Source organism: Bradyrhizobium sp. A5, assembly GCF_042076515.1.
GTDB lineage: Bacteria > Pseudomonadota > Alphaproteobacteria > Rhizobiales > Xanthobacteraceae > Bradyrhizobium > Bradyrhizobium cosmicum.
The window spans coordinates 1,532,950-2,436,572 of sequence record NZ_CP148990.1 but is presented as its reverse complement, the minus strand read 5'-3'; the positions used below and the strand labels follow the sequence as shown (position 1 = coordinate 2,436,572).

Genomic DNA, 903,623 nt, shown 5'->3' with positions numbered 1-903,623 from the left:
ATGTTTAAAAGTGCACATAGGCATCGGCCGCAGAAAATTCTAGAAAGCCGGGAACCAATCGTTCCGAGGCGCGTTGGCGTTCGGGCATATTGGGGGTCTCAGCACGTCAAGCTGAGCAATCATGTTGCTTGGGGCAACGAAAACTACCGACAAATCAGCAGGATGCAGGCAGGCGCATTTGCCACCGGAGTGTCGCCACTCTGAACGAGCGGCTGCGACGATGCGTAATCAAGGAGAACAATAATGGCAGCGCAGGCAGGCAGTGACGTCGCGTCACTCGTGTCACGAAACGAGAAGGCCATCCTTCCGGAATGGGTCGAACTGCAGAAGAAGGGAGGCATCCTTCATACTGGGCGCATTTCGGAAGCCGAACTGCTGTCGCAGTCCAAGAATTTTCTCCATTTGCTACACGAGGCTTTGACGCAGGGAGGGACCGACACGTCCGCCGACGCTTATGAGCCGGCCAAATCCATGCTGGCCGACCTCTCGCGAACGCGCGCAATGCAGGGTTTCTCCCCTAGCGAGACCGCGACATTCGTCTTTTCGCTCAAGCAGCCGTTGTTCAACGCGCTCAATCGCGACGGAGCGCTGTCCGCGGAGCGGATCGCGTCGACGGTCTGGACGTTGACCATGCTGCTCGACGAACTCGGGTTGTTCACGCTGGAGATCTTCCAGCGAAGCCGCGAAGAGGTCATCGTTCGCCAGCAGCGCGAAATTGCCGAACTGTCGACCCCTGTGGTCAAGCTGTGGGAAGGCATTCTCGCCCTGCCCCTGATCGGTACGTTGGACAGCCAGCGTACACAGGTGGTGATGGAGAACCTGCTGCAAACGATCGTCGACGACGAGGCCGAGATCGCCATCATCGACATCACCGGCGTGCCGACGGTCGATACACTCACGGCTCAGCATCTCCTGAAGACGGTCGCGGCAGCGCGCCTGATGGGTGCCGATTGCCTGATCAGCGGCATCAGGCCCCAGATCGCCCAGACCATGGTGCATCTCGGCGTCGAGCTGAACGTCATTTCGAAGGCCTCGCTGGCCGACGCGTTCGCGGTCGCACTGCGGCAGACCGGGCGGACCATCGTCAAGGCGAAGCGCGTCGAAGGATACACGTTTGCGGACAAGAAGAGCGGCGGGCAGGACGCCTGACGATGGACCGCATCCCAATCCTTAAATTCGGCCACGCGCTTCTCGTCACCATTCAGGTCGACATGCACGACCGGCTTGCGACGGCGCTGGAGGAAGATCTGACCGCCAGGATCGTCACGCACAATGCCCGAGGTGTGCTGATCGACATTTCGGCGCTCGAAGTCGTCGACAGTTTCATCGGCCGCATGCTGGACAATATCGCCGCGGTTTCGCGCATCCTCGACGCCGACACGGTCGTCGTTGGAATGCGGCCCGCGGTGGCGATCACCCTGGTCGAGCTCGGCCTTTCATTGACTGGCGTGAAGACCGCGCTGAACGTCGAGCGCGGCATGGCCATGATCCACGACCGCCTCGCGGGGGCGGAGGCTGACGATGCCGACGACGAAGACTGAGCGAGTCGGGATCAAGGTCTCGGACGACGTGGTACGGGTGAGGCAACTGACCCGGGCGCTCGCGGTTGAAGTCGGCCTCAGCCTGGTCGACCAGACCAAGATCGTCACGGCGTCCAGCGAGCTTGCGCGCAATACGCTCGACTATGGCGGGGGTGGCGAAGTGACCGCGGAAATCGTCGAGCAAGGCGGCCGCCGCGGCGTTCGCCTGACATTCGACGACAAGGGCCCGGGCATCGCCGATATTGAACAGGCCCTCAAGGACGGCTTCACGTCCGGCAAGGGCATGGGCCTCGGTCTCGGCGGCTCAAAGCGGTTGTGCAACGAATTTTCCATCGTCTCGGCGCCGGGCACAGGCACCAAAGTCACAATCGCACGTTGGAAATGATGATGAAATCCGTCGGCGTCAACGATCCAAGCGGCGTCGCGGAGGCAAGGCGGGCAGCTACCGATCTCGCACAGCGCCTGGGCTTCAACGAGACCGATAAGGGCAAGCTCGCCCTGGTCGCGACCGAACTTTCAACCAACCTCGTCAAGCACGGGTCGGGCGGGGAAATTCTGGTCGGAGCCTATGAGGACAGCGAAAGCCAGGGCATTGAGATCCTCGCGCTCGACAAGGGCGCGGGCATGAGCAATGTCGCCGCATGCCTGGAGGACGGGTATTCCAGTGCAGGCACCGCAGGCCGTGGCCTCGGTGCGGTGATACGGCAATCGCACTTCGTCGACATCGGCTCGTGGCCCGGCGTGGGGACGGCCGTGCTGGCGCGCGTCGCACCCGGCGCTGCTCCATCCATCAAACCGCCGACCGTCCCGACCTGGGGCGGTGTGTCCGTTGCCAAGGCCGGCGAAGAAGTCTGCGGCGATGCCTTGAGCGTCTCCGATGCCGGAGACGTCCGCACCCTGCTTGTGGTTGACGGCTTGGGGCATGGGCCGGAAGCGGCCGAAGCCGCGGTCGAGGCTGTCCGGCTATTCCATCGCTACAATGGAAACACGATCGCTAACCTGCTCGACTACATCCATGGCGGCTTGCGCTCGACGCGCGGGGCAGCGGTCTCGGTTGCGCGCTTCGATCCCGCCACAAAAAACATCAGCTTCTCCGGAATCGGCAATGTCGCCGGCGTCATCATCACCGCCGGCGAGACCAAGCGGATGGTGTCGATGGCCGGAACGGCGGGTTTCAATACGCGCAAGGTCCGGACTTTCGACTACCCCTTCTCGCACGGTCTGATCGTCCTGCATTCCGACGGTCTGGCCTCGAGCTGGACGGTGGACCGCTATCCCAATCTTGCGGCCCTGCACCCGTCGCTGATCGCCGCGATCCTTTATCGCGATTTCACCCGGGTTCGCGACGACGCGACCGTGCTCGTGGGCAAATGGTGAAGCACATGCCGGCATCTGCTAAATTGTGGCCTATCGTCACCGTGCCGATCGAGAACGAGAGCGATGTCGTCGCAGTCCGCCAACGCGCTCATCGCGTCGCCGACATGCTGGGATTTGAACGGCAGGACCAGACCCGCATCGCCACCGCGGTCTCCGAGCTCGCACGCAACGCCTATGGCTATGCCGGTGGCGGGCGCGCCGAATTTGCGTTGGACGCCGGAACGGTTCCGCAGCGTTTCGCCGTCCGCATCTGCGACAACGGGCCGGGCATCGACAATCTCCAGCTCATCCTCGACGGGCAATACCGTTCGTCGAGCGGGATGGGCCTTGGTCTGATCGGCGCGCGCCGGCTGATGGACACGTTCAATATCGAGTCGACGCCGGGCCAGGGGACGATCGTCGAGGTCGGGCACAAGCTGCCGCCCCACATTGCGCCGTGGCCGCGCGCCAAGCTCACCGACGTGGTCAGCAGCCTGAAGAAGGAGACCTCGTCCGATCCGCTCGCAGCCCTGCGCGAGCAGAACCGCGAGCTGATGCAGAACCTGGAGGAGCTGCGGCGCCGCGAGGAGGAAAGCCAGCAGCTCAACCAGGAGCTCGGCGACACCAACCGCGGCGTGGTGGCGCTCTACGCCGAGCTCGACGGCCGCGCCGAACAATTGCGGCAGGCCAGCGAACTCAAGACCCGCTTCCTGTCGAACATGAGCCACGAATTCAGAACACCGCTGAATTCGGTGCTGGCGCTGTCGCGCCTGCTGCTCGACCGCATCGACGGCGATTTGACGCCGGAACAGGAGCGACAGGTCGGCTACATCAGGCGATCGGCGGAGAGCCTGCTCGATCTCGTCAACGACATGCTGGATCTCGCCAAGGTCGAGGCCGGCAAGGCCGAGATCAAGCCGGTGCGGTTCGCGGTCACGAGCCTGTTCGGGGCGCTGCGCGGCGCGCTGAAGCCGCTCTTGACCAGCACGGCCGTCGAGTTGCTGTTCGAATCCCCGAAGGAGCTGCAATCACTCTACACCGATGAGGCAAAGGTGGCGCAGATCCTGCGCAACCTGATCTCGAACGCGTTGAAATTCACCGAAGAAGGCGAAGTGCGGGTGACTGCCCGCACCGGCGAAAACGGCGCGAGCATCATCTTTTCCGTCCGCGACACCGGCATCGGAATCGCGCCGGAGCATCACGAACGGATCTTCGAGGAATTCTCGCAAGTCGATACCAAGCTGCAGAGGAAGGCGAAAGGCACCGGCCTTGGGCTGCCCCTGTCACGCTCGCTGGCGCGCCTGCTCGGCGGCGACCTCATCGTCGAGAGCAACCCGGGCCAGGGCTCGATCTTCTCGCTGAAGATTCCGGCCTCGCTCGGCGAGCCGGACCTTGAGACGATGGCTCGCTCGGCCGACGACAGCAAGAGCGTGCTGCTGATCGACGACGACGAGACCTTCCGTTACGTCATGCGCCAGATCGTCGGCAACGAGACCCGCTATGAGTTCATGGAGGCCGACGGCGGCGAAGAAGGCCTGCGGCTTGCCCGCGAAAAAAAGCCGGACGTCATCGTTCTCGACCTGCAAATGCCGGCGGTGGACGGCTTCACCGTGCTGCAGCAGCTCGCCGCCGACGACCGCACCAACGGCATCCCCGTCGTCGTCTCGACGTCGATGACGATCGACGGCCCGCTCCGGGCGCGGCTGCCCGAGCATGTGCGGCTGATCTCCAAGAACGCGATCTCCCGGGAGAGCGTAACCTCGTTCCTGCGCGACGCCGTCCAGGGTGTCTCATGAGCAACAGCGAAAAGACCGTCATCCTCAACGTGGACGACCTCGAATCGCAGCGCTACGTGAAGACACGCGATCTGCAGGCCGCCGGATTTGCCGTGATCGAGGCCCAGACCGGCGCGGAGGCGCTGCGACTGATCGAGCAGCACATGCCGCCTCTCGTTCTCCTTGACGTTCAATTGCCAGACATCAACGGCTTCGAAGTCTGCGCCTTCATCAAGCAGAAATGGCCGCAAGTGATGGTGCTGCAAACGTCGGCCACTTTCACGGCGAGCGAACACCGCGTCATTGGACTGAACGCCGGCGCCGATTCCTATCTCGTGCAGCCAGCCGAACCACTCGAGCTCGCCGCCGCGATCAATGCGCTGCTACGTGTCCGCCGCTCCGAGGACGCATTGCGATCGCTGAATGCGACGCTCGACAAGCAGGTTCAGGAGCGAACCGAAGAGCTGGAAAAGGCCAACCGAAAACTGCGGCAGGAAATTGCGCAACGCAAGAAGGCGGAGTCCGAGCTGTTGCAGGCCCAGAAAATGGAGGCCGTCGGCCAGTTGACCGGAGGGCTCGCGCACGATTTCAACAATCTCCTGACCGCAGTGGTGGGCAATCTTGATCTGATACGTGCCCGTACGACAGAACCACGCATCACGAGACTGGCGGAGAACGCGTTCAAGGCGGCCGAGCGCGGCTCGAAGCTGACTGCGCAATTGCTGGCTTTCTCGCGGACCCAGAAGCTTGCGACGGAGTCCGTCGACCTCAACCGCCTGATCCTGGACGCCTCCGAATTGCTCAGCCAGTCACTCGGGGCCAATATCGCGATCAAGACCGATCTCGATGCGGGCGCACCTTTCGTGGTCGCGGACTACAACCAGCTCGAAGTCAGCCTGCTCAATCTGGCGATCAATGCCAGAGATGCGATGCCGAACGGTGGAACATTGACGATCACCACGGCTCCCAACGAGACCGACGATCGCAGGATCACGCTGTCCGTGACGGACACCGGGACGGGAATGCCGCCGGACGTGATCGCGCGCGCGTTCGATCCCTTCTTCACCACCAAGCCACCCGGCAAGGGAACGGGCCTTGGATTGTCGCAGGTCTACGGGCTGGTGCGGCAGATGGGCGGCGACGTCGACATCAAGAGCGAGGTCGGCAAGGGTACGTCGATCCAACTGGCGCTGCGCCGCTCGTTTGCCGGTACGGAGACGGCCGCCGCAGCGCAGCGCGCGGCCGAAAGCGGACACGCGGAACGGATCCTGGTCGTCGACGACGATCACGACGTCCGCGGGCTGATGACGAGTTTCCTGGCCGAGATCGGATACGTGGTACACGAAGCGGACCATGGCAACGCGGCGCTTGCCATGCAGAAGACGGTAAACCCGCAACTGATGATCATCGACTTTTCGATGCCGGGCACCAACGGCGCCGAGGTCGTCAAGGCGGCGCGGGTCGTGCAACCCACCCTCCCCGTGCTGTTCGTCAGCGGCTATGCCGATTCCGCGGCCCTGGAAGCCGCCATGGGCTCCGCACCGTTTCTCCGCAAGCCGTTCCGGCCTGCCGAGCTCGCCTCCGCGGTCCGGATGGCGCTGGATGCAGGCAGCTCCAGCAAGCCGTGACCGGCGGAAGCTACGCCTTCGCCCGGCCGACCTTGCCGCCGAAATGCTTGCCGTTCAGCTTCTTCTTTTTCGCCGCGGCGCCCTTCGCACCGGCCTTCAGCGCCTTACGCTCCGCGCGGGCCTTCACCTTGGCGCGTTCGGCGCGCGCCTCTGCGCGCAGCTTCTTGCGCTTCTTCTCGCACGAGTCGCACTTGCAGCCGATCGGCTTCAGATAGGCTTTGAAATAATCGGTGCCGTAATCGTAGTTGATCTCGTCGCCCGGCTCGATGTTCCTGATGGCGCGGATGAAGACCTTGCGCTCGCGCGGCCGGACGTCGGATTCGGCGTTGGGCCGGCAGGAATGGTTGATGTAGCGGGCGAGGTTCTTGCGCACCGAACCGTCGATGGTCCAGCGGTTGTTGAGCTCGAACAGATACTTGTTCTCGATCTCGTCATGCGCGGGGATCCTGGAGTCCAGGATCGGTCCGAAATAACGGATGATCCGGGTCCCCTTCTTGATCGGCATGGTGGCGAAGAGGCCAAGTCCGGTCCTGGAACGGCCGACACGATAGGATTTGCTGGAAGCGATGGCTGGCATGATCGAGAAAAATGAGGACGCAAACGAGGCCCGATGCCTCAAGCGAAGCCGCTCTTCTAGAACGATTCCTCGGCCCTGTCAGGTATATCCCGCCTCTGTTTGAACCTTGCCCACAATGAAGACGTCTGATGGTACGGAGTTCCCGCTGCATCAGGGCGTCATCATGAGGCGTATTGCGTTGATTTGCCTGGCCGTGCTGCTTGCCTGCTCGAACGTAGGTAATGCTGACGCCCAATCGCTGGGCAGCGCCTACACCTCGACTGCGCCAAAGGATTGCCGCCAGATCGGCAAGCCCAGCGAGCTCGACGGCAGCACCACGCGGGTCTGCCCGGGCAAGGCCGGGCTGGTGGTGCTGATCTCAGAGGACGATCTGCGCGAAATCGTCTCGGTCGGCCGCAATCGCAAGGCCGCCGGTGAGGAACCGGCGGCAAAGGTCTGGTTCGGCCCGTTCAATTCGTCGGAGATCACCGTCGAGTGGCGCGGGGCGGGTGGAAAGCCGTTCGCGATCATCCAGCGCTGGCACATCGCCGACGGCACCGACCTCGACAAGCAGGGACGGCCGAACACCAAGGCCATGCTGGTCGTGACGCGGCTGCCACCTGGCCCGGTCTGCCACGTCGCCTATGTCGACGCGACAGCCAATCCGAACGCCAATGAGCTTGCCCGAAACGCGGCTGACGAGGTCGCCCGCGGCTTCAACTGCGACGTGGACGAGGTGAAGGTCATCGGCACCAGCGGCCGCGCGGTCGAGTTCGCGACGCGGCGCTAGGCCTGCGCCCGGCCCAGGACGCTATGCCGGCAGCTTCCCGCTCATGGGCGCCACCAGCATCGCCTCGAACAGGCGTTCGGGCGTCGTGCCCTCGGGCAGGCGCCCCAGGATATCCTCGAGCCGTCCGTCGAGCAGCAGCATGGTGAACCCGTGCACCATCGACCAGGCGCGCGCGATCGCAGCGCCCTGGTTCAGCGTCAGCGAGTCCTCGCTGATCTGCTCCTGCCGCATCATGCCGATGGCGTTGGCAAGCCCGGCGAAGGAGGCCTCAGCCGCCTCGCGCAGCGACGGCCGGGAATAATCGAGGCGTTCGGTGCGGAACATGATGCCGTACATGCCTGGATGGGCCTGCGCATAGGCGACATAGGCTTTTGGCCGCGCCAGCGCGCGCGCGAGCGGCGTGGCGGCTGTATCGCACGCCGACGCCATCGCCGCGTTGAACTGGCGAAAGCCGACGGCGGCGAGTTCGCTGAGCAGGCCGGTGAGGTCGCCGAAATGATGGGTGGGTGCGGCGTGCGACACGCCCGCCTCGCGCGCCACCGCGCGCAAGGTCAGGCCGGAAAGCCCGTCGCGCTCCAGCACCCGCTCGGCCGCCTGCAGCAACGCCTCGCGCAGAGCGCCGTGATGATAAGGCGTCTCGGTCTTCGCGCTCGCGGTGCGGGGCGGCGCCGACGATACCGAGGACGTTTTCTTCGAAGTGCGCGGGCGGCGCGCCGTTTCTGACTTGGCCATGAACCCAGCTATATGACGCAATATTGACAGTGTAAAGATTTCGCTTGACCCGCGCCGCGATCGGTTCTATTTGATCTTTACGATGTAAAGATAAACGGAGGGGATACGCCGTGCAGCCGGACGCCATCATCGAGCGCCGCAACAATCTCGGGCCGATTCCATTCGAGGCCGACGCGCCCTTCCTCAGGATCGTCGGCGAATTGCCACGCGAGCTGAACGGCACGCTCTATCGCAACGGCCCTAATCCGCAGTTCGACGCGCCCGGCGCGCACTGGTTCGTCGGCGACGGCATGCTGCACGCCTTCCACCTCGAGAACGGCCGCGCCAGCTATCGCAACCGCTGGGTCCGCACGCCGAAATGGCTGGCCGAGCACGATGCCGGCCGCGCGCTGTTCGGCGGTTTCGGCCGCAAGCTGCCGGATGCGCCGCAAAACCTCACCGACGGCGGCGTCGCCAACACCAACATCATCTTCCATGCCGGCAAGCTGCTCGCGCTGGAAGAAGCGCATCTGCCGACCGAGATCGAGCCGGGCACGCTGGCAACGCGCGGCTATCACAATTATCACGGCCGCGTCGCCGGCAGTTTTACCGCGCATCCAAAGACGGATCCCGTGACCGGCGAGCTCGTGTTCTTCGGCTACAACGCAGCGGGGCCGCTGACGCCTGCCCTCTCCTGGGGATCGATCGATGTAACAGGCAAGGCGACGCGGTTCGAACGCTTCGAGGCGCCCTATGCCAGCATGGTGCACGACTTCATCGTCACCGAGAACCATGTACTGTTTCCGATCCTCCCCATCACCGGCAGCATGGAGCGCGCGATGAGCGGACGGCCGCCTTATGCCTGGGAGCCGGACAAGGGCGCCTATGTCGGCGTGATGAAGCGCAACGGCGCAGCCAAGGACATCGTCTGGTTTCGTGCCGAGGCTTGCTACGTCTTCCACGTCATGAATGCGTGGGAGGACGATGGCCGCATCGTCGCCGACGTCATGCAGTTCGAGGAAGCGCCGCTGTTTCCACATCCCGACGGCCGGCCGACCGATCCGGAGAAATCGCGCGCCCGCCACTGCCGCTGGACGTTCGATCTCTCCGGCAATACCGACCGCTTCCAGCAGACTTATCTCGACGATCTCACCGGCGAATTCCCCCGCATCGACGATCGTCGCGCCGGGCTGAAGAACCATCACGGCTGGTACGCCTGCGCCAATCCGAAACTGCCGATGTTCGGCGCGCTGTCAGGCGTCGTGCATGTCGACGGCAACGGCAAGCGGCTCGGCCAATATCTGCTGCCGGCCGGCGACACCATCTCCGAGCCGGTGTTCGTCGAGCGCGCGAGGGATACGGCCGAAGGCGACGGCTGGCTGCTCGCGGTTGTCTGGCGCGCGCGGGAAAACCGCAGCGACCTTGCCGTATTCAACGCCACCGATGTCGAGGCGGGCCCCGTCGCGCTGGTGCAGCTCGGCCATCGCGTGCCCGACGGCTTTCACGGCAATTGGGTGGGGACGGCGTAGCTCTCCCCTCGTCATTCCGGGGCGCGCGTTAGCGCGAACCCGGAATCCATTTTGCCGCACGTCCGACGCCCGATGGATTCTCCGATGCGCAATTGCGCATCGGAGCTCGACGCTTCGCGTCGCCCCGGAATGACAGAAGAGGAGCCTCCCATGCACCTGCCCTCAATCACCGACTGCCTCGCCGCGCTCGCGTTCCCGACGATCCGGCTCCAGCGGGGCAGCCGGACCATTTTCAACGGCGGCATCCTGCTCGCCATCGGCCTCCTTATCGCGACCGGACTGCCGGTCCTGTCACGCCTGCCCTGGGCGGAATTCGCCCAAGAGGCGTCCGACCAAGCCATTGCGGCATTTCATCTTTTGGAGGTCACTTACGTAATTTTGACGCTGTAAAGATTTCGCTTGCCCCGCCGGACCGGCTCGACTATCTATCTTGACACTGTAAAGATTAGCCAGACTGAGGCCGTCCATGGCGATTTTCCTGATCCTCGCGCCCTACGGCGTCTACTCTTTCCTGATGCTGGTGACGTCGGCGACTTCAAGCGTGTTCGCGGCCTCCGCGATCTGCCTCGCCACCATCGCGATCGACGTTGCGCGCGGCCGCTCCGTGAAGATCCTGGCCGCGGGCTCGGCGATCATCTTCGCCGCCATCGGCCTCACCCTCGCGCTGGTCGATCCCGCGCTCGGCACGCTCGGCGTCAAGCTGTCGGTCGATATCGGCATCTTCGTAATCTCGCTCGGCTCGATGCTGGTTCGCCGTCCCTTCACGCTGCAATATGCGGTTGAAGCGGTCCCCGCCGAGACCGCGGCGATCCCCGGCTTCCTCACTGCCAACTACATCATCACCGGCGCCTGGACCGCGGCCGCGCTGTTGATGATGGCAGCGAACATCGTGCTGCTCTACTTTCCCGGCCTGCCGGTCTGGTCGGGCCTTGCGGTCGCCTTCGCCGCCCGCAACAGTGCGATCTATTTCACGAAGTGGTATCCCGAATATTGCCAGATCAAATATGCTGCGCCCGCCACCGCGCTGCCCCACGCCCATTGAAGACAGGACAGACGATGAAAGACGTATTCCGCCGGCTCGTCTCTGATTTCCTCTCCACCATCGTCTTCCTGGTGATTTATCTGACGACCGACAACGTCATCCTCGCAACGACGGTCGCTATCCTCGGCGCCATCGGCCAGGTGGTCTGGGCGCGGATCAAGGGCCAGACGCTCGGCTACATGACCTGGGCAAGCCTCGGTCTCGTCATCGTGCTCGGTGGCGCGACCCTGCTCACCAACGACCCGCGCTTCGTGCTGGCAAAGCCGGCGATCGGGCATATCGCGATCGGCATCATCATGCTCAAGCGCGGCTGGATGCTGCGCTACCTGCCGGCGATCGTGACCGAGACCATTCCGGAATACGTCACCGTCGCGGGCTACGCCTGGGCCGCGCTGATGTTCGTGCTCGCCGCAGGCACCGTCGCGGTTGCCATGACGGGCGACATGAAGCTGTGGGTCTTCTATATTTCGGTGGTGTTGATCGGCGCGAAGCTTGTGGCGTTCGCGATCCAGTACGTCGCTTTCCGTCTCCTTGTCGGAAGCCGCATCCGCGCGGCCCGCGCCTGAGGCCGCGTCAAAGAGAGCGTTAGGCAGGCCCCGCGAGTTGGGTTATAGGCGTTTCTGGCCAGCCTTGCGAATTGTCGCGGGCCGCCGGAAAAAGTCGGGAGACGCGAATGGCCGTGGACGGCAACTGGAATCTGACCATGACGACGCCGATGGGCGAGCGCCAGGCGACGCTGACCCTGTCGAGCTCCGGCGGCACGCTGACGGGCACTCAGGGCGCCGACGGCAACTCCGCCGAGATCTTCGACGGCACCATCAGCGGCGACGCCGTCAACTGGAAAGTCTCGATCGACAAGCCGATGCCGTTGACGCTCGAGTTCATCGGAAAGGTCTCCGGCGACAGCATGAGCGGCGAAATGGGCATCGGCCCGATGGGCAGCTTCCCGTTCACCGGTACGAAGGCGTAAAGCCGCGCATCAGGCAACCATGCGCATTCTCCGTCTCATCGCGGCAACGATCCTCTGCGTCGCGACACAAGCGGCGCGTGCGGATGACACCGAACCGGCGTGGCGCGCAAGCGCGCTCGCCATGGTACCCGCCGGCTATGTCGCAGGCTCCGCCTACCGGACCGATGGCGCGACCGGCTACCTCGCCGTTGATCCCGCCACGTCGAACGATCCAAAGACCCCGGCAAGCGTGTTCGCTGCGCGCCAGATGCTCGTCGTCACGCTCACACCGGATGCGACGCGCGCGATCTCGGCCGAGCTGAAGCCCCGCACCGGGCCGGATCCTGACAACGACGACACCGATTTCGCCAAGCTGCACGCCGATCTCGCCGGCAAGCGCGCAAGCTTGCCTTCAGGCACCGAGCCCTGCGACCTCGGCGCTTGGTCCATCGACAAGGATCCTGATGGCCTCAACGTGCGCGCCGAGCCATCAACCAAGGCGCGCGTGCTCGGCACGCTGCCGCCGCCCTACCGGCTCAAGCTCGGGGGTGCCGAGAACACACCCGACGGCGGCTGGCTGACCGAATTCCGCATCATCGGCTTCAGGGATGGCTGGTTTCTGATCGAAGGCGCCAAGCCGCCGGGCAAGGACTACGAGGACGACAAACGATATCCGCGCAATGCGCCAAAGCCCTATGCCGGGCGCGGTTGGGTCGCCTCCAACAAGGTTGGCGCCGCCTATGCCAACGGCGCGACCCGCATGGGCGGACTGTTTCAGGCGCCCTTCGTCGATGCCAAATGGATGCCCGCCCAGCGCGAGCTCGGCGGTGCGATCGACACCGACGGCGGCCCGAAGCGCATCTTCGCCTGCAGCGGCCTCTGGGGCCTGGTCGAGAGCCAGGACGGCGTCCGCGGCTGGTGGCGCGGTCTGTGCTCCAACCAGGTCACGAATTGCAGTTAGCGATCCGATCTCCCCGCCCTGCGGGCCGTAGGGCAATCGCACATGCTTTCTGGCTACCACTGAGCAAGCGCCTCGTCCTTCGAGACGACCGCTTCGCGGTCTCCTCAGGATGAGGCTGAACTACGTCGGCGTCCCAGAAACTGCAGCCGCATACTCCGCCCTCATCCTGAGGGCCCGCCAACGGCGGGCGTCTCGAAGGATGCGCCGCGGGGGGACAGCTTCAACAGCGATCGCCGCCGCAAGCGGGGCCAGGTGATGCGCTAGCCCAAATTCAACTCCTTGAAGAAGTCGTTCCCCTTGTCGTCGATGATGATGAAGGCCGGGAAGTCGACGACTTCGATGCGCCAGATCGCTTCCATGCCGAGCTCGGGATATTCGAGCACCTCGACCTTCTTGATGCAGTGCTCGGCGAGGTTTGCCGCGGCGCCGCCGATCGAGCCGAGATAGAAGCCGCCATACTTCTTGCAGGCCTCGCGCACGGCCGGCGCGCGGTTGCCCTTGGCCACCATCACCATCGAGCCGCCGGCGGCCTGGAATTGGTCGACGAAGGAATCCATGCGGCCCGCGGTGGTCGGACCGAACGCGCCGGAGGCGTAACCCTCGGGAGTCTTGGCGGGGCCCGCGTAGTAGACCGGGTGGTTCTTGAAATAATCCGGCAGCGGCTCGCCCTTGTCGAGACGCTCGCGCAGCTTGGCATGCGCGGAATCGCGCGCGACGATCATGGTGCCGGTCATCGAGACCCGCGTCTTGATCGGATACTTCGAGAACGTCGCCAGGATGTCCTTCATCGGCTGGTTGAGGTCGATCTTGACGACCTCGCCGCCGAGCGACTGCTCGACCTGCGGCAGATACTGCGCAGGGTTGTGCTCGAGCTCCTCGAGATAGACACCATCCTTCGTGATCTTGCCGAGCACCTGGCGATCGGCCGAGCAGGACACCCCAAGGCCGATCGGCAGCGAGGCGCCATGACGCGGCATGCGGATCACGCGCACGTCGTGACAGAAATATTTGCCGCCGAACTGCGCGCCGACGCCGAGCGACTGCGTCATCCTGTGAATTTCCTGCTCCATCTCGACGTCGCGGAAGGCGTTGCCGTCGGGCGAGCCGTGGGTCGGTAGCGCATCGAGATAGCGGGCGGAGGCGAGCTTCACCGTCTTCATGCAGAGCTCGGCCGAAGTGCCGCCGATCACGATGGCGAGGTGATAGGGCGGGCACGCCGCGGTGCCGAGGGTGAGGATCTTTTCCTTCAGAAAGGCGAGCAGCCGATCCTTGGTCAGCACCGAGGGCGTGGCCTGGAACAGGAAGCTCTTGTTCGCGGAGCCGCCGCCCTTGGCCATGAACATGAACTTGTAGGCGTCATCCCCCTCGGCGTAGATCTCGCACTGCGCCGGCATGTTGTTGGCGGTGTTCTTCTCCTCGTACATCGAGAGCGGCGCGACCTGCGAGTAGCGCAGATTGCGGCGCAGGTAGGCATCACGCGCGCCTTCCGACAGCGCGGCCTCGTCGTCACCGTCGGTGATGACATTGCAGCCCTTCTTGCCCATGATGATCGCGGTGCCGGTGTCCTGGCACATCGGCAGCACGCCGCCGGCCGCGATGTTGGCGTTCTTCAGGAAGTCCAGCGCGACGAACTTGTCGTTCGGGCTGGCCTCGCCGTCCTCCAGGATCGCGCGGAGCTGCTTCAGATGGCCGGGGCGCAGATAATGGTTGATGTCGCCGAAAGCTGCCTCCGACAGCGCCCGCAGCGCCTCGCGCGACACCACCAGCATGTCCCTGCCCAGGACCTTCTCGACCCGCACGCCCTCGGCCGTGATCTTCTTGTAGGGCGTCTCGTCCTTGCCCAGCGGGAACAGCGGGGTGTGCTTGTAGGGCGGAACGGGCTTGGATTGGTCGGGGAAAGCGGTGGGAGCGTTCATGGGGGCGGATCTCGGGGTTTTGGAGCCCTCGCGGGCCTCTCAGCATGGAAGCGTTCTAAGCTTTTTTGCCACAAAGGGAAGGCGCTACGGCGCGGCCAGGGCATCCCGATTCGGCGGCTGTCGGCGGCAACCCGGGGCCACCATGATGCGTGGGAAGTCCGAGGTGCCCCCCTTGCACTCCGCGTGCGACGACGGTTGAATACGCGCCCTAAGGGGCTTTTCAAATGATTTTCAAACCGCACTTCCGCGGCGCGATCCTGGTCGCCGCCGCCATCACCGGACTTGTGACCCTCGCCTCACCCGCGCGCGCCGACCGTTGCGACGACAGCGCCAAGGAGCTGGCGAACCAGGTCGATCGCCTCAAGGTGAATTTCCGGGCAGCAAACGTCGTCTACCTGACGCACCCGCTCGCCAAGGAGCTGTCGGTGGCTTGCCGCGGCGATAAATATTCCATCGAGCTCTATGCCAAGGGCGATCGCAAGCCCAAGCCGGAGTTCTATGCACTGGTGGGGTCGATGGCGGCGATCGTCTTCACCGTGACCAAGGACGACACCACGACGGGCGCAACACGCTGCCTGAAGCGGATGGGACTACTCCGCGGTGACAAGGTCGCCATGCGCTACCGGCGGCTCAACATGGAATGCACCCGCACCAAGACCGATGCGTCCATCGTGATCACGCGCGGCAAGGACGAATAGAAGCGCGCCTTCCACCACATCAGATCCCTCGCATTTTAACGATTGGCTTGAAGGAAACTTCGTCCCTCGCGGCGCACGGTCAATTGTTTCTATATGTGAGGATTTGTGGATGAGCGTTTCTACCGTTACGCCGCCGCCGATCGCGATCGTGGTCCCGAGCTACGACACGACCAAGCAGCAGGACGACCAGGCCAAGACCAAGGACAACGACCCGACCTACAAGCCGCCGCCGCCGGCGCCGCTGCCGCCGGGTCAGGGCACGCGGATCGATCAGCTCGCCTGATCGAGCCTGCCGATGACGAAGCGCCCGATCCGGTCGATCGGGCCTTTCGCGCATCCGGCCAGATCTTTGCCGGATAAGCGAGCCGATATCGCGCGCGGTCGATCCAGAGCGCCGCGCATCATCGCATGCCTGCCGCTGCAGAACGCGATCACAGCCGGCGCGATCGACGCGCTTCTGTTCGCGTGCGCCATGAGCACGCATCACGCCTCTCTGCGATAAGCCGAGACCTCCCGGAAAAACGCGCGCGCTCCTCCAATCGGGCGACGCCACCGCGTCCGGCCCCCGCTAGACAGCGTCCGCACCCACGCAACGGGAGTCGCGACGATGTTCTGCAAGCCCCCCTGCCCAGACGAGCACGACCTCTCCCCCGTCCCCGACGATTTAAATGAGCGATCTGGTCCGGAGCGTTCACAGACGCTCGGGGGCCATGACGCGTTCGGGCGATTGATCGCGCCCGAAACGGCCGGTCCGGAACGGGGGCTGCCGCCAGCCTCTCTCCGGACCGGCTAGACTCTCTTGTTTTGACGCGTTTCGCGCGAACCGGCATCCACTTCGCTCGAAATCGCTCTAGCCATCGAGCTCCCTGTAGCGGCGGAAGATACCCTGCTCGTTGAAGGGAATGCGGCGCTCGCTCGCAAGATAGGCCTTGATGTTCGGCCTCGCGGCGATCCGGTCGTGCAGGCCGACGAGGCCGGGGATGTCTGCCTCGAACGCCTTCATGCGCCTGGGGAAGGCGTAGCGCAGCCCGGCGACGATCTGGAATAGCGAGAGATCGACATAGGTGAGCCTGCGTCCGGTGACATAGGCGCCGCCATTGTCGGTAAGGAGCTGCTCGAAATAGCCGAGATATTTCGGCACGCGCTCGCTCCAGAACTCGGCCGTGCGCTTCCTGGCCGCCGGCTTCTGGTCTTCGTAGTAGAGCGACGGTCCGAGCGGATGATGGGTGTCGTGGATCTCCAGCACGAGATCGGTGATGGTGAGCTCAAGCTGGTGCACCCAGAGCTTTCCCGCTTCCGTCTTCGGCGCGAGCCCGTGACGACCGCCGAGATAAAGCAGAATGTTGGCGGTCTGACCGATGACCAGCTTGCCGGCTTTCAGGAACGGCGGCGCAAAGGGCGGCGTGCCCTTCGCGTCCATCATCTTCATCATCGCGCCGGTGCCGCGCGGACCGCGCGCGACGTCCACGTAAGCCGCACCCGCCTCCTCCAGCGCCAGCCGCACATATTCGCCGCGGCCCTGGATCTCGGGCCAATAGTAGAGCTCGTATTTCATGGGAGGGGTCCGTGCATGTGGGGGGCGACCGGACCAATCTAACACGCGGCTCCCGGTTCCGTCAGGGTGGGGCTCAGTGACGGAGGAGAGAGCTCAAGCCGCACAAACGAAAAGGGCGCCGTGCCGAAGCACGACGCCCTTGTCTTCAATTCGAAGGCGATCAGTTGGTCTGCTGGATCGCCGACAATTCCCAAGCGCCGTTCGGACGGCGGGCGAAGGTCCAGACCTCGGTGGCCTCGCCCGGCTGCTCGCTGCCGTCGACGATCGCGCCGGTGTTGCGGTCGAGCGTCTTGTCGGTGAGTGCGAAGCGCAGCGCCACCGTGGCGTAGTCGGTCTCGCCTTCGCGCCAGGATTCCGCGAGATCGCCCTGCAACAGTTTCACATTCGTGACCTTGTTGACGACGTTGCGCGCCCGGTTCTTGCCGAGGTCCTGCTCGAAATAGGAGACCATCTCCGGCGTCGCGAGCGTGTGCAGCTTGGCCACGTCCTCGTTCGACCAGGCGGCCTGGACATCACCGAGCAGGCGCTCGAACGCCTCGTAGTCATCAGGCTTGATCTCGAGCGGGGCGTTGTTGGCGCCACCGAAGCCGAAGCCGCCAAGACCGCTGCCAAGACCGCCGCCAAGGCCACCACCAGGAGCGCCGCCGCCAAGGCCGCTGCGATAGTTCGGCTGCGGACCCTGACCGGCGCTCGCATCGGCGTTGGCATAGGCCGCCTGCGGCGTGTGGCGGCGCTGCCACCAGGACATCGCCAGCCGCACCACGACAACCACCAGCACGATCTGGATGATCAGGCCGAGGATCGACGACAGGCCGCCGAGGCCGCCAAACAGGCCGCCGCCGAACAGCATGCCGAGCAGGCCTGCACCGAGGAAGCCGGCCGCGAGGCCGCCCATGAAGCCGCCGGCACGGCCGAACAGGCCGCCGCGCGCGGGCGCGGCTGCGGCCGAATTCATGCCTGCGCCCGGTTGGGTGTAGGTGCGGTTGAACTGCGAGGCCGAGCCCGGCGCGGTCGTGGTCGAGGGCGGCGCCGAATAGGTCCGCGAGCCGCGCGAACCCGACGACATGCCGCCACCGACCCGCGCGTCGGCGGACGAGATCGCCAGTGCAGTCGGCAGCGCAAGCGCCAGCACGACGGCGATCGTCTTGAAGAGACTGCGGGAGCGTTGCGAGAAATTCATGTTCGTTTCCCAAATCCCCGGCATGGGGACGTGCATCCTAAGATGGGCAGACTTCCCGAAAAAGGAAGCCGGTTTCGGAACCCATGGCTGCGGCCCTCAGTCGCGGGGATGTGGCAAAAGCCCATATTTGACGAGGGTTTGGCCAGACCTGCGGCGGAACTATGGTCGCGGGGTACCGGCGGGTCTTGGACGGGGTTTCCGCTTTCTCCCTCGTCCTGGCGAGCGAAGCTCCATCAAAGCCGTCACCGCCTCTCAGCCTCAGCCCTGCTTCACCATCGTCTCCTTCACCGCCGCCACGAGCTGGCTGAGCGTGAACGGTTTTGGCAGGAAGTCGAATTGCTGGCCTTCGGGCAGGCTCTTCTCGAAGGCGTCCTCGGCATAGCCGGAGACGAAGATGAACTTGATGTCGGGATTGGTTTCTCGCATCGCCTTGAGCAGCGTCGGGCCGTCCATCTCCGGCATCACGACGTCGGAGACGACGAGATCGATCGCGCCGCTCTGCTCCTCCAGCATCTCCATGGCCTCGACGCCGTTCTCGGCCTCGACCACGGTGTAGCCGCGCGAGCGCAGGCCGCGTGCGTTGAGCGCGCGCAGGCCCTCCTCATCCTCGACCAGCAGGATGGTGCCCTGTCCGGTGAGATCTGCGCGCGGCTTCGCCTCCGCTGCGGGCGCAGCGTCCTTGGCGGCGCCATTGGTCGCGCTGGCCACGGCCGCGGGCTGCTCGACCTGCGCTTCGAGCTCGGCATGATGGCGCGGCAGGAAGATCTGGAACGAGGTGCCCTGCCCCGGCTCGGAATCGACGTAGATGAAACCGCCGGTCTGCTTGACGATGCCGTAGACCGTGGAGAGTCCGAGGCCGGTGCCCTTGCCGACTTCCTTGGTCGAGAAGAAGGGCTCGAAGATCTTGTCGCGGATGTCGGCGGGAATGCCGGTGCCGGTATCGGCGACCTCGATCCGCACATAGTCCGCGGCCGGCATGCCCTTGTAGGCGAGCTTGGCCGCTTCTTCCGCGGTGACGTTGGCGGTGCGGATGATCAGCTTGCCGCCGTCGGGCATGGCATCGCGCGCGTTGACCGCGAGATTGACGATCACCTGCTCGAACTGGGAGACGTCGACCTTCACCGGCCAGAGGTCGCGGCCGTGGATAGTCTCCTGCTTGACCTTCTCGCCGATCAGCCGGCGCAGCAGCATCGCGAGGTCGGAAAGCGCATCGCCGAGATCGAGCACCTGCGGCCGCAGCGTCTGCCGCCGCGAGAACGCCAGCAGCTGCCGCACCAGCGTGGCGGCACGCGTCGCGTTCTGCTTGATCTGCATGATGTCCTGGAACGACGGATCGGTCGGCTTGTGCGCGTTCAGCAGGAAGTCGTTCGCCATCATGATGGCGGAGAGCACGTTGTTGAAGTCGTGGGCAATGCCGCCGGCGAGCTGGCCGACGGTCTCCATCTTCTGCGACTGGTTGATCTGGTTCTCCAGCGCGCGCCGCTCGGTGGTCTCGAGCATGTGCACGATGGCGGCTTCGGCGTCGTTCTCGGCCGAGTCGACCGGCGTGACGAAGAACTGGCCCCAGCGCTCCTTGGTCCCTTCGAGGGCGACCTCGACCGGCGCGATGTCGGCCTGGCCTTCTGCGGCCTGGTTGATGGCCGCGATCAGCAGATGACGGTCGCGCGAACTGACCGCACGGAAGATCGACTTGCTGGCGCTGTCGAGCCCGAGCGCCTGCCCGAGCTTGGCATAGCGCGCATTGGCGCGCACGACGTTGCCGCCGCGGTCGACGGTCGCGATCGCCATCGGCGTGTGGTCGAAGAAGCGCATGAAGCGCACTTCGGCGGCGCGGTCCGGATCGCTGCGCTCGTCGCGGGCGCGGCTGATGACCAGTGTGCGCGACGGCCCCGGCGCCCCGTCGGCGCCGAAGGCGAGCTTGTGATACAGCCGCACCGGCATGGTCTTGCCGGTGCGCATGCGCAGGTCGATGTCGAAAACTTCCGTCTTCACCTCGCCCGGCACCGCCACGATCGACGTCAGCAGCGAGGCGCCATCGCCCGAGACGATGTCGGTGAGCTTCAGCCCGCCCGAGCCGATCTCGGCCAGATCGTAGTCGAGCCAGTTCGCCAGCGTCGCGTTGACATAGGCGAGCTCCCCGGCCGGATTGACCGAGAAGAAGCCGCACGGCGCGTGGTCGAGATATTCGATCGCATGCTGGAGCTCCTGGAACACGTCCTCCTGGCGCTCGCGATCACGGGTGATGTCGGCAATCGACCACACCGCATAGCGCGTCTCGCGCTTTCCCGTGCCGAGCGGACGCACCCGCATGCGCAGCCAGCGGCCCTGGCTGCCGTCCTGGCCGGAGATGCGCACCTCCTCCTGCTGCCGCTTGCCTTCGCGGGCCGCCTTCAGCAGGCGGAACACGGCTTCGGAGACGTCGGGGTTGCCGATGAAGACGCGCTCCACGGGACGCACGTCCTGTGGACCGGCGGCGCCGGTCAGCGTCAGATAGGCCGCATTGGAATAGATCACATGGCCGCGCGGGTCGGTCACCGCCAGCCCGTCGAAGGCGTGGTCGGCGATACGGCCCATCACGGGATCGTCGAGATTGCGGTCGACGAAGCGGATGATGCCGGCGGCGAAGGCGAACAGGTTGAACAGGCCGACCATCGCCAGCACGGCGAGGATGCCGAGAATGTAGGGCTGCGCCTGCACGCGCCCGAGCGTCATCAGCCCGACGGCGACCGCGACGAGGCCGGCCGCCACCAGCAGCACGAGCGCAATGCTGCCCGAGCGCGGCGACGGCTCGTGCGCCGCAACGGGCTCGCGTGGGAGGTCGTGGTCGGTCTCGGCAGTCATCTCAAGCTGGCACAGCCTGTCGGCAGAGAATCAACGCGCTACGCCGCGCGCAGGGTCCTCCCTGCCTGAATCGGACCCGCAGGCGCAAGGGCAGCAAGGGCGAAAGGTACGCTGATTCCCAGATTACGGCCATTTCCGGTACTTTTCGGGGGTTTTATCCGCGGCCGGCGCTGAATCCGCGCTTCAGCCGCATCACGTAGCCGATGACCTCGGCGACCGCATGGTAGTGCTCGGTCGGGATTTCCTGGTCGATTTCGACGGTGGCGTAAAGCGCGCGGGCCAGCGGCACGTTCTCGACGATCGGAATGTCGTGCTCCCGCGCGATCTCCCGGATCTTGAAAGCGAGGTTGTCGACGCCCTTGGCGACGCAGATCGGCGCCGACATGCCGCGCTCGTAGGACAGCGCCACCGAATAGTGGGTCGGGTTGGTGATGATCACGGCAGCCTTGGGAACCGCCGCCATCATGCGCTTCTTGGAGCGCTGCTGTCGCAACTGCCTGAGCTTGCCCTTGATGTGAGGGTCGCCTTCGGACTGCTTGAACTCTTCCTTGATCTCCTGGAGCGACATCTTCTGCCGCTGGAACCAGCTGCGATACTGGAAGAAATAGTCGCCGATGGCGACGATCGCGAGCGCGGCGACCACGGCACCGAGCAGATGGATGGTCATGCTGGTGGTGGCGCCCAGCAGGGCGGCCGGGTCGAGCTTGACCATCGCCTCCATGCGGTGCCGTTCCGGCCACAGGACGATGGTCATCACCACGCTGAGCGCGATCAGCTTGCCGATGCCTTTCAGAAAGTTTGCCGCGGCCTGCTTGCCGAAGATGCGGGCGAAGCCCGCGGCGGGCGAGATCTTGCTGAATTTGGGCTTGAGGGATTCCGCCGACCACACCAGCCGGTGCTGGAGCATGTTGCCGGCGATCGCCGCCAGCGCCAGCATCAGCAGCGGCACGCCGACCGCCGCGAGCACCGCGAATTCGATCTGCTGCATCAACGCTAGCAGGGCCTTGCCGTCGGTCTTGATCATCCAGGAATTGGCGAGCAGGCCACGCATCGGCGTCAGCAGCCCGCTGCCGACCGATCCCGAGAAGGTCGAGACCACGAGCGTGCCGCCCGCGATCATGAACCAGGTGTTGATCTCCTGGCTCTTGGCGACGTCACCGCGTTCGAGCGCCTCCTCGAGGCGTTTTTGCGTCGGGTCTTCTGTTTGACTCTCTGGATCCTTGTCATCCGCCATCGATCACCTGTTCAGCGGCATCATCTGGTGCATGACACCGATGAAATAGTCGAGAAACGTGCCCATCATCGCGGTAAGCACCACGGCTAGCACCAGAAAGCCCGCGAAGATCGACAGCGGCACGCCGACGAAATAGACCTGCATCTGCGGCATCAGCCGCGCCAGCACGCCGAGCCCGATATTGAAGACGAGGCCGAACACCAGGAACGGCCCGGAAAGCTGCAGGCCGAGCAGAAACGCGGCCGCAAAGGCGCGCGTCGCCAGCGAAGCGACATCGCCGCTCGACACGGTCTCGCCCGGCGAGAAGATCGCGTAGCTGTCGTTCAGCGCCGCGATCACCAGGTGATGGCTGTCGGTGGCAAACAGCAGCGTGATGCCGAGCATGGTCAGGAAGTTGCCGACCAGCACGCCCTGCTGTCCCTGGGTCGGGTCGACCGAGGTGACGAAGCCGAGCCCCATCTGCTGCGCAATGACGGAACCTGCGACCTGAAGCGCCGACAGCGTCACGCGGGCCGTCGCGCCCAGCACGATGCCGATCACGATTTCATGCAGCATCAGGACCAGAAGCGGCGCCAGCGAGCCCATGTCGACCTGGTAGGCGCTCCGATGCAGCGGCAGGATGATCAGCGTGAGCAGCAGCGCGATCGACAGCTTGATCCGCGTCGGAATATTGGTCTCGCCCAGCCCCGGCAGCAGCATCACCATCGCGCCGACCCGGGCGAAGACGAGCATGAAGGCCGCGGCGAGCGCCGGCAGCAGCGAGACGTCGATGCGCATGACGGGCGCATTGTGCCTCAGCCGCCGATGATTCGCGACGAGATCCGCAGCATGTGGGAATGAAGTGCGTCGGCCATGAACGGCAGCGCCAACAGCATCGTGGCGAAGATGGCCAGGATCTTCGGCACGTAGATCAGCGTCTGCTCCTGGATCTGCGTCAGCGCCTGGAACAGCGACACGATGACGCCGACCACGAGGCCGACCACCATCAGCGGTGACGACACGATCACGATGGTCCAGATCGCATCACGCGCGACGTCGAGGGTTTCGGGTCCGGTCATTTTCTTTTTCTCACTGTGAATTGTTGGTCGTCATTCCGGGGCTCGCAAAGCGAGAGCCCGGAATCCATCGAGCCGCGGCGTTGGTCGCACCATGGATTCCGGGTTCGCGCCGCGCGCGCCCCGGAATGACAGCGCCCCCAAATCAGATCGGCATCTTCATGATGTCTTCATAGGCCGCGATCACGCGGTCGCGGACCGAGACCAGCGTGGACACGGCGACGTCGGTGTCGGCGACCGCCGTCACCACGTCCATCACGTTGGCCTTGCCGGCCGCCATCGCCACCGTCTGCGCGTCGGACTTTTTGCCGGACTCCATGACGCTGCCGACGGCGTCTTTCAGCAGCGACGCAAAGGATTGCCCGCTCGCCTCGCTGCCCTTGCCGGCACCGGCGCCGCTGTTTTCCAGCACGCGGGCGAGGTTGGCATAAGCATTGGCGGCGACTGTCGGTGATGCCATGGCTCAATTGTCCTGTTCAGCTCTTGAGGATGTCGAGAGTGCGCTGGATCATCCGGCGCGTCGCACTGATGATGTTGAGGTTGGCCTCGTAGGACCGCTGCGCATCGCGCATGTCGGTCATCTCGACCACCGAGTTCACGTTGGGATATTTGACGTTGCCGGAGGCGTCCGCCGCCGGATTGTTCGGCTCGTATTTGACGCGGAAATTGGACTGGTCAGGCTTGATCTTGCCCAGCGTCACCACCTGCGCATCGAGGGTGCGGTCGAGCGCGGAGGAGAAGGTCGGCACCTTGCGCCGGTAGGGATTGCCGCCTGCGGTCTGCGAGGTCGAATCCGCATTCGCGATGTTTTCCGAGATCACCCGCATGCGCCCGGCCTGCGCGCGCAGCCCGGAGGTCGCGATCGCCATCGAGCGGGCAAAGTCGCTGCTGTCATTCGCCATGGTCTACCTCTCCGGCCCTAGCCTTTACCGATCGCGGTCTTGAGCAGATGCAGGCTCTTCGAATAGAGCGAGGTCGCCGCCGCATAATCCATCTGGTTGCTGGCGGACTTCAGCATCTCCTCTTCGAGATTGACGGCGTTGCCCGCGGGGCGTGTCTGAAAGCCCGCATTCCTGTTCTGGTCGAAGCCCGAGGCCGCGCCTGACGGGCTGATGTGGGAGCCGCTGGTGCGGGTGAGCGCCAGAGGGCCCATCGCGCCCGTGACCGCGCCTGCCTTGTCGAGCTTCGGCTCGACCAGGTCGCGCGGCCGGAATTGGGGCGTGTCGGAATTGGAGACGTTCTCGGACAGGACGCGCTGGCGCTCCTGGTGCCACTGCATCTTGGTGCGAAGCGCCGACAGCACCGGAAGGTCGTTGATGGACATCGTTGCGGCTCCTTCCGCCTCTTGCGGATCTGAGGTCCGAAGCTAGGCAGAATTTGCCGCGTGTATGGTTAACGGGTGGTTAAGGATGCGATCGACGCTTGCCATCGCGCGGAACACGCGTTTGCGCCCCCCGTGATTCTACGCCCCGAAAAGCGGCGTTAACCCAACCGCTTGGCCGGCCATGCACAGGCCAAGAAGTCGTTTTGGATCGAGCGATTCATGGGTTATTAAGAGTTGGGGACGGCAAAACTTGCCGTGGGACGTTAAGAAATCGCAGTTTGGGGCATCGCACGCCTGTGGTCGGCGCATCTGACCTTGGGCACGAGAAAAGCGCCATTTGTCGGGGACAAGTATGCAAGGCAGCCCTATCACCTTCATCGTCGCGTTCATCGTCGTTCTGGCGTTGATCGGCGTCGCTGCATGGCTGGTTCGCCGATTCGCCTCCAGCCGGCTCGGCGCCAACACCCAGCGCGGCAGGATGCCCCGGCTCGCCGTGATCGATGCCGCCGCGGTCGACGGTCGGCGCCGCCTGGTGCTGGTCCGGCGTGACAATGTCGAACATCTCTTGATGATCGGCGGCCCCACCGACATCGTCGTCGAGCCGAATATCGTGCGCGGCACCCCCGGCCGCGACCAGCTTCCGCAGCGTCCCAACGCCGCCGAGCCGCCGCGTCTCGCGCCGATGCCCGACACCGGCGGCTGGGCCGACGAAGCGCCGCGGCCCGAGCTGCTCGATCATCCCGAGCCGCAGATGCCCGAGCCGCCGCCGCGGCCCGCACGTCCCTCCTTCGCCGACGAGGTGCGCCGGCCGGCGCCCGCTTTGGCCGAGCGCCGCAGCGAGCCGCCACTGGGCGGCTTTACGCCCGAGCCGATCGCGCCGCGCCTTGAGCGCGAGCTGCGTCCCGAACCCGTACCGCCCCGCGTCGCCCGCAACGAACCGCCTCTGATGCCGCGTCCGCCGCGCCAGAGCGAGCCTTTGAAGGTGCCGCCGGTCCGCGCCGAGCGCGCGCCCGCGCCGCCGCCGCCCCCTCCTCCGCCCGTGCCGCAGGCTCCGCCCGTTCCGGCGCCGCCGGCTCTCGCCCCTGCGGCGCCATCGAGCGCCGAGCAGAATCTCGCCGAGATGGCGCAGCGGCTCGAAGCCGCGCTGCGCCGTCCCGCCGGTGAGACGGTCGCGCCGCCGGTTGCACCCGAGCCACCCGCCCCGCCGCCGCGCGTGGCGCGCAGTGAGCCGCCGACGCCACCGGCCCCGCCCGCAAAGCCGGTCGTGGAAAAGACCAGCTTTGAAAATCTCGAAGACGAGATGGCCTCGCTACTCGGCCGTCCGAAGCCGTCTTCGTGAGGCTGCCGGCCCTCCCGCGTAGAGTTTTTCTTCTTTCTGTCCTGATCGGCGCGGCTTCGCTCGCGAGCCCTGCGCATGCGCAGGACATCAGCATCAATCTGGGCGGTCAGGGTGGCGGCGGCGTCACCGAGCGCGCGATCCAGCTCATCGCCCTGCTCACGGTGCTGTCGATCGCGCCGTCGATCCTGATCATGATGACGTCGTTCACGCGCATCGTGGTCGTGCTGTCGCTGCTGCGCACCGCGATGGGCACGGCGACCGCACCGCCCAACTCGGTGATCATCGCGCTCGCGATGTTCCTCACCTTCTTCGTGATGGGACCCGTCCTGCAGAAATCCTACGACGAGGGCATCCGTCCGCTCGTCGCCAACCAGATCAGCGTCGAGGACGCGCTGCAGCGCGCCTCCGTCCCCTTGCGCGGCTTCATGCAGAAGAACGTGCGCGAGAAGGACCTCAAGCTGTTCCTGGACCTGTCCCGCGAGCCGCCGCCGGTCACCCCCGACGACCTCGCGCTGCGCATCCTCGTCCCCGCCTTCATGATCTCGGAGCTGAAGCGCGCCTTCGAGATCGGCTTCCTGCTGTTCCTGCCCTTCCTGATCATCGACCTCGTCGTGGCCTCCGTGCTGATGTCGATGGGCATGATGATGCTGCCGCCGGCGACGATCTCGCTGCCGTTCAAGCTGATCTTCTTCGTGCTGGTCGACGGCTGGTCGCTGGTGGCTGGGAGCCTGGTGCAGAGTTACGGGGGATAGTAACCGCAACTTCCGCTGTCGTGCCCCGGCTTGACCGGGGCATCTGGGTCGCCCGGTCAAGCCGGGCGACGACACCGAATGTGTGACACGAATCGCGTCACGTAGGGCAGACCTGCCCCTTACCCCTTCACGTCATACTGCTTGCTAAGGTGATCGCCGATCTGCACCAGCATGGCGACACTTTCGGGAAAGCCCGGCTTGTCCCGCGTCGCCTCGTCCGCATCGGCACGGAATTCCCAGCTGTCACCGTCGCGGACGATCGAGATGGCGAGACCATCAGGGCCATCGGCATGGACCTTCAATTCGGCCCGCGCCATGGCGACGAGTTCGGCTTCGGTCTTGGCAGGCTTGCTCATAGCGACGCTCTCCCGGCATGAAGGGGCACAGGTTGCCGCCTCGCGCGGCACCTGTCGAGAGGCCTAGAGGTAGCAGGGTTCCTACCGCGTCATCTTGATCTGCCGCACGACGGGGATCGTGGGCAACGAGCCGGTGTGGTCGGCCTCTTCCTTGGCCTGCGGCGAGCCCGGTGCGCGGGCGGTAGCGTCGGGGAAGCGCTGCTTCATCTCGCGCAGGAAGCCGTCGAGCGTGTCGACGCTGGCGGCGAGCTTGGCGATCTCGGCGAATTCGGCGCTCGAGGAAGCGGCCGGCTTGCTGGCGATGTCGAAGGCGAGACGGTCGGCGCTCTCGCTCATCAGCGGCGCGTACTTCTCGCGGAAGCGCGACAGGCCGATCGAATCGTCCGCGAGCGCATAGCCGACGGCGGCGCGGATGATGTCGCTTTTCTCCACCGCATTGAGCGGCTTGAAGTCGCGGAATCGCTCGCCGTAATAGAGCTCGATCTGCTCGGCGGACTCGCGCCAGCGCCGCGCCGCCCAGAAGATGTCGGAGCGCAGGCGAAGCACCTCGCGCCCGGAGACGTTGGAGACGATGTCCAGCGCGAGGTCGTGACGGCCGACGTCGCTCTGCGCCCGAGCCTCCAGCAGCAGGCGCTGCTGGCGCAGCTCGCCGGAGAGATCGCTGATGCGGCTCGCGCGCAGCGCCGCGATCGCCTTGTCCGGCCTGCGGTTGGCGAGATAGATCATGGACAGGCGTGCGGCGACCTGGGCGCGGGCGGCGCCTTCGAGACGGTGGTCGACCTGGTATTGCAGAAGCTCGGCCGCCTGGTCCAGCAGGTCGATCGAGGCGAGACGGTCGGAGAGACGGCGGATCAGCTCGTCGCCGCGACGGCCGATCGGCGTCAACTCGCGAAACTCGTAGAACATCCCGAGCGCCTCGACCTCCGGCAGATCGTCGCCCTTGGGGCCCAGGAAGATCTGCGTGAACAGGTCGGAGGCAAGGTCCTGCGCCTGGCGCGAGGCCTCGGCGTTCGGCTGGAGCCTCGTCGCGGTGCGCGCCGCCGTGAGCGCGTCGCGATAGCGCCCGTTCTCCGCGTACATCTGGGACAGCAACTGGAGCGTCTTGACCTCGATCGAGTCGCCGCGCCAGGTCATCGACAGCGTCTCGAGCTCGCGCAGCGCGTCTTCCTTGCTGATCTCGTCGCGCTTCTGCCGCAGCGCCACCTCGAGCTGCTTGGCCTCCGCCGCCGCCGGCCGGTCGTTCGAGGCGACCGCGAACTTGTAGTCGTCTAGCGCGTCCTTGTCGTGACCAAGCGCCTCGGCGAGCCGGCCGCGCAGCACCGCGAAGCCGGGCGCAGCCTCGGGCGGGACGCCGACCACCTCGATCTCGCCGCGGCGCTTGGAGGCGCCGGCATAGTCCTTGACCTCGAGCGAAGCGCGCATCGCGTCCATCGTCACGATGCGCTGGATGTCGAGCGGCAGCGAGGCGATGGCGAATTCGACGTTCTTGAACTTCTCGCGCGCATCGGCCCATTTGCCCTGGCGCGCATAGGCGAGCGCCTTCCAGAGCTGGGAATCATGGCTGTTGCCGATCACGGGATTGGCGAGGTCCTTCAGACCCTGCGCCGGCCGGCCGATCAGGATGCTCGCGATCGCATGCATGATCAGCGCGCTGCTCTCCTCCTTGTTGAGAGGATCGCTCAGCATCAGGTCGGTCACGGCCTTGGCTTCGTGATACATGGCGCGCGACATGTAGAACTGCGCGAGGTCGAGCCGCGGCAGCGAGCGCTGCGCCGGCTCGGCGGCGGCGGCCGCCATGATCAGCTCGCCCTGCCGCGCCACGAAGTTTTCGGACTGGCCCTTGCGCCAGCCTTCCGGGCTGAAGATCGGCCGCACCGCGGTCGGCGCGCGGTCGGCGGAAATATCGACCGGCGACAGCGTCAGTCCGCCCTTCTTGCCGAGAATGACCTTGTCGGAACCGACCTCCACACCGACCTCGTCGGAGTTCGGCCGGATCGCAATGCCGTGCGCGGATTCCAGCAGCGAGAGATCGACGAGGTCCTGCCGCTTGATGAAGCCGCGGACCGGTCGCTGCGCGGTGACGACATAGAGCATGTCGCCGGCGTCGGGATCGGTCAGTTTATGCAACACGCCCGGATTGGCGAAGGGAATCGCGATGGTGGCGAGCGCGGGATCGGTGATGTTGCGCGACATCATCAGCGGCAACGGCGTCGCCTGGATCTTGTCGGCGAGCGTCAGCAGCCAGTTGGTCTCCTTGCCGACCTCCTCGCTGGTCAGCGAGTAGACCAGCGGCCGGGTGAGACGGATGCGCACCGCCTGCCCCTTGTCGAGCGGCATGCGGCTGACTTCGCCGATCATCGCACCGCCCCTGGTGCGGATCGCCTCGACGTCGATCGGCTTCGGCGTGTCGAACACCAGCCACACCGTGTCGCCGCGGCGGAACGCCGCCGCGGGCGTTGCGACCTGAAGCGGGAACGTGACGCGCAAGCCGTCGCTGTCACGGCGCGCATCGACGCTGGCAATGGACGGCGACGGCGCGGCCGGCGCCTCGGCAGCCGCAGGCTTGACGGGCGCGACCGCGGCTTCCGTTGCCGGCGCAACCGGCTTCGGGGCTTCCTTGACGGCTTCCTTAGCGGCTTCCTTGACGGTTTCCTTGACTGTTTCCTTGGGCGCTTCCGCAGCGGGCGGCGCTTCGACCTTGGGAGCCGGCGCCGGCTTGGGTGCTTCCTTGAGTACTTCCTTGGGTGCTTCGCCGGGCGGCACCGCGGCGGGTGCTTCCATCTTCGCCTCGGGCTTCACCTCGATCCTGGCTTCGCGGACGATCGTCTCCGAGGTCGGCGGCGCGATCTCGCGCTGGGCGTCCTTCGGCTTCTCCGCCGCCGGCTTTTCCGGCGCCGGTGCGGGTGCATGACCTTGGGCAGCAGGCTTCGCCTGCGCGAGCACGGATTCGGCGGTTGTGGCCGTCTTGCCCTTGTCCGGCTGGAAGGCGATGTCGACGACATAGTTCTTCTCGTCGCGGAAGGAGTGCACGTCGGAATCGCCGATCAGGGCGATCTCGACGCTGGTCTGGTCGACGTCGCCCTTCTGCTTGATCGAGGCGACGTTCGGGGGGGCGGCGACGACGGCGTCCGCCAGATCGAAATTGAGGTTGGCGTTGAAGGCCAGCGTGAGCTTCTGCTCGTTGAGCACGGAGGACACACCGACGCCGTCGGGCATCTCGAACACGAAACGCACGAAGGTCGGCTGCACCGAGGCGCGGACGCGAATCGGCGGACGCTTCTTGCTTTCGGCGGCGGCGCGCTGAGCGCGCAAGGCGCGTTCGGCCACGCGCGCGCGCTCGGCGAGTTCCTTGACCACGTCCATGGGCAGGCTCGGCGGCGGCCCCTTCCAGCCGTCCGGCAACAGGTCGATGAAGGTGCGCTCGCCGGCATTCATGGTGTTGACGGTGACCCGCCGCGCCAGCGACAGCCGGATGGCAGCGCCATCGGGATCGCGCCGGGCGGAATTGACGTAGTCGGGCGCGCCTTCCGGCACGCGGTCGACGGGAACGTCGACCGGCCGGTCGAAGCGGATGATAAGAATGGAACCCGCCGTCGTGACCTCGGAGGGAACGTCCTCGCCGAGCTTGATGACCAGCCGGGCGAAGCCGCCGGCGGCCGAGAAACTCGCCTCGCCCCGGATCGGATCGGCCGCCCTGGCGGGCGCACTGAAGCCGATCAGCAGGCAGGCCGCCAGCATGGCGGCCTTGCGGACATGGCGCGACGGCACCCGCGCCAAAGCGCGGGCTCGCGACACAAATCCAGCGGCAGCCTTCTGCGCCATTGGCGGCATTTCTTCCGGTTCGACGGTCCATACCGGCACTGGCGCCGGCCCGTGCCGTCGATTGTAGGTTTTGCCAATTAAGGGCTTCTTAAGTATGAACCCTCAATTCGGCTTTTGCGTCGGCTTGCCGTCGATCTTGGGCAGATCGCCGGCCGAGGCAGATTGATCGCCACCGCCATTGGCACGGCGGGCCATCTCGACCGTCAGCCGCTCGGCGGCTTCCGGCGACATCAGGCCCATGATGTCCGACATCTTTCGCGGCGCGATGGCCGAGGCGATCTCGATCAGAACGCCCATCTCGAGCCGGTCGAACACCCGCGCGGCGTCCTTGGGCTTCATGCCCTCATACATGGTCACGAGGCCCTTCATGCGCTGGGCTTCGGCGGCCTTCTGCTCGGCCTGGCCTGCGGAAATGCGGGATTCCACCGCCTTCATCTCATCGACCTTGTTTTCGATGCGCTTTTCGGCCGACTTGAGCAGGCTCTCGCGAATGTCGATCTCGCGCTGGCGGGCCTCGATCTCCTGCCGGCGCGCCTGCAGCCGTTCCAGGATCGCGCGCTCCGAGGCCGAGATCTGCGGCTGGGTCTCGTCGATCTTGACCACGGTGCCCCCCTCCATCTTGGTCTCGGGAGCAGCGGGCTTCGGTGCCTCCTTCGGCGCGCCATGGGTCGAGCCGGTGATGTCGGGGTCTTCCCGTCCCGGAAAATTCAGATTCTCCTGCGCCCAGGATTTTTTGAGCTTGTTCGGCTGGTAGTCGAAGACATAGCCGCCATTGATCACGAGGCCCGCGACCTTCAGCGTGGCGAGGCCTGCGACGGCGACCAGGACGATCGGAATGACGCGGATGTTACGAAAGGACTTCATACCCTGACTTTATGCGGCAAGGCCGCCGTTGGATCGTCGGCGCTCGGAGAAGGCTTCGGCCGCGGCCGCCACCGCCTTCGCTGAGGATGGCTTGGCCACGGGCGCGGCAACCGTTTCCGCACCGGTCATGGGGCGCGCGGCGATCGCGATCTTGGACAGGCGCCGCACCACGTTGTCGGCTTCGCCGAGCTGCCTGTAGAGCTGGTCCGACATCTGGGTTGCCGCCGCGAGCTGGCTGCCGAGGTTCTCGTTGACGTCGCGCACCGCGAGCTTCAGCCCGCCGATCGCGCGCTCGGCGATCTCGGTCGCCGTGATCAGTTCGCCGATGACCGCCTTCAGCGAATGCTCGTCCGCCTTCAGCCGCGTCAGCCGTTTGTTGAGCATGACGCAGTAGAAGATCGTCAGCATCAGCAGGATAGCCACCAGCGTCTCGATCGCCATTCCCAGGGAGTGGTTCATGGGGCCTCCATCATCTTGTTCTGCTCGTCGACCTTCTCGAACATGGCAAGTGTCGTACTTGGCTTGCGCAAGGGTTTCGTCACCCGAATCGCGACGCGATCGCCGACCCGGCCCATCCGCCCCTCGGTCAGGGTGACGTCGCCGCAGCGCACGGTCACGTTGGCATCCGCGCGCATGTCGAGCGGCAGGGTGTCGCCGACCTTGAGCCGCATCAGCTGCTTGAGCGGGATATCGGCCTCGTAGAGCACGGCGTCGACCGAGATCTCGGCCTGGTTGATCTCGGTGGCGAAATGGCCCTCCCAGACCGTATCCCGGCCGAATTTCTCGCCCATGAACATCTGGAGCAGGACGCCCCGGATTGGCTCGATGGTCGCATAAGGCAGCAGCAGCTCGATATTGCCGCCGCGATCTTCCATGTCGATGCGCAGGCGCACCAGGATCGCGGCGTTGGCGGGGCGGCTGATCGCGGCGAAACGCGGATTGGTCTCGAGCCGGTCGATCGTGAAGGTCACCGGCGACAGCGGCCGGAACGCCTGCTCGGCATCGGTCAGCACCACCTCGACCAGCCGCTTCACCAGTTCGGTCTCGATCGTGGTGTAGGGCCGGCCCTCGATGCGGAGCTGGCTCGAGCCGCGGCGGCCGCCGAGCAGCACGTCGATCATCGAATAGATCAGGCTGGAATCGACCACCGCCATGCCGAAGTTTTCCCACTCCTCGGCCTTGAACACCGTGAGCACGGCGGGCAGCGGGATCGAGTTCATGTAGTCGCCGAAGCGCACCGACGTGATGCGGTCGAGCGAGACTTCGACGTTGTCCGAGGTGAAATTGCGCAAGCTTGTCGTCAGCAACCGCACCAGGCGGTCGAAGACGATTTCGAGCATCGGCAGACGCTCGTAGGAGACCATCGCCGAATCGATGATCGCGCGAATGCCGGAATGGTCGTCGAGCGTGACGTCGCCGACCGTGAAGCCGAGGAGGTTGTCGATCTCCTCCTGCGACAGCACCCGCTCGCCGGAGTTCTTGCCGGTGCCCAGATCGCGGCTGCCGTCCTCGACCATGGCCGCCCATTGCAGGGCCATGGTCTCGGATAGTTCGTTTTCGGCAGCAGCCTTCGCGGCCTCGGCGGGATCCTCGGAATCGAGCGAGGCCTCCCATTGGGCGGCAATTGCATCCTGGTCTGGTTGGTCGGTGCCCGCCATGATCCCTAGCCCACCATGCTCACTGGATCACGACTTCCTTGAACAGCACCGCGCTGACCTGGACCGGCGCGACCGCCGCGTTGACGCGCTTGGTCAGCTCTTCCTTGAGGCGGAAGATGCCGGCGGAGCCGTTGAGGTCGGACGAGCGCAATTCGCGCACATAGGTCTGGAAGATGTCGGTGATGCGCGGCATCGTCGGCTTTATCACCTCGATCTGCTTCTCTTCCTTCAGCTCCAGCACGACCTTCAGCTTCAGGTATTGCACGCGCTCACCCGGCGCGCCGGCGAGGTTGACCATGATGTCGGGCACCTCGACGAAGGCCGGCGGCTTCGGCGGGGGCGCCGCCTCGGCGTGATGCTCGTCCTCGCCATGGCGGAAGAACAGGAACCAGGTCGCAGCGCCGCCCCCGAGCAGGACGAGCGCGCCGACGACGATCAGGATCAGCTTGAACTTGCTCTTGGGGGCAGCGGCTTCCGCGCCTTCGGCGGCTGCGCCGCCTTCCGCTTCATTCTCTGCCATGGTCGATCAGGCTCGCTCATCTAAACGGATCGAAAGAGCGAAGCCTCCTGGCAGACAATGACGCGATACAAATGCCCCAGCGCAATGCGCTCCTCTTGCTCGCAAACGCTACGGTAATAATGGTTAACGGAACCTTTCGATCGGGCCTCCACTAGGAAAAATCTGCCGGGCAAACATGGCTAACAGAACCTTTCTGCCGCCTTCCCGCGCCCTCGAAAAATCAACAAGTCATTGAAATTTCGTAACTTCCCACGTTGGCACGGCTTTCGCTGAGAGAGGGATGAGACCGGAGGGTTTGGGAGAACCTGACAGTCTCGTTCACGGGGTCGGCCAAGGCGCTTGGGAGAGCGAGGTGGCGGGCTCGCTCAGGGGAGATTTCCGATGCAGAACGCGCTTCTGATCGGCTTGTCACGGCAGATGACGTTGGAACGGCAGATGGATGTCATCGCCAACAACGTTGCCAATGCCAACACCAACGGCTTCAAGGCCGACCATTCGCTGTTCGAGGAATTCCTCAATTCGAACGCGCGTGAGGACAATTTCATCGCCTCCGACCGCCGGGTCTCCTATGTGCAGGACCGCGGCACCTTCCGCGACGTCGGCCAGGGGCCGATGGAGCCGACCAACAATCCGCTCGACATGGCGATCGACGGCAACGCGTTCTTCGCGGTGCAGGCCGGCGGCGGCGAGCGCTACACCCGCGACGGCAAATTCTCGCTCAACAACACCGGCCAGCTCGTCACCTCCGACGGCAACCTCGTGCTCGGCACCGGCGGCCCGATCACCTTCCAGCCGACCGACCACGACATCAACGTCGCCCCCGACGGCACGGTCACCGTGCTCGAGGGCACGGCCAGGACCGACTCGATCCGCGGCAAGATCCGCATGGCCTCGTTCGACGATCCGGCCAAGCTGACCAAGCTCGGCGCCAACCTCTATGACGCCGGCTCCGCCGTCATCCAGGCCGACGCCAAGTCCGTGGTCCGCCAGAGCTACATCGAGAAATCGAACGTCAACTCGGTCGGCGAGATGAGCCGCATGGTCGAAGTCATGCGCAGCTACACCGCCATTGCCAATCTGCTCCAGCAGCAGAGCGACCTCCACAAATCGGCGATCGAGAAACTCGCCGACGTTCCGGCCTGATGTAAGGGATTACTGACATGCAAGCGCTCCACACCGCTGCGACCGGAATGGCGGCCCAGGAACTCAACGTCCAGGTCATCTCCAACAACATCGCCAACTTGCGCACCACCGGCTTCAAGAAGCAGACGGCGGCATTCCAGGACCTGATCTACGAACACGTGCGCCGCGTCGGCGCACAGGCCTCGGACCAGGGCACCATCCTGCCCGTCGGCGTCGACGTCGGCGGCGGCGTCAAGACCGTCGGCACGCCGCGCAGCATGACACAGGGCACGCTGTCGCAGACCGGCAACGACCTCGATCTCGCGATCTCGGGCGAAGGCTTCTTCAAGATCCTGATGCCCGACGGCACCTACCAGTACACCCGCGACGGCACCTTCCAGATGGACAATCAGGGCCGCATCGTCACGGCGCAGGGCAACCCGGTGCAGCCGACCATCACCATCCCGAACAACGCATCGGGCATCGCGGTGAGCGAGCAGGGCCAGGTCTCGGTGACGCTGCCGGGCTCGTCGACCTCCTCGATCATCGGCCAGATCGGCGTGACCCGTTTCATCAACAAGGCCGGCCTGCAGCCGGTCGGCAGCAACCTGTTCACCGAAACGCCGGCCTCCGGCGCGCCGCAGGACGGCACCGCGAACTCCGAAGGCTACGGCAAGGTCACCCAGGGCAGCCTCGAGCAGGCCAATGTCGACGTCGTTTCAGAGATGAGCGATCTGATCGCCGCGCAGCGCGCCTATGAGATGAACGCCAAGGTCATCAGCGCCGCCGACCAGATGATGCAATCGACCACGGCGCTGTTCCGCTGAGGTCATGACGATGATCCGCACCACCCTTGCCACGATCTCCGTCCTCTGTGCACTGGCGCTGCCGGCGCGGGCCGCCGACGATTTCATCGCGGCACCGACGCTGCGCGCCAGCGTCACCGTCACCTCCGACGTGGTGCGGGTCGGCGATCTCATCGACAATGCGGGCTCGGCCGCGCTGATCCCGGTCTACCGCTCGCCCGATCTCGGCACCACCGGCGCACTGCCGGTCGCGCAGGTGCTGTCGGTGCTGCGCGGAAAACAGGTGATCGGCGTCATGACCGGCGACATCAAGGAAGTCCAGGTCACCCGCCTCGCCCGCACGCTCCTCAACAAGGACCTCGAAAACGCGGTCGCCTCGGCGCTGGAGCGTCGGTTCGGCCTGGGGGATGCCGCCAACATCACCGTCACCTTCGACCGCGGCATCTCCGACATGCGGCTGGACGCTTCCAACAGCGGCGCGCTGCAGCCGGTCGCGACCCGCTACGACGCCCGCAGCGGCCGCTTCGACGTCGCCTTCGAGATCGTCAACGACAGCAATCCGACGCCGACCAAGCTGCGCTTCACCGGCAATGCGATCGAGACGGTGGAAGTGGCCGTGCTGGCGCGCGACATCGACCGCGCCGACATCCTGAAATCCTCCGACGTCGCGCTGGAGCGTCGGCCTAAGGCCGAGGTCGCCGGCGAGGCCGCCTCGCGCGACCGCGTCATCGGCATGCAGCTGCGCCGGCCGATGCGGGCGGGCACGCCGATCCGCGTCGCCGATATCGTCAAGCCCGACTTCGTGTCGCGCGACCAGAGCGTCACCGTGATCTACCAGGTTCCAGGGATCTACCTCACCACCCGCGGCAAGGCGCTCGAGAGCGGCGCCGAGGGCGACACCGTGAGCGTTCTCAATCTGCAGACCAAGCGCACGCTGACGGGGACCGTCACCGCCCGCGGCCAGATCACCGTCCAGGGCGCCAGCCAGTCCGCGCCGATGCCGGCTGCGGTCGAGCAGACTTCCTCGCTCAAGCGCGACGAAGCGCCCGCCCCCGTCGACACTGCTGCCCTGCTCCGGAACCTGGTCCAGGCCCCCGCGTCCCCGGCCCAGATCGCACAGGCCCAGATCCCGCAAGTTCGCGTCACGCAAGCTCCAGCCAAGTCAGAGTAAGTCATGTCCAGTTTCAGTTCGGCTTTCCGTCTTCGTCGCATCGCGATCTCTGCCCTGCTGCTGGCCACCTGCGCGCTGGCGAGCGGCTGCTCCTCGATCGACCGCCTGTCGCAGATCGGCGAGCAACCGAAATTGTCGGCGATCGACAATCCGACGACGCAGCCCGGCTACAAGCCGGTGCAGATGCCGATGCCGAAGCCGGAAGTCGCCTCCTACAATCCGAACTCGCTGTGGCGCAACGGCAGCCGCGCCTTCTTCAAGGACCAGCGCGCCCACCAGATCGGCGACCTCCTGACCGTGACCGTGAACATCACAGACAAGGCCAACCTCTCCAACGAGACCCAGCGCAGCCGAACCGCCAAGGAAGATTCGGGAATTACCGACTTTATCGGCAGCCAGACCGTCACGCAGCCGCTCAAGGTCTTGCCCGGTCGCCTTCTCACCACCGACTCGACATCCTCCGCCGACGGCAAGGGCTCGGTCAATCGCACGGAAGCGTTGCAGACCAACGTCGCCGCGGTCGTCACCCAGGTGCTGCCGAACGGTAACCTCGTGGTCGAGGGCAAGCAGGAGATCCGCGTCAACTACGAGATCCGCGAGCTCGTGGTCGCCGGCATCGTCCGGCCCGAAGACATCCAGAGCGACAACACCATCGATTCCAGCAAGATCGCGCAAGCCCGCATCGCCTACGGCGGCCGCGGCCAGATCACGGACGTGCAGCAACCGCGCTACGGCCAGCAAGTCATGGACGTGCTGCTGCCCTTCTAAGTCTCTCCCGAGCTCCCACATCGTGTTCGCGAACCTAGGCGCGAACGACGATGTACGACGCGGCCCTCGCTAGCTCCCCTGGCGAGGGCCGCATCCATTTTGACGAAGGCGCTGCCCCAAGCTCCGTCATTGCTGTGCAAGCCGCAATGCGCAAGCGCTGCGTCCGGGGCAGAAGATCGCGGACAGCGGAAAGAGTCTACGTAAACTCCGCCTCCACCACACCCAGCCCGTCCAGCTCCATCCGCACCTTGTCGCCGGCCTTCAGCCACAGCGTCTTGACCAGGCTCCCGGTGAGCACGAGCTGTCCCGCGTGCAGGCCCTTGCCCTCTGCGGCGAGGTGGTTGGCAAGCCAGGCGAGTGCGTTGTGGGGATGGCCGAGCACGTCGGCGCCGGTGCCGTGGCTGACCTCCTCGCCGTTGACGATGGCGCGGCCCTTGACCGATTTCAGGTCCGGCACCGACGAGCGCGGAACGGACGGCCCCAGCACGCAGCCGGCGGCGAAGAAATCGTCGGCGATCAGCGTCGGCGCGCCCATCGTCTCCCACTTCACGTAGCGGTCGTCGACGATCTCGATCGCGGGATGATAGGCCTCGACGGCTTCGCCGACCCACTCGGCCGTGAACGGCGCCTCGCCGGCGGCAAGGTTTCGCTTCAGCCGCACCGCAATCTCGCACTCGACGCCGACGCGGACATAATCGGCGGCCGCGAGCCTGACGCCGCTGTCGTGCACGCCCTTCTGGAACACGCCGCCGCCGCAGGGGTGCGGAATGCCGATATATTCCTGCATCACCGGACTGGTGCAGCCGATCTTGTAGCCGACCAGCGGCCCGGCATGCGGCAGCAGCAGATCGTGCAGCGCGCGCTGGACTTCGTAGCCTTCGTCCTCGTCGGCGGGAGGAACCTCAAGCGCGGCGAGCGGCGCATGGTTGCGCCGCGCCAGCGCGATCGCCTTTGCGGCTTTGAGAATTTTGTCCATCGGCGCCGCCTCCTACGCAACCCAATTGAGGACGGCACTTCAGCACCCCCGCCGGGGCGTGACAAGGACGGGGCGGCCTCACGCCTTGACGAGACCAAGACGGATCAGGCTCTCGGCAGTCGCCAGGATCGCCTCGTCATTGGACCGGGCCTGCCAGCCGAGCAGCGACCTCGCCTTGGCGCTGGTGGAATGCCTGACCTTGCCGAGCATCGGCACCACCGCACGCAGCAATGGAATCCGGTTGGCGGCCAGCCGCACCAGCCAGTCCGGGGCCTGGAGCCGCGGAACCCGCCGCGCGCCCGGTCCGAGTTCCCGCCGCAGCACCCTGGCGATGTCGAGGATCGACATCGCCTCGCCGGACACCGCGATGAAGCGCTCGCCTTTCGCCTCGGGCGCAATCATCGCCCGCAGATGCAGATCGGCGACGTCGCGCACGTCGACCAAACCGAAATAGACCCGTGGCACCGCCGGCATGGCACCGTCGAGCAGCGATTTGACGATCTCGATCGAGCCGGAGAAGTCTGGCCCCAGCACCGGACCGAAAATGCCGGCGGGATTGACGACCGACAGTTCCAGCCCGCCGCCCTCACGCGCGACGAAATTCCAGGCCGCCCGCTCGGCCAGCGTCTTGGACTTGATGTAGGGCTGCACGTCGGCGCCTTCGAGATTGGTCCAGTCGGTCTCGTCGAACGGTTTTTCACGCGGCGGATGGCCGTAGCCGATCGCGCCCAATGAGGAGGTGATGACGACCCGCCTGACGCCGGCATCCCGCGCGGCGCGCAACACCCGCAGCGTGCCGTCACGCGCCGGGATGATCATCTCGTTCTCGTCCCTGGGAACACTGGTCGACAGGGGCGAAGCGACATGGAGCACGTAGTCGCAACCGGCAACCGCCTCGCGCCAGCCCTCGTCTGCCGTGAGGTCGGCGGTCAGGAAGGACAGGCTCGCCGGCGAAGTTGCCCCGCTCTCGCGCAGCATCGCCAGCACGTCGTCCCTCCGGTCCGGCCGGCGCACCGTCGTCCGCACCGCGTGACCGGCGGCCAGAAGTTGCAGGACGACATGGCTGCCGACGAAGCCGGACCCGCCGGTGACCAGAACGGTGCTCATTGCCAAATTCCCCTTCGGTGCGCGGCCAGGCGAATTGGTTCCGCCGGCCCTGCTCAAGGCCGCATCTGGTCACTATCTCCCGGGGGACAAGTAGAATGGATTTCGAGACCGGTATGGAAAACCTGACCAGCGTTTGCGACGACGACTGCGATTGCAGCCCCGACCCCGCCCTGCTCACCGACTTTAGGCGCGCGATCCACGCGCTCGGCGGCAAGTGGAAACTGGAGATCCTGTTCTCGCTGATGAACGGCGCGGTTCGCTTCGGCGCCTTGCGGCGATCGATTGGCGGCATCACCCAGCACATGCTGACCTCGCAACTGCGCGAGCTCGAGCGGGACGGGCTGGTGGCGCGGACCGTCCTCGCTTCGAGGCCGTTGCAGGTCGAGTACGAGCTGACGGATGCGGCCTACGGCCTGTTGCCGGCGTTTAAGGAAATATTGAGCTGGTCCAGGCTTTATGGGGATGCGCGCCTCGTGGCGTCGCGGCAGGCCTGATTGCAGCGATGTGTGATGCTGCTGGATCGGTGTCTCAGCATCCGGGTCGATCCCGTTGATGCGACTCGCAAAACCTCCCGCACCTGAACTGAAGGCTTTCTCTCATCCGAACTCACGTGAGCACGGAGGAATTGAGTCTAGCCCGTTGATCGCGATTCACTTTTCGCGATTGCGGCCGCGCGACGAGGCGCGCGGCGGCAAGCGACAGGCAACGTGCTGATAAGGGCGCGAAGCGGCACCTTGGATCCAAAAACAAAGAGCCGCATCGCTGCGGCTCGGACTCTATTCGTCGCGATAGACCTTCTCGCGTTTCTCGTGGCGCTCCTGCGCTTCCACCGAGAGCGTCGCGATGGGCCGGGCTTCGAGCCGCTTCAAAGAGATCGGCTCGCCGGTGTCCTCGCAATAGCCGTAGGTGTTGTCCTCGATGCGCTGAAGCGCGGCGTCGATCTTGGCGATCAACTTGCGCTGGCGGTCGCGGGCGCGGAGTTCGATGGCGCGGTCGGTTTCGGACGATGCCCGATCGGCGAGATCGGGGTGGTTGACGTTCTCCTCCTGCAGCGCTTGCAGGGTGAGCTTGGACTCTTTGAGGATCTCATCCTTCCAGGCGAGGAGCTTCAAACGGAAGTACTCCTTCTGCCGGTCGTTCATGAAAGGCTCTTTTTCGGTCGGTCGGTAGTTTTTCAACTTTTCCAAGGGCGGCCTATCTTCTTAAGCAACGACTCGTGAACGGAACGAAGTCCGTTGAGCCGGGGCTTATATAGCGACCTCCTGTGACAGACAATATTTCCTTAATCGCTCGGTTACCGCCCCCAAACCCTTGCACAGGAAGGTTTATCCTGGAGGGTCCGGAGGCGGCCAAAAGCCTAGTAACCGACCGTGAAACGCTGCCGTGCATGAGCCGGCCGCTCGATCTCGTCGGCGAGCGCGATGGCGTAGTCGGCGAAGCTGATCCAGCTCTTCCCGCTCGCATCTGCGAGAAGCTGGTCGGTCCCGAGCCGGAACTTGCCGGTCCGCTCCCCCTCGATGAACAGGGCCGGAGGCGAGATGAAGGTCCAGTTCAGGTCCTTCTCCTGCCGCAGCAGGTCGAGGAATGCCCCGCCTTTTTCCGCTTCCGCCTTGTATTCGGCCGGAAAACCGGGGGTTGTGACCAGTTTCACGCCGGGAGCGACTTCCAGGCTGCCGGCTCCGCCGACGACGAGGTAGCGGCCGACCTTGGACTCCTTTGCCGCGCCGATCAGCCTGAGCGGGTCGCTGGCCAGGAAGTGCACGGAACTCACGGCCGCGTCGTGCCCGGCCCACAGCTTGGCAAGGCCCGCCTGGTCGAGCACGTCGCCCTTGGTGGACGTGACATTCGACAGGGCCGCAATCTTCTCGGGGTTCCGGGCGACGGCCGTAACCGTGTGGCCGCGACGGGCCAGCTCCTTGGTGATTTCCGATCCGGCCCGGCCGGAGGCGCCGGCGACTGCGATCTTCATGGAAGGCTTCCTTTGCTTCTTGGTAACTAATAGTGACTAGATATCACAAAGGATGCTGGTGTTAAGAGAGCACTTTGTGCTTACCTGATTACACAGGAGTAACCGGCAAGCGGCCAACATGGATCGTGAGGACCCGACGATGAAGCCAGACGTCTATGCAGCGAACTGCCCCACACGCCAGATCCTCGATCGCGTCGGCGACAAATGGGCGGTGCTGATCCTGCTGCTGCTGCGCGAGGAGCCGATGCGCTTCAACCAGTTGCGCCGCACGATTGAAGGCATTTCGCAGAAGATGCTGAGCCAGGTTCTCAAGTCACTCGAACGCGACGGATTGATCAAGCGTCACGCCATCGCAACCGTGCCGGTGACGGTGGAATATTCGATCACGCAGCTCGGCGTGACGCTCGCCGCCGCAGTCGATCCCCTGCGCGACTGGGCCGAGCAGAACCTGAAAGACGTGCTCGCCGCCCAGCGCCGTTACGATGCTCAGTTGAAGGACGTAGCGGCGTGAATGGCAAGGTCTGGAGCGAGCCGTTCGCGCGCCGCCCCAAACTCCGCTGTCATGCCCCGGCTTGACCGGGGCATCCAGCACGCTGAGGCTTCTCGATTCAAGACGACGACAACCTGCCCGACTAGTCTAAGCCTGCCCGGCCTTGGCGAGTTCGACCTCGACGCGCAGCTCGATCTCGGACAGCACGGAATCGAGACCGGGATCACCGGAGGACGATTTCAAATTCGTCGCGGCATCCCGCAGCCGCATCACCGTCGACGCGTCGAGATTGCCGGACAGCAGACCCATCTTGAGATCGTCGAGCACGTCGAGCGCGGTCCTGCCGCGAGCGACCGAACGCTTGCGGCGCTCGACCGGATCCTCCTCGATGCCCTGCAGTGCGAGCAGCGCATCGATGTTGGCGGCGGCCTTCGGTGCGGCAGCGCTCCGCGTCCCCTGCGCCGACGCGGCGTCGGGCAGGACGAAGGTGCCGGAGCCCGTCCGCTTGGCCTGGCTGGCCGGCGTTCCAAGCGTTGTGCCGTTCGGTCCGTAGATGCGCATCGCAGCAATCCGGGTGATCGATGCGTCACATTCGCCGTCTTATGGTTAACGGCGCGTAAACAGCCCGGCAAAATCTGCCGAGAGGCGGCAGTTTCGCTCCTCAGGGAGAACGCCGGCTGACACCGGTCGAAACAGGTTTATTCAACCTATTCAATCGCCTACCCCCATTATCCCGTGTTGGCACAGCGCTCGCAAGGACAGCGTCGGACCAGCTCGTCATGGGAGTGTCGAGATTGGTCCGAGATTTGAGGAGCCTCGGGGAGCAGAGGATGCCAGGCGTTCGTTGGGTAAGGATTCTTGGGGTGGCCTGCGCCGCGCTGTCAGCGCTGGCGCTCTCGGTCGCGCCCGCAAGCGCGACGTCGCGCATCAAGGATCTCGCCAATATCGAGGGCGTGCGGCAGAACCAGCTCATCGGCTACGGCCTCGTCGTCGGCCTCAACGGCACCGGCGACACGCTCAACAACATCCCCTTCACGAAGCAGTCGCTGCAGGCGATGCTCGAGCGCATGGGCGTCAACATCCGCGGCGCCACCATCCGCACCGGCAACGTCGCCGCCGTGATGGTAACGGGCAATCTGCCGGCTTTCGCCACCCAGGGCACGCGCATGGATGTCACCGTCTCCGCGCTCGGCGACGCCAAGGATCTGCGCGGCGGCACGCTGCTGGTCACCCCGCTGCTCGGCGCCGACGGCAACGTCTACGCAGTTGGACAGGGCTCGCTCGCGATCTCCGGCTTCCAGGCCGAGGGTGAAGCGGCCAAGATCGTGCGCGGCGTTCCGACCGTGGGCCGCATCGTCAACGGCGCCATCATCGAGCGCGAGATCGAGTTCGCGCTCAATCGGCTGCCGAACGTCCGGCTGGCGCTGCGCAACGCCGACTTCACCACGGCCAAGCGGATCGCGGCCGCGATCAACGACTATCTCGGCCTCAAGACCGCCGAGCCGATCGACCCCTCGACGGTGCAGTTGTCGATCCCCCCGGACTTCAAGGGCAACGTCGTCGCCTTCCTCACCGAGATCGAGCAGCTCCAGGTCGATCCCGACCTCGCCGCCAAGATCATCATCGACGAGCGCAGCGGCATCATCGTGATGGGCCGCGATGTCCGCGTCGCCACCGTCGCGGTGGCCCAGGGCAACCTCACCGTCACCATTTCCGAGAGCCCGCAGGTCAGCCAGCCCAACCCGCTGTCACGCGGCCGTACCGTAGTCACGCCGCGCACCGGCGTCAGCGTCACCGAGGACGGCAAGAAGTTCGCCGTCGTCAAGGACGGCGTCTCGCTGCAACAGCTCGTCGACGGCCTCAACGGCCTCGGCATCGGCCCCCGCGACCTCATCAGCATCCTGCAGGCGATCAAGGCCGCCGGCGCGATCGAAGCCGACATCGAGGTGATGTGATGCAGACGAGCATGATCAACACCGCGCACGTCGCGACCTCCCCGGCGTTCTCCGTCGAGAGCCGTAACGGCCGGCCCGATTTCGAGCTCGCCGCCGCGTTGCAAAAGGTCTCGCCGAAGCAGCAGGCAAAGGCGCAGAAGACCGCCACCGATTTCGAGGCGATGTTCCTCAACAGCATGTTCTCGCAGATGACCTCGGGCCTGAAGGGCGAAGGTCCGTTCGGCGACACGACGGGCACCGGCGTGTGGCGCTCGATGCTGACCGAGCAATATTCCAAAAACTTCGCCAAGGCCGGCGGCGTCGGCGTCGCAACCGAGGTCTACCGCACCCTCATCATGCAGCAGGCGAAAACCATCCGCACGGCATAAGGTCCAACGAGATGAACCACTTCAACGCCTCACGACAGCCGGTGCAAGCGCAGCGTCCGAACACTGCTCCCGGCAATGCCGAAGCGCGCAAGGTCGCCGAGCAGTTGATGGACGCGATGAGCGCCCTGCTCGGACTGATCGAGCGCGAGACCGAGCTCGTTCGCGCCGGCCAGGTCCGCGAGGCGATGACTCTCGAGAGCAAGAAGCAGGAGTTGTCGCGAAACTATGTCAGTGCCGTCAGCGCATTGAAGTCGAACCAGCCCCAGCTCGCCAAATCCGCGCCCGAGCTGCTCTCGACGCTGCATCGGCACCACGATGCGTTCCGCGCGATGCTCCAGGTCAATCTCACCGTGCTCGCGACCGCACATGCGGTCTCAGAGAGCGTCGTGCGCGGCGTCAATGCCGAGATCCAGAAGCGCAACGTGCCGAACACCTATACGGCCGCGGGTCGCCGCGCCACGCCGGGCCCGCGCCACATCACCCCGCTCGCGGTCAGCCGCTCGCTCTGAGCGCGCGCAAAACCAACGACAATTTTACGAAAAACCGCGCGGCGATCTCGTCGCGCGGTTAGGCACGTTTCCTTACCAGGTCTTCAAACCTGGTGTTCCATGGTTGCGTATTGAGAGGGGTTGGGATTTGACTCACGCGAGGCAACCAGGAGGCTGCCATGAGTACAGATTTCAGCATCAGGCCGGTGGGGATACCGGTCCCTGTGCAGACCGTAACGACGTCGAATTCGGCGGCGAACGAGGCCGTGCAAACTGATTTGCCGGTGAGCCAGACGGTCGCCGCAAGCGATACCAGTGCGGCCGTGCGCAGTGATCTGCCGAAGAACGAGAACGTCTCGCGTCAGGTCGTGTTCGACCAGGCCGCCGCGTCTTTCGTCTTTCAGGTGGTCAACGACAAGACCGACGCGGTGGTCAATCAGTTCCCCGACGAAGCGATGCTGCGCCGGCGGGCCTATTTCCATGCAGAGGATTTGAAGTCCGAGCCCTCGCGTCCGCTCACGACAGACGTCAGCGCCTGACGATCAGGTATCGAGCGTGGCCTGCGCGGTATCGAGATAGGTCGAGCCGGTTGCAGGATCCGTCACGACGTTCTTGATCTGCGCCTTGCCGGTATCGGTCAGCGTGAACTTGGTATTCCCGAAGCGGAACGAGCCGTCCTTGATCAGCACCTGCTGGTACTGCGACGTGCCTTCGCTCTGGTAGTGGATCTGCGCGCGAAATCCGTTGATCTGCGAAACGTTCAGCGAAAACGTCTTGCCGTCCGGATACTTCCCGGTCCAGCTGCCCTGGTAGAGCGAGGAATCGACCGCCACATATTTCGATGAGCCCGATGTGCTCGAAAGCACGTTCGACTTATACGCGGTCGACAGGATGCTCATGATGTCGGCCATGACGAGATTCCATCAGGGACGGCCGGACAGTCCGGCGGCGATGTTGCGGTTGATCTCGATCAGCGGACGGAAGTGATCGAACTGCGGGCTCATCTGGAGCGCCGCGGTCTGGCTCAACACGAACACGCTGATGTTGGCGATCTTCTGCCGGACGTCCAGCGGCTGCGGATTGTTGTCGCGCATCGCCTCGCTCAGGAAGATCGTCCAGAGCTTGCGGTTGAACATCAGGGCGTGTGTGGTCTGCTCGCTGAACGGGTCGGCGCTGTTGATCGCGTCCTGCAGCTTGTTGGCGGCCTTGAGCAGTGTCTGCGCCTCGACGTCGCGAGGAGATGCGGTGGTCGTTGCAACACGCGCGTAAGCCGAGGCAGCGGAATTCGACATCAATCACACCTTGGAGGTTACCTAGCCCGTTGAACGCGCTTAAGGATTTCTTTCCCGACCCTAGGCAGCACCGCTTAAGATTTGCTTACGTGTGTGCTTGGAAGGCACTCCGGATTATTACGGGGCTCGGAGCTCTTCTCAGCGCAACGCTAGATGCACACACGCGCGCTGTAAACTTGCTTCGCATGATGCGTGTCGATCTCAGCTAATCCTGCCTTAGCGATCTCCCTCAAAACAACGGCGGAGCATTAGCCCCGCCGCGACGTCTTAGCGATCTTGCGTTGCGAAATTAGCGCAGCAGCTGCAGCACGCTCTGCTGCGACTGGTTGGCGAGCGACAGCGCGGACACCGCGATCGACTGGCGGGTCGATAGCGCCTGGCTGTTGGCCGCTTCCTCGTTGGTGTCGGCGAGCGTCAGGTTGGACGAGCCGGTCTGCAGCACGTTGATCAGGTTCTTGGAAAAGTCCTGACGCACCTGCACGATCGAGAGGTTCGAACCGAGCGCCGAGCCTTCCGAGCGCAGCGTGCTCGAGGCAGCATTCAGGCTCTGCAGCACCTTGTTGGTGGCGCCGTTGTCGATGAAGTCCGTGCCCGGGACGAGATTGCTGAGACCGAGACCCGCCGCGTTGAAGACCACGCCGTTGATGCCGAGCGTCGAGCTGCCGGTCTCGTTGAACACCAGCTTCAGCGTGTCGCCATTGAGCAGGTTGACGCCGTTGAAGGACGAGTCCTGAGACGTCGTGTCGATCTGCGCCAGGATGTTGTTGAACTGGCTGACCAGGCCGGAGCGTGCCGTCTGCGCGACCGGATCCTGAATCGGCGGCTGCGCGGTCGTGAAGGCCAGCACACCCGTGAGCGTGCCGCCAACCGCGCCGCCCGCTGCAGTCGAACCGAGGGTCGAAGAGGCGTACTCGTTGACCGTGGTCACCGTGAGCACGCCGTTGGCGTCGATCGTTGCCGTCAGGTGGTTGGCCTGAAGCTGCACATTGAGCTGATCCAGCGTCTTGACGGTCCCGTTGGTACCGTCGCCGAAGGTGACATTCACCGGCGTTCCGCCGTTGAACGAGCTGAAGGTGAGCGTCTTGCCGCTGACGCCGCCGACGCCCGAGGTGCGCGCCGCGCTGAATGCCGTCGCCGTTCCTGTGTTGCCGCTGAGACCGAACGCGGACAGCGCGTTGCCGGTGCCGGTAATCGAGAGATCGGCGTTGATGCCGGTCGAAAGCGCCAGCTGACCGCTGGAATTCACCGACGACGGGATCTGGCCCGCGGTGGTCGAAAGAGTCGCGGCGCCAAGGAAGATGCTGGCGGTCTTCACGCCGGTGGCAAGGTCGATCGAGTTGAGCAGATCGGTCAACGTCGCGCTCTGGAGATAGACGGTCGAGTTGCCGTTGCCGTCGGTGACGATGTTGCCGTTGACGCCACCGGAGGTCACGCTCGTCGCCGATTGCGGCGTCTCGGCGTTCTTGAAGGTGATGGTGTGGCCGTCGATGTTCAGCGTCGAGCCGTCCTTGACCAGGCTGCCGAGCGAACCCGCGGTGGTCTGCCGGTTGGCGCTGATGCTGGCATTGCCTGCGCCGGTCGCCGAGGTCAGGCCGAGCGCCTTCAGGAAGTCGGCCTTGCCCGTCACGTTCAGATCGGAACCGGTTGAACTCTTCAGCGTAACGGCGCCCGCGGTAATCGACGATGGCGTCTGGACCGTACCAACAGTCGCGCCGCTCGTCGCGATCGTCGCTGCGCCTGCACTGATCGTCGCCGTCTTGACCCCGCTGGCAAGATCGACCGCGCTGAGGAGGTCGTCGACGGTGGCCGTGGGAGCAGCGGTCGTGCCCATGTAGACAATGGAATTGCCGTTTCCGTCCGTGGCGATGTGGCCGCTGGCGTCGAGACCCCAGCCGGTCGGTTGCGCGCCAGGCGCCGCACCGGTCCGGAAGGTCACGGTTTTGCCATTGACGGTGATCGAGTCGCCGTCTGCCGGCGACGCTCCGAACGTGGTCGCGGCGGTCGCGCCGATCAGCGTGTTGGTGCCGGCGAGGTTAGTGGTGGTGTCGGCGGCTTTGGCAACCGAGCCGGTCAGCGTGCCGGCAGTCGAACCGAGCGACGCGCCGAGCGACGCGCCCGATGTTACCGGGGTCACGCCGCCGGCGGCGCCGGTGTAGAGAACGTTGCTGTTGGCGGTCGCGCTCGCATAGGAGGTCGTGCCGCGCAGGTCCGCCGGGCTCGCACCCGGAATCGTGGTCGAGACGTTGGACTTGGTGGAGTAGCCGACCGTGGTCTGAAGCGCCTGGTTGGCGATCGATTTCGCGCTGTCGATCAGCTTCTGCAGCGAGGTGATGCCGGTGTTGGCGGCCTGGAGCACCTGGACACCGTTGTTGATGCCATCGAGCAGGTTGCTGATGTCGCTCGCCCGGTTGTCCAACCCCTGTGCGGTGAAGAAGTTGGTGGGATTGTCGAGCGCCGTGTTGACCTTCTTGCCGGTCGACAGCCGCTCCTGCGTCGTGGCCAGCAAATCGGCCGTCGACTGCAGCGACAACAGGTTCTGGCGAACTGACGCCGAGAGAACGATGTTGGACATTGGCGAGACTTCCTCTTGAACCGGATACGAATCGGCCGCGCGGTTTGGAAAGCGGGCTTTTGTCCAGTCTTAGAGGCTGTCCTTTAAAGTATGGTTAACGGCGGTTTAAGGGATAGGGTTAATGGGGGGTTAGCACCCCCTTCCCCGGTTTCACACGGACTCCACGCCAACAAAAAAGCGGCGGGGCCGAAGCCCCGCCGCCTTGTTTTCTATTGTAATTTCAGATGCTTATTAGCGTAGCAGCTGGAGCACGCTCTGCTGCGAGGTGTTGGCCAGAGACAGCGCCGAGACCGCGATCGACTGGCGGGTCGACAGCGCCTGGCTGTTGGCCGCTTCGACGTTGGTGTCGGCCAGAGTCAGGTTCGATGAGCCGGTCTGCAGCACGTTGATCAGGTTCTTGTTGAAGTCCTGACGGATCTGCACGACCGAGAGGTTCGAACCGAGAGCCGAGGCTTCCGACCGCAGCGTGCTCGACGCCGAGTTCAAATTGGTCAGAACCCTGTTGGTGGCGGCGTTGTCGATGAAGTCGAGACCGACCGTCAGCGACGCCAGGCCCAGCCCCTTGGAGTTGTAGGTCACGCCAGTGATGTTGAGGCTGGACTTGCCGGTTTCGTCGAACACCAGCTTGAGCTGGTCGCCGTTCAGCAGGTTGACGCCGTTGAACGAGGAGTCCACCGAGGTAGTGTCGATCTGGTTCAGGATGTTGTTGTACTGCGACACCAGATTCGCACGGGACGACTGAGCCACCACGTCCTGGACCGGCGTGGAGGCGGTCGTGAACGTGAGCGCGCTGGTGATGGTGCCGCCGATCGCGCCGCCGGCCGTCGTCGAACCGATCGTCGAAGACGCGTAGTCGTTGGAGGCCGTGATGGTGAGCTGGCCGTTGGCGTCGATTGTCGCGGACAGGTTGTTGGCCTGGAGCTGCGAATTGAGCTGATCGAGCGTCTTGACCGTGCCGTTGCTGCCGTCGCCGAAGGTGACGTTGACCGCCGTACCGCTGTTGAAGGCAGTGAAGGTCAGGGTCTTGCCGGCAATGCCGCCGATGCCGGAGGTACGGGCCGCGGTGAAGGCCGAGGCCGTCCCGGTGTTACCGGCGAGACCGAACACCGACAGCGCATTGCCGGTGCCGGTGATCGACAGATCGGCGTTGACGCCGGTCGAGATCTTGAGCTGGCCGGAGGTGTTGATCGACGAGGCGGTCTGACCCGAAGCGGTCGCGAGCGTGCCGCTGCCGCTGCCGTTGAGCGTGAAGGTCTGAACGCCCGTGGCGAAGTCGATCGCCTTCAGCACATCGGCAATCGTTCCGGACTGCAGATACACCGTCGAGTTGCCGTTGCCGTCGGTGACGACGTTGCCGGACACGCCCTGAGTGGCGGCCAGCGAAGCAGCGGACGGTGTCGGGGCGTCCTTGAAGGTGATGACATGGCCATCGACGTTCAGCGTCGAACCCGACGAGACGAGCGACGACACCGTCGTCGCGCTCGTGGTGCGGGCTGCCGTTGTCGTGACGCTGCCGGCACCGGTGGCAGAGGTCAGGCCAAGAGCCTTGAGGATGTCGGCCTTTCCGGTCAGGGTCAGGTCGGAGCCAGTCGTGCTCTTCAACACGAGCGCGCCGCTGCCGTTGACCGACGAGGGAGTCTGGCCCGCATTGCCGGTGAGGGTACCGGCAACATTGCTCTGCACCCCGCTCGCCAGATCGACCGCCGTCAGCACGTCGCCGATCGAGGCCTTCGTCACGGAGCCGAGATAGATCGACACGTTGCCGCTGGCGTCCGTGTAGACGTTACCGGTCGTGACGCCGGCAGATGCGGCAACCTGGGTGAGACCTGTAGGAACCGTCGTCGGCTGGTCGCCCGCAACGAACGTGATGGTCTTGCCGTTGACGGTGAGCGTATCACCCGCCGCAACGCCGGCGTTGGCATCGCCCGCGGCCACGCCATTCAAGAACTTGGCAGCAGTCGTTGCAGCGTTGATGACAGTTCCTGTATCGGTCCCTGCAATGCCGCCCAGCGTCGCGCCGGACGTCGCGGCGGTCACGCCGCCTGCAGCACCGCTGTAGAGCACGTTGCTGTTCGCAACCGCGCTGGCGAAGCTCGTGGTGCCGCGCAGGTCGGCAGCCGTCGCACCGGCGATCGTGGTCGAGACGCTGGACTTGGAGGAATAGCCGACCGTGGTCTGCAACGCCTGGTTGGCAATCGACTTCGCGCTGTCGATCAGCTTCTGCAGCGAGGTCAGGCCGGTGTTGGCGGCCTGCAGCACCTGCACGCCGTTGGCGATGCCGTCGAGCAGGTTGTTGATGTCGCTGGCGCGGTTGTCGAGCGACTGTGCCGTGAAGAAGTTGGTGGGATTGTCCAGGGCCGAATTGACGCTCTTGCCGGTCGACAGACGGTTCTGTGTGGTGGCGAGGAGGTCGGCGGTGGACTGGAGAGACAGCAGGTTCTGGCGAACCGACGCAGAGAGAACAATACCGGACATAACTCTTACCCTTCTGGTTTACGCGTCTTCGTTCGATCGCTTCGGATCGAGTGACGGGGACAGCGTGCCGCGACATGGCTAACAAAGGGTGAAATGAGATGAGCCGGCATAAGCGCCGGTACACCATAAGCCGGCGGGAGAAACGGGCACCCTCCGAAATCCGGCTGAATTTACTGGCGATTTTCCGTGCTTACGCTCCATTAACCATAACCGCGGGTTACTTTTCGGAAGCGTGATCGGGACCGGACGCAAACATGGACGCAAAAAGAAAGCGGCGGGGCCGAAGCCCCGCCGCGATGTCTTGCTTGACGATGTCTTGCTGGCGATGCCGTCCGCGACTTAGCGGAGCAGCTGCAGCACGCTCTGCTGCGACTGGTTGGCGAGCGACAGCGCGGAGACCGCGATCGACTGGCGGGTCGACAGCGCCTGGCTGTTGGCCGCTTCGACGTTGGTGTCGGCCAGCGTCAGGTTGGACGAACCGGTCTGCAGCACGTTGATCAGGTTCTTGTTGAAGTCCTGACGGACCTGCACGATCGTGAGGTTCGAACCGAGTGCCGAGGCTTCCGAACGCAGCGTGCTGGACGCCGAGTTCAGGTTGGTCAACACCTTGTTGGTCGCGGCGTTGTCGATGAAATCCGCTCCCTGAGTCAGCGCGGCGAGGCCCAGACCCTTGGAGTTGTAGGTCACGCCGGTGATGTTGAGGCTGGACTTGCCGGTTTCGTCGAACACCAGCTTGAGCTGGTCGCCGTTCAGCAGGTTGACGCCGTTGAACGAGGAGTCCTGAGAGGTCGAGTCGATCTGCAGGAGGATATTGTTGTACTGATTGACGAGGTTCGAGCGAGACGTCTGGGCAACGCTGTCAGCGACGGGGCTGGAGGCCGTCGAGAAGGTCAGCGAGGTCGTCAGCGTGCCGCCGATCGCACCACCTGCAACCGACGAACCAAGCGTCGAGGACGCGTAGTCGTTGGTGGTCGAGATCGTCAGCAGGCCGTTGGCGTCGATCGTCGCAGACAGGTTGTTGGCCTGCAGCTGCGTGTTGAGCTGATCGAGCGTCTTGACCGTGCCGTTGGTGCCGTCGCCGAAGGTGACGTTGACCGCCGAACCGCCATTGAAGGAGGTGAAGGTCAAGGTCTTGCCGTTGATGCCGCCGGTGCCGGAGGTACGAGCCGCGGTGAACGCCGAGGACGTGCCCGTGTTGCCGGCGAGACCGAGGGTCTGCAGCGCGTTGCCGGTGCCGGTGATCGACAGATCGGCATTGACGCCGGTCGAGATCTTGAGCTGGCCGGAGGCGTTGATTGACGAGGCAGTCTGGCCTGAGGCGGTTGCGAGCGTGCCGCCGCCGCTGCCGTTGAGCGCGAACGTCTGAACGCCCGTGGCGAAGTCGACCGCCTTCAGAACGTCGGCGATCGTCGAGCTCTGCAGGTACACCGTCGAATTGCCGTTACCGTCGGTGACGACGTTACCGGACACGCCCTGGGTCGAACCCAGCGACGAAGCACCGGGCGTCGGACCGTCCTTGAAGGTGATGACATGGCCATCGACGTTCAGCGTCGAACCAGACGAGATGAACGACGACAACGTCGCCGCGCTCGTGGTGCGGGTCGCGGAGACGGTGACGTTGCCGGCGCCGGTCGCGGTGGTCAGCTTGAGGGCCTTCAGGATGTCGGCCTTGCCGGTGACGCTCAGGTCGGCACCGGTCGAACTCTGCAGCACGAGCGCGCCGCCGCCGCTGACCGTCGAGGCGGTCTGGCCGGCGTTCGCCGTGAGAGTGCCCGCGACGTTGCTCTGCACGCCGCTGGCGAGGTCGACGGCGGTCAGCAGGTCACCCACCGAAGCCTTGGTGGTCGAGCCGAGGTAGACGGTGACGTTGCCGGTGGTGTCGGTATAGACGTTGCCAGTGGTCACGCCCGCAGAGGCCGCAACCTGGGTCAGGCCGGTCGGCGCCGTGGCCGGCTGGTCGCCCGCAGCAAACGTGACGGTCTTGCCGTTGACGGTGAGCGTGTCACCAGCCGCGATGCCGGCGTTGGCGTCACCCGCCGTGGCTGTGCCGTTGAGCAGGCTCGTCGCGGTCGTCGCCGCGTTGATCACCGTACCCGTGAAGGCGCCGGCAACGCCGCCCAGCGTGGTGCCGGAAGCAGCAGCGGTGGTGCCGCCCGCGGTGCCCTTGTACAGCACGTTGCTCAGCGCATCCGCGCTGGTGTAGGTGGTCGTGCCGCGCAGGTCCGAAGCCGTCGCACCAGAGATCGTGGTGGAGACGTTGGACTTCGAGGAATAACCGACCGTGGTCTGCAACGCCTGGTTGGCGATCGACTTGGCGCTGTCGATCAGCTTCTGCAGCGAGGTGATGCCGGTGTTGGCGGCCTGCAGCACCTGCACGCCGTTGGCGATGCCATCGAGCAGGTTGTTGATGTCGCTGGCGCGGTTGTCGAGCGACTGTGCGGTGAAGAAGTTGGTGGGATTGTCCAGGGCCGAGTTGACGCTCTTGCCCGTCGACAAGCGGCTCTGCGTGGTGGCGAGAAGATCAGCGGTGGACTGGAGCGAGAGCAGGTTCTGACGAACCGAGGACGAGAGAACAATACCGGACATAGACTGTTACCCTTCTGGTACGCAACGCAACAAACTTCGATTAGGATTAATCGATGCCGGGACGGTGAACTTAGGTGGCTAACAAAGCATGAAGTGCGTCGCGCCAGTCCTTGCGCGGATTCACCATAGCAGAGCACCAAGCCAGATCGCGCCCTTGTGTATCGCCATGATCGAATGATGCTTTTCCTTGCAGCCGCGGTGTGTTTGCTACTTGTCAACCATAACTCAGAGTCGGCAAACGGCTGCGTTTGGATGCATCGTCTTCATCGCCGCGCGACATCCTCCGATACCGACGCAAAAAGAAAGCGGCGGGGCCGAAGCCCCGCCGCGATGTCTTGCTTGACGATGTCTTGCTGGCGATGCCGTCCGCGACTTAGCGGAGCAGCTGCAGCACGCTCTGCTGCGACTGGTTGGCGAGCGACAGCGCGGAGACCGCGATCGACTGGCGGGTCGACAGCGCCTGGCTGTTGGCCGCTTCGACGTTGGTGTCGGCCAGCGTCAGGTTGGACGAACCGGTCTGCAGCACGTTGATCAGGTTCTTGTTGAAGTCCTGACGGACCTGCACCACCGAGAGGTTCGAACCAAGGCTGGAGGCTTCCGAACGCAGCGTGCTGGACGCCGAGTTCAGGTTGGCCAGCACCTTGTTGGTCGCGGCGTTGTCGATAAAGTCCGAGCCGCTCACCAACGAGGCCAGACCCAGACCCTTGGAGTTGTAGGTCACGCCGGTGATGTTGAGGCTGGACTTGCCGGTTTCGTCGAACACCAGCTTGAGCTGGTCGCCGTTCAGCAGGTTGACGCCGTTGAACGAGGAGTCCTGAGAGGTCGAGTCGATCTGGCTCAAGATGTTGTTGTACTGCGAAACCAGATTGGCACGCGTCGTCTGGGCAACGCTGTCAGCGACGGGGCTGGAGGCCGTCGAGAAGGTCAGCGAGGTCGTCAGCGTGCCGCCGATCGCACCACCTGCAGCCGACGAACCAAGCGTCGAGGACGCGTAGTCGTTGGTGGTCGAGATCGTCAGCAGGCCGTTGGCGTCGATCGTCGCAGACAGGTTGTTGGCCTGCAGCTGCGTGTTGAGCTGATCGAGCGTCTTGACCGTGCCGTTGGTGCCGTCGCCGAAGGTGACGTTGACCGCCGAACCGCCATTGAAGGAGGTGAAGGTCAAGGTCTTGCCGTTGATGCCGCCGGTGCCGGAGGTACGAGCCGCGGTGAACGCCGAGGACGTGCCCGTGTTGCCGGCGAGACCGAGGGTCTGCAGCGCGTTGCCGGTGCCGGTGATCGACAGATCGGCATTGACGCCGGTCGAGATCTTGAGCTGGCCGGAGGCGTTGATTGACGAGGCAGTCTGGCCTGAGGCGGTTGCGAGCGTGCCGCCGCCGCTGCCGTTGAGCGCGAACGTCTGAACGCCCGTGGCGAAGTCGACCGCCTTCAGAACGTCGGCGATCGTCGAGCTCTGCAGGTACACCGTCGAATTGCCGTTACCGTCGGTGACGACGTTACCGGACACGCCCTGGGTCGAACCCAGCGACGAAGCACCGGGCGTCGGACCGTCCTTGAAGGTGATGACATGGCCATCGACGTTCAGCGTCGAACCAGACGAGATGAACGACGACAACGTCGCCGCGCTCGTGGTGCGGGTCGCGGAGACGGTGACGTTGCCGGCGCCGGTCGCGGTGGTCAGCTTGAGGGCCTTCAGGATGTCGGCCTTGCCGGTGACGCTCAGGTCGGCACCGGTCGAACTCTGCAGCACGAGCGCGCCGCCGCCGCTGACCGTCGAGGCGGTCTGGCCGGCGTTCGCCGTGAGAGTGCCCGCGACGTTGCTCTGCACGCCGCTGGCGAGGTCGACGGCGGTCAGCAGGTCACCCACCGAAGCCTTGGTGGTCGAGCCGAGGTAGACGGTGACGTTGCCGGTGGTGTCGGTATAGACGTTGCCAGTGGTCACGCCCGCAGAGGCCGCAACCTGGGTCAGGCCGGTCGGCGCCGTGGCCGGCTGGTCGCCCGCAGCAAACGTGACGGTCTTGCCGTTGACGGTGAGCGTGTCACCAGCCGCGATGCCGGCGTTGGCGTCACCCGCCGTGGCTGTGCCGTTGAGCAGGCTCGTCGCGGTCGTCGCCGCGTTGATCACCGTACCCGTGAAGGCGCCGGCAACGCCGCCCAGCGTGGTGCCGGAAGCAGCAGCGGTGGTGCCGCCCGCGGTGCCCTTGTACAGCACGTTGCTCAGCGCATCCGCGCTGGTATAGGTGGTCGTGCCGCGCAGGTCCGAAGCCGTCGCACCAGAGATCGTGGTGGAGACGTTGGACTTGGTGGAATAACCGACCGTGGTCTGCAGTGCCTGGTTGGCGATCGACTTGGCGCTGTCGACGAGCTTCTGCAGCGAGGTGATGCCGGTGTTGGCGGCCTGCAGCACCTGCACGCCGTTACCGATATTGTCGAGCAGGTTGTTGATGTCGCTGGCGCGGTTGTCGAGCGACTGTGCGGTGAAGAAGTTGGTGGGATTGTCCAGGGCCGAGTTGACGCTCTTGCCCGTCGACAGACGGTTCTGCGTGGTGGCGAGAAGATCAGCGGTGGACTGGAGGGAGAGCAGGTTCTGACGAACCGATGCGGAGAGAACGATACCGGACATTGGGTGTTACCTTTCTGGTAAACGACGCTTACTGTTACGCGTCTGCATGGATCGAGAGTGATCCAGCGACCGGCGGACCGTGGCGCCGAGAATCTAACGAAGCATGAAATGAAACCGCCGCTTTTGCCGAGCCGCGGGATGATTCGGCAGGGCGAGCGCCGTCCGCCACCGCGCCGCGGCTCGATTCAGCCATTGAAATGATTGGTATTTTTCTCCAGAAAACCGGAGATTCACAACTCGTTAACTAGTCTTGAGAGAGTATTGCGCCCTGATCCGCCGCAACACACGCTCGGTTACGAAAGCGTTGATGGAGAACTGGCATGGCCCTCAAGGTCGAGCTGAGACCGCACGAACGCATCATCGTCGGTAACTGCGTAATAACCAACACCGACCAGCGCGCCCGCCTTCTGATCGACGGCGAGAACGTACCGATCCTGCGCGAGCGCGACATCCTCACGCCGGAGACCGCCGATACCGCGGCCAAGCTCGTCTATCTGGCGGTGCAGCTCATGTACATCTCGCCCGATCCGCAGAGCCAGCACGGCACCTACTTCAACCTGGTGCGCGACATCGTCACCGCCGTGCCGAGCGCCTGGCCGATCATCGAAAGCATCAACAACAACATCATGAGCGGCGATCTCTATCGAGCCTTGAAGGACGCCCGCAAGCTGATCTCCTATGAAGACAAGCTGCGTGAGCAATTCGAGGCGACGCATCCCAAGGACGGCGTCGCGGCCGACGTCAGCTCGGCCGCCTGACCGCTTCGCACATCCGAACGAGAACGCCCCGGACCAGGTCCGGGGCGTTCTCGTTTCAACGCGTCAACACAGGTCCTGATGTCACTGCGCCGCGAGCGGCGGCGCCTCGACCTCGATCACTCCGCCACTCCGCCGTGCGCCGAACTCCAGCACCGCAGCCAGGAGCGCGTCGATGTCCCTCTCGTCGGTGCGGTGATTGACGATGGCCGCGCGGATCGCGAACTTGCCGTCCAGCACCGTGCTCGACGGCGCCGCGATGCCGGACTCCTGGACATCGGCGAGGATCTCGCGATTGACCGCATCGTCGGCACGGTAACGGAAGCAGACGATATTGAGATTGACCGGCGCGAGCAGCGCCAGCCGCGGCTCGGCGAGAACGCGCGCCTCCAGATATTTAGCCAGCGCGCAGCTTCGCGCGATCACCGCGCCCAGCCGTTCGGTCCCGAACGTCTTCAGCGTGAACCAGGTCTTCAGTGCGCGGAAGCCGCGTGACAGATCGGGACCGAGATCGCAGGGCCAGACCGCGCCGGCTGCAAGCCCCCTCGCCTCGCGGCTCAGATACGCCGCCGGCTGCGCGAAGGCCTGTCGATGCCGCTCGCCGTCGCGCACCAGCAGGAAGCCGGCGTCGTAAGGCACCTGCCCCCATTTGTGGAAGTCGAGCGCAACGGAATCGGCGAGTTCGATGCCGCCGAGCAGGGGCGCAAGCTCCGGCGAGAGGATCGCGAGCGCACCGAAGGCGCCGTCCACGTGAAACCAGATCCCTTGCTCGCGGCACAGCTCCGCGATCGTCTTGAGATCGTCGATTGCGCCGATATCGACAGTGCCGGCGGAGGCGACCACCAGGAACGGCGTGAAGCCGACCGCGCGATCCGCCTCGATCTGCGCGCGCAGTGCGGCAACGTCGATGCGATGATCGGAATCGACATCGATCTTGCGCAGCGCGTCGGTGCCGAGCCCGGCAATGTCCATCGCCCGGGAGACACAGCCATGCGCGACCCGCGAGGTGTAAGCCGTGAGCAGCGCGCCATCGTTGCCGATACCGTGCTGCCGCGCCAGCGCGCCGAGCGCACTCGTGCGCGCCACCAGCACGGCCATCAGATTGGCTATCGACGTGCCCGTGACGAAGATGCCGCTAGCGCTCTCCGGGAACGCGAACAGATCGCGCATCCAGGCGACGATCTGGCGCTCGACCTCGATCGGCATGTGGTCGCGCCCGCCGAGATTGGCGTTGAGGCCGGCTGCGAGCATTTCCGCGAGCATGCCGACCGCGGTACCGCCGCCATGCACCCAGCCCATGAAACCGGGATGAACGTTGCCGGTCGCATAGGGCGCGACCTGCTCGGAAAATTCGCGATAGACGTCGGCGAGATCGCTCGCCTCGCGCGGCACGCCGGCGTTCATTGCCGCGCGGACATCGTCGGGGATCGGCTGCCACACCGGACGCGCACGAACATTGGCGATGCCGTCGATCGCCTCGTCCAGCATGCGATGGGCGAGCACGCGAAATCCGCTCCAGTCCTGCGGATCGAGCGAGGTGTGCGCCACGGCGCTTTGCGCGTTGCGGATAATCTCGTTCATGCGGCCCTCCCCTCGCCGTTCCTGGCGTGCCGCGACAGCATCGCCGTGAACGCGGCGAAGATCTTGCGCATCTGCGGCGGCTTGTACGGAAACACGGCGGGTGGATCCATGTTGTGCACGACGGCGGTGTTGTCCGCCTCGAACACCAGCAGTTCGCCGTCGCGGTTCTCGGCGCAATCGACGATGAAATAGTCGAGGCCGACGCGCTTGCTCATCTCGTCGAGCGCGTTCCGATGACGCGCAGCGAAGGCATGATCGAAGTCCTGCATCCAGACGGCTTCTTCAGCACGCTTCTCTTCGCTGAACGCCATGTAGGCGTTGAGATACCAGATGTCCCAGCGGTCGGCGATCGCCATGTGACAGGCGTAAGGCTTGCCGTCGACCATGGTGAGACGGTATTTGCGGTAAAGCCCGTCCGGGCTCGCATAGTCGACGAAGCGCGCGGCGAAGAAGTCCTGCTCCTGCCGCTCAGCGAGATAGGCTTTGAGCGCAGCAGCGTTGTCGATTTTCGCGAGTCCGACGCCGGCATGCGTACCGCGCGGCCGGACTATCATCGGAAAGCGCAATTCGCCCGTGATGTCCGCGCAGGCGATCTTGCCTTGCGAAAGTTCCGACAATTGCCCGCGCGTCGCATGGGCGGTCACGGGAATGTCGAGACCGGAGATGCCGGCCAGCAACCGGTACAGTTTGTCGCGATCGAGATTGCCGATGAACTCAGGGCGATTGAGCAGCGGCCGCGGCCAGCGTGGCGCAGCCTTTGCGATGACGGCAAGTGTCTCGCGGCACTCCTCGGAATCGGAGGCGACCACGATGGCGACGTCGTGATCGGGCAATGTCTCGGGAAGGCCGACGCCCTTGACTATATAGAGCGTCAACAGCTCGATATCGGAGCCTTCGAGCAGGAATTCGATCGGGGTGTTGCCGCCCATGTCGATGTCGGCCGCGAGCGCGAGCACGCGCAGACGGGGTTTCGGAACTGCGCATGGGGTCCGAAACAATTGATGGAAGGAGAGCACCTCGCTCTGGATCACGAGCCCCGCTTCTTTCTCACCAAGAAGCTGCGCTATGAGCGATAGATCCAGGCCTTCGCCCGCCTCCGCCGTTCCCTCCGCGATCCGCGCCAGAAGATGCTCGCGCAACGGATGCAGGTCGCCGCCCTCGAAAGCCCGGCGCGTCAATTGCGCAAAGCCGATGCGGTCGGAATAGCTCGGCGTGGTCACGCTATCAGGCGCGGAAACAGGATGCAGCATCTTAAGCCTCGAGCACAAATTTCCCCGGCGCAGCCGTGGCACGATCAAGCAGCAGTTCGATCTTCGTCACGACATGGGCGATGCGATCGAGAATGTGCTGCAAATTGCGTTGCGCCTGCGCGGCGTCCGCCGACCAGGCTTCGGTGACCAGCCGCGCGCCGACACAGAGGCGCAATACGGCCTGCGGCGCCGCGTCCGGTTGCTCCAGCCGGACCGGCTGGCCGATCAGGCAGCGCTGCGCTGCGACCTGCCGGTCCGCCGCGCTGCCGCTGATCACCTCGTTCATGTCCCGCGCCAGCGCCCGGTGAACGGCGACTGTCTCGGCGATCGAGACCGGCTTGCCATCGCGCTGCAGCGTGAAGGGAAAGATCGTGGCGTGCGCAAATTCCTCGTCGTCCGGACCGGTTGTCCGGGTCCCGGTCGAAACGCGGCGAAGCGATGGCGACAACGCAATCATGCTGTCGATGCCGGCGGCAAGCTCGGCCAGCACTCTCGCTCGGAAAGCCCCTGATACTGCGTAGTAGCTGCCGATCTCCGCGAGCGCCGCCTCCCAGCGCAGCCATTGACCGAAATTCGGCCGGCGCTCGAAGCGCGAGCGCAATGCCGTCCAGCCCATCGGCCAGTCGCAGCGGCCGGCGTAGTCGAACAAGCCCGGCGCGATCTCACCCAGCCGATCGACGACGCGAGACAATCCCTTCGGAACCAGCAGCGCGCCACTGAAGGCGGGTCCGCCGAAGAACTTCGACCCTGTCATCAGCACCAAGTAGCCGCGATCGAGATAGAAGCGCAGGCGCCGCCGCCCGAGCCGCATCTGGCAGGCATCAACCACAATCTGCACCTGGCCGTTCCAGCGCTTGGCGATCTCGTCGAGGCAGGCCTCGCTTGGGGCGCGCCAGCCGAGTTTTGACGAATCCATGATGTGCAACAAAACGCGCCGGCCTTGCGCGAGGCTGTCCTGGATAGCACGCATTACAGCAGCGTCCAGATCCCGGCGCATCGCCATGTCGGAGGCGTCATCGAGCAAAGGCACCGCGATGGTGTCGCCGGCAAGACCCGCGACCGGGCCGTTCTTGTGCACGGCAAAGCCGCTGGCCGTCAGGGAGCTGAAATGGTGGCCGCGCGCGGTGTGGACCGTGCCGCTGCCGGTCTGGTCGGCGCCGACCACGATCGTCACTGGAGCTGCGCCGAGCACCGCGCGTGCCAGGAACAGCGCGTGGAGCTGGGAGTCCGTACCCGAAGGCGAGAACACGATGTCGACGCGCGACGGGAGCTGGAAATGGCCGCGCAACTCCTCGCGCATGTCCTCGCAGCGCGCATCGAAAGCGACCTCGACCTCGTCGAACAGGCACTTGTGCATCAGCTCCTCGCGCGCCAGCGCGGCGCGGTCATAAGCCAATTGCGAGATCGTCGACGCGGTCGACGAGGCGAAATTCCAGAGCTCCGGCTCCGGCGAGGCCGCACAGCCATAGGCGTTGAGGCGGTCGTTCGGATCGAGCGCCAGCCGCGGATCTCCGCCGGAGACGAGCAGCGTGTCCAGTGGCGTGAAGAGATCGCGCAGACGGTAGCGCGAGCCGCCGTCGGGCGTGCGCTCGGGGGCCGACAGACGGGATGCGCCGGCGCTCATCCCGGGAGGCTCACGCCGCATCGGCCGCCGCCGCGGGCGCCGCTGCGAATTGCGAAGCGATGTCGCCGTGGAACACCGACGGCCCGACGTGATCGAGCGAGCTCTGGATGTCGGCCCATATCTCGCCGCCCATGTCGGTCCAGCGTTTGCAGAAGGCGAAGTCCTCGGACAGATACGTGCCTGTCGCCGGGTCGATCATGCACTCGAACAGCGCGAAGCGGTTCTGGCTCGCCGCCAGCGTATCGTGCGAATGCTCACGGAAGAATTGCAGGTTGGCGTAACCGGGGTGGCGACACATCGCTTCCAGCACGTGGCGGCGGATCATCAGGAAGCCGGTGCCGGCGTAGCGCACGCGGGTGAATCCGTTGACCACCACGATGCGGTCGGGGTCCTCGATCTCGAGCACGTAGTCGAGCGAGGCGGCCGGCACGTCGGCACGGCCGGACTGGATCGCCCGCTTCGCCTTGTCCCAGTTGACCCGCTTGATCGGATAGCAACCGGCGACGACATCCGCGCCGCTCTCGATCAGCCGGAACACCTGCTCGGGCTTGAACCCGATGTCGGCGTCGATGAACAGGAAGTGCGTCGCCTTGGGATCGTCCAGGAACATCGCGGCCAGATTGGCCCGCGCCCGCGTGATCAGCGCGTCACCGTCGCGCAACAGCACCTTGAGCTCGAGATTGGACATGCCGTGCACGGCACGCTGGAGCGCGAAGATCGAGCTCGCATAAATGCTCGACACCTGCCCGCCGAAGCACGGCGTGGCCACCACCAGCTGCATCTTGTCCGACATTGACGGCTCCGCCCCCCGCTCTAATCCTCACCAAGAGGTAAAGAGGCATGGTTAACGGCGCCTTAATGCCGCCTTACAGGAACTTGACGAGAGAGAGCTGCGAGAGGTTCGAGGTAACCTGGTAGGACGCCTGAAGCGCGTTCTGCAACGCCAGGATCTCGCTGGCGACTTGGTCCGGCGAAGCCGACTCCGCCTGGTCGATGATGGACTGGAGCTGCGCCTTGGCCTGGGTCTGGCGCGTGGAGGCGTCCTTCATCGTGCTCTGGGCCATCGCGATGTCGGTCTGGATGTCCTCGATACGCTGCTCGCCGGGCTGCTTCGTCAGCGCCTGGGTCGTGCGCAGGCTCAGCGCCGCGACCTGGCCGCCGGCATATTGTCCGGTCGGCGAGGTCGAGAACGTCCCGAACACGGCGACCGCCTGCATCTGCTTGCGGATCGCGTCCTCGTCGGCCTGCGCGCCATATTGCACCGTGATGGAATCGTCGACCCGCGCCACCGCGGTCGAGCGCGGCGAGCCGGGGCCGTCATTGCCGGTGTACCATTTCACGGTATTGGCCGAGCCGTTGACCAGCGTCGTCGCCGAGCTTGCCGGCGACGAGCCGACACGTAGCGGCGGCTGTGTGGCGGTGACCGGCATCGAGCCGAAACCGAGCGAACCCAGCGCACCGGTATTCGAGGTCGTGATGCTCAGGCTTGCCGCATCGTCCGTGTTGATCGTGATCGAGCCGCCATGGATCGTCGAAGGCTTCGAGGTGCCGGTGATCGCGTCGATCTTGCTCATCAGGGTCTGGATGCTGTCCCCGACATTGAGCTGGTTGCCGGTCGCACCGGAATTGACGAAGGACAGCGTGGTCCCGTTGACGGTGATGGTGTCGCCGGCGACGAAGCCGGGCGAGATCGAATCCGACGGGCTCGCTCCGGACAGTGCCGTCGCGGCCGTGATCGGCGCAGGCGTCGCCGCCTGGTTGTTGACGGACGCGCCGATCGCCGAGCTCGCGGTGTTGAAGAAATTGTCGCCCGCGGTGACGGCGGATGCCGCCACCAGCGAGGTGTTGGCGAGCTTCGTGATCGCGGTGTTCAGCGCCGTGTTGAGGTTCGCCGCGGTGTTGTTCGGGTTGACCGGGACGCTCGCGTCGATCGCAAAGCTGCCGAGCGGCGTCGGCGTCTTCGTCGATGCCGTCAGGTCGATCTGCTCGGTCGAGCCGTCCGGCAGCGTGAACTGGACGCTGAGCTTGTCGCCGTTGTTCGGGTTGACGCCGTTGAGGTCGACCGAAAACGACACCGGCGAGCCGCTCGGGCCGGTCACGGTCGCCCCCGTCAGGGTCGAGGACACCGCCGCGATCTTGAGCCCGAACGGCGATCCGGCCACATCTTCGGACACCTGCACCGAGCTCGGCGTCGGCTGCGTCTGCACCAGCCGGCCCATGCCGTTGGCGCCGAGGTCGGCGGCCTGACGCTCCGCCATCACGGTCTTCAGGCCCGCCTGCGTCGTGGTGCCGTTGATGATGTCGCCGGCATTGGCGACCGACTGCGTGTTGAACGCCGTCCCGGAGAACAGATAGCGGTTGCCCGACTGCGTGTTGAGGACGCCGACCATCGAGCCGAACTGCGCCGCGGCGGTGTTCTGCGCGACGGTCTGTCCGTTGACGTTGAGATCCTGCGCGGAGGTGGCCGACCCGGTCTGCACCGTGTTGCGGATCGTCGTCAGAGACTGCAGCGCCGTGTTGGCGAGGTTGATGTTGACGTTGACGTTGGTGATCGTGTCGGTATAGGCGGCGATGTTGGCGAGCTGCGAGCGCCCGGCGATCGCGAAGCCCTCGTTGGAGCCCATGCCGGAATAGTTCTGCGACAGCTTGCCGGTCGAGAGCTGCGTCGAAAGGTCGGTGAGCTGCTGGTTGATGTTGCGGATCTGCGAGCCGAGAATCGACGAAGAGTAATTGATGCTGCTGATCGACATGGTTCAGGGCCCTGTACTGGTTACACTTGCGCCTGGAGCAACGTATTCATCATGCTCTGCACCACCGACATGACGTGGGCGTTGGCGGCATAGGCATTCTGGAGCTGGATCAGGTTCGACATCTCCGAGTCGAGGTTGACGCTGGAGGTCGAGTTGAACTTCGCCTGAAGCGTCGAGACCACAACGCTCTGACCCTGCTGGAGCTGGGTCGCCTGCGTCGCGGCATTGCCCTGAACGCTCAGGAACTGCTGGAGGTAGTTCGAGACGCTGCCGGTGAAGGGCTGGTTCGCCGAGCCGAGCCCGGTCTGCGGCGAATAGGAGAACACCGCATTGGTCAGCTGCGAATAGAGATAGTCCGAGCGCGTGGTGTCGCCCGTGGGCGTCACCGGCGAGGTGCTGTAGACCGACAGCCTGGTTGGATCGGTGACCAGCTGCGTGTTCACGGCGATGCGCCCGGCAAGGCCCGTCATCTGCGAGCCCGACGCCGTGATCGCGCCGGTGTAGAGCGCCTGCCCGCCATCGGTGAACAGCGGCAGTTGCGGATTGCCCGAGGTCAGCGACGAGATCGTCTTGGTCACCGAGGATGAATTGACCTTGGCAAGGCCGGTGCTGTCGTCGGTGATACGCAGCGTCGTGGCCGTCGCCGGCGACGGGGCGGCGGAGAATGTCAGATGCGCGCCTGACAGCGCGGTGTTGAGCGCGGAGGCGATCGCGCCCATGCCGCCGTTGAAGTTCACGCCAATCTGCATCGGGTTGGCGTTGGTGGCGTTCTGGAGCGGCAGGGCGGCCGGGTCGGTCACGTTGACGAGCGTGATCTGGCGCTGGGTGTTGGTGGTCGTGTCGGTATAGCTGATGTTGACGGTGTTGCCCGGCTGCGCGCCGGCAAGATCGATGTCGAAACCGGCGGGCGGGCCGGAGACGGTGCTGCCGGCCGTGGTCTTGTCCGACAGCGCGCTCGACATCGTGCCGGCGAGCTGGTCGATCTGGTTCTGCGCCTGCACCAGCGTCTGGTCGCGCAGCTTCAAATCGGCCGCGATCTGTCCGGAGGACACCACGTTGTTGGCGACGACGTCGACCATCGAGCCGTTCGGAAGCTTGATGTTGAACGCGCCGACGCCGGACTTGGCCGGATCGATGTTGTATTGCGAGGTCGCCGTCAGGGCGCCGGCCGACGAGAACGAGAACTCCGAGGCGAGCCCCGCGCCGACGAGCTGGATGCCGGTGGTGGTGTAGATGTTGGCCTGGTTCGAACCGTCGGTGGTGACCCGGACGTCGACATATTTCGACAGCGTGTTGATGGCCTGGTCGCGCTGGTCCATCAGCGTCGCGGCGGACGGATCGTTTGACGAGAGGCCCTGGAGCTTGGTGTTGATGTCGGCGATCTGCTTCATCGCCAGATTGGCCTGCTGCGCCGAGTTGCCGAGGTCCTGCTCGACGTTGGAGCGCAGCGACTGGATGCCCTTGGTGGTGACGTTGAGCTGCTGCGCCAGCGTCTGCGCCGCGCCGACGGCAACCGTCTGTGCCGACGACGAGCCCGCGCTCGTCGACAGCGCCTGCAGCGCGGTGGTGAAATTGTTCAGCGCGGTTTCGAGCGTGCCGCTGTTGCCCGGCGTGCCATAGACATTCTGAAGCTGCTTCAGGATGCTGGCCATCTGGTCGGCATAGCCGCTGCCGCCGGTCTCGGTGCGCAGCTGGTTCAGCACATAAGTGTCGAGCTCCCGGCTGACGCCGGTCGTCATCACCGTCGAGCCGAAATCGCCGGTGGTGACCTCGATCTGGTTCGGCGTCTGGACGACGTAACCCGGCGTCTGCGAGTTGGCGACGTTCGACGAGACGATCGAGAGCGCGGCCTGGTTGGCACGCAGTCCGCTCATCGCACTGGCAAGGGCTGAACTCAAACCCATGTGTACTTACCCGCCTTTGGTTACGTCACGCGCCGGTCAGCGCAATACGTTGAGGAGGTCCTGCACCATCGAATTCGCCGTCGTGATCACCTTGGTGTTGGCCGAATAGGCCTGCTGGGTCACGATCAGCTTGGTGAACTCGTCGGCGATGTCGGTGTTCGAGCCTTCCAGCGAGGAGCCGCTGATGCTGCCCGAGGCGCCGTCGATGGCGGTTCCCGACTGTTCGGTCGCGGCGTAGGCGCCGCCGTCCATCGCCTTCAAATAGTTGGTGCCGTTGAAGTGCGACAGCGTCACCTGGGCGAGGTTGAGGTTCTGGCCGTTGGAGAACGTGCCGACCACGAGGCCGCTGTTGTTGACGGCGACCGAACGGAGCTGACCGGCGGCGTAGCCGTTCTGCGTGATGGTGTTGATGGTCACCGCGCCGCTGGTGCTGGCATATTGCGTCAGCCCGCCCGTGGAGATGTTGAAGGCGACCGAGCCGAGCGATTGACCGCTGACGGAGACGTTGTTGATGGTGATGCCCGAGCCGGTCGGCGAGGTCAGCGAGCCGTCGCTGCCAAAGGTGAAAGCCTGTCCGGTGTTGACCCAGCCGACCGTCGTGCCGGTCGCATTCGGATCGGTCTGGTAGAACATGTTCCAGGTGTCGGCATGCCCCGCGCCCAGCGAGGCACTGTCGGTCTTGGCCCAGCGCAGTTGCAGATTCACGGGCGTGCCGGCGGCGTTGTAGGCCGTGACTGCACCGCCGCTGATCGATTCCTTGGTGAAGGTCGAGATGTCGTTGCCGATCACGCCGCCGGTGCCGGCGGTGCCGCCGCCATTGCGGTTCTTGGTGATGGTCGAGGTGAAGCCGAGCGCGGCGAAGGCGGCGCTGTTGGAGCTGGACACCGACAGATTGGCAGCCGTGCCGGTGTTCAGCGTGATCACGCCGCCACTGCTGACCGACGATCCCGAGGCGCCGGCGAGAGCATCGATCTTGCCGAGCAGTGTCGTGATGTTGTCGGTGATGTTGATCTGGTTCGGGCCGGACGCGCCCGAGGCCATGAAGGTCAGCGTCTGGCCGTCGACCGTGATGGTGTCGCCGGCACCGAAGCCGGACGAAAGCACCTGGGCGCCGCCGGCCGTCGCGGAGCCGCTCAGCACCGTGGCGCCCGAGATCGCCGGCGAGGACAGGACGTTGCCGCCGCGCGTCACGCTGGTGATGCCAAGGGCCGTGGCTGCCGTGCCGCTGTTGACCGCCACGTCGGTGCCGGTGCCGCTCGAGATCACGATGTTGCCGCTGGCGCTCAGCGACGCCGTGACGCCAGCGCCGCCGGCGGTCTGAATCGCGCCCAGGATGTCGGCAACCGTTGCCGTCGTGCCCGCGCCGAGACCGATCGTGGTGTTGCTGCCGGCCGTCGTGACCGTGGTGCCGGCGTTGAAGGTGATCGTGTTGCCGTTGATCGTCAGCGTCTGGCCGCTCAGCGCGGTGAGGATGCTGGAGGCGAGATGCGTGCCCACGGAGTTGTCGAGGGACGTGGTGGTCGAGGCCACGGCCGAGGAGTTGTTCTGGAGTGCAGTCGTGCCCGTCGCGGTCGTCGACGAATAGGCCGAGCGGATATTGCCGGTGGCGGCCGCTCCGGACGCCGTTGCGTTGGTGTAGGGCGCGGGCGGCGTGCCCACCGGCAGCGGGTTGGCCGCGAAGTCAGATGGGTTCAGGCCACCTTCCGCCAGCAGCGTGCCGCTTGCCGCCGTCGTGCTCGCCGAGGTGTTCGGCTGGGTCGGCAGGTTCGCCGCGTACTGGATCGAGGTGGTCGCCTGCGCCGGGATGAAGTTGTTCTGGAATTTCAGCACCGTCGACACGCTGCCGGTCGGGTTGCCGGTCTTGGAGTCGACCGCAACGCCCATCAGATAGTAGCCGGCGCCGTTGACCAGATTGCCGTTGGCATTGAGCTGGAAGTCGCCGCGACGGGTGTAGTAGGTGACGCCGCTGAACACCGGCACGTTGTCGACGGTGCCGGTCGCCTTCTGGATCGAGAAGAAGCCGTCGCCGGTGATCGCCATGTTGGTGGCGACGCTGGAGCCCGAGATGGTGCCCTGCGTGGTGATGGTGGCCTTCGCATTGGCCGTCACGCCACCTGCGACCTGCTTGCTCGGCGTGGAGGAGTCGGGGATCAGATCGACGAAGCTGGTGCCGATGCCCTTGTAACCGGTGGTGGATGAGTTCGCGATGTTGCCGGAAATGTTCTGCAGCGCGTAGGACTGCGCCTGCAGGCCACCCACCGAGGTGTTCATTGCATCGAAGATACCCATAACTTTGTCTCCAAATCCGATCTCGGCAGCCGGTCGACGGGGCCGCAGTCGGAGGAGACATTCGCAAGGGCTATGCCAATGCAGGTCTTCTCATGAAATCAATGACTTAAATAGATGGACCCCGGTCAGATGACCGGGGCACAATTGCCGGGCCGGCAACAATTGCCGGGATCAAACCTCACCCAACGCTCACGTGGCGGATGCCGCAGCCGGGTGGAACACCAGCCCGAAACCGTCGATGCAATAGCGCAATCCGGTCGGCTTCGGACCGTCGTCGAAGACATGGCCGAGATGGCCGCCGCAGCGACGGCAATGCACCTCGGTGCGAAGCATGCCGTAGGTGCGGTCCTCGGTCTTGCCGACATTGCCCTCGATCGGCTGGTAGAAGCTCGGCCAGCCGGTGCCGCTCTCGAACTTGGTGTCGGACGCAAACAGCGCCAGGTCGCAGCCGGCGCAGGCGAAGACGCCCTTGCGGTGTTCCTTCAGCAGCGGGCTGGAGCCCGGCCGTTCGGTGCCCTCCTTACGGAGAATTTCATATTGCTGCGGCGTGAGCTGGGCGCGCCACTCGGCGTCCGTCTTCTCGATCTCGAATTTCTGCGCGGCCTTCTCGCCGGCCTCGGCAGGGGTTCCTCTCAGCCAGCGGAAGGCCGAAAGGCCGAATAGGCCGGCGACGGTCGTTAGCAGGATGCGGCGGTCAAACATCTCATTCTCCGTGCGCGGGGAGTCCCACGTCCTGAGATACGGGCTCTAACGGCCGACGTTACACTTCCGGGCGGAATTTTTCTCGGGTCTATTGCGAGACGCCGCCGTCGTGCGAGGCCGGTTCCACCTCCGCGGCCGCAGGTTTCGGCGGCGGGGCCAGTCGCGGCCGGACGCCGGGAGGCGGACGGCGCGGACCGGTTCCGGCAGCCCTGTTGGCTTCGGCCAGCCGCGCCTCGCGCTCGCGGTCCTTGATCCTGGCACGCTCGCGGTAGCGGGCGAGCGAGCCCGCGGCGGCGGAGCTCGCCCGGCCCCAGACCCCGACCAGCTGGCCCGCGACCCGCCCGGTCGCGCCCCCGGCCCAGACCAGCTCAAACGGCGAAAACAACTTCCAGCGCTCGTCGCCCAACAGGATGCTGCGCGCGATCAGCTGTCCGGCCATGGCCGAGGTGTTCATGCCCTGGCGGCCGAACCCGCTCGCCACCCACAGGCCTTTGCGCAACTGGCCGATCTGCGGCATGCCGTGCACGGTCTGGCCGGTGGCGCCGCCGAACATGTCGGTGATCTCGGCATGACCGAGCTCAGGGAAGATCGATCGGATCCGCCGCCTGACGCTGCCTGCAAAGCGCTGCGGCCGCGCCGCCCAGGTGGTCTCCGGGCTTTCCCACATCAGCCGGTCGCCGTCGACGATGCGGAAATGGTCGACGCCGTCGGAATCCATCACCGATCCCTTGAAGGCGATGATCTCGTGCAGACGCTCGCCGAGAGGCGCTGTGATGCCGGCATAGCGCCAGACCGGCAGCAGCGTCTCCGACAGACGCCTCAAGGGCGCGCCGAGGTGGATGTTGCCGGCCAGCACGATGTGCGTGGCGCGCAGCCGCGCCGAGGGCGTGACGATGCGCTTGCGGATGCCGGAATGATCGATGCTGACGACCGGCGTATCCTCGAAGATGCGGGCGCCTGCCCGCCGCGCCAGCGCCGCAAGGCCGTGCACGTATTTGCGGCCGTCGACCTGGAACGCCCGAGGATAGTAGACGCCGTGGAAGTAATGGTCGGTCTTGAGTGCCTCGCGGACGCGATCGACCTGCCAGCCCTCGACCTCGGTGTCGAAATCCTCGTGAAGCATCTGCAGCCGGCTGATCAGCCGGTCGCCGGCATCGACATTGGAGACCTCAAGCACCCCGTCGCTAGGCCCGATCCCCGGCATGTTCGCCTCGGTGGCGTTGGCCCGGACGAACTCGGCGCCCTCCTTCGACATCGCCCACAATTCGCGCGCGTCCTCAAAGCCGATGCGCTCGATCAGGTCGGTCAGCGGCAGCGCGAAGCCCGGCATCACGGTGCCGAGCTGGTTGCCGGAGGCGTTCCAGCCGATATGGCGGCCCTCCAGCACCGCGACGCTGGCCCCGAGCCGCGCCGCCTCCAGCGCGATCGAGAGCCCGGCGAGCCCGGCCCCGATCACGCAGATGTCGGCATCGAGATCGAACGACAGCCGCGTGCGGTCGCGAAAGCCGGCTTCTTCCTGGGCCACGCTTGTGAAAGTCTCGCTCATGTCGTTTTCTTAGAGCATGATCCGGAAAAGTGTGCAGCGGTTTTCCGAAAAGATCATGCTCCAAACGAAAAATTTAAGCGCGAAGAGGATTTGTCCTAATCTCGTCGCGCTTGAGAGGACCGTGCGGGCCGTTGTCACCTTGCCCTCGGCCGGCGCCTGTAGATGATCCATTTGGATATCCTGGACGTATAACGATTCGAGAATGCCATGCGCCGTTTGATGCTGCTGCGTCACGCCAAGACCGAGACCGACGCGCCGAGCGGCCGTGACCAGGATCGCCGCCTCGACGACCGCGGCCACAAGGACGCGGCCCGGATCGGCGACTGGATCGCCGCCCACCCCCCCTTCCCCGATGCGGTGCTGGTGTCGCACGCCGTCCGTGCAAGGCAGACCTGGGACGCGGCCTGGGAAACGATGAAGGACCGCGTCGCGGCGCCGCAGGTCGAGGTCCTGCCGGAACTCTACGGCGCCGATCCCGCACAGATCCTTGAATCCATTCGCACTGCAACCGCCCCGGCCAACCCGAAGCAATTGCTGCTGATCGCCCACAATCCCGGCATGCACGAGGCCGCCTTGATGCTGATGGGCAGCGGCGATCCGGCCGGCGCCAAGGCGCTGGCCGACAACCTGCCCACCGCGGGGCTTGCGATCTTCGACTTTGACGTCAAGGATTGGAGCGACGTGGCCTACCGCCGCGGCAAGCTGGTGCTGTTCGTGAGCCCAAAGCTACTTCGGTAACGCGAGGCCGCTTCGATCGGGTTGATCGCGCGACGTGCCGGCAGGACGTCCTGACCGGAAGATTTGGAGGCGCAGATGTTCAAGTCCATTCTCGTGCCCATCGACCTCGCCGACACCGACCTCGCCAAGCCTGCGATCGCGACCGCGGCAACGCTGTCGCAGACCTGGGGCGGCACGGTACGCCTGCTCAACGTGCTGCCGATGACGCCGGTGATGCTGGCGGAATACGTGCCGGCCGATTTCGACGAACAGCAGCGCCAGACCTCGGAGGAAGCGCTCGCCATCGTCGCGCGCGAATCCGGCATCGATGCCTCCCGCATCTCCAGCGTGGTGCGCCAGGGCGGCATCTATCACGAGATCCTCGAGGAAGCCGTGCACATGAAGGCCGATTTGATCGTGATGACCTCGCATCGGCCGGCGATGCGCACCTACTTCCTCGGGTCGAATGCGGGGCATGTGGTACGCTACGCTACGTGTTCGGTGCTGGTGGTGAGGCACTGAGCGTTACACCGGGCTCTGTTCGTAGCCCGGAAGCAGCGCAGCGAAATGCGGGCTACAAGCACTTGAGTGCCCGTCGGGCAAAACACCCAAGCTGCCGGTCAATGGCCGCCGTCGAAAATATTCCACTTTATCGAAATTCGGAAACAGCGTATTTGTCGCTCACTCCGGCCCAAGGAAGAGGGGCGTATCGCGATCGTCACGAACGCGGGCCGGACGGCGGTGGACGTGAGTTACATCGGCGCGAAAGGCATCGCAGGGCGGGCAACCGTGAGCGAAAGCGGCGCGCACACGACCGGTGTGATCTGCGTACGGCAAAATCGTGTGGTCCTGGCGCCCGCAGGCTGGCGTCAAGCGTTGCGGTGATGTGGCGGCCCGACCGGGCGCGTGCATCAGCCATCCGCAAGGCGACGGGGGCAATAGTGCATCGCTCCCCGGGGAGAGTACGACATAAGCCGTAAAACCACTGCGCAGGGAAGGCCGGGCTGTCCTGGCTACACCTGTATGCCGCTGTGCAGATTTCTCACTGCAACTTCGCACAGTGGACCGCGGGTGCCAGCCGGCGCCCGGTCTTCCCTGCGCCCTCTTTCACGAGGGTGAGGCGGCGAAGCAAAAGCTCGGGCAAAATGCGCCGCGAGGCCGCGAAGCTGTGTCTGCAATGACGATGCGGGGACGGTACACGTCACCACGCCCGGCCCCGCCGGGCGTCGCGACAGTCGCTTACAGATACCGCGTCAGCTCGGCCTTGAACTGGCCGTACACCGCGTCCTCGATCTGGCTGCGGTTGATCCCGATGTCGCGCAGGGCGCGGTCATCGAGCTCGTTCAGCGTCTTGACCGCCGTGCGGTGCTCCAGACGATCGAACAGGGCATAGGCGGCGTTGACGAGCGTGCTGAAAAATCCGCTCGACGAGGCTGGGCGCAGACTCCGCCCGGCAGTTTGGGAAATCGTGGTCATGTCATGTTTCTTCTCCGGCCTGTGGTCTACGCGGCGAAGCGGATGCCGTTGGCGCAGACGCCTGAGCGTTTGCACCTCATTTGCCATCGGATTGCTCTCGCTCTCCTCGGCACAATCGCGGACCTTGATGGAACTTAAATGCTCCAGTACATTGCTCGGAGCAAGAAAAACATTGCTCTCGGTGCAATAATGTCCAAGTTCGAGTACGTGAAGCTTGCCGATGCTATTGCCTCGGATATTTCTAACGGCACGTTAAGGCCGGGCGACCGGCTGCCGCCGCAGCGCAATTTTGCCTATGACCGTGGCATTGCAGTCTCGACCGCGAGCCGTGTTTATACGGAGTTGCTCCGCCGCGGCCTCGTCGTCGGCGAGGTCGGCCGCGGCACCTTCATCTCCGGCGACATCAGACGCGAGGTCGAGGCTCTGAGCGAGCCGCGCGACGCGCGGATCGACTTCGAGGTCAATTACCCGCTGCTGCCGCAACAATGGGCGATGATCGCCAAGAGCCTTGCCGGGCTTGAGCGCGTCGACGCGCTCGAATCCGCGCTGCGCGTCTCGACCAGCACCGGCACCAAGAGCGCGCGCAATGCGGCCGCCGCCTATCTCGCGCGCAAGGATTTTGCGCCGCAGGCCGAGCAGATCGTATTCACCGCCAACGGCAAGCAATCGCTCGCGGCCGCGCTCGCGGCACTCGTCCCCACCGGCGGCCGCTGCGGCGTCGAGGCGCTGACCTACCCCTACGTCAAGAGCATCGCGGCGCGGCTGGGCGTGACGCTCGTTCCGATTCCGATGGACGAATTCGGCGCGCGCCCCGATGCGATCCAGAAGGCGCATCGCGAAGCGCATCTGTCGGCGCTGTATCTGCAGCCGATCATCCAGAACCCGCTCGGCGTCACCATGAATGCGACGCGGCGCGCCGACATCATGCGCGTCGCCGAGAAGCTCAATCTCACCATCATCGAGGACGCCGTCTACGGCTTCCTCGCCGACGACACGCCGCTGGCGGCGCTCGGGCCCGACCGCTGCATCGTGATCGACAGCCTGTCCAAGAAGGTCGCGCCCGGACTTGCGCTCGGCATCATGGTCGCACCGCCACATCTGCGTGAGAGCGTGATGGGCGCGGTCCGCACCGGCGGCTGGATCGCCTCGGGCCACGCGCTTGCGTCCGGGCAGCGGCTGATGGCTGACGGCACCGTCGCCGAGCTGACGCGGCTGAAGCGGATCGACGCCACGCGCCGCCAGCACACCGCGGCACGGCTGCTCGCCGGCTACCAGCTCGCGGCCGATCCGCGCTCCTATCATCTGTGGCTGACGCTGCCGCCGCACTGGCGCTCGCAGACCTTCGTCGCCGCGGCCGCCCGGCGCGGCATTGCACTGACGCCGTCCTCGACCTTCGCCATCGCGCATGGACACGCGCCGAACGCAGTGCGGCTCGCGCTCGCCCCGCCCTCGCCCGAGCAACTCGATTCCGGCCTGCGCACGCTCGTCTCGCTGCTTGGCACCAAGGAAGAGGATTTCGACTCGACGGAGTAGCGCTAAGGCAGCAAGGCCTTCGGCACGCGATCGAAGCTGTAGCTTTGCGGCTGGTTGCGCCGGACGAAGCCGCCGACCTGCCAGATGAACAGCGCGGCAAAGCCGAGGATGAACAGCGCGCCGGCGAACTCGCCGATCATGAGCGCGCGGATCAGCAGCCCCGTCATCGCCACCGCCAGCACGGCCAGGAACGCCAGCACCGCGGCGTAGGTGTTGCGGCCGAGGCCTGCCGTGAGTGTCGCACGGCTGCCGGCCTTCGCCATCCGCGCGTGCAGGGCGACGATGAAATCGCGAAATCCATTGTCCTGCGGCGCCACCAGGGCCGGGGTCTGCCAGCTCGTCGACAGGATCCTGATGCGGCCGCCACCGGCATGGCTGACATCTGCGCGAAAGCGGTGCTGCTGCATCGACACCGGGCGGAACGACAACCGGATCGCGCTGATCTCGTCATAGCGCCACAGACCGGAGCGGCCGGAGATGTGCCAGGACAGCCCCTCGTCCGTCAGCTCGAAGCGATGCGCCGAGCCGATCAGCGACGCCTTGTAGGCGTAGCTCTCACCCGAAGGCACCTCAGCTTCCGACACCTGCATCTCGACGATCAATCCCCTGCGCGCAATCCCGTACCGCAATCCCGTCCGCGATCCGCTTGCACGATCGCCCTCGCCCATCCTACAAGCGGGACATGGCTGAGACGACCTTTTTTCCGAGACGCCTGATTCTCGGCGCCGCCGTGATCTCCGGCGTGCTGCTCGCGCTCGCGGTGCACATGCTGGGCGCGCGCTACGGCCTCGACCTCGGCGGCCTCTGGCATTCCGATACGCATGAGTTCATTCCCGCGGGCGCGGCGATCGCCTGGTGGCTGATCGCCACGGTCGGTTTTTCCGGCGGCTATTTCACCGCGACGTTGATGCAGAGCGCCGCCGACGGCCAGATCCCGCAGCGCATGCGGCAGTTTCTGATCGCGGTCGGCGTGCTCCTGCTCGCGGGTGCGGGCCAGGTGGCTTCGGCGCCAAGCCCGATCCCGACCGTCTCGGGCGTGCTCGCCGGGCTGGCCGCGCTCTGCCTTGGCGCGGTGATGGCGTTCTGCGGCGCGCATTTCGCGCTACGCCGCGGCTGAACGCGAAAACGCCGCGCGAAGAACCGCGCGGCGTTTCAGGCAGCAGCTTCGCGTTAGCTGGCGGCGCGCAGATTCACCTTGCTCTCGGCAAGCGTGGTGAGTTTTTTGTCAGTCGCCTTCTCCTCCTCGAGCGTCTTGGCGAGCACGGCCGCGCAATCGGTGCGGCCAAGCTGCTTGGCCCAGGCGATCAGACTCCCGTAACGGACGATCTCGTAATGCTCCGCTGCCTGCGCCGCGTTGATCAGCGCCGCGTCGAGCACCGCCTTGTCGGCGACTTCGCCGGCGGTCTCCTCGGCTTCCTCGATAATGCCGTCGATCGCCGGGCAGTCCACCGCCTTCACTTGCGTCCCGTGCATCTTGAACACTTCCTCGAGGCGCTTGACGTGCTGCTTGGTTTCCTCGAGGTGCGTCAAAAAGCCCTGCTTCAGCTGCGGATCGGTGGCCTTGTCCGCCATTTTCGGCAACGCCTTGGTGAGCTGCTGTTCGGCGTAGTAGATGTCCTGCAACTGGTGCACGAACAAATCGTCCATAGTCTTGATGTCCTTGGTGAACAGTCCCATCGTTCCGATCCTCTCGGGTTTCGGGAACATGACGGCACCGGCTCACAAGAAAAGCCGCCTATTCCGCCATGTTCGATTGCTGATGAGGCGCTAACCAGCGCACGGCACCGACGTTCCTAAAAGTCCGCAAGCTCTTGCGCTGGAACAATGTCGGTGATGGTCGGATTTGCGATCATGGTAACTTACGGACGCACGGTCGGCCCGCGGCCGCGCGACTCATATGCTTAACGCGCCGGATGTGAACCACATATGACAAAAGCGGTCGCCGAACGCAGAACCTATCCTTGTCAAGGGCTGCACAAGTCGCTGTTTTTGCCTTAAATGAGCTACATCATGCCTAGCGATCGACGCCCAGTTCGGGCACTGATCGTACCCGACCGGCCAATGTCTGGCCCGGTCGGTCTTGCCCCCTGCCGGGAGGATGAATGCACGGACTGCTGCCCGCGCTGAAACGCGGCTTCAAGAGATGGATCGGCTGGCGACGGCTCGGCATTGCCGCAAGCGTCTTCATCATCGCCTTCGCGGTCACCACGCTGGTGCGCACCCTCAAGGGGATCGATACCGGCGTCATCCTGACCGCGCTGACCGAAATTCCCCGCGCCAATATCGGGCTGGCGGCGATCTGCGTCGTCTTCGCGTTCTGTACGCTGACCTTCTACGACTTTTTTGCGCTGCGAACGATCGGCAAGAAGCACGTGCCCTATCGCATCGCAGCACTTTCCAGCTTCACATCCTATTCGATCGGCCACAACATCGGAGCCACCGTGTTTACCGGCGGCGCGATCCGCTTCCGGATCTATTCGGATTACGGGCTGAACGCGATCGACGTTGCCAAGATCTGCTTCCTGTCCGGCCTGACCTTCTGGCTCGGTAACATCTTCGTGCTCTCGATCGGCATGGCCATCCATCCGGATGCCGCCACCTACATGGATCAGCTGCCGTCGTCGATCAACCGGCTGATCGCGTTTGGCGGTCTTGCCTCGATCGCCGCCTATCTGGTCTGGCTGTGCATGGGGGAGAAGCGCCGTGAGCTCGGCCAGAAGGGCTGGAAGGTGGTGCTGCCGTCGGCGCCGCTGACGCTGGTGCAGATCCTGATCGGCGTGGTCGATCTCGGCTTCTGCGCGCTGGCGATGTACCTGCTTGTGCCGGCCAATCCGCACATCGATTTCCTGTCGCTCTCCGTCGTGTTCATCCTGGCGACGCTGCTCGGCTTTGCCAGCCACGCCCCGGGCTCGCTCGGCGTGTTCGACGCCGCCATGCTGGTGGCGCTGCCCGAATTCGGCCGCGAGCAGCTGCTGGCGACCTTGCTGGTCTTCCGCATCCTCTATTTCGTGATCCCGTTCGGTCTCGCCATCTCCATCATGGGCGCGCGCGAGCTCTGGATGAACGTGGTCGAGCCCTGGCAGGAGCGACGGCGGCTGGCGGAGGCCTGCGCTCAGGCCAACCTGCCCAAGCAGGTGGCAGCGATGGAGCGCGAGCGGTCGCTGCGGCAGGCCAGCAAGCGTTAAGAGGCTGGACGGTCCAAACAAGGGTTGCAGGCGGCGGAGCAATCCTCTCTTATTTCCGCCTCAACTTTGCCGTTGAACACGCGGGCCATGATCCCTTATTCCCTTCGTACCCTCTCCGTAGGCGCTCAGCTGCTTGTCGGAATCCTGACGTCTTTGCCGCTCCAGCACGCCGCCGCGCAGGACGCCGGCGCCATGCAGATCAATTGGGAGGTGCGCAACCGCTTTCGCCTCTTTCGCGAAGAGCGCGACTTCCTGCTCCACGTCGAGAACGCGCGTAACCGCAGCATTCTCGCCGCCGAGCAGTCGCTGGAGCTGCAGAGCGAGGGCCGCGGCTGGGCCCGCAACATGGTCAACCGGCTCTGCATCGACCTGCAGGGCCGCGTCAACCAGCCCTGCACCCGCGACAACGTCAAAGAGAACTACATCACCCCGATCGACCATCCCGTCACGGTGCGCCTGACCGGCGCGGTACCGGTCGGTGCCACCTGCGCCTGGTCGTTCGACGATGGCGAAGGGCCACAACAATCGACCTTCGACTGCGCCGAGCCGATCAATCTGCGGGTCCGCTACGGCAAGCAGACGGTCGCGAGCGTGGACGTCTCCTCCGGCTCCGACCCGACACAGCGCGTCCAGACCGAGATCCAGGTTCGCGACATCTTCGTTGCCGGGCTCGGGGACAGCATCGCCTCGGGCGAAGGCAATCCGGACCGGCCGCTGGCGCTGTCGGACGAAGGCTTCTGCTTCCGCTCCTATCTCGGCACCGCCGGTGCGCAGTACTACCGGCCGAGCCGCGCCGGCTACAAGGGCGGCCGCGCCTGCGAGGCACCCGATACGCTCGCCAACTGGCAGCGCTATGGCGCGCTTTGGTTCAACTCGCCCTGCCACCGTTCGCTCTACAGCTACCAGGCCCGCACGGCGCTCGCGCTCGCGGTCCGCTACACCCACATCGCGGTGACCTTCCTGCCGCTCGCCTGCACCGGCGCCAGCATCAGTGATGGTCTGCTCGGTTCGCAGCGTGCCCGCGAATGCCCGCCCGGCAAAACCGGCGTCTGCAACACCAGTGTGAACGCGCAGGTCGCCGAGCTGCGCGAAGCGCTCACCGCCGCGAAGAAGCGCCAGCCCGACCGCAACCTCGACCTCGTGCTGCTTTCGGTCGGCGCCAACGATGTCTATTTCTCCGGCCTCGTCGCCGACGTCATCGTCGAGACCGCGACCGAACGCGCTATTTTCCGCCGCTCCGGCGTGATGGCGAGCGTCGACGATTCCCGCGATGCGCTCGCGCGCGAACTGCCGCAGAATTTCGTCAAGCTGCGCGAGGCGCTGAAACCGCTGGTCGGCGGCGAACTCTCGCACGTGGTCTATGTCTCCTACGCCAATCCCGCGCTCGCCGACGGCGGCGTGCCCTGCCGCGGCGGCCGCGCCGGCTTCGACATCCATCCGTCCTTCAACGCCGACCCCCAGCGTATCGCCCGCGTCTCGACTTTCGTCGACACCGAGTTCCTGCCGCAGTTGAAGGGCCTCGCCACCTGCACGCGCGGCGCGCTGTGCCGCGATCCCGAAGCCGACCGCATGACCTTCGTGGATTCGCATCAGGCCGCGTTCGCCGATCACGGCTTCTGCGCCCATGCCGGCAACGATCCCGAATTCGACCGCACTTGCTTTGCCGAGAACGGCCAGAGCTTCAATCCGGATATCGTCAGCGCGGCGAGCCAGCCGATGCTGTGCGGTCGCGGCGCCTCCGAATATCGCGCCTACCTGCCCCGCGCCCGCTGGATCCGCGACGCCAATGACAGTTACTTTGCCGCGATGACCTATCCGCAAGGGCTGCCGGCGGCGAGCCAGCCGACCGACATTCACGACGCCACCTGGGGCGTGCTGTCAGCAGTCTATGGCGGCGCCGTGCATCCGAGCGCCGAGGGCCACGCCGCAATGGCGGATGCCACGCTGCCGGCCGCGAGCGCGATACTTGGGTTAGACGCCGTGCCGCCGGGCGTAACACGCAGCCTGCTCGCGCCGCTGCTGCCGGGCGCGCAGCAGTAACGGCAGGCAACGTTGCTTCGACGTTAAAGCTGGGGGTTCAGCCGGAAATGAAATCGTGGTCGACGCCCCGGCTGCGCCAGTAACGCATCTGCAACCGCGGCGCGATTTCCCAAGCGATCGCGACCGAGGCAATTGCGCTCAGCACGATCATGACCGGAATGTAAAACGAGGCATTATCACGGAGGGGACTGAGCAGAATCCCCAGCATGCCTGCACCGAACAGCACAGCCTGCGCCATCATGAACACCATGGCCGAGATTTGAAGACGAGCGGGCATTTCAATCTCCGTAGCTGTTTCGACTTGAGGTAAATCCGCCGGGCGCAGAGATGTTCCCAAGCGCGGCAAAGCTGACCTCCGTCACCGTCCAGCGACCGCCGCGACGCGACGAAATGCGGCACAGACAGCGGTGGCACCGCCGCACCACAACGCACCTAGCGCTCTGCCCCATCGATCCAAAAACGGCATCAATCGATACTCCCTTCAACTTTGACACTTTGCCGCGTGCGCCTCTAGGAGTCGCGGTGAGGCAACAGTTCGAGTTCTAGGGAGGCGCCTGATGAGCGCAGTTGTGTCCGTAGCGGACGTGGCGAGCGGCTCCTTCAACGGCGCGCTCGTCTTCGTCGGCGCCAACGCGCTGGCGGCCGCATTCGCCTATCTCGTGGTGGTCGGCAAGATCGAGCGGGTGGTGCTCAAACGTTCCTCCTGAGCGTTCCGAGCGATCGGAGCAGGACAGGCAACTCAACGGCGGCCGAAAAAGCCGCCGTCTTTGTTTTGGGGATGATTGATGCTAGAAGCGCCGAGGAAACGCCTTATCCATTTAAGGCATGTATCGATGTTCGACCTCAACCAGCTTCGCTGTTTCGTCACTGTGGCCGAAGAACTGCATTTCGGCCGCGCCGCCGCGCGGCTGAACATGACGCAGCCGCCGCTGTCGCGGCAGATCCAGGTGCTCGAGCACATCATCGATGCGCCGCTGCTGGAGCGGACCAGCCGCTCGGTGCGGCTGACGCCGGCCGGGCGCAGCTTCCTGCCGGAAGCACGCCGGATCCTGAAGCTTGCGGAGAGCGCTTCGCAGGTCGCCCGCCGCATCGCGCTCGGCAAGACCGGCTCGTTGAAGATCGGCTTTACGGCGGCCGCCGCCTACGGCTTCCTCCCGGAGTTGGTCGCGGCTTGCCGCGCCAAGCTGCCGGAGGTGGATTTTTCGCTGAAGGAGATGGTCTCGGGCGACCAGTTCGAGGCGCTCAGTTCCGGTCAAATCGACGCGGGCCTGCTCCGCCCGCCGATCGCGCGCCCCGAAGTGGCCAGCCGCCGCGTCGTCGCCGAACCCCTGCTCGCCGCGATCCCGAAGAAGCATCCCCTTGCGACCGCCGAAAGCATCACCATGAAGGATTTCGACGACCAGCCCTTCGTGATGTATTCGCCTTACGAGAGCCGCTACTTCCACGATCTGCTGGTGGCGCTGTTCACCCGCGCCGACGTGTTGCCGCGCTACGTTCAGCATCTCAGCCAGATCCACTCGATCCTCGCCATGGTCCGCGCCGGCCTCGGCCTTGCCATCGTGCCGGCCGCGGCTGCCGGGCTGAAGATCTCCGACGTCCGCCTGCGTCCCCTGAAGCTGCGCACGCGCCTTCCGGTGGAGCTGTTCATGGTCTGGCGCCGCGACGACGAGAATCCGCTGCTGTCGGCACTGGTCAAAATCGCCGGTGAATTGTCCTCCGCGGACCCGATGGAAGATTGATGCTGATTTCGCATTGGTCGATATAGGCTTTGGCTTGGACGCGCATCGAACGGTCTCCTAAACCACGGCGCATGGACGCGCAGGCTTGCGTCCTCCACAACACCGGACAAGGGAGCCGCGCCCATGAGCAAGATGACCCCGCAGGAAATGGCCCAGAAGATCGGATCGGGCCTCCTGTCCTTCCCCGTCACACCATTCAAAGCGGACTATTCCTTCGACGAGGCGACCTACCGCGCCAACATGGACTGGCTGTGCGGCTATGATGTTGCAGGTCTGTTCGCCGCCGGCGGCACCGGTGAGTTCTTCTCGCTGACGGCGACCGAAGTGCCGGAGATCGTCAAGATCGCCGTGGACGAGACCAAAGGCCGCGTGCCCGTGCTCGCCGGCACCGGCTACGGCACCGCAACCGCCAGCGAGATCGCTGTTGGCGCAGAGAAGGCCGGCGCCGACGGCCTGCTGCTGCTGCCGCCCTATCTCACCCATTCGGAGCAGGACGGCCTTGCCGCCCATGTCGAGGCTGTCTGCGCCTCCGTGAAGATCGGCGTCATCGTCTACAACCGCGACAACGCCATCCTCCAGCCCGACACGCTCGCTCGCCTCGCCGAGCGCTGCCCGAACCTCGTCGGCTACAAGGACGGCATCGGCGACATCGAGCTGATGACCCGCGTCTACACCAAGCTCGGCGACCGCCTGACCTATATCGGCGGCCTGCCGACCGCGGAGACCTTCGCGCTACCATATCTCGACATGGGCGTGACGACCTACTCCTCGGCCGTGTTCAACTTCGTTCCGGAATTCGCCACCAACTTCTACGCCGCGGTGCGCAGGCGCGACCATACGACCATCCACGCCGGGCTGAAGGACTTCATCCTGCCGCTGATCGCGATCCGCAACCGCAAGAAGGGTTATGCGGTTTCGATCATCAAGGCCGGTATGAAGGTGATCGGCCGCGATTCCGGCCCGGTCCGCCCGCCGCTGACCGATCTCACCGAGCAGGAGATCGCCGAGCTGGCCGCGCTGGTGAAGAATCTGCCCGCCATTCGATCGTCACAACAAGCTGCAGAATAACAGACGACAACAGCGAGGAGCGTGCGATGGCCGAAACCGACATTTCTGGTGCACCGGTCGTTACGTCGATGCAGGTGATCCCGGTCGCCGGCCGTGACAGCATGCTCCTCAACCTCAGCGGCGCGCATGCGCCGTTCTTCACCCGCAACATCGTCATCCTCACCGACAATGCCGGCCACACCGGCGTCGGCGAGGTGCCGGGGGGCGAGAAGATCCGGCAGACGCTCCAGGACGCCCGAGATCTCGTGATCGGCAAGACCGTCGGCGCGATGAACAACATCCTCGCCGACGTACGCACCGCCTTCGCCGACCGTGATGCCGGCGGCCGCGGCAAGCAGACGTTCGACCTGCGCGTGACGATCCACGCGGTCACGGCGATCGAATCCGCGCTGCTCGACCTGCTCGGCCAGCATCTCAATCTGCCCGTTGCCGCCCTGCTCGGCGAAGGCCAGCAGCGCAACAGCGTCGAGACGCTCGGCTATCTCTTCTTCGTCGGCGACCGCCGGAAGAGCAAGCTCGACTACGTCAAGGGCGAGACCGGCAAGGCGGAATGGTTCAACCTCCGCCATCAGGAGGCGATGACGCCGGAGACCGTGGTGCGGCTCGCGGAAGCCACCCATGACCACTACGGCTTCGCCGATTTCAAGCTCAAGGGCGGCGTCTTGCGCGGCGAGCAGGAGATCGAGGCCGTCACCGCGATCGCCAAGCGCTTTCCGAACGCGCGCGTCACGCTGGACCCGAACGGTGCCTGGTCGCTGGATGAGGCGATCCGGCTCTGCAAGGACATGCACGGCATCCTCGCCTATGCCGAGGACCCCTGCGGCGCCGAGGCCGGCTTCTCCGGCCGCGAGATCATGGCCGAGTTTCGCCGCGCAACTAGCCTGCCGACCGCCACCAACATGATCGCGACCGACTGGCGCCAGCTCTCCCATGCGCTGCGCTTGGGTGCGGTAGACATTCCGCTCGCCGATCCCCACTTCTGGACCATGCAGGGCTCGGTGCGCGTCGCCCAGACCTGCCGTGACAACGGCCTGACCTGGGGCTCGCACTCCAACAACCATTTTGACATTTCACTCGCGATGTTCACCCATGTCGGTGCCGCCGCCCCCGGCAAGGTCACGGCGATCGACACCCACTGGATCTGGCAGGACGGCCAGGCGCTGACGAAAGAGCCGCTTCGGATCAGGGGCGGCAAGATCGCGGTGCCGGAACGTCCGGGCCTCGGCATCGAGATCGACCGCGCGGCCGTCGAGGCCGCCCATGAGCTCTACAAACAGCATGGACTTGGCGCCCGTGATGACGCTATTGCCATGCAGGACTTGATCCCCGGCTGGACGTTTGACGACAAACGTCCCTGCCTCGTGCGCTAAGAAACTCTGGAGGAAGCTATGACTGCGATCCTGAAAAACTTCATCGGCGGCGAATGGGTCGACGGCTCCGGCGTCACCAGGAACATCAACCCCTCCAACACCAACGATCTGGTCGGCGAATACGCCAAGGCCGACAAGGCGCAGACCGAGAAAGCGATCGCGGCCGCCAAGGCCGCCTTTCCTGCCTGGGCGCAATCGACGCCCCAGCAGCGCTATGACGCGCTGAACAAGATCTCTCTCGAAATTCTCGCCCGCAAGGACGAACTCGGCCGCCTGCTGGCGCGCGAGGAAGGCAAGACGCTGCCGGAAGGCGTCGGCGAGGTCGCGCGTGCCGGCCAGATCTTCGCGTTCTTTGCCGGCGAGGCCCTGCGGCTGATCGGCGAAAAGGGCGCCTCCGTGCGTCCCGGTCTCGACGTCGAGCTCACGCGCGAGCCGGTCGGCGTCATCGGCATGATCACGCCCTGGAATTTCCCGATCGCGATCCCGGCCTGGAAGATCGCGCCGGCGCTCTGCTACGGCAATACGGTGGTTTTCAAGCCGGCTGAGCTGGTGCCAGGCTCCGCGCATGCGCTGTCCGAGATCATCACCCGCTCCGGCATTCCCGCCGGTGTGTTCAATCTCGTGATCGGCTCCGGCTCCGTCGTCGGCCAGACCCTGCTCGAACATCCGGACGTCGCCGCGATCTCCTTCACCGGCTCGGTGCAGACCGGACGCAAGATCGCGCAGGCTTGCGTGCTGTCGAACCCGATGAAGAAGTTCCAGCTCGAAATGGGCGGCAAGAATCCGCTGGTCGTGCTCGACGACGCCGACCTGAAGACCGCCGTCGAGGTCGCCGTCAACGGTTCCTATTTCTCCACGGGACAGCGCTGCACCGCCTCCTCGCGCCTGATCGTGACCGAAGGCATCCACGACCGCTTCGTCGCGGCGATGGCCGAACGGTTGAAGGGCCTCTCGGTCGACGATGCGCTCAAGGCCGGCGTGCATATCGGCCCCGTCGTCGACCAGAGCCAGCTCGACCAGGACCTGCGCTACATCAAGATCGGCCAGGACGAGGGCGCCAAGCTCACCTTCGGCGGCGAGTTGCTCAAGCGCGAGACGCCCGGCCACTACCTGCAGCCGGCGCTGTTCACAGAAGCCAACAACAACATGCGCATCGCGCGCGAGGAAATCTTCGGCCCCGTCGCCGCGGTCATCCGCGCCAGGAATTACGACGAGGCGCTGGCGATCTCCAACGACACCGAGTTCGGCCTCGCTTCCGGCATCTGCACGTCTAGCCTGAAATATGCCTCGCACTACAAGCGCAACAGCGAGTCCGGCATGGTGATGGTCAATGTGCCGACCGCCGGCGTCGACTATCACGTCCCGTTCGGCGGCCGGAAGGGCTCGAGCTACGGCGCCCGCGAGCAGGGCTCCTATGCGCGCGAATTCTACACCACGGTGAAGACCGCCTATACCTATCCGGGCTAACCACAGGGTGGATATCGTAGGGTGGGCAAAGCGAAGCGTGCCCACCGCTTACGTTCGGTGTGAAGCATGGTGGGCACGGCGCGTTGCGCCTTTGCCCACCCTACGATCTTCTGAGGCAAAGCAAATGGACCAGGACGTCGCCGCGAAAGAGCAGCCCCGCTACATCAAGCTCAACGAGCGCGACAATGTCGCGATCGTGGTCAATGATTTCGGGCTTCCCGTCGGCTCGCGCTTCGCCAGCGGCCTGACACTGCGCGCCTTCGTGCCGCAAGGTCACAAGACTGCGCTGGTCGACATCGCGGAAGGCGCGCCGATCGTCCGCTATGGCGAGGTCATCGGCCACGCGCTGTCGCCGATCCTGGCCGGCGAATGGGTGGATGAGGCGCGCATCCGCATGCCGGAGGCCCCTGCCCTCGACAAGCTCGAAATCTCCACGGCCGTCCCCGCGCCGCTGCCGCCGCTCGAAGGTTTCACCTTCGAGGGCTTTCGCAACACCGACGGTTCGGTCGGCACCAAGAACATCCTCGGCATCTCCTCCTCCGTGCAATGCGTCAAGGGCACGATGGAATATGCGGTCAAGCGCATCCGCGCCGAGCTGCTGCCGAAGTACCCGAACGTCGACGACGTCGTGCCGCTGACGCACGCCTATGGCTGCGGCGTCGCCATCAATGCTCCCGATGCAGTGGTGCCGATCCGCACGCTGCAGAACATCGCGCTCAACCCGAATTTCGGCGGCGAGATTCTGGTCATCAGCCTGGGATGCGAAAAGCTCGCGCCGGAGCGGCTGGTGCCGGAAGGCGTCAGTGACGCCATCGTGCGCATGCAGGACGAGGCTTTTGACGGCTTCGGCGCCATCGTCGACGCGATCATGACACAGGCGGAAGCTCGCCTGAAAATCCTCGACAAGCGCACCCGCGAGACCTGTCCGGCCGCCGATCTCGTCATCGGCCTGCAATGCGGCGGCAGCGACGCGTTCTCCGGGGTCACCGCCAACCCCGCCGTCGGCTTTGCCGCCGACCTGCTGGTGCGCGCCGGCGCCACCGTGATGTTCTCCGAAGTCACCGAAGTGCGCGACGCCATTCAATTGCTCACCCGCCGAGCCATCAACGAGGACGTCGGCCGCGCGCTGGTCCGCGAGATGGCCTGGTACGATTCTTATCTGGCCCGCGGCGGCGCCGATCGCAGCGCCAACACCACGCCCGGCAACAAGAAGGGCGGCCTCGCCAACATCGTCGAGAAATCGTTGGGCTCGATCGTCAAGTCCGGCTCGAGCGCCATCACCGGCGTGCTCTCGCCCGGCGAGAAGGCGACGCAAAAGGGCATGCTGTTCGCGGCGACGCCCGCGTCAGACTTCATCTGCGGCACGCTCCAGCTCGCCTCCGGCATGACGCTGCAGGTGTTCACCACCGGCCGCGGCACGCCCTACGGCCTTGCGGCCGCGCCTGTCATCAAGGTGGCGACCCGCACCGAGCTTGCCCGCCGCTGGAAGGACCTGATCGACTTCGACGCGGGCGGCATCGCCACCGGCGAGAAGACCATCGAGGAAACCGGCTGGGACCTGTTCCGCCTGATCCTCGACGTCGCCAGCGGTCGGACCAAGCCGTGGTCGGACCGCTGGGGCATCCACAACGATCTGACGTTGTTCAATCCGGCGCCGGTGACGTGACGCTCACGTCATGCTGCCCGGCATGAAGCAGCGGACGCGCGGATGCCCGTCGATATAGTGCTTCCACACCATGGTGCGGCCGATCTTGTTCGGCTCGGTGATCACGGCTCCGTCGGGCACGACGACCCATTCGTCGTCGAGATGCACGCGGTAGCGGCCCTTGTCGGACTCCCAGTCGACATCGGCGACCACGTAGCCGTCGGCATCCGAGCAACATTGCCCGAATTCGCTGTGCAGGCTCTCGAACCAGGGCTTCAAGGGCGAGTTGGCATAACGTCCGTCGTCGCGCGCAAGTGCCGATGTCGCCAGCAGCGTCATCAGCCCCAGCAGCGTCGCCGCACACACTCTTCCAGGTCTCATGTCGTCTTTCCGCGGATCGAGATTGTCATCGCGGGGGCGCACATAGCCGCTCGCGCTCCGCGCGGTCGGACATGCGCGGCGCCGGCGACTCGTTCCCCCAGCTGCTTTGCGACAGCTATGCAAATCGGGCGCCAACGCGCATTCCGGGGAACTACTGGCGCCAAGCCTCTCCCTCGCCGGGGCACGCAGGCCGCATGTGTGACGGGCCGGCGATTTGCCGGGATGTTTCGGAGGCTTTCCTTGTTGCGTCAGGACGTGTACGAAGCTGCCGCGGGCGCGGATCGCATCGTTTAACCGACTGTTTCGAATAAAGGAATTGGGTGTTGGCGTGACTGGCATCGGACCGTCGGCACTATGAGTGGTTCGAAAGACCTGCTTCCCAGCCAGCAGGACCCGACCGATTTGCCCGCAAACCAGGTGCAGTTTGCGCTGGTGATCTCGCGCATGCTCGAGACGGTGAAAGACGACGCGGAAGCCAGGCGGCAGATGGTCTACGATCTTGCCCGCTACAAGCTCCAGGAGCAGTTCACCTACGCCGACGCAAAGAACATCGACCAGATGAAGCGGGCCCTCGAGGTCGCGATCGAGGAGGTCGAGAAGTTCTCGCGTGACGAGGCGCCGCTGGAGCGCCTGCCGTCGCAGCAACTCACATCGTCAAAGGAGACAGGCGGTCTTCTGGTATCCGGCGAGGCGACCGTTTTGCGGTCCGGGATCGGGATGTCCGGCAGCAAGCTGCCCGCGAATGCGGGCCCGCTTCTGCCGGTGATCAAGCGAACAGCGGCTATCCTGCTTGCGGTTGGCGCAGTCATCCTGATCGTCTCGCAGCGAGACAATATCGCCGCGCTGCGCCGGCTGATCTCGTCCCAGCCCCCGGAGATCGCACTGGTCGCACCCAAACCGGAGACGACGGTCACGGTCGCCAAGCCGGAAATGATGCCCGCCGTCCCGCCGCCTCCAGCGCGCGTGCTGCCAACCGACTACGGCATCTACGCCCTGATCGACGACAAGTCGCTGGCGGAGTTGAATGCGACCGGCGTGATGGCGCCCGACATGCGGATCGCGATTTCACCGGAGTTCAAGAAGCCCGACCGGCCGCATCTGCCGAACGGCCGCGTCAAATTCATCGTGTTTCGCCGGGACGCTGCAAGCGTGATTCCCGAGCGCGTCGAGGTTCGGGTCGTCGCCAGGATCGCGCGGGAGTTTTCGACCGATGCCGCGGGCAAGGCGCTGGGCGGCGGAGACGACATCGGGGTCATCCGCAACTTCGCCTATCCGTTCCGGGTATCGCCGATTCCGGGGAAACCCGAAATGTACGAGCTTCACACTGGCGATTCAGGGCTCGAGCTTGCACCGGGACATTATGTCCTGAGCCTGGGATCGCAGGCCTATTATTTCCAGGTCGACGGCGAAATCACCGATCCCCGACAGTGCCTGGAGAAGGTCGTCGCCGGCAACGGCACGTTCTATGTGCCTTGCAAGAAGGCGCGGACTTACTGACTTTCCCAAAACGGAAGCAGCCTACTGCTTCGGCGCCGGCGCCATCATCGCGCCGCCCTTCTTGGTCGCGGGTGCGGGCGCGGTCGCAGGCTTCGTCGTCGCGGCGGTCGCCTGCGCGGGAAGATATTTCGCGACGATGGCGGGATCGACCTGGGCGATGTTGGCGTCAGGCAGGCGCGTCCAGGTCTCGTCCTTGCCGAACAGGGAAATGCCGAGGAAGCCGCGCATGGTCAGCGTCTGGCCATCGGGGCTCACCGTCATCTTGGCCTTCCAGATGTTGCCGTCGCGCGGATTGACCACGTTGCCGCCGTCATACTTCAAGCCGTCACGCTTCATGTCGCGGATGAAGGAGAGGCCGAGCACCGGCGCGTTCTTGCGATCGTCGGTGCATTTGGCGCAGATCTCGTTCGGATCATCGCCCGGGCGCGGGAAGGTCTTTGCGATCACGCCTTCGAAGATGCCGTTGTGGTCGATGAAGAGAAACCAGCCCACCGTCTTGCCGTCTTCGACCTTCTGCCACAGCCCCGCAGCCGTCGGCTGCTGTGCCTGCGCGGCAGCAGGCCACACCGCACCGAGCGACGGCGCGAGCGCGAGGAGCGAGAGCAGCCGAAAGCTGAAAAAGAGATTCCGCATTATGATCACCTTGCTGAGCCGCCACTGCAATGGCCGCAGACTACGGCGATTTCGCGAACGGTTCCAGCACCAGAAACATGGGGCATCGCATGTCGTTCCCGGTGCCGTCAGTTGACACCGAGCTTTTTTTGCAAGCTGGAGGACGAGGTCGTGTATTGGAACACGAGCCGCTTCTCCGGATAGACGTAGCGATGGGCTTTTTGCGACATCAGCGCGCCCTCGTGGAAGCCGCACAGTATCAGCTTGATCTTGCCCGGATAGGTGTTGATGTCGCCGATGGCGAAGATGCCCGGCACGTTGGTCTCGAACGCGGACGTCTCGACCGGCACGAGATTGTTCTCCAGCGCAATGCCCCAGTTCGCGACCGGACCAAGCTTCATGGTCAGCCCGAAGAACGGCAGCATGGTATCGCAGGAAATCTCGGTCACGCTGTTGTCGTTGCCCTTGACGGTGGCGCCGGTCAGCTTGCCCTCGGCGCCTGAGAGCGCGGTGACCTGGCCGAGCCGCAGGTCCATCTTGCCGCCCGCGACCAGCGCGCGCATCTGTTCGACGCTGTGGGGCGCGGCACGAAAATCGTCGCGACGATGCAGCAGCGTGATGCGCTTGGCGATCGGATGCAGATTGAGCGTCCAGTCGAGCGCGGAATCGCCGCCACCGACGACCAGCACGTTCTTGTCGCGGAAATTTTCCATCTTGCGAACGGCGTAGTGCACCGAGGTGCCTTCATAGGCCTCGATCCCCGGCACCGGCGGACGCTTCGGCTGGAACGAGCCGCCGCCAGCCGCGATCACCAGCACCTTGCATTCGAACACCTTGCCGGCGTCGGTGGTGCAGCGGAATCCGGGATCGCCGATCTTCTCCACCGTCTCGATCATCTCGCCGAGGTGGAAGGTCGGATGGAACGGCTTGATCTGTTCCATCAGCGCATCGGTGAGGCCCTGGCCCGAAACCTGGGGAATGCCGGGAATGTCGTAGATCGGCTTTTCCGGATACAGCTCGGCGCACTGGCCGCCGACCTTGTCGAGGATGTCGACGAAATGTGCCTTCATGTCGAGAAGGCCAAGCTCGAAGGCGGCGAACAGACCGCAGGGGCCGGCGCCAATAATCAGCACATCGGTTTTGATCACATCGCTCATGTCGTCTCTTTATCGGTTGGACGGCGCCCGGCGGGCAGAGGTGACCCTGCCTGTCTAGCCAACGGGGATGGATCAGGGAAGGCATAAAAGCGGTAGCGCCCCGCAGCCGCACCCACTTGCCGGGTCAGGATAACTGGGCTGTAACGGGATGCGATATGACGGAGATCAATCGGTGAACGCACCAAGCCGCCTCGATACGACGCCGCGCCTCGAGGACTTCCCTTTTCGCCTCGGTGACAATGTCCGCTTCGGCGACCTCGATCCGAACCAGCACGTCAACAACGCGGTCTACGCCACCTATTTCGAGACCGGCCGTGTCACGCTGATGAAGCTTCCCGAATACGGGCTGACCCCGCCTGGCCTTGCCTGGATCATGGTGCGGCTCGACATGCATTTCCGCGCCGAGCTGCATTGGCCCAACACGATCGAGCTTGGCCTCGGTGTGGTGAAGCTGGGACGGACGTCGGTGACCTTCGAACAAGTCGTGTTCTCGAACGGGAAGTGCATCGCGTCAGCGACGTCGGTCGGCGTCCTGCTCGACGAGGCCACGCGCCGGCCCGCGGCGCTGACTGCGGAAGTGCTCGAGAAGCTCAGACCCTGGCACAAGCGCGGCATCGAGGTCGCGCCGCCGGGCACGTAACGAGCAAGAAGCTCAGGCCTGGCGTTCCGGCGTCGCGACGACGAGCCCGTCGAGCTCGTCGGAGACCTTGATCTGGCAGGACAGGCGCGAGTTCGGACGCACGTCGAAACCGAAGTCGAGCATGTCCTCTTCCATCGGCGTCGGGCTGCCGACCTTCTCGCGCCAGGCTTCGTCGACATAGACATGGCAGGTGGCGCAGGCACAGGCGCCGCCGCATTCGGCCTCGATGCCGGGGATGCTGTTGCGGATGGCGGCTTCCATCACGGTTGCGCCGTTCTCGACTTCCACCGTACGGGTTTCGCCCTTGTGGTCGACAAAGTGAATTTTGGCCATGTGTGCTCGTGCTGCCGCGATCTGGGAGAAAAGGAGGGTCCGGGCTGTCCTATAACGGGTCGATCAGGGCGGCGCCATAGCGTTTTCGAGCGAAGTGAATACCGTTTTGCGTGAAGAAAACGCGTCAAAACAAAAGACTAAAGCCACCCGCATGTGTGGGGTTGCCCGCCTAGTGCTTCAGGATCGCCTCGATGGCAGCGCGAACCTCGGCCACCGCCTCTTTCAGCGCGGCGAATGCATCGGGCCGGTTGTGGCCGGTCCGGATCGCCGTCTCCAGGCTCGCGGCGGCATCCGCCACCGTAAAGGCGCCGATTCCGCGCGCGGATCCCTTGAGCTTGTGCGCGAGTGCGCCGGCCTCGGCCGGCAATGCCGCCATGGCCGCGATCAGGCGGACCGCCTGCTCGGCGAACATCGCGAGCACTTCCTGCTCCAGCTCGGCATCGCCGAGCGTCATGCGGGAGAGGTGGTCGAGGTCGAGCGGGCTGTCGATGGGTGCAAGCGGGGGCGAAGGCATCCAGTCCATCCGTTGCAGTTCAGGCGTCATGGCGCAGGCCCCGGCATCACGCGATGATCCGCCGGTCCGGCGGTCAGGTTCCCTCCACCCAAGCACGAAAATGGTTAACGAACTGTTTGGGCCGCTTTGCCTAATTCCGCCGGCTTATTGACGAAAAGTTGCCGCAATCCCACGAGTCCGGTGGAGAATTTCATTTATTGCTAAGGTGTTACCGCGCGATCCTGTTAACGATGATTAAGATTGTCTTAATCGCGGGCATTTCATTCGCGACGCTCTGCCAATAGGATGTTGCGGAAATTGGCGGACAAGCCGTCCGGGTGGGGACGGCTCGGAAATCCGCAAAAGCGGCATGATCCGGTCTGTGGGCTTGCGTAGCGCGGGGCTCGCGGGGGACGCGTACAAGTAACGAGGGCTCGGACTGAACATGGCAAACACTCCGAAAAAGGCCAAGGACCCCACAGAAGTTGCGCTTTCTGCGATCCAGGAAGCCCTGAACATCAGCGACACGGCGGCCGATACCAGCCGCAGCGCATCGATCCGCAACGAAACGGCGCCGTCCATGGCGCCCCCGTCTCCCCCGATGTTCGACGAGCCGACCTTCGAACCGCGCCCCGCCGCCAACGAGCGTGCCGTGTTCGATCCGATCGAAGAACCGCGTTCGTCGCGCCGCGCCGCCAACGACGATCGCGCGACCATCGGCCAGCTCCTGCAGACGCTGCAGACGGGACGCCCGTCCCGCAACATTTACACGGGCGCGACGATCTTCACCGTCATCTGGCTCGCGGCGTGCGCCGCGCTGACAGTCGGCTTCCTGCCCTCGATCCAGGCTGCGATGGGCCAGAGCGGTGGCGTCCTGGCCATTGCCGGCCTCGTCACGATGTTCTTCGCGCCGATCATGCTGTTCTTCTTCCTGGCGAGCCTGGTCTGGCGCGGCCAGCAAATGAGTGCCGTCGCGCAGGCGATGGCGCAGGTCGCGATCCGCTTCTCCGAGCCGGAAGGCTCGGCCTCCGATTCCATGGTCACCGTCGGTCAGGCCATCCGCCGCGAGGTCGCGGCGATGGGTGACGGCATCGAGCGCGCCATTGCGCGCGCCGGCGAGCTCGAGACGCTGGTCGCCAACGAGGTCGCGGCGCTGGAGCGCGCCTATTCCGACAACGAAGTCCGCATCCGCGCCCTGCTCCAGGACATCGCGCACCAGCGCGACAACCTGGTCGGCCAGGCCGAGCAGGTCCGCAGTGCCATCTCCGGCGTGCAGATCGATCTGCGCCACGACATCGCGCTGATCTCGGATGCGATCGCCTCGCGCGTCGACGAGGTCGCCAAGTCCATCACCGGCGCGCTGGAAGAGCGCGGCGCCCACATCACCGGCGCTTTGAGCAACGCCGGCGACAACATGATCCTGGCGCTCGGCGAGCGCGGCGGCGACCTGCTCGACCGCCTCGAGGAAGCCAGCAACGAGACCACGCGCGCCGTGCTCGACGCCAGCGAGCGGCTGACCACCAGCCTCAACTTCAAGACCGGCCACGTCCACGACGAGTTCGTCGACCTCGCCGACCGCGTCCACGAGATGCTGAACGAGCGCATCGACCGCATTACCGGCGAGTTCGAGCAGCGCTCCGCCGCAATCGTCGACGGCATCTCCGAGCGCACCGAGCAGGTGCACGACAGCCTGAAGAACTCGTCGGACTCGCTGCTGCTCGAGCTCGAGCTGCGCTCCAACGACCTCTCCGCCAAGATCGACGACGCCGGCAACCGCCTCGCCGGCCACATCATGACCTCCGGCGACAAGGCGAGCGAGGCGCTCGACGCCACCGTCAACACCCTCGTCGCCAAGGTCGTCAGCCAGACCGAGACCGCGCACGACTCGCTGTCGCTGCAGATGAGCGCGTTCGACGAGCTTGTGAGGAACCAGGGCACCGAGCTGGTCGAGAAGTTCGCCCGCGACAGCGGCACCCTGGGCGCCCTGATCACGCGCCACATCTCCGAGTTCGACCGCACCGTGAAGACGTTCGGCGGCGAGATCGTCGATCGGATGGGCCAGCGCACGCAGGACATCCATGAGTCGCTGAAGAGCTATGTCGACAATTTCGACACCCGCTTCACCGCGAACGGCGGCGCGATCACCGCCGTGCTCGACCAGCGCCTGGTGCAGTTCGAGACCACGATCGGCGAACGCGTCACCAACCTCGACTCCTCGCTGAACGGCAAGATCGCCAGCCTCGACGGTACGATCGAAGGCCACATCAAGACCTTCGACGAGCAGCTCGGCGGCCGCGTCACTGCGCTCGAGGAATCGTTCGACACCCGCGCCCGGTCCGTCACCGAGACCATCGACGGGCGTCTCAACACGCTCGCGACGTCGCTGACCGACGGCGCCACGCAGGCGATCCAGTCGATCGACTCGCGCCTCACCCACCTCACGACGACGCTCACGGGTGGCGCTTCGCAGGCGCTTGAGTCCATCGACTCCCGTCTCACCAACCTGACGACGACATTGACCGATGGCGCCTCGCAGACGATCCAGACGATCGATACGCGGCTGACCCATCTCACGACTACGCTCACCGGCAGTGCGTCACAGGCGCTCGAGTCCATCGACTCTCGCCTGACCTATCTGACGACCGCGGTGACGAATGGCGCCTCTCAGGCGGTGCAGTCGATCGACACGCGCCTCACGCTGCTGACCTCGACGCTCACGGACGGCACCGCGCAGGCGATCGAGGCGGTCGATCGCCGCATCACCGGCGTCACCGAGATCATCGACGGCCGCAGCATGCACCTGACCGACACGGTCACGGCGCGTTTCCAGGACATCCACCAGGCCATCGAGACCAAGGTCGGCTCGGTCGCCAACGACATCGACGTGCGCGTGGCGCAGTTCGAGGACCTGCTCGGCTCGCGCGTCGAGGCCGTCGCCGGCCGCATCGAAAGCAGCGGCCGCCAGGCCAGCGAGGACATGATGTCCCGCGCCGAGATGATCTCGACCGCGATCCGCTCGCATGTCGAGGACGCCGAGCGCTCGCTCACCAACCTCGTCGTCAATACCAGCGAGACGATCCAGACCGGTGCGCGCACGGCCCAGCAGTCGCTGATGACGGTCTCCTCCGACGTCAACGCCCAGCTCAAGATGACCTCCTCCGAGGTCGAGCGCGCGCTGACCGCGGTCGGCACCGGTGCCGCGAACTCGATCCTGACCAGCGCCCGCGAAGCGCAGTCGACGCTGGTCGCAGTCTCGGGCGATGCCTCGAACCAGATCAAGTCTTTGTCGGCCGACGTCGAACGCACGTTGTCAGCGGCTGGTTCTGCGACCGCAGCCTCGATCCTGGCAGGCGCCCGCGAGGTGCAGACCACGCTCATCACCGCCTCCTCGGACGCGGCCAACCACGTCAAGACACTCACCGCCGACGTGCAGCGCTCGCTGTCGCTGGCCGGCACCACCACGGCGGAATCGATCACCGCCGGCGCCCGCGATGCGCAGAGCGCGCTGATCGCGGCCTCGAGCGAGACCGCCAACCAGATCAAGGCGCTGTCCTCCGACGTGCAGCGTTCGCTCTCGATGGCGGGCACCGCGACGGCCGAGACCATCACGACCGGCGCCCGCGAAGCGCAGAACACGCTGGTCACGGCGTCCTCGGATGCGGCGAGCCAGGTCAAGTCGCTCGCGGCCGAAGTGCATCGTTCGCTCTCGCAGGTCGGCCAGTCGACCGCCGAGACGATCACCACCAGCGCCCGCGACGCGCAGAGCACCCTTCTTGCCGTCTCGGCCGAACAGACCGGCCAGGTCCGTTCGCTGGCGGCCGAGATGCAGCGCGCGCTGGCGACGGCCGGCGGCGCCACCATCGAGGCCCTCACCAGCGGCGTGCGCGAGGCCCAGGGCACCCTGATCTCCGCCTCGACGGACGCTGCGAGCCAGATCAAGTCGCTGACGACGGATATCGAGCGGACGCTGACCGCGGTCGGCGCCGACACCGCTTCGACGATCCTCAACAGCGCGCGTGAGGCGCAGACCTCGCTGACTTCGACGTCGGCGGATGCCGCGAGCCAGATCCGCACGATCTCGACCGAGATCGAGCGCGCGCTCAGCACGGCGACGACGAATGCGACCAACGACATCCAGACCAGCGCGCTGAACGCCCAGAATGCGCTGATCAACGCCTCCAACGAGGCGAGCTCGCGCGTCAAGTCGAGCTCGGCCGACGTCGAGCGCTCGGTGCTCGCCGCCAGCAGCAGCTTCGGCCAGGCCATGACCGGCAAGACCGACGAGATCGTCACCTATGTGCAGCAGCAGGCCGACCGTCTGTCGAACATGATCGACGCCAAGCGCGGCTCGCTCGTGGACGCGATCGGCTCGAAGACCAGCCAGCTCACGCTCGACATCGACCGCGTCACCTCCGACGCGCTGAAGTCGATCGAGACCCGCGGCCACGCGTTCTCGCAGACCATGATGGGCAACGGCTCGGAAGTCGCCCGCACCATCAACACGGCGAGCGAGATGGCCACCGGCGCGGTCAGCAAGTCGCTCAAGGACCTCGAGCAGGCATCGCGCTCGGCGATCGACCAGTCGCGCCAGGTCTCGATCGCGGCGGTCACCGAGATGCAGGAGACCAGCAAGATCCTGCGCACCGACACCGTCGCCCTGTTCGAGCGTCTGCGCGAAGGCAACATCCTCCTCCAGGAGGTGCTGACCGGTGCGCATGACAACCTCAACTCGCTCGAGCGGGCGCTGGTGACGCGTGTCGCCGACTTCGTCTCGGCGATGAACGACGTCACCTCCCGCAACGGGGCCGCGACGCAGAACCTGGAAGACCAGCTCAACGTCTTCAACACGAAGACCACGCGGGCGCTCCAGGACCTCGGCGAGCTCTCGACCCAGTTCGACGCGCACGGCAAGGCGCTCGTCGAAGCCGCCCAGGTCGTGGAGCAGAGCAACAAGAACACCACCGCCTCGCTCGCCGAACGCAAGGCGGCGCTGGAATCGCTCGTCACCACGATCGATCTGCGCACGACCGACCTCGACCAGCGGCTGTCGCGCTTCACCGGCCTGCTCGATGAATCGCTGGCGGCCGCCGAAGAGCGCGCTCGCGACATCGCCCGCGTCGTCGCTGAGACCGCCGGCGCAGGTTCGGCCGCGATCACCCGCCAGTTCGAGGCGGTGCGCGCGGCGTCCGAGGAAGAGCACCGCCAGACCATCGAGTCCATGCACGACATCTACCGCCAGACCACCGACGAGGCGGATGCGATGTTCAAGCAGTCGGCCGAGAAGTTCGGCAACCTCGTCTCCAGCATGAAGTTGATGGCGCACGAGATGCACAATGAGCTCGAAGCCACCCGCAACGAGCTGCGCCGCGGCGTGCTCGAGATGCCGCAGGAGGCCGCCGAGAGCACCGCGCAGATGCGCAAGGTGATCGTCGACCAGATCGAGGCCCTCGCCGAGCTCAACCGCATCGTGGCCCAGCATGGCCGCGGCCTCGACGTCTCCACGGCGGGCCGTGCGTCCGTCGCCGTCCAGCGCCAGGAAGAGCCGATGATGGCAACTGCGGGCGGTCGTGGTGCCGAGACGCGCGTGCGCGACACCGGCAGCGCCTCGACGCTGCCGCCGCCGGACCTCGGCATGCCGGCCTCATCGCGCCGCACCGAAGCTCCGCCGGTCGCGCCCGCCGGCAACGACCAGGGCCGCGACGGCTGGCTGTCGGACCTGTTGAACCGCACCGACGCCAACCAGGGTGCGCCCACGGGGCGTGAAGCTCCGCGCGGCCGCCAGGCTGCACCGGCGCCGCAACCGCAGGCGCCGCAAGGTGGTGGCAATCCGCTGGAATCGCTGTCGCTCGACATCGGCCGGCTGATGGACCGCAACCTCGCGGCCGAGATGTGGGACCGCTACCAGCGCGGCGAGAACAAGGCCTTCACCAAGCGCCTGTACACGCCGGCCGGCCAGAAGGCCTTCGACGAGGTCGCCCGCAAGTACCGCGCCGACCGCAACTTCAAGGGCACGGTCGACCGCTACGTCGCCGAGTTCGAGCGCCTGCTCGACGAAGTCGCCCGCGACGGCCGCGGCCCGCAGGAGCTGCGCAACCACCTGACCTCGGAAACGGGTCTGGTCTACACGCTGCTCGCGCATGCGGCGGGCCGGCTGGGGTAAGGCGCGGATAGCGATAGCAAATAAGGAAACGGAGGCCACACGGCCTCCGTTTTGCTTTCGGGCGTCGCCGCTCGGGCGGCTCGCTGCGCACTGAGAATTGCGGCGCCTTTCCAAAACACCGCAATGACGGGTGGAGAAAGTGGACGCCCCACGCTCGTGCCCTGCGCAGCGTTGCACGCTGCAGCGCGTCCGGGACACGAGACCTGGCGTGACGATCAGCGCCCGCCTACTGCCGCCTGCGCTCTGGCGCCGCCGGCCTCGGCGGCTCGGGCGGTGGCGGCGGAGCGGCGGCTGGCGCGCTGTTGCTGGCGCCGAACAGGACGCGGGTCGGGTTGCGGTCGAAATTGTTCACGGCACGGCTGATGTCACCGAGGGTGCGGCGGCCGTCGGTCATCAAGGCACCGGAGCGCTTGTCGAAATCATCGGCGAGCTCGCGGATCGACTTCACCGCCTGGAACAGCTCGCCGCCGTCCTTGCCGCCGGCCAGCGTGTTCAGGCCGAGCATGAGGCTGTCGGCCTTGAGCACAACGCCGTCGACCTTGGCCATCACGCCGTCGATCTTCTCGGAGTTGCGGGCAAGAGAGTTGGTGAAGGTCTCGAGGTTCTTCAGCGAGTTCTTCACCGATTCCTGGTTGTCGGCGACGATCTTGTTGATGTTCTGCAGCGTGCCGCGGATCGCCTCGGTGACGTCCTGGAGCTTGTTGGGATCAGCCGTCAGCGTCGGGATGCCGTCCTCGTCGAGCGGCGGCGGGGGAGCCGCCTCCTCGCCGCCCTTGAGCGAGATTGCGGCGACGCCCGTGAGGCCCTGGAATTCGAGGCCGACCAAGGTGTCCTTGCGGATCGGGGCGTTGTTCTCGACCATGGCGAGTGCGACAACCCGCCGCGGGTTGTCCAACTTCACCGAGACCACCTCACCCACCCGGATACCGTTGAAGTTGACGCTGCCGCCGTTCCGCAGGCCCGCTGCCGGGCCTTCGAACACGACCCGCAAGGGGCTGCGCTGCTTGGTGGTGTGCAGCGACTGGAACCACAGCACGAAGCCGATCGCCGCGGCGATCACCGCCAGCGTGAACGATCCAATCAGTACGTAATTCGCCCGCGTTTCCATCAGCTACTCCGGCACCCTCAGCCCATCACCGCGCGAGCGCGCTTGCCATGGAAATATTGCCTCAGCCAGGGATGCTGCGAGGCCTGCATGTCGGCCATCGACCCTGCCGCAATGATCTTACCGTTCCCTAAAACGGCGATGCGGTCACATGCTGTGTAAAGGCTGTCGAGATCGTGCGTTACCATGAAAACCGTCAGCCCCAAAGTGCGCTGGAGCGTTCGGACCAGCTCGTCGAAATCGCCGGCGCCGATCGGATCGAGCCCCGAGGTCGGCTCGTCGAGGAACACGAGGTCCGGATCGAGCGACAACGCGCGAGCGAGTGCGACGCGCTTGATCATGCCGCCGGACAGTTCCGACGGAAAACGGTCGGCGACCTCGGGCTTGAGGCCGACCATGGTCAGCTTGGCCATGGTGATCTCGTCCATCAGCCGCTGCGAGACGCGTAAGTATTCGCGCATCGGAAACTGGATGTTCTGCCGCACGGTCAGCGAAGAGAACAGCGCGCCTTGCTGGAACAGCACGCCCCAGCGACGCTCGACGTTGCGGCGCTGCGACGTATTGGAGGAATCGAGGTCGACGCCGAACACCTCGATGCTGCCGGCAATCTTCGGCACGAGGCCGATGATGGTGCGCGTCAGCACCGACTTGCCCGCACCGGAAGGGCCGACGAAGCCGAGGATCTCGCCGCGCTTGACGTCGAGGTTGAGGCCGTCGAGCACGCGCGTCGCGCCGAACTGCACGGTGATGTCGCGGACGCGGATGATGGGGTTCTCGGGAGGCATCGCTACATCCCGATCGCGGCGAAGAAGATGGCGAACACGCCGTCCATGACGATGACGAAGAAGATGCCTTTCACGACGGACGACGTCGTGTGCTGCCCGAGCGATTCCGCGCTGCCCTGCACGGCCAGCCCCTCGACGCAGGCAACGATGCCGATCACGGCGGCCATGACCGGCGCCTTGACGATGCCGACGATGAAATGATCGATCGAGATGGCGTCGCGGAGCCGCAGCAGGAACGCCTCGGGCTGAACGCCTCCGTAGAGCCAGGCGACGAGACCGCCGCCATAGAGCGCGGCCATCGCGCCGAGGAATGCCAGGATCGGCAGCGCCAGCACCAGGGCCAGCATGCGCGGCAGCACCAGCACCTCGATCGGGTCGAAACCCATGGTGCGCAGCGCGTCGATCTCCTCGCGCATCTTCATCGAGCCGAGCTCGGCCGTGTAGGCGCTGCCCGAGCGGCCCGCGACCATGATGGCCACCAGCAGCACGCCAATCTCGCGCAGCACCAGCACGCCGAGCATGTCGACGACGAAGAGATCGGCGCCGAAGCGGCGGAAATGGAAGATGCCTTGTTGCGCGATGATGCAACCGATCAGGAAAGTGATCAGCACCACGATCGGCACGGCCCGCCAGCAGACCTGCTCGAGGTGATGCACCGTCGAGGTCAGGCGGAACGAACGAGGGTGGATCAGGGTGCGCGCGCCGGCGGCCAGCACCGCGCCGAGCATGTCGATCAGGCCCGCCACGGTCCCGCCGACGCCGGCCACGGCGCGGCCGATCTGCTCGAGCATGCCGGTGATGGTGATGTTGCTGCGGTCGATGACGGGCGTCGCCCGGACCCGGCGCACCTCGTCGACCAGGCTGGAATAATTGGCGGAGAGACCCGCGATCTGCGCCTCGACAGCGCCCTGGGTCAGGCTGCGGCGCAGCCGCTCGATCAGCCAGGCGCCGAACGTGTCGAGCTTGCCGACCTCGGAGACGTCGATGAAGATATTCTGCGAACCGCCGGCAAGCTTCTCCGCGTCGGCCACCATCCGCTCCAGGACCGGCGCGAAACTCGCGGTCCAGGTTCCGGTGGCGCAGAGGGCCAGCGCATTGCCTTTCGCAATCCGTTCCAGCTTCGGATCGCCAGTCAAGATGTCCGCTCCCGTGCCGGCGCGGAGGAAATCAGATGGTTGCACACACGCCCTTACCCAGAGAAGCTATCCCCAACTGGTTAATGTTAGTTGCTACAGGTAACTAGCAGGTTCAGATTTCGCCAGAGTTCAAAATGACTTCCAGCAAAGTTCCGGCCCTTCGGGCGCGAATCGAGCGCTTTCCCATCGCCGGCAGTTTCACCATCAGCCGGGGCGCCAAGACCGAAGCCGTCACGGTCGTGGCCGAAGTCAGCCGGAACGGCCTCGTCGGCCGCGGCGAATGCGTGCCCTATCCCCGCTATGGCGAGACGCCGGAGGCCACCCTCGCGGCCATCGAGGCCATGCAGGCGGCTGTGGCCGGCGGTATCACCCGGCAGGCCCTGCAAGCCGCCATGCCGCCAGGCGCGGCCCGCAACGCGCTGGACTGCGCCCTGATCGACCTCGAGGCCAAGGCGGCCGGCCTGCGGGCCTGGAACCTGCTCGACCGCCCGATCCCGGGCGAGCGCACCACCGCCTATACGATCTCGCTGGGCACGCCCGAGGCCATGGCGGCAGCGACCGCCAGGGCGGCGCACCGGCCGCTGCTCAAGATCAAGCTCGGCGGCGAAGGCGATCCGGAGCGGATCGCGGCGGTCCGCAAGGCCGCCCCCGAATCCGAGCTGATCGTGGATGCCAACGAGGCCTGGACCGAGGCCAATCTGGAGCACAATCTCGCCGCCTGCGACGCTGTCGGCGTCACCCTGGTGGAGCAGCCGCTGCCGGCTGGCAAGGACGACGCGCTGGCGCGGATCAGGCGGCCGCTGGTGGTCTGCGCCGACGAGAGCGTGCACGACCGCCACTCGCTTGCACCCTTGCGCGAACGCTACGACGCCGTGAACATCAAGCTCGACAAGACCGGCGGCCTCACCGAAGCGCTGGCGATGGCCGATGCGGCGCAGGCGCTCGGTTTCGAGATCATGATCGGCTGCATGGTCGCGACATCGTTGTCGATGGCCCCCGCCATGCTGGTGACGCCGCAGGCGCGCTTCGTCGATCTCGACGGCCCGCTCCTGCTGGCGCGCGACCGCGATCACGCCCTGCGCTATGACGACAGCCTGGTCTATCCGCCCGATGCTTCGCTGTGGGGATGAGCGTTCAGCCTGTGCCGCGCCGACCAGATCACAAGCGCGCCGGCCGCGGCCATCGCAGCCATGACGTAATAGAGGCCATCGCCGATGCGGGCGTAGATTGCACCTGACGCGATCGACGTCGTTGCGCCCAGCAGCCCGTTGCACGCGGCGTAATAGCCCTGCCCCCGCGCGATCTGATGCGACGGCACGCGCTGTACCAGCAGACTCATGGTGCCGACAATGGTCATGCCGAAGGTGAGGCCATGGCCGAGCTGGACGACCGCGAGCAGCGCGAGCGGCGGCGCGTTCGCGGTGACGATCCAGCGCAGCACGGCGCTTGACCCGCCGATCGCGATCAGCGTGGACGGATGCAGCGAAAAGCGCGGCGACAGTGCGAACACGACGATCTCGGCGATCACGCCCAGCGTCCACAGCCCCGCGATGGTCAGCCCGCCGAGACCCTGGAGCTGCCAGTTGATGGCCGAGAACGTGTAATAGGCGACGTGGCTGCCCTGGATCAGCGCGGCCGAGGCGATCACCGCCCAGAACCCGCCATCGCGCAGCAGCGTCTTGCCGGCCGGCATCTCCGTCGTCCTGCGCCTGGTATCGTCGAGCGGCTGAAGCAGCAGGCTGGCCGCGACCGCGACGACGGCCCATGCCACGATGACCCAGATCAGATCGCGCGCCGCGATGTGGTCGACGAGATAGCCGCAGGCGAGCGAGCCGGCGGCGAACGCCGCCGAGCCCCACAGCCGCAAGGGTCCGTAGTCGAGCCCGTAGCGGGCGACACCGCGCAACGCATAGGCATCGGTCAGCGGCATCGCGGGCGTCCACATCATGCAGGTCAGCGCATAGATCAGGAACAGCGCCAATGGCTGCTGCTGCAACCCGACGGCCGTAAACCCGATCGCCGTCGCCAGCACCGACAGCATCATGGCGCTGCGAATCGCTTGTCGCTTCTCGGCAAAGGCGGTGACCTGCGGCAGCGTGGTGAAGCGCGTGATCGCGGGCAGCGCGTTGATGAGGCCGATCCAGGAGGCGTCGATGCCGATCGCCTTCAGCCAGACCGGGAAGAACGGCAGATGCGTGCCCGACACCGCGAACACAGCCGAGTAGAACAGGGCGAGGCTCACGGCGAATCGCCGCTTCACGGAAGCAGCGATGGGGATTTGTGATTCGGGCGGCATCAAACCAATTGCGATTCGGTCGATATCGTGGTGATCGTTACAGTAACGCGCAGTGATTTGCGCGACGAGATTGACATGGCCAACGAAGCATTCGCCCTCTCGCCTATGTCTGCCCGCGCGGCCGAGCCGAACGAGCAGGATTACGACGCGATCCGCGAAGCCTTCCTGGAGACGGCGCGGGGCCGCTGGTTCCTCGGCGAATACGCCAAGCGCAACCGCAATGCGGACACCCGCATGGTGCTCGATGCGGTCGCGAAAATCGAAGAAACCCTTGCGGCACAGCGACAACCGGTCGTCGAGGACCGCCTGCCTGAGGCACTGGTCGAGATCCGCCGCGCGGTCCACGAGGCCGAGACGAGCGCGATCGCGGCGCTGGATCCCGCGGCGATCGAGGCCAGCCTCGCCGCGATCCCGCGCGGCGTGCGCATCATCAAGGAGATCTCCTGGCGCTGGCGCGAGATCGGCGCTGACGGGCGGATCTGCGATCTCATCGATTCGCAGCTCGCCTCGATCGAGGCCGCCTGCGCGCAGATTTCGACGATCGACCCCCGCGTCGAGCTCAAGGCCGCATTCGATCTGCTCAGGGATCGGGTCGGGCAGCTTGATGCGGACGGTGACACAGCGCCGCAAGCAGCCGCAGCACGTCCCGCCCCGGTGCAAGAAGCGCCTATGACTCCGGCTGCGCCTGTCGAGGCTGCGCCTGCCCCGATGACGAGCGAAGCGGCCATGGTTTCTACGGAGACGCCCCAGCATATCGACGAGGCTCCGGAGCCGGAAGCAGCGGGCGCCACTCAATCGTTCGCGATGGCCGAACAGGCCTTGGAGGACGCCCCCTTGGACGCCGCCGTGGCGCCGGCGATCGTCGCCGAAAGCGAGCCTGCATTCGACAACGCCGCGCTCGAGGAGCCCGCCGCCTTCGCGCAAGCAACCGACGCGTTCGCACTCGATGCCGCTGCGGAGGCCGAGGACGAGGCCGTGCTCGAGGCCATCGCGCTGGAGATGGCCGCACCCGATTCGGAGTTCGACGAGATCATCGAACCAGTCGAGATCGAGATCATCGAACCAGTCGAGATGGCGGTGGCCGCTCCTGAGCCAATGGTTGCGGAGGTCGCTGCGCCGATCGCGCCGGAGCCCGTCGCCGCACCGATCGTGGAGCAGCCCGTAGAGGAAGCGCCGATCGCGATGGAATCGCTGGCGCGCCTCACCAACGCCATCGCGGAGGCCGCGGCCGAAGTGATGGAGCAGCCGGCCATGCCGATGGCAGCCTCGGCAACATTCGGAGCATCGCTTGGCGCGACGCTGCCGATGCCCTCGCCCTTGTCCGCTTCCTTGCCCGAGCCCTCGCTCGGCGCCAGCATCCTCGCCAGCGGCATGTTGCAGAAGCCCCGCGCCGCCAACGATCCGCTCGCCCCGATCCGTCGCATGACCCAAGCCGAGAAGATCGCGTTCTTCTCGTAAGGGGCAACTATGTTCCCCGAAGAAACCCTCACCCTCTGGCGTCCCGTCGGCCCGAAAGAGCTGGAGCTGATCCAGCAAACGGGCATGCGCGCGTTTCCGCCGCGCCTGCCGGACCAGCCGATCTTCTATCCGGTGCTGACCGAAGACTACGCCATCAAGATCGCCCGCGACTGGAATGTCCCCGCAAGCGGATCTGGCTTCGTGACGCGCTTTGCGGTCAAGCGAGACTTCATCGCGAAGTACGACGTGCAGGAGGCCGGCGGTCGCTCGCATCTGGAGTACTGGATTCCGGCGGAAGACCTCGATGCCTTCAACGCCGCGATCGTCGGCTTGATTGAGGTCGTCCGCAGTTTCCCTTAGCCGCGCCGGATCACCCGCAGTTCCACACCGCGCCGATCGGCGTCCTCGTCCAGCACGGACCAAAACTGCCGCCATTGTAGCGGCCGCCGCCGAAGCCGGGCCGGCCGAAATAGCGCCATTCACCATCCCAGCCGTAATATTGGGGAACCGGATCGATGTACCAATGGCGCCGGTCGCTGCGCGACATGCGGCGCATGGCTTCCTTCTGCTTGTAGAGCGGAATGCTGTTGCTCAGCGGCTGGCGATAGCCCGGCAGGAAGCCGTAGCCATGCCAGGCCTGCTTGGGGCGTTTCTGGATTGACGCAGCCGGCGCGACGGCCGGCAGCAGCGACAGGACGATGGCAACGAATAGACACATAAGGCGCGACATGGATCGACCATAAACAGTCAGATGCAGACAGGCGACTCAAATTCAGGTGCAAAATTCATCGCCACCGGGAATTTCGGGCGACATCGACGACGAAGAATTGGCATTAGCCGAGACAACCCCTGCGCGACAACAATCTCCCATAGCGCGATGTAACAAAGCCCATCGCGAAACCGAAGAGATCGGGGAGCGGAAATTCCATCATCGAAAGCAGGAAAACATGATCGGCGAAGTCATTGTCATTGGCGATCTGCAACTACGGGACGGCGCCTCCCTCGAAGAACACGACCGATTGGGAGAGCGCATGTACAATATCGTCAGTCGCCTCCCGGGCTTCCTGTCGATCAAATCGTTCAAGGCCGACGACGGCGAGGAAGTCACGGTCTTCCGGTTTGCTTCTGAGCAAGCGCTCGAAGCCTGGCGCACGCACCCAGAACACGTCGAGACGATGAAGCGAGGGCACGCCGAGTTCTACGCCAGCGGATTTTTGCAGATATGCAGGGTCATCCGTGAGGTCGGGCCTTTCAAGCACGACTGACATCGCCCCGCATCGCCGAACCGTCCACGACATCCTTCAGCTGATGACGCCCTTGCGGATCAGGAAACAGCCATAGCCCCTGCTGTCCCCGACTTGCACCACGCCAAACCCCGCCGCCGCCGCGCGATAGAAATCCGAGCGCGAGAGCTTGCCTGGAGGGACGGGGCGGCCAACAGCGCGTTCGATTTCCGCCAGCACCGCGCGCTGCACGTCGGGCACGCGGTCGGGATCGTCGACCGGCATCATCACCCGCACCGGATCGGGATCGAAATCGTCGAGCGGGTAGACCGACATGATGGCGCGGATGGCGGTCTCCATGCTGATGCCCGGCAGCTGGATCAGGCGCTGCGATGTCGTGCCCTGCGCGATGCGGGCAGCCGGGTGATTGGCATCGGCGAAAACAAGGTCATCGCCGTGGCCCATGGAGGCGAGCAGCCAGAGCAGGTCGGGCGTGAGGATCGGATCGATCGATTTCAGCATGAGCAGGCATTTCCTCGAGGGCGTGTCGTTGGCCGGCGACACCGGCCATTCACCATAGCAGGTTCCAAACGTGATTCAGATCACGCCGTCAGTCATGGTGATGGCGATCACGGACCCCGGGCTCGAACGCGGCCAAGCTTCCTCGCAACCAATCTCGCATCGAGATCAGTGCCAGAGGAGCACGCCATGTTCCGCCTAAAACCTTTCCTGATGACGGCTAGCCTGCTGGGAAGCCTGTTCGGCTTCGCCTGCGGCCCGGTTTCCGCGCAAGTCGCCCCGGTCGAGCCGGCCCCCACCGCGCTGCAGGGTCCGGAGCAGCGCGTCGCGCTGGTGATCGGCAATTCGAACTACCAGAACGCGCCGCAGCTCGCCAACCCCGACAATGACGCGCAGTCGATGGCGCAGTTCCTGAACTCCGCCGGCTTCGAAGTGGTCGCCGCGACCGATCTCGGCCAGAACGACATGCTTCGCGTGGTACAGGATTTTTCGGCCAAGGTGTCCGCACGCGGTCCGAACACCGTGGCGATGGTCTACTACGCCGGTCACGGCGTGCAGCTTGCCGGCGAGAATTACCTGGTTCCCGTTGATGCCAAGGTCTCGAACCCGACCGAGCTCGTCAGCAACTCGGTGCGCCTGGTCGACGTGATGTCGACGCTGGAGACGATCCCGAGCCGGATGCGCATCGTCATCCTCGATGCCTGCCGCAACAATCCGTTTCCGAACGTGAACGACGCCGGCCGCGGCCTGGCCATCGTCGATGCGCCGAACGGCTCCATCGTCGGCTATTCGACCGCGCCGGGCGCCGAGGCGCAGGACGGCACCGGCGGCCACAGCCCCTACACGCAGGCCTTCCTGAACGTCGCGCGCGAGCCCAACGTGCCGATCGAGCAGCTGTTCAAGCGCGTGCGCCTTCAGGTGAACCAGACCACGCTCGGCGCGCAGATCCCGTGGGAAAGCTCGTCGCTGACGTCCGACTTCACTTTCTTCGGCGACACCGCGGTTGCCGCCACCCGCGCGCCGGTGAATGCGCCGGTGGTGCAGATGGCCTCCAACCTGCCGAGCCGCTCGACGCGCCAGGCCTATGACTACGTCGTGTCCGAGGGTCGCCCCGAATACTATCAGGAGTTCATCCAGATGTATCCGCACGACCCGCTGTGCGACCACGTCCGCTGGCTGCTCAACAACCTCCAGCTCACGCAGGCCTGGCACAAGGCGGTGCTCGCGAACTCGCCGCTCGGCTACAAGAGCTTCTACGAAAGCTACGGCAACACACCCTATGCGCAAGTCGCGTTGAAGCTCGAGGCCCAGCCGAAGCAGATCCCGTTGATGCAGGCGACCAGGTTCCTGGCGCCGCAGAGCATCAACCCAACTTTCAAGTTCGGCAATCTCGGCCAGCCGAAGTACCTGCCGCAGCAGGGTAATGGTGGCAGCCAGATCAACGGCAACCTGCCGGTGGTGCAGAAACCCGGCGACAACAACGGCATCGGCAAGCTCGGCAATGGCGGCCAGATCGTCAACCTGCCCTCCGGCAACAACCAGCACAACGGCACGCCATCGCAGACCCCGGGCAAGATCGTCACCCTGCCCGCGCCGACCAACACGACCAACACCAATGGCGGCATCGGCAAGATCGTGACGCTGCCTGCGACCAACAACACGCAGAATGGCGGCAGCAACAATGCCGGCACCAGCAACGGCAATTCCGGCAAGATCGTGAGCATGCCGGTGAATGTCGGCAAGGGTAACCAGAACGGCGACGCGAAGCCGGTCGTTCAGACGCAGAACAACCCGATCCGCATCAACAACGGCGCGAGGATCAACAACAACCCGGTGAGCAAGGTGCAGGTTCAGAACAACCAGCAGAACACCCGCCCGCAGCTCAACGCGACCAATCGGATCGTCAACAACGGCGGCAACAACTTCCGCCAGTCGATGAACCAGTCGCAGGGCAATGGCGGCGGCAACAACCACCGCGGCGGCTTCATGCGCTGATCGTCATGGGCGAAAAACGACAAAGGGGCAGAGCGAAGACGCTCTGCCCCTTTACCATTTTCAGCTCTTAGAAGTTGTCATTCCGGGATGCGCCGAAGGCGCAGGCCCGGAATCCATACTCCCGATCGTATGGATTCTCAGATGCGCAATTGCGCATCATAGCTCACGCTTCGCGTGCCCCGGAATGACAGCTAAGCCACCAGCTCGGAAAACAAATCCGCATCGACATTGCCGCCGGAGAGCACGATGACGACGTTCTTGCCGGCGACGTCGAGACGTCCCGCAAGCAGCGCGGCAAGGCCCACCGCGCCGCCGGGCTCGACCACGAGCTTCAGCTCGCGATAGGCGAACGCAACGGCCGCGCCGACTTCCTTGTCCGAGGCGGTCACACCGCGCGCAAGCAGCTTGCTGTTGATCGCAAACGTCATCTCGCCGGGGATCAGGGCCATCAGCGCATCGCAGATGGTGCGGCCCGCGGGCGCATGCGGCTCGCGATGGCCTGCGGTCAGCGACAGTCCGTGATCGTCGAACGCCTCGGGTTCGGCCACCACGATTTCGGCGAGCGGATAGCGCGCCTTCACCGCGGTTGCGACGCCTGCGATCAGGCCGCCGCCGGAGGCCGGCGCCACCACGATGTCGGGGCTGAGGCCGAGCGCCGCCATGTCCTCCGCGATCTCGCGGCCGGCGGTGCCCTGCCCCGCGATCACGAAGGGATCGTCATAGGGCCTGACCAGCGTCGCGCCGCGCTTCTCGGCGATGCCGCGCGAGATCGCCTCGCGGTCATCGTTGTAGCGGTCGTACAGCACGACCTCGGCGCCGTAGGACTTGGTGCGTTCCCGCTTGGACAGCGGCGCGTCCGCGGGCATCACGATGGTGGCCTGCATGTCGAGGATCTTCGCCGCCGCCGCCACGCCCTGGGCGTGGTTGCCGGAGGAGAACGCGACGACACCGCCGGCGCGCTTGTCCTGCGGGATCGAGGCGACCTTGTTGAAGGCGCCGCGGAACTTGAAGGAGCCGGTGCGCTGGAGCATCTCCGGCTTCAGGAAGACCTTGGCGCCGACGCGCTCGTTGAGCACGGGAAAGGACAGCAGCGGGGTGCGGATGGCAAAAGGCGCAATCACGCGCGCTGCGGCATCGATGTCAGCAGAGCTGACCGGAAGGGGCTGTTCTGTCATCAGCAATTTGTATCTCGGCCAATGACGGCTGGGAAGACACCTCCGCGAGAGGAATTTGCCCCTCAGGCGACGAAGCGTGGCTGTTCCGCGCCGTTTCGGCCGGGCAGCACCGCGCCGACCGCCTTGATGCTGTCGACAAAGGCCCTCGCCGAGGCCTCCCAGGTGTAGTCGGCGGCGAACTCCACGCAGTCCTGCCGGGAGATGTCGAGCGCGGCGAAGCAGGCGTTGCGCAGATCGTGATCCAGCGCCCCGACCGGCGCATCGCCGATCACGTCGCGGGGGCCCTTCACCGGGAAGGCAGCCACCGGCAGGCCACTCGCGAGCGCTTCCAGCAGAACCAGGCCGAAGGTGTCGGTCTTGCTCGGGAACACGAAGACGTCGGCCGCGGCATAGATGTCCGCCAGCTCCTCGCCGTGCTTTTGCCCGAGGAAGATCGCATCCGGATAGGCTTCCTCCAGCGCGACGCGCGCCGGGCCGTCGCCGACGACCACCTTGGTGCCGGGCAGGTCGAGATCGAGGAACGCCTCGAGATTCTTCTCCACCGCAACGCGGCCGACCGAGAGGAACACCGGTGCCGGGAAGCAGAGATCGATGGCGCGAGGATGGAACAAATGAGTGTCGACGCCGCGCGGCCACAGCACGACGTTCGCAAAGCCGCGCTCGCCAAGCTCGCGGGCGAGCGCCGGCGTTGCCGCCATCACCGCGCGGCTGGGCGCATGGAATCGGCGCAGCGCGCGCCAGATCAGGGATTCCGGAACCGGCACCCGGGCGCGGATATATTCGGGGAAACGCGTATGGAAGCTGGTCGTGAACGGCAGCTTGCGCTGGCGGCAATAGCGACGGACCATCAGGCCGATCGGCCCTTCGGTCGCGATATGGATGCTGTCGGGGCGCGCTTCCTCGATCAGCTCTACGATCCTGGCCGGCCGCGGCATCGCGAGCCGCACGTCGCGATAGCTCGGCATCGCGAAGGTGCGGAACGATTGCGGCGTCAGAAAAGTGAATTCGACGCCGAGCCCCTCGGACGCATCAGCAAGCTTGGTCAGCGTCCGAACCACACCGTTGACTTGCGGGTGCCAGGCGTCGGTCGCGACCAGGATGCGCATCAGGCGGCCTCTGTCATGCAGCTCTGGCTGCCACCTGCGGAACGGCCGCAGGCTTTTGCGCGTGATCCGCCCAGGTGATGATCTCGAAATGGCCGTCGTCATGCTCGACCAGCGCGGTGCAGCTCTCGACCCAGTCGCCGCAATTCATGTAGCGGATGCCGGCCTCGTCGCGGATGACGGCGTAGTGGATGTGGCCGCAGATCACCCCGTCGGCGTCGTGCCGGCGCGCTTCGGCCGCGAGCGCCTGCTCGAACGCGCCAATATAGTTGACGGCGTTCTTGACCTTCTGCTTGGCCCATTGCGACAGCGACCAATAGGGCACCTTGAACATGCGCCGGAAGAAATTGACGAAGCGATTCATCTGGATCGCGAAATCGTAGGCCTTGTCGCCGAGATGGGCGAGCCAGCGCGCGTTCTGCACCACGAGGTCGAAGATGTCGCCGTGGATGACGAGGTAGCGCTTGCCGTCCGGGCCGGTGTGGACGGTGTTCTCGACCACGTCGATGCCGCCGAAATGCGTGCCGTAATAATTGCGCAGGAATTCGTCGTGATTGCCGGGGATGTAGATGACCTTTGCGCCCTTGCGCGCCTTGCGCAGCAGCTTCTGGACGAGGTCGTTATGCGATTGCGGCCAGTGCCAGCTCGATTTCAGCGCCCAGCCATCGACGATGTCGCCGACAAGATAGATCGTATCGGCGTCGTGGTAGCGCAGGAAGTCCAGCAGAAGGTCGGCCTGAGAACCGCGGGCTCCGAGATGAACATCGGAGATGAACAAGGTGCGAAAGCGCCTTTCAGGGCTCTCGTCACTCATATCGTAACTTCCCATGCGACATGCCTGTAACAATATCCCGTGACAGGGGGATGACCATTGAACCTTTGAGGCACCCTCAGATACGAATCAAACCTCGCCTCGCCCGTCCTGCGAATATCAGTCGCATGCGACAATCAGGCGACATGAAGCGGCAATGATTGTCCGCAAGAGCTCGGGAGCCACGGCCTTGTTGGTTAACGGCAGTAGCCGCCGCACCGCGCGAAGCCGGGGTCAGTAAAACTTGTGGAAATGATGGATCGGCCCGTGGCCGTGACCGACGCTGAAGCGATCGGCGGCCGCAATCGCCGCGCTGATCCAGGCTTTGGCGTTGCGCACGGCGCGCTCGAGATCCTCGCCTCTGGCAAGCCCCGCCGCGACGGCCGAGGACAGTGAGCATCCCGTGCCATGGGTGTTTCGGGTCGCGACGCGCGGCGCGGCGAGCGCGATCGTCGCCTCCGCATCGACGAGATAGTCGATGCTCTCGGCGCCCTCGCCGTGCCCGCCCTTGATCAGCACCGCACGGCAGCCGAGCGCGAGCAGGCGGCGCCCCTGGCTCTCGATCCCGGCCTCGCTTGTCGCAATCGGCTCGTCGAGCAGAGCCGCGGCTTCCGGCAGGTTGGGCGTGATCACCGAGGCCAGCGGCATCAGCTTCTTGCGCAGCGCCTCGACGGCCTCCGACGCCAGCAGGCGGTCGCCGGACGTTGCGACCATCACGGGATCGAGCACGATGTGGCGGGGAGTCCAGCGCGACAGCGCGGCCGCGATCGCGTCGATGCTGGCGGCCTGCGCCACCATGCCGATCTTCACCGCGCCGACCTCGAGATCGGAGAACACCGCGTCGATCTGCGCGGTGACGAACTCCGCCGGCACGGCGTGAATGCCGGTCACGCCCCGCGTATTCTGCGCCGTCAGCGCCGTGATGGCGGAGGCGCCATAGACGCCGAGCGCGGCAAAGGTCTTCAGGTCGGCCTGGATGCCGGCGCCGCCACTCGAATCGGAGCCGGCGATGGTAAGCGCCACAGGCGTCGTCATGAGGCGATTTTCCGCTGTTTCCGGGCCATGCTTCCTCCTAGCGCGCAGACCCGGGGGCGACAAGGCGGGCAGCAAGTTCGCTTGCTAAATCCGGCCGGTTTTGGCCTAGTAGCGGCCAGATTTGCCTTCGGAGTGACTGCAATGGTTCCTTTCTTCGTCCAGATCAAATGCAAGCTCGGCCAGTCCTATACGGTGGCCAATGCGCTCGCCGAAGCCGAGATCGCCTCCGAAATCTACTCCACGGCCGGCCATTACGACCTGCTGGTGAAGTTCTACGTCGACAAGGACACCGACATCGGCCACTTCATCAACGAGAAGGTGCAGGTGCTGCCTGGCATCCAGGACACGCTCACCATCATCACCTTCAAGGCTTTTGGCGCCAGCTGACGGCCCGGAATTGGCGCGAGCCGCCGGTTGCGCCGCCGCTCGCCTGTGCTAGCGTCCAGCCGTTGCAAATGACCCGAGTACCGAGCAAGTCATGGCTCTCACCACGTCGGTGCCGCTGCTGATCAGCCAGCAATTTGATGGTGAAGTGGTGCTCGCCAACTATCAGAATGGCGTCTACTACAACCTCGACGGCAGCGCCGCGCAAATCTGGCTGGGCCTGAAGGTCAACCGAACGGTTGAGGAAATTGCCGGCGCCCTCGCCGTCGCGACCGGCGGCGATGTGCCCTCCATCACACAACAGGTGCAGGCCTTCGTCGACAGCATGCTGGCGGAAGGCCTGATCGCCGAGGGCACCTCCGAGGCGCGCAGCGAGACCTCCATGGAGACTTGGTCGCCGGTGCTGGCGGGCGCATTCGTCGCCCCGGAATTCCAGCGATTCGACAATCTGCGGGAGCTGTTGCTGATGGATCCCGTGCACGACGCCGGCGAGCAAGGCTGGCCGCTGCGCGAGACCAATGAAAGCTAGCGGCTTCATCCGGCATGAGATCGCGAAGATCTTCGCCAGGACATCGGAGCCGATCGAGGCGCACGCGCGCTGCGGCCCGTTCGGCTTGCGCCTCGGATTTGCATCACAGGAATTGGCCGGCATGTTCCTGCCGGCCTATATCCAGAGCACGCCGGGCAGTAGCGATCTCGACCTGCGCTTCATCACCGCTGATCATCACGATCTCTCCGCGCTGGTGCCAGACGCGGCCGAGAAGCCGCGCCTCTTGATCGAGGACGGCGTCTATTCGGTGTGGCAGCCCGCCGTCATTCCCGTGCTGTACGCGGTCGACCTTGCAGCAAGGCGCGGCATCGCCTGGCTGCCGAAGGGCGAGGCGCCGCCCTGGATCCGCAGCCGTCCCGCGATCTCGCTGATCCATGCCATGATGCACGAGACGCCCTGGTGCGCGGTCCATGCCGCGGCCGTGGGCGGCGACGCAGGCTTCACGCTGCTCGCCGGCGAAGGCCACAGCGGCAAGACCACCGCGGCGCTGGCCTGCGCCAAGGCCGGCTGGCTTTACGCGGGCGACGACTTCGTCGCGGTCAACAGCACGACCGGCGAGATCGAGCCGCTGTTCTGCTCGGCGCGGCTGCGCCCTGCCCTGATCGATACGTTTCAAGACTTCATCGGCAAGACCACGGCGGTCTCCGACTTCAACGGCGAGCCGCGCCATGAGCTCAGCCTCGCCGATCTCGGCGACCGCATCGGCGGCGGCAGATTGCGCGCGACCTTCATCCCCCGCCGGCGCGGCGCAGCGACGCCCGAATTCACCCCGGCCAAGCCATCGGATGCGTTTCGTGCGCTGCTGCCGACCACGGCCTATGAACTGCCGGGATGGCCGAACGAGATCGCCGACAAGGTCGCGAAGATCGCTGGCCTTGCGCCGGTGTTCTTCGCCGACACCGGCACCGCGCCGATGGAGATTCCCCCGGCGTTCGCCCGCCAGCTCGACCAGCTCTGAGGCCGCATGCGCGTCTCCGTCGTCATCGCCGCCTACAACGCGCAAGGCTACATCGCCGAGGCGATCGAGAGCGTGCTCGGCCAGACGGTCCCGCCCGACGAGGTCATCGTCATCGACGATGGATCCACCGACGGCACGCGCGGCGTTCTCGAGCGCTTCGGCGGCCGCATCGTCGCACTCGCGCAAGGAAACAGCGGCCAGGCCGTCGCCGTCAACAAGGGACTCGCGCTGACGCGCGGCGAGCTGATCGGCTTCTGCGATGCGGACGATCTCTGGACGGCGCGCAAGCAGGAGCTCCAATTGGCACGGCTCGAACGCGACGGCGAGCTCGACGCCGTCTTCGGCAAGGTGCAGCAATTCGTCAGCCCCGACGTGCCGGAGCAGCAGCGCGCGCGTCTCACACCGGCCGTCGAGATCATGCCGGGCGAGTTGAAGCAATGCATGCTGATCCGGCGCGCCGCCTTGATGCGGATGGCCGCGTTCGACGAGACGCTGCCCGCGACCTTCTTCATCGCCTGGCTCGGCCGCGCCAAGCAGAGCGGACTCAAGACCGCGCATGTCGACGACATCGTCGTCCGCCGCCGGCTACATCCCGGCAATGGCGGCCGCCTCCATACGGACGCTCAAAATCTCCAGACGCTGATGGCGCTGCGCAAGGCCATCAAGGCGCAGCGCCCGCCGGAGTGAACACCGGCACGCCGTTGACCGACACCGATTTCACGAACAATCCGAGCAGGCGGTGGTCGATCGAATGGCCGATGTCCATCGGGCGACGCCTGTCCAGCATCCGCAGCGCGACGATGATTTTCCGTTTGTCCTTGCCGATGATCCTTGCCTTCAGCGCGACCCTGAACGGCATGGGATCCTTGCGCCCGGCGGTGATCTGCAGCACCTCGCCGGTGCCGGCACAGGCGGTGAAGCGAAAGCGCTCCGTGCCCGGCGGCAGGAACGGGATCACCGCGAGCTCGACGTCGGCGAGCGCCTGCGACTGTCCGTCGACCGGCACGTCGATCACCGCGAATTGCTGATCGGTCCAGCGTCCCTCGTCCTCCGGAATCGAGAATCCCTGCCCGAACCAGACGTCCTTGCCCTGCAGCGGATGTGACACGCGCGCCGCCCGCTGCCAGACCCGCTTCAGGATCGCGTCCCGAAACAGAGGAAAATGCACGGCACTGGCATCGAACGCGGCGGCGGCAGCGCCCGGCAGCCTCAGCCAGTCCCCGCCCTGAAATGGGCCCTTGAACTGCGCGCGCAGGGCCGCAAGGAAGGCGACCCAGAAGTGCTGCCATTGCGAGCGCTGCGCCCACGGTACCGCGCGAATGGCGATCTCGACGGACTTCCCGGGCGGGCTGTAGCGCCACAACTCATCGACCAGACCATCCGGCACGAGCTCCGGCATCTCGCGCGCGACGACGTCGAGCAATTGCGCCGCGAACAGGCTGCCATTGTAGCGCGTCACGATCGAACGGAAACGATCCCAGTCGACCTTGCCTCCGGCGCTCTCCAGAACATGCACGACCTCGAGCGCTCTGGAGACCATCTCGCTCTGATCGGCCGGCTCCGGGCGCATCGCCGCGATCGCCAGATGCTCGGCGAGCCCGGGGATCAGCACCTCGTGCGTCAGCAGCGTCGCCGTCTCGGCGGTGCTGAACAGCTCTTCGGTCAGGCTCTCGTCCTCGAGCCAGAACAGCGCGCGCCAATGCAGGTCGATGGACCGGCTGAAACCGGCCCGCGACATCGCAACCGCGTGGATGTCGCGGTCGAAATCGGACTCCGAGAACAGCTCGACCTTCATGCCGTGGCTGCGGAACGAGGCCTGCCGCAGCACGTCGATGGCACGTTTCGCCTGGGTGCGCCGGACCAGGAGATCGTAATCTCCGGTCATGCGCTTGGCCATGCAGCTCTCGTCGCGCGCGAACAAGGCGCCGCCCTTGATCAGCAACGAGGCGATGCCGGCTTGCTTCAGCGCCGCGCCGGCCGCAACGACGTCGCGGACCCGCGTCGCGTTCGACAGCCAGACATGCTTGACGACGCCGCGCATCCGCCTGGTGTCGGCGTCCGTAATTCCGGCCTTGTCGGCGGTGGCAACCAGCAGCGGCATGGTCCGGTAGACGAGCTCGTCGGCCGCATCGAGCGGTTCTGACGCGCGCCAGGCCTGATAGGCGTCGATTGCGGTCTGGCCCTGTCCGAGCGAAGCCCGGAACAGCATCAGAAAGCGCGGCCTCAGCGCAGGAGGCAGCTTCGAAGGCATCTCAACCGAACGGTTGAGAGGCAGGGCTCGCTTCGTCCGGCCCGGTAAAATCAGGAGCCAAAACGATCAGCCGCAACCGCGCGAAAGCCCGACGCCCCATCATACGTACTTCCAATTCCCAAGCCGGAAGCCCGACGATGAGGACGCCCCCGCCGCGTGTCAATTGGAAAGGGCATGCCTCAGCCGCCACCCGCTTTGCGTTTGGGCGGCGTCGGACCGTCGACCGGCGGCAGCGACTTGAGATAGCTGGCCATCGCGGCGCGGTCCTCGCGCGTGAGCTGCGCCAGGTTCTTGATGACCGGGCGCATCGCGCCTGATGCGCTGTCACCCTCGGGCATGTCGCCGGTCTCGAGGAAGTCGGCAATATCTTTCTCGCTCCACGCGCCGATGCCCTTCTGGGTGATGTTCGGCACCCAGCCCTCGCCGTCCGGATTGGGACCGCCGGCGAAGCGCTGCGAGGTGATGATGCCGCTGAGGAAATTGCGAGGGCTGTGGCATTCGGCGCAATGGCCGAAACCGTTCACGAGATAGGCGCCGCGATTCCATTGCGGCGAGCGCGATGCATCCGGCGCGAACGGTTTGCCGTCCATGAACAGCAATTTCCAGATGCCGACATTGCGGCGGATGTTGAACGGAAACGGCACGTCGTGATCGCGCACCTTGCCCTGCACGGCCGGCAGCGTCTTCAGATAGGCGAACAGATCGCGAAAATCGTCGACATCAGCCAGATGATAGGACGTGTAGGGGAATGCCGGGAAGTAATGCGTGCCCTCCGGTGAGACGCCCCGCATCGCGGCGTTGATGAAATCGGCTTCGCTCCAGCGGCCGATGCCGTCGGTCGGATCGGGCGAGATATTCGGCGCGTAGAACGTCCCGAACGGCGAGCCGAGCGGCAGGCCGCCGCCGAGCCGCAGACGATCCGGCTGGTTGGGCACCGCATGGCAGGATGCGCAGCCGCCGGCGTTGAACAGCTCCTGCCCGTTGACAAGATTTGGCGCGCGCGCTGCGACAGGCAACGCCAGCGCGGCCGGCGCCGTCAGCCACCAATAGACGCCGAAGGCTGCGCCGGCGGCGATCAGCAAGGCAGGAATTGTTCGTCGCAGCATTGAAATGTTCCATCAGGACGGGTCGAAGTTACGGATCACCCCGCGCCCGCTCCAGCCACGAATAATTTAGATGGTTTGACCGGAATGCGGGAATAAACTCGCAAGCGCACTGTTTGCAGGTTGACCGCAATCAGATGTCAACAGGGAGAGATCGATGAACAAAGCCATTTATGCCACGCTGGCGCTCGGAGCCGCCGTCGCATTCGCAAGCCCCGCCAGCGCGGAGAAGCTGAAGGCGGCGCTGGACGGCAAGTCCGAGGTGCCCGCGACCACCAGCAGCGGCACCGGAACCGCCGATCTGGACTATGACGCCGCCAGCAAGAAACTCTCCTGGAAGCTGAGCTATTCGGGCCTCTCCGGCCCCGCCACCGCCGCGCATTTCCACGGCCCCGCCGAAGCCGGCAAGAACGCCGGCGTCGCGATCCCGATCCCCGGCGCAGCCACCAGCCCGGTCGAGGGCTCGGCGACGCTGACCGACGCGCAGGCCGCCGATCTGCTGGGCGGCAAGCTCTACGTCAACATCCACACCGCAGCCAACCCGGGCGGCGAGATCCGCGGTCAGGTGACCAAGTAAGCCTATAACGACTTCGTCGACGAAGGCCGGGCGCTGGAGGGGGCGTCCGGCCTTTTCGATTCAAAGCGAGGTGAAAATCTCAGGCGCGGCGCTTCCGCACGGCGACCTGATGGCTCCTGAGGATCACTTCGGCATCGCCGTGCCAGGCCAGGAAGACGTCGACGGCGGGCGCGACGCGTTCTGCGTCGGGATTGTCTGGCTTCCAGGTGTAGTCGTCCATCAGCATCACGCCGCCCTCGCGCAGCAGGCGCCAGGCGCCGAGGCAGTCGATCATCACGTCGTCGCGCTGATGGCTGCCGTCGACATAGATGAAATCGAACACCGCGTTCTCTTCGCGCAGGATGCCGAGCGCCTTGATCGAGGTGCCCGTGATCTTGCGCAGGCGCGTGCCATAGGCGGCAAGGTTGCGGTCAAACCGCTCGGAATCCTCGTCGTGGAAGAGATCGACGCAAGTGAGGTGGGCACCGGCGAAGAACTCCAGCCAGAAGATGGCGGATCGCCCCTCCTTGGAGCCGATCTCGAGCACCCGGCCGGTGGTGTCGCGCAGCTCCTTGAACAGCATGCTCCAGGCGAGCGTGCGCGCGGCGACATAGTCGCGCCGAAACTCCTTGCCCGCATAGATGTGGGCGTAGGGGTCGCTCGCCCGCGCCAGTTCGAGGACTCGCGCGCGAAGTTGCGCCTGTCGGGCGGATGAGTCGGTCATCAGAGCCCGGACCTCACATGAGAGTGCAGCACCGGAGCCCGTAGCCCATCCGGGCTACGAATAGCGTCCCGCTACTTCAGCTTCACCCGGTACGTCTCGTGGCAGTCGTTGCAGCGGTCGTTGATCGCGGTGTAGGCGGTCTTGAGGCTCGCCACGTCGGTGATCTTGCCCTTGACCTCCGCGATCGCCTTCTGCACCGGCGGGATCTTGGAGTCGAAATCGGCCTTGCTCTGCCAGACCTTCGGCGACGAGCCGTAGGTGGCGTTCACGACGTCCTGCTTGGGATTGACCTCGAACGTCTTTGCGATCTTGCCGACGTCGGCCTCGAGACTGGCCAGAGCCGCGTCGACGGCCTTCTGGTCATAGGGAATGTCGCCCTTCGTCATCTTGAGGATGACCCCGTACATGCTCTTGGCCTGCGACCGCATCAGATTGTCCTGCTGGACGGCAATCTCCTGCTGCGCCATCACGGCGCCCGCACCCAGCAGCAGGGTGCCCGCGACAATCATCGTCCGCTTCATTGGATTATTTCTCCGGCTCGCCGAGCTTCGAGGGATTAGGCCGTCTATGGATAGAACCCCGCGGCGGGCAATTATTCCCGCCGCCGACACCGGGGCTCACAGGCTGTGACGGCGATGGTGCTCGTTGATCGCAATCCAGACACGTTCCGGAGTTGCCGGCATGTCGATGTGGTCGATCTTGTATTCGCGCCAGAGGCCGTCGACGATGGCATTGACGATGGCCGGACAGGAGCCGATCGCGCCGGCTTCGCCCGCCCCCTTCACGCCCATCGGATTGGTCGTGCAGGGGATGTTGTTGGTCTCGAACACGAAGTCCGGACCATCCGCCGCGCGCGGCAGCGCGTAGTCCATGTAGGTCGCGGTGACGAGCTGGCCGTCGCCCGGGCCATAGACCACCTGCTCCATCAAGGCCTGGCCGATGCCCTGCATGGCGCCGCCATGCACCTGCCCCGCCAGCAGCAGCGGATTGAGCGTCTTGCCGAAATCGTCGACGATCACGTAGTTGACGATCTTGATGATGCCGGTGGCCGGATCGATCTCGACCTCCGCGACATGCGTGCCGTTGGGATAGGTGCCGTCGGCGCTGGCGAACGTCGCGCTCGCGTTCAGCTTCGACGGATCGGCGCCCGGCCGCTTGGCAAGATCCGCGAACGAAATCGAACGGTCGGTGCCGGCGATGCGCACCACGCCATCGATGATCTCGAGGTCGCCGGCGCTGGCTTCCAGCGCCTGCGCCGCGATCTCTTTCAGCTTCTGGCCGAGCTCGCGCGTCGCGCGCTCGACACTGACTCCGCCAGAGGGAATCGAGGCCGAGCCGCCGGTGCCGAGGCCCGTGGCGATCATGGCGGTGTCGCCCTGATGGACGTGCACGCGTTCGGGCGCAACACCGAACTGCTCCGCGACGATCTGCGCATAAGCGGTCTGGTGGCCCTGCCCGCTGGACTGCGTGCCGATCAGGACGGTGATATCGCCGTTCGGATCCATCCGAACATTGGCGGTCTCCTCGCCCATGGTGCCGCAGACCTCGACATAGCTCGCAAGACCGATGCCGCGGATCAGGCCGTGCTTCTTGGCCGCCTTGGCGCGCTTGGGAAACTCCTTCCACTCGGCGATCTCCATCGCGCGCTTGAGGTGCGCGGCGAAGTCGCCGGAATCGTAGACCTTGCCGGTCGCGGTCTTGTACGGCAGCGCCTTCGGCTGGATGAAGTTCTTGCGGCGGATGGCGTCCGGCGTCATGTCGAGTTTTCGCGCGCAGGCGTCCACGAGCCGCTCGATCACATAGGCGGCCTCGGGCCGGCCCGCACCGCGATAGGCATCGACCGGCACACTGTTGGTGAAGACGGTCCGCACCCGGCAGTGGAAGGCCTGGATGTCGTACAGGCCCGGCAGCATGCCGGCGCCGCCATGCGGGATGTAGGGTCCGAAGGTCGAGAGGTAAGCGCCCATGTCACCCATCAGGTCGCAATCCATCGCGAGGAACTTGCCGTCCTCCGCCAGCGCCATCTTGGCGGTGGTGACGTTGTCGCGGCCCTGCGCGTCGCCCATGAAATGCTCGGTGCGGTCCGCCGCCCATTTCACCGTTTTCTTCAGTTGCTTTGCCGCGACCGCGAGCAGAGCGTATTCGCGATAGGGAAACAGCTTCGTGCCGAAACCGCCGCCGACGTCGGGGCAGATCACCCGCATCTTGTCGGTGGGGATCTTGAGCACGTTCTGGCAGAGGATATCGCGCAGCCGGTGGCTGCCCTGGCTGCCGATCGTCAGGGTCAGGTGATCATTCTTGGCGTCATATTCGGCGACGGCCGCGCGCGCTTCCATGAAGCTCGCGACGACGCGCGGATTGACGATGGCGATTTCGGCCACCGCATGCGCCTTGGCGAAGGCGGCTTCGGTCGCCTTCTTGTCGCCGATCGAAACATCGAACAGCACATTGCCCGGCTTGTCCGGCCAGACCTGCGGCGCGCCTTTCTTCACGGCGTTGACGAGGCCGGTCACCGCCGGCAGCGGGCTCCATTTGACCTCGATCGCCTCGATCGCGTCGCGGGCCTGGTCGATGGTCTCGGCGACGACGAAAGCGATGGAGTCGCCGACATGACGCACCTCGTCCTTGGCGAGAATGGGGTAAGGCGGGCCTTTGAACGGCTCGGTCTCGAGATTGAACAGGCAGGGCAGATCGCCGAGATCCTTGACGTCATCGGCGGTCAGGATCAGCGCGACGCCGGGTAGCGTCCGGGCGCGGCTCGCATCGATCGTAAATTTGGCATGCGCGTGCGGCGAGCGCAGCATCAGGCAGCGGAGCGCGGCCTGCGGCGCATAATCGTCGGTATAACGGCCCTTGCCGCGGATGAGCGCGTCATCCTCCTTGCGCAGCACGCTTTGGCCAACGCCGAACTTGATGGGAGCCGCCATTTTATTGTCCCGTCCTATGGTTGTTTTGCCGGCATATTGCCGTGGAAAAAGTGGCAAGGCAAACGGCTTTAGCTGGGCACATGGGTCGCAGGCCGGGAAACGCGCCGCGCCCCTTCCCTTGTGGATACAGAATCGCGCCGCAAACAAGATCTCATCCCGAGGAGCCCGCCAAAGGCGGGCGTCTCGAAGGATCGACCGCGAAGCCCCCCGCCAAGCTCACTTACATCCCACCACGGCTCCAAAGACCCGTGGCGCGATCTCTCAGCGCGTCGATCGCGCGTTCAGGCGTGATGTAGTCGATCTCGCCACGCGTCAGGCCAATATCCATCAACTCCCTATCATTCAGGTCCTGCAAGTTGACGCGTGAGCGCTGCCGCCGCTCCTGAAACGCACGCCAATATCGCCTGAGCGGGCTCAAGACGACGGACAGGTCGAGGCGTAGCCTCGCGGCATCGCGCTCGATCCCGGATGAGATATTCGACTGTTGAGGTGGCATCGCACGCTCCTGCTGTTGCGCCGGCAGGGAAGCGTGGCCAAACAAAAGGCCCCGTCCGATGCCGGCGGGGCCTGGTGGAAAAGATGTCGTCGTCGAATTGCTAGCGCACGACTCCTCCCACGGCCCAGCCGAAGCGGGTCATGTGGTTGAAGTTCACTTTGCGCGACGATTTAATCATGAGGGCCCAATAGCACGGCAATCGCGCAAAATCAAGGGATGCGCGGAGGCCGGCCACATCCTGAAGGCGAGCAGGTCCTTTTAGCGCCTAGACGCGGTTTGACGGTGTCGCCCACTCCTCCAGCACCTTCGAAGGACCATCGCTTGGGAACAGTCATGATCTGAAATGATGGAATGATTGACGAGATCATAAGGCGTTGCCGGTGTACCTCTCTCGCCCAAAATAGCTTGGTGCCGCGTACACTCCCATGTGGACGGTGCCGGCCCGAATTGCTCGTAACGATGAGCTGGGCAGCGCCAGATTTGCCGCTGCGGAGCCACGACAAAATCCGGTCCAATTGAAAAGGGTTAGGACCGAAACTCCGGAATGAGAAGGCAACATGTTATCTGCGAGTCTTCAGTCTCGCGGCGGTTGAAGTCTGAGGCTGTTGGCCGCGTGATCGATCGCCATGTCGAGCGCGAGCTCCAGGGGGCGCGTGGAACGCATGGTCTGCGCGAGCAGCAAGCCTCCCTGCAGGCTGACGAGCATCGCTTCTGAGAGCTCTTTCAAATTCCCGCCCGGCCTTCTTCCCGCCCGCGTCTGCATCCTCGCGAACGCCGTCTCGAAGTAGGACGCCCATTGTGCAAAGCTTTCCGCCAGCGCCGCGCGCGTGCGCGGCTCCTCCGCAAGCTCGGCGGCCAGCGAGCCAAGTGGGCAACCCCCTGCACAATTGGTCTGACGCGCCAGCTCGACAACGGCATCGCGCCAGCGGCGAAGTCCTGCGAATGAATTCAGCTTGCACAACAGTTCTTCATGCGTTCCGAGCACGCATTCGGCCTGCCGCTGGATCACGGCCAGTACGAGATCGTCCTTGTCGGCGAAGTAGTGATAGACCTGTGACTTGCTGACCTTGCTGGCTTCGATCACCGCATCGATCGTCGTATTCGCGACGCCGTGCGCGCGCACGAGCTCCGTTGCCGCATCGACGATGCGCGCCCGCGTCGCCGCGCCCCGCGCCGTCTTGGGTAATTCAGTCACATTCAATTTACTCATCGATTGATCGTACTTGACCGCGGAATGGCTTGCAAGTAATTGGACTATCTAGTCCAATTTTCAAGGAGCCTGAAAATGTCCCGCCTCAACAATGGTGACGCCTTCCCGATCCTGACGCTTGATACCGTCGGCCACGGCACCGTTTCGGTCACGCACCATCTGGCCGGCCGCTACGGCGTGGTCCTGATCTATCGCGGCTTGTGGTGCCCGTACTGCAATGCACAGCTCTCGGCTTTTGCCCGCGCGAAAGAGAAGTTCAACGAACTCGAAATTGGGGTTGTCGCGTTGTCCGTCGACACCAAGGTCGATGCCGCGGCGCTGGTCGAAAAGCATCGATTGAATTTCCCTGTCGGCTATGGCGTCGATGCCGACAAGATCGCCGCCGCGACGGGCGCCTACGTCAACGACAACCCGCGATACCTGCAAACCACCGGCTTCGTGCTTGATCCAACCGGAAAGGTTATCACCGCGGTCTATTCGAGCGGCGCGATCGGGAGGCTTGTCGCGGACGACGTGGTTGGATTCGTCGGCTACGTGAAATCCAAGGCGTGATGCAACTGAAGCTTGGGAGGTGCAGACGTGAGCTCAAGTGAGGTTGCCATGATCGTTGGCGCAGGCCCCGGATTGGGCAACGCGCTAGTCACGCGCCTTGCGGATGCCGGCATGCGCGTCGCCGCGGTGTCGCGTCGAGGCGGTGCAGGCGAACCGGATCGCGACGGGGTTCGCTTCTACTCCTGCGATGCGACGATCGGGGAGCAGGTCAAGCGTGTGTTTGAACGTGTGAGGAGCGAGCTCGCGCCCCCGTCGCTCGTCGTGTTCAACGTTGGCATATGGGACCGGGGCGGCATCCTCGATATTTCGGAGGAATTGTTCGAGCAGGCCTGGCGCACCGGCTGTTTCGCCGGCTTCTTGGTCGGCCGGGCCGCAGCGACTTCCATGTTGGGAAGCGGGGGCGGAACGATCATCTTCTCCGGCGCGACCGGATCGATCCGTGGAGGCGCCGGCTTCGCCGCCTTCGCGTCCCCGAAATTCGCCCTGCGCGCGCTGGCCCAGTCGATGGCGCGCGAGCTGGGTTCGAAGGACATCCATGTGGCGCACGTCATCCTCGACGGAATGATCGCACAGGAAGACGATCCCTCGGAGGACTTGCTCCAACCCGCCGCAATCGCGGAGACCTACCACCGGCTGCACCAGCAGAGCCGCAGCGCGTGGACCCATGAACTTGACCTGCGGCCGTCCAGTGAAAAATTCTGACTCGCCGGCCGCCGCTTCCGGCCAGGCGGCCAGGCCGAAGCGACGCGACTGGCTGTTGCTTCTGTCTCTGGTGTTGATCTGGGCCATCAGTTGGCCAGTTATCAAGATTGGCGTCGGTCAGATACCACCAGTCTGGTACGGCTGTCTGCGTTATGCGATTGCGGCACTTATCCTGTTTGGACTGGTGGGTGCGAGAGGCGAGCTTGCGCTGCCGCCGCGATCGGATCTCTCCTTTGTCGTCATTTCGGGCGCTCTTCAGATGGCGGCATATTCCGCGCTCACGGGGCTCGCTTTAACGATCCTACCGCCGGGACGTGCATCGGTGCTGGCTTTTTCCACGCCAGTCGTGGTCGCGCCGCTCGCGGCGTGGCGGCTTGGCGAAGATCTGGGACCGAAGGCCGCTCTGGGCGTGGTGATCGGATGCGCTGGGATCGCCATCATTGCTTCGCCGTCCTTTTCGGTCGGGGGCAAGCAGGCGCTGGCCTACGTCATGCTATTGGGCGCGGCGGCGGCATGGGCGATTACCATCGTCACGGTGCGAGGTCATCGCTTCACGTCGTCGGCTCTAAACTTGGCTCCCTGGCAGATGTTGATCGCGGCAAGCCTCCTCTTTCCCGTCGCGGTGTCCGCCGAGGGGGTGCCGCGGCTGATCTCACTTACCGGCGCGGCAACGCTCGCCTACGTGGCGCCGGTTGCAACCGCATTCGCGTATTGGGCCGTAGTTGAAGCCGGACGTCGCTTTGCCGCAAGCACTATCTCGATGGCCCTGCTGGCGACACCCAGCGTCGGAATTCTGATTTCCACCTGGGCGTTAAATGAGCACATCAATGCTTCACTCCTGGCAGGCGTAGCTCTGACCGCGATCGGAATCCGTCTGACGATCGCGACAACGCGGAGTGCATGATGCAGACCGTGCGAATCGAGTTCGAGCCGTTCCTCGGCGAAAGGACGCAGCAGCATCACAGTCAACTTAGATAGCTCATAATATTGCCGGTGTTTGCAAGGATGCCGCCGCCGGCTCGACGACGTCCGGTCGGCAATTTGAAAGAATTGGCGGAAGCGGGTCTGCAGACCACGCGTTCAACGCTAAAGCGGCCTCCACCTTCGCGCGCAAGAGGACCGTGCCGCCGCGCGTGGAATTTGATGCGCGAGAGCGGATCACAATAGCCGGACTTGCGAGATGGAAAGCGACCTAATCTCCTTAGAACGGCGAGCCAATTTCAGGGATGGATGCCTTTAGCCGTGGCCCGGCGAAGTCGAGAAATGCACGGAGCTTCAGTGGCATCAGCGTCTGAGCGGCATAGACAATGTGCACCGGCAGAAGCTCCGGCTCGTATGGGCGCAGGATGAGGCGAAGCGCGCCGCAGACGACGGCCTCGGCGACTTGATACGACAAGACATGGGTAATACCGGCCGATGCTAACGCCGCCTCAATGGCGGCGTCCGCCGTATTCACGGCAAAGCGTGGACGAACCGGCAGAACCGCCGCCTTCATCCCGCGTCCGAAACTCCAGAGATTGTTTGAATAGATGCCCTCAAACACGATGCAGTCGTGCTGCTCCAGCTCTGCAGGCGTTTCTGGCGTGCCCCTCGCCTCCACAGATATTGCGGGCTCGCGCATGTCACCCAGCCAATTTGTCCTATGCGCGTCGCAATCATGCTGCTGTCCGGGAGCCGTCCAATTCGAATCGCAACATCGACTTGATCGTCGACCAGATTTACGACGTGATCAGCCAGGACCAATCGTGCATTGATGTCGGGATATGCCTTCAGAAAGTCGAGCACGATCGGCTCAACGTGCATTCGGCCGAACACGACCGGTGCCGTGATGACGAGATGGCCCCACGGCGCACGATACTCGCCCGAGGCAGCGCGTTCGGCGTCCTCGATCTCATCGAGAATGCGTCGGCTCGCCGCGACATAGGCTAGGCCAGCCTCGGTGAGAACGAGCTTTCGGCTAGCCACGCACCAGCGAGACCAGCCAGTTGCGGCCGAACAGGGTGAGGATCGCGAGCGCGTAGACGATTGTGCCCCCGAGAGCCAGCAGCAACAATGTCGCTTCGTCACGGAAGTGCATCGCGCCCAACAAGGCACCGCTGAAATGCGCAATCAGCCAGAAACTCGCGGCCAGGATCACTCCAATCAGCAGGAATTTCGCGAGCGACATCAGCCAGGCGCGATCCAGCACGAGAAACCCGCGCCGCACGGCGAAGAACAGCACCAGCAGCAGATTGGTCCAGACACCGGCGGCGGTTGCCAGCGCGAGGCCGATCTGGGCGAGCGATCCCATCAAAGCGACTTTCAGCGCGACGTTGACCGCGATGCCGGTCAGCGACGCCCGAACCGGCGTCGCCGTATCCTTGCGCGCATAGAAGGTCGCGACCGCGCTGCGGATCAGCACGAAGGGGATCAGGCCGATGGCGTAGGCCGCCAGTGTGCCGCCGGCGGCCACCGCATCGGCCTTCGAGAACGCGCCGCGGGCGAACAGCGCGCGCATGATCTCGTCGGGCACGGTCAGGAAGGCCGCGACGAAAGGGATCGAGAACAGCAGCGTGAAATCGAACGCGCGGCGCTGCGCCTTCATCGCGCCGTCATGGTCGTTGGCTGTGATCCGCCGCGACATCTCCGGCAGCAGCACCGTGCCGATGGCGATGCCGATGACACCGATCGGCAGTTGATTGAGGCGGTCGGCGTAATAGAGCGCCGACAGCGCGCCCGCGGGCAGGAAGGTCGCGATGATGGTGTCGGCGAACAGCGCGACCTGCGTGCCCATCGAGCCCAGCGTCGCCGGTCCCAGCGCCTTGAAGAAGCCGCGGATGTCTTCGTCGAGCCTGAGCGGCGCAAAGCGCGGCAGGCCGCCATGGCGGGCAAGATCACCCGCCAGCAGGAAATATTGCAGGAAGCCCGAGATCAGGACGCCCCAGGCCGCGGCGTGACCCGCGGTCGGAAACCAGGCGGCCAGCGCCAGCGTCATCATCATCGCGACGTTGAGGAAGATCGAGGCGGCGGCTGCGCTGGCAAAGCGCTGCATCACGTTGAGCATGCCGCCGTACAGCGTCACCAGCGTGATCAGCAGCAGATAGGGAAAGGTGATCCGGGTCAGCTCGATCGCGAGCTTGCGCTGCTCGGCATCCTCGGAAAAGCCCGGCGCCAGAATGCTCATCGCCTGCGGCATGAACAGCCAGGCGACGATCAGCAGCACGATTTGCGAGGCCAGCAGCAGCGTGAAGATGCGGTCGGCGAACAGTTTTGCCGCCCCCTCGCCCTTCTCGCCATGGACATGCGCATAGGCCGGCACCCAGGCCGCGTTGAAGGCGCCTTCGGCAAAGATCGCGCGGAAATGGTTGGGCAGCCGCAGCGCCACGAAAAAGGCGTCGGCCACGGGACCGGCGCCGAGAATCGCCGCGAGCATGATGTCGCGGGCAAATCCCGTCAGCCGCGAGAGCAGCGTGTAACCACCAACCGTGAAGATGCGTCCGAGCATGCGTCTTGTTTTAGAGACTTATCCGTCGACCGATAAGGCTCTGAAGTACGATGGGATCAAAAAAGTGGCCGCGGACCACCTCTCCCGAAGGGAGAGGTGAAGCAACCGCGCGGCAATACGACGAAATCAGCCCGCGATCGCGCCGCGCACCGCGGCGATGATTCGCTCCTGATCGGCTTCGGTCAGGTAGGCGTGCATCGGCAGGCTGATGACGTCCTGCGACAGGCTTTCGCAAGCAGGCAGGCCGCCGTCGGCGACCGGATATTGCTTGTAGGCGGTCTGCTGGTGCATCGACTTGCCGTAATAGATCGCGGTCGGCACGCCCTGGGCCTTCAGCGCGGCGGCGAAGCCGTCGCGGTCGGCCCCCTCAGGCAGGCGGATGGTGTATTGCGCCCAGACCGAGGTATTGCCCGGCGCCAGACGCGGCACGGTGACCACGTTCGACAGCCCCCGCGCATAGCGCTCCGCGACCTTGTTGCGGGCGGCGATCTCGTCATCAAAAATCGTCAGCTTCTCGAGCAGGATCGCGGCCTGCATGGTGTCGAGCCGGCCGGTCAGGCCGAGGCGGACGTTGTCGTATTTGTCGACGCCCTGCCCGTGCACGCGGATGCTGCGCAGCGTCGCGGCGAGCTCGTCGTCGTCGGTGAAGATCGCGCCGCCGTCGCCGAAGCAGCCGAGCGGCTTTGCGGGGAAGAAGCTGGTCGTGGTGGCGAGCCCGACGGTGCCGAGCTTGCGGCCCTTGTAGCTGGCGCCAAAACCCTGCGCGGCGTCGTCGAGCACGAACAGGCCCTCGGCCTTGGCAATCTCGGCGATGGCATCGTGATCGGCCGGCTGTCCGAACAGGTCCACGGGAATCACCGCGGCAGGCCGCAGGCCGGCCTTCCGGGCGGTCGCGATACCGCGCTTCAACGACTCCGGGCTCATGTTGAAGGTGGCTTCGTCGACGTCGACGTAAACGGGCGTCGCTCCGGTCCGGGCCGCCGGCGAGGCGGTCGCGATGAAGGTGAAGGACGGACACAGCACGGCATCGCCGGGGCCGACATTCTTGGCCATCAGCACCATCAGAAGCGCATCGGTGCCGCTGGCGCAGGCGATGACGTGCTTGGCGCCGCAATAGGCCGCGAGCTGCTTCTCGAGCTCGGTGACTTCAGGGCCGTTGACGAACTGGCAATGGTCGAGCACGCGCTTGACGGCGGCATCGAGCGAGGCGCCGAGCCGGCGGCGCTGCGAGCTGACATCGATGAAGGGAATGGGATCGGAACGCAGATGCTGGTTCATGGTCTGGTTCTTGGCGCCTTCTCGCGTGGTCGACATGGAATGGGATCAGCCGGCAACGCGGCGCGGGCCCTTGAGGGTGGACGAATTGGCTGCGGGACGCGAGGGCGTTTCCAGGCACTGCGTGGCGATCTCGAGGCTGGCAACGCCCTCGTCGCCGGTCACCGCCGGAATCTCGCCATGGCGCACGGCCCTGAGGAACGCGATCAACTCGGCACGCAGCGGCTCGTCATGGCCGACCGGCAGATGCCGCATCGAATAGCTGCCGTCGGGCTTGAAGCCGAAGCACTCGGTGACCTGGCGCGTCAGCAGATCGCCCATCACGTATTTGCCGCGGGTCGCGACCGTGACGCTGCGCGCCTTGAACGGCGTCAGCCAATTGGTGTTGATGTGGGCGAGAACGCCGTTAGCAGTGCGGAACTGCAGCAGCGCAATGTCCTCGCGCTCGGCGATCGCACTCGACAATTGCGGCTGCACCTCGACGATGTCGGATTCGGTGAACCAGCGGATCAAATCGATGTCATGCACGGCGAGGTCGATGACGACGCCGACATTGGACATGCGCGGCGGGAACGGGCCAACGCGCGTGATCGCGATCGACAGGATGTCCTCGCCCGCGATCGCCTGCTTGACTGCGGCGACGGCCGGATTGAAGCGCTCGACGTGGCCGACCATCAGCGTCACGCCGGCCTTTTGCGCAGCAGTGACGATCTCGCGCCCTTCCGCGACCGTGGAGGCGATCGGCTTCTCGACCAGCACGTGGATGTTCCTGGCGATGCAGGCGAGCGCGACCTCGTGATGCAGATGGGTCGGCGCGGCAATGGTGACGGCATCGACGCCGGCGACGAGGAGCTGGTCGAGCGTCTCGAAGCCTTGGCAGTTGGCAAGCTCGGTGGTGCGCGTCAGGTGCGCCGGCGAGGGATCGACCACGCCAACGAGGTTGACGCCCGGAAGCCCCGCAAGCACGCGCGCGTGGTTGCTGCCCATCACGCCCGCGCCAATGACGCCGACGCGCAAGCCGGTCTTTGCCGGTGCAGAAACTTTGGAACTCATCTGAGCAAACCCCGATTCAGCGCAAATCCCCGGGCCGCTTCTAGCACGGGCGCCACATTTGTGGCGAATGCCGGCCTGACTGCCCGGACACGATTTGATTCAAAAAGTTACACGTTCCCCAGGCCATAAGTGGCTGAAAGATACCGCTGTTTCGGCCCAGGTCGCGTGATTCGGAGTGCGCTGGTTACGACCTTTGATAGTCGTCTTCAATCCGGATGATGTCGTCCTCCCCGAGATAGCTTCCGGTCTGGACCTCGATGAGTTCCAGCATGATCTTGCCGGGGTTCTCCATCCGGTGGACCGCGCCCATCGGGATGTAGATCGACTCGTTCTCATGCACCGTCTTGACGGTCTCGTTGACCGTGACCCGGGCCGCGCCGCGGACCACGATCCAGTGCTCGGCACGATGATGGTGCTTCTGCAGCGACAGCCGCCCGCCGGGCTTGACCACGATGCGCTTGACCTGGTGGCGTTCGCCATTGTCGACGGACTGGTAGCTGCCCCAGGGCCGGTGCACCTTGAGATGCTCCTCGGTGACCTTCGGCGCAACCGTCTTGAGCTGCGTCACGAGACGCTTGAGGCCGTTGGCATCCTTCTGCCGCGACACGAGGACTGCATCCGCAGTGGCCACCACGATGAGATCGTCGACGCCTTCAAGCGCTACCAGCGCGGAATCGGTCGTGACGTTGCAGTTGCGGGAATCCTCGAACACCGCGGTGCCGCGCGCGGCATTGCCTTGCGCGTCCTTGTCCGAGAGCTCCCACACCGCGTGCCAGGAGCCGACGTCGGACCAGCCGCAGGCCACCGGCACGACGGCTGCCCGCGAGGTCTTCTCCATCACCGCGTAGTCGATCGAGATCGCCTTCGCCGCGCCGAAAGCCTGCGGCTCCAGCGTCACGAAGCCGAGATCGCGGCCGGCATTGGCGACCGCATTTGAGACCGCCTCCACGCTCGCCGCATCGACCTTGCGGTATTCGTCGAGCAGGAGCGTGGCCGGGAACATGAAGTTGCCGCTGTTCCACAGATAGCCCGAATTGACGTAGTCGGCGGCCTTCACCGCGTCCGGCTTCTCGACGAAGCGCGCGACCGCGTGCACCTCGCCCGAGATCACCTCGCCCGGGCTGATATAGCCGTATTCGGTCGCCGGCCGCTCGGGCTTAACGCCGAAGGTGACGATGCGCCCGGCGCTTGCGGCGGTGAGACCCTCGCGGCACGCCGCGACGAAGGCGGCATTGTCCTGCACCACGTGGTCGGCGGCGAGCGCCAGCACGATGGCGTCACTGGAGCGGTTCTGCGCGAACACCGCACCCGCTGCGATCGCGGGGCCGGAATCGCGCCGCATCGGTTCGAGGATCACGTCGGCCTCGATGCCGATCTCGCCGAGCTGCTCCAGCACCATGAAGCGGTAGGACGCATTGGTGATGACGATCGGACGATCGAACAGCGAGGCATCCGAGACGCGCAGCAGCGTGTCCTGGAAGGTCGAGCGCGCGCCGAACAGCGGCAGGAATTGCTTGGGGCGCACCTCGCGCGAAGCCGGCCACAGCCGCGTGCCGGCACCGCCGCACATGATCAGGGGGATAATGCGTTTGTCCATCGTCATTTCAAACCTTGAAGTAGTCCCGATACCAGGTGACAAAATTACGAACCCCGTGCGCGATCGGCGTTGACGGCGCAAAGCCGGTGTCGCGCATCAGATCCTCGACATCCGCGAACGTTTCCAAGACGTCTCCCGGCTGCATCGGCAGCAATTCTTTGATCGCCGTCCGACCCAGCTCCTGCTCCAGAAGTCCGACGACATGCATCAGCTCTTCCGGGTGGTGATTGCCGACATTGTAGACCTTAGACGGCGCATTTGCGGCAGCCGGGTCATCCGCGGGCACCCGATCGACCAGCTTGGATACTACACGGGTGACGTCGTCAATATAGGTGAAGTCGCGACGCATCCGGCCATGGTTAAAGAGCCGGATCGGCTTGCCCGCCATGATGGCATTCGCGAACAGAAACAGGGCCATATCGGGCCGTCCCCACGGGCCGTAAATGGTGAAGAAGCGCAAGGCAGTGACCGGCAGCCGGTAGAGATGGCTGTAGGACTGCGCCATCACCTCGTTCGCCTTCTTGGTCGCGGCATAGAAGCTCACGGGATGGTCGGTCCGGTCCTGCACGGCAAATGGCAGTTTAGTGTTGGCGCCATAAACGGAGGATGACGAGGCGTAGACGAGATGACGACAGCCATTGTGGCGGCAGCCCTCCAGCACGTTGAGAAAGCCCTGGAGATTGGAATCGGCGTAAGCCTGCGGCTGCTCGATCGAGTAGCGCACGCCGGCCTGGGCCGCGAGATGCACGACTTTGGCAAATCCGTGCCGTGCGAACAGCGCGGCGATCGCCTCGCGGTCGGCGAGATCGGCCTTGACGAACGAAAAGCGGGAATCGTCGCGCAACAGTTCCAGCCGGGCCCGTTTCAGCGCGGGATCGTAATAGCTGTTGAGATTGTCGAGCCCGACGACGGTCCGGCCTCCGGCGAGCAGCTGCCGGGCGACGTGAAAGCCGATGAAGCCGGCCGCACCCGTGACCAAAATCGCCTGATCCGTCATCCTGTTCCCGAGGGCCCCCAAATCCGATCCTGCGCCCGCGGCGCCTGTTTAGCCGCCGCATCGAGGGGGGCACAATAGCCCCGCCGCCCGTCATATTGGCGGTTCATAACCGCTCCTCGTCACCGCTATTGCAAGATCGACGCCAAAACCATACCAAAGCGGCCTAATTCGGCGCCTCGCGTCGGGTTGCCTCAAATCTTCGCAAACCCTGTTCATGCGGGCGAGATGCGCCGAATCCTGCTGTCGACGGCCAAAATCCTGATTTCCGGCGCGCTGCTCTATCTGGCGCTGCGCAAGGTCGATCTGTCCGAGCTGTTCTCGCGCTTCACAGCGACCAGCCTGTTCTGGATCGCCATGGCGATCGCGGTCACCTTCCTGCAAATCTTCGTCGGCGTGCTGCGCTGGCGCGAGATCAGCGCCGCATGCGGCGCGCCGCTCGAGCTTGCCCGCGCCATGCGCTACAACGTGATCGGTGCGTTCTTCAACCAGACCCTGCCGTCCGCGATCGGCGGCGATGCGGTCCGGCTCTGGCTGGTCGCGCGCGCCGGCGCCGGATGGCGCGCGGCCACCTACTCCATCTTCGTCGATCGCGCGATCGGCCTCGTCGCACTCGCGATTCTCATCGTCGCGAGCCTGCCCTGGAGCTACGAGCTGATCACCGATCCGCGCGGACGCTCGGCGCTGCTGCTGGTCGACTTCGCCGCGCTCGCGGGCGGCCTCGGCTTCCTGGTCTTCGGCGCGCTGAAATGGCCGTGGCTGAAGACCTGGTGGGCCACCCATCACATCCACGCCTGCGCCGTGATCGCCAACCGCGTGATCTTCGACGCAAGGCGCGGCCCCGTCATCGCGATCCTGTCGTTCCTCGTTCACGTGCTCGCCGTCGTCATCGGCTGGTGCGTGGTGCAGTCGATCGCGGCGCCGGTCAGCTTTGGCCAGATCTTCCAGCTGCTTCCGCCGGTCATGCTGATCACCCTGATGCCGATCTCGATCGCCGGCTGGGGCGTGCGCGAGGCGACCATGGGCCTGGCCTTCGGCTTCGCCGGGCTCGCATCCAACGAAGGCGTCAACATCTCGCTGCTGTTCGGCGCGGTCTCCTTCATCGTCGGCGCGGTCGGCGGCCTGGTCTGGATCCTCAGCGCGGAGAAAGCCGCGCAGGGCTCGGCGCCGCTCGGGGTGCCGGAGTGAACCCGGCCAGCGACACGGTCGCCATCGTGCCGTCGCTGCTTGCCGTTGCGATCGCCGCGCTGATCTCGGCCGTCGTCACCTGGACCAGCCGTCCCCTGCTCCAGCGTTACGCGCTGGCGCGGCCCAACGCGCGATCCTCGCATCGCATCCCGACCCCGCAGGGCGCCGGCATCGCGGTGATATCAGCGACGCTGCTGGTCGCATCCGTCTGGGGGGCCTGGGCCAACGCCGCGATCCCTCCGGCGCTGGTCATCGCGACGATCGTGATCGCGCTGGTCGGATTCGCCGACGACATCGTGTCGCTGCCGGTGCTGGTGCGACTCCTGCTGCAAGCAGCCTGCGTCGGCGCGGTCGTGTTCGCCGCGCCCGAGACTGCGCGCATCGTGCCGGCGCTGCCGCTGGTGCTGGAGCGCGGCCTCATCCTGCTCGCCGGAATCTGGTTCGTGAACCTCGTCAACTTCATGGACGGGCTCGACCTGATGTCGGTGGCGGAAGTGGTGCCGGTCACCGCGGCGCTGCTGCTGCTCGGGTGGCTCGGAGACTTGTCATGGCCGGCGGTGCTGATCGCCACGGCGCTGTGCGGCGCCATGCTTGGCTTTGCGCCGTTCAACAAGCCGCTCGCCAGAGTGTTCCTTGGCGATGTCGGCAGCCTGCCGATCGGCCTTCTGCTCGGCTGGTGCCTGCTGGAGCTGGCCTGGCACGGACAGCCCGCCGCGGCGCTGCTGCTGCCGGCCTATTACCTCGCGGATTCCACCATCACGCTGTTTCGCCGCATCGCCCGCCGCGAGCAGTTCTGGTCGGCGCATCGCTCGCATTTCTATCAGCGCGCCACCGACAACGGCTTCACGGTTCCGCGCGTGATCGGCGAGGTGTTCGCGCTCAATCTATGGCTGGCGATGCTTGCCATCGTCACCGTTCGCGCGGGCTCGACGGCGATCACGATCGTCGCGGTGCTCGCCGGCGCGTCCGCGATCGGCTTCGTGCTGCGACGGTTCTCGCGCCCTCAGGCCTCCTGAACCGACAGCGCGAGCCGCAGGCCTTCGTCGAGAGAGACCTGCGGCTGCCACCCCGTCGCAATCGCCTTGGAGACGTCGAGCTCCAGCGAGCCGATCAGGCTGTCATGGGTGTCCTGCCGGCCCATAACGTTCAGCAACGTGCTGAGCAGGTTCGGTGGCATGCCGAATAGCCGCGAGTTCTTGCCGGCCGCCTTCGCCAGCCGATCGATGAACTCAGGCGTCGAGACCTGCTCCCTGTCGGCCACCAGAAAGATCTCGAAATTGCTCGCCGTGTCGGGATGGGCGAGCCGGCGTGCGATGAACGAGGAGAGGTTCTGCACGGCGAGGAAGGCCCGCTGATTGCGGATCGCGCCAAAGGGCAGCGGCAGCCCCAGGCTCACCGCGCGCGTCAGCAGCGCGAAATTGCCCTTGGCGCCTGCGCCGTAGACCAGCGGCGGCCGGATCACTGAGATATTCATGTCGCTGTCGCGCGCCAGCGTCTTCAGTCCCGCCTCGGCCGCCGCCTTGGACATGCCGTAGAGGCCGCGCGGCGTCAGGATGTCGTTCTCGCTGAACGGCGCGCGGCCTTCATTGCTGCGGCCATGCACCAGAACGGTGCTGACGAAGATGAACTGGCGCACGCCGGCCGTCGCCGCGGAGCGCGCCAGATGCAGCGTGCCGGCGATGTTGACGTTGCGGTAAAGCTGGACCGCGTGCTCCTCGTGCTTGTGATGCACGCGCGCGGCGAGATGGACGACGGCGTCGACGCCCTGGAGCGCGGCGCTCCAATCCGTCTCCGGGCCGATCGATTCGATCACGACCTCGTCGTCGAGGCCTTCAGGACTGCGAACCGCACGGCGCACCGACCATCCCGCGAGCGCCAGCGCAGGCGCGACGTGACGGCCGACGAAGCCGCTCGCTCCCGTCACCAGCACGACCGGTTTGCGCTCGCTCATCACCGCTCCGAAAGGTTCGGGTTGCGCAACAATTCGTCGATCAGGCCGGCATACGCGTCCATCGCCACGGTCCGGTCGTATCGCGCGGCCGCCTTCACCGCGCGCGCCGCAATCGCACCGTCGTCGGAACGGGCCGCCGCACGGATCGCGTCTGCGAGCTGATCGGCGCGGCCCGGCGTCACGACCCAACCGAGCCCGTTCTCCACCACGGTCAAGGCCGCCTCTGCCTCCGGCTCGGAGACCAGCAGCACGGGACGGCCGACCGCCAGCAGATTGTAGAACCGGCTCGGCACCGACACCCCCGCCACGTCCTTCCGGTACGGAATGATCCAGAGATTGGCCGCCGCCAGGAACGCCTCGAGTTCGGCATCCGCGACGCGCGCCACGAAGGAGACATTGGCGAGGTTTGCTGCGGCCTGCAACTGCTTCAGCCGCTCGAAGCCGATGCCCCAGCCGGACAGCAGGAAGTGGATGTCCGGCTCGTCCTCGAGAAGACGCGCCGCCTCGAACACGATCTCCGGATCATGGGTGAAGCCGAGATTGCCCGACAGGCCGACGACGAAACGCGCAGGGATGGCCTTGCGGAACGGATTGTCCGCTGAAAGCGGACGCGGACCCGGCACGATCGTCGCCCAGTTTGGAATGAAGCGGATCTTGCTGCGCGTCATGCCCGAATAGCTTAGCAGCGGCCCCTCGGCATCGCGGCCGATGGTGATGACGGCGTCGAGCGCGCGGAACATCAGGCTGTTGGCGGCACGCATCGTCCTCGTCACGATCGAACCCGGCTTCAGGAGGCCCGCCATCACCAGCACGTCGGGAAAGAGGTCGTGCAGGATCAGCGCCGAACGCGCGCCCTTGAGCCTTGTCGCCGCGGCAACGGCATAAGGCAGCATGAACGGCGCGGTAACGGTGAGCACGACGTCCCCCGCCTTGAGCTCCCGGACCAGCGCGACGAACGTGCGCGCCGCGAACAGCAGCTCGGAGGCGCCGCGCCGCACCAGCGCCGCCTTTCCCGCCATCCGGTTCCTGATCGCAACGACGCGCGGCTTGCCCGGACCGGTGTGCGAGGCCGGCAGTGCACCGGGCCAGCCCGACAGCACGACGACCTCGTGCCGCTCGGCAAGACGACAGGCGATCTCGGCCATGATCGCGGCTGTCGTGCTCGTATCCGGCGGATAGTGCTGGCTCGCGACGACGATCTTGCCCAGGGACTGCATGGTCAGGCCGCAGTCGACCCGAATTCCGGAACCGCGTCCTTCAGGATAGTCCTGATCGTGGCCCGATCGTCGCGCGCGATCGCCTGCTCCAGCGCGACGATCCACTTGCGCAGAGTCTGCATCGGCGGCTCGTTCGGCTGCGCGGCCATGATCCCGGCGACGCCGATCTCGCGGGTCGGCTCCTCGGAGGCGAACAGGATCTCGTGCAGGCGCTCGCCCGGCCGCATGCCCGTGAACACGATCTCGATATCGTAGCCGGGCTGCAGGCCCGAGAGGCGGATCATGCGCTCGGCAAGGTCGACGATCTTCACGGGCTGGCCCATGTTGAGCACGTAGACCGAGACGTCCGGACGCTGCGTACCGAGCGCGTGCGTCGCCGCCGTGATGACGAGGTCGCAGGCCTCGCGGATCGTCATGAAGTAGCGGACCATGTCGGGATGCGTCACCGTCACGGGGCCGCCGGCCTCGATCTGGGCCTTGAACTTCGGCACCACCGAGCCGTTCGACGCCAGCACATTGCCGAATCGCACCGAGATCAGCCGCATCGCCGGCCTGGCGCCGCCGCTCCCTGCCGCGATGTCATGATCGAGCGCCTGGCAGTACATCTCGGCGAAGCGCTTGGTGAGGCCGAGCATCGACACCGGCTCGATCGCCTTGTCGGTCGAGATCATCACCATGGCTTCGGCGCCGGCGCTGTGCGCCGCATCGGCCACGTTGATCGAGCCGAAGATGTTGGTCTTGACACCCTCGCTCCAGTCGCGCTCGAGGATCGGCACATGCTTGAGCGCGGCAGCATGGAACACGATGTCCGGCTTGAACTCGGCCATCAGGCGCATGATGCGCTCGCGGTCGCGGATGTCGGCGATCCGCCCTTCGATCGCGGCTGCGGCGCCGTGCGCGGCGAGCGCTTCCGTGACGGCGTAGAGGGCCGGCTCGGAATTTTCCACGATCAGCAGGCGCGCGGCGCCAAACGCGACGACGCGCTCGCAGATCTCGGAGCCGATCGAGCCGCCGCCGCCGGTGACGATCACCGCCTTGCCCCTGATCAGGGCTTCGAGGCGCGCATAGTCGATCTTTTCGCTCGGCCGCAGCAGGAGGTCCTCGACCGCGACGGTTGTGAGGCGCGGCGTGTCACCGCTCTCGAGCGAGGGCATGCGGTTGACGATCACCCCCAGCTTGCGCGCCCGCATCAGGATCGATTCCGGACGCGCGTCCGGCTCGAACGCCGACGGCGTCATGACGAGGCGCGCGATCGGCTTATTGCGCTTGGCGAAGTCGGCGATGACGTCTTCGATATCATCGATGTCGCCCACCACCGGCACGTTGCGGATGAGCTGGCCGCGATCCGAGCTCGACGGCGACAGCATGCCGACCGGCCAGATGCGCTTGATCGCACCGCTCTCGATGCCGCGGAGCAGCACCTCGGCGTCCGCGGCGCGGCCGATCAGCAGCGTCGGCGCTGCATCCTCGGTCCGCGCATGACGCCGCACCCGCGTATAGCGGAAGTAGCGGTAGGTCATGCGCAGCGCGCTGAGCAGGGTGATCTCGAGGAACCAGTAGAGGACGATGGTCACCTTGCCGAGGAAGAAGGCGCCGCGAACGTTAGGGGCGACGAAGACGTAATCGAGCACGAGCAGCGCGACCGTCAGCACGCTCGCGACGCGGATGATGTTCAGCGCGTCCGGCAGCGAGATGAAGCGCCATTTCGTCGTTGTCAGGTTGAAGACGAAGAACACGACCACGCTGAACGCGAGGAAGTAGGGCAGGATCTGGAACAGCAGCGGCAGGCGGTCGTAGAAGCCCTCGCCGCCCTCGAAGCGGATGTAGAAGGCGGCAAACAGCGCCGCCGTGGTCGCCAGGAGGTCGTGGAGCGCAATCAAGAAATTACGCAAGGTGAGATGCGAGAGACGCGTCATCCGCCGACCGATGAAAATCCAGTTAGGTGCAACCTGACCGCGCTGATAGCCCATCTCGGCAAGAACTGCCAGCACAAGACTTGCCAGTACAGACTGGCCGGTACAAGACTTGCCAGCACAAGACGCCAGCCTGAGACCTGCCGGCGCAGGACTTTCCGGCACCGGACTCTCAACCCGGACTTGCCGGCCGCTCAGGAACCCGATTCGGGTGTCGCCGACGCCCGCTGCGTCCGGATCACCATGCCCCCGGCGACGCCGACGCCGATGACGTACATCCAGCCCTCGTGGAAATCGAACAGGTGGGAGTTGAACAGCGAGGTGAAGACGTTCTGGACCACGACCAGCAGGCCGATCCACTTGGCAAAGCCGTCGCCGCGAAACAGCAGGAAATGACTGATCCAGATCGCGTAGAGAACGACGACGCCGATGACGCCCCACTGCACCGCGACGTGCAGCGTCTGGTTATGCGGATTCGGAAACACCCTGACGCCTTGAACCCATGAGGGGTCTTTGGAGGCCCGCTCGAATAGTCCCTGCGAGGAGCCGGTCCCGTGGCCCATAAGCGGAGCCTGCACGAAGAACTTGATCGAGTGCCGCCAATATTCGAGACGTTCTCCCATGGACGTCGGGACGTTCTCCTGCATGTAAAGCCGATAGTCCCGCGAAAACGTGTCGGCAGTCTTGCGCAATTGCGGCGAGGTCTGCCAGGCGATGGCGGCGCCGGCGATCAAAACCGCGGAGATGATCGCGATGCTGCGCCACCTCAAATGAAGCAGCGCGAACACGGCAAGCATGATGGGCACGGTGACGAGCGCGGTGCGCGAGACCACCACGAAGGCCATGTTGACCAGGAAGCTCAGCGCCAGCGCCACGAGCAAGCCTGCGAGCCAGTAGCGCTTCTCGCGCAGCAGCAGCAGCACGGGATACGCGAGCGCGACCGCGCACAAGGCGAATTCCTGGCTCTGGTCGATGTAGTTCTTGACGAAGATGCCGCGTTCGAGCGGGTCATAGGGTCTCAGCGACAGGCCGGGATAGAAGGCGACCAGCCACGACATCACCGACAGCAGTGCGCAGGACACCAGGAAGGCGATGAAGATCCAGTGTCCCCGCGTCGAACGTTCGAAGTGATAGAGCAGGACGGGCAGCACGAGCAGCTTGACGGTCGGACCGACGGCATAGAGGCGCGCGCCCCAGGCCGCGTCCGACCACAGCGTCCCCAGCAATGCCAGCAGGAACAGCGCGATCGGCGCCGCGCAGATCGGGCGCTTCAGCGATTGCAGGAATGCCCTGACGTCGAGAAACGGCACCATGCAGACCAGGAACGCAGCGTTGAAGATCGCCACGAGCGAGGTCGACCAGGGCAGCGAAGCCACGGTGAGGATCGCGAACAGATCGACCGTCTCGCTCCAGGCCGCCGGACTGCGCAGGCGCCGCCGCAGCATCTGGGCGGTGGTCTCGCTGGCAAGCGTCGTCACTTGGTCCGTCACTTGCCGCCGCCCCGCGCGCGACGGACCAGCGCGGTGGTGCTGAAGCCCTGGAGGATGTCGACCAGAACCACCGTTCCGCCCGCGGCCTCGACGACCTCGTGGCCGACCACCTGCTCGCGGGTGTAGTCGCCGCCCTTCACCAGCGCGCTCGGCTTGATCCGGGTGATCAGCTCGATCGGCGTGTCCTCCTCGAAGATGACGACGAGATCGACGGCTTCGAGCGCCGCCAGCACTTCCGCGCGCGCGCGCTCGTCCTGGACCGGACGCTCCTCGCCCTTCAGCCGCCGCACCGAGGCGTCGCTGTTGAGGCCGACGATCAGGCGATCGCAGGCGCCGCGCGCCGCGGTCAGCACCTTGACGTGGCCGGGATGCAGGATGTCGAAACAGCCATTGGTGAAGCCGACGCGCAGGCCCTGCCGCTTCCATTCCGCGAGTTGTGCGTCGAGCGTATCAGGCTCCAGCACGATCTTCTCCTCGGCCGCCAGATAGGCATGCGGCAGGATCTTTCGCCGCAACTCGGCCGCGCTCACGCTGGCGGTGCCCTGCTTGCCGACCGCGACGGCGGCCGCGGCACTCGCCATGCGCAGGGCCGTATCCCAGTCCGCGCCCGCGGCAAGCGAGACCGCGAGCGCGGCTGCGACGGTGTCGCCGGCACCGGAGACGTCGCGCACCTTGACGGGAAAGGCCGGAACATGAACGGCATCGCCGCTGCGCGGCACCAGCGTCATGCCCTGCTCGCCTTGCGTGACCAGGATCGCCTCGCAATCGGCGAGCCGCATCACGTCCTCGCTGGCATCGACGATGCTCTGCACGGTGTCGGCGCGGCTGCGCGTGGCCTCCGAAAATTCCTTGCGGTTGGGCGTGAGCAGCGTGGCGCCCCGATAGATCGCCCAGTTCAGGCTCTTGGGATCGACGATCACGGACTTGCCGGATTTTCGCGCGGCATCGATCGTGTGCCGGATCACCCGCGCGGTCAGCACGCCCTTGGCGTAGTCGGAGAGCAGCACGATGTCGGCACGCGCGATCTGCGGCAGGATCGCCTCGATCAGCTTCGTCTCGACGTCGTCGGAGGCAGGCACAGCCTGCTCCCAATCCGCGCGCAGCATGTGCGTGGAGAAATGCTCGGACACGAAACGGACCTTGCGCGTGGTCGGCCGCGACGGATCGCACACCAGCACGCTTTCGATGCCGTCCTGCTCACCCAGCGCGTCCCTGAGCTGCCTGCCGGCATCGTCCTCGCCGACGAGGCCCACGAAGATGCATCGCGCGCCGAGAGCGGCGATATTGCGCGCGACATTGCCGGCGCCGCCGATATGGATCTCGCTGCGCTGGGCCACGATGACAGGCGTCGGCGCTTCCGGCGAAATCCGCGACACCTCGCCATAGACGAATTCGTCCAGCATGATGTCGCCGATGCAGAGCACCGTGCGACCGGAGATGGCCTGCGCGAGGGCATCGAAATCGAGAATGGGCGTCGGCATGATCCTTGAGCCTTAGATCCTGGAGCCTCAGCGGAAGCGGTCGGGCCGGTCGAGATAATCCCCGACATAGGCTTTCACCGCATCCTCGAGCGTCGTGAAGCCGCCATTATAGCCGGCGTGGTGGAGGCGATCGACCTTGCTCTGGGTGAAGTATTGATAGCTGCCGCGGATGCTCTCGGGCATGTCGACATATTCGATGTTCGGCCTGGTGCCCAGCGCCGCATAGGCAGCCAGCATCAGGTCTTTGAAGCTGCGCGCCTTTCCGGTGCCGACATTGAAGAGCCCGGACACCGACGGGCTCGCCAGCAGCCACATCATCACGCGCACGACGTCGTCGACATAGATGAAATCGCGGCGCTGATCGCCGTCGGCGATGCCGTCGCGATGCGACTTGAACAGCTGCACGACGCGGCCCGCCCTGACGTCGTCGAAGCGGCGCGCGAGCACGCTCATCATCGTACCCTTGTGGTACTCGTTGGGGCCGAACACGTTGAAGAACTTCAGGCCTGCCCATTGCGGCGGGAGCGGATCGCCGTTCGCTGCGCGCCCGGCGACCGCGAGATCGAACAGATGCTTGCTCCAGCCGTAGAGATTCATCGGCCGCAGCTGCTTCAGGGCAGGCAGCGAGGCGTCGTCGTCAAAGCCGGCCTCGCCGTCGCCATAGGTCGCCGCCGACGAGGCGTAAATCAACGGCACCGCATTCGCCGTGCACCAGTCCAGCAGGCGCATCGAGAGGCGGAAATTGGTCTCGATCACGAGATCGCCGTCGGTCGCGGTGGTCTCGGAAATCGCTCCGAGATGGATCACGGCGTCGAGCTTGCGGCCCTTCAGCCAGTCGAACAGCTCGGCCGGCGGGACGATATCCACAAGCTGGCGCTTGGCGAGGTTTCGCCATTTGCCGTCGCTGCCAAGCAGGTCGCAGACCACGACGTCGCCGCGGCCGGCCCCGTTCAGCGCAGCGACGACATTCGATCCGATAAAACCGGCCCCGCCGGTCACCAGCAACATTCCAACATCCCTGCCCGATTTTTGCGACCCGTTTCTGCCCTAGCGCATGATCCGGCAAAGTGTAAGCGGTTTTGGGATTGGGCTGCGGCCGGCTTTACCTGCCGGCCCGGAGCGGCTAACCGAACCGGTACAGCCCAGCATACCCCGGCCCCATCAATCAATGAACAGTGATTCGCAATTTAGTGGAGCAGCAGATCCGGGCGACACCCGACCGATCCTGATCGTCCCCTATATGTGGATCGGCGATTTCGTCCGGAATCACACCGTTGTGCGGGTCCTGAAGGAGCGCTGGCCCAACCGGCCGGTTGATCTGCTGACCACCTCCCTGTGCGCCCCGCTGGTCGATTACATGCCCGGCGTGCGCCAGGGGATCGTCTGGGACCTGCCGCGCGGCCGCCTCGCCGTCGGCCGCCAGCTCGGCCTGGCCAAGCTCCTGCGCGAACGGAACTACGGCACTGCCCTGGTGCTGCCGCGGACCTGGAAGGCCGCCATCGCGCCGGCACTGGCAGGCATCCCTGAACGAGTCGGCTTCGTCGGCGAGTTCCGGTTCGGCCTGCTCAACCGCTGGCGCTGGGGCGAGAAGAAGCTGCCACGCTTCATCGACAAGAACGCCGCCCTGGCCCAGCCCGACGGCGCTCCCCTGCCCCCGGAATGGCCGGTGCCGCAATTGCAGGTCCTGCCTGAGGACATCACCCGCTGGCGGCAGGCCAACGGCCTCAGCGCCGGCGCCGCCGTGGCGCTCGCCCCCGGCTCGGTCGGCGTGTCAAAGCGCTGGACCTATTACCCGGAGGCCGCCCGCCTGCTGGTCGAGCGCGGGCTCGAGGTCTGGGTGGTCGGCGGCCCCGCCGAGAAGGGCCTCGCTCAGGAGATCCTCGCAGCAGGCGGACCGGGGGTCCGGGACCTCACCGGCAACGATCTGCGCAACGGCGTCCTCGCCATGGCCGCAGCCGGCGTCGCGATCTCCAACGACTCAGGCCTGATGCACATCGCCGCTGCGCTCGGCACGCCCACCATGGGCATCTTCGGCCCGACCAGCCCCTATCTCTGGGCCCCCCTCAACGGCCTCGCCGCCACCGTGGTCCAGGACAAGAGCGTGCTCTCCTGCCAGCCCTGCCAGAGCACGATCTGCAGGATGAACGACCACAGGTGCATGCGCGATATCGCCGCCGTGGAGGTGGTGGGGATTGCGGAGCGAGTGCTGAGGGAGGCGGGGGCAAAGGCTGGGACGTAAGTGTTGAGGTCCTGCCCATCGTGACATCATGCAGGTGTTTTGCCCGACGAGTCAAATCTATTTCGTAAAATCCGGAGAATACGACACCCGACTGCCAAGCCATTGATTCTGCTTTCGCCGGCTACTGTGCATGGGGTTGTTTTCGCAGTTTTGGTATCAGCTTTCGAAAGTGACGCGTCAGAGCAGCGGCCGATAGACCTCGCCGATCCGCACCGCCTCAGCATCGAGGCTGAACTTCGCCAGCACCCGCGCCCGCCCGCGCTCGCCCATCGCCGTTGCAGCTTGCACGTCGCGCATCAGCGGCTCCAGCGCCGCAGCGAGCGCATCGGCATCACCCGTCGGAATCAGCACGCCGGTGACCCCATCCTCGACCACGAGTTCGGCCGCGCCGGCACGCGCGGCGACCAGCGCAGCACCCGCCGCCATCGCCTCGATCAGCGTCAGGCCAAAACCCTCGTTGCGGGAGGTGAAGGCGTAGATCGTGAGCCGCTGATACCAGCGCTGCACCGCTTCGATCGGCAACTCGCCGGTGATGACGATACGCGCTTGCAGGTTGGCTTCCTCGATGCGCCTCTTCAGGTCGTTCGCAAAAGCAGTTTGCTCCGGCGTGACCTGACCGACGATGACGGCGGTGAAATCCGGATAGCGCGGCAGCAACCGGCACATCGCATCGACGAACACATCGGTGCCCTTCTGCGCACGCACGCGGCCGAAGCAGCCGATCGCGTAGCGGCCGGGCAGCGCGGCTTCCGCGAACGCCGCGGCGCGGTCGGCCGGCGGCGCGTAGATGTCGGTGTCGACCCCATGCGGGATCACCGTCGCCTTCACTTTCAGGAACGATGCCGAGATGTCAGAGGTCGCGATGATCGCGTCCATCTGCCGGATCAGCCAGCGCGTGATCCAGCTGTGATGCCGCTGAGCCGCCGAGGTGAACACGAGCTTGAGCGGCCAGCCGAGCGCGCGCAGCACGACGCCGGCAATCATCTCGTTGTTGCGCCGCGCATGCCAGATCAGCGGCCCTTCGCGGCGCCACAGCGTCAGGAGATCTGCAACGTTCAACCGTGCAATCCCCTCCGGCGCGTCGGAACCGAACCACGCGGCGCGATACAGCTTTGCCAGCTGCGGCGCCACCATCCGGTTGGTCGCGGTGACCCCGGAATAGCGCCTGTGCAGATTTGGCACGATCACCTGCAGATCGCCGAGGGAATTCGCCACGTCATGCTCCGTTTCGAAAAGTCCCTATACGCAACATTAAGCATAGTGACCAGTTCAGCCGCGCCGAAACCCCCTCTTCACCGCGCAAACGTTAACGTGGCGCGTTGATCGAAGACGGGTGAGACCATGACTGTGCTAGTCACCGGCGGCGCCGGCTATATCGGAAGTCACACGGTTCTCGCGCTGGCGGAAGCCGGCGAGGACGTGGTCGTGATCGACGATCTGTCCACCGGCTTTTCCGCTTATCTCCCCGAAGGCGTGCCGCTGTTCATCGGCGACGCCGGCGACGAGAACCTGCTCGAAGGCGTGATCGCCCAGCATAACATCGAGAGCATCATCCATTTCGCCGGCTCGGTGGTCGTGCCGGAGTCGATGCGCGATCCGCTCGGCTATTACCGCAACAACTTCATGACCGCGCGCAATTTGCTCAACGTCGCGGTCAAGCGCGGCATCAACCGCTTTATCTTCTCCTCGACCGCCGCCGTCTACGGCAATCCGGACCAGGTCCCGGTGCCCGAGCACGCGCCGGCACGGCCGCTGTCGCCCTACGGCTCGTCGAAGCTGATGACCGAGATCATGCTGCACGACGTCGCCGCCGCCTACGGCATGCAATATGTGACCTTGCGATATTTCAACGTCGCCGGCGCCGATCCGCAGGCACGCATTGGCCTCGCCACCGTCGGCGCCACGCATCTGCTGAAGATCGCGGTGGAAGCCGCGACCGGCCAGCGCGCCAAGATCGACGTGTTCGGCACCGACTATCCGACCCCGGACGGCAGTTGCATCCGCGACTTCATCCACGTCACGGACCTGTCGCAGGCGCATCGCTCGGCGCTGGCCTATTTGCGCAATGGCGGCGCCTCGACGACACTGAATTGCGGCTATGGCCGCGGCTATTCGGTGCTGGAGACCATCGACGCGGTGCGCCGGGTTTCAGGCCGCAGCTTCGCCGTGCAATACGCCCCGCGCCGGCCCGGCGACATCATGACCATGGTTGCCGACACCAGCCGCATCCGCGGCCTGCTCGACTGGAGGCCGCAATACGACGACCTCGAGACCATCGCCGCCCACGCCCTGGCGTGGGAGGAGAAGCTGTTCCGCGAGCGCCATGGCGAGCTCCGCCATGCTGCATCGGCCTAGATTCCATCCAGACGCAAGCCCTTAATTGGGCTTGAAAAACCCCGCTTGAGCGGGCACAGAGGCCACTCGATCCCTGACGCGCGGGCAGCTTTGCCGCTGCGCCGTCAATGGAAAGCGGATGGCCCAGTTTCCAAAGAAAATCACCGACGATCCCTATGCGGCGATGGTTCTCGTTCGCCGCCTGGTCACGGAACAGGGGGTCGTCTACTGGCGGCGCTATCTCGTCGCCTTCGCGCTGATGGCGCTTGCCGCCGGATCGACCGCGGGCGCGACCTACGTACTCGGCCAGGTCATCAACCAGGCCTATGTCGACAAGAACATCCCGGGCATCGCGATGTTCTCGGGCATCACGGTGATCCTGCTCTTCATCAAGGGCGTGGCGACCTACGGCCACATGGTGATCCTGACCAAGATTTCCAACGCCATCCTCGCCACCAACCAGCGGCAACTCTTCGCCAAGCTGATGCGCGAGAGCGTCGGCTTCTTCTCCGAGCGGCATTCGTCCGAATTCCTGGCGCGGCTGACTGCCGGCGCAAAGTCGATCACCGACGTCCTCAACATGCTGGTCAACGCGGTCGGACGCGACCTCATGATGCTGCTCGCCATGATCGGCGTGATGGTCTGGCAGGACCCGGTGATGTCGTTCATCGGCCTCGTTGTGGTGCCGCCGGCAATGCTGGTGCTGCGCAAGCTGGTCAAGCGCATCAAGGGTCTCGCCTTCAACCAGTTCACCGGCACCGCCGACATCATGGAGACGATGCAGGAATCGTTGCAGGGCATCCGCACCGTCAAGGCGTTCACGCTCGAAGAGACCATGCAAAAGCGCATCGACGAGAACATCGCGATCGTCGAGCGCAACGCCAACAAGATGGCCCGCGTCGCCAACCGCTCCAACCCGCTGATGGAAATGCTCGGCGGCTTCGCGGTCGCCGGCTGCCTGCTCTATGGCGGCTACAGCGTGGTCGCGCTCAACGCCACGCCCGGCGCGTTCTTCTCCTTCATGACGGCGTTCCTGATGGCGACCGAGCCGGCCAAGCGGCTGGCGCGACTCAACATCGATCTGAACAGCCAGCTCGTCGGCGCGCGCATGCTGCTCGAAGTCGTCGACAGCCCGGCCAGCGAGCATTCCGACGACGACAAGCCGGCGCTGAAACTGTCCGACGCGAAGATCGAGCTGCGCGACGTCAGCTTCTCGTATCGCGCCAATGAGACCGTGCTCAACCGCATGAGCTTCGTGGCGGAGCCCGGCAAGGTCACCGCGCTGGTCGGCCCATCCGGCGGCGGCAAGTCGACGGTGCTGGCACTGCTGCTGCGCTTCTACGAGGTGACGCAAGGCGACATCGTGATCGACGGCCAGTCGATCGGCGCCGTCTCGCGCAAGTCGCTGCGGGCGCAGACCGCCTATGTCGGCCAGGACGTCTACCTGTTCCGCGACACCATCCGCAACAACATCGCCTTCGGCAAGCCCGGCGCGACCGAGAACGAGATCATCGACGCCGCCAAGGCGGCCTGCGCGCATGATTTCATCATGGGCTTCCCGCTCGGCTATGACACGCCGGTCGGCGAGCACGGCACCCAGGTGTCAGGCGGCCAGCGCCAGCGCATCGCGGTGGCGCGCGCGCTGCTCAAGAACGCGCCGATCATCCTGCTGGACGAGGCCACCGCCGCACTCGATTCGGAGTCCGAGCGGCAGGTGCAGGAAGCGATCGAGCATCTCTGCCAGAACCGCACCACCATCGTGATCGCGCACCGCCTGCACACCATCATGCACGCAGATAGCATCCTGGTGGTCGAGGGCGGCGAGATCGTCGAGCAGGGCCGCCACGACGACCTGCTCCGCCGCGGCGGCCGCTACGCCTCGTTCTTCCGCCTGCAACATCGGGACACGGAGACCGCGCCCGTGCTGGCCTACTCAGCCAGTACTTGAACAATCAGGACGGCGCCAACCCTGCGCGGATCACGCGCAGGACATTGCCGCCCATCACCTTGCGGATATCCTCTTCGGAGAAGCCTGAATCGAGCAGGGCTTGCGTGATCACAGCAACCTGACTTGCGTCAAAACCCGTCGTGGTCGCGCCGTCGAAATCCGAGCCGAGCCCGACGTGATCGATGCCCACAAGGTCACGCACATAGGCAATCGCGCGGGCCACCGCCTCCGGCTTGATCGAGCAGACCGCCCCTTCCCAATAACCTATTCCGATCACGCCGCCGGTCTTCGCGATGCCCCTGATCTCGTCGTCGGAGAGGTTGCGGTTTGCCTTGCAAGTCGCACGTACACCGCCGTGGCTTGAGACGACGGGCCGCTTCGCCATCGCCAACACCTCGGCAACTGCCGCGTGGCTGGAATGGGCGAGATCGACGATCATCCCAAGTGCTTCCATGCGCCGCACCACCTGCTGGCCGAGTGGCGTCAGCCCTTCCTTACGCATTCCATGCATGGAGCCGGCCACGTCATTGTCGAAGAAATGCGCGAGCCCCGCCATCCGAAAGCCCGCGGCGTAGAGCACGTCGAGATTCTCGATTTTGCCTTCGAGATCCTGCAATCCCTCGATCGACAACATCGCACCGACGACCACGCCGCCGCTCCTTCGATCCGCGAGCAGACGATCTATACCTGATGCCGTGGTAACCAGACGCAACCTTCCCTGCGATCTCGCTGCGAAGTCGTGAAGCTTCTCCGCGTGCCAGAGGGAGCGCTGCAACAGTGAACGCCAAGTCCTGATCGGCTGCAGATCGATCATAGCCAACGAGGTGACGGTGTCGGTGTCGGCTCCATTGGCGTTGTAGTTCTGTCCCTTCGGGGATTGTGTCACGGATGAAAATACCTGGAGGGCATAGCGCCCATCGATCAGCCGCGGAAGATCGAGATGTCCGCGATCGGATCGTTCCAGCAGGTCGCGTTTCCAAAGGAGGCTGTCTGCATGCATGTCCGCGACGTCGAGCGTGGCGTGCAGACCTTGCCCCGCAGCCTTAACGTTCAAAGCAACCGGTGCGATCCTGTTTTGCCCGCGGTCAATCCGCCCCGGCATGACAACGAAAAAGCGAACGGCGAAGCCGAGCAAGACGGTCACGGCAACCGCCACGCCAGTCAATATCCACTTCTTCATCCGCATGGCTCTCCGCGGCACGTCCGACATTGCCTTGCCGAACGGCTCTCCGGCTATTGGCACTACCTTTTATTGTCCTGCGCCACTAGCCTCGATCCTTGCAACCGCGTAAATACGGCTGCGCCATCTCCATGTAACCTCGCCGAGACCACCTCATGAACGCCGCCTCCTACGTCATCCCGCTTCCGCCCCAGGCTTCGCTCCCCGTCGTGGGGGAAAGCGGCCGTTTTCCGGTGCGCCGCATCTGGTGCGTTGGCCGCAACTATCTCGAGCATATCCGCGAGATGGGCAATGACGAGCGCGCGCCGCCGTTCTTCTTCGCCAAGCACGCCGACATGCTGGTGCCCGATGGCGCCACCATTCCCTATCCGCCGCTGACCAAGGATCTGCATCACGAGGTCGAGTTGATCGTCGCGCTGAAGAGCGGTGGCCTCAACATCCCCGCCGACAAGGCGCTCGACCATGTCTACGGCTACGCCGTCGGCATCGACCTCACCCGCCGCGACCTCCAGATCGCCTCGCGCAAGAAGGAGCGTCCCTGGGAGATCGGCAAGTCGTTCGACGGCTCCGCACCCGCCTCCGCACTGCAGCCCGCCTCGAAGATCGGCCATCCCTCCAAGGGCAAGATCTGGCTGACGGTCAACGGCAAGGAAGCGCAGACCGGCGACCTCGAGCAGATGATCTGGAACGTGCCGGAGACGATCTGGCAGCTCTCGCAGCAGGTGAAGCTCGCGGCCGGCGACATCATCATGACGGGCACGCCCGCCGGCGTGTCGCAGCTCCAGCCCGGCGACAAGCTCGAATGCGGCGTCGATGGCGTCGGCACGCTGAAGGTCTCGATCGGCCAGCCGGAATAGTCTGGGCCGTGCGAAAGAAAAACCCCGGAGCCTGCTCCGGGGTTTTTGATTCAGTCCTGCTGATTGGCCTGCTCGTTGCCTGCGGAGCCAGTGATGCGCGGCGTTCACGGCACCGCCGACCACACGATGAGGCCGAGGATAAGCGCCGTCAGCGAGTATTTCAGCGTGTAGTAGACGTTGCGGTTCCACTCCTTGACCTTGCGGCTGCCGAGGTGGATTTCGTAGAGCTTGCCGAACACCTTGTTGAGCACGCCGACATGCTCGCCATCGACGTTCTGGGTTGCCGACGCCTTGACGATGTGATGGCTGACCCAGCGGTTGACCGCGGTCATGAAGCCATACTTCATCGGGCGCTCGACATCGCAGAACAGGATGATGCGGTTGACGTCGGTCGCATTCTCGGCGCTGTGGATGAAGGTCTCGTCGAACATGAAGGCCTCACCGTCGCGCCAGACGCATTCGACGCCGTCGACCAGGATGCGGCACTTGTTCGAGTTCGGCGTGACGAGGCCGAGGTGGTAGCGCAGCGAACCTGCGAAGGGATCGCGGTGCGCGCCCAGCTTGCCGCCCGGCGGCAGCATCGCGAACATCGCACCGTGCACGCTCGGGATCGACTTCAGCAGCTCCACCGTCTTCGGGCACAGCGTGTTCGCCGACGGCAGGAAGTCGTCATACCATTTCAGGTAAAACCGCTTCCAGCCGCTCTTGAAGAACGAATAGAAACCCCAGTCGTTGTTCTTGGCGGCGGCGCGGATGAAGCCTTCGTCGAACAGGCGCACGGCCTCGTCGCGGATGGTCTCCCAGTTCTCGCTGAGGGGCTTCAGCTCGGGAAACTGCGCGACTGGGATCACCGGCTCGTTCGGGACGGCCGAGCCTGCATACATCAGTACATTGTAGGGAGCGAGATAGGTCGAGTGATCGCCGAGCTGGCGCGCAAAGCGCAGCCGCTGCTTGCCGCGGAAGTGAACGTAGATCGTCGAAGCCGCCAGTACATACAAAATGACAAGTTGCGGCGCAAAAAGCTGTTTCAACATTTCCCCAAGTTCCCAACTGACCCAGCCGGGAACGTGATCTACCTCGGCCCGGCCCGAGCGGCAAGATATTCACCGCTGGGTTGCAATCACGCTGGGGAGAGCGGCAGTACGGAACCTGGACTAAGAGCGGCCGAAACGAGCCGAATTACGCCCGGGACAGCGCCTGAAGACCCTTGAAGGTGAGGCGCTTGGGATCCGTGACGCCGGCCAGATAGAGCCGGCGGATGAACGCGATGACGGCGTCGCGGTCGCAATCGGTCAACGCGACGACGGCGTCGACCGCGATCTTCTGGGCTTCCATTGGGCTCACCTCGGCCTTGCGAGTAACCCCGGCCGAGACAGGCTAGGACTCACCGGTTAATCCGGCGTTAACCGTTCGGGCAGCATGGCTGATTCAGCCCGGTGCCCGTATACGCAAAACAACGCATTGCCGGGCGTGCGGCGGCTCATCGCGCTGCCATGCTCTTCCTGAGCTGGGCAAATTGCTTCTTCAGCCGCGGTACCGCGAAGTCGGTGAAGGCACGTACCTTGGGCACCGAGAGCCTGCCCTGCGGGCAGATCAAATGTGCCGGCATCTCCGGATCCTCGTCGCCGGCCAGTACGATCTCGAGCTCGCCGCGCGCGACCTGCTCTGCCACCTGGTATGAATACATCCGCGCCACCCCACGCCCGGCCACGGCGGAGGCCACCGCCGCATAAGTGCTGTTGACGACGAGGCGCGGGGTGAACTGCACCGTCCGGGCCGCCGACGAGCCGGCCTCCGGCACGAAGGTCCAGGAGTTCGGAAGATGCGCCATCGCCACGATCTGGTGCTTGGCGAGATCGCCGGGCCCGGTGATGCGCGGGTGCTGCTTCAGATAGCGCGGCGCCGCCACGACGACGCGGTTGATCTCGCCGACCCGCATCGCCACCATCGCTGAATCCGCGAGAGGCCCGATGCGGAGCGCGACATCGACGCCTTCCTCGATCAGGTTGACCGCACGGTCGAACAGCAGGAGCTTTGCCGAGACGGTCGGATAGGCATCGAGAAACGCATCGAGGATCGGCCGCAGCACCATCTCGCCGGACACCACAGGGGCGGTGATCGTGAGCAGGCCGCGCGGCGCCGTGCGCGGTCCGGCGGCAATGTCGTCAGCCTCCTCCAGCTCCGCGAGTACGCGGCGGCAGATCGCGAGATAGCGCTCGCCCTCCTCGCTCAGCTTGATCGATCGCGTCGTCCGGTGCAGCAGCTCGGCACCGACCCGTTTTTCCAGGAAGGCGATGGCGCGGCTGACCGCTGCCGGTGAGCGGCCAAGCTTGCGTCCCGCGGCCGCCAGGCTTCCCTCGTCCACTGCGAGGACGAACACATTCATCGCATCCAGACGATCCATGCCTTCCCGTCGCCCCATCAAATTCCGGTGACAAGCTAGGCGTTCGTCTCCGCCGCGACAACCGCCGCCAAGGCCAGATCCGGCATTCGTTCACGGCACGTAACAGTGTCTGCCGGACAACGTGTATTCGCAGCCGGGCCGCTGGAGTCTACCTCACACCCCAGGCCAGCCGCTGCCGGCTCAGGTTCTGAAAGCCAACAACAGGAGCCCGTCATGGGTATCGAACAGAAGGTCGCCATCATTACCGGTGCGTCGCAGGGCATCGGCGCCGCCTTGGTCCGGGGTTTTCGTGATCGCAACTACCGCGTCGTCGCAACGGCACGCTCCATCAAGCCGTCGGGCGACGATGATATCCTTGCCGTTCCCGGCGACATCTCGGATCGAGCCACCGCCGAGCGCGTGGTCTCACAGGCCGTTGCCCGCTTCGGCCGGGTCGACACGCTGGTCAGCAATGCCGGCATCTTCGTCGCAAAGCCGTTCACGCAGTACACGACCGAAGACTATGCAGCGGTGATGGGGACCAATGTCGCAGGCTTCTTCAACATCACGCAGCTCGCCATCGCCGAGATGGAGAAGCAGGGTTCTGGCCACGTCGTCCAGATCACCACCACCCTGGTCGAACAGGCGAACTCGAACGTGCCCTCGGTGCTGGCCTCGCTGAGCAAGGGCGGACTGAGCGCCGCGACCAGGTCGCTCGCGATCGAATATGCCAGGCGCGGCATCCGCGTCAACGCGGTGTCCCCCGGCATCATCAAGTCGCCGATGCATCCGGTCGAGACGCATGCCCAGCTCAGCGCGCTGCATCCGGTGGGCCGTATGGGCGAGATGTCCGACATCGTCGATGCCGTGCTCTATCTCGAGGGTGCCTCCTTCGTCACCGGCGAGATCCTGCATGTCGACGGCGGCCAGAGCGCCGGCCACTGAGCCGAGGAGAAACACGATGCCCATCGTCACCATTGAAGTGACCCGCGAGGGAACGACGCCGGGAGCGGCGTCGCTCACCGCGGAGGAAAAGGCCGCACTGATCAAGGGATCAAGCCAGCTCCCACTCGACGTCCTCGGCAAACCGCTCGATTCCACCTTCGTGGTGATCGAGGAAGTCGACTTGGACAATTGGGGCTGGGGCGGCCTGCCCGTCCCGGAATTCCGGCGCCGCCGTGCCGCCCAGACCTGATGATCCGCGCGCCATTGCGCGCAGGAGGATGAGATGACCAACGCAGATACGAAGCAACACATCGAGACCCGGCTGCACGCGCAGCCGGGATCAGACTCAGGGTCAATTTCACAAAGAACCTGGCGATATGCCGTGGCCGGATTGTCCGCATCACTGGTTGGCCTTGGCCTCGCGCGCTTCTCCTATACCCCGCTGATCCCGGCCCTGATCGCTGCAAAATGGTTCAGCGCATCCGACGTCGTCTATCTCGGTGCGGCGAACCTTGCCGGCTATCTCGCCGGCGCGCTCGCCGCGCGGGCTGCAGCTTCGCGCATCGGCGCGGTCCCTGCGCTGCGCGCGATGATGCTGCTGGCGACTCTCTCCTTCTTCGCCAGCTCGGCCCCGGTATCGTTCAGCTGGTTCTTCGCCTGGCGCTTCCTCTCAGGTCTCACCGGCGGCATCATCATGGTGCTGGCGGCTTCCGTCATTCTGCCGCACACCTCGCCCGCGCGGCGCGGCATCGTCGGCGGCGTGATCTTTGCCGGCGTCGGGCTTGGCGTCGCAGCATCGGGCACGTTGGTGCCGCTCTTGCTGCAACAGGGCCTGAAGCAGAGCTGGTATGGCCTCGGCGCCCTCTCGGCCGTGCTCACGCTCGCGAGCTGGTGGAACTGGCCTGCTGACGCCAAGGGCCATGCGACTCCTTCGCATCAGACAAAGCCCCATCGAGCCTCGCCTGCCGCTCGTGCGTTGCTGGTCCAGTACGGTCTCAACGCGGTCGCCTTGGTACCGCCCATGGTCTTCATCGTCGATTTTGTCGCGCGCGGCCTTGGCCAGGGAATTGCCGCGGGATCGCACTACTGGGTGCTGTACGGCCTTGGCGCAATCGTCGGTCCGCTCGTCACCGGCCATCTCGGTGACCGGTCCGGGTTTGGACCGGCATTGCGCGCGGCCTTCCTGATCGAGGCGGTCGCTGTGCTGCTCCCGACCGTCAGCACTGCTCCGGTTTCGCTGATCGTATCGAGTGTTGTGGTCGGCGGCTTCACGCCGGGGATCGTGCCACTGGTGCTCGGGCGCATCCACGAGCTGGTGCCGCATTCGGCCGAACAGCAGCGCGCGACATGGAGTCACGCCACTACGAGCTTTGCGCTGTTCCAGGCAGCAGCGGCCTACGGGTTCTCGTGGATCTATGCGCAGACCGGCGGCGACTATCTGGTTCTGTTCGGACTCGGCGGCGCGGCCGCAGTGCTGGCACTCGCCATCGACCTTGGCCTCGCGCTCAACAAGCGCAAGGCATGGAAGCCGCCGGCGGCGTGATCAGGAATACTGCATCACGCCGTCGTCGATCCGGCCGAAGCGCAGGGAGACGATGTCGAGGGCGTAGTTCTGGTACAGCCGCCACGGCTGCTTCGAGCCCTGCTTCGGCATCTTTGCGACCGAACGCTGCACATAGCCTGAGGTGAAATCGAGCGACGGCTGCGCGGTGATCTCCGGGTCGTCATTGTGCGGCATGCACTGGCGGAAATTGTGCCGGTCCATGTAGTTGATGAGACGGCAGACATATTCGCAGGTGAGATCGCATTTCAGCGTCCACGACGCGTTGGTGTAGCCGAACGCCGACGCCATGTTCGGCACGTCGGCATACATCATGCCTTTGTAGGTCAGCGTGTTGGCGAAATCGACGGCGCGGCCGTCAACGCTCACCTCGAGTCCGCCTACGACCTGGAGTACCAGTCCGGTCGCGGTCACGATGATGTCGGCGGCGAGCTCGCTGCCATCCTTTAGGCGGATGCCGTCACGGGTGAAGGTCTCGATCTCACTGGTGACGACGGAAGCGCGCTGCTCGCGGATCGCCTTGAACAAGTCGCCATCCGGCACGAGGCAGAGCCGCTGATCCCAGGGATTGTAGCGCGGCGTGAAATGGGTTGCGACGTCGTAGTCGGGGCCGAGCGCCATCTGGACGCCCTTGAGGACCAGCTCCTTGACCTTCGCAGGCCGGCGCCGGCTGAGCTGGAAGAAGAACATCCCCCACATCACGTTGCGCCAGCGGATCAGATGATAGGCAAGCCGCGCCGGCAGGTTGCGGCGAAGCTTGTTGGCGACGGGATCCAGCGCCGGACGCGACACCACGTAGGTCGGCGAGCGCTGCAGCATGGTGACCTGCGCCGCCTTCTTGGCGAGCTCGGGCACCAGCGTCACCGCGGTCGCGCCCGAGCCGATCACGACGACACGCTTGCCCGCATAGTCGATGTCGTCGGTCCATTTTTGCGGATGCACGATGCGGCCGGCGAAATCCACCGCGCCCTTGAACTCCGGCGTATAGCCCGCCTCGTATTTGTAATAGCCCGAGCACATGAACAGGAAATTGCAGGTGAGACGCACGAGCTCGGTCGCCCCCTCGCCTGTCGTGCGCTCAGCCTCGACAGTCCAGCGTGCATCCGGCGTCGACCACGCCGCGCGCTTGACGCGATGACGGTAGCGGATGTGCTTGTCGATACCGTTCTCGGTGGCTGTCTCGCGCACGTAGTTCAGGATCTGCGGCCCGTCGGCGATCGCCTTCGGATCGGTCCACGGCTTGAAGGAATAGCCGAGCGTGAACATGTCGCTGTCGGAGCGGATGCCGGGATAGCGAAACAGGTCCCAGGTGCCGCCGATACAGTCGCGGCTCTCGAGGATGACATAGCTCTTGCTCGGGCACTTGCTCTGAAGATGGTAGCCCGCGCCGATGCCGGACAGGCCGGCACCGACGATCAGCACGTCGAAATGTTCTCGTTGCATGGTTTCCTCCGCCACCGAGGATTGTCCGCCCGCCGCGACTGGCCGTCAATTGGCAACCAGCCGTGCAGCAACTGCAAGGCGAGTGGAATTCCATGCGCCGAAACAACGAAGCCCCGGATCACTCCGGGGCTTCGCGTCAATAGTCGATCGAACCAATGGCTCAGTACCGATAATGATCCGACTTGAACGGGCCTTCCTGCTTCACGCCGATATAGTCGGCCTGGTCCTTGCGCAGCTCGGTGAGCTTGACGCCGATCTTGGCGAGATGCAGCCGGGCCACCTTCTCGTCCAGCGACTTCGGCAGCACGTAGACTTCCTTCTTGTACTTGCCATCCTTGTTGTTGGCGAACAGCTCGATCTGCGCCAGCGTCTGGTTGGTGAAGGAGGCCGACATCACGAAGGACGGATGGCCCATCGCATTGCCGAGGTTCACGAGGCGGCCTTCCGACAGCATGATAATGCGGTGCTTGTCGGGGAACTCGATCTCGTCGACTTGCGGCTTGATGTTGGTCCACTTCAGGTTACGCAGACCCGCGATCTGGATCTCGTTGTCGAAGTGGCCGATGTTGCAGACGATGGCGCGATCCTTCATCGCGCGCATGTGCTCGATGGTGATGATGTCCTTGTTGCCGGTCGCGGTGACGAAGATGTCGGCGCGCGGGGCGGCGTCTTCCATGGTCACGACCTCGTAGCCCTCCATCGCCGCCTGCAGCGCGCAGATCGGATCGATTTCGGAGACCATGACGCGGCAGCCGGCCTGGCGCAGCGAAGCCGCCGACCCCTTGCCGACGTCGCCGAAGCCGGCGACCATCGCGACCTTGCCCGACATCATCACGTCGGTGCCGCGGCGGATGCCGTCGACCAGCGATTCGCGGCAGCCATAGAGGTTGTCGAACTTCGACTTGGTGACGCTGTCATTGACGTTGATGGCGGGCCACAGCAGCGTGCCGGCCTTCTGCATGTCATAGAGACGATGCACGCCCGTGGTGGTCTCTTCGGAAACGCCCTTGATGCTCTTGGCGATCTCGGCGAAATAGCCCTTCGGCTTTTCCTTGAGCTGCTTCTTGAGCAGCGCGAAGAACACTTCCTCTTCTTCCGAGCCGGGCTTGTCCAGGAACGCCGCGTCGCCGTTCTCGGCGCGCAGACCGAGATGGACGTACATCGTGGCATCGCCGCCGTCGTCGAGGATCATATTCGGATGACCGCCGCCGTGCCAGTCGAACAGCTTGGCGGTGTAGTCCCAGTACTCGGTCAGCGTCTCGCCCTTGACGGCGAAGACGGGAATTCCGGCGGCCGCGATCGCAGCTGCAGCGTGGTCCTGCGTCGAATAGATGTTGCAGGAGACCCAGCGGATGTCGGCGCCGAGCGCCGCCAGCGTCTCGATCAGCACCCCGGTCTGGATCGTCATGTGGAGCGAGCCAGCGATGCGCGCGCCCTTCAGCGGCTGCTTCGGGCCGTATTCCTCGCGGGTGGCCATCAGGCCGGGCATCTCGGTCTCGGCGAGCGAGAGCTCCTTGCGGCCGAAATCGGCGAGCGAAATGTCCTTGACGATGTAATCGGTGAAGCCGGGCTTCGCGTTCATAGCGGAGATCCTGTTGTTGAATTGGTCATTCCGGGGCTCCCCAGACAGGCGAACCCGGAATCTCGACATGATGGATAAGGATTCCGGGCACGCTCGCGCGAGCGCCCCGGAATGACACGAACAAACTAGAGCGCGCGCTTGAGCTGCTCGACGAGATCGGTCTTCTCCCAGGAGAAGCCGCCCTCGTTGTCGGGCGTGCGGCCGAAATGACCATAGGCCGAGGTGCGCGCGTAGATCGGGCGATTGAGGTCGAGGTGGCTGCGGATGCCGCGGGGCGTCAGATCCATCGCCTGCGCCGCTGCCTTCTCGAGCTGTTCCTCCGGCACCTTACCGGTGCCGTGGGTGTCGATGTAGATCGACAGCGGACGCGCCACGCCGATGGCGTAAGCGAGCTGAAGCGTGCAGCGGTCGGCAAGACCGGCCGCGACGATGTTCTTGGCGACGTAGCGCGCAGCGTAGGCCGCCGAACGATCGACCTTGGTCGGATCCTTGCCGGAGAACGCGCCGCCGCCATGCGGAGCCGCGCCACCATAGGTGTCGACGATGATCTTGCGGCCGGTCAGGCCGGTGTCGCCATCGGGACCGCCGATGAAGAACTTGCCGGTCGGGTTGATGTGCCAGATCGTCTTCGGCGTGATCCAGTCCTTCGGCAGCGCCTCGCGCACATAAGGCTCGACGATGTCGCGGATCTGCTTGGACGAGATGTCCTCGACCAGATGCTGGTGCGACACCACGATCTCGCGCACGCCGACCGGCTTGCCGTTCTCGTACTGCACGGTGACCTGGCTCTTGGAGTCCGGACCCAGCACCTTCTCGCGGCCGGAGTGGCGCGCTTCCGAGATGAGGCGCAGGATCTTGTGGGCGTAGAAGATCGGCGCCGGCATCAGGTCGGGCGTCTCGTTGGTGGCGTAGCCGAACATGATGCCCTGGTCGCCCGCGCCCTCTTCCTTGACCTCGCCCGGCTGAAGCGCATCGACGCCTTGCGCGATGTCGGCCGACTGGGGATGGAGAAGGATCTCGATGTCAGCGGTCTTCCAGTGGAAGCCTTCCTGCTCGTAGCCGATGTCCTTGATCGCGGCGCGCACGACGCCTTCGATCTGCTCGTTGGTGACGGATTTCGGGCCGCGGGTCTCGCCCGCGATCACCACCTTGTTGGTGGTCGCAAGCGTCTCGCAGGCGGCGCGAATATCCCAGGGATCGATGCCGGCTTTCGGCCCTTCGCGATAGAACAGATCGACGATTTCATCGGAGATCCGGTCACAAACCTTGTCGGGATGCCCCTCGGACACGGACTCGCTGGTGAAGAGATAGGACGCGCGCATCAGTAACCCCTTGTTCCGCCGCTAAGCCGGCGGGCGTTTGCGATGTTTAGCCTTGGATTGTGTCAATCACGCCGTCGCGAGATGACGTAGGATTCGTCGAGAAACCAGAGCCCGTTGTACTTTCGCAGCACGTCCCTGGCGGCATCCAGAGCGCGGCCGTTTTGAGTCATATCTGCCAACCGGTCGTCCTCAATCTGGGCGACATAGACTGCCGCATTCCACGCTGCAAAGGCCGTCGAGGTTCCGATCGTTCCAGTAACCTCGTTGGGCAGAGCCTCCATATCATACCTGAAGATCGAGCGGTTGTCCGCGTAAACATTAAAATTCAGGTCGCGTCCCAACGATCCGAGTTCGTATTTCACGGCGCGCAATAGCTCATGGCGGCTCACTGCGAAAGGATTTTCTCCGGGCCAGATTGCCTGGATCATTTCCATGCCCGGATCCTGGCCATGGGAGTGGATTCCGATGAGCCGGCCACCCGGCCGCAACGCCCGTGCCAGAGGTGCAATGATCCGCTTTGCCCTGAAATTGACCGAGGACAACGCGCGATAGGGCTGGGATGCGATGACGAGGTCGAAATTGGCCTCGGCCTGTCCCGGCCGTGGAATGGTCGAATCCAGCAGGAACCGCTGGTCCTCGCGGTAGAGCACCAGCACGACCGGCCGCTCGTACAACGGCATGCCCGTACGCGGGCTGATGGCCGCGCGCCAGTTCTGCTCCAGAAACGGCTTCAGCTCGGCAATCTGCGTCTCGAAGTCGCCCGATGAGGCTCCCCTGAGCGGCACATCGTGCCACACGGTGGCGGCAGCGGCCGCAGGTGAGTTCGGCGTCAGCCAGGGCGCTTCCGCATAGTGCATATTGGTGAAAACGAACACCGAGGCCGGATGCTCGAACAGCCGGTCCGGGACCTTGTCCAGCGTGAGCCGGACGTCTTCCAGGCTGAGTTCCTTGCCGGCGACGTAGAACGGCATGTGAGGAAAGCGCTGATGCATCGAGCGCAGCACGCGCGCGAGCACCGAGCCGTCGCCGACGCCGGCGTCGAACACACGCAAGGCCGGCGGCCGAGGATGGATGCTGGCGAGTTCGAGCGCCACGCGTTCCGCCACCACCCGCTTCTCGCTGCAGGTGTGGACGAACAACAGGTATTTCTGCCGGTTCTCGAAGAAGCGGAAATTGCTGCGCGGATCGCGCTTTTCCGGCGGCACCTGAAGCCCCCGCGGCGGCGGCAGGCCGCCGGTCGATGCGGCGATGTAGGCCTGGATCCGCTCCAGCGTATCGACCGTGATGCGCTTTCCCTCGCGCAGCCGATGCACCAGCTTCCCATCGTTCACCGCGCGCCGGCCAAACGTCGATTCAGCCATGTCCGCCCCGCGGCAGAACTCGGTGATTTGGCTGAGGATTTCGTCGTTTTTCATCGGTGGGAATTCGGTGGGCAGAAGCGTTGGGCCCCGCCATTTAGCAAACTCTGCCCACTGATGGAATACCCTCCTCTTGCTTTACCCCAGCTCCGATGACGGGAGCGTGAACCCCGGCGCGCCGCCGGGCAACAAACAAGCGCGTCTCCTCCTACGGGATCACCGCAATGCGTTGCCTGCTCCTCGCGCTCTGCCTGCTCGCCGCAACCATGTGGTCGGCGCCCGCTGTTGCGCAGGCGCGCAGCCAGCTCGGCCCGCTCTGCACCACCGACACCACACCGGCGGACCAGATGATCGACGCCTGCAGCAAGATCGTCGCGCTGAAGGTGTTCAAAGGCGAGCAACTCGGGACGATCCATTTCTGGCGCGCGGTCGGCTGGAACAAGAAAGGCGACTATTCGAAAGTCATCGCTGACGCCACCGAGGCGATCCGGCTCCGGCCGAGCCAGGCGGCTTACAACCTCAGGGGATCGGCCTATTACGACAAGGGCGAGTACGAGATCGCGATCGCCGATTTCGACGATGCATTGAAGCTCGGACCTCCGAGCGGCACCATCTTCCACAACCGCGGCAACGCCTGGCGCGGCAAGGGCGACTTCACCAGAGCGATCGCCGACTACGATGCCACGATCAAGCTGGAGCCGAAGTCGGCGTTCTCGTTCCAGAACCGCGGCATCGCGAAGGAGGCGCTCGGCGATCTCGACGGGGCTCTGGCCGACATCAACCAGGCGATCCGGCTCGACCCGACACTGCCGCAGCCGCTGATCAACCGCACCGCGATCTGGCGCATACGCGGCGATCTCGATCGCGCCATTGCCGATGGCAGCGAGGCGATCCGGCTTGCGAAGGAAAAACTCCCCGTCAACATCATGACGCCGCCGAACAGCGTGTTGATTTCCGGCTACATCCACCGCGCGCTGGCCTATGAGGCGAAGGGCGACTACGCGCATGCGCGCGACGACTACAAGGCGACGCTGGCGATCGTGGCGTCCGACGCCGGCAGCAAGGCCAATCAGGCCACCGCAAAGGTGCGGCTGTCGCTGGTGACGGACGCGCCTACCCCGATCCCGCGCGATGCCCCGTCACCAACGACGCAGCCGGCTCAACAGCAGACCGGCATGGCGCCATCACCCTCACCTGCCCCGGGGACGCCTGGCAAGCGCATGGCGCTGGTGATCGGCAACGGCGCGTATGCGCACGTGAAGGCGCTGCCCAATCCGGCCAACGACGCGCGCGCCGTCGCCAGAAGCTTGCGCGATATCGGCTTCACGGTCTCGGAGGGCATCGATCTCGACCGCGCGTCCATGCAGAAGGTGACGCGCGACTTCCTGCGCGAGGCGGCACGGGCGCAGGTCGCGGTCGTCTACTATGCCGGTCACGGCGTGCAGGTCGACGGCCGCAACTATCTCATTCCGGTCGATGTCGAGCTGAAGGCCGGCAGCAGCATGACGGAAACGATGATCGACATGGATTCGATCATGGCCGGCCTCGACGACCAGGTCCGTACCAACATTTTGATTTTCGATGCCTGCCGCAACAATCCGATGGCGCAGCAGTTAGCAAGCGCCGGCAGCAATCGCGCCATCGAGGTCGCCTCGGGCCTCGCAGCGCCAACGAGCCTGGGCGCCGGCGCGACGCTGGGTGCGGGCACGCTGATCGCCTTCGCCACCGCGCCGGGCCAGGTCGCGCTCGACGGTGAAGGCGCCAACTCGCCGTTCTCCGCCGCCCTCTCCCGCCATCTCGGCACGCCCGGACTTGAAGTGCAGCAGATGCTGACGCGGGTGCGGGCCGAGGTGGTCTCGGGCACGAAGAGCAAGCAGGTGCCGTGGTCGAACTCGTCGCTGCTGGGCGAGGTCTATCTGGCGGCGAAGTGACGACGCGCTTGCGCGTTGTCATCCCGGGATGGTGCGCAAGCACCCGGGATCTCGAGATTCCAGGTTCGCGCTGATCGCGCCCCGGAATGACGCCATACGTCAGTTGCCCCACACTTCCTTCGCGATCTCGACCGCGAGGCTGAGCTTGGCCCACTGCTCTTCCTCGGAGAGGACGTTGCCCTCTTCGGTCGACGCAAAACCGCATTGTGGCGACAGCGCGAGCTGCTCCAGCGGCGCGAACTTGGCGGCTTCCTCGAGGCGGCGCTTGATGTCGTCCTTCTTCTCGAGCTCGCCGAACTTCGAGGTGATGACACCGACCACGACGATCTTGTTGCCCTTGGGCAGGAAGCGCAGCGGCTCGAAGCCGCCGGCGCGGTCGCTGTCGTATTCGAGGAAATAGCCGTCGTAATTGGTGCCGGCGAGCATGGTCTCGGCCACGGGCTCGTAGCCGCCTGAAGAAATCCAGGTCGAACGGAAATTGCCGCGGCAGACATGCGTCGTCACCACCATGTCGGCAGGCTTCTCGGCCAGAGCGTAGTTGATGACGCGTGCATAGATCTGCTGGAGGCCGTCCGGATTGTCGCCGCGCTCGCGCGCCTTCTGCAATTCGTCCGGCGAGCAGAGATAGGCCCACACGGTATCGTCGAACTGGAGATAGCGGCAACCGGCGTCGTAGAACGCCTTCACCGCCTTGCGATAGGTCTTGCCGAGATCTTCGTAGAAGGCGTCGAGATCGGGATAGACGTCCTTTGAGATCGCCTTGCGGCCGCCGCGGAAGTGCAACACCGCCGGCGAGGGGATCGTCATCTTGGCGGTGACGTGGGCCTGGTCCGCGCACTTCTTCAGGAAGCGGAAGTGATCGAGCATTGGATGGTCGTCGGGGAAGTCGAGCTTACCGATCACACGCACCGCGTCATGACGGGTCTGCACGCCCGCGAACTGGATTCCGGAATCGGGGTGGAACAGCTCGCAACCTGTGAGCTTGGCCAGGAAGTCGAAATGCCACCAGGAGCGGCGGAATTCGCCGTCGGTCGCAAGCTTCAGGCCGACCGAGGCCTGCTTGTGCACGACCTTCTCGATCTCCGAGTCCTCGATCTTGCGCAGATCGTCGGCCGAGATCTCGCCCTTCTCCAACCTGGCGCGGGCCTCCTTGATCTTGGCGGGGCGCAGGAGGCTGCCGACCTCGTCGGCGCGGAAGGGGGCTCTGGTTCGCTGCATTTCTTGTTTCTCCCGAAATTCTAGTGGGCCGCCGCCCCTGCAACACCGAGGTGGCGTTCCAGGACCGACGGGTCGGCCTTCAGCGCGGCGCTCGGGGCATCGTGGACGATCGTTCCGCGCTCCAATATCACAACACGGTCGGCGAGCCCCAGAATCTTTTGGGCATTCTGCTCGACGATGATGGAGCAGATGCCCCCTGCCCGGGTGATCGCGCCGATCGCCTTCAGAAGCTCCTCGACGATGATGGGGGCCAGGCCCTCGGTCGGCTCGTCCAGCAGCAGGACCTTCGGGTTGAGGGTCAGCGCGCGGCCGATCGCCAGCATCTGCTGCTCGCCGCCGGAGAGCTGGTTGCCAAAATTGCTCCGCCGCTCCTTCAGCCGCGGGAACATCTCGTAGACCTTCTCGACCGTCCAGGGACCGGGCTGCGCGACCGCGGTCATGTTCTCTTCCACCGTGAGCGAGCGGAAGATATTGCGCTCCTGCGGCACCCAGCCGATACCGGCGCGGGCGCGCTGGTCGGGTCGCAAGGTGGTGACGTCGATGCCGGCGAGCACGACGGTACCGGAGAAGCGACGGGTGACGCCGACGATGGAGTTGATCAGCGTGGTCTTGCCAGTGCCGTTGCGCCCCAGCAGCGCCAGCACCTGCCCTTCGGCGAGGCGCAGCGACATGTTGGGTAGCACCACCGCCTCACCGTAGCCGGCACGAAGCGAGTCGAGCACGAGCAGGTCAGACATTAACCACCTCCTCGCCGAGGTAGACGGCCTTGACCTGCGGATCGCGCGCGACCTGGTCTGGCGGACCTTCCGTGAGCAGCCCACCCGAGACCAGCACCGAGATGCGGTCGGCGAACGAGAAGACGAGATCCATGTCGTGCTCAATCAGCAGCACCGTGACGTCGCGCGGCAGACTGCCGACGACGGCGAGAATGTCGTGGCGCTCGCTCTCGGGCACGCCGGCCGCGGGCTCGTCGAGCAAAAGCACGCGCGGCTTGGCCGCGATCGCGACCGCGATCTCGAGCAGGCGCTGCTTGCCGTAAGGCAGCGTCACCGTCTCTTCATTCATCACGTCGAGCAGGTGGAAGCGCGTGAGCAGGTCTGCAATCTCGCCATTGACGTCGCTGCGTGTGCCCATCCGCCGCCACCAGTCGCCGCCATGTCCGAGGCGCTCGGAGACGGCGAGGCCGATGGTCTCCAAGGGCGTCAGGTCGGGATAGAGCTGGTTGATCTGGAAGGTGCGCGACAGACCGCGCAGAACGCGCTTGTGCACGGGCAGATCCGTGATGTCCTGGCCTTCGAGCAGGATACGGCCGGAATTCGGCTTGAGCACACCGGTGAGCTGATTGATGACTGTGGTCTTGCCGGCGCCGTTCGGGCCGATCAGCGCGTGGCGGGCGCCCTGTTCGATCTTCAAGGAGAGATCGCGGGTGACGCGGAGGCCGCCGAACTGCTTTTCGAGATTCCTGGTTTCGAGCGCGATGGTCATGCGTCGCTCTCCGGCAGCGCGACGTCAGCCTTGCGCCCGGCAAACTGCCTGACGATCAGGTTAGGCACATACAGCACCCAGCGATGCAGGCGCTGACGGCCGACCAGCACGATCACGACCAGCACGAGGCCGATCCAGAACTGCCAGTATTGCGGGGTGATCGTGGAGAACAATTCCTGGAGCATGCGGAAGATCACCGCGCCGATCAGCCCGCCATAGAGATAGCCGGTGCCGCCGATGACGAGCACCAGCATGAGGTCGGCCGAGCGCTCGAAGGCGAACACGTCGAGCGATGCGATCGCGGTGGTCTGGGTAAACAGCGCCCCCGCGATGCCGGCATAGAACGCCGCGAGCGTGTAGATCGCGATCAGGCGGCGGTTGACTGGAATGCCGATGGCGGCGGCGCGCAGCGGATTGTTCTTGATCGCGCGCAGCGACAGGCCGAACGGCGAGTGCACGACGCGGCGCGCGAACAGGAACAGCAGGAACAGCACGGCCAGCGAATAGAAGAAGCCGGTCTTGCCGAACATGTCGAACGGAAGCTCGCCGAAGATCGGCTGCATCTCGATGCCTTGCAGCCCGTCGGTGCCGCCGGTGATCTTGGAGAAGCGCTCCGCGAGTGCCTCCAGCAGCAGCGCGATGCCGAGCGTCACCATCAGGCGGGTCAGGTCGACGCCGCGGATCACCAGGAAGCTGGTGGCGAAGCCGAGCACCATCGCGGCAAGGCCGGCGACGACCAGCGCGAGCACGGGCTCGTTGATGATGCCGTGAAGCGCGAGCAGTCCAGCCGCATAGGCGCCGACACCGAAAAAGGCGGCATGTCCAAGCGAGACGATGCCGGCATAGCCGAGGATCAGATCGAGCGACATCGCGAACAGCGCCAGCCGCAGGATGTCCGTCATGATCAGATAGCGGGTGGGAAACAGGAAGCCGCAGGCCAGCACGACGAACCAGAAGGCTGCCTCACCATAGTGCCAGCGCGCCTGGCGCTGAGCGTGATAACCGACGTCGGACGAAGCGCTCATCGGCGAACTCAACGCGCGGCCGTGCGGCCGAACAGGCCGTTCGGGCGCCAGATCAGGATCACGATCATCATGGTGTAGATCACGAAGGGACCCATCTTCGGCACGTAATATTTGCCGGCGACGTCGCCGATGCCGAGCAGGAGCGATGCCAGGAATGGGCCGGTGATCGAGGAGGAGCCGCCGACCGTGACCACGATCAGGAAGTAGATCATGAATTTCAGCGGGAAGTACGGATCGAGTCCGAGGATCTCGGCGCTCAGCGCGCCGCCCAGGCCGGCAAGGCCACAGCCAAATGCGAACGTGAAGGCGAACACTTGCGGTACGTTGATGCCAAGGCCGCTCGCGGCGCGTGGATCGTCGACCGCGGCGCGCAGGCGGCTGCCGAAGCGGGTCTTGGCCAGCACCATCTGAAGACCGATGGTGAGCAGGCCGCAGATCACGATGATCATCAGCCGGTAGCGGCCGATGCCGACGCCGAACACGTCGAACTGGCCCTGGAGCGCGGCCGGCAAATTGATGAAGACCCGCGAGGAACCCTGGATGTAATCGACCGCTGCGACCGACATGAAGGTCAAGCCAATGGTGAACAGCACCTGGTCGAGATGGCTCCGCGCGTAGAGGTGGCGGTAGAGCGTGCGCTCGAGCAGGATACCGATCGCCGCGGAAGAGACAAAGGCGAGCGGCAGCGCGGCGAAGAACGGCCAGCCCATCCGGTTGACCAGCACCATGCAGACATAGCCGCCGGCCATGGCGAAGGCGCCATGGGCTAGGTTGACGAAGTTCATCAGGCCGAGCGTGACCGCGAGCCCGCAAGCGAGCACGAACAGGAGCATGCCGTAGGCAACGCCATCGAACAGGTTGGTGAGGATCGAGGTCATCGAGGGTAGACTGGTCCTGGTAACACTCGTCATTCCGGGGCAGCGCACGGCGCTGAACCCGGAATCCATTTCAACAATTTCGAGATCCCCGATGCGCGCAAAGCGCGCTCGGGGATGACGCGCTTTCGCGCGTCACTTCTTGGTCTTGCCGAGATCCTTGACGGCCTCGAAGGTTGCGAACTCGACGTTGTAGAGTTCGCCGTCGACCTTCTCGACCTTCCGGATGTAGATGTTCTGCACGATGTCGCGGGTCTCGGGATCGATGGAGATCGGGCCGCGGGGGCTTTCCCACTTCTGGCCCTTCATGGCCTCGACCAGCTTGGTGCCGTCGGTGTCGCCGCCCGTCTTCTTCAGCGCTTCGTAGATCAGGTGGATGCCATCATAGCCGCTCACCGCCATGAAGCCCGGACGGTTGCCGTAGGCTTTCTTGTAGGCCGCGACGAAATCCTTGTTCATCTGCGAGGGATGCGCCGCAGAATAGAGATGCGCAGTGACCGTGCCGAGCACGGCGTCGCCCATGTTGTTGAGTAGATCGTCGTCGGTGACGTCGCCCGGCCCGATCACCTTGATGCCGGCCTTGTCGAGGCCGCGCTCGGCATATTGCTTCATGAAGTTGCCGCCCTGGCCGGCCGGCACGAACACGAAGATCGCGTCGGGCTTGGCATCCTTCATGCGCTGGAGGAACGGCGCGAAATCGGGATTGGCGAGCGGCGTCTTGACCTCTTCGACCACCTCGCCGCCGCCAGCGGTGAAGTGCTCCTTGAAGAAGTTGAGCGCGTCATTGCCGGGCGCGTAGTCCGAGGTCAGCGTCGCGACTTTCTTGATGCCGTTCTTGACCGCCCAGTCGCCGATGATGGTCGACGACTGCGCCAGCGTGAAGCTGGTGCGCACGATATAGGGCGAGCGCTCGGTGATGATGGAGGTGCCGGCCGCCATCACGACTTCCGGGATCTTGGCCTGCGTTGCGAGCGGCGCGGCGGCAAGCGCAGCCGGCGTCACGCCGAAGCCGGCGATGAAATTGACCTTGTCGTTGACGATCAGCTCCTGCGCGGCGGTCTTGGTCTTGTCGGGAATCGCGGCGTCGTCCTTGAGAATGATCTCGATCTTCTTGCCGGCGACGGTGTCGCCCTTCTGCTGCATGTAGAGCTTGATCGCGTTCTCGATCTGCTTGCCGGTGGAGGCCTGGCCGCCGGTCATCGGCAGGATCAGGCCGACCTTGACGGTGTCCTCGGCCTTTACAGGCGCGACGGCCGCGAGGCCCGCAATGGCTACCATCGCAGCCCAAGAAAACTGTTTGCGTTCAAACATCAGACTATCCCTCCCCTTAATTCCTGACCTCTTGCGCGCCGGACCGAGTGCCCGATCCTTGGCCTCATCTTAGCTCACGCGCGAGTGATGTCGCGCGCCACATGGCGTCTTCGGCGCCCTTATTGTCAATCGGACGTTTGGCGACCATTCGGCGCAAGCCGAGCGTCCGATTGCGACGACGGGGAGCGATGTCGCGGTTACGCGGGAGTAACCCGAGCCCCGGATCCGGCCGCGCCTATTTGTACGATTGTACAAATAAAATGTACCTGTCAACGAAAAAACCTATCCGCCGACCAAGCCAATTTGTCGCGAGCCGATGTCGTAGTCTAGAAACGCGACCGCCCCGGTGGATAGAGAATTTCGTCTTTCTTTTGCAGGATTCGGACATCGGCGGAGCCCTGGCCAGCCAAAATCAGGTAGCTGAATACCTACCTCGAATAAGTCTATTTTACCTTGTTGAAGGCTACTCTCCCGGCGCCAGACTGACTGGCGTCCAATGACCGAACTCGTGCTCACACAATGCCCAAGCCTTTCCGCCCCCTTCTCGTTCTCGCAGTGCTCGCCGCGGGGCTGTGCGGTTGCGGCACCGTAAACGAGAGGCTCTCGGCCGGCGTGGGTGACTACGTCCCCCAATGGGCGGGCGGCCTGCCCGCCGACGCTCCGCCGCGCCCGGGCACGCCGCAATACGACGCCTACATGAAAGAGCGCGAGCGCAAACGGTTGATGCCGGCGGCGGATCGCGAGAAGGAAGAGCAGGCGCAGAAGGGCGCGACGGGATCGACGTCGGGGACCGCGGTGCGCTGAGGCAGTCCGCTCCCTCGCCCCGCAAGCGGGGAGAGGTGAAGATACGTCAATCCACGAACACCACCGTCTTGCGGCCGTTGAGAATGACGCGGTCATCCAGATGATAGCGGATCGCGCGGGCGAGCACACGGCGCTCGATGTCGCGGCCCTTGCGCACGAGGTCCTCGGGCGTATCGCGATGGCTGATGCGCTCGACGTCCTGGTCGATGATCGGACCCTCGTCGAGATCGCGCGTGACGTAATGCGCGGTGGCGCCGATCAGCTTGACGCCGCGCTCATGGGCCTGGTGATAGGGCTTTGCACCCTTGAAGCCCGGCAGGAACGAGTGGTGGATGTTGATGCAGCGCCCCGACAGCTTTGCCGAGAGATCGTCCGACAGGATCTGCATGTAGCGGGCGAGCACGACGAGATCGGTCCCGGTCCTGGCGACCAGATCGAGAATCTGCCCCTCCTGCTCGCGCTTGGTGTCCTTGGTAACGGGCAAATAATGGAACGGGATGCTGCCGAAATCGAGTCCATCATAGACGTCACGCGGATGGTTGGAGACGATCGCGGCCAGCGTCATCGGCAACTCGCCCGTGCGCCAGCGATAGAGGATGTCGACCAGGCAATGGTCGGACTTCGACACCAGCAGCATCACCTTGCGATGCGCGGCGCGGTCCCGCATCTGCCACTCCATGCCGAAGCGCTCGGCGATCGCGGCAAATCCGGTCTGGAGCGCGGATAGTTCCACGGCGAGATCGGCCGCGGTGAACACCACGCGCATGAAGAACTTGTTGGTCTCGGTGTCGTCGAACTGCTGGGCGTCCAGGATGTTCTGTCCGTTGTGGGCCAGGAAGGTCGACACCGCAGAAACGATGCCGGGGCGATCCGGACAGGACAGGGTCAGGACATATTGATGATCGGGCATGGTTTGAAGAACTGGCTCTCGACGAAGGTTTGGGCAAAGGCTCGCGAAACACCGCGATTTGCGCCCTGCTCTATCACCGACCCCGCCCCTGCGCCAATCCCAAGACTTGATCCTCACACTTGCTTCACCCCGATGCGTGGGGTCAGGATGAACGGACCATTGCCATTGACTCACCGGAGACGCCCATGGCCGACCGTTTGAACGGCACCCGCATCCTGATCCTGGAAACGCGCGAGGAAGCGCAATTTTCCAAGCTGCTGGCCGAGCAAGGCGCCGATGTCGTGCAATGCCCGATGTTCACCATCCACGACGCGCCGGACCCCGCCCCGGTCGAGGCCTGGATCCGCCGCGCCGTCGACAAGCCCTTTGACGACCTCGTGCTGATGACCGGCGAAGGCCTGCGGCGAATCATGAAGCTTGCACGGGCGCGTGGGCTCGATCAGGCCCTCATTGCAGCGCTCGCCAAATCGCGAAAATTCACCCGCGGGCCGAAGCCCGGCAAGGCGCTGCGCGAGGTCGGCCTCGAGGCGCAGCAGACCACGGAGAAGCCGACCACCGAGGGCGTGATCGAGATGCTGGGCAAGCTCGAGCTGAAGGGACGGCGCATCGGCCTCCAGCTCTATCCGGACAAGGACCACGGTGCGCTCACCGGCGCGCTGACCGCGCAGGGCGCCGATGTCGATAGCGTGCTGCCGTATATCTACGATTCCAAGGCCGCGGATGCCAGCATCGTCACCGCCATCGACGACCTGGCCGAGGGACGAATCGATTCCATCGCGCTGACCAATCTCGGCCAGGTCCGCCGGCTGATCGAGGCCGCGAAGGCGCATGGCAGCGAGGCGAAGCTGCGCGCAGGTCTGGAGCGGACGCTGATCGCCTCGGTGGGGCCGGCGGTCTCCGGCGAACTTGCCGCGCATGGCCTGCGCACCGATGTCTCGCCGGCGGACGAAGCCTATTTCATGCGTCCGTTGATCTCGGCCATGGCAGCGGCGCTGGCAGAGCGGAAGCCGAGAACCACGACGAGGTAGGAGCCGAGCGCAAGGGCGGCCTGCGGCGGTTCCGATTGACACGAACATCGCCAGCGCTACGTTGCCGACGCAAACAAAGAAACAACAAGGGCAAGGGAATCGCCGTGATACGCGTCATCGCGCAGTGAGCGCAGCCACGCGGCCTTCGGCGCTCGCGCCATTTCGCATCCGCAACTACCGTTTCCAGTGGCCGTCCGACCTGCTCACCTCCTGGGCGTTCGAAGTCGAGACGCTGGTGCTCGGCTGGTACATCATGGTCGAGACCGGCTCGGTGCTGCTGCTCACCGTGCTTGGGTCGCTGCAATTCGTCGGGACGCTGGTTGCGCCGGTGTTCGGCATGATCGGCGACCGCATGGGTCATCGCGATCTCCTGGTCGCGATGCGCCTTGCCTATACGGCGCTCTCGTCGACCATCATGGTGCTGGCGCTGACCGGTCACCTGACGCCGTTCAGCGTCATGATCATCGTGACGATCATGGGGATGATCCGCCCCTCGGATCTCGGCGTCAGGGGCGCGCTGCTGGCCGAGATCATGCCGGCCGAGCAACTGGTCGGCGCCATCAGCGTTGCACGCACGACCCAGGACAGCGCGCGTATCGCCGGAGCGTTGACGGGCGCCAGTCTGTTCGCCGTCCTCGGCATCGGTCTCGTCTATCTCGTGATCGCCTGCCTCTACTTCGCGGCCGCGCTTCTCATGCTCTGCCTGACGCGGCCGGAAAGGTCCGTCATCACAAGCGATCTTCCTCCGAACAGCCACGTCGTCTCGCGCTTGCTGGGCGATCTCAAGGAAGGGATCGTCTACGCCTGGAACGGCCCGGGCATGCGCGCGGCGCTGTGCGTCGCCTTCCTGGCCAATCTTACCGCATTTCCCTTCACTGGGGGATTATTGCCCTACATCGCGCGCGAGATCTTCCACACCAACCAGACCGGCCTCGGTTATCTCTCGGCGAGCTTCGCCGTTGGCTCGCTGATCGGATCGATCACGCTCAGCCTCGTCAGCGGACTGCGCATCGCCCGGCTTCTGATCGGCGCGACGCTGGCCTGGTACGCCATGCTGTTGGTGTTCGTCGAGATCAGGACCATGCCGGCGGCGATGGCTTGCCTCGTGCTCGCCGGCATCGCCCAGAGCATGTCGATGATATCGGCTGCCGTGATCCTGATGCGGACGGCCAGCGCACATCTGCGCGGCCGCGTGATGGGCGTGCGCATGATGGTCATCTACGGCCTGCCGATCGGATTGCTCGCGGCCGGCAGCCTGATCGACATCATCGGCTATTCCGCGACGGGTTCGCTCTATGCCGCCGCGGGCTTCATCGCGATGCTGGCGATCGCGATCCGCTGGCGCGCCGATCTGTGGCCGCTGCATGCACCCGCCAATGCGCGGTAGGGCGTGTGATCATAAATTGGGGGACGCCGTTTGACGTCGGCTATGCCCTTTGATAGCGGCCCGAAATCGAAATGTCGCAAGACTTCCGCGTTGGGCCAGAAAACGACAAAGAAACTCGGGCATGTTATGAAGGACCGGACCCGACAGGTGTTGTCAAACGAGAAAACGATGGCAAACGCGACGATTCGCGATTTGGAGGGCGGAGCGGCGTTATGCACTTGGTTTGAAGGCACTCCTTCATTCCACGATGCGAAGCTCCGTGAGCTTGAACTTCGCCAAGGCGCACCAGGTCGTCTGGTCGTGCATACATTCCGGATGGGCTCGGAAGTCGATGCTCAGAGGTACTTTCCGCTAACGAAACATGTAGCCGTGACCCTGACGATCTTTGATCTGATCGGTGTTGAACTGTTTGAATTTCTGGAAGCCGGCATCATGGATGGGCTCGACGTGGAGATCGACCATGACGGAATCACACTCAGCTTTGATTCGAGTTACGGCGTGCATGGACAAATCAAGGCAAAACGAGTTGCCGTTGGGTTCGAGCCGCAACAACCGGAATAGCACGCGTAGGATGGGTTGAGCCCTTGCGAAACCCATCATGCTTCGTCAGCGGCGAACGGATAGATGGGTTTCGCTGGCGCTCTACCATCCTACGGGCCGATCTCGGCGATGGCCTCCGCGCTTGCGGAGCGGAAGCCACCGGCAGCCGCGAGTTGATCCGACCTGCCTTGCCTCTCACCGAAGCGGCGGCGGGAATGGAGGCGGCGGCGGCGGATACGGCGGCGGCGGGTACGGGGGCGGAGGCGGCAACGGACGACGCCATCGTCGACGCGGCGGAGGAGGCGGAGGTGGTAGCGGCCGTCGCATGCCCGGCGGAGGAGGAGGTCCGGGTGGAGGCGGAGGAAAGGGCTGCGCCTCGGCGCCAGCCTGACTCATGATGATAGTTGCCGCGCCGGCAAAAACCGCAAAAACTCCGCGTCGCGTGAAACGTTCCACCATTCTGTTGGACTCCTCATTGCCTCGCGACGCATCTTGCGCGACGTGCAATGTAAGCACGTCCATTGTAACTGGACATTTCTGTTTGATTTCAGTTTGTAATTCAGCGCACGTAAGGATGGGTTGAGCCCTTGCGAAACCCATCATGTTTCGTCATCGGCAACGGATTGATTGGTTTCGCTGGCGCTCTTCACATCATGCGGGCTCGGCGAGCCGACCTCTGGCCGGTCAACGCTCCCGCCAATGCGCGGTAAGTGCGTGTCTTTACATTTGGCTTAGGGCCAAACGAAGAAGATTAATCTTTCGGCGGGTCCGTCTGGCGTGAACGAAACAGCGGCGATATCGCGAACCACATAACGGTCCACCAGAAGACCAGCAGGCAAAGTCCAAACCATAGATGATGTGAGCCTTGAGTGACAGATCCCAGAAAGCATCTCACGCCTTTCGGTGAGCATATCACGTCCGATAGGCGGACCAGCCAGATTGCCGGCATCCAAACGAACAAGAACAGGGGTTGCCAGGTGCCGTAACTAAAAAAACCTGCCGCAATCGCGCCTAAGGCGCTGAGCAAACCAGATATCAAGTGCAAGACCATCCGCATGATTGCCCATAAATTCGAACGATGGCTCGCCGTAGCCCGCGTAAGATGGGTTGCCCCCTTGCGAAACCCATCATGCTTTGCCAGCGGCGAACGGATTGATGGGTTTCGCTGGCGCTCTACCCATCCTACTGGCTAATCCCCATACCCGCGCAGCTTCTCCACATCGAGAATGGTGACGCCGCCATATTCGAGCCGCAGCAGGCCCTCCTTCTCCAGCCGGTTCAGCGCGCGGTTGGCGTTCTGGCGGGACATGCCGGAGAGCGCGCCGATCTCTTCCTGGGTGATCTCCAGATGCGCGGTCGATTCCGGATAGAGGATCGGGTTGAACAGCGAGGCGATGCTGCGCGCGAGGCGCGCGGTGGCATCCAGCGTGCGGTTGACCTCGAGCATGCCGATGAACTGGCCGAGCCGCTCGTTGAGCTGGCGCACCAGGAAGCGGTTGAAGCCGACGCTGTTCTCGAACAGCCACATGAAGGCGCTGCGCTCCATCAGCGCGACGCGGCTGCTCCGGAGCGCGACCACGTCGTAGCGGCGCGGCTCGTTCTTCAGCACGCTGCCCTCGCCGAACCAGGCCCCCGCCGTCAGCCCGGCAAGGCTGGTCTCCTTGCCGTCGCGCGAGACCCCGCCCATCCGGGCGAGACCGAACACCATGCCGGCCCAATAGTCGAACGTGTCGCCGCGCATGAACACGGTCTCTCCGGTGCCATAGGACCGCTCCGTGATGCCTGCGCGAGCGACCTCGATCTCGGCCTGCGTCAGCTCGCGCGACCAGGCGGCGACGCGCTTCAGTTGATCCTCTGAAATCATGATCCCGAAGCCAGACGCACCGTTTCGTCACCCAAAGTCTTCTGCTGCATCGCAACACGATTGTCTCGACAGCCATCCGACGAAAGACGAAGGCCGCGGCCACCCGAAAAACTTTCTCGCAGAATTGTCAGCCGCAAGACATTCCAAAATAGCGCTTTCCCCTATTGAGGGCCACCTTGGGCGATGCGGCTTTTCATCCCGAACGGGATGGAAAGCGGTGCGGCGTTCGGTGGAGACCATCTGCTGCATGGCCTCGCCGGCATAGCCGTACTAGGGTTGCCCGGCAGGAACCGACGAAGAGCGCCGCTGAACGCGCCATCACCGGGAGGGATTTGTTTGGTGGCTACCAGTCTTGAAGTGCGCGGCGTGTCCTTGCGATTCGGCGGCGTCCGGGCGCTGACCGATGTCAGCTTCGCGATCAGGGATGGCGAGCTGTTCTCGATCATCGGCCCCAACGGGGCCGGCAAGACCTCGATCGTGAACTGTATTTCCGGTCGCTACAAGCCGACCGAGGGCCATCTGTTCTATGGGGATCGCGACATCACCGGCCTGACGCCGAACGCCCGCGCCTCGCTCGGCATCGGCCGCACCTTCCAGAATCTCGCGCTGTTCCACCACATGAGCGTGCTCGACAACATCATGGTCGGCCGCCATCACCTCTTGAAGAACAATTTCCTCACGGGCTCGCTGTACTGGCTCACCGGCGCGCGCAAGGAAGAACTCGAACATCGCCGCAAGGTCGAGGAGATCATCGACTTCCTGGATCTGCAGTCGGTGCGCAAGGCTCCCGCCGGCACCCTCTCCTACGGTCTGCGCAAGCGCGTGGAGCTCGCGCGCGCCATGGCGCTGGAGCCGCGCCTCATCCTCCTCGACGAGCCTATGGCTGGCATGAACTTCGAGGAGAAGGAGGACATGGCCCGCTACATCGTCGACCTCAACGAGGAGTTCGGGATGACGGTGGTGATGATCGAGCACGACATGGGCGTGGTGATGGACATCTCCCATCGCGTCATGGTGCTGGATTTCGGCCGCAAGATCGCCGAGGGCGATCCGGCCGCGGTGCTCGCCGACCCCCACGTCAAGCGCGCCTATCTCGGCGAAGAGGACGAGGTGCTGGTCGATCCCGACGATGCCCCGCCGGCGCAGGAGAGCGCGGCATGATGGATTATGCGGGCCGCGTCGCGCAGGCCGATACCTATCCGAAAATGCTTCGGCTCAATGCCAAAGAGCACGGCAACGAGATCGCATTGCGCGAGAAGGATCTCGGGCTCTGGCGCCCGTTTACCTGGAACGACTACCAGAACCGCGTCCGCGACTTCGCGCTTGGCCTCATCGAGCTCGGTCTCGGCCGCGGCGACGTCATCGGCATTATCGGCGACAACCGGCCGGACTGGGTCGCTGCGGAAGTCGCCACCCATGCGATCGGCGGCCTCAGCCTCGGGCTCTATCGCGACGTGCTGGACGAGGAGGCTTCATACCTGCTCAACTATGGCGAAGCCCAGCTCGTCTTCGCCGAAGATGAGGAGCAGGTCGACAAGCTGCTTGTGCTGGCCGAACGTGCGCCTGATCTGAAGCACATCATCTATTCCGACCCGCGTGGGATGCGGAAATATGACGATCCCAGGCTGATGTCGGCGGAGAAATTCGCCGAACTCGGGCGTGCGCGGGCCACCCGCGAACCGGATCTTTACGACAAGCTCGTCGACGCCACCAGAGGCGAGGACGTCGCGATCCTCTGCACGACGTCGGGCACCACATCGCATCCAAAACTTGCGATGCTCGCCGCCGGCCGCGTGCTCGGCCATTGCGCGACCTATCTCGCCTTCGATCCGAAGGGACCGGACGACGAGTACGTCTCGGTGCTGCCGCTGCCCTGGATCATGGAGCAGGTCTATGTGCTCGGCAAAGGCCTGCTCTGCCGGATGAAGATCAACTTCGTCGAAGAACCCGAGACGATGATGAACGACCTGCGCGAGATCGCGCCGACATTCGTGCTGTTTGCACCGCGGGTCTGGGAATCTATCGCCGCCGACGTCCGCGCCAGGGTGATGGACGCAACGCCCTTCAAGCAGCGCCTGTTCGACATCGGCATGAAGTCGGGCCTCGCCGCGCTCGCAGAGGGCAAGCGTTCGGGCTTTGCCGACGCGATCCTGTTCCGCGCGCTGCGCGACCGGCTCGGCTTCACCCGCCTGCGTTCGGCCGCCACCGGCGGCGCGGCGCTCGGGCCCGAGACCTTCAAGTTCTTCCAGGCCATGGGCGTGCCGCTGCGCACGCTCTACGGACAGACCGAGCTTTTGGGAGCCTACACGCTGCATCCCGAAGGCAAGGTCGATCCTGACACCACGGGTGTGCCTATGGCCGACAGCGTCCAGATCCGCATCGACAATGCCGACGTCCACGGCGTCGGCGAGATCGTGGTGCGGCACCCCAACATGTTCCTCGGCTATTACAAGAACCCCGAAGCCAGCGTCGCCGACCTCAAGGACGGCTGGATGCTGTCGGGCGATGCCGGCTATTTCAACGATAACAAGCAGCTCGTCGTCATCGACCGCATCAAGGATCTCGCCGAGACGTCGCGCGGCGAGCGCTTCTCGCCGCAGTTCATCGAGAACAAGCTGAAATTCTCACCCTATATCGCCGAAGCCGTGGTGCTCGGCGCCGGTCGCGACGCGCTCGCGGCAATGATCTGCATCCGCTACTCCATCATCTCGAAATGGGCGGAAAAGAACCGCCTCTCCTTCACAACCTACAGCGACCTCGCCTCGCGGTCCGAGGTCTACGCCCTGCTCAAGAAGGAAGTCGAGACCGTCAACGCCACATTGCCACCGGCGCAACGCATCTCGCGCTTCCTGCTGCTCTACAAGGAGCTGGACGCCGACGACGGCGAGCTCACCCGCACCCGAAAAGTGCGCCGCAGCGTCATCAACGAGAAATACGAAGACATCATCGACGCGATCTACCGCGGCGATGCTGACATTCCCGTCGACACCGTGATCCGCTTCCAGGACGGCACCACGCAGCGCGTCCGCACCACGCTGCGGGTGGTGGACTTGGGCGGCCACGGGCACATGGCGGAGGCTGCGGAGTGATCTCGCTTCCGATTCAGAGCGCACACCAATCGATGCGCCCTCTCCCCGCAAGCGGGGAGAGGCGAAGGATAGCATAACATGAACACCGCCTTCCTCATCCAGCTCCTGGTCAACGGCCTCGTGGTCGGCACGCTCTATGGCGTGGTCGCGATGTCGTTCGTGCTGATCTACAAGGCGACACAGGTCGTCAATTTCGCGCAAGGTGAATTGCTGCTGGTCGGCGCCTGGGTGTGCTGGGCCTTGCTTGCCAAATATCAGGTGCCGTTCTGGATCGGCATGCCGATGACGCTGGTGTTCATGTTCGTGTTCGGCATCGCGATCCAGGTCCTGATCCTGCGGCCGATGATCGGCGAGCCCATCATATCCGTGATCATGGTGACGATCGGCCTCTCGACCGTTCTGCAAGCGACGTTGAAATGGATGTTCGGCGTCAACCCGCAGCCGTTCCCGCGCGTGTTCGAGAGCCAGTCGGTCAGCCTGTTCGGGCTCCAGATCCAGACCGTCTATGTCATGAGCCTCGTGGTCTCGGTCGCCATGATGATCGGCATGGCCTGGTTCTTCCGGGCTTCGAAGTACGGCCTCGCGATGCGCGCCACCGCGTTCAACCAGCAGGTGGCGCAGTCTCTCGGCATTTCGGTCAAGAGCGTGTTCGCGATGGCCTGGGCGATCTCCGCCACCGTATCGGCGGTCGCAGGCGTGGTCGTCGCCGTCGTGAACGGCGTTTCGTCCGGCCTCGCCGCCTACGGCATCAAGGTGTTTCCGGCGGCGATCCTCGGCGGGCTCGACTCCGTCGGTGGCGCCGTGCTCGGCGGCATCATCATCGGGCTCCTGGAAAACATCGCGCAATATGTCGACAGCGAGTATCTGCACTGGGGCAATCTCTACGAGATCGCGCCGTTCTACGTCCTCATCATCGTGCTGATGATCAAGCCTTACGGCCTGTTCGGCACCCACGACATCGAGCGGATCTGATCCCATGGCCGGCCCTGCCCTCATCCCTGCTGGTGACTTCCGCACCTCCTACGCGGCGGACACCACGATTTTCCCGACCACGACCAGCCGCAACTTTGCGATCGCCGGCGTACTGGCGCTCTGCCTCCTGCCGCAACTCCTCGGCGGCTACTGGCTCAGCATCCTGATCCAGATCGGCATCTTCTCGATCGCGGCGCTGGGATTGAACATCCTGGTCGGCTTCACCGGCCAGATCTCCATCGGGCATGCCGCGTTCTTCCTGCTCGGCGCCTTCACCTCGGCCTATATCTCCAACAACGCGCACATCCCGGTGTTCTTCGCGATCCCTCTCTCGGGCGTGATCACCGCGCTGGTCGGGCTGATCTTCGGCATTCCCGCGGCGCGATTGAAAGGCCTTTACCTCGTCATCGCGACGCTCGCGGCGCAATACATCCTGCTCGACTTCTTCTCCCGCGCGGAGTGGTTCACCGGCGGCTCGGTGCCGGCCAGCGCAAATCCGTTCTCGATCTTCGGCTACACGCTGCGCGGCGACCGCCAGTATTTCTACGTCGTGCTGGCCTACGTGGTCGCAAGCTACATCCTCGTCACCAATCTGATGCGCACCCGCGACGGCCGCGCGCTGGTGGCGATCCGCGACCATTATCTCTCAGCGGAGATCATGGGCATCAACCTTACCAAGTATCGCACGCTGTCGTTCGGGCTGGCCGCCTTCTTCGCCGGCATCGCCGGCGCGCTCTACGCGCATTACCAGCTCGTGGTGTCGCAAGAGGGGTTCGGCATTGAGCGCTCGATCCTGTTCCTCGCCATGATCATCATCGGCGGCACCGGCTCGATCATGGGCACGCTGATGGGCACCGCTTTCGTGGTGCTGTTGCCTGAAACGATGGAATTCCTCAGCGGCTACCTGAAGGGCGGCGCGATCGACAAGGCGCTGTCGCTCAACAACAACCTCACCTTCCTGCGCGAGATCGCGATCGGGGCGATCATCATCGCCTTCCTGATGTTCGAACCCGACGGGCTCGCGCATCGCTGGCGGCAGATCAAGGCTTACTGGAAACTCTACCCGTTCTCGCACTGAGCGCGGCAACTTCACTTAAAAACCATAAAAGGAGGAACGAACCGATGAAGACCAAGTCCCTTTTGAGCACCGCGTCGCTCGCCCTTGTCATCGCAGCCTTTTCCGCGGGGGCACAGGCGCAGATCGCGGTTGGCCACCTTGAGGATCGCTCTGGCGGCACCTCCGACGTCGGCACCCCCTACGGCCAGGCCGTCGCCGACACGTTCGCCTGGGTCAACAAGAACGGCGGCGTCGGCGGCAAGCAGCTCAATGTCGACACCAACGACTACGGCTATCAGGTGCCGCGCGCGATCGCGCTCTACAAGAAGTGGTCGGCGCCGGACTCCAAGGTCGCGGCGATCATGGGCTGGGGCACCGCCGACACCGAGGCGCTGACGGGCTTCCTCGCGCAGGACAAGATCCCGGATCTCTCCGGCTCCTACGCCGCGGCCCTCACCGATCCCGAAGGCATCAGTGGCAAGGCCAAGCCCGCGCCCTATAATTTCTTCTACGGCCCGAGCTACTCGGACTCGCTGCGCGCGATGCTGATCTGGGCGGCCGAGGACTGGAAAACCAAGGGCAAGCCCGGCAAGCCGAAATTCGTGCACATGGGTGCCAACCACCCCTATCCGAACGCGCCGAAGGCTGCCGGCGAAGCCATGGCGACCGAGCTCGGCTTCGAGGTGCTGCCGCCGCTGGTGTTCGCGCTGGCGCCGGGCGACTACAGCGCGCAGTGCCTGAGCCTGAAATCCTCAGGCGCGAACTATGCCTATCTCGGCAACACCGCGGCCTCCAACATCTCGGTGATGAAGGCCTGCAAGACCGCCGGCACCGAGGTGCAGTTCCTCGGCAATGTCTGGGGCATGGACGAGAATGCCGCCAAGACGGCCGGCGATGCAGCCAATGGCGTGATCTTCCCGCTGCGCACCGCGGTGAGCTGGGGCGGCGACGCGCCCGGCATGAAGACGGTGATGGAGATCTCCAAGATGTCCGACCCCACCGGCAAAGTGTATCGCCCGGTGCACTACATCGCGGCCGTCTGCTCGGCGCTCTACATGAAGGAGGCGCTCGACTGGGCTGCCAAGAACGGCGGCGCCACCGGCGAGAACGTCCGCAAGGGATTCTATCAGAAGAAGGATTGGGTCCCGGCCGGCATGGAAGGCGTCTGCAATCCCTCGACCTGGACCGACAAGGACCATCGCGGCACGCTGAAGGTCGACCTCTATCGCACCAAGATCACCGGTGCGACCGACGGCGACCTCAACGACCTCATGGCCAAGGGCGCGATCAAGCTCGAGAAGGTCAAGACCGTCGAGCTGCCGCGCAAGCCGGAATTGCTGGGCTGGTGAGCTTCGCTGTTCCCACACACGCAACTGTCATCCCCCGCATTGTGCGCAGCGCGCACTGGAGCGGGGGATCCAGTACGCCGCGGCTTCTCAATAAATCGCTGGCGTCTCTGGAATACTGGGTCGCCCGGTCAAGCCGGGCGACGACAGCGGAGAGTTACGAAGCATGACCCAAACCATCGAAGCAGCCCGGTCTACTCCCACCGCCGTGGCACCCGCTGCCCTCCTCAGCGTGCGCAACATCGAGGTCGTCTATGACGACGTCATCCTGGTGCTGCGTGGCCTGAGCCTCGATGTGCCCAAGGGCGCGATCGTGGCGCTGCTCGGGGCCAACGGCGCCGGCAAATCGACGACACTGAAGGCGATCTCGGGGCTGCTCAAGACCGAGGACGGCGAGGTCACGCGCGGCGAGATCCTGTTCGAGGGCGAACGCATCAACGGCATCGATCCCGACAAGATCGTCCGCCGCGGCATCTTCCAGGTGATGGAGGGCCGGCGCATCGTCTCCGACATGACGTCGCTGGAGAACCTCAAGCTCGGCGCCTTCACCCGTCGGGATCGCGAAGTCGATTCCGATCTCGACATGGTCTTCAACTATTTCCCGCGTCTGAAGGAGCGTACCGGCCTTGCCGGCTATCTCTCCGGAGGCGAACAGCAGATGCTCGCGATCGGCCGCGCGCTGATGGCGCGGCCGAAAATGATCCTGATGGACGAGCCGTCGATGGGTCTGTCGCCGTTGCTGGTGAAAGAGGTGTTCTCGATCATCCAGAAAATCAACCGCGACCTCGGCGTCACCATCCTGCTGGTCGAGCAGAACGCCCGCGCCGCACTGTCGGTGGCGAGCCACGGCTACATCATGGAGCAAGGCAAGGTCGTGCTCGACGGCACCGCGGACGAATTGCGCGACAACGAGGACGTCAAGGAATTCTATCTCGGCGGTGCCGGTGACCAGCGCAAGAGTTTCAAAAACCTCAAGAGCTTCAAGCGGCGCAAGCGCTGGCTGTGACATGGCGTTTTCGAGCGAAGTGGTAACCGGTTCGCGTGAAGAAGACGCGTCAGAAAATGAATCTAACTCAGCACCTGCTCCGCTTCCGTGACCGCACAGAGAACATGATAGAACGACGACGCAGGAATGGTGTCGACCAGCGATCTGCCGTCGCGATCGAACTGGTCGTACCAGCCGCCCCGCACGGGATGGCTGAGATAATGCCGTTCGAGCCGCACCAGGGCCGCGCGCGCCTCGTCCGCCGCTCCCGCCTCGCCGGATTCGGCCTGCGCGATCCACGCCTTCGCCATCTCGGTCTGCGGCCACAGCCGGCGCGTGCTGCGGCGGATGTTGCCGGCAGCATCGCCCTCGTCGACGAGGCAGCCGGTCGCCTCGTCGCGATAGCGCAGCGCGGTCGCCAGCAGTTCGGCACGGCGTTGCCCGGTCGGGCAACCGGTGATGCGTTCAAACCCCTTCAGAAGCCAGACCCATTCTGCCTGATGGCCGGGCTCGACGCTGACCGGCTCGATCTTGGACCAGTCCTCCTCGAAATACTCCGTCAGGATGCGTTTCTGCTTGTCGTAGAGATTGGCGAGAAACAGCGCGAAGAACTCGCCGGCACGGTTCTGGAACGAAAAATCGTGGGTTGCGTCGAAACACGCGATCATCGCCTCGAACAGATGCATATGCGGGTTCTGCCGGCGCGGCAGCGACACCGGCAGGCCTTCGTGGACGCCGCCATGCGGCGAGCGCAGATGGCCGTCGAGGAAGGCAAGCAGCGCGTCGATCTCGGCGCGAACCTGCGCATCCTTGTCGAGCGTATAGACCGTCGCGAGCGCAAACAGGATGAAGGCGTGGTCATAGGCGTCGCGCCGGCCGTCCAGGACCGCACCATCCGGCGTCAGCAGGTGAACATAGCCGGGCCGGCCGTCGGGCGCCTTCGCCTTTGCCAGCAGATGCTCCAACCCCTTCAGCGCGATGCCGCGCCCCTCAGGGTACCAGCCCATCTGCGCCGCCTTGGCGTAACAGTAGATTTGCCGCGCCTGCACGAGCACGCGCCGCGGCGCGGCCACGTCAGCCGTGCCGTCGCGGTGCAGCCGGTCGACGAAGCCGCCCGCTTCACGATCCCAGCCGGCGGTCGACCACAGCGGCAGCGCCTCGTCGATCATGCGGCGCTTCAGGCGTGCGACGACGTCCGCCGCCTCATCCGTCGCAATGATGCCTTCGTCCGCCATCGCGTCCTCTCCGCGCCCCGACACTGGCCGTCTGATACCGATGCCAGCGGCGGCGTGCAACGGATGCCAACCCGGAAAGACCAGCCATGACCGCCTATTACGACGCCCGCGAGACGCGCGAGCAGGCCGCGCGCGAGGCCGAGCTGTTTTCCCGCCTGCCGGGGGTGCTGCGCAGCGCAATGACTGCACCGGCCTATGCGGAACGGCTCAAGGGCCTCGATCCGGCCGCAGTGACCTCCAGGGCGGCGCTGGCGGGCCTACCGGTGCTGCGCAAGTCGGAACTGCCGGCCCTGCACAAGGCCTCCACGCCGTTCGGTGGCTTCGTGGCGGCAGCACCCGGGTCGTTCGCCCGCCTCTTCACCTCCCCCGGCCCGATCTTCGAGCCGGAGGGGCGGCAGGCCGACCCCTGGCGCGGCGCGCGGGCCCTTTTCGCGGCAGGGTTCCGTCCCAACGACGTCGTGCTCAACACCTTCAGCTACCATCTTACCCCCGGCGGCTTCATCTTCGACGCGTCCGCGCGGGCACTTGGCTGCGCGGTGATCCCTGCGGGCCCCGGCAACACCGAGCAGCAATTCGAGCTGATCGAGGCTTACCGTCCGGTCGGCTATAGCGGCACGCCCGACTTCCTGAAGATCCTGCTTGATGCCGCCGCCAGCACCGGCCGCGATGTCTCCTCGATCAAGCGCTCACTGGTTTCGGGGGCTGCCTTTCCGCCCTCGCTGCAGGCCGAGATCAAGGCACGCGGGGTCGACGCCTACCAGGCCTTCGGCACCGCCGATCTCGGCCTCATCGCCTTCGAGACCGCGGCGCGCGACGGCATGATTGTGAACGAGGATCTGATCATGGAGATCGTCAAGCCCGGCACGGGCGATCCCGTTGCGGAAGGCGACGTCGGCGAGATCGTCGTCACCTCGCTCGACCCGCATCATCCCTGGATTCGCCTTGCGCTCGGTGACCTCACCGCGGCACTGCCGGGCCCAAGCCAATGCGGCCGTACCAACATGCGCATCAGGGGCTGGATGGGCCGCGCCGATCAGACCACCAAGGTCAAGGGCATGTTCGTCCGTCCCGAGCAGATCGCCGAGATCGGCAAGCGCCACTCCGCGCTCGGCCGCCTGCGCCTCGTCGTCACGCGCCAGGGCGAGGCCGATGCGATGACGTTGAGGGCGGAAGCGGTGGCCGCAAGCGATGCTCTGCGTGAAGAGATCGCCGGCACGTTGCGCGCGGTGACCAAGCTCGGCGGCAATGTCGAGCTGGTCAGCCCGGGGGCGCTCCCGAACGACGGCAAGGTGATCGCGGACGAGCGGTAAGACCGCTTGCTATTCGATCGACTGACGGTACGCCTCATAGGCGCGCTTCAAGCCATCGTGAAGCGAAGTCTTCGCGCGCCAGCCGAGCTTTTCGAGACGGCTGACGTCGAGCAGCTTGCGCGGCGTACCGTCGGGGCGCGAGCTGTCGAAAGCGATATCGCCGCTGTAGCCGACGATTTCGGCGACGACACGCGCGAACTCGGCGATGGTGATGTCCTCTCCGGTGCCGATGTTGACAAGCTCTGCGCCGGAATACGTCTTCATCAGGTGCACGCAGGCGTCCGCCATGTCGTCGACATAGAGGAATTCGCGCCGCGGCGTGCCGGTGCCCCAGACCACGACGCTTCCGGCACCCGCGACCTTTGCCTCGTGGAAGCGGCGGATCAGGGCGGCGACCACGTGGCTGAGTTCGGGATGATAATTGTCCCCAGGGCCGTAGAGATTGGTCGGCATCACGCTGATGAAGTCACACCCGTACTGGCTGCGATAGGCCTCCGCCATCTTGATGCCGGCGATCTTTGCGATCGCGTAGGGCTCGTTGGTCGGCTCCAGCGGGCCGGTCAACACCGAGTCCTCGCGCAGGGGCTGCGGCGCCAGCTTCGGATAGATACAGGACGAGCCCAAAAACATCAGCTTCTCGGCGCCGCTCTGATGCGCGGCCTGGATCACGTTGGCCGCGATCGCAATGTTCTCATAGATGAACTCGGCGCGCAGCGTGTTGTTGGCGACGATACCGCCGACCTTGGCGGCGGCAAGAAACACGACCTGCGGCCGCACCTTCGCAAACCAATCGAAAACGGCGGCCTGGTTGCAGAGATCGACCTCGCGCCGGTCCGCCGTCACGAGCTCGACGTCCTCCCGCGCCAGCCTGCGCACCAGCGCGCTGCCGACCATGCCGCGATGGCCGGCGACGTAGACGCTTCTGCCCTTCAGCTCAAACGGTACGCTTGCCACTCGCCGCGTCCCGTCTTGCGTCCGCCAGATCGCTCGCCATCATCTCCTGGACAAGCTCGGCAAACGTCCGCTTCGGCTTCCAGCCGAGCACCTCGCGCGCCTTGCTGGCATCGCCGATGAGAAGATCGACCTCGGTGGGGCGGAAATAGGTCGGATCGATTTTCACGACCGTCTTACCGCTGTTCGTATCGATGCCGGTCTCCTCGACGCCCTTGCCGCGCCATTCGATGCGGCGCCCGACCTGGGCGAACGACAGCTCGACCATCTCGCGCACCGAGCGCGTCTCGCCTGTTGCGAGCACGAAATCGTCGGGCTTGTCGGCCTGCAGGATCAAATGCATGCCCTCGACATAATCCTTGGCATGGCCCCAATCGCGCTTGGCTTCGAGATTGCCGAGATAGAGCGTGTTTTCCAGGCCGACCTCGATGCGGGCGACGCTGCGGGTGATCTTGCGTGTGACGAAGGTCTCGCCCCGGATCGGGCTCTCGTGGTTGAACAGGATGCCGTTGGCCGCGAACATGCCGTAGGCTTCGCGGTAGTTCACGGTGATCCAGTAGCCGTAGAGCTTTGCGACCCCGTAAGGAGAGCGCGGATAGAACGGCGTGGTTTCCTTCTGCGGGATCTCCTGCACGAGGCCATAGAGCTCGGAGGTCGAGGCCTGGTAGAACCGCGTCTCCTTCTCCATGCCGAGGATGCGGACCGCTTCCAGCAGCCGCAGCACGCCGATCGCGTCGGCATTGGCGGTGTATTCCGGGCTCTCGAAACTGACGGCGACGTGACTCTGGGCCGCGAGATTGTAGATCTCGGTAGGTCTGATCTGCTGCACCAGGCGGATCAGATTGGTCGAGTCCGTCATGTCGCCGTAATGCATCAGGAACGGCACGTCGCCGACATGCGGATCCTGATAGAGATGGTCGACCCGCGCGGTGTTGAACGAGGACGAGCGCCGCTTGATGCCGTGCACGACGTAACCGAGCGACAGCAGATATTCGGCCAGATAGGCGCCGTCCTGGCCGGTGATGCCGGTGATCAAAGCAACCCGTTCAGTCATGGCCAACCTTGTTCCCGTAGCAATTGAATGAATGGATGAACAGCAGGCGCCGGGCGAAGCGCATCCCGAACTTCTTCTTGGACATATCGTCCCCCGGGTCAACCCCGGGGAACAGGCCGGAAACCGGCAGACCAGGCGCGGAGGGACCAATTGGACCCGGAACACAATCGTGATATTGAGCGGCCGGGGAGACCGGGCTGCTTCCGAGGCTTGCCCGCCCCCATAGAGAACGCAATTCCGAGCTGAAATGTCCCGAGATCGAGAGAGCACGGCGATCGACCAGGTGCTGCGCCCTGCCGTTTTCTTAGACCGCGATGGCATCCTGAACGTCGACAGCGATTACCTGTTCGAGATCGACAAATTCCGCTGGATCGACGGCGCCATCGAGGCCGTGAAGGCGATCAACGATGCCGGCTATTTCGCCTTCGTCATCACCAACCAGTCCGGCGTAGCGAGGGGATTCTATCAGGAAGCCGACATCCATCGTCTGCACGGTTGGATGGCGGCGCAGTTGGCGACCCACGATGCGCGGATCGATGCCTTCGAATATTGCCCGTTTCACCCGGACGGATCGGTCGCCTCCTACCGGCGCAGCAGCGATCGCCGCAAACCGGAGCCCGGCATGATCGTGGACCTCCTGAAAAAGTTTCCCGTCGACGTCGGCAGGAGCTTCGTGGTCGGCGACCGGCCGTCGGACATCGAGGCAGCGCGCGCCGCCGGAATGCCCGGCCATCTCTTTGCGGGTGGAAATCTGCGGGATTTCATCCTGCCGCTGCTGGTACGCGGATAGTCTCGTGAAGACGGCTCCCAACTTCATCCTCGCAACGGAGTTTTATCCGCCGGATTCGAGCACGACAGCGACCTATCTCGGCGCGATCGCAAACGCAATTGCGCTCGACATGCCCACCGTCGTCCTGTCGGGAACATCCGGCTCCGCAAGACCGGCAGCGACCGGCGGCAACCCGCCCGAAATCGTCGAGATCGCGAACTGGAAACCGCCCAAGCACGCGCTTGCAAGACGTCTCATCGCAAGCTCCGCATTGGCTTTGCGCATGTTCTGGGCCGTCTACAGACGCGCTCGGCCGGGCGACGTTGTGATGTCGGTCACGAGCCCCTTCACCCTGCCCTACACCATCACGCTGGCTGCAAGGCTGCGGGGCGCCAGGACCACGCTCCTGATCTACGATCTCTATCCGGAGGCCCTGGTGGCCGCCGGCATGGCGCGGCAGACATCGCTCACCACGCGCATCCTGCGCATCGCCAATGCCTGGCTGTTCAGATCCCTCGACGCGATCGTCGTGATCGGCCGCGACGTGGCCCCGCTGCTGCTGCGCTATCCCCGCCTGCGCGCCGAGAGCATTCAATTCGTGCCCAATTGGACATTGCTGCCGATCGGCTTCCGGGAGCCCGACGAGGGCGGCCGCTTCAAGAGACCCGCTTCGGCAAAGTTCGTCGTCGGTCTCTGCGGCAATCTCGGCTTCACGCATGCACCCCGCACCGTGTTCGATGCCGCGCGGCTTCTGCGCCACGATAGGAACATCCACTTCGTTTTGTCAGGTTGGGGCATCGGCTGGAGCGAGTTGAAGACGCTTCAGGCCGCGGAGAACCTAGAGAACGTCACGTTGCTGGATCCCGTGCCGGAGGAACAGCTCGCCGAGTTTCTGGCAGCGGCGGACGCCTGGACCATCCCCTACCGCCGCAACGTCGCGGGCGTTTCGATTCCGAGCCGCCTCTACAATTTCCTTGCCGTCGGCCGCGCCGTTATCGTTGGAACGGAGCCGAATGCGGAAGCCGGGCTTGCGGTCGCCGAGGACAACATCGGCTGGATCGTGCCTCCGGAAGATTCCGCGAGGCTCGCACAGGCGATATCCGAAGCCGCGTCCGATCGTTTGGCGACGCTTGCGAGAGGCCGGTTGGCGGCCGTCGCCGCGCTAAAATACAGCGAACAGGCCTCGACGCAGCGCTATCGGGACATCGTACGGCGCCTGCGCGCGATTGACGGCTAGAAGTTCTTGATCAAGCCGACGACCTCGTCCTGCTGCTCGCGGGTGATCTCCGCGAACATCGGCAGCGACAGGATCTTGCCCTGATCTTCAAACGCTCTCGGAAACTGTTCGGGGCGATGCGCAAATCGCGCATAAGCGGGCAGCAGCGGCAGCGCTGTCGGGTAGTTGACCGCGGTCTGCACCCCGTTTTTCCCGAGATAGGCTGCAAGCGCGTCGCGCTTGTCGTGCTTGATCGTGTAGAGGTGATAGACGTGGGTGCGGTCTGGCGCGACACGAGGCACCTCAACGCCATCGAGTTGGTTGAGACCGGCATCGTAGACCGCAGCAGCATCCTGGCGCGCCTTGGTCCAGGCCTTCAAATGCTTCAGCTTGGCCGACAGGATCGCCGCCTGCATCCCGTCCAGCCGGCTGTTGATGCCCTCGATCAGATGCTTGTGCTTCACGAGGCCGCCGTGACGGGCGAGCATGGTCATGTGCTCGGCCAGCGCCGCGTCGTCGGTCACGATCGCGCCCGCATCGCCGAATGCTCCGAGATTCTTGCCGGGATAGAATGAATAGGTTGCGGCCGCGCCGAAGGTTCCGACCGGCTGATCCTTGTATCGTGCCAGATGCGCCTGGGCACAGTCCTCGACGACCCAGAGGCCGTGCCTGCGCGCGATCGCCATGATGGCGTCCATGTCCGCCGGCTGACCGTACAGATGCACCGGAATGATCCCGACGGTCCGCGGCGTGATCGCCGCCTCGATTGCCGCAGGATCGATCGTGAAGGTCTCGCCGTCGGTATCGCAGAACACGACCTGCGCACCGGCATGCGTGATCATCGCGGACGTCGATATCCAGGAATGCGCGGTCGTAATGACCTCGTCGCCCGGCTTGACCTTGAGCGCCGCCATAGCAAGGTAGAGCGCATCGGTGCCGTTCGCGCAGGACACGCAGTGCTTGACGCTCGCCGCCTCGGCGAACTCCCGCTCGAAGGCGTCGACATACGGCCCGCGGATGAACGCGCTGTCGCGAATGACCGCAGCGATCGCTCCGTCGATCTCATCCTTGATCGCTTGATATTGCAGCCCGAGATCCGCGTAAGGTACCGGCATGAATACTGTCCCCTAGGTCTTGCCCTTAAGGCGGCGGGCGGGATTTCCGGCGTAGCTGCCGGGCTCGGTGATGTCTTTCGTGACCACGGAGCCGGCTCCGATCACGACGTCGTCGGCGATGGATACCGGCATGATGGTGGCATTCGAGCCAATCGAAACCCGATTTCCGATCTTCGTCGCGCGCCACAATTCACGGCGCCCGCGCGCCGGCCCACCGGTGGAAAACGTATCGTTGATGAACATCACGCCATGTCCGACGAAACAATCCTCGCCGATCGACACCAGTTCGCAGATGAAGGCATGCGATTGCACACGGGTTCGCGCACCGACGTTTGCCCCGGCCTGTATCTCGGTGAACGGGCCGACGAAGCAGTCGTCGGCGATCTCGCAGCCGTAGAGATTGCAGGGCTCCACCAGTTTGACGCGCTCGCCAAATTTGACGTCGCGCACGGCGACCTGGTGCACCTGCGGCGTACCGCTCACGAGATCACACCGAGCTTGCTCCGCCGCGGCTCGAAGCGAAGCGCGACTTCCTGCCCCGTCTCGATCGACTCGTAGAGGGCGGAGATCAGTTCGAGGCTCTTGCGACCTTGCAGGCCATCGACCAGTGCGGCGCTCTGATGCAACAGGCAGTCGACGACGTGCTGATAGTAAGCCTGGTGCCCGAAGCCGTAGACGTTGGGCGGATTGACCGAGAACTTCTCGATGACAACCTTATCGCTTGGCAACTCGTCGACGAAATTCCAGTGCCTGATCTGGTTGACCGCGAAGCCCGCGATCTCGACCGTGCCCTTCTCGCCAAGGATCGAAAGGGACCCCTCGAGATCTCTCGGACGAACCGCCGTGGTCGCCTCGATGATACCGAGCGCGCCATTGCGGAATTTCAACGTCGCCACCGCGGTGTCTTCGGTCTCGACCTTCACCAGGGCCGTCGTTGCCCGGGCGTGCACGCTCACCACGTCCCCGAAGAACCATTCCAGCATGTCAACGTGGTGGCTGGCCTGATTGGTCAGCACGCCGCCGTCATAGGCCCAGGTGCCGCGCCATGCGTCCTGATCGTAATACGCCTGATCTCGGCACCAGCGCACGCGCACGGTGCCGAGTACGAGGCGGCCAAACCTGCCGGCGTCCAGCGCCTCGCGCGCCTTGACGACCGGAACGTTGAAGCGATTCTGCTTGACGACAAACAGCTTCACGCCCGCCTCGTCGCAAGCGCGGATCATGTCATCGGCGTCCTGCAACCTGAGCGCCATCGGTTTTTCGACGACGACATGCTTTCCCGCGCGCGCACACGCGATGGCGTGCTGCGGATGCATGCCGCTCGGCGTCAGAACCGCGACAGCATCGATGTCCGTGCGCGCGAGCATCTCGTTCAGGTCCTCATAGGCGGGAACCCCGAACTTCGCCGCCAACGCATCGGCGCGAGGTTTGACGTTGTCGCAAACGGCGACCAGGCTCGCCCGATCGATGTGATTGCCGCCCAGGAGTTCCGCGTGGCGTTTCGCGATGCGCCCGCAGCCCAGCAAGCCGAATCTGATCATCCAATCACCCTCGCGTGGCCCGCCATTACCGAGCATTCAACAAAGCCCTGAAGTTACAGCCTATATTCGAAAATTTCGTTGTTGATCAAGCCAATAATGCGTTCGTAAGGTGCCGTCGTGACCTCGGACCAAGGCGCGTTTTGAGCTGCTCTTACCGCCGTTCAAGGGGCGGCGAAAGTTCGATCTGTTCCGTCGCGCTCCGTCCCCCAACACAACCCGAAATCAACATCCACCACCGATCATGGGCCAGACCCGAGGTCTGTGGCCACGTGCGGTCTTCCGTGTTACGCAGCGCGCACCAGCGTACGGGATAGTAACCTCGCCAATGAAAATCACCGACGTTTCGGTATCGTCCTCCGGCTTTCGATACTGGCTACCCAGTCTCGTCGTTTGTCACGTGATAACTTCTTGTATCTCTTTGATTTTCGTTGCCGAATACTATCGACGGCTGCTGCCCCTGGCAGAAAACAGCGTTTCTCACGTTTTGGGCGCCACCCTGACGGCCGCTCCATTTGCGCTGCTATCGATCCTTTTCACGATTCGCCCCTTCAGTTTCGGCTACGCGCTTGGCTTTTACCTCTTCACGCTGATCCTGGATTACCTCTGGCTTCTCGAGCGCTCGACCTTTCAATATGATCACCGCACAGCAGCAATTTCTGCCTTCATTTCAGGAGTTGCGTTTCTCGCGCCCGCGCTGCTGCTGAACCTTCCGGTTCGCCTCCCGAAGTTCGAATTGACAGGCGGGCAATTCCTTGTGTTCTTGTTCGCCATTCTGGCGGTGGCGGGCGTCGTCCTGGCCATCGGAGCGTCCTACAATCGTCAATTCGTCAGCCCGCTCGATATCTATGAATATCGCGACCAGATCGTGCTTCCGAAACCCCTCCTGTACGCCATCGGGATCGTCTGTGGCGCTCTCCTGCCGTTTGCATATGCCGGCTTTGTCCAGCTGAGACGATACGGATATGCAGCACTGTGCTTGTTGCTTCTTGGGCTCTTTTATCTCGTCACGCTGACCAAACTTGCACTGCTCGCACCGGTCTGGCTGCTGTTTCTCACCGTGCTGTCGATCTACTTCGAGGCCCGTGTTGCGATCATTCTCTCGCTATTGCTGCCCGTCCTCGCGGGTGTACTGCTGGCCCTGCTGCACAAGCTCGGCCTCCTGCCGGAATACCCGTTCCTGGTGTATTTCGGAACGGTCAATTTTCGAATGATCGGAATGCCCGCAAGCGCGCTCGATTTCTACAATGACTTCTTTTCGACCCATGAGCTCACCCGCTTTTGCCAGGTCGGGCTGGTCAAATTTCTGCTGTCGTGCCCCTATAAGGAGCAGCTCTCCGTCTACATGGAGCAGACGTATCATCTCGGCTACTTCAACGCCTCGCTGTTCGCGACCGAGGGCATTGCCTCGGTGGGTCCCCTGCTGGCTCCCGTCTCGGCCCTCGTATGCGGACTCGTTATCGGCCTTGCAAGCCGCGTGTCTGCCGGACTACCCGAACGTTTTGTCCTGCTATCGAGCGGCCTGCAGCTTCATATTTTTCTGAACGTGCCCTTCGCCATCGCGCTCGTGACCAACGGCGCCGCCGTCCTGTTTTTCCTGTGGTACGTGACACCGAGCGCAGCATTGCGAGACGCTGGGTCCATTCCCCTCAAGAGTCATAATGATGCAATTCTCCGATAATTCCGAGAAACTGCCGCGTAAGACACTCGCACCCGCGCTATTTGCCGTTCACACGATCTGTTGCTGCATCTCGTTCGTCGTCGTCTTGCAACTGTATGGGTATCTACACCTCTTCACCTGGAGCAGTAACCGCATTTACGAAGCGGCACTTCTCTCACTTCCGATTGCAGCGCTTGCAATCGCCATGATCTTCGCAAAGTTCAGCTTCGGCTACCTTCTCTCATTTTACCTTTACACCGTGACCCTCGGCTACCTTTGGCTCACTCCCTTTTCCCAACTCGGCTACGACCGCAAATTTCCCGTCATTTCGGCGATCGCTTCCACCGCTGCTTTTCTGGCCCCCGCGCTCTTCCTGAAATGGCCGATCAAGATCAAGCCGGTTGTCTCGATCAGGGGCCTTCACCGACTCATCGCGGCCATCATCGTCGCGACGCTGGCGATCATTGCGACCGGCATCTTCTACAACTTCAAGCTGGTCGGGCTTTCGGACATCTATCAGTTCCGTGACCAGTTGAAATTTCCCACCCCCCTCCAATACGCAATGGGCATCACGCTCGGGGCTCTGCTGCCGTTTGCCTTTGCATGCTGCGTCGAGATGCGGGCGCGCCTGCTGGCGGCGGCGACGCTGCTTCTCTGCGTCGCACTTTATCCCGTGACCCTCACCAAGACGGCCCTGTTCGCGCCGGTTTGGCTTTGCTTCCTCCTGCTTGTCTCCACCTATCTTGAAGCGAGGATCGCGGTGATCGTGTCATTGCTCGGACCGATCGCGGTCGGTCTCGTCCTGGCAGTGCTGTCAAGCGGAGGCTTGATCTCCGAGTCGCTCTTCCTGAACTATTTTGGAACGATCAACTTCCGGATGATCGCTTTTCCGTCGGTCGCGATCGACGTCTACAACGACTTCTTTTCGCGGCACGAGATTACGCATTTCTGCCAGATATCCGTGTTGAAGTATCTGATGACGTGCCCCTACGACGAGCAGCTCCTGCTCGTCATCTCGAAGAACTATCCCGTCGGAAATATGAACGCCTCCCTGCTTGCCACCGAGGGGATCGCTTCGGTCGGTAGCGCATGGGCGCCGGCAAGTGCACTTCTTGCCGGACTGGTGCTGTCGGTCGGGAATCAGACGTCCGAAGGACTCCCGCCCCGGTTTGTCATCCTGTCGAGTGGAATGGTAGCGCAAGCTTTCCTCAATGTACCGCTTACAGTTCTGATGGTCACGAACGGCACCGCTCTTCTGTTTCTCCTGTGGTACATCATACCGCGGCTACCATTCGCAGGAGCTTCCGAAGCGGGCTTCAAGGCAAGAGTCTGAACCGAATGCGCGTGCTTATCCTGAATGCCGACTACCCGCGGTTTCTGTCGTGGTTATACGGCCGCCATCCCGGATTGGAGAGAGACGGTTACGCGGAACAAATGGCCGCGCGCAACGCGAGCCTGTTCGGTGTGGCGGACTTTTATTCACGCAGTTTCGCAGCGCTGGGTCACCCGGCCGCCGATGTTCATGTCAACAATCTTTGGCTGCAATCGGCATGGGCCGGTGAGCATGGCATGACACTCGACACCGGGGCCGATCTCGGCGCGAGCCGAAAGCAGCGATTGCCGGGATGGCTCCAGCGTACCATCGCACCGTTGAAACCGGCCTTGCGGCCGTTGGCCCGACGTCTGGGTTTGAGTCCACGGCTGAGCGAGCAAGCCGAACGGATTCTGCTCGCCCAGATCGAGGAGTTCAAGCCGGACCTCGTCCTCAACCAGGATGTCTTTTACGTAACCACCGACCTGGTGCGGCGCATCAGGGACATGGGCGTGCGGGTCGTCATCGGACAGGTCGGCATCGAGCCCACCAAGGGAGAAGATTGGGGTGCCTACGACCTGATGCTGTCGCAGTTGCCCCGGGTTGTCCGGGCATTTCGAGCCGCCGATGTTCGTGCAGAGGTCTCTCACCTAGCGTTCGAGCCGGCCGTCCTGAACGCGCTGCCTGCTCCGCCCTCCCCGGATGTCGACGTCTCGTTTGTTGGTTCGGTATCCGAAGATCACCGGGAGCGGGTTGCGCTTCTGGAGTTCATTGCGGAGCGCCATGATCTCAAGCTATGGGGCAATATTTCAAGCTCGGTTCCGGCGACCTCACCGCTCCGGCGATGTTTTCAAGGCGAAGTGTGGGGCTCGGAGATGTACCAGGTTCTCAGGCGGTCGCGGATCAACCTGAACTCGCATATCGACATCGCCGGCGATGAAGCAGGAAACATGCGGTTATTCGAAGCCACCGGCGTCGGCGCTTTTCTTCTGACGGACTTCAAGCAGAACTTGCATACTCTTTTCGAACCGGATCGAGACGTTGTTGCCTGGCGATCCCCCGAGGACTGTTCGGCAGCGATCGGGCGTTATCTCAGAGACGACAAATCGCGCGCGGCGATCGCCGCAAACGGACAGAAGCGGACGTTGGCAGATCACACGTTTCGCAATCGCGTGCAGGATATTTTGCAGCTTGTTCGGTAGGCGCTGCGAACTTCGAAAAACCCGGCGTTACCCTTGACGATTCCGGGGAAAATGGCCAAAGTTGCCGCGAAATAACGCTAAGGCGTTGTAATACAATCCGAATTTTGGAAAAGCCCTGATGGAACACGTCGAACATGTCCGATTCGGCGACCAGCTCTACGCGATCATCGTGCGCGCTTCGTTTCGCGAGCCGGGCATCCACTTCTTCTCGACACCGGAATTGTCGCAGCAACTCGCCTTCATGAGCCATCCTCAGGGCAAGAGCATCGCGCCGCATCGTCACAACAAGGTGACGCGCGAGGTGCACTACACGCAGGAGGTTCTCTTCATCCAGAAGGGGAAACTTCAAGTCGACTTCTACACGGTGGGCGAAGAATACCTCGAGAGCCGCTTGCTCGGTTCTGGCGACGTCATCCTGCTCTGCAGCGGCGCGCACGGGTTTCGCGTCCTCGAGCCGATCGAAATGCTCGAGATCAAGCAAGGCCCCTACTCCGGCGAGAACGACAAGACGAGGTTTGAGGAGGCAGCCGCTTCGGAGATACGGATCAAGGGTCCGGGCCTGTGACCTCATTCATTCCCGTCAACACGCCCCTGCTGGATGGAAACGAGGCTGAATATCTCGCCGAATGCGTCCGCACCGGCTGGATTTCCTCCGAGGGCCCATTCATCAAGCGCTTCGAAACGGAGATGGCGCGGGTCGCGGGACGGCGCCACGGCGTTGCCGTGACCAATGGTTCTGTCGCGCTCGACATTGCCGTCCACGCTCTCGGACTCGAGCCGGGCGCTGAAGTCATCATTCCGACTTTCACGATCATCAGTTGCGCCGCTGCCGTGGTCCGAGCCGGCCTCGTCCCGGTGGGGGTGGATTGCGATCCTGGCACCTGGAACATGACCGTCGAGGGCGTGGAAGCCGCGATCACACCGCGCACGCGCGCGATCATGCTGGTTCACATCTATGGCCTGCCTGTCGATCTCGATCCGATCCTGACGCTGGCCCGCAAGCACGATTTGAAGATCGTCGAGGACGCTGCGGAGATGCACGGCCAGACCTATCGCGGCGCGCCCTGCGGCAGCTTCGGCGATGTCTCGACCTTCAGTTTCTATCCCAACAAGCACGTCACGACCGGCGAAGGGGGCATGATCCTCACCGACGACGACGCGCTGTCCGATCGCCTGCAAAGCCTTCGCAATCTCTGCTTCCAACCGCAACAGCGCTTCGTTCATGAAGAGCTGGGATGGAATGCGCGCATGACCAATTTGCAGGCCGCGCTCGGGGTCGCACAGATCGAGCAGCTGCCGCGCACTGTCGAGCTCAAGCGCAAGCTGGGCAGACTGTACGACGAGCACCTCGAGGGCGTGGCCGGCATCCGCCGTCCCGTTGCCCGCACCAACTACGCCGACAACATCTACTGGGTCTATGCGATCGTCCTCGACGACGACGTCCCGTTCGATGCCAAGGAGGCAATGCGGCGCCTGGCCGAGAAGGGCATTGGCACGCGGCCGTTCTTCTGGTGCATGCACGAGCAGCCGGTGCTGCGCCGGATGGGATACATGCTGGACGAGGCGCACCCACACGCCGAGCGCATCGCCCGCCGGGGCTTCTATCTGCCGAGCGGCCTTGCATTGACCGAAGCGGAGATAGCCCGCTCGGCGCAGGCCCTCCAGGAGATTTTGGCGTGACGGTCTTCGCGGAATACGCGCCCTGGTACGACCTGCTGTACGAAGACAAGAGCTACGCTTCGGAGGTGGATTTTGTGGAGAGGCGCCTGCGCGACCACGGCATTGCATCCGGCAAGGTGCTCGACCTCGGCTGCGGTACCGGGCTGCATGCGATCGAATTCGCACGGCGCGGCTGGAGCGTTGCCGGCATCGATCTCAGCCACGAAATGATCGCGCGGGCAAAATCCCGCGCCGAACAGGCGGGACTTATCATTCCCTTCCGCCAGGGCGACGCCTGCGAAGCCGGACCGGAGCATGGCTACGACGCCGTGGTGTCTCTATTCCATGTCGCGAGCTACCAGAACGACCGCGAAAGGCTCGAGAGAATGTTCAGGACCGCTCACGCGGCACTGAAGCCGGGCGGTATATTCTTCTTCGACTATTGGTACGGGGGAGCCGTGCTCGCCCAAGGCGTCGAGACGCGCGTCAAGGAGATCCAGCGCCATCCGCTGCGGCTGACCCGGATTGCGCAATCCACGCACGACGAACTCAACGCGACAGTCTTCGTGAACTACACCCTCTTTTGCGAGAACATCGATCGCGCCACGATCCGGCGCGTCGACGAAACACACCGCATGCGCTACTGGTTTCCGTTCGAGATCGAAGCCTCGCTCCAGGCCAGCGGATTTCAACCGGACGGCAGCTACGCCTGGCTGTCGCAAGCCGCGCCGAACTCGAGGAGCTGGGCTGCCTATTCGATCGCCAGAAAGAGACCCTCGCCGTGAGACCGTTGCGACTGGCCGTGATGCTGGAGCAAGCCCTCGAGGTCGGCGGGGGATTTCAGCAACCGCTGAACGACGTGCTCTGGCTTCGCGACTGGGCGACGAAGTCCCGCAACGAAGTCGTAGTGTACTCACCTTATCCGCAGACCCAGCGCATCCTGAAGGAGTTCGGCATCGAGGCACGGCTGCTGAAGTTCGGCGTCCTCGATCATGCCTTCCTCTTTCTTAAATATTGCGGTCCATTCGATCTCGTGCAGATCGGATTGAAACTCAAATCCCCGTTCGAACGCGCGCTGGTCCGGGACGGGATCGACGTCGTGCACTTCACCTCGACGTCGAAGCGGCACCTCCTGCTCTATCAGCTTCCCTTCGTCATCACGATTTTCGACGGCTGTCATCGCGATGCGCCGGAGTTTCCGGAAGTGCGCACGTTCGGCGAGTTCGAGCGGCGCGAGATCCTGTTCGGACTCGGAAGCAAGAAGGCGGTTCTGGTGGTGGTCAATGCGCCCGAACTGGTCGAGGATCTGTCCCGGCGCTATGCCGTAGAGAGATCGCGCATGGTGCATATCCCGTTCTCGCCTTCGATCTATGTTGCCTCATCGGCCGACGACTCCAAAGCCCGCGACGAAGCCGTCCTGAGAAAATACTGCCTGGAGCGGGACTACCTGTTCTATCCGGCGCAGTTCTGGCTCCACAAGAACCACATCACACTTCTGGCCGCGCTGGCCAGGCTTCGTGACCAGGGCCGGATCGAGCGGCTGGTGCTGTGCGGATCGGACCGCGGCGAACGCGACAAGATCGAAGCTTCGATCGCGGCCTATGGCCTTGCAGACCAGGTCTCGATCCTCGGCTTCGTGGAATCCTCCGAACTCGGCGCCCTCTATCGCGGCGCCGCCGCGCTGGTCATGCCCAGCTACTTCGGCCCAACCAACCTGCCACCGCTGGAGGCCTGGGCAGTCGGAACACCCGTCATCTATCCCCAAGCGTTCAAAACGCAAGCCGGCGGCGCCGCCATCCTGTTCGACTATGACGATCCGGCTTCGCTCGCCGACGCAATCCTCAACCTTCGGACCGAGGGGACCCGCGAGCGTCTGCGCGAAGCGGGTGAACAGCGATTGCAGCAGCTAGCCAGGGAGACGGAGCTCGGCCGGGATCAATTCGCCGCACAGATGGCACGGCTGAAGCATCGCCTCGCGCTCATTCCGCGCTGAGCGTCTTCAATGTGGAATGCTCTGAATTAGCCTGTTGCGTAACGCGCGGCTCATCAGTGGCGAGGCAATCAGCGCGATGCCGGCGAGCCAAATGCAGCATTGAAGCACCAGATGGACGAAGCCGGTTCCGGGCACGACGTAGCGCGCCGCCGCCCCCATCGCCAATCCCGCCCCGACAACCGCCAGCATCATTCCGAATAGAAGCGCGGCGTGTCGGAGCGGGCTCTTGAGGGTCTGCACGAGTAACACCGAGAACAGGATGCCGAGCTGAGCCAGAATGTCGCCCAACGTCAGGCTGATGGCGGCGCCCAGTGGACCGAGAGCCGGGATCAGGAACAAGGCAAGCCCGAAGAAGATCGCGATCTGCAGCGACTTGGTCCAGAGCAGCAGCGTGCCCCTGTTGCTGTAGCTTGCGTAGCTCATGGCGAAGGTCGCCGGCGTGACCAGGCAAGTTCCGCCAATCAGCACGATTGCGAGCGTGGCGTCGTATGGAATGTTGCCCGTTGTCCAAAGCTCGAAGAATTCTCGCCAGAAGGACAGCAGCCCACCGGTGATCAGGCTGACCGTGAAGGTCACCACGAACAGGCCCTTGGCATACAGGGCGCGCAGGCTGTCGCGCGCACCCACGGCATGATCGTGCCCGAGCTCGGCCGCGATCGGCAGAGAGAACTGATAGCACAGGCCACGCAGGAAATTCGAAACAGTTCTCGTGAGAACCCATTGGGCGATCGCGGCCCGATCGGACACCAAAGCGCCGACGAGCAGGACGGACAGGTAGGACATTCCGACTTCGGCAAAATTCATGATCCCGAAGGGAAACGCACCGGCGAATTGAGCCTTCGTCCATGCCCACGAAACGCGCCGCGGATACCTGCTGAGGAAAGGAAAGTGCAGCTTCAGGTCCGAAAACAGGATGAATGCGGAGACGCCGACCTGACCGAGGACGAAGGCCAGAGCCATCATTAGAAGATCGCCCGTCAGAAACACCGCAATCACCTGCGCGATCTGGCCGAGCCCTGTTCCCCACGCCTGCACGGCGACGACGCGGCCATACAAGCCACGGGCTCGGAACAGCGAACTGGCAAGGTTGACTGGCAGCGTGGTGGCAAGGCCAAGCGTCACGATTGCGAACGCCAGGTCGAACTTCGGCTCATTGCGAAATCCGAGGACATCCGCAGGATTCACGAGCATCAGCAGGATGCCGATGAGGCAGACGAGCCCCGCGACGACGCCGATGAAAAGCAGGAGGATGCCGGCGAAGTAGCTGCGGGTCCGGCGATCGCAATCCCCCCGTGACCTGAACGAGAGAAAGCGGTTCAAGCTCCACGCATGAAGGCCGGGATCGGCGGCCTGCACCAGGCTCCCGGCGGCAAAGATCGTGAGCCACGCCGAGAGCGTCTCATGCCCCAAATATCGCAAAAAGAACGGAATGAGAACGATCTGCTGCGTCAGCGCTAGCAGAACGATCATCGAATTCGCCGACCATCCCCCCAGGATGCGGCGCCCGCGGTTTGAGCCGGACTCGGTCACGTCAGGCACGGGCGAAGTGGTTCGATCCGCCGGAAACGGCACATCTGGCCAATCACTGTCCCGCTCCGAATATGCCGCTGTTCCATCGCCGACTAAGCCTTAGTATTCCGCTCGTCCGTGCACAAGCGACGAGATACCTGGTTCCGGCTTGGACGCCGGTACGGAATTGGCTAGTGACATCGGTGCCATGGAGAGGGCTGAACGTTGTCGAACATCGTTGCGCGAGCGGGCCATCGGGACATAACGCCGCGCGACCGCCCGGTCCGGCTTGCGGGTTATCCGTCCAGGACCAATCCCTGCTCCGACATTCTCGACCCTATCGAAGTCGGAGCGGTGCTGTTCGAGGGCCCAGGCCTCCGGATCCTCCTTCTCTCCTTCGACCTGCTGCAGGTCGGCTCCGAGCTGCAAGACCTCATCGTGAGGAAGCTCGAGAAGCGCGGCTTTGGCCGTGACGAGATCGTCCTGCAGGCCTCCCACACGCACAGCGCTCCCGCGACAGACAAGGCGTGCGCGCCACTGGGAATCCCGGACGAGCGATTCGTGGCCGAGCTTGCCGATGCCGTGGACGATCTCGTCGGGCAACTTCAGGGGCAAGAGCCCGTGCCAGTCGTGTTCGAAATCTTCGAGGGAAGGCTCCGGCATTCGATCAACCGCCGGCGCTACTGGCCGTTTCCAACCATCGGCAGGATGCACGGTTTCAACCTTACCAGCATTGCCTTCTCGCCGAATCCAAAGGGTCCGAAGAACGAACTTGCGACAGTCCTCCTCGTGCGGGACACCAGGGACGATCGGCCCATTGCAATGGTCTGGCACTACACCTGCCACCCGACGGCTGTTGTCCCGACCGACGCGATCAGCGCCGACTTTCCCGGCAAAGTTCGCGAACGGCTTCGCCGCAGGCTCGGCGCCATTCCGTGCCTGTTCCTGACGGGATTCTGCGGGAATATCAGGCCGCATATCGTGCCGTCACTGCGGCCTGTTGCCTTGCGCGAACGCCTCCAGCGATTGGTGCGAATTGTATTCTTCGGAAATCTCTTTCCGTCCGTGTCGCTGGAGGATTGGCGTCGCTGGAGCGACAGCCTCGCGAGCGAGCTGGACGCGATCGCGCAGCAGCCTGCGACGAGAAAGTTCAGCCCGCAAGAGTTACGAATCGGTTCGGCCAGCGTTCCGCTGAGCGAGTTCTTTCGAGGCACCGCGCCACCCAAGCCCCTCTGCGTCCAGGTTCTCGGCTTCGATGATGCACTCGAGATCGTCGCCATCTCGGCTGAACCGTCGGTGGAATGGGAAGCCGCGATCGGGGAAGCCGTGCCCAAGCCGCCGGAATGTATCCGCCTTTACGCGGGGTATCTGGGATCGCTTTGCGGATATCTCCCAACGAAGGCGCAAGTTCCCGAGGGCGGCTATGAGGTGGAAGGCTTCCAGCCGCTGTTCGGATTTGCCGGCCAGTTCGATGCCGGCCAGATCGGCCCCGCAGTGTTGTCCTGCGTGCGGCGGGCATTCGAAGCAGCTCGCATCGGTCTGCGCCGCGACGGTTAGGCCATCCCCGACCATCAAACGGACTTCTAGACGGGAGCGAATTCGCGCGAAGCCCCTTCGCTCTCGATCAGTTCGACGACGACGAGCTCTTTGGTGAGAAAAAACTGCACAGGGGCGCCTGCGAAAGCTATCGCGGGCTTCGCCGCGCCCGTCGGCGTGGCGCCTTGCGCGCGAAAATATTGTGCGGCATCCGCCAAATTGCTGACCCGGTAGGCGACCTGATTGATCACGCCCCTGCCCGACGTCGCGATCTTTGCGACCGGAGAATTGTCTCCGAGCGGCGCGATGAGCTCAAAGATCACACCGCTCGCGTCACGCAGGAACTGGACCGAGACGCCGAGCACCTGGTCGTCATAGACCTGCGTGGCCGAGACGATCGGCAGCAGGGAGCAGACATTTCCGAACCCGGATTTGAGATCCCGCACGACCATGCCGACATGGTCGAAGGTCAATTCGGGGCGGGCGGAAGACGCCATCAGTTCGGTCTTGCAATGATGCAGGCAGAGATCGTCAGCTTGTGCTTCCGCGCCTGCTCCATCGTGTGGTTTGTCATTGGAAAGAATTCCGCGCGTTCAATCTCGAAGCCTGCCGCGCGGACCGCGTCGACGGCGTCCTCCGGCGAGCGCAACAGATAGAGATGATCCGGCGCGGGGCTGTTGATCGGAACATTTACGAACAGCCGGCCGGTCGGCTTGAGCAGCGATCGCAACTTGACCAGGGCCCCCTTCGGATCTTCGAGATGCTCGAGAACCTCCGAGAAGGTGAGGCAATCGAATTTCGCGCTGTCGTCCGGAACCGCGTATAGATCCTGCAGGACGAGCTCGGGCTTCTTGCCCGACATGCCCATGATCGTCAGCGCATCCCAGGTCTGGCCGATGCTCGCCTTGCTGACATCCCAGCCCTTCACACTGCCCGATCTCTCGTCCTTGAGAGCCTGATAGAGCAGCAGTCCGTGCCCCGGACCGATTTCCAGGTAGTCGTAGCCGGCAGGCGCCTGCTTCAGGAACACATTGCGATAGAATTGATAGCACGCCGTATGGTTCGACCAGTAGATCTGGGTCAGCAGCAGGCCATCCATGTACCTGCCCATATATTCGGTGTTGCCGTAGACCAGGCGATTGGCTTCCTCGAAGGTCGTGAGCCGGTATCGTCCGTGGCGCCGGAAGAAGATCTCCTCCTCCCGAACGATCTTGCAGATGAAATCGTAGCCGTCGCAGATTTCGCCGAGCCGCGGACCTGCGATCTGCCGAATCTGGCTGGCGAGCTCCTCGAGCGTCGCGAAATCTTCCGCAGAAGCACGCGAGAACCGCGACTCCAGGAATGCGCGATGCGCAGGCGTTCTCTCATACTGGGTCCGCATCAGCGCAGCGAGCTGCGGAAAACGCTGTTCGTCGATCAGACTTGATGCCGTCTTGCTCAAAATCCGTCTCCTTCAGTGCGCGCCAACGGCATCGCGAATGCGGATGGGCGGCTTCTTGTCCTGATAAGCGTCCACAGAGAGCTCCCATGCGGTCTCCCCGCCGGGACGCTCGCCAGTCAATTCGAATCCCAAATTGCGATAGTGATCCGCGACCATCATGTTCTTCTTGGTCGGGATGTAGACGCCGCGCACGAAGCCTTTACCCAGATCCCGCGCACGCGCGACGAGCCAATCCAGTGTCGCCTCCGGAACGCCGCGTCCGAGGACGCGGCACGACATCAACCACGTGTCGATCTCGATCGCATCTGCACCGATGTCCGCGATGACGACGCCAATCATGCCGTTGTCGCCAAAGACGTCACTGAGCCGCATCTGCAAGGTGATGCGGCGCGGATCGGCCTCGGCCGCCGCAACATCCGCTTCCGAATAGCGCCTTGTCGTCAGGTTGAACTGGTTGGATTTCGCGATCAATTGCGCAATCCGCTTCCGCCCGATCGCGTCGAACGGATTCACCAGCAATTCCATGTCGAGCGACTGGAGATAGTCCTCCTGTCGGGCGAACGATTTCAGCTGGGCCGTGCGCCTGGCGTCCGCCCGGTAATACGACGCCCGGTCACGATCCTCCGCGGTGAACCCCGTCGTCTCGAAGTAACAAGCCGATTGAAAGACCGGAATCCACTCCGTCACATCCTTGGGTAGCTCCGGCACGGCGACTTGAGGCAGGGCAAAGCGAATTTGCGCTCGCTCCGCGGGATTGTCGTCCAGGAAGACGAAGCTGTCGAGGCCGAGGCTGAGAATGTCCGACAGCGCCTGCAGGTTGGCTGCCTTGTCGGTCCAGTTGATCTGGAAGACGGCGATGTCCTCCTCGGCGAGGACCATCTCCGGGTGCGTGCGAAACGCATCCAGGGCGACGCTCTCCTCGTTCTTGGAGGAAACGCAGAGCACGATGCCGCGGTCGCGCAATTCCTTCGCCATGGCCTGGAGCGCGCAATGGGCTTCCCCGACAGGGCTGCCGGGGCCGAGCAGCAGATTCTCCTTGCCGTCATCGCCGACGATCCCACCCCACATGGTGTTGTCCAGATCGAGCACGAGAACCCGGCGCGACTTGCCGAACTTCAGAGCGACCAGCCTGACCAGATGCTCCGCATACAGCGGCGCATTCTCCGGCGCGAACGGATACTTGGCCAGCGCCCAGTGCCGCGCGGAGTTCCAATTGTCCTGGCCGATCCTTTCGGACAGCATCGCAACGTCCAGCAGGAGGTCGCCGCTGGATCTGACGAAATCGGAGAGTCCCGCATTGACCCGGCCGACGAGGTCCGCGTGCGACCCGGGTATCAGCCGATCGACATGCAGCCTGACATGGCCAGGATCCAAAGCTAAGGTCTGAAAGACAACCGGCTTCTTGAACGACGAGCGGACGCTCTCACGGATTGCGCGCAGGCGATCCACCGCCCGGCTGGCAACGGCAGCCGCGGCCTCGGCATTCCCGGCCGCCGGCCGCAGGCCGAAGGCATGCACGTCCATCGCAAGGACCACGATGTCAGGATTGAAGGAGACGATGCCGTCATGATCGCGCTCCAGCAGGACCTCGGGATCTTCGTATTCAGAGATCATGACATCGACACGCAAACCGTGCCGGAGCCCGGTTCCGATCAGCGTTTCCTTCAGATGCCGCGCCGTCGAGTTCGAGAGCAGCAACACGCGAACCGGCTGCAGACCAGAGGGCTGGCCATCCGGCAACTGAATTCCGGCCAGGCGTGTCGCGAGGCGGCGCAGGCCGCCTGCATCCCATTCACATTGCGCCAGGCGAACCAGATCAGCGATGTTGCTTTCGCCGAGGCTGCGGCTGAGCTCGATGTCGCTTGTCGTGGGCTGCGGCAGCCACCTCATCATCGGCTTGATCACGACAGGCTCGCTCGTACTGAGAAGAACTGACCAGCGTCAGGCTGCGATCATAGAGATCAGATCGCCCACCGAGCGAATGCTCTCGATCTGCGCAGCTTCGAACTCGCGATCGAACTCTCGTTCGACCGCAGCGACGATACGAATTGTCGCAAGGCTATCCCATCCGTCCACGTCGTCAGGCGTCGATTGCGGCGAAATCTGCAAATTCGGGAGATCGAGTTCCTCCCGGAAGATTGCCTGCAATCGGCTGATGACGTCTGCCTGCTTATCCACTGCCCAAGCCCCTCGCGGTTGAGAAACGCCTTCATATACTCCGGCGGACGCTGCTTCAACCGAAGTTTTTTCTTCTGATTTCAAGGCGATATGTTAGGCCATCAGGCGCCTATACCAAGGCATCCTGTACATGTTGATACCACGCCGGCCCAGGGAGACGCCTGTCATGATCGCGTCGCGCGCCGGAATTGACCACATCCACAAGTTCGATAGGCGAAATTCGATGTATTGATCGCGGGGATAATGCCGGCCGAGCCACGCGGCGTCGAAGGCCCCGTTACGGTTGAGATAGGTATGCGTGCCCTCATCGCCCTCGCGCGTACGCCACCGATACGTCGTGGACCCGTGAAAAATCGCTGCAAAGTCCGGATTCTCGTGGCGAAGGATGCTTTCGACGGCATGCAATGGTGTCAGCGTCGCCAGAAACCTCCCCACTCCCAGCCCGACACATAGAGCATCGGCCTCCATCAGTCTCTGATAGGGAGATTCGGGATCCCACGGGGTCTCCGTCAGCTGGTGGTCCTTGACGAGGAACTCCGCACGCGGCCCCAATGCAACGACCGAGGACGAGTTGTGAATGCTGCGCTTGACGCCACGGTAGCGCCTGAACGTTTCAGCGATCAGCCCGGTGGACACAGGTTCTCTGTGGATTTCCAGAATCTTGCAGTGGTCGACTTTCAAGGGAATGGCGGACATCACCAGGGTTCCTTCGGGACCGATCAGGTCGAGAAGCAAATCGATGACGGACGACGGCTTGCCGGGGAAGTTATAGAATTCATTCCAGGACGACTGAACCCAAACAGTGGCGCCGGCCTTGATGCCCAGCCTCTCAAGGGCCGCCCGCAGTTCGGGAACCGAGATCGACTGCTTGAAGAACCTCTTCTCGACGGCAAGCCTGCGAAGCCGGACGTAGGACCGAAGGTCTTCTCGGCCCAGCGCGCGCCGCAGAGTGGAGATTATGAACTGTCGAACTGAGGCTGACATCTCTTGCGCTAGCAGCTTGTGGGTGTCCCAGCGTGCAGATCGTGAGCTATCAGGCTGCCCCCGCGATGTCGACAAAATCTTGATATTTCGGATTATCCAAATTCAAGCCCCCTCGGACCTTACGGCCACTTGGCGACGGATAACCCGCCCGTTTGATTCGCGCTTCGCGTTGCGGTAGCAAACTGGCACGCGGCCATGAATTTGCACTTCGCTTCTCGCTAGGACCTATCGGCCACAAATTCGTCGGAAGCCCGTTCCGGGTGTAGCATTCATCTCAAGCCAATATGGCAGCGACCTCATGGGCCGCGCATCAGCAGCCTAAAGCATCGATCGCTTTCGCATCTGTTCGTTAAGACCTACAAGGCACCCTAGCGTTCGGTGCAAAGAGCTCAAAGACATCGCCCTGCGGGGTCGTCATTATCTCCCCTACCTTACGGTAGCGACCTTCTGGTTCGGCAAGTCCAAGGCGATTCACGGTTTCGGGGAATGCCGGCTTGCCGACGGGGACGACGAGCCAGGAGCGGTCGATCACGTCGCGAGCCACTGAACCAAGTACGAAGCTCGCAAAATTGTCACTGAACCGGTAGCCGGCCGGCAGCCACGCGAAGCCCGGGGGAAGCGCGCCCATCACGTAGGCAATGCCGGGAGACAATCCCGACAAATCAATCATCGGCTCGCCTTCGCAAAAGCCTTCATTTCGGGCAATATTTCTGAGCTTTTGCACGAACAGGGCCGCGGCGGGATCAAGGCGAAGCCGGGCCCCTGCGGAATTGATCGGAACGAGCTGGGTTTGCTCCACGACCGGCGTGAAAACGCGATAGGGATTGTTGATCGCATACTGGACTGCAAACACCGGGTAACACAGCACGATCACGAACCCGGCTGCGCGGATCAGAGGTGCCTTTGGCGTGGCGAAGTAGATTGCAATTGCCGCGACGATTGCAAACTGCCCACCGTGAAAAGTCGCGACGCTCACAGGCAGGTAAACACCCGTTCCAAATCCGGCCGCCCACGGAAAAAGAAGCATGAGAAAAAAGCTGATGCCGAGCCGGAAATCCCGACAGACCAGAATCGCCATCATCGCTGCGGTCGACGCCAGATTCGCGACGTCCAGCCCAAAGAGCTCGGCGTTTTTTTGGCGCAAGGCCAGGATGATTGAAGCAACTGCGTAAAGTGCGACGCAGGCCCTCAAGGTTCTGTCCGTTCGAGCAGAGATTGGCCGGAGAGAAAGCACCGAAAGAGCGAGGATTCCGCCCCCCCCCAAAACAAGGTGGCCCCCTCTTAGCGAGAACAGGAACTCCACCAGATCCTCAAACACGCCCCGCCCCAATGGGGAGGATGGTCCAAAGAAGGTCATGTAGGCGGTCAACTGCTCAATGATGCGCGAGACCGGCAACAAGGCTGCGGCGGCCCCGATGATTGCAAGCGTAATTGCGCCAATTGCCAGAAGTGCGGGCCCGATAGCCCGAGAGAGCAGAACGATCGCCCCCCCTACGATGAGGGCAAACAAGGCGGCCGACGGGATTTTCGCCAACGCCGAAACCACCGCCGCGACGCCAACGATGATCCCCGTTAGCGGCAGCGCGCGTGACGTGTACAGCGCGCCGATCGCGCCGATCAGCAGAAGCCCGCTTATGAATATCAAAAGATTATAGGAGGGCGTGAATACCCAGTAGAAATAGTAGGCAAGCCCCGACGCTCCGGCTACCGCGATCAACGGTATTCGGCTCTCGAGTAGAGCATTCCGGCTCCAAATCCAACCGACCAGGATTCCTGCTCCGGCGCTCAGCAAGATGAAGATGCGCCGAACCGCAGCGACATCTCCTCCAGTCAGAGTGTAGAAGGGCTGCAGCAGATACCCGAACTGGGTTTGCACCAGATTGTACGAAGTCGGCGCCTTCGCGTTGAGCAAGTAAAACGCCTCATCGGAAAATACGAAGCCGCGATCCGCCCAGGCCAGCAGCCACCCAAGAAGCAAAAGGCACCCGCAAATCAGCGCCAGCATGATGATGCGGGGCACATGAGGGTGTCGGGCGAGGTTGACGAACGGCATCCAAATTTTCTCTCGCCCGGATAGTGTTTTCCGTCTCGGAAGATGGTTGTTTCAAGGATCTTAACGTCCCAGAATCACAGTGACAATTCCTCCGGTACGAAGTAACAGAAGACGCGATCCTTCCCCACCCAGGCGGCGTCCAGATGCGATCCGAGTCCACGTCCGAAGACGTACCATTTGACCGCGACGTCGCGGAGAGGGGCGGCTACGTCTACACAACCGTCGAGCGGTTATCGACACGTTTCGCGATGGATCGGCAGACCAGAGCCATGGTGTCCGCTACGGATTTTCGCGGGCGCCGCGTGGTCGATATCGGTTGCGGTGACGGCGCCGCGACGGTGACATTGCACGACACCACCGGCACCGCGGAGATTTTGGGATTTGATCCCGCGGCGCTGGCGATGCCGGTCGCGCGCCGTAGGGCTGGCGAACGCCCGCTGCGATTTGCATCGGCGAGCGCGTACGCGCTTCCACTGCCTGATGATGCAGTCGATATCGCTCACTTGCGCGGCGTTCTGCATCACATGGACGAGCCGCGTTCCGCAATCAAGGAGGCCGCGCGCGTTGCGCGGATAGTGGCGGTGCTGGAACCCAACGGCTGGAATCCGGCGATGAAAGCGATTGAGAAGCTTTCTGCCTATCACCGCGCGCACGGTGAGCGCTCCTTCTTTGCTCACACGATCGATGGGTGGATGAAGGACGCCGGCTTACAGATTGTCCACCGTTCGTTTTCCGGGCTTGTTCCCTACTTCTGTCCCGACGGGGCCGCCCGGCTGCTCAAGCAAATGGAGCCGCTGGTCGAGAGCCTTCCCGGGCTGCGGCGGATTGCGTGTGGCGCCTATGTGGTCGTGGGGCAGAGAGCGTGAAAAAGATCTCGATTGTTACCCCCTGCTACAATGAAGAATTGAATGTCGAGGAGTGCTGGAAGGCAGTCAGGGAGTTGTTCGATTCGCGGCTCCAGGGCTACACCCGCGAACACATCTTCTGTGACAATGCGTCGAGCGACCGCACCGTTGAAATCCTCAAGGAAATCGCGGCCCGGGACGACAGCGTGAAGATCATCGTCAACGCGCGAAATTTCGGACCGCTGCGCTCCAACTATAACGGCGTGATGGCGGCTACAGGCGATGCCATCTTGCTGTGCATGGTAGCCGATCTCCAAGACCCGCCTGAACTGATCCCGGATTTCGTAAAATTGTGGGAGAGCGGATACGAGGTTGTCTATGGCATCCGGGCGATCCGTGAAGAGGGAGTAATCCTGCGCAACATCCGTCGCGCATATTATCGGCTTCTCACCGGGCTGGCGGACCTCGCCGTCCCGCCCGGCGTCGGTGACTTCCAGCTTGTCGATCGCCGCATCGTCGAGGCCATGAGAAAAATCGACGATGTCCATCCTTTCATGCGGATGATGACATTCGAGTGCGGCGGAAAAGCAATTGGCGTTGAATACACTTGGCGGGCCCGCAAGCGCGGCATTTCGAAGAACAATTTTCTGCGATTGTTCGACCAGGGCATCAACGGCTTCGTCACCTTCACGGTGTTGCCGGTGCGGCTCGTGCTTTTTGCTGGTTTCCTTCTTGCGGCGCTCTCCCTGCTCTATGCGTTTATCATTCTTCTGATTTGGCTACACAGCGGTTCGTCCGCCGAACCCGGGATCGTGACGGTCATTACCGCGATCTTTTTCTTCGGCGCCGTTCAGCTTATCGTGGCCGGCCTGATCGGCGAATATACCCTTGCCATCTATGGCCAGGTCAGGAGGAAACCAGTCGTTTTCGAGCGCGAGCGCATCAATTTCGGAACGACCGATCTCGATGGAAGAGTCAAAGATGCCTAATGATAAGTCCCTCGCCACTGCCGACACCAACACTGCCGTCATCAAGACGAGCGGTGAATTCATTCAGCGTTCGGCGTCCGAGTCAGAGGCAGACGAGCGACTTCGCGTTCTCGCCCAGACAAGGGCTTACGGCACGGGCCCGCAATGGGCCTATCATGCCAACGCGTTCGTCAAGCGACAGGCGCTGTCGCGCCTTCTCTATATGGACGAGCTCTATCGCAAGATCGTGCCGGTCGCCGGCGTGATCTGCGAGTTCGGCGTACAGTACGGCGCCGGCATGGCGACGCTGATCAATCTGAGAGGCGTCCACGAGCCGTACAACCATACACGGCACATCTACGGATTTGATACTTTCGATGGATTCGCCGGCGTCGATGCCAAGGATGGCCCCCTGACCAAGGCGGGCGACTACCGGATCGCCGACGGTTATGAGGAGACTTTGAGGGAATTGCTCGATCTGCACGAGCAGAACGCCCCTCTTTCGCATATCCGCAAGTGGCATCTCGTCAAGGGAGACGTTTCCGAGACTCTCCCGGTCTGGCTCCAGCAGAACCAGCACGTCGTGGTCTCGATGGCGATCTTCGACATGGACGTCTACAAACCCACGCGGGATGCGCTTGCGCTGATCAAGCCGCGATTGACCAAGGGTTCGGTTCTTGTCTTCGACGAACTGAACTGCCCGCACTTCCCGGGTGAAACGCTGGCCGTGCTCGAGGTTCTAGGCCTCAACAATCTTGCGCTGCGACGCCATCCGCATCAGCCCTATTGCGCTTGGGCCGTTTACGGCGAGTAACCGACGTCATGTCTTTCGGAGTACAGGACGAGCGCGGCTTCAACCAGGTGTTCCGGCCAGTGGGGACGACACCTGAGCGCGCACGTCGCCGCTACGAATGGTTTTCGGCGCGCGCCCGTGATCTGTCGGCGACCCGCATTCTCGAAATTGGTTGCGGCCTTGGCGACGCGGCTCATTCGGTTGCGATCGCAACGGGCGCAGAAGTGCTCGGGATCGACCTCTCCCGAGCCTTTGTGACCGAGGCCGCGCGGCGCTTCACGGTGCCGAATCTGTCCTATCGGGTGCTCGATATCTGGTCGCCGGATTTCGACGCGCTCGGGTCCTTTGATCTCGTGATCGGTAACGGAATTCTCCACCATCTCCGCCCCAATCTCCTCGCGGTGCTGGCTCGCCTGCGCGCATTGACGACACCTGGCGGAGGTCTTGCCTTTATCGAGCCGAACCTCGCCCATCCCGCTTGCCGCTTCCTGTTCGGAACTGCGATTGGCCGGCGGTGGGGCAAACTTGAACCCGAGGAAATGGCGTTCTATGCGGGCGAGCTCGGCGATGCCGTACGGTCAGCCGGATGGGAGCAGGTAACGGTGCAGACCACCGACTTGTTGCTGCCGGGCCTACCGACACCGCTCACCAAGCCCCTGCTCTCGCTTGAGCGCCTGGTCGAGGGCGGTGCAGCCGCAAAGATTCTAGGGCAATCTCATTTTCTTACGGCCCGAGCCGCTAAGTAGCGGCCCGGTCCGCCCGCACGAGATTGAATCTTGCAACGGCCGGCCACGTCACGACGCCGGGCGAGACAAGGTGATCTTCCAGGCTCGTGACCGGTACGCCCGCGGCCTCGAACAAGCCGGCCAGCTGCCGCCGGCTTCTCAGAAACCGGCCTTCTTCGAGACGATAGAACAGACGAAATATTGCATTGTCGGCCGGTCGCAGGGCCTCCGGTTCGCTGGCGATCAACACGCCCCCTTGCGCCGTGATTTTCCAGCTACTTTCGATGATCCCGATCGCGGTCCGGTCATCGACATGGTGAAGTATTCCCGCGATTACGACGTAATCATATGGCTTGCCTCGCCTAGCCATCTCCTCGACCGGAACTGCCTCGAATTGAAAGTTCTTTTGCGAGGCGAAGCGCTGCCTGGCGATTGCGATGGCCGAATTGTCGATGTCGATGCCGGTATATGAAATCCCATCGAGTTCGCGATAGGCATCCGACAGATTTCCGAGCGAGCAGCCAATCTCGATGATACGGCGCTGGTTCGAATAGTGACGGAGGACCAGCGCGGATTTGTCCCGCGTCCCGCCGATCATTTTTTGCGCAGCCAGCCACAGATATGGAAAGCGGCTTTGCATCGGCACGCCCGGCATCGTTAACTCTCCATCCGTCAGAAACACTGGCGCGCCGGCGCGCTACCCTTTTATCTCTTCGCCATGAGCTCGCGGGCGACGGCCTCGACCACGTCGAGGCTCGACCTTTTGGGGCTATAGCCGAATTGCTCGGCCGTGCGCCATTCGGACGAATACCACACGCGTTGCTGCGCCACAGCGGCGTGCTCGGACACCCGCCAGTCGAGGCCGAGTTGGCCGAGGCGCTCCAGAATGTCAAATTTACCCGCCGGACGGATCGTATAGGTATCGACCGCGCTGTTGACGATTTCCTGCCGTGCCGCGCCATCAATGATCGAGGCAAGCTCGTCTACGCCGATGTAGTCGCGATGCATATCACTGGAATCGGTCACAAACCGTGTGCCGCTCAGCAGCGCCTGATAGACCGACGACATGAAGTATTTTGTCTTCAGATCGAGGTGAGGGCTGAGGAAGCCGAACACGCGAACGTCAACCACGCGGCGCGAAACTTGGCTGCGATGCCGAAGCTCCGCGGCGAGTTTTGACAAACCGTACCACTCTCCCGAACGTATCGAGTTGACGGGGTGAACCATCGGCGCGCCTGCGCGGGCCGGCTCATCGAGCTTTCCGTAGGCGGCGCCCGAGGAAATGAACACCGTGAGGCAGCCGGAATTGCCTCTGAGTGCGCTTTCGATGCGGTCCTCGTACTCCATGGTCAACTGGTAGATCTCATGTCCCCTGATCGGAACCTGAGCGGGATCACCAATGCCGACGGCGTTGACGACAACATCGGCATCTCCCAGATCGAGATTGCTGATGTCGTGATGGCTGACATGCAACAGTCCGTCATATGCCGCCGCTGTTTCGTTCGGCCGGCGCGAGAACAGCGCGAGCTGATATCCTTCTCTCGCGGCATAGACGTCGGCCAACGCACGGCCGATATGGCCGGTCGCGCCAAGGATTGAAATACGCGCCTTCATTTTGCGGCAAGAAGGAGGAGGACACGCTCGACGATGGCAGGAGCGTCGATACGGAAATCCCGCCGAAGCGCTTCGGTTGAGCCAACCAATTTGGGAAAACGAAGCGGCACCGAAATTTCGTCGAAGGGCTGCACGGAAGATTGCCTCCCCATCAAGAGCCGCCGAAGTCCGAGTTCGAGCGGATTGCCGGTGTAGCCCTCGAACACTGCGACGATCGGGCCGGGTCCAAGGATGCGATCGAGGGTCTCGATCGGAAACGGCGACAGCACAGGGACGCTTACGACCCCTGCCCTTACGCCGCGCTCGGCCAGCTGCCGCGCAGCATCAAGTGCTGCCATAACGGCCGGCCCGCTGGCGACAAGCGTGACGTCCTTTCCCTCACCAAGCCTGTGGGCACACTCGCTAAGCCCAGAGAAGGACGGCGTCGCAAAATCCGGGCCATCCTCACGCGCGACACGAATGTATCCAGCCTGTCCGCTGCGAATAAGCGCGGCGTGTGTCGCAGCAAGCTCGGTTCCGTTGGCCGGCGACAAAACGGCCATGCCGGGAATGCCCGAAAGCAGGCTTGCGTCGTCCAGGCTGTGGTGTGACGGACCGAGTGAGCCGTAGGATAGGCCTGCACCGGCGCCGACGAGAATGACCTGGCGACCTTCGTATCCGATGTCATTGCGAATCTGCTCGTAGCATCGCGCAGTGACGAAGGGTGCTATCGAGTAGCAATAGGGTTTCAAGCCGGATGCGGCCAGCCCGGCCGCGACCGAGATCATGTTCTGCTCGGCTACGCCTGCATTGATGAAGCGGGGGCCGAGCAATTCCGCCACCGGCTCGACCACGGAAAACCCGAGATCGCCGGTAAGGAAGACGACGCCCGGATCGCACTCAGCGTGATCCGTGATCGCGAGCATCATAGACTTGCGCATGAAGCCTCCGCGGCCTTGAGCAACGCGAGATCAGCCGCAGTTGCAGGAATGTAGTGCGAACTGACGGTGCCTTCGATGTGAGGCACGCCTTTCCCTTTTACGGTGTGCGCGATGATGACGTGAGGCTTTGGCGGTCGCATCTCCAGCGCGTTCAACAGACCTGCATGATCATGGCCATCCAGTTCAGTCACGTGCCAGCCGAAGGACCTCCACTTTTCCGCAAAGGGCTCGAGCTCCATGACTTCGGAGACGCTGCCAATGCTCTGAATCTTGTTGAAGTCGACCAGCGCGATCAGGTTGTCCAGCCTGTAATGCGCGGAAAACAGGATCGCCTCCCAGGTCGATCCCTCGTCGCATTCGCCATCGGACAAGAGGCAAAAGGTGCGATGTTTCCAACCCCGCAACCTGGCGCCGAGCGCTCTCCCCGCCGCCTGCCCTAGTCCGTGGCCGAGTGACCCGGTCGACGCATCGATGGCGGGGCACAACGGGGTTCGCGTCACATGCCCCCACAGACCGGACCCGTCCTTCAGGTAGTTCTCGATAGCATCCGCAGGAACCAGCCCCCACGCCTCATACGTTGCATAGACCGCCATCGCGGCGTGTCCCTTCGAAACGACGATCCGGTCGCGGCCGTTTCTCTCCACGGAATCGGGGCGGATATCGCTTGCCGCCAAAACCGCGTCGAGGAGTTCGACGCAGGAGAGCGACGAGCCGAAATGGGCCGATTTGGCGGAAAGCGACATTTCCGCAATTCTCCTGCGGATCGCCGCACAGCGCTGCCGAGCTTCGTTCGTGTTCCCCATAGGACTATCGGCCGCCCACCCGCTCGAGGAGTTTTTGCACTTCGCTGCGCGTCAACGCTGCCAAATCCTCACCCTCGGCCGCTGAGCGATACCATTTGGCGGCAGATGCAATGGCCTCGCTCACGGTAAGTAAAGGGCGCCAGCCAAGCAAGGTCCTTGCCCTAGACGCGTCGACCCGCAACGACATTGTTTCGTGCAAGTTTTCACCTTTGTCCACCTCGACATCGATGCGGCGCCCGAACGCGGTTAGAAACTGATCGACCACTTCGCCCACTGACATGACATCGTCGGTTGAAGGACCGAAGTTGAAAGCGTCAGGCAGCGAACGGCCGCTTGCGACCGCCTCGGCGAGAACCAGGTAGCCTAGCAGCGGATCGATAACGTGCTGCCAAGGACGAATGGCCATCCGGCTGCGCAGCAGCAAGGGCCTGTTCTCCTGGAGCGCACGGAAAATATCCGGGATCAGCCGGTCGACCGCAAAATCGCCGCCGCCGATCACGTTTCCAGCCCGCGCTGTTACCACCGGCGCATGCGCCGAGAGGAAGCTGGAAGACATGCTCGCGGTGATGATTTCCGCGGCGGCCTTGCTCGCCGAGTAAGGGTCGCGGCCGCCGAGCGTGTCAGTCTCCCGGTAGGCCCAGGTCCACTCCTCACTGCGGTAAACCTTGTCGCTGGTGACGATCACCGTGGCCTTCAAATCGGCCGATGACCTCAGCGCGTCGAGCAGGTTTGCGGTGCCCATGACGTTCGTTTCAAAGGTCTCGATGGGATCGCGATAAGAGCTTCGCACCAGGGCCTGGGCGGCCAGGTGAAAGACGATTTCGGGCCGGGTCTCTGCAACGCTCTTTGCAAGAGCTCCTCGATCCCGAATGTCCACGCGCAGGTCGCGGATATTGCGCGCGACCCCGGCCAATTCGAAAAGGCTGTGGGAGTCCGGTGCCAATGCAATGCCGGTGACGTCAGCGCCCAGGTCACGCAGAAGCAATGACAGCCAAGATCCCTTGAAGCCGGTGTGACCGGTCAAGAGAACCCGGCGGTGCTTCCAGAAAGATCGGTCAATCACCATAGCTTCCAGGCTGGCTTTCCGGATTCCCAGCACTCCTCTAGGAAGGCCTTGTCCCGGATGGTATCCATCGGATGCCAGAAACCATCATGAATATAAGCACGCAACTCGCCGCGACGGGAAAGAGTTTCCATCGGTCCGCGCTCCCAAATGGTTTCATCTCCGTCGATCAGATCGAGGACGCCGCGATTGAGAATGAAGAACCCGCCATTGATCAGGTTTCCGTCGTTGGCCGGTTTCTCCTCGAACGCAGTGACGCGGTCACCCTCGACGCTTATTGCACCAAACCGGCGTGCAGGGCGCACGGCCGTGACAGTGGCGAGGGACCGGTGTCCGGTGTGGAAGGCCAAAGATGCCTTGATATCAACGTTCGAGACTCCATCGCCATAGGTCAGAGCAAAAACCTCGTCGTCCCCCAAATACTCGGAGGCCCGCTTGATGCGTCCGCCGGTCTGCGTGTTTTCACCGGTGTCGACAAGAGTTACGCGCCAGGGCTCTGCGCTCTTTCGATGAACGAGCATCTCGTTCCGCGCTATGTCGAACGTAACATCGGACATATGCAGAAAGTAGTTCGAAAAATACTCCTTGATCATATAGCCCTTGTAACCGAGGCAAACGACGAAGTCGTTGAAACCCCAATGGCTATAGATCTTCATGATATGCCAAAGGATCGGCCTGCCGCCGATCTCGACCATAGGTTTTGGACGGACACCCGTCTCTTCCAGGAGCCTCGTTCCTCTCCCTCCCGCCAGTATGATTACGCGCATATGCCGGTTCTCTCGCTCAGATTGCTGTTGAAGACAGCAATTCGAGTTGGAGGGCAAGCGAAAAAGTAGTCAAGCCGCCCGCCGCAAGGGAACGCGGAAGGCGTTCGAGCTCTTCATTGCGCGCCAGCCCAGACTTGCCGCATGATCTTCCGGCCCTATGGTAGGCTCGCAATCTGCCCCGGAGCCTATCAGGATGCCCTTCCCGCATGCCTCGGAAGCCCTGTGGCGCTTCACCGAGCTCGATCTGCCCCGTGTCCGGTCTAGGTTCTGTACCCATAACCATTGAGCGTTTGGGTTTGTCGTGATTCGAGGTCGGGGGAGGACCTTGATCATGGCCCGGTACGATGTTTCGGAGACCGAGTGGCGTTTGATCGCACCGCTGCTGCCCAACAAACCGCGGGGCGTGGCACGGGTGGACGACCGACGCATCATCAATGCGATCTTTTATGTTTTGAGGACGGGCTCGCCCTGGCGCGATCTGCCCAGTCGCTACGGGCCTTATACGACCGCCTATAATCGCTATAACCGCTGGTCGAAGGCTGGCGTCTGGCTGCGGATTTTCGAGACACTTGCGGCGCAATCACCCGGATCCCTGCACCTCATAGACTCTTCGATCATTCGCGCTCACCAGCATGCAGCCGGCGGTAAAAAGGGGGCCCGGATCACGCCATTGGCCGTTCTCGTGGAGGACTGAGCACCAAGATCAACGCCGTCGTGGATGAGAATGGCCTTCCATTGCGGATCGTGCTCTCCGCCGGACAGGCATCTGACAAGGCCGCCGTGGCAGCCCTGCTTGAGGGACTGCCGCCGGCCCGCGCGCTCATTGCCGATCGCGGCTACGACGCTCAGGCCATCGTCGAACTGGTTCGCCAGCGCGGCAGCGAGGCGCACATCCCGACCCAGCGGGACCGTAAAGTTCAGCGCTCCGTCGATCCGGGCCTCTATCGCCAGCGCAATATGATCGAGCGCTTCTTCTGCAAACTCAAACACTTCCGCCGCGTCGCTACGCGCTTCGACAAACTCGCTAGAAACTTCCTCGCCGCTGTTCTGCTGGCATCAACGAGACTTTGGCTCCGAGCTTATGAGTCCACGACCTAGCCCCACCTGCGTGCGGCAGCTCGCGGACTGGGGCGCCAATGTCGTCAAGATCGACGCGCTGACCGAGGACGCCGGGGGGCGAGCAGCCGGGCGGGCCGCAGCGGGGTGGGATGGCTACGCTTCTTACTGGCAGCTCTCGTTGTCGCCTACCACTGCCATTCTACCGAGTGTATCAGACGATCGGTGGGCTGACCGCAGTCGAGGCATTCATTTTCATTGGCGGCTTTTACATCGCCGCCGCTTATCCATGATATTCGACAATGCCTACTGCAAGGACCGCTTCGGCGCTGCACGCTGGGACCTGGCCCGCGCGGCAAATCGCCCGGCGCCTCTCGTCAGGCGAGCAGCGGATGGTCGAGATGCAGACCGACCAAATACTGGGCCAATGTCAAGGCTACGATCGCATCGTGCGGCTGCTCAGCGGGCGACAATGTATTGGCCGCCGATGGATTTGGACCAGGCATCGCGTCCGGCTGTTCGAACTGGAAGCTTGCAGTGCTGGCGTCCCCCGCCGCGAAAGCGAAATTGCTTGCAGCCGAAACCCGAGCCAGCGGCGCCGAGGCAGGAACGCCGATCGTCCCGTCCCCGTTGAGGTCCTGATGAAGGCTGCTCTCCGCTTGTTCCAGCGTCGAGCTGGTGCCCGAGAGCACACCAGTGTCGCTACGATAGTTGCCGCTGCTATCGGTGTTCCAGACGATGAATTGATTTGACCCGCCAGCCCAGGCAATCACGTATCCATTCGCCGTCTGCTCGGCACCGACCGGCGTCCAAACGCCGAACTGCCCCGCCACAACCGGCGAACCGAGGTAGGTCAGCTCCACGCCAGAACCGCCGCCAACGGGGTTCATGTAAAAATTCGCGCCGCCCTGGAGCAGGCTCGTGCTGCCCGCCGATTCGATGGTCGATACCGGCATGCCGATCGTTCCGTCCCCGTTGAGGTCCTGATGAAGGCTGCTCTCCGCTTGTTCCAGCGTCGAGCTGGTGCCCGAGAGCACACCAGTGTCGCCACGATAGTTGCCGTTGCTGTCGGTGCTCCAGATGATGAATTGATTTGATCCGCCAGCCCAGGCAATCACGTATTCATTCGCCGTCTGCTCAGCACCGACCGGCGTCCAAACGCCGAACTGCCCCGCCATGACCGGCGAACCGAGGTAGGTCAGCTCCACGCCAGAACTGCCACCAACGGGGTTCATGTAAAAATTCGCGCCGCCCTGCAGCAGGCTCGTGCTGCCGAACAATTCGATTGCCGCGGCAGTCGCTGCAACGAAACCGATTGTCCCATCCCCGTTGAGATCCTGATGAAAGCTGCTCTCCGCCTGCTCCAGCGTGCTACTGGTGCCTGACAGCACTCCAGTATCGTTCTGATAGTTGCCGCTGCTGTCGGTGTGCCAAATGATGAACTGACTCGTACCAGGCGCTTTCCACGCAACCTGATATCCATTCGCGGTCTGCTCTGCGCCAACCGGGGTCCAGACCCCAAACTGTCCGACCAGGACAGCCGAGCCTGTGTATTTCAGCTCCACACCTGAGCCGGCGCCGACGGGATTCATGTAAAAGTCGTCGCCCGACTGGATCAGGCTCGTGCTGCCCACCGATTCGATGGTCGACACCGGTATGCCAATCGTCCCATCTCCGTTTAGATCCTGATGAAAACTGCTCTCTGCCTGCTCAAGCGTCGCGCTGCTGCCTGACACCACGCCGGGGCTACTCTGATAGTTCCCGCTGGCGTCAGTGTGCCAGATGATGAACTGACTCGTGCCAGGCGCTTCCCACGCAATGTCAAATCCGTTCGCGGTCTGCTCTGCGCCAACCGGGGTCCAGACCCCGAACTGTCCGGCCACGACAGGCGAGCCTGTGTATTTCAGCTCCACGACCGAGCCGCCACCAACCGGGGACATGTAGAAGTTGCTGCCACTCTGAAGCAGGCTTGTAGTGCCGATCGCCTCGATTGATACAGGCGGATTTGCGAGGAAATTGCTCGAGACGACGCCGTCTGCGAATTGGAAGCTCTCAACACCTGACACCGTGTCGGCGCCATCAGGTGAGCCCGTGCGCTGGTCGACTATGGTGAAGGTCTGCGTCGCAGAATTGTAGGAAACGGCGTAGCCTGCCTTATTGCCCGAATACACCGCGATGTCGGTGCCAGATCCGCCCACGATGGTGTCGTTGCCGCCGCCCCCGGTGATCGTATCGTTGCCGCCACCGCCGTTCAGCAAGTTGGCAATGGCGTTGCCGAGGATCGTGTCGTTGCCGCTGCCGCCGGTGGCATTGTCGATGTAGGAGCGCACGTCGCCGTTGTAGAGATAGGCGTTGTAGACGTTGCCCGACGCATAATGGCCGTTGCCGAGATTGGCCAGCTGAACGGAGGAGAACAACGATACCGCACCGGGATTGAGATTGATGCTCAGATTCGTCGTGTAGTTCGACAGGTCGTAGGTATCGACGCCGCCGCCGTCCCAGACCGTCTCGTAGATGCGGTTGGCGGAGCCGCCGGCGCCGCCGCCCGGCGCGAGCTGCCCCACGCCGTTGATGAACTCCTGCCCCGTCGTCGGGCTCCAGGTGTAGACGGTGGTGCCGCTTTGGGTCGTGAAGTTCGCCCCGTACAGCGTTTGCAGCGCAAGGATATCGTTGGCCATGTAGGTCTGCGGATATCCGTAGGCCTCGTTGGTGTAGCCGGTCGAGGTCGAAGCGCCGACATAGCTGCGATAGCTCATGACGGTGTATTCACTGTCGTCGTGTGCGCTCGGCACCGCGACATTGGCGGGACCGCCCGTCTCCTGGCTGTGCTTGAGTCCGAGAGCGTGGCCGAGCTCGTGCAGCGCGGTCGTGAAATAGTAGTTGCCGAGCTTGGCCAGCGAGTAATTGTACTGCGTTCCGAACCAAACATCGCCGCCAGCCGCATAGTCGCCGGGGTAATAGGCGTAGGAGGTGGGATTGGCCGACGGCGACTGCGCGATCATGACGTCCGCGCTGCCGGTCCCGTTGTACTGGAAGCTGGCGTTGGTGTAGCCGAGGATCAGTCCGATCGCATAGTTGATCGCCGACTGCATCTGGCTCGGCGCCGAGGCGAAGCCCGAAGTGGTCGGCTCGCTGCTGCCGCCGCTGTAGGGATTGATGTAGTCGCTGGGCGAATCGGGGAAGCTGTAGCTGATCGTGCCGGACCATTTGACGCCCGACAGCAGGCCGTCGATCTCGGCGTTGTTGGTCTTGCTGACGGAAACTGAAATGGCCAAGGGACTCTCCGGAGCAGCGGCTCGCACGCGATTCGGGGACGCGGGTCCAGGATTTTAGCTTGAGAGTGATACGTTTGGTTTAATTTTGGAAGCCGCGCCCAACCACCTGCGTGACCAGGAGCTAAGCATGGAACTCCATGTTCGCACGGAGGGTGCATTGATGAAACTTCTCCGGCCAGGCCAAATTTGCAAGTAAAATCATATAAATGCCCCGGACCACCAGCATCGACTGCAAGGCCCGGCGACCGCAAGCGGCAAGCCGGACTTGCGGCGTCGGTTCCCCCACTCCAGACAGTCGAGGAGCGGGTTCGGTCACCATCTCTGGCCAACTTTGCGCGCAAGATTGGCCGCCCCCAGGGAACGTTGATCGAAGCTGACAGGATCACCACCCCCCTGCAGTAGACATTACGAGAATCTAATGGGGCGTGCCAATGAGGCACGCCCCTTTGATCTGCTTTCGTATGACCGAGCGGATCCGCCTTGGCTTTGCCCTCAGCTTACGCCGCGTGCGAGATCGACAGCTGGGCCTGGGGCTGATCCACCGGATTGGTAATGACCGAACCACCATGACCGTCCGCGGCCAATGCAAAGTCCGCGGCGCTGTACTGGCCAAGCAGTTGCAGCGAGGCTGTATGAACGCCGTCGGTGATCGTGAGCGTGCCACCGGTGTTCCCGGCATTGGCCGAATAGGCAAGCGAGGTGGTCTCGCTGAACGCGATGTCGCCAAGGTCGAGCTCGACGCCATCCTGCCAGCCGGCGATCGTCCCGCTGAAGGCCGACGACTGGTCGAGCACCAGCTTGGCCGAGGCCCCGCCAAAGGTGACGTCGGTCAACGTGGCGCCGGTGCGGATATATTCGAGACCGCCCGCACCGATGGTGGTGCCGCTGGCGCTGCCGCCGGCCCCGACGTACTGCGCACCAGAAACGATCGTGGTGTTGCTGGCCGTGCCCCAGACATATTGAGCACCGCCGTTGATGGTCGTGCCGATGGCGTTGCCCCAGTCGATCTGCACGCCGCCGGCGTTCAGGGTCGTGTCGATAACCGTTCCGCCAGCATAGACGTGCTGCTCCGCACCGCCTCCGATGACGTAATCGCTCGCCGTGCCGTAGATGTATTGATGGCTGCCGGCGCCGAAATTCCGGCCGCTGGCGGTGCCGTACACGTAGTTCGAGACACCGGTGTTGCCGGCGGCGTCGGTGACGACGAGATCGACCGCGGTGTTGAACTGGTCCCAGGACAGTTCGGCGTTCCAGACGCCGTTGCTGCCGACCGTAACCATCGTGCTCCAGCCGGCGTTCTGCGACGTGCCGTCGCGCAACGTGAGGGTCTGGCCGGCGGCGTCGGCATCGACCGAACCGGAGAGCCCGGCAACCCACGGGCTTGTCGCGTCCACGGCCGACAACACCGGCACCGGCTTGACGGTATCGACCGAGAATACCTGCGACCTGACGTCGGTTCCGTTGGCATCCTGCCATGTGACGACGAAGCGACCGTCGGCATAACCTATGATCGAGGGATGCGACTGATCGGACGACGTGCTGGTGTTGACCAGCAATTCAGTCCCGACCTTCCGACCATCCGCGGTGAACACCTGCAGCTTGATGCTGCTGCCGCTGGCATCGCCGCCCGCGCCGCTCCAGTCCTGCCAGGCGATCGCGAAATCACCGTTGCTCAGCGTGGTCACCGTCGGCGTGGACTGGGAGTTGGCCGTCGTGGTGTTGACGAGGAATTCGCTGCCGACCTTGCTGCCATCGGCCGCATAGATCTGCGCCTTGATGCCGCTGCCGCTGCTGTCGCCGCCGGCCTGGCTGAAATCGTACCAGGTCACGACGAAGCCGCCATTGGGCAGCGCCGAGACGGTCGGCTTGAGCTGGTCGGAGGCGGTCGCGGTGTTGACCAGGAATTCGCTTCCGACCTTGCTGCCGTCGGCGGCAAACATCTGCGCCTTGACGCTGGTCGCATCGCTGTCGCCGAGCGTTCCGCTGAGATCTTCCCAGGTCACGACAAACCCACCATTGGCCAGCCCGGTGATGGTGGCGTTGTCCTGGCTGCCGCCGGTCTCCGTATTGACGAGGAATTCTGCGCCGACCTTGCTGCCGTCGGCCGCGAACACCTGCGCCTTGATGCCGGTGCCGTCGTCGTCGCCGCCCTCACCGCTGTCGTCGGTCCAGCTGACGACGAAGCCGCCATTGCCCAGACCCGCGACGGTCGGCGCGAACTGCGAATAGGACGTCGCGCTGTTGACGAGGGTTTCCGAACCCACCGGCGTGCCGTCGGCCGAAAACACCTGCGCCTTGATACTGGTACCCTCGCTGTCGCCGAGCGTCTGGCTATTGTCGAACCAGGTGACGACGAAGCCGCCATTGGAAAGGCCCGTGATCACGGGTGCGAGTTGGCCATCGGCGGTCTGGGTGTTGACCCGGAATTCCGAGCCGACCTTGCTGCCGTCGGCGGCAAAGACCTGCGCCTTGATGCTGGTGCCGTTGGCATCGCCCAGCGTTCCGCTGGCATCATCCCAAGTCACCACGAAGCCGCCATTGGCGAGCCCGGTGACGGTCGGCGCCTCCTGGCTGCCGGTCTTGTTGGTGGTCACGGAGAATTCGGAGCCGACTTTTACAACGGGAGCAGCCATAGGTCTGGATCGCTTTCATTCAAACTGTGCCGGCAGCGGATGTCGTGCGCCCGTCTACGGCAAAAAGTTGCGAGAGCGTCCGTATTGCATCGCAATATATCATAAATTTGATGATATGTTATTTATTATGTGAATGCCGTGGTCGTGGGTGCGGATTGCAACAGTGTGCGTGCAAGCATCGCGCGGCCCTGCGATCGCGCCGGACAAGCGCCAAAAAAATGTGGAGCTCGCCGAAACGAACTCCACATCGTCTGTGTCGGTGATCGCGCCGCCAGGACGCGGTCAGATCAGGTTCGGCGCGCGGTCAGCCATTGGTCGGGGCCGATCGGACGATAAACCATGCGGATCTCTCCGACCGCACCGAAGAAGCCGTCGGCCAGGACGCCATTCCACCAGCCGGCCCCGAGTATCCAGGGCTGAGGCGTGCTCTGCGAGCGCAACCCGATCGCGGCATTTCCCACGTTGCGCAACACCGGCGCGCCGTCGATGTACAAAGTGGTGGTGAGGGTCGCCGGATCGTTGATGATCGCGACATGATACCAGCTATCGCGGATGATCTCGCCGGACCAGTTGGTCTGTGCGTAGTGCGAGACGGAAGCCGGCACCACTTCCCACTGCACTTCGCGCAGGTTCGAGATGGCGAACAGGACACTCGACGCCTCCGGATCTCCGCCCTGATAGCCGCCGGGAACGTTGCCGCGGTTGCCCACGCGACCGAGGATATTGCCCCATTTATGCAGGCTCGCGGTCCAGCCGGCCGGGATCTTCAAGAAGGCCTCGACCGTGTAGCCGTTCCAGAAGCTGCGGCCGTTGAGCGAGGCGGCTGACGCCGTCAGGAAGGCGTTGAGGCGACCGACGGTGTTGTCGGTGTTGAGAAACGACACACTGCCCGCGGCGGAGGACAGACGGTGCTTGTCCGAGGACCACACGACGTCGCCAAGCTGTGCGGATGCGACGAGCGCCGCACGCATCAGATTGTTGCCGCCGGCAACGTCAGGCAGGATCCCGCCGATCGGGACGGCCTGGCCGTCGACGACCGTCGAGGGCACCCGCCAGTGCGCCACGGTATCGGCGACATGCGGATAGTCCTCGGTATCCGCGGGCAGCGCGACTTCCGGCGTCGGCGGATCGACGTAACCGGCGAGCAGGTTGGCGCGCACGGACGGCAGGATCGCAGGTCCGGTCAGCACCTTGCTCGGACTAAAGCGCGTGAACCGGGCGAAGCGGCTCTTGAAGTTGATTGGAATCGAGAAGCTGTTGTTCGGGCCCGTCAGTTCGGCGTGATCGAACTGGTTGAGGGTGTTCTTCGGCTTCTGCACCACCCAGGGCGAGAACGACATCACGTCGATCTTGTTATTGGTGAAGTCGACTTCGTAAAGCCGCATCATGGCGTTGCCGCCCTGATAGTCCATCTGGTAGTCGACCACCATCTGGTGGACTGGATTGCCGAAATTATTGGTCTTCGAAAGATACGAGGCGCCATGGTAATGGCCGTTCAGCGTCATGAAGATCTGATCCTTGTCGCGGATCAGCATCTCCCACAGCATCTTGCCGTAGTCGGTCTCCAGCGGCGACAGGCCGTCGCTGTCGATGTTGAGCAGCTGGTGGTTGGAAAGAATGACCGGCAGCGTCGGGTTGCGATCGATCACGTCGCGCGCCCAGGCAATGGCGCCGTCCGAAATGCGCCAGGACAGCGAAAGCACCATGAACTTCACGCCGCTCGCCTGGAAGATATGGCATTCGTGAAAGCCGCTGCTGTCGCGCTCGCGGAACGTGGACTGCTGCGCCGCGCGGCTGCTCGGGAACCACTTCAAATAGGGCTCGGCGTTGAGGCTGCGCTGGGCGTCGGTGCCGGAATTCTGATCCCAGGGGGTATGGTAATCGTTGTCGGTGACGACGTCGTGGTTGCCGGCGAGGATCGAATAGGGGACCTTGGCATCTTCCAGCTTCCTCATCGCAGCGTCGGCTACAATCCACTGGTTCGGCTTGCTCTGCTGGTCGACCACGTCACCCAGATGGATGACGAAGCGGATGCCATATTTCGCGGCGTTGTCGGCGATCCACTGGGTCTGCGCGTCGTACGGCGTTGAACCATAGGCCTTCTGAAATTGCTGGCTTTCGTCGGTCGTCGCGTAACGCGAATAGAACTGCGTGTCGGGCAGCACCGCGATCGAGAAGCTGGTCAATGACGGAGTGCTGGTCTGCGCCTTCGCCGCACCCGCGCCGAGCGCCAGCACGGAAAGGCTGGCCGCGCCCTGAAGGACCGCGCGGCGATCGATCATTTGGCGCATGGAATTGCTGCTGCCGGAACGATGGGTTCCAGCGCGGTCGATGTCGTCATTGCTCATGGAAGATTGCCTATTCCTACTCGGTCGCAGCTGCGACGGTAGGCGGGTCTCTAGCGATCGTAATTAACATTCAGATTAAAGAAATGTATCATAAGTAATGTTATCAAACAGATCGCGCAGCGGCCAGCCGCGCGACGCCATCGGCTATCGACGGCGCGGCCTCGCCGGCGGCCGTCGACAGGTTGAGCCATTTGGAAGCCTCGACGATGTCCTGTGGCACGCCCTGGCCGCGGTCGTAGAGCAGGCCCAGTGAGTATTGGGCATCCGTATGTTGCCGGCACCAAGGGCGACCGAGGTGGCCAATGGACTCTCGACCATCAAATCCTGTAATGCTGCGGGCCAAGGGCTAAGAATGCAGGTTCCGCCTGCGGGTATGATCTATGAAGGAGATCATGAAACTAGGCCCAATTTCAGCCGGTCTGATCGGCGTCCTCGCGGTGCCCGCCGGGCTGGATCGTCTGCCCATCGGAGAACAGCTTGTGATGGCCGGGAAAGCGAATGCGGACGACAGCGGCAAGGCGGGACGCGCGCCCTCCATGCCAATGGCCCGCGATCCTTCCGCCGCGGTGGCGGAGGAGTACGAAGCCGTCCGTCAGAAGGGAACGCGGGAGGCGTTCGAACTCTTCCTTGCGCGCCACGGCGATGACCCGCTGGCTGAGCAGGCGCGGGCCGAACTGAAGCGCCTGTCGCGCTGATCCCCTTCACGCAGCGCTGCAAACCGCGTCAGGCCAGACCCGTCAGGCCAAGACCCCGTCATGCCAAGACCCCCGTCAGGCATTGCATTTCGACAGACGGCATCCGCGTCGGCCCAGACTTGCCGCCTGATGTTTCGGCACTATGGTGACCCCTCAATCCGTCCCGGAGCTTTTCACTATGCCCTTTCCGCATGCCTCGGAAGCCCTGTCGCGCTTCACTGTGCTCGATCTGACCCGTGTCCGGTCCGGGCCCACCTGCGTGCGGCAGCTGGCGGACTGGGGCGCCACCGTCATCAAGATCGACGCGCTGACCGAGGATTCCGGCGGTGAGCAACCGGGCGGGCCGCGGCACGGCTCCGATTTCCAGAATTTGCACCGCAACAAGCGGGCGATGACGCTGAACCTGAAGGACGCGCGCGGCCTCGCCGTGTTCAAGCGCCTCGCCGCCAAGGCCGACGTCGTGGTCGAGAATTTCCGGCCCGATGTGAAGAAGAAGCTCGGGATCGACTATGAGAGCCTGCGCGAAATCAATCCGCGCATCGTCTATGGCAGTATCTCCGGCTTCGGCCAGGACGGCCCCTATCACAAGCGGCCGGGCTTCGATCAGATCGCGCAGGGCATGGGCGGGCTGATGTCGATCACCGGCGCGCCGGGCGAAGGGCCGATGCGGGTCGGGATTCCCGTCGCCGATCTCACCGCCGGCCTGTTCTGCGCCATGGGCATCCTCACTGCGCTGCTCGAACGCGAGGTTTCGGGCAAGGGCCAGTGGGTGCAGACCTCGCTGCTGCAGGCGCAAATCTTCATGCTCGACTTCCAGGCAGCCCGCTGGCTGATGGAGAAGGAAGTGGCCAAACAGGCCGGCAACAACCACCCGACCAGCATCCCGACCGGCGTGTTCAAGACCTCGGACGGCTACATCAACATTGCCACGACAGGCGGACGGATCTGGGAGCGCTGCGCACAGGCGATCGGCGCGCCGGAGCTCTACAGCCATCCCGATTATGCGACGGCACCGGCCCGCTCCAAAAATCGCGACGCGCTCAATGCCGAGATCGAGAAGCGCACGCTCACGAGGTCGACCGAGACCTGGGTCAAGGAATTGAACGACGCGGGCGTGCCCTGTGGGCCGATCTATGCCATCGACCAGATGTTCGACGATGCGCAGGTCAGGCATCTCGGCATTGCGCAGGACGTGCCAAACGACGAGAATCGCCACATACGCCTGGTCGGCCAGCCCGTGACGCTGTCGCGCACGCCGAGCAAAATGGTGGCGCGGCCGCCGGAATTCGGCGAGCAGACCGACGAAGTGCTGAAGGAGTTCGGTTTCGGCGCGGACGAGATCGCCAAGCTCAGGGAGGCCAAGGTGGTGTGAGCACCTCACTTGGCCTCGTCAGCGAAAAAGCCCGGCGCTTGCGCCGGGCTTTTTCACTCGGGACTTAGCGCAGGGCGCTCAGGTGCCGCTGAAGCGGTAGTTCACGCCGAAGCGCAAAATGTTGTCGGTGATGTGCGAGCGATAGCCGACGACCAGCGGCGCACCGCTGAGCGCGATCACGGGGGTGGTCAGCGAGCCCGAGACGGTTCCGAGATCGACGTAGAGATATTCGAGCCTGGCGCTCCAATTGTCTGCGAACGCACCTTCGATGCCGACGCCTGCGCTCCAGCCGACCTTGGTCGTGCTGCTGCTGAAGCTTGCCGCAACAGGCGTGAACGTTCCGCCGTCGGCACCCGGGGTACCGCCGACATTGATCGCATTCCCGCTGCCCGAAGTGGAGACACGGCCGTAAGCCAGACCGCCGGTCCCGTAGAACAGCACGCGCGGCGTCACGGCGACGCCGAGCCGGCCACGGACGGTGCCGAACCAGTCGAGCTTCTGGGTGAGATTGAATGCGACCGGCAGCGCGGGATCGAACGTGTTGTCGCCGCGATGGCCCGGCGTACAGACGCCGTCCTGCAAACCGGCCGGCGCGCCGGCGCACAGCGCGTCGATACTGCCCTTCTGGCCGCTGCCCTGGAAATCAGCCTCCAAGCCGACGACGAACATGTCGCGCTGCCAGTTGAAACCGATCTGTCCGCCGCCGGTGACCCCGTTGAGATCGAACGTGCCGGCGCTCGAGCTCAGCAGCGCGCCGCCTCCGCTGTCGATGAAGTCCGCCGTCGTCCCCGAGCGGCCCCAGCCATAGCCGATGTTGAGACCCGCATAGAAGCCGCTCCAATTGTATCCAGGATCGACGGCCACCGGCGGCGCCTTGGTATAGATGCGCGGCACCGCCATATCGGCGGCGAAGGCACGCGGTGCGAACAGCATTCCGATCGCAGCCGCAACCAGCAAAGTTCGTGTCATCAGATTTCCCTCGATAAGCGGCGTTGCACCTGCTCGCGCAAGGCGCGGGCGATTCCGTGCGGCGACACTAGGAAAGCGCGCACCGCTCCGCGTCCTGCGTTCGAAGGTCAGCCGTTTGGAGGACGCAGGCAGCCGATCGCGCGCGGAAGAAACGCGCGGGCCATCCGGGCGAACGTAAAATCGCAGCTATTTCAGCGCGGTTGGATGATCTGGATGAATTCCGCGGACTGGCGCCATAGCCTCAAAAGCCGCTCGATGCAGACTGCTTCGCGGTCCAACCAGTAAAGATCACGCCGTGGATGTGGCACGATCGCAACAAGATGCTGATCGATCGTCAGCGTGGTGGCGCTCCCGAGGCCAGCCGGTGCGAACGTCGGGGCGTGTGGCGCTCCAGACTACGGCGACATCACTCCCTTATGTGATTGAATGCAATAATTTTTCGGGGTTAGCGCGATGTCGCTTTGGTCCCTTGCGTCAATCCGACACGGGCAAGCAAGCCATCGATCACCGGCCAGAACAGCAGCACAATCGCCAAGGTTGTAATGGAGCCGACAAGGCCGTTCGACCAGAACACCTTCAGGTTCCCGCCGGAGCCGATCATCGAGAGACGGAATGCATCCTCGGCTCGGTTGCCGAGCACGAGCGCCAGCGTGAACGGCGCAAGCGGAATACCGATCTTCTTGAAGACGTAGCCGACGACACCGAAGCCGAGCATCAGCCAGATGTCGAACATCGCGTTCTGGATCGCATAGGCGCCGATCGCGCAGGACACCACGATCATCGGCGCCACCGCTGCGAACGGCACGCGCAGGATCGAGGCGAAGATCGGCACCGTCGTCAGCACCAGCACGAGGCCGACGACGTTGCCTAGATACATTGAGGCGATCAGGCCCCAGACGAAATCCTTGTGCTCGACGAACAGCAGCGGGCCCGGATTGAGCCCCCACACCATCAGGCCGCCGAGCAGGATCGCAGCCGTGCCGGAGCCGGGAATGCCGAGCGCCAGCATCGGCAGCAGCGCCGCAGTGCCGGAGGCATGCGCGGCTGTCTCCGGTGCGAACACGCCCTCGATGCGGCCCTTGCCAAAGCTCTCGGGATCCTTCGAAAAGCGCTTGGCGAGATTGTAGCCCATGAAGGACGCCGCGATCGCGCCACCCGGAGTGATGCCGAGCCAGCAGCCGATGAAGGAGGAGCGTAGCAGCGTCACCCAGTATTTCGGCAGGTCCTTCCAGACGCTCAGCACGACGCGGAGCGAGATACTCGCCGCATGCCCCCGCAACGCCAGACGTTCCTCCATCGTCAGCAGGATCTCGCTGATGCCGAACAGGCCGATGACGGCGACGAGGAAGTTGATGCCACGGAGCAGCTCGGACGAGCCGAAGGTCATGCGCAGATTGCCCGATACCGTGTCCATGCCGATACCCGCGAGCAGGAGCCCGAGCGACATCGAGATGACCGTCTTGTGCTTGGCCTCGCGCCCGAGACCGACGAAGGAGCAGAAGGTCAACAGATACACCGCAAAGAACTCGGGCGGGCCGAACTTCAGCGCAAAGGACGAGATCATCGGCGCAAGGAAGGTGATCAGGAGCACCGCGACCAGTGAGCCGATGAAGGAGGACGTGAACGCCGCGGTCAGGGCCTCCGCCGCCCTGCCCTGCTGCGCCATCGGATAGCCGTCGAAGGTCGTCGCGACCGACCAGGCCTCACCGGGAATGTTGAACAGGATCGAGGTGATAGCGCCGCCGAACAGCGCGCCCCAGTAGATGCAGGACAGCATCACGATCGCCGAGGTCGGGTCCATCGTGAAGGTGAGCGGCAGCAGGATAGCAACGCCGTTGGGGCCGCCGAGGCCCGGCAGCACGCCGACGAAGACGCCGAGCACCAGCCCGACCATCATCAGCACGAGCGTTTTCCACGTCAGCAGGACGGCGAAGCCGTGAAGCAGGAGACCGAAAGCTTCCATCGCGGGCCCGCCTAGTGGCCGAAGGCCGCTTCGAGCGGCCCTTTCGGCATGATGACGTCGAAGGCGATGTCGAAGGTAACGAACATGATCGCCGTGAACACGAAGGCGGTGAGCAGCGACTTCCAAAGCGCGATCTTGCCGATCGCGCGCATGAAGCTCGCAATCAGCAGGAAGCTTGCGACATAGAGGCCAAGGAACTGCGTCACCAGGCAGAACAGCAGCGTCGGCACGAACACCGCCATCACACGGCGCGCCTGCGCGCGTGTGACGAAGCTCTCGGACGATGCACGCCGCGCGACGAGCGCCGTCACCAGGCCGTAAAGGCTGCCGCCGCCGAGGATGACGGAGAGATAGAACGGGAAATAGCCGGGCTCGGGCCCGGTCGAATCCCAGGAGGCGCCGGTGCGCCAATTGTCGTAGCCGAGCGTCGCAGCCAGCGCGAGCAAGAGGATGCAGACGAATATTTCGATCGTGCCTGAACTGACGACGGAGGGCGAGTCCTCTTCAGGCGCGGTCGGATCGTCGACGACGATTTCAAGATCGGTTTGGGACATGAGCTGCTTGCAAAAGCCGGAAGTGATATCACCTCGCCCCGCTTGCGGGGAGAGGTCGGCGCGAAGCGCCGGGTGAGGGAGACTCTCCGCGAGTCCGTCTGCCACTGTCTTCGAGGAAGGGTCCCCTCACCCCTGCCCTCTCCCGTAAGAACGGGGAGAGGGAGAAGGGAGATCGCTCACTTCGCGACGAATCCGGCTTCCGTCATCAGCGACTTGTTGACGGCATCGTCCTCTTCGAGGAATTGCACCATGTCCTTGCCGGTGAGGAAGATCGGCTTCAACGCCTGCTTTTCCATGTAGTCCTTGTACTCGGCGGTCTGCGTCACCTTGTGGAACAGGTCGACATAGAACGCCTGCTGCTCCGGCGAGACCTTGCCGGGCAGGAACATCGCGCGCAGCATCAGATACTGGACGTCGACGCCCTCCTCCTTACAGGTCGGGATGTCGGCCCAGGACTGCGTGTCCGTCACCTTGCTGGTGTAGGATATCCGCTCCTTGTCGAACACGCAGAGCGGCCGCACCTGGCCGGCGCGCCAGACCTCGAGATTTTCGGATGGATTGTTGACGTTGGATTCGGTGTGGTTGCCGACGAGCTGGGTCGCGGCCTCGCCGCCGGACTTGTAGGGCAGATAGGAGAATTTCGCGCCGGTCTTCTGCTCGAGGAACACGGTCAGCACGTGATCCTCGCGCTTGGAGCCCGTGCCGCCCATCTTGAACGGCGCGCTCGCCGCCTTGGCGGCTGCGACGAATTCCTTCACCGTCTTGGGACCTGCGCTGTTGTCCCACAGCACGAACTGGTCGAGCGCGATCACCGAGACCGGGGTCAACTCACGCCAGTTGAACGGAATCTTCGCCGACAGCGGCAGCATGTAGATCAGCGAATAGGCGATCAGCACCTTGTTCGGATCGCCCTCGCTGGACTTCATGTACATCAGCGCTTCCGCGCCCGACGCCCCGCCCTTGAGCGAGACGACGATCGGTTGCTTCATCAAATTGTTCTTCTGGATCGCGGCCTGCATCATCCGCGCCATCTGGTCGGAGGCGCCACCCGCGCCCGCCGCCACCACGATCTCGACGGGCTTCGTCGGTTCCCAACCGGCAAAAGCGGGCGCTCCATAGAGCGCGGCGGCCAGCGTGATCGCGGCCTTCATTCCATGTCTCACGCGCGTCTTCCCCCAAATTTTTGACTATGTTCTTGTTCAGATTGGCAATTCGCGAAGTCGGGCAAATTGCATTGTGCGGGCGAATGCCAGCCAGTTCAAGCGGGGCCGGCACCGCTCCGCTTATGACTTTGGAATGAGATCGATTGCAAGCACGCCGGCCGGATCTCGAGCCTGGAATAGAATCATCTTCGAGAAACTGTCTGCTCTTTGGCGGCTGAAAGATAACTTGTCATAGCTTTATGGGACAAAGTCCGAGAGGCCGCCGGAAGGATCGGCAGATTGGAGCCGACATGATCACTGGTTCCACGTCGCTTCCGTGAAGGGCGGGATTTCCGTAGAAGCTACCAGATATGATATGCACTACTTAGATCAGGATCCCGCTCAAGGGAAACCAGAGGTAATCCAAAGCGGCTTGGTTTTCGCTTTTGCAGTATTCGTGGTCGTTCTCGCGAGCCTCATGATCGCGCCGGGCGCGGACGGGCTGTTAGGTGCATATCTCGCAACTTTGATGTTTGCCATCGCCTGCAACGATGCCCGCCACTACCTCATCCCAAACGAGCTGACCGCCACGGCTTTCGGACTTGCTGTGTTGCGCGTTGGAGTAACCATGCCCAATTCCAGTGCATCATCCATGCTCTGGATGGTCTTCCGGGCCTCTGCGGTAGCTCTGCCGTTGTTGCTTCTCTTGTTGTTCTATCGCCATTGGCGAGGCCGAGAGGGATTGGGGCTTGGGACGTCAAGCTTGGCGCCGTTGCCGGTGCCTGGCTCGAACTCCCGACAGCAGCTGCGGTGATCGAGCTGGCAGCGCTTTCAGCGATTGCCGCCTATATCGCAAATGCTGCAATGCAAAGGCGGTCGTTGCGGGCGACGGCATTCCTGCCGTTCGGACTTTTTATGGCACCCGCTATCTGGATCGGCTGGCTGAGCGAACAATTGCTCTTGCGTTGGGGATATCTCTGGCCCGGTTGACTTCGCGAGGTCTGCGAGAAACGCGGAGACGTAGCGTCGCGCGCTACTTGCCCTTCCAGTTCGGCGTGCGCTTGTTGAGGAAAGCGTCCATGCCCTCGCGGAAATCTTCGCTCATATAGGCCTTGAGGATCAGGTCCTCGCCTTCCTCGCGCGACAGCGTACGGCGGATGCGGCGCACCGCTTCCTTGGTGGCTTCGAGAGTGAGCGGCGCGTGGCTCGCGACCAGCTTTGCGGTCTCGTCGGCGCGGCGCTGCAGCGTCTCGACGTCAGGCACGATTTCAGTGAGCAGGCCGAGCGCGAGCGCCTCGGGGGCCTCGACCAGGCGCGCCTTGAAGATCATATCCTTGGTGCGGGCGGGACCGACCAGCGAGACGATGCGGCTGATGTTCGACATCGACAGGCAATTGCCGAGCGTCCGCGCGATCGGAAAGCCGATGCGGGTCGTCTCGGTGCCGATACGGAGATCGCAGCAGGCCGCAATGCCGGCGCCGCCGCCCGTGCAGGCGCCCGCGATAGCCGCGATCACCGGCACGCGGCACTGCTCGAGCGTCCCGAGCACGCGGTCGATGCGAGCCTCGTAGTCGAGCGCATCCTGCGCGGTCTTGAAGGCGCGAAACTGCGAGATGTCGGTGCCGGAGGCGAACGCCTTGTCGCCGGCGCCGGTCAGGATCAGTGCCTTGATCGAACGGTCGGCGTTGATCTCGGTACAGATCTCCGCCATGCGATCATACATGGCGAAGGTCATGGCGTTGCGCGCCTGGGGGCGGTTGAAGGTGATCCGCGCGATGCCGTCCGTGACGGAGTAGAGCAGGTCTTCGTTGGTCGTCGTCGGTGCGTTCATCGCGCGCTCACTTTCTAGTTTGATTCAGGCCACCTGAGTCTTCAGGCGACCTGAGCCTTCAGGCGACTTGGGCCTTTAAGCGACTTGGGCCTTTAAGCGACTTGGGCCTTCGCCATCGGCACCACATCGCGTCCCTTCAGGACGTCCATGGCCGCCAGCACGCCGCCGCTCCGGTGCGGAATCTTTGCAAGATCCAGGCCCATCTCGACGCCTGCGAGCGTCCCCATCAGCATCAGATCGTTGAAATGGCCGATATGGCCGATGCGGAACACCTTGCCCTTGACCTTGTTCAGCCCGGTGCCAAGCGACATGTCGAAGTTCTCCAGCACCACCTTGCGGAAGGCATCGGCATCGTGGCCGTCAGGCACGCGCACACCGGTCAGCGCCGGTGAGTGAGCGGCGGGATCGGCGCATTGCGTCTCCAGGCCCCAGACCTTGACTGCCGCGCGGGTGGCCGCGCTATGGCGCTTGTGTCGGGTCCAGACGTTCTCCAGCCCCTCCTCCTCCAGCATCTTGACCGCTTCGCGCAGGCCGTAGAGCAGGTTGGTCGCGGGCGTGTAGGGGAAGGTACCGAGCTTGTTGAAGGTGATGACCTCCTGCCAGTCCCAATAGGAGCGCATGCCGGGGTTGGCCTTCGCCACCGCGAGCGCCTTCTCCGAGACAGCGTTGAAGCTGAGGCCCGGCGGCAGCATCAGGCCCTTCTGCGAGCCGGCGACCGAGACGTCGACGCCCCAGGCATCATGCTCGTATTCCATCGAGCCGAGGCCGGAGATGGTATCGACCATCAGCAGCGCCGGATGCTTGACGCGGTCGAGCAGCTTGCGCACCTCCAGCGGCGGCGTCACGCAGCCGGTCGAGGTTTCGTTGTGCACGACGCAGACCGCCTTGATCGCGTGCTGCTTGTCGGCAGTCAGGCGCTTCTCGATCTCGGCGAGGTCGGCGCCATGGCGCCAGTCGCTCGGGATGAAGTCGACGTCGATCTTGAACTTTTCGGCGATGCCGCGCCACAACACGGCGAACTGGCCGGTCTCGCACATCAAGACCTTGTCGCCGGGCGCGAACACGTTGACCATTGCCGCTTCCCAGGCACCGGTCCCGGACGAAGGGAAGATGATCACGGGCTGCTTGGTGCGGAACACCCGCTGCATCGCGGCCAGCACGCCGAAACCGAGCTCGGCGAACTCTGGACCCCGATGGTCCAGCGTCGGCATGTCCATCGCCCGCAGCACGCGGTCGGGCACATTGGTCGGTCCTGGAATCTGTAGGAAATGCCTTCCAGTATGCACGGTCATCGGCGTCCTTCCCGGTCTTGAATCTGTCTTTGAGCCTGTCTTGGCTTGCGTCTGTCGGCCTCGATCGTCAGGCCCTGGCGAGCCGCTCGCATATCATTATTCGCCGGGCTTGTCCCTCGCCCGGTGGGGTCCGTCAATGCACAAGAAGCAGAGCTCGCCTTGCCAAGGCGCGCGCCGGTAGGCAAGACGGGGGCGACGAACAGGCGAGAGTTGACCATGGCGGCTGAAGTGGCCGGAAAATCACAGGAATCGGCCAGAATGGACGGCCTGGCGGCGCGTTTGGCCCGGGAGATTACGGGCGACGTCCTGTTCGACCCGTTCAGCCGCGGCCGTTACGCCACCGACGCCTCGTTCTACCAGATCGTGCCAGCAGGCGTGGTGGTGCCGCGCAGCATGGACGAAGCCTTGCTGTCGCTGGCGATCGCCCGCGACGAGGGCGTGAAGGTCACCCCGCGCGGCGGCGGCACCTCGCAATGCGGCCAGACCGTCAATGACGGCCTGGTGGTGGACCTCTCGAAGCACCTCAACCGCATCCTGTCGCTCGACGTCGAAAGCCGCACCTGCGTGGTCGAGCCCGGCATCGTGCTCGACGACCTCAATCGCCAGCTCAGGAAGCACGGCCTGTGGTTTCCGGTCGACGTGTCCACGGCCTCGCGCGCCACCATTGGCGGCATGGCCGGCAACAATTCCTGCGGCGGCCGCAGTCTGCGCTACGGCACCATGCGCGACAACACACTGTCGATGGAGGCGGCCCTCGCCGACGGCACACTCAGCCGCTTCGGCGAGGTGTCGCGCGATCTCTCCGAGATCGACGCAAGCGACAGCGCACGGGCCCTGTTCCGCGACATGCTCGATCTCGGCACGCGCGAGGCCGACGAAATCGCCGCGCGCTTCCCACAGGTGCAGCGCCGCGTCGGCGGCTACAATCTCGATGCGCTGGTGCCGCGCAACGCGCCCAACAACATAGCGCATCTGCTGGTCGGCTCCGAAGGCACCCTGGCCTTCACCACCAAGGTCGAGCTGAAGCTGTGGCCCGTCATCCGCAACAAGGCGCTCGGAATCTGCCATTTCGGCAGTTTCTATGAGGCGATGGATGCGGCCCAGCACCTCGTCAAGCTGAAGCCGATCGCGGTCGAACTGGTCGACCGGACCATGCTCGCGCTCGGCCGCGACATCGCGATGTTCCGCCCCATCATCTCCGCAGCGATCAAGGGCGATCCGGATGCCGTGCTGGTCGTGGAGTTCGCGGAAGAAGACCAGGCCGACAATCTCTTGCGCCTCAAGCAACTCGGCGAGCTGATGGGCGATCTCGGCTTCGGCTGGACCAACGACAAGCGCAAATGGGGCGGCGTGGTGGAGATCACCGAGCCCGCGCTTCAGGGCGGTATTGCCGATTTCCGCGCCGCAGGCCTCAACGTCATGATGTCGATGAAGCAGGAGGGCAAGCCGGTCTCCTTCGTCGAGGACTGCGCCGTGCCGCTGCCGCATCTCGCCGACTACACCGCGCGGCTGAACGAGGTGTTTGCAAAGCACGGCACCAGCGGCACGATGTATGCTCATGCCTCGGAGGGCTGCCTGCACGTGCGCCCCGTGCTGAACCTGAAGCTGGAGAAGGACGTCAAGGCGATGCGGGCCATTGCCGAAGAAGCCTTCGCGATGGTGCGCGAGTACAAGGGCTCGCATTCCGGCGAGCATGGCGACGGCCTGGTGCGCTCGGAATTCCACGAAGCCATGTTCGGCGAACGTCTCGTCGCCGACTTCAAGGAAGTGAAAACGCGCTTCGATCCCGACGGCGTTCTCAATCCCGGCAAGATCGTCGATGCGCCGAAAATGGACGACCGCTCGTTGTTCCGCTTCAAGCCCGGCTATCGCGTCACTGACCTGAAGACGAAACTCGACTGGTCCGCCTATCCCGGCGCCGGCGGCGGCTTCCAGGGCGCGGTCGAGATGTGCAACAACAACGGCGCCTGCCGCAAGCTGGAGGGCGGCGTGATGTGCCCGTCCTACCGCGCGACACGCAACGAGAAGGACGTCACGCGCGGCCGCGCCAACACGCTGCGGCTCGCGATCTCCGGCCAGCTCGGCGCGGGCGCACTCTCCTCCGACGAGATGATGGAGACGCTGAAACTCTGCGTCTCCTGCAAGGCCTGCCGCCACGAATGCCCAACCGGCGTCGACATGGCCAAGATGAAGATCGAGGTGCTGGCGGCGCGCACCGCCTCCCACGGACTGACATTGCGCGACCGGCTGGTCGGCTACCTCCCCCGCTACGCCGGCCTTGCGTCGCGCTTTGCGCCGCTGGCGAATTTCCGCAACCGCAGCCCGCTGCTGCGAAAACTGTTCGAGCGCTTTGCCGGCATCAGCGCACGCCGCGCCCTGCCCGCCTTCCGCAGCGACGTGTTCGTGCCGCCGGCCGCCAGCGTCGGTCCACCGACCGGCCGCGAGGTCGTGCTGTTCGCCGACACCTTCAACCGCATCTACGAGCGCGAGAATCTCGACGCTGCGCTGCGTGTGCTCACGGCAGGCGGCTATCGCGTGCACTTGCCGAAGCCCGCGAACGGCAGCCGCCCGCTGTGCTGCGGCCGCACCTTCCTCTCCGCCGGCCTCGTCGACGAAGCCAGATCCGAGCTCGATCGCCTGGTGGCCGCTTTCGCGCCATTCGCCGCGCGCGGCGTGCCGATCGTCGGCCTCGAGCCGAGCTGTCTCTTGACGCTGCGCGACGAGCTCGCCTCGCTGCGCAAGGACGACGACGCCAGGGCCGTCGGCGCCCATGCTCTGACCTTCGAGGAGTTTCTGGTGCGCGAGGCCGAGGCCGGAAGGCTGCAACTGCCGCTCGGCGCCATCGCCGACAAGGCCGTGGTGCACGGCCATTGCCATCAAAAATCCTTCGGCGCCTTCAAGCCGGTCGAGCAGGTGCTGCGCCTCGTCCCTGGCCTTGCGGTCGAGACCATCGAGTCGAGCTGCTGCGGCATGGCCGGCGCCTTCGGCTATGGCGCAGACACCTATGACGCCTCGATCGAGATGGCCGAACTGTCGCTGCTCCCCGCCGTGCGGCGCGCGGATCAGGCAACGCTGGTCGTCGCCGACGGCACCTCCTGTCGGCACCAGATCCACGATGGCACAGAGCGCGAGGCCCTTCACGTCGCGCGCGTGCTGGCCATGAGCCTCGATCGTGCCAAGACCAAATCCACAACCCCTCCCGCCACGAAGGAACCCAGCCATGGCTGACCTCACACTCGACGCCGCTCGAAAAATCCTCGACGCCGCCTTCGCGAAGGCCATTGAGTTGAAGCTCAAGCCGCTGGTCGTCACCATCCTCGACGCGCGCGGCGTGCTCAAGCTCGCCGCCGCCCAGGACGGCACCAGCCTGATGCGTGCGGAGATTGCACACGGCAAGGCCTATGGCGCGCTCGCCATGGGCATGGGTTCGCGCGCGCTGTATCAGCGGGCGCAGGAGCAGGCCTATTTCATCGATGCCGTAAACACGATTGCGAAAGGCGCGCTGGTGCCGGTCCCCGGCGGCGTGCTGATCATGGACGGCACCACGCTTCTCGGCGCCGTCGGCGTCTCCGGCGACACCTCCGACAATGATGAGGCCTGCGCAGTGGCGGGCATCCAGGCCGCGGGACTGAAGGCCAACGCGGGCTAGGGATGACTATGGGGCGGGTCCGCTTTGGGCTCTTCAAAACCAAAACTGCGAAAACAACCCCATGCACAGTAGACGGGGCCGTCCGCCAGACCCGGCTCACAGATTCGGAAAATCAGTTGACGCGTCGGGCAAAACAGGACCATATTGGCATCATCGGGAAGTGCTGCAGGGTGGGTTAGGCTTGCGGCCGCGCGAAGCGCAGTCCGCATGGCGTAACCCCCCTCTTTGTTTCCGCAGCAACAGACAGTGGTGGGTTACGCCGGTGCGCTTTGCGCATCTGCAGGGCTAACCACCCGACGAACTGCGCGCACCGAACTCCCCTCACCGCCCCGTCCAGACCGGATTGCGCTTTTCGCCGAACGCCTTCAGCCCTTCTTTCGCGTCCTCGGTCATCGCGAGCAGCGCGATCTGGCTTTCGGTGTAGGCGATGCTCTCGTCGAACGACATCGCGGCGATGGCGCGCATGGCGTACTTGCCGCGGCGGATCGCGGTCGGGGACTTGTCGACGATGCGGCCGATCAGCCAGTCGACCTTGGCATCCAGCTCGGCGGCAGGCACGACGTAGTTGAGCAGGCCCGCGGCTTGCGCGGCCTTGGCATCGAACGGCTCGCCGGTGAGCGCCCATTCGTTGACGAGCCGCGGCGGCGCGATGTTCTGCAACAGGCTCAGCACCTGCATCGGGAACACGCCGACCTTCACCTCCGGCAGGCCGAAGATGACCAGGTCCGCCGCAATCGCCATGTCGGTCATGCAGAGCAAGCCCATGCCGCCGGCCATGCAGACGCCGCCGACCCGCGCAATCGCCGGTTTCGTGGCGTTCTGTGACAAACGTAACAGATCGGCATAGTCGACATTTGGTTTGGAATGGTTCATCGCGAAAGCGGCGCCGGAATTCTGCAGATCGGCGCCCGCGCAGAACGCCTTGTCGCCCGCGCCCGTCAGCACGATGACGCGGACGTCCTTGTCGTCATGCGCGTCGCGATAGCCTTTGGTGATGCCGGCGATCACGTCGCCGTTCAACGCGTTGCGTTTCTCGGGCCGGTTAATGGTGATCCAGAACGCCTGCCCGCGCTTCTCGGTGACGACGGCTGTGGTGTCGGTCATGGCACGCTCGCTTCCTTGCTCCCGTTTTGCCGCCATTTGCGGCAGGTGGGGCGGCGCGCGCAAGGGCAAACTGCAACGCTGTGTCACCATAGCGTGTGGGCGCAACTTGGCTTGCCGATTGAATTATGAACTGCGGCGACTATCCTGACTGGAGATTTTATCACCGATGAGCCATTTCATGCGCGCCGCCGTCATGTTGCTGCTGGCAGGCTTGATCGTCGCAAGCGGCGGAGCCGCAAGCCACGCGGCCGACGCGACAAAACTCGCGCTCGTGATCGGCAACGCAAAATATCCTGACAACGAATTCGTTCTGAGCGACGCCGCCAACGACGCCCAGGCCGTCGCCGAGGAATTGAAGCGCGACGGTTTCGTCGTCGACCGACAGAGCAACCTCACGGCCGACGCCATGCGGCAGGCGCTGGATCGCTTCTATGCCCGGATCGAACGCGGCGCTGTCGCGCTGATCTTCTTCGATGGCTTCGGCATCCAGTCCAACCGGCAGACCTATCTGCTGCCGGTCGACGCGCAGATCTGGACCGAGCCGGACGTGTCGCGCGATGGCTTCAGCCTCGACGCCATTCTCGCCGAGATGAACACGCGTGGCGCCGCGATCAAGATCGCGCTGATCGACGCCTCCCGCGGCAATCCGTTCGAACGAAGGTTTCGTCGCTACTCGGCGGGCCTCGCACCGGCGATTGCGCCTGGCAATTCGCTGATCCTGTATTCTGCCGCACTTGGCGCGGTCGTAGCGAACAGCAAGACCGATCGCAGCCTGTTCGTCACCGAGCTGCTGCGCGAGATGCGCGCGCCAAACATCAGCGCCGAGCAGGCATTGACCAACACCAAGAACGGCGTGGTCGCCGCCACCAATAGGGAGCAGGTGCCGTGGTTGTCGTCCTCGCTGACGACGGAGTTCTCGTTCGCAGGCCTGGTGGCAGGGCCGCTGGATACCAAGGGCGCCGATCCGGCGCAAACGAAGCCTGATCCGCAGAAACAGGTCTGCGAGGCTCCGCAAGCAGAGCCTGCCCCAAGCGCCGACGACCTCGCCAAAGACCTTGTCATCGCCGATCTCGCCCGCAGGATCGCGGCCAACGCCGACGATGCCGTCTCTCGCTACAAGCGCGGCCAGGTCTACGCGATCAAGCGCGCCTACGCGCTCGCCATGCAGGATTTCGACGTGGTGATCCGCCGCGATCCCAGGGATGCCGAAGCGCTTAACAACCGCTGCTGGACGCGGGCTGCGACCGGCGATCTGCAAGGCGCCCTCGCCGATTGCAATCTGGCGCTCCAGGGCAATCCCGGATTGAGCGATGCGTTCGACAGTCGCGGGCTGGTCAACCTCAAGCTCGGGCGCACCGCCGAGGCGGTCAAGGACTACACCGATGCGATCCAGCGCAACCCGCGCTCGTCATCCTCGCTGTTCGGCCGCGGTATCGCCACCAGCAGGAGCGGCGGCGAAGGCGCCGCAGACATCGCGCAGGCAAAATCCATGAATCCTGACATCGCGAAGGAATTCGCCGGTTACGGGGTGACTGAGTGCACACCCTGAATGGTCGCAGCCTTCCTGATCCAGACCTTGTTGTCGTGGAACGCTGCCCCGCCGATCGGCGCGATGGTGTCCGCGCCCGTCAGCATGTTGATGCCGCGACCACCGATATGATTCTTGTTGGGATGAACGGACTCCGCGATCAGCACACCGCGCCGCACGCCCTCGAACAGGGTTGCGATCAGGGTGGTCTCGCCGCGGGTATTGCCGAGCGTCACGGCGTCGCCATTGGCGATGTCGAGGGAAGCTGCATCCAGCGGGTGGATCATCACGCTCGCCTTGCCCTCGCGCGCCTGGGATGACGGCGTCTCGTTGAAGGTGGTGTTGAGAAAGCTGCGCGAGGGGCTGGTCGCGAGCCGGAACGGATGAGCCTGGTCGGCGTGCTCGATCACCGCCCAATGATCCGGCAGCGACGGCATCTTGTCGAAGTCGCCCATCGTCTGCCCGAATGGCGGATGCGCCCAATCGGCCTTGAAGTGGAATTTTTTGTCGGCATGGGCAAAGCCGTCGAGATAATGCGAGGTGCGAAAATCCGGTTGCAGGTCGCGCCAGAGGTCGGCCTCGAGGCCGGCGATATCGCCGTGGCTGCTGAGCTTCAGCGTCGCGTCGATCAATTCGCGCGGCGTCATCTCGAAGCCCGGATGCTTCGCCCCGAGCCGCGGCGCCAGCGCCTGCAAGACCTGGTGGTTGGAGTGGCATTCGCCGGGCGGGTCGATCAGCTTCGGCCCCACCGAGATGTGCTGGTGGCCGCCGCCATAATAGAGATCGTCATGCTCCATGAACATGGTCGCCGGCAGCACGATGTCGGCCATCTGCGCCGTCTCGGTCATGAACTGCTCGTGCACCGCGACAAACAGATCCTCGCGCGAAAACCCCTGCCGGACCAGCGCCTGCTCCGGTGCGACCGTCATCGGGTTGGTGTTCTGGATCAGCATCGCCTTGACCGGGCCCTTGCCGAGCAGCGCCTCGGCATCGCCGGTGAGGATGCGGCCGATCTGCGACTGGTCGAGTGCGCGGGTGGTCTTGTCGATGGCGTCGTGGGCTTCGATGATGGTTTCGTTGAAGTGCCACAGCGCGAAATTGTTGAAGAAGGCGCCGCCGCCTTCATACTGCCAGGCGCCGGTCACCGCGGGAATGCAGAGCGCCGCATGCATCTGCATCGCGCCGTTGCGCGAGCGGGTGAAGCCGTAGCCGAGGCGGAAGAAGGTCCGCTCGGTTTCGCCGACCAGCTTCGCGAAGGCCTCGATCTCGGACACCGGCACGCCGCAGATGGCGGAGGCCCATTCGGGCGTGCGCGCCTTCAGATGCGCCTCGAGCTCATCAGGGCAATCGGTGTATTTGTCCATGTAGGCGCGGTCGGCATGACCGTCGCGAAACAGCACGTGCATGACGCCGCAGGCGAAGGCACCGTCGGTGCCGGGGCGCAGGATGATCTTGATGTCAGCCTGCTTCATGGTCTCGTTGTCGTAGATGTCGACCGCGGCGATCTTGGCGCCACGCTCCTTTCGCGCCCGCGCGGCATGCGTCATCACGTTGACCTGGGTGTTGACGGGATTGGTGCCCCAGATCACCACGAGGTCGGAGAGCGCCATCTCGCGCGGATCGACGCCGGCGATCTTGCCAGTGCCGATCGCAAAGCCGATGCGCCCGACATTGGCGCAGATCGTCTGGTAGAAGCGCGAATATTTCTTCACATGCGTGAGGCGGTTGAGGCCGTCTCGCATCACCAGCCCCATCGTGCCGGCATAGTAATAGGGCCAGATCGATTCCGCGCCGAACTCGCGCTCGGCCTGGTTGAAGCGGTGGCCGATCTCGTCCAGCGCCTCGTCCCACGAGATCCGCGCGAACTGCCCGGAACCCTTCGGCCCGGTGCGGCGCATCGGGTGCATCAGCCGTTCGGGGTGATGGATGCGCTCGGCATAGCGGGCAACCTTGGCGCAGACGACGCCGGCCGTGTAGGTCTGCTTTTTCGAACCGCGGACTCGGCCGATGCTACGGCCTTCGACCACCTCGACATCGAGGGCGCAGGCCGACGGACAATCATGCGGGCAGGTCGAATGGCGGATTTCGATCTTGGCGTGCTGGTTCATGTCCCAGTTCGTAACACCAAAATACCGGCCAGCCGAGCGCATTTTGCCGGCAATGCCCATGCGATTTGCTCAAACCGCACCCGCCGCCGGTTCCTATCGCGGCCGCGAAGGACGGCGAGGCTACACAAAAACCACCTATACCCCGAATGGCCGCCCTATTTGTTCAACTGTGTGAGACCGGTCGGCGGGCCGTCGACAGCGGTCCATCCGCCATCGACAAACAGCGTGCTGCCGCTGACATAACTCGCGGCATCCGACGCGAGATAGGCAACGGCGGTGGCGACCTCGTCGGCGCTGCTCCAGCGGTTGAACACGGTGTGGCCGGCGTAAAGATTGTAGATGTCCGGCCGCTGCTTGAACGGACCGGTCAGCGCGGTCTCGGCGATGCTCGGCGCGATCGCGTTGACACGGACGCCGGCATGGCCGACCTCGGAGGCAAAGCCCTTCACCAGCAGCCCGATCGCCGCCTTGGTCGAACCGTAGACGCCAAGGCCAGGCTCGATGGTCACCGCGCGCACCGAGGAGCAGGCAATGATGCTGCCGCCCTTCTGCTCGACCATGATGCGGCCAAAGGCCTGGAAGAACCAGACCGTTCCCTTGACGTTGAGGTTGAGGACGCGGTCGAGATCCTCCTCGGTGTAGTCGAGGATGGTCTTGCGGATGTTGAGCCCGGGCGTCGTCACGGCGATGTCGAGCCGCGGGAATTTCTGCATCACAGCTTTGGCCAGCGCATTGACGTCCGCAGCGCTCGCGGCGTCGCACCCGGCCGCTTCCGCCCAGCCGCCCTCGTCACGAATGCCGGCCGCGGTTGCCTCTGCTGCGTCAAGCGCGCGATCGGCGCAGACGACACGGGCGCCGAGCCCGGCCAGCGCCTCGGCCGACGATTTGCCGATGCCCGATGCGGCGCCGAGCACGACGGCCGTCTTGCCGGTGAGATCGAAGAGCTTGCGATAGTCGGTCACGGACGGATTCTCCCTGTTGTGCTAGCCCTTGTAGCCCATCAGCAGGCGGGGCAGCCACAGCGAGAACGCGGGGACGTAGGTCACAAACATCAGAGCTGCGACCAGCGCGGCGTAGAACGGCAGGATGGTGCGCATCACCGCGCCCACCGAGATGCCGCCGATGGCGCAGCCCACGAACTGCGTCGTTCCGACCGGCGGGGTGTTCAGCCCGAGGGCGCAGTTGATCAGCATCAGCATGCCGAACTGGACGGGGTCCATGCCCGCCTTCATCGCGATCGGCAGGAAGATCGGCGTGCAGATCAGGATGGTCGCCGCCATGTCCATAAACGTGCCGAGCACGAACAGGATCACGTTGATGAGCAGGAAGATGACCCAGGGCTGCGAGGACACCTTGCTCATCACGTCGCCGGCGAAGTCGGCCACCTCGTAGAGTCCCATCAGGTACTGGAACATGGTGGAAACGCCGATCAACAGCAGGACCACGCCCGTCGTCTTCACCGCCTTGGCAGCAGCTCGCAGGAAGTTCGGCAAGGTCATGGTGCGGTAGATGAAGAACGTCAGCAGGATCGTGTAGGTGACTGCGACAGCTGCGGATTCCGTAGCCGTGAAGACGCCGGACAGGATGCCCGCCAGAATGATGCCGACGATCAGGAGGCCGGGCAGCGCGGCCGCGAACGAGCGGAACACCTCGGCCCAGCCCGGGAACTTGCCGGCCGGATAGCCGCGCTTCACCGCGACGGCGTAGGCGGCGACCAGCATGCACACCATCAGAACGAGCGCAGGCAGGAGGCCGGCGGCGATCAGCGCGCCGATCGAGACCTTGCCGCCGGCGGCAAGCGCATAGATGATCATGTTGTGGCTGGTCGGCATCAACGCGCCCACCAGAGAGGCGTGGGTTGTGACGTTGACGGCGTAGTCGGTGTCGAACCCTTCCTTTTTCATCATCGGGATCATCACAGCGCCCATCGCCGACACGTCGGCGACCGGCGAGCCGGAGACGCCGCCGAACAGCGTGCAGGCGACCACGTTCGACATGCCGAGCCCGCCGCGGATGTGTCCGACGAGATTCTTGGCGAGCTGCACGATCTTGTCGGCGACGCCGCCATGCAGCATCAGCTCACCGCTGAAGACGAAGAACGGGATCGCAAGAAACGAGAAGATGTTCATCCCCGACATCATCTGCTGGAAGATGACGGCGACCGGCAGGCCTTCGTAGAGGATGGTGCAGATGGCCGAGAGGCCGATCGCGAAGGCGACCGGTACGCCGAGGATGAGGAAGCCGAAGAAGGAGGCGCCGAGAATGATCAATTCCATGAGGGGACCACCTCTTCGCCGCGCAGGAGAGCGATGATGTGCTCGATGGAGAAGGAGACGATCAGGACGCCGGAAGCGATCAGCGGCGCGTAGCGGATCACCTCGGGGAGACCGAGATTGGGGATCTTCACGGTTCCGACCGAAGCCCCGAGGATCCAGCCATTGTAAGCCATCGCAACCCCGAACACGGCCACCAGAACGTGGATCACAAGCTCGATCTTCTCCCGCACATGGTCCGGCAGCATCACCAGCAAACTGTCCATTCCGATGTGCCCGGCATCGCGCACGCCGACGGCGGCACCGATCAGCGTGACATACAGGATCAGAACCAGCGCCAGGTTCTCCGTCCAGGTCGGGCTGGAATTGAGCACGTACCGTCCGAACACCTGGTAGAACACGATGGTGACGATGACGAGCAGGCCGGTCACGGACAGATACATGCCCGCGCGAGCGACGACGGCGTTGATCCGCGACAGCAGGCCGGTCGACGGGCGCCCGGGCTCGTCCTGCTCGTGGCTTGCGACATGTGGGTCTGTCATTCCAGCGGCTCCTTGCGAGGGTCCGATGCCACCAATCGGCGACGCCGGACCCGACGCACTGGTCTTACTTCGTGTCCTGGATACGCTTGACGAGGCCCTTCAACTTCTCGTCACCCGCGAACTTGTCGTAGACCGGCTTCATCGCGTCGACGAATTCCGCCTTGTTGGCGATCGTGACGACCTGAACGCCGGCCGCCTCGACGGTCTTGCGGGAGGCCTGTTCGCGCTCGTCCCAGAGCTTGCGCATGACAGGCACCGACTCCTTGGCCGCCTTGCGGACCATCGCCTGATCCTCCTTGCTTAGCGTGTCCCAGACCTTTTTGGACATCACGAGAACTTCGGGCGCGAGCGAGTGCTCGGTCACGTTGTAGAACTTGGCCGCCTCGAAGTGACGGGACGACTCATAGGACGGCCAATTGTTCTCGGCAGCGTCCACCAGGCCGGTCTTGAGGGCGGTGTAGACCTCGCCATACGGCATCGGCGTCGGATTGGCCCCGAGGCTCTGGATCATGCCGACCCAGAGGTCGGATTGCTGAACGCGGATCTTCAAGCCCTTGAGGTCCGCGAGCGACTTCACCGGCGCCTTGACCGTGTAGATGGAACGGGCGCCGCTGTCGTAATAGGCAAGGCCGACCAACCCTGCGGGCTCCATGGCCGCCAGGATCTCGTCGCCGATCGGCCCGTCAAGCACCGTGCGCATATGCTGCGTGTCGCGGAAGATGAAGGGCAGGCACAGCGCGATGGTTTCCGGCACGAAGTTGTTCAACGGCGATGCGTTGATGCGCATCATGTCGAGCGCGCCGATCTTGAGCTGCTCGATGGTGTCCTTCTCGGAGCCCAGGGCGCCGTTGGGAAACACCTTCACGCCGAGCTTGCCGCTGCTCGCCGTCGCGAGCTGCTTGCCCATGAACTTGACGGCCTCGACGGTCGGATAGTCGGCGGGATGGATGTCGGCGGAACGGAAATCGCGTGCGGTCGCCAGCGGTGCCGAGACCGCCAGCACAACGGCCGCGACGATACCAATGAGCGTCTTCATCTGGGCTTTCCTCCTGATTTGATTATGTCGTTGTCGGGCAGGTTCTAGGGGCCGCCTTGGGTCGCTCTACTTCAGGTGTAAAGTCAAGCGCTACAAACGCATCACCTTGGTGGGATCGCGCGGCGGTGTCGAGTGGATTTGGCTGGTTGACGACAGAGCGCAGGTCGATGCCGCGCCTCGGCGGCGAGTGCCGGCATCCTTCAATCCCGTCTCGCCATCGGCCAGTGCCGTATGCGAGGTAACGATGCTCGTCGTATCCATGGACGTTCCTCTCGCCTTATACTGACCGCTATTGGCTGCGGCTCGGAGGCTCGGATGAGACGGTCGTCTCATCCTTTCGCGAGCGCACTGCGTCAGCGCGATATCGCCAATGTCGTCCCTAGGGCGGGCGGCATGCCGAGTCCAAGCCAAATCCGGCATCGATCAATGCCGGAGTTGCATCGATCAGTCGGGCGGCGGGCCGGGAAGGCAATCGGCGAATGATGCCGCTTTTCCGAAGCCACTCTCACAGGCGCGTCTTGACGTCGCCGATGCCGGCCCCTCAAGATGTCCGAAACATCAGACCATATCGAGGAAATGCCCATGCCGCGGAAGCTGATCGATATTTCCGTGCCGCTCCGAAACGACGTGACGGCCGATCCGCCGGGCAACCACCCGACGATCCAGTATATCGACCACCAGCAGGGACTGCCGCGGATGCTGCAGTTTTTCGAGGGCCTCAAGGCCCAGGATTTACCGGATGGCCAGGGCTGGGCGGTGGAACAGGTCTCGCTGTCCACCCATAACGGCACGCATCTCGACGCGCCCTGGCACTTCCACCCGACCATGAACCGCGGCGAGCGGTCATGGACCATCGACGAGGTGCCGCTGGAATGGTGCTTTCAGCCTGGCGTGAAGCTCGACTTCCGGCATCTGCCGGATGGATACGTGGCGACCGCCGACGACGTCGAAAGAGAGCTCGAGCGCATCGGGCACACGCTGTCGCCGCTCGAGATCGTGGTGGTCAACACCAGCGCCGGCGCAAAATTCGGCCAGGCCGGTTACGTCAATTCCGGCTGCGGCATGGGCTATGAGGCCACCATGTACCTGCTCGACCGCGGCGTGCGGCTGACCGGCACCGACGGCTGGAGCTGGGACGCGCCGTTCGTCTATACCGCAAAGAAATATGCCGAAACAAAAGATGCCGGCCTGATCTGGGAAGGCCACAAGGCGGGTCGGCACATCGGCTATTGCCATCTCGAGAAGTTGCACAATCTCGACCAGCTGCCTTCGACCGGATTCACGGTCTCATGCTTCCCCGTGAAGATCGAACGCGCCTCCGCCGGCTGGACCCGCGCGGTTGCCATCATCGACAGTTAAGCCCGCACCGTCAGCTGCCGTCCAGGCCGCTTTCGACAAGTTCGCGCAGCGCCTCGGTATCGAGCACGACGATGGCACCATGTTCGAGACGAACCCAGTTGCGTCCGGCCCAGGCGCGCAATTGCTTGTTGATGCTCTCGCGCGTCATCCCGACCATCTCGCTGATCTCCTGCTGCGTGATGGTGAGCGTGCCGCTACCGGAGTCGAACTTGCGCTCTTCGGTGAGACCGAGCAGCGCGCTTGCGAGCCGGCCGGGAAGATTCTGCAGGATCACCTGCTCGACCTGCTGGCTGGTCCAGCGCAGGCGCGCGCAGAGCAGCTCGATGAATTTCATCGCTAGCGCCGGCTGGCTCTTCACGAACGGAAGGAAGTCGCGGCGGTCGATGATGTAGAGCTCGCAATTGGTGTTGGCCGTCGCGTCGGCCGAGCGCGGCGCACCGTCGAGAACCGCGATCTCGCCAAATATCTCTCCGGGACCGATCAGATTGAGAATGGCATTCCGCCCATCGGGCGATGAAGAGGATATCTTCACTGTTCCCGTGATCACGGCGAACAAATTGTTGCCAGGATCGCCCTTGGCGGCGATCGTCGCACCGCGCTTCACCGTGGTGTGCTTCGCATAGCGGCAGAGCTGGTCCAGAGCCTCCGGTTCCAGATCCGCAAAGATCGGATGCTTGCGAAGGACCGATAGTTTGTTGCCCGCCGCTTGTCGGGGATCGCCGGTCTTGTCCTGAGGCACGCCGCTGGGCTCCTAAGACTGCGAGGCACTGGAGTTCCTGCGTAGTCAGTGTTGCCCGGCTTTTCAACCGGAAAGCATGCGCGCTATTTTAGGCAAATGCGGCGGAAATGCCACGGCCGGTCAGCAAGCCGGCACCCAAAGGATGCGCCAATGCGACCCAGTTCATGCAGAGTTGCAGCCAGCGCACGTCGTATTGCGTCGAGGCGCTGCCGGACAGTCGCGAGCCGACCAGGCAAGCCCCGCGGTGGCCACTGCAAATGCGATCGTGGTCTCAGGAGCCTCGGCGCTTGGCGCTCGAGTCGAGCCGGCCTGCGCTGGTTTGGCGGTCTGCCCAAGCCAGAGCCGCGGCAAATGCGACAAAGATAGCTATGACTACGATACTCATCAGCAGCGCGTCCGTCGGCATGATGCCCTCCCCTGGCTGTTTTGGGGGCATTATTGGCAGCACGCGGCGGGCGTCATTGATCGGGATCAAAAATCGGAGGACGCGGCGTCAGGATCGAGGGTCAGGCCGCCGCCAGCGCCTCGACGCGAGCCGGATCGAGCAGGCTGATGCCGCCATGAATGATCTCGATCACCCCATGGCGCTCCAGCTTGGTAAAGGTGCGACTGACGGTCTCGATGGTCAGGCCGAGGTAATCGGCTATGTCCTGCCGACTCATCGGAAGTGGAACCATGTCGGACGATCCCTTGAGCGAGACCAGTCGCTCACGCCAGCCAAGTAGAAAGGTCGCGACCTTCTCTTCCGCCGAGCGTCGGCCGAGCAGAACCATGTGGTCGCGTGCCTGGCTCAACTCGCGGATGGCTAGCTCGTTGATCCGCCGCAGGAGATGCGGTCGGCCCTCGATGAAACGTCCGAAGGGCGCCTTCGCGAACTGGCACACGGTCACCGTGCCGATCGCATCGGCTGAAAAATTGTGGCGGCCGGAAATATTCATCCCCAGGAAATCGCCTGACAACGCGAACCCGACGATCTGCCGCCGGCCGTCGGGCAGCAGCTTGTAGAGCCGCATGACGCCTTCGAGGAGATTGTAGAACGAGGTCGTGATGTCCTCCTCGGAGAACACAGTTTCGCCCGAGCTGAATTGGACGCGACGCCCCAGATGCTCGAATTCCCGGAGCTCGGCTGGGTCCAGCGACGAGCAAACCGCGAAATCGCGGACCGCACAATCGCTACAGAAATGCCCATTTGGCTCGATCGTCACCCCGGAACCCTTCATCACCGCTCCAAGCTCCGGCCGCCCCCGCATCAGGCCGGGTCCACCGTGCGGCTGCATTTTACTGCACTGCGCCAAAGGCGGTTGACTCAAATCAATTTTGGCGGACATCCCCGCCTTATTCTGCTTCCAGAGTTCAGGGGATACCTTCCATGCTGCCAAGCGCGTTCCGCCACGGCCTGATCGGGCTGCTTCTGATCACGCCTGCCTTGGCGGCCCCGACCGCCGAGCAACGCGGCAAGGCCTTCGCGCGGGCCAATTGCGCTCGCTGCCACGCGATCGACCGTACGTCGAAGAGCCCGCTCAAGATTGCACCGCCGCTGCGGACCCTGCACCAGCGTTATCCGGTCGAAGCCCTCGAAGAGGCGCTGGCTGAAGGCATCAACACCGGCCACGCCGACATGCCGGTGTTCGAGCTCAGTCCGGACCAGATCCACAATCTGCTGTCCTACCTGAAGACCCTGGAATAGCCGGCGTCACACCGCCTGCACCGTCCAGCCGATCAACTCCTTGGCGATACGGGCGAAGGCCGCGTCGAAAGCTGCGACTGCCGCAGCCGGCTCGAGCTTGTCGAGCTTCTCGCTGGCCTCTACGGGGCGAGACACGATGACCTTGCCGCTCTTGTCGATGATCCGCGCAGTTAGTCCGATCTCGACCCTTGGTTCGCCGTCGGTGGCAATGCGGAAGCGCCTGATGTCGATCAAGAGCTGGTAGTCCGCTAGCCCGAGATCGGTCGTGCGCAAGGGAGCGTGGGCGATGTCGTAGTTTTCAAAACTGTCGATCAGCCGCGCCTGCACCAGCTTGGGAATGCTGTCGGCCCAGACGAAATCTGCAAAGCCCGGATTGTCGCCAACCGGCGCAAACAGCATGCGCTGGGTCTGGAGCATCGCGACCGCGGTCGGCTCGGGAATGGCCAGCGACGCCGAGAGCGTCTTGCCGGCCGGTCCAAGGTTCTGCGGCGTGCGCAGGTCATAAGTGACCTTCTGCGCTGGCGTCCCGCCGCCGGTCATCTTCTCGAGGCCCGCCAGAATACCGTCGAGCTTGCCGGTGTTGCGCGAGCCCGTCCGAAAACGTCCTGAAATTGGCGATGGTGTCCTTGAGCGGGCCGGAATTGTCCTGCAGCACGGAGTCGACCCGCCGCAGCGCGTCTCGCGCGGCCTGTGTCATGCTCTGGCCTGCGCCGGCCTCGGCGATCAAGACCGGGGGCTCGCCGGATTTGGCGACGATCGTGCCGCCCTCCAGCGTGACCACGGGCACGCCGGTCAGCCCTTGGAAATCGAGCCCGACCTTGGTGTCGGTGCGCACCGGCGTCGACGAGGCAACCGAGACCGTCGCATTGACGAAGCGCGGATTGTCGGGCGCAAGGCCAAGCTGCGTCACCTCGCCGACGCGGATGCCGTTGAACAGCACACCCGCGCCGACCAGCAGACCCGGCACCGGCCCCTGGAACTGCACATGATAGTTCGTGCGCGGCCCGATGCCGCCGGTGTTGTTCAGCCAATAGACGAAGCCGAACACCGCGAGGATCGCAGCCAGCACGAAGGTGCCGATCAGCACGTAGGGAGCGCGGGTTTCCATGTCTCATCTCATCTCGTGTTGCAGCATCTGCGAGCGCTTGCCGTGGAAATAGGCGCGCACCCAGGGATGCTCGGATTGCAGCAGTTCGCGCATCGGGCCGATCGCGACGATCTTGCCGTCAGCGAGCGCCGCGACGCGGTCACAGACCGTAGTCAGGCTCGCAAGGTCATGGGTCACCATGAATACGGTGAGGCCCAAAGTCTTCTGCAGCGTCTTGATCAGCGCGTCGAAATCGCCGGCGGCGATCGGATCGAGGCCGGAGGTTGGCTCGTCCAGGAACAGGATCGGCGGATCGAGCGCGAGTGCGCGCGCCAGAGCGACACGCTTGGTCATGCCGCCGGAGAGCTCTGCCGGATATTTGTCGGCGTCCTGCGGACGCAGCCCGACCATTTCGAGCTTGGCGATCGCGATCTCGTCCATCAGTTCCTGTGACAGGACGAGATTTTCGCGCAGCGGAAACTGGACGTTCTGGCGAACCGTCAGCGAGGAGAACAGCGCACCCTGCTGGAACAGGATGCCCCATGTCGTCGCAGCGTCCTGCGTACGGTCGCCGACGGGATGTCCCATCACCTCGATGGTCCCGCTTCGGCGCGGGATGAGGCCGATGATGGTGCGCATCAACACCGACTTGCCGCCACCGGACGCACCCACCAGCCCGAGGATCTCGCCCCTGCGGACGTCGAGTGACAGATGATCGAGCACCGTCTGGCGGCCGAAGCCGACCACGAGGTCGCGGACTCGGATCGCGCAAAGGTCCTGCGATTGGTCCATCGTCACATTCCGATCGAGGCAAAGAAGATCGCGAACAGACCGTCGAGCACGATCACCAGGAAGATCGACTTCACCACCGACGTCGTGGTCTGCCGCCCCAGCGATTCGGCGCTGCCCTTCACACGCAGACCCTCGCTACAAGCGACGATCCCGATCACCAGCGCCATGAACGGCGCCTTCAGGATGCCCACCTCGAAATGAGTGACAGAGACAGCCTCATGCAGCCGCGCGATGTAGATCGCCGGCCCCATGTCGCCATAGAACTGCGCGACCAGGCCGCCGCCATAGAGCGCAGCGATCGATCCAATGAAGGCCAGGATCGGCAGAGCGATAACAAGAGCCGCAACCCGCGGCAGGATCAGCACGTGGACTGGGTCGAGACCCATGGTCGAGAGCGCGTCGATCTCCTCGCGCATCTTCATCGAGCCGAGCTCGGCGGTGTAGGCACTCCCCGAACGGCCGGCGACCATGATGGCGACGATCAACACGCCGAGCTCGCGCAGCACGAGGATGCCGACCATGTCGACCGTGTAGGACTCGGCGCCGAACCTGCGGAAATGGAAGAATCCCTGCTGGGCGATGATGGCGCCAATCAGGAAGGTGATTAGCGCCACAATGGGGATGGCCTGCCAGCCGATGCGGTAGAGCTGATAGACCAGCGACGTCAGCCGCAGCGATCGCGGGTGGCGCAACACGCCGATCACGGCCATGAACAATGCACCGAGCATTTGAAGGAAGATCGTAATGTCTTCGCGCGCACCGACCGTGGCCTTGCCGAGGTCGTACAGCCTGAGCGAAATCGGATTGGGCGCAGCCGTCGGCGCCGGCGTGTGGCGATTGACCTGACGCACCTCGTCCAGGAGACCGCTGAAATGATCGGCAACTCCGACGAATTCCGCCGACCTGCCGGAAGACGCGGCCCTGCGCGACAGCTTTTCCAGGACCCAGGCGCCAAGCGTGTCCAGCGCGCTGACGCCCGACATGTCCAGCGTCACGGCTCTGAATCGATCAACATCCGCCCCGACCGAGCGGGACAGCGTCTCAAGCGCCGACACATTGGCGGCGGTCCACGGCCCTTCCGGGCGCAATTTCAGCACGTCGCCGGAGGGCGTCGCCAGCAACAGCGGTTGGGAGTTCACGCTTTCCACCTCATCGGGACAATCCGTCCCCATTCAGACGGCACTTCTAGGCCAGCATGTGGCGACCGGTTTGACCTGTCTCAAGACCAGGACATCGCGCGCCCCTTGACGCAAATCAAGCGCGGCTGCGCTGGTGGCTCTAGGTTCGTTTCCAGTTAACGGAGGCACCTTATTCATGTTTGACAGCGACAGGATGAGCGAAGAATTGCGAACCCTCAAGGTCGATGTTACCCGCCTGCTGAGCACTGCTGGCGAGGGGATATTCGACAGCTCGAAGGACAGGGCCGAGGCCTTGGCCGATCAGATCAGGGCGGCGCTCGCCGAGCTCGGCGAGACTGTCAGCGACGAGCAGGAGCAGCTCCAGGGCATCATTGCGGATCGCCCGATCACGTCGCTCGCATCGGCTTTCGCGCTCGGCGTGGTCGTCGGCTTCATGCTGAGGAGACAATAGGTGAATACGGAGAATGTCGTCAAACATCTGCGCGTGCTGTGGCGTACCGACAGGATCATCGCGGACATCAGGTTGCGCCACCTGCTGGTCGGCCTCGGCCTGCGTGCCTTTGCAGCCCTGATCGCAGCATTCGGCCTTCTGATGCTGGAACTGTCGGCCTATTTCGCGCTGGTCCAGATCTGGAGCGCGATAGTTGCGGCAGCCATCCTTGGCGCCGTCAATTTTGCCATCGCGGGGATTCTCTTTATCATCGCCGGCCGTGCTCCGTCCGGCCGCGATATTGAACTGGCCAACGAGATTCACGGCGCATCCATCGAGGCGCTGCAGCTTGAGGCGCGCGCGCTGCAGGCTCAGGTGTCCGGCGCCGTCCACCATCCGCTCAGCACGATTGTGCCTGTGTTGCTACCGCTGATCGCGATCATCATCAAGAGCCTGCGGAAGACAGCCAAGGATCCCGCCGCGGCGACATCACGCGAAGCCCACTCATAGCCCAGGCTAGCCGAGGTGCTCAGAGCTTGAGCCGGACGTCGCAGATATCGGGTTCGCTCGGGTCCGGCTTGACTTCGAAACCGAGCTGCCGGCACATCTCGAGCATCACGGTGTTCTCCTTGAGCACATCACCGGATATGACCTTCAGCCCTTCAGACCTCGCGTAGTCGATGATCAACTGCATCAAGGCCCAACCGAGCCCCCTGCCCTTGAGGTCCGACCGCAGCAGGATCGCATATTCGCCGCTCTCATAGATCGAGTCGGAATGAAGCCGGACTACGCCGACCATTTCGCCTGTGGCCTGGTCGAACGCGATGAAGGCCATCGCGCGCGCATAGTCCAGTTGGGTCAGACGCGCGATGAACTCGTGGGTGAACTCCTTCATCGGCGCAAAGAAGCGCAGGCGGAGGTCGTGCGGCGTGACGTGACGCAGGAATTCGTGAATGGTCGGCTCGTCCTCGGGGCGCAAGGGCCGCACCAGGATGCGCCAGTCGTCCTTGAGCTTGAGGCGACGCTCCCATTGCGACGGATAGGCCCGAACGGCGAAATTGGCCGGGCCGGAGCCTGCAAACTTCCGTTGCGGCGGCCCGACCGCAACGCGAGCATCGACCGCCGTCACGCCGGTCTCGTCCGCCAGCAGCGGGTTGATGTCGAATTCGCGGATTTCGGGAATATCGGCCGCCATCTGGGCGAGCTTGACCAGCACCATGGCGACAGCATCCTGCTTGACGGCGGGCACGTCCCGATAGGCCTTCAGCAGCCGTGACACGCGTGTGCGGTCGATGAGGTCGCGGGCGAGCTGCAAATCGAGCGGCGGCAGCGCGAGCGCCTTGTCGTTGATGATTTCCACCGCCGTGCCACCCCGGCCGAACACAACGACGGTGCCGAAGGTCGGATCGTCGGCAAGACCCAGGATCAGCTCACGCGCTTTCGCCTTGACGACCATCGCCTGCACGATGACGCCCTCAATGCGGGCTTCGGGGCGCAGTTTCCTCGCCCGGGCGAGAATGTCGGAGGTAGCGGCACGCACCGCGTCCGGCGTTGTCAGATTGAGCACGACGCCGCCGACATCGGATTTGTGGACGATGTCGCGCGACATGATCTTGAGCACGACGGTCGAGCCTTGCGCGAACATCTCGTTCGCGTAGGCCACCGCCTGCTCGACGTCCGTCGCGGCATAAGTCGGCACCATCGCGATGTCGTAGGTTTCGAGCAGGTGCTTGATTTCGACAGGCTCGAGCCATTTGCGGCCATCGGCGATCGCCGCGGCGACGATCTGCCGGGCAGCTTTGGCGTCGGGCACGAACGTATCGGGCATCGCGGGCGGCACCTGACTGAGTTCCTCCACGACTTCGCGATGCCTCACCAGATGCATGAAGCCGCGCACCGCGTCGTCTTCGGTCGGATAGTTGGGAATGCCGGCGCTGGACAGCGTTGCAATGATCTCTTGGTCGGCTCCGACCCAGGCAGCCAGAACGGGCTTTGACCATCGACGCTGCTGCTCGCGATACTTGCCAACGCGCTCGGTCACGGTTGTCGCGATGTCGGCAGCGGAGGCGATCGCGGTCTGCACATTGAGGACGAGAATTGCGTCATTGTCCGGATCGGCGAGCAGCACCTCCAGCGCCGCCGCGTAGCGCGAAGCATCCGCGTCGCCCACGATATCGACGGGATTGGCACCGGACCAGGTCGGGGGCAGCACTTCATCGAGCTTCTTGCGCGCATCTGCCGATATGGATGCAGGAATTCCGCCAAGCTCGACAAGACGATCGATGGCCAGAACGCCGATACCGCCGCCATTGGTCAGGATCGCGAGACGCTTTCCGGCCGGCGATTCGACGCGGCCGAGCGTCTCGGCGCAATCGAACAGCTCACGCAGATCCGATACCCGAAGGACGCCGGCGCGACGGAACGCCGCGTCATAGACGGCGTCGGCGCCGGCGAGCGCTCCGGTATGGGTCGCAGCTGCCTTTGCACCCTGCGCCATGCGGCCGGACTTGACCACGACCACGGGCTTGACACGTGCAGCGGCGCGTGCGGCCGACATGAACTTCCGCGCGTCCTTGATGGCTTCGATATAGAGCAGGATCGCGCGGGTCTTGTGATCCATCGCGAAGTAATCGAGCAGGTCCGCAATATCGACATCGATCTGATCGCCGATCGAGACGATGCCGGAGAAGCCGACACCGCGCTGTGCAGCCCAATCGACCATGCCGGCGGCGATCGCGCCGGACTGCGAAACCAGCGCGAGATTTCCTGCGCCGGGCATGTGCGCGGCAAAACTCGCGTTGAGGTTCACGCCGGGCATCATGATGCCGAGGCAGTTCGGGCCGATCAGGCGCATGCCGTATTTGCGGGCCGCGGTGATGGCGGCCTCTTGCAGGGATCCCGGCCCCTCGCCGAGTCCGGCGGAGACGATCAGCGCACCCGCCGAGCCAAGACGGCCAGCCTGGTCGATGATGCCGGGAACCTCTTGCACCGGCGCGGTGACGACCACGAGCTCGGGCACGAAGTCCAGCTTGTCCAGGCTCTTTACCGCGGCGATGCCGCCGATCTCCGCATGGCGCGGATTGACGAGGCCGAACTTTCCCTTGAATTCGGCCTTGCGGATGTTCTCCAGAACGGCGCGCCCCACAGAGGCCGGACGGGCGCTCGCTCCGACGAGCGCGACCGAACGTGGCGATAGCAGATTCTTCAGGCGATAGGTGGACATGAAATTAAATGCACCCGTTCGGTGCGGATTCCGCTAGTTGAGGATCAGGCCGAAAAGCTGACGACGCGCCTAGTGCGAGATCATAACCCAGCACGGTGGCTGGCCAATGACAGTCTTTGTCACACCTCCCCAAACGATCTCGTTGAAGCGCGAATGATGGTAGGCGCCCATGATGACGGCATCAATAGCATGGGAATTCGCCCAGCTTCCGAGCACTTTACCGATCGAACTGCCACCGCCCTTCGCCGTCTCGAACGAGGCGTGGACCCCGTGTTCCCTCAGATGGTCGACGAGCGCAGTTCCGGATTGCACCATTGCTTCGGTCTTGTCGTCCGCGACCGTAATCACCCGAACGGATGCTGCAGCCTGAAGAATGGGCAGCGCATCGCCGACCGCCCGCGCGGCACGGGCGGAGTGATCCCAGGCGATCATGACATTCTCGAATTCGGGACGTAACGCGTCCACATGCTGCTCCGGACAGAGCAAGAGCGGCCGTCCGGATTCGAACAGGAGCGTTTCTATGATGTGCTCCGTTCGGCTGTCATGCGGCTTCACGGGGACCAGCGTGAGATCGCTGAAGCGCGCATGCTCGGCCAGGACCGACGCGATCTGGTCCGCCGGCGCTTTACCCGACCGAGTTTGGGCGCGGATGTTGGTGCGGGAGGCTGCAAGGGTGAATGTATTCAGGAGTTGCTGCATGTCGCCCACCTCGGGCGCGCTCGCTTCGGCGGATTCCCGCTCGGCCGGAAACACCACCTGCGGACGCACGAATACATCGTCCTCCAGCGCGAGCGCCGTGATCCTGGCGCCTAGATCGGCTGCCACAGCGACGCATTTCTCGATCGCAGCGAGAGCCTGCCCCTGGGGTTGGCCGACCAGCGGCAGAAAGACGTCCTTGATGGGCATCGGGATTCTCCTTAGCCATCAAAATAGGCCGGCTCCCCTCGCGACGCTTGATCCTCGTCAAGCGCTTGACTCGATGCGGTCAGCCGGCGCCGCGTGTTGACCGAAGTCAAGGACTGGCCACTCGGCCGTTCTATGGATAATCGTGTCGGAGCGGTTCGCCTCGGAGAGACTTATGCGTGCGATGGTGTTGCCGTCCCCACGAGCGCGGCTCCGCATGGAGGAGCGGCCCGATCCGGTGCCCGGCGAGGGGCAGATCCGGGTGAAGATCACCGCTTGCGGGGTATGTCGGACCGATCTTCACCTCATCGACGCCGAGCTGCCTGACATTCGCTATCCGATCGTGCCCGGCCACGAGATCATTGGCCGGGTTGATCTCGTCGGTCCCAATGTTGCGACACATGCGGCCGGTGACCGGGTCGGCATTCCCTGGCTCGGTTTCACCTGCGGAAATTGTCGATTCTGCCGGGAAGGCATGGAAAACCTGTGTGACAGCCCGATGTTCACCGGCTACACGCGCGACGGCGGCTACGCTACCCACACCATCGCCGATGCACGTTATGCATTTCCGCTCGGCGAGGCCGGCAATGACGTGGAGATGGCTCCTCTGCTGTGCGCAGGGCTGATCGGCTGGCGCTCGCTGGTGCTGGCCGGCCATGCGGAGAGGTTAGGCCTCTACGGCTTTGGCGCCGCCGGCCACATCATCGCGCAAATCGCGGTCTGGCAGGGGCGATCCGTTTATGCATTCACGCGGCGCGGTGACGGCGCGGCGCAAGGTCTTGCCCGACGTCTCGGCGCTGCCTGGGCGGGAGCTTCTGACGAAATGCCCGACGAGCCGCTCGACGCCGCCATCATCTACGCACCGGCCGGCGAGCTGGTACCCGCCGCGTTGCGCGCCGTGCGCAAAGGCGGTCGCGTCGTGTGCGCCGGCATCCACATGACCGACATTCCGAGTTTTCCGTATGATCTGCTCTGGGAGGAACGGCAGCTGGTCTCGGTCGCCAATCTGACCCGGCAGGATGGCCTCGATTTTCTCAAGATCGCCCCGCAAGCCGGCGTGCGCACCGAGACGACGGCATTTCCGCTCGATCAGGCGAACGAGGTTCTGAGCATGCTGCGCGACGGCCAGATTCTCGGCGCGGCCGTGCTGACGCCCTGAGTGCTTCGGATGCCTGCTTCGATGACGGATGAAACTGCGGCCCAGGAACGGATTTTCCAGACCCTCACCGCACACACCGGCGTGGTGCGGATCGACACGCATGGCGCCTCGGTATTCCTGGACGGCGACCGCGCGCTGAAGATCAAGCGCGCCGTCAAGTTTCCATTCCTCGATTATTCGACGCTCGACAAGCGCAAGGCGGCCTGCGAGGAAGAGATCAGGATCAACCGCCCGCTCGCCCCGCAAATCTATCACCGTGTCGTGGCGATCACGGAGGAGCCCGATGGATCGGTAAAGATCGACGGCCGCGGACGGCCGATCGAGTATGCGGTCGACATGTCGCGCTTCGATGAGAACCGGACGCTGGACCATTTGGCGAAGGCTGGCCCGCTGGGCGCCGAGCTGGCCCTGGCCATCGCCGATGCGATCGCATCATCGCATGCCAGGGCGACGGTTGCCGACGGCGCGGCGTGGATCAACTCCATTCCTGCCCTGATCGACGGCAACGGCACCGGCCTGAGCAACGGCGATCATCTTGAAGCGACAGCCATCGAACAGCTCGGCAAAGCCTCCCATCTGGCCTTCCTGAACCTCCGTGCCACGCTGGAGCAACGCGCTCTCCACGGCTCCGTGCGCCGCTGTCACGGCGATCTGCATCTTGCCAATATCGTGCTGATCGACCGGCAGCCCGTCCTGTTCGACGCGATCGAATTCGATGCGCAGATGGCAACCGTGGACGTGCTCTACGATCTCGCGTTCACCCTGATGGATCTGCTGCGCTACGATCAGGCAGACGCAGCCAATGCGGTCCTCAACCAGTATCTGATCAACGCACCCGTCGAGACCCTCGACGCCCTGGCCGCGCTGCCGCTGTTCATGTCCATCCGCGCGTCGATCCGGGCGCAGGTGGCGCTGGCGAGGCTGAGCCGGCCCAATGCCGACCGTCCCGAAATTCTCAGCGAGGCGCGCCGCTATTTCGAGCTCGCCCGAACCTTGATTCATCCGCCCGCCCCTCGCCTGATCGCGGTTGGCGGACTGTCGGGCACCGGCAAGTCCGTGCTCGCCCGCGCGCTGGCCCCCACCGTCGCGCCGCGACCGGGCGCCGTCGTGGTGCGAAGCGACGTCATTCGCAAGCAACTGTTTCAGGTAGGGCACACCGACCGGTTGCCCCCCTCCACGTACCGGCCTGACGTGACAGCGCGCGTGTACGAGGTGCTGATGCAGCGCGCCCGGCAGGTGCTGGCGCAAGGCCATTCCGTCATCGTCGATGCTGTGTTTGCACGCGAATCCGAACGGGACGATTTGGCTGCGCTGGCGCGCGCGTGCGGCGTGCCGCTCAACGGACTATTCCTGGTCGCAGACCTCGCGACCCGACAGGACCGGATCGGCGGCCGCCGGGGCGACGCATCCGACGCCACGCAAGAGGTTGCCGCGCGGCAAGAGCACTATAATATCGGCCATGTCGGTTGGACGACCATCGATGCATCCGGGACACCAGGGCAAACGCTCCAGAATTGCCGGGACGCGATCGCTGAGGGGCAGGTAAGGCAATCTGAGTGACGCGGACCACGATATCGCGCCCCACCACGCGCTCGACAGCGACCGCCCGCGTCAATCCGGCGGTGCGCCGTAATGCCCTGCCCGGTCGCCTCAGCCCCGGCATGGCCTGCGACACCGCGTTCCGGATCATCGCTCGCCGTCATCTCGATGCCGTCCTGGCCCAGCACGATGGCACCTGCCGCGGCGATCAGGAGGCGCTGCATCAGATCCGGATTGCACTCACGCATCTGCGCACCGCCATCCGCTTCTTCTCGCCGATGGTCGATGACACACGACGACCGGCGGTCTGGGCCGGACTGAAATGGCTGAACAGCCAGCTCGGCATGGTGCGGGACCTCGACGTGGCGATCGAACGCGTCGTCGCCGAGAGCGGCGAGGAGCTCGCCGTGATCGCCGAGCTGCGGCACTGGGACGACAAGCGCGCCGAGAGCCATCGCCTGCTGGCGCGCGCGCTGCACTCCGCGCGCTATCGGCGCCTGGTCGAGCAGACCTCGGCCTGGATCGAAAGCGGTCCCTGGTCGACCCGGCGCAGCAAGGAGGCCATCAGATTGCGGCGCCGGACGCTTGCCGACCACGCGACGGCGCAACTCACCGCATGGGAAACGACGCTGCTCAAGAAGGCGCGGAAGCTTCGCAAGCTCGACGTCGAGAAGCGGCACAAGCTGCGGCTTCTCAACAAGCGGCTGACCTATTCGATCGAGTCGCTCCAGGACCTGTTCGCCGATGAATCGTTGGTGAAGCAGAAGTCGATTCTCAAGAAATTACGCAAGGCGCAAAGATCCCTCGGACAGCTGAACGACGATGCGCGCGGACAGATCCTGGCGGCATCATTGAACGAGGCCATCCCCGGGGCGGGCATTCGCTTCCTCGACCGCAAGCGGGAAAAGAAGCTGCTGCGAACCGCCTCGGAAGCCTATCGAAAGCTGGACAGGGCCAAGCCGTTCCGCTCTTCAGACCTTGCGCCGAATGCGGAGCCCGAGGACTAGGTGTGGACGTAGTCTCCAGGTGCGTCGGGCAGGCCGGAGCCGTCCCCCAGCCCAATCTGCGGTGGATCGCAGGGCTCGCCTGAGCGGGCGGCGAGCCATTTGCTCCACTCCGGCCACCACGATCCCTCGACATGTGGCGCCAGCTTCAGCCATTCATCGGGACCGACATAGGGCGCATCCGCGGCCTTGGTCATCACCTGATAGCTGTGGCCGGGTTCCTCCGGAGCCGCGACGACACCGGCATTGTGACCGCCGCTGGTCAACAGGAACGTCACGTCAGCGTCGACCTGATAGTGGAGCTTGTAGACGGATCGCCACGGCGCCACATGATCGGCGAGCGTGCCAACCACGAACATCGGCGCATGGATATCCGAAAGCGAGATATTCCTGTCATCGACGCGGTAATGGCCTTCGGCCAGATCATTGTCGAGGAACAGCTTGCGCAGATATTCCGAGTGCATGCGATAAGGCAGTCGCGTGGCGTCGGCATTCCAGGCCATCAGGTCGCTCGACGACGACGCCTCTCCCATCAGATAGTCGTGCGACAGCCGCGACCAGATCAGATCGTTGGATCGCAGCAGCGCAAACGCGCCGGCCATCTGCGTCGTATCGAGATAACCGCGTTTCCACATCATGTCTTCGAGGAACGCAACCTGGCTCTCGTTGATGAAGAGCGTCAGCTCGCCGGCCTCGGTGAAATCCGTCTGCGCGGCAAGCAGCGAGATGGTGCCCAATCGCTTGTCGCCGTCGCGCGCCATCGCCGCGGCGGCGATCGACAGCAACGTGCCGCCCAGACAATAGCCGAGCGCATGGATTGCCCGGCCCGGCACGATCCGGCCGATCGTGTCCAGCGCAGCCATGACGCCTGACTTGCGATAGTCATCGAAGGCAACATCCCGATCCTTGGCATCCGGGTTGCGCCATGAGATAGCGAACACGGTGAAGCCCTGACCGGTGAGATAGCGCACCAACGAATTGTGCGGAGATAGATCGAGGATATAGTACTTCATGATCCAGGCCGGCACGATCAGGATCGGCTCGGGCCGCACCTGCGCGGTCGTCGGATAATACTGAATCAGTTCGATCAGCTCGTTGCGGTAGACGACCTTTCCGGGAGACGCCGCGACCGTCTTGCCGACCACGAATTGCTCGTTGCTAGACGGTTTTGCGGCGGAAAGCAGCCGCATCAAATCGTTGCACCAATTCTGCAAACCGAAGACGAAGTTCTCGCCGCCGCTCTGAAAGGCCTTTTCGAGCACTTCCGGATTTGTCGCCGCGAAGTTCGACGGCGCGAATATGTCGAGCATCTGGCGTGTCGCGAATTCGACGACGGCTTCATTCGCAGGCGCAACGCCGCGTACTCCAGTCGCGGCATCGTGCCACCAGCGCTCTCCGAGCAGGAAGGCCTGCGCCATCATGTTGAACGGCGCGGTCTCCCACTGCGGTTCCCTGAAGCGGCGATCCCGTCGCTGCGGCTGGATCACCGACCATGGCTTCCGATCCGGCGACGTCGCGTGCAGCGCGGCCTCCACGAACCGCCCGGTGTCGCGAACGGCGTTCTTGATGATCTCCGTTTGTCGCTGCGGCGCTGCGGCGAGATGCGAACTCCAATCGAGCCAGGCAAGCGACAGGGCTACCGGCGAAATCCCGCCCGTGAACTGCGCCAGCATGGCGTGAAATGCGCGGTCGAGCGGGTATGGTTCTGGCGCTGACGCCGGTTGCGTCGCCGGCTTTTCGGCCGGAGGGGCGACGCTCGCGACAGGATTGACGGAGGGCTCTTCAGCCGGTTGATCGGCTCGTGGGACAAGCTGCACGACGCTCATGGCTGAATATTCCTGCGCACTTTACGGTTTCGGACTTTGCCAGGATATGGCGGCTCGCTTCAGGTGCCGTTGAGCTGCATCAACTTCGCCCGCCAATCACGATTGCTTCATCGCCTTGGCCGGCTTCACCCCGCTTGACCTGAGTCAAAACGGACCTCGATGCGTGAATTAGGCTCCTTTTCATCGAAATTCGTCGAATTTGCGGAGTCACCCATGCGCGCCCACCAAATCATGACCCGATCGGTCATCTCGGTTACCCCCGATACCAGTATCGTCGAAGCGGCAAACATCATGCTGAAGAGGCACATTAGCGGCCTCACCGTGGTTGACGATAGTGGCAAGCTGGTCGGCGTCGTCTCGGAAGGGGACTTCATCCGCCGCAGCGAGATCGGCACCGGCCGCAAGCGCGGGCGCTGGCTACGGTTCATCCTCGGGCCCGGCAAGTCCGCCAGCGATTTCGTGCACGAGCACGGCCGCAAGGTCTCGGAAGTGATGACCGCCAAACCAGTCACCATCACCGAGGATACCGCGCTTGCGGAGATCGTCGATCTCATGGAGCGGAACAACGTGAAACGCCTGCCGGTGGTACGCGGCGACAAGGTGGTCGGAATCGTCTCCCGCGCCAACCTGCTGCAGGCGGTCGCTGGCCTCGCCCGCGAGGTGCCGGATCCGACCGCCAACGACGATCACATTCGCGGCCGCATCATCGAGACGATGGAGAAGAACGACTGGTGCCCGTTCGGGCTGAACGTCATCGTCCGCGACGGCATCGTTCATCTCAGCGGCGTGATCACCGAGGAACGCACGCGGCAGGCCGCGGTCGTCGCGGCAGAGAACGTGGAAGGCGTGAAGAAGGTCCACGACCATCTGTGCTGGGTCGACACCATGTCGGGCGTCTATCTGAACTCGCCCGAGGACGACGATCTCGCCAAGGCGGGCTGAGGCTCGACTCAGTTGGGAATGACGGCGGTGGCCTCGATCTCCACCCGCGCTGTCTTCTCGACGAGACGCACGACCTGAAGGAGCGCCATCGCGGGATAGTGCGCACCGAAGGTGGCTCGGTAGACCCTGCCCAGATCCTTCAGGTTCGCCAGATATTCGTCCATGTCGACGACATACCAGGTCAGACGAACAAGGTGCTCGGGCCGGGCACCGGCCTCGGCCAGAATCGCGGCGATGTTGCTCAGGGTCTGGCGTACCTGCGCGACGAAGCCATCCGCGAGACGCTCTTCGGCGTCCCAGCCGATCACACCGCCGGTGACGACGATGCGCCCTTCAGCCACCATTCCGTTCGCATAGCCCTTCGGCACAGGCCAGCCGGAAGGCTGAAGCACCTGCGCTCCAGAACGAATGCCATCTTCGGCTGCGTTCGGCAGCACCGCAAGCTGAGGGCCTTTCGGCGTCGTCACGGACAATTCTCGATCCTTTTCATTCTGCCGCGACGCCCGATGACGTCACGGCGGCCTGCGCCAGTTGCCGCAGGGCAAAGCGCTTCAATTTGCCGGTCTCGGTCTTGGGGAGCTGCGTCACGAACTCGATCGCGCGCGGATATTTGTACGGCGCGATCTCGCGTTTGACATAATCCTGCAACTCGGCCGCCAGCTGAGCATCCGGCGTCACCCCGGGCGCGGCAATGACGTAGGCCTTCACGATCATTCCGCGCGCCTCGTCCGGTGCTCCAACCACGCCGCACTCGATGACGGAGGGATGCGTCAGCAGCGCCGCCTCGACATCCGTTCCTGCGATGTTGTAGCCGGCCGACACGATCATGTCGTCGGAGCGCGACTGATACCAGAAATAGCCGTCGCTATCCATCAGATAGGTGTCGCCGGTGATATTCCAGCCGTTCTGGACGTATTTACGCTGCCGATCGTCGGAGAGATAGCGGCAGCCAGTCGGTCCGCGCACGGCCAGACGGCCCATCGTGCCCGGCGGCATGTCCTCGCCGGCGTCATCGACGATCTTGGCGTCGTAACCCGGCACCGGCTTGCCGGTCGCGCCCGGCCTGATCTCATCCTCGGTCGCACTGATGAAGATGTGCAGCATCTCGGTCGAGCCGATGCCATCCATCAGCTTGATGCCGGTGGCCTTGAGCCAGGCATCGAATGTCGGCTTGGGAAGGGTCTCACCGGCGGAGACGCATTTGCGCAGCGAGGAAATGTCGCGGCCCGCAAGTTTGCCGATCATGGCGCGATATGCGGTCGGCGCCGTAAAGCAGACCGTGGTCTTGTAGTGCTCGATCGCGGTCAGGATGTCGTCTGGAGTCGTCTTCTCCAGCACGACAAAGGAGGCGCCAATGTGCATCGGGAACAGCACGCCACCGAAGCCGAAGGTGAACGCGAGCGGTGCCGAGCCGACGAAGCGATCCGTCTGCTCCGCGCGCAAGATGTTGCGCGCATAACCGTCGCAGACTGCCAGCATGTCCCGGTGAAAATGCATAGTGCCTTTGGGATCGCCGGTCGTGCCGGACGTGAAGGCGATCAGGCAGATGTCGTCGGAGGCGGTATCGACCGCGGAGAAATCGGGGCTTGCGTCAGCGATCAAGGCCTCGAGCGAGTCAGCGGCGCCATTGCCCCAATAGACCACGCGCTGGAGCCCGGGCGCCGACGCCTTCGCCTTCTCCATCTCGTCGGAAAGTTTTCCGTCGCAGAGCGCGAGTGTGATTTCCGCCTTCTGGATCGGAAAGGACAGCTCCTTGGCGCGCAACAGCGGCATCGTTGCAACGCAAATGCCCCCTGCCTTGATCACCGCAAGATAGGTCGCGACCATCATCGGACTATTGGCAGAGCGCAGCAGTACGCGGCCGCCGGTCACGAGACCCAGCTCGCCGACCAGCACGTTGGCGATGCGGTTCACGAGCGCCTGCAGTTCGCGATAGGTGTAGCTGACGGCGGGACTCATGACGCAGGGCGCATCGCCATGGCCCTCTTCGACCCAGCGGTCGAGGAAATAGCTGACGCAATTCAATCGCGGAGGATATTGCAGTTCCGGCCGCGTGAAGATGAACTCGGGCCAAAACTCCCGCGGCGGCAGGTGCTGCCGCGCGAACGTATCGACATGGGCCGTCGCGGCGTTGCCGTCATGCGAGCCCGAGACTTGAACCTTGGCGGCGTTGGCCATCGCACGCTCCTTTGCGCATGGAAAGCACCCGGCAGCACTATCTGGGAAACATTTTAGGCTTAAAGCAATTCGGCGCAATAGTGGATTTTGGGCATCCCATGCATTTTCCTGCGGCAGAGTGGGATTGGCGGACCCGCAGCCCGCGGGCTTAGGACCGGCGGCGTGCAGCCGATTTCTGCGCCGACGCCTTGGTCTTGGCGAGGAGCCTCATCAGCTCGCGCACATCCTTCGGCGTCAGGTCGGCGAACAGATCGGCGATCCAGGTCTCGTGCTCCGCAGCCATCCTGCGGAACTCGGCGCGGCCGAGTTTTGTGAGACGGATCACCTGGACCCGGCGGTCCGTCTCCGAGGTCCGCCGGTCGAGATGGCCGGATTCGACGAGCCGCTCGACGAGGCCGGTGACGTTGCCGTTCGACACCATCATGCGCTTGGAGACGTCGGACAGAGTCATGCCGTCGGGTGCCTTGTCGAGCTGCGCCATCAGATCGAAGCGAGGCAACGTGACATCGAAGCGCTGCCGCAGCCGGCCGCGCACTTCGCCCTCGATCAGGGTCGTGCAGGTGAGCAGCCGCAGCCATAACCGAAGCTCCTCGGCATGATCCTCCGGCGTCTCGACGGCTTTTGTCTCGGAATCGAGCATCTTGATGCAGTCACGCACGGCCGGCATTGGCGCCGGCATGTATTCCCCAACGTTTTGAGCTTCAAATAAATCCGCAGCGACCGCAAGCCTAAAGCTGCAACAATCGACCGCACGCCAATTTCTTTAAGCTTCAAGCAATTGGCGCGGCGCTTGCATGAACGCTGCCTGCGATGGCGCGACGTCGCGGCCTTGCTTGCCGCGGCAGCCATCATCGGCATAAGCTTGGATCGGAGCACGCGGCTTGCGACGCAAGCCCTGATGTCACGGGGGACGGATCATGAAGACGCAATTGACCTTGACCGCAGCGGCCTTGCTGCTAGGCACCGCGATCAGCCCTGCCCTCGCCCAGGAAAAGATCAAGCTGGGCGTGATCGTGACCCTGTCGGGACCTGCAGCCGCGCTTGGCCAGCAGGTTCGCGACGGCTTTGCGCTAGGCGTGAAGAACCTTGGCAGCAAGATGGGCGGCCGCGATGTCGAGGTCGTCGTGGTCGACGATGAGCTGAAGCCGGACGCGGCTGTGACCAAGGTCAAGGGGCTGCTCGAACGCGACAAGGTCGACTTCGTGGTCGGCCCGATCTTTTCCAACATTCTCCAGGCCATCCATCGGCCCGTCACGGAATCCAAGACCTTCCTGATCAGCCCCAATGCCGGACCGTCGACTTTTGCGGGCAAGGACTGCAACCCGTTCTTCTACGTGACATCATATCAGAACGATCAAGTGCACGAGATCCTCGGCAAGGTGGCGCAGGATCGCGGTTACAAGCGCATGTACCTGATGGTGCCGAACTATCAGGCCGGAAAGGATTCAGTGGCCGGCTTCAAGCTCGACTACAAGGGCGAGATCGTCGAAGAGTCCTACATGCCGCTGAACACGCTGGACTTCCAGCCGGAGCTTTCCAAGATTTCCTCGCAGAAGCCCGATGCACTCTTCACGTTCATGCCCGGCGGTCTGGGCGTCAATCTCGTCAAGCAGTACAAGCAGGCCGGTCTTGCCGACAGCATTCCGGTGCTCTCGGCGTTCACGGTGGATGAATCGACGCTGCCGGCGCAGCAGGATGCCGCGGTCGGCATGTTCGGCGGCGCGAACTGGGCGCCCAATCTCGACAATCCCCAGAACAAGAAATTCGTTGCCGCCTACGAGGCCGCCTATAACGTGGTGCCCGGCACCTACGCCTTCCAGGCCTATGACGCCGCAATGCTGATCGACAGCGCCATCAAGGCCGTGAAGGGCGACCTCTCGAACAAGGATGCGGTCGCGGCCGCCTTGAAGAAAGCCGACTTCACCTCGCTGCGCGGCGCCTTCAAGTTCAACACCAACGGCTATCCGATCCAGGATTTCTATCTGACCAAGGTCGCCAAACGTCCGGACGGCAAGTTCCAGACCGAGATCGTTCAGAAAGTGTTTGAGAATTACGGCGACCGCTACGCCAAGGACTGCAAGGCGGCAAACTGAAGCTGCGCGTCGCGTTAAAGGGAGAACTGCATGAAAAGTGAAATCACCGGCATCACGCGGGCCAACGAGGGTATCCAGGGCATTTCCTGGAACATCCTCGGCCAGACTTATGTGCCGAAGAGCAATAGCGAGAACAGCTTCTCCTGGCACGCGACGCTGCCGCCGGGCACGTTCGTGCCGCCGCACATCCATCCCGATCAGGATGAGTATCTCTACATGCTGGAGGGCAAGCTCGATTTCATGCTTGGCAATTCCGAGTCGCAGGCGACTCCGGGCGATCTGGTTCGCCTCGGCATGGGCGTGCCGCACGGCATCTTCAACAAGTCGGAGCAGACCGCAAAGGTGCTGTTCTGGGTCTCTCCGACCCGCAAGCTGTTCGACCTGTTCTGGGGCCTCCACAACATGAAGGAACAGAAGCCCGAGGACGTGGTGGCGCTGGCCGCCGAGTTCAACATCCACTTCCTGCCGCCGCCTCCCGGCGGCTAGCAGCGGGTTTAAGCGCGCACTGCCGCGAGGCCCGGCACGGCGGCGAAGCCGGCCTTGGTCGCGTAGCCGCGCACGATCGCCTCACGCTGGGAATAGCTCAGCACGTTGTCGACATTGTCGAAGCCGTCGGGCGCAAGCTGCTCGACGGCGTCGATGACGCCCTCAGGGCCGCCGCGCCGATTGGAGCGAACGATGTCCGCGGTCATCGGCAGGCGTTTCTTCTCGTATTCCATCAGCGCCTGGCGCGGGTGCTCGGCACGCACCAACGCATCGGCAAGGCAGCGTGCATCGAGGATTGCCTGCGAGGCGCCGTTCGAGCCGACCGGATACATCGGATGCGCGGCATCGCCGAGCAGCGTAACCCGCCCGGACGACCAATAGGGCAAGGGATCCCGGTCGCAGGTCGGATATTCGTAGAATTCGGGCGTCGCCGAGATCAGGCTCTTCACGTCGACGTAGGGCACCGAAAAGCGCGCTACATGCGGCATCAGCTCCTCCCGCCGTCCCGGCCGCGACCAGTCCTCTTTCCGCGGCGGCGGCGCATTGCCCTCACCGACCTTCACCAGCACCGCCCAGTTGGTGAGGCGGCTCGCGGGGCTGGATCCTTCCGCAATCGGATAGATCACAACCTTGGCGTTGAGGCCACCGGCCACGATCATCGACTTGCCAGTAAGGAACAGCGGCCAATCGCGCGCACCGCGCCACAGCATCAGGCCGTTCCAGCACGGCGGTCCCTCGTTCGGAAACAGCGCGTCACGGACACGCGAATGGATACCGTCAGCACCGATCAGGATGTCGCCGCGCGCGGTGTGGATGTGCGCGCCAGCACGATCGAAGAAATAAGCGGTGACGCCGCCCTCGTCCTGCGTGAAGGCACCAAGGCGGCAACCGGTGTGAATTGCTTCCGGCCCGAGCCGCTGCTCGACGGCATGATGGATGACGCCCTGGAGGCGGCCGCGGTGAATCGAGAATTGCGGCACGTCGTGGCCGGCGTCGATGCCGCGGGCTTCGCGCCAGACCTCCTGGCCGTGTCGATTGAGATAGTAGAGCTGGTCGGTGCGGATCGCGACGTCATCGAGCTTCTGCAACAGGCCGAGGCCTGCGAGCTCGCGCATCGCATGCGGCAATGTGTTGATGCCGACGCCGAGCTCGCGGATGGTGTCCGCCTGCTCAAAAATTTCACAACCGATGCCACGCGAGCGCAGCATCAACGCCGTGGTGAGACCACCGATGCCGCCGCCGACGATAATCGCCTTCATCGCCCTCAACTCCACTCAAAACACGCCAGGCAATGGGTTAACGTCGCACGGGCGGTCACTCCGCCGCAAGCGGCTTTGTCGCCTCCGCCTTGAGCTCGGCCCGTGTCTTGGGCTTAGCCTTAATTCTCAGCTCATCGAGATCCTGCCTGTCGCGCACGCTGTTGCGGAAAATCTGCTCTTTTCCGGGCAGATATTGCGGCGGGCAGAACGCCCCGTCCGCCCCGTACCAGGCCGCCGCCTTCATGGTGAAGAACGGATCGACCAGATGCGGCCGCCCGAGCGCCACGAGGTCGGCGCGGCCAGCGGCCAAAATGGTGTTGGCCTGGTCCGCCGTCGTGATGTTGCCGACACACATGGTGGCGACACGCGCCTCGTTGCGGACCTGGTCGGAGAACGGCGTCTGGAACATGCGCCCGTAGACCGGCTGTGCATCGCGTACGGTCTGCCCAGTCGAGACATCGACGAGATCGACGCCGGCCTCGGCAAAGGCGCGCGCGATGGCAACGGCGTCATCGCCCGTGATGCCGCCGTCCGCCCAGTCGGTTGCGGAAATGCGCACCGACATCGGCTTGTGCTTCGGCCACACCGCTCGAAGCGCCTCGAAGACCTCAACCGGAAATCGCAGGCGGTTGGCAAGCGAGCCGCCGTAGTCATCGGAGCGCGTGTTCGTCAACGGCGAGATGAAGCTCGCAAGCAGATACCCGTGGGCACAGTGAAGTTCGAGCATGTCGAAGCCACAGCGCTCGCCGCGCTCCGCCGCCGCGACGAACGAATCTTTCACCGCGTTCATGCCGGCGCGATCAAGCTCGCGCGGCACCTGGCTGTCAGGAAAATAGGGCAGCGGCGACGCCGAGAACAACTCCCAGCCACCCTCGTCCAGCGGACGATCCATGCCGTCCCACATCAGTTTAGTCGCGCCCTTGCGGCCGGCATGCCCCAGTTGCAGGCAAATCTTCGTAGCCGAGTTGACGTGGACGAAATCAACGATGCGGCGCCACGCGGTCTCCTGCTCGTCGTTCCACAGCCCGGCGCAACCGGGCGTGATCCGGGCGTCGCGACTGACGCAGGTCATTTCCGTGAAGATCAGGCCAGCACCGCCGATCGCGCGGGAGCCGTAATGAACCAGATGGAAGTCGGTCGGCACGCCTTCCTTCGCGGAATACATGCACATTGGCGACACCACAGCGCGATTGGCAATCTCCATCTCACGCAGGCGGAACGGCTGGAACAGCGGCACCACCGGCCTGTCGGTGTTGACGTCGAAGCCATTACTACGAACCTGCTTTGCGAAGGACTTCTCAACCTCGGCAACGAAATCCGGCGCGCGGAGTTTCAGATTGTCATAGGTGATCGCCTTCGAGCGCGTCATCACGCCGAAGGCGAACTGCACCGGATCAAACTCCCAGAAGCGATCGACGTGCTCGAACCAGACCAGAGAGACGTCGGCGGCATGCTGCGTCTTCTCGACCTCCTCGCGCCGACCGTGCTCGTACACCTCCAGCGCGGCCTCGATGCTGGGCGCTCTCTTCAACGCCTCGGATAGCGCGATCGCATCTTCCATCGCGAGCTTGGTGCCGGAACCGATCGAGAAATGCGCGCTCGCCTTGGCGTCGCCGAGCAGCACCATGTTGTCCTTGACCCAGCGCTTGCTGCGGATCATCGGGAAATTGCGCCACATCGAGCGGTTGGTGAGCAGCTTATGCCCGTCGAGGAACCAGCCGAAGATGTCGGCCATGCGCGCGGCGGACTGGGTCTCGTTCAGCCCCGTCAGCCCCGCGCGCTCGAACGTCTCCGGATCAGTCTCGAAAATCCAGGTCGAGTGCCCGGCCTCGTACTGATAGGCGTGGGCGATGAACGGGCCCCACTCCGTCTCTTGGAAGATGAAAGTGAAGGCATCGAGCGGCCTGGTCGAGCCCATCCAGGCGAACTTGTTGGAGCGGAGATCGACCTCGGGCTGGAAATGATCGACATATTTTTCGCGAAAGCGGCTGTTGATGCCGTCGGCGATCAGAACGAGATCGGCATCGGCGAAGCGGGATTCGTCCTCGATATCCACTTCGAAATGCAAGACGACGCCGAGCTCGCGCGCGCGCTCCTGGAGGATCAGGAGCAGCTTCTGCCGCGAGCAGCCACAAAAACCGTTACCGCCGACCCGGTGGACGGTGCCGCGGAAATGCACGGCGATGTCGTCCCAATAGGCGAACTCCTGGGTGATGCGGCGATAGCTCGGAAGATCGTGTTTCTCGAAATTGTCGAGCGTCGCGTCGGAGAACACGACGCCGAAACCGAACGTGTCGTCGGCACGGTTACGCTCATACACGGCGATATCAGCGCTCGGGCGCTGCTTCTTGAGCAGAATCGCTGCGTAGAGACCCGCAGGTCCACCACCGATAATCGCGACTTTCATGGGAGCCTCGCCAATTGACCCGGCGAAATTATTTTAACCCTAAAATAATATCGCGCAAGTCCCCGTCACTGGCCTCCCGCAGGAATGGCCCGCCGGCTCAGTCGCCCCTGAAGACCGGCTTGACCTTGTTGGCGAAGGCTTCAAATGCGCGCTCGAAATCGGCCGTCGTCATGCACAGCGCTTGTGCAACGGCTTCCGCCTCGATCGCCTCTTCCACCGACATCGCCCATTCCATGGCCAGCATGCGCTTGGTCATGGTGTTTCCGAAGGTCGGGCCGTCCGCGACCTGTTTGGCCAGCAGTTGCGCCTGCGGCAGCACCTGCTCGGGCGTGACGATGCGGCTGAAGAAGCCCCAGCGCTCGCCTTCCTCAGCGGTCATGAACCGGCCGGTGTAGAGCAGTTCGGAAGCGCGGGATTGTCCGATGATCCTTGGCAGGATCGCGCAGGCGCCCATGTCGCAGCCGCCAAGACCAACCTTGTTGAAAAGGAACGCCACCTTGGCGCCACTCGCCGCGAGGCGCATGTCCGAAGCCATGGCAATGATCGCGCCGGCGCCAGCGCAAATGCCCTCGACCGCGGCGACGATCGGCTGCGGGCAGGCCCGCATCGCCTTGACGAGGTCGCCAGTCATCCGCGTGAACGCCGTCAGCCCCTTGGTATCCATCTTCACGAGCGGGCCGATGATCTCGAACACATCACCGCCGGACGAGAAATTGCCACCGGCACCGGTGATGACGACAGTCTTGACCGTGTCGTCGAACGCACACGCGCGGAAGAAATCCGTCAGCTCCCGATAGCTCTCGAAGGTCAGCGGATTCTTGCGCTCGGGGCGATTGAGCGTCACGGTGGCAACACCTTCAACAACGGCCAGCAGGAAATGCTGCGGCGAATAGTCTGCAAGCGGCAAGGTCACGGGATTGGCTGGTCTGCTCATGCGATCTCCTTAAGCTTCCTTGTTCCGTGACTGCGCCGTACGCGCTAGATTTCACCACCGGCCACGGCAATTGCCTGCCCGGTGATCGCGCTGGCGCCAGCGCCGCACAACCAAAGAACCGCGTCCGCCACCTCCTGAGGCGCGATCAGCCGTCCCTGCGGATTGTGCTTGGCCAGTTCGGCAATTGCCTGCTCGCGGGTTCGTCCCGTCTTCTTCATGATGTTTTCGATGCTGCCGGCGACAAGATCAGTATCGGTAAAGCCGGGACACACCGCATTCACGGTCACATCGCTCCCCGCCATCTCAAGAGCAAGCGAACGCACCAGACCGACCACGGCGTGTTTTGCGGCACTGTACGCGCTGACATAGGCATAGCCCTTCAGGCCCGCAGTCGACGCAACTGCGACGATGCGGCCATAAGGGCGGTCCTTCATCCCCGGCAACACAGCATGGACGGCATGGACCACGCCCATGAAATTGACGTCCATCATGCGCGCAAACAGTGCACTATCCGATTTTGAGAACGGCGCGGATTCGGCACTGCCCGCGTTGGCGACCAGGATATCGATCGGCTTTCGCGCTTGCGCTTCGGCCACCGCTGTCTTCAGCGCAGCTTCATCCGAGACGTCGGCGACGGCCGCAAAGTGCGCAGCTCCCGCATTGACCGCCTCTTCGAGGGTTGCGGCATTCCGCCCAAGCACCGTAACCGTGGCGCCAGCTCCAGCCAAAGCCCCTGCAATCGCACGACCGATGCCGCGGCCGCCACCGGTCACCAGTGCGTGCGGCGAATGCGGCAATCCGGACATGCACTAACTCTCCCTGACGCAGTTGCGGGTCTAACGATATATTTTAAACTTCAAGCTTTTGCAACGAAGCGTCCGCTGAAGCGTCGCACACAGGACAGCGCCGAAGACCGGCCTGAAAATTGCTTTAAGTATAAAATTATCTCTTCCCATCGCCCGCAGGCCTGTTAGCATCGCCTGGCCGAGCAAAAGGATGTCGCGTGTCGCAGCCTGCGCCAATGATAACAAAGGACGGACGCTTCGCCTACGAAGCTGCAGGCGAGCCGGGCGCGATACCTCTGATTTTCCTCCATGGTATCGGCGGCGCAGCGCGGGCCTGGCGGCAGCAGCTTGCCACATTCGGCAACCGCTTCCGCGCGATCGCATGGGACATGCCGGGCTATGGCGGATCTGCACCGCTCGCCAGCGTCAGCATCGCTGCCCTGGCCGATGCCCTTCAGCAATTCATCGAGCAAATCGGCGCGGCGAAGCCTATTCTGGTGGGCCATTCGATCGGCGGCATGATCGTTCAGAAGTGGCTGGCGCAATCGCCGGGACTTGCACGGGCGGTCGTGCTGGCACAGACCAGCCCGGCCTTTGGCAAGGCCGACGGCGACTGGCAGAAATCGTTCATCGCTGCACGGCTCGGGCCGCTCGATCGCGGGGAGACGATGAAGTCGCTCGCCCCTTCCCTGGTGAAGGAGCTCGTCGGTGACAATCCCGATCCGAAGGGGATGGAGCTTGCTTGCGAGTGCATGGCAGCCGTGCCGGAGGCGAGCTATCGCGCCATGATGCTCGCCTTGATCGGGTTTGACCAGCGTAGCACGCTCAAGGACATTTCCGTGCCGACGTTGCTCTTGTCCGGCTCCAGGGACAACAATGCGCCCGCACCGATGATGGCGAAGACCGCCACCTACATTCCTTCGGCCGAATATATCGAGCTCCCCGGCGTCGGCCACCTCGCCAACCTCGAACGTCCCGATGCCTTTGACGAGGCTCTCGGCCGGTTCCTAAACTCCATCGCGACCAAAGCGTAAGGTGACTGCGCAATGACCATGCAAGTCAGCAAGAACATCCGTGCAACCGACAAGGTCGCGCTGGATGCGCCGATCTTCGATCCCGTTGCATTCCGCTTGAATGACGAGCAGGCCGGCATCATCACGCGTGCACGAGAGATCGGTCAGAGCGTGTTCGCCGGTCGTGCAGCCACCTACGATCGCGAGGCGGTCTTCCCGAGCGAGAATTATCGTGATCTGCATCGCGTCGGCCTGCTCGGAATTGCCGTCCCCAAGAAGCACGGCGGCCTTGGCGCGGACTACCAGACGTACGCGTTGGCGGCCGCCGAGATCGGGCGCTATTGCGGCGCAACCGCGCTCACCTGGAACATGCATGTCTGCTCGACACTATGGTCGGGCCCGCTTGCCGACGACCTCGACATGGACGCAGAGACCCGCGCCGAGCACGAGCGGCGGCGCGCCGTCCACTACAAGCGCATCGTCGAGGACGGCGCGATCTATTCACAGCCCTTCTCCGAGGGCGGCGCTGCGGCCGCAGGTGGCGTTGCCTTCGGCACGGAAGCAAAGCCGGTCGCGGGCGGCTGGATCGTCAACGGGAAGAAGATCTTTGCATCGCTGTCCGGCCATGCTGACTATTACGGCGTGCTCTGCACCGAGATCGAGGAAGGCGAGAAGGCCTCGCGCCGCAACACCCTCTACCTCGCTATCTCCGCGAAATCGAAAGGTGTCTCTGTCGTCGGGGACTGGGATCCGCTCGGTATGCGCGGAACGGTCTCCCGGACACTTCTGTTCAAGGACGTGTTCGTACCGGGGGATTCTGCGCTGATGCCGCGCGGCGTCTATTTTCAGGCTGCGATGCGCTGGCCGCACATGTTCCTGACGCTGTCGCCGACCTATATGGGCCTTGCGCAAGCCGCCTACGATTTCACCGTGCGCTATCTACGCGGCGAGGTGCCGGGAATGCCGCCGGTCAAGCGCCGGATGTATCCGACCAAGCAGATTGCGGTCGCACAGATGCAGATCAAGCTCGAGCAGATCAAGGCAATCTGGTTCCAGGCCGTTACCGAAGCCTGCGCCAATCCGAGCAAGGAGCAGGTGCTGCGCGCCTATGCCGCGCAATACTCGGTGATGGAGGGTGCCAACGAGTTGGCGGCGCTCGCGATCCGCACTTGTGGCGGTCAGGCCATGCTTCGGTCGCTGCCGCTCGAGCGCATCTATCGCGACAGCCGCTGCGGCTCGCTGATGCTGCCCTGGACGGCGGAGCTATGCCTCGACCGGATCGGCCGCGAGGCGCTGTACGAGGCCGGCGAAACGGACGACTGACAGTGGATCTCTGTAGTCTGATCGACCGCAACGCGGCCTTCGCGCCAGATAAGACGGCCATTTCCTTCGAGGGGGAACGGCTGAGCTACGGCGAATTCGCAGCACGCATCGGGCGGACTGCCACGGCTTTGAAGGAGGAGCTCGGCGTCGGCCGAGGCGACCGCGTCGCGATCCTGAGTTTGAACCGGCCGGACTATCTGGTTCTACTCTACGCATGCGCGCGACTCGGCGCGATGCTGGTGCCGCTGAACTGGCGGCTCGCCGTCGCCGAGCAGCTCTTCATTCTCACCGATGCGGGCGCCAAGGTGCTGGTGCTCGAGCAAGCATTCGAGGGCGTTCTTCCCGGGCTTGCATCGGGAACAGCCGCCATCGGGTTCGATTTCACGCCACCTCATGGCGCGACATTCGCGGCTTTGCTGGCTCGCAGCGAAGGCAACGGCCGCAACCCGCATACCGATCTCTCCTGCCCGCTGCTGATCGTGTACACGTCCGGAACCACCGGGCGGCCGAAAGGCGCGGTGCTGCGCCAGGAGGCGTTGTTCTGGAACGGCGTCATGAGCCAGCATATGCACAACATGACGTCTGACGATCATGTGCTGACGGTATTGCCGTTCTTTCACGTCGGCGGCCTCAACATCCAGACCACCCCGGCGCTTCAGCTGGGCGCGACCGTCACGATCCACGCTCGGTTCACACCGGACACCGCGCTCGCAGCCATCGAGCGCGAGCGGCCAACACTGACCGTGATGGTGCCGGCGATCATCCAGGCCGTGAGCGAGCATCCCGCCTGGGCCACCGCCGATCTCTCGTCGCTAAGGGCCGTCGCCACCGGCTCGACCATCGTGCCGCTGCACCTGATCGATCGTATCGCCTCGCGCGGAGTGCCGGTGCTTCAGGTCTACGGCTCGACGGAAACTTGCCCCATTGCCGTTTACACCCGGCTTGGCGGCGATCTTTCGCGCGCGGGATCAACCGGACTTGCCGGCCTGTGCTGCGAGGCGAAGGTGGTCGATCAGGCCGGTACTGAAGTGCCAGCGGGCACGCCGGGCGAGATCGCGTTGCGCGGCCCTAACGTGTTCTTTGAATATTGGGGCAATGCGGATGCAACGCGCGATGCGCTGCACGACGGCTGGTATCGTACCGGCGATATCGGCTTGTGCGATGCGGACGGCTATTTCTGGGTCCGCGATCGCAAGAAGAATATGATCATTTCCGGCGGCGAAAACGTCTATCCTGCCGAGGTCGAACGAGTGCTGCTCAAGCATCCCGATGTCAGCGAGTGCGCCGTGATCGGCAGGCCGGACCCGCGCTGGGACGAGGTGCCGATCGCCTATGTGATCCGGCGATCCGGATGCAAGCTCGAGGCGGACGAGCTGAGAGCACATCTTCAGATCCAGCTCGCCCGTTACAAGATTCCGCGCGACATCGTCTTCGTGACCGACCTGCCGCGCACCGCGCTGGGAAAGGTCCAGCATTTCCTGCTGAAGCAGCTTGATGCGCAGGCGCGCGCGCAAGGAGAAGCATCTTGAAGATCGCGGTTCTGGGTGGGGGAAACGGTTCTTTCGCGGCCGCGGGCGACTTCGCGCTATCGGGCCATGAGGTCCGGCTCTGGCGCCGTGATGCAGAGGCGGTCGCAGCGCATCGCGCCGCCGGCTCGCGCATCCTGGTGAAGGACCATAACGGCCGTCACGACGTAAAACTGGCGCTGGTGACGACAGATATCGCCGAGGCTATCGGCGGCACCGAGCTGATCCTGTGCCCCGCCCCCGCTTTCGCACAGAACGACATTGCGCGGCTCCTTGCGCCGCACCTGCGGGACGCACAGGTCGTGTTTCTCCCACCTGCCACATTCGGCTCGATGATCTTCGCACAGGCTGCGCGGGATGCCGGCAATCCCGCCAAAGCGAGCTTTGCGGAGACTGGCACATTGCCCTGGCTGACCCGCAAGCACGGGCCATTCGAGGTCGCGATCACGATCCGTGCCAAACGATTGCCGGTCGGCGTGTTTCCCCTCGACCGGGCGCCGCACGCGCTAGAGGTGATCGAACGCGCGTTTCCGGATGCGATCGAGCCGTGTGGAGACGCGCTGTCCGGGGCACTGATGAACGCGGGCCCCATCATCCATCCGCCGCTGATCGTGATGAACGCAGGGCCAATCGAACATTTCGAGCGGTGGGACATTCACAAGGAAGGAACGCAAGCCGCGATCCGGCAGGTTACCGACGCGCTTGACGCCGAGCGGATCACGGTGCGCGAGGCGCTTGGATACGGCGCGCCGCATTTTCCGCTCGCTCACCACTATGCTGGGGAAGGCGAGATCTGGATGTATGGCCGCGGCTCGCATGATCGGCTGACCGATTCCGGCGACTGGCGTGAACGCATCGTGCTGACCGAGCACCGCTATATGCGCGAGGATCTGCGGCTGGGGCTTTCGCTGCTGGTCTCCATCGCTGGCCTGGCAGGGGTGGCCACGCCGCTGGCGAAAGCCTTTCTGGCCATCGGCGGCGCGGTCTGCGGAGAGGATTTTGCGCGAGGGGGGCGGACGCTTGAGACGATGGGGCTAGGCAATCTCGCCAGGACCGAATTGCAGGCGCTTCTTCGCACGGGGTTTTAGCCGATGACCACTCGCGCCAACATTGCCTGTCTCGGAGCCGGCCGCATGGGGCGCGGCATCGCGGTAGCGTTCGCATACGCAGGCCACCGGGTCACCATGATCGACGTCAAGGCCCGCTCCGCCGAAGACTTCTCCAAGCTGGAGGCGGACGCGCTCGGCGAAGTCAGGAAGACATTTGCCAGCCTATCGAAGCTTGGGCTACTGGCCGAGGCCGATGTCGACCCGCTCATAGCGCGTGTTTCGGTCGTGCCCGCCGCACAAAGCAATGCAGTGCTGTCCGAGACCGGAATGGTCTTCGAGGGCGTTCCAGAGGTCGTCGAGCTCAAACGGGAGGTGTTGGGGGCAGCTTCAAAGCAGGTCGGACCGGGCACGATCATCGCATCGACGACGTCGACCATCCTCGTCGACGATCTATCCGGCGCGATCGAAAATCCTCGCCGCTTTCTCAACGTGCACTGGCTCAACCCGGCCTATCTGATCCCGCTGGTGGAAGTTTCGCCCGGCAAAGCGACCGACCCTGCCATCATCGACGAAGTCAAGGCACTGCTCGAAGGCATCGGCAAGGTGCCGGTGGTCTGCGCCGCGACGCCAGGCTTCATCGTCCCGCGCATCCAGGCGCTGGCGATGAACGAAGCCGCGCGCATGGTCGAGGAAGGCGTCGCCAGCGCCGAGGAGATCGACAAGGCGATCCGCTACGGCTTCGGCTTCCGCTACGCCGTGCTTGGACTGCTCGAATTCATCGACTGGGGCGGCGGCGACATCCTGTATTACGCCAGCCGCTATCTCGAAGGCGCGCTCGGCAGCGACCGCTATCGCGCGCCGGACGTCATTTCGCGAAACATGCAGGAGGGGCGGATCGGTCTGCGAACGGGCGCAGGCTTTCTTGACTATTCCGGCCTCGACGTCGACGCATATCGGGCAAAGCGGCTCCAGGCCATGGTCGACCTGCTCCGCCACTTCGACCTGGCTCGCCCGCCCGTGCTCGATCGGAGCTAGCCGAAGACATCCTGAAGCACGCCTTCGCGAACGACCGCCACACCATCGAGCTCGATAGTCGTTCCCATCATCGGCAAGTCGAAATGGCCGGCCGTATAGCGGCCGGCGAATTCATTCGCGCCGGTCGAGAACAAGAAGTTGCCGGAAACGGCGCGAATTTCGGTGCCGTTGGTGTCGCGCTGATCGTACATCGACAGCGCCTCGTAGCGAGCTCCGGGGTTCATGCCGAACCCAATATGTGACACCGCATAGGCCTCACGATCGCCCCAGGCGGCGAGATAGGCGCGCATCATCGCGGCATCCGTCCCGTCGCCTTCCAACTCGACGACATAATCGTCCTTCAACGTCATCTTCACCGGCGAGGTCAGATAGCGCTTGAAGGTCAGGTTGATGTCGCCGGGCGCCATCACCAGCGTGCCGTTGATCGTTCCGCTCTTGGGGAAGCTGACGACGATACCGCCGGGCCAGTGCGCCAGCGTGCCGGGTTTGTCGGTCCAGCCCCACACTCCGACTGTTGAAGCACCGACCATATCGATATCGAGCGCGGTTCCGGCTTTCGAGCTGACGCGCATGCGTTTGGTTCCGCGCAACATCTTCGCCGCTGCCCGCACACGCTTCTCAAGCGCTGAATCCGGAACCATCCGCTCCAGCGCCTCGGGATGCTCGTTAGAAATTACCAGGATCCGCGCGCCAGCCTTGAGAATCTCAGGCGTCTCCGCCGCATGCATCAGCCCTTCGATGGTGCAATCCACCACGAAGCCGGCCTGCTGAAGCGCGGTGATCACCGGGCCGAGCCTCTGGATCGCCTCGCTCGCTCCCGTCGAGCGAACCGGAACGATATTCCTGTTACGCGGTGTCGGCATCACCACGTGAAACGGCCGCGCCCCCATCCGCAGCAGAGCAAGCTCTGCCAGATGCACATTCAGCGCGCGCGATTGGGTCTCCGAGAGGATCGCGGCAGTATCGCCAGCCTTGACGGCACAACGCTCAAAGATCTCGCAAAATGCGTCGATCCATTTGGCCTCGATGCGATCCGCCAGCATGCTTCACTCCCGGTCTTCTGGTTTCTTGTCAGTCAAATTACGCCTCGGGGAAGCCCCGCAACAGGTACGATCGTAGGACGCCCAACAAGCCGTTCAGGATCAACCCCAAGAGCGAGATCGTAATCAACGGCACGAACATGTCGACGGCCTGAAAGGTCCGGGCCGCTGTCACGAGCACATGGCCAAGCCCGTCCGTCGATGTGATCATCTCGGCCAGAAACACCACGATGCAGGAAATGACAAGGCCGATCCTGCAGCCGGTCAGAATCGACGGCATCGCCGCCGGCAGCACCACCTTGAACAGAATCTCATAGCGCGGCGTTCCTGCCGCCATAGCCGACCAGATCAGCTTTTGCTCGACAGTGGACGCGCCGTAGTAGGTGGACAGCAAGATCGGAAAGAGAGCGTCCGCCGCCACCAGGGTGATCTTTGATCCATGGCCAAAGCCCAGCAGCAGCAGCAGCGCCGGATAGAGCGCGACCTTCGGCAGCGGCGCCAAGACACGCACGATCGGGCGGACCACAGCATTGATCGCGGGACTCACGGCAGCCGCAATGCCGATGCTGACACCGAGCACGACAGCGATCGCGAACCCGGCAAACAGCCGGATCAGGGTCGCCGCGATCTCCTGCTGAAACGTCCAGGTCACGAGCTGCTGGAGCAGCCGGCTGAAGACGAATCCCGGCGGCGGCAGCAAGACCGCAGGCGCAAAGCCAAATGACACAAGGCCTTGCCACACCGCGATCATCAGAACGATTGGCACGATTCCGAGAAAGACACTTGATGGGAAAACGCGTGACGTCATGAGAAGCTCAGCGGCATGTCGAACTGAGGCTCAGACCAGCGCACAAGCCTTGCGCGGACTTGCTCGAAGATCGCATCGAGGCAAATCCCCATCGCTCCCACGATGATGATCATGGCGAAGACGGTGTCGTATTGCCCCATGTCGAGCGCGTTGAACAGGATGTTGCCCGCGCCGGACTGACGGGCGATCATCTCGCTGGTGATCATGGTGATCAGCGCCAGCACGAGCCCCGTGCGGCATCCGGTCAGTATCTCCGGCAGTGCAGCGGGCAACACGATCCGGACCAGACGTTGCACCGCTGATAGCCCCATCGCAGCGCCCGACCACATCATCTTCTCTTCGACCGCCCTGGCACCTTCAAAACTGTGATAGATCACCGGAAGACTGACGCCGAGAAAGATCACCAGCGTCTTCGTGATATCACCGACCCCCAGCCAAAGCATGATGATCGGCATCAGGGCTGCCTTCGGAACCGGGTAGATCACCATCAGAAGCGGATTGAAGAAAGCTGCCACCGCCCGGCTACGGCCCATCAACAAGCCGAGCGGAATCGAGACGAGCACCGCCACACCGAATCCCATTGCCATGCGACGGAGCGAGGCCAGGATGTTGATCAAGGCCTCCTTGTCGCCAAGGATGTCGGGAATCGCCCGAAGCGCCTCGAGCGCGGTCGGAAAGCTGTCGTTCTTCAGCGCGAGCGATGCGACCTGCCACGTCGCCAGCAGACCGATGCAGGCAAGCACCGGCGCGGCCCGTCTGGCCAAAGCAGCCGGCGATGTCATAACGCCGATCCGCTCACGTCGACCTCGTCGAACATGCGTTCGATGTCGACGATATATTTCTGGTAGTGCGAATCCAGCAACAGCTCGTTGCGGCGGCGCGGCCGCGGCAGGTCGATGTCGATGACCTGCCGAATGCGGCCGGGAGATTTTGACATCATCACGACCTTGTCGGACAGGAACACTGCTTCATCGACGGAGTGGGTGACAAACAACACCGTCTTGCGGTCGCGTTCCCAGATGTTCAAAAGATCGTTCTGCAGGCGTGTCCGTGTGTGTGCGTCGAGCGCGCCGAACGGCTCGTCCATCAACAGGACTTCGGGATGGTAAGCGAGCGTCCGGGCGAGCGCCACGCGCTGCTTCATTCCGCCTGACAGCTCTTTGGGATAGAAATTCTCGTAACCTTTGAGACCAACCATTTCAAGCAGAGCACGGCTCTGCGCTTCCGCCTCAGTGGCACGCACACCTTGCTGGCGCGGACCATACATGACGTTCCCCAACACGGTCTTCCACGGAAACAGTGCGAACTCCTGAAACACCGGCCCGCGATCCGGCCCCGGTCCCGTGATCGTTTGCCCCTTCATCTTCGCCGCGCCGCTTGTCGGGCTAACGAAGCCGCCGACGATGTAAAGCAGTGTCGACTTGCCGCAGCCTGACGGCCCGAGGATGGAGACGAAAGCTCCCTCTTCGATCGCCAACGAGATGTCCGATAGCGCCAGATGATCCTTGCGCGCCGAGGTCTGAAAAACCTGCGAGACGCGGTCGATCTCGATGATCTTGGAAGCCGGCATTTGTGACGTCACCGGTTTCACCCATTCGCTCGATCTCGAAGGCATTACCTTCATCCCGCTTCTCACTTCACTTGCGCGCAACGACCGTGTTGTTACCCCTGCCGAATGTCCTCCTTCAGCGGCTTGAGCTTAGCAAGAAACCTGCCAGACGAGCGGTTGTTTTCGCAGGGGTGCGGCGCATCATTCGAACCATGGCCATTCTGCCGGACCTTCGTGTGTGACGGCTCCGCCGGGCGCCTGACCAACAAGCCGCGCATATTTCGCGAGCGCACCCGCGCGGTGCCGTGGCGGCCGCGGCTTCCAATCGCGTCGCCGCGCCGAGAATTCCTGCTCGTCGACCAGCATGTCCATCCGCCGGTTTGCGGCATCGATCCGGACTGTGTCGCCGTCGCGGACAAGCGCCAACGGACCGCCAACAAATGCTTCGGGAGACACGTAGCCGATACACATGCCGCGGGTCGCGCCGGAGAACCGGCCATCAGTGATCAGCGCCACTTTTTCGCCCATGCCCTGCCCGTAGATCAGCGCGGTGACGCCGAGCATCTCGCGCATGCCTGGGCCTCCGACGGGACCTTCGTTGCGGATGATGAGAACCTCACCCGCCTTATAGTTGCGGTCACGAACCGCTTTGACACACGCTTCCTCGTCCTCGAAGACGCGCGCAACGCCCTCGAAAAACTGGCTCTTCAAGCCAGCGACCTTGATCACGGCACCGTCTGGACAGAGGTTGCCCTTCAGAACCGCTACGCCGCCATCAGGCATGATGGGCGTACGGGAGGTGTAAACGACCTCGCCATCGGGCGCGTTGGCCGTCCCATATTCTTCGGCAAGCGTGCGGCCTGTAATGGTGATGCAATTACCGTCGATATGACCGCCCTGGATCAGTTCGCGGATCACCACCGCAGCGCCGCCGATGTCGTAGACGTCCTTCGCCGTGTACTTGCCCCCAGGTCGTAGATTTCCAATCAGCGGCGTTCTGGCGAAAACCTCGCCGACATCATCGATCGTGAACGCAATACCGGCCTCGTTCGCGATCGCAGGCAGATGCAGCGCAGCGTTGGTCGAACCGCCCGTCGCTGCAACGATCGCAGCGCCGTTCTCCAGGGATTTCCGCGTCACGATGTCGCGAGGCAGAGGCCCGCCGCGCTCCAGCATTTCCATCACCAGCCTCCCGGCGCGGCGCGAAATCTGGGCGCGCTCGGCGTAGACACCGGGCACCATCGAAACATTGGGAATGGTGAGGCCCATCGCTTCAGACACCATTCCCATCGTATTCGCGGTGAATTGCCCGGCGCATGCGCCGATGGTCGGCAGACAGGCGCGTTCGATCCGCTCGAGCGTAGCGCTATCGATCTCACCAGTCATGAAGCTGCCGACGGCCTCGTAGGAATCGAGCACCGTCAGGGTCCGACCGTCCACGCGCCCCGGCAGCGAGCTGCCACCGTAGATGAAAATGGACGGCACGTTGCAACGAACCATGCCCATCATCACACCGGGCAGCGTCTTGTCGCATCCCCCGTATCCGATCAGCGCATCATAGGCGAGACCATGGACGACAGCCTCGATCGAGTCGGCGATCAGTTCGCGCGAAAGCAGGGAAAACTTCATCCCCTCGTGATTCATGCTGATGCCGTCGGAAACCGACACGGTCGAGAACTCGCGCGGTGTGCCGCCGGCTTCCTCGATTCCCGTCTTGGCCGCGGCCACCTGGAAGTCGTGGGTCATATTGCAGGGCGTCTGCTCGCCCTTCATGCTGACGACGCCGACCATCGGCTTGGCAATCGCTGCGTCGTCAAGACCCATTGCGCGCATGAAAGCGCGGTGCGGAGCCCGGTCGAGGCCGTCTGTCGTTATCCGTGATCGCAACTTCTTCATACGTGCATCTTCTGCATGCAACGTCCCGGATTACACGGGACGCTGCGATCTCCCTGCTCGGATAATTGTGTCCGGCTGCCTACTCCAGCGGCGCGACGATCGTCGGATGCTTGAACTGCGCGGCGTCCAGCTTCGGCAGCATTCCCGTCTCGGCGTAGATATCCAGCATCTTCTGGATCGCGGGAAAGTTCGGAGCGGCGCCTGGATCGCGACCGAAATCGTTGTCCTTGAGCAGGTAAGTCTCAAGAACCGGAATGGGCGCCTTCAGAACTTCATTGACGACCTTCAAGGTCTCTTCACGGTTTGCCAGCGCCTTCTTCATGCCTGACGTGATGTCGTGGACATAAGCCTTCACCAGATCCGGATTCTTGTCGACGAAATCAGCACGGCAGGCTTCCAGGATGTGTACGATGTTCGGCATGGCCTGCGACAGCGAGAACAGCTTCCTTGTGCCGCCTTTCGCCTCCGCGCGCGCGGCAAACGGCTGGTTCATGTTGACCGCATCGACCCGGCCCTGGCGCAGCGCATCTTCAGAGACGGCAAAGCCGACCTCGACCAGCTTGATATCCTTGGCCGGATCGACGCCATTCTGCTTGAGAAGCAGGTTGAATGGACCTTGCGTGCCGCCGCCGATCACGGAAATGCCGACCGTCTTTCCCTTGAGATCGGCAATCGTCTTGATCGGCGAGTCATCCATCACAGCCCAGTAGACCGAAAAACCGCCGGGCTTCTCGAAGACGTGCTGCGCCACGATGTAGGCCTTGAGATTGCCGCCAACCACGCCGTTGGCGAGCGAGAGCGGCGCCTGCGTCGCGCAATCGAGCGCACCGGCTGCCAAAGCCTGCGTCATCGGCGCCGTGCCCTGAAACTGGGTCCATTCGATGTTGTAGGCCTTGCCGATATTGGGAAATTCGGCCGGGCGACGCATCATCCAGTACTTGGACTCCTCAGCCGGGATGGTCCAGCCGACGCGGATCGTCTGCTGCGCCCATGACGGACCTGCGCCCGCGCTCACGGCCGCTGCCGCCCCCAAAGCCAGGATCCACTTCGAAACGGTTCGCATCGTGCCCACTCCGCTGCTCCGGCGCCAACCCGGCGCCACCCAACCCGGCCGGCTCAAACTGTTTCATGGTTCAAACAATCAGGCAAGCCATGCGAACCGAGCGGTTTCGCCGTCCGGTCTGCAATGTATGGTAAAGCGGCGTCGCGCTGCGACAGAAGGAGGCAACCTATGGCTGATGCGAGTAAGGCAAACGCGCCAGGCGTCGAGAGGCTCGGCTATGTCGGCCTTGGGCTGATGGGCGCACCCATGACCCGGCGCCTGCTCAAGGCCGGCTATCAAGTCAGCGTATGGAATCGCTCGGAAGGCAAGCTGGCTCCGCTCGTCGCGGAGGGCGCCAGGCGCGCCATCACGCCACGCGACGTGCTGGCCAACTCGGACACTGTGTTCATGTGCGTGACGGACGCGGCCGCCGTTGAGGAAGTGATTTTCGGGGCCGATGGCCTTGCAGCGGCTCCTGGCGCTGGCAAGCTCGTAGTCGACTTCTCATCGATCCACCCTTCAGCCGCGCGCGATCTTGCTGTGCGGCTGAAGGCTGCGAATGGCGCCGGCCTGATCGATGCACCGGTATCCGGCGGCACCAAGGGCGCCGAAGAAGGCACGCTTGCAATCATGGCAGGCGGAGATGCCAGCGACATCCAGAGGGTGCGGCCGTATGTGCTAGCCATGGCACGCAGGTTCACCCACATGGGTCCGACAGGCGCGGGCCAGACCACAAAGCTTTGCAACCAGGTGATCGTCGGATGCGCGATGGCTGTCCTGGCGGAAGCAACACGCCTTGCCGTGAACGCGGGAATTGACGCCAACCGATTGCCCGAAGCGCTCTCGGGCGGCTTCGCCGATTCCATTCCACTTCAGCTGTTTGTGCCCCGCATGGCTCAAGGCATTCACTCACCGCCACTCGGTCACGTCGCCACCATGCTCAAAGACCTCGATACTGTCGCCGACGTTGCACAGGCGACGTCGACGCCCGTGCCGATGGCATCGTTGGCCGGGCAGATCTTCAGGCTGGCCAAGGCTGCGCGGGGAGCCGATGCGGACGCGTTGGAGATCTACAAGCTTTCAGCAGCGGAGCGTTGAGCCATCTGGGGTATACTGAAGCGCGCTACGGTGACTTCCCGCGTTGGTCGTCGGACAGGAACCGGCCGTACGTTCCGCGCGCAAACAGCAGCGGCTCCCCGGAGTTGTAGGCATAGGCCTCGACCGCGCCGAGAAAGATCACGTGATCGCCGCCATAATAGCGATTGACGGACCGGCATTGAAAATTGGCGACGCTCTCGGCGAGCACCGGAGCGTTTCCGAGCCCTGGCGTCCAATTCACCCCGGCGAACTTGTCCTCGGTCGACTTGGCAAACTTGTTCGCGAGCGCCTGCTGCGAGTTGCCGAGCACATGGACGGTGAAGTGACTGGCGTTCTGAAACACAGCCAGGCTCGAGGAATAGATTCCGAGGCTCCAGAGCACCAGAGGCGGATTCAAGGAGACCGACGCAAACGAATTGCAGGTGATGCCATAGGGCTTTCCATCGGCGGCCGTGGCAGTGATAATCGTTACGCCCGTTCCGTAAGTTCCAAGCGCGTTGCGAAAATCCCGGGGATCGATCGGTGAACTGTCACTCGCGAGTTCATTGGCTGGGTCGGGAACGGCCGGCTGCTTCGGCAGATCATTCATCGGCCGGCCTCACAGCGTGAGATTCTCGGACGGCAGGCCCAGAGCCACCCGTCCGTAATTGGTTCCGGCCGCATCGAAGTTGAACGCAAGATGCGAGTTGATCGCGTGCGCATCGCGGAACTGCCGCTGCAACACGCCCGACGTGAACAGGCCGCGCGCCCCGCTCGCGGCAAACAGCATCGAGACCGCATCCGTGCACAGATTCACGGAGAAAGCTCCATCGCGCCGATATCTGGTCTTGGTCGCCATGTCAGGAATACGACCTCGCCTTGCATCTTCCATGGCGTTGATGCAGGCCGAACGCATGATCAGGCGCGCAGCGTCGATCTTGGCCGAAGCTTCGGCGATCTTGATCTGAGTACTTTGAAAGTCGCTCAGTTTGGCGCGGTTGTAGGTCGAAATGCGATGACGCGCGACCTCCGCGTAATCGTCGAGGCATGCTTGCGCGTTCCCGAGTGCAACGCCCGACAAGACGTAGGGAAACAGCGAAAACACGGGCAGAGTATACGACGGATTGGGATTGACCCTGCTGCCAGGCGTCGGACCGCCGGCAAGCTCGCCGACAGCGACTGTCATATGGTCCGGTACAAAGGCGTCCCTGACCTCGACGTCGCAGGAACCGGTGCCGCGCAGTCCCGTAACATTCCAGGTATCGAGCACCTTGTAGTCGCCTTTCGGCAGCAGGAAGATTCGATACTCGATGCCGTCCGCCTCGTCGTCGGAATAGACGACACTTGCGAGCATGTTCCATTCGCAGGACGCAACGCCCGAGGAGAACGGCCAGCTGCCATGCAGCCGGTATCCGCCCTCCATCCTGGTCGCGCGTCCGGCAGGAAAAATGAACGAAGACGCAATCAGCGCGTCCGGATCGCGGCCCCAGACCAGATCCTGCGCCCTCTGCTCGAACATGCCGAGCATCCAATGATGGCTCGCCAGATTGGCGAGATTCCAGGCCACGGAGGCGTCCGCCCGCCCGAGCAGCTCAGCGCAGTCGACAAGGGCGATATAGTCGAGCTCGGCGCCGCCAACGCGTGCCGGCTGGAGCATCCGGAACAGGCCAGCGTCGTGGAGATCCTTCTCGGTTTCCGGCGGAAGATGCCGCAGCTCCTCCGTCCGCACCGCTCGCTCTCGCAGCCGCGGTGCGAGCGCCCCAGCCTTGGCGATCATTGCCGCATAGGCCCGTCCACCGGCTTCCGACCCGGTGTGTTGCCCCATGCTCGGCTCCTGACCAGGCACCATCCGTGTCCCTCGCTTCTACACAGTTATGCGGCGGGAGCCTCGTCAAATCAAGCTGAGGCAGTGCTAGCGGGCCGCGATCGCCCTGTACCCCGGTTGCTCGAAAGGATGCGACGTCGCGAACGCCGGCATTGCAAAGCAGCGATCCGCAAGCCCTGCGACCGTGGGAAACGGTGTCAAATCCAGCTTCAGAAAGTGGGCGCCGACGATCTGGCCGGCAATACAGATGTCCGCGACACCCGCCCGTTGACCAAGAGCAAACGGCGCCGGTGGCCGCCGCTCCAGCAGCCTCTCATAGGTGGCCAGCCCTTCGATGATCCAATGCCTCGCCCAATTCTCGGTCGCATTGGCGTCCGCGCCGAACATCTTGACCAGATGATTGCGAACACGCGGTGTCACCAACGGATGTGCATCAGCGATTGTGACCAGGGCCAGGGAGCGTGCATAGGCGCGGTCGGCAGGATCCGACGGCATCATCCTCGGCCCCGGCATGAGGTCATCGAGATACTCGATGATGGCCAGCGACTGGAACAGCCGGTGTTCACCATGCACCATCGTGGGGACAACGCGCTCGGCGTTGACCGCATCGTAGTCCGGATTGAACTGCTCTCCGGACAGGATGTCGACTGGAATTTCCTCGAACGGCAGCTCCTTGAGCCTTAGTGCCACCCGCACGCGAAATGTGGCGATCGATCGCCAGAAGCCGTAGAGCCGAATGGTCATCGTCATACCTCTTGATTAAGGATCGAACGATCCGCCCGCGCGAGGCAATTTGCGGCCCTATGGCGGCCAAGCGCTCTGACTCAAACCGGCGAAGGCTTGGCCGATCCAAAGACCCCCTTTTGGGCGAACTCCGTGATCTTACGCTCGTCGTAGCCGAGCGTATCACGCAAGACATCTTCGGTATGCTCGCCTAACAAGGGGGCGGCAACGGGATCAATCGCGCCGGTCAGGCTCATACTGATCGGCGGCTCGATATTGGGGACCCACCCTGCTGTACGATGCGGAATTCGGCTCAGGCGATGGCGCTCGCGGGCCTCGGGCGCATTGAACCCCTCCTCAACCGTCCGGAGATAGCCGACCGGAATATTGGCCAGCTTCATCTTCGCCATCCAGTTCTCGAGAGTATCGCTGGCGAAGACCTCCGCGATGGCTGCCCGCAGGAGCTCCTTATTCTCGGAGCGCGCTTTGCGCGTGGCGAACTGCGGACCGTTGATCAGATCGGGCCGGTTCAGCACCTCGACCACCAGCCGGCGAAAAAGCCGGTCGTTCGCGCAGGCTATGTAAAGCGGTCCGTCGGAAGCCTCATAGACGCCGACGGAGGGAGACCCGCTCGGCGAATTGCCAAACCGGCCAGGGTTCTCGCCGTTGATCAGATAGGCCATGCCGTAGAAGCCGGTCATCCCCATGGCGATGTCGAACAGGGCGACCTCGACATGCTGACCGCGGCCGAGCCGATCCCGCGCCAATAGCGCCAGCAGAATGGCATTGCAGGCAGACATCCCCGTGGCCATGTCGACGATGGGCGGGCCGGTACGAACGGCGGGCCCGTCGGCGAACCCGTTGAGCGACATGAAGCCGCTTTCGGCCTGCGTAATCGGATCAAAGCCGGGACGCGAAGCAAACGGTCCGGAGCGCCCGTAGGCCGAGATCGAGCAATAGACCAGCCGGGGATTGAGCGGCGCGACAGCCTCATAGTCGAGACCGAATTTCTTCATGACCCCACTGGAAAAATTCTCCACGACCACGTCGGCTTTGCGGATCAGATCCAACGCGATCTCGCGGGCCTCCGGCACAGTCAGGTCGAGTGCAATGCCGCGCTTGTTGCGGTTGAGGCTGAGATAGGCCGCGCTTTCGCCGCCGATTTCGGCGTGCTCATAGGCGCGCGTGTCGTCGCCACCGTCCGGATTCTCGATCTTGATGACGCGCGCACCAAAATCGGCAAGCGTCTGAGTGCAGGCCGGTCCCGCCACGACGCGCGTGAAATCGACGACCAGCAGACCATCCAGCGCGGTAGGCGCGCCCGTCGCCCGCGACGAACGTTCCGGCAATTGAGGCTTCGTGGGCATCGGTAGCGCTCCCTTACATCGGCTTATGGCCGCCGAATTTCCTGCAGGAGCAAACTTAAAGCCCGGCGCCGCCGACTTCGCAAGTGCTTCAGCCACATCGCTTCAATACGCAAAAGGGGCCCGGCAGCCGCCAAGCTGCCGGGCCCCTCCCGGGCGTACAATAGCCGCCTGCGTCTCCCGCCGACCGCTCTACGGCGCGATAGTGGCGTTCCGCATCACGGGAAACGATGCGCCAATTGCTCAGCGAAGCCACTTCCGCCAATAGAGCGTATGTGACCAGGCCCAGGGCATTTCGGGTTCGTAGAGCCGATAACCGGCTTGGATGAAATTATTGGCGGATACCGGATTGTCCGTCGTGTCAGAGACGATGCTTTCCCATCCGCGACGCCGCCCCCGCGCCTCGATCGCCCGCATCAGCCTGCGTTGAAGTCCCCGCCCCCAGTGCCGCTGCAAGACCCCGACTCTGCAGAAATATGCGCTGTTTCGCGCATGCGTTGACGGCACAACGCCGGCGAAGGCGACCGCCTCGTCATTGTGATAGGCGAGCCACCACGCCCCGATCTCGAATTGCGGCAACGAAGCCCCATCAAAGAAAGTCAGCCGGTGCAGTTCGCCAAGGACCTCCGCACTCTCATCATCGTCCGCATCGACAATACGAATTCTATACATTTGAATAGCTCATCCGCAGGAATAGTCCTGAGCACGGGCAATCGCGCTCCTTCGCTGCCAGGTTTCACTTGCCCAGCACGACCTTGACGCCGAGCCAAACGGCTCCCATCAGGCCGGTCGCGATCACCGTAATCACGGCCTTGAAGGTATAGCTCTGAGCCTGCTCCACGCTCTTTCGCCAACGCCGCAAGTGCTGGAAATCGGCCCTCAGCTCCTTCCGGTCGTCATCTTCGATTCCAAAAGAGGCCAGCACCGAAGCGACCGCTTTCAATACGATCGCATCGATGCTCTCCTGCTGGTGCCTCTGCTGCTCAGCCAGCGTCTCGGCGACGATGGCCCGGATTTCGTTGTCTTGAATATTCACCGCTTGATGATCCTCGCGACATTCTCGAAGCCACGTTTGGCGAAGTAGAACGAGACGACGAGATTGGCGGTGATCGCCGCGAAGCCCACCAGCGCATCAGTGGTGCCGAAGCCGAGGACCTTGTCCCAAACCAGCAGCTTGGCAAAATAGATCGTGACGCAATAGCCGATCAGTTTATCCGGCTCGTACCAGTGCCCGAGCTCGGCGTTTCGGAGACCGCAGCGGCGCGAGCAACCGGCTCAGCGCCGCGGGCCGGCACGTTCGCGCGTGCACGGCCAGCAATGGTTCGGACGGCGGCGCGCCGATCGGCGCTCCATGAACGCGTTTCAACGAGGCGTGGCCGCAATGCGCGCCCGCCGTCCGATTCCCGAATGGACATGAAAAAACCCGCGGCGGCTGCGACCCGCGCGGGTGTTACGAACTTTTCGATGATACCATTATGCCGGTGTTTTGCCCGACGGGTCAACCTCTATTTCGATTTTTTCGAACTCGGTCCGGCGCCGCGTCCGACCAAAGGTCCATCACCAGCAGGCAGACCAGCAACCAGCCGAACGAACGAATGATACGAAAAAGCCCGCGGCCAATCGGCGCGGGCTGAACGAACTCTTCGACGATGCCACTATGCCAGTGTTTTGCCCGACGTGTCAAACTCCCGCATCGCGCAGGATCGTTCGTCACTGAGACATCGCAGTGTGCCGGCGGTCACGCAAGCGACGAACGAATTGCCTTAGCGTCGCGTCCGATCACGGCCTCGACCGTGCGCAACGCGTCTCTTCAGAGGGACACGCGGCAGGACTTCACCGATGCGACTCCCTCGACTCTTGCTCTCGCTCCTGATCACGATCAGCCCGGCTGTCGCCGCGGAGACCGTGGCGACGGATTTCTCCGGCGCCTGGAAGCGCGACTGCGCGAAGACCTATGGCCTGAAGATCTGGCGCAACGACGACTACCAGTTCTCGGTCGCATTCTGCGGCCCTGGCGGTTGCGGCAGCCCGGCGTTGATTGCTCACACGCCGATCGCTGGCGATCCGAAGTTCAAGGTCGTGTCGGACTCGGAGATCGGCCTGCGCCGGGTGGACGTCTCCGACGCCTGGCTGATCTACCACCGCTGCTCGCCCGATCCGGAGTCGTGGTTCGACGAGGGCAAAGCCAAAGGTCTTCGCGAAGCCAGCTCCGATCCGGCACCGAAATGAAAAAGCCCGCTGGCGGATTGCTCCGCGCGGGCTGACCAGATTTTCGATGATGCCATTCTGCCAGTGTCTTGCCCGACGTGTCAACGAACGGCCTCGACCGAGGTGCTCAACACTCCGTAACCGGTTTCAGTCCGGGCGAAGCAATGGACGTATCCAGCGCGAAAGCCATTCGTCAGTATCACTGCTGGAATCATGAGAACCGAAGATCGGCGGCGGGATGAAATAGCTTGGCTCATCTGCAAACGCGCTGATCGGTCTGCTCGCCTGTTGTGCTCCCCCATCGCCGGTCGACGTGCGCCAATTGCCAAACCGATCGTTGAATTCCGTGGAAGGCAGATACGGGACCGGCGCACTTCCAGTCGTAAACACGCTGCCCGCGTTCGATTCATTCACCCGTGTGAGACGTCGAACGTCATCCGGCGCGGCAGCTTGTGCAGCAGGAGTGACCGGCGCGACTTCCAGGCTTTGACTAGGCATAGTGCCTGTTGGCGAATCCGTCCAGTTTCCGAAGCGATCGGCAAAGGTACTGGCCCCAGCCCCGGCTTGGTCAAGAGGCGCAGGTCCGATCAACGACGAGCCGTACGCCGAGGAAGCGAGATAGTCGCTGCCAGGCACGCCTGTTGAGAAGACGCCGCCATCCGTCACGACGTCGCCCGCAGCCTCCGATTTCAGACCCTGCGCGTTGGCAGCCGCCACGGCCAACCAAGGCAAAAGATCTTGGGCCGAGGACGAACCGTTCGCGGACGACCAGTTCGCGAGCGGGTTTTCGTAGAATGGAAGCGAAACACCGGTCATCGGATCGGATTTGAGAACTAAGGGGTCTGAGGGTGTCGCTGTGGTCGGAGGCAATTGACCAAGTCGTTGCTCATTTTGGCTTAGTTCAGGAAAAGCCGGCAGGACACCTGTGTGGCGCGGATCACTCCGCGTGAGTCCTTCTGGTTCGTCCAGACCACGGAGAGAAGGTGGAATGAAGGGCGGCAGCGAGGGAACCTCGCCCGGGTTGGTCGGCGCAGACGGAGGTATATTGAAATTGTCATCGACTGCCGCGAACTCGGAATGCCAGCGCGTACCGCCCAAGTCCTTGTTACGCGCTGTTATCTTGATACCGGGATTATTTGCGATTGCCTCGTCTAGTAGTCTCTCCCTTTCTCGATTACCTCGGATAGCCGAGAACTTCTCTAAGTTTGGATTTCCGGTATCGATGGCCTCCTGCCTAAGATCCCTCAGCTCCTGAACTTTGTCGGGATGCATTACGAGATACCCGTTGTGGTTGGTGATCAGCTTTGGGTTAATTGAATCTGCGTCAGCATCTGTTCCTGGATTATTGGTGTAGAGATCGCCGTTTGCGAGCCCGATCCTCATCGCATCTTGCAGCTTCCTCAACTCGGCATTGCGAAGGGACCGATCGCTCGTCATCGCTAGCTGATCGAGCACGTTCTTTACTGCAAAGTACGAGGCCAAATGCCCACCAGAATGTGGAGAGACCCCCATTCTTGCGGCAAGTTGCGTGTCTTGCGGCAGATAAATGAGGTTCTCCGGCGCGTTGATATCTATATCTTCAAGGGCAGGATGGCCCTCAAAGCACCGGGGAATGATGTGATGTTCCCATAGTATGGCCATGGCATTTCATCCTGAAAATTCTTGAATGTCAGGCGGTCCGGTCGCGCGGCCCCTCGAAGTCCCTTGAGACGTCGGCTCAACGCCTGCTTCCTCGGGGCTATCTTGGCGTGACGGGGTAGTCGCCTGAGCGCTGCAGGCCGCCGGATGGGCAAATGGTATCCAGCTCGATGGCACTCTGATCGGAGCGCCTGACCAAACAGATCACTTGGACGCGACAACGAGATACGGAGAAGTACGTTCTTTAGTGGTGCGTGCCGGTGCACGCGCGCGTCACGTCCTGCAATTGCGGCCACACGTCTTGGCGATCCAGTCGCTGGAGCTCAAACCTGCCCCGTGCCGCATCTTCGAAGCGATTTTCTGAATATCTAGAACGCGATTATCCGACCGTTGAACGCGCATTCAGAGTTGCGTTCCATCTCACGCCGGATTCGGAAGGACAGCAATCAAGCCACCGCCAGCGTCTCAACACTGACCAAAAGTCCATGGAATGCTGGTCGCCCCAGCTCGGGACGGTCCGGCGCGCAGCGGCTCGTGTGAGAACGATCGCCTCGATGTGAGGCGCTAATTCGCAGCTATGATGCAATCAAACTGACAGGCGCGACCTAGATGGGAAGCTTCAATACGTCTCTGAAGCCGATGCCCGCAAGACCGGCTTCCTTGCAGGCATTCTTGAGAACGTCATCGCAGATGACGGTAGCCTCCATGTAAGCCATTCTGAAGACGTGTGCGCCTGCTATCACCTCGTCCTTGAAGACGAGTCTGGCTCCGCCCTTGATCACAACGCTGTAGTATTTCTTGCCGAAATCCCGGTAATTTGGATCATCACGAATGCCAACGTGCAAGCGTGACTGCGATTCGTCCACCGCATCCAGGACACGCACGACATCGCACAGCCAGTAGCCCGGCCCGTCGTACTGTCCCTTCGCCAGCCTGATGTCGCAAGCCAGAAAGGCAAATCCGGCTAGATCGACGCTCTCAAAAACCGCCTTTGTCCGATCGGAGACCAGCCAATAGTGATGATACATCTCCAGATCCCGTGGAGCACGATCTCTCGTCCCGCCAAACACAAACCGCGGCGGCTCGGGGTAATTCGGAAACCCGCGTCCGGGAAACGGGTCGAGCACTCCGGTATCCGGGGCAAGCACATGACGATTTTCCAGGACCATCGCTGGCGGCCCGCCACGATAGTTGAAGTCCATGACGTAGAATTTGCGCTTGATCTTCCTGGGTCGCTTCTCAATCGGCTTTGACCTGTCGTCGCTCATTCCCTCGGTCCCTACTGCGTCCATCCAATGAACGGCTTCATCAACATTCGATCAAGATGCCGAATCCGCCGTGCAGAACAGTACGGGCAAGCCCGCAAATCGCTCGGACGTTCTATAGCGCGCCGTGATGCGCTCCTGCTCGTCTCCGCCAAAGGTGTCGCCGTCTTTGATGACCGCCCCATGCTCGACCAGATAGACGGCCAGGCCTGCAACCTTGTCGATCATTGCCCGAAGCGTAAGTTTGCCGGTCTCGAATTCAATCTCGCGCTTGGCAAATGCCGACAGACCCATCGTCACTGCTCCGATGCCGGCCTCCGAACGGAACGGCAGAATGTCAACCCACAGGGTGAAGGGATAGCCGGGAAAAGGTGCAAACGCCTGGCTCGACATCTGCATCCAGAGCTTGGCGGGGCGCGCGACTTTGGTATCCCATACGACCGCACTACATTCCGGCATCGTGGCAATCAACGCTGCGATGACGGCGGTCGTCAGACGAGCGGCCGGCAACGGCTCCAAGTGCTGTCCAAGAACCGTCACGATCAGATGACCGCGATGCCGCGCAGCCACCGCCTCGCCTTCCGGCCACGTGGTGGCCGCGCGAGACCATAGGCCGGGATCCTGCGGAATGGGCGCTGGCATCGACATCACGGCAACCAACTCGCCACCACAGCGGATGAGCGGCGAACTCGCAGAAGGCTGGCGAACGTCCGCCGTTTCATGGCCTCCTTCTACCTCCGCCACCAGCTCAGGATGCCTCGCGCGAAGGGCTTTGACGACCTGCAGCATGTTCGGAGTCGTCGGATTGTCCAACAGGACAAGGGCAAGGAGGGAATTACTCATCGGCGGCCCCTTTCGTTCCAATCATTTTCGCGCACTGGTTGAAAGGCCATAATTGAACAAAACAAGAACACGGTCAATAGAGAGAGCGCAACCCAGCAAAACTGGCCAGACCATGTCTCAATCGCTGGCGAACGCACCGGCAGATTGACACCAGTGCCGAATTCCCGATGCCACAAAAGAAACCCGCAGCGGATAACTCCGTGCGGGTCGACTTACTCGATCTTGCCATTATGCCGGTGTTTTGCCCGACGATTCAAACTTCTATTCGAGCGACAATGCGGTGCGCGGCCGGCGTCGCCGGGAGACAACAACAAGCAAGCATTCGGGACGATCTTCAAAAGAGATCGCCTCGGCTGCACGCCTGGATCGACCTCACTCCTCCGCCAGCTTGCCCTCGATATACGCATCCACCGTCTCGGCGAACGAGCGCTGCACGCCGACCGCAAAACCGTGCTGGTCGAGCGCGTCACGCTGGAGCACGCGCAGGCCGCGCCCGCGGGCGCTGACCGGCGCGGTGTTCAAATATTGATCGATCGCGCCCTTGGCGAGCGGGATGGCCTTGGGATCGCCCCTGGCGATCAGGAGCCGCAGCAGGCTCTGGCATTCGGCCAAACCCGGCATGGCAGCGGCCTTCAGCGCTGCTGCGATTTCGGCTTCGGGCGCCTGACCGGCTGGGTGTGGGTGCCGAACAGCGCCAGCAGAAACGCGACTTCTTCCTTCGAACCGATCTGGATCATGATGATCTCCTTTTCGCTTGGTTGGTCGAGGCCGGCGGACGAGGCGTTCAGGACAATCGGGTTTCAGGAACGTTTCAGGCGTGTTTCGTCGCCGCTTCGGGCAGGACGTGGACAGCATTTTCCCGCAAAGCTCGAGCGCGAACTTCGCTGATACGCGCCCGATGCTCGTCAGGCCGGCGTCTTGCCCGACATCTCGAACTTTATCCAAATGCGACGAACCGGATTCGGCGAACTGAAATCTCTCCGCGCCACGCTGGCACAGGTCCCCTGCGAAGGTCGCATGGGCGAGATGGAGAGACGTCGATGTACTACGTCGCCGCCGCATTGCTGGTGCTGTCGGGACTGTTCTATTCCGCGAGCCATCACGAGCTCGGCCAGTTCGGCGCGAACATGTGCAGCTACGGCGGCACGTTCTGCGACAATCCGGTGGTCGTCTTCACCGGCGCGGCGCTGGCCGCGGCCTGGGGCATGTTCGTCAGCATCAAATAGTGTCGGACGTCCCGGCGCCGCAGACGCCGTCAGACGCCCAGCTCCTTGCGGACGGTCGCGGCCGAGTTGCCGACCTTGTCGACGGCCCTCTGCAACTCCTCCTTCGACACCCCGAGCGCATGGGTCCAGTACTTGACCTCGAAGGCCTCGTGCATGTTGATCTTGCTCCGGTCGGGCTGCTCGCGCTTCGTCAGATTGTCCATCGGCCAATTCCCTCGCTTCCTCAGACGGGAAACGTCGTCACCGGCAGGCCGTTCCTCGGCGAGCTCCGACAATTGCTTGAGCATGATCTTTTCGGAAAGCCGCTTCACAGCTTTCCGGATCATGCTCTAAGGGACGAACACCTCGCTGGTGTCCATGCGGACGTTGCGGATGGCGCGAGAGGCCTCCATGGTGGCACGATTGCTTGGCAGCATGAAGCTCAGCAGCAGCGAACGCCGCCGCGCGCCGGAGCGGTTGCAGGTCGCGCCATGCGGCAGATCGGCGTCGAACACCAGGATGTCTCCGGCCTCCCCCGCCGTGATCAGGGACAAGGTCTCGTCCGGCTCGGTTTGATCAGGATGTTCCTGATTGAGATATCCTTGGTCGAGATGGCGCGGAACGACACGCGTCGCGCCATTGTCGGGCCCGTAGGCGTCGAGGAAAACCAGGGCTGAGACGGATTTCATACCGGCGCCATCGCGATGCAAGCGCTGGTGGCCGCCGTCCTTCAGCGGCTCGCGACCCTCGACCTGCGACAGAAGAAATGGCTCGCCCAGCATCTGCGCCGCCGCCGCGAGCAGCGGTGGCAGGCGGCAAGTTCGCTGCACCAAAGGATCGAGATCGACGAGGGCGTGACGCCAGCCCGGACCGCGGGGCGCGGCCCATTGGTCGCCGGTCCCCACGCCCGCATCGAAGGCGGCGCGCAGCGCATCGCGCCACGCCGCAGGCACGGCGCCTCGAAGCAGAAGATAGCCGTCACGGTCGAGAGCAGCAACCTGCTCCGGCTTCAGCGCCTCGACCTTCGTGGGCGGCAGGCCATTCATGGGGCAATGGCTCATGGCGCTCAATACAATCATACCGTGCGCTTCGCAACCGCATCGCGCATCGCCGAACGGGCGTGCGTGCAGCCGCGACCGCCATTCCGGCCTGACGCTGGACACACGCAACAAAAAGCCCGCGACGGACGGCGGCGCGGGCATCGACGATTTCTGTGATGATATAACTCTACAGGTGTTTTGCCCGACGTGTCAACGAACGCCGGACCATCAGCGCTCGCAAGCGGCGTGACACCGATCGACCGACTAGGCCGGCGACAATGCCGCCGAGATCAGCGAGGCGATGACAAAGGCCGCGAACACGGCCGGTACGCTGATGAACCGCAAGAACTGGTCTATCGAAAGCACCTGTCCCCCAAGACACGCTGCAACAACAAAACGCCTTCGCCCGCCGCGCTACTCCCCTTGCGCGACGTGTTGATCGGCCGTCAGAAACCGATCGGAAATGGCGGCCCCGCTCATTGTGAGCACCGCCAGAAACGAAATCATGGCCAGAAATTTCATGGCCGGAAGATCGATCCCGATTGTGGCCAAAAATGTCAGAAAATGGCGCGATTTCGGGACGATCCCGGGAATGATCGTGACCATCCACATCGGATTCCACGGAGTCGTCTTGCTGCCGCACCTGGGCGGGCTTCACGGTGATCGGTCGTTAGCCTAACAATTGTGGCTGAGATCGGGCTTGTGATCCTGGCCTCAAAAAACAACGCCCGGCCGGGCGACAGGGAGCGATATGACAGAATCCTCAAAAGCAACAAGTCTTGAAATCCTTGCCTGCGACGCTGGGTGGAGAAACTACCACTTCGTGAAGCTGACGACGGAGGACGGCATCGTCGGCTGGAGCGAGTTCGACGAAGGCTTTGGCTCGCCCGGCGTCGGCGCCGCGATCCAGCGCCTGTCGGCTCGCGTGATCGGGCAGAACGTATTCCAGCACGAGCGAATTTACGCCGAGCTGTTCTCGGCAACGCGTCCCGCCGCAGGCGGCGTTGTGGCGCAAGCGCTCGGCGCGATCGAGAACGCGCTGCTTGATGCCAAGGCGAAGTCTCTTGGCGTGCCCTGCTACGAGCTGCTTGGTGGCAAGATCCGCGACCGCGTCCGGGTCTACTGGTCGCACTGCGCGACCTGGCGGATCAATCACCCCTCATGGTACCAGCCGCCGATCGAGAACCTCGATGGCGTCAAGGCGATGGGACGCGAGGTGCGCGAGAAAAAATTCACCGCGCTCAAGACCAACATCTTCTCTTATGACGACGGCAAGCCGACCGGCTGGCGGCCGGGTTTCGGCTCGCCCTTCGCGCCCGAGATCAATGTGGACCGGAAGATCCTGCGCGACCTGCGCATGCATCTCGAGGCCATCCGTGACGGCGCAGGCCCCGATGTCGACATCCTGCTCGATTGCAACTTCAACGCCAAGACCGAGGGCTATCTGAAGATCCTGCGCACCATCGCAGACTTCGACATGTTCTGGCTCGAGATCGACAGCTTCAGTCCGGAGGCGCTCGGGTACATCCGCAGGCAGAGCCCGCATCCGATTTCGTCCTGCGAAACACTGTTGGGCCTGCGCGAATTCCTGCCCTATTTCGACGAGCAGGCGATGGATGTCGCGATCATCGACACGCCCTGGAATGGCGTCTGGCAGTCGATGAAGATCGCAGCCGCGGCAGAGGCGTTCGAGGTCAATGTCGCGCCGCATAATTTCTACGGCCATCTGTGCTCGATGATGAACGCGCATTTCTGCGCCGCCGTGCCGAACCTGCGGATCATGGAGATCGACATCGACCGCCTCGCCTGGGACCGCGAGCTCTTCACGCACGAGCCGGAGATACAGAACGGGCACCTGGTCATCCCCGACCGTCCCGGCTGGGGTACCGAGCCGAACGAGGAGGCGCTCCTGGCACATCCGCCAAAGACGAGCGGCGGGCTTCTCAACTACGGTCGCAAGAGCTGAGGCGTATTACGGCGTCACGGGATTGACGGTCGGGGACGTTTTAGGGCCCGGCCGCTCCGGCTCGACCGGCGATTTCGACTCGGTCGGAAGCACATTGGCGCCAACAGCGTGCGCGGCCTCGCCCGTGGTTGCATACATCGCAACATGAGCGGGCTGCGTCTTGGCACGGCTCCACGGTCCGTGATCGACGATCAACATCGCAGCAATCGTGAAGCCGGCCACAATCAGCGCAATTACACCGGGATGGCGAAGCGCCGAGGATATGGAGTTTGGGAAGCGGTCAGTTGCCATCGAAGGAACCCGTATGTTTTCCTCTCGCGGGTCAATTCGAATGCGTCCCGCGAGTTCCGCCTCTCACTCAAGCAAATTGCGAGCCAGTGGGTGGAACTCGGCAGCCTTTGCTCGCTCACTTTTTGCAAACCAGCCGCGCGTCGCCGACAAATCCTGGGGACGTTCGCTCCTGCCAATCGCGAGCGATCTGTACCGCGCAGCTTGTTGGATGGCGTCGTCACTCGCCCGGAGCGATGGCGTTGCTCGGCGTCGGACGATCGGTAATCTGCTGCCCGAACAAGCTGCCGATCAGCTCGACTGCAGTCCGCGCGGTACGACCGCGCTCGTCGAGGAACGGATTGAGCTCGACGATGTCGACCGACCCCACCGCGCAGGAATCGTGCAGCAATTCCATGATCAGATGCGCTTCGCGATAGGTCGCCCCGCCCGGCACGGTGGTACCTACGCCAGGGGCCACGCAAGGGTCGAGAAAATCGACGTCGAAGCTGACATGCAGCACGCCGTTACACGCCTTGACTCGTTCGATGACGCGCCGGATCAGAACCGCGACGCCGAACTCGTCGATTTGGCGCATATCGATAACCCTGATCTGGCGCGCGCGCATCAACTCCTTTTCGAGCTTGTCGATCGAACGCGCGCCGAACAGATCGAGCCTGTCCGGATTGATCGAGGCACGCGGATCATCGCCGAGCAATCCGTCGAGGCCGGGCTCGCCGCACAGGAACGCCGCGGACATGCCGTGCATGTTGGCCGTGATCGTCGTTTCGGGCGTGTTGTAATCGGCATGCGCATCGAGCCAGAGCACGAACAGCTCTCGCCCGCGCTCCCGCCAGTGCCGAGCCATCGCATTCACCGATCCCATCGACAACGAGTGATCGCCGCCAAGGAAGATCGGCAGCGCGCCGGTCTTGGCGATCTCATAGCCTCTGCGGCTCAGCACGCGCGTCCAACGCTGGATTTCGCGATAGTGATTGGCTTTCCCCGGCGGCCGGTCGGAAAGGTCGCGGACCTCGGAGACCGAAAGATCGCCGTAGTCGACGACTTCGAACTCGAGGCTCTCCAGAAGTGTCGCAAGACCGGCGGTGCGTAGCGCCGCGGGACCCATCAAGGTGCCGCGCTGCGAAGCCCCCATGTCGATAGGCGCGCCGAGCAAGGCGATGCGGCGGGCTCGATCCGTCACGATCTGATCGGTCACGGCATTCTCCTGAGATCAGCAAGGCTGTGCCAGCCTAGCAGAGATTCGCATCCGTCGTTTCACGGGGATGCTTCCTGCTGGAACAAATTCCCGCACGCCGCATTCTCTCTGCAAGGCCGGCACCCGCCGTTCAAAACGGCGCCTGTCGCGGATAGCCAAAGGTCTTCGGGCCCGCTGTTCAAAACGAGCGCACGCGCGGATAGCCAAAGGTGCCGGCCTTGTTCATATCACCAGAAGCGGAGTTCACGAAATTGAGCACGGAAATTCCGCAGCCTACTCCGCAGCCCGGCATGGCCGAACGAGCCATCGACGCCGCGTCCGACGTATCCCACACGATCGGCGAGGTTGCTGGAGGCGTTCGCGCGGCTGTCGACCGCCTGACCTACGTGATCGATGAGGCGCGAAAACCCGGCCGACCGCTCTCGACAGTCGCGGCGATCACTCGCGAGGCGCCGCTGGCCAGTCTGTTCGTCGCGTTCCTGTTGGGTGTGGCGGTCGCGCGCAGGCGCTGAGCGTTCAGAATCAAGCGGTTCAGGCCGCGGTGACCGCGTCGAGTTCGGACGCCAGAAACTGCTTCTCGAACGCCCCGGCCGGCATCGGACGACCGAAGAAATAACCCTGCCCTTCCTCGCATCCCATGCTGACCAGGAAGTCCGCCGTGGCACGATTCTCGATGCCTTCGGCCACGACCGTGAGTCCGAGTTGTTTGCTGAGACCGATGGTCGAGCCGACAATCGCGGCGTCGTCGGAATCGGCGAGCAGATCGAGCACGAACGACCGGTCGATCTTGAGCCCGTCCAGCGGAAACTTCTTCAGGTAGCTCAGGCTGGCATAGCCGGTGCCGAAATCATCGAACAGGACGCGGACGCCTAGCTGCTGGAGCCGCTTGAACATGTCCAGCACACGACTTTCGTCGTGCAGCAGGATGTCTTCGGTGACCTCGAGTTCGAGCAGTGACGGCGTGAGCCCCGTCACTTCGAGCAGTGCCGCTACCGTATGCGCGAGATCGCCGGAATGAAGCTGCGACGGCGACAGATTGATCGCGACGCGCACGCCGTTGCCGGACATTTCCCACGCACGCGCTTGACGGCAGGCGGTCTCCATCACCCAGTTCGCGATCCGCTCGGACAGGGCCGAGGTATTGACCACTGGCATGAACTCTCCGGGCGACACGTAGCCGCGCACCGGATGCCGCCAACGGATGAGCGCTTCCGCCCCGACCAGGCCGCCGTCTACCAGACGGACCTGGGGTTGGTAGAACAGTTCGAACTCGCCGCGATCCGCAGCGAGCGCCAGTTCGCTCTCCAGCGTCAGCCGGTTCTCCAGCGCCTGCCTGATCGCACTCTCGAAGATCACATGGCCGCCGCGCCGTGTCGTCTTGGCGCGGCTCAGCGCGAGATGGCCGTTGCTCAGAAGATCGTCGGCGCTGTGTCCCCCGTCGGGATAAACGGCGACGCCGATGCTGATCCTGACGCGGTGCTGCCGTGTGCCCGTTGCGAGCGGCGCTTCGAACGCCTGCGCGATCCGTTCCGCGAACTCCGCAATCGGCTGGCCAGTCTCGGCGCAATCAAAGGCGATGGCGAATTCATCGCCGCTGAGCCGGGCGACGATCGCCTGACCATCGACTTCGGTCCGAAGACGTTCGGCGACGGCCCGTAGCACGAGGTCGCCGGCCGAATGTCCAAGCATGTCGTTGATCTGCTGGAAGCCGTCGAGCCCGAGCACGAGCAGCGCGACGTCGGAGGGTCGTCGTTCCGCCGCGGCGATCAGATTGGCAAGACCCGCATGCAGCATGTTGCGGTTGGCAAGACCCGTCAATGCATCATGTTCGGCGAGATACCTGACGCGTTCGGCCTCGCGCTTGCGAACCGAGATATCGCGCAGGATCGCTCCGTACTGGAAGCCCTCAGTTCCTTGCCAGCCCGAGAAGCTTGCCTCGACCGGAAACGTCTCGCCGTTCTTGCGACGCCCTTCGAACTCGACGACCACGGCGCCACCGGGAATCAACAGCGCCTCGCGCGCCGCATCGCGCATGGCAAACGGCTTTGCGCCACCGGCTGCGGGCACTGCACAGAGAGTCTCGAACGGACGCCCGATCATTTCTGTCGGCATATAGCCGAAGATCGCGCTGGCGCCGGGATTCCACACCGTGATACGGTGTTCCTCGTCGGTGCAGACCAGACCATCGCCGAGTGACATCGCAATGCGATGAAAGCGGCTCTCGGCAATCCGCCCCAACAGGCTGCGGAAGTCGATCTCGTCGAGCGCGATCGCCGTCAGATAGGCGATGACCGCGATGTGAAACAGCGACGTGTCGATGATCAGCGGCCACCTTGCCTGCACAAAGGTCGCGGTCAGTTCGACACTCGCGCCCGCAGCAACCAGGATCGCGACACGGATGCCCGGTGCAAAACGGCGCCACGAATACATCATCAGAAGACAGATCAGGCCCAGGCCGGCGATCATGCCGATGTCAGAGGTCCAACGCAGCATTCGATTCTGGAGGATCGATTCCGCCGCCAGTGCCTGGAGGACGGGACCCGAGATGATCTTGCCGTTTGGAACGCTGAACCGGTCGCCCAGCTCGAGCGCCGTGGCACCAATGATGATCTTCTTGTCCCTCAACTTGTCCAGGGCCGCGGTATCGCCGCGCAGCACGTCAAAATAGGAGATACTCGGGATGGTGGCCGCCCGAATGCCAAAATCGATCAGGAAGGGCGGCCGCCGATTCGCGTCCTGCCCGGCCAGCACGACGGCCATCGACGGCATCAAGGCGTCGCCGAGCTTCTCGCCGACCGGATAGCGGCGGACAAGCCCGTCGGATTCGACCGTGACATTGACGACGGCCGGCCACGACTGGTTGCTGAACGGCTTGAGGGGGCGGTTGATGTGAGCCGCGCCACCATTCGGCGTCGGCTGCTTGAAGGACGGCAGGATCGTCGAGCCCCCGACCTCCCGAAGCGCATTGACGAACGCCTCGTCGGAGGCGGGATCCGAAGGCGTACTGAAATCGACGTCAAAGGCTACGTCCTTCACCCCCGCCGCCTCGAGTCGGTGCAACAGCTCGGCATGCAGCCGGCGTGGCCAAGGCCACACCCCGATCTGGTCGATTGACGGCGCATCGATGGCCACCACGACGACATTGCCGCCGGCGGCACGTGATTGCCAGGTGAACCGCAGATCGGTGAGCGCATTGCGAAGCGAAGCGTGCCATCCCGTGGACAGCACGACCGCCAGTGCGATCACGACAAGGATATGCGGCCGATAACGTTTCACGTTGCTCCCCTGCATCGACGGTACGTGCCGCCGCGTGCTCCCCTACGCGGACGGCGCGGTCCTAGCGATGACCCCTGCCCCAATACCAACCGTAGTGGTGGCCATTGTTGCCATTTCCGTTGCTGCCGCTATTCCCGTTTCCGCTATTGCCGTTGTTGCCACTAGTGCCGGTGCCGCTGCTTCCGTTGCCGGTCGCGCCAGTCCCGCTGCTTCCGCTTCCAGAGCTTCCGCTCGACACATCGCTGGTCGAACCGGCGGTCGTCGCAACAGTCGTCGTTGCAGTTGACGAGGTCGATGTGGCGGCGGCCGCAGGTGCACTGCTGCTCACCGTGACGGCGGTTACGTTGGAGCTGTTGGCCGCAGCGGTCGTCATGCTTGCTTTCGTATCGCTCCAGACCGTCTGGGCCCCGGTGGCGGCATTGGCGTTGCGCACACGCCCCGGTGCAACGGCGCCGTGGGCGAGCCCATTCGTGACCTTGTGAACGTTCAACTTGACCTCGCCGAGCGAGCTCGAGATGCGCACGACGCCACCCTTGGGCGCCTGCCCTCCCGCCGCCTGATGCGATTGCGTCGACGCACCGGCCGCCTTGGTCCCCTTGTCGATCGGACCGAGCGCGTGGATCGCATCGCCCTTGGCCGCATTGCGTGGCGCGGACAGGCCCGATTTCGGCACCGGGACACGCTCGATCGTCGAGGCGCGCGGCTTGCCGTGCTCGATCGGATTGAAAGTCCCCGCACCGCTCAGGCTGAGGCCGGGCTTCCCGTGCTCGAAGGCGGTTGCCGATTGTCCCGGCATGACCTGGGCGATCTGCCCGGTCTTGAAGTCGGAGACTTCGACCTGACCACGGAGCACACCAACCTTGGTAGTGCCCGCCCCAACGGTGACGCTGAATTGCGTTCCTTTGACCACGGCGGCGAGATAAGGCGTCTCGACCTCGAAATGCTTGACGTTTCGCTTCTCGACCTCGAGCAGGATCGAGCCCGCCTGTTGAATGATGGTGGTTGAGAGCCCCTCTTTCTTCTCGGCCGGCAAGCCGACCACCGAGTTGGGAGAGATCAATATCGTTTCCTCGCCGCGGACGAGCAGCACGCGTCCGTTGCGCCCGGTGCGAATGGTATTGCCTGACTTGAGCGTCTCATCCTGGTTCAGCGACACAGGCTGCGCGCCGTCGGTTGCAACCCAGACCTCGCCAGAGGCCTTGCTCACCGACCAGACGCCATCGTCCGCGGCAGAAGCGGCGGAAGCCGCTCCCAGCACCAGCGCAGCCATGAAGGCGCGCAACAGTCCAATCTTGCCGAACATGGCGATCCTCAGTCCGCTTAACAGCCGGACATGAGGCGTATCCGAAATCACTCAAGATCCGATTAGCCGGAAGTGGCAATTCGAACGGCCGCATTAACGTTTCATTGACCATAAAAAACTAAGAAAAATCATGCGACTAACGATTGCTTACCAGCCTTTTGGGACCTCTCCGTCGAACTACGGAGGGCGGCTCGCGCAGGGCGTAGCTGGAAGGTACCTCGTTGCCGCACTGATGCTGCTCGCCCCTACGTTTGCGGGAGTTCCGCAGGCCCTCGCGCAACAGGCGAACCAGCCAGGCTTCGATCCACGCCAGCCCGAGAAATACTTTGAGAACCAATCCGAGCAGGAGACGCTGAGCCGTCCGCCGGTCAGACTGCCGGCGATCAGCCAGCCCAACACTGGCGGCGACACCAAGCCGCAATTCGTGCTGCGCGGCATCGATATCAGCGGCGCCCATGCCGTCTCGCGCGACCGCATCGCCGCGGCTTATCAGTCTTATCTCGGCAAGAAGGTCTCGCAGGCGGATCTCGTTGCGATCGCCGGCGCGATCAGCGATCTCTACCGCGCCGACGGCTTTCATCTGAGCCGGGCGATCGTTCCGCCGCAGGACATTGCCGACGGCCGCGTCCGGATCAAGGTGATCGAAGGCGCGATCGTGCAAGCCGAGCTGAAAGGCGACGGCGCCGAGCAGTTCGGCGTACGACCGATGCTCGGGCCCGTCCTGGCCGAGCAGCCGTCGCGCCTGGCAACGCTCGAACGCCAACTCTTCCTCGTCAGCGGCAGGCCAGGCGTCCGGATCACTGACACCGCGCTGGAAGAGATTGGCGGCGCGACCGGCCGCTTCCGCCTCATCGTCTACTTGAAGACCTGGCACGTCTTCTCGTCGTTCGGTCTGGACAATCTGGGCTCGTCCTCGGTCGGTCCCTGGCAGACCTATGCAACCGGCGCATTCAACTCCTACCTCACAACGGGCGACACGCTGGCGGTCAACCTGTCGACCATCGCCAACGATCCTCGCGAGCTCGGCTTTGCGCGGTTGTCCTACGACGCGCCCGTCGGCGTCGATGGCGTGCGCCTCGGTGCCTCCGTCCTTTACAGCGCGGTGCGACCGGGCGATGCCCGCCGCCTCGTCAGCGACGTCACCACGACCGAAGCTTTCGAGGTGCGCGCCAGCACTGTGCCCTTCATGTCGCAATCCTCGGGGCTGACGCTCACCGTCGCCGGAACCTTCAGCAACGTGTCCGAGCATGACATCTACGGTCCCTGGTACAACGACCACATCAGGACCGCGAGCCTGACCGCCGACTACCGGCTCCAGGATCGCTTCGGCGGCACCAATTTCGCGACGCTGACCTATCGCCAGGGACTCGACATCTTCGGCGCCTCGGATTTCGACGACGATCTGCTGTCGCGCGATGGCGCCTCGTCGAATTTCTCGGTGCTGAACGTCTGGTTCACGCGCTACCAGACACTCAACGACGCCTGGTCGCTCAAACTCTCGGCCGCGAGCCAGGCCGCATCGCGGCCATTGTTCACCTCACAGCAATTCTATCTCGGCGGCGCGGCTTTTGGCCGGGGCTATGGTGCGGCCGAGATCAGCGGCGACAATGGCCTTGCCGGTTCGCTCGAGCTGCGCTTCGATCAGAAGCTCAATTTCCGCTACTGGACCGGCTATCAGCTCTACGCCTTCGGCGACGCTGGCGCTGTCTGGAACGACGGGTACCGTCTGAGCGACGGCCTGTCGCTGACCTCCGCTGGAGCCGGCGTGCGGTTCTTCCTGCCGGACGAACTCCAGCTCGATCTCGGCGTGGCCGTCCCCTTGAGTTATCGGGCGCCGGACAACGAGCGCCGCAGCCCTCGCTTCCTCTTCACGTTGTCGAGCGCGTTCCGGCTCTGCCCCGAGCGCGGCAAGGGCGGCTGCCTCTAGCCGCGCGGCCCTGGCCGCTTCAGCACCCGATACTCCGCATTTGCGGCCTTGCGCACAGACTTGCCTAAATTTAATCCCCTAACCTGCTCACGATCGCTCGATTGGGGAGCTTCCAATGACCATGTTCAGCCTAAAGTGATTTGAGACGGGACCATGAAAAGGGTGTTTGCAATCCTGGCTTTTCTCTGCGTCCTCGGCGTCGGCCAGTATTTTGTCGTCAGCCGGTTCGCGATCCGCCATGAGATTTTGCCTCTGTTCGATGCCTCGCGGCAGCGCCCGATCTCGGTCGAAATCGCGGTGCGGCGCGACTACGAGACCAAGGCCAATCTCGGCCTGTGGAAGCTGCCGCTCGCCATCATCAGCAACGGCAACACCGTCAAGGCCACCGAGTATTCCTTTCTCGCCAACGTGCTCGCTGCGCGCGGCTATCTGGTTGCCAGCATCCAGCAGGACCTGCCGAGCGATCCGCCATTGATGACCCATGTCGGCCAGCAATATGTCGGCCGGCGCGAAGTCTATATCCGCTGCGAGGCCAACATCCTTTTCACCCTGGCCGAACTGAAGAGGCGACAGGAGAACGCCGACTACGACCACGTCACCCTCGTCGGTCATTCCAATGGCGGCGACGTCTCCATGTATGTCGCCCATCAGCATCCGGAGCTGGTGTCGAAGGTGATCACGCTCGACAACCTGCGGGTCCCCTTCGTGGTCAGCGACAACATGAAGATCCTGTCGTTTCGCTCCAAGGATCCGCATTTCCAGACCGATCCCGGCGTGCTGCCGACGCCGGAAGAGGCCAAGGCGCGCGGTATCGATATCGTCCACACCGGTGCGCAGCACACCGAGATGAGCGATCGCGGTCCCGATGCGGTCAAGGAGAAGATCCAGGCGACGCTCGACCGCTTCCTGCGTGACAGCGCCAGCAGCGCACTCGCGCCGGCAGATACGAAAAGCCCCATGATCATGAACCCCGGCGACTATTAGCCCGGAACGCTTTGCGGCAGATCAAGGAGGCTCCGGACCTGCCACGATAAACAGGGTTCTACAATCTCCCGGAGAGAAACGTGTCGCAGTATATTGAACGCCTTGATATGAAAAGTCTTGGCCTGCCTGCGGCAAGGACGCCGGGATTCGCGCGGCATCTCTATCGTTCGACCCGCAGGCTGCTGCGATCGATTATCGCCCGCATCGATCTGTCGCAATTTCCGGGGTCGTGCTGCGGGTGAGCCCCGCAGCCGCAAGCCAATACATGAGGGATGCCGATGCGTCAGCATTTGAGACAAATTTGCCTGTTGCTTGCCGTGGCCTCGAGCTTCGGCATGTCGTCCGCCCTCGCCGCCGATGCTGATCACGGCGCCGATCTCGCCAAACGCTGGTGCGCAAGCTGCCATGTCGTGGCGAACGGCCAAGCCACGGCGAGCGCCGACGTTCCCTCTTTTGCGTCGGTTGCACGCAAGCCGGATTTCAGTCCGGAGAGGCTCGCCTTCTTCCTTCTCGATCCGCATCCGAAGATGCCGAATTTTCCGTTGAGCCGAATCGAAGCTGGCGACATCGCAGCCTACATCGGATCACTGCGTTAGCAGCGTGCCGATCGGTGGCGACGTATGCCGAAATGCAAATCCCTGCCGGAGGACCGACAGGGATCAGCAGAAAGGATGATAGACGGCGAATGAAGTCCATTCGGTGGCCCATCATGGACCTGCGCTAGCACCGAAGTGCGGATCTCCACGCCACGCAAGATCAATTTGTGGGCACACAGCGTCAGCACCGGAAATCAGGGCTTCCCCTTGCCGGGCTGCATCAAACTGCCGGTCATCTGGCGCATGTGGTCCCCCGCGCTGGTGAACTGGCTGCGCAGGAAGTCGGACTGGATTCGCATCGCTTCCTGAATGTCGGTGGCATGCACCAGCTTGCGCGCGTGCTCGAAAGCCGACTTCATGTTCTGCTCGGTAAAGGCAAGCGCCTGCTTCGAGACCTCGGTGCCCGCCCCGGGAACCGACGTCATCGACTTGGTCGCGGCGTCAAAAAACATGCCGAATGCCTTTTCCGCCTGGTCGATCGTCTTCTCGGCCAGGTCGCGCAGTTCGGCTGGAACTTCGAGTTTCGGTTCGATCATGGTCGCACTCCTCCCCTTTTCCAACTGATTACCACACTTGCGGGATTTCGTTCCAGCGGTCAGCCGCGAGGATACCCGGGGACAAGCTTTACACGGCGGCCGGATCTGGCAGGAAAACAAGGGAGAAGGCGTAAGGCCTGGGTGCGGCCGGGTCAGAACAGGGGATGCTCAGGAAGCGTTTCTTCGCTGGCGAGGTCTTCGACGAGCTTGATGACCTCGAAACGCTGTCGTGGCGCGAGCTTCAGGAACGCGCGGAGCAGGCGCAGACTTTCGACCGTGCTGCTTGCAGGCGCGCCGAGCTTAAGGTGCAGTTCGGCCGCGAAATTGAGGTTCTTCATCTCGCACCTATCACAAGCATCGGTCTTCCCGATCAGACATCTGGTCCGTCTCTAAGCCGACCACCATGACCGGGCCGCCATGGTGAGAACGAACATCTCGGTCTGGGTCCCCTGCGGGACACCACGTTGAACTACATCTCCAGAAGGACAGGCTCAACCGAACAGGTTGCAACTATGTCAAGGAACAACCCTTCCGGCAAGCCCAAGCCGCCGCTGCAGCGATGCTTCATCTGCATCGCACCACGGCAATTCCGGATAACAGGAATATGGACTGCCGTCACCCGCCTGCGTCAAGAAGCGGCATCACCCAAGCTTAAAGCCTCGATCACTGTCAACTGGCACAGCGTTTCGGCGTGTTTCCGCTGTGAACGGAGATCGGCAAACGCAGATTAAAGTTTCTTCAGACTATACACGTAATTGTTGAGTCCGGCCTCGGCGGTTGTGCCGTCGATGAAGTGAACGTCCATCTCGCAGCCGGTCTCCAAGGTCCTGATCCGGGCGCCGGAGTTCATCGCTCCCGGTATGTTTCCGCCGGTGAACCGATGTTCGAGGTCGAACGACCAAGCGGTTGCGACACGGCCACGCAGACCACGGGCGCCATGGCTGACGGACTCTTCGATTCGGGCGCACCTCAGCACCAAAGGACGACGACATGCTTTCTCGCTGCGATCTCATCAAGGGCGCCGCGGTCGCGCTTCTCACCTTCTCGATACAAGACGCATGGGCGCAGGAGACAAAGATGAACCTGTTCAAGATCGTCACCATCAAGGACGAAATCGTCGTCGGACTGTCGGCAGAAGAGCTTAAGGCGCTCGGCGGCAACGATGCGAGCGCGGTTGCTCACGCGCTCGCCCAGAAGGGCGATCTCACGGTCTGGCAATACAACGTGCATCGCGGCCCGAACGGCGAAATGCAGCAGGCGCCGACCGCCAAGATCGGGCTCTTGGCCAACGCCTCACTCCGTGTCGAGCCTTATACGACGCCTTACCAGATCGTGCCGCACCCCTAAGCAGCGAATCGGCGCGCCGGCAGCCGGGACCGCTGGCGCGCCGCCATCATCGGCGCCGCTCCCCGCGCTGAGTCATCCCCTCCGTTGCAAAACCGTAGACCTGCGCCAGCCGGTCAAGGCATTCGCGAAAGCGGCGCGCAAAATAGTCGTTCCAGCGCTGGGTCCGGACTGCGCGGCGCTGCCCGATCTGGTCCATGGTCAGCCCAAGCACCAACACGTCGTGCACCAGCGCCGCGCCGTCGGTGCCGAGTTCGCGTTCGACCCGGTTCAGGCGCAGCACCGCCTGCCGCTGGCTCTCGGTGACAGGCTCGCGCGAGCGCGCGCCATCGACATATTCGCGGGTCGGGTCCACCGCCTGGGGCCCGCGCTCCGCCGTCTCCCAATCGTTCTGGAAGGCGCGCCCACCGCGATATTGCGCCTCGTCGATCTGGTGATGCGCGTGCAGCCGCCCGAGCGGATCGCTGCGGACCGACCGGATCGCCACGATCTTCTCGCCGGGATCGAGCGCCAGCGGATTGTCGACCTCGACCTCCGCCACTTCGGCATTGAACGGCACCTCGCGCGACCGCCGGTCGTAGATCTCAGCCAATCTGTAGGACTTGTTGCGTCGGGCACGTGCCACTCGGATACTCCTTGCAAAATTGACGATTGGAGATTGACGATTGAACGGGTGGCAGCCGCCTCAGGCCGCCGAGACCAGCCTCAGCACGACGGGACCGGTGGCACGGGCAGCCGCAGCTCCAGATTTGCGGGTCAGGCCGGCATGCGGCGTGCAATAGCTGGAGCCCGGCTGGCGCGGATGGCCGCAAAACGCGATCTCCTCCCCGTCCTTGTCGCCGCCATAGGGGTAGCGGCAGTCGCCCGGCGCGAGTTTGACCAGAGGGATTAGGCGCGGCTGGACGCCGACACAGCGCAACCTGACGGGCGCAGCAGGCTTCAGAGCGGACTTCGGCGGAGAGTTCAGGTTCGGCAACGTCGATTGCCGCGGCAAAAGCGGACAGGCCTGCCCCGGTAAAGACGGCACGATCGACGGGCTCGGCATCCGTGCCGGCGCAATGAGCCCCAGTCGCTTGGCACGGCCGATCACCGCGCCGCGCGAGTAAGCCGTTCCAAATCTTGCGTTAATCTCCCGTCCTATCTCCGCATAGGACATCCCCTTGAGAAAATAGTCGCGAAGCGCGTCGGAATGCTCCGACGACCAATGGCCCGGTTCCATGCTGCTGTCCTGTGATGCGCCTCCACGGTCGGCACGACCGGGAGGCGAAACACACATTCCGGTATTCCGAATAAGAAGTCAAGCAATAATTCTGATATTCATAATTGCATCAATTCCGAATTTCGGATTACAAGAGGCAGAACGACGAGCAATCGAGGGAATCAGCATGTTGGACGTTGCAATGATCGAGCGGGGCCTGGAGAAAACGGGCAAGAGCAAGGGCGGCTTGGCTGCGGCCATGGGCGTCCGGCCAGGCGCTGTGTCGGAGATCCTCGGCGGCGAGCGACTGGTCAAGGCGTCGGAAATCATTCCGATTATGGAATATCTTGAGCTCAACCTCGCGCCAATCATGGGCCGGGTTGGCGCCGGCGCCGTGATCGAGCCGGATTATGAACAGGTTCCTCCGGAAGGTCTCGGCGATATCGCGCTGCCCTTCCCTATCATGGAAGAGACCGTCGCCTTCGAGATCGTGGGCGATTCGATGCTGCCCAAATACGAGAGCGGCGACGTGATCGTGGTCTACAAGGACCAGCGCCATCCGCTGTCGAGTTTCTACGGTGAAGAGGCCGTGGTTCGCCTCAAGACCGGCGAGCGCTATTTGAAGACCATCGAGCGGGGCAAGTCCCCCTCCGTCGTCAATCTCACCAGCTTCAACGCCAAGCCGATCGTCGGCGTAAAGCTCGAGTGGGTGGGGGAGATCTGCCTGTCCATGCCCAAGGGCCAACTGGAGCGGCTGCGCGCCAAATCGGCCCGCCCCCGCAAGAAGGGCAAATAGACGACCAATTTCCGATTTCTAGAAATTTCCTTGACTTAATTCTGTTTTTCGGAAATACTCTGTCGTGCCTCAACTGTTGAGGCGCGGCAGAGTTGTTTTCATGCAATATTTCGTTGTGATGATCGACTACGGGCGGCGCGGCCGCGAAGCAGTCGTCGACCCCGAAGTCACACGACGCCAGGTGATTTCCCGCGTCGCCTCGGGTGAATATCGGAACATCTCGTTCATTCACGAGATCGCCGAGAATTCGGTCGAAGACGTGACTGAGGCCATCCTGACCGAGGCCGCCCTGCCCCAAGACCTCCCGCAAGTCCCGCCTGAAGAGATCGACCTCCAGGCCATCCGCCTCGATCACGCCCGCGACCTGCGCAAGCACGAGCGGACGTGACGCAGGCCTTACCGACCTGCGCCACTGGCCAGTCGAGGATCAAACCGTGAGGACGGTCGAGCCCGTGGTCTTGCGCGCAGCGAGATCGGCGTGCGCCTTGGCTGCGTCCTTCAACGGATAGGTCTGGTGGACCTCGATCTTGACCGCGCCGGACTTGACGACGTCGAACAACTCGTTCGCCATCGCGACCAGGGCCTCGCGCTTGGCGGCGTAGGTGAACAACGTCGGCCGGGTGACGTAGAGCGACCCCTTCTGCGCGAGCAGGCCGAGATTGAGCGGCTCGACAGCGCCGGAGGACGCGCCAAACAGCGCGGCGACGCCCAGCGGCGCGAGACAGTCCAGCGACTTCAGGAACGTGTCCTTGCCGACGGAATCATAGACCACCGGCACCTTCTTGCCGCCCGTGATCTCGTCCACGCGCTTCACGAAATCCTCGCGCGTGTAGATGATGACATGGTCGCAGCCATGCGCCTTGGCAAGCTTGGCCTTCTCGTCGCTGCTGACCGTGCCGATCACAGTCGCGCCGAGATGCTTGGCCCACTGGCTCAGGATCAGGCCGACGCCGCCGGCCGCAGCGTGGAGCAGGATGGTATCCCCGGCCTTCACCCGGTAGGTCTGCCGGATCAAATATTGCGTGGTGAGGCCCTTGAGCATCATTGCCGCCGCAGTCTTGTCGTCGACACCGTCAGGCAGCTTCAGGAGCCGATCGGCCGGGATCAGCCGCGCCTCGGAATAGGCTCCGAGGGGCGAAGCCCCATAGGCGACGCGATCGCCGGGCTCCAGGTCGGCGACGCCGGGCCCGACTTCCTCGACGATGCCCGCCGCCTCGCTGCCGAGACCGCTCGGCAATTGAACCGGATACACACCAGAGCGATTGTAGATGTCGACGAAGTTGAGACCGACGGCCGTGTGGCGAATGCGTGCCTCGCCTGGCCCGGGCTTGCCGACACTGACTTCCTCCCAGACGAGGACTTCAGGACCGCCGGTCTTGTGGAAACGGATGGCATGCGTCACGGGCGTTGCTCCCTTATCGTTGCAGTGATGGTTAGAAGACCTGAACGGTCGGAGAAATAGGCATTTGGTCCGCCCGTTACAGTACAGAGACGTAACAAGAATGTCACAGCGAACGGCAAACCTCCGCCGTTCCGCCTCTGTTCGGAAGAGTTGATGACGGCATCGGCGCGCCCGGCAGTAGCCTTGGCGCGGGGTTTGGTGGTCGCCTGCGAAGGAGAGCCGAGATGCCAGCTTATGTACAGCATCATCAGGACATCGAAATCGCGCCTGTGATTTGCCCGACGTGCATGGGGTTCCTGCCGATGTATGTTCGCGATGTCGAACCGCATTGGTCCCTTGCCAAGATCGACTTCATCTATGAATGCGCCGACTGCGGTGCCGAGGTCCGACAGACCATCCGCAAGCCGGAGCTGCTGAGGCACTGACTGCGGTCGATCACCGCTCAGGTATTTGCGTTGAGCGGAAAAATGCCGCTTGCGCGGGTCTGGTCCTTCCTAAACGAGGCTTGTTCTTTGCCGTGAACGCAGGCAGAACAACCCTCAAGCAAGACCTTTGGGAGCGCCAATTCGTGGCTGAACAGAAGCCCTCGACCGCGATCGAGGCAGTGGAGAGCGGCCTCGCCGCGCAGGGCTACATCGCCAGCCGGCAGATCGCGACCGCGGTCTATTTGTCGCAACAGATCGAGAAGCCGATCCTGGTCGAAGGCCCCGCGGGCGTCGGCAAGACCGAGCTTGCCAAGGCGATTGCCGCCTGGCGCGGCATGAAGATGATCCGGCTGCAGTGCTACGAAGGCCTCGACGAGGCCAAGGCGCTCTACGAGTGGAAATACGCCAAGCAGCTTCTCTACACCCAGATCCTGAAGGACAAGCTCGGCGAAGTGCTCGGCGGCGCGCAAACTCTGCACGCAGCGCTCGCCCAGCTTCATGATTTCGGCGATGTGTTCTTCTCCAAGGAGTTCGTCGAGCCGCGGCCCCTGCTCCAGGCGCTGGAGCAGCCGGGCGGCTGCGTGCTGCTGATCGACGAAATCGACAAGTCGGACGCCGAATTCGAATCGCTGCTGCTGGAGATCCTGTCCGACTTCCAGGTCACGATCCCCGAGCTCGGCACCGTCTCCGCGATCACCCCGCCCACCGTGATCCTGACCTCGAACAGCGAACGTGACCTCGGCGACGCCCTGAAGCGGCGCTGCCTGCATCTGCATATCGGCTTCCCCGAGCAGCGGCTGGAGGAACGTATCGTCGAGAGCCGCGTGCCCGGCATTTCGCAGACGCTGCGCCGGCAGATGGTCGGCTTCATCCACGAAATCCGCTCACTCGATCTGAAGAAGCTGCCCTCTGTCAGCGAGACCATCGACTGGGCGCGCGTGCTGGTGTTGTTGCAAGCTTCCGAGCTCGACACCGAGATCGTCAAGGACACACTCAATGTGCTCCTGAAATACGAGGCTGACATCGAGGCGGCTCAGCCCCAGATTACGACCTTCATTGCCAAGGCAGCACGATCCAACGTCTTCGGTTGACGCCGATGCGCGAGAACATCCATCGCTTCTTCCGGGCGGCGCGCGGCGCAGGTGTCCATGTCTCGCCTGCCGAAAGCATTGATGCGATGCGCGCGGTCGCGCAGGTCGGCGTGTCCGATCGCACCATCCTGCGCGACGCCCTGCTCCTGACGCTCGCCAAATCGCAGGACGAGAAGCTCGCGCTCGGCGACTGCTTTGATCTGTTCTTCAGCCAGCCGGAGCCGCGGCAGGATCGGTCTGAGCCCGACAACGCGGATGCTCCGCCGGATGAGGATCCGGCGGCGCCTTCGGGCGCGACCAGTGAGGCGAGCGAAGGCCAACCGCCCGAAGGATTGGGCCCGCTGGCGCAGATGCTGCTGTCGCAGGATCGCAATGCCGTTGCGGCCGCCATCGCCAGCGCCTCCGGCGCAGCCTCCCTGTCCGATATCCGTTATTCCACCCAGCGCGGCATCTTTTCCAGCCGCATCCTCGACGCCATGGGCCTTCAGCGCCTGCGCGACGATCTCGATGAACTTACGGCGACCAATCCCGCACTGGCAGAGCGCCTGCGCGACGCGCTCGATGCCCTGCGCGAGGCGGTGCGCGACACGGTCTCGCAGGGGCTCGCACTCTATGCCCGCGAGGAAGCCGAGAACCTCCGCAACGAAATCCTGCGCAACGCGCCGCTCGCCCGCATCGAGCGGCGCCAGGTCGCCGAGATGCGCACCCTCATCCGCCAGATCGCGCGGCGCCTGCGCGAGCGTTATTCGAAGCCGCGCAAGCGCCAGCGCCGCGGCCATCTCGACGTCCGCCGCACGATCCGCCGCAATGCAGCCTGGGGCGGCGTGCCCTTCCTCACGGCGTGGAAGCGCAAGCATCGCGACCGGCCGAAGATCGTGGCAATCTGCGACGTCTCGGGCTCGGTCGCGCAAGTCTCTGACTTCTTCCTGCTCCTGGTCCACTCGCTGCACGAAGTAGTCGACGACGTCCACTCCTTCGCTTTCTCCTCGCACCTGATCGAGGTCAGCGAGATCCTGGAAAAGAAGTCGCCGGAAGAGGCGATGGCCGAGATCATGTCCAAGGTCGGCTTCGGCTCGTCGGACTACGGCTCCTCTCTGGTCGATTTCGAGAAGGAGTTCATGAGCACACTGACGCCGCAGACCACAGTGATCGTGCTCGGCGATGCCCGCAGCAACAATCTCGATCCGCGCGCCGACATCCTCCGCCGCATTTCCGAGCGGTCGAAGCGGCTGGTCTGGCTCAATCCCGAAGGACGGCTCGCCTGGGGCTTTGGCGATTCCGAGATGCCGCGCTATGCGACCTTTTGCACCGTCGTGCGCCAATGTGCCACCGCGCAGCAGCTCGAGCGCGCGGTATCCGATATCGTGGCGACTTATCAGTAGGCCCGAATCAGTAGACCCGAACCGCAGGTGTCAGCTTCGCGCAGGCTCCGCCGGCGCGATATTGCACTCCCGGAAGTGATAGGCAATTTCGTCGAGTGCAAGCTGCTCCCATTCCTGGGCTTGCGCGAGCCAGAAAACGCGGCGCTCGGAATCGAGCGCGGCGCGCTCCCGGCAGAGGGTTTCCTGACCGCGAATTTCGACCAGCCTTTTCATGCACTCCACTCCTGCCGTGTGAAGCCATTCCCCGCGAAGGAGCGTAACAGAGATCAGAATCCCTTGCCTCATGATTTCCATGCATGTCGCGACGCAAAATGGGACAGCGATGCTTCCCGTGCAGTGCGGTAGCAAGCGTCGCAACGATCAACAGCAAATCATCAATTAGTGATCGGGGATCGGGACGATAGTTGTCCTCAAGCGATCTTTAATCCTGTGACGCAACGGTGTGCGGCAATTTGTGAAGAGATGTTCCAAACAGCTCACCGGATTCCGGACTCATTGTCGTCGCAAGGTCTTCATGCTGCGCCGCTAACAGTGGCGCGCGAACGGCACCATCGCTTGAGGCAACATGAGCAACGACGTCGACTTCGATCTTTCGCCGGACCAGTGGGAAGCGCTGCGCAGACTTCGCAATCCGGTATCGAACGGCCGCTACTCGAAAGCCTATCTCATCGAAGGACTGGTCAAGCTCGGCCTCGTCGTCGTCAGCGATGGCGTGCCGACGATGACGCCGACGGGCCGCAAGGTGCTGGTGCGTGGATCGTGCCGGCTACTGGATCTCGTTGCATGACGAGATCGTCCGTGCGCAACGGGTCCGCACGATCGCCTGGATGAAGACCCTTGCGCCACTGAAGACCCATCGCGTGGGTTGCCTCAGCCGGCCAGCGTAACGACCAAAGGTCCGTTTCTGGTTGCAATGACGGTGTGTTCGTACTGAACGGTAGGCGCCTCGGGGCTGCTGTACAGCGTCCATGGATCATCGCCATCCTCGGCCCACTCAGCACCAAAGGACAGGAATGGTTCGACGGTAAACACCAGGCCATCGCTCATGATGCGACGCTCGGACGGATCAGGCCAAGTTGCGATCTCCGTCGGCTCCTCATGGAGCGACAACCCGACGCCGTGACTGGCGAGATTCTTGACGAGCGTATAGCCGTTCTTCCGCGCAAAGGTCCCGATGGCCTGACCGATGCCGGCAATCGGCCTGCCGGCTCCAACCTGCCGCAGGCCCGTCCACATCGCCCGCCGACCATCCCTGCAAAGGCGTTCAATCGAACGGGCCACGGGTGGAACGGCGAACGAAGCCCCCGTATCCGCGAAGAAGCCATTCTTCTCGGCCGAAACGTCGATGTTGACGAGGTCACCACGCTCGATCCGTCGGGCACCCGGGATGCCATGAGCGACCTCCTCGTTCACGCTGATGCATGTGGCTCCAGGGAAGTCGTAGGCCAGCTCCGGCGCCGAACGTGCCCCGGAGACCTCCAGGAGTTTTCGCCCGAATTGGTCGAGTTCAGAGGTGGTCATGCCCGGTTCAAGGGCCTTGCCCATCGCCTCGAGGGTATTGGCGACGATGCGCCCGACCTCTTTCAGGCGGGCGAGATCATCCTCATTCGAGATTGTCATATCGAGCCTATCCGAAAAGCCGTGACATAGCGCCTCCGGTGCCAACTTACAAACGGGAGGCCGTGCAGCAAAATCCTGGTTCTTGCGACATCCTGCATGCATTCCGAAATTGCCGCGACAATCTGGCACGTTAGTTGCTCCTTTTTGACGATCGAGACGTCGTCAGAAACGGGGGAGCTATCATGTCGACCATTGCCGCGGCACCCGCCGCCGAGCCGAAGCCGCTCTATACCTCGTTGTTCGTCCAGGTCCTTGCCGCGCTGATCCTCGGCATCATCCTCGGCATGGTCGTCCCCGACTTTGCCATCAGCCTGAAAATCCTCAGCGACGCCTTCCTGAAGCTGATCTCGATGATCGTGGCACCCATCGTGTTCTGCGTCGTCGTGCATGGCATTGCCGGCGCCGGAGATCTCAAAAAGGTCGGCCGCGTCGGCGTCAAGGCGCTGGTCTATTTCGAGGTGATGACCACGGTGGCGCTCGTGGTAGGTCTCATCCTGGCCTACCTGTTCGGCCCCGGCCATGGCATGAACATCGATCCCTCGACGCTCGACGCCAAGGCGCTCAATACCTATGCCGACAACGCCCACAAGCTCCAGGGCGGCGGCATCGGCTCCTTCCTGCTCAACGTCATCCCAACCACCTCGTTCGATGCGCTGTCGCGCAATGACGTGCTCCAGGTGCTGTTCTTCGCGGTCCTGTTCGGCGTCGGCCTCGCACTGGTCGGCGGCGAGAAGGGCAAGCTCGTCACCTCGATCATCGACGCCGCCTCCACCGTGCTGTTCCGCGTCATGGGGCTCATTGTTCGGATTGCTCCACTGGGCGTGCTCGGCGCGGTCGCCTACACCGTCGGAAAATACGGCGTCGGCTCGCTCAAGCAGCTCGTCTCGCTGGTGGCGCTGTTCTACGTCTCGGTCGGCATCTTCGTGCTCGGCGTGCTCGGCGGCGTGATGGCGCTGGCCGGAATCAACATCCTCAAATTCCTTTCCTACCTGCGCGAGGAGCTGACCATCGTGCTCGCAACCGCCTCCTCCGACGCCGTGCTGCCCCAGATCATGAAGAAGCTGGAGCGGATGGGCGTGAAGGATTCCGTCGTCGGTCTCGTCATTCCGACCGGCTATTCCTTCAATCTCGACGCCTTCTCGATCTACCTGACGCTGGCCGTCGTCTTCATCGCGCAGGCCACCAACACGCCGCTGTCCTTCGGCGACCTCCTGCTGGTGCTCGGCGTTTCCCTGATCACCTCAAAGGGCGCGCATGGCGTTCCGGGCTCGGCGATCGTGATCCTGGCGGCGACGCTGAACGCGGTGCCGAGCATTCCCGCGATCGGCCTCGTTCTGGTGCTCTCGGTCGACTGGTTCATCGGCATGGCCCGCGCGGTCGGCAACCTCACCGGCAATTGCGTGGCGACGGTGGTGGTCGCGGCATGGGAAGGTGACCTCGACCGCGCCAAGGCGGCCAAGGTGCTCGACGGCGGCGAACTGGTGGACGTGACCGCGGGGTAGCGTCCGCGGATCAGTCATTCCAACGGAGGAGCGGCGTTCCGTACGCCCTCCTCCAGACGGACAGGAAGCGCGGAAACCACGAGTGCGCCACGGCGCCCTTGTAGGCCCAGGTGCGATACTTCAGCCCCTGTTCCGAAATCAGCTCCTGATATCCGCCGTGGACCTCGGTCGCGGTGCGAATGTCTTTCAATATCCCCTGGGCGCAGGCCCGGTAGGTATCGGTTCCCGAAAACTCGTCGTAGTCGAGCATGCGATCCGCGAACTCGACGTTGAACGTCGGCCATGAGGAACGTCCCTGGTAAGCGGGAGCCGCAATCTTGTGGATCATCTTGTTCCGCGGATTTTCCGCGGACACCAGGAAGTGGAACGTGCTGGGGATGCGGAAGCGTGGTTCGGCAATGACCAGATCCGCGGTGGCCGCGAACAGCGCACGCTCGCTTGCATCGCTCATATCCCAGAAGCCGCGATGCACGCTGACGAAATCCAGCGCAATCGTGGACACCGGTGAGCCCGCCGGGCCATCGAGGGAGTGCCTGATATAGCCGTCCTTGCCGAACAGATGGAGCAGGTCCCTCTTGTACTGCGCGAGGTCGCGACCGAGCAGCCGCTTCAGCTCGCTCTCGTCGACGACTCCGAGCTGCAAGCCCCACACGAACGTCGTGTAGACGCAGGCATTGGTGACGAAACGCCGGCGCTCCGCACGCGTGTCGGTTGCCGCAGAACGGGGCGCGCGGGCGTCGCAAAGCAGACATCCGGCGCCGTCATTGTCGAACGGCTCCAGCTCGCTTGCGAGCTTCAGAATTGCCCGCTTCAGGTCACCGCCGTATTCGGCCAGCAACAAGCGGCCGGCATGCGCGCATTGTGACATCGCCAGATAGGACGACGCCCTCTCCTCGGCGGAAATCATCTGCTGGAGACCGGCCAGAATGCCGAGCAGCGTGTCCGAAGGGCGCGAGAAATAGTTCACGCCGAGATACCGCCCGCGTCCCGCAGGGACGATAGTGGTCGTGACGACGTCGGCGCGAACCGCCTCCAGCAACAGGCGAACGCTCTTTTCGAGCAGGCGCACTCGCCGGACCGCGTCCTGCGAGTCCATGATGGTCTCGGGGTCGAGGACATCAGGGTAGAACCAGGCGAAGTCACGCGGGTAATAGGCGGAGGCATGCGGCGCGCCGGTGACGAGGAACGCCTCGGCCACCGAAAACGCGCTATCCATCGAGTGCCGATAGAGGTCCTCGATGGCCGAAAACGAATGATGCGACTTTCGCAGGAACCGGTCGCCGAGAAAATTGACCGCCTGAAGGGCATTGGCGACAACGGTCGCTGCCGCACCTTGATAAAATCGGTTCTCACGATGTGACGGCAAGGAAATATCGCTGTTCATATCCGCCTGGTCTTTGGTGATTCCGGCGCTCGCCGGTCACCATTTCAAGCATGACTGATTCGTGTCTCGCCCGGATGACATCAGGTACGCGGCAGTCAGTTCGTTCCGGCACGATCCTCCCGCGGCCTGAAATTCTCGATCACACGCAGCAGCACGCGCGCGCCGGAATCGGCATCCACAAGCTCGACATGTTCGTCCGGGTGGTGGCTGATGCCGCCGCGGCAGCGGACGAAAATCATGCCGACATCGGCGATGTCTATCATGGCCATGCCGTCGTGCCCTGCCCCGCTCGGCAGCTCGAACACGGAGAGGCCTTCCCGGGCAATCGCCCGCGCGATCTGCTCTTTCAGCCAGGGGGCGCAGGGCGCGGTGCGATTCTCGTGGGTGACGTCGAGCTGGAGCGCCAGATGCCGGCGCCTGCCGATGGCCTCGATCTGGCGGACGATGTCCGCGACCGCGCGCTTGCGATGCATGTCGGTCGGCGCGCGCATGTCGATGGTGAACGACACCTCGCCTGGAATGACATTCGTCGCGCCGGGACTCGCCTGGATGTAACCGACGGTACCGACCAACCCGCTCTCGTCGGTGCGGCAAAACTCCTCGATGACGCCGATGCACTCGGCTGCGCCGGCGAGCGCGTCCCGGCGCAGCGCCATCGGCACGGTGCCGGCGTGACCGGCCATGCCGGTCAGCCGTGCGGCAAGCCGTGTCGCGCCTGCGATCGCGGTGACGACGCCGACGGGCAGGTTCTGCGCTTCCAGCACCGGCCCCTGCTCGATATGCAGTTCCAGATAGGCAAGCAGCTCGCGCCGGGCCCGCGCGGCCGCGCCGATGTGATCCGGGTCGAGGCCAAACGTGACGAGCGCATCGCGCATCGCCACACCGTCGCGGTCCCGTGTGTTCAGGACGCTCTCGTCAAAGGTGCCGGCGACCGCGCGGCTCCCGAGCAGGGTCGACGCGAAACGCACCCCCTCCTCATCGGCGAAGCCGACGACCTCGATCGCAAACGGCAAGCGCTTGCCGCGGCGATTGAGATCCGCGACGCAAGAGATCGCCGTGATCACGCCAAGCGGCCCATCCCATTTGCCCGCATCGCGCACGGTGTCGTAGTGCGAGCCGAGCATCAGGCAGGGCGCGCCGGGCCGCTCGCCCTCGTAGCGGCCGCAGACATTGCCGATCGCATCGAGATGCGCGTTCATGCCGGCCTCGCGCATCCAGATCAGAATGAGGTCGGCAGCTTTGCGCAGCTCCTTGCTGAGATAGATGCGGGTGAGCTTTTCGGGGTCTTCCGAGATCGCGCCGAGTTCGTTGATCCGACGCACGATCTCCTTGCCGAGCGATGCATCCTGAACGGCGTTGGCGGCACCCATCTCGGCGAGCTTTCCATCTCTTGAGACCGCGGCAGCAGGCGGTCCTGGCGAATAATCGATACAAGTTCGGTGCCAGCGGAAATGACGCAGCGGCCCCGTCTGGGCAAGCGCGTGGTTAGCATGGATGCGCCTTGCCGGCCGACCATCCGAGGAGGGTCATACACATGCGAGCGCGGGTCAGGGTGCTCAACCCGATTGCATACAATGAGACAATGGTGATTAAAATTTAATCTGATGATTTCCTCACCAAAATTTCCTTGATCTATATATCGTTTATTTTTCAATATCTTAGAATGATATGCACTCATTATAATCTCTGGCACAAAGCTTGCGACAACCTATCCCAGGCGCCGCCAGGCCGGCGACGGCCGCGAGATCAAGGCGGTGCATTCGCCAAGGGGAGCAAGCAATGGATTTTGGCAAGATTTCACGACGTCATGTGTTGCAGGGCGGCGCGGCCCTCACCCTCGGCGCGGCAGCAGGCGTCCGCCCGGCCTTCGCGGCCGACACCACCATCGGCTTCATCTACGTCGGCTCGCGCGACGACTACGGCTACAACCAGGCGCATGCGCAGGGCGCGGCGGCGTTGAAGAAGATTGCCGGCCTCAAGGTCGTTGAGGAGGAGAAGGTGCCGGAGACCGACGCGGTCGAGAAGACGATCGAGTCCATGATCAACCTCGACGGCGCGTCCCTGCTCTTCCCGACCTCGTTCGGCTACTACAACCCGCACATGATCAAGATGGCCAACAAGTACCCGAAGCTGCGCTTCGAGCACTGCGGCGGCCTCTGGAGCGACAAGGACCCGAAGAACGCCGGCAGCTATTTCGGCTACATCGACGAAGCCCAGTACATCTCCGGCATCGTCGCCGGCTACACCTCCAAGACCGGCAAGCTCGGCTTCGTCGCGGCAAAGCCCATCCCGCAGGTACTGCGCAACATCAACGCCTTCGCGCTTGGCGCCCGGCTCGCCAATCCCAAGGCCACCACGCAGGTGATCTTCACCGGCGACTGGTCGATGCCGGTCAAGGAGGCCGAAGCCACCAACAGCCTGATCGACCAAGGCGTCGACGTCCTCACCTGCCACGTCGACGGCCCGAAGACCATGGTCGAGAACGCGGCACGCCGCGGCGCCTTCGTCTGCGGCTATCACGTCAATCAGTCGCCGCTCGCGCCGAAGGCCTATCTCACCGGCGCCGAGTGGAATTGGGAAGCGCTCTATCCGAAGTTCGTGAAAATGATCTCCGCCGGCGAGAGCATCCCGAACTTCTATCGCGGCGGCCTCAAGGAAGAGATCGTCAAGACCTCACCCTATGGCGAAGCGGTGTCAGCGGAGGCACGCAAGCATGCCGACGACGTCAAGACCAAGTTCCTCTCCGCTGATGGCTACGCCATCTTCAAGGGCGGGCTGGTCGACAACAAGGGCAAGACGGTGATCCCGGCCGGCACCGATCGCGGCCAGAAGGATCCTGAACTGGAGAAGATGGACTACCTCGTGGAGGGCGTGATCGGAGCGACTTCGTGACATCGGAAGCAGCGGATTCTGCCGAAGCGGCCGGGACAATTGCCCCGGCCGCCGACCCCGGCTTTCTCCAACGCCATGGTGGCACGATCGAGTATGTCCTGATCCCGGGCGCGGCACTCGCCGGTGCGCTCGTGGTCTTCGGCATCTTCGTCGCGATGTTCGGCAAGAATCCGCTCGACCTCTATTTCTACATGTACTACGGCGCCTTCGGCACCTGGTTCTCCTGGCAGAACACGCTGACGCGCGCTGCGCCTCTGATCCTCACCGCTCTCTGCACGGCACTGCCGGCACAGCTCGGCATGGTCATCATCGGCGGCGAAGGCGCGCTGCTGATGGGCGCGCTGTCGGCAACGAGCGCGGCGCTGTTGCTTCACGGCATGCCGCCGCTGGTCGTGCAGACCGCCATGGTTGTAGGCGGCGTGACCGGCGGTGGATTGTGGATCATGCTGTCAGGCGCACTGCGGCAGTTTCGCGGCGTCAACGAAACCATCTCTAGCCTCCTGCTCGTCTACATCGCGCTCGCGATCCTCAACCATCTCGTCGAGGGCGCGATGCGCGATCCCGCGAGCCTCAACAAGCCGTCGAGCCGCGAGATCGGCGCCGCCAACATGATCGGCTCCATCCCCGGCACCGACGTGCATTGGGGCCTCGTCTTCGGTCTGATCGCCGCGATCGCCGCCTACGTCCTGATCTATCACACCGTGTTCGGCTTCGCCGCGCGCGTCGCTGGCGGCAACATCCGCGCGGCGAAGATCGTCGGCCTCGGCGTCAGCAAGCTCATTCTCACCGTCTGCTTCCTCGCGGGCGGCGCCGCGGGTCTTGCGGGCATGGTCGAGGTCGCGGCCGTGCAGGGACGCACCAACGCCAACCTCGCTGCCGGCTATGGCTTCACTGGCATCCTGGTCGCCTTCCTCGCCCGCCAAAATCCGCTCGCAATCATTCCCGTCGCGATCCTGCTCGGCGGTATCAGCGCCAGTGGCGGCCTGTTGCAGCGCCGCCTCGGATTGCCTGACGCGTCGGTCCTGGTGCTGCAGGGCATCATCTTCGTCTTCGTGCTGGCCAGCGACGCGCTCTACGGCCGCATCGGATTCCTGAACGGCAAATCGTGATGGCAGACGGATCGATCGGACTCTGGACCGTCCCGCTCGCCGTGCTCGGCGGCGCCATTCGCGTCTCGACACCCTTCCTGTTCGTAAGCCTCGGGGAATGCATCACCGAGCGCTCCGGCCGCATCAATCTGGGCCTCGAAGGCACGCTGGTGATGGGCGCGATGAGCGCCTACGGCATTTCCTACCTCACCGGCTCTCCCTGGCTCGGCGTGCTCGCCGCCGGCATCACAGGCGCGCTTCTGGGGGCGCTGCATGCCGGCATATGCTCGCTGCCGCGCGTCAATGACGTCGCCGTCGGCATCGCGCTGATGCTGTTCGGCACCGGCCTTGCGTTCTATCTCGGCAAGCCGCTGATCGAGCCTACCGCACCGCGGCTGCCCGCGATCGATTTTGGCTGGTGGAGCGACGTCCCGCAGGTGCGCGCCGCGCTGCGGGTCAACGTCCTCTTCCTGATTGGCGTCGCGCTGGCGCCGATCCTGTATTGGGCCTTCCGCACCACGCGCTGGGGCCTCCTGATCCGTACCGCCGGCGAAAGCTCGGACGCCGCGCGCGCGATGGGACACTCCGTGCTGCTGATCCGTCTGCGTGCGACCATGGTCGGCGGCTTCCTCGCCGGCATCGGTGGCTCCTTCCTGTCGCTGTTCTATCCCGGAAGCTGGAACGAGGGCCTGTCGTCGGGCCAAGGCATTACGGCGGTGGCGCTGGTGATCTTCGCGCGCTGGGATCCCCTGCTCTGCCTGTGGGCTTCGCTCGCCTTTGGCGGCGCCGCGGCATTGGGGCCCGCGCTGCAATCGGTCGGTGTCACCTCCGGCTATCACCTCTTCAACGCCGCGCCTTACATCCTGACGCTGGCGATCATGATCATCACCTGCTCGCCGAAGCGGACGCTGACCGGCGCCCCCGCAGAACTCTCGATCACCCGGTAACCACGCACGAGGTCGACCATGCCCGAGCGCACCATCAAGTCCGAGCCCTATGCCTGGCCCTACAACGGCGACCTCCGCCCGGAAAATACCGCGCTCATCATCATCGACATGCAGACCGATTTCTGCGGCGTCGGCGGCTATGTCGACAAGATGGGCTATGACCTCTCGCTGACGCGGGCGCCAATCGAACCGATCAGGAGGCTGCTAGCCGCCATGCGCGCCAAGGGCTTTCACATCATCCATACCCGCGAAGGCCATCGCCCCGACCTGTCCGATCTTCCCGCCAACAAGCGCTGGCGCTCGCGCCAGATAGGCGCCGGCATCGGCGATCCCGGCCCCTGTGGCCGCATCCTGGTGCGCGGTGAGCCCGGCTGGGACATCATCGAGGAGCTTAGCCCCCTGCCGGGCGAGCCCATCATCGACAAGCCCGGCAAGGGCTCGTTCTGCGCCACCGATCTCGAACTGATCCTGCGCGTGCGCGGCATCGAGAACATCGTTCTCACAGGCATCACCACCGACGTCTGCGTCCACACCACCATGCGCGAGGCCAACGACCGCGGCTTCGAATGCGTGCTGCTGCACGATTGCTGCGGCGCAACCGACAAGAGCAACCACGAGCACGCGCTGAAGATGATCAAGATGCAGGGCGGCGTGTTCGGCGCTGTCTCGACCTCGGATGCCTTCATCGGAGCGATTTCGTGATCATCGGCGAAACGCCCCCACCATCCGGCGCCTTCGGCGTCGACGCCATCGCGATGACCATGCGCTTCGGCGACTTCCTCGCGCTCGACAATGTCGAGCTGAAGGTGCGCCCCGGCTCGTTCCACGCGCTGCTCGGCGAGAACGGTGCCGGCAAGTCGACCCTCGTCAAATGCATCATGGGCTATTATCACGCGACCGAGGGCGACATCATCGTCGGCGGCCGCGAGCAGGCCATCGCCAATCCCAAGGACGCCCACGCTCTCGGGCTCGGCATGGTCTACCAGCACTTTACGTTGGTGCCGGCGATGTCGGTTGCGGAAAACCTCGTGCTGGCGCGCGACGATGTGCCGGCCGTGGTGAACTGGCCCAGGGAAATGAAGGAGCTCGAGGCGTTCCTCGCCCGGATGCCCTTCAAGGTGCCGCTCTCCGCAAAAGTCTCCGACATCTCCGCCGGCGAACGGCAGAAGTGCGAAATCCTCAAGCAGCTCTACCTGAAGCGCCGCTTCCTGATTCTGGACGAGCCGACCTCGGTGCTGACACCGGCGGAAGCCGACGAGGTGCTCGGCATGCTTCGCGACATGGTCGTCAGAGGCGAGCTCACGATCCTGATGATCACGCACAAATTCCGCGAGGTCATGGCCTTCGCCGACGACGTCACGATCCTGCGCCGCGGCAAGCTCGCAGGTGCCGGCAAGGTTTCCGAGCTGACACCGGACGCGATGGCGCGCACCATGATCGGCGCCGAGCAATTGACGGTACAGCCGCCGCGCACCGGTGAGGCCGGCCAGGCCCGACTGGAGCTGGCAAAGGTCCGCGCGCTCGACGATGCCGGTGCCATGGCCGTACACGACGTTTCGCTGACCGTGCGCGCCGGCGAGATCGTCGGCATCGCCGGCGTCTCCGGCAACGGCCAGCGCCAGCTCGTCGAGGTGCTCGCCGGCCAACGCGAGGCCGAGGGCGGTGAGATCCGCGTTGCGGGCGATCCCTATCGGGCCAGCCGCGAGGAGATGCGGCGCCACAAGATGTCGCTCCTGCCCGAAGAACCGCTGAAGAACGCCTGCGTCGGCGACATGAGCGTCGCCGATAACATCGCCTTCCGCGAGTTCGACCGCGCGCCCTTCGCCAGTGGCGGCTGGTGGCTCAACCGCGGCGCTTTCCGGGAGGATGCGAAGAAGAAGATCGGCCAGTACAAGATCAAGACCCGCACGCCCGATGCGCCGATCTCGGCACTCTCAGGCGGCAACGTCCAGCGCGCCGTTCTCGCCCGCGAGCTTGCAGGCGATGTCGAGGTGCTGATCGCAGCCAATCCCTGTTTCGGCCTCGATTTCGCGGCGGTGGCGCAGATCCACGCCGAGATCATGGCCGCCCGCAACCGTGGCGCGGCGGTTCTGCTCGTCAGCGAAGACCTCGACGAATTGCTCGAACTGTCGGATCGTCTGGTGGTGATGTTCCACGGCGAGTTCGTGTATGAAGCACGAACCAGCGAGGCCGATCTGACCGAGGTCGGCCGGCACATGGCGGGGCATTGAGCGGGGAGCAGCGATGACCGGCACAACCGAACGTGACGAGCACTTTTTGCGCTTGTCCTTTGCGGTCGCTCGCCGTTCCCTCACCCATGGCAACCATCCGTTCGGCTGCATCATCGTCGATACCGACGGCACGGTGCTGATCGAGGCCGAGAACGGCTACATGCCGGATCACGATGGCACCGCGCACGCCGAGCGCCTCGCCGCGACGCAAGCCTGCCGTACGCTCAGCCGCGAGGTGCTGGCGAAGGCGACGCTCTATTCTTCTGCAGAGCCCTGCGCGATGTGCGCCGGCGCGATCTACTGGGCCGGCATTGGCCGCGTGGTCTATGGCCTCAGCGAACACCGCCTGCGCGGCGTCACCGGCAATCATCCGGAGAATCCGACACTCGATCTGCCCTGCCGCGAGGTCTTCGCCAGCGGGCAACGACCGACCGAGGTGATAGGTCCGCTACTCGAGGACGAAGCCGCGGCGCCGCACGACGGCGTGTGGGCGAGGTAGGCGCCCCACGCCCCACGTGTCGGAATGCAAGATGGCGCCGCGGAGGTTTGGCGCGGCGCCATCTTCGTTCACCTGAAGATCGTCAGGTGATCAGAACTTCACGGTGATACCGGAGTAGAGCGAGGACTCCGTGCAGGCTCCGCTCGGCCGGGTAACTCCGCCCACCGTCGCAGAGCAGGCAGCCGAAGGGGCGTTGTGATCAAGGCCGAACTTGTTCTGCCAATATCGATAGGCGACCCAGACATCGACGAAGTGAGAGTACTTGTCTCCCCAGACGGCCTTCGAGGCATCGAAGGTCAGTCGAATCGGCTCTGAGTTCAACTCGACCGCGGTATTGTAGACGCCATTGGCAGGACTGTAGGGAAGCGGTTCGGTGTCGGTCCCCTTCTTGCCATACCAGCCGGCGCGACCGCTGATCGAGAAATACTGCATGTTCTGCGGCAGGAAGCCGAGGTCCATATAGTAATTGATCTCGACAGCCCAGGTTGGCTTGTACGACGTATTGCCGTCCTGCAGGCAGGTCACACCGGCAGTCCCCGGACCGAACAGGCCGCATTGGCTGAATGAGTTGTGGTTGTAGAATTCCCAATACACGAGGGGAGCGACGTTGATATAGCCCTTGTAGGGCAGGTCGAATGCGAACTGCAGGCCGGCGACGACGTCACGCTTGGCTGCACCGAAATACCTGTTTTCGGTGTTGGCATCCATGCCAACCTCGAACGAGATATTATGCAGCGGCCCCATGGTGAAGGCCTTGGTGTTGAAGATTTCGTTCCAGCCGAACGTCGAGCGGAACAAGCCGTAGATTTCCGTCGCACCGGCGCAGGTTGCTGGAGCCCCGGTGATCAGCACTCCGGCATTCGTGCAGGGGCCGGCGGGATCGTTGTGATCTGACTTGAACATCGAGATCGTGAAGAAGTTGGTGCCGTAGCCCCAGAGGTCGAAGTGGGTGAACGAGTAGACCTGTTTGGTCGTCTTGCTGTTGACCGTGCCATCCGGCTTGAGCGACCACATGCCGGGCTGAGAGGCGTTGAAGATGTATGAGTAGGTGACCCGATTGTCGATCACCAGGAAGAACGGGAGGTCGGGCGCCTTCTTCGCGGCCTTGACCGTCAGGTCCGCGGCCTGAGCCAGGCCACCGGTAGCGAACGTAGCAAGTGTCAGCGCACCGGCTGCAATTGCCTTGAAACGAAACGACATCCTTGAACCCCCAAGTTTGGACACGTAAAAATGAACATCCTTGGGTGCGACACTTGCGCCGATCATCTGGAGTGAGAAGCCTCAACTTTTTTCAAGGCATGCCGTTTGTTTCGGCAGGCAGGACAGTCTCGCGCGGAGTTTTGAGCGCTTGTGTGCGGCTCTGCTGCGTGCACGCAGCAACGCGATGCCCGGCATTGCCAGGGCATTTCCGTTTGATTTCGTTTACCTTTTGTGTCGAGCTGGCAAGGCGGACACAATTGACCACAGCCAACTATGTCTCGGTCGGAAATTGCATACGCGAGCTGGCGCGATTTTGCTCAACTCCACGTTAGGCCTGCACAGCACGATCTGATTTAGGTTGAACAGTCACAATTCTGCAACAGGCACCATTCGTCGAAACGGCGTGGCGCGCTTCAGGGACCGATTGGAAACGATCATCAGCCGGCGAGAGCCGCGGCCTCGCGACACCGCTCGCCTGCCGAAGCGTTGAGCAAGGGATGACGCTTTTTCACACCTTACGCGGCGGTTCAAACTAGCCCAGTATTGAGGCACTTCACCCCATGCAAGCGCATCAGCGAATGTTAGATCCGACGCCTAACGGCCTGCATTCCGGCGAGTCACCGCTGCTTCAAACGCTCGGGCTCACCAAGCGCTATGGCGATTTCCTCGCCAACGATTCCATCGATATCGACATCTGGCCAAGCGAAATTCACGCCCTGCTCGGCGAGAACGGCGCCGGCAAGTCGACCCTGGTCAAGGCGATCTATGGACTGATCCAGCCCAGTGCCGGCGAGATTCGCTGGCAGGGCGAGCGGATCGTGCTGTCAGGCCCGTCGGAAGCCCGCAGCCGCGGCATCGGCATGGTGTTCCAGCATTTCTCGCTGTTCGACAATCTCACCGTCGCCGAGAACGTCGCGCTCGGCCTCGACGGCAAGGAGTCCTTCAAGGACATGTCGGCGCGGCTGGAGCAGGTGTCGAAGACCTATGGCCTGCCGCTCGATCCCAGACGCGAGGTCTGGCAACTCTCCGTCGGCGAACGCCAGCGCATCGAGATCGTCCGCGCGCTGATGCAGGACCCGAAATTCCTGATCCTGGACGAGCCCACTGCCGTGCTGACGCCGCAAGAAGCCGACCAGCTCATCATCGTGCTGGAGCGGCTCAAGGCCGAAGGTCGGGCCATCCTCTACATCAGCCACAAGCTCGAGGAGGTGAAGCGGCTCTGCGACACCGCGACGATCCTGCGCGGCGGCAGGAAGGTCGACACCTGCAATCCCAGGCTCGAGACCGCCGCCTCGCTCGCGCGCATGATGGTCGGCGGCGAGATCAAGGAAGTGAAGGCCGCATCCGGCCGGAAGACCACCGTGCCCCGGCTCGTCGTCAACGATCTCTCGCTTGCGCCAGCCGAGGCGCACGGTGTCCGGCTCGAGCACATCTCGTTCGAACTGAAGGGCGGCGAAATCCTCGGCATCGCCGGCGTCGCCGGCAACGGCCAGGACGAATTGTTCGCCGCGCTATCCGGCGAGCGGCCCTCGAAGGACCCGGGCACGGTGGTGATCGAGGGCATCGCAGCCGGCCATCTCTCGATCACGCAGCGGCGCAAGCTTGGGGCCGCCTTCGTGCCCGAGGAACGGCTCGGCCACGGCACCGCGCCGCGCATGAAGCTGTCGGAGAACGCGCTGCTGACCGGGCACGCAGCCAGCGGCATGGTCAATCACGGCTTCATCGACACCGCGGCGACGCTGAAGACGGTCGACCGTGCGACCGAGACGTTCGACGTCCGCAAGGCCAAGCGCGATCCGGAAGCAGCCTCTCTCTCTGGCGGCAATTTGCAAAAGTTCATCGTCGGTCGCGAGATCCTGCGCAACCCGGCGGTGCTGGTGGTGAGCCAGCCGACCTGGGGCGTTGATGCGGGCGCTGCCGCCGTCATCCGCCAGGCGCTGCTCGATCTCGCCGCGGCCGGCGCCGCCGTCCTCGTGACCAGCCAGGATCTCGACGAGCTCGCGGAGATCGCCGACCGCATCGCCGTGATGTTTCACGGCCATCTGTCCGCTCCGCTCGCCACCGGCGACGCGAGCCGCGAAAAGCTCGGCCTTCTCATGGGTGGCAGCAGCCTCGAGCCGAAGGAGGCCGCGCATGCAGTTGGTGCTTGAGAAACGCGCCGAGCGCTCCAACACGATCGCGCTGGTCTCGCCACTGATCGCGATCGGCCTCACCATCGCCACCATGGTCATCTTGTTCGCGATCCTCGGCAAGAATCCGCTGCTCGCCCTGCACGCCTATTTCATCGCACCGCTCACCGACAGCTATTCGCTGCAGGAGATCGCGGTGAAGGCGACGCCGCTGGTGATGATCGCGATCGGGCTGTCGCTCTGCTATCTCGCCAATGCCTGGAACATCGGCGCCGAAGGGCAATTCCTGATCGGCGCGGTCGCCGGAAGCTGGATCGCGGTGAAGACACAAGGCACCGACGCCGGCGCCTGGGTGCTGCCGGTGATGTTCGTGCTCGCAGCCGCCGCAGGCGCGCTGTATGCGCTGATCCCGGCGATCTGCAAGGTGAAGTTCGGCGCCAGCGAGATCCTGATCAGCCTGATGCTGGTCTATGTCGCCGACCTCTTCCTCGACTATCTCGTACGCGGCCCCTGGCGCGACCCACAGGGCTTCAATTTCCCGACCACGGCCGAGTTTGATCCTGTTGCAACGGTGCCGCTGCTGATCGAAGGCGGCCGGCTGCATCTCGGCTCGATCATCGCCCTGATCGTCGTTGCCGCAGCAGCGATCCTGCTCGGGCGGACCATCAAGGGCTTTGAGATCCGCGTGGTCGGCGCGGCACCCCGCGCGGCGCGGTTCGGCGGCTTCAACGCCAACCAGCTGATCATCCTGACCTTCGCGGTCTCAGGCGCGCTCGCGGGCCTCGCCGGCATCATCGAGGTCGCGGGCCCCGTCGGACATCTCCAGCCCGGCATCTCGCCGGGCTATGGCTTTACCGCGATCATCGTCGCTTTCCTCGGCCGGCTGAACCCGCTTGGAATATTAATCGCGGGCCTTTTTCTCGCACTGACCTTTATCGGCGGCGAGCAGGCGCAGATTGCAATGAAGATCCCGCTGGACGTCACCAAGGTCTTTCAGGGCATCCTGCTGTTTTACGTGCTCGCCTGCGACTCCCTCGTTCTCTACCGCTTCAAGCTGGTGTTTCCGAACCGACAGGTGGCCCGTGGAACTGGTTGAAGCCATCATCCTGGCAGTGCTCGCCGCCTCGACGCCGTTGCTGATCGCGGCGACCGGCGAGCTCGTGACCGAACGCTCCGGCGTGCTCAATCTCGGCGTCGAGGGCATGATGATCGTGGGCGCGGCCTGCGGTTTTGCCGGCGCCTGGCTGACCGGCTCGATCTTCATCGGCGCGCTGTTCGGCGTCGCCGCGGGCACGCTGATGTCGCTGATCTTCGCGCTGATGGCGCTCGGGCTCGCCGTCAACCAGGTGGCAACGGGTCTCGCGCTGACCATCCTCGGCGTCGGACTCTCCGGCCTGATCGGCGCTGGCTTCGTCGGCGAGCGCATCACGCCGGCGGTGCACCTCTACATACCCGGCCTCACCGATATCCCGTTGATCGGCCGCGTGTTGTTCGGCGAGGACGCGTTCGTCTACTTCTCCGTCGCGCTCGTCGTCGGCGTCTGGTGGTTTCTGTACCGCACGCGGCCGGGCCTGATCCTGCGCGCCTGCGGCGACAACCATGTCTCCGCGCATGCGCTCGGCTATCCCGTGCTGCGCATCCGCACCTTCGCCGTGATGTTCGGCGGCGGCTGCGCCGGCCTTGCCGGCGCCTATCTGCCGCTCGCCTATACGCCGTTCTTCATTCCCGGCATGACCGCGGGCCGCGGCTGGATCGCGTTGGCGCTGGTCGTGTTCTCGTCATGGCGCCCAGGCCGGCTCGTGGTCGGCGCTTATCTATTCGGCGCGGTGACGATCCTGCAACTGCACGCGCAAGGCTGGGGCGTCGGCATTCCCTCGCAATTCATGTCGGCGCTGCCTTACCTCGCGACCGTCATCGTGCTGGTCCTGCTGTCCCGTGCGCGCACCGGTGGCTCGACTGCGCCGGCCGCGCTCGGCACCGTGTTCGTGCCTGACCGCTGAGTTTCATTTCCGCGACGGGCGCGATGGGGCGCGCACGTTGCGGATCGTGGCTTTCCCCGACGATCTGGAGATTGATGATGAGGAAATCACTTCTTGCGCTGGCTGCGGGGCTCTTGCTTGCCGGGAGCGTCAGTGCAGCCTCCGCCGCCGACAAGCTGAAGGTAGGCTTCATTTACCTCGGCCCGGTCGGCGACCTCGGCTGGACCTACCAGCACGAACAGGGACGCCTGGCGCTGGTGAAGGAGCTGGGCGACAAGATCGAGACCACCACGCTCGAGAACGTTCCCGAAGGTCCCGACGCCGAGCGCGCGATCGAGCAACTCGTCCGCGCCGGCAACAAGCTGATCTTCACCACGTCGTTCGGCTACATGGACCCGACGCTGAAGGTCGCCAAGAAATATCCGAACGTGCATTTCGAGCACGCCACCGGCTACAAGCGTAACCCTAACATGTCGACCTATTCGGCCAAATGGTATCAGGGCCGCTACATTCAAGGCCTGATCGCGGCGAAGATGTCGAAGTCCGGCGTGCTGGGCTATATCGGCTCGTTCCCGATTCCGGAGGTCGTCTCCGGCATCAACGCGACGATCCTGGCGGCGCAGACCATCAACCCGAACATCAAGGTCAAGATCATCTGGGCCAATACCTGGTTCGACCCGGGCAAGGAAGCCGACGCCGCCAAGGCGCTGATCGACCAGGGCGCCGACGTGATCATGCAGCACACGGATTCGCCGGCGGCCATGCAGATCGCCAGCGAGCGCGGCAAGCTCGCCTTCGGCCAGGATTCCGAGATGATCAAGTTCGGGCCGAAGACCCAGCTGACCTCGATCCTCGACACCTGGGGCCCCTACTACGTCGAACGCGTCAAGGCCGAGCTCGCCGGCACCTGGAAGTCCGAGGACACCTGGGGCGGCCTCGACAGCCACATGTTCGCGATGGCGCCGTATACCAACATGCCTGACGACGTGAAGAAAATGGCCGAGGATGCTCAGGCCGCGATCACCGCGGGCAAGCTGCACCCGTTCAAGTGCCCGGTCATTGGGCAGGACGGCAAGGAGGTCGAGTGCAAGGGCGGCGCCAATCTTGCCGACGGCCAGGTTCTCGGTATGAATTTCTACGTCAGAGGCATCGACGACAAGCTGCCGGGCAAGTAGCACGCTTCTTGCATTGACTAAATCACCTGCTCCTCCCGGAGGAGGTTTGGAGGGGGTGGCCAGAAGCACCCGGCACTTGTGGTCGCCCCCTCCTTCTATTTCTCCCGAATTATCCCGCCTGCATCGCCCGCGCCGCGGAACAGTGGCGGCGGATCAGGTCGGTGATATCGAGGCCCGGGATCGCTCCGTCGATCACGGCCCATTTCCCCGCCACCATCACCCGGTCAGCCCGATGCGCCCCGCACAGCACCAGGGCGGCCAAGGGATCGCCATGGCCGGAGAAGCGCAACTCGTCGAGCTTGAACAGCGCGAGATCGGCGGCCTTGCCGGCGGCGATCTCTCCGAGTTCCGGCCGGCCGACGCACGCCGCCGAGCCCCTGGTCGCCCAGCGCAGAGCATCCTTGTGGCTAACCTTGCCCACCCCGTAGCGCGCCCGCTGCAGCAGGAACGCGGCACGAACCTCCTGCATCAAATTCGATCCGTCGTTTGAGGCCGACCCGTCGACACCGAGCCCGATACTAACGCCGGCCTCCTCCATCTCGCACACCGGACAGCAGCCGGAGGCCAGAATCTGATTGCTGCACGCGCAATGACTGATGGTCGTCTTCGCCTTGCCGAGCCGTTTCATTTCGTCGGCGTTGAAAAATATGCCGTGAGCGAGCCAGGTCCGCGCGTTGAGCCAGCCGCACTGCTCGAGATAGTCGAGCGGTCGGCAGCCAAACATCTGCTGGCAGAATTTGTTCTCGTCCTCGGTCTCGGCGAGATGGGTGTGCAGACGCACGTCAAGCTTGGCGGCAAGCTCGGCGGTGGAACGCATCAGCGACGTCGTCACCGAGAACGGCGAGCAAGGCGCCAGCGCGATCTGCACCATCGCATCCGCACCGCGCTGATGATGCTTTGCGACCACGCGGGCGCTGTCGGCGAGGATCGTGTCCTCGTCCTGCACGACGCTGTCAGGCGGCAAGCCGCCGTCGCGCTGCGACAGGTTCATCGAGCCGCGCGTCAGCAGCACGCGGACACCGAGCCGTTTTGCAACATCGACTTCGATGTCGACAGATTCCTCGAGGCCCGAAGGGAATACGTAATGATGATCCGTCGTCGTGGTGCAGCCCGAGAGCAGCAGTTCGGACATCGCAACGGTGACGCCAAGCTCCAGCCGCTCGGGCGTCAGCCTCGCCCACACCGGATAGAGCGCCTGGAGCCAGGGAAACAGCTCGCGGTCCATCGCCGCCGGCAGCGCTCGCGTCAGCGTCTGGTAGAAATGGTGATGGGTGTTGATCAGGCCCGGCAGCACGACACGATCGCTTGCGTCGAACACCGCGACATCCGCCGTCGTGGGCCTGCCGCCGGCCGGCACGAGCTCGACGATTCGGCCATCTCTGACCACCACCCCGCGCTCCGCACCGTCGGCGAGGATGGCGAGGGGATCCCGGATCCAGATCGGCCTTGCATCGCTCATGACCTGCTTCTCCTCACATCCGCTGGCGCCTGCAAGGCAGACGCCAGCACGATCTTCCATGCTACGACTTGTTTGTTGCGACTTGTTTGTTGCGACTTGGCTCCGGTCTTGCAAGACTCATCTGTACGATTCACCGGGCGGAAGCTTTTTTGGCGCAGCCATGGACTTGAATACCATCACGACGGTGACCCATCCGCAAACGCGCGCGCAGCTGCCTGCCTGGACGGCAGGTGATGCTTGGCTCGCAGGCGGCACCTGGCTGTTCTCGGAGCCACAGGTCCATCTGAGGCGGCTGATCGATCTGACTGATCTGAAATGGCCGGCGCTGACGATCACGGATAGCGATCTCTCGATCGCCGCCACCTGCACCGTCGCGCAACTCGATGGCTTCGCCTGCCCGCCCGACTGGCTCGCAGCGCCGCTGATCGGCCAGTGCTGCCGGGCCCTTCTCGCTTCGTTCAAGATCTGGAAGACGGCGACCGTCGGCGGCAATCTCTGCATGTCGCTGCCGGCGGGACCGATGATCTCGCTCACATCGGCGCTCGACGGCGTCTGCACCATCTGGAAGGCCGGCGGAGGCGAACAGAAGATTCCCGTCGTCGACTTTGTGACCGGCAACCAGAGCAACCGATTGGCGCCGGGCGACCTGATCCGGCAGATCGATATCCCGATTGCCGCACTGAAGCGCCGCACGGCGTTTCGCCAGATTTCGCTGGCACCGGTCGGCCGCTCGGCGGCGCTTGTGATCGGAAGCCTCGATGCCGACGGCACGCTGGCGCTGACGGTGACTGCTTCGACGGTGCGGCCGATCCGGCTCTCCTTGCCCAAGCTGCCTGACGCCAGCGCACTTCGCGACGCGATCGCGCAGCAGATCACCGATGACCTCTACCATACCGACATCCATGGCAAGCCGCTCTGGCGCAAGCACATGACGTTGCGGCTTGCCGAGGAAATTCGTGGCGAACTCCTGGGGGCAACCCCGTCATGAGTCTGGAGGTCAACGGCACGCTGTTTCCGCAGGAGCCGCGCGCAGGGCAATGCCTGCGCACGTTCCTGCGTGAGCTCGGCCATTTCGGCGTCAAGAAGGGCTGCGATGCCGGCGATTGCGGCGCCTGCACCGTGCTGCTCGACGGCGAGCCCGTGCATAGCTGCCTGATCCCCGCCTTCCGTGCCGGTGGCCGCGCCGTCACCACGATCGAGGGCCTCGGCGGCGACCACGGCGCGCATCCGATGCAGCAGGCCTTCCTCGACGCACAGGGATTCCAGTGCGGCTTCTGCACGGCCGGAATGATCCTGACCTGTGCCTCGCTAAACCAGGCCCAGCGCACCGACCTCGGAACGGCGCTGAAGGGCAATATCTGTCGCTGCACCGGCTATCGCGCAATCGAGGATGCGATCCTCGGCAAGACCAATGTCGAGGAGCGCGTCGAGCCCGGCGCAGCGTTCGGCCGCAGCCTGCCGGCGCCCGCTGGCCCCGAAATCGTGCGCGGCCAAGCGCGCTACACGTTCGACACGCAGGTCGACGGCCTGCTGCATGTCAAGCTGCTGCGCTCGCCGCACGCCCACGCGAGAATCGTCGCGATCGACACCTCGGAGGCACTCGGTGTTGCCGGCGTGCACGCCGTGCTGACACACGAGGATGCGCCGTCGGTCCTGATCTCGACCGCGCGGCACGAGAAGGACTGGATGGACCCCGAGGACACCCGAATCCTCGACGACGTCGTTCGCTTCGTCGGCCAGAAGGTGGCCGCGGTCGTTGCCGAGAGCGAAGCCGCTGCCGAGGAGGCGTGCCGGCGGCTCAAAGTCGACTACGAGATTTTGCCGGCGCTGATTGATCCGGAGCAGGCGATGGCGCCGGGCGCACCTGTCATCCATCCGGACCGGACGGCGGCGAACCGCGTCGCCGATGCCCGGCGCAACCTCGTCGCGGAGACGCATGGCGAGTATGGCGATGTGGCGGCTGCGCTCGCCACGTCCGCGGTCACCTACGAGGCCACCTTCCACAGTCATCGCGTACAGCATGCCGCGCTGGAGACCCATGGCGGCCTCGCCTGGCTCGATGACGATGGCGTGCTCAACGTCCGCACCTCGACGCAGGTCCCGTTCCTGACCCGGCGGGCATTGTCCGATATCTTCGAGCTTCCCATGGACAAGGTCCGCGTGTTCTGCGAACGCGTCGGCGGTGGTTTCGGCGGCAAGCAGGAGATGTTCGTCGAGGACATCCTGGCGCTTGCCGCGCTCAAGACCGGACGGCCGGTGAAGCTGGAGCTGACCCGCGAGGAGCAGTTCATCGCGACATCGACGCGGCACCCGATGCGGGTCCACATCAAGGCCGGCGCTGATGCCGACGGCAAGCTCACCGCGCTTCAGCTCGACGTGCTCTCCAACACCGGAGCCTACGGCAATCACGCCGGCCCCGTGATGTTCCACGCGCTGTCGGAATCCATCGCGGTCTATAATTGCCCGAACAAGCGGGTCGACGGCTTCGCCGTCTACACCAACACGGTGCCGTCGGGCGCGTTTCGCGGCTATGGCCTGCCGCAAACGCTGATCGCGGTCGAAGCGGCGATCGACGAGCTGGCCAGGCAGCTCGGCATCAGCCCCTACGACATGCGCCGGCGCAACATCGTCAAGCCAGGCGATGCCATGCTGTCGCCGCCGCCGTCGGAATTTCACGACGTGCTCTATGGCTCCTATGGGCTCGACCGGTGCCTCGACCTCGTCGAGCGCGCAATGCAGGCGGATGGCCCGCAACCGGACCTGTCGCCGGAATGGTTGATCGGCGACGGCGTCGCGCTGACCATGATCGACACCGTGCCGCCGGCCGGTCATATCGCGGATGCGACGATCGCGCTCAACAACGATGGCGGCTTCGACCTCACCGTCGGCACCGCCGAGTTCGGCAACGGCACCAGCACCGTGCACCGGCAGATCGCGGCGACGACGCTCGCGACCACCGTCGACCGCATCCGTTTGCGCCAGTCCGACACCGCCCATGGCGGCCATGACACCGGCGCCTATGGCAGTGCCGGCACCTTCGTCGCCGGCAAGGCGACGCATGAAGCGGCCATGCGGCTTGCGACCGAGCTGAAGGCGGCGGCCGCCGGCGCCTGGCTCTGCGACGCCGCGAGCTGCCTGCTCGACGACGAGGCGGTCGTCAGCGGCGTGCGGCGGATGTCGTTTGCGGAGCTCGCGAAGCTTGCGCGCGAACACGGCCAGCCGTTCGCAGCACACGGCAATTCCGGCGGCACGCCGCGCTCGGTCGGCTTCAACGTGCAGGGCTTTCGTGTCGCCGTGAACAAGGGCACCGGCGAGCTCAGGATTCTCCGCAGCGTGCAGGCGGCCGACGCCGGAATCGTCGCCAACCCCATGCAGTGCCGCGGCCAGGTCGAGGGTGGCGTCGCGCAGGCGCTTGGCGCTGCGCTCTACGAGGAGATGGTGATCGACGCTGATGGGCGCGTCACCAATCCGAAGTTCCGCGACTATCACCTGCCCTCCTTCGCCGACGTGCCGCGCACGGAGGTCTTCTTCGCCGAGACGTCCGACACGATCGGACCGCTCGGCGCCAAGTCGATGAGCGAGAGCCCGTACAATCCGGTTGCCGCCGCGCTCGGCAACGCGATCGCGGACGCCACCGGCATCCGCTTCACGGCGCCGCCCTTCAAGCCGGACCGGCTGTTTCCGGCGCTGTACGAGAAGTTCCGTCGTTAGCTGCCGCGATAGGTCGAATAGCTCCACGGCGTGACCAGCAGCGGCACGTGGTAATGGTTTTCCGGCTCGCTGACCGCAAAGCGTAATGGGATCTCGTCGAGGAACGGCGGATCCGACAGCGGCACGTTGCGCCCGGCGTAGTATCTGGCGACGCTGAAGCGGAGCTCGTAGCGGCCGATCGGCAGCGGCCGGCCGCCGATCAGCGGCTGGTCGGTACGGCCGTCCGCATTCGTCACGGCGCGTGCGATCACGCGGCTCTCGCCCAGCCTCGCGAGCTCGATCAGCTCGACCGGAATACCGGGCGCGGGCTTGCCGGCGTGATTGTCCAGCACATGGGTCGAGAGTCGGCCGTGCACCCTCAGTCTGTCGTCGGCGATGACGAGCTGATCGAGCCGCAACGCCGAGATGCGGCTGATCTCCTCGATCGCCCGCCGCGTCTCGGTCTTGGCGATATTGCGCAGCCGCATCTCGAAGTCGTTCAGCACCGAATCCTTGGTGTGACGACGCACGCAGACGATATAGGGGATGCCGAACTTGTCGCGATAGGCGTTGTTGACGCGCTCGAACGCGGCGTATTCGGCGTCCGACAGCCGGTCGAGGCCGGCGCTGTTCTGCTCGTCGGTCGATTCCGCCGTGAGACCTGCCGCGCGCTGGGTCTTGTTGGCGAGATCAGGATGCGCCCGGATCAGCGCCAGCTGCACATCTGGTTCGGCGCTCTGGATCGCGCCCATCAGCGCGGCGTGCAGCTCGTTGATGCCGGCGAACGGCCGCTTCCCGGCGAGCTGCTCGGCGATCCACGGTGAATATTCGACGACGTTGACGAGCGCGGCGACGAAGTCGGCCTTGCTTGCAGCGTTGAGATCGGCGAGCGAAATCTGCGGCATCGTCCTCATCCAATCTCGAACGCATCGGCGGCGAGATGCGCATGCTTGTCGTGCCAGTGCTGCGCGATCTGAAGCCGCGTCGGCACCCAGACACGCTCGTGCTTGCCGATATAGTCCAGGAAGCGGATCAGCCCCGCGGCGCGGCCGGGCCGTCCGGCGAGACGGCAGTGCAGCCCCACCGACATCATCTTGGGCGCGGTCTGTCCTTCCGCATAGAGCACGTCGAAGGCATCCTTCAGATAGGTGAAGAACTGCTCGCCTTCGGCAAAGCCCTGCGGGTTGATGAAGCGCATGTCGTTGGCGTCAAGCGTGTAGGGAATGACGAGTTGCTTGCCGCCCGTGCCCTTGATCCAATACGGCAGGTCGTCGGCATAGGAGTCGCAGAGATAGAGGAAGCCGCCCTCCTCCATCAGGAGGCGGTTGGTGTTGATCGAGGAGCGCCCGGTGTACCAGCCGAGTGGCCGCGAACCGGTCGCCTCGATGTGGACGCGGATCGACTCCGCGATCTCGGCGCGCTCCTGCGCCTCGGTCATGTCCTTGTGCTCGATCCATTTCAGGCTGTGGCTTGCAATGTCCCAGCCGGACTCCTTCATCGCAGCGACGATCTCGGGATTGCGATTCAGCGCAGTGGCAACGCCGAACACGGTGGTCGGCCATTTGCGTTCGCTGAACATCCGCCACAGCCGCCAGAAGCCGGCGCGCGAGCCATATTCGAACATCGACTCGATATTGGCGTGGCGCTGGCCCGGCCAGGGCTGCGCGCCGAGCACGTCGGACAGGAAGGCTTCCGAGGCGCGATCGCCATGCAGGATGTTGTTCTCGCCGCCCTCCTCGAAATTGACGACGAACTGCACCGCGACCCGCGCATCCCCGGGCCATTGCGGATGCGGCGGGTTGCGGCCGTAACCGCGGAGATCGCGGGGGTAGCGGGCGTCAGTCACTCAGACTTCCTCGAAGCGGATCGGCAGAGCGCCCTTCCACAGCACGCTCTTGCCCAGCGTCGCCAGATTCTCCAGCCCCGAGGTCAGCGTGATGAAATGGTTGCCGGCGAGCTGGCCCATCTTGCTCGCGAAGTGCACGCCGCCATAGGCGAGCAGGATCTCGGTCTCGCTGATACCGCCAGGATAGAGGATGATCTGGCCCGGCGCGGGATAGCTGGTGTGGTTTTCGTAGCCGACGCCGAAATCGAGGTCGCCGAGCGGCATCCACACGCCCTCGCCGCTCCAGCGCACATGGATGATGTGGCTTTCGAACGGCAGCGCCTTGCGGAAGGCCGCGACGGTCTTGGGCGCGAGCTGCTCCTCGAAGCGGGCATCGAAGTTGAACTCACCGGCGCGGATAACGAGTTTGCTCATCTCATCTCTCAGGATCGGGGCCAAAACCCCACGGGGAATTTTCAAGCAAAGAGCATTCCAGAGGGCTTGGCGCAAGTGGCGCGGCAAGTCACCTCAAGTCACCTGCGGTCGTAGGACCAGCCGAAAATGCCGCTCCGGCGCGCCTCCGGCTCGGGCTCGGCGGCAGGTTGCGGCGCCTCCTTCAGTTCCGCCTGCGGCGGTGGCAGCGGCGCCGGCAGGTTTTCGCATTTCATAGAATAGACCAGCTTGCCGTCCGCGGTGCGCCCGATCGGGGCGCAGGGGTCCGGATGCGCCGTCGAGGATTTTGGAGCGAGCTTGACCTGCGCCATGGCCGGCGATGCGATCAGGAGGAGGATCAGCAGATATTTCGACATCGTTGTCGCCTAAGGCCTCAATTGCACCCATTGAACCGGATTGCGCCGATCAAGTCCATCGGGCCTGTTCGCGCGATTGCCGAATATTTAGCCGAGACCAAAAAATTTGCTCGCCCCATCGTGATGGTGGCGCTGCTGATCTTCGGCAGGACGCATCGCCATGTCAGCCGCGACGACGAATAGATGCCTCGCAACCGGGACGTCGTCACGGGAGAAACAACCATGCGAAAGACCCTGGTAATTCTCGGCGCCACCCTGATCGCCGCTGCCACCATCCAGACCGCCGCGGCGAACAACCGTCACCACAAGAGCAAGGCGCATCCCGCACCCCTCACCCAGTCAGCGCGCGACTCCAACGCACTCTGGCCGTCGCAGCCGACGGCGCCCGACTGGTCGCGCTACGCCAACGGCGCGATGTCGGCGCCGGCGGGACGGTGATGATGGAAAGGCAGAGCGGTAGAATACTGTCAACTCCGTCATCCTGCGGTGCGAGGCTTGCGATGCGAAGCATCGCGAGCGGAGCCTCGAAGGATGCACGGCCAAGGATGCAGCCGGGCCGTCGCCCTTCGAGGGCCGCTGAAGAAGCGGCCACCTCAGGGTGACGGAGATGGGTATGCGCTCGCAATAACGAAGCAAGGTGAACCGTCGTCATCCTCAAACTCTCATCTCGACTTACCAGACACGCCTTCGCATTCTCGCGGCGCATTTCGCCCGAGCTTTGCCTGGTCACTCCACCCTCTTGTCCAAGAGGGCGCAGGGAAGACCGGGTGCCGACTGGCACCCGCGGTCCGCTGCGCGAAAGGCACACGCAAAGAGACCGCACAGCAGCATACAGGTGTCGCCGATCACTCGGCCTTCCCTGCGCGATGGTCGGACGGCTTATGCCGTGCTCTCCCGGGAGCCGAACTTTCCTTCTGGCCTCCCTCGCCCCGCGAATTGACGATGCCGTCCGCCCGGTTGGGCTCGCGCGCATCTCCGCCAAGGGCTTGACCGTAGCAACGACGGCCAGGACCACACGGTTTTGCCGTACGCATCAGCGCCGCTCGTCCGCACATGGCCGCGGGCTCACAGGGACTACCCGCCCTGCCCTTAGCCTCTTGCGCACGACGCTGCCGCGTCCACCGCAGGCCCGGCTCGCATATCGTGACGACGTACGACCGCCCCTCAAGGATGAGCCGGGATGGGCGACATATACGCCGTTTCCGAATTTCGATAAAGTGGAATATTTTTGCCGAGAGGACTTGACCGGGCGGCGAAACAGGGCGGCGGCGGGAGAGGCCCGCATCCGGAAACGACAAAAAGGGGGCACTGCAAGCACTGCCCCCTTTGCAAAATCCGAAATGGTGTCCACAGGCCTGCAATGACGGAGCAATTTCCGCTCCCGGCCGCGGCGGAATCCGCCGCCTAGTACGGCTGATAGTAGTAGCGCTGGCCGTAGTAGGGACCTCTGCCGTAATAGCCCGGGCCGCCGTAGTAAGGACGCGGTCCGTAATAATAGTTGTTCTCATAGTAGTCGCGGCGCCGCTGCTCGGCGATAACACCCCCGATGATACCCGCCGCCGCGCCCATGAAGGCAAGGCCCGCAGCATTCGAACCGCGACGATAGGTGCGATGGCGACGGGCGGCGCTGAAGTCAGTCGCCGAGGATGCGTTCGCGCTTCCGATAACCGGGCTCGCAGGCTTGGTCGATGCCGCGGTCGAGGGCGACACCGAGGCCGCAACCAGGACGAGGCTTGCGAACGCGGCCAGCGCGGTGTTGCGGCCGACTTTCGAATTCACGTGTGTATCACTCATCTCACGTCCTCTGTTCTCGCCCAAAAAAGAGATATGCAAACAATCGGTAACGCGCGAACCACTGAAAAGTTCCGGATAGCGGCAATCCGCCACGCTCGCCTTGGCAGGCCGACCCACAAGATTCAGCCTGAACCATTCAACCTGAGCGGTTCATGAACAGACGCGCCATTGCCGGTCGCCGCATGGCCTTTTAGGACAGCGCCCCAAGCACGCCGCGCGTGGCCTTGTCGATCTCCTCGACGTAGCGGCGGCGCGCGAAGGTCTCGGTGAGGAAGCCCACGACCTTGCGGCTGTCGGTGGAATCGACCACCGCCAGCATCTCGGCTTCCGCCTCGTCGAACACCGCCATCGCCGACTTCACGTTCATCTCCGGGATCAGCACGATCTCGGTCAGGCGGGCGAGCTCGATCACCTGGATTTCGTCGGCGATGCTGTCGAGATCGCCGGAGAACAGGTCGGGCAGCAGGACGAGGCCGACATACTCGTCCGCATTGTTGACGATGACGATGCCGGGCCGCGAGCCCAGCGGGAATTCGCGGCGGACCGCGGCGATCGTCGTGGTCGACGGCACCTTGCCGACGTCGGAGCGCATCAATCGCTCGACGGTGAGGTTACGCAGCCAGCCGACGTCGTTGGCGCTGCGGATGGTCTCGCCGCGCAGATGCAGGCGCCAGGTCGAGAAGGAATGGCCGAACATGAAGCGGACGCAGATCGAGGTGACGATGCAGCCCGCCAGCACCACGGCGGTGACATCGACATTGCGGGTCATCTCGAGCACGAGGAACGACATGGTCAGGGGACCGCCGACGATGGCGACGCCGAGCGTCGCCATGCCCGTCAGCATCGCGACCAGCGGATCGATCACGAATTCGGGGCTGATCAGCAACAGCACCGCGGCAAAGAACTTTCCGATCAAGCTGCCGACGAACAGCGAGGCGAAGAACAGACCGCCGCGAAACCCCGAGGCGAGCGAGATCAGGCAGGCCGTCACCTTCAGGGCGATGATCAGCGCAATCAGGCCGATCGTCATGTCGTGAAACAGATCGAGCACCATGGCGCCATGGCCGGCCGCCAGCACCTGCGGCGTCACGATGGCAAAGCCGCCGACGACGAGGCCGCCGATCGCCGGGCGCAGCCAGACCGGCAGCCAGGCGAACAGGCGTTCGAACATCGAGGACGACCGCATCACGGCGATGCCGACGCCGCTGGTGACGAGCGCGAGCCCGATCAGTGCCAGATATTGCTCGACGCCGACGGCGCTGACCTTGGGTATCTCCAGGGAATATGGCGCGCCGCCGAGCCATTGCGCGGTCAGCGCGCCGGCGAGCGAGGCGGCCAGGATCGGCGCGGCGCTGCCGACCGAATAGACGCCGACGATCAGCTCGCAGGCGTAGAAGGCGCCGGTGATCGGCGCACCGAAGGCTGCGGCGATCGCGGCGGCTGCGCCACAGCCGACGATTAGGCGCAGATCGTTGCGGCGCAGATTGAAGAACTTGCCGAACAGCGAGGCGATGCCCGAACCGATCTGGGTATAGCCGGCCTCGAGGCCGACCGAGGCACCGCAACCGTTGGAGATCAGCGTCTGGCTCGACACCACCACGCTGTCGCGCATCGACAGATTGCCACCGCGCAACGCGTTGGCTTCGATCGGGTCGACCGCGTTCGATATCTTCAGCCGCCGCCGCCACCATTCCATGATTCCGAGCGAGAGACCGCCGAGCGCGGGCGCAATCATCGCCGCCCAGGGACTCACATGGGCGTTGGCCGACAGGCGCACGTCGATGGGAATGCCGTAGATCACCATGTGGGCGATCTGCGCGATCTCGGCCATCAGCGTCACGATGGCGCCGGCCAGCGTCCCGATCACGAGCGCCAGCGGGATCAGGTAGAACTCGTTGCTGCGCAGAAGGGCGCGCAGCCGAACCATGACGCGGTTCGATCCCTTGCCGTCGACGATATGCCTGAGGCGCACCAACACCGTCTGCCCGCCCTACCCTTCCGACAGGCCGTAGTCGGCCATGCGCTGGCGGACCCGTTCGATCTCGTCACTGGGAAGCAGCGGCGGTGTCCCGATCTGGAGACAGCCATGATATTGCCGCGCCAGCGTCTCGACCTCAACGGCGAGCCACATCGCCTTGTCGAGCGTCCTGCCGATCGCGATCATGCCGTGGTGGTCGAGCAGGCAGGCAAGCCGCCCCTCCAGCGCCCGCACCGCGTGCTCGGACAGTTCCACGGTGCCGAAGGTCGCGTAGGGCGCGCAGCGGATGCTGTCGCCGCCCGCAGCCGCGATCATGTAGTGCACGGGCGGGATTTCCATGCCCATGATCGCCAGGATGGTGCAATAGGCCGGATGGGCATGGACGACGGCGTCGACGTCGGCGCGCGACTGCAGGATGTCGCGATGGAAGCGCCATTCGCTCGACGGCTTCTGACCGGGCGCATGCTCGCCGTCCATCGCCATGAACACGATCTGGTCGGGCGTCATGGCCTCATAGGGCACGCTCGTGGGTGTGACCAGAAGCCCGTCCGCATGTCGGACGCTGATATTGCCAGAGGTGCCCTGGTTGATGCCGAGCGCATTCATGCGGCGGCAAGCGTCGATGATGGCCTGTCTCTTTGCGAGTTCGTCCGCTGTCATCGACATCCCGGTTTCACCTCGACTTACTGGCGATGGGCGATTGCCAGACGGGGAGTACGTCAAAGCAATATGGCAGCGCAAGCGAAAGCGGCCCGGATCGGCGGCCGTCTTGCCGACGGCCCCGCCGGCCCTCGAAATAGACCGTCAAATCAACAGATTACCCGACCATCGCAAATCTAGGACAGGCTTGCCCGAACGGCCGCAATCCCGTTGATCACGAACTGCACCGAATAGGCCGCGAGCAGCATGCCGAGCACGCGCGAGAGCACGGCATTGCCGGTCCGCCCGAGGCTGCGCGCGATCAGATGAGCCGAGACGAAGCAGAGCATGCAGAGCAGGCAGACGGAGACGACGACCGCGATGATGATCGCGAGCCTCACCCCATAGCCGGCATCGCCCGTCAGCAGCAGCGTGGTCGCGATCGCGCCCGGGCCGGCCATCATGGGGATGGCGAGGGGGAATACCGCGACGTCGGAGGCATGCTCCGCGGTGGCCTTGTCGGCCTCGCGCGCCTCCCGATGCGGACGGTCGCCGAAGATCATCTGGTAGGACACGCCGAACAGCAGTAGCCCGCCGGCGATCTGGAAGGCGGGGATGCCGATCCCGAGCTGGCGGAGCAGCCAGTTTCCGGCCAGCGCGATCACCACCAGGATCGACGCCGCGATCAGCGGCGCACGCCATGCGACGGTGCGCTTGACGGCGTCCGGCATGCCCCCGGTCGCGGCCAGGAAGGCCGGCGCGAGGCCGACGGGATCAATTACCAGCAGGAGCGTCACGAAAGCGGACAGGGCGAAGTCGAGCATGCGGATGGGTCTCAGGCGAAATGTGGCGCCATCCATAATGGCTCGCGGAGGCCTTCGCGAGGAACAATTGCCCTCGCAGAGTCTTGATCGCGCGTGGATTGAGGATGGGAACGCCTTCCCGTTCTCCTCAAGAGGAGGATTTATGGCTAAGCAAGCAAAGAAACGTGCGAACGCGAAAAAGACCGCGGCGCGCCGTCCGCGTCAGGCGCCCAAGATGCTGAGCGACCTGTTCCTGGAGACGCTGAAGGACATCTATTACGCCGAAAACAAGATCATCAAGACGCTGCCCAAGATGGCCAAGGCCGCCCATTCGAAGGACCTTGCGGCGGCCTTCAACAAGCATCTGCGCGAGACGCAGGGCCAGGTCAAACGTCTCGACCAGATCTTCAAGATGCTGGGCAAGCCCGCGCGCGGCAAGCCTTGCGAAGCCATCAACGGCATCACCGACGAGGGCGCCGAGATCATGAAGGATTTCAAGAACGCCCCTGCCCTCGACGCCGGCCTGCTCGCGGCCGCGCAAGCGGTCGAACACTACGAGATCTCCCGCTACGGCACGCTGCGCACCTGGGCCGAGGAGCTCGGCATGCCGGACGCGGCCAGGCTGCTCCAGGCGACGCTGGACGAGGAAGAGGCTACCGATCTGTCGCTGACCGAGCTTGCCACCTCCGTCATCAACCTCGAAGCGGAAGAGGAATTCCGCGCCGCCGCCTGATACGGCCGCTGCGCCCAATTGTTGCCTTCGACGCCGCGGAACATCTCCGCGGCGTCGATACGTCTGATTGCAAGGGCCTCTTCCGGTTCGAGAGGCAGGCATGCTCCGAACGCGCGATGCTGGAATTCCGGGGAACCGTCCCCATATCCTTGTTTTCCAACCGCAGCGCCTTCCCCGAGTCTTGCCATGCAACCCAAAAATCCTCTCGACTGGATGCTGTCCGAAGCCCTGGACCAGCTGACCCGCGCCGAACGGCTGCGCCAGCAGTTCGGCCGCCAGGACGCCTGCTGGGAGCCGCCGATCGACGTGCTCGAGACCGAGCATGAACTCTTGATCCTGGTGGCGCTTCCCGGCGTCAATCCGGACAATGTCGAGACGGTCATCCATGAGGGCGTGCTCGTGGTCTCCGGCCAGCGCACGCTTCCGCCGGAGCTTCGCAACGCCCGCATCCACCGGCTCGAGCTGCCGCAGGGGCGTTTCGAGCGCCGCATTGCATTGCCCCTCGGCCGCTACGCCATCAGCCGCTTCGTGATGGACGGCTGCGTCGCACTGCGCCTCGCCAAATCCTGAGGTCGATCATGGCCACCGAACAGATGAATAATTCACAGACCAATTCCACCGAGTCCGACGTGAAGATCCCCGAAGACGCACTGATCATCATCCCCGTGCGCGAGATGGTGCTGTTCCCCGGCGCCATCGCGCCGATCGCGATCGCGCGGCCGAAGTCGGTCGCCGCCGCGCAGCAGGCGCTGCGCGAGCAGCGGCCGATCGGCATCGTGCTGCAGCGCAGCCCGGAAACCGAAGAGCCCGGGGCGGACGATCTCTACCGGGTCGCGACCATCGCCAACATCGTGCGCTACATCACCGCGCCCGACGGCACCCATCACATCGTCTGCCAGGGCGTGCAGCGCGCACGCATCCTCGACTTCCTGCCGGGGACGCCGTTCCTGGCGGCACGCTTCCAGCAGATTCCGGAGCCGACCACGAGCTCGCCCGAGATCGAGGCGCGCGCGCTGAACCTGCAGCGTCTGGCGATCGAGGCGATCGAGCTGCTGCCGCAGGCACCGCCCGAGCTGGTCGCGATGTTCCAGAGCACCACCGCGCCCGGCGCGCTGGCGGATCTGGCGACCTCGTTCATGGACATCAAGCCGCAGGACAAGCAGGAGGTGCTGGAAACCATCGACCTCACACTGCGCGTCGAGAAGGTGTCGAAGCATCTGGCCGAACGGCTGGAGGTGCTGCGCATCAGCAACGAAATCGGCCAGAAGACCCGCGCCAGCTTCGACGAGCGGCAGCGCGAGGCGATCCTGCGCGAGCAGATGGCGACCATCCAGCGCCAGCTGGGCGAAGGCGACGGCAAGGCGGCCGAGGTCGCCGAGCTGACGGCTGCCATTACCAAGGCCAACATGCCGCCCGAGGCGGACGCGCATGCCAGGAAGGAGCTGCGCCGCTACGAGCGCATGCCGGAGGCTGCGGGCGAAGCCGGCATGGTCCGCACCTACCTCGACTGGCTGATCGAGCTGCCCTGGGCGCTGCCCGCGGAGAAGCCGATCGACATCAAGGAAGCGCGCCGCATCCTGGATGCGGATCATTTCGGCCTGGAGAAGATCAAGACCCGGATCATCGAATATCTGGCGGTGCGCAAGCTCGCCCCGCAGGGCAAGGCACCGATCCTGTGCTTCGTCGGGCCGCCCGGCGTCGGCAAGACCTCGCTCGGCCAGTCCATCGCCCGCGCGATGGATCGCCCCTTCGTGCGCGTCAGCCTCGGCGGCGTGCATGACGAGGCCGAGATCCGCGGTCACCGGCGCACCTATATCGGCGCGCTGCCGGGCAACATCATCCAGGGCATCAAGAAGGCAGGTGCACGCAACTGCGTCATGATGCTGGACGAGATCGACAAGATGGGCCGCGGCGTGCAGGGCGATCCCTCCGCCGCCATGCTGGAGGTGCTCGACCCCGAGCAGAACGGGACGTTCCGGGACAATTACCTGGCCGTGCCTTTCGACCTGTCGCGGGTTGTGTTCATCGCGACCGCCAACATGCTGGACCAGATTCCGGGTCCGCTGCTGGACCGCATGGAGCTGATCAGCCTCGCCGGTTACACCGAGGACGAAAAGCTGGAGATCGCGAAGCGTTATCTGGTGCGGCGGCAGCTGGAGGCCAACGGCCTGACGGCCGAGCAGGCCGAGATCACGCCGGAGGCGTTGAAGCTGGTCGTCAAGGGTTACACCCGCGAGGCCGGCGTGCGTAACCTCGAGCGCGAGATCGGCAAGGTGTTCCGGCATGCCGCGGTGCAGGTCGCCGAAGGCTCGGCTGCGAAGGTTGTGGTGGCGCCGAAGGACATCGCCACCGTGCTCGGCCAGCCGCGCTTCGAAGGCGAGATCGCGCAGCGCACCAGCATTCCGGGCGTGGCCACCGGCCTTGCCTGGACGCCGGTCGGCGGCGACATCCTGTTCATCGAGGCCTCGCGCGTGCCCGGCCGCGGCGGCATGATCCTGACCGGCCAGCTCGGCGAGGTCATGCGCGAGAGCGTGCAGGCCGCACTGACGCTGGTGAAGAGCAAGGCGCCGCAGCTCGGCATCGATCCCCAGGTGTTCGAGAAGAGCGACATCCACGTTCACGTCCCGGCGGGTGCAACCCCGAAGGACGGACCGAGCGCGGGCGTTGCGATGTTCACGGCGCTGACGTCACTGCTCACCAATCGCACGGTGCGCAGCGACACGGCGATGACCGGCGAGATCTCGCTGCGCGGCCTGGTGCTGCCGGTCGGCGGCATCAAGGAGAAGGTGGTGGCTGCGGCCGCGGCCGGATTGAAGCGGGTGATGCTGCCGGCGCGCAACAAGCGGGACTACGACGACATCCCGCAGAGCGCGCGGGACAACCTCGAATTCATCTGGCTGGAGCGCGTCGACGAAGCCATCGCCGCAGCGCTCGAGCCTGTCGAGGCCCAAGTTGGTGCGAAGGTCGATGCGAACGTCGAAGCGGCGGAGTGAATGTGATGAAGAAACTGCTGGAAAGAGCGAAGAGATCGCGCAAGGCGCAGCGGCTGCGCCAGCTGCTCGATCGTGCCATCGACGGGGTTCGCGATGCGCTCGCGGGACCCGACCCCCGGCTGCAGCCGGTCCCGGTTCGGGTCAGGCGCCGCAAGGGCTGAACCCCTCCGCTTCAGCCCTCGCGGTCGTCGAACATAAAAGGCCCCCTCCTGCGAGGGGGCCTTTGCGTTTATCAGGACACGGCGTCCTTGGCAGCCTTGACCGGGCGGGCGCGTACGATCTTCCGGGCCGGCTTGGCCTTGAACATCATCTCTTCGCCCGTGAACGGGTTGGTGCCCTTGCGCGCCTTGGTCGCGGGCTTCTTGATGACGACGAACTTGGCGAAGCCCGGCACCAGGAACAGGCCGTTCTTCTTGAGCTCCTTGTGACCGACATCGGTCAGCGTCTCCATGACGCTCTTGACGTCGCGCTTGGAAAGCTCGGTGGTGGTCGCAATCTTTTCGATCAGCTGCGATTTGGACATTTGGGTAGCCATCGTGTCTCCTCTGATTCGTTGACGGCTGCATATTAGACCAACCGGCAAAGGCCTATAGCCTTCTGCACAGTTTTGTCGCGGTTTTACGGGCTTTTTTGGCCATCTGTGGCAAAAACCCCTGCATTTTAGCTACTTCCTGAGTGGGAAGAGCCTCGGGTAGAGGTTTTTGCCTTGTTTCAAAGGCCCGCAAGCAGCCTTGCTAAAGCTGATTCGCTGCTTTCGACAAGCGACGACCGGCCTCTTTGCCAAAGGAGGAGCGCGATTCACCCTGAAAAATAAGGCTAGATACGCTCGATGATGATGGCCGGCGCCATGCCTCCCGCGGCGCACATGGTGACGAGACCGCGCTTGAGGTCACGGCGCTCGAGTTCGTCGAGCACGGTGCCGATCAGGATCGAGCCGGTCGCGCCGATGGGATGGCCAAGCGCGATCGAGCCGCCGTTGACGTTGACCTTGGCGCGATCGAGCTTGAGATCGCGGATATATTTCTCCGCAACCACGGCAAACGCCTCGTTGATCTCGAACAGGTCGATGTCGTCGACGGTGAGGCCCGCCTTTGCCAGCACCTTGCGCGTCGCCGGCACCGGCGCGTTCAGCATCAAGGTCGGCGAGTCCCCCATGTTCGCCATCGCCACCACGCGGGCGCGGGCTTTAAGGCCATGCGCCCTGGCGTAAGCCGGCGAAGCGAGCAGTATCGCGGCGGCACCGTCGACGACGCCGGACGAATTGCCGGCATGGTGAACGAAGTCGATGTCGAGGTCAGGATATTTCTGCAGGATCAGGCCGCGATAGGTCGTTCCCTTGTCGTCGAGCGCGTGATCGGCGATCGCGGGGAATGCAGGCTTGAGCGCGCTGAGGCCCTCCATCGTGGTCTGCGGCCGCGGATATTCTTCATGGTCGAGCGCGAGGCTGCCGTCCTCGCGATGCACGGGAACGAGACTCTTCTTGAAATGACCACCGGCAATCGCCATGCCTGCGCGCTTCTGGCTTTCGAGACCGAGCGCGTCGACGTCCCTTCGCGTGATGCCCTCCAGCGTCGCGATCGCATCGGCGCAGACGCCCTGATGCGACTGCGGATGCCGCGCGCGCAGACGCAGATTGCCGCCGTCCATCATCATCGGACCGCCGCCGCGCCGCCCCTCCATCGACATCATCTCGCAGCCGCCGGCGATGACGAGGTCTTCGGCGCCCGCCATGATCGAGGATGCGGCCATGTTGACGCTGGTGATGCCGGAGCCGCAGAAGCGATCGAGCGTCACGGCGCTCGCGCGCACGTCGTAGCCGGCATCAAGCGCCGACATGCGGCCGAGGTCGCCGCTTTGCGTCGCGACCTGGGCGCTGCAGCCCCAGACGATGTCGTCGACATCGGCGGTGTCGATGCCGGTGCGATCGGCGAGCGCGCGCAGAACGGTCGCGCCGAGCTGCTGCGGATGAATGCCAGAGAGTGCTCCCTTGCCGGCCTTGCCGACGCCCCGCGGCGTGCGGCAGGCATCGATGATGAGTGCATCGGTCATTGGCGTTGTCCTCTTGTTATCGGTGTTGGGAGCGTTGTGAATCAGGGGAAAGGTCGAGTCAATCTGCGGTGCCGGACCCCCTCTCTGCAAAAAGTGAAAAACAACCCCATGCAAAGTAGAAACGCCGCTTCCGCGTGCGGCGCGGTGATACCGGCCAAGCATTTGGCCTGTCAGGCTAAACTGAAGCAGTCGCGCAATCTTGCGTCACCGCGCCCCGCGTGCGGGAAAAGGTCGGATTTTACGCGCGGCGGAAAATCCGGGATGGGAAAGACAGCTACGCCCCCGCCGCATTCTTCGCGATGACGTTGCGATAGAAGCTGGCGCTGAGTTTCGGCGTGCGGACCTGGGTGTCGAAATTGACGTGATAGAGCCCGAACCGCTTGCTGAGCCCGAACACCCATTCGAAATTGTCCATCAGGCTCCAGAGGAAATAGCCGCGCACCGGCACGCCTTCGGCCGTGGCGCGCTGGAGCTGGGCGAGATAGTTGCGCAGATACATGATGCGGTCGGTGTCGTAGATCTTGCCGTCGGGCGTCACGACGTCGTCGCTGGAGGTGCCGTTCTCGGTGATGTAGATCGCATCGGTCTTCCAGATCTTTGCAGCCAGCTTCGGCACCCAGTAGATCGTCTCCGGCGCGATGCGGAGCCAGTCCGAGCTCATGTGCGGGAAGGATTTCGGGATCGGCAGCGGCATGAAGCCCGCGCCCTGGTCGGACGGCACCACATAGTTCTGCGGGGCGTAGATGTTGAGGCCGAGGAAGTCGACCGGCGATCCGATGATCTTCAGCTCGGCGTCGGTGTATTTCGGCGCATCGGCGCCCGCATATTTCAGGAAGGCGTCGGTATATTTCCCCGTCATGATGACGTTGAGATAGCCGGCATTCATCTCGCGCAGCGCGATCTCGGCGGCGCGGACGTGCTCGGGCGTGTCGATCGCGGGAACGCAGACGTCGATGTTCTCGGCCGGTCCCACCCTCGTGCCGCGGCGGCCGTGCGCCCGCACCGCCTGCACCGCGAGCCCGTGCGCGAGCGCGCTGTTGTGCCTGATCTGGTTGACTTCCGCTTGCGGCAAGGTCACGCCCGGCGCATCGATGCCGAGGCCATAGCCGAACTGCACGAAGCGGCCGCTCTCGTTCAGCGTGAACACGTTCTTGACGCGATCGGTCAGATGTTTGGCGACATAGCCGGCATAGTCGCCGAAGATCTTGCAGGTCTCGGTCGAGCGCCAGCCGCCGAAGCGGTCCTGCAGCGATTGCGGCAGGTCCCAGTGATACAGCGTCATCCACGGCTCGATGCCGTTCTTCAGGAGTTCGTCGACGAGGCGATTGTAGAAGTCGATTCCCTTGGGGTTCGGCTTGCCGTCGCCGTCCGGAAACACCCGCGGCCAGGCCACCGAGAAGCGATAGGCCTTGCAACCGAGATCCTTGATGAGCGCGATATCCTCCTTGAAGCGATGATAGTGCTCGTTGGCGCGGTCGCCGGTCGAGCCATCCTCGATCTTGCCGGGGATACGGACGAACTTGTCCCAGATCGAGGCCCCTCGCCCGTCCTCGTTGACCGCACCTTCGACCTGATAGGACGAGGTCGCGGTGCCCCAGACAAAGCCCGCCGGAAAGCCGCCGCTGCCGCCGCGTAGCGCCGTGGCCGGCTTGGCGCCAGCCCCTTCAAGGGGGCTTGCGATTCCAGCTGCGGACAACCCCGCGATTTTCGCGAGCTGGCGACGCGAGACCTTGGCCGACATTGATACTGCTCCAAACAGGTTCGTTGGGCCGGCACAATGGCGGGTCGCGGGCGGTTTGAGAAGCGGGCGGGCGCGGGATGAGGATGCAGAATTGCGCAGCCCCGGGCGCGACATCTGGATGCAGGCGACACGGCGGATTGCCCCCCGGGCGCCCGCGCGATCAGCGCGAGCGCTTCGGCAGCTTTGGAAGCTTGTCGGGATTGAACGCCGGGGCCGGCGCGGTTCGTTCAGGTACCGGCGACGGCTGCTCCGTCGGAATGAGCGTTCCGTGGAGGATTATTCCCGGCGCCTGTCCTGCTGTCGCCGTGTACGTCGCGATCTTGCCGGCGCACGTCCCCTCGATGTCCAGCGTGAGTTCGTCATGGACGTCGAAGATCGTTGCACGCCCATCGGTGTGACGCTTCGTCGACACCGTCGCGGTGAAGCGATCGCCGTCGACCTTGCATGAGCCGTGATACGTCATCAGGCTGTCGCGGCCCCAGATCTGGCCATCTGCGAGATGAACGATGCCGGTGCCCTGGTCGAATGGCGTCTTGTACCACGCCGCGTAGGTGCCGTCCTTCAGCATGGGAGCAGTCTCCCCCTGGATTGCGCATTCCCCCGCAGATCATCCGCATGATCGGCGCTAAGAAAGCGTTAATCACACAGCCCATGCCAATCCGGCTGGTCCCTTCGCAAGCCGGCTTCAAGATCTTCGATGATGATGTGAAGCAGACCCACAGCCAGCGGATCCGTGACCTCCCGCTCCAAACGCCGATAACGCGCGATCTGGAACTCCTGCTCTCTCAACTGGTGCTCTGTCATCAGACGGGCCCTCCGGCGAACCGACGCGCAGACAGCCAAGCAGTTTCGTTACAATTTTAGGATCATTTGCGATGGTTTCCGATCGGTTAAGGACGACGAGGCGTCACCATCTGGCTTGGAAAGTCGGAGTTGTTCCGGGTGTGAGGATTGCGACGGGCGAAGAAGCGACATCGCCCAACCGCGCTGCACATCCAGGAAACTAGTTGACTAGGAAACAATGTATGCATATAGTTTCCTAGTAAACTGGATTTGACGATGCCGCCCGATGTTCCCGAACTCACTTCGCATTTAGGCTATTGGTTGCGCCAGGTTTCCAATCACGTGTCGTATGCCTTCGCCCGGAAACTGGCAGCAAGAGATGTGACAGTCGCCGAGTGGGCGGTGATGCGCGTTCTCTACGACCGAGAACCAACGCCACCCAGTCAATTGGCTGATCACATGGCGCTGACGCGCGGCGCGGTTTCCAAACTCGCAGATCGGCTCATCAGCAAGGGTCTCATCGCCAAAGCGCCAAACGCGGATGACGGCCGGGCTCACAGATTGAAATTGACGAAGACGGGGATGAGCTTGGTCCCCCAATTGGCGGCGCTGGCCGATCAGAACGAAACCGAGTGCTTTGCGCAGATGCCCGACCATGATCGCCGGGCGCTCGAACGCATTCTCAAAAACACGGTCGCCAGGCTCGGCATTGTGACAATACCGGTGGAATAGGTGAGCAGAATGGACGACGGTTCAAAACAGATCGCAGAGCGTTGTTTGCGCGGCGCGCAGGACGGCTCGATGACATTTCCACAAATCGTCGAAGAGTTGATCGAAGGCGGCTTCGAGAGCTACACAGTTGATTATCGTACTTCGAGAGCGATCTACTACAGACCGGACGGTGACAGCGTCGAACTGACCACGCACCGCCATGCGGTCGCCATTGCGGGAGCCTTTGACGCTGACGCAGTCAAGGCGGCCATTAAGGAGGCGCAGCAGCTTGTGCCTGGTTACACCTACGAAGGTTTCTGCAAAAAAGTGATGTCTGCCGGATGTGCGGGTTACATCGTGTCATTCAGCGGTCGGCGTGCACTTTATTTCGGCCGCACGGCTGAAACGCATGTTGAACATTTTCCTCAATAATCGTTGCTGCGCGGACTTAACCAATGATCGCATCGACCATCAGCTTCTTGTTGCAAAACCTTCCTGCCGTGCTGTTCTTGCTCGCGCTTCTGATAGCGGCTGCAACACGAAGGGACGGCCCGGCCGTCGAGCGCTTTCTATCATGGATCTTGCTGCTTCCCATTGGCGTCACAGGACTTTGGGCTGGGGCTTTCCATATCTTCCTTCCCAAAACGGCTGCCGCACTCATTGGCTGGCAAGTGAGCCCGTTCCAATTCGAGGTTGGCATGGCCGACTTCGCCATCGGTGTTACGGCCTGCATCGCATTTTGGCGCGACCTGAGCTTCAAAGCAGCGTCGGTCTGCGCTGCGTCCGTCTTCCTGTTGGGTGATGCAATTGGACACATGAGAGAGATGGTCATGACCGGAAATTTCGCACCGGGAAACGCCGGCGTCCCGTTTTACATGGATATCATTGGTCCGCTGTCAGCCATCGCTCTCCTGTTCGTCGCAAGCCGCCGAGAGAATGTGCCGAATCTTTGATTTCTTGCCAATGCGCTGGACTCCCTTCCACCTCCGACATTCGCAAATCATCACCGACACGGTCCGATGTCACGGCACGTCGCCGGTCCTGCGACTCCCGCCGATGCTGTGCGGTTTGTTGAGGAAGAACTCGCGATTGCCGAGCGCCGCTTCCGCGTATTGGTCGATCGCGACCTGGATGGCCTCGATGTGCATCCGGCACCAGCCCTCGTAGCAGGACAGGCGCCGCGCATGATCGAGAGCCTTGAGGAATTCCGGCGGCTCCTTCATGTCGGAGAAGTAGGTCGGCATCTCTCCCTTCATGCCCGTGCCACCTCTCGCGACGGCACGAGACGGCGCTTCTCGACATGGACGCGCGGCGGCGTCGGCCGCCGGCGGGGAATGAACAGGCTGGCGACGATGATCGGGTCGGTGTCACCGAGGGCGGCACGCTCCTGGACCAGCTTGCTCATCACGGTGCGCATCTTCATGACCTCCTGGGCCACGAACGTGCAGTCCTCGTCCCGGTTGATCTGTTCATGCATGATGGCTTCGGCCTCACGCATGCTGACACGTAACGCCCTGATGATTCTGCGGATTTCATTGATGCGGTTGTCCATGTCTGGCTCCCTGGCTGGACGAACAGCATAAGAACAAATCATGAACATTTAGTCAATCGGCCTGAGGTAGAAAGCGGCCACGCCGACACCCGGTCACGGGTCAGAAAGATGCGTCAGCTTCGCCGCGCCCGGTTCAGAACGTCACCCGCATCCCCGCATAGAACGCCCTTGGCCTTGCCGGGCTGAGCGAGCGCGGGTCGTTGAAGTCGGCGCCGGTGGTGAAGTTGGGCAAGGCTTCGCGGTCGAAGAACTGACCGTAGGTCGCGTAGCGCTTGTCGAAGACGTTGTCGACGCGGCCGTAGATCTGCAGGTTCTTCATCACCTGATAGGAGGTGTGGAGATTGAACACCGTGTAGGACGGCAGCTTCGCATATTGGTTGGACTCGTCGCCGACCAGATACTGGCTGGACACGAAGATCGCGTTGCCGCCGACCTTCCAGACATCGGTCACCGCGTAGTCGACGCCGACCTTGACACGGTGGCGGGGGATCGCAGGCAGCTGGTTGCCGGGCGAGACCTGGATGTTGCCGTCGCCATCGGCGAACGGGCTGTTCGAGCCGATGGTCAAGGCGTCGAGGAAGCGCGCGTCGACGAAGGCATAGCTCGCCTGGAATTGCAGCGTCGGCGACTTGATGTTGACCTCGGCCTCCAGCCCCTGCCGCCGGGTCCGGCCGACATTGGAGAAATAGCCAAAGCCGGTGCGGTCGGGAACGGGGATGGCGACGATGTCGTCGTAGTTGGTGGCGCGGAAGCCGCCGATCTTCCATCCGAGCGAGCCGATGTTCAGCTCCCTGGTGCCGCGCAGGCCGGCTTCGACCGTCTTGGAGACGACCTGCTTCAGCGGCGGGTCGGAAACGAGAAACGCGGCGATGAGACAGGGACGAGCCGGATCGGAGCAGCCGAGCTCGAGCGGCGTCGGCACGCGGTTGGCCTCGGAATAGCCGGCATAGGCAGTCAGCTCCGGCGTGATCTTGTAGGTGCCGCCGATCACCGGATTGAAGCGTGTGAAGGTGTGATCGCCGTTGAGTGCCGTGCCGAGTTGGTCCTCCAGCGAAATACGCGCCACGTTGAAACGACCGCCGCCCGTGACGGCGAAGGCATCCGTGACGTTGAACGTGTCCATCGCGTACAGGCCGTTATATTGATTGACGGTCCGCAGCGAGACGGGACCGGCAACAGGATCCGGTGAGCCGGTGGCGCCCAGGAAGACGCCGCTGCCGCTGACGACGTAGTTCTCGCCGATCGACCCGATCTCGGCGGTGGCGTTGTAGCGTGTGACGCTGGCGTCATAGGTTGCGCCCATCACGAAGCGGTTGTCGTGCCCGAACAATTGGTCGGTGTTGGTGGCCTGCCCCGACACGCCGAAGGTGGTCGACCGTATCGAGCTGCGATCGATCTCGCCGAGGATGGTCCCCGTGGCGAACGGATTGCCGAGCTGCAGGCCGTTGGTGCCGTTCGCGGGCGTCGTATCGTCACCGAAGCACAAGAGCCCCGCGATGGCGCACTCCTGCACGTCGGTCGGATTGCCGTCGACGAGCTTCTGCTCGTACCTGCGCACATGGGCGGTGCCTTCGAGCGTCCAGGTCGGCGTCGCATCGACTTTTCCGGTCAGGTTGAGATAGCCGACGCGGTTGCTCGTGGTCTGCGGTGTCGTGTAGGTCGCACCCCAGTAGTTGTCGAGCAGCTCGGCCGGGACGGTGGCGCTGGCGCCGAAATCGTTCTTGGCGAGACCCATGTTGGCGTGGAATTCGCTGTCACCTGCCTTGTAGCCGACATCGCCGTAGAAACGCCGCACGTCCGACTGGGAGAAATTGCGGAAGCCGCTGTCGTGCAGGCCTTCGAGCGCCGCGTAGACGCCGTAGTTCTTGTCGACCTGCTTGCCCCATTGCGCCGAGCCCTGCATGCGGCCGAACGAGCCGCCCATGACGTCGAGCTCGGCGCCCTGATAGGTGAAGCCGTCCTTCATCTGCAGGTTGATGGCGCCGCCGAGCGCATTGAGGCCGAAGGCGGGATTGTTGGTCACCAGCGTCACCGACCGGATCGCGGCGGTGGGGATGAGGTCCCAGTTGACGGCGTCGGAGAAGGCCTCGTTGATGCGGACGCCGTTCTGGTACACCGCAAGGCCTTGCGGCGTGCCGGTCACCGGCGAGGCGACAAAGCCGCGAAATTCGACATCCGGCTGGAACGGATTGCCGGTGACTTCGGTGATGTTGATGCCCGCGATGTTGTCGCGCAGCGCGTCGGTGACGTTGAGCGAACCGGTGCGCTTGATCTGGTTGGCGTCGACGGCGTTGATGGCCGACGGGACCTTGTCGACTTCCAAGCCGCGGCCGGTGCCCGGCGAGGTCGGATAGACGTAGAGCCTATTGTTGGGCTTCGCGGAGCTGGCGGAACGCGCCGGCGTCCGCGACGGCGCGCGCCGTGGGGCCGGCGGCGGCGCGACCACTTCGATTGCGGGCAGGTTCTGAACGTTGGTCTGCTCGTCCTGCGCGGCCCCGACCGGGCCCGCGATGATCACCCCCGACACCAGACCCGTCGACACCGAGGCCATCAACAAACGACGCGTGAACCCAAGACGCTTGAACACGCGACGCGTTACCCAAAGACGATTGCCCATCCCTGCCTTCCCATCCGTGACCACCGGCTGTTTTGATGTTCGCCGTTTGGTTGAGACGAGTGTATTCGGCAGCAGCACACGCGCCAGCCACAAAAGGTCGGGCGATATCCGCACCCGTTTTCCCGACCAAATCGGGAATTCTTCCCGATCGCATCGGGCATGATCAGGCCGCCGCGGTCGGAACCAGCGCTTCCACGGTCAGGCCGCCTTCGCCCGAGATGACGTTGAGCGTGCCGCCCAGCGCCAGAATGCGCTCGCGCATGCCGACGAGGCCGAAGCCGAGCTTCTGTCCCGGCTCCATGCCGCGGCCATTGTCGCTGACCCGGACACGGGCGCAGCCGCGGCCAAGCTGCTCGACCGGTTCGATCACGACATTGATCGAGGTCGCGTCGGCATGGCGGAACGCGTTGGTGAGCGCCTCCTGCACGATGCGGTAGATGGTGAGGTCGGCCGTCTCGCCGGTGACGCCAAGCACCGGCGAGATCGTGGTCTCGATCTCGACGTCGGGATGCGACTCCCGCCACAACCGCGACAGCGATTCCAGCGCCTGCCCAAGACCGAGTTCGGCAAGGCCCACGGGCCTGAGCCGCTCCAGCACGCGGCGGGTAAATTGCTGCAGCGCGTTGATCTGCTCCAGCATGGCGCTGCCATGTTTTCGCACGGCGTCCGCATTTGGGACGCGTCCATCCGCCTGCTTCGCCAGCGCACTGGCGTGCGCCCGGAGCGAGAACAGATACGGCCCGAATTCGTCGTGGAGTTCGCGCGCGATCTCCTTGCGCTCGACGTCCTGGAGCGACACCGCTCGCTCGGCGAGGCGCCGCTTGTCCTCGACCGCCTCGCCGAGCGTTGCCGCAAGATGGTTGAGCCTGGTACAGATTGCGGCCAGCTCCGGCGCGCCGCCCGGCGTGATGCGCGCCAGATAATGTCCGTCTTCGAGTTCGGCCATCATTTGCTCCAGTGACCGGAGCGGAGCGAGCGCGCGGCCGACCACATTCATCATCACCAGGAACAGCGCGAGCGCGATCACGGAGCCGACCTCGAGCTGGGTCATGATGGCGTCCCAGACCTCGGCGATCTCGTCATTGGGATGCGAGGTGATCACCAGCGAGCCCGGCTTGCCGTGGATCGACACCGGAACGCTCACCGCGGTGTGCTCCGGGTGAACCAGGCTGACGAACCAGGCCGGCGGCCCGCGCGCGTCGTCATCGGCATCGGGCCGCGGCGGCGTCAGCGGGTTCCCGCCGGAATCCTTGAGGGCAATGCTGACATGGCGCAGGCGGCTGAGATCGCGCGCGATCTGGTTCAGCCGCGCATCCGGATCGGGCGCCTCGTTGAGATCCGCCACGATCATCTCGATGAACTCGCGCGCGAGCCGGATCACGCTCTGGTCCTCGGCCTGCACGCGGGGACCTGCTTCCGTGACCTGGCGGCCGATATTGACGGCGAGCCCCAGGGCCAACAAAAGCGCCAGCAGCAGGTTGATACGCGCGCGCAAGGATAGATTTTGCCACATTGGTGCCGCCAGTCCCTCGCGAAGGTTGGCCCACGCCTGTCCGATGACGTTGACAGAGGCGAAGCGCCCGATATCTAATCGAAAGCGTACAGCAATCCCGGCCGGGTTGCATGACCCGACATGAGACACGTGTGTCCGTCTCGTTCGGGGCCTCATGCGGCGCAAAACAGGCCGAAGCTGTCACGGGGAACGCCTATGCGCATTCTGATCGTCGACGATCATCCCATCGTCGCCTCCGGCTGCCGAGCCGTGCTGGCCGACGAGGGCGAGATCGAGATTTTGGAGGCAGCCGACGCCGAGGACGGCGAAGGAGTCTTCATCGTCGAGCGCCCCGACCTCTGCATCATCGACATCAACCTGCCGACCGTCTCCGGATTCGAGCTGGCGCGCCGCATCCTGGAGCGCGCGCCCGAGGCCCGCATCATCATGTTCAGCATGAACGACGATCCGGCGTTCGCCGCGCGCGCGATCGAGTGCGGCGCCAAGGGCTACGTCTCCAAGACCGGCGACCCCGACGACCTCGTCGAGGCGATCCGCGCCGTCGGCGGCGGCGGCACTTATCTGCCCACCGCCATCGCGCGCAGCATCGCGTTTGCGGGGCCCACGCTGGCGCAAAGCCCGCTGTCGAAACTGAACGCGCGAGAGATGGAGATTTTGCGGCTGCTCAGCGCCGGAAAGAGCCTGTCCGAGATCGCCTGGCTGGTGCAATCGTCCTACAAGACTGTCGCCAACACCTCCTCGATCATGCGACAGAAGCTCGGCGTGAAGACTTCGGTCGAGCTGGTGCGGTTGGCGATCGACAGCGGCGTCGCCTGACGAGACACGCCGCCACGAATTCGGTCACACAAGCGTTGCAATCCTGATGTGGTTTGACGCCACGGAGCATTTCGGCATGACGATCCAGACTGTCTCGACCAATACATCCTACGGCGGCGTGCAGGGCGTCTATCGCCATGCAAGCCAGGCGACCGGAACCGACATGGTGTTCTCGGTCTATGTGCCCCCGCATGCGGCCGGCGCCAAGCTTCCCGTGGTCTGGTACCTCTCCGGCCTCACCTGCACGCATGCCAACGTCACCGAAAAGGGCGAATTCCGCAAAGCCTGCGCCGAGCTCGGCCTGATCTTCGTCGCGCCCGACACCTCACCGCGCGGGCCCGACGTCCCCGGTGATGCCAACAATGCCTATGATTTCGGCCTCGGCGCCGGCTTCTATGTCGATGCGACGCAGGAGCCGTTCGCACGCAATTACCGCATGTGGAGCTACGTCACCGACGAATTGCCAAAACTCGTCGCCGAGAATTTCCCGGTCGACGCCAAGCGGCAATCGGTGATGGGCCATTCGATGGGCGGCCACGGCGCGCTGACGGTCGCGCTGCGCAATCCGCACCGCTATCGCGCCGCCAGCGCCTTCGCGCCGATCGTGGCGCCCTCGCAGGTGCCGTGGGGCATCAAGGCGCTGACCGGCTATCTCGGGCCGAACAAGGACAGCTGGCGCAACCATGACACGGTGGCGCTGATCGAGGACGGCGCCAAGTATTCCGGCTTCCTGGTCGATGTCGGCGATGCCGACAACTTCTTGAAGGAGCAGCTCAAGCCCGAGTTGCTGGAGGCCGCCTGCACCAAGGCCAACATCCCGCTGACGCTGCGGCGCCAGCCGGGCTACGACCACAGCTATTATTTCATCTCGACTTTCATGGGCGATCATCTGCACTGGCACGCGGAGAGATTGAAGGGGTGAAATTCGCTCTCTCCTCTCCCTCTCCCCGTTCTTACGGGGAGAGGGTTGGGGTGAGGGGCTTGCTTCCGCAAGATCAGTGCGAGTTGGACTCGCGGAGAGTCCCCCTCACCCGGAATTTGCTCTCGCAAATTCCGGCCTCCCCGCACGCGGGGAGAGGCGAAAACCTCACGGCTTCCCATAATTTGGCGCCAGCAGACGGTTGCGGATCAGATAGCTCATCGTGCGCGTCCAGGATTCATCGGTGTTGCCGCGCATGTCGGCGCTGGCGGCGGTGATCATGGCGCCGGTCTTGACGTCGCGCAGGTAGATGTTGAGATTGATGATCAGGTTCGAGACCTTCTGCACCATGCCGGTGATCTCGAGATCCGCGCCCAATTCTCCCGCGAGCTTGAGGTCGCAGCCGCCGCAGGCCTGCAAGTTCGCGTGACGGGCGGCATCCCTGACCGGCGCGATATCGAGCAGCTGGAACCGGCCTGAGTCAGCCAGCTCCTTGCGCAATTGCTCGCCGATAAGCACGAGCCGCGCCTCCTCCGGCTTGGAGCCGTAGAACTCGCCGGGCAGGCTGGTGTCGATCAGCTCGAAATCGAACACGGCGAGCTTTGGCGGATCGGCGAGCGCGGCCGAGCCCGTCAACAGCAAAGCTGCGAAACATATCAGCGCTCGCATGATCGTGATTCCCGGCGTGGCACGCGTGAGGACGAAATGCGGGGTTGCATGCCCTGACAAATCGGTCATGCTTCAGCAGAAACAATTCTCCACCGGCGGTCAAGCCGGGGAGCCTACGGAGGAAGCATGGTCCGATGGTTGCTCGGCCTGGTTGGCTGGAGTCTTGCCGCGACGAGCGTGCTCGCGGCGGAGCCTGTCCAGATCGGCGTCGGCTATCTCGGTGTCGCCGGCGCCAGATCGACGCTGTCGCTGGTCGAACAGCCCGCGGACAATGACGGCGTCGCCGGCGCGCGCCTCGCGATCGAGGACAACAACACCACCGGAAAGTTCCTGGGCCAGCGCTTTACGCTGGAGGAGCGTCGCATCAAGGAGGGCGAGGATGCGGTGCAGGCCGCAACCGACCTCGCCGCGCGCAACGGCTTCATCATCGCCGACCTGCCGGCGGATGCGCTGCTGAAGGTCTCGGACGCCCTGCGCGACCGCGGCACGCTGCTGTTCAACGCGGGCGCGATCGACGAGCGGCTGCGCGAGGCCGATTGCCGCGCCAACGTCATACATACCGCGCCGACGCGCGCGATGCTGGCGGATGCGCTCGGGCAGTATCTGGTGTGGAAGCAGTGGAAGCGGTGGCTGCTGGTGGTCGGCTCGCACGACGAGGACAAGCTGTTTGCGGATGCGCTGAGGCGCACCGCAACGCGGTTCGGCGCCAAGATCGTGCAGGAGAAGAGCTTCGAGGACAAGGGCGGCGCGCGGCGCACGGACAGCGGCGTGACGCTGATCCAGCGCCAGATGCCGGTGTTCACGCAAGGCGCGCCCGCCTACGACGTGCTGGTCGCGGCCGACGAGAGCGAAGTGTTCGGCGCCTATCTGCCCTACCGCACCTGGGATCCGCGGCCCGTCGCGGGCTCAGCCGGCCTTGTGCCGCGCAGCTGGGACGCATCGCAGGATCAGTGGGGCGCGATCCAGATGCAGAACCGCTTCATCAAGCTCAATTCGCGGCGCATGACCGCGCTCGACATGCAGGCCTGGACGGCGGTGCGCATGATCGGTGAAGCCACCTCGCGCACCAATTCCGGCGACGTCAGGAAGGTCACCGACTTCATCAAGGGCCCAGATTTCTCGGTCGCCGCCTTCAAGGGCACGAAACTGACCCTGCGCGACTGGAACCTGCAATTGCGCCAGCCGATCCTGCTGGTGGACGGCCGCATGGTGGTGTCAGTGTCGCCGCAGGAGGGTTTTCTGCACCAGGTCTCCGAGCTCGACACGCTTGGCTATGATCGCCCGGAGAGCAAATGCAAGTTGAAGTGAGGATGCAGATGTCGCGCATGTGGCGTGTGGGATTGCTGTCCGGACTGGTGCTGGCGGCAGCGCCCGCGCATGCGTTCATCGCCTATGTCTCGAACGAGAAGAGCAACACGGTCTCGGTGATCGACACTGAGAGCTGGACGGTGACGAAAACGATCAAGGTCGGCCAGCGCCCGCGCGGCATCGATTTCACCCGCGACGGCAAGTTCGTGATGGTCGCGGTCGGCGACGACGACACCATCCAGGTGATCGACGCGAAGACCCAGGCCGTGGTGGACAGCCTGCCCTCCGGCCCCGACCCCGAGCTCTTCGCCCAGGATGCCGCCGGAAAGGTCCTCTACGTCGCCAACGAGAACGACAACACGGTGACCGTGATCGACCTGGAGAAGCGCACCCGCCTCGGCGACATCCAGGTCGGCGTGGAGCCCGAAGGCATGACCATCAGCCCCGACGGCAAGATTCTGATCAATACGTCCGAAACGACCAACATGGCGCATTTCATCGACACTTCGTCGCGCCAGATCGTCGCCAACGTGCTGGTCGACGCGCGGCCGCGATTTGCCGAATTCAAGCACGACGCGTCCGAAGTGTGGGTATCCTCGGAGATCGGCGGCACTGTCTCGATCATCGACCCGGTGAAGCATGAGGTGATCGGCAAGGTCAGTTTCGAGATTCCGGGCCTCCGGAAAGAGGCAATCCAGCCGGTCGGCATCGGCATGACCAGGGACGACAAGACCGCCTTCGTGGCGCTCGGCCCCGCCAACCGCGTCGCGGTGGTCGACGTCGCCACGCGCAAGGTGACGAAATACCTGCTGGTGGGACAGCGCGTCTGGCACATGGCGTTCACGCCGGACGAGAAATATCTGCTCACTACCAACGGCGTGTCGAACGACGTCTCCGTCATCGACGTCGCCGCGCAGAAGGTGATCAAGACCATTCAGGTGGGCGAACTGCCCTGGGGCATCGCGATCGCGCCATGACCAGCCCTGCTCCCATCGCCGAACCACGCGAGGCGCCGAAGCTGGATCCGGCGGCGATGCCGGCGCTGTCGATCGACGGCGTCAGCCATGCCTACGGTCCGCGCCGGGCGCTGATGGACGTGTCCTTCGACGTGCAGCCTGCGAGCTTCACCGCGCTGCTCGGCCTCAACGGCGCCGGCAAGAGCACGCTGTTCTCGCTGATCACGCGGCTGTTCGGCATCCAGACCGGCCGCGTCTCCATCTTCGGTCACGACGTCAGCAAGAGCCCGGGTGAGGCGCTGCGCCTGCTCGGGGTCGTGTTCCAGCCGCGCACGCTCGATCTCGACCTGTCGCTGACGCAGAACCTGCTCTATCACGCCGCGCTGCACGGCATCAGCCGGCGCGAGGCGGCCGCGCGCAGCGCCGAGCTGCTCGAACGCATCGGGCTTGCCGATCGCGCCGCCAGCAAGGTACGCGATCTCTCCGGCGGCCAGATGCGGCGGCTGGAGATCGCCCGGGCGCTGCTGCACCGGCCGCGATTGCTGCTGCTCGACGAGCCGACCGTCGGCCTCGACGTCAAGGCGCGCGCCGACATCATCAACCATGTCCGCCAGCTCGTCACCGAGCAAGGCATCGGCGTGCTCTGGGCCACGCATCTGTTCGACGAGATCATGACGGGGGACGACCTCGTGGTGCTGCACCAGGGCAAGGTGCTGGCGCAGGGGCCGATGAGCCGGGTCATTACGGAGGCCGGCGCGCAGGACGTCAACAGCGCCTTCATGCGCCTGACCGGCGCGCAGACGATGCCGGGAGGCAGCGCATGAGCAGCATCACCACGCGCGATGCACCGCGCGGCTTCACGGCCTCGGAATATATGACTTGTCTCACCGGCATCGTCTGGCGCGAGGGCTTGCGCTTTCTGCATCAGCGCGAGCGCTTCGTCTCCGCGCTGGTGCGGCCGCTGGTCTGGCTGTTCATCTTCGCCGCCGGCTTCCGCCAGGTGCTCGGCATCTCCATCATCCCGCCTTACGAGACCTACATCCTCTACGAGGTCTATATCGCGCCCGGGCTGATGGCGATGATCCAGCTGTTCAACGGCATGCAATCCTCGCTCTCGATGGTCTACGACCGCGAGATGGGCAACATGCGCACGCTGCTGGTGAGCCCGCTGCCGCGCGGCTTCCTGCTGTTCTGCAAGCTGCTCGCGGGCACCGCGGTGTCGCTGCTCCAGGTCTATGCGTTCCTCTTGATTGCCTGGTTCTGGGACATCACCCCTCCCCCTCTCGGTTATCTGACCGTGTTGCCGGCGTTGATCCTCTCCGGATTGATGCTCGGCTCGCTCGGCATGCTGATCTCCTCCGGCATCAAGCAGCTCGAGAACTTCGCCGGCGTGATGAACTTCGTGATCTTCCCGATGTTCTTCGCCTCCTCCGCGCTCTACCCGCTCTGGCGGGTGCAGGAGGGCAGCCCCTATCTCTATTATCTCTGCGAGGCCAATCCGTTCACCCATGCAGTCGAGCTGATCCGCTTTGCATTTTACGGGCAAATCAACTGGATTTCGCTGGCGGTGGTGGCGGGCTGTACAATCGTCTTCATGACCGCCGCGATCTACGCCTATGATCCCTCGCGGGGGCTGGCGCGGCGAGGCCCCGCAGGAGGCGAAGGATGATCGTTCGGGTTCTGGCCTTGGTCGCTTTGGCACTCATCGTCACGAGCACGGCTGCGCGCGCGGCCGATCCGCGTTATCCCAACTGGCCCTGCACGCAAGCCAAGGTGCCGGAGATCTCGCTCGCCGCCGTCTGGGCCGGCCCCCCGCTCGACGATGCCGAGACCAAATGGAAGGACGATACCAGGGTCGCCGCGCTGGTCGCAAAGCTGTCGGCGCGCAAGACGCCGATGGACGAGGCCGAGAAGTCGGTGAAGGAATTTCTGACAGGTTCCTCCGCCGACAAGACCGCGAACGCAAAACTGCTGTTCGCCGGCCTGTTCGACACGCTCAACGCCCAGCGCTCCCAGGTGATGAACGGGCTCGAACGCGTCAGCAGCAAGCAGCGTGAAGCCGCCGACAAGATCCGCGAGGAAGCGATCCAGCTCCAGACCCTCCAGGGCGCAACGCCGCGCGACGACGCCAAGGTCGAGGCGCTCAGCAACGAGCTGATCTGGAAGACCCGCATCTTCGAAGACCGCAGCAAGGTGGTGCGGTTCGTCTGCGAGGTTCCGACCGCGATCGACCAGCGCCTGTTCGCGCTCGGGCGCGTCATCCAACAGGAACTGGAATAACGTCAGACCTGCTGACGGGTTAAAGTTCCACGAGATCAACGCGATCGTTAACCTTGCAGCACGTTCGCGGGAACCAATTCGCGCCCGGATGTCTTGTCCAGGTTGATCTCGAATGCCGGGAGGCCTCGATGGGAACCACAAAATTCATCCTCGCAGGCGCAGCGGTCATGACTATGCTCGCATCCAGCGCTTTTGCCGACGACATGACGGGAGTCGTCTCGCGGATCGATCGGCTCAACAGCACGATCTCGATCCAGCAGACGCAGAAGGGCACGGTCGGCGGGAGCGCGGGCGGCGCCGGCGCACTCCAGGAGTACAAGGCCAAGGATGCCGCCATGCTCGACGCCGTCCATGCCGGCGACCGGGTGACGTACTCGGCGACCGACACTAACGGTACGGGGACGCTGACCAAGCTGCAGAAGCAGTAAAGCCTACTGCTCCGGGCGCGGTTCCGGCTGCGCCTCGTCGGTCGGGAGTTTTGCGCGCTCCCAGCCGTCGGTACCGTCAGGATACCAGGCGACGTTGGAATAGCCGTACGCCATCGCGCGTTTGGCGGCATTCCAGGACATCCAGCAATCAGCTAGGCAGTAGATTACGACCAGCGCGGCCTTGTTGCTGTGAGACCCCCGTGTGAGGCCGCGCTGAAAATAGTCGTCCATGGCCGGCGGCAGCGTGCCGTAGCCGGTATCCGGCAGCCAGAGACTGCCCGGAATGTTCCTGCGCGGCGCATCGCGCCAGATGGTGCCTTCCGGCAGGTTCTTCGGCTTCGGCGCCCGCGGCAGCACGTCGATGAAGACGCCGCCCTTCCCGCGCCAGATGGTTTCGGCCTCCGCCGTCGTCAGCACGCGTGCGCCCGCAAGCGTCGCCGGCACCGGCGCGCGGTAATTGTCGGTGCGATAGCCCTCGGGCTCGAACGGCTCCTGCTGCTGCGCAAACGCCGGCCCCGCCAGCGTGGCGGCGACGAGCACAGCGGCAAGATAGCGCCTCATGGTACCTTCTTGGCCGTCTCCGCACCGAGCGGCCGGTCGCTCTCGTCCAGCAGGGGCACGCCGAACTCGACCAGGATCTTGTTGATCTCGCCCTGGTTCTCCTGGATCAGCTTGTTCAACTGCCGCTTCCAGTTCTGATCGGCCGGACGCACTCCCATGCCGATGCGATAGACCAGCTTCGGTCCGGAGGGCTCCTTTACCAACGGCGTGACGTGCAGCGAGCCGGCCTTCTTCGCATAGAAACCCGCCATCGGCCCCCACAGCACACCGGCATCGATCTTGCCGGCCACGAGGTCGTCGATCATCGCCTGCGCCGAATTGTCGAAGCGCGTGTCGATCATCAGCGGGTATGGCTTTGCATCGCCCATCAGGCCGGCCAGCGCCATGTTGGTCGCCGGCGGCGTGCCGGCGACGATGCCGACATGCTTGCCCTTCAGCCGCGCATCCTCGAGCGTGTCGACGTCCTCGAGCCCGCTGCCGGCCTTGGCGACCAGCGCGTAGGACGTGCGGTAATAGGGATTGGTGCCCTGCACGAGGTCGTCGCCCTGCGGGAAGCCCATGATGACGTCGCAGCGATGCGCGCCCAGCGTCATGCGCACGAAGCCGGTGGCCTGAGGAAAGAAGACGTAGTCGAGCTTCTTGCCGAGCTTGCCTGCAAGAAACTCGGCGAGCTTGTTTTCAAACCCCTCGCCCTTTTCGTTGGAAAACGGCAGATTGCGCGGATCGGCGCAGACGCGCAAAACATTCGGGTCGACCAACTCGAACGAGAGGTCGCCGCTGTCCTTGGTCTGCGCCATGGCGACATCGCCGAACGCGCAGGACGCAACCAGGACCCATAGTGAAAACAACCAGCGACGATGTCGCCCGGCCTCCGTCATCGCGCTTCCTCCATCTTTTGCTCGAATGCTATCCATGCAACGCAGGATGCACCATGCTCTGCCAAACTTTGTATGGCTTGTCCTCTTGCAGTGCAGCGCGGCGGCCCCCTTGAACTGAGGCGAAAAAATGTCTCGCATCGCTCTCGTGATCGCAGCCTCGGCCCTGCTGGGTCTCTCGACGGTAGCACGCGTCACGGCGGCAGAATTGCCTGTGAGCGAAGTCGCACCGGGAATCTTCGTACACTCCGGGACCATCGCGCTGATGACGCGCGAGAATGAGGGCGACATCGCCAATGTCGGCTTCATCGTCGGCGAGGACGCAGTCGCCGTGATCGACACCGGCGGCAGCCTCCGCGAGGGCGAAGGGCTCCTCGCCGCCGTGCGAGCCCGCACCAGCAAACCGATCCGCTACGTCATCAACACCCACGGCCATCCCGACCATGTCTTCGGCAACGCGGCCTTCGTTGCCGAGGGAACCAGCTTCGTCGGCCACAGCAAGCTGCCACAGGCGCTGGCGGGCCGCGGGCCGTATTATCTCGACAATTTTAAACGCATCATGGGCAGCGAACTGATCGATCCCGTGAAGATCGTACCGCCCACAATACTCGTCAAGGACACGATGACGCTCGATCTCGGATCGCGCCGCCTGACCTTGCGGAGTTGGCCGGCCGGCCACAGCGACAACGACCTGACCGTGCTCGACGAGACGAGCAAGACGCTGTTCGCGGGCGACCTGGTTTTTCTCCGCCACGTTCCGGTGATGGACGGCAGCATTCGCGGCTGGCTCGGCACGCTCGGGGAACTCGAGACAATTCCGGCACTACGTGTGGTCCCAGGTCACGGGCCTGTGAGCGACTGGCCTGCCGCGCTCACGGACGAGCGGCGTTATCTCACCACGCTGCTGGCGGACGTGCGGGCGTCGAACAAGACGGGCGAGCCGATCCGGACCGCGGCGGACAAGGCGGCCGCGACGGAACGGCCACACTGGCAGCTGTTCGACGACTACAACGCCCGCAACGCAACCGCAGCATTTTCGGAAATTGAATGGGAGTAGCGAACGCGCTACGCTGGGCGGGAGATCAGCTTCGCTGACTCCGGGGACCATGACCATGCCGGGATGCACACACCGCCTGCCCCTGATCGCCGCCTTGCTCGGCATCGCCTTCGCTGTGCCTGCGCAGGCTGAAGAGGCCTACGATCCCTGGCCGGGCCTGGTGCAGGATATTTTCAACAACCGCCCGATCAACGACGGCGCCGATGTCATCGGCATCGAGATGCCCTATCGCGCCGAAGACGCGGCCATCGTGCCCGTAACCCTGCGCAGCAAGCTCTCGCCCGCCGACAGCCGCCGCATCCGCTCGATCACGCTGGTGATCGACCGCAACCCGGCACCGATGGCGGCGAAGTTCGAGCTTGGCGCGGATGCCAACGTCACCGAAATCTCCACGCGCGTGCGCGTCAACAACTACACCGACGTCCATGCGGTGGCCGAACTCACCGACGGCCAGCTCTATGTCTCGAAAGTCTATGTGAAGGCCTCGGGCGGCTGCTCGGCACCGGCAGCAAAGAATGCCGAGGAAGCCAACAACCGGCTCGGCCAGATGCGCTACCGGCAATTCGCGCGCGAGCAGGTACCGGCCAGCCGAATCCGCGAGGCGCAGATCATGATCGGCCATCCCAACAATTCCGGCCTGCAGATGGACCAGGTCACGCAGCTCTATATTCCCGCCTTCTTCGTCAACCAGCTGAAGCTGACGCAGGACGACAGCCCCGTGCTGTCGATGGAAGGCGGTATCTCGATCTCGGAAGATCCCAATCTGCGCTTCACCTATGTCTCCAACGGCGCCAAGCGAATTCGCGCGGAGGCAAAGGACACGGACGGGCACGTGTTCCGCAACGAATGGGATGTGGAGAAGCCGGGGACTTAAATCTCTCAGTCGTCATGGCCGGGCTTGTCCCGGCCATCCACGATCTTCGTGCCTACCGCCAGAACGTGGATGCCCGGGACAGGCCCGGGCATGACGAATACGTTAGGCATCCAGCGCTTAGAAACACCTCACCTCGGCTTCCGCCTGCGCACGCCGCAAATCGTTCACCGCCGAGTTCGCCTGCTCCGAGGTGCGGAACTGGACGCCCAGATTGCCGCGAACCTGGGCCATGCTGAGCGCGGTTTCGGCGGTGACATATCGTTCGTAAGAAACGATCGAAGCCACCACGTCGATCGAGCAGGAGCATTGCTCGATCGACTGCCGCGACTCGCCGTTAGCCTTCATGCAGCCATAGACATATTCCGCGCGTGCCGACGTCGGATAATCATTGGCCTCCTCGGCCCGCGCCGCGCAGGCGGTCGCAGCCCACACGGCCAATGCGGCGACAATCGGTCGTAGCTGTCCCGCCAAATTCATCCGCGTCCTCCCACAGGTTGCGACGAAAGCTATGCTATGCGTATTGTCCTGAAAAGCACTCCTTCGAGGAAACGGCTCACAAGGTGATGAGAGTTCTTAGTTTGAGAGCGCCTGGACGAATATTGGCGCTCGCGATGACGCTGACGCTGTCGCTGGCCGCACCCGGCCGCGCTGCGGAGACGATCCGCCTTGCAGTGCAGAAAACCGGAACATTCTCCTGGGAGCTGGCCGCGATCCGTGCAGGCGGCCTCGACAAGGAGGCCGATCTTTCGCTGGACGTCACCGAACTCGCCAGCCCCGAAGCCGGCAAGATCGCATTGCGCGCCGGGAGTGCCGACATCATCCTGTCCGACTGGCTGTGGGTGTCGCGCGAGCGCGCGCTCGGCGCCAGGCTGACCTTCTATCCCTATTCCAGCGCGCTCGGCGCGGTGATGGTGCCGGCGACTTCGCCGATCAAGACGCTGGCCGATCTGAAGGGCCGCAAGCTCGGCGTCGGCGGCGGCCCCATCGACAAGAGCTGGCTGCTGCTGCAGGCCCGGATGAAGCAGGACGGCATCGACATGAAGTCCGATGCGAGCATTGTCTATGGCGCACCGCCTTTGATCGCCGCCAAGGCGCTCGACGGCGAGATGGATGCGAGCCTGAACTTCTGGAATTTCTGCGCGCAGCTAGAGGCCAAAGGTTTTCGCCGCCTCGCCGGCATCGAGGACATCCTGCCGAAGCTGGGCGCCAAGGGCGCGGTCTCCGCGGTCGGCTATGTCTTCGACGAGAATTGGGCGGCGAGCCATCGCGATGCCGTGGCACGCTTCATCGCGATGACCCGCAAGGCCAAGCAGCTGCTGATCAGCTCGGATGCCGCATGGGACAGAATCGCGCCGCTGACCGGCACCAGCGATGCCACCCTGCTCAGGACATACCGCGAGCGCTATCGCGACGGCATTCCGCGCCGGAGCATCACTGATGAGGAGGTCGACGCGCGCGTGCTCTATCGCGTGCTGGCCAAGATCGGCGGCCGTGACCTCGTCGGCCCTGCGGCCGAACTCGATCCCGGCACCTTCTATCACGCAGCCCCCGGAGACTGAGGTGCTGCGTCTTCTCTCGTTTGCCCTGCTGCTCGCGATCTGGTGGATCGCCGCCCTGTTCGTCGGCGGCGCGAAACTGCCCTCCCCGCCGGCCGTGCTGGAGGTGATGATCGCGGAGGCATCGAGCGGCGCTCTGTTCCTGCATCTCGGCGCGACGCTGGCGCGCGTCATCCTCGCCTTCGTGCTGGCGATGTCGCTGGGCAGCGCGATCGGCTACCTCATGGGGCGAGTGAAGCTCGCCGACCGGCTCGGCGATCCCTGGCTGATCCTGCTCTTGAACCTGCCGGCACTGGTCGTGATCGTGCTCGCCTATATCTGGGCCGGTCTGACCGAAGCGGCCGCAATCGCGGCGATTGCCATCAACAAGCTGCCGACCGCCATCGTCACCCTGCGCGAAGGCACGCGCACGCTCGACCGTTCGCTGGACGAGATGGCGACCGTGTTCGCAATGCCGCGCTGGCGCGCCTTCCGTCATGTCGTGCTGCCGCAACTGGCCCCCTATATCGCGGCCTCCGCCCGCTCCGGGCTGTCGCTGGTGTGGAAGATCGTGCTGGTCGCCGAGTTGCTGGGACGGCCGAACGGGGTCGGATTCGAGATCGGCGTCGCCTTCCAGCTGTTCGACACGCCACGGCTGCTGGCCTATTCGTTGACCTTCGCCGCCGTCGTGCTCGTGATCGAAACCTTGCTGGTGCAGCCGTTCGAAGCCCGCGCAACCCGGTGGCGGCCCCGTGCGGCTTGAGGTCGAGATCACAGGCAAGACGTTCAACAATGCCGCGGGCGGAACGCACGAGGTGCTGGCGCCGGTCAAGTTCGCGCTCCAATCCGGCGAGGTCGGCGTGCTGATCGGCCCCTCGGGTTGCGGCAAGAGTACGATGCTGCGCATCATCCTCGGGCTCGACCGCGATTTCGCCGGGCATATCGCGCGGCCGCCGGAGGCGCGGATCGGCATGGTGTTCCAGGAGCCGCGGCTGCTGCCTTGGCGCTCGGTCGAGCAGAATGTGCGGCTGGCTGCGCCTGACGTCACCGACGCCAAGCTGTCGGAGCTGTTCAGGATTCTCGAGCTGGAGGCGCATCGCAGCCACTTTCCCGGCGAATTGTCGCTGGGCCTGGCCCGCCGCGTCGCACTTGCCCGCGCTTTTGCGGTCGAGCCCGATCTGCTCGTGCTCGACGAGCCCCTCGCCTCGCTCGACGACGCGCTCGCCGGCCGGCTGCGTGACGAGATCGCGACGCTGGTCGCAAGCCGCCCAGTGATGACGCTGCTCGTCACCCACAGCCTCGACGATGCGATCCGGCTCGGCGACCGGCTGTTTGTCTTGTCGCCGCGGCCGGCGCGTATCGTGCAGGAAGTGCCGATCGGCATTCCGCGCGCCAAGCGCACCGAGGCGGAGCTCGCAAGGATCAGGTCAGAGCTTGCGGCGGTGCAGCTTGAATCGAAATGAAAACTCGTGGTCAACTGGACCAAAGGAATTGTCGAGGGAGGTTCACCATGCGGCGTACGCTGATTGCGGTCGGCATCCTGTTGGTTGCGATGCCGGGCGCGGCGCTCGCGCAGGGCAAGGGCATCCGGCTCTGGAACCTCACGACGGAGACGATCTCCGGCTTCCAGCTCTCTCCCGCCGGCAAGACCGACTGGGGTCCGAACCAGTGCCTGAACGACAAGGACAAGGAGGTCGACCACGACGAGCGGCTGCGCATCACCGGCGTCGAGCCCGGCCGCTACGACGCCAGGGTCAGCTATCCCAATTCACGGCAGTGCGTCGTTCGCGACATCGAGATCAAGGCGGACGCGGTGTTCTCGATCGCCGACAAGGATCTGAAGGACTGCACGAAGTAGCGAAGTCGCCTCACGCCTTGTCGTTCGGGTGCGGATATTCGCAGCGCCAGCGCACCGCCTGCCACTTCGGATGGTCGCCGACCCATTGCGCGATATAGGGCGGCGCGGCCATCGCGCATTGCGCCGGCGACCCCGCGAAGTTGAACACCAGATGCTGCTCCTCGCAGGTCGCAGGCGAGAGCACCGCACATACGGTTACCACCAGGTCGATCGGGTTCATGCCGGGATCCTCTCGCGGGGCGGGACGGAGTTTAGCACAAAGGGATACGGCCGGAGGAGCGGGAAGTTTCAAACGCCGCAACCTCGTCATGGCCGGGCTTGTTGTTTAGCCCGGACAGATCACTGACGGGTGTTCGGAGACATAGCTGACACATCAACATTGGCTGGATTGGTCCGATTCGGGAGGCCGTCCATGCCCTGGAGTGAGGTGTCAGTAATGGATCAGCGCCATGAGTTCGTGCGGCTGGCCTTGCAGGAAGGCGCCAATCGGCGCGAGCTGTGCCGGCGGTTCGATATTAGTCCTGACGTCGGCTACAAATGGCTGCGGCGCTGGCTGGCTGGCGATCGGGAGCTGGCGGACAGCTCGCGGCGGCCGCATGCGATGCCCAGGCGCAGCGAGCCTGCGGTCGAGACGCAGGTGCTCGCGGTGCGTGACAAGCATCCGGCCTGGGGCGCGCGCAAGATCGCCCACTGCCTGAAGCGGAACGGCCAGACGGTACCTGTGCCGTCAACGGTGCACCGGATCCTGTGCCGGAACGGCCGGGTCAAACCGAGCGAGAATGCGCCGCCCAATCCGGGACACCGCTTCGAGAAGGAAGCACCCAACCTGCTGTGGCAGATGGACTTCAAGGGCCACATGCCGCTCGCTGACGGCACGCGGTGCCATCCGCTGACCATCGTCGACGATCACTCGCGCTATGTCCTGTGCCTGAAGGCGTGCGCCGACGAACGGCGTCTTACCGTGCAGGATCACCTGACGGCGACGTTCCGTTGCTATGGCCTGCCGGAGGCCTTCTACACCGACAACGGCTCCCCCTGGGGCGATACGTCCGGCGTCCGCTGGACCGGATTGAAGGTGTGGCTGCTCAAGCTGGGCGTCAGGGTGGTGCATGCCCGGCCATGTCACCCACAGGCCCGCGGCAAGAACGAACGCTTCCATCGCACGCTGAAGGCTGAAGTCTTTGCGATGCGTCGCTTCCGCACTCTCCCGGAAGTCCAACGCGCCCTTGATGCCTGGCGGCCGGTCTACAATCTGGAGCGCCCCCACCAAGGCCTCGATATGCACGTTCCCGCCGATCGCTTCCGACCGAGTGCCCGTGCCATGCCGGCCCGTGTCCCGAACGTCGAGTACGACAGCGGCGAGATCGTGCGCAGGGTCTCATCGACAAGACCCTACATCTCCTTCAAGGGACGCTTCTGGAAGGTTCCTCAGGCCTTCGCACGCGAACGGCTTGCCATCAGGCCGCTGGATCGTGACGGCCATTACGGCATCTTCTTCGCCAGCTGGCAGGTCGCATCAATCGACTTGACTAACCGCCAACCTGTCAGTGATGTGTCCGAACAGGTGTCAGCCATGTCTCCGGACTAAACACTTGTCCCGGCCATCCACGCCTTGGATCGCGGAACGAAGAACGTGGATGCCCGGACAAGCCAGGGCGTGACGATCTTCTGCGCTAGAAATTCACCCCAAATATCAACCGCGCCTGGTGCCGCTCGAAATTGACGAGGTCGAGATTGCCGGCCGACCCGGCCGGGCGGCCCCAGGCCTGCATGCTCCAGCTCATGGTGAGCCGCGATCGGTCGGAGAGCTGGACGTAAGCGGTCGGCCCCACGAACAGCGCCTGCCCTGCGAACTCGCCGAGACCGATGCCCTCGTACTGCCGGAAATAGCGCATCTCGCCGCCGAGCAGCACATTGGGGCGGACGCGCACCAGGCCGGCGAAGGCGGCGCCGATGGTCGAGCTCTTCTCGGAGACTCCCGCGACCTCGAAGCGCGCCCATTCCGGCTGATAGATCAGGTTGAGCGCGCCGATGGCGAAATTCGGGATCAGTTCGCGGTCGAAGGCGAGAGTGAAATCGGTGCCGTACATCCGCCCTTTTGCGCCAGATGTTTCATCGATGCGATCGCCATGGAGGTCGGCGGCGACGGTCAAACCGAACGGCGCACGCTCGCGGTCGAGCAGGCGATAGCGCAAATCGAGCGAGGCGCCCTGGAAATTGAACTGGCGGCGATCGCCGATATCAGGGACGCCGGTGATGTCGTGCAGCGTGGCCGTGCCGCCAAGCTCGATGCGGAAGTTCGGCAGCGGGACGACCTCGATTTCGACCTCATGCGCGAGGGCGCGATAGGTGCCGCTACCCTTGCCGAATCGCCCCGTCGTCTCAGTCTGGAATTCGCGCTCGCCGGGATTTCCGACATCGGTGCCGATCATGAAGCCGAAGATGTGCTCGGTATCGAAGCCCTCTTCGGCGCGGACACATGCCGGTGCAAGCGCGATTGTGCATGCAACCGCCGTCCAGATTGTGTGGGCTCCAACGCGCATCATGAACACTACCACGGCTTCAACGGCGTTCGCCACCGAAGCCGTGGCAGGTTCGTCAGTCCTACTTGCGCGCAGCGCAGGCGTACATGTTGATTTCCATGCCGACCGGCACTTCCACGATCTTCGGAGCTTTCCAGGCCATTCGGGTCTCCCAAGGATATTGGGCGCGACAATCGCGCCGGGCGAAACCTAGGGCTGCCTCAAGTGCAGCGCAAGTTGGAATCGAACCGCTGATGCAGCGAACTGTCGCAATACGCTTGCGAATTTCCCTCTCGGGCAAATCGCGTTCGCTCCCAGTCAAGCGCGGTTGCTCTCAGCGCAACAATCGCAGCAGTGCGCGGCCGGCGCGCGAGTTCAACTCCTTCGCATCCAGCGTTCCGTCCTTGTCGGGATTCGCCGCGTTGAAGCGCTGCTCCACCACGGACAGGTATTCGTCGAGCGTGAGTGTGCCGTCGCGATCGGGATCCGCGGCGGCGAGTTCTTTCGCCGTCAACCGTCCGCGCAATTCGCGTGCGTCCAGCGTTCCATCGTGATCGGGATCGAGCCTGGCGAACAACGCGGCCGCTGCCTTCTTGACCTCGGCAAGATCGAGCGTGCCGTCATTGTCGGTATCGAACATCTTCACCGCACCGCCGGAGGCCGACCAGGCCGGACCGGACAGCACTGCGATCGTGAGCGCAAGCGCAATTGAGCGACGCGATATCATCTTGACCTCCCTGACCATGAGCCCCGATTCGAACAGGACCCGCTCAACATAAGTCCGCAAGCAGATGCCAGTTCAAGCCGGAATTGCGAGTCGCCGGAAGACACCGAACCCGGTCGCGAGCGACTCTCGCATCGCATCAATCTTCGCACGATGGAAATTGATGCAGCGCATTCGCGCAAGACGAGCAAATTCACTCGAAGATTGCCGCGTGCACCCTGACATCTGGCGTCCAACAAATCGGCAGCGCGCGTTCGACTTTCGTATTGACGGGTTTTGCATTCGGGCGGAGTGTTGCACCCGCAGCGTCAAAAGGCGCGCATATTGGGAGGAACGGATGAAACGCTTTGCGATGGCCGCGAGCCTCGTCATGCTTGCATCGACGTGTGCCAACGCCCAGACCACCGAGCAGTTGGTCAAGGGTGCGACCGATACATCGAATGTTCTCAACTACGGGATGGGCTACAATCTCCAGCGCTTCTCGACCCTGAACCAAGTCAACAAGGACACCGTCAAGAACCTCGTCCCGGTCTGGAACTACAGCTTCAATGACGATCGCAGCGAGGAATCACAGCCGCTGGTGTACCAGGGCGTGATCTATGTGACGTCGCACAACGCCACCATGGCGGTGGACGCCAAGACCGGCAAGCAGATCTGGAAATCCAAGATCGAATATCCCGCCGAGACCCCCCGCATCGTCTGCTGCGGCATCATCAATCGCGGCGCCGCGCTCTACGACGGCAAGGTGTTCCGCACGACGCTGGATGCCAACGTAATCGCGCTCGATGCCAAGAACGGCAAGGAACTGTGGCGGCAGAAGGCCGCCGACATCAAGGAAGGTTATTCGATGACGGTGGCCCCGCTGGTCGCCGACGGTGTCGTCATCACCGGCATCTCCGGCGCCGAGTTCGGCACCCGCGGCTTCATCGACGGCTGGGATCCGGCAACGGGCAAGCATCTGTGGCGTACCCATTCGATCCCCTCACCCGACGAGCCCGGCGGCGACACCTGGAAGGGCGACACCTGGAAGCTCGGCGGCGGCTCGACCTGGATCACGGGCTCATATGACCCCGAGCTCAACACGGTCTATTGGGGCATCGGTAATCCCGGCCCGTTCAATTCGGCGGTGCGTCCCGGCGACAACCTCTACACCTGCTCCGTGCTGGCGATGGATCCCAAGACCGGCAAGATCAAGTGGCACTACCAGTTCTCGCCGAACAATCCGTTCGACTATGACAGCGTGGCCGAGATGGTCCTCGCCGACATGAATGTCGAGGGCAAGCCGACCAAGGTGCTGATGGATGCCAACCGCAACGGCTTCTTCTACGTGCTCGACCGCACCAACGGAAAGCTGCTCGCCGCCAATCCTTACGTGAAGGTGAACTGGGCGACCGGCATCGACATGAAGACGGGGCGGCCGATCGAGACCGACGTTTCGAAGGACGCGCGCGAGGGCAAGAAGGTGACAGTCTATCCGTCGATCCTCGGCGGCAAGAACTGGGAGCCGATGTCGTTCAATCCGCAGACCGGCCTTGCCTACGCCAACACACTCGCCTTCGGCGGCCGGTACAAGACCGAGCCTGTCACCTTCAAGCAGGGCGAATGGTATCTCGGCATGGACCTCACTGATCTCTGGGAGTGGGGTGACGGCCCGCGCGGTCATCTCAAGGCGATTGATCCCATGACCGGCAAGTCGAAGTGGGAAGCGCCGAGCGACATCCCGCGCTTCTCGGGCGTGCTGTCGACCGCGGGTGGCGTCGTGTTCTCTGGCGCTCTGACCGGCGAGTTCGAGGCCTTCGACGCCGACACCGGCAAGAAGCTCTGGCAGTTCCAGACCGGCTCCGGCATCGAGGGACAGCCGGTGACGTGGCAGCAGGACGGCGTGCAGTACGTCGCCGTCACGAGCGGCTATGGCGGCGTCTACTCGCTGTTCTCCGGCGACGAACGGCTTGCCAACGTGCCGCCCGGCGGCTCGCTGTGGGTGTTTGCGGTGAAGCAATAGCCACGGCACGATGCTGAAAGAGGTCTCTCTCAGGACGGTGGCGATCATCGCCACCGTCGCGGTGCTGACGGTCGCGCTTGCGGCGACCGTTCGTGCCGCGGACGATTCAACCGGCAATCCCGTGCAGGCGCAGATCGACCACGGCAAGTCGACCTATGCCGAGAAATGCTCGCACTGCCACGGCCCCAACATGCTGAACCCCGGCACCATCACGCCGGACCTGCGCGCCTTCCCCGACGACAGGACGCGCTTCGTCACCACGGTGAAGAACGGCAAGAACAACAAGATGCCGCCCTGGGCCGACATTCTCAGCGACGACGAGATCGGCAATCTCTGGGCGTTCATCTCGAGCCGGAGGAAGCCATGAAGCACTGGCTCGCCGCATGGGGCACGGCCGCGATCCTCGCGGCGGCGCCGGCCGTCCATGCGGCCGACGATCCGCTGAGGATCTGTCTCGACGAGGATCGGCCACCGCTCTCGGTGCATCAAAAAGGCAGGCCGGACTCCGGCTTCGACGTTTTGCTGGCGCAGGCGATCGCGGAGCGGATGGGGCGGCCGCTGAAAATCCAGTGGTTTGAAAGCAGACTGGACGAGGATTCGAGCCCGCAACTCGAAGCCAATGCACTGCTTTCCGACGGGCGCTGTTCGCTGGTCGGCGGCTACGCGTTGACGTCGGATTCCCTGGTCAAGCCCGGCATGAAGACGGCGCGCCTGCCTGACTTCGCCGGCGCCACGCGCGACGACCGCCGACGGCGCGTCGCACTCGGCTTGCTCGCGCCGAGCCAGCCTTACGTCTATTCGCCGATGACGGTCGTACTCGGCCCCAAGGCGCAGGGGCGCAAGATCGGCGGCATCGGCGATCTCGCCGGCCTTCGCCTCGTGATCGAGAGCGGATCGCTGGGCGACGCCATCCTGATGACGTTCGACAAGGGACGCCTGATCGACAGCATCACCCATCTCGTGCCCGGCCGCGACGACCTGCTCGGCGCGCTGGCCCGCGGTGATCATGACGCGACGCTGATAGATCTCGGCCGCTTCGACGCCCATCGTGCCGCGCATCCCGACACCGCGATCACGCCTTCCGGCTACTACTACCCGATCGGCGCCAATCGCGGCTATGTCGGGCTCGCCAGCGATCCCGCCCTGATGGAGGCCGCCAACAAGGCGCTGACAGCGCTCGCTGCCGAGGGCAAGATCGCCGAATTTGGCAAGCAGGCCGGCCTGACCTACCTGCCGCCGCGCGAGCCCGTGATCCTCGGCGATGTCTGGATGAAGATCATTCAGCAGTGATGCTCCGCAGAGCCGGCAACGCAATTCACTGCCGTGTGGGCCCCGGCTCCGCAGCGCACCGCTGAAGTAGCGCTGCGCGTATGACGCGAAAGGTGCAATCGTCCGGACGACGCACGATTGCGGACGGTGCCGCCATTCGAATGCGCCAATGTGTCTCGCCTCCCGCCCATGGCGGCGCCAGCCTGATGCAGTAGGTTCGGCCAAAATCAGGAGGGAATCATGTCTGCCAAACTCGATCGCCGCCACTTCATCGCCGCCGGTACCACTGCACTCGCGATGCCATTCGTTGCGCGCGGCGCCTCGGCGCAAGGCAGCTGGCCGTCGCGGCAGATTCGCATGATTTGCAGCTATCCCGCTGGCGGACAGACCGACCTGCTCGCGCGCGCCTATGGCGAATTCATCTCCAAGCAGATCGGCAAGACGGTCGTCGTCGAGAACAAGCCCGGGGCCTCCGGTGCGATCGGCACCGCGGAGGTCGCCCGCGCCGAGCCCGACGGCCACACCATGCTGTGCTCGATCTCGACCACCTACATCATGAACCGCGTGGTCATGAAGAATCCCGGCTACGACATGGACAAGGATTTGACGCTCGTCAGCGTCATTCCGGGCGCAGGCCTCTTGCTGATCGCGAACCCCAAGACCGGCGTCAAGACGCTGGAGGATTTCGTCGCCTTCGCCCGCAAGAGCGGCAAGGTGAATTTCGGCACCTACAGCGCGGGCTCGGCTCCGCACATGACGATCAACGAAATCAACAAGCAATACGGGCTCAATATCGAGCCGGTCCACTACCGCGGCGAAGCCCCGATGTGGACGGGCATGCTGGAAGGCACGCTCGACGCCGCGATGGGCAGCTACACTGCGGCACAATCCGTCCTGCAAAGCGATCGCGGCACCGTGTTTGCCGTGCACTCGAAGAAGGTCGATGCGATCCCCGCCATCAAGACCCTCCCCGAGCAGGGCGCGACGTCGAAATTTTTCACGGTAAGCGGCTTCTCCGGTTGGGCGGTCCCGAAGGCGACGCCGCAAACGGTCGTCGACCGCCTGGCCGAGCTTTGCGTTGCCGCCAACAGCGATCCGAAAGTGAAGGAGGTTCTGGCAACCTTCGTGCTCGAGCCGGCGATCGGCTTCAAGGAGACCAACGCACTGTATCAGCGCGAGCTGCCGATCTGGATCGAGAGCGCGAAGTCGCTCGGCCTCGAGCCGGCCTGAACTTTCGGGCACGGCGCGGCGGGTTATCTTCCGCTGCGCCGCACGGCATCCGACCAAAGCCTAGTGTCGGAAACGCAATTGCAGGCTATGATTGCGCGATGCCGCCGGAACACTTCACCGGCGCGGAGAAAAAAGGCAGCTCGCATGACGCCGGATCCGCTGGCCGTTGCCGCCATGATCATCCTGCTCTTTCCGATGGGCTATTTCACACTGGCCTCGCCGGCCTTCCTACTGGTGAAGCTCGACGTGCGGCCCGTCGCCCAGCTGCTGCGCGGAATGTTCAACGCCCATTTTCTGATGATGAGCGTAGCCGGGATTATCGGGACGGCGGCTTTCCTCCTCGCCGGCCGGCTGCTCTTCGCTGCCATCGTCGGCCTTCTGGCGGCTCTGGCCATCGTCGGACGCCGCCGGTTCATGCAGCGGATGGACGATCAGCTCAGCGCCGGGGATGCCGGCGACGCCGATGCCGCGCGTCAGCTACGCCGACTGCATTGGAGCGGCATGCTCGGCAATGCGGTCCTGCTTGCCGGTCTGCTGGCCAGCATTCCCTATGTTTCCACGACGGCGTGAGGGGCATCCTCGCGCGGGTGGACCGAAAGCCCTGCCCGCCTAATGCTCGTTCGCGACGGCCGCGCCCTGCTGTGCCTTGTGGATCGAGGACGGCACCACGCCGAAATATTTCCGGAACACACGGCTGAAATGCGATGAGCTGGAGAAACCCCAGGAGAACGCAACGTCGGTGATGGTCTTGCCGCCGTGAGCTTCGAGCTCCTGGCGGCAGTTCTGCAGACGCGCCTGCCAGATGTAATCGCTCACCGTGGTGCCGCGCTCGGAAAACAGCATGTGCAGATAGCGCTTGGAGCAGCCGAGCTCGGCGGAGATCTGGTCGATGCACAGATCCGGATCGCGCAGATGCTCGCGGATGAAGAACTGCGCGCGCACATACATTGCCTCGGGCCCGACACGATCGAACCCCGTGTCCGCTTCGCGCAGCGGCAGCAGCAAGAGATCGATCAGCGAATCGGCGACGCCGACCGCGCTGTTCGCCGAAAGCTTGGCCGCCTCGTCGAAGGTCGCGTGGACGAAATCATGGGCGATCCGTCCCGTACCCGTCTTCGCCGACAGCTTGCAGGCCGGCATCCGCTGCGACGGGAAACCGCGGTCGCGCAACAGCGCCTTCGGAACGATCACCACGTCGTGGCGGGTGAAGGCGGGGCTGATGATCAAATGCGGACAGGAGACATCGTAGGCGATGATGTCGCCCGGGTTGATTTCGATGTGGCGCCCTTCCTGCTCGAAATAGGACACGCCGTAGGTCTGAAAGTGAATCTTTATGTACGGGTGTTCATTGGCCTTGGCGCGCGCCAGCGTGTGCGCGATGCGATGCTGGCTGACCTCGATCTGGCAAAGCTTGAGACGCGAGACTGATGTGTAGTCGATGCGGCCTTCGAGCGAGGACGCCTCCAGCGGATCGACGTCGAAATGCCCGCACAGACTCGTCAGCCCGTCGATCCAGCTCTGGATCTGCCGCTTCGGCGTCAGTCCTGTCGTCGAGAGCGTGTGAATTGTGTCGGACATTAATCCAGCCACTGGTGTTACCCGGGATTCGACGCGAATCGCGACCAGCGCTGCGGAGCCCTGACCCTTGATTGCGTGACGTTTACCTCAAATTTGGGCGATCTTTGGAACGAGCGCCACCGTTCCCTTGCCACCCTTGAAACTTAATCCTCCGCCTTAGTTGCAGCGTCGTCAAGGGGAACCTGAGCGTTGAGCGCGGTCGCGTCGTCGCGCAGAAGCCGCTGAATTCGCTACTGCAAAATCAAAATGTTCGCATCCGTGCGCTGTCAAGCAAACCGGCTTCTCTCTTGGGCAAGTTTCCCGATGGCGAAGTCGTTACGGATTGCAGCAGGAACAATAAAAACGGGCCGCTCCTGCACGCGGACCCGTAGCTCTCATCCCGAGGAGGAAACAGCACAGCATCGTTTCTGGTTCCCAATCTTGACCGCCCTGCACGAGCAGACGCCGGACGAGAAGCCCGGCGATTGAGCAATGCTTCGGAAACAATAAAACGAGATCAAACGGAGGAATGACTATGCGCAAGGTGCTACTGGCGACCTTTCTTGGCTCCGCGGCGGCGCTCGCCGTCGGCAGCGCGTCAGCCAATGACGAGCTGAACAAGATGTCGCAGAACCCGAAAGACTGGGTGATGCCGGCGGGCGACTATGCCAATTCCCGCTATTCCAAGCTGAATCAGATCAACGCCCAAAACGTCGGCAAGCTTCAGGTCGCCTGGACCTTCTCGACCGGCGTGCTGCGCGGCCACGAAGGCGGCCCGCTGATCATCGGCAACATGATGTACGTCCACACGCCGTTCCCGAACAAGGTCTACGCTATTGACCTTTCAAACGAGAACAAGATCGTCTGGAGGTATGAGCCCAAGCAGGATCCGAACGTCATCCCGGTGATGTGTTGCGACACGGTCAATCGTGGCGTCGCCTATGGTGACGGCAAGATCTTCCTGCATCAGGCCGACACGACCCTGGTCGCGCTCGATGCCAAGACCGGTCAGGTTGCATGGACCGCCAAGAATGGCGATCCCGGCAAGGGCGAGACCGGCACCTCGGCGCCGCTCGTCGTCAAGGATAAGGTGCTGATCGGCATCTCGGGCGGTGAGTTCGGCGTTCAGGCCCATATGTCCGCCTACGACATCAAGACCGGCAAGCTGGCCTGGCGCGGCTATTCGGAAGGACCGGACAACCAGCTCCTGGTCGATGCCGAGAAGACCACCGCGCTCGGCAAGCCGATCGGCAAGGACTCCAGCCTCAAGACCTGGCAAGGCGACCAGTGGAAGATCGGCGGCGGCGCCACCTGGGGCTGGATCTCCTACGATCCCGAGCTGAACCTCGTCTATTACGGGTCGGGCAATCCCTCGACCTGGAATCCGAAGCAGCGTCCCGGCGACAACAAATGGTCGATGACGATCTGGGCACGCAATCCGGACACCGGCCAAGCCAAGTGGGTCTATCAGATGACGCCCCATGACGAGTGGGATTACGACGGCGTCAACGAGATGATCCTCTCGGACCAGTCGATCAACGGCACGCCGCGCAAGCTGCTGACCCATTTCGACCGCAACGGCCTCGCCTACACGATGGACCGTGCGACCGGTGAACTCCTGGTCGCCGAGAAGTACGACCCGAAGGTGAACTGGACCTCCGGCGTCGACATGGACAAGAACTCGCCGACCTACGGCCGGCCGAAGGTGCTCGACGCTGCTTCGACCGACAAGGCGGGCGAGGACCACAACGTGAAGGGCATCTGCCCGGCCGCGCTCGGCACCAAGGACGAGCAGCCGGCAGCCTACTCGCCGGACACGCAGCTGTTCTATGTTCCGACCAACCACGTCTGCATGGACTATGAGCCGTTCAAGGTGAGCTACACCGCGGGCCAGCCCTATGTGGGTGCGACGCTCTCGATGTATCCGCCGGCGGGTGAGACCCATATGGGCAACTTCATCGCCTGGGACGGCAAGACCGGCAAGATCGTCTGGTCGAACAAGGAGCAGTTCTCGGTCTGGTCGGGTGCGCTCGCAACCGCCGGCGGCGTGGTGTTCTACGGCACGCTCGAAGGCTATCTGAAGGCAGTCGATGCCAAGTCCGGCAAGGAGCTCTACAAGTTCAAGACTCCCTCCGGCATCATCGGCAACGTCACGACCTATGAGAACGGCGGCAAGCAGTATGTCGCAGTGCTCTCGGGCGTCGGCGGCTGGGCCGGCATCGGCCTGGCGGCAGGCCTGACCGATCCGACCGCCGGTCTCGGCGCAGTCGGCGGCTACGCAGCCCTCAGCAACTACACGGCTCTCGGCGGTACGCTGACCGTATTCTCGCTGCCGGCGAACTAGCCCCAGCCCGCATCGTTCCGGCGCGTGGATCAACTCCACGCGCCGGCTCGTCTCCAACTGATGCCGTCGAGGACAAACTCTTGCGTAAAATCTGCTCTGTCATTGCTGCGATGATCTTCGTTGCCTCGGGGGGAATTGCTGTTGCGGAAGGTCCGGGCGATCCGACCGCCGTGAAGAAGGAAGACGACGGAAAATGGCTCGATAAGGAAGGCAACCCGACCTACAAGATTTCGGCCGACGGCAGCGTGGACTGGTTCACCTATTCCGGATACCGCCGCTATCACTCCGACTGCCACGTCTGCCATGGCCCCGACGGCATGGGATCCACCTACGCACCGGCGCTGAAGGACTCGGTGAAGACCATGAGTTATGGCGACTTTCTTGCCGTGGTTGCCTCCGGCCGCAAGAACATCTCGACTGCGCAGGAGAATGTCATGCCGGCGTTCGGCGACAACCCGAACGTCGCCTGCTACATGGACGATCTCTACGTCTATCTTCGCGCCCGCTCGACCGAAGCCTGGGGTCGGCAGCGTCCCGCCAAGAAGGACGAGAAGAACGAGGTCTACACCAAGGCGGAAGACGCCTGCATGGGCCACAAATGAACGTTACGAGGACCGCCAAGACTACTTCTTGGCGTCCTATGAGAATCTGAGGAGTTACCGATGAAGACACGTGCCGCCGTCGCTTTCGAAGCAAAGAAGCCGCTCGAGATCGTCGAACTCGATCTGGAAGGGCCGAAGGCCGGCGAAGTGCTGGTCGAGATCAAGGCGACGGGCATCTGCCATACCGACGCCTACACGCTCGACGGCTTCGACAGCGAGGGAATTTTCCCGTCGATCCTGGGCCATGAGGGCGCAGGCATCATCCGCGAGATCGGACCGGGCGTCACCTCAGTAAAGCCGGGCGACCACGTCATCCCGCTCTACACCCCGGAATGCCGGCAGTGCAAAAGCTGCCTGAGCCAGAAGACCAATCTCTGCACCGCGATCCGCGCGACGCAAGGCAAGGGCGTGATGCCGGACGGCACCAGCCGCTTCTCCTACAAGGGCAAGCCGGTCTACCACTATATGGGCTGCTCGACCTTCTCGAACTTCACCGTGCTGCCGGAGATCGCGGTCGCCAAGATCCGCGAGGACGCGCCGTTCGACAAGAGCTGCTACATCGGCTGCGGCGTCACCACCGGCGTCGGCGCCGTGGTCAACACCGCCAAGGTCGAGCCGGGCTCCAACGTGGTCGTGTTCGGCCTCGGCGGCATCGGCCTCAACGTGATCCAGGGCGCCAAGATGGCCGGCGCCGACAAGATCATCGGCGTCGACATCAACGACTCCAAGGAGGATTGGGGCCGCCGGTTCGGCATGACCGAGTTCGTCAACCCCAAGAAGATCACCGGCGACATCGTCCAGCATCTCGTCGGCCTTACCGACGGCGGTGCCGACTACACCTTCGACTGCACCGGCAACACCACCGTGATGCGCCAGGCGCTGGAAGCCTGCCATCGCGGCTGGGGCACCTCGATCATCATCGGCGTCGCCGAATCCGGCAAGGAGATCGCCACCCGCCCGTTCCAGCTCGTCACCGGGCGTAACTGGCGCGGCACGGCCTTCGGCGGCGCGCGTGGCCGCACCGACGTGCCGAAGATCGTCGACTGGTACATGAACGGAAAGATCCAGATCGATCCGATGATCACCCACGTGCTCAAGCTCGAAGAGATCAACAAGGGTTTTGACCTCATGCACGAGGGCAAATCCATTCGTTCCGTCGTCGTGTACTAGCTCGAAAGCGTCACCCCCAAGGAGGATCGACCCATGACTGTTGCACTCCATCCCTCGATCGACAACGGCCTCAAACAAGGCACCGGCCATTTTGCCGGCGGCACGCTCGCCTGCAAATGCAAGGACCACCAGGTCAAGGTCGCGGTGAAGGGTGACGTCGCCCACAACCACGCCTGCGGCTGCACCAAGTGCTGGAAGCCGCAGGGCGCGACATTCTCCGTCGTCGCCGTCGTGCCGCGCCAGAACGTCAGCGTGCTCGAGAACGGCGACAAGCTTGAGATCGTCGACGCGTCCGCGGTGATCCAGCGCCACGCCTGCAAGGCCTGCGGCACGCATATGTTCGGCCGCATCGAGAACAAGAACCACCCGTTCTACGGCCTCGACTTCATCCACCCCGAACTGTTCCAGGAACAGGGATCGCAGGCGCCGCAATTCGCCGCCTTTGTCTCCTCCGTGATCGAATCGGGCGTGAAGCCGGAACAGATGGCCGGCATCCGCGCACGGCTGAAGGAAATCGGGCTCGAGCCCTATGACTGCCTGTCGCCGGCGCTGATGGACGCGATCGCAACCCACGTGGCGAAAGCCAAAGCCGCGTAACCAAGGCGGCCTGAACAAGGCCGCCGGACCACAGTCCTTGCCCCGTCCACTCGCTGCCCCCCAGCGAGCCGGACGGGGCCAGTCTCGGGGCGACCGCGGCGATGCCGCCGCCTCTCTGCGTATGAGGGCCATGAGCTCCTCAGTCCTGGTCTCTGAATGACTGCGCAGTGCCGCCCGCTTCCTGCTTGAAGTCCGCGCCCCTGCGTTTCTCCCTCCCACGACTGAGGCATCCTGCTTCGTCCGCGCAGTCATCCTGCCGGACGAAGCTTTTTTACGTGCGCTCATTTCGCAAACGCACAGCGCAACCCACCGGCGCGCGACGTGATGCCGCGCCCTGCTTTTGACAAACCTGCGTTGCACTCTTTTCCCGCCAAGAACACTCGGCTGTGAATGCCGGGCCGGTACGATCTCTGTTACGGTCGCGTCGTCACGATGCCGCGCGAAGTTCAATCAAACAAGAACAACACGGGAGGTATCGAGCATATCCGGACATCACGATTTGCATTCCTGCTTCCTGTCGGGATCTGCCCGCGCGGGACATCAGGCCGGAGTGCGGCGACGACGCAACGAACATTGCGCCGACGGACGTCGGCAATGTCAGAATCAACAAGCTTATGAAGAGCGAGGGACGATCATGATCAAGGTGAAGATCAACGGCCAGGAACAGAGCTGGGACGGCGACCCGGATCTCCCGCTACTCTGGTTCCTGCGTGACGAAGCCGGGCTGACCGGCACCAAATATGGCTGTGGCCAGGCTTTGTGCGGCGCCTGCACGGTCATCGTCGGCAAGGAAGCCGTGCGCTCCTGCATCACGTCGATCAACGACGTCGCCGGGCGCGAGGTCACCACGATCGAGGGCCTGCATCCGAACGGCGATCACCCGGTCCAGAAGGCCTGGCGCCAGGTCAACGTGCCGCAGTGCGGCTTCTGCCAGGCCGGCCAGATTATGCAGGCCGCTTCGCTCCTGATGGAGAACCCCAAGCCGTCGCACGACCAGATCCGCGAAGCGATGGCCGGCAACATCTGCCGCTGCGGCTGCTATCAGCGCATCGAGAATGCGGTCCATCTCGCATCGACGGGAGTGTGACATGAATTTCATCGACAACCCCGGGAAGCTTCGTGGCTTCGAAAAGAACATCCGCGTCGAGAAGGTTTCGCGCCGCAGCATCCTGAAGGGACTCGGCGTCACCGGCGGTTTCGTGCTCGCCGCGCCCGTGATGTCTCGCCAGGCGTTTGCCTATGAGACCGGCGCCGGCAAGATGCCGCATGGCGTCGTGGTCGATCCGCGCGTGTTCGTCGCGGTCGCGCCCGACGGCACCGTCACCATCCTGGCGCACCGCGCGGAGATGGGCACCGGTGTGCGCACCAGCCTGCCGTTGATCGTGGCCGAGGAGATGGAAGCCGACTGGTCGAAGGTCAAGGTGCAGCAGGCCCATGGCGACGAGGTCAAGTTCGGCAATCAGGACACCGACGGCTCGCGCAGCACGCGGCACTATTTGATCCCGATGCGCCAGATCGGTGCCTCGGCCCGCACCATGCTGGAGCAGGCCGCGGCCAAGCGCTGGAACGTGCCGGCGACCGAGGTGAAGGCCGTCAACCACGAGGTCGTCCACAGCGCCAGCGGGCGCAAGCTCGGCTTCGGCGAGTTAGCTGCCGAAGCCGCCAAGGAGTCGGTGCCTGCTATCGAAGGCCTCAAGCTGAAGGACCCCCGGGATTTCCGCTATCTCGGCAAGGGCCAGGTCGGCATCGTCGATCTCCACGACATCACCACCGGCAAGGCGCGCTACGGCGCCGACGTGCGGCTGGCAGGCATGAAATACGCAGTGATCGCCCGCCCGCCGGTGACCGGCGGCAAGCTGGTCTCGTTCGATCCCGACGCGGCGCTGAAGGTGCCCGGCGTCGAGAAGGTGATGAAAGTTCAAGGCTGGCCGTGGCCGTCGAAATTCCAGCCGCTCGGCGGCGTCGCCGTTATCGCACGCAACACCGGCGCGGCGATCAAGGGCCGCGACGCACTGACGCTGGTCTGGGACGACGGCGCCAACGGCAAGTATGACTCGGTCGCCTATCGCAAGGAGCTCGAGGAGGCCTCGCGCAAGCCCGGCCTCGTCGTGCGTGCCGAGGGCGACGCGGACGCTGCGCTGAAGAGCGCCGACAAGGTCGTCGTCGGCGAATACTACCTGCCGCACCTCGCCCATGTCAGCATGGAGCCGCCGGTCGCGGTCGCCGACGTCAAGGGCGACAAGGCGGAGATCTGGGCCCCGGTCCAGAGCCCCGGCGGCACGCGCGAAGACGTCGCCAAGACGCTCGGCATTCCCGAGGGCAATGTCACCGTCAACGTGACGCTGCTCGGCGGGGGCTTCGGCCGCAAGTCGAAATGCGACTTCGCGCTCGAAGCCGCGCTGCTGTCGAAGGAACTCGGTGCGCCCGTGAAGGTGCAGTGGACGCGTGAGGACGACATCCACCACGACTTCCTGCACACTGTCTCGGTCGAGCGGATCGAGGCGGGGCTCGACAAGAGCGGCAAGGTGATCGCCTGGCGTCACCGCAGCGTGGCGCCCACCATCGCGTCGACGTTCGCGGCGGGCGCCAAGCACGCGGCGCCGTTCGAGCTCGGCATGGGCCTCGTCGACATGCCGTTCGAGATCGCCAACATCTCCTGCGAGAACCCGGAAGCTGCGGCGTTCACCCGGATCGGCTGGTTCCGCTCGGTCTCGAACATCCCGCGCGCCTTCGCGGTACAGTCGATGGTCGGCGAGATCGCGGCTGCGACCGGACGCGACCAGAAGGAGACGCTGCTCGCGCTGATCGGCAGCCCGCGCATCGTCAAGCCCGCCGTCAAGGACATGTGGAACTACGGCGAGCCCACTGACAGCTACCCGATCGACACCGCGCGCCTGCGCAAGGTGGTCGAGTTGGTCGCCGAGAAGGGCGAATGGGGCCGTCAGGTACCCAAGGGTCACGGCCTTGGCATTGCCGTGCACCGCAGCTTCGTCAGCTACATCGCGACCATCGTCGAGGTCTCCGTCGACGACAAGGGCAAGCTGAGTGTGCCGCGGGTCGACACCGCGATCGACTGCGGCACCTATGTCAACCCCGAGCGCATCGCCTCGCAGATCGAGGGTGCGGCGATAATGGGGCTGAGCCTGGCCAAATACGGCGCGGTCACGTTCAAGGACGGCAAGGTGGAGCAGAAGAACTTTGACGGCTTCCCGGTCGTCAGGATGGACGAATCTCCTGTCGTGACCAACGTCTACATCGTTCCGCCCGGACCCGACACGCCGCCGAGCGGCGTCGGCGAGCCCGGCGTGCCGCCCTTCGCACCCGCACTGATGAACGCGATCTTTGCCGCGACGGGCAAGCGTATCCGCAATCTTCCGCTCGGCAAGCAATTGGAGGCCTAGCGCGGGAACATAAGACGGCTTCGCGCCGTTTCCATCGATCTGACAGGAGCAGATCGATGACCAACATCTCAAAGGCGCTCGCAGTCTCGTTGCTGTCGGGCGCCTTTTTCATGACGACCACAGGCGCGTTCGCGCAGAGCAGCACGACGCCGCCGACCACAGCCACGCGTCCCACCGCGCCGGAGCAGAGCTCACTGCCCAACGCAACCGCCCCGCCCGCCTCAACCACCCAGACCACCGGGCAGAGCAGCACCGATCCCAAGATTCAGGAGATGAACCAGAAGGAAAAGGACAAGGTGGATCGGCAGGGGAAGTAGTTGTCCGACGACTGCGCATTGCTGTGCCCTCGCCCCTTGCGGGAGAGGGCCGCGACGCTGGAAGACGCGTACTCGCTTGGGTGAGGGGTATGTCTCCGCGAGCACACCTTGCGATTTGTGTACGCGGATAGAACCCCTCATCCGGCGCTTCGCGCCACCTTCTCCCACAACGGGAGAAGGTAAAAGCAAGTCACACGCAAAATGCGGCGGACGTTGCCGTCCGCCGCATTTGCCCCCAGAGGCTCCGCTTCTTTCGATCCGCCCGCGGAGCTTATTTCTTCAGCGCGACCCAGACGACACCGCCTTGCGGCACATTGGATTCGATGCCGATATTGTTGGTCGCGAGCGCATCCTGGATGCGCTGGGCGTCGACGCCCCAGCCCGACTGGATCGCGATGTACTGGGTACCGTCGATCTCATAGGACACCGGCATGCCCATGATGCCGGAGTTGGTCTTCTGCTCCCACAACAGCTCGCCGGTCTTGGCGTGGAAGGCGCGGAAGTTGCGATCGTTGGTGCCGCCGACGAAGACGAGGTCGCCCGCCGTCGCCGTCACCGAACCGAACAACTGGGATTTCGGGAAGTTGTGCTGCCACACCTTCTTCCCCGTGGCGGGATCCCAGGCCTGGAGCTCGCCGAAATGATCCGCTCCCGGCTTTGCCTTGAGACCGATGTCCTCCGGCTTGGTGCCGAGCCAGAGCTCGCCCGCCTTGAGCGGAACCTTCTCGCCGGTGAAGCCGCCGCAGAAATTCTCGTTGGCGGGCACGTAGACGAGGCCGGTCTTCTGGCTGTAGGCCGCCGACGGCCAGTCCTTGCCGCCCCATAGTGACGGACAGAACTCGACGCGCTTGCCGATGACCGGCTTGTGCGCGGGATCGACGATCGGCTTGCCGGTCTCGGCATCGATGCCTTTCCAGACGTCGGTTGCGACGAACGGCCAGCCGGCGACGTAGTTGATCTTGGTCGGCGTGCGTTCGAGCACCCAGAAGATCGCGTCACGGCCAGGATGCACCAGGCTCTTGATGGTGCGGCCATCACGTTGCAGGTCGATAAGCATGGGCGCATCGACCTCGTCCCAGTCCCAGGAATCGTTCTGGTGATACTGGTGATAGGTCTTGATCTTGCCATTGTCCGGATCGAGCGCGAGCACCGACGAGGTGTAGAGATTGTCACCGGGATGGGTCTCGCCGGGCCATGGCGCGGCATTGCCCACGCCCCAGTAGATCGTCTTGGTGTCCTTGTCGTAATTGCCGGTCATCCAGGCGGAACCTCCGCCGGTCTTCCAATCGTCGCCCTGCCACGTATCGTGGCCGGGCTCACCCTCGCCGGGAATGGTATAGGTCCGCCACAACTCCTTGCCTTCCTTGGCATCGAAGGCGGCGACGTAGCCACGCACGCCGAGCTCACCACCGGAACCGCCGACGATGACCTTGCCCTCGACGATCAGCGGCATCAGGGTCATGTACTGGCCCTTCTTGTAGTCCTGCACCTTGGTGTCCCACACCACCTTGCCGGTCTTGGCGTCGAGCGCGACGATATGGTCGTCGGTGGTGGCGAGATAGAGCTTGTCCTCCCACAGGCCGACACCGCGGTTGGTCGGATGCAGCTGGAAAAGGTCGTCGGGGAGCTGTCGCTTGTAGCGCCAGTATTCATCGCCGGTCCTGGCGTTGATCGCGATCACCTGTCCCATCGGGGTCGTCACGAACATCACGCCGTTGTTGACGATCGGGGGCGCCTCGTGGCCCTCGACCACACCGGTGGCAAACGTCCAGACCGGCGTGAGACTCTTCACGTTCGAGGTGTTGATCTGGTCGAGCGGACTATAGCCCTGCCCGTCATAGGTGCGCCGATAGAGCATCCAGTTGCTGGGTTCCGGATTCTCCAGGCGCTGCTGGGTCACCGGAGAATAATTCTCGATCGGGCCGGCGCTCGCGGCGGTCGAAACGAGACAGGTGAAGGCGACGAAGCCGGACAGGTACCATTGCTTCCTGGTAACCGACGTTTGCCTGGACGTTTTCATGGACGTTCCCCTTTTTCATCCGTTTGAATTCTTGTTTTGAATTGTTGTTTTGAATTCGTATCGTTCGTCCCGTCGTCCGCCCCTCGGCGGATGCGGCCTCTCGTGACGCGGGCATATCCCGCACCGTCCGTCATCCTGGCTGCACGCCTCCCACCTTTCCGACGAAGTTACCGGCGACGCTGAGCGAGCCGTCGGCGAGCGCAATCGGCAGGGCGGCGAGCCGCCGCGGCGCCGGCCCGAACACGACCTGCGCGCCCGCACGGGGATCGTATTCGGAGTTGTGACACATGCACTTGAACACCTCCTTGTCGCCGGCATCGCTCTTGACCCAGGCGGTGACAGGACAGCCGGCATGCGAGCAGATCGCCGAATAGGCGAGGATGCCGTCGACGGCACGCGCACGGGTTTGCTCGTCGAGTTCGGCGGGATCGAGCCGGATGATCAAGATCTCGTTGAGACGCGAGGCGCTGCGCACCACCGACGTGCTCGGATCTCTCGGCCAGGCATGCAGCGGCGGTCCGCCCTTCGGTATGTCAGCGGCGGTGATCAGCTTTCCTTCCTGCGCACCGTCGGAAAAGACCAGCTGGTCGCCTTTCCTTGGACGTTCGTCGGAGCCGGGCGGATCCTCGCCCGCGCGAGCCTGCATGGAACAACCGAGGCAAGCGGTGGTTGCGAGCGCCCCAAGCAGCAGCGTTCGCCGCGTCTGCTCCGCACTTGCGTCGATGTCAGGCTCCGCGGTGCTCTCGGAGGATGAGGAGGTGATGCTGAATGATGCGCGCGACATGCCCGCTAGCAGGCGCTGGAACTCTGCCGAAATGAAGGCGGAGAATTGGCGCCGCAGTGCATCAATATGGCTTTGCTCGCTTTGATTGAACACGAGTGAACGCATTCAAAGCGTTTTCGCGAATTCTACGTCGCACCGCGCGAGCGGCATGATGATTTTGCAGACCAGATCGACGATGACGGAATTGGTGCAGCGCGCTATCGATAACGCAATGCAACTTCGAAGCGATACACTGCACGCTACGCAGGCAGGCAGGCTCGTCGTCAGGACCTGAGCACGTGACGCGGCGCGGCGATACGGCCAGCGATCGTCGCCGATGCCATCTCAAAACTGTCGGCGATGCGCCGTGCCTTGTCGATGAACAGCGCGGCTGCCGGGGGCGGGCAAACCTCGCGCGCGGTCTGTTCGAACAGATCGAGCCAGCGGTCGAAATGATCGCCGACCAGGCTCAGCGGCATATGAGCCCGCATCGGCGAGCCATGATAGCGGCCGCTCATCAGGACGACCGACGACCAGAAATCCCGGAGCTTGGCGAGATGCTCGTCCCAGTTCTGCACGATCGCGAACACCGGTCCCAGCAGCGCATCCTCGCGCACGCGTCCGTAGAAGCGGGTGACGAGTTCCCCGATCATCTCTTCGGTAATCCCGGTGCGCTCGATCGCATCCTGGGTCAGCAGGTTCCGCCGTGCGACCGCAGCTTCGCGCTCGGCCTTCAGTCGATCCGACATATCCTTCGTTTTCCGTTCCGTTGGTCCCGCGAGCCGCCTGTTCGACATTGTCAGGCCAATTGCGAGCGGCGTCTTTGTCGCAGCGCAAATGCGGGAATCAGGCGGCGGACGCTGGCCGCCCGCCGCTGGCGCATCGATCAGGCGCCGTAAGTGTAAAAGCCCTGCCCGGTCTTGCGGCCGAGATGGCCGGCATCGACCATTTCCCTGAGCAAGGGGGCCGGACGGTATTTGGGGTCGTTGAAGCCTTTGTAAAAGACCTCCATCACCGACAGCATGGTGTCGAGGCCGACAAGATCGGCGAGTGCCAGCGGCCCGATCGGATGGTTGCAGCCGAGCTTCATGCCGGCGTCGATCTCCTCGGCGGTCGCGATGCCTTCCTGCAGCGCGAAGATCGCCTCGTTGATCATCGGGCAGAGGATGCGGTTGACGGCAAAGCCCGGGCTGTTCTTCGCGGTGATCGCCACCTTGCCGACGCGCTGGGCGAAATCGAGCGCCTTGGCATGGGTATCGTCGGAGGTCTGCAAGCCGCGGATCAGCTCGAGCAGCGCCATCACCGGTACCGGGTTGAAGAAGTGCATGCCGATGAAGCGGTCGGGACGATCAGTTGCGGCTGCGAGCTTGGTAATCGAGATCGACGAGGTATTGGTCGCGAGCAGCGTGCGCGGCGACAGGGTGGCGCAGAGGTCCTTCAGGATCTTGACCTTGAGCTCCTCGTTCTCGGTCGCGGCCTCGATGACGAGATCACAACTGGCAAGCTTCGCCCGGTCGGTGGTGCCGGTGATGCGCTTGAGCGTGGCGTCGCGGTCGGCCGCCGACATCTTCTCCTTCTTGACCAGCCGCTCGAGGCTGCCGCCGACGGTGGCGACGCCGCGGTTCACCGCGGCATCCGAAATGTCGACCATCACGACCGAAAGACCGGCCGCCGCGCAGATCTGCGCGATGCCGTTCCCCATGGTCCCTGCCCCGATGATGCCAACCGTCTGGATCATTGCCTCAAATCCTTCTCATCCTGCGGCCCGTGCCAGCCGGCCAGGCGCCATTTTCCTGCATCAGGATCTAGCACCGCCACCGGGCGGGTGCGACCTGATCCTGCCCCTTCCTTAAAGCATCCGGGGCGGGAATAAAGCCGCAAACGGCACGATTTGACGGCCTCGCAGCCTGTTAGGCCCGAGCGATGTGCCGCATGCGCCCCCAATGAAGCCCCAAGGCTGTGGGGAGCTCCCGGCTCAATCCGCCGGGGCGGCTTGCCACCCTCCCCGCCTCATCCGAGGCGGAGCACCTTGCCCGGATTCATGATGTTCTTGGGATCGAGCGCCCGCTTGATCGTCCGCATGATGTCGAGCTCGGTCCTGGAACGATAGTGCGAGAGCTCGTCGAGCTTCTCGATGCCGATGCCGTGCTCCGCCGAGATCGAGCCGTCCATGGAGGTGATGAGGTCGTTGACGGCCCGGGTGATCGCCGCGGAATACTGGCCGAGCGCAACGCGATCCATGCCCTTCGGACCCATGAAGGAGAAGTGGACATTGCCGTCTCCGATATGGCCGAGCGGATAGGGGCGGATCGTCGGCAGGATGTCGAGCGCCGCCTTGAGGCCCTTGTCGATGAACTCGGGAATCCGGGAGACCGCGACCGACACGTCGTAGCTCAAGCCCGGCCCCTCGGCGCGCGATGCTTCGGCCACGCTCTCGCGGATGCGCCACATATTGCGCGCCTGCGCCTCGGTTTGCGCGATCACCGCATCCAGCACCCGGCCGGCTTCAAGCTGGTCGGCCAGAAACTGCTCCATCCTGTCCGACATGCCCGCGTCGCCGTCCTCGCGCGGCCGGGCCGATGACCATTCGAGCAGCAGATACCACTCGGTCTCCGCCTTGAGAGGATCCTGGGTGCCGGGAATGTGGCGCAGCACCATGTCGGTGCAGGCGCGGCTCATCAGCTCGCAGGAGCCGACATTGTCGTCGGACGCGGCATGCGCCTCCGACAGGAGCTCGATCGCGGCGCTGGGATCGCGGATCGCGAGCCATGCCGTGCAGACGTCCTTCGGCACGGGCCAGAGCTTCAGCACCGCCCTTGTAATGATACCGAGCGTGCCTTCGGCGCCCATGAACAGGTGCTTGAGATCGTAGCCGGTGTTGTCCTTCTTGAGTGCGCGCAGGCCGTTCCAGACCTCGCCATTGGCGAGCACGACCTCGAGACCCAGCACCAGATTTCGCGCATTGCCATAGCGCAGCACCTGCACCCCGCCGGCATTGGTGGACAGATTGCCGCCGATCATGCACGAGCCCTGGGCGCCGAGGCTGAGCGGGAGGAAGCGATCATGGCGCGCCGCGGTGTCCTGAAGCGTCTGAAGGATGCAGCCTGCTTCCACCGTCATGGCATAGCCGACGGGATCGACACTCAGCACCTGATTCATGCGACCGAGCGACAGCACGATACCGCAGTGCGCGGGCCACGGCGTGGCACCGCCCATCAAGCCGGTATTGCCACCCTGCGGCACGATCGCAATGCCGTTGTCGTGGCAGAGCTTGACGACAGCGGAGACCTCCGCGGTGCTCGCCGGGCGCACGACCGCAGCGGCCTGCCCCGCCAGCTCGCCGCGCCAATCGGTCACGAAAGGCTGCTTCTCCTGCTCGTCCAGGATCAGGCCCTTGTCGCCTACGATGGCCCGCAAGCGATCGACAATGGCTGGCGTCACGGGCGCGGTCGGAATCGAGGGAGCGGTGGGAAGGGCTGCACCCGGCATGTATTCCTCTCTTTGCGGCTCTTCTGCGCAGCCTGAGGCGCGCCGGCCTTCGTCGTTGCTTTCAGTTCTGGACGTTCGCGCGATGAGCCTAGCACGAAGGTCGCGCGTGCGGGAACGTCCCCGGCTGCAACGCCTGTGCAGACCTGTCTCGACGGCGGGTCGGGAAGCGCACTTCCGCCGCCGCCCGGCGTGCCCTACTGTAGCGCAGTCAACCTGGATTGGAGATCATGAGCCGCTTCTGGAGTCCGGTCGTCCACACGCTTTCGCCCTACGTACCGGGCGAGCAGCCGAAGCAGGACGGCATCGTCAAGCTCAACACCAACGAGAACCCCTATCCGCCCTCGCCGCGCGTGCTTGCGGCGATCGCATCGGCTGCCGAGCGGCTGCGCCTCTATCCCGATCCGCACGCCACACGCCTGCGCGAGGCGATTGCGGCCGGCTGCGACGTCGCGCCCGAGCAGGTGTTCGTTGGCAACGGCTCGGACGAGGTTCTGGCGCACACCTTCCAAGCCCTTCTGAAGCACGACAGGCCGCTTCTGTTTCCCGACGTCACTTACAGCTTCTATCCCGTCTATTGCCGGCTCTATGGCATCGTTCATGAGGAAGTGCCGCTCGATGCCGCGATGAGGATCGAGCTCGGCGACTACCGGCGGCCATCAAGCGCCATCCTTCTCTGCAATCCGAACGCGCCCACCGGGGTCGCCCTTCCGCGCGAGGCGATCGCATCCCTGCTCGCCGAAAACCCGGACCGGCTCGTGGTGGTGGACGAAGCCTATGTCGATTTCGGCGCCGAGAGCGCCGTGCCGCTCGTTGCGCACCACGACAATCTGCTCGTCATCCAGACCTTCTCGAAATCGCGCTCGCTCGCCGGCCTGCGGGTTGGCTTTGCCATCGGTCAACGGCCGCTGATCGAGGCGCTGGAGCGGGTGAAGGACAGCTTCAACTCCTATCCCCTCGATTGCCTCGCCATCGCCGGCGCTGTCGCCGCCATCGAGGACGACGCGTGGTTCCAGAAGACCCGCGCCCGCATCATCGCAAGCCGCGAAGCCCTGGCCCGCGATCTCGGACAACTCGGCTTCGAGGTATTGCCCTCGCTCGCGAACTTCGTCTTCGCGCGCCATCGGAGCCGGAGCGGAGCCGATCTTGCCGCTGCGCTGCGCGAGCGCGGCGTTCTCGTCCGGCATTTCCGAAAGCCGCGCATCGACGATTTCCTGCGCGTCACGATCGGAATGGAGGAGGAGTGTGCGCGGCTGATCGACGAGCTGCGCGGTTTGCTCTGATCCAAGGGTTTTGGCTCGAGCGGAAGAATCCGCAAATTAGAAGGCCGGGCCTGCGCAGCCGAGGCTGCATCGCCGCGGGAACTTTGCGCATTTCAAGGACGTTGGAACTGGCGACCAGGCGCCTCGTGGCCCAGGCGCCAATTCGACGGAGTTTCGCGATCTTTTCCGATGACCAAGACATCGACCATGGCGATCTCAGGAGTTCCGCGACCCCCTGGGTCACGGGCGGCGCTCCCGAGATTCGTCCCATAGCGGGAAGCTTCGCATGCGATGTCCTGATCGTCGGCGCCGGGATCACCGGCGCCATGGTCGCCGAGAGCTTCACCCGTCGCGGACGCGAGGTCGTCCTCATCGACCGGGAAACGCCCGGACATGGCAGCACAGGCGCCAGCACGGCGATGCTGCTCTGGGAAATCGACCGTTCGTTGTCCGAGCTCACGCAAGCCTACGGATTCGAACGGGCGGTGCGCGGTTACACGGCGAGCCTTCAGGCCGTCCAGGGCTTGCTTTCGTTGACGCGCCATTATCGCATCCCATGTCACATCAGGGACCGGCTTTCGCTTTACCTTGCCGTTGACGACAGTGGAAAATCCCTGAGGGAAGAGTCCGAGCTGAGAGCACGGGCCGGTTTGCCCGGCGTGTTTCTCGATCACAGCTCCCTGCTCCGTCGCTTCGAGATGGCTCGCGCGGGTGCCATCCTGTCGCCGTTTGCAGCGGATGCCGATCCGGTCGAGCTGACGCACGGGTTTCTGAGAGTTTCAATCGGGCGCGGCGCGTCGATCCGGAAAGCCGACGCGACGGCGTTCGAAAGCGCCGGCGCCAAAGTGATCGTCGGCCTCGACGACGGCCACGAGATCGAGGCAAACCGCGTGGTGTTGTGCACGGGCTACGTCATGCCCAGCATCGTTCATCCGACCATCCAACGCCCAACCTCCAGCTGGGCGATTGCCACGGAGCCTCAGCCCCAGAACCTGTGGCCCGAAGACGTTCTGATCTGGGAGGCGAGCAACGATTATCATTATGCCCGCAGCACATCCGATGGCCGGATCATCTTCGGCGGCGAGGATGATGATTCCGCGATCGAGCCACAAGTGCGCGAGGCGCTCACGCCCGCCAAGCGAGAACGCCTCAGACAAAAGCTCGGAGCGCTTTGGCCGCGATCCTCCGACAAGATCGATTATTGCTGGTCGGGAGCGTTCGACACGACGCAGGACGGCTTGCCCCTGATCGGCGCGGTCCCCGGCCAGAAGAACATCTTCGCGGCCTATGGCTACGGTGGCAACGGCATCACGTTCAGCTATCTCGCAGCCGAGCTGCTCGCAACGCTCGGCGCCGGAGGCAACTCTCCGCTGCTTGACGATTTCGCGATTGATCGAACAGCATAGACATCCGAACAAGTCGTTCCAGATCAGGAACTCCCGGTGCCCTTGCACGGTTATAAGGCAACGCTGCATCTGAGGAACCGCGATGGACACGGCGACGCTCGAACCAAAGGTGCAGAGGCGCGCCACCGTCCGCCTGCGAAAATTCTTTTCAACGCTCGGGCCGGGGTTGATCACCGGAGCCTCGGACGACGATCCCTCGGGGATCGGCACCTATAGCCAGGCCGGCGCACAACTCGGCTTCGGCATCAGCTGGACGATGCTGCTGACCTATCCGCTGATGACGGCGATCCAGGAAATCTCGGCGCGGATCGGGCGGGTAACGGGTCATGGCATCGCCGGCAATGTCTGCCGCAATTTCGGCCCTGCCTATGTCTGGGGCCTCTTGGTTCTGCTGTTCGCCGCCAACACGATCAACATCGCGGCCGATCTCGGCGCGATGGCGGACGCCCTCAAGGTGCTGATCGGGGGTCCGGGCATCCTCTATGTCGTGATCTTCGGCGCCGTCTCGGTGCTCGCCCAGATCTTCTTCGACTACAACCGCTACGTCGCAGTGCTGAAATGGCTGACGCTCAGCCTGTTTGCCTATGTCATTGCCCTCGCCGTCGTGAAGGTCCCCTGGACCGAGGCATTGAAGGGCGTGCTCATTCCGCACGTCAGCTGGAACGCCGAATTCCTCACCACGCTCGTCGCCATCCTCGGTACGACGATCTCGCCATACCTCTTTATCTGGCAGTCCTCGCAAGAGGCCGAGGAGCAGCGGATCGACGACAACAAGACACCCCTGAAGAAGGACACCTCGACAGCGGAAGCGGAATTCCGCCGCATCCGGCTCGACACGCTGATCGGGATGGCATTCTCGAATCTCATCGCGCTCTCGATCATCATCACCACGGCCGCGACCTTGCACGCACAAGGCAAGACCGACATCCAGAGCTCAGCCCAGGCCGCGGAAGCCCTGAGGCCGATCGCCGGGCCCTTCGCAGAGCTCATCTTCGCGCTCGGCATCATCGGCACGGGCCTGCTCGCAATTCCCGTGCTCGCCGGCTCGACCGCCTACGCCATCGGCGAAGGCCGCCGCTGGAAGGTCGGGCTCTCCCGCAAACCCAAGGAGGCCATCGCCTTCTACACGGTGCTCGGCCTTTCCGGCCTTTGCGGCATCGGTTTGAATTTTACGCCGATCGACCCCATCAAGGCGCTGTACTGGAGCGCGGTCGTCAACGGCGTGCTGGCAGCACCGGTCATGGTGATCCTGATGCTGCTGGTGCGGCGGCCGAAGGTGATGGGCGACCTCGTGGTCACCGGCCCGCTGTATTGGCTCGGCTGGGCCTCGACGATCGCGATGGCGTTCTGCATCGTCGGCATGGTAGCCACCATGTTCATGGGCGCATCCTAGAACTTCAGCTCGCCACTGTCGCGTCCATCTTGTTGTCGTCTTCCGGATAAATCGAGTTCCCAAACCGCTCCTGCCGGGTATTCTGTGACTGTCGGCAAGACTCGCAAGGGATGATCCGTGAAGCGACTTCGCAGCCTCGATAACGACCTTCCGGAGGCTTTCCGTCCGACGCCCAAGCGTCAGGTCGGATGAACGATTTCGCGCGATCCACTGCCGCAGCCTTCAGGCTGATCGGCGAAGCCGATTCCGAGCTGCTGGGCATCGTCGCATTGTCGGTGCGCGTCAGCCTGACGGCCAGCATCGTCGCGCTCCTGATCGGCGCGCCGATCGGGGCCTTGCTTGCGATCACCCGTTTCCGCGGGCAGCAGGTCATCATCGTGCTGACCAACGCCCTGCTCGGCCTTCCCCCTGTCGTGGTCGGGCTTGCGCTCTATCTCGTGCTGTCGCGGTCTGGCCCGCTCGGGGCGGCCGGCCTGTTGTTCACACCGGCGGCCATGATGGTCGCGCAAACTCTGCTGGCGACGCCGATCGTGGTGGCGCTGGTACACCGGCCGGCGAGCCTGCTATGGGCGGAGTATGGCGACCTTGCGCGGATCGACGGGCTATCCGCCTTGCGCAGCATCGCGCTCCTGTTCGCCCTCGGCCGGACCTCGCTGCTGACGGCCTTTCTCGCGGCGTTCGGGCGCGCGATCGCCGAGGTCGGCGCCATCATGATCGTCGGCGGCAACATCCGCGGCTTCACGCGCACGATGACGACCGCAATCGCGCTGGAGACCAGCAAGGGCGACCTGCCGCTGGCGCTCGGGCTCGGGCTGATCCTGCTGGCGCTCAGCGTCGCCGTGTCGACGGTGGCGTTCCTGCTAGTGGGGCGCGTTGGGGAAAAATAGCTGCTCGCCGCCGACCTTGTAGCCGGCGATCGCGTCCTGCCCCTTCGGCGAGACCAGCCAATCGATGAAGGCCTGCCCCTCCTTCGCCTTCACGTTTGAATGCGTGGCGGGGTTCACCAGCATGACGCCGTACTGGTTGAACAGCCGCTTGTCGCCCTCGGTCAGGATGGCGAGCTCGCCGCGATTTTTGAACGACAGCCAGGTGCCGCGATCCGACAGAAGATAGGCGTTCGACGACGAAGCCATGTTCAGCGCAGGGCCCATGCCCTGCCCGATCTCGCGATACCAGCTGTCTTTGCCGGCTGCGATGTCGACACCCGCCTCCTTCCACAATCGCAGCTCCGCCGCATGTGTTCCGGACTTGTCGCCGCGCGAGATGAATGGCGCCTTCACCTGCGCGATCCTGCGCAGCGCCTCCGCGACGTCCTTGCGGCCTGCGATCTTCGCGGGATCGCTCTTCGGCCCGACGATGACGAAGTCGTTGTACATGACGTCGAAGCGCTTCACGCCCTGCCCCTCGGACATGAATTTGTCTTCCGCCGGCCTGTCATGGACGAACACCACGTCGGCATCGCCGCGCCGCCCGATGTCGAGCGCCTGCCCGGTGCCGACGGCGACGACCTTGACCTCGATGCCCTCGTCCCTCGAGAACAGCGGCAGCAGATAGCCGAACAGTCCCGACTGCTCCGTCGACGTCGTCGAGGCCACGGTGATGGTGCGGTCCTGCGCGAACGCGATGGTGGACCAGAGCAGAACCGCTCCAATGGCCGCTATTTTTCTCATGGATCGTCCTCTCCTCAGCTCCGCTTGCACTGATGCATCCCGAATGAAGCATATAAGATCGCCCGCGTCGCGATCACTGTGTAGATGTTCTGCAATTGGTCCCATCTACATTGACAGCGATATGACGGCCGAGGCAGTTTTTCGCATTGCTGGCGAATCAGCGATTGCCTCACGCCGGGTACCTCTTGGATAACTCCCTGTGCTTTCGAGACTGATATCGTTGCTGCGCCGCATTCCCGCGGTGAAATGGGCGTTCACCCGGCTTCGGCCTTTGCCGCACAGCGGCAGCATCGACGTCGCGCCGACCGCCGCAGCCGATTCCACCGCTGCCGACATTGCAGAAGCAACACCGGCTCTCGATAGTATCGTCGCCGAGCCGTTGCAGTGCGACGCCGAGACGGTGGCCGTCAAGGAGGTTTCGGTCTCGACGGTCGAGCGCGAGCCCGTTGATGCTCCCGAGCTCGTCAACGATGATCCGGCCGTGGAACTCCCGGCGAACGGTGAACCGGCCGACGAAGAAGAGGCACCGGCTCTGCCTGCCGAGACGACCGAGAGCAAGCGGTTCGATGCTGCTGAGCCCGTCATCAGCAACCAACCATCGTTCGAAGCCCCGATCAAGGTCGAGCCCGCCGCCGCGGAAGAGGTCTCGGTCTCGTCAGTCGACGTCGCGATCGCTGCGGTTGATGCCCTTGCTCCCATCGTCAGCTACGAGCCCTCCTCTGGAGCCGTCGTGGATGCTGAGCCGATCGTCCTGGCGGACGCCTGCGTTGCTCTCGCCGATGGCGAAGTCTCGACGCCGGACATCGCCGGGGGCAGCATCGAGAGCGATCCCTCCCCAAGTGTCGCGGCCGAGATCGAGCCGGTCTCCACACGCGCTCCTGCGCCAGTTGCTGCACTCGCCGCGGAGGCCACTCCGAGCGCCATCACGCATGTCGCGCCGGAACCGGTCCTCGCGCCCCCCGCCCCGAAGATCTCCAGCGCGCCGAAGGCGCGCGCCAAGATCGCGGACCCCGTCGATCGCGCCATGCTGATCCGGCAGCGCTGGGCGGAGACCGGGATCAGGATGTGGAATCCGCGGCTTCACGGCACCGGCGATGCCACGCTGAACATCCAGGGGCGCGTCGAACTGCTGCCACCTGCGCCCGGCGAAACCATGCCGCGCTACGACAAGCTGGAATTCAGGATGCTGGGCGGGCAGATCGTCTGCGAGGGCATCATCGTCGAGGCACCCGCGCATGGAGGCCAGCGAAATTTCACGCGGCTTGCCGAGCCCGGAAAGACCGACCGGGTCCGCGAACCGGTGGGGGAACGCCAGGCCGTTCTCGCCTGACATTGTTTTCCTGCATCGACGCCACCATATGTTGGGCTGATATCCTGACCATGGGAGATCGCATGCCCGCAAGATTGTTGCGATTGATCGCGATCACCGCCCTCTGCGCCTCGCAGGGAGCTGTTGCCGCCTCCAGCAAGCGGCACCACGCCTATGTGACCGATCCGGCTGCGCCCTATGAGGCTGACCGACTGTCGTCGTCACGCGGCGAGACGATCCTCAACACGCCCGGCCAGACCACCGTCCTGACTCGGCAGGTGCTCGACGACATGAACGCGAGAAGCCTGCGGGATGCCATGCGCTCGACCGCCGGCGTGACGATCGGGCGTTAGGCGTCCAGCGCCGCTTGCGCGGTCGGGGAATCGGATAGCCCTTCCAGACCCACTCCAGTGCCGACGGCAGCGTTTGCGCGATGGTCGGCCGGTCAACGTGCTTGGCGTTCCGCACGAACAGGAACTGGTAGTGGTAGCCCTTCTCCGCCAGCACCTTCGCCGTCAGTGCGTTCGACAAGGTCCAGTCGTGCATGCCGTCGGGGATGGTGGGATTCGGATAGAACAGGTCCTGGTCGCCGCCGAAGAACCAGAAGCGGATCGGTTTCACCGGCGCTGCGGCGATCAGCGGCACACCGGGCGGCTCGGCCGGCGTCAGCACGCCGGCCTTCGAGATGAGATTGGGTCCGGCCGGCCCCGTCCACGCGCTGTGATATTCCCAGGCGCCGCCGCGCAGCGACGGATCATGCGGCCATTGCTGGTTGACCATCGTTGGCGAGAAGGCCAGCACGCGGTGATAGAGATCAGGATAGAACCACGCCATGGTCAAGGCGGCCACGCCGCTCGAGCTCAGCCCCATGGTTGCTCGCCCGTCGGGATCCTTGGTCAGCTTGACGTCGGCGTTCGCCTCGACCAGCGGCAGCACCTCGCGCTCGACGAACTGCGCGTAGGCGCCTGACACCGCGTCATATTCGCGGCCGCGCTGGCTGCCCTGCGCGTCCTGCCCGCCATTGCCGATCTGGATCGCGATCATCGGCGGCACACGGCGCTGCGCGATGAGATTATCGAGCGTGGTGGCGAGGTCCTTGTAGGCGTTGGAGCCGCCGTCGCCGACCACGATGAACGGCGCTTCGGTCCCGCGCACATATTGCGCCGGCACGTAGACGTCGATCGTGCGCGACCAGATTCCGGGATGGCTTGTGGTGACGACCATGTGCGACTTGTCGTCCGGCGCGGTCACAGTGGTCATGATCGAGGAATTGGTGCAGCCGGCAACGTCGTCGCGGATCAGGCCGGGATTGTAGATCGTGCTCTGTTTCGACGAGAGCGTGAACGACTTCGTCGTGCCGCGCGCCACGCCTTCCTTCGCGATGGTCTCCGGCGCGGGGTTGTGGGTCGGGCCGATGATGAAATTGCCTTCGGCCCCCGGTGGCGGCAGCGTTCCGTCAGGCAACTCAGTCGCACGCGGATAGTTGGCGCTTAGAGGATCGCGCGTCGGCGGTGACGTCTTGAAATCAAGCCCTGTCGTGTCGATGAAGAACGGTGCCGCCTTGTCGGTGGTATTGGCGCCGGGCGGCACGGCCATGTTCTGGGTGACGCAGGCCGGCTGGGCCAAGGCTATCGAAGTGCAGGAAACGAGGCAAATCAGCGTCCCCTCGAGGACGGCCCATGAATTGGTCATTTCAGCTCCCGGTGATGACGAGTCTTTCTGGCCCGTCTTGCCGCAAAGTATGACGGGATGCCCGTACGCGGTCAAACGACAAGGGCCGCGCTACCACGATGGCCGCCATGCTCAAACCGGACGGCGACCGTTATTCCGCGCATGCCGTGAAAATTTGACGGCACAAGGCCGTTGCTGCCGCACCGTGCACGACGTAGCTTGCGCACCGGCCGCCGCGCGAAAGCCGCGTGCGGTCAGAATCACAAGAACACTCCGGGAGGCAACCTATGAAGAAGCTCACGGCCGCGCTGTGTGCGCTGGCGTTTTTCGCAACCGGCGCGCAGGCGCAGACGGTCAAGGATTTCATCGCGGCGGTCACCAAGAAATGGACTACGCCGTTCGAGCCATTCCAACTCATCGACAATATCTACTATGTCGGCACCGATGGCATTGCCGTCTACGTCATCAAGACCTCGCAGGGGCTGATCCTGATGGATACCGCGCTTCCGCAGTCGACCGGCATGATCAAGGACAACATCACAAAGCTCGGCCTCAAGGTCGCCGACATCAAGATCATCCTCAACTCGCACGCGCATTTCGATCACACCGGCGGCTTCGCCGAGATCAAGAAAGAGACTGGCGCGCAGCTCGTGGCCGGCGAGCGCGACAAGCCGCTGCTCGAAGGCGGCTACTATCCCGGCGACGAGAAGAACGAGGATCTCGCCTTCCCCGCGGTGAAGGTCGATCGGACCGTGAAGGAAGGCGACAAGGTCACGCTTGGCGACACCACGCTGACGGCGCACGCCACTCCCGGTCACTCGCCGGGCTGCACGAGCTGGGAGATGACCGTCAAGGACGGCGGCCAGGACCGCCAGGTGCTGTTCTTCTGCAGCGGCACGGTGGCGCTGAACCGGCTGGTCGGCCAGCCAACCCATGCCGGCATCGTCGACGACTACCGCGCGACCTATGCCAAGGTGAAGGCGATGAAGATCGACGTCCTGCTCGGACCGCATCCCGATGTCTACGGCATGCAGGCCAAGCGCGCGGCAATGAAGGACGGCGCACCGAACCCGTTCGTCAAGCCCGGCGAGCTCGCGACCTACGCGACCAGCCTGTCGGAGGACTTCGACAAGCAGCTCGCCAAGCAAACAGCGGCGCTGGAGAAGAAATAGCGACCGTCTTACTCTCTCTGCTGCAACGCCGCCTGTCGCCTCTCCCTGAACGGGAAGCGATAGGCGCGACGGCCGTCAGCCATGGCCGCGCGGCAATACGCTGCACCGCTCCGTCACGTGCATGGTTAGCAGGTCGTAGCTGCGGTGATTATGGGCAACTGGTGCCCGAGACGTACGCCTCAGCCGCCGGATATCCTTAACGTGGCCTCACCAATGCACGCGGCCGGAAAATTCCGCGGTAGCGTGCAACCTGCGCAGGCTCCTTCCGCGAAGCCCGCCTAACGCGACCTTTACTCCCGCGAGGCAAGATCGCCCATGTTTGAAGCGATCCGGGGCTCGTATTGCAATGCCTGTCGTCGATTTGAAGTCTCACATTTCCGCCGCGGTGCGGCTGTTTCGCGTTCCCGCCGACAACCCGGACCTCACGCGCGCGCAGTTCAGCGCCTTCTCCAAGCAGATCCCGCTGCTCTACTTCATCCTCATGAGCAACACGATCGCGGTCGCCTACACCTATGTGAACGTGGCGCCGGACTGGCTGACGATGATCGTCCCCTCCGTGCTGACCTTGCTCGCCGCGCTTCGGACTTTCTGGTGGCTGCGCCAGCGCCACCTCGTGCGCAGCGATGCCGACATCCTGCGCAACCTGCGCTCCACGAACTGGATGACGCTACCGATCGCCGCCGGCTTCACCGGATGGTCGTTCGCGCTCTACCCTTATGGCGATCCCTTCGCCAAAAGCCAGGTCGCCTTCTACATGGCGGTGACCGTGATCGGCTGCATCTTCTCGCTGATGCATCTGCGCTCGGCGGCGCTGATCGTCACCCTGGTCGTCGACGTGCCCTATGTGCTGTTCTTCTGGGCGACGGGGGAGCCGACGCTGAAGGCGATCGCGGTCAACAACCTCCTCGTGTCTGGCGCGATGGTGACGGTGCTGTTCATCTACTATCGCGACTTCGCCGACCTCGTCGCCAGCCGCAAGTCGCTGCTGGCACAGCAGGCCGCGACACAGGCGCTCTCCGACGAGAACTTCCGCCTCGCCAATCTGGATTCGCTCACCGAGCTGCCGAACCGCCGCCGTTTCTTCGCCGAGCTATCGAGCGCCTTCGCTGACGCCGAGCGCAGAAAGGTTCGCGTCGCGGTCGGGATCATCGACCTCGACGGCTTCAAGCCCATCAACGACAATTACGGGCACTCGGTCGGCGACCGCGTCCTGATCGAGGCGAGCCGTCGTATCCGCGAGGTCTGCGAGGGCTTTGGTCCGCAGCGGGTAGAGTTCGCCCGGCTCGGCGGCGACGAGTTCGGTCTCGTCGTGTGCGGCGACCCCGATGATTTGGACCTGACGCGGCTCGGCGAACGCATCGGCGACCAGGTCAAGCTCCCTTACCAGCTCGATACTGCTCATACCGGCCTGTCCTGCTCGATCGGCTTCGCGCTGTTTCCTCAATCGGCAACGACGGCAGAGGCGCTGTATGAGTGCGCCGACTATTCGCTCTATCACGCCAAGCGCCATCTGCGCGGCAGCACCGTGATCTTCTCGAGCGAGCTCGAAGCCGAGATCCGCAGCCGCGGCGTCATCGAGACTCTGTTGCGGACCGCTGATTTCAACACCGAGATGGACCTCGTGTTTCAGCCGATCGTGGACGCCATGAGCGAGCATACCGCCGGCTTCGAAGTCCTGGCACGCTGGCGCAGCTCCCGCCTCGGCCTGGTCTCGCCGGCTGACTTCATTCCGGCCGCCGAGCGCATCGGCTTGATCCGGCCACTGACGCAGGCGTTGCTCGGGCGCGCGCTCGCGACTGCCAGGACCTGGCCCGACGACATCCGACTGTCGTTCAATCTCTCCGCCCACGACGTCTGCGCGGCCGAGGGCATCCTGCCGTTGATCTCCATCATCGAGAAAAGCGGCGTGCCGCCCCACCGGATCGATTTCGAGATCACCGAGACCGCCGTGACCTTCGATTTCGCGCGTGCGCAGCAATCGATCGCGACACTGAAGGCCATGGGCTGCGGCATTTCGCTGGACGATTTCGGGACGGGCTATTCCTCGCTGAGCCACGTGCACCGGCTGCCGCTCGACAAGATCAAGGTCGACCGCAGCTTCGTCGCGGACATCAACGAAAATCCGGTGAGCCACAAGATCATCAAGTCACTCGCGGGCCTGTGCGACGACATGGAGATTGCCTGCGTCGTCGAGGGCGTCGAGACCCGCGCCCAGCTCGACAGCCTGCGCCGGCTCGGATGCGACTTCATCCAGGGCTATTATTTCGCAAGGCCCATGCCGGGCGACGCGATTGGCGACTATCTCGCGAACGAACGGCAGCGGCTCGACCACGCCGGGGCCAAGGTCGTGGCTTGAGACCACTCACACCGCGCAGTAACGCTCCTGGATGTCCTTGTCGGCCAGCAGCGCGGCGGCGCTGCTCTCATGCACCACCTCGCCCTGATCGATGATCACGGCACGGTCTGCGAGCCGCAGCGCCCATTCGACGTTCTGCTCGACCAGCAACAGCGTCTTGCCTTCGTCGCGCAGACGGCGGAACAGCACGCCCATCTCCTCGACCAGGACAGGCATGATGCCTTCCGAGGGCTCGTCGAGCAGGATCATTCTTGGCTTGGCGATCAGCGCGCGGGCGATCGCGAGCATCTGCTGCTCGCCTCCCGACAGCGTGACGCCCTCCTGATCAAGGCGCTCCTTGAGGCGTGGGAAGGTCTCGGCAATCTCGTCGATCGCGGCGCGCTCCTCGATATCGCTTCCGGCCGCGACGAGGCCGAGACGAAGGTTCTCGCGCACGGAGAGCCCGGGAACGATGCGGCGCTCCTCCGGCACGTAGGCCAGACCGAGATGAAAACGCTGATGGGCGCGGAGCGACAGCAGCTCCCTGCCAGCAAAGCGCACGCGACCCGTGGCCTTCGGCATCAGACCCATCATGGCCCGCAGGGTCGTCGTCTTGCCGGCGCCGTTGCGGCCGACGAGAGCGACCACTTCGCCCGGATTCACGTGCAGGGAGATGCCGTGGAGGATGTGGCTCGGGCCATACCAGGCGTGAAGATCATTGATTTCGAGCAGCGCGGTCTCAGCCATAGCCTTCACTCTGTCCGAGGTAGACCCGGCGGACTTCCGGATTGCTCCTGATCTCGTCGGGCGCGCCGTCGGCCAGCAGCCGGCCGTGGTGCAGCACCACGACGCGCTTGGACAGGCCCAGCACCATCTTCATCTTGTGCTCGACGAGGAGGACGGTGCGCTTCTCGGCCAGGCGTTCGAGCAACGCGACCATGTCCTTGGTCTCTTCCGGCCCCATGCCCGCGGTCGGCTCGTCCAGCAACAGCAGCTCGGGCTCGGAGACCAACGCGATCGCGATCTCCAGCGCGCGCTGCTGGCCGTGCGACAGGAACTTTGCAAGTTCGCCGCGCCTGGAGAGCAGCCCGACGGCGTCAAGCGCAGCATCGGCGCGCGCGTTCAGCTCGGTCAGCCGGGCGCGGTTGCGCCAGATGTCGTAGCTCACGGTCAGTGCCTGCGCCGCTACGCGGACATTCTCGTGCACGGACAGGTCCGGAAAGATGTTGGTGATCTGGTAGGACCGCGAGATGCCCTGATGCACGAAACGGTGCTGCGGCAGGCCGCTCAGCTCGCGTCCCCTGAAGTGCAGCTTGCCTGATGTTGGGGTCAACGCGCCGGAGAGGATGTTGAAAAACGTGCTCTTGCCGGCGCCGTTCGGCCCGATGATCGAAGTGAGCTGCCCCGCGGCAAAGGACACCGTGATGCCTTCGAGCGCTGTGAATCCGCCAAAGCGCTTGCCGATCCCCTCGACGCGAAGCAGTTCGCTGCTCATGACCGCGCCTTTCCGATGCCGAGGGCGTCGAGCAGCGTGCCCCAGATGCCCTTGGGCAGGAACAGCACGAACAGGACGAAGATCGCGCCGACAAATATCTGCCAGTGCGGCGTCCAGAGCGAAATGACGTCCTCCAGGATCAGGAAGCTCGCCGCCCCTACGAAGGGCCCGAAGAAGCTGCGCGCGCCACCGAGCAACACCATCATCACGATCATGCCGGAGGTCTGGTAGTGCAAGAGGTCCAGCGGCACGATCGACAGATGCAGCGCCAGCATGCAGCCGCCGAGCGAAGAGATCGCGCCCGACAGCATGAACACGATCAGCTTGCTGCGCTCGACGTCATAGCCGCAGGCCCGCGCCCGCTGCTCGTTCTCGCGGATGGCCTCGATCACGGCGCCGAACGGCGAATTCAGGATGCGGGACTGGAACCACATCGCCAGCGCCGCGAAGGCCATCAGCACGTAGTATTTGTTGACGGGGTCGAGGAAGTTGACCTGAAAGCCGAAGAGACTGATGCGGTCGACCGTGAATCCGCGCAGGCCGTTCTCGCCGCCGGTGAAGGAGGAGGCCTGCAGCGCGACGTAATAGACCAGCTGGGCCAGCGCCAGCGTCACCATGGAGAAATAGATGCCCCGGGTGCGCGTCGAGACCATGCCGATCGCGGCGGCGAGGCATGTGCTGAGGAGGACGGCGATCGGTACCGCGGCAAACCAGGGCATGCCGTAGCGGCCGATCGCAATGCCGGTGAAATAGGCGCCGGCGCCGAAGAACGCCGCCTGGCCGAACGACAGCAGCCCGGTGTAGCCGAACAGCAGATTGTAGCCCATCACCACGACACCGTAGATCAGGACGTTGACGGCGAGCGCCTGCGACGGCAGCAGCCAGGGCAGCACGGCCAGCACCGCAATCGACAGCAGCACGCGCTGCTCAAGCAGCCAGCCGAGCCCGCTGGACGCCGGTTTGGCGACCGCTCCGCCGCTCGATGGTGACGTCACGCGGTCCTCCCTCTCACGCCGAAAAGGCCCTCCGGACGGATCAGCAGCACCACCGCCATCAGCGCGAACATCACGATGGTCGCCATTTCAGGGGCAAACAGCGCGACCAGGCTGATGGAAATGCCGACCATCAGGCCGGCCACGACCGCGCCGACGATCGAGCCGAGGCCGCCGATCACGGTCACCACGAAGGCCTCCGCCAGCACCAGCGAGCCCATCTCCGGATTGACGCTGCGCATGGGCCCCGCGAGCACGCCGCCCAGCGCGGCCAGCCCGACCCCCAGCCCGAAGATCGCAAGCCAGACCCGGCCGATATCGACACCGAGCACCTGCATGATGGTGGGATCGCGAGCGCCGGCGCGCACGATCAGGCCGACGCGGGTCTTCTCCAGCGTGAGCCAGAGCACCAGCAACACCACGGCGACCAGCGCGATGACGAACAACCGGTAGCGCGGGAAGAAGCCGATGCCGAGATCAAGCACGCCGACCAGCTGCGGCGGGGTCGGAAACGGAATGCCGTCGCTGCCGAACACGATGCGCACGCCCTCGACCAGGATATAGCTAAGTCCGAAGGTGAGCAGCAACGGATCGTCGATCGAACGTCCATAGAGCCTGCGGATCAGGACGAACTCGATCAGCATGCCGAAGGCGCCGATCAAGATGGGCGCGAGCAGCAACCCCCACCAGAAGCTTCCGGTGAGCGATGCCAGATACAGCCCCGCATAGGCCCCGATCATGAACAGCGCGCCATGGGCGAAATTGACCACCCCCAGCATGCCGAACACGATCGTCAGTCCAAGCGCAGTGATCACCAGGACCGCGCCAAGCGCGATCCCGGAGAGAAGCTGCATGATGATCAGCGACAGGTCCATGGTAACAGGCTTCAGGTCGCGTGGCCGAGCTCGCTGCAGCTGCGCAGCATGTCGTCGGAACCTGCGTCATTGGCCAGGATCGCGAACAGATCGTTGTCGTTGGCCATGGCGGACTTCTTCTTGGATTCCAGCACCAGCACCGACTGCACCGACTGGTGGTCGCATTTGCGGTAATGCTGAGGCCCCTTGGTCAAATCGTACTGCAACTTCTCCAGGGCATCGACGACCTTGTCTGTGTCGGTGCCACCGGCGGCCTGCATCGCAGCCAGCAACGACCCGACGCCGGAATAGCCATAGGCGCCGTAGTCGGTCGGGATCGCGCCGCCATTGGCGGCCTTGAACGCCGCGTTGAAGCTGGTAGCCGACTTGCTCTGCGTCTCCAGGCCCCAGAAATAGTTGGAGCCGCCGACGACGCCCTCGAACACGTCGGGGCCGACCGCAAGGCGCTGGTTGTGCAGGATGACAGGCACCACGATCTTCATCTGCTGCTTGACGCCGAAATCCACCGCCTGCTTGATCGCGTTGGCCTGGTCGCGGCCGAAATTGGAGATACAGAGCACATCAGGCCGCAACGACATCAGGCGCGGCATGAAGGTGGAATAGTCGGCCGCACCGAACGGATGCAGGATCTCGCCGACGGTATCGGCGCCGATCGCGGTCTGCGCGCGCTTGAAGCCACGCAGCATCTCATGCCCATAGGCATAGTCGGCGACGAGATGGGCGACCTTCATGCCCTTCTTCAGGGTTTGGCGCGCCACGGCAGCGGTCGTCATGTGCGGATTGAGCGCCTCGTGGAAGGTATACTTGCTGAAATCCTTGGCCTCGTTGATGGTGTCGGACTGGCTGATCGAGACGTAGATCACGCCGCGGGCGCGCGTGACTTCGTTGACCGCGAGCTGCACGGCGCTGGAGAGCGCGCCGACTACGGCATGAACCTTGTCCTTCTCGATCAACTCGAGGGTACGGGTCGCAGCTTCGCCCGCGTTGAGCTTGTCGTCCCGCACCAAGAGCTCGACCTTGCGGCCGCCGACGCCGCCCTTGTCATTGACGAGCTTGACGGCGAGCTCGGCGCATTTGACCTGGTCGCGCGCTTCAGCAGCGAACGGGCCGGTGAGCGGCGTCGGAAAGCCGATTCGGATCGTCTCGTCAGCGGCACGGCCGAGACGAGGCATGGCGAGCAGGGCCGCGCCGGCCGACAAGCCGGCGAGCGCGGTGCGGCGGGTGATCTTCGAAGTCGAACCGGATTTGGGCATGATTTCCTCCAACTGTTTTTTTCTAGAAACGCTTCAGGGCTTTCAGGACTTTTGTCGGCGTGATCGGAATCGAATTGATCGTCGCATCGAGCGGCACGAGCGCGTCGTTGACGGCGTTGAGCACACAGGCGGACGCAGCCGCCGTGCCGGCCTCGCCAACCCCCTTGGCGCCGAGCTCAGTGTCTGCGGTCGGCGTCTCGACATGGCCGATGACGATGTCGGGCATTTCCATCGGCATCGGCACGAGGTAGTCGGCCAGCGAGCCGTTCACGAGCTGGCCGGTCTCGCTGTAGCGGCACTCCTCGAACAGCGCCGCGCCCAGCCCCTGCACGATGCCGCCGCGCAGCTGCTCGTCCACCAGCATCGGATTGATGACGCGGCCGCAATCTTCGACGATGAAATGCTTCAGCACCTTGATGAAGCCGGTCTCGACATCGACCTCCAGCGCGCAGCCCTGGATGCCATTGGTGAAGGCGAAGGGATAGCCCTGCGGGGCGAAGTGATGGCTGACGGTGAGCTGCGCCTGCGTGCCAGGCGGCAGCGTATCGGAGCGGAAATAGGCGATACGCGCGATCTCGGAGATCGGCATGCGCTGGTTCCGCGTCACCGCATCGACGACTTCGCCGTCGATGATGTCGAGCGACGACGGCTGCTCCTGGAGGATCAGCGCGGCGATCTCCAGAATGTTGCGCTTGAGCGCGCGCGTGGCCTGCAGCGCAGTCTCGCCGCCGATGCCGGCACCGCGGCAGGCCCAGGTCGCGCCGCCATGCGGCGTCACCTCGGTATCCCCCGTGATGACCTTGACGCGCTCCTGCGCGAGGCCGAGCTGGTCGGCCACGATCTGGCTGATGATGGCCTCGGTGCCCTGCCCCTGCTCGGTGACCGAGATCAGGCAGCGCACCTCGCCCGACGGCGTCAGGCTGAGGATCGCGCCGTCCTGCGAGGAGATGCGCGCGCCGCCGACGCCGTAGAACGCCGGGCTCGGATTGGTGATCTCGACAAAGGCCGCGATGCCGATGCCACGGTGGACCCCGCGCTTGCGCAACTCCGCCTGTTCGGCACGCAGCGTGTCATAGTCCATCATCTCGTGCAGGCGCTTCAGGCAGGCCTGATGCGACAGCGCCTCGAAGCGGTAGCCAGTCGGCGAGGTCTGCGGATAGGCGTCGTCGGCGATCACGTTCCGCGCACGGATCGCGAAGGGATCGAGGCCTAGTTTCGCCGCTGCCATGTCGACCAGCCGCTCGGTGACGGCGCAGGCGATGGGATGTCCGACCGCGCGGTACTGGCTGGTCTGGACCTTGTTCTGGAAGATCACCTCAAGCGCGGCGCGATAGTTCTTGAAGCGATAGGGCGCGCCCATCAGGCGGATCACCTGGTTGCCCTCGACCACACTGGTGCGCGGATAGCTCGAGAACGCGCCGATCGCGGTCAGGTCCACGACGTCCATCGCCAGGATCTCCCCCTTGGCATCGATCGCCATGCGGGCATGGACGCGATGGTCACGCGCGTGAATGTCGGAGACGAAGGACTCGATGCGGTCGGCGACGTATTTGACGGGACGGCCGAGCAAGATCGAGAGGCCGACCACCGCCATGTCCTCGTGATAGACATGCAGCTTCATCCCGAAGGAGCCGCCGATATCGGTCGCGATGACGCGAACGCGGGCTTCCGGGATGCCATAGTGGCGCGAATAGAGGTCCTGGAACTGATAAGGCGTCTGTGTGGCGTGATGCACCGTGAGCGCGCCGGCGGCGGGATCATAATCAGCGACGATCGCGCGCGGCTCCAGCGTCACCGCGGTATGGCGGCCAAAGGAGAGCTCCTCCTCCACCACATGGGCCGCATGCGCAAAGGCCTCGTCGACCGCGCCGCTGTCCAGCTGGCTGCGGAAGCAGACATTGTTGACGCTATCGGGATTGATCAGCGGTCCGCCAGGCTCTCGTGCGCCATCAATGTTGACAACGAGAGGCAACTCCTCGTAGCCAACCTCAACCAATTCCAGAGCGTCTTCCGCGATCGCCCGACTCTCGGCGACGACGGCGACCACCGCCTGCCCGGCCCAGACCACGCGATCCAGCGGCAGCGGCAATTGCGGTGCCGAGGTCATCCCCTTGAAATGATCGAGCGTGCCGATCCAGGGTGTGCAGATCTTTGCGAGATCAGCGCCCACGGCGACGAGATGCACACCTTCGAGCGCGCGCGCCTGCTCGGTGTTGATGGCAACGATCTTCGCATGCGCATAGGGGCTGCGCAGGAAGGCGGCATACAGCATGCGCGGCAGCCGGAGGTCGCTGATATAGCGCCCGCGCCCGGCGAGGAGCCGCTTCGCGTTGGGCCGCGGCACGGAGCGGCCGATGTAAGAATTCGGCCGATCGAGCGAGGTCAGCGGCGCACTCATGTAGCGCCTCCCTCTTCGCTGCGTGCCCTGGCGACGGCATCGATGGCGTCGATGATTGCCTCATAGCCGGTGCAGCGGCAGTAATTGCCCGACAGCGCGTCGCGGATCTCTTCGCGGCTCGGCCGCACGATTTGCGACAGCAGCTCATGGGCGTTGACCAGCATGCCCGGCGTGCAGAAGCCGCATTGCAGGGCGTTACGGCGATGGAATTCGGCCTGGAGATCGGCGACCGCCCCGCTCTCGGTAAGGCCCTCGATCGTGTCGATCTTCGCGCCGTCGGCCTGAACCGCGAACATCAGGCAGGCGTGCACGGCCCGGCCGTCGAGCTGCACCAGACAGGCGCCGCAGGCGCCCATCTCGCAGCCGGCATGCGTACCCGTCAGTTCGAGCGCGTTGCGCAGGCAATCGACCAGCGTCTCCCGTGGCGCGACCTCGCACGCGACCTTGCGGCCATTGACGATGAAGCGGACCCGCACAGTCTTGTCCACATCATCCAGAAGAGTTTCGTCAAAGCCGCTCATGCGCCCTCACCAAGACGCCCGAGCAGGCGACCGAGCAGCACGCGTGCGAGATGCAGCCGCATCGCGGACGGCACTTCATCGCTGTCGGGCGGCGCGAGATCGCCTTCGAGCACGGCCTGCGCGGCGGCGATACGAATCGAATCAAGGCTGGCGCCGATCAGGGTTGCCTCGGTCCCCTTCACCCGCGTCGGCGTATTGCCGACCGAGAAGAAGGAGATGCGGATATCGTCGATGCGATCTCCGGCGCAAGTCGCGAGTATGCCGCATCCGACCAGCGCATAGTCGCCGCGCCGCCGCGCCAGTTCGTCGAACGCAAAGCGCTGGTCCGCCCTGAACAGCGGGACATGGATCGCGGTGATCAATTCGCCGGGCTGCAACGCGGTCTCAAACAGGTCGATGAAGAAGTCGTCGGCCTTGACACGCCGGTGGCCTGCAGGGCCCGCGATCTCGATCTCGGCATCCAGCGCCAGAATCATCGCGGGAAATTCGGAAGCCGGATCGGCCAGCGCGACGCTGCCGCCAAGCGTGCCGCGGTTGCGGATCGCGGGATGGGCGACGTAGGGCGCCGCGGCGTGCAGCAGCGGCGCAAATTCGGCGATCAGCGACTCGCTCAACATCTCGCAATGGCGCGTCAGCGCACCGATGCGCAGATAGCTGCCTTCGCGCCTGACGCCGCGCAGCGCGTCGATGTGGGTAATGTCGATCAGAAGCCGCGGCGCCTGCAGCCGTAGCGACAGGGCCGGCACCAGGCTCTGGCCGCCGGCAATGAAACGCGCATCGTCGCCGGCGCGCGCATGTGCGTCGAGCGCCTGGTCGATCGTCGCCGCACGAAAATAGCTGAAAGCCCTCGCCTTCACTGCCGTTTCCTCGATATCCATCGGCTCATCAGCCGGGATGCCAGATTTGTAACCATCTGGTCTCAAAATCCTGACACGACGCCAGGGGGCGGTCAACAGGAAATGACCATTTGGTCACAAATGCGCCTTGAGCTATGAAAGCAGCCAGACGTTCGATTCAGCGACGAAATGGCCCGAAAACCGCACAAACCAGCGAAGCGACCGATCCGGAAGCGGACCCAGACCGGCAAGTCCGCGCCAAAGCGCCGCAACATGCGCGCCGCCGACCGCGAGCGCGCGATCGTGGACGAAGCTGTCCGCTTCTTTGCCGAACGCGGCTTCGAGGGCCAGACTCGCGAGCTCGCCAAACGCATGGGCATCACCCATTCGGCGATCTATCGTCACTTCCCCAGCAAGGAAGCGCTGATCGAGCGCGTCTACCAGGAGGTCTATCTCAGCCGCTGGTCGCCCGATTGGGGTCCGATGATCCGCGACCGCGCGCTGCCGCTGGAAGCACGGCTGACGCGCTTCTATCTCGATTACGTCGAGCGCGTATTCGAGTACAATTGGGTGCGGATCTTCGTCTTCTCCGGGATGAAGTCGTTCGGCATCACCGGCCGCTATCTCGACATCGTCCGCCGCGAGATCATCGAGCCGGCGGCAGCCGAGCTGCGCCACGATCTGAAGCTCCCGGATGCGAAGGCCCATCCGCTGAGCGAGCGCGAGACCGAGCTGTTCTGGGGCCTGCACGGCCGCATCTTCTATCTCGCCATCCGCAAATTCATCTACGAGACGCCGACCCCGTCCGATCTCGACGCGATCGTCCGCGACGCCGTCCAGACCTTCATGGACGGCGCGAAGACGACGATGCCGAAGCTGCTGGAGAGCGGCTAGCTATTTCGCCAGGCTCGGCAGATCGAGCCCCTTGTCACGGGCGCAATCGATCGCGGTCTCATAGCCCGCATCCGCATGGCGCATGACGCCGCTGGCGGGATCGTTCCAGAGCACGCGCTCGATACGCTTTGCCGCCTCAGGCGTGCCGTCCGCAACGATCACCATGCCCGCATGCTGCGAATAGCCGATGCCGACGCCGCCGCCATGGTGCAGCGAGACCCAGGTCGCGCCGCTGGCGCAATTGAGCAGCGCGTTGAGCAGAGGCCAGTCGGAGACCGCATCCGATCCGTCCTTCATCGCCTCGGTTTCGCGGTTGGGACTCGCCACCGAGCCGCTGTCGAGATGATCGCGGCCGATCACGATCGGCGCCTTGAGCTCGCCGCTCGCCACCATCTCGTTGAAGGCAAGACCGAGGCGATGACGATCGCCAAGACCAACCCAGCAAATCCGCGCCGGCAGGCCCTGGAACTTGATGCGCTCCCTGGCCATGTCGAGCCAATTGTGCAGATGCTTGTCGTCGGGCATCAGCTCCTTGACCTTGGCGTCGGTCTTGAAGATGTCCTCGGGATCACCCGACAGCGCCGCCCAGCGGAACGGCCCGACGCCGCGGCAGAACAGCGGGCGGATGTAAGCAGGCACGAAGCCGGGGAAATCGAACGCGTTCTTCAGGCCCATGTCCTGCGCCATCTGGCGGATGTTGTTGCCGTAGTCGAGCGTCGGAATGCCCTGCGCATGGAAATCCAGCATGGCCTGGACATGCTCGACCATCGAAATCTTCGACGCATGCTCGACTGCCTTCGGATCGGAGGCGCGCTTGGCTTCCCAATCGGCCAGCGTCCAGCCCTTCGGCAAATAGCCGTTGATCGGATCATGCGCGCTGGTCTGGTCGGTGACGATGTCGGGCTTGACGCCGCGGCGCACCAGTTCCGGGAAAATCTCGGCGGCATTGCCGAGCAGGCCGACCGAGACCGGCTTTTTCATCTTAGCGGCCTCCGCCATGATCGCAAGCGCTTCGTCGAGTGTTGCGGCCTGACGATCGAGATAGCCGGTACGCAGCCGCATCTCGATGCGGCTTGGCTGGCACTCGACCGCGAGCATGGAGGCTCCCGCCATGGTCGCGGCCAGCGGCTGCGCGCCGCCCATGCCGCCGAGGCCTGCGGTGAGAATCCATTTGCCCGCGAGGCTGCCGCCATAGTGACGACGGCCGACCTCGACGAAGGTTTCGTAGGTGCCCTGCACAATGCCCTGGCTGCCGATATAGATCCATGAGCCCGCGGTCATCTGCCCGTACATCATCAGGCCCTTGCGATCGAGCTCGTTGAAATGATCGAGCGTCGCCCAATGCGGCACGATGTTGGAGTTCGCGATCAGCACGCGCGGCGCGTCGGCATGGGTGCGGAACACACCGACCGGCTTGCCCGACTGCACCAGCAGCGTCTCGTCGCCTTCGAGCTTGCGCAGCGCGTCCGTAATCCGGTCAAAACTCTCCCAGTCGCGCGCGGCGCGGCCGATACCGCCATAGACCACGAGCTCACTCGGGCGCTCCGCCACATCGGGATCGAGATTGTTCATGAGCATGCGCAAGGGCGCTTCCGTCAGCCAGCTCTTGGCGCTGATCTCGCTGCCGCGCGGCGAGCGGATGGTGCGGTCGTTGTCCAGTCGGCGGTTCATGAGGACCTCTTCGGCGAGCCTTGTTCAGTCAAGTTCTGGAAACGGATCATATGACAGCGCAGCGATCGCCTCAGCCGGCAGTACACCGGCCTCGATCAGCGCGGCCGCCCTGGCGAGATCGCCGGCCATGTAGCGGTCAGCGCCGAGTGCGGGCACCTGCGCGCGAAGGGCGGCGATGACGGCAACGAGCGGCGCGCTGGTCGCATGCGGCGCCCGCAGCGTGATGCCTTGGGCAGCGACCAGAAGCTCGATACCCAAAATGGCGGCGAGGTTGTCCGCCATATCGGACAAGCGTCGCGCGGCATGCGCGGCCATCGAGACATGGTCTTCCTGGTTGGCGCTGGTCGGCGTCGAATCGATTGAGCAGGCCGCCGCACGCTGCTTGTTCTCGGCATAGAGCGCGGCCGCCGTGACCTCCGCGATCATGAAGCCGGAATTGATGCCGGGATCTGGCGTGAGGAACGGCGGCAGGCCGAAATTGAGCGCGGGATCGACCAGTGTCGCGATGCGCCGCTCGCTGATCGCGCCGATCTCCGACAGCGCCAGCGCGATAGCATCGGCGGCGAACGCCACCGGCTCGGCGTGGAAATTGCCGCCGGAGACGATCTCGCCGGTCTCGACCAGCACCAGCGGATTATCGGTGACCGCATTGGCTTCGACGATCAGCGTGCGTGCGGCCTGCGTGATCAGATCGAGCGCCGCCCCCGTGACCTGCGGCTGGCAGCGCAGGCAATAAGGATCCTGCACGCGCTCGTCGCCTTCGAGATGCGACAAGCGGATATCGCTGCCGTCGAGCAACGCCATCAACGTTGCGGCCGCGGCGATCTGCCCGGGATAACCGCGCAGCGCCTGGATTTCGGAACGGAACGGCGCCGTCGATGCCATCGCCGCATCCACCGACAACGCGCCGGTCACGAGCGCAGCGCGAGCCAGCCCAAACGCGCGCAGCACGCCGGAAATGGCGTAGGCGGTCGAGAACTGCGTGCCGTTGATCAGCGCGAGCCCCTCCTTGGGGCCGAGCGTCAGCGGCGCCAGCCCGGCGACGGAGAGCGCATCGTGGCCGGGTACGATCCTGCCGCCAACGATCGCCTGGCCCTCTCCGATCATCACAGCGGTCATATGCGCGAGCGGCGCGAGATCGCCGGATGCGCCGACCGATCCCTGCTGCGGCACCAGCGGATAGACACCGCGCCCGAGCATGGCCTGCAGCTGCTCGACCACCTCGCGGCGCACGCCAGAAGCCCCACGCCCGAGCGATACGATCTTCAGCGCCATCATCAGCCGGACGATCGGCTCCGGCGTCGCCGCACCAACGCCGCAACAATGCGAGACGATGAGGTTGCGCTGGAGCAGCGCGGTCTGGTCTGGAGGAATGCGCTTTGACGCCAGCTTTCCGAAACCGGTGTTGATGCCGTAGACAGGTAGGCTAGCTTGCGCGGCCTTCGCGACGATCTCGGCTGCGGCGTCGACGCGCGGCCAGAACGATGGATCGAGAGCGACAGGAGCGCCCTCCAGCACGCGCGCGAGATCGTCGAGGTTGACAGTACCCGGCTTGACGACGATCGGTGCGCCCTGCTCCGTCACTGCCCTCTCCACACTCGCCGGTGCAGCGGATTGAAGCCGATGCGGTAGACGAGTTCGGCCGGACGCTCGATGTCCCAGATGGCGAGATCGCACCATTTGCCGGCCTCCAGCGTGCCGGTCTCAGCGAGCAGACCGAGCGCCCGTGCCCCTTCGCGGGTGATGCCCGCGAGGCATTCGGCCACCGTCATCCGGAACAGCGTCGCCCCCATGTTCATCGCAAGCAGCAACGACGTCAGCGGCGAGCTGCCCGGATTGCAGTCGGTCGCGAGCGCCATGTGCACGCCGTGCTTGCGAAACGCATCGACCGGCGGCTTATGCGTCTCGCGAATGAAATAGAAGGCGCCGGGCAGCAGCACCGCCACCGTTCCGGCGGTCGCCATCGCGGCAGCGCCGGCCTCGTCTGTGTGTTCAAGATGATCGGCAGACAGCGCGGAGAATTGTGCGGCGAGCGCTGCGCCGCCGAGATTCGACAATTGATCAGCGTGCAGCTTGACCGGCAGCCCGAGCACTCTCGCCGTCTCGAACACCCGTGCGGTCTGCTCGGCGGAGAACGCGATGCCCTCCATGAAGGCGTCGACGGCATCGGCAAGGCCGGCCTTTGCAACGGCCGGCAGCATCTTCTTGCAGACGAGATCGATGTAGCGATCCTTGTCGCCATCGGCTTCCACAGGCAGCGCATGCGCGCCGAGGAAGGACGTGCGGATCGCAACCGGCCGCTGACGGCCGAGACTGCGCGCGGCCGCGAGTTGCCGCATCTCGGTCTCCGTCTCGAGGCCATAGCCGGACTTGATCTCGATCGTGGTGGCGCCCTCGCCGATCAGCGCATCAAGCCGCGGCAGCGCGTGTGCGACAAGCTCGGCCTCGCTCGCCTTGCGCGTCGCGGCCACCGTCGAGACGATGCCGCCGCCGGCGCGCGCGATCTCTTCGTAGCTCGCGCCCTTCAGGCGCAGCTCGAACTCGTGCGCACGGTTGCCGCCATAGACGAGATGAGTATGGCAATCGACGAGCCCCGGCGTGATCCAGCGCCCCTCGCAATCGATGCGCTTGATCGCGTCCGCATCGATAGGGAAATCCGCCGCGGCACCCGCATAGACGATGTGGCCGCCACGTATGGCGATCACGCCATGCTCGATCTCGCCGAGATCGGGACGGTCGGCTCGCATCGTGGCGAGCCGGGCGTTGTGCCAGATCCGGTCGAAGCGCTCTGCCATGAAGGTCTCCCTTCGCCGTGGGATGCTTGACTTATATGTCTAGACATATAATCGTGGGGCGGTTCTGTCCAGCCGGCGTGTAAGCATGACCCGACTGCATTTCGCCTCCGCGCTCCTGCCTTCGGGCTGGGCCAATGACGTGCAGGTGGTGATCACCGCCGGCGCGATCGCGGAGGTGACGCCTGGCGTAGCGCCGGCCACCGGCGACGAGCGCCACGGAATCGCGCTGCCGGGACTTGCGAGCCTGCACAGCCACGCCTTCCAGCGCGGCATGGCGGGTCTTGCGGAATTGCGCGGCGCCTCCACCGATACGTTCTGGACCTGGCGCGAGACGATGTACCGCTTCGCGCTGGCGATGACGCCGGACGACGTGACTGCCGTTGCGACGCTGCTATATGTCGAGATGCTGGAGCATGGTTTTACCCGCGTCGGCGAATTCCACTACCTGCATCACGATCGCGACGGCTCGCACTACGCCGACATCGGCGAGATGGCGGCGCGCATCGCACAGGCCGCCGAAGCTTCAAGCATTGCCCTGACGCTGCTGCCGAGTTTTTATGCGCATGGCTCGTTCGGAGGCGCAGCCCCGCATGACGGCCAGCGTCGCTTCATCTGCTCTGTCGATCAATTCGCGAGGCTGATGAGCGCTTCGCGCAAGACGATCGCGTCATTGCCGGGCGCCAATATCGGCGTCGCGCCGCACAGCCTGCGCGCGGTGACGCCGGACGAACTCGCGGCAATCGTTCCGCTTGCGGATGGCGGGCCGGTGCACATTCACGCCGCCGAGCAGGTGAAGGAAGTCGAGGATTGCCTCGCCTGGTCGGGCCGGCGTCCGGTGCAATGGCTGCTGGAGCACGCGCCTCTCGATCGGCGCTGGTGCCTCATTCACGCCACCCACACGACCGACGCGGAAGTCGCTGCGTTCGCGAAGACCGGTGCGGTGGCGGGCCTCTGCCCCATCACGGAAGCGAGCCTCGGCGACGGCATCTTTCCGGCGCGCGAATTCCTCGATGCCGGTGGCGCGTTCGGTGTCGGAACCGATTCCAATGTGCTTGTCGGCGTCGCCGACGAACTGCGCCAGCTCGAGTATGGCCAGCGCCTCAAGCATCGCCAGCGCAACGTGCTCTCCGGCGGCACAGGTCGCTCGACAGGACGCACGCTGTTCGACCACGCGCTCGCGGGCGGCGCACGAGCGCTGGCGCAGCCGACTATCGGCCTCACGCCGGGAGCGCGCGCCGATATTATCACGCTCGACACCGCCCATCCATCGCTGGCGGGGCGCGCGCGCGACGCCGTCATCGACGGCTGGATCTTTGCCGCCGGCGGCGGCGTGATCGATTGCGTCTGGGCGGGCGGCGACAAGGTCGTCGAAGGCGGCCGGCACAGATTGCGGCAAGCCGCGCGCGAGCGATTCAACGCATCGATGCGGAGGCTCGTCGCATGAGCCTCGCGACCGATGCCGCCGACCAACCGACGCTCTACAAGCGCATCCGCGCCGACATCGAGAAGCGGATCCTGACCGGCGAGTGGCCGCCGGGTCACCGCATTCCGTTCGAGCACGAACTGGTCGCGCGCTACGGCTGCTCGCGCATGACGGTGAACAAGGCACTGTCGGAGCTCGCACAGGCCGATCTGATCGAGCGACGTCGTCGTGCCGGCTCCTTCGTGCGTCGTCCGCAACATCAGTCGGCAGTGCTGAAAATCGCCGACATGCGCGCGGAAATCACCTCGCTCGGCCGCAGCTATGGCTACGAACTGATGCACCGCAAGCTGCGCACGGCGACGGCCGCTGACCGTCAGCGTCTTGGCGTGAAGAAGGCCGGCAAGGTAGTCGCGATCACCTGCCGACATAGCGCCGACAACGTGCCGTTTGCCGTCGAAGACAGGCTGATCGATCTGTCATCCGTGCCGGATGCCGCGACCGCTGATTTCTCGCGAGAGCCACCCGGTTCATGGCTGCTTCATCATGTCCCATGGACAGAAGCCGAGCATACGATCAGCGCGATCATTGCGGATGATCGTACGGCGGAAGCGCTCGACATCGCCGTCGGCGCCCCCTGCCTCGTGATCGACCGCTATACCTGGCGTAGCGCGCGCACGATCACCGCGGTGCGACTGCTATATCCCGGTGACTCTCACCGCCTTGTCGCCCGATTCAAGGGAGGCTGAGAGGACGATGTCGGCACAAATCGTGCAACGCTTCGGGCAACGGTCCGTATGGACCGATAGAGATCAACAGAACGTCAATCCATCTGGGCAAGAGGACGACAATCATGCGTAGTTCAAAAGTTTTTGCGACAATCATTGCTCTTGCGGCCTCCACTCCGGTGCTCGCCGACGACGTCAAGGTCGGCGTCGGCATCTCCGGATGGACCGGCTTCGCGCCGCTGACGCTGGCGAAGGAAGCCGGCATCTTCAAGAAGAACGGCCTCGACGTGACGATCAAGAAGATCCCGCAGAAGGACCGCCACCTCGCGATCGCCTCCGGCGACGTGCAGTGCGCGGCAACGACCGTGGAGACCTGGATATCCTGGAACGCCAATGGCGTTGCGACCAAGCAGATCTTCCAGCTCGACAAGAGTTATGGCGCGGACGGCATGGCCGTCCGCAACGATCTCGCCGCGATCAAGGATCTGAAGGGCAAGACGGTCGCAGCCTCCGCGCCCGGCACGTCGCCGTACTTCGCGCTGGCCTGGATGCTCAAGAAGAACGGTCTCACCACGAAGGACGTCACCGTCGTGAACCTCGAGCCGGCCGCTGCCGCGCAGGCCTTCGTGTCCGGCCAGAACGACGCCGCGATGACCTATGAGCCGTATCTGTCGACCGTGCGCGCCGCACCCGACAAGGGCAAGATCATCGCGACCACGCTCGACTACCCGATCGTGATGGACACGTTCGGCTGCACGCCGAAATTCCTCAGCGAGAATCCGAGGGCTGCACAAGCGCTCGCCAACAGCTATTTCGAGGCGCTCGACATGATCGCCAAGGACCAGGCCAAGGCCTATGAGATCATGGGCGCCGACGTGAAGCAGACCGGCGAGCAGTTCGGCAACTCCGCCAAATATCTGCGCTGGCAGGACAAGGCCGCAAACCAGAAGTTCTTCACCGGCGATTTCCTGACCTTCAACAAGGAGGCCGCCGAGCTCCTGCTCGAGATGGGCATCATCAAGGCCGCGCCGAAGGTCGAGGACCTCTACGACGCCAGCTACATCAAGTAACCTCCTCAACAGACATACCGGTCCCGTCTTGCGGCGGGGCCGGCAAGCTTATTCCCCTCCCGGATAGATCGTTTGATGCGTCCCCTGGATCCCGTGACATCGAAGCAGCGCGTGGTTTATGGCCTTGCGTTCTTCGTGCTGTTCGTTGCCCTCTGGTCCTGGGCGACCTTCGGCGGCCATGTGTCGAAAGTGTTCCTCGCCAACCCGCTGACCATGGTGCAGGAAGGTTACGACCTGCTTGCCAAGCAGGGTTTCGTATACGACATCGGCATGACGATCTGGCGCGTCGTCGGCGGCTTCGCACTGGCCGCCATCATCGCGGTGCCGTTCGGCGTGCTGATGGGCGCCTACAAGCCAGTCGAGGCGTTCCTGGAACCCTTCGTCTCCTTCGCGCGCTATCTGCCCGCCTCGGCCTTCATTCCGCTTTTGATCCTGTGGGCCGGCATCGGCGAGCTGCAAAAGCTGCTCGTCATCTTCATCGGCTCGGTATTCCAGATCATCCTGATGATCGCCGTGACCGTGGGCGCGACACGGCGCGATCTGGTCGAGGCGGCCTATACGCTCGGGGCCAGCGACCGCGGCATCATCCGTCGCGTGCTGCTGCCCTCCTCTGCGCCCGAGATCGCCGAAATCCTCCGGCTGGTACTGGGCTGGGCCTGGACCTATGTCATCGTCGCCGAGCTGATCGGCTCGTCCTCAGGCATCGGCCACATGATCACCGACAGCCAGGCGCTGCTCAACACCGGCCAGATCATCTTCGGCATCATCGTGATCGGACTGATCGGTCTCATCTCGGACTTCCTGTTCAAGGCGTTCAACGCCTGGCTGTTTCCGTGGAGGCTCGCATGACGATCCTCAAGGTCGAACAGGTCTCGCGAACCTTCGCCGCCCGCCACGGCAACGCGCCGACCCGGGCGGTGGAGCCGACCGACCTCACCATCGGCAACAACGACTTCGTCACCATCCTCGGCCCCTCCGGCTGCGGCAAGTCCACGCTGCTTCGCATCGTCGCCGGCCTGGACCGCCCGACCAGCGGCCGTGTGGTGCTCGACGGCCGCGAGGTCTCCGGCCCGGGCGCCGATCGCGGCATGGTGTTTCAGTCCTACACGCTGTTTCCCTGGCTGAGCGTGCGCGAGAACATCGCCTTCGGCCTGCGCGAGCGCGGCGTGCCGCAGGACGAGCGGAACAAGATTGCCGACGGCTTCATCCGCCAGGTAGGCCTCACCGGCTTCGAGAACCATTGGCCCAAGCAGCTCTCCGGCGGCATGCAGCAGCGCACCGCGATCGCGCGTGCGCTCGCCAACGATCCGAAGATCCTGCTGCTCGACGAGCCCTTCGGCGCGCTCGACAACCAGACGCGTGCGCTCATGCAGGAGATGCTGCTGGGAATCTGGGAACGCGACCAGAAGACCGTGCTGTTCGTCACCCACGACATCGAGGAAGCGATCTTCCTCGGCAGCCGCGTCATCGTGATGAGCGCGCGTCCCGGGCGGATCAAGGCCGACATTGCGATCGACCTGCCGCATCCGCGCTCCTACAAGATCAAGACCACGCCCGAATTCGTCCAGCTGAAGGAACGGCTGGTCGAGGAAATCCGCACCGAGGCGCTGAAGGTTGCCGAACATGCCTGACACCAAATCACTCGCCGACGGCCAGCGCGTGCTCGCCGACCTCAATGCACTCCGTGCCATCGGCGCCTACGAGACCGGCGTGCACAAGCCGACCTTCTCCGAGCCGCACAAGCGCTCGCTGGACTGGCTGGTGCAGAAGCTCCCCGAGGCCGGCCTCGGCGCAGGGATCGACGGCATCGGCAATGTTCTCGGCACGAGCAGCAAATCCGGACCGAAGCTGCTGGCGGGATCGCATCTGGAGAGCCAGAACTACGCCGGTTGGCTCGACGGCCCGCTCGGCGTCGTCTACGCGCTCGAAGCCGCCCGCGTCCTCAACGCCGATCCCTCGTTCAAGGGCTCGGTCGAGGTCGCCGCCTGGTGCGATGAGGAAGGTCATTTCGGCAGCTTTCTCGGTTCGCGCTCCTATGTCGGGCAAGTGACCGAAGCCGAGATCGATGCCGCGCGCGACCGCACCAACGGCCGCACCATGCGGGATGCCCTCGCCGACATGGGTCTCGCCGGACGTGCGCGACTAGCCGTCGAGAAGGGACGGCATATCGGGTATCTTGAGGCGCACATCGAGCAAGGTGATACGCTCGAGAGCGGCAAGCTCGCGATCGGGGTCGTGACCTCGATCGTCGGCATCTGGCAGTATCGCATCAATTTCGCCGGCGAGCAGAACCACGCCGGCACCACCCGCATGGCCGTGCGGAAGGATGCCGGGCTGGCGCTGGCCAAGTTCTGCGTGGCGATCGACCAGCGTTTCCCCGCCGCCTGCGGGCCGCGCACGGTCTGGACCACTGGTCGCATCACGCTCGATCCGGGCGCGCCGAGCATCATTCCGGGCGGGGCCGAAATGCTGTTCCAGATCCGCGACGACGATCCTTCCGTCATCGCGCGGCTGGAGGACCTGTTGCAGACGATGGCGGACGAAGTCAACGCGAAAGGCCCTTGCGCCGTCACCGTGACGAAGCTGCGCACCGGTGCTCCCGCCATGATGGACGCCGGCTTCCAGGACGCAATCGAAGCCGCGAGCAAGGCCATGGCTGACGGCCGATCGATCAGGATGCCGAGCGGCGCCGGCCACGATGCGCAGATGCTTGCGACCGTGATGCCGGCAGCCATGCTGTTCGTGCCGTCGATCGGCGGCATCAGCCACCATTGGACCGAGAACACCGCCGACGCCGACATCGTCACCGGCGCGCGGGTGTTCGTCGATGCCTGCAAGCGGATACTGAGTGGTTAGAACGACGTGCCGCCGCCGAACCTGAACTCCTGAACCGTGTCGTATTTGCCCTTCGACAGCGGCACGGCGTAGTCGAAGCGCAGCGGGCCGAACGGCGAGGCCCAGATCAGGCCGACGCCGACCGACGACCGCACGACGTTGCCGTCGTCATATTGCAGGCCGCAGGTCGGGCAGGCCTTGGTGTTGACTTCGCCCGTGGCCGACCACGACGTCGGCCCCTGATAACCCCAGAGTGAGCCGGCATCGGCGTAGACGGCGCCCTTCAACCCGACCTCCTTGGGCAGGAACCAGAACGGCATCTGCAGCTCCATGGAGGCGCCCCAGTACTTCGTGCCGCCGAGCGCATCGCCGGTGGCGCCGTAGTTGAGGTAGGTGATGTCGCGCGGACCGATGCCGTTGGAGGCGAAGCCACGCACGAGGTTCGGGCCCATCTGGAAATGATCCAGCATGCGCAGATCCTGGTTGCCGAGCTTGCTGAGAAGGCCGCCCTGGAGATGGATCACGCTGACGATATCGGACATGAGCGACGTGTAGTACTTGGTGTCCAGCGCGGTCTTCAGATAGGTGACGTCGCCGCCGACGCCTGCAAAGTCCTGACGGAAGTCGACCAGCAATCCGTCGGTCGGGTTCTTGGTGTTGTCCAGCGTGTTGTAGGTCAGCGTGTAGCCGAGCGCCGATGTCCAGGTCGCGCCGTTCGCCAGCTCTTTCCGGACCGGCAGGCTCGACTCGCCGTCGCCGTAGCAGCCATAGCCATAGACGCTCGAATCCGTGGCGTTGGTGGGGTCGGCGCCGCCGAGGACGTTCTTGATATAGGATGGTGTCGGGTTGTAGGCCAGCGACGCGTTGGCCGCATTGTTGTTACAGTTGTTGTAGGCGCTGGCGAGCGTGATGCTCTGCTGATAGAGCGAGTAACGAAGCTGCAGCGAGAGATCCTCTCGTAGCGCAAAGCCGAGGCGCGGCGAGAAGCCCAGCGTCGTCACCCCGTAGCTGGTATAGCTGTTCGACAATTGCTGGCGCCAGGTGACGTCCATGCCGAGGGCGAGGCGGTAGTCGAGCAGATAGGGCTCAACGAACGACAGCGATATGCCGCGCGAATACTGACCGTAGCTGACGGACGCCTTGGCATAGAGCCCCTTGCCGAGCAGGTTGCGCTCGGAGACCGAGACTTCGGCCAGTGCACCGTCGCTCGTGGAGTAGCCGCCCGAGATCGAGAAGTCGCCGGTCGACTTCTCTTCGAGGTCGACGATCAGGATCACGCGGTCGCTGGAAGAGCCGGGCTCCGTGACGATCTTGACGCTCTTGAAGTAGTCGAGGTTCTTCAGCCGGCGCTCGGCACGGTCGACCAGCGCACGGTTGTAGGCGTCGCCCTCGGAGATGTCGAATTCGCGCCGGATCACGTAGTCCCGGGTTCGCGTGTTGCCGCGAAGGTTGATGCGCTCGATGTAAGTGCGCGGGCCCTCGTCGACGTTGAACACCACAGAGACCGTGTGCGCCTCGAAGTTGCGGTCGCCACCCGGCCGCACCAGGGCGAACGCATAACCGCGGCGCGACGCCTCGATCTGCATCTCTTCGGTCGACTTCTCGACCGATTCCACGTTGTAGAGCGAGCCGACACTGACGCGCGACAGGCTTCGCAGCGAGTTCGCGTCAAAATTGGCAATGCTGGAGCGGAAGTCGACGGTGCCGACGCGGTACTGCGAGCCTTCCTCGATCTTGAAGGTGACGTTGAAGCCCTTCTTCTCCGGATCGTATTCGGTCAGCGCGGCCACGACCTGGACGTCGGCGAAGCCGTTCTTGAGATAGAAGCGGCGGATCAGGTCGCGGTCGGCCTCGACGCGATCGGGATCGTAGATGTCGTTGCTGCCGAGGAAGCTGAGCAGGTTGCTCTCATGCGTCTTGATGACATCGCGCAGGCGCGCAGCCGAGTAGGCGCCGTTGCCGATGAACTCGACCGACTTGACCGCGGTCTTGGCGCCCTCTTCCACCGTGAAGACGAGGTCGACGCGGTTGTTCGGCTGTTCGATGATTTCGGGCGTGACGCGCACATCGTAGCGGCCCGAACGCCGGTAGATCTCGGCGATGCGCAGCGTGTCCGACTGCACCAGCGCCCGCGAGAAGGTTCCGCGCGGCTTGGACTGGATCTCGGCCGAGAGCTGCTCGTCCTTGATCTTCTTGTTGCCCTCGAAGGCGACGCGACCGATCACGGCGTTCTCGACCACCGACACCACGACGCGGCCGCCGGCCTGATTGATCTTCACATCCTGAAACAGGCCGGTACCGATCAGCGCCTTCAGACCGTCGTCGATCGCGGGCTGATCGAGGCGCCCACCGGGGCCGGGCCTGAAGTAGGAGCGAACCGTCTCAGCCTCCACGCGGCGGTTACCCTCGACCACGATCGTCTCCGCGACTTGCGCGGCCGCCGGCTGCGGCAACAGCACGACGGAAATTGAACTCGCAATCGACATACCGCTCATCGCCACCGCGATCAGCCAGGCCCGCAAAACCGACATTCCACACCTCAAGAGCACGCACCTGCTCTGAAACGAAACGGCTGTGGCCGCGGTGTGGCTTTGAGATTGCTGTACTGTTTCCGGTCGTTGAGTTTGATTGGCGGATCAGCCGCGTGGGCGGAGCGGCCAGACTGGCCGCACGAAGCTTCAGCGTCGAGTGGCTCGACCCGGCAGCCATCGCGCGCGCGTTGCCCGCCCAGGCGCGCAGCAACATCGCGCAACGCGCGAATTCTTTACAGGCGCGCAGGCCGGTGCGAGAGGCCGCCACATCAGGAACTCGCATGGGGTATTCGCCGATGAGCACGATTGTCATGACCAGAACGGTGTTGCTTGCCTTCCTCGCCTCGACCTTCGCCGCTCATGCCGCAACCTCCGCCAAGCGTGAGAGGCCGCAGGCGACACCGAATGCCGTTTACGACTACGGCCCGCGCGGCCCCAACCGGACCTACCAATCGGGCCCGCGCACCCGCCTCTATGTGAGCAAGCGGTCGTGGCTGGATGGCGGCACCGAGGTGCTGCCCGGCGAGCGTAAGTTCACCGATTACGCCTTCCCGCCCGGCACCTCGTTCGCGCGTGGCAACAACAACCGGCCGCTGGACCGCCAGCCACTCTACCCCGACTCGGATCTCGGCGGATTTGCGCAGAGGATTCCGATTTCGTGGTAAGCGGTGGGCGGCTGGCTCCGTCATCCAGAGGTGCGAAGCTTGTGATGCGAAAGCATCGCAAGCGGAGCCTCGAAGGATGCACGGCCGAGATGCAGCGGGGCCGTCGCCCTTCGAGGCTTACTCTGCAGCGCTGCGCGCAGCAGAGCGCGCACCTCAGGGTAACGGTGATCAGGGGTTGAGCCCGCGTCAACGATTTTCAGATTCTCAAAGGCAGACACGCCTTTCTGTTCTCGCGGCGCGTTTCGCCCGAGCTTTGCTTGATCTCTCCACCCTCCAATCCAAGAGGGCGCAGGGAAGACCGGGTGCCGACAGGCACCCGCGGTCCGCTGCGCGAAGATGTAGCGCAAAAGAACCGCACAGCAGCATACAGGTGTCGCCGATCACTCGGCCTTCCCTGCGCGGTGGTCGGACGGCTTATGCCGTGCTCTCCCGGGAGCCGAACTTTCCTTCTGGCCTCCCTCGCCCCGCGAATTGACGATGCCGTCCGCCCGGTTGGGCTCGCGCGCATCTCCGCAAAGGGCTTGACCGTAGCAACGACGGCCAGGACCACACGGTTTTGCCGTACGCATCAGCGCCGCTCGTCCGCACGCGGCCACGGGCTCACAGGGACTACCCGCCCTGCCCTTAGCCTCTCGCGCACGACGCTGCCGCGTCCACCGCAGGCCCGGCTCGCATATCGTGACGACGTACGATCGCCCCTCAAGGATGAGCCGGGATGGACGACACATACGATATTTCCGAATTTCGGTAAAGCGGAATATTTATGCGATAAAGGCTTGACGCCCGGGCGAAACAGGGCCGATATCACCCTCGACAGCCGGCGCTCACCCGCTCCGAGATGCCCGGCAACATCTGTTTACATCCAGAAACATTTCACCTGCTGAAAGGACACGATCGCTGGGCTAATCCATGCCTTGCCCCGCCTGCCGGTGGCTGCGAATGCCGCTCCCCGTGCGGGCGAGGCCAATGGATTTCAGCCGATTTGATGCCGTCACACCCGTTCGTCGTTAGTCCGGTGCCTTCCGCAAAGGAGAACCGTTGTCCGACGCCCGCTCCGTTACGCACTGCCCTGACGCGCGCCGGATCGGCCTGCGTCGCGCTGGTCCTGGGCGGCGCAGTGGCCGGCTGCGCCGTAGGGCCGGACTATTCCGGACCGCCCAGGCTGGACTTGCCATCGCAGTGGAGTGCCAAATCGGCCTCGCGGCGGCAGACCGGCACGCTCGATCGCTGGTGGCTGCGCCTGCGCGATCCCCTGCTCAACCGGCTGATCGAACAGGCCGTCGAAGCCAACCCCGACGTCGCCAAAGCCAAGGCGGTCGTGCGTGAGGCGCGCGCCACGGTGCAGCAGACCAGCGCGGGCCTGTTTCCCTCGGTCAGCGGGACGGCCTCGGTGACCGACAACAAGGCCAGCGCCGGCTCCTCTTCCGTTCTCGTCGACAGCGCGCCCTACACGCTGCACCAAGGAAGCTTCGATTCAAGCTGGGAGCTCGACCTGTTCGGTGGCACCCAGCGGAGCATCGAGGCGTCCGTGCGCGGCGCGCAATCGGCCGAGGAGGATTTGCGCGACAGCCTCGTCACCCTGATTGGCGACGTCGCCGCCTATTACGTGGAGGCGCGCGGCTATCAGGCCCGGATCGCGCTGGCACAACGGACATCGGTGTCGCAGCGCGACACCGAGAAGCTCACCCGCAGCAAATACGACGCCGGCAGCGGCAATGCCGTCGACCTCGCCAAGGCCACGGCGCAGGCGGCGAGCACCGAAGCAAACGTGCCAACCTATCAGGCCGCGCTCGCGGGAGACATTCATCGGCTTGGCATCCTGCTCGGACGACCGCCCGACGGCGTTGCATCGCTGATGGCCCGGACCGCGCCCGTGCCGGCACCGCGCATGCCGCTCCCCACCGGACTGCCAGCCGACCTGCTCATGAGCCGTCCGGACGTCTCCAGCGCGGAACGCAAGCTGGCGCAGGCGACCGCCAAGATCGGCGCGGCCGAGGCCGACCGCTACCCGGCGGTGTCGTTGACCGGCTCGGTCGGTACCTCGGCATTACGCGCCGGCGACCTTGCCAAATATTCCAGCGTGAGCTGGTCGGTCGGGCCCTCCGTCACGGTGCCGGTGTTCGACGCGGGCAAGCGGCTGGCCACGGTCCGGATTGCGGAGGCACAGCGCGACCAGGCGTTCGCAACGTTCCACTCGACCCTGCTCACCGCACTGGAGGACGTGGAGAACGCCCTGGTGTCGTTGTCGCAGGAGCGCGTGCGCGCCGCCAAGCTGACGGAGGCGGCGAAGAACTACCGCGAGGCCGCGCGGCTGTCCCGCTCGCTGTTCGAAACCGGCAGTGCCAGCTTCATCGACGTGCTGGACGCCGAACGCTCGCTCTATTCGGCCGAGGATTCGCTGATACAGAGCAAGGTGTCGGCGGCCAGGGACTACATCGCGCTGGCAAAGGCGCTCGGCGGTGGCTGGACCGATCCGGTCGACGTATCGACACCGATCATCGTGGACACCAACACCGGACCGCATCTCCGGGAGGCTCTGAAGTGACAGGCATCATCACCCTCAAGCGCGTGAAGATCGCCGCCGCAATCGTCGCGGTGGCCGCGATTGGCGTGGTCGCGGCCTCGCGTTTCCCGGGAACGTCGAGCAAAACCCAATCCTACATCACCGCGCCGGTCGCGGTCAGCGATCTGCGCGAGGAAGTGCTCGCCAGCGGCACGCTCAAGCCGGCGCGGCTGACTGCCGTCGGTGCGCAGGTCTCGGGCCGGATCACCGCGCTCAACGTGCGCGTCGGCGACACGGTCAAGGCCGGCGACGTCATCGCCCAGATCGACCCCATCACCAAGCAGAACGATCTGCGCAGCTCGGAGGCCTCGCTCAAGAACTATCGCGCGCAGAAGACCGAGAAGGAGGCCGCGCTGGTGCTGGCCGAGGCGAACCTGGCACGCCAGCAAGCGACATTGGCGCAGCGCGCGACGTCCCGCAGCGATTTCGACAGCGCGGATTCGACCGTGCGCCAGACCCGCGCCCAGATCGCCGCGCTGGACGCCCTGATCGTGGGCGCCGAAGCCAGCGTCGAGACGGCGCGGGTGAATCTCGACTACACCCGCATCACCGCGCCGATCGACGGGACGGTGCTCGCCACGGTGGTTCAGGAGGGGCAGACGGTCAACGCGGTGCAGTCCGCGCCGACCATCGTCGTGCTCGGCCAGCTCGAGACGATGACGGTGCGGGCGGAGATCTCCGAGGCCGACATCGTCAAGGTCAAGCCCGGACAATCGCTCTACTTCACCATCCTCGGCGACCAGGACCATCGCTATGAGGCCCGGCTGGATCAGATCGAGCCGGCGCCCGAATCGATCAAGACGGACGCCAGCTTCTCCTCGACCACCACGTCCAGCTCAAGCTCGAGCTCGTCGAGCTCGACCAGCACGGCGATCTACTACATCGGCGTCTTCAACGTCCCCAACAAGGACTATGCGCTGCGGACCTACATGACCGCCGAGGTGCACATCATCACGGGCGAGGCCAGGCGCGTGAAGGTCATTCCGGCGCTGGCGGTGATGCGGAAGTCGGACGGACGCAGCACGGTGCGTACCCTCACCGCGTCCGGCGACGTCGCCGAGCGCGAGGTCAAGACCGGCCTCAACGATCGCACCACCGTCGAGATCAAGTCCGGCCTCGACGAGGGCGAGCGCGTCGTCACCGGAGAGGCCAGCGAGCAGACCGCATCGCGCGGCATGCAAGGCGGCGGTCCGCCGGGAGGGGGAGGTCCCTGACATGATCCCTCATTTGGCCGATCCGATCATTGCGCTCGAGAATGTCCGGCGGGAGTTCGCTGCCGGCGACACACGCGTGGTTGCGCTCGACGACGCCTCGCTGAGCATCCAGCCCGGCGAGATGGTCGCGATCATCGGCTCGTCGGGATCCGGCAAATCGACGCTGCTCAACATCCTCGGCTGTCTCGACCGCCCGACATCCGGCACCTATCGCGTCGCCGGCAAGAACGTTTCAGAGCTCGACGCCGATGCGCTGGCGGCGCTGCGCCGCGAGCATTTCGGCTTCATCTTCCAGCGCTATCATCTGCTCGGGGACCTTTCCGCCGCCGCCAATGTCGAGATTCCCGCCGTCTATGCCGGCATCAATGCGCGCGAGCGCCGAACGCGCGCGAACGAACTGCTCGAACGACTTGGCGTGGCGACCCGAAGCGGTCATCGCCCGAACCAGCTCTCCGGCGGCCAGCAGCAGCGCGTCTCGATCGCGCGAGCCCTGATCAACGGCGCCGAGGTGATTTTGGCGGACGAACCGACCGGCGCCCTCGATCGGCGCAGCGGCGAGGAGGTCCTGAAGATCCTGAAGGAGCTGCATCGCGAGGGACGTACGATCATCATCGTCACTCATGATGCCGATGTCGCCGCACGGGCCGAGCGCATCATCGAATTACGGGACGGCAAAATCGCCTCCGATCGCCGCACTGAAACCGCCGCCACGGCAGAACCTGCCGCCAAGGTCTCCCGATCCGCACGGGACAGCGGAGTCGGCTGGTTCAGCGCGATGGGACGCCTGAGGGAGGCGTCGCGTATGGCGTTGGCCGCAATGGCCGCGCACCGGTTGCGTGCGTTCCTGACCATGCTCGGCATCATCATCGGCATCGCCGCGGTGTCGTCCGTCGTCGCGCTCGGCAACGCCTCCCAGCGCAAGGTGCTCTCCGATATCTCCAACCTCGGCACCAACACGATCGAGGTATTCCCGGGCAAGGACTTCGGCGATGCCCGCGCCGCCAAGATCAAGACGCTGGTGGTCGGCGATGCCCGCGCGCTCGACCGGCAGAGCTTCATTGCCGGCGTCACGCCGACTGTCTCGACCAGCACGACGGTCCGCTATCGCGGCAACGAATCCAACGTGCTGGTGAACGGCGTCGGCGAGAGCTATTTCCAGGTCAAGGGCGCCAAGCTCGCGAAGGGCCGCCTGTTCGATGCCGACGCAGTCCGCAACATCGAGCGGCAGGCCGTCATCGACGACAACACCCGAAAGACCTTCTTCTCCGACGACCAGACCTCCGGCATCGGCCGCGTGATCTGGCTCGGCAAGGTGCCATGCCGCATCGTCGGCGTGATCGCCCAGCAGCAGGGCGGATTCGGCTCGAACCAGAACCTCTCGGTCTACCTGCCCTACACCACCGTGCAGGCCCAGTTCACCGGCGACCGCGCGCTGCGCAGCGTCCTGCTCCGGATCAGCGACGAGGTCTCGACCACGCTGGCCCAGGACGCAGTGACCACGCTGCTGACACAGCGGCACAACACCAGGGACTTCGTCATCCTCAACACCGACGATATCCGCCGGACCATTACCAGCACCACGCAGACGCTTGCCTTCCTCGTGGCGGCGATCGCCGTCATCTCGCTGGTCGTCGGCGGCATCGGGGTGATGAACATCATGCTGGTGTCCGTGTCCGAGCGGATCAGCGAAATCGGCGTCCGCATGGCGGTCGGTGCCCGCCGCAGCGACATTCTCCAGCAGTTCCTGGTGGAAGCGACCCTGATCTCGTCGATCGGCGGCATCGCCGGCATTCTGATCGCGATCCTGCTCGGCGTCATCATCAACATCGCGGTGCCCGGCTTCCAGGTTACCTATTCCATGTTCTCGATCGGCGCGGCGTTCCTGACCTCGACCGGGATCGGGGTCGCCTTCGGCTTTTTCCCCGCCCGCCGCGCCGCCTTCCTCGACCCCGTAGTGGCCTTGAGCCGTGACTGACCGTAGGATTGCACCATGACCGTAGTTGTTCGGACGAGACAATCGCCCGCAAATGGATCAACGATCGGCACCCCCGATGCGATTTCAGTCATGACAAACAGCACACAGACCGTCCTGGTCATCGAAGACGACCAGCAGACCCGCGACCTCATCGCGCGTTATCTGCGCGAGCATTCGTTTTCGGTTGGCGCGGTCACGAACGGCAAAGAGATGGACCGCTATCTGTCGCAGAACCGGGTCGACCTGATCGTGCTCGACCTGATGCTGCCCGGCGAAGACGGCCTCAGCCTGTGCCGGCGGCTGCGTGCCGCCTCGTCGACGCCGATCATCATCCTCACCGCGAAGGGCGAGGACCTCGACCGGATCCTCGGCCTCGAAATGGGGGCCGACGACTATCTGCCAAAGCCGTTCAACCCGCGCGAGCTTCTCGCCAGAATCAACGCCGTGCTGCGCCGGCAATCGAGCGGGCTCGTGGCCGGATCTGCTGCAACGCGCCTGACGTTCCAGGGCTGGATCGTCGATCTCCGGATGCGGGAATTGCGCGACCCTGAAGGCGCGCAGGTGCCACTGACCAGCGCCGAGTTCGACCTGCTGCAGGCCTTCTGCGAAAGGGCCGGCCGCATTCTCACGCGCGACAGCCTTCTCAACATGACGCGCGGCCGTCCGGGCGGCGGCTTTGGCCGCAGCATCGACGTGCTGGTCAGCCGGCTGCGCCGCAAGCTCGACCGGACCGAAGGCACATCCATGATCCGGACCGTCCGCACCGGCGGCTACATCTTCACGCCGGTGGTGAAGGAAGCATGAACCGCGCACGGGACATCGTCGCACTGTTCAGCTTCAGGCGGATCAGCGGCCAGATCGCGGCGCTGATCCTGGTCTCGCTGATCCTGATCCATGTGCTGATCGCCGGGTACTTCCTGCTCAACCGGCCGCAACTGCTGGCGGACAGACCGCTGGAGCAGTTCGAATTGATCACGCGGATCATCGCCAATACGCCGAAGGCGGAGCGTGCCACCGTCCTGGACAGCATCAGCCGCACCTATCCGGAACTGAAGCTGCAATTGCGGGACAACGTCTCCAGCTCCAGTGTGCCGCTGCCGGAGCGGACGCCTCTGAACATCCCGACGCCGCCTGGCGGCAAGATCGATCTCATTCGCGGATCCGCGCCCGAGGACAATCGCGTCTGGTACTATCTCGCCGGCGACGATGTGCTCGAGGCCACGATCGGATCGCCGAAGATGCCCGCCTTCGTCAGCGGTCTCTGGACCTCGACGCTGCTGTTCCTGGTGGCGAGCATGACGCTGCTCGGCATCTGGGCCGGCCGCGCGCTCTCCTCGCCCTTGTCGGGCTTCGCGCGGGCGGCGGAAAATTTCAGCCTGAACCGGTCGTCGGCGCCGCTGCCCGAAAACGGCCCCGAGGAGATCAGGTCCGCGGCGCGGGCGCTCAACCGGATGCGCGAACGCATCACCACGCTGATGAACGACAGGACCCGCATGCTCGCGGCCATCAGCCACGATCTGCGCACCCCGATCACGCGGCTGCGGCTGCGCTCCGAATATATCGAGGATCCGGCGCAGCGCATGCAGACCGTGCGCGACCTCGACCAGATGCAGTCGATGCTGGAATCCGTGCTGTCGCTGCTGCGCAACGAGAGCCCGGTCAAGCCGACACTGGTGGACGTTGCCGCGCTGCTGCAGATGGTCTGCGAGCAGTTCTCGGATTCCGGATATGCCGTGGCCTATTCCGGCCCCGACAGGGCCACCTTCGTGCTGCGGCCGGACGAGATCATCCGCGCGGTGACGAACCTGGTCCAGAACGCAACGCGGTTCGGAACCCGGGTCGATGTCGCACTGTTGATATCGGGGGATCAGCTCGTCATCGACGTCTCCGACGACGGACCTGGCATTCCCAATGACAGGAAGGCGGCAATGCTGGAGCCGTTCGTGCGGGGAGAAGAGGCGCGCACCATGGACGAGACGGCGGGATTTGGCCTTGGTCTGTCGATCGCGCAGGCGATCGTGACCGCGCATGACGGAACGCTCGTGCTGCTCGACAACGCGCCAAAAGGCCTGCGCGTCCGCCTGCAGCTCGCCGCGACCAGCGACGGCCCACGCGCGCCCCGGACATAAAGTCGCGGCAATCGCAGGGCTAGTCGAACGCCCCGCCCCTGCTTCCTCCGGAGTTCCCATGCATTCCGCCGACCGGCCGGCGACGCGCCTTGCGACTCGGCTCGCCTTCCTCGTCGCGGGCTTCGGCATCGCGTGCTGGGCGCCGCTGGTGCCGTTCGCGAAGACGCGGCTCGGCGTGGACGACGGCGTGCTCGGGCTGCTGCTGCTCAGCCTCGGCATCGGCTCGGTCGTCGCGATGCTCATGACCGGCGTGATGAGCGCGCGCTACGGCAGCAAGCCGATCATCATCGCGGGTGGGCTCGGTCTGGCGCTGGTGCTGCCGCTGCTGGCTGTCGCGAGCACGCCGGCCACGCTGGCGCTCGCGCTGTTCGCCTTCGGCGCGGCGCTCGGCTCGATCGACGTCGCCATGAACATCCATGCGGTCGAGGTGGAGCGCGACGCGGGACGTCCGCTGATGTCCGGTTTCCATGCCCTGTTCAGCATCGGCGGCTTCGCCGGATCGGCGCTGATGACCGCGCTGCTGTCGCTGCAAACAGGCGCGCTCGCCAGCACGCTGACCTGCTCGGTCCTGATGCTGATCGCGATGCTGATCAGCTGGCCGCGCCTGCTTTCCTCGGTGCAGGTCCAAGACGGGCCGCTGTTCGTGCTGCCGCATGGCTCGGTGCTGCTGCTGGCGCTGCTGGGCGCCATCACCTTCCTCGTCGAAGGCGCGATGCTCGACTGGAGCGCGCTGCTCGTGATCGGCGCGGGCCTCGTCTCCGAGACGCAGGGCGGGATCGGCTACATCGTGTTCTCGATCGCGATGACGGTGGGGCGGCTCGGCGGCGATGCCGTCGTCGCGCGCGTCGGGGATCGCGCGACGTTGTTCTGGGGCAGCCTCATTGCAATCGCTGGCTTCGCGGTCCTGCTCACTGCGCCCGTTGCCGCGGTCGCCATAATCGGCTTCCTGCTGATCGGCCTCGGCGCGTCGAACCTCGTGCCGGTGCTGTTCCGCCGGGCGGCGCGGCAGACGGTGATGCCGACGGGGCTCGCCGTCGCGGCGATCACCACCGCGGGCTATGCCGGAATCCTGGTCGGTCCTGCCGGTGTCGGTTTCGTTGCACGTCTCGGCGGACTGCCGATGGCATTCTGGATGCTGGCCGCGCTGATGGGTCTCGTCACGCTGTCGGCCCGCATCGTCACGCGCCAGCGCGCCTGAGTCGTCTCACAATTTGCTCAGCCCGATCGACCTGATCACGGGCGCCAGGCTCGCCGTCGTCGCCTCGACGATGCGCTGGAATTTCTCCGGGCTTGAATCGCTATCGGGCTCCAGGCCCTGGGCGCGGTAGCTCGCCAGAAGCGCCGGATCGGACATGGCCAGCCGTGTCGCCTGTGCAATCCGGTCGATGATCGCATCATCGGTGCGCCTGGGTGCGAAGATGCCGAACCATCCCTCATAGCGAAGGTCCGGCATCCCGGATTCGACGGCGGTCGGAATTTCCGGCGCACCGCTGAGCCGCTTCTCGGTGGTGACCGCGAGCAGCCTGACCTTCCCGGCCTCGCCGAGCTCCTTCAATTGAACGGACATCACGCCAATGATGAGCGAGATCTGGCCGCTGACGAGGTCGTTGGCCGCCTGCGACATCCCCCGATAAGGCACGTGGACGATATCCAGCGCGCCGGCCTGCTGCTTGAAGGATTCGCCGACCAGATGGTTTCCGGTGGCGATGCCGGGCGTCCCATAGGAGAGCTTTCCCGGATTGGCCTTGGCGTAGGCGATCAACTCGCGCAGGTCTGTGACCGGCAGCGACGGATGCACGGCGAAAACCAGCGCAGTGCTGATCAAGCGGTAGATCGCGCGGAAATCGTCGACGGAATAGCCGGGATTGGCCGAGGTCAGGGGAATGATGACCTGCGTGGAGCCGTTGCCGAGCAGCAGCGAGTAGCCGTCGGGCGCCTCGCGCGCGACCGCAGCCGTCCCGATCGCGCCGCCGGCACCGCCGATATAGTCGACGAAAGTCGGCCCGAGCAGCGATGACATCTTGTCCACCCAGGGCCGCCCGATCTGGTCCCCTGCCCCGCCGGCCCCGTACGGATGCACAAGGCGAATGGGGCGGGACGGATAATCAGCACTATGTGCGCCACGCGACAGTGCTGCCAGCGCTGCTGCGCCCGATAAGGCATGGACGAACTGTCGGCGCGAGACGGAAGGCATCATCGAATTCCGGAAGTCGGTGGTCACTGTCGAGGCGGTCACGCGAGCCTAACCCATTCCGTTTCAAGTATTATTTCAGCGACCCGGTCGACCCAAGCCGTACACGCAGGGCTGCCGGCCGCCCCCAACGCTTTCCGCCGGTTTACTGTACGCCTCGTTCTGATAGACCAGAAAGTAATACCTTTGGACTCCCGTTGCGGGGGCAATGGCGCGTGCCAGACCATCACGAAGACCCGGCCATTTCCTTTGGGCCATTTCGACTGTTTCCGAAGTCCCGGCTCTTGGAGAAGGAGGGCTCGCCGCTCCATGTCGGCGGCCGCGCGCTCGACATTCTCATCTTCCTCGCCGAGCGTCCCGGCGAAGTCGTCGACAAGCGCGAGCTGGTCAAGCGCATCTGGGCCGACGTCAATGTCGACGAGGGCAGCCTGCGCTTCCATGTCGCAGCTTTGCGCAAGGTGCTGGGCGATACCGGCAAATCGGCCCGCTATGTCGTCAACGTGCCCGGACGCGGCTATTGCTTTGTCGCCTCGTTGGCTCAGCCGGCCGCGGCCGCCGCGCAGCCGACCATCGACATCCTGCCGCCTCGCTCCCTTCCCGCACAGCTCTCGAAGATGGTCGGGCGGGAGGAGATCGTCGAAAAGATCTCGAACGGGCTGTCGCTGCATCGCTTCATGACCGTGGTCGGCCCGGGCGGCATCGGCAAGACCGCCGTCGCCGTCACCGTCGGGCATCGTCGTTCCCAGGATTTCGGCGGGCGCGTCTTCTTCGTCGACTTCGGTCCGCTCAGGGATGCCAGCCATATCGCCACCACCATCGCCTCCGCGCTCGGACTGACCATCAGCGCGGAGGATCCGACACCGGCCCTGCTGACATTTCTGAAGAGCGGCCCGACCCTGGTGATCTTCGACGGTTGCGAGCACGTGCTGGACGCGCTGACGCCGCTGGTCGAGCGCATCGTCCGCGAAGCGCCGCAGCTTCGCGTGCTCGCGACCAGCCGCGAGTCGTTCCGAAGCGAGGGCGAGCGCATCTTCCGGCTGTTCCCGCTGGACTGTCCGCCCGAGCGCGAGGGCCTGGATGTCGCCGAGGTGCTCGCCTATCCCGCGGCTCAGCTCTTCGTCGAGCGCATCGCACAGAGCTCGGGTCCGTTCCAGCTCAGCGCGGAGGAAGCGCCGCTCGTCGCCAGCATCTGCCGGCGCCTCGACGGCATTGCGCTGGCGATCGAGCTTGCGGCAGGCCGCGTCAACGCCTACGGCATCGCCGGCACGGCCTCGCTGCTCGACAGCCGTTTCTCGCTGCAATGGCGAGGGCGACGCACCGCCGTGCCGCGTCACCAGACGCTCGCCGCAGCGCTCGACTGGAGCTATGATCTGCTGTCTCCGGCCGAGAGTGCCACCCTGCGGCGCCTTTCGGTGTTCGCCGGACCCTTCGCACCGGAAGCGGCTGCCACGATCGCGGCCGGCGACGGACTCAGCACAGCGGAAACGCTCGAGGGGATCGACAGCCTGGTCGCCAAATCGCTGATCGCGCCGTCAGGCTCGCGGACGCTGCGCTATCGCTTGCTCGACACCACCCGCACCTACGCGCACGCAAAGCTCAACGAACTCGGCGAAACCAGGCAGGTCGCGCAGCGCCATGCGGAGCATTTTCGGGAGTTCTTCGAGCGCGCCGACGCCGACACGTCGACGCCGCTGCCCGAATGGCTCGGCATCTATGGCGCGGAGCTGGACAATGTGCGCGCGGCGCTGGACTGGGCCTTCGCCCCCGACGGCGACACGGCGCTTGGAATCAGGCTGACGGTTGCCGCGGTCACGTTGTGGGTCCGCCTCTCCTTGTTCGCCGAATGCCGCGAGCGCACCCGGACGGCGCTCGCCGCGCTCGGCGACAACGGCGACGACCGGTCCCGCATGCAACTGCTGTCCGCACTCGGCTGGTCGCTGATGTATGGCGAGGGCCGTGCCCGTGAGGCGCGCCCGATCCTCGAGACGACATTTGAACTGGCGGAAAAGCTCGACGACAAGGACTTTCGCCTGCGCGCACTCTGGGGCCTGTCCATCGACCAGTTCAACAACGGACAGTTCGGCAAGGCACGAGCGCTGGCTGATCGTTTTGCCAGCGTCGCCGCGAACTCGCCGGACCGCACCGACATCATGCTGAGCGACCGGCTGATGGCCGTGGCCCTTCACTTCCTCGGAGACCAGACCGAAGCCCGGCTGCGCATCGACAGGGTGAATGCCTCGCTGCACTTGCTGGCGGAGAAGCCGAAGATCTTCCCGCTCGATCTCAGGATATCGACGCAATACTTCCGCGCCCGCATCCTGTGGCTCCAGGGCCAGGCCGACCAGGCCCAGGCGCTCGCCGCCAGAAACATCGAGGAAGGCCGCGCGAACGGCCACGCGCTGACGTTCAGCAGCGTGCTCGGACAGGCCGCCTGCCCGATCGCGTTCTGGGCCGGCGATTTTGAGGCCGCGGAGCGCCACGGCGCCGAGTTGCTCGAACACACCGAGCGCCACGCCATCCGGCTGTGGGGTCTGTGGGCGCGGGCCTTCAACGCCGCGGTCATGGCAAGGCGCGGCGATCTCGCGACCGGCCTGCCGCTGCTGCGCGAGGAGCTCAATCGCGCCGGCGATGCACGCTTCCTGCCGCGCTTCCTCCCCCTGCTCGGCGAGCTTGCCGCATGCTCCGGAGAGGCCGACCAGGTCGACCGCGGCCTCGACGTGATCGAGGACATCCTGACCCGCTGCAACGACCGGCAGGAGCTCTGGTATTTGCCGGAGCTGATCCGCATCAAGGGCGAGTTGATGCTCAAGAGCGCGCGGCATTCCGGGGACGCCGAAGCGCGCTTTCGCGAAGCCATGGGCATTGCTGCCCAGCAGGGCGCACCCTTCTGGCAGCTGCGCTGCGCCACCAGCCTCGCGCGTCTGATGAGCGCGGCTGGCCAGAATGCAGAGGCCCTGGCAATTCTGGAACGCACATGCGGGCCGTTCACCGAGGGCGCAGACATCGCCGATATCCGCAGCGCGCGGGACTTGATCGAGCAGCTCCGGACCTGACGGATCTGCCGGCGGCGTTTCATCCAACCCGCGGAATGAATCCGGGCACGCCGGTCTCCACAACCGAATTGAACCGGATGTTGGTCGTGATCCTGTCCCGCATCTCCCGCATGGCGTCTTCAGGCAGCGTCGAAATATCGAAATTCTCCTGGATACGTCGAGGATTGGTCGAAGTCGTCAGAAAGGCCGAGCCGCGCTGGACAGCCCATGCCAGCGCAATCTGGGCCGGCGTCTTGTTCAGGCGTTCCGCGATCGCCGTGATCACCGGATCGGCCAGGAGGTTCGGCTTCATCGCGTGTCCCAGCGCGGCAAACGCCTGCAGGACAATTCCGTGCTCCCGGCAGAAGTCGAACAACTCCCATTCAGGAAGATACGGATGCGATTCGACCTGCACCATGGCAGGCCTGATCCGCGCGACCGCAACGATCTCGCGCAGCTTCTCCAGAGCAATGTCCGACAGGCCGATCGACTTGCAGTGCCCCTCGTCGACGAGACGCTCCATGGCGCCCCAGGTCTCAGCCAGCGTGACGCCGCGATCATAAACGACTCCACCGCGCTCATCTCTCGGGTCCTGCTCGTCTCCGGGTTGAAAGGCAAAGGGGGTGTGGATGATGTAGCAGTCGATATCGTCGACTTGCAGCCGCCGGCGGCTCGCGTCGAAGGCAGGCTTGACCCGCTCCGGCCGGTGATTGGTGTTCCATAGCTTCGTCGTCACGAACAGGTCCCGGCGCTGAAGTGTTCCCGCCTTGAACGCTTCCTGCACCGCATCGCCGACCGCCTCTTCATTGCGGTAGCGCTCGGCACAATCGAGATGACGAAATCCTGCCTCCAAAGCAGCCTTGGTCGCCTTCCCGGTCACGTGCGGATCCGGAATGAGCGTGCCAAATCCCACAGCGGGGATTGTCCCGGACGCATGTGTGGGAATCCTGGTGTAGCGAAGCGAATCCGTCGTCATGCTGATGCTCCTTTGTTTGACCTCGGCTCCCCCACAGGCGGAGGACGAGGTGATTGAAATTGATGATGCGATGTCATTTCACTGCTCCACGGCGTTAGCCAGCCGGACGCGGCTTGCGGACAAAGAAGACGAGCGGGATCACGACGAGCATGGCGAACATCAGGATCTCGAACTGGTCGATGACCGCCACCGTGGCCGCCTGGCGCGTGACCATGCCGTTGAGCGCGGCAAGCTCCGGCTTGCCGATCGAACCTCCCACGTAAGCCGCGACACGGTACGGCGTGAGGTTCCTGGCGAGTGCGATATGCACCGCTTGCGTGTTGGCGTAGAAGAACAGCTGGACCACCGCGATGCCGATGGTGCTGCCGTAGAGCCGCGACAGGTTGATCAGCGCGCTGCCTTCCGGGCGAAGCTTCGGATCGAGCGTGCCGAAAGCCGCCCGGGCGAGCGCCGGCAACAACATGCCGATACCGGCCCCCTGAAGCAGGCCGGCCTCGACCACCGGCCGCCAATCCATCGCCGGTGAATAACCGAGCATCAGCCAGTTGGCGTAGACGACCAACGTCATTCCACCAATGAGGAACGGCCGGTAATCGACCTGCGCCGGAACCAGGCTGGTCAGCACCAACGCTCCGACGAGCGCGATGCCGCGCGGAATGGTCATGTAGCCGGTGGTGTCGACCGGGTAGTTGAGCAATTCCTCGAGCATCGGGGACGTCAACGCCAGAGTCGGCAGCAGGACGAAGCCGAGCGCGAATGAGATCACCGTCGAGAGGACCAGATTGCGGTCCCTGAACAGCGCCGTGCGGAGGAAATGCTCTCTTCTCGTCATGACGTGGACGATGAAGAGATAGAATCCCACGACCGAGGCGATTGCTTCGACCCAGATCTCCGTCGAGGCGAACCATTCGAGGCGTTCGCCGCGATCCAGCAGCATTTGCAGCCCGATCATTCCGACGGAGAACGTCGTCAGACCGAAGAAGTCGAAGGACTGGCTCCGCTCCGTCCGCTTCTCGCTCAGTTGCCGGGCGATCGTCAGGAAGACGAAACCTGCCATCGGCAGGCTGAAGTAGAAGATCGATGGCCAACCATAATACTCGCTGAGCCAGCCACCTATCGCGGGGCCGCTGCTGATGCCGAGCAGCGAGCAGACGGTCCACGCCAGGCTGACGCGCGCATGTCGCGGCGGCGTTGTCGCCTCGAGCAGGATCGCGAGCGAAAGCGGCGCAAGCGGCCCGCTTGCCAATCCCTGGAGGATGCGCGCCAGCACGAACTGGATCGACGTCATCGCCAGCGTATTGAGGGCAAGACCCAGCATGAAGATCGTCACGGCGGATTGATAGACCACCTTCCGCCCATAGCGTCCCGCCAGCCATTGCGTGATCGACATGGTGACGGCGCTCGCGGCGATATACGAGGAAAACACCCAGCCGACCTCGTCATTGGCCATCGAGAGGGTCGCCTGAATGTGGGGCAGCGCTGCGTTCGGTATCGAAATGTTGACGGCCTGCATGTAGGTCGCCATGAGCGCGGCCACCGCGAGCGCGTGATGACCACGCGGTGCGGCGACAGATGGGAGCGGCGTACTCATTTGCCCTCCGTCGCGAGCGCGGGCTGGAGCAGATGCGGCCAGGTGCGGCGATAACCGGTATCGACCCGCGCCGTGACGCTGATGCCAGAGAACAGCGGCCGGCTTGGGTCGAGATCGTCCAGTTCGAGGCGCACCGGCAGGCGCTGGACGACCTTGACCCAGTTTCCGGTCGCATTTTCGGGCGGCAAGAGCGAGAAGTCCGACCCGGTGCCCGGACTCATGCTGACGATATGCGCCTTGAACTTGCGATCCGGATAGGCATCGACGTCGATCATCGCTTCCTGACCCGGGCGCATATGGGTCAAACCGGTCTCGCGGAAGTTAGCTTCAATCCAGATATGCCGGCTCGACATCAGTGAGAACGTCGCTGTACCGGCATTGACGAAACCACCGATCTGCAGATCGTCCACCTTCGTCACGATACCGTCCTCGGGCGCCGTCACGGTGGCATAGGAGAGATCGAGCCGCGCACGGTCGAGCTGGGCCCGTGCCGCGCGAACGGTCGGATGGCGATCGACATCAATATCGGCATCGCCATTGAGGGCGACGATCGTATTGGCGATCTGCTGTTCGATCGAGCCTATGCGGTGGTGCGCAATCTTCATGTTCGTCTCGGCCCGCTCATAGACCGCGCGCGGCGTGAAGTCGGACGCGACCAGCATCTTCTTGCGGTCGAACTCACGCTCGTCGAAGGCAGCCGATTCCCTGGCCGATTGTAATTCGGCCTGCTGCTGACGGAAGGTCGCCTTGAGCGAGTCGATCTGAAGGCGCGCGCTGCCGAGCCGCGCTTCCGCCTGATCGACTGCAATCTGGTAAGGCTCCGGATCGATCCGGAACAGGACCTCGCCCTGTCGGACACGCTGATTGTCCCGAACGGCGATTTCGACGGCCTGACCGGAAACCCGGGAGTTGATGGTCACCTTGGCGGCGCGAACGAACGCGTCGTCGGTCGAAACGTACTGTTCCTGGGCGAGATAAATGGACGCTCCGACCGCAGCTACGATCATCGGGACCGCGAGCATCAGGGGCCGTCGCAACCGCCTCCCGAGTTTCGATCCGGGCAACGACCCGGCAGCTTCGCTCCTGCGGAAGCTTCTGCGATCGCCCCACCAGCCGGCGATTGGCGCGAAATTGAAACGCATCGAAAGGCCTCTATCTTATTTACTAACGTTCGTTACAAATATTGTACTCCGATGCGGCGATCAAGATGGCGCCCATTGATTTTTATAACGATCCATACAAATATATGTGCGGAACGTGGCAACCAGGGTTCTGACGATATGGCACGGAAAAAGAACGAGACGAGCCCCGCACGCCGGGGACGGCCGCCGGCCTACGACGCGGAGACGGCCCTCAAGCGGGCAACCGAGACCTTCTGGAAGACGGGCTATTCCGGAACGTCCCTCGACAAGGTGGCGGAAGCCACCGGCATGAGTCCCCCGAGCCTCTATGCGGTCTTCGGCAACAAGCACGCGCTCTATCTCGAAGCGCTCGCACGCTATTGGGAGATTAGCCTGACCGCAACGCGCGAGGCGCTGGCGGGAGACCGTCCCCTGGACGAGGCGCTGATGCTCGCCTACGACGCGGCGCTGTCGATCTATTTCTCGGGCAAGGGACACGCGCGCGGCTGCTTCGTGGTCGGGACCGCAGTCACGGAGACTGCGGAAGATGCAGCGATCCGGAAGAGCGTTGCGACGGGGCTTCGCGCGATCGACGCCGATTTCGAGGCGCGGTTTCGGCTGGCCCAGGACAAGAGCGAGTTGAAGCGCGATGCTGATCCCGCGACGCTCGCCATCCTGGCGTCGGCCACGATGCATACGATCGCGATCCGCGCCAGGGCCGGAGCTAGCCGCGCCGAGCTGAGGGAAGTCGCCCGGAAGGCGGTGAATGTGATCTGCGGATGACGAGAGATTCGCCGGGCGGCAACGCGTTCTCAAGACTGGAAAACTCTTGCCGGCACGCGAAGAGGACATTTCGTACATGCTGCTCCCCGCGCTCCGGTGAAAAGTTGACGAACGCCTCCGAACCGAGCCCAGGCGCTTTCGAGCGCCGTCGGCCCGACGATGACAGCATCGTAGGTTGATCGACGATCTCGGAGGCTTTCATGGCAACTCCGCGCCCGGCGGCAGTATGCCTTTGCCTGAATCAGGCGCGCGCTGTGGTCTATCCCCCTGCAGCCGCCGCCGCGCGGCGCGGCAGCTTCCAGTCGGGCCGGATGAAGTGGCAGGTGTAGCCGTCGGGATAACGCTCGAGATAATCCTGATGCTCCGGCTCGGCCTCCCAGAACTCGGCCGCGGGCGCGACTTCGGTCACCACCTTCCCGGGCCACAGGCCGGACGCCTCGACGTCGGCGATGGTGTCTTCGGCGACCCGCTTCTGCTCCTCGCTCGTATAGAAGATGGCCGAACGATAGCTCGTGCCGAGATCATTGCCCTGACGGTTGAGCGTGCTCGGGTCATGGATCTGGAAGAAGAACTCCAGCATGGTCCGGAAGCTGGTCTTGGCAGGATCGAAGATGATCTCGATCGCTTCGGCGTGGCCTTCGTGATTGCGATAGGTGGCGTTCTTCACGTGCCCGCCGGTGTAACCGACCCGCGTCGAGATCACGCCGGGCTGCCTGCGGACGAGATCCTGCATCCCCCAGAAACAGCCTCCGGCCAACACTGCGCGCTCTGTCGTCATCTGATGCTCCATTCGTTTGGTCGAGACATTCAGCGCCGCCCTGCGGTTGCATGCAAGCGTGGATCGTCATGCTCATCATGATAGTCGAGGCCGAGCGGACCGATCGCCGAAACCTGCGTGACGTATTCGCCGGATTTCGCCCAGTGAAAATGCCAGGTCTCGCCGGGCAGGACAATGACGCTGCTCGGCGGATAGGCCTTGACCTTGTCGCCGTCAAAACTCTCACCGAGCCCGATATAGAACACACCTGACATGACCGTGTAGATGCGGTCTTCCGGATGCTTGTGCGGCATCAGCCTGGTGCCGCCGGGCACCTTCACCCGGACCACGTAGGGTCCGGGCTCGGCGGGATGGCCGACCATCACGGCCAGCCGCGCCCCCGGCGGGAATGCCGGGAACGGCTGCCATGCGATCTCCTCGGGCAATATCGCTCTGAACCTGTCTTCGTCCGGTTGATGTTGGCGAGGCAGATCCTGGCGAGGCAAACCTTGACGAGGCAAACCTTGACGAGGCATGGCAGCATTCCCCTTGTTCGGTCAGCTCAGCTTGGCGTCCAGCGTGATCGCGGCGTTGAGCACCTTCGACACCGGACAGTTCTTCTCGGCCTCGCCGGCGAGCTTGGCGAAACCTGCATCGTCGAGATTCGGCACCTTGGCACGCAGGGTCAGCGCGGATTTGCTGATCTTGAAGCCCTTGCCTTCCGGCTCGAGCGTCACAGCCGCCTCGGTGGAGAGTTCGTCCGGCGTGAAACCGGCCATCTGAAGGCCAAACGCGAGCGCCATCGTAAAGCAACCGGCGTGGGCCGCCGCGATCAATTCCTCGGGATTGGTGCCCTTCTCGTTCTCGAAACGGGTCTTGAACGAATAGGGCGTCTCGGCGAGCACACCGGATTCACTCGACAAATGGCCGGTGCCATCGCGACCGATGCCCTTCCAGACTGCTGTTGCCTTGCGGATCATCTCAATTCTCCTTGTTGATTTTTAGCACCGGCGCTCCGTACCGGAGGAAAGCGACATTGGCACGACCGCCTGTCACCGTTCCAACCGCCCGAACGCCGCAGCGGTTCCGCCAGGTCTCTTCATGCGAACCGGCATCCGCTTCGCCCGAAAACGCTTCAACTGCCAATCTGTCCGACATGGAAGCCCAGCCGGTTCTCGACGTCACCAGCGCGGTGGAAGCCGCGCGCCATCAGCGCCTTGAGGCGGGTCTGGCTTGCGGGGCGGCCGAGCGCGGCCAGGAACGCGTCCCACTCCGGCTTGATCTCGTCATCCGGCGGCAGGCTCGCGACGTCGACGAGACGCTTGGTCTCGGCGATGGCCTCCTTGTCGAAGGATGCGATGCGCATCGCAAGCGCCTCGACGAAACCGTCGAGCTCGGCGTCCGGCATCGACCGGTTCACATAGCCGTAGCGCTCGGCGAGATCGCCGTGGATGTCGTCGGCGCCGAGCAGCACTTCGAGCGCGCGACCGCGGCCCATCAAACGCGGCAGCCGCGCCATCGGGCCGCCACCCGGAACGAGGCCCGCACCGACCTCCCATTGCGACAGGATCGCCTTCTCACGGCTGGCAAAGCGCATGTCGCTCGCAAGCGCGAGCTCGCTGCCGACACCGGTTGCGCGGCCCCGGATCGAGGCGATGGAGACGACAGGCGCCCGGCTGAGGCGCACCAGCATGTCAGGCAGCGCCTGCAGGCCGGTCGGCCCAGGCGGAATGCTCAGCGAGTCCTCCAGCGGTGCGATGAAGTCGTAATGGGTGATGAAGAAGCCTTCGACGGCGCTGTCGAACACGACGACCTTCACCTGCGGATCGGTCTCGATCGCGGTGATGACGTCATTGAGGAGGGGAAGCTGGCTCGGACCAAAGATGTTGACCGGGGGCATGTCAAAGGTGACACGCCAGTATGACGGCAGACGGCGCTCCAGGCGGATCTCTTCGGTCGTGAAGCTGCGCTCGGGACAATTCATGATTTGAACTCCTGATGTGCGTGTGCGTGTGTGTGTGTGTGTGTGTGCGAGGGAGGAACGCTAAGACGCGTCCCCGCGATCTCAGATCGACTGCCGCAGCGGGCGGAATGCGGTGCGCATCTCCGCGGTGAACAGCGCGGGCTGCTCCCAGGCCGCGAAGTGGCCGCCCTTGTCGAGGCGGTTGAAGTGCATCAGCTTCGGATAAGCCTTCTCGGCCCAGCTGCGCGGCGCCGCATAGATCTCGTCCGGGAACACGCTGACCGCGACGGGAATCCGGATGTGCTTGGGTTCGAAGAACACCAGCTTGTTCTCCCAGTAGAGCCGCGCCGACGACACCGCTGTGTTGGTGAGCCAATAAAGCGTGATATTGTCGATCACATCGTCCCGCGACAGGCCTTCGGTCTTTCCGTCGAACACTCGGGCAATCATGGCGGCGCTGCGCGCATCGTGATCGAGCATCCAGGACGCCAGGCCCGCGGGCGAGTCGACCAAGCCGTAGAGCGTCTGCGGCCGGTTCGACATCTCGATCGCATAGCCAAGGCCGTGCTTGTAGAAATCGTCGAGCTGATCGTAGGCAATGCGCTCGTCGGCCGACAGATTCGCCGGCCGCGATCCGCCGGGCTGGAGCGCCCTGGCGATATCATCGGGGACGGTGGCGGGCATGTTGGTGTGAATGCCGAGCAATTCCGGCGGCGCGATCACCGCCATCTGCTCGGTGACGGCATTGCCCCAATCGCCGCCCTGCGCGACGTAGCGGCTATAGCCGAGACGCTTCATCAGCACGATCCAGGCGCGCGCGATGCGCTGCGGATCCCAGCCGAGCGCCGTCGGCTTGCCGGAGAAGCCGTGGCCCGGCAGCGAGGGGATCACGAGATCGAAGGCGTCCGCGGCCTTCGCGCCATGCGCGGTCGGATCGGTGAGCGGCCCGACGATCTTCATCTGCTCGATGATCGACCCCGGCCAGCCATGCGTGACGATCATCGGCAGCGCGTTCTCGTGCCTGGAGCGGACGTGAATGAAGTGGATGTCGACGCCGTCGATCTCGGTGACGAATTGCGGCAGCGCGTTCAGCCGCGCTTCCATCTTGCGCCAGTCGTAGTCGTTCTGCCAGTAGCGCACGAGCTGCTGCACCGTCTTCAACTGCACGCCTTGCGATTGGTCGGTGACGATCTCGCGATCCGGCCAGCGCGTTGCCGCAAGGCGGCGGCGGAGGTCGAGCAGGTCTTCCTCGGGCACGCTGACGTGGAAGGGCCGAATGGCGCCGCTCGCAGCAGCCTTCGCCCGATGCAGCGGCAACAGGCTCGCGACGCTGGCGGCAACCGCGGTCATCGCGGCCTGGCTCAACAGTTGACGGCGGTCGGGGTTCAGAACGTCGGTACGTGCTTGCGTGGTCATGTTGGATCTCCCTTGCTTGATCGTGACGCCGACCGATTTCAAATCAACGCGTCGTTTCCTCATGCAGGGAGATTGGCGCAGGCACCGACGGTTTGCTCGTTATGCATTGTTAGGCCGCGTTAGCCGTTGCGAGTCTGCGCGATGCAACAATGAAGGCAATGGTGACAACGCACGCGATCCAATGCGACACGGCGCGCAACGACCATGTCATTGCGCGCCGTGTCAGCCCAAGTCGAAAGATGCGTTCGCTGCCGCTCAGGACGGCAACGGCTGACCCGCCTGCTCGCGAACGATGTAGTCGGCGTACCAATCCGCCCAGTTCTCATCGTGTCCGCCTATCCGTTTCTCATGCTCGCCATGCGCCGCGGCAGCGCGGCGCACAGCCGCAGCCAGCTCGGCCTGCGAGGCGAAAGTCGTACCGTCGCCCGCAATGCGTCCCGGCAGTCGCGTGGTGATCTCCTGTAACAGCCAGCCATTGCCGTCGGGATCGCTGAATGACGCAAACGAGCCGTAGCTGCCGCGCTTGGGATCAGCACCGGCGACCCTGACGCTGCCGAACAGATACGGCTCGTCCGGTCCGGCGTGAACATCGCCGGCGCCGTGGAAGGGTCCGCTGACGTCAATGCCGCGGTCGCGCAGATCCTGTCGCGCGGCCTCCAGATCGGAGACGATCAGGTAGAGCCCGCGCGCCGAACCCGGCGCTGCCGCAGTGACGTTCCTGCCGAAGATCACCGAGCAGGCCGAGCCCGGCGGCGTGAACTGGATCACGCGCCATTGGCCGCCGGAGGCAAAATCGGCATCCAGTCGCCAGCCGAGGCGTGTGTAAAACGCCTTGGCGCGATCGACATCCGACACCGAGATCACAACCACTTCGAGCTTCAGGTCGACGCTACGCGATGTCGAAGGCTCATTCGAGGATTTGGCCCCGCTGTTCTGGTCGATGTCTGGCGTGGCCATGTCGAACTCCCTGACGTAAAGCGCGGTCTCGCACGGACCGCCGACTGTTGCTCTTGATGAGAAGTCACGGCGCGTGAGCGGTTGCGAGCATACGCGTCTTCAAGCGGCGGCCGGCATCACGATGGTCACCCGCGTGCCGCCCTGCCCGGCTTCGCCTTGCAACCGTGCGTGGATGCTGCGGGCGAGCCCTTCGAGGATGCGGCTGCCAGTGCCCTGAAGCGGACCGGTCGCGCCGATCCCGTTGTCGGCCACCGTGCAGAACCAGGCGTCGTCATGATTGGCGACCTCGATGCGGATCAGTGCACCATTCCTGGTCGGGAAGGCGTGCTTTGCCGCATTGGTGACCAGCTCGGTCAGCATCAGCGCGAGCCGATGACATTGCGACGCGGACAGCGTGCCGCTTTCGATCCCAGCTTCGCAGCGGATGCCCGCCGGCTCCAGCACCGCCTCGGAGAGCGCTGCGCACAGGTTTTCGAAGAAGGCCTCGACATCCACGGCGGACGCATCGTCGCTGTCGGACAAAAGCTGATAGAGCCTGCCGAAGGCGACCAGGCGCCGCTCGAAGCGGTCTACCGCGACCGACACGTCGCTGGCGCCGGCCCGCGTGAAATCGCGGCGGACTGACGCACCCAGCAGCGTCAGCGTGTTCTTCATCCGATGGTGGGATTCCCGCAACACGAGTTCCCAATCACGCGACTGTTCATCGAGACTGGCGAGATACTGGGATCGCACGACGTCGTCGTTGGGTCTGGAGCCGATGGCGGACATGATAGCCTCCCCGTTGAACGTAGGACCTAAGTCGGAGGCTATAGTGGATCCACCGCGCGTGTTTTGCTCGTTAGACGTTGCAAGATTCTGTTATGATCGGCTGCAGCGCAATTTGGCGGCGTGACCGTGGTCTCGATGGTCAGCCGAGCTGACAAATTGCCTCACCGGCTCCGTAAGCCGCTCGCGTTTAAGCGAAATTTATGACGGTTGTTGCCGGGGCGGTCGGCCGATTGCCGCGCGATTTCGCCACTTTCGGCCAGTTTACTCCTGACCTCGTTCTGGTAGATCAATCGACAGACACTAGCCCTTCCACCTGGAATCATTGGCGCGTGCCGGACACTCACGATCAGGATTCGGCCATTTCCTTCGGGCCATTCCGGCTGCTGCCAAAGTCGCGCCTGCTCGAGAAGGACGGCGCTCCGCTTCACCTCGGCGGCCGCGCGCTCGATATCCTCATTTTCCTTGCCGAGCGCGCCGGCGAGGTCATCGACAAGCGGGAGTTGATCAAACGTGTCTGGGCCGACGTGACCGTCGACGAAGGCAGTTTGCGGTTCCACATCACGACACTGCGCAAGGCCTTGGGGGATGCCGGCGAAGGCTCCCGCTACGTCGTCAACGTCCCCGGGCGCGGCTATTGCTTTGCGGCCCCCCTGCTGCGGGCTGAATCCGCGGAGCGACGGACGAGCCCGCCTGTCCCGGCATCGCACTCGCTCCCTTCGCCGCTCGCAAAGATGATCGGGCGCGACGATGCGGTCGCCAGGATTTGCGCCGAGCTGGCTCAGCATCGCTTTGTGACAATCGTCGGCCCGGGCGGGATCGGCAAGACCTCGGTCGCCCTTGCCGTCGCGCATGGCGAGCTCCAGGCCTTCGACGGCCACGTGAATTTCGTCGATTTCGGCGCGCTGACGGATACAAGGCTGATTCCCGGCACCATCGCGGCCACGCTCGGGCTGACGGTCAATTCCGAGGACCCGATGCCGGGCCTGCTGACGGTGCTGCGCAGCCGGCGCATGCTGCTGGTGTTCGACAGCTGCGAGCACATCATCGACGAGCTCGCGCCCCTTGCCGAGCGCATCGTCCAGGAGGCGCCCAAGCTGCATATTCTCGCCACCAGCCGCGAGTCCTTTCGCACCGAGGGTGAGCGCGTCCACCGGCTGTTTCCGCTGGACTGCCCGCCACAGCGCGACGGGCTCAGCCTCGCCGACATCCTTGCTTATCCCGCAAGCCAGCTCTTCGTAGAACGCATTGCCGAGAGTTTGGGCGAATTCGAGCTGAGCGAAGAGGACGCGCCCCTTGTCGCCGAGATCTGCCGGCGGCTGGACGGCATCGCGCTCGCGATCGAGCTCGCGGCCGGACGCGTGGACGCTTACGGCATTGCCGGGACCGCCTCGCTGCTCGACAGCCGCTTCTCGCTGCTGTGGCGCGGGCGGCGGACCGCGATCCCGCGGCACCAGACCCTGAGCGCCGCGCTCGCCTGGAGCTACGATCTGCTGCCAGCCGCCGAAAGCGCAACACTGCGCGGATTGTCGGTGTTCGTGGGGCCATTCACGCTGGAGGCCGCTCTTGCCGTTGCTTCCAGCCAAGGCATCAGCGAGCCCGAGGCGGTCGAGGCGATCTCGAATCTGCTCTCCAAATCCCTGATCGCGACCTCGCCGGCGGAGCGGCGGCTGCGCTACCGCCTGCTCGACACCACGCGCGCCTTCGCCGGCAACAAGCTCGTCGAGCACGGCGAAGCGGACCGCGTCGCGCGGGCGCACGCCGACTACTTCCGGGACTTCCTGAGCGACATTGCGCTGAAATCCTCGGGCATGCAGACCGCGGGCGGCTTCCTTCCCTATGCCGACCACCTGCCCAATGTCCGGGCCGCACTGACCTGGAGCTTTTCGGACGGCGGCGACCGGTCGATCGGCGTGGACCTGGCGGCCTCGGCGGCGCAGTTCTTCCTCGAGCTGACATTGCTGACGGAGTGCTATCGCTGGACGCAGCAGGCTTTGACCTTGCTCGATACGAACGCGATCGAAAGCCGCCGGGAGATGACGCTGCAGGCCGCGCTCGGCGTCTCCGTGATGTTCACGCAGGGCAATACCGAAGCGGTTCGTTCCGCGTTCACGCGCAGCCTTCAACTCGCGCAGGAGCTCGACGATCTGCACTGGCAGCTCTGGCTGCTGCGCGGATTGCACATCTACCTGACCAGGGTCGGCGATTTTCACGGTGCGCTCGAAACCGGCGCGCAGGGCGAGAGTGTTGCGCGCAAGCTGAACGACCCCGCCGCCGCGTTGAACGTCGAATGGATGCTGGGCGTCGCGCATCATCTGATCGGCAACCAGGACAAGGCCGTGCAGTTCTGCGAGAGCGCGATGGTGCACAATCCCGGCTCGCAACGGCTGAATATCGGCCATCTCGGTTATGACGACCGCATCGTCGCGCTGGTGGCGCTGGCGCGCGGGCTCTGGCTCACCGGCCGGCCCGATGGTGCGGTCGAGGCGGCCAGATACACGGTGCGCGAGGCCGAGTTGCTCGAACAGCCGCTCACCCTCGGCATCTCCCTGATCTGGACGATCTACGTGTTCCTGTGGGTCGGCGACTGGGCCAATGCGGAAATGCTGATCGAGCGGCTGATCGATCATTCGGCGCGGCACTTCCTCGGCCCCTACCACGCCGTCGGCATCGGCCAGAAAGGCGAGCTGCTGCTTCGCCGTGGCGATATCGCCGGCGGGATCGAGCACCTTCGCCGCAGTCAGGCAACGCTGTACGCAACGCGGCACCGGATCATGACGACAGTGTTTGCGACCGCGCTCGCCGAGGGTCTCGCGGCGCAGAATCAGCCCGATGAGGCCCTGCGCACCATTGATGAGGCCATCGCAGAGGTCCCCGATCACGGCGAATCCTTCGACATGCCGGAGATGCTCAGGGTCAGGGGCGACATCCTGGCCCGGTCGGGCAACGCCGTGGAGGCCGAAAGTTCGCTCCGGAGATCGCTCGATCTGTCGCGCCGGCAGTGCGCGCTCGGCTGGGAATTGCGTGGCGCAATCAGCCTCGGCCGGGTCTGGCGCGAGGCCGGAAAAGCCGGCGACGCACGCGCCCTGCTCGCTCCGCTCGTCGCGCGATACCAGGAGGGCCTCCAGACCCGCGATCTGGTCGCCGCCAAAGAGCTGCTTGGCGCGCTGAATTGAGAGTATCTTCAACGGGATACCGCCAAAATTCCCGCTCGCAACTCCTAACAACTTCTAACACGCCAAGCCGCGTCCGCCCCGCCATGGTGGTTGCACTTCATGGTGGATATGGCGGGACATGGCGCTGCTTGACGACGTAATTGATGCCAGCGGCGGAATCGCCCGCTGGAATAGCTTGAGCCGGTTCACCCTCCACCTCTCCGTTGCCGGAACGCTGTTCTCCAGCGCCGGGCATGCCAGCGAATTCAAGGATGTGACCGCGGAGGGTTCGACCCGGACGCAGTCGGTCCGTTTCACCGGCATTACGGGAGGCGAACACTCCGGCTCCTTTCAACCCGACGCGATCACCATCGAAAGCCCCGAGGGCGAAGTCCTGCGAACCTGGCGCAACCCGAGCCTTGCGTTTCCCGAGGCCGGCTCTGCTTCGCTGGCGGACGAACTGCACCTCGTGTTCTTCTGCGGCGTCGCGATCTGGAACTACCTGACCAATCCATTTCTGCTCGCTCACCCCGATGTCGTGGTTGAGGAACTGGCGCCGTGGCACGAGAACACCGAAACGTGGCGACGGCTGCGGGCGCAATTCCCGCCGAGCGTGATCACGCTGTCGCCCGAACAGATCTTCTATTTCGACGAGAATGCCCTGCAACGGCGGACCGATCACGATCTCTTCGGCATGAAGGTCGCGCATTACTCCTGGGCCCATGACAGTTTCGGCGGCATCGTCGTGCCGACACTTCGACGCGCCCAGAAGTTGCGGCCTGACGGAACCGTGATCGCAAAACCCGTGCTGATGGATGTCGAGATCTTTGACGCCGTCTTCGAGTAGCGACGACGCGGCAGGCGCGGACGCCGGATAACTGCTCCCTCCCAACGCCTAACAATACATAACGAGCTAACAGCCGGCCTTGAGTGCAGATTGGGCTCGCGGGCAACGAACCACGTTCGATGCTCGCCGAGGCCGGCGCATCTCCATGACACTGGAGTGCGTTATCGCACTGAACGCACTCAAGGGAGGAACAGTCATGAAAGTATTGATGGTCATCACCTCGCACGACCAGCTTGGCAACACTGGGCGCAAGACCGGGTTCTGGCTCGAGGAGCTTGCCGCCCCCTACTACGTCTTCAAGGATTCGGGCGCGGCGATCACGCTGGCCTCGCCGAAGGGCGGCCGTCCGCCGCTCGATCCCAAGAGCAACGAGCCCGAATTCCGCACCGACCTGACGCTGCGCTTCGAGGCGGACGCCGCCGCGGAATCCCAGCTCGACAAGACGGTTCGCCTCGACGGCGTCAAGCAGGACGACTTCGACACCGTCTTCTATCCTGGCGGCCATGGCCCGATGTGGGACCTCGCCGAGGACAAGGACTCAGTAAAGCTGATCGAATCGTTCCTCGCCGCCGGCAAGACGATCGCGGTGGTGTGTCACTCGACCGGCGCGTTGCGCCACGTCAAGACGCCCGACGGCAAGCCTCTGGTCGAGGGCAAGGAAGTGACCGGCTTCACCAACGGCGAGGAAGAGGACGTGGGCCTGAGCAAGGTCGTGCCCTTCCTTGTCGAGAACGAGATGCTGAAGCTCGGCGCCGTCTTCTCGAAAACGGCGAACTGGGGCGTGCACGTCGTCAAGGACGGCCTGTTGATCACGGGCCAGAACCCTCACTCGTCAGGGCCGGCCGCTGAGGCTCTGCTCGCCGCCCTCAAGGGCAAGCCGCTGGCGCGCGCTTCGTAGTTTCGGATGCGGCCAGATCTCGAGGGGCGCCCAGCGCGGCGGCGCCTCGACGCGACACGCCCACAAGGGAGCGATGACATGAACATTCCAGCCACCCTCGCCCTCTCCGCCGCATTGACCTGCACCACCGTGCAGGCTTCGGCAGAAGATCTGCGATCGAGCCGGCGCTCGATCAGCTATCACACCATCGATATCAAGGGTCTCAAGATCTTCTATCGTGAGGCTGGACCTGCCGACGCGCCGACAGTGCTGCTGCTGCACGGCTTTCCCTCCTCGTCGCGGATGTGGGAGCCACTGCTGCCGCTGCTTGCCGACAAATATCATTTGATCGCGCCTGATTATCCCGGCTTTGGCAACAGCAGCGCGCCGCCACCGTCCGACTTTGCCTACACGTTCGACAGCATCGCCGGCGTGATGGGCGAGCTCACCAACAGGCTCGGCCTCACCAACTATGTCCTGTTCATGCAGGACTATGGCGGGCCGGTCGGCTTCCGCATGGCGCTGGCGCATCCCGAGCGCGTACGCGCCATCGTGATCCAGAATGCCGTCTCGCATGAGCAGGGCCTGAGCCCGCTCTGGGCCGCGCGCCGGAAATACTGGGCCGATCCGGCACACGAACTCGAAGCACTCAAGGCCAACTTCACCTCCCTGGAGGCGACGCGCCAGCGGCATCTCGGCTCAAGCCCTCGCCCGGAGCGCTACGACCCCGACACCTGGAACGACGAATATTCATTCCTGACGCGTCCCGGCCAGCCCGAGATTCAGACCACGCTGTTCCTGGATTACCGGACCAACGTCGCCTCCTATCCGAAGTGGCAGGACTGGCTCCGCAAGACACGGCCGCCGACGCTGGTGGTCTGGGGCAAGTACGACCCGTCCTTCACTGTGGCGGGCGCTTCAGCCTACCGCGACGATGTCCCGGAAGCCGAGGTTCACATTCTCGAAGCCGGTCACTTCGCGCTCGACGAAGCGACCGATGAAATCGCCGCGCGCGTCCGCGACTTCCTTGGGCGGCTGGACGGGCACAAAGACTGAACAACAATCTGCGCAATGCAACGACCACAGGAGACTGAGATGTCCGACACCGTCAATCGTGAACGCCGCCGCTTCTTCTCTGGCGCCGCCATGACACTTGCAGCGACCCAGCTTTCGCTGAGCACGGCGGCTGATGCCAAGCCGGCGAAAACCGCCGCGATTATCAAGCCGGGAGCCAACACTTCGTTCGCGTCCCTGAAGCAGATCGACGCCGGCCTGCTCAACGTCGGCTATGCCGAGGCAGGTCCCGCCGACGGCCCACCCGTAATCCTGCTGCACGGCTGGCCGTACGACAGCTACGCCTTCGTCGATGTCGCGCCGCTGCTCGCTGCGGCCGGCCATCGCGTGATCATTCCCTATCTGCGCGGCTACGGCAGCACGCGCCTCCTGTCTGACGCAACGATGCGGAACGGGCAACCGGCGGCGATCGCCGCGGACATCGTTGCGCTGATGGACGCACTCAGGATCGACAAGGCCACGATCGCCGGCTTCGACTGGGGCGCACGGACCGCCAACGTCATTGCAGCGCTGCGGCCGGAGCGGGTCAAGGCGATGGTCTCGGTGAGCGGCTATCTGATCGGCAGCCAGCAGGCCGGCAAGATGCCGCTGCCGCCGAAGGCCGAGCTGCAATGGTGGTACCAGTTTTACTTCGCGACCGAGCGCGGTCGAGAAGGCTACGACAAATACCGCCACGATTTCTCGAAGTTGATCTGGCAGCTCGCCTCGCCGCAATGGCACTTCGACGACGCCACTTTCGATCGCAGCGCCAGGGCGTTCGACAATCCGGACCATGTCGCGATCGTGATCCATAATTATCGCTGGCGGCTCGGTCTTGCCGAAGGTGAAGCAAGATATGCCGACGACGAGGCGCGGCTGGCGCAAGCGCCTGTCATCACGGTGCCCACCATCACCATGGAGGGTGACGCCAACGGGGCGCCGCACCCCGAGCCGTCCGCCTACGCCAAGAAGTTCACCGGGCGCTATTCGCACCGGACCATCAAGGGCGGCATCGGGCACAATCTGCCACAGGAGGCGCCGAAGGCCTTTGCCGACGCGGTCCTCGACGTCATGGCAGAGGCTTAGCGGCGGGCGAGCCAACGGCCTTTTAACAACGCTTAACGGGCGATCGTCTGCGCGCGGCGGTATCTCCATTGGGGCAACACTACCGATGCGAGAGGGAATGGCCGGATGATTCCGTTGCTGGCGAATGCGATCGAGGCCCATGGCGGCCTCGATCGATGGAATGCTCATCAGCAGCTCACCGCCACGATCGTGACGGGAGGCGATCTCTGGGCGCTGAAGGGCGTCGACCAGGACCCGGCGCCGCGGACGATGCGGATCGAGCTACAGCGCGAGTGGGCATCGATCGAGCCGTTCGGCAAGCCGGGCCAGCGCGCCGAGTTCAGCCCCGAGCGGATCGCCATCGTCGCCGCGGACGGACGCATCGTCGCAATGCGCAACAATCCACGCGCCGCGTTTGCGCGGCACGACATGCGGACACATTGGGACCTGCTGCATCGCGCCTATTTCAACGCCTACGCACTGTGGACCTACGTGACGGCGCCTTTCCTGCTCGCCTTGGACGGGTTCGAGGTCCGCGAGATCGAACCGTGGCGCGAGGGCCCCGAAGTCTGGCGCGGATTGCGCGCGACGTTCCCGGCCATGATCGCAAGCCATGGCCGCGAGCAGGACTTCTATTTCGGCCCCGATATGCTGATCCGCCGGCACGACTACCGGGTCGAGATCGCCGGCAATTTTCCGGCGGCGCAATATATATCCGAGCCCGTCAGTGTTGACGGCTTCAGGTTGCCGACGCGCCGGCGTATCTATTTACGCGGCGACGACCTGATGCCGCTACGCGATGAGCTGATGGTGTCGATCGATCTTTCAGATTTTCGATTTGACTGAGCCGGCTTATACAGACGGCTCTTCCAGCATGAGCCGCGCCGCCTTCAGGTCGGCTGTCTCGAATCCTTCCGTGAAGCGCGCATAGGTCGCGGCGAGATCCCCGAGCGGGTTCCTGGCGCCGCGCTGACGTCGAAGCGCTGCAAGCGACATCTCGGTCCGCAGTCGCCAGGACAATGCGCCCTGCTTCTCCGCCAGCGCGAGTGACGAAGTAAAGCTCGATTCGGCGGCATCGAAATCGCCGGTGAGCGTCTCAATGTCGCCGCGCCTGCGGAGCAGCTCCGGCATGTCAAAACCGCCGCCGCCCCGCTCGACGCGCGCGATGGTCTCGTGCAGGACATTGAGGCCTTCCGTCACGCGTCCCAGCGCGTTCAGTCCCTGCGAAAGGTCGGCAGCGAACGCTGAAGCGTAGAGCTCGTAGCGATCCGCGTGCAGGCGCGGCAGCGCGCTCCGCAGCAAGTCGATGCCGCCGGCCACCTCGCCGCGGGCAATCATGGTCTGCGCGCGAAAGCCGGTCGCGACGGCCTCGTAAGGTGCAAGTCCATGCACGTTTGCATGCGTCGCGAGGCGCCCCGTCATGGTCTCGACGGCGGCCCAGTCGCCGGTCCAGGCGAACACCGAGGATGACCAGCACAGCGCGATGCAATGCATCACGACGTCGCGCGGCGCGGCGGCGCCGACCAGCGGGCGGACGCAGTCGAGCGCCCGGTCGGGAAGTCCGCGCAGCCATAATACGCGCGCGAGTGGAATCTGCGGCGTGCGCGCATAGGCGAAATGCCCAGGCTGCGTCCCGCGCAGCGCGGCATCGTCACGCACGCCTTCGTCAAGATGAGCTTGCGCCTCGGCCTGGTCCCCCGCGAGATGATAGGATACGCCGAGCAACGCCTTGCTGCCGGCAATGCCCGCGGTATCGCCGATCTGGCGCGCGATGCGCTCGGCCTGAAGCGCGGTCGGCACCAGATGCCGGTAGTCGCCGGTACGGCGATAGAACATGTTCAGCCGCGACAGCAGCCTGAACGCATTGGCGTGATCGGAAAGTGCTTCCGCGATCTCCAGCCCGCGCCGGAGCGCTGCCTCGGCCTGCTCGCCGTTGCGCTCCGTGAACATGAAGGCGTGACCGAGCGTCGATTGCAGCTCGAGCTCCCATCGGCCACCCTGATTGGCGTCATCGAGCACGGCAAGCGCACGGCCGGACCAGATCCGCGCCTCGTTCAGCAGGTTGAGTTCGACGAACAGCCTTGCGGCGCTGCCGGCAAGCGGAACACGCAAGGTGCTGCCGTCCTCGCGGGCATAACTCCATTCCAGCGCCGCGCGGGCATCGGCGAGCAGGCTCGCGCGCTCCTGCAGGCGAGCGGCCTGGTCGCCGTCCTGCCCGGCCATGCCAGCTTCGAGTGTGCGTTGAACATAGGATGCGTGACGGTGTGCGATCGTCTCCGCCTCGCCACCATCGGCCAACTTCTGCATGGCGTAGGCGCGCGTGGCGTCCAGCAAGCGATAGCGCCGCGAGGCGCCATCCGGCTGCGCCGACACCAGCGATTTGGCCACCAGTTGCTCCAGAGCATCGACGACACGGTCAGCCGGTGCGCCATCGTCGGTCGCAACCGCGATCGCGCCCTTGAGCGTGAAGGGGCTCGCGAAGACGGCAAGCCGCTGAAACACCGTGCGTTCGCTCTCGCCGATCAGGCCAAAGCTCCAGTCGAGCGTGGCGCCTAACGTCTGCTGCCGCGGCGGTGCCGTCCGCCGTCCGCGCCATTCGAGCTTGAGCCTGGAGTCGAGCAGCGCGGCCATCTCGCGCAATCCGTAGACGCCGACTCGCACGGCGGCGAGCTCGATCGCGAGCGCAATGCCGTCGAGCTTGCTGCAGATTTCGGCGAGAACCCCGGCATCCTCATCCGTGATATCGCCGCGATGGCCCGCGGCGGCGGCGCGATCGACGAACAGGCGTGCAGCCGGATAACCCAGCACCTCATCGGCGCTGAGGCGAGCACCTTGCGGCGGGCCCGGCAGCGGAACCAGCTCAAAAATCTGCTCGCCCTCCACCAGCAGCGACTCGCGGCTGGTGGCGAGGATCGCGATAGCGGGCGCCTCGCGATAGATGTTCTCCGCCAGACGCGCGACCTCGTCGATGACGTGCTCGCAACTGTCGAGGATCAGAAGCAGCCGCCGCCCGCGCAGGAAATTGACGATGCTGCCTGAGGGATCGTCGTGATGCACGACGAGGCCGAGGGCGGCGGCAACCGTGCTCGCGACCAACGCAGCGTCCTTCAGCGGACCGAATTCGAGGAAATGAATGTTGCCCTCGAAAGCCTCCCGCATCTCATGGGCGAGCGCGGTCGCAACGGTGGTCTTGCCGATTCCGCCCGGCCCGCGCAGCGTGACGAAGCGGTCGGCGAGCAGACGGGCCGACAACTCCGGCAGCACGTCGTCGCGACCGATCATCCGGTCCAGCCTGTGCGGCAAGGCCGCAGAAGGGACCGTTCTTTCAGGTACACGCGACGCAGGCACCTGAGCCGCGTTACGCTCGCCACGTTGTACGGGCGCGACGAAGCAATAGCCCCGGCTCGGAACGTTGGTGATGTAGCGGGCTCCGTCCCTGCCGTCGCCAAGCACCTTGCGGAGCTCCGCGACATGGACGCGCAGGCTGATCTCCTCGACGGCGAGGCCCGACCACGCGTAGCTGAGGATCTCGTTCTTCGGCACCACTTCGCCGGCGCGGCTGACGAGCAGGCGCAGGATATCCATCGCGCGGCTGCCGAGCTTGACCGGAGCGCCGTCCTTTTCGAGCAGCCGCGACCGCAATGAAAACGGTCCAAACGAGACCAAATCGAGATCAGGGCTCGCTCCGGCGCCATTGCCAGGGGAGCTATGTCCTGCCGGGAGCTCGGTCACTTCTGACACATCCTGATGATCACTTCATTCAAATGCGTGGCGACTATAGTCGCCATCGATGCGCGGTCCAGCAGGGGAACGACCGCCCTCACACAGGCGCATCAATCGCCACCTGATCCATTGCAGCGTCCTCACACTGCGCCAATCAGCGCAAATGGTTGAAAAGCTAGGTAAAATCAAACGCTCTGCGGCGGGCTGTCACACCATCTGCGTTCGCACAAAATCTAACACCTCCTAATCACCACTAACGGGCTTCTTGTCCGGCTCACGCCTATCCTCTGACCATGAACAGCATGGGTTCAAAGAAATCGCCGGTCGCCGCCAGCGGCCACGAAGAGAGGGGACAAGCGATGTTCAACGACTTGCAAGCGGCGCATGCCTGGATTGAACTTCCGGCCAGCCGGGACAGCGAGGTCTCGCACAAGACGCAGGCAATCGCCCGGGAAGACGGATGGCGTCAGGTCGAACGCGGCACCGAGGACATCACCATTTCGCGATGGGAAGATCCTCGGGACAGCTCGTCGCACCAGGCGACGACACCGGAAGATCACTATTTCGTCGGCATCGCCCTGAAGACCACGCGCGCGAAGCTGAGCCGGGAACGCCAACTCATTTTCGACGGCACGATGCCCGCAGGCACACTCTATGTCAGCGCGCCGTCGAAGCCTCTCGCGGTGCAGTTCCACGCTCCCGGCGCTTTCCTGCACTTCCATATCTCGGCCGATCATTTTCCGGCGCAGCCATCCGCCGCCGAGAACCTCAATGACCTCGTGCTGCTGCGCGATCCACTTGCCGCCGAACTCGCCAAAGCACTGATCGAGCGCGGCCATGCCGCGGACAACGAGTTCGCGCGCTGCGTCGGCCAGACCCTTGCGATGCATCTCACCCGGCTCGAGCCGCCGCGCGTCAAAGTCAATGCCTTGCCGAAATGGCGGCTGCGGCGCGTCGAGCAATACATCGGAGATCACTTCGACCGCTGCATCAGCCTGTCCGAGCTCGCCAATGTCGCGGGCCTCTCCCGGATGCACTTTGCGGCACAATTCCGTGCCGCGACCGGCTATCGGCCGCGCGAATATCTGCTCAATCACCGCATCGAGCATGCCAAGCGGATGCTCGCGACCACCGGGCGGCCCTTGGCCGAAATCGCGCTCGCCGTCGGCTTCAGCACCCAGGCGCATTTTTCCACCGTGTTCAAGCGCATCAGCGGCCAGTCCCCGGCGCGCTGGCGCCTCGCCAGCAAGAGCGAACGGCCGGCCACGGACGTGCCGCCGCGGCGGCGCCCTGTTTCGGACAACGACTGGATGGTCGGCGCAGCAGCGTAGCCCATCTGCTTTGGCGCAAGTGCCCACTTGCGCCGGCTCGAGCCCTGCTCCTCCTGGGGCCGCCCTGCACCCACACAGGACGGCCCCTTTTTCTTTCATCGCGACGCGAGGCGTTACGCGTGCGGGCCGGTGCGGCCGGACTCGTACAGGAACCAGATGCGGCGCTCGGACTCGTCGATCCAGTTCTCGATCAGGCTTGCGGTGGCGACATCGCCATATTCGTCGCAGAGCTCGTGCACGCGCCGCATCTCCCGCGTCAATTGCTGGTTGTCGCTGCGCAGCTCCGCCAGCATGTCCTGAGGGTCGACGTACTCCGCATCGTTGTCGAGGATGCGCTGCTCGCGCGCGATATGGCCGATCGAGCGGAGCGTCGTTCCGCCGATCTTGCGCGCGCGCTCGGCAATGTCGTCGGTCATCGCGAAGATCTGGTCGGCCTGCTCGTCCAGCAGCAGATGATAGTCGCGAAAATGGCTGCCAGACATATGCCAGTGAAAGTTCTTGGTCTTCAGATAAAGCGCGAAGACGTCGGCGAGCAGCGCGCGCAACGCGGCGGGAATGTCCCGGTTCGCGTTGGCGCCGAGATCGGTCGGGCTCTGGAGGTCTGCCTTGGTCATGTTCGGTGTCCTTTGATGAGGTCACGAACCATTAGCAGCGTGATGCGGGGGGATTCTTTCGTTGTACGCGGCGCGATTTCGAATTCGCACGGGACAGTCCCGTCATCCCCGCGCGAGCGCATGGCGCTCGTCGCTGGAGGTGCGAGTGGCGCGATGCAAAGCATCGCGCCGGGAGCCTCGAAGGATGGGCGGCCGAGATGCAGAGGCAGTAGCTACACCGGATCGAACGCCCGGATCGGCGGCAGATTCCCCGTGAATTTCTCCACCTCTACCGTCGTCAGTTGCCCGGTGCAGCCCTGCGCGAAGGACGAGGTGCCGAGGTCGCGGGTCAGCACGTTCGGATTGCCGTGGACGCAGAGCGGCGCGTCGTCCTCGGGGTCCATCGGGTCATACCACGCGCCGGTCGGAAGCTGAACCACGCCGGGCGCGATGCCGTCGGTGACGTGAACTGCGGCAAGGCACGCGCCGCGCTCGTTGAACAGGCGGATGATGTCGCCGTCCTTGATGCCGCGCGCATCCGCATCAACCGGATTCATGCGTGCGACCTCGCGGCCGCGGTGTTTTGCGGCAAGCGAATGGCCGCCGAAATCGAGCTGGCTGTGCAGGCGCGTCACCGGCTGATTGGCGACGAGGAAGCACGGCGCGCCGGGCTTGGGCATATCGGTCTTGTCGAGCCAGACCGGATGGCCGGGACAATCGGCATCGCCATGGCCCGCGATCTTCGCGGAAAAGATCTCGATGCGGCCGCTCGGCGTCGGCAGGGGATGAGCGACGGGGTCATCGCGGAAAGAGCGCAGCCGGCCACCGTCGTCGGGCTGTTGCGGCACGACCAGGCTGCCGCGCTGCCAGAACTGTTCGAAGCTTGGGGCTTCGAGGCCGCGCGCCTCGAGCGAGGCGCGGGTCGGCTCGTAGAGATGTTCGAGCCACTCCCTCGACGTGCGGTCCTCGGTGAAGGGCTCGCGCGCACCGAGACGTTCGGCGAGATCGGCGAAGATATCGTAGTCGTCGCGCGAAAGCCCGAACGGCTCGGCGATCCGGTGCATCGCGACCATGAGAGGGTCGTTGCTGGAATAGCCGATGTCCTCGCGCTCCAGCGTCATGGTCGAGGGCAGCACGATGTCGGCGTGCCGCGCCGTCGCGGTCCAGGCGAGCTCGTGCACCACGAACGTGTCCACTTTCGCAAACGCCTTGCGCAGGCGGTTGATGTCCTGGTGGTGGTGGAAGGGATTGCCGCCGGCCCAGTAGACGAGACGGATGTCCGGATAGGTGCGCGTCTCGCCGTTGTAGCGATAGGTGCTGCCGGGATTGAGCAGCATGTCGGCGATGCGCGCCACCGGAATGAAGTCGCGCACGCCGTTGCGGCCCTGCCCCAGCGTCGGCCCAGGCACGTCGTTGACGCGGCGGCCATAATAGCCGATCGCCCCGAGCGAATAGCCATAGCCGCCGCCGGGCAAGCCGATCTGGCCGAGCGCTGCCGCCAGCACCATGCCCATCCACACCGGCTGCTCGCCATGTTCGGCGCGCTGCAGCGAATGGGAGACGGTGATGAGCGCGCGCTTTCCGGCGAGACGGCGCGCGAGCGTGCGGATCGTGTCCGCATCGACACCGGAGATCGCGGCGGCCCATTCGGCGCTCTTCGACTGCCCGTCGCTCTCGCCGGTGAGATAGCGCAGGAAGACGGGCCAACCCTCAGTATAGCGATCGAGGAAGGCCTGGTCTTGCAGGTTCTCCGCGACCAGCGTGTGAACGATGCCGAGCATCAGCGCGGTGTCGGTGCTAGGCACGCAGGTCATCCATTCGGCACCGGCCTCGACGGGCAGGTCTTCACGCAAAGGACTGACCAGGATGAATTCGCAGCCGCGCCGGCGCGCAGCTGCCATGGCACCGCGCTCGACATGCTTGCTGATCGAGCCGCCGGCCACCATCGAGTTCTTCAGCGCCATGCCGCCGAACGCCAGCACGATCTCGGTGTCGGCAGCGATCTGCTCCCATGTGACGTTGCGCTTGGTGATGTCCTCGTAGCCCGCCAGGATCTGCGGCAGCAGCACCGAGGAGGCGCCCGACGAGTAGGAGTTCACCGAACGCACATAGCCGCCCATCGCGATGTTGAGGAAGCGATGCACCTGGCTCTGCGCATGATGGAAACGGCCCGCGCTCGACCAGCCATAGGAACCGCCGAACACGGCACCGGGCCCGCGCGTGTCGCGAATGCGGCCGAGCTCGTCGCCGAGCAGGTCGAGCGCCTTCTCCCAGCTCACCGAGACGAATTCGTCGCGGCCGCGGCGATCGTCCGGACCGGGACCGCGCTCGAGCCAGCCGCGCCGGATCGCGGGCTGGGCAATGCGCGCCTGATGGCGCAGCGCACCGGGAAAATTGTCGATGATGCCGTTCGGATCAGGATCGCCCGCACAGGCCCTGACCTCGAGCCCGGCTTCGCCCTGACGCGCGGAAAACACGCCCCAATGCGAGGTGTGCGGCTTGAAGCCGTCCGACAAGTCGAGGCCGGGGTCGGGGAAGCCAATCGCATCGTCCATCGTCTGATCCTGTTCCGGCCCGAGGCTGGCCGTTTTCATGATACTCGGGTGGCAATATACCGATCCACATCCCCATGTCATCGTGGCGAGGCTCACGCAAACGCTGGGCTCCCGTGCGTCGTGCGATCAGCGCGGCCCGCCGGTTCCCTATTGGCATCGCCGGTGTTACAGCAAGCGGAGCGGGCCCCTTGCCCACAGGAACATCGGACTCACCATGATCAAGCGCGTCTTGCCCTACGAAGGACTGCTCCACGAAGTGGTCGAGCATGACGGTGTGCTCTACATCGGGGGAATCGTCCCCGAGGACACCAGCCTCGACATGTCGGGCCAGGCCAATGACGTCCTTGGACAGCTGGCGCGCCTGCTGGAGACTCTCGGCTCCAATCGGGCCAATGTCTTGCAGGTGACCATCTATATGACGGATCTGAAGGAAAAGGCGGCGTTCAATGCAGCCTGGAAGGCGCACTTCGCAGAAGCCCATCTGCCGGCGCGCGCCGCGATCGGCGTGGCGGATCTCGGGCCCGGCGTCAAACTCGAGATGACCGCCATCGCCGCCCGGGGGCGCTAACTGATTTCCTGCCGGACCCTGGCCGCCGCGTCGCACATCGCCTTGAGCTTCCCGAACGCGGTTGCGCGCGGCATGTATTTCATGCCGCAATCGGGCGCCGCAACCAGACGATCCGGTGAGACGTATTTGAGCCCGTTGCGGATGCGGTCGGCGACGGTGTCGACGCTCTCGACGGAGGGATCGCCGAGGTCGAGCACGCCGAGCATGATCTTCTTCGACGACAGATCCCTGAGCACGCCGAGGTCGAGCTTCGGCTGCGCCGCCTCGATCGAGATCTGGTCGGCAATGGTGTCGTCGAGCTCGGCCAGGAACGAATAGCCGGCCGGCTTGTTCGATCCCGGCACGACCGCCGCATAACCGAAGCACAGATGCACCACGGTCGGCACGGTGATGCCTTTCAAGGCGCGGTTGATCGCCTTGACGGCGTAGCGCTTGGCCAGATCAGGATTGTTGCGCACCCAGGGCTCGTCGAGCTGGATCACGTCGGCGCCCGCCTTTTGCAGGTCGAGCGCCTCGGCATTGACGGCCTCGGCGAGTGCCATCGCGAGTTCCTCCTCGTCTTTATAAAACTCGTTCTTGGCCTGCTGGCTCATGGTGAACGGGCCCGGCAGTGTAATCTTCGCGGCGCGATCGGTATTCTCACGCAGGAACTGCATGTCGTGCAGCTCGACGGGGCCCTTTCGCTTCACGGGACCAACGACGCGCGGCACCGGGGTCTGGGTGTTGCCGGTGCGCGCCACGATCATGACGGGATTGTCGCCGTCGATGCCGTCGAGCGCAGTGGCGAAGCGGTTGGAGTAGCTCTCGCGGCGGATCTCGCCATCCGTCACGATGTCGATGCCGGCGCGCTCCATGTCGCGGATCGCGACGATGGTCGCATCGTCCTGCGCCTCCTCCAGATGCTCCGCCGGCAACCGCCACATGTCGTGCAGGCGGGTGCGTGGCACCACCTTCGACAGCATGGCGCGATTCACCAGCCATTCCGGCTGCGGATAGCTCCCGACCACCGTGGTCGGGAGGATGTGCTTGGGCATCGACATGGGAGTTCTCCTTCTTTTATTGTTGAGCGCGCTGTTCAGGCCGCGCGTCCCTCGTCCTTCACCGGATTGCGCAGAATGCCGATGCCGGAGATCTCGATCTCCACGACGTCGCCGCCCTTCATCCACAGCGGCGGTGTGCGATAGGCGCCGACGCCGCCGGTCGTGCCGGTGACGATGACGTCGCCCGGAACGAGTTCGGTGAAGGTCGAGCAATAGGCGATCAGGGCCTGGACGTCGAAGACGAGATCAGAGATCGGCGCCTTCTGCACCTCGACGCCGTTGAGCCGCGTGATCAAGGTCTGCTTGGTCACATCGGTCAATTCGTCGGTCGTCACCATCCATGGCCCGAAGCCGCCGGTGCCGGCAAAGTTCTTGCCCGGCGCGAATTGCGAGGTGTGGCGCTGCCAGTCGCGGATGCTGCCGTCGTTGTAGCAGGCATAGCCGGCGACATGCCCGAGCGCCGCTTCGCGCGAAATGCGGCGGCCGGCCTTGCCGATGATGACGGCCATCTCGCCCTCGTAGTCGAAACGCTCGGATTCCAGCGGCCGGATCATCGGCTGACCATGGCCGACCTGGCTGTTGGCGAAACGGGTGAAGATCATCGGATGCGCCGGCGTCGGATGGCCGCTCTCGGCCAGATGCGTGGCGTAGTTGACGCCGATGCAGAAGATCTTGTCGGGATCGGGTATGGTCGGCAGCAGCGCGACGTCCTGCAGCGCGTAGTCGGGCTTTTCACCGGCGAGCTTCTTCAATTCGTCGAGCGATCCCTTCGCAAGTAGTGCCTTCAGCGTCGGATAGGCCTGCAGGCGCTTGCCGGCATCGATGACGCCCTTGTCGGTGACGATGCCGTAGCTCGCGGTGTCGGCGGTCGTGAAGCTCGCAACTTTCATCAGTCAAACACTCTCTTCGATGGTGGAAACATAGTCGTTGATCGGAAGCACAATCTCGCCGCCGCGGACCGGAACGCATTGCGGCGGGAAGTCCTGGCGGAAGCGGGCGCCGGCCGCAGCAGCGCGGTCGAGGAAGCGCTCCAGATGGTCCATCGCACCGGTCGGCAGATCGTGCAGCACCATCAGCGTCCAGGGCTGCTGGCTGCACTGGTCGAGCGCGCGCTCGGTCCAGCCATCGGGATCGTCCCAGTCACGAGGAATGGAATTCCAGAGCACGCAACTGTGCTTGTTACGGATGAGATAATCGACGACGGAGGACTTCAGCAGCCGGGTATCGAGATTGCCGCCGCCCCCAAACGGCCGGAACCAGCGCTGCGGATGCGCGAGATCGCCGATCGCGTCCTGGGTGCGGCCGATCTCCTTCTCGGCTGTCCTGCGATCCGGCTGCTCGCCGAGCGGAATGCTGTGCGTAAAGGTGTGATTGCCGATCCAGTGCCCCTCGCCGTGCGCACGCACCGCAAGGCCGCGCCGCGCGGTGTCGGCGAGCTTCTCGCCGATGACGAAGAAGGTGGTCTTGATGCCGCGCTCGCCGAGAATGTCCAGCACGCGCGGCGTCACGTCGGGATCGGGACCGTTGTCGAATGTCAGGGTCAGATCGTACACACGGATACCTCAGGTCGCCGGCTGCATCGCGTTCACCGCGATCTCGTCATTGGCATGGCCAGCACGGGTGCCGGTCTGCCAGATCGCCGCCTTGCGCTCGATCCCCCGGATCGCGGCGTTGAAGGCGATGGCAAGGAACAGCACGAGCAGCACGCCCGCGAACACGTGCGGGCTGTCGAGGATGGTGCGGTAGCGCGAGATCAGATAGCCGATGCCGGCCGATGAGATCAGCATCTCCGAGACGACGACGCCAACGATGACAAGCGCGCCGCCGACGCGCAGGCCAGACAGCACCGTCGGGATCGCCGCGGGGATGATGACGCGGACCAGCCGCTGGCTCAGCGTGGCGCCCATGCTGCGCGCGGCGAGCAGGAGCTGCGGGTCGATGGTCTGGATGCCAGCGGCGGTGGCGAGCATGGTCGGCAGGAAGCCGTAGATCGAGGCAAACGCGATCTTGGATTCCGAGCCGATGCCGAGCCACACCGTGAAGACGGGATAGAGGATCACCAGCGGCACCGCATAGAGGCTCGATACCATCGGCATGATCAGAACGCGCGGGCGCGGCAGGCTGCCGACGATGGCGCCGAGCAGGATGCCCCCGCCACAGGCGAACGCCATGGAGACCACGACCTCGTACAGCGTCACGGCGAGCGCGTGACCGTATTCGGCCGCGTCGCTCCATCCGGCGATCAGCGTCGACGACAGCGACGGCAGGAACAGTTCGGGAATGAGACCGGTGCGCGGCAACAGCTCCCACAGCGCGATCAGGCCGATCACGATCAGATATCGCAGTGTCTTCGCGCTGATTCTGGTACTCATCCTTGCGCTCATCTCCGCCTCATGCCGTTTTGCGGATGTGCCGCCAGATGCGGTCGCGCAAGCTCCCGAAGGCATCGCCGCTCAGCATCTCGTAGGTGCGGGGCCGCGGCAGCTGCACCTGGAGATGATCGACGATGCGGCCGGGCCGCGCCGACATCACGATGACCTCGTCGGCGAGATAGACCGCTTCGGTGAGGCTGTGCGTGACGAACACGACGGTCTTGCCGGTCGCAGCCCAGATCCGCAGCAGCTCGTCGCCCATGGTCATGCGCGTCTGCTCGTCGAGCGCGGCGAACGGTTCATCCATCAGCAGCACCGGCGGGTCCTGCACCAGTCCGCGCGCGATGGAGACACGCTGCTTCATGCCGCCTGACAGCTCGTGCGGATGACGCTTGCCGAAGCCGTCAAGGCCGACCAGCTTCAGCGCATCCTGCGCCTTGGCCCGGCGCTCCGCCTTCGGCACACCGCGCAGCGCCAGCGGGAATTCGACATTGTCCTCGGCCGTCAGCCACGGAAACAGGCTGGCTTCCTGGAACACGACGCCGACCCTGTCAGGATCGGGCTGCAGGATCGGCGCGCCGCTGATGGTGATGGTGCCCGAGGTCTGCTGGCGCAGCCCGGCCATCATCATCAAAAGGGTCGACTTGCCGCAGCCGCTCGGGCCGACCAGCACGACGAAGCGGCCGGGCTTGACCTCGAGCGAGACATCCTCCAGCGCGACGACGTCCTGCGACCTGGTCTTGAAGACCTGGCCGACATTCTTCACCTCGATCGCGCCCGCGCGCGCGGGGGGCTTTAGCGGGGTCACGTTCGCCAATGGCTGCATCGCGTTTCCACCCATCTGACAAGTTCGTTGAAAGTCATGGCGATCGCGGCGACCATCACGACGCCGGCGAGAAGCTGCTTCATCTGGAAATTTTCGCCCCAGGTCGCGATCTGGTGGCCGATGCCGTCGCGCGAGGCGTACATCTCGGCGAGGATCACGCCGGTGAGATTGAAGATCATGGAGATCCGCAAGGCCTCGAGCAGCACCGGCAGCATGCTCGGCAGATAGACCCGGAACGCGGTCTGCCATGGCGTTGCGCCATAGGAGCGCGCCACCGTCAGATGCTCGACCTTGACCGATTCCACCGCCGTGGTGGTCGACATGATCACGATGAAGATCGTCGAGAAGAAGCCGAAGCCGACCTTCTGGGCGAAGCCGACGCCGAACACCAGGATGAACATCGGCAGGAAGATCGACTTCGGGATGCTGAAGGCAAAGAACAGCAGCGGCTTGGCGACATCGGCGAAGTAGCGGTTCTCCGCGACCAGGAATCCGATCACCGCCCCGAAGGGCACCGCCAGCGCGAACGCGGCCAGCACCTCGGTTGCCGTCACCATCAGGTCCTTCCGCACGGCCGCGCGCTGCAAGAGGTCGCCGAGCGTCGCAAACGTATCGGACGCCGACGGCAGCAGGCGCGGATTGACGATGCCGGTACGCGACAACACTTCCCACAGCGCCAGGACCGCGACGATGATCGCGATCCGCGCAAGGTTGATGAGGAGCGAGCTCTGCATCGTGACTACTTGGTCGGGACCGGCTTGAACTTCGCCGAGATCACATCCTCGACCGGCACGATGTCCTTGAGTCCGCCGAGCTTGGCAAGGTCGAGCGAAAGCTGCACCGCGGCGTTCACGTTGGGCGCGCCCATGTCGCCGCTGGTCTCGAGCTTCATGATGGTGTTGTCGTATTCGAGGGCGGCGATCTCAGGCGGCATCTCGTAGATTTCGGCGATCAGCTTGACAGTGACGTCGCGGTTGGCGCGCATGAACGCGACCGCGCCGTAGAGGGCATTCACCGCCTTCTGCACCAGCTGCGGCTTGGCGTCGGCGAATTTGTCGAGCACGATCCAGCCCGCAGTGAGGTTCGGCGGAACCGCGGTCGCGTAATCGAGGATGGTCTTGGCCTCGCCGGACTTCGCGATCTGGAAGCTCAGCGGCGAATAGACCACGGCCGCCTCGACGTTACCGGCCAGCAGGTTCGGCACCAGGCCGCCGCCGCCGACGGGGACGCGGGTGAAGTCGATCTTCTTGTCCTGGATGGTCCACAGCGCTAGCAGGTCCGAGCCGGAGCCGGCCGCGGTGATCGCGACCTTCTTGCCGTTGAGGTCCTTGACCTCGAGCGTCGACTTGGTCGGGACCATCAACTGCCAGCCGAAATTGCCCATCGCGGCATTGGCCACAATCCGCGACATCACACCCTTCTTGCGTCCGGCGGAGACCAGCGACGGCGGATCGAGGATGATGTCGGCCGCGCCCGCCGCCATGCCTTCGAACGTCTCGGCGCCGCTGCGGTAGATGGTCAGCTCGGCCTGGATGCCTTCCTTCTCGAACAATCTCTGCCGCACCGCCGTCTCGGCGATCGTCGTCGGCCAGTAGGTTTTCGTGGGCAGCCCGACGCGAATGGTGTCGGCGGCGCTCGCAGGGCCCGCAAGAATAGCGGCGGCAACGAGCGTCATGAACGCGTGACGGCGATTGATCTTCATGGTTTCCTCCCGGTCTGTCTTTTTTTGTGTGCCGAATTTCTTGGGATCGTCAGGTCGCGCGGCTCACCTCCGCGATGCGAGAGGCGGCGAGCTCGACGAACTCTTTGGTGATACCGAAGTGCTTTGACAAGGCGCGAACTGCCGCATCCGCATCGCGCTTGATCACGGCGGCGACGATGGCCTTGTGTTCGGCCTCGACATCGCGCGGCTTGCCGCCGACCTCGCGGCGGATCGAGAGCCTGCGATATCGCTCGCTCTGCTCATGCAGCACGTCGCGGAAGCCGAGCAGCCATGGCGAGCCGCAGGCGTTGACCAGCGCGCGATGGAAAATGCGATGACGAACCACCCATTCCTCGTAATGCACGGTGGGATCGTCGGGATAGTGATAGGGAACGGCCTTCAGGTCCGTCCAGGCGGATTTCACCGTGGCGAGCCAGGCCTCGTCGCCCCGCTCGATCGAGCGCCGCAGCGCAAGGCCCTCGATGTCGATCCGGGTCTGCGTCACGTCGGCAAGATCGGCGAGCGACACGGGGCTCACCCGGAAGCCACGCTGGTCGGACGCCTGCACGAGGCCGTCGGCAACCAGCCGCGACAGCGCCTCTCGCACGGCGGCGAGGCTCACCGAGAACTGTTTGGCGAGTCCGGCGATATGCAGCTTCTGACCCGGCAGCAGCCGCGTCGCCAGAATATCGGCGCGCAGGCGCTCGTGCAGCGCCGACGTCAGGCTGCGCGGACCATCCCCGAGGCCTCCGGACAACTGGAACTGAAGCGGACCCATGGTCGGATGATTGCAAGGGAGGGCGCAGCGGTCAATAGAAAATCGAAAATCGATTTTTTCTAGTCTAAGTTACGCTGCGTCCTTCTCAGCGTCCTACGAATGAGCAGCGCCGGATGGCGGCACGTCGAGGCGAACGGCAACGCCATCCAGTTTCGGGCTTGGCGCCGGATAACGTTTCATCACCAACGGATCGTGACCGGGAACGATGTGATCTTCGTCCGGCGCCGCAGCGCGCAGCTTGTCGAACCCGACCAGCATGTCACCGACATGAAACGCCGTCGTGAACGGACGCTCGCTCGTCATGTTCTCGTAGAAATGACTGACGTCGGAGGCGAGCACGACCGGACCGCGCCGCGTGTTGACGCGCACGAACTGAAGGCCGGCGGAATGCCCGCCGGCCGCGTGCACCGTCAAGCCAGGGGCGATCTCGGCATCGCCATCGTAGAACAGCACCCGGCGCGCATAGTTCAGCCGCACGATCCCGCAGACGTCCTCGACCTCGAAGGAATGCGACAATCGCGGATAGTGCATATAGCGCCCGGTGGCATAGGCGAGCTCGCGCTCCTGGAGATGAAACCGCGCGCTCGGAAACCGGTCGAAATTGCCGGCGTGGTCATAGTGCAGATGCGTGAGGATCACGTCCTTGACGTCGGCGATGTCGACATCGAACGCGGCAAGCGTCTCCACCGGGCAGCGCAGGAAAGTCCGCCTGCGCTGCCGTGCAATTTCGGCGTTGAACCCGGTGTCGATGACGAAGGTGCGGCCGCCGCCCCGCGCCAGCCACATGAAATAGTCCATCGGCATCGGCCCGTCATGCGGGTCGCCGCCGATGAAGTGCTCGCTCCGCTGCGCATCACGCGTGGCGTAGCGGATGGCGAAGAGCTCGTATTCCGGGTCAGCCATGACAGCTCACACAATCCGTACTCAGGGCTTCGCGTCGACCTCGTTGAAGGCCTCGCGCGCGTTGCGGAAAGCGTCGATGCCGGCGGGTACGCCGCAATAGACCGCGACCTGGAGCAGGATCTCCTTGATCTCCTCCTTGGTCAGCCCGTTCTTCAGGGCGCCCTTCACGTGCAGCTTCAGCTCGTGCGGACGGTTCAGCGCGCCGAGCATCGCCAGATTGACGATCGAACGCGTGCGCCGGTCGACGCCGGGCCGCGTCCACAACGCGCCCCAGCAGAACTCGGTGGACCACTCCGCCATCGTGCGCGTGAACTCGTCGGCGCCGGCAATGGACTTGTTGACGTAGTCCTCGCCGAGCACCTCTTTGCGAACTTTGAGGCCCTTTTCGAACAGTTCGGTCTTGCTCATGATCGTCCCTTTCAAGTCTTGAGAGAGTCTAGTTGGAAGAAGTGAGGCTCGCTGCCGGCGGCGGGCGCAACGATTTCAGGAGATTGCCGACGTCATCGGCCGCGTCGAGCCGCCAGACTGCATCGATGACGCGGTCCGCATCCCAATCGCTTCGACCGGTCCGCACGCCCTCGCGCAGCTTTTCTTCGAGATCGCGATCTCCGAGCGGGGCAGCCTGGCTGCCGCGCGGCGAGACGACGGTCTCGGTGAGAGTCTCACCGGACGACAGGCGCAAAATGACGCACGCAGCGCCGTCGGGCATCTGAGCATCGAGCTCCGACCTCACCTTCTGCCGCAGCCGCGCGATATCGGGCCGGACCACGGTCTCATGCGAGAATTCAGGCACGCCGGCTGCCCCCAGCAACAGCCCGCAGGCCACGCAGTGATGGATGCTGACGCGCGCGTCGCGCTCGTTGTTGACCGGACGATCGCCGCGCGCCAGCAGCAGCGCCGAGCCCTGCACCGTCACCGATTCGATCTGATCGATCTGCCGGCAGATCCGTTCGCGCAGCACCAGGCAGGCGTCGATGACCGAATGGAACACGATGCCGGCGGGATAGGGTTTGTAGGTGTTCTTCGCGATCTCCCAGGTCCTGCCGAGGCCGTCGAGCAGACGGGCGAGATCGGGCTCGTCTCCCATGGTGCGGGCCCAGCCGCGCGGACCTTCGATGGCACGCGGCGCGGCCTCATAACCCTGCTGCGCCAGCAGCGCTGCGAACAAGCCGTTGCGCGCCGCGTTGCCGACGCTGACATTCTTGGCGGCGCTCGGCAGGTTCTCGACATTGCCGGCCGACTGGCTCGCCGCAAGACCGATCGCGTTCGCAATCCCGTCCGCCGGCAGCCCCAGCAACTTCGCGCACGCCGCCGCCGCGCCGAAGATTCCGCAGGTCGAGGTGATGTGCCAGCCGCGCGCGTAATGGCGCGGCGAGACTGAATTGCCGATGCGACATTCGATGTCCACGCCGAGGATGAAGGCCGTCAGCACCTCGCGCCCGGATAGCTTGCCCATCTCCGCGAGCGCCAATATCGGCGCGGCCACCGGTGCAGCCGGATGAATGATTGTCTCGGGATGGGTATCGTCGAAATCGAGCAGATTCGCCGAGACGGCATTGAGAAACGAGGCGCACAACGCATCCATCGGCTCCGAATGACCGATCACCGTGGATGTCGCGGCCCCGCTGAACGGCGACAGCGTGCGCAGCGCAGCCATGACCACGGGATCGCGCGCGGAGCCGAGCGCTGTCGCAAAGAAATTGAGGATGGATCGCCGCGCCTCGGGGCTCTGCGCCTCGACGTCCGCCCATGAAGATGCCGCGACGAACTCGGCGAGCGTCCTGCTCACGCCTGGAATCGGGGCTTGTCGAACCTGGTCTTGCGGCACGCGGGGCGTCTTCCTCGTTTTCCCGGACCTTATGCCGATCCGCGGCAAACTGTCGACCCCAAATGTTATGCTTGACAGCTTGTCTGACAATCATAACAATCCGGCCCATTGGCGCGGACCCCGCGGCGACGACGGCGGCGGCCGACGAGGCCGGCCGGCGAAAACGTTCGACCAGACGATATCGACCACAAGATCAAGAAGGCGCGCCCAGCACGGGATCGCGCGACAGGGAGTAAACGATGGCGGGAGAGATTCTCGGCGTAATCGGCACGGGCCGCATGGGCGGCCCCATGGCGGGGCGATTGATCGACGCGGGCTATTCGCTCGTTGTCTATGACACGCAGGCTGAAGCGGCCCAAGCGCTGGTCAAGCGCGGCGCTCAGCTCGGCAAGTCGCCGGCCGACGTCGCCTCGCGCGCCGATATCGTGCTCGCCAGCCTGCCGACGCCCGACATCGTCAAGGCCGTCACGCTCGGCCAGGACGGCATCAGCAGCGGCACCCGCGCCAAGATCGTGATCGATCTGTCGACCTCGGGTCCGGGCGCTGCGAAGTTCGTCGCGGAAGGCCTGAAGGCCAAGGGCATGACGCTCGTCGATGCGCCCGTGAGCGGCGGCATCAAGGGCGCCGTCAACGGCACCCTGGCCGTGATGGTGTCGTGCCCGCAGGCGACCTACGAGACCGTGCAGCCGATCCTGAAGAACTTCGGCAAGCTGTTCTACACCGGCGACAAGCCCGGCGTGGCGCAGACCGCCAAGCTCGCCAACAATCTGATGGCGGCCGCAGCGCTCGTCATCACGTCGGAGGCGGTCGCGATGGGCGTCAAAGGCGGCGTCAACGCAAAGGTGCTGATCGACATCATCAACGCCAGCAGCGGCCGCAACAGCGCCTCGGAAGACAAGTTTCCCCGCGCGGTGCTGCCCGGCACCTTCGATTTCGGCTTCACCACCGGCCTGTCCTACAAGGATGTCCGGCTCTGCGTGGACGAGGCCGAAGCCATGGGCGTGCCGATGGTCTGCGGCGCGGTGGTGCGGCAGATGCTCGCGATCACCAATGCCAAATACGGAGCGGCGTCCGACTTCACCTCGATCGCCAAGGTGCTCGAAGAGTGGGCCGGCGTCGAGATGCGCGGCTAAGCGCACGAGCATTCAGGGAGAGCGATTGCGATGACGATCGACCCGACCGGATCAGGCAAGGTATCGCTTGCGCGCCAGATGGCGCGGAGCGTGCTTGCACGCGATCTCGGAGATTTCGGGCCGGAGGTCGTCGCGAAGGCAAAGCTCTGCCTGCTCGACTTCCTGTCCTGCGCCTTCGAGGCTGGCAATCACCCGTGGAGCCGTCAGGCGGTTGCGATCGCGCAGGCCGGCGGCGACGCCACGATCATCGGGACCTCGCAGCGCTCCTCAGCGGCCGACGCCGCCTTCGCCAATGCCGTGATGGGACACGGCCTGGTGCGTGAAGACATGCATGCCGCCAGCATCGCGCATCATGGCGTCGTGATCTGGCCGACCCTGCTCGCGCTGTCGGAGCAGACGCCGCTACCCGGAACGAAGCTGCTGGTTGCCGCCATCATCGGCTATGAGACCGGCGCGCGGATCGGCCGCGCGCTCCTGACCTCCGATCTCGCGCGGCTCTATCGTCCGACCGGCCTTGTGGCGCCGCTGGGCGCGGCGCTAGCGGGAAGTTTTGCGCTCGGCCTTTCCGAGGACGCCGCGACCAGTGCCATCGCCATTGCGGCCAACACGTCCAGCGGTCTGAACGAATGGCCGCATGCCGGCGGCTCCGACATGTATTTCCATCCGGGCTTTGCGGCCAGCAACGCGATCAAGGCCATCGGCCTTGCCGCAGCCGGCGCCTTCGGCTCGGAAACGATCATCGAAGGCGAAGCCGGCCTGTTCGCCGCCTATCGCCGCCACGCCGCGCCCGACAGCATCACGCTCTTCCCCAACGGAGAGAGCGAGATCATGGCCGTCTACAACAAGCCGGTCCCGGCCTGCAATTTCGCGCAGACCGCAGTTCAAGCGGCACTCCGCGTCTCGCACGAGCTTGCCGGCACGGATGAGGTCGACCGCGTCGACATTCGCGCGCCTGACGCTGCCGTTCGCTATCCCGGCTGCGACTCCATGGGGCCTTACCGCAACGCGCTCCAGGCCAAGATGAGCATTCCCTTCAGCGTCGCGGCGACGCTGGCGCGGGGCGAGATCGAGGAAGAGAACTATGCCGGGCTCGATGATACCGACATCGTCCGCCTGGTTTCGGTCACCGATCTCAAGGCAGACGCCGGCTTCACCGCCGCCTTCCCCGGCAAGCAGGGCGCGGAAGTGACCGTGCATCTGCGCGGCGGCCGGACGATCCGGCACGCCTTGCCCGATGTCATCGCCGCAACGCCGGCAGATATTCGCGCGCGCTTCCGCGCTGCCGCAGCGAAAGCCCTCGGCGAGGACCGCGCGCATCGGCTCGAGCAACTCATCGACGATTGCGAACAGCTCGGGACGCCGGCGTGATCGCAGCACAATGCCGTCTGGGCGCACCGGAACGGGTTTTACGATCGGCATCATAAGAAGTGCCGGAGAGTAATGGGGGAAACATGGTCGACTTCGAGACCAGTCTAGCATCGTCAGCAGCCAGCGATCGCCGGCAAACCGGCGCGACCACCGCGTGGAGGCGGGGCTGATGGAAGGATTCCTGCAAGCGCTCGCCGCGGGCCTGCTAATCGGCGCCGTCTACGGCCTGATGTGCGTCGGGCTCGGCCTGATCTTCGGGGTCATGCGCGTCATCAACTTCGCCCACGGCGATTTCATGATGCTAGGCATGTATGCCGCCTTCTATCTCTTCACCGCCGCCGGCATCCAGACCCTGTTCGGCAACACGGTGGGCCCGTTCGTGGCCATCCTGCTCGCCGGCCCCGTGCTCGCCGTGTTTGGCTATTTCGTCCATCTGGCCCTGATCTCGCGCGTCTCGGGCACGCGCACCGCCTCGCTGGAAGGCGACGGTCACTACGCCCAGCTCATCCTGACGCTCGGCATCGCGCTGATGCTGCAAAATGGCGGTCTCATCGTGTTCGGATCCGTGCTGGCCTCGATCCGCACGCCGCTGTCGAGCTCGGCGTGGGAGCTCGTTCCCTTCCTCGACATCAGCATCTTCCTCAACAAGGCGCGCAGCATCGACGCGATCGTGTCGCTCGCGATCATGGTTCTGCTTTCGCTCCTGATCACGCGCACGCGGATCGGCAAGTCGCTGCGCGCCGCCGCGGACAATCCGACCGCCGCGACCTATATGGGCATCGACGTCGATCGCGCGCACCGCACCGCCTTCGCGCTCGGCTGCGGCATCACCGCGATTGCCGGCGGCCTGCTTGCGACCAACTATCCGTTCCATCCCTTCGTGGGGCTCGAATACGTCATCGTGATGTATGCCGGCGTCGTGCTCGGCGGCATGGGCAGCATCATCGGCGCGTTCTGGGGCGGCATGACGATCGGCCTCGTCCAGCAGATGTCGACGCTGATCCTGCCGACGCAGTTGCAGAACGCCGCGATCTTCGCCGTATTCCTCCTCATCATCTTCTTCCGCCCGCAAGGTTTCTTCGGGCGCATGGTCGAGAGGACGTGACCATGCTCCGGATGCGTTCGTTCCTGCCTCCCCTGCTCTTCACGCTCGCCTATGCCGGGATCTCGCTCGGTGTCACCAACTCCTACTACCAGCTCATCCTGACGCTGGTGCCGGTGTGGGCGGTGTTCGGGCTGTCCTGGAATCTGCTCAGCGGCTACACCGGGCTCATCTCGTTCGGCCATGCGGCCTTCTTCGGAATCGGCGCCTATGCGACCGCGCTCGGGCAGATCTATTTCGACATCTCGCCGTGGCTGCTGATCCCGGTTGCCGCCATGCTCGGCGGCATCGCCGGGCTCCTGATCGGCTTTCCGACCTTCCGCCTGCAGGGGCATTACTTCGCGCTGGCCATGCTCGCCTACCCGCTCGCCATTCTCTACGTGTTCGAGTGGCTCGGCTTCCAGGAGGTGACGCTTCCGATCAAGCGCGACGCCCCGATCGCCTACATGCAGTTCTCCGATCCCCACATCTACACGCTGCTGGGGCTCGGCATCATGCTGGCCACAATCGTGCTGACGCAGATCATCGAACGCTCGCGCTTCGGCATGGCGCTGCTCGCGATCAAGCAGAACGAGGCCGCAGCCGAAGCGGCAGGGATCAACACCCTGGCCTGGAAGCTGCGCGCGATCATTCTGAGCGGCGCAATCGCCGCTGCCATCGGCGGATTCTACGCGCAGGTGCTGCTGGTCGTCACCCCGGCATCCGTGTTCGGAATGCTGGTGTCGGCGCAGGCGCTCACGGTCGCGATGTTCGGCGGCGTCGGCACGGTCTGGGGACCGGTCATCGGCTCGGTGATCCTGATCCCGCTCGCCGAAATCCTGCACGCGGAAGCCGGCGCGCGCATCCCCGGCATCCAGGGCGTGATCTTCGGCTTTGCCATCGTTTGCGTCATCCTGGTCGCTCCGGAAGGCTTGTTCTGGAAACTGCGCGATCTCCTGCGCAAGCGTAATGCGTCCACAGCGACGACCGGCGCCACTCCGGAAACGATCGCAGTCAGCGTCACCCCCCTGAAGCCGGCCGCACGGCAGCGCGCCGCGACCGGTGAAGTGGTTCTGGAGGTCCGCAATCTCTCGCGCTCCTTCGGCGGCCTCAAGGCCGTGCAGGATGTCAGCTTCAAGCTGCACAAGAACGAGATCCTCGGCATCATCGGACCCAACGGCGCGGGTAAGACCACGCTGTTCAACCTCCTCAACGGCTTTCTGAAGCCGAGCCAGGGCGAGGTGCTGGTCAACGGCCGCAACATGTCCGGTCAGCGGCCGCACGTGATCTGCGAGGCCGGCATCGGCCGCACCTTCCAGGTGATGCGGCCGTTCCTGCGCATGTCGATCCTCGACAACGTCGTGGTCGGCGCCTATGTCCGCGCCCGCACCGACGCGGAGGCCCGCAAGCTTGCCGCCGACGCGGTCGCCCGGGTCGGGCTCTCCGCCGTCGCCGACCGTGTCGCCGGCGAGCTCTCGACCAAGGAGCTGCGACTGATGGAGCTGGCCCGCGCGATCGCCGGCCAGCCGCGCATCCTGCTGCTCGACGAGACACTGGCGGGCCTCGGCCACGGCGAGGCGGACGAGGTCGTCGCCGTGATCCAGCAGCTGGCGCGCGACGGCATGACCATCGCCATCATCGAGCACACGATGCAGGCGATGGTTCGTCTGGTCGACAGTTTCCTCGTGCTCGACCACGGCGCCGTCATCACCGAGGGGCTTCCGGAAGTGGTGACTCATGACAGCCGCGTGATCGAAGCCTATCTCGGCAAGAAGTGGGTGGCCCATGCTCCGCATTGAGGGATTGCGCGCAGGCTACTCCGCAAAGCCCGTCCTGAACGACGTATCGATCAACGTCGGCGCAGGCCAGTTCGTCGCGATCGTCGGCCCCAACGGCGCCGGCAAGACCACGCTGTTCAAGACGATCTCCGGCATCGTGAAGCCGAGCGGCGGTAAGATCACGTTCGACGGCGTCGACCTTCTCGCGGTGCCGCCGCCGCAGCGTGCCCATCTCGGCATCGCCCATGTCCCGGAAGGACGCCAGGTCTTCCCGTCGCTGACCGTGATGGAGAACCTGGAAATGGGCGCGATGACCGAGAGCGGCCGGCGCGACTGGCAGGGCAATATCGAGCGCATCTTCGAGTGGCTGCCGGTATTGAAGGAGCGCCGTAACCAGTTCGCCGGCACCATGTCCGGCGGCCAGCAGCAGATGCTCGCGATCGGGCGCGGCCTCGCTTCCTCGCCGAAGCTCCTGATGCTGGACGAGCCATCGATGGGACTCGCGCCGTCGACCGCGGATTTCATCTTCGAGCGATTGATCGACATCCGGCGGCAGTCCGGCCTGACCATGCTGCTGGTCGAGCAGCGCGTGGCGGAAGCGCTGGAGTCCGCCGATCACGGCTATGTCCTCGAAGCCGGGCATGTCGTGCTCGAAGGCAACAACGACACGCTGCGCGCCGACGACCGGGTGCGCAAAGCCTATCTCGGCATGTGACCAATAAGAAACAAAGACCAGGGAGATAACAAAATGAACAAGACATCGAAGGGCAGGATATCGAAGGGAATGACGCGCCGGACCGTGCTGTCCGGCGCCGCCGCCGTCGGCCTTGCCGGCGTTGCACGCGCGCAGACACCCGCCGAAATCAAGGTCGGACTGATCGTGCCGCTCTCGGGCATCTACACCCGCCCCGGCCAGGTCATGAAGATGGGCGCCGAGATGGGCATCGAGCACATCAACGCGCAGGGCGGCATCAAGGCGCTCGGCGGCGCCAAGCTGAAGCTGGTGGTGATCGACTGCGGCGACACCACCGAAAAGGCCAAGAACGCGGCGCAGCGCATGGTGGCGCAGGAGCCTGATCTCGTCGCCGCCACCGGCTCCTATCTCTCCTCCTTTACGCTGGCCGTCACCGAGGTGACCGAGCGCGCCGAGCTGCCGGTGCTGACGCTGTCCTATTCGGACCTGCTGACCGACCGCGGTTTCAAATACATCTTCCAGACCGCCGCGACCGCGAGCCGCCAGTCCGAGCTCGGCCTGCCGACGCTGATGAAGCTCGCCGAGAACGCGTCGGGCAAGAAGCCCAAGACCGTGGCGATGCTGATGGACAACACCGCGACCTCCGTCGCGACCGCCAAGGCGCTCAAGGACAAGCTGCTCGCGCAGGAAGGCCTCCAGCTCGTCGTCGAGGAAGTCTGGACGCCGCCGTTGTCGGATGCCACCCCGCTGATCCAGAAGGTGCGCTCCGCAAAGCCCGACCTGCTGCTGTTCATGCCGAACGCGGTGTCGGACGCCAAGCTCGGGCTGGAGAAGATCAGCGAGTTCGGCCTCGGCCAGGGCAAGATCCCGACCGTGTCCTTCAGCATCACCATCGCCGAGCCCGACATGCTCCAGAGCGTGAGTCCGGAGACCGTGCAGGGCATCATGACCGTTGTCGCGAACTGGGGTTCGAAGGGCCACGAGGCTCTGATCGCCGAGCTCAAGGCCAAGTACAAGGAGCCCTGGATGACGCAGAACGTCATCTCGACCTATGGCGACATGTGGCTGATGAAGGAGGCACTGGAGAAGGCCGGCAAGGCCGACCGCAATTCGGTCGCGCAGGCCTTCCGCACCATGGATGCCGGCCCGTCGAAATACTATCCGGGCGGCCAGCTCAAATTCGACGAGAAGGGCCGCCGCGTCGGCGCCGGCGTCGTCATCGTGCAATGGCAATCGGGCGTGCCTGTCACCGTCTATCCGCCCGAGCTCGCGCAGGCGCAGCCGTTCTGGCCGAAAAAATCCTGACAGCGTCGCGCGATTTTTCAGGGAGGAGAATTATCATGACTGCAAAGAGCAAGATCACGATCTCGCGGCGGACACTGTTGGCCGGCGCCTCCGGCACACTGATCGCATCCCGCGCCTGGGCGCAACAACCCGCCGAGGTGAAGGTCGGCCTGCTGGTGCCGATCTCCGGTCTCTATGCCCGCCCGGGAACCGTGATGCGCGAGGGCGCCGAAATGGCGGTCGACCACATCAACGCGCAAGGCGGCGTCAAGGCGCTTGGCGGCGCCAAGCTGAAGCTCGTGGTGCTGGATTCCGGCGACACCACGGAGAAGGCGAAGAACGCGGCACAGCGCATGGTCGCGCAGGAGACCGATCTGGTTGCGGCCAGCGGCGCTTACCTGTCCTCATTCACGCTCGCGGTGACGGAAGTGACCGAGCGCGCCAACCTTCCCGTGCTCACCCTCTCCTACTCCGACCTGATCACCGACCGCGGGTTCAAATACGTATTCCAAACCGCGGCGACCGCGGGCTCGCAGGCACGGCAGGCGTTGCCGCAGCTCATCAAGCTGGCGGAGACGGCCTCCGGCAAGCGGCCGAAGACAGTCGCGATCCTGACCGACAACACGGGCGCCTCGATCGCCTCCGCCAAGGCCATGCGCGAAGGCCTGCTGGCGGAGAACCAGTTGCAGCTGGTCGTCGACGAGACGTTCACGCCGCCGCTCGCGGATGCGACGTCGCTGGTGCAGAAGATCCGTTCGGCCAAGCCCGATCTGCTGTTCTTCCTGCCGACGGTGATCTCGGACGCAAAACTGCTGCTCGAGAAGATGAACGAGTTCGGCCTCGGCCAGGGCAAGGTGCCCACCATCTCGTTCGGCATCGCGATCGCCGAGCCGGACATGCTTCAGACCGTCAGCCCCGAACTGCTCCAGGGCGTGCTGACCTGCGTCGCGAGCTGGGGCGCCAAGGGCCACGAGGCGCTGATCGCCGAATTGAAGACCCGCTACAAGGAGCCGTGGATGACGCAGAACGCGATCTCCACCTATGGCGACATGTGGGTGATCAAGGACGCGCTGGAGAAGGCCGGCAAGGCCGACCGCGTCGCCGTCGGCGAGGCGCTGCGCACCATGGATGGCGGTCCTTCGAAATATTACCCGCTGGGCGAGATCAAGTTCGACGAGAAGGGCCGCCGCGTCGGCGCCGGCATGACCATCGTGCAATGGCAGGCCGGCGTGCCGGTGACGGTGTTCCCGCCGGAGCTCGCGCTGGCAAAGCCGTTCTGGCCGAAGAACTGATACCGCCTCAAAGACAACGGAGAACAACATGGACAAGGCGACTTACGACCGCGGCCTCGAAATCCGCAAGAGCGTGCTCGGCAACGAGTTCGTCGACAAGGCGATCGCATCCGCGGACGAGTTCAATCGCCCGATGCAGGACCTGACCACGGAGTATTGCTGGGGTTACGTCTGGGGCCGAGAAGGCCTGACGCGCAAGACCCGCAGCTTCCTCAATCTGGCGATGCTCTGCGCGCTCAATCGTCCGCATGAGCTGAAGACCCATGTCCGAGGCGCGCTCGCCAACGGTGCGACCCAGGAGGAAATCCGCGAGGTCTTCATGCAGGTCGCGATCTATTGCGGCGTGCCGGCCGGCGTGGACGCGTTCCGGAACGCGAAGGACGTCTTCGCCGAGCTCGACAAGAAATAAGGACGCGTGACTGCGATGAAGGACAAATGGGCACTCGTGACCGGCGCGACGGCGGGCCTTGGCTTTGCCGTCGCGGAAGGCCTGGCCGGCGCGGGCGCCAACATCGTCCTTCACGATCTCACTACGCCGAAGCAGGCCGCGGATGATCTCCGCGCCCGCTTCGGCGTCGAGGTGATCGCGGCGGGCGTCGATCTGTCCCGGCGCGAGGCGATCGAGGCCATGATGGCCGACCTGCTCGATCGCTGCGGCGCCATCGACATCCTCGTCAACAACGCGGTTGTCAGGCACTTCGCCGCGATCGAACAGTTTCCGCCCGACCGCTGGGAGCAGGCGCTGGCCGTGAACCTCTCCGCGCCGTTTCACCTCATTCGCCTCGCGCTGCCGGCAATGAAGCAGCGCGGCTGGGGCCGGATCATCAACATGGGCTCGATCTATTCGAGCCGCGCGGTCGAGGACCGCATCGACTACGTCACCACCAAGACGGCCATCCTGGGCATGACCCGCGCGGTGGCGATCGAGACGGCGCGCAGCGGCATCACCTGCAATACGCTCTGCCCCGGCACGCTGCCGACGCCCGCCATCCTCAACAAGATCGCCACCATGGCAACGACCAGCAGCCGTGCTGTCGAGGACGCGACCCGCGAATATCTCGGCGAGCGTCAGCCGACACAGCGCTTCATCGAGATGAATGCCGTCGCCGCCATGGTCGTCTTTCTCTGCGGCACGGCTGCAAACGACATCACCGGGGCCAGCCTGCCGATCGACGGCGGCTGGTCGGTCGCATGAGAGCATTGGAATGGGAGTGTTGCGATGACTGAACAATCGGGCCAGACCGCCGTGCTGACGGGTGCCGCTGGCGGCATGGGACGCGCCATCACCAAGGCGCTGCTGGAGAGTGGCCGCCGCGTCGTGCTGGTCGACCGCGACGCCAAGGCGCTTCAGGAACTGGCGGCGACGGCAAGCAACGCCGTGTTTCCGATCCAGCTCGACATCAGCGACGCAAAGGCCGTGGATCGCCTGCCGGAGGCCGTTCCGGCGCAGTTCAAGCCGGTCGACATCCTGATCAACAACGCCGGGCACGATATCGGCGGGCGAACGCGGTTCGATGCCGGCTCCGCCGACGACTGGTCCAACATCATCCAGACCAATCTGATCGGTTTGATGCGCGTCACTCGCGCGATCCTCCCCGACATGGTTCGGCGCAATGCCGGCCATGTCGTCAACATCAGCTCGATCAACGCGGTCCGCATTGTCCCGGATATGGCCGCCTACAGCACCAGCAAGGCGGGCGTGCACATGTTCAGCGAGACCCTGCGGGGCGAACTGGCGGAAACCGCGATCCGGGTCACCGAGCTCCAGCCCGGCCTGACCAGGACCAACATCATCCTGACCCGCTATCGCGGCGACAAGCAGAAGGAACAGGACTATTTCGATCAGTTCAAGCTGGCGCTCGAACCTGCTGATATTGCCCGGTCGATCGTCTTCGCCCTAGACCAGCCCGCCCACGTTCAAATTGCCGAAATGATGATTCTACCTGTAAACCGGTACTGACTTTTCCCAACCAGGATCCGGACATGGAAAGACGTAGCGAATTGCAGTCGACGCTCCGCATCGAGGACGTCCCGACCGTCCGGGCGATGGTCGCGCAAAAACTGCGCGAGGCGATCATGTCCGGAACGCTGAAACCGGGCCAGCGCCTGGTCGAGCGCGAGCTTTGCGAGATGATGGGCGTCAGCCGCCCCTCGATCCGCGAAGCGCTCCGTGCCCTCGAGGCAGACGGGCTGGTCAACACGGTGCCGCATCGCGGCCCCGTGGTCTCCACGATCAGCCTCGAGGAGGCTCGCCAGCTTTACGCGGCGCGCGCGGTCCTCGAAGGATTCGCCGGCCGCGAATGCGCCAGGCTTCACGACCCCGAGGTGGCGCGCCGGATCGGCGAAGCCCTGACCCGGCTGAAAGCTGCCGCCGCCAGGCAGGACCTGGTCGGGTGCCTCGAGGCCAAGACCGATTTCTACGGCGCGCTGATCGGCGGCTGCCGCAATGCCTTCATCGAGCGGATGCTGAGGCCCTTGCACGACCGGATTCAGCTGTTGCGGATCACGTCGATGTCGCAACCGAAGCGGATCAACAAGAGCCTGCGCGAGGTCACCGCGATCTGGCGCGCGATCCAGAGCGGCGATGCAGACCTCGCCGAACGTTGCTGTGTCGATCACATCAACGCGGCCGCAGTGGCTGCGCTCGACATGATCGAAAAATCGTCGGCGGCCAAGGAGGCGGCGCCTACCGACGACTAACAAAAACTGCCGCCAGGGAGTGTTCGATGAGGTTTGTTGTACGATCGCTGATCCTGTTTTTCCTGCTCTATCCCTGCGGCACCGCAATCGCGGACGACTACCCCTCCCGCCCGGTCACGATGATCGTACCCTTCTCCGCCGGCGGCCCCGGCGACGTCATTGCGCGCATTCTCGGCAACGCCATGAGCGCGACGCTGAAGCAGTCCATGGTCATCGAGAATGTCGTCGGCGCCGGCGGCACGCTCGGCACCAACCGCGTCGCCAAGGCCGCACCCGACGGCTACACGCTGCTGCTGATGCATGTCGGCCAGGCCACCGCACCTGCACTCTACGCCAAGCTGCCGTTCGACCCCGTCGGCGACTTTGCCCCGATCGGGCTGGTCACGGATGTCCCGATGCTTCTCGTGACGCGGCCGAATTTTCCGGCCAAAAATCTCAGCGAACTGGTCGCGCATATCCGCAACAACGGCGACAAGACCACCTTCGGCAATGTCGGTCTCGGCTCGGCCTCGCAGCTCTGCGGCCTGATGTTGATGAGCACCACCGATATGAAACTCACGCCGATCTACTACAAGGGCGGCGGGCCGGCGCTGAACGACGTCATCGCTGGTCATATCGACGTCTATTGCGATCCCGCAACGGGACCGACGCCCTATATCCAGTCGGGCACCATCAAGGGCTATGCGATCACCAGCAAGGCGCGTGTCGCGACGCTGCCAGACGTGCCGACCTCGGCGGAGGCCGGCGTTCCCGAATTCGACGTGACGACCTGGTATGGTCTCTACGCACCGCGCGGCACGCCGAAGCCCGTGATCGACCATCTCGTGGGCGCGCTCCAGACGGCGTTGAAGGATCCCGCCCTGATCAGCCGCTTTGCCGAGCTCAGCATGGCGCCGGTCGAGCCCGACCGCGCAACCCCGCAAGCCCTCGAAGCCTTCCTCAAGACCGAGATCGGCAAATGGGGACGGATCATCAAGGCCGCCGGAATCGAACCGCAGTGAGCGAGGACGACCGGACGGCGGCTGTTGCTCAGATCTCGTCCTCCCGTCTATATGGTCGAATTCCGTCACCGTCTTCGAAAGCGGCAGTCTCCATGGCGCGCTGTGATCGAACGCGGATGACTGGAGGCCCGCCACCCACATTCCGCCCAGGCGGAGGCCGACCGGAGTATCTGCATCGATGACTGACCGAGCCGAGACCATTGCCGCGAAGATCGAGGCCTTCATCCGCGCCGAGGTGATCCCCTACGAGAAGGATCCGCGGACGGGTCCGCACGGTCCGAGCGACGAACTCGTGCAGGAATTGCGCGCCAAGGCGCGCAAGGCCGGTGTTCTGACGCCGCACATTCGGCCGGATGGATCTCATCTGACGCAACGCGAGACGGCGACGGCCTTGATCAAATCCGGCCTGTCGCCGCTCGGACCGCTGGCGTGCAACACCATGGCGCCCGACGAGGGCAACATGTACCTGCTCGGCAAGGTCGGAAGCGCCGAGCAGAAGGCGCGATTCCTGGAGCCCCTGGTGTCGGGCAAGGCGCGTTCGGCGTTCTTCATGACCGAGCCGGCGGATGAGGGCGGCGCGGGATCTGACCCGTCGATGATGCAGACCACGTGCAGGCTCGACGGCAATCACTGGGTCATCAACGGGCGGAAGAAGTTCATCACCGGAGCCGAAGGCGCCCGGGTCGGCATCGTCATGGCGAAGTCGGCCGATGGCGCCTGCATGTTCCTGGTCGATCTGCCTGATGCCGCGATCCGCACGCTGCGCGTGCTGGATACGATCGATAGCTCGATGCCCGGCGGGCATGCCGAGATCGAAATAGAGAATCTTCGCGTATCCGCCGACCAGATGCTCGGCGCATCCGGCGAAGGTTTCAAATATGCGCAGATCCGCCTCAGTCCTGCGCGTTTGTCGCATTGCATGCGCTGGCTGGGCCTGGCAATCCGCGCCAACGAGATCGCCACCGACTACGCCTGCCGCCGTCACGCGTTCGGAAAACCGCTGGTCGACCACGAAGGCGTCGGCTTCATGCTGGCGGAGAACCTGATCGATCTCAAGCAGTCGGAGCTGATGATCGACTGGTGCGCCGGCGTGCTCGACACCGGCTCGCTCGGGACGACCGAGAGCTCCATGGCCAAGGTCGCCGTGTCGGAAGCGTTGATGCGCGTCGCCGATCGTTGCGTCCAGGTGATGGGAGGGACCGGCGTTTCGACCGAAACCATCGTCGAGCAGGCTTTCCGCGAGATCCGCGCCTTCCGCATCTACGATGGTCCAACGGAAGTCCACAAATGGTCGCTGGCCAAGAAGATCAAGCGCGACTGGAAAGCCGACCAGCATTGAGCGGCTGGCGTTGCGGCGCCCTCACCTCGTGCTCTTCAGCCGACCCGCCATGCGCTCGGCGATGGCGACCGTCGTCAAATGAGTGTTGGCGCGCGGGACCTCCGGCATGATCGAAGCATCGATCACGCGTAATCCCGTGCATCCGATCACCCGGCACTCGTGATCGACGACCGAACGCGCATCGTCCGGCGCACCCATGCGGCAGGTGCCGCTCGCGTGTTGGGCGTCACTACACTCGGCGAACAGCCAGTCGTCCAGCTCTGCGTCGCCAACCGCCTCGTCCGTGGAGCGCCCACTGGCGCCATAGTCGACGCGGTGAGCGATATCGGTCACCGCAGGCTGCAGGCAGATATCACGCAGGCGGCGAACGCCGTCGCGCAGGCGCACCAGATCGCGAGAGTCGGACAGCATGCGCTCTTCGACGATCGGATCGATTGTGGGGTCGGTCGTCACGATGCGGACGTGGCCCTGGCTGAAGGCCTGATAGACAGAGACGGCGATGCGCCCGAGCGTTACCTCCGCCATCGATTGCTGCGAGCGGGCAAGATTTCCGGCGATCATGATCATGTCGTTTTCGCCGGTGCCTGCGAGGCCGGACGAGTAGCGCAGGCAGCAATTGGTGTGCCGGTGCATCAGCGTATTGACCTGGCTGCCGTCGCGCAAATGCAGCAATGCGTTGACGATGGGGTGGTCGAGCAGGTTCTCGCCCACCGGCAAATCCGCGCGGATCGGGATGCCGAGCATCCCCAGCAGGGCGACGGGCCCGATGCCGGAGCGTTGCAGGATGGCCGGCGAATGGATGGCGCCGGCGCAGAGGATAACCTCACGCGTCGCGCGGGGCGTATAGGATTGGCCGTTCACGCGGACCAGGACGCCACTGGCGTGCAGCCGGTTGCCTTCGAAGGTGATGGTGTCGACCAGGGCATGACCGACGATGTCGAGGTTGGCCCGACCGCGCGCCGGCTCCAGGTAGCCGTCATTGGTGGAGATCCGCAGCCCGCCCTCGCTGTTGATGGCGTAAGGCGAGACGCCGGTGCCATCTGGCGCGTTGTGATCTTCGCACCAGCCATAACCGAGGCTGAGTGCCGACGCGCGCAACGCCCGGTCGACATTGCCCCAATCCGGAATCGGAGCCCGATACACCGGGATCGGACCGCGATCGCCGTGATAGGGTGCGTCCGGGAAATTCTTGTCGGTTTCGAGCTTGCAGAAATAGGGCAGCATCTCGTCCCATGCCCAGCCGGTGCAGCCCGCGGCCGCCCAGCGGTCGATGTCGTCGGGAACGGCGCGGATCGCGATCTGGCCATTGATCGTCGAACTGCCGCCCATGGCGCGGCCACGCCAGAGCAGCAGCGGCTGCTGCCGCTCGGTGCGTCGCGCCAACAGCTTCGGCCAGCGGAAGTCGTCATCGCCGATGGCGCGCATCGGGTTCGGAATCCGAATGTGCTCCGGCGTGGTCGCGGTTCGCAGATCCTGCCCCGCCTCCAGCAGCAGCACACGGTGAGCGGGGTCTTCGCTGAGGCGCGCGGCCAGCGTCGCTCCGGCGGAACCTCCGCCGATGATGATCGTGTCGTATTCCTGTTCAATCACGTCTGGTCACATCCCCTGATCGCTCTCGACGGTCAGCTGCCAGCTATGTGGCGCAACGTGATCCGCGTCAACTCGGATGGACGCCCGAGCCGCATCGCGAAGCCTGGCCACAGCGCGGTGCCATTGTTCACGTAGAGCGTCATCCCGCCGACATCGTAACGACCCGAGACGAAGCCGGCGTTTGCGCGTGCGGCCAATCGATCGATCCCCCAGATCAGCCCTCCGTGCGTATGTCCCGACAGTTGCAGAGCTACGCCGAGTTCGGCGGCATGCCGCGCGTCGCTCGGCTGGTGGTCAAGCAGGATGACAGGGCCGTCCTTGGGGATGCCTTGCAGGACCGCGTCAAGGTCGCGCACGGGATGCCCCCCGCGGCGCGACGCCCGGTCGGTGATGCCCGCGATGACCAGCTTGCCACCGTTCCGCTCGATGACAATATGCCTGTTTTCGAGCGATAGCAGACCCAACGCGGCGAAGTGCGCCATCCACCCGTCGTAGCCAAAGATGTATTCGTGATTTCCCGAAATCACGTACACGCCATCGGTCGCCTGCAAATCCCGCAACGGCTCGATGTCGGTGCGTCGCGCATCGGGCGTGCCGTCGATCAGATCTCCCGTGATCGCGATCAGGTCAACGCCGAGCTTGTTCGATCGCTCGACGACGGTGCGTGCCCACGAAGCGGGAAACAACCGGCTGATGTGAAGATCGGTCAGTTGCAAAATGGTGTAACCGTCGAATTGTCGCGGAAGTCCGGCGATCCCGATTTCGATGTCTTTCAGCGGCGGAATCCGCATGGCCTGATGAACGCCGATCGCGGCCGCGACGGCGGCTAGCCCAGCCAGTCCGTAGCGGACGTCGTCGGGCGCGCTCACGACGCCCCCATTGAAGGGGATTCCGAGCAGAAGTCCCACATCGAGCGCCAGTTGCAGCAACACCAGCAGAACGATTGCGCCGAACGCCCAATTGAAGAGGGCAACCACCGGTCGTGGAAACTCGGGGGAAAACACCGAACCCGACGAGAGCTTGCTCCACCGGTGAAACTGCAATGCGACCAGTGCGAGCGCGGCCGCCACGATCTTGGCCCAGAGCGGCAAATCCATCGGCCATAGGAAGCGGGTCACGATCAGCAGATAGATCAGGCCGAATATGAGTTGGGGAATCGGTTCTCTCCGTAAGAGATCGGTGCGCTTGCTGACACGAAGCCCGGGACTCCGGGAGTTCGCTCGGCCCTTGGAGGTTTCTTCTCGCGACCGGGGATCGGACAGAAGCAATCATCTATCGACCCGCGCGCATTTGCAACGCGGTTCCATTGCCGCGAGTTCGGCCGAATAGCATTTATGGAGTGCTCTCCGTGGCGAGGTTTTGCCAGCGACGTTCCGGCAAAGGGGAACGTGCGGCCGACTTGCCGAACATCACTTGAGGATTCCTGCCGTGCGCTTCGTCCGATCTCTTCGTTTCTTCGCCGCGTCCGTTTTGACCGTATCGCTGCTGATGAGCGCGAGCGGCGCGAGTGCCGGTGCCTGGCCAAGCCGGACGATCAAGCTGGTCGTGCCGTTTCCTCCTGGCGGCGCCGCGGACACCGTTGCTCGCGTTTACGCCGACAAGCTGAGCGAAGCGCTCAAGCAGGCCGTCGTGATCGAGAACAAAGCCGGCGCAGGCACCGCAATTGCCGCCGAAGCCGTCGCCGGCGCGGATCCCGATGGCTATACGTTGTCGCTGGCTCCCGCCGGCCAGCTCACCATCCTGCCGCACATCAATAAGGAGATCAGGTACGATCCATTCAAGAGCTTCGCGCCGGTATCGAACCTGGCGACGGTCCCCTACGTGCTGGCAGCCAGCCCGGACACGCCGGTCTCGACCGCCAAGGAACTCGTCGCCGCGGCGAACAAGGATCCCGGCAAGCTGACCTATTCGTCCTGCGGTCCCGGGACGCTGTGCCATCTGAGCGGCGAACTCTTCCAAAACCAAACCGGAGCGAAGCTGCTGCACGTGCCATTCAAGGGCAGCGCCCCGGCGGTGAATGCCCTGTTGGGCAACGTCGTCAATCTGTCGTTCGACACCCTCACCGTGCTCGCGCCGCAGATCCGCGACGGCAAGGTGAAAGGCCTCCTCGTCACCAGCCGCGAGCGGTCGCCGCAGCTTCCCGACATCCCCACCGCTGCCGAAGCCGGCGTGTCGGACTTCGTCGTCGATTCCTGGTTCGGCCTAGTCGCGCCCGCAGGCACGCCTGCTGACATCATCCAGCGCTTGAATGCCGAGATCGTCCGCATCGGAGCCGAGCCCGATGTTCGTGCTCGCTTGGAGGCTCAGGGGCTGCTTGTGACCACCTCAACGCCCGAGGGCTTCACCGACACCATCAAGGCCGACTACGGTCGCTGGGGCAAGGTCATCAGAGATTCGGGCGTCGAAGTCTTTTGAAGTCCGTTGCGGCGTCATAGTGCGAACCCTGGCAAAGACGCACGCATCGGTGCGTCGAACGTCAGGGCTGCCGTCTATCATGACGGAATAGCCAATGCCGGCACCAGCATCCCGCGGATAGCAGTCAGATCACTCGTTGAAGGACGTCGAGGCTATCCTCGATGCGCACTGTCTCGGCTGTAACATTCAGCTTGCCGAAGCGGCCGTGCTAACGCGCGAGACAGGAGCAATGCTGCAAACGGCCTGGATTTCGCCGTTCGCCAGGACCGTTGGGGGCCTGATTTGTATGGTGGGCGCACCAGGGCTCGAACCTGGGACCCGCTGATTAAGAGTCAGCTGCTCTACCAACTGAGCTATGCGCCCGAAAGGCGGTCAAAGCCTTGCGAGGTCGGTCGTTTAGCAAAGCGATCCGGGGATGGCAAGCGATGCGGTAAAGGTTTTTCCAAAGTCCCCAGAAAGCGAAAAGCCGCTGGATTCCAGCGGCTTCGCCAAGGTTAATTCAACGGTTGATCCCCCGCAAAATCCCCGAGGGCTCAGAGCCGGCCCTCACGGTCCCGGTCCGGACCGGCGTCCCGGTCGAAGCGATCGCCATGGAAGCGGTCCATCATGCGATCCATGCCCCGTTCCATGAAGTGGCGAGGCGGGCCGTCCTCACCGCCGCCGAACGGGCCGCGGTGGCGGGTCAGCGCGGCGAGGCGCCGCTTCTGGCCGTCATCCAGCGTCTTGTAGAGGGGATCGGCGGCATCGGCGATCTTCTTCAGGGCCGTGGAGGTGGCGCCCATGTCCTCGGCGCGCTGGCGCAGGCGGGCGACCGGATCCTCCGGCTTGTCGGCATCCTTGCCGGCATCACCGGTGCCGGCATTCATCCGTGCGTTGGCGCGGTCGATGCGCAGCTTGGCGAAGTCGCGCACGGCAGCCTCGACCGGCGGCCACAGCTTCTCCTGGTCGGCATTGAGCTTGAGGCCGGCGTGGACGGCGGCGATCCGCGCGTCGACGAAGGCGGCGCGATCTTCCGGGTTCATGCGCATGTGGCGCATGTGCTCGTGCATCCACGGGCGATGGTACTGAGCATAGACCGCGCCCGAGCCGGCGATGCTGAGCACGGCGATGGCGGCGATGGTGAACTTCCTCATGCGAGCTCTCCTCTGGAAGGATGCGCCGAAGATGGGCGCCGCACGGCTGACGCGCAACTTACAACTTGGACAGAGAGGGCATCCTTACCAAGATGTAACCCCTGATTTTACCTCCAGTCGCAATCGGAAATCACTCGCGACAAAAAGGGCTTCCGCGCCCGGCACGGAAGCCCTTCATTCAGCGTTCGTTGAGATCAGCCGGTCGCGCGCTCAGCTCGTCGTGCTCTCAGTTGGTCGTGCTCTTGGCTTCCTTCTGGAACTCGTCGATCAGCGGCTGGCCGACGCGTCCTGCGGCGTCCTTGTAGACCGGCTCCATCGCCTTGCGCATCGCCTGGTCCTGCTCCGGCGTGAGCTTGATGATCTCGCTCTTGCCGCTCTTCCTGATCTCGGCGAGCGCGTCGTCGTTTTCCTTCTGCGACTGCGTGTTGTTGAAGTCGGTCGCTTCCTTCATCGCCTTCGACAGCTGGTCGCGGATGTCGGCCGGCAGATCGTCCCAGAACTTCTTGTTCACGATCACGACGTAGCCGATGTAGCCGTGGTTGGTCTCGGAGATGTACTTCTGCACCTCGTGCATCTTCTGGGTGTAGATGTTCGACCAGGTGTTCTCCTGGCCGTCGACGACGCCGGTCTGCAGCGCTTGGTAGACTTCGCCGAACGCCATCACCTGCGGCAGCGAGCCGAGCGCCTTGAACTGGGCCTGGAGCACGCGCGAGGACTGGATGCGGAACTTGACTCCCTGGTAGTCGGCGGGCGCGACCAGCTTCTTGTTGGCGCTCATCTGCTTGAAGCCGTTGTCCCAATAGGCAAGGCCGGTGATGCCCTTGGAGTCCAGCAGCTTGAGCAGCCGGAGGCCGAGCGGGCCTTCCGTCACCTTCCGCAGCGTCTTCAGGTCGGGAAGGATATAAGGCAGATCGAACACCTCGAATTCGCGGATGCCGAGCGGGCCAAACTTGGAGTTGGACGGCGCCAGCATCTGCACGCTGCCGAGCTGAAGCGCCTCGAGCTCTTCCTTGTCCTTGTAGAGCGACGAGTTCGGATAGACCTCGATCTTGACCTTGCCGCCGGTGTACTTCTCGGCGAGTTCCTTGAATTTTTCCGACGCCTTGCCCTTCGGCGTGTCGGTGGCCACCACATGGCTGAACTTGATGATGATCGGCGCCTGGGCCGATGCCGGCCCGGTCAATGCCAGAGCCGCAACCGATGCCGCAGCCAAAATGAGTTTCCGCATGCTTCCTCCAGTACGTTTTTGTGGGGCGCGGACCGCCGGCCCCAAGCCTTAAATTCTTGGCAGGCAGCTTTATCGGGAAGGAGGCACAGGTGCCATTGCCCCTTAGCAGGGGTCTCGTTGCAAAAATGCGGTATCAGGAGGGGAAATTCCCGCGAACGCCAGCAGGGGCGACGGCAGGTGGACACCCGCCATCGCATTGTCGTCGTTCGCAACCTCAGCCGTGCAGCGCCGGGGCGAGCTGGGCCTGCTGCGCGACCGCCGGATCGGTGATCAGCGTGCCGCCATGGCCGTCCGAGGACAGCGCGAAATCGGCGGCGCTGTACTGGCCGAGCAGGCTCAGCGACGCGGTGTGGGTGCCGTCCGACACGGTCAGCGTGCCGCCGCTGTTGTCGCCGTTCTGGGCATAGGCGAGCGAGGTCACGCCGTCGCTGAACAGGATGTCGCCGAGATCGATGCTGTCATGGTCCTGCCAGCCGGAGATCGTTCCGGTGAAGCTTGAAGCCTGGTCGAGCACCAGGGCGGCGTTGGCTCCGGCGAAGATCACATCGTCGATCGTGCCGCCGCCGTGGACATAGGCGAGCGCGCCCGCACCGATGGTGGTGTCGTCCGCGCTGCCGCCGGACTGCACGTGCTGCGCGCCGGCCAGGACCGTCGTGCCGGCGGCGCTGCCGTACACATATTGCGCGCCGCCGTTGACGATGGTGGCGCTGGCCGAACCCCAGTCGAGCTGGAAGCCGCCGGCATTGATCGTGGTGCCGGTGGCAAAGCCGTCGGCGTAGACGTTCTGCTGGCTGCCGGCGTTGACCGTCGTCACCGAGGCGCTGCCGTGCAGGTACTGGACGGCGCCGTTGGCGATCGTGGTCTGTACCACGGTGCCGTAGACATTCTGGCTGCCGCCATCCATGGTGGTGTTGATCGCGGTCGCGCCCGAATAGACGTCCTGCCCGCCGCCATGGATCGTCGTGTCGCTGGCCGTGCCGCCGGCTTCGACGGTTTGCACGCCCGAATTGATCGTCGTCAGGCTCGCCGAGCCGAACACGTGCTGATTGCCGCCGTCGATCGTCGTGGTGATCGTGAAACCCCAATCGATCTGGAGGCCGCCGGCGTTGATGCTGGTTCCGGTCGCGCTGCCGTCGACATAGACGTTCTGCTCGCCACCGGCATTGACCGTGGTCGAGAAGGCGTTGTTGTGGATGTGCTGGAGTCCGCCATTCGCGATCGTGGTCCCGATCGCCACACCGAACACCGCCTGGGTGCCGCCGTCCACGGCGGTATTGGAGGCGATACCGCCGCCATAGATGTCCTGCTCACCACCGGTCTTGATCGTCGTGCCGTCGGCTGAGCCGCCGGTCTGGATGTATTGCGTGCCCGATATCACTGAGTTCGAGGCCGAGCCATAGACCGATTGCGCCGCGCCCGCCGCCACGACCATTCCGTCGGCCGAGCCTTCGAGAACGACACCCGCGCCGCTCTCGACCTTGATCTCGGAATAGCCAGCGGCATCCTCGATCCGCCAGATGCCGCTCTGGACGTCGAGCTTCTCGACATGGACGACCGTGCCGAGCAGCGTGCCGGTGCCATTGCCCGACAGCACGAGAGCGTCCACGCCGTCACCGCCATCGATGGTGCCGGTGACGATCGAGCCGGTGACGAGAGTGATAGCGTCCTCGCCGGCGCCCAAAAGCACGTCGCCGGTGATGGAGCCGCTGTTGGCGAGCGTATCGTTGCCGCCGTCCGTGGCGACGCTGCCGAAAATCCCGCCTGTGTTGGTCATGGTGTCGCCAAACGTGCCGACGATCGAGATCGCCTCGCCATTATTGCCGCGGATCGTGCCGTCATTGACGATGATCATGGCGGCGAAGGCACTGCCGTCGTTGCTGTCGTCGACCGTGACGGCGCGCTGATCGCTGATGATCAGGCCGCCCAGTTCGTTATGGACGAAGCCGCCGCCGATCGCGAGCGCCTCGTTGAGGCCGTTGGCAGCGCTGGTGAGGCCGACAGCCTTGATCGTGCCGAAATTGTCGATCGAGACCAGGCCGTCGACATCGACGCCGTCGGCATCGGCGCCGCCGACCGAAGTGCCGGTGATGGTGCCGCGGTTGGTGACGGTCGTCGTCGTGTCGGCGGCGCTGTCCATGTTGATGCCGGAGCCGGATTTACCGATGATCGTGCCGCCATTGTTGACGATGATCGGCTGGTCGCCCGTGATGCCGTGGCGCGCGCCTTCGATGACGCCGCCGGCGAAGTTGTTGACCACGCCGCCGGTGTTGACCGACTGGAAGTCGATCGCGTCGTTGCCGCTCGAAGCCGCCGAGGCATTGTGGCTGACGATCTCGCCGTAATTGTTGACGGTGGCATTGGCGCCGGGCCGGATCGCGTCGGCATCGGCCGCAGAGATCACGCCGGTGGCCGCGTTGTTGATGATGGTGTGCACGCCGCTCGAATTGACGTCGTCCAGATCGAGCGCCTGGCCGGCACTGCTGCCGGTTCCGGTCGAGGAGATCGTGCCCTCGTTGTTGACGGTGAAAGCGCCGCTGGTGCCCGGGACGAGGTTCGAGATCTTCACCGCGTCCTTGGTCGCGGTGATGGTCGCGCCGGTCTTGTTGTTGATGGTGAAGCTGCCGCTGCTCGAGCCGCTTGTGGCGATCGCGCGGCTGGTGCCGGTGATGGTGCCGGAATTGTCGATCAGGGAACCGGGCAAAGTGCTGCCGCCGATCCAGGTGACCGGGGTCGAGCCCGATAGCGCCCCGCCCGCAAGGACGGTCAGATGATCGTTGTTGGCGAGCGTGATCGGGTTCGACGAATTGCCGGAGACAAGAGTGCCGTCGTCATTGGCGATGGTGCCGGTCGCCGTCGCGGTGCCGATCGTGACGGTGGCGCCGGGATTGCTGGCGCCGGTCAGCGTCAGCGTGAAGCTCTCGTCGGGCTCCGCGGTGGCGTCACCGGAGATCGTGATGGTGACGGTCGCCGAGGACGCGCCGTCGGCGAAGCTGCCGCTGAAGCTCGAGCCCGGCAGCGTGCCGCCGAAATCGGCGGCGTCGGCGGAGCCGGCGGCGAAGCTGCCGGAGAAGCTGAGCACGCCGGTGGTGCCGCCGGTGCGCACGACCGTGAACGTCATGGTCTTGGTGCCGCTGTCCCCCTCGGTGACCAGCACGCTCACCGGTGAGAACGAGATCGTCTGCGTGGCGGCAGCCGCTACGGTGAAGGCGGTGGTCGGGAACGGCGCGTCGGGCGTGGTGCCGTCGGTGCTCTGGTCGCCGCTGCCGTTCTGGGTGGCCCAATTGGCGGTATTGCCGATCGCGGCGAGGTAGTCGGCGAAGCTGGCAAAGCCGGAACGCGGGCCGTTATAGCCGACGACGTCGAGGCCGCCGGTGAAGCTCACGGCGGTCTGGCCGGCGGTGAGGCCGGTGCCGGTCAGCGTGCCGTCGCCGGTCGCATAGCCCACGTTGGAGATCGCGGCCAGGAAGGTCGGCGCGGTCGAGGAGCCGACATAGGCGTAGACGACCTCGCTGTCGTTGGACAGGCCGGTGTTGTTGGCGTTGGTGAAGGTCGCCGAGCCGGCGCTGGTGCCGAACGTGCCCTTGCCGATGTTGTTGATGTCGATAACGGTGCCGGCGGCGATCGCGCTGGTTGCGGTCCAGGCGATCGTGCTTTCGGCATTGCTGCCGGTCGCGAAGGCGGAGCCGTTCCAGTTGCTGTCGGTGAAGTTGATCACCGTGCCCTGCGGGATGTCGGTCAGGGCGACAAAGGACAAATTGTCGTTGCCGTCGCCGTTGAATCCGGTGAAGGCGATCGAACCAGCGGAAAGGGGCATTTCAAATTCTCCAGCAGCGTGACATTGCGCGCGACGCTGCCGGTTAATGAAATGCTAACATGACAGGGCAATAACGTATTTATTGTAACATACCATATTTCACAGGTCGCGCAGCCTTAGCCATGCAGCGCCGGGGCAAGCTCGGCCTCTGGCACGGCCGCCGGATTCGAGATCAGGGTGCCGCCATGCCCGTCCGAAGACAGGGCGAAATCGGCCGCGCTGTACTGGCCGAGCAGGTTCAGCGTGGCCGTATGCGAGCCGTCGGACACGACCAACGCACCGCCGTCATTGTCCTCGTTCCGTACAAAGGCCAACGACGTGGAGCCCTCGTCGAACAGGATGTCGCCGAGATCGATGTAGTCATTGTCCTGCCAGCCGGAAATCGACCCGATCAGCCCAGACGATTGATCGAGTCCGAGAATGGCGTAGGGACCGGCAAAGGTCACGCTGTCCATCGACCGCCGCCATGGACATAGGCGGCCTGCCCGGTTCCGATCGTGGTGTTGATGGCCACGCCTCCGGACTGCACGTGCTGAGACCGGCCGCGATGGTCGTGTCCGTAGCTGTGCCGTACACATATTGAGTGCCACCGTTGATCATGGTGCCGGTTGCAGTGCCCCAGTCAATCTGATAGCCGCCGGCATTGATCATCGTGCCGGTCGCCGTCCCGTCGACGTAGACGTTCTGCCGACAGCCATCATTGATGATCGATTGATGATATGACAACATGACATGATAATAACATGCCTGTTGCGATCGGCTTCCTCCCACACATCGGGCCCCAAACGAAAACGCGGCGCCAGGGGCGCCGCGTCTGCCGATAAACTGAAGAAGCGAAGTCTCAGCTCGCCGCCGCCGTCGTCACCGTATCGCGCTGGCGCTTCATGACGATCTTGTTGAGCGCGCCGAGATAGGCCTTGGCCGAGGCCACCAGCGTATCCGGATCCGCCGCGCGCGCGGTCATTGCGCGTCCTTCATGCGACAACCGCACCGAGACTTCGGCCTGCGCGTCGGTGCCTTCGGTCACGGCGTGGACCTGGTACAGCTCGAGCTTGGCCTCGTGCGGCACCAGGCGCTTGATGCAGTTGAACACCGCGTCGACCGGACCATTGCCCTCGGCCTCCTCGATCTTGATCTGGCCGTCGACGTCAAGCTTCATGGTCGCGCGCTGCGGGCCATGGGTGCCGGCGATCACGGTCAGCGAGGTCAGCTTGATGCGGTCGTGCGACGCAGCCAACTCCTCGTCGACCAGCGCCTCGATGTCCTCGTCGTAGATGTCCTTCTTGCGGTCGGCGAGCGCCTTCATCCGCGTGAAGGCGTCTTCCAGCTGGTTCGGGCCGAGCTTGTAGCCCATCTCTTCCAGCTTGTGCACGAAGGCGTGGCGGCCGGAGTGCTTGCCCAGCACCAGCGAGGACTGCTTCAGGCCGACCATTTCGGGCCGCATGATCTCGTAGGTGGAGGCGTCCTTCAGCACGCCGTCCTGGTGGATGCCACTCTCATGCGCGAAGGCGTTCCGGCCGACGATGGCCTTGTTGTACTGCACCGGGAACGAGGTCGCCGCGGACACGACCTTGGAGGCGCGGGTGAGCTGGGTGGTGTCGATCTTGTTCCAGTACGGGAATTTGTCGTTGCGCACGTTGATCGCCATCACGATCTCTTCCAGCGCGGCATTGCCGGCGCGCTCGCCGATGCCGTTGATGGTGCACTCGACCTGGCGCGCGCCGCCGATGATGCCGGCCAGCGAGTTCGCCACGGCCATGCCGAGGTCGTTATGGCAGTGCACGGAGAACACCGCCTTGTCCGAGTTCGGCACGCGCTCGATCAGCGTCTTCATGAAGTGGGTATATTCGTCGGGCGTGGTGTAGCCGACGGTGTCCGGAATGTTCACCGTGGTGGCACCGGCCTTGATGACGGCTTCGACGATGCGGCACAGATAATCCATCTCGCTGCGGGTGCCGTCCTCGGCCGACCATTCGACATCGTCGATCTGGTTGCGGGCGCGCGCGACCATCGCAATCGAGGTCTCGAGCACCTGCTCCGGGGTCTTGTTCAGTTTCACCCGCATGTGCAGCGGCGAGGTCGCGATCACGGTGTGGACGCGGCCGCGCTTGGCAAATTTCACCGCTTCGGCGCAGCGGTCGATATCGGCCGGGTGCGCGCGCGACAGGCCGGCGATGACGGCGTTCTTGGAGCGGCGGGCGATCTCGCTGACCGCCTGGAAGTCGCCCTCGGAGGTGATCGGGAAGCCGGCTTCGATGACGTCGACGCCCATATCATCCAGCATCTCGGCGACCTCGAGCTTCTCCTCGAAGGTCATGGTGGCGCCGGGGCACTGCTCGCCGTCGCGCAGCGTGGTGTCGAAAATGATGACGCGGTCCTTCTCGGACTTGTTCACGGTGGCCATTGTCAAATTTCCTTTTGAGCTTTCGCGCCGTTCATTGGTCTGGGCGCTTGAGGTGTCCGGTGATCTCGACCAACCCCTGAGCGCCCAGGCGCGTCGCGCCCAGCCGGCCCTCAGGGGCAGCTAAGAAGAAGCCCGCCAATCAGGAGGGTGGACAGCCGCACGGCCGGGATCGTGGCGGCGGCCAGAGCCACCTCCCCCGAAATCCCATCGATTTGGCCGCGAATCAGCATTGCCAGACCCTTTTGAGCCCTCAAATCCTCGGTCAAAACCGTTGACGGTTGGTTGCCGGGAGGCTCGATGCACCGTTTCTAGACGAGAAACAGGAGCAACTGCAACGCCAAAAGATGGTCAGGGGAACTGACCCGGTTGCGGGTCGAGGCTGCCCGGCCTGGCCGGGAAGCCCCTGACTTATGCGCCCCGCGGAATCTCAGCGGGGCGCCGCCAGCTCGTCAGACGTGCGCGGGTGCGAGCTGGTTCTGAACCTGCATGCCGGGATCGCTGATCACAGTGCCGCCGTGGCCGTCGGACGCCAGCGCGAAGTCCGCTGCCGTGTACTGGCCGAGCAGCGAGAGCGACACGGTGTGCGCACCATCCGAGACCGTCAGCTTGCCGCCGCTGTGGCCAGCATTGGCGGCGTAAGCCAGCGTCGTACCCTGGCCAAACTGGATATCGGAAAGATCCAGGTGATCGCCGTCCTGCCAGCCGGAGATGAAGCCGCTGAAGTCGGAGGCGCGATCCAGCACCAGCGTGGCGTCGGCGCCTGCGAACGTCACGTTGTGAACCGAAGCTCCGCCGAAGGCATGCGCGGTGCCGCCGCTGCCGATCATCGTGCCGTAGGCGGCACCACCGACCTCGACATACTGCGTGCCGGAGAGGATCACCGTATCGGCCGCGGTGCCGTAGACATACTGGCTGCCGCCGTCGATCGTGGTGGCGACCGCGCTGCCCCAGTCGATCTGGATGCCGCCGGCGTTCACCGTCGTGCCGGTCGCGGTGGCGGCCTGATAGACGTTCTGCTCGCCGCCGCCATTGATGGTGGTGTCGGTCGCGCTGCCGTGCACATTCTGGAGCCCGGCCGCGTCGATGGTGGTGTCAACGGCGGTGCCGTAGACATCCTGGGTTCCGCCCTCGATGGTGGTGCCGTTCGCGGACGCGCCATTGATGACACGCTGCTCGCCGCCCGCACCGATGGTTGTATCGGTGGCAACGCCACCGGTCTGGATCGCCTGTTCGCCAAGCACGGTCGCGCCGGTCGCGCTGCCGTAAACGGAGAGTTCGGCACCCAGCTCAACCGTCACAGTCGTGACCGCGCCGCGCACCACGAGACCAGCGCCGCTCTCAATGGTGACATTGGTATAGCTGGCATCGCTGTTGATGGCCCAGGCGCCGCTCTGCACATCGACCTTCTCGATACCGGTGCCCTTGCCCAGCGTTCCCTGACCGGTGCCGGACAGGTTGATGGTGTCGTTGCCGTCACCGCCATCGATGGTGCCCCAGACGGTCGAGCCCGCGATCAGGTTGATGGTGTCGTCGCCGGCGCCCAACACCACGTCGCCGGAGACGATGCCGCTGTTGGTAAAGCTGTCGTTGCCGTCGCCCAGATCGACCGCCGAGCCGCCGGTCGCCACCACCAGCCCGCCGTTCGTCATAGTGTCGTCGCCGCCGTCGGTCTTGACGCCGCCGAGAATGCCGCCGCTGTTGGTGATGGTGTCGGCATAGTTGCCGATGATGTTGATCGCCTCACCGCCCTTGAGCCGGGCGGCGAACAGCGCGACGTCGGCGTCAGACACGCCGGTCGGACCGTGCCCGCCGCCCTCGATGATCCCGGCATTGTTGATGATCGTGGACGAGAAGGCCGCAGCGTTCGAGGAATTGTCGACCTCGATCGCCCGGCCGTAGCCGTAGATGTTGCCGCCGGCATAGTTGTTGATGGTGCCGCCGCCGATCGCGATGCCTTCCGAGACATTGGCCTCGCCCTTGTGGTAGCCGTTGGCGCCTTCGCCGCGGATGTTGCCGTAATTGTTGATCACGGCGAAGCCGTCGACATCGACTGCGTCGCCGTCGCTGTCACTGATGTTGGCGGAATCGCCCAGCATCGTCCCGTAATTGTCGACATAGGCTGTGTAGGCGACGATCGGACTGTTGTCCATGTTCACCGCCGAGCCGTTGCGGCCGACGATGACGCCGCCGGCGTCGTTGATGACGTGGACGCCGAGCGGGCCGGTGATGGCGTGGCGGGCGCCGTCGATGGTGCCGGTCGAGGTATTGTGGATCGTCGCAGTGCCGCCGTTCATCGTGATCGCGTCGGCCTTGGTCCCCGGCGTCGAGGTGACCTTGATCGTGCCGCTGTTGACGACGATGGCGTCTGTATCACCCCCGCTGATGCCGATCGCGAACTTGGTGCCGACGACCGTGCCACCCTGATCGACCGTCAGGGTTTGACCTCCGGTCAACCCCATCGCGGTCGCCGCCGAGCCGCTGGTGATCGTCGCACCGCTCTCGACTTCGATATTCGCACCGTCGAAGCCATAACCGAGCATCCAGCTGCCGCTGACGATGTCCAGCTTCTCCACATTCACCGAGGCCCCGACGGTGCCCACCGCCGAGCTGCCCGAGGCCGCGTAGGCACGGATCGTGTCATAGCCGTCACCGCCGTCAATCGTTCCTGACGTCGATCCGGCGTAGATGTTGACGGTGTCGTCGCCGGCGCCAAGCAGCACGGTTCCGACGATCTTGCCACTGTTGCTGAGCGTATCGTTGCCGTTACCCATGTTGACGGCCGAACCGGCCATCGCGGTGATGGTCCCGGCGTTGGTCAGGGTGTCGTTGCCGCCGCCCATGTCGACGCCGCCGACGATGTTGCTGGAGGTGATCAGGATGTCGTCTCCGTCGCCGAGGGTCACGGCGTTGCCCGGGGTATCAGTCATGGTTGTTTTCCTTTTTGCCGTCCTGGCTGAAGACGGAAGATTTCTGCGTCATGAGGCGTCGAGCTTCTCGGAATGCCCGAACCCATGGGGGCGCTCGGCTCCGATTTAGCGAATAGTTAACAAATAACATAAGTTATGTTGCATGATGATGTGTCTGTTATATGAAGGCGGGACGGCATTCGCGCGCACGACAAATGGAAAGCCCGCGACAGATGCGCCGCATCGCTGCGAACTTTCTCGTTGCGCGCACGCAAGCTCATCGCGCCACGTCGCGCGGTTACTTGTGCAGATGCACACGCGGCGATAGTTCTCGCCACGCTTCAGTCAGCTTAGGACGCAGCGACAGATTGCAGCGATCGAAAACGGAACGCGGGTTCAGTCGCTGAAGACGGCCGCTATCCCGCGCGGCGGGCGCGCGCCCGGTTTTCCCAGCGGTCCAGCATCTGGCCGAGTTCGCCGGTCGCCGGAGGCACAGCCGCGTTGGTGTTCGCAGCCTCGTTGGTGTTGGCGGGCGCAGCGGCGCGGAGCCAGCCGGGCTCGGTATATTCGCGCCAGCGGCGCGCCTCCGCGCGTCGTTTGCGGGAGACGAGATCGCGGGTGACATAGCCGGCGGCGAACGCGATGACGAGCGCTATGACCAATGCAACAACGGCTAACACGGCGGACTCCGGCTAATGCTCCGGAAACGTTCTGCCATCATCGCGCGTGAGGTCAAGGCTTGACACGCCCTAAAAACCATTCCGGTTAACTGCCAAGGCCCGACGGCAAGCTCCGAGCGACGAGGCCGGGACGAATTGTCGCTTTTGCCCTTGCCTCGCCGCAATGCGGCCGCGTTCCAGCCTTTGCTGGCCTGCCATCGCGCAAAGGATGCGAACCTGCCTCTCGCAACCGGGCGCAGACCGGACTAACCTTCGCGCCGCTCGGCCGGATCAACCGGCTAGCGAAAAAAGAATCGGGAGGACGCGATGACACGCCAGCAGGCTCGTGACCACGAGCAGCGTGACCAGGATGCTGCGCTTTCACGACGAACACTTGTCCGGGGGCTTGCACTCGGCGCCGCCGCCACGATGGCGGGCCCCGCGCTGGCCCAGACCGGACCCGCCGCCCCGCCGACGACGATCACCACCCCGCCGCGCGATTTCGGTCCGGGCGGCGCACCGACCACTTATTTCTGGGACCCCGACATCATCGCGGTCGATCCGTCCTTCAACGATCTGGCGCAGCCCAACACCGCGATCAAACGGCTGCACACCGGTCTGCTGTGGGCCGAAGGCCCGGCCTGGAGCGCGCAGGGCCGTTACCTGCTGTGGAGCGACATTCCCAACAACCGGCAGATGCGCTGGACCGAGGACGACGGCCGCGTCAGCGTGTTCCGCTCGCCCTCCAACAACTCCAACGGCAATTCGTTCGACTTCCAGGGCCGCCAGCTCTCCTGCGAACATCTGACCCGGCGGGTGACGCGCTACGAGCACGACGGCACCGCCACGGTGCTGGCCGACTCCTATCAAGGCAAGCGGTTGAACTCGCCGAACGACATCGCCGCGCACCCCGACGGCAGCTACTGGTTCACCGATCCGCCCTATGGCGGCCAGCTTTACGAGGGCGAGCCCGACGTCGCGGGTGGCCCGAGCAATGCCGGCGGCAAGCTCAATCCGCGGATCGGACAGCCAGCCGGCTTCACACCGGGCAAGCGCGAGCTGCCGACCAATTGCTATCGCATCGACCCCAGTGGGCGCATCGACCTCGTCGTCACCGAGGAGCAGGTGCCCGATCCGAACGGCCTGTGCTTTTCACCCGATTACAAGAAGCTCTACATCGCCTCGACCGGCAAGGGACCGGGCGACACCGGCCCCGGCGGCAAGGGCGAGATCTTCGTGTTCGACGTCGGCACGGACAACAAGCTCTCCAACGTCAAGAAGTTCAGCGACTGCGTGATCGACGGCGTGAAGTGCGGGCCCGACGGTCTGCGCTGCGACGTCAACGGCAACGTCTGGGCCTCCAGCAATGCCGGCCGCGCCGTCGGCTACAACGGCGTCACGGCATGGTCGCCGGAAGGCAAGCTGCTCGGCCGTATCCGACTGCCGGAAGTCTGCGGCAACATCTGCTTCGGCGGCCCCAAGCGCAACCGCCTGTTCATGGCCGCGAGCCAGTCGCTCTACGCCGTGTACACGGCCACGCAGGGCGCCGGGCCCGGTTGAGCAGGCATTCGCAAAGACGGGAAAGGGCACCGGCAATTGACCGGCGCCCTTTCCTTTTCAATCGGTCATGCGTTCTTGCGCCGCTGGAACCCACCTGAAATTTGCGCAGCGATAGACTTTAGTCCGCTCCCACAATCCTGAACGCAGTTTCACTTGCCGAGAACCTCCTCGCCGGTATAGTTGCGACCTAATGGCTCACAAGAGGCCTGTTCGAAGGGAGAGAACAACATGAACAAACGACTCTCTATTGCATTGCCGAAAATGCGCGACGCCGAGATGACCGGCGCGCAGAAGGACGTTGCGAGAGCCGACATCGGATTCGCCGTCCTCCTCAACCCCTCCCCAAGCTGATCGAACGCACTGCTTCGAGCCTGAGCTCGAAGACATTCACCTGCGGCTCCGCAGTACCTCCCTCCAGAGGCAGCTCGTCTGCCCCGGTCGATCATTCATGCGTGCTTTCCAGATCCTGATCGATGGCTTTGCCATCAGCGCCCTCTATGCTCTCGGTGCCACCGGCTTCACCCTGATCTTCGGCGTCTCCGGCGTCCTCAACCTCTCCCACGGTGCCATCATGGTCGCCGCAGCGGTCGCGGCATGGGCCGCCGCCAGCGTGCTGAATGTTGGCACCTATGCCGGTGCGCTGATCGGCGTCGGTGTCGCTCTGCTCACGGCGTTTGCAACCTATTTCGCGGTGGTGAAGCCCATCCAGGACTCACGGCGCATTCCCAATGAGGAGAAGGAGATCTTCGTCCTCACGGGAACATTGCTCTGGGGCATCATGATCCAGGAGGTGATCGCCTATTTCTTCACCAACAACGCCAAGACCGTGTTGCCGATCGTCGAGGGCGTGGTGGAGATCCTCGGTGTCCGCACGCCCAAGAACGAGATCTTCACCGCGATCGTCTGCTGCCTCGTCATCGCGCTGCTGTGGCTTTTGGTGAACCGCACCCGCACGGGCAAGGCGGTGCTGGCGGCCTCGATGAACCCGCGCGGCGTCACGCTGCTCGGCCTCGAGCTCACCAACATCTACATCGTGGTGTGGGGAATCTACGGGATCCTTGCCGGCATCGCGGGCGTGCTGCTCGGCATGTTCCTCGGCGTCAGCTCCTACAGCGTCGGACCGCTGACGGCGAGCGCGTTCTCGATCGTCGTGCTTGGCGGCCTCGGCAGCGTCTCCGGCTCGCTGATCGCGGCCTTCGTGGTCGGCTATCTCGAAACGCTCACGGCCTATCTTGTCTCGCCAGCCTATCGCACCATCCCGGCGCTGCTGCTACTCGTGTTCGTGATGTACATCCGGCCCCAGGGCCTTCTGGGGAGGCGCTGAGATGTCCAGTTTCTTCACCTCGCGCCTGTTCTTCATCTCGCTTGCGCTCGTCGTCATCGCGGCAACGCTGCCGCTCTACGTCTCCGGCTATGTGCTGGGGCTTCTCACCGTCGCCTTCTATTTCGGCGTGTTCGCGATGGCCTGGGACCTGCTGTTCGGTTTCGCCGGCGAGGTCAATTTCGGCCCGACCTTCCTGATTGGCGTCGGTGCCTATACCGCCGGCATCCTGAATGCCCAGTTCGGCTGGTCGGTCTATCCTGCATCGTGCTCGGCGCATTGGCCTCCGTCATCGCCGGCCTCGTGCTGGCGCTGCCGGCGCTGCGGGTTCGTGGCCCCTATTTCGGCCTGACCACGCTCGTTGCCGTGCTCATGCTGCAGAACTTCATCGTGGTCTTCGCCGACCTCACCGGCGGCGAGATCGGCCTCACCATTCCTGATGTCATCACCATCAATGCCGGTGCCAATTACTGGATTGCGCTCGGCTTCATGACGGTCTCGGCGGCCATTCTCTATGGCCTGTCGCAATCGCCGATCGGCCTCGTGCTCCAGGCCAGCGGCCAGGATCCGGTACAGGCCGGCGCACTCGGCTTCAACATCGTCAAGCACAAGCTCGCAGCCTTCGTCGTCAGCGCGTTCTTCTCGGGATTGTCCGGCGCGCTGCTGGTGTTCTACTTCGGCACGGCCTCGGTCGGCACCGTCGTCGACGTCGCGGTCGGCGTCAACGTGATCGTCTCGGCCGTGCTCGGCGGCCGGCGCACCGTGCTCGGCGCTGCACTGGGCGCGATCTTCCTGATCGTGGCCGGCGAATTCCTCAGGCCCACAGGCGAGCTTGCCACCTTCATCGTCTCGGCCGTCGCACTCCTCGTCGTGCTGTTCTTCCCCGGCGGCTTCCTCGGAGCGGCCCTCTCGCGTGAGGCGCGCTCGTGATGGATATGCGGCTTTCAAACCGGCCCGTGCTCGAAGTCCGCGGCCTCACCAAACGCTTCGGCGGTCTCACCGCGGTGAAGAACCTCGGCTTCGAGGTCAATGGCGGCGAGATCTTTGGCCTGATCGGGCCGAACGGATCCGGCAAATCGACCGCGATGAAGAGCGTGATGGGCATCGAGCGCCCGACATCAGGCGAAGTGATCTTCGAGGGCGAGAACGTTGCCGGCCTGCCCGCACACAAGATCGCGCGCAAGGGCTTCGGCATGGTGTTCCAGCACTCGCGGCCGCTGAACCGCCAGACGGTGCTGGAGAACATCCTGGTCGCGCTGCTGCCCGACAGCCTGTTCATGCTGTTCCCCGACAAGACGCTGGTCGAGCGCGCCAAATGGATCGCCGACCGCGTCGGCCTCGGCAACGTGATCAACCGCCGTCCGCCGACGCTGCCCTTCGCCGATCTGCGGAGGCTCGAACTCGCCAAGGCGATCGCACGCGACCCGAAAGTCGTGCTGGTGGACGAGCCCTTCGCCGGGTTGACCCGCGCCGAGGTCGACGTCTTCTCCAAGCTGATCCGCAGCTTCCGCGATGATGGCCGCGCGGTGATGCTGGTCGACCACAACGTCAAGAGCGTCGCCGCACTCGTCGACCGCGTCCTTGCGATGTATCTCGGCGAGGAGATCGTCACCGGCAAGGCCGAGGACGTCATGAAGAACGAAACCGTGCGCCGGGTCTATCTCGGCGGCGCCATCGAAACCCATGCGCGGCCCGAGACCAGCTTCAAGGACAAGGTGCCGCTGCTCCAGGTCGAGAATGTCAGCGTGTTCTACGGCAAGGCGCAGGCGCTGGAGAACGTCTCGATCCATGTCCACGAGGGCGAGTTCGTCTCCGTCGTCGGGCTCAACGGCGCCGGCAAGACCACGTTGTTCAACACCATCTCCGGCTTCCTGCCCTATAGCGGCGAGATCGTGCGCGGCGGCGACAGGCTACGCGGCACCAGTCCGGCAAAGATCGCGCGCAGCGGTCTGGTGCAATGCCCGGAATCCCGTGAGCTGTTCGGCGAGATGAGCGTGCGGGAAAATCTCGATCTCGGCGGCCAGCATCTCTCCGACGACAAGCGCGCTACCCAGCTCGCCTGGTTGTTCGAGCTGTTCCCGATCCTGAGGGAGCGCCAGAGCCAGATGGCGCAGACGCTCTCCGGCGGCGAGCAGCAGATGCTGGCGATCGGCCGCGCGCTGATGATGCAGCCGCAGATCCTGATCCTGGACGAGCCGACGCTGGGTCTCGCCCCCGTCATCCTCGAGCAATTGTCCAAGGCTCTCACGAAGCTGCGGCAGACCACGTCGATCACGGTGCTGCTCGGCGAGCAGAACGTCACCTTCGCGCTGCCGCATGCCGACCGCGTCTATGTGCTGGAGCATGCCAGGATCGTCTGGGAGGGCGATCCCGACGCTTCGCGAGCGAAGCCGGCGCCGACTTTCTTTAGTGCCCCATACCAACAACAAAACGATGAAAGGGAAACGACCATGAGACCATCGACACTTCTCGGCAGCAGTCTCCTCACCTCCGCGCTAGCGCTGTGCCTTGCCGCTCCCGCCTATGCGCAGTCGAACGATCCGATCAAGATCGGTGTCATTGCCGAGGTGCAGTCGATCGCGGGTGCCGCGACGCCCGGCGGCGCACAGATCGCTGCCGACGAGATCAACGCCAAGGGCGGCATTCTCGGCCGCAAGGTGGAGATCGTCACCTACGACAACAAGAGCTCATCGGCGGATTCGGTGCGCGCCTTCCAACGCGCGGTGAGCGAGGACAAGGTCTCCGCGGTGATCGCGAGCTATATCAGCGAGGTCGTGCTGGCGCTCGAACCCTGGGCGGCACGGCTGAAGATGCCGCTAATCACCCCCGGCGCCGCCTCGAATGAGATCACCAAGGCGATCCACAACGACTACGAGAAGAACAAGTACACCTTCCACGGCTATTTGACTTCGGCGGCCCAGGCGCAGCTCGTCTGCGATGCGGCCAAGGATCTCCTCGTCGACAAGCTCAAGTTCAAGACGGTCGCGATCATGAGCGAGGACGCCGCCTGGACCAAGCCGCTCGACGTCGGCTACGAGGCCTGCCTGCCGAAGGCCGGGCTCAAGGTCGTCGAGCATGTGCGCTTCTCGCCCGACACCACCGACTTCACCCCGATCTTCAACAACATCGAGGGCAAGAAGCCGGACGTGATCGTCACCGGCATCTCGCATGTCGGCGTACAGCCGACGGTGCAGTGGAAGAACCAGCAGGTGCCGATCCCGATGTTCGGCATCAGTGCGCAGGCGCTGAGCCCAACCTTCTGGAAGGACACCAATGGCGCCGCAGACGGCGTGCCCTCGCTCGCGGTGGCGACGCCTGATGTCGCCGTGACCTCCAAGACGAAGCCCTTCGCGGCCGCCTTCAAAGCCAAGTTCGGTTCGCCGCCGGCCTATACCGGCTACACCGCCTATGACGAGGTCTACATCATCACCGACGCGATCAAGCGCGCGGGCTCGACCGATCCCGACAAGATGGTCACCGAACTGGAGAAAACCGACTTCGAAGGCACGATCGGCAAGATCCAGTTCTACGGCAAGGACGACGAGTTCACCCACGGCATCAAGTCGGGCCCCAGTACGGTTTCCGGACTGGTGTTCCAGTGGCAGGACGGCAAGCAGATCGTGGTGTGGCCGGAGAAGATCGCGGAAGGCAAGATGAAGTTTCCGGCCTTCGTGAAGCTGTCGCAGTAACACCGGCGTCGGTCCTGGGAGGGCAGCGTAACGCCCATCATGCTGGCAAGGCCCGTCGCCGTACCGCGACGGGCCTTCGCTTTGTGCCGAACACAATTGGCATGCTGGCATCTGAGGACCCATCATGCGATCTTGCCGTTAATCTCCGATCGCAACCGGCCCAAGTGGCGTTGGTCGCGTGCGGGCCTGGAGCAGCAAGATGGACGATCGACCAACCCGACCGGACGGGACGACACGGGACGACGGCTTCGTTCGGGTGCGCGGCGCGCGTGAGCACAACCTCAAGAACGTCGATGTCACGATCCCACGTAACGCCCTCGTCGTGTTCACGGGCGTATCCGGCTCCGGAAAGTCCTCGCTCGCCTTCGGAACGATCTACGCCGAGGCGCAGCGGCGGTATCTGGAATCGGTGTCGCCCTACGCGCGGCGCCTCTTCCACCAGATGCAGATCCCCGAAGTCGACGACATCGAAGGCTTGCCACCCGCCGTTGCGCTCCAGCAGCAGCGCGGCGCGCCGACGACGCGCTCGTCCGTCGGCAGCGTGACAACCCTCTCGAACCTGCTCAGGATGCTCTATTCCCGGGCCGGCGACTATCCGCGTGGGCAACCACTGCTCTATGCAGAGTCGTTCTCGCCGAACACGCCGGAGGGGGCCTGCCCGACCTGCCACGGGATTGGCAGGATGCTCGACGTCACTGAGAAATCCATGGTGCCCGACGACACCAGGACGATCCGCGAGCGCGCCGTCGCGGCCTGGCCGAGTGCCTGGCAGGGACAGAACCTCCGGGACATCCTGACGACGCTGGGCTACGACGTCGACAAGCCCTGGCGTGAGCTTCCCAAAAAGGAGCGCGACTGGATCCTGTTCACGGACGAGCAGCCGACCGTTCCGGTCTATGCCGGCTACGACGCGGCCGAAGTCAAACGGGCCCTGCGCCGCAAGGAGGAGCCGAGCTATCAGGGCACCTTCACCGGCGCCAAGCGCTATGTGATGCAGACCTACGCCAAGTCCGAGAGCGCGATGATGAAGCGCCGCGTCGCGCAATTCATGATCACCCGCGACTGCCCGACCTGCCATGGCAACCGGCTGAAGCCGGAGGCGCTCAAGGTGAAGTTCGCAGGGCTCAACATCGCCGAGATGTCGCATCTGCCGCTCAAGCAATTGCAGGATCTGATCCAGCCGTTCGCACGAGTCTCGGCGGACAAGTCGGAGAAGACTGTCGTTGCCCGGCGCATCTGCGAGGATCTATCGGCGCGCCTCGCCGTCCTGCTCGACCTTGGCCTCGGCTATCTCGCCTGCGAGCGCAGCACGCCGACGCTGTCACCGGGTGAACTGCAGCGCTTGCGTCTGGCAACGCAGGTCCGCTCGAACCTGTTCGGCGTCGTCTACGTGCTCGACGAGCCCTCCGCCGGCCTGCATCCCGCCGACACCGAAGCGCTGCTGCGGGCGCTGGACAGACTCAAGCACGCCGGAAATTCGATCTTCGTGGTCGAACACGAGATCGAGGTCATAAAACATGCCGACTGGCTGGTGGACGTCGGGCCCGACGCCGGCGAAGGCGGCGGACTCATTCTCTATAGCGGGCCGCCCGCGGGGCTCGGCGAGATCGAGCAATCGCGAACCGCCCGCTATCTCTCACATCCAAGAAAGCCGTTGCCGACGACCCATCGCGAGCCGAAGGGGCATCTGAAGGTCAGGGGTGTGACCCGCAACAATCTGCGCGGCCTCGACGTCGACATCCCGCTGGGCGTCCTCGCCAGCGTCACCGGCGTGTCGGGCTCCGGCAAGTCGAGCCTGATCAGCCAATTCCTCGTCGACGCCGTGGCCGGCCATCTCGGCCACACGCTCGCCGCTGATACCGACGACGGCAGCCTTGCGCCCACGATCGAGACATTGGGCGGCAAGATCGTCGCCGGCCTCGTCGAGGTCGATCGCCTCGTCGTGGTGGATCAGAAGGCGATCGGCCGCACCCCGCGATCCAACCTTGCGACCTACACCGGCCTGTTCGACCATGTACGAAAACTGTTCGCGGCGACACCTCAGGCGAAGTCTCGCCGCTACGACGCCGGACGCTTCTCGTTCAATGTCGCAAAAGGCCGATGCAGCACCTGCGAGGGCGAGGGATTCGTCAGCGTCGAGCTTCTGTTCCTGCCCAGCGTCTATGCGCCCTGCCCGACCTGCAAGGGTGCTCGCTACAACGACAAGACGCTCGAAGTGAAAATCCGCAGCCGATCAATCGCGGACGTGCTGTCCATGCGCGTCGACGAGGCCTTCGATTTCTTCCGCGACGATTCCTCACTGAACCGGTCGCTATCGGTCGTCCGTGAGGTCGGCCTCGGCTATATCCGCCTCGGTCAATCCGCCACCGAACTGTCCGGTGGCGAGGCCCAGCGGATCAAGCTGGCGACCGAGCTCATGCGTCCGCAGCGGGGGCACACGCTCTATGTCCTGGACGAGCCGACCACGGGTCTTCATCCGCGGGACGTCGAACGGCTGATCGCCCAGCTTGAGCGGATCGTGGACGCCGGCAACAGCGTCGTCGTGGTCGAGCATGACATGGACGTCGTCGCTCACAGCGACTGGATCATCGATCTCGGCCCCGGCGCCGGCGACGAGGGTGGCCGTATCGTCGCATCCGGAACGCCACATCAGGTCGCTGGAGCCGGCGGGAAGACAGCACGCTATCTTGCTCGCCGCTTGAAACAGTAACCGCGCGCTGCTTCATGACTCATCTCGCAATTGCGTTCTGCGCCAGGAGGACAGAGCCAGACTTTAGCGATGTTGACTTTCCGCCGGCCCGCTCCCCATAATTCTCAAAAAATAACTGGCACGATCAACAAACGGTTTTGAGGGAGGATAGGATGCCGACTTCACGCAGGCAGCTGCTGAAGAGCTCGGCGGCTGCCGCCGCTGCACTCAGCCTCGATTGGACACGGGCCCAGGCGCAAGCCGAGACATTGCGCATCGGCCTGATCTACGACCTCACCGGCCCCTTCGCCGCCGGCGGCTCGGTCGCCTCCTCGGTCGGCGCGCAGATCGCCATCGACCTCGTCAACGAGAAGGGCGGCATCGGCGGCAAGACCAAAATTGTCCCTGTCGCCGCGGACTCCCAGAGCAAGGCCGACGTCGCCATCAACGAGGCCGAGCGGCTGATCAGCCAGGAAAAGATCGACATCATCAACGGCGTCTATTCCAGCGCGCATGCGGTGCCGATGGCGGCGAAGGTCGAGCAGCAGAAGAAGATCCTCTGGATCACCACTGCGGTCTCGACCGCCGTGTTCAAGGACAAGAACCTGCAATACGTATTTCGCGCGCAGATCCATTCGGATCAGTACGGCCAGGCCTTTGCCGGCTTCATCGCCGAGCACGCAAAGACAAAACTCGGCATGGAGCCGGGCGAGGTCAAAGTCGCGCTGATCCACGAGGACGGCCCCTATGGCGTCGGCGTCGCCGCCGCCGACGAGGCCTATGCCAGGCAGGCCGGCATCCAGGTCGTGATGCGCGAGGGTTATTCGGCTTCCGCGCCCGACCTCTCGGTACTCGTGACCAAGCTCAAGCGGGCCAAGGTCGATGTGATCTCGCATGCTGGCTACAATCCCGACATCACCCTGTTCCTGCGCCAGGCGCGCGAGAGCGGATTGCGCTTCAAGATGCTGTTCGGCGCCGGCGCGGGCTACAGCCAGCTCGACAAGCTGCGCGCGACCTTCGGCCCCGACATCGACAATTTCTGCAACATCGATCCGGTGCCGGCGCAGCTGCTCGATCCCGCCAAGCTCGCGCCGGGTATTGGCGACCTCACCAAGACCATGGTCTCGCGCTACCAGGCCAAGACCGGCGCCACCGACGTGCCGCCGCACTGCTCGATGGGGTTCAACCAGACCTGGGTGCTGCTCAACAACGTGCTGCCGGTCGCCAGGGAGAAATACGGCAGCTTCGAGCCCGAGGCCATTCGCAAGGCCGCACTCGACGTCGACATTCCCGCCGGCGGCACCATCCAGGGCTATGGCGTCAAGTTCTTCCCGCCGGGCACGCCGATGTCCGGTCAGAACGAGCGCTCGACGCCGGTGGTGATGCAGAACGCCGGCGAGCATATCTCGGTGGTGTGGCCGACCAACATCCGCACGCAGGACCCGGTGTTTCCGCTGCCGAAGGGATCGACTTACGGGGCGTGATGGCCGAACGCGTCACAGCGCGCTGCTTACCCTCCCGTGGAGGGTAAGTCGCCGTCCCTGCAGAGCCAGCGCCAATCGCGTTGCAGCCGGATGTACTTGCATCCTCTGGTAAGCCTCTTCACGCTGTGGTTGGAATTTCGACCACAAGGGAGCGCGCGCAGGTTGTGGGACGAAGTCTTATTGAAGCAAACGCCTTCTACAGTGTGATCTAGATGATTAACCCTGCTGCATTTTCGGGCGTACAAGCCGATCAGCCAGTGGATCGCCAGCGTCGGTAAAGGGGCTCGTATTATGAGCCGCCCAGCGGGGATCGGAAATTTTCACAGCGTGAATTCCAACGATGGGGGTGCCAATGCCCGCCATATTCGAATTGCTCTACAAGGAATTCTGCCGCGCCCGCCTTGCTGAAATGCGCAAGCAGCTTCTGCTCACGGGCAAACATCCTGAGCTGTTCCAGCAGGCCGACGACGCATGCGATCCGGAGAGCGCTGGCGACATGGACCCCAGCGACGAGACAGAATTGAAGCGCGTCAGGTAGTTGGCTCTCCTCACGGCAGCCGCATTTTGGAAAGGCGGCACTTTTTCAGGAGGCAACATTGAATACGCCCGAATTCTATACCGCATCGATTGCCTGCCTCTCGTGCATGACCATTGCTGTCATGATGGCCATCGGGGCCTGGTAGGCAGAAAGCTCGCTACAGCACCACCCGCCGTCCCTCCTCCGCCGCCCAATAGCCGGCGTAGTTCACCTTGATCGTCTCATAGGCCAGCGTGAGGTCGGACAGCGGCTGCCGTCCGGTGGCGGCGCATTCCATGAAATCCTGGATCTCCTGCAGGTAGCCGCGCGTCCATTCCTCCTCGAGGCAGACATATTGCCAGCCGGTTTTGCGGTCGACCTTCTCGGTGATGTAGACGCTGGCGAGTTTCTCCTCGTTGGTCTGGTAGCTCATCAGATGTGTATTGGGGGTGATGTTGGCGAACAGCGAGCCGCCGCTCGTATAGGTCTCGATCAGATTACGCACGCCGCCCATGATCATGTCGCCGGAAAACACGGTCGCCTTGGTACCGTCCGAGAAAGTCGCGGTCAGCGTGCCCCAGTCCTCCACGTCGACCGGATTGGCCTTGATGTAGCTGCGCTCGTCAGGCTTCAAGCAGGCGGTGACGTTACCGACATCCCCGGTGACGCTGACGACGCGGATGGTCTCGCCGCGCGCCTTCGCCTCGACCTGCTTGAGATAGAGCACCGCCGAGAGCGGATGGCAGCCCATGCGGATCAGCGAGCCGCCGCCGGTCATCGCCCATTGCGCCGCATGCGCCGCGTGCGAGCCGGAATGGCTCTCCTCGCCCTTCATGAACAGGATCTTGTCTTTCGTCGCCTTGATGATCTCCGCGGTCTTGGTCACCGCGGGCGCGTAGATCCAGTCCTCGGCATACATGAAGAGTTGTCCGGTGCGTTCGATCGCGGCGCGGGTGGCGTCCATCTCTTCCAGCAAGCGCTCATACATCAGCGCCTTCGGCACGTGCTTGCCGATCGGCTGCTGGTCGCCCTCGCGGCCGAAATAGCCCGCAAACGGCTTCTCGCAGATCACGTGCTTGCCGGCCTGCATGGCCGCGACGATCATCTCGGCGTGGAGGTTGGGCGGCGTGCAGATGTCGATGACATCGAGCTCACGGTCCGCGATCAGCTCGGAAAAACTGCGATAGACGCGCGAAATCCCGTGATGTCTTGCGAACGCAACGACGCGATCGCCGCGCGCGGCAACTGCCGCGACTTCGACGTCCGCGCCATAGACGCGCCGGAACGCGTACATATGCAGCTCCGACACGAAGCCGCAGCCGACGAGTCCCACCCGAATCCTGGCCATAGCACCCCTCACCCATGCTTTGGGCGGCACTATAGCGCGCTGGCAGTCCTATTCCACCGAGACCCGCACCACGCCGGCGCTCATCATGCCGAGCGCACGGGCGGCCGGCACGGAGAGATCGACGATACGGCCGCGGATGAAGGGACCGCGATCGTTGACGCGGCACTGGATCGTGCGACCGCTCCAGGACACCTTGAGCACGCTGCCAAAGGGGCGCGTGCGGTGGGCGCAGGTCAGCTCGCCCCCCTTGCCGGCCTTTCCGTATCCGTAATAGGAGGCCAGCCCGCTCTCGGCATTGGCAACGGAGATGAAGGCAAGGGAAGAGGTCGTTGCACAAATCAATAAGGTCGTCCGCGCTCGCACGGCACCGCTCCCGGTTGCACTGCCCCGACAGCCAACGTTGCCTTGTTCCTCTAAGTTCCGAGAATTGCCGGGCGACGCCCGGCAGCGCCATCACACTTTGTTACTCTCTGTGAAAGACCAGAGTGCGGATCTCGATGCTCTCGCGCGGTGCCGCGTCCGCTGGCGTGGTCGGATCGACGAAGGCCGTGTGCGGCCCGAACCGTGTGCGGCCGTCGGTTGCGGAATCGTAGCACTTGAGCAACAGCGCCTCGTCCGGCGTCATCTCGGGGAAATAGAACCAGCGGTGGTTCGGATTGTATTTCACCGAATAGGTCTCGCCGCGACGGTTGGGATAGATCAGGTCGGAGGCGACGAGATCATCGGGCGCAACACTGGTGCCGTCAGCCATCGCGAGCGGTGAATCGCGCAAGGGTCCGCGGATCGGCCGCCACAGATTGATCACCTGCACGCGGCCCTTCAGAAGCTCCTCGGCCTCGTCAGGCAGATGCTCGCGCACGCGGTTGGCGCCGGAGACTGAGGTCTGGTCGACATGGACGCGCGTCGCGGGCTGGCGCGGGCCGCCGTCGCGGATGTCCGCGGCGCCCTCGACGCGCTTGCGCACCGTGTGGTCGAAGATGAAGACGCGGTCGGCCTTCAGCGTCGCGCGCAGGAACGTCTCGACCGCGGGATAATAGACCGCCCTCACCTCCGCGTCGTCATGGAAGTTCTTGACCCGCGTCGGATGGCGCACCAGCGCAAAGCCCTCGCGGTCGAGCGAGATATTGTTGGCGATCAATCGCGCATCGAAGATCGGCACCTGATGCGGCTCCGGCAGCGATGTGCTCTTGGGCTCGCCCGGCGGCGGATCGAATGCATATGTGCGTGGCTTGCCGGAGGTCGGCGCGAGGTAGTTGAGTTCGGCAGTGACGAAGGGAAGCGATTCGATTTTTGTTTCTTGCAGGCCCATGGCCGGTCTCCCGATGTGGTCGTTGGATTGATTTTTGCGGGGATGGAGCACGGCGCAAGAGGTTGGACGCAAATAGCAATGCAGGTGTTGTCGGCACAGAGAAATGCAGAAGAAATATTTCGAGCGTGGCCTTTTGCGTGGAATGCGACCCGCTCATCTCACGGATGCTTGAGCACTTGTGAAATTCTCGTGCCCGGATACAGTGTCGTAGGGTGGGCAAAGTGAAGCGTGCCCACCGCTCGCGGAGAGACAGCCCTCAGCGCTTGGCAACTACAATCCCGCTTTCGCAATCGCCTCCGCAAACGAACGATCGACGATCTCCGCCGCATCGAGCTTCTGCTTGATCAAGCCCCAGCGGAAATAGAGATCGATCGTGCCCTGCTCGTCCGCGACCACGCCGTCGTCGATCGGCGCGATCCGGATCTTTGCGCGCGACAGCCAGTTCTGCGGCACGGCGGTCGGGATGTTCATCAGCTTGCCCCAGGTTGCGGCATAGCTGTCGATATTGCTCAGCGACCAGGCTCGCGCAGCGGTCAGGCGGCGGATGAAGTCAGTCAGCTCGGCGCGCTTGTCGCGGATGGCGTCGGGTCGCGCTACCTGAAAGCTCAGGCCCGGCGTCAGGCCTTCCGAGGTGATGACGCGGCGAGATTTGAACAGCACCTCTTCCTGGCTGACATAGGGCTCCCAGGTCGACCAGGCATCGACCGACCCTTGCGTGTAGGCGATCTTGGCATCGGACGGCGCGAGGAAAGCGATCTGCACGTCGCTCGCGCTCCAGCCATTCTTCTCGAGTGCCGCCAGGATCAGCTGATGGCCGATCGAGCCGCGGCCGGTCGCGATCTTCTTGCCGCGCAAATCGGCAAAACTCTTGATCGGCGAATTCTCCGGCACGAGGATCGCGAGCCCTTCACGCGTCTGGCGGATCGCGGCGATCGCCTTCACCGGCGCGCCGGAGGCGGCGGCGAAGGTGAACGGCGCATCGCCAACGAGTCCGGTCTCGATCGCGCCGGCGCTGAGCGCCTCGAGCAACGGCGCGGCCGCCGGAAACTCCTTCCATTCGATCTTGTACGGCACGTCCTTGAGCACGCCGGCCGCCTCCATCACGGCCTGCGCATTGCCCTTCTGGTCGCCGACGCGCAGGGTAGTCTGCGCTGCCGCGAGTTCAACCGAACCGAACAGCAGCGCGCCGGCCAGCATCAGGCGGATCATTCCGCCGCCTCGCCGCGAACGGCCTGACGCTTGGCGACGAGCTCGCGTGTCAGCGGGATCAGTTCGCGGCCGTACTCGATGGCGTCGATCAGGGGATCGAAGCCGCGGATCAGGAAGTGGCTGATACCGAGGTCGTAATAGTCGCCGAATACTTCCGCGACCTGCTCGGGCGTGCCGACCAGCGCGGTGGTGTTGCTGTTGGCGCCGGTGAGCTTGGCGATCTCGGTCCACAGCCGCTTGTCGATGCGGCTGCCCTGGTCGGCGAGCGCGAGCAGGCGGCGCGCGCCGGCGGTCGCATGGCCGTCGGCGGGCTTGCGATAGCCGGTCTTGTCCTGCAGCGCGGTGGCGCGGGCCAGAATCTCCTCCGCCTTCTCCCAGGCCTGCTTTTCGGTCGGCGCGATGATCGGGCGCACCGAGAGGCTGAAGCGCGGCGTCGGCCGGCCCTGCCGGATCGCGGCGTTGTGGACGCGAGAGGTGATGTCACGCACCTGAGCGTAGGATTCGCCCCACAGCGCGAAGGTGTCGGCGTGCCGGCCGGCAGCATCGATGGCCGCATCCGAGGCGCCGCCGAAATAGATGCGGATACCTTCGGGACGATACGGCTTCACCTGCGAGAAGCCGTTCTCGACCTGATAGTACTTGCCCTTGTAGGTGAACGGCTTGTCGCTGGTCCATTCCAGACGGACCACGTCGAGAAACTCGGACGTACGGGCATAGCGCTCGTCCTTGTCGTCGAGCGTGTTGCCGTCCTGGCGCAGCTCGGTGGCGTTGCCGCCGGTGATGACGTGCAGCGCGACCCTGCCGCGGGAAAACTGGTCCAGCGCGGCGAACTGGCGCGCCAGCAGCGTCGGCGCGGTGAAGCCCGGCCGCTGCGCGATCAGCACGTTGAGGCGGGAGGTCGCGTTGAGGACGTGCTGGGCGACCTGGAGGCTGTCCGGTGTGGTCGAATGAAACGCCAGCAGCGCGCGATCGAAGCCGGCGTTCTCGTGCGCCTTGGCGACTGTCTCGATGTGGGTGGGGTTGAGGATCGGGCCCTCGCGGACCACGGTCTCCGATGAATTGTTGTTGCTGATGAAGCCGATGAACTCGATCGACATGGTCGTCTCCCTGATGATTACCTAAATTCCGAGCGCCGCGCGACCAAGGCCGGTGCGCGTGGAATCGTCCTGCGGCGTGTGCACGCGGCCGCACAGCACGTCGCGATAGTGCCGCTCCAGCGGATTGGTGCGGGACAGGCCGTGATTGCCGGAAAGCGACAGCGCGTCCTCGACCACGGCGACGGCGTTGTTGGTCACCGTGAGCTTGATGGCGTTGGATTCGCCGGTGGAGAGATCGACCCCGTCGTCGAAATCGCGGGCGAAGGTCTCGATCAGCCGCGCATTGACCGCGAGCCTGACCTCGATGGCACCGAGGATCTCCTGCGCGCGCGGCAAGCTCGCAAGCGGCGCGCCGAGGCTGGCGGGAACGCGCTGCTTCAGGAACGAGACCAGCCAGTCGCGCGCGGCACGGGCGATGCCGTCATAGATCGCGGCGACGAACACCGTGTGGACCGTCGCCTGCGCAATGTCGGGCGCACGCCACTCCTGCGGCTTGCGGACATCGACCTCTGCATCGAGCGGGATCACGACGTCGTCGAAGGTGACGTCATGGCTGCCGCTGGCGCGCAGGCCGTGATGATCCCAGGTCTCGACAATGCGGGTGCCCGGCAGGCCCGCCGGCACCAGGAACTGTCCGACGCGCGGCTCGGCTTCGTCCGTGCGCGCCCAGACCAGATACCATTTCAGGATCGGCGAGCCCGTCGAATAGATCTTGTGACCGGTCAGGCGCCAGCCGGTCTCTGTGCGCCGCGCGATCGTCGCCGGCAGGCCCCCCCGCGAGGGCGAGCCGAGCTCAGGCTCGACGCGCAGCGCGTTGACCAGCGCGACGCCTTCGACTGTCTCGCGCGCAAGCTTGCGTGCCAGCTTCGCTGGCCAGGTCGGGCTTCGCCCCATCACCAGATGGTTGATGTAGTGCATCGCCAGCACCAGCGCGGTCGACGGATCGGCCTTGCCGATGATGCCGATGACCCGCGCGGCATAGCGTGCGCCGGCGCCGGCCCCGCCATGAACGGCCGGCACCGTCAGCGACAGCAGGCCCGCCTCGGACAACTCGCGAAAGTTCTCGAAGGCAAAGCCGCCGGTGCGGTCGTGTTCAGCCGCACGCGCGGCAAAGCCTTCGGCCAACGCCTCGGCGCGCCCGATGTAGTCGGGCTCGCTACGGGCGTTGAGCCCTTTGGCTACGGACGTCACCATGTGGCATCCAATCCCAACAGGCCGAGAATCTGGCGGCGAAGATCGGCCAGATAGGGATCGCCGCGATGGCGCGGATAGGGACGGTCGACGCGGATGTCGGCCTTCACGCGCGCCGGGCGGTCGCTGAAGACGATGACGCGGTTGGCGAGCACCAGCGCTTCCTCCGCATCATGCGTCACCAGCAGCGTGGTAAAGCCCTTGCGCTGCCAGAGCGAGACGAGCTCCGCCTGCATGGTGATGCGGGTGAGCGAGTCGAGTTTCCCCAGCGGCTCGTCGAGGATGAGGATCTTGGGATCGTTGACCAGTGCCCGCGCCAGCGCGACGCGCTGTGCCATGCCGCCGGAGAGCTGATGCGGATAGGCGTTGCGGAACGACGACAGCCCGACGAGATCGAGCGCGGCATCGACGCGGTGCCGCTGGCTCTTGAGGATGCCCTGCGCTTCCAGACCGAGCGCGACGTTGTCCCAGACCGAACGCCAGGGAAATAGCGTCGGATCCTGGAATACGACCACGCGCGAGGGATGCGGCCGGGTGATGCGCGCCTCGTCCTCGCGCAAGGTTCCTGCCTTGGGCTTGTCGAGGCCGGCGACGAGCCGCAGCAAGGTCGACTTGCCGCAGCCGGAGGGGCCGAGCAGCGCGACGAACTCGCCTGGCTCGACCGAGATGCTGACGTCGCTGAGAACAGGCAGCTCGGCGCCGTCGATGTCGAAGGCGTGGCTGACTGCTCGATGTCGAGCGCGGCGCCGGCGGCGGGTGGAGTGGCGACTTCGGCCAGTGCGGCTGCGGCTACCATTTCACGGTTCCCTTCTGCCAGACCAGCAGGCGGTCGCGGATTGAAAACAGCAGCGTGATCGCGCCGGAGCAGAGCAGCGACATCACGATCAGCGCCGCATACATGTTGGCGTAAGCCGCCCAGCCCTGCGCCCATTGCAGGTACCAGCCGAGACCGGCCTTGACGCCGATCATCTCGGCGACGACGAGCACGGCGAAGGACGAGCCCAGGCCCATGAACAGGCCGACGAAGACGTGCGGGAGTGCCGCGGGGATCGCGACCTTCAGCACCAGGAACGACGGCTTGGCGCCCAGCGTGCGCGCGACGTCGTAATAGGCGTTGCTGACGCTCGCCACACCCGACCAGGTCAGCACCGTGACCGGGAAGCCGGTCGCGAGCGCGATCAGGAAGGTCGAGGCGCTCCAGCTCGACGGGAACGTGAAGAAGGCGATCGGCAGCCAGGCCGTCGCCGGCAGCGGACCGATGAAGCGCAGCACCGGATGCACCCAATAGCCGGCCGCGCGCGACCACCCGATCGAGACGCCGGTGAGGAAGCCGACCGTCGCGCCGATCAGATAGCCGCCGAGCTGAAGCTTGACCGAGGCAAAGACGCTGTCGAGCAGCTTCGGCAAATCGTCGGTATAGACCTCGATGATCGACTGCGGCGGCGGAAAGAACGGCAGCGGCAGCCACGCAAACTTCGCGGTGGCGAGCTCCCACAGCGTCAGGAATGCACCGAGCGCCACGAGCCATGGCGCGCGCTGGCGCAAGCCGCGGCCTGCCGAGCCGAGATAATCGGCGCCGACCGTGCCGAACAGAGCGACCGCCGCAACGATGAAGGCGGCGATGCCGAGCGAATGCGTGCGCGACCAGTCGCCGAGATCCTCCCACCACAGGCAGGACAGGCCGAAGGCGATCCAGGCGACGCTGGCGAGCACGCCGACGCCGGACTCCCGGATCCAGCTCGCAAGCAACGGCGCGCGAGAAAGACGCGGTGCACCGGAGGCAAGGCCGTCAGACAGCGAATACGTCGACATAGATGCGCTCCGCGAATTTGGCCGTATCGGTGCTCTGCTTGAAGACCTGCACGCTCTTGAGGTCGTCGGCATAGGCCTTGAGCTCGCGCTTCAGCACCTCGCCGACGGGATGATGATGATGGGTGTGGTAGCGCACCATGCCCTCGATGTCGGCGATGGTCGCCGTCTTGGGCGCGTAGGGCTGGAACGCCTTCGCCGCGACCGACGGATTCTGCGACGTGAACATGGCGGCGTCGAGCAGCGCCTGGGTTAGCGCGCGCGCGACCTGCGGCTCCTCGCGCACGAGGCTGCCGCGCAGGCCGACGATGCAGCAGCTCTTGTCGCGATATTCGCCGTCGAGATTGGAAGCGACTTCCTTGTACTGGCTGTCCTTCAGCCAGAGATAAGCAAGCGGATCGGAGGCCAGGAAGGCCTGCACCTCGCCCTTCTGGACCGCGACGTCGAGCAAATTGCCGGGATAGGCGCGCCAATCGACGTCCTTGTTCGGATCGATGCCGAGCTTGGCGAGCTGAATCGAGAAGAAGTTCTTGTCGGGGCCGCCGAGATCGCCGACCGCGACGATCTTGCCCTTGAGATCGGCGAGCTTGTCGACGCCGGAATTGGCACGGGTCAGGACCCGCATGCAGCCGCCATGGGTGCCGGCGGCGATCTTGACGTCAAAACCCTGCTCCAGCGGCTTCAGCCAGCGCAGTGCCATGCCGAGGCCGGCATCGCTCTTGCCGGTGGCGATCGCCTCGAGCAGCTGGTCGGTCGAACCGGAATAGTTGATGAGCTCGACGTCGAGATTCTGCTTCTGGAAGAAGCCGTGCTCGATGGCGACGGGAAGCGGCGTGAGGCAGACCGCGCCGGCATTCCACGACAGTTTCAGCTTGCGCGGCGCGCCGGTGAGCGCAGGGACGCCCGCCGCCGTGCGGCACAGCGGAAACTCCGAGAGGTCGACTCCGGGCGCGATTGCCTGCGGAGCAAATGCCTGCGCGCCCAGCGCGCCGAGCGGCGCGGCAAAGGCCGCACCAAGCCCCGCTTGAAGCAGATGGCGCCGGTCGAGATGTGACCCGCCGCGCTTGTTGTCGTTGCTCATCAGTCCCCACTCCTGCGCTGGAACAGCTCCGCCATCGGCGCAACGCTCGCGTTGCGCATGTTCCGCTCGGAGCTGCGTTGAGAGAATAATTTCCGCCGGCGCTCATGGCGCCACCGTTGATGCGATGCGCAAATCATGCGGCGCGCCCGCCGCATCGTCAATGAAATGGAATTTCGAATGTTGCGCGAAGCGGGGTCATTCTCTCCATCAGCGCATGCGGGAACGATGAAACGATTTCCGCTGATGCGTCATGTTGCAAAGCTGCGCCGTGACTTCCTCTTTGCATCAATTGCCGCGCCGTGATGCGCAGGCACACGCCGCGTTCTCAAAAGAGGACGTTCTCTGAAACGTCCTTGCCGATCGCGCACGCAATACGGTCGGCCATTTCATTGACTGCGTAGTGCGCGGTCATAGACTTGATCGTCCCACTGCATCGTTCGCTCACGCGTCGTGAGCCAGGCAACAAGACAGATCACATGAGCATCAATTCCCACGACCATCCCATCACCCGCCGGCTCGCCGCATCGCTGCTCGCCGCCGCCATCACGCTGTCGACCGCTGCCGCCTCCTTCGCTGCCGACGCCGTCGTGCTGCGCGTCGGCGACCAGAAGGGCGGCAACCGTTCGCTGCTCGAAATCTCGGGCTACGCGAAAGACCTGCCCTACAGAATCGAATGGTCGGAATTTCCGGCGGCTGCTCCGATCCTGGAAGCGCTCAACGCCGGTGCGCTCGACGTCGGCTATACCGGCGATCTCTCGTTTCTCTCGGTCTATGCCGCCGGCGCGCCGATCAAGGCGATCGGCGGCACCAAGTCGGATGCAAAGACGCAGGCGATTCTCGTGCGCCAGGATTCGCCGATCAAATCCGCCGCCGATCTCAAGGGCAAGCGTCTCGCCGGCACGCGCGGCGGCTGGGGCCAATTCCTGATCGACGCGACGCTGGAGAAGGCGCAGATCAGACTGGAAGACGCGACCTTCGCGCCGCTCGGCCCTGTCGATGCCAAGGTCGCGCTGGTGGCCGGCTCGATCGACGCCTGGGCGGTGTGGGAGCCCTACATCTCGTTCGCGACACTGAAGGACAAGGCCCGCGTGATCGCGGACGGCGAAGGCCTGACGCCGACCATCACCTTCATCGTCGCGACCGACAATGCCATCGCCACCAAGCGCGCGGCGGTCCAGGACTTGCTGCAGCGGCTGAACAAGGCGCGGCTCTGGTCGCTCGATCACCTCGGCGAATACGCCAGGAGCACGGCCGAGCTGACCAAGCTACCGGAGGACGTGCTACTGTCGGCCTACACCGCACAGCGCACCAGCCCGATCGTGATCGACGAGAATGTCGTGAAGGAAGTGCAGGATGCGTCCGATCGCGGGACGCGTTACGGCATCCTGCCGAAGACACTCGACGTCAGCAAGGCCGTCGACCGCAGCTTCACCGCCGCGGCCGCGGGATCGAACTAGAGCATTTTCGAGCGAAGTGGAAACCGGTTCGCGTGAAGAAAACGCGTCAAAACAGGAATCCAGAGCCCCGTTCCGATTCATCGGATCGGAAACGGCTCTAGCACAGGAGCGGCGGGATGCGCAGGCTTCGCCTCAAGGCCGGCCCGCTACATCTCGCCGCGATCGTGCTCGCGCACCTCGCCTGTATGAGCCTGATCGTGTGGCTCTCGCTCTGACAGCGCGCGACTACCAATATCCGCGGTGATAGTGACGGTGGTAGACCCGGTATGGCCGGTAGTAGCCGTAACGAGGGCCGTAATACGGACGGTAGACCCTGTAGCCGTAATATCGGGGACGTGGCGCGTAGTACGGTCCGTAGCCATAACCGTAATAGGCCGGCGCATAACCATAACCATAGCCGTAGCCTGGTCCTGGATATCCGTAGCCGCCGTAATAGCCGTAAGGCGCGCCGCTGGCGATGGCACTGCCGATGATCGCGCCGGCGGCGAACCCGCCGATGCCCCATCCCAAGCCTCCGCCGCGCCAATGCACCTGCGTGACATCGTCACCGACGGCAGCCTTCATGGTCGCGACGTTGGTCGGCAGCGGGGCCGCCGCCGCCTGCTCGATTTGGCCGGCCATCACCGCGCTCGCCAGCGAACAGGCAATTGCCGTTGTCCAGAACCTCATCATCTTGCTCCCTGTCTGACGTTTCGCTTGAAAAGCATCGCAAGGCCATGATCGGACATCCTGCGCCAAGTCAAAGTCTCCGAAAGGCAAACCTTCCGATTGCGTGCAGCGCACAAGAGAGCTGCGCATGCCTCAATTGTGGTCAGGCCGGGTTGCCGCGTGGTCCGGATGTGACACCGGCGCTACGGAGCCCCCGAGGCGGCAAGACCACGACAAAGCATTAAGCTTCTCGCGCGTTCGCAACCAACAAGCGCCTTCCAGATTTACTATTCGTACCGTTACTATCGGTTCCAAGGGAGCGCGGTTGCGAGGCGTCGTTAAGCCTTGGTTAGCAGCAGATTGCCTTGCGCCGGAATGTGGGAGGATGACATGAGTGCCGCCGGAAATGAGCCGCTCGCCCGCCAGGCGCTGGCCTTCGTCCTGGCCGGCGGCCGCGGCAGCCGGCTGCTGGAGCTGACCGACCGGCGCGCCAAGCCCGCGGTCTATTTCGGCGGCAAGTCCCGCATCATCGATTTCGCGCTGTCGAACGCGGTGAACTCAGGCATCCGCCGTATCGCGGTCGCGACACAATACAAGGCGCACAGCCTGATCCGGCACCTTCAAATGGGCTGGAACTTCTTCCGTCCCGAGCGCAACGAGAGCTTCGACATCCTGCCGGCGAGCCAGCGCGTATCGGAGAACATGTGGTATGTCGGCACGGCCGACGCCATTTACCAGAACATCGATATCATCGAGGCGCACGCCTGCCGCTTCATCGTGGTGCTCGCCGGCGACCACATCTACAAGATGGACTACGAGGTGATGTTGCGGCAGCACGTCGAGAGCGGCGCCGACGTCACGGTGGGCTGCCTCGAGATGCCGCGTGCGGAATCCTCCGGCTTCGGCATCATGCATATCGACGAGAACGGCTGGATCCAGCAGTTCCTGGAGAAGCCCGCCGATCCGCCGCCGATGCCGGGCAAGCCCGACGTCTCGCTTGCCAGCATGGGCATCTACGTGTTCGACGCGAAATTCCTGTTCGACGAGCTGAAGCGTGACGCCGAGGATCCGAACTCGAACCACGATTTCGGCAAGGACATCATTCCCTACATCGTCAAGAACGGCCGCGCCATCGCTCACCAGTTCTCAACCTCCTGCGTGCGGACCGGGACCGAACCGCGCTCCTACTGGCGCGACGTCGGAACGGTCGACGCATACTGGGCCGCCAACATCGACCTCACCGACGTGGTGCCGGAACTCGACCTGTTCGACCGCGCCTGGCCGATCTGGTCCTATTCGGAGATCACGCCGCCTGCCAAATTCGTCCATGACGAGGAGAGCCGGCGCGGTTACGCCGTGAGTTCGCTGGTCTCGGGCGGCTGCATCATCTCCGGTGCATCGCTGCGTCGCTCGCTGCTGTTCACCGGCGTGCGCATCAATTCCTACGGCAATGTCGAGAACGCGGTGATCATGCCCTACGTGAACGTCGGTCGCGGTGCGCGGCTGAAGAACGTGGTGATCGACCGCGGCGTCGAGATCCCCGAGGGGCTCGTCGTCGGTGAGGATCCCGAACTCGACGCAAAGCGCTTCCGCACCACCGAGCAGGGAATCTCGCTCATCACCCAGCCGATGATCGACAGGCTCAATACATGACGCCTGTTCGCGTCCTCGCGGTCGCCTCCGAAGTCTACCCCATCGTCAAGACCGGCGGCCTCGCGGATGTCGCCGGCGCGCTGCCGCTGGCGCTGAAGGCGCACGGCGTCGAGATGCGGACGCTGATGCCGGGCTATCCCGACGTGATGCGACGGCTCGCCGGCGCCGACGAAATCCGGCGCTGGCCGGATTATTTCGGCGGACCGGGACGCCTGCTCGCCGGCTCGCATGACGGGCTCGACCTGTTCGTGCTCGACGTGCCGCATCTCTACGCGCGGCCCGGCAATCCCTACGTCACCGCGGAAGGCGTCGATTGGCCCGACAATGGCCTCCGCTTCGCCGCGCTGTCGCGTATCGCGGCCGATATCGGCCATGGCCTCGTGCCTGCCTTCGTGCCCGATGTCGTGCACGCCCATGATTGGCAGGCCGGGCTCGCGCCGGCCTATCTGCATTATGACGGTCGCCCGCACCCCGGCACCGTGATGACCATTCACAACATGGCTTATCAAGGCAAGTTCGACCGCGATCTGGCAAGCGCGATCGGCCTGCCCCGGGATGCCACGTTCGATGTCCACGGCCTCGAATATTTCGGCGGCATCAGCTTCCTCAAAGCAGGTCTGCAACTCGCCGATCGCATCACCACGGTATCGCCGACCTATGCGCGGGAGATTCAGAGCGACGAAGGCGGCATGGGATTCGGCGGGCTGCTGCGCGAGCGCGCCGGTGTGCTGAGCGGCATCCTCAACGGCATCGACACCGAGGTGTGGAATCCGCAAACCGATCCGCACATCGCCTACCGCTTCGGCACGAACGACCTGACGTTCCGGGCCGCGAACAAGGCCGTGCTTCAGCAGCAGTTCAATCTCGATTCCTCGGACGAGGCGCCGTTGCTCGGCGTCATCAGTCGCCTGTCCTGGCAAAAGGGTCTGGACCTTCTGCTCGAGACCATTCCCACCATCCTGGGAGAAGGCATGCAGCTCGCCCTGCTCGGCAGCGGCGACCGCGATCTGCAAGATCGCTATCAGGCCGTCGCCCGTGCCAACCCCGGGCGGATCGGAGTCGTGATCGGCTATGACGAAATCCTGGCGCATCTGATCCAGGCCGGTTCGGACGCGCTCATCGTGCCGTCTCGCTTCGAGCCGTGCGGCCTGACCCAGCTCTGCGCGCTGCGTTATGCCGCCGTGCCGATCGTCTCCCGTGTCGGCGGTCTCGAAGACACCATCATCGATATCGGCGAGGCCGACGCGTCGGACCGGGACGCCACCGGCTTCAAGTTCGCCCCCGTCACCGCGGATGCTCTCTCCGGCGCGCTGCGCAAGGCCAACGCCGCCTTCCGCAACAAGGGAGCCTGGCGCCGGCTGCAATTGAGCGGTCTTGCCACCGACGTCTCCTGGCGCAACCGCGCCGGCGACTATGCCGCGCTCTATCGCGATCTCATCGCGCGACGGGGCTGAGGCGGAGGCGCCGTCGAATCAGTGTTATAGAGCCGGCATGGACCCATTCGCGATCAAGCTGATCGGCTTTGCCGCCGCCACCTGCACCACCATCGCCTACGCGCCGCAGGTCATCAAGGTGTGGAAGACCCGCTCAGCGCGCGACATCTCGCTCGGCATGTTCCTGATCATGGTGCTCGGCCTGGCGCTGTGGCTGATCTACGGCCTGCTCAGCGGCGACGCGCCGCTGGTCGCCGCCAACGCCATCACTATGCTGCTGGCCGGCGGGATCCTGTTCATGAAGCTGAAATACGGGTGAGATTGAAAGCCCCGTAGGGTGGATTAGCCGAAGGCGTAATCCACCACCTTGGTCGCGGCTCGATGGTGGATTACGCTGCGCTAATCCACCCTACGATTCACCCAAACACATACGACGCCATCGCCACATTCGCGACCTCGTCGACGAAGACGCGTTTGCCGACATCGCTGCCGGCGGCACCGGCGGCCACCATCAGCGGCAGCAGATGGTCCTCGCGCGGATGCGCAAGGCGCGCGCTCGGCGCGTTCTCCCAGTCGACCAGCATCGCGTTGCGCCGCGCCGCGTCCGGATTGCTGATCGCCTCGTTCAGATAGGCCTCGAAATCATACGAGACGGGTTTTGACTCCGCCCGTCCGAAGCCGCGCATGTTGTGATAGGTGAGCCCGCTGCCGACGATCAGGATGCCCTCGTCGCGCAGCGATGCGATCGCCTGCCCGACCCTGATGTGCTCGGCCGCATCGTAACTCGACTTCAGCGACAACAGCACGATCGGCATGTCGGCGTTCGGATACATCAAGCCGAGCGGCACGAAGGTGCCGTGATCGAAGCCCTGGTTGGGATCCTCCCGGCAATCGAGGCCCGCGCCCATGAGCAGCGCCTTCACTTCCGCAGCGAGCTCGGGCTTGCCCGGCGCCGGATATTTGAGGTGATAGGTATGCTCGGGGAAGCCGTAATAATCGTACACCATCGGCGGATGCGCAGAGGTCGACACGGTGAAGGCTTCGGCCTCCCAGTGGCCGGTGATGACGAGCACCGCCTTGGGCTTCTCGGGGAGAAGCTGCGGCAGCCGGCCGAACTCCGCGGCGGTCCTGGCATATTGCACCCGCCGGTCCTCCATGAACGGCCAGGGACCACCGCCATGCGACAGGAAGAGAGTCGGTAATCGGGTCATGGCTGCGGGCTCGCTTCAAGGACGACATGCGCGTGGTGCAACCGCGCGATCGGCGGGAGCATAGGCAACCCGGCATGGTTAGCAAGTCGTTAACGATTTGCCCGCCACAATCCGGCCATGGCCGAAGGAGTCGGCCTGAAGACAAGCGAGACGTGAGATGAAGAAGTTTGCGCTGGGGGACGTCGTCAACAGTGACAAGGGCCGCCGCGGCGTCGTTCGCGCCGCCTACAGGTCCCGCGAAGGCCAGCAGTTCTACGCCGTCGAGAAGGACGGCGCGATGGACTATCTGGAAGAAGACCGGCTGAGCCCGGCGCCGCGCGTCGAGCTCGCGGCCTAAGCCCATCTCATCCTGCGCTAGCGCGCGAGCCGATCCAGACGCTCCGACCAGGGGTCGGTGTCGCTCGCGATGCCATCGTTCGCGATCAGCAACAGGCGATCGCGGTCTGCGGCCCTGTCCCAATGCGGCAGGTCCGAGCCGTTGGGATCGCCTGTCCGCGCGAAATTGGTCCAGTAGGCGCGCATGCGGCTTGCGACCTCGCGATCGCCTCGCGAGAGGAGTCCCGCACCGGGAACGCCTTCCACGCCAAAGATGAACTGCAACTCGCGCCCGTGCCCTTCGTCGGGATTAGCGCGCCGGGCCTCGGGCACGTAGGCGAAGCGATAGCGAAAGACGGCTGCGCCGGTTGCGGCATGCAGGCGAGCCAGCAGTCGCACCGGCTCGGAAAACACCTTGTCCGTGTAGAGCCTTGCCGCGAGGTCCGAAGGACTGGCAAGGCCCGGATAGAGCTTGCGCAGCTCGTCGATGCTCTCGCCCGAAGATGCCAGCGCCGACTTGATGTCGAGCTCGCCGTCAAAGCCGGTCTCGTCGTCATTCGAGCCGATGATCACCGGAATCCGGCTTTCGTGTCCGGCCGCAAAACCGGCGGCAACGTCCGCGGTCACCAGACGTCCATCGATCGCCGGGGCGACGCTGCGCGGTGATTCTTCGAGCAGATGGTTTTCGGCGGCAAGGAGCCGCGACGTCTCGACGGCGCGCAAGTCGGCGGGCTCCCCGAGCATGGCGATGAAGTGCCGCCCCATAGCCTCCGCCTCCTGCGCCGAGCGTAGCCGCGCACGACCGGGTATCGATTGCAGGATGGCTTTCTGAAACAGATCGCGCGACTGCGCACACAGCATCAGCAGCGCGATCGACGTGGCGCCCGCACCATTGCCGAACAGGGTGACGTTGCCGGGATCGCCGCCAAAGGCCGCGATGTTGTCATGCACCCATTGCAGCGCCGCGATCTGGTCCATCAGGCCGTAATTGCCGGAGCCGCCATCCGACAGCGCCGGATCGGCAAGCCAGCCAAACACGCCGAGGCGATAGTTCACGGTGACCACGATGAGTCCGGCCTGCGCCAGCTTGGCGCCGTCGAACACCGGATCGTTCACCGTGCCGCTGACGAAGGCGCCGCCATGGATGAACACCATCACCGGCAGCGGGCCGTCGACCCCGAAGGGGCGAAACACGTTGAGTGCAAGGCAATCTTCGCTGGCGCCCGGCAGCGACGGCTGAAGACACGGCGCGCCGTACTCATAGGCGGTGCGCATCCCGGAATTTTCGGCCGTCGCCTGCGGCGGACGCCAGCGCAACGCGCCGACCGGCGGAGCTGCGTAGGCCAGTCCCTTGAAGGACGCCACCTCGCCCTCGACGGCACCGAGCATCTGGCCTTCACGCGTCAATGCGAATGGGAACTGCCCGACCGCCTGCGCGACGGCCGCACCGGCACAGTGGAGCAGCGAAGAGGCCACAAGAAACGCAAACAGCGACCGCATCCTGGGAGATCTCGATGCGCGGAAAGGTTCCCGAACAGGTTACGTCCGCGGCCCGTGGCGAGGCAAGCGCCGCGGCCTAGCCGCCCTTGCCGATGATCTCCGCCAGCGCGCGGCGCGCGACGATGCCGAGTTCGCCGAGGGTCGCGCGACCGGACTGCGCCGCTTCGATCAGCCGCTCGGCGATGAATCGGCGGCTGTCGTGATCACCGCCGTGCGGCAGCTGGCGGCACGTCTCCTCGAGGACGACGTCCATGTTCGCTTTGGTTCGCTCACTCAACTCTGTCATGACGCCCTGCGTACGCGTGGCTTGTAGCCGCAAGCATACACAGACCGATGTGGTCTGATTAGACCGGACTACCACGGCGATTGTGCATCGCAGTGCGTGTATCGCCGCAACCTTCGCGCGGTCACGATCGCGCCGCAAACGACTACCGAAGATTGCACTTGCTCTGATGACAAGCCGAGCCTGCAGCGCTAGCCTGCCGGCAAAACAAAAGCACGGGAGGAATGCCATGTCTGACGCAATGGTCGCCGCACGTGAGTCCAGGACGGCGAATGGAACAGCCCAACAGGTCGACGTCGCCGTGGTCGGCGCCGGATTTTCCGGCCTCTATCTTCTGCATCGCCTGCGCAAGGCCGGGTTCACGACGGTCGCGCTCGAGGAGGCCGGCGATGTCGGCGGCACCTGGTACTGGAACCGCTATCCGGGCGCGCGCTGCGATATCCAGACCATCGACTACAGCTACTCCTTCGATCCGGAACTCGACAAGGCATGGACCTGGTCGGAGAAATACGCGACCCAGCCCGAGATCCTGCGCTATCTCGGCTTCGTCGCCGACCGCTATGATTTGCGCCGCGATATCCGCTTCAAGACCAAGGTGACCGAAGCCAGATGGGACGAGGCGAGCGAGCGCTGGCAGCTCACCACCGACAACGGCCCGCCGGTCTCCTGCCGCCACTACATCATGGCCACGGGCTGCCTCTCCGCGCCAAAGCCGCCGGAAATCGACGGCGTCAAGGATTTCAAGGGCGAGGTCTATTTTACCGGCCGCTGGCCGCATGACGGCGTCAACCTGGCGGGGAAACGGGTCGCCGTGATTGGCACCGGCTCGTCGGCGATCCAGTCGATCCCGCTGATCGCCGAGCAGGCCGCGCATCTCACCGTGTTCCAGCGCACGCCGAATTTCGCGCTGCCCGCGCATAACGGCCCGCCGCCTGCCGATCGCAAGGAGCTGTTCGAGAGCGACCGCGCCGCCTATCGCGAGCAGGCGCGACAATCGATGGCCGGCGTGCCCTATCCGCAGCAGACGGTCGTGAGCTGGCAATTGAGCGATGCCGAGCGTCGTGAGCGGTTCGAGCGCGCCTGGGCCGCCGGCGACCTCGTCCACATCCTGACGCAGCTCTGGGCCGACCAGGCGGTCGATGTCGACGGCAACAGGATCGTCCAGGACCTGATCCGCGAGAAAATTCGCGCCGCCGTCAACGACCCCGAGACCGCTGCGGCGCTGATGCCGGACGATCACCCGTTCGGCGCCAAGCGCCCCTGCCTCGACACCAACTACTACGCCACCTACAACCGGCCGAACGTCACGCTGGTCGATCTGCGCCAGGAGCCGATCAAGGCGATCACCGCGAGCGGCATCACGACGGCCAGGCGCAATGTCGACGTCGACGTCATCGTGTTCGCCACCGGCTTCGACGCCATGACCGGTGCGATCCGCGCCGTGCATCCGATCACGGGACGCGGCGGCAGGTCGCTCACCGACGTCTGGGCGCAGGGGCCGCAGACCTATCTCGGGCTCACGGTCGAGGGCTTCCCGAACTTCTTCATGATCACCGGACCCGGCAGCCCGTCGGTGCTGTCGAACATGGCGGTGTCGATCGAGCAGCACGTCGACTGGGTCGTCGATCGCCTCGCCGCGTTGCGCGACGCGGGCTTCACCACGATCGAGCCGACCGCGACGGCGCAGGCCGGCTGGAACAGGCACATGGCCGACTGCTCGATGGTGACGCTGCACCGGCTCGCCAACACCTGGTACACGGGCGCCAACGTGCCCGGCAAGGTGCAGGGGCTGATGCCCTACACCGGCGGCGTCGGTCCCTATCGCAGCATCTGCGACGAGGTCACGAGCCGTGGCATGCTCGGCTTCAAGCTGACAGGCCCGAACGTCGCCGCGCAATGCAATGACGGCGAAGTCGTGCGCCTGCAGCCGGATGTGCGGCTGGTGCTGAACCTGCTCGCGTCGCTCAACCTGCCGCCGATCGAGTCGATGGGTGCGCAGGGCGCGTGCGCGTTCGTCAACGAGTTCAACAAGGGACGTCCCGCCGGACGGCCGATGGGCGAGATCGTCGACGGCACGCTGCCGGGCCCCGACGGTCCGCTGCCCTATCGCGTCTACAAGCCTGCGACATCAGGACCGCATCCGGTCGTGGTCTATTTCCACGGTGGCGGCTGGGTGCTCGGCGACGAGCAGTCGGACGAGCCGTTCTGCCGCGACATGGTACGGCGGACCGGCATGATGTTCGTCAGCGTCGGCTATCGTCACGCGCCGGAGCATCGTTTCCCGGCGGCGGCCGAGGACGGCTATGCGGCGACGCGCTGGATCGCCGAGCATGCCACCGAGCTCGGCGGCAAGTCGGGCCCGGTGCTGGTCGCCGGCTGGAGCGCGGGCGGCAACATCGCCGCCGTCACCTGTCAGCTCGCGCGCGACCGCGGCGGGCCGCAGATCGCGGGCCAGTTGCTGGTGTGCCCCGTCACCGACTGCAGCTTCGATCGTCCCTCCTACAACGACAATGCGACCGGCTATTTCCTGACGCGTTCGCTGATGTACTGGTTCTGGGATCTCTACTGCTCGCCGGCCGACCGCACCGATCCGCGCGCCTCGCCGCTGCGCGGCAAGGTCTCAGGCCTGCCGCCGGCCTTCGTGGTCACCTGCGAGTTCGATCCGCTGCGCGACGAGGGCGTCGCCTATGCCGAGGCCATGGCGGCCGCGGGCGTGCCGGTCGAGCAGCTCAGGGCGCGCGGTCATTTCCACTCGTCCTTTGCGATGGTCGATGTGGTGATTACCGGCGTGCCGGGCCGGGTGCAGATGGCCCAAGCCTTGCGGCGCTTCGCCGGGCTTCCGCAGGAGATCAGTCGCGATGACGAGCACAGCCAGGGTCATCCCAGCCCGGGGCACAGAATCGCGGCGGCCGCGAGCTGAGTCAGGCGGCCGGGAACTATGTCCCGGTCACCGCGTTGTGCGGTTGTGGCATTGAGATGCAGTGATTGGTATGGGCCCCGGCACGCCAGGTTGTGTGCTGGGGTTCTTTCTGCATGAGGCAGGGACGATGGGTGGCGTATCAGTTTCAAAGGTCGATTTCAGCGCGCCTGCCGCGCTGCATAAATGGCCGTCGCTCGGAAACCAGCGCCGGCCGGACCGCGAATCCTATCAGGTGAGCCAGGGCACGCTCGACGATTGCATCTCTGCCTTCATGGAGAAGCCTGCGCCGACCCGGCATCTCTATGATATCCACACTGCGCCGCAGCCGCCGCTGGTCACGGACATCCTCTCGCCCGAACACGTCCTCGAGCTGTCGCGGCTACGGGAATATCTCTAAAGGCCCCACGCGACGGTCTTCTCGAACAGGCAGGAACTTTCTTCCGGTTGTTCCCGTTATCGGGGATCGGAAGCCAAGAATCCAAAGCCAAGGCGTGAGTGCCTGAGATGCTTGAAGCCAGCGTGTCCAATCCGGCGGTGCCCTACGGCGCGGACCAGACCCTGTTCGTGGTGATTGATCGCCTCGGCAAGGCCAATGAAATCCGCATCGAGCGCAGCGATCTCGAAGCCACGATCGGCGAGCTCGTCGCCGGCTGCTTCAACGATCCGATCAAGGTGATCTCGTTCAACACGCTCGAACACTGGACGAAGGATATCTCGAAAGATGTCGCCGGCGAGATCCGGGCGCGTTGCGATATCGACGGCGTCTGCTTGCCCGACTATCTCAGCGATTTCGTCGAAAGCCACATCTGACGCACGATCGTCGGAGCAATTCCCAAATCCCAGGCAACAAAAAAGCGCCGCTTCCGCGGCGCTTTTCGTGTGGCAACACTATCGTTTGAGCATGATCTTATCGGAAAACCGCTCAACACTTTTCCGGATCATGCTCTAGAGCGTTTCATTTTTTGATAGAAGCGTATCCGGCATTAACGAAGTAGTTGCTGCATTCGCTGGGCAGAACGCTTCTGACGAGGTTGCCGATGTGGTCGCAGGCGTCGTCGATCGTGCGCTTCTGTGCGATGCGCATCCAGTGCTTGATCTTGGCGAAGACTTGCTCGATCGGGTTGAGGTCGGGTGAGTACGGCGGCAGGTACCACAGTCTTGCGCCGGCTTTCCGGATCATCTGCCGAACGGTCGGGGACTTGTGGCTACCGAGATTATCCATGACGACGATGTCGCCCGGTTTGAGCACTTTGACGAGTTGCTGTTCGACATAGGCGCGGAAGCTTTCGCCGTTGATCGGTCCGTCGAACACGCAAGGCGCAGTGAGCTGGTCAGAGCGTAGGGCACCGAGGAAGGTCAGGGTTCGCCAGTGACCGTGCGGCGCAAAGCCGCGCAACCGCTCGCCCTTGGATCCCCAGCCGCGCAACGGGGCCATGTTGGTCTTGATCCAGGTCTCGTCGATGAACACCAGGCGGCTTGGATCGAGGCGATCCTGCAAGCTGCGCCAGCGCTGCCGCCGCCGCGCGACGTCGGCGCGACCCTGCTCAAGGGCGAACAGTGTTTTTTTGAAGCTGAGACCTTCGCGTCGCAGGAAGGTCCATACCGCATGGTGTGAGACTTTCACGCCTCGCGCGGCAAGTTCGTCCTTCAGCCCGTGCAGCGTTAGATGTGGCGTCTGCCTGATCCGCTCCACGATGAACGCTCGATGCGGCCCCAGAACCGGCTTACGGTGACCGCCCATCTTGCCCGGCGCCACCGAACCCGTCGCGCGATAGCGCTGCCTCCACTTCACGACGGACGACACTGCAACATCGAACCGGGCCGCCACAGCATGGCAACTCTCGCCGGATTCCACCGCCTTCACGGCTCGTTCACGAAGATCATTCGAAAGAGGTCGGACCATCTGATGCTGGCCTCCGATCCAGCCAGCATCTTGAATCACAAACCGCCGCCCGACGGAATCCCTCCCGATTCAATAAATCGATGAACCGCTCTAGTGATGCCAGAACAATGCCAGCAGCAGAACGATCGGCAGCGGCACACCAAGCATCCAAAGCAAAGCACCTTTTCCAAAGCCCATGACTTCCTCCTCTTCAATCACATTCATGACGCACAAAAAGGAAGGAAGTTCCGCGCCTGGAAGCGAGGTGGAATGCACTCAGAGCATGGTTCTTACGGAACTTTCATGCGCGCCGGGGACTGCCGGCGATGAGCTCGATCTCGCGGCGGCGCTCGCCGGCGAAGCTCAGGAGTCTCTCGATCGTCAGCGTATCCGTGATCCGTTTGGCGAGCCGCTCGGCGCGTGCGGCCTGATCTTCGAGATACTGGATCGTGTTCAAACGCCGCCTCCCCCAAGAGCCCAAATCGTTCGGGCATCCATGGTGCGACAGGGCGGCTAACAGGCGGTTAAGCGCGCCGTCTCGATGACCATGAGGATTGAATTATTGCACGACGTCGAGCCGGACATTGGTGATGCCCTTGTCCATCATGCCGAGCGCCTCGGCTGCGGACGGCGAGATGTCGACGACGCGTCCGCGAACATAGGGCCCGCGATCGTTGACCCTGACGGTCACGAAACGGCCGGAGGAAACGTCGGTGACGCGCAGCTTCGTGCCGAACGGCAGCGTCGGATGCGCGGCGGTCAATTCGTTCTTGTCGAACCTCTCGCCGCTCGCGGTCTCCGTGTCCGAATAGAAGCTGGCAACGCCATGCGAGACGCTTTGCTTTGCGCCATCTTCGGGGCTGCGCACCCGGCTGATCGGCCGCGGGTGCAGCGCCGCCACCCGGTGCGGCCGCGCGACGGCGGCCTGACGGTTGGTGCCGGCAAGATCGGCCTTCTGGCGGCCAACCGGCGATTGCGCGCAGGCTGCGAGCGAGGCGGCTCCGATGACCGCGAGAAACAAGCGGCACGAGGTTGCCAGCGAAATCCGGGCAGTTTCGGCACGTGCAAAGCAAGACATGATGCGCCCTCCGAACAACCCCAAGTTTCGGTGGGCAATGAGGGCAGAACCTTGGCTGAAGAAAAGCAGGGTTGGGGCCGCGTTCGTTTCGCGCCGGATGTGGCGATTCCACCACAGTTACCTGTCCTGAATCGAGACAGACAGCTGCCCTCGGGCGGCCGCGCGTCGCCTCACCAGGAGATGGCGAGCGCCCGATGGGGTTGGGTCCTCACGCCGACCCAGTCCGTCTGTCCGCTCAGTACTTCGGCTCGTACATCTGCGACTGGACCAGGGCCCTGACGTCGTTGGGCGCGGGTCCGTCCGCCAGTCCGCGCTGGAAGGCCACGTCTGCGACGGCGGCAGCGATGCGGACCGAAACCTCGCGGATGCGAGGGAGCGCCGGATAGAGGCTTCCCTGCGCGAGATCCTCCTTGCCGACGCAATCGGCGAGCGTATGGGCGGCCGCCATGAACATCTCGTCCGTCACCAGCCGCGAGCGGCTGGCGATGACGCCGAGGCCGACGCCGGGGAAGATGTAGGAGTTGTTGCCCTGGCGCGGCACGAAGGTGCGGCCGTTGAGCTTCACGGGATCATAGGGGCTGCCGCAGGCGAACAGCGCGCGGCCCTCGGTGTAGCGGTAGGCATCCTCCGCCGAGCATTCGGCCTTCGAGGTCGGGTTGGAGAGCGCGAACACGATCGGCTGCTCGTTGAGCGCCGCCATCGTCTTCAGCACCTCGGGCGTGAAGGCGCCGCCGACCGCGGCGACGCCGATGATCGCCGTCGGCTTCAGCGTCTTGATCGCGGTGAGGAAGTCGGCGATCGGCGCCTGGTCGGAATGTGCATAGCGGAGCTTGTGGCCATGGAGGCCTTCGCGACTGCTGACGACGAGGCCGCGGGAATCCACCAGCCAGTTGCGCCGGAGCGCTTCGCCTTCCGAAGCCCCCTCCGCCATCATCGCGGACACGACGAGATCGGCGATGCCGGTCGCGGCCTCGCCGGCGCCGAGGAACAGGATGCGCTGGTCCTTCAGCTTGCCGCCGTTGACGCGCAGCGCCGAGAACAGGCCGGCGAGCGCCACCGCCGCTGTGCCCTGGATGTCGTCATTGAAGACGCAGGCATCCTCGCGGTACTTGTGCAGCAGCTTGAATGCCGAATGATTGGCGAAATCCTCGAACTGGATCAGCACGCCCGGGAACGTCTTTCGCGCGGCCACCATGAATTCGTCGACGAAGCTGTCATAGGCCTCGCCGGTGAGCCGCCGCTGGCGCAAGCCGAGATAATAGGGATCGTTGAGCAGCTCTTCGTTGTTGGTGCCGACGTCGAGCACGATCGGCAGGCATTGCTCGGGATGCACGCCGGCGCAGGCCGAATAGAGCGAGAGCTTTCCGACCGGAATGCCCATGCCGTTGGCGCCGAGATCGCCAAGCCCAAGGATGCGCTCGCCGTCAGTGACGACGATGAGCTTTGCGGGATTGGGCCAATTCTTCAGGATGTCCGCGATCTGGCCGCGATCGCGCGAGGAGATGAACATGCCGCGCGGCCGCTGGTAGATCAGGCCAAACTTCTGGCAGGCGAGCCCGACCGTCGGCGTGTAGATGATCGGCTGGATCTCGTCGATATTGTCGACGACCACGCGGAAGAACAACGCCTCGTTGCGGTCATGCAGCGCGTTCAGTGCGACGAATTTCTCGAGGTCCGTCGGCAATGTGCGCAGGTTGGTGAGCACGCGCTCGACCTGCGTCTCCATCGTCAGCACGCAAGGCGGCAGCAGGCCACGCAAGCCCAGCGCGGCGCGCTCCGCTTCCGTGAAGGCGGTGCCCTTGTTGAGCAGGGGATCGCGCAGCAGCGTCATGCCGTGCGCCGTGTCGGATGATGTCGGATGGGCACTGACCCGAGCAGGTCTATTCACGAATTCCCCCAGGGAGTTTCTCATTGAACCGCGGGCATTGTCGGCCAGCGCTCACCTTATATCAAGGATGCATCACCGCAGGCATCGATAGTGATCTCGCACCGCAGCGAGACTTTCGCGCCGGAAAAGGTTAACGGCCCGCGCCTCTCTCTCCCCTCATCCTGAGGAGCCTGCGCAGCAGGCGTCTCGAAGGATAAAGGCCCCGCTCTCGCCCGCGCCATCCTTCGAGACGGCCGCTTCGCGGCCTCCTCAGGATGAGGGCTTGTTATGCGGCGACAGCGCTATTCCGGCTTGATGTCCGCTGCCTTCACGATCGGCCACCATTTCTCGATCTCGGCCTTCTGGAAGGCCGCGAGCGCCGCAGGCGTTTGCTGGTCCGGCGGCGGTATCTCCTGCCCCAATTCGCCGAAGCGCTGCTTGACGGCGGGATCGGCAAGCACGGTGACGATCGCCGCGTTGAGCTTCGTGACAATGTCCTTGGGCGTATTCTTCGGTGCCCAGATGCCGTGCCAGTAGGAAATATAAAGCCCGGGCAGTCCCGCCTCGTCCACAGTCGGCACGTCGGGCGCGGAGGCCAGCCTTGTCGGCGAGGTCACCGCGAATGCCTTGATCGCGCCGTTCTTGTATTGCGGCAGCGAGTTCGAGGCTTGGTCGAACATGATGTCGATCTGGCCCGCGACGAGATCGATCATGGCGGGCCCCGCGCCGCGATAAGGCACGAACTGGAAGTCGGTGCCGGTCTTCTCCTTGAAGAAGACGCCGGCGACATGCGCGCCCGTGCCGGCGCCGGCCGTGCCAGCGGTCGCCTTGCCGGGGTTGGCCTTCAGCCAGGCGATCATTTCCTTCAGACTGTTGGCCTCGAGCGACTTACGGCCGACGATGAGCTGCGTGCCCATCGCGATCGTCGCGACCGGCTCGAAATCGGCCAGCACGTCATAGGGCAGCTTGAAGATCGCGCCGTTCAGCACATGCGTGCCCCAATGGCCGATCGTGATCGTCGTGCCATCAGGCGTCGCACGCGCGACGCGCGCGCCGGCAATGCTGCCGGAGGCGCCGGCCACGTTCTCGACCACGATGGTCGTATGCAATTCGGCAGCGATCCGCTCGGACAGAATTCGCGCCAGCGTATCGGTCGGCCCACCCGCCGCGAACGGCACCACGAGGGTGATGGGGCGCGACGGAAACGGCTGGGCGCGGCCAGGTGCGGTCCACGCACATCCGAGCAACGCGCAAATGACGATCACATTGCCGCGCAATCCGGCCCACAGCCCCCGCATTCGTCTCTCCCCACCCTTTTTGTCGCCCGCATGTCGTCAGCAGGCTGGAGCCGGAGTGAACGCCGCCGCGTGGGCCGAGGCAAGCTGGAAATTTTGGCGAGCGGCTATCCAGCTGCCCGTCGCGGCGTCAGATTTACGGCGCTCTCAGCCGGCGGCGCGATCTGCATCAGGATGGTCTGGACCGGAGATGCGACTTCGATCCCGTGCTGCTGGAAGCGCAACTTCATGCGGCGGTTGAATTCGCGCTGGACCGGCCAGCGGCCGGCCTCGGTGCAGCGGATCTGGCCGACGATCGACACCATGGCGCCGTCGACCTTGTCGATGCCCCAGAGATCGAGGTCGCCGCGGATCAGACTACGGAATTCAGGCTCGCGCCGCATCTCCTCGACGATGTCCTTGAGGATCTGGCCGGCGCGGTCGGTATCCTCCTTGTAGGCAACGTTGACGCTGACGGACGCGTTGCCGGCGCCGCGGCTGGCATTGGTGATGGTCGTGACCGCGCTGAACGGCACGATGTGCACGGCGCCGTCGCCGGCGCGCAGGCGGATGGTGCGGATCGAAACATTCTCGACGACGCCTGACAGCCCCGAGACGCTGACGTTGTCCCCGACCTGCACCGTGTTCTCCAGCAGCAGGAACAGGCCGGTGATGAGATCCTGCACCAGCTTCTGCGAACCGAAGCCGATGGCGATGCCGACGATGCCGGCGCCCGCCAGCAGCGGGGCGACATTGACCCCGATCTCGCTCAGCGCGGTCAGGCCGACGACGGTGGCAATCAGGCACAGCAGCGCTGTCCGCAGCATCGGCTGGAACGTGCGCAGGCGCGCGGCGCGGGCATAGTGGCCGTCCCGCGACAGCGTATTGATCTGGCGGTCCAGCAGCGCGTTGCTGGCTTCCCAGATCGCCGCGGCGATGAACACGGCGATGCCGATCGTCGCCACGGCCGAGATCAGCCGGCCGCCGATCTGACCGCCATAGAACCAGACGATGGCGTCGACGCCCCAGACCTCGAGCACCGCCACGAAGCCGATGAAGGCGATCACGCCGGAGACGATCTTGCGCAGCAGCGGCAAATAGCGGTTGGCGCGAATCTCGAGACCGGGAAAGCGTTGCAGGATCTCCGGCTTGATGCGGAAGCCGCGATCGATCAGGCTCAGCGTCACCATGATGGCGACGCGGGTGATCAGCACCACAGCGATCGTGCCGACGAAATATTGCAGCAGCAGCGAATAGCCATTGCGGATGTTGAGCGCCCAGACCGCCCACAGCGCGATGTCGAGCGCGATGGCGGGATAGTGCCAGCCGGCGGCGATGCGATTGCGCATCCGGGCCGTAATGCCCTGCCGGTCGGCCGGCGCGCGGATGGCTTCGGCGACCTGGCGGCGGCATTGCAGGATGATGACGACGACGAACAGATGCACCACCAGCATCACCATGCGCAGCAGCGCAGCGTAACCGGCGCGATGCAGACCGAGCAGCAGCGCCACATTGGCAAACGCAATGCCTGAGACACCGACGCCGACGATGCGGCGCGCCCAGATCTCGATATAGGCCGCCGTTTCCGGGCGAACCGGAAACAGGCCGTAAGGTCCGGCCAGCGCACGGACGATACAGATCAGCCCGCGCGAGAACGCATAGGCGTTGACGACTGCGAGGATCACGAGGCGGACGACGCCGGCATTACCGATCTCCGTTCCAAGCAGCGCCGTGGCCACGCCGACGAAGACGAGCACGGGAAGCAGTTCGAGCACGAGCCGGCCGAGCACGAAGGGCAGCCGCAGCAGCAATTGCCACGCGCGCGCCAGGCTGACGCGGCGCCGGTGCTGCTCGGGCTGGGCGGCGACGCCGGACGCGGATGCTGGCGGGTCGCCAGCGGCGAGCGCCTGCACTGGTACGTGCACGGTCTGCGGCACGCGCGCTTCGAGGAAGATGACAGGTCGACGGATCAGCCGGAAGATCACCCATTCCGCCGCGAGGGCGCAGCCGAACACCAGCGCGAGCTTCCAGGCGATCTCGATCAGGAGGTTGTAGGCGGCCGGATCGTTCGCGGTGCGGACGATCCAGTAATAGAACGCCGGAAAATGCGTGAGCGTGCGCGCGACATCCGCGACCTCCCGCGAAATCTCTCCGATCTCTTCGGACACGGTGAGCAAAAGCTGCGCACCGAGGCCGTCGGCCGCGAGCGGAATTGGCGATTTCTGCTCAGGCGCGGGCTGCTGCGGACCGGAAGCAGTCGCGATCGCGCGCAACGTGTCGATCATTTGCGCGCGCTTCTTGTCGTCCTGGAGGGTCTCCAGCGCGCGTTTGGCTTCCTCAGGCGACAGTGCGGCCGCGTTGCCGGCAGCGGGCACAGCCGGTTCGGCACGAGCCGGGCAGAGAGACGAGATGGCGAGGAAGAGAGCGGCGAAAAACGCGGCGGCAAGCTTATGCGACACGAGGATTCCCTGAAACAATAGATGCGCCCCGGCGGGATCGGAATCGTCACCGCCGAAGCGCATGCGTCATGTCGGATGGGCGCTATTCGCCCGCGCCCTGTGTCGGAAGTTTGCCGATGAGGCGACCATCTCTTGGCATTTGCTGCAACGCAGGATCTGGAACCATAGCTTCGGCGACGATGCCCGCGCGTTGAAGTGCGGTGAGCGCAAGCGTCTCTCGCGTCATTCCGGGGCTTGGACCCGGAATGACGGTGAGGAGGAGAGAAGCGGATATCAGGACATTCGCGCCGGCGGGTCCGTCAGGGCGCCCGACGCGATCAGCGAGCTGCAAAGCGCACAGCGCCGGGCAGGTAGGGGCTATGCCACACTGATGCAGCCCACTAGACCTTTACCCGGCGTGCCGTTCGCGGTTTCTGCCGCTATGCGATGGTCCGAACGAACTCCATCGCACTTAACGCGGCTGGATCTGCGGAGGTGGAATCATAGACCTCCCCTTGCTCTGGATGTTGCGCGTCGCGTATTCGCGACCAAAGTAATGGTCCTCCTGTGACACAAAACTGTCAAGCGGGATCAACGCCTCAGGGATCACATTTGGATGCGCGAGTTCCTTGGTGGCTACGCAGAGCAGCATGAGTTATCCCGCCGCGACGCGCCCTGCGACTCAATGCAGCGGAATAAACTCTTCTCGGCAGCGTTTGTGATGACGAGGATATTAGCCTCCCCCTCGCGTTCTCGATCATTTCCAGAAAGCCAGACATGAAGAAATCGATTTGCCTGACCGCACTCGTCGCGCTCGTCGCCGGACTTGGATCGGCCGCGGCGCAGTCCCCGCCGCAAACCTCGACCAGGAAGGTCGACGGCACCGAGAACGTCTACGTCTTCCGCTATGGCGGCCATCAGTCGATGTTCGTCGTGACGCCGCAGGGCGTGATCGCGACCGATCCGATCTCGTATTTGCGTCCCGCGAAGCCCTATATCGACGCGATCAAGGCCGTCACCGACAAGCCGATCAAGTACGTGGTCTACAGTCATCACCATTACGATCACATCGCCGGCGGCAAGCCGTTCAAGGATCTCGGCGCCACCTTCGTCGCCCACCGGCGGACCAAGGAACGCTTGCTCGAATTGAAGAAGCAGAATTCGCTGCTCGCCGACGTCGTGATGCCGGACCAGCTGGTCGACGACAAGAAGGCCATCACACTCGGCGGCACCACGCTGGAGCTGAACTATGTCGGCCGCAACCATTCCGACAACTCGCTGGTGATGCGGCTGCCGAAGGAAAAGATCGTCTTCGTCGTCGACTTCGCGCCGATCGAATCCATGCAGTTCCGCAACATTCCCGACAACGCCTCGCCGCTGGAATACATCGCCTCGCTGAAGAAGCTCGCCTCGCTCGACTGGGAGCGGATGATCCCCGGCCATCCCTATGCCGGCGGCCGCTTCGGGACCAAGAAGGACATCGAGGACGACATCGCCTATATGGAGGACCTGTCCGTCGAGGTGAAGAAGGCGGCCGATGCCGGCAAGTGCTTCGACACCGCGATGAAGGAAGTGAAGCTGCCGAAATACGAGAAGTGGGCGAACTACGAGACCAGCCTTCCCGCCAATGTCGAGCGCTTCTGCTACTGGTGGAGCCGCGGGTATTGAGGGGCGGCTTGCGCTGAATCGTAGGGTGGGCAAAGCGAAAGCGTGCCCACCAATCTCATCTCGGGAGAAGCGGTGGGCACGGCGCAAGCGCGCCTTTGCCCACCTACGGGATCCGAGACCTCGCTGCTACTGAGGGGCACCGGCGCGATGGTGGCATCATGCCCCCTGTTTTGCCCGACGAGTCAACCGCATTTCGCTAAATCCGAAAAATCCTGACGCGAACAATCAAGCCATTGATTTCACTATCATCGGCTACTGTGCATGGGGTTGTTTTCGCTTTTTCATTTTTCCCGCTTCCTTGGCTCCTCCTTTTCCAGCGCCTTGCGGATTTCCTTGAACTCTTCCAGCGAGGACTTGTCGGCGCGGGGAAAGCGCAGGTCGAGCTTGTCGAGCGCTGCGACGATCGCAGAGCCGATCACGACACGTGCGAACCATTTGTGGTCGGCGGGGACGACATACCAGGGCGCATGAGACGTCGCGGTGTGGCGGACGATGTCCTGATAGACCGCTTGGTAGCGCGGCCACAGCGCGCGCTCCTTGATGTCGCCCATGGAGAACTTCCATTGCTTGGCAGGGACCTCCAGCCGTTCGAGAAAGCGCTGCCGCTGCTCCTCCCTGGAGACGTTGAGGAAGAACTTCAGGACGATGGTCCCGTTGCGCGCCAGGTAGCGCTCGAAAGCCGTGATGTCCTCGAATCTTTCCCGCCAGATGTTCTTGGTGATGAGCTTGGGCGGCAGCTGCTCCTTGGCAAGGATCTCCGGATGCACGCGCGTGACCAGGCATTCCTCATAGTGTGAGCGATTGAAGATGCCGATATGGCCGCGCGCGGGCAGCGCAACCACGTGACGCCAGAGAAAGTCATGGTCGAGCTCGTGACTGGTGGGCTGCTTGAACGCATGGACGTCGCAGCCCTGCGGATTGATGCCATCGAAGATCGCCTTGATCGCGCTGTCCTTGCCGGCAGCGTCCATGCCCTGGAAGATCAGGAGCAGCGACCAGCGGTCCTGGGCATAGAGTTTCTCCTGGAAGTCGGAGAGGCGCTGCTTGTTGGCGTCGAGGATGTCCTGCGCCTTCTCCTTGTCGAGATCGCCCTTCGCGTTGGTCTTGTGCTCCTTCAGATGGAACTTGCCCGACCCGTCGTAGCGGAACGGCGTGATATAACGGTCAAGTTCCTGGGCGAGCGATTTGGACGGCTTCTTGTTCATGAGCGCGGGGCACCTTGCGTTGCGGCTTCAGTCGGTCGAGCAAGCTACCAAGGATACCCTTGGGAAGGAATATGATGAAAAGGACGAGCAGCACGCCGTAGACGAGGTTGTCCCAGCCGACCGCCTTGGTGCCGAAGCCGATACGGAGGGTTTCCGCCAGCAGGATGGTGATGACGGCACCGAAGGTCGGGCCGAGCGATACGAACAGGCCGCCGACGATCGCAGCGAACACCATCTGGAGCGACACCGCGATGCCGCTGACCGTGTCGGGCGTGATGAACATCTGGTACTGGCAATAGACCGCGCCCGCCAGCGCCGTCATCACCGCGCTGAGCAGCGTGATCTTCAGCTTCTCCGCCGTGACATCGACGCCGGCGGCGGCCGCGGCGTCCTCGTCCTCCGAGATCGCCTCCAGCGCATAGCGCGCCATGCTGCGGTCGACCCAGTGCCAGACCACGATGCCGAACAGCCAGACCCCGAGCGCGATCAGGTACCAGGTGATCTTGTCGTCGAATTGCAGCGCCAGCAGCTTGTTCCCCGAGGCGCGGTTCGGCGTATAGCCGAGCGAGCCGCCGGTATAGTCGCGCGTGGCCGTGATGACCTGGAGCACGATGCCGGACAGCGCCAGCGTCACCAGCACGAAATAATGCCCGGTGATGCGGAAGCGGAAGCAGGGATAACCGACAATCAGCGCCAGCACGCCGGCCGCGGCCATGCCGATGGGAATGCCGATCCAGGGCGACCAGCCGAGATGATTCCACAGCAGCGCAGTGACGTAGGCGCCGATCCCCATGAAGCCGCCGTGGCCGAGCGAGACCAGGCCGAACCGCCCCATCATCGACCACGACGTATAGGCGAACGACCAGATCAGGATCAGCACCAGGATGTGCAGATGATAGGGATCGCGGTAGACGAAGGGCAGCGCAACCAGCGCCGCCAGCCCGACCGCCCATGCTGCAAGCCGCCACTGCCCCGTCATCGCCGCCTCGCAAGCAGGCCCGCGGGCCGGATGAACATCATGACGATGAAGAAGGCGAAGGCGAGCACATAGCCCCATTCGAGGTCGGAGAACAGGCCGCCGAGCGAAATGATCTCGGCGAACACAAAGGCGGCGATGAAGCCGCCGATGAAATTGCCGAGCCCCCCAAGCACGCAGATCAGGAAGGTGATCGGCCCGAACGACAGGCCGACGAAGGGATGCACGTCGTATTGCAGGACGAGGAGGCAGGCGGCGAGCCCGGCCAGCCCACCGCCGATCGCGGACGTGATGAGATAGATCCGCCTGGTGTCGACGCCCATCAGCGCCATGATCTGCCGGTCCTGCGAAATGGCGCGGATCGCGGTGCCGGTGAAGGTGCGCGTCATGAACAGGTAGACCGCGACCATGCCGACCAGCGCCGCCAGGAACGAGAGCAGCCGTGCGTAACTGAAATTCATCTCGCCGAAGGCGAGCACCGGCAGGCGGATGCCGAGATTGCGAAAGTCGATGCCGAAGGCGACGGTGGCAAAGCTCTGCAGCACGAACAGCACGCCGCCGGTGGCGAGCAGCTGGTTGATCGGCGGCGCGGTGAGCAGCGGCGCGATCACGAGGTAATGCAGCGCGGCGCCGAGGATCGCGACGATCAGGATCGTGAACGGCGCGGCGACGAAATAGCTGAGGCCGAAGTACTGAACCATGAAATACATGGCGTACATGCCGATCATCACGAGCTCGGCGTAGCAGATCCAGGTCACGTCGATGACGCCGAAGATCAGATTGAGCCCGAGCGCAAGCAGCGCCAGCACGCCGCCGAGCAGGATGCCGTTGATCACGGCCTCCAGCAGGTAGATGTCGAATATGTCCAGGAACGCCTGCATGCCCATCACACCCCGAGATAAGCTTCCTTGACCGTGTCGCTCGCCAGCATCTCGGCCGACGTGCCGGAGGCGCGGATCGTGCCGGCCTCGATCAGATAGGCGCGATCGACCACGCGCAGCACCTGCTGCACGTTCTGCTCGACGATCAGCACCGTCAGCCCGCTGGCGCGAATCCGCTTCACCAGCTCGAACACCTGCTGCACCACGACCGGCGCAAGTCCGGCAGACGGCTCGTCGAGCAGCAGGAGTTTCGGATTGGACATCAGCGCGCGGCCGATCGCGCACATCTGCTGCTCGCCGCCGGACATGGTGCCGGCCATCTGGTGGCGGCGCTCCTTCAGGCGCGGAAACAGGTCGAACACGACCTCCAGCCGCTCGGCGTAGTGGCCGCGCGCCTCCTTCATGAAGGCGCCCATCTTGAGATTGTCGTCGACCGAAAGCTGCGGAAACAGCCGCCGGTTCTCCGGCACATGCGCGATGCCGAGGCTGACGATCTTGTGCGGCGGCGTCGCCACGACGTCGACACCCTCCATCCTGATCGACCCACGCGAGGGCCGGATCAGGCCGGAGATGACACGCATTAGGGTGGTCTTGCCGGCACCGTTGGGACCGATGACGCCGACGGCCTCGCCGGCCCTGACGTCGAGACTGACGTCGAACAGCGCCTGGAAGGTGCCATAGCCGGCATTGACGCCGCGGAGCTCCAGCATCACTGCACTCCCGCGCGACGCCGCGCCGCGGCCGCCGCGGCCTGCGTGGTCTCGGCATCGGTGCCGAGATAGACCTCGATCACGCGCGGATCGCCCGCGACCGCGCTCGGCAATCCTTCCGAGATCTTCTCGCCGTGATCGAGCACCATGACGCGATCGACGACGCGCATCAGCACGCCCATGATGTGCTCGACCCAGATGATGGTGATGCCGAGCTCGTCGCGAATGTTGCGCAGCATGTCGGCGGCCTGCCCCATCTCGGCCTCGTCGAGGCCGCCGAGGCTCTCGTCGGCGAGCAGAAGCTTTGGCGCAGTGGCGAGTGCCTTCGCCAGTTCGAGCTTCTTCAGGCCCGCCGCCCCCAGGCCATCGACGCTGGCGTGACGATCGGTTGGCAGGCCCACCATCGCAAGCGAACGCTCGGCCGCTTCCTCCGCCTTGATACGGCTGTGGCGGCCTTGCCCGTAGAAACCGGCGAGCGCGACATTCTCGAAGATCGTCAAACGGCGGAACGGCCGCGGAATCTGGAAAGTGCGACCGACGCCGCTATTGATGATCCGGTGCGGCGCAAGGCCTGCGATCTCACGCCCGTCGAACAGGATCGAGCCTGCGGTCGGCGCCAGCGTGCCGGAGAGCATGTTGAAGATCGTGCTCTTGCCCGAGCCGTTGGGCCCGATCAGGCCGAGGATCTCGCCCTGATCGACCCTGAACGACACGTTGTTGACGGCGGTGAAGCCACCGAAGCGCTTCACCAGCCCGCTGACTTCCAGCACCGCCCTGCTCCGCCGCTACTGGTTGCTGTAGGTGGTGCCCTTCGGCAGCGGCAGCACGGCCTCGCGCTGCGCCTGACTCTTGGGCCACACCACGGAGGACTTGTCGTCGATGTACTGGATCACGACCGGGAATGACCGCTCGTTCTGCCCGGCCATCGGCGTGCCCTCGCCGTAGAACTTCACGCCGAAGCCGAGCATGGTGCCGCCTTCAGGGATGTCAGTGTCGAGCGCTGCCTTGCGCAGCGCATCGGGATCGACGCCGCCATACTTCTTGATTGCGCGCGGCAGCACATCGGCCATGAAGACGTAGGTATTGGACGCGCCGATGCCGACATGGGCCGAGCGGATAGCGACACCCGGCCGGATCTTGTCGAATTCCTCGCCGACCATCTTGATTACGGCCGGGAGTTTCGGGTCCATGGTCTTCTGGTTGGCGAGCCAGATCGAGATCGGATCGGTGTTGAAGATGTAGGTGGCGTCAGCGCCCATGCCCTCCTTCAGCTTCTCATAAACGCCGTAGCCCGCGCCATGCCCCATCAGCGCGCCGAACTTGAGGCCCTGCTCGCGAGCCTGACGCAGCAGCAGGGTGATGTCCGGATTGTAGCCGGTGTGGAAAATGACATCGGGTTTTGCGCGCTTCAGCTTGGTCACCAGCGCCGACAGATCCGGCGCGGTGGCCGAATAGCCTTCCTTCATCACGACGTTGAAGCCGGCCTTCTTCGCACCGGCCTCGTTGCCCCTGGAGACGTCGACGCCATAGGCGCCATCCTCGTGGATGATGGCGACGCGCAGGTCCTTCGGTTCCTTATCGAACTTCGCCTTGGCGTTCTGCGCGATGAAATCCATCGTCATCATGCCGAACTGGTCGCCGCTCGCCTGCGGGCGGAAGACGTATTTGTAGCCCTTGTCGTTGAACACGGCCGACGAGATGCAGGTCGTCATCCACATGAACTTCTTGAGCTGCTCGACGCGGGCCGCCACCGGAACGCATTGCGCCGAGGAGAAGAAGCCGAGCACCATGTCGACCTTCTCCTGCTCGAGCAGACGAACGGATTCGTTGATGGCGATGTCGGGCTTGCTCTGCGCGTCGGCGTAGACCGCCTCGATCTTGTAGCCCTCGACGCCGGTCTTGGCGAAATGGTCGAGGATGATTTTTGCGCCGATATAGCCGAGCTCAGAGCCGCCGCCCGCGAGAGGCCCGGTCAGGTCGAAAACGACGCCGATCTTGATCTTCTTCTCTTGAGCTTTCTCCTGGGCCTCGGCCGAAGCCATCAAGCCCGTCGCTGATATCGCGACCAACAGCCCACGTACCAAGCGGGCAGCCATGCGCAGACGCATCAAAACCTCCCTGGACGATTGTGCATTGCATTCTTTTTGCTTTTGCTTTTTGCCCATCACATGGGCTGAGCGCAGCGATGTCAAGCCTCGCGCGTCAGCGCGAAGCGAACTGCTGCTCGATAAAGGCCGTGACAAATCGCGGCATGGTCGGCGTGAGATCATCCATCCCGCGCACGAGATGGATAGCCGACAACTCGGGCTCGACCTCGCGCGCGAGATTGGCCTCGATCCGGGCACGGGCGGCTTCGCCCGGCATATTCAGGTTGAGAACCTGCATCATTGCAATCGACGGGCCGGTGACGACACAGTGCCATCCAGGCTCGGCCTGATAGTCGCCTTCTGTCAGGCCGGTCTCCTCGCCGAGCTCGCGCACAACGCTGCCGGGAATGTCGAGTGCACCGTCCCTGACGTCGTCGAGGTCGGGCGTGCCAGAAGGGAAATAGATGCGCCCTGCATTGGCGGTGTGCTGCGCCATCTCGCCCATGATGAAGGCGCCGTCGGAGGCGCGCAGCGCCCCCATGCCGAAGCCGTTGAACACCGCCTTGTCGGGAAACCCCCAGTCGCGCCAGGCGAGGAAGCTCGCAAAATCGGTTTCGAAATAGGTCGCGGCAAGATGGCCATGCGTGAAGACCGCGTCGCGCCCGAGCAGGACCCGGCCGTTCCAGATCTTGGGCCGCTCGCGCTGCTTCTCGGCGAAATGCGCCGCGATCTCGGCGCGCCGCTCCTCGGCGAACGGCCAGACGATCGGCCGCACCGCGAGATCAAGTGTCGTGACGCGATGAATGACCAAAGATGTCATGACGCCAGCCTACCAAGCGATAGCGTCAGCTATTTGGCGCTCCCCGTGGTCTTCTTGGCCTGCTCCACGTACTTGTTGGTAAAGGTCTTGCTGACGTCGATCTTGGCGTTGGCCACCTCCGGCGAGCCGACGCTGAACACCGACAGCACGGCATCCGCGCCCTTCGGGTCCATCTTGCCGGTCTCGGAGAACATCGGGATCGTGTTCTTCAGCGCAGCAAGATAGAGGTCCTTGTTCTTGCCGACCGTCTCCTCAGGCATCTTCGCCATGATCTCCTCGGGCGAGTGCGAGTGAATCCAGGTGAGCGTGGCGAGGATCGCGTTGGTGAGCGCCTGCGTCTCCTTCTCGTGCTTGGCAACCCATGCCGCAGTCGAATACAGCGCACCGCCTGGATATTCGCCGCCGAACGTCTCGAGCGTGTCCTTCTGGGTGCGGGTGTCGCTGAGGATGCGCAGATCCTTGTGGCTGCCCTGGAGCACGGTGACGGAGGGATCGAGCATCACGGCCGCATCGATCTGGCCCTGCTCCATCGCGGCGACCGCCGTGGCACCTAAGCCGACGCCGATCACGGCGGTGCCGGCGGGATCGAGCCCGTTCTTCTTCAGCTGGTACTTGAGGAAGAAATCGGTCGAGGAGCCGGGCGCACTGACGCCGACCTTCTTGCCGGCGAGATCCTTGATTGATTTGATTTCACTGGTGTGCGCGGGCGAGACCACCAGCACGAGCCCCGGATAGCGATCATAGACCACGAAGGCCTGAAGCTCCTGCTTCTTGGCGGCGAGATTGACGCAATGGTCGAAATAACCGGAGACCACGTCGGCGCTGCCGCCGAGAACGGCCTTGAGCGCGTCCGAGCCACCCTTGAGGTCCACCAGCTCGACATTGAGGCCGGCCTTGTCGTATTCGCCGAGCTGCTTGGCCAGCACCGTCGGCAGATAGCACAGGCAGGAGCCGCCGCCGATTGCGATGGTCACCTTGCTTTGCGCCGCGGCAAATCCTGTGGTGAGCGTCAGCGCGAGCAGCGCGCCGGCGAGCCTGGCAATCGTGTTCTTCATTGGTTTCCTCCGTTCGGCTGGCGGCACCATAGAGCAGCCGGACTGGCTTGAGAAGCACTGCCTAAGTGCACTGGTCATCGTCCTTTCGGCGCAATAGCATCAGCCCACAACAACAATTCTTGATGGGGAGGATCAACCATGAATCGCCTTGCAATCGGGCTATCGATCGCCGCCGCCTTTGCCGCCGGATGCGGCGCCAACCAGCTGCTCCGCCCGGCCCTGGCCGCGGAGAACGTCACGGCACAGATCATCCACACCGGCGAGATGGAGGGCGATGCGCTCGGGCCCGCCAACCACGTCGGCTACCGCTCAAAAATGTTCGCGAGCGCCGACGGCGCCACCATCTCGATCCAGGTCGGCAATGTGCCCAAGCACATGCATCCGAACACCAACGAGATCCAGTACATCCTCGACGGGACCGGCACGATCTGGCTCGGCGACAAGGAAGTGACGGTGAAGCCGGGCGACCTCGTCATCATCCCCAAGGGCACGCCGCATGGCGGCACCAAGCCGATCAGCGGCCAGGTCAAGGCGATCGCGATCAAGACGCCGCCGCAGGCGCCGGACGATACCAAACTGCTGGATTGAGACTCACTCCGTCAAGGCGGGGCGAATGTTCGGGCTCGCGCCGCTGCGCGGCCCGCTTCGTGAATTCCGGCGCTAGATCGGGCGCGCCTGCTTCCGGATTTCGTTCGCGATCGGCTTGAGGGTCTCCCCCGGAAGCTGGCCGACCAGCGTGTAACCCATGCCGCCATCCGCCCACACGAAGCCCGCGACATCGCCGGTCGATTGCGGCATCATCGGCGTATCCAGATTGCGGTTGCTCATCGGACGCGTCAGCACGACGAGGCGGTCACCGCGGTCGTCATCGTACATGAACATCGCGGCCGGGCCATGGGACGTCGCAACCAGGCGCCCCCCCATCAACCTGTAGCCGGAGACAGAGAGGTCCGGCACCTTCACCGGCTGCTTCAGCCGGCTGGAGACCCATCGCGTTAGCTCCGCACTCTCGGAGGCGCGTATCTCGACCGGCCGCACGCGGTCCGGTGCGTAGACGCCATAGGAATAGGCCGCCTCCTGTGCCAGCGCAGACAGTCCGTTCGAGCCTTCCTGCAACACGCTGCGCATGGTCCATCCGCCGAGACCGCCGATACCGAGGAGCAACATCGCAGCGATCGCTCCCCACGTTCGCAGAGGACGCCGCTTTCGGCTCTCGATGATGCGCGACAAGTTCAATTCTGCCGGCAGCGGCTCATCGGCGATCGACGCAAGCGCGCCGCGCAATTGCTCACGCTGGGCAACGAAGCCCGCAACGCGCGCGGCAACATCCGGATGATCGTCCAGATAGGATGCGACCTCCGCGCGACGCTCGGGCTCGAGCGCATGGTCCACATAGGCGTGGAAATCATCCTCGGTGATCGGCCGCTGGTTCATTTCACGCTCCGCAAAGCCACGACATTTCCCGTCGCAACGCCGTCCATCTCCTGCTGCAGTCTCTCCCGCGCACGCGACAGGCGCGACATTACGGTCCCGATCGGGATGTTCAACACCTCCGCGGCATCCGCGTAAGAGAGATCCTCGACTGCGACCAGCAACAAAACGGCCCGCTGCTCCTCCGGGAGTTTCGCAAGCTTGCCCAGGACGTCCTGGTAGATCAGCCTGTGCTCCTGCTCCGCCGCGCTGACAAGTTCCCGCTCGCCTGCATCGTCGATCGGCATGTGCCTGCCCCGCGCTGTCGCCTGGCGAAACTGAGTGACAGCCAGGTTGTGAAGGATGGTGAACAGCCAGGCGCGCACGCTGCCGTCGCGCCGCTGGTGCCAGCGGCTGACGGCTCGCTCCAGGCAATCTTGAACCAGATCGTCGGCGGCCGCGCGTTCGCGCATGAGCGCGCGCGCATAGCGGCGAAGCGCGGGGATCAGCGGCTCGACCTGAACCAGCATGTCCTTCATGAAGCGCTCCGCCACCTCTCCATTGCCGTTCGAACCGCCGTCATTGGGCCTCGATCTGGACCGCCTCGCCCGGCATCGCCGCGTCGCCGGATGCTATCACCAGATAGCGCCTTGCAGCCGTGGCAGACTGGTCGACGATCTGCCGGATCGGACCAGCCGCGTTGACGATAGCGGATCCAGCCGGATTGGTCATGAAGGCTGCCAGCGGCTGCAACGGGCCGCCCCCGTCACTACGTTCCGCAAGCGCCAACACATATTTCTGCCTGGGCTGAAGTCCCGTCACCGAAGCCTGCAAGATCTGGATCAGGCCCTGATCGAACAGTGAGACGCTGGTCGGCGCCTTGCCGTGCTTTGTGCCGTCTTTCGACGCGAGCGCCAGATGAGCGACCTGGCCGGCCACGCCGAGCGCCTGCAGGTTCTGGCGGTCATCCGGGTCAGGCGCAGCATTCGGAACATAGACGATCGCCTGCGGCGCCTGGCCGATCGGAACGTTCCCGATCACCTTGTTGGTTGCCGTATCGATCGCCGCAAGCGCGTCGGCGTTTTCCAGCCCCACATAGATGCGGGTGCCGTCGCCGGACGGCCACACGCCGTGCGGCAGATTGCCGACGGGGATCGTGGCGACCTGCGAGAAGTCGTCGGTGCGGAACACCTTCACCTCGTTGAGACCACCGATGGTGACATAGGCGAATGTTCCCTTGGCGGTGTGCGCGAAGTTGACGTGATTGGTAATCGGCCCGGTGTCGATCGTCCTGATTGCGTTGAACGGTGGTCTCGCGTTGAACACCTGTGTCCGGCCGACGTCCTTCAGCGTGAACCACACCTGATCTCCATCCGGAGTGGCCGCGATGTTCGGGCAGAACGGGCTCTCCTGCTTCACCGTGGCGATGATCTTGTGCTCGGCCACCGAGACGACGTCGGTCTCGGGATTGAAGGACGAGCAGATGTAACCGTACTTGCCGTCGGGCGAGAAAATCTGCATGCCCGGCCCGTTCGGCGTCGTGATGCGGGTTGTCTCCTTGAAGCTGATCGGATCGATGACGGAAATGTAATTTTCGCCGCGGACGGTAACCCATACCTCCTTGCCGTCAGGCGTAAAGAACGCCTCGTGTGGCGACCGCCCCAGATAGGTCACGTGCTTGACCGCGTTGGTCGCGGTGTCGATGAAGCTCACCGAGTTCGAGCCGATCGACACCACGGCCAGCGTCTTGTGGTCGGGCGAGAAGCCCATGCCGTGCACGAGCACCTGGCCCTTGTAGAGCGGGCTGAAATTGCCGGGTTGCGGGTCGCCCAGCCGGATCACGCCAAGCAGCTTGTTGTCCACGGGGTCGGTCACCGAGACCGTATTCGAGAACTGTTCCGCAGCGTAGACGCGGTCGTGGTGGCTGATCGGAATATCCGGGGCGGACAGCGCGCCCGGCGCCTGCCCTGCCCAAGCGAGCGAACCCGTCGCAAGCATCGTGGCGGCCAGGAAAATGCTCTTCATCATATTGCTTGGAAACGTCGTCATCTGCGGCTCCTACTTCTTCATTCCAGCGGACATGTCCATCTGCATCCCCGGATGATGATGAACGGCTGCGATGGGAACGGATGGCGACTGGGTCGGGGCTGGCGCGGTATCCGTCACCGGTTCGCCGATCGCGAGCTTCATGGCGGCGATCTCCTGCATCTGCTCGACAATGATCTCCTGCGCGATGCGCCTTAGCTGCTCATTCCTGCCATAACGCAGCTCGATCACCGCCATGTCGATCGCACCCTGATGGTGCGGGCTCATCATCGCGACAAAGTCGCGATCGATGTCGCCGGTCGGTTTGGCCGCCATGTCATTCATCATCCTGGTCATCGCGGCATCGTTCTCTTCCAGGAATGCACGCTCCTCCGCGCTTGGCGCGGCCGGAGGGCTGGCCGGATGGGACTCATGCGCGAAGACGAGCGGAGGGAGCGCGAACGCGACCAGAATGCGCGCGGCAAGAAAAGCCGTGCCAAGGCTGGGCCTGGGCCATCGGCATCGGCCTGCGAGCGCCGCTTCCGCGCGGCGAAACTGTGAGGGGGGCATCCTGAACTCCCATGCAGGTGGTTGCATGGGGGTTTGACGCGTGGGCGCGCGTTCTATTCCGGCCGGTCGATCACATAAACGTCAGCAGTCAGTCGCGGCGGCCTACCTAGCCGCGCCCGTCCACGGTTGGCCGCCACACCAGCAGGCGTCGCTCCACCAGCGTAACCCCATAATCGATCAGGATGACAAAGGCCGACAGCACGAACATGCCGGCGAACACGCCGGCGACGTCGAACACACCTTCGGCCTGCTGAATGAGGTAGCCGAGCCCGGCTGCCGATCCCAGATATTCGCCGACGACCGCGCCGACCACGGCGAAGCCGACCGAAGTATGCAGCGAGGAGAACATCCAGGATAGCGCCGACGGCCAATAAACGTGCCGCATCAACTGCCGCTCACTCATGCCGAGCATGCGGCCGTTGTCGAGCACGGTGCGGCTGACCTCTTTCACACCCTGATAGACGTTGAAGAACACGATGAAGAACACCAGCGTCACGCCGAGCGCGACCTTCGACCATATGCCGAGGCCTAGCCAAAGCGCGAAGATCGGCGCCAGCACGACGCGCGGCAACGCATTCACCATCTTGACGTAAGGGTCGAACACCGCGGCGACGAGCGGCTGGCGAGCGAACCAGAACCCGACCAGCACACCGCCTGCCGATCCAATCACGAAGGCCAGGATTGATTCCGTCAGCGTGATGCCGAGATGCTTCCAGATCACACCGGACGAGAACCATTTGACGATCTGGGCGAGGACGTCGACCGGATTGGAGAAGAAGAACGGCGGCAGCAGGATCTTGCCGAACACCGGCACGGTCGACAGCAACTGCCACAGCGCGATGCAGACCACGGCGACAAGGACTTGGAGCGCGAGCAGCGTGACGCGCGACATCAGACCGCCTCCGCCTGGGTGGACTGCGCGTAGCCCTTCATCACCTCGTCCTTGAGCACGCTCCAGATCTCGCGGTGGAGCGCGTGGAACTCCTTGTCGAGCCGCACCTCGAAAATGTCGCGCGGGCGCTGCAAGCTGACGCGCCAGTCGCCGATGATGCGCGAGGAAGGCCCCGCCGACATGATCACGACACGGTCGGCGAGCGCGATCGCCTCTTCGAGATCGTGGGTGACGAACAGCACCGCCTTGCGGTCGGCGTTCCAGAGGTCGAGCAGCAGATTGCCCATCACCTGGCGGGTCTGCGCATCGAGTGGCCCGAACGGCTCGTCCATCAGGAGGATCTTGGGATCGCGGATCAGGACCTGCGCCAGCGCCACGCGCTTGCGCTGGCCGCCGGAGAGCATGTGCGGATAACGATTGGCGAAAGCGCCGAGGCCGACGGCTGTGAGCCATTTCTGCGCGCGCTGAACCGCCTCGGCACGCGGCGCCCCCATGATGTCGAGCCCAATTGCGACATTGTCGAGCGCGGTCTTCCAGGGGAACAAGGCATCGGCCTGGAACAGGTAGCCGGCATCCCGGTTCAGCCCCGCGAGCGGCCGGTCGAATATCTTGACGCTGCCCGCCGCCGGCTTCAGCAGCCCGGCCGCGACGGTGAGCAGCGTCGATTTCCCGCATCCGGTCGGGCCGACAATGGCGACGAATTCGCCCTGGGCGACCGCCAGATGCGCCTTCTCCACCGCCGTGTAGACCCGCCCGTCCCCGAGCCGGAACGCGACCTTGGCATCTTCCAGCGCCACCGCTGTGGGCGTCGTCATGTATTCCCTCCGAACTTGGCCCGATGCCTTAGCCGCTCGCGCGGCCAAGTTCAATCAAGCCGCCAAGCGTGCTACGCATGGGCCTCGTCATCCCCTCCCTCGGTGGGCGGGTCAGCGAAGTGAGCTCCCCCCCGATGCCGTCCAGGACGATGATTGGCTACTCCCATGTCAGCAAGAGCTTCGGTCACCTCAAGGCTGTCGACGATGCGTCGCTCGACATCGCCGAGGGCGAGTTTTTGGCTGTTGTCGGTGGCTCGGGATCGGGCAAGACCACGCTGCTGCGGCTCGCCAACCGGCTGATTGAGGCTGACGGCGGCACCATCACGGTCGAGGGCGAGGACGTGCGGAATGTCGATCGGGTCGCGCTGCGGCGGCGAATTGGCTACGTCTTCCAGAGCGGTGGACTGTTCCCGCATTTGAGCGTTGCGGACAATATCGGGATCACGCCAAAGCTGCTGGGCGTAGCGACGGCGGAGATCGACGCACGAATCGACGAGTTGCTGGCGCTCGTGCAGCTCGACCGAACCACGCATCGCGACCGGCTGCCCGAAGCACTCTCGGGTGGTCAGCGGCAGCGCGTCGGCGTGGCACGGGCGCTCGCGGCAAAACCACGCATCGTGCTGATGGACGAGCCGTTCGGCGCGCTCGATCCCCTCACCCGTGATGCGCTGGGCGACGATTATCGGGCCCTGCATCGCAGCCTCGGGCTGACCACGGTGATGATCACGCATGACATGACGGAAGCGATCCTGCTCGCCGACCGCATCGCGGTGATGCGCGGCGGAAGGATGCTCGCGCAGGGCACGCCGGCGGAGCTCTCGAAAAGCGACGATGCCTATGTGCTGGAGCTGTTGCGCACGCCGCGGCGCCAGGTCGAGCGGCTGAACGCCCTGCTGCCGCAGAGCGGTGCGGCATGAGCCTCCTCTCCGATCCGCGTTGGGGCGAGGCACTGTCGCATTTGCCCGACTATCTCGGCAACCATGTGAGGGTGAGCCTCGCCGCGCTGGCGCTGGGCCTCACCGTCAGCCTGCCGCTGGCGATCCTGACCCGCAACCGTCCGGCGCCGCGGAGCATTCTGCTCGCGCTTGCCAGCATCGTGCAGACAGTGCCGGGACTGGCGCTGCTCGCGCTGTTCTATCCGCTGCTGCTTGCGGCGGCTTCGCTGACACTCGCCTGGTTCGGCGTCTCCTTCTCCGCCTTCGGCTTCCTGCCGGCGGTGCTGGCGCTGGCGCTCTATTCGATGCTGCCGGTGCTGCGCAACGGCATCACCGGGCTGAACGGCATCGATCCCGCCCTGATCGAAGCCGCGGAAGGAGTCGGCATGACCGCGCGGCAGTCGCTCGTGATGGTCGAGCTGCCGCTGGCGCTGCCGGTGATGATGGCGGGCATCCGCACCGCCGCGGTGTGGGTGATCGGCACCGCGACGCTGTCGACGCCGATCGGGCAAACCAGCCTCGGCAACTACATCTTCGCGGGATTGCAGACCCAGAACTGGGTGTTCGTGCTGTTCGGCTGCTTTGCATCGGCCGCGCTCGCGCTCGCCGTGGATCAACTGCTCGGACTGATCGAGAGTGGCCTGCGCCGGCGCAGCCGCTTGCGCACCGGGCTCGGCGCCGCCGGGATCGCGACGCTGGTCGCAGTGACCCTGGTGCCATCGATGGGCCGCTCGTCATCAGGCTATGTGGTCGGTGCCAAGACATTTGCCGAGCAATATGTGCTCTCGGCCTTGCTCAGGGATCGTCTCCAGGCGGCCGGCCTGCCCTCCACCGCGAGATCGGGTCTCGGCTCGAGCGTGATCTTCGAGGCGTTGAAGGCAGGAGATATCGACCTCTATGTCGACTATTCCGGCACGCTCTGGGCCAACCAGCTTCACCGCACGGACATCAAGCCACGTGCTGAATTATTGGCGGAGCTGAAGACGGCGCTCGCCAAGGACAACGTCACCCTGCTCGGCGAACTCGGCTTCGAGAATGCCTATGCGCTGGTGATGCCGAAGACGCGCGCCGAAGCACTCGGCATCCGTACCATCGCCGATCTCGCGGCGCATGCTCCGAAGCTGTCGATTGCCGGCGACTACGAGTTCTTCTCGCGCCCCGAATGGGCGGCGCTGCAAAAGGCCTATGGCCTTTCGTTCCGCGCCCAGCGCCAGATGCAGCCGGACTTCATGTATGCGGCAGTCGCCAGTGGCGAGGTCGACGTGATCGCCGGCTACACCAGCGACGGCCTGATCGCGAAATACGATCTCACGGCGCTCGACGATCCCAGGCACGCGATCCCGCCCTACGATGCCATCCTGCTGCTGGCGCCGAAACGCGCAGGCGACGAACGGCTCAAGACGGCGCTCAATCCGCTGCTCGGCAAGATCGACATCGCCACGATGCGCGAGGCCAATTTGCGTGCCGCCGGCAACGATGCGAAGTCCTCACCGGATGCGGTGGCGAAGTGGCTGTGGGAGAAGGTCGGCAAGCGGTAGGCCGGCTACAGCCCCCGGATCATCCCTGCGTTGATCAGCAGCCGGTTGAGCCGTCGCGCCTCCGCGCCATCCTTGCAACCGTAGAAAATGCCTTTGCAGCGGAGCATGATCTCCTTCTGCTCGGCGAAGGACGGATCGAGCGGAATGCCGGCGGCTTCCTGGATCACCAGCGGCAGATAGGGACCATCGACCGTGTCCATCACGGCCTCGCTCTTCACCGGCTCGAAATTGACGGCGTCGATCGCGTAGTAGGTCGCATAGAGGCGCGGATCGTAAGCATCGAGCTTCTTGCCGAGAGCACCCTCGTCGAGCCCGGGCTCGAGGATAGCCGGCGCGAACTCGGGCTGATGATCGCCATAGCGCACGATCAGGAAGGGGTCTCCCGGAAACGCCTTCTTCAGGCCGGCCAGGAAGGCCTTGTACTGCTCTGCGCTCATCGCCTGCCGGCGCAGATATTCGTCGATCGACGGCACGTTGCCCGGCGCGCGCCAGTTCGGCAGCAGATCCGGGCGGAAGCGCGTCTCCCAGGGGAAATGATTGGCGCCGAGATAGATGAAGGTGAACAGCGGCTTGTTCGGCGGCTGCTGACCCATCAGCTTGAGGGCCTTGTCGTAGAAGAAGCTGTCAGGCTCGACATTCTTCGCGCCGAGATCCTTGGAGTCGAGAAAACGTTCGACGCCGGTCGTCATCTGAAAGCTGCGCGCAGCCATGAAGCCGCCATAGGCGGGATAGAGCGACAGGGTGTCGTAGCCGCAGCGGCGCAGCGCCAGCGGCAGGCCGCGCTCGACGCGGCCAGTCGCGATGCGCGTCACGAAATAAGCGAAGCGGCCGAACGAGCGCGACGACAGCCCGGCGAGCACGTTGTATTCGGTGAACCAGCTCGGGCCGCCATTGCTCTCGGCCAGGAACGCGCGCTGCTTGCCGTCCCAGGATTTGAAATGGCCGCCATATCCCGCCGGCACCTTGATGCCCTGGGCGGCGCGGATGTCGAAGCTGGATTCATCATGGATCATGATGATGTTCGGCCGCCGGCCGGCGGGATGGCAGGAATCGACCAGCGGCATGTTGAGGCGCTCGTTGGACGCGGCGGCCGATTCCATGAAGCCGTATTGCGCAAAGTCGGAGACCGCGCTGACACCGGAGCGGAAGAATTTCGAGAGATAACCGTCGTCGTAATAGCCGCGCCAGGCCTCGTCGGGGTGGTAAAGCGAATAGCCCACCAGTGCGGCAAGACAGGCGAGCTTGCAGGCGAGCGCCGGCAGCCTGCGGATGCGGAACGGATCGAGCCACCACAGCGCATACATCAGCGGCAACGTGACGAGGCCGGCCAGGATCACCGACCAGCGTAGATTCGGGAAGATCGTGAACAGGAACGCGACGGTGTCGCGGTCGATCATCATCAGATCTATGAAGTTGACCGTCATCTGCACGACGTCGTGCTTGAGCCGCGACAGCAGCACCAGCACCACGACCATGGTCAGCGACAGCGCGCCCGACAATGCGGGCCGCCGCAGCAGCGTGATCCAGAGGAAATTGAGGATGCCCCAGGCGAGCGCGAAGGACAGCCGCGAGCCGAAATCCGTCTCGGTCTCGTACATCAGGCCGAGCGCCGCCAGATGCGGTGCGGCAACCGCAAGCAGCCGCCAGATTCCAAGCGCGGCGACGCTCGCCAGCACGGCGGTGGCAGCAGAAGGACCTGGATTGGGCGCGGACGCCATCGACGATACGCAACAGCTGGTCCGGCGCGATGAATACCCAGCCGTCGGGCCGGCCTGCGGCGTTCGGCGCAGCCGGAAGCCTGCACCGTGTCATAAAACTGTAATTGAACGGTCACCGACAAGCAACGCGTGTCGCGGTCCGACCTTCGCTTAATGTTAGTGGACGACGAACGGCCGCGCGGCACAGGCCAAGCGGCCCTCGGCGAACCGGCAACCTGGATCGCCCCTGTGGTGGCGCTGGGGCCGATCGCGATGGCGGCCCATCCGCGCGGACGGACGGCCGTGGCGCGCTGAACGTCGATCAGCCCTGCGGCAGCAGCCCCAGCCGCTTGGCGATGATGCGGTCGAGCGTCCGCTTCGGCAGCACGGCACCAATCAGATGGCGCATGCGGTCGGGTGTAATCTGGTAGCGGACCTTGGGATTTGGGCTGGTCAGCGCCTCGAACACGATTTCGGCGATGCGCTCGGCCGGCAGGCCGTTCGCACCGAGATCCATCATGAACGCCATGACCTTGTTGAGCGCCGGCAGATAGGGCGAGTTCCGGTAGACAGAGAGATCGATCTGCTCGGCCTTGCTCCAGATCGGCGTCCTCACCGCCCCGGGGGCGACGATGATGACGTCGATGCCGAACAGCATCAGCTCGCGGCGCAGGCTCTCCGCCAACCCCTCGATGGCGTGCTTGGAGGTGCAGTAAGGCGCCGACAGCGGATTGCCGTTTTTGCCCGCCACCGAGCTGATCATGACGATCCGGCCCTTCGGCCCCTTCAGTGACGGGTCGGCGCCGAGCAGCGGCCCAAAAGCCTGCGTCGCAATCACCGGGCCGATGACGTTGATGTCCATCTGGCGGCGGAAGTCGTCGGCCGACAATTCGAGCACGGGACCGGCGACCGCGATGCCGGCATTGTTGACGAGACCCGCCAGCGTCTCCCCGCCCAGCGCAGCGCGGACCTCGCGCGCCGCCGCCAGCACGGCAGCCTCATCGGTAACGTCGAACAGAAGCGGCGTGAAGTTCGTGCCGAACTCACCCTTGAGCCGGTCGGCATCGGCCTGCTTGCGGACGCTGCCGAAGACGCGATAGCCGCGCCCGATCAGGAATTTAGCAATGGCCCAGCCAATGCCAGTGGACGCGCCGGTGACGACGACAGATCGCATGGTCGTTTCCCCCTCAAGTTTCCCCAAGTGATCATGTAGGAGGGACGCCATGTCGTGCAATGCCACCCGGTTCTCAGGCTGCGCACCGGCGATATTTTTTGCCTGGCCGGTCTGCCGCGGGAGGCTGCAAGCAGGTGTTGGTTCTCAGGATAAGGCGGCACGCGAACCTCGCGCGACCAGACCGTTCTCATGCTGAGAATGCGGATGAAGAGCCTGGGCTTCGACTCTGAATACGCTGACGTTTCGGAGTCTAGAAGCTTACGGGAAATTCCGAGAAACGACGCGAGGTCAAGAATGTGATTTAAGTGTCAGTTCTTGCTGCTCGGAGAGCACTTCAACTCGCGAAGAACTTGAATGAAGCAGCAATGCTTCGCGCGAGATGAAAAGAGCGAGACCGCTGTTTGCGATCCCGCTCAGATATAGTCGCGAAGGTTTAAGATTTGGTTTGGCGAGCCAAGCTTGTGTTTTTGCTCTCGTGTCCCGGCGATGCAGCGCACCACTTACGTGATGCGCTGCGCGTCGGGGAACGCAAAGCTCAGTTCTTGCTCTTGTCGACCAGCGCGCCCTTCTTGATCCAGGGCATCATGTCGCGCAGCTTGGCGCCGACTTCCTCGATCGGGTGCGCGGCGAGCTTGGCGCGGGTTGCCTTGAACGAGGTCTGGTTGACCTTGTTCTCCAGCATCCAGTCGCGGGCGAACTTGCCGCCCTGGATATCGGCGAGAACGCGCTTCATCTCGGCCTTGGTCTCGGCGGTGACGATGCGCGGGCCGGTGACGTATTCGCCATACTCGGCGGTGTTGGAGATCGAGTAGTTCATGTTGGCGATGCCGCCTTCATAGATCAGGTCGACGATCAGCTTCACCTCGTGGAGGCACTCGAAATAGGCCATCTCCGGCGCATAGCCGGCTTCGACCAGGGTCTCGTAGCCGCCCTTGATCAGCTCGACCAGGCCGCCGCAGAGCACGACCTGCTCACCGAACAGATCGGTCTCGCATTCTTCCTTGAACGTGGTCTCGATGATGCCGGCGCGGCCGCCGCCGACGGCGGAAGCGTAGGACAGGCCAAGGTCATGGGCGTTGCCCGAGACGTCCTTGGCGATCGCGATCAGGCAGGGCACGCCGCCGCCGCGCTGATACTCCGAGCGCACGGTGTGACCGGGGCCCTTCGGCGCGATCATCAGCACGTCGAGGTCGGCGCGGGGATCGAGCAGGTTGAAGTGGACGTTGAGACCGTGCGCGAAGACGAGCGCTGCGCCCTTCTTCATGTTGTCGTGCAGGTGCTCGCGGTAGATGTCGCCCTGGAGCTCGTCCGGGGTCAGCATCATGACGAGGTCGCCCCATTTGGCGGCTTCGGCGACTTCCATCACCTTGAAGCCGGCGGCTTCCGCCTTCTTGACCGAGCCCGAGTCCTTGCGCAGCGCGATGGCCACGTCCTTGACGCCGGAGTCCTTCAGGTTGAGCGCATGGGCGTGGCCCTGGCTGCCATAGCCGACGATGACGACCTTCTTGCCCTTGATCAGGTTCAGGTCGGCGTCGCGATCGTAATAAACACGCATGGTCGTTTCCTCGTTCAGATGGCCAGAATCGGCCGTTGGTCAGGTCTCGGACGGTGAAATTTGCGGATTTCGGGGGCTGTCTAGAGCATTTTCAGCCCCCTGGGAAACCCGTTTCTGCATGGAAAACTGCGGCATCATGCATCCATGAAGACGGGGTCGAGCGATGCCCGCAGCAGGATCACCATCAGGATATTGAAGGCCCGCACCAGCCCCTCGGAGGTCAGGACCGGCCGCAGTGCGGTGCCGAAGAAGGCCCGGACCACGGTCGAGGCCGTGCCCACCAGCAGGCTGACCAGGGTCTGGATCGCGATGTTGACGAGGAACCGGCTGTCCCCCTCGCCCGCCTTGGCCGGGCATGATGAAGGCAAAGAGCCGCGACTGGGTCATGCTCACCTCACGCCGTCTTCGGCAGCGGCTGCGGGCGCCGCGCCAGCACCATCACGGCGATGCCGCCGACCACGGTCAGCATGCCGGCGAACCGCAGCGGCCCGAATCTTTCGCCGAATACGATGCTGGAGGCTGCCGAGCCGACGAACGGCACCAGCAACGCGAACGGCACCACCTGGGCAGCGGGATAATCGCGCAACAGCCGGCCCCACAGCCAATAGGCGATGCTGGTGGAGAGGGCGCCGATCACCAGCAGGCAGACGAGGCCTGTCGGCGACATGTGGATCAGCGACTGCCATGTCGGCGCCGGCCCGTTGACGAGCAGCGCCAGCGCGAACAACGGCACTGCGGTGGCAAGGCAAAGCCAGGCAAACAGATCGAACATCGGCACGCCGCGGGCGCCACGCAGCAGAACGTTGCCGACGGCAAAGCTCACGGGAGCAATCATCAGCACAGCGAAAGCGCCGATGCTGAAATCATATCCGACGGTGCCGCAGATCATCAGCAGACCCGCCGCGGCGATGACGACGCCGAGCGTCTGCACCGGCGTCGGCCGCTCGCCGAATGCGATCGCCGCAAAGCCGATGGTGAACAGCGCCTGGCTCTGCACGACGACGGAGGTCAGGCCCACCGGCACACCATGGGCGATGCCATAGGCTTGACTCAGGAACTGGCCGAGGAACAGCGTGAAGCTGATTGCGATCAGAAGCGACCAGGCAATCTTGGGCTTGCGAATGAACAGGCACGGTACCGCCGCAATGGCGAAGCGCATCGCCGTCATCAGCTCCGGCGAAAATTCGTCGAGCGCGATCCGGCTCGCCACGAAGGCAAGCCCCCAGATGATCGCCACCATGAGGGCGATGAGGATGTCGGCCGGCTTCATTGTTGCTTCCGGTTCTGCTCTGTCGTGCAGCCCTGCTTGTTGTCCCGCTCTAGCCCTGCTCGCTGGCCATTACGTCGAAGGATTGGGTTTGCGCAGCAGATAAGTGCCGTGCATCGGCGCGTGGTAGTCGGCCGAGACCAGCGTGAAGCCGACGTCGGTCAGCATTCGCTCCATTACCCAGCCGAAGGTGGAATATTCGTCGCGCATATGCGTCACCACGCTCTCGCGCGAGAAATCGTGGTTTTTGATCTGGCAGTCGGCCCATTGCTCGACGTCGCGCTCGACGGCATCCGGCATCGAGGCGTAGACGATGTCGCGAAGATAGAAGGTCGCACCCGGCTTCAGCGCGCGATAGATCCGCGACATCGCCACCGCCTTCCAGAAATCCGGCAGGTGATGCAGCGTGAACTCGCTGACGATCAGATCGTAGGATTCCGGCTGGTAGGCGAAGCTGAGCAGGCCAGCCGACTGCGTCGCGACCTTGGCCTTGCGGTCCCGCGCGTAGATTTCCGCCAGCGCCAGCATCGCCGGCGAGATGTCGATGGCGTCGACCTGCGCACCCATGAGCGATGCTTCGGTCGCCAGCACGCCGTTGCCGCAGCCTATATCGGCAATCCGCCAGCCCCGCTGGACGCCCAACATTTTCAGCGCGGCGCGCGCACGCAGATCGGCATCGTCGTGGGAGTCGTAAATCGACGCCACCGTGGGCCCGATGCCCATCCGATTCCGCTCATTATAGTACCAGTCGCGCGCCAGCATGGTTCACATCCCTTCAGGCCCGCGACCGATCGCGGCCACGCCGGTGCGCGAGACTTCCACAAGGCCGAGCGGACGCATCAGGTCGATAAACTGGTTGATCTTGTCGGTATTGCCTGTGATCTCGAACACGAAGCTTTCGGTGGTGGCGTCGATCACGCGGGCGCGGAACGCGTCCCCCAGCCTGAGCGCCTCGACGCGGTGCTCACCCTGCCCGCGCACCTTCACCATCGCCAGCTCGCGCTCGATCGAGCGCTTGGTCAACGTCATGTCGACGACGCGGTAGACCGGGATCATGCGATCGAGCTGATGCTTGATCTGCTCGATCACCATCGGCGTGCCCGTGGTGACGATGGTGATACGCGACAGATGTTTCTGGCTCTCGGTCTCGGAGACCGTGAGGCTCTCGATGTTGTAGCCGCGTCCCGAGAACAGGCCGATGACGCGCGCGAGCACGCCCGGCTCGTTCTGCACGAGCACCGAAAGCGTATGCGTCTCGTTGGGATCGTGGCGCTCTTCGATGAAGTAGGCGGATGCGGGCTGGTTCATTGTCGTCCTCTCTTTTCTCGTCGTTACGCCGTCGCCGGCGTGTCCGTTCCGACCCAACTGCGGAACAGATCGAAATCGATATTGCCACCGGACAGCACGAGACCGACGCGTTTGCCAGACAGTTTTGCCTTTTCCTGAAGCGCCGCGGCGAGCGCGGCTGCGCCGGCGCCTTCGGCGAGGTTATGCGTATCGGTCCAGTAGGCTCGGATCGCCGCGGCCACTTCATCATCGGTGACCTGCACGATGCGCGTAGCACCCTTCCGGATCAACGCGACGGCTTCCGCGTCGGGAAAGCGCGTCGCCATGCCGTCAGCCAGCGTATTGCTGGTCTCGGTTGTCACGACGTGGCCTGCCGCGAACGACAGTGCGTAGGACGGCGCTTCGGTCGACTGCACGCCGACGATCTCGGTCTTCAGGCCGAGCAGATCGCGGACCAGAATGCAGGCGCTGATGCCCGAGCCCTGCCCGATCGGAACGTAGAGTACGTCGAGATCAGGCGCCGCGCGGAACAACTCCAGCGCGTAGGTCGCCACCCCCAGAACGAGGTCGGGGTGGAACGACGGCACCATGTGCAAGCCGTCGAACTGCGCACGGCGCCCGGCCTCCTCCCGCGCCAGCTGGAAATCGTCGCCATGCTCGACCAGATCGGCGCCGAATGCACGCATGGCATGATTCTTCTCGGCCGAATTGCCTTTGGGCACATAGATCACCGCGGGCACGCCGTGACGCCGCGCCGCGAAGGCAAGACTCTGGCCGTGATTGCCGCGGGTGGCCGAGATGATGCCCGGCACATTCGGCCGTTCGCGTTTCAACCGATCGAGGTAGACGATGCCGCCACGCACCTTGAACGCCCCGGTCGGCGTGTGGTTCTCATGCTTGACGACGACGTGCGTCCCCAAGCGCTGGCCAAGCAACGGCCAGGTGTGCGCCGGCGTCGGCGGCATGGCGGTGCCGACCATCTCGTGGGCGCTTTCCAGCTCCTTGAGATCAAACACTTCGAAACCTCACACCAGCGCCTTGCCGCCGGCGAACGCCTTGGCGGTGGCCTCGTCGTTGGCCTGCTCCGGCAACAGCATCTCGTTGTGGGCCTTGCCGGAGGGGATCATCGGGAAGCAGTTTTCGAGCGCGGCGACACGGCAGTCGAACAGCACCGGACGCTTGACCGAGATCATCTCCTGGATCGCGCCGTCGAGATCTGAAGGCTTGTGCACCTGGAAGCCGACGCCGCCATAGGCCTCCGCGAGCTTGACGAAATCCGGCAGCGCCTCCGAGTAGGAATGCGACAGGCGGTTGCCGTGGAGCAATTGTTGCCACTGCCGCACCATGCCCATGTACTGGTTGTTCAGGATGAATATCTTGATCGGCAGCTCGTACTGGACCGCCGTCGACATCTCCTGGATCGTCATCTGCACCGAGGCATCGCCCGCGATGTCGATGACGAGGCTATCCGGATGGGCCACCTGCACGCCGACCGCGGCTGGCAGGCCGTAGCCCATGGTGCCGAGACCGCCTGATGTCATCCAGCGATGCGGCTCCTCGAAGCCGAAGAACTGCGCCGCCCACATCTGGTGCTGACCGACCTCGGTCGTGATGTAGGTATCCTTGCCCCGCGTCGCCTCGAACAGGCTCTGGATCGCGTGCTGCGGCAGGATGACGTCGTTGCTCTTCTTGTAATAGAGCGAGTTGCGGGCGCGCCACTGTGCGATCTGCTGCCACCACGCCTTGATGTCGGGCTTCTTCGCCTCCGCCTTGAACACCTGGAGGATGTCGCCGAGGATATTGCCGCAGTCGCCGATGATGGGCACGTCCACGCGGATGTTCTTGTTGATCGAGGACGGATCGATATCGATGTGAATCTTCTTCGAGCCCGGCGAGAACGCATCGACACGTCCGGTGATGCGGTCGTCGAAGCGCGCGCCGACGCACAGCATGACGTCGCAATCATGCATCGTCATGTTGGCTTCGTAGGTGCCGTGCATGCCGAGCATGCCGAGCCAGTTCTTCCCCGACGCGGGATACGCGCCCAGCCCCATCAGCGTCGAGGTGATCGGGAAGCCGGTGACCTCGACCAGCTCGCGCAGCAGCTTGGTGGCTTCGGGGCCGGAATTGATCACGCCGCCGCCGCTGTAGATCACGGGGCGTTTGGCATTGGCAAGCAGCGAGACCGCTTTGCGGATCTGCGTCGCATCGCCCTTCACGCGCGGGGCGTAGGAGCGGTGCACATCGGACTTGCGCGGCGGGTGATAAGTGCCGGTCGCGAACTGCACGTCCTTCGGCACGTCGACCAGCACCGGACCCGGACGGCCGGTGGTTGCAACGTAGAAGGCCTCGTGCAGGACCTTGGCGAGATCGTTGACGTCGCGCACCAGCCAATTGTGCTTGGTGCAGGGGCGCGTGATGCCGACCGTGTCGCATTCCTGGAACGCGTCGTTGCCGATCAGGTGCGTCGGCACCTGGCCGGAGATGCAGACCAGCGGGATCGAGTCCATCAGCGCGTCGGTGAGCGGCGTCACCATGTTGGTGGCGCCGGGGCCGGAGGTCACCAGCGCAACGCCCGGCTTGCCGGTCGAGCGCGCATAGCCCTCTGCGGCGTGGCCCGCGCCCTGCTCGTGGCGGACCAGGATGTGCTGGACCTCGCTCTGCTGGAAGATCTCGTCATAGATCGGAAGCACCGCACCGCCGGGATAGCCGAAAATGTCGGTCACGCCATGATCGATGAGCGCGCGGACGATCATCGCGGCGCCGGTCATCTGGTTCGGATCGTGGCTCTTGTCGCTCATTGTCTTGCTCCGGATGCGCTGTTGTCAGCGGCTTCGTTCGTGTCGGGTTCGGGAAATAAAAAAGGCCCCGAAGAGGGACCCTGCACACCGCCTGTCATGTGGATGGCAGCTAGCCACCCCCGGCGGTGTGCCTGGGTACGACGGCGATAAGGAGTTTGGTAATAATGTTACGCATTGCAGGCGCTCGGCTTCCCAAAGGTTGCGCGAAACATAGCGGCCAAAGCCCGGATGTCAAGGCGATGGGGCCGTCCCCGCGCGATTTTGGCAGTCTAGCGGTGTTCCCGGGGTTCGGCGAGAGGTAAATGCGGGAACCCGGGCACAAAAGCACGTCAACCGGGCTCCCGGGTAGCGCTCACGTCCGCCGCTAGCCACCCCCTCGCCTCCTCCGGCTTCACCCATTCGAACTCGGGCAATTGGTGCCGGAACCAGGTGAATTGCCGCTTGGCATAGTGGCGGGTGTCAGCCCGGCCGATCGCAGCGGCCTCCGCCAGGCTGAGCTCCCCGCGCAGATGCCGGATCAGGGCCGGCACGCCATGGGCCTTCATGGCCGGCAGCAGAGGATCGAGATGCCGGGCGGCAAGCCGTTCGACCTCATTCAGCGCGCCCGCACCTAACATGGCGTCAAAGCGGGCATCGATGCGGGCATAGAGCTCGTCGCGCTCGGGGGCGAGAAACACGGCGCGAAAACTGTCCTTGGGCAGCAGCGGCGGCTGGCCCTCCTGGTGCCAATCGAGCAGCGAGCGGCCGGTCGCTTCAATCACCTCGAGCGCACGTGCGATGCGCGTGCGGTCGCGCAGATTCAATCGCTCGGCCGCCCGTGGGTCGCGAGCTGCGAGTTCCGCATGTAGCGCCTCGACGCCGTTCCGCTCCAGCCGCGCCCGAACGGCCTCGCGTACTTCCGCAGGGATTGGCGGCACCACGGAAAGCCCCGCCGTCAGCGCCTTGAAATAGAGCCCGGTGCCGCCGATGAAGATCGGCAGCCGGCCTTCGGCTTGCGCCGCTTCGAGCGCCTTCGCCGCGTCGCTCACCCAGGCGCCGGCCGAGAAGTTCACGGCCGCATCGACATGGCCATAGAGATGATGGGGCACGAGCGCTTCGTCGGCCCGCGTGGGACGCGCCGTGATGACGCGGAGGTCGCGATAGACCTGCATGGAATCGGCATTGATGACGGCGCCACCCGCGCTGAGGGCAAGCTCGAGCGCCAGCGCCGACTTGCCGCTGGCGGTCGGGCCTGCGATAAGCACGGCCTTGCCAATAGGCCCTCTGCCGACTTGCCCCTCGCTCACGAAAACCTCAAATGTCCCTCGTCGCCACGCTGATCTGCAACCCCGATAATCCCGCGCTCGACTCTACCATCGTCGACGGCGCCCGCACCGTGCTGCCCCAAGCGCTACCCGCGCACTGGCTGTTCGACGGGGTTGCGGTCGACATCCCCTTCGGCGCCGACAGTAACCTCGAAGGCGACCGTCACGCCATCGAACAGCGGCTCCGCGAGCTTCGCGGCGACCTGCCGATCGACATCGTCGTGCAGCCAGTCGGCTTCCGGCGCAAGAAGCTTTTTCTCGCCGACATGGATTCCACCATGATCGGCCAGGAATGCATCGACGAGCTCGCCGATTTCGCTGGTTTGAAGGCGCATGTCGCCGCCATCACCGAACGCGCGATGCGCGGCGAGATCGAGTTCGAGCCGGCGCTACGCGAACGCGTCGCGCTGCTGAAGGACCTTCCCGCCAGCGTCGTCGACAAGGTGCTGGCCGAACGCATCACGTGGACGCCGGGCGGCCGCGAACTGGTCGCGACCATGCGCGCCCACGGCGCCTATACCTGCCTCGTCTCCGGCGGCTTCACGCTGTTCACGACCGCGGTCGCCGCCAGGATCGGGTTTCAGGAGAACCGCGCCAACGAACTCGTCGTGCGCGACGGCAAGTTCACCGGCGAAGTGAAGGAGCCGATCCTGGGCCGCGCGGCCAAGCTGGCGACGCTGGTGGAGTTGATGGAATCGTTCGATCTGGACGACATCGACTCGGTCGTCGTCGGCGACGGTGCCAATGATCTCGCCATGATCCAGGCCGCGGGACTGGGCGTAGCGTATCACGCCAAGCCGGCGGTGGCGGCTGCGGCGGCGGCGCGGATCGATCATGGCGATCTCACTGCGCTGCTGTATGCGCAGGGATATCGGCGGGACGAGTTCGTGGAGGCGTAGCCTCTCCCGTCCTTAGCTCTTGCTGCACACTCAGCAGCCGTAGAGTGGGCAAAGGCGCACTGGCGCCGTGCCCACCACTCTTGCCGCGATGATGGAAAGATGGTGGGCACGCTTTCGCTTTGCCCACCCTCCGGAACTGCGTCGCAGCCTTACTGCACGCTCAGCGCCACGAAGCGCAGCTCGCCGTCGGCATTCGAGACCAGCAGCAGCACCGACTTCTTGCCGTCCTTCTTGAGCTGGTCGACCCGCTTCTGGATGTCGGCCCCGCTCGAGACCGCCTCCTGCGCCACCTCGACGATGACGTCGCCGGCGGAAAGCCGCTTCTCGGCGGCGTCGGAATTGGCGTCGACACTCGTGACGACCACGCCCTTGACGCTGTCCTTGATCTTGTAGCGCGTGCGCAGATCCTTGTTGAGCGCGGCGAGATCGAGGCCGAGCGCCTTCTGTGTCACCGGCTTCTCGGGCGCGGGCTCGTCGGCCTTCACCGCGGCCTGCACCTTGTCGGGATCCTGCAAGCGGCCGAGCGTGACCTTCTTGGTCTCCTCCTGGCCCTTGCGGATGACGATGACGTCGACCTCCTTGCCGACCGCAGTATCGGCGACGACGCGGGAAAGGTCCTTCGGGTCCTTGACGTCCTTGCCGTCGAACTTGACGACGACGTCGCCCGGCTCGATGCCGGCGGGCTTGGCCGGGCCCTTGTCGTCCACGCCGGCAACCAGCGCGCCGCGCGGCGGCTTGATGTTGAGGCTCTCGGCGATCTCGTCGGTGACGCTCTGGATGCGCACGCCCAGCCAGCCGCGGCGCAGCTCGCCGAACTGACGGAGCTGGTCGACGACACCAGCGACCGTCTTCGACGGCACGGCGAAGCCGATGCCGATCGAGCCGCCGGAGGGCGAGATGATCAGTGTATTGACGCCGATGACGTCGCCATCGAGGTTGAACAGCGGACCGCCGGAATTGCCGCGGTTGATGGAGGCGTCGGTCTGAATGTAACTGTCGTAGGGACCGGAGGAGATGTCGCGGTTCTTGGCCGAGACGATGCCGGCGGTCACCGTGCCACCGAGGCTGAAAGGATTGCCGATCGCAACCACCCATTCGCCGAGGCGCAGCTTGTCGGAGTCGCCGAACTTCACCGACACCAGCGGCTTCGGCGGCTTGAACTTCAGCACGGCAAGGTCGGTCTTCTTGTCGACGCCGACCAGCTCGGCCTTGATCTTGGTGCCGTCGTTGAGGATGACGTTGATCTCGTCGGCATCCGCAATGACATGGTTGTTCGTGACGACGACGCCCGATGTGTCGATGATGAAGCCGCTTCCGAGCGAATTGGTCTTGCGTGGCGGGCCGTTGTCGCCGCCCTTGCTGCCGCCGCCGGGACCCTTCCGGTTCTTGAAGAAGTCGTCGAAGAACTCCTCGAACGGCGAGCCGGGCGGCAGTTGCGGCATGGCGTTGCTACCGCCGCCGCCCTTTGCCTCGACGGTCTGCGAGGTCGAGATGTTGACGACCGCGTCGATCACCTTCTCGGCGACGTCAGCAATGCCCTCCGGTCCGCGCGCGTGAGCCGGCGTGCCGAACACGCTGAAGGCACTGACGGCGAGCGCGGCCAGCCCTAAGCGCAACCGGGTCGGGGCAATGGTGGCAGCGGTCATAGGGTTCTCCAGAGAAAAGGATTCGGCTCCAAGCCTTCGACGTGAAGCCTTCGACTTGAAGCCTTCGACTTCAAGACTGCGCTCGAACCGGGGGACGGCGCAAGCACGGAGGTTAACGGGCCTCAAGACCCGGACAATACGGCGAAAACCGGCCTCTCGCCTTCACTTTGGCGTTGGCGGGACGGCTAAATCGGGCGCCGCATCACCCAGATCAGGACCAGGCCGGCCACGGCCGAACCGATCCCGACCGCCCGCAGGATATTGTCCGGCGTGGCGATGGCGCTCTTCATGGCCTTGCGCATCCAGGCCGGACTTGCCGCAAACATCAAGCCTTCGAGCACGAACAGGATGCCTAGGCCGATGAGGAAGTCGGCGAACGCAATGGACCTCATCGGATGGGAACCTCCCGTTGTGCTGTTCTTGTCTGGACGAAGGGGCGGCAGACCTGCCGCCCCTTGTCGCGCTTATGGCTTGGCCGGCGCCGCGGCGGGCATCCTGCCGGACGGGTTACCAAAGAACCGGAAGAAATCCGAGTCCGGACGGAGCAGGAAGCGGGTATCGCTCGACTTCAACCCAGTCTCATAGGCCGCCATCGACCGGTAGAAAGCAAAGAAGTCGGCGTCCTTGCCGTAGGCTTCCGCAAACAGGCGGTTGCGCTCGGCATCGCCGACACCGCGAGTCTGCTCGGCCTGTGACTTCGCTTCCGCCTCGATCACGGTCGCCTCGCGGTCGGCCTTGGAGCGGATTTCCTGGGCCTTCTGGCCACCCTGCGCGCGGAACTCGGCGGCCTCGCGCTCGCGTTCCGTCTTCATGCGCTGGTAGACCGCCTGGCTGTTCTGCTCCGGCAGATCGGCGCGCCGGATCCGGACGTCGACGACCTGGATGCCGTAGCCGTCGGCCTCGCGGTCGAGCTGGTCACGGATGCGCTGCATCAGCTTCTCGCGGTCGTCGCGCACCACGTTGATGAAGGTGACCTCGCCGAGCACGCGGCGCAGCGCCGCGTTCAGGAGCGTGGTGAGCTGGATGTTGGCCGCCTGGATCGAACCGATGCTCTGGTAGAAGCGCAACGCGTCCTTGATGCGGTAGCGCGCAAAGGCATCGACCACGAGCCGCTTCTGGTCGGATGCGATCGCTTCCTGCGACGGATTTTCCAGATCGAGGATCCGCTTGTCGATGTTGATCACCGAATTCCACGGCGCCTTGAAATGCAGACCGGGGTCGGTGACGACGTCGACGGGGCGGCCGAACTGCAGCACGATGGTCTGCTCGGTCTGCTGCACCGTGAACAGCGACATGTAGCCGACGATCACGACGAGCAGGAGCCCGAGCAGCGTGACCATACCTGTGACCGGAGACCTCATCGGGTGCCTCCGCTCGATTGCTGACCGGTGGTAGGCGGCCGCTTCGTCGTCAGCTCGCCCAGCGGCAGATAGGGCACGACGCCCTGGCCCGAGGGGCCGCCGTCGTAGACGAGCTTGTCCGCGCCGCCGAGCACGCGCTCCATCGTCTCCAGATAAATCCGTTCACGCGTCACGTCGGGCGCCTTCTTGTATTCCTCGTAAACCTTCAGGAAGCGCGAGCTCTGGCCCTTGGCCTCGGCGACCGTCTGCTCCCTGTAGCCTTCGGCGGCCTGCAGGATCTGCGCGGCACGTCCGCGTGCCTGCGGCACCACCTGGTTGGCGTAGGTCTGCGCCTCGTTCTGCAACTGCTCGAGGTTGGCGCGCGCCGCCTGGACGTCGCGGAACGCGTCGATCACCTGCGCCGGCGGGTCGACCTTCTGCATCTGCACCTGGCTGATGACGATGCCGGCGCCGTAGCTGTCCAGGGTCTTCTGGATCAACTCCTGCACGCCCTGCTCGGTGACGTTGCGTGCGCCGGTCAGGATCGGCTGGATCTGCGAACGGCCGATGACTTCGCGCATCGCGCTCTCGGCGACCGCCTTCACGGTGCCTTCGGGATTCTGGATGTTGAAGAGGAAGTCGCCGACGCCGTCCGGCTTGATACGCCAGAGCACGGTGAAGTCGACATCGACGATGTTCTCGTCGCCGGTCAGCATCAGGCTCTCTTCCGGCACGTCACGGATGGAACGGCCACGCCGCGCCGGATCGTCGATCAGCGTCATGCCGATCGAGATGGTCGAGACGCGCAGCGCCTTCGGCAGCAGCACGGTCTCGATCGGATAGGGCAGATGATAATTCAGGCCGGGCTGCACGGTGCGGACATGCTTGCCGAAGCGCAGCACGACGCCGAGCTCTTCGGACTGCACCCGGAAGAAGCCCGACAGCAGCCAGAATGCGATGATGAGCAGGATGATCAGCGTGATGCCGATGCCGGAGAAATAGCCGCCCGGCATGATCTGCTGGAGGCGATCCTGGCTACGCCGCAGAAGGTCTTCCAGATCCGGCGGCCTCGGCCCGACCGGTTGCGGGCCTGTGCCCCATGGTCCCTTCGGACCCGAGCCCCATGGGCCACCGCCCTGATTCTTCCACGGCATTCGACGTTCTCCTCGGCAGACCGGGACTAGAACTAACCCGGCCCGCATTGTCCGGTCCGGCTTTATAGGGGACCGGCAGGTCCCTTACAACGCAGCCCTCGCCGTCCTTCGAGCTAAGCTCGGGGCCGGAAAAGTCAATGTTAACATTGGCAAATGCGGTTAATGGGAGGCCCGCCGACGATATGTCACATAGGAGAAGTCGGCGCTGTCCTCGGGTCCGGCAGGATGACGGATGCGCCCGACCTCATCCCATTCCGCCCTGTCGATGTCGAAATGCGTGTCGCCGTCGGGCCGCGCATGGACTTCGGTGATTTCGAGGCGGTCGGCGCGATCGAGCCATTGGCGATAGATCTCGGCGCCGCCGATCACCGCGATCTCGGCGACCGAACGCCGCAGGGCATCGCCAAGCGCAACCGCACCCGCATCCGCGGACGATGTCGTGACGATGGCGCCGGCGGCGCGATAAGCCGCATCGCGCGTGATCACGATGTTGGTGCGGTTGGGCAGCGGACGCCGAAGGGATTCGAAGGTCTTGCGGCCCATGATTATGGGCTTGCCGATCGTGAGCGCCTTGAAGCGCGCCATGTCGGATTTCAATCGCCACGGGATCGCGTTGCCGGCGCCGATGACGCCGTTCTCCGCGACCGCCACCACGAACACGATCTCCATCAGGTCGCGCTCCCGGCCAGTCGTGTCAGCGCAGGACCAGTGACACGGCACAGCGTCCAGTCGTCCATCATGACGGCACCCAGCGATTTGTAGAACGCGATCGACGGCGCGTTCCAGTCGAGCACCGCCCATTGTAAACGCGACCAGCCGTTGTCGACGCATTCCTTCGCGAGATAGACCAGCAGCCCCTTGCCGAGCCCCCTGCCCCGGTGGGACGGCCGCACGTAGAGATCTTCGAGATAGATGCCGTGGCGACCACTGAAGGTGGAGAAATTGACGAACCAGACAGCAAAGCCGACCGGCTCGCCGTTCCACTCGGCAATGGCGCAATGGAGTTGCGGTCTCTCGCCGAACAGCGCATCACCGATCATCGCCTCGGTCGCATCGACCTCGTGCGAGAGCTTTTCGTATTCGGCGAGCTCGCGGATGAAGGCGAGAACGAGCCCGGCCTCGCCGGGGCGCGCGCGGCGGATATTGTGCGACATCTGCTTCAGACCGCGACCGCCGCCTTGATGTGAGGATGCGGATCGTAGCCGACGAGCTCGAAATCCTCGAAGCGGAAGGAGAAGATGTCCTTCACATCGGGGGTGACCCGCATCACCGGTAGCGCACGCGGCGTGCGGGTGAGCTGAAGCTTCGCCTGCTCCAGATGGTTGGAATACAGATGGGCGTCGCCGAACGAATGCACGAAGTCGCCAGGCTTCAGACCCGTGACCTGCGCCACCATCATGGTGAGCAGCGCATAGGAGGCGATGTTGAAGGGCACGCCGAGGAAGACGTCGGCGGAGCGCTGGTAGAGCTGGCACGACAGCTTGCCGTTGGCGACGTAGAACTGAAACAGGCAGTGGCACGGCGGCAGCGCCATCTTGTCGACTTCGGCGGGATTCCAGGCCGAGACGATCAGGCGGCGCGAGTCCGGGTTGCGCTTGATCATGTCGACCACGTTCGTGATCTGATCGATGCTGCGTCCGTCCGGCGCGGGCCAGGAGCGCCATTGATGGCCATAGACCGGGCCGAGATCGCCGTTGGCGTCCGCCCACTCGTCCCAGATGGTGACGCCGTTGTCGCGCAGATATTTGATGTTGGTGTCGCCCTTCAGGAACCACAAAAGCTCATGCACGATCGCCTTCAACGGCAGCCGCTTGGTGGTCAGCATCGGGAAGCCGGCGGACAGATTGAAGCGCATCTGATGACCGAATATCGACAGCGTCCCGGTACCGGTCCGGTCGGTCTTCTCGGCGCCGTCTGATAGAATCCGCTCGAGCAGGTCCTGATACTGGTGCATGTGCCATAGAGCCTTTGGGGAGGCGGCGAACTTAACGGCCACCTCCGCGCTGCGACAGCATCGATTCGCTGCCTGCGTGGATTATACCCGGAAAAGTGAGCGTTTTCCGCGCAAACGACAAGGGGCGGAACCCGCGTCCCGCCCCTTGCCTATCGGCTTGATCCTGCTTGCTAACTTGCCGGCTTGAGCACCGGCGTCCACTTCGCGATCTCGTTCTTGACGAGGGTGGCCAGCGCCTCCGGCGTCCGCTCCGCGGGAGCCGGAATGACACTCCCGAGTTCGAGCAGGCGCTTCTTCACGGTGTCGTCGTCGAGCGCCTTGATCGCGGCGGCGTTCAGGCTTGCAACAATCGCGGGTGAAGTTCCCTTCGGCGCGAACATCGCGTTCCAGGCCTGGGCCTGGAACGCCGGCAGGCCGGCTTCCGCCGTGGTCGGAACGTTCGGCAGCGACGGATTGCGCTCCGCCGTTGCGATCGCATAGCCCTTGATAGTGCCGGCGTTGATCTGCGGCACGGCATTCACGATCTGGTCGCACATGTAGTCGACCTGCCCGGCCACCAGCGCGTTCATCGCAGGGCCGGTGCCGTTGAAGGGCACGCCGACCGGCTTGACGTCGAGGATGGCGTGCAGCAGTTCGCAGGACACGTGCGAGACCGAGCCGATTCCGGCATGCGCCGCGTTCACCTTTTCGGCGTTGGCCTTCACGTAGGACACGAACTCCTTGAGGTCCTTCGGCGGAAAGTCCTTGCGCGCCAGGATCAGGATCGGCGTGCCCGCGAGCAGTGCGATCGGCTCGAAGTCCTTTTCGGGATGATAGGCGAGCTTCGGATAGAGCGGCACCGACGCCGCATGTGTGCCCATATGCCCGGTGATGAGAGTATAGCCGTCATTGGCCGCGCGCGCGGCGCGCGTGGTCGCGGTCGTGCCGCCCGCGCCGACGACGTTCTCGATGATGATGCTCTGCCCGAGCGTCTGCGCCATATGCGAGGTGACGATCCGCGAGATCACGTCGGTCGGACCGCCGGCGGCGAACGGCACGATCATGGTGATGCCGCGCGTCGGATAGGTCTGCGCCTCTGCCGGTGCGACAAAGGAACACAGCAACGCCAGCACTGCTGCATATGCGCCCGCAGCAAGCGTGCGAGTGGAAGTCATCTCGATCCCCCCGGACACGAAAAAAATGCCGGCCAAAAAGGCCGGCATTTTCATTTCACGAAGACATCACACAAGTCGATTCGACTTCCGAATGCGGCGCGCCGACGCAGGCGCGCTCAGTTCTCGGATTCGGTGAACACCTCGTCGCGCTTGGAACGCAACGCGGGTAGCACCGTGAGCACCAGAAGGAAGGCCGCGATCCCCAGCAGCACCGCCGACAGCGGACGCGTCAGGAACACGCTCCAGTCGCCGCGCGAGATCAGCAGCGCGCGGCGCAGATTCTCTTCCATCAGCGGTCCGAGCACCATGCCGAGCAGCAGCGGAGCCGGTTCGAAATCGTGCTTGATCAGCCAGTAGCCGACCAGACCGAACACGCCTGCGAGAATGACGTCCACCGGCGCGTTGTTCACCGAGTAGATGCCGATCGCGCAGAAGATCACGATCGAGGGGAACATCAGCCGGTAAGGCACGCGCAACAGTCGCACCCAGATTCCGACCAGCGGCAGGTTGATGATGATCAGCATCAGGTTGCCGATCCACATCGAGGCGATCATGCCCCAGACGAGGTCGGGCTGCTTCTGCATCACCTGCGGGCCCGGCACGATGCCGTGAATGGTCATCGCGCCGACCATCAGCGCCATCACCGCGTTCGGCGGGATGCCGAGCGTCAGCAGCGGAATGAAGGACGTCTGCGCCGCCGCGTTGTTGGCGCTTTCCGGCCCCGCCACACCCTCGATTGCGCCGCGGCCGAACCGCGACGGGTCCTTGGCGAGCTTCTTCTCGAGCGTGTAGGCCGCAAACGACGCGATCACCGCGCCGCCGCCCGGCAGAATGCCGAGGATAGAACCGAGCGCGGTGCCGCGCAGGATCGCGGGCGCCGAGTCCTTCAGGTCCTTCCTGGTCGGCATCAGGCCGGTGATCTTCTGCTGCACGAGATCGCGATTCATCTCGGCGCCGGCGTCGAGATTGCGGATGATCTCGGCAAAGCCGAACACGCCCATCGCCACCGTCGCGAAGCCGAGACCGTCGGCAAGCTCCGGAATGTTGAAGGCCATGCGCGAAGCACCGGTCTCGATGTCCGAGCCGACCATCGACAAGAGCAGGCCGAACACGATCATCGCGATCGCCTTCAGCACCGAGCCCTTGGCCAGCACGACCGCAAAGATCAGGCCAAGCACCATCAGCGAGAAATATTCGGCCGGACCGAACGCCAGCGCCAGCTTGGTGAGCGGCGCGCCGAGAACGGCAATGAGCACGGTCGCAACGCAGCCGGCGAAGAACGAGCCGATCGCCGCGATCGCCAGTGCCGGACCAGCACGGCCCTGCTTGGCCATCTGGTGACCGTCGATAGCGGTGACGACCGATGTCGCCTCACCAGGTATGTTGACAAGGATCGACGTGGTCGAGCCGCCATACTGGGCGCCATAATAGATGCCGGCGAGCATGATCAGCGCGCCGACCGGCGGCAGACCAAACGTGATCGGCAGCAGCATCGCGACCGTGGCGATGGTGCCGATGCCCGGGAGAACACCGACCAGCGTGCCGACGAGGGCACCGATCAGGCACATCAGGAGGTTGATCGGGGAGAACGCGACGGCGAAGCCGTGAGCGAGGTTGGCAAAGAGATCCATTACGCCCTCACTGAACCAGGAAACGCGGGAACATCGGCATCGGCAGCCCGAGCACGTAAGGGAACAGCAGCGCGCAGCCGAGCGTCAGGCAGGCACCGACGATCACGGCCTCCAACCAGCGCGTCTCGTGCGATCCCGTCGCCGCGATCATGAAGCTGGCAAAGGCGGAAACCACGACGCCGAGCGGCCGGATCGCCAGCGCGAAGAAGACGATCGCCGCCATCACGAACAGCGGCCCACGCCAGGAATAATGCGCCATCGACGGTCCGTCGGTCAGCAGTCCCGTCAACGCGATGGCGGCGCCAAGCGCCACGAGCAGCCCGCCGAACATCCGGGGCGCCGTGCCCGCGCCGAAGGAGAAGCCGCGCATCCCCTGCAGATCGCTGGAGGCCCACAGCGCGAACAAGGCGAGCGCCATCAGAACGATCCCGCCGACATAGTCCTGCGCCGACCGGATGGTCATGAACAGGGTGACGATCGCCACGGCAAATACCGGATAGGAATAGATCAGGGCCAGCAGCACATCGGATGACGCCTTCTTGGTGTCACCGCCGATCGATCCGATCAGCGCCCCGGGAGCGCCCGCGACCAGCGCGGTAGCGTGGCTGATCAGGACGGTGGCCGGGCCGCGTCCCGCGCCCCAACCGAAAATCGTCCCGATTGACCAGATGAATTCGAAAATCTGCGGCGCTACGGCCAGCAGACAAAAGCTGATCGCCACCGACGTGTTTCGGGTGGCTGTCGCTGAGTGGCCCATCGTATCGGCCATGCATGTCTCCTCCGCGACTCTTAAGTCACGAGCACTGTTGTTCTAATCGGCTTGGAAGTTGACCCCTCGCCCGCACCACTGCCTAGCGATTTTCATCACACAATGCCAGCAAAACCCAACAGCCCCCCGGCGAGCAAAAGCCATAGTGGATTGATGCGCGAGACCGAGGCGATCACTGCAACCGTCGCGGTCAGGAGCAGTGCAGCAATGGTGCGATCGGTCGACTGGGCCAGGATCAGGGCGCTCGCCGCCATCAATCCGATCGAGAGCGGAACCAGTGCAGCCTGAATCAGCCCGGGCCAGCGCGATCGGCTCGGCCGGTCCAGGAGACGGCTGACATAATAGGCAAGCAGCGCCGTCGGCAGGCACATCGCCAGCGTTGCCGCCAGCGCTCCGGGGATGCCGGCGACGGCATAGCCGATTAACGTAACGATAAGCACGTTTGGACCTGGCGAGAGTTGCGCGATCGCGTAGGCGTCGGCGAACTGCTTCTCGGTCATCCAGTGGTGCACGTCGACCGCGATGCGATGCATCTCGGGGACGGCCGCCGCAGCGCCGCCGACCGCGAACAGCGACATCAAACCAAAGGTGGAGATCAGCGCCCAGATCGGATTCTGGTTGTTCATGCGGCTACCTTCCGCCGCATCAGGTAGGTCACGCCGATACTGACGGGGACCGCGACCAGCAGCACCGCCTGAAGCGGCAGGCGGAGCACGCCGATGGCGGCGAATACGCCGATCATCAGGACGAGCGCGACGACATCCATTCGTTTGAACAGCGGCGTCATCATGCGGAAGACCACCGCGATCAAGAGGCCGACCGCCGCGCAGGAGATGCCCGCGAGGATGCGGCGCAAGACGTCCACGTCGCCGAACCGGGCATAGGCGATGGCGAGCGCGGTCATGATCAGCGTCGGTGGCAGCAACAGCCCGGTAAAGGCGGCAACCCCGCCGGCAATCCCGCGCAGCCGCGACCCGAACACCATCGACAGATTGACGATGTTGGGCCCGGGCAGGAAATGGCAGAGCGCAAAGGTCTCGTTGAACTCGTCCGCCGTCATCCAGCGGTGCTGATCGACGATGGCGTGCCGGGCAAACACCAGGACCCCGCCGAAACCGGCCAGCGACATCCGGGCAAAGGCCAGGAACAGTGCCGGCAAGCCAGGTGGAGGGGCTGGGGTAGCGGGGATACCCGGCTCTTGAGCGGCCGGTGCTGAATCCGTGGACATGTCAGGAGCTTAGAACGCGGACGGCTGCAGGGCCAAGATCAGACCGAAGGCCGTGCGGAACCTATCCAAAGGGAACCTCGCCGGGGCTGCTCGAAACACCTGTCATTTGAAACCTTTGCCCCCTATATTGGGGGTGCCGGTTCGCCGGCTATGGAAATAAACGGTCGTCGCAATAAACCATTCGGACCCGGGGGCGGTACCCGGCGCCTCCACCAAAGCCCACCGATCTTCGGGCTTCAGCCTGCCGGAAGGCGGGTTTTGGCGGGGGCGAAATAGGATCGACGAGGGCGTAAAGGGCGAACTTTTTCCCGGTATTGTTCCGCCGTTATCGGGCTATGCAATAGTTGCCAACGACAACTTTGCTCCGGTTGCTCAGGCTGCGTAACGCAGTTTGAAAGACCATTCTGAAGTCCTAACGGGTTAAGCTCCGTTAGGCGGGGTTCGGAGGCACCTGGCAACAGAAGCCTCCACTTACCTTTTAATTCATTCCCGGCGGGGACTCCTGCTGACCCGTCAGGCGCGGTACTATTGCGGCTTGGCGAGTCGGGCCGGCAGGGCCCAGCTCCTGGAATGCAACAGGACCACCATGGCGACCGATCATATCCGATACGATGTGCTGGCCCGCGACGCGCTGCGCGGCGTGCTGCGGAAGGTACTGACCGATGCCGCGGCCCATGGACTTCCGGGCGAGCATCATTTCTTCATCACCTTCGTATCGAAGGCCGATGGCGTGAAGATCTCGCCACGGCTGCTCGCGCAATACCCCGAAGAGATGACGATCATTCTTCAGCACCAGTTCTGGGACCTGACTGTGCTCGAGGACCGCTTCGAGGTCGGCTTGTCCTTCGGCGGCATTCCGGAGCGGCTGATCGTGCCGTTCAGCGCCATCAAGAGCTTCCTCGACCCGTCCGTGAAATTCGGCCTCCAGTTCGACACCTCCGACGTCGCCGAAGTGGCGCCCGAGACATTGCCGGCCGCTCCCGCGCCGTCGGCCGTGGCGGTGCCCGCACCTGCGACCGACGCCGCTGACAGCACGGAAGAGCCGGCCCCGAGCCAGGGCGGCGCCGAGGTCGTACGGCTCGATCGTTTCCGCAAGAAATGATCTAGGTTGGGCGCGAAGCCGTCGCGCCCGGCCAAACTGCCTATATAGAAGAGCACATGAACAGGCCGTGGCGTTTCGCACGGCAGAATGGATGTGCTCATGGCCAAAGCTGCCCGCTCCAAGCCGACCAACTCGAAGACCGCCCGCCCCGCCACCCGCATCGAGACCGACAGCTTTGGTCCGATCGAGGTCCCCGCCGATCGCTATTGGGGGGCGCAGACCGAGCGCTCGCGCCAGAATTTCCGCATCGGCATCGACCGCATGCCGATCTCGCTCGTGCACGCGCTCGGCATCGTCAAGCTCGCCGCCGCACAGTCGAACCTCGAGCTCGGCCTGCTCGACCAGCGCCGCGCCCACGCCATCATCCGCGCCGCCCGCGAGGTGATCGAGGGCAAGCTGGACGACCATTTTCCGCTCGTGGTGTGGCAGACCGGCTCGGGCACGCAGAGCAACATGAACCTCAACGAGGTGATCGCCAACCGCGCCAATGAGCTGCTCGGCGGCGAGCTCGGCGCCAAGAAGCCGGTGCATCCCAACGATCACGTCAACATGAGCCAGTCGTCGAACGACTCGTTTCCGACTGCCATGCATATCGCGGCTGCAAACCGCATCAATGCCGATCTCGTTCCTGCCCTCGGCGAGCTGCTCCGCGCGCTGCGCAAGAAGGAGAAAGAGTTCGCCAAGATCGTCAAGATCGGCCGCACCCACACCCAAGACGCGACGCCGCTGACGCTCGGCCAGGAATTTTCCGGCTATGCCGCGCAGGTCGAAAGCGGCATCGCCCGGCTCAAGGTCGCGGTGAAGGAGCTCTATCCGCTGGCGCAGGGCGGCACCGCCGTCGGCACCGGCCTCAATTCGAGCCCTCGCTTTGCAAAACTGTTCGCAAAGCACGTTGTCGGGATCACCAAGCTGCCCTTCACCAGCGCCGCCAACAAATTCGAGGCGCTGGCCTCGAACGACGCCTATGTGCTGGCGCACGGCGCCATCAACTCGGTCGCGACAGGCCTGTTCAAGATCGCCAACGACATCCGTCTGCTCGGATCGGGCCCACGTTCGGGCCTCGGCGAGTTGATCCTGCCGGAGAACGAGCCGGGCTCCTCGATCATGCCGGGCAAGGTCAACCCGACGCAGTGCGAGGCGATGACCATGGTGTGCTGCCAGGTGTTCGGCAACCACACCGCCGTCACGGTCGCCGGCAGCCAGGGCCATTTCGAGCTCAACGTATACAAGCCCGTTCTGGCCTACAACATGCTGCACTCAATCCGCCTGATGGCCGATGCCGCGCGCTCCTTCACCGAGCATTGCGTCAGCGGCATCCGCGCCGACGAGAAGCGCATCAAGGAGCTGATGCAGCGCTCGCTGATGCTGGTGACGGCGCTCGCCCCGAAGATCGGCTATGACAACGCCGCCAAGGTGGCCAAGACCGCGCATGCCAACGGCACCACGCTGAAGGAGGAGGCGCTCCGCCTCGGCTTGGTCTCCGCGGACGAGTTCGACCGCCTGGTGCAGCCGGAAAAAATGACGCGGCCCGGGTGAACTCCGAATTCTGATAGCCATCCGTAATGATACGGAGGCCCGGGGCACACAAATATGACGCCTGGGGGGGTAGGATTTGATTACCGTCAATGTTGCGGCGGGACGGCGTGCTACGCAGGTCCATTCGCCCTTGACGGGGCGCAATTCATCGTTTGATGGCCCGAGAGGCCGATTGACGAGGACAAGCGAATGGCGATCAAGTCTTGTGGGGCGCAACGCGGCGCCTTGTTTCTGGAAGTTTCATCCTGCCTGAAGAGGAGCGGATGATGGAGACGCGGCATGGGGAACGTCATCAACCTGAATCGTTTCAGGAAGCGCGCCGAACGGGAAACCTCGGCGAAGCAGGCGGACGCCAATCGGGCGAAGTTCGGCCGCACCAAGGCGGAGCGGTCGGTGGAGAAGACGCGCGCGGACCAGGCGAAGGGACACCTGGACCAGCACCGGATCGATCGCGAGGATCAGTCATGAAGTCCCCCGTCGTGAAGCGATCGATCGTCGTCGCAGGCCATAAGACCAGCGTCAGCCTGGAAGAGGCATTCTGGAACGGCATGAAGGAGATCTCGGGCCTGCGCAACATGACGCTGTCCGAGCTCGTCGGCGAAATCGACGGCAACCGCCAGCAGGGCAATCTGTCCTCGGCGATCCGCCTGTTCGTCCTCGACTACTTCAAGAGCCGCGCCATGGCCGCCATCCAGCCGGAAAAGGTCCCGGCCCAGTAGCCGCCGGGGCGTTTTCCCGCAGCGCCCCGCCGTCTGCACTTTAAAATCACTCTAAGGTGCGGCTTCGGCGCGCGAAGCGAGCTTGACCTCAATGCCCTGCGTTGAAAATACAGGGCATGACCGACAGCAATGATACGCGTTCGCAAATGCCGCTGGGCCTGGCCCAGCGCGGCTATACCGGCGTCATTCAGCACCTCTGCGCTGGGGATGCGGGTTCGGCTCTCTCCGACATCGAGCTGGAGAGCCGCCTGATCGAGCTCGGCTTCGTCGAGGGGGCCCGGGTCGAGGTCCTGCACGAGGGGCTGGTCGGGCGCGACCCGATTGCCGTGCGGGTCGACAACATCACGATCGCGGTCCGCCGTCGTGAAGCCATGGCCATCATCGTCGCCTGACGCGACCGGATATTTGATTCCATGGAACTGCCCCTCCTGCATCTCGCCCTGGTAGGCACGCCAAACAGCGGCAAGACCTCGCTGTTCAATGCCCTGACCGGCAGCCGGCAGAAGGTCGCGAACTATCCGGGCGTCACCGTCGAGCGCAAGGAAGGCTTCTTCGTCACGCCGCTCGGACGCCAAGTCTCCGTGGTCGACCTGCCCGGCACTTATTCACTGCGCGGCCGCAGCCCGGACGAAGAGATCACCCGCGACTTCGTGCTCGGCAAGGCCAGCGGCGAAACGGTGCCCGACCTCGTGCTGTGCGTGGCCGACTCCACCAATTTGCGCCTGACCATCCGCCTGCTGCTGGAACTCAAGCGCACCGGCCGGCCGATGATCCTGGTGCTCAACATGTTCGACATCGCCGCCCGCCGCGGCGTCACTGTCGACGTCGAGCGGCTCGCCAGCGAACTCGGCGTGCCCGTGGTCACCTCGATCGCGGTGCGCAAGGGCGGCACGGCCGACCTGCTGGCGCTGACCGACGAGATCGCGGCAAAGCTCGCCACCGAGCCGCAGGAGAACAGCTGGCGCGCGCTCAGCGTCGCCGAATTGCGCGCCACCCAGCGCGAGGCCGACCGCATCATCGCCGATTGCGTCAGCTTGCCAAGCCGGCCCGACACCTGGACCGCGCGGATCGACGCCGTGGTGCTGCACCCCGCCGGCGGGCTCATCGTGCTCGCGCTGATCCTGTTCGTGATGTTCCAGGCGGTGTTCGCCTGGGCGCAGCCGCTGATGGAGCTGCTCAACTCCGGCTTCGACGCGCTCGGCGAATTGGTGCACGCCACCCTGCCCGCCGGCCTACTGCAGAGCTTCCTGCAGAACGGCGTCATCTCGGGCGTCGGCAGCGTCATCGTGTTCCTGCCGCAGATCATCATCATCTTCCTGTTCATCCTGCTGCTGGAAGATTTCGGCTACATGGCGCGCGCCGCGTTCCTGATGGACCGCATCATGGGCGGCGCCGGCCTGCACGGCCGCGCCTTCATCCCGCTGCTGTCGAGCTTTGCCTGCGCCATTCCCGGCATCATGGCGACGCGCGTGATCGACAACAAGCGCGACCGGCTGACCACGATCCTGATCGCGCCGCTGATGACCTGCTCGGCGCGCATTCCGGTCTACACGCTGATCATCTCCGCCTTCATTCCGGCGAAGGAGATCTGGGGCTTCATCAACCTCCAGGGCCTCGTGATGTTCGGCCTCTACGCCGCGGGCATCACCAGCGCGCTTGCCGTCTCGTTCCTGATCAAGTTCTTCATGCTGCGCGACTATGCGCCGGCGCCGTTCATGCTGGAGCTGCCGGACTACAAGATGCCGCGGCTGAAATCGATCGCGATCGGCGTCTATACGCGGGCCAAGATGTTCCTCTACCGCGCCGGCACCACGATCTTCTCGATGATGGTGCTGATCTGGTTCCTGGCCTCGTTCCCGCAGCCGCCGGCGGGCACGACCGAGCCCGCCATCGACTTCAGCCTCGCCGCGATCATCGGCAAGGCGCTCGAGCCGCTGCTCGCCCCGGTCGGCTTCAACTGGCAGATCGCGGTCGCGCTGATCCCGGGCATGGCGGCGCGCGAGGTCGCGGTCGCGGCGCTCGGCACCGTCTATGCGATCGAAGGCGGCAAGGAAGCGGCCGAGCAGATCGGCCAGGTGCTGGCGACGAAATGGTCGCTCGCGACCGCGCTGTCGATGCTGGCCTGGTACATCTTCGCCCCGCAATGCGCCTCGACGCTCGCCGTGATCCGCCGCGAGACCGGAAGCTGGACCTGGATGGCGGTCACCTTCAGCTACATGCTGGTGCTGGCCTATGCGGCGAGCCTCCTGACGTACAATGTCGCGGTGGCGCTCGGGGCGGGGTAAGCCCCCTCCAAACCAAACTGCGAAAACAACCCCATGCACAGTAGACCGACGCTGTGAGATCAACGGGTTAGGCGTGCGGAAAAATCATCCGGCCGTAGCCCGGGATGGAGCGCGCCGAAATCCGGGATTCTCACCTCGCAGCTCGTGGGATGGCTAGAGCCCTTGCGAAACCCATCATCATCCATGCTCTGGTCGACATGATGGGTTTCGCGGCGCTCTGCCCGCGCTACGCCCATCCAGCGCGTCTTCGGAAAATCCGTTGACCCGTCGGGCAAAACAGGAGCATGATGGCATCGTCGATCCTTGCCCGTCAGCGCTGGCCGCCCTGTCCATCGTCCGGATCGTTGTCCGGCTCCTGGATCAGCACCGCGGGTTCGTCATAGCCTTTGCGGCTGCTGTAAAACACCAGCGCCATCAAGCCGACGCCGACGACCAGCGAGAACACGACGCCGAGCACCAGCGCGACATAGCCCGACGCCGGCACGCTGGTATCGGTGCTGATCCAGCCGAGATAGCCGAGAACGCACGCGGCAACGAGCATCGCGCATAGCACCGCGATGACAGTCCACCTGGCGAGCCTGCCGCCTTGCGGCACGGATGATGCTGGTTGTCCGTCAGTGCTGTTCATGAAGCTCTCCTCAGGCGGCCGTCGCGGCACGCTCACGGTGCGGTGGCCTTGCTCGCGATCGCATGCAGGGCCCCGGTCATCGCAGTCACGGCAGCCTTGGCGGGCTCACCGACACCATGACGCCCGGCGAGATAGGCGGGATCGTTGTAGCTGAGCCAGGTTACACCTTGCTCGTCCTGCCAGACCAGCGCCTTCAACGGCAAGTCGATGCCGACAGTCTGCGCTTGCTGCATCAACGGCGTGCCGCCGTTGGCGTTGCCGAAGATGATGAGATCGGTCGGCCGCAAGTTGAGGCCGACAGCGCTGGCACCCGCGGCATGATCGACATGGGCAAACACCGTAAGGCCCTTGGCCTTCACTTCGGTTTCCAGCCGCTTCATCGTATCTTCCGGCCCGAAACTGCTCTTGATGGTGATGAGTCCGTCTGCGGCCATCGCCTGTGTCTCCCATGAACATGTCGCTGCAATCACAGCGAGGATTTTGATCAGCACCGAAAGCTTCATGCCCCGCTCGCTCACTTCCTGCGGAATAGCTTCGCCGGGTCGAATTCCGGCTGCGGAATGAAGCCGTCGCGATTGGGCATCCTGATTTTCGGCAGGGTCTCCCTGTCGACCTTGCCGTCGGCGGGAACGATGCCGTTGAGACTCAGGATGTAGGCGGTGACGGCGTAGGTCTCGTCGATGCTGAGCGAGCCCGGCGTAGGATACGGCATTGCGCGATGAATGTAGTCGTACAACGTCGTCGCATAGGGCCAGAAACTGCCGACAGTCTTGACCGGCGCGCTGGACGCGAGCGTGCCCTGACCACCGGCGAGACGATCCTTGATGCCGCCCTGGCCGTTCTCGCCGTGACAGGCCGCGCAATTGTCGGAAAAGACCTGCTTTCCCCGCGCGGCCGTGCCGCTGCCGTCAGGCAGGCCCTTGCCGTCAGGCCCGACGTCAATGTCCCACAGCTTGATCTCCTCCGGCGTCGCCGGGCGCCCGAAATCGAAAGCCAATGCCGGCGCCGCGAGCAGCCCGATGGAGAACAAAACCGTGAGAAACAACTTGCTATGCGAGGACATTGCGGACCCTCCCGGCCTCGTCGATGCTCCAGGTCTGCTGGGCGTTGTAGTGGAACAGCGCATTGGTCCCCATCGCGGCGATGAAGGACTGCCGGTCCGGTTGAACATTGCCCTGATCGTCGGTCGAGCGGCTCACGATTTTGGTCGGCTTGCCGTCCCAGACCCAATCCATCTGGAAGCGCACCTGCGCCTTGGACAGCACCGGCTGGCTCAATTGCGCCTGCTTCCATGTCCTGGCGCCGTCGGTCGAGATCTCGACCTTGGCGATTCTGCCATGGCCGCTCCAGGCCAGACCGGAGATGCGGACATAGCCAGGCTGGATCTGCATCATCCCCGAGGGCTGGGTGATGACGGAGTTGGTCTCCATCCGCAGCTGGAACTGCCGTGCCTTGCCGTTCGCGAGCAGCTGCGTGTAGCGCGCAGTCTCCCAGCGCGTCATCCATGGCGCGTTGCCGAACTTGAGGCGGCGCAGCCACTTGATGTTGAGGTTGCCCTCGAAGCCCGGCATCACCAGCCGCATCGGAAAGCCATGCGCGGGCCGCAGCGGCTCACCGTTCTGTCCATAGGCGACGAAGGCCTCGTTCACGATCTCGTCGGTGAGGGGAATGCTGCGATCGACGCCGGCGCCGTCGCCGCCTTCCGCCAGCATCCAGTTCGAGCCCTTGTCCCTGCTGACGAGGTCGATCAGGAATTTGAGTGGCACCCCGGTCCATTCATTGGTGCTGACGAGGCCATGCGTGTTCTGCACCGTGAGATCGGGATCGGCCTTTTTCCAGTTCTCCCATCCGTTACCGGTGCATTCGATGAAGACCACGCGCGTGATCGACGGCATGCGCTTGAGATCGTCCACGCTGAAGACCAGCGGCTTCCGAACCATGCCGTGGATGAGAAGCCGGTGCTGCGCGGGATCGATGTCAGGCACGCCGGAATGGCTGCGCTCGTAATGCAGATCGGTCGGGGTGATGTTGCCCACCAGCTTCTGGTGCGGGGTCTTGGAATTGATGGCATCGCCGGGATCGACGTTCCGCTTGCCCGGCGAGGCCTCGGGAATGCGGTCGATCCTGGCGAAACGGGAACGTTCGCTGTGCGCACTGAGATCAGCGCCGGGCCCGCGATCGGGAACATCGGCCAGCGTTTCGGCGCCGGCCGCCTCGGTCGCAACCGCGCCAAGAATGCCTGCCGAGAGGCTTCCCACGAAGCCGCGGCGCGAAAGATTCGCAGGCCTCGGCAATGATTCGATTTGCGTCTTGGACGTCATGCGGTCTCCCGTCGATAATCGTGGCTTCTGGAATGCCTGCCGCTTTCATCCCGACATTTACCGGACGCCGCCGAAATTGCGCGTTAGGTTGTGTTAGATTCCATGAGCATTCAGGCACCCATTGGCGCGATGACTCGCGCGATCGATTGTGATTTAGAAGCGCTCACGGCTCGGTAGAATGGCCAGGCGGCTCGGAGTCATGTCCGGGCGGATCAAGGGGTGACGGATGCCGGGGGCAGAAGCAGCGGAATGGTTGAAAGCAATGGTACCGCTGTTCAAAATCCGCCCCGTTATCGACGACTCCTGCAGATTTGGTGGCAGCTGGGAATCGTTACACGCGCCAAACGGCAGGGGATGGGCGCAATTCCACATGGTCACGCGCGGCTCTTGCGTGGTCGAGAGACCGGGCCTGGGTTCGCAGAGGCTGGAAACCGGTGACATTCTGCTTCTGCCGCACGGCGATAGTCACGTGGTACGAGGTCAAGCGAGCCGCGCCGCAACGCGGATATCAAGCAATATCCGAAACGGTGTCCGCCACCGCGCCACGGTCGACGCTGAGGTCGATACCGAATTCCTTTGCGGCAGGCTCCTGTTTGAAACGTCGGACGCGAACCCGCTGATCGCGGCGCTTCCCGATGAAATCGTCCTTCACACAGCGGGAGAGCCGATTCTAGAAAGGTTTCGGCACCTGTTGACCGACATCCGCGATGAGCTCGACGCAGGACGGGTTGGATCGGAGATGGTCGCAGCCGACCTCGCGAGGGCCCTGTTCGTCATGATGCTCCGCGACCATCTGGCGGACGATGCCTCCGGGAACAATACCGTTTCGCTATTGCGCGACCGCACGACGGCCCGTGTCGTGTCGGCGATCCTCAACGATCTTGCCAGGGACTGGACGCTCGACGAGATGGCAGCAGTCGCTATCTCGTCGCGCGCGACGTTGGTGCGCGCCTTCCGAAAGTATGCAGGGACGACTCCGATGACGTTCCTGTCCAATTTGAGACTGACGACCGCGCGCAAACGGCTGGCCGGGACCTCCGATCCGATCGCGAAGATCGCCGGCGAAGTCGGCTATGCGTCCGAAGGCGCCTTGAGCAAGGCCATCATGCGCGAATACGGCGTGCGGCCCGGCGCGCTGAGAATGGCTGAGGGGCGAATGAATTCTGATGCCGACAATATCGTTGGATTGTATCGCCGGCACGCGGCCGCCTGGTTACGCCAGCGGGGCCGGCATCTGACGGAGCGCAAGTGGCTCGACCGGTTTGTCGCGCTTCTGCCTGCCAAGCCGAAAGTGCTCGATATCGGTTGCGGCCCCGGCGAGCCGATCGCGCGCTATTTGCTCGAAACGGGGTGTGCCGTCACGGGGATCGATGCCGCTCCCGAAATGATCGACATCGCAAAAGGCTATTTTCCCGACGCGACCTGGCTCGTTTCTGACATGCGCTCGTTGCACTTGAACGCGACGTTCGACGGCGTGCTCGCCTGGAACAGCTTCTTCCATCTGAACCCTGAGGACCAGCGCCGGATGTTTCCGATCTTCCGGCGGCATGCAGCTGCCGGGGCCGCGCTGATGTTCACCAGCGGCCCATCTTTTGGGGAAGCCATCGGGAGCTTTGAGGGCGAGGCGCTCTATCATGCAAGTCTTGACGCGACCGAGTACCGCCAATTGCTCGACAGCAACGGCTTTGACGTTGTCGATCACGTGGTCGAGGACCCCGAATGCGGCCGGCTCACCGTCTGGATCGGCCGTTTTCGGCGGTGAGCGGCGACAGAGCGATCAGCCAGTGCGCAACCGGATGACCGATTGCGGCAACGACGCCAGAAACAGCACCGAGCAAACAGCGAGCAGGACGATGTCCTTGAACAGGAATTCGCCGGCCAAATTCCACGCCATGGGATCGGATGAAAGGCTCCATTTGACGACACCCGGTGTCGTGAAGAAGAACGACCACGTGACCGCGAAGGTCACCATGCCCATCAGTGAGCCCAGCGCCGACAAGACCGGGCTGTATGCACCTGCTGCCAGCAGCGCCGCAATCAAGAACTCGGCAACACCGAGAAAATAGGCCTCTCCCCTCAAGCCGAATATCGACAGCCAGGAGACGAACGGGCTGTTGCTGATGAACTGAGCGATGCCCTGTGCGGATTGCAAAGTGAACTTCTGCATTCCAAACGAGATGAAGATGATCACCATGACCCAGCGGAGTATGGCGAGCGGACGATAAGAACCGCCGCCATTCTCGGCGACGTTGAAGCCTCTCATAGGACGAATCTCCCTGATTGCACGTGCAATTGTTGGCGAACGAAATGTTCGCTACGGGCTGTACGTAAGGGAGGGTTGGTCGTTACGTGGGGGGCGGTGACTCCACCGATCACAGTTGCGTGCAACGCGCGTGTTTGCGCCGCGATCGCGACGCAGATCGATGGTAGGCACGACTCAAATGAGCCCTGCCGGCCTTACGGAATCCTACCTGAAATAGCCCAGCACGAGATCGGTATCCGAACTGCCGGCGACGGTCCCGTTCAGCTCGGCGTCGATGACGCGGCGGCAGGCTTCGATCGCGGCGTGGTCGCCGAGATCGTTGGCGGCTTCGAGCACGAGCCAGGCGGCATCGACCGTGGCCTTCTCCGGAGCCGACCCGCTCGTCTCGGCGGTGAGGCTTTTGGTCTTGCGAACCGCGGTGCCGAATTGAGGCAACATTGCAAATACTCCCCTTCGAATTCCGGGATGATGCTCAGTGCACCTGTTGGAGCTCGGGCTGACGGCCCGCGTCGGCACCCGCCGTCTTGCGGGACTGGTAGAATTTCAGGACGCTGCGCGAGGTCTCGATCTTGAGCCGGCCGAACTCGCGCTCGCTGTCGTGGAGCTCGCGCGCCGTGATCAGATGATCCTTGGCGCCGAGGAACAGGAGCGACATCGTCGTATCCCACGAGAAATCAAGCGCCTTGCACAGCACCAGGATCATCTCGCGGTTGCGGTCCATCATCGCGCGCTCGATCACGTCGACCGGCAGCGACGACAACAGCGACAGGCCAATCTGCACCTCGTCGAAACGGTGCTGGCGCGCATAGTTCGAGATCGAGTCCTGGTTGAGGTTGCCCTGCCGGTACTGCGTCGTCACCACGCGCTTGGCCACGAAATAGCTGCGCGAGGACGGGCCGAACTTGGATTGCAGATCGCCGGTGACCTCGGTCACCGAGCTCTGGATCTGCGACATCATCTCGGGGCGTTCGCTCTCGAGCCGGCGGCGGACGTCTTCCGACGCCTTGGAGATGAGCTGCTGGAAGACGTGACGCGGCACGTCCTTGCGCAGGCCGAGCTGCTCGGCGAGGATCGAATCGCCCTCGGCACGCCTGACCATGTGCAGCAGGCCCGAGCCTGAAAACCGTGCGCCCTCGTTCCTGGCGACGGAGGTCACGACCTCCTGGTCGCCGCGCTTGACCAGCACGTCGGTAACGGCCTCGCCGATCGACTTGCGCTGGGCGATCGCCAGCAGGTGCGACTGGCCCTTGGTCAGGGCGCTCTCGACCAGCATCTTCTCATCGATCCGCGTGGAGTCGCGCAGCACGGGACCGGCGACATCGATCTCGTCGTCGAGGGCGAGCTTGGCGATGACGTTGAGCGGGGCGTGATCACAGCCCGCCATCAGTTCGGAGAGCTGAGCCCGTGCGGCAACCTCGATCTCGTCAGCAAGACGCCCGATGACCTCGCCGAACGTGCTGATCTCGTTCTCGCTGTAGCGGCCGGTGATCAGGATATCGGTCGCATGCCACAACGCCTTCGCCCGGCTCTCATCGGTGCCGCGCGCGATCGCGTCGTCCAGATCCTGTAGAAGCGATTTCGCCCCGTTCATGTCGTTCACCCCAGTTCTTCCCAGTTCTTGGCGAGCCCATCCTGCTTGTGCTGGCAGGATGCCGAATTCCTCTGGGAACAGACACTAGGGAACAAACGCTGGAATCCGGTAAAGTCGGCAGATCAGTTTTGCTGACGAGAATTCATTCAAATGCGATGGAATGGGTTTACCGGCGGGTAAGGCTAGAGGTGTGCTCCCTCTCCCGCTTGCCGATGAAGCTGGAGGCACTAATGCCTCCCCGGCGTCATGGCCGGGCGCGTTGTTTAGTCCGGAGACATGGCTGACACCTGTTCGGACACATCACTGACAGGTTGGCGGTTAGTCAAGTCGATTGATGCGACCTGCCAGCTGGCGAAGAAGATGCCGTAATGGCCGTCACGATCCAGCGGCCTGATGGCAAGCCGTTCGCGTGCGAAGGCCTGAGGAACCTTCCAGAAGCGTCCCTTGAAGGAGATGTAGGGTCTTGTCGATGAGACCCTGCGCACGATCTCGCCGCTGTCGTACTCGACGTTCGGGACACGGGCCGGCATGGCACGGGCACTCGGTCGGAAGCGATCGGCGGGAACGTGCATATCGAGGCCTTGGTGGGGGCGCTCCAGATTGTAGACCGGCCGCCAGGCATCAAGGGCGCGTTGGACTTCCGGGAGAGTGCGGAAGCGACGCATCGCAAAGACTTCAGCCTTCAGCGTGCGATGGAAGCGTTCGTTCTTGCCGCGGGCCTGTGGGTGACATGGCCGGGCATGCACCACCCTGACGCCCAGCTTGAGCAGCCACACCTTCAATCCGGTCCAGCGGACGCCGGACGTATCGCCCCAGGGGGAGCCGTTGTCGGTGTAGAAGGCCTCCGGCAGGCCATAGCAACGGAACGTCGCCGTCAGGTGATCCTGCACGGTAAGACGCCGTTCGTCGGCGCACGCCTTCAGGCACAGGACATAGCGCGAGTGATCGTCGACGATGGTCAGCGGATGGCACCGCGTGCCGTCAGCGAGCGGCATGTGGCCCTTGAAGTCCATCTGCCACAGCAGGTTGGGTGCTTCCTTCTCGAAGCGGTGTCCCGGATTGGGCGGCGCATTCTCGCTCGGTTTGACCCGGCCGTTCCGGCACAGGATCCGGTGCACCGTTGACGGCACAGGTACCGTCTGGCCGTTCCGCTTCAGGCAGTGGGCGATCTTGCGCGCGCCCCAGGCCGGATGCTTGTCACGCACCGCGAGCACCTGCGTCTCGACCGCAGGCTCGCTGCGCCTGGGCATCGCATGCGGCCGCCGCGAGCTGTCGGCCAGCTCCCGATCGCCAGCCAGCCAGCGCCGCAGCCATTTGTAGCCGACGTCAGGACTAATATCGAACCGCCGGCACAGCTCGCGCCGATTGGCGCCTTCCTGCAAGGCCAGCCGCACGAACTCATGGCGCTGATCCATTACTGACACCTCACTCCAGGGCATGGACGGCCTCCCGAATCGGACCAATCCAGCCAATGTTGATGTGTCAGCTATGTCTCCGAACACCCGTCAGTGATCTGTCCGGGCTAAACACGCGTCCCGGCCATCCACGCCTCACCGCACGCGCCTAAGAACGTGGATGCCCGGGACAAGCCCGGGCATGACGACCTAATCGCCTTACGGATTCGACGGCGTCAGGACCAGCGGCGGTTTCGGCTTGGGCTTTGCCGGCGGCGGGCCCGGGGCAGGCCTCACCTCGATGGGGGGTGGCAGCGGCGCGACCTGGCTTGCCAGCGGCGGACTCGTGAGTGGAGGACTTGTGAGCGGAGGGCTTGTGATTGGAGGGCTTGGCGCGGCGGGCGCTGCTTGCGGCGCCTTCGGCGTCGGCGCTGCTTTGGGCTTTGGCGGTGCGCGGCGCGGATCGCGGCCTGGCAGCGGCACGTCGGTCAGCGACGGCTCCGGCGCGGGCTCCGGCGACACCAGCGTCGGCAGCGCGGCGGTCGCCGGCGGCGGCTCGCCGCGCTCGATCGCATCCAGCCGGCGGGTCTCCCGATCGATCGTGCGCACCGCAAGCCATGACGACAGCGGCGACAGATCGACGGTGCGGCTCAGCCTGTCGGGGGGACCCGCCGCGAACAGCTGGATCTCCGGCGGCGCGCCGGACAGCCCGGTCATGATCGGCGTCAGGCTGGCGCGGATGTCGGCTTGGTCGGCGGGAATGTCGTAGCCGCCGGAAACGATGGCGCGGGCATTCTTCGCCTCGAGCGGCGTCGCACCGACGCGCAGGCGCCCGTCGCGGATCGTGAACGGGATCTGTGCCGAGGCGACCGCGATCGGCGCGGCGGCAAGCGCGGGCTCGACCAGTTGCCGCAGCCGGTTGTCGTCCGCGACCTGGCCGCCGTCGCTGGCGCGGATGGCGATCTCGAAAGCACGCGGATTGAGGCCGGCGATCTCGGCGGACTCCAGCGTCACCGTGCCGTTGCCGGCGAGCGCGCCGGTCAAGGCCGCGACGCTGCGGCCCTGGCTCGTCAACGCCATCTGGATCGAGGCGCGCCCCTTGGGCAGCGCGAGATCGCGGTAACGCAGCGTCGTCGCATCGACATTGCTGAGATCGATGCGCGTATTCAGCGCGAGGCCGTTGGCGCCATTCCGCGCGTCAAGGCTTGCCGACATCTCGCCGCCGCCGACGCCGCCCTTGAGCGCATCGAGCGCGAGCGACTGGCCGTCGCTCCGGATGACCCCACCGACAGGGCGCAGCTCGATACCGCCTGGCAGCGTCCCGCGCAACGCCTGGAATGCGACGCGGCCGCGCCAACCGCCGAGAAGCCCGGGGCTCAACGGCTCGCCGGCATCATGTCCGGCAGCGCCGATCGCCATCGCGAGCGCCGGCATCAGGTCGAGCGTGTCGAGGCCGACTTCGCCGTCAACGCTCTTCTCCTGATCCAGCGTTACCGACAGATGGCCGCGCAGATGCGAGCCGGCCGCGCTGCTGTCGAGATCGTCGAAGGTCAGGCGGTTGCCTGACAGCCCGACGCGCGAGGACAGGCTGACATTCCGGGTCGATTTGTCGGTCGGGCTGGTGCCGAACAGCGGCGCCAGATTGGCGTTGCGCACGCGCAGGTTCACGCTGGCCTTCGGCTCGGGCGCGGACAGATCGACGCTGCCCTGCGCATCCGCGTCCAGGCCGCCACCGCCGAGCTTTGCGGTCAATTGCATTGGCCGGCGCCAGGCGCCGGTGACCTTGCCTTCGAACTGCGAGGCACCCTCGCCTGCGGCCACCACCCGATCGAGCCCGAGCAGCGCCAGCAATGCACCGGCCTGCGGCGTCGAGGCTTTCGATTCCAGCGTGAAGTCGCTGTTGCGCAAGCGGTCGATGTCGATGCCGTCGACGGCAGCGGCCGGCGTCTGCGCGACCAGCGTCGCGGTGGCCTTGAGCTGCGGCGCGTCGAGGTCGAGCACCGCGCGGGCGTCGCTGCGATCGGCATGCTCCGCATTCCTGTCGAGGCTGAGGTCGAACTTCAGGCGGGTCGCGCCGGGCAGCGGAGGGAGGGCATCGAAGCGTGCGCGCACCGCAGGCGCAAACGGCTCGAGCAGCGCGGTGAGCTCGCGCAGCGAACTGGCGGAGGATTTCAGCGCGAGCCTGCCTGTGGCCTTGACGCGGTCGAAGCCGCCGCTCGCCTCGGTGGTCACGCCGCTGGCCTGGCCGAAGCGCAGCTGCTCCAGCGACAGCGCCGCCGGCCCGTAGCCGAGCTTTGCCGTGAACGGCCGCAGCTCCTGGCCCGCGGAGATCGCGCGGCCGACGTCGAGCGACAACTTTGCTTCCTCCGGCCATTCGCCCTGTGGGCCGCCAAGCGCGCGGACAAAGCTCGCGGCGGCGTCGAGATCGAGACGGTCGGCCTTGAGCTCGGCGTCGATCCGCGAGCCTCTGCTCGCGCCGGTCTGGACGAAGGCGATGCGGCCCTCGACGGCACCGCCTTCGATATCGGCCTTCAGCTTGTCGATGGCGAGATGGTTGGCGGCAATCGTCACGTCGCCCGCAAGCCGCAGCGGCCGCGTGCTGCGACGGTTGACCTCGCTGCGGCCCTGGAGCCACGCCACCAGCGTATCCGGGTCGGCCGACTCCACGCTGAGACGGCCGCTGAAACTGTCGGCGCCGGGCGTGGCGCCGTTGAGCGACAGCTGCGTCATGCCCGGCGCGCGCAGCTCGAGCCGCTGGAAGGTCCAGGACCGGCCGTCGGTCTGAAGCTCCGTCGTGATGTTCTGGAGCGGACGGCCACCGAGCATGATCTGGTCGGAGTTGAACTCGATCTGCGCCGGGATCGGCGCCTGCGGGATCGCGGCGAGGCCGGCGCGCAGCGCCGGCAGGATGCGGAGCGGCTCGGCATCGTCCTTGCCGGCGAGCTTGTCGGCGTCGACCTGGCGCGCCGACAGCACCGCGCGCAGCAGCGGCGAGGCGCCGAACCTGAGATCGCCGACACCGCCGACTTTCAACGCGTTGTCATCAGCGCCGAAGCTCACATCGACCTGATCGAACTTGGCCCCGGCCGGATCGGCCTTGAGCTTTGTCGTGAGCTTCCACGGCGTCGGCCCCGCCTCACCCGCCTTCCTGGTCGCCGGCACGGCGAGCGTCAGCGCACCATCGAATCTCGGCAGGCGGTTGTCGAAGGCGAGCACGCCTTCGAGATCGGCGAGGATGGCGCGCTCGCCGGGATCGATGTTGAGGTGGAGACGGGTGGCGCTGCCGTCGGCGCTCGGGCCGGAGGAGACGCGGAATGGGTAGCGCACCCCGGCGGCGGTGAATCGACCGTCGCCGCGCACCGAGCCCGCCAGCGAGCGCACGTCGCCGGAGAAGGCGATGTCGTTGAGCTCCAGCGTCGAGCGGCTGGCGGCGTCGTGCAGGGCGATGCGGCCGGTCAGGTTGACCCGCTCGATGGCCAGCGAGGCCAGATTGAAGGTGCCGCTCGCGGTGGACGGCAAATCGACCCGGCCCCTGGCGTCGAGGCCGAGATCGACCGCCATGCCGTTGACGGTCAGCTCGGTGGCGCGCCATTCGCCGCGCATCAGGGAGCTCAGGCTGAACTCGACGTCGAGCTTGTCGGCGCGCAGGCGGCCGAGATCGTTGTTGCCGCCGAAGGTGACCGCGCGCAGCCGCAGGGTCGGCGCCGGCAAAAGCCGCGCGTCGAGCTCGCCCGCCACCCGCACCGGCACGCCGATGATCCGGCCGGCCTCCGCCTCGAACTGGGGCCTGAACTGGTTCCAGTCGATGAAGTAAGGCCCGATCAGCGCTGCGAGCAGCGCCAAGATGAAGGCAATCGCCAATCCGAGCAGCGTCGTCTGCACGGGTCTCCCCTCGGCCAAACCGTGACCCGGGCCAAACCTTGACCTGGAAGGTTTCAGGCGCGCCGGAACAGCCCCTTATATATGGGGAAGTGTGGCGAAGTCACAGCGACTGTTGCGCGCGGAGGTTAACGCCCCCGGCTTACCAACTGGCGGGGAGCTCCGTCAGGCCGCGCAGCACGAAAGTCGGCCGCCATTTGGGGTTCTCGACGTCGTCGATGCGCAGATCGGGCAGCCGCCGCAGCAGCGTCGCAATGGCGATCTCGGCCTCGATGCGCGCCAATTGGGCACCCAGGCAGAAATGGATGCCGCCTCCGAACGACAGCGGCCTGACGTTCTGCCTGACGACGTCGAGCCTGTCGGGGTGGTCGGGGTAGACCGCGGGATCCCGGTTGGCCGAGCCCAGCAGGCAAAGCACGGTCTCGCCCTTGGGAATCGGCTTGCCGCCGAGGTCCTCGATGTCCTCCAGCGCGACGCGGCCGGTCATCTGCACCGAGGAATCGTAGCGCAGGAACTCCTCGATGGCATTGACCATCAGTTCTGGCCGCGCCTTCAGCAGCGCGAGCTGGTCCGGATTGCGGTGGAGCGCCAGGAGGCCGTTGCCGATCAGGTTGACGGTGGTCTCGTGGCCGGCGCCGAACAGCAGGATGATGTTGGCGGTCAGTTCCTCGTTGCTGAGCTTGTTGCCGTCTTCCTCGGCCTGCACCAGTTGGGTGATGAGGTCGTTCCCGGGATTCTTGCGGCGCAGCTCGAACAGCTGCTGAAAGTACATCTGCGCCATCATGTTGCCGGCGTTGCCTTTGGCGATCTCCTCCTTCGAGAGCGGCACGGGATCGAGCAGCCGGCCGCCGTCGCGCGAGCTCTTGTAAAAGACCTCGCGATGGTCCTCGGGGATGCCGAGCATGTCGCAGATGATGGTCACGGGCAGGCGGAAGGCGAAATCCTCGATCAGGTCCATGTGGCCGCGATCGATCACGGCATCGATGGCCTGGTCGACGATCTCCTGGATCCGCGGTCGCATGTCCTCGACCCGGCGCGCCGTGAAAGCTTTGACGACGAGGCCGCGGAGGCGGGTGTGGTCGGGCGGATCGGCCTGCAGCATCCAGTGGCTCATGCTGCGGAACACCGGCTCGTCCATGATGGCCGGGCTGTAGCGGCGCTTGGAGCGCTCGACAAAGTCCTTGCCGAAGCGCTTGTCGCGCATCACGAGGCTGACGTCGGCATGGCGGCTGGCGACGAACTGGCCGAACGGCGTCACATGGATCGGATCGAGCGTGCGCAGCCGGTCATAGTGCGGATAGGGATCGCGGATGAAATCCGGCGCCAGCGGGTTGAACAGCGGATCGTCGCCTGCGGGTTGCACTTGCTCGTTCATGGTGACCTCACATCGGTTGCCGCATGACACGAATACGCCGGCAGCCCCGATGCCCGCGTAACCATCCCTGAAATTATCAACACGATACATTGTTGTATCGAGTTGCATTCTGCCCTAGCCTGCTCCGATGTCAAGGGTGAGAACCAGACCGACACGGGACGACACACGCGACAGACTGTTCGAGGCCGCGGCGCGCGTGTTCGAGGCCGACGGCATCGGCGGCGCCAGCATCGAGGCGATCGCGGCCGCCGCGGGTTTCACCCGCGGCGCGTTCTATTCGAATTTCAAGAGCAAGGACGAGCTGATTATCGCCATGCTCGAAGACCATGTCGAGCAGTCGATCCGGCGCAACATGGACATCCTGGCGCAGCACGACAATCTCGACGATTTCATCGCCGCGCTGAGGTCGATGGATCGCACCAGACAGGACCCGCTCGGCCGCTCGCCCCTGCTCCACATGGAGATGATCCTGTTCGTCGCGCGCGCCGAGAAGCGTCGCCCGGAGCTCGCAAAACGCCTGCGCGCCCGGCGCAAGCTGATCGCCGACATCGTCGAGGCGACGTTGAAGGGCAACGGCAAGAACGGCTCGCTGAACCCGCCCTGGATGGCCTCCGTCGTGCTGGCGCTGGAAGACGGCTTTCGGCTGCACCGGCTGATCGATCCGGAGACCACGCCGGCGGACAGTTTTCTGCGCGCGATCACGGATTTGCGGCGGAGGACGGGGCTGGCGGCGGAGTGAAACCGCCTGCAGCGGGTTCTCATGCAGGCGGGATGTCCGGAGTGCAGACCGCGAGCCCCGTTGCAGTATCCCCGCTTCTCGCAGCAAGGCTGACGGGACGAAACTGATGGAATGGACGGATGCTTATCGCCGAGAATGGCAGCAATGACCATCTCCTGACCTTGCAATCCGACCCGGACGGAGAACGCCACTAATGCTCTCCGGCCCTCGTTTGAGCTTGTCGACACGCGAAGGCATCTCCATGCGACCCCTTGGGAACGGAGCAATCATTCCAGTTTTGCGTATTCAGGCGGCGCTTCTGAGCCACGCCATGCGGACCATCCCTTCCAGCGGCGTGCCCCTTCCAGCAACCGGACGTGCTGCTGGCCCGAAAGGTCAGACGGATGCGAAGTCGCCTCGGTTAGTGGCTGAACTCGCCCTTCGCCATCATGAGGTGATGCTGTTGATGATGAGCCCCCTGCACCATAATGCCCATGAAGCCGAGAGCCTTGAGCTTTGTGACTTCCTTCGCGTCCGGGCTGACGACCACGAGCTTCACGCCGTTTGACAGGTCTTCAGTTGTCGCGCTCCAGCCGAGTTGACTGAGTTCGCGCGCGTGCGCGGGGACCATGCGCTTGATGCCTTCGAGAGTGCGGCCTTCACCTGTAATGGTCATCTCAATCCCGTTATCGAGCGAACGCTGCGTGGCGGCGGCGCGCATCGTTACTTCGTCCATATCGATCAGATGTTCGCGCAATGCAGAAATGTTGACCTTTGACCAGTCGGTCTTCGGATCCGCTTCCAGAATGCGCACAATCTCCTGAATGGTGCCGAACACCTCCTGGCCCGGCATCACGGGCTGACCGTTCGTTTCGTCCCTCATCATCCTGTGACGGCCCTGCATCATGTCATCGTGCATGCCTCCCGACTGCATCATCTGTCGCTGGTCGGAACTTCCCGTCTTCCCGTGCATCCGTGCGTGATCAGGCATTTGCGCCGCTGCGTATGCCGTCGCGGCGACAAGGGCCGCACCGGCAAAGCCGGCCTTCAATGACCATGACGACATGAACGATCCCTTTCTGTACCGTGCCCCTGTTCGCTGAATACGCCCCGCGGCTGCTTTCGCATATGATCCGGATCATATGCTTGACGGCTATCTCAGAAGCCTGATCTTGTTCTTGAGTCGCTCGATCTCCCCAGCGGCTGCCATGTTCGCGAGTGTTCGGTAGAGCGCCTCGTGCGTAAGGCCGAGCTCGGCTGCAAGGTCCTTGAGGGTCCCCGGCACCTTGACGGACCCGTCGTCCCCGACATGGAGCGCGAAGTAGTGCCGCACGCGATCATTTGCGGAATGAATATTGCGTTGCTCGAGGCGCGCGCGCAAATCCATGACCCGTTGTGCCAGCATGGCCATGAATGCTTCAGCGACGGCAGGATTGCGTGTGAATTCCTCCAGCACCAGGTCCTTGGGATACTGGCGCACCATTGCAGCGGTCACCGCCACAGCATCGCAGTGATAGGCCGAGGCGAACAGCGAGGCCTCCGCGAGCATTTCGCCCGATGCGGCGACGTAGAGAACCGTCTCGCGCCCTTTGGGGTCAACGCGGACGAGTCGAACGGATCCGCTCGTGACCTCGAAAAGACCCGTCGTCAGCTGGCCCGCGCGAAACAGCACCTGTCCAGCCTTGAGCTTTCGCTGAATTCCAGCAGCCCTAACTGTTTGCGTGAGCCAATCTGCCATGGTCTCAGGAATGCGATGGCGATCTACAAGGACGCAGCGACCTCGCCGCGTCCTTGCATGCGGATCCGTCGACGTCAGCGCGACGCGGCACTCAGATTTTCGCCGAAGAATTTCCACGTCTTGCCGTCAAACTTGGCGAGTTTGAAGGTGTCGAAGGTCGAATAATCCGTCGGCGACACGGACACCGTGATACCGGGTAGCAACAGTGGCAGCGAGACCTTGCTGATATTGGTGGCTTGCTTCAGCACATTTTCGCGGGTCAGCACGTCGCCGCAGTTCTTCAGGATGATCGCCGTGAATTGTGCGGAGGTGTAACCGATCTGGTTGCTGCCATCGATCGGGTTTCCCTCTGGATACCATTGCTTCATGAACGCCAGATAGTCCTGTACACCGGGATCGGAATCCCAGGCGGGATCTCCGACGACCTTGGTGGCGAGCGCCGTGATGAGGCCGGTGGACGCCTCCAGCCCGGCAGGCTCCAGCACGCCGCCGATCGAGCTCGCGACCGACACGATGAAGTGCGTCGGCTTCCAAGCGAGATCGTTCACCTTGCGGATCGCCTGAGCCCCGAATTTCGGCGTCGTGATAGTCATCAGGACGTCGGCACCCGCACTCTTCAGAGTGACGATCTGGGAATCGATCGTGGGATCTGTCACCTCATAGCTGAGTTCCTTCACGATCAGATCGGCCTTTTCGCCGAGCCCTTCCTTGAAGCCCTTCAGGTAGTCCTTGCCGAAATCGTCGTTCTGGTAGATCAGGCCGATCTTCGCGCCGGGGAGTTCCTTGAGGATGTACTTTGCGTAGATCCTGGCTTCCTGCGCATAGGGCGGATAGAACGGCGTCGTCCAGGGAAAATTCTTCGCGTCGTTCCACTTCGAGGCGCCCGTGGAGATCAAGATGTGAGGGACTTTTTTGCCGTTCAGATATTTCTGAATTGAGGAATTCGTCGGCGTGCCCAGCGATCCGATATTTGCAAGAATCTCGTCCTGCTCCACAAGTTTGCGCGTCTGCTCCACCGTCTTCGGCGGGCTATAGCCGTCGTCCATGCTCAGCAGCGTGATCTTGCGACCGTTGATCCCGCCCCGGCTGTTGATCATCTTCCAATAGGCCGCCTCGGTCCTGCCCTGCGTGCCATAGGCAGACGCAGGACCGCTATAGGGCATCGTCTGTCCTATCTTGATTTCGTTATCGCTGACGCCGGGATCGTACTGCTTGTCGGCGGCCCAGCAGGCCGCAGTGGAAATCATGCCATAGACCGCGACAACAGCCGCCGTGATGCAAGACCGCATTTCGTTTCTCCCTGCAGCGTCGCTGTTTGCCGCGACGTCTGCCGGGATAGTGATCCTGGCTTTTTGGAATGTCGACCTCTAAGTCGCCAGGCTGCAGGCGCCTACGCCGACCGCTTCACCTCGTCGCGCCCCGCCGTCCCCATATCCAGCCGCGCCAGCATCGCCCTCGCCTGCTCGGCGCAATGCTCGATCAGCCAGCGCTCGAACGCGACGGGGGGAAGCGCGGGGGCGTAGAGGAAGCCCTGGACGATGTCGCAGCCGAGCTCGGCCAGCACCTTGCGCTGGCCTTCCGTCTCGACGCCTTCGGCGACGACGGTCATGCCGAGGCCTTGGCCAACGCGCACCACGGCGGTGGCGATTGCAACGGCGCCGGCGTCACGCTCGATGTCGCGCATGAAACTGCGGTCGATCTTGAGCTCGCGGATCGGCAGATGGGCGAGCCGGCTGAGGCTCGAATAGCCGGTGCCGAAGTCGTCAACGGACAGGCCGACGCCGAGCGCGCGGATCGCATGCATCGTCTCCAGCGCGGCGGCGCCGTCCTGCATGAAGGTGCCTTCGGTGATCTCGAGCATCAGCGCGTCCGGCGGCAGCGCGTTTTCAGCGAGGATGTCCTTGAGCCGCGCGGCGAGCGTGACGTTGCGGAAATTGATCGGCGACAGGTTCACCGACACGCTGGGGATGTTGAGCCCGGCGGAGCGCCAGCTCGCCATCTGGCGGCAGGCCTCGCGCACCGACCACAGGCCGATCTGCTCGATCAGGCCGCACTCCTCGGCGAGCGGGATGAATTTTGCCGGCGAGACGTCGCCGAGCGCGGCATCGTGCCAGCGCGCCAGCGCCTCGACGCCGTGGATCGCGCCGTCGCAGCTGCGGATCTGCGGCTGGTAGTTCAGCGTCAGCGCGCCCTCGGCGATGGCGCGGCGGAGCGCCGCGATCAGCGCCAAGCGCTGCTCGGCGAGCCCGTTCATCTCGGCGCTGAAGATGCGATGGGTCGAACGCCCCGCCTGCTTGGCCATGTACATGGCGGCATCGGCCTGCTGCATCAGCGTGTCGATGTCGGTGGCATGATCTGGATAGAGGCTGATGCCGATGCTTGCCGACAGCGGCATCAGCTTCGATCCGAGCCGTAAAGGTGCGGCGAGTGCCTCCATGATCCCGGCCGCGACGCGCTCGGCGCTCTCGGCGTTACGCTGCGGCAGCAGGATGACGAATTCGTCGCCGCCGAGCCGGCCCAGCATGTCCTCGGGCCCGATATGCTCACGCAGGCGCTGCGCCAGCTGGACCAGCAACTCGTCGCCGGCGGCGTGACCGAGCGTGTCGTTGACGTCCTTGAAATGGTCGACGTCGAGGAAGGCCAGCGCAACGTGGCTGCCGTTCGGACAGGCATCGATCGCCGTGGTGATCAGGTGCCGAAGCTGCGCGCGGTTCGGCAGGCCGGTGAGGATGTCGTGATAGGCGAGCCGCGCGATCTCGGCGCGCGCCTCCTTGCGCTCGATCGCGAAGGCGCCGAGGTTGACGCAGGCCTCGACGATGCGCCGGTGCCAGTTGCTCGGCGCACGCTGCTCGCGGAAATAGAAGGCGAAGGTGGCGATGACCCGGCCGTCCTTGGCTTTGATCGGCGTCGACCAGCAGGCGCGCAGGCCGACTTCGAGCGGCCGCGCATTGTAAGGCAGCCAGCGCGGATCGGTCGCAAGATCGGTCACCAGCACCGGCTCGCCGTAGAAGGCTGCGGTGCCGCAGGAGCCGACATTGGGGCCGATCGCAACGCCGTCCAGTGCGCGGGAATAGTCTTCGGGCAGGCTGGGGCCGCCGAGCGGATGGATCAACCCGGCCGAGTCGATATGGAGCAGCGAGCAGACGACGTCAGGCGCGATCTCCTCGACCCGGCGGCACAGCCGGTCGGCGATCTCGGCGATCGGAATTTCGTCGGCGAGCGCGCTCATGATGAGCTGTTGAAGCGAGCGCAGTTGCCGCGTCTCGGTGATGTCATCGAGCAGGGCAAAGATGTGCTTGACCCGGCCCTTCTTGTCGCGGAAGGCGTCGATCCTGGCAGAGACCCAGATCTCCCCGCCGTCCTTGTTGTAGACGAGCGTCTCGACCTCGCCGCGCCGGCCACCATCGAGGAGCCGCTTGATGAGCCTGGCGACGGCCGTGCGGTTGGTATGGCAACCGGCGATGAGTTCAGCCACGCGGCGCCCCTCGGCCTCCGCGCTTGTATAGCCGAACAGCGCCGTGAAGGCCGAATTGACGTAGCGGATGTTCTGTTCGGTATCGGTGATGACCACCACGCGGTTGGTCTGGTCCGACACCGCGTTGAGAAGCCCGATCCTGGCGCGGCGCTCGGCCTCAGCAGTGACGTCGCGCGCGAACAGGATGTGATGGGTTGCGCCGCCGACGGTCGTGGACGACAGCGACATCAGCGCCCTGATCCGGCTGCCGTCGTGCCGCACCAGGCTGATCTCGTCGCGAGAATCCGCAATTGGATCGGCCTGAAGGAATGCGAGGTCGAGGACGGCAGCGTCGCGGCCGAGCACCTCGGCGCGCGCAAGCTTCCATATCCGCTCGGCGCTCGCATTGAAATGCGTGATGCGGTGTGCGTCGTCGACGACGACGATCCCGTCGTCGGCGCATTCGAGCACAGCGCGGAGCACGTCGGGGATTTCGGTCACTGTATAATCGGAAGCAGACATCGGCAGACCCGGCGGCATCGGGAAGAAACGGCAATTGCCATGACGCTAGCGTTCCGATGGTGTCCAAGACGTTTTTGCAACCGGGTTGCGCCCTGCCAAGATGCGGCATGCTTAACATTCCGCAAAAGCGGCGAAGGTATCTTATTCCGCGGCAGCTCCGGCTTTGGCGGTGTGCAGCCGGCCCGCCACCGCCCGCACCTTGCGGGGCGAAGCCTGCCAGATCGAGAACGCCGACAAGCCGCTCACGACCATCGCAATGGCGAAGGCGAGCGTGTAGTCGCCGGTGCGATCGTAGAGGAAGCCGGTCAGCCACGGTCCGGCCGCGCCGCCGGCCAGGGCCGCCAGCATGATCGTGCCGAAAATGCTGCCCTGGTGCTTGCCCTGGAATATCTCGAACACCACCGCGCCCATGATCGAGGTGAGACCGTAGCCGAGCGCGCCCTGCGTCAGCACCATGAGATAAACGAGCCACAACGAGGGCTGGTACTTCAGCGCCATGAGCGCCGCGAAGCAGATGACGAAGCCGGCGCAGCTGATCGCCCACACCCATTCCCGTCCAATCCGGTCGGAAGCGTGGCCGAGCAGGATCTGGCCGGGAATGCCGAGCAGGCTGACGGTGCCGAGCGCCCACACCGCCACACTCGGGCTGAAGCCGATGTCGAGCAGGAATTTGGTCTGGTGCACCTGCACCGCGTACCAGATGTACAGGCCGCAGAAATAGCCGAGCGCGATCCACCAGAACCGCGTCGTCGCAACCGCCCGCCGGAGCGTCCAGTCGATGCCGACCCAGACGGGATCGACGATGTTGGAGATCGGCTTCGCGGCGCCCGCGGTCGGCGCGGCATCGCCATCAGGCTGAAGGCCGATGTCCTCGGGACGCCTGTGCAGGAACAGATTGATCGGCGCCAGCACGACCAGGATGAGCAGTCCCATCGCGGTGCAGGCGGTGCGCCAGCCGGTCTGCTCGATCATGTGCTGCACCCAGGGCAGCAGCGTCACCGAGCCGATGCCGACGCCGGCAAAGGCGATGCCGATGGCAAAGCCGCGCTTGCGGATGAACCAGTTCGGCAGGAACAGCGACTGACCGGAATAGCCGAGACAAACGCTGCCCGCGCCGACCATCACTCCGATGGTCACATAGAGATGCCAGGGCGCACTGGTGAGCGGGGCGAGCAGCAGCCCGCCGGCCATCAGCAAAACACCGAGCTCCATCACCGCGCGCGGTCCGGCGCGATCCATCAGGCGGCCGATCAACGGGCTGACGATGCCCGACACCACGAAACCGAAGGAAAAAGCGCCCGCGGTGACGCCGCGCTCCCAGCCGAATTCGGAGATGATGGGAGGAAAAAACAATGAGAAAGCGGTACGCGCGTTGACGCCGATGGCCATGGTGACGAAGGTCACGGCGACCACGACCCAGCCGTAGAAGAACGGAAGCCGCATGTTGTGTTTATTTCATCCCTGGACGCCCCTACCGACCATCCGGGGCGGCCCGGGTCAAGCGGTTTTCGCACACCACCCGCTTGCGTGGAAAGCTCAGGCCGCGTCGCGCCGCGAAGCCTGAACGGGCGCGTCGAATTTGATCTGGTCGACCGGCTGCGGACGCCCGAACAGATAGCCTTGTGCGAAATTGACGCCGAGCGCCGTCAGCCGCTCGAACTCCTCGGCTGTCTCGACGCCTTCGGCGGTCACAGACATGTCCAGCCCGCGCGCCAGCGTCACGATCGAGGAGATGATGGCGGAGCTGCGCGGTTGATGCGTGAGATTGCGGATGAACGACTTGTCGATCTTGATCTTGTCGAACGGGAACGCGGTGAGATAGCTCAGCGACGAATAGCCGGTGCCGAAATCGTCGAGCGCAAGCTCGATGCCGATATGCTTCAGCCGCTCCATGAAGGCGTGGTTCTCGACGCCGCGTTCCAGCAGCACCGATTCCGTGATCTCGATCTCCAGCCTCTGCGGCGGCAGGCCGGAATCGGCCAGCGCCGCGCAGATCGTCTCGAACAGCTCGGCTTCCTTGAACTGGATCGGCGACAGGTTCACGGCGACCATCAGATCGGACGGCCAGGCGGCGGCGTCCGCGCAGGCGCGTCGCAGCACGAACTCGCCGAGCGGCACGATCAGCCCGGTCTCCTCCGCAAGCGCGATGAACTGGTCCGGCGGGATCAGGCCGCGGCTCGGATGCCGCCAGCGCACCAGCGCCTCGAAGCCACGACGACCGCCGCTGGCGACGTCCACGAACGGCTGATAGTGCACCTCCAGCTGGCACAGCGCGATCGCGTCGCGCAAATCCCCTTCCAGCGTGTTGCGCGCCTCGAGCTCGGCCGACATCGCCTCCTCGTAGACGGTGAAGCAGTTGCGGCCGGCCGATTTTGATCGATAGAGCGCAAGGTCCGCCTTCTTCAGCAATTGCTCCTGGTCGCTGCCGTGGTCCGGCGCGATCGCGACGCCGATGCTGGTCCCAATCTCGACGCGATGGCCGGGCAGCAGGAACGGCTCGGCCACCAGCTTGGCGATCCGCGCTGCGAGCTCGGTCGCGCTGCCGCGCTGATTGTCGTCGGCTTCCTGGATGATGGCGAACTCGTCGCCGCCGAGCCGCGCCAGCACGTCGGTGGCGCGCAGCGCGGATTTCAGGCGCAACGCCACCTGGCGCAGCAGCGCATCCCCGGCGCTGTGACCGAGGGAGTCGTTGACGTTCTTGAAGCGGTCGAGATCGAGCATCAGGATCGAGAACGGCAGGCCCCTCACGCTCAACTGGCTGTTCATCATGTCGAGCCGGGCGAGGAAGAACGCGCGGTTCGGCAGCCCGGTCAGGACGTCGGTCTGCGCGAGCTCGAGCACGCGCCGGTTCGCCAGCGACAACCGACGCGAATTGCGGCTTGCCAGCACGAGATAGGTTGCAAGCGAAAGCGTCAGCAGCATGCCGACGATGATGACGGCGACGGCGCGGTCGTAGGCCGTCTCCAGCGAACCGCCGGCCGCAGGCACCGCGCGCACCTGCCAATCGGCATCCCCGATCCTGAGAATGCCGGACCAGTGCCGGCCTTGCGCGACATCGCGCATCGACTGGGGAGCGGCGGCCGAGGACGCGAAATCCGGCAGCGCGTGCGCCATGCTGACGATCCGCCCGGTGAAGGGCGGATAGATGTTCACGCTGACTGCTGGGCTTGCTCCCGTCGTCACGCGAATGGATTGCATCAGCAGCGGCAGGTCGAACACCCCGACGACGTAGCCCGCGAGATTGCGGCGCCGGTCCGCGATGGTCTCGCGCGAGGTCCCCTTGGCATAGACCGGGACGGCGACGATGACGTCGGGCAAGCGGCTGCTTTCGCGTGGCTCGTAGAGTCGCTCACGGATTGCGGTAATCCGGTCGCTGTCGCGTGCGCGCTCGAGTGCCACGCGGCGCTCGGGAATACTCGCATAGTCCGTGCCGTAGACCGGTGAGGTCTTCGGCTGCGTCGAGTAGAAGATCGGGAAATATTCGTCGCCCTGCGGCGCCGGCGCAAAGCCGTCGCCTTGCAGCGACTTGATGCGATAGCCGGACACCCCGTCCGTGATCGCGGCGGCCTCGTATTCGGCGCGCTCCTTGCGGTTGACGCGCGGCAGCCAGGCGATGCGCAGCATGCCGGGATGGCGCTCGAACAGGCGCGTGCTGAAGGTCTCGAATTCGCTGCGGGTGATTTCCTCGTTGGTCGATTCGAACAGCGTGCGCAGCGCGACGAGCCTGCTGATGTACTCGCTCATGCCGTTCTGCATGACGATCGCTTCGGTCTCGGCCGCGTTCTCGAACTCGATCTTGTTGACGCGGTCTTCCCATCGCGCCACGGCGGCCGCGCCCACGATCGAGAACAGCAGGCCGACGCCGGCCGCGACGAGCGCAGGGCGATAGAGTCCGAGCAGCGGCGAGGCACGCCACCACGCCGCTACACCCTTCCGATCCTGATCGTTCTGATCGTGATCGCCCATCTTGATCCGCACGTCCCCCTCGGCCCGGCCGGCCGAACTTCTGGTTGAGATGCCGCGACTGCTATCGGACAAGGATCGCGGTTAAGAACTGCAAAATTTCGGAACCCGGCCGCCTCACAATGCGCGGCTTAGTTAACGATTGACCCACAAGTTGCGTCAGTCTGGCGGCAACTTGCCGGTCTTCCCCGGAGTCTTACGGGCCATCGTTGCAGGGCGGATTAGCGGCCCGTTCAGCCGCGCAGAACTATCCTCTCCACAATTCGTCCTGCATCCGGCCGGCGCCCTCATGACACGATCGCGACCCGCGACTTACCTCGCCCTGACCCTCGCACTGCTCGCCCTGACGACGCCCTCCGCGAGAAGCGACGAGGCCGGCGTCAGCGACGACGCGATCCTGTTCGGCCAGGCCGCCGCCCTCGAAGGCCCCTCCGCGGTGCTCGGGCAGCGCCTGCGGCAAGGCATCGTCACGGCGTTCACCGAGATCAATGCCAAGGGCGGCGTCCACGGCCGCAGGCTTCAGCTGATCAGCCGCGACGACGGCTACGACCCCGACCGCTCGGTGGCGCAGACGGTGCGGCTGATCGACGAGGACAAAGTGTTCGCGCTGATCGGCGCGGTCGGCACCCCGACTGCGATGGCGACGATTCCGATCACCAGCGCGAGGAACGTCCCTTTCATCGGCCCGTTCAGCGGCGCCGAATTCCTGCGCGACCTCGAACTGCCGAACGTCGTGAACACACGTGCCAGCTACGGCGCGGAAGCCGAGGCATGGATCAAGCACCTCACCGAGGATCGCCGGTTCACCCGCATCGGCATCTTCTACCAGGATGATTCCTTCGGCCGCGACGGTCTCATCGGCGTGAAGCGCGCGCTGGCCAAGCGCGGCCTCGAACTCGTCTCCGAAGGCACCTTCGAGCGCAACACCCGCGCGGTCGGCTCGGCCTGGCGCATGATCAAGCGCGCGGAGCCGGAAGCTATCGTCATGGTCGGCACCTACGGTCCTTGCGCGGAGTTCATCAAGCTCGCGCACCGCAGCGGCTTCTATCCGACGTTCGTCAACATCTCCTTCGTCAGTGCCAATGAGCTGGCCAGGGAACTCGGCCCCGATGGTGAAGGCGTCATCGTCTCCCAGGTCGTGCCGTTTCCCTGGGACCGATCGATCAAGCTCGTCGCGGACTACCAGGCGGCGCAGAAGGCGTTCGACCCGACGCTGCCGCCGGATTTCGTGTCACTCGAAGGCTACATCTCCGGCCGCATCGCCGCTTCCGTGCTGGAACAGACCGGACCGAAACCGACGCGGGCAAGCTTCCTGCACACCATCAATGACGTCGGCCGCTTCGACATCAGCGGCAGCATCGTCACCGTCGGCGTACGTGCAATCGAGACGCCCCCGAAAGTCTTCCTGACGGTGATCCAGAAGGACGGAACGTTCAGAGCCATCGATCGGTTTTAGGACGGCGCCCCAGGCACCGGCCGTTAGGGCCGCCGCGTCCAATGCTCCGCGTTGACGGCGCCGGGCGGCACCTCGCCGTTGATGATCGCCGCGACCTGCCGGACCGTTTCCAGCGACTGATATTCGATCGCTTGCGGCGTCAGCCCGCCGACATGCGGTGTGGCGACCACGTTGGCGAGTTTCGCCAGCTCCGGGGTCGGCATCTGATCGGGTGCGCGGCCGACATCCAGCGCGGCACCTGCGATGCGGCCTTCGCGCAGCGCGCGCGCCAACGCGGCCTCGTCGACGAGATTGCCGCGCGATAGATTGATGAACACGGCATGCCTCGGCATGCGCGCCAGCGCCGTCTCTCCGATCAAATTCTCGGTCTGCTCGTTGGCAATGGCGAGGCAGACGACATAGTCGGATGCGGCAAGAAGCTCGTCGAGACCGACCTGCCTGATGGCGCCGTCGCTGACATCAGCGAAGGGATCGCAGACCAGCACCTCCATGCGCATCACCTTTGCGATCTCGGCGAGATAGCGCCCGATGCTGCCGTAGCCGATGATGCCGATCCGGCTGCCGGCAAGCTGGCGGCCCATCCGCGCCTCGGGCTTGCGGCCGGCCTGGTAGTCGGCTGTCGTCCGCGACACACCGCGGGACAGATCGACGATGAAGCCGACCGCGAGCTCGGCAACGGCCTGCACGAAACCGGGCCCGGCGCGCGTCACGAGCACGCCGGCTTGCGAGGCCGCATCGACGTCGACGTTGCGGATGTCGACGGCGCAGCGAACGAAGGCACGCAGGCACGGCAGCTGCGCGAAGATCTCGCCGCGCCCTTCGGTCATGCGGTCGGCGACGATGATGTCCGCATCCTTGGCGGCGCGCACGAGACCGGCCGCATCCAGCGTGTCGTCGCTCTCGTGCAGGATCACTTCCGCGACCGCGCGCAGGCCGTTCAGGCTGCGTTCGCCGTAATAGTTCCGCCGCATCTCCGGCGTATGGGCGAGCAGGACTTTCACGCGACGAAACTCCTTCAATAGCCGAATGCCCGCGGCAGCGCGGTCGAGAGCCATGGCACGAAGGCAATGACGAGCAGGCAGAGGAACAGCAGGCCGAGATAGCCCATGATCGGCTTCACGGTCTGCTCGATCGGCACATTGCCGATCAGGCAGGCGCCATAGAGCCCGAGCCCGAGCGGCGGCGCGAACAGGCCGATGCCCATGGCGATGACGAGCACGACGCCGAAATGCAGGGGATCGACCCCGAGCTGCACCGCGACCGGCAGCAGCAGCGGCCCGAAGATGATGAGCGCGGCGGCGCCTTCCAGCACCGAGCCCATCACGATCAGCACGCCGATGGCGAGCAGGATGAACAGCCACGTGCCGGATGTCTTGGACAGTCCCAGCATGAAATCGCCGACCGCATGCGGCACCTGCTGCAGGGTCAGCGTGAACGCCAGCGATTGCGCGGCGGCGACGATGAACAGCACGAGCCCCGCGCGCGTTGCTCCCTGCACGAAGCTGTGCGCGGCCGATTTGAAGGTGAGCTCGCGGAACACCACGCTGCCGACGATCAGCGCATAAGCCACGGCGAAGGCCGAAATTTCCGTGGCCGTGGCAAAGCCGCTCTTGAAACCGAAGAAGATCATGAAGATCAGGCCGAACGAGGCGATCGCACCGCTCCACAGACCCGACACCGGCATCTGCGGCGCGACGTCCTCGGCTTCCGCCGGCCGCTTGCCGAAGATGATGGAGACGACGATCAGCACGGCTGCCATCAGCGCCGCCGGCAGCAGGCCGGCGACGAACAGGCCGCCGATCGACAGGTTCGCGACAAAACCAAGGATGATCAGGTTGATGCAGGGCGGGATGGTCTCCGCCATCACTGCGGATGCCGCGAGCAGCGCCACCGCGCTGCCCGGATTCTGCCTGGAGCGGCGCGCGGCCGGAATCAGCACGGAGCCGACCGCGGCGACGTCGGCCATCTTCGAGCCTGATATGCCCGAGAACAGCACCATCGAGGCGACCATCACGACGTTGAGGCCGCCGCGCATGCGGCCGACCCCGCGTTGCAGCAGCTCGATCAGGCGCACAGACATGCCGTTGGCTTCCATGAGGTAGCCGACGAGGATGAAGAAGGGGATCGCGAGCAGCACGAAATTGTCGATACCGCGCGCCATCTGCTGGGCGAAGATGACACCGGGCAGCGCGCCCTCGACCCAGATGAAGATCAGCGCGGCCAGCGCCAGCGCAAAGCCGATCGGCAGCCCGCCGAACAGGGTTGCGAAGAAGCCGATCAGCATCAGCGTCCCCGCCGACGGCACCGAGGACGGCGACAGATAATCCCAGGCGAGATAGAGACCGGCGACGATGACGACGGCGATGAGGCCCCTGACGATGTCAGGGAGCGGCCTTGCGCAGAGCTGGTCGATCGCAAACACCGTCATGAACAGCGCGCCGGCGCCCATCGGGTAGAAGGTCAGCTCCAGCGGCAGACCGGAGCCGGTGGTCTGGCCCGCGGTCAGCGAACCCAGCTTGATGGCGTTGGTGGCGACATAGCCCGAGATCAGCACGACCAGCACCGCGCTCGCGGCATCGACCAGCGTCCGCGATCGCAGCGGCAGCAGGTCGCGAAAGAACGAGACGCCGACATTCTCGCCGCGCGCGAGCGCGCTCGCCGCGCCAAAGAAGGCCGAGCCGACCATCAGGCCGCGCGCGACGTCATCGGACCATTCGACCGGCGCGTTGAAGAAAAAGCGCAGCAGCACGGAACCGCAGACGACCACGAGATCGGCGGCCAGAAGAATGGCCGCGATTCCGTCGCTGAGGCGAAGCAGCAGGGCGATGCTCCCGTGGCGACCGCCCGAGAGGGGCACGGCGCCGGCCAATGCCATGTCAGGCCCGGCCATCTCGGATTTGGTCATCTCAGGCTTGCGTCGCGCGGATGATGTCGATGACGGCCTTGGATTCCGGCCGCACCTTGATAAAATTCTCGTGCTGCGGCGCCACGCGCTTCTTGAACGCCTCGCGATCGCATTCGGCGACCGTCACGCCCTTCTCGGTCAGGGCCGCCAGTGCCTCCTTCTCGACCGCAAGCCCGTGGGCGCGCGTGTCGGCCGCGGCCTTCTTCGCGGCATCGAGGAAGCCGTCACGCAGCTTCGGGTCCATGCGGTTGTAGGTCATGTCGCTGAAGTAGATCGCGAGCGGCGAGAAATTGTGCTGAGTCAGCGCGTAGAACTTTGCGGTCTCGAAGAACTTGCTGGCGAGGATGGTCGGCGGATCGTGCTCCAGGCCATCAAGCACGCCGGCCTGCAGCGCCGTGTAGATCTCGCCGAACGCCAGCGGCGTCGCGGCGGCGCCCATCAGCCGCAGGCATTCCGTGATGACGGGATTGGGCAGGGTACGGATCTTGAGGCCGGCGAGGTCTTCCGGCGTCTTTACCGGCTTCTTCGCGAACACGCTGCGCGAGCCGAAATTATAGGCCCAGGCGATGATGCGGATGTTGCTGCCCTTGAGCAGCGCGTCCTCGATCGGCTTGGCGGCGCCGGACTCGAACGCCTTGGTCTGCTGCGGGAAGCTCGAGAACAGGAAGCCGAGGTCGAAGGTGCCGACCAGCGGCGTCAGATTGGCCGAGATCGAGGAGCCCGACACCATGAGGTCGATGACGCCGAGCTTCACCGAATTGATGACGTCGATTTCCTGGCCAAGCTGGTTGTCAGGGAAGAAGGCGACCTCGACCTGCTCGCCGAGCCCGTTTCCCTTCAAATTCTTGACGAGGTTGTCGTAGTAGACGCGGCCATTGGCGAATTTGGGATCGTTCGGCAGCGAGGAGGAGCATTTCAGCTTCAGCGTCGCGGCTTCAGCGCGGCCGATGATGGCGGGAGAGAGCACGAGGCCGGCGGTCACCGCCGTCGACGACTTGATGAACGTGCGACGGTTGACGGGCACGATGGTCATGGCGCGGTCTCTCCCCGGGTATTTTTTTGCAGCCGCGATCGTTGTCGCGGCCTCTTGGCTCGACTGTATGGCCAAAGGGACGGGGCAGGCAAGCGGGCCGCCGGCAGGCGCAAAGCCACGCGATGAGAATATCGACGGCGCGAACGCCGGCGAAACGACCATGTTTCTCAGTGATTTTCGATGAGGATCGGGCCGCGGCTAGGTAGGCGAGAGGACGCTTTCGTCCATCGGTAGGGATCGATCCAATTGGCGCATAGATCAATGCGCGATTCACATGGATGCCGTCCGAACGATGCTCTGGCAGACCCCCTGCCCCATTTTGCCGCACGCTCAGCGTGATCCAGTGCACAGACAGACTCTCAACGGCGACCTAGAAGAAGTGATATCCTCGCCGTATTGCCGATGAAGGTGACACCATGCGCCGTCCGTTTCTTTCCAATTTGGTCCTTGCATCCGGCCTTCTTGCCCTCGCACAGCTGATGACGCCGACCGAAGCCGCCGCCGAGGCGCGGCTCGCACTCGTGATCGGCCAATCGGCGTATCGCACCGTTCCGGAACTGCCCAACGCCGCCAACGACGCCAAGGGCATGACGGAGCTGCTCGGCAATGCCGGCTTCACCGTCACCACGGCATCCAATCTGGTGCAGAACGACATGCGCCAGGCGATCTCGGATTTCGCCGGCAAGGTCAGCGCCAGCGGCGCCGACACCGTCGCGCTGGTGTTCTATGCCGGCCACGGCCTGCAGATCGACGGCGAGAACTATCTGGTTCCGGTCGATCTCGATCCCAAGCGCGAGGCCGACATTCCGCTTCAGGGCGTGCGCCTGAACGACCTGCTCAACACGCTCGGCGCGCTGCCGACGCGGGCGCGCATCTTCATGCTCGACGCCTGCCGCAACAATCCGTTCCCGGCGCTCAGCGGCGCCGGCCACGGGCTTGCGATCGTCGACACCAAGGCCGGCGCACAGGGCACCTTCATCTCCTATTCGACCTCGCCCGGCGCGGAAGCCGAGGACGGGTCCGGCGCCGACAGCCCCTACACCACCGCGGCGCTCTCGGTCGCGCGGCAACCGAACCTGCCGATCGAGGAAGTGTTCAAGCGCATCCGCGTCGCCGTGGCGCAATCGACCGACGGGCGGCAGATCCCCTGGGAAAGCTCGTCGCTGACGACCGACTTCAAGTTCTTCGGCGAAAGCAGCGGCGCAACGCCCGCTCTTCCGGGCGCGTCGTCGATGGCACTTGCCAGCGGCACGCGCAGCGTCGCGGACTGGCGCAAGGATCTGCAGGGCAAGGACGCCAAGGCCGCTTATGAACTCGTGATCGCCGACGACACGATCGAGGCGTATCAAGCCTATGTCGAGCTTTACGCACAGGCCTCCTTCACACCGCGCCTGCGCGCGATCCTGGAGCGCCGGCGCCAGATGCTGGCGTGGGAGCGCGCCACCGCGATCAACACCCGCGCCTCGTTCGAGGCTTATCTCAACAACTGGGACAACAGCGACCTCGCCGCGACCGCGCGCAGGCTGCTGCTCCGCGTGCAGAACCGCAATTATGCCGTGCCGGTTGCGGCCGCGGCGACGCCCGCGCCGGTCGCGGTCGCGATGGCCCCGACCTGCCCGTGCTCGACGCCCTCGAACCCGGCGGTGGCGCCCGTCATCAAGAAGCGCGTCGACGACACGCCGCCCAAGCGCAAAGTGGTCGAGACACCGCCGAAGCCGCGCCGGCCGCCGCCCGACGAAGTCGTCGTCTACGAGCGCGCCCCACCGCCGCCACCGCCCGCCGCCGTGGGTGTCGGCATCGGGATTGGAATCGGCGTGGGCCGCGGCGGTTACGGCGGTGGCGGCTACGGACGCGGCGATAACTATCGCAGCAGGTATTAAGGTATCCGCAACTCTCGTGCCCCGGACGCAGCGCAGCGCTCTTGCGGTGCGCTGCAGAGCCGGGACACGAGTGTTCCGGATATTCTCATTCGCCTCCTTCCAATCCGGAAATGCTGTAGTCTGATCGGCCAGCGCCAGCCTTTCCGGGGATGTCTCGTCGATGCCGCACGACTCTCGCGCCAGGAGCTCTTGGCCGCTATTCCGCTCGCTCGCGTCCTTTTCCCTGCCCGGCGATCTCATGGCGGGATTGACGCTGGCGGCGATCGCGATCCCCGAGCAGATGGCCACCGCGCGGCTCGGCGGCTTCGCGCCGCAGATCGGCTTCTTCGCCTTCATGGCGGGCTCGCTCGGCTTTGCCTTGCTCGGCGGCAACCGCTTCCTGTCCTGCGGCGCCGATTCCACGATCACGCCGATTTTTGCCGGCGGGCTTGCAGCGCTCGCCGCGACAGGCTCGCCGGACTATCAGGGCCTTGCGATCGCGCTTGCGCTGATGGTCGGCGCGATGATGCTGGCCGGCGGCGCCTTCCGCCTCGGCGGGATCGCCAACCTGTTGTCGGTGCCGGTCATGGTCGGCTTCCTCGCCGGCATCTCCGTCCACATCATCGTCTCGCAATTGCCGGGCGTGCTGGGACTGGAATCGCCGGGCGGGCCGACGCTCGATCGCATCGTCGTGCTCGCTGGCCAACTCGGCCGTGCCAATCCGTTCACGCTGTGCATCGGGTTCGGTGTGCTGGCGGTGGTCTTCGTCTCCGAGACGATCAGCGCCAAGATTCCCGGCGCGCTGATCGGGCTCGTGGCCGCGACGCTCGCCGCGATCGCACTTGGCCTCGAGAGCAGGGGCGTCAGCGTCGTCGGCGCGGTGCCGGGCACGCTGCCGCGGCCGACCCTGCCCGACCTCGCGCCGGAGCAGTGGGTTCGCCTGGTGCCGCTCGCCTTCGTGATCACCGTCGTGGTGATGGTGCAGACTGCGGCCACGACGCGGTCGTTCCCGTCCGATCCGGACACACCCGCCGATGTCGACCGCGATTTCCTCGGCGCGGGCGCCGGCAGCTTGCTCTCAGGCCTGTTCGGCGCGTTTCCGGTCAATGCCAGCCCGCCGCGGACGGGGATCGTCGCCGAGACCGGCGGACAATCGCAGCTCGCGGGCCTTGCGGCGGCCGGAATTGTGCTGGCGTTGCTCGCGTTCGGAACCGGACTTCTGCAGCACGTCCCTGACGCGGCGCTCGGCGGCATCCTGCTGTTCGTGGCGCTGCGGATCGTCCGGATCAAGCAGATCGTCACGATCTATCGCCAGTCCCCAAGCGAATTCCTGCTGATCGTCGCCACCGCCGCGCTGATCATCATCCTGCCGATCCAGCAGGGCGCGTTCCTCGGCATCATGCTGTCGCTGCTGCACGGCATCTGGAGCACGACGCGCGCGCGGCTCGTCGAGTTCGAGCGCGTCCCGGGCACCACGATCTGGTGGCCGGCGCATCCGCACATCACCGGCGAGCGCATCGACCGCGTCGCCGTGATCGGGCTGCAAGCGCCGCTCTCGTTCCTCAACGCCCCCGGCTTCCGCAGCGACGTGAACGAGGTTCTCACGACATCGACGCCGCAACTGCTGGTGCTCGAGGCGAGCGGCATGGTCGAGATCGATTTCACCGCCGCGCAGATCCTGCTCGAAATCTTCAAGGCGTGCAGCGAACAGGGGGTCACGGTAGCGCTGGCGCGGCTGGAATCGGTGCGCGCGCAGGACGCGTTCGAACGCTTCAGACTGTTCGATGCTCTGCCCCGCGAGCATGTCTTCCACAGCGTGGACGAAGCCGTGCGTAAGCTGGCGAAGGGCGATCACATATTCACTCCGTCATCCTGAGGTGCTCCGCTTGAGACGCGAACGCGTCGCAAGCGGAGCCTCGAAGGATGATACGGCCACGATGCAGCCGGGCCGTCGTCCTTCGAGGCTCCCCATGCGGCGCTTCGCGCCCCATGGCTCGCACCTCAGGATGACGGTGATGGATTGGCATGTCGTCGCAATGCGACAGCAGCGAATGATCACTGCGCCAGCGCCGGATGATCCCGCTGCACCGCCTCGCGGATCCAGCTGGCATGGATCGCGCGGAACAGGATCTGCGCGGTCTTGAGGTTGTTCGCCGTCATGCAGAGATCGACGATGCGGCGCACCGCGTCGTCGCGCATCAATCCATCCGAGATCTTCATTGCGATTTCCATCGCGACCTTGGCCGCGCGCTCGTAGCACTCGTTGTCGGGCTTGTCGTTGCGCCCAGAGCCTGCCGCGCTCGCGGCGGCAGCGTCACAGATCGCGCGGATGCGCTCGGCGGCCTCGATGTCGCCGAGCGAGCCTTCGATCGTCTCATCCCAGATGTCTTGTCGCGACTTTCGCGCGAACCAGCGCATTGCCCGCTCCGTATGATGGAGCGAGCATAAACGGCGGTGACGCCGCGCGCTACGCCTCCGGCACGATCTTGCCGGGGTTGAAGATGTTCTGTGGATCGAGCGCCTTCTTCAGCGCCCGCATTGCATCGAGCGCTTCGGGGCCGAGTTCGGCCTTGAGATATTTCTGCTTGCCCTGACCGATACCGTGCTCGCCGGTGCAGGTGCCGTCCATCGCCTGCGCGCGCTCGACCAGGCGATGCATGAACTCCTCGCCGCGCGCCATCTCGTCGGCATCGCTGGTGTCGCAGACCAGCGAGCAGTGGAAATTGCCGTCGCCGACATGGCCGACGATCGGCGACAACAGATTGAGACGCTTGAGGTCTTCCTCGGTCTCGCCGACGCATTCGGCAAGCCGCGAGATCGGCACGCAGACGTCGGTCGCGACCACGCCGATGCTGTCACCGGGCCGCAGCGCCTTCACGGACCAATAGGCGTCGTGGCGCGCCTGCCACAGCTTCGTGCGATCCTCGGGCTTGGTGGTCCAGGAGAAATCCCCGCCGCCGCAGTCCTTTGCGATCTCGCCGAAGGCCTTGGACTGCTCGGCGACCTCGATCTCGCTGCCATGGAATTCCATCAGGAGCAGCGGCGTCTCCGGCAGCGTCAGCTTCGAATAGGCGTTGCAGGCCTTCACCTGCGCGGCGTTGAGCAGCTCGATGCGCGCCACGGGAATGCCGGTCTGGATCGCCAGGATCACGGCCTGACACGCCCCGTGCACGGTCTCGAACGACACCGCGCCGGCCGCGATCGTCTCGGGAATGCCGCGCAGGCGGATGGTCAGCTCCGAGATGATGCCGAGCGTGCCCTCGGCGCCGACGAACAGATGCGTCAGGTCATAGCCGGCGGAGGATTTCTTCGCACGCGTGCCTGTCGTGATGATCTCGCCGTCGCCGCGCACGACCTTGAGCGCCAGCACGCTGTCGCGCATGGTGCCGTAGCGCACCGCATTGGTGCCGGAGGCGCGGGTCGAGGCCATGCCGCCGAGCGAAGCATCCGCGCCGGGATCGATCGGGAAGAACAGGCCCTGGTCGCGCAGATGCTCATTGAGCGCCTTGCGGGTGACGCCGGGCTGGATCACGCAGTCGAGGTCCTCGGCGTGCACGGCCAGCACCTTGTTCATGTCACGCAGGTCGATCGAGATACCGCCGGCCGGCGCGTTGACCTGGCCCTCCAGCGAGGTGCCGGTGCCGAAGGCAATGACCGGCACACCGTTCCTGGCGCAGATCCGCACCACGTCCTGGATGTCGGCGGTCTCCTGCGCCATCACCACGCCATCCGGCGGCTGGTTGACGATCCATGTGGTGGTATGGCCGTGCTGCTCGCGGACGGCCTGCGAGGTGATCAGGCGGTTGCCGAAGCGTGCGGCAAGCTGCTCCAGCGCGCTCGCGAGGGCTTTCGGCTCCGGCCGCGGCGGATTATTGGTGATGGTTGTACCCACGGAAATTCCTCCGACAGAAGAACCGTGGCAAAGGACATAAAACCGGTCAAGTCAAGCGACCGGACGCATAGCTGGAAGGAAACCTGCCCGTGACTGCCACTGCTCCAACAGCCGAGCCATTCCGCGCCTCGATCATGCAGATCGAGCCGCAATGGATCGACTATAACGGCCATCTCAATATGGCCTATTACAACGTGATGTTCGACCGGGCGATCGACCAGATGTGGCTACAGCTCGGCATCGGGCCAGGCTACATGAAGGAGCGAGGCGGCTCGACCTTCACTGCCGAATGCCACGTGCGGTATTTGCGCGAGATCCATCTCGGCGATCCCGTGCAGGTTTCGGTCTGGCTGCTGGAGGCCGACGACAAGCGGCTGCACACATTCCAGGAGTTGCGGCACGCGACCGAGGGCTGGCTGTCGGCCACCTCGGAAAACATGTCGCTCCACATCGACATGGGCTCGCGCAAGGTGGCGCCATTTCCGCCCGATATCAGCGCGCGCATCCGGACCGTCGTCGCGGCCCACGGCGCTGTGCCGCGGCCCGAGGGCATCGGCCGAAACGTGGCGATGCCCTCGAAGCGGTAGCACTCCAACTCCTCATCCTGAGGAGCCTGCGAAGCGGGCGTCTCGAAGGATGTAAGGCCACACCGGGCCTTCATGGTTCGAGACGCGCTTCGCGCTCCTCACCATGAGGATAGCGTCGCTAGATCCTGCTGCGGCCGCGGGCCAGGCCGACCACGGCCGAGACCAGGAACAGGACGATCGCGATGAAGAAGATGATCTTGGCGATTTCGATCGACGCGCCGGCGATGCCGCCAAAGCCCAGAATACCGGCGATCAGCGCGATAACCAGAAACGTCACAACCCAGCTCAGCATGGCAGAACCTCTATTTCGATGACTGTCTGCGATCGGCGCGGCTGACGCACCTCACTTGCCCAACAATCTCCAGAACGGAACATTGGTTCCTGCCCGTTCCCGCCGGAAATTCGCCCGTCCCGGAGGAACAAAATCGCCGCGCCGCGCACGTGGAAAACCCCTCCCCGGCGCCCCATATAGGGATCAATCCCTGTTATGAAGGCTCCCTTCCGCCACCCCGCGGTGCCATCGTGGGGCCAATGATTCGCATGACCGAGCCAAGCAAGATCACCTCCGAGAGCGTCCCCGACCACCAGCCAGCGGCGGGCGGCATCGCCGCGCGTGCGCGCGCCTCGGTGGGCCCGAAATATCTGGCGGGGCTCAATCCCGAGCAGCGCGACGCCGTGGAGACGCTGGACGGCCCGGTCCTGGTGCTGGCCGGCGCCGGCACCGGCAAGACCCGCGTGCTGACCACGCGCATCGCCCATATCCTGAGCCAGGGCCGCGCCCGCCCCGCCGAAATCCTGTCGGTGACCTTCACCAACAAGGCCGCGCGCGAGATGAAGCACCGGCTCGGCCAGATGCTCGGCCACGCCGTCGAAGGCATGCCGTGGCTCGGCACCTTCCATTCCATCGGCGGCCGTATCCTGCGCACCCATGCCGAGCTGGCGCAGCTCAAGTCCAATTTCACCGTGCTCGACACCGACGACCAGGTGAGGCTGCTGAAGCAGCTCCTGCAGGCCGACAACATCGACGACAAGCGCTGGCCCGCGCGCATGCTGGCCGGCCTGATCGACGGCTGGAAGAACCGCGGCCTGACGCCGTCGCAGGTGCCCCCAGGCGAAGCCGCCGTGTTCGCCAATGGCAAGGGCGGCAAGCTCTATGCGAGCTACCAGGAGCGCTTGAAGATCTTGAACGCCGCCGATTTCGGCGACCTGCTGCTCGAAGACATCCGCATCTTCCGCGAGCACCCGGATATCCTCAGGCAGTACCAGCAGCGCTTCAAATACATCCTGGTCGACGAGTATCAGGACACGAACGTCGCGCAGTATCTGTGGCTGCGGCTGCTGTCGCAGGCGCCGACTTCTTTCACCTCTCCCCGCGTGCGGGGAGAGGTCGCATCGCAAGGCGATGCGGGTGAGGGAGACTCTCCGAGCACCGAGCTCGTGGAGACTCCCCCTCATCCCGACCTTCTCAGCGCGAGCGAAGCTCGTCGCGATCCCGCAAGCGGGGAGAAGGAGAAGAGCGCCCACATCAAGAACATCTGCTGCGTCGGCGACGACGACCAGTCGATCTATGGCTGGCGCGGCGCGGAGGTCGACAACATCCTGCGCTTCGACCACGATTTTCCCGGCGCCAAGGTGATCCGCCTCGAGCGCAACTACCGCTCGACCGGCCATATCCTCGCCGCCGCCTCGCATCTGATCGCGCACAACGAAGGCCGGCTCGGCAAGACGCTGCGCACCGAGGACCAGGACGGCGAGAAGGTCACGGTCACGGGCTCTTGGGATTCCGAAGAGGAAGCCCGCGGCATCGGCGAGGAGATCGAGCAGATCCAGCGTCAGGGCGAGAAGCTGAACGAGATCGCCATTCTCGTGCGCGCCTCCTACCAGATGCGCGAATTCGAAGACCGCTTCGTCACGCTCGGCCTGCCCTACCGCGTCATCGGCGGCCCGCGCTTCTACGAGCGCGCCGAAATCCGCGACGCGCTGGCTTATCTGCGCGTCATCAATTCACCCGCCGACGATCTCGCCTTCGAGCGCATCGTCAATGTGCCCAAGCGCGGCCTTGGCGACGCGACCGTGCAGATGCTGCACGACCACGCCCGCAAGCGGCGCATCCCGCTGTTCGAGGCGGCGCGCGCCGTGGTCGACACCGACGAATTGAAGCCGAAGGCGCGCGGAAGTCTGCGCGAGGTCGTCGCCCAGTTCGACCGCTGGCGCGCCCAGCGCGAGGTCACCGCGCATACGGACCTCGCCCAGATCGTGCTCGACGAGAGCGGCTATACCGAGATGTGGCAGAAGGACCGTTCGGCGGACGCCGCGGGCCGGCTGGAGAACCTCAAGGAGCTGGTGCGCTCGATGGAGGAGTTCGAGAACCTGCAGGGGTTTCTGGAGCACATCTCGCTGGTGATGGACCGCGACAGCGGCGCGGACGAAGACGCGGTGTCGCTGATGACGCTGCATTCGGCCAAGGGTCTCGAATTCGACAACGTGTTCCTGCCCGGCTGGGAGGAAGGCCTGTTTCCGAGCCAGCGCACCCTGGACGAACAGGGCCGCGCCGGCCTCGAGGAAGAGCGCCGGCTCGGCCATGTCGGCCTGACCCGCGCAAGGCGCCGCGCGAAAATCTATTTCGCGACCAACCGGCGCATCCATGGCACCTGGTCGACCACGATCCCGTCGCGCTTCCTCGACGAATTGCCGGCGGCCAATGTCGAGATCACGGAATCCAAGGGCGGCTCGGCCTGGGGTGGCACCGGCGGCTACGGCGCCTCGCGCTTCGACGACATGGAGGCGTTCGGCTCGACCTATTCGACCCCGGGCTGGCAGCGCGCACAAGCCAACCGCAACCGGGGTGGCGGCCGCACTGGCGGCGGCGGAAGTGGCGGCTTCGAGGAACAGACTTCGTCGTTCACATCCTCCTCGTCACCCGGCCCCGATTTCGGCAGCTTCTCCTCGCGCCGCCGCGGCCCGATGACGATCGAGGGCGAGCTGGTGGCCAAATCCACCGGAACGACCTCGGAATTCTCGCTCTCCGACCGCGTCTTCCACCAGAAGTTCGGCTACGGCCGCGTCACCAGGGTCGACGGCAACAAGCTCACCATCGCCTTCGACAAGGCCGGCGAGAAGAAGGTCGTGGACAGCTTCGTGCAGCGGGCGTGAGGCCTGCGTGGCTCAATACGTTGCCATCATCGAGGACGCCGGCCCGGACGAGGCCGTTGGCGTCTGGTTTCCCGACCTGCCCGGCTGCATTTCCGGCGGCGACGACGTCGACGAGGCCATGGAGAATGCGCCCGAGGCACTCGCGTTCTATGCACAGGAACTGGTCGAGGACGGCCGCCAGCTTCCCCCGCCGCGGACATTGGACGAGCTCAAGGCCGACCCTGCCGTGGCCGACGACCTGGCGAAACATAGGGTCGCCCTGATCGAATGGCCGCCCCTCACTGAGGTCACGGAGTGAGGACTGTTCGCCGCACTGGTCGAACTCTCGACAGTTCTGGTCCGAACGCCTCTTGACCATCGCGAACTTCCCCGTATCAGATGCGCCCATGGTCCGGGGCTCCATCACACTGATCTTGCTGACATTGGGGATGCCGTCGCTGAGCGCGGCGGAGACCATGAGCTTTGGCGATTCGATCGGACTGCTGGCGAAGAGTTGCGGTGCGGAAATCATCGCCAATTGCCGCGGCGTCAATCCGGATTCGACCCGCCTGAAGGAGTGCCTGTCTCGCAACCGGGACGTGCTGTCCCAGCAATGCCAGAGCGACTATCTCCGCGCCTTCGACGCCATCCAGAAGCGCGTCGCCGCCCGCGTCACGGTCGCGAACGCCTGCCAGCGCGAGATCGTCAAGGTCTGCAACGGTTCGACCAAGGAGACCAGCAAGTCGATCCCCTGCCTGATCTCGACCCCCAAGGGCATCAGCAACAACTGCCTGAAGGCCGTCGACGACGCGGGGTATCGGTGATGCGCGCGAACAGGCTGTTCACCGCCGGACCCGTCATCGCGCTCTGTATCGGTCTTGGCCTCGCACTGCTCGCGGGCGCGGCAGGCGCGCAAACCGCGGCGCCGACCCGCGACGACATCGTCGGTAAGCTGAACCATTTCGAAGAGGCCGCCGAGGTCGACCTTCCCGCGCTGAAGCAGCAGGTGATGGAGCGGGCCAAAGCGAGGATCAAGAACGACCCGGGTCCGGTGAACCGGCCGCTGATCGCGCCCGATCTGGCCAAGCTGCCGACCTTCAATGCTGCGATCCAGTTCGACCCCGACACGCCGATCATCCAGCCGGCCTCCTACCAGACCGTTGGCCGCATCGCGGACGCGCTGGTTAACTCCTCGCTGCTGCCCTACACGTTCCTGATCGTCGGCCACGTCGAATCCAATGCGAAGACGCGCGAGGCCAATGCGATCCTGAGCCAGCGCCGCGCCGATGCGATCCGTGACGTCCTGGTGAACACGTTCAAGATCTCGACCAAGCGGCTGCATCCGATCGGCCTCGGCGAGGAGCAGTTTCTCGACCGGGCCAAGCCGACCTCGGCCGTCAACAGCCAGTTGCAAATCGCAACCTATGCCAAGGTGCCGGAGGAGACACCTGCGCATCCGGCGGCGCCTGCGCCTGCGGCGAAAAAGCCCGCCAAGAAGCACTGAGCGAGCCCAGCTTGGGCTGACGGAACCCCTTGAAGTTCTTCCATATTGTGACCTGTCTCACAGCGCGAAAGCACGGTATTGCGCGACAATAGCGCCGGTTTGTGCACTGCCCGGTCCGGTGCTATAGCCTTTCTTCGTTGTCCCCGACCGCAATGCACGAGACCGAGATGGGTGGCTATTTTCAGCGCCAACTTGCTGTTTATGTTGAGTACCATCGCGATCCCCGGAACACGGCGATGCATGTGATCGGTATCCTCCTGCTCTTCACCGGCGCCGTGCTGCCGCTGACGCTCGTGCATGTCCCCGTCTTCGGGATCGAGGTCAGTCTGGCGGTGATCCTGGCGCTGCCGGTTCTCGTCTATTGGCTGCTGCTGGACACGGCGTTGGGGATCGGCATTCTGGCCGTCTCCGTCGTGCTGTTCTCGATCGCGACGACCATTTCGGCGCAGGCCAGCACCGCATTGATGTGGGCGATTTTCGCCGCGCTGGTCGGACTCGGCGTTGCCGCGCAGACCATCGGCCACAAGGTTTTTGAGGGGCGCGAAGCCTCATTATTCACATTTCCGTCGCATCTGTTGCTTGGGCCGATGTTTGTCATGGCGAAATTGTTCATTGCGCTGGGTTTCCGCCGTGACCTTGCCGCGATTCTGGCGCCTGTTCCGACCAATTCCCTTTCAACCCGATAAATTCTAGAAGCAAAACAGCAACCTTCTGCATGGCTCTCGTACTGGTTACCGGTGGCAGTGGTTTCATCGGACATCACCTCGTAGAAGCGCTCCGCGCCCGTGGGCAGCGGGTACGTGTGCTCGATGTCCGGCCCCCGGCCGCGGCGAATGCCGACGTTGAGCACGTTCATGGTTCGGTGCTGGATGGTGCCGCGGTGGATGCTGCGATCGCAGGCGTCGATCAGGTCTATCACCTCGCCGGCCTGCCGGGCATGTGGGTCGCCAACAAGCAGGACTTTCACGACGTCAATTGCCGCGGAACCGAGATCGTGCTCGCGGCTGCGATGAAGCGCGGCCTGTCGCGCTTCCTGCATTGCTCGACGGAATCGATCCTGTTCCCCTATTGCGACCTCAAGGGCGTTCCCGCCGAAGAGGCGCTGCAGCCCGCCGACGCGATGCCAGGCGCCTATACGCGCTCGAAGTCGCTCGCCGAGCATTACGCCGCGAAGGCCGCGGCCGCCGGCTTCCCGCTCGTGATCGGCACGCCGACCATGCCGATCGGCGCCGCCGACCACAATCTGACGCCGCCGACCGCGATGCTCTGGTACTTCCTCCAGAAGAAGGTGCAGCCGCATCTCAACTTCCTGGTCAACCTCGTCGATGTCCGCGACGTCGCGATGGGTCTCGTGCTGACGATGGAACGCGGCCGCATCGGCCAGCGCTATATCCTCGGCGGTGACTGCGTCCCGCTCGGCCGCATCCTGCGGATGATGTCGGCGATGAGCGGACGCCGGCAGTTTCCGATCGTGGTGCCCGGCAGGATCGCCGAGTTCTCCGCGATCATGCTCGAATACATCTCCGACAATTTCACGCACCGGCCGCCCAACGGCACCGCCGAGGGCGTGCGCATCGCGCTGGCCGCGAGCGATCTTTCGATCGACAAGGCCCGTAACGAGCTCGGCTATGCGCCGCGCCCGATCGAGCCCGTGCTGCGCGAAACCATCACCCATCTGCTCGCCCGCGGCGGCGAAGCCCCCTCCGGCGCCATCGAGCATCACGCGCTGTCCTCGCGCGCGAGCTGACCGCTCCGCCCAACGCAAAGAACATTTCGGCATGTCCTTCGATTTCAGCAAGCTTCTCTCCGTCGCCTGGGGCGGCTGGACTACGACCTGGCCGACCGAACTGCTGGCTCTGATCTGGCTCGCCTTTCTCGCCAGCTGGGTGGGCGCCTCGTTCTGGCAGGGCCGGACCAAGAAGCAGGTCATGACGCTGGAGTCGCAGCGCTATAGCCTGCCGATCCTGGTTGGCGGCATCCTGTACACCCCGTGGGTTGCGGAGCTCCTGGGCTGGAAGCCGCTCTGGGTGCTCGGCAACAGCGGCATCTATGTCGCCGCGGTGCTCTCGATCGCCGGCATCGCGTTCGCCTGGTGGGGCCGGCTGCATCTCGGAAAGTTCTGGTCCAACACCATCACCCACAAGGAAGACCACCGCGTCATCGACACCGGCCCCTACGGCATCGTGCGTCACCCGATCTACACTGGGTTGATCTTCGGCATGCTCGTCACCGGGATCGCGATCGGCATGGTCACGACGATCCTCGGCGCGATCCTGATCTCGCTCGGCATGTGGCAGAAGGGCCGGATGGAAGAGGTGTTCCTGTCCAAGGAGCTCGGCGAGGACGCCTACGGCGCCTATTGCCGCCGCGTGCCGATGATCATCCCGTTCCTGTCGCCGCGGTGACGCGGCGCACGCCCCTTCGTCCTGCCATGCAAATTCGGCGTGCCGCCATTGCGCGGGCCATAAACGGCCCGATGCGAGCCGGCGCCGGTTGACCTTTTTACCGCTACCCAGTTGGATGCGCCCGCAACGAGGCACGACGACACGTTGATCGTGGATCTGGAGAGGTCGACGATCAGGCCTGAGCCCGCGCGGGGCCATGGGCCAATCCGGACGATCCGTCGTTGGACTGTGCCGCACGTTCAACAGGGGATTTTCATGACCTTTTCCAGCATCTTTGCGCAGTTCGTCGCCTTCGTCGGCGGCATCGCGCTGCAATGGCGGAAGCTCTCGGGCACCGCGCCGGCGCCCGCATGGGGCCAGGCGCCCGCCATCCCCCAAGCGAAGCCGCAAGGCGCGCTGCCGACCTTGAAGATGCCGACGGCACGGGGCTGGAGCGAGGGACAGAAGCCGACCGCCGCAACCGGGCTCAAGGTCAATGCGTTCGCAACCGGCCTCGACCATCCGCGCTGGATCGAGGTGCTGCCCAATGGTGATGTGCTGATCGCCGAAGCGACGCAGATCGCTGGCGCGCCACGGTCCGTGTTTCATTACGCGATGCAGGCGACGATGCGGCGCGCCGCGGCGCTCGGCGTTTCCGCTAACCGCATCACGCTGCTGCGCGACAAGGACGGCGACGGCGTCGCCGAGCATCGCGGCGCCTTCATGGAAAATCTCAGCCAGCCGTTCGGTATGGCGCTGGTCGGCGATACCTTCTATGTAGGCAACACCGACGGCGTGATGGCCTTTCCCTATGTCGCCAATGCCGACCGCATCACCGCGCCGGGCAAGCGGCTCACCAATTTCAAGCCGAGCGGCCACTGGACGCGCAGCCTGCTCGCGAGCCCCGACGGCAAGAAGCTCTATGCCGGCGTCGGCTCGCTCAGCAACATTGCCGAGATGGGCATGGAGGTCGAGGAAGGCCGCGCCGCGGTCTACGAGCTCGACCTCGTCGCCGGCACGCATCGCATCTTCGGCGCCGGCCTGCGCAATCCCGTTGGATTGGCGTGGGAACCGAATACGAACGTGCTCTGGACCGTCGTCAACGAACGCGACGGCCTCGGCGACGAGACGCCGCCGGATTATCTGACCTCGGTGCGCGACGGCGGCTTCTATGGCTGGCCCTATTGCTACTGGGGCAAGACCGTCGACGACCGCGTGCCGCAGGATCCGGCGATGGTCGCAAGAGCCCTCACGCCGGACTACGCGCTCGGCGGCCATACCGCTTCGCTCGGCCTGTGCTGGATGCCGGCCGGCACCCTGCCCGGCTTCCCCGACGGCATGGTGATCGGCCAGCACGGCTCGTGGAATCGCAGCACGCTGTCCGGTTACAAGCTGGTGTTCATCCCGTTCGAGAACGGAAAGCCCTCCGGTCCCGGCCGCGACATCCTGTCGGGCTTCCTCGCGCCGGACGAGAAGGAATCCTACGGCCGCCCGGTCGGCGTCGTGATCGGCCCCGACAAGAAGTCCCTGCTGATGGCCGACGACGTCGGCAACGTGATCTGGCGCGTCACGGGCGCTTGAAAACCTACGTCCCCACACACAGCGTGGCGCGCTGCTTGCGGAGCAGCGCGATCACGGACAGCGCAGTGATGATCCCGGTCTTGGGATTTTCGGACGGGATGTTCTCGATGCCCATCGAGAACCGCGCCGAATCCGCTTCGACCTCGATGCGATGAACATTGCGCGTCACAGTGGGGTCCGCCCAAACCTGAATCTGGGTGCGATCGGGCCCGATGCCCGCCAGCGACAGCGCAACCGCGACATTGACGTTGGCCGGAAAGCCCTTCGCCGCTTCGCGCGCGCTGCCCTCGAACAGTTTCAGAGGCTCGCGCAGATTGTCGATGTCGATCTTGTTCTCGACGATAAACGGAGCGCCCTTCAGGCCGTCGATCGGCTTGCGCGTGACCATCTTCACGGATTGGATGGTGCCGACCGCGGCGGCGTTGACGGCATCGAGCCCGATCAGCGCACCGGTCGGCACGATGATGCGGCCGCCATTGGCGCGGGCGAGATCGACGAGATCGAAATTGTCGAGCAGTCCGCCGACGCTGACGACGACCGCGGCCCTGCCGCGTTTCACTGCCGGCTCGACGATCGCGCGGAGCTGACTGCTCGGCGCGCACTCGACCACGATGTCGGCGGCATCGCCGAGCTTGTCGATCGGCATGATCTGCGGCGGGCGGCGCAGGCTCTTGAGGAAAATCTCATGCTTTGCGGGATCGCGTACGGCGACAGCCGACAGCGTCAGCCCTTCGATGCCCTGATCGAGCGCGGTCGCGATCTTGGTGCCGATCGAGCCCAGTCCAGCAATGGCCACCCGCAATTCGCTCGAAGCTTTCTGATCCGTCATCACCTTCCACCTTCTGTCCAGGCCAATGTCATAGCTGCTCAGGCCTCGCGCGCATAGCTGCGCAGGCGCGCTTCGAGCACGGCCAGCATCGCGTCGCGGGCCGGATCGCGCGAGCCGCGCAGCCAGGCCGCCGCGAGCGGCAGCCGCCCGACGGGACCGCTTTGCTTCGGCCGGAGCGGCACGAAGCGCACGCCAGACACCGCCATCCGGGTCGTCCAGCGCGGCACGATCGCGACGCCGAGCTTCGTGGCCACCAGGTGAATGATGGTCTGCTTCTCGTCGGCGACCTGCACGATGCGCGGCGTGAGGCCGGCCTGTTCGAACAATTTGATGGTGAGGTCGTGGCTGTGCGGCCGCGAGCGGCGATCCGGCACCAGCATCGCCTCCTCGGCGATCTCCGTCAGCGTGACCGACTTGCGTCCGGCGAGCGCGTGCCGCTGCGGGAACGCCACGATCGCCGTTTCCTGCAGCAGATCGCGGAATTCGAGCCGCTTGTCGGCATTGTCGGGCGGGCGGACGAAGGCGAGATCGAGCGCGCCGGTCAGGATCTTCGGCAGCAGCCGGACCGTTTTGTCCTCGAGGAGCTGCACTGCGATCTCCGGATGCTTGTCGCGGAAATCGCGCAGCAATGGCGGCAACAGCCCGGCTGCGGCGCTGTCGATGGCGCCGATCCGCAGCCGCCGCGCGGTGCCTGCGCGCGAGCGGTTACGCAGATTGCTCTCGACGGCCTCGACCCTGGCGAGGATAGCGCGTGCGTCGCGCAGCAGCGTCGTGCCGTCTTCCGTGAGCGACACCACCCGCGTCGTCCGCGCGAACAGCCGCGTGCCCAGATCTTCCTCGAGCAGTCTGATCTGGCGCCCGAGTGCGGAGGGCAGCATCTTGAGCTGTTGCGCCGCATGGCCGAAATGCAGCTGCTCGGCCGCCGCCACGAAGCATCGCAACTGATGCAATTCCATCCGATATCCTCTGACCTCGCCCCGAAGGATTATATCATTTTTTTGTATAAACCAGCGCCAATTGAGTCCACCTCGCAACCCCGCCTAAGCTCGCTGCCACACAACCCTGCTATTGTCGCGCGCGCAGGCCGCGCCGGTTCGAACCCGTCCCGCAACTGACATCTCACGGAGCGTTTCATGCGCACCCATTCGATCGCAGCGATTCCCGCCGACGGCATCGGCCCCGAGGTCATCTCCGCCGGTGTCCGCGTGCTTGAGGCGCTGGCCAAACGCAGCGGCGACCTCGCCTTCACCATCAAGACGTTCGACTGGGGCTCGGACTATTACAAGCAGCACGGCGTGATGATGCCGGCGGACGGCCTCACCGAGCTGAAGAAATTCGACGCGATCTATTTCGGCGCAGTCGGCGCGCCCGACGTGCCCGATCACATCACGCTGTGGGGCCTGCGCCTACCGATCTGCCAGGGCTTTGACCAATACGCCAATGTGCGGCCAACCAAGATTCTTCCAGGCGTCGCCTCGCCTTTGCGCAATGTCGGCGTCGGTGACCTCGACTGGGTGATCGTGCGCGAGAACTCGGAAGGCGAATACGCCGGCATGGGCGGCCGGGCGCACAGGGGCCTCCCCGAGGAAGTCGGCACCGAGGTCGCGGTGTTCACCCGCGTCGGCGTGACGCGAATCATGCGCTATGCGTTCAAGCTCGCGCAATCGCGTCCGCGCAAGTTTTTGACCGTGGTGACCAAGTCGAACGCGCAGCGCCATGGCATGGTGATGTGGGACGAGATCGCTGCCGAAGTCGCGGCCGAATTTCCCGACGTGACCTGGGACAAGATGCTGGTCGATGCCATGACGGTGCGCATGACGCTGCATCCGAAGAGCCTCGACACCATCGTCGCGACCAACCTCCACGCTGACATCCTCTCGGATCTCGCCGGCGCTCTTGCGGGCAGCCTCGGCGTCGCGCCGACAGGCAACATCGATCCAGAACGCCGCTTCCCCTCGATGTTCGAGCCGATCCACGGCTCGGCCTTCGACATCACCGGCAAGGGCATCGCCAACCCGGTTGCGACGTTCTGGACCGGCGCGCAGATGCTCGAACATCTCGGCGAGAAGGAGGCGGCGGGCCGCCTGATGGCGGCGGTCGAACGCGTCTGCGCGGCCGGCGTGCTGACGCCCGATGTCGGCGGCAAGGCGACGACGAAGGAAGTGACGGACGCCGTGATCGAGGCGATCCACGGCTCGAATGTTTAGGGGCTGAATAGTATCTGCACCGCGATCGCGAGCGGTCAGCGATCTTTCGCCTGTTTCCCGAGAGGCGGGGTTCGAAAAATTTTTAGACCCCCCCTCTTGAAACCAAAACGGTGTTTTTTTATTTTTTGCGTTGCCGCCGAGAGGTGGCGTTCCCGGCGCCTGACGGGTCGGGAAAGACTGAGACGGGCACCGGTCGTGTCCGGTGCCGCTCGTATCCATTTTGCTCCTTGGAGGATCTGGCTATGCGCACTTACGACTTCTCTCCCCTTTGGCGTTCGACCATTGGTTTCGACCGCCTCTTCGACCTCGTGGAGACGGCACAGCGTGCCGGCGAGGACAACTATCCCCCCTACAACATCGAACGCGTCAGCGAGGATCGCTACCAGATTTCGCTCGCGATCGCGGGCTTTTCACCCGACGAGGTCTCGGTCACGGCCGAGCAGAACGCGGTGATCGTCGAGGGCAACAAGGCGGACAAGGCCGAACGCGAATATCTGTACCGGGGCATTTCCGCGCGGCCCTTCAAGCGGCAATTCAACCTTGCCGACTATGTTCAGGTGCAGAGTGCCGCGTTCGAGAACGGCCTGCTCAGGATCGAGCTGATCCGGGAAATTCCAGAAGCCATGAAGCCGCGGCGAATTGCCATCAAGGGTGCGCCGTCCGGCACCGTGCACCAACTCGAAGGCAAGGCCGCCTGAATTTCTTTCGTCGGAAGCGTGGTGGTCCCACCCGCTCGTCGGGTGGGATCGACCACGGCCTTCGATCGCACCCCCGAATGCAAATCAGAGGTTTTATCGAAAGGAGAAGGAGGACCTCTCATGATCGATCATGCTGACAACATCATCGACCTGAAAGCGATCTTGCACCCCGGCTCTGTCTACGATCATCCGCGCGACGTCGTCGCGGATCCGGTTTTGTCGACCGGTGAGAAGCGGGCGATCCTGGCATCCTGGGCCTCGGACGCAGCCAGCGTCGCGTCAAACCCGGCGCTAAGAGAACTCCCCGGCTCGGACAGAGCCGTCACCATCGACGAGATTCTCGAAGCGCTCGCGGCGCTCGATCACCATCCGAAGGGGCCTCCGGGTGGCAAACCGGTCCGCACGAAATCCGTCTCGCGAACCGGCCTCGCAGCCTAGCCAACACGCGCTCCGGGATCACGACGATGATTGATGACGAACTGGCCTTGTTGCGCGCGCACCGCAACAACATCAGCCGATACCAGCGTTTGCTCAAGACCGAGCTGACCGAATTCGAGCGGCGCTTCATTGAGCGGCGTCTGTCGGAAGAGCGCTCCGCGATCGAGAGGCTTTCAGCCTCCGCCTTCCCGCTCGCCTTCAAAATTCCAAGCGAGGCGATCGATAACGCAACCACGCTCCTGACAGCGAGCAGCCATGGCTGACTGAGATGTCCGAGATCTTTCCGACATTCGAAATGTTCCTGAAAAGGTGCGGCCGAAGGACATGGCGATGGCGTGTTTGCACGACGGAAGGACGCCTCGTCATGCACGGGGCGGAAACTGGCCGCCCGGCTGCAAGATATGCCGCTGAGAGGGCATTGTTCATGATGCTTCTCGCTGCGCCCCATCGACCGGCGGGCCGGGGTTCTCCCCTGGTTCGCTCCACCTCGGCGACATCTGCATCGAGACGGCTGCCGCGGCACCCATAAGAACAAGAACGGGAGCTGTCCTAGCGCCGGCCCGGCGCGGGCGCCGCCATCGCGGCCACCGGTTCGGGCGGCGTCAGATGGCGCGGGACGATGATGGTTTGGCCGGGGGTAAGCGGCGCGTTCTCCGCCAGTGAATTGCTCTGGGCGAGCGTCCACAGCGGCACGCGATTGGCGGCTGCGATGCTCGCCATGGTGTCGCCGGCGCGCACGGGGAGCCGCACGCCGCTGTCCCACAGCTCGACCAGCGTGTTCCCGGGCACGAGGTAGCGCAGCGGCACCGCATCGGCCTGGGACTGGACGGGGATGCGCGGCAACTGCGTCACCATGTCGACGATCTGGCGATGGATGTCGTCCGACTTCTCGATGTTGATGTGCGAGACGCGGCTGTTCTCCTTGAGGTCGTAGCTCGCGTAGTGGCCGCGAAAGCCGGGCACGGCCACGACGTCGCCGCCACCGAGCACGCTGTCGGACAGGAAGATGTTGATGAAGCGCTCGACGTTGAGCGGTACGTCGCCGGTTGCATGCGCGGGATCGATGGCGATGACGAGGCTGATCGGGATGTTCTCCTTGGCCGCCATCTCGGAGATGACGATCGAGCACAGACCGCCCATGGAATGGCCGATCAGCACGATCGGCGCCGGGCTCTCCTTGTAGCTGGCGATGGCACGATCGCCGATCCATCGGCAGATGGTGAATTCGTAGACGTTGGCCGAGAAGCCCGCCTGCGTCAGCTTTTCTTCGAGCCGGTCCATGCCGGTCGAGAAGATCGGCCCCATGGCGCCGCGGAACAGGTAGATCTTCGGCGGCGGCAGAGGCTCGATCGGAGCGGGAGGTGGCGGCGCGGCGGTCGCCACCGCTGCGCGCTTCGACTTGGCGGGTGAGGCAGCGGCCAGGCCGGTGCCCAGGGCGAGCAGCGCAACTGCTGCCAGCACGACAATTCGCCTTGGATCAAGCATCAGTCCAGCAGTCCCACCACGGGAGGCAGAGGCCTCCCCCGGCGCTTAGTGACCACCGATTGGGTGGAATTTGGGGCACGGAACCCGGTTCGTGAGACCCGTTGGCCAGAGGATTGATCCTGGTCACGCCGGAATCGCGGCATCAGTTGAAAGGAACCCATGGTTCGGCTTCGCAGGCCTCGGAAATCACCGAACTCTGGATTCCCTTATAGCTGTCATCGTCGAAAAAGACCGAATAGGCGGCGCGTCCGCCCGCTGATGGACCGCGCTGCCTCAGGCAGACGAAATACGATCCCGGTCCGTGGTCGGAATGGCGGACGGCGGATGTCTCCAGCCCCCCGGTCAGCTTGATTTCGGCGGCTGCTTTCGTGACGCCTTCTTTCACCGCCTTGGCGCTGGGCGGCCGTGGAGGATGATAGACGGGCGGAAGATTTGCGCTCGACGCGCAGCCCGCCAGCAAGAGCGCCAAGGCTGCGGACAAGGCGGCAGACAAGGCCGCCGTGCTCGATGAGTACCTCATCCTTGGGTCAGAAAGAGATAGAGGCAGCCTGCGACCGTGGGCAGAAACGCAACCATGGCCGTCATCCAGAAACCAGGTTCGAGCAGCGCCTCTTGGTCATCCGTCTCGCCGGCGACCCGCCGATCCGAATTTGCCCGGCTCCACGCCTCATCGGCAGCGAACAGGGGAACGGTTGCCGCGTTCGCACGCGCCACGTTTTGGCGCAGAGGGCGAGTTGTTCCTTGGGTCTGCGTTCGTTGGGTCAGCATGTTCTTGACTCTGGTCGGCTGCGAAATTGTCGGGATCGGACGCAACGAACACGTCCGGGATCATTGCGTGAGCGACTGCTCTGAATTCGGCTGGGGCGCCGGGGACGGGTTGTCGGTCGAACTCTCCTTGGCGCCCGAATCCGTCCAGGCCGGCGGCAAGCCGAGCCCCTGCCCCGCGAAACCGGTGATGCCCGGAAACCGTCCGAACGCTTCGCAGGCGACATATTTGGGCGCACCGCCGAACCGCACGGGAATGCTGTCCATCGGAGGCAGCGCAGGAACGCCGCCGAACGGAGATTCTCCAGTGGTGACCAGCTTGGCGAAGTCGGCGCCGAAATCGGCCGCGAGATCGTACGCATCGCCCTCGTTGGCAACCCGCGGAGAATTCGTGATGGAGGTGGCGTTGCGCGCCCAGACCATCGCCGCCTTCTGAAATCCGGCGAAGTCGCGCGCTTCCGCCTCGACCGACAGACCGCCGAGCCCGACCGGAAGCCGCGGCACCGGCACAGGCACGCCAGGAAGCGCGACAGTCTTGGCGATCGACAGCGCTTTCGATGCGCCGGAGGCGGTCGGGCTGGTCGGCGTGGCATGCGTCACCGTCGCCTGCACGGTGAGGTCGGCATCGTCATCGGCGGCAACGATGCGAAAGCGTTCGCTCAGGCGCAGACACAGTTCGCGGCTGATGGCGTTCGCAACCAGGCGGCGCTCCTTTTCGTTCAACGCAACGTCGGTGCGTGCGGGAAAGACGGTCGATGCGATCCGGATCGTCTTCGCCGCCAGCACGTCCTTCTTGTTCACGCGGATCTGCGATCGCGTCACCAGCCCGTTCGCGTCCGACATCCGGTCGTAGCTCCGAAGCGAGCCGGCGCGTTCGAGCGGCGCGGCCGCGCAGCCACCGAGAGCCAGCGCGACACTCATCAGGGCCGTCCGTGGAAAGCGCATGGTCCCATTCCCGCATCGCTGATTATTAGATCAATCGCTCTAATAATCACTGTCACGCACCGCAACATCCGTCAACATAAATAGATGGAACTATCTAATTTTGATTTTCTCGTGGCAAATCGTCGTGCTAAACGGGGCGAGTGTGAATGGAGATGTCCGGTTTGAGAAAAGTCGACCCAGTCAAGCATGAGCAGAAGCGCGGCGAGATTCTCGGCGCGGCGATCCGCTGCTTCATCAGGGATGGCTTCCGCGGCGCCAGCACGACCGACATCTGCACCGAGGCCGGCATCAGCCCGGGGCACCTCTATCACTACTTTCCGAGCAAGGTCGCGATCATCGAGGCGATGATCGATCTGGGTCTCGCCCATGCGGCGGAGCGGTTCGAAAAGATTCTCGCCGCCCCCGACGTGATCGAAGCGCTGCTCGCCGATATCGAGGAAACCAGCCTGCGGTTTCGTCCCGCGCAGATCCTCAATCTGGATGGCCTGGCGGAAGCCGCCCGCAATCCGGAATTCGCTGAAATCATCGAGCGTCACACCGAAGCGGTCCGCCGCATGTGGAGCGACTTCCTGCGTCAGGCACAACAGCAGGGACGGGTGGATCCAGGACTCGACCCGGACGCGACGGCGGACATCCTGATCGCGATCATCGACGGATCCCGCGCAATGCCGATCCGCAATCCGAAGCTGAATATCAAGCGGAGCGTGGCGCATCTGGAGACGATGCTCGTCCGCTTCCTGAGTCCGCCCGATGCGCGGAGTGCAGCGATCAAGCCGCGCACTCAGAGGACCGGTCGCGCCCTCAAGCTGGTCAGAAAGCGATAAGAGGCGCGCAGGAGCGGCGCGCCTCGAAGGCGGATTCCGAAATCAGTACTTCGCAATGATCGGTGCGCCCCAATCGAGCTTGTAATTCAGACCGGCCTTCACGATGTTGCCGCGGGTCAAGAACTGGTAGGTCGCGAAGTCGGCGCCGACGGGATTGGTCTGGGCGCCCGTGATCGTGCGGCTGCCGAGATCGTAGTAAAGGTACTCGCCCTTGACGGTCCAGCTTTTGGCCACGGCCCACTCAGCCCCCGCGCCGAGGGTCCATCCGTAGCGGAGGCCCGATGCGTTCCCGATGAACTGGCGCGCGGGCACAGGCGCATTGAAGAACTCATTGATGTTGGCGCTGTCCTTGACGTTGGCATAGGCCAGACCACCCGTCACGAACAGCAACAGCCGCTGTGACACGATCCCGCCGAGACGGCCGCGCACCGTACCGAAGAAGTCGATCTTCTCGCTCGCGCTGGTCCGAACATTGGTTCCGACCGGCGGGAGATCGACGTTGCGGGAGTCCTTGATGTCGGCGAAATCGAAATCCGCCTCGATGCCGATCAGGCCGGCACCGAACTGGTAATTCCAGCCAACCTGTCCGCCAACGAGATAGCCTTCCGGACGAAGTCCGCCGACAGCGAACGGAACGGCGCCGGGCTGCGAGACCGTGATCAGAGGGGTACCGGAAACGGCGACGTCGCTGGCGTTATTCCAGGCATAGCCGCCGTTCACGCCGATGTAGAAGCCGCTCCAATTGTAGCCGGGATCGACGGCGACAGGACGTGCCTTGTAGGCAAGGTCGGCGGCCGAGGCGGCCATCGATCCGAGAGTGAGGAACAGTGTGGCCGCAACAAATTTTTTCATGGTCATTCCCGATCAGCGTGTCCAACGACCGGGCACGGGATTCCAGAATTCAGAAAACGGAGACCATTCTAGCCGTTCTGGTCGCATTTGGCTGTCACCCCCGGGACACAACCCCCGCGGGATACCAGGACAATTGCGACGGAAAAAGCATTATCGGCGACGCAGTCCAAGTGTCCGACGGCTACCATTCGCGCCGTCCTGACGTCGCGGAAGCTGTCCGTCGCGTTACGCCGCCAACCTCTGCTGCTCGCGAAACCCGACGATCGCCATGTGCACGAGGTGGAGCTTGCCCTTCACCGCTGGCGATATGTCGAACGGATAGGCATCGTTCATCCCAAGCGAGCGGTTGAGCTCGTTGAGGCCGCGGGACAACGGGCTCCACAACGCCAGCAGCGCCTCGAAGTCGCTCTCCAGATAGGGATCCGTCAGGGTCTGCCGGGCGCGCTCATCGAGGGACAACGGCAGACCCGCCAGCGAGTCCAGCGTCGACAGGATATGGAGAAAATGCGCAAACGTCTCCGCCCAATCCTCCCAGGGGTGGGAGGTGGCGTATTCGCTGATGAAGCCGCTCCGGTCGTATGAACGATCAGTGCGGCCGTAATAGCTGCTGATCGCCGCTTGATAGTCCTGCGTCTCGTCACCGAAGATCAGCCTGAATGGCGCCTGGAACGTCGTGCCGTTGACCAGCAGGTCCCAGTAGAAGTGGCCGATCTCGTGCCGGAAATGCCCGAGCAGGGTGCGGTACGGCTCCCGGAACGCCACACGGCGGGCCTCGCGCTCGACATCGTCGGCTTCCGCGAGGTTGAGCGTGATCACGCCCGAGAGATGCCCAGTCAGGATCGGATTGATTTCGTCGGAGAGAATGTCGAATGCCACACGGTCACCGCTGCGGGATACCAGCGGCAGTCCGAGGCGGCGAAGATCATAGAGAAGACGGCGCTTGGCTTCCTCCACTCGCCGCCAGAGCATGACGTTCCTGGTGCTGCCGAGATGCGGGATGGTGCGCGTGAGGCGACAGGAGTCGCAGTACCAATCCGCGCCCTCGACACACCAATTGCAGCCGATGATCTCGCGGTTACGGCAGGACTGATTGAATGCGAGTTTGGTCAGGTTGATGCTCGACGGATCGAACACCAACTGGGTGCCGCAGTTCGCGCACGCGGTGTGCTCGAACGAGACTGGCTGCCGGCACGACGGACACTGGAATAGCTTCACGTGCTCTGGTCCCAAACATACGGCACGCCGGACAACCGGCTCGTCATTTCGGCGAAAACTTGCGACCGTCGCTCTTGCCGGCGAGCAATGCGCGCTGCATCCGCAGTGCCTGCTGCCTCAACAGGCCGGCTCGCTTCGCGCTCAAACGGGTCAGTCGCAAGCGGGGCTTGTCGGCCGGCGCAGTCTCGCCGACCGGCACGGCAGACCAGCATCGCTCGGGCTGAACCGACATCGGTCCCGCATTTCGTTTCTGAACCATGATGCAACAACACTCGATCGAACGCGAGGTTCCCTGGGCTCGCCAGGGGGAACCTTTGCCAATTTATCCCGTTGGCACCTCGATCAACGGTTGAGGAGGACCATCATGAAGAAACTCGCATTGGCATGTGCTCTCGCGGTTGCGGCCGCTACCGCCGCGCATGCAGCAACCACCACGGTGAAATCGGCGCCGGCGGAAAGCTGGACGGTGACCAACTACTACAAGCAGGCCGTCTACGATCCCAAGGAAAGCAAGATCGGCGACATCGACGACGTGCTGGTCGACAAGTCCGGCAAGATCACCGGCCTCGTGCTCGGCGTCGGCGGCTTCCTGGGCGTCGGTGAAAAGGACGTCATCATTCCCTTCAGCGCGGTCAAGACCGCCAAGAAGAACGACAAATGGTGGCTGACGATCGACGAGACCAAGGACACGCTCAAGGAGGCCCCGGGCTTCAAGTACGACAAGGCGAGCACGACCTGGGTGCCCGAGAAGAAGTAAGTCCGTCCAGACCGATATTTGCAGGGCTCGCCGCGACCGCGGCGGGCCCCTGGCGTATTCGGCGCCAACGTCTTTACGGCCGACAAGACAACGACGCCGCCGACCATGAAGTCGACGGCGTCGTGACCAAGCTGAATAATGCAGGCTAGTGCTTCAGTTCCTGGCGGGCGCCGTCGCCGCTGCCGACCGCGCCTGGCGCGGCGCGCCGGGTTCGGCGACCGGGGTTGCCGGTGCGCGCGAGCGCATGATCGCCGCGTCGATCTCGGCGATGACGCGGCGCTGGATCGCCTCGTTCTTGTCGATCGAGATATGCCCGACGCCGGTGCCGCGCACGTCGACATTGTCGAGCTTGCCGCGGAAACCGTCGGCGGCCCTCACCGGCTCGCCCGGACCGTCACCGATGTAGATGTTGATGTAGCGCTCCGCACCGGTCGTAAGCCTGGTCTTGAACACGGAATCGAGGCCAATCGCGAGCTTCACGGGAACACCGAGCTGCTTGAGCTTGGCGATCATGTCCGGCAGCGCGGTGGCCCCTGAGGAATGTCCGACCAGCACGATGGTCTTGAGCCGGCCAGCCCTGTAATTGGCCGCGGCCTCATCGGCGAGCGAGGACCACGACACGAAGTTCGCGACGGTCACCGGGATGCCCTGCGCCTGGAGCCGGGAGCCGATCGTGTCGAGCCCGAGCGAGAAGATGTTGAGCACGCCGCGGAGCAGGTAGACATGCGTCGTGGCGGCGGCCTGGCTGGGCGCGGCCCTGGCGGAGGTCGGGCTGATGGCAACAGCTGACAGCAGCAGCAGGCAGATCGCCCACACGCGGATGGCGGACAATTGGCTGGCGCCGGCGGTGTGACGGCCGTTCGGTCTCATCGATCTTTTTCCCTGGGGACAGTACGCTTTGCGATTGGGCGGAATCGTAGCCACGGCCTGCTCGCAGACGCAACAAAGAGCCGCGTGAACCACAATCTTAGCATCAGGCCGTGACCATCGCGCAACACTTGCCTGAAACCTGCCACCGAAGGGCCTGTTTTGAGACCATTTTTCTCCGGCCAATTGCGGCCGGGCTACCGCCTTCCTATTTCAGGGCTCCGCTGACCCGCCCCCAGGTGGGTTCCAGCCTTCCCCTCCCAAGCCTTTGCCCTTCAGCCCTGCGGCCATCATGTCTTCCATCATCTCCGTCGCCAATTTGTCGAAGACCTATGGGTCCGGCTTCAAGGCGCTCAAGAACGTCAATCTCGATATCAAGCCAGGCGAGATCTTTGCGCTGCTCGGCCCGAACGGCGCCGGCAAGACCACGCTGATCTCGATCATCTGCGGCATCGCCAATCCGAGCGAGGGCAAGGTCCTCGTCGGCGGCGAGGACATCCGCACATCCTACCGCAAGGCACGCTCGCTGATCGGGCTGGTGCCGCAGGAATTGCACACCGACGCCTTCGAGAGCGTGTGGGCGACCGTGAGCTTCTCCCGCGGCCTGTTCGGCAAGCCGAAGAACCCTGCGCACATCGAGAAGGTGCTGAAAGACCTCTCGCTCTGGGACAAGAAGGACAACAAGATCATCACGCTTTCCGGCGGCATGAAGCGCCGCGTGATGATTGCGAAAGCGCTGTCGCACGAGCCGCAGATCCTGTTCCTGGACGAGCCGACCGCCGGCGTCGACGTCGAGCTGCGCAAGGGCATGTGGGAGGTGGTGCGCACGCTGCAGCAATCCGGCGTCACCATCATCCTCACCACGCACTACATCGAGGAAGCCGAGGAGATGGCCGACCGCATCGGCATCATCAACAAGGGCGAGATCGTTCTGGTCGAGAACAAGGCGACCTTGATGCAGAAGCTCGGCAAGAAGCGGCTGACGCTGCATCTGCAGAACAGGATCACCTCGCTCCCCGACAGCCTTGCCCATTATGAGCTCGACCTTAGCGAGAATGGCGCGACGCTGGTCTACGACTACGACACCAAGGGCGATCGCACCGGCATCACCAGCCTGCTCAGCGACCTGCGCAACGCCGGCATCCGCTTCAACGATCTCGACACGACGCAATCGTCGCTCGAGGACATCTTCGTCGACCTCGTGAGGACGTCATGAACTATCGCGCTGTCCGCGCCATCTATCTGTTCGAAATGGCACGCACCTGGCGCACGGTGCTGCAAAGCATCGTCTCACCGGTCGTCTCGACCTCGCTCTATTTCGTGGTGTTCGGCGCCGCGATCGGCTCGCGCATCAGCCAGGTCGAGGGCGTCAGCTACGGCACCTTCATCGTGCCGGGCCTGATCATGCTCTCGGTGCTGACGCAGAGCATCGCCAACGCTTCCTTCGGCATCTATTTCCCGAAATTCACCGGCACGATCTACGAGATCCTGTCGGCGCCGATTTCCCATGTCGAGATCGTGCTGGGCTATGTCGGCGCCGCCGCGACCAAGTCGATCATTCTGGGCCTCATCATCCTGGCAACGGCCGGCTTGTTCGTGCCGCTGCACATCCATCACCCGGTCTGGATGCTGACCTTCCTGGTGCTGACGGCGGTGACGTTCAGCCTGTTCGGCTTCGTCATCGGCATCTGGGCCGACGGGTTCGAAAAGCTCCAGATGATCCCGATGCTGGTGGTGACGCCGCTGACATTCCTCGGCGGCAGCTTCTATTCCATCGACATGCTGCCGCCGACCTGGCGCACGGTGGCGCTGCTCAACCCGGTCGTCTATCTGATCTCCGGCTTCCGCTGGAGCTTCTACGAGATCGCGGATGTCAGCGTTGCCGTCAGCATCGGCATGACGCTGGCGTTCCTGCTGATTTGCCTCGCTGTGATCTGGTGGATTTTCCGGACCGGGTACCGGTTGAAGAATTGAGCTGTCATTCGGGGGCGCGCGTAGCGCGAGCCCGGAATCCATTCATCCACCAACTCCGCCGCACGATGGATTCCGGGCTCGCCCTTCGGGCGCCCCGGAATGACGACGGTGGACGTCACCTGTAGCAGTGGAAGCGATTGTAGCCGTCATAATAGCCGCGGCAGCGGCGATGGCCGCGATGGGGAATGCCAAATACGCCCTCGACCGCGCCCACGGCACCGCCCACACCAGCGCCGACGACGCCTCCGACCGCGCCACCCACCGGGCCGGCGATCCGATTGCCTTCATAGGAGCCTTCCTGAGCGCCACGCACGATACCCTGGGCGTGCCCGGGCTGAGGCAGGCACGAAAGGCCGAGGAGGATAGCGGCGCCTGCGAAGAGCAGACGGGCAGAACGACCGGCCGGCAACGAAGCGGCGGCGACACGAACTGTGTTCATTACATTTCCTAAGGGTGAGCCGGCCGCGATGACCGCTGGCCGAGAGATCAGCGCCGCATTAACGCAGATGCGGGCAATTGGTTGCGTCTTCATGACAAATTGGCGCCATCATGAACGGATCCGCTCGCGAAAATGTCAGCAGGGCCGCGGCCTGCGCGGCACAAAGCGGCCTTGCTTACGCCCGGCATCACGTTAACGATGGCTGGGCAGGCCGCTGGAACGAATGCCGGATTGCAGGCATATTGCACGCCGGGGGACGGAGAGCCGCGGCGCCTAGCGTGAACAGGCCGGAGGCCAGAATTCAAATGCGTTTCCAGATGCGTTCTTATTTCATCGCTTTTGCCTCGTTGACGCTTTTGAGCGCCGGCACTGCGCAGGCCAAGGTCGAGATCACCGTCGACAAGGACAATCAGCAGATGACCGTCGCCGTTGACGGCGTCGCGCGCTATCACTGGCCGGTGTCGACCGGCATCCCCTCGCGCGAAACGCCGAACGGCGCGTTCCGCACCTTTCGCATGGAAGAGGATCACTACTCCAAGGAATTCGACGACGCGCCGATGCCGCACGCGATCTTCTTCACCAAGGTCGGGCACGCCATCCACGGCACCGACTCGGTCGGCCGGCTCGGCTCGCCCGCCTCGCACGGTTGCGTGCGGCTGTCGCGCCAGAATGCCTCGACGCTCTATGCGCTGGTGCAGCAGCAGGGCGTGCTCAACACCACGGTGACGCTGACCGGCTCGGCGCAGGTGGCGCTCGCCCGCAATCCGCGCGGCCGAACCAACAACGCGGTCGCCCGCGCCCCGCAGCCGGCGGAGGAGCAGTACGCCACGTCGGGCGATCCGGTGAACCTGGCGCCGCAGGCGCAGCCCGCTCGCCGCTACATGCCGCAGGACGACAACTACATCTATCCGGCCGACGGCAGCGACACCGGCGCGCGCTATCCGGCGCCGCGCGGCAACCGCCCGCTCTATGACGCGCAGGTCTATCAGCAGCAGCCGCAGCAATATTACAACCAGGGCTACGGCCAGCAGGGCTCCTATTATCAGCCTCAACCCCGGCAGGTTTATCAGCCGCGCGGCTATTACTACCAGAACTGACACTATCTGAATCTGAACGCGGTCGCCGTCAGCCGCCCTCGCCCACCAGCACGAACGGCGCCCACACGGCAGGATCGGCGTTGCGGGACGACGACCGGTCGGCAATCAAAGCTTTCATCGACCGGCGCAGCGCTTCGGCACGGCCGATGCCGGGATGCGCTGTGAGCTCGGAGAAGGCGCCCGTGGTCAACCGCACCGCCGCATCGGAATCGACCGGCCAATGCGAGACGAGAAGCGCCCGCGCGCCGGCATAAAAGAACGCGCGCGCAAGGCCCGACAGGCCCTCGGCGCCAGGCTTGTCGCCGGCTGCCGTGTTGCAGGCCGAAAGCACCGCCCAGTCCGCATCCAGCTTGAGTTTTGCGATGCGGCTTGCCGTGAGCAGGCCGTCATCGTCGCTGGTCGGCTTGTCCGGCAATGTCAGCACGAGCGCGGGCTCGCTGAGGCCGCTGACCTCGCCGGCAACGAGGCCGTGGGTAGCGAAATCGACGACACGGTATTGATCGAGCGGCAGCGTGCTGACGCTGGTCACGGTCGCGGCTGAGCCGAGCTTGACGTCGTCCTGCGGCGAGGCGCCGAGCGCACGCGCCACCGCCAAGGCGTAGGTCTTGTCACCGCGCACGATGAACGCCACCAGAGCCTCATCGGGCTTCAGCAGCCCCTGCGTTTGCGCGATGGACAGCGGTTGCGGATTGGACAATTCAGCATAGGCCGGAAAACTGCGATCGAGCTGGGCCGAGACGTCTTCGAGCAATCTTCGCGTTTGCGCGGTCTGCGCGCGCAGGCTGGCGATCAGTGCGTCGTTGCGCTTGCCGTCCGCCTGCCCGAGTTCGGACGTCACGCGCTTGTCGAGCGTTTCGAGGCTCGCTTTCAGATCCTGCTGCCGCCTCACCAGTCCGGCGATCTCATCGTTGCCGGCGCCGAACCGGGCCGCCATCTGCGACAGCGCCGCACCCGCGCTGGTCTCGTGCGCGCGCTGAGCGGCGCCGAAGGCTTCGTCCTTCGCGGCATTGTCCGGCTTGCCGTCGGAGACGCGCCAGATCGCATCGATCAGCCAGGGATCGATCTCGGGAAAACGGACGAACTGCGTATTCTTCTCGGCGTTCAGCGCGGCTGCAGCGAGCCGCAGCCGCGCCAGGGCATCCGGCCACTTGCCCTCGCGGCGGTCGGGCAGGCATCGCACCTGTCGACAGCAGGAAAATGCGCCGGCTTGGGCGTGAATCGACTCACGAACGCCCTTAGAATAGGCCCGGCGCGCAAGATACGTTTAAATGCCGTGCTTTCCACTGCCCCTTCGGACTGTGATGACATCACGTGCAGCGATAATTCTGACCGCGCTCTCGGTTCTGGTTGCGGGAGAGGCTATGGGATCCGACTTGGCCTTTGACCTCGAGGCGCATCGCGGCGGGCGGGCGCTGCTGCCGGAAAACACCCTGCCTGCTTTTGCCAACGCGTTGACAATGGGCGTGGACACGCTGGAGCTTGACGTCGGCATCACCGCCGACGGCGAGGTGATCGTGTCGCATGAGCGTGGTCTCAACCCCGATCTCGCGCGAGATCGGAACGGCGGCTACATCGCTGCGCCAGGGACGCCATTCATCAAGCTTCGGCTTGAAGACGTCAGGACCTATGACGTCGGCCAGATCCGGCCGGACAGTTCTTACGCGAAACAATTCCCCGACCAGCGCGCGATGCCGGGAACGCGCATTCCAACCCTCGGCGAGCTGTTCGCGCTGGTGCGCAGGTCCGGCAACACCCGCGTGCGCTTCAACATCGAGACCAAGATCGATCCGAACCACCCGGACGAGGCGCTCGATCCGCAGGCTTTTGTCGCAAGACTGCTCGGGTTGATCGAGGCCGAGGGATTTTCCGATCGCGTCATGATCCAGTCGTTCGACTGGCGAACCCTGCTTCTGGTCCAGCAGCAGGCGCCCAAAATTCCGACCGTGTATCTGACACTCCAGCGCGGCTCAGCGCCGACCATCGCGCTCGACAAGGCCACCAGCTGGACGGCGGGCTTCAGTCCCGCCGATCACGGCGGCTCGCTGCCCCGGACGATCAGGGCTGCGGGCGGCGCGATCTGGTCGCCCTATTTTGGCGATGTCACGGAGTCGCTGGTCACCGAGGCCCACGATCTCGGACTGCGCGTCGTGGTGTGGACCGTCAACAAGCGCGACGACATGGTGCGGATGATCGAGTTCGGCGTCGACGGCATCATCTCGGACCGGCCGGACCTGCTGCGGCAGGTCGCGGGCGAGAAGGGCATTGCGTTGCCGGCGGGGACACTGGTGGTGCCGTAGCCCTCGGTCTCGCGCCTTACTCCCCGTCCCGCAGGCGCCGGTACAGCGCGCCAAGAATGTTGGAATAATCGTCGGTCCAGACCCGCACCCTGTCGTCGGCTTCGGTGAGCTCCCACGACTTCGAGGCGGCGAGCCGGCCGACGTCGGCGTCCTCGCGCGCCGATATGACGACGTCCGTCGAGAAGATGTAATCGGAATCGCGCCCGGAATCCTCGTTGAAGACCCAGCTCTTCAGATCGTTGGCATCGGCGATGCCGACCACGACGGTCTCGAGATCGAGGTGCCGGTTGGAGACGTGCATCACCACGGCGCCGTGCGGGGCGAGCTTGTCCTTGTAGATCTTCATCGCCTCTTCGGTGGCGAGATGGATCGGGATCGCATCCGACGAATAGGCATCGACGATGATCAGGTCATAGACGCCGTCGGGCTCCTTCGCGAAGGTGAGACGGGCATCGCCAATCACCGGCTTCAGGCCCGGCATGCAACTCGATATGTAACGGAAGTTCTTCGGGTCACTCGCTGCGTCGACCATGGACTGGTCGATCTCGAAGAATTTCCAGTCCTCACCCGGTTCGGCCGCGCAGGCGAGCGTGCCCGATCCGACGCCGATCGCAGCCACCTTCAGCGGCACGCCCTTGCGCTCGCGGATGGCCGTGATGGCCTGCCCGATGCCGCCGTCCTTGTGATAATAGGTGATCGGCTCGGGCCGGCCGGCAACAGGCGTGCCGTCATTGTTGCGGAAACGCTCGGCGCCGTGAATGGTGGTGCCGTGCATCAGCACGTGGAAATAGCCGCCGGGCGTCACCACGATCTTGTGCACGCCGAAGAAGCTGCGCACCGTCGTGACGCGGCCTTCGTCCGCGGGATAGACCCGGATCAACGCCAGCGCGAGCGCCACGGTGGCGAATATCTTCCAGCGACCAGCATTGAGCGCGAGCGCCAGCAATGCGGCGAGAACACCGACGGCACCGGCCACCCAGACGCGGTGATCCTCGAACCAGGTCGAGAGGCCGCCCGTCGTGGTGGACGGCACGACGAGCGCCACCGCGAGCGCTGCGAGCGCCAGCCAGTACCATTTGACGATGCCCGCCAGCCGCTCGTTCGCGGGCGGCCGGCACAGCGCGGCGAGCGCGACCAGGATGGGATATTCGGCGATCCATGAGAAAGTGAACGGCGCCACCAGGCCCGCGAACAGACCGCCGACCATACCGCCGAACGACAGCGCGACATAGAATCCGGTGAGATATCTGGCGGCCGGCCGGGTCCGTGCCAGTTCGCCATGGCAGGCCATGGCGATGACGAAGAAGCAGAGCTGGTGACCGCCGAGCGTAAGCAGCAGGTTCTGCTCGCCGCCGAACGCCAGCAGGACAACGACGCCCGCGATCGCGACCGGCTGCAGCATCAGCATCCATTTGTGCGGCAATAGCGGCCGCGACTGGAACACCACCACCCAGGTCAACAGATACAGCGACAGCGGCAGCACCCACAGCAGCGGCGCGGCCGCGACGTCGGTCGAGATGTGCGCGGTCACAGCGATGAGCAGGCCGGACGGCGCCGCGGCCAGGAAAATCCAGCGCAGCCGCGTCACCAGGCTTGGAGCGGGCGCATTGACGTCCGCGGTTTGCGCATCGACGATCGCGAGCTTCGGCGAACGCAGCAGCAGCGCGCCGCAGGCGGCGATCAGGAGGATCAGGACCCCATAGCCGCCGGTCCAGAGCCGGTTCTGCGTGTGCAGCGTGAAGATCGGCTCCAGCAGGAACGGATAGGACAACAGCGCGAGGAAGCTGCCGATGTTGGAGGAGGCATAGAGGAAATAGGGATCGTGCCCAGCGGGATGGCCGGTGCGGACGAACCAGGCCTGTAGCAGCGGATTGTTGGCGGCGAGCGCGAAGAACGGCAGTCCGATCGAGACCACGAACAGTCCGAGCAGCCAGAACGCATAACCCGACGCCGGCGGCTCGCCATAAGCGGAGGCGATGCCGAGCGGCAGGGTCGCGAAGGCCAGCACCAGCAGCAGGAGATGCACCACCACCGGGACGATGCGATTCCTGGTCTGCATCAGCAGATGCGCATAGGCATAGCCGGCCAGCAGCAGCGACTGGAAAAACACCATCGCCACCGACCACACCGCCGGCGAGCCGCCGAGTCGCGGCAGCACCATCTTCGTGAACAGCGGCTGCACCGAGAACAACAGCAGCGCGCTGACGAAGATCGCAGCGGTGTAGACCGTCAGCAGCAGCCGGTTTCGCGACGACGACGGCTGCTCCGTGGCGGCGGGTTGCACGATCGAATCCATGGAAGCTCCGGCAAGCAATTCCCCGGCGGGCGCCGGACGCGCGCAATGGAGCACAAGGCGCCTGAACGGGCAATAAAGGGTCTCGTGATGTTGCAGCGGCGATTGCTTGATATAGAGATGTCATTCCGGGATGGTCCGAAGGACCAGACCACAGGTGCGCAATTGCGCACCGGGGAAGCTCGAGGTTCCGGGTTCGATGCTTCGCATCGCCCCGGAATGACGCCAGGGAGATCATGAGCGAAACCGACGTCATCATCATCGGTGCCGGCCACAACGGCCTCACCTGCGCGGCCTATCTCGCCATGGCAGGCCTGCGCGTGCGCGTGGTCGAGCGCCGCAAGGTGGTCGGCGGGGCGGCCGTGACAGAGGAGTTTCATCCGGGCTTCCGCAACTCGGTGGCAGCCTACACCGTGAGCCTGCTCAATCCGCAGGTGATCCGCGACCTCAGGCTGGCCGAGCAGGGCCTGCGAATCGTCGAGCGGCGCGCGCAGAATTTCCTGCCCGCCCCAGACGGCAGCTATCTCCTCACCGGCGAGGGACGGACCAAAGAGTCCGTCGCACGGCTGAGCGCGCATGACGCCGCTGCGCTCGACGGCTTCTCACGCGAGCTGGAAGACATCGCCGACGTGCTGCGGCAGTTCGTGCTGCGCGCGCCGCCAAACCTCGTCGACGGCTTCGGCACGGCCGCGATCCGCGAAGGCGTCAACGCCTGGAAGACGGCCAACATCCTGCGCGCCCTGACGCTGGAGCAGAGCCGCAGCCTGCTCGACCTCTTCACCCGCTCGGCCGGCGAGATGCTGGACGAGCGTTTCGAGCACGATCTGGTCAAGGCGCTGTTCGGCTTCGATGCCATCGTCGGCAACTACGCCAGCCCCTACGCCGCCGGCTCGGCGTATGTGATGCTGCATCACGCCTTCGGCGAGGTGAACGGCAAGAAGGGCGTCTGGGGCCACGCCATCGGCGGCATGGGTGCGATCACACAGGCGATGGCGCGCGCTGCAGGCGAGCGGGGCGTCGTGATCGACACTGGTGCCGGCGTGCGCGAGGTGATCGTCGAGCGCGACCGCGCCGTGGGCGTCGTGCTGGAGAACGGCGAGACGATCCGCGCGAAATATGTCGCGGCCAACGTCAATCCGAAGCTGCTCTATACGCGGCTGATCGCGGCCGACGCGCTGCCCGCCGACTTCTTCGCCCGCATCCGCAATTGGAAGAACGGCTCCGGCACCTTCCGCATGAACGTGGCGCTGGACCGCCTGCCCTCCTTCACGGCGCTATCGGGCGACGGCGATCATCTCTCCTCCGGCATCATCCTGGCTCCTGATCTCGGCTACATGGACCGCGCCTATCTCGACGCGCGGGCGCGAGGCTGGAGCCGGGAGCCGGTCGTCGAGATGCTGATCCCCTCGACGCTCGACGATACGCTGGCGCCCGAAGGCAAGCATGTCGCGAGCCTGTTCTGCCAGCACGTCGCGCCGGAGCTGCCGGACGGAAAGTCCTGGGACGATCATCGCGACGAGGTCGCCGATCTCATGATCGCGACGGTGGACAAATACGCGCCGGGCTTTGCCGGCAGCGTGCTTGGCCGCCAGATTCTCTCGCCGCTCGATCTCGAACGGCAGTTCGGGCTGTTGGGTGGCGACATCTTCCACGGCGCGCTGTCGCTGAACCAGTTGTTCTCGGCGCGGCCGATGCTGGGCCATGCCGATTATCGCGGGCCCCTGAAGGGCCTGTACCATTGCGGCTCCGGTGCCCACCCCGGCGGCGGCGTCACCGGCGCTCCCGGCCACAACGCCGCGCAGGCGATCTTGAAGGATCACCGCTCGCTGTTCGGAAGCCGTGGATAACGGCGTGGACAGGCTGTGGAGAAGCCTGTCAATAACATGGAGAAAAGGCTCACGAGGATCCTTCACAGCCCGCCCAAAAGGCTGTGGAGAAGGCTGGTAGATCCCTGCGGACAACCCTGTGAATTAGCGGTGGGAAAGCGGTGAGAACCTATGGAGCCCCAGATGCGACTTCGCCCGCAAGGAAATCGCTTTCCTTTGCGGGCGCGCGCCAAAATAGCTGCTATGAAGAAATGCTTCCTGCTGGGATCAGGAAACCGGGATCAGTTGCCCAACTTGGTGCTGATCGAACCGAACTTCTCGTTCATGGTGGTGCCCAGGCTGTTCACCACGGTGATGATCGCCAGCGCGATGCCGGCTGCGATCAGGCCGTATTCGATCGCGGTTGCGCCGGACTCGTCCGACCAGAACTTCTGAACCATGCTCTTCAAGACTCGCCTCCATTTCAATTTTCAAGCCGTTTTGGCTGGATCCAACAGCCGAAAATCTACGGGAGTACAACCTACGGTCAGGTTAACCCGGGAACCACAAGTTATGCGGAAATTTGGACACAAAAGTTCCAAAAATTGAGATCAACGGAATTCTGAATGCAGCCTTCGCCCACTCATCGCGCCAGCTTTTCAATCGGCACCGAGGCCGCGGCCAAGCGCGTCGTCGACGTGCTCACCGAAGTCTTTTTCGAGGGCGACGCGGCGGTTGCCGCGTTCGAACAGCCGGACGGACGATGGGACGTCACGCTGCATTTCGCCGACGCGCCGGATCAGGCGTTGCTGCGCGAACTCATTGCAACTTCGGCAGGAAACGACATCGCCGAGACGCTTCTGTTCGACACCGTCGAGGCCAAGGACTGGGTCAAGGCGAGCCTCGAAGATCTCGTCCCGGTGCCGGCGGGGCGCTTCGTCGTGCACGGCAGCCACGACCGCGACCGCGTGGCGCCGAACAAGCTCGCCATCGAGATCGAAGCGGCGCTCGCCTTCGGCACCGGCCACCACGGCACCACCCGCGGCTGTTTACTGTTGCTTGACCATGTCCTGAAAAGCGCCCGGCCGGCACGCGTGCTCGACCTCGGCACCGGGACAGGCGTGCTGGGAATAGCGGCGGCGAAGGCGCTGCATCGCGCAGTGCTCGCCTCCGACATCGACCCGCCTTCGGTCCGGGTGGCGGCCGAGAACGCGGTGCTGAACGAAGCCGGCCATCTGGTCCGGGTGATCCGCGCCACCGGCTTCGCCGCGCCGGATTTTGCCAGATGCGGCCCGTTCGACCTGGTGCTGGCCAACATCCTTGCCAATCCGTTACGGCAATTGGCAGGTCCGATGGCGCGGCACCTCGCCCCCGGCGCCCGCGTCATCCTCTCCGGCCTGCTGACCCACCAGGCCCCCGCCGTGATCGCCGCCTACCGCGCGCGCGGCCTCGTGCCACTGCGGCACCTGCGGATCGAGGGATGGAGCAGTCTGTTGCTGAGGAAGGTGGGGTAAGCAAGGCGCCGTAGGGTGGGCAAAGAGAAGCGTGCCCACCAAACCGACCGCCAATTACCAAAGATGGTGGGCACGGCGCATTGCGCCTTTGCCCACCCTACGAAACGTCACTGCTGCGCTACTCCGCAGGCTTCTCATCCCGTTGCGCCACGCGCTCGCCTTGCAACGCGCGCCTGGCGCGGCGCTCGGCGAAACGGTCGATCACCTGGCTGATGAGGCCGCGCGGCTTCTTCGGTGTCGTGGCGGCCGGTGCGCGGCGGACCGGCGGCGAAATCTTCTCAAACGTGAACGCTGGCATCGTGTGTCCCCTCGCCGTTGAGATGAACCACTTGCTCGAATTTCCCTGTTATCCGGACGAAGCGCAACTGCTGCATCCTGTACTCCACTCAATTCGAATGGAACTTTTTCAAGCACAGTCCGTGCCACATACGACCTCAATTGCGTCTACATTGCGGACTGATCCCCATGATCCTAGACTGAGCCCATCATGTTCGAAGCGCACTTCCAGACTTTCGAGGAGCCCGAGGCCGGCGTCGCGCTGACGGCGCGCCTGGCCGCGCTCCGCGAAGAACTCGCCCGCCGCAAGCTGACCGGCTTCGTCATTCCGCGCGCCGACCAGCAGCAGAACGAATATGTGCCGCCCTCGGAAGAGCGGCTGGCCTGGCTGACGGGTTTTACGGGCTCGGCGGGATTGGCGGTGGTGCTGATCCATGAAGCCGCGGTCTTCGTCGACGGCCGCTATACGATTCAGGCCGCCAAGCAGGTGGATGCAAGGGCCTGGGCGGTAGAATCGCTGATCGATCCGCCGCCGGAAAGCTGGGTCACGGCGCACCTGAAGGCCGGCGACCGCCTCGGATTTGATCCATGGCTGCACACTTTTGCGGCAGCCGAGCGCCTGTCCACCGCCTGCGCCAAGGCCGGCGCCGAACTGGTCGCGGTCGACAGCAATCCGGTCGACGCGATCTGGCAGGACCGGCCGCAGCCGCCGCTCGCCCCCGTCGCCGTGCATAGCCTGCAAAATGCCGGCCTCGCCGAGGCCGAGAAACTCACGCAGATCAGAGGCGAAATCGCCAGGCTCGGTGTCGATGCGCTGGTGCTGTCCGATAGCCATGCCGTGGCCTGGACCTTCAACATCCGCGGCGCCGACGTCGCGCACACGCCGCTGCCGCTGTCCTACGCGCTGGTGCCCAAGGACGGCCGTCCCACCATCTTCATCGACCACCGCAAGCTTTCGAACCTGACGCGCGATCACCTCGAACAATCCGCCGACGTGCGCGAGCCTGATGCGATGGCGCCGACGCTGATGGCGCTGGCCAAGAGCGGCGCGGCGATCGCGCTCGACAATGCCACCGCGGCCGACGCACTCAGCCGGCTGATCGCGGGCGCCGGCGGCAAGCCGGTACGCGGCAGCGATCCGATTGCGCTGCTCAAGGCCGTGAAGAACGCGACCGAGATCAAGGGCACGCAGACGGCGCACCGGCGCGACGCGATCGCGCTGGCGCGTTTCCTCGCCTTCATCGACAAAGAGGCGGCAAGCGGCAAGCTCACCGAGATCGACGCGGTCGAGGCGCTGGAGACATTCCGCCGCGACACCGGCGCACTGAAGGACGTGTCGTTCCCGACCATCTCCGGCACCGGCCCGAATGGCGCCATCGTGCACTACCGCGTCACCCGCAAAAGCAACCGGCGGATCGTGCCCGGCGATTTGCTGTTGATCGATTCCGGCGCGCAGTATGAAGACGGAACCACCGACGTCACCCGCACCATGGCCGTGGGCGAACCCACGGCCGAGATGCGCGACCGTTTCACCCGCGTGCTGCGCGGCCATATCGCGATCGCGCGCGCAATCTTCCCCGACGGCACCACCGGCGCGCAGCTCGACACGCTGGCGCGACAATATCTGTGGGCCGCCGGCGTCGATTTCGAGCACGGCACCGGCCACGGCGTCGGCAGCTATCTCTCGGTGCACGAGGGGCCGGCGCGGATCTCGAAGCTCGGCACCACGCCGCTGAAGCGCGGCATGATCCTCTCCAACGAGCCCGGCTATTACAAGACCGATGGTTTCGGCATCCGCATCGAGAACCTCGAGCTGGTGGTTGAAGCCGAGATCAAGGGCGCCGAGAAGCCGATGAACGCGTTCGAGACGCTGACGCTGGCGCCGATTGACCGCCGGCTGATCGATGTCGCGATGCTGGGCAAGGACGAACTCGACTGGCTGAACGCCTACCACGCCCGCGTGCGGGCGGAGGTGCGGCCGGCGCTGGACGACGAGACCAGGGCCTGGCTCGATCAGGCCACGGCGGAGCTGAAGGCCTCGACGGTGCCTGCATAGTGCTACGCGGTTAGCGCAAGGCTGCATGACCACCACAGCTGTCATGCGGCGCGACACGCCCAATCGGTCGCCATCACGCTACAATTATAACCGTCCCGGAATCCGTATAGCCGCATTCCGAAACGCCGATATCCGTCTTGCCCGAGCAGGCTACAGTCCGATTCGGATTTTGACGAACGGATACGCATGCACGGCATGATCAGCAAACCGCCGGAAACGGCGAAAAACATCGCGACCTCGCGCGTGGTGTTGCTGCTGCTGGTCGTCATGACCGGCATCGCGCCGATCTCGCTCTACATGCTGGTTCCGGCGCTGCCGGTGCTGGCGACGAATTTCGGCAGCGACATCTCGATCGCGCAGATGACCGTGTCGCTCTACATGGTCGGCATCGCGCTCTCGCAGCTGATCATGGGGCCTCTGTCGGACAGGTTCGGGCGGCGCCCGGTGCTGCTGGGCGGCCTCGCACTGATGGTGGCAGCCAGCGTCGGCTGCATCTTCGCGCAAACTCTGCCGCAACTGATCGCCGCCCGCTTCTTTCAGGCACTGGGCGGCGCCGCCGGCATGGTGGTGAGCCGCGCGATCATCCGCGACATCTACGAGCGCGACCGCGTCGCCTCGATGATCAGCCTCGTGGTCGCCGCGCTGATGATCGGGCAGATGGTCTCCCCGCTCACCGGCGGCCTGATCGAGACCGCATTCGGCTGGCGCGCGATCTTCTACGCCATCACCATCGCCGCGATCATCGTCGCCATCGGCATCGCGGTCGCGCTGCCGGAGACGCGCCGCACCCGCGCGGCCGGCAGCGGCTTTCGCGGCGACGTCGGCATGCTGATCCGCAACCGCGCCTTCGTCGGCTATGTGATGTGCCAGGTGCTGGCCTCGCAAATCATCTTCACCTTTGCCGGCGGCGGTCCCTACATCGTGGTGACGCAGATGGGGCGGACCAGCGCCGAATACGGCGCCTGGTTCGCGACGACAGGTTTCGCCTACCTCGTCGGCAATCTGCTCTGCGTGCGCTTTGCGCCGCGGCACTCGCTCGAGAAGCTGATCTGGCTCGGGCTCGGCCTGCAGCTCTGCGGCAGCCTGTTGAACCTGCTCTGGAGCTTTACGGGGTGGAACGAGGCGCCGGCCTGGCTGTTCGGCACGCAGATGATCGTGATGGCCGGCAATGCCTTCGTGATGGCGAACTCCGCCGCCGGCGCCATCAGCATCCGCCCCGAAGCCGCCGGCACCGCGTCAGGCGCGATGGGCTTTCTCCAGCAGGGCATCGGCGCGCTGATGTCGCAATTCGGCGCCTATCTCGGCGGCCACTCCGCCACCACGCTGCCGCTCACGTCCGCCGTGCTGGCGATCTCGCTACTCTGCGCCTGCATGATGATCTTCGTCGTGCCGCGGCGGGAGGTCGTGGTAAGCGAGGAACTGATCGAACAGGCGGAAGAGGAAGAGGGCGGGATGATGTAGGGGGCACGCCGGCCGTCGCCACACCCTCGGTGTCATCCCCCGCCTTATGCGCACTTGCGCACTGGGGCGGGGGATCCAGTACGCCGCGGCTTCTCCGTATCTTCGCACTGTCTCTGGAATACTGGATTCCCCGCCTTCGCGGGGAATGACAGAGCCAGACGTATCAGTTCGTAGCCCTCACTCCCCGATCAGCGTCAGCCACTCGTCCTCGGTCAACACCTTGACGCCGTGCTTGTTGGCCTCAGCGAGCTTCGAACCTGCACCAGGTCCTGCGACGACGAGATCGGTCTTCTTCGACACCGAGCCCGAGACCTTCGCGCCGAGCCGCTCCGCGGTCGCCTTGGCCTCGTCGCGCGTCATCTTTTCCAGCGAGCCCGTGAATACCACGGTCTTGCCGGCGACGGCCGAGTTGCTCTTCGGCTTCTCGGCGTCGACGATCTCGACCTCCCCAGTCAGCCGCTCGACGATGCCGCGGTTGTGGCTCTCGCCGAAATAGTCCGCGATGCTCTTGATCACGGTGTCGCCGATCTGGTCGAGCGCGTCCATCTCCGCCATCGCCTCCTCGTCGCCCTTGGCGACCTTGAGGCAGGCGTCGTGGAAGGCATTCCAGGAGCCGTAGCCACGCGCCAGCGCCAGCGCCGTGGTCTCGCCGACATGGCGCATGCCGAGCGCGTAGATGAAGCGCTCCAGCGCGATCCTGCGGCGGCTCTCGATGGCGCCGAACAGGTTGCGCACCGAGGTTTCGCCGTAGCCCTCGATCTCCTCGAGCTTGAGCTTCGAATTGCGCTTCTCCAGCGTGAAGATGTCGGCGGGCTCCTTGACCCATCCTTCGTCGAAGAAATACTGCAGCTGCTTCTCGCCGAGACCGTCGATGTCGAAGGCGCGCCGCGACACGAACAGCTTGAGATGCTCGATCTTCTGATAGGGGCAGGCGAACTCGCCGGTACAGCGGGCGCGGGATTCTTCCTCGCCGGCGGCCGTCTCCCCGCGCACGACGTCGGTGTGCAGCGGGCACGGGCACTTCTTCGGGAAGTGATATTCCCTGGCGCTCTTCGGCCGCTTGTCGAGGACGACGTCGACGATTTGCGGAATGACGTCGCCGGCGCGCTGGATCACGACGGTGTCGCCGATCCGGATGTCGCGGCCCTCGCGTAACACCTCGCCCTTGTTGCCGACGCCCTTGATGTAGTCCTCGTTGTGCAGCGTGACGTTCTGCACGATCACGCCGCCGACGCCGATCGGCTCGAGCTTGCCGACCGGCGTGAACGAGCCGGTGCGGCCGACCTGGATCTCGATGTCGCGCAGCACCGTCATGGCGCGCTCGGCCGGGAATTTGTGCGCGATCGCCCAGCGCGGCGTGCGCGAGACGAAGCCGAGCCGCTCCTGCCAGTCGATGCGGTCGACCTTGTAGACGACGCCGTCGATGTCGTAGTCGAGCTCGGCGCGCTCTTCCTCGATGCTCTGATGGAACGCGATCAGCTCCTCGACCGAGTGGCACAGCTTCGTCAGCGGATTGGTCCTGAAGCCGCAGCGCTCGAACCAGTGGATCATGCCGCTCTGGGTTTCCTCGGGCATCACGCTCATCTCGCCCCAGGCGTAGGCGAAGAAGCCGAGCGGGCGCGAGGCGGTGATGGTCGGATCTTTCTGCCGCAAGGAGCCCGCGGCCGAATTCCGCGGATTGGCGAAGATGGTGTCGCCGGCCGCCTTTTGCCGCTCGTTCAGTGCGAGGAACGCCTTCTTGGTCATGTAGACCTCGCCGCGCACCTCGCAGACATCGGGGACGTTGCGTCCCTTCAGCTTCTGCGGCACATCCTCGAGCGTGCGAATGTTGGCGGTGACGTCCTCGCCCTCCGAACCGTCGCCGCGCGTCGCCGCGGTGACGAGCTCGCCGCCCTCGTAGCGCAGCGACATCGAGAGGCCGTCGATCTTCGGCTCCGCGGAGAAATCGATCTTGTCGTCGTCGAGCTTCAGGAAGCGCACGATGCGCCCGACGAAGTCGCGCACGTCCTCCTCGGCAAAGGCATTGTCGAGCGACAGCATGGGAACGGAATGCCGCACCTTCCTGAAACGCCCCGACGGCGCCGCGCCGACCTTCTGCGAGGGTGATTCCGCGCTGACGAATTCCGGAAAGCGCTTTTCGATCGCGTTGAAGCGCTGGCGCAACGCATCGTATTCCGCGTCGGTGACGGTGGGCGCGTCCTCCTGATAATAGCGTTCGTTGTGGCCCTCGATCTCGAGCGCCAACCGCATATGCTCGACCTTGGCTTGCGCCTTGGTGAGGTCGGCGACATCACGGAGCGGTTTGGATTTTGCTGCTCTTGCCATGGTGCTTGGATACGACGGAGCGGGCGGGAGGGTAAAGACGTATGGAAATCTCGTGCCCCGGACGCAGCGCAACGCGGAGCGGTGCGCTGCAGAGCCGGGGCCCATTGGGCGAAAAGTCTGGGTCCCGGCGCGCTTGCGCGTCCGGGACACGAAATCTAGCTCGCCGCCTTGAGCAACCGGTCCGCGGCTGCCCTCGCCTCGGCGGTGATTTCGGCGCCGGCGAGCATGCGGGCGATCTCTTCGCGGCGGTGGTCGGCGGCCAGTGTGTTGACGCGGGTGGCGACGCGCTTGCCCTTGTCCAGGGCGTCCTTCGAGATCAGCAGGTGCTGGTCGGCACGGGCGGCAACCTGCGGGGCATGGGTGACGGCCATCACCTGCACCTTGCCGGCAAGCCGCGCCAGCCGTGCGCCGATGGCATCCGCGACCGCGCCGCCGACGCCGGTGTCGATTTCGTCGAAGACGAGCGTCGGCGCCGAGCCGCGGTCGGACAACACGACCTTGAGCGCCAGCAGGAAGCGCGAGAGTTCGCCGCCGGAGGCGACCTTCATCATCGGACCCGGCTTGGTGCCCGGATTGGTCTGCACCCAGAACTCGACGCGGTCGAAACCCTGCGGGCCCGGCGCCGCCTCGTCGGTCGCAACCTGGGTCATGAACTTGGCGCGTTCGAGCTTGAGCGGCGCGAGTTCGGCGTTGACGGCCTTGTTGAGCTTCTCGGCCGACTTCTGCCGCGCCATTGACAGCTTCCTGGCGGCAGCCGCGTAACGGCTATCTGCCTCGATCGCGGCCTGCTCCAGCTTCTTCAAGCGCGAGGCGCCGGCGTCGATCAGCACGACATCGGCTGCGTATTTGGCGGCAAGCGCGGCGAGCCCGTCGACCGGCGTTGAATATTTGCGCGAGGCCGCGCGCAGCGCGAACAGCCGCTCCTCGATGCGCTCGAGCTCGGAAGGATCGAAATCGGTCGCGGCGAGCGCGGCCTGGAGATGCTGGTCGGCTTCCTCCAATGCGTTGATCGCGATGTCGATCGCCTTCACTGCGGGCTCGACCAGCGCGGGCGAGTTGACACCGCGGCGCTCCAGCCGGCGTACGGCGGCCGCGAGGGCCGCAACCGGCGAGTTGTGGCCGCCGACGACCTCCTGCGCCTCGCGCAGATCGGAGGCGATCTTCTCGCCCTGCATCATGGTGGTTCGGCGGGACGCCAGCGAGGTTTCCTCGCCATCCTTGGGCGCGAGCTGCTTCAGCTCGTCGGAGGCGTGGCGCAGATAGTCCGCCTCGCGGGCGGCGCGCTCCATGCCGGCGCGATGCTCCTCCAGCGCGGTGTTGGCGGTGCGGCGCGCATCCCAGAGCGATTCGACGGCCGCGACATCCTTTTCGAGCCCGGCGAAGGCATCGAGCAGGCGGCGGTGGGTGGCGGCATCGACCAGCGCGCGCTCGTCATGCTGGCCGTGGATCTCGACCAGGGCGGTGCCGACCGCCTTCAGCGTCTGCACGCTGATCGACTGGTCGTTGATGAAGGCGCGGGTGCGGCCGTCGGCGAGCTGCACCCGGCGGAGAATCATCTCACCGGTGTCATCCAGGCCGTTCTCGGCCAGAATCTTCGTCGCGGGGTGATTCTTGGGGATATCGAACACGGCAGTGACCTGCCCCTGCTCCGCGCCGTGGCGCACGAGGCCGGCGTCGCCGCGGCCGCCGAGCGCCAGCGCAAAGGCATCGAGCAGGATGGATTTGCCCGCACCGGTCTCGCCGGTCAAAACCGCAAGTCCGGTGGCGAATTCGATATCGAGCCGTTCGATCAGGACGATGTCACGGATCGACAGACGCGCCAGCATGGAATCAAATTTCCTAGCCGAGACCAATCTTCTTGAAGGTCCGGCTTATCCAGGACCCCTGATTCTCGCTCGGTTCGAGACCGCCGGATTTTACAAGATTATAGGCGTCCTTGTACCAGCGGCTGTCAGGAAAATTGTGCCCAAGCACGGCGGCCGCTGTCTGCGCCTCGCCGACGATGCCGATCGCCATATAGGCCTCGGTCAGCCGGAACAGCGCTTCCTCGACGTGGCGGGTGGTCTGGTACTGTGTCACGACGGCCTTGTAGCGGTTGATCGCCGCCGTGTAGTCGCGCTTCTGCATGTAGTAGCGGCCGACGTTCATTTCCTTGCCGGCGAGCTGGTCGCGCGCGCCTTCGATCTTGGCCTTGGCCGAGGTCGCATATTCGGACGTCGGATATTTGCGCACCACCTCTTCAAGCGCGGCGATCGCTTTCTCGGTGCGGGCCTGGTCGCGGCTGATGTCCGGGATCTGGTCGTAATGCGAGGCGGCGATCAGGTATTGCGCATAGGCCGCGTCCGGGCTCCCGGGATGCAGCGTGACGTAGCGGGTGGCGGCGCCGATGCAGCCGTCATAATCGCCGCCCTGGTAGGACGCATAGGCCGACATCAGCAGCGATTTGCGGGCCCAGTCGGAATAAGGATGCTGGCGGTCGACCTCTTCGAACTTCTTGTTCGCCGCCTTCATGTCCTTCTTCTCGTTCATGAGGTACAGGCCCTCATTGTAGATCTTGTCGGCGGGCTCCTCGACGAAGGTGTCGTCCTTGGCAGTGAACTTGTCCCAGAGCGAGCCGGTGCCGCAGCCGGCCAGCGGCAGCGCGAGCACGACAAAGATGGCGGCCTGAAGCAGCCCACGGGCTCGCGAGGAGACCGAGAGATATCCGCGCGTCATACGCTGTGCCGACATGAGTTTAAGCCCTGACGCCCTGTGGTGCGGTGCCCGCCTGCCCATGACCCCGTCATGGGCGCGAAATGTGACCGTGGTGCCTGCCATGCGACCACGCCGCTGTAACCGAAAAACGATCTCTAACCAACCGGATAGGCAGGCATTTCGCCCGGATTAAGGCGAACGCGCCGCAATCCTAGCCGATCATCGTTACCAGGAGTTTCCCGGGGTAATTCCGCAGCCGTGCCGGGACAGCGGATGCCGGGACAGCAGAGCTGTCAGGACACGTCCGGGCCGTAGGCCGCGGCGATCCGGCCGCCGACGATGCTGCGACCGGTCTCGGCCACGGGACGCGTGGTGCGGCGGGCTGCCTCGCCCTCGACCACCCGCCAGGCGGTACGATCGGCGAGCAGCGCGGTCAGCACAGCATGGTTGAGCTTGTGGCCGCCACGGCGCGAGCGGTAGGCGCCAAGTAGCGGCAGGCCGGCCAGCGCGAGGTCGCCGATCACGTCCAGCACCTTGTGGCGAACGCATTCGTCGGCGTAGCGCAGACCTTCGGTGTTGAGCAGCCGCTCGTCGTCGAACACGACGGTGTTGTCGAAGGAGGCTCCGAGGGCGTAACCCGCGCTCCACAGCCGCGCGACGTCGCACATCAGGCCAAAAGTCCGGGCGCGGCCGACTTCGCGGCGGAAGCGTTCCGGGCTCAGATCGATATCGTAGCTCTGCTGGCCGATGACGGGATTGGTGAAGTCGATCTCGACCTCGGCGCGGAACCCATTGGCATAAGGCCGGATCTCGCCGAAGGAGTCGCCGATCTTGACCGAGACCGGCTTCAAAACCTGAATGAAACGGCGCTGCGCCGGCTGGTTGACGATGCCGGCCTGGTCGATCGCCGCGACAAAGGCCGCGGCGCTGCCGTCCATGATCGGCACTTCCGGACCGTCGATCTCGATGGTGGCGTTGTCGACGCCCATGCCACGCAGCGCAGCGAGCACATGCTCGGCGGTGGACACCAGCGGACCGCTGCGATCACCGAGGACGGTGGCAAAATCGGTCGCGATCACCTGATCGGCGGTCGCCTGGACTTCGCGGTCACTTCCCTCAAGGCCCGTGCGGACAAAAATAAAACCTGCGTCGACAGGTGCAGGTCCCAGCGTGAGGGTGACGGGAAGACCGGAATGAACGCCGACGCCGGCCACGGTGGCTTGCGCACGAAGCGTTGTTTGCCGGCTAAATTTCATCAGGAACCCGCCCCACTACGACCCACTGCGACTTATACTAGAGCCGGCTGATCGATCGAGATCGACCGTCCGAATCTCCGTATCCCCAAGTCACGGCAAACCATAATCACTGCCTCAAACAGCGCCAACTCACGCTTTTTTACTGATTGTTACCCCAAACCTGCCGTATTCGCGCCAAGGCTTAACCAAATTGCGCCGAGTTTTGAGACCGTTATCAGCAGCTTTAGTGAACCACCGAACAAGTAATTAATGATTTAAAATCAGTTGCTTGAGCGCGCAGCCCGGTTGTGAAGATGACAAAAAGGAAAGGTCCCGGCAAGCTTCCCGCCGGGACCTTTTTTTGTCTGCCTTATTGTAACAATCCTCAGGTCGCCTGACGCCGCAGGAAGGCCGGGATATCAAGATGGTCGTCGCCCTGTGGCGCCGGCGCAACAGGCGCCGGGCGGCCATGCATGTCCAGGCCCTGCGGCGCGGGCCGGCGAGCATACTCTGATACCGGCTCGGTGGCCGCGATTTGCTGCGCCACGCTCTTCTGCGGCCGGCGATCGGGCAGCGGCGGCATCGCGGGACCGGCGGTGCGGGCGGCGATCGGCGCCTCGCTCTCCTCGTCGCGGCGGCCGAGGCCGACATTGGCGAGGCGCTGGAGCAGCGACAGGCGGCTCTTCTGCGGGGTCTCTTCTTCAACCTCGCCGCGGGCCTGACGAAGCTCGGCCTGGGCCGGCATCGGCAGTTCCTCGATCCGCGGCATCCGCGGCGTACGCATCGGCGCACGCTCGGCCTGCGGCGGAATGAAGGTTTCCGGCGTCATCGGCTCATGCATGGCCATCGGCGCCTGCTCGGGCTCCGGGAACAGCGTCGGCTTCTGCGCAATCGGGCGCACGGTGACGTCGCCATAGGTCTGCATCGGCGCGGGCGCCTGCGGAACGTCCGCAACCGCGGCGGCGATCGCCGCGAGCGCCGCACGCTCGACATTCGGACGCGGCGCGACAGGCGCGGACGTGGCGGCGGGGATTTGACCTTCCAGCCTCTGGGCACGCTCGGCCAGCCGCTGGTTGTCGGCGCGGAGCCGCGCGGTCAGGTCGGCAAGACGGCTCTCGGCGGCAACCGCCGGAGCTGCGGGAGCCTGCTGCACCTGCGGCGCCGCCGCGTTCGCAACCGGAGCGCTGGTGGCCTGGCTGTTGCGGGCGATCGCGGCCTGCTCGATGCCGGTGGCAACGACCGAGACGCGGATCAGGCCGTCGAGCGCTTCGTCGAAGGTTGCGCCGACGATGATGTTGGCGTCCTGGTCGACTTCCTCGCGGATGCGGGTCGCGGCTTCGTCGACCTCGAACAGCGTGAGGTCCTTGCCGCCGGTAATGGAGATGAGGAGGCCCTTGGCGCCCTTCATCGAGCTGTCGTCGATCAGCGGGTTGGCGATCGCAGCTTCAGCGGCGGTCAGCGCGCGCTTGTCGCCGGACGCTTCTCCCGTCCCCATCATCGCCTTGCCCATTTCCTTCATCACCGCTCTCACGTCGGCGAAGTCGAGGTTGATCAGGCCTTCCTTGACCATCAGGTCGGTGATGCAGGCAACGCCCGAGTAGAGCACCTGGTCGGCCATCGCGAAGGCGTCGGCGAAGGTGGTCTTCTCGTTGGCGACCCGGAACAGGTTCTGGTTCGGGATGATCAGGAGCGTATCGACGACCTTGTGGAGTTCGTTGATGCCGGCTTCCGCGGTGCGCATGCGGCGACCGCCTTCGAAATGGAACGGCTTGGTCACGACACCGACGGTGAGGATGCCCATCTCGCGCGCGATCTTGGCGATGACGGGAGCAGCACCCGTGCCGGTGCCGCCGCCCATGCCCGCGGTGACGAACACCATGTTGGCGCCGGAGAGATGGTCGCGGAGCTCATCCATCACCTCTTCGGCCGCGGCCGCGCCGACGACCGGCTGCGAGCCTGCGCCCAGGCCCTGCGTTGCAGCCGTGCCCATCTGCACGATGCGCTGCGCCTTCGACATCGTCAGCGCCTGCGCGTCGGTGTTGGCGACCACGAAGTCGACGCCCTGGAGGCCCGCCGTGATCATGTTGTTGACGGCGTTGCCACCGGCGCCGCCGACGCCGAACACGGTGATCCGGGGCTTCAGTTCGTGAATATCAGGAACATTGATGCTGATGGTCATGTTTGCCTCTCGATCACGCGCGCGTGGGTTCGCCCCGGCCGGCGGCCGCGGGAGTTGATGAAAGTCGGGAATTGCGGAAATCGGTCATCAGAAGCCCTCGCGTAGCCATCGTCCGACCTTTCCGAAATAACCGCCGGTCCCTGTCCTGACCTGCTGCCGCGTATGCCGCGGTTCGACATGTTCCTGGTGAACATATTGCGGGTAGACGAGGAGTCCGGCCGGCACCGCGAACGCGGCGTTCTTCGCCTCGTTGGGCAGCCGGCCGAAACCGAGCGGACGTCCGACCCGCACGGGCCGGCCGAGAATCTGCGTGCCGAGTTCGACGAGGCCGGTGAGCTGGGAGGCGCCGCCCGAGAGCACGACGCGGCCGTTCGGCTCTGAGGCGAAGGGCGAATCCTTCAGCTTGTCCCGAACCATTTCGAAGACTTCCTCGGCACGGTGCTTGACGATGTTGGCGATGGTCGCGCGGGAGACGATCTGCGGCAGATCCTGCTCGTCACCGGCTGTCGGTACAGACATCAGCTCACGCGAGTCCGATCCGCCGGTGATGACGGTCCCATATAACGTCTTGATTCGCTCGGCATCGGCAATGGTCGCCGAGAGTCCGCGCGCGAGATCCATCGTGATGTGTTGCCCGCCGACCGCAAACCCCGCCGCGTGCACGAAACGGCCGCCGGCATAGACCGCGATGGTGGTGGTGCCCGCGCCCATCTCGACGACGGCGGCGCCGAGATCGGCCTCGTCGTCGGTCAACACCGACAGGCCGGCCACATAGGGGCTCGCCGCCATGGCTTCGACGTTGATGTGGCAGCGTTCCACCGCCAGCATCAGATTCCGCGCCACGGTGGCGTCGCAGGTGACGACATTCATGTCGACGCCGAACTGGTGGGCGACCATGCCGCGGGGATCGCGGATGCCCTTGACGCCATCGAGCGTGTAGCCGACCGGCAGCGCGTGCAGCACGGTGCGGCCTTCGCCGGTGGCGTGGCGCATGCCGGTGGAGGTGACGCGGCTGACGTCGGCCGGCGTCACGGCGCCGCCGCGGATGTCGGCCGCGGCTTCGACCAACTGGCCGGAGAGCCGGCCACCGGACACCGACAGCAGCACGGAATCGACCCGCACCTTGGCCATTTTCTCAGCAAGACCAACGGCCTGGCGGACCCCCTGCTCGCATTCGGCAAGATCCACCACCGCGCCGGCCTTCATGCCGCGCGACTGGATCTGGCTGTAGCCGATCAGTTCCACCGCATGGGTGCGGCCGCGCAACGCGTCGTTCGGCGCCGACGGCTTCAGCCGCGCGATCATGCAGGCGATCTTGCTGGTACCGATGTCGAGACAGGCGACGAGGCCGCCGCGCTTGTGCGGCATCTGGCGTGTCTTCGGCGTCTGGGTGCGATCAAGACCGGTCATGCAGCGTCCCCGGCCTTTTTCTTCTTCTTGTCCTTGAACATATCTTCGCGCGCCTTGGCGGCGTCGTCGGACAGCTGCACCACCAGGCGATCCGGCAGGCGCATGTCGACGGCGACGATGTCGCGCGAGAACAGCCTGTCCTCCTTGTCGAGCCTGGACAGCATCGCGAGCGCGTTGCCGACGTCCTGCTCGGGCAGGCGGATGTCGAGACCGTCCTTGAGCCTCAGGTTCCAGCGCCGCTCGCCGACCAAGATGGCGGCCTTGGTCACCGAATTGACCTGCGGATAGCGCGCCAGCAGCGCCAGGAAATCGCGCGCCTGCGTGTCGGCTCCCTTGCCGACCACGAGCGGCAGCGACAGGAACCGGCGCGACACATAGGGTTCGAGCACGGCGCCGTCATCGGCGATGACGGAGAGCCGGCCGGCCTCCTGCCACAGCGCAAACGCCTGACGCTCGGTGATGTCGATCATCAGCCGGCCCGGATAGAGCTTCAGCACGGTCGCATCCGCGATCCAGGGATTGGCCTTGAGCTTGTCGCGCACGGCGTCGGCGTCGAGGAACAGCAGCGAGGAACGGCCGCTGACGCCGCCGACCGCGAGGATCTCGTCCTGGCTGAGCTGCTTGCGGCCGTTGATCACGACGGAGGTGATGCGGAAGCCCGCGGAATTGGCCATCGCGTTGCGGGCATCGCTGACCGCCGTGATGAAATCCTGGAGATGACCGCCCTTGACGATGCCGAAGCCGCAGCTTCCCAGCAGCAGCAGCACGGTCATGGTGATCCCGACCCGGCGCGGCGCATAGCGTTCGACCAGCGCGACCAGCCGCGGCGGCGACTCGCGCTCGACCACGGGCCTGGCTTTGGTGCTGGATTTGGTCCTGGACCTGCTCTTGGCTTGGGCGGCAGCGCGGTCACGCTTCTCCTGCACCCACTCGCGCAGAAGCACGACCGCTCCGATAGCGGCCGCCTTCAGGTCAGCTTGGGGCCTCAGCGATCTGAAAAACGACCGGGTGAGGCTTCCTGCTCCATCCATTGCACGAGCTCGTCAACAGTTTCCCCGCGACACCGCGCGGATCCTGGCGAACATGACGTCTCGAACTTGCCGGGCCGGGTACTGGTCTTCAGCAGATGAAGCCTCTCCCGTTCAAAGCGTTCGCTGGAGGTGACATCACCCGAAACAGCTCACGCGCCGGCAGCCAAAACGCCATATGCGCCGCCAGCGTTAACCTTCGGATGTCCTGGTAAACAAAAGGTAAAGTTCGTTAACGCGGGATGCTTTTTGCCGAGGCCAGTGAGGTATTTATGCCGCGATGTCCGGCATTTTACCGGCATTTGGTTCCAAATCGGGCGATTTCGCCCATTTCGCCGTTAACCAGTCCTAATTATTTCCGCACGCCCCGCTCGGCGAGTTCGACCAGGCCGCCCAGGAAGTCGACGAATTCGATGCCCGCGGCTTTCAGCGCCTTGGGGTAGAGCGACGACTTGGTCAGCCCGGGCAACGTGTTGGTCTCGAGATAGACCAGCCCCTTGTCCGAGACGATGAAGTCCGAGCGGGAATAGCCGGTGCAGGACATCGCGCGATGCGCCAGCATCGCCTGCTCCTTGAGCGCGGCGGCGATCTCGGGGGCGAAACGGCCGGGGCAGATCTCCTGGGTCGACTTCAAGAGATATTTTGCGGCGTAGTCGAAACTGCCCTCGCCCGGAATAATCTCGATCGGCGGCAGCGAGATGATCGACCCATCGGGGCGCTCCAGCACGCCGCAGGTCGCCTCGACGCCGGCGATGTAGGGCTCGATCACATAGTCTTCGTGCTTGGCCGCATTGCGGACGGCGACGAGGTCCTGCCTGGCGTTGACGAAGATCAGTCCGTAGCTCGAGCCGTCGCGTGCCGGCTTTGCGATCAGCCGGCCATATTCGGCGAAGGCCTCGTCGATCTCGTCCAGCGCGACGTTTGCCGGCGGGGTCACGCCGCCGAGCGCGGCGAAACGCTTGGCCGCGACTTTGTCGAAGGCAAGATGCGAGGAGGCCGAGCCCGAGCCGGTGAAGGGTACGCCGCGCGTCTCGCACATCACCTGCAATTCGCCGTTCTCCGCCCGTCCACCATGCAGGCCGAGCACCAGCACGCGGCCTTCGGCCCTGGCCTGGTCGAGCGCCTGCGCCAGCGGAATGCCTGATGTGCCCGGCTTGAACTCGTCCTCGAAGGGGCGGGCATGGTCGAGCAGCTGCTTCGACTGCACCACATGCACCTTGTCCTCGACGTCCCACCACCACAGATCGGCCTCGGGCAGCGCCTGATGCAGAGCCTGGGCCGAGGCGACCGAAACCAGACGTTCGCGGTTGGTGCCGCCAAAGAGGATGGTGATGCGCATGTTCATAGTCCGCAATCTCTCTCATTCGTCATTCCGGGGCGCGACGAAGTCGCGAGCCCGGAATCTATTTCACCACCGTCTCCGCGGCCCAATGGATTCCGGGCTCTCGCTTCGCGAGCCCCGGAATGACACTTACGCGGAAACCCCGATCCGCTTGATTTCCCAGTGTAGCTCAATTCCGGAATTTGCCTTCACCCGTTCGCGCACGGCCTCGCCGAGCGTCTCGATGTCGTGCGCCGTGGCGTCGCCCGTGTTGATGAGGAAATTGCAGTGCATCTCGGAGACCTGCGCGCCGCCGACGCGCAGGCCGCGGCAGCCGGCGGCGTCGACCAGCTTCCAGGCGGAATGGCCCGGCGGATTCTTGAAGGTCGAGCCGCCGGTCCTTTCACGGATCGGCTGCGCGGTCTCGCGATGGGCCTGCACCTCCGCCATGCGCGCGCGGATCGTCTCGGCATCCCTGATCTCGCCACGAAAGCGCGCGGACGTGAAGATGATCGAGGGATCGACGCCGCTGTTACGGTAGACGAACTTCATGTCGGCGTTGGAGAAGATATGCGTCGTGCCGTCACGCCCGACGCCTCGCGCCTCGATCAGCACATCCCTGGTCTCGCCGCCATTGGCACCGGCATTCATGCGCAGCGCGCCGCCGATGGTGCCGGGAATGCCGAAATAGAATTCGAGCCCGCCGATATTGGCGGATGCGGCGACTTCCGCCACGCGCTTGTCGAGCGCGGCAGCGCCCGCAGTGACGACCTCGCCGCTCGCGCTCGCCTCGCCAAAGGCGCGCGGCGCGAGACGGATCACCACGCCCGCAATGCCGCCGTCGCGCACGATCAGGTTGGAGCCGACGCCGACGACATGAACGGGGATGTCGTGCGCAAGGTGTGCGAGGAAATAGGCGAGATCGTCCTCGTCCGCGGGCGTGAACAGCACCTGCGCGGGGCCACCGACGCGAAACCAGGTCAGCTCGGCGAGCGACTGGTTCGCCAGCAGCCGGCCGCGGAGATCAGGCATCGCGGCTTTGAGCGAGGGTGTGATGTCCGGGAAGGTCATGCGGAGACGCTCGCATCGCGTGATGGAGCCGCAATCTCTCCGTTCCCTCCCCCCTTGTGGGGGAGCGTCAGGGAGGGGGGTAGCCCCAAGCGAGATCTGAGTGTGCGGCTACCCCTCTCCCCCGCCCTCCCCCACAAGGGGGGAGGGAGCGCCGTGTGCCGTGGGGCTGTCAGTGAGACTCTCATGAGAGCACTCACCCCAGCGCCTTCAGTTCACCCGGCAAGGCATAGGCCCACTGTGTGATATTACCTGCACCGAGACACACGACGAGGTCGCCGGACTTCGCAATGCCCTTGACGATACCCGCGAGCTCCGACGCTGCCGGCAGCGGCACCACCTCGCGGTGGCCGTGGGCGCGCAGGCCCGCGACGAAATGATCGCGGTCGACGCCGTCGATCGGCGTTTCGCCGGCGGCATAGACGTCGGCGACAACAACCGCATCGGCGTCGTTGAAGCAGGTGCAGAATTCCTCGAACAGCGATTGCAGGCGGGTGTAACGATGCGGCTGCACCACGGCGATGATCTTGCCGTTGGTGGATTCGCGTGCCGCCTTCAGCACCGCCGCGATCTCGACGGGGTGATGGCCGTAATCGTCGATCACGGTGACGCCGTTCCACTCGCCGGTCTTGGTAAAGCGGCGCTTGACGCCGCCGAAACCGGCGATCGCCTTGCGGATCGCCTCGTCGGAGACCCCGAGCTCGCGCGCCACCGCGATCGCCGCCGTCGCGTTGGAGGCGTTGTGACGGCCCGGCATCGGCAGCATCAGATCAGGAATCTCGTGCACGGCGCCGGTCTTGCGATCGCGGAACGTGACCTTGAACTTGGAGCCGCCACCCATCGGGGTGAGATCGACCAGCCGCACATCGGCCTGTGGATTCTCGCCGTAGGTGATGATGCGGCGATCCTCGATCTTGCCGACGAGGCTCTGCACCACGGGATGATCGATGCACATCACGGCAAAGCCGTAGAACGGCAGGTTCTCGACGAAAAGGCGGAAGGCGTCCTGCACGGCCTCGAAGGTCTTGAAGTGGTCGAGATGTTCGGGGTCGACATTGGTGACGATCGCGACATCGGTCGGCAGCTTGAGGAACGTGCCATCGCTCTCGTCGGCCTCGACCACCATCCAGTCACCGGCGCCGAGGCGAGCGTTCGAGCCATAGGCGTTGATGATGCCGCCGTTGATGACGGTGGGATCGAGGTCGCCGGCATCGAGCAGCGTTGCGACCATCGTGGTCGTCGTGGTCTTGCCGTGCGTGCCGGCGATCGCGACACAGCTCTTCAGCCTCATCAGCTCGGCCAGCATCTCGGCGCGGCGCACCACGGGGATGCGCCGTTCACGCGCCGCCATCAGTTCCGGATTGTCGCGCTTGATCGCGGAGGACACCACGACGACCTCGGCACCGTCAACATTCTCGGCCTTGTGGCCGACCGAGACCTTGGCGCCCGCCTTGCGCAGACGGTCGAGATTGTAATTGTCGGAGGCGTCCGAGCCCTGCACGGCATAGCCGAGATTGACCAGCACCTCGGCGATGCCGCTCATGCCGATCCCGCCGATCCCGACGAAGTGGATGGGTCCGATCTCGCGCGGCAGTCTCATGCTCTGTTCCCTGACCTCGCCGCCTTGTGCAGGCGGCATCTGGCGAAGGTCACGGCCAAATCAGCCGCGCGCCTTTCCTACTGGATGCCCCGCTTTGGAAGGCCAAGACAAGGGCTTTTTCGCGTCAGATTCCCGCGACTTTGACCACCAGATCGGCCAGCCGCTCGGCGGCATCGAGCCGGCCTGCCCCTTTCGCCGCGGCAGCCATGGCCGCGAAGCGTGCCGGCTCGGCGGCAAAACCGGAGATCTCGGCGGCGAGACGGTCGGAGGTGAACTCGGTCTGCGGAATGCGAATGGCGCCGTCGACCTTGGCCAGCACGCCGGCATTGGCGAACTGGTCCTGGTCGATCGCACCCGGCAACGGCACCAGGATCGAGGGCCGGCCGATTGCGGCAAGTTCGGCGACCGTGCCGGCGCCGGAGCGCGACACCACCAGATGGTTGGACGCGAGCCGCGCCGGCAGATCGGTGAAGAACGGCGCGAGCTCGGCATTGATCTTGAGCTTGTCGTAGACCGCGCGCACGCGGGTCATGTCCTCGTCGCGGACCTGCTGGGTGAGGACGAGGCGGCTCCACAACGATGACTCGAGCCGTTCGATGGCGCCCGGTACGATGTCGGCCATGATGCGCGCGCCCTGGCTGCCGCCGACGACGAGCAGGCGCAGCGGGCCATTCACTTCGGGTGCCGCATACGGCACCGCCGCCGCGGCGAGGACTGCCGGGCGCATCGGCGTGCCGACCGTCGTCGTCTTGCCTAATAGTGCGGGATCGCGATCGAGCACGCCGGGCAACGATGTCGCGATGGCGCGGACGCGTCTCGACAGAAACCGGTTGGCGCGGCCGAGCACGGCGTTGGCGTCATGGATGATGCTGGGCACGCCAGCGAATTTTGCCGCGACCAGCGGCGGCAGTGTCGGATAGCCGCCGAAGCCGACGACGGCCGCGGGCTTCAATCGCTTGATTAGGTTGTAAGCGGACAGCGTGCCGGTGGCGAGCGTGAGGCCGGCATAAGCGATCTGCAACGGATTGCGACCGCGCGCGGTCTCGCTCGCGACAACATCGATCATGTCCTTCGTGAACAGCCCGCTATAGCGCAGTGCGCGCTCATCCGTGACGAGGCGGACGCGAAAGCCGCGCCGGATCAATTCGACGCCGAGCGCCTCGGCCGGAAACAGATGGCCGCCGGTGCCGCCCGCGGCGAGGAGAATCAAGGGGGAGGTGTCCATAAGTGCCCTTTTACAGGGCCTCCGCCGTCATTGCGAGCGCAGCGAAGCAATCCAGACTGTCCCCGCGGAGGGAATTCTGGATTGCTTCGCTACGCTCGCAATGACGAAAAGTTACGCGTAGCTGCGCATGGCCTCGGCGTGGCCGCTGGCCTCGACTTCGGTGCGCGGGCGCAGCCGCGTCAGGGCCAACATCATGCCGACGCCATAGGCCAGCGACACGATCGAGGAGCCGCCATAGGAGATGAACGGCAGCGTCATGCCCTTGGCCGGAATGAGCTGGAGGTTGACCGACATGTTGATGGCGGCCTGCACCCCGAACAGGATCGCAAGACCGGACGCGGCGAAGCGCGAGAACATGTCCTCATTGGCATAGGCGCGCGACAGCGTGCGCAGGACGACGAAGGCGAACAGCGCCAGCATGGCGAGGCACAGGATGATGCCGAACTCTTCGGCGGCGACCGCGAACACGAAATCGGTGTGGCTGTCCGGCAGGCTGCGTTTTGCAATTCCCTCGCCCGGTCCGAGCCCGAACCAGCCGCCGTTGTAGAAGGCCTCCATCGCCGTATCGACCTGGAAGGTGTCGCCGGAGGCCGGATTCATGAAGCGCTTGATGCGGCCCGCAACGTGCGGGACGAACAGATAGGCGCTGAACAGACCGGCGGCGCCGAGGCCGGCGAGCCCGAACACCCAGATCATGCGCATGCCCGCGATGAAGAACAGCGAACCCCACACCATCAGGATCAGCATGGTCTGGCCGAAATCTGGCTCCATCACCAGCAGCGAGACCAGCATCAACAGCAGCACCAGCGCCATCGAGGTCGCCGGCATCTCCGGCCGCCTGGTCGATTCCGCGAACAGCCAGGCGGCGATCACGACGAACGATGGCTTTGCGATCTCGGAGGCCTGGATGTTGAGGCCGAGCAGCGTGATCCAGCGCCGCGATCCCTTGACTTCAGGGCCGATCGCGAGCGTCAGCACGATCAGGATGATGCTGGCCGCGAAGATGATCAGGGCCGAGCGGCGGATCGCCCGCGGTGACAGGAAGGAGACGCCCAGCAGCACCACGAAGGACGGCGCCAGGAACATCACGTGGCGGCTGAAGAAGTGGAAGGGATCGAGCCCGATGCGGGTCGCAACCGGCGGGCTCGCCGCCAGCGACAGGATGACGCCGGTCAGCATCAACACCAGGATCGCGCCGAACAGCGGCTTGTCGACAGTCCACCACCACTCGGAAAAGGGGGTGCGTTCTTCACGGGAGAGCATGGGCGGCCGCTTTCGGACGGAGGTCAGCCCATTGGTCGCCGAGGTTGGTTACCGGGGGGTTAAGGAGATCGATGAACTTGTGGAGAGTCTCTCGTGACCCGGACGCAGCGCGGCGCCCTTGCGGTGCGCTGCAGAGCCGGGGCCCATGCTCGCGGCGTTCCGGGTCCCGGCTCGCGCTACGCGCGTCCGGGGCATGAGAGGCCCTACACCACCGGCTTCACGCCCGGCAGCGCCTGCACCAGTTCGCGGAACCTGGTGCCGCGGATCTCGAAGTTGCGGTACTGGTCGAAGGAGGCGCAGGCGGGCGACAGCAGCACGACCACATCCGTGAGACCGGATGCTTCCGCATCGCGCGCAGCATGCTCCACCGCAACGTCGAGCGTCTGGCTGATCTCGTGCGCGACTTGCGCGCCCAGCGTACCTGAAAACTCCTGTGCGGCTTCGCCGATCAAATAGGCTTTGCGGATGCGCGGGAAGAAGCTCGTGAGGCTGGTGATGCCGCCCGCCTTCGGCTTGCCGCCGGCGATCCAGAAGATGTCGCCGAAGGACGACAGCGCATGCGCGGTGGCGTCGGCGTTGGTGCCCTTGGAGTCGTTGACGAACAGCACGTTGGCGCGGCGGCCAACCTGCTCCATGCGGTGGGCCAGGCCCGGAAAGCTGCGCAGGCCGTTCTGAAGCACATCGAGACTGATGCCCATCGCGAGCGCGGCGGCCGCGGCGCAGGCCGCGTTTTGCGCATTGTGCAGGCCGCGCAGCGAGCCGATGCCGCCGAGCTTGGCGACCTCGCTCCGTGCGCCGCTGGCGGTGCGCACGATGGTGTCGTGCTCGACATGGATGCCGGAGGCCAGAGGATTCTTCACGGAGATGCGCACGACGTTCTTACCCAAGCGGTCGAGCCGGTCGGCGATGTCGCGGCAATAGCCGTCGTCGACGCCGACGATCGCGGTGCCGCCGGCCTGCACGCCCGCGACAAGCCGCTCCTTCACCGCGGCGTAGTGGGCGATGGTGCCGTGACGGTCGATATGGTCTTCGCTGACGTTCAGCAAAATGCCGACGGAGGGATCGAGCGAGGGCGTGAGGTCGATCTGGTAGGACGACATCTCGATGACGTGGACACGACCCATCCGCGGCGGCTCCAGCGACAGGATCGCGGTGCCGATATTGCCGCCCATCTGGGTGTCGTAACCCGCGACCTCGGTGAGATGCGCGATCAGCGCCGTCGTGGTCGACTTGCCGTTGGTGCCGGTGATGGCGACGAACGGCGCATCCGGCGCATGACGGCGTCGCTCGCGGCAGAACAGCTCGATGTCGCCGATCACCTCGACACCGGCCTCGCGCGCCTTCAGCGCGCTCCAGTGCGGCACCGGGTGGGTCAGCGGCACGCCCGGCGCGAGCACGAGGGCTGCGAAATTCGCCCAGGAGACGTTGCGCAGATCCGCCGTGATGAAACCGGCCTGCGCGGCCTTGGCGACGTTCTCGGCATTGTCGTCGGCTGCGATCACCTCGGCGCCGCCCGCCTTCAGCGCGTGGCAGGAGGCGAGCCCCGAGCCGCCGAGACCGAACACCGCGACCGTCTTGCCGGCGAAGGAGGTGATGGGGATCATGGCGTGACCGTCAACGCAGCTTCAGGGTGGAGAGGCCGGCGAGCGCCAGCATCACCGAGATGATCCAGAAGCGGATCACGATCTGCGGCTCGGTCCAGCCAAGCTGCTCGAAATGATGATGGATCGGCGCCATGCGGAAGATGCGCTTGCCCGTGAGCTTGAACGACACCACCTGCACGATGACGGAAACCGCCTCCAGCACGAACAGGCCACCGATCACCGCGAGCACGATCTCGTGCTTCACCGCGACCGCGATCGCCCCCAGCATGCCGCCGAGCGCAAGCGAGCCGGTGTCGCCCATGAAGATCGAGGCCGGCGGCGCATTGAACCAGAGGAAGCCGAGGCCGGCGCCCAATAGCGCGCCGCAGAGCACCGCGAGCTCGCCGGTGCCGGCGACGTATTTGATCTGGAGATAGTCGGCGAACACCGCGTTGCCGGCCAGATAGGCGATCATCGCAAAGCTCGCGGTCGCGATCATCACCGGCACGATGGCGAGGCCGTCGAGACCGTCGGTGAGGTTCACGGCGTTGCCCGCGCCGACGATGACGAAGGCGCCGAACACGACGAAGAACCAGCCGAAATGCAGCACCGTATCCTTCAGGAAGGGGATCGTCAGCGCGGTCGAGGCGGGATCGCGGTTCAGCCGCACCAGCGCATAGCAGGCCACCAGCGCGATCGCCGCCTCGATCAGCAGGCGAAGCTTGCTGCCGAACCCGGTCGTGGTCTGCTTGGTCACCTTGAGATAATCGTCATAGAAGCCGACGAAGCCGAAGCCGAGCGTCACCGCCAGCACGATCCAGACATAGGGGTTGAGCGGATTGGCCCACAGCACCGTGCCGACCGTGAGGCCGGACAGGATCATCAGCCCGCCCATGGTGGGCGTGCCTTTCTTGGCGAGATGCGATTGCGGACCGTCGGCCCGGATCGGTTGCCCCTTGCCCTGGCGGAGGCGCAGATGGTCGATGATCCAGGGCCCGAACAGGAACACGAACAGCGCCCCGGTGACGACGGCGCCGCCGGTGCGGAAGGTGATGTAGCGGAAGACGTTCAGGAAGGTGCGAACGGCACCGAAGCCCGGAAATGTATTGGAAAGCTCGATCAGCCAGTAAAACATTCAGACGGTCCTATGGCGCCTTTGCACGCGGCCTTGGCCTTGATCTTGGCCTTGTCACCGCGCCTCACGCGCATTCGCGGGTCTTCATCATGGGGTCGGGCGACCCTTGGAAAACGGACGGCTTCGCGCCGCAAGGAGGGATTCGGGAACAGCGCCTTCCAAGCAGTTTACGCCTTTGTCTGCAAGGCGGCCACCAGCCCCGGCACAAACTTGTTGACCCAGAACATCTTCTTGCTGCCCTTGACAACCACGACATCGCCCGCCTTCAGCAGATTTGCCACCTCGGCCGGCTTCAGCGTCGCGGGATCGTCGTGCCAGCCGAGGCCCTTGCCCGCCGGCAGGACGTCGTAGAGATGACGCATCAGGGGGCCGACGCAGTAGACGCCGTCGATGCCATCGAGATGGCTGGCGAGGCCGGTGTGATAGCTTGGCGCGTCATCGCCCAGTTCCAGCATGTCGCCGAGCACCGCAATGCGGCGGCCGCCGGTGACGCTGCGCGCCTGCAGGCTCTGCAGCGCAGCCGCCACGCTGGCCGGGTTGCCGTTGAAGCTGTCGTCGATCACGGTGACGCCGCCGACCGCCTGTTCGACGCCGCGGCCGGTCATGATGCCGACCCGGTCGAGCTTGATCGCCAGCGTCGATGCGTCGAGGTTCGCGGCGCGGATCGAGGCGAGCGCGGCCAGCGCATTCTGGACCCGGTGCGGCGCGCCCGGCGTCAGGCTGAAGGCGATCTCCTTCTTGCCGATCATGGCCACGACCTGCCAGCTCTCGCCATGCGGCGCGTGCGCGACCTCATGCACCTCGGCATGCTCGCCGAAGCGCACCACCTTGCCCTTCCATTCGGACGCCTTGAGCCCGGCGGGCAGCACCAGCACGCCGTCCTCGGGGAGGCCGAGCGCGATCGACACCTTCTCGCGACGGATGGCTTCGAGCGAGCCGAGCTTTTCCAGATGCACCGGCTGGACGTTGACGACGAGCGCGACGGTCGGCCGCGTCAATTCGCTGAGCCGCGCGATCTCGCCGATCTGGTTCATCCCCATCTCGACGACCCAGAGGCTGGCGTCGGGCCGCGCATTGCACAGCGTCAGCGGCACGCCCCAGAAATTGTTGAAGCTCGACGGGCTGGCATAGGCGCCCGGATAAGCCGCGAGGAATTCCTTGGTGCTGGTCTTGCCGGCGCTGCCGGTGAGGCCGATCACCGGTCCGTGGAAGCGCACGCGTGCCGCGCTCGCGAGAGCCCAGAGGCCGTCGATCAGCGTGTCCTCGACGACGATCTGCGGAATCCGGATGCCCGCGATCTGATGCGGCACGATCATCGCGACCGCGCCGGAGGCCTCCGCCTTGTCCGCGAATTCCCAGCCGTCACGGGCGCTCGCGAAGGCCGAGATGAAGCCGCCGCTCGGCGTGCCGCTCAGCGCGACGAACAGGCTGCCCGGCTTCACCAGGCGGCTGTCCTGCGTGACGAAATCGATTCCCGTCTCCGGGAATGACCCGGCAACGCCCAGCGCACGCGCCACTTCGGCAACCGTCCATAGTGGCCCGCTCATGCAACCCTCGACGCTAATGCGGCGGCGACCGCCTCGTGATCACTGAAAGGCAGCACCTCGCCGCCCACGATCTGCCCGGTCTCGTGGCCCTTGCCGGCGATGAGCAGCGCATCGCCGTCTTCCAGTTCCTCAATCGCGGTGCGGATCGCGGTCGCGCGGTCGCCGATCTCGCGGGCGCCCTTTGCTGTTGCGAGGATCTCGGCACGAATGACGTCCGGCTTCTCGCTGCGCGGATTGTCGTCGGTGACGATGATTCCGTCGGCGTTCTCCGCCGCGATCTCGCCCATGATCGGACGCTTGCCGGCATCGCGATCGCCACCCGCGCCGAACACCACGACCAGCCGACGGCTGGCATAGGGCCGCAGCGCCTGCAACGCCTTCGCCAGCGCATCGGGCTTGTGCGCATAATCGACAAAGATCGGCGCACCGTTATGTTCGCCAACGCGCTCGAGCCGCCCCTTGGCGCCTTCGAGATGTTCGAGGCTCGCGAACACGTCGGCCGCATCGCTGCCGGTGCCGATGGCGAGCCCAGCCGACACCAGCGCGTTCTCGATCTGGAATTCGCCGACCAGCGGCAGCCGGATCGCATGTCGTCTGCCGCAATGCTCGAGCGCAAGCACTTGCGAAAAACCTTCGACCGTGGCGCCGCCAAGGCGGATGCCTTCGCCTGCCCCATCGCCATTGCGGCCGACCGCCATCACGCGCAGGCCGCGCGACGTCGCCGCCTCGATCGCCTCCGCCGAGCAATCATGATCGGCCGAGATCACCGCTGCGCCTCCGGGCTGAACCAGCTCGCGGAACAGACGAAGCTTCGCCGCAAGGTAATGCGCGACGGTCGGGTGGTAATCCATGTGGTCGCGCGAGAGGTTGGTGAAGCCGCCGGCCGAGACACGCACGCCGTCGAGACGGTACTGATCGAGCCCGTGCGATGACGCCTCAAACGCAAGATGCGTCACGCCCTCGCGCGCGATCTCGTCGAGCTGCCGGTGCAGTGCGATCGGATCCGGCGTCGTCAGCGAGCCGTAAACCGTGCGCTTCGGCGAGACGAGACCGATGGTGCCGATGCTGGCGGAGGCGTGCCCCAACCGCTCCCAGATCTGGCGCGTGAATGCGGCGACCGAGGTCTTGCCGCTGGTGCCGGTCACCGCGGCAATGGTCGCGGGCTGCGCGGGGAAGAATCTGGCTGCGGCCAGGGCCAGCGCGCGGCGCGGATTGGCGACCTCAATGAACGGCACCTTGCTCGTCGCCGGCCCATGGTCGCCGACCGCCGCCACCGCGCCTGCGGCAATCGCGGCATCGATGAAGCGCGCGCCGTCGGTCTTGCTGCCCGCGAGCGCGAAGAAGAGATCGCCCGGCTTGACCACACGGCTGTCGAGCGCGACGCCGGTCACCTCGAGCGCCGCGACAGCGGGCTCGATTGCGGCATCATTGCCTAGAACGTTCTGACCTATGAGGTCGCGCAGCTTCATGGGCTTCCAGTCGACATGCCATGCCGTGCCGGAGAGCCGAATCTTCGGAAAAGCCTCGACTCAGCCGCGGCAACGGCCCACCCGGTTGATTACTGGGTTGTCCTGGATGCTGCAAGAATAAGGCGGTCCGCAGGCGGCAGGTCGAACCGCGGCTCGACGCCCAAAAGCGGCGCAATCCGCTCGATCACCTTGCCGCCGGTCGGCACCGCGTTCCAGCCCGAGGTGATGAACCCCTTCGTTTCGGGAATCGCCTGCGGCTCGTCCAGCATGATCAGGATCTGATATTTCGGATCGTCGCAGGGCATGATCGCGGTGAAGGAGTTGAGCACCCGCTTCTTGGCATAGCGGCCGTTGATGACCTTCTCGGACGTGCCGGTCTTGCCGCCGACATAGTAGCCCTTGACGTCGGCGGTCTTGGCGGTCCCGATTTCGGCATTGAGCCGCATCAGGAACCGCATCTTGTCGCTGGTCTCCGTCTTGACGACGCGCTTGGCCATCGCCGCCGCTTCAGCTTCGGTGCGCTTCATGAAGGTCGGTGGGATCAGATAGCCGCCGTTCACGAGCGCGTTGATGCCCATCACGGCCTGGAGCGGCGCTACCGACATGCCCTGGCCGAACGCAATGGTGACCGTGTTCAGCTCGCCCCAGCGTCGCGGCACCAGCGGAGCCGCGCTCTCCGGCAGCTCGGTGCGCAGCCGCGTCAACTGGCCCATCTTGCCGAGGAAGGCCTTGTGCGCCTCGACGCCCTGGCTGAGCGCGATCCGCGCGGCGCCGATATTGGACGAATAGGTGAACACTTCCTTGGTGTTGATGAAACGTCCGAGCGAATGGCTGTCATGGATGGTGAACTTGCCGTAGTGCAGGTTTCCCCGTGCATCCCACATCGAGTTCAGGTTGATCTTTCCGGAGTCGAGCGCCATGGCGAGCGTGAACGCCTTGAAGGTCGAACCCATCTCGTAGACGCCGGTGGTCAGGCGGTTGATCCGATCGGGATCGTGCGCTTCCTTGGGATTGTTGGGATCGAAATCGGGAAGCGAGACCATCGCCACGATCTCACCGGTCTTGACATTGGAGACGATGCCGGACGCCGCCTTGGCATGGAACTTCTCCTTGGCCTTCAGCAACTCGTCGCGCAGCGCGTGCTCGACGCGCAGGTCGACCGAGAGCTCGATCGGCTTTTGCAGCCTGTCGGTGGCGAAGCCGGCGCGATGGAGATCGGCGAGCCCTTGATTGTCGAGCCACTTCTCCAGCCCGGCGATGCCCTGGTTGTCGATGTTGACCAGACCGATGAGGTGGGCGACCTCGTTGCCGGTCGGGTAGACGCGCTTGTTCTCGCGCAGGAACCCGATGCCGGGAATGCCGAGCTTGTGGATGTCCTGCTGCTGCTTCGGCGTGATCTCGCGCTTCAGCCAGACGAAGCCCTTGCGCGTCTTCAAGCGGTCGCGCACTTCGGCCTCGTCCAGATCGGGCACGGTGGCGGTCAAAAGCTCGATCGCCTCGTCCTTGTCGATGATGCGGCGCGGCTCGCCGAACAGGCTCGCGGCCTTGACGTCGGTGGCGAGGATCGCACCGTTGCGGTCGACGATGTCGGGCCGCGCGGTCGCGACCACTTCCTGCGCCGCGGCGCGCCGCGCGCTGTGGGCGTCGGCGCCGATCGCGAACATCACGAGCCGGCCCCCGATCAGAACGTAGACCGAGGTGAAGGCCAGCATCACAAGCCCGACGCGCGCCCGCGCCTTCGCGGCGCGGTCGACATTGCGCCCGTAGAGCAGGCTGCGGATCAGCCGCTGCCCCCAGGGTTCGGTCGGCTTTCCTGTCTGTTTGGCCGGAGTCGGCGCGCTCATTGCTTGTCCTCGGGCTGAGGCACGGAGCCCGTCACGGTGTCAGGGTCGCTCGCGGCTTCGATGGTGCTGAGCATGGCCCCGATCGGGTCGGGCTCGCCCGGCCTGAACATCCGCGGCGGACGCTCCGGCAGGTTCTTCAGCGTGTCATATTGCGTGCCATTGACCGGCTTGAGCGGCAGATGCCGCTCCGACAGGCCTTGCAGGCGCAGGGGCGCATCGAGCCGGGCCCATTCCGAGCGCAGCGATGCGATCGCATCGCGCTGCTCGCGGATCTCCGCATGCAGCCGCAGCACCTTCTCGGTGCGGGCCGTCGAATCCATCTTGATCCGGTAGACATAGGCCGCCGCGAAGATCAGCGCGCCGATGACGAGGAGGTGGATGAAGCGCATGCGCTAGCCTCCCCTCAACACGTCGGAGAGCTTTGGCCAGGACGATTGCCCGCTATCGTCATGCGCGGGCGCCGAGGTCCGCTCGGCAGCGCGCAGCTTGGCCGAACGCGCGCGCGGGTTATGCGCGACTTCCTGTTCGCCGGCGACCACCGGCCGCCGAGTCAGAAGCTGGAAACTCGGCGCGGTTTGCGCCACTTCCGGCAGATGCCGGGAGCCGCCGCCGGTCTTGCTACGCTCGGCGAGGAAATTCTTGACGATGCGGTCTTCAAGCGAATGGAACGAGACCACCACGAGCCGGCCACCCGGCCTGAGCAGACGCTCGGCAGCAGCCAGCGCGGCCTGAAGCTCTTCGAGCTCTTCGTTGACGAAGATGCGCAGAGCCTGGAACGTCCGCGTCGCCGGATGAATGTCGCCTGGCTTGGAGCGCACCACCCGGCCGACGAGATCGGCGAGCGCGCGCGTGGTCGTGAACGGCGTTTCCTGCCGGTCCGCCACGACGGCACGGGCGATGCGGCGCGAATGCCGCTCCTCGCCGAAGAGATAGATGATATCGGCAAGATCGCCTTCGGAGGCGCGGGCAACAACGTCCGCGGCGGTGGGGCCCGTCTGCCCCATCCGCATGTCGAGCGGACCATCGAGGCGGAACGAGAAGCCGCGACCGGCCTGGTCGAGCTGCATCGAGGACACCCCGACATCCATCACCACGCCGTCGACGGCTTCGACGCCTTGCGCCGCGCAAACCTCGGCGAGATTGGAGAAGCGGTCCTCGACCAGCGTCAGCCGGCCCGCGGAGCCCTCGACCAGTTCGGCGCCGCCCGCGATCGCCGTGCGGTCGCGGTCGATCGCGATCACGCGGGTTCCCGGCACGTCGAGAATGGCGCGGCTGTAGCCGCCGGCGCCGAAGGTGGCGTCGATATAGAGTCCGCTCTCGCGCGGCGCGAGATGGTCGATCGCCTCGCGGCCGAGAACGGGAATGTGCGGGGCCGAGCTCATGCGCCAGGCCCGCCGAGCGTCCATGCAAAATCTGGGGCGAGTGAGCCCATTACGCCTCGAATAATTCCGCGTCGCGGCGGTTCCACGACAAAGCCCCTGTGCAGCACCGTGTCCGGGCCCGGTCGCCCCGAGCGGCAAACCCAGTGTTCCCAGTGGAATTTGTCGGGCAGCCATGGGATTTCGAGCCAAAATACGCTTTGGCCGCCTCCGGACGCGGGTCGGCTCTTCATCCCTCAGTAACGGCCCTTAGCGTTAAGAAAGCGTTGATCGGCCGGTTACAAGTCGAAAAGGTAAGGCGGCGGTGATGCCTCATCCACACACCCGCCCAAAATGCATCCGTTAACCGCGCCGCGCGATTGCACCCAAGGGAGGGTAAAGGAATAGTAAAGAGAAGGGCTTGGCCCACTCTCCGATTCCGACTTGAGCTGTCTATGTCGTCCGGTTCGTCCACACCGTCTGGATCTGATTCGAAGCGTCAACGCGTTCTCCCGGTTCCCAAAGCCGCGGCGAACATGCGAACGTTCGAACCGGATTCCTCGATCGTCTCCGACATCATCCCCTCGCCCAACCATGGCGAGCGCAACAAGGGACGGCAGGCGGACATGATCGTGCTGCACTACACCGGCATGCCCGACGTCGAGGGCGCGCTGGCGCGGCTGTGCACGGCGGGCACCGAAGTGTCGGCACATTACGTCGTGCTTGAGGACGGCCGCATCGTGCAATGCGTGCCCGAGGCCAGGCGCGCCTGGCACGCCGGCGTCTCGTCCTGGGCCGGCGAGGACGACATCAACTCCTGCTCGATCGGCATCGAGATCGTCAATCGCGGCCACGACTGGGGCTATCCGGAGTTTCCGCTGCGCCAGATCGCCGCCGTGATCGCGCTGTGCCGCGGCATCATGCTCCGCCGCAAGGTGCCGGCGCACCGGGTGCTCGGCCATTCCGACGTCGCACCCGCGCGCAAGAAGGACCCCGGCGAAAAATTCCCATGGCATTCGCTGGCGAATTCCGGCGTCGGCCACTGGGTGACGCCCGCCCCCGTCGTGCGCGGCGAGACTCTGATGCTGGGAACCATCAGCGACGAGGTGCTGAGCCTGCAGCAGGCACTGGCCAGATACGGATATGGCCTGCCGCTGACCGGCAAGTACGACGCCGCGACGATGGAAGTCGTCACCGCCTTTCAACGACACTTCCGCCCCGCACGGCTGGACGGCGTCGCGGATCATTCGACGCTGTCGACATTGCAGGCGTTGCTGGCGAGCTTGCCGGCGGATACGACGGTGGTCGCATCGAAGTGATGGTGCCAGCCACATCGTCCGTCATTGCGAGCGCAGCGAAGCAGTCCAGACTGCCTCCGCGAAAATAGTCTGGATTGCTTCGTCGCTCAGTGCAAAATTGCTTTGCAATTTGGTCACGAGCTCCTTGCAATGACGGAGTCTGTGGCGGCAGCTACTCCATCTCCCGCATCCTTCGCGCATACAGCCGCCGCAACGGCTCCAGCTGCGTCGCCTTTGTCGCCGCAACATACGCCTCGCGCGCGTCCTGCTTCCGGCCCAGCCGCCGCAACAGATCCGCGCGCACCGCGGGCAACAGCTCATAGCCATTCAGCCCGCCGCGCGCGGTGATCGCATCGACGAGATCGAGCGCGCGCGCAGGCCCGTCGACCATCGAGACGGCCGCTGCGTGATTGAGCTCGATCACCGGTGACGGGTTGATGCGCAGCAGCACCTCGTAAAGCCCGGCGATCTGCGGCCAGTCGGTCTCCTCAAAACTCGGCGCGCGCGCATGCAGTGCGGCGATCGCGGCCTGCACGGCATAGGCTTGCGGCCGGCCGGGCGTGCGAAGCGCATCATCGACCAGACGCAGGCCGTCCTCGATCTGCGCGCGATCCCAGAGCGTACGGTCCTGTTCCTCCAGCAGCACGATATCGCCGGCCGACGTCGCGCGCCCGGCGCGTCGCGCATCGTGCAGCAGCATCAGGGCCAGCAGGCCCTTGATGCCGGCACGGCCGGGCATCAGCCGATCGAGCAAGCGGCCGAGCCGGATCGCCTCGGCCGCGAGATCGAGCCGCATCAGATCCGCGCCCGAGGTTGCGACATAGCCTTCGGTGAAGACCAGATAGACCACGGCGAGCACGCCATCGAGCCGCAGCGCCAGCGCGTCGCGTTCGGGCACTTCATAGGGGATACCGGCGAGCCTGATCTTCTGCTTGGCGCGGACGAGCCGCTGCGCCATCGCCTCCTCACTGACGAGAAAGGCGCGCGCGACCTGCGCGGTCGAGAGCCCGCAGACGGTGCGCAGCGTCAGCGCAACCTGAACCTCGGGCGAAAACGCAGGATGGCAGCAGGTGAAGATCAGGCGCAGCATGTCGTCGTCGAGCATCGCCGGCGGCTCGTCGGCGGCTTGCGCGTTCAGCTCGAGCTCGTGCACGAGCTGCTGCTCCTTGCCGCGGAAGACGGTCTGGCGGCGAATCCGATCGATTGCCTTGTGCCTGGCGACATTGACCAGCCAGGCGCGCGGATTGTCGGGCAGTTCGCACGCCATCCAGCGCTCCAGCGCAACGGCAAAGGCGTCCTGCAGCGCGTCCTCGGCGAGATCGAAATCACCGACGAGGCGGATCAGCGTGGCCAGCGCCCGCCCTGCCTCGTCGCGGAATATGGTGTCGATCTCGCCCGGGTTCATGCGTCGATGTACGGTTCGGCCGTCACTTGTCGTAGACCCAGATCGGCCGCACCTCGATCGACCCGATGCGCGCACTCGGAATGCGCGCGGCAATCTCGATCGCGGCGTTCAGGTCCTTGGCCTCGACCAGATAATAGCCGCCGAGCTGCTCACGCGTCTCCGCGAACGGGCCGTCGGTCGTGAGCGTCTTGCCGTCGCGCACGCGCACGGTGGTCGCGGTCGTGGTCGGCTGCAAGCGGTCGCCGGCCTTGAAATTGCCGCTCTGGACGATGCCTTGCGTGAAGGCCTGATATTCAGCCAGCATCTTCTGGCTGGTCGCCGCGTCGTTCTTCGCGTACTCGACCTCGTTCTGGTAGATCATCAGCAGATACTGCATCGCTTAACTCCGGTTGTTCGGCTGTGTCGCCGACATCCAGTCGAACGAGTTCGCCTCCAAACGACATATTCAGGATAAATTATTCCGGGCAGACCGTGCGCAGCGATCTCAGCTTGACGAAACCGTCACAAATGCCCATGCCTGCGCCCGTCAGTCGGCCGGACGGCCGCCCCGGCAACGGTCGAAAGGCCGCCGGGGAGGAAAGTCCGGGCTCCCTTGACATACGGTGCCGGATAACGTCCGGCGGGGGCAACCCCAGGGAAAGTGCCACAGAGAACGAACCGCCCTGCTTCGCCTTCGGGCTTCGCAGGGTAAGGGTGAAAAGGTGCGGTAAGAGCGCACCGCGGCTCCGGCAACGGAGCCGGCATGGTAAACCCCACCGGGAGCAAAACCGAATAGGGACGGCATAGCGGGCTGTTCGCGCAAGCGATAACGCCGCGGGGCGATGTCAGGCCCGCCGTCCGGGTAGGTTGCTCGAGGCCATGTGCAAACATGGTCCCAGAGGAATGGCCGTCACGTATCGTGCGCGCAAGCGGACGGTGCCTTACAGAACCCGGCTTACAGGCCGGCTGATATTCTAAAGCGTTTTCGAGCGAAGTGGTTTTCCGGTTCGCGTGAAGAAAACGCGTCTTGCGAAAGTGACGAGGGGTTCGGTGCTAGCGCATCGGACCCCTCACCATTTCACAGGTGTCATTCCGGGGCGTGCGCAGCATGAGCTATGATGCGCAATTGCGCATCTGAGAATCCATCGGGCGACGGAGACGGTGGAGGAATGGATTCCGGGCTCTCGCTTCGCGAGCCCCGGAATGACGGTTACCTATCAAGCCGCGCTCGTGTCCGCCTTCACGAAGACCGGTGCGAGCTGACCGGCTTCGCGCCGCAGCTTGGCCGCCTCGAAGCCGTGCATGCCGATCTGCCATTGCAGGCCGACAATGGCGCCCTTGGTCGGTTGCAGCAGCGCGAGCGAAGCGAACAGCGTCACCGGCAGCCACACCGCCAGTTGCAGCCAGATTGCGGGCGCATAGGCGGTCTCGACCGCGAGGATCGCCGGCACCACGAGATGGCCGACCACGACCATGACGAGATAGGCCGGAAAATCATCGGCGCGCTGATGAAACAGCTCCTCACCGCAATGGTCGCAGGTATGGGCCACCTTCAGGAAACGGCCGAACATATGTCCTTCGCCGCAGTTCGGGCACTTGCCCAAAAAACCGCGCCACATCGCCTTCGAGAGCGAGACTGAACCGGTTGCCATGACAGCACCTCTTCCTTTTCGGTAATCCATACAATAATATCTTGCATCCATACATTCAAAGGATATGGACCTAAATTGCATGGATTGGACCCCTACAATCTCGGAGCTGAGCGGGCCGCGCTACCAGCGCATCGTCGATGCCATGGAAGCCGACATCGCCTCCGGCCGGCTGGTGCGCGGCCAGCAACTGCCGACCCAGCGCGCGCTCGCAAAAGCGCTCGACATCGATTTGACCACGGTGACGCGCGCCTACACCGAGGCGCGGCGCCGCGGAATTCTGGAGGCCCGCGTCGGACAGGGCTCGTTCGTGTCGGAGACCAGCGCGCGCCGCGCGGTCGACCTGCCGCATCCGGTCGCGATCGACCTCTCGATGAACGTGCCGCCGCATCCGCTGGAGGCGCAGCTCGACGAACGCATCATCGCCGGGATGGAAGCCATCCGCGCGCAATCGGGCCTGACGGCGCATCTCAACTACCAGCCGCCCGGCGGCAGCGCGCACGAGCGCGAGGTCGCGGCGCGCTGGATGCGCACCCGCGTTCCGCACGCGCACGCCGACAGGCTCGTGATCTTTCCCGGCACGCAGACGATCCTGTTCAACCTGCTCGCTGATCTCGCCCGGCCTGGCGACGTCGTGCTGACGGAGGCGCTGACCTTCCCGGGCATCAAGGCCGCCGCCGCGCGACTCGGCGTCAAGTTGGTCGGCGTCGCGATGGACGACGGCGGCATTTTGCCGGATGCACTAGCGCGAGCTTGCCGCACGCACAGCCCGAAGGCCGTCTACTTGATCCCGACGCTGCATAATCCGACAACCGCGACGCTGTCCGCCGAGCGCCGCAGCGCCATCGCAAAGATCATCAGCGATGCCGATACGATTCTGATCGAGGACGACGCCTACGGACTGCTCGACCGCTCGGCATCGCCGATCGCCAATCTCATTCCGGAGCGGACCTATCTCGCGACCACGCTGTCAAAATGCATCGCGCCGGCCCTGCGGGTCGCCTATCTCGTGACGCCCGACAGCGCCGCGCAGCAGGAGATGCGCAGCTATTTGCAGGCCACCGTGCAGATGCCGGCACCGCTGATGGTCGCAATGGTCACGCATTGGATCGAGACCGGCATTGCCGATCGCATCATCACGGCCATACGCCACGAGGCGATCGGCCGCCAGCACCTCGCGCAGCGCGCACTGAAGGGCTTTCAGTTCCTGGCCAAGCCTGCGGCCCACCATCTGTGGCTGCAGCTGCCAGAGGGTCGTCCCGACGTGGCGGCGCATCTGCTGCGGAATGGGCTTGCCGTCGTCGCGGGCGACGCCTTCACCGTGGACGGAACGGCGCCGCATGCAGCGCGCGTCTCGCTCGGCGCCGCGCGCAACAGGGCGGAATTGACGGAAGCCCTGCGCATCCTCGTCGGCGCGTTGCACAGGCCCGCCGACACCAGGCAGATCGTCTAGATCAGTGGTGATGACGGCGATGGCGGGAGCGAACGACCGGCGCGACGCCTGACGGATAGGCCGCATAGGCCTCGCTCGGTGCCACCGTCTCGCCACGGGCCGCGCGCCCCGCAGGCGTGAGCTGGCCGCCATTGAGCACGTCGCGGTCGGGATGGGCGGCCTGATAGGCCGCAGGCTCGGAAAACTGCGCCTGCGCCATTGTCGGCATCAACGCCGCCGCCGATAGCAGCGCAGCCGCGACGGCGATTCTCGTGCGGATCATGGTCCTTCTCCATCGTCTGGTCAGGGGACAAGCCAATGGAAACGCATGATCGCGTCGGACGCCCCTCCAGCCTGAAGTACGATCATCATGTAGGCCCGTCTTCCGCGAACGCCCGCCTGTGAGGATCACGCTTGCGTGCGGTTTTGAAATTGACCGCCACAGCCGCAGCCGTGCTATGCGGACAGTCGCGATCAACAGTTCGGGATCGCCCATTGCGACAAGGACGATCTATTGGAAACGAGCACCTACGCGCTGCTGCTGTTCGGCGCATTGGCCGGCGGCTTCGTCTCGGGCCTCGCGGGCTTCGGCACGGCGCTGATGGCGCTCGGCATCTGGCTCTATGTGCTGCCGCCATCGCTGGCGGTGCCGCTGGTGCTGATCTGCTCGGTGGTCGCGCAGACCTCGACGCTGCCGTCGATGTGGAAGAGTTTCGATCTCTCGCTGGTGTGGCCGTTCCTGATCGGAGGACTGATCGGCGTTCCGCTTGGGACCATGATGGTCGCCTCCGCCGATCCGAAGGTGTTCAAGCTGAGCGTCGGCGTCCTGATCCTGATCTTTTCGAGCGCGCTCTACTTGAACAAGAAGCCGCTCGCCATCAAGTTCGGCGGCCGGATCGCGGACGGCGCGATCGGCTTTGCCGGCGGTATTCTTGGCGGCCTTGCCGGACTGTCGGGACCGCTGCCGATCCTCTGGGCCAACATCCGCGGCTGGAACAAGCATGAGCGGCGCGGCATCTTCCAGCTGTTCAATTTCACGGTGCTCGCGACCGCGCTGATCGTGCAGACGGCAACAGGCCTCGTCGCGTTCAAGGTGGTCTGGCTCGCGCTGATCGCCTTTCCGGGCACGCTGATCGGTGCATGGACCGGCGCGCGCGTCTACCATGCGCTGAGTGACAAGCATTTTGGCGATGTCGTGCTCGGCCTGTTGTTCCTGTCAGGCCTCGGCCTCGTCTGGAACAGTTTCAACAGTCTCGCGCCCCACTGACGGGTGTCCGCCGGTCGAGCCGCATCCCCCGATCGGAGGATGCGGCGAGCCGGAAACATTCTTATTGATGCCGGCTCAGAAGCTCAGGGTGGCGGCACCGCCCTTGATCAGTTCGTGCATCACGCTCGCACCGGAAATGACAACGCCATCCAGCAGGTCCTCTTGCGCGTAACCGCGGCTCTTGACGCAGGGCGTGCAGGCCCAGAGCTTGCCACCCCTGTTCATGAAATCGCGCAGCATGGCGGCAAGGCCATCGAGCGGCTTGACCTGCGTGAGATCGGCGGCGCCGTGCCGCACGATGTCGACACCGGCACTGGTCAGAAAGATCGAGACCTTCAGGCCGGCCGTCATCCCACCGAGCGCGATGGTTACGCCAACGGACGACAATTCGTGGTCGATGCCATGCGTGATGACGACGACCAGATCACGTGCCTCATTATTCAAGTTACTTACCTCTTCAATCGTTTTGCGAGGTTTCATCCTATGTCTCTGTGGATCGGCCGAACATGACCAGGACCCCACAAGTCTTGCCCGAAACGCCGGTTGACCTTCTCTCCGAGGTGCTGGGCAGCATGCATCTTGCCGGCACCGTGCTTTTCCGCGCCGAGTTTCGCGAGCCCTGGGCGATCACGACGCCGCAAGCATGCCAGCTTGCCAGGCTGTTGCCGCTGCGCACCGAGCGGATCATCCCCTTCCACATCATCGCATCGGGCGGCTGCACGATGGAGCTGGACGGGCACGCGCCGGTGCGGCTGAACGAGGGCGACGTCATTGTGCTTCCCTACGGCGACAGTCATCGCCTCCGCGGGCGCGAGCCTATCGTACCCATGCAGGTCGGCAGCCTGCTCCCGCGCCCGCCGTGGACGGACATTGTCGTCCTCGAGCATGGAGGCGCCGGTCCCAGCACGAGGATCATCTGCGGATTTCTTCAGTGCGACGAACTGCTATGTCACCCCGTGCTGCGTCATTTGCCGAGATGGCTGCACGTCAGTCCCGCAGGTGCCGCCGATGAATGGCTGGCCAGCACCATCCGCCACACCGCCGCGGAAGCAAGCACGCCGCGGCCGGGCTCGCGCAGTTTGCTGCATCGTCTGGCCGAGTTGATGTTCGTCGAGATCCTGCGCAAGCACATGCAAGGGCTGCCTGCGAACGAAATCGGCTGGTTCGCCGCCATCAACGACCAGATCGCCGGCGCGGGCCTGCGGCACCTGCATGCCATGCCGTTCCACGACTGGACGGTCGAGAGCCTGGCGCGCCGGATCGGCGTCTCGCGCACCGTATTGGCCGAGCGCTTCAAGCACTTTCTCGATCAGCCGCCGATGCAATACCTGGTCCACTGGCGCTTGCGGCTGGCCGCTCACGCCCTGACATCAGGGGCGACGCCGATCAAGTCGATCGCCTGCCAGACCGGCTACGAATCGGAGGCGGCGTTCAGCCGGGCCTTCAAGCGTCACTTCGGAGTGCCGCCGGGAGTCTGGCGCAGACGCGGGCCTTCGAGCTCGTCAGTCGTCGCGGCCGACCCGCCGCGCTTTTCGCCAAGCGCCATGCCGCCGGCAATGCCGACACCGAGCACGTAGATCCAGCCCGCGGTGAAATCGAACAAATGCGTGTTCAATAGCGAGGGCAGCATGTTCTGCACCACGACGAGCATACCGATCCAGCAAGCCAGCCCGTCGCCGCGAAACATCGAAAGGTGCGCAAACCACAGCGCGTAGAGGATCAGCACACCGACGACGCCCCACTGCACGGCGACGCTGAGCGTCTGGTTGTGCGGGTTGCTGACGATCTCGCCGCGCAACGGATTGACCTCCGCATCGACAGCTACGCTTGCGAACAGGCCACGGATCGCCCCGGTGCCGTGACCGATCAGCGGCGCGTCCGCGATGAACCCGAGGGATTTGCGCCAGTATTCCAGCCGCGAACCCATCCCGCTGGTCCGGTTGTCCTGTACGCTCATCTCGTAGTCGCCCTGGAATTTCGCAATCGTCGCGCGCAGGTGCGGCGAGACGGTCCAGAGCAGGACGGCCGCCAGCACAATCGCGCCGGCGGCAACCAGGGCCGTGCGGCGGCGCAGATGCAGCAGCGCGATCAGCGCGACGAAGCGGGCTGGCGTGCGGTAGCGCGCCGCCCAGATCGCCGGGAGCCAGGACGCCGGCTTCTGCTCGTTCGTCACTCCGTTCATTCAGCCCTTCTGCCACACCATCCCCACACCGCGGCAAGTTAGCCGGAGCCGCGAGGATGGAACAAGCCGCCGTTACGCAGGCTCGCGGGCGAGAGGCGCGACAGGCTCGGAGCTCGCTTGCTCCGCAGACTTCACCTTTGGCACTCCGAGGCGCTTGCCGAATTCGCGGCGCAGCAGCCACAGGCTCAAGACCGCCTGCAGCGTGGTCGCCGCGATTGACAGATACCAGACATACTCCATGCGAAAGCCCGGCCTCGTCGAGAGCCAGATCGCCGGCAGCGAATAGGTGAACACGCGCGTCGCCGAGCTCAGCAACACCGGCTTGGTGTTGCCGAGGCCCTGGAACATGCTCGAACAGGTGAAGATCAGGCCCTGCGCCACCATGTTGAGCGAGATGATCCGCAGGAACAGATAGGCGATCGCCATGGTCTCCTGGTCGTTCGAGAAGCCGGCGAGCAGCAGTTCCGGCTTCAGCTGCGCCGGGATCATGAACGCGATCATCACGGCGGTGGTGATCAGCGCCGTCTTGACGAAGGTGTCGCGCACCCGCGCGCCGTTGCCGGCGCCGACATTCTGGCCGGCGATCGGCCCGGCCGCGAGCGCAACCGCGAGCGCCGGCATATGGATCAACCCGAGCACCCGTTGCCCGATGCCGAACCCGGCCTGCGCCGCCGCGCCAAAATCGCTCAGCACGTAATAGACCACCGCCATGAAGATGAACATCATCGCGAACTCGCCGCCGGCCGGCAGACCGACATTCAGGATACGCTTCAAATGGCGCGGCTGCGGACGCCACTGCGCCGGATTGAACGCGACATAGCGCTCGGCCCTGCGGAAATGCGCCAGCAGGATCAAGACGCCGACCGCCACCGCGATCGAGCTTGCCAGCCCGGCTCCGGCAACGCCAAGCGCATAGCCGGTGCCCCAGCCCGAGATCAGCACCGGCGCCAGCGCGATGTTGATGGCGACAGCGAGCACCCGCACAAACATTGCGGGACGCACGATGCCGGTCGCCCGCAGCGCGGATGCCAGCACTTGCATCGCGAATTCAAGCGCGAGCGCGGGCATGAACCACAGCAGATAAGTCGTCCCCGCCTCGATCGTGGCCTGGTCCGCGGCAACCGAACGCATATAGGGGCGCGACAGCGCCGCCCCCATGGCCAATGTCAGCAGCCCGAACAGCACCGACAGGACGACCGACTGGTTGAAGATCAAATTGGCATCGCCGCGGTCCTTGCGCCCCACGGCATGCGCCATCAGCGCCACCGTGCCGACGCCGAGCACCTGCATCAGCGCGTTGACGAGAAAGCCGGCATTGCCGGCCGCGGCGACGCCTGCGACCGCCGGATCGCCCAGCCCCGAAACGAAGTACAAATCGACGAGCTGGCAGATCATGATCGTGACCATGCCGGCCATGATCGGCGGCGACATCTGCAGGATGTGGCCCACGATGGAGCCGCGTGTCAGGTCCTTCATCTCATTCCATTTCCGGCGACGCGGCGACGGGGCTTTCGTCCCGCTGCCGCGCGCCTCATTCCGCTGCTGCGATGCGTCCGAGCTCCACGACCTGGCGCTCGAACAGGCCGCGATAGATTCCCCCTGGCTTGCCCGCGAGCATGGCATGGGTGCCCTGCTCGACGATCTCGCCGCGGTCGAACACCAGGATCCGGTCGAGGCTGCGCACCGTCGACAGCCGGTGCGCAATCACGATCGAGGTGCGGCCCTTCATCAGCCGCTCCATCGCCTGCTGGATCAGCGCCTCCGATTCCGAATCGAGGCTCGAGGTCGCCTCGTCCAGGATCAGCACCGGCGCGTCCGCCAGGAAGGCGCGCGCCAGCGCGACGCGCTGCCGCTCGCCGCCCGACAGTTTCACGCCCCGCTCGCCGACGAGGGTGCCGTAGCCCTTCGGCAGGCGCAGGATGAAGTCGTGCGCATTGGCGAGCCGCGCCGCCTGCTCGATCGCCTCGAGGCTGGCGCCGGGCCGGCCATAGGCGATGTTCTCGGCGAGCGTGCGGTGGAACAGGATCGGGTCCTGCTGCACGATCGCGATCTGGCTGCGCAGCGATTGCTGCGTCGCCAGCGCGATGTCCTGCCCGTCGATCAGCACGCGGCCGCCGGAGACGTCGTAGAGCCGCTGCACCAGCTTGACGAAGGTGGTCTTGCCGGAGCCGGAGCGGCCGACGAGGCCGACCCGCTCGCCGGCGCGGATCGTCAGCGACAGCCCGTCATAGAGCGGCGCGCGATGGCCGCCATAGTGGAACGTGACGTCGTCGAACACGATCTGGCCGCCCTCGATGGCGATCCCCCGCGCGTCTGCCGCATCGGCAATGCCGATCGGCTCGTCATGAATCGCCACCAGCTCCTCCATGTCATTGACCGAGCGCTGGAGGTTGTTGAAGTGCATGCCGACGTCGCGCAGATAGGCGTGAATGACGTAATAGCTCGTCAGCACGTAAGTGACGTCGCCGGGCGAAGCGTGCCCGGACATCCACAGCAGCACCGCCCCACCGATCACGGACCCCCGCAGGCATAACAGCATCGAGAGCTGCGCCACGGCGGTGGTGTTGTAGCGAAACCACGTCCGCCGCACCCGCACGCGCCAGCGATTGACGACGCGCGCGAGCCGCGAATCCTCGCGCATTTCGGCACCGAAGGATTTCACCACGGCGTTGCAGGTCAGCGCATCCGCCAGCGTGCCGCCGACCTTGGTGTCCCAGGCATTGGAGATTCGCGCGGCTGGCGCGATGTAGCGCGTCGAGAACAGCACCGTCATCGTGACATAGGCCAGCGCGCCGAGCGCGATCACCGCGCCGAGCGAGGCCCAATGCGCGCCGAGCAGGATCACCGACCCGATCAGCACGATCAGCGAAGGCAGCAGCGCCAGCAGGATCGTGTCGTTGAGCAGGTCGAGCGCCCACATGCCGCGCGTGATCTTGCGCACGGTGGAGCCGGCGAACGAGTTGGCGTGCCAGTCGGTCGAGAAGCGCTGCACGCGCATGAATGCGTCCTGCGCGACCTCGGACATGATCTTCAGCGTGAACGGCACGATCGCCTGCAGGCCTGCGAGCCGCAGCACCATGGACGCCGCGCCCAGCGCCACGATGGCGCCGAACGCGACCAGTGCCGCGTGGCGCGCATCCGGATCGGACGGCCCGTGCGTCAGCGCGTCGATCAGATGTCCGGAGAAGACCGGCATGAACAGGTCGGCGGCGGTCGCCCCCAACAGGCTGCCGACGATGACGAGCGTGCGCCCCGGCTGCTTCAGCCAGTGCCGGAACACGAAGGGCAGCACCAGGCGTATCGCCGCGGGCTTTTTTGACAGAGCGGTCATGGCATCATCCGGCCGCTTCTGGCGCGGGCCGGCTCCATCGATGGACGCAGGCCGGCCACGAGGGCCGGAACGGCGTCACTTGAGACTGATTTTAACTTGGGAAGCGGAGCGATCGGGACTTGGAGCCCAATCGAAGCTGGCGGAGAGGACCTCTAGGAGGTCGAGCAGATACCGAGCCAGAACATCATCGAGCGCGGGCGGACGATCTGCGAATGCGACAAAATCATGCAAATCTCTCCCCGGTTCGAATGAATGAGGTGCGCTTTATAGATGTGTCGTTTTCGGTTTGCAACGGGGCCGGCGCAAGATCACGGACGAGTGTTGCAATTTGGTTCGCTCCTTCGAACGAAGGACGTTACGCGAAGCGCCATCAATGCGCGTCGCCGCCGCCGGTCAACGAGGCCGGCTTGTTCAGCAGCGTGACCAGAAGGCTGAGGCCGAGATAAAACACCGTCAGCACGAAGAACGCATCGCCAAAGCCCATCACCACGGCCTGGCGGTGCACGATCTGGCTGAGCTGCTTCATCGCCATCAGCGAGGCATCGCCGAGCCCCTGGAACTTCTGCTGCAGCATGGTCAGGGTTTCGGTCGCGGTCGCGTTGCCCCAGGTGACGCGCTCCTGGAGGCGGGTGATGTGCAGATCAGTACGGTCGTTGAGCACGGTGTTGATGACGGCAAGGCCCACGGCGCCGCCGAGGTTGCGCATCAGGTTGAACAGGCCGCTCGCGTTCTTCACGCGGTCCGGCGCCAGCGTGCCGAGCGCGATGTTGTTGGTCGGCACCATCGCGAACATCATGCCCACACCGCGCAGGATCTGCGGTATCAGCAGCTCGTAGAAATCGTAGTCCCGGGTGATCCAGGTCATCTGGTAGGAGCCGATCGCGAACACGATCAGGCCGAACGCGATCATGTAGCGCATGTCCACCTTCACCATGAGACGGCCGACCAGCGGCGCGACCAGGAACATGGTGATGCCGGAGACGAACATGGTCTCGCCGATCATCAGCGCGCTGTAGCCGCGCACCTCGGCGAGGTAGCGCGGATAGATGTAGGTCAGGCCGTAGAGACCGATGCCGATGCAGAACTGCAGCACGCAGCCGATGGCGAAATTGCGGTTGGAGAAGGTGCGCAAATTGACGATCGGCTCGGCCGCCGTGAACACGCGCCAGAAGAAGGCGATCGCCGAGATGGCGCAGATCCAGGCACAGATCGCAACGGACGTGTCCTGCATCCATTCATGGAGCGGACCTTCCTCCAGCACATATTCCAGCGTGCCGAGGAAGCCGGCCATGAACGTCAGGCCCCACCAGTCGAAGCGGTCGAGCAACTCGAAATGCGGCTCGTCAAAATCGACCAGCGCCAGCACGCCGATGGTGATGCCGATGCCGGGGACGACGTTGATGAAGAACAGCCAGTTCCACGACATCAGGTCGGTGATGTAGCCGCCGACCGTCGGCCCGATCGTCGGGGCGAGCGTCGCAACGAGGCCGATGATGGGACCGACGATGTGGAATTTGGAGCGCGGGAACACGGTGTAGGCCGAGGCGAACACCGTCGGGATCATGCCGGCGCCGAGAAATCCCTGCAGCGCGCGCCAGAGGATCATCTCCTCGATGGTGGTGGCAAAGCCGCAAAGCAGACTCGAAACCGTGAAGCCGGCCGCCGAGATCGCGAACAACAACCGGGTGCCGAAAGCGCGCGACAGGAATCCCGACAGCGGGATCGCGATGACTTCGGCGATCAGATAGGCGGTCTGGACCCAGGCGACTTCGCTGGAGCTAGCCGACAGTCCGGCCTGGATTTCACTGAGGGATGCCGAGACGATCTGGATGTCCAGGATCGACATGAACATCCCGAATACCATGATGATGAAGGCGAACAGCCGCTTCGGCGCGATGCGATCCGAAGCGGGGTTCGCCATCATGTCAGGTGAGGCGGTGGTGGCGGTCGCCATGGTCTGACCTCGCAGCGCTCGAGAGCGCGCTTACTGCGAATGGACCATGGTGGGAGCGTCGAGATCGATCTCGCTGTCGGCGTCGGACGCGCCCTTGTTGGTGTCGACCGTCGCATAGACCGACATGCCGGCACGCAGCAGGTTCTGCCTGGCGACCGATTTCGGCACGCGGATGCGGACCGGCACGCGCTGCACGATCTTGGTGAAGTTGCCGGTGGCGTTGTCGGGCGGCAGCAGCGTGAACACCGAGCCGGAGCCCGCCGCGATGCTGTCGACGACGCCGGAGAACTTGCGCATGCCGTAGGCATCGACCTTGATCGTCACGGGCTGACCGGGACGGATGCGCTTGAGCTGCGTTTCCTTGAAATTGGCGTCGATATAGACATTGTCGAGCGGCACGACATTGCCGAGCCGCTGACCGACAGCGACGAAGTCGCCGGCACTGACGAGACGGTTGGAGAAGACGCCGTCGACCGGCGCGCGCACCGCGGTGAAGGCAAGATCGCGCTCGGCCTTGGCGAGCGAGGTCTTGAGCTCGGCGAGCTGCGCCTGCGCTTCGGCCTGCTGCGCCTTGGCGACATCGACATTGCTGACGGCGACATCATAGGCGGCCTGTGCGGCCTTGACTGCAGCGGCGCCCTGGTCGCGTCCGGCCTCCGAAGTTTCGAACACCGCCCGCGAGGCAAAGCCCTTGCTGTTCAGTGCCTGCTGGCGCTCATAATCGAGGTCTGCGCGCTTGAGGCCCGCCTCAGCCGAGACGAGCTGCGCCTTGGCCTGCGCGACCTGGCTGTCGAGCGCGGCAACCTGTCGGCCGATGCGATCGATGGTGGCCTGCTGGGTCGCGATCTTCGTCGTGGCGGCATCGACGGCGATCTTGTAGTCGCCGTCGTCGATGCGCAGGACGATGTCGCCCGCGCGCACCGACGTGTTGTCGCCGGCGAGGATCGAGGAGATGTGGCCGGCGACGCGCGCGCCGAGCATGGTGTTGTTGGCGCGGACATAGGCGTCGTCGGTAGAGACATAAAAGCGGCCGACCAGCGTGTAATAGCCGGCATAGCCGGCTGCCGCGAGCGCCAGCACGAGGCCGATGCCCATCATGACGAATTTGCGCTTGCCGGACTTGCCGGCGGCAGGCGCGCCGGGCGCGGCTGCATCGGGGGCCGGCTTGTCGGTCACGGGCTTCTCCGGCGCCTCGCCGCGGCGCTTGGCTTCCTCGGCCACATGAGAGCGCAACTGCTCGGCAAGGGCGGCAGATTTTCCGGTTGTCACGTCACTGCCCGCCTGCTCCGGCGTCGTCTCCACCGCTTCCTGGCGAAGAACGCGCGCAGCCTGGTCTCTCGATACGGCCATAAAGGCCTCCCCAAAAAAAGCGCGATGAAGGACAGCCGTTATGCGGCCGGTCTCCCTCTCGCCCATCCCAAATATCATTGACCGAACGGTTCGGTCAATATAGATAATATGCCCGAGCGGACCGTACTGGCCCGAATCCTTTATTTGGGTTTCATGGTTTGGGCCCGATCCAAAAACCTTCCGAGACGCTGAACCAATGGTTGTAGCCGGCCGCGAACATCTGCACGTCCTCCAAGAGGAGGACAGCTCGAAGCGCCGCCAGATCCTGGATGGAGCCCGCAAGGTGTTCATGGATCTGGGTTTTGACGGCGCCAGCATGGGCGAGATCGCGCGCGCGGCCGCCGTCTCCAAGGGTACGCTCTACGTCTACTTCGCCGACAAATGCGCGCTGTTCGAAGCCATCCTCGAGCAGGAGGCGCTCGATTACGGCCAGGTCGCTTTCAATTTCGATCACGCTCGCGATGCCGAGACGACGCTGACGGATTTTGGCCGGGCCTACATCCATTTGCTCTGCCGGCCCGGCGGCGGATCGGCGATCCGCACTGTGATGGCGATCGCCGAGCGTATGCCCGACGTCGGCCGCCGCTATTATGGACGCGTGCTGGACAAGACCATCAACCGGCTCTCCGACTATCTCAAAGCCCATGTCGCCTCCGGCGATCTCAGCATCGACGATTGCGATCTGGCGGCCTCGCAATTCATGGAACTGTGCAAGGCCTCACTCTTCCTGCCCTTCGTCTTCCAGGCCGCGCCCGCGCCGTCGGAAGAGCGCATGACCGAGGTGGTCGGCAGCGCGACGCGGATGTTTCTGGCGGCGTATCGGCCGAAGTAGCGGCAAGCGGGCTACGCGTTGCGCAAGTCCTTCAGGCGGCCCTATATTTGGGCTCATGTCCCGTGATCTTCGCCCGCCCGTCGATATCCTCCATTACGAGATCGTTCAGGAACAGGCCTCCGCGCTTGGACGGATGGGCCGCACGCTCGAACAGGCGCTCACGCGCTTGCGCGAGTTCGACGCCGCGCACGCTGCCGCGGAGGTGCCGACTTCGATGCAGCCGGTCCGGCGCAAGCTGGTGATGGAAGCCGGCCAGGCGCTCTGGATGTTCGTGGTGCAACGTGAGGCGACCGGCCTGCGCGACAGCCGCCACATCATGCGGACCTACAACGTCCCGGCCGAGGTGCAGCGCTGCATGGGGCTGGTCCCCGCACCGTCGAAGCCGACCTCGACATGACTTTCCGCAGCAGCCTGCGCTAGTCTCTAGGATCTGGACCCAAAATTCTTGGCGCCTAAATTTCGGTGACGACCGATGCTTCATACCGCCTTGTCGCTGAACGCGGCGGCAAGCTTGGTGAGGAAGGACATGACGCGCTGTGTGCGCAAAGGCGGGCGGCGGTCGGAGGTGCGCAGCATCCATAGGGGTTCCCCAGACGCACGCCAGGGCGCGAGCACTTCGACCAGCCTGCCGCTGCGAAGGTCTTCGTCGACGAGCCACGCTGGTCCCCAGCCGACCCCAAACCCATTCGCGATCAAAGCAAGCGAAGCGTGCGCATCGTCGCAAATGTGCTTCGGCTTGGGCGTGACGCGAATGGGTGCCTTGCCGCGCGGGTCAGCGAAGCGCCAGGTCAGGATCTGACCGTTCGCGGGATTCCGGAATCCGACGTGGTCGTGCGCGGAAAGCTCGTATGGAGTCGCTGGCGCGCCACGCGCCTTCAGATAGACAGGCGAGGCGCAAGCGATCCAGGAGAACGTGCAAAGCCGCCGCGCCTGATGGCCCGGCACGCGGTCGAGGGGCCCTGAGCGGATCGCGACGTCGACGCCTTCCGCCGCGAGATCGAGAATCTCGTTGCGGAATTTGACCTCGATCTCGATTTCCGGCCGTTCCCGCAGGAAGGCAGGCAGTCGCGGCAGGATGCAGGCGCGCGCGAACGAGGCGGGGGCGGTCACGCACACCCGTCCACCATCGTCGCGCGCCACTTCGCCAAGCGCGGATTGGACATGGGCGAGACTTTCGACCAACGCGCGTCCCGCCGCCATCAGCCTGTCGCCCTCTTCAGTCAGCGCCAACGAATGGGTGGAACGATGCAAAAGCCGCAACCCGCGAGCCTTTTCGAAGCGGGCGACCGCCTTGGACATCGCCGAGGTGGTCGTCCCCGCCCGCCGCGCGGCTTCGGCGAAGGAGCCCGCCTCGACGACGCGGACGAAGGCGAGGAGACGCGAGATGTCGGGAGGTAAGGTCGTTGTCGACATGCAGTCCACATAGTCATGGCTATGGCGTCACTACAAGAGCCATTCACCAACGGCTAGACAGGGAGCGTCAGCGCGCAGTCTGCGGCGCTGGAAATGCGGGAAGTCTCATGAACCTCATCGAAATCACCCTGCAAGCCCTTGACGCCGCCGAGCGCGCCATTCCACCCGGCCAGCCGATTTATATGCTCAATCTGCTGCGCTACCGCACGCATGCGCGTTACGAGGACGGATTTGACGCCGCGCCCTGCTCGGGCCGCGAAGCCTTTCACGAGCGCTATCGGCCGGCATTCCGGCGTCTCGCGGCCGGTAAACCGCTCGCGCCGATATTTTCCGGGCCGGTCCTAACGAGCCTCGTCGGCTCGCCGGGCGAACGCTGGGACGAAGCGGCGATCAATGAATACGGCGATTTCGCCACCTTCCGCTCGATCGTCGACACCGAGACGTACAGGCGCGAAGTTGCCCCGCATCGGCATGCTGCGCTCGAGGATTTCCGGCTGTTCGCACTCGCCAAGGCGATGTGAATACAGCTGAGCCGACTCGCTGTGCTCGCGGAGAGTATTTCCGTTGATGAGTGCGGCCCATCGCCTCGATTGCGGCATCCAATACGTCGCCGAGCGATGCGCCGATCATAGGTCAGGCGGCAGTGGATGGCATTGTTGCCTGATCAGTCATTCGCGCCGACCTCCGTAAAAAGGAAACCCGCCGGCGTCTTGGTAAAGACGAAGATGAGCTCGCCGCAGAAGACGAAGTAATTGTCATTGTTCTCTGGATCGCGATCGTAGACAGCCTTGCCACGCTGGATACACGCGCGATTTTTCGCCGTGAACGAGGTTGGATAGGTCTTGGCGCGAAATTGCGCGGCGTCACGAATTGCGCTGTCGTTCATGAACGGCAACCGTGTCATGCCTGCGACGGCGGCGGAATCGTTTGTGCTCAGCGCGGCGCGAAACTTCTCGATGAAGCCATCGAATTCTTTCTGCAAGGCAGGAGAAGCGACGGCTTTCTTCGCCTGGGCGACGGCTGGAGCAAGGTTCACGAAAGCGGTTGCGAGCATAATTCTCAGCAAAAATCCCACGGGTCGGCTCCGTCCATCGACCATCAAGGTCTTCCGACCGATCCAAATCCATGGTGTTCCGTTGCGTCAAGGACTTTCTGGCTCGCCGGCGCAGCGTTAACCCCGCCCAGGCGTGGACCAACAGCATTTGCCGCAGCATGCGCTGGCATGTTTTGCCGCGCTCGCTAGTCCGTCACCTGCCTCCTCAGCGCCGCGAGATCGTTGACCACCATCTTGGTCGGACCGGTCGCGATGATGCCGTCGTCCTGGAGACGGTTGAGGATCAGGCTGATCGACTGCCGCGTTGCGCCGATCATGCGCGCGAGATTGGCCTGCGTCACGCGGCCGAGCGAGATCGGGCCGCTCTCGTCCTGCGCCGCGTTCTCGCACAGCTTGACCAGGAGCAGCACCAGCCGTTCGGCCGCCTTCTGCCCCGCCAGTGTCTGCGCCAGCATCGAATAGGTCTCGCCCTTGAAGCCCAGGCATTCGATCAGTGCGACCGCAAACGACGGCGACCGCGCGATCAGCGTGCGGATCGCATCCTGGTCGAGATGGAGGGCCTCGACGCGCCCAAGCGCGCGGGCCGACCAGCTGTGGCGGTGATCGCCGAGAATGTAGGGAGCTCCGACGAAATCGCCGGCCTCCCAGGTCGCCAGCATCAGCTCGCGCCCCTGCGTGCCGGCATGGGTGCTTTCGACGATTCCGCTCAGGATGATGTGGATGCCGTCTGCGGGCTCGCCTTCCCGCAGCAGATATTCGCGGTTCTGGTAGGTGGCCAGCCTGCCGGTGCGCATCACCAGGTCGAGATCGGGCTTGTCCAACGCCTTCAGCACGTAACGTCCGGTCCCGGCCCTTCGCAGCTCGGCGCACGGCTCGCCTGGATCGGCCACCTCATGCGCATGACTGCGCTCCACCATCGATCTCCCTTCGAGTGACGGCTCGAAGGCTAGGAGGTCCCGGATCGGATTGCAACGCGGCGCGAATGCTCAAGGCTGGGCTGCCGCTCCTGTGAACGCGCAGGCAAGGTCGGTGAGCAGGCGCTCCCGCCCGGCCGGCGCCAGAAAGGTGACGCCGTAGGGCACGCCGGCCCCGGTCACCGCATTCGGCACCGCGATGGCGGCGAGTCCGAGCGGATTGGCGTAGTTGGTGTAGTAGCCGTTGTTGAAATTGGCCGTCAGCGGATCGCGCGCAACGTCCGCGATGCTGAGGATGGTGCCGACCGTCGGAACGACCAGCGCGTCGTGCCTCTCCCAGAACGCGCGAAGCGAACCCTGGACGTCCTTGACCTCATAGAGAGCGCGGTAGGTATCAGCGGCGGTAAACTTCCGGCTGCCAATGACGAGATCGCGCACGATCCTGACGCCGGCATCGGGATTGGCATCGAGGAACGCACCGACCGAGACATCCCGCTCGACCAGGAACGGCCCGAAGAACATCAGATCGTTGATCGAGGTGAACGGCGAGAAATCGACCGGAGCGACCGGCAGATCGAGCCGACGCAGCCTGTGAAGCGCATCGCCGAACAGCCGCTCCGTCTCGGCGTTGCCGAAGAATTTGAGCTGATCGAAGCGCGGCGTCGCGATCGTCAGCGGCCGCGCTGGCGACGCCTGCTCCGTCCAGCCGGCAAAATCGACCGGCGAAAAGCAGTCCTCGGGATCGTGCCGTGCCAGCACGCGATAGACGTCGTAGGCATCGTCCGGCTGCTGCGTATAGAGCGAGATAGTATCAAAGCTCCGGCACGCATAGACCATGCCGCGCTGGCTGAAGGCGCCGGGCGCGGGCTTGAAGCCGGTGACGCCGCAATAGGACGCCGGCACCCTGCCCGATCCGCCGGTGTCGGTGCCGAACGCAAAGGACGACGTCCCGGTCGCAACCGACACCGCCGCGCCTGAGCTGGAGCCGCCGGGAATGTAATCGGGATTGTGCGGGTTGCGCGCAATGCCGTAGGGCGAGCGCACACCGACGAGCCCGGTTGCGAACTGGTCCATGTTGGTCTTGCCGACATAGATCGCGCCGGCGGCGATGGCGTCGGCCACCACGGGACTCGTAGCCTTTGCGACATAGGCAAATTCCGGACAGGCCGACGTGGTCTGCTCGCCCGCGACGTCGATGCAATCCTTGACCGAGAACACGAGACCATAAAGCGGCAGCGCGTCGACCTCGCCGATCCGCGCGTCGAGCGCGCGCGCGGCGGCCATGACGCTCTCGGGTTTCGCCGCCGAGATCCAGACGCCGCTCTGGTCGGCGGCGTTCAGGCGGGACAACACGCGCGCAGCCACGTCGGATGGCTTGAGCACGCCGCTGCGGTAGGCGGCACGGAGGTGCCGGGGGGAGATATCCATGTCGGTCACGCGCCTGCAGGAAAGGGATGCGCCGGCGAGGCGAGCCCGCCGGCAGCCGGCCTCAACGGCCGACCACTTTCTCCAGATAGACAGGCTGGATGAAGGCTTCGAAGTCGGTGCGCGGCAACAGCTTCGGCAACCGCTCCTGCTTCACCAGGAAGTCCGCGGTCGAGATCAGCGTATCGACGAACTTGCCCTTCTTCGCGGATGTGCCGAGATATTCCTCGTTAAGTTGCTTGCTGCACGGAACCATGCCGGTGCCATTCATCATCCGCGTCGCGTCGGGAAGAGGAAGAGACAGCTCCTCCGCGATGATCTCGGCGGTCTTCTCCGGGTTCTTCAGCCAGAAATCGATCCCCTCGCACTCGGCCTTGATGAACTTCTCGACATAGGACGGATATTTCTCCGCGAACGCGTTCATGACGACGCCGATATCCCAGGTCGGATAGCCGCGCTTGGTCATCTCGCCCGAGGTGATCAGGATCTTGCCGCCGTTCTTGACGGCCTTGTCGAGGTTGGGCTCCCAGAACCAGGCGGCATCGATGTCGCCGCGAAGCCATGCCGCCGCGATGTCCGACGGAGCGAGGTCCAGAATCTTCAGCGAGGCAGGATCGACGCCCTCGTCCTTCAGGGCCTGGAGCAGCAGATAATGTGTCGTCGATCCGAACGGCGCGGCGACCGTCTTGCCCTTGAGGTCTTTGAGAGACGTAATGTTCTTGTCGGTACGGACCACCAATGACTCGACGTAGTCGAGCAGGTTGATCACCAGAATGCCCTTGATCGGCAGTGCACGCGTCGCGCCGATCGCGGTCGGCGGATTGCCGAGGCCACCGAAGTCGACGTCGTTGCCGGCGATCGCCCGCAGCATGTCGCCGCCGCCGCCGACCTTGACGTATTTGATGTCGACGCCCGGCATCTCCTTGGCGAGCAGGCCGAGATGCTTTGTCACGAGTTGCGCGTTCACCAGGTTCAGATAGCCGACGGTCACCTTCGCCGGCTTGTCCTCGGCGCGCGCCGCCGCCGTGAGCGCAAACGTGGAAACAACAAGGGTCGCAATCAGTCTCTTCATCATATCGATCTCTCCTCGATCAGAATCAGGTTCGGGCCCACGGCATCAACAATCTGGCGATGCCGCGCATCACGAGGTCGAGCACGACGCCGGTGAGGCCGAGCACGATCAGGCCCATGATGACGACGTCGGACAGCAGGAATTTCGCGGCGTCCCAGATCATCCAGCCGATGCCGGCGGAGGCTGCGACGATCTCGGCGGCGACGAGAACGGTGTAGGTGAAGCCGAGCGAGATGCGCATGCCGGCGAGGATCAAGGGTCCCGCCGCGGGCAGATAGACATGGAACAGCAGATGGCGCCTGTTTGCACCGAGCGACTGCGCGGCGCGCACATAGACGGGATCGACGCTGGTGACGGCCTGGATCGTCGAGATCACGATGCCCGGCAGGCCGGCGAGGAACAGCAGCGACAGTTTCGAGCTCTCGCCGATACCGAGCCACATCACCAGCAGCGTGTAGAGCCCGAGCGGCGGCAGCGGCCGGTAGAACTCGATCAGCGGATTGAGCAGCGCGCGTGCAGTGCGCGACACGCCCATGAGAACGCCGAGCGGAATGCCGACGAGACAGGCAAGCGCGAACGCGGTCAGGATGCGATAGAGGCTGGCACCGAGATGCTGGAGCAGCGTCGCGCCCTGATATCCCCTGGTCATGGTCTTGATGAACGCAGCCCACACCGCCTGCGGCTTCGGCAGAAACAGCTCGTTGGCCCAGCCCATCTCCGTCACGATGGCCCATGCCGCCAGCAGCATGGCAACGGTGAGCGTCGACAGCAGCATCGATCGCGAGACTCTCGGCAGCCGCAGGCTGCCCCGTCGCGTGCGATCGGCCGGGAGCGGAAGGGCCATGGGGCTCGCCTCGGCGCTCATGCGCGCACGCCCAGGATCTTCATGATGGTCAGCGCGTAGATCCGCGTCGCCATTACCGACTTGGTGATCGAGATGTTCTCGTTGTCGACCGCCCAGCCATCCTCGCCGGGACCGAAGGTCACGGCGTTGATGCCGGCTTCACGAAAACGGATGGTGTCGTTGAAGGCGTTCTTGCGGTTGACGCCGGGCTCGCGGCCCATCATGCGCTTGTAGACGGCGCGCAGGGAGCGGCACGGCTCTTCCTCGACCGGCACCGGCTCGGTCGCATTGACGAACAGCGAGCCGGGCACCTGGCGCACCCCGACCCTGACGTCGTTGACGCCCGCGAACGTCCGCTGCCCGAGCCGCTCGATGTCGGAGATCACGCTTCCCAGCGTCATGCCCGGCACGATGCCGACCACCGCGAGCGTGATGGTGCAGGCATCGGGCGAGAACTGCATCTCGCCGGGCAGGCCGCCGCGGATGCGCACCACCGAGCAGCAGGGCGGCGTGTGTCCCATGAACTTGCTCGGCACGTGCGTGAACCCCATCTCCTTCAGCTTCGGCAGCAGCTTTGCCGCTTCCATGATGGCGTTGACGCTGATGTCGGGGCGCCAGATATGCGACTTGATGCCCTCGACCGTGACCTCGACCAGGCAGTGTCCGGAATTGGCCACCGAGAGGTTCATGCCCCAGTCCTTGCCGACATCACCCCACGCGGTGGGCTCGGCGGTGATCTCGTAGTCGGCGGTGAGGCCAACCTTGTTCAACATGTAGATCGAGCCCTCGGTGCCGTTGCGCTCCTCGTCGACGGTGTAGCAGCACATCAAGGTGCCATCGAAAGTCACACCCTCTTCGACCAGCGCCTGCACTGCGAGCAGCGACGCCGCGAGATTGCCGCGCGTGTCGGAAGTGCCGCGCGCGTAGAGCAGATCGCCGTGGCGCGTCGCCTTGAACGGATCGAAATCCGTCATGTGCCATTTCTCGGGCTCGGCTACCGGATAGGTGTCGAGGTGATCGTTGAGGATCAGCGACGGCGCGCCCTCCCGCCCTTTCAGCACGCCGAGCACGTTCGGCCGGTGCGGCTGCGCGCTGTGTTTTGTCACTTCCATGCCGAGAGCTTCGAGCTTGCCCGCTACCAGCATGGAGATGGCCTCCTCCTCGGCTGGCGGCAGGTCGGGATCGAGCGGATTGCCGGAGCGCGGCTGTCCGGTGCGGATCAGCTCCGACGCCAGCTCGAGCCAGCGCGCCTCCGTGATGCGCGACAGCACGCGCTGCTCGAGATCGGAGGTAGGCGGGGTGACGGACATCTGCATGATGGGTTCCGATGGCTCACAGCGCCGGCCGCGCCGCTTCGTTGCAACAGTCTCATTGCAGCGACTGTGCCAACCGCCGTCGAACCCCGTCAGGTTGCGATTAGTGGCGATAATTCAATGCCTTGGAGGAAAATCCCGGCTGCGCAAATTTTTGCGCGGGAGATTTGCATTGCCGAAGAGGCAGCGCTCGCTGCCTGCGGCCGTCCTCGCAATCGCGGGCCATCCGTCACATTAGGAGGCGATCTCTTCCATTCTGCACCACGCATGCAGAATGCTCCTGTCCTGCCTTGCAAGCGCAAAGCAATGACCGCCTCCGGCCGGCTGATCGTGGACGCGATCGATCGGATGCCCGGCAAAATGGCAGAACAGCAGCGTGCCGACGGCGCCGTGGCCGACGAAGAGAATGTCGCCGGGACGTTTGCGCGCCAGCACCGCCTCGGCCTCGCGCACGATGCGCGCTTGCGCATCCACGGCGCGCTCCCAGCCGCGGACGCTGAGATGCGGCTCTGCGAAGAACCGGTCGGCGACCTGCTCGAATTCGGCCGGCTTCAGGAAACCGGTCGCCGAGCGATCGTTCTCATGCATGGCCTCGCGGATCTCGATCATGATACCGAGCGGGCCTGCGATGATTCCGGCGGTCTCGATCGCCTTTCGCTCGCCGCTTGAGATGATCTGCGTGGTGTTCGCAAGCCAACCCGCCTGCGTCAATGTCTCGGTTCGCGCGCGTCCGACCGGGCTCAGCCCCCATTGCGGCACGGGCACATCAGGGTCGATCTGCACCTGCGGGTGGGTAAGATAGCGAACGATGTCGGCGGTCATCTCAATCGTCCGCGTACTCGTCCTCTTCCTGCTTGCGCGTCGTGCTCTTGCGCGAACCGAGCGAGCCGGTGACATAGGGATCGCGCCGGCCGGCGTAAGGGTTGCGCTGCTGGGCCCGCCCGGCGACCTCTTCGCCGGAGACGGCGGCGGGCTGGCAGATCAGGCGGCGGCTGGCGCGGCGCATCAGATCCACATGGATGTGATCGTAGTGATAGACATTGGAGCCGGGCGCCAGCACCGTGGTGAAATGCGCGCACGCGCCCGACTGCACGTCGCGCAGGAATCCCTGCTCTTCCGGCATGCCGCGCCAGCCATCCTTCACGGTGACGCGGCGGCCATCGGCGAGCACGAAGGCAGCGATGTCGAGCGCATTGCCGAAGGCATGCTCGGAGATGTGGGCGTGCGAGTTGCCGTTCATGCCGCGGCAGGAATAGGCGGAGATCTGCTTGATCTCGGCGACGCGGACGCCGAACCAGCGCATCGCCGAGGGCTGCACGGTGTCGGCGAGCCAGCGGTCGAGCTCGGACACGATCGGACAGGCCAGCGTCGCGGTCGGCTTGATCGCAACCGGGCCGACGGCGGTGACGGGATTGCCCTGTGCGGGACCGAGACGCGGCAACGGCTGCTGCACCGGCGGCTGCGAATAGGGCGCCGCCGATCGCGCCGGATAGCTCGGCGACTTCATATAGCGCGCGGCGCCCGCGGCATCGGTGCCGTCGGGCGGCAGGTCTATCTCGTCTTCCTGCGGCGCCACGCCGGGTGCGTTCAGCGACACCGGGCCCGATGGCGCGCCATAGCCGGAGGGCTGGCGCACCGCGCTCTCGGGATAGTTCGAGCGTTGCGGATAATTCTGGCTCTGCGGATAATTCGAGCGCGGCTGCGTCACCGGCCAGCGCGGCTGGTTGCCGACGCTCCCCGGCGGACGCAATTCTTCATCGGCAAAGCCGTAGCTGCTGGAGCCTTCACCGAGGGCGGCAACCTTCAGCGGATACTCGGCGCCGCACATGCCGGGTCCGGAGATCGGCTCGATGCGGACGATATCAGGGCTTTCCTTGACCGCGCCGGACTTCAGACAAGCGGCTTCGGCCTCGGCCCGCCACGGTTCGCGCTCGGCCTGGAAAAAGCCGCGTCCGCAACCCGCAAGCGAAACAAGGACGATGGAGCCGACGAGGTACAAACGAACTCCGCGCGTCATGCACGCACGTTCGGTGAATTTACTTAAAGACTCTTCAACACGTTGATTTCAGTGTTCTTTAACCATACCGACCCGCGCGCGCCCGAATGCCGCCGCCCTGCGTGACAGCAAGGCTGACTTTTTCGGAAAGAGACTCTCTGTTAACCATAAGTCCCGCGCGCAAAGCGGCGCGCGTGGAGGGGCAAGCCCAGGAGCAACGTCATGACGTTCGCCGGGAGACTGAGCGTTGTCACCGCGTACCTCGCCATGGCCTTTGTCGGCGCCGTCGTGCTCGGCATGATCTAGCAACGACGAGCGACCAGATCACCCCACAGGCTGCGCGGAGCTACGACCGCGCTCCACTCCATTGCCGTGAGGTCGTCATCAACTGCTCCCGGTGCTCCTCGACCCGCGTCCAGTCGTTGCCGGAGCACCAGAACCGGCCGATCACACAGGCTTCGACACGAAGTTTGCCGGAGGCCGTCAACGTCATCCTGCCGTAATAGGTGCTGCCGCTGGAGCGGCTGTAGATGCTGCCGGTCCAGACGTCGTGCGTCTTCGGCTTCATGTTGACGAGCACGCTCTCGCCCCGGTTCGATGCTTCGGTGAGCACGAAACCGCACAGCGCGGGGCCGCAGCGTTCGATGCGAACCGTGCCCTTGGCACCGGTGCTCTCCCATTCGCCGAGCGGTGAATAGACCGGCTCCTCGTCGCCGCGCTGTGCGATCGTCGTGCCCTGCTTGATCTCGGGTTGCGGGGCAACGACCGGCGGCTCCAGACGCGGCGGGGCCAGCGCAACAACCTTCGGCGCTTCGAGTTTTGGCCCCGGCGGAACCACGACGGGCTGCGAAGTCGTGGCGGCAAGGACGGCAGCCGGCGGCGCCGGTGGCGGAGCGGCAACAGTCGCTTGTGCTGGCCTGATCGTAGCGATCGGCTGCTGCGCCTGCACGACCGGTGCAGGCGCCGGTGCCGTGCCGGCATCTTCCGTCGTCCGCAGGCTGCGGCCGGAAATCGAGACACAGGAACTGGACCGGCAATTGCGGGGCGCCTCGACATGGAACCGGTGGCCGCCGATCGAGAAGGCGTAGGATCGGGCCTGCGCCGCGGGCGCACTCGCCGTCAGTGCGACCACCATCCCAAGCGAAGTCACAAGCCGCGTCATCGACCCCTCCCCTCTGTGTGGCGACGAGATTACGCGGGATGCACGGCGGCCGAATGTGCGCTGCCTCACCCAGGGACGACAGCCTCTCGTGACGTCCATCACGGAAGGCCCGACCGGCGGGGCGTAGGGTCGAACCACGCTTCATCCACCGGCGACACCAGTCCATATCGGGCCCACGCCATATTCGGAGGTTGTCATGAACAAGCTCACCATCGCCGCCACCGCGCTCTTCCTCGCTTCGACCGCCGCAGCCCATGCCGGCAATACGATCTCGTTCCAGATCGAGGGCCAGCACATCCGCATCGAGACGCCGCGCAACTGCGCCTCGCTCAATTGCGTCACCATCGTCGCGCCGGGCCTGTCCGACAAGCCGATCAAGCTGAACAACATCAACCTCAAGGGCCTTGGCGGCTCCAAGGACGATGACATCGACAATACGCCGGCTCCGGCGACCACGACCGCGCAGCCCGCGCCGGCTCCCGTGCAGCAGCAGCCGGTGCAGCAGGCTCCGGTGCAGGCGACCGCGCCTGCGGTTGCTCCCGCTGCCCCGGCGGCGACGGTTGCCGCCGCTCCTTCCGTTGACGCGACGACACAGCCCGCGCCCGTCGCTGCGCCCGCTCCCGTCGCGGTTGCTCCCGCGCCGGCGCCGGTTGCCGCCGCGCCCGTGGCGGTTGCCAACACGCCGATCGGCATCTGGGCGACCGAAGAGAACAAGGGCAATGTCCGCGTCGAGCAGTGCGGCGCCAACCTCTGCGGCTACGCCGAGAAGACCAACGAGCGCATCCTGATCAACATGAAGCCCGAGGGCTCGAAGTGGAGCGGCCGCATCCACGATCCCGACTCCGGCCGCAACTACGACTCGACGATCGCGATGAAGGGCGCGAATGCGATGCGTGTGCAGGGCTGCGCCTTCGGCGGCATGTTCTGCGGCGGCCAGACCTGGAAGCGCGTCAGCTGACGGCGAAGACGTCATCCCCAACATATGCACACTCATCGTCATGCCCAGGCTTGTCCCGGGCATCCACGTTCTCAATGTCGCGCTTCAAGACGTGGATGGCCGGGACAAGCCCGGCCATGACGGCGTGGGACAAACTGGGCTGAAGCCAGCACCGCGCCCCGTTTGAACGTTCGCCCTTCCCATGCGACACATGTTCATCCGCCATTCAGCCTGATCCGGCTGATATCGGCCGATCTCGCCTCACGTTCCCACCGGGACCTCCTCGTGACTTCAATGGTGGCTTGGCGCCGCTTCATGTTCGCGCTCGTGCTGCTGGCGTTGCCGCCGGCCGGCGCGAGCGTGGCGCTCGCATCCGATGCGATCCAGCTTGCCCAAGCCCAGCCGCAAGCACAACCGGCGCCCGCCCCCTCACCGGCGCCTTCGGCTTCGCCGGCACCGGCCACCGACGCGCAACCCACCGCCGTCGAGCCGATCGGCAATGTCGCGACCGTGACAGGGATCGCGACCGTGATCCGCGACAAGAACTCGTATCCGCTGCGTGTGCGCGACGACATCTATCTCAACGACGTCGTGCAAACCTCATCGAACTCCTCGCTCGGCATCACCTTCAACGACGCCACCACGTTCAACCTCTCCGCCAGCTCGAAGATCTCCATCGACAATTACGTCTATGAGGACGGCGGCAAGCAGAACGCGGGCGTCTTCGATATCGGCAAGGGCACGGTCGCGTTCGTCGCTGCGGCGGTGGCGAAGACCGGCGACATGAAGATCACGACGCCGACGGCAACGCTCGGCATCCGCGGCACCACCGGCGTCGTCGACGTGCCGGAAGGGGCTGCCGCAAACCGCACCAACAACGTCAACATCAAGCTCTACCCCGACGCGGACGGGCGGGTCGGGCACATCGACGTCGACGACCGCACCAGCGGCACCCGACTCGGCGCGCTGACGCAGGCATCGAGCGGCTTTGCGATCCGGCCCGGCGCCGGCGGCCCCGGCGGCGGCATGCGCTTCGCGGCCGTGCCGATCACGATCCCCGCACAGCAGATCGTGCGCGACCGCGGCTTCATCAGCCAGGTGCATCTGGCGCAGACCACCGGCCGGCAGATCGTCACCGAGCAGCGCGACTTCCGCCGCGCCAATCCCGGCGCAAGCAGCCGTATCCCGCGTCCGCTCCAGCCGCAGCAACAACAATTGCGCCCGAACGCAGCGCCGGGCCAACAGCCGCCGCGGCCGACCGGCCAACCCGGCCAGAACAATCGTCCGGGCCAGCAGCAGCCGGGCGCACCAAGCCGCCAAGGCGCGCAGCCGCCGCAGCGACAGGGTCAGGGACAAGGCGGCGCGGTGCAGCCGGGCAACCCGCGCGCGGGTCAGGGCCAGCAGCAAGGTGCGGGACGTCCAACAGGCCAGCCGCGAGCCGGGCGAGGCACCCAGCCCAACGGCGCGCCGCAAGCCCAGCCGCAGCGCGGCGGCCAGATTCCAACGGGGCCCGGAGGAGTCGTGCCTTCGCAGCCGCAAGCACCGCGCACCGGATTGCAGCCCGGCCAACCGGCACTGCCGCCCGCGGCTCAAGCGCCCGGCCTACAGCGCCCTGGCGGATTGCAGCAGCGCCTCCCCGCCGCGCAACGCCCAGCTGTGCCGCGCAAACCGGCGCCGGCTCCGAAGGAGAAGGAGCGGCGGTGACTTTCTTCCTTCTCCCTTGTGGGAGAAGGTGGCGCGAAGCGCCGGATGAGGGATTATCCCCGCACGTTCAATTGAGAGTTGGAAAGGCGGAGAGAACCCCTCACCCGTCTCGCCGCTTTGCGGCGAGCCACCCTCTCCTACAAGGGGCGAGGGTGCACCGTTAATGCGGGACGAGGTACCGACACCTCACGCCTCGCCGCGTAGCCAGGCCTTCACCTTCTGCAGCAGACCATGCCGCAGCTCATCGACGGAATCGGCTTCGGCCGGTGTCAGCGCCTGCAAGGCGGCATCGACATCCTCAGTCGCGAGCGGCAATGTGACATCGGCATCTGCGGCCGGAACGCCCGCCGCCGCAAGCGCGATCGGACCGATCTGCGTCAGGAACACGCGTTCATATTCACGCGACAACCGCGCAAGCGCATCGTCCAGCGTCAGCCAGTCTACCGCCTTGATGTCGTTCATCAGCTTGCGGACGGGGCCGCCCTCGGCCTCCATACGCCAGAAATGCACGACCTTGGAGCGCCCGCCCGACTGATAGACGAGCGTGCCGAGGAATTCGTGGATGGCGACCTCGTGGCCGGTCTTTTCCAGCACCTCGCGGTGCGCGGCCTGCTTCGGCGTCTCGCCGTCGTCGAGCTTGCCCTTGGGCAGGACCCATTCGTTGCGCTTGCGCTGGCGCACGACCGCGATCAGCGGCGGCTCGCCACGCCGCAGCACGATACCACCCGCCGCCATCACCGGCGCCCGCGCCATCACCAGATCCGTGTCGTCGATTCGTCCCCGCAGACGATATAGGCGACGGGGACGGCGGATTGAAGGCTAGCTTTTTCTCAGCAGTGCTTGACCCGCCCTAATGCGGGTGCCTTCGGCGATGCCGTCGCAGAACGAAAAATCGCCGGGCGCAAGGATGATGATGGTCGAGCCGTGCTCGAACCAGCCGAGCTCCTCGCCCTTGCTCACGTTGACATCGCACGGGAAGTTGACCGGCCCCCGGGTCTGCGCGTTCAGCACCATGTCGAGGAAGTGCAGTCGGATGCTCGCGACCAGGATCGCAGCGACCGGCACCAGCGTCACGGCCTCGCCGCTCGACAGATGCGTGCGGATCACCGCGCGCTCGTTCTTGCAGAAGAGGCGCTCGACGCGCTTCAGCGCGATCGGGTTGACGTTCCAGACGTCGCCATGGATCAGCGTGACGCGCTCGATATGCGCGTCAAAGGGCGCATGGAAGCGGTGATACATGCTCGAGGTCAGCCGCAGCGTGACGAAGCTTCCGTTGCGGTGCTGGTCGACCAGCGCGGAATCGCCGAGCAGATCGAGCAGCGAATAGGGCGCGCCCTTGACCTGGAACAGCTCGGTGTCCGCGATCCGGCCATGGGCGCCGACGATGCCGTCGGACGGGCTGGCGACGACGGAAGGATCGGGATCGAACGGCCGCAGGCCCGGCTTGAGCTCCCGGGTGAAGCAGTCGTGCAGGCTCTTGAAATGGGTCTTTCGCGCCTCCGACAGATCGAGGTCGGAGAACAGCTTCCACAGCGCGATCGAGCCGTCCCGAATGAGCGGGTTTTCGATCTTCGAGAACCAGCCCATGAAGCGGGTCAGCGCGGCGCGGGGGATGCGGTTGGTCAACAGGAAGTTGAGGTCTTCCTGCTGGGTGAAAGAGGCGATGAGGGCTTTGACTGTCATGAATCTGTCAGCTCGCAGTATTAGCGCTTGTTGTCATGGAAACGACACTCCCGATTCTCTCATTTTCCGTGGCCGCCGCAGCGTCTGCTGCCGCCGCCTTCCCGAAGATCAAGGCGCGGCTCGAACTGTCCCGCGCCAAGCACCGCTCGCTCGCCGGTCACTCCAAGATGTCGCGGCGGGTGGCAAAGCTGCTCCCGTTCTACGAATTCGAAGGCGACAAGTACTTCGGCTGCGACGGTGCGCCCGCGAACATCGTGGCCCAGCGCAAGGACGCCTTCTTCCGTCTCGCCAAGCTCTACGCCGAGCGCTACCCCAAGGGCCGCGCGATGACGAAGGAAGCGGCGGAGAAGATTTCCGACCTGCACTTCACCGAGACCTACCGCGTGCCGTTCCAGTTCTCGCGTCTCGTCCGCGAGCATCTGGGCACCTCGACCTTCATGGAATCGTCCAGCGGCGTCACCGTCACGGATGTCGACGGCAACACCTCCTACGACCTCACGGGGTCCTACGGCGTCAACATCTTCGGCAACGATTTCTACAAGGAGTGCATCGAGGGCGCAGAGAAGCGGGGGCACGCGCTCGGCCCGGTGCTCGGCCCCTACCATCCCTCTATCCTCGAGAACGTGACCCGGCTCTGCCAGATCTCGGGCCTCGACGAAGTCTCGTTCCACATGTCCGGCACCGAAGCCGTGATGCAGGCCGTGCGGCTCGCGCGCTACCACACCAGGCGCTCGCATCTCGTCCGCTTTGCGGGCGCCTATCACGGCTGGTGGGGCGACGTGCAGCCCGGTGTCGGCAATCCTATCCCTGCACACGAGACCTACACCCTCGCCGAGATGTCCGAGAAGACGCTGCATGTGCTGCGCACGCGCAAGGACATCGCCTGCGTGCTGGTCAATCCGCTGCAGGGCCTGCATCCCAACGGTAACGCCCCCGGCGATTCCTCGCTGGTCGACAGCTCCCGCGGCGGCAATTTCGATCGCGCTGGGTACACCGAATGGCTGAAGAAGTTGCGCGACGTCTGCACCGAGCGCGGCATCGTGCTGATCTTCGACGAGGTCTTCGTCGGCTTCCGCCTCGCCGCCGGCGGCGCCCAGGAATACTTTGGCGTCAAGGCCGACATGGTGACCTACGGCAAGAGCCTCGCCGGCGGCCTGCCGGTCGGCGTGGTCTGTGGCAAGAAGGAACTGATGCGCCGCTTCAATGACGACCGTCCCGCCGACATCTGCTTCGCCCGCGGCACCTTCAACTCGCATCCCTACGTCATGACGGCGATGGACGAGTTCCTGAGCCGACTCGCCAGCCCGAATTTCCGCGCCATCTATGACGGGCTGGACGCGACCTGGAACGGCCGCGCGCAAAAGCTCAACCAGATGATGACGGACGCCGGCCTGCCGGTGCGGTTCGCGAACTTCTCGTCGATCTGGACGGTGAAGTACGACACGCCGTCCCGCTACAACTGGATGCTGCAATACTACCTGCGCGCCGAAGGCCTGGCGCTGAGCTGGGTCGGCACCGGCCGGCTGATCTTCAGCCTGAACTACACCGAGGCCGATTTCACCGAAGTCGCCGACCGCTTCGTCCGCGCCGCCACGAAGATGAAGGCCGACGGCTTCTGGTGGCACGACGGCGTGCTCACCAACAAGCAGATCAAGCGGCAGATCTTGAAAGAGATGCTGGCCAAGCGCTTCGGGCGCTGAGGCTCTCGCACACTTAACCCCGATCACCGCGCGCCCTTCTCCCTCGCCCCGCTTGCGGGGAGAGGGTCGGGGTGAGGGGGACTCTCCGCGCAGTCGGTGAGAGTTGGCGGACATCCAGCTAGCAACGTCCCCGTGGAGACTCCCCCTCACCCGGCTTTGCGCTACGCGCAAATCCGAGCTCTCCCCGCAAGCGGGGCGAGGTGAAGAGAGCGGACCGCTCCACTGATTCACTTTAGAGTATCCCCAACACGTGGATGCCCGGGACAAGCCCGGGCATGACGTAAACCATGGACATTTGCGGTCTAGGCAGCGGCGCGCTCAGGCGTGCTGCTCTTCGAGCGTGGGCTCGTCGATGAAGCCCAGCGTGTGCTCGGGGTTGAGATGTAGGCCGGGATCCATCAGCTCGCCGCGCATCAGCGCCAGCGGCGCGTTGCGATAAAGCATCAAATCGTGGAAGGGGTCGGTCAGGATCTTGGTCATCCAGACGAGGCCGGTCTCGACGTCGCGGATGAAGAACAGATGCACGGTGCGGAACAGAAGACCGCCGCCGCCGACCACGAGCCAGATCTTGGCAACCTGCCGCATGAAGTCGGTCGCGCTCGCCCAGGGCGTGAACAGGCCGAACAGAGTGGGATCGACGAACAGCACCAGCGGCGACAGCGCCCAGATCGACATCAGCACCACCTTGCGCTGAAGGTTGTAGCCGACCTTGATCTCTTCCTTGTGCTCGTGCGTGGCCTGGTTGACGTGGTCGTAGCCGTGCGGCTCGAAGAAGAAATGACCGGCCTGGCGCGAGGTCATCGAGACAAGCCAGCCCACCAGCCCGGAGACCACCGGATCGATGAACAGCCAGACATAGGCGAAGAGAAAGCTCAGCGCGCTGACGAAGTGCAGGCTCTGATTGATACGGCTGTGGTGATAGTAGCGATGGTCGTCCCAGCGCTGGATCCGCAGCTGCTCGAGATAATTCTTGATCATGCTCTCCCCCAAAATGCTTTCGGGTACGGGAATACAGGGATTCGATGTAGGCCGTGTGACATCATCATTTTGTCATATGACGATGTGCAGCGGCGCGATGAGGCACGGGTTACTCTCTCCCCTCATCCTGAGGAGCGCGCTCTTGCGCGCGTCTCGAAGGATGAAGGCCGAGGTGCAGCAGCGGGCCTTCATGGTTCTCCGAGCGATGCGAAGCATCGTCCGGGAGACGGCGCTTCGCGCCTCCTCACCATGAGGAGCAACGACGACGCTAGGCCGCCTTGGCGACGTCGATCTTGCGGAAGCGCACCAGCGAGAAGTGGCCGAGCGGCGGAATCAGGCGGCGCTCGGCGAGCTCGATGCCCTTCGCACCGGCGAGCCACTTCGCGTAACGCGACCAGGCGAACTCGGCGGTGCGGAAGCCGAGCGGACGCACCACCGGCTGGAGCTTCTGCTCGATGAAGCGGCGGACGCCGGCATCGGCGCTGACGCGGGTCAGGATGATCAGCTCGCCGCCGGGGCGCAGCACGCGAGCGAATTCGTCGAGCGCGACTTCCGGATTCGGCACGGCGGTGACGACATATTGCGCCATCACGACGTCGAAGGAATCATCGGGGAATTCGAGCTTCTCGGCGTCCATCACCGCAAGGCCCTCGACGTTCTTCAGCTTGCCCTCAGTGACGCGCTGGCGCGCCTTGTCCAGCATCGCTTCCGAGATGTCTGTACCGAAGATGCGCAAGTTCGGCGCGTAGAGCGGCAGCGAGATGCCGGTGCCGACGCCGACCTCGAGCACGCGGCCGCCGATCTTGTTGGTGGCCGCGATCGCCGCCTGCCGGCCCTTGGCGAACACGCCGCCGAACACCAGATCGTAGACCGGCGCCCAGCGGTCATAGGCCTGCTCGACGGTGCCGCGGGTGAGGTCGAGCTGCTGGGTGCCGTCAAGGTTCATGATCTTAGCCATCGATGTGGTTCTCGCTGTGGTTCAAGACGTATGGGATCAACCGCGCACTGGCCGCCGCGCCATGCGAGGCGAGGCACGCAGGACGCGGCTGGGCTGGAGTGAGGTGAGATTGCCGACGAACTGGCGCGCGCTGTTCTCCCAGGACCGCTCCAGCGCGAAGTTGCGGCAGGTCTCGCGCGACATTGTGAGCGCGCGCAGGCAGGCCGTACGCAGATCATGGTCGATCGCGCCGATCGGGTGATCGGCGATGACGTCCTTGGGTCCGGTGACCGGAAACGCCGCAACGGGCGTGCCGCAGGCGAGCGCCTCGAGCTGCACCACGCCGAACGTGTCGGTCAGGCTCGGGAAGACGAAGACGTCGGCGGCGGCGAGATGCGACGTGAGATCCGCGCCCTTCTTCTCGCCGAGGAAGACGACGCCCGGATATTTCTTTTCGAGCGCAGCTTTCTGCGGACCGTCGCCGACGACGACCTTGGTGCCGGGCAGATCGAGCGAGAGGAACGCTTCGAGATTTTTCTCCACCGCCACGCGCCCCATGGTCATGAAGATCGGACCCGGCAGGTCGAGCTTGGCGGGATGATCGGGATGGAACAGCTCGGTGTTGACGCCGCGCGTCCAGAATCCGAGCCGCTTGAAGCCGCGCTCGGAGAGTTCCTGCCGCAGCGAGGGCGTCGCCACCATCGTCATCGCGGCGGCATCGTGGAAGTGGCGCAGCACGGCATAGCCGACGCTCGCGGGGATGCCGGTCCGCACCGAGACGTATTCCGGAAAGCGCGTCGTATAGGAGGTGGTGAAGGCGAGTCGGTTGCGACGGCAATAGGCGCGCGCAGCCCAGCCGATCGGACCCTCGGTCGCGATGTGGAGCGCGTCCGGCGCGGCCTTCTCGATCCGCCGCGCGATCTCCTTTCCGCTCGGCAGCGCGATGCGCAGGCCCGGATAGGTCGGCAGCGGCCACGACGGAAAGCCTTCCGGGGTCAGGAAGTCGATCTCGACGTCGAGGGCCTTGGCCGCGTTCGCCAGCGAGGTCAGCGTCCGCACCACGCCGTTGACCTGCGGATGCCAGGCGTCAGTCGCGATTAATACCCGCATCGGAAAATCCCGAGAGTTTGATGATTCTCGGCTTAGGACCATCAACGAAGGATATTTCAGGCGTGTGACGTCACATAAGTGTCGGCCGGTTGTTTTGTTCGTTAACGGACCCCTGCGGCCACGAAACTGTCATGAAACAATCCTTTCCGCGACGAAACCGTTTTCGGCGCTCCGCGCAAACGTCCCGAAACTTTTTGCCGCTAGTGATCTAGGCAACGGAGCACCGAAACGGTGCCGGGGTGACCAAGAAACACCGCGCAACAGGGGCGACCAAATGTTCAATCTGGGCACGTTCAGGAATTATTCGCGCGCTATCGCCTTTGGCGCAGTTGCTGCCACCGCGATCGCATTTGCCGGTCCGGCGAACGCTGCGCCCGTGCAGCTCTTCCCCTTCTTCCAGCCGCTACCGCCGGTGGCCGCGCCGCAGCCGATCCAACCTTACCAGCCCTATCAGGCGACGCCTTACCAGGCCGCGCCGTCCGAGGATCAGGATGCGGTCGAGATGCCGGCCCGCTTCCGCCGCCAGACCGTGAGCTACGCGACGCGCGAGGCGCCCGGCACCATCATCATCGATACGCCCAACACCTATCTCTATTACGTGCTCGGTGGCGGCCAGGCGGTGCGTTACGGCATCGGGGTCGGCCGCGACGGCTTCACCTGGTCCGGTGTGCAGTCGGTGACCAGGAAGGCCGAGTGGCCGGATTGGACGCCGCCGCCAGAAATGATCGCCCGCCAGCCCTATCTGCCGCGCCACATGGCCGGCGGCCCCGGCAACCCGTTGGGGGCCCGCGCCATGTATCTCGGCGGCACCATCTACCGAATCCACGGCACCAACGCCCCGGATACGATCGGCAAGCACGTCTCGTCCGGCTGCATCCGCCTCACCAACGACGACGTCACCGACCTTTATTCCCGCGTCAACGTCGGCACCAAGGTGATCGTGCTGCCTATGACGGAGCGCAGAGCGGATCTCGGCGCCGCGACGCGGTAACGCGACAGGACATTGTGACGCAAACGGCCTCGGAACTCACCGGGGCCGTTTTCGTTTGCCCCATGCTCTCCGAGAGCACCTCGCATGGAGGCGCCGATGCAATCCCACCTGCAAATGCCGCGAAGTCCAACGCCGCGAAGTCCAAGGCCGCGAAGACCAAGGCTGCGCGCGATCGCTGTCGCCGGAGCATTGGTGCTGCTCCTCGCCGCTCCCTCCGCGCCAGCGCAACAGCGGGCGAGCGATGATGCGGCTCAGCAGGCCTTCAACAATTCCTGCCGCACCTGTCACTCGGTGAAGGAGGGCGACAACCGCCTCGGCCCCAACCTCCACAACATCGTCGGCCGCAAGGCCGGCGCGCTGCCGGACTACAACTACTCGCAGTCGATGAAAGAGGCGGGCTTCGTCTGGGACCAGGACAAGCTCACGCGCTTCATGATCAAGCCGGACGAAATCGTGTCCGGCAACAAGATGCAGCCCTATGGCGGCATCTCGGCGGATGAAGCGGCCAAGGTCGCTGCTTATCTGCAGGCGGCCGGCGGGCGATAGTCGCGTCGGCGCCACGTGTGAGGCTTGCATTCGAGATCGCGGCGCATCCTTCGAGACGCCCGCCTCCGGCGGGCTCCTCAGGATGAGGACGGAGTACGCGGCAGCTGGCATTCATGCAGCTATTGCACCAAGGCGCGAATGCCGGTTAGCCTCATCCTGAGGAGACCGCGAAGCGGTCGTCTCGAAGGACGAGGCGTTCACGATGAACGAGGGAGCCTACCTCTACATTCTCAGATGCGCCGATGGCAGCTACTACATCGGCACGACACGGACCGAACTTGAAGTAAGGCTCGCACAGCACAACGCTGGAGCGTTCGCCGGCTATACGAAGTCACGCCGTCCCGTGACGCTCGTCTTCTCGCAATGGTTTGACCAGATCACCGATGCGATCGAATGCGAACGAAAGCTCAAGAAATGGAGCCGCGCCAAGAAGGAGGCCTTCATGCACGGCGACTTTGCCGAGCTGCATGAGTTGGCGAAACGCGGATCTCATCATTCTTCGAGACGCCCGCCTTCGGCGGGCTCCTCAGGATGAGGCCGGAGTGTGCGGCTGCATCCTTGCTGCAGCACCGATGCCAGTCAGCCTCATCCTGAGGAGACCGCGAAGCGGTCGTCTCGAAGGACGAGGCGTTCAAACCGGCAGAAATCGCTCATCCGCCAGTCCTGTCAGAGATCAGCCTCAACCATGCCGCCGAATGAAACGCGCTCATCAGCAGATACATCGGCACCATCCCGCCGAGCGAAAACCCACGCGCGGCGGCGCACAGCATGTCCGTCTGAGCGCTGCCGATCACGGCCGTCAGCACGGCCATGATCGCGAAGGCCGGTGTGGCCGCAAGGCCGAGCCATCTGGCAAGGTCGGCGGGATTAGTCACGTCCTTCCACGGCCTCCCGACGAAACGCCTTCTCGCCGGCGTCCGAGATCTCCACCCATTTCTGGTCGGGCGCGGCACCCGCGTAGCTGTCGTGCCAGTTCCACCATTTATAGGTCGGCGTCTGCGGATAGCCCATCGGCGAATCCTCCCAAACCTCCTGCCGGCCGAGCGGCGTGATGTCGAGATAGTTCCAGGTGCCGCCCATCTGCTCGTCGCCGCGGCTCTTGATGAAATAGGTGCGGAAGATGCGCGTGCCGTCGCGAAAGAACACGTTGGTGCCGTGCCATTCATCGACACCGAAATCGGCGTCGAAACTGTCGGTGATCGTGACCCACGGGATGGTCCAGCCCATCCGCTGCTTCAGCCTGATGATGTCGGCCTGCGGCGCGCGCGAGGCGAACACCAGCGTGGTGTCGCGCGCGTTCAGGTGAGCGACATGGGCGACCTGGTCGGCCACCATGGAGCAGCCGCGGCAGGCGTGATCGGGCCAGCCGAACACGCCGGGCTCGAAGAAGGCGCGGTAGACGATCAGCTGCCGCCGGCCCTGGAACAGATCGGCCAGACTGACCTTGCCGCCGGGCCCCTCGAACGCATAGGTTTTGGCGACTTCCATCCACGGCATGCGCCGGCGCTCGGCGGCGAGCGCATCGCGGGCACGGGTATGCGCTTTTTCCTTCACGAGCAGTTGCTGACGGGCGGCCTCCCAGTCCTGCGGCGACACCACCGGTGGTGTCTGCATGGCGGTCTGTCCGTTCGTCCCTGCGTTGTCTATTGATGTCATCATGGCTCTCCAAACCTCTTGCTCGTCCTGCCAACGATTTCTGGCACCAAGCGGTTGCGCGGTGGGAGTAACAAGTGTGGCGGGATTGTCATGGAGTCGCTGATCACCGCTGCCGCGCGTGCGCTCGAGTCCGGCGATCCGCTCGGCGCGCTGAACCGCGTTGCGCTGCGCAACGACGCGCCGTCGCTGGCGCTGCGCGGCATCGCGATGGCGCAGCTCGGCGATCTTCCGAAGGCGAAGACGCTGCTGCGGAGCGCGGCGCGCGCGTTCGGTCCACGCGAGGCGGTGGCGCGCGCCAGATGCGTCGTGGCCGAAGCCGAGATCGCGCTGGTCTCGCGCGACCTGAGCTGGCCGGCGAAGACGCTCGCGGCGGCGCGGGCCACGCTCGAACAGCACGGCGATCTCGCCAACGCGGCGCATGCCGGCCACATCGAGGCGCGCCGTCTCCTCCTCGTCGGGCGCCTCGACGAGGCCGAGCGCACGCTGGCCGAGCTGGTCACCTGCCCGCTTCCGCCGGCGTCGCAAATCGTCCGCGAGCTCGTGCGCGCGGGCATCGCAATCAGGCGCCTCAAGACGAAAGACGCGCGCGCAGCGCTTGGCCTCGCGGCGCGCGCCGCACGGCAAGCCGGTATCCCCGCGCTCGAAGCCGAAGTCGAAAGCACGAAGCTCGTTCTCGACACGCCCGCCGCGCGCTTGATCGCGCGCGGCGAGGCACGGCCGCTGCGGCTCGAAGAGGTCGAGGAGCTGGCGGCCTCCGGAGCACTCGTCGTGGACACGTTCCACCACGCCGTTCGCCAGCGAAGCACCGTCATCTCGCTCGGCACGCGGCCGGTGCTGTTCGCGCTCGCCCGCATCCTCGCGCAGGCATGGCCGTCGGATGTCTCGCGCGAGGCGCTGATGTCAGGGGCGTTTCAGGCCAGGCACGCCGATGACTCCCATCGCGCGCGCTTGCGGGTCGAGATCGGGCGCCTCCGCGCCAAGCTCAAGCCTCTCGCCGAAGTCAGCGCGACCAGGCAGGGCTTTGCGCTGGCTCCGCTCAAGACGAAAGAGGTGTTCGTGCTGGCACGTCCGGTCGAGGAGAAGCACGCCAGCGTCCTCGCCTTTCTCTCCGATGGCGAGCCGTGGTCGAGCTCGGCGCTCGCGCTGGCGCTCGGCACCAGCGCGCGCACGGTGCAGCGGGCGCTCGACGAGCTGGCACGCGCGAACAAGGTGCAATCGTTCGGACAGGGCCGCGCGCGGCGCTGGATGACCCCGCCCGTCCCCGGTTTCCCGACAGGCTTGTTACTCCCCGGACCGCTCCTGAAGACGTAAGGTAGAGCCATCACAGGAATCGACACATGAAACGTTCAGCCGCCGAGATCGTCAGGGAGTACGGGCCGTTTGCGGGCGTCGAGGCCGTGCACGGCGTCACCTATGACGGCACCCATGTCTGGTTCGCGTCCGGCGACAAGCTGAATGCGGTCGATCCGGACAGCGGCAGGATCGCGCGCTCCATCGACGTCGCCGCGCATGCGGGAACGGCGTTCGACGGTCGTCACCTGTTCCAGATCGCCGAGGACCGCATCCAGAAGATCGATGCGGCGACCGGCAAGGTGCTCTCCACGATTCCGGCGCCGGGCGGTGGTGGCGATTCCGGATTGGCCTGGGCCGAGGGTTCGCTCTGGGTCGGCCAATATCGCGAGCGCAAGATCCACCAGGTCGATCCCGAAACGGGAGAGATTCTCCGCACCATCGAAAGCAGGCGCTTCGTCACCGGCGTGACCTGGGTCGACGGCGAACTCTGGCACGGCACCTGGGAAGGCGAGGAAAGCGATCTGCGCCGGATCGACCCTGAGACCGGCAAGGTGCTCGAGCAACTCGACCTGCCCGCCGGCACGATGGTGTCAGGGCTGGAGTCCGACGGCGGTGACCGCTTGTTCTGCGGCGGCGGCAGTCGCGGGAATGTGAGAGCGGTCCGCCGTCCCCGGCGCGGCTAACCGGCGCTAACGAACGCGCCGCAACGGCGCGTTTGCAGCCGTTAACCTGTTCGCCGCAATTCTACCCCATCGGTGCGCTCTAGCGCCCTCCTTGCCTGCCCTGTAGACTTTGCCCCGGGCGGCCTGGGGGAGTGATGCGACTAGCGCTGGATTTGAAGACTGTCTTGATCGCCGTGGCGGTGATCGCGGTGTCGTTCTTCGTCAGCCTGAAGGCGATGGACTGGCTGGCGCCGCGCGCGACGAATTCAGCGCCGCCGGTCGCGCAATTGCCGCCGCTGCCGCCGGTCGCTAAGAGCTCGATCGTGGTCGCGCCGGTCGCGATCGCGCTGTCGGCGATCCGCGAACAGGCGGAAAAAGCCTCGCCGCGCAATTTCGCCGGCAAGGCCGATAATCCAATCTCGCAGATCCTGGAGAATGCCGACATCGGCTGGTCCGCCGTGCGCGGGCCGATGTCGGCTGCCGGCGACAAGGACGTGCTGACGATCTCGACGCCGCTCAACGGCAAGCTGAACGTGACGGGCTCGCTGTCGTCGAAAGCTACCGGCGCGCTCGGCGACGCCCTCGGCAGCGTGCTCGGCGGTGACGCGGCGAAACGGATCGGCGCGGTCAACATCAAGAATTTGAACGCCAGCGCCGAGATCAGGGGCAACGTCATCGTCACCTCGCGCCCGAAGCTTGCAGCGAACTGGCATCTCGAGCCCAATCTCGGGGCGCAGGTCAATCTCGGCGACACCAACCTCAACGTCGCCGGCGCCAAGGTCAACGTGCCGGCGCAAGTGAAGCCGCTGATCGACAAGAATGTCGGCGAGCAGATCAACATCGTCTCCGAGCGCATCCGCAACGATCCATCGCTGCGCGAGAATGCGAAGCTGCAATGGGCCAAGGCCTGCCGCTCGATCGCGCTGCAGGGCCCCGGCGCCTCCGCCGCGCTGCCGCCGCTCTGGCTGGAGATGAAGCCGGTCCGCGCCATCGCGGCGCAGCCGCGCGTCGACGCGCAGGCCGTGACACTGCTGCTCGGCCTCGAGCTCGAGACGCGCGTGACCTCGACACCGACCAAGCCGGACTGCCCGTTCCCCGACAAGATCTCGATCGTGCCCCCGACCGGCACCGGCGTGAACATCGGCGTGCCGATCGACGTCCCCTTCACCGAGATCAACAAGCTGATCGCGGCACAGATGGTCGGCCACACCTATCCCGAGGACGGCTCCGGCCCGGTCGACGTCACCGTGAAGAGCGTCAACGTGGTCCCGTCGGGCGAGCGTCTGCTGATCTCGCTGCTGGTGCGCGCGAAGGAAAAGAAGAGCTGGCTCGGCCTCGGCGCTGAAGCCACCGTGCACATCTGGGGCCGGCCGATGCTCGACCAGGCACAGCAGACGCTGCGGCTTGCCGACATCCAGCTCGCGGTGGAATCCGAGGCGGCCTTCGGCCTTTTGGGCGCCGCCGCGCGCGCCGTGATGCCGCAGCTCCAGCAGACGCTGGTGCAGAAGGCGACGCTCGACCTGAAGCCGATTGCCGCCAACGCCCGCGAGAAGATCGCGGCCGCGATCGCCGACTATCAGAAGAGCGAGGACGGCCTCAAGGTCGATGCGAAGATCGACAGCCTGACGCTCGCCGACATTGCCTTCGATTCCAAGACGCTGCGCGTGGTCGCCGAAGCCGGCGGCACGCTGAATGTGTTCGTGACGAAGCTGTCGGGGATGTAGCGCACCCTCACGCGCCGGGCCGGCGCGGTCGCTTGCACCGCTGGCATTCTCGCCCGAGGATGCTAAGCTGTCTTTCGCAACCTCGGACGAGGTCCGGACGGCACTGTAGCTGATAACGCGAGGACAACATGGACGCCGGCATGGTCACGCCTTCGCCGGCACTGGTACGTTTTTCCGGCATTCAGAAGACCTATGATGGCGAGCACCTCGTGGTGAAGAACCTCGATCTCGACATCAGGAAGGGCGAGTTCATCACCCTGCTGGGCCCGTCCGGCTCGGGCAAGACGACCACGCTGATGATGCTGGCTGGCTTCGAGGTTCCGACCCATGGCGAGATCTACCTCGCGGAACGGCCGATCAGGAACGTGCCGCCGCACAAGCGCGACATCGGCATGGTGTTCCAGAACTATGCCTTGTTCCCGCACCTGACGATCGCGGAGAACATCGCCTTCCCGCTATCTGTTCGCAGAACGAGCAAGGCCGAAGTGCAGGAGCGCGTCAGCGCGGCGCTGCGGATGATCAAGATGGAAACCTTGGCGCACCGGCGCCCCGGGCAGCTGTCCGGCGGTCAGCAGCAGCGCGTGGCGCTGGCCCGCGCGCTGGTTTTCAATCCGCAACTCGTGCTGATGGACGAGCCCCTTGGCGCCCTGGACAAGCGCCTGCGGGAGCAGATGCAGTTGGAGATCAAGCAGCTGCACGAGACGATGGGCATCACCATCGTCTATGTCACCCACGATCAGAGCGAAGCGCTCACCATGTCGGACCGCATCGCCGTGTTCAACGACGGCATCGTGCAGCAGATCGACAGGCCGGACGCGCTGTATGAGCATCCGGTGAACAGCTTCGTCGCCCACTTCATCGGCGAAAACAACGTGCTGGCCGGAACCGTCGAGACGGTCGACAAGCAATTCTGTCGCGTCGCGTTGGCCGCTGGCGGCACCGTGACTGCACGGGCGGTCAATGTCTCAGCCGCGGGCGCATCGACCTCGCTGTCGGTACGGCCGGAGCGGATCGCCATCATCCCCGATGGCGTCTCCAGCGATGGACCGAACCGGCTGCCGGCCAGGGTGCGAAACACCATCTATCTCGGCGACCACGCGCTTGCCGTGCTTGATGTCGCCGGCAACGGGGAGTTCATGGTCAAGCTTCAGCCGGGGGCGCATGGCGAATTGAGACATGGGGAAGACGTGTTCATCACCTTTCGTCCCGAGGACTGCCTGGCCCTCGATCCCGTCTGATCCGCACCGGCATCGATCAAGCTCAACGCAACGCATATGAAGAAGGAACAAAGACCATGCTGAAGCGCAATACTGGCAGGATTGCTTTGGGGTTCGCCGCGGCGTTCAGCGCCAACGCTGCGCTGGCCACGGTCGCGCAGGCGCGTGACCTGACCGTCGTCTCGTGGGGCGGCGCGTATCAGGATGCCCAGAAGAAGGTCTATTTCGAGCCGTTCAAGAAGGCAGCCGGGGTTGCGATGAACGACGAGTCCTGGGACGGCGGTGTCGGCGTGTTGCGCGCCAAGGTGCAGGGTGGCGCCGCCACCTGGGACGTCGTTCAGGTCGAGAGCGACGAACTCGCGGTCGGCTGTGAAGAAGGCCTGTACGAGAAGCTGGATTATTCCAGGATCGGCGGCGAGGCCGCCTATATCCCGCCGTCGGTCAACCCCTGCGGCGTCGGTGCCATCCTCTATGATTTCGTTCTCGGCTACGACAAGGACAAGCTGAAGCAGGCCCCGGGCGGCTGGGCCGACTTCTTCGATACCAAGAAGATTCCGGGCAAGCGCGCCTTGCGTCAAGGCCCGAAGACCACGCTGGAGATCGCCCTCATGGCCGACGGCGTCGCGCCTAAGGACGTCTACAAGGTGCTGGCGACCGACGAGGGCATCGAGCGCGCGTTCAAGAAGCTGGACACCATCAAGGGCGACATCGTCTGGTGGAAGGCCGGCGCCCAGCCGCCGCAATTGCTCGCCTCCGGCGAGGTGGCGATGACGTCCGTCTACAATGGCCGCATCGACACCGCGAACAAGAACGACAAGAAGAATTTCGGCATGGTGTGGGACGGCGCGCTCTTCACGCTCGACAGCTGGGTCATCCTGAAGGGCAGCCCGAACAAGGACGCCGCCTACAAGTTCCTCGACTTCGCGGGCAAGGCGGAGAACCAGTCAAAACTGTCGGAAAACATCGCCTACGGCACCTCGAACAAGGACGCAGCCGCCAAGCTGCAGCCAGCCGTTCTGAAAGACCTGCCGACCGCCCCTGACAACATCAAGAACGCGGTCGAGATCAACGTGGCCTTCTGGCTCGAGAACATCGATCGGCTGACCGAGCGCTTCAACAAATGGGCCGCGAAATAGCGCGCGATGGAACTGGCGTGCGGTGCGCATTGAAGGCAGTTTCGCTGCGGCCATCCTTCGAGACGCCTGCCTTCGGCGGGCTCCTCAGGATGAGGTTTGAGTCTGTGGCAGCGACTACAGGCACTGGTGTCGGAGAGCCTCATCCTGAGGAGACCGCGAAGCGGTCGTCTCGAAGGACGAGGCGCTTGCTCAGGCCCCTCCACAAGGCCATTTGCGATTGCCCCACTCGAAATGGGGATGAGTCAATGAGACGCATCTCGTGACAGCAGCGTCCCTCACCGGCGCCGATGCCAAGCCAGAGGTGTCGCTCAAGCGGCGCCTGAAGCAGGCCGAACGCGCGCGCCAGCTCAAGGCGTTCGCGCTCGTTGGACCGCTGCTGCTGTTCCTGCTCTTCACCTTCGCGGGCCCGATCGCCGGCATGCTGTGGCGCGCGGTCGACGACCGCGAGGTGCGTCAGGTTCTGCCTCAGACAGCCGCGGCTCTCGCCGATTGGGACGGCAGGGACCTGCCGGACGAAAAGACCTACGCGGCGCTGGCAAGCGACATCATGGCGGCGCGTGCCGCCGGCACCCTCGCCATCGCGGCCAAGCGGCTCAACTACGCGCTGAACGGCTTCCGCACGATCCTGACCAGCACGGCACGCAATCTGAAGGCGATGCCCGAGCCCGGCGCGGCCAGGGAGACGCTCGGCAAGATCAACCCGGCCTGGCGCGAGCGCACCACCTGGACGACGATCAAGGACGCCAGCGGCCCGGTGACCGGCTTCTACTTGCTGGCGGCGCTCGACCTGACGCGGAACGTGGACGGCGCGATCGTCTCAGCCTCGCCGGATCAGGCCATCTACCGCGACATCTTCGCCCGCACCTTCCTCATCAGCATCAGCGTCACGGCTCTGTGCCTGATCCTCGGCTTCCCGGTCGCTTATTTGCTGGCGACGCTGCCGCCCGGCCGGTCGAATCTGTTGATGATCTTCGTCCTGCTGCCGTTCTGGACATCGCTTCTGGTCCGCACCTGCGCCTGGATCGTGCTGTTGCAGAGCCAGGGTGTCGTGAACGACAGCCTGCACTGGCTTGGCATCATCGACCAGCCGCTGCGACTGATCTACAACCGCTTCGGCGTCTGCGTGGCGATGACCCACGTTCTCCTGCCGTTCATGATCCTGCCGCTGTACAGCAGCATGAAGGCGATCTCGCCCGCCTACATGCGTGCCGCCGCCTCGCTTGGTGCGCCGCCGGTCACCGCTTTCCTGCGGATCTACCTGCCGCAAACCCTGCCCGGCATCGGCGCGGGAAGCCTGCTCGTCTTCATCCTGGCGCTCGGCTACTACATCACGCCCGCGCTCGTCGGCGGCGCCGCCGACCAGATGATCAGCTATTTCATCGCGCTCTACACGACGGAGACAGCCAACTGGGGACTCGCCTCGGCGCTGGGTGCGGTGCTGCTGCTGGCCACTCTTCTCCTCGCTCTCGTTTATGGCAAGCTGGTGCAGGGACAGCAGGTCACGGGAGGCATGAAGAATTGAGCAATCATTCTTCGCTCCGCACGCCCAGCCAGCGCATCGCGTGGACCGTGACCATCGTCATCTCCACGCTGGTGTTCATCTTCCTGATCGCGCCGATCCTCGCGATCATGCCGCTGTCCTTCAGCTCGGGCTCGTATCTCACCTATCCGCTGCCCGGCCTCTCCTTGCGCTGGTACGACGATTTCATCAATTCGCCGCGCTGGATGAATTCGCTGAAGAACAGCATGATCATCGGCGTCGCCTCGACGCTGCTGTCGATGCTGCTTGGCACGCTGGCCGCGCTGGGGCTGGCGCAGTGGAAGAGCCGGTTCAAGCCGCTCGTGCTGGCTTTCGTGCTGTCGCCTGTCGTCGTGCCCGGCGTCATCACCGCGGTCGGCCTGTATTTCTTCTTCGCGCCGATCGGACTGACCGGCAGCTATCTCGGCCTGATCCTGGCCCACACCGCGCTGGCGACGCCCTTTGTGGTGATCACGGTCGGCGCGACGCTGCAAAGCTTCGACACCAATCTGGCACGCGCCGCCGCCTCGCTCGGCGCCTCGCCGCTTCAGGCGTTCCGCCGCGTGATCCTGCCGCTGATCCTGCCTGGCCTCGCGTCGGGTGCGCTGTTCGCCTTCGCGACCAGCTTCGATGAGGTGGTGATCGTGCTGTTCATGGCAGGTCCCGAGCAGCGCACCCTGCCGCGCGAGATGTTCAGCGGCATACGCGAGAACATCAGCCCGACCATCACGGCAGCAGCGGTGATCTTGACGACGGTATCCGTCATCCTCCTCGCCACCCTGGAAGGCCTGCGCCGGCGCAACGAACGGCTCAAGGGCAGCAGCGCTTGAGCGGCCTACACCGTCATTCCGGTCGCGCGCAGCGCGAGCTACGAAGCGCAATTGCGCATCGGAGAATCCATCGGGCCGCATCGACGGTGGATGAATGGATTCCGGGTTCGCGCCCAAGAGGGCGCGCCCCGGAATGACGATAGATGCCCTGCTTATTTCTCCACCCCCTCACGCATCTTTGGCTTAGCTGCCGCGACCGTTTGTCGCTAGAACAGTCCCCGCAACAACGCCCAAACAACAACACACAGGGAGAAGCAACATGCAAAAACTCATCGCCGCGGTCGCGGCAAGTCTCGCCCTCGCCGCCTCGTCAGGCGCCGCGCAGGCGCAGATTTCCGACGACATCGTCAAGATCGGCGTGCTCACGGATATGTCCAGCCTCTATGCGGATGCGACCGGCAAGGGCTCCCTCGCCGCCGTCGAGATGGCGGTCGCCGATTACGGCGGCAAGGTCGCGGGCAAGCCCGTGCAGGTGGTCGCCGCCGATCACCAGAACAAACCCGACGTCGGCGTCAACATTGCCCGCAACTGGTACGACAACGACAAGGTCGACGCGATCTTCGATGTTCCCACGTCCTCGGTCGCGCTGCCGGTCTCGGCGCTGACGCGCGAGAAGAACAAGATCAACATCAATTCCGGCGGCGGTTCCTCCGACATCACCGGCGCGCAATGCTCGCCCAATACGGTACACTGGACCTACGATACCTATGCGCTATCGAACGTCGCCGGCAAGGCGATGGTGAAGCGCGGCGAGGACACCTGGTTCTTCGTCACCGCCGACTACGCCTTCGGCATGGCGCTGCAGCGCGACGCCGCCAACGTGGTCAAGGAAAGCGGCGGCAAGGTGCTCGGCGAGGTCCGCCATCCGCTCAATTCGTCGGACTTCTCCTCCTTCCTGCTTCAGGCCCAGGCCTCCAAGGCCAAGGTGGTCGCGCTCGCGAATGCCGGCGGCGACACCACCAATGCGCTGAAGCAGGCGTCCGAGTTCGGCCTGACGCAGGGCGGCCAGAAGATGATCGCGCTGCTCCAGGAGATCACCGACACCCATTCGCTCGGCATCAAGGCGACTCAGGGCCTGATCGTCACCGACGCGTTCTACTGGGACATGAACGAGGAGACGCGCGCCTTCTCGAAGCGCTTCAACGACAAGGTCGGGCACATGCCGACCATGATCCAGGCCGGGCTCTATTCGGCGACCATGCATTATCTCAAGGCCATCGAAGCCATCAAGACCGACGAGGCGCCGAAGGTGATGCAGCAGATGCGCGCCACGCCGGTCAACGACTTCTTCGCCAAGAACGGCAAGATCCGCATCGACGGCCGCATGGTCCACGACATGTATCTGTTCGAGGTCAAGAAGCCCGAGGACTCCAAGGGCGAGTGGGACCTCTACAAGCTGATCGCCACCGTGCCCGGCGACGAAGCCTTCCGTCCGCTCGACAAGGGCGGCTGCCCGCTGGTGAAGTAGAGGGTCTCTCCCTCTTCCCGCTTGCACTACCGATTCCTCATCCTGAGGAGCTTGCGCGGCAAGCGTCTCGAAGGATGAAGGCCCGCCCGGTGGCCTCGCCCTTCGAGACGCGCGCAAGAGGCGCGCTCCTCAGGGTGAGGGTCAAACATTCCGCAATGATGATGGAAAATAGACACGAAAGCGCGCCCGGCGAAAACCGGGCGCGCCTCGTTTAGACATTTAGAAGTGCATTATTCCGAGTACTTGAACTCGGGCATGTTCTTCAGCTCGTCCTTGCTCGCGTTGAACACGGCGTGGTCCGGATACCATTTCGACGTGGACGACGTGGTCGTAGCCGTCGTCGTCGTGGTGGTCTTCTCGGTGCCGGTCGCAGCGCCAGTCGTGGTGGTCGCTGCAGGCTTGGTGCCGGTGTAGGCGACGGCCTCGTTGACGAACTTCAGCTTCTCGTAGGGCACGGCGACAAGATGCTCGCCCATGCCGAGGAAGCCACCGACGCCGATCACGGCGATCTTGACGTCACCGTTCTTGTTCATCAGCAGGTCGTTGATCGAGCCGATGTTCTCGTTGGCCTCGTTGTAGACCTTCAGGCCGTCCATCTTGGACGTGCGCCACTGGCCGGAGGCCGTCGTGGTCGTCGTCGTGGCAGTGGCCGCGGGCGCCGCCTTGTCGGTGGTGACGGTCGGCGACTGGGCAAACGCAACGGTCGCAAGCAACGCGGTGCCGGCAAGACCGGCGGCGATCGATTTCATCAACATGGTTGTCCTCTCCTTCAGTAGAAAACTTGTGCGGAGAGAACAGCGCTGGGCAGCCGCAGTTCCTGAGTTGCGGCAATTTCGGCGCGCGATCATGGCGCGGCATCGCGACGAAGGTTCCTGAGTGACAGAGGAACGTTCCGGATGCACGGTTCCCCGCCAGCGATGATGCGCTCTGGGAAGAAGCATCATCGCGGCGAGGACCGCGCCGACCCGCGTCGCTCAGGTCAGCTCTTGTAGTCGATCAGAAGTGCGGAGAGATCCGAGCTGCTGGACGAGGTGCCGTTGGCGCCATAGGACGAGCTCGACGATTGCGACTGCTGCAGCGCCTGAAGGAACTGCTGGAGGATCTCCGCCGTGGTGGAGGCGGTCGACGTGCTGCTGGTCGAGTCCGTGGACGACGACGAATCCGAAGAGCTGACGTCCGATGGCGGCGGACCGGGCGGTGGTCCGCCCGCACCGCCGGCGCCGCTGGCGAAAGCGGACTGAAACACGTTCTTCAACGCGTCCGCCTGGTCCGAGGTCAGCGTGCCGTTCGACACCTCGTTGGAGATGAGGTCGTCGATCTTCGACTTCATGTCGTCCTTGGAGGGACGCGTGCCGCTCGACTGGTCGCTCGACCGGCTCTGCTGGAGTGCCGTGTCGATGTCTGTCAGCGCGGTGGAGAGCGCAGACTGGTCCGACGACGAGATCGTGCCGGCGGAGACTTCCGATTGCAATTCCTGCTGCAGCCGCTGCAACGGCGACTGGTAGTTACCGGCGGACGCCGCCGAAATCGAGGTCATGATGGCTCCGTGGTTTTTGCGGGGTTTCCTGTGTGGCGCCACCACGGTATGGTTAACGGCCTTAACGAGACCTTGCCGCACCACTGCCGAGCTGTTGCCGGGTGTTGCACCCGGGGATTCGGAAACATACCGAAACAAAAATCTTCGCCTTTTGGCCCGAATCTTGGACAAACAAAGCGCATGGCCAATCCCTCTCCCAACATCCTGGTTGTCGAAGACGACCGCGAAACCCGGACGTTGATTGCGAAGTACCTGCGCAACAACGCCTGCAACGTCACCGCCGTGAGCGATGGCCGCGAGATGTCGCGCGCCATGGCGGATCATCGCGTCGACCTCATCATCCTCGACGTCATGTTGCCCGGCGAGGACGGCCTGAGCCTGTGCCGCAAGGTGCGCTCGGAGACACAGACGCCGATCATCATGCTGACCGCGCGCGGCGAGGACGTCGATCGCATCGTCGGCCTCGAGATGGGCGCGGACGACTATCTGTCAAAGCCCTTCAACCCGCGCGAGCTGCTCGCGCGCATCAACGCGGTGCTGCGCCGCCAGGCCGCTGCGCAAGCGGCGAGCTCGATCGAGGGCGCTAGCACGCTCGCCTTCGAGGGCTGGCGCATCGATCTGCGGCTGCGCGAGTTGCGCAACCCGGAGGGCGCGCGCGTCGCCGTGACCAGCGCCGAGTTCGACCTGCTCAGGACGTTCTGCGAGCGGCCCGGCCGCGTGCTGTCGCGCGACAGCCTGCTCGACCTCACCCAGGGGCGTAACACCGGCTCGTTCGAACGGTCCATCGACGTGCTGGTCAGCCGCATCCGCCGCAAGATCGAGCCGAATCCCGCCGATCCCACCATCATCAAGACGGTTCGCTCCGGCGGTTATCTATTCACGCCCAGAACTGAAGTAGCCAGCCAAGAAGCGGTCGCGGCGCCCCTGGGCAACTAGTGGGCCGGCCGTCATGACGCCGTTCCGCTTCTTCCACCTCAAGAGTATCGGCGGACAGATCGCCGCGCTGGTGGTGGCGTCGATCGTCGCGCTGCATCTGATCCTCACCGTCAGCTTCCTGATCAGCCGGCCGGACCGTGCCGATCCGCCGCCCGACAGCGCGCATCAGCTCGCGGATGCCGCCCTGCTGCTGAGCGGCGCCGACGCCAGCGAGCGGCCGCGCATTCTCGCGGACATCGCGCGCGCGTTTCCCAAGGCCGGCATCGAGCTGCTCGCACCGGGGGCCGTTCCGGTCACCGATGACCGCGACAGCCCGCATCTGCACAATGTACGCCGCCACCTCGGCCACCAGTACAAGGTTCTGACGCTGGCGCCGCAAGGGGCCGCGCACCGGATCGCGGTTGGATTGCCCGACGGCATCGTGATCGCAGGCCGCGTCGAGCAATCGCCCCATCCGCCGCGATTCTGGGGCGGCCCGTGGATGATCACACTGCTGTTCGCGCTGATCAGCGTCACCATGCTCGGCCTGTGGGCGGCCTATGCGCTGGCCGCGCCGCTGTCCTCCTTTGCCAGGGCGGCGGAGAATTTCAGCCTGGACGGCGAAGCGGCCGCTCCCCTGCCCGAGCGTGGCCCGGAGGAGATCCGCTCGGTCGCGCGCGCGCTCAACCGCATGCATGAACGGATCGGTCGGCTGATGTCGGATCGCACGCGAATGCTGGCGGCGATCAGCCATGATCTGCGCACGCCGATCACGCGGCTGCGCCTGCGCGCCGAGTTCATCGAGGACGAGGGCCATCGCAAGCGCATGCTGATCGATCTCGACCAGATGCGCTCGATGCTGGAATCCGTGCTCTCGCTGCTACGGAACGACCGCAAGATCGAGGCGGTGACGCTTGTCGACATCGCCAGCACGCTGCAACTCATCGCCGACCAGTTCGGCGACATGGGTCATGTCGTGCATTATGACGGGCCGGCTTCGGCGACAGCCGCCGCGCGTCCCGACGATCTGCATCGCGGCGTCACCAACCTGGTCGAGAACGCCGTGCGCTTCGGCGCCGAGGTGACGATCCGCCTCGACGTATCGGGCACCAAACTCGTCATCGACGTCGAGGACGACGGCCCCGGCATCTCGGACGCGCGCAAGCAGGAGATGCTGGAGCCATTCGTGCGCGGCGACGACGCGCGCACGATGGACGATTCCACCGGCTTCGGCCTCGGCCTGTCGATCGCGCACGCGATCGCGCTCGCCCATGGCGGCGAGCTGTCGCTGCACGACCGCGAGCCGCACGGGCTGATCGTGCGCATGCAATTGCCGATCTGGCAGCAGCCGCGGCTGGCGGCGTAGGTTCCCGCGCACGCAGGTTCCGCTTCGCCACATCATCGCCGTCTTCGGCCGCCTTAAGAGGCTTGGGCGCAGGTCACTGAGACCTAGAGGATATCTGATGAAAATTTTACGCATCGCCGCGTTGCTCGCGGCCGGACTGACCTTGCCGCAGGCCGCATTCGCAGGCGAAGCCGAATATGCCGAGATGGTCGCGACCCATGCGCGCGCCAACGGCGTGCCGGAAGCGCTGGTGCATCGCGTCATCATGCGCGAGAGCCGCTACCAGCCCGGCCTCGTCGGCCATGGCGGCACCATCGGCCTGATGCAGATCAAGCTCGCGACCGCCCGCGGGCTCGGCTACACCGGCGATGCCGCGGGCCTGCGCGATCCCAACACCAACCTCACCTACGCGGTCAAATACCTCGCCGGCGCCTATCGCGCCGCCAATGGCGACCACACCCGGGCCGTACGTTATTTCGCGGGCGGCTATTACTACGCCGCCAAGCGGCAGCGGCAGGAGATGGTGCAGCAGGCGAGCTTCGAGCCGAACTCCCAGCCCTGGCTGGAGCCGAACGGCAATCCGCAGCCGATGTTCGGCACCCCGCCGCACCGGAAGCTCGCCCAGCGCGTCCGCAACGCCCGGGCGCAGGTTCCCGGCAACATGCGTTGACACCAGCCGTCACAAGCCTACATTAGAGCCGTTCCGAGGGGTGCTCCGAGGAGGAGCTGAGATACCGCTAAATGGGCAAGCCTGCACTTCAGCAAGCAGGCCCAGGACCGCGGTGACCCTTTGAACCTGATCCGGGTCATGCCGGCGAAGGGACAGGGATGTTGCAGACGACCAAACGACCGGATTCCCCGGTATCCATTATCGGCGCAGGCATTGCCGGCGCCTGGCAGGCCCTGTTGTTCGCGCAGGCCGGCCACCCCGTCACGCTCCACGAGCGCGGTGACGCCACCATGGCCGATTCCACCAGCCATTGGGCCGGCGGCATGCTCGCGCCCTATTGCGAGGCGGAGGTCGCCGAACCCATCATCTCCCGGCTCGGCCAGCGCTCCCTCGACATCTGGCGGCGCGAGCTGCCCGACACGCCCTTCAACGGCTCGCTCGTCGTCGCCCATCCGCGCGAGCGTAACGATTTCGAGCGTTTCGCCCGGATGACCGAGGACCACCGCCGGCTCGATGCCGCGGCTCTCGCCGAACTCGAGCCGTCGCTGGAGGGCCGCTTCCGCGACGCGCTGTTCTTCCCCAACGAAGGCCATGTCGAGCCACGCCGCGTGCTGCCGAAGCTGCACGAGCGCATCATCGCGGCCGGCGGCACCATCAAGTTTGGCAGCGACGTGTCCGCGAAGGAGCTCGACGGCATCGTGATCGACTGCCGCGGCCTCGGCGCACGCGACGAGCAGAAGGAGCTGCGCGGCGTCAAGGGCGAGATGATCCTGATCGAAACGAACGAGGTGCAGCTGGCCCGCCCGGTGCGGCTGATCCATCCGCGCTGGCCGCTCTACGTGATCCCGCGCGAGGACAATCTGTTCATGCTGGGCGCGACCTCGATCGAGGCCGAGGACACCGGCGTTAGCGTCCGCTCGGCGCTGGAGCTGCTGGGCGCCGCCTATACGGTGCATCCGGCGTTCGGCGAGGCCCGCATCGTCGAATTCGGCTCGGGCCTGCGCCCCGCCTTTCCCGACAATCTCCCGCGCATCGGCATTCGCGGCGGCCAGATCAGCGTCAACGGCCTCTACCGCCACGGCTTCCTGATCGCGCCGGCGCTCGCCGAGCTGACGCTGCAATACGTCCAGCGCGGCCAGATCGACAACGAGGTGATGCAATGCTTGTGATCGTAAATGGCGAGCAGCGCGAGGTGAGTTCCGCCAGCGTCGACGCGCTGCTGTCGGAGCTCGACTACGAGGGCACCCATTTCGCGATCGCGCTGAATTACGACGTCGTTCCGAAGAGCCGCTGGGCCGAAACCCATCTCAAGGCGGGCGACGAGATCGAGATCATCACACCGCGGCAGGGAGGGTGAGGTTATGGTGACCTTCTACGGCAAAACCTTCGCCTCCCGCCTGCTGATCGGCAGCGCGCTCTACCCCTCGCCCGCGATTATGCAGGCGGCGATCCGCACCTCAGGCTCGAACATCGTCACGGTGTCGCTCCGCCGCGAATCCGCCGGCGGCAAGACCGGCGACGCGTTCTGGAACCTGATCCGCGAACTCGACGTCGCCGTGCTGCCGAACACCGCCGGCTGCCGCACCGTGCGCGAAGCCGTCACCACGGCCAAGCTCGCGCGCGAGCTGTTCGGCACAAGCTGGATCAAGCTGGAAGTGATCGCCGACAACGACACGCTGCAGCCCGACGTCGTCGGCCTGGTCGAAGCCGCGGCCATCCTGATCAAGGACGGCTTCGAGGTGTTTCCCTATTGCACCGAGGATCTCTCGGTCGCCAATCGTCTGGTCGATGCCGGCTGCAAGGTGGTGATGCCGTGGGCGGCACCGATCGGCAGCGCCAAGGGCATCACCAACCGCGACGCGCTCAAGCTGCTGCGCGAGCGGCTACCCGACATCACGCTGGTGGTCGACGCCGGCCTCGGCGCACCGAGCCACGCGGCGCAGGCGCTGGAGCTCGGTTACGACGCCGTGCTGCTCAACACCGCGATTGCAAAGGCCGCCGACCCCGTCGCGATGGCGAACGCCTTCCGCCTCGGCATTGAGGCCGGCCGCACCGCTTATGAAGCCGGGCTGATGAACGCCCGAGACTTCGCTTCCCCCTCCACCCCTGTCGTTGGGACTCCGTTCTGGCATGCCGTATCCTGATCGATTCTATCCCGTCGTCGACAGCCTCAAATGGGTCGAGCGCCTGACAAAGCTCGGCGTCGGCACGATTCAGCTCCGCGCGAAGGAGCTCAACGACGCTGACGCGCTGCAGATTGTCACCGATGCGCTGGCGATCACGAACGGCACGCAAGCCAAGCTGGTCGTGAACGACTATTGGCGCGCGGCGATCGTCGCCGGCGCAAAATATCTGCATCTCGGCCAGGAAGACCTCGCCGACGCCGACCTCGGGGCCATCCGCGAGGCGGGCCTGTCGCTCGGCATCTCCACCCATGACGACGCCGAGCTTGAAACTGCGCTCGCGGCCAAGCCCGATTACGTCGCGCTCGGCCCGATCTTCTTCACCACCTTGAAGTCGATGCGCTTCGAACCGCAGGGCATTCCGAAGATCACGGAGTGGAAGAAGCGCATCGGCAGCATCCCGCTGGTCGCGATCGGCGGCATCAAGTTCGAGCACGCCGCGGAGATCTTTGCCGCCGGCGCGGATTCCATCGCCGTGGTGTCCGACGTCACGCAGAACGCCGACCCGGATGCGCGGGTGCGGCAGTGGCTCGGCCAGTCCAAGGAGGCCGCGTGATGCATGTCCGCCCCTATTCGACCCGTCACCCTGAGGTGGCCGCGCAAGCGGCCCTCGAAGGGCGACGGCCCGGCTCTTTCATCCTTCGAGGCTCGCTCCGCGAGCACCTCAGGATGACGAGATCAAACATTGCACAACAGAACTACTGGAGGATCCCATGAACATCCGCTCCAATCCCGAAAAAACCGTCCCCGCCGTCACCACCGGCCCGCTGCCGTCCTCCCGAAAGATATTCGCCTCGCCCGACGCCGCGCCCGAGTTGCGCGTGCCCCTGCGCGAGATCATCCTCTCCGAAGGCGCCGGCGAGCCGAACCTTCCGGTGTACGACACCTCCGGCCCCTACACCGATCCGTCCGTCACCATCGACGTGAACGCCGGCCTTGCGCGCGGCCGCAAAGCCTGGGTGCTGGAGCGCGGCGGCGTCGAGGAGTATCAGGGCCGGCAGATCAAGCCGGAGGACAATGGCAGCGTCTCCACCGACAAGGCCGCGCGCGCGTTCAGCGCCTATCATCAGCCGCTGCGCGGCCTCGACGGCCACAAGATCACCCAGCTCGAATTCGCCCGCGCCGGCATCATCACCAAGGAGATGATCTACGTCGCCGCCCGCGAGAACCTCGGCCGCAAGCAGCAGCTCGAGCGCGCGGAAGCAGCCCTCGCCGACGGCGAAAGTTTTGGCGCATCGGTCCCCGCCTTCATCACCCCGGAATTCGTGCGCTCCGAGATCGCGCGCGGCCGCGCCATCATCCCCTGCAACATCAATCACTCAGAACTCGAGCCGATGATCATCGGCCGCAACTTCCTCACCAAGATCAACGCCAATATCGGCAACTCCGCGGTGACGTCGTCGGTCGAGGAGGAGGTCGAGAAGATGGTGTGGGCGATCCGCTGGGGCGCCGACACCGTGATGGACCTCTCGACCGGCCGCAACATCCACACCACCCGCGAATGGATCCTGCGCAACTCGCCGGTGCCGATCGGCACCGTGCCGATCTATCAGGCGCTGGAGAAATGCGACGGCGATCCGGTCAAGCTGACCTGGGAGCTCTACAAGGACACGCTGATCGAGCAGTGCGAGCAGGGTGTCGACTATTTCACCATTCACGCCGGCGTGCGCCTGCAATACATCCACCTCACCGCCAGCCGCGTCACTGGCATCGTCAGCCGCGGCGGCTCGATCATGGCGAAGTGGTGCCTGGCGCATCACAAGGAGAGCTTCCTCTACACCCACTTCGACGAGATCTGCGACCTCATGCGCAAGTATGACGTCTCGTTCTCGCTCGGCGACGGCCTGCGTCCGGGCTCGATCGCGGACGCCAACGACCGCGCGCAGTTTGCCGAACTCGAAACGCTCGGCGAGCTGACCAAGATTGCGTGGGACAAGGGTTGCCAGGTCATGATCGAGGGCCCCGGCCACGTGCCAATGCACAAGATCAAGATCAACATGGACAAGCAGCTCAAGGAATGCGGCGAGGCGCCGTTCTACACCCTCGGGCCCCTGACCACCGACATCGCGCCGGGCTACGACCACATCACGTCAGGCATCGGTGCCGCCATGATCGGCTGGTTCGGCTGCGCCATGCTCTGCTACGTCACGCCGAAGGAGCATCTCGGCCTGCCCGACCGCAACGACGTCAAGGTCGGCGTCATCACCTACAAGATCGCCGCCCACGCGAGCGATCTCGCCAAGGGCCACCCGGCCGCGCAACTGCGCGACGACGCCCTCTCCCGCGCCCGTTTCGACTTCCGCTGGAGCGACCAGTTCAACCTCGGCCTCGACCCCGAGACCGCCAAGAACTTCCACGACGAGACCCTGCCGAAGGAAGCCCACAAGGTCGCCCATTTCTGCTCGATGTGCGGCCCGAAATTCTGCTCGATGAAGATCACGCAGGACGTGCGCGACTACGCGGCGACGCTGAACGATCCGAACAGCATCGGCATGTCGCTGAGCGGCACGGCCGAGGACGGCATGAAACAGATGAGCGCGAAGTTCAAGGAGATGGGCTCAAGCGTGTATCTGGATGCGGAGAAGGTGAAGGAGAGCAATCGGGTGTTGTGAGGGGCAGAGTCACACCTCCATAACAACGCCCGGAACTGATCTGGGTATCGGAGGACGTTTAGAGGCCGGGCGAATGCCTGGCCTCTTTTCATTGGCAGAGATTTCGATCCAACAGAGCGCCAAAAGAACCAGCTTTCGATGATTGGCGTTGGATCGCTTCGGGCTCGTTAGGCGCGTCGATCTTGATACTCTTGTTCTGTCAGATCCTCCAAATCTTGATCGCAGATTGCAAAGGACCAGTTCGCCCTCTTGGTAGGAAAGTCGTCTTGACGTCTGCCTAAAAACCACCATGACCGGAACTCCGGATTATCGTAGATCGACAGTACGTCACCGTTTTCGAACACCAGGTCGAGCTGCGCCTTACTGATGGTCTGCGTCTTGACGATTTTGGTCCGTAGAATGCGATCGACATTCAGACATTTCTGGGTGCCATAAATCTCGTACATGAAATTGACCACACCATCGGATGATCTGAACGAGAAACGGTCCGCGACGTTCAACAGGGCATTTTCGTCCTCAAACCAGAACATGACGTGATACTTGTCGATCGTCACTTGGCAGAGTTCCCATCCAATGATGGGACCGAAATCAAAGCGTTCGCTAAAACCAATTGCCATTTCCATGGTCTTCCAGATTTGCCGCCGGCGAGCAAAGCTGGATAAACGTAGCGAGATCTGGTGTCTTTGTCGTCCCGCATATCGCTCCGCTCATGCGGGCTACAGCCACGGACAATTGACGTGCCCCACGCCACCCCCCACTGCCTCCCCGACCAACTCCGTCCCAACCTCCGCCTCGTCTTCGTCGGCACCGCCGCCAGCACGCGCTCCGCCGAGCTCGGGCACTACTACGCCCATCCCGGCAACCGCTTCTGGCGTGCGATCCATGAGGCCGGGATCACGCCGCGGCGCTATCAGCCGGGCGAGTTCGCATCGCTGATCAATCTCGGGATCGGTTTCACCGACCTGTCCAAGTCGGGCGCAGGGATGGATCATCAGATAGCAGCTGAGACGATCGACGTGCCGGGCTTCAGGGCCAAGATGGAAACCTATCGGCCGCGGACGATTGCGTTCACGAGCAAGAAGGCGGCGAGCCTGTTTTACGGCAAGCCGTCGAGCGGGATTGCGCTCGGGCAGCAACAGCGCGATGAGAGCTTGCCGGAGATCTTCGTGCTGCCGTCTCCGTCAGGTGCCGCGTCCGGGCATTGGACGTTGCAGCCGTGGCGCGAGCTTGCGATGTGGATCAACGGCGCATCAACGAACTGACGGCAGCGGGACGCCTCAGCCTGTCGGCGTGCCCGCGTTGAGAAGCTGGGACAGCGCCGTCACGAGTTGCGCGGGGGCGAATGGCTTGGCCAGCAGGATGCTGCCGGGCACGCCCTTCGAGGGCCACTCGTCGCCTGCGGCGCCGGTCATGTAAACGATCGGAAATGCAGCGTCGATTTCCCGCCCGACGCGGGCAATGTCCCAGCCGTCGACGGGGCCGCTCAGGTTGATGTCGGTGACGAGGGCGCGGTAATCGTTGGTTTCGCCCTTCAGCAAGACGATGGCTTCCTCGCCGGAACTCACGATCACGGTGCCAAATCCGCCGTCGGCCAGCGCTTCTTCAACGAGCCCGCGAATGAGCGGATCGTCCTCGACGACCAGGATCGTCGGTAGCACTTGCCCCTGCTGCACGGCTGTTCACCTTGGCTCGCCGTCAAGTGATGTTGACGACAGGGAATGAATGTCGCCGGGGCGGGAACGTTCCGCGCCAATGTGCAAAAGTGAACTTAAGTATGATGTCAGCGTGCGGCCGACAGCCGGACGTTGCGCCATCTCACACGCATCATGGGCAAAGAGCCTGCTGTTCAGTTTTGCAACATTTTCCCGGAATAGGAACTTTGACGAACAGAGGCAATTGACGCCGACAACGTAACGGAGGCGACAATGAACGGTTTGATTTACCTGGTTGGCTTGGTGGTGGTGATCCTGGCTGTGCTGTCCTTTTTCGGCCTGCGCTGAGCAGCGATGATGGAAACGTCAATGGACAGCCTGCCGCCGGTGGCGCGCGCCGATGTCGAGGCTTACCGCACCGAGCGCGGCCCGCGCTATCTGCAATGGTCACCGATCCTGCTGGGCGCTTTCGCGGCCACCGCACTTTCGTTCGTCATGGTGACGTTCGGCGCGAGCGTCGGCCTGGGCGTGACCTCCGCTGCGCCGACCTGGCGCGACGCCTCCGCGGCGTTATGGATCCTCTCTGGCATCTACCTGATCCTCCAGGCGATCCTGAGTTTCGGGCTTGGCGGCTATGTCGCCGGCTGGGTGCGCACACCGGCCGCGCCGGGCGGTCCGGTCGAGCACACCGAGCAGGCGGACGGCCTGCACGGACTGGCGGTCTGGGCGCTGGCGGTGGTGATGGGCGCGGTGCTGGCAACGCTGCTGGGCGCTGCGACCTTGTCGCGCACGCCAACAGGCGCCACGTCGGCGCGCACGAGCGCCGCCGAGCCGCTGCTGAGCTACGAACTCGACCGTCTCTACCGGGCCGGGCGACGCGCGCCCACGGTCGATCTCAGTTCGGAACGCGCTGAAGCCGGCCGCATCCTGCTCACCACGTCGAGCCATGACGGCCTCAGCGCGGACGACAGGAGTTATTTGATCCAGCAGGTTGTCGGCACCACCGGCCTTGCGCCGGCTGACGCCGAACGGCGAGTCGACACCGTCATCGCCAACGCCAAGACAGCGATCGCGCGGTCGCGGCGAAGCACGATCATCCTCGCGTTCTCGGTGGCAACAGCCATTCTGCTCGGCGCCATCGCGGCCTGGGCGGCGGCGTGTGCCGGCGGCAGGCATCGCGACGGCGCGCCTTTGCCGGAGTGGATGGCCCATTCGAACAGGCTCGACCGGCGTCGCACCGCCGTGTTGCCGTAGATGCAGCTGCGTAGGGTGGGCAAAGGCGCTCTAGCGCCGTGCCCACCATCTCTCCGCGAGTCCGAAAGAACGGTGGGCACGGCGCGCGAAGAGCGCACCTTTGCCCACCCTACGGCAGCCTCATCCCGCATACGCCCGATCCAGATCCGCAATTACGATCTTCTTCATCCCCATCATCGCCTGCATGACGCGGTTCGCCTTGCTGCGGTCGGAGTCGCCAAGGTAGCGGCCTAGCGCCGACGGGATCACCTGCCAGGACAGGCCGAACTTGTCCTTGAGCCAGCCGCATCTCGATTCTTCGCCGCCGTCGGCGGTGAGCCGGTCCCAGAAATGGTCGACCTCGGCTTGCGTCTCGACGCTGATGAAGAACGACACCGCCTCGTTGAACTTGTATTGCGGCCCGCCATTGAGCGCGTTGAAGCGCTGTCCTTCGAGCTCGAACACCGCCATGAAGTCGCTGACGGTCTCAACCTTGGCGTTGGGAAACACCGATTTGTAGAAGGCCACAGCTTCCGGGACGTTGTTGTCGAACCAGAGAAACGGCGTGATGGAGGTCATGAGGATATCCTTTAGCCTGGGGCGGGATGCGCGGCAGGGGCCGCCATCCCAAGGACGAGGCAGCCGACGAGATTCCGACAGTGGCGCAAACTTCTACGGGCCATCGCCGATGACAGCCCATAGGCTGTCGGAACCCGTCCCAGCCGTTCGTCCTCTGGATCCAAAGAACGATCACCCCGGAGACTCCAGATGCCCCCCACCATCACCGCCTTTGAAAGCTCGCCTGATCGCGGCAGGGGACAGGCGCGCGACATGCGTGTTCGTTGGGCGCTCGAGGAGATCGGCCTGCCCTACGACGTTCGCCTCGTGTCGTTCGCAGCAATGAAGCAGCCGGCGCATCTTGCGCTGCATCCGTTCGGGCAAATTCCGACCTATCAGGACGGCGATCTCGCGTTGTTCGAGTCCGGCGCGATCGTGCTCCATCTCGCCGAGCGCCATGATGGACTGCTGCCGCGCGAGGCGAATGCGCGGGCTCGCGCCATCGCGTGGATGTTTGCTGCGCTGAACACGATGGAGCCACCGATTGTCGAGCTGGGAATGGCGATGCTGTTCGAGCGCGACAAGAGCTGGTACGCGGATCGCCTGCCCATCCTGCAGGATCGCGCCCGTATCCGGCTCGGGGAGTTGACGCGACGCCTTGGCAAGGCCGACTGGCTCGACGGTGCGTTCAGCGCAGGCGATCTCATGACGGTGACGGTGCTGCGGCGGTTGAACACATCGGGATTGCTGAAGGAATATCCTGATCTCGCCGCCTATGTCGCGCGTGGCGAAGCACGTCCGGCGTTCAAGCGTGCGTTCGATGCGCAGCTGGCGGTGTTCAGGGCTGCGGATTCGTAGGGTGGATTAGCCCTGCGCTGCGCGAAGCGCAGTCGCTCGGCTAACCCACCTACGCACCGTCTCCGCCGCACTCACTGAAACCGGTACGTCACCCCGAACGTCGCCAGATGCGTGCGCATCGCCACATCATACGTGTTCGCGGATGGATCGTGGTCAGCCCTTCCGCTCGACCGCGCCACGGTAAAGCCTGTCTTGCCGTAGTCGGCGTAGCGATATTCGGCGCGCGCCAGCCAGTTGCCCCACAGCACGGTCTCGAGGCCGCCACCGAGCGTCCACCCGGTCTTCGTGGTGGACTGGCTGATGATCGCCGGCGACAGCGCGAAGAAGCCGGTGCAGGGGCCGCTGGTGCAGGTCGAGGTCAGCTCGAAATTCTGCCAGGCCACGCCGCCGGTGGCGTAGAGCATGGTCTGCGGATTGACGAGATAGCCGCCGCGCAGCCGCAACGACGCGTCCCACCGGTTGCGGATCGAGAGGCTTTCGCCGGGAGACTGGGAGTCCGCGAGGAAGATGGTGGTGAAGCCTTCGCGCGTGGTGGTGCGATCGGCAAAGCCAAAATCGCCCTCGACGCCCGCTGTCCATTGCGAGGCGAGCTGCCAGAGATAGCCGGCATAGGGGCTGGCGCGGAACGCGACGTTGTCCATCGGGCGGTTGTTGGCGCGGTCCTCGAGAACATCGTCCGTGAAGCCTCCAACCGATTCCGATGTTGCCGTGAGATCGGTGCGCGTGGCGCGCGCACCGAGGCCAAGGCCGACATAGGCGCCCGTCCAGGACAGCAGCATCGCGGCCTGTGCCTGCAACGGATGCGAGCGGCCGCCGATGACGGGATCGCCGAATTTGTAAGCGAGTCCGACGCTGGCCGTGTGGGTCCGCAGCCTGGTGTCGAAATTGTCGACCGTGAGCGCGGGTCCTGCGCCACTCCGCGTGCGCGCGATCGCCATCGGCGCGGTGCCGAAGTCGGCGTAGCGATATTCGCCGCGGAGCAGCCAGTTGCCCCACAGCGCGGTCTCGACCCCGGCACCCAGCGTCCAGCCGGTCTTCGTCACCGAGTTCGTGACCGTGGTCGGCGTGGCATCGTTGCAGGTCGCGCCGACGCAGACCGAGGTGACGTCAAAATGCTGCCAGGCGAGGCCGCCGGTTGCATAGACCAGCGTCGCCGGCGTCAGCAGATAGCCGGCGCGGCCGCGCAGGCTCGCATCCCCAGTGGTTTTGACCGAAAGGCTGTCGACCGCGAACGTGGACGAGCCGGCCCGCGGCGAGGCGCGAAATCCCGGCAGTGCCGTGGTCTGGTCACCGAAGCCGACATCGCCTTCAATGCCGACGACCCAGTGGGGAGCGACCTGCCAGTTGTAGCCGGCATAGGGATTGACGCGAAAACCTGTGCCGTCGAACGGCTGGGTCAACACGCCTCCGCTCAGGTCACGGGGCACGCCGTCTTCCAGCACTGACGTGGTGGTGAGATCGGTACTGGTCGATCGAAAGCCGAGACCGAGGCCGGCATAGAATCCGGTCCACGACGACACCACCAGCGGCGGCGCCTTCACGAACGATTTCGGCGCGAGATCCGCGGCCTGCGCCGGTGCTACAAGCGCGAGCCCGGCCACAAGCGCGCCGCCGCAAAGCAATGCCGGCATGTTTCGGCAGGTCGATGAACGTCGCATGTCGGGCCCCGGTGCAAGACTTCTGCCCGAAGCCGTAGTCCAAATGGGTGAAGCCCGGCGTCCTTCGATCGAATGACGTCGCGCCGAATGCGCGCGACTGTTGCAAGCGCGTCACGGCAACGATACCACTTCGGGTCGAACAGCCCGGCGCCAGCCGGTGCGCATCATCTGCAGGAAGCCGCAGCCATGAGCGAGGATCTCTCCGGTGTCTGGGACGGCACCTATCTTCAACCGGGCACGGGAATGGTCACGTTCACCGCGACGCTGGTCGAATCCAATGGCGCGCTCAGCGGCGACGTCACTGAGCCATGCTCGAACCCGCGCTGCCCATTGCGCACCCACACCGCCTCGATCACCGGTCATCGCTCCGGCAACGCGGTCTCGTTCGTCAAGCGTTACGAGCCGCCCGGCTTCGGCTTCGACACCGTTCATTACGACGGCGAGGTGAACGGCGACGCGACCGAGATCGACGGACGCTGGCGGCTGGCGCACGAGTCCGGATCGTTTCTGATGATACGCGCGACGAAGCCCGCGCAAGCGGTCGTCACCGAAGACCGGGCCAAAACGCCGGCACGCTGAAGAGGATCGTAGATCGCAGGGTCGGCAAAGCGAAGCGTGCCCGCCACTTCGATCGCCGCAGTTACAGACCTCATCCTGAGGAGCGCGCACTTGCGCGCGTCTCGAAGGATGCCCGCGGGAGAGAGACGGGTCTGCATGGTTCTCCCGGCGATGCGAAGCATCGTCCGAAGAGGCGCTTACGCGCCTCCTCACCATGAGGGTCTAACATTGCAAACTGCGGCGCGATGGTGGGCACGGCGCTCGCGCGCCTTTGCCCACCCTACGAGGATGTGAATCTTTCGACTTTCTGCGATTTCGATGTGAGTCAAATCAACGACTTAGCTTGCTCGAAAACGGCATAAATCGAATTGTCTCTCATGCTCTACGCAGCTGTCCTATCGCATCGTGATCGCAAGTCCGCTCAGATCCGCATTCGCCATCAGGCCGGTCTGGGTGCCCGACAGTTCGAGCACCGCGCCCTTCTGGTTGCTCAGCACGATGGCGCGGGCGCCGCGGCCGATCGCAAGGCCCGCACCGGCGGCGCCGTAGACGCCGGCGACATCGGAGGGACGGTTGATGTTGGAGACGCGGCCGCGCAGCACAGTCTTGGAACCGCCGAAAACGAGGCCGTAATCGAGCCCGCCGGTCGAGAGCGCATAGGAGCGGCCGCGGAAGTTCAGCACGCCGGAGCCGCCGGAACCGCCGATGATCCAGCCCGCCTTGTAGATCGTCAGCACCACGGTGCCGCTGTCGGCCAGCGCCGACGTCGTGAGGCCGGCCAGCGCGGCAATGGCGACCAGCGCAGCGCGAAAGGAGGAAGCGATCTTCATGGGGGTCTCCGGGGGCTATTTTTCAAGGACGGATCGAATCAGATGCCGCGAATGTATCCGATGGATCGGGGCGGCAACATGATGGCATCCGCCTACACTCGTCATGCCCGGGCTTGTCCCGGGCATCCACCTTCTTCCTGCCGGCGACCAAGACGTGGATGTCCGGGTCAAGCCCGGCCATGACGTCGTGGAAAATTCCAGCCCCATCAAACACGCCCCGCCATCATGCCATCCTGCTCCTGTTTTGCCCGACGGAGCAAGCGAATATTTCGCTCTTCCCGAATTACGAGAAAGATCAATGATTCCGGTCCGATCCCTACTGTGCATGGGGTTGTTTTCGCAATTTTTGTTTTTGCACCCGGTCCCAAACCCGATTGCAACTCCCGAGCATGCAGGTACGCTCATGCGCGCAACACTGGTTTCGAGGTGATCCCATGCCGATCCAGCATTTCGCACCCCCGCCGCACGTCAAGGCGCCGCCGCTGTCCTTTGCCACGCGCGTCGGCGATCTCCTGTTCGTCTCCGGCATTCCCGGCTTCGACGCCAACGGCGCGCTGCCCGACGGCTTCGAGGCGCAGTTCGCCAATGTCGCCGTCAACATCAGGCGGGTGCTGGACGAAGCCGGCGCGACCTTTCGCGATCTCGCCAAGGTCAACGTGCTGCTGACGCGCGCCTCCGACGTCGCCGCCATGAACGCGCTCTATGCCGGCGCCTTCGGCCCGCCGCCCTACCCCGCGCGCACGACCTGCGTGGTGCATGCGCTGCCCGATCCGAAGATGCTGATCGAGATCGAGGCAGTCGCCTCGCTGGCGAAGTGATCCACGCCTCGCCCGTGTGTCTTGCAGGGCACGCGACCAAACCAATTGCGCGCGCCGGTCTGACATATCCGTGAAACGGTCGCTCCCCGGCTTGCAAAGGACCGGCTTTTACCGCACGAATTTTCGAGGCCTACTTCCCCATCAGGAGATATTTCATGCGTCGCGTTCTCGCCCTCTGTGCCTTTGCCGGCATCGCCAGTTCCGTGCTTGCCATGCCCGCATCCGCAGCGCCCGGCTATTACGTGATCCGCTGGGACAACACCGGCATCTGCCAGGTCTGGAACGAGGAGCTGAAGTACAAGCCGTTCCAGTGGGGCGCGTCGACCTACAAGGTCGTCAGCAAGCCGCTGCCGACCTTCACGGCCGCGTCCGACCTGCAGATCAAGCTGCGTGCGGAGCGCCGCTGCACGCTCTGAGCGTCGCGCGACAGATCGGGTTTCGAGGGCGGCCGGCGCGAGCGGGCCGCCCTTCTTCTTTTTGGACGTAGCGCTGGTTGTTCGGCCCGGATCGCGGGACTACTCACATCCTGTCCGGGACGCGCGGCGCGGCGCACGACAAGGGCCGGACAAGGCTGCGCCGCTAGCATCCTCGCCCGGTTGCGTTTCCATCCAATTCCCGGGGGATCAATCGATGCGCAAGCTCACCACGACGGCTTCTATCCTCGGTGTATCGCTCGCCCTCGTCTTCACGGCGCAAGCGCAGGCCCCGGAATCCTTCCGCGTGATCTCGCCGATCTTCGGCCAGCTCGTCAGCTTTTCGATGCCATCGACCTTCGTCGCTGTATTCGAGAACACCAAGGGCGGTCACTACATCCGCGAGGCCGTGCTGAAGGGCGAGACGTCCGAGCGCTGGACCCAGATGATCACGGTCACCGGCGAGAAGGGCATGACGCTGACGCCGGGCGCATCGCCCGAGACATTCGCAGGCTCGATCGCCGGCGGCTTCAAATCGGCCTGCCCCGACAGCTTTGCGGCAAGACCTTTCGGTGGCCTGAAGTTCGGCCGCTTCGAGGGTTTCGGTGCCGTGATCGGCTGCGGCCGCATCGACAGCGGCCCGACCCGGCACAGCGAGACCGCACTGCTGATCACGCTGAAGGGCGCGACCGACTACTACACCATTCAGTGGGCGGAACGCGGCCCCGAGACTGACGAGCCGCCCGTCAATGACGGGCACTGGCAAGCGCGCCTGCGTGAGCTCAGCCCGATCGATCTCTGCCCGATCGTCGCGGGAGAAGCCGCGCCCTATCCGAGTTGCGTCAGCAAGAGCTGAGTGCGCTCACGCCTCCTTGTAGGCGCCGGGATGGATGAGAATGTCGCGCGCGGCGGCGAGGTCGATGAAGGCCTGCGCGTTGCCGCCATGGTCGGGATGCGTGCCCTTGGCGGCGCGTCGATAGGCCTGGTTGATGTCCTCGCAGGTGAGCTGCACGGCGAGCGGCAGGCCGAGCATCCTGCGGGCGCGATCCTCGCTGGACAGTTTCTTCGGCATGGCGTTGCGGCGGCCGAAGCGCGGCGCGGTGAGATCATGGACGACCTCGAGGACCACGCCGACGCGGCGCCGGGCCGCCAGCGTGACGCTGTGATCGTCATTGTCGACGGCCTGGCGCAGCACCGGAAGCGCCTGCTCGGCCGCCTGCCGCAGCGTGGCATCCGGGCTCATCCGCACGATCTCGGCGACGAGCCGGCCGGCCTCGGCCCAATCGCCCGATTGCGCCGACCGCAGGCGCTCGAGCGCCAGTTTCCAGGATTCAAGCCGTTCCATCATGCGCGCAACGTTTAGCAACCAGGATCAGTATGCCAAGGCGGCCGTTTCCGACCCCTTAATTTCGAGTTAGCCTTTCATGAAACTTAGAAACGAATCCGGGAGGAAATTGTCATGGCACTGCTCGCAAACCACATCGCCGTCGTCACGGGCGCCGGTTCCGGCATCGGCCGGGCGATCGCCGCCGGCTACGCCCGCGAAGGCGCGCAAGTGGTGTTGCTCGACGTCAACGCCGACACCGTGGCGGAAGCCGCCCAGGAGATCCGCAAGGCTGGCGGCAAGGCGGAAAGCTTCGCACTCGACGTGACCAGGCGCGAGGATTGCTTTGCGCTCGCCGGCCAAGTCGCGGACAAGGTCGGGCAGGTCTCGATCCTCGTCAACAATGCCGGCATCACCCGCCGCAACGCCTTCACCGCCGAGACCGAGACGGTGGCGAAGGACTGGAACGACATCATCTCGCTCAATCTCAACGGCGTCTTCAACGTCACGCAAGCATTCCTTGGCCCGCTGCGAGCAGCCAAGGGCCGCATCGTCAATATCGGCTCGATCCAGTCCTTCGTGCACCTGCGCACGCCGAGCTCGGCGGCGTATACGACCTCGAAGCATGGCGTGCTCGGCTTCACCAAGGCGCTCGCGGTCGAGCTCGGCAAGGACGGCGTGCGCGTCAACGCGATCGGGCCCGGCTTCATCGAGACCAACATCAACGCCAATGTGCGCGCGACCAATCCGGCGCTTGTGCAGGCCTTCGTCGATCACACCCCGCTGGCGCGCACAGGCAAGCCCGAGGACATCGTCGGGCCAGCGATCTTCCTGGCCTCGGACCAGTCGGCCTATGTCACGGGCACGATCCTGATGGTCGATGGCGGATACCGGACGGTGTGAAGCGCGGCAGGGAATTCGCAGACCGAGATGCGGCCGCATCACTATGCACCTCGTGCCAATCGCGGCGCCTTAGCGGCATTCCCGAGGTCATCTTGTGCGATGGCCCGCGATTAACCTTTCGTTAACCAAACCCGCCCACCGTAGATCTACGGCTTGGGGGTCGTTTGTTCTCGATCCGCTTCCAAAATGGAAGCGGGCGTTGATCGGGGAGTATGTTGATGACCACTGTTCATGTCGCCGCGTCCGGGTCGGGCGCGCGATTCCTTAGCCCCAACCAGATCGTTCCGCTGCTGATCGGCGCGACCGTCGACGAGGTCGAGCGCGAGCTCGTGCTCCAGACGCTGGCGCGCTGCGACGGCAACCGCACCCGCGCGTCGCGCGTGCTCGGCCTGTCAGTGCGCACGCTGCGCAACAAGATCAGGATCTATGCGGCTTCCGGCATCGACGTGCCCGCGTATCACGACTAGCACGCGACCAGGCAACGTAGAGCGGAATGCCGGCGAGAGCTGCAAGCGAGATGATCGCGACCGCTGCCGCGATCATCTCGATGGCGCGGAGCATGAAGGCCGTCATGACGGCCCATGCCGGCTGCGGCTCCTCGGCGAACGCGACCGGCACGACATCGGGCACGAGCAGATGAGCAAGGCCGAGCGACGCCGCAAGGATGACTGCCGACAGGCAGAAGAGTTTCCACGCTGCGTGCATCGGTCTCTCCCTGCAAATTTGTGGCCGCATATCATTCAGTGACACGGCGCTTCCTGCGGCCGATTGATGTTGATCAAGCGCGCCGCGATGCGCGGGCGGAATTGCTGCTGTCGTCAAACGACGCTAAGTAGCTTGCTTCCGGTCAAGGGAGCAGTGGCGTGGCAGACGAACAGAAGAGGCAGGGATCTCAGGGACCGCGCGGGCGGCAGGGCGAGCCGGGACGGCCTGGACCGCAGGGTCATCCGGGCAAGCGGGGGCCGGACGGCGTGCGTGGCAAGCCGGGACCGCAAGGCAAGCCCGGCGCGGCCGGAAAGGCCGGCGCGCAAGGCAAGCCTGGCCTGCCGGGCAAGCCCGGCGAAGCCGGTGCGAGGGGACCGGTCGGACCGCAGGGGCCGGCGGGGCCACAGGGCCCGCGCGGCGAGGCCGGACCGCCCGGCCAGCTGCCGTCGATCGAGCAGGTGCTGCCTTGGCTGGAACAACTCTTCGACGCTTGGGATGAACGCCGCCGCCAGCGCGAGCGTGAAGCCGCCGAGCGCGAAGCGCTGGAAGCCGCGGTGCTGGAAACCGACGACACGTTCGTCGACGACGAGAGCGACGACGGCGAAGACGACGATCACCGGAAAAAGAAGAAAAAGAAGAAGCACGGCCACAAGGACTAGCAGTCACGCCTACCTCGCCTGATCCTCCCGTCGGGGCAGCATGCCCATGCGCTCGAACTGCCAGCGCATGGCGCGGTACCAGAGATAGCCGACCGCTGCGCCGCATAGCGCCAGGATCGCGACGTTCCCGCTGCTGAACGAGCCGCTCCACCACATCATCCATGCGGTCCACAGCAACGTGAAAACGACGGCACCTGCTTTGAGAGGAATAAGAGGGCGGCTCATGATCGTGCTCCGGGCTGTCAAAACCCCGGCGGACATCATCGCAAGTTGAGACGCCCTATACCGTGAGCCAGATCACGGAACGGTCGATTGAGGCTGGACTAACCGAACCGCAGCCGCGAACGCTCCCGGGCCTTGTCCGCCTCGACCTCGCGATCCCGCGCCGGCGCATGCGTATGCAGCGAGGTCAGGAGCTTCCGCGCGGCCTCCGAGACCTCGGCCACTGCGCGGTCGAAGGCTTCCTCATTGGCCTGCGACGGCTTGTTGAAGCCGGACAGTTTGCGCACGAACTGCAGCGCGCTCGCGTGAATCTCGTCTTCCGTCGCCGGCGGTTCGAAATTGAACAGCGTCTTGATGTTGCGGCACATGCAGCCTCTCCCGATGTTTCCCTGCAAGACGATCGACCAGGCCGAAATCCTACATCGTGAAGGAAGGCCTTGGCATCCAGCATCTGCGGCTCGTGTCGGCAATTCGATGGGCGGCATGCAGAACCCGGCTGTGGGGCGACCGAGATGGCGTCGCGCAACTGGATGATGCGACGGCTGGTCCCTCATATCGCAACGCATCATATGCGGGGCCTCGACGCCGCATATTATTTGAGCATGCATTGAACTGACAGCTCGGGCTTAATCGCGTCAACGATACGAATCGGCGCGCGACGGAGGATCGCATGCACAGGCTTGCGCTGTGCGTTTGGCTGGCCGCAATGATGACGCTGACGAGCGCAGCGTTCGCGTTCGATAATGGCCAATACGACCACGTTCCGCCCGACATCCGCGCCTGGTTCAAGAGCGTGATCGCGCCGAACGGCGTGCCCTGCTGCGACGTCTCCGACGGCCATCGCACCGAATACGATGTGCGGGGCGGCACTTACTGGGTACCGATCGAAGGACAATGGATGGAGGTGCCCGAGCGCGCCGTCATCCGCGACCGCGGCAATCCGGTCGGTCAGGCCGTGGTGTGGTACGTCCATCACCGCGGCGCGATCGTCATCAGCTGCTTCGTGCCGGCGGACGCCGTCTGAGTTCGCGCGTGCGATGGCGCCTCGGTGCCGCGCGTGCTAGTTCGGCTGATGGCCTCAGCTCCTGCAAGCGATCTGACACGCGCGGTGATGCGCTGCGTGCTTGCTGCATTCTACCTGACGGCGGGCATCGCGCACCTCTGGGTTCCGGAGAAGCTGCTCGCGATCACGCCGTCCGGGGTTCCGTTCGCGACGCAGGTCATCCTCATCACTGGAGCCTGCGAGATCGCAGGCGCAGTTGCGCTGGTGACCAGGCCGCTGCGCTGGTGGGCAGGCGTCGCATTCGCGCTCTATGCACTTTGCGTGTGGCCGGCGAACATCAAGCACGCCCTGGAGGGCATCGACCTTCCGCCTCTCCCCAATAGCTGGCTCTATCACGGGCCGCGGCTGGCGCTTCAGCCGGTCCTAATCTGGTGGGCGCTGTACTGCGCCGGCGTGATCGACTGGCCGTGGCGGCGCGAGCAAGGGGGTAGCGCTCCGATCGGGGACTGATATCCTCGAGCCCTCAATCAAGGAGACCTTCGTGACTGATCTTTGCGCAGAAGACCTCGCCACCATCTATGCGCAGCCGACCCCGCGCGTGATTGCCAAAGCGCGTCCCGAGATCGACGCGCATGCGAGGAAGTTCATCGAGATGTCGCCGTTCTGCGTACTGGCGACATCGGGTACCGACGGCAGCGTCGATGCTTCCCCGCGCGGCGGCGACATTGGCTTTGTCCATGTCGCCGGCCCCAATCAGTTGCTGATGCCCGACCGCGCCGGCAACAACCGGATCGACAGTTTTCGCAACGTCGTCGACGGCTCCGGTTTCGTGCATCTGTTGTTCTTCGTGCCCGGCATCGATGAGACGCTGCGGGTCGGTGGACGCGGCACGCTCTCGGCCGATCCGGATCTGCTCGCCTCGATGGTGGAATTCGGCAAGCCGCCGCGCGCGGTGCTGAGCGTCGCCGTCAGTGAAGTCTATTTCCACTGCGGCAAGGCGCTGATGCGCTCGAAACTGTGGGCGCCTGAGAAGGTGCAACGCTCGGTGATGCCGAGCATCACCGAGGTTATCCACGAGCAAACCGGTCTTGGTGAGCCGCAGAGCCAGGACGTCGTGGAAGCACTGTACAAGACGCAGCTGTAGTGGCGCGGCAATAGTGGTGTCGTCCCGGACAAGCGGAGCGCAGATCAGGGACCCATAGCCACAAGGAGCGGTTTGACGAAGACGGAGTTGCCGCCTCGCACCACACTTCTCCCTGGGATTATCGGTCCCGGCGTCCGCCGGGACGACATGGGAGTGTGTGGCGACGTCAGTGCTTAGTGCCCCTCGCCCTCGAGCCCGCCGACGTGCTTCTGGGTGTAGAGTTCGAGGCCGATGCGGCCGATCAGATCGAGCTGGGTTTCGAGGAAGTCGATGTGGTGCTCCTCGTCGCTCATGAGCTTCTCGAACAGGTCACGCGTGACGTAGTCCTTGGCGCTGTTGCAGTAGCCCGCCGCCTCCTGGTAGAGCGCCCGCGCGCTCATCTCAGCCGCGAGGTCGCACTCGATGATCTCCTTGACGTTCTGTCCGATGCGCAGGGGATCGAGCACCTGCATATTCGGGAAACCGTCGAAGAACAGGATCCGCTCGGTAAGCTTGTCGGCGTGCTCCATCTCCTCGATGGATTCCTTGCGCCAGACCTTGGCCATATCCCGCAGGCCCCAATTGTCGAGAAAGCGGTAGTGCAGCCAGTACTGGTTGATCGCAGTCAGTTCGTGACGCAGCGCCTTGTTGAGGTAATCAATGACTTTTGCGTCGCCCTGCATGATGCACTCCAAGTCTAGCGTCCAAATCGGCCGGAGCCGTACTTAGAATGCTTCTAAGTCAGTTTAAGGGTCGGAGCAACCGGCTGCGAGGACGCAGCCGGGGAAAAGCTCGGATGTGGAAGATTTCAGCAGGCCGCGAGGGCGAACTGGGCGGGCTCGGCAATCTCATCATTGGCGGCCACGGTGTGGTTGTGCGGGCAGCCCGAACAGCAGGACTTGGCACACGGGCCGAGCGCTTCGTCGATGATGGTCTTGATCGTCCGCGCGCAGCGACCGCATTCGGCGCTGCAGCCGAGGCATCCATAGACCTGCTTGGCATGCCGCACAGCGTCGTCGGACTCGGCGACGGCGGCGCGGATGTCGTCATCGCTCAGCACGTTACAAGAACAAACGATCATGGAAGCGACAGGCCCTTCGGTGATGCACCATCATCGATATTTAAGCGGCCGTCCGGATGCAAAAGGAAAAACTGGTATTTGAAGCTATTCCAAACTGGCCGGAAACAGCCTAGAACGGCTCTAAAATAGGGAGTTGCGCTGGATCAAGATTGCGGCGGACCTAGTCACCGCCTCCACCACCATCGCCGCCGCCTCCGCAATCCCCGCCACTGCCGCCGCCATCGCTCGTGGAGCAGCTTCCAGCGTCGCTCGAGCTCACAGAGCTGCCGCTGGAAAACCAGCTCCCCAGGGAGAAGCCGTCGCTGGTTCCCGAATAGCTGTCGCCGCCTCCCCCATCGCCTCCGGTCGCAGCGCGCGAGCGCCGGCCACGGTTCTGGATATGGGTGAACCAGCCGAAGCCGATCGCAAAGACGATCCCGGCAGCAATCAGAGTATTCATCAGCGCGTCGCCCATCATCGCCTCCCTGGCGGGGCTCGATCCAGAACGATTGGTCGCCCCCCGGCCAAGGGGCCGTTCATTGATCATTCAAACGAAGTATGGAACTCTGGTTCCCAAACAGTTCCCGTGTGTGAAAGGTCAAGCCAATGAAGAGATCGCTCCTGGCAGCCGCCGCTGTCGTCACCCTGGCCCTGACGGCCGGAACACCGGCCCATGCTCAGCGCGGTGTCGCTGCCGGCGTGGCCGCCGGCATCATCGGCGGCGCCATTGTCGGCGGCGCGTTGGCCTCCCCGTATTATTACGGACCCGGTCCCGGCTACGCCTATGGTCCGGGCTATGGCCCCGGTTACTACCCGCCCCGCTACTACGCACCGGGCCCGGGCTATGCCGCCGACGACTACTACGGCGACGGCTGCGTCTGGCAGAAGCAGCGCTTCTGGGACGGCTATGCCTGGCGCATCCGCCGCGTCCGCGTCTGTGGCTGAGGCGCCGCGAAACGGTTCACTGCGACTGATTCATTTGAGCCCGTTCACGACGGAGACGCCGTTCATCTCCGGGCCTGAAAAAGACCGCTTTTTCTCATCACAGCTCTGCGTGCGTTTACTGCGGATTGACCATTTGCGCGCTTCCTAGCTGCAAGGCCAATTCCATCAGAGTCTGCGTGAACCTTTGAACCCCGGGTGCTCCTAACAAGGAGCGTCCATCTCTCAGGAGAGCCAAGAGTATGAAGAAGACTTTAGTTGCCGCCCTCACGGTTGCGATGGTCGCCGGTTCGCTGGTGACCGCCACGCCGTCCGCCCAGGCCCATGACGGCGTGGGCGTCGGCATTGCTGCCGGCCTGCTCGGCGGCGCGATCATCGGCGGCGCCATCGCGTCGAGCCGTCCCGCCTATGGCGGCCCCGTCTATGTGGCCGAGCCCGGCCCGCCGCCCCCGCCCTGCTACTGGCAGCGCCAGCGTTATTGGGATGGCTACGGCTGGGTGATCCGCCCGGTTCGCGTTTGCTACTGATCTGATCGCAAGACCTGATCGTGAGACGCTCATGAGCGCCGCGATCGAAGCCCGGCCGAGACCATCGGCCGGGCTTTTTCTTTTGGTCCGGCGCTATCGCGCCGCCTGGATCGAACGCAGCACCTCTTCGCTCGGCCAGCAATCGACCTTGAGGCCTGCCGACTTCTGATAGGCGCCGAGCGCGGCGCGCGTCTGCATCCCGGCCTTGCCGTCGATCTTGTCCTTGTAGAGCCCGACGCGGGTGAGCCCGCGCTGCATGGTCTCGACATCCTTGGTGCGCAACTGCTTCGAGGCCGCCCAGGATGTGGCGAACGGCAACGGACTGGTCATGCGATCGCTGAGATGGCCGACGAACAGCACGTACAGGTCGGAGAAATTGTATTCCTTGATGACGAAGTAGTTCTTCGTGGTCAGGAACGCCGGACCGTAGATGCCTTCAGGCTGGAGCAGCGAGGCCGGTTGCGCCTGCTCGGCGGCGCTGAGCTTTTGTCCGCGCACCGGCACGAATCCTTCGCGCAGCCACTGGCCGATCGGCTTGGTCACCTCTGGCACGCCGGCGGTGCAGTCGACCTTCGCCGGCGCCTGCACTTCGTAGGCCCAGCGCACGCCGGTCTGCCAGCCCTTGTTGACGAGCTGCTGCGCGGCGGACGCCAGCGCATCCGGCACCGAATGCCAGATGTCGATGCGGCCATCGCGATCGAAGTCGACGCCGTGCTTGTAATATTCGGACGGCAGGAACTGGGTGAGCCCGGTGGCGCCCGCCCAGGACGAGCGCATGTCCTTGCGCGTCACCACGCCGTCGCCGAGGATTTTCAGCGAGAGGATGAACTCGTTGCGATAGGTATCCTTGCGCCGGCCGACATAGGCCTGCGTCGCCAGCACGCGGACCAGATCATAAGGCAGCGTGTAGCGACCATAGTCGGTCTCGCGTCCCCAGATCGCCAGCATGACGGTCGAAGGGACGCCGGAGCTTTTCTCGATCTCGGTCAGCGAAGTGCGATATTTCTGCAGCAACCGCTGCCCCTCGCCGGCGAGCCGCGCGATCGACGCTTCCTTGACGTAGTCGGCAGGCACCTGCACGAACTCGGCCTGCGACGGCGCGCCGGTCACGGGGCGTCCGGGCAGGATCAGATCGGGCAGCTTGTAGTCCGGCTCGAGCCCGCGCGTCTCTCGATCGAATGTCGCACGCGAGACGCCAGCGGCCTGCGCTTCCGGCCAGAGCGAGGCGATGAACTGCGTGAAGGCGGCATCGGCGGCGCGAGCGGACGACCAGCCGCAGGTGACGACAATCACCGCAGCGATGAGCGCCCGCCGCATCATGCCGGCATCACCGCGTCAGCTTCTTGTACTTCACGCGGTGCGGAATGATGCTGTCCTGGCCGAGCCGGCGCATCTTGTCCTTCTCGTAGTCCTGGAAGTTGCCCTCGAACCATTCGACATGGCTGTCGCCCTCGAAGGCCAGGATGTGGGTCGCGATGCGGTCGAGGAACCAGCGGTCATGGCTGATGATGACGGCGCAGCCGGCGAAGTCCTCCAGCGCCTCTTCGAGCGCGCGCAGCGTGTCGACATCGAGATCGTTGGTCGGTTCGTCGAGCAGCAGCACATTGGAGCCGGACTTGAGCATCTTGGCGAGATGCACGCGGTTGCGCTCACCGCCGGAAAGCGCGCCGACCTTCTTCTGCTGGTCGGCACCCTTGAAGTTGAACGACGAGCAATATCCGCGCGAGTTCACTTCCTTCTTGCCGAGCAGGATCAGCTCGTTGCCGCCGGAGATTTCCTCCCACACGGTCTTCTTGCCATCGAGCGCGTCGCGCGACTGGTCGACATAGCCGAGATGCACGGTCTCGCCGATCGTGATGGTGCCCTTGTCCGGCTGTTCTTGCTTGGTGATCATCCTGAACAGCGTGGTCTTGCCGGCGCCGTTGGGGCCGATCACGCCGACGATGCCGCCGGGCGGCAGCTTAAAGGTGAGATCGTCGATCAGCAGGCGATCGCCAAAGCCTTTGCTGATGCCGTCGAAATCGACCACGTTGGCGCCGAGCCGCTCGGCGACGGGAATGATGATCTGCGCGGTCTGGGTCTGCTTCTCGTTCGCCTGCTTGAGCAATTCCTCATAGCGCTGGTAGCGCGCCTTGGACTTGGCCTGCCGTGCCTTCGGCGAGGACGCAACCCATTCCTGCTCGCGCGCAATCGTCTTCTGGTGCGCGGCGTCCTCGCGCCCCTCCTGCTCCAGCCGCTTCTGCTTCTGCAGCAGCCAGGACGAGTAGTTACCCTCGTAGGGAATGCCCTTGCCGCGATCGAGTTCGAGGATCCAGCTCGTGACGTTGTCGAGGAAGTAGCGATCGTGGGTGACGATCAGGATCGCGCCGGGATAGTTGCGCAAATGACCTTCCAGCCACGACACGGATTCCGCGTCGAGATGGTTGGTCGGCTCGTCGAGCAGCAACAGCTCGGGCTGGTCGAGCAGCAGCTTGCACAGCGCGATGCGGCGGCGCTCACCGCCTGAGAGTTTCGTGACGTCGGCGTCATCGGGCGGACAGCGTAGCGCGTCCATGGCCTGGTCGACCTTGCTGTCGAGATCCCAGAGGCCCTGGGCCTCGATCTCGTCCTGGAGCTTGGTCATCTCGTCGGCGGTCTCGTCCGAATAGTTGACCGCGAGGTCGTTGTAGCGATCGAGGATCGCCTTCTTCTTGGCCACGCCCAGCATGACGTTCTCTCGCACCGAGAGCTTTGGATCGAGCTGCGGCTCCTGCTCGAGATAGCCGACGCGGGCCCCCTCGGCGACCCAGGCCTCGCCGTTATACTCCTTGTCGAGGCCGGCCATGATCTTGAGCAGCGTCGACTTGCCCGAGCCGTTGACGCCGAGCACGCCGATCTTGGCGTCCGGGTAGAAGCTCAGATTGATGTTATCGAGCACCTTCCGGGTCGGGTAGCTCTTGGTCAGGCCCTGCATGAAATAGATGAACTGGCGCGCCATCGGTCCCGTGAAACCTTCAATTTGAGGAGATTTGCTTAGCCAGCGATGTAGCGATCCCGCCCCCAAAGGGCAATGTTTTCCCTCCGTTCACCACGGATGAATACTGGACGGACACCATCCGGGCCCCGATCGGGACAATTGAAACCTTCTTTTAATAAATCAGGCCAAAGCTCGGTTTCGCGCGGAAACAGCGCCGCCCGCTCAGAACGAACGGGAGCATAGCGAGGCCCGTCATGGCTCTGGTCGAAACCCATTCACTTGCCGTTCCGGCAGACGCCGGCAGCAGCTCCGCGCTCGTCTCCGAGATCAAGGGCTTCTGGAAGCGCTTCTTCGCCACCGCCTTCAATCCCTACCGGCCCGAGCTGCATTACATGCGCGGCCCCGGCCCCGCCTGGCGCGCCAAGCACGGCATGGATGCGCCGGTCCGGCTGAAGCCCCGCGACCTCTGAGCCCTTCATCTCCTGTCGAATTTTTGAAGACGCGAGCGGCTTGCGCGCAAGTGTGATTGCGCGCAACCATGGCCCGGTTCCGACGATGGCGCCCCGCCTGGCGCCGTCAGCTCTCGCCATGGATGAACGCTGATGACGCGGCTGCGCTGTGCAATCCTCGACGACTATTTCGACCTCGCCCTCAACGTCGCCGACTGGCCGAAACTGTCCGACCGCGTCGACGTCACCGTGTTCAGCCATCCCTTCGCCTCGGAGCAGGCCGCGGCCGGCGCCTTGGCTGATTTCGACATCATCTGCGCGATGCGCGAGCGCACGGCGTTCCCCAAGAGCCTGTTCGAGAGCCTGCCGAAGCTGAAGCTGCTTTTGACCTCCGGCATGCGCAACGCGTCGATCGACATGGAGGCCGCGAAGACGCACGGCGTCGCCGTCGGCGGCACGCAATATTCGCGCGATCCGACCGCCCCGCTCACCATGGGCCTGATCCTCGAATTGACCCGCGGCATCGGCCGCGAGAATGCGCGCATGCATGCGGGCGAGCCCTGGCAGACCTTTGCCGGCGTCGAGATCGAGGGCCTGACGCTCGGCGTCGTCGGGCTCGGCAAGCTCGGCAGCAAGATGGCGGGCATCGCGAAAGCCTTCGGCATGAACGTGATCGCCTGGAGCCCGAACCTGACGCCGGACAAGTGCAAGGAGGCCGGGGTCGGCTACGCCACCAAGGAGGAGCTGTTCACCAAGGCCGACATCGTAACCATCCATGTGGTGCTGAGCGAGCGCTCGCGCGGACTGGTCGGAGCTGCGGATCTGGCACGGATGAAGCCGACAGCCTTCCTCGTCAACACCGCGCGCGGGCCGATCGTGGACGAGCAGGCGCTGCTCGAGGCCTTGCAGCAGCGGAAGATCGCGGGCGCCGGCATCGACGTGTTTTCGGTCGAGCCGCTCCCGGTCGACCACCCGTTCCGCAAGCTCGACAACCTCGTGCTGACGCCGCATCTCGGCTACGCCACCGAGGACGGCTTGCGTATCCATTACGGCCAGATGGTCGAGGCGATCGACGCCTTCACCAAAGACGGCGAGTTGCCGCGGAAGCTGGCCTGAAACGAAGAAGGGCGCGCCAACGGCACGCCCTTCTTAATTTGAATTTCGAAGCGCTCAGCGCACGGTGACCGGCGCGGGCAGCGGCGGCACTACGGTCGGCTGGGTGCCCGGAACGGGGCCAGCCTGGGCGGCCATCGGAGCCGGACCGGCGGCACCGGGCACGGGGGCCGCGGACGCAGTCGCCGTTCCCGGCGGCGGGCCACCCGGCATCACCACCACGCGGGTGCCGACCTTGGTGCGCTCGAACAGATCCGAGACGTCGTCGTTCAGCATGCCGATGCAGCCGGAGGAGACGAACTTGCCGATCGTCGAGGGCTGGTTGGTGCCGTGAATGCGGTACACGGTCGAGCCGAGATACATCGCGCGGGCGCCGAGCGGATTGCCGGGGCCACCAGCCATGAAGCGCGGCAAATAGGGCTGACGCTCGATCATCTCCGTCGGCGGATGCCAATCCGGCCACTCCGCCTTGCGGGTGATCTTCTGCACGCCGGTCCAGGTGAAGCCGTCGCGGCCGACGCGGACGCCGTAGCGGATCGCGCGGCCGTTACCGAGCACGTAGTAGAGATATGTGTTCGGGGTATCGACGATGATCGTCCCGGCCGGCTCCTTGGTCGCAAGCGAGACTTCCTGACGGCGCAGGTTCGGCGGCAATTGCGCCGGTGCGGCATCGGGCTGCTCCTCGGGCGGCAGCGAGGCGATCGCCATCGGGCGGCCGTCGGCGCCGACGGGCGGCTGCCCTGGCTGAACCGTTCCGGTCGCGGCGGGACCACCGACCGCCTCCGGCGGACGCAGGCCGTCCCTGCCGGGGGCCTGCTGAGCCGGACGATCGGCATAAATCACCGCAGGCGGACCGGCGGGGCGGCCGTAGCGGGGATCATCGGGTGACATCACGGGGCCCTGCGCCGGGGCTGCCGAATAGACCGGGGGACCAGCCGGACGGCCATAACGCGGATCATCCGGCGACATCACCGGCCCCTGGGTCGGGGCGGCCGAATAGACCGGGGGAGCGCCGGCCGGGCGGCCGTAGCGCGGATCGTCGACCGGACCGGGTGGCGGCAGCGACGCCTGCGGCATCGCGTCGTCCTCGTCTTCCAGCGCGTCGAAATTCGGGGTGCGGTCGCCGGGGCGGTATTCGGCCGGGGCGCCATAGCTCGGCGCCTGCTGGACCGGATAGCTCTGGGCCTGTGCGAGCGAGGTTCCCGCCGCAGCGACTGTTGCGGCAGCGCATATCGTCAGAAAATGTTTGATCATCATCGCTCTTGTATAGTCCCCGGGCCCATCCGGACCGTTAACGGCCAGATGACCGAAGATAGCGGCACATTCAAGACATGACAGGCCGATTTGCGCCCGATTTTCCGATTTGTGATCCCCTGAGCACCGTTGCTCCGTTGCATCACGGGGTGGAAATCAGCGCATGCCGTAGATCGCCGGAGTCTGCGGCCCCGTTTTTTACGGAGCGGCCCGGAATCGTTGCGGTATGTTCGAATCAGCCTGATTCGCCGTCGCTTTGAGCTCCGATTCCGCATGGCGAATGCGGCAATCAGTACCGTCACCGCGTTCAGATGGCTCATGGGTCCCGGTCGCCACCCGCCGGGGCGGAAATTCGTAACCCTTCGATGCTTCCCGGCTTTCGCTTCCTGTTTGCCGCGATCCTGCTGTCAACCTCCATCCTGGTGTTCGGCCTAGGGGCCGCCGCGCTGCTGCGGGCGAGCCACGAGCAGTATGTCAGCAACCCCTCCTGGCGGAACGGCCCGCAGGAGCAGGTCTTTGCGCAGGCCCCCGAGCCGGCCACACCGGTGCTCGCGGCCCTTCGCGCCGAGCCTGATGTCGTCGAGCCCGCGCCGTCGGTGCGCGACCTGGTCCCGACCATCGGGCTGCCGGCGAGTGATCCCGAACCGGTCGCCGCAGCAACGACCGAGACCGCTGCGCAGCCACAGGTGGCCGAGGCCCCCTCTCCGACCGCCGAGCCGGCCAAGTCCGACAGCACGACGGACGCCGCAGCGCCGGCGCCCGCCGACACGCTCACGCCGGCCGACACCACGGCCTCCATCCCCGAGGCCAGGCCCGCCTCGACCGAGATGACGGCCGCCGCGGCATCGTCCGCGCCCGATACGTCCCCGGCCAAATTCGCCGCGCTGAACGACCCCGCGACCACGGCCTGGAAGGATCCGCCCGCGAAGGCCAAGGCTGACATCAGCACGCCGGACGCCAAGGCGACCAAGCGCAAGGCGAAGGCCAAGAAGCGCCATCGCATCGTCCGGCGGCCGCCGCCTCAGCAGCTGCAGCAGCAGCTCGATCCGTTCGGACAGCCGCAGACCTTCGCGACGACGCCCACGCCCACGCGCCGGTAGGATTACGCCGGCCCGGTCGCGATCGGCGGGCCTTTTTCCTGGCCCCATTCCGACCACGAGCCGTCGTAGAGCGCGGTGTCGGTGATGCCGAGGCGATAGAGCGCGAGCGTCAGCACGCCGGCGGAGACGCCGGAGCCGCAGCTGGTCACGATCGGCGCATCGAGCTTGACGCCGGCGCCCGTGAAGGCGGCACGCAGATCCTCCAGCGGTTTCATCGTGCCGGTCGCGGCGTCGAACAGCTGATTGTAGGGCACGTTGCGGGCGCCGGGGATGTGGCCGGAGCGGATGCCCGCGCGCGGCTCGGGCGCGCGGCCCTCGAAGCGGTCGGCGGCGCGCGCGTCGATCACCTGCTCGGCACGGCTTTCGACGTTGGCGACGAGTTGCTGCATGCTGCGCACGCGCTTTGAATCGTAGCTCGCCTTGAAGCTCGCGGGCTTCGGCTTCACCTCGCCGCTCTCGACCGGACGGCCCTCGGCACGCCATTTCTTCAGGCCGCCATTGAGGATGTGCACGTTGCTGTGGCCGAAGGCCAGGAACATCCACCACGCGCGGGGCGCGGCGACCCAGCCGCCGGCATCGTAGAGCACGACGGTGTCGCTATTTCCGATGCCGAGATTGCCGACGTCACGGCCGAACTGCTCGGCGCCCGGATACATGTGCGGCAGCGGGTTGGAATGATCCGACACCGCATCGACGTCGAAGAACGCCGCGCCCGGCAGATGCGCGGCGAGATAATCGTCCTTCGGCAGCGGCAGCACGCCCGGCAGCTTGAAGCTGGCGTCGAGCACCTTGACGTTGGCGTCGTTGATGTGGGCGGCGAGCCATTCGGTGGAGACGAGGGGATCGGTGGTCATTACATGCTCCGGCAGTTGTCTCAGTCGTCATGGCCGGGCTTGTCCCGGCCATCCACGTTCTCAATCGCAGCAAGACGTGGATGCCCGGGTCAAGCCCGGGCATGACGGTGTGTGTGGTGGGAAGGTGTTTCCCTCACCCCTTCTTCTTCGGCTCCCACTGCTCCGTCGGTCCGCCGGCATCGCGCCAGGCGGCGTAGCCGCCGCCGATGTGGGCGACGGGCTTCAGGCCCATGTCCTTCGCGGTCTTGGCCGCCAGCGCGGAGCGCAGGCCACCGGCGCAGTGGAACACGAACTTCTTGTCTTCCTGGAAGATCGGCTTTGCATACGGGCTCTGCGGATCGATCCAGAATTCGAGCATGCCGCGGGTGCAGGCGAACGCACCGGGGATGCGACCGTCGCGCTCGATCTCTCTGGGATCGCGGATGTCGACGATGACGACGTCGCCGTTCTTGGAAATCTCGATGGCATCCTTGGCGGTGAGCGTCTCGATCTCGGCATTGGCCTCGTCGATCAGCGCCTTGATGCCGCGGGTGATGGTCTGGGCCATGTGGGTCTCCCTCTTGTTGTCATTCCGGGGCGCGCATAGCGCGAACCCGGAATCCATTTATCTGCAACACTGCGGCCCGATGGATTCTCTGATGCGCAATTGCGCATCAAAGCTCGATGCTTCGCATCGCCCCGGAATGACAACAGCTAGTGCGTCAATTCCTTCATCGCACCTTCGAGACCCTCGATCGTGATCGGGAACATGCGATTGGCGAAAATACGTTTGATGATGGTGGTCGATTCCGAATAGTCCCAGTGCTTCTGGGCGACCGGATTGAGCCACACCGCATGCGGATAGGTGCGGATGATGCGGTCGAGCCAGACCGAGCCGGGCTCCTCGTTGACATGCTCGACCGAGCCGCCGGGCACCATGATCTCGTAAGGGCTCATCGAGGCGTCGCCGACGAACACGATCTTGTAGTCGTGCGGATATTTGTGCAGCACGTCCCAGGTCGGGGTGCGGTCGGTGAAGCGGCGCTTGTTCTGCTTCCACACGCCTTCATAGAGGCAGTTGTGGAAGTAGAAATACTCCATGTGCTTGAACTCGCTCTTCGCCGCCGAGAACAGCTCCTCGACCTGCTCGATATGCGCGTCCATCGAGCCGCCGATGTCGAAGAACACCAGCAGCTTCACCGCGTTGCGCCTTTCAGGCCGCATGTGCACGTCGAGATAGCCGTGATTGGCGGTCTCGCGAATGGTGGTGTCGAGATCGAGTTCGTCAGGCGCGCCGGTGCGCGCGAACTTGCGCAGGCGGCGCAGCGCCACCTTGATGTTGCGGATGCCGAGCTCGACATTGCCGTCGAGATCCCGAAACTCGCGCTTGTCCCACACCTTCACGGCGCGGTTGTTGCGGTTCTTGTCCTGGCCGATGCGGACGCCTTCGGGATTGTAGCCGTGGGCGCCGAACGGCGAGGTGCCGGCGGTGCCGATCCACTTCGAGCCGCCCTGGTGGCGGCCCTTCTGCTCCTCGAGGCGCTTCTTCAATGTCTCCATGAGCTTGTCCCAGCCCATGGCCTCGATCTGCTTCTTCTCTTCCTCGCTGAGGTATTTTTCGGCGAGCTTCTTCAGCCACTCCTCGGGGATCTCGGCCTTCTCCATGGCGTCGAGCAGGCTTTCCAGCCCCTTGAACACCGTACCGAAGACGCGGTCGAACTTGTCGAGGTTGCGCTCGTCCTTCACCAGCGAGGTGCGGGACAGATAGTAGAAATTCTCGACCGAGTAGTCCGCGAGGTCGGCGTCGAGCGCCTCCATCAGCGTGAGGTATTCGCGCAGCGTCACGGGGACCTGCGCATCGCGCAGAGACGTAAAGAATTGCAGGAACATGGGTGACAGATTGCCCGTCGGGGGGCCGACGTCAAGAGGCGGAAGCCGCCGCCGGGTGCTGGACCGGGAGGCTTTTTGCTCTAGAATTGGCGGCTTCACGGGGTTGTTTTGGGGACGTTTGCAATGGGAATTCTCGCAGCGCTCATCATCGGCGCGATCGCAGGCTGGCTTGCCGGCAAGATTGTCCATGGGGCGGGATTTGGGCTGGTAGGCAACATCGTGGTGGGCATCATCGGTGCCCTCGTTGCGAGCTATGTGCTGCCTCAACTGCACATCGGGCTCGCCACCGGCACGGTGGGCGCCATCGTGGACGCCACGATCGGCGCAGTGATTGTGCTTGTCATCCTTTCGCTGATAAAACGGGTCTGAAAGCCTGACCGAACCAGGAACGGCCGCCATGCGCGGCCGTTCCCATGTCGCGACCAGGGCCAAACCTGGGACGACGACCAACAAGGACGCGCGATGAAATTTACCGGCACCAAGGACTATGTTGCGACCGACGATCTCAAGGTCGCCGTCAATGCCTCGATCGTGCTGGAGCGCCCGCTGCTCATCAAGGGCGAGCCCGGCACCGGCAAGACGGTGCTGGCGGAAGAAGTGGCGAAGGCGCTGAACGCGCCGCTGCTGACTTGGCACATCAAGTCCACCACCAAGGCGCAGCAGGGCCTCTACGAATACGACGCGGTGTCGCGCCTGCGCGACAGCCAGCTCGGCGATGCCAGGGTCTCGGACATCAAGAACTACATCAAGCGCGGCAAGCTGTGGGAGGCCTTCGCCGCCGAGCAGCGCCCGGTGCTCCTGATCGACGAGATCGACAAGGCCGACATCGAATTCCCGAACGATCTGCTGCTCGAGCTCGACCGCATGGAATTCCATGTCTACGAGACCGGCGAGACCATCAAGGCGAAGCAGCGCCCGATCATGATGATCACCTCCAACAACGAGAAGGAGCTGCCGGACGCGTTCCTGCGCCGCTGCTTCTTCCACTACATCAAGTTCCCCGACGCCGACACGATGGGCCGCATCGTCGACGTCCACTTCCCCGGCATCAAGAAGCGCCTCGTCGAGGAAGCGCTGCGGATCTTCTTCGAGGTCCGCGAGGTGCCCGGCCTGAAGAAGAAGCCGTCGACGTCCGAGTTGCTCGACTGGCTCAAGCTGTTGCTCAACGAGGACATGAGCGTCGAGCAGCTCCGCGAACGCGATCCGCGCAAACTGATCCCGCCGCTGCATGGCGCGCTGCTCAAGAACGAGCAGGACGTGCATCTGTTCGAGCGGCTGGCGTTCTTGAGCCGACGGGAAGTGTAGGCGCAAGTTCGTTTAAGGTAGCGCTCGGCTGCCTCCCCAACCACCGCCGTCATTCCCCGCGAAAGCGGGGAATCCAGTACGCCGCGCCGTATCGACTCAATCACAACCGCCTCTGGAATACTGGATCGTCCGGTCAAGCCGGACGATGACAGCGAGTGCGTAGTTGCAGACGCGCCTTCGCAGCCTCGCGGCGCATGTCGCCCGAGCTTTGCTCTCTCCTTCATGCCCCAAAAGAAAGAGGGCGCAGGGAAGGCCGGGTGCCGGCTTGGCACCCACGGTCCGCTGTGCGCAAATAGCGCAAAAGGACTGCACAGCGGCATACAGGTGCGGCCGAACGCCCGGCCTTCCCTGCGCGATGGTCGGACGGCTTATGCCGCGCTCTCCCGGGAGCCGAACTTTCCTTCTGGCCTCCCTCGCCTCGCGAAGTGACGATGCCGTCTGCCCGGTTGGGCTCGCGCACATCTCCGCAAAGGCTTGACCGTAGCAACGACGGCCAGGACCACACGGTTTTGCCGTACGCAGCTCATCCGGCTTCGCCAGGAGGCTTCGCCGGACTTCAGCGCCGCTCGTCCGCACGAAGCCGCGGACTCACAGGGACTACCCGCCCTACCCACGCCTCTCGCGCACGACGCTGCCGCGTCCACCGCAACCCGACCCGCGTTTCGAACGACTCGCGAACCGCCCCTCTTCGTGGGCCGGGCTGCCGCAATGTATGCCGCAATTCCGAATTTCGGTAAAGTGGAATATTTTTGCAGGAAGGGGTTGACGGGGTGGCGAGTGCTTTGCCCGACGGGCAATGAACCTGCCCTACACTTGGAATTTCCCATTCGCGAAATCGAGATTTCGTCGTCCACTTTCCAGATCCGGTCCAAGCACTGTGATGCAACCTAACAAATTACCTGCTGCATTCCAGAAAGCGGTAACGCTACTGCGAGGTCCGATGAACGGCTGCACCTGGATCAGATCGCGCTCACCGCAGACCGACAAGGAGTCAATTAGCTCAGCCATTCCACCGGTCTGAATGCCTTTTTCCTCGCAGTGCCGTTGCCTGATCCGGTATGTCCGCAACAACCCGCCGGCTGGGGAACTCGCACCACCGGTACTGCCTGCGAATTCGACCTGGGGATCACCAACAACAGACAGTGCGACGGCAGCCCAGCTCTGGGCATTTTGCTTCAAAGCCTCCGACAGTCTGTTCTTCTCGTTCTTAACACCCATCACGACGCCTTGCGCTTCACCGCCTTGCGCAAGGTCTCGTCGATCCGCGACTGCCAGCCCGGTCCGGTCGATTTGAAATGATCGAGCACGTCAGGGCTGAGGCGCAGGGAGACGAGCGTCTTTGTCGGCGCCTTGTTCGGACCTCGGCCCTTGCGGATGGCTGCGCTGAGATCAGGGAAGACTTCAGAGAAAGGCCGCGCCTTGGCGAAATCGGCCTTTGTCAGCTCCGGAGTGTCGCTGACCGCGCGCAGGTCCTTCTTTGTATAGCCCGACTTCTTCTTAGCGTTTGGCATAGAGTTTCCTTTCGCTGCGGCTTGCCGGTCGCATGCTGATGATGCTGACGCCTTCGCGTCCCAGCCGGGCGAATACGACGACGATGACGCCACGGATACTCGCGCCCACCGCGATCCAGCGCTTGTTGTTGTTTTGTGACGGAATGACCAGCGCGGTCTCGAAGAAGGTTTCGTCGAGATCCACAAAATCCAGCCCGTGCTTGTCGAGGTTCGCGAGCCGCTTCGGTTCATCCCAGACGATTTTCATTGCCTTTAATGTAGCTACGATTTATCCGGCCGTCAATATTTCGTAGCTACAAAATAAAAGGACCGTAGAGCATGAGAGACAATTCGATTTATGCCGTTTTCGAGCAAGTTAAGTCGTTGATTTGACTCACATCGAAATCGCAGAAAGTCGAAAGATTCACATCCTCGTAGGGTGGGTTAGCGACAGCGTGACCCACCTCCTTTGTCTCCGCGCCGAGAGAAGTGGTGGGTTACGCTAGCGGACTGCGCTTTGCGCAGCCGCAAGCTAACCCACCCTACAAAGCCACCTCACGCCACCGCTGCATCCGGGATGCGCGCGGCTTCCATCGGCTGCTTGCCGCGGATGAGATCCGAGGCACGATCCGCGATCATCATTGTGGAGGCGTTGAGGTTCGCCGAGATCATGCGCGGCATGACCGACGCGTCGATGACGCGCAATCCCTCCAACCCGTGGACGCGGAGCTGGTCGTCGACGACGGCCCAGCTCGAATCCGCCGGGCCCATGCGGCAGGTGCAACCGGGGTGGAAGGTGGTGGTGCCGCGTTCGGTGGCGGCGGCGAGGAATTCGTCGTCGGTGTTGATGTTGGGGCCGGGGAAATCCTCGTAGGCGTAATAAGGCGACAGCGGCGCGCTCTTCAGCAGGCGCCGCGCCAGCTTCATGCCGCCGACGATGACGCGGCGGTCGAGCTCGGCGTCGAGATAGTTGGTCTGGATGATCGGCGGGGCGAACGGATCATTGGAGCGGATACGGACATAGCCGCGGCTCTCGGGGCGCTGCTGCCAGGAGGCGACGGTCATGCCGGGCTCGTCCTCGAGCTGGCCCTGCACGCCTTCCTTGTAGCTCGCCGGCGTGAAGGTGAGTTGCAGATCGGAGCTGTCGGCGCTCTCGCCTGAATGCCAGAAGCAATAGACCATGGTCGGCGACAGCGAGAGCAGGCCTTTGCGCGCGGTCGCCCATTTCAACGCCTCGATCCACAGCGAGACGCCGCGGCGGAGCTCGTTGATGGTCTTGATGTCTTTTACGCGCGCTACCGTTCGCGGGGCGTAATGGTCTTGCAGGCCTTCGCCGACCGGAAGCGCGTGGCGCACTGCGATGCCGTGCGCGCCGAGCAGATCGGGCGAGCCGATGCCGGAGAGCTGCAGCAGCTGCGGCGAATTATAGGTGCCGCCGGACAGGATCACTTCCTTGTTGGCGCGCACTTCCACCGGGGTGCCGCCGCGGCCGCCCTTGATGTAGCGCACGCCAACGGCGCGCTTGCCCTCGAAGATGATCTCGGTGGCGTGTGCATGGGTGTGCACATGCACGTTGGGCCGCTTCATCGCCGGCTTGAGGAATGCGGTCGAGCCGGACACGCGCAGACCCTTGTCGATGGTGCGCTGGCAATAGGAGACGCCTTCCTGCTTGGCGCCGTTGTAATCGGGATTGCGGGGAATGCCGAGCGAGACCGCGCCTTCCATGAAGGCCTCGCAGAGCGGATCGCGCCACTCCATCGTCGTGACCGTGAGCTTGCCGTCGCGGCCGCGGAAGGTGTTGTCGCCTTCGCCGACCCGCTTCTCCAGCCGCTTGAAGTAGGGCAGCACGTCGGCATAGCCCCAGCCGCGATTGCCCATCTGCGCCCAGGTGTCGAAATCCATCCGCTGGCCGCGGTTGTAGATATGGCCGTTGATCGAGGACGAGCCGCCGAGCGTCTTGCCGCGCGGCGCATAGATGCTGCGCCCGCCGGTCCAGGGCCCCGGCTCCTGCTGGTAGGCCCAGTTGATGCTCTTCATGTGGAAGGTCTTGATGAAGCCCGCCGGCAGATGGATGTAGGGATGCCAGTCGCTCGGCCCCGCTTCCAGCACGCAGACGCTGGTCGAAGGATCTTCGCTCAGCCGGCTGGTGAGCACGCAACCCGCCGAACCCGCGCCGACGATCACATAATCAAATCTGTCCATGGTGCCTCGGCCGCCGCTAGCGCGGCTTTTCGTTGAGTTGATAATTCAAATGCGTTCGCACCGTCGGCCATTCGGCGGCGGTGATGCTGTAGACCACGGTGTCGCGCAGCGTGCCGTTCGGAGCGACCTGGTGGCTGCGCAGGATGCCGTCCTGCTTGGCGCCCAGGCGCTCGATCGCGTTGCGGCTCTGGTGATTGAAGAAGTGGGTGCGGAATTCCACCGCGATGCAGTCCAGGGTCTCGAAGGCATGGGTGAGCAGCAGCAGCTTGCATTGCGTGTTGAGCGGACCGCGCTGCGCGCTCTTGCCGTACCAGGTCGAGCCGATCTCGACGCGCCGGTTGGCGGCATCGATGTTCATGTAAGTGGTCTGTCCCACGATCTTGCCGCCGGCGTCGAACACGGTGAACGGCAGCATCGAGCCCGCGGCCTGCAGGCCGAGGCGGCGGTCGATCTCCTTGGCCACGTTCTCCGGCGTCGGGATCAGGGTGTACCAGATCTTGTAGATCTCGCCGTCCTTCACGGCTTCCTCCAGCCCCTCGCGGTGCTCTTTTGACAGCGGCTCGAGACGGGCGTGCTGTCCACGCAGGGTAATGGGATCAGGCCAGGGCATTTCTCACTCCATAATGACTGCTGTCATTCCGGGGCGACGCGAAGCGGCGAGCCCGGAATTTCGAGATCCCGGGTTCTATGCTCCGCATAGCCCCGGGATGACAATCGCGTTTTACGCGATTGTCACTTGTTCAGAAAATTCAACGGCAAACCGCCGCGCGGCCAGTCCATGGCGATCAGCTCACCCTTGCCCGACAGCGTGATGTAGGCGGTCTTCAGCCCGGGGCCGCCGAAGGCGATGTTGGTGGTGACGCGGTCGCCGGTCGGGACCTGCTCGACCAGCGTGCCATCAGGCGCGATCACCGAGATGCAGCCGGAGACGAGCGTGGCGACGCAGACATTGCCGTTTGCTTCCACCGCGAGCGAGTCAAACATCTGGTAGCCGCCGAGGCCGCAGATCGGCTTGCCGCGCTCGCCGCGATAGATCACGTCGCGCGGCTTGAGCGTGCCGGGCGCGGAGAGCTCATAGGCCCAGAGCCGCCCCGTCGGCGTCTCCGCGATGTAGACCGTGTTCTCGTCCGGCGACAGCCCGATACCGTTCGCCGGCAGGATGCCGTGCACGATTTCGACGATCTCCTTCATGCCGGGCTTGAGGTAATACATGCCGCCGACATCCATCTCGCGGGCGCGACGCTTGCCGAGATCGGAGAACCAGAGGCCGCCGTGCTTGTCGAACACAAGATCGTTCGGCCCGCGCAGATCGTGCTCGCCGCATTTGGTCACGACGGTCTCGACCTTGCCGGATTGCAGATCGACGCGCTGGATCGAGCCGCCGAGATAGTCGTCGGGCTGCGGGCCCGGCATGATCATGTTGCGGGTCGGAATCCAGGAGAAGCCGCCATTGTTGCAGAGGTAGATCTTGCCGTCGGGGCCGAGGGCTGCGCCGTTCGGGCCGCCCGGCACCTTGGCGACGATCTCCTTGCGGCCGTCAGGATAGATTCGGGTCAGGCGCTGGCCGCGGATTTCCACCAGCACCACCGAGCCGTCCGGCATCACCACGGGGCCTTCTGGAAATTCGAGGTCGGTGGCGAGAACACGAACGTTGGACATGAAGACCCTCCCGGCTGCTTGTTATGACTTGCGCGGGATGTCCGGCATGGGCCCGCACGCAAGATTTGCCTGCGGTTATGACAAAACAGGTTCGCCTTGCCAAGCAAGCGAGCAGGTATGCCAGCGTTGCGCCACCCTACCCTTTCACCCGGAGCGCGGCTACACTCGCTGAAACCGCTCACGAGAAAGAGGAACCGCGTCATGGAGATCACCGATGTGCGGGCGCACCAGATCCGCATTCCCTACGACGCCGGTGTCGCGAGCTTTCGTCAGGGCGCGTCCGCGATCTCCGCGCTCGACATGGTGCTGGTCGAGGTCACGACCGATGCCGGACTGACGGGCTGGGGGGATGCCTTCGCCTATGTCTGCCCCCGCACCACGCGCAGCGCCGTCGAGGAAATGATCGCGCCGCAAGCCCGCGGGCTGAAGGTGCCTGACGCCGCCGGCATTCCCGCGACCATGGAGCAGATCCAGCGCAATCTGCACCTGTTCGGCCGCTACGGCATCACCATGTTCGCGATCTCCGGCCTCGACATCGCGCTGTGGGACCTGGCTTCGAAGATCGAGGGCGTGCCGCTGCATCGCCTGCTTGGCGAGACCAGACGTTCGAATATTCCCGCCTATGCGAGCCTGCTGCGGATCGGATCACCGGAGAACATCGCCGGCGAATGCAGAAAGGCCATGGCGCTCGGCTATGGCGCGATCAAGCTGCATGAGACCACGACACCCGCGATATTTGCCGCACGCGAGGCGATCGGCCCCAATATTCCGCTGATGGTCGACATGAATTGTCCGCTGACCGGCGAGCAGGCGATCGTGTTCGCCAAAGCGTGCAAGGACGCGCAGCCGATGTTTCTGGAGGAGCCGGTCTGGCCGCCGGAAGATTTTACTGCGCTCGCCGAGGTCCGCAGCAAGGGCGGGCTCGGCATCGCCGCAGGCGAGAACGCATGCACGGAATATCAATTCCGCCAGATGATGAACGCGGGGGCGGTGAGCCACGCCCAGCCGTCGGTCATCAAGGTCGGCGGTATCACGGAGTTTCTGAAGGTTGCATCGCTTGCCGATCAGCTCGGTGTCAAAATCGTCCCGCATTCCCCGTATTTCGGCCCCGGCCTGCTTGCGACGCTTCATCTGCTGGCGGGGCGGGACGACGGGCTTGTCGAGATGTTCTATCTCAAGCGCGAAGCCTGTCTCTGGGGCGGCCGGGCCGATGTCGATGCCACCGGCCATGTCGCGGTGCCGACAGGACCAGGGCTCGGGTACGAGCCCGATCGCGGCGTGATGGAGCGCTATCGCGTCGCGTGATTGCCGCGCCTATTTTGCCGCATCCTTCGGCGGCGGGGCGTCCTGCTTCTTCTTCACATCCTCCGCCATCTTCACTTGCGCGGCCTGGAGATCGCTCACGGTCTTCTGCAGCCCGGCGAGGCCCGTCTTCAACGCGTCGATCTGGCGATTGGCGGCATCGATCTTCTGCTGGTGATCGAGCGTCAATTTGGTCATCGTCTTCTGGAGGAAATCGATGTTGCTCTGCAGGCAACTCGTCCGCCGTTCCATCGTCTTCTCGACGGTGCAGATCTCGATGCCGGGCACGTCCTGCGCGATCGCCAGCGTGGCGGGCAGCAACATCACGACACAAACGCCGGCGCTTCGAAGCAGCATGCAGGTTCCTCTCCCAATCGATCACGGCAATGTGCGCTTTTTGCGCGCCGTCGTCGGAGGCTACCACACTCGTACCGCATTCTCGCGTTGAGCTTGGCGTGATCCCCCGGGACGGGGAGCCGTGAACCGTGCGCGGGGGAAGTGGGCGCTCTTTCCGCGACTTTGATTAGGGGAGTTTTTTGCGATGGCTACGCGCGATAGACGTCTGGCGGAATTCGATGGCGCCGGAGAACCGCCACCTGGCGTGCCGGTCGAGGTGCTGTGCGAGGATCACAGCGGAACGTATCAACTGCCGTTCGCATGCCGTTATGTCGAGGGCCGCTGGCAGAACCACGCGGCCGGCGTCGCGGTGGAAGCCACCGTCATCGGCTGGCGCGTCCCGCGGGTGAAGCATTCGGGCGTCGCCTGATCGCCGCTTCTGTTCCAAAATGCAACGGGGCCGCGCGCCGCCTTAACCTTCGGAACGCGGCCCGAACGAATCACGTCCGAATCAGCCGAATCAGCCTGTTCCCGGTTGTTCACGGCTAGATGTCGCAACGAGGCCGCGAGCGGATACAACATCTGCGCGCGCAGGAGCTGGCCGGCCCCGACGAACGGCGCCAAATGTTAACGACTTCATCGATATGGCCCCCGGGACGGCGGCTTGGGCCCCGCCACGGAAACAGGCAGGGCGGCGCCCGGCCTGCCTAGTATTCGACCTCGAGCTCCTCGATTTCGGCCGGCTCGTCCTTGGCTGCCGCGATCCATTCCTTCATCTCGGGCATCGCCATGATGGTGTCGGCATAGGCGTTCAGCTTTGGCTCGAGCTTGACGTCATAGGTGACGAAGCGCGTCACCACGGGCGCGTACATCGCATCCGCCATGGTGCGCTTTTCGCCGAACAGGAACGGGCCGCCGGACTTCTCCAGGCAATCGCGCCAGATGAACCAGACGCGGTCGATGTCGGCCTGCGCGCGCGACCAGATCTTGAAGCCGGGGAAGTGCCCCTTCAGATTGACCGGCAGCGAGGCGCGCAGCGTGGTGAAGCCGGAATGGATTTCGCCGCAGATCGAGCGGCAATGGGCGCGCTGGACGCGGTCCGCGGGCAACAGCCCGGCATCCGGCATCGCCTCGTTGAGATATTCGCCGATCGCCAGCGTATCCCAGACCGTGGCGCCGTCGTGCCGCAGGCACGGCACCAGGATCGACGAGGACAGCAGCAGGATCTCGGCACGCGCCGACGCGTCGTCCGGCGCGGTCACGATCTCCTCGAAATCGAGCCCGGAAAATTTCGTCAGCAGCCAGCCACGCAGCGACCAGGACGAGTAGTTCTTGCTGCTGATGGTCAGTGTCGCCTTCGCCATATGGCCCTTCCCTCACGCCTGATACTGGCACCCTGCCCGGCTCGCGGCGTGCCCATGCTCTGTGCTTCCCGCGAAAAGAGCAGCAAGCGACGTGCCAGTTTTCCGGGCGATTTGACTCTCGTTTGGCTTCGATATTGCATAGCAGCACGGGACAAACGGGCGCTTCAGAATGATGTCGATGAATTATCAGGCGTTTCAGAACCACATGGATTTGACGGCGCCGTTTCGCGCGGGAGCCTCGTCCGCGCTCAAATTCCTCCGTCTGGTGCCGCAGGGGACGTCGGATCAGGTGGTTGGCCGGCTCTCGGCCGCGCTGGAGATGATCTCGCGCTCCGCCCTCACCTATCACCGCCCGGCCTACGGCATCGACAGCGTCATGGTCGGCAACCGCGAAGTCGCGGTCACCGAAGAGATCGCCTACGCCACACCGTTCGGTTCGCTGCTGCATTTCAAGAAGGAAGGCGTCGGCGAGCAGCCGCGCATGCTGCTGGTGGCGCCGATGTCCGGCCATTTCGCGACGTTGCTGCGCGGCACCGCGAAGACGCTGCTGCAGGACCACGACGTCTACATCACCGACTGGCACAATCCGCGCGACATCCCCCGCAGCGAGGGCCGCTTCGGGCTCGAAGACTACACCGAGCACCTGATCGACTTCCTCGGCCAGCTCGGCCCCCGCCCGCACATGGTCGCGATCTGCCAGCCGTCGGTCTCGGCGCTCGCGGCCGCCGCGATCATGTGCGAGAGCAATCATCCCTCGCGCCCGGCGACGCTGACGCTGATGGCGGGCCCGATCGACACCCGCATCCAGCCGACCAGGGTCAACCAGTTCGCCAAGAGCAGGCCGATCGACTGGTTCGAGAAGAACCTGATCAACTATGTGCCGGTGCAGTGCCGCGGCGCGTTCCGGAAGGTCTATCCCGGCTTCGTGCAGCTCACCGCGTTCGTCTCGATGAATCTCGAGCGCCACATCAAGCAGCACATGGATCTCGCCAACCATCTCGCCAAGGGCGAGAAAGAGAAGGCGGCGACCATCAAGACGTTCTACGACGAATATTTCGCGGTGATGGACCTGCCGGCCGAGTTCTACATCGAGACCGTGCGCGACGTGTTCCAGGAGCATTTGCTGCCGCAGGGCAAGCTGATGCATCGCGGTCGTCCCGTGGACACCAAGGCCGTCGGCCGCATGGGCCTGATGACGGTGGAAGGTGAGAAGGACGACATCTGCTCGATCGGCCAGACGCTCGCGGCACAGGACCTCTGTACCGGCGTGCGCGCCTATCGCCGCGTCCACCACATGCAGGCCGGCGTCGGCCACTACGGCGTTTTTTCCGGCAAGCGCTGGAATAACGAAATCTATCCGCTGCTGCGGGACTTCGTTCACGTCAATTCGTGAGGGCGAGCCGATCACCTCTCCCGGCACGCGATGACGAGCGCTTCAGCGTGGGAAAATGAGGCACGTGGTCGTGCCATGCGCGAGCAGTCGCCCATTGCCATCAACGACCCGCCCTTCGGCAGTGCCGATACGGCGACCGCAGTTCAGGACCTTGCCTTCAGCCCTTATTTGACCGGTTTCCGGGGTAATCGGTCGCACCAGCGAAATCTTGAACTCGAGCGTCGTCTGGCCGGTGCCCCTGTCGAGCATTGATTGAACGGCTAGCCCCATGCAGCTATCCAGCAGCGTCGCCGTCAGCCCGCCATGCACAGTACCCGCTGGATTGAGATGGGCGTCGGTCGGCGTCAGAGTGACGACAACACGGCCGCTTTCCACCTCGGCGACGTCGTAGCCCAGCGTCTGCGCGATTGTGTTGAGAGGGAGTGCGCCGGTCGCAAGCCCGCGAACAAATTCCAGTCCGCTCAATTGCTTCTGCTGCTCTGCACTCACCGTTCCAAAAGTCTTGACGACCATCGCGTTCTCTCCACTTCGTTCAGCTGGTTCGAGTCTTCGACGATACCGGCTTCCGGATGGCCGATGGCGGCCGGCCATAGAGTCGCGTGAACGCGGCGTTCAGCCGCCTTGCGCTCGAAAAGCCGGCACGCTCGGCTACGAGTCGTATCGGAAGATCCGTGCCATCAAGAAGACGCTTCGCGCGCCGCACCCGAAGAGAGAGTGCGACCTGCAGCGGCGATGCATCGAGGTACTCGGCAAAGAGGCGCGACAGGTGACGTGATCCGACCCCAAGGCGCCGCGTAAGTAGGTCGATATTACCCCGATCAAGCGCTCCACCCTCGATGAGAGTGAGCGCACGCTCGACAGTCGTCTTGGTCCCCTTCCAGGCTGGGCAGAAGGGAGCCGTTTCCGGACGGCATCTGAGACACGGTCTAAAGCCGGCACGTTCTGCCGCGGCTGCGCTCCGATAGAATGAGACATTGCGAGCCAACGGTGTTCGCGCCCGACATACCGGACGACAGTATACGCCGGTCGTCTTGACTGCGACGAAAATTATTCCGTCCCAGGCTGGATCGCGGCGTCTGAAGGCCTCGTATTGAGCAGCGAAGTCGAGCATGGCACGACTATAACGACGGCGGCCTCGCAAGGCGACTTCGATGCGAAGATCACGTCCGAAAACGACACTTCACCCGATGATCGCTGGGTTAAACCAAGGCGCTCTGCCCGCGCCTCAGCCCGACTACCCCTCGCCCCAGACCTGCACGACATGGCCGGGCGAGACTTCGCGATATTGCCGGACCGGCGGCTGATAGTCCGGTGCGCGCACCGGGCTTCTGATCTCGTCGTTCGCGACCCCGCGCTTGGTGGCGCGGCGTGACGGATCAGGCACCGGCACGGCGGCCATCAGCTTCTTCGTGTAAGGATGCTGCGGATTGCCGAACACGGCCGCGCGCGGGCCGGTCTCGACGATCTCGCCGAGATACATCACCGCGACGCGATGGCTCATGCGCTCGACCACCGCGATGTCGTGGGAGATGAAGAGATAGGCGAGGCCCATGCTGGCCTGAAGGTCGAGCATGAGATTGACGACCTGCGCCTTGACCGAGACGTCGAGCGCGGAGACCGCTTCGTCCGCGACGATGAGCTTCGGACCGAGCGCGAGCGCCCGCGCGATGCAGATGCGCTGGCGCTGGCCGCCGGAGAATTCGTGCGGGAAGCGCGCGGCCATGTCGGCGGTGAGACCCACACGCACGAGCAGGTCGGCGACCTTGTCGCGCGCCTGCGACGCCGTGGCGAGCCCGTTGGCGAGCAAGGGCGCGGCGATCGCCGTCCCCACCGACATGCGTGGATTGAGGCTCGCGAACGGATCCTGGAACACGATCTGCATCTGCTTGCGATAATCGCGCAAGGTGCGACCGGTCATGGCGAGCACATCCTGGCCGTCGATCAGAACCGTTCCGCTGTCCGGTTCGATCAGCTTGAGGATGGAGCGGCCCGTGGTCGACTTGCCGCAGCCGGATTCTCCGACCAGCGCCAGCGTCTCGCCTGCGCGCAAGGTGAAGGAGATGTTCTCGACCGCGTGCACCCGGCCCGAGACCTTTCCGAACAATCCCGAGCGGATCGGGAAGCGCGTGGTGAGATTGGCAACTTCGAGCAGCGGCCGTTCGGCGATCGAGACCGTATCCGGTGTCTCGGTCGGCTCGTCCGACGTCCCTGTCACCTTGTCGACGATCGGAAACCGCATCGGCCGCGAATGTCCGCCCATCGAGCCTAGCCGCGGCACGGCCGCGAGCAGCGAACGCGTGTAGGGATGCGAGGGCGACGCGAAGATGCGCGAGGTCGCGTCGGTCTCTACCGCCTGCCCGCCATACATCACCACGGTGCGATCGGCGATCTCGGCGACCACGCCCATGTCGTGGGTGATGAAGAGGATCGACATCCCTTCCTCCTGCTGGAGCTCTTTCAGCAGTTCCAGGATCTGGGCCTGGATGGTGACGTCGAGCGCCGTGGTCGGCTCGTCCGCGATCAGGAGCTTGGGCTTGCAGGCCAGCGCCATCGCGATCATCACGCGCTGGCGCATGCCGCCGGAGAAGCGGTGCGGATGCTCGTGAAAGCGCGACTTCGCCGCGGGGATGCGGACACGATCGAGCAGACGAATGGTCTCCGCCTCCGCCGCTGCCCGCGACAGGCCCCGATGCTGGATCAGCGCTTCGGCGATCTGGAAGCCGATGGTGAGCACCGGATTGAGGCTCGTCATCGGCTCCTGGAAGATCATGGCGACGTCGTTGCCGCGAATGTCCGTCATATCAGCTTCGGGCAGCGATAGCAGATCGCGGCCGGTGAGCGTGACGCGCCCCTCGATCCGGCCGCTCTCCTTCGGCACGAGCCGCATGATCGAGAGCGCGGTGACGCTCTTGCCCGAGCCGGACTCGCCGACGATGGCGACGGTTTCGCGGGGCGCGATGTCGAACGACACGTTGCGGACGACCGGAATCCATTGCCGCTCGCGCATGAAGGAAGTCGTGAGGCCCGCGACCGACAGCACGGGCGCCTGCGCCTCGGCGGCGACCTGATCAGGAGCGTTTGCGCCGATGCTCATGCGAGAGTCCTAATAGCCGCGATTACGATCGACGCGCCCGGGCAGATCTTCGCCGCGGCGGTGGCGTGCGATGACGTCGAGCACGTAGTCGACGGCCGTGTCCGGCGTCGTCATGCTGGCGTTGTGCGGCGTCAGCAGGATGCGCGGATGGCTCCAGAACGGATGGCCCGCGGGCAGCGGCTCGGGATCGGTGACGTCGAGGATGGCACCGGACAGCGCGCCGCTGTCGAGAGCCGCGAGGAAATCGGCTTCGACCAGATGCGGGCCGCGCCCGACATTAACCAGCGAAGCGCCGCGCGGCAGGCGCGCGAACAGATCGGCGTTGAGGATGCCGCGCGTTTCGTCGGTCAGCGGCAACAGGCAGACCAGGATGTCCGCCTGCGCTATGAATTCCGGCAAGGCGTCCGCGCCCGCATAGCAAGTGACGCCCTTGATCTCGCGTGGCGAACGGTTCCAGCCGAGCAGCGGAAAGTCGAACGCCTTGAGGCGTTCGAGCGCGGCCTGGCCGAGCTGGCCGAGCCCCATCACACCAACGCGCCGCCGCTTCGCCGGCTTGATCCGGATCTCGCGCCAGACCTGCTCCTTCTGCTGGGCCATGAAGTGCAGCAGATCGCGATGCAGGGCGAGCACGGACATGGTGACGTATTCCACCATGGTCTCGGCAATGCCCGGCTCCAGCATGCGCACGAGCGGAATGTGCGTCGGAACTTTCGTGGCATCGAACTGATCGACGCCGGCGCCAACCGAGAAGACCAGTTCGAGATTAGGAAAGGTCGTCGCGATGTCATCAGGCGGCACCCACGCCACGAGATAACGGATTTCGGCGGGATCGCCGATGTCGGGCCAGAGCCGGAACGGCAGGTCAGGCGCACGCTCGGCGAAGAAGGTCGCCCACTCCGCGCCGCGAACCATGTTGGCCTTGTAGAGAACCGACATACCGCCCTCAGAACGGGCTGACCGGCGCGAGCCGGCGGCCGTCGATCATGCGCTTGTGGCTATAAGGCTCGGGATCGACCAGCGGCGTGGAGCCGGTGACGATGTCGGCGGCGAGCTTGCCGGCGGCGGGACCGATGCCGAAACCATGGCCGGAGAAGCCGGTCGCCAGGAAGAAGCCGGGCAAGGCGTCGACCGGCGAGATCACCGGAATGGTGTCGGGCGTGCAGTCGATGGTGCCGCCCCACGCTTCGGCGATCTCGATGTCCTTCAATTCAGGGTTCGCCTTGATCAGCGCGGCCAGCGCTGAATTGACCAGCGACATGTCGGGGGCGGGATCGCGCACGCGCTCGGTCTCGAACGGTGACGGTTTGTCGAGGCTCCAGCTGGTGCCGCGGACGATCTGGTCGAAGAACGACTTGCCGAACGACATCTTCAATCCGTTGCGGCGATGCAGATAGGTCGGCCAGAACGTCCGTGCATAGCGAAACAGATCGGGCGACAGCTCGACGGTGCCGCGGTTGCGCAGCGCCAGCGTAAAACCACCATCGAGGCGGCGGCGGATGCAGTAGAAATCGGTGCCGAGCGCACCCGAGGTGATCTCCGGTCCCGGCGTGGTCCGGCACGCGGTGGCATTGACGAGACCGATCGGCAACTCGATGCCATGACGCCGGCAGAACAGCGACGACCATGCACCGCCCGACAGCAGCACGGATTGGGTGCGAATGGTGCCCTTCTCGGTAACGACGGCGCTGACGCGCCCGCCTGATGTCTCCAGCCCGCGCGCGGCGCAGCCCTGGTGGATGGTGACACCGTGTTTTCGCGCGGCGGTCGCGAGCGCGGGCACGGCCATCGACGGCTCGGCGCGACCGTCGCTCGGCGTATGCAGGCCGCCGACCCATTTGTCGGTATTGCCAGGCATGCGCTCGGCGACCTCCGCCGGCGTCAGGACGGTGGAATGAACCTGCTCCTCGCGCGCCATCGCCGCCCAGCGCTCCCAGCTCGCGAGCTCGTCCTTGCTCTTGGTCAGGAACAGCACGCCGGTACGGCGGAAGCCGGCATCGACACCGGCGTCGTTCTGCATGTCCTCCCACAGCCGCAGCGCCTCGCGCGCCAGCGGAATTTCCTCGCGCGCGCGCCCCTGCTGGCGGCACCAGCCCCAGTTGCGGCTGGACTGCTCGCCGCCGACATGGCCCTTCTCGATCAGCGCGACGGACTGGCCCTTCTTCGCCAGATGATAGGCCGCGGAGACACCGATCACGCCGCCGCCGATGACGACGACATCCACCTGCGCCGGCAGGCGTTCATCGCTGTTTATACGGTTGAGCGGCGGGGACATGAGACACTCCTTAACGTCAGTCTGGACTTCAGTTCGATCGAGTTCTGGCTCGTCATAAGTTTGCAGATCATGGGATGTTCATGCGCGGATCGAGCGCGTCGCGCAGGCCGTCGCCGAGGAAATTGAAACTCGTCACCGCGAGCGTGATGGCGAGGCCCGGCGCGATTGCGAGCCACGGTGCGCTGGTGAGATAGATCTGGGCGTTGTTGAGCATATTGCCCCAACTCGCAGCCGGCGGCTGGATGCCGTAGCCGAGATAGCTGACATAGGATTCGAGCAGGATCGCTTTCGCCACGTTCAGTGTGGCCGCGACCACGATCGGCGCAATTGCGTTCGGCACGAGCTCGCGGAACATGATGCGCAGGTTCGACGAGCCGAAGGCAAGTGCGGCGACCGCGAATTCGCGCTCGCGCAGCGAGCGGACCTGGGCTTCGACGACGCGCGCAACCGCCATCCAGGCGGTCGCCGCGATCAGCACGGTCGTGGTGACGAGGCCGGGCTCGGTGAGCGCCGCCAGCGCGAGCAGCAGAAAGATCGTCGGGAAACACAATACGGCATCGACCAGACGCATCAGGACCGCGCCGACCACGCCGCCATAGAAGCCGGCGAAGGCGCCGACGGCGATGCCCACCGCCATCGCGATCACCATCGCGACGATGCCGATCGAGAGCGACATGCGCCCGCCCATCATCAGCCGCGCCAGCACGTCGCGGCCAAGCTCGTCCGTGCCGAGGATATGCGCGCCCGACAGCGGCGGCGCGAACCGCTTCATGATGTCGATATAGGTGTCGTCGAACGGCAGCAGATAGGGGCCGAGCGCCGAGCCGAGGATAAGCACCAGAATGATCACCGCCCCGGCGAGCGCGAGCCGATGCCGGCAGAATCGCCGCCAGGCGGCCTGGCCGGGCGCGGGCGGAACGGTGGAGAGGGCCGCAGTGGTCATCGCCTAGCCCACCCGGATGCGCGGATCGACGACAGCATAGAGGATGTCGGCGAGCAGCGAGCCGATCAGCACCATCGTCGCCGAGAACATCAGGATGCCCATCACCACGGGATAGTCGCGATACCCGATGGAATCGAGGAACAGGCGGCCCATGCCGGGCCAGGTGAACACGGTTTCGGCAACCAGCGCGCCGCCGAGCAGCGTCGGAAACTGCAGGCCGGCCACCGTGATCATCGGCAGCAGCGCGTTGCGCAGCGCATGCACGGTGAGGATGCGCCATTCCGGCATGCCCTTGGCACGCGCGGTACGGATGTAATCCTGGTTGATCACCTCGAGCATCGAGGAGCGCATGAAGCGGCCCCACATCGCGGTCTCGACCAGCGCCAGCACCAGCGCCGGCGCGATCAGATGATGCAAGAGGTCGAGGAAGGAGCCGTCGCCGACGGTCTCGCGGTTGCCGGCCGGCAGCCAGCCGAGCTTGACGGAGAACACGTAGATGGTGACAAGGCCGAACCAGAAGGTCGGAATCGAGAGCGCAACCATGGCACCGACGGTGGCGAGCGTGTCGAACAGCGAATAGCGCCGCAGCGCGCCCAGCACGCCGATCCAGCAACCGAGCAGGACAGCGACGATGGTCGCCGTCGCCATCAGCTCCAGCGTGGCGCCGAGATGCGAGGAGATCACCGTCAGCACCGCCTCGCCGTCGCGGTACGACTTGCCCCAGTCGCCCTTCAGCATGCGGCCGAACCAGTCGAGATACTGGATCGGCAGCGGGCGATCGAGACCGAGCTGCTTCGTAACGCGGTCCAGATCCTCCTGCGTCATCTGCGCCGAGGCCGCGAATTGCGACAGCGGGCCGCCCGGCGCCAGATGCAGGATGGCGAAGCCGATCGCGGAGACGATCACAAGCAGCATGATCGCCTGTGCCAGGCGATTGGCGACGTAACGGGCCATCTCAGGCGATCCAGCGTGCCCGAGACATCAGGCCCAGTACCATTCGCGGATGTTCCAGCAGTTGCTGGAGGTGTTGATGTTGGGACGGAAGCCTTGCAGCCCTTCCTTGACGCCCTCGGCGATGAAGCCCTGGAACAGCGGCAGGATCGCAAGGTCGTTGCGGATCAGCTTCTGGAGATCGCCATAGATGGTCTTGCGCTGCGCGATGTCGAACTGCCTGGCGCCTTCGGCCAGCAGGCGATCGGCCTCGGGGCTCTTGTACTGATAGGTGTTGTAGCCGCGGCCGCCCTTGGCGGGAATCGCGCCGGAGCCGAAGCGCGGCGTCACGTCGGGATCGCTGCCCAGCATGAAGTTCACACCCACGATCACCGAGTTGAACTTCGATTGCTGCCAAAAGTCGCCCCAGATCACGGCGGCGGGCATGTTGTTGACGCGCATCGCCGCGCCAATCGCGCGCCAGTCCTGCATCAGGAGCTGCTGGGTCTGCTCGCGCACCGCATTGCCTGACGTGGTCGAGTTGGTGAATTCGAGCTTGACGCCGCCCTTCTCGCGCACGCCGCCGGAGCCGCGCGTCCATCCGGCTGCATCGAGCAGCGCGTTGGCCTTGGCCGGATCGTATTTGTGCTGCGGCAGTCCCTGCTGGAACGACCACGCCTGCTGCGGCACGAAGCTTTCAGTCTGCGTCGGCAGGCCGTAGTTCAGCGCATCGATGATCGCCTGCTTGTTGATGGCAAGATACAGCGCCTCGCGCACCGTGCGGTCGGCGAAGGGACCAAACTCCAAATTGGGCGCGATGTGTTCGACCGATGACGTCGCAGAGACGAAGATCTTGCGGCCCTTCAGCGTCTTCGCCTCCTGCACGAAGTTCGGCAGGATGCCCTGAAGGCCGGTGTAGTCGACCTGCCCGGTGCGGAACTGGGTATAGAGGACGGTGAGATCCGGAATGTATTTGAAGACCACGCGTTCGACGTAAGGTCCCTTGCCGTGATAGCCGGCATGGGCGTTCAACTGAATGTGGTCGCCGGGAACGCGCTCGCCCCAGCGGAACGGCCCGGTGCCGACAGGCGCATTGTGGAACGGCGAGGCATTCGGATCCGACAGCTTCTCCAGGATGTGCTTGGGCACGATGAAGGTCAGCGACAGGATCGACATGTAGGGCGAATAAGGCGCTTCCATCCGCCAGTGGATCTCGTCCGCCGCGACGACCTTGATGTCTTTGACGAGGTTATGGCCGACGCGATTGCGGACGCGGAAATCGGGATTGTTGATCAGCTCGAGCGAGAACTTGACGTCCTCGGCCGTGAACGGCGTGCCGTCGTGCCACTTCACGTCGCTGCGCAGCTTGATCTTCCAGGTCAGGCCGTCGGCCGACAGGCCGCCATTCTCAACGGTCGGGACTTCGCGGGCGAGGTCAGGAACGAACTTGCCGTCGGGCTCGATGAACCAGAGCGGCGAGAACACCTGCCACCAGATGCCCTGGTCGACCTCGATGCCGGGCATCAGAGGATGAAAGACGGTCGGCTCCTGTGACAGCGCGGCAATCACCTGCCCGCGCGGCTTGTCCGGCGGATTTGAGGGACGCTCGGTCTGCGCGAACGCGTTGCCTGAAAGGCTCCATCCTGCCGCGGCGCCGGCGCCGAGCTGGAAGAATTGTCGGCGATTCGGAATGCCGAGATGCAGTGCTCCAACGCCGAACCTGCCGGTGTCGTCTGCCATGACCACTCTCCGTTTTCGCACGCGGCACCGTCTCCCGCGCCCCGAAACCCCGGCAAAGGGACAGGAGTGGGCTTTAGTGCTTCTAAATTTTTCCATCAAAAGTTCATCACGACTAAATACAGCTGTCAATCACATTGCTAGGATGCGCGACGTTTTCACTCCGACTGAAGCCCCGACCGACACGGTCCGGGGCTGCGGCAATGCATGGGAGAGCGACATGGATGGTCGCGGCGATACCAACCGTCCGAAGGACGCCCCGACGATCGAGGCCGACGATGCGGTCGATCAGCGCCTCGGCGAGACCGTGCGGCTGCTTCGCCAGCGCGCCGGCCTTTCGATCCAGGACGTCGCCACCAAGACCGGCCTCTCCAACGGCATGATCAGCCAGCTCGAACGTGCACGCGCCATGCCATCGATCCGCACGCTGCGCCTGCTCAGCATCGCGCTCGAGGTGCCGATCTCCTACTTCTTCGAAACCAGCGATCCCGCCGATTTGCAGCGCTACATCGTGCGCAAGAACAGCCGGCGCCTGCTGCGGCTCACCGCCAGCGGCGTTGTCAAGGAGGCGCTGACGCCGGAAGGCGAAGGCCAGCTCGAACTGTACGAGCTCACGCTCAATCCCGGCGCCTCCTCCGGCACGGATTTTTTACAGCACACCGGCGAGAAGGCCGGCTACATCCTGTCCGGCAGCCTGCGGCTGTGGCTCGACAACCAGGCCCATCTGCTGGAAGCGGGCGACAGTTTTCGTTTTCCGAGCATCGTGCCGCACATGTTCGACAATCCGACCCAGCAGCCATCGCGCGTGATCTGGGTGACGACGTTGCGCCAGACCGATTCGCCGGCAGGCTAGCCGCCGCCTTCCTAGAGTACCGCAAATTGACCCTCGACGCAGCCGCGCCGAGTCTGTAGCTCACATCATGCCGGACTCTTCGACAGGGCGGCCGCGGCGATCCGCGGCTGCCGTCTTTGGTGTGAGACCATGAAACTCAGGGGGCTTCTGACACTCGCGATGGCCGCGCAGGTCATCGTGACCGCTGTGGCTCTCCTCGCCTCCTATGCCGTGACCGGCGCCGGCTTCGGCGTGCCTCAGATCATCGCCCTGCTCGCAAGCGGCGCCGTCGCGGTGCTGCTCGCGCGGCTCTGCGCGCGCAAGATCGACACGTCGCAGCAAAAGCAGGCCGCAGCGCAACTTGCCGAGCAGGCGCAGGCCAGCGCGCAAATGACCCAGGCCGTGATCAAGACCGCGCTCGATGCCTTCGTTCAGACCGATGCGAACGGCATCGTCCTGGAGTGGAGCTTTCAGGCCGAGGCCCTGACCGGATGGACGCGGCAGGAGGCGCTCGGCACCGACGCCGTCGACCTGCTCGTCGCCGAGCCGCTCCGCGACGGCTTTCGGCAACGCATGATGCGGCTGCTGCCGGAACTGTCGAATACGCCGATCGGCATCCGCTTCGAAGCAACCCTGCTGCACCGGGAAGGCGACGAGATCCTGATCGAGGCGTCGAGCACCGCGCTTCAGATTGGCGGGCGCACCGTCATCAACAATTTCGTCAAGGACGTCACCCAGAAGCGCGCCGCCGAGGAGCAGTTGATCCAGGCGCAGAAGATGGAGGCGGTCGGGCAACTCACCGGCGGCATCGCGCACGAATTCAACAACATGCTCACCGTGATCACGGGCACGATCGAGATCCTCGCCGACGCCGTGAAGGACAACCCGCCGCTTGCGACCATCACCAAGCTGATCAGCGAGGCCGCAGACCGCGGCGCGGTGCTGACGTCGAGCCTGCTCTCCTTTGCGCGCAAGCAGGCGCTGCAGCCGGCCGAGATCGACGTCAACGACCTGCTCGAGGAGCTGGCAAAGCTGCTGCTGGCGACCTTCGACAAGAAGATCGAGATCGTGACCAGGCTCGACGGCAATATCTGGCTGGCCTACGCCGACCGCGGCCAATTGAGCTCGGCCCTGCTCAACCTTGCGATCAACGCCCGCGATGCGATGCTGGACGGCGGCAGGCTGACGCTGACGACGCGCAACATCGTGTTCGGCGTGCGCGAGGCCGTCGCGGTCGGTGCCGGCTATGCCGGCGACTATGTCGAGATCGAGATCGCCGACACCGGCACCGGCATTCCGCAGGCGATCCTCGAGCGGATCTTCGATCCGTTCTTTTCGACCAAGGACGTCGGCAAGGGCACCGGTCTCGGCCTCAGCATGGTGTTCGGTTTCGTCAAGCAGTCCGGCGGCGGCATCAAGGTCAACTCCGCAGAAGGCAGCGGCACGACATTCACGATCTATTTGCCGAAGGCCGAGACCAGCACGCTCCGCCCGGCCGGTTACGACGAGCGCAAGGTCGTGGGCGGAACGGAAACCATCCTCTGCGTCGAGGACGATCGCGACGTCCGCCAGTTCGTCACTGTCCAGCTCGAAAGCCTCGGCTACAAGGTCATCCCCGCCGCCAACGCGGCCGAGGCGCTTGCCATCGCGGGCGCAGGCACGCCGTTCGACCTGCTCTTTACCGATATCGTGATGGCCGGCGCCTTGAATGGACGGGAGCTCGCCGACGAGATGGTGGCCAAGCGCCCCTCCTTGAGAGTCTTGTTCACGTCCGGCTATGCCCACGACGCCCCGCATGGACCGGGACATACCACCATGGGCGCGCCGCTGCTGCCAAAGCCTTACCGCAAGGCGGAGCTCGCGCGCATGCTGCGCCGCTCTCTCGACACCGCCGTCGATGCCGCCGGCGATCCGATCCCGACGCCCTATTCGGTGCAGGCCGATGTGCAAGGCTTCTTGCGCAAGCACGCCTCCGATCGCGACCGGCGTTGACGGGCATCTGCCGGATGGACTCCGCCGCTCCGCTGGGCAAAACTCCACGCCAGCAATTCCATTGGAGGCGAGCCATGACTGCACTCGAAAAGGGCATCACCGCGAACGGCACGGGCTATGGCGGCAAGAGCTGGAACATCCTCGGCCAGGTCTATTTCCCCAAGGCCGTCACCGACTCCACCTTCGCGTTCGAGACCAACAGCGAGCCCGGCCAGTTCGTGCCGGTGCACGTCCACCCGACCCAGGACGAATTCATCCTGGTGCAGGAAGGCACGCTCGACCTCAAGCTCGACGGCGTGTGGGTCAAGGCCCATGCCGGCGACCTCGTGCGCCTGCCGCGCGGCATCCCGCACGGCTATTTCAACAAGTCCGACAAGCCTGCCCGCGCGCTGTTCTGGGTCTCGCCGATGCAGAAGCTGGAGGCGCTGTTCACCCAACTCGACAATCTAACCGACCCCGCCGAGGTCGTGCGCATCTCCGCCCTGCACGAGGTCGACTTCCTGCCGCCGGAGGCCAACGACTAGGTTACGATCTCCCGACGAACGAATCGTTCGGAGGGAGCCGGCCATGCGTGCACGCCGTCATGCCATCGCAGCTCTTGCGGCGCTTGGGCTGATTTTCTCGACTGTTGCCGTGAGCCGGGCGCAAACGCTCACGGCAAAGCAATCGGAGGCGGTTGCGGCCTACGAGCGCGCGCTCAGCGATTTCAAATCCATCCTCGCCGAGCGACGCAAGCAGATCGACGCCAAGCAGCCGCTGCCGAACCTGCCGGGCCAGGCGATCTATCTCGCCCGCGTCGCCGTGATCAGCACTTACAAGGATCTCACGGACGCAATGCCGTCGCGGATCGGCCGGCCCAACAAGTTCGAGATCCCTCCGGCCTATTTCGATGCCGACATCGAACCGCTGATCGACGAATACGGCAAGCTGTTCGATATCATGGAGGCGCCGCCGGCCAATGCGCAGAACTCGGCGACACCTTTCAAGGACGTCGTCGATCTCGCGGTCGCGATCGCGCGCGCCAAGGGGCTTGCACCTGACCACGCCGAAGCCGCGGGCCGGATCAGTCTCGGGCTTTTCTTCGCTGAAACCAACGGCAAGCAGAATGTCCGCAACGGACGCTCGAACACCTATATGGGCAGCTTCCAGACCGGTCCCTCCGAAGACCGCAACGGCCGCAGGAAATGGGAGGCGATCAAATCAGCGATCGCGGCGGCCGATCCCGGACTGAGCGCCCGCGACGACAGGGAAGAGGCGCGCGCCCGCGGCACCGACCACCGCTTCAACCACTGGACCAACGTGCGCGACGGCCTGATGAACGCGCATGCGGACGTCTTCCGGGAGATCCCCGGAATCGTGAAGACGCTGCCCGACCCGATCGACCAGATGAAGCTGTTCGAGCTGATCCAGATCGTGCCTACCCCGACGCGGGCCGCGCTCAAATCGGGCGACCTGCTGAACTACCGGGTGTCCAGCCCCACGATCATGAAGCACCTGCGCAACAACAGCATCTTCGCGTTCGGACAGGCCGACCGGGCGCGCAGCTCGGCCAGCTTCCGCGAGATCCTCGCCGCGATGTGGCTGTTCAATCGCAAGTTCGAGCGCGCCATGGCGAAGTATGCCGAGATCAAGCCACGCTGAGGGATCGGTTGCGGCCGCGACCGGGCATCGGACGCGGCGCAGCCGCCTTGCTCCGCCCTACTCGGTCCGGATCGGCGTGTCCTTCAGCCCGTTGTTGTCATAAGCCTTGCGCAAGGCGCCGTTGGTGGTCGCGTCCGTCATGAACTTCGTGACGAACGCCAGCGACTGGTTGTGGCCGAGCGGGACGGCGATGGCCGTCACCGTTTTCTTGAAGGTCTCGTCCAGCACCTTCGTACCCGGAATCTTCTGCGCCATTTTGTTGAGCTGGTCGCGCGACAGCGCGAAGGCGTCGATCTCGCCGCTCTTCAGCAAGCCGAATATCTCGTCATAGGTCTGATAGCCCGTGACTTTCGCATTCTTCAGATGCGCGATCGCGCCGCGCATGGTCGTTGTGGCGTTGACGGCGGCGATCTTGATGCCGGGCTGGTCGAGCGAGGCGAAATTGGTGACGCTTGATCCTGCCTTGACGATATAGGTGGCGTCGGCGACCTCGTAGATCGGGCCGAACATCATTTTGGTCTCACGCTCGGGATCCCTCGGCAGCCAGGTGACATCCCACGTCCCCTTGCTGGCCGCGTCGGTGATCTGCCCAGAATTCTGATGCACGACATATTCGACTGATACGCCGAGCTGCGTGGCCATCTCCTTGCCGAGATCGACGGGAACGCCAGCATAGCCGGCTTCGGTCTTGGTCGACCAGAATGCGCCGCCCGCCGGGCTGATCGCGATCGCGACCCGCAGCTTGCCGGTCGGCGCAATCTCGTCCTTCAGGCCGTCGGCTAGCGCCGGCATGGCGACCGCCGCTGCGAGAACGAGGCCGGCAAGGGCCGATTGGAAGGACTTGGATTGGAAGGACTTGGGCATGTCATGCTCTCCTCACCTTTTCTTCTTTCTTGTTGAGGTCTTGTCTTCCGGTCTTCTTCGACCGCCTCGCCTGTCACGCCGCCTTTTAAGCAATTGTGGTCGATCGTGCGCGCGATGAAAAGCGGTTTGTCATGACAAACCCGTCAAAGAGCACAGCGCCGTTTGCAGTGGAAGGTCTGTGACTGCCATGGCTATGGTGTTCCACGGCCGTGTATTTGTTGGTAGCCTGCCACACCGACAGACCGCAATCGGGGGCCACTGAATGACGCGCGCGAATCCCGCATCTCTCGCACATCGCAATGGAGAGTGGAGACAGATCGGGCGGGCGCTGACCGCTTTGGCTGCCGTGGCCGTGCTCGCGGGCTGCGAAGACAAGAACACCTTCGTGGCGCCGCCCCCGCCCAAGGTGGACGTTGCGACGCCGCTGCAGCGTGCGGTGACGCGCTATGTCGAGGCCACCGGCAACACCGCGCCGATCAAGAATGTCGACCTGGTGGCGCGCGTGCAGGGCTTCCTGCAGTCGATCGATTATCAGGATGGCACCTTCGTCAAGCAGGGCACCCAGCTGTTCACGATCGAGCCCGAGACCTACAAGCTGAAGCTCGAGCAGGCGCAGGCGGCGGAAGCCGGCGCGCAGGCCTCGCTCCGGCAGGCGGAAGCCGACTTCAAGCGACAGAGCGATCTGGTGCAGCGCCAGGCGGTGTCGCAGGCTACCCTCGACAATTCGACGTCGACTCGCGACAACGCGCAGGCCAATCTCCAGCAGGCCCAGGCCAACACGAAGCTCGCAGAGGTCAATTACGGCTACACCAAGGTGAGCGCGCCGTTCGACGGCGTCGTCAGCGCGCACATGGTCTCGGTCGGCGAGCTCGTCGGCGTCTCCTCGCCGACGCAGCTCGCGACCATCGTCGCGATGGACCCGATCTATGTGAACTTCACCATCAACGAGCAGGACGTGCTGCGCATCCGCGCCGAGGCGGTCCGGCGCGGGCTCACCACCGCGGACCTCAAACAATTCCCGATCCAGGTCGGCCTCCAGACCGAGAGCGGTTATCCGCACGAAGGCCACCTCGACTATGTCTCCCCGACCATCAATCAGTCGACCGGTACGCTGGCGGTGCGCGGCCTCGTGCCCAACGACAAGCGGGTGCTGCTGCCCGGCTATTTCGTCCGCGTCCGCGTGCCCTTCAGCCAGGAGAAGGACTCTCTCCTCGTTCCTGACACCGCGCTCGGCAGCGACCAGGGCGGCCGCTATCTGCTCGTCGTCAACAGCGACAATGTCGTCGAGCAGCGCAAGGTGCAGATCGGCCCCGTCGACAACGGACTGCGCGTGATCGAGAGCGGCCTGAAGCCGGACGACCGCGTGGTGATCGCCGGGCTGCTGCGGGTGATCCCGGGCCAGAAGATCGACCCGCAAGCAACAAAGATCAGCCAGCCGCAAGCGTCTGCCAAGTAGGAGCGGCCGGTCATGATCTCAAAATTCTTCATCGAGCGGCCGGTCCTCTCGAACGTGATCGCGCTCCTGATGATCCTGATCGGCGGCGTCGCGCTGTTCAATCTCGCGATCGCACAATATCCCGACGTGGTTCCGCCGACGGTGCAGGTCACCACACGTTACCCCGGCGCCAGCGCCAAGACCGTGATCGACACGGTGGCGCTGCCGATCGAGCAACAGGTCAACGGCGTCGAGGACATGCTCTACATGCAGTCCTACAGCGCCTCCGACGGCACCTATACGCTGACCGTAACCTTCAAGATCGGCACCGACCTCAACTTCGCGCAGGTGCTGGTGCAGAACCGCGTCTCCAGCGCTCTGTCGCAATTACCGCAATCGGTGCAGAACCAGGGCGTCACCGTCCAGAAGAAGTCGACCTCGATCCTGCTGTTCGTGACGCTAACCTCGCCGGACTCCCGGTTCGACAGCCTGTACCTGAGCAACTACGCCACCATCAACATCCGCGACGAGCTGTCGCGTTTGCCCGGCGTCGGCAACGTCACGGTGTTCGGCGCCGGGCAGTATTCGATGCGGGTGTGGCTCGACCCGAACAAGCTGCAGGTACGCGGATTGGTGCCACAGGACGTCATCCAGGCGATCCAGCAGCAAAGCCAGCAGGTCTCCGCCGGCCAGGTCGGCGCGCCGCCGACGCCGCCGGGCCAGGCGTTCCAGTACACGCTCAACGTCAATGGCCGGCTCGACGACACCAGCCAGTTCGAGAACATCATCGTCAAGACCGGCACCAGCGGCGACGTCACGCGCGTGCGCGATGTCGGCTGGGTCGAACTGGGCGCGCAGACCTACAGCCAGATCTTCTCGCTGAACAAGCAGCCCTCCGTCGGGATCGGCGTATTCCAGTCGCCCGGCGCCAACGCGCTCCAGGTCGAGCAGGCCGTCGAGAAGAAGATGGTGGAGCTTGCCAAGCGATTCCCGGAAGGCATCAAATACGACACGCCGTTCGACACCACCAAATTCGTCGAAGCCTCGGTGCACGAGGTCTACATGACGCTGATCGAGGCCGGCCTGCTGGTGCTGGTCGTGATCCTGGTGTTCCTGCAGGACTGGCGCGCGATGCTGGTGCCGGCGACCACGGTACCCGTCACCATCATCGGCGCCTTCGCCGCGATGGCGGCGCTGGGCTTCACCATCAACATGTCGACGCTGTTTGCGATCGTGCTGGCGATCGGCATCGTGGTCGACGACGCCATCGTCGTGGTCGAAGGCGCCGCGCACAATATCGAGCAGGGCATGAACGGCCACGACGCCGCGATCAAGGCGATGGACCAGCTGTTCGCGCCGATCGTCGGCATCACGCTGGTGCTGATCTCGGTGTTCTTGCCGGCCTCGTTCCTGGCCGGTCTCACCGGGCGCATCTATTCGCAATTCGCGCTGGTGATCGCGGCGACCGCGCTTCTGTCCGCCATCAATGCGGCGACCCTGAAGCCGACGCAATGCGCGCTGTGGCTGCGGCCGACCGTGCCGCCGGAGCAGCGCAACTTCTTCTATCGCGGCTTCAACAACATCTATAACCGGGTCGAGCGCGGCTATACGCGGCTGATCACCTTCCTGTGCGGGCACGCCACCGTGTCGGTCGCGGTCGCGCTGGTGCTGATCGTCATCGGCGGCTACGGCCTGTCGCGGGTGCCGACCGGCTTCCTGCCGATCGAGGACCAGGGCTATCTGATCGCCGCCATTCAATTGCCCGATGGCGCCTCGCTGGAGCGAACCCAGAAAGTGCTCGACCGTGCCAGCGAGATCATCAAGGAGACGCCGGGCGTCCAGCAGGTCATCACCATCGCCGGCATCTCCGCGCTCGACAGCAGCGCCAGTCTCGCCAATGCCGGCGTCGCCTACATCATCCTGAAGGACTGGGACGCGCGCAAAGGCCCAGGCGAGGATCTGCGCTCGCTGGTGTACGGGCTGAACGACAAGCTCGCCGTCATCATGGAGGCGCGCACCATCGTGCTGCCGCCGCCACCGATCCAGGGCATCGGCAACGCCGCCGGCTTCTCGATGCAGGTCGAGCTGCGCGACGGCAACAGCGATTTCGCCAAGCTGCAGGCGATCACCGGCGCGGTGGTCAGCAACGGCCAGAGCCAGAGCGCGCTCCAGCGCGTGCAGTCCTCGTTCCGCTCGTCGGTACCGCAGTTCAACGTCGAGATCGACCGCATCAAGACCCAGACGCTGCACGTCACCACCGATCAGGTGTTCTCGGCGCTGTCGACCTATCTCGGCTCGTCCTATGTCAACCAGTTCAACAAGTTCGGCCGCGTGTTCCAGGTCTACACGCAAGCCGATCCGGCCTTCCGCGTCACCGAGCGCGACATCGCCAACATGATGGTGCGCAACTCGAACGGCGACATGATCCCGATCGGCACCGTCGCCACGATCACGCCGGCCACCGGCCCGTCGCTGATCAGCCTCTACAATCTCTATCCGTCCTCGACCGTGATCGGTCTGCCGGCGCAGGGCTACTCCTCCGGCCAGTCGCTGAAGCTGATGGAGGAGATCGCGGACAAGACGCTGCCGCCGGGCACCGGCTACGAATGGACCGCGATGTCCTATCAGGAGAAGGCGGTCTCCAGCCAGATCTACTGGGTGTTCGGCCTCGCCATGCTGCTGGTCTATCTCGTGCTCGCCGGCCAGTACGAGAGCTGGTACGCGCCGATCTCGGTGATCCTGGCGGTGCCGCTGTCGCTGATCGGGCCGACGCTGATCCTCAACGGGCTCAAGATCGACAACAACCTCTACTGCCAGATCGGCCTGATCCTCCTGATCGCGCTGTCCGCCAAGAACGCCATCCTGATCGTCGAGGTCGGGCTTGAGCTGCACGGCCGCGACGGCAAGCCGGTGCTGGAATCCGCTATCGAGGCGGCGCGCGCCCGCTTCCGCCCGATCCTGATGACGTCGTTCGCCTTCATCCTCGGCGTGGTGCCGCTGGTGCTCGCGACCGGCGCCGGCGCCAGCGCCCGCAAGTCGATCGGCATCACCGTGTTCTCGGGCATGCTGGCCTCGACCTGCCTCGCGGTGCTGTTCGTGCCGGCCTTCTTCGTGGTGGTGCAGCGGTTCGAGAACTGGCGCGCGTCGAAGAAGGCGCCGAAGGCGCAGCCGGTGGCGGAGGTGAAGACGTGAACTGCAGAATAGAAATATCGAAAACAACCCCATGCACAGTAGCCGGAGACCGCCGGCAGGACGATTCGCATCTTACGTAGTCATTTGACGCGTCGGGGCAAATCAGGAGTAAAGGCTCACCATTGAGCATGGACTATCAAGCCGGACCTGATTGATCATGCGCCACCGCAGCGGCGCTTCTAGCCTCGTTGGTCATGGGGATGCCCCTGTCTGATGTGAAGTTGGCAACCCCTCAACTTCAGGCAGGACGCTTATCCGAATACTGGCCCAGCCGCCAGCAGTGACGCCCTACCGCGCGAGCGATTCAGTCCGTTGACCCATCTCGGACGTGGGGGCGAGCGGGATCACACGCAAGCCGCCAATCTCAATCATTCCTCCGCTTCCGCATATCCGCGAAGCGCATTGACGTCACTTATCGTAATCGAGCGATAGGTGTGCGTGAGCCAGCCAGCCTCCTTGAATTGCTTCAATGTGGCGTTCACTTGCTTGCGAGATGCATTGGCCATGATGCCCAACTCGCCTTGTGTCAGCGGCAGGGGGACGTCGCCAATTCTGATCGTCCGCTGCAAGACGGAGGCGATGCGACGATCCGCTTGGGGCTTCTGCAAGTCATACACGACCTGAAGCAAAGTTTCGACGCTCATCATCAAGATTTGGGCCACGTGGTGCGAGACCGAGGGGTCCTTCGCCGCCATTCGGTCCAACGCATCGAGGGGCACGTGCAACATGGTTGTATCAAGGACAGCTCTCACCTCTCCCCGTCGCGGCTTTCTGGTCAGAAAACATGCCTCTCCCGTCCAATGGCCAGGTATACCAAGCACCATCAGGCGTGGGGCGTGATCGGAAGGCGCCAGGCTGATGCTTACGGTGCCGGCCACGAGCCCGTAAATGCCGCCGGGCGGATCGCCGACGCGAAACAGCACGTCTCCCTTCTTCAATTGAATCAATGTCGAATGACGCAGCAGGTCCGCGCGAAACTTGCTTGGTACCAGGGCGAGCCAGCCCGACGAACTTGCGATCTTTTCAGATTCAACCTTGGATATTTTTTGCACGGGCGCTCACCCTTTGTCCGATTCCGGACAATCCTTGCATTTTGAGTTTGGTAAACTCAAGGGACGCCTGCAGCGCGGAAGGAAGAGAGAGGGGGGGGGCGGTAATGACTATGCTGCTAACTCGTCGTGGCCTTGTCCTCGGGTCGGCTGCTCTGTCCATCGGCGCTCGCACGAATGGCGCAGCGGCGACATCGCTTGCGCCGAGCGATGCACGAGCTATTGCCAAGGAGGCGACAATCTACGGCGTACCGATGCTAGAGAACTATCGCATCCTGACGTCGTACTTCGTCGATCGCAACGATCCGGAATTCAAGGCGCCGTGGAACACAATCAAAAACGTAGCGCGTGTCTTTACGCCGGACGACAAAGCGATCCAGACCCCCAACTCCGATACTCCGTACTCCCAGCTCGGCGCAGATCTGCGTGCCGAACCGCTGGTGCTGACAGTGCCTGCCATTGAGAAGAGGCGGTATTATTCACTGCAGTTCATCGATCTCTACACCTTCAACTTCGCGTATGTAGGAAGCCGCGCGACGGGCAACGATGCCGGCAGCTTCCTGCTCGCCGGGCCTCGATGGAAAGGCGAGAGGCCGAAAGGCATCAAGGCGATCATCCGTTCCGAGACAGAGCTCAATCTGGTGCTCTACCGGACCCAATTGTTCGACCCATCCGACATCGATGGTGTCAAAGGAGTTCAGGCTGGCTACAAGGTTCAAGCGCTATCCAGTTTCCTGGGCCAACCAGCTCCGCCACCCGCATCCGCAACCACTTTTCCAAAACCACTTACGCAAGACGAGCAAAAGAGTTCGCCCGAGTTCTTCGTTCGGTTGAACTACCTGCTGCAGTTCTGCCCAACGCACCCATCCGAAAAGTCCCTAATGGCTCGCTTTGCGAGGCTGAACATCGGGGCAGGAAAGAACTTCGATCCAGGCAGTCTATCGCCCGAAATGCGCAAAGCCGTGACGGAGGGAATGGCAGACGCCTGGAAGGCCTTTGCCGAGTTCAAGGCGAAGGAGGTTGATACCGGCAAGCGCACCGCGGCGGACGGATTTGGTACACGGACCATGCTGAAAAACGACTACATGGCCCGGATGGCGTCTGCCGTCCTGGGCATCTACGGCAATACCAAGGACGAGGCCATGTACCCGGCCTATTTCCGGGATGCAGACGGCGGTACGCTCAATGGTGCAAACCGCTATGTCCTTCGCTTCAAGTCGGGACAATTGCCGCCAGCCAACGCCTTCTGGTCTCTAACGATGTACGAGCTGCCGTCAAGCCTGCTCTACGCCAACAAGCTAAACCGCTATCTGATCAATTCGGCAATGCTCGATAGCCTCAAGCGCGATCCCGATGGCGGTTACACCATCTACATTCAGAATGAACCGCCCGAAGCGGATCGCGAGTCGAATTGGCTGCCTTGCCCCAAGGGACCGTTCTGGACGACGCTTCGCATATATTGGCCGAAGGCAGAGGCTTTGGAAGGTCATTGGAAGCAGCCTCCGTTGCAGCGCGCTGCCTGAGCGTAAGGAAGATTGGCATGAAGATCGGTCGTATTTCTATCGTTGCAGCATTGATTACGTCAGTGCAGTTCGGTGTGGCGCAAAGCGGCTCCTCCGCAGAACATAAACCCGCTCTGGTAACGCCGGAGAACTTTGCCCGTGCGGAATCGGAACTGTATTTCGGAGGCGTCGTGAAGAACGGTGGCTTTGGAAAATTCGACCATACCCGGTCTCCCGCGCCGCTGGACAAGCAGACCGTCATCCGTCTCAACCGAGACACGCTCTATTCGGCGGCCGTGTTCGACCTCGACGCGGGGCCCGTCACGATAACGTTGCCGAACGCCGGCAAGCGATTCATGTCGCTACAGGTGATCGATGAAGACCAGTACACTTACGGTGTGTTCTACAAGCCGGGCAGTATCACGCTTGCGCGAAAGGACGTAGGCACACGCTATGTTTTGGCCGCCGTTCGAACGCTCGTCGATCCGGCCGATCCTCAGGACCTCAAGGCGGTGCACGCGCTGCAGGATGCGATCCAGGTATCTCAAAAGCAGGCCGGAAAGTTCGAGATTCCTGACTGGGATCAAGCAAGTCAGAAGAAAGTGCGTGATGCGTTGCTGGCGCTCGGAACCACGCTTCCCGATACGAGCCGAATGTATGGACGCAAGGGCGAGGTTGATCCCCTCCGCTTCGTGATCGGTGCTGCGCTGGGCTGGGGGGCAAATCCTCCAAAAGAAGCACTCTACCTGAACGTCGTCCCGACCCGTAACGATGGCACGACGGTCTACAAGCTGAATGTGAAGGACGTGCCGGTTGACGGGTTCTGGTCGATAAGCCTGTACAACGCGGAAGGCTATTTCTACCCGAACCAGTACAACGCCTATTCACTCAACAACATCACGGCACAAAAGAACAAAGACAATTCAGTGTCTGTGCAATTCGGCGGTTGCGACGGAAAGATTCCCAATTGCCTGCCCACCATGAAGGGCTGGAACTATATGGTCCGGCTTTACAGGCCGCGGGCGGAGATTCTGAACGGAAAGTGGAAATTTCCAGAAGCCCAGCCTGACGAGTAGGTCCCGGTGACGAGGAAAAAATCGTGAAGCGCAATCGACGGTTCGCCAACATTTCCCTGTCGATGTTCGGGCTCGGCCAAGCCGCTGGCGCGAAAACATTGAAGCCGTGACCTGCTGTTTTGCCCCTCGCGACGGCGGTGCACTGCAGAGCCGGGTCCCACGCGACATGGGAGTTCGTAGCCTCTGGGTCCCGGCTCAGCGCCGCAAAGCCGTGAGCGCGTCTACGACGCGCTATGCGCGTTACGGCTTGTCCGGGACACGAGACCGCTGCCTCACACCACCTGCGGCGTCCGAATCTCGCGCGGCAGGATGATCGCCGCCGCGATCGCCAGCAGGCAGAGCGCGGCGAAGGCGTGCAGCATGGTGACGAAGCCGCCCTGTTCGTACAGCCACGCGACCAGGCCGACCGAGGCGCCGGCCGCGGTGAAGCCGATGAAATAGCGCACCGCATAGGCGCGCGAGCGCCATTCCTCGCTGGTGTATTTGCCGACCATGGCGTCGTTCACCGTGACCTGCCCGAACGCGCCCATGACGATGCCGATCGAGACCAGGATCAGCGGGAGATTGGACAGGCTCGCGGCGAGATACAGGAACGGCGCCAGCATGAAGGACAGCGGCAGCGCCACCGTCTTGAGCGAATAGCGGTCGAGCAGCCGGCCGATCGTGTACTGCGTCGTCGCCCCGAACACATAGACGCAGGCTGCGATGACGCCGAGCAGCGCCGGGCTTTTGGTCAGATCAGCAAGCCGCTCGGCAAACAGCTTCGGCAGTGCCACGGTGACGGCGTTGAACGTGGTGGAGATAGCGATCACGACGATCAAGAGCGCGAGAATCACGCGCCACATGTCCTGCCTGGCGACGCGCGCCTGCGCTGCCGCCTGCTTCGCGCCCTTGCGGTCCTCATGCACGATCATCATCGCAAAGGCGATGCCGATCAGGATCGTAACCAATCCGGGAACGATGAAGGCAAAGCGCCAGCCGAGGTACTGGCCGATCACGCCGGTGACCAGCGCCGAGGAGGCAACGCCGAGATTGCCCCAGACGCCGTTGATCCCCATCTCGCGGCCGAGCCGGTCGGCATAGGACACGATCATCGCGGTGCCGACGGGATGGTAGATCGAGGCGAAGATGCCGATCGCGAACAGCGCCGCACCGAGTTCAGCCGGCGTCCGCACGATGCCGACCGAGATCATGGACAGGCCGATGCCGACGAAGAAGATCAGCATCATGTGGCGGCGGCTCCAGCGGTCCCCGAGCCAGCCGGTAAGCAGCGAGCCCGCGCCGAAGGCGATGAAGCCCGGCGTCGCGTAAGGCAGCAGTTCCGAATAGGCCATGCCGAGCGCGGGCCCCATGATGATCACGGCGGCGGCAAAGATCAGCATTGCATAGTGGTCTATGAAATGGCCTGCGTTGACGAAACTGATGACCCGGCTGGGGCTGTTCATACGAATCCTCTCCTGCTCCGAAATGAGTTATATGTCCTGGTCATGACGGGATGCTGCCAATGACTGTCTTGGAAACGCCAATTTTGGAAACGCCAATTTTGGAAACGCCAATTTTGGAAACGCCAGTCCTCCGGGAGGTCCGGGGCAACCATCGCTCGACCGCGGGCGTGCACCTGGTCGCGCGCGACTATCCCAGGGGCCTGCGGCTCGACCCGCACATGCACCGCGAGGCCCAGCTGGTTTACGCGGCCCGTGGCACCATGCAGGTGACGACGCCTGGGGGGCGCTGGCTGGTGCCGCCGGACCGCGCGGTCTGGGTCCCAGCCCATCTCGAGCACGCCATCGACGTGCTCGCCGACATCGAGATGCGCACGCTGTATTTCGACCTGCCCTGGCTGAAGCGCGAGCAGCGCAACGATGGCCTCGCCAAGGAATTCGTGGTGCGGGTGTCGCCGCTGCTGCACCAAGCGATCCTCGCGCTGTTCGACGCCCGCAATACCGAGGAGCGGACCGAGCTGCTGGTCCGCCTGGTGATGCTGGAACTGCACCAGGCCGAGGATTCCGCCACCTTCGTGCCGCTGCCGCGCGAGCCGCGCTGCCGGCGCGCGGCGATGATCGTGCTCGACGACCCCACCGGCCTGCACGACATCGACACGCTGGCGCGCGAGGTCGGAACCTCCGCACGGACGCTGTCGCGGCTGTTCTCGACCGAGACGCAACTGAGCTTCAAGAGCTGGTGCCAGCGCGCCAGGATTGCGGCCGCGATCCAGCGCTTGTCCACGGATGCCGGCGTATCGGTCAAGCAGCTCGCGACCCAGCTCGGTTATGCCAGCGTGCCGGCGTTCTCGGCCGCGTTCCGTCACGTGACGGGGCGGACGCCGACGGAGTTTGCGGGGAAGTAGGGTTGGCCAAGATTCGCAAGAGCTCGTCATGCCCGGGCTTGTCCCGGGCATCCACGTTCTCTGGGCGGCCCAAAAGATCGTGGATGGCTGGGACAAGCCCGGCCATGACGCTGTCGGATCTGGAGTGCCCTAAGCTCTCACATGGGATCGCTTAGCCTTGCCGAGACATAACGGCATTCTCGAAACGCACGGCCCAGCTCAACTTGCCAAATTCCCCTGCATGATTGTGATCGGCTTCCGCCCAAATCACGTGTAAACTTCCCGCACCGCACAACCCGGTTTCGAAAGGCCCAGATGGCGAACGCCTTCTTCTCCGACCTGCTCGCCACCATCTCCGAGCGCGGTCGCACGCTGCTTCGGCGCGGCGATGGCGCGGACATCAAACAGGACGCCGACGGGCTGATCGAGCTCTGCGGCGCGCTGCTGTCGGGCCGGGGCGAAGCCTCCGGCACCGCTCTTGCGCGTGAGGTGCTGGATATCTACCAGGAGTTGGATGCGGCAGGACGCCGCGCCTTTTTCGATGGCCTCGTGCGTGATTTCGGGCCGGACCGGGAACGCCTGTCAAAGGCCATCGAGAAGTGGCGCGCCAAGCCCAGCGACGAAGACGCAAGCGCGCTGCATTTCGCCTCAGAGCCGCGGCGGCAGGAACTGATCCGCCGCCTCAACCGCGCGCCGGGCGGGACCGGCGATCTCGTCAACATGCGGGCCGATCTGCTCGGCATGATGAAGGGCCACACCGATCTCGCCGCGCTCGATCGCGACGTCTCGCATCTGCTATCTTCGTGGTTCAACAGGGGGTTTCTCGTGCTGCGCCGGATTGACTGGTCGACCCCGGCCAACATCCTCGAAAAGATCATCCGCTACGAAGCCGTGCACGAGATCAGCGACTGGGACGATTTGCGCCGCCGCCTCGATCCGGTCGATCGCCGCTGCTACGCCTTCTTCCATCCCGCGATGGTGGACGAGCCCCTGATCTTCGTCGAGGTGGCGCTGACCGAGACGATCCCCGGCGCGATTCAACCCCTGCTCGCGGTCGACCGCCAGCATCTGCCGATCGCGCGCGCCCGCACCGCCGTGTTCTATTCGATCTCCAACACCCAGCGCGGCCTGGCGGGCATCTCGTTCGGCAGCTTCCTGATCAAGCAGGTGGTCGAGGAGCTGCGCCGCGAATTGCCGAAGCTCGACACCTTCGTGACGCTGTCACCGGTGCCGGGCCTCATGCAGTGGGTGAAGCAGGACAAGGATTTGCCACTGACGGACGAGGACCGCGAGGTGCTGAAGCGCCTCGACGATCCCAAATGGTTCGACAACCCCGAAACGACAACGCTGCTGCGCGCCGTGATCGAGCCGCTCGCCGCGCATTACTTCCTGAAGGCGCGCACGCCGAAGGGCCGGCTGATCGATTCCGTCGCGCGTTTCCATCTCGGCAACGGCGCCCGGCTCGAGCGCATCAACTGGCTCGGCGACCTCTCGCCGAAGGGCCTGCGCGAATCCGCCGGCGTGATGGTCAACTACCTCTACCGCCTCGACGACATCGAGAAGAACCACGAAGCCTACGCCAATGACGGCGAGGTCGTGGCGTCGAGCGCGGTGAAGAAGCTGCTCAAGGGTGAAGGGCGCCGGCTGCTGGATATGCGGTTGTCCTGACAGCACACTCAATTGTCGTCCCGGACAAGCGAAGCGCAGGTCCGGGATCCATAACCACAGGACGGGCTTGGCGAAGATTCGGAGTTGTGGCCACCGCGCCTGACAATGGCAGAGAGCCGCCTACTTCTTATCCCTGAAATACGGTTCCACCGGCCCATGCACCTTGATGGTCAACGGGTTGCCGTGACGGTCCTTGGCGTTGCCGGCGGTGACGCGGACCCAGCCTTCGCTGATGCAGTATTCCTCGACATTGGTCTTCTCGACGCCCTTGAAGCGGATGCCGACGTCGCGGGAGAGAATATCCGCGTTGTAATAGGGGCTGTTCGGATCGACCGAGAGGCGGTCCGGAAATTCGTCGCTCATGATTGTCTCGCTCATAACAGGGTCTCGATTTGCTGCCGCAATCCTTTAGGCCGGGCGGTGGGCGCATAGCGCGCGATCACCTTGCCGGCACGGTCCACCAGGAATTTGGTGAAATTCCATTTGATGGAGGCGCCCAGCAGTCCGGATTGCTGACGTTTCAGGTACTCATACAAGGGATGCGCATGCGTGCCGTTGACGTCGATCTTCTCGAACAGGGGGAAGGTGACGTCGTAATTGGTCGAGCAGAACGTCTGGATCTCAGCGGCCTGCCCCGGCTCCTGCGCGCCGAATTGGTTGCAGGGAAAGCCGAGCACGGAAAAGCCGCGCGGCGAGAGGTCGCGATAGAGATCCTCGAGCCCGCGATATTGCGGCGTGAAGCCGCATTTGCTCGCGGTATTGACGATCAGCAGCACCTGGCCTTCGAAACGTTTCAGGGCGACCTCCTCGCCGGCAAGCGAGTTGGCCTTGAAGTCGTAGATGACAGACATCGCTAACCCACGGGATCGATCGGCGATGGCGGCACGCCGCCCGCCTCGATCGCTTCGCCCGCGAGCAGACACAAATCCTCGCGATAGCGGCCGGAGACGATGTGCACGCCGACCGGCGCCTTGCCGACAAGGCCGGTGGAGACCACGAGGCCCGGCAGCCCCATGAACGGGGTTGCGATCTGCGGCATCTGCGCTTCCCAGACGCGCTCGAAGGACTCGGTGTCCTTGCGGTCGAGATGATCGGGGAACGGCAGCTCGCCGGAGACCGGCGTCAGCACCACGGCATATTTTTCGAAGAACAGCATCCAGTCGCGGGTCAGCGTGGCGCGGCGGGTCAGGGCCTGCGCGTAGTTGGCCTGGTCCATCGGCGTGACCTTGGCGCGGTTGCCGCGCAAGCAGGCCAGCGCACCGGGATCGCCTTCGCGCTCGGCCATCTCCAGCTGCGCCTCGTAACCGTCACCGAGCCAGAGTTTGATCTGCCACTGGACGGCTTCGCGCATCGACGGCGTGTTTTCGATCGTCTCGACGGTCCAGCCCGCGCGCTCCAGCCGCTTGCCGGCATCGATCACCGCCGCCTTCACCTCCGGCGTGGTGGCGAGCCCGTCTGGATTGAGGCAGAGCGCGGCACGCTTCGGTCGCGCGGGCCCTTCCAGCGGCGCCGGCACGTACCAGGGGTCGCGCACGTCGCGGGCCGACATCGCGGCGAGCGAAATCCTGATGTCGTTGACGGTGCGCGCCAAGGGTCCCGAAACCGCCATGATCTGCGGCCCGATCGGGCGCTCCGGCAGCGCCGGATTGAAGGCGGGGATACGGCCCAGCGTCGGGCGCAGGCCGTGCACGCCGCAGGCATAGGCGGGATAGCGGATCGAGCCTGCGATGTCGGTGCCATGGGCGATATGACCGATGCCGGCCGCGACCGCCGAACCGGCGCCGCCGGACGAGCCGCCCGGCGTCAGCGAGGCGTCGCGGGGATTCTTGGTGTCGCCATGGACCAGATTGGTGGTGAACCAGCGATAGGAGAAGGCCGGGCAATTGGTGCGGCCCAGCAGAACCGCGCCGGCCTTGCGGAAATTGGCGACCACCGGATTGTCTTCGCGCGCGATCAGGTCGCGCTGGAGTTTCAGGCCATTGGTGGTGGCAAAGCCCTCCTGGTCGACATTGGCCTTGATGGTGACGGGGACGCCGGCGAGCACGCCGGGGTCCTCGCCCCGCGCGATCGCGCCATCGACGGCGTCGGCCTGCTTGAGCACGTCCTCGGGCCGATGGTCGATCACCGCATTGAGCTGGGGATTGACCGCATCGAGCCGGGCGAGGCCGGCCTTGGCTGCCTCCCTGGCGGACACTTTCTTGGCTTTGACGAGGGTGGCGAGGTCGGCGGCCGACAGGCGCCAGAGATCTTGCATGGCTTGCTCCGTTTAACCGGCGTCTTTTAGCGCCGGGAACGCGGCAAAGCCATGCGGATTTCGCAGGGACGAAGGGGGTATTAGTGTCTGGTCGCGGACTGGTCGGGAATGTCCAGCAGGGCCTCGGTGAAGGGGAATTCCAGCACGATTTCGCCCTCGACGTCGGTCACCTCGATCACGGCCTCCATGAGAGCCGGCTGGGTCCCCTCGGATTTCAGCACCTCCAGGATCATCTGGCGGGCGACCTCCCAGGCACGATCGGGGTTGCGCAGGTCCTCGCCTTCGGGATCCACGATCAACTCGTCGCCAATGCGGGTGTTGAAGAAATATTTGGGCATTACGGAGATCCAGCTAGACTCGCCTGTACCGGATTGAAAGCTGCATTGCACTCACAACTGCTTTATCAGGACAGCGTTCACGACCGAATGCGCCACGCGCAAGGCAGCGTCACCGGAACTGAAGTTCCACCATGATTTTTCGCGACGCAACATGGCCCTCTTCGGGAAAATTTCACTGGCGAACTTTTGTGCTCGCATTACTTTAACCTATGGGCGGATACGTCCGAGTTCGCGAAATGGAGAGCTGATATGGCCTGGAAAGCCCCGAAGATCGTCGAAGTGCCCTGTGGCATGGAAATCAACATGTATGTGAGCGCCACCCGCAAGTAAGCGGCTGGTGAGTTCGCGTTCTGCGCAGGTGGATCTTTCAGTCACGATGCATGTCCGGACGACAGGATTTGTGTGGGCGTGAGATCCACCTCGCGAAATTGCCTCCAGGAGACGTAACATGCTTCGCGTCGTCGTCCTGGGCGCCGGGGCTGGCGGCGGAGTCCCGCAATGGAATTGCGGCTGCGAGGGCTGCCGGGCCGCGCGTCAACACGGCCATGAGCTTTACCGAACCCAGGCCTCGGTCGCCTTCAGCGGCGACGGCGAACACTGGTTCCTGATCAACGCCTCGCCCGACCTTCGCCAGCAATTGAACGCCACGCCGCAGCTGCACCCCAAGGCGGGCGCCCTGCGCCACACGCCGATATCAGGCGTGATCCTGACCAACAGCGAAGTGGATGCGGTGGCGGGCCTGCTGTCGATGCGCGAGGGATCGCCCTTCACGATCTATGCGCATGAGAAGGTGCTGGCGATCCTGGCGAGCAACAGCATCTTCAACGTGCTGAACGAGAAGAATGTGCGGCGGCAGCCGATCGATATCCGCGAGCCGTTCGAGCCGCGGCTGCCGGACGGCGCGCGCTCGGGGCTGGAGGTGCTGGCTTTCGCGGTGCCGGGCAAATCCGCGTGGTATCTCGAAGGCAAGGCGCATCCCGGCGGCGAGAGCGGCGACGGCGATACGCTGGGGCTGAAGATTACTGACAAGACCAGCGGCAAGTTCTTCTACTTCATCGCCGCCTGCGCCGAGGTGACCGACGCGCTGAAGGCCGAGATCGACGGCGCCGCGCTGGTGTTCTTCGACGGCACGGTCTGGCAGGACGACGAGATGATCCGGGCCGGGCTCGGCCACAAGACCGGCAAGAGCATGGGCCACGTCGCGATGTCCGGCGACGACGGCGCGATCGCGCGGCTGGCCGACCTCACTCTCGACAGGAAGATGTTTCTGCATATCAATAACTCGAACCCGGCGCTGCTGCCCGCGTCACCCGAGCGCAAGGCCACCGAGGCGGCGGGCTGGCAGATACCCGCCGACGGAACGGAGATCGTGCTGTGAATGCCGCGACACTGACTGGAATGACTGCACTTTCGATCGGCAAGGACATCAGGCTCAATTCGGCCGAGGAGCTGGAGGCGGCGCTACGCCACATCGGCGCGACGCGCTATCACAGCCTGCACCCGTTTCATAAGCTGCTGCACGGCGGCAAGCTGAACAAGGGCCAGGTGCAGGCCTGGGCGCTGAACCGCTATTATTACCAGAGCACGATCCCGATCAAGGACGCGGTGGTGATCTCACGCTTCCGCGACCGCGCCACGCGCCTGGAATGGCGGCACCGCATCGAGGACCATGACGGCGATGTCGGCAGCGAGGGCGGCATCGAGCGCTGGCTGAAGCTCACCGACGGCCTCGGCCTCGACACGGCTTACGTGGAATCCACCGAGGGCATCCTGCCGGCGACGCGCTTTGCGGTCGAAGCCTATGTCCATTATTGCCGCGAGAAGTCGCCGCTGGAGGCGATCGCCTCGTCACTGACCGAATTGTTCGCGCCCAGCATCCACGAGGAACGCATTGCCGGCATGCTGCAGCATTACGACTTCGTCAACCCTGACATCATGAGCTACTTCAAGCGCCGCCTGACCCAGGCGCCGCGCGACGCCAATTTCGCGCTCGACTATGTCAGGACCCACGCGAGAACACCGGAGGAGCGCGCATCGGTCTGCAATGCGCTGATCTTCAAGACCAACGTGCTGTGGGTGCAGCTCGACGCGCTCCAGCACGCCTATGTCGAAGGCAACATTCCGCCGGGCGCGTTCGTGCCCAAAGCGAGCTGAAGAGGAACTGGAATGGCCGGGCCGCGTCATATCAGCGTCAGCGAGGCAAGCCGCCCCGTGCTGCCGCGGCACGCCAAGCTGAAATATGACGAGACGCGGAAGGTCTGGGTGATCCTGGCGCCGGAGCGGGTGCTTGCGCCGGACGAGATCGCGGTCGAGGTCTTGCAGCTCTGCAATGGCGAGCGCAGCGTCGGCGACGTCTCCGACCAGCTGGCGGCGAAATACGCCGCGCCGCGCGAGGCGATCCTCGCCGACGTCATCGTCATGCTGCAGGACCTCGCCGACAAGGGCTTTCTGACCGAGGCCCGGGAGAAGACATCATGAGCGATGTGCTCGGCCATCCCACCATTCCACCCGACACCAGCGACAGCCTCGCGGTGCTGGAGAAGGGCCGCTCGACGGCGGAGACGTTTGGCATTCCGCTCGCGGTGCTGCTCGAGATCACCCATCGCTGCCCGCTGCAATGCCCGTATTGCTCCAACCCGGTGGAGCTCGACCGTTCGGGCAAGGAACTGACCACCGACGAATGGAAGAAGGTGCTGAGCGAGCTCGCCGAGATCGGCGTGCTGCAGGTGCATTTCTCCGGCGGCGAGCCGACGGCGCGCAGAGACCTCGTTGAGCTGGTCAAGCATGCGACCGACGTCGGCCTCTACACCAACCTGATCACCTCGGCCGTGCTGCTGACGCGCGAGCGGCTGAGCGAGCTGGCCGACGCCGGGCTCTGCCATGTGCAGATCAGCTTCCAGGGCGTCGAGGAAGGCCTCGCCGATCGCGTCGCTGGCTACAGAGGCGGCCACCGCAAGAAGCTCGAAGTGGCGAAGTGGACGCGCGAGCTCGATTTGCCGCTCACCGTGAACGCGGTGATGCACCGGCAGAATTTGCACCAGCTCCCCGACATCATCCAGATGTCTGTTGATCTCGACGCCGACCGGCTCGAGGTCGCCAACGTGCAATATTACGGCTGGGCGCTGAAGAACCGCGCCGCACTGATGCCGACGGTGGCGCAGCTCGACGAATGCACTGAAATCGTCGAGGAGGCGCGCGAGCGGCACAAAGGCCGGCTGTCGATCGACTACGTCGTGCCGGATTACTACGCGCTGCGGCCGAAGAAGTGCATGGGCGGCTGGGGCCGGCAGTTCTTCAACATCTCGCCGGCCGGCAAGGTGCTGCCGTGCCACGCCGCCGAGAGCATCACCGGGCTCGACTTCGAGTCGGTGCGCTCGAACCATTCGATCGCTTGGATCTGGCAGAATTCGGAGGCCTTCAACCGCTATCGCGGCACCGGCTGGATGAAGGAGCCGTGCAAGAGTTGCGAATTCCGCGAGATCGATTTCGGCGGCTGCCGCTGCCAGGCCTTTGCCCTGACCGGCGATGCCGCCAACACCGACCCCGCCTGCGCGCTGTCGCCGCTGCACGAGACCATCTTCAAGCAGGCCGAGCGCGAGGCCGAGGGCGAGACCAACCGCTTCCTCTATCGCAATTTCGCCGGCGGCACCTTAGAGGCAGGCGATGACGCCTGACGCGGATGCGGCCGCATCCGCCAAACGCGCCGATCCCTTTGCACCGCTGACCTCCGACATGATCGATGTCGGCGACGGCCACGAGCTCTATGTCGAGAGCGTCGGCCGCGCCGACGGCATCCCCGCAATCTATCTGCACGGCGGCCCCGGCAGCGGCTGCCAGCCCGATCATCGCCGGCTGTTCGATCCCGAGCGCATGCATGCGGTGCTATTCGACCAGCGCGGCTGCGGCCGCAGCCGGCCGAAGGGATCGCGCGCGCACAACACCACGGCGCATCTGATCGCGGACATGGAGACGATCCGCGAGAAATTCGGTATCTCGCGCTGGATCGTGGTCGGCGGCTCCTGGGGCGCGACGCTGGCGCTGGCTTACGCAGAAGCGCATCCCGAGCGCGTCTCCGGCATCGCGCTGCGCGCGACGTTCCTCGGCACCCGAGCGGAAGTCGAGACGGCTTTCACCTCGCGCCTGTCGCAGTTCTATCCCGGGCTCCACGAGGATTTTCTGAGCGTGCTGCCGCCAGACGAGCGCGAGCGGCCAATAGACGCCTATTGGCGCCGCATCCTCGACGCTGATCCAGCTGTCCATGGACCTGTCGCGCGCGCCTGGCACGATACCGAACGTGCCTTGTCCGAGCACAAGCCGGCCAAGACGCGGATCGACCTGGCCTCGCTGAAGGTATGGCGCACATTGCCGGCGACACCGTTCATGGAGGCGCATTATTTCGTCCACGACAGCTTCATGAGCGAGAACCAGTTGTTGCTAAACGCCGGCCGGCTCGCCGGAATTCCCGGCATCATCGTGCAGGGCCGCTACGACCTGTTGTGCCCGCCTGGGACATCGCAGGCGCTCGCGAAAGTTTGGCCGGGTTCCGAGGTCAGGATCGTGGAAGAAGCCGGACATTCGCTCTATGATGCCGGCGTGCGGGACGCGGTCATGAAGTCGATCGCCGACCTCGCGTCGAAGGCCGCGCGCTAATGCGCGAAAAAGGACAACCAGAAAATGCCGCTCGCCGGGAAAGGCATGCTGCTGACGTCGATGAACATCGACAAAGCCCATGAAGCCGATTTCAGCCGCTGGTACGATCGCGAGCATCTGGAAGAGCGCGTCGCGATCGAAGGTTTTCTGGAGGCGCGGCGCTATGTCGCGCATGCGGCCGATCCCAAATATCTCTCGCTGTATTCGACCGCGACGCTCGACGTGCTCGACAGCCCCGCCTATCGGACGCGGCTCGCCAATCAGACCGAATGGTCGCGGCGAACCATGGCGCATTTCAAGGACATGCTGCGCGTCGTCGCGCGCATCACCATCAGCGAGGGCAGCGGTCGCGGCGCCGCGCTCGGCCTGGTGCGGCTGCGGCCGACAGCGGACAACGCAGGAGCATGGCGTGATGCACTGCAAGAAAAGCTGGCGCCCGAGAAGCGCGAGGGCATCATCTCGATGCATCTGCTCGAGAGCGAGCCGGAATTATCAGGCGCAACGGCGGATATTCCGGCAACGCGCAACGAAGGCGCACGCGACTGGTTCGTGCTGATCGACGGCACGCATGTCGGCGCAATCTCTGCCGTGATCGCCGAACGCTTCACCGGCCCTGCGGCAGCGCCCTTCCCGCTTCCCATCTCCGTCGGCACCTATAGCCTGATGTGGGATCTGGCGAAGAGCGATATCGCGCACAGCTGAAGCACTATCTGCAGCGTAATATATTGCACTGCCACATCGGTGCGCGCGGCGCGTTAATGCTGTGCACGCGCAGCTCCCATGAAAGTGGTCAATCGCGAAAATTTGCCGTTGTACTTCGGAACCGTTCCAATAAGCTAACCCAATGACGTCATTCAGAAACCAGATCGACGCGCGTTAGCGTTCGCCAAGCTCAAGAAAAGGCCGCGGGGTCCTTGAGCCTGCGCGGACGGGGTAGGAATGAAACCGACCGATATCGCGGCCCCCGACTACTTTCACAAAGTGGTCGATTGCCAATGGGCGTGTCCAGCGCACACACCGGTTCCCGAATACATCCGACTGATCGCGCAAGGCCGCTACAGCGACGCCTACATGATCAATTGGAAATCGAACGTGTTTCCCGGAATTCTGGGGCGCACCTGCGATCGTCCATGCGAGCCGGCGTGCCGGCGCGGACGCGTCGAGGAAACGCCGGTGGCGATCTGCCGTTTGAAGCGCGTCGCCGCGGACTTCAAGGACGACATCACGCATCGCCTCCCGAAACCTTCCGCGAAAAACGGCAAGCGCGTTGCGTTCGTCGGCGGTGGCCCGGCGTCGCTGACCGTGGCGCGCGATCTTGCGCCGCTCGGTTATCACTGCACCGTGTTCGACGGCGATCCCGAAGCTGGCGGCATGATGCGGACGCAGATCCCGAAATTCCGCCTGCCTAACTCCGTCATCGACGAGGAGACCGGCTACATCCTGGGTCTCGGCGTCGACTTTAGGGGCGGGCACCGCATCGAGAGCATGAAGGCGCTGCTCGCGGAGAAGTACGACGCGATCTTCGTCGGCTCCGGCGCGCCGCGCGGCCGCGAGCTCGACATTCCCGGCCGCAAGGAAGCAGCTGGCAACGTCCATATCGGCATCGAATGGCTGGCCTCGGTCTCGTTCGGCCACATCGACAAGATCGGCAAGCGCGTGATCGTGCTCGGCGGCGGCAACACCGCGATGGATTGCTGCCGTACGGCGCGCAGGCTCGGCGGCGAGGACGTGAAAGTCGTCGTGCGCTCCGGCTTCGAGGAGATGAAGGCTTCGCCGTGGGAGAAGGAGGACGCGCTTCACGAGGACATCCCGATCCTCAACTTCCTCGTTCCCGTTGCTTTCGTCCACAACAACGGCAAGCTCACCGGCATCACCTTCCAGAAGGTGAAAGCCGAATACGATTCCAAGGGCCGCCGCAACCTCGTTCCCTCCGGCGAACCGAACCAGACCATCGATTGCGACGACGTGCTGGTCGCGGTCGGCCAAGAGAACGCCTTCCCCTGGATCGAGCAGGATTGCGGCATCGAGTTCGACAAATGGCACATGCCCAAAGTCGATCCGAAGACCTTCGTCTCGACCAATCCGAAGGTGTTCTTCGGCGGCGACGCCGCATTCGGTCCGAAGAACATCATCTGGGCGGTGGCGCAGGGCCATGATGCTGCACTGTCGATCCACAAGATGCTGTCGGGTGAGGACATCACCGAGCGGCCGCTGCCGGAGGTGCATGTCTCGTCGCAGAAGATGGGCATCCACGAATGGAGCTATGACAACGACATCTCCAACGACAAGCGCTTCAAGGTGCCGCATCGCGACAAGGTGATCGCGCTGAAGGACATCCGCACCGAGGTCGAGCTCGGCTACGACGTCAAGCTCGCGCTGGGCGAGGCCGAGCGTTGCCTGAACTGCGACGTCCAGACCGTATTCTCGACCTCGCTCTGCATCGAGTGCGATGCCTGCGTCGACATCTGCCCGATGGACTGCATCACCTTCACGGAGAATGGCGAGGAAGCCGATCTGCGCCAGCACCTGAAGGCGCCCTCGCTGCATCCGGACCAGGACCTCTACGTCTCGTCTGACCTCAAGACCGGGCGCGTGATGGTGAAGGACGAGGATGTCTGCCTGCATTGCGGGCTGTGCGCCGAACGCTGTCCCACCGGAGCCTGGGACATGCAGAAATATCTCATCGAAATGACCCACGCAGGTTCGACATGTCCGACAAAAAGCCGCTCAGCAGCGTAAACGACTTCGTCGTCCGCTTCGCCAACGTCAACGGCTCGGGCTCGGCCAGCGCCAACGAAATGTTCGCGCGCGCGATCCTGCGCCATGGCGTTCCGGTCTCCCCGCGGAACATCTTCCCCTCCAACATCCAGGGCTTGCCGACCTGGTACGAGGTGCGGGTGACGGAGGACGGCCATCTCGGCGCCCGTGGCGGCGTCGACATGATGGTGGCGATGAACCCGCAGACCTGGGACAAGGACGTCGCCGGCATCGAGCCCGGCGGCTATCTGTTCTACGATTCCACCAAGCCGATGCCGTCGACCAAATTCCGCGACGACATCACCGTGATCGGCGTGCCGCTCACCGCGATCACCAACTCGACCTACACCGACCCGCGCCAGCGCCAGCTGTTCAAGAACATCATCTATCTCGGCGCGCTCAGTGCGCTGCTCGACATGGACCCGAAGCTGATCGAGCAGCTGATCGGCGAGCAATACAAGGGCAAGGAGAAGCTCTTGTCCTCCAACGTTCACGCGCTGCATCTCGGCCGCGACTGGGCGCTGCAGAACCTGAAGTGCCCGATCGGCCTGCGCGTGAAGAAGTCCGACAAGGTCGGCGACCGCATCTTCATCGAGGGCAACAGCGCGGCTGCGCTTGGCGCCGTCTATGGCGGCGCCACGGTGTGCGCCTGGTATCCGATCACACCGTCCTCGTCGGTGGCGGAGGCTTTCACCGCCCATTGCAAGAAGTACCGGCACGACCCCGAGACCGGCAAGGCGAAATACGCGATCGTGCAAGGCGAGGACGAGCTCGCTTCAATCGGTATCGTCATTGGCGCCTCCTGGAACGGCGCGCGCGCGTTCACCGCGACCTCCGGCCCCGGCATCTCGCTGATGACCGAGTTCATCGGCCTGTCGTACTTCGCCGAGATCCCCGCGGTGATCATGAACATCCAGCGCGCCGGGCCCTCCACGGGCATGCCGACCCGGACCCAGCAATGCGACATCATTGCCTGCGCCTATGCCTCGCACGGCGACACCAAGCATGTGCTGCTGTTCCCGGAAGATCCGGCTGAAGCCTTCGAGTTCGCGGCGGCGGCCTTCGATCTGGCCGAACGGCTGCAGACCACGATCTTCCTGATGCTCGACCTCGACATCGGCATGAACCACCGGCTCTGCCGTCCGCTGAAATGGGACGATTCCAAGCAGTATGACCGCGGCAAGGTGATGACCGCGGAGATGCTGGAGCAAGGCCGCGACTTCGGCCGCTATCTCGACGTCGACGGCGACGGCATCCCCTACCGCACCTATCCCGGCACGCATCCGACCAAGGGCTCCTATTTCACCCGCGGCACGTCGCGTGATCGCTATGCGCGCTACTCCGAGGAAGGCTCGGTCTATGCCGACAACATGCAACGTCTCGTCCGCAAGTTCGAGACCGCGCAGGATCTCGTGCCACGGCCGCTGCAAGCCAACGCGGAACGACCGACCAAATATGGCGTGATCTATTTCGGCTCGACCTCGCCGGCGATGGACGAGGCGATCGGACTGCTGGAGGCGCGCGGACATCAGCTCGACCGCCTGCGCATCCGCGCCTTCCCGTTCCACTCCAGCGTGGCGAGCTTCCTCGCCGAGCACGATTTCGTCTACGTGGTCGAGCAGAACCGCGACAGCCAGCTGCGCCAGCTCATCGTCAACGAGAACGGCATCGACCCCGTGCGCCTCGTGCCGATCGTGCATTACGACGGCACCCCGATCACCGCCCGCTTCATCGCAAAATCCATTGGCGACCACCAGGATCACCTCAAGGTGACCCCGCTCCGCAAGGCCGTGTCATGATTTGCACGTCACTCTCTCCGTCGTCATGCCCGGGCTTGACCCGCGCATCCACGCCTTCTTTCTCTCCGGCCAAGACGTGGATGGCCGGGTCAAGCCCGGCCATGACGCGGCTGGGACTGCAGGTGCTCGCATGACCTACATCGCAAAGCCGAAATTCCATCATCCGGGCCTCAAGAAGAACGAGCTCGGCTATACCCACCGCGACTACGAGGGCAAGATCTCGACGCTGTGCGCCGGCTGCGGCCACGATTCGATCACGGCTTCGATCATCGAGGCCTGCTACGAGCTGTCGATCGAGCCGCACCGGGTGGCGAAGATTTCCGGCATCGGCTGCTCGTCGAAGACGCCGGACTACTTCCTCGGCAACTCGCACGGCTTCAACACCGTACACGGCCGCATGCCCAGCGTGCTGACCGGCGCCAACCTCGCCAACCGCGATTTGATCTATCTCGGCGTTTCCGGCGACGGCGATTCCGCCTCGATCGGCTTCGGCCAGTTCGCGCATTCGATCCGGCGCGGCGTCAACATGACCTACATCGTCGAGAACAACGGCGTTTACGGCCTGACCAAGGGCCAGTTTTCGGCAACCGCCGACCGCGGCTCGAAGAGCAAAAAGGGCGTCACCAATACCGACAACGCCATCGACCTCGTCGCGATCGCGCTGCAGCTGGGCGCCACCTTCGTCGCGCGCTCGTTCTCAGGCGACAAGGCCCAGCTGGTGCCGCTGATCGCGGCCGCAATCGGCCACAAGGGCGCGTCCTTCATCGACGTCATCAGCCCCTGCATCGCCTTCAACAACCACGCCGGCTCGACCAAGAGTTTCGACTATGTCCGCGAGCACAATGACGCGGTGAACCGGCTCGACGTGCTGGTCGGCCGCGATCCGATCGCGGTGGACTATGCGCCGGGCACGGTGCAGGTCGTCGAGCAGCATGACGGCAGCAAGATCGCGCTGCGCAAGATCGACGCGGACTACGATCCGCACGACCGGCTGGGGGCCCAGACATTCCTCGCGAGGCACGCCGCGAAAGGCCAGATCGTCACCGGCCTGCTCTACGTCGATCCCGACGCGGACGATTTGCACGCGCATCTCAATACGGTCGAGACGCCGCTCAACACACTGGAAGCGGATAGGCTGTGCCCGGGCTCGGCGGCGCTGGACAAGTTCAACGCCAGCCTGCGCTGATCATCTGCCACGCTGGAGCGGCGGTCTGACGCGCACGGTAATCTTTTCCGACACGACAGGCGGCTCGAAGGGATAGTGCTTCGCGTCGCCCAGCACCAATTGAAGGGTGTGGGTCCCGGGCGGAAGCTCGAGAAGCGTTTCGGTCTGCCCTGCCCCGAAATGCAGATGCGACTTGTCCTGCAGGATTGGCTCCTTCGGATCGATGGGATCGTTGACGTCGACCAGCAGATGATGGTGGCCGGCGTTCTGGTAGTCGTCGCCGGCATGCGTCACGCCCATGTTGCGCAAGCCGAACCGGACCAGGAATCCGCCGCGCAGCTTCTGCCCGTCATACGGGGTGATGAAATAGAGCTTTGCATCCTTTGGCGCAGTCTTGCCCTGCGGATAGGCGATGCCCGGGAGCAAAGCGAGCACCGCCGAGAGCGCAACGCAGCGAAGGACTTGCATCGGATTTACTCCAGCACTTAGGGACTGAGCGCGACACGGACTCCATGCGTCGGGTAGCGAACATTGGTATCGTAGCCGTCGCGATTGGACGGTCGCACATATCTCGAATCGTTTTTCCAGGAGCCCGAGCGCAGGACGTGCGAACTGCAGTCCCCGCCGCTCCATGCCGAGCCGTCATTGGGCGCGCCCTGATAGGTCTTGTGCCAGCAGTCTTCGACCCACTGATCGATGCTGCCACCCATGTCGTGGAGACCGAAAGGATTGGGCTTGAAGCTGCCGACTTTCACCGGCTGCTCGGCGGCGCCGCCGCCGCAGTCCTTGCACCCGGCCATGCCCTGCTGGAGCTTGTCGCCCCACCAATATTTGGTCGACGTTCCGCCGCGCGCCGCATATTCCCATTCGGCCTCGCTTGGAAGCCGATAAGGCTTCTTCGTCGCGTTCGCGAGATAGGCCGCATACTGCTGCGCGTCGGTCCAACTGAGATTGGTGACCGGCGCATCATCGTTGCCGATGGCAGTGAACCCGCACGCCTTGGCGGCGGCGCATTCGTTCCATTCCTGCACCGTCACGGGATATTTTCCGATCGAGAACGGCTTGACCGCGACCTGGTGAACCGGGCGTTCGGTCGGATCATCATTGCTTCCCATCGCAAAGCTTCCGCCGCGAATAGCGATCATCTCGGGTTCGCGGACCGGCGTTGCCGATGGGCTGGGCGCCGATACGGGCGTAGGTGACGAAGCCAAGGAGGGCGATGGTTGCGGCGCCTGCGCGGCCGCTTCGCGCGGCGGAGGCTGCGGGCTTGGGGATACGACCGGAGCGACGACGTTCGGCGCGGCGGCCTGCTCGCCCACCCTGCCCGGCTGCGCCAGCAAGTACCAGAGCACGCCCGTGGCCATTATCAGCACCGCGGCGCTCAGGAGAAAGATCAGCACGTTCTCGCGACGGCCGCGCGGCCGGCCGACCGCGTCTGCGTCCGGCAGCACACGATAGACACGCACCGGATCGGTGATGTTCTTGACCTTGCGATCCCCGAGCGACTCATAGCCGCACACCACTTTGTGCTTGATCTGTTCGTAGATCGCGCCCGAGATATAGACCTGACCGGGCTCGGCGATGCCCTCGATGCGTGAGGCGATGTTGACGCCATCGCCGTAGACATCGTCCGGTTCGACGATGACATCACCGAGATTGACGCCAATCCGGTATTCGATCCGAGTATCCTTCGGAAGCGAGGCATTGCGGCCGACAAGATTTTGCTGGATGACGATGCTGCATCGAACAGCCTCGACAGGGCTGTCGAAAATGGCAATGAAGCCGTCGCCCGTCGTCTTCACCAGACTTCCGTGGTGCTCGACGATGCTGGGCTGGATGAGATCCCGCTCGATCCGCTTGACGCGGACATGCGTGCCTTCCTCATCGACCTGCATCAAGCGGCTGTAGGACGCGATATCGCCGACAATGATGGCTGCGAGACGACGCGGCATCACGCCATGCGGCGGCGGCTCGTCCTGATTTCCCGATTTAAAGTTGCGAATCTCGCCCATTTCGGCGCACTCCACCAACTTGCAAGTGGCGAACTTAACCTACGACGTCGAGAGGCGATTGTCTGTGAAGGCTATCACATTGACGAACCGGGACAAATGCCGAAGCAAATCGCAATATCGGGTTCCAGAGAGCGAAGGCCGCACGGCGGCATGAACCTTCCCGACCCAAGCAGCGACTAAATCTACTCGCGGAACTTGGACTCTATCCTGCGATCGCGGTGTCCACGTAGCTGGAACATCGGCCCGGCATTGCCGGGAGATTCCGCGCCGCTTTAGCCGACAGACTCCGGCTCGGCCTCGGCCTCAGGCGCCGGCACGGCGTCGTCAAAATGGGCCGGTCGTCCGGCGCCCCAATATTGCTTGCAGATCTCGAGCAATGTTCCGACGTCCATGGTCAGGCCGCCGGCATTGACGACCACACCGTCGGCGCCGAGCGCCTTGCTCATCAACGCGCGCGTCAGAAATCCCCCGGCGAATCGCTTGGCGACAAGGGGATCGACCTTGAGCACGACGCACTTCTGCGCGCGGTGGTCCCAGATCTGTATCTTCCGCACCGCGCTCCAGGCGATGGTCTCGTCGGCGAGCCTGGTGTCGCGAATGCCCACACGGCTGATGAAGACCACCGGCGCCCTGGCGGTGGCCAACCTCCAGAGCATCCTGCAGGTGGCAAGGCCGAAAAACACCGCGCCGATATAGCAGGCAGCGAGTTCGAACGTGGTGACGCCCTTGCCTTCCTGCCAGGTGAAGGCGAGCCCGGCACAGAGCAGCGTCAGCAGCAGGCAGGCGCCGAAAATCATCAGCAGCCGTCCGCGGGAATAGCCAATCGTGACGTTGGGCAAGTTCTGACTTACGGACATGTTCGACCGCCACCAGTCTTTTGCAACAACCTGGGGTTTAGGAACGCCCCTCCTTCTAAGGTGTTAAGGCTGGAACCTTGCGCGAGGCTCCCCACGGGAGTGCGAAGCATTCGCACGTGAACTCGCGGCGCCCGGCCTGCGACTAACTGCCAGTCGGCCACCGCCGTCCCGATGCGGGCCGTTCACGCGCCCGGTGCGACCATGAAACCTGCCCTCATCCTTCCGCTCGTCCTTGCTGCATTCGTCGGCGCCGCCCGGGCCGAAGACGGCGACGGCATCCGCGAGGCGGGCAAGACCGAGGCGGACAGCTTCGATGCGCGAATGTATGCCGGGGCGCCCGGCAGCAGGGCCTTTGCCTGCTTCGTCCGCCGCTACGATGCCGAGCACCTGGCGCGACATCCGAAGCAGAAGGTCGCCGCCATGAAGCTGCTGGTTTCGGCCGAACTCGACAGGGAGGACAGGCAGCTCCACAATTCCTTCCGGCTCGGCTTCAGATATCGCCATCGCTCCGGCGATTTCGACTCCAGCGGCTCGTGCAGCCATGTCGTGTTCACAAAAGACGGCAACGAGGTGCGGCTCGGTTGCGGCGTCGATTGCGAGGGCGGCGGCATCGGCGTCGCGCCTTCGAAGGACGACAGATCGGCGATCGTGCGGCTCGAGCGGGTCAGGGTCTGGCAGAACAACAAGCCGGATGACGAAGCCGAGCAATCGCTGGTCGCCGGCGCCGACGACGGGATTTTCCGCCTCGACCGCACCGGCATCGGCGAGTGCGCCTCGCTGGTGACCGACCGCGAGGAACTCGCCGCACTCCGCCACAAATGATATGTTTCCGGCAAAGTCGGGCTCAATCGAGGAGATCGCCATGAACCGCCGGAACATCCTGTGGAGCGCCTTGTCTGCCTTCGGCGCGGCGTTCGGCGTCTCGCGTGCCAAGGCCGCAACGGAAGCCGGCGCGGGCAACAAGCTCAGGGTGGTCTATCACCTCAGCGACGCCGAGAAGGTCAACTTCGTGCTCGGCAACATCCAGAACCACATCGACGGCGTCGGCGGGCCCGAGCATGTGACGATCGCGCTGGTGATCCATGGGCCGGCGCTGAAGGCGTTTCACTCGGCACAGGCCAACCCCGATATCAGCAAGCGCGTCGGCGATTTCTCCAGGGACGGCGTCGAGCTCGCCGCCTGCGGCAACACGATGAAGGCGCAGAACGTCACGCTGACGGATCTGCTGCCCGGCTTCGTCAGCGCGGAGAAGGGCGGCGTGGTCCGTTTGGCCGAGCTGCAGTCGCAGGGCTATCTGTATCTGCGGCCTTAGGGTTTGCCGCGAAGGCGGTGCGCTCCCTCCCCCGCTTGGCAGGCGGGAGAGGTTCAGCAGCGCCCGCGGCCACTACCGAAATCCAATAGGATAGCCTGCATCACTTGACTCACCCATAACTCTACGGTTATGAATTAATCCATAACTGAATGGTTATGGATTCCGTATGTCCGCCGCTCCCGACCTTCTGTTCCGGACGCTCGCCGACCCGACCCGGCGGGCGATCTTCGAGCGGCTGTGCCGCGAGGGAGAGCAGACGGTCGGGGCGCTGACGGCGCGATCGGGCGTTTCCCAGCCGGCGGTGTCGAAGCATCTCGGCGCGCTGAAGCAGGCTGGCCTCGTCCGCGACCGCCACGAGGGACGGCAAACCCACTACAGCGCGCAGCCCGGTGCGCTCAATCCGCTGATCGACTGGACCAGCCAGATGGCCGGGTTCTGGCAGAACCGGCTCGATGCGCTCGATGATCTCCTGAAGAGGATGGACCAATGACAGAAGCCGCAGCCGAGATGCGCTCCGTGGTGATCGAGCGCGAATTTGCCGCCCCAGCGGAGCGGATCTGGCGCGCGCTGACGCAGCCGCATCTGATCGAGGAATGGCTGATGAAGAACGACTTCAAGCCCTCAGTCGGTCATCGCTTCAACCTTCGCGGCGAATGGGGCGGCGTGCTGGACTGCGAGGTGCTCGCCATCGAGCCGCAGCGCATGCTCGCCTACACCTGGAACTTCTCGCATGCGGACGCGGCCTTCGATCTGAAGAGCGTGGTGACCTTCACGCTCACCGCGACGGGCGCGGGCACTCACTTGCGCGTCGAGCAAGCGGGCTTCAGCCCGACACAGAAGCAGGCCTATGGCGGCGCGCATGCCGGCTGGAAGCAGTTCTTCACCAAGCTGGACGAGCTGCTGGCGCGGGCTGACTAGTCCGGCGCCGACCTTTATTCGATCATCTCAGGAGGAGGTTTCATTGACCGGGAATATGTGGGTTCGTCAGATCCATCGCTGGCTATCGATCGCTTTCACGCTCGCCGTCATCGCCAACATCGTCGCCCTGACGCTGCAGGTTCAGGCGACGTGGATCGGCCTGCTGGCGTTCGTGCCGTTGATTCCGTTGCTCGCGACGGGACTCTATTTGTTCGCACTGCCCTATCTCGGCCGACGCGCCGGCGCGCGACAAGAGGTGTGATCATGAGGAAGGTTGTGACCGCGAAAAAGAGCAGCGCGACGAAGGCGGATGGCGCTTCGCCCTCCAAGCTGATCGACGGCAGGATCAAGGAGCTCGGCGACTGGCGCGGCGAGATGCTGGGGCGACTGCGCGGCCTGATCAAGCAGGCCGATCCTGATATCGTGGAGACGTGGAAATGGCGCGGCGTTCCCGTCTGGGAGCACGACGGCATCATCTGCACCGGCGAGACCTACAAGGCCGTGGTGAAGATGACGTTTGCCAAAGGCGCGGCACTGGATGACCCGTCCGGCCTGTTCAATTCCAGCCTCGACGGAAATGTGCGGCGCGCGATCGATTTTCACGAGGGCGAGACGATCAACGAGAAGGCGTTAAAGGCGCTGATCTGCGCGGCCGTGGAGCTGAATGGGTCCAAGGCGAAGAAGAAGCCCGCCAAGCGGTCCGCATAGTGAAGCAGCCACGAATGCCTTCCCTTCTTCCTTGTGGGGAGAATGTGGCGCGAAGCGCCGGATGAGGGACCCTCTCTCGACACGGGAAGATGTAGAGAGGATACCCCTCACCCCAGTGAGCTTGGGTCAGCCGACATCGCTGCCCTCTCCCACAAGGGGCGAGGGCGCATCAACGCGCATCTCGGCGTATTGATCCGTAGGGACGATGCCCTCAGGCCGCCGCGGTGATCGGGCGCGGGCTCACGACATATTCGCGCAGGACCTTGTCGTTGGCGTCGACCTCGATCAGCGAGACGTCGTAGGTCCAGAGATCGGCGAGGTGCTGGAGCACCCGCTTGGCGTCGGTCTCGTTGAGCTGCGCGCCCTTGATGACGTGGTGGTGCAGGATCAGACGGCGGTCGCCGGAGAGATCGACGTCGACCACCTCGATGTTGGCGTCGATGTAGCCGACATCGTGCTGCCGCGCCAGCTCACGCCGCACGCGGCGGAAGCCGCGCTCGTCGTGAATCGCATCGACCCGGATGCCGGCACGCTCCTCGGGATCGTCGTGCAGATGGAACATGCGGAGCTGCCGCATCAGCTTCGGGCTCAGGAACTGGGCGATGAAGCTCTCGTCGCGGTAGTTGGCCCAGACGTCGCGCAGCACGCCCATCACGTCATTCTTGCCGGCGATATCGGGGAACCATTCCCGGTCCTCGTCTTCCGGCCTGGTGACGATGCGCTCGATGTCCTGCATCATGGCGAAGCCGAGCGCATAGGGATTGAAGCCCGAGAAGCGCCGATCATCGAATTCGGGCTGAAACACCACGTTGGTGTGCGATTGCAGGAATTCGAGGAAATTGCCGTCGGTGATGCGGCCCGTCTGGTGCAGCTTGGTCATGATGCGGTAGTGGACGTAGGTCGCGGTGCCCTCGTTCATTACCTTGGTCTGGCTCTGCGGATAGAAATATTGCGCGATGTGGCGGACGATGCGCAGCAGCTCGCGCTGCCAGGGAGCCAGCCGCGGCGCGCTCTTCTCCAGGAAATAGAGCAGGTTCTCCTGAGGCAGGCCGAGCAGCTTGCGGCGGCGCTCGAGGCTGAGCGTGGACTTGCTCTTGGCGACGCCCTTGGGGACCGTGCGCCAGAGATCGTTGAAGACCTCCTCCTCGTGCTGGCGGCGGCGCCCCGCCCGCTTCTCTTCGGCGCGCAGATCGAGCTTCTTCTTGCCGGGATAGCGGTCGATGCCGTGCGACATCAGCGCATGCGCTGCGTCGAGCGTGCGCTCGACCTCGGTGCGGCCGTAGCGCTCCTCGCATTGCATGACGTAGGTCTTGGCAAAATCGAGATAGTCCAGGATGCCGTCGGCGTCGGTCCACTGCTTGAACAGATAGTTGTTCTTGAAGAAGTGGTTGTGGCCGAAGGCGGCGTGCGCGATCACCAACGTCTGCATCGTCGCCGTGTTCTCCTCCATCAGATAGGAGATGCACGGCGAGGAGTTGATCACGATCTCATAGGCGAGGCCCATCAGGCCCTTGCGGTAGGAGGCCTCGTGGTAGGCGAACTGCTTGCCGAAGGACCAGTGCTTGTAGAACAGCGGCATGCCGACCGAGGAGTAGGCATCCAGCATCTGCTCGGCGGTGATGACCTCGATCTGGTTCGGATAGACGTCGAGCCCGAGATCGTTCTTCGCCACCTCCTCGCAGGCATCGGTGATGCGCTGCAAGGTGTGAAAATCCCAATCCGCGCCTTCGAACAATCTTTCCGTCATGGAGCAGCTTTCTCCTGGGCAGTTTCGCGGCGCTGGAACAGATCGTGGAACACCGGGAAGATCTCGCTGCGCTCGCTGACTTTGCGCATCGAGAGCGGTGCGCCGCTGTTGCGCAGGCGCTCGTAGAGGGTCCAGAGCGAGGAGTCGGAGAGATCGAAGGCGCTGCCGCCAGCTTCCCCGACCTCGAGATAGGCAAAGAACTGGCAGACCGGCAGGATCTTGTCGGTCAGCAGCATGCCGGTGAGCTCGCCGTCGGAATAGGAATTGTCGCCGTCGGAGGCCTGCGCGGCGTAGATGTTCCAGTCCGCCGGGCTGAAGCGCTCGCGCACGATCTCGTGCATCGCCTGCAGCGCGCTGGAGACCAGCGTGCCACCCGAGGCCGGGCCGTAGAAGAAGGTCTGCTCGTCCACCTCCTCGGCGCGGTCGGTGTGGCGGATGAAGACGATCTCGACATGCTTGTAGCGGCGCTTCAGGAACACGTAGAGCAGCATGTAGAACCGCTTGGCGAGATCCTTCATGTGCTCGGACATCGAGCCCGAGACGTCCATCAGGCAGAACATCACGGCCTGCGCGACGGGCTTGGGCACCGTCTCGAAGCGGCGATAGCGGATGTCGATCGGATCGATGAACGGAATGCGCTTCGACTTCGCCTTCAGCTTTTCGAGCTGGGCGAGCATCAGCAAGCGCTCGTCCTCGTCCGTGCAAGCGGCGATTGCCGCTTCCAGCTCCTCGATCTCGTCCCTGCTGGGACGCTTGAGCGCGATACGACGCGCCATCGCGCGCCGCACGGTCCGGCTCACCGAGATGTTGGAGGGCGAGCCCGACGTGGTGTAGCCGGCGCGCTGGATACCTTCGCTCTCGGTCTGCGCGATCTTGCGTTTAGCCAGATCCGGCAGCTCGAGATCGTCGAGGAAGAGATCGACGAACTCGTCGCGGCTGAGCACGAAGCGGAAGGCGTCCTCGCTGTCGCCTTCGCCAGGACCGGAATCCTTGGCGCTGCCCTGGCCGGAGCGCTGGAGATAGTCGCCCTCGACAAACTTCTTGTTGCCGGGCAGCACCATGTCGCGCGTCCCGCCTTCACGGCGGAACCGCGGCTCGTGCATGCCGTCGAGCGGGATCGTGACCTCACCACCCTCCAGGACGTCCTTGATGTCGCGTTCCTGCGAGGTCTTCTTGACGGCGCCCTGCACCAGGGATTTAGCCCGACGCAAGAACCGCTGGCGGTTCTCAAGACTCTTGCCGCCTGGATTCAGGCGCCTGTCAATGATGTGAATGGCCACTTTCTCATCCGCCTCAACCGGCTTGCTTCACGCGCATGTACCATTCGACCAGCCGGCGAACCTGACGCTCGGTGTAGCCGCGCTCCACCATGCGTGCCACGAACTCGCCGTGCTTCTTCTCCGTCTCGCCGTCCTTCTTCGACCCGAACGAGATGACCGGAAGCAGGTCCTCGACCTGAGAGAATATCCGCTTTTCGATCACATCGCGAATCTTCTCGTAGGAGGTCCAGGTCGGATTCTTGCCGCCGTTCTGGGCGCGCGACCGTAACGAGAATTTGACCACCTCGTTGCGGAAGTCCTTGGGGTTGGCGATGCCCGCCGGCTTCTCGATTTTCGTCAATTCCTGGTTCAAGAGTTCGCGATCGAGCAGCTGGCCGGTGTCGGGATCCTTGAAGTCCTGGTCCTCGATCCAGGCATCGGCGTAGTCGACGTAGCGGTCGAACAGGTTCTGGCCGTAATCCGAGTAGGATTCGAGATAGGCCTTCTGGATCTCGTGACCGATGAACTCGGCATAACGCGGGGCCAGATCCGCCTTGATGAATTCGAGGTAGCGCTTCTCGACTTCCTCGGGCAGCTGCTCGCGCTTGATCGACTGCTCCAGCGCGTACATCAGATGCACGGCGTCGGCGGCGACTTCCTGCGGATCGTGGTTGAAGGTCGCAGCCAGGATCTTGAAGGCAAAGCGGGTGGAGACGCCGTCCATGCCCTCGTCGACGCCGGCGGCATCGCGATATTCCTGGACGCTGCGCGCCTTCGGATCGGATTCCTTCAGGCTCTCGCCATCGTAAACCCGCATCTTGGCATACGTCGTGGAATTCTCGTGCTTGCGCAGCCGCGACATCACCGAGAACCGCGCCAGCGTCTCCAGCGTCGAGGGCGCGCATGGGGCGGCCGCGAGCTCGGAGCCCTGGATCAGCTTCTCGTAGATCTTCTGCTCTTCCGTGATCCGCAGGCAGTAAGGCACCTTGATCACGCAGATGCGGTCGATAAAGGCCTCGTTGTTCTTGTTCGACTTGAAGCTCGCCCACTCGGCTTCGTTCGAATGCGCGAGGATGACGCCGGTGAACGGGATCGCGCCGATATTCTCGGTGCCGATATAGTTGCCTTCCTGCGTCGCCGTGAGCAGCGGATGCAGCATCTTGATCGGCGCCTTGAACATTTCGACGAACTCGAGCACGCCCTGGTTGGCGCGGTTGAGGCCGCCGGAATAGCTGTAAGCGTCGGGATCGTTCTGGGCGTAGGTCTCGAGCTTGCGGATGTCGACCTTGCCGACAAGCGAGGAGATGTCCTGGTTGTTCTCGTCACCGGGCTCGGTCTTGGCGATGCCGATCTGGCGCAGCCGCGACGGCTGGATTTTTGCGACTCTGAACTGGGAAATGTCGCCGCCGAAGGCCTCCAGCCGCTTGTAGCACCACGGGCTCATCAGGCCGGTGAGGCGCCGGCGCGGAATGCCGTATTTCTCTTCCAGCATCGGGCCGAGCTGATCGGGATCGAACAGGCTGAGCGGACTCTCGAACACGGGCGAGAGTTCGTCGCCGGCTTTCAGCACGTAGATCGGATGCACTTCCATCAGCGACTTCAGCCGCTCGGCGAGCGAGGATTTGCCGCCACCGACCGGACCGAGCAGATAGAGAATCTGCTTGCGCTCTTCGAGGCCCTGCGCCGCGTGACGGAAGAACCCGACGATCCGCTCGATGGTTTCTTCCATGCCGTAGAAGCCGGCGAAGGCCGGATAGGTGCGGATCGTGCGGTTCAAAAAAATACGGCCAAGGCGTGGGTCCTTGGCCGTGTCAATCGTTTGGGGCTCACCGATCGCCGCTAGTAATCGCTCGGCCGCATTGGCGTATTTCATGGGATCGCTTCGACACGATTCCAGATATTCCGCCATCGACATGTCGTGCTGGCTTCTCGCCTCGAACGACCGAGCGAAAGCGTTGAACAAAGAATCGTTGTACATGATCCCTCTCCGCGTGAGTTCCGCTACACAACTGAACTAAAGCAGCGACGACTGGACCGTTCCGTAGCGCCACTCTCGAATCAGCGTGAGCACATGACGATCATTGGACACCCGGGTGCTAACTCCACGCAACGCACAACGTAGGCACTCGTTGAGTTACGAACAGGCACATGCCTGTTATTTGTGCGAATCTGCGTCTATCATCGCTCATTTCCAAAAAATGTCACTCGCTCGCAACATCCGGGCATTACCGGGGGACGCGTCCATCCGGCACTGCAGCATAGAGCAGTCCGCGCGCGGCAATCTTATGTCGCTGGTACGGCGAAGCCGCGGGTGCCGCGTTCATCTTCCTGCTGCAATGCGGTGCGTGGGTTACTGGCAGCATGACAATCGCGGCAGGCCCTCAGCAATGTGTCAAAATCGGTCGCCAACCCATCCAGGCGGATGACGATACGATCGTTGTGCGCGCGGCGAGCCGAGGTGCGGATGGTGCAGAGCTGCCGCTGCAAGGCCGGCGTCGGTGTCAGCACGATCATCTTGTGCCCGCGGCATTCGTCAGCCGAAATCTCCGTGATCGAGTCCCACAGCAGAAATTCATTGCCGATGCGGAGGTCGCGGATGCCGTAGGGGGTGACGATCACCACCGGCCCCCGTTCGGCGGGCAGCATCCAGATCAGCCGGCAGGTCATCAGGCCGAACACCACGACGCCGGCATAGCCGGCCGTCGTGTCGTAGCCGCCGAGGCCGTCCCACCAGTCAAAGGCAAGAGCCGCACTGAGCAGGGTCATCGCGAAACCCGCCGCGACCAGCAGCCGCAGCTGGGTCGTACACGAATTGATTTCGAGATCGTGGGACGCGTCGATGCATACGGCCGGCGCGACCGTCCGCGGACTGCCGACCACGAGCGTCATGTCGTCACGATGTGCGTGCATGCCTTCCCCCAGCATGGCCATTCGCGACCAGGTCACGATGTACCAGGCGGACCGGAATCCGCCGACGATACTCCGCAAAGCCACTGGTCCAAGTGACGAAAGCCAACGAGACCGGCGTTACGTAACGAGACCTCGGCCGGTCCTCCCCGGCCAACGACTTTTTACGCAACACACGCTTCGCCACCTGGATCGCCATCATCGCAGCGGAGTTACACTGAGAGTATGACGCTGATACCCTTGATTGGTTCCCTCCCGGGAGCATGTAAGCTAGAGGATAGCGCGTCAGGACCGGCGCGGAAACCCCTCGCCCGCAGGCTTGGAGATAAATAAGCATCATGAATCCCGTCAAAGAACTGGAAAAGCACGGACAAGCCGTCTGGCTGGACTTCCTGGCCCGTGGTTTCATCGCCAAGGGCGATTTGAAGCGGCTGATCGACACCGACGGCGTCAAGGGCGTCACCTCCAACCCCTCGATCTTCGAGAAGGCGATCGGCAGCTCGGACGAATACGACGCCCCGATCGGCAAGGCGCTCAAGCGCGGCGACCGGACCGTGGCCGATCTGTTCGAGGCCGTCGCGGTCGAGGACATCCAGAACGCCGCTGACGTGCTGCGCCCGGTCTACGACCGGCTCAAGGGCGGCGACGGCTATGTCAGCCTGGAGGTCTCGCCTTACCTCGCGATGGACACCGCCGGCACGGTCGCCGAGGCGCGGCGGCTCTGGAAGGACGTGGGTCGCAAGAACCTGATGGTGAAGGTGCCGGCGACGCCGGAAGGTCTGCCGGCGATCGAAACTCTGATCGGCGACGGCATCAGCATCAACATCACGCTGTTGTTCTCGAAGGCGGTCTACCTTGAGGTCGCCGAAGCCTATCTTGCGGGTCTCGAAAAATACGTCGCCGGCGGCGGCGACCCCTCGCATGTCGCAAGCGTGGCGAGCTTCTTCGTCAGCCGCATCGACTCCATCGTCGACAAGCAGCTCGACGAGAAGATCGCGCGTGCTAACGACCCCAGCGAAAAGGAGCGGCTCGCCGCGCTGAAAGGCAAGGTCGCGATCGCCAACGCCAAGGTTGCCTACCAGGACTACAAGCGCCTGTTTTCGGGCCCGCGCTGGGACAAGCTCGCCACCAAGGGCGCGAGGCCGCAGCGGATGCTGTGGGCATCCACCGGCACCAAGAACAAGGAGTACAGCGACGTGCTCTATGTCGAGGAGCTGATCGGCCCCGACACCATCAACACCGTCCCGCCCGCGACGCTCGATGCGTTCCGCGACCACGGCAAGCCGCGCGACAGCCTCGAGGAGAATGTCGAGGATGCCTATCGCGTGCTGGAAGAGCTGGAGCGTTCAGGTGTTTCGCTCGATGCCATCACCGAAGAGCTCGTCAAGGACGGCGTGAAGCAGTTTGCGGATGCCGCCGACAAGCTCTATGGCGCGGTCGCGCACAAGCGCGCCACCGTGCTTGGTCCCGCGATCGACCGCCAGCTTCTCTCGCTCGGCGACGGGCTCGGCAAGGCCGTGGCCAAGAGCACCGAGGAATGGCGCGCGTCCGCCAAGATCCGCAGGCTGTGGCAGCGCGACAAATCGGTCTGGACCGGTACGGACGAGGACAAATGGCTCGGCTGGCTCGACAGCGCCGGCAAGGCCGATGTCGCCGACTACGAGGATTATGCGAGCCGCGTGAAGGGCCAGAAATTCTCCGATGCCGTCGTGCTCGGCATGGGCGGCTCGAGCCTCGGGCCCGAGGTGCTGGCCGAGACTTTTGCGAAGAAGCCCGGCTTCCCGAAGCTGCACGTGCTCGACTCCACCGACCCTGCGCAGGTGCGGGCGATGGAAGCCAAGATCGACATCGCCAATACCGTGTTCATCGTGTCCAGCAAGTCCGGCGGCACCACCGAGCCGAACGCGATGAAGGACTATTTCCATGAGCGCGTCGCGCAGGCGGTCGGGCCGAAGGTGAAGACCGGCCATCGCTTCATCGCGGTGACCGACCCCGGCTCGTCGCTGGAGAAGGCGGCCAAGAGCCTCAACTACGCCCGCATCTTCCATGGCGAGCCGTCGATCGGCGGACGCTATTCGGTGCTGTCGCCGTTCGGCCTGGTGCCGGCGGCAACCGCGGGCATCGACGTCAAGACCCTGGTCAAGCATGCGCTGGCGATGGCCCGCTCCTGCGGACCGGACGTGCCGCCCAGTGAGAACCCGGGCGTGCAGCTCGGCCTCGCCATGGGCCTGGCCGGCCTCGAAGGCCGCGACAAGGTGACGATCCTGTCGTCGAAGAAGATCGCCGATTTCGGCGCCTGGGCGGAACAGTTGATCGCGGAATCGACCGGCAAGGAAGGCAAGGGCCTGATCCCGATTGCCGACGAGCCGCTGGGCGAGCCCTCGGTCTACGGCAACGACCGCTTCTTCATCGATATCCGCACCGAAGGCGAAGCGGACGCCGCACACGACTCGCAGCTTGCCGCGATCGAAGCGGCCGGCCATCCCGTGGTGCGCATCGTCATGAAGTCGATCGATCATCTCGGCCAGGAATTCTTCCGCTTCGAGATGGCGACGGCGGTGGCCGGCAGCATCCTCGGCATCAACCCGTTCGACCAGCCGGACGTGGAGGCGGCCAAGATCAAGACCCGCGAGCTGACCACGGCTTACGAGAAGACCGGCGCGCTCCCCGCGGAGCAGCCGGTGGTCAGCACGGACGAAGCCGATCTCTACACCGACGAGGCCAACGCCACGGCGCTGCGCGCTGCCGGTGCCAACGGCGACCTCACCTCCTGGCTGAAGGCGCATCTCTCCCGCTCCAATCATGGCGACTATGTCGCCCTGCTCGGCTACATCGCGCGCGACAAGGCCACCATCGACGCGCTGCAGGCCATGCGGCTGGAAGTGCGCGAGAAGCGTCACGTCGCGACCTGCGCCGAGTTCGGCCCGCGATTCCTGCACTCCACCGGCCAAGCCTACAAGGGTGGACCCGACAGCGGCGTGTTCCTGCAGATCACGGCCGACGATGCCAAGGATCTTGCCGTGCCGGGCCAGAAGGCCAGCTTCGGCGTGATCAAGGCAGCGCAGGCGCGCGGCGATTTCGACGTGCTCACCGAGCGCGGCCGGCGAGCACTTCGGGTGCACCTCAAGGGCGGGCTCAAGAAGGGTCTCGCGGCGCTCAATGCGGCGCTCAACGACGCGCTGAATTAAGGGGATCTCTCAAATGCAACTCGGCATGATCGGCCTCGGCCGGATGGGCGGCAACATCGTTCGCCGGCTGATGCGCCAGGGACATTCGACCGTGGTCTACGACAAGGACGCCAAGGCCGTCGCCGGCCTTGCCGCGGACGGCGCGGTGGGCTCGGCGACGCTGGAAGAATTCATCTCAAAGCTCGAGCGGCCGCGCACGGCCTGGGTGATGCTGCCGGCCGGACACATCACCGAGACCACGATCGACACGATCGCAGGCGTGATGCAGGACGGCGACGTCATCATCGACGGCGGCAACACCTTCTGGCAGGACGACGTCCGCCGCGGCAAGGCACTGAAGGCGCGCGGCATCCACTATGTCGACGTCGGCACATCCGGCGGCGTCTGGGGTCTCGATCGCGGCTATTGCATGATGATCGGCGGCGAGAAGCAGGTGGTGGACCGGCTTGATCCGATCTTCGCTGCGCTCGCGCCCGGCGCCGGCGACATTCCGCGCACGGATGGACGCGACGGACGCGATCCCCGCATCGAGCAGGGCTACATCCACGCCGGCCCCGTGGGCGCCGGCCACTTCGTCAAGATGATCCACAACGGCATCGAATACGGCCTGATGCAGGCCTATGCCGAAGGGTTCGACATCCTCAAGAACGCCAATATCGAGGCGTTGCCTGCGGATCACCGCTACGATTTCGACCTTGCCGATATCGCCGAGGTGTGGCGGCGCGGCAGCGTGATCCCGTCCTGGCTGCTCGACCTCACCTCGACCGCTCTCGCCGACAGCCCGGCGCTGGCCGAATATTCCGGCTTCGTCGAGGATTCCGGCGAGGGACGCTGGACCGTGAATGCGGCGATCGACGAGGCCGTGCCGGCGGAAGTCCTGACCGCGGCGCTCTACACACGTTTCCGTTCCCGCAAGGAACACACCTTCGCCGAGAAAATTCTCTCCGCGATGCGTGCCGGCTTCGGCGGCCACAAGGAGCCGAAGCAGCCAGGCGCTTCGAAACCCAAATAAGCGTAACAAAGCGAAGGCCAATCGTTCGTGACAAAAGACCCGCAGCCCAAGCCCAAGCCGGAAAATTGCGCCTTCGTCATTTTCGGTGTCACCGGTGATCTCACTCACCGCCTCGTGATGCCCTCGTTGTACAACCTCGCCGCAGAAGACCTGTTGCCGGAAAAATTCTGCGTCGTCGGCGTCGCCCGCAAGGGCCAGTCGGACGACGAGTTGCGCGACAGCCTGATGAAGGGCCTGCGCGAGTTCGCAACGAGGCCGGTTGATGATGTCGTCGCCAAGCAGCTGCTGCAATGCGTGACCTTCGTCGAGGCCGACCCGAAGGACCCTCCGTCGTTCGATCGCCTGCGCGAGCATCTCGATACGCTCGAGTGCTCGCAGGGCACGGGAGGCAACCGGCTGTACTATCTGGCAACGCCCCCGGCCGCGTTCGCTCCGACCGCGCGCGAGCTCGGCCGCACCGGCCTGATGAAGGAGAATGGGTCCTGGCGGCGACTGGTGATCGAAAAGCCGTTCGGCACCGACCTCGCCTCGGCGCGGGCGCTGAACGCCGAGCTGCTGAACATCATGACCGAGCACCAGATCTACCGGATCGATCACTATCTCGGCAAGGAGACGGTGCAGAACATCCTTGTGCTGCGCTTTGCCAACGGCATGTTCGAGCCGATCTGGAATCGCAACCATATCGACCACATCCAGATCACGGTGGAGGAGAAGCTCGGCGTCGGCCATCGCGGCGGCTTCTACGACGCCACCGGCGCGCTGCGCGACATGGTGCCGAACCATCTGTTCCAGCTGATGTCGCTGGTCGCGATGGAGCCGCCGACCCGATTCGATGCCCATTCCGTGCGCTCCGAAAAGGCCGATGTGCTCTCGGCGATCCAGCAGCCCAGCCGGGAAGAAGCGCTGAGAAATTCAGTGCGCGCGCAATATCTCGCCGGCCAGATCGGCGACGACGACATCCCGGACTATCGCAAGACCGCAGAGGTCAAGCCCGGCAGCACCACCGAGACCTTTGTCGCACTGAAACTGATGATCGACAATTGGCGCTGGGCCGGTGTGCCCTTCTACTTGCGCACCGGCAAGGCGCTCGGCCACAAGCGCACGGAAGTGGCGATCAAGTTCAAGCAGGCGCCGCTGTCGATGTTTTCGGGCACGGACATCGACCGCCTGTCGCAGAATTTCCTGACCATCGGCATCGCGCCGACCGAGACCATCGAGCTGCAGTTCAACGCCAAGATTCCGGGACCGAGCATCACCATCGACGGCGTCGAGATGAAGTTCCGCTACGGTGATTATTTCCGGGCCGATCCCTCGACCGGCTACGAGACGCTGATCTACGACTGCATGATTGGCGACAACATCCTGTTCCAGCGCGCCGACGGCGTCGAGGCCGGATGGCAGGCGGTGCAGCCGTTCCTGGACGCCTGGAAGAGTGAAGGCACCAACGGCATCGAGACCTATGAAGCCGGCAGCGACGGCCCGAAATGCGCCGACGAGTTGCTGCGGCGCGACGGGCGAAGCTGGCGGAAATTTTCGTGATGGCAACGGCCGGCCAGCCGAAGCTGATCGTCTCGGCCGACGCCGAGGCGCTGGCGCAGGCCGCAGCCGAGCGCGTGATGGCGCGGATCGCGGCCAATCCCGGACGAATCGCGATCTGCCTCACCGGAGGCTCCAGCCCGAAGAAGCTCTATCAGTTGCTCGGCAGCGATTCCTGGCGCGACAGGATCCCGTGGGACCGCGTGCACTGGTTCATCGGCGACGAGCGTTTCGTGACCGAGAGCGATCCCCTCAACAACATGGCGGTCGCCCGCGCGATCTTTCTCGATCGCAGCGCGCCGCCCGGCCATATCCACCCGATTCCGACCACGGCTGAAAATCCGGATCAGAGCGCGCAAGCCTATGCGCGCGAGCTGCAAGCCTTCTATGGCGCTGAAAGCCTCGATCCGGCACGACCGCTGTTCGACATGGTTTTGATGGGCGCCGGCCCGGACGGCCACACCGCCTCGCTCTTCCCGGGCTATCCCGCAATCGAAGAGACCGAGCGCTGGGTTGTCGGCGTGCCCCAGGCCAATGTGGCGCCGTTCGTGCCGCGGGTCTCGCTTACGCTGCCCGCTCTGGCCTCGTGCCACGAAATGCTGCTCGAGATTGCCGGGCATGACAAGCAGCCGATCTTGACGCGCCTGCTCAATGGCGAGAGGTTGCCCGCCTTACGCGCGCGCTCGAATGGTGAGACCGTCTGGCTTGTCGACCAAGCCGCGCTTCCGGAGGGAATTCGTGGGCCGCGTTGAAGCACCTTGTGCGTTGATCGTGATGGGCGTGTCGGGCTCGGGCAAGAGCACGGTTGCGGAGGCGCTGGGCGAGCGGCTCGGCTGGCGGTTCGAGGACGGCGACAGCTTTCACCCCGCCAGCAATGTCGAGAAGATGCGGGCCGGCCATCCGCTGACCGACGAGGACCGCTGGCCGTGGCTCAACGCCATCGCCGACGAGATCGCGCGGGTCTGCGACAGAGGCGAGCGCGTCATCATCGCCTGCTCGGCACTGAAGCACACCTATCGGGACGTGCTTTTGCGTGGACGCGACGACGTCCGCTTCGTCTTCCTGACGGGCACCAAGGAGCTGATCGCGGAACGGCTCGCGCACCGCAAGGGCCATTTCATGCCGCCCGGTCTTTTGACCAGCCAGTTCAGCACGCTGGAGCCGCCCGAGGCGAGCGAGCACGTCATCACCGTCTCGATCGACGAATCCGTCGAGGCGATCGTGGACGGCGTGGTGCGGCAATTGAAACTGAGCGGGGCGAAACGCTGAGGCCGCGAAACCCGGAAGGTCCTGCCATGACGAAAATCTCACTGGTCGTCTCCGACGTCGACGGCACGCTGCTGACCAAGGACAAGATTCTGACCGACCGCGCGAGGGGCGCGGTACAGCGGCTGCATCAGGCCGGCATCGGCTTCACCATCACCTCCAGCCGGCCCGCGATCGGCATGCGCTTCCTGATCGAGCCGCTGGCGCTGTGGCTGCCGGTCGGTCCGTTCAACGGCTCTTCGATCGTCGATCCCGAGATGAACCCGGTCGAGCAGCATCTGATTCCCGCGAGCGCGGCCGAGCGGTCCCTGCAGATCCTGCGCGAATTCGGCGCCGACATCTGGCTCTTCACCACAGACAAATGGCTGGTCGACAACGCCAGCGGCAAATACGTCCCCCATGAGCAGCACACGATCCGGTCCGAGCCGACTATCGTAACGGACTTCTCGCCGTACCTCGCCAGCGCCTGCAAGATCGTGGGCGCCAGCGCCGATGCCGCCGGGCTCGAGGCTTGCGAGAAGGCGATGCAGGAGGCGCTCGGCAGCGAGGCCACTGCAGTTCGTTCGCAGACCTATTATCTCGACATCACCCCGCCCGGCTTCGACAAGGGCACGTTCGTGCAGGCAATGGCAAAACGCCTGGGGATCGCCACCGACGCGGTCGCCACCATCGGCGACATGCAGAACGACCTCGCGATGTTCCGCGTCGGCGGCACCTCGATCGCCATGGGCAACGCCACCGACAGCGTCAAGGACCAGGCGACGCATGTCACAGGGAGCAACGAGCAGGATGGTTTTGCCGAGGCGATGGAGATGATCCTGAAGCGGAATGGGGTGAGGTAGGACCGAATTGGCTTTGAGTTGGTTGGTCGGGCCCCGAGCTCTCTAACCTCTCCCGCAAGCTCGCGGGAGAGGTCGCCGCGTAGCCGCGGGTTGAGGATTTCTCTCCTCTCGGGGGCTCTCGCCCGCGGAGACACCCCCCACCCCAGCCCTCCCCCCGCAAGCGGGAGGGGGGCGCACCTCCGCTGGTGATGCAGCCAAGGCGTTCACTACTTCGACCGCTGCACGGCCGGCTTGTCGCACTCCTGCCTTGCCGCCGACAGATTGTGCGCGGTGTTGATCAGCGCGATATGGGTCAGGGCCTGCGGGAAATTGCCGGTCTGACGGCGAGCGCCCGAATCATATTCCTCTGCGAGCAGCCCTACATCGTTCGCGATGCCGACGACGCGATCGAGCAGCACTTGCGCCTTGTCGAGATTGCCGGCCAGCACGTAGGCATCGGCGAGCCACAGGCTGCACGCCAGGAACGCGCCTTCGATCGGCTGGGTCTCCTCAGACACTTCGCGCGGATCGTGGCGCAGCACAAAGCCGTCGCGTATCAGGTGCCTTTCGACGGCGGCGATGGTGCCGCGGATGCGCGGATCGTCTGCGGGCAGAAAACCGACTGCCGGAAGCAGCAGCACGCTGGCATCGAGCAGCTTCGAGCCGTAGGACTCGACGAACGCATTCTCCTGCGTGTCAAATCCCATGTTGCACACGTCGCGGTGAATGGCCTCGCGCAAAGCACGCCAGTGCAGCAGCGGCGCCTTGAAGCCAAAGGTTTCGGCGCTCTTGATGCCGCGGTCGAAGGCGACCCAGGTCATGACCTTGGAGAAGACATAGTGCCGCGGCTGGCCGCGCCGCTCCCAAATGCCGTGGTCGGGCTGGTCCCAGACTTCGGCGAGATGATCGATCACGGCGCATTCCAGCGCCCAAGTCGCTTCGTCGTCGAGCTTGAGCTTGGCCATGCGTGACTGGTGGAAGGCGTCGATCAGCTCGCCATAAACGTCGAGCTGAAGCTGCGCATGCGCGGCATTGCCGACGCGCACCGGCTGCGCGCCCTCATAACCGTCGAGCCAGCCGGCCTCCCATTCCAGCAGCCGCCGCTGGCCCCAGATGCCGTACATGATCTGCATGTCCGCCGGCGCACCGGCCGCCGCGCGCAGCAGCCAATTGTGCCAGGCCAGGGCTTCCTCGGTATAACCGGAGTTCATCAACGCCAGCAGCGTGAAGGTGGCATCGCGCAGCCAGCAGAAGCGGTAATCCCAGTTCCTGGCGCCGCCGAGCTTTTCCGGCAGGGACGTTGTCGGCGCGGCGACGATGCCGCCGGTCGGGGCAAAGGTCAGCGCTTTCAGCGTGATCAGCGAGCGCAGGATGAGATCGTGATACTCGCCGTCCCTCGTGCAGCGGCTGCACCACTCCTGCCAGAATTTTTCGGTCTCCTGCAGCGCGATCTCGGGATCGATCGAATCGGGCGGGTCGAGATGCGAGGGGCCGTAGGTCAGCACGAACGTCACGGTCTCGCCCGCCTTCACCTCGAAGTCGGCGACCGTGGTCAGGTCCTCGCCTCGGGTCTCCACCGGCGTCCGCAGCACCGTCATGTCCGGACCGGCGACCGCCAGCAGGGAATGGTCGATCCGCCGCACCCAGGGAATGTCCACGCCGAAGCCAAAGCGGATGACAAGCTCCATTCGCATCTTGACCGTGCCGCTGACGCCGCGCACCAGCCGGACGATATCGGAGGCCTTGCCGCGCGGCGGCATGAAGTCGATCAGCGCAATGGTGCCGCTGTTGGTTTCAAAGCGCGTTTCGAGGATCAGGGTGTTGCCGAGATAGCGGCGTGAGATCGCTGTGATGTCTTCGCCCGGTGCGATTAGCCAGCGGCCGTTCTTGTGCGTCCCGAGGATCGCGGCAAAGCAGGCGTCGGAATCGAAGGCGGGCCAGCACAGCCAGTCGATCGACCCGTTGCGCCCGACCAGCGCCGCGGTCTCGCAGTCGCCGATCAGCGCATAGTCCTCGATTTTCTGAGACAATGTTTTGCGAGCCTCAGTCTTGCGAGCCTGAAAAATCCCGACGGGTCAACTCCCGCCGATCAAGGAACGTTCCCGCGTCGCCGCCTTCAAAGCCACGAGATCGACCTTCGCGGCGATCTTGTCGAGCGCGACAGGCAGCCGCTGGCGCCAGTTCGGATGCTCGTCGATCGTGCCGGGAATATTGGGCTGGTCGAGCACGCCGAGCAGATCCTCCAGCGATACCGCCAGCAGCCGCGACGGCGTGCGCGACAGGAAGGCGAGCACCGAATAGAGGTCGTTGGCGGTGATGCCGTTCTGGCGCAGGATCTCGTCGAGCATGCCGAGCGCATCCCAGCGCGCCTGATCGTTCTCGCCGGGATCGAGCCCGAGCGAGAGCTTGACCTTGAGATCGCTGAAGGAACGCCAGCCCGCATAGGTGCACAGATCGTGCGTGTTCAGCGTCACCAGCGCGTTGGGCCGGTAGAAGTCGGAGTTGCGGAAATGTCCGGCTTCGTCGCGCTCGAACATCATGACGAGGTAGGACCAGATGCCGAAATCCTGCATGGTCTCGCGGAAACCTTCCGGCACGGTGCCGAGGTCCTCGCCGATCACGATGCACTTGTGCGCCACGCTCTCGCGCGCGATGGCCGCCAGCAGCGCCTCGAACGGCATCTGCACATAGGCGCCGTTGTCGGGCTTGAAGCCGCGCGGCACCAGATAAAGCCGCTTCAGCCCGAGGACATGATCGATCCGGATGGCGCCGGCATGACGCATCGAGGCCGCCAGCATATCGGCGAAAGGCACGAAGGACTGCGCTTCCAGGCCGCCGGCATTGAAGCCGGCGAGACCCCAGTCCTGACCGGCGGTGTTGAGCACGTCGGGCGGCGCGCCGACCGCGAGATGGCGCGAGATCGCGATCTGCTCGTTCCAGGCATCGAAGCCGTTGGATTGCACGCCGACGGCAACGTCGAGATACAGCCCGACCCGCATGCCGAGCTGGCTCGCAAGCTCCCTGGCTGCATGCAACTGGCTGTCGGCCGTCCATTGCACGAATTCGACGAACTCGACCTCGCGCTTGTCTGGACCCTTGCGCAGCTCCGTATATTTGGTGTCGTCCGGCTGCTGCCATTCCACCGGCCATTCCCACCACGGCGACACGAAACGATGCCGCAGCACCTCGAAGCAGGCAAAGCGGGACAGCAGCGGCGCGCGGTCGGCGCGGAAGGCGTCGAACTGATTGCGGCGGACGCCACTCGCCTTTGTCACGAAAGCGTCAAAGGCGGCGCGCAAGGCCCGCCATTTCAGCGCCGCCATGTCGGCGTAGGGGACACGATCGCCTTGGCGCAGCCGCATTGCGATCGCCGTGGCGTCCGGTACGAGGTCTGCTGAGAATTCGGGGATAGCCTCGACGTCGATGTAGAGCGGATTGAGGAACAGCCGGCTGTTCGGCGAATAGGGACTGCAATCGGCCGGATGATTGTCGAACAGGACATGCAGCGGATTGAGCCCGACGCCGTCGGCGCCGAGCTGCTTGGCGAGCCGGACGAGTCCGGCCAGATCGGTGAAATCGCCGATCCCCCAATTGCGATCCGAACGGATGCTGTAGAGCTGCACGGCGAGCAGCCAGCCGCGGTCGAAATCGCCGCCGAAAGCGCGCTCGGGTGCCACGATCATCGGCACCTCCTCTGTCACGCCTTCGGCATCGGTCAGGATCAGCCGGTGATAGCCGAGCGGCAGGTCGGCCGGCCAGGCGATCACGGGCTCGCGCGTCTCGCCTTGCGCGATCACCTTTGCGTTGCCGGTGATGGTCCATTTGAGCGGCGGCGCGCCGGCGGCCGCCAGCTCGGTGCGCGCGTGCCTCAGGGCACGCACCACCACCGGCCCCTGGACGAAGCGATAAACCCGCTTCTCCGGCAGGGCATCGAGGATGGATTTGAGGGCCACGGGATCGGTGACCCGCAGCTTTCCGAGGGCATCGACGAATTCGGACTGAACGCCCATGATCTGGGCTTGAGCTAAAAGATCCATTCGGCACGCAGCTTGCAGGCCATTATCTGACCGGGGGGAAACGATTTCTAGAGGTCGCGGAAGAGGTTAGTCTGGGTCAACTCGCAAACCGCGCCTGCCGTTCCCACGGGAACCAATGACACACAAGCGGCTTTCTATATAGGTATCAAGCGTAGGTTCCCGGCAAGGGAAACGGGCTCCTGCTTTCTTGTCAATGGCATCACCGTGAACAAGACAATTCAAACTGTCGAGAGCGCCGCAGCCGGCAGCGCTTTCCTCATCGAAGACATCTATCCGTCGATCGACGGCGGCCGCTTTGCCGTGAAGCGGATCGCTGCCGAACCCGTCGAGGTCTGGGCCGACATCTACCGAGACGGCGACGCCGTGATCGGCGCGGCGCTGATCTGGCGAGGAGAGCAGGAGCGTGAATGGCGGAGCGAGCCGATGATCCCTCACGGCAATGACCGCTGGTCCGGCGCGTTCACACCCGTTGAGCCCGGCCGATATGTCTACGCCATCGAAGCCTGGACCGACGAATTTGCCACTTGGTCGCACAGCGTCGCGCGCAAGCAGCAGACCGGTGCGGATGTCAGCCTCGATGCGATCGAGGGCGCCGGCCTCTTGACCAAGGCGCATGGCGCGCGTCAGGACGCTGCGGCTGTCATCGTCAGGCAATGCGAGGATTTTCTTCAGACTGGTGAGGTCGCGCCGCTGCTTGCGACCGAGCTCGGCGCAGCCATGGCCGAGAGCCAGTCGCGCCCCGACCTGACCCGCTCGCAAAGCTTCGCGCTGATCATCGACCGCGACAGAGCGCGCTTTGGCGCATGGTATCAGATGATGCCGCGCAGCCAGAGCCGCATTCCCGGCCAGCACGGCACGCTGCGCGACTGCATCGCGCGCGTGCCCGATATCGCCGCGATGGGCTTTGACGTGCTCTACTTCACGCCGATCCACCCGATCGGCAAGACCCGTCGCAAGGGCCGCAACAATGCGCCGGTGGCCAGCGAGGGCGATCCGGGTTCGCCCTATGCGATCGGCTCGGCTGAAGGCGGGCACGATGCGCTGCATCCGGAGCTCGGTACCATCGAGGATTTCCGCGCGCTGGTCGCGACCTGTCTCGAATACGGCCTCGAGCTCGCACTCGATTTCGCCGTGCAGTGCTCGCCGGATCACCCCTGGCTGACGCAGCATCCGGAATGGTTCAAGTGGCGGCCGGACCGCTCGGTGCGGACGGCGGATGGCCCCTATTCGGACATCGTCATTCCCGATTTTACATCCGTCGATCGAGCCGGGCTGTGGAATGCTTTTCGCGACGCCATGCTGTTCTGGATCGACCATGGCGTGACCATCTTCGCGATCGACAATCACGACACCGCGCCACTTCCGTTCTGGGACTGGCTGATCACCGACATCCGCCGCCGGCATCCCGAGGTCATCCTGTTCTCCAAGACGTTCGCACGCCCCAAGCTGATGAAGGGCCTCGCCAAGCTCGGCTTCGCGCAGTCCTTCAGCTATTTCCCCTGGCGCACGGCGAAGTGGGAGCTGGAGCAATATTTTGGCGAGCTGACGCGTTATCCCGAGCGGGACTTCTATCGCCCGAACCTGTTCGTCAACACGCCTGACCTGCTGCCCTATCATCTCCAGAGCGGCGAAGCCTGGGCGTTCAAGTCGCGTGTCGCGCTGGCGGCGACGCTATCGGGCAATTACGGCATCTACAGTGGATTCGAGCTGCTGGAGCACGAGGCGATCCCCGGCAGCGAAGAATATCAGGATTCCGAGAAGTACCAGATCAAGCAGTGCGACTGGGACAAGCCGGGCAATATCAAAGCTTACATCACGAAGATGAACCGCATCCGCAACGACAACGCCGCGCTTGGGCAGACCGCGAACCTGCGCTTTCTTGGCCTCGAAGACGGCGAAACGATCGCCTTCGCCAAGGAGGCGGTCGATCCGGCCAATACCGTCGTCGCGGTCGTCGCGCTCTCGCGCCATGGGCGCGAATTGTGGCTGCCGCTCGGCGACCTCACCATCGACGCCGGCGGCGAGCGCCGCCCCGTCACGGCACTCGAAAATCTCCTGACAGGCGAACAGTCCCGCATCGAATGGGGCGGGATCAAATTGCGCATCGATCCCGACCGCGATCCGGCGCTCTTGTTCCGCTGCCTGGCGTAAGGATCACGCCATGAATGTATTGTCTTCCGTCGACACCAAGAAGGCTGAGGCTGCCGAAATCGTGGATGAGCTGTGGTACAAGGACGCCATCATCTACCAGCTCCACGTCAAGGCTTTTGCCGACAGCAACAATGACGGCATCGGCGATTTCGCCGGCCTGACCGAGAAGCTGCCCTATCTGCAGGAACTCGGCGTCACCGCGCTGTGGTTGCTGCCGTTCTATCCCTCGCCCGGCCGTGACGACGGCTACGACATCGGCGACTATGGCTCGATCAATCCCGATTTCGGGACCATGAAGGACTTCAAGCGCTTCATCCAGGAAGCGCAGAAGCGCGGCCTGCGCGTCATCACCGAGCTCGTCGTCAACCACACCTCGGACCAGCACAATTGGTTCAAGCGCGCGCGCCGCAGCCCGGCAGGCTCGAGCGCCCGCAACTGGTATGTCTGGAGCGACACCGACCAGAAATACCAGGGCACGCGGATCATCTTCACCGACACCGAAAAGTCGAACTGGACCTGGGATCACGAGGCCGGCGCGTTCTACTGGCACCGCTTCTTCTCGCATCAGCCGGATCTCAATTTCGACAATCCGCGCGTCGTCAGCGCGCTGATCCAGGTGATGAAGCGCTGGCTGGACGCCGGCGTCGACGGCTTCCGGCTGGACGCCATTCCCTATCTCTGCGAGCGCGAGGGCACCTCGAACGAGAACCTTCCGGAGACGCACGCGATCATCAAGCGGCTGCGCCAGGAACTGGATTCCTACTCGAAGGGCAAGCTGTTGCTGGCCGAGGCCAATCAATGGCCGGAGGACGTGCAGGAATATTTCGGCGGTGGCGACGAGTGCCACATGGCCTATCACTTCCCGCTGATGCCACGCATATACATGGCGATCGCGCAGGAGGACCGTTTCCCGATCACCGACATCCTGCGCCAGACGCCGGACATTCCGGCGAGCTGCCAATGGGCGCTGTTCCTGCGCAACCATGACGAGCTGACGCTGGAGATGGTGACCGACGTCGAGCGCGACTATCTCTGGACCACCTACGCCAACGATCCGCGCGCCCGCATCAATGTCGGCATCCGCCGGCGCCTCGCGCCGTTGATGGACAACGACCGCCGCAAGATCGAGCTGATGAACTCGCTGCTGCTGTCGTTCCCGGGCACGCCGATCATCTATTACGGCGACGAGATCGGCATGGGCGACAACATCTATCTCGGCGACCGCAACGGCGTGCGCACGCCGATGCAGTGGAGCCCGGACCGCAATGGCGGCTTTTCGCGCTGCGACCCGGCCCGCCTCTATGCGCCGCTGATCATGGATCCCGTCTACGGCTATGAATCGGTCAATGTGGAAGCGCAGTCGCGCAGCCTGTCCTCGCTGCTGAGCGCCACCAAGCGGCTGATCTCGGTGCGCAAGTCCACGCTCGCCTTCGGCCGTGGCACCATGACCTTCATTCGCCCCGCCAACCGCTCCGTGCTGGCCTATGTCCGGCAATATCGCGACGAAGTGATCCTCTGCGTCGCCAACCTCTCGCGCGCGGCGCAGGCGACCGAGCTTGACCTGTCGCCGTGGAAGGACCGCATCCCGCAGGAGATGCTCGGCCGCACGCGCTTCCCGCCGATCGGCGAATTGCCCTACATGATCACGCTCGGCCCCTACGGCTTCTACTGGTTCCAGCTCCAAGAGCGCGACAAGTCCGAACCGGTGACGCCGCGCGCGGTGCCGGAATTCGAGACCCTGGTGGTGCCGGTGAATTCGACCTGGGTGTCGCTGGCGCGTGAGCGCGGCGTGTTCGAGCACGAGGTGCTGCCGGGATTCCTGTCGCGGACGCGCTGGTATCCCGAGCACAATCCCAAGCATATCAAGCCAACGCTGCTCTCGGCGGTGCCGTTCTGCGACATCGGCGACAACAGGCCCTGGATCGCGTTCTTCGAGACGGCGCAGCACGACGTCACGACGCGCTACGTGCTGCCGATGCAGATCGAATGGGTGCGCTTCGACCGCGAACGCTTCAACCCGAAGGCGCTCGCCGCCGTGCGCCAGGGCGCGCGCGAGGGCACGCTGCTCGACGTCGCGACCGACCAGATCTTCATCGGCCTGTTCCTCCGCAATCTGTCTCAGAACCTGGTGGTGGAAGAGAACAATCTGCGGCTGGATTTCAAGGCCACCAGCCGGTTCGCCGATTACACCATCAAGGAACCCGAGCGCATCCGCGCGGTCGAGCAGTCGAACAGCACCGCGCTGGTCGACAACCAGTACGTTGCCAAGCTCTATCGCAAGCTCGACAGTGGCATCAGTCCCGAGATCGAGATCGGCCGCTACCTCACCGAGGTCGCCCGCTTTGCCAACACGCCTGCGCTGCTCGGCAGCGTCGAGCTGGTCGACGACGACAGCCGCAGCGCGCTCGGCGTGCTGCATGCCTATGTCGAGAACCAGGGCGACGGCTGGGCCGTCACCGCCGGTTATCTCGACCGCTATGTCGACGAGCAGCGGGTGCTGCCGCCGGGCGAGATGCCGCGCGAGACCCAGGAGCAGGCGCCCTATCTGCACTTCATGGCGCAGATCGGCCGACGGCTTGCCGAGCTGCATGTCGCTCTGGCCGCCGCAAGGCCCGACGATCTCGCGCCGGAGCCGACCGGCTCCGCCCACGTCAGGCGCTGGACCGCGGACCTCAAGGCCCGCGCCGAGCGGGTTTTCGAGCGGCTCGCCGACAGCCGCGCCGCCGGGCACGAGGGCGAGCGGCCGTTGGTCGACCGGCTCGCCGCAATGCGCGCGACGCTGCCGGACCAGCTGAATGCGCTCTTGCCATCGGACATCGGCGGGTTGAACATTCGTCATCATGGCGACTTCCGCCTCGGGCAAACTCTGATCGTGAAGGACGATATCTTCATCATCGACTTCGACGGCGATCCGCGTCTGCCTTTGGCCGACAAGCGGCGCAAGCTGCCTGCCGCGCGCGATGTCGCCGGCCTGATCCGCTCGATTGATCTTTCGGTTAACGCTGCGCTTAACCGTGCGCTCTCGGGCGGCGACGAGCAGGGCCGGCTCGCGGCGGCGCTCGGCGAATGGCGAGAACGCGCCACCGCGACCTTCCTGTCGGCCTATCGCGAGGCCATGACCGACCGGCGGCTGTGGCCGAAAGACCGCCAGTCCGCGGATGGCCTGTTAAGGTTTTTCCTGCTTGATCGAGCCTTCGACGAAGTAGAGTACGAGCTGTCCCACCGGCCGGAGGGGCTCCATGCGCCGCTGACCGACCTGCTTCGCATCCTGTCCCGAGCCGAGAGCGAAGCTCATGCCTAAACTGCCCGCCGAGGCCTACGCGATCATCGAGGGCCGCCACTCCGATCCCTTCCATTATCTCGGGCTGCATCCCGAAGGCGGCACGAGCGTTGTGCGTGCCTTCCTACCGGAGGCATCGAACGTCGAAGCGGTCGGCGAGCATGGCGAGGTTGCGCGGCTCGATCGCGTCCACGACGCCGGCCTGTTCATCGGCGCCCTGCCCAACGGCTCGAAGCGCTACCAGCTCCGCGCCAGGTTCGGCGACAAATTGGTCGAGCTCGAGGACGCCTACCGCTTTCCGCCGATCCTGACCGACTTCGATCTCTATCTGCTCGGCGAAGGCACTCATCAGCGCCTCTATGACAAGCTCGGCGCGCATCCGATGACGCTCGACAGCGTCGAGGGCATCGGCTTCGTGGTGCTGGCACCGAATGCGCGGCGCGTGTCGGTGGTCGGCGATTTCAATTTCTGGGACGCGCGGCGCCATCCGATGCGGGTGCGCGGCAACGGCTATTGGGAATTGTTCATCCCGCACGCCAAGGCCGGCGACCACTACAAGTTCGACATCATCGGGCCGCACGGCCATCAGCTTCCGCAGAAATCCGATCCGATGGCGTTCGCGAGCGAGGTCCGCCCGAAGACGGCCTCCATCGTCTTCGACGAGGCACATCTGCCGCGTCCGCGTCCGTCGCCCGACGGCATCAACGCGCTGTCTGCGCCGATGTCGATCTACGAGGTCCATCTCGGCTCCTGGCGGCGCAAGAACGGCGGCGAATGGCTGACCTATCGCGAACTCGCCGAACAATTGCCGGCCTATGCCCGCGACATGGGGTTCACCCATCTGGAATTCCTGCCCGTCAGCGAGCATCCGTTCGACGGCTCCTGGGGTTATCAGCCGACCGGCCTCTATGCGCCGACCAGTCGCTTCGGCACGCCGGAGGATTTCGCCGCGCTGGTCGATGCCTGCCACCGCGAGGGCGTCGGCGTGCTGCTCGACTGGGTGCCCGGTCACTTCCCGGACGATCCGCACGGGCTCGGCAGCTTTGACGGCACTTCGCTCTACGAGCACGCCAACCCGCTGCAGGGCCGCCATCTCGACTGGGGCACGCTGATCTACAATTACGGCCGCACCGAAGTGACGAACTTCCTGGTGTCGAATGCGCTGTTCTGGCTGGAGCGCTACGCCATCGACGGCCTTCGCGTCGACGCGGTGGCATCCATGCTCTATCTCGACTACAGCCGGCCGCCCGGGGCCTGGATTCCGAACCAGTATGGCGGCCGGGAAAACATCGAGGCGATCGCGTTCCTGCGCCGCGTCAACACCGAGCTGTTTGCGCGCTTCCCGCAGGCGACGACGGCGGCGGAGGAATCCACCGCGTGGCCGCAGGTCTCCCGCCCAGTCGAATTCGGCGGGCTCGGCTTCGGCTACAAGTGGAACATGGGCTGGATGCACGACACGTTGAACTACATCAGCAAGGATCCAATCCACCGCAAGCATCATCACGGCGACATCCTGTTCGGCCTGCACTACGCCTTCTCCGAGAACTTCATCCTGCCGCTGTCGCATGACGAGGTCGTGCACGGCAAACGCTCGATTCTCGGCCGCATGCCCGGCGACGAATGGCAGCGCTTCGCGAATTTGCGCGCCTATTACAGCTTCATGTTCGGCCACCCCGGCAAGAAGCTGTTGTTCATGGGCGCGGAAATCGCGCAGAGCCGCGAATGGAATCACGACCAGTCGCTCGACTGGCACCTGCTCGAATACGAGAACCACTCCGGCATTCAGTCGCTGATCCGCGATCTCAACCGGGTCTATCGCGCCGTGCCGGCGCTGCACCAGATGGATTGCGACCAGGCCGGTTTCGAATGGCTGGTCACGGACGATGCCAACCGCAACGTGTTCGCCTGGCTGCGCAAGGGGATCGACGCGCACGCGCGCTGCCTCGTCATCGTCAACTTCTCGCCCAACGTCTATCGCAACTATAGCATCCCTGTCCCGTTTGCCGGCAGGTGGAAAGAGGTCTTCAATTCGGACTCCGCCCATTATGGCGGCACCAATGTCGGGAACATCGGCGAGGTGCATGCCGTTGATGGCAAGCCGCCCGAGCTTCGCCTCACCATTCCGCCTCTCGCCGCGATCTTCCTCGTTCCGGAAAGCTGACCGATGCGCCTGACTGCCGGATCGCCCGCACGCCTCGGTGCAAGCTGGGACGGACGCGGCACCAATTTCGCGCTGTTCTCCGCGAATGCGCAGAAGGTCGAGCTATGCCTGTTCGACGGCCAGGGCCGGCGCGAGCTCGAGCGCATTGAGCTGCCCGAACGCACCGAGGACGTCTGGCACGGCTATCTCAACGACGTTTCGCCGGGCCAGCTCTACGGCTATCGCGTGCACGGCCCCTACGAGCCCGAGCACGGCCACCGCTTCAACGCCAACAAGCTGCTGCTCGACCCCTATGCCAAGCGGCTTGCGGGCCGGCTGGTCTGGAGCGACGCACATTTCGCTTACCGCACCGGAAGCCCGCGCGAGGATTTGTCGTTCGACCGGCGCGACAACGCGCGCGGCATGCCGAAGGGCGTCGTCGTCGACGAGACTTTCAACTGGGGCCGCCGCGAGATCCGGCCCAATATCCCCTGGGAAGACACCATCATCTACGAGGCCCACGTCAAGGGCCTGACGCAGAAGCGCGACGACGTACCGCCGAATTTGCGCGGCACCTATGGCGGACTGTCGTCGCCGGCGATGATCGAGCATCTGAAGAAGCTCGGCGTCACCACGGTCGAGCTCCTGCCCATCCACGCCTTCGTCGACGATCGCATCCTGGTCGAGAAGAAGCTCGCCAATTACTGGGGCTACAACACGCTGTCTTTTTTCGCGCCCGAGGCGCGTTACGCCCAGGACAATGCGCTCGATTCCTTCCGCACCACGGTCGCGCGCCTGCACGATGCCGGCATCGAGGTGATGCTCGACGTCGTCTACAACCACACCGCCGAGGGCAATCACCTCGGCCCGACGCTGTGCTATCGCGGCATCGACAACGCCTCCTATTACTGGCTCAACCGCGACAACCCGCGCTATTACGACGACTTCACCGGCTGCGGCTCGTCGGTGAACCTCACCCATCCGCGCGTGCTGCAGATGGTGATGGATTCGCTGCGTTACTGGGTCGAGGTCTGCCATGTCGACGGCTTCCGCTTCGACCTCGCCACTACGCTCGCGCGTGGACCGAACGGCTATGATCGCGGCATCTCGTTCCTGACCGCGATCCGGCAGGATCCGGTGCTGGCCACCGTCAAGCTCGTGGCCGAGCCCTGGGATCTCGGCCTCGGCGGCTACCAGGTCGGCGCGTTTCCTTCGCAATGGTCGGAGTGGAACGACCGCTATCGCAGCGCGATGCGCCGCTACTGGAGCGGCGAAGGCAGCCTGATCGGCGATATCTCCAGCCGCATGACGGCATCGTCCGATCTGTTCAACCATGACGGACGGCGGCCGCGCGCCAGCATCAACCACATCACGGTGCACGACGGTTTCACGCTCGCCGATCTCTTCAGCTACAACGAGAAGCACAACGAAGCCAACGGCGAGGACAATCGCGACGGCTCCAGCGACAACCACAGCAACAATTGTGGTGTCGAAGGCCCGACCGACGATCCCCAGATCATCGGGTTGCGCCGGCAGCTTCGCAAGAACGTGCTGGCCTGCCTGATGCTGGCGCAAGGCATTCCGCTGATCCTCGCCGGCGACGAGGTCGGCAATTCGCAATCCGGCAACAACAACGCCTATTGCCAGGACAACGAGGTCGGCTGGGTCGGCTGGGACAATCTCGGCAAGGAAGGCGACGACATGGTCGATTTCGTCACCGGTCTCGCCGACATCCGCCGCCGCTTCTCGCAGCTTCGCAGCCATCGCTGGCTCGACGGCCGCCCCAAGGATGGCATCTCCTACGGTGCGCTGTGGCTGACGCCCGCCGGTGACGAGATGACGGAGAACGATTGGAAATTCCCGGAGGGGCGGTTCCTCTCCTACGTGATGGGGCCGATGGAACCGGGGAGCGCCGCAATCTTTATCGTACTGAACGCCGCCCCTGAAGAGATCGCATTCAAATTGCCGAAACTGACCGAATACAAGAGCTGGCAGCAGATCCTGAACACGACCGATGCCAAGCTGAACAGCGTTGATTTCCTGCCCGGAAGCGACAGCAAGGCGCCGCCGCGTTCCGTGCTCGCTTTCGCGGGGGCGCTATGAGGCCATCCTTCGGGGCGAGGCCAACGAAGGACGGCGTGTCGTTCCGGCTGTGGGCGCCCGGCGCCCGGCGCGTCGATCTGCTGCTCGACAGACGGCACGCGATGCAGCGCCGGCAGGATGGCTGGTATGTCGCCGACATTGCGAACCTGCCGGTCAACAGTCCCTACAAATTCAGGATCGACGACGAGATCGACGTGCCCGATCCGGCATCGGCGTTCCAGCCCGACGACGTGTTCGGTCCGAGCGAGGTGATCGATCACGACGCTTTCGCGTGGCGCGCGAAGGATTGGCGCGGCCGGCCCTGGGAAGAGACGGTGCTGATCGAGACCCATGTCGGCACCTTCACGGCGGAAGGCACCTATCGCGCCATGATCGACAAGCTCGATCATCTCGTCGCAACCGGCATTACCGCGTTGGAATTGATGCCGTTGGCCGATTTCGCCGGCCGCCGCGGCTGGGGCTATGACGGCGTGTTGTGGTATGCGCCCGACAGCGCCTATGGCCGCCCTGAAGACCTGAAGGCGCTGATCGACGAAGCGCATCTGCGCGGGCTGATGGTGTTTCTCGATGTCGTCTACAATCATTTCGGGCCCGAAGGAAATTATCTCGGCCGCTATGCGCCGACCTTCTTCACCGACGCACACACGCCCTGGGGCAGCGCCATCGACTATCGCGTGCCGCAGGTCCGCGCCTTCGCGATCGAGAACGCTCTGTCCTGGCTGACCGACTACCGCTTCGACGGACTGCGGCTGGATGCCGCCAACCACATCCTGGCACTTCCCGGCGAGCAGTCGATGCTGCACGATCTCAGCGCCGCCGTCGGCGAGCTTGCCAAGGCAACGGGACGCCACATCCATCTCGTGCTGGAGAACGGCGACAATCGCGCCGCTCTGCTCGACGCCGCACAGGATCCGCCGAACGGGAAGTACCGAGCGCAGTGGAACGATGACTACCATCACGCCTGGCATGTGATGCTGACCGGCGAGCTCGCCGGCTATTACGCCGACTACCAGACGCCGCGCATGGACCTTGCCCGCGCGCTGGCGTCAGGCTTCGTCTATCAGGGCGAGATCTCGGAATTCTGGGGCAAAAAGCCGCGCGGTGAGGCGAGCGGCGAGCTGCCTCCGGCGACCTTCGTCAACTTCCTGCAAAACCACGACCAGATCGGCAACCGCCCGCTCGGCGACCGGCTCGAAAGCCTGGCATCGCCGCGGCAGATCGAGGCGGCGCTCGCGGTGACGCTGCTTGCGCCGATGGTGCCGATGCTGTTTCAGGGCGAGGAGTGGGGCTCCAAAGCGCCGTTCCCGTTCTTCTGCGATTTCCAGGGCGGCCTTGCCGATGCCGTGCGCAAGGGGCGCAGGCAGGAATATGACTGGGCCTATGAGAAATACGGCGACGAGGTCCCCGACCCGCTCGCCCCCGCGACGCCGCAATCGGCCGTGCTCGACTGGGCCGGCCGTACCCCGGAGCAGGATGCGCGACTCGCGCTGGTGCGTAACCTGCTGGCACTTCGCCGCAAGGAGATCGCACCGCGGCTGAGAGGCGCCACCTTCGGCGACGCCGCGGCGGCGGACAACGGCCTGTTGACCGCGCATTGGCGTATGGCGGACGGCGCGACGCTGCGCCTCGTCGCCAATCTGTCGGACAGCGAGATCACGCATTCGAGCAGCGACGCAGGCACACCGATCTGGGGCGACGCGAGCGGCGACCGGCTTCCGCCGTGGTCGGTGCTCTGGCATCTCGGAGGCTAGCATGCCTTCTGCCATTCCTCTTGCGACCTACCGGCTTCAGCTCACCGCGGATTTCGACTTCGACAAGGCGGCCGCGGTGGTGCCCTATCTGAAAGCGCTCGGGATCACGCATCTCTACACCTCGCCGGTGATGAAGGCCCGCAAGGGTTCGACGCATGGCTACGATACCGTCGATCACAGCCAGCTCAATCCCGAGCTCGGCGGCGAGGCTGGCTTCGCGCGGCTGAGCGACGCGCTGAGGCAGTACGATCTCGGCCTCATCATCGATTTCGTGCCGAACCATGTCGGCGTGCACTTTGCCGACAATCCCTGGTGGCTCGACGTGCTGGAATGGGGCCAAGCCTCGCCGCACGCGGTCTCCTTCGACATCGACTGGGATCTGCTGCCCTACCGCGCCCGCGGCGGCGTGCTGCTGCCGATCCTCGGCGCATCCTATGGCGAGGCGCTGGAGCGCGGCGACATCGAGCTACGTTACGATTCCGGCGAAGGCAGCTTTTCCGCCTGGTATTTCGAGCATCGCCTGCCGATCGCGCCGGAGCGCTATGGCGAATTGCTGCGGATGATCGTGAAGGAAGCGGACGCCGCCGAAACGGAAGCCGGCAAGCACATGCTGTCGCTCGCGGCGCGCTACACGGGGCTGCGCCGGCCCAACCGCAAGGAGGCGCCCGGCTTCAAGGCCGAGCTGAAGGAGATCGCAGGCAGCGCCGACATCATCGCACGGGGCCTCGCCGCCTATCGCGCGGCCAAGGATCGCCCGGCACAGACCTTGACGCTGCATCATCTACTGGAGCGCCAGCACTACAAGCTCGGGCACTGGCGGCTCGCCTCCAGCGACATCAACTATCGCCGCTTCTTCGACGTCAACGGTCTTGCGGGCCTGCGCGTCGAGGACGCAAGCACGTTCGCCGCGACGCACCGGCTGGTGAAGCAGCTCGTCGCCGACGGCAGGCTGCAGGGCATTCGTCTCGACCACATCGACGGCCTGCGCGATCCCGCGCAATATTGCCAGCGGCTGCGCCGTCTGGTGCGCGATGCGCAGGGCAACACCAAGCCGTTCTACACGGTGATCGAAAAAATCCTGTGCGAGCACGAGCGCCTGCCGCACTTCGCCGGCGTGCAAGGCACCACCGGCTACGAGTGGATGAACGACATCACCCAGGTCCTGGTCGACGCCAAGGGGCTGGAGGCGCTGGACGAGACCTGGCGGCAGGTCAGCAACCGTCCGCCACGGCTCGCGCCCTATGTGAAGGACGCCAGGCGCCGCGTGCTGGAGACATTGCTGACCAGCGAATTCACCGTGCTGACGCGCCTGCTTGCGCGCATCGCCAACGGGCACTATTCGACCCGAGACTTCTCCGCCGACAGCCTGCGGCAGGCGCTCGAGCTCTATGTGCTGCATTTCCCGGTCTACCGCACCTACCTGACGCACAGCGACCCGACCGCCCTCGATCGCAAGCTGATCGACGACACCATCGAGCGGGCCCGCGCGGAATGGTTCGCGGCCGACGAGGGCATTTTCGACTTCCTGCGCGACGCCCTGACCATGGACCTGCTCAAGCCCGGCCGCCCCCCGCACAGTGCGCCGCGCGTGCGCCGCTTCGCCCTGAAAGTGCAGCAGTTCACCGGGCCGATGATGGCGAAGTCGCTGGAGGACACTGCATTCTACCAGTTCCACCGGCTGCTCGCGTTGAACGAGGTCGGCGGCGATCCCGCGAGCACCGGTCTCTCCATTCCCGCCTTCCATCAGGCCATGCAGGCCCGCGCCAGGGAGTGGCCTCAAGGGATGACGGCGACCGCGACCCACGACACCAAGCGCGGCGAGGACGCCCGCGCGCGGATCGCGGCGCTCAGCGAGATCCCCGGCGAGTGGACAAGCGCGGTTTCGCGCTGGAAGATGCTGAATGCGCCGCACCTGGCGCTGCACGGCAAGCTGCGCGCACCGTCGGCGACGTTCGAATACATGCTCTACCAGACCCTGCTTGGGGCCTGGCCGCTCGAAGAGCCGGCCGATGCCGGTTTCGTCGAACGCATCCAGGCCTATGCGCTCAAAGCTGCGCGCGAGGGCAAGGAAGAGACGAGCTGGCTCAATCCGCATGAAGCCTATGAGAACGGCGTCAACAGCTTCATCGCGAAGATCCTCGATCCCGCGTTGTCAGGTGAATTCCTTGAATCGCTCCAAACGCTGGCGCGCCGTGTCGCGCTGCTCGGCGCGTTGAACTCGCTGAGCCAGCTCACCCTCAAGGCGACATTGCCGGGCGTTCCCGACTTCTACCAGGGCACCGAATTCTGGGACCTGTCGCTGGTCGACCCGGACAACCGCCGCCCGGTGGACTTCGCCGCGCGGCACGCAGCGCTGCCGCAGGACGCCCCGGATTGGCACGACTTGATCCAGCGTTGGCCGGACGGCCGGCTCAAGCTGGCCTGGACGCGACACCTGCTCAAGCTGCGCAATGAGCTCCCTGATGTCTTCGCCGAGGGCGACTACCAGCCTCTGGAAGTGCGCGGCGCGCACGCCGACCATGTCATTGCCTTTGCCCGCCGCCACGGCCGGACTGCAGCGATCGTCATGGTTGGACGCCAGTTCGCGCCTTTCACGCAAGCGGGCCGGGAATGGCCGGCGCCGGACGTTTTCGACGCAACTGTCGACGTCACCGGTTACACCGCGCGGGGACTTGCGGGCAACGAACTGCCGCTGGCGCAGGCGTTCCGCGAATTTCCTGCCGTTGTCATCGAGGCCCGCGCAGCGAGCGCCGTCAGGCCTGCCCGGCAGCGCCAGCGCGCCTGACGACTACTTTCCGTCGTCCTTGGTCAGCAGCAGTTGACCACGCTTGCGGATGGTGGCCTGCGCCATCTCGGCAAAGCGCTGCAGCAGCCACGGCAACACCACCTGCACCTTGACGTGGTCGTCGGCGACGTCGACCTGACCGGACGCGATCTGGCCCATCGCGCGAATGCGAAAATTCATGGTGTCGCCCGCCCAGCGCTCCTCTTCGACCTGCATCACGGGAATGCTCGCGGCAGCGCGGCCGAGCCCGGTCTTGAGCCGGCGCATCGCCTCGTCGCGGCCAAGGCGATGCGGAATGGAGACGACTAGCGGTGCTGACATGATCCCTGCCTGTATTGACTGAACACTCACCTAGTTATGTCGGCCGCAAAGGCAAAGGTTCCAGGCGCCAAGCGCCTGCGGTCGTGTTTCATAAACGGAACTTTCAAACCTGCGGCAAGTTGCCCTCGGCACAACGGACAGATGTTCCCCTTTCAGGAGAAAGGGGCTGGAGGAGATTCGCATGTCTATCGGTACAATCATTCTGATTATCCTGGTCATCGCCCTGCTCGGCGGCTTCAGCGGCATCGGCGGCGGCCCGTTCTACGGCACCGGCTATTACGGCGGCGGCGGTCTCGGACTGGTCATCGTCATCCTGCTGATCCTGCTGTTGCTCGGACGGATCTAGCGGCGGACGCGTAGGGTGGGTTAGACCTGCACACGCGCGAAGCGCATCTGCAGGGCGTAACCCACCTCTTTAGTTCCCGCGGAGACAGATGGTGGTGGGTTACGCCTTCGGCTAACCCACCCTACTTCTTTTTCCCTGCTAGCTTCTTCATCGCCGCCTTGATCGACGCGGCCGCATCGTCATAGCCATCCCACGCCTTCGCGCGTGCCAGCAAGCCCGGCACGGTCCGCACCGTATAGCGCTTCGGATCGAGATCGCTCTTCACTTGTGCCCAGGTCACCGGCATCGAGACCGTCGCGCCATCGCGGGCACGCGGCGAGAGCGGCGCCACCGCCGTCGACAGCCGATCGTTGCGCAGATAGTCGAGGAAGATCTTCCCGTTGCGCAGCTTCTTGGACATGTTGAGCAGGTAGCGCTCGGGCTCGTCATCCGCCATCCACTGGCAGACACCTTGCGCGAAAGCCTTGGCTTCCTTCCAGCTGACCCTGTCGCGCACGCCGTGGAGCAACGGCACCACCACGTGCAGCCCCTTGCCGCCGGTGGTCTTGCAGAAACTCTCCATCCCCAGCTCGGTCAACCGCTGCCGCATCTGTTTGGCCGCGTCGACGACGCCGGCAAAATCGACGTCCGGCGCTGGATCGAGATCGAACACCAGCCGGCCGGGCGTGTCGTAAGCATTCGGCGCGCAATTCCAGGGATGCAGCTCGAGGCCGCCGATCTGTGCGACCGCCGCAAGCCCCTCGACGCGGTCGATCTGCAAATAGGGCTTGCGATCGCCCGAGACCTTGGCGAGTTCGAGCAGGTTCGAGCTGCCCTGCATGGCATGGCGCTGGAAGAATTTTTCGCCGCCGATGCCGTCCGGCGCGCGCAGGATCGAGCAGGGACGGCCTTTGAGGTGCTCGATCATCCAGTCGCCGACCGCTTCGAAATAGCGGGCGAGATCGAGCTTTGTCACGCCTTCCCCGTCACCGGCGTCCGGCCACAGCTGCTTGTCCGGCCTGGAAATCACGACGCCCATGACCTCGGCGACGCCGGCGTCCTTGCGTTGTCTGGACTTCGCCGAAAAAGGCTTTCGCGCCGAGGGCCTGGCAAGCGCGGTATCGACGGGCGTCTCCGCCTCGACCTCCTCTGCCGGCTTGTCCTGCCGCAGGCCCTTGAACGCGGCCTGGCGGATGTTGCCATCGGCGGTGAAGCCGGCGAACTCGATCTCGGCAACGAGCTCGGGTTTGAGCCAATGCACGTCGCGGGTCTTCTTCGGCGCATTCTTGCCGCCGAACGGGCTCTCGCTCGACGCGGCCTCCTTCAGGAACGGCATGATACGCTTGACCTTGTCGGCGCCAAAGCCGGTGCCGACCATGCCGACAAAGGCGAGGTGATCGCCGCGATGCACGCCGGCCATCAGCGAGCGAAATTTTCCTGCCGTGGTCTTCCAGCCGCCGATCACGACCTCATGTCCGGCGCGGCATTTTGCCTTGGTCCAGCTCTCGGTACGGCCGGAGCGATACGGCGCATCCTGTTTCTTCGAGACGATGCCTTCGAGCTCGAGCTTGCAGGCGGATTGCAGCACCGCCTCGCCACCGCTCTCGAAATGCTCGACATAGCGAATCTGGCTTGCCGTTCTCTTGCCCGCCTCCAGCAATGCTTTGAGACGCTCCTTGCGCTCGCCGAGCGGCAGGCGGCGGCAATCGGCGCCCTCGGCGAACAGAAGGTCGAAAGCGAAGAAGATCAGCTCTTCGGTCTTGCCGTCCGACAGCGCGGCCTGAAGCGAGGAAAAATTCGGTGCGCCGTTATGGTCGAGCGCGACGATCTCGCCGTCGATCATCGCGTCCGGCAACGAGGCGGCTTCCTTCGCGATCGCGGCAAACTTGTCGGTCCAGTCGAGCCCCTTGCGCGTCCTCAGAGTGGTCTTGCCATCCTCGATCCGGAGCTGCACCCGGTACCCGTCGAACTTGATCTCATGGCACCAGCCATCTCCCGACGCCGGACGTTCAACCAACGTGCAGAGCTGCGGCGCGACGAAGTCCGGCATCTCCGAGACCTCTTTGGCCCTCGTCGCAGTCGTCGCTTTTTTCTTCCTGGCGGCCTTGCCTGATTTCAACGTGGTACGCGGCGCAGCCTTGACCGTACGCCCTTTGGTCTCCTCCGCGCGGTTCGACTGCCAGACTGCATCGGCCTTGGTCGTGGCGCCCTTTGCCAGCATGAACGGCTTTGGCGCGCGGCCCTTCCCCTTGGCGATCTCCGCCATCGCGCGGCCCGACGCCACCGACTTGTCCTCGCTGAGAATGTCCTCGCTCTCACTGGCAAATTCGTCGCGGTGCTTGATCAGGAGCCAGTTGGTGCGCTTGCCACCGGTGCGGTCGTTGCGCATCCGAACCAGCACCCAGCTTCCGTGCAACTTCTCGCCGTGCAGCGTGAACTTCAAATCACCCTTCCTGAAGCCGGCTTCCGGATCCTCGGATTCCCAGGTGCCGCGATCCCACAGCATGACCGTGCCGCCGCCGTACTGCCCTTCGGGAATCGTGCCTTCGAAATCGCCATAGTCGAGCGGATGGTCCTCGACCTCCACCGCCAGCCGCTTGTCGTGCGGATCGAGCGAGGGCCCCTTCGTCACCGCCCATGACTTGAAGACGCCGTCGAACTCCAGTCGCAGATCGTAGTGCAGCCGTGTCGCATCGTGTTTCTGGATCACGAATCGCCGTTGTCTGGAAGGCGCCACGGCGGCCTTGCCGGACGGCTCCGGCGTCTTCTCGAAATCCCGCTTCTGTCGGTAGGTGGAGAGTTTTCGCAGCACGATTGGTCCCGCATGTCCTTCGGCGTTCGAGCCTATCACGGCAGACGTTAGCGCCGGAACCAAAACCCCGGAGCCCGGTTGGAGTTCCTGAAAAGCCTTGAAATCACTGGAGAATGAAATGGCCCCCCGTGCCTATTGGAAGGGAACGCTGAAGCTGTCGCTGGTGAGTTGCCCGGTCGTACTCTATCCTGCGACCACGGCGGCCGCCAAGACACGGTTTCACATGATCAACCGCGAGACCGGCAACCGTCTCAAGCAGCAGATGGTTGATTCCGAGACCGGCGACGTCGTCGAGAGCGACCAGAAGGGTCGGGGCTACGAGCTGCGCAAGGGCAAGTATGTCGAGATCGAGCCGGAAGAGCTCGAGGCGGTGCAGATCGAGAGCAACCACACCATCGACATCGAAAGCTTCGTGCCGAGCGAGGAGATCGACCAGCGCTATCTCGACAACCCCTATTACATCGCGCCGGAGGGCAAGGCCGCGATCGACGCCTTTGCCGTGATCCGCGACGCCATGAAGGACCAGGGGCGCGTGGCGCTCGCCAAGATCGTGCTCACCAACCGCGAGCATGTCATGGCGATCGAGCCGCTCGGCAAGGGCCTGCTCGGCACCACGCTGCGCTTTCCCTATGAACTGCGCGACGAAGGCGAGTTTTTCGACGACATCAAGACGCCGAAGATCACCAGGGACATGGTCGAGCTTGCCGGTCACATCCTGCAGACCAAAGCCGCGCATTTCGACCCCGGCAAATTCAAGGACGAGTACGAGACCGCGCTGAAGGCGCTGGTGAAGCGCAAGGCGAGCGGCAAGACCATCGAGCTGCCGGAGCGCGGCGAGAAGCCGAGCAACGTCGTCAGCCTGATGGATGCGCTGAAGCAGAGCCTGAAGGGAGGTGGGGGGAAGAAGACCGCGGCGAAGTCGCATGGGCGCCGTGCCACCGGCGGGCGGCGAGCGGCGAAGAAGACGCAGCGTTCGACAGCGCGGCAGAGGAAGGCGAGCTAGCACGTCATTCCGGGGCAATGCGAAGCATCGAGCCCGGAATCCATCATGCCAAGCGTGACGGTCGGAGAAATGGATTCCGGGTTCGCGCTGACGCGCGCCCCGGAATGACAGCGGGGCCTAATCCCCCGCCTTCAGCCGATACCCGATCCCCGTTTCGGTCAGCACATATTGCGGCCGCTCCGGATCGGCTTCGATCTTCTGGCGGAGCTGGCGGACATAGACGCGCAGATATTGCGCGTCTGTCAGCTCGTCCCAGAGCTCCTTGAGCAGGAAGCGGTGGGTCAGCACCTTGCCGGCGTGCTGGACCAGCACGCGCAGGAGGTCGTACTCCTTCGGCGACAGCTTGATGTCGCGCTCGCCGACCTTGACGATGCGGCGGACGAGATCGACGGAGAGATCGCCGGTGCGGAATACCGGGCGTTCGCCCTGCACCTGAAGCTGGTGCCGCAGCGCCGCGCGCAGGCGGGCCAGCAGTTCGTCCATGCCAAACGGTTTTGTCAGATAATCGTCGGCGCCGAGATCGAGCGCCTGCACCTTGCCGGCCTCGTCGCCGCGGCTCGACAGCACCACGATCGGTACGCTTTCGTTGCGCGCGCGTATGGTACGCAACAGCTCATGGCCCTGAACGTCGGGCAGACCGAGATCGAGGATGATCAGCGCGGGGCCCTCGGCAAGCTTTTCCAGCGCGACCTTCCCGCTCGGCGCCTCCAGGATCTCGTAGCCCTGCGTCGTCAGCCCCATCCGCAGCAGCTTGCGGATCGGCGGCTCGTCGTCGATGACCAGAACCTTGATCGGGGCGGCGCTCATGCGGCAGTATCCAATGCTCGGGTCTGTGCCGGGATCGGCAGACGGATGGTGAGAACGGCGCCGTTGCGGTCGCTGCGGTTGGCGGCCGAGATCGTGCCGTGCATCGCCTCGACGAAGCCGCGGGAGATGGCGAGCCCAAGCCCGGTGCCGGGCCGAACATGATCGCCCTTCTGCGCGCGATAGAACTTGTCGAACACGCTCTCGAGCTCGTCGGGTGGAATGCCGCCGCCCTCGTCGGCAACCTGGAGCACCACATGGTCCCGCTCACGCCAGCTGCGGATCGCGATCGTGGTATCAACCGGCGAATATTTCGCCGCATTGTCGAGCAGATTGAACAGCACCTGCTCGAACAGCACGGCATCGAGCTGGAGCATCGGCAGGTCGGCGGCGAGCACCAGCTCGACCCTGTGGGCGGTGAGGATCTTGGCTGCCCGCCGGAGCGCGCTGCCGACGATCTCGCTGAGATCATGCAGCGCCGTGTTGGGAACGATGGCGCCGGATTCGAGCTTTGTCATATCGAGCAGATTGGCAATGAAGCGGTTGAGCCGCTCGGATTCGTCGATGACGGTGGCGAGCAGATCGCGCTTCTCGGTATCGGACAGCGCGCCGGCGAGATCACGCATGGTCGAGGCGGCGCCCAACACGGAGGCAAGCGGCGTCTTGAGATCATGCGAGATCGACGTCAGCAGCGCCGAACGGAGCCGCTCGGATTCGACGGTGCGCTTGACGCGGTCCATGTCCTCGACCAGCAACACCCGCTCGATCGCAAGCGCGCCCTGGTCGACCAGCGCGTCGAGCAGCCGACGCTGGTCCGGCGTTAGCAGCGGACCCGTGCGGTCGTTGTCAATGCCGATGACGCCGATCGGACCGCGCCCGGTGCGCATCGGCAGGAACAGCCGTTTGGCCCCCGGCAACGTGTCCGAGCCCCGGCCCGCGGGACGATCGTTGCTCCAGGCCCAGTTTGCGGCGGCAAGATCGGCCTGGTCGAGCTCATCCTCCGGCGGATAGCCGGATTTGACCGTGAGCAGGCCGTCCTCGGGCAGCAGCAGCACCACGCGAACCTTCAACATCAGCGCGGCCTGATAGGCGGTCGCCCACAGCACGTCGTCGAGCGTGGCGGTGCCCGCAAGCTTGCGGCTGAACGCATAGAGCTGCTCGGTGGTGCGGATGCGGCCGATCGCAGTGTCGGCCTGGATCCGCACCCGCCCCGCAAGATTCGACACCAGTATCGCGATCAGCATGAAGAAGAAGAACGCGGCGACGTTGGTCGGATCGGTGATGGTGAAAGTGTAGACCGGCGGCAGGAAGAAGAAATTATAGGCGAGCGACGACACCAGACTCGCAAGCAGCGACGGCCACAACCCATAGCGCACCGCGACCGTCACCACCGCGGTCAGGAAGACCAAATCGACATTCTCGACGCCGAACCGCGGCTTGATGACGACCGCCGCCGCAAGGCCGAGCACAGTGATGCCGAGCGCCTTGAGATAGGGCAGCGCATTGAACGGCTCCGACCGCGCGGCGGTCTGCACCGTCGGCTTCGACGACGACTGCTCGGCGAGCTCATCGCCGGGGATGACGTGAACGCTGATATTTCCGGCCCGACGGACGAGATCATGCACGACCGAACCGCGCGTCAGTTCGAACCAGCGCGAACGCGTCGACTTCCCGATCACGATCTGGGTGACGTTGTTGCCTTGTGCGAAACTGATGACGTCGTCGGCGATGCGGCGGCCGACGGCGGGAATGGTCAGCGCCTCTCCGCCGAGCGATTCGGCGAGCCGTAGCGTATCGGCGAGACGGTCGCGCTCCTGGTCCGAAAGCTGGAGCGAGCGCCGCGTCTCGATCGAGATCGCGGTGAACGGCGCATGCAGCCGGTCGGCAAGCCGCTTGGTGTAGCGCACGAGGCTGGCCGCGCGCGGATCTTCGCTGACGCAGACGAGGATGCGCTCGCCAACAGCCCACGGACCGGCGATGGCGTTCGCCTGCATGTGGGTGAGGAGCTGCTCGTCGACTCGCTCGGCTGTGCGCCGCAACGCCAGCTCGCGTAGCGCAGTGAGGTTGCCCGGCGAGAAATAATGCTCCAAAGCCCGCTCGGCTTGCCGGGACACATAGACCTTGCCCTCCTTCAACCGCTGGATCAGATCGTCCGGCGTGAGGTCGATCAGCTCGATCGCGTCGGCGCGGTCGAACACCGAATCCGGCACGGTTTCGCGCACCCGCACATGGGTGATCTGGGCGACGACGTCGTTCAGGCTCTCGATATGCTGGATGTTGACGGCGGTGTAGACGTCGATGCCGTGGGAGAGCAGTTCCTCGACGTCGAGATAGCGCTTCGGATGGCGGCTGCCGGCCGCGTTGGTGTGGGCGAGCTCGTCGACCAGCGCGATTTTCGGCCGGCGCGCGATCACGGCATCGAGGTCCATTTCCTCGACGATCTGGCCGCGGTAATCGAGCCGCTTGCGCGGGATCACTTCCAGCCCGCGCACCAGCGCCTCGGTCTCGGCCCGGCCGTGGGTCTCGACGAAGCCGACCACGACATCGATGCCCGCCTTTCGCTTGGCATGAGCACTTTGCAGCATCTCGTAGGTCTTGCCGACACCGGGGGCGGCGCCGACGAAGATCTTCAGCTTGCCGCTTGCCCCTTCCTCCCGGCGCGCGGCTTCCAGCAGCGCCTCGGGCGACGGACGTTGTAGGGGATCGCGGCGCTCCTGGACCATCAAACCAATATAATCATCCGGGCACCGCGAGCCTAGACCGCTACTTCGCGGCCGCGCGATCGAGCGCGAGGTTCAGGGCCAATACGTTAACGCGTGGTTCGCCCAGCAGGCCGAGCAGACGGCCCTGGGTGTTCGCGGCCACGATCTGCCGGACCTGTTCGTCCGGCATATTCCGGGCCCTGGCGACGCGCGGCACCTGGAATTGGGCGGCTGCCGGCGAGATATCCGGATCGAGGCCGCTGGCCGAGGTCGTGACGAGGTCGACCGGGACGGCGGCGTTCGGGTTCTCCGCCTTCAGCTTGTCCACGTCCTCCTTCAGCCGGTCGGCCAGCGCCTTGCTGGTCGGACCGAGATTGGAGCCGCCCGAATTGGCAGCGTTGTAGGGCGCCGACACCGTTTTGGTCGAATCATTCGGGTCCGGCGCCAGCGTCGCCGAAAGCCTGCCGTGGAAATATTTGTCGTCCTTGAACTCCTGACCGATCAGGGCGGAGCCGATCACCTTGCCGTCCTTCTCGATCAGGCTTCCGCTCGCCTGTGCGGGGAAGATCGCGCCGGCGATCCCGGTCATCGCGAGCGGATAGGCCAGTCCCGTGATGGCGGTGAGCACCAGCAACAGAACGATGGCGGGGCGGATTTCTCTAAGCATTCTAGATCTCCTATGTCTTTCGTCATTGCGAGCGAAACGAAGCAATCCAGGGTCTTTCCGCGGAGGCAGTCTGGACTGCTTCGCCAGCGCAAAATTGCTTCGCAATTCTGTCGCGGGCTCCTCGCAATGACGGGGTTAGGCCAGGTGCAAGGCGACGACGACGAGGTCGATCACCTTGATGCCGATGAAGGGAATGACGATGCCGCCGAGGCCGTAGATGAGCAGGTTACGGCGCAGCAATGCACCGGCACCGACAGCTCGGTAGGCAACGCCCTTCAGCGCCAACGGAATCAGCCCGATGATAATCAGCGCGTTGAAGATGATCGCCGACAGGATGGCGCTCTGCGGGCTCGACAGGTTCATGACGTTGAGCACGTTGAGCTGGGGGTAGAACGCCAGGAACATTGCGGGGATGATCGCAAAGTACTTTGCGACGTCGTTGGCGATCGAGAAGGTCGTCAGCGCGCCGCGCGTCATCAGGAGCTGCTTGCCGATCTCGACCACCTCGATCAGCTTGGTCGGATTGGAATCGAGGTCGACCATGTTGCCGGCCTCGCGGGCGGCCTGGGTGCCGGTGTTCATGGCGACGCCGACGTCGGCCTGCGCGAGCGCCGGCGCGTCGTTGGTGCCGTCGCCGCACATCGCCACAAGCTTGCCCTTGGCTTGCTCGTCGCGAATCAGCTTGAGCTTGTCCTCGGGCGTTGCCTGCGCCAGGAAATCATCCACGCCGGCCTCCGCCGCGATCGCGGCTGCCGTCATCGGGTTGTCGCCGGTGATCATGACGGTGCGGATGCCCATGCGGCGCAGCTCAGCGAAGCGCTCGCGAATCCCGCCCTTGACGATGTCCTTGAGCTGGATGACGCCGAGCAGCTTGCCGTCCTTCGCGACCGCAAGCGGCGTCCCGCCCGCCTTGGCGATCTCGTCGGCGATGGTCTGCACCTCGCGGCCGACGTCGGAAAGCGCCGTGGAGTGGAGGGCACGGGCGGTGTTGCCGGAGGCAACCGCCAGCGTCGCACCACCACCGATATAGCTGAGCATGGCATCGACCGCGCCCTTGCGCACTGACGAGCCGCCGGCATCGACGCCGCTCATGCGGGTTTGCGCCGTGAACGGGATGAAGGTGGCGCCAAGCTCGGCCATGTCGCGGCCGCGGATGCCATACTTCTCCTTCGCCAGCACGACGATCGAGCGGCCCTCCGGCGTCTCGTCGGCGAGCGAGGCAAGCTGGGCGGCATCCCCCAGCTCCTGCTCGGTGACACCGCGCACGGGACGGAACGCGGTTGCTTGCCGGTTGCCGAGGGTGATGGTGCCGGTCTTGTCCAGCAACAGCGTATCGACGTCGCCGGCGGCTTCAACCGCGCGGCCGGACATCGCCAGCACGTTGAAGCGCACCAGGCGGTCCATGCCGGCGATGCCGATGGCAGAGAGCAGCGCGCCGATCGTGGTCGGAATCAGCGTCACGAACAGAGCGACCAGCACGATCACCGAGATCGAGCCGCCGGCATAGGCGGCATAGCTCGGAATCGTGACGGTGGCGAACACGAAGATGATGGTGAGGCCGGCCAGCAGGATGTTGAGCGCGATCTCGTTCGGCGTCTTCGCACGCTCGGCGCCCTCGACCAGCTTGATCATGCGGTCGATGAAGGTCGAGCCCTGCGCCGCCGTGATACGAACGCGGATCCAGTCGGACAGCACCTGGGTGCCGCCGGTCACGGCCGAACGGTCGCCGCCGGACTCGCGAATGACGGGAGCGGATTCGCCGGTGATGGCGGCCTCGTTGACCGAGGCGACGCCCTCGATCACTTCGCCATCGGAGGGGATGGTATCGCCGGCCTCGACCAACACGATGTCGCCGACCTTCAGGCTTGTGCCCGGCACCAGCTTGAAGGGCTGGCCCGCACCGGTCAGCAGCTTGGCCTGACTCTCAGTGCGGGTCTTGCGTAGCGATTCCGCCTGCGCCTTGCCACGGCCCTCGGCGACCGCTTCGGCGAAATTGGCGAACAGGACGGTAAACCACAGCCAGATGATGATCTGGAAGGTAAAGCCGAGGTTCTCACCGCCGGTGACGAGATCGCGCAGGAAGATCACGGTGGTGAGCGCAGCCACGATCTCGACCACGAACATCACGGGGTTCTTGATCATCAGCCGCGGATCGAGCTTGGTGAAGGACGCGCCGATCGCGGGGACCACGATCTTCGGATCCAGCATCGCCGAAACCGGCGTGCGCTTGTTGGTTTTAAGGACAGATTCCATGGACGTAACTCCGAAAGAGCTCGATCAGAAGACGTTGCCGGCGTTCATCGCGAGGTGCTCGACGATGGGACCGAGCGCGAGCGCCGGGAAGAAGGTGAGACCGCCGATGATCAGGATCACGCCGACGACGAGGCCGACGAACAGCCCGCCGGTGGTCGGGAACGTGCCCGCCGACGGAGGGATCGATTTCTTGGCCGCCAGCGAGCCAGCGATCGCCATCGCCGGGATGATCATGAAGAAGCGGCCGACGAACATCGCGCTGGCGAGCGTGAGGTTGTAGAAGAGCGTGTTGCCGGTGAGGCCCGCGAAGGCCGAGCCATTGTTGCCGGTCGCCGAGGTGAAGGCGTAGAGCACCTCGGTGAAGCCATGCGGCCCGGCATTCGCCATCGATGCCACCGCCGCCGGATAGACCACGCCGACCGCGGTCCAGCCGAGATACATCAGCGGCAGCACCAGGATCGCGAGCATCGCCATCTTGACCTCGCGCGCCTCGATCTTCTTGCCGACATATTCCGGCGTGCGGCCGACCATCAGGCCTGCGACGAAGATCGCGAGCACGACGAACAGCAGCATGCCATAGAGGCCGGCGCCGACGCCGCCGATGATGATTTCGCCGAGCTGCATGTTGATCAGCGGAATCATGCCGCCGAGCGCGGTGAAGCTGTCATGCATCGCGTTGACCGCGCCGCACGAGGCGGCCGTCGTGACCACGGCGAACAGCGAGGACGCGACGATGCCGAAGCGGACCTCCTTGCCCTCCATGTTGCCGCCGGTGAGGCCGAGCGCGTGCATTGTCGCGGTGCCGTTGGCTTCCGCCCAATATGTGATGGTGACGCCGGCGACGAACAGCACGCCCATCACGGCCAGGATCGCCCAGCCCTGGCGCTGGTTGCCGACCATGCGGCCGAATACGTTGGTCATGGCCGCGCCGATCAGGAAGATCGACAGCATCTGCACGAAGTTAGACAGCGCCGTCGGGTTCTCGAAGGGATGCGCGGCGTTGGCGTTGAAGAAGCCGCCGCCATTGGTGCCGAGCATCTTGATCGCGACCTGGGAGGCGACCGGTCCGACCGCGATGGTCTGCTTGGCGCCCTCGAGCGTCGTCGCCTCGACGTAGTCGCCAAGCGTCTGCGGCATGCCCTGTGAAATCAGGAACAGCGCGTAGACGACGCAGATCGGCAGCAGCACGTAAAGCGTGGTGCGGGTGACGTCGACCCAGAAATTTCCGACGGTGCGCATCGAGGCGCGCGAGAAGCCGCGGATCAGCGCCACCGCGAGCGCGATGCCGGTTGCCGCCGACAGGAAGTTCTGGTGCGTCAGGCCGACCATCTGCACGAGATAGGAGATCGTGCTCTCGCCGCCGTAGTTCTGCCAGTTGGTGTTGGTGATGAAGGAGATCGCTGTGTTGAAGGAGAGGTCCTCCGCGACTGCTCCCTGGCCTGCCGGATTGAAGGGCAGCACGGCCTGGAGACGCATCACGCCGTAGATGATGAGGAAGCCACCGACGTGAAACAGCAGCATTGCGACCGTGTAGGTCACCCAATGCTGCTCGCGCTTCTCGTCGACGCCGGAGAACCAGTAGATGCCCGCCTCGATCGGGCGCAGCACCGGCGACAGGAACGTCCGCTCGCCGTTGAAGACGCGCGTCATATACCAGCCGAGCGGCTTGGTCAGCGCGGCGATGATCGCGCAGAAGAGAATGATCTGGAGCCAACCGATCATAGTCATGGCATTAACCCTTCAGACTTTGTGTCCGCCGCAGGAGCGGCAGCAGCAACGCAAGCAGGCAGGCGACGAGCGCGGCGTCGGCCAGCAGCAATTCGAGAAGCAGCAGCACGGATCAGAACCGCTCGGGCCGCAGCAGGGCGTAGGTGAGGTAAATCAGCAGGCCAAGCGACACGGCACCGGCGAGCGAATAATCGAAGATCATGATCCGTCCCTCACAGCCGTTCGCAGGCGTAGGTGTAGCCGATCGCAAGCGCGAAGAAGCCGAAGCCCAGCGCCAGCATCAGAATGTCCATCATCGGGTTCTCCTCGTTGCGCGACGATATCCGGCACAACTGCCTCTGGTTCCCGGCCAATCGCTGCGCGGCAATGCAATGCATGTCTCCGGCGATCGGCCGGAACTTTCACCGCGTTGAAGTGCCATCGCGCGCATAGGTTTTCGAGATGAGCCCTATGGCGACTTTATAGGAATCCCATAAAGACCGGCCCCGGGTTCGAGGCGGCCGAGTGGCACCGGCAAGGCACTCCAGATGCTGGGTCCGAGAGATTGGTCCGAACATGCACCTCAGCGATGCTGATCCGGCATCACCTTCGTCTGCGATTGTTACGGCGGACCGTCGCCGTGGTCTTCCAAGAACGCCCTGATTCCGGAGGCTGCCGCCCGCTTCGCAAAAACTGCTGTCGAATACGGGCGCTTGCATCGCGTCATATCCGGCAGCGTCCGTGCGTTTATGAAATCCCTATATCTCCCGCCCTCTCCTCACCTCGCTTTCAAATGCCCTTCCAGCCATCTTGGAGAGGCCGGCCGACTGACCGACGCCAAATCCAGGAGGCCTGACATGACCGCCGCTCTCCGACGCATTTCCCCGCCTTCTCTCAGCCCGCAGCTTCGTGCCGCACCGGCGATGACCAAGCCGTTGATGCTCGACATCATCGACAACGCCTGCCGGCGCTTCCCTTCGCTCGGACAGAGCGGACGCACCGTGCGCGTCATGCGACTGGTCGATGCCGAGGCCTGGGCCGAGGCCGCGCTGGCGCTGATCGAGCTCGAGCTGCCGATGTGGCAGGTCCGCCGCATCGTCTATGACGAGGGTGAGTGGCACTGCGCGCTCTCGCGCGAACGCGAATTGCCGGACTGGCTGGACGCCGCTGTCGAAGCCCGCCACGCCGACCTGGCACTCGCCCTGCTGTCCGCTTTCGTCGAAGTTCAGGCCTTGGCCGTGGAGGCGTCGCGGCCGAGCGTCCCCACGGTGCGTCCTGCCCCGGACTCGTTCTACGAGCCCGTCGGCTGCGAGAATTTCCGCTAGTTCCAGACGGGTTTGTGCCTTGCCGCAATCTTCGGACATGTCGCCGGCCCTGAGCCCGTCAAGGGTGATCGCACGCTTTGCCGTCCGCATTGTGCTTCTCTCTGCCTTTGCCGCGTTCGGCAGCATCGGCTTCGGACGAAGCCTCAAGGCGCTGCTCTGGATGTCGATCATCCTGTGTGCGGCTGTCGCCCTTCTCAGGCGCGAACCGCCGTTCGGCGCCGTCCTCAACCATTGGGACGAATGCGCCGCGTTCGGCGCGCTGTTCGCACTGGTTCATGTCGTCGACGAGCTGACCTGATCGCCGGCCTTTATGACGCGCTTATGAGATCGCCGCGCAGCCTCACTCGAAATCATATCTGCCTGAAACGATATTGATCGGACGGTTGCGGGACATGCGCCCGCCACCTCTGTCAATCGGAAGGAATACGTCCGTGAAACTCGTCGAACCTCCCTCGTGCAGCTCGCCCTCGACCATCGTCTTCATCGGCCGCAACCGCAGGGGCCAATGGGTCGCCCAGGAACAGAACGGCCTCTATGGCGGCCTGTTCGTCAGCCGCGCCCATGCCGTCAAATATGCGCTGTTCGAAAACGGGCAGCACCCTGAAACCATCGTCGAGCTGCCGCGCGAGATCGAGCTCGACATGGGCAAGAGCCCCAGCAGCAACAGCGTACGCCGCGCCGCCTGAGCCGGCGCATACAGGCGAACAGCCATGTTCACTCCACCCTCAGCCTGGTTCACCGGCTTCATCCCGGACATGCCGACGCCGTTCGATGCGGCGGATGCGATCGACCTCAAGGCGTTCGCCGCCCTCTGCGAGCGCCAGGTCGCGGCGGGCGTTCCCGCGCTCGTGGTCTGCGAGACCGCCGGCGAAGCGCCGACGCTCTCGCCGGCCGAGCAGGAGCTGATCATCCGCACCGCGGTCGATGTCGCTCGCGGACGCGTGCGGGTCATCGCCGGCGCGGTCACGAACGCAACCAGCCATGCCATCGAGCTCGCGCGGCGGGCAGAGGCAGCCGGCGCCGACGCCGTGATGGCGGCGGTTCCCGCCTACAACAAGCCGATGCAGGAGGGGATGCTCGCGCATTTTCGGGCGATCGCGGGCTCGATCGACTTGCCCGTGATCCTGCACGACATTCCCTCTCGCACGCTGCGCCCGCTCGCCGACGAGACGCTTCTGCGCCTCGTGGAGTCCCGCCAGTTCGTCGGCCTGCGCGACGGCAGCGGCGATATCACCCGTCCGATGCGTATGAGTCGGCACCTGCCGGCCGGCTTTCGCTTTCTATCCGGCGACGACACCACGGCGTTCGGCTTCATCGCCAGCGGCGGCGACGGGGCAATCTCGGAGGTCGCCAACATCGCTCCGGATCTGTGCCGTACGATCTTCTCCCAGGTCAGGCAGGGTCGACTGCAATCGGCGCGCTACCTGCACAAGCGCCTGATCCCGCTGATCGCGTGCCTCGCCAAGGAGAGCCCAGCCGCGCTCAAATACGCATTGAGCGTGCTTGGCTTGATGTCGCACGGCACGAGGCTGCCGATCGTACCGTTGGACGCAGCCGCGCAGAGGGAGGTGGTACGGGCGTTCGCTGCGATCGCCGACGAGGAGCTGATCGACAGCGTCGGCGCCTGACGCGTCGCGGAGTGTCCGGGTATCTCATGCTGCAATCAGTCAAGGAATCTCACAGGCTGCTCCGCGCCTGGCAGCTGGCGCTGCTGCGCTTTGCCGTGACGTTGGATGAGTCCGACAGGCTCAATGTCGCGGCGCTCGCGGCGGAGCTCGATCGTCCCAGTGGCCGGCGTGACCCCGATGGCTCGCTCCACTTCTTCCGGCGGACCAGCTCGCAACTCTGCGCGGCCATCAGCGGGCAGCTTCAAGACGCGGATGCGATCCTCGACTGCTTCTGCAAGCAGATCGGGGAACCGCGGCTGAGGCTGGCCTTTGCCGCAGCGATCGGGATGACGCATCCCGATCCCGCGCCGTCCCAGGCCCAGCCGAAGCGGCGCCCTGATCTCTTCAAAGGGCTGCCGGCACGACGCTCCGCATCATTATGACATTCCTATACGGGCACCGCGGCGCCCATCTCGCAATCCCACGCAACGATGGACATCATAAGTGGCAGATTGGAGCGGCTGTCTTGCCGCGCCGCTGACGAGGACCTCCAAAATGTCGATCTTGACACATGGCTTTGACCGACCTTTCGACGCAGCCGAGCGCCCGGCGCGATTTTCGGCGGCGCGCAAGGCCCAGCTCAAGCGCTTCGGGCTTCAGGCGCTGGCCTTGCTCTCGATGGGCAGCGTGCTCACCGCGCTGATCGCACTGAAGACCGCCATTTATGTCTGGCACCTCCACGCCTGAGGGCATGGGAGACCATCATGACCTTGCAGATGTGTGAAGACGCCGCCATGGCCGCGCTCGCCCTGCAGGCAGGGCGTCGCCGGCCTGAGGCCCAGCAGGCGCAGACGCTTGGGCCGATCGACCCGGATGTCGTCAGCGCTGCCATTCCCGCCTTTTTCATCGGGCGCAACCGCGCCGGCCTCTGGATCGCGCGCGAAGCCAATGGCAGCATCGGCGGTCTGTTCCTGTTCAAGAGCTCTGCGATCGATTTCGCCAACCGCCAGAGCAAGCCGGAGCGATGCGCACTGGTGTTCCCCACCGAGACGTTCGAGCTCGACATCGAGAACCGCGGCAATCCGCTGATCGTGCTGGCGGAGGGAACGAGGCGGCTCCTTGCACGCATGACCACAAGAGGGCGGCCATGATCGAGCTCAAGATTGCCATCCTGGTGGCATTGATGACCGCATTGCTGCTCGGCATGCGCATCACCGCCACCTCGGACAAATAGCATGCAGCTTCTCAAGGGAAATCTGGAGCAGGCGGTGACTACGACGATCCTTGTCATGACGCTGAGCCTGATCTGGGGCGCGATCCTGACGCTCGTGATCACGCTCCTCGCACGCGGGCTCGGGGTTTAACGCTTCTCTGTTTCCGCCTCGATCAGCCGCGCCAGTTCCGTCGCCGTGACCTCGATCGGCCTGCGACTGCGCTCGACGCGGGCCTGGATCAGCGCTCCCTGCAGCGCGGAGGTACAGAGCACGGCAAGCGCGTCCGCCCGCGGGCGCGCAAACCCATCAGCGATCAGCTTCTCACGGAGGATCGATATTCGCGCCGCATAGGCCCTGCGGCCGGCCTCGGACACCGCGCGCTCGCGCGGAGCCAGTTCCAGCAGCACGGTCGTGATCGGGCAGCCGTTGCGAAAGCCGGAGGCCTGCATCCACCCCGCCAGCAGCCTTGCATGGGCGCGCAGCAGATCGCCGGCCGAGCTGCAGTCCTCCGCGAGCTTTGCCACCGTTTCCGCGACGCGGCGGCCGGCCTCTTCGACCGCGGCCACCGCGATCGAGGACTTTCCGTCCGGAAAGTAATGGTAGAGCGAGCCCTTGGGCGCGCCACTGACATCCACGATGTCGTTCAGGCCGGTGCGGGCAAATCCCTGCCGCCGGAACAGCGTCACCGCGGCGTTGATGATGGGTTGGCGGTGTTTCGGCACGGCCGGCATGGCGCTCTCCTCTGGCCAAAAATTATATTGATTGGTCTACATCGGCCTCCGACAGTCAAGCCACGACAACGGAAGGGAGGGCAAGATGCCCAATGGCGTGGCTTACGAGCTGAGGGACGGCGTCGCACGGATCGTGCTCGACGACGGCAAGGTCAATGTGATGTCGACAGCCCTGCTGGGCGCAATCGGCGCGGCCTTCGACCGCGCCGAAACCGAGGCCGAGATCGTGGTGCTGCGCTCGGCACGGCCGGGCATCTTTTCCGCCGGCTTCGATCTGAAGGTGTTCGCCTCGGGCGATGCCGCCAAGAGCCTCGACATGGTGCGCGCCGGCGCTCAACTTGCATTGCGGCTGATGTCGTTTCCGCATCCGACCATCGGCGTGATGGAGGGGCATGCCTATCCGATGGGGACGTTCCTGCTGCTCGCCTGTGACGTCAGGCTGGGGGCGCGCGGTCCGCATCGCATGGGACTGAACGAGGTCGCGATCGGAATCGCGCCGCCGAGCTTCGCCATCGAGCTCGCGCGCAGCCGGGTGCACCCGGCCTGGCTCAGCCGTACTGCGACGCTGGGCGAGATGTACGAGCCCGAGCAGGCACTGACCGCCGGCTTTCTCGACCATCTGGTCGCGCCGGAAGCGATCGAAGGCAGCCTCGACGAAATCATCGCGGGCTTGCGCGCCATTCACAAGCCGTCACATGCCACCGCAAAGAGACGCCTGCGCCAGCCCGCCATCGATGCCATGCGCGCAGCGATCGAGCGGGAGCTGACCATGGCTGCCTACGAGGCGAGCAGCCGGGCCCGCGAGGCGGTCGCGATGCCGACTTGAGGTCACTGATCTCCCTCGGAAACAATCCGGCCGATCTGGCGCAATTTCGCGGAACCGTGTAGATCGGTTTCATGAGAATGAGCAGCGTCAACGTCGTCGCCCACCCCCTGGTCCAGCACAAGCTTTCCCTGATGCGGGAGAAGGACCGCTCGACCAAGAGCTTTCGCGAGATCCTGAACGAGATCGGGATGCTGCTGGGCTACGAGGTGACGCGCGACCTGCCGCTGGAGCTGGTCGAGATCGAGACGCCGATCGCGCCGATGCAGGCCCCTAAGATCGCCGGCAAGAAGCTCACGCTGGCGCCGGTCCTGCGCGCCGGCGTCGGCTTCCTCGACGGCATGCTGGCGCTGATGCCGTCGGCGCGCATCGCCCATATCGGGCTCTATCGCGACCCCGACACATTGCAGGCCGTGGAATATTACTTCAAGGCACCACAGGATCTGTCCGACCGCACCGTGATCCTGATGGACCCGATGCTGGCGACCGGCAACTCGGCCTGCGCCGGGGCCTCCCTGCTCAAGGCGCGCGGCGCCCGCGATATCCGCTTCGTCTGCCTGCTCGCCGCGCCCGAAGGCATCGCCCAGTTCCAGAGCGAGCATCCCGACGTGCCGGTCTGGACCGCCGCGATCGACGAGCGGCTCAACGACCACGGCTACATCGTGCCGGGCCTGGGCGATGCCGGCGACCGGATGTTCGGCACCAAGTAGACAGGTTTGTGCGATCGGGTTACTCCGGTTGGCATGAGCGCCAATGAATTTTCGCTGCAATCGCTGATCGCCACCGAGACCGCCGCCGATCCCGCCTTCGTCTTCGACGGCGTGCCCGTCTCGCGCGCGGAGTTCTCTGCCAAGGTCGAGCAGACGGCGGCCTGGCTTGCGGCCCAGGGCGTCGGCCGGGGCGACGTCGTCGCGGTCTGGCTGGTCAACCGGGTCGAATGGATCGCGCTGCTGTTCGCGGCCGCGCGCCTCGGTGCAGTCGTTGCCGCCGTCAACACCCGCTACCGCAGCGCGGAGGTTGCGCATCTGCTCAAAGTCTCCGGCGCCAGGCTGATGGTGGTCGAGGCCGCGTTCCGCTCGATCGATTTTGCCGCCATTCTCGCCGATATTGCCAGGGACGCGGTGCCCGCGCTGCAAGGGCTCGCGGTGGTCGGCGCGGATGCGATCCCCGCGCAATGGCCGTGCATCCGCTTCGACGCCTTCGAGACTTATCCGCCTGCTCCGTTTGCGCAGAACGATGTCGACCTGCCGGTGCTGCTCTACACCACGTCAGGCACGACCAAGGGACCAAAACTCGTCGCACACTCGCAGCGGACGCTGGCCATGCACGCCGCCTCCGTCGCCAAAGCACTCAAGCTCGATCCGCAGCGCCATTCGCTGCTGGCGATGCTGCCGTTCTGCGGCACGTTCGGGATGACCAGCCTGCTCGGCTTCATCGCAGCCGGCGCGACCGTGCATGTGCTCGATGCCTTCGAAGCCGCGCCGGCACTCCAAATCCTCAGCAAGCACAAGATCACGCACTCGTTCGGCTCGGACGAGATGTTCCGACGCATCCTCGCGCTCACCGATGCGCCGCGCCCGTTCCCGCATCTCGAAATCTGCGGCTACGCCGCGTTTCAGCCCGGCTGGCGCGAACTGGCGGCGGCGTCCGAGGCGCGAGGCTTGCCGCTCTACGGCCTCTACGGTTCGAGCGAGGTGCAGGCGCTGTTCTCGATCGCCCGCCCCGACGACGCCTTCGCGGACCGGATCGATGGCGGCGGCTGGCCGATGTCAGCCGATGCAAAGGTGCGCGTACGCGACATGGAGACCGGCGAGCTGGCCGCGCACGGCGTCTCCGGCGAGATCGAGATCAGTGCGCCGTCGCGCTTCCTCGGCTATTTCAACAACCCTGAAGCCACGCGCGAGGCCATCACCGCCGACGGCTTCTTCCGCACCGGAGACATCGGCCGGCTGCGCGGCGACGGCGCCTTCGTCTACGAGACCCGGGCGGGCGATGCGATGCGGCTCGGCGGCTTCCTGGTTGCGCCGGGCGAGATCGAGGACGAGCTCAAATCCTGCAGCGGCGTCGCTGACGCCCAGGTCGTCGCGGTCGATCTGAAGGGCCAGGCGCGCTGCGTCGCCTTCGTAATTGCGCACCAAGGGCAGCTGGAGCGGGAGGCGCTGACTGCGCGGCTGCGCGAGCGGCTCGCCGGCTACAAGGTACCGGCGCGCATCTACGTCGTCGACGCGTTCCCGATCACGGACAGCGCCAATGGCGTCAAGATCCAGCGCGCGCGGCTTCGCGCCATGGCCATGGACCGCATCGCAACCGAATGAGCCCAGCCTATTTCAGGTAGCTCGCCAGGTTCATGCTCAGGATCTTGCCGAGCGCCGAATAGGACGCGGTCAGTTGCGACTCGTAGGTCGAGAGCTGCGCCGTAATCGCGGCGACGTCGACGCTGGTGAGGTCGCTCGACAACGTCTCGGCATAGCTCTTGTAGTCGGTTTGGCGGGCGCTCGCCGTCTCGATCGAGGATGCCGCGTTGGAGAGCTTGGCCTGGACCGCCGCGGTGTCGTCGAGAGCCGTACTGGCGAGATCGAGCGCGCTGGAGATGTCCGAGGACGACAGTGAGGTACTGTTGGCTACGAACTTCAGAACGCGCATCACCTCCTCGAACGCCGAATTGTCGGCCGTGACGCCATAGGACACGGTCTGGTCGGCTGCGACACGCACCGAAGCTATCTCGTCATCTCCCCCGTAGTAGCTGGTGTCCGCCGTGGTGAGGGGCCCCGCTCCCGCCGAAAAGCTCGAGAGGTCGACCGGCGCGGTGTCCGTCTTGCCGCCGCCAAAGACATATTGGCCGTCATATTGCGTGTTCATGAGCGAGCCCATCTCCTCCAGCATCTGCTGGGCGGAGCTGATCACCGAGTTTGTCTCGGTCGAGCTTCCGGTCGAGGCGGCGCTGAGCTGGGAACGGAGCTGTGTGAGAATGTCGGTCATCGAGCCGACAGCCGAATACATCACCTGGACCTTGCTGTCCGCGAGGGTCGCGGCATCGATGTAGGATTGCGCGCGCGTCACCGAGACCTGGAGGTTCACGACATGCTGCGCGTCCGAGCCATAGCCGCCGTAGTCGGTCGAGATCAGGCCCGACGATTCCTGGGTCTGCTTTTCGGCCATGACCGACTGCACGCGCAGCGCGTCCGCGATCATCTTGTTCGACTGCGCGAAGGTCGCGACCCGCATCGCCACCATGGCCCGCTCCCCCTCTTATGTCGACTGCACGGCGGAGAGCAGCGCCGAATACATGGAGTTGATGGCCTGGATCAGCGCAGAAGCCGCCGAATATTTGTTCTGGAGCGTGCTGAGCTTCGCCGATTCCTCGTCGAGGTTGACGCCGGATTGCGACGACAGCGAGTCCGCATAAGTCGATTGCGCGGTCTCCTTGGCGGTGTAGTTCGTCGACGCCTGCGACGATTTGCTAGCGACGTCCGACACGATGGTCGAGGCGTAGTCGGCGAGAGAACCTGTCGTAGCGGCGAGCCCGCCAGTGGAGGAAAACGTCCGGGACTCCGTCAGAGCGTCGTAGAAGGCGTTGACGACCGTGGTTGACCCCGACGACAGCACCGTGCTGCCGACCGTCAGGCTCGACGAGGAATCCAGGGTCGCGAGTTGAAGCTCGCTGGTCCCGGTCAGGATCTCGCTGTTGACCGCGATGTCCGACGCACCCGTCCCCGTCACCAGATCGTTGAGACCGAAATAGCCCGAAAATCCATCGCCGGAGTTCCCCACTGCGCTCGTCATCTCGTTGATGGCGACGCCATTGCCGGAGCCGGTAGCGGTGATCGAGAGATGGCCGTCCGAATCGACCGATGCGGACAGTCCGGAGATGCCGTTGATCGCGGTGACGAGGTCGCCGACCGTGGAATAGGACGACAGATCGAGATCACCGTAGGAGACCAGACTGCCGCTCTGGTCGGTGGCGGCGATGCGCACCGTGCCGGTGGCGGAGAGCGCCGTGCTGCTGGTGACAGCGGTCGTACCCGTCAGGCTCGTCGGCGCCGGCACCGAAGAGGCGCTGTTCGAGATGCCGTTCATCGCGGAGGCGAGCTGCTGCGCCAGCTGGTCGAGCTGGGACTGCGCCGCGGGCAGGGTCTTGTCGCGCAGCGTCACCAGCGCGCCGATGTCGCCGCCGGTGATCTGCGAGGTGATGTCGACCCCGTTGACCTCGATCGCACTGAAGCCGCTCGACGAGGAGCCGGCGGCATAGGTCGTCGACGCCGTTACGCTGGCGGCGGTTGTGTAGCTGATCGTGTGCGCGGAACTGTCGACCAGCGCCTGACCGGACGTCGTATAGATCTGGAGGTCGCCGTTCGACGCCGTGAAGTAGCTGATGTTCATCCTGGAGGCGACGTCCTGGAGGGCCGTATTGCGCTGGTCCTCCAGGTCTGCGGTCGACTGGCCGACCGCCGCCGTCTGCTTGATCGCGGCGTTCAGGTCCGCGATCTCTTGCAGGTTCGAGTTGACGTCGTCGATCGACGACGAGATGTCCTGGTCGGCATCGCTGCGGAGTTTCTGGATTCCGCTCGACGTCTCCCGCAACTGGCTCGCGACGTCATCGAGCGCGCTGACGACGTTGGATTGCAGCGAGGCGCTGCTCGGCGTACTCGCCAGCGACGACAGCGCCGATTCCAGCGAGGCGATGCTGTTTGCAAGCGAGGTTCCCGTGGAGCTCCCGTTGGTGCTGCTGGTCGAGCCGTAGAGCTTCTCAAGCGAAGTCAGATAGGTGTTGGTCGTATCGGCCGATCCGAGGTCGGAGGTCGCTCCGATCAGCGACTTCAACAGCAGCTTGTCGACCGTCGAGGTGATGCCGCTCACGGTGACGCCGGTGCCGACACCGTTGGTGACACTGCTCGACTGGCTCGCGGTCTTCGCGGTGTAGCCCGTCGTGTCGGCATTCGAGATGTTCGACGACGTCACGCTGATCTGCACCGACGTCGCCGACAGCCCGCTGAAGGCGATCGATCGTGCGATAT

842 protein-coding genes, 1 tRNA gene, 2 other RNA genes, 7 pseudogenes and 1 riboswitch (1 of these 853 running past the window's edge) are annotated in these 903,623 nt (G+C 64.4%); of the genes and pseudogenes, 389 read left to right on the top strand and 463 right to left on the bottom strand.

The window, feature by feature from the left end:
- Positions 1-243: 243 nt before the first annotated feature.
- From WHZ77_RS11475 to WHZ77_RS11450, 6 genes are read left to right on the top strand one after another with little or no spacing between them, the layout of a single operon-like run.
- A complete protein-coding gene (locus tag WHZ77_RS11475; protein ID WP_375313766.1) occupies positions 244-1,149 on the top strand; it encodes an STAS domain-containing protein in 906 nt (301 codons plus the stop codon).
- A 2-nt stretch (positions 1,150-1,151) separates the two neighbouring features.
- Positions 1,152-1,541, top strand: a complete 390-nt coding sequence (locus WHZ77_RS11470; RefSeq protein WP_015684994.1) for an STAS domain-containing protein — start codon at positions 1,152-1,154, stop codon at positions 1,539-1,541.
- Positions 1,522-1,926 carry an anti-sigma regulatory factor gene (locus tag WHZ77_RS11465; protein WP_015684993.1) on the top strand — a complete coding sequence of 135 codons (405 nt, stop codon included), beginning with the start codon at positions 1,522-1,524 and terminating at the stop codon, positions 1,924-1,926. The genes WHZ77_RS11470 and WHZ77_RS11465 overlap by 20 nt, the downstream gene beginning before the upstream one ends.
- Before the next feature lie 2 nt (positions 1,927-1,928).
- Positions 1,929-2,918, top strand: coding sequence for an ATP-binding SpoIIE family protein phosphatase (locus WHZ77_RS11460; protein WP_375313765.1), 990 nt, complete (start codon positions 1,929-1,931; stop codon positions 2,916-2,918).
- A gap of 5 nt (positions 2,919-2,923) precedes the next feature.
- Positions 2,924-4,693, top strand: a complete 1,770-nt coding sequence (locus tag WHZ77_RS11455; protein WP_375313764.1) for an ATP-binding protein — start codon at positions 2,924-2,926, stop codon at positions 4,691-4,693.
- Entirely contained in the window at positions 4,690-6,300 is a 1,611-nt protein-coding gene (locus tag WHZ77_RS11450; RefSeq protein WP_375313763.1) for a response regulator, read from the top strand. The genes WHZ77_RS11455 and WHZ77_RS11450 overlap by 4 nt, the downstream gene beginning before the upstream one ends.
- Before the next feature lie 10 nt (positions 6,301-6,310).
- On the opposite strand, the gene WHZ77_RS11445 is transcribed toward WHZ77_RS11450, so the two are convergent.
- Positions 6,311-6,877 carry an SET domain-containing protein gene (locus WHZ77_RS11445; protein ID WP_375313762.1) on the bottom strand — a complete coding sequence of 189 codons (567 nt, stop codon included), beginning with the start codon at positions 6,875-6,877 and terminating at the stop codon, positions 6,311-6,313.
- A 115-nt stretch (positions 6,878-6,992) separates the two neighbouring features.
- Between WHZ77_RS11445 and WHZ77_RS11440 the strand changes: the two genes are divergently transcribed.
- Positions 6,993-7,646: a hypothetical protein gene (locus WHZ77_RS11440; RefSeq protein ID WP_375313761.1), complete on the top strand. Its 654-nt coding sequence runs from the start codon at positions 6,993-6,995 to the stop codon at positions 7,644-7,646.
- Positions 7,647-7,667: 21 nt separating this feature from the next.
- On the opposite strand, the gene WHZ77_RS11435 is transcribed toward WHZ77_RS11440, so the two are convergent.
- A complete protein-coding gene (locus WHZ77_RS11435) occupies positions 7,668-8,378 on the bottom strand; it encodes a TetR/AcrR family transcriptional regulator (RefSeq protein WP_375313760.1) in 711 nt (236 codons plus the stop codon).
- A 110-nt stretch (positions 8,379-8,488) separates the two neighbouring features.
- On the opposite strand from WHZ77_RS11435, the gene WHZ77_RS11430 reads away from it, so the two are divergent.
- From WHZ77_RS11430 to WHZ77_RS11405, 6 genes are all read left to right on the top strand, one after another.
- Positions 8,489-9,886 carry a carotenoid oxygenase family protein gene (locus tag WHZ77_RS11430; protein ID WP_375313759.1) on the top strand — a complete coding sequence of 466 codons (1,398 nt, stop codon included), beginning with the start codon at positions 8,489-8,491 and terminating at the stop codon, positions 9,884-9,886.
- An 84-nt stretch (positions 9,887-9,970) separates the two neighbouring features.
- Positions 9,971-10,276 carry a hypothetical protein gene (locus tag WHZ77_RS11425; protein ID WP_375313758.1) on the top strand — a complete coding sequence of 102 codons (306 nt, stop codon included), beginning with the start codon at positions 9,971-9,973 and terminating at the stop codon, positions 10,274-10,276.
- Between the two features lie 76 nt (positions 10,277-10,352).
- A complete protein-coding gene (locus tag WHZ77_RS11420) occupies positions 10,353-10,928 on the top strand; it encodes a hypothetical protein (protein WP_375313757.1) in 576 nt (191 codons plus the stop codon).
- 14 nt (positions 10,929-10,942) lie between these two features.
- Positions 10,943-11,494, top strand: a complete 552-nt coding sequence (locus WHZ77_RS11415) for an inner membrane-spanning protein YciB (RefSeq protein WP_375313756.1) — start codon at positions 10,943-10,945, stop codon at positions 11,492-11,494.
- Positions 11,495-11,601: 107 nt separating this feature from the next.
- Entirely contained in the window at positions 11,602-11,898 is a 297-nt protein-coding gene (locus WHZ77_RS11410; protein WP_143840772.1) for a hypothetical protein, read from the top strand.
- A gap of 19 nt (positions 11,899-11,917) precedes the next feature.
- The gene (locus tag WHZ77_RS11405) at positions 11,918-12,838 is read left to right on the top strand and encodes an SH3 domain-containing protein (protein WP_375313755.1); all 921 of its coding nucleotides are present in this window, start codon (positions 11,918-11,920) and stop codon (positions 12,836-12,838) included.
- Positions 12,839-13,098: 260 nt separating this feature from the next.
- Here the strand turns inward: WHZ77_RS11405 and WHZ77_RS11400 are convergent, their stop codons facing one another.
- Entirely contained in the window at positions 13,099-14,754 is a 1,656-nt protein-coding gene (locus WHZ77_RS11400; protein WP_375313754.1) for a fumarate hydratase, read from the bottom strand.
- 224 nt (positions 14,755-14,978) lie between these two features.
- Here WHZ77_RS11400 and WHZ77_RS11395 point away from each other — a divergent pair, with 224 nt between their 5' ends.
- Positions 14,979-15,452 (top strand): hypothetical protein, encoded by a 474-nt coding sequence (locus tag WHZ77_RS11395; protein ID WP_375313753.1) that lies wholly within the window; start codon positions 14,979-14,981, stop codon positions 15,450-15,452.
- Between the two features lie 109 nt (positions 15,453-15,561).
- On the top strand, positions 15,562-15,735 hold the full coding sequence (locus WHZ77_RS11390) for a hypothetical protein (RefSeq protein ID WP_015684977.1): 174 nt from the start codon (positions 15,562-15,564) through the stop codon (positions 15,733-15,735).
- Here WHZ77_RS11390 and WHZ77_RS11385 read toward each other — a convergent pair.
- The 10 genes from WHZ77_RS11385 to flgB all read right to left on the bottom strand — a co-directional run bounded on the left by WHZ77_RS11385 (position 15,723) and on the right by flgB (position 24,641).
- Positions 15,723-15,926: a hypothetical protein gene (locus WHZ77_RS11385; RefSeq protein WP_375313752.1), complete on the bottom strand. Its 204-nt coding sequence runs from the start codon at positions 15,924-15,926 to the stop codon at positions 15,723-15,725. The two genes, WHZ77_RS11390 and WHZ77_RS11385, sit on opposite strands and share 13 nt — an antisense overlap.
- 376 nt (positions 15,927-16,302) lie before the next feature.
- Positions 16,303-17,007, bottom strand: coding sequence for a glutathione S-transferase (locus WHZ77_RS11380; protein ID WP_375313751.1), 705 nt, complete (start codon positions 17,005-17,007; stop codon positions 16,303-16,305).
- Between the two features lie 160 nt (positions 17,008-17,167).
- A complete protein-coding gene (locus tag WHZ77_RS11375) occupies positions 17,168-18,211 on the bottom strand; it encodes a Tim44-like domain-containing protein (protein ID WP_375313750.1) in 1,044 nt (347 codons plus the stop codon).
- 234 nt (positions 18,212-18,445) lie between these two features.
- Positions 18,446-21,028: a cell cycle histidine kinase CckA gene (gene cckA / locus WHZ77_RS11370; protein WP_375313749.1), complete on the bottom strand. Its 2,583-nt coding sequence runs from the start codon at positions 21,026-21,028 to the stop codon at positions 18,446-18,448.
- A gap of 154 nt (positions 21,029-21,182) precedes the next feature.
- The gene (flhB, locus tag WHZ77_RS11365; protein ID WP_375313748.1) at positions 21,183-22,262 is read right to left on the bottom strand and encodes a flagellar biosynthesis protein FlhB; all 1,080 of its coding nucleotides are present in this window, start codon (positions 22,260-22,262) and stop codon (positions 21,183-21,185) included.
- A 3-nt stretch (positions 22,263-22,265) separates the two neighbouring features.
- The gene (gene fliR / locus WHZ77_RS11360) at positions 22,266-23,039 is read right to left on the bottom strand and encodes a flagellar biosynthetic protein FliR (RefSeq protein WP_015684972.1); all 774 of its coding nucleotides are present in this window, start codon (positions 23,037-23,039) and stop codon (positions 22,266-22,268) included.
- 17 nt (positions 23,040-23,056) lie between these two features.
- Complete coding sequence (fliQ, locus tag WHZ77_RS11355; protein WP_015684971.1) at positions 23,057-23,320, bottom strand: flagellar biosynthesis protein FliQ; 264 nt, start codon at positions 23,318-23,320, stop codon at positions 23,057-23,059.
- Between the two features lie 142 nt (positions 23,321-23,462).
- Positions 23,463-23,777 carry a flagellar hook-basal body complex protein FliE gene (fliE, locus tag WHZ77_RS11350; protein ID WP_151649309.1) on the bottom strand — a complete coding sequence of 105 codons (315 nt, stop codon included), beginning with the start codon at positions 23,775-23,777 and terminating at the stop codon, positions 23,463-23,465.
- Positions 23,778-23,793: 16 nt separating this feature from the next.
- A complete protein-coding gene (gene flgC, locus WHZ77_RS11345; RefSeq protein ID WP_375313747.1) occupies positions 23,794-24,219 on the bottom strand; it encodes a flagellar basal body rod protein FlgC in 426 nt (141 codons plus the stop codon).
- Between the two features lie 17 nt (positions 24,220-24,236).
- Positions 24,237-24,641: a flagellar basal body rod protein FlgB gene (flgB, locus tag WHZ77_RS11340; RefSeq protein ID WP_375313746.1), complete on the bottom strand. Its 405-nt coding sequence runs from the start codon at positions 24,639-24,641 to the stop codon at positions 24,237-24,239.
- A gap of 352 nt (positions 24,642-24,993) precedes the next feature.
- Here flgB and WHZ77_RS11335 point away from each other — a divergent pair, with 352 nt between their 5' ends.
- Together WHZ77_RS11335 and fliP are read left to right on the top strand one after the other, a co-directional pair.
- A complete protein-coding gene (locus WHZ77_RS11335) occupies positions 24,994-25,980 on the top strand; it encodes a flagellar biosynthetic protein FliO (protein ID WP_375313745.1) in 987 nt (328 codons plus the stop codon).
- On the top strand, positions 25,977-26,732 hold the full coding sequence (fliP, locus tag WHZ77_RS11330; RefSeq protein WP_375313744.1) for a flagellar type III secretion system pore protein FliP: 756 nt from the start codon (positions 25,977-25,979) through the stop codon (positions 26,730-26,732). Before WHZ77_RS11335 ends, fliP begins: the two co-directional genes overlap by 4 nt.
- Positions 26,733-26,851: 119 nt before the next feature.
- On the opposite strand, the gene WHZ77_RS11325 is transcribed toward fliP, so the two are convergent.
- From WHZ77_RS11325 to fliL, 6 genes are all read right to left on the bottom strand, one after another.
- Entirely contained in the window at positions 26,852-27,088 is a 237-nt protein-coding gene (locus WHZ77_RS11325) for a hypothetical protein (RefSeq protein ID WP_375313743.1), read from the bottom strand.
- Between the two features lie 81 nt (positions 27,089-27,169).
- Positions 27,170-30,910, bottom strand: a complete 3,741-nt coding sequence (locus tag WHZ77_RS11320) for a tetratricopeptide repeat protein (protein ID WP_375313742.1) — start codon at positions 30,908-30,910, stop codon at positions 27,170-27,172.
- Positions 30,911-31,012: 102 nt separating this feature from the next.
- A complete protein-coding gene (locus WHZ77_RS11315) occupies positions 31,013-31,774 on the bottom strand; it encodes a MotE family protein (protein WP_151649303.1) in 762 nt (253 codons plus the stop codon).
- 9 nt (positions 31,775-31,783) lie between these two features.
- A complete protein-coding gene (locus WHZ77_RS11310; protein WP_375313741.1) occupies positions 31,784-32,233 on the bottom strand; it encodes a DUF6468 domain-containing protein in 450 nt (149 codons plus the stop codon).
- Positions 32,230-33,432 (bottom strand): flagellar motor switch protein FliM, encoded by a 1,203-nt coding sequence (fliM, locus tag WHZ77_RS11305; RefSeq protein WP_015684961.1) that lies wholly within the window; start codon positions 33,430-33,432, stop codon positions 32,230-32,232. Before fliM ends, WHZ77_RS11310 begins: the two co-directional genes overlap by 4 nt.
- 19 nt (positions 33,433-33,451) lie before the next feature.
- Positions 33,452-33,952 (bottom strand): flagellar basal body-associated protein FliL, encoded by a 501-nt coding sequence (gene fliL, locus WHZ77_RS11300; RefSeq protein ID WP_375313740.1) that lies wholly within the window; start codon positions 33,950-33,952, stop codon positions 33,452-33,454.
- A gap of 381 nt (positions 33,953-34,333) precedes the next feature.
- Here fliL and flgF point away from each other — a divergent pair, with 381 nt between their 5' ends.
- Genes flgF through flgH form a run of 4 tightly spaced genes read left to right on the top strand, consistent with a single transcriptional unit; the run spans position 34,334 to position 37,819 of the window.
- A complete protein-coding gene (flgF, locus tag WHZ77_RS11295; RefSeq protein WP_375313739.1) occupies positions 34,334-35,095 on the top strand; it encodes a flagellar basal-body rod protein FlgF in 762 nt (253 codons plus the stop codon).
- Between the two features lie 17 nt (positions 35,096-35,112).
- Positions 35,113-35,901, top strand: coding sequence for a flagellar basal-body rod protein FlgG (gene flgG, locus WHZ77_RS11290; protein ID WP_375313738.1), 789 nt, complete (start codon positions 35,113-35,115; stop codon positions 35,899-35,901).
- 10 nt (positions 35,902-35,911) lie between these two features.
- Positions 35,912-37,051 carry a flagellar basal body P-ring formation chaperone FlgA gene (flgA, locus tag WHZ77_RS11285; RefSeq protein ID WP_375313737.1) on the top strand — a complete coding sequence of 380 codons (1,140 nt, stop codon included), beginning with the start codon at positions 35,912-35,914 and terminating at the stop codon, positions 37,049-37,051.
- 3 nt (positions 37,052-37,054) lie between these two features.
- Positions 37,055-37,819 (top strand): flagellar basal body L-ring protein FlgH, encoded by a 765-nt coding sequence (flgH, locus tag WHZ77_RS11280; protein ID WP_015684956.1) that lies wholly within the window; start codon positions 37,055-37,057, stop codon positions 37,817-37,819.
- A gap of 196 nt (positions 37,820-38,015) precedes the next feature.
- Here the strand turns inward: flgH and WHZ77_RS11275 are convergent, their stop codons facing one another.
- Both WHZ77_RS11275 and WHZ77_RS11270 read right to left on the bottom strand, forming a co-directional pair.
- Positions 38,016-38,795 (bottom strand): 2-keto-4-pentenoate hydratase, encoded by a 780-nt coding sequence (locus WHZ77_RS11275; protein WP_375313736.1) that lies wholly within the window; start codon positions 38,793-38,795, stop codon positions 38,016-38,018.
- 78 nt (positions 38,796-38,873) lie between these two features.
- On the bottom strand, positions 38,874-39,902 hold the full coding sequence (locus tag WHZ77_RS11270) for an SDR family oxidoreductase (protein WP_375313735.1): 1,029 nt from the start codon (positions 39,900-39,902) through the stop codon (positions 38,874-38,876).
- Positions 39,903-39,997: 95 nt separating this feature from the next.
- On the opposite strand from WHZ77_RS11270, the gene WHZ77_RS11265 reads away from it, so the two are divergent.
- Positions 39,998-40,396, top strand: a complete 399-nt coding sequence (locus tag WHZ77_RS11265) for a winged helix-turn-helix transcriptional regulator (protein WP_375313734.1) — start codon at positions 39,998-40,000, stop codon at positions 40,394-40,396.
- A gap of 282 nt (positions 40,397-40,678) precedes the next feature.
- Here the strand turns inward: WHZ77_RS11265 and dksA are convergent, their stop codons facing one another.
- The gene (gene dksA / locus WHZ77_RS11260) at positions 40,679-41,044 is read right to left on the bottom strand and encodes an RNA polymerase-binding protein DksA (RefSeq protein WP_008554760.1); all 366 of its coding nucleotides are present in this window, start codon (positions 41,042-41,044) and stop codon (positions 40,679-40,681) included.
- A 215-nt stretch (positions 41,045-41,259) separates the two neighbouring features.
- Complete coding sequence (locus WHZ77_RS11255) at positions 41,260-41,871, bottom strand: NAD(P)-dependent oxidoreductase (protein WP_375313733.1); 612 nt, start codon at positions 41,869-41,871, stop codon at positions 41,260-41,262.
- Between the two features lie 139 nt (positions 41,872-42,010).
- Between WHZ77_RS11255 and WHZ77_RS11250 the strand changes: the two genes are divergently transcribed.
- Positions 42,011-42,382, top strand: a complete 372-nt coding sequence (locus WHZ77_RS11250; protein ID WP_151649292.1) for a helix-turn-helix domain-containing protein — start codon at positions 42,011-42,013, stop codon at positions 42,380-42,382.
- 126 nt (positions 42,383-42,508) lie between these two features.
- Here WHZ77_RS11250 and WHZ77_RS11245 read toward each other — a convergent pair whose 3' ends face one another.
- Positions 42,509-42,922, bottom strand: coding sequence for a flagellar assembly protein FliX (locus WHZ77_RS11245; protein ID WP_375313732.1), 414 nt, complete (start codon positions 42,920-42,922; stop codon positions 42,509-42,511).
- A gap of 269 nt (positions 42,923-43,191) precedes the next feature.
- Between WHZ77_RS11245 and WHZ77_RS11240 the strand changes: the two genes are divergently transcribed.
- The 4 genes from WHZ77_RS11240 (at position 43,192) to WHZ77_RS11225 (ending at position 45,711) form a co-directional block, all read left to right on the top strand.
- The gene (locus WHZ77_RS11240; protein WP_375313731.1) at positions 43,192-44,316 is read left to right on the top strand and encodes a flagellar basal body P-ring protein FlgI; all 1,125 of its coding nucleotides are present in this window, start codon (positions 43,192-43,194) and stop codon (positions 44,314-44,316) included.
- Positions 44,316-44,684, top strand: a complete 369-nt coding sequence (flgJ, locus tag WHZ77_RS11235) for a flagellar assembly peptidoglycan hydrolase FlgJ (protein WP_375313730.1) — start codon at positions 44,316-44,318, stop codon at positions 44,682-44,684. The genes WHZ77_RS11240 and flgJ overlap by 1 nt, the downstream gene beginning before the upstream one ends.
- Before the next feature lie 11 nt (positions 44,685-44,695).
- Complete coding sequence (locus tag WHZ77_RS11230; protein WP_375313729.1) at positions 44,696-45,193, top strand: hypothetical protein; 498 nt, start codon at positions 44,696-44,698, stop codon at positions 45,191-45,193.
- 158 nt (positions 45,194-45,351) lie between these two features.
- Positions 45,352-45,711 carry a hypothetical protein gene (locus WHZ77_RS11225; protein ID WP_375313728.1) on the top strand — a complete coding sequence of 120 codons (360 nt, stop codon included), beginning with the start codon at positions 45,352-45,354 and terminating at the stop codon, positions 45,709-45,711.
- Positions 45,712-45,714: 3 nt separating this feature from the next.
- Here the strand turns inward: WHZ77_RS11225 and WHZ77_RS11220 are convergent, their stop codons facing one another.
- The 6 genes from WHZ77_RS11220 to WHZ77_RS11195 form a co-directional block, all read right to left on the bottom strand.
- Complete coding sequence (locus tag WHZ77_RS11220) at positions 45,715-46,083, bottom strand: hypothetical protein (RefSeq protein WP_375313727.1); 369 nt, start codon at positions 46,081-46,083, stop codon at positions 45,715-45,717.
- A gap of 12 nt (positions 46,084-46,095) precedes the next feature.
- On the bottom strand, positions 46,096-46,464 hold the full coding sequence (flaF, locus tag WHZ77_RS11215; RefSeq protein ID WP_143840789.1) for a flagellar biosynthesis regulator FlaF: 369 nt from the start codon (positions 46,462-46,464) through the stop codon (positions 46,096-46,098).
- Between the two features lie 289 nt (positions 46,465-46,753).
- Entirely contained in the window at positions 46,754-49,036 is a 2,283-nt protein-coding gene (locus WHZ77_RS11210) for a DUF1522 domain-containing protein (protein WP_375313726.1), read from the bottom strand.
- Between the two features lie 231 nt (positions 49,037-49,267).
- Positions 49,268-51,511, bottom strand: coding sequence for a DUF1522 domain-containing protein (locus tag WHZ77_RS11205; RefSeq protein ID WP_375313725.1), 2,244 nt, complete (start codon positions 51,509-51,511; stop codon positions 49,268-49,270).
- Positions 51,512-51,850: 339 nt separating this feature from the next.
- Positions 51,851-54,097, bottom strand: a complete 2,247-nt coding sequence (locus WHZ77_RS11200) for a DUF1522 domain-containing protein (RefSeq protein WP_375313724.1) — start codon at positions 54,095-54,097, stop codon at positions 51,851-51,853.
- A 373-nt stretch (positions 54,098-54,470) separates the two neighbouring features.
- A complete protein-coding gene (locus WHZ77_RS11195) occupies positions 54,471-56,717 on the bottom strand; it encodes a DUF1522 domain-containing protein (RefSeq protein WP_375313723.1) in 2,247 nt (748 codons plus the stop codon).
- A 320-nt stretch (positions 56,718-57,037) separates the two neighbouring features.
- Here WHZ77_RS11195 and flbT point away from each other — a divergent pair, with 320 nt between their 5' ends.
- Entirely contained in the window at positions 57,038-57,475 is a 438-nt protein-coding gene (gene flbT, locus WHZ77_RS11190; RefSeq protein ID WP_375313722.1) for a flagellar biosynthesis repressor FlbT, read from the top strand.
- Between the two features lie 81 nt (positions 57,476-57,556).
- On the opposite strand, the gene WHZ77_RS11185 is transcribed toward flbT, so the two are convergent.
- The 9 genes from WHZ77_RS11185 to WHZ77_RS11145 form a co-directional block, all read right to left on the bottom strand.
- Positions 57,557-59,053 (bottom strand): pyridoxal phosphate-dependent decarboxylase family protein, encoded by a 1,497-nt coding sequence (locus WHZ77_RS11185; protein ID WP_375313721.1) that lies wholly within the window; start codon positions 59,051-59,053, stop codon positions 57,557-57,559.
- Entirely contained in the window at positions 59,050-60,303 is a 1,254-nt protein-coding gene (locus tag WHZ77_RS11180; RefSeq protein WP_375313720.1) for a RimK family alpha-L-glutamate ligase, read from the bottom strand. Before WHZ77_RS11180 ends, WHZ77_RS11185 begins: the two co-directional genes overlap by 4 nt.
- A 1-nt stretch (position 60,304) precedes the next feature.
- Complete coding sequence (locus WHZ77_RS11175) at positions 60,305-61,948, bottom strand: hypothetical protein (RefSeq protein ID WP_375313719.1); 1,644 nt, start codon at positions 61,946-61,948, stop codon at positions 60,305-60,307.
- Positions 61,938-62,720 (bottom strand): hypothetical protein, encoded by a 783-nt coding sequence (locus WHZ77_RS11170; protein ID WP_375313718.1) that lies wholly within the window; start codon positions 62,718-62,720, stop codon positions 61,938-61,940. Before WHZ77_RS11170 ends, WHZ77_RS11175 begins: the two co-directional genes overlap by 11 nt.
- Positions 62,721-62,793: 73 nt before the next feature.
- On the bottom strand, positions 62,794-64,677 hold the full coding sequence (locus tag WHZ77_RS11165) for a flagellar protein (RefSeq protein ID WP_375313717.1): 1,884 nt from the start codon (positions 64,675-64,677) through the stop codon (positions 62,794-62,796).
- A gap of 20 nt (positions 64,678-64,697) precedes the next feature.
- A complete protein-coding gene (flgK, locus tag WHZ77_RS11160; RefSeq protein WP_375313716.1) occupies positions 64,698-66,581 on the bottom strand; it encodes a flagellar hook-associated protein FlgK in 1,884 nt (627 codons plus the stop codon).
- Between the two features lie 36 nt (positions 66,582-66,617).
- A complete protein-coding gene (locus WHZ77_RS11155) occupies positions 66,618-68,870 on the bottom strand; it encodes a flagellar hook-basal body complex protein (protein WP_375313715.1) in 2,253 nt (750 codons plus the stop codon).
- A gap of 189 nt (positions 68,871-69,059) precedes the next feature.
- Positions 69,060-69,572, bottom strand: coding sequence for a peptide-methionine (R)-S-oxide reductase MsrB (gene msrB / locus WHZ77_RS11150; protein ID WP_375313714.1), 513 nt, complete (start codon positions 69,570-69,572; stop codon positions 69,060-69,062).
- Positions 69,573-69,660: 88 nt separating this feature from the next.
- The gene (locus WHZ77_RS11145; protein WP_375313713.1) at positions 69,661-71,118 is read right to left on the bottom strand and encodes an NAD(P)/FAD-dependent oxidoreductase; all 1,458 of its coding nucleotides are present in this window, start codon (positions 71,116-71,118) and stop codon (positions 69,661-69,663) included.
- A 207-nt stretch (positions 71,119-71,325) separates the two neighbouring features.
- On the opposite strand from WHZ77_RS11145, the gene WHZ77_RS11140 reads away from it, so the two are divergent.
- Entirely contained in the window at positions 71,326-71,856 is a 531-nt protein-coding gene (locus WHZ77_RS11140; protein ID WP_375313712.1) for a histidine phosphatase family protein, read from the top strand.
- A 75-nt stretch (positions 71,857-71,931) separates the two neighbouring features.
- Entirely contained in the window at positions 71,932-72,357 is a 426-nt protein-coding gene (locus WHZ77_RS11135; protein WP_375313711.1) for a universal stress protein, read from the top strand.
- Positions 72,358-73,074: 717 nt separating this feature from the next.
- Here the strand turns inward: WHZ77_RS11135 and WHZ77_RS11130 are convergent.
- Positions 73,075-73,311: a DUF1127 domain-containing protein gene (locus WHZ77_RS11130; protein WP_375313710.1), complete on the bottom strand. Its 237-nt coding sequence runs from the start codon at positions 73,309-73,311 to the stop codon at positions 73,075-73,077.
- 189 nt (positions 73,312-73,500) lie between these two features.
- On the opposite strand from WHZ77_RS11130, the gene WHZ77_RS11125 reads away from it, so the two are divergent.
- Entirely contained in the window at positions 73,501-74,844 is a 1,344-nt protein-coding gene (locus tag WHZ77_RS11125) for a PLP-dependent aminotransferase family protein (protein WP_143840804.1), read from the top strand.
- A gap of 2 nt (positions 74,845-74,846) precedes the next feature.
- Here the strand turns inward: WHZ77_RS11125 and WHZ77_RS11120 are convergent, their stop codons facing one another.
- Positions 74,847-75,434 (bottom strand): hypothetical protein, encoded by a 588-nt coding sequence (locus tag WHZ77_RS11120; RefSeq protein WP_375314704.1) that lies wholly within the window; start codon positions 75,432-75,434, stop codon positions 74,847-74,849.
- Positions 75,435-75,526: 92 nt separating this feature from the next.
- On the opposite strand from WHZ77_RS11120, the gene WHZ77_RS11115 reads away from it, so the two are divergent.
- On the top strand, positions 75,527-75,961 hold the full coding sequence (locus tag WHZ77_RS11115) for a hypothetical protein (protein ID WP_015684924.1): 435 nt from the start codon (positions 75,527-75,529) through the stop codon (positions 75,959-75,961).
- Between the two features lie 53 nt (positions 75,962-76,014).
- Here the strand turns inward: WHZ77_RS11115 and WHZ77_RS11110 are convergent, their stop codons facing one another.
- Positions 76,015-76,521, bottom strand: coding sequence for a ferritin-like domain-containing protein (locus WHZ77_RS11110; RefSeq protein WP_015684923.1), 507 nt, complete (start codon positions 76,519-76,521; stop codon positions 76,015-76,017).
- Between the two features lie 425 nt (positions 76,522-76,946).
- Here WHZ77_RS11110 and WHZ77_RS11105 point away from each other — a divergent pair, with 425 nt between their 5' ends.
- Entirely contained in the window at positions 76,947-78,029 is a 1,083-nt protein-coding gene (locus tag WHZ77_RS11105) for a YbhN family protein (protein WP_375313709.1), read from the top strand.
- An 87-nt stretch (positions 78,030-78,116) separates the two neighbouring features.
- Positions 78,117-80,069 carry a hypothetical protein gene (locus tag WHZ77_RS11100; protein WP_375313708.1) on the top strand — a complete coding sequence of 651 codons (1,953 nt, stop codon included), beginning with the start codon at positions 78,117-78,119 and terminating at the stop codon, positions 80,067-80,069.
- Between the two features lie 37 nt (positions 80,070-80,106).
- On the opposite strand, the gene WHZ77_RS11095 is transcribed toward WHZ77_RS11100, so the two are convergent.
- Positions 80,107-80,346, bottom strand: coding sequence for a hypothetical protein (locus WHZ77_RS11095; protein ID WP_375313707.1), 240 nt, complete (start codon positions 80,344-80,346; stop codon positions 80,107-80,109).
- 280 nt (positions 80,347-80,626) lie between these two features.
- Here WHZ77_RS11095 and WHZ77_RS11090 point away from each other — a divergent pair, with 280 nt between their 5' ends.
- From WHZ77_RS11090 to garD, 6 genes are all read left to right on the top strand, one after another.
- Positions 80,627-80,776: a hypothetical protein gene (locus WHZ77_RS11090; protein WP_375314891.1), complete on the top strand. Its 150-nt coding sequence runs from the start codon at positions 80,627-80,629 to the stop codon at positions 80,774-80,776.
- A gap of 126 nt (positions 80,777-80,902) precedes the next feature.
- A complete protein-coding gene (locus WHZ77_RS11085) occupies positions 80,903-81,808 on the top strand; it encodes a LysR substrate-binding domain-containing protein (protein ID WP_375313706.1) in 906 nt (301 codons plus the stop codon).
- Between the two features lie 123 nt (positions 81,809-81,931).
- On the top strand, positions 81,932-82,876 hold the full coding sequence (kdgD, locus tag WHZ77_RS11080) for a 5-dehydro-4-deoxyglucarate dehydratase (protein WP_375313705.1): 945 nt from the start codon (positions 81,932-81,934) through the stop codon (positions 82,874-82,876).
- 26 nt (positions 82,877-82,902) lie between these two features.
- A complete protein-coding gene (gene gudD, locus WHZ77_RS11075) occupies positions 82,903-84,246 on the top strand; it encodes a glucarate dehydratase (RefSeq protein ID WP_375313704.1) in 1,344 nt (447 codons plus the stop codon).
- Between the two features lie 18 nt (positions 84,247-84,264).
- The gene (locus WHZ77_RS11070; RefSeq protein WP_375313703.1) at positions 84,265-85,713 is read left to right on the top strand and encodes an aldehyde dehydrogenase family protein; all 1,449 of its coding nucleotides are present in this window, start codon (positions 84,265-84,267) and stop codon (positions 85,711-85,713) included.
- Between the two features lie 124 nt (positions 85,714-85,837).
- On the top strand, positions 85,838-87,379 hold the full coding sequence (gene garD / locus WHZ77_RS11065) for a galactarate dehydratase (protein ID WP_375313702.1): 1,542 nt from the start codon (positions 85,838-85,840) through the stop codon (positions 87,377-87,379).
- A gap of 3 nt (positions 87,380-87,382) precedes the next feature.
- Here garD and WHZ77_RS11060 read toward each other — a convergent pair whose 3' ends face one another.
- A complete protein-coding gene (locus tag WHZ77_RS11060; protein ID WP_375313701.1) occupies positions 87,383-87,739 on the bottom strand; it encodes a hypothetical protein in 357 nt (118 codons plus the stop codon).
- A gap of 354 nt (positions 87,740-88,093) precedes the next feature.
- Here WHZ77_RS11060 and WHZ77_RS11055 point away from each other — a divergent pair, with 354 nt between their 5' ends.
- Positions 88,094-89,236, top strand: coding sequence for a hypothetical protein (locus WHZ77_RS11055; RefSeq protein WP_375313700.1), 1,143 nt, complete (start codon positions 88,094-88,096; stop codon positions 89,234-89,236).
- 21 nt (positions 89,237-89,257) lie between these two features.
- Here the strand turns inward: WHZ77_RS11055 and WHZ77_RS11050 are convergent, their stop codons facing one another.
- Both WHZ77_RS11050 and WHZ77_RS11045 read right to left on the bottom strand, forming a co-directional pair.
- Entirely contained in the window at positions 89,258-89,869 is a 612-nt protein-coding gene (locus WHZ77_RS11050; RefSeq protein ID WP_375313699.1) for a DUF2147 domain-containing protein, read from the bottom strand.
- Between the two features lie 107 nt (positions 89,870-89,976).
- Positions 89,977-91,005: an NAD(P)/FAD-dependent oxidoreductase gene (locus WHZ77_RS11045; RefSeq protein ID WP_375313698.1), complete on the bottom strand. Its 1,029-nt coding sequence runs from the start codon at positions 91,003-91,005 to the stop codon at positions 89,977-89,979.
- A 172-nt stretch (positions 91,006-91,177) separates the two neighbouring features.
- On the opposite strand from WHZ77_RS11045, the gene WHZ77_RS11040 reads away from it, so the two are divergent.
- A complete protein-coding gene (locus WHZ77_RS11040; RefSeq protein ID WP_143840817.1) occupies positions 91,178-91,645 on the top strand; it encodes a thioesterase family protein in 468 nt (155 codons plus the stop codon).
- A 12-nt stretch (positions 91,646-91,657) separates the two neighbouring features.
- Here the strand turns inward: WHZ77_RS11040 and WHZ77_RS11035 are convergent, their stop codons facing one another.
- Both WHZ77_RS11035 and WHZ77_RS11030 read right to left on the bottom strand, forming a co-directional pair.
- Positions 91,658-91,978: a 2Fe-2S iron-sulfur cluster-binding protein gene (locus WHZ77_RS11035; RefSeq protein WP_027560383.1), complete on the bottom strand. Its 321-nt coding sequence runs from the start codon at positions 91,976-91,978 to the stop codon at positions 91,658-91,660.
- Between the two features lie 169 nt (positions 91,979-92,147).
- A complete protein-coding gene (locus WHZ77_RS11030; RefSeq protein WP_375313697.1) occupies positions 92,148-92,522 on the bottom strand; it encodes an Hpt domain-containing protein in 375 nt (124 codons plus the stop codon).
- A 394-nt stretch (positions 92,523-92,916) separates the two neighbouring features.
- Between WHZ77_RS11030 and WHZ77_RS11025 the strand changes: the two genes are divergently transcribed.
- Positions 92,917-98,631, top strand: coding sequence for a negative regulator of septation ring formation (locus tag WHZ77_RS11025; RefSeq protein ID WP_375313696.1), 5,715 nt, complete (start codon positions 92,917-92,919; stop codon positions 98,629-98,631).
- Positions 98,632-98,857: 226 nt separating this feature from the next.
- Here the strand turns inward: WHZ77_RS11025 and WHZ77_RS11020 are convergent, their stop codons facing one another.
- Genes WHZ77_RS11020 through WHZ77_RS11010 form a run of 3 tightly spaced genes read right to left on the bottom strand, consistent with a single transcriptional unit; the run spans position 98,858 to position 101,657 of the window.
- Positions 98,858-99,739 (bottom strand): MlaD family protein, encoded by an 882-nt coding sequence (locus tag WHZ77_RS11020; RefSeq protein ID WP_015684906.1) that lies wholly within the window; start codon positions 99,737-99,739, stop codon positions 98,858-98,860.
- Positions 99,740-99,756: 17 nt separating this feature from the next.
- Positions 99,757-100,521, bottom strand: a complete 765-nt coding sequence (locus WHZ77_RS11015; RefSeq protein ID WP_375313695.1) for an ABC transporter ATP-binding protein — start codon at positions 100,519-100,521, stop codon at positions 99,757-99,759.
- Positions 100,522-100,523: 2 nt separating this feature from the next.
- Complete coding sequence (locus WHZ77_RS11010) at positions 100,524-101,657, bottom strand: MlaE family ABC transporter permease (protein ID WP_375313694.1); 1,134 nt, start codon at positions 101,655-101,657, stop codon at positions 100,524-100,526.
- Positions 101,658-101,791: 134 nt separating this feature from the next.
- On the opposite strand from WHZ77_RS11010, the gene dgcA reads away from it, so the two are divergent.
- Entirely contained in the window at positions 101,792-102,787 is a 996-nt protein-coding gene (gene dgcA / locus WHZ77_RS11005; protein WP_375313693.1) for an N-acetyl-D-Glu racemase DgcA, read from the top strand.
- On the opposite strand, the gene WHZ77_RS11000 is transcribed toward dgcA, so the two are convergent.
- The gene (locus WHZ77_RS11000; protein WP_375313692.1) at positions 102,757-103,953 is read right to left on the bottom strand and encodes an MFS transporter; all 1,197 of its coding nucleotides are present in this window, start codon (positions 103,951-103,953) and stop codon (positions 102,757-102,759) included. The two genes, dgcA and WHZ77_RS11000, sit on opposite strands and share 31 nt — an antisense overlap.
- A 75-nt stretch (positions 103,954-104,028) precedes the next feature.
- Here WHZ77_RS11000 and WHZ77_RS10995 point away from each other — a divergent pair, with 75 nt between their 5' ends.
- Together WHZ77_RS10995 and WHZ77_RS10990 are read left to right on the top strand one after the other, a co-directional pair.
- Positions 104,029-105,411 (top strand): hypothetical protein, encoded by a 1,383-nt coding sequence (locus WHZ77_RS10995; protein WP_375313691.1) that lies wholly within the window; start codon positions 104,029-104,031, stop codon positions 105,409-105,411.
- 9 nt (positions 105,412-105,420) lie between these two features.
- Complete coding sequence (locus tag WHZ77_RS10990; RefSeq protein WP_375313690.1) at positions 105,421-105,771, top strand: ADP-ribosylation/crystallin J1; 351 nt, start codon at positions 105,421-105,423, stop codon at positions 105,769-105,771.
- Between the two features lie 10 nt (positions 105,772-105,781).
- Here WHZ77_RS10990 and WHZ77_RS10985 read toward each other — a convergent pair whose 3' ends face one another.
- The gene (locus WHZ77_RS10985; protein WP_375313689.1) at positions 105,782-106,141 is read right to left on the bottom strand and encodes a hypothetical protein; all 360 of its coding nucleotides are present in this window, start codon (positions 106,139-106,141) and stop codon (positions 105,782-105,784) included.
- Between the two features lie 217 nt (positions 106,142-106,358).
- Between WHZ77_RS10985 and WHZ77_RS10980 the strand changes: the two genes are divergently transcribed.
- Positions 106,359-106,676, top strand: coding sequence for an antibiotic biosynthesis monooxygenase family protein (locus tag WHZ77_RS10980; RefSeq protein WP_375313688.1), 318 nt, complete (start codon positions 106,359-106,361; stop codon positions 106,674-106,676).
- 36 nt (positions 106,677-106,712) lie between these two features.
- Here the strand turns inward: WHZ77_RS10980 and WHZ77_RS10975 are convergent, their stop codons facing one another.
- Positions 106,713-107,156, bottom strand: a complete 444-nt coding sequence (locus WHZ77_RS10975; RefSeq protein WP_375313687.1) for an RbsD/FucU family protein — start codon at positions 107,154-107,156, stop codon at positions 106,713-106,715.
- A 186-nt stretch (positions 107,157-107,342) separates the two neighbouring features.
- On the opposite strand from WHZ77_RS10975, the gene WHZ77_RS10970 reads away from it, so the two are divergent.
- Positions 107,343-109,148 carry a caspase domain-containing protein gene (locus tag WHZ77_RS10970; RefSeq protein ID WP_375313686.1) on the top strand — a complete coding sequence of 602 codons (1,806 nt, stop codon included), beginning with the start codon at positions 107,343-107,345 and terminating at the stop codon, positions 109,146-109,148.
- Between the two features lie 191 nt (positions 109,149-109,339).
- Here WHZ77_RS10970 and WHZ77_RS10965 read toward each other — a convergent pair whose 3' ends face one another.
- The 4 genes from WHZ77_RS10965 to thiD form a co-directional block, all read right to left on the bottom strand.
- Positions 109,340-110,323, bottom strand: coding sequence for a threonine/serine dehydratase (locus tag WHZ77_RS10965; protein ID WP_211377113.1), 984 nt, complete (start codon positions 110,321-110,323; stop codon positions 109,340-109,342).
- Between the two features lie 62 nt (positions 110,324-110,385).
- Positions 110,386-111,429, bottom strand: a complete 1,044-nt coding sequence (locus WHZ77_RS10960; protein WP_375313685.1) for a glycosyltransferase family 4 protein — start codon at positions 111,427-111,429, stop codon at positions 110,386-110,388.
- Positions 111,430-111,442: 13 nt separating this feature from the next.
- Complete coding sequence (locus tag WHZ77_RS10955; RefSeq protein WP_151649242.1) at positions 111,443-112,255, bottom strand: UDP-2,3-diacylglucosamine diphosphatase; 813 nt, start codon at positions 112,253-112,255, stop codon at positions 111,443-111,445.
- A gap of 216 nt (positions 112,256-112,471) precedes the next feature.
- Entirely contained in the window at positions 112,472-113,272 is an 801-nt protein-coding gene (thiD, locus tag WHZ77_RS10950; RefSeq protein ID WP_375313684.1) for a bifunctional hydroxymethylpyrimidine kinase/phosphomethylpyrimidine kinase, read from the bottom strand.
- Between the two features lie 141 nt (positions 113,273-113,413).
- On the opposite strand from thiD, the gene WHZ77_RS10945 reads away from it, so the two are divergent.
- The 4 genes from WHZ77_RS10945 to WHZ77_RS10930 all read left to right on the top strand — a co-directional run bounded on the left by WHZ77_RS10945 (position 113,414) and on the right by WHZ77_RS10930 (position 115,851).
- Entirely contained in the window at positions 113,414-113,659 is a 246-nt protein-coding gene (locus WHZ77_RS10945) for an Lrp/AsnC family transcriptional regulator (RefSeq protein WP_014493934.1), read from the top strand.
- 91 nt (positions 113,660-113,750) lie between these two features.
- Positions 113,751-114,185: a PqqD family protein gene (locus WHZ77_RS10940; RefSeq protein WP_375313683.1), complete on the top strand. Its 435-nt coding sequence runs from the start codon at positions 113,751-113,753 to the stop codon at positions 114,183-114,185.
- Positions 114,175-115,164: a hypothetical protein gene (locus WHZ77_RS10935; RefSeq protein ID WP_375313682.1), complete on the top strand. Its 990-nt coding sequence runs from the start codon at positions 114,175-114,177 to the stop codon at positions 115,162-115,164. The genes WHZ77_RS10940 and WHZ77_RS10935 overlap by 11 nt, the downstream gene beginning before the upstream one ends.
- A gap of 6 nt (positions 115,165-115,170) precedes the next feature.
- Positions 115,171-115,851, top strand: a complete 681-nt coding sequence (locus WHZ77_RS10930; protein WP_375313681.1) for a glycosyltransferase family 2 protein — start codon at positions 115,171-115,173, stop codon at positions 115,849-115,851.
- On the opposite strand, the gene WHZ77_RS10925 is transcribed toward WHZ77_RS10930, so the two are convergent.
- Positions 115,826-117,373, bottom strand: a complete 1,548-nt coding sequence (locus tag WHZ77_RS10925; protein ID WP_375313680.1) for a nucleotidyltransferase family protein — start codon at positions 117,371-117,373, stop codon at positions 115,826-115,828. The genes WHZ77_RS10930 and WHZ77_RS10925 overlap by 26 nt on opposite strands.
- A 221-nt stretch (positions 117,374-117,594) precedes the next feature.
- Complete coding sequence (locus WHZ77_RS10920) at positions 117,595-118,521, bottom strand: c-type cytochrome (protein ID WP_375313679.1); 927 nt, start codon at positions 118,519-118,521, stop codon at positions 117,595-117,597.
- A gap of 154 nt (positions 118,522-118,675) precedes the next feature.
- On the opposite strand from WHZ77_RS10920, the gene WHZ77_RS10915 reads away from it, so the two are divergent.
- Positions 118,676-119,095: a CHRD domain-containing protein gene (locus WHZ77_RS10915; RefSeq protein ID WP_375313678.1), complete on the top strand. Its 420-nt coding sequence runs from the start codon at positions 118,676-118,678 to the stop codon at positions 119,093-119,095.
- 79 nt (positions 119,096-119,174) lie between these two features.
- Here the strand turns inward: WHZ77_RS10915 and WHZ77_RS10910 are convergent, their stop codons facing one another.
- The 5 genes from WHZ77_RS10910 to WHZ77_RS10890 all read right to left on the bottom strand — a co-directional run bounded on the left by WHZ77_RS10910 (position 119,175) and on the right by WHZ77_RS10890 (position 124,416).
- Positions 119,175-119,798, bottom strand: a complete 624-nt coding sequence (locus WHZ77_RS10910) for a class I SAM-dependent methyltransferase (RefSeq protein ID WP_375313677.1) — start codon at positions 119,796-119,798, stop codon at positions 119,175-119,177.
- A gap of 71 nt (positions 119,799-119,869) precedes the next feature.
- Positions 119,870-120,319, bottom strand: coding sequence for a cytochrome c (locus tag WHZ77_RS10905; protein ID WP_375313676.1), 450 nt, complete (start codon positions 120,317-120,319; stop codon positions 119,870-119,872).
- 96 nt (positions 120,320-120,415) lie between these two features.
- Positions 120,416-122,725: a xanthine dehydrogenase family protein molybdopterin-binding subunit gene (locus tag WHZ77_RS10900; RefSeq protein ID WP_375313675.1), complete on the bottom strand. Its 2,310-nt coding sequence runs from the start codon at positions 122,723-122,725 to the stop codon at positions 120,416-120,418.
- Between the two features lie 220 nt (positions 122,726-122,945).
- Positions 122,946-123,221 carry a DUF1127 domain-containing protein gene (locus WHZ77_RS10895; protein ID WP_375313674.1) on the bottom strand — a complete coding sequence of 92 codons (276 nt, stop codon included), beginning with the start codon at positions 123,219-123,221 and terminating at the stop codon, positions 122,946-122,948.
- A 574-nt stretch (positions 123,222-123,795) separates the two neighbouring features.
- Positions 123,796-124,416, bottom strand: a complete 621-nt coding sequence (locus WHZ77_RS10890; protein WP_375314703.1) for a TetR/AcrR family transcriptional regulator — start codon at positions 124,414-124,416, stop codon at positions 123,796-123,798.
- Between the two features lie 90 nt (positions 124,417-124,506).
- Here WHZ77_RS10890 and WHZ77_RS10885 point away from each other — a divergent pair, with 90 nt between their 5' ends.
- From WHZ77_RS10885 to WHZ77_RS10875, 3 genes are read left to right on the top strand one after another with little or no spacing between them, the layout of a single operon-like run.
- Positions 124,507-124,983: a peroxiredoxin family protein gene (locus WHZ77_RS10885; RefSeq protein WP_375313673.1), complete on the top strand. Its 477-nt coding sequence runs from the start codon at positions 124,507-124,509 to the stop codon at positions 124,981-124,983.
- A 48-nt stretch (positions 124,984-125,031) separates the two neighbouring features.
- Positions 125,032-125,685 (top strand): SDR family NAD(P)-dependent oxidoreductase, encoded by a 654-nt coding sequence (locus WHZ77_RS10880; RefSeq protein ID WP_375313672.1) that lies wholly within the window; start codon positions 125,032-125,034, stop codon positions 125,683-125,685.
- Positions 125,648-126,589, top strand: a complete 942-nt coding sequence (locus WHZ77_RS10875; RefSeq protein ID WP_375313671.1) for a DMT family transporter — start codon at positions 125,648-125,650, stop codon at positions 126,587-126,589. The genes WHZ77_RS10880 and WHZ77_RS10875 overlap by 38 nt, the downstream gene beginning before the upstream one ends.
- A gap of 297 nt (positions 126,590-126,886) precedes the next feature.
- Here WHZ77_RS10875 and WHZ77_RS10870 read toward each other — a convergent pair whose 3' ends face one another.
- A complete protein-coding gene (locus tag WHZ77_RS10870) occupies positions 126,887-127,228 on the bottom strand; it encodes a LysR substrate-binding domain-containing protein (protein WP_375313670.1) in 342 nt (113 codons plus the stop codon).
- Positions 127,177-127,488 carry a LysR substrate-binding domain-containing protein gene (locus WHZ77_RS10865; protein ID WP_375314702.1) on the bottom strand — a complete coding sequence of 104 codons (312 nt, stop codon included), beginning with the start codon at positions 127,486-127,488 and terminating at the stop codon, positions 127,177-127,179. The genes WHZ77_RS10870 and WHZ77_RS10865 overlap by 52 nt, the downstream gene beginning before the upstream one ends.
- Here WHZ77_RS10865 and WHZ77_RS10860 point away from each other — a divergent pair.
- Positions 127,387-127,614: a hypothetical protein gene (locus tag WHZ77_RS10860; RefSeq protein ID WP_375314890.1), complete on the top strand. Its 228-nt coding sequence runs from the start codon at positions 127,387-127,389 to the stop codon at positions 127,612-127,614. The genes WHZ77_RS10865 and WHZ77_RS10860 overlap by 102 nt on opposite strands.
- Positions 127,615-127,642: 28 nt before the next feature.
- Here WHZ77_RS10860 and murJ read toward each other — a convergent pair whose 3' ends face one another.
- The 5 genes from murJ to WHZ77_RS10835 form a co-directional block, all read right to left on the bottom strand.
- On the bottom strand, positions 127,643-129,169 hold the full coding sequence (gene murJ, locus WHZ77_RS10855; RefSeq protein WP_375313669.1) for a murein biosynthesis integral membrane protein MurJ: 1,527 nt from the start codon (positions 129,167-129,169) through the stop codon (positions 127,643-127,645).
- Between the two features lie 126 nt (positions 129,170-129,295).
- Entirely contained in the window at positions 129,296-130,483 is a 1,188-nt protein-coding gene (locus tag WHZ77_RS10850) for a DegT/DnrJ/EryC1/StrS family aminotransferase (RefSeq protein WP_375313668.1), read from the bottom strand.
- A 9-nt stretch (positions 130,484-130,492) separates the two neighbouring features.
- Entirely contained in the window at positions 130,493-131,497 is a 1,005-nt protein-coding gene (locus WHZ77_RS10845; RefSeq protein WP_375313667.1) for a Gfo/Idh/MocA family oxidoreductase, read from the bottom strand.
- 184 nt (positions 131,498-131,681) lie between these two features.
- Positions 131,682-133,094, bottom strand: coding sequence for a mannose-1-phosphate guanylyltransferase/mannose-6-phosphate isomerase (locus tag WHZ77_RS10840; protein WP_375313666.1), 1,413 nt, complete (start codon positions 133,092-133,094; stop codon positions 131,682-131,684).
- A 7-nt stretch (positions 133,095-133,101) separates the two neighbouring features.
- Positions 133,102-134,091 carry an SDR family NAD(P)-dependent oxidoreductase gene (locus WHZ77_RS10835; RefSeq protein ID WP_375313665.1) on the bottom strand — a complete coding sequence of 330 codons (990 nt, stop codon included), beginning with the start codon at positions 134,089-134,091 and terminating at the stop codon, positions 133,102-133,104.
- A gap of 225 nt (positions 134,092-134,316) precedes the next feature.
- Here WHZ77_RS10835 and WHZ77_RS10830 point away from each other — a divergent pair, with 225 nt between their 5' ends.
- Positions 134,317-135,276, top strand: a complete 960-nt coding sequence (locus WHZ77_RS10830; protein ID WP_375313664.1) for a lysylphosphatidylglycerol synthase transmembrane domain-containing protein — start codon at positions 134,317-134,319, stop codon at positions 135,274-135,276.
- Entirely contained in the window at positions 135,273-136,292 is a 1,020-nt protein-coding gene (locus WHZ77_RS10825; RefSeq protein WP_375313663.1) for a glycosyltransferase family 4 protein, read from the top strand. The genes WHZ77_RS10830 and WHZ77_RS10825 overlap by 4 nt, the downstream gene beginning before the upstream one ends.
- On the opposite strand, the gene WHZ77_RS10820 is transcribed toward WHZ77_RS10825, so the two are convergent.
- The 6 genes from WHZ77_RS10820 to rfaD form a co-directional block, all read right to left on the bottom strand.
- Positions 136,280-137,227 (bottom strand): NAD-dependent epimerase/dehydratase family protein, encoded by a 948-nt coding sequence (locus WHZ77_RS10820; protein WP_375313662.1) that lies wholly within the window; start codon positions 137,225-137,227, stop codon positions 136,280-136,282. The genes WHZ77_RS10825 and WHZ77_RS10820 overlap by 13 nt on opposite strands.
- Positions 137,227-138,444, bottom strand: coding sequence for a glycosyltransferase family 4 protein (locus WHZ77_RS10815; RefSeq protein ID WP_375313661.1), 1,218 nt, complete (start codon positions 138,442-138,444; stop codon positions 137,227-137,229). The genes WHZ77_RS10820 and WHZ77_RS10815 overlap by 1 nt, the downstream gene beginning before the upstream one ends.
- A 2-nt stretch (positions 138,445-138,446) precedes the next feature.
- On the bottom strand, positions 138,447-140,360 hold the full coding sequence (locus WHZ77_RS10810) for an SDR family NAD(P)-dependent oxidoreductase (protein WP_375314701.1): 1,914 nt from the start codon (positions 140,358-140,360) through the stop codon (positions 138,447-138,449).
- A gap of 191 nt (positions 140,361-140,551) precedes the next feature.
- Positions 140,552-141,835, bottom strand: coding sequence for an O-antigen ligase family protein (locus WHZ77_RS10805; RefSeq protein ID WP_375314700.1), 1,284 nt, complete (start codon positions 141,833-141,835; stop codon positions 140,552-140,554).
- 8 nt (positions 141,836-141,843) lie between these two features.
- Positions 141,844-143,328, bottom strand: a complete 1,485-nt coding sequence (gene rfaE1 / locus WHZ77_RS10800; RefSeq protein WP_375313660.1) for a D-glycero-beta-D-manno-heptose-7-phosphate kinase — start codon at positions 143,326-143,328, stop codon at positions 141,844-141,846.
- Between the two features lie 27 nt (positions 143,329-143,355).
- On the bottom strand, positions 143,356-144,336 hold the full coding sequence (rfaD, locus tag WHZ77_RS10795) for an ADP-glyceromanno-heptose 6-epimerase (protein WP_375313659.1): 981 nt from the start codon (positions 144,334-144,336) through the stop codon (positions 143,356-143,358).
- 160 nt (positions 144,337-144,496) lie between these two features.
- Between rfaD and waaF the strand changes: the two genes are divergently transcribed.
- A complete protein-coding gene (gene waaF, locus WHZ77_RS10790) occupies positions 144,497-145,567 on the top strand; it encodes a lipopolysaccharide heptosyltransferase II (RefSeq protein ID WP_375313658.1) in 1,071 nt (356 codons plus the stop codon).
- A 177-nt stretch (positions 145,568-145,744) separates the two neighbouring features.
- Here waaF and WHZ77_RS10785 read toward each other — a convergent pair whose 3' ends face one another.
- Complete coding sequence (locus tag WHZ77_RS10785) at positions 145,745-146,782, bottom strand: glycosyltransferase family 4 protein (RefSeq protein ID WP_375313657.1); 1,038 nt, start codon at positions 146,780-146,782, stop codon at positions 145,745-145,747.
- 126 nt (positions 146,783-146,908) lie between these two features.
- On the opposite strand from WHZ77_RS10785, the gene galE reads away from it, so the two are divergent.
- Both galE and WHZ77_RS10775 read left to right on the top strand, forming a co-directional pair.
- Entirely contained in the window at positions 146,909-147,922 is a 1,014-nt protein-coding gene (galE, locus tag WHZ77_RS10780) for a UDP-glucose 4-epimerase GalE (protein WP_375313656.1), read from the top strand.
- A gap of 118 nt (positions 147,923-148,040) precedes the next feature.
- A complete protein-coding gene (locus WHZ77_RS10775) occupies positions 148,041-149,849 on the top strand; it encodes an ABC transporter ATP-binding protein (RefSeq protein WP_375313655.1) in 1,809 nt (602 codons plus the stop codon).
- A gap of 4 nt (positions 149,850-149,853) precedes the next feature.
- Here the strand turns inward: WHZ77_RS10775 and WHZ77_RS10770 are convergent, their stop codons facing one another.
- Positions 149,854-151,035, bottom strand: a complete 1,182-nt coding sequence (locus WHZ77_RS10770) for a dipeptidase (protein WP_375313654.1) — start codon at positions 151,033-151,035, stop codon at positions 149,854-149,856.
- A gap of 149 nt (positions 151,036-151,184) precedes the next feature.
- Here WHZ77_RS10770 and WHZ77_RS10765 point away from each other — a divergent pair, with 149 nt between their 5' ends.
- Positions 151,185-151,886: a fumarylacetoacetate hydrolase family protein gene (locus tag WHZ77_RS10765; RefSeq protein WP_211403976.1), complete on the top strand. Its 702-nt coding sequence runs from the start codon at positions 151,185-151,187 to the stop codon at positions 151,884-151,886.
- A 104-nt stretch (positions 151,887-151,990) separates the two neighbouring features.
- Here the strand turns inward: WHZ77_RS10765 and WHZ77_RS10760 are convergent, their stop codons facing one another.
- The 3 genes from WHZ77_RS10760 to WHZ77_RS10750 form a co-directional block, all read right to left on the bottom strand.
- On the bottom strand, positions 151,991-152,920 hold the full coding sequence (locus tag WHZ77_RS10760; protein WP_375313653.1) for an aspartyl/asparaginyl beta-hydroxylase domain-containing protein: 930 nt from the start codon (positions 152,918-152,920) through the stop codon (positions 151,991-151,993).
- Between the two features lie 145 nt (positions 152,921-153,065).
- Positions 153,066-153,221: a hypothetical protein gene (locus WHZ77_RS10755; RefSeq protein ID WP_014493894.1), complete on the bottom strand. Its 156-nt coding sequence runs from the start codon at positions 153,219-153,221 to the stop codon at positions 153,066-153,068.
- 145 nt (positions 153,222-153,366) lie between these two features.
- Positions 153,367-154,290, bottom strand: coding sequence for a LysR family transcriptional regulator (locus WHZ77_RS10750; RefSeq protein ID WP_375313652.1), 924 nt, complete (start codon positions 154,288-154,290; stop codon positions 153,367-153,369).
- Positions 154,291-154,503: 213 nt separating this feature from the next.
- Here WHZ77_RS10750 and WHZ77_RS10745 point away from each other — a divergent pair, with 213 nt between their 5' ends.
- Genes WHZ77_RS10745 through WHZ77_RS10735 form a run of 3 tightly spaced genes read left to right on the top strand, consistent with a single transcriptional unit; the run spans position 154,504 to position 156,757 of the window.
- Positions 154,504-155,214 (top strand): SDR family NAD(P)-dependent oxidoreductase, encoded by a 711-nt coding sequence (locus tag WHZ77_RS10745; RefSeq protein WP_375313651.1) that lies wholly within the window; start codon positions 154,504-154,506, stop codon positions 155,212-155,214.
- 16 nt (positions 155,215-155,230) lie between these two features.
- Complete coding sequence (locus WHZ77_RS10740; RefSeq protein ID WP_375313650.1) at positions 155,231-155,464, top strand: 4-oxalocrotonate tautomerase family protein; 234 nt, start codon at positions 155,231-155,233, stop codon at positions 155,462-155,464.
- A 33-nt stretch (positions 155,465-155,497) separates the two neighbouring features.
- The gene (locus WHZ77_RS10735; protein WP_375313649.1) at positions 155,498-156,757 is read left to right on the top strand and encodes an MFS transporter; all 1,260 of its coding nucleotides are present in this window, start codon (positions 155,498-155,500) and stop codon (positions 156,755-156,757) included.
- On the opposite strand, the gene WHZ77_RS10730 is transcribed toward WHZ77_RS10735, so the two are convergent.
- The 4 genes from WHZ77_RS10730 to WHZ77_RS10715 form a co-directional block, all read right to left on the bottom strand.
- Positions 156,758-158,218, bottom strand: a complete 1,461-nt coding sequence (locus WHZ77_RS10730) for a flavin-containing monooxygenase (protein WP_375313648.1) — start codon at positions 158,216-158,218, stop codon at positions 156,758-156,760. It lies immediately after the preceding gene.
- Positions 158,219-158,378: 160 nt separating this feature from the next.
- Positions 158,379-159,800: an adenosylhomocysteinase gene (ahcY, locus tag WHZ77_RS10725; RefSeq protein WP_375313647.1), complete on the bottom strand. Its 1,422-nt coding sequence runs from the start codon at positions 159,798-159,800 to the stop codon at positions 158,379-158,381.
- Positions 159,801-159,925: 125 nt separating this feature from the next.
- Positions 159,926-161,122, bottom strand: coding sequence for a methionine adenosyltransferase (metK, locus tag WHZ77_RS10720; RefSeq protein WP_375313646.1), 1,197 nt, complete (start codon positions 161,120-161,122; stop codon positions 159,926-159,928).
- A 62-nt stretch (positions 161,123-161,184) separates the two neighbouring features.
- Positions 161,185-162,537, bottom strand: a complete 1,353-nt coding sequence (locus WHZ77_RS10715) for a hypothetical protein (RefSeq protein ID WP_015684840.1) — start codon at positions 162,535-162,537, stop codon at positions 161,185-161,187.
- Positions 162,538-162,704: 167 nt separating this feature from the next.
- Here WHZ77_RS10715 and WHZ77_RS10710 point away from each other — a divergent pair, with 167 nt between their 5' ends.
- Positions 162,705-164,411 carry a caspase family protein gene (locus tag WHZ77_RS10710; RefSeq protein WP_375313645.1) on the top strand — a complete coding sequence of 569 codons (1,707 nt, stop codon included), beginning with the start codon at positions 162,705-162,707 and terminating at the stop codon, positions 164,409-164,411.
- A 99-nt stretch (positions 164,412-164,510) separates the two neighbouring features.
- Here the strand turns inward: WHZ77_RS10710 and WHZ77_RS10705 are convergent, their stop codons facing one another.
- The 6 genes from WHZ77_RS10705 to WHZ77_RS10680 all read right to left on the bottom strand — a co-directional run bounded on the left by WHZ77_RS10705 (position 164,511) and on the right by WHZ77_RS10680 (position 170,325).
- The gene (locus WHZ77_RS10705; protein WP_375313644.1) at positions 164,511-165,629 is read right to left on the bottom strand and encodes a cobalamin-independent methionine synthase II family protein; all 1,119 of its coding nucleotides are present in this window, start codon (positions 165,627-165,629) and stop codon (positions 164,511-164,513) included.
- Positions 165,630-165,649: 20 nt separating this feature from the next.
- On the bottom strand, positions 165,650-166,366 hold the full coding sequence (locus WHZ77_RS10700; protein WP_143840876.1) for an ABC transporter ATP-binding protein: 717 nt from the start codon (positions 166,364-166,366) through the stop codon (positions 165,650-165,652).
- Positions 166,359-167,114 (bottom strand): ABC transporter ATP-binding protein, encoded by a 756-nt coding sequence (locus WHZ77_RS10695; protein ID WP_375313643.1) that lies wholly within the window; start codon positions 167,112-167,114, stop codon positions 166,359-166,361. Before WHZ77_RS10695 ends, WHZ77_RS10700 begins: the two co-directional genes overlap by 8 nt.
- Complete coding sequence (locus WHZ77_RS10690) at positions 167,111-168,139, bottom strand: branched-chain amino acid ABC transporter permease (RefSeq protein WP_375313642.1); 1,029 nt, start codon at positions 168,137-168,139, stop codon at positions 167,111-167,113. Before WHZ77_RS10690 ends, WHZ77_RS10695 begins: the two co-directional genes overlap by 4 nt.
- Positions 168,140-168,147: 8 nt before the next feature.
- A complete protein-coding gene (locus WHZ77_RS10685) occupies positions 168,148-169,017 on the bottom strand; it encodes a branched-chain amino acid ABC transporter permease (RefSeq protein ID WP_038957540.1) in 870 nt (289 codons plus the stop codon).
- Positions 169,018-169,149: 132 nt separating this feature from the next.
- Entirely contained in the window at positions 169,150-170,325 is a 1,176-nt protein-coding gene (locus WHZ77_RS10680; protein WP_375313641.1) for an ABC transporter substrate-binding protein, read from the bottom strand.
- A 519-nt stretch (positions 170,326-170,844) separates the two neighbouring features.
- Between WHZ77_RS10680 and WHZ77_RS10675 the strand changes: the two genes are divergently transcribed.
- The gene (locus WHZ77_RS10675; protein WP_375313640.1) at positions 170,845-171,129 is read left to right on the top strand and encodes a hypothetical protein; all 285 of its coding nucleotides are present in this window, start codon (positions 170,845-170,847) and stop codon (positions 171,127-171,129) included.
- 46 nt (positions 171,130-171,175) lie between these two features.
- Here WHZ77_RS10675 and purU read toward each other — a convergent pair whose 3' ends face one another.
- Positions 171,176-172,039 (bottom strand): formyltetrahydrofolate deformylase, encoded by an 864-nt coding sequence (purU, locus tag WHZ77_RS10670; RefSeq protein ID WP_375313639.1) that lies wholly within the window; start codon positions 172,037-172,039, stop codon positions 171,176-171,178.
- Positions 172,040-172,224: 185 nt separating this feature from the next.
- Here purU and WHZ77_RS10665 point away from each other — a divergent pair, with 185 nt between their 5' ends.
- The 3 genes from WHZ77_RS10665 (at position 172,225) to WHZ77_RS10655 (ending at position 175,015) form a co-directional block, all read left to right on the top strand.
- The gene (locus WHZ77_RS10665; protein WP_375313638.1) at positions 172,225-173,067 is read left to right on the top strand and encodes a uroporphyrinogen-III synthase; all 843 of its coding nucleotides are present in this window, start codon (positions 172,225-172,227) and stop codon (positions 173,065-173,067) included.
- A 124-nt stretch (positions 173,068-173,191) separates the two neighbouring features.
- On the top strand, positions 173,192-174,454 hold the full coding sequence (locus WHZ77_RS10660) for an MFS transporter (RefSeq protein WP_375313637.1): 1,263 nt from the start codon (positions 173,192-173,194) through the stop codon (positions 174,452-174,454).
- 168 nt (positions 174,455-174,622) lie between these two features.
- On the top strand, positions 174,623-175,015 hold the full coding sequence (locus tag WHZ77_RS10655; protein ID WP_375313636.1) for a hypothetical protein: 393 nt from the start codon (positions 174,623-174,625) through the stop codon (positions 175,013-175,015).
- A gap of 1,168 nt (positions 175,016-176,183) precedes the next feature.
- On the opposite strand, the gene WHZ77_RS10650 is transcribed toward WHZ77_RS10655, so the two are convergent.
- On the bottom strand, positions 176,184-176,858 hold the full coding sequence (locus tag WHZ77_RS10650) for a Crp/Fnr family transcriptional regulator (protein WP_375313635.1): 675 nt from the start codon (positions 176,856-176,858) through the stop codon (positions 176,184-176,186).
- 339 nt (positions 176,859-177,197) lie between these two features.
- On the opposite strand from WHZ77_RS10650, the gene WHZ77_RS10645 reads away from it, so the two are divergent.
- From WHZ77_RS10645 to WHZ77_RS10620, 6 genes are all read left to right on the top strand, one after another.
- Complete coding sequence (locus WHZ77_RS10645) at positions 177,198-178,019, top strand: ABC transporter ATP-binding protein (RefSeq protein ID WP_375313634.1); 822 nt, start codon at positions 177,198-177,200, stop codon at positions 178,017-178,019.
- A complete protein-coding gene (locus WHZ77_RS10640; RefSeq protein WP_375313633.1) occupies positions 178,016-179,947 on the top strand; it encodes a long-chain fatty acid--CoA ligase in 1,932 nt (643 codons plus the stop codon). Before WHZ77_RS10645 ends, WHZ77_RS10640 begins: the two co-directional genes overlap by 4 nt.
- A gap of 78 nt (positions 179,948-180,025) precedes the next feature.
- On the top strand, positions 180,026-180,919 hold the full coding sequence (locus tag WHZ77_RS10635; protein ID WP_027545085.1) for a branched-chain amino acid ABC transporter permease: 894 nt from the start codon (positions 180,026-180,028) through the stop codon (positions 180,917-180,919).
- Positions 180,920-180,923: 4 nt separating this feature from the next.
- Positions 180,924-181,997, top strand: coding sequence for a branched-chain amino acid ABC transporter permease (locus WHZ77_RS10630; RefSeq protein WP_375313632.1), 1,074 nt, complete (start codon positions 180,924-180,926; stop codon positions 181,995-181,997).
- A gap of 44 nt (positions 181,998-182,041) precedes the next feature.
- Complete coding sequence (locus WHZ77_RS10625; RefSeq protein ID WP_375313631.1) at positions 182,042-183,325, top strand: ABC transporter substrate-binding protein; 1,284 nt, start codon at positions 182,042-182,044, stop codon at positions 183,323-183,325.
- Between the two features lie 163 nt (positions 183,326-183,488).
- Positions 183,489-184,328 (top strand): ABC transporter ATP-binding protein, encoded by an 840-nt coding sequence (locus WHZ77_RS10620; protein WP_375313630.1) that lies wholly within the window; start codon positions 183,489-183,491, stop codon positions 184,326-184,328.
- Between the two features lie 62 nt (positions 184,329-184,390).
- Here the strand turns inward: WHZ77_RS10620 and WHZ77_RS10615 are convergent, their stop codons facing one another.
- A complete protein-coding gene (locus tag WHZ77_RS10615; protein WP_375313629.1) occupies positions 184,391-185,542 on the bottom strand; it encodes an AGE family epimerase/isomerase in 1,152 nt (383 codons plus the stop codon).
- An 86-nt stretch (positions 185,543-185,628) separates the two neighbouring features.
- On the opposite strand from WHZ77_RS10615, the gene WHZ77_RS10610 reads away from it, so the two are divergent.
- Complete coding sequence (locus WHZ77_RS10610) at positions 185,629-186,852, top strand: phenylacetate--CoA ligase family protein (protein ID WP_375313628.1); 1,224 nt, start codon at positions 185,629-185,631, stop codon at positions 186,850-186,852.
- 9 nt (positions 186,853-186,861) lie between these two features.
- On the opposite strand, the gene WHZ77_RS10605 is transcribed toward WHZ77_RS10610, so the two are convergent.
- On the bottom strand, positions 186,862-187,806 hold the full coding sequence (locus WHZ77_RS10605; RefSeq protein WP_375313627.1) for a GDP-L-fucose synthase family protein: 945 nt from the start codon (positions 187,804-187,806) through the stop codon (positions 186,862-186,864).
- Positions 187,787-188,857, bottom strand: coding sequence for a GDP-mannose 4,6-dehydratase (gene gmd / locus WHZ77_RS10600; RefSeq protein ID WP_375313626.1), 1,071 nt, complete (start codon positions 188,855-188,857; stop codon positions 187,787-187,789). Before gmd ends, WHZ77_RS10605 begins: the two co-directional genes overlap by 20 nt.
- A gap of 247 nt (positions 188,858-189,104) precedes the next feature.
- On the opposite strand from gmd, the gene WHZ77_RS10595 reads away from it, so the two are divergent.
- Both WHZ77_RS10595 and WHZ77_RS10590 read left to right on the top strand, forming a co-directional pair.
- The gene (locus WHZ77_RS10595; RefSeq protein WP_375313625.1) at positions 189,105-189,647 is read left to right on the top strand and encodes a D-glycero-alpha-D-manno-heptose-1,7-bisphosphate 7-phosphatase; all 543 of its coding nucleotides are present in this window, start codon (positions 189,105-189,107) and stop codon (positions 189,645-189,647) included.
- Positions 189,648-189,651: 4 nt separating this feature from the next.
- Positions 189,652-190,863 (top strand): glycosyltransferase family 4 protein, encoded by a 1,212-nt coding sequence (locus tag WHZ77_RS10590; RefSeq protein ID WP_375313624.1) that lies wholly within the window; start codon positions 189,652-189,654, stop codon positions 190,861-190,863.
- On the opposite strand, the gene WHZ77_RS10585 is transcribed toward WHZ77_RS10590, so the two are convergent.
- The 3 genes from WHZ77_RS10585 to WHZ77_RS10575 are packed head-to-tail and all read right to left on the bottom strand — an operon-like array spanning position 190,860 to position 193,498.
- A complete protein-coding gene (locus WHZ77_RS10585; protein ID WP_375313623.1) occupies positions 190,860-191,957 on the bottom strand; it encodes a DegT/DnrJ/EryC1/StrS family aminotransferase in 1,098 nt (365 codons plus the stop codon). The genes WHZ77_RS10590 and WHZ77_RS10585 overlap by 4 nt on opposite strands.
- Positions 191,958-191,969: 12 nt before the next feature.
- Positions 191,970-192,440, bottom strand: a complete 471-nt coding sequence (locus tag WHZ77_RS10580; protein ID WP_375313622.1) for an acyltransferase — start codon at positions 192,438-192,440, stop codon at positions 191,970-191,972.
- A complete protein-coding gene (locus WHZ77_RS10575) occupies positions 192,437-193,498 on the bottom strand; it encodes a Gfo/Idh/MocA family protein (RefSeq protein WP_375313621.1) in 1,062 nt (353 codons plus the stop codon). Before WHZ77_RS10575 ends, WHZ77_RS10580 begins: the two co-directional genes overlap by 4 nt.
- Positions 193,499-193,823: 325 nt before the next feature.
- Here WHZ77_RS10575 and WHZ77_RS10570 point away from each other — a divergent pair, with 325 nt between their 5' ends.
- From WHZ77_RS10570 to WHZ77_RS10540, 7 genes are all read left to right on the top strand, one after another.
- The gene (locus tag WHZ77_RS10570) at positions 193,824-195,176 is read left to right on the top strand and encodes a hypothetical protein (protein WP_375313620.1); all 1,353 of its coding nucleotides are present in this window, start codon (positions 193,824-193,826) and stop codon (positions 195,174-195,176) included.
- Entirely contained in the window at positions 195,157-196,488 is a 1,332-nt protein-coding gene (locus WHZ77_RS10565; RefSeq protein WP_375313619.1) for a hypothetical protein, read from the top strand. The genes WHZ77_RS10570 and WHZ77_RS10565 overlap by 20 nt, the downstream gene beginning before the upstream one ends.
- 5 nt (positions 196,489-196,493) lie before the next feature.
- On the top strand, positions 196,494-197,669 hold the full coding sequence (locus WHZ77_RS10560) for a glycosyltransferase (RefSeq protein WP_375313618.1): 1,176 nt from the start codon (positions 196,494-196,496) through the stop codon (positions 197,667-197,669).
- A 118-nt stretch (positions 197,670-197,787) separates the two neighbouring features.
- Positions 197,788-198,234: a cupin domain-containing protein gene (locus WHZ77_RS10555; RefSeq protein WP_375313617.1), complete on the top strand. Its 447-nt coding sequence runs from the start codon at positions 197,788-197,790 to the stop codon at positions 198,232-198,234.
- A complete protein-coding gene (locus WHZ77_RS10550) occupies positions 198,231-199,349 on the top strand; it encodes a DegT/DnrJ/EryC1/StrS family aminotransferase (RefSeq protein WP_375313616.1) in 1,119 nt (372 codons plus the stop codon). The genes WHZ77_RS10555 and WHZ77_RS10550 overlap by 4 nt, the downstream gene beginning before the upstream one ends.
- Entirely contained in the window at positions 199,346-200,113 is a 768-nt protein-coding gene (locus WHZ77_RS10545) for a class I SAM-dependent DNA methyltransferase (RefSeq protein WP_375313615.1), read from the top strand. The genes WHZ77_RS10550 and WHZ77_RS10545 overlap by 4 nt, the downstream gene beginning before the upstream one ends.
- Positions 200,110-201,321 carry a glycosyltransferase family 4 protein gene (locus tag WHZ77_RS10540; protein ID WP_375313614.1) on the top strand — a complete coding sequence of 404 codons (1,212 nt, stop codon included), beginning with the start codon at positions 200,110-200,112 and terminating at the stop codon, positions 201,319-201,321. The genes WHZ77_RS10545 and WHZ77_RS10540 overlap by 4 nt, the downstream gene beginning before the upstream one ends.
- A 6-nt stretch (positions 201,322-201,327) precedes the next feature.
- On the opposite strand, the gene WHZ77_RS10535 is transcribed toward WHZ77_RS10540, so the two are convergent.
- Positions 201,328-202,791 (bottom strand): hypothetical protein, encoded by a 1,464-nt coding sequence (locus WHZ77_RS10535; protein ID WP_375313613.1) that lies wholly within the window; start codon positions 202,789-202,791, stop codon positions 201,328-201,330.
- 264 nt (positions 202,792-203,055) lie between these two features.
- Here WHZ77_RS10535 and WHZ77_RS10530 point away from each other — a divergent pair, with 264 nt between their 5' ends.
- Positions 203,056-204,387 carry a hypothetical protein gene (locus WHZ77_RS10530; protein WP_375313612.1) on the top strand — a complete coding sequence of 444 codons (1,332 nt, stop codon included), beginning with the start codon at positions 203,056-203,058 and terminating at the stop codon, positions 204,385-204,387.
- A gap of 26 nt (positions 204,388-204,413) precedes the next feature.
- On the opposite strand, the gene WHZ77_RS10525 is transcribed toward WHZ77_RS10530, so the two are convergent.
- From WHZ77_RS10525 to WHZ77_RS10500, 6 genes are all read right to left on the bottom strand, one after another.
- The gene (locus WHZ77_RS10525) at positions 204,414-204,863 is read right to left on the bottom strand and encodes a VOC family protein (protein ID WP_375313611.1); all 450 of its coding nucleotides are present in this window, start codon (positions 204,861-204,863) and stop codon (positions 204,414-204,416) included.
- The gene (locus WHZ77_RS10520; RefSeq protein WP_375313610.1) at positions 204,863-205,807 is read right to left on the bottom strand and encodes a class I SAM-dependent methyltransferase; all 945 of its coding nucleotides are present in this window, start codon (positions 205,805-205,807) and stop codon (positions 204,863-204,865) included. The genes WHZ77_RS10525 and WHZ77_RS10520 overlap by 1 nt, the downstream gene beginning before the upstream one ends.
- Positions 205,808-205,819: 12 nt before the next feature.
- On the bottom strand, positions 205,820-207,712 hold the full coding sequence (locus WHZ77_RS10515) for an HAD-IIIC family phosphatase (RefSeq protein WP_375313609.1): 1,893 nt from the start codon (positions 207,710-207,712) through the stop codon (positions 205,820-205,822).
- A gap of 36 nt (positions 207,713-207,748) precedes the next feature.
- Positions 207,749-208,069 (bottom strand): acyl carrier protein, encoded by a 321-nt coding sequence (locus WHZ77_RS10510; protein ID WP_375313608.1) that lies wholly within the window; start codon positions 208,067-208,069, stop codon positions 207,749-207,751.
- 9 nt (positions 208,070-208,078) lie between these two features.
- A complete protein-coding gene (locus WHZ77_RS10505) occupies positions 208,079-208,969 on the bottom strand; it encodes an AAC(3) family N-acetyltransferase (protein WP_375313607.1) in 891 nt (296 codons plus the stop codon).
- Positions 208,970-209,318: 349 nt separating this feature from the next.
- Positions 209,319-211,022, bottom strand: coding sequence for a hypothetical protein (locus WHZ77_RS10500; protein ID WP_375313606.1), 1,704 nt, complete (start codon positions 211,020-211,022; stop codon positions 209,319-209,321).
- Between the two features lie 143 nt (positions 211,023-211,165).
- Here WHZ77_RS10500 and WHZ77_RS10495 point away from each other — a divergent pair, with 143 nt between their 5' ends.
- The 4 genes from WHZ77_RS10495 to WHZ77_RS10480 are packed head-to-tail and all read left to right on the top strand — an operon-like array spanning position 211,166 to position 214,374.
- Positions 211,166-211,888 (top strand): class I SAM-dependent methyltransferase, encoded by a 723-nt coding sequence (locus WHZ77_RS10495; RefSeq protein WP_375313605.1) that lies wholly within the window; start codon positions 211,166-211,168, stop codon positions 211,886-211,888.
- Complete coding sequence (locus WHZ77_RS10490; RefSeq protein WP_375313604.1) at positions 211,885-212,856, top strand: glycosyltransferase family 2 protein; 972 nt, start codon at positions 211,885-211,887, stop codon at positions 212,854-212,856. Before WHZ77_RS10495 ends, WHZ77_RS10490 begins: the two co-directional genes overlap by 4 nt.
- Complete coding sequence (locus WHZ77_RS10485) at positions 212,849-213,649, top strand: class I SAM-dependent methyltransferase (RefSeq protein WP_375313603.1); 801 nt, start codon at positions 212,849-212,851, stop codon at positions 213,647-213,649. Before WHZ77_RS10490 ends, WHZ77_RS10485 begins: the two co-directional genes overlap by 8 nt.
- 8 nt (positions 213,650-213,657) lie before the next feature.
- Positions 213,658-214,374, top strand: coding sequence for a class I SAM-dependent methyltransferase (locus WHZ77_RS10480; RefSeq protein ID WP_375313602.1), 717 nt, complete (start codon positions 213,658-213,660; stop codon positions 214,372-214,374).
- On the opposite strand, the gene WHZ77_RS10475 is transcribed toward WHZ77_RS10480, so the two are convergent.
- From WHZ77_RS10475 to rfbF, 6 genes are all read right to left on the bottom strand, one after another.
- Positions 214,367-215,008: a class I SAM-dependent methyltransferase gene (locus WHZ77_RS10475; RefSeq protein ID WP_375313601.1), complete on the bottom strand. Its 642-nt coding sequence runs from the start codon at positions 215,006-215,008 to the stop codon at positions 214,367-214,369. The genes WHZ77_RS10480 and WHZ77_RS10475 overlap by 8 nt on opposite strands.
- Positions 215,009-215,058: 50 nt before the next feature.
- The gene (locus WHZ77_RS10470) at positions 215,059-215,967 is read right to left on the bottom strand and encodes an NAD-dependent epimerase/dehydratase family protein (RefSeq protein WP_375313600.1); all 909 of its coding nucleotides are present in this window, start codon (positions 215,965-215,967) and stop codon (positions 215,059-215,061) included.
- Positions 215,964-216,887, bottom strand: a complete 924-nt coding sequence (locus WHZ77_RS10465) for a transketolase family protein (RefSeq protein ID WP_375313599.1) — start codon at positions 216,885-216,887, stop codon at positions 215,964-215,966. Before WHZ77_RS10465 ends, WHZ77_RS10470 begins: the two co-directional genes overlap by 4 nt.
- Positions 216,872-217,630, bottom strand: a complete 759-nt coding sequence (locus WHZ77_RS10460) for a transketolase (protein WP_375313598.1) — start codon at positions 217,628-217,630, stop codon at positions 216,872-216,874. The genes WHZ77_RS10465 and WHZ77_RS10460 overlap by 16 nt, the downstream gene beginning before the upstream one ends.
- 64 nt (positions 217,631-217,694) lie before the next feature.
- Positions 217,695-218,756, bottom strand: a complete 1,062-nt coding sequence (gene rfbG, locus WHZ77_RS10455) for a CDP-glucose 4,6-dehydratase (RefSeq protein ID WP_375313597.1) — start codon at positions 218,754-218,756, stop codon at positions 217,695-217,697.
- The gene (rfbF, locus tag WHZ77_RS10450) at positions 218,750-219,520 is read right to left on the bottom strand and encodes a glucose-1-phosphate cytidylyltransferase (RefSeq protein ID WP_375313596.1); all 771 of its coding nucleotides are present in this window, start codon (positions 219,518-219,520) and stop codon (positions 218,750-218,752) included. Before rfbF ends, rfbG begins: the two co-directional genes overlap by 7 nt.
- A gap of 331 nt (positions 219,521-219,851) precedes the next feature.
- Between rfbF and WHZ77_RS10445 the strand changes: the two genes are divergently transcribed.
- A protein-coding gene (locus tag WHZ77_RS10445; RefSeq protein WP_339026611.1) for an IS5 family transposase occupies positions 219,852-220,618 on the top strand; the annotation gives its coding sequence in 2 pieces (ribosomal slippage) (positions 219,852-220,176 and positions 220,176-220,618; 768 coding nt in all).
- A gap of 335 nt (positions 220,619-220,953) precedes the next feature.
- On the opposite strand, the gene WHZ77_RS10440 is transcribed toward WHZ77_RS10445, so the two are convergent.
- From WHZ77_RS10440 to WHZ77_RS10425, 4 genes are all read right to left on the bottom strand, one after another.
- The gene (locus tag WHZ77_RS10440; RefSeq protein WP_375313595.1) at positions 220,954-223,851 is read right to left on the bottom strand and encodes a M10 family metallopeptidase C-terminal domain-containing protein; all 2,898 of its coding nucleotides are present in this window, start codon (positions 223,849-223,851) and stop codon (positions 220,954-220,956) included.
- 497 nt (positions 223,852-224,348) lie between these two features.
- Positions 224,349-226,484, bottom strand: a complete 2,136-nt coding sequence (locus tag WHZ77_RS10435) for a hypothetical protein (protein WP_375313594.1) — start codon at positions 226,482-226,484, stop codon at positions 224,349-224,351.
- A gap of 287 nt (positions 226,485-226,771) precedes the next feature.
- Positions 226,772-228,832 (bottom strand): LamG-like jellyroll fold domain-containing protein, encoded by a 2,061-nt coding sequence (locus WHZ77_RS10430; protein ID WP_375313593.1) that lies wholly within the window; start codon positions 228,830-228,832, stop codon positions 226,772-226,774.
- A 103-nt stretch (positions 228,833-228,935) separates the two neighbouring features.
- Entirely contained in the window at positions 228,936-229,175 is a 240-nt protein-coding gene (locus WHZ77_RS10425; protein WP_375313592.1) for a hypothetical protein, read from the bottom strand.
- 49 nt (positions 229,176-229,224) lie between these two features.
- Here WHZ77_RS10425 and WHZ77_RS10420 point away from each other — a divergent pair, with 49 nt between their 5' ends.
- Positions 229,225-229,527, top strand: a complete 303-nt coding sequence (locus WHZ77_RS10420) for a hypothetical protein (RefSeq protein ID WP_375314699.1) — start codon at positions 229,225-229,227, stop codon at positions 229,525-229,527.
- 178 nt (positions 229,528-229,705) lie between these two features.
- A complete protein-coding gene (locus WHZ77_RS10415; protein WP_375313591.1) occupies positions 229,706-230,899 on the top strand; it encodes a CaiB/BaiF CoA transferase family protein in 1,194 nt (397 codons plus the stop codon).
- A 78-nt stretch (positions 230,900-230,977) separates the two neighbouring features.
- Here the strand turns inward: WHZ77_RS10415 and WHZ77_RS10410 are convergent, their stop codons facing one another.
- From WHZ77_RS10410 to WHZ77_RS10395, 4 genes are all read right to left on the bottom strand, one after another.
- A complete protein-coding gene (locus tag WHZ77_RS10410) occupies positions 230,978-231,868 on the bottom strand; it encodes an outer membrane protein (RefSeq protein ID WP_375313590.1) in 891 nt (296 codons plus the stop codon).
- A 445-nt stretch (positions 231,869-232,313) separates the two neighbouring features.
- Positions 232,314-233,831, bottom strand: coding sequence for a tripartite tricarboxylate transporter permease (locus WHZ77_RS10405; RefSeq protein WP_375313589.1), 1,518 nt, complete (start codon positions 233,829-233,831; stop codon positions 232,314-232,316).
- An 11-nt stretch (positions 233,832-233,842) separates the two neighbouring features.
- The gene (locus WHZ77_RS10400; protein WP_375313588.1) at positions 233,843-234,385 is read right to left on the bottom strand and encodes a tripartite tricarboxylate transporter TctB family protein; all 543 of its coding nucleotides are present in this window, start codon (positions 234,383-234,385) and stop codon (positions 233,843-233,845) included.
- A gap of 176 nt (positions 234,386-234,561) precedes the next feature.
- Positions 234,562-235,536, bottom strand: coding sequence for a Bug family tripartite tricarboxylate transporter substrate binding protein (locus WHZ77_RS10395; RefSeq protein ID WP_375313587.1), 975 nt, complete (start codon positions 235,534-235,536; stop codon positions 234,562-234,564).
- Between the two features lie 367 nt (positions 235,537-235,903).
- Between WHZ77_RS10395 and WHZ77_RS10390 the strand changes: the two genes are divergently transcribed.
- Positions 235,904-236,341, top strand: a complete 438-nt coding sequence (locus WHZ77_RS10390) for a prepilin peptidase (RefSeq protein WP_375313586.1) — start codon at positions 235,904-235,906, stop codon at positions 236,339-236,341.
- Positions 236,338-236,517 (top strand): hypothetical protein, encoded by a 180-nt coding sequence (locus WHZ77_RS10385; RefSeq protein ID WP_375313585.1) that lies wholly within the window; start codon positions 236,338-236,340, stop codon positions 236,515-236,517. Before WHZ77_RS10390 ends, WHZ77_RS10385 begins: the two co-directional genes overlap by 4 nt.
- 43 nt (positions 236,518-236,560) lie before the next feature.
- On the opposite strand, the gene WHZ77_RS10380 is transcribed toward WHZ77_RS10385, so the two are convergent.
- Together WHZ77_RS10380 and WHZ77_RS10375 are read right to left on the bottom strand one after the other, a co-directional pair.
- Complete coding sequence (locus tag WHZ77_RS10380; protein ID WP_143840931.1) at positions 236,561-237,358, bottom strand: enoyl-CoA hydratase/isomerase family protein; 798 nt, start codon at positions 237,356-237,358, stop codon at positions 236,561-236,563.
- Positions 237,359-237,450: 92 nt separating this feature from the next.
- Positions 237,451-238,650, bottom strand: coding sequence for a pyridoxal-phosphate-dependent aminotransferase family protein (locus WHZ77_RS10375; RefSeq protein ID WP_375313584.1), 1,200 nt, complete (start codon positions 238,648-238,650; stop codon positions 237,451-237,453).
- Positions 238,651-238,866: 216 nt separating this feature from the next.
- Here WHZ77_RS10375 and WHZ77_RS10370 point away from each other — a divergent pair, with 216 nt between their 5' ends.
- The gene (locus WHZ77_RS10370) at positions 238,867-241,878 is read left to right on the top strand and encodes an FAD-binding and (Fe-S)-binding domain-containing protein (protein ID WP_375313583.1); all 3,012 of its coding nucleotides are present in this window, start codon (positions 238,867-238,869) and stop codon (positions 241,876-241,878) included.
- Positions 241,871-242,299, top strand: coding sequence for a heme-binding protein (locus WHZ77_RS10365; protein WP_375313582.1), 429 nt, complete (start codon positions 241,871-241,873; stop codon positions 242,297-242,299). The genes WHZ77_RS10370 and WHZ77_RS10365 overlap by 8 nt, the downstream gene beginning before the upstream one ends.
- A 321-nt stretch (positions 242,300-242,620) precedes the next feature.
- On the opposite strand, the gene WHZ77_RS10360 is transcribed toward WHZ77_RS10365, so the two are convergent.
- Positions 242,621-243,403 (bottom strand): enoyl-CoA hydratase/isomerase family protein, encoded by a 783-nt coding sequence (locus WHZ77_RS10360; RefSeq protein ID WP_375313581.1) that lies wholly within the window; start codon positions 243,401-243,403, stop codon positions 242,621-242,623.
- A gap of 166 nt (positions 243,404-243,569) precedes the next feature.
- On the opposite strand from WHZ77_RS10360, the gene WHZ77_RS10355 reads away from it, so the two are divergent.
- Entirely contained in the window at positions 243,570-244,952 is a 1,383-nt protein-coding gene (locus WHZ77_RS10355; RefSeq protein ID WP_375313580.1) for a caspase family protein, read from the top strand.
- On the opposite strand, the gene WHZ77_RS10350 is transcribed toward WHZ77_RS10355, so the two are convergent.
- The 6 genes from WHZ77_RS10350 to WHZ77_RS10325 all read right to left on the bottom strand — a co-directional run bounded on the left by WHZ77_RS10350 (position 244,925) and on the right by WHZ77_RS10325 (position 251,151).
- A complete protein-coding gene (locus WHZ77_RS10350) occupies positions 244,925-247,039 on the bottom strand; it encodes a molybdopterin-dependent oxidoreductase (RefSeq protein ID WP_375313579.1) in 2,115 nt (704 codons plus the stop codon). The two genes, WHZ77_RS10355 and WHZ77_RS10350, sit on opposite strands and share 28 nt — an antisense overlap.
- Positions 247,040-247,194: 155 nt before the next feature.
- The gene (locus WHZ77_RS10345; RefSeq protein WP_375313578.1) at positions 247,195-248,001 is read right to left on the bottom strand and encodes an SDR family NAD(P)-dependent oxidoreductase; all 807 of its coding nucleotides are present in this window, start codon (positions 247,999-248,001) and stop codon (positions 247,195-247,197) included.
- Positions 248,002-248,022: 21 nt separating this feature from the next.
- On the bottom strand, positions 248,023-249,315 hold the full coding sequence (locus tag WHZ77_RS10340) for a TRAP transporter large permease (protein WP_375313577.1): 1,293 nt from the start codon (positions 249,313-249,315) through the stop codon (positions 248,023-248,025).
- On the bottom strand, positions 249,306-249,854 hold the full coding sequence (locus WHZ77_RS10335) for a TRAP transporter small permease (protein ID WP_375313576.1): 549 nt from the start codon (positions 249,852-249,854) through the stop codon (positions 249,306-249,308). Before WHZ77_RS10335 ends, WHZ77_RS10340 begins: the two co-directional genes overlap by 10 nt.
- A 64-nt stretch (positions 249,855-249,918) precedes the next feature.
- Positions 249,919-250,890: a TRAP transporter substrate-binding protein gene (locus WHZ77_RS10330; RefSeq protein ID WP_375313575.1), complete on the bottom strand. Its 972-nt coding sequence runs from the start codon at positions 250,888-250,890 to the stop codon at positions 249,919-249,921.
- Positions 250,891-250,980: 90 nt separating this feature from the next.
- Positions 250,981-251,151 (bottom strand): hypothetical protein, encoded by a 171-nt coding sequence (locus WHZ77_RS10325; RefSeq protein ID WP_375313574.1) that lies wholly within the window; start codon positions 251,149-251,151, stop codon positions 250,981-250,983.
- A gap of 321 nt (positions 251,152-251,472) precedes the next feature.
- Between WHZ77_RS10325 and WHZ77_RS10320 the strand changes: the two genes are divergently transcribed.
- A complete protein-coding gene (locus WHZ77_RS10320) occupies positions 251,473-252,249 on the top strand; it encodes a cyclase family protein (RefSeq protein ID WP_375313573.1) in 777 nt (258 codons plus the stop codon).
- Positions 252,250-252,259: 10 nt separating this feature from the next.
- Here WHZ77_RS10320 and WHZ77_RS10315 read toward each other — a convergent pair whose 3' ends face one another.
- Entirely contained in the window at positions 252,260-252,988 is a 729-nt protein-coding gene (locus WHZ77_RS10315) for a Crp/Fnr family transcriptional regulator (protein ID WP_151649121.1), read from the bottom strand.
- 506 nt (positions 252,989-253,494) lie between these two features.
- Positions 253,495-254,208, bottom strand: coding sequence for a helix-turn-helix domain-containing protein (locus WHZ77_RS10310; RefSeq protein WP_375314698.1), 714 nt, complete (start codon positions 254,206-254,208; stop codon positions 253,495-253,497).
- Between the two features lie 149 nt (positions 254,209-254,357).
- On the opposite strand from WHZ77_RS10310, the gene WHZ77_RS10305 reads away from it, so the two are divergent.
- Positions 254,358-254,675: a c-type cytochrome gene (locus tag WHZ77_RS10305; protein WP_375313572.1), complete on the top strand. Its 318-nt coding sequence runs from the start codon at positions 254,358-254,360 to the stop codon at positions 254,673-254,675.
- A 6-nt stretch (positions 254,676-254,681) separates the two neighbouring features.
- Here WHZ77_RS10305 and WHZ77_RS10300 read toward each other — a convergent pair.
- From WHZ77_RS10300 to WHZ77_RS10290, 3 genes and pseudogenes are all read right to left on the bottom strand, one after another.
- A pseudogene (locus WHZ77_RS10300) lies at positions 254,682-255,783 on the bottom strand (MlaD family protein).
- Positions 255,784-255,786: 3 nt separating this feature from the next.
- Positions 255,787-256,554, bottom strand: coding sequence for an ABC transporter ATP-binding protein (locus WHZ77_RS10295; protein WP_015684754.1), 768 nt, complete (start codon positions 256,552-256,554; stop codon positions 255,787-255,789).
- 2 nt (positions 256,555-256,556) lie between these two features.
- Positions 256,557-257,693 carry an ABC transporter permease gene (locus WHZ77_RS10290; RefSeq protein ID WP_375313571.1) on the bottom strand — a complete coding sequence of 379 codons (1,137 nt, stop codon included), beginning with the start codon at positions 257,691-257,693 and terminating at the stop codon, positions 256,557-256,559.
- 175 nt (positions 257,694-257,868) lie between these two features.
- Here WHZ77_RS10290 and WHZ77_RS10285 point away from each other — a divergent pair, with 175 nt between their 5' ends.
- Positions 257,869-258,144, top strand: a complete 276-nt coding sequence (locus tag WHZ77_RS10285) for a hypothetical protein (protein WP_375313570.1) — start codon at positions 257,869-257,871, stop codon at positions 258,142-258,144.
- Positions 258,145-258,633, top strand: coding sequence for a phage holin family protein (locus tag WHZ77_RS10280; RefSeq protein WP_375313569.1), 489 nt, complete (start codon positions 258,145-258,147; stop codon positions 258,631-258,633).
- A 19-nt stretch (positions 258,634-258,652) separates the two neighbouring features.
- Here WHZ77_RS10280 and WHZ77_RS10275 read toward each other — a convergent pair whose 3' ends face one another.
- Positions 258,653-261,346, bottom strand: a complete 2,694-nt coding sequence (locus WHZ77_RS10275) for a bifunctional acetate--CoA ligase family protein/GNAT family N-acetyltransferase (protein WP_375313568.1) — start codon at positions 261,344-261,346, stop codon at positions 258,653-258,655.
- Between the two features lie 69 nt (positions 261,347-261,415).
- Positions 261,416-262,252, bottom strand: a complete 837-nt coding sequence (locus tag WHZ77_RS10270) for a universal stress protein (RefSeq protein ID WP_375313567.1) — start codon at positions 262,250-262,252, stop codon at positions 261,416-261,418.
- A gap of 172 nt (positions 262,253-262,424) precedes the next feature.
- On the opposite strand from WHZ77_RS10270, the gene WHZ77_RS10265 reads away from it, so the two are divergent.
- From WHZ77_RS10265 to WHZ77_RS10255, 3 genes are read left to right on the top strand one after another with little or no spacing between them, the layout of a single operon-like run.
- Complete coding sequence (locus WHZ77_RS10265) at positions 262,425-263,408, top strand: zinc-dependent alcohol dehydrogenase family protein (RefSeq protein WP_375313566.1); 984 nt, start codon at positions 262,425-262,427, stop codon at positions 263,406-263,408.
- A 21-nt stretch (positions 263,409-263,429) separates the two neighbouring features.
- Positions 263,430-264,968 (top strand): AAA family ATPase, encoded by a 1,539-nt coding sequence (locus WHZ77_RS10260; RefSeq protein ID WP_375313565.1) that lies wholly within the window; start codon positions 263,430-263,432, stop codon positions 264,966-264,968.
- An 11-nt stretch (positions 264,969-264,979) separates the two neighbouring features.
- Positions 264,980-265,954, top strand: coding sequence for a CHAD domain-containing protein (locus WHZ77_RS10255; RefSeq protein ID WP_375314697.1), 975 nt, complete (start codon positions 264,980-264,982; stop codon positions 265,952-265,954).
- Here the strand turns inward: WHZ77_RS10255 and WHZ77_RS10250 are convergent.
- Positions 265,951-267,777 carry a PHA/PHB synthase family protein gene (locus WHZ77_RS10250; protein WP_375313564.1) on the bottom strand — a complete coding sequence of 609 codons (1,827 nt, stop codon included), beginning with the start codon at positions 267,775-267,777 and terminating at the stop codon, positions 265,951-265,953. The two genes, WHZ77_RS10255 and WHZ77_RS10250, sit on opposite strands and share 4 nt — an antisense overlap.
- Before the next feature lie 213 nt (positions 267,778-267,990).
- Between WHZ77_RS10250 and WHZ77_RS10245 the strand changes: the two genes are divergently transcribed.
- A complete protein-coding gene (locus tag WHZ77_RS10245) occupies positions 267,991-268,719 on the top strand; it encodes a CBS domain-containing protein (protein ID WP_015684744.1) in 729 nt (242 codons plus the stop codon).
- Between the two features lie 8 nt (positions 268,720-268,727).
- Here the strand turns inward: WHZ77_RS10245 and WHZ77_RS10240 are convergent, their stop codons facing one another.
- The 3 genes from WHZ77_RS10240 to WHZ77_RS10230 all read right to left on the bottom strand — a co-directional run bounded on the left by WHZ77_RS10240 (position 268,728) and on the right by WHZ77_RS10230 (position 271,564).
- Entirely contained in the window at positions 268,728-269,186 is a 459-nt protein-coding gene (locus WHZ77_RS10240) for a RidA family protein (protein WP_375313563.1), read from the bottom strand.
- 19 nt (positions 269,187-269,205) lie between these two features.
- Positions 269,206-270,897 carry a benzoate-CoA ligase family protein gene (locus WHZ77_RS10235; RefSeq protein ID WP_375313562.1) on the bottom strand — a complete coding sequence of 564 codons (1,692 nt, stop codon included), beginning with the start codon at positions 270,895-270,897 and terminating at the stop codon, positions 269,206-269,208.
- 148 nt (positions 270,898-271,045) lie between these two features.
- The gene (locus WHZ77_RS10230) at positions 271,046-271,564 is read right to left on the bottom strand and encodes a MarR family winged helix-turn-helix transcriptional regulator (protein WP_162006219.1); all 519 of its coding nucleotides are present in this window, start codon (positions 271,562-271,564) and stop codon (positions 271,046-271,048) included.
- A 250-nt stretch (positions 271,565-271,814) separates the two neighbouring features.
- Between WHZ77_RS10230 and WHZ77_RS10225 the strand changes: the two genes are divergently transcribed.
- Together WHZ77_RS10225 and WHZ77_RS10220 are read left to right on the top strand one after the other, a co-directional pair.
- The gene (locus WHZ77_RS10225) at positions 271,815-272,990 is read left to right on the top strand and encodes an ABC transporter substrate-binding protein (protein ID WP_375313561.1); all 1,176 of its coding nucleotides are present in this window, start codon (positions 271,815-271,817) and stop codon (positions 272,988-272,990) included.
- Between the two features lie 30 nt (positions 272,991-273,020).
- A complete protein-coding gene (locus WHZ77_RS10220) occupies positions 273,021-273,476 on the top strand; it encodes a cupin domain-containing protein (RefSeq protein WP_375313560.1) in 456 nt (151 codons plus the stop codon).
- An 8-nt stretch (positions 273,477-273,484) separates the two neighbouring features.
- On the opposite strand, the gene WHZ77_RS10215 is transcribed toward WHZ77_RS10220, so the two are convergent.
- The 4 genes from WHZ77_RS10215 to WHZ77_RS10200 form a co-directional block, all read right to left on the bottom strand.
- Positions 273,485-274,735, bottom strand: a complete 1,251-nt coding sequence (locus WHZ77_RS10215; RefSeq protein ID WP_375313559.1) for a flavin-dependent oxidoreductase — start codon at positions 274,733-274,735, stop codon at positions 273,485-273,487.
- A gap of 55 nt (positions 274,736-274,790) precedes the next feature.
- Complete coding sequence (locus WHZ77_RS10210; protein WP_375313558.1) at positions 274,791-277,142, bottom strand: bifunctional salicylyl-CoA 5-hydroxylase/oxidoreductase; 2,352 nt, start codon at positions 277,140-277,142, stop codon at positions 274,791-274,793.
- A 97-nt stretch (positions 277,143-277,239) separates the two neighbouring features.
- Positions 277,240-278,076 (bottom strand): enoyl-CoA hydratase family protein, encoded by an 837-nt coding sequence (locus WHZ77_RS10205; RefSeq protein WP_375313557.1) that lies wholly within the window; start codon positions 278,074-278,076, stop codon positions 277,240-277,242.
- A 44-nt stretch (positions 278,077-278,120) separates the two neighbouring features.
- Positions 278,121-278,882: an SDR family NAD(P)-dependent oxidoreductase gene (locus WHZ77_RS10200; RefSeq protein ID WP_375313556.1), complete on the bottom strand. Its 762-nt coding sequence runs from the start codon at positions 278,880-278,882 to the stop codon at positions 278,121-278,123.
- Between the two features lie 215 nt (positions 278,883-279,097).
- Between WHZ77_RS10200 and WHZ77_RS10195 the strand changes: the two genes are divergently transcribed.
- The 5 genes from WHZ77_RS10195 to WHZ77_RS10175 are packed head-to-tail and all read left to right on the top strand — an operon-like array spanning position 279,098 to position 284,807.
- Positions 279,098-279,895 carry an alpha/beta fold hydrolase gene (locus WHZ77_RS10195; protein ID WP_375313555.1) on the top strand — a complete coding sequence of 266 codons (798 nt, stop codon included), beginning with the start codon at positions 279,098-279,100 and terminating at the stop codon, positions 279,893-279,895.
- Between the two features lie 12 nt (positions 279,896-279,907).
- A complete protein-coding gene (locus tag WHZ77_RS10190) occupies positions 279,908-281,197 on the top strand; it encodes an acyl-CoA dehydrogenase family protein (protein ID WP_375313554.1) in 1,290 nt (429 codons plus the stop codon).
- Between the two features lie 2 nt (positions 281,198-281,199).
- Complete coding sequence (locus tag WHZ77_RS10185) at positions 281,200-282,726, top strand: class I adenylate-forming enzyme family protein (RefSeq protein WP_375313553.1); 1,527 nt, start codon at positions 281,200-281,202, stop codon at positions 282,724-282,726.
- Entirely contained in the window at positions 282,723-283,811 is a 1,089-nt protein-coding gene (locus WHZ77_RS10180) for an NAD/NADP octopine/nopaline dehydrogenase family protein (RefSeq protein ID WP_375313552.1), read from the top strand. The genes WHZ77_RS10185 and WHZ77_RS10180 overlap by 4 nt, the downstream gene beginning before the upstream one ends.
- Before the next feature lie 3 nt (positions 283,812-283,814).
- A complete protein-coding gene (locus WHZ77_RS10175) occupies positions 283,815-284,807 on the top strand; it encodes a 3-hydroxybutyryl-CoA dehydrogenase (RefSeq protein ID WP_375313551.1) in 993 nt (330 codons plus the stop codon).
- Here WHZ77_RS10175 and WHZ77_RS10170 read toward each other — a convergent pair.
- From WHZ77_RS10170 to WHZ77_RS10145, 6 genes are all read right to left on the bottom strand, one after another.
- A complete protein-coding gene (locus tag WHZ77_RS10170; RefSeq protein WP_375313550.1) occupies positions 284,804-285,850 on the bottom strand; it encodes a peptidase M29 in 1,047 nt (348 codons plus the stop codon). The two genes, WHZ77_RS10175 and WHZ77_RS10170, sit on opposite strands and share 4 nt — an antisense overlap.
- A gap of 37 nt (positions 285,851-285,887) precedes the next feature.
- Complete coding sequence (locus WHZ77_RS10165; RefSeq protein ID WP_375313549.1) at positions 285,888-286,655, bottom strand: ABC transporter permease; 768 nt, start codon at positions 286,653-286,655, stop codon at positions 285,888-285,890.
- Positions 286,652-287,437: an ABC transporter permease gene (locus WHZ77_RS10160; RefSeq protein WP_375313548.1), complete on the bottom strand. Its 786-nt coding sequence runs from the start codon at positions 287,435-287,437 to the stop codon at positions 286,652-286,654. Before WHZ77_RS10160 ends, WHZ77_RS10165 begins: the two co-directional genes overlap by 4 nt.
- Positions 287,434-288,279: an ABC transporter ATP-binding protein gene (locus WHZ77_RS10155; RefSeq protein WP_375313547.1), complete on the bottom strand. Its 846-nt coding sequence runs from the start codon at positions 288,277-288,279 to the stop codon at positions 287,434-287,436. Before WHZ77_RS10155 ends, WHZ77_RS10160 begins: the two co-directional genes overlap by 4 nt.
- Before the next feature lie 126 nt (positions 288,280-288,405).
- A complete protein-coding gene (ilvD, locus tag WHZ77_RS10150; protein WP_375313546.1) occupies positions 288,406-290,100 on the bottom strand; it encodes a dihydroxy-acid dehydratase in 1,695 nt (564 codons plus the stop codon).
- A 79-nt stretch (positions 290,101-290,179) separates the two neighbouring features.
- A complete protein-coding gene (locus tag WHZ77_RS10145) occupies positions 290,180-291,163 on the bottom strand; it encodes an ABC transporter substrate-binding protein (RefSeq protein ID WP_375313545.1) in 984 nt (327 codons plus the stop codon).
- A gap of 168 nt (positions 291,164-291,331) precedes the next feature.
- Here WHZ77_RS10145 and WHZ77_RS10140 point away from each other — a divergent pair, with 168 nt between their 5' ends.
- Positions 291,332-292,240 (top strand): NAD(P)-dependent oxidoreductase, encoded by a 909-nt coding sequence (locus WHZ77_RS10140; RefSeq protein ID WP_375313544.1) that lies wholly within the window; start codon positions 291,332-291,334, stop codon positions 292,238-292,240.
- A gap of 25 nt (positions 292,241-292,265) precedes the next feature.
- Here WHZ77_RS10140 and WHZ77_RS10135 read toward each other — a convergent pair whose 3' ends face one another.
- The 7 genes and pseudogenes from WHZ77_RS10135 to WHZ77_RS10105 form a co-directional block, all read right to left on the bottom strand.
- Positions 292,266-292,829: a flavin reductase family protein gene (locus WHZ77_RS10135; protein WP_375313543.1), complete on the bottom strand. Its 564-nt coding sequence runs from the start codon at positions 292,827-292,829 to the stop codon at positions 292,266-292,268.
- 9 nt (positions 292,830-292,838) lie between these two features.
- On the bottom strand, positions 292,839-294,044 hold the full coding sequence (locus tag WHZ77_RS10130) for an acyl-CoA dehydrogenase family protein (protein WP_375313542.1): 1,206 nt from the start codon (positions 294,042-294,044) through the stop codon (positions 292,839-292,841).
- 87 nt (positions 294,045-294,131) lie between these two features.
- On the bottom strand, positions 294,132-294,788 hold the full coding sequence (maiA, locus tag WHZ77_RS10125; RefSeq protein WP_375313541.1) for a maleylacetoacetate isomerase: 657 nt from the start codon (positions 294,786-294,788) through the stop codon (positions 294,132-294,134).
- Positions 294,789-294,868: 80 nt separating this feature from the next.
- Complete coding sequence (locus WHZ77_RS10120; RefSeq protein WP_375313540.1) at positions 294,869-296,134, bottom strand: CaiB/BaiF CoA transferase family protein; 1,266 nt, start codon at positions 296,132-296,134, stop codon at positions 294,869-294,871.
- 240 nt (positions 296,135-296,374) lie between these two features.
- A complete protein-coding gene (locus WHZ77_RS10115) occupies positions 296,375-296,803 on the bottom strand; it encodes a GNAT family N-acetyltransferase (protein ID WP_375313539.1) in 429 nt (142 codons plus the stop codon).
- Positions 296,804-296,867: 64 nt separating this feature from the next.
- On the bottom strand, positions 296,868-297,161 hold the full coding sequence (locus WHZ77_RS10110) for a hypothetical protein (protein ID WP_375314696.1): 294 nt from the start codon (positions 297,159-297,161) through the stop codon (positions 296,868-296,870).
- Between the two features lie 2 nt (positions 297,162-297,163).
- A pseudogene (locus WHZ77_RS10105) lies at positions 297,164-297,379 on the bottom strand (hypothetical protein); the annotation flags it as partial.
- Between the two features lie 591 nt (positions 297,380-297,970).
- Between WHZ77_RS10105 and WHZ77_RS10100 the strand changes: the two are divergent.
- Positions 297,971-298,360: a hypothetical protein gene (locus WHZ77_RS10100; RefSeq protein WP_375313538.1), complete on the top strand. Its 390-nt coding sequence runs from the start codon at positions 297,971-297,973 to the stop codon at positions 298,358-298,360.
- A 126-nt stretch (positions 298,361-298,486) separates the two neighbouring features.
- Here the strand turns inward: WHZ77_RS10100 and WHZ77_RS10095 are convergent, their stop codons facing one another.
- From WHZ77_RS10095 to WHZ77_RS10080, 4 genes are all read right to left on the bottom strand, one after another.
- A complete protein-coding gene (locus WHZ77_RS10095) occupies positions 298,487-299,980 on the bottom strand; it encodes an AHH domain-containing protein (protein ID WP_375313537.1) in 1,494 nt (497 codons plus the stop codon).
- 602 nt (positions 299,981-300,582) lie between these two features.
- Positions 300,583-301,245 (bottom strand): imm11 family protein, encoded by a 663-nt coding sequence (locus WHZ77_RS10090; protein ID WP_375313536.1) that lies wholly within the window; start codon positions 301,243-301,245, stop codon positions 300,583-300,585.
- Between the two features lie 51 nt (positions 301,246-301,296).
- Positions 301,297-302,085, bottom strand: coding sequence for a DUF4261 domain-containing protein (locus WHZ77_RS10085; RefSeq protein WP_375313535.1), 789 nt, complete (start codon positions 302,083-302,085; stop codon positions 301,297-301,299).
- Positions 302,086-302,457: 372 nt separating this feature from the next.
- Positions 302,458-302,706, bottom strand: a complete 249-nt coding sequence (locus WHZ77_RS10080; protein ID WP_151649041.1) for a hypothetical protein — start codon at positions 302,704-302,706, stop codon at positions 302,458-302,460.
- Positions 302,707-303,125: 419 nt separating this feature from the next.
- On the opposite strand from WHZ77_RS10080, the gene WHZ77_RS10075 reads away from it, so the two are divergent.
- Positions 303,126-303,311 (top strand): hypothetical protein, encoded by a 186-nt coding sequence (locus WHZ77_RS10075; protein ID WP_375313534.1) that lies wholly within the window; start codon positions 303,126-303,128, stop codon positions 303,309-303,311.
- A 29-nt stretch (positions 303,312-303,340) separates the two neighbouring features.
- Here the strand turns inward: WHZ77_RS10075 and WHZ77_RS10070 are convergent, their stop codons facing one another.
- The 3 genes from WHZ77_RS10070 to WHZ77_RS10060 form a co-directional block, all read right to left on the bottom strand.
- Entirely contained in the window at positions 303,341-303,514 is a 174-nt protein-coding gene (locus WHZ77_RS10070; RefSeq protein WP_375313533.1) for a DUF3606 domain-containing protein, read from the bottom strand.
- A gap of 126 nt (positions 303,515-303,640) precedes the next feature.
- Positions 303,641-304,492 carry a phytanoyl-CoA dioxygenase family protein gene (locus tag WHZ77_RS10065; protein ID WP_375313532.1) on the bottom strand — a complete coding sequence of 284 codons (852 nt, stop codon included), beginning with the start codon at positions 304,490-304,492 and terminating at the stop codon, positions 303,641-303,643.
- A gap of 252 nt (positions 304,493-304,744) precedes the next feature.
- The gene (locus WHZ77_RS10060; RefSeq protein WP_375313531.1) at positions 304,745-304,936 is read right to left on the bottom strand and encodes a hypothetical protein; all 192 of its coding nucleotides are present in this window, start codon (positions 304,934-304,936) and stop codon (positions 304,745-304,747) included.
- Between the two features lie 145 nt (positions 304,937-305,081).
- Between WHZ77_RS10060 and WHZ77_RS10055 the strand changes: the two genes are divergently transcribed.
- Positions 305,082-306,296, top strand: coding sequence for a mandelate racemase/muconate lactonizing enzyme family protein (locus WHZ77_RS10055; protein WP_375313530.1), 1,215 nt, complete (start codon positions 305,082-305,084; stop codon positions 306,294-306,296).
- Positions 306,297-306,302: 6 nt separating this feature from the next.
- On the opposite strand, the gene WHZ77_RS10050 is transcribed toward WHZ77_RS10055, so the two are convergent.
- Both WHZ77_RS10050 and rocF read right to left on the bottom strand, forming a co-directional pair.
- On the bottom strand, positions 306,303-306,587 hold the full coding sequence (locus tag WHZ77_RS10050; RefSeq protein ID WP_375313529.1) for a hypothetical protein: 285 nt from the start codon (positions 306,585-306,587) through the stop codon (positions 306,303-306,305).
- Between the two features lie 217 nt (positions 306,588-306,804).
- Entirely contained in the window at positions 306,805-307,782 is a 978-nt protein-coding gene (rocF, locus tag WHZ77_RS10045; protein WP_375313528.1) for an arginase, read from the bottom strand.
- Between the two features lie 251 nt (positions 307,783-308,033).
- On the opposite strand from rocF, the gene WHZ77_RS10040 reads away from it, so the two are divergent.
- Positions 308,034-308,294 carry a hypothetical protein gene (locus WHZ77_RS10040; protein WP_375313527.1) on the top strand — a complete coding sequence of 87 codons (261 nt, stop codon included), beginning with the start codon at positions 308,034-308,036 and terminating at the stop codon, positions 308,292-308,294.
- Positions 308,295-308,313: 19 nt separating this feature from the next.
- Here WHZ77_RS10040 and WHZ77_RS10035 read toward each other — a convergent pair whose 3' ends face one another.
- A complete protein-coding gene (locus WHZ77_RS10035; RefSeq protein WP_375313526.1) occupies positions 308,314-311,058 on the bottom strand; it encodes an EAL domain-containing protein in 2,745 nt (914 codons plus the stop codon).
- Between the two features lie 61 nt (positions 311,059-311,119).
- Positions 311,120-312,361 carry a FecR domain-containing protein gene (locus WHZ77_RS10030; RefSeq protein WP_375313525.1) on the bottom strand — a complete coding sequence of 414 codons (1,242 nt, stop codon included), beginning with the start codon at positions 312,359-312,361 and terminating at the stop codon, positions 311,120-311,122.
- A gap of 130 nt (positions 312,362-312,491) precedes the next feature.
- On the opposite strand from WHZ77_RS10030, the gene WHZ77_RS10025 reads away from it, so the two are divergent.
- The 3 genes from WHZ77_RS10025 (at position 312,492) to WHZ77_RS10015 (ending at position 315,868) form a co-directional block, all read left to right on the top strand.
- Positions 312,492-314,288, top strand: a complete 1,797-nt coding sequence (locus tag WHZ77_RS10025; RefSeq protein WP_375313524.1) for a ShlB/FhaC/HecB family hemolysin secretion/activation protein — start codon at positions 312,492-312,494, stop codon at positions 314,286-314,288.
- A gap of 153 nt (positions 314,289-314,441) precedes the next feature.
- On the top strand, positions 314,442-315,272 hold the full coding sequence (locus WHZ77_RS10020) for an alpha/beta fold hydrolase (RefSeq protein WP_375313523.1): 831 nt from the start codon (positions 314,442-314,444) through the stop codon (positions 315,270-315,272).
- Positions 315,273-315,550: 278 nt separating this feature from the next.
- Complete coding sequence (locus tag WHZ77_RS10015) at positions 315,551-315,868, top strand: c-type cytochrome (protein WP_375313522.1); 318 nt, start codon at positions 315,551-315,553, stop codon at positions 315,866-315,868.
- Between the two features lie 194 nt (positions 315,869-316,062).
- Here the strand turns inward: WHZ77_RS10015 and WHZ77_RS10010 are convergent, their stop codons facing one another.
- Positions 316,063-316,404 (bottom strand): phasin, encoded by a 342-nt coding sequence (locus WHZ77_RS10010; RefSeq protein WP_015684706.1) that lies wholly within the window; start codon positions 316,402-316,404, stop codon positions 316,063-316,065.
- A gap of 152 nt (positions 316,405-316,556) precedes the next feature.
- Positions 316,557-316,742, bottom strand: coding sequence for a hypothetical protein (locus WHZ77_RS10005; protein ID WP_162006213.1), 186 nt, complete (start codon positions 316,740-316,742; stop codon positions 316,557-316,559).
- Positions 316,743-317,394: 652 nt separating this feature from the next.
- On the opposite strand from WHZ77_RS10005, the gene WHZ77_RS10000 reads away from it, so the two are divergent.
- Positions 317,395-317,751 (top strand): hypothetical protein, encoded by a 357-nt coding sequence (locus tag WHZ77_RS10000; RefSeq protein ID WP_375313521.1) that lies wholly within the window; start codon positions 317,395-317,397, stop codon positions 317,749-317,751.
- A 46-nt stretch (positions 317,752-317,797) separates the two neighbouring features.
- Here WHZ77_RS10000 and WHZ77_RS09995 read toward each other — a convergent pair whose 3' ends face one another.
- Positions 317,798-318,373: a hypothetical protein gene (locus WHZ77_RS09995; RefSeq protein ID WP_375313520.1), complete on the bottom strand. Its 576-nt coding sequence runs from the start codon at positions 318,371-318,373 to the stop codon at positions 317,798-317,800.
- Between the two features lie 60 nt (positions 318,374-318,433).
- Positions 318,434-318,967 (bottom strand): GcrA family cell cycle regulator, encoded by a 534-nt coding sequence (locus tag WHZ77_RS09990; protein ID WP_375313519.1) that lies wholly within the window; start codon positions 318,965-318,967, stop codon positions 318,434-318,436.
- 166 nt (positions 318,968-319,133) lie between these two features.
- Here WHZ77_RS09990 and WHZ77_RS09985 point away from each other — a divergent pair, with 166 nt between their 5' ends.
- Together WHZ77_RS09985 and WHZ77_RS09980 are read left to right on the top strand one after the other, a co-directional pair.
- Positions 319,134-319,742, top strand: coding sequence for a S24 family peptidase (locus tag WHZ77_RS09985; RefSeq protein ID WP_041748162.1), 609 nt, complete (start codon positions 319,134-319,136; stop codon positions 319,740-319,742).
- A gap of 100 nt (positions 319,743-319,842) precedes the next feature.
- On the top strand, positions 319,843-320,130 hold the full coding sequence (locus tag WHZ77_RS09980) for a hypothetical protein (RefSeq protein WP_375313518.1): 288 nt from the start codon (positions 319,843-319,845) through the stop codon (positions 320,128-320,130).
- A gap of 39 nt (positions 320,131-320,169) precedes the next feature.
- On the opposite strand, the gene WHZ77_RS09975 is transcribed toward WHZ77_RS09980, so the two are convergent.
- Complete coding sequence (locus WHZ77_RS09975) at positions 320,170-321,144, bottom strand: quinone oxidoreductase (protein WP_375313517.1); 975 nt, start codon at positions 321,142-321,144, stop codon at positions 320,170-320,172.
- A 224-nt stretch (positions 321,145-321,368) separates the two neighbouring features.
- Here WHZ77_RS09975 and WHZ77_RS09970 point away from each other — a divergent pair, with 224 nt between their 5' ends.
- The 3 genes from WHZ77_RS09970 (at position 321,369) to WHZ77_RS09960 (ending at position 324,042) form a co-directional block, all read left to right on the top strand.
- Positions 321,369-321,569 carry a hypothetical protein gene (locus tag WHZ77_RS09970; protein WP_375313516.1) on the top strand — a complete coding sequence of 67 codons (201 nt, stop codon included), beginning with the start codon at positions 321,369-321,371 and terminating at the stop codon, positions 321,567-321,569.
- Positions 321,570-321,712: 143 nt separating this feature from the next.
- Positions 321,713-322,660 (top strand): MoxR family ATPase, encoded by a 948-nt coding sequence (locus tag WHZ77_RS09965; RefSeq protein ID WP_015684696.1) that lies wholly within the window; start codon positions 321,713-321,715, stop codon positions 322,658-322,660.
- Between the two features lie 5 nt (positions 322,661-322,665).
- Positions 322,666-324,042, top strand: coding sequence for a VWA domain-containing protein (locus WHZ77_RS09960; protein ID WP_375313515.1), 1,377 nt, complete (start codon positions 322,666-322,668; stop codon positions 324,040-324,042).
- 30 nt (positions 324,043-324,072) lie between these two features.
- Here the strand turns inward: WHZ77_RS09960 and WHZ77_RS09955 are convergent, their stop codons facing one another.
- Complete coding sequence (locus WHZ77_RS09955) at positions 324,073-324,255, bottom strand: hypothetical protein (protein WP_375313514.1); 183 nt, start codon at positions 324,253-324,255, stop codon at positions 324,073-324,075.
- Between the two features lie 352 nt (positions 324,256-324,607).
- Between WHZ77_RS09955 and WHZ77_RS09950 the strand changes: the two genes are divergently transcribed.
- Positions 324,608-324,829, top strand: coding sequence for a hypothetical protein (locus WHZ77_RS09950; protein WP_375313513.1), 222 nt, complete (start codon positions 324,608-324,610; stop codon positions 324,827-324,829).
- Between the two features lie 83 nt (positions 324,830-324,912).
- Here WHZ77_RS09950 and map read toward each other — a convergent pair whose 3' ends face one another.
- Complete coding sequence (gene map / locus WHZ77_RS09945) at positions 324,913-325,662, bottom strand: type I methionyl aminopeptidase (protein WP_375313512.1); 750 nt, start codon at positions 325,660-325,662, stop codon at positions 324,913-324,915.
- 182 nt (positions 325,663-325,844) lie between these two features.
- On the opposite strand from map, the gene WHZ77_RS09940 reads away from it, so the two are divergent.
- Positions 325,845-327,164 carry a dicarboxylate/amino acid:cation symporter gene (locus WHZ77_RS09940; RefSeq protein ID WP_375313511.1) on the top strand — a complete coding sequence of 440 codons (1,320 nt, stop codon included), beginning with the start codon at positions 325,845-325,847 and terminating at the stop codon, positions 327,162-327,164.
- Between the two features lie 10 nt (positions 327,165-327,174).
- On the opposite strand, the gene WHZ77_RS09935 is transcribed toward WHZ77_RS09940, so the two are convergent.
- Together WHZ77_RS09935 and WHZ77_RS09930 are read right to left on the bottom strand one after the other, a co-directional pair.
- On the bottom strand, positions 327,175-328,548 hold the full coding sequence (locus WHZ77_RS09935) for a hypothetical protein (protein ID WP_375313510.1): 1,374 nt from the start codon (positions 328,546-328,548) through the stop codon (positions 327,175-327,177).
- A 95-nt stretch (positions 328,549-328,643) separates the two neighbouring features.
- Positions 328,644-329,918 (bottom strand): allantoate amidohydrolase, encoded by a 1,275-nt coding sequence (locus tag WHZ77_RS09930; protein ID WP_375313509.1) that lies wholly within the window; start codon positions 329,916-329,918, stop codon positions 328,644-328,646.
- Between the two features lie 409 nt (positions 329,919-330,327).
- Here WHZ77_RS09930 and WHZ77_RS09925 point away from each other — a divergent pair, with 409 nt between their 5' ends.
- The 6 genes from WHZ77_RS09925 to WHZ77_RS09900 are packed head-to-tail and all read left to right on the top strand — an operon-like array spanning position 330,328 to position 336,205.
- Positions 330,328-331,440: a BMP family ABC transporter substrate-binding protein gene (locus tag WHZ77_RS09925; protein ID WP_375313508.1), complete on the top strand. Its 1,113-nt coding sequence runs from the start codon at positions 330,328-330,330 to the stop codon at positions 331,438-331,440.
- The gene (locus WHZ77_RS09920) at positions 331,437-332,549 is read left to right on the top strand and encodes an ABC transporter permease (RefSeq protein ID WP_375313507.1); all 1,113 of its coding nucleotides are present in this window, start codon (positions 331,437-331,439) and stop codon (positions 332,547-332,549) included. Before WHZ77_RS09925 ends, WHZ77_RS09920 begins: the two co-directional genes overlap by 4 nt.
- Positions 332,549-333,475, top strand: a complete 927-nt coding sequence (locus WHZ77_RS09915) for an ABC transporter permease (RefSeq protein WP_375313506.1) — start codon at positions 332,549-332,551, stop codon at positions 333,473-333,475. Before WHZ77_RS09920 ends, WHZ77_RS09915 begins: the two co-directional genes overlap by 1 nt.
- A gap of 18 nt (positions 333,476-333,493) precedes the next feature.
- The gene (locus WHZ77_RS09910; protein ID WP_375313505.1) at positions 333,494-334,177 is read left to right on the top strand and encodes a cysteine hydrolase family protein; all 684 of its coding nucleotides are present in this window, start codon (positions 333,494-333,496) and stop codon (positions 334,175-334,177) included.
- A complete protein-coding gene (locus WHZ77_RS09905) occupies positions 334,174-335,706 on the top strand; it encodes an ABC transporter ATP-binding protein (protein WP_375313504.1) in 1,533 nt (510 codons plus the stop codon). The genes WHZ77_RS09910 and WHZ77_RS09905 overlap by 4 nt, the downstream gene beginning before the upstream one ends.
- 13 nt (positions 335,707-335,719) lie before the next feature.
- On the top strand, positions 335,720-336,205 hold the full coding sequence (locus tag WHZ77_RS09900) for a nucleoside deaminase (protein ID WP_375313503.1): 486 nt from the start codon (positions 335,720-335,722) through the stop codon (positions 336,203-336,205).
- A gap of 90 nt (positions 336,206-336,295) precedes the next feature.
- Here WHZ77_RS09900 and WHZ77_RS09895 read toward each other — a convergent pair whose 3' ends face one another.
- Entirely contained in the window at positions 336,296-337,405 is a 1,110-nt protein-coding gene (locus WHZ77_RS09895; protein ID WP_375313502.1) for a hypothetical protein, read from the bottom strand.
- Between the two features lie 578 nt (positions 337,406-337,983).
- On the opposite strand from WHZ77_RS09895, the gene WHZ77_RS09890 reads away from it, so the two are divergent.
- The 4 genes from WHZ77_RS09890 (at position 337,984) to WHZ77_RS09875 (ending at position 342,688) form a co-directional block, all read left to right on the top strand.
- A complete protein-coding gene (locus WHZ77_RS09890) occupies positions 337,984-339,555 on the top strand; it encodes an ABC transporter ATP-binding protein (protein ID WP_375313501.1) in 1,572 nt (523 codons plus the stop codon).
- Positions 339,539-340,630 (top strand): ABC transporter permease, encoded by a 1,092-nt coding sequence (locus tag WHZ77_RS09885; protein ID WP_375313500.1) that lies wholly within the window; start codon positions 339,539-339,541, stop codon positions 340,628-340,630. Before WHZ77_RS09890 ends, WHZ77_RS09885 begins: the two co-directional genes overlap by 17 nt.
- Entirely contained in the window at positions 340,617-341,534 is a 918-nt protein-coding gene (locus WHZ77_RS09880) for an ABC transporter permease (RefSeq protein WP_375313499.1), read from the top strand. The genes WHZ77_RS09885 and WHZ77_RS09880 overlap by 14 nt, the downstream gene beginning before the upstream one ends.
- 77 nt (positions 341,535-341,611) lie before the next feature.
- The gene (locus WHZ77_RS09875; RefSeq protein WP_375313498.1) at positions 341,612-342,688 is read left to right on the top strand and encodes a BMP family ABC transporter substrate-binding protein; all 1,077 of its coding nucleotides are present in this window, start codon (positions 341,612-341,614) and stop codon (positions 342,686-342,688) included.
- Between the two features lie 109 nt (positions 342,689-342,797).
- Here WHZ77_RS09875 and WHZ77_RS09870 read toward each other — a convergent pair whose 3' ends face one another.
- The gene (locus WHZ77_RS09870) at positions 342,798-344,147 is read right to left on the bottom strand and encodes an 8-oxoguanine deaminase (RefSeq protein ID WP_375313497.1); all 1,350 of its coding nucleotides are present in this window, start codon (positions 344,145-344,147) and stop codon (positions 342,798-342,800) included.
- A 160-nt stretch (positions 344,148-344,307) separates the two neighbouring features.
- Here WHZ77_RS09870 and WHZ77_RS09865 point away from each other — a divergent pair, with 160 nt between their 5' ends.
- The gene (locus WHZ77_RS09865; protein ID WP_375313496.1) at positions 344,308-345,135 is read left to right on the top strand and encodes an FAD binding domain-containing protein; all 828 of its coding nucleotides are present in this window, start codon (positions 344,308-344,310) and stop codon (positions 345,133-345,135) included.
- Entirely contained in the window at positions 345,132-347,858 is a 2,727-nt protein-coding gene (locus tag WHZ77_RS09860; RefSeq protein ID WP_375313495.1) for a molybdopterin-dependent oxidoreductase, read from the top strand. Before WHZ77_RS09865 ends, WHZ77_RS09860 begins: the two co-directional genes overlap by 4 nt.
- On the opposite strand, the gene uraD is transcribed toward WHZ77_RS09860, so the two are convergent.
- From uraD to WHZ77_RS09840, 4 genes are all read right to left on the bottom strand, one after another.
- Positions 347,855-348,742, bottom strand: coding sequence for a 2-oxo-4-hydroxy-4-carboxy-5-ureidoimidazoline decarboxylase (uraD, locus tag WHZ77_RS09855; RefSeq protein ID WP_375313494.1), 888 nt, complete (start codon positions 348,740-348,742; stop codon positions 347,855-347,857). The genes WHZ77_RS09860 and uraD overlap by 4 nt on opposite strands.
- 5 nt (positions 348,743-348,747) lie before the next feature.
- Complete coding sequence (gene puuE, locus WHZ77_RS09850) at positions 348,748-349,683, bottom strand: allantoinase PuuE (RefSeq protein WP_375313493.1); 936 nt, start codon at positions 349,681-349,683, stop codon at positions 348,748-348,750.
- Entirely contained in the window at positions 349,684-350,097 is a 414-nt protein-coding gene (locus tag WHZ77_RS09845) for a DUF3830 family protein (protein ID WP_375313492.1), read from the bottom strand.
- A gap of 98 nt (positions 350,098-350,195) precedes the next feature.
- Complete coding sequence (locus WHZ77_RS09840) at positions 350,196-350,471, bottom strand: hypothetical protein (protein ID WP_375313491.1); 276 nt, start codon at positions 350,469-350,471, stop codon at positions 350,196-350,198.
- Between the two features lie 30 nt (positions 350,472-350,501).
- Here WHZ77_RS09840 and WHZ77_RS09835 point away from each other — a divergent pair, with 30 nt between their 5' ends.
- Positions 350,502-350,654 carry a hypothetical protein gene (locus tag WHZ77_RS09835; protein WP_375313490.1) on the top strand — a complete coding sequence of 51 codons (153 nt, stop codon included), beginning with the start codon at positions 350,502-350,504 and terminating at the stop codon, positions 350,652-350,654.
- A gap of 39 nt (positions 350,655-350,693) precedes the next feature.
- On the top strand, positions 350,694-350,909 hold the full coding sequence (locus tag WHZ77_RS09830) for a hypothetical protein (protein WP_375313489.1): 216 nt from the start codon (positions 350,694-350,696) through the stop codon (positions 350,907-350,909).
- 966 nt (positions 350,910-351,875) lie between these two features.
- Here the strand turns inward: WHZ77_RS09830 and WHZ77_RS09825 are convergent.
- From WHZ77_RS09825 to WHZ77_RS09810, 4 genes are all read right to left on the bottom strand, one after another.
- Positions 351,876-352,265, bottom strand: a complete 390-nt coding sequence (locus WHZ77_RS09825) for a hypothetical protein (RefSeq protein WP_375313488.1) — start codon at positions 352,263-352,265, stop codon at positions 351,876-351,878.
- Between the two features lie 190 nt (positions 352,266-352,455).
- Positions 352,456-354,243, bottom strand: a complete 1,788-nt coding sequence (locus tag WHZ77_RS09820) for a chloride channel protein (protein ID WP_375313487.1) — start codon at positions 354,241-354,243, stop codon at positions 352,456-352,458.
- Positions 354,244-354,255: 12 nt separating this feature from the next.
- A complete protein-coding gene (locus WHZ77_RS09815) occupies positions 354,256-354,909 on the bottom strand; it encodes an L-fuculose-phosphate aldolase (RefSeq protein WP_375313486.1) in 654 nt (217 codons plus the stop codon).
- Between the two features lie 170 nt (positions 354,910-355,079).
- A complete protein-coding gene (locus WHZ77_RS09810; RefSeq protein ID WP_375313485.1) occupies positions 355,080-355,706 on the bottom strand; it encodes a MarC family protein in 627 nt (208 codons plus the stop codon).
- A 142-nt stretch (positions 355,707-355,848) separates the two neighbouring features.
- On the opposite strand from WHZ77_RS09810, the gene WHZ77_RS09805 reads away from it, so the two are divergent.
- The 4 genes from WHZ77_RS09805 to WHZ77_RS09790 all read left to right on the top strand — a co-directional run bounded on the left by WHZ77_RS09805 (position 355,849) and on the right by WHZ77_RS09790 (position 359,572).
- Positions 355,849-356,418: a ferritin-like domain-containing protein gene (locus tag WHZ77_RS09805; protein ID WP_375313484.1), complete on the top strand. Its 570-nt coding sequence runs from the start codon at positions 355,849-355,851 to the stop codon at positions 356,416-356,418.
- A 186-nt stretch (positions 356,419-356,604) separates the two neighbouring features.
- Entirely contained in the window at positions 356,605-356,988 is a 384-nt protein-coding gene (locus tag WHZ77_RS09800) for an Hsp20/alpha crystallin family protein (RefSeq protein ID WP_375313483.1), read from the top strand.
- Positions 356,989-356,996: 8 nt separating this feature from the next.
- A complete protein-coding gene (gene lon, locus WHZ77_RS09795; protein ID WP_375313482.1) occupies positions 356,997-359,411 on the top strand; it encodes an endopeptidase La in 2,415 nt (804 codons plus the stop codon).
- Between the two features lie 5 nt (positions 359,412-359,416).
- A complete protein-coding gene (locus WHZ77_RS09790; RefSeq protein ID WP_375313481.1) occupies positions 359,417-359,572 on the top strand; it encodes a hypothetical protein in 156 nt (51 codons plus the stop codon).
- 71 nt (positions 359,573-359,643) lie between these two features.
- Here WHZ77_RS09790 and WHZ77_RS09785 read toward each other — a convergent pair whose 3' ends face one another.
- The 5 genes from WHZ77_RS09785 to WHZ77_RS09765 form a co-directional block, all read right to left on the bottom strand.
- Positions 359,644-359,946, bottom strand: a complete 303-nt coding sequence (locus tag WHZ77_RS09785) for an HU family DNA-binding protein (protein ID WP_375313480.1) — start codon at positions 359,944-359,946, stop codon at positions 359,644-359,646.
- 281 nt (positions 359,947-360,227) lie between these two features.
- Entirely contained in the window at positions 360,228-361,460 is a 1,233-nt protein-coding gene (locus tag WHZ77_RS09780; protein ID WP_375313479.1) for an acetyl-CoA C-acetyltransferase, read from the bottom strand.
- Positions 361,461-361,734: 274 nt separating this feature from the next.
- A complete protein-coding gene (locus tag WHZ77_RS09775) occupies positions 361,735-363,201 on the bottom strand; it encodes a GH1 family beta-glucosidase (protein ID WP_375313478.1) in 1,467 nt (488 codons plus the stop codon).
- A 160-nt stretch (positions 363,202-363,361) separates the two neighbouring features.
- Positions 363,362-363,769, bottom strand: coding sequence for a hypothetical protein (locus WHZ77_RS09770; protein ID WP_375313477.1), 408 nt, complete (start codon positions 363,767-363,769; stop codon positions 363,362-363,364).
- Positions 363,770-363,837: 68 nt separating this feature from the next.
- Positions 363,838-364,005, bottom strand: a complete 168-nt coding sequence (locus WHZ77_RS09765; RefSeq protein ID WP_375313476.1) for a hypothetical protein — start codon at positions 364,003-364,005, stop codon at positions 363,838-363,840.
- A gap of 255 nt (positions 364,006-364,260) precedes the next feature.
- Between WHZ77_RS09765 and WHZ77_RS09760 the strand changes: the two genes are divergently transcribed.
- Genes WHZ77_RS09760 through WHZ77_RS09750 form a run of 3 tightly spaced genes read left to right on the top strand, consistent with a single transcriptional unit; the run spans position 364,261 to position 365,648 of the window.
- On the top strand, positions 364,261-364,716 hold the full coding sequence (locus tag WHZ77_RS09760; protein WP_375313475.1) for a MarR family winged helix-turn-helix transcriptional regulator: 456 nt from the start codon (positions 364,261-364,263) through the stop codon (positions 364,714-364,716).
- Between the two features lie 9 nt (positions 364,717-364,725).
- Complete coding sequence (locus WHZ77_RS09755) at positions 364,726-365,127, top strand: DUF1398 domain-containing protein (RefSeq protein ID WP_375313474.1); 402 nt, start codon at positions 364,726-364,728, stop codon at positions 365,125-365,127.
- A 23-nt stretch (positions 365,128-365,150) separates the two neighbouring features.
- Positions 365,151-365,648, top strand: a complete 498-nt coding sequence (locus WHZ77_RS09750; RefSeq protein ID WP_375313473.1) for a DUF6790 family protein — start codon at positions 365,151-365,153, stop codon at positions 365,646-365,648.
- A 69-nt stretch (positions 365,649-365,717) separates the two neighbouring features.
- Here WHZ77_RS09750 and WHZ77_RS09745 read toward each other — a convergent pair whose 3' ends face one another.
- From WHZ77_RS09745 to WHZ77_RS09730, 4 genes are all read right to left on the bottom strand, one after another.
- Positions 365,718-365,951 carry a hypothetical protein gene (locus WHZ77_RS09745; RefSeq protein ID WP_015684657.1) on the bottom strand — a complete coding sequence of 78 codons (234 nt, stop codon included), beginning with the start codon at positions 365,949-365,951 and terminating at the stop codon, positions 365,718-365,720.
- On the bottom strand, positions 365,948-366,247 hold the full coding sequence (locus tag WHZ77_RS09740; protein ID WP_375313472.1) for a hypothetical protein: 300 nt from the start codon (positions 366,245-366,247) through the stop codon (positions 365,948-365,950). The genes WHZ77_RS09745 and WHZ77_RS09740 overlap by 4 nt, the downstream gene beginning before the upstream one ends.
- Before the next feature lie 133 nt (positions 366,248-366,380).
- Entirely contained in the window at positions 366,381-368,864 is a 2,484-nt protein-coding gene (locus WHZ77_RS09735; protein ID WP_375313471.1) for a TonB-dependent receptor, read from the bottom strand.
- Between the two features lie 163 nt (positions 368,865-369,027).
- On the bottom strand, positions 369,028-370,377 hold the full coding sequence (locus WHZ77_RS09730) for a histidine kinase (RefSeq protein WP_375313470.1): 1,350 nt from the start codon (positions 370,375-370,377) through the stop codon (positions 369,028-369,030).
- A gap of 195 nt (positions 370,378-370,572) precedes the next feature.
- On the opposite strand from WHZ77_RS09730, the gene WHZ77_RS09725 reads away from it, so the two are divergent.
- Positions 370,573-371,193: a response regulator transcription factor gene (locus tag WHZ77_RS09725; protein ID WP_015684653.1), complete on the top strand. Its 621-nt coding sequence runs from the start codon at positions 370,573-370,575 to the stop codon at positions 371,191-371,193.
- 76 nt (positions 371,194-371,269) lie between these two features.
- Positions 371,270-372,115 (top strand): S-formylglutathione hydrolase, encoded by an 846-nt coding sequence (fghA, locus tag WHZ77_RS09720; protein ID WP_375313469.1) that lies wholly within the window; start codon positions 371,270-371,272, stop codon positions 372,113-372,115.
- 165 nt (positions 372,116-372,280) lie between these two features.
- Here fghA and WHZ77_RS09715 read toward each other — a convergent pair whose 3' ends face one another.
- Positions 372,281-372,781 carry a DUF3280 domain-containing protein gene (locus WHZ77_RS09715; protein ID WP_375313468.1) on the bottom strand — a complete coding sequence of 167 codons (501 nt, stop codon included), beginning with the start codon at positions 372,779-372,781 and terminating at the stop codon, positions 372,281-372,283.
- A gap of 126 nt (positions 372,782-372,907) precedes the next feature.
- Here WHZ77_RS09715 and WHZ77_RS09710 point away from each other — a divergent pair, with 126 nt between their 5' ends.
- The 6 genes from WHZ77_RS09710 to WHZ77_RS09685 all read left to right on the top strand — a co-directional run bounded on the left by WHZ77_RS09710 (position 372,908) and on the right by WHZ77_RS09685 (position 377,753).
- Positions 372,908-374,089 (top strand): ABC transporter substrate-binding protein, encoded by a 1,182-nt coding sequence (locus WHZ77_RS09710; RefSeq protein WP_375313467.1) that lies wholly within the window; start codon positions 372,908-372,910, stop codon positions 374,087-374,089.
- 8 nt (positions 374,090-374,097) lie between these two features.
- The gene (locus tag WHZ77_RS09705) at positions 374,098-375,066 is read left to right on the top strand and encodes a YVTN family beta-propeller repeat protein (protein WP_375314695.1); all 969 of its coding nucleotides are present in this window, start codon (positions 374,098-374,100) and stop codon (positions 375,064-375,066) included.
- Complete coding sequence (locus tag WHZ77_RS09700; RefSeq protein WP_375313466.1) at positions 375,063-375,869, top strand: ABC transporter ATP-binding protein; 807 nt, start codon at positions 375,063-375,065, stop codon at positions 375,867-375,869. Before WHZ77_RS09705 ends, WHZ77_RS09700 begins: the two co-directional genes overlap by 4 nt.
- A complete protein-coding gene (locus WHZ77_RS09695; protein WP_375313465.1) occupies positions 375,866-376,714 on the top strand; it encodes an ABC transporter permease in 849 nt (282 codons plus the stop codon). The genes WHZ77_RS09700 and WHZ77_RS09695 overlap by 4 nt, the downstream gene beginning before the upstream one ends.
- Positions 376,711-377,325: a hypothetical protein gene (locus WHZ77_RS09690; RefSeq protein ID WP_375313464.1), complete on the top strand. Its 615-nt coding sequence runs from the start codon at positions 376,711-376,713 to the stop codon at positions 377,323-377,325. The genes WHZ77_RS09695 and WHZ77_RS09690 overlap by 4 nt, the downstream gene beginning before the upstream one ends.
- 128 nt (positions 377,326-377,453) lie before the next feature.
- Complete coding sequence (locus WHZ77_RS09685) at positions 377,454-377,753, top strand: copper-binding protein (RefSeq protein ID WP_375313463.1); 300 nt, start codon at positions 377,454-377,456, stop codon at positions 377,751-377,753.
- A 3-nt stretch (positions 377,754-377,756) separates the two neighbouring features.
- On the opposite strand, the gene WHZ77_RS09680 is transcribed toward WHZ77_RS09685, so the two are convergent.
- Together WHZ77_RS09680 and WHZ77_RS09675 are read right to left on the bottom strand one after the other, a co-directional pair.
- Positions 377,757-378,314: a PQQ-dependent catabolism-associated CXXCW motif protein gene (locus WHZ77_RS09680; protein WP_375313462.1), complete on the bottom strand. Its 558-nt coding sequence runs from the start codon at positions 378,312-378,314 to the stop codon at positions 377,757-377,759.
- Positions 378,311-379,192 (bottom strand): substrate-binding domain-containing protein, encoded by an 882-nt coding sequence (locus tag WHZ77_RS09675; protein WP_375313461.1) that lies wholly within the window; start codon positions 379,190-379,192, stop codon positions 378,311-378,313. The genes WHZ77_RS09680 and WHZ77_RS09675 overlap by 4 nt, the downstream gene beginning before the upstream one ends.
- 127 nt (positions 379,193-379,319) lie before the next feature.
- On the opposite strand from WHZ77_RS09675, the gene WHZ77_RS09670 reads away from it, so the two are divergent.
- Both WHZ77_RS09670 and WHZ77_RS09665 read left to right on the top strand, forming a co-directional pair.
- Positions 379,320-380,246: a quinoprotein relay system zinc metallohydrolase 2 gene (locus WHZ77_RS09670; protein WP_375313460.1), complete on the top strand. Its 927-nt coding sequence runs from the start codon at positions 379,320-379,322 to the stop codon at positions 380,244-380,246.
- A gap of 55 nt (positions 380,247-380,301) precedes the next feature.
- Positions 380,302-381,120 carry a quinoprotein dehydrogenase-associated SoxYZ-like carrier gene (locus tag WHZ77_RS09665; RefSeq protein ID WP_375313459.1) on the top strand — a complete coding sequence of 273 codons (819 nt, stop codon included), beginning with the start codon at positions 380,302-380,304 and terminating at the stop codon, positions 381,118-381,120.
- Between the two features lie 117 nt (positions 381,121-381,237).
- Here the strand turns inward: WHZ77_RS09665 and WHZ77_RS09660 are convergent, their stop codons facing one another.
- Positions 381,238-381,597: a hypothetical protein gene (locus WHZ77_RS09660; protein WP_015684639.1), complete on the bottom strand. Its 360-nt coding sequence runs from the start codon at positions 381,595-381,597 to the stop codon at positions 381,238-381,240.
- A gap of 134 nt (positions 381,598-381,731) precedes the next feature.
- Between WHZ77_RS09660 and WHZ77_RS09655 the strand changes: the two genes are divergently transcribed.
- Genes WHZ77_RS09655 through WHZ77_RS09640 form a run of 4 tightly spaced genes read left to right on the top strand, consistent with a single transcriptional unit; the run spans position 381,732 to position 384,513 of the window.
- Entirely contained in the window at positions 381,732-382,679 is a 948-nt protein-coding gene (locus tag WHZ77_RS09655) for an ABC transporter substrate-binding protein (RefSeq protein WP_375313458.1), read from the top strand.
- Between the two features lies 1 nt (position 382,680).
- On the top strand, positions 382,681-383,418 hold the full coding sequence (locus tag WHZ77_RS09650) for an ABC transporter permease (RefSeq protein WP_375313457.1): 738 nt from the start codon (positions 382,681-382,683) through the stop codon (positions 383,416-383,418).
- Entirely contained in the window at positions 383,408-384,118 is a 711-nt protein-coding gene (locus WHZ77_RS09645) for an ABC transporter ATP-binding protein (protein ID WP_375313456.1), read from the top strand. Before WHZ77_RS09650 ends, WHZ77_RS09645 begins: the two co-directional genes overlap by 11 nt.
- Positions 384,119-384,165: 47 nt before the next feature.
- On the top strand, positions 384,166-384,513 hold the full coding sequence (locus WHZ77_RS09640) for a hypothetical protein (protein WP_375313455.1): 348 nt from the start codon (positions 384,166-384,168) through the stop codon (positions 384,511-384,513).
- A gap of 10 nt (positions 384,514-384,523) precedes the next feature.
- Here the strand turns inward: WHZ77_RS09640 and WHZ77_RS09635 are convergent, their stop codons facing one another.
- Positions 384,524-384,733 carry a hypothetical protein gene (locus WHZ77_RS09635; protein WP_375313454.1) on the bottom strand — a complete coding sequence of 70 codons (210 nt, stop codon included), beginning with the start codon at positions 384,731-384,733 and terminating at the stop codon, positions 384,524-384,526.
- Positions 384,734-384,925: 192 nt separating this feature from the next.
- On the opposite strand from WHZ77_RS09635, the gene WHZ77_RS09630 reads away from it, so the two are divergent.
- Complete coding sequence (locus WHZ77_RS09630; protein ID WP_375311030.1) at positions 384,926-386,101, top strand: IS481 family transposase; 1,176 nt, start codon at positions 384,926-384,928, stop codon at positions 386,099-386,101.
- An 85-nt stretch (positions 386,102-386,186) separates the two neighbouring features.
- Here the strand turns inward: WHZ77_RS09630 and WHZ77_RS09625 are convergent, their stop codons facing one another.
- From WHZ77_RS09625 to WHZ77_RS09615, 3 genes are all read right to left on the bottom strand, one after another.
- Positions 386,187-387,092: a hypothetical protein gene (locus WHZ77_RS09625; protein ID WP_375313453.1), complete on the bottom strand. Its 906-nt coding sequence runs from the start codon at positions 387,090-387,092 to the stop codon at positions 386,187-386,189.
- A gap of 25 nt (positions 387,093-387,117) precedes the next feature.
- Positions 387,118-387,198, bottom strand: a complete 81-nt coding sequence (pqqA, locus tag WHZ77_RS09620) for a pyrroloquinoline quinone precursor peptide PqqA (RefSeq protein ID WP_012029362.1) — start codon at positions 387,196-387,198, stop codon at positions 387,118-387,120.
- Positions 387,199-387,369: 171 nt separating this feature from the next.
- The gene (locus WHZ77_RS09615) at positions 387,370-387,762 is read right to left on the bottom strand and encodes an EF-hand domain-containing protein (protein WP_143841061.1); all 393 of its coding nucleotides are present in this window, start codon (positions 387,760-387,762) and stop codon (positions 387,370-387,372) included.
- A 334-nt stretch (positions 387,763-388,096) separates the two neighbouring features.
- Here WHZ77_RS09615 and WHZ77_RS09610 point away from each other — a divergent pair, with 334 nt between their 5' ends.
- The 5 genes from WHZ77_RS09610 to WHZ77_RS09590 all read left to right on the top strand — a co-directional run bounded on the left by WHZ77_RS09610 (position 388,097) and on the right by WHZ77_RS09590 (position 392,830).
- Positions 388,097-389,761, top strand: coding sequence for a methanol/ethanol family PQQ-dependent dehydrogenase (locus WHZ77_RS09610; RefSeq protein ID WP_375313452.1), 1,665 nt, complete (start codon positions 388,097-388,099; stop codon positions 389,759-389,761).
- A 10-nt stretch (positions 389,762-389,771) separates the two neighbouring features.
- Entirely contained in the window at positions 389,772-390,128 is a 357-nt protein-coding gene (locus WHZ77_RS09605; protein WP_375313451.1) for a c-type cytochrome, read from the top strand.
- The gene (locus WHZ77_RS09600) at positions 390,125-391,051 is read left to right on the top strand and encodes an ABC transporter substrate-binding protein (RefSeq protein ID WP_375313450.1); all 927 of its coding nucleotides are present in this window, start codon (positions 390,125-390,127) and stop codon (positions 391,049-391,051) included. Before WHZ77_RS09605 ends, WHZ77_RS09600 begins: the two co-directional genes overlap by 4 nt.
- 219 nt (positions 391,052-391,270) lie before the next feature.
- Complete coding sequence (locus tag WHZ77_RS09595; RefSeq protein WP_375313449.1) at positions 391,271-392,260, top strand: Bug family tripartite tricarboxylate transporter substrate binding protein; 990 nt, start codon at positions 391,271-391,273, stop codon at positions 392,258-392,260.
- Positions 392,261-392,404: 144 nt separating this feature from the next.
- Positions 392,405-392,830, top strand: coding sequence for a hypothetical protein (locus WHZ77_RS09590; protein WP_375313448.1), 426 nt, complete (start codon positions 392,405-392,407; stop codon positions 392,828-392,830).
- A gap of 39 nt (positions 392,831-392,869) precedes the next feature.
- Here the strand turns inward: WHZ77_RS09590 and WHZ77_RS09585 are convergent, their stop codons facing one another.
- The gene (locus WHZ77_RS09585) at positions 392,870-393,838 is read right to left on the bottom strand and encodes a helix-turn-helix domain-containing protein (RefSeq protein WP_151648924.1); all 969 of its coding nucleotides are present in this window, start codon (positions 393,836-393,838) and stop codon (positions 392,870-392,872) included.
- A 514-nt stretch (positions 393,839-394,352) separates the two neighbouring features.
- On the opposite strand from WHZ77_RS09585, the gene xoxF5 reads away from it, so the two are divergent.
- The 7 genes from xoxF5 to WHZ77_RS09550 all read left to right on the top strand — a co-directional run bounded on the left by xoxF5 (position 394,353) and on the right by WHZ77_RS09550 (position 402,248).
- Positions 394,353-396,161, top strand: coding sequence for a lanthanide-dependent methanol dehydrogenase XoxF5 (gene xoxF5, locus WHZ77_RS09580; RefSeq protein ID WP_375313447.1), 1,809 nt, complete (start codon positions 394,353-394,355; stop codon positions 396,159-396,161).
- Positions 396,162-396,271: 110 nt separating this feature from the next.
- Positions 396,272-396,763, top strand: a complete 492-nt coding sequence (locus WHZ77_RS09575; protein ID WP_375314694.1) for a c-type cytochrome, methanol metabolism-related — start codon at positions 396,272-396,274, stop codon at positions 396,761-396,763.
- Positions 396,764-396,823: 60 nt separating this feature from the next.
- Positions 396,824-397,933, top strand: coding sequence for an S-(hydroxymethyl)glutathione dehydrogenase/class III alcohol dehydrogenase (locus WHZ77_RS09570; protein WP_015684623.1), 1,110 nt, complete (start codon positions 396,824-396,826; stop codon positions 397,931-397,933).
- A gap of 33 nt (positions 397,934-397,966) precedes the next feature.
- The gene (gene gfa, locus WHZ77_RS09565; RefSeq protein ID WP_015684622.1) at positions 397,967-398,530 is read left to right on the top strand and encodes an S-(hydroxymethyl)glutathione synthase; all 564 of its coding nucleotides are present in this window, start codon (positions 397,967-397,969) and stop codon (positions 398,528-398,530) included.
- A gap of 634 nt (positions 398,531-399,164) precedes the next feature.
- Positions 399,165-399,617: a (2Fe-2S)-binding protein gene (locus tag WHZ77_RS09560; protein WP_151650664.1), complete on the top strand. Its 453-nt coding sequence runs from the start codon at positions 399,165-399,167 to the stop codon at positions 399,615-399,617.
- 1 nt (position 399,618) lies between these two features.
- Positions 399,619-401,931 (top strand): molybdopterin cofactor-binding domain-containing protein, encoded by a 2,313-nt coding sequence (locus WHZ77_RS09555; RefSeq protein ID WP_375313446.1) that lies wholly within the window; start codon positions 399,619-399,621, stop codon positions 401,929-401,931.
- A gap of 56 nt (positions 401,932-401,987) precedes the next feature.
- Complete coding sequence (locus tag WHZ77_RS09550; RefSeq protein ID WP_375313445.1) at positions 401,988-402,248, top strand: hypothetical protein; 261 nt, start codon at positions 401,988-401,990, stop codon at positions 402,246-402,248.
- Positions 402,249-402,519: 271 nt separating this feature from the next.
- Here the strand turns inward: WHZ77_RS09550 and WHZ77_RS09545 are convergent, their stop codons facing one another.
- The 5 genes from WHZ77_RS09545 to WHZ77_RS09525 form a co-directional block, all read right to left on the bottom strand.
- The gene (locus WHZ77_RS09545) at positions 402,520-404,268 is read right to left on the bottom strand and encodes a methanol/ethanol family PQQ-dependent dehydrogenase (RefSeq protein ID WP_375313444.1); all 1,749 of its coding nucleotides are present in this window, start codon (positions 404,266-404,268) and stop codon (positions 402,520-402,522) included.
- 130 nt (positions 404,269-404,398) lie between these two features.
- The gene (locus WHZ77_RS09540) at positions 404,399-405,052 is read right to left on the bottom strand and encodes a ubiquinol-cytochrome c reductase iron-sulfur subunit (protein ID WP_375314693.1); all 654 of its coding nucleotides are present in this window, start codon (positions 405,050-405,052) and stop codon (positions 404,399-404,401) included.
- Between the two features lie 263 nt (positions 405,053-405,315).
- Positions 405,316-405,780: a group III truncated hemoglobin gene (locus WHZ77_RS09535; RefSeq protein WP_375313443.1), complete on the bottom strand. Its 465-nt coding sequence runs from the start codon at positions 405,778-405,780 to the stop codon at positions 405,316-405,318.
- A 137-nt stretch (positions 405,781-405,917) separates the two neighbouring features.
- Entirely contained in the window at positions 405,918-406,769 is an 852-nt protein-coding gene (locus WHZ77_RS09530; RefSeq protein WP_375313442.1) for a 3-hydroxybutyryl-CoA dehydrogenase, read from the bottom strand.
- A gap of 272 nt (positions 406,770-407,041) precedes the next feature.
- Positions 407,042-408,520, bottom strand: coding sequence for an FAD-binding oxidoreductase (locus WHZ77_RS09525; protein ID WP_375313441.1), 1,479 nt, complete (start codon positions 408,518-408,520; stop codon positions 407,042-407,044).
- Positions 408,521-408,747: 227 nt separating this feature from the next.
- Here WHZ77_RS09525 and hisC point away from each other — a divergent pair, with 227 nt between their 5' ends.
- The 4 genes from hisC to WHZ77_RS09505 all read left to right on the top strand — a co-directional run bounded on the left by hisC (position 408,748) and on the right by WHZ77_RS09505 (position 413,465).
- Positions 408,748-409,800, top strand: a complete 1,053-nt coding sequence (gene hisC, locus WHZ77_RS09520) for a histidinol-phosphate transaminase (protein WP_375313440.1) — start codon at positions 408,748-408,750, stop codon at positions 409,798-409,800.
- Positions 409,801-410,105: 305 nt separating this feature from the next.
- Entirely contained in the window at positions 410,106-411,185 is a 1,080-nt protein-coding gene (locus WHZ77_RS09515) for an NAD(P)/FAD-dependent oxidoreductase (protein ID WP_375314692.1), read from the top strand.
- A gap of 82 nt (positions 411,186-411,267) precedes the next feature.
- Entirely contained in the window at positions 411,268-412,578 is a 1,311-nt protein-coding gene (locus WHZ77_RS09510; protein ID WP_375313439.1) for an Nramp family divalent metal transporter, read from the top strand.
- A 188-nt stretch (positions 412,579-412,766) separates the two neighbouring features.
- Positions 412,767-413,465 (top strand): ABC transporter permease, encoded by a 699-nt coding sequence (locus WHZ77_RS09505; RefSeq protein ID WP_375313438.1) that lies wholly within the window; start codon positions 412,767-412,769, stop codon positions 413,463-413,465.
- Here the strand turns inward: WHZ77_RS09505 and WHZ77_RS09500 are convergent.
- On the bottom strand, positions 413,439-414,248 hold the full coding sequence (locus WHZ77_RS09500) for a substrate-binding domain-containing protein (protein WP_375313437.1): 810 nt from the start codon (positions 414,246-414,248) through the stop codon (positions 413,439-413,441). The genes WHZ77_RS09505 and WHZ77_RS09500 overlap by 27 nt on opposite strands.
- A 199-nt stretch (positions 414,249-414,447) precedes the next feature.
- Between WHZ77_RS09500 and WHZ77_RS09495 the strand changes: the two genes are divergently transcribed.
- Both WHZ77_RS09495 and WHZ77_RS09490 read left to right on the top strand, forming a co-directional pair.
- A complete protein-coding gene (locus tag WHZ77_RS09495; protein WP_375313436.1) occupies positions 414,448-415,578 on the top strand; it encodes a hypothetical protein in 1,131 nt (376 codons plus the stop codon).
- 62 nt (positions 415,579-415,640) lie between these two features.
- Complete coding sequence (locus WHZ77_RS09490) at positions 415,641-415,910, top strand: TonB-dependent receptor plug domain-containing protein (protein WP_375313435.1); 270 nt, start codon at positions 415,641-415,643, stop codon at positions 415,908-415,910.
- Here WHZ77_RS09490 and WHZ77_RS09485 read toward each other — a convergent pair.
- Positions 415,798-417,249, bottom strand: a complete 1,452-nt coding sequence (locus tag WHZ77_RS09485) for an alpha/beta hydrolase (RefSeq protein WP_375313434.1) — start codon at positions 417,247-417,249, stop codon at positions 415,798-415,800. The two genes, WHZ77_RS09490 and WHZ77_RS09485, sit on opposite strands and share 113 nt — an antisense overlap.
- 266 nt (positions 417,250-417,515) lie before the next feature.
- On the opposite strand from WHZ77_RS09485, the gene blaBJP reads away from it, so the two are divergent.
- Positions 417,516-418,400: a BJP family subclass B3 metallo-beta-lactamase gene (gene blaBJP, locus WHZ77_RS09480; RefSeq protein WP_375313433.1), complete on the top strand. Its 885-nt coding sequence runs from the start codon at positions 417,516-417,518 to the stop codon at positions 418,398-418,400.
- Positions 418,401-418,746: 346 nt separating this feature from the next.
- Positions 418,747-420,756: a putative bifunctional diguanylate cyclase/phosphodiesterase gene (locus tag WHZ77_RS09475; protein ID WP_375313432.1), complete on the top strand. Its 2,010-nt coding sequence runs from the start codon at positions 418,747-418,749 to the stop codon at positions 420,754-420,756.
- 6 nt (positions 420,757-420,762) lie between these two features.
- On the opposite strand, the gene WHZ77_RS09470 is transcribed toward WHZ77_RS09475, so the two are convergent.
- The 8 genes from WHZ77_RS09470 to WHZ77_RS09435 are packed head-to-tail and all read right to left on the bottom strand — an operon-like array spanning position 420,763 to position 429,126.
- Complete coding sequence (locus WHZ77_RS09470; protein ID WP_375313431.1) at positions 420,763-421,482, bottom strand: ABC transporter ATP-binding protein; 720 nt, start codon at positions 421,480-421,482, stop codon at positions 420,763-420,765.
- Complete coding sequence (locus WHZ77_RS09465; RefSeq protein WP_375313430.1) at positions 421,475-422,230, bottom strand: ABC transporter ATP-binding protein; 756 nt, start codon at positions 422,228-422,230, stop codon at positions 421,475-421,477. The genes WHZ77_RS09470 and WHZ77_RS09465 overlap by 8 nt, the downstream gene beginning before the upstream one ends.
- On the bottom strand, positions 422,227-423,225 hold the full coding sequence (locus WHZ77_RS09460) for a branched-chain amino acid ABC transporter permease (protein WP_375313429.1): 999 nt from the start codon (positions 423,223-423,225) through the stop codon (positions 422,227-422,229). Before WHZ77_RS09460 ends, WHZ77_RS09465 begins: the two co-directional genes overlap by 4 nt.
- Positions 423,222-424,097, bottom strand: coding sequence for a branched-chain amino acid ABC transporter permease (locus tag WHZ77_RS09455; protein ID WP_375313428.1), 876 nt, complete (start codon positions 424,095-424,097; stop codon positions 423,222-423,224). Before WHZ77_RS09455 ends, WHZ77_RS09460 begins: the two co-directional genes overlap by 4 nt.
- An 11-nt stretch (positions 424,098-424,108) precedes the next feature.
- The gene (locus tag WHZ77_RS09450) at positions 424,109-425,350 is read right to left on the bottom strand and encodes an ABC transporter substrate-binding protein (RefSeq protein WP_375313427.1); all 1,242 of its coding nucleotides are present in this window, start codon (positions 425,348-425,350) and stop codon (positions 424,109-424,111) included.
- Positions 425,351-425,372: 22 nt separating this feature from the next.
- The gene (locus WHZ77_RS09445) at positions 425,373-427,748 is read right to left on the bottom strand and encodes a xanthine dehydrogenase family protein molybdopterin-binding subunit (protein WP_375313426.1); all 2,376 of its coding nucleotides are present in this window, start codon (positions 427,746-427,748) and stop codon (positions 425,373-425,375) included.
- Positions 427,745-428,269, bottom strand: coding sequence for a (2Fe-2S)-binding protein (locus WHZ77_RS09440; RefSeq protein WP_375313425.1), 525 nt, complete (start codon positions 428,267-428,269; stop codon positions 427,745-427,747). Before WHZ77_RS09440 ends, WHZ77_RS09445 begins: the two co-directional genes overlap by 4 nt.
- Positions 428,266-429,126, bottom strand: coding sequence for an FAD binding domain-containing protein (locus WHZ77_RS09435; RefSeq protein WP_375314691.1), 861 nt, complete (start codon positions 429,124-429,126; stop codon positions 428,266-428,268). Before WHZ77_RS09435 ends, WHZ77_RS09440 begins: the two co-directional genes overlap by 4 nt.
- Positions 429,127-429,378: 252 nt before the next feature.
- On the opposite strand from WHZ77_RS09435, the gene WHZ77_RS09430 reads away from it, so the two are divergent.
- A complete protein-coding gene (locus WHZ77_RS09430; RefSeq protein WP_375313424.1) occupies positions 429,379-429,999 on the top strand; it encodes a TetR/AcrR family transcriptional regulator in 621 nt (206 codons plus the stop codon).
- Here WHZ77_RS09430 and hutU read toward each other — a convergent pair whose 3' ends face one another.
- From hutU to hutI, 3 genes are read right to left on the bottom strand one after another with little or no spacing between them, the layout of a single operon-like run.
- Positions 430,000-431,670 (bottom strand): urocanate hydratase, encoded by a 1,671-nt coding sequence (hutU, locus tag WHZ77_RS09425; RefSeq protein WP_375313423.1) that lies wholly within the window; start codon positions 431,668-431,670, stop codon positions 430,000-430,002.
- Between the two features lie 24 nt (positions 431,671-431,694).
- The gene (hutH, locus tag WHZ77_RS09420) at positions 431,695-433,254 is read right to left on the bottom strand and encodes a histidine ammonia-lyase (RefSeq protein ID WP_375313422.1); all 1,560 of its coding nucleotides are present in this window, start codon (positions 433,252-433,254) and stop codon (positions 431,695-431,697) included.
- Positions 433,251-434,465, bottom strand: coding sequence for an imidazolonepropionase (hutI, locus tag WHZ77_RS09415; RefSeq protein ID WP_375313421.1), 1,215 nt, complete (start codon positions 434,463-434,465; stop codon positions 433,251-433,253). Before hutI ends, hutH begins: the two co-directional genes overlap by 4 nt.
- Positions 434,466-434,550: 85 nt before the next feature.
- Between hutI and WHZ77_RS09410 the strand changes: the two genes are divergently transcribed.
- From WHZ77_RS09410 to WHZ77_RS09385, 6 genes are all read left to right on the top strand, one after another.
- A complete protein-coding gene (locus WHZ77_RS09410; protein WP_375313420.1) occupies positions 434,551-435,909 on the top strand; it encodes a formimidoylglutamate deiminase in 1,359 nt (452 codons plus the stop codon).
- Positions 435,906-436,634: a histidine utilization repressor gene (hutC, locus tag WHZ77_RS09405; protein ID WP_375313419.1), complete on the top strand. Its 729-nt coding sequence runs from the start codon at positions 435,906-435,908 to the stop codon at positions 436,632-436,634. The genes WHZ77_RS09410 and hutC overlap by 4 nt, the downstream gene beginning before the upstream one ends.
- A 104-nt stretch (positions 436,635-436,738) precedes the next feature.
- The gene (locus tag WHZ77_RS09400) at positions 436,739-437,683 is read left to right on the top strand and encodes an ABC transporter substrate-binding protein (RefSeq protein ID WP_375313418.1); all 945 of its coding nucleotides are present in this window, start codon (positions 436,739-436,741) and stop codon (positions 437,681-437,683) included.
- Between the two features lie 75 nt (positions 437,684-437,758).
- On the top strand, positions 437,759-438,532 hold the full coding sequence (locus WHZ77_RS09395) for an ABC transporter permease (RefSeq protein ID WP_151650662.1): 774 nt from the start codon (positions 437,759-437,761) through the stop codon (positions 438,530-438,532).
- On the top strand, positions 438,529-439,314 hold the full coding sequence (locus WHZ77_RS09390; RefSeq protein WP_375313417.1) for an ABC transporter ATP-binding protein: 786 nt from the start codon (positions 438,529-438,531) through the stop codon (positions 439,312-439,314). The genes WHZ77_RS09395 and WHZ77_RS09390 overlap by 4 nt, the downstream gene beginning before the upstream one ends.
- Positions 439,307-440,539, top strand: coding sequence for a Zn-dependent hydrolase (locus WHZ77_RS09385; protein WP_375313416.1), 1,233 nt, complete (start codon positions 439,307-439,309; stop codon positions 440,537-440,539). Before WHZ77_RS09390 ends, WHZ77_RS09385 begins: the two co-directional genes overlap by 8 nt.
- On the opposite strand, the gene bamA is transcribed toward WHZ77_RS09385, so the two are convergent.
- A complete protein-coding gene (bamA, locus tag WHZ77_RS09380) occupies positions 440,536-443,013 on the bottom strand; it encodes an outer membrane protein assembly factor BamA (protein ID WP_375314690.1) in 2,478 nt (825 codons plus the stop codon). The genes WHZ77_RS09385 and bamA overlap by 4 nt on opposite strands.
- A 317-nt stretch (positions 443,014-443,330) precedes the next feature.
- Here bamA and WHZ77_RS09375 point away from each other — a divergent pair, with 317 nt between their 5' ends.
- The 7 genes from WHZ77_RS09375 (at position 443,331) to WHZ77_RS09345 (ending at position 452,793) form a co-directional block, all read left to right on the top strand.
- Positions 443,331-443,714: a hypothetical protein gene (locus WHZ77_RS09375; RefSeq protein WP_375314689.1), complete on the top strand. Its 384-nt coding sequence runs from the start codon at positions 443,331-443,333 to the stop codon at positions 443,712-443,714.
- A gap of 985 nt (positions 443,715-444,699) precedes the next feature.
- Positions 444,700-446,259 carry an efflux transporter outer membrane subunit gene (locus WHZ77_RS09370; protein WP_375313415.1) on the top strand — a complete coding sequence of 520 codons (1,560 nt, stop codon included), beginning with the start codon at positions 444,700-444,702 and terminating at the stop codon, positions 446,257-446,259.
- On the top strand, positions 446,256-447,491 hold the full coding sequence (locus WHZ77_RS09365; protein WP_375313414.1) for an efflux RND transporter periplasmic adaptor subunit: 1,236 nt from the start codon (positions 446,256-446,258) through the stop codon (positions 447,489-447,491). Before WHZ77_RS09370 ends, WHZ77_RS09365 begins: the two co-directional genes overlap by 4 nt.
- 13 nt (positions 447,492-447,504) lie before the next feature.
- Positions 447,505-449,466 (top strand): MacB family efflux pump subunit, encoded by a 1,962-nt coding sequence (locus WHZ77_RS09360; protein WP_375314688.1) that lies wholly within the window; start codon positions 447,505-447,507, stop codon positions 449,464-449,466.
- A 90-nt stretch (positions 449,467-449,556) separates the two neighbouring features.
- Positions 449,557-450,270 carry a response regulator gene (locus WHZ77_RS09355; RefSeq protein ID WP_375313413.1) on the top strand — a complete coding sequence of 238 codons (714 nt, stop codon included), beginning with the start codon at positions 449,557-449,559 and terminating at the stop codon, positions 450,268-450,270.
- Positions 450,267-451,595, top strand: coding sequence for an ATP-binding protein (locus tag WHZ77_RS09350; protein WP_375313412.1), 1,329 nt, complete (start codon positions 450,267-450,269; stop codon positions 451,593-451,595). Before WHZ77_RS09355 ends, WHZ77_RS09350 begins: the two co-directional genes overlap by 4 nt.
- A 58-nt stretch (positions 451,596-451,653) precedes the next feature.
- Positions 451,654-452,793 carry an MFS transporter gene (locus tag WHZ77_RS09345; protein WP_375313411.1) on the top strand — a complete coding sequence of 380 codons (1,140 nt, stop codon included), beginning with the start codon at positions 451,654-451,656 and terminating at the stop codon, positions 452,791-452,793.
- A gap of 6 nt (positions 452,794-452,799) precedes the next feature.
- Here the strand turns inward: WHZ77_RS09345 and WHZ77_RS09340 are convergent, their stop codons facing one another.
- Positions 452,800-453,789, bottom strand: a complete 990-nt coding sequence (locus tag WHZ77_RS09340; protein WP_375314687.1) for a Bug family tripartite tricarboxylate transporter substrate binding protein — start codon at positions 453,787-453,789, stop codon at positions 452,800-452,802.
- 212 nt (positions 453,790-454,001) lie between these two features.
- Between WHZ77_RS09340 and WHZ77_RS09335 the strand changes: the two genes are divergently transcribed.
- Positions 454,002-456,839 (top strand): winged helix-turn-helix domain-containing protein, encoded by a 2,838-nt coding sequence (locus WHZ77_RS09335; RefSeq protein WP_375313410.1) that lies wholly within the window; start codon positions 454,002-454,004, stop codon positions 456,837-456,839.
- Positions 456,840-456,858: 19 nt separating this feature from the next.
- Here WHZ77_RS09335 and WHZ77_RS09330 read toward each other — a convergent pair whose 3' ends face one another.
- The 3 genes from WHZ77_RS09330 to WHZ77_RS09320 all read right to left on the bottom strand — a co-directional run bounded on the left by WHZ77_RS09330 (position 456,859) and on the right by WHZ77_RS09320 (position 460,392).
- Positions 456,859-457,794, bottom strand: a complete 936-nt coding sequence (locus WHZ77_RS09330) for an aldo/keto reductase (RefSeq protein ID WP_375313409.1) — start codon at positions 457,792-457,794, stop codon at positions 456,859-456,861.
- A gap of 94 nt (positions 457,795-457,888) precedes the next feature.
- Positions 457,889-459,385, bottom strand: a complete 1,497-nt coding sequence (locus WHZ77_RS09325; RefSeq protein ID WP_375313408.1) for an MDR family MFS transporter — start codon at positions 459,383-459,385, stop codon at positions 457,889-457,891.
- Positions 459,382-460,392: an HlyD family secretion protein gene (locus WHZ77_RS09320; protein ID WP_375313407.1), complete on the bottom strand. Its 1,011-nt coding sequence runs from the start codon at positions 460,390-460,392 to the stop codon at positions 459,382-459,384. The genes WHZ77_RS09325 and WHZ77_RS09320 overlap by 4 nt, the downstream gene beginning before the upstream one ends.
- Positions 460,393-460,665: 273 nt before the next feature.
- Between WHZ77_RS09320 and WHZ77_RS09315 the strand changes: the two genes are divergently transcribed.
- The gene (locus tag WHZ77_RS09315; protein WP_375313406.1) at positions 460,666-461,289 is read left to right on the top strand and encodes a TetR/AcrR family transcriptional regulator; all 624 of its coding nucleotides are present in this window, start codon (positions 460,666-460,668) and stop codon (positions 461,287-461,289) included.
- 259 nt (positions 461,290-461,548) lie between these two features.
- Here WHZ77_RS09315 and msrA read toward each other — a convergent pair whose 3' ends face one another.
- The 7 genes from msrA to WHZ77_RS09280 form a co-directional block, all read right to left on the bottom strand.
- Entirely contained in the window at positions 461,549-462,067 is a 519-nt protein-coding gene (msrA, locus tag WHZ77_RS09310; protein WP_375313405.1) for a peptide-methionine (S)-S-oxide reductase MsrA, read from the bottom strand.
- Positions 462,068-462,096: 29 nt separating this feature from the next.
- Positions 462,097-462,492: a cupin domain-containing protein gene (locus WHZ77_RS09305; protein ID WP_375313404.1), complete on the bottom strand. Its 396-nt coding sequence runs from the start codon at positions 462,490-462,492 to the stop codon at positions 462,097-462,099.
- Between the two features lie 111 nt (positions 462,493-462,603).
- The gene (locus WHZ77_RS09300) at positions 462,604-463,026 is read right to left on the bottom strand and encodes an OsmC family protein (protein WP_375313403.1); all 423 of its coding nucleotides are present in this window, start codon (positions 463,024-463,026) and stop codon (positions 462,604-462,606) included.
- A gap of 155 nt (positions 463,027-463,181) precedes the next feature.
- The gene (locus tag WHZ77_RS09295; protein WP_375313402.1) at positions 463,182-464,030 is read right to left on the bottom strand and encodes an enoyl-CoA hydratase/isomerase family protein; all 849 of its coding nucleotides are present in this window, start codon (positions 464,028-464,030) and stop codon (positions 463,182-463,184) included.
- Positions 464,031-464,111: 81 nt separating this feature from the next.
- Entirely contained in the window at positions 464,112-465,425 is a 1,314-nt protein-coding gene (locus tag WHZ77_RS09290; RefSeq protein WP_375313401.1) for an epoxide hydrolase family protein, read from the bottom strand.
- 255 nt (positions 465,426-465,680) lie between these two features.
- Complete coding sequence (locus WHZ77_RS09285; RefSeq protein WP_375313400.1) at positions 465,681-466,382, bottom strand: VOC family protein; 702 nt, start codon at positions 466,380-466,382, stop codon at positions 465,681-465,683.
- A 99-nt stretch (positions 466,383-466,481) separates the two neighbouring features.
- Entirely contained in the window at positions 466,482-467,150 is a 669-nt protein-coding gene (locus WHZ77_RS09280) for a sensor histidine kinase (RefSeq protein ID WP_375313399.1), read from the bottom strand.
- 329 nt (positions 467,151-467,479) lie between these two features.
- On the opposite strand from WHZ77_RS09280, the gene WHZ77_RS09275 reads away from it, so the two are divergent.
- The 6 genes from WHZ77_RS09275 (at position 467,480) to WHZ77_RS09250 (ending at position 474,990) form a co-directional block, all read left to right on the top strand.
- A complete protein-coding gene (locus WHZ77_RS09275) occupies positions 467,480-470,323 on the top strand; it encodes a winged helix-turn-helix domain-containing protein (protein ID WP_375313398.1) in 2,844 nt (947 codons plus the stop codon).
- Between the two features lie 118 nt (positions 470,324-470,441).
- On the top strand, positions 470,442-471,149 hold the full coding sequence (locus WHZ77_RS09270; protein ID WP_375313397.1) for a hypothetical protein: 708 nt from the start codon (positions 470,442-470,444) through the stop codon (positions 471,147-471,149).
- Between the two features lie 196 nt (positions 471,150-471,345).
- The gene (locus tag WHZ77_RS09265; protein WP_375313396.1) at positions 471,346-472,047 is read left to right on the top strand and encodes a type 1 glutamine amidotransferase domain-containing protein; all 702 of its coding nucleotides are present in this window, start codon (positions 471,346-471,348) and stop codon (positions 472,045-472,047) included.
- A 78-nt stretch (positions 472,048-472,125) separates the two neighbouring features.
- Complete coding sequence (locus WHZ77_RS09260) at positions 472,126-473,082, top strand: alpha/beta fold hydrolase (protein WP_375313395.1); 957 nt, start codon at positions 472,126-472,128, stop codon at positions 473,080-473,082.
- A gap of 39 nt (positions 473,083-473,121) precedes the next feature.
- Positions 473,122-474,165, top strand: a complete 1,044-nt coding sequence (locus tag WHZ77_RS09255; RefSeq protein WP_375313394.1) for an alpha/beta fold hydrolase — start codon at positions 473,122-473,124, stop codon at positions 474,163-474,165.
- Between the two features lie 105 nt (positions 474,166-474,270).
- On the top strand, positions 474,271-474,990 hold the full coding sequence (locus tag WHZ77_RS09250; protein ID WP_375313393.1) for a hypothetical protein: 720 nt from the start codon (positions 474,271-474,273) through the stop codon (positions 474,988-474,990).
- Positions 474,991-474,996: 6 nt separating this feature from the next.
- Here the strand turns inward: WHZ77_RS09250 and WHZ77_RS09245 are convergent, their stop codons facing one another.
- A complete protein-coding gene (locus WHZ77_RS09245) occupies positions 474,997-477,876 on the bottom strand; it encodes a winged helix-turn-helix domain-containing protein (RefSeq protein WP_375313392.1) in 2,880 nt (959 codons plus the stop codon).
- A 350-nt stretch (positions 477,877-478,226) separates the two neighbouring features.
- Here WHZ77_RS09245 and WHZ77_RS09240 point away from each other — a divergent pair, with 350 nt between their 5' ends.
- A complete protein-coding gene (locus WHZ77_RS09240) occupies positions 478,227-479,198 on the top strand; it encodes a helix-turn-helix domain-containing protein (protein ID WP_375313391.1) in 972 nt (323 codons plus the stop codon).
- A 113-nt stretch (positions 479,199-479,311) separates the two neighbouring features.
- On the opposite strand, the gene WHZ77_RS09235 is transcribed toward WHZ77_RS09240, so the two are convergent.
- Entirely contained in the window at positions 479,312-479,812 is a 501-nt protein-coding gene (locus WHZ77_RS09235) for a Dps family protein (RefSeq protein ID WP_375313390.1), read from the bottom strand.
- Between the two features lie 212 nt (positions 479,813-480,024).
- A complete protein-coding gene (locus WHZ77_RS09230) occupies positions 480,025-482,346 on the bottom strand; it encodes a molybdopterin guanine dinucleotide-containing S/N-oxide reductase (RefSeq protein WP_375313389.1) in 2,322 nt (773 codons plus the stop codon).
- Positions 482,347-482,560: 214 nt separating this feature from the next.
- Between WHZ77_RS09230 and WHZ77_RS09225 the strand changes: the two genes are divergently transcribed.
- Positions 482,561-482,914 (top strand): RidA family protein, encoded by a 354-nt coding sequence (locus tag WHZ77_RS09225; RefSeq protein ID WP_375313388.1) that lies wholly within the window; start codon positions 482,561-482,563, stop codon positions 482,912-482,914.
- On the opposite strand, the gene WHZ77_RS09220 is transcribed toward WHZ77_RS09225, so the two are convergent.
- The 11 genes from WHZ77_RS09220 to WHZ77_RS09170 form a co-directional block, all read right to left on the bottom strand.
- Positions 482,911-483,954, bottom strand: a complete 1,044-nt coding sequence (locus WHZ77_RS09220) for a uroporphyrinogen decarboxylase family protein (protein ID WP_375313387.1) — start codon at positions 483,952-483,954, stop codon at positions 482,911-482,913. The two genes, WHZ77_RS09225 and WHZ77_RS09220, sit on opposite strands and share 4 nt — an antisense overlap.
- A gap of 35 nt (positions 483,955-483,989) precedes the next feature.
- Positions 483,990-484,844, bottom strand: coding sequence for a fumarylacetoacetate hydrolase family protein (locus WHZ77_RS09215; protein WP_375313386.1), 855 nt, complete (start codon positions 484,842-484,844; stop codon positions 483,990-483,992).
- Positions 484,845-484,847: 3 nt separating this feature from the next.
- A complete protein-coding gene (locus tag WHZ77_RS09210) occupies positions 484,848-485,507 on the bottom strand; it encodes a polysaccharide deacetylase family protein (protein WP_375313385.1) in 660 nt (219 codons plus the stop codon).
- 9 nt (positions 485,508-485,516) lie between these two features.
- Entirely contained in the window at positions 485,517-486,326 is an 810-nt protein-coding gene (locus tag WHZ77_RS09205) for an ABC transporter permease (RefSeq protein ID WP_375313384.1), read from the bottom strand.
- Between the two features lie 19 nt (positions 486,327-486,345).
- Complete coding sequence (locus tag WHZ77_RS09200) at positions 486,346-487,152, bottom strand: ABC transporter ATP-binding protein (RefSeq protein WP_375313383.1); 807 nt, start codon at positions 487,150-487,152, stop codon at positions 486,346-486,348.
- Positions 487,131-487,886 carry an ABC transporter permease gene (locus WHZ77_RS09195; protein WP_375313382.1) on the bottom strand — a complete coding sequence of 252 codons (756 nt, stop codon included), beginning with the start codon at positions 487,884-487,886 and terminating at the stop codon, positions 487,131-487,133. The genes WHZ77_RS09200 and WHZ77_RS09195 overlap by 22 nt, the downstream gene beginning before the upstream one ends.
- A gap of 5 nt (positions 487,887-487,891) precedes the next feature.
- On the bottom strand, positions 487,892-488,854 hold the full coding sequence (locus WHZ77_RS09190) for an ABC transporter substrate-binding protein (protein ID WP_375313381.1): 963 nt from the start codon (positions 488,852-488,854) through the stop codon (positions 487,892-487,894).
- 49 nt (positions 488,855-488,903) lie between these two features.
- On the bottom strand, positions 488,904-489,632 hold the full coding sequence (locus WHZ77_RS09185) for a GntR family transcriptional regulator (protein ID WP_375313380.1): 729 nt from the start codon (positions 489,630-489,632) through the stop codon (positions 488,904-488,906).
- 93 nt (positions 489,633-489,725) lie between these two features.
- Entirely contained in the window at positions 489,726-490,535 is an 810-nt protein-coding gene (locus tag WHZ77_RS09180; protein ID WP_375313379.1) for an N-acyl homoserine lactonase family protein, read from the bottom strand.
- A gap of 21 nt (positions 490,536-490,556) precedes the next feature.
- Complete coding sequence (locus WHZ77_RS09175) at positions 490,557-490,943, bottom strand: carboxymuconolactone decarboxylase family protein (protein WP_247348113.1); 387 nt, start codon at positions 490,941-490,943, stop codon at positions 490,557-490,559.
- Between the two features lie 28 nt (positions 490,944-490,971).
- Positions 490,972-492,324, bottom strand: a complete 1,353-nt coding sequence (locus WHZ77_RS09170) for an MmgE/PrpD family protein (protein WP_375313378.1) — start codon at positions 492,322-492,324, stop codon at positions 490,972-490,974.
- 278 nt (positions 492,325-492,602) lie between these two features.
- Here WHZ77_RS09170 and WHZ77_RS09165 point away from each other — a divergent pair, with 278 nt between their 5' ends.
- From WHZ77_RS09165 to WHZ77_RS09105, 13 genes are all read left to right on the top strand, one after another.
- A complete protein-coding gene (locus tag WHZ77_RS09165; protein WP_375313377.1) occupies positions 492,603-493,496 on the top strand; it encodes an NAD(P)-dependent oxidoreductase in 894 nt (297 codons plus the stop codon).
- Positions 493,497-493,526: 30 nt separating this feature from the next.
- Positions 493,527-494,864 (top strand): MmgE/PrpD family protein, encoded by a 1,338-nt coding sequence (locus tag WHZ77_RS09160; protein ID WP_375313376.1) that lies wholly within the window; start codon positions 493,527-493,529, stop codon positions 494,862-494,864.
- Positions 494,865-495,033: 169 nt separating this feature from the next.
- Entirely contained in the window at positions 495,034-495,969 is a 936-nt protein-coding gene (locus WHZ77_RS09155) for a branched-chain amino acid ABC transporter permease (protein WP_375313375.1), read from the top strand.
- 2 nt (positions 495,970-495,971) lie between these two features.
- Positions 495,972-497,744, top strand: a complete 1,773-nt coding sequence (locus WHZ77_RS09150; RefSeq protein WP_375313374.1) for an ATP-binding cassette domain-containing protein — start codon at positions 495,972-495,974, stop codon at positions 497,742-497,744.
- On the top strand, positions 497,731-498,438 hold the full coding sequence (locus WHZ77_RS09145) for an ABC transporter ATP-binding protein (RefSeq protein WP_375313373.1): 708 nt from the start codon (positions 497,731-497,733) through the stop codon (positions 498,436-498,438). Before WHZ77_RS09150 ends, WHZ77_RS09145 begins: the two co-directional genes overlap by 14 nt.
- Positions 498,439-498,471: 33 nt before the next feature.
- Complete coding sequence (locus WHZ77_RS09140; protein WP_375313372.1) at positions 498,472-499,722, top strand: ABC transporter substrate-binding protein; 1,251 nt, start codon at positions 498,472-498,474, stop codon at positions 499,720-499,722.
- A 35-nt stretch (positions 499,723-499,757) separates the two neighbouring features.
- The gene (locus tag WHZ77_RS09135; protein WP_375313371.1) at positions 499,758-500,993 is read left to right on the top strand and encodes an ABC transporter substrate-binding protein; all 1,236 of its coding nucleotides are present in this window, start codon (positions 499,758-499,760) and stop codon (positions 500,991-500,993) included.
- 28 nt (positions 500,994-501,021) lie between these two features.
- Positions 501,022-501,402 carry a carboxymuconolactone decarboxylase family protein gene (locus WHZ77_RS09130; protein ID WP_375313370.1) on the top strand — a complete coding sequence of 127 codons (381 nt, stop codon included), beginning with the start codon at positions 501,022-501,024 and terminating at the stop codon, positions 501,400-501,402.
- Between the two features lie 15 nt (positions 501,403-501,417).
- Complete coding sequence (locus WHZ77_RS09125; protein ID WP_375314686.1) at positions 501,418-502,188, top strand: SDR family oxidoreductase; 771 nt, start codon at positions 501,418-501,420, stop codon at positions 502,186-502,188.
- A 24-nt stretch (positions 502,189-502,212) separates the two neighbouring features.
- A complete protein-coding gene (locus WHZ77_RS09120) occupies positions 502,213-502,953 on the top strand; it encodes an SDR family oxidoreductase (RefSeq protein ID WP_375313369.1) in 741 nt (246 codons plus the stop codon).
- 23 nt (positions 502,954-502,976) lie between these two features.
- Entirely contained in the window at positions 502,977-503,693 is a 717-nt protein-coding gene (locus tag WHZ77_RS09115; protein ID WP_375313368.1) for a GntR family transcriptional regulator, read from the top strand.
- Between the two features lie 26 nt (positions 503,694-503,719).
- Positions 503,720-504,694, top strand: a complete 975-nt coding sequence (locus tag WHZ77_RS09110) for a tripartite tricarboxylate transporter substrate-binding protein (RefSeq protein ID WP_375313367.1) — start codon at positions 503,720-503,722, stop codon at positions 504,692-504,694.
- A 178-nt stretch (positions 504,695-504,872) separates the two neighbouring features.
- Positions 504,873-506,033 carry an acyl-CoA dehydrogenase family protein gene (locus WHZ77_RS09105; RefSeq protein ID WP_375313366.1) on the top strand — a complete coding sequence of 387 codons (1,161 nt, stop codon included), beginning with the start codon at positions 504,873-504,875 and terminating at the stop codon, positions 506,031-506,033.
- Between the two features lie 21 nt (positions 506,034-506,054).
- On the opposite strand, the gene WHZ77_RS09100 is transcribed toward WHZ77_RS09105, so the two are convergent.
- Complete coding sequence (locus tag WHZ77_RS09100) at positions 506,055-507,623, bottom strand: GMC family oxidoreductase (protein WP_375313365.1); 1,569 nt, start codon at positions 507,621-507,623, stop codon at positions 506,055-506,057.
- 32 nt (positions 507,624-507,655) lie between these two features.
- The gene (locus WHZ77_RS09095; protein WP_375314685.1) at positions 507,656-508,780 is read right to left on the bottom strand and encodes a metallophosphoesterase; all 1,125 of its coding nucleotides are present in this window, start codon (positions 508,778-508,780) and stop codon (positions 507,656-507,658) included.
- Between the two features lie 271 nt (positions 508,781-509,051).
- Here WHZ77_RS09095 and WHZ77_RS09090 point away from each other — a divergent pair, with 271 nt between their 5' ends.
- On the top strand, positions 509,052-510,038 hold the full coding sequence (locus WHZ77_RS09090; RefSeq protein ID WP_375313364.1) for a Bug family tripartite tricarboxylate transporter substrate binding protein: 987 nt from the start codon (positions 509,052-509,054) through the stop codon (positions 510,036-510,038).
- Positions 510,039-510,325: 287 nt separating this feature from the next.
- Here the strand turns inward: WHZ77_RS09090 and WHZ77_RS09085 are convergent.
- The 9 genes from WHZ77_RS09085 to WHZ77_RS09045 all read right to left on the bottom strand — a co-directional run bounded on the left by WHZ77_RS09085 (position 510,326) and on the right by WHZ77_RS09045 (position 522,203).
- Positions 510,326-510,401 (bottom strand) — tRNA-Lys (locus tag WHZ77_RS09085).
- Positions 510,402-510,571: 170 nt separating this feature from the next.
- Entirely contained in the window at positions 510,572-511,171 is a 600-nt protein-coding gene (locus tag WHZ77_RS09080) for a Spy/CpxP family protein refolding chaperone (protein ID WP_375313363.1), read from the bottom strand.
- A gap of 226 nt (positions 511,172-511,397) precedes the next feature.
- Complete coding sequence (locus tag WHZ77_RS09075; RefSeq protein ID WP_375313362.1) at positions 511,398-512,399, bottom strand: TRAP transporter substrate-binding protein; 1,002 nt, start codon at positions 512,397-512,399, stop codon at positions 511,398-511,400.
- Positions 512,400-512,613: 214 nt separating this feature from the next.
- Positions 512,614-516,213: a beta strand repeat-containing protein gene (locus tag WHZ77_RS09070; RefSeq protein WP_375313361.1), complete on the bottom strand. Its 3,600-nt coding sequence runs from the start codon at positions 516,211-516,213 to the stop codon at positions 512,614-512,616.
- Positions 516,214-516,329: 116 nt separating this feature from the next.
- A complete protein-coding gene (locus WHZ77_RS09065) occupies positions 516,330-516,668 on the bottom strand; it encodes a hypothetical protein (protein WP_375314889.1) in 339 nt (112 codons plus the stop codon).
- Complete coding sequence (locus tag WHZ77_RS09060; protein WP_375313360.1) at positions 516,574-516,942, bottom strand: hypothetical protein; 369 nt, start codon at positions 516,940-516,942, stop codon at positions 516,574-516,576. Before WHZ77_RS09060 ends, WHZ77_RS09065 begins: the two co-directional genes overlap by 95 nt.
- 112 nt (positions 516,943-517,054) lie before the next feature.
- Positions 517,055-518,617 (bottom strand): 2-isopropylmalate synthase, encoded by a 1,563-nt coding sequence (locus tag WHZ77_RS09055; RefSeq protein WP_375313359.1) that lies wholly within the window; start codon positions 518,615-518,617, stop codon positions 517,055-517,057.
- 449 nt (positions 518,618-519,066) lie between these two features.
- On the bottom strand, positions 519,067-521,544 hold the full coding sequence (locus tag WHZ77_RS09050) for a beta strand repeat-containing protein (protein WP_375313358.1): 2,478 nt from the start codon (positions 521,542-521,544) through the stop codon (positions 519,067-519,069).
- A 395-nt stretch (positions 521,545-521,939) separates the two neighbouring features.
- Positions 521,940-522,203, bottom strand: coding sequence for a hypothetical protein (locus WHZ77_RS09045; protein WP_375313357.1), 264 nt, complete (start codon positions 522,201-522,203; stop codon positions 521,940-521,942).
- A 306-nt stretch (positions 522,204-522,509) separates the two neighbouring features.
- Here WHZ77_RS09045 and WHZ77_RS09040 point away from each other — a divergent pair, with 306 nt between their 5' ends.
- The 9 genes and pseudogenes from WHZ77_RS09040 (at position 522,510) to WHZ77_RS09000 (ending at position 533,463) form a co-directional block, all read left to right on the top strand.
- A complete protein-coding gene (locus tag WHZ77_RS09040; RefSeq protein ID WP_375313356.1) occupies positions 522,510-523,742 on the top strand; it encodes an SMP-30/gluconolactonase/LRE family protein in 1,233 nt (410 codons plus the stop codon).
- Between the two features lie 228 nt (positions 523,743-523,970).
- The gene (locus WHZ77_RS09035) at positions 523,971-524,093 is read left to right on the top strand and encodes a hypothetical protein (RefSeq protein WP_283805824.1); all 123 of its coding nucleotides are present in this window, start codon (positions 523,971-523,973) and stop codon (positions 524,091-524,093) included.
- Between the two features lie 97 nt (positions 524,094-524,190).
- On the top strand, positions 524,191-525,066 hold the full coding sequence (locus tag WHZ77_RS09030) for a branched-chain amino acid ABC transporter permease (RefSeq protein ID WP_375313355.1): 876 nt from the start codon (positions 524,191-524,193) through the stop codon (positions 525,064-525,066).
- Between the two features lies 1 nt (position 525,067).
- Positions 525,068-525,993, top strand: a pseudogene (locus WHZ77_RS09025) (branched-chain amino acid ABC transporter permease).
- Positions 525,993-527,473 (top strand): annotated as a pseudogene (locus WHZ77_RS09020) (ATP-binding cassette domain-containing protein). Before WHZ77_RS09025 ends, WHZ77_RS09020 begins: the two co-directional pseudogenes overlap by 1 nt.
- A gap of 40 nt (positions 527,474-527,513) precedes the next feature.
- Positions 527,514-528,752 (top strand): ABC transporter substrate-binding protein, encoded by a 1,239-nt coding sequence (locus tag WHZ77_RS09015; protein WP_375313354.1) that lies wholly within the window; start codon positions 527,514-527,516, stop codon positions 528,750-528,752.
- A gap of 199 nt (positions 528,753-528,951) precedes the next feature.
- Entirely contained in the window at positions 528,952-531,462 is a 2,511-nt protein-coding gene (gene uvrA / locus WHZ77_RS09010) for an excinuclease ABC subunit UvrA (RefSeq protein WP_375313353.1), read from the top strand.
- 152 nt (positions 531,463-531,614) lie between these two features.
- Entirely contained in the window at positions 531,615-532,925 is a 1,311-nt protein-coding gene (locus WHZ77_RS09005; RefSeq protein WP_375313352.1) for an ABC transporter substrate-binding protein, read from the top strand.
- Between the two features lie 352 nt (positions 532,926-533,277).
- On the top strand, positions 533,278-533,463 hold the full coding sequence (locus WHZ77_RS09000; protein WP_375313351.1) for a hypothetical protein: 186 nt from the start codon (positions 533,278-533,280) through the stop codon (positions 533,461-533,463).
- A gap of 157 nt (positions 533,464-533,620) precedes the next feature.
- Here WHZ77_RS09000 and WHZ77_RS08995 read toward each other — a convergent pair whose 3' ends face one another.
- The 9 genes and pseudogenes from WHZ77_RS08995 to WHZ77_RS08955 all read right to left on the bottom strand — a co-directional run bounded on the left by WHZ77_RS08995 (position 533,621) and on the right by WHZ77_RS08955 (position 542,486).
- The gene (locus tag WHZ77_RS08995) at positions 533,621-534,790 is read right to left on the bottom strand and encodes a Gfo/Idh/MocA family protein (protein ID WP_375313350.1); all 1,170 of its coding nucleotides are present in this window, start codon (positions 534,788-534,790) and stop codon (positions 533,621-533,623) included.
- A 48-nt stretch (positions 534,791-534,838) separates the two neighbouring features.
- Entirely contained in the window at positions 534,839-535,153 is a 315-nt protein-coding gene (locus tag WHZ77_RS08990) for a septal ring lytic transglycosylase RlpA family protein (RefSeq protein WP_375313349.1), read from the bottom strand.
- Positions 535,154-535,253: 100 nt separating this feature from the next.
- A complete protein-coding gene (locus WHZ77_RS08985) occupies positions 535,254-536,099 on the bottom strand; it encodes a CmcJ/NvfI family oxidoreductase (protein ID WP_375313348.1) in 846 nt (281 codons plus the stop codon).
- A gap of 270 nt (positions 536,100-536,369) precedes the next feature.
- A complete protein-coding gene (locus tag WHZ77_RS08980; RefSeq protein WP_375313347.1) occupies positions 536,370-537,308 on the bottom strand; it encodes an ABC transporter substrate-binding protein in 939 nt (312 codons plus the stop codon).
- Positions 537,305-538,405: an LLM class flavin-dependent oxidoreductase gene (locus WHZ77_RS08975; protein ID WP_375313346.1), complete on the bottom strand. Its 1,101-nt coding sequence runs from the start codon at positions 538,403-538,405 to the stop codon at positions 537,305-537,307. The genes WHZ77_RS08980 and WHZ77_RS08975 overlap by 4 nt, the downstream gene beginning before the upstream one ends.
- 21 nt (positions 538,406-538,426) lie before the next feature.
- Positions 538,427-539,599, bottom strand: a complete 1,173-nt coding sequence (locus WHZ77_RS08970; RefSeq protein ID WP_375313345.1) for an acyl-CoA dehydrogenase family protein — start codon at positions 539,597-539,599, stop codon at positions 538,427-538,429.
- Positions 539,593-540,392: pseudogene (locus WHZ77_RS08965) on the bottom strand (ABC transporter ATP-binding protein). The gene WHZ77_RS08970 and the pseudogene WHZ77_RS08965 overlap by 7 nt, the downstream one beginning before the upstream one ends.
- On the bottom strand, positions 540,386-541,408 hold the full coding sequence (locus tag WHZ77_RS08960) for an ABC transporter permease (RefSeq protein WP_375313344.1): 1,023 nt from the start codon (positions 541,406-541,408) through the stop codon (positions 540,386-540,388). The pseudogene WHZ77_RS08965 and the gene WHZ77_RS08960 overlap by 7 nt, the downstream one beginning before the upstream one ends.
- Entirely contained in the window at positions 541,386-542,486 is a 1,101-nt protein-coding gene (locus WHZ77_RS08955) for an ABC transporter substrate-binding protein (protein WP_375313343.1), read from the bottom strand. The genes WHZ77_RS08960 and WHZ77_RS08955 overlap by 23 nt, the downstream gene beginning before the upstream one ends.
- A 135-nt stretch (positions 542,487-542,621) precedes the next feature.
- On the opposite strand from WHZ77_RS08955, the gene WHZ77_RS08950 reads away from it, so the two are divergent.
- A complete protein-coding gene (locus WHZ77_RS08950; protein ID WP_375313342.1) occupies positions 542,622-542,789 on the top strand; it encodes a hypothetical protein in 168 nt (55 codons plus the stop codon).
- A gap of 173 nt (positions 542,790-542,962) precedes the next feature.
- Positions 542,963-543,943: an ABC transporter substrate-binding protein gene (locus WHZ77_RS08945; protein ID WP_375313341.1), complete on the top strand. Its 981-nt coding sequence runs from the start codon at positions 542,963-542,965 to the stop codon at positions 543,941-543,943.
- 225 nt (positions 543,944-544,168) lie between these two features.
- On the opposite strand, the gene WHZ77_RS08940 is transcribed toward WHZ77_RS08945, so the two are convergent.
- Positions 544,169-544,612 (bottom strand): hypothetical protein, encoded by a 444-nt coding sequence (locus WHZ77_RS08940; RefSeq protein ID WP_375313340.1) that lies wholly within the window; start codon positions 544,610-544,612, stop codon positions 544,169-544,171.
- A gap of 369 nt (positions 544,613-544,981) precedes the next feature.
- On the opposite strand from WHZ77_RS08940, the gene glgC reads away from it, so the two are divergent.
- From glgC to WHZ77_RS08925, 3 genes are read left to right on the top strand one after another with little or no spacing between them, the layout of a single operon-like run.
- A complete protein-coding gene (gene glgC, locus WHZ77_RS08935; protein WP_375313339.1) occupies positions 544,982-546,244 on the top strand; it encodes a glucose-1-phosphate adenylyltransferase in 1,263 nt (420 codons plus the stop codon).
- Positions 546,241-547,698 carry a glycogen synthase GlgA gene (gene glgA, locus WHZ77_RS08930; protein ID WP_375313338.1) on the top strand — a complete coding sequence of 486 codons (1,458 nt, stop codon included), beginning with the start codon at positions 546,241-546,243 and terminating at the stop codon, positions 547,696-547,698. The genes glgC and glgA overlap by 4 nt, the downstream gene beginning before the upstream one ends.
- A 37-nt stretch (positions 547,699-547,735) precedes the next feature.
- Positions 547,736-547,996, top strand: coding sequence for a SemiSWEET transporter (locus WHZ77_RS08925; RefSeq protein WP_375313337.1), 261 nt, complete (start codon positions 547,736-547,738; stop codon positions 547,994-547,996).
- Positions 547,997-548,093: 97 nt separating this feature from the next.
- On the opposite strand, the gene WHZ77_RS08920 is transcribed toward WHZ77_RS08925, so the two are convergent.
- Positions 548,094-548,888: a DODA-type extradiol aromatic ring-opening family dioxygenase gene (locus WHZ77_RS08920; RefSeq protein WP_375313336.1), complete on the bottom strand. Its 795-nt coding sequence runs from the start codon at positions 548,886-548,888 to the stop codon at positions 548,094-548,096.
- Positions 548,889-549,045: 157 nt separating this feature from the next.
- Between WHZ77_RS08920 and WHZ77_RS08915 the strand changes: the two genes are divergently transcribed.
- Positions 549,046-549,225, top strand: a complete 180-nt coding sequence (locus WHZ77_RS08915; RefSeq protein WP_151648664.1) for a hypothetical protein — start codon at positions 549,046-549,048, stop codon at positions 549,223-549,225.
- 17 nt (positions 549,226-549,242) lie between these two features.
- Here the strand turns inward: WHZ77_RS08915 and WHZ77_RS08910 are convergent, their stop codons facing one another.
- Both WHZ77_RS08910 and WHZ77_RS08905 read right to left on the bottom strand, forming a co-directional pair.
- Positions 549,243-550,703, bottom strand: a complete 1,461-nt coding sequence (locus tag WHZ77_RS08910) for a carboxylesterase/lipase family protein (protein ID WP_375313335.1) — start codon at positions 550,701-550,703, stop codon at positions 549,243-549,245.
- A gap of 76 nt (positions 550,704-550,779) precedes the next feature.
- Positions 550,780-550,989, bottom strand: a complete 210-nt coding sequence (locus WHZ77_RS08905; protein ID WP_375313334.1) for a hypothetical protein — start codon at positions 550,987-550,989, stop codon at positions 550,780-550,782.
- 226 nt (positions 550,990-551,215) lie between these two features.
- Here WHZ77_RS08905 and WHZ77_RS08900 point away from each other — a divergent pair, with 226 nt between their 5' ends.
- The 3 genes from WHZ77_RS08900 (at position 551,216) to WHZ77_RS08890 (ending at position 554,716) form a co-directional block, all read left to right on the top strand.
- On the top strand, positions 551,216-553,906 hold the full coding sequence (locus WHZ77_RS08900; RefSeq protein ID WP_375313333.1) for an alpha/beta hydrolase fold domain-containing protein: 2,691 nt from the start codon (positions 551,216-551,218) through the stop codon (positions 553,904-553,906).
- A 127-nt stretch (positions 553,907-554,033) separates the two neighbouring features.
- Positions 554,034-554,303 (top strand): hypothetical protein, encoded by a 270-nt coding sequence (locus WHZ77_RS08895; RefSeq protein ID WP_375313332.1) that lies wholly within the window; start codon positions 554,034-554,036, stop codon positions 554,301-554,303.
- Positions 554,304-554,410: 107 nt separating this feature from the next.
- Entirely contained in the window at positions 554,411-554,716 is a 306-nt protein-coding gene (locus WHZ77_RS08890) for a hypothetical protein (RefSeq protein ID WP_375313331.1), read from the top strand.
- A gap of 145 nt (positions 554,717-554,861) precedes the next feature.
- Here the strand turns inward: WHZ77_RS08890 and WHZ77_RS08885 are convergent, their stop codons facing one another.
- The 7 genes from WHZ77_RS08885 to WHZ77_RS08855 form a co-directional block, all read right to left on the bottom strand.
- Entirely contained in the window at positions 554,862-555,809 is a 948-nt protein-coding gene (locus tag WHZ77_RS08885; protein ID WP_375309229.1) for an IS630 family transposase, read from the bottom strand.
- A gap of 90 nt (positions 555,810-555,899) precedes the next feature.
- Positions 555,900-556,064: a hypothetical protein gene (locus WHZ77_RS08880; protein WP_375313330.1), complete on the bottom strand. Its 165-nt coding sequence runs from the start codon at positions 556,062-556,064 to the stop codon at positions 555,900-555,902.
- 25 nt (positions 556,065-556,089) lie between these two features.
- Entirely contained in the window at positions 556,090-556,245 is a 156-nt protein-coding gene (locus WHZ77_RS08875; protein WP_015684411.1) for a hypothetical protein, read from the bottom strand.
- 102 nt (positions 556,246-556,347) lie between these two features.
- Positions 556,348-556,866: a septal ring lytic transglycosylase RlpA family protein gene (locus WHZ77_RS08870; RefSeq protein WP_375313329.1), complete on the bottom strand. Its 519-nt coding sequence runs from the start codon at positions 556,864-556,866 to the stop codon at positions 556,348-556,350.
- A gap of 235 nt (positions 556,867-557,101) precedes the next feature.
- Entirely contained in the window at positions 557,102-558,697 is a 1,596-nt protein-coding gene (locus WHZ77_RS08865) for an NAD-dependent malic enzyme (protein ID WP_375314684.1), read from the bottom strand.
- Between the two features lie 338 nt (positions 558,698-559,035).
- Complete coding sequence (locus WHZ77_RS08860; RefSeq protein WP_375313328.1) at positions 559,036-560,031, bottom strand: tripartite tricarboxylate transporter substrate-binding protein; 996 nt, start codon at positions 560,029-560,031, stop codon at positions 559,036-559,038.
- Between the two features lie 104 nt (positions 560,032-560,135).
- The gene (locus tag WHZ77_RS08855) at positions 560,136-562,466 is read right to left on the bottom strand and encodes a mechanosensitive ion channel domain-containing protein (RefSeq protein ID WP_375313327.1); all 2,331 of its coding nucleotides are present in this window, start codon (positions 562,464-562,466) and stop codon (positions 560,136-560,138) included.
- A 756-nt stretch (positions 562,467-563,222) separates the two neighbouring features.
- Between WHZ77_RS08855 and WHZ77_RS08850 the strand changes: the two genes are divergently transcribed.
- A complete protein-coding gene (locus WHZ77_RS08850; RefSeq protein WP_375313326.1) occupies positions 563,223-564,113 on the top strand; it encodes an MBL fold metallo-hydrolase in 891 nt (296 codons plus the stop codon).
- A gap of 281 nt (positions 564,114-564,394) precedes the next feature.
- Here the strand turns inward: WHZ77_RS08850 and WHZ77_RS08845 are convergent, their stop codons facing one another.
- From WHZ77_RS08845 to WHZ77_RS08810, 8 genes are all read right to left on the bottom strand, one after another.
- Positions 564,395-565,318 carry a polyphosphate kinase 2 family protein gene (locus WHZ77_RS08845; RefSeq protein WP_375313325.1) on the bottom strand — a complete coding sequence of 308 codons (924 nt, stop codon included), beginning with the start codon at positions 565,316-565,318 and terminating at the stop codon, positions 564,395-564,397.
- Positions 565,278-566,297 (bottom strand): branched-chain amino acid ABC transporter permease, encoded by a 1,020-nt coding sequence (locus WHZ77_RS08840; protein ID WP_375313324.1) that lies wholly within the window; start codon positions 566,295-566,297, stop codon positions 565,278-565,280. Before WHZ77_RS08840 ends, WHZ77_RS08845 begins: the two co-directional genes overlap by 41 nt.
- Complete coding sequence (locus WHZ77_RS08835) at positions 566,294-567,175, bottom strand: branched-chain amino acid ABC transporter permease (RefSeq protein WP_375313323.1); 882 nt, start codon at positions 567,173-567,175, stop codon at positions 566,294-566,296. Before WHZ77_RS08835 ends, WHZ77_RS08840 begins: the two co-directional genes overlap by 4 nt.
- A 5-nt stretch (positions 567,176-567,180) precedes the next feature.
- Complete coding sequence (locus WHZ77_RS08830; protein WP_375313322.1) at positions 567,181-567,885, bottom strand: ABC transporter ATP-binding protein; 705 nt, start codon at positions 567,883-567,885, stop codon at positions 567,181-567,183.
- Entirely contained in the window at positions 567,885-568,655 is a 771-nt protein-coding gene (locus WHZ77_RS08825; RefSeq protein ID WP_375313321.1) for an ABC transporter ATP-binding protein, read from the bottom strand. Before WHZ77_RS08825 ends, WHZ77_RS08830 begins: the two co-directional genes overlap by 1 nt.
- A 15-nt stretch (positions 568,656-568,670) precedes the next feature.
- On the bottom strand, positions 568,671-569,993 hold the full coding sequence (locus WHZ77_RS08820; RefSeq protein ID WP_375313320.1) for an ABC transporter substrate-binding protein: 1,323 nt from the start codon (positions 569,991-569,993) through the stop codon (positions 568,671-568,673).
- 94 nt (positions 569,994-570,087) lie between these two features.
- Positions 570,088-570,792 carry an NUDIX hydrolase gene (locus WHZ77_RS08815; protein ID WP_375313319.1) on the bottom strand — a complete coding sequence of 235 codons (705 nt, stop codon included), beginning with the start codon at positions 570,790-570,792 and terminating at the stop codon, positions 570,088-570,090.
- A gap of 29 nt (positions 570,793-570,821) precedes the next feature.
- On the bottom strand, positions 570,822-571,847 hold the full coding sequence (locus WHZ77_RS08810) for an ABC transporter substrate-binding protein (RefSeq protein ID WP_375313318.1): 1,026 nt from the start codon (positions 571,845-571,847) through the stop codon (positions 570,822-570,824).
- A gap of 138 nt (positions 571,848-571,985) precedes the next feature.
- Here WHZ77_RS08810 and WHZ77_RS08805 point away from each other — a divergent pair, with 138 nt between their 5' ends.
- A complete protein-coding gene (locus WHZ77_RS08805) occupies positions 571,986-572,435 on the top strand; it encodes a cupin domain-containing protein (protein WP_375313317.1) in 450 nt (149 codons plus the stop codon).
- A gap of 72 nt (positions 572,436-572,507) precedes the next feature.
- Here WHZ77_RS08805 and WHZ77_RS08800 read toward each other — a convergent pair whose 3' ends face one another.
- From WHZ77_RS08800 to WHZ77_RS08785, 4 genes are read right to left on the bottom strand one after another with little or no spacing between them, the layout of a single operon-like run.
- A complete protein-coding gene (locus WHZ77_RS08800; RefSeq protein WP_375313316.1) occupies positions 572,508-573,281 on the bottom strand; it encodes an anti-sigma factor family protein in 774 nt (257 codons plus the stop codon).
- On the bottom strand, positions 573,278-573,796 hold the full coding sequence (locus WHZ77_RS08795) for a sigma-70 family RNA polymerase sigma factor (RefSeq protein ID WP_375313315.1): 519 nt from the start codon (positions 573,794-573,796) through the stop codon (positions 573,278-573,280). Before WHZ77_RS08795 ends, WHZ77_RS08800 begins: the two co-directional genes overlap by 4 nt.
- A gap of 40 nt (positions 573,797-573,836) precedes the next feature.
- The gene (locus WHZ77_RS08790) at positions 573,837-575,306 is read right to left on the bottom strand and encodes a YncE family protein (RefSeq protein ID WP_375313314.1); all 1,470 of its coding nucleotides are present in this window, start codon (positions 575,304-575,306) and stop codon (positions 573,837-573,839) included.
- A 9-nt stretch (positions 575,307-575,315) separates the two neighbouring features.
- Positions 575,316-575,753 (bottom strand): DUF305 domain-containing protein, encoded by a 438-nt coding sequence (locus WHZ77_RS08785; RefSeq protein ID WP_375314683.1) that lies wholly within the window; start codon positions 575,751-575,753, stop codon positions 575,316-575,318.
- On the opposite strand from WHZ77_RS08785, the gene WHZ77_RS08780 reads away from it, so the two are divergent.
- Positions 575,715-575,843, top strand: coding sequence for a hypothetical protein (locus WHZ77_RS08780; RefSeq protein WP_375314888.1), 129 nt, complete (start codon positions 575,715-575,717; stop codon positions 575,841-575,843). The two genes, WHZ77_RS08785 and WHZ77_RS08780, sit on opposite strands and share 39 nt — an antisense overlap.
- A gap of 115 nt (positions 575,844-575,958) precedes the next feature.
- Here the strand turns inward: WHZ77_RS08780 and WHZ77_RS08775 are convergent, their stop codons facing one another.
- Together WHZ77_RS08775 and WHZ77_RS08770 are read right to left on the bottom strand one after the other, a co-directional pair.
- On the bottom strand, positions 575,959-576,744 hold the full coding sequence (locus WHZ77_RS08775) for an ABC transporter permease (protein ID WP_143841220.1): 786 nt from the start codon (positions 576,742-576,744) through the stop codon (positions 575,959-575,961).
- On the bottom strand, positions 576,744-577,559 hold the full coding sequence (locus WHZ77_RS08770; RefSeq protein WP_375313313.1) for an ABC transporter ATP-binding protein: 816 nt from the start codon (positions 577,557-577,559) through the stop codon (positions 576,744-576,746). Before WHZ77_RS08770 ends, WHZ77_RS08775 begins: the two co-directional genes overlap by 1 nt.
- A gap of 134 nt (positions 577,560-577,693) precedes the next feature.
- Between WHZ77_RS08770 and WHZ77_RS08765 the strand changes: the two genes are divergently transcribed.
- Together WHZ77_RS08765 and WHZ77_RS08760 are read left to right on the top strand one after the other, a co-directional pair.
- Positions 577,694-578,476, top strand: a complete 783-nt coding sequence (locus tag WHZ77_RS08765) for an ATP-binding cassette domain-containing protein (RefSeq protein ID WP_375313312.1) — start codon at positions 577,694-577,696, stop codon at positions 578,474-578,476.
- Positions 578,473-580,032 carry a glycine betaine ABC transporter substrate-binding protein gene (locus WHZ77_RS08760; protein WP_375313311.1) on the top strand — a complete coding sequence of 520 codons (1,560 nt, stop codon included), beginning with the start codon at positions 578,473-578,475 and terminating at the stop codon, positions 580,030-580,032. Before WHZ77_RS08765 ends, WHZ77_RS08760 begins: the two co-directional genes overlap by 4 nt.
- A gap of 5 nt (positions 580,033-580,037) precedes the next feature.
- Here WHZ77_RS08760 and WHZ77_RS08755 read toward each other — a convergent pair whose 3' ends face one another.
- The 10 genes and pseudogenes from WHZ77_RS08755 to miaA form a co-directional block, all read right to left on the bottom strand.
- The gene (locus WHZ77_RS08755) at positions 580,038-581,750 is read right to left on the bottom strand and encodes a sulfatase-like hydrolase/transferase (protein ID WP_375313310.1); all 1,713 of its coding nucleotides are present in this window, start codon (positions 581,748-581,750) and stop codon (positions 580,038-580,040) included.
- 301 nt (positions 581,751-582,051) lie between these two features.
- On the bottom strand, positions 582,052-582,903 hold the full coding sequence (locus WHZ77_RS08750; RefSeq protein WP_375313309.1) for an SDR family oxidoreductase: 852 nt from the start codon (positions 582,901-582,903) through the stop codon (positions 582,052-582,054).
- A 535-nt stretch (positions 582,904-583,438) separates the two neighbouring features.
- Positions 583,439-584,458 carry a ketol-acid reductoisomerase gene (gene ilvC / locus WHZ77_RS08745; RefSeq protein ID WP_015684386.1) on the bottom strand — a complete coding sequence of 340 codons (1,020 nt, stop codon included), beginning with the start codon at positions 584,456-584,458 and terminating at the stop codon, positions 583,439-583,441.
- Positions 584,459-584,592: 134 nt separating this feature from the next.
- Positions 584,593-584,787 (bottom strand): annotated as a pseudogene (locus WHZ77_RS08740) (LysE family translocator); the annotation flags it as partial.
- 65 nt (positions 584,788-584,852) lie between these two features.
- Positions 584,853-585,728 carry an EamA family transporter gene (locus tag WHZ77_RS08735; protein WP_375313308.1) on the bottom strand — a complete coding sequence of 292 codons (876 nt, stop codon included), beginning with the start codon at positions 585,726-585,728 and terminating at the stop codon, positions 584,853-584,855.
- A 69-nt stretch (positions 585,729-585,797) separates the two neighbouring features.
- Positions 585,798-586,487, bottom strand: coding sequence for a class I SAM-dependent methyltransferase (locus WHZ77_RS08730; protein WP_375313307.1), 690 nt, complete (start codon positions 586,485-586,487; stop codon positions 585,798-585,800).
- Positions 586,488-586,490: 3 nt separating this feature from the next.
- Entirely contained in the window at positions 586,491-587,033 is a 543-nt protein-coding gene (gene ilvN / locus WHZ77_RS08725) for an acetolactate synthase small subunit (protein WP_015684382.1), read from the bottom strand.
- A gap of 23 nt (positions 587,034-587,056) precedes the next feature.
- Positions 587,057-588,028 carry a threonine dehydratase gene (locus WHZ77_RS08720; protein WP_375313306.1) on the bottom strand — a complete coding sequence of 324 codons (972 nt, stop codon included), beginning with the start codon at positions 588,026-588,028 and terminating at the stop codon, positions 587,057-587,059.
- Between the two features lie 9 nt (positions 588,029-588,037).
- Positions 588,038-589,813 (bottom strand): acetolactate synthase 3 large subunit, encoded by a 1,776-nt coding sequence (locus WHZ77_RS08715; protein ID WP_375313305.1) that lies wholly within the window; start codon positions 589,811-589,813, stop codon positions 588,038-588,040.
- Positions 589,814-590,142: 329 nt separating this feature from the next.
- Positions 590,143-591,099, bottom strand: coding sequence for a tRNA (adenosine(37)-N6)-dimethylallyltransferase MiaA (gene miaA / locus WHZ77_RS08710; RefSeq protein ID WP_375313304.1), 957 nt, complete (start codon positions 591,097-591,099; stop codon positions 590,143-590,145).
- Between the two features lie 11 nt (positions 591,100-591,110).
- Here miaA and serB point away from each other — a divergent pair, with 11 nt between their 5' ends.
- Positions 591,111-592,016 carry a phosphoserine phosphatase SerB gene (gene serB / locus WHZ77_RS08705; RefSeq protein ID WP_375313303.1) on the top strand — a complete coding sequence of 302 codons (906 nt, stop codon included), beginning with the start codon at positions 591,111-591,113 and terminating at the stop codon, positions 592,014-592,016.
- 149 nt (positions 592,017-592,165) lie between these two features.
- On the opposite strand, the gene WHZ77_RS08700 is transcribed toward serB, so the two are convergent.
- The 12 genes from WHZ77_RS08700 to WHZ77_RS08645 all read right to left on the bottom strand — a co-directional run bounded on the left by WHZ77_RS08700 (position 592,166) and on the right by WHZ77_RS08645 (position 602,892).
- Entirely contained in the window at positions 592,166-593,662 is a 1,497-nt protein-coding gene (locus WHZ77_RS08700; protein ID WP_375313302.1) for a Do family serine endopeptidase, read from the bottom strand.
- Between the two features lie 185 nt (positions 593,663-593,847).
- A complete protein-coding gene (locus WHZ77_RS08695; protein WP_015684376.1) occupies positions 593,848-594,054 on the bottom strand; it encodes a DUF2065 domain-containing protein in 207 nt (68 codons plus the stop codon).
- A 72-nt stretch (positions 594,055-594,126) separates the two neighbouring features.
- Positions 594,127-595,023 (bottom strand): protease modulator HflC, encoded by an 897-nt coding sequence (hflC, locus tag WHZ77_RS08690; RefSeq protein ID WP_375313301.1) that lies wholly within the window; start codon positions 595,021-595,023, stop codon positions 594,127-594,129.
- Complete coding sequence (hflK, locus tag WHZ77_RS08685; RefSeq protein ID WP_375313300.1) at positions 595,020-596,156, bottom strand: FtsH protease activity modulator HflK; 1,137 nt, start codon at positions 596,154-596,156, stop codon at positions 595,020-595,022. Before hflK ends, hflC begins: the two co-directional genes overlap by 4 nt.
- Before the next feature lie 159 nt (positions 596,157-596,315).
- Positions 596,316-596,825: a dihydrofolate reductase gene (locus WHZ77_RS08680; protein ID WP_375313299.1), complete on the bottom strand. Its 510-nt coding sequence runs from the start codon at positions 596,823-596,825 to the stop codon at positions 596,316-596,318.
- The gene (locus WHZ77_RS08675; protein ID WP_375313298.1) at positions 596,825-597,310 is read right to left on the bottom strand and encodes a GNAT family N-acetyltransferase; all 486 of its coding nucleotides are present in this window, start codon (positions 597,308-597,310) and stop codon (positions 596,825-596,827) included. The genes WHZ77_RS08680 and WHZ77_RS08675 overlap by 1 nt, the downstream gene beginning before the upstream one ends.
- A gap of 5 nt (positions 597,311-597,315) precedes the next feature.
- Positions 597,316-598,110, bottom strand: coding sequence for a thymidylate synthase (locus WHZ77_RS08670; protein WP_375313297.1), 795 nt, complete (start codon positions 598,108-598,110; stop codon positions 597,316-597,318).
- A gap of 170 nt (positions 598,111-598,280) precedes the next feature.
- The gene (locus tag WHZ77_RS08665; RefSeq protein ID WP_375313296.1) at positions 598,281-599,264 is read right to left on the bottom strand and encodes a tripartite tricarboxylate transporter substrate binding protein BugD; all 984 of its coding nucleotides are present in this window, start codon (positions 599,262-599,264) and stop codon (positions 598,281-598,283) included.
- Positions 599,265-599,380: 116 nt separating this feature from the next.
- Positions 599,381-600,895 (bottom strand): tripartite tricarboxylate transporter permease, encoded by a 1,515-nt coding sequence (locus WHZ77_RS08660; RefSeq protein WP_375313295.1) that lies wholly within the window; start codon positions 600,893-600,895, stop codon positions 599,381-599,383.
- A gap of 7 nt (positions 600,896-600,902) precedes the next feature.
- On the bottom strand, positions 600,903-601,664 hold the full coding sequence (locus WHZ77_RS08655; protein ID WP_375313294.1) for a tripartite tricarboxylate transporter TctB family protein: 762 nt from the start codon (positions 601,662-601,664) through the stop codon (positions 600,903-600,905).
- A gap of 95 nt (positions 601,665-601,759) precedes the next feature.
- A complete protein-coding gene (locus WHZ77_RS08650) occupies positions 601,760-602,290 on the bottom strand; it encodes a chromate transporter (RefSeq protein ID WP_375313293.1) in 531 nt (176 codons plus the stop codon).
- On the bottom strand, positions 602,287-602,892 hold the full coding sequence (locus tag WHZ77_RS08645; RefSeq protein ID WP_375313292.1) for a chromate transporter: 606 nt from the start codon (positions 602,890-602,892) through the stop codon (positions 602,287-602,289). Before WHZ77_RS08645 ends, WHZ77_RS08650 begins: the two co-directional genes overlap by 4 nt.
- 96 nt (positions 602,893-602,988) lie before the next feature.
- On the opposite strand from WHZ77_RS08645, the gene ssrA reads away from it, so the two are divergent.
- From ssrA to WHZ77_RS08610, 7 genes are all read left to right on the top strand, one after another.
- Positions 602,989-603,364: a transfer-messenger RNA gene (gene ssrA / locus WHZ77_RS08640) on the top strand.
- A gap of 114 nt (positions 603,365-603,478) precedes the next feature.
- The gene (locus WHZ77_RS08635; RefSeq protein WP_375313291.1) at positions 603,479-603,994 is read left to right on the top strand and encodes an SspB family protein; all 516 of its coding nucleotides are present in this window, start codon (positions 603,479-603,481) and stop codon (positions 603,992-603,994) included.
- 87 nt (positions 603,995-604,081) lie between these two features.
- On the top strand, positions 604,082-605,530 hold the full coding sequence (gene fumC, locus WHZ77_RS08630; RefSeq protein ID WP_375313290.1) for a class II fumarate hydratase: 1,449 nt from the start codon (positions 604,082-604,084) through the stop codon (positions 605,528-605,530).
- Positions 605,531-605,809: 279 nt separating this feature from the next.
- Positions 605,810-605,998 (top strand): DUF4169 family protein, encoded by a 189-nt coding sequence (locus WHZ77_RS08625; protein WP_375313289.1) that lies wholly within the window; start codon positions 605,810-605,812, stop codon positions 605,996-605,998.
- Positions 605,995-606,249: a ribbon-helix-helix domain-containing protein gene (locus WHZ77_RS08620; RefSeq protein WP_014493044.1), complete on the top strand. Its 255-nt coding sequence runs from the start codon at positions 605,995-605,997 to the stop codon at positions 606,247-606,249. Before WHZ77_RS08625 ends, WHZ77_RS08620 begins: the two co-directional genes overlap by 4 nt.
- A 116-nt stretch (positions 606,250-606,365) precedes the next feature.
- Entirely contained in the window at positions 606,366-606,641 is a 276-nt protein-coding gene (locus WHZ77_RS08615; RefSeq protein WP_375313288.1) for a ferrous iron transport protein A, read from the top strand.
- Positions 606,642-606,662: 21 nt separating this feature from the next.
- Entirely contained in the window at positions 606,663-608,534 is a 1,872-nt protein-coding gene (locus WHZ77_RS08610; RefSeq protein WP_375313287.1) for a ferrous iron transporter B, read from the top strand.
- 310 nt (positions 608,535-608,844) lie between these two features.
- Here WHZ77_RS08610 and WHZ77_RS08605 read toward each other — a convergent pair whose 3' ends face one another.
- From WHZ77_RS08605 to soxC, 4 genes are read right to left on the bottom strand one after another with little or no spacing between them, the layout of a single operon-like run.
- Entirely contained in the window at positions 608,845-609,162 is a 318-nt protein-coding gene (locus tag WHZ77_RS08605) for a hypothetical protein (protein WP_375313286.1), read from the bottom strand.
- A gap of 32 nt (positions 609,163-609,194) precedes the next feature.
- Positions 609,195-609,665 carry a DUF302 domain-containing protein gene (locus tag WHZ77_RS08600; RefSeq protein WP_375313285.1) on the bottom strand — a complete coding sequence of 157 codons (471 nt, stop codon included), beginning with the start codon at positions 609,663-609,665 and terminating at the stop codon, positions 609,195-609,197.
- An 11-nt stretch (positions 609,666-609,676) separates the two neighbouring features.
- Positions 609,677-610,225: a c-type cytochrome gene (locus WHZ77_RS08595; RefSeq protein WP_375313284.1), complete on the bottom strand. Its 549-nt coding sequence runs from the start codon at positions 610,223-610,225 to the stop codon at positions 609,677-609,679.
- Complete coding sequence (soxC, locus tag WHZ77_RS08590) at positions 610,212-611,483, bottom strand: sulfite dehydrogenase (RefSeq protein ID WP_375313283.1); 1,272 nt, start codon at positions 611,481-611,483, stop codon at positions 610,212-610,214. Before soxC ends, WHZ77_RS08595 begins: the two co-directional genes overlap by 14 nt.
- A gap of 226 nt (positions 611,484-611,709) precedes the next feature.
- On the opposite strand from soxC, the gene WHZ77_RS08585 reads away from it, so the two are divergent.
- Positions 611,710-613,245: a cupin domain-containing protein gene (locus WHZ77_RS08585; protein ID WP_375313282.1), complete on the top strand. Its 1,536-nt coding sequence runs from the start codon at positions 611,710-611,712 to the stop codon at positions 613,243-613,245.
- 15 nt (positions 613,246-613,260) lie between these two features.
- Here the strand turns inward: WHZ77_RS08585 and WHZ77_RS08580 are convergent, their stop codons facing one another.
- From WHZ77_RS08580 to WHZ77_RS08555, 6 genes are all read right to left on the bottom strand, one after another.
- The gene (locus WHZ77_RS08580; RefSeq protein ID WP_375313281.1) at positions 613,261-613,746 is read right to left on the bottom strand and encodes a DUF417 family protein; all 486 of its coding nucleotides are present in this window, start codon (positions 613,744-613,746) and stop codon (positions 613,261-613,263) included.
- Between the two features lie 204 nt (positions 613,747-613,950).
- The gene (locus WHZ77_RS08575) at positions 613,951-614,184 is read right to left on the bottom strand and encodes a hypothetical protein (RefSeq protein WP_375313280.1); all 234 of its coding nucleotides are present in this window, start codon (positions 614,182-614,184) and stop codon (positions 613,951-613,953) included.
- 34 nt (positions 614,185-614,218) lie between these two features.
- A complete protein-coding gene (locus tag WHZ77_RS08570) occupies positions 614,219-615,337 on the bottom strand; it encodes a DUF2336 domain-containing protein (protein ID WP_375313279.1) in 1,119 nt (372 codons plus the stop codon).
- A gap of 263 nt (positions 615,338-615,600) precedes the next feature.
- Positions 615,601-616,776, bottom strand: coding sequence for an IS481 family transposase (locus WHZ77_RS08565; protein WP_375311030.1), 1,176 nt, complete (start codon positions 616,774-616,776; stop codon positions 615,601-615,603).
- Positions 616,777-616,950: 174 nt separating this feature from the next.
- Positions 616,951-620,613, bottom strand: a complete 3,663-nt coding sequence (locus WHZ77_RS08560; protein WP_375313278.1) for an AsmA-like C-terminal region-containing protein — start codon at positions 620,611-620,613, stop codon at positions 616,951-616,953.
- A 139-nt stretch (positions 620,614-620,752) separates the two neighbouring features.
- The gene (locus tag WHZ77_RS08555; protein ID WP_375313277.1) at positions 620,753-621,985 is read right to left on the bottom strand and encodes a cytochrome P450; all 1,233 of its coding nucleotides are present in this window, start codon (positions 621,983-621,985) and stop codon (positions 620,753-620,755) included.
- Between the two features lie 127 nt (positions 621,986-622,112).
- Here WHZ77_RS08555 and WHZ77_RS08550 point away from each other — a divergent pair, with 127 nt between their 5' ends.
- A complete protein-coding gene (locus WHZ77_RS08550; protein ID WP_375313276.1) occupies positions 622,113-622,724 on the top strand; it encodes a TetR/AcrR family transcriptional regulator in 612 nt (203 codons plus the stop codon).
- A 400-nt stretch (positions 622,725-623,124) separates the two neighbouring features.
- Here the strand turns inward: WHZ77_RS08550 and WHZ77_RS08545 are convergent, their stop codons facing one another.
- The 6 genes from WHZ77_RS08545 to WHZ77_RS08520 all read right to left on the bottom strand — a co-directional run bounded on the left by WHZ77_RS08545 (position 623,125) and on the right by WHZ77_RS08520 (position 632,383).
- Positions 623,125-623,769 (bottom strand): hypothetical protein, encoded by a 645-nt coding sequence (locus WHZ77_RS08545; protein ID WP_375313275.1) that lies wholly within the window; start codon positions 623,767-623,769, stop codon positions 623,125-623,127.
- A gap of 87 nt (positions 623,770-623,856) precedes the next feature.
- The gene (locus tag WHZ77_RS08540) at positions 623,857-624,441 is read right to left on the bottom strand and encodes a Crp/Fnr family transcriptional regulator (RefSeq protein ID WP_375313274.1); all 585 of its coding nucleotides are present in this window, start codon (positions 624,439-624,441) and stop codon (positions 623,857-623,859) included.
- A gap of 74 nt (positions 624,442-624,515) precedes the next feature.
- Positions 624,516-625,730, bottom strand: a complete 1,215-nt coding sequence (locus WHZ77_RS08535; RefSeq protein ID WP_375313273.1) for an ABC transporter substrate-binding protein — start codon at positions 625,728-625,730, stop codon at positions 624,516-624,518.
- A 101-nt stretch (positions 625,731-625,831) separates the two neighbouring features.
- On the bottom strand, positions 625,832-628,417 hold the full coding sequence (locus tag WHZ77_RS08530) for an EAL domain-containing protein (protein ID WP_375313272.1): 2,586 nt from the start codon (positions 628,415-628,417) through the stop codon (positions 625,832-625,834).
- A 141-nt stretch (positions 628,418-628,558) separates the two neighbouring features.
- The gene (locus WHZ77_RS08525; protein ID WP_375313271.1) at positions 628,559-629,860 is read right to left on the bottom strand and encodes an MFS transporter; all 1,302 of its coding nucleotides are present in this window, start codon (positions 629,858-629,860) and stop codon (positions 628,559-628,561) included.
- Positions 629,861-629,953: 93 nt separating this feature from the next.
- On the bottom strand, positions 629,954-632,383 hold the full coding sequence (locus WHZ77_RS08520; RefSeq protein ID WP_375314682.1) for an EAL domain-containing protein: 2,430 nt from the start codon (positions 632,381-632,383) through the stop codon (positions 629,954-629,956).
- Positions 632,384-632,669: 286 nt separating this feature from the next.
- Here WHZ77_RS08520 and WHZ77_RS08515 point away from each other — a divergent pair, with 286 nt between their 5' ends.
- Entirely contained in the window at positions 632,670-633,836 is a 1,167-nt protein-coding gene (locus WHZ77_RS08515; protein WP_375313270.1) for an ABC transporter substrate-binding protein, read from the top strand.
- A 23-nt stretch (positions 633,837-633,859) separates the two neighbouring features.
- On the opposite strand, the gene WHZ77_RS08510 is transcribed toward WHZ77_RS08515, so the two are convergent.
- From WHZ77_RS08510 to WHZ77_RS08500, 3 genes are read right to left on the bottom strand one after another with little or no spacing between them, the layout of a single operon-like run.
- Complete coding sequence (locus WHZ77_RS08510) at positions 633,860-634,837, bottom strand: hydroxyacid dehydrogenase (RefSeq protein WP_375313269.1); 978 nt, start codon at positions 634,835-634,837, stop codon at positions 633,860-633,862.
- A 14-nt stretch (positions 634,838-634,851) separates the two neighbouring features.
- The gene (locus WHZ77_RS08505; RefSeq protein WP_375314681.1) at positions 634,852-636,711 is read right to left on the bottom strand and encodes a TRAP transporter large permease subunit; all 1,860 of its coding nucleotides are present in this window, start codon (positions 636,709-636,711) and stop codon (positions 634,852-634,854) included.
- A 31-nt stretch (positions 636,712-636,742) separates the two neighbouring features.
- Positions 636,743-637,774 carry a TRAP transporter substrate-binding protein gene (locus WHZ77_RS08500; RefSeq protein WP_375313268.1) on the bottom strand — a complete coding sequence of 344 codons (1,032 nt, stop codon included), beginning with the start codon at positions 637,772-637,774 and terminating at the stop codon, positions 636,743-636,745.
- A 416-nt stretch (positions 637,775-638,190) separates the two neighbouring features.
- Here WHZ77_RS08500 and WHZ77_RS08495 point away from each other — a divergent pair, with 416 nt between their 5' ends.
- A complete protein-coding gene (locus WHZ77_RS08495) occupies positions 638,191-639,654 on the top strand; it encodes a caspase domain-containing protein (protein ID WP_375313267.1) in 1,464 nt (487 codons plus the stop codon).
- 160 nt (positions 639,655-639,814) lie between these two features.
- On the top strand, positions 639,815-641,509 hold the full coding sequence (locus WHZ77_RS08490; protein ID WP_375313266.1) for a SulP family inorganic anion transporter: 1,695 nt from the start codon (positions 639,815-639,817) through the stop codon (positions 641,507-641,509).
- Positions 641,510-641,688: 179 nt separating this feature from the next.
- Here the strand turns inward: WHZ77_RS08490 and WHZ77_RS08485 are convergent, their stop codons facing one another.
- Together WHZ77_RS08485 and WHZ77_RS08480 are read right to left on the bottom strand one after the other, a co-directional pair.
- A complete protein-coding gene (locus WHZ77_RS08485) occupies positions 641,689-642,051 on the bottom strand; it encodes a hypothetical protein (RefSeq protein ID WP_375313265.1) in 363 nt (120 codons plus the stop codon).
- A gap of 49 nt (positions 642,052-642,100) precedes the next feature.
- Positions 642,101-643,525 carry an FAD-binding oxidoreductase gene (locus WHZ77_RS08480; RefSeq protein ID WP_375313264.1) on the bottom strand — a complete coding sequence of 475 codons (1,425 nt, stop codon included), beginning with the start codon at positions 643,523-643,525 and terminating at the stop codon, positions 642,101-642,103.
- Positions 643,526-643,608: 83 nt separating this feature from the next.
- On the opposite strand from WHZ77_RS08480, the gene WHZ77_RS08475 reads away from it, so the two are divergent.
- Entirely contained in the window at positions 643,609-644,112 is a 504-nt protein-coding gene (locus WHZ77_RS08475; protein WP_375314680.1) for a thioesterase family protein, read from the top strand.
- Positions 644,113-644,230: 118 nt separating this feature from the next.
- Here the strand turns inward: WHZ77_RS08475 and WHZ77_RS08470 are convergent, their stop codons facing one another.
- Positions 644,231-644,404 (bottom strand): DUF1328 domain-containing protein, encoded by a 174-nt coding sequence (locus WHZ77_RS08470; RefSeq protein ID WP_015684321.1) that lies wholly within the window; start codon positions 644,402-644,404, stop codon positions 644,231-644,233.
- Between the two features lie 239 nt (positions 644,405-644,643).
- Here WHZ77_RS08470 and WHZ77_RS08465 point away from each other — a divergent pair, with 239 nt between their 5' ends.
- The 8 genes from WHZ77_RS08465 to WHZ77_RS08430 all read left to right on the top strand — a co-directional run bounded on the left by WHZ77_RS08465 (position 644,644) and on the right by WHZ77_RS08430 (position 652,713).
- Positions 644,644-647,265 (top strand): ATP-dependent helicase, encoded by a 2,622-nt coding sequence (locus WHZ77_RS08465; RefSeq protein WP_375313263.1) that lies wholly within the window; start codon positions 644,644-644,646, stop codon positions 647,263-647,265.
- 7 nt (positions 647,266-647,272) lie between these two features.
- The gene (locus tag WHZ77_RS08460) at positions 647,273-647,563 is read left to right on the top strand and encodes a type II toxin-antitoxin system HicB family antitoxin (protein ID WP_375313262.1); all 291 of its coding nucleotides are present in this window, start codon (positions 647,273-647,275) and stop codon (positions 647,561-647,563) included.
- An 88-nt stretch (positions 647,564-647,651) separates the two neighbouring features.
- Entirely contained in the window at positions 647,652-648,068 is a 417-nt protein-coding gene (locus WHZ77_RS08455) for a hypothetical protein (RefSeq protein ID WP_375313261.1), read from the top strand.
- Positions 648,068-648,748 (top strand): OmpA family protein, encoded by a 681-nt coding sequence (locus WHZ77_RS08450; protein ID WP_375313260.1) that lies wholly within the window; start codon positions 648,068-648,070, stop codon positions 648,746-648,748. Before WHZ77_RS08455 ends, WHZ77_RS08450 begins: the two co-directional genes overlap by 1 nt.
- A 167-nt stretch (positions 648,749-648,915) precedes the next feature.
- A complete protein-coding gene (locus WHZ77_RS08445) occupies positions 648,916-649,434 on the top strand; it encodes a DUF962 domain-containing protein (protein WP_375313259.1) in 519 nt (172 codons plus the stop codon).
- A gap of 29 nt (positions 649,435-649,463) precedes the next feature.
- On the top strand, positions 649,464-650,495 hold the full coding sequence (locus WHZ77_RS08440; protein ID WP_375313258.1) for an NAD-dependent epimerase/dehydratase family protein: 1,032 nt from the start codon (positions 649,464-649,466) through the stop codon (positions 650,493-650,495).
- A gap of 31 nt (positions 650,496-650,526) precedes the next feature.
- Positions 650,527-651,153: a methyltransferase family protein gene (locus WHZ77_RS08435; protein ID WP_375313257.1), complete on the top strand. Its 627-nt coding sequence runs from the start codon at positions 650,527-650,529 to the stop codon at positions 651,151-651,153.
- A 255-nt stretch (positions 651,154-651,408) separates the two neighbouring features.
- Positions 651,409-652,713 (top strand): PQQ-dependent sugar dehydrogenase, encoded by a 1,305-nt coding sequence (locus tag WHZ77_RS08430; protein WP_375313256.1) that lies wholly within the window; start codon positions 651,409-651,411, stop codon positions 652,711-652,713.
- 4 nt (positions 652,714-652,717) lie between these two features.
- Here WHZ77_RS08430 and WHZ77_RS08425 read toward each other — a convergent pair whose 3' ends face one another.
- On the bottom strand, positions 652,718-653,542 hold the full coding sequence (locus WHZ77_RS08425) for an aspartate dehydrogenase (protein WP_375313255.1): 825 nt from the start codon (positions 653,540-653,542) through the stop codon (positions 652,718-652,720).
- A 38-nt stretch (positions 653,543-653,580) separates the two neighbouring features.
- The gene (locus tag WHZ77_RS08420; RefSeq protein WP_375313254.1) at positions 653,581-654,498 is read right to left on the bottom strand and encodes a LysR substrate-binding domain-containing protein; all 918 of its coding nucleotides are present in this window, start codon (positions 654,496-654,498) and stop codon (positions 653,581-653,583) included.
- 177 nt (positions 654,499-654,675) lie between these two features.
- Between WHZ77_RS08420 and WHZ77_RS08415 the strand changes: the two genes are divergently transcribed.
- The 4 genes from WHZ77_RS08415 (at position 654,676) to WHZ77_RS08400 (ending at position 657,148) form a co-directional block, all read left to right on the top strand.
- Positions 654,676-655,749 carry a tartrate dehydrogenase gene (locus tag WHZ77_RS08415; protein ID WP_375313253.1) on the top strand — a complete coding sequence of 358 codons (1,074 nt, stop codon included), beginning with the start codon at positions 654,676-654,678 and terminating at the stop codon, positions 655,747-655,749.
- Positions 655,750-655,991: 242 nt separating this feature from the next.
- Entirely contained in the window at positions 655,992-656,447 is a 456-nt protein-coding gene (locus tag WHZ77_RS08410; protein ID WP_375313252.1) for an Hsp20 family protein, read from the top strand.
- A 120-nt stretch (positions 656,448-656,567) separates the two neighbouring features.
- A complete protein-coding gene (locus WHZ77_RS08405; protein WP_375313251.1) occupies positions 656,568-656,885 on the top strand; it encodes a hypothetical protein in 318 nt (105 codons plus the stop codon).
- Between the two features lie 26 nt (positions 656,886-656,911).
- On the top strand, positions 656,912-657,148 hold the full coding sequence (locus WHZ77_RS08400; protein ID WP_375313250.1) for a hypothetical protein: 237 nt from the start codon (positions 656,912-656,914) through the stop codon (positions 657,146-657,148).
- Between the two features lie 286 nt (positions 657,149-657,434).
- Here WHZ77_RS08400 and WHZ77_RS08395 read toward each other — a convergent pair whose 3' ends face one another.
- The 4 genes from WHZ77_RS08395 to WHZ77_RS08380 all read right to left on the bottom strand — a co-directional run bounded on the left by WHZ77_RS08395 (position 657,435) and on the right by WHZ77_RS08380 (position 660,056).
- On the bottom strand, positions 657,435-658,370 hold the full coding sequence (locus WHZ77_RS08395; protein ID WP_375313249.1) for a LysM peptidoglycan-binding domain-containing protein: 936 nt from the start codon (positions 658,368-658,370) through the stop codon (positions 657,435-657,437).
- A 142-nt stretch (positions 658,371-658,512) separates the two neighbouring features.
- A complete protein-coding gene (locus WHZ77_RS08390; protein WP_375313248.1) occupies positions 658,513-658,863 on the bottom strand; it encodes a hypothetical protein in 351 nt (116 codons plus the stop codon).
- A gap of 23 nt (positions 658,864-658,886) precedes the next feature.
- Entirely contained in the window at positions 658,887-659,138 is a 252-nt protein-coding gene (locus WHZ77_RS08385; protein ID WP_375313247.1) for a hypothetical protein, read from the bottom strand.
- Between the two features lie 60 nt (positions 659,139-659,198).
- Positions 659,199-660,056, bottom strand: a complete 858-nt coding sequence (locus WHZ77_RS08380) for a DUF3313 domain-containing protein (RefSeq protein ID WP_375314679.1) — start codon at positions 660,054-660,056, stop codon at positions 659,199-659,201.
- Between the two features lie 170 nt (positions 660,057-660,226).
- Here WHZ77_RS08380 and WHZ77_RS08375 point away from each other — a divergent pair, with 170 nt between their 5' ends.
- Positions 660,227-660,904 (top strand): TetR/AcrR family transcriptional regulator, encoded by a 678-nt coding sequence (locus WHZ77_RS08375; protein WP_375313246.1) that lies wholly within the window; start codon positions 660,227-660,229, stop codon positions 660,902-660,904.
- 42 nt (positions 660,905-660,946) lie between these two features.
- On the opposite strand, the gene WHZ77_RS08370 is transcribed toward WHZ77_RS08375, so the two are convergent.
- The 3 genes from WHZ77_RS08370 to WHZ77_RS08360 all read right to left on the bottom strand — a co-directional run bounded on the left by WHZ77_RS08370 (position 660,947) and on the right by WHZ77_RS08360 (position 663,203).
- On the bottom strand, positions 660,947-661,756 hold the full coding sequence (locus WHZ77_RS08370) for an outer membrane protein (protein WP_375313245.1): 810 nt from the start codon (positions 661,754-661,756) through the stop codon (positions 660,947-660,949).
- A 225-nt stretch (positions 661,757-661,981) separates the two neighbouring features.
- A complete protein-coding gene (locus WHZ77_RS08365; protein ID WP_375313244.1) occupies positions 661,982-662,971 on the bottom strand; it encodes a putative zinc-binding metallopeptidase in 990 nt (329 codons plus the stop codon).
- A gap of 43 nt (positions 662,972-663,014) precedes the next feature.
- Entirely contained in the window at positions 663,015-663,203 is a 189-nt protein-coding gene (locus WHZ77_RS08360; protein WP_375313243.1) for a hypothetical protein, read from the bottom strand.
- 132 nt (positions 663,204-663,335) lie between these two features.
- Between WHZ77_RS08360 and WHZ77_RS08355 the strand changes: the two genes are divergently transcribed.
- On the top strand, positions 663,336-663,728 hold the full coding sequence (locus WHZ77_RS08355; RefSeq protein ID WP_375313242.1) for a PRC-barrel domain-containing protein: 393 nt from the start codon (positions 663,336-663,338) through the stop codon (positions 663,726-663,728).
- 153 nt (positions 663,729-663,881) lie between these two features.
- Here the strand turns inward: WHZ77_RS08355 and WHZ77_RS08350 are convergent, their stop codons facing one another.
- A complete protein-coding gene (locus WHZ77_RS08350) occupies positions 663,882-664,598 on the bottom strand; it encodes a hypothetical protein (RefSeq protein ID WP_375313241.1) in 717 nt (238 codons plus the stop codon).
- Between the two features lie 289 nt (positions 664,599-664,887).
- Here WHZ77_RS08350 and WHZ77_RS08345 point away from each other — a divergent pair, with 289 nt between their 5' ends.
- Together WHZ77_RS08345 and WHZ77_RS08340 are read left to right on the top strand one after the other, a co-directional pair.
- Positions 664,888-665,811, top strand: a complete 924-nt coding sequence (locus WHZ77_RS08345) for an ABC transporter ATP-binding protein (RefSeq protein WP_375313240.1) — start codon at positions 664,888-664,890, stop codon at positions 665,809-665,811.
- The gene (locus WHZ77_RS08340) at positions 665,808-666,569 is read left to right on the top strand and encodes an ABC transporter permease (protein ID WP_375313239.1); all 762 of its coding nucleotides are present in this window, start codon (positions 665,808-665,810) and stop codon (positions 666,567-666,569) included. Before WHZ77_RS08345 ends, WHZ77_RS08340 begins: the two co-directional genes overlap by 4 nt.
- 115 nt (positions 666,570-666,684) lie before the next feature.
- Here the strand turns inward: WHZ77_RS08340 and WHZ77_RS08335 are convergent, their stop codons facing one another.
- A complete protein-coding gene (locus WHZ77_RS08335) occupies positions 666,685-667,008 on the bottom strand; it encodes a hypothetical protein (RefSeq protein WP_375313238.1) in 324 nt (107 codons plus the stop codon).
- 317 nt (positions 667,009-667,325) lie between these two features.
- Here WHZ77_RS08335 and WHZ77_RS08330 point away from each other — a divergent pair, with 317 nt between their 5' ends.
- A complete protein-coding gene (locus tag WHZ77_RS08330) occupies positions 667,326-668,105 on the top strand; it encodes a L,D-transpeptidase (protein ID WP_375313237.1) in 780 nt (259 codons plus the stop codon).
- A 28-nt stretch (positions 668,106-668,133) separates the two neighbouring features.
- Here the strand turns inward: WHZ77_RS08330 and WHZ77_RS08325 are convergent, their stop codons facing one another.
- The gene (locus WHZ77_RS08325; protein WP_375313236.1) at positions 668,134-669,285 is read right to left on the bottom strand and encodes a CHAT domain-containing protein; all 1,152 of its coding nucleotides are present in this window, start codon (positions 669,283-669,285) and stop codon (positions 668,134-668,136) included.
- A 181-nt stretch (positions 669,286-669,466) separates the two neighbouring features.
- On the opposite strand from WHZ77_RS08325, the gene WHZ77_RS08320 reads away from it, so the two are divergent.
- The gene (locus WHZ77_RS08320) at positions 669,467-670,402 is read left to right on the top strand and encodes a glycerophosphodiester phosphodiesterase (RefSeq protein WP_375313235.1); all 936 of its coding nucleotides are present in this window, start codon (positions 669,467-669,469) and stop codon (positions 670,400-670,402) included.
- A gap of 16 nt (positions 670,403-670,418) precedes the next feature.
- Here WHZ77_RS08320 and WHZ77_RS08315 read toward each other — a convergent pair whose 3' ends face one another.
- Positions 670,419-672,698 (bottom strand): spermidine synthase, encoded by a 2,280-nt coding sequence (locus WHZ77_RS08315; RefSeq protein ID WP_375313234.1) that lies wholly within the window; start codon positions 672,696-672,698, stop codon positions 670,419-670,421.
- Between the two features lie 233 nt (positions 672,699-672,931).
- On the opposite strand from WHZ77_RS08315, the gene WHZ77_RS08310 reads away from it, so the two are divergent.
- The gene (locus WHZ77_RS08310) at positions 672,932-674,542 is read left to right on the top strand and encodes a phytoene desaturase family protein (RefSeq protein WP_375313233.1); all 1,611 of its coding nucleotides are present in this window, start codon (positions 672,932-672,934) and stop codon (positions 674,540-674,542) included.
- 260 nt (positions 674,543-674,802) lie between these two features.
- Here WHZ77_RS08310 and WHZ77_RS08305 read toward each other — a convergent pair whose 3' ends face one another.
- Positions 674,803-674,961, bottom strand: coding sequence for a Flp family type IVb pilin (locus WHZ77_RS08305; protein ID WP_375314678.1), 159 nt, complete (start codon positions 674,959-674,961; stop codon positions 674,803-674,805).
- A 165-nt stretch (positions 674,962-675,126) separates the two neighbouring features.
- On the opposite strand from WHZ77_RS08305, the gene WHZ77_RS08300 reads away from it, so the two are divergent.
- Entirely contained in the window at positions 675,127-676,014 is an 888-nt protein-coding gene (locus WHZ77_RS08300; protein WP_375313232.1) for a 50S ribosomal protein L11 methyltransferase, read from the top strand.
- A gap of 118 nt (positions 676,015-676,132) precedes the next feature.
- On the opposite strand, the gene WHZ77_RS08295 is transcribed toward WHZ77_RS08300, so the two are convergent.
- Positions 676,133-676,312: a hypothetical protein gene (locus tag WHZ77_RS08295; protein ID WP_375313231.1), complete on the bottom strand. Its 180-nt coding sequence runs from the start codon at positions 676,310-676,312 to the stop codon at positions 676,133-676,135.
- A gap of 189 nt (positions 676,313-676,501) precedes the next feature.
- Here WHZ77_RS08295 and WHZ77_RS08290 point away from each other — a divergent pair, with 189 nt between their 5' ends.
- Positions 676,502-678,346 carry an aminopeptidase P family protein gene (locus tag WHZ77_RS08290; RefSeq protein ID WP_375313230.1) on the top strand — a complete coding sequence of 615 codons (1,845 nt, stop codon included), beginning with the start codon at positions 676,502-676,504 and terminating at the stop codon, positions 678,344-678,346.
- Positions 678,347-678,532: 186 nt separating this feature from the next.
- On the top strand, positions 678,533-679,807 hold the full coding sequence (locus WHZ77_RS08285; RefSeq protein ID WP_375313229.1) for a multidrug effflux MFS transporter: 1,275 nt from the start codon (positions 678,533-678,535) through the stop codon (positions 679,805-679,807).
- A 177-nt stretch (positions 679,808-679,984) separates the two neighbouring features.
- On the opposite strand, the gene ligA is transcribed toward WHZ77_RS08285, so the two are convergent.
- The 19 genes from ligA to rsmH form a co-directional block, all read right to left on the bottom strand.
- Positions 679,985-682,132: an NAD-dependent DNA ligase LigA gene (gene ligA, locus WHZ77_RS08280; protein WP_375313228.1), complete on the bottom strand. Its 2,148-nt coding sequence runs from the start codon at positions 682,130-682,132 to the stop codon at positions 679,985-679,987.
- Positions 682,133-682,287: 155 nt separating this feature from the next.
- Positions 682,288-683,958, bottom strand: coding sequence for a DNA repair protein RecN (recN, locus tag WHZ77_RS08275; protein WP_375313227.1), 1,671 nt, complete (start codon positions 683,956-683,958; stop codon positions 682,288-682,290).
- A gap of 13 nt (positions 683,959-683,971) precedes the next feature.
- Complete coding sequence (locus WHZ77_RS08270) at positions 683,972-684,862, bottom strand: outer membrane protein assembly factor BamD (RefSeq protein WP_375313226.1); 891 nt, start codon at positions 684,860-684,862, stop codon at positions 683,972-683,974.
- Positions 684,863-685,119: 257 nt separating this feature from the next.
- Positions 685,120-686,082, bottom strand: coding sequence for a UDP-3-O-acyl-N-acetylglucosamine deacetylase (gene lpxC, locus WHZ77_RS08265; protein ID WP_143841312.1), 963 nt, complete (start codon positions 686,080-686,082; stop codon positions 685,120-685,122).
- 364 nt (positions 686,083-686,446) lie between these two features.
- The gene (gene ftsZ / locus WHZ77_RS08260; RefSeq protein ID WP_375313225.1) at positions 686,447-688,240 is read right to left on the bottom strand and encodes a cell division protein FtsZ; all 1,794 of its coding nucleotides are present in this window, start codon (positions 688,238-688,240) and stop codon (positions 686,447-686,449) included.
- Positions 688,241-688,327: 87 nt separating this feature from the next.
- Positions 688,328-689,650 carry a cell division protein FtsA gene (gene ftsA, locus WHZ77_RS08255; protein WP_151648435.1) on the bottom strand — a complete coding sequence of 441 codons (1,323 nt, stop codon included), beginning with the start codon at positions 689,648-689,650 and terminating at the stop codon, positions 688,328-688,330.
- A complete protein-coding gene (locus WHZ77_RS08250; RefSeq protein WP_375313224.1) occupies positions 689,647-690,681 on the bottom strand; it encodes a cell division protein FtsQ/DivIB in 1,035 nt (344 codons plus the stop codon). The genes ftsA and WHZ77_RS08250 overlap by 4 nt, the downstream gene beginning before the upstream one ends.
- A gap of 349 nt (positions 690,682-691,030) precedes the next feature.
- Positions 691,031-692,017: a D-alanine--D-alanine ligase gene (locus tag WHZ77_RS08245; protein ID WP_375313223.1), complete on the bottom strand. Its 987-nt coding sequence runs from the start codon at positions 692,015-692,017 to the stop codon at positions 691,031-691,033.
- A 132-nt stretch (positions 692,018-692,149) separates the two neighbouring features.
- Positions 692,150-693,070, bottom strand: a complete 921-nt coding sequence (gene murB, locus WHZ77_RS08240; RefSeq protein WP_375313222.1) for a UDP-N-acetylmuramate dehydrogenase — start codon at positions 693,068-693,070, stop codon at positions 692,150-692,152.
- 193 nt (positions 693,071-693,263) lie between these two features.
- The gene (gene murC, locus WHZ77_RS08235; protein WP_375313221.1) at positions 693,264-694,667 is read right to left on the bottom strand and encodes a UDP-N-acetylmuramate--L-alanine ligase; all 1,404 of its coding nucleotides are present in this window, start codon (positions 694,665-694,667) and stop codon (positions 693,264-693,266) included.
- 124 nt (positions 694,668-694,791) lie between these two features.
- The gene (murG, locus tag WHZ77_RS08230) at positions 694,792-695,892 is read right to left on the bottom strand and encodes an undecaprenyldiphospho-muramoylpentapeptide beta-N-acetylglucosaminyltransferase (RefSeq protein WP_375313220.1); all 1,101 of its coding nucleotides are present in this window, start codon (positions 695,890-695,892) and stop codon (positions 694,792-694,794) included.
- Between the two features lie 111 nt (positions 695,893-696,003).
- Positions 696,004-697,155, bottom strand: a complete 1,152-nt coding sequence (ftsW, locus tag WHZ77_RS08225; RefSeq protein WP_375313219.1) for a putative lipid II flippase FtsW — start codon at positions 697,153-697,155, stop codon at positions 696,004-696,006.
- A 203-nt stretch (positions 697,156-697,358) separates the two neighbouring features.
- A complete protein-coding gene (gene murD, locus WHZ77_RS08220; RefSeq protein ID WP_375313218.1) occupies positions 697,359-698,759 on the bottom strand; it encodes a UDP-N-acetylmuramoyl-L-alanine--D-glutamate ligase in 1,401 nt (466 codons plus the stop codon).
- Between the two features lie 10 nt (positions 698,760-698,769).
- Positions 698,770-699,873, bottom strand: coding sequence for a phospho-N-acetylmuramoyl-pentapeptide-transferase (gene mraY / locus WHZ77_RS08215; protein ID WP_375313217.1), 1,104 nt, complete (start codon positions 699,871-699,873; stop codon positions 698,770-698,772).
- Between the two features lie 167 nt (positions 699,874-700,040).
- Entirely contained in the window at positions 700,041-701,420 is a 1,380-nt protein-coding gene (murF, locus tag WHZ77_RS08210; RefSeq protein WP_375313216.1) for a UDP-N-acetylmuramoyl-tripeptide--D-alanyl-D-alanine ligase, read from the bottom strand.
- Positions 701,417-702,889: a UDP-N-acetylmuramoyl-L-alanyl-D-glutamate--2,6-diaminopimelate ligase gene (locus WHZ77_RS08205; RefSeq protein WP_375313215.1), complete on the bottom strand. Its 1,473-nt coding sequence runs from the start codon at positions 702,887-702,889 to the stop codon at positions 701,417-701,419. Before WHZ77_RS08205 ends, murF begins: the two co-directional genes overlap by 4 nt.
- Before the next feature lie 89 nt (positions 702,890-702,978).
- Positions 702,979-704,733, bottom strand: coding sequence for a peptidoglycan D,D-transpeptidase FtsI family protein (locus tag WHZ77_RS08200; RefSeq protein WP_375313214.1), 1,755 nt, complete (start codon positions 704,731-704,733; stop codon positions 702,979-702,981).
- Positions 704,730-705,122 (bottom strand): hypothetical protein, encoded by a 393-nt coding sequence (locus tag WHZ77_RS08195; RefSeq protein ID WP_375313213.1) that lies wholly within the window; start codon positions 705,120-705,122, stop codon positions 704,730-704,732. The genes WHZ77_RS08200 and WHZ77_RS08195 overlap by 4 nt, the downstream gene beginning before the upstream one ends.
- A gap of 3 nt (positions 705,123-705,125) precedes the next feature.
- A complete protein-coding gene (rsmH, locus tag WHZ77_RS08190; protein WP_375313212.1) occupies positions 705,126-706,115 on the bottom strand; it encodes a 16S rRNA (cytosine(1402)-N(4))-methyltransferase RsmH in 990 nt (329 codons plus the stop codon).
- A gap of 512 nt (positions 706,116-706,627) precedes the next feature.
- Here rsmH and WHZ77_RS08185 point away from each other — a divergent pair.
- A complete protein-coding gene (locus tag WHZ77_RS08185) occupies positions 706,628-707,410 on the top strand; it encodes an N-acetylmuramoyl-L-alanine amidase (RefSeq protein ID WP_375313211.1) in 783 nt (260 codons plus the stop codon).
- Positions 707,411-707,561: 151 nt separating this feature from the next.
- Here WHZ77_RS08185 and WHZ77_RS08180 read toward each other — a convergent pair whose 3' ends face one another.
- Complete coding sequence (locus tag WHZ77_RS08180) at positions 707,562-708,794, bottom strand: RNA polymerase sigma factor (RefSeq protein ID WP_375313210.1); 1,233 nt, start codon at positions 708,792-708,794, stop codon at positions 707,562-707,564.
- Positions 708,795-708,816: 22 nt separating this feature from the next.
- Positions 708,817-709,170 carry a YciI family protein gene (locus WHZ77_RS08175; protein WP_015684257.1) on the bottom strand — a complete coding sequence of 118 codons (354 nt, stop codon included), beginning with the start codon at positions 709,168-709,170 and terminating at the stop codon, positions 708,817-708,819.
- Between the two features lie 150 nt (positions 709,171-709,320).
- On the opposite strand from WHZ77_RS08175, the gene rnpB reads away from it, so the two are divergent.
- Positions 709,321-709,747, top strand: an RNA gene (gene rnpB, locus WHZ77_RS08170) — RNase P RNA component class A.
- 243 nt (positions 709,748-709,990) lie between these two features.
- Here the strand turns inward: rnpB and WHZ77_RS08165 are convergent.
- On the bottom strand, positions 709,991-710,425 hold the full coding sequence (locus WHZ77_RS08165; protein WP_375313209.1) for a DUF983 domain-containing protein: 435 nt from the start codon (positions 710,423-710,425) through the stop codon (positions 709,991-709,993).
- Positions 710,426-710,504: 79 nt separating this feature from the next.
- Here WHZ77_RS08165 and WHZ77_RS08160 point away from each other — a divergent pair, with 79 nt between their 5' ends.
- The gene (locus WHZ77_RS08160; RefSeq protein WP_375313208.1) at positions 710,505-711,875 is read left to right on the top strand and encodes a PLP-dependent aminotransferase family protein; all 1,371 of its coding nucleotides are present in this window, start codon (positions 710,505-710,507) and stop codon (positions 711,873-711,875) included.
- A gap of 1 nt (position 711,876) precedes the next feature.
- Here the strand turns inward: WHZ77_RS08160 and WHZ77_RS08155 are convergent, their stop codons facing one another.
- Entirely contained in the window at positions 711,877-712,137 is a 261-nt protein-coding gene (locus tag WHZ77_RS08155) for a hypothetical protein (protein ID WP_375313207.1), read from the bottom strand.
- Between the two features lie 231 nt (positions 712,138-712,368).
- Between WHZ77_RS08155 and WHZ77_RS08150 the strand changes: the two genes are divergently transcribed.
- The gene (locus tag WHZ77_RS08150; RefSeq protein WP_375313206.1) at positions 712,369-713,121 is read left to right on the top strand and encodes a sulfite exporter TauE/SafE family protein; all 753 of its coding nucleotides are present in this window, start codon (positions 712,369-712,371) and stop codon (positions 713,119-713,121) included.
- Between the two features lie 75 nt (positions 713,122-713,196).
- Here WHZ77_RS08150 and WHZ77_RS08145 read toward each other — a convergent pair whose 3' ends face one another.
- The gene (locus tag WHZ77_RS08145; RefSeq protein WP_151648395.1) at positions 713,197-713,601 is read right to left on the bottom strand and encodes a DsrE family protein; all 405 of its coding nucleotides are present in this window, start codon (positions 713,599-713,601) and stop codon (positions 713,197-713,199) included.
- A 26-nt stretch (positions 713,602-713,627) separates the two neighbouring features.
- On the opposite strand from WHZ77_RS08145, the pseudogene WHZ77_RS08140 reads away from it, so the two are divergent.
- Positions 713,628-714,548 (top strand): annotated as a pseudogene (locus WHZ77_RS08140) (AraC family transcriptional regulator); the annotation flags it as partial.
- Between the two features lie 23 nt (positions 714,549-714,571).
- Here WHZ77_RS08140 and WHZ77_RS08135 read toward each other — a convergent pair.
- The 5 genes from WHZ77_RS08135 to WHZ77_RS08115 form a co-directional block, all read right to left on the bottom strand.
- A complete protein-coding gene (locus tag WHZ77_RS08135) occupies positions 714,572-715,303 on the bottom strand; it encodes an O-antigen ligase family protein (protein WP_375313205.1) in 732 nt (243 codons plus the stop codon).
- A gap of 72 nt (positions 715,304-715,375) precedes the next feature.
- Positions 715,376-716,779 carry an MATE family efflux transporter gene (locus WHZ77_RS08130; RefSeq protein WP_375313204.1) on the bottom strand — a complete coding sequence of 468 codons (1,404 nt, stop codon included), beginning with the start codon at positions 716,777-716,779 and terminating at the stop codon, positions 715,376-715,378.
- A 55-nt stretch (positions 716,780-716,834) separates the two neighbouring features.
- Positions 716,835-718,634 carry an ABC transporter ATP-binding protein gene (locus WHZ77_RS08125; RefSeq protein ID WP_375313203.1) on the bottom strand — a complete coding sequence of 600 codons (1,800 nt, stop codon included), beginning with the start codon at positions 718,632-718,634 and terminating at the stop codon, positions 716,835-716,837.
- 370 nt (positions 718,635-719,004) lie between these two features.
- Complete coding sequence (locus WHZ77_RS08120; RefSeq protein ID WP_375313202.1) at positions 719,005-720,588, bottom strand: DHA2 family efflux MFS transporter permease subunit; 1,584 nt, start codon at positions 720,586-720,588, stop codon at positions 719,005-719,007.
- A 30-nt stretch (positions 720,589-720,618) separates the two neighbouring features.
- Positions 720,619-721,938, bottom strand: a complete 1,320-nt coding sequence (locus tag WHZ77_RS08115) for an HlyD family efflux transporter periplasmic adaptor subunit (RefSeq protein ID WP_375313201.1) — start codon at positions 721,936-721,938, stop codon at positions 720,619-720,621.
- 196 nt (positions 721,939-722,134) lie between these two features.
- On the opposite strand from WHZ77_RS08115, the gene WHZ77_RS08110 reads away from it, so the two are divergent.
- Entirely contained in the window at positions 722,135-722,770 is a 636-nt protein-coding gene (locus tag WHZ77_RS08110) for a TetR/AcrR family transcriptional regulator (RefSeq protein WP_375313200.1), read from the top strand.
- A 55-nt stretch (positions 722,771-722,825) separates the two neighbouring features.
- A complete protein-coding gene (locus tag WHZ77_RS08105) occupies positions 722,826-723,167 on the top strand; it encodes a DUF6665 family protein (protein ID WP_375313199.1) in 342 nt (113 codons plus the stop codon).
- An 80-nt stretch (positions 723,168-723,247) separates the two neighbouring features.
- On the opposite strand, the gene WHZ77_RS08100 is transcribed toward WHZ77_RS08105, so the two are convergent.
- Entirely contained in the window at positions 723,248-724,183 is a 936-nt protein-coding gene (locus WHZ77_RS08100) for a LysR family transcriptional regulator (protein WP_375313198.1), read from the bottom strand.
- A gap of 107 nt (positions 724,184-724,290) precedes the next feature.
- Here WHZ77_RS08100 and WHZ77_RS08095 point away from each other — a divergent pair, with 107 nt between their 5' ends.
- Positions 724,291-724,704: a hypothetical protein gene (locus WHZ77_RS08095; protein WP_375313197.1), complete on the top strand. Its 414-nt coding sequence runs from the start codon at positions 724,291-724,293 to the stop codon at positions 724,702-724,704.
- Between the two features lie 143 nt (positions 724,705-724,847).
- On the opposite strand, the gene WHZ77_RS08090 is transcribed toward WHZ77_RS08095, so the two are convergent.
- From WHZ77_RS08090 to WHZ77_RS08050, 9 genes are all read right to left on the bottom strand, one after another.
- Positions 724,848-725,258, bottom strand: a complete 411-nt coding sequence (locus WHZ77_RS08090) for a hypothetical protein (RefSeq protein ID WP_375313196.1) — start codon at positions 725,256-725,258, stop codon at positions 724,848-724,850.
- Between the two features lie 164 nt (positions 725,259-725,422).
- Positions 725,423-726,154 carry a Crp/Fnr family transcriptional regulator gene (locus WHZ77_RS08085; RefSeq protein ID WP_375313195.1) on the bottom strand — a complete coding sequence of 244 codons (732 nt, stop codon included), beginning with the start codon at positions 726,152-726,154 and terminating at the stop codon, positions 725,423-725,425.
- Positions 726,155-726,223: 69 nt separating this feature from the next.
- A complete protein-coding gene (locus tag WHZ77_RS08080; RefSeq protein WP_375313194.1) occupies positions 726,224-727,579 on the bottom strand; it encodes an amidase family protein in 1,356 nt (451 codons plus the stop codon).
- A gap of 61 nt (positions 727,580-727,640) precedes the next feature.
- Entirely contained in the window at positions 727,641-728,651 is a 1,011-nt protein-coding gene (locus tag WHZ77_RS08075; protein ID WP_375313193.1) for an ABC transporter substrate-binding protein, read from the bottom strand.
- Between the two features lie 22 nt (positions 728,652-728,673).
- On the bottom strand, positions 728,674-729,492 hold the full coding sequence (locus WHZ77_RS08070) for an ABC transporter permease (RefSeq protein WP_375313192.1): 819 nt from the start codon (positions 729,490-729,492) through the stop codon (positions 728,674-728,676).
- A 17-nt stretch (positions 729,493-729,509) separates the two neighbouring features.
- A complete protein-coding gene (locus WHZ77_RS08065) occupies positions 729,510-730,808 on the bottom strand; it encodes a M20 family metallopeptidase (RefSeq protein WP_375313191.1) in 1,299 nt (432 codons plus the stop codon).
- A gap of 231 nt (positions 730,809-731,039) precedes the next feature.
- Positions 731,040-731,627 carry a histidine phosphatase family protein gene (locus WHZ77_RS08060; RefSeq protein WP_375313190.1) on the bottom strand — a complete coding sequence of 196 codons (588 nt, stop codon included), beginning with the start codon at positions 731,625-731,627 and terminating at the stop codon, positions 731,040-731,042.
- A gap of 1 nt (position 731,628) precedes the next feature.
- The gene (locus WHZ77_RS08055; protein ID WP_375313189.1) at positions 731,629-732,822 is read right to left on the bottom strand and encodes an extensin family protein; all 1,194 of its coding nucleotides are present in this window, start codon (positions 732,820-732,822) and stop codon (positions 731,629-731,631) included.
- Between the two features lie 325 nt (positions 732,823-733,147).
- Positions 733,148-733,963: a DUF2147 domain-containing protein gene (locus tag WHZ77_RS08050; protein WP_375313188.1), complete on the bottom strand. Its 816-nt coding sequence runs from the start codon at positions 733,961-733,963 to the stop codon at positions 733,148-733,150.
- 196 nt (positions 733,964-734,159) lie between these two features.
- Here WHZ77_RS08050 and WHZ77_RS08045 point away from each other — a divergent pair, with 196 nt between their 5' ends.
- Both WHZ77_RS08045 and WHZ77_RS08040 read left to right on the top strand, forming a co-directional pair.
- Positions 734,160-734,921, top strand: a complete 762-nt coding sequence (locus WHZ77_RS08045) for a DUF2147 domain-containing protein (protein ID WP_375313187.1) — start codon at positions 734,160-734,162, stop codon at positions 734,919-734,921.
- 273 nt (positions 734,922-735,194) lie between these two features.
- Positions 735,195-736,604, top strand: coding sequence for a FecR domain-containing protein (locus WHZ77_RS08040; protein ID WP_375313186.1), 1,410 nt, complete (start codon positions 735,195-735,197; stop codon positions 736,602-736,604).
- Between the two features lie 186 nt (positions 736,605-736,790).
- Here WHZ77_RS08040 and WHZ77_RS08035 read toward each other — a convergent pair whose 3' ends face one another.
- Both WHZ77_RS08035 and asd read right to left on the bottom strand, forming a co-directional pair.
- Positions 736,791-737,357 (bottom strand): NUDIX hydrolase, encoded by a 567-nt coding sequence (locus WHZ77_RS08035; protein WP_375313185.1) that lies wholly within the window; start codon positions 737,355-737,357, stop codon positions 736,791-736,793.
- A gap of 66 nt (positions 737,358-737,423) precedes the next feature.
- Positions 737,424-738,287 carry an archaetidylserine decarboxylase gene (asd, locus tag WHZ77_RS08030; protein ID WP_375313184.1) on the bottom strand — a complete coding sequence of 288 codons (864 nt, stop codon included), beginning with the start codon at positions 738,285-738,287 and terminating at the stop codon, positions 737,424-737,426.
- 35 nt (positions 738,288-738,322) lie between these two features.
- Here asd and WHZ77_RS08025 point away from each other — a divergent pair, with 35 nt between their 5' ends.
- Positions 738,323-739,987 carry an aminotransferase class III-fold pyridoxal phosphate-dependent enzyme gene (locus WHZ77_RS08025; RefSeq protein WP_375313183.1) on the top strand — a complete coding sequence of 555 codons (1,665 nt, stop codon included), beginning with the start codon at positions 738,323-738,325 and terminating at the stop codon, positions 739,985-739,987.
- Positions 739,988-740,305: 318 nt separating this feature from the next.
- Here WHZ77_RS08025 and WHZ77_RS08020 read toward each other — a convergent pair whose 3' ends face one another.
- From WHZ77_RS08020 to WHZ77_RS08010, 3 genes are all read right to left on the bottom strand, one after another.
- On the bottom strand, positions 740,306-740,965 hold the full coding sequence (locus WHZ77_RS08020) for a hypothetical protein (protein ID WP_375313182.1): 660 nt from the start codon (positions 740,963-740,965) through the stop codon (positions 740,306-740,308).
- 268 nt (positions 740,966-741,233) lie between these two features.
- A complete protein-coding gene (locus tag WHZ77_RS08015) occupies positions 741,234-741,923 on the bottom strand; it encodes a methyltransferase domain-containing protein (protein ID WP_375313181.1) in 690 nt (229 codons plus the stop codon).
- A 36-nt stretch (positions 741,924-741,959) separates the two neighbouring features.
- The gene (locus WHZ77_RS08010; protein WP_375313180.1) at positions 741,960-743,012 is read right to left on the bottom strand and encodes a glycosyltransferase family 4 protein; all 1,053 of its coding nucleotides are present in this window, start codon (positions 743,010-743,012) and stop codon (positions 741,960-741,962) included.
- A gap of 274 nt (positions 743,013-743,286) precedes the next feature.
- Here WHZ77_RS08010 and WHZ77_RS08005 point away from each other — a divergent pair, with 274 nt between their 5' ends.
- From WHZ77_RS08005 to WHZ77_RS07995, 3 genes are all read left to right on the top strand, one after another.
- Positions 743,287-744,003 carry a L,D-transpeptidase gene (locus tag WHZ77_RS08005; protein WP_375313179.1) on the top strand — a complete coding sequence of 239 codons (717 nt, stop codon included), beginning with the start codon at positions 743,287-743,289 and terminating at the stop codon, positions 744,001-744,003.
- Between the two features lie 114 nt (positions 744,004-744,117).
- Positions 744,118-744,549, top strand: a complete 432-nt coding sequence (locus WHZ77_RS08000) for a c-type cytochrome (protein WP_375314677.1) — start codon at positions 744,118-744,120, stop codon at positions 744,547-744,549.
- Between the two features lie 202 nt (positions 744,550-744,751).
- Positions 744,752-745,084 (top strand): GIY-YIG nuclease family protein, encoded by a 333-nt coding sequence (locus tag WHZ77_RS07995; RefSeq protein WP_375313178.1) that lies wholly within the window; start codon positions 744,752-744,754, stop codon positions 745,082-745,084.
- Positions 745,085-745,199: 115 nt separating this feature from the next.
- On the opposite strand, the gene WHZ77_RS07990 is transcribed toward WHZ77_RS07995, so the two are convergent.
- Positions 745,200-745,424, bottom strand: coding sequence for a hypothetical protein (locus WHZ77_RS07990; protein ID WP_375313177.1), 225 nt, complete (start codon positions 745,422-745,424; stop codon positions 745,200-745,202).
- On the bottom strand, positions 745,417-746,208 hold the full coding sequence (locus WHZ77_RS07985) for a DUF899 domain-containing protein (RefSeq protein ID WP_375313176.1): 792 nt from the start codon (positions 746,206-746,208) through the stop codon (positions 745,417-745,419). Before WHZ77_RS07985 ends, WHZ77_RS07990 begins: the two co-directional genes overlap by 8 nt.
- An 87-nt stretch (positions 746,209-746,295) precedes the next feature.
- Between WHZ77_RS07985 and WHZ77_RS07980 the strand changes: the two genes are divergently transcribed.
- The 8 genes from WHZ77_RS07980 to WHZ77_RS07945 all read left to right on the top strand — a co-directional run bounded on the left by WHZ77_RS07980 (position 746,296) and on the right by WHZ77_RS07945 (position 756,054).
- Entirely contained in the window at positions 746,296-747,516 is a 1,221-nt protein-coding gene (locus WHZ77_RS07980; RefSeq protein ID WP_375313175.1) for a helix-turn-helix domain-containing protein, read from the top strand.
- A gap of 26 nt (positions 747,517-747,542) precedes the next feature.
- Positions 747,543-748,181, top strand: coding sequence for a glutamine cyclotransferase (locus tag WHZ77_RS07975; RefSeq protein ID WP_375313174.1), 639 nt, complete (start codon positions 747,543-747,545; stop codon positions 748,179-748,181).
- A 134-nt stretch (positions 748,182-748,315) separates the two neighbouring features.
- On the top strand, positions 748,316-749,884 hold the full coding sequence (locus WHZ77_RS07970; protein WP_375313173.1) for a DUF4403 family protein: 1,569 nt from the start codon (positions 748,316-748,318) through the stop codon (positions 749,882-749,884).
- A 128-nt stretch (positions 749,885-750,012) separates the two neighbouring features.
- Positions 750,013-751,122: an ABC transporter ATP-binding protein gene (locus WHZ77_RS07965; RefSeq protein ID WP_375313172.1), complete on the top strand. Its 1,110-nt coding sequence runs from the start codon at positions 750,013-750,015 to the stop codon at positions 751,120-751,122.
- Between the two features lie 56 nt (positions 751,123-751,178).
- The gene (locus WHZ77_RS07960; protein WP_375313171.1) at positions 751,179-752,237 is read left to right on the top strand and encodes an ABC transporter substrate-binding protein; all 1,059 of its coding nucleotides are present in this window, start codon (positions 751,179-751,181) and stop codon (positions 752,235-752,237) included.
- A gap of 259 nt (positions 752,238-752,496) precedes the next feature.
- The gene (locus WHZ77_RS07955; RefSeq protein WP_375313170.1) at positions 752,497-753,759 is read left to right on the top strand and encodes an ABC transporter permease; all 1,263 of its coding nucleotides are present in this window, start codon (positions 752,497-752,499) and stop codon (positions 753,757-753,759) included.
- Positions 753,756-754,586, top strand: a complete 831-nt coding sequence (locus WHZ77_RS07950; protein ID WP_375313169.1) for an ABC transporter permease — start codon at positions 753,756-753,758, stop codon at positions 754,584-754,586. The genes WHZ77_RS07955 and WHZ77_RS07950 overlap by 4 nt, the downstream gene beginning before the upstream one ends.
- 259 nt (positions 754,587-754,845) lie before the next feature.
- Positions 754,846-756,054: an ABC transporter substrate-binding protein gene (locus WHZ77_RS07945; RefSeq protein ID WP_375313168.1), complete on the top strand. Its 1,209-nt coding sequence runs from the start codon at positions 754,846-754,848 to the stop codon at positions 756,052-756,054.
- Between the two features lie 230 nt (positions 756,055-756,284).
- Here the strand turns inward: WHZ77_RS07945 and WHZ77_RS07940 are convergent, their stop codons facing one another.
- A complete protein-coding gene (locus WHZ77_RS07940) occupies positions 756,285-756,809 on the bottom strand; it encodes a PRC-barrel domain-containing protein (protein ID WP_375313167.1) in 525 nt (174 codons plus the stop codon).
- A 224-nt stretch (positions 756,810-757,033) separates the two neighbouring features.
- The gene (locus tag WHZ77_RS07935) at positions 757,034-757,591 is read right to left on the bottom strand and encodes a hypothetical protein (RefSeq protein ID WP_375313166.1); all 558 of its coding nucleotides are present in this window, start codon (positions 757,589-757,591) and stop codon (positions 757,034-757,036) included.
- A gap of 180 nt (positions 757,592-757,771) precedes the next feature.
- Between WHZ77_RS07935 and WHZ77_RS07930 the strand changes: the two genes are divergently transcribed.
- The 8 genes from WHZ77_RS07930 (at position 757,772) to thiC (ending at position 765,316) form a co-directional block, all read left to right on the top strand.
- Positions 757,772-758,527 carry a response regulator gene (locus WHZ77_RS07930; RefSeq protein ID WP_375313165.1) on the top strand — a complete coding sequence of 252 codons (756 nt, stop codon included), beginning with the start codon at positions 757,772-757,774 and terminating at the stop codon, positions 758,525-758,527.
- Between the two features lie 13 nt (positions 758,528-758,540).
- Positions 758,541-759,872, top strand: a complete 1,332-nt coding sequence (locus tag WHZ77_RS07925; protein ID WP_375313164.1) for an ATP-binding protein — start codon at positions 758,541-758,543, stop codon at positions 759,870-759,872.
- Between the two features lie 97 nt (positions 759,873-759,969).
- Entirely contained in the window at positions 759,970-760,521 is a 552-nt protein-coding gene (locus WHZ77_RS07920) for a transglycosylase SLT domain-containing protein (RefSeq protein WP_375313163.1), read from the top strand.
- 26 nt (positions 760,522-760,547) lie between these two features.
- A riboswitch (TPP riboswitch) is annotated at positions 760,548-760,692 on the top strand.
- Positions 760,680-761,690: an FAD-dependent oxidoreductase gene (locus WHZ77_RS07915; protein WP_375313162.1), complete on the top strand. Its 1,011-nt coding sequence runs from the start codon at positions 760,680-760,682 to the stop codon at positions 761,688-761,690. It overlaps the preceding riboswitch by 13 nt.
- Positions 761,681-761,878 carry a sulfur carrier protein ThiS gene (thiS, locus tag WHZ77_RS07910; RefSeq protein WP_271669268.1) on the top strand — a complete coding sequence of 66 codons (198 nt, stop codon included), beginning with the start codon at positions 761,681-761,683 and terminating at the stop codon, positions 761,876-761,878. The genes WHZ77_RS07915 and thiS overlap by 10 nt, the downstream gene beginning before the upstream one ends.
- A 4-nt stretch (positions 761,879-761,882) precedes the next feature.
- Entirely contained in the window at positions 761,883-762,665 is a 783-nt protein-coding gene (locus WHZ77_RS07905; protein ID WP_375313161.1) for a thiazole synthase, read from the top strand.
- Positions 762,652-763,260 carry a thiamine phosphate synthase gene (locus WHZ77_RS07900; protein WP_375313160.1) on the top strand — a complete coding sequence of 203 codons (609 nt, stop codon included), beginning with the start codon at positions 762,652-762,654 and terminating at the stop codon, positions 763,258-763,260. Before WHZ77_RS07905 ends, WHZ77_RS07900 begins: the two co-directional genes overlap by 14 nt.
- 157 nt (positions 763,261-763,417) lie before the next feature.
- A complete protein-coding gene (gene thiC, locus WHZ77_RS07895) occupies positions 763,418-765,316 on the top strand; it encodes a phosphomethylpyrimidine synthase ThiC (RefSeq protein ID WP_375313159.1) in 1,899 nt (632 codons plus the stop codon).
- A 167-nt stretch (positions 765,317-765,483) separates the two neighbouring features.
- Here the strand turns inward: thiC and WHZ77_RS07890 are convergent, their stop codons facing one another.
- Complete coding sequence (locus WHZ77_RS07890; protein WP_375313158.1) at positions 765,484-765,939, bottom strand: hypothetical protein; 456 nt, start codon at positions 765,937-765,939, stop codon at positions 765,484-765,486.
- A 114-nt stretch (positions 765,940-766,053) separates the two neighbouring features.
- Between WHZ77_RS07890 and WHZ77_RS07885 the strand changes: the two genes are divergently transcribed.
- Positions 766,054-766,578 (top strand): mismatch-specific DNA-glycosylase, encoded by a 525-nt coding sequence (locus tag WHZ77_RS07885; RefSeq protein WP_375313157.1) that lies wholly within the window; start codon positions 766,054-766,056, stop codon positions 766,576-766,578.
- A 15-nt stretch (positions 766,579-766,593) separates the two neighbouring features.
- Here WHZ77_RS07885 and WHZ77_RS07880 read toward each other — a convergent pair whose 3' ends face one another.
- A complete protein-coding gene (locus WHZ77_RS07880; RefSeq protein ID WP_375313156.1) occupies positions 766,594-766,989 on the bottom strand; it encodes a response regulator in 396 nt (131 codons plus the stop codon).
- A gap of 348 nt (positions 766,990-767,337) precedes the next feature.
- On the opposite strand from WHZ77_RS07880, the gene WHZ77_RS07875 reads away from it, so the two are divergent.
- Entirely contained in the window at positions 767,338-768,222 is an 885-nt protein-coding gene (locus WHZ77_RS07875; protein ID WP_375313155.1) for a hypothetical protein, read from the top strand.
- A 120-nt stretch (positions 768,223-768,342) separates the two neighbouring features.
- On the opposite strand, the gene WHZ77_RS07870 is transcribed toward WHZ77_RS07875, so the two are convergent.
- On the bottom strand, positions 768,343-768,780 hold the full coding sequence (locus tag WHZ77_RS07870; RefSeq protein WP_375313154.1) for a VOC family protein: 438 nt from the start codon (positions 768,778-768,780) through the stop codon (positions 768,343-768,345).
- A 189-nt stretch (positions 768,781-768,969) separates the two neighbouring features.
- Here WHZ77_RS07870 and WHZ77_RS07865 point away from each other — a divergent pair, with 189 nt between their 5' ends.
- A complete protein-coding gene (locus tag WHZ77_RS07865; protein WP_375313153.1) occupies positions 768,970-769,617 on the top strand; it encodes a glutathione S-transferase family protein in 648 nt (215 codons plus the stop codon).
- Between the two features lie 71 nt (positions 769,618-769,688).
- On the opposite strand, the gene WHZ77_RS07860 is transcribed toward WHZ77_RS07865, so the two are convergent.
- On the bottom strand, positions 769,689-771,275 hold the full coding sequence (locus WHZ77_RS07860; protein ID WP_375313152.1) for an outer membrane protein: 1,587 nt from the start codon (positions 771,273-771,275) through the stop codon (positions 769,689-769,691).
- A gap of 186 nt (positions 771,276-771,461) precedes the next feature.
- Here WHZ77_RS07860 and WHZ77_RS07855 point away from each other — a divergent pair, with 186 nt between their 5' ends.
- Positions 771,462-771,854 carry a hypothetical protein gene (locus WHZ77_RS07855; protein WP_375313151.1) on the top strand — a complete coding sequence of 131 codons (393 nt, stop codon included), beginning with the start codon at positions 771,462-771,464 and terminating at the stop codon, positions 771,852-771,854.
- 374 nt (positions 771,855-772,228) lie between these two features.
- Here the strand turns inward: WHZ77_RS07855 and WHZ77_RS07850 are convergent, their stop codons facing one another.
- Positions 772,229-772,663: a hypothetical protein gene (locus WHZ77_RS07850; protein ID WP_375313150.1), complete on the bottom strand. Its 435-nt coding sequence runs from the start codon at positions 772,661-772,663 to the stop codon at positions 772,229-772,231.
- Between the two features lie 434 nt (positions 772,664-773,097).
- Between WHZ77_RS07850 and WHZ77_RS07845 the strand changes: the two genes are divergently transcribed.
- From WHZ77_RS07845 to WHZ77_RS07835, 3 genes are all read left to right on the top strand, one after another.
- Positions 773,098-773,481 carry a RidA family protein gene (locus WHZ77_RS07845; protein ID WP_375313149.1) on the top strand — a complete coding sequence of 128 codons (384 nt, stop codon included), beginning with the start codon at positions 773,098-773,100 and terminating at the stop codon, positions 773,479-773,481.
- 155 nt (positions 773,482-773,636) lie between these two features.
- Complete coding sequence (locus WHZ77_RS07840; protein WP_168213302.1) at positions 773,637-773,897, top strand: hypothetical protein; 261 nt, start codon at positions 773,637-773,639, stop codon at positions 773,895-773,897.
- A 214-nt stretch (positions 773,898-774,111) separates the two neighbouring features.
- Complete coding sequence (locus WHZ77_RS07835) at positions 774,112-774,750, top strand: hypothetical protein (RefSeq protein ID WP_375313148.1); 639 nt, start codon at positions 774,112-774,114, stop codon at positions 774,748-774,750.
- Positions 774,751-774,756: 6 nt separating this feature from the next.
- On the opposite strand, the gene WHZ77_RS07830 is transcribed toward WHZ77_RS07835, so the two are convergent.
- Complete coding sequence (locus WHZ77_RS07830; RefSeq protein WP_375313147.1) at positions 774,757-775,242, bottom strand: J domain-containing protein; 486 nt, start codon at positions 775,240-775,242, stop codon at positions 774,757-774,759.
- Positions 775,243-775,353: 111 nt separating this feature from the next.
- Between WHZ77_RS07830 and WHZ77_RS07825 the strand changes: the two genes are divergently transcribed.
- From WHZ77_RS07825 to WHZ77_RS07810, 4 genes are all read left to right on the top strand, one after another.
- Positions 775,354-776,121: an SDR family NAD(P)-dependent oxidoreductase gene (locus WHZ77_RS07825; RefSeq protein WP_375313146.1), complete on the top strand. Its 768-nt coding sequence runs from the start codon at positions 775,354-775,356 to the stop codon at positions 776,119-776,121.
- 218 nt (positions 776,122-776,339) lie between these two features.
- Positions 776,340-776,588: a helix-turn-helix domain-containing protein gene (locus WHZ77_RS07820; RefSeq protein WP_375313145.1), complete on the top strand. Its 249-nt coding sequence runs from the start codon at positions 776,340-776,342 to the stop codon at positions 776,586-776,588.
- A gap of 50 nt (positions 776,589-776,638) precedes the next feature.
- The gene (locus WHZ77_RS07815; RefSeq protein ID WP_375313144.1) at positions 776,639-776,761 is read left to right on the top strand and encodes a hypothetical protein; all 123 of its coding nucleotides are present in this window, start codon (positions 776,639-776,641) and stop codon (positions 776,759-776,761) included.
- A 223-nt stretch (positions 776,762-776,984) separates the two neighbouring features.
- A complete protein-coding gene (locus WHZ77_RS07810; RefSeq protein ID WP_375313143.1) occupies positions 776,985-777,485 on the top strand; it encodes a collagen-like protein in 501 nt (166 codons plus the stop codon).
- A 9-nt stretch (positions 777,486-777,494) separates the two neighbouring features.
- Here the strand turns inward: WHZ77_RS07810 and WHZ77_RS07805 are convergent, their stop codons facing one another.
- The gene (locus WHZ77_RS07805) at positions 777,495-777,710 is read right to left on the bottom strand and encodes a hypothetical protein (protein ID WP_375313142.1); all 216 of its coding nucleotides are present in this window, start codon (positions 777,708-777,710) and stop codon (positions 777,495-777,497) included.
- Between the two features lie 98 nt (positions 777,711-777,808).
- Entirely contained in the window at positions 777,809-778,075 is a 267-nt protein-coding gene (locus tag WHZ77_RS07800) for a DUF2277 domain-containing protein (protein WP_015684182.1), read from the bottom strand.
- A gap of 302 nt (positions 778,076-778,377) precedes the next feature.
- Between WHZ77_RS07800 and WHZ77_RS07795 the strand changes: the two genes are divergently transcribed.
- From WHZ77_RS07795 to WHZ77_RS07785, 3 genes are read left to right on the top strand one after another with little or no spacing between them, the layout of a single operon-like run.
- The gene (locus WHZ77_RS07795; RefSeq protein WP_375313141.1) at positions 778,378-778,731 is read left to right on the top strand and encodes a hypothetical protein; all 354 of its coding nucleotides are present in this window, start codon (positions 778,378-778,380) and stop codon (positions 778,729-778,731) included.
- Positions 778,732-778,779: 48 nt separating this feature from the next.
- Complete coding sequence (locus WHZ77_RS07790) at positions 778,780-779,220, top strand: DoxX family protein (RefSeq protein ID WP_375313140.1); 441 nt, start codon at positions 778,780-778,782, stop codon at positions 779,218-779,220.
- Between the two features lie 31 nt (positions 779,221-779,251).
- On the top strand, positions 779,252-779,854 hold the full coding sequence (locus WHZ77_RS07785; RefSeq protein ID WP_375313139.1) for an MSMEG_1061 family FMN-dependent PPOX-type flavoprotein: 603 nt from the start codon (positions 779,252-779,254) through the stop codon (positions 779,852-779,854).
- Positions 779,855-780,027: 173 nt separating this feature from the next.
- On the opposite strand, the gene bfr is transcribed toward WHZ77_RS07785, so the two are convergent.
- From bfr to WHZ77_RS07770, 3 genes are all read right to left on the bottom strand, one after another.
- Positions 780,028-780,516: a bacterioferritin gene (gene bfr / locus WHZ77_RS07780; RefSeq protein WP_092021671.1), complete on the bottom strand. Its 489-nt coding sequence runs from the start codon at positions 780,514-780,516 to the stop codon at positions 780,028-780,030.
- Positions 780,517-780,641: 125 nt separating this feature from the next.
- On the bottom strand, positions 780,642-780,914 hold the full coding sequence (locus WHZ77_RS07775; protein ID WP_143841383.1) for a bacterioferritin-associated ferredoxin: 273 nt from the start codon (positions 780,912-780,914) through the stop codon (positions 780,642-780,644).
- A 160-nt stretch (positions 780,915-781,074) separates the two neighbouring features.
- Positions 781,075-781,368 (bottom strand): hypothetical protein, encoded by a 294-nt coding sequence (locus WHZ77_RS07770; protein WP_375313138.1) that lies wholly within the window; start codon positions 781,366-781,368, stop codon positions 781,075-781,077.
- 131 nt (positions 781,369-781,499) lie between these two features.
- Between WHZ77_RS07770 and WHZ77_RS07765 the strand changes: the two genes are divergently transcribed.
- Positions 781,500-781,838 (top strand): hypothetical protein, encoded by a 339-nt coding sequence (locus WHZ77_RS07765; protein WP_375313137.1) that lies wholly within the window; start codon positions 781,500-781,502, stop codon positions 781,836-781,838.
- Positions 781,839-782,077: 239 nt separating this feature from the next.
- Positions 782,078-782,362, top strand: a complete 285-nt coding sequence (locus WHZ77_RS07760; RefSeq protein WP_015684173.1) for a hypothetical protein — start codon at positions 782,078-782,080, stop codon at positions 782,360-782,362.
- A gap of 93 nt (positions 782,363-782,455) precedes the next feature.
- Here the strand turns inward: WHZ77_RS07760 and WHZ77_RS07755 are convergent, their stop codons facing one another.
- Together WHZ77_RS07755 and ettA are read right to left on the bottom strand one after the other, a co-directional pair.
- Entirely contained in the window at positions 782,456-783,682 is a 1,227-nt protein-coding gene (locus WHZ77_RS07755) for a lytic murein transglycosylase (RefSeq protein ID WP_375313136.1), read from the bottom strand.
- A 7-nt stretch (positions 783,683-783,689) separates the two neighbouring features.
- A complete protein-coding gene (gene ettA, locus WHZ77_RS07750; protein WP_375313135.1) occupies positions 783,690-785,339 on the bottom strand; it encodes an energy-dependent translational throttle protein EttA in 1,650 nt (549 codons plus the stop codon).
- A 233-nt stretch (positions 785,340-785,572) separates the two neighbouring features.
- Between ettA and WHZ77_RS07745 the strand changes: the two genes are divergently transcribed.
- Entirely contained in the window at positions 785,573-785,788 is a 216-nt protein-coding gene (locus WHZ77_RS07745; protein ID WP_375313134.1) for a hypothetical protein, read from the top strand.
- 132 nt (positions 785,789-785,920) lie between these two features.
- Positions 785,921-786,883: a D-2-hydroxyacid dehydrogenase family protein gene (locus tag WHZ77_RS07740; RefSeq protein ID WP_375313133.1), complete on the top strand. Its 963-nt coding sequence runs from the start codon at positions 785,921-785,923 to the stop codon at positions 786,881-786,883.
- Between the two features lie 54 nt (positions 786,884-786,937).
- On the opposite strand, the gene WHZ77_RS07735 is transcribed toward WHZ77_RS07740, so the two are convergent.
- On the bottom strand, positions 786,938-788,134 hold the full coding sequence (locus WHZ77_RS07735; RefSeq protein WP_375313132.1) for a L,D-transpeptidase family protein: 1,197 nt from the start codon (positions 788,132-788,134) through the stop codon (positions 786,938-786,940).
- Positions 788,135-788,499: 365 nt separating this feature from the next.
- Between WHZ77_RS07735 and WHZ77_RS07730 the strand changes: the two genes are divergently transcribed.
- Entirely contained in the window at positions 788,500-789,234 is a 735-nt protein-coding gene (locus tag WHZ77_RS07730; RefSeq protein ID WP_375313131.1) for a hypothetical protein, read from the top strand.
- Between the two features lie 2 nt (positions 789,235-789,236).
- On the opposite strand, the gene sseA is transcribed toward WHZ77_RS07730, so the two are convergent.
- From sseA to WHZ77_RS07715, 3 genes are all read right to left on the bottom strand, one after another.
- Positions 789,237-790,088: a 3-mercaptopyruvate sulfurtransferase gene (sseA, locus tag WHZ77_RS07725; RefSeq protein WP_375313130.1), complete on the bottom strand. Its 852-nt coding sequence runs from the start codon at positions 790,086-790,088 to the stop codon at positions 789,237-789,239.
- A 133-nt stretch (positions 790,089-790,221) separates the two neighbouring features.
- A complete protein-coding gene (locus WHZ77_RS07720; RefSeq protein ID WP_375313129.1) occupies positions 790,222-790,635 on the bottom strand; it encodes a rhodanese-like domain-containing protein in 414 nt (137 codons plus the stop codon).
- Between the two features lie 146 nt (positions 790,636-790,781).
- Entirely contained in the window at positions 790,782-791,957 is a 1,176-nt protein-coding gene (locus tag WHZ77_RS07715; protein WP_375313128.1) for a VWA domain-containing protein, read from the bottom strand.
- A gap of 123 nt (positions 791,958-792,080) precedes the next feature.
- Here WHZ77_RS07715 and WHZ77_RS07710 point away from each other — a divergent pair, with 123 nt between their 5' ends.
- Positions 792,081-792,326 carry a GlsB/YeaQ/YmgE family stress response membrane protein gene (locus WHZ77_RS07710; protein ID WP_015684163.1) on the top strand — a complete coding sequence of 82 codons (246 nt, stop codon included), beginning with the start codon at positions 792,081-792,083 and terminating at the stop codon, positions 792,324-792,326.
- A gap of 93 nt (positions 792,327-792,419) precedes the next feature.
- On the top strand, positions 792,420-793,262 hold the full coding sequence (locus WHZ77_RS07705) for a MoxR family ATPase (protein WP_106948590.1): 843 nt from the start codon (positions 792,420-792,422) through the stop codon (positions 793,260-793,262).
- Between the two features lie 807 nt (positions 793,263-794,069).
- On the opposite strand, the gene WHZ77_RS07700 is transcribed toward WHZ77_RS07705, so the two are convergent.
- The 6 genes from WHZ77_RS07700 to WHZ77_RS07675 all read right to left on the bottom strand — a co-directional run bounded on the left by WHZ77_RS07700 (position 794,070) and on the right by WHZ77_RS07675 (position 798,613).
- Entirely contained in the window at positions 794,070-794,480 is a 411-nt protein-coding gene (locus WHZ77_RS07700; RefSeq protein ID WP_375313127.1) for a hypothetical protein, read from the bottom strand.
- Positions 794,480-794,773 (bottom strand): BrnA antitoxin family protein, encoded by a 294-nt coding sequence (locus WHZ77_RS07695; protein ID WP_375313126.1) that lies wholly within the window; start codon positions 794,771-794,773, stop codon positions 794,480-794,482. The genes WHZ77_RS07700 and WHZ77_RS07695 overlap by 1 nt, the downstream gene beginning before the upstream one ends.
- Positions 794,760-795,020, bottom strand: coding sequence for a BrnT family toxin (locus tag WHZ77_RS07690; protein WP_375313125.1), 261 nt, complete (start codon positions 795,018-795,020; stop codon positions 794,760-794,762). Before WHZ77_RS07690 ends, WHZ77_RS07695 begins: the two co-directional genes overlap by 14 nt.
- 287 nt (positions 795,021-795,307) lie before the next feature.
- Positions 795,308-796,954 carry a GMC family oxidoreductase gene (locus WHZ77_RS07685; RefSeq protein ID WP_375313124.1) on the bottom strand — a complete coding sequence of 549 codons (1,647 nt, stop codon included), beginning with the start codon at positions 796,952-796,954 and terminating at the stop codon, positions 795,308-795,310.
- Positions 796,955-796,970: 16 nt separating this feature from the next.
- On the bottom strand, positions 796,971-797,564 hold the full coding sequence (locus WHZ77_RS07680) for a GNAT family N-acetyltransferase (protein ID WP_375313123.1): 594 nt from the start codon (positions 797,562-797,564) through the stop codon (positions 796,971-796,973).
- Positions 797,565-797,686: 122 nt separating this feature from the next.
- Positions 797,687-798,613, bottom strand: a complete 927-nt coding sequence (locus WHZ77_RS07675; protein ID WP_375313122.1) for an SMP-30/gluconolactonase/LRE family protein — start codon at positions 798,611-798,613, stop codon at positions 797,687-797,689.
- A gap of 201 nt (positions 798,614-798,814) precedes the next feature.
- On the opposite strand from WHZ77_RS07675, the gene WHZ77_RS07670 reads away from it, so the two are divergent.
- Positions 798,815-799,918 carry a mandelate racemase/muconate lactonizing enzyme family protein gene (locus WHZ77_RS07670; protein ID WP_375313121.1) on the top strand — a complete coding sequence of 368 codons (1,104 nt, stop codon included), beginning with the start codon at positions 798,815-798,817 and terminating at the stop codon, positions 799,916-799,918.
- 9 nt (positions 799,919-799,927) lie between these two features.
- On the opposite strand, the gene WHZ77_RS07665 is transcribed toward WHZ77_RS07670, so the two are convergent.
- Positions 799,928-800,272 (bottom strand): hypothetical protein, encoded by a 345-nt coding sequence (locus WHZ77_RS07665; protein ID WP_375313120.1) that lies wholly within the window; start codon positions 800,270-800,272, stop codon positions 799,928-799,930.
- Between the two features lie 184 nt (positions 800,273-800,456).
- On the opposite strand from WHZ77_RS07665, the gene WHZ77_RS07660 reads away from it, so the two are divergent.
- Entirely contained in the window at positions 800,457-800,681 is a 225-nt protein-coding gene (locus WHZ77_RS07660) for a hypothetical protein (protein ID WP_375313119.1), read from the top strand.
- A gap of 277 nt (positions 800,682-800,958) precedes the next feature.
- Here the strand turns inward: WHZ77_RS07660 and WHZ77_RS07655 are convergent, their stop codons facing one another.
- Positions 800,959-801,615: a glutathione S-transferase family protein gene (locus tag WHZ77_RS07655; protein WP_375313118.1), complete on the bottom strand. Its 657-nt coding sequence runs from the start codon at positions 801,613-801,615 to the stop codon at positions 800,959-800,961.
- A 169-nt stretch (positions 801,616-801,784) separates the two neighbouring features.
- Between WHZ77_RS07655 and WHZ77_RS07650 the strand changes: the two genes are divergently transcribed.
- Entirely contained in the window at positions 801,785-803,008 is a 1,224-nt protein-coding gene (locus WHZ77_RS07650) for a polyhydroxyalkanoate depolymerase (protein ID WP_375313117.1), read from the top strand.
- Between the two features lie 42 nt (positions 803,009-803,050).
- On the opposite strand, the gene WHZ77_RS07645 is transcribed toward WHZ77_RS07650, so the two are convergent.
- From WHZ77_RS07645 to WHZ77_RS07610, 8 genes are all read right to left on the bottom strand, one after another.
- A complete protein-coding gene (locus WHZ77_RS07645) occupies positions 803,051-803,521 on the bottom strand; it encodes a PaaI family thioesterase (protein ID WP_375313116.1) in 471 nt (156 codons plus the stop codon).
- A 19-nt stretch (positions 803,522-803,540) separates the two neighbouring features.
- Positions 803,541-804,119 carry a bifunctional transcriptional activator/DNA repair enzyme AdaA gene (locus WHZ77_RS07640; RefSeq protein ID WP_375313115.1) on the bottom strand — a complete coding sequence of 193 codons (579 nt, stop codon included), beginning with the start codon at positions 804,117-804,119 and terminating at the stop codon, positions 803,541-803,543.
- Positions 804,120-804,242: 123 nt separating this feature from the next.
- A complete protein-coding gene (locus WHZ77_RS07635; protein WP_375313114.1) occupies positions 804,243-806,102 on the bottom strand; it encodes a dipeptide ABC transporter ATP-binding protein in 1,860 nt (619 codons plus the stop codon).
- A gap of 9 nt (positions 806,103-806,111) precedes the next feature.
- The gene (locus WHZ77_RS07630) at positions 806,112-807,038 is read right to left on the bottom strand and encodes a 2-hydroxyacid dehydrogenase (RefSeq protein WP_375313113.1); all 927 of its coding nucleotides are present in this window, start codon (positions 807,036-807,038) and stop codon (positions 806,112-806,114) included.
- A 7-nt stretch (positions 807,039-807,045) separates the two neighbouring features.
- The gene (locus tag WHZ77_RS07625) at positions 807,046-808,374 is read right to left on the bottom strand and encodes an NAD(P)/FAD-dependent oxidoreductase (RefSeq protein WP_375313112.1); all 1,329 of its coding nucleotides are present in this window, start codon (positions 808,372-808,374) and stop codon (positions 807,046-807,048) included.
- A gap of 67 nt (positions 808,375-808,441) precedes the next feature.
- Positions 808,442-809,317: an ABC transporter permease gene (locus WHZ77_RS07620; protein ID WP_375313111.1), complete on the bottom strand. Its 876-nt coding sequence runs from the start codon at positions 809,315-809,317 to the stop codon at positions 808,442-808,444.
- Between the two features lie 3 nt (positions 809,318-809,320).
- Positions 809,321-810,271 (bottom strand): ABC transporter permease, encoded by a 951-nt coding sequence (locus WHZ77_RS07615; RefSeq protein ID WP_375313110.1) that lies wholly within the window; start codon positions 810,269-810,271, stop codon positions 809,321-809,323.
- Between the two features lie 27 nt (positions 810,272-810,298).
- The gene (locus tag WHZ77_RS07610) at positions 810,299-811,987 is read right to left on the bottom strand and encodes a peptide ABC transporter substrate-binding protein (protein ID WP_375313109.1); all 1,689 of its coding nucleotides are present in this window, start codon (positions 811,985-811,987) and stop codon (positions 810,299-810,301) included.
- 217 nt (positions 811,988-812,204) lie between these two features.
- Between WHZ77_RS07610 and WHZ77_RS07605 the strand changes: the two genes are divergently transcribed.
- The 4 genes from WHZ77_RS07605 (at position 812,205) to WHZ77_RS07590 (ending at position 816,449) form a co-directional block, all read left to right on the top strand.
- On the top strand, positions 812,205-812,837 hold the full coding sequence (locus WHZ77_RS07605) for a cupin domain-containing protein (RefSeq protein WP_375313108.1): 633 nt from the start codon (positions 812,205-812,207) through the stop codon (positions 812,835-812,837).
- A 129-nt stretch (positions 812,838-812,966) separates the two neighbouring features.
- Positions 812,967-814,808, top strand: a complete 1,842-nt coding sequence (locus tag WHZ77_RS07600) for an ATP-binding protein (RefSeq protein ID WP_375313107.1) — start codon at positions 812,967-812,969, stop codon at positions 814,806-814,808.
- Positions 814,809-814,882: 74 nt separating this feature from the next.
- Complete coding sequence (locus tag WHZ77_RS07595) at positions 814,883-815,332, top strand: cupin domain-containing protein (protein ID WP_151648208.1); 450 nt, start codon at positions 814,883-814,885, stop codon at positions 815,330-815,332.
- A 43-nt stretch (positions 815,333-815,375) separates the two neighbouring features.
- Positions 815,376-816,449, top strand: coding sequence for a hypothetical protein (locus tag WHZ77_RS07590; protein ID WP_375313106.1), 1,074 nt, complete (start codon positions 815,376-815,378; stop codon positions 816,447-816,449).
- 57 nt (positions 816,450-816,506) lie between these two features.
- Here WHZ77_RS07590 and WHZ77_RS07585 read toward each other — a convergent pair whose 3' ends face one another.
- Positions 816,507-817,313: an ABC transporter substrate-binding protein gene (locus tag WHZ77_RS07585; protein ID WP_375313105.1), complete on the bottom strand. Its 807-nt coding sequence runs from the start codon at positions 817,311-817,313 to the stop codon at positions 816,507-816,509.
- Positions 817,314-817,575: 262 nt separating this feature from the next.
- On the opposite strand from WHZ77_RS07585, the gene WHZ77_RS07580 reads away from it, so the two are divergent.
- Positions 817,576-818,769, top strand: a complete 1,194-nt coding sequence (locus WHZ77_RS07580; RefSeq protein WP_375313104.1) for an efflux RND transporter periplasmic adaptor subunit — start codon at positions 817,576-817,578, stop codon at positions 818,767-818,769.
- A 12-nt stretch (positions 818,770-818,781) separates the two neighbouring features.
- Positions 818,782-821,940, top strand: a complete 3,159-nt coding sequence (locus tag WHZ77_RS07575; protein WP_375313103.1) for an efflux RND transporter permease subunit — start codon at positions 818,782-818,784, stop codon at positions 821,938-821,940.
- A 368-nt stretch (positions 821,941-822,308) separates the two neighbouring features.
- Here WHZ77_RS07575 and WHZ77_RS07570 read toward each other — a convergent pair whose 3' ends face one another.
- Complete coding sequence (locus WHZ77_RS07570; protein WP_375313102.1) at positions 822,309-822,992, bottom strand: Crp/Fnr family transcriptional regulator; 684 nt, start codon at positions 822,990-822,992, stop codon at positions 822,309-822,311.
- Positions 822,993-823,102: 110 nt separating this feature from the next.
- Between WHZ77_RS07570 and WHZ77_RS07565 the strand changes: the two genes are divergently transcribed.
- A complete protein-coding gene (locus tag WHZ77_RS07565) occupies positions 823,103-824,512 on the top strand; it encodes a DUF1254 domain-containing protein (RefSeq protein WP_375314676.1) in 1,410 nt (469 codons plus the stop codon).
- Between the two features lie 17 nt (positions 824,513-824,529).
- Positions 824,530-825,567: a DUF1254 domain-containing protein gene (locus WHZ77_RS07560; RefSeq protein WP_375313101.1), complete on the top strand. Its 1,038-nt coding sequence runs from the start codon at positions 824,530-824,532 to the stop codon at positions 825,565-825,567.
- Positions 825,568-825,839: 272 nt separating this feature from the next.
- Here the strand turns inward: WHZ77_RS07560 and WHZ77_RS07555 are convergent, their stop codons facing one another.
- On the bottom strand, positions 825,840-827,012 hold the full coding sequence (locus WHZ77_RS07555; protein ID WP_375313100.1) for an MFS transporter: 1,173 nt from the start codon (positions 827,010-827,012) through the stop codon (positions 825,840-825,842).
- 50 nt (positions 827,013-827,062) lie between these two features.
- Between WHZ77_RS07555 and WHZ77_RS07550 the strand changes: the two genes are divergently transcribed.
- Entirely contained in the window at positions 827,063-827,914 is an 852-nt protein-coding gene (locus tag WHZ77_RS07550) for a helix-turn-helix transcriptional regulator (protein WP_375313099.1), read from the top strand.
- 294 nt (positions 827,915-828,208) lie between these two features.
- Positions 828,209-829,561, top strand: a complete 1,353-nt coding sequence (locus WHZ77_RS07545; RefSeq protein ID WP_375313098.1) for a malonyl-CoA decarboxylase — start codon at positions 828,209-828,211, stop codon at positions 829,559-829,561.
- 120 nt (positions 829,562-829,681) lie between these two features.
- On the opposite strand, the gene WHZ77_RS07540 is transcribed toward WHZ77_RS07545, so the two are convergent.
- The 4 genes from WHZ77_RS07540 to WHZ77_RS07525 all read right to left on the bottom strand — a co-directional run bounded on the left by WHZ77_RS07540 (position 829,682) and on the right by WHZ77_RS07525 (position 832,153).
- Positions 829,682-829,939 carry a DUF3297 family protein gene (locus WHZ77_RS07540; RefSeq protein ID WP_015684132.1) on the bottom strand — a complete coding sequence of 86 codons (258 nt, stop codon included), beginning with the start codon at positions 829,937-829,939 and terminating at the stop codon, positions 829,682-829,684.
- Positions 829,936-830,412 carry a glutathione peroxidase gene (locus WHZ77_RS07535; protein ID WP_375313097.1) on the bottom strand — a complete coding sequence of 159 codons (477 nt, stop codon included), beginning with the start codon at positions 830,410-830,412 and terminating at the stop codon, positions 829,936-829,938. Before WHZ77_RS07535 ends, WHZ77_RS07540 begins: the two co-directional genes overlap by 4 nt.
- A gap of 2 nt (positions 830,413-830,414) precedes the next feature.
- Positions 830,415-831,815 carry an amidase family protein gene (locus WHZ77_RS07530; protein ID WP_375313096.1) on the bottom strand — a complete coding sequence of 467 codons (1,401 nt, stop codon included), beginning with the start codon at positions 831,813-831,815 and terminating at the stop codon, positions 830,415-830,417.
- Positions 831,816-831,895: 80 nt separating this feature from the next.
- A complete protein-coding gene (locus WHZ77_RS07525; protein WP_041748091.1) occupies positions 831,896-832,153 on the bottom strand; it encodes a DUF6894 family protein in 258 nt (85 codons plus the stop codon).
- A 249-nt stretch (positions 832,154-832,402) separates the two neighbouring features.
- Here WHZ77_RS07525 and pqqA (WHZ77_RS07520) point away from each other — a divergent pair, with 249 nt between their 5' ends.
- The 10 genes from pqqA (WHZ77_RS07520) (at position 832,403) to WHZ77_RS07475 (ending at position 842,545) form a co-directional block, all read left to right on the top strand.
- On the top strand, positions 832,403-832,483 hold the full coding sequence (pqqA, locus tag WHZ77_RS07520) for a pyrroloquinoline quinone precursor peptide PqqA (protein WP_007595659.1): 81 nt from the start codon (positions 832,403-832,405) through the stop codon (positions 832,481-832,483).
- 118 nt (positions 832,484-832,601) lie between these two features.
- Positions 832,602-833,531 carry a pyrroloquinoline quinone biosynthesis protein PqqB gene (gene pqqB / locus WHZ77_RS07515; protein ID WP_375313095.1) on the top strand — a complete coding sequence of 310 codons (930 nt, stop codon included), beginning with the start codon at positions 832,602-832,604 and terminating at the stop codon, positions 833,529-833,531.
- A gap of 20 nt (positions 833,532-833,551) precedes the next feature.
- The gene (gene pqqC / locus WHZ77_RS07510; RefSeq protein WP_375313094.1) at positions 833,552-834,307 is read left to right on the top strand and encodes a pyrroloquinoline-quinone synthase PqqC; all 756 of its coding nucleotides are present in this window, start codon (positions 833,552-833,554) and stop codon (positions 834,305-834,307) included.
- A gap of 12 nt (positions 834,308-834,319) precedes the next feature.
- Positions 834,320-834,631: a pyrroloquinoline quinone biosynthesis peptide chaperone PqqD gene (gene pqqD / locus WHZ77_RS07505; RefSeq protein ID WP_143841421.1), complete on the top strand. Its 312-nt coding sequence runs from the start codon at positions 834,320-834,322 to the stop codon at positions 834,629-834,631.
- A complete protein-coding gene (pqqE, locus tag WHZ77_RS07500; protein WP_375313093.1) occupies positions 834,628-835,827 on the top strand; it encodes a pyrroloquinoline quinone biosynthesis protein PqqE in 1,200 nt (399 codons plus the stop codon). The genes pqqD and pqqE overlap by 4 nt, the downstream gene beginning before the upstream one ends.
- A complete protein-coding gene (gene pip / locus WHZ77_RS07495) occupies positions 835,817-836,803 on the top strand; it encodes a prolyl aminopeptidase (RefSeq protein ID WP_375313092.1) in 987 nt (328 codons plus the stop codon). The genes pqqE and pip overlap by 11 nt, the downstream gene beginning before the upstream one ends.
- A 24-nt stretch (positions 836,804-836,827) precedes the next feature.
- On the top strand, positions 836,828-837,505 hold the full coding sequence (locus WHZ77_RS07490; RefSeq protein WP_375313091.1) for a hypothetical protein: 678 nt from the start codon (positions 836,828-836,830) through the stop codon (positions 837,503-837,505).
- A gap of 237 nt (positions 837,506-837,742) precedes the next feature.
- Complete coding sequence (locus WHZ77_RS07485; RefSeq protein WP_375313090.1) at positions 837,743-839,542, top strand: FAD-dependent oxidoreductase; 1,800 nt, start codon at positions 837,743-837,745, stop codon at positions 839,540-839,542.
- The gene (locus WHZ77_RS07480) at positions 839,512-841,359 is read left to right on the top strand and encodes a 2-oxoacid:acceptor oxidoreductase subunit alpha (RefSeq protein WP_375313089.1); all 1,848 of its coding nucleotides are present in this window, start codon (positions 839,512-839,514) and stop codon (positions 841,357-841,359) included. Before WHZ77_RS07485 ends, WHZ77_RS07480 begins: the two co-directional genes overlap by 31 nt.
- 130 nt (positions 841,360-841,489) lie before the next feature.
- Positions 841,490-842,545 carry a 2-oxoacid:ferredoxin oxidoreductase subunit beta gene (locus tag WHZ77_RS07475; RefSeq protein ID WP_375313088.1) on the top strand — a complete coding sequence of 352 codons (1,056 nt, stop codon included), beginning with the start codon at positions 841,490-841,492 and terminating at the stop codon, positions 842,543-842,545.
- On the opposite strand, the gene WHZ77_RS07470 is transcribed toward WHZ77_RS07475, so the two are convergent.
- From WHZ77_RS07470 to WHZ77_RS07460, 3 genes are all read right to left on the bottom strand, one after another.
- Positions 842,546-842,992, bottom strand: coding sequence for a DUF4399 domain-containing protein (locus WHZ77_RS07470; RefSeq protein ID WP_375313087.1), 447 nt, complete (start codon positions 842,990-842,992; stop codon positions 842,546-842,548).
- 17 nt (positions 842,993-843,009) lie between these two features.
- The gene (locus WHZ77_RS07465; RefSeq protein ID WP_375313086.1) at positions 843,010-844,536 is read right to left on the bottom strand and encodes an SUMF1/EgtB/PvdO family nonheme iron enzyme; all 1,527 of its coding nucleotides are present in this window, start codon (positions 844,534-844,536) and stop codon (positions 843,010-843,012) included.
- Between the two features lie 272 nt (positions 844,537-844,808).
- A complete protein-coding gene (locus WHZ77_RS07460) occupies positions 844,809-845,393 on the bottom strand; it encodes an STM3941 family protein (protein WP_375313085.1) in 585 nt (194 codons plus the stop codon).
- A 201-nt stretch (positions 845,394-845,594) separates the two neighbouring features.
- Here WHZ77_RS07460 and WHZ77_RS07455 point away from each other — a divergent pair, with 201 nt between their 5' ends.
- The 6 genes from WHZ77_RS07455 to WHZ77_RS07430 all read left to right on the top strand — a co-directional run bounded on the left by WHZ77_RS07455 (position 845,595) and on the right by WHZ77_RS07430 (position 848,331).
- On the top strand, positions 845,595-846,215 hold the full coding sequence (locus tag WHZ77_RS07455) for a hypothetical protein (RefSeq protein ID WP_375313084.1): 621 nt from the start codon (positions 845,595-845,597) through the stop codon (positions 846,213-846,215).
- A 40-nt stretch (positions 846,216-846,255) separates the two neighbouring features.
- Positions 846,256-846,705 carry a DsrE family protein gene (locus WHZ77_RS07450; protein ID WP_375313083.1) on the top strand — a complete coding sequence of 150 codons (450 nt, stop codon included), beginning with the start codon at positions 846,256-846,258 and terminating at the stop codon, positions 846,703-846,705.
- A gap of 166 nt (positions 846,706-846,871) precedes the next feature.
- Positions 846,872-847,195 (top strand): metalloregulator ArsR/SmtB family transcription factor, encoded by a 324-nt coding sequence (locus WHZ77_RS07445; protein WP_354086168.1) that lies wholly within the window; start codon positions 846,872-846,874, stop codon positions 847,193-847,195.
- On the top strand, positions 847,192-847,623 hold the full coding sequence (locus WHZ77_RS07440) for an SRPBCC domain-containing protein (protein WP_375313082.1): 432 nt from the start codon (positions 847,192-847,194) through the stop codon (positions 847,621-847,623). Before WHZ77_RS07445 ends, WHZ77_RS07440 begins: the two co-directional genes overlap by 4 nt.
- A gap of 43 nt (positions 847,624-847,666) precedes the next feature.
- The gene (locus tag WHZ77_RS07435; protein WP_375313081.1) at positions 847,667-847,885 is read left to right on the top strand and encodes a hypothetical protein; all 219 of its coding nucleotides are present in this window, start codon (positions 847,667-847,669) and stop codon (positions 847,883-847,885) included.
- A gap of 2 nt (positions 847,886-847,887) precedes the next feature.
- Positions 847,888-848,331, top strand: a complete 444-nt coding sequence (locus tag WHZ77_RS07430; protein ID WP_375313080.1) for a DUF1801 domain-containing protein — start codon at positions 847,888-847,890, stop codon at positions 848,329-848,331.
- A 211-nt stretch (positions 848,332-848,542) separates the two neighbouring features.
- On the opposite strand, the gene WHZ77_RS07425 is transcribed toward WHZ77_RS07430, so the two are convergent.
- The 4 genes from WHZ77_RS07425 to WHZ77_RS07410 all read right to left on the bottom strand — a co-directional run bounded on the left by WHZ77_RS07425 (position 848,543) and on the right by WHZ77_RS07410 (position 854,268).
- Positions 848,543-850,078, bottom strand: coding sequence for a SpoVR family protein (locus tag WHZ77_RS07425; protein ID WP_375313079.1), 1,536 nt, complete (start codon positions 850,076-850,078; stop codon positions 848,543-848,545).
- Positions 850,075-851,352, bottom strand: a complete 1,278-nt coding sequence (locus WHZ77_RS07420; protein ID WP_375314675.1) for a YeaH/YhbH family protein — start codon at positions 851,350-851,352, stop codon at positions 850,075-850,077. Before WHZ77_RS07420 ends, WHZ77_RS07425 begins: the two co-directional genes overlap by 4 nt.
- Positions 851,353-851,371: 19 nt before the next feature.
- Positions 851,372-853,315 (bottom strand): PrkA family serine protein kinase, encoded by a 1,944-nt coding sequence (locus tag WHZ77_RS07415; protein ID WP_375313078.1) that lies wholly within the window; start codon positions 853,313-853,315, stop codon positions 851,372-851,374.
- A 305-nt stretch (positions 853,316-853,620) separates the two neighbouring features.
- Positions 853,621-854,268 (bottom strand): STM3941 family protein, encoded by a 648-nt coding sequence (locus WHZ77_RS07410; protein ID WP_375314674.1) that lies wholly within the window; start codon positions 854,266-854,268, stop codon positions 853,621-853,623.
- A 314-nt stretch (positions 854,269-854,582) separates the two neighbouring features.
- On the opposite strand from WHZ77_RS07410, the gene WHZ77_RS07405 reads away from it, so the two are divergent.
- The 6 genes from WHZ77_RS07405 to WHZ77_RS07380 are packed head-to-tail and all read left to right on the top strand — an operon-like array spanning position 854,583 to position 862,088.
- Entirely contained in the window at positions 854,583-857,432 is a 2,850-nt protein-coding gene (locus WHZ77_RS07405; RefSeq protein WP_375313077.1) for a bifunctional transaldolase/phosoglucose isomerase, read from the top strand.
- Between the two features lie 13 nt (positions 857,433-857,445).
- A complete protein-coding gene (gene gnd / locus WHZ77_RS07400; protein ID WP_375313076.1) occupies positions 857,446-858,444 on the top strand; it encodes a phosphogluconate dehydrogenase (NAD(+)-dependent, decarboxylating) in 999 nt (332 codons plus the stop codon).
- Between the two features lie 27 nt (positions 858,445-858,471).
- Positions 858,472-859,983, top strand: a complete 1,512-nt coding sequence (gene zwf, locus WHZ77_RS07395; RefSeq protein ID WP_375313075.1) for a glucose-6-phosphate dehydrogenase — start codon at positions 858,472-858,474, stop codon at positions 859,981-859,983.
- Positions 859,983-860,732 carry a 6-phosphogluconolactonase gene (gene pgl, locus WHZ77_RS07390; protein ID WP_375314673.1) on the top strand — a complete coding sequence of 250 codons (750 nt, stop codon included), beginning with the start codon at positions 859,983-859,985 and terminating at the stop codon, positions 860,730-860,732. Before zwf ends, pgl begins: the two co-directional genes overlap by 1 nt.
- Positions 860,719-861,249, top strand: coding sequence for a gluconokinase (locus WHZ77_RS07385; protein ID WP_375313074.1), 531 nt, complete (start codon positions 860,719-860,721; stop codon positions 861,247-861,249). The genes pgl and WHZ77_RS07385 overlap by 14 nt, the downstream gene beginning before the upstream one ends.
- A gap of 26 nt (positions 861,250-861,275) precedes the next feature.
- On the top strand, positions 861,276-862,088 hold the full coding sequence (locus WHZ77_RS07380; protein WP_375313073.1) for an HAD family hydrolase: 813 nt from the start codon (positions 861,276-861,278) through the stop codon (positions 862,086-862,088).
- Positions 862,089-862,294: 206 nt separating this feature from the next.
- Here the strand turns inward: WHZ77_RS07380 and WHZ77_RS07375 are convergent, their stop codons facing one another.
- On the bottom strand, positions 862,295-864,097 hold the full coding sequence (locus WHZ77_RS07375) for a glycoside hydrolase family 15 protein (protein WP_375313072.1): 1,803 nt from the start codon (positions 864,095-864,097) through the stop codon (positions 862,295-862,297).
- Between the two features lie 45 nt (positions 864,098-864,142).
- On the bottom strand, positions 864,143-866,104 hold the full coding sequence (malQ, locus tag WHZ77_RS07370; protein WP_375313071.1) for a 4-alpha-glucanotransferase: 1,962 nt from the start codon (positions 866,102-866,104) through the stop codon (positions 864,143-864,145).
- Between the two features lie 204 nt (positions 866,105-866,308).
- Between malQ and WHZ77_RS07365 the strand changes: the two genes are divergently transcribed.
- From WHZ77_RS07365 to treY, 6 genes are read left to right on the top strand one after another with little or no spacing between them, the layout of a single operon-like run.
- A complete protein-coding gene (locus WHZ77_RS07365) occupies positions 866,309-868,255 on the top strand; it encodes a maltotransferase domain-containing protein (RefSeq protein ID WP_375313070.1) in 1,947 nt (648 codons plus the stop codon).
- A gap of 10 nt (positions 868,256-868,265) precedes the next feature.
- Complete coding sequence (gene treS / locus WHZ77_RS07360) at positions 868,266-871,556, top strand: maltose alpha-D-glucosyltransferase (RefSeq protein ID WP_375313069.1); 3,291 nt, start codon at positions 868,266-868,268, stop codon at positions 871,554-871,556.
- Positions 871,549-873,696 (top strand): 1,4-alpha-glucan branching protein GlgB, encoded by a 2,148-nt coding sequence (glgB, locus tag WHZ77_RS07355; protein ID WP_375313068.1) that lies wholly within the window; start codon positions 871,549-871,551, stop codon positions 873,694-873,696. The genes treS and glgB overlap by 8 nt, the downstream gene beginning before the upstream one ends.
- A gap of 3 nt (positions 873,697-873,699) precedes the next feature.
- Positions 873,700-875,778, top strand: a complete 2,079-nt coding sequence (gene glgX, locus WHZ77_RS07350; RefSeq protein WP_375313067.1) for a glycogen debranching protein GlgX — start codon at positions 873,700-873,702, stop codon at positions 875,776-875,778.
- Positions 875,775-877,529 carry a malto-oligosyltrehalose trehalohydrolase gene (gene treZ / locus WHZ77_RS07345; RefSeq protein WP_375313066.1) on the top strand — a complete coding sequence of 585 codons (1,755 nt, stop codon included), beginning with the start codon at positions 875,775-875,777 and terminating at the stop codon, positions 877,527-877,529. The genes glgX and treZ overlap by 4 nt, the downstream gene beginning before the upstream one ends.
- A 1-nt stretch (position 877,530) precedes the next feature.
- The gene (treY, locus tag WHZ77_RS07340) at positions 877,531-880,314 is read left to right on the top strand and encodes a malto-oligosyltrehalose synthase (RefSeq protein WP_375313065.1); all 2,784 of its coding nucleotides are present in this window, start codon (positions 877,531-877,533) and stop codon (positions 880,312-880,314) included.
- 3 nt (positions 880,315-880,317) lie between these two features.
- Here treY and WHZ77_RS07335 read toward each other — a convergent pair whose 3' ends face one another.
- Positions 880,318-880,635 carry a polyhydroxyalkanoic acid system family protein gene (locus WHZ77_RS07335; RefSeq protein WP_375313064.1) on the bottom strand — a complete coding sequence of 106 codons (318 nt, stop codon included), beginning with the start codon at positions 880,633-880,635 and terminating at the stop codon, positions 880,318-880,320.
- A gap of 181 nt (positions 880,636-880,816) precedes the next feature.
- Here WHZ77_RS07335 and WHZ77_RS07330 point away from each other — a divergent pair, with 181 nt between their 5' ends.
- Complete coding sequence (locus tag WHZ77_RS07330; RefSeq protein ID WP_007595743.1) at positions 880,817-880,981, top strand: DUF3309 family protein; 165 nt, start codon at positions 880,817-880,819, stop codon at positions 880,979-880,981.
- A 121-nt stretch (positions 880,982-881,102) separates the two neighbouring features.
- Here WHZ77_RS07330 and ligD read toward each other — a convergent pair whose 3' ends face one another.
- Positions 881,103-883,772 carry a DNA ligase D gene (ligD, locus tag WHZ77_RS07325; protein ID WP_375313063.1) on the bottom strand — a complete coding sequence of 890 codons (2,670 nt, stop codon included), beginning with the start codon at positions 883,770-883,772 and terminating at the stop codon, positions 881,103-881,105.
- Positions 883,773-883,890: 118 nt separating this feature from the next.
- Between ligD and WHZ77_RS07320 the strand changes: the two genes are divergently transcribed.
- Positions 883,891-884,775 (top strand): Ku protein, encoded by an 885-nt coding sequence (locus WHZ77_RS07320; RefSeq protein ID WP_375313062.1) that lies wholly within the window; start codon positions 883,891-883,893, stop codon positions 884,773-884,775.
- A 117-nt stretch (positions 884,776-884,892) separates the two neighbouring features.
- Here WHZ77_RS07320 and WHZ77_RS07315 read toward each other — a convergent pair whose 3' ends face one another.
- From WHZ77_RS07315 to WHZ77_RS07290, 6 genes are all read right to left on the bottom strand, one after another.
- Positions 884,893-885,582 carry a response regulator gene (locus WHZ77_RS07315; protein WP_015684088.1) on the bottom strand — a complete coding sequence of 230 codons (690 nt, stop codon included), beginning with the start codon at positions 885,580-885,582 and terminating at the stop codon, positions 884,893-884,895.
- Positions 885,579-888,302 (bottom strand): DUF4118 domain-containing protein, encoded by a 2,724-nt coding sequence (locus tag WHZ77_RS07310; RefSeq protein ID WP_375313061.1) that lies wholly within the window; start codon positions 888,300-888,302, stop codon positions 885,579-885,581. Before WHZ77_RS07310 ends, WHZ77_RS07315 begins: the two co-directional genes overlap by 4 nt.
- A 40-nt stretch (positions 888,303-888,342) precedes the next feature.
- A complete protein-coding gene (locus WHZ77_RS07305; protein ID WP_375313060.1) occupies positions 888,343-888,948 on the bottom strand; it encodes a K(+)-transporting ATPase subunit C in 606 nt (201 codons plus the stop codon).
- A 135-nt stretch (positions 888,949-889,083) separates the two neighbouring features.
- Positions 889,084-891,201, bottom strand: coding sequence for a potassium-transporting ATPase subunit KdpB (kdpB, locus tag WHZ77_RS07300; protein ID WP_375313059.1), 2,118 nt, complete (start codon positions 891,199-891,201; stop codon positions 889,084-889,086).
- A 24-nt stretch (positions 891,202-891,225) separates the two neighbouring features.
- Positions 891,226-892,929, bottom strand: coding sequence for a potassium-transporting ATPase subunit KdpA (gene kdpA, locus WHZ77_RS07295; protein WP_375313058.1), 1,704 nt, complete (start codon positions 892,927-892,929; stop codon positions 891,226-891,228).
- Positions 892,930-893,041: 112 nt separating this feature from the next.
- The gene (locus tag WHZ77_RS07290) at positions 893,042-893,131 is read right to left on the bottom strand and encodes a K(+)-transporting ATPase subunit F (protein ID WP_042340291.1); all 90 of its coding nucleotides are present in this window, start codon (positions 893,129-893,131) and stop codon (positions 893,042-893,044) included.
- 634 nt (positions 893,132-893,765) lie between these two features.
- Here WHZ77_RS07290 and WHZ77_RS07285 point away from each other — a divergent pair.
- The 8 genes from WHZ77_RS07285 to WHZ77_RS07250 all read left to right on the top strand — a co-directional run bounded on the left by WHZ77_RS07285 (position 893,766) and on the right by WHZ77_RS07250 (position 897,204).
- On the top strand, positions 893,766-894,233 hold the full coding sequence (locus WHZ77_RS07285; RefSeq protein WP_375313057.1) for a hypothetical protein: 468 nt from the start codon (positions 893,766-893,768) through the stop codon (positions 894,231-894,233).
- A 37-nt stretch (positions 894,234-894,270) separates the two neighbouring features.
- Complete coding sequence (locus WHZ77_RS07280; protein WP_375313056.1) at positions 894,271-894,531, top strand: hypothetical protein; 261 nt, start codon at positions 894,271-894,273, stop codon at positions 894,529-894,531.
- Between the two features lie 133 nt (positions 894,532-894,664).
- Positions 894,665-894,919 (top strand): hypothetical protein, encoded by a 255-nt coding sequence (locus tag WHZ77_RS07275; protein ID WP_375313055.1) that lies wholly within the window; start codon positions 894,665-894,667, stop codon positions 894,917-894,919.
- A 24-nt stretch (positions 894,920-894,943) separates the two neighbouring features.
- Entirely contained in the window at positions 894,944-895,861 is a 918-nt protein-coding gene (gene dapA / locus WHZ77_RS07270) for a 4-hydroxy-tetrahydrodipicolinate synthase (protein WP_375313054.1), read from the top strand.
- A gap of 26 nt (positions 895,862-895,887) precedes the next feature.
- Positions 895,888-896,283, top strand: coding sequence for a hypothetical protein (locus WHZ77_RS07265; protein WP_375313053.1), 396 nt, complete (start codon positions 895,888-895,890; stop codon positions 896,281-896,283).
- Between the two features lie 112 nt (positions 896,284-896,395).
- The gene (locus WHZ77_RS07260; RefSeq protein WP_375313052.1) at positions 896,396-896,587 is read left to right on the top strand and encodes a hypothetical protein; all 192 of its coding nucleotides are present in this window, start codon (positions 896,396-896,398) and stop codon (positions 896,585-896,587) included.
- A 17-nt stretch (positions 896,588-896,604) separates the two neighbouring features.
- Positions 896,605-896,991 carry a hypothetical protein gene (locus WHZ77_RS07255; RefSeq protein ID WP_375313051.1) on the top strand — a complete coding sequence of 129 codons (387 nt, stop codon included), beginning with the start codon at positions 896,605-896,607 and terminating at the stop codon, positions 896,989-896,991.
- Positions 896,992-897,075: 84 nt separating this feature from the next.
- Positions 897,076-897,204 (top strand): hypothetical protein, encoded by a 129-nt coding sequence (locus WHZ77_RS07250; RefSeq protein WP_015684076.1) that lies wholly within the window; start codon positions 897,076-897,078, stop codon positions 897,202-897,204.
- On the opposite strand, the gene WHZ77_RS07245 is transcribed toward WHZ77_RS07250, so the two are convergent.
- The gene (locus tag WHZ77_RS07245) at positions 897,201-897,785 is read right to left on the bottom strand and encodes a TetR/AcrR family transcriptional regulator (RefSeq protein WP_375313050.1); all 585 of its coding nucleotides are present in this window, start codon (positions 897,783-897,785) and stop codon (positions 897,201-897,203) included. The two genes, WHZ77_RS07250 and WHZ77_RS07245, sit on opposite strands and share 4 nt — an antisense overlap.
- Before the next feature lie 85 nt (positions 897,786-897,870).
- On the opposite strand from WHZ77_RS07245, the gene WHZ77_RS07240 reads away from it, so the two are divergent.
- The 3 genes from WHZ77_RS07240 to WHZ77_RS07230 all read left to right on the top strand — a co-directional run bounded on the left by WHZ77_RS07240 (position 897,871) and on the right by WHZ77_RS07230 (position 900,923).
- Positions 897,871-898,611 (top strand): crotonase/enoyl-CoA hydratase family protein, encoded by a 741-nt coding sequence (locus tag WHZ77_RS07240; protein WP_375313049.1) that lies wholly within the window; start codon positions 897,871-897,873, stop codon positions 898,609-898,611.
- A 71-nt stretch (positions 898,612-898,682) separates the two neighbouring features.
- Positions 898,683-899,318 carry a uracil phosphoribosyltransferase gene (gene upp / locus WHZ77_RS07235; protein WP_375313048.1) on the top strand — a complete coding sequence of 212 codons (636 nt, stop codon included), beginning with the start codon at positions 898,683-898,685 and terminating at the stop codon, positions 899,316-899,318.
- A gap of 33 nt (positions 899,319-899,351) precedes the next feature.
- Positions 899,352-900,923, top strand: coding sequence for an AMP-binding protein (locus tag WHZ77_RS07230; protein WP_375313047.1), 1,572 nt, complete (start codon positions 899,352-899,354; stop codon positions 900,921-900,923).
- 7 nt (positions 900,924-900,930) lie between these two features.
- On the opposite strand, the gene WHZ77_RS07225 is transcribed toward WHZ77_RS07230, so the two are convergent.
- Positions 900,931-901,842, bottom strand: a complete 912-nt coding sequence (locus WHZ77_RS07225; RefSeq protein ID WP_375313046.1) for a flagellin — start codon at positions 901,840-901,842, stop codon at positions 900,931-900,933.
- Positions 901,843-901,857: 15 nt separating this feature from the next.
- A protein-coding gene (flgK, locus tag WHZ77_RS07220) for a flagellar hook-associated protein FlgK (RefSeq protein ID WP_375313045.1) crosses the window boundary here: on the bottom strand, positions 901,858-903,623 show its 3' portion. It continues 10 nt past the right edge of the window; the window shows 1,766 of its 1,776 coding nt (coding positions 11-1,776); its start codon lies off the right edge, out of view — the gene reads right to left on this strand; its stop codon occupies positions 901,858-901,860.

Coding starts and splice junctions, on each gene's coding strand:
- WHZ77_RS08860 (WP_375313328.1), bottom strand. CDS start 560,031: ATGCGGGGGCTGTGGGCCGGATTGCGCGGCAATGTGATCGTCATTTGC.
- WHZ77_RS07610 (WP_375313109.1), bottom strand. CDS start 811,987: ATGGCAGACGACACCGGCAGGTTCGGCGTTGGAGCACTGCATCTCGGC.
- WHZ77_RS08820 (WP_375313320.1), bottom strand. CDS start 569,993: ATGCGTCTGCGCATGGCTGCCCGCTTGGTACGTGGGCTGTTGGTCGCG.
- WHZ77_RS09845 (WP_375313492.1), bottom strand. CDS start 350,097: ATGAGCAAACTCGTTATCCGCGCCGGTGAGTTCAACTTCGATGCCCGC.
- treS (WP_375313069.1), top strand. CDS start 868,266: ATGAATGTATTGTCTTCCGTCGACACCAAGAAGGCTGAGGCTGCCGAA.
- WHZ77_RS08610 (WP_375313287.1), top strand. CDS start 606,663: ATGGAACTGCCCCTCCTGCATCTCGCCCTGGTAGGCACGCCAAACAGC.
- WHZ77_RS08335 (WP_375313238.1), bottom strand. CDS start 667,008: ATGAACACAGTTCGTGTCGCCGCCGCTTCGTTGCCGGCCGGTCGTTCT.
- lpxC (WP_143841312.1), bottom strand. CDS start 686,082: ATGAAATTTAGCCGGCAAACAACGCTTCGTGCGCAAGCCACCGTGGCC.
- rfaE1 (WP_375313660.1), bottom strand. CDS start 143,328: ATGCCGACGCCCATTCTCGATTTCGATGCCCTCGCGCAGGCCATCTCC.
- WHZ77_RS07285 (WP_375313057.1), top strand. CDS start 893,766: ATGACCGCCGCTCTCCGACGCATTTCCCCGCCTTCTCTCAGCCCGCAG.
- WHZ77_RS07315 (WP_015684088.1), bottom strand. CDS start 885,582: ATGAGCGCCGCCCCGATCAAGGTTCTGGTCATCGACGACGAGCCGCCG.
- WHZ77_RS10710 (WP_375313645.1), top strand. CDS start 162,705: ATGCGTTGCCTGCTCCTCGCGCTCTGCCTGCTCGCCGCAACCATGTGG.
- WHZ77_RS07805 (WP_375313142.1), bottom strand. CDS start 777,710: ATGAGCCGCCCTCTTATTCCTCTCAAAGCAGGTGCCGTCGTTTTCACG.
- WHZ77_RS10050 (WP_375313529.1), bottom strand. CDS start 306,587: ATGGCAACTGACCGCTTCCCAAACTCCATATCCTCGGCGCTTCGCCAT.
- thiD (WP_375313684.1), bottom strand. CDS start 113,272: ATGACGACGCCTGTGGCGCTTACCATCGCCGGCTCCGATTCGAGTGGC.
- WHZ77_RS10880 (WP_375313672.1), top strand. CDS start 125,032: ATGATCGTTGGCGCAGGCCCCGGATTGGGCAACGCGCTAGTCACGCGC.
- WHZ77_RS08970 (WP_375313345.1), bottom strand. CDS start 539,599: ATGGTGACGTCCGTAGCCAAAGGGCTCAACGCCCGTAGCGAGCCCGAC.
- WHZ77_RS11420 (WP_375313757.1), top strand. CDS start 10,353: ATGGCGATTTTCCTGATCCTCGCGCCCTACGGCGTCTACTCTTTCCTG.
- WHZ77_RS08545 (WP_375313275.1), bottom strand. CDS start 623,769: ATGTCGTCATGGTCATTGAAGGCCGGCTTTGCCGGTGCGGCCCTTGTC.
- thiC (WP_375313159.1), top strand. CDS start 763,418: ATGAACATCCGCTCCAATCCCGAAAAAACCGTCCCCGCCGTCACCACC.
- flgC (WP_375313747.1), bottom strand. CDS start 24,219: ATGGCGAATGACAGCAGCGACTTTGCCCGCTCGATGGCGATCGCGACC.
- WHZ77_RS07945 (WP_375313168.1), top strand. CDS start 754,846: ATGCAAAAACTCATCGCCGCGGTCGCGGCAAGTCTCGCCCTCGCCGCC.
- WHZ77_RS09550 (WP_375313445.1), top strand. CDS start 401,988: ATGACCAACATCTCAAAGGCGCTCGCAGTCTCGTTGCTGTCGGGCGCC.
- WHZ77_RS08615 (WP_375313288.1), top strand. CDS start 606,366: ATGACCGACAGCAATGATACGCGTTCGCAAATGCCGCTGGGCCTGGCC.
- WHZ77_RS10695 (WP_375313643.1), bottom strand. CDS start 167,114: ATGACCATCGCGCTCGAAACCAGGAATCTCGAAAAGCAGTTCGGCGGC.
- WHZ77_RS08490 (WP_375313266.1), top strand. CDS start 639,815: ATGCCGCACGACTCTCGCGCCAGGAGCTCTTGGCCGCTATTCCGCTCG.
- murF (WP_375313216.1), bottom strand. CDS start 701,420: ATGAGCGGGCCACTATGGACGGTTGCCGAAGTGGCGCGTGCGCTGGGC.
- murB (WP_375313222.1), bottom strand. CDS start 693,070: ATGACCTTCCCGGACATCACACCCTCGCTCAAAGCCGCGATGCCTGAT.
- WHZ77_RS08330 (WP_375313237.1), top strand. CDS start 667,326: ATGCGTTCTTATTTCATCGCTTTTGCCTCGTTGACGCTTTTGAGCGCC.
- WHZ77_RS08950 (WP_375313342.1), top strand. CDS start 542,622: ATGCGGCGCGCCCGCCGCATCGTCAATGAAATGGAATTTCGAATGTTG.
- WHZ77_RS09675 (WP_375313461.1), bottom strand. CDS start 379,192: ATGACGGAGGCCGGGCGACATCGTCGCTGGTTGTTTTCACTATGGGTC.
- WHZ77_RS11000 (WP_375313692.1), bottom strand. CDS start 103,953: ATGCCGCCCGAATCACAAATCCCCATCGCTGCTTCCGTGAAGCGGCGA.
- WHZ77_RS08540 (WP_375313274.1), bottom strand. CDS start 624,441: ATGGCAGATTGGCTCACGCAAACAGTTAGGGCTGCTGGAATTCAGCGA.
- WHZ77_RS09080 (WP_375313363.1), bottom strand. CDS start 511,171: ATGAGGAAGTTCACCATCGCCGCCATCGCCGTGCTCAGCATCGCCGGC.
- WHZ77_RS10010 (WP_015684706.1), bottom strand. CDS start 316,404: ATGATCGAACCGAAACTCGAAGTTCCAGCCGAACTGCGCGACCTGGCC.
- WHZ77_RS10865 (WP_375314702.1), bottom strand. CDS start 127,488: ATGCACGTTGAGCCGATCGTGCTCGACTTTCTGAAGGCATATCCCGAC.
- WHZ77_RS08835 (WP_375313323.1), bottom strand. CDS start 567,175: ATGCAGGCGTTCCTGGACATATTCGACATCTACCTGCTGGAGGCCGTG.
- WHZ77_RS08200 (WP_375313214.1), bottom strand. CDS start 704,733: ATGAGCGCGCCGACTCCGGCCAAACAGACAGGAAAGCCGACCGAACCC.
- WHZ77_RS07630 (WP_375313113.1), bottom strand. CDS start 807,038: ATGTCGGTTCTCTACAAGGCCAACATGGTTCGCGGCGCGGAGTGGGCG.
- WHZ77_RS08395 (WP_375313249.1), bottom strand. CDS start 658,370: ATGCTTGATCCAAGGCGAATTGTCGTGCTGGCAGCAGTTGCGCTGCTC.
- WHZ77_RS08160 (WP_375313208.1), top strand. CDS start 710,505: ATGGATTGGACCCCTACAATCTCGGAGCTGAGCGGGCCGCGCTACCAG.
- WHZ77_RS11055 (WP_375313700.1), top strand. CDS start 88,094: ATGAGTGGTTCGAAAGACCTGCTTCCCAGCCAGCAGGACCCGACCGAT.
- maiA (WP_375313541.1), bottom strand. CDS start 294,788: ATGACCATTCGGCTCTACGGCTTCTGGCGATCGATCGCCACATTTCGC.
- WHZ77_RS10765 (WP_211403976.1), top strand. CDS start 151,185: ATGAACGCCGCCTCCTACGTCATCCCGCTTCCGCCCCAGGCTTCGCTC.
- WHZ77_RS07765 (WP_375313137.1), top strand. CDS start 781,500: ATGAAGAGATCGCTCCTGGCAGCCGCCGCTGTCGTCACCCTGGCCCTG.
- WHZ77_RS07640 (WP_375313115.1), bottom strand. CDS start 804,119: ATGCTCGACTTCGCTGCTCAATACGAGGCCTTCAGACGCCGCGATCCA.
- WHZ77_RS10685 (WP_038957540.1), bottom strand. CDS start 169,017: ATGACCTCGATCCTCACCAACCTGTTCGATGGCGTTGCCTACGGCATG.
- WHZ77_RS09320 (WP_375313407.1), bottom strand. CDS start 460,392: ATGATCGTAGCTGCGGTCGGAGCGTCCATTTATCTCGCCCAGGAACAG.
- WHZ77_RS09475 (WP_375313432.1), top strand. CDS start 418,747: ATGCCTGTCGTCGATTTGAAGTCTCACATTTCCGCCGCGGTGCGGCTG.
- WHZ77_RS10665 (WP_375313638.1), top strand. CDS start 172,225: ATGGCCGACCGTTTGAACGGCACCCGCATCCTGATCCTGGAAACGCGC.
- WHZ77_RS07915 (WP_375313162.1), top strand. CDS start 760,680: ATGTTGCAGACGACCAAACGACCGGATTCCCCGGTATCCATTATCGGC.
- WHZ77_RS10830 (WP_375313664.1), top strand. CDS start 134,317: ATGCGCCGAATCCTGCTGTCGACGGCCAAAATCCTGATTTCCGGCGCG.
- WHZ77_RS09860 (WP_375313495.1), top strand. CDS start 345,132: ATGAGTCTGGAGGTCAACGGCACGCTGTTTCCGCAGGAGCCGCGCGCA.
- WHZ77_RS08455 (WP_375313261.1), top strand. CDS start 647,652: ATGGTCCGGGGCTCCATCACACTGATCTTGCTGACATTGGGGATGCCG.
- WHZ77_RS11050 (WP_375313699.1), bottom strand. CDS start 89,869: ATGCGGAATCTCTTTTTCAGCTTTCGGCTGCTCTCGCTCCTCGCGCTC.
- WHZ77_RS07935 (WP_375313166.1), bottom strand. CDS start 757,591: ATGACCTCGATTTCGGCGGCGTCCGCCGGTAACTACCAGTCGCCGTTG.
- WHZ77_RS07985 (WP_375313176.1), bottom strand. CDS start 746,208: ATGATGACATCAATAGACAACGCAGGGACGAACGGACAGACCGCCATG.
- WHZ77_RS10990 (WP_375313690.1), top strand. CDS start 105,421: ATGTTCCCCGAAGAAACCCTCACCCTCTGGCGTCCCGTCGGCCCGAAA.
- WHZ77_RS10815 (WP_375313661.1), bottom strand. CDS start 138,444: ATGCAGTCCCTGGGCAAGATCGTCGTCGCGAGCCAGCACTATCCGCCG.
- glgA (WP_375313338.1), top strand. CDS start 546,241: ATGACGCCTGTTCGCGTCCTCGCGGTCGCCTCCGAAGTCTACCCCATC.
- WHZ77_RS10900 (WP_375313675.1), bottom strand. CDS start 122,725: ATGGCGGCTCCCATCAAGTTCGGCGTTGGCCAAAGCGTGCTGCGCAAG.
- WHZ77_RS08865 (WP_375314684.1), bottom strand. CDS start 558,697: ATGACGCTGCTGCGCGATCCCCTGCTCAACAAGGGCACCGCCTTCACG.
- WHZ77_RS09330 (WP_375313409.1), bottom strand. CDS start 457,794: ATGACGACGGATTCGCTTCGCTACACCAGGATTCCCACACATGCGTCC.
- WHZ77_RS11250 (WP_151649292.1), top strand. CDS start 42,011: ATGAAGCCAGACGTCTATGCAGCGAACTGCCCCACACGCCAGATCCTC.
- WHZ77_RS08205 (WP_375313215.1), bottom strand. CDS start 702,889: ATGAAGCTGCGCGACCTCATAGGTCAGAACGTTCTAGGCAATGATGCC.
- WHZ77_RS08650 (WP_375313293.1), bottom strand. CDS start 602,290: ATGAACAACCAGAATCCGATCTGGGCGCTGATCTCCACCTTTGGTTTG.
- WHZ77_RS11060 (WP_375313701.1), bottom strand. CDS start 87,739: ATGAGACCTGGAAGAGTGTGTGCGGCGACGCTGCTGGGGCTGATGACG.
- WHZ77_RS07480 (WP_375313089.1), top strand. CDS start 839,512: ATGTCCGACAAAAAGCCGCTCAGCAGCGTAAACGACTTCGTCGTCCGC.
- WHZ77_RS11455 (WP_375313764.1), top strand. CDS start 2,924: ATGCCGGCATCTGCTAAATTGTGGCCTATCGTCACCGTGCCGATCGAG.
- WHZ77_RS07230 (WP_375313047.1), top strand. CDS start 899,352: ATGAGCGCCAATGAATTTTCGCTGCAATCGCTGATCGCCACCGAGACC.
- WHZ77_RS09610 (WP_375313452.1), top strand. CDS start 388,097: ATGAAACGCTTTGCGATGGCCGCGAGCCTCGTCATGCTTGCATCGACG.
- WHZ77_RS07865 (WP_375313153.1), top strand. CDS start 768,970: ATGCCCCCCACCATCACCGCCTTTGAAAGCTCGCCTGATCGCGGCAGG.
- WHZ77_RS11255 (WP_375313733.1), bottom strand. CDS start 41,871: ATGAAGATCGCAGTCGCCGGCGCCTCCGGCCGGGCCGGATCGGAAATC.
- WHZ77_RS08075 (WP_375313193.1), bottom strand. CDS start 728,651: ATGATGAAGAGACTGATTGCGACCCTTGTTGTTTCCACGTTTGCGCTC.
- WHZ77_RS11130 (WP_375313710.1), bottom strand. CDS start 73,311: ATGACCACGATTTCCCAAACTGCCGGGCGGAGTCTGCGCCCAGCCTCG.
- WHZ77_RS07485 (WP_375313090.1), top strand. CDS start 837,743: ATGAAACCGACCGATATCGCGGCCCCCGACTACTTTCACAAAGTGGTC.
- WHZ77_RS08145 (WP_151648395.1), bottom strand. CDS start 713,601: ATGAAACCTCGCAAAACGATTGAAGAGGTAAGTAACTTGAATAATGAG.
- WHZ77_RS10675 (WP_375313640.1), top strand. CDS start 170,845: ATGCCCAAGCCTTTCCGCCCCCTTCTCGTTCTCGCAGTGCTCGCCGCG.
- pgl (WP_375314673.1), top strand. CDS start 859,983: ATGGCAACGGCCGGCCAGCCGAAGCTGATCGTCTCGGCCGACGCCGAG.
- WHZ77_RS10225 (WP_375313561.1), top strand. CDS start 271,815: ATGAAGACGCAATTGACCTTGACCGCAGCGGCCTTGCTGCTAGGCACC.
- WHZ77_RS09700 (WP_375313466.1), top strand. CDS start 375,063: ATGACCAGCCCTGCTCCCATCGCCGAACCACGCGAGGCGCCGAAGCTG.
- WHZ77_RS08645 (WP_375313292.1), bottom strand. CDS start 602,892: ATGTCCACGGATTCAGCACCGGCCGCTCAAGAGCCGGGTATCCCCGCT.
- WHZ77_RS08000 (WP_375314677.1), top strand. CDS start 744,118: ATGCCGCGAAGTCCAACGCCGCGAAGTCCAAGGCCGCGAAGACCAAGG.
- gnd (WP_375313076.1), top strand. CDS start 857,446: ATGCAACTCGGCATGATCGGCCTCGGCCGGATGGGCGGCAACATCGTT.
- WHZ77_RS10340 (WP_375313577.1), bottom strand. CDS start 249,315: ATGGAATTGATCATTCTCGGCGCCTCCTTCTTCGGCTTCCTCATCCTC.
- asd (WP_375313184.1), bottom strand. CDS start 738,287: ATGACAGTCAAAGCCCTCATCGCCTCTTTCACCCAGCAGGAAGACCTC.
- murD (WP_375313218.1), bottom strand. CDS start 698,759: ATGATCCCCATCACCTCCTTCGCCGGCAAGACGGTCGCGGTGTTCGGT.
- flgA (WP_375313737.1), top strand. CDS start 35,912: ATGATCCGCACCACCCTTGCCACGATCTCCGTCCTCTGTGCACTGGCG.
- WHZ77_RS10145 (WP_375313545.1), bottom strand. CDS start 291,163: ATGCGAACCGTTTCGAAGTGGATCCTGGCTTTGGGGGCGGCAGCGGCC.
- WHZ77_RS10845 (WP_375313667.1), bottom strand. CDS start 131,497: ATGAGTTCCAAAGTTTCTGCACCGGCAAAGACCGGCTTGCGCGTCGGC.
- WHZ77_RS07530 (WP_375313096.1), bottom strand. CDS start 831,815: ATGCAAGATCTCTGGCGCCTGTCGGCCGCCGACCTCGCCACCCTCGTC.
- WHZ77_RS07525 (WP_041748091.1), bottom strand. CDS start 832,153: ATGCCCAAATATTTCTTCAACACCCGCATTGGCGACGAGTTGATCGTG.
- kdpB (WP_375313059.1), bottom strand. CDS start 891,201: ATGGAATCTGTCCTTAAAACCAACAAGCGCACGCCGGTTTCGGCGATG.
- WHZ77_RS07770 (WP_375313138.1), bottom strand. CDS start 781,368: ATGGGCGACGCGCTGATGAATACTCTGATTGCTGCCGGGATCGTCTTT.
- WHZ77_RS11460 (WP_375313765.1), top strand. CDS start 1,929: ATGAAATCCGTCGGCGTCAACGATCCAAGCGGCGTCGCGGAGGCAAGG.
- WHZ77_RS10375 (WP_375313584.1), bottom strand. CDS start 238,650: ATGACCGTGCATACTGGAAGGCATTTCCTACAGATTCCAGGACCGACC.
- WHZ77_RS10335 (WP_375313576.1), bottom strand. CDS start 249,854: ATGACAGACCCACATGTCGCAAGCCACGAGCAGGACGAGCCCGGGCGC.
- WHZ77_RS07970 (WP_375313173.1), top strand. CDS start 748,316: ATGCGACTAGCGCTGGATTTGAAGACTGTCTTGATCGCCGTGGCGGTG.
- map (WP_375313512.1), bottom strand. CDS start 325,662: ATGACAATCTCGAATGAGGATGATCTCGCCCGCCTGAAAGAGGTCGGG.
- WHZ77_RS11400 (WP_375313754.1), bottom strand. CDS start 14,754: ATGAACGCTCCCACCGCTTTCCCCGACCAATCCAAGCCCGTTCCGCCC.
- WHZ77_RS10115 (WP_375313539.1), bottom strand. CDS start 296,803: ATGTATAGAATTCGTATTGTCGATGCGGACGATGATGAGAGTGCGGAG.
- WHZ77_RS08070 (WP_375313192.1), bottom strand. CDS start 729,492: ATGGCCCTTCCGCTCCCGGCCGATCGCACGCGACGGGGCAGCCTGCGG.
- WHZ77_RS10245 (WP_015684744.1), top strand. CDS start 267,991: ATGCGCGCCCACCAAATCATGACCCGATCGGTCATCTCGGTTACCCCC.
- WHZ77_RS07440 (WP_375313082.1), top strand. CDS start 847,192: ATGACAGAAGCCGCAGCCGAGATGCGCTCCGTGGTGATCGAGCGCGAA.
- WHZ77_RS09840 (WP_375313491.1), bottom strand. CDS start 350,471: ATGTCGAAATATCTGCTGATCCTCCTCCTGATCGCATCGCCGGCCATG.
- WHZ77_RS10075 (WP_375313534.1), top strand. CDS start 303,126: ATGTACTACGTCGCCGCCGCATTGCTGGTGCTGTCGGGACTGTTCTAT.
- WHZ77_RS09035 (WP_283805824.1), top strand. CDS start 523,971: ATGAACAAACGACTCTCTATTGCATTGCCGAAAATGCGCGACGCCGAG.
- WHZ77_RS08300 (WP_375313232.1), top strand. CDS start 675,127: ATGCAGCCTTCGCCCACTCATCGCGCCAGCTTTTCAATCGGCACCGAG.
- glgX (WP_375313067.1), top strand. CDS start 873,700: ATGCGCCTGACTGCCGGATCGCCCGCACGCCTCGGTGCAAGCTGGGAC.
- WHZ77_RS09055 (WP_375313359.1), bottom strand. CDS start 518,617: ATGGCCACCGTGAACAAGTCCGAGAAGGACCGCGTCATCATTTTCGAC.
- WHZ77_RS10625 (WP_375313631.1), top strand. CDS start 182,042: ATGAAGACCAAGTCCCTTTTGAGCACCGCGTCGCTCGCCCTTGTCATC.
- fliM (WP_015684961.1), bottom strand. CDS start 33,432: ATGGCGGGCACCGACCAACCAGACCAGGATGCAATTGCCGCCCAATGG.
- WHZ77_RS07760 (WP_015684173.1), top strand. CDS start 782,078: ATGAAGAAGACTTTAGTTGCCGCCCTCACGGTTGCGATGGTCGCCGGT.
- flgF (WP_375313739.1), top strand. CDS start 34,334: ATGCAGAACGCGCTTCTGATCGGCTTGTCACGGCAGATGACGTTGGAA.
- WHZ77_RS09340 (WP_375314687.1), bottom strand. CDS start 453,789: ATGCCTTCCGTCTCGCGCCGACAGTTCGTCCATGCCTTATCGGGCGCA.
- WHZ77_RS09910 (WP_375313505.1), top strand. CDS start 333,494: ATGCCCGAGCGCACCATCAAGTCCGAGCCCTATGCCTGGCCCTACAAC.
- WHZ77_RS11245 (WP_375313732.1), bottom strand. CDS start 42,922: ATGCGCATCTACGGACCGAACGGCACAACGCTTGGAACGCCGGCCAGC.
- WHZ77_RS07585 (WP_375313105.1), bottom strand. CDS start 817,313: ATGCCCAAGTCCTTCCAATCCAAGTCCTTCCAATCGGCCCTTGCCGGC.
- WHZ77_RS09545 (WP_375313444.1), bottom strand. CDS start 404,268: ATGAAAACGTCCAGGCAAACGTCGGTTACCAGGAAGCAATGGTACCTG.
- rfaD (WP_375313659.1), bottom strand. CDS start 144,336: ATGTTGCTGGTGACCGGCGGGGCCGGTTTTATCGGATCGAATGTCGTC.
- WHZ77_RS07855 (WP_375313151.1), top strand. CDS start 771,462: ATGAGCGAGGATCTCTCCGGTGTCTGGGACGGCACCTATCTTCAACCG.
- WHZ77_RS08195 (WP_375313213.1), bottom strand. CDS start 705,122: ATGCGCTTCATCCACCTCCTCGTCATCGGCGCGCTGATCTTCGCGGCG.
- WHZ77_RS09595 (WP_375313449.1), top strand. CDS start 391,271: ATGTCTGCCAAACTCGATCGCCGCCACTTCATCGCCGCCGGTACCACT.
- WHZ77_RS08925 (WP_375313337.1), top strand. CDS start 547,736: ATGGACCCATTCGCGATCAAGCTGATCGGCTTTGCCGCCGCCACCTGC.
- WHZ77_RS07980 (WP_375313175.1), top strand. CDS start 746,296: ATGGAGTCGCTGATCACCGCTGCCGCGCGTGCGCTCGAGTCCGGCGAT.
- waaF (WP_375313658.1), top strand. CDS start 144,497: ATGAACAGTGATTCGCAATTTAGTGGAGCAGCAGATCCGGGCGACACC.
- WHZ77_RS07705 (WP_106948590.1), top strand. CDS start 792,420: ATGAAATTTACCGGCACCAAGGACTATGTTGCGACCGACGATCTCAAG.
- WHZ77_RS07695 (WP_375313126.1), bottom strand. CDS start 794,773: ATGCCAAACGCTAAGAAGAAGTCGGGCTATACAAAGAAGGACCTGCGC.
- WHZ77_RS09015 (WP_375313354.1), top strand. CDS start 527,514: ATGAGACCATCGACACTTCTCGGCAGCAGTCTCCTCACCTCCGCGCTA.
- WHZ77_RS07535 (WP_375313097.1), bottom strand. CDS start 830,412: ATGTCTGTCATCTACGACTTCAAGGCCAACTCGCTTGCCGGCGAGGAG.
- WHZ77_RS08500 (WP_375313268.1), bottom strand. CDS start 637,774: ATGACCATCGTGCCCGTCAACCGTCGCACGTTCATCAAGTCGTCGACG.
- WHZ77_RS08525 (WP_375313271.1), bottom strand. CDS start 629,860: ATGCGGCTTCCGTTCTTCTACGGCTGGGTCGTGGTCGCCGTGACCTTC.
- gmd (WP_375313626.1), bottom strand. CDS start 188,857: ATGACTGAACGGGTTGCTTTGATCACCGGCATCACCGGCCAGGACGGC.
- WHZ77_RS10095 (WP_375313537.1), bottom strand. CDS start 299,980: ATGGCCATACTATGGGAACATCACATCATTCCCCGGTGCTTTGAGGGC.
- WHZ77_RS09745 (WP_015684657.1), bottom strand. CDS start 365,951: ATGAAGGGAGAGATGCCGACCTACTTCTCCGACATGAAGGAGCCGCCG.
- WHZ77_RS09785 (WP_375313480.1), bottom strand. CDS start 359,946: ATGGCTACCCAAATGTCCAAATCGCAGCTGATCGAAAAGATTGCGACC.
- WHZ77_RS11335 (WP_375313745.1), top strand. CDS start 24,994: ATGCAAGGCAGCCCTATCACCTTCATCGTCGCGTTCATCGTCGTTCTG.
- WHZ77_RS09195 (WP_375313382.1), bottom strand. CDS start 487,886: ATGCAGAGCTCGCTCCTCATCAACCTTGCGCGGATCGCGATCATCGTC.
- WHZ77_RS09670 (WP_375313460.1), top strand. CDS start 379,320: ATGTCTCGCATCGCTCTCGTGATCGCAGCCTCGGCCCTGCTGGGTCTC.
- WHZ77_RS10320 (WP_375313573.1), top strand. CDS start 251,473: ATGCCGCGGAAGCTGATCGATATTTCCGTGCCGCTCCGAAACGACGTG.
- WHZ77_RS10065 (WP_375313532.1), bottom strand. CDS start 304,492: ATGCCCGCGCCGCCGTCCGTCGCGGGCTTTTTGTTGCGTGTGTCCAGC.
- WHZ77_RS10985 (WP_375313689.1), bottom strand. CDS start 106,141: ATGTCGCGCCTTATGTGTCTATTCGTTGCCATCGTCCTGTCGCTGCTG.
- WHZ77_RS10155 (WP_375313547.1), bottom strand. CDS start 288,279: ATGAAGGTAATGCCTTCGAGATCGAGCGAATGGGTGAAACCGGTGACG.
- WHZ77_RS09705 (WP_375314695.1), top strand. CDS start 374,098: ATGTCGCGCATGTGGCGTGTGGGATTGCTGTCCGGACTGGTGCTGGCG.
- WHZ77_RS08100 (WP_375313198.1), bottom strand. CDS start 724,183: ATGTCGACAACGACCTTACCTCCCGACATCTCGCGTCTCCTCGCCTTC.
- WHZ77_RS09180 (WP_375313379.1), bottom strand. CDS start 490,535: ATGGCTGACCCGGAATACGAGCTCTTCGCCATCCGCTACGCCACGCGT.
- rfbG (WP_375313597.1), bottom strand. CDS start 218,756: ATGGTGATTGACCGATCTTTCTGGAAGCACCGCCGGGTTCTCTTGACC.
- WHZ77_RS08425 (WP_375313255.1), bottom strand. CDS start 653,542: ATGACGGATCAGAAAGCTTCGAGCGAATTGCGGGTGGCCATTGCTGGA.
- WHZ77_RS08470 (WP_015684321.1), bottom strand. CDS start 644,404: ATGCTGAGCTGGGTTGTGACGTTTCTGGTTATCGCGCTGATCGCCGGT.
- WHZ77_RS11230 (WP_375313729.1), top strand. CDS start 44,696: ATGAACCACTTCAACGCCTCACGACAGCCGGTGCAAGCGCAGCGTCCG.
- WHZ77_RS08665 (WP_375313296.1), bottom strand. CDS start 599,264: ATGACTTCCACTCGCACGCTTGCTGCGGGCGCATATGCAGCAGTGCTG.
- WHZ77_RS09690 (WP_375313464.1), top strand. CDS start 376,711: ATGATCGTTCGGGTTCTGGCCTTGGTCGCTTTGGCACTCATCGTCACG.
- ligA (WP_375313228.1), bottom strand. CDS start 682,132: ATGGCAAGAGCAGCAAAATCCAAACCGCTCCGTGATGTCGCCGACCTC.
- pqqA (WP_007595659.1), top strand. CDS start 832,403: ATGGCCTGGAAAGCCCCGAAGATCGTCGAAGTGCCCTGTGGCATGGAA.
- WHZ77_RS07250 (WP_015684076.1), top strand. CDS start 897,076: ATGCAGCTTCTCAAGGGAAATCTGGAGCAGGCGGTGACTACGACGATC.
- WHZ77_RS07580 (WP_375313104.1), top strand. CDS start 817,576: ATGACGCGCGCGAATCCCGCATCTCTCGCACATCGCAATGGAGAGTGG.
- WHZ77_RS07450 (WP_375313083.1), top strand. CDS start 846,256: ATGAACCGCCGGAACATCCTGTGGAGCGCCTTGTCTGCCTTCGGCGCG.
- ettA (WP_375313135.1), bottom strand. CDS start 785,339: ATGGCGCGCCAGTTCATCTATTTCATGCAGGGCCTGACCAAGAGCTAC.
- WHZ77_RS10270 (WP_375313567.1), bottom strand. CDS start 262,252: ATGCCCATCAAGGACGTCTTTCTGCCGCTGGTCGGCCAACCCCAGGGG.
- WHZ77_RS10060 (WP_375313531.1), bottom strand. CDS start 304,936: ATGGTCACGATCATTCCCGGGATCGTCCCGAAATCGCGCCATTTTCTG.
- WHZ77_RS11385 (WP_375313752.1), bottom strand. CDS start 15,926: ATGGCGCACGCGAACAGAAGCGCGTCGATCGCGCCGGCTGTGATCGCG.
- WHZ77_RS07965 (WP_375313172.1), top strand. CDS start 750,013: ATGGACGCCGGCATGGTCACGCCTTCGCCGGCACTGGTACGTTTTTCC.
- WHZ77_RS11140 (WP_375313712.1), top strand. CDS start 71,326: ATGCGCCGTTTGATGCTGCTGCGTCACGCCAAGACCGAGACCGACGCG.
- WHZ77_RS09665 (WP_375313459.1), top strand. CDS start 380,302: ATGCCGGGATGCACACACCGCCTGCCCCTGATCGCCGCCTTGCTCGGC.
- WHZ77_RS08290 (WP_375313230.1), top strand. CDS start 676,502: ATGTTCGAAGCGCACTTCCAGACTTTCGAGGAGCCCGAGGCCGGCGTC.
- WHZ77_RS10610 (WP_375313628.1), top strand. CDS start 185,629: ATGACCGCCTATTACGACGCCCGCGAGACGCGCGAGCAGGCCGCGCGC.
- WHZ77_RS10505 (WP_375313607.1), bottom strand. CDS start 208,969: ATGTCAGCCTCAGTTCGACAGTTCATAATCTCCACTCTGCGGCGCGCG.
- WHZ77_RS07470 (WP_375313087.1), bottom strand. CDS start 842,992: ATGCAAGTCCTTCGCTGCGTTGCGCTCTCGGCGGTGCTCGCTTTGCTC.
- WHZ77_RS09005 (WP_375313352.1), top strand. CDS start 531,615: ATGCCGACTTCACGCAGGCAGCTGCTGAAGAGCTCGGCGGCTGCCGCC.
- WHZ77_RS07995 (WP_375313178.1), top strand. CDS start 744,752: ATGAACGAGGGAGCCTACCTCTACATTCTCAGATGCGCCGATGGCAGC.
- WHZ77_RS08315 (WP_375313234.1), bottom strand. CDS start 672,698: ATGGATTCGATCGTGCAACCCGCCGCCACGGAGCAGCCGTCGTCGTCG.
- WHZ77_RS07645 (WP_375313116.1), bottom strand. CDS start 803,521: ATGGTCGTCAAGACTTTTGGAACGGTGAGTGCAGAGCAGCAGAAGCAA.
- WHZ77_RS10370 (WP_375313583.1), top strand. CDS start 238,867: ATGGCGGCTGAAGTGGCCGGAAAATCACAGGAATCGGCCAGAATGGAC.
- WHZ77_RS07735 (WP_375313132.1), bottom strand. CDS start 788,134: ATGATCAAACATTTTCTGACGATATGCGCTGCCGCAACAGTCGCTGCG.
- WHZ77_RS08905 (WP_375313334.1), bottom strand. CDS start 550,989: ATGACAGAGTTGAGTGAGCGAACCAAAGCGAACATGGACGTCGTCCTC.
- WHZ77_RS08515 (WP_375313270.1), top strand. CDS start 632,670: ATGACACGATCGCGACCCGCGACTTACCTCGCCCTGACCCTCGCACTG.
- WHZ77_RS08320 (WP_375313235.1), top strand. CDS start 669,467: ATGGGATCCGACTTGGCCTTTGACCTCGAGGCGCATCGCGGCGGGCGG.
- WHZ77_RS08180 (WP_375313210.1), bottom strand. CDS start 708,794: ATGAACCCGGGCGAGATCGACACCATATTCCGCGACGAGGCAGGGCGG.
- WHZ77_RS10760 (WP_375313653.1), bottom strand. CDS start 152,920: ATGTTGAAACAGCTTTTTGCGCCGCAACTTGTCATTTTGTATGTACTG.
- WHZ77_RS09115 (WP_375313368.1), top strand. CDS start 502,977: ATGGAAAGACGTAGCGAATTGCAGTCGACGCTCCGCATCGAGGACGTC.
- WHZ77_RS11475 (WP_375313766.1), top strand. CDS start 244: ATGGCAGCGCAGGCAGGCAGTGACGTCGCGTCACTCGTGTCACGAAAC.
- WHZ77_RS10935 (WP_375313682.1), top strand. CDS start 114,175: ATGAAAGCTAGCGGCTTCATCCGGCATGAGATCGCGAAGATCTTCGCC.
- fliQ (WP_015684971.1), bottom strand. CDS start 23,320: ATGACCGGACCCGAAACCCTCGACGTCGCGCGTGATGCGATCTGGACC.
- fghA (WP_375313469.1), top strand. CDS start 371,270: ATGACGATCCAGACTGTCTCGACCAATACATCCTACGGCGGCGTGCAG.
- flaF (WP_143840789.1), bottom strand. CDS start 46,464: ATGTCGAATTCCGCTGCCTCGGCTTACGCGCGTGTTGCAACGACCACC.
- ftsW (WP_375313219.1), bottom strand. CDS start 697,155: ATGCTCTCCCGTGAAGAACGCACCCCCTTTTCCGAGTGGTGGTGGACT.
- WHZ77_RS10070 (WP_375313533.1), bottom strand. CDS start 303,514: ATGGACAATCTGACGAAGCGCGAGCAGCCCGACCGGAGCAAGATCAAC.
- WHZ77_RS09755 (WP_375313474.1), top strand. CDS start 364,726: ATGGACGACGGTTCAAAACAGATCGCAGAGCGTTGTTTGCGCGGCGCG.
- WHZ77_RS10015 (WP_375313522.1), top strand. CDS start 315,551: ATGCGTCAGCATTTGAGACAAATTTGCCTGTTGCTTGCCGTGGCCTCG.
- WHZ77_RS09630 (WP_375311030.1), top strand. CDS start 384,926: ATGCCCTGGAGTGAGGTGTCAGTAATGGATCAGCGCCATGAGTTCGTG.
- WHZ77_RS09235 (WP_375313390.1), bottom strand. CDS start 479,812: ATGACCAAGGCAGACCTCCAGAGCCCGACCGATCTCGGCGCCAACGCG.
- glgB (WP_375313068.1), top strand. CDS start 871,549: ATGCCTAAACTGCCCGCCGAGGCCTACGCGATCATCGAGGGCCGCCAC.
- WHZ77_RS10140 (WP_375313544.1), top strand. CDS start 291,332: ATGGCTGATGCGAGTAAGGCAAACGCGCCAGGCGTCGAGAGGCTCGGC.
- WHZ77_RS07730 (WP_375313131.1), top strand. CDS start 788,500: ATGCTTCCCGGCTTTCGCTTCCTGTTTGCCGCGATCCTGCTGTCAACC.
- WHZ77_RS11015 (WP_375313695.1), bottom strand. CDS start 100,521: ATGCCTCCCGAGAACCCCATCATCCGCGTCCGCGACATCACCGTGCAG.
- WHZ77_RS09955 (WP_375313514.1), bottom strand. CDS start 324,255: ATGAAAAGGCTGGTCGAAATTCGCGGTCAGGAAACCCTCTGCCGGGAG.
- WHZ77_RS08120 (WP_375313202.1), bottom strand. CDS start 720,588: ATGGCGACCGCCACCACCGCCTCACCTGACATGATGGCGAACCCCGCT.
- WHZ77_RS11110 (WP_015684923.1), bottom strand. CDS start 76,521: ATGGGACTGTTCACCAAGGACATCAAGACTATGGACGATTTGTTCGTG.
- WHZ77_RS10975 (WP_375313687.1), bottom strand. CDS start 107,156: ATGCTGAAATCGATCGATCCGATCCTCACGCCCGACCTGCTCTGGCTG.
- WHZ77_RS08810 (WP_375313318.1), bottom strand. CDS start 571,847: ATGAAGAACACGATTGCCAGGCTCGCCGGCGCGCTGCTCGCGCTGACG.
- WHZ77_RS09105 (WP_375313366.1), top strand. CDS start 504,873: ATGACTGACCGAGCCGAGACCATTGCCGCGAAGATCGAGGCCTTCATC.
- uraD (WP_375313494.1), bottom strand. CDS start 348,742: ATGCCGCAGATTTCGCTCGCCGATCTCAACGCTGCAAGCAAGGCCGAC.
- WHZ77_RS08130 (WP_375313204.1), bottom strand. CDS start 716,779: ATGAAGGACCTGACACGCGGCTCCATCGTGGGCCACATCCTGCAGATG.
- WHZ77_RS08920 (WP_375313336.1), bottom strand. CDS start 548,888: ATGACCCGATTACCGACTCTCTTCCTGTCGCATGGCGGTGGTCCCTGG.
- WHZ77_RS07430 (WP_375313080.1), top strand. CDS start 847,888: ATGAGGAAGGTTGTGACCGCGAAAAAGAGCAGCGCGACGAAGGCGGAT.
- WHZ77_RS07710 (WP_015684163.1), top strand. CDS start 792,081: ATGGGAATTCTCGCAGCGCTCATCATCGGCGCGATCGCAGGCTGGCTT.
- rsmH (WP_375313212.1), bottom strand. CDS start 706,115: ATGAGCTCGGCCCCGCACATTCCCGTTCTCGGCCGCGAGGCGATCGAC.
- hisC (WP_375313440.1), top strand. CDS start 408,748: ATGAGCCGCTTCTGGAGTCCGGTCGTCCACACGCTTTCGCCCTACGTA.
- WHZ77_RS09560 (WP_151650664.1), top strand. CDS start 399,165: ATGATCAAGGTGAAGATCAACGGCCAGGAACAGAGCTGGGACGGCGAC.
- WHZ77_RS09185 (WP_375313380.1), bottom strand. CDS start 489,632: ATGGGTCCGCTTCAGTTCCAGTTGTCCGGAGGCCTCGGGGATGGTCCG.
- WHZ77_RS09510 (WP_375313439.1), top strand. CDS start 411,268: ATGGACACGGCGACGCTCGAACCAAAGGTGCAGAGGCGCGCCACCGTC.
- WHZ77_RS07600 (WP_375313107.1), top strand. CDS start 812,967: ATGAAACTCAGGGGGCTTCTGACACTCGCGATGGCCGCGCAGGTCATC.
- WHZ77_RS11180 (WP_375313720.1), bottom strand. CDS start 60,303: ATGCTGCATCCTGTTTCCGCGCCTGATAGCGTGACCACGCCGAGCTAT.
- WHZ77_RS08065 (WP_375313191.1), bottom strand. CDS start 730,808: ATGCAGATGTCCGTCACCCCGCCTACCTCCGATCTCGAGCAGCGCGTG.
- WHZ77_RS11085 (WP_375313706.1), top strand. CDS start 80,903: ATGTTCGACCTCAACCAGCTTCGCTGTTTCGTCACTGTGGCCGAAGAA.
- hflC (WP_375313301.1), bottom strand. CDS start 595,023: ATGAGGTCTCCGGTCACAGGTATGGTCACGCTGCTCGGGCTCCTGCTC.
- WHZ77_RS10195 (WP_375313555.1), top strand. CDS start 279,098: ATGATAACAAAGGACGGACGCTTCGCCTACGAAGCTGCAGGCGAGCCG.
- WHZ77_RS08175 (WP_015684257.1), bottom strand. CDS start 709,170: ATGCAGTATCTGCTGATGATCTACCAGAACGAGGTCGAGTACGCGAAG.
- WHZ77_RS09970 (WP_375313516.1), top strand. CDS start 321,369: ATGCCAGCTTATGTACAGCATCATCAGGACATCGAAATCGCGCCTGTG.
- WHZ77_RS10615 (WP_375313629.1), bottom strand. CDS start 185,542: ATGGCGGACGAAGGCATCATTGCGACGGATGAGGCGGCGGACGTCGTC.
- WHZ77_RS07905 (WP_375313161.1), top strand. CDS start 761,883: ATGGTGACCTTCTACGGCAAAACCTTCGCCTCCCGCCTGCTGATCGGC.
- WHZ77_RS09265 (WP_375313396.1), top strand. CDS start 471,346: ATGAAAGTATTGATGGTCATCACCTCGCACGACCAGCTTGGCAACACT.
- WHZ77_RS08755 (WP_375313310.1), bottom strand. CDS start 581,750: ATGGCGTCCGCGCCCAATCCAGGTCCTTCTGCTGCCACCGCCGTGCTG.
- WHZ77_RS09255 (WP_375313394.1), top strand. CDS start 473,122: ATGTCCGACACCGTCAATCGTGAACGCCGCCGCTTCTTCTCTGGCGCC.
- WHZ77_RS08830 (WP_375313322.1), bottom strand. CDS start 567,885: ATGCTGGAGCTCCGCGGCGTCAATGCCGGCTATGGCACCTTCCAGGCG.
- WHZ77_RS10920 (WP_375313679.1), bottom strand. CDS start 118,521: ATGCTGCGACGAACAATTCCTGCCTTGCTGATCGCCGCCGGCGCAGCC.
- WHZ77_RS11445 (WP_375313762.1), bottom strand. CDS start 6,877: ATGCCAGCCATCGCTTCCAGCAAATCCTATCGTGTCGGCCGTTCCAGG.
- WHZ77_RS09525 (WP_375313441.1), bottom strand. CDS start 408,520: ATGCCGGGTGCAGCCCTTCCCACCGCTCCCTCGATTCCGACCGCGCCC.
- WHZ77_RS08440 (WP_375313258.1), top strand. CDS start 649,464: ATGGCTCTCGTACTGGTTACCGGTGGCAGTGGTTTCATCGGACATCAC.
- WHZ77_RS09325 (WP_375313408.1), bottom strand. CDS start 459,385: ATGAGTACGCCGCTCCCATCTGTCGCCGCACCGCGTGGTCATCACGCG.
- WHZ77_RS09750 (WP_375313473.1), top strand. CDS start 365,151: ATGATCGCATCGACCATCAGCTTCTTGTTGCAAAACCTTCCTGCCGTG.
- treY (WP_375313065.1), top strand. CDS start 877,531: ATGCCTTCTGCCATTCCTCTTGCGACCTACCGGCTTCAGCTCACCGCG.
- WHZ77_RS09870 (WP_375313497.1), bottom strand. CDS start 344,147: ATGAGCGATGCAAGGCCGATCTGGATCCGGGATCCCCTCGCCATCCTC.
- WHZ77_RS10390 (WP_375313586.1), top strand. CDS start 235,904: ATGCACTACTTAGATCAGGATCCCGCTCAAGGGAAACCAGAGGTAATC.
- WHZ77_RS09205 (WP_375313384.1), bottom strand. CDS start 486,326: ATGAGTACCAGAATCAGCGCGAAGACACTGCGATATCTGATCGTGATC.
- WHZ77_RS08025 (WP_375313183.1), top strand. CDS start 738,323: ATGGAAACGACACTCCCGATTCTCTCATTTTCCGTGGCCGCCGCAGCG.
- flgG (WP_375313738.1), top strand. CDS start 35,113: ATGCAAGCGCTCCACACCGCTGCGACCGGAATGGCGGCCCAGGAACTC.
- WHZ77_RS08760 (WP_375313311.1), top strand. CDS start 578,473: ATGAGCCTCCTCTCCGATCCGCGTTGGGGCGAGGCACTGTCGCATTTG.
- WHZ77_RS08980 (WP_375313347.1), bottom strand. CDS start 537,308: ATGATCCGCCTGATGCTGGCCGGCGCGCTGCTGTTCGGTTCGGTTGAA.
- WHZ77_RS10350 (WP_375313579.1), bottom strand. CDS start 247,039: ATGAACCAGCACGCCAAGATCGAAATCCGCCATTCGACCTGCCCGCAT.
- WHZ77_RS09145 (WP_375313373.1), top strand. CDS start 497,731: ATGCTCCGCATTGAGGGATTGCGCGCAGGCTACTCCGCAAAGCCCGTC.
- WHZ77_RS08940 (WP_375313340.1), bottom strand. CDS start 544,612: ATGAGGTTCTGGACAACGGCAATTGCCTGTTCGCTGGCGAGCGCGGTG.
- WHZ77_RS08020 (WP_375313182.1), bottom strand. CDS start 740,965: ATGATCAAGAATTATCTCGAGCAGCTGCGGATCCAGCGCTGGGACGAC.
- WHZ77_RS11240 (WP_375313731.1), top strand. CDS start 43,192: ATGCCAGGCGTTCGTTGGGTAAGGATTCTTGGGGTGGCCTGCGCCGCG.
- WHZ77_RS07490 (WP_375313091.1), top strand. CDS start 836,828: ATGCCGCTCGCCGGGAAAGGCATGCTGCTGACGTCGATGAACATCGAC.
- WHZ77_RS07255 (WP_375313051.1), top strand. CDS start 896,605: ATGACCTTGCAGATGTGTGAAGACGCCGCCATGGCCGCGCTCGCCCTG.
- WHZ77_RS08900 (WP_375313333.1), top strand. CDS start 551,216: ATGTCTGACGCAATGGTCGCCGCACGTGAGTCCAGGACGGCGAATGGA.
- WHZ77_RS10835 (WP_375313665.1), bottom strand. CDS start 134,091: ATGACGGATCAGGCGATTTTGGTCACGGGTGCGGCCGGCTTCATCGGC.
- WHZ77_RS10130 (WP_375313542.1), bottom strand. CDS start 294,044: ATGGGGCAACACACCGGGTCGGAAGCCGGTGGACGGGCCTATGCGGCA.
- WHZ77_RS09345 (WP_375313411.1), top strand. CDS start 451,654: ATGCATTCCGCCGACCGGCCGGCGACGCGCCTTGCGACTCGGCTCGCC.
- WHZ77_RS10360 (WP_375313581.1), bottom strand. CDS start 243,403: ATGACCGACACCACAGCCGTCGTCACCGAGAAGCGCGGGCAGGCGTTC.
- WHZ77_RS07900 (WP_375313160.1), top strand. CDS start 762,652: ATGCCGTATCCTGATCGATTCTATCCCGTCGTCGACAGCCTCAAATGG.
- WHZ77_RS08410 (WP_375313252.1), top strand. CDS start 655,992: ATGCGCACTTACGACTTCTCTCCCCTTTGGCGTTCGACCATTGGTTTC.
- WHZ77_RS08975 (WP_375313346.1), bottom strand. CDS start 538,405: ATGTCGATCGAGTTCATCGGCTTCATCAGCAACAACAATTCATCGGAG.
- hutC (WP_375313419.1), top strand. CDS start 435,906: ATGAGCCTCGCGACCGATGCCGCCGACCAACCGACGCTCTACAAGCGC.
- WHZ77_RS08375 (WP_375313246.1), top strand. CDS start 660,227: ATGGAGATGTCCGGTTTGAGAAAAGTCGACCCAGTCAAGCATGAGCAG.
- WHZ77_RS10560 (WP_375313618.1), top strand. CDS start 196,494: ATGCGCGTGCTTATCCTGAATGCCGACTACCCGCGGTTTCTGTCGTGG.
- WHZ77_RS07555 (WP_375313100.1), bottom strand. CDS start 827,012: ATGAACAGCCCCAGCCGGGTCATCAGTTTCGTCAACGCAGGCCATTTC.
- WHZ77_RS10000 (WP_375313521.1), top strand. CDS start 317,395: ATGCTTTCTCGCTGCGATCTCATCAAGGGCGCCGCGGTCGCGCTTCTC.
- WHZ77_RS07700 (WP_375313127.1), bottom strand. CDS start 794,480: ATGGGTGTTAAGAACGAGAAGAACAGACTGTCGGAGGCTTTGAAGCAA.
- gfa (WP_015684622.1), top strand. CDS start 397,967: ATGACTGTTGCACTCCATCCCTCGATCGACAACGGCCTCAAACAAGGC.
- WHZ77_RS11120 (WP_375314704.1), bottom strand. CDS start 75,434: ATGCAGGTGTCGGAAGCTGAGGTGCCTTCGGGTGAGAGCTACGCCTAC.
- WHZ77_RS08885 (WP_375309229.1), bottom strand. CDS start 555,809: ATGGTCCGACCTCTTTCGAATGATCTTCGTGAACGAGCCGTGAAGGCG.
- WHZ77_RS07225 (WP_375313046.1), bottom strand. CDS start 901,842: ATGGTGGCGATGCGGGTCGCGACCTTCGCGCAGTCGAACAAGATGATC.
- WHZ77_RS08700 (WP_375313302.1), bottom strand. CDS start 593,662: ATGACCGCTGCCACCATTGCCCCGACCCGGTTGCGCTTAGGGCTGGCC.
- WHZ77_RS11145 (WP_375313713.1), bottom strand. CDS start 71,118: ATGAGCGAGACTTTCACAAGCGTGGCCCAGGAAGAAGCCGGCTTTCGC.
- WHZ77_RS10640 (WP_375313633.1), top strand. CDS start 178,016: ATGATGGATTATGCGGGCCGCGTCGCGCAGGCCGATACCTATCCGAAA.
- fliE (WP_151649309.1), bottom strand. CDS start 23,777: ATGGCATCACCGACAGTCGCCGCCAATGCTTATGCCAACCTCGCCCGC.
- WHZ77_RS07445 (WP_354086168.1), top strand. CDS start 846,872: ATGTCCGCCGCTCCCGACCTTCTGTTCCGGACGCTCGCCGACCCGACC.
- WHZ77_RS08680 (WP_375313299.1), bottom strand. CDS start 596,825: ATGGAGATCGTGTTCGTGGTGGCGGTCGCGGAGAACGGCGTCATCGGC.
- WHZ77_RS07245 (WP_375313050.1), bottom strand. CDS start 897,785: ATGCCGGCCGTGCCGAAACACCGCCAACCCATCATCAACGCCGCGGTG.
- WHZ77_RS08450 (WP_375313260.1), top strand. CDS start 648,068: ATGCGCGCGAACAGGCTGTTCACCGCCGGACCCGTCATCGCGCTCTGT.
- WHZ77_RS08585 (WP_375313282.1), top strand. CDS start 611,710: ATGCCGGGGGCAGAAGCAGCGGAATGGTTGAAAGCAATGGTACCGCTG.
- WHZ77_RS10970 (WP_375313686.1), top strand. CDS start 107,343: ATGTTCCGCCTAAAACCTTTCCTGATGACGGCTAGCCTGCTGGGAAGC.
- WHZ77_RS09260 (WP_375313395.1), top strand. CDS start 472,126: ATGAACATTCCAGCCACCCTCGCCCTCTCCGCCGCATTGACCTGCACC.
- WHZ77_RS09725 (WP_015684653.1), top strand. CDS start 370,573: ATGCGCATTCTGATCGTCGACGATCATCCCATCGTCGCCTCCGGCTGC.
- WHZ77_RS08960 (WP_375313344.1), bottom strand. CDS start 541,408: ATGTCGACGTATTCGCTGTCTGACGGCCTTGCCTCCGGTGCACCGCGT.
- WHZ77_RS07625 (WP_375313112.1), bottom strand. CDS start 808,374: ATGTCCCCGCCGCTCAACCGTATAAACAGCGATGAACGCCTGCCGGCG.
- WHZ77_RS08095 (WP_375313197.1), top strand. CDS start 724,291: ATGAACCTCATCGAAATCACCCTGCAAGCCCTTGACGCCGCCGAGCGC.
- WHZ77_RS09875 (WP_375313498.1), top strand. CDS start 341,612: ATGAGGAAATCACTTCTTGCGCTGGCTGCGGGGCTCTTGCTTGCCGGG.
- WHZ77_RS07850 (WP_375313150.1), bottom strand. CDS start 772,663: ATGAAGATCGCTTCCTCCTTTCGCGCTGCGCTGGTCGCCATTGCCGCG.
- msrA (WP_375313405.1), bottom strand. CDS start 462,067: ATGACGACAGAGCGCGCAGTGTTGGCCGGAGGCTGTTTCTGGGGGATG.
- WHZ77_RS11070 (WP_375313703.1), top strand. CDS start 84,265: ATGACTGCGATCCTGAAAAACTTCATCGGCGGCGAATGGGTCGACGGC.
- WHZ77_RS08245 (WP_375313223.1), bottom strand. CDS start 692,017: ATGCGCATCACCATCCTCTTTGGCGGCACCAACCGCGAACGTCTGGTT.
- WHZ77_RS10260 (WP_375313565.1), top strand. CDS start 263,430: ATGACGGATGAAACTGCGGCCCAGGAACGGATTTTCCAGACCCTCACC.
- WHZ77_RS09770 (WP_375313477.1), bottom strand. CDS start 363,769: ATGCTGAAGGACGGCACCTACGCGGCGTGGTACAAGACGCCATTCGAC.
- WHZ77_RS09765 (WP_375313476.1), bottom strand. CDS start 364,005: ATGACAGAGCACCAGTTGAGAGAGCAGGAGTTCCAGATCGCGCGTTAT.
- WHZ77_RS08600 (WP_375313285.1), bottom strand. CDS start 609,665: ATGAAGCTTTCGGTGCTGATCAAAATCCTCGCTGTGATTGCAGCGACA.
- WHZ77_RS10430 (WP_375313593.1), bottom strand. CDS start 228,832: ATGAGCAATGACGACATCGACCGCGCTGGAACCCATCGTTCCGGCAGC.
- WHZ77_RS10435 (WP_375313594.1), bottom strand. CDS start 226,484: ATGGCTGCTCCCGTTGTAAAAGTCGGCTCCGAATTCTCCGTGACCACC.
- WHZ77_RS09935 (WP_375313510.1), bottom strand. CDS start 328,548: ATGAACAGCGATATTTCCTTGCCGTCACATCGTGAGAACCGATTTTAT.
- WHZ77_RS09485 (WP_375313434.1), bottom strand. CDS start 417,249: ATGACCAATTCATGGGCCGTCCTCGAGGGGACGCTGATTTGCCTCGTT.
- pip (WP_375313092.1), top strand. CDS start 835,817: ATGACGCCTGACGCGGATGCGGCCGCATCCGCCAAACGCGCCGATCCC.
- recN (WP_375313227.1), bottom strand. CDS start 683,958: ATGCTGGCGCGTCTGTCGATCCGTGACATCGTCCTGATCGAACGGCTC.
- WHZ77_RS10570 (WP_375313620.1), top strand. CDS start 193,824: ATGAAAATCACCGACGTTTCGGTATCGTCCTCCGGCTTTCGATACTGG.
- WHZ77_RS08770 (WP_375313313.1), bottom strand. CDS start 577,559: ATGACGACGCCCACAGCGGTGGCGCTGGAAGATGCCAAGGTCGCGTTC.
- WHZ77_RS08815 (WP_375313319.1), bottom strand. CDS start 570,792: ATGACATCTTTGGTCATTCATCGCGTCACGACACTTGATCTCGCGGTG.
- WHZ77_RS10165 (WP_375313549.1), bottom strand. CDS start 286,655: ATGACGTCACGCGTTTTCCCATCAAGTGTCTTTCTCGGAATCGTGCCA.
- WHZ77_RS07755 (WP_375313136.1), bottom strand. CDS start 783,682: ATGATGCGGCGGGCGCTCATCGCTGCGGTGATTGTCGTCACCTGCGGC.
- WHZ77_RS08400 (WP_375313250.1), top strand. CDS start 656,912: ATGATTGATGACGAACTGGCCTTGTTGCGCGCGCACCGCAACAACATC.
- WHZ77_RS08765 (WP_375313312.1), top strand. CDS start 577,694: ATGCCGTCCAGGACGATGATTGGCTACTCCCATGTCAGCAAGAGCTTC.
- WHZ77_RS07670 (WP_375313121.1), top strand. CDS start 798,815: ATGGAGATCACCGATGTGCGGGCGCACCAGATCCGCATTCCCTACGAC.
- fliR (WP_015684972.1), bottom strand. CDS start 23,039: ATGCGCATCGACGTCTCGCTGCTGCCGGCGCTCGCCGCGGCCTTCATG.
- WHZ77_RS08060 (WP_375313190.1), bottom strand. CDS start 731,627: ATGACCGCCGACATCGTTCGCTATCTTACCCACCCGCAGGTGCAGATC.
- WHZ77_RS08350 (WP_375313241.1), bottom strand. CDS start 664,598: ATGAGACCGAACGGCCGTCACACCGCCGGCGCCAGCCAATTGTCCGCC.
- WHZ77_RS07740 (WP_375313133.1), top strand. CDS start 785,921: ATGACGCGGCTGCGCTGTGCAATCCTCGACGACTATTTCGACCTCGCC.
- WHZ77_RS09065 (WP_375314889.1), bottom strand. CDS start 516,668: ATGGACAGCGTGACCTTTGCCGGTCCCTACGCCATTCTCGGACTCGAT.
- WHZ77_RS08845 (WP_375313325.1), bottom strand. CDS start 565,318: ATGAACAAGAAGCCGTCCAAATCGCTCGCCCAGGAACTTGACCGTTAT.
- WHZ77_RS09900 (WP_375313503.1), top strand. CDS start 335,720: ATGACCGGCACAACCGAACGTGACGAGCACTTTTTGCGCTTGTCCTTT.
- WHZ77_RS11135 (WP_375313711.1), top strand. CDS start 71,932: ATGTTCAAGTCCATTCTCGTGCCCATCGACCTCGCCGACACCGACCTC.
- WHZ77_RS07860 (WP_375313152.1), bottom strand. CDS start 771,275: ATGCGACGTTCATCGACCTGCCGAAACATGCCGGCATTGCTTTGCGGC.
- WHZ77_RS08370 (WP_375313245.1), bottom strand. CDS start 661,756: ATGAAAAAATTTGTTGCGGCCACACTGTTCCTCACTCTCGGATCGATG.
- WHZ77_RS11380 (WP_375313751.1), bottom strand. CDS start 17,007: ATGAAATACGAGCTCTACTATTGGCCCGAGATCCAGGGCCGCGGCGAA.
- WHZ77_RS08670 (WP_375313297.1), bottom strand. CDS start 598,110: ATGCACCAGTATCAGGACCTGCTCGAGCGGATTCTATCAGACGGCGCC.
- WHZ77_RS11275 (WP_375313736.1), bottom strand. CDS start 38,795: ATGGACAAAATTCTCAAAGCCGCAAAGGCGATCGCGCTGGCGCGGCGC.
- WHZ77_RS10655 (WP_375313636.1), top strand. CDS start 174,623: ATGGCAAACGCGACGATTCGCGATTTGGAGGGCGGAGCGGCGTTATGC.
- uvrA (WP_375313353.1), top strand. CDS start 528,952: ATGGACGATCGACCAACCCGACCGGACGGGACGACACGGGACGACGGC.
- WHZ77_RS11020 (WP_015684906.1), bottom strand. CDS start 99,739: ATGGAAACGCGGGCGAATTACGTACTGATTGGATCGTTCACGCTGGCG.
- WHZ77_RS09165 (WP_375313377.1), top strand. CDS start 492,603: ATGGCGGGAGAGATTCTCGGCGTAATCGGCACGGGCCGCATGGGCGGC.
- WHZ77_RS09575 (WP_375314694.1), top strand. CDS start 396,272: ATGATCTTCGTTGCCTCGGGGGGAATTGCTGTTGCGGAAGGTCCGGGC.
- WHZ77_RS08660 (WP_375313295.1), bottom strand. CDS start 600,895: ATGGATCTCTTTGCCAACCTCGCTCACGGCTTCGCCGTCGCGTTCTCC.
- WHZ77_RS10295 (WP_015684754.1), bottom strand. CDS start 256,554: ATGGACCAATCGCAGGACCTTTGCGCGATCCGAGTCCGCGACCTCGTG.
- WHZ77_RS08735 (WP_375313308.1), bottom strand. CDS start 585,728: ATGAAGCCGGCCGACATCCTCATCGCCCTCATGGTGGCGATCATCTGG.
- WHZ77_RS07305 (WP_375313060.1), bottom strand. CDS start 888,948: ATGCTTAGAGAAATCCGCCCCGCCATCGTTCTGTTGCTGGTGCTCACC.
- WHZ77_RS08435 (WP_375313257.1), top strand. CDS start 650,527: ATGTCCTTCGATTTCAGCAAGCTTCTCTCCGTCGCCTGGGGCGGCTGG.
- WHZ77_RS11410 (WP_143840772.1), top strand. CDS start 11,602: ATGGCCGTGGACGGCAACTGGAATCTGACCATGACGACGCCGATGGGC.
- WHZ77_RS09555 (WP_375313446.1), top strand. CDS start 399,619: ATGAATTTCATCGACAACCCCGGGAAGCTTCGTGGCTTCGAAAAGAAC.
- WHZ77_RS08340 (WP_375313239.1), top strand. CDS start 665,808: ATGAACTATCGCGCTGTCCGCGCCATCTATCTGTTCGAAATGGCACGC.
- WHZ77_RS08535 (WP_375313273.1), bottom strand. CDS start 625,730: ATGCGGTCTTGCATCACGGCGGCTGTTGTCGCGGTCTATGGCATGATT.
- WHZ77_RS09775 (WP_375313478.1), bottom strand. CDS start 363,201: ATGTCGGCCAAGGTCTCGCGTCGCCAGCTCGCGAAAATCGCGGGGTTG.
- WHZ77_RS10750 (WP_375313652.1), bottom strand. CDS start 154,290: ATGGATCGTCTGGATGCGATGAATGTGTTCGTCCTCGCAGTGGACGAG.
- WHZ77_RS07615 (WP_375313110.1), bottom strand. CDS start 810,271: ATGGCCCGTTACGTCGCCAATCGCCTGGCACAGGCGATCATGCTGCTT.
- WHZ77_RS09470 (WP_375313431.1), bottom strand. CDS start 421,482: ATGGCTGAGACCGCGCTGCTCGAAATCAATGATCTTCACGCCTGGTAT.
- WHZ77_RS07685 (WP_375313124.1), bottom strand. CDS start 796,954: ATGGACAGATTTGATTATGTGATCGTCGGCGCGGGTTCGGCGGGTTGC.
- WHZ77_RS07940 (WP_375313167.1), bottom strand. CDS start 756,809: ATGTTGATGAAATCGATCGCCGCCGGTCTTGCCGGCACCGCGTTGCTT.
- WHZ77_RS10285 (WP_375313570.1), top strand. CDS start 257,869: ATGTTTGACAGCGACAGGATGAGCGAAGAATTGCGAACCCTCAAGGTC.
- WHZ77_RS10910 (WP_375313677.1), bottom strand. CDS start 119,798: ATGACCGACTCATCCGCCCGACAGGCGCAACTTCGCGCGCGAGTCCTC.
- WHZ77_RS10135 (WP_375313543.1), bottom strand. CDS start 292,829: ATGAATGATCTGCCGAAGCAGCCGGCCGTTCCCGACCCAGCCAATGAA.
- WHZ77_RS11270 (WP_375313735.1), bottom strand. CDS start 39,902: ATGAGCACCGTTCTGGTCACCGGCGGGTCCGGCTTCGTCGGCAGCCAT.
- WHZ77_RS10400 (WP_375313588.1), bottom strand. CDS start 234,385: ATGTCCCAAACCGATCTTGAAATCGTCGTCGACGATCCGACCGCGCCT.
- murC (WP_375313221.1), bottom strand. CDS start 694,667: ATGAGACTGCCGCGCGAGATCGGACCCATCCACTTCGTCGGGATCGGC.
- WHZ77_RS08915 (WP_151648664.1), top strand. CDS start 549,046: ATGAAGAAGTTTGCGCTGGGGGACGTCGTCAACAGTGACAAGGGCCGC.
- WHZ77_RS10215 (WP_375313559.1), bottom strand. CDS start 274,735: ATGAAGGCGATTATCGTCGGCGGCGGCATCGGTGGTCTCACCACGGCG.
- WHZ77_RS10565 (WP_375313619.1), top strand. CDS start 195,157: ATGATGCAATTCTCCGATAATTCCGAGAAACTGCCGCGTAAGACACTC.
- WHZ77_RS10055 (WP_375313530.1), top strand. CDS start 305,082: ATGACAGAATCCTCAAAAGCAACAAGTCTTGAAATCCTTGCCTGCGAC.
- WHZ77_RS07380 (WP_375313073.1), top strand. CDS start 861,276: ATGACGAAAATCTCACTGGTCGTCTCCGACGTCGACGGCACGCTGCTG.
- WHZ77_RS07260 (WP_375313052.1), top strand. CDS start 896,396: ATGTCGATCTTGACACATGGCTTTGACCGACCTTTCGACGCAGCCGAG.
- WHZ77_RS11115 (WP_015684924.1), top strand. CDS start 75,527: ATGGCTGAGACGACCTTTTTTCCGAGACGCCTGATTCTCGGCGCCGCC.
- WHZ77_RS09230 (WP_375313389.1), bottom strand. CDS start 482,346: ATGGACGATGCGATTGGCTTCCCCGACCCCGGCCTCGACTTGTCGGAC.
- WHZ77_RS11210 (WP_375313726.1), bottom strand. CDS start 49,036: ATGTCCAACATCGTTCTCTCGGCGTCAGTTCGCCAGAACCTGTTGTCG.
- WHZ77_RS11320 (WP_375313742.1), bottom strand. CDS start 30,910: ATGGCGCAGAAGGCTGCCGCTGGATTTGTGTCGCGAGCCCGCGCTTTG.
- WHZ77_RS09250 (WP_375313393.1), top strand. CDS start 474,271: ATGATTCCGTTGCTGGCGAATGCGATCGAGGCCCATGGCGGCCTCGAT.
- WHZ77_RS07575 (WP_375313103.1), top strand. CDS start 818,782: ATGATCTCAAAATTCTTCATCGAGCGGCCGGTCCTCTCGAACGTGATC.
- WHZ77_RS09805 (WP_375313484.1), top strand. CDS start 355,849: ATGGCTAAGCAAGCAAAGAAACGTGCGAACGCGAAAAAGACCGCGGCG.
- WHZ77_RS08595 (WP_375313284.1), bottom strand. CDS start 610,225: ATGTCCTCGCATAGCAAGTTGTTTCTCACGGTTTTGTTCTCCATCGGG.
- WHZ77_RS07655 (WP_375313118.1), bottom strand. CDS start 801,615: ATGGCGAAGGCGACACTGACCATCAGCAGCAAGAACTACTCGTCCTGG.
- WHZ77_RS09225 (WP_375313388.1), top strand. CDS start 482,561: ATGATCAAGCGCGTCTTGCCCTACGAAGGACTGCTCCACGAAGTGGTC.
- WHZ77_RS08055 (WP_375313189.1), bottom strand. CDS start 732,822: ATGACGCGCGGAGTTCGTTTGTACCTCGTCGGCTCCATCGTCCTTGTT.
- WHZ77_RS10495 (WP_375313605.1), top strand. CDS start 211,166: ATGCGATCCGAGTCCACGTCCGAAGACGTACCATTTGACCGCGACGTC.
- WHZ77_RS07845 (WP_375313149.1), top strand. CDS start 773,098: ATGCCGATCCAGCATTTCGCACCCCCGCCGCACGTCAAGGCGCCGCCG.
- rfbF (WP_375313596.1), bottom strand. CDS start 219,520: ATGCGCGTAATCATACTGGCGGGAGGGAGAGGAACGAGGCTCCTGGAA.
- WHZ77_RS11405 (WP_375313755.1), top strand. CDS start 11,918: ATGCGCATTCTCCGTCTCATCGCGGCAACGATCCTCTGCGTCGCGACA.
- xoxF5 (WP_375313447.1), top strand. CDS start 394,353: ATGCGCAAGGTGCTACTGGCGACCTTTCTTGGCTCCGCGGCGGCGCTC.
- WHZ77_RS09355 (WP_375313413.1), top strand. CDS start 449,557: ATGACAAACAGCACACAGACCGTCCTGGTCATCGAAGACGACCAGCAG.
- WHZ77_RS09030 (WP_375313355.1), top strand. CDS start 524,191: ATGCGTGCTTTCCAGATCCTGATCGATGGCTTTGCCATCAGCGCCCTC.
- glgC (WP_375313339.1), top strand. CDS start 544,982: ATGAGTGCCGCCGGAAATGAGCCGCTCGCCCGCCAGGCGCTGGCCTTC.
- WHZ77_RS08155 (WP_375313207.1), bottom strand. CDS start 712,137: ATGATCCGCACGAGAATCGCCGTCGCGGCTGCGCTGCTATCGGCGGCG.
- ahcY (WP_375313647.1), bottom strand. CDS start 159,800: ATGAACGCGAAGCCCGGCTTCACCGATTACATCGTCAAGGACATTTCG.
- WHZ77_RS08580 (WP_375313281.1), bottom strand. CDS start 613,746: ATGAGAGGCTTCAACGTCGCCGAGAATGGCGGCGGTTCTTATCGTCCG.
- WHZ77_RS10235 (WP_375313562.1), bottom strand. CDS start 270,897: ATGGCCAACGCCGCCAAGGTTCAAGTCTCGGGCTCGCATGACGGCAAC.
- WHZ77_RS09385 (WP_375313416.1), top strand. CDS start 439,307: ATGCCTGACACCAAATCACTCGCCGACGGCCAGCGCGTGCTCGCCGAC.
- WHZ77_RS10275 (WP_375313568.1), bottom strand. CDS start 261,346: ATGTCCACCTATCGCCTGAAGAATCTGCTATCGCCACGTTCGGTCGCG.
- pqqA (WP_012029362.1), bottom strand. CDS start 387,198: ATGGCCTGGAAAGCTCCGAAGATCGTGGAAGTGCCGGTCGGCATGGAA.
- WHZ77_RS07550 (WP_375313099.1), top strand. CDS start 827,063: ATGCTGCCAATGACTGTCTTGGAAACGCCAATTTTGGAAACGCCAATT.
- WHZ77_RS07465 (WP_375313086.1), bottom strand. CDS start 844,536: ATGGGCGAGATTCGCAACTTTAAATCGGGAAATCAGGACGAGCCGCCG.
- WHZ77_RS08995 (WP_375313350.1), bottom strand. CDS start 534,790: ATGGCCAGGATTCGGGTGGGACTCGTCGGCTGCGGCTTCGTGTCGGAG.
- flgJ (WP_375313730.1), top strand. CDS start 44,316: ATGCAGACGAGCATGATCAACACCGCGCACGTCGCGACCTCCCCGGCG.
- WHZ77_RS10025 (WP_375313524.1), top strand. CDS start 312,492: ATGCGACTAACGATTGCTTACCAGCCTTTTGGGACCTCTCCGTCGAAC.
- WHZ77_RS09270 (WP_375313397.1), top strand. CDS start 470,442: ATGGCGCTGCTTGACGACGTAATTGATGCCAGCGGCGGAATCGCCCGC.
- WHZ77_RS09710 (WP_375313467.1), top strand. CDS start 372,908: ATGGTCCGATGGTTGCTCGGCCTGGTTGGCTGGAGTCTTGCCGCGACG.
- WHZ77_RS10485 (WP_375313603.1), top strand. CDS start 212,849: ATGCCTAATGATAAGTCCCTCGCCACTGCCGACACCAACACTGCCGTC.
- WHZ77_RS09865 (WP_375313496.1), top strand. CDS start 344,308: ATGGACTTGAATACCATCACGACGGTGACCCATCCGCAAACGCGCGCG.
- WHZ77_RS10480 (WP_375313602.1), top strand. CDS start 213,658: ATGTCTTTCGGAGTACAGGACGAGCGCGGCTTCAACCAGGTGTTCCGG.
- WHZ77_RS09400 (WP_375313418.1), top strand. CDS start 436,739: ATGCGTAGTTCAAAAGTTTTTGCGACAATCATTGCTCTTGCGGCCTCC.
- WHZ77_RS09375 (WP_375314689.1), top strand. CDS start 443,331: ATGGGGTATTCGCCGATGAGCACGATTGTCATGACCAGAACGGTGTTG.
- WHZ77_RS07870 (WP_375313154.1), bottom strand. CDS start 768,780: ATGACCTCCATCACGCCGTTTCTCTGGTTCGACAACAACGTCCCGGAA.
- WHZ77_RS09830 (WP_375313489.1), top strand. CDS start 350,694: ATGCGAAAGACCCTGGTAATTCTCGGCGCCACCCTGATCGCCGCTGCC.
- WHZ77_RS07605 (WP_375313108.1), top strand. CDS start 812,205: ATGGATGGTCGCGGCGATACCAACCGTCCGAAGGACGCCCCGACGATC.
- WHZ77_RS07690 (WP_375313125.1), bottom strand. CDS start 795,020: ATGAAAATCGTCTGGGATGAACCGAAGCGGCTCGCGAACCTCGACAAG.
- lon (WP_375313482.1), top strand. CDS start 356,997: ATGGCCACCGAACAGATGAATAATTCACAGACCAATTCCACCGAGTCC.
- WHZ77_RS11220 (WP_375313727.1), bottom strand. CDS start 46,083: ATGGCCGACATCATGAGCATCCTGTCGACCGCGTATAAGTCGAACGTG.
- WHZ77_RS09780 (WP_375313479.1), bottom strand. CDS start 361,460: ATGACCGATGCACTCATCATCGATGCCTGCCGCACGCCGCGGGGCGTC.
- malQ (WP_375313071.1), bottom strand. CDS start 866,104: ATGGATCTTTTAGCTCAAGCCCAGATCATGGGCGTTCAGTCCGAATTC.
- serB (WP_375313303.1), top strand. CDS start 591,111: ATGTCCCTCGTCGCCACGCTGATCTGCAACCCCGATAATCCCGCGCTC.
- WHZ77_RS08115 (WP_375313201.1), bottom strand. CDS start 721,938: ATGGCCGTATCGAGAGACCAGGCTGCGCGCGTTCTTCGCCAGGAAGCG.
- flhB (WP_375313748.1), bottom strand. CDS start 22,262: ATGGCGGATGACAAGGATCCAGAGAGTCAAACAGAAGACCCGACGCAA.
- pqqB (WP_375313095.1), top strand. CDS start 832,602: ATGCTTCGCGTCGTCGTCCTGGGCGCCGGGGCTGGCGGCGGAGTCCCG.
- WHZ77_RS07835 (WP_375313148.1), top strand. CDS start 774,112: ATGCGCAAGCTCACCACGACGGCTTCTATCCTCGGTGTATCGCTCGCC.
- WHZ77_RS08750 (WP_375313309.1), bottom strand. CDS start 582,903: ATGCGATCTGTCGTCGTCACCGGCGCGTCCACTGGCATTGGCTGGGCC.
- WHZ77_RS07920 (WP_375313163.1), top strand. CDS start 759,970: ATGAAAATTTTACGCATCGCCGCGTTGCTCGCGGCCGGACTGACCTTG.
- WHZ77_RS11315 (WP_151649303.1), bottom strand. CDS start 31,774: ATGAAGTCCTTTCGTAACATCCGCGTCATTCCGATCGTCCTGGTCGCC.
- WHZ77_RS09715 (WP_375313468.1), bottom strand. CDS start 372,781: ATGCGAGCGCTGATATGTTTCGCAGCTTTGCTGTTGACGGGCTCGGCC.
- WHZ77_RS08945 (WP_375313341.1), top strand. CDS start 542,963: ATGAGCATCAATTCCCACGACCATCCCATCACCCGCCGGCTCGCCGCA.
- WHZ77_RS08405 (WP_375313251.1), top strand. CDS start 656,568: ATGATCGATCATGCTGACAACATCATCGACCTGAAAGCGATCTTGCAC.
- WHZ77_RS09300 (WP_375313403.1), bottom strand. CDS start 463,026: ATGATCCGCAAGGCAACAGCAGTCTGGAAGGGCATCGGTCGCGATGGC.
- WHZ77_RS11395 (WP_375313753.1), top strand. CDS start 14,979: ATGATTTTCAAACCGCACTTCCGCGGCGCGATCCTGGTCGCCGCCGCC.
- WHZ77_RS09120 (WP_375313369.1), top strand. CDS start 502,213: ATGACTGAACAATCGGGCCAGACCGCCGTGCTGACGGGTGCCGCTGGC.
- WHZ77_RS07545 (WP_375313098.1), top strand. CDS start 828,209: ATGGCGAACGCCTTCTTCTCCGACCTGCTCGCCACCATCTCCGAGCGC.
- WHZ77_RS10080 (WP_151649041.1), bottom strand. CDS start 302,706: ATGCCGGGTTTGGCCGAATGCCAGAGCCTGCTGCGGCTCCTGATCGCC.
- WHZ77_RS11090 (WP_375314891.1), top strand. CDS start 80,627: ATGAGCGCAGTTGTGTCCGTAGCGGACGTGGCGAGCGGCTCCTTCAAC.
- WHZ77_RS10885 (WP_375313673.1), top strand. CDS start 124,507: ATGTCCCGCCTCAACAATGGTGACGCCTTCCCGATCCTGACGCTTGAT.
- WHZ77_RS07405 (WP_375313077.1), top strand. CDS start 854,583: ATGAATCCCGTCAAAGAACTGGAAAAGCACGGACAAGCCGTCTGGCTG.
- WHZ77_RS10735 (WP_375313649.1), top strand. CDS start 155,498: ATGACCAACGCAGATACGAAGCAACACATCGAGACCCGGCTGCACGCG.
- WHZ77_RS11165 (WP_375313717.1), bottom strand. CDS start 64,677: ATGTCGATCAGCAGCATCAATTACTCTTCGTCGATTCTCGGCTCGCAG.
- WHZ77_RS10355 (WP_375313580.1), top strand. CDS start 243,570: ATGAGCCATTTCATGCGCGCCGCCGTCATGTTGCTGCTGGCAGGCTTG.
- WHZ77_RS10395 (WP_375313587.1), bottom strand. CDS start 235,536: ATGAAGGCCGCGATCACGCTGGCCGCCGCGCTCTATGGAGCGCCCGCT.
- WHZ77_RS09500 (WP_375313437.1), bottom strand. CDS start 414,248: ATGAGAAAAATAGCGGCCATTGGAGCGGTTCTGCTCTGGTCCACCATC.
- WHZ77_RS07240 (WP_375313049.1), top strand. CDS start 897,871: ATGCCCAATGGCGTGGCTTACGAGCTGAGGGACGGCGTCGCACGGATC.
- WHZ77_RS11030 (WP_375313697.1), bottom strand. CDS start 92,522: ATGACGCCTGAACTGCAACGGATGGACTGGATGCCTTCGCCCCCGCTT.
- WHZ77_RS08305 (WP_375314678.1), bottom strand. CDS start 674,961: ATGGTTCAGAAGTTCTGGTCGGACGAGTCCGGCGCAACCGCGATCGAA.
- WHZ77_RS09395 (WP_151650662.1), top strand. CDS start 437,759: ATGCGTCCCCTGGATCCCGTGACATCGAAGCAGCGCGTGGTTTATGGC.
- WHZ77_RS08345 (WP_375313240.1), top strand. CDS start 664,888: ATGTCTTCCATCATCTCCGTCGCCAATTTGTCGAAGACCTATGGGTCC.
- WHZ77_RS09685 (WP_375313463.1), top strand. CDS start 377,454: ATGGGAACCACAAAATTCATCCTCGCAGGCGCAGCGGTCATGACTATG.
- fumC (WP_375313290.1), top strand. CDS start 604,082: ATGGATGTGCTCATGGCCAAAGCTGCCCGCTCCAAGCCGACCAACTCG.
- WHZ77_RS10905 (WP_375313676.1), bottom strand. CDS start 120,319: ATGAAGCGGACGATGATTGTCGCGGGCACCCTGCTGCTGGGTGCGGGC.
- WHZ77_RS08840 (WP_375313324.1), bottom strand. CDS start 566,297: ATGACGGGGCAGTGGCGGCTTGCAGCATGGGCGGTCGGGCTGGCGGCG.
- dksA (WP_008554760.1), bottom strand. CDS start 41,044: ATGAACGACCGGCAGAAGGAGTACTTCCGTTTGAAGCTCCTCGCCTGG.
- WHZ77_RS10755 (WP_014493894.1), bottom strand. CDS start 153,221: ATGGAAGCCCAGAAGATCGCGGTCGACGCCGTCGTCGCGTTGACCGAT.
- WHZ77_RS08730 (WP_375313307.1), bottom strand. CDS start 586,487: ATGCTGGCGCGCGACTGGTACTATAATGAGCGGAATCGGATGGGCATC.
- WHZ77_RS07280 (WP_375313056.1), top strand. CDS start 894,271: ATGTCGCCGGCCCTGAGCCCGTCAAGGGTGATCGCACGCTTTGCCGTC.
- bamA (WP_375314690.1), bottom strand. CDS start 443,013: ATGAGCGGTATGTCGATTGCGAGTTCAATTTCCGTCGTGCTGTTGCCG.
- WHZ77_RS09960 (WP_375313515.1), top strand. CDS start 322,666: ATGCGCGAGAACATCCATCGCTTCTTCCGGGCGGCGCGCGGCGCAGGT.
- WHZ77_RS08285 (WP_375313229.1), top strand. CDS start 678,533: ATGCACGGCATGATCAGCAAACCGCCGGAAACGGCGAAAAACATCGCG.
- WHZ77_RS08445 (WP_375313259.1), top strand. CDS start 648,916: ATGGGTGGCTATTTTCAGCGCCAACTTGCTGTTTATGTTGAGTACCAT.
- WHZ77_RS09070 (WP_375313361.1), bottom strand. CDS start 516,213: ATGCCCCTTTCCGCTGGTTCGATCGCCTTCACCGGATTCAACGGCGAC.
- WHZ77_RS08430 (WP_375313256.1), top strand. CDS start 651,409: ATGACCTTTTCCAGCATCTTTGCGCAGTTCGTCGCCTTCGTCGGCGGC.
- WHZ77_RS08635 (WP_375313291.1), top strand. CDS start 603,479: ATGGCGACCGATCATATCCGATACGATGTGCTGGCCCGCGACGCGCTG.
- flgB (WP_375313746.1), bottom strand. CDS start 24,641: ATGTCCATCAACGACCTTCCGGTGCTGTCGGCGCTTCGCACCAAGATG.
- WHZ77_RS09570 (WP_015684623.1), top strand. CDS start 396,824: ATGAAGACACGTGCCGCCGTCGCTTTCGAAGCAAAGAAGCCGCTCGAG.
- WHZ77_RS08780 (WP_375314888.1), top strand. CDS start 575,715: ATGCGCGAAGACGAGCGGAGGGAGCGCGAACGCGACCAGAATGCGCGC.
- WHZ77_RS09985 (WP_041748162.1), top strand. CDS start 319,134: ATGTTGGACGTTGCAATGATCGAGCGGGGCCTGGAGAAAACGGGCAAG.
- WHZ77_RS10250 (WP_375313564.1), bottom strand. CDS start 267,777: ATGAGCGTCGTGCAGCTTGTCCCACGAGCCGATCAACCGGCTGAAGAG.
- WHZ77_RS10925 (WP_375313680.1), bottom strand. CDS start 117,373: ATGCTGTTCCGGGCTTCGCTCGGACAGGGCCAGACCGCAATCGACGCC.
- WHZ77_RS09800 (WP_375313483.1), top strand. CDS start 356,605: ATGCAACCCAAAAATCCTCTCGACTGGATGCTGTCCGAAGCCCTGGAC.
- WHZ77_RS07825 (WP_375313146.1), top strand. CDS start 775,354: ATGGCACTGCTCGCAAACCACATCGCCGTCGTCACGGGCGCCGGTTCC.
- WHZ77_RS07930 (WP_375313165.1), top strand. CDS start 757,772: ATGGCCAATCCCTCTCCCAACATCCTGGTTGTCGAAGACGACCGCGAA.
- WHZ77_RS10595 (WP_375313625.1), top strand. CDS start 189,105: ATGTCCCGAGATCGAGAGAGCACGGCGATCGACCAGGTGCTGCGCCCT.
- gudD (WP_375313704.1), top strand. CDS start 82,903: ATGGCCGAAACCGACATTTCTGGTGCACCGGTCGTTACGTCGATGCAG.
- WHZ77_RS09215 (WP_375313386.1), bottom strand. CDS start 484,844: ATGAAAGTTGCGAGCTTCACGACCGCCGACACCGCGAGCTACGGCATC.
- WHZ77_RS09635 (WP_375313454.1), bottom strand. CDS start 384,733: ATGAACCCGATCGACCTGGTGGTAACCGTATGTGCGGTGCTCTCGCCT.
- WHZ77_RS08870 (WP_375313329.1), bottom strand. CDS start 556,866: ATGTCTTGCTTTGCACGTGCCGAAACTGCCCGGATTTCGCTGGCAACC.
- WHZ77_RS10895 (WP_375313674.1), bottom strand. CDS start 123,221: ATGCCACCTCAACAGTCGAATATCTCATCCGGGATCGAGCGCGATGCC.
- WHZ77_RS09825 (WP_375313488.1), bottom strand. CDS start 352,265: ATGAGTGATACACACGTGAATTCGAAAGTCGGCCGCAACACCGCGCTG.
- WHZ77_RS10030 (WP_375313525.1), bottom strand. CDS start 312,361: ATGTTCGGCAAGATTGGACTGTTGCGCGCCTTCATGGCTGCGCTGGTG.
- WHZ77_RS09515 (WP_375314692.1), top strand. CDS start 410,106: ATGGTCGCCGAGAGCTTCACCCGTCGCGGACGCGAGGTCGTCCTCATC.
- WHZ77_RS10965 (WP_211377113.1), bottom strand. CDS start 110,323: ATGACAGAACAGCCCCTTCCGGTCAGCTCTGCTGACATCGATGCCGCA.
- WHZ77_RS07650 (WP_375313117.1), top strand. CDS start 801,785: ATGATGTCGATGAATTATCAGGCGTTTCAGAACCACATGGATTTGACG.
- WHZ77_RS09615 (WP_143841061.1), bottom strand. CDS start 387,762: ATGATATCGCGTCGCTCAATTGCGCTTGCGCTCACGATCGCAGTGCTG.
- WHZ77_RS09160 (WP_375313376.1), top strand. CDS start 493,527: ATGACGATCGACCCGACCGGATCAGGCAAGGTATCGCTTGCGCGCCAG.
- WHZ77_RS09150 (WP_375313374.1), top strand. CDS start 495,972: ATGCTCCGGATGCGTTCGTTCCTGCCTCCCCTGCTCTTCACGCTCGCC.
- soxC (WP_375313283.1), bottom strand. CDS start 611,483: ATGACGTCCAAGACGCAAATCGAATCATTGCCGAGGCCTGCGAATCTT.
- WHZ77_RS07775 (WP_143841383.1), bottom strand. CDS start 780,914: ATGATCGTTTGTTCTTGTAACGTGCTGAGCGATGACGACATCCGCGCC.
- WHZ77_RS08605 (WP_375313286.1), bottom strand. CDS start 609,162: ATGAACAGCACTGACGGACAACCAGCATCATCCGTGCCGCAAGGCGGC.
- mraY (WP_375313217.1), bottom strand. CDS start 699,873: ATGTTTTACTGGCTGATCGAGCTTTCCAATACATTTCCGGGCTTCGGT.
- WHZ77_RS08185 (WP_375313211.1), top strand. CDS start 706,628: ATGCGAACGTTCGAACCGGATTCCTCGATCGTCTCCGACATCATCCCC.
- WHZ77_RS10635 (WP_027545085.1), top strand. CDS start 180,026: ATGAACACCGCCTTCCTCATCCAGCTCCTGGTCAACGGCCTCGTGGTC.
- WHZ77_RS08555 (WP_375313277.1), bottom strand. CDS start 621,985: ATGAACGAGCAAGTGCAACCCGCAGGCGACGATCCGCTGTTCAACCCG.
- WHZ77_RS07820 (WP_375313145.1), top strand. CDS start 776,340: ATGACCACTGTTCATGTCGCCGCGTCCGGGTCGGGCGCGCGATTCCTT.
- kdgD (WP_375313705.1), top strand. CDS start 81,932: ATGAGCAAGATGACCCCGCAGGAAATGGCCCAGAAGATCGGATCGGGC.
- WHZ77_RS09295 (WP_375313402.1), bottom strand. CDS start 464,030: ATGAATTGTCCCGAGCGCAGCTTCACGACCGAAGAGATCCGCCTGGAG.
- WHZ77_RS08165 (WP_375313209.1), bottom strand. CDS start 710,425: ATGGCAACCGGTTCAGTCTCGCTCTCGAAGGCGATGTGGCGCGGTTTT.
- WHZ77_RS11470 (WP_015684994.1), top strand. CDS start 1,152: ATGGACCGCATCCCAATCCTTAAATTCGGCCACGCGCTTCTCGTCACC.
- pqqE (WP_375313093.1), top strand. CDS start 834,628: ATGAGCGATGTGCTCGGCCATCCCACCATTCCACCCGACACCAGCGAC.
- hutI (WP_375313421.1), bottom strand. CDS start 434,465: ATGGCAGAGCGCTTCGACCGGATCTGGCACAACGCCCGGCTCGCCACG.
- WHZ77_RS11170 (WP_375313718.1), bottom strand. CDS start 62,720: ATGTCGGACAAGATGCAGCTGGTGGTGGCCACGCCGTGCTTCGGCGGG.
- WHZ77_RS11435 (WP_375313760.1), bottom strand. CDS start 8,378: ATGGCCAAGTCAGAAACGGCGCGCCGCCCGCGCACTTCGAAGAAAACG.
- ftsZ (WP_375313225.1), bottom strand. CDS start 688,240: ATGACCATCAGCATCAATGTTCCTGATATTCACGAACTGAAGCCCCGG.
- flgK (WP_375313716.1), bottom strand. CDS start 66,581: ATGGGTTTGAGTTCAGCCCTTGCCAGTGCGATGAGCGGACTGCGTGCC.
- WHZ77_RS11025 (WP_375313696.1), top strand. CDS start 92,917: ATGGCAAACACTCCGAAAAAGGCCAAGGACCCCACAGAAGTTGCGCTT.
- WHZ77_RS09925 (WP_375313508.1), top strand. CDS start 330,328: ATGGATTTTGGCAAGATTTCACGACGTCATGTGTTGCAGGGCGGCGCG.
- WHZ77_RS09680 (WP_375313462.1), bottom strand. CDS start 378,314: ATGAGGCGCTATCTTGCCGCTGTGCTCGTCGCCGCCACGCTGGCGGGG.
- WHZ77_RS08005 (WP_375313179.1), top strand. CDS start 743,287: ATGTTCAATCTGGGCACGTTCAGGAATTATTCGCGCGCTATCGCCTTT.
- WHZ77_RS08295 (WP_375313231.1), bottom strand. CDS start 676,312: ATGCCAGCGTTCACGTTTGAGAAGATTTCGCCGCCGGTCCGCCGCGCA.
- WHZ77_RS09135 (WP_375313371.1), top strand. CDS start 499,758: ATGACTGCAAAGAGCAAGATCACGATCTCGCGGCGGACACTGTTGGCC.
- WHZ77_RS08625 (WP_375313289.1), top strand. CDS start 605,810: ATGGGGAACGTCATCAACCTGAATCGTTTCAGGAAGCGCGCCGAACGG.
- WHZ77_RS10775 (WP_375313655.1), top strand. CDS start 148,041: ATGGCCCAGTTTCCAAAGAAAATCACCGACGATCCCTATGCGGCGATG.
- WHZ77_RS07680 (WP_375313123.1), bottom strand. CDS start 797,564: ATGCCCTGGCCTGATCCCATTACCCTGCGTGGACAGCACGCCCGTCTC.
- WHZ77_RS10415 (WP_375313591.1), top strand. CDS start 229,706: ATGCCCTTTCCGCATGCCTCGGAAGCCCTGTCGCGCTTCACTGTGCTC.
- WHZ77_RS09990 (WP_375313519.1), bottom strand. CDS start 318,967: ATGGAACCGGGCCATTGGTCGTCGGAGCATTCCGACGCGCTTCGCGAC.
- WHZ77_RS08415 (WP_375313253.1), top strand. CDS start 654,676: ATGCGCACCCATTCGATCGCAGCGATTCCCGCCGACGGCATCGGCCCC.
- WHZ77_RS10170 (WP_375313550.1), bottom strand. CDS start 285,850: ATGCTGGCGGATCGCATCGAGGCCAAATGGATCGACGCATTTTGCGAG.
- WHZ77_RS08790 (WP_375313314.1), bottom strand. CDS start 575,306: ATGACGACGTTTCCAAGCAATATGATGAAGAGCATTTTCCTGGCCGCC.
- WHZ77_RS08695 (WP_015684376.1), bottom strand. CDS start 594,054: ATGAGGTCCATTGCGTTCGCCGACTTCCTCATCGGCCTAGGCATCCTG.
- WHZ77_RS09350 (WP_375313412.1), top strand. CDS start 450,267: ATGAACCGCGCACGGGACATCGTCGCACTGTTCAGCTTCAGGCGGATC.
- WHZ77_RS07620 (WP_375313111.1), bottom strand. CDS start 809,317: ATGACCACTGCGGCCCTCTCCACCGTTCCGCCCGCGCCCGGCCAGGCC.
- WHZ77_RS09465 (WP_375313430.1), bottom strand. CDS start 422,230: ATGAGCAGCGAACTGCTTCGCGTCGAGGGGATCGGCAAGCGCTTTGGC.
- WHZ77_RS10705 (WP_375313644.1), bottom strand. CDS start 165,629: ATGCAGCGAACCAGAGCCCCCTTCCGCGCCGACGAGGTCGGCAGCCTC.
- WHZ77_RS08675 (WP_375313298.1), bottom strand. CDS start 597,310: ATGTCGCACAATATCCGCCGCGCGCGCCCCGGCGAGGCCGGGCTCGTT.
- WHZ77_RS08385 (WP_375313247.1), bottom strand. CDS start 659,138: ATGCTGACCCAACGAACGCAGACCCAAGGAACAACTCGCCCTCTGCGC.
- WHZ77_RS07975 (WP_375313174.1), top strand. CDS start 747,543: ATGAAACGTTCAGCCGCCGAGATCGTCAGGGAGTACGGGCCGTTTGCG.
- WHZ77_RS09370 (WP_375313415.1), top strand. CDS start 444,700: ATGCCGTCACACCCGTTCGTCGTTAGTCCGGTGCCTTCCGCAAAGGAG.
- WHZ77_RS10680 (WP_375313641.1), bottom strand. CDS start 170,325: ATGTTTGAACGCAAACAGTTTTCTTGGGCTGCGATGGTAGCCATTGCG.
- WHZ77_RS08380 (WP_375314679.1), bottom strand. CDS start 660,056: ATGAGTGTCGCGCTGGCTCTCGGTGGCTGCGCGGCCGCGCCGCTCGAA.
- WHZ77_RS07590 (WP_375313106.1), top strand. CDS start 815,376: ATGCGTGCACGCCGTCATGCCATCGCAGCTCTTGCGGCGCTTGGGCTG.
- WHZ77_RS08850 (WP_375313326.1), top strand. CDS start 563,223: ATGAAGAAATCGATTTGCCTGACCGCACTCGTCGCGCTCGTCGCCGGA.
- WHZ77_RS07460 (WP_375313085.1), bottom strand. CDS start 845,393: ATGTCCGTAAGTCAGAACTTGCCCAACGTCACGATTGGCTATTCCCGC.
- WHZ77_RS10810 (WP_375314701.1), bottom strand. CDS start 140,360: ATGACGCGTCTCTCGCATCTCACCTTGCGTAATTTCTTGATTGCGCTC.
- WHZ77_RS10960 (WP_375313685.1), bottom strand. CDS start 111,429: ATGCGCATCCTGGTCGCGACCGACGCCTGGCACCCGCAAGTCAACGGT.
- WHZ77_RS07720 (WP_375313129.1), bottom strand. CDS start 790,635: ATGGCCCAGACCATCACCCGCGGCATCAAGGCGCTGATCGACGAGGCC.
- WHZ77_RS10365 (WP_375313582.1), top strand. CDS start 241,871: ATGGCTGACCTCACACTCGACGCCGCTCGAAAAATCCTCGACGCCGCC.
- WHZ77_RS07875 (WP_375313155.1), top strand. CDS start 767,338: ATGGACAGCCTGCCGCCGGTGGCGCGCGCCGATGTCGAGGCTTACCGC.
- WHZ77_RS11205 (WP_375313725.1), bottom strand. CDS start 51,511: ATGTCCGGTATTGTTCTCTCTGCGTCGGTTCGCCAGAACCTGCTGTCT.
- WHZ77_RS09060 (WP_375313360.1), bottom strand. CDS start 516,942: ATGTTGTCATATCATCAATCGATCATCAATGATGGCTGTCGGCAGAAC.
- WHZ77_RS08570 (WP_375313279.1), bottom strand. CDS start 615,337: ATGAACGGGGCGAAATCGCTTCTACAGGATCTGGACGACGCGATCGCG.
- msrB (WP_375313714.1), bottom strand. CDS start 69,572: ATGTTTGACCGCCGCATCCTGCTAACGACCGTCGCCGGCCTATTCGGC.
- WHZ77_RS10700 (WP_143840876.1), bottom strand. CDS start 166,366: ATGTCTGACCTGCTCGTGCTCGACTCGCTTCGTGCCGGCTACGGTGAG.
- WHZ77_RS09760 (WP_375313475.1), top strand. CDS start 364,261: ATGCCGCCCGATGTTCCCGAACTCACTTCGCATTTAGGCTATTGGTTG.
- WHZ77_RS08270 (WP_375313226.1), bottom strand. CDS start 684,862: ATGTCGGCACAGCGTATGACGCGCGGATATCTCTCGGTCTCCTCGCGA.
- WHZ77_RS08775 (WP_143841220.1), bottom strand. CDS start 576,744: ATGTCGCGCGTCACGCTGCTCGCGCTCCAAGTCCTTGTCGCCGTGGTC.
- WHZ77_RS10500 (WP_375313606.1), bottom strand. CDS start 211,022: ATGCCGTTCGTCAACCTCGCCCGACACCCTCATGTGCCCCGCATCATC.
- WHZ77_RS11415 (WP_375313756.1), top strand. CDS start 10,943: ATGAAAGACGTATTCCGCCGGCTCGTCTCTGATTTCCTCTCCACCATC.
- WHZ77_RS08015 (WP_375313181.1), bottom strand. CDS start 741,923: ATGGCTAAGATCATGAACCTTGACGGCACCCAGCAGCTCGACCTCACC.
- WHZ77_RS09220 (WP_375313387.1), bottom strand. CDS start 483,954: ATGTCGATGCCCAAGCACATCCTCCCGACCACGGTGGTCGGGAGCTAT.
- WHZ77_RS09490 (WP_375313435.1), top strand. CDS start 415,641: ATGCCCGCAAGATTGTTGCGATTGATCGCGATCACCGCCCTCTGCGCC.
- WHZ77_RS09200 (WP_375313383.1), bottom strand. CDS start 487,152: ATGCAGCCATTGGCGAACGTGACCCCGCTAAAGCCCCCCGCGCGCGCG.
- WHZ77_RS10310 (WP_375314698.1), bottom strand. CDS start 254,208: ATGAAGGGTTCCGGGGTGACGATCGAGCCAAATGGGCATTTCTGTAGC.
- WHZ77_RS09810 (WP_375313485.1), bottom strand. CDS start 355,706: ATGCTCGACTTCGCCCTGTCCGCTTTCGTGACGCTCCTGCTGGTAATT.
- WHZ77_RS08310 (WP_375313233.1), top strand. CDS start 672,932: ATGAGCGAAACCGACGTCATCATCATCGGTGCCGGCCACAACGGCCTC.
- WHZ77_RS09660 (WP_015684639.1), bottom strand. CDS start 381,597: ATGAATTTGGCGGGACAGCTACGACCGATTGTCGCCGCATTGGCCGTG.
- WHZ77_RS08135 (WP_375313205.1), bottom strand. CDS start 715,303: ATGAACGGAGTGACGAACGAGCAGAAGCCGGCGTCCTGGCTCCCGGCG.
- WHZ77_RS09695 (WP_375313465.1), top strand. CDS start 375,866: ATGAGCAGCATCACCACGCGCGATGCACCGCGCGGCTTCACGGCCTCG.
- WHZ77_RS09050 (WP_375313358.1), bottom strand. CDS start 521,544: ATGACTGATACCCCGGGCAACGCCGTGACCCTCGGCGACGGAGACGAC.
- treZ (WP_375313066.1), top strand. CDS start 875,775: ATGAGGCCATCCTTCGGGGCGAGGCCAACGAAGGACGGCGTGTCGTTC.
- WHZ77_RS09130 (WP_375313370.1), top strand. CDS start 501,022: ATGGACAAGGCGACTTACGACCGCGGCCTCGAAATCCGCAAGAGCGTG.
- WHZ77_RS10525 (WP_375313611.1), bottom strand. CDS start 204,863: ATGGCGTCTTCCGCCCGCCCCGAATTGACCTTCGACCATGTCGGCATG.
- WHZ77_RS09280 (WP_375313399.1), bottom strand. CDS start 467,150: ATGTCCGCCATCGGCTCCAGACCCAACGACGACGTCGTGCGATCCCAG.
- WHZ77_RS08520 (WP_375314682.1), bottom strand. CDS start 632,383: ATGGGCGATCACGATCAGAACGATCAGGATCGGAAGGGTGTAGCGGCG.
- WHZ77_RS07675 (WP_375313122.1), bottom strand. CDS start 798,613: ATGTCCAACGTTCGTGTTCTCGCCACCGACCTCGAATTTCCAGAAGGC.
- galE (WP_375313656.1), top strand. CDS start 146,909: ATGACTGTGCTAGTCACCGGCGGCGCCGGCTATATCGGAAGTCACACG.
- WHZ77_RS07830 (WP_375313147.1), bottom strand. CDS start 775,242: ATGATGGAACGGCTTGAATCCTGGAAACTGGCGCTCGAGCGCCTGCGG.
- WHZ77_RS10205 (WP_375313557.1), bottom strand. CDS start 278,076: ATGAGCAGACCAGCCAATCCCGTGACCTTGCCGCTTGCAGACTATTCG.
- WHZ77_RS08955 (WP_375313343.1), bottom strand. CDS start 542,486: ATGAGCAACGACAACAAGCGCGGCGGGTCACATCTCGACCGGCGCCAT.
- WHZ77_RS09505 (WP_375313438.1), top strand. CDS start 412,767: ATGAACGATTTCGCGCGATCCACTGCCGCAGCCTTCAGGCTGATCGGC.
- WHZ77_RS10380 (WP_143840931.1), bottom strand. CDS start 237,358: ATGAACGCACCGACGACGACCAACGAAGACCTGCTCTACTCCGTCACG.
- flbT (WP_375313722.1), top strand. CDS start 57,038: ATGGCCCTCAAGGTCGAGCTGAGACCGCACGAACGCATCATCGTCGGT.
- WHZ77_RS10915 (WP_375313678.1), top strand. CDS start 118,676: ATGAACAAAGCCATTTATGCCACGCTGGCGCTCGGAGCCGCCGTCGCA.
- ilvN (WP_015684382.1), bottom strand. CDS start 587,033: ATGAACCAGCCCGCATCCGCCTACTTCATCGAAGAGCGCCACGATCCC.
- WHZ77_RS09390 (WP_375313417.1), top strand. CDS start 438,529: ATGACGATCCTCAAGGTCGAACAGGTCTCGCGAACCTTCGCCGCCCGC.
- WHZ77_RS07795 (WP_375313141.1), top strand. CDS start 778,378: ATGCACAGGCTTGCGCTGTGCGTTTGGCTGGCCGCAATGATGACGCTG.
- WHZ77_RS10740 (WP_375313650.1), top strand. CDS start 155,231: ATGCCCATCGTCACCATTGAAGTGACCCGCGAGGGAACGACGCCGGGA.
- WHZ77_RS11440 (WP_375313761.1), top strand. CDS start 6,993: ATGAAGACGTCTGATGGTACGGAGTTCCCGCTGCATCAGGGCGTCATC.
- WHZ77_RS08530 (WP_375313272.1), bottom strand. CDS start 628,417: ATGTCTGCTTCCGATTATACAGTGACCGAAATCCCCGACGTGCTCCGC.
- WHZ77_RS09410 (WP_375313420.1), top strand. CDS start 434,551: ATGACCCGACTGCATTTCGCCTCCGCGCTCCTGCCTTCGGGCTGGGCC.
- fliL (WP_375313740.1), bottom strand. CDS start 33,952: ATGGCAGAGAATGAAGCGGAAGGCGGCGCAGCCGCCGAAGGCGCGGAA.
- WHZ77_RS10820 (WP_375313662.1), bottom strand. CDS start 137,227: ATGAGCGAGCGCAAACCGGTCGTGCTGGTGACGGGAGCGAGCGGCTTC.
- WHZ77_RS10555 (WP_375313617.1), top strand. CDS start 197,788: ATGGAACACGTCGAACATGTCCGATTCGGCGACCAGCTCTACGCGATC.
- WHZ77_RS09915 (WP_375313506.1), top strand. CDS start 332,549: ATGGCAGACGGATCGATCGGACTCTGGACCGTCCCGCTCGCCGTGCTC.
- WHZ77_RS09535 (WP_375313443.1), bottom strand. CDS start 405,780: ATGTCGGATCGACTGAAGGCCGAGCGCGAAGCTGCGGTCGCACGGCGG.
- WHZ77_RS10085 (WP_375313535.1), bottom strand. CDS start 302,085: ATGAGTAATTCCCTCCTTGCCCTTGTCCTGTTGGACAATCCGACGACT.
- WHZ77_RS10650 (WP_375313635.1), bottom strand. CDS start 176,858: ATGATTTCAGAGGATCAACTGAAGCGCGTCGCCGCCTGGTCGCGCGAG.
- WHZ77_RS09605 (WP_375313451.1), top strand. CDS start 389,772: ATGCTGAAAGAGGTCTCTCTCAGGACGGTGGCGATCATCGCCACCGTC.
- WHZ77_RS10305 (WP_375313572.1), top strand. CDS start 254,358: ATGCTGCCAAGCGCGTTCCGCCACGGCCTGATCGGGCTGCTTCTGATC.
- WHZ77_RS08485 (WP_375313265.1), bottom strand. CDS start 642,051: ATGCGCTGGTTCGCGCGAAAGTCGCGACAAGACATCTGGGATGAGACG.
- WHZ77_RS07960 (WP_375313171.1), top strand. CDS start 751,179: ATGCTGAAGCGCAATACTGGCAGGATTGCTTTGGGGTTCGCCGCGGCG.
- WHZ77_RS08360 (WP_375313243.1), bottom strand. CDS start 663,203: ATGTCGGTTCAGCCCGAGCGATGCTGGTCTGCCGTGCCGGTCGGCGAG.
- WHZ77_RS10930 (WP_375313681.1), top strand. CDS start 115,171: ATGCGCGTCTCCGTCGTCATCGCCGCCTACAACGCGCAAGGCTACATC.
- WHZ77_RS07415 (WP_375313078.1), bottom strand. CDS start 853,315: ATGTACAACGATTCTTTGTTCAACGCTTTCGCTCGGTCGTTCGAGGCG.
- WHZ77_RS10160 (WP_375313548.1), bottom strand. CDS start 287,437: ATGACATCGCCGGCTGCTTTGGCCAGACGGGCCGCGCCGGTGCTTGCC.
- WHZ77_RS09815 (WP_375313486.1), bottom strand. CDS start 354,909: ATGTCGATGACAGCGGACGAACTCGCAAAGAGACAGGCCATCATCGAC.
- WHZ77_RS11195 (WP_375313723.1), bottom strand. CDS start 56,717: ATGTCCGGTATCGTTCTCTCCGCATCGGTTCGTCAGAACCTGCTCTCC.
- WHZ77_RS07320 (WP_375313062.1), top strand. CDS start 883,891: ATGGCCCCCCGTGCCTATTGGAAGGGAACGCTGAAGCTGTCGCTGGTG.
- WHZ77_RS08035 (WP_375313185.1), bottom strand. CDS start 737,357: ATGGCGCGGGCGCCGGTGATGGCGGCGGGTGGTATCGTGCTGCGGCGT.
- WHZ77_RS11450 (WP_375313763.1), top strand. CDS start 4,690: ATGAGCAACAGCGAAAAGACCGTCATCCTCAACGTGGACGACCTCGAA.
- WHZ77_RS07455 (WP_375313084.1), top strand. CDS start 845,595: ATGAAACCTGCCCTCATCCTTCCGCTCGTCCTTGCTGCATTCGTCGGC.
- WHZ77_RS10465 (WP_375313599.1), bottom strand. CDS start 216,887: ATGCGCAAGTCTATGATGCTCGCGATCACGGATCACGCTGAGTGCGAT.
- WHZ77_RS08505 (WP_375314681.1), bottom strand. CDS start 636,711: ATGGCATTGGCCGGCGCCGTGCCCCTCTCGGGCGGTCGCCACGGGAGC.
- WHZ77_RS09540 (WP_375314693.1), bottom strand. CDS start 405,052: ATGTCGCGCGCATCATTCAGCATCACCTCCTCATCCTCCGAGAGCACC.
- sseA (WP_375313130.1), bottom strand. CDS start 790,088: ATGACCACCGATCCCCTCGTCTCCACCGAATGGCTCGCCGCCCACATC.
- WHZ77_RS10945 (WP_014493934.1), top strand. CDS start 113,414: ATGGTTCCTTTCTTCGTCCAGATCAAATGCAAGCTCGGCCAGTCCTAT.
- ilvC (WP_015684386.1), bottom strand. CDS start 584,458: ATGCGTGTTTATTACGATCGCGACGCCGACCTGAACCTGATCAAGGGC.
- WHZ77_RS10940 (WP_375313683.1), top strand. CDS start 113,751: ATGGCTCTCACCACGTCGGTGCCGCTGCTGATCAGCCAGCAATTTGAT.
- WHZ77_RS09930 (WP_375313509.1), bottom strand. CDS start 329,918: ATGGGTGCCGCCAACGCCGTTCAGGATGCATCGCTCGGCAAGGAGATC.
- murJ (WP_375313669.1), bottom strand. CDS start 129,169: ATGCTCGGACGCATCTTCACGGTTGGTGGTTACACGCTGCTCTCGCGG.
- WHZ77_RS08420 (WP_375313254.1), bottom strand. CDS start 654,498: ATGGAATTGCATCAGTTGCGATGCTTCGTGGCGGCGGCCGAGCAGCTG.
- WHZ77_RS08910 (WP_375313335.1), bottom strand. CDS start 550,703: ATGCGGTCGCTGTTTGCGTTTCTTGTGGCCTCTTCGCTGCTCCACTGT.
- WHZ77_RS09000 (WP_375313351.1), top strand. CDS start 533,278: ATGCCCGCCATATTCGAATTGCTCTACAAGGAATTCTGCCGCGCCCGC.
- WHZ77_RS09940 (WP_375313511.1), top strand. CDS start 325,845: ATGTCGACCATTGCCGCGGCACCCGCCGCCGAGCCGAAGCCGCTCTAT.
- WHZ77_RS08080 (WP_375313194.1), bottom strand. CDS start 727,579: ATGGATATCTCCCCCCGGCACCTCCGTGCCGCCTACCGCAGCGGCGTG.
- WHZ77_RS11100 (WP_375313708.1), top strand. CDS start 78,117: ATGATCCCTTATTCCCTTCGTACCCTCTCCGTAGGCGCTCAGCTGCTT.
- WHZ77_RS09440 (WP_375313425.1), bottom strand. CDS start 428,269: ATGAGCGGCTTTGACGAAACTCTTCTGGATGATGTGGACAAGACTGTG.
- WHZ77_RS10620 (WP_375313630.1), top strand. CDS start 183,489: ATGACCCAAACCATCGAAGCAGCCCGGTCTACTCCCACCGCCGTGGCA.
- WHZ77_RS11390 (WP_015684977.1), top strand. CDS start 15,562: ATGAGCGTTTCTACCGTTACGCCGCCGCCGATCGCGATCGTGGTCCCG.
- WHZ77_RS08125 (WP_375313203.1), bottom strand. CDS start 718,634: ATGACCGCTCTGTCAAAAAAGCCCGCGGCGATACGCCTGGTGCTGCCC.
- WHZ77_RS07660 (WP_375313119.1), top strand. CDS start 800,457: ATGGCTACGCGCGATAGACGTCTGGCGGAATTCGATGGCGCCGGAGAA.
- WHZ77_RS07265 (WP_375313053.1), top strand. CDS start 895,888: ATGCTGCAATCAGTCAAGGAATCTCACAGGCTGCTCCGCGCCTGGCAG.
- WHZ77_RS10840 (WP_375313666.1), bottom strand. CDS start 133,094: ATGGACAAACGCATTATCCCCCTGATCATGTGCGGCGGTGCCGGCACG.
- ftsA (WP_151648435.1), bottom strand. CDS start 689,650: ATGACCGGTCTTGATCGCACCCAGACGCCGAAGACACGCCAGATGCCG.
- WHZ77_RS07410 (WP_375314674.1), bottom strand. CDS start 854,268: ATGGCCATGCTGGGGGAAGGCATGCACGCACATCGTGACGACATGACG.
- WHZ77_RS11265 (WP_375313734.1), top strand. CDS start 39,998: ATGGATTTCGAGACCGGTATGGAAAACCTGACCAGCGTTTGCGACGAC.
- upp (WP_375313048.1), top strand. CDS start 898,683: ATGAGAATGAGCAGCGTCAACGTCGTCGCCCACCCCCTGGTCCAGCAC.
- thiS (WP_271669268.1), top strand. CDS start 761,681: ATGCTTGTGATCGTAAATGGCGAGCAGCGCGAGGTGAGTTCCGCCAGC.
- WHZ77_RS07925 (WP_375313164.1), top strand. CDS start 758,541: ATGACGCCGTTCCGCTTCTTCCACCTCAAGAGTATCGGCGGACAGATC.
- WHZ77_RS07290 (WP_042340291.1), bottom strand. CDS start 893,131: ATGATCTTCGATTATTCGCTCGCCGGTGCCGTGTCGCTTGGCCTGCTG.
- WHZ77_RS09655 (WP_375313458.1), top strand. CDS start 381,732: ATGACGCTGACGCTGTCGCTGGCCGCACCCGGCCGCGCTGCGGAGACG.
- blaBJP (WP_375313433.1), top strand. CDS start 417,516: ATGAAGAAGCTCACGGCCGCGCTGTGTGCGCTGGCGTTTTTCGCAACC.
- WHZ77_RS08250 (WP_375313224.1), bottom strand. CDS start 690,681: ATGGATGGAGCAGGAAGCCTCACCCGGTCGTTTTTCAGATCGCTGAGG.
- WHZ77_RS10420 (WP_375314699.1), top strand. CDS start 229,225: ATGAAACTAGGCCCAATTTCAGCCGGTCTGATCGGCGTCCTCGCGGTG.
- pqqC (WP_375313094.1), top strand. CDS start 833,552: ATGACTGCACTTTCGATCGGCAAGGACATCAGGCTCAATTCGGCCGAG.
- WHZ77_RS10715 (WP_015684840.1), bottom strand. CDS start 162,537: ATGAAAAACGACGAAATCCTCAGCCAAATCACCGAGTTCTGCCGCGGG.
- WHZ77_RS11465 (WP_015684993.1), top strand. CDS start 1,522: ATGCCGACGACGAAGACTGAGCGAGTCGGGATCAAGGTCTCGGACGAC.
- WHZ77_RS08805 (WP_375313317.1), top strand. CDS start 571,986: ATGAATCGCCTTGCAATCGGGCTATCGATCGCCGCCGCCTTTGCCGCC.
- pqqD (WP_143841421.1), top strand. CDS start 834,320: ATGGCCGGGCCGCGTCATATCAGCGTCAGCGAGGCAAGCCGCCCCGTG.
- WHZ77_RS11375 (WP_375313750.1), bottom strand. CDS start 18,211: ATGCCGGGGATTTGGGAAACGAACATGAATTTCTCGCAACGCTCCCGC.
- WHZ77_RS07715 (WP_375313128.1), bottom strand. CDS start 791,957: ATGTTCCTGCAATTCTTTACGTCTCTGCGCGATGCGCAGGTCCCCGTG.
- WHZ77_RS11225 (WP_375313728.1), top strand. CDS start 45,352: ATGAGTACAGATTTCAGCATCAGGCCGGTGGGGATACCGGTCCCTGTG.
- WHZ77_RS09790 (WP_375313481.1), top strand. CDS start 359,417: ATGAAGAAACTGCTGGAAAGAGCGAAGAGATCGCGCAAGGCGCAGCGG.
- WHZ77_RS09285 (WP_375313400.1), bottom strand. CDS start 466,382: ATGGCCACGCCAGACATCGACCAGAACAGCGGGGCCAAATCCTCGAAT.
- WHZ77_RS10630 (WP_375313632.1), top strand. CDS start 180,924: ATGGCCGGCCCTGCCCTCATCCCTGCTGGTGACTTCCGCACCTCCTAC.
- WHZ77_RS11105 (WP_375313709.1), top strand. CDS start 76,947: ATGCACGGACTGCTGCCCGCGCTGAAACGCGGCTTCAAGAGATGGATC.
- WHZ77_RS08715 (WP_375313305.1), bottom strand. CDS start 589,813: ATGAGCGACAAGAGCCACGATCCGAACCAGATGACCGGCGCCGCGATG.
- WHZ77_RS09110 (WP_375313367.1), top strand. CDS start 503,720: ATGAGGTTTGTTGTACGATCGCTGATCCTGTTTTTCCTGCTCTATCCC.
- WHZ77_RS10405 (WP_375313589.1), bottom strand. CDS start 233,831: ATGGAAGCTTTCGGTCTCCTGCTTCACGGCTTCGCCGTCCTGCTGACG.
- WHZ77_RS09175 (WP_247348113.1), bottom strand. CDS start 490,943: ATGAGCAAGACCGAACTGTTCGAAAAGGGCCTCAAAGTTCGCAAAGAG.
- WHZ77_RS10230 (WP_162006219.1), bottom strand. CDS start 271,564: ATGCCGGCCGTGCGTGACTGCATCAAGATGCTCGATTCCGAGACAAAA.
- WHZ77_RS10475 (WP_375313601.1), bottom strand. CDS start 215,008: ATGCCGGGCGTGCCGATGCAAAGCCGCTTTCCATATCTGTGGCTGGCT.
- WHZ77_RS07890 (WP_375313158.1), bottom strand. CDS start 765,939: ATGGAAATGGCAATTGGTTTTAGCGAACGCTTTGATTTCGGTCCCATC.
- metK (WP_375313646.1), bottom strand. CDS start 161,122: ATGCGCGCGTCCTATCTCTTCACCAGCGAGTCCGTGTCCGAGGGGCAT.
- WHZ77_RS10585 (WP_375313623.1), bottom strand. CDS start 191,957: ATGCCGGTACCTTACGCGGATCTCGGGCTGCAATATCAAGCGATCAAG.
- WHZ77_RS07565 (WP_375314676.1), top strand. CDS start 823,103: ATGCTGCTAACTCGTCGTGGCCTTGTCCTCGGGTCGGCTGCTCTGTCC.
- WHZ77_RS10090 (WP_375313536.1), bottom strand. CDS start 301,245: ATGAGCGACGACAGGTCAAAGCCGATTGAGAAGCGACCCAGGAAGATC.
- WHZ77_RS10410 (WP_375313590.1), bottom strand. CDS start 231,868: ATGACACGAACTTTGCTGGTTGCGGCTGCGATCGGAATGCTGTTCGCA.
- WHZ77_RS09315 (WP_375313406.1), top strand. CDS start 460,666: ATGGCACGGAAAAAGAACGAGACGAGCCCCGCACGCCGGGGACGGCCG.
- WHZ77_RS09950 (WP_375313513.1), top strand. CDS start 324,608: ATGAGCAACGACGTCGACTTCGATCTTTCGCCGGACCAGTGGGAAGCG.
- WHZ77_RS11200 (WP_375313724.1), bottom strand. CDS start 54,097: ATGTCCGGTATTGTTCTCTCGTCCTCGGTTCGTCAGAACCTGCTCTCG.
- WHZ77_RS09730 (WP_375313470.1), bottom strand. CDS start 370,377: ATGTGGCAAAATCTATCCTTGCGCGCGCGTATCAACCTGCTGCTGGCG.
- bfr (WP_092021671.1), bottom strand. CDS start 780,516: ATGCAGGGCGACGCAAAAGTCATTGATTACCTCAACAAGGCGCTGCGT.
- WHZ77_RS09450 (WP_375313427.1), bottom strand. CDS start 425,350: ATGCCCAAATCCGGTTCGACTTCGAAGATCACCCGCCGCACCGCGCTC.
- WHZ77_RS07815 (WP_375313144.1), top strand. CDS start 776,639: ATGATCGCGACCGCTGCCGCGATCATCTCGATGGCGCGGAGCATGAAG.
- WHZ77_RS07310 (WP_375313061.1), bottom strand. CDS start 888,302: ATGGTCCAGGAGCGCCGCGATCCCCTACAACGTCCGTCGCCCGAGGCG.
- WHZ77_RS10325 (WP_375313574.1), bottom strand. CDS start 251,151: ATGGATACGACGAGCATCGTTACCTCGCATACGGCACTGGCCGATGGC.
- WHZ77_RS07840 (WP_168213302.1), top strand. CDS start 773,637: ATGCGTCGCGTTCTCGCCCTCTGTGCCTTTGCCGGCATCGCCAGTTCC.
- WHZ77_RS08800 (WP_375313316.1), bottom strand. CDS start 573,281: ATGAACCAGCGGCCGATCACCGAGGATGATTTCCACGCCTATGTGGAC.
- WHZ77_RS10745 (WP_375313651.1), top strand. CDS start 154,504: ATGGGTATCGAACAGAAGGTCGCCATCATTACCGGTGCGTCGCAGGGC.
- dgcA (WP_375313693.1), top strand. CDS start 101,792: ATGACTTCCAGCAAAGTTCCGGCCCTTCGGGCGCGAATCGAGCGCTTT.
- WHZ77_RS09885 (WP_375313500.1), top strand. CDS start 339,539: ATGCAGTTGGTGCTTGAGAAACGCGCCGAGCGCTCCAACACGATCGCG.
- WHZ77_RS09530 (WP_375313442.1), bottom strand. CDS start 406,769: ATGATCCAGACGGTTGGCATCATCGGGGCAGGGACCATGGGGAACGGC.
- WHZ77_RS08050 (WP_375313188.1), bottom strand. CDS start 733,963: ATGACGCGGCTTGTGACTTCGCTTGGGATGGTGGTCGCACTGACGGCG.
- WHZ77_RS09190 (WP_375313381.1), bottom strand. CDS start 488,854: ATGAAGATCAATCGCCGTCACGCGTTCATGACGCTCGTTGCCGCCGCT.
- WHZ77_RS07560 (WP_375313101.1), top strand. CDS start 824,530: ATGAAGATCGGTCGTATTTCTATCGTTGCAGCATTGATTACGTCAGTG.
- flgH (WP_015684956.1), top strand. CDS start 37,055: ATGTCCAGTTTCAGTTCGGCTTTCCGTCTTCGTCGCATCGCGATCTCT.
- WHZ77_RS10190 (WP_375313554.1), top strand. CDS start 279,908: ATGACCATGCAAGTCAGCAAGAACATCCGTGCAACCGACAAGGTCGCG.
- WHZ77_RS11035 (WP_027560383.1), bottom strand. CDS start 91,978: ATGGCCAAAATTCACTTTGTCGACCACAAGGGCGAAACCCGTACGGTG.
- WHZ77_RS09125 (WP_375314686.1), top strand. CDS start 501,418: ATGAAGGACAAATGGGCACTCGTGACCGGCGCGACGGCGGGCCTTGGC.
- WHZ77_RS09740 (WP_375313472.1), bottom strand. CDS start 366,247: ATGGACAACCGCATCAATGAAATCCGCAGAATCATCAGGGCGTTACGT.
- WHZ77_RS11125 (WP_143840804.1), top strand. CDS start 73,501: ATGTCCAAGTTCGAGTACGTGAAGCTTGCCGATGCTATTGCCTCGGAT.
- WHZ77_RS08620 (WP_014493044.1), top strand. CDS start 605,995: ATGAAGTCCCCCGTCGTGAAGCGATCGATCGTCGTCGCAGGCCATAAG.
- WHZ77_RS10330 (WP_375313575.1), bottom strand. CDS start 250,890: ATGAAGACGCTCATTGGTATCGTCGCGGCCGTTGTGCTGGCGGTCTCG.
- WHZ77_RS08040 (WP_375313186.1), top strand. CDS start 735,195: ATGGTGGCTTGGCGCCGCTTCATGTTCGCGCTCGTGCTGCTGGCGTTG.
- WHZ77_RS10100 (WP_375313538.1), top strand. CDS start 297,971: ATGCGACTCCCTCGACTCTTGCTCTCGCTCCTGATCACGATCAGCCCG.
- WHZ77_RS08355 (WP_375313242.1), top strand. CDS start 663,336: ATGAAGAAACTCGCATTGGCATGTGCTCTCGCGGTTGCGGCCGCTACC.
- WHZ77_RS08890 (WP_375313331.1), top strand. CDS start 554,411: ATGCTTGAAGCCAGCGTGTCCAATCCGGCGGTGCCCTACGGCGCGGAC.
- WHZ77_RS10535 (WP_375313613.1), bottom strand. CDS start 202,791: ATGATCGTTCTGCTAGCGCTGACGCAGCAGATCGTTCTCATTCCGTTC.
- WHZ77_RS07475 (WP_375313088.1), top strand. CDS start 841,490: ATGACCTACATCGCAAAGCCGAAATTCCATCATCCGGGCCTCAAGAAG.
- WHZ77_RS08110 (WP_375313200.1), top strand. CDS start 722,135: ATGGTTGTAGCCGGCCGCGAACATCTGCACGTCCTCCAAGAGGAGGAC.
- WHZ77_RS08010 (WP_375313180.1), bottom strand. CDS start 743,012: ATGCGGGTATTAATCGCGACTGACGCCTGGCATCCGCAGGTCAACGGC.
- WHZ77_RS09590 (WP_375313448.1), top strand. CDS start 392,405: ATGACGCCGGATCCGCTGGCCGTTGCCGCCATGATCATCCTGCTCTTT.
- WHZ77_RS07800 (WP_015684182.1), bottom strand. CDS start 778,075: ATGTGCCGCAACATCAAGACGCTGTTCAATTTCGAACCGCCGGCGACG.
- WHZ77_RS08985 (WP_375313348.1), bottom strand. CDS start 536,099: ATGGGCCTGCAAGAAACAAAAATCGAATCGCTTCCCTTCGTCACTGCC.
- WHZ77_RS09140 (WP_375313372.1), top strand. CDS start 498,472: ATGAACAAGACATCGAAGGGCAGGATATCGAAGGGAATGACGCGCCGG.
- WHZ77_RS07330 (WP_007595743.1), top strand. CDS start 880,817: ATGTCTATCGGTACAATCATTCTGATTATCCTGGTCATCGCCCTGCTC.
- WHZ77_RS08105 (WP_375313199.1), top strand. CDS start 722,826: ATGTCCCGTGATCTTCGCCCGCCCGTCGATATCCTCCATTACGAGATC.
- WHZ77_RS09290 (WP_375313401.1), bottom strand. CDS start 465,425: ATGACCACGCAAGCACGTACCGACGTTCTGAACCCCGACCGCCGTCAA.
- garD (WP_375313702.1), top strand. CDS start 85,838: ATGGACCAGGACGTCGCCGCGAAAGAGCAGCCCCGCTACATCAAGCTC.
- WHZ77_RS10470 (WP_375313600.1), bottom strand. CDS start 215,967: ATGAAGGCGCGTATTTCAATCCTTGGCGCGACCGGCCATATCGGCCGT.
- WHZ77_RS09980 (WP_375313518.1), top strand. CDS start 319,843: ATGCAATATTTCGTTGTGATGATCGACTACGGGCGGCGCGGCCGCGAA.
- WHZ77_RS11310 (WP_375313741.1), bottom strand. CDS start 32,233: ATGAACCACTCCCTGGGAATGGCGATCGAGACGCTGGTGGCTATCCTG.
- WHZ77_RS09075 (WP_375313362.1), bottom strand. CDS start 512,399: ATGCGGAAACTCATTTTGGCTGCGGCATCGGTTGCGGCTCTGGCATTG.
- WHZ77_RS07540 (WP_015684132.1), bottom strand. CDS start 829,939: ATGAGCGAGACAATCATGAGCGACGAATTTCCGGACCGCCTCTCGGTC.
- kdpA (WP_375313058.1), bottom strand. CDS start 892,929: ATGACTATGATCGGTTGGCTCCAGATCATTCTCTTCTGCGCGATCATC.
- WHZ77_RS07425 (WP_375313079.1), bottom strand. CDS start 850,078: ATGACGGAAAGATTGTTCGAAGGCGCGGATTGGGATTTTCACACCTTG.
- cckA (WP_375313749.1), bottom strand. CDS start 21,028: ATGACTGCCGAGACCGACCACGACCTCCCACGCGAGCCCGTTGCGGCG.
- WHZ77_RS07635 (WP_375313114.1), bottom strand. CDS start 806,102: ATGAGCATCGGCGCAAACGCTCCTGATCAGGTCGCCGCCGAGGCGCAG.
- WHZ77_RS08045 (WP_375313187.1), top strand. CDS start 734,160: ATGAACAAGCTCACCATCGCCGCCACCGCGCTCTTCCTCGCTTCGACC.
- WHZ77_RS08495 (WP_375313267.1), top strand. CDS start 638,191: ATGCGCCGTCCGTTTCTTTCCAATTTGGTCCTTGCATCCGGCCTTCTT.
- WHZ77_RS10980 (WP_375313688.1), top strand. CDS start 106,359: ATGATCGGCGAAGTCATTGTCATTGGCGATCTGCAACTACGGGACGGC.
- WHZ77_RS09430 (WP_375313424.1), top strand. CDS start 429,379: ATGCGCGCCGCCGACCGCGAGCGCGCGATCGTGGACGAAGCTGTCCGC.
- WHZ77_RS08795 (WP_375313315.1), bottom strand. CDS start 573,796: ATGAAGGACATGCTGGTTCAGGTCGAGCCGCTGATCCCCGCGCTTCGC.
- WHZ77_RS11175 (WP_375313719.1), bottom strand. CDS start 61,948: ATGCGGCGTGAGCCTCCCGGGATGAGCGCCGGCGCATCCCGTCTGTCG.
- WHZ77_RS10575 (WP_375313621.1), bottom strand. CDS start 193,498: ATGATCAGATTCGGCTTGCTGGGCTGCGGGCGCATCGCGAAACGCCAC.
- WHZ77_RS10770 (WP_375313654.1), bottom strand. CDS start 151,035: ATGCGGATGAAGAAGTGGATATTGACTGGCGTGGCGGTTGCCGTGACC.
- WHZ77_RS09240 (WP_375313391.1), top strand. CDS start 478,227: ATGTTCAACGACTTGCAAGCGGCGCATGCCTGGATTGAACTTCCGGCC.
- WHZ77_RS10200 (WP_375313556.1), bottom strand. CDS start 278,882: ATGTCCGGATTGCCGCATTCGCCGCACGCACTGGTGACCGGTGGCGGC.
- WHZ77_RS09155 (WP_375313375.1), top strand. CDS start 495,034: ATGGAAGGATTCCTGCAAGCGCTCGCCGCGGGCCTGCTAATCGGCGCC.
- WHZ77_RS08550 (WP_375313276.1), top strand. CDS start 622,113: ATGTCAAGGGTGAGAACCAGACCGACACGGGACGACACACGCGACAGA.
- WHZ77_RS10850 (WP_375313668.1), bottom strand. CDS start 130,483: ATGTCGACCACGCGAGAAGGCGCCAAGAACCAGACCATGAACCAGCAT.
- WHZ77_RS10955 (WP_151649242.1), bottom strand. CDS start 112,255: ATGGGAAGTTACGATATGAGTGACGAGAGCCCTGAAAGGCGCTTTCGC.
- WHZ77_RS10005 (WP_162006213.1), bottom strand. CDS start 316,742: ATGAAGAACCTCAATTTCGCGGCCGAACTGCACCTTAAGCTCGGCGCG.
- WHZ77_RS09455 (WP_375313428.1), bottom strand. CDS start 424,097: ATGGACCTGTCGCTGATCATCATGCAGCTTCTCTCCGGGATCGCGCTT.
- WHZ77_RS08565 (WP_375311030.1), bottom strand. CDS start 616,776: ATGCCCTGGAGTGAGGTGTCAGTAATGGATCAGCGCCATGAGTTCGTG.
- WHZ77_RS08465 (WP_375313263.1), top strand. CDS start 644,644: ATGATTCGCATGACCGAGCCAAGCAAGATCACCTCCGAGAGCGTCCCC.
- murG (WP_375313220.1), bottom strand. CDS start 695,892: ATGGACACCTCCCCCTTGATTCTCCTCGCCGCGGGCGGCACCGGCGGC.
- hutU (WP_375313423.1), bottom strand. CDS start 431,670: ATGAACCGCCGACTGGACAACGACCGCACCATCCGCTCGCCGCGCGGC.
- WHZ77_RS11425 (WP_375313758.1), top strand. CDS start 9,971: ATGCGCAATTGCGCATCGGAGCTCGACGCTTCGCGTCGCCCCGGAATG.
- WHZ77_RS08575 (WP_375313280.1), bottom strand. CDS start 614,184: ATGTTGCCTCAATTCGGCACCGCGGTTCGCAAGACCAAAAGCCTCACC.
- WHZ77_RS07335 (WP_375313064.1), bottom strand. CDS start 880,635: ATGTCAGCACCGCTAGTCGTCTCCATTCCGCATCGCCTTGGCCGCGAC.
- WHZ77_RS08895 (WP_375313332.1), top strand. CDS start 554,034: ATGGGTGGCGTATCAGTTTCAAAGGTCGATTTCAGCGCGCCTGCCGCG.
- WHZ77_RS09040 (WP_375313356.1), top strand. CDS start 522,510: ATGACACGCCAGCAGGCTCGTGACCACGAGCAGCGTGACCAGGATGCT.
- WHZ77_RS10020 (WP_375313523.1), top strand. CDS start 314,442: ATGAAAAGGGTGTTTGCAATCCTGGCTTTTCTCTGCGTCCTCGGCGTC.
- WHZ77_RS11045 (WP_375313698.1), bottom strand. CDS start 91,005: ATGAGCGATGTGATCAAAACCGATGTGCTGATTATTGGCGCCGGCCCC.
- WHZ77_RS11185 (WP_375313721.1), bottom strand. CDS start 59,053: ATGAACGAGATTATCCGCAACGCGCAAAGCGCCGTGGCGCACACCTCG.
- WHZ77_RS07745 (WP_375313134.1), top strand. CDS start 785,573: ATGGCTCTGGTCGAAACCCATTCACTTGCCGTTCCGGCAGACGCCGGC.
- WHZ77_RS10460 (WP_375313598.1), bottom strand. CDS start 217,630: ATGTCGCTTTCCGCCAAATCGGCCCATTTCGGCTCGTCGCTCTCCTGC.
- WHZ77_RS08085 (WP_375313195.1), bottom strand. CDS start 726,154: ATGGTGGAGCGCAGTCATGCGCATGAGGTGGCCGATCCAGGCGAGCCG.
- WHZ77_RS07665 (WP_375313120.1), bottom strand. CDS start 800,272: ATGCTGCTTCGAAGCGCCGGCGTTTGTGTCGTGATGTTGCTGCCCGCC.
- WHZ77_RS07595 (WP_151648208.1), top strand. CDS start 814,883: ATGACTGCACTCGAAAAGGGCATCACCGCGAACGGCACGGGCTATGGC.
- WHZ77_RS10120 (WP_375313540.1), bottom strand. CDS start 296,134: ATGCCCACGAAGCCTCAATTGCCGGAACGTTCGTCGCGGGCGACGGGC.
- purU (WP_375313639.1), bottom strand. CDS start 172,039: ATGCCCGATCATCAATATGTCCTGACCCTGTCCTGTCCGGATCGCCCC.
- WHZ77_RS10875 (WP_375313671.1), top strand. CDS start 125,648: ATGAACTTGACCTGCGGCCGTCCAGTGAAAAATTCTGACTCGCCGGCC.
- WHZ77_RS09735 (WP_375313471.1), bottom strand. CDS start 368,864: ATGGGCAATCGTCTTTGGGTAACGCGTCGCGTGTTCAAGCGTCTTGGG.
- WHZ77_RS10690 (WP_375313642.1), bottom strand. CDS start 168,139: ATGAGCGCTTCGTCCGACGTCGGTTATCACGCTCAGCGCCAGGCGCGC.
- WHZ77_RS09445 (WP_375313426.1), bottom strand. CDS start 427,748: ATGAGTGCGCCGCTGACCTCGCTCGATCGGCCGAATTCTTACATCGGC.
- WHZ77_RS07790 (WP_375313140.1), top strand. CDS start 778,780: ATGGCCTCAGCTCCTGCAAGCGATCTGACACGCGCGGTGATGCGCTGC.
- WHZ77_RS10265 (WP_375313566.1), top strand. CDS start 262,425: ATGCGTGCGATGGTGTTGCCGTCCCCACGAGCGCGGCTCCGCATGGAG.
- hflK (WP_375313300.1), bottom strand. CDS start 596,156: ATGCCGTGGAAGAATCAGGGCGGTGGCCCATGGGGCTCGGGTCCGAAG.
- WHZ77_RS11325 (WP_375313743.1), bottom strand. CDS start 27,088: ATGAGCAAGCCTGCCAAGACCGAAGCCGAACTCGTCGCCATGGCGCGG.
- WHZ77_RS10995 (WP_375313691.1), top strand. CDS start 104,029: ATGGCCAACGAAGCATTCGCCCTCTCGCCTATGTCTGCCCGCGCGGCC.
- WHZ77_RS11155 (WP_375313715.1), bottom strand. CDS start 68,870: ATGGGTATCTTCGATGCAATGAACACCTCGGTGGGTGGCCTGCAGGCG.
- ilvD (WP_375313546.1), bottom strand. CDS start 290,100: ATGAAGAAGTTGCGATCACGGATAACGACAGACGGCCTCGACCGGGCT.
- WHZ77_RS09600 (WP_375313450.1), top strand. CDS start 390,125: ATGAAGCACTGGCTCGCCGCATGGGGCACGGCCGCGATCCTCGCGGCG.
- WHZ77_RS09890 (WP_375313501.1), top strand. CDS start 337,984: ATGTTAGATCCGACGCCTAACGGCCTGCATTCCGGCGAGTCACCGCTG.
- WHZ77_RS10730 (WP_375313648.1), bottom strand. CDS start 158,218: ATGCAACGAGAACATTTCGACGTGCTGATCGTCGGTGCCGGCCTGTCC.
- WHZ77_RS09640 (WP_375313455.1), top strand. CDS start 384,166: ATGCGGCGTACGCTGATTGCGGTCGGCATCCTGTTGGTTGCGATGCCG.
- WHZ77_RS08655 (WP_375313294.1), bottom strand. CDS start 601,664: ATGGCCGATACGATGGGCCACTCAGCGACAGCCACCCGAAACACGTCG.
- WHZ77_RS11095 (WP_375313707.1), bottom strand. CDS start 80,346: ATGCCCGCTCGTCTTCAAATCTCGGCCATGGTGTTCATGATGGCGCAG.
- WHZ77_RS10175 (WP_375313551.1), top strand. CDS start 283,815: ATGACCACTCGCGCCAACATTGCCTGTCTCGGAGCCGGCCGCATGGGG.
- WHZ77_RS09585 (WP_151648924.1), bottom strand. CDS start 393,838: ATGTCCGACACAATTCACACGCTCTCGACGACAGGACTGACGCCGAAG.
- WHZ77_RS10210 (WP_375313558.1), bottom strand. CDS start 277,142: ATGAAAGTCGCGATTATCGGTGGTGGACCTGCGGGTCTCTACGCAGCG.
- dapA (WP_375313054.1), top strand. CDS start 894,944: ATGTTCACTCCACCCTCAGCCTGGTTCACCGGCTTCATCCCGGACATG.
- WHZ77_RS09895 (WP_375313502.1), bottom strand. CDS start 337,405: ATGTCGTTTCGTTTCAAGGCAATTGCAGCCGGTGCGCTGACACTTGCT.
- WHZ77_RS10220 (WP_375313560.1), top strand. CDS start 273,021: ATGAAAAGTGAAATCACCGGCATCACGCGGGCCAACGAGGGTATCCAG.